Origin of the sequence: Vibrio sp. ED002 (assembly GCF_023277445.1) — a bacterium.
Taxonomy (GTDB): domain Bacteria; phylum Pseudomonadota; class Gammaproteobacteria; order Enterobacterales; family Vibrionaceae; genus Vibrio; species Vibrio jasicida.
Genome location: NZ_CP080238.1, coordinates 2018500 through 2941245 on the forward strand (window position 1 = coordinate 2018500; position 922746 = coordinate 2941245).

Below are 922746 nucleotides of genomic sequence, written 5' to 3' on the forward strand. Positions count from 1 at the left end.
ACCTTCTTCTAGGTACATGAAACGGCGTGTTACGTTAAGGAGCGCAAGTTGGTCAGAAGCAAGGAAGTTTTCACCCACACCAAAACCAATGACGATTGGACTGCCTGAACGTGCCACTACGATGCGTGAAGGGTCTTTACGATCCAACGCTACCGTGCCGTATGCGCCATCCAATTGTTTTGCTGTCTTCTGTACCGCTTCTAGTAGCGTTTCTGAAGTGCGAAGCTCCCACTCAACCATGTGAGCGATAACTTCAGTATCCGTTTGAGATTCAAATACGTAACCACGAGATTGAAGCAGTTCACGTAGCTCTTCATGGTTTTCGATGATGCCATTGTGTACCACTGCGATGTCACCAGACATGTGTGGGTGTGCGTTCACTTCTGAAGGTTCACCGTGTGTTGCCCAACGAGTGTGCGCAATACCAGTACCACCGATCACTTTCGCTTCGTCTACTGCGTCGGCCAGCTCTTGTACCTTACCTAGACGACGAATACGCGTTAAATTTGTCTCACCATCAACAATCGCAACGCCCGCAGAGTCGTAACCGCGGTATTCCAAGCGGCGTAGGCCTTCAACTAAAATTTCTGCAACATCTCGTTGTGCTACTGCACCTACGATTCCACACATGTGTTTATCTCCGTTTGTAGTTTTGTTCTTCCCTGACCATGATTTCAAATAGAGGCAGCAAGCAAAGGCCTTTATCCAGAGGGAAGTGAAATATGAAACTGATTACATCATAAGATTAGGCGCAAATAACCTTAACGCCATGTTGTTCAATCTGTACTTTGTGTTCTGGTTGTAACTCTGCATCAGTAACCAACACATTAATTTGGTCCCAAGCGAGTTCTAAGTTCGGGATCTTACGTCCCACTTTCTCAGACTCAATCATGACAATGACTTCACGAGACACTTCTGCCATGACTTTACTTAAGCCAATTAACTCATTAAAGGTGGTAGTTCCGCGCTCTAAATCGATACCATCAGCACCAATAAATAACTGGTCGAAGTCGTAAGCACGTAATACAGATTCGGCTACTTTGCCTTGGAAGGATTCTGAGTGCGTATCCCAAGTTCCGCCTGTCATTAACAAGGTTGGTTCGCTCTCTAATTCGTTAAGTGCATTGGCGACATGCAACGAGTTGGTCATGACAACCAAGCCTCGTTTATCATTTAATTGCTGAATCAGCGCAGCCGTTGTACTGCCACTGTCGATCACAATTCGGTTATGTTCTCGGATCAGTGATGCCGCTGCTTTTGCCAGACTTAACTTTCGACTCGAAACATTTGGACTCATTTCTTCATGGATAACTTCCGTTGGAATCGCAATGGCACCACCGTAACGGCGCAAAAGTTGTCCGTTTTTCTCTAAAGAAGCTAAGTCCTTTCTAATCGTGACCTCTGAGGTTTCAAATTTTTGTGCCAGCTCATCAACGCTGACTTCCCCAAGCTCATTTACTAGGTTAGAAATGGCGTGTCTTCTTAATTGAGTGTTTCGTTTCGACATTTAAGTTTTGATTTTAAGTTTCGACTTGAAACTTATTATAGTCAAATCGAAACTTTTAAGTCCATTTATTTCGATCCAAAAAATTAATATTTCTCGTTAAAACCTTGTCCTAAGACAATTCTTAAACAGTGATATTGGATTCATTCGGTGGTAGAATTCGCCACCGAAAAGAAAAAAAATTACAGAATTGACGGTTATTTTTTTGCAACTTTCTGCATATAAAGTGGGATTAGTCACAAAAAGGTAACCAAAATCGCCGATCTTTTAGTCATAAAATGACTAAACTTGGTGAAAGACTTTCAGAATCTGAAGTTCTAATAATGAGGCGGAAAATCGGTGAATGGCAGGCACTAAATGCCATCAAAAGCGCCTAACTTCAGACTAAATAACCGACTTTCAAATTGTAACTATACTTACCGGAGAGTATCTTCCATGAAAAAGACCAAAATCGTATGTACGATTGGCCCTAAAACTGAATCTGTAGAGAAGCTAACTGAACTAGTAAACGCAGGCATGAACGTTATGCGTCTTAACTTCTCTCACGGTGATTTCGCAGAGCACGGCACTCGTATTGCGAACTTCCGCGAAGTAATGGACAAAGTAGGTAAGCAACTTGCTATCCTTCTTGATACTAAAGGCCCAGAAATCCGCACTATCAAGCTAGAAGGCGGTAACGACGTAGATCTAGTAGCTGGTCAAGAATTCACTTTCACAACTGATACTTCAGTTGTTGGTAACAAAGAGACTGTAGCGGTAACTTACGCTGGTTTCGCAGCAGACCTAAACGCTGGTAACACAATCCTAGTAGATGACGGCCTAATTGAAATGGAAGTTATCTCTACGACTGAAACAGAAGTTAAGTGTAAAGTTCTTAACAACGGCGCACTAGGCGAAAACAAAGGTGTTAACCTTCCTGGCGTTTCTGTTCAACTTCCAGCTCTTTCTGAGAAAGACAAAGCTGACCTTAAATTTGGTTGTGAGCAAGGCGTTGATTTCGTAGCTGCTTCTTTCATCCGTAAAGCATCTGACGTTAAAGAAATCCGTGAGATCCTAGACGCAAACGGCGGCAACGATATCCACATCATCTCTAAGATCGAGAACCAAGAAGGTGTAGATAACTTCGACGAAATCCTAGAGCTTTCTGACGGTATCATGGTTGCTCGTGGTGACCTAGGTGTTGAAATCCCAGCTGAAGAAGTAATCTTCGCTCAGAAAATGATGATCGAGAAGTGTAACCGTGCACGTAAGATGGTTATCACTGCAACTCAAATGCTTGATTCTATGATCAACAACCCACGTCCAACTCGTGCAGAAGCGGGTGACGTTGCGAACGCAATCATGGACGGTACTGACGCAGTAATGCTTTCTGGTGAAACTGCTAAAGGTAAGTACCCAGTTGAAGCTGTTACTATCATGGCTCAAATCGCGAACCGTACTGATTCTGCTCTTAAAGCTGAACTAGGTTCTCGTCTAGACAGCCCACGTCTTCGCATTACTGAAGCAGTATGTAAAGGCGCAGTAGACACAGCAGAAAAACTAGCAGCTCCTCTAATCATCGTTGCAACTGAAGGCGGTAAATCTGCACGTTCAGTACGTAAATACTTCCCAACTGCAAACATCATTGCACTGACAACTAACCAAAAGACAGCTGCTCAGCTTGTTCTTACTAAAGGTGTTCGTCCAGTTCTTGTTGAGTCTATCGACAGCACAGATGCTTTCTACAAAATGGGTAAAGAATACGCTCTTGAAGCTGAATTCGGCAGCAAAGGCGACATCGTTGTTATGGTTTCTGGTGCTCTAGTAGCTTCAGGCACAACGAACACAGCTTCTGTACACGTTCTATAAGACTGAAGAATTCAATCATCAGTTAAATAAAAAAGAGGGCTTCGGCCCTCTTTTTTTATATATTTAATCTTGCCCTCATAATCAGTACGCTGTATTATCAATCACAACCGAACTACGTACTGTTTAGTTGTCGTTACGATAATAAAAATTTCATGAGGTTGCTTGTGTCCAGTCCTACCCTTACCGATAAAGTTGCAAAAATGATCTGTCAGGACATCCTGACTGGTGAACTCAAACCAAGTCAAAAGCTTGTAGTTGCTGATCTGAAAGTGAAGTACAACGTAGGTGCATCACCTATTCGCGAAGCACTTGTACAACTGTCTTGGAGCAAGTATGTAAAGCTTGAACCGCAAAAAGGCTGTTGGGTTGCCCCAGTCTGTAAAAAGGAGCTGAATGACCTTTACGAAAGCCTTCGTGTTGTTTCTTCTGTTCTGCTTAAGAAGGCGATTTTAGCGGGTGATGAGAGCTGGGAACTGGATGTATTGACGTCATACCACAAATTGTCTCGCCTGAACTTCGATGAAACTTTCTGCTGGAAAGAGTGGGAAGAACGCCACCATCAATTCCATATTTCTCTATTGGAAGGAGCAGACTCTAAGAACATGTTTGACTTCTTCAGTGACCTGATCAATCAGATCAAGCGTTACCGTTACTTCGCAATGCAAACATTAAGCTCAGAAAAGGATGTACTGTTCAACATTGATGAGCATGAGATGATCATGAAGTTGGTACTGGCGAAGAACAGCGAAGAAGCTATGGACTTACTTGATAAGCACTTGCTAAGCTCAATGGAGCGTATTGAATTGGCGATTGAAACCGCTTAAATCGCACAAAGTCTAGCCATAAAAAAATCGGGAAGTACCCGATTTTTTTGTATTCGCCTTCAAAGCGACGTAGGTTACGCTATGTCATCAAAGCTGTGGCAAATCGAGACTCGATTACGCCCTGCACTTTTCGATTCATACAAAGCAATATCAGCACACTTATAAGTGCGAGTGCGATCCGCGGTTAAATCACTGTAGCCGACACTCACCGTCACCGACTGTTCTGAATTCTGTTCTACCGCAACTCGCAATCGGTTCAATACCACTTCCGCCTCTTGTGTCGAAGTATGAGGCATGATCACCGCAAACTCTTCACCACCAACACGGGCGACAAAATCGGTATTTCTAACGCCTTCTTGTAACGTCTCCGCGACACTAAGAATCACTTTGTCACCCTCATCATGACCGAGTTCATCATTGATGCGCTTAAAGTGGTCGATATCAAACAACGCCAAACAAGTTGTGGGGGTATCAGGATAACGCTCAAACATATTGGCATGCTGCGTCAATTGTTCTTCAAACTTCCTACGGTTCCAAAGACTGGTTAAACCGTCTTTTTCACTCAAGTTACGTAATTTTTCTTCCAACAATTTTCGTTCAGAAATATCCACCAACGACGTAATGTAGTAACTGACTTTTCCTGATTTGGCCATGATAGCTTGGATACGCATGATGGCAGTAAATACATGGTTGAGCTTCGTTCGACAACGAACTTCCCCCTCCCAAACATGTTCCACACCCAACTTACTCCAAATCGAAAGGATGTTTTCAATGTCTTCCGGCAAGAAAATCAGATTATGAGCGTTCCACCCTCGCAATCGATTTGATGAGTAGCCCATCATGTTCTCAAACTCTTGGTTCACCATCATGATGCGATGTGAGGTGTCTGAAATCATCACAGCGGTCATGCCATCCAACGCGGCACGTGCCAACTTGGATTCGATACTATGCCGGCGGTAATGGAGTGCCAACGTGGTAATCGGCAAAGCGAACACCAGCATCAAACTGAGGACAAATAAGGCTTCTTGGGCTAAGTCATCAATATCTCTTTCTGCTCGTTCAAGCAATTGTTCTTGAGAAAGATCGATGATCAGATGCAATGGCTCACCAGGGACAAACTCAATGGTGTTGAACGCAATGAGGTGTTTACCGTCATACCCAAAACCCATTTTTTCTGAGCCCATATTTTGCCAAATGTCTGGGTGCATTAGGCCAAAATTAAAGCGATCACGATCTGGAATGATGTCGCCATACAATTTATCACTGTGTAAGCTCGCGACATAAAAACCGGGCTGGTTAATCAGTTCGATGTTGAAATCTCGAACCGGTGAATAGTTCAATCGGGAGGAGAGGTATTGAACGTCGATATTTAATACCAAGTACCCTTCTCGTACCCCATTCATCGCGACAGGCATCATGATTCGAACTGATGGTCGATATGGGAGAATCAAGTCACCATTTTCTTTTTCTAATTCAATACCCCAAGACCCAATTTGATCGTCTTTAAGGTTTTGCGCATAAAGAAAATATTCTCGTTCGGACTTGTCTTGAAGCTTACGAGCAGGGGCCGCAGTACGAGTTTTGAAGTCGTAATTAATACGGACATTCTCTCGACCAGCAAGGTTTAAAAAGCGGATCTGCGTGTACCACTTTTGGTTTACTGCAACTGAACTCCACACCTCTTCTAGAATCGCTAAATTTTTGGGATTAGGGTGTCGTAAATAGTCATAAAGACTTTGACTGTGACCGAGCAGGTCGCTAATGGAGGATATTTGGTCCTGAACGTTATTGTATTCACGTTCAGAATAGGCCAATTGATGAAGTGCTTCCTTGGCCGTATTTTCTACATTATTAGCCAACAAGCTTTGATATTTTTGATAATAATAGGTAGAGATTAACGCGCTAAAAAATAGCGTTGTCGCCAACAAAGAGCCGACTAACCTTCTGACTTTCACGCGTACTACTACCCATTTTGTTTACGAAACCATCAATTATATCATCAGTTGTTATTTTCTAAACAAAAAGCCATCGATTTCACGATGGCTTATCACAAATACCCAATGACTTGGATAGAAGGTTTCAGTTATTAAGGCTTAAGACAGCGCTCTCCGCGAGCAACCCCAACCACACCACTTCGTGCTACCTCTACCACTTCAGTCACTTCTGAAATAGCTTGAATGAACGCATCCAACTTCTCACTGGTTCCCGCCAACTGAACGGTGTATTGAGAAGCGGTCACATCAACAATCTGCCCACGGAAGATGTCAGCCGTGCGTTTCACTTCTGCTCTCGCAAAGCCGCTCGCTTTCACTTTCACCATCATCAGCTCACGCTCAATGTGTTCAAACTCTGTCACCTCTTGAACTTTAAGCACATCAATAAGCTTATGCAGTTGTTTCTGAATCTGCTCTAATTGCATCTCATCAGAGTTGGTCGTGATGTTCAAACGCGACAAGGTTTCATCATCGGTTGGAGATACGTTCAACGATTCAATGTTGTAACCACGCTGAGAAAACAGACCGACAACGCGAGACAATGCACCAGGTTGGTTTTCCATTAACAAAGAAATAATGTGTCTCATATTACGTTCTCTCCGTTTTGCTTAGCCACATTTTGTCCATACCCTCGCCTTTAATCTGCATTGGGTATACGTGCTCGGTTTCATCTACGTTGATGTCGACAAACACCAAACGATCTTTCATATCCAACGCTTTTTGTAGACCCGCTTCAAGTTGATCTGGCGTTTCAATACGGATACCGACATGGCCATAAGCTTCTGCAATTGCAGCAAAATCAGGAACAGAACTCATGTACGAGTTAGAGTGACGACCTTGGTAAATAATGTCTTGCCATTGTTTTACCATGCCTAAGAATCGGTTATTTAGGTTGATGATCTTCACTGGAATGTCGTATTGCATTGCCGTCGACAATTCTTGAATGTTCATCTGGATACTGCCATCACCAGTGACAACCACCACTTCTTCTTCTGGCATCGCGAATTTCACACCCATACCAGCAGGCAAGCCGAAGCCCATCGTGCCAAGGCCGCCAGAATTTATCCAACGACGCGGCTTATTAAATGGGTAGTACAACGCGGCAAACATTTGGTGCTGACCTACATCCGATGCCACGTAAGCATCACCATTGGTGAGCTTGTGGAGCGTTTCAATCACTTGTTGCGGTTTAATGCGTTCCGGAGAGGTCTCATATGCTAGGCAATCACGTTCACGCCATACTTGGATGTCTTCCCACCACTTCGCGATGGCTTGCGCATCATTACTGCTGTTTTGCTCATTCAGCAAGCCAACCATGGTCGCTAGTACCTTATCGGCAGAACCTACGATAGGCAGATCCACTTTGACGTTTTTCGAAATCGAAGACGGGTCAATATCGATGTGCATGATCTTCGCGTTAGGACAGTACTTTTCTAAGTTATTCGTCGTACGATCATCGAAGCGCACACCAATACCAAAGATTAAGTCGGCTTCATGCATCGCCATATTGGCTTCATAAGTACCGTGCATACCTAACATTCCCAACGAGTTCTTATGCGTCCCAGGGAAGGCACCTAAACCCATCAGGGTGCTAACAACGGGCAGATTCAATTCATCGGATAAGGTTTGAATGTGCTCATGCGCACCGGAAATCACCGCACCGCCACCAATATAAAGAACCGGTTTCTTCGCCTCTACTAGAGCTTTAAGCGCTTTTTTGATCTGGCCCTTATGGCCTGAGGTCGTTGGTTTGTATGAACGCATCGAGATGTTTTCAGGATACTCGTAAGGAAGCTTGATTTGCGGATTCAAAATATCCTTCGGCAAATCAATCACAACCGGACCAGGTCGGCCAGTTGTCGAGATATAAAACGCTTTTTTGATCGTCTCAGGAATGTCTTCTGCCTTTTTAACCAAGAAGCTGTGTTTTACGACAGGGCGAGATACACCCACAATGTCACACTCTTGGAAGGCGTCATTACCGATAAGATTATTCGGCACGTTACCTGAAATAACGATCATTGGGATCGAGTCCATGTACGCTGTAGCAATACCCGTGATGGTATTGGTTGCACCAGGACCCGAACATACTAGCACTACGCCCGGTTTACCGGTTGCGCGAGCATAACCATCGGCCATGTGAGTCGCAGCTTGCTCGTGTCGTACTAATACGTGTTTAATTTGGTCGGTTTTTGCGTGCAGTGCATCGTAGATATCCAGAACGGATCCACCAGGGTAACCAAAGATTTGCTCTACGCTCTCTTCGATCAGAGATTGCACTACCATCTCTGCGCCTGACAACATTGCTGTCATAATTGCTCTCCTTACCAGTTTTCCTCTCCGTAAGGCCAACGGATTGGGCTGGTTTTACATAGTCTAGGTCTTATTCGTAGCCTAATAGAAATACTTCCACTTTTTCAGCTATGTCCTGCGCTTGTCATAACAAAACGCAAGGTAACACAACAAATGTAACGTTTTATTATCAACGGGTCTAATGAGAGTTGAGTCAAAATTTAAACAAGATGCTATAAATCAGAACAAAACTAGGATTAGGCACTAACCAATAAACACAAATTGGAATCAAGACCATGCTCAAGGCGGAAATAAAGTGAATAATTTCACCAAAAATCACCAAAAAGAACAATTTCTCCTTCAAGAAGGGGATTAATAAGTGTGAAATACGGGCACAAAAAAATCCCCAACGGCATAATCAAGCCAGCTGGGGATTTTTTCATCAATCTGAAATCTAAGTCAGCTTAAGTTACTTTTTATCTGACTTTTCGTTGTACATTTCTTCAATTTCATCTTGGTATTTATCGTTAATCACTTTACGACGCAATTTCTGAGTCGGTGTTAATTCACCTTCATCCATCGAGAAAGCTTTTGGTAACAGTTTGAATTTCTTAACTTGCTCAAACTTCGCTAGCTCTTTTTGTAGGTCGTTTACGCGCTTCTCTAACATTTCTACCACTTGGTGGTGTTTGATCAACTCAACGCGGTCGTGATATTTGATGTTCAGTTCTTTTGCGTACTCTTCTAGCGAGTCGTAACACGGTACGATCAGCGCAGATACAAACTTACGTGTATCGGCAATCACAGCAATCTGCTCAATAAAGTGGTCTTTACCGATCGCACCTTCAACAACCTGAGGCGCAATGTACTTACCATTTGAGGTCTTCATCAGCTCTTTAATACGGTCAGTAATGAACAAGTTGCCATTTTCATCAATGTAACCTGCATCGCCCGTTTTCAAGAAACCATGTTCGTCGAAAGTCTTCTCGGTTTCTTCTGGCATTTTGTAGTAACCACGCATCACCATTGGACCACGCACTAAGATCTCGTTGTTTTCACCGATCTTAACTTGTGCGCCAGGCATTGCCATACCGATAGAGTCAGGACTAAAGCATTGGTCATCCCAACAAGAAACTGTTGCTGTTGTTTCTGTCATGCCGTAGCCAAGCTTTACGTTGATACCGATTGCGTGAAAGAAGCGACCAATCGTCTCATCCAACTTCGCACCGCCACATGGCATGAAGTTGATGCGGCCACCCAGCAATGCACGTAGCTTACTCAGAACCAGTTTATCCGCCAGAGCGTAGGACTTACGCAGCATCAACGATGGCTTGCGATTTTCTTGATGACATGCCGCCATCTTCGCGCCCATGTTAACTGCCCACGTGAACATCACTTTACGGTGGATTGGAGCACGGGATACTTTCTCATGGATAGCAGAGAAAATTTTCTCATAGAAACGAGGTACCGCACTCATAACGGTAGGGCGCACTTCGCTTAGTGCATCACGCACTTGCATGGTGTCTTGTAGGTAGCAGTTAGTCGCGCCTTTGTAGAGCACATAGAACGTCCAAGCTCGCTCAAATACATGTGATAGCGGAAGGAAACACAAAGACACATCATCTTCCGTCAAACTTAAACGCTCATCGTGGCCTTCAAGCTGAGCCGAAATGTTAGCGTAATCCAACATTACGCCTTTTGGCTGTCCCGTGGTACCAGAGGTATAAATCAATGTAAGAAGATCTTCTTCTTGCGCCTGCTCTAAACGAGAAGTTAATTCGCTCTGATGACTATCGTCACCTTTAGCGATGAAATCATCCCACGTCATTGCAAACGTATGTTCGCCAAGTTCAATGTCATTCGACATCGCAACAATCAGTTCTAGCTGCTGACATTCGCCAAAGATGCTGACGGCTGCGTCAAATTGAGGCTGCTCACCGACAAACAGTACTTTTACGTCTGCATTGTCGATGATGTAAGCAGACTGCGCAGCTGTGTTGGTTGGGTAGATAGGTACGGTTACGCCACGCAATTGCAGCGCTGCAAAATCAGCGATGGTCCATTGCGGCATATTGTTCGAGAAGATACCGATCTTATCTTGAACGCCCAATCCTTGAGCCAAAAGTGCAAGTGACAAAGCATCTACTTGCTGCCCAAACTGCTCCCAAGTAATACCCTGCCATGCATCACCCACTTTATGTTTGAGTGCAACACGAGTACCACCTTTCGCAATTTGTTCACGAATACGTTTAACGATATGAAAATCTAACTTGGCCATTCTCTACATTACCTTTTGGCTTACAGGCGTAAGCTATTTGAGCGCACAAGTGTAACCTCGACGCCTAAAAACGCAACTGACCATTATCAAACTTATCATTATTAAGAGAGCACTATCACTAATGAGAGCATAGCAGGTCTTTAACTGTTGAAGGTTTAATCAACTTAAGTCGCTGTTTCGGTTATTAATTAGCAGAAATAAAAAGACCCCGAGAGACAGAGTACTCTCGGGGCCAAGGAATTGTAAAAATTGATGATTACAAATCCAGTCTGACCAGTTAGTCAGACGATAAATTAAGCTTGTTTAAGCGCAACCACTTCACCACAAGTGATCATTAGCTGGTCGCGTAGCCAGATGTGGCCTTTGTCTTTCTCGCTTGATTCATGCCAGCTTAGGTAACCGCTGATTTCTTTGTTTTCAAACGGGAAATCTAGGATTTGTAGTTGATCGCTGTTTACTGCGTTTTCAGCCATCCAACGTGGTGCAATCGTAACAAGTTCAGATTGGCTTACTACGTATAGCAGGTTGCTTAGGCTTGAACCTTCGTACGCAGCTTGGCAGTCAAGCTCACGGTACGCTTGCTCAGAGAAACTACGTTGACCATGTACACGTGAAAGTTTCGCGTGTTTTTCGTTGATCAGTTGCTCAGCGGATACGCCACCTTGAATACGAGGGTGCGTCTTAGATGCAATCACAACTAACTCATCTTTGAAGATTTCAGTGCTTGAGAAACCTTGGTCATCGAAACGTGCGTAGTCGATGACGAAGTCGATTTCTTGGTAGCGCATGCGTTCAGATAGAAGACGATCAAATTCCGCATCTAGGTGAAGCTGTACGCTTGGCGCTTGCTCGTTGACGTTCGCCATAATGCGAGGTGCAAAACGCATGTCACATGGGCTACAAATCGCTAGCTTAAATAGACGAGTTGAAGACTCTGGCTGGAATACTGAGCTTGGTAGTTCATTACGGATAAGTTGCAGTGCTTGGCGGATTGGACCAAACAGTTGACGGGCACGTTGAGTCGGCTGAATACCGCGACCCTGACGCATAAATAGCTCATCGTTGAACATCACTTTTAGACGTGCAACCGCATTACTTACTGCTGGTTGTGACATGCCTAGGTTGTGCGCTGCACGAGTAATGTTTTGCTCTTGCATCACAGCATCAAATACGGTCAATAGGTTTAAATCTACACCACGCAATGTGCTTTCCATACGGTAGCTAGCAATTGCGCTCATCGCGTCTTTTTTATCTAACATTGAGTGCGCCTCTTTGTAATCGTCAATTTGGTTCAATGAATTCTTAACGAATAGAATCTCTGTGCGCACAAACAACCGTGGCTGGATTCAGATCATTTTCAGGAATAGAACACCGAATTTGTATTATATTTATCGTCCGGATATTTCCGGCTTGAACTGTACTATCAACTAATCAATCAAGGTTTCGCAACTAGATTGATATTTAATCATTAAATTTTAGCCAATTAGGTATTTAACCTTTAATTATCATAACCTTAAGAAAAACATAAAAAAGTATAAAACGACTAAATCAGAGATTTCTGACAACCTATTTAGCACGTTAATGACATTCTACAAGGCTCACACAACTCATTTGCCCAGCTTATTCTTTGCAGTTCACTTCAAAAACCAGCGTCAATACTTTGGTTCACAAAGTGCACAAATCAGTTAAAGAGGCAGCAAAATCACAGTGAATAGAAATGATATTGAGGGCATAAAAATTCAGCAGCTTCGCAAAGAAACTGCTGTTATTGAAAAGACAAATGAATGGGTTATATATTGGAGACGTAGCTAGGAAAATCAACTTGCTCCCACAGCTCTTCAGAGAGCTTCTCTGGTGTGTCCCACGCACCTTGCAAGACCCATGATGCGATGGCTTTCGCTACATCTGGGTATTTGACGCTTTCAGCTTGCTGCTCTTTCAACCACTGACGAACAATTGAAATATCCAGACTCTCCATCGATGTAGCTAGCCCAAGATCTTCTAACGTTGCAACATTGCTCTGCTGTTCAAATTGTCCAGCGAGTGGCTTGAGCAAAAGTTTTTTGCCCAATGACAACGCCTCCGATGGCAATTCAAACCCACCATTGGCAATCACACCACTGCAACGTTGAAGGTGATGCTGGAAGTTGGTGTGGCACAGCGGTCTCAGCTCGATATTCTCAATCCGCTCACACTCAATCACGTTAGGGTGATAGCAAACAAACGTCTGTTGGTTAAAATGAAACAGCAAATCACTGATGTCTTCTATCGATTCGAATGGCAAATACACTAAAACAAAGTCGTCGTTATCCATGGTGTTTTCTAACGTATGCACAATCGGAGGTAATATCGGTTGGTCGAAATGATACCAATGCAACCCTAAATGATGCTGCGAAGGAGCGAAATGCTCAATGACAGACTTATCGAACCAACTCGCGCCTTTCAGTGGTACTGGATAACGAAACGCATTTTGGTGACTGATGCCAATGCATGGTTTGTTTTGCTTACGAGCCGCCCAAGCTGAAACAGGCTCAAAATCATTGATAACCAAGTCATAGCGAGACAAATCCAGTTGCTGAACTTCTTTGAAAAACTGAATCAGATTGTTGCTCAATGCCGTTTTGGCGTAATTTACCGAGCCTTTCTCTGTGATAAAAGTAAAACCTCGACACGTCTGATAATCACCGAACGCTTCCATCGAGAAATATTTCTCAGGCTCACGACCTGAAAATAGAAAATCAACCTGAACTTCATGCGCTTTAAATGCCTCACTCATCGCTCTCGCTCGAGCAATGTGACCATTTCCCGTTCCTTGAACACCGTACAGGATTTTCATTCATTAGCCTCCTACTATGGCCAAAGCAATAGAACCACAAAGGCCGCCTAACAAAGCGCCAATGATGATGTCAGTGAAAAAATGCACCCCGAGCAAAACGCGCGACGTGCCAATTAAGCTCGCCCACACAAAGGCGAAAGTTCCAAGCTCTGGGTAAAAATGATTGATGATGGTCGCCATCACAAAACCAGCAGCCGTGTGTCCAGAAGGTAAGCTGTAGCGATCTGAAGGGGTAATAAAAGCAGGAAGCATTGCGCTCAGTTCTTCGGGCCGACGTCGTTTAAAGCTGTTCTTTAACGTCCAATAAATCGGGAGTTCGATAGCAAATGCAATCAGACCAGCGAGTAAAAACCACTGCCCTTGCTGTTGATCTAAAAACCAGGCTAATAAGCCAAGCACAACATAAAGGTGCCCATCTCCGCTGTGTGAGACCCCTTTACTGATGTTGGCGACCTGTTGATTAAAACGGTGCTGTAAGCACACACTAGAAAACGCCAAATCGAACTTAGCGATAGTGGCGATTGGCTGTGAAATTGTCTCTAAAGCTCGCATGTTACTTCCCTTTACTTTGACAATACCTTTGTATGAAAAGTAGGTGCTGAAAGTGACAGCTACATGACGAGAATTTGGACAATTGATGACAAATGATGTTTCAGAGAGAGAGGGGAAAAGCCTGAAGAGGCATAGGCTTCAGTGACACAATATTGGTATCACTGAAGATTCAAAATGGTAGGCGTTGCGAATTACGATCGATCCGAGCTCTCAGCTGGCGCATCGATATACCAGATTTTTCTCTGCTTGCGACAGGCTCGAAGCGAGCCTGTGGTGATATTGCCATTTTTGGTCAGTTCGTAACTGAGATCACGACAGGTGTAACTACCGAACAACTCGTTATCTTTTGGCTTATCTACCGATGAAGTTTCTTCACTTAACAGAGGGTTAGGTTTGATAGAAAGAATATCGCGATTCACGACATTGCTGCGAGCATAGTCTTTATGGACATAACCTCTGATCAGGCCTTTTTGTTCAACCAACAACCAAGGTTCTCCTTCCACTTTGGCAATCGCGTTAAACACTTCACCTTTTGTTAGCTCCCCCAACTTCTCTCCATCTAAGCTAGGATTAGATCGCAAGTTAAGTGTGGTTTTCGAACGATAAGAGACATCCATAAACTCTAACGTTTTTGATGTGTCCACACCCTCAACGACGGGACGGCTGACTTCAGCCTCTTTCCATTGATTTGGCTGAACACGAATCTTCCACCATGTGTAAGTGTCCGGGTCTTTACCTTTAAACTTATCGCGGTTATCTGATTCCAATGCCACCAGCATTTGATTTAAAAAGGACTCGCGTCCATCTTCACTTAAATACTGATCCATTTGATGATTAATCACCATGACACTTTGGGCATGATCATTTCTCATCACAGAAGAAGCCGTTGCTTCAGCCGATCCAAACTGAAGCAGCTGACAGCCAGACAGAGAAAGTACCGCTATCGCCAGTGTCGAACGTCCGAGTTGTTTCGCGAAATCCATCAATCCTCAACCTATTTGCTTGTAAAATCCATCCATGCAACCGCTCTACTATAAAACGCTCTAATGGAATTAGGCTAATCAATTAACCCCTTTGTGTGATAGCTCGCAAAGCGTGCGGTATAAAACTTCTCTCTCTATTACTCTTCTCATGATTAAGACTTGCTCGAATACAATTTTCCACGCACTAATAAGTGTGCAAAAAAAAAGCGGCTACCAAAGTAACCGCTTTTCGACTCGTTAATGGTTGGTTGAAGTTCGACTCCAAACCTCCGTAGACCAAGTATTGTTGCTTCTCTCTCTTTGGACAATACCTTTGCTATCATAACTATCGATTTGTCGCTGCCATACTGAGTGGAAGGATAGTGGATAAAGAACCAAAGCACTACTGATCGCCAATGCAACTCGGGATTTATAAAACATAACTCACCATCCTTGATTAATTTGCCCTCCATTTTAAATATCTCTCCGCCAGTCGTAATGCATTCACCTAACTAATAACAAGAACTCGATCGAAAAGAACTAAGAAATATTACGTAACTAAAACTCAGTAAAACAAACGGTTACATTTAGTATCAAAGCGCAATAAACACCTGCATTTAAAGCTATTATGAGACTAAAAAGTCGCACCCTCTGAGCAAAATAAAAACGATTCACGCTGCGAATAGCCGCCAACGCTTGAGTCCTCCTAAAAGCCATTAACAGAAATCCACTCATCCGATATGAATAAAAAATCGACTTTAGGGTTGACGTGTTCCATTGAGTGCGGTACTAATTTGTTAACTTAATTTTGTGGAATGCTTAACAACTATGTCAGCACGTTTTTCTATCCTGCTTAGCCTCCTCCTGATCGTGACCAATTCGCGCGGGTAGGCTGTGGAAGAAAAATAACCACACCAATTTCTAAGAAACCCGCATGCAAATGCGGGTTTTTTTATATCTAAATACCGGAAGTAAACGATTAAATTGCACGAAAAGTGCAGAAATCATGAAGGAAGCAAACATGAACGATCAGGTCATTATATTCGACACCACATTGCGTGATGGCGAACAAGCGTTGTCAGCAAGCTTGACGGTTAAAGAAAAACTGCAGATTGCCTATGCGCTGGAAAGGCTAGGCGTTGATGTTATCGAAGCGGGTTTTCCTGTTTCTTCTCCGGGTGATTTCGAATCCGTACAAACCATTGCAAAACACATCAAAAACAGCCGAGTTTGTGCCCTTTCGCGTGCCGTTGCGAAAGATATCGATGCTGCTGCTGAAGCGCTAAAAGTCGCGGACGCATTTCGAATCCACACTTTCATCTCAACTTCGACTGTTCACGTTCAAGACAAACTACGCCGTAGCTACGACGATGTTGTAGAAATGGGCGTAAAAGCCGTAAAACATGCGCGTAACTACACCGATGACGTTGAGTTTTCTTGCGAAGACGCAGGTCGTACGCCAATCGACAACCTGTGCCGCATGGTTGAAGCAGCCATCGATGCTGGCGCAAGCACCATCAACATCCCAGACACCGTTGGCTACACTGTACCAAGTGAGTTTGGTGGCATCATTGAAACTCTATTCAACCGTGTACCAAACATCGACAAAGCGATCATCTCTGTTCACTGTCACGATGACTTGGGCATGTCGGTTGCTAACTCTATCGCCGCTGTTCAAGCGGGTGCTCGCCAAGTAGAAGGCACCATTAACGGTATCGGTGAGCGTGCGGGTAACTGTTCTCTTGAAGAAATCGCGATGATCCTAAAAACCCGCCAAGAATTCATGGGTGTGCATACGGGTCTAAAACACGACGAAATCCACCGAACCAGTAAGTTGGTGAGTCAACTATGTAACATGCCAATCCAGAGCAACAAAGCAATCGTTGGTGCTAACGCATTCAGCCACTCTTCCGGTATTCACCAAGATGGCATGCTAAAGAACAAAAACACTTACGAGATCATGACGCCTGAGTCGATTGGCCTTAAGAACCAAGCATTGAACCTAACCAGTCGCAGTGGCCGTGCTGCGGTTAAGAGCCACATGGACGCGATGGGCTACAAAGAAGAAGAGTACAACCTAGATGCGTTGTACGAAGACTTCTTGAAGCTTGCTGACCGCAAAGGTCAGGTGTTCGACTACGATCTAGAAGCACTAATGCACTTCTCGAACTTGCGTGAAGAAGACGACTTCTACAAGTTGAACTACCTAAGCGTGCAATCTGGCAGCGTAATGGCAACCACCAGCGTCAAAATGCAATGTGGCGATGAAGAAATGTGTGAAGCGGCCGTCGGTAATGGCCCAGTTGATGCGCTATACCAATGTATCTACCGCGTGACAGGTTACGAGATCGTCCTAGACAAGTTCGACCTAACGGCAAAAGGCGAAGGTGAAGACGGTCTTGGTCAAGCAGACATTATCGCTAACTACAAAGGCCGTAAGTACCACGGTACTGGCGTTTCTACCGATATCGTAGAAGCATCTGGCCAAGCGCTATTACACGTTATCAACAGCATTCATCGTGCCGATAAGATTGAAGAGATGAAGCAAAAGAGAATTGCGACGGTTTAATCATTAATTCAAGGAGCTTGAGTCCCGCACCGCAGGCTCCAACCAAATTCGTTTTAGACAAGCTCAAAAAATTTAGAAAATTTAAAGGATTAGCATGACAGACAAATCATACAAAATTGCCGTTTTACCAGGCGACGGCATCGGCCCAGAAGTAATGGCGCAAGCACATAAAGTGTTGGATGCAATCGAAAAGAAGCACGGCATTGCGTTTGAGCGTGACGAGCACGATGTAGGTGGTATCGCGATCGATAATCACGGTTGCCCACTTCCAGAAAGCACAGTAAAAGCGTGTGAAGAGTCTGATGCAGTCCTATTCGGCTCAGTTGGCGGTCCTAAGTGGGAACACTTGCCACCAAATGACCAACCTGAACGCGGTGCCCTACTACCACTACGCAAGCACTTCCAACTGTTCTGTAACCTACGCCCAGCGCAAATTCACTCAGGTCTTGAAGCTTTCTCACCACTGCGTGCAGACATCTCCGGTCGTGGTTTTGATATCGTTGTTGTTCGTGAACTGACGGGCGGCATCTACTTCGGCCAACCAAAAGGTCGTGAAGGTGAAGGTCCAACAGAGAAAGCGTTCGACACTGAGGTGTACCACCGCTACGAAATCGAACGTATTGCAAAAATCGCTTTTGAGTCTGCTCGTCTACGTCGCAAGAAAGTGTGCTCAATCGACAAAGCGAACGTTCTACAAAGCTCAATCCTATGGCGTGAAGTGGTCGAAGAAATCGCAAAAGACTACCCAGATGTTGAGCTGTCACACATGTACATTGATAACGCAACCATGCAGCTTATCAAAGACCCAGCACAGTTCGACGTAATGCTATGTTCAAACATCTTCGGCGACATCATTTCTGATGAGTGCGCGATGATCACTGGCTCTATGGGTATGTTGCCATCAGCGAGCCTAAACGAAAGCAAATTCGGTCTGTACGAGCCAGCAGGCGGCAGTGCGCCAGATATCGCAGGTAAGAACATCGCTAACCCAGTGGCACAAATCCTATCTGCTGCACTGATGCTGCGTTACAGCCTAGGTGAAGAAACGGCGGCACAAGACATCGAAACGGCCGTTTCAAAAGCACTATCAGCGGGTGAGCTAACGGGTGACCTTGCTGGTGACAACCCAGCACTTTCGACGTCTGAGATGGGCGATAAAATCGCTGAGTACATCTTAAACTCTTAATACAACACAGATTCATAATAAATACTAAATCCTCGGTCAACCAATGGCTTTCCTCTAAGTCATTGGTGCAATAGCAAGGCAGCAAGCCCATTTATCTTAAGGCGTTTAGTTCGCTAAATAACTGGATAAATGGGTGTCGCTAACGCAGTTATTGCGGCAAAGGCAACGAGGAAAGGAAGCAAACAATGGGCAAAACACTATACGAAAAAGTCTACGACGCACACGTTGCCGTCGCAGCAGAAGGGGAAAACCCAATCTTGTACATCGACCGTCACTTGGTACATGAAGTGACGTCTCCGCAAGCATTTGACGGCTTGCGTGAAAAAGGTCGCAAAGTGCGTCAGGTCAGCAAAACTTTTGCCACCATGGACCACAACGTTTCGACAACCACCAAAGACATCAACGCATCCGGTGAGATGGCTCGTATCCAGATGGAAACGCTATCGAAAAACTGTGAAGAGTTTGGCGTTACGCTTTACGACATCAACCACAAATACCAAGGCATTGTGCACGTCATGGGCCCAGAGCTTGGTATTACCCTGCCGGGCATGACCATTGTTTGTGGCGACTCGCACACTGCTACACACGGTGCATTCGGCTCTCTCGCTTTTGGTATTGGTACATCTGAAGTTGAGCACGTATTAGCAACTCAAACGCTAAAACAAGCCCGCGCTAAAACGATGAAGATTGAAGTGAGAGGCAAAGTAACTCCTGGTATCACCGCTAAAGACATCGTACTTGCGATCATCGGTGAAACCACAGCTGCTGGCGGAACAGGCTACGTGGTTGAATTCTGCGGTGAAGCGATCACAGACCTTTCAATGGAAGGCCGTATGACCGTGTGTAACATGGCGATTGAGCTAGGTGCTAAAGCCGGTCTAATTGCGCCAGATGAAACCACATTCGAGTACATCAAAGGCCGCAAATTCTCACCTCAAGGTGCCGATTTTGATGCAGCAGTAGAATACTGGAAGACATTGAAAACGGACGATGATGCCCAGTTTGATGCAGTTGTGACGCTAAACGCAGCAGACATTAAGCCACAAGTCACTTGGGGAACTAACCCAGGCCAAGTGATCGCGGTAGATCAACCGATCCCAGCACCAGAAAGCTTTACCGACCCAGTAGAGAAAGCTTCTGCTGAAAAAGCATTGGCATACATGGGCCTAGAAGCAGGCAAAGCACTTTCTGATTACAACGTCGATAAAGTCTTCGTTGGCTCTTGCACCAACTCTCGCATTGAAGACATGCGCGCAGCCGCAGAAGTGGCGAAAGGTCGCAAAGTCGCGTCTCACGTTCAAGCGCTAATCGTTCCTGGCTCTGAGCAAGTAAAAGCGCAAGCAGAAGCGGAAGGCTTGGACGTTATCTTTAAAGAAGCGGGCTTTGAGTGGCGCCTACCGGGTTGTTCGATGTGTCTAGCAATGAACAACGACCGTTTGGGACCTCATGAGCGCTGTGCGTCTACTTCAAACCGTAACTTTGAAGGTCGCCAAGGCCGTGATGGCCGTACCCACTTGGTTAGCCCTGCGATGGCAGCGGCAGCGGCAATTGCTGGTCACTTTGTTGATATTCGTGAGTTGGATTAGGTTAAGGAGAGAACAGATGTCAGGTTTTAAACAACACACAGGCTTAGTTGTTCCTCTAGATGCAGCGAACGTAGATACTGATGCCATCATTCCAAAGCAATTCCTACAAAAGGTCTCTCGCCTAGGGTTTGGTAAGCACCTATTCCATGACTGGCGATTCCTAGATGATGCTGGCGAACAACCGAACCCAGAGTTCGTGATGAACGCTCCGCGCTACCAAGGCGCATCTATCCTGCTAGCTCGTGAAAACTTCGGCTGTGGTTCATCTCGTGAACACGCACCGTGGGCACTAGCGGATTACGGCATCAAAGCGATGATCGCACCAAGCTTTGCCGATATTTTTTACGGTAACTCGATCAACAACCAAATGGTGCCAGTTCGTTTGACTGAGCAAGAAGTGGATGAGATCTTCCAGTTTGTTGAGGCTAACGAAGGTGCAAAAGTGGAAGTGGACCTAGAAGCGAATGTGGTTCGTGCCAACGGCAAAGAATATGGTTTTGAAATCGATTCGTTCCGTCGTCACTGCTTACTAAACGGTTTGGACAACATTGGCTTAACCCTTCAACACGAAGATAAGATTGCCGAGTACGAAGCGAAGATCCCGAGCTTCTTAAGCTAATTAAAATCGCAATTTAAACAAATAAAAGGTTGGCTTATGCCAGCCTTTTTTCTTTTATTTTCATTGCCTCAAGAAAGAAACTTCGCCTTATGCAGGTCTACAATATCAATAAGGTTTTAACCCAAAGGTATCTCTATGAAGCGTCTGTTATTGCTCTTGTGTGCTCTCGTTTCTTTCTCAACATTTTCCGCACCTAAATCGGATTTGTGGCCGTATTGGAAACAATCGAATCAAGCTAGCCAAACCAAGATTTCTCATCAAGAGTGGCAACAACTGCTTGATAGTTATTTAGTTAAGCAAGGTGAGAATACTTTGTTTCGCTATAGCAAAGTCACGACCTTCGACAAAGCGAAGTTAAAGCAGTACATCCAAAGGCTCGCAAAACTCGACCCTCTACAGTACAACCAAGCGGAGCAATACGCCTACTGGGTAAACCTTTACAACGCCATCACTGTCGACTTAATCCTAGATAACTATCCTGTCGAGTCGATTACCAAACTTGGTGGGCTATTTAGCTTTGGCCCTTGGGGGGATGATGTGGTCGTGGTCAATGGGAAGGATCTGACTTTAAACGATATTGAGCATCGTATTTTGCGCCCGATTTGGAATGACCCAAGAACCCATTACGCGGTTAACTGTGCCAGCTTAGGATGCCCTAACCTGCAGCCTCATGCATTCACCGCTGAAAACACACAAGCTCTACTGGATAGTGCCGCTAAAACATTTATCAACAGCAGCAAAGGCGTATCTATCCAAGGTAACACGGCACAGCTGTCTTCTATTTATGATTGGTTTGCAACGGACTTTGGTGGAGAAAAACAAATCTTCAAACACATTGCAAAGTACGCACCGCAATACAAAAACTTCTCTGGCAAAGTGAAATACGAATACGATTGGACCTTAAATCAAGCTAACTAAAGAAGTTACTGATAGGCTAATACGCTTTGGGCTTCCCATAACCGAAAAGCAAAAGGACACCAGTAAACCAAACGCTGAGTATAAGAACGAGAAAAGGGCACTGAGTGCCCTTTTTGTTTTTGAAGCTTGATAGAAAACGTCCGACTACTTAAAACCTTTCACTTTCTTTATCAGATCGTAAGCATTTTGAATTTCTTGCGATTTTTCTTTTGCGACGTTCATCATCTCAGGTGGTAAGCCCTTCGCCATCAACTTATCTGGGTGATGCTCATTCATCAACTTGCGGTAAGCACGCTTCACCGTTTTACTGTCCGCATCTGAGTTAACATCCAAAATCTTGTAGGCATCAGCCAACTGATCCGCTTGTGAAGCTTGTTGCCAACCAGCTGATTGGTATTGTCCCTGCTGCTGGCCATGGAAACCACCTTGGCTTTGAAAACGAAACGCGGCTTCTTGCATGTGCAGGCGACGCTCTAATTGCTCTGAAGAGAAACCTAAACCGCGGGCAATTTTATGCAGGACATTACGTTCACTCGGATGAATCGAGCCATCAGCAAACGCAGCAGAGATCTGAAGCTCCAAGAAAAATTGCAATAAATCAAAACGCCCTGCTGAAGAGATTTTCACGCGAACCAATACATCTTCAAGCGGAAAATCACTCTCTTTACCATCACGGAACGCTTCTTGTGCCGCACGACGTTGCTCGCCATGTAAACTCATACGGTCCATCATCGCAGACGCTAGTTGAATCTCTTCTTTGGTGACTTGACCTTTGGCTTTAGCCACATGTCCCATAACTGCGAATGCAGCTTTAAAAAATTCTTCCTGACGTTGTGCCTGGCTAGGACCTTTACCAAAGCCCCCCGTCGAAAAACCCGCTTGGCTTAAACGACGTGCTTTATCGAATTGATGACCGATAAATAGACCAAACAATAAACCGAATGGGCCACCGAGTAACAACCCAAAAAAGGCACCCAAGATTTTGCCAAAAATATGCATTATGTGTTCTCTATCAATGAATTTTTATCGACGACGGCGGTCTTATAGTGCCGGACGCAACGATTTCCTTTATGATAATGGAATTAGTTTTATTACGGTCAGGCTATTTCGCCTGCTTATCTTTGCAGCTATTTTATATTGGCATTATGCCACAGCGAATCCATGCTCTGGGATAATTGCAAACTATAGTTGATTCATTTGGCTATATAGCGAGGGTACAACAAGCCCTATAGCCATCGAGTAGTAGTGACACAGGAAAGTTCAATTCAATGCAACATTTCTCCCGCACATGTTTAGCGGCCTCTATCAGCACCGCCTTGTTTGTACCCACCACTCAAGCTGAAGCGAATATCCATGATAGTGTGCAGGAAATGCCCACCACAGATCAATGTTTGGTCGAGACAAGTGGTGAGGAGGACGCGCTTAATTCCCCAGTGGTTGTTCAAGCTGATAGTCTACAAGCCATCAATGGCGATAAGGCTCAGTACTCTGGCAACGTAGAAGTTACGCAAGGTCCAAAGAAAATCACCGCCGATAGCGTAACGCTTCATCAACAAGATAACGTGGTCGTGGCAGAAGGCAATGTAACCTTCAATGACGGTCAGGTTAAAGCACGTTCAGATCGTGTTACCAACGACATCAATCAAGATACGTTTTCGCTTGAAAACACCAACTACCAGTTCTTGTGCCAACAAGGTCGCGGTACCGCTGCGTACATCGCCCGTACTGGTCAGTCAGTGTATGAACTTGAAGATGGTTCGATTACCTCTTGTCCTCAAGGTGACAACTCTTGGCGCTTAGTGGCTTCGGGCATCGATGTTGATCAAGATGAAGAGACGGCAACGTTACATCACCCACGTTTTGAGATCATGGACGTGCCTGTTTTCTACGTGCCGTACATGACGATGCCAATTGGTGACACGCGTAAAACGGGCTTCCTATTCCCATCCATGTCATACGGCTCTAGCGACGGTATGGAAGTTGAACTTCCTTTCTACTGGAATATCGCGCCGCAATACGACATGACACTTACTCCGCTCTACATGCAGAAACGTGGCACCAAGCTTGACTCTGATTTCCGTTACCTAACCGAAGGTTGGGGTGAAGGTGAAATCAAAGGCGAGTACATGAGCAGCGACAAACGCTACGAGGACGAATCTCGTTGGGGTTACCAATTCAAACACGATGGCATCATCAACAAACAGTGGGTGGTCAGTGTTGATTACTCAAAAGTGAGTGACATCGACTACTTCCGTGACCTGGATTCTGACATTGGTAACCGAGAAGACGGCCAATTGCTTCAAGAAGGCGAAGTACAGTACCGTTCAGACTTCTGGGACGCCTCTTTGTCTGTCCGAGATTTCCAGATACTTTTGAAAGAAGAAAACCAACCGTACCGTCTATTGCCGCAGCTGGACTTGAACTACTACACCCCACTTTTGGGTAACTACGTCAACTTTGACGTGAAGAGCCAGATCAGCCGTTTTGACACTGACGATACAGCGAAGCCTGACGCGACTCGTGTGCACGTAGAGCCAGGCCTCACGATTCCTCTATCAAACTCTTGGGCGACATGGACCACAGAAGCTCGCGTATTATCGACCTACTACTCCCAAGATCTGAGTGGCTTAACAGACACCGATCTAAGAAATCAACTCGATGAGACCGTATCGCGTGTTATTCCAGAATTCCGCACACATGCTCAGATGTACTTGGAGCGTGATACCAGCTGGATAGAAGGCTACACACAAACATTGGAACCACAGCTTCAGTATTTGTATGTACCAGATGAAGACCAAACTAACATCTACAACTACGATACGACGTTACTGCAAACTGACTACTACGGTCTATTCCGCAGTCGTAAATACAGTGGTATCGATAAAATCGCGTCAGCAAACCAGTTAAGCTACGGTGCAAGTACGCGTTTCTTTGATGATGATTACAAAGAACGTCTTAACGTTTCGTTTGGTCAGATCTACTACTTCGATAAGAAAACCAAGATCAGCAATAATCCGAGCCTACCGGATGAGACCTCAAACTACTCATCATGGGCGGTTGAAACTGATTTCAACTACAACGATTACTTGTTCTATCACGGTGGTATCCAGTATGACATCGACCTGAGCTCGATGCAGTTAGCGAACAGCACTCTGGAATACCAATTTAACGGTGGCTTCATTCAAGGTAACTACCGTTACGTTACTCGTGAATACATTGAAGATACGATCATTCTCGAAAACCTCGACACAATCACTCGTAAAGGTATTTCACAAGCAGGTATCGTAGCCGCGTATGAATTCAACCCGAGTTGGTCGGCAAGCGGCCAGTACTACTACGACTTAAACGAAAACATCGATATGGAATGGCTTGCCAGCCTCCGCTACCAATCAGATTGTTGGTACTTCGGTCTAACTTACTCAAACCAATTATTGGGCTGGGATGACAAAGCAATCGGAAGCGACGGTGCTTCTCCGGAATACGAAAACAACATCAGCGTTAACTTCGGTATTCAAGGCTTTGCTACCAATCAACGTGCGATTACCGCAGAAAAAGAACTTGATGGTTCGGACAACGCGATCAAATACGGTCGTCCATTCTATTTGAACAATTAATCGAATTGAGCGTCTTAACTACTAGTAAGACGCTCAACTCTATAATACTGACGGAATTTTAAATGAAAATTTGGAAATCAATCATCTTCACAACCCTATTTTCTTTAGGTGTTAATGCTGCACCTGTAGAGCTTGATCAGGTTGCTGTTATCGTCAACGACGGTGTGATTTTACAAAGCGACATCAACACTGCAATGAAAACACTTCAAGCTAATGCTCGTCAGAGCGGTAAGAGCTTACCTTCAGCAAGCGTGTTGAAAGACCAAGTGGTTGAGAAACTGATCATTGATACGCTTCAAGGTCAAGAGGCTGAACGTATCGGCGTACGAATTGATGACAACCGCTTGAATCAAGCGATTGCAGAAATCGCTCGTAACAACAACCAAAGCGTTGAGCAACTTGCCGCCTCTGTCCAAGCTGAAGGGTTAAGCTACTCTGAATTCCGCGAACAAATTCGTAAAGAGATCGCCGCGTCTGAAGCTCGTAATGCGCTTGTACGTCGTCGTATCAACATTCTCCCAGCGGAAGTCGATAGCCTAGCAGAACAACTTTCAACAGAAACCAACGCAACCGTTCAATACAAAATCGGTCATATCCAATTGCGTTTCTCTGACGATAAAGACAAGTCAGAAGTCGAAGCAGAAGCGAATGCATTAGTGAAAAAATTGAAAGATGGTGCGGATTTCTCGCAAATGGCCTACACCTACTCAAAAGGTCCAAAAGCCTTGCAAGGTGGTGACTGGGGTTGGATGCGTAAAGAAGAAATGCCAACTATCTTCGCAGACCAAATCAAAATGCAAAACAAAGGCAGCATCATTGGTCCATTCCGCAGCGGTATTGGCTTCCACATCCTAAAAGTAGAAGATGTAAAAGGCCTAGAAACAGTCGCGGTCACAGAAGTCAATGCTCGACATATTCTGATCAAACCGACCGTTATCCTAAGCGATGATGGTGCGAAGAAGCAGCTAAATGAATTCATTCGTCGCATTAAAGCGGGTGAAGCAACCTTTGCTCAATTGGCAACACAATACAGCCAAGATCCAGGTTCTGCAGCACAAGACGGTGAACTGGGCTACCAAACACCAGACCTATACGTACCAGAATTTAAACACCAAGTTGAAACATTGCCTGTAGGCTCAATCAGTGAACCATTCAAAACTGTACACGGCTGGCACATTGTTGAAGTTTTAGACCGTCGTCAAGTTGACCGCACTGACTCAGCAATGAAAAACAAAGCCTACCGCATTCTTTTCAACCGTAAGTTTAACGAAGAAGCAGGCGCATGGATGCAAGAACTACGAGCAAGCGCGTTTGTTGAAATCGTGGATAACAATGATGGCAACTAATTCGATTCGAAGAATCGTCGTAACCGCAGGGGAACCTGCGGGGATCGGCCCTGATTTGGTGCTGGCCTTATCAAAGGAAGACTGGGCGCACCAAATCGTCGTTTGTGCAGACAAGAATGTCTTAGCAGAAAGAGCTAAACAGCTCGGCATAGACGTTCAACTGTTTGATTACAATCCAGAAGAAGCACCAAAAGCGCAACAAGCTGGCACATTAATCGTAGACCACATTGAAATCGCTGAAACCGCGGTTGCAGGTCAACTTAATGAAGCCAACGGCCACTACGTATTAAAAACGTTAGAAAGAGCCGCTTTGGGCTGTATGAATGATGAATTTGATGCTATTGTCACCGGCCCTGTACATAAGGGGGTGATAAATCGCTCAGGTGTTGCATTCAGTGGTCACACTGAATTCTTTGCTGAAAAGTCCAATACACCATTGGTCGTGATGATGTTAGCGACTGAAGGACTGCGAGTGGCACTCGTCACCACGCATATTCCTCTGGCTTACGTATCAAAAGCCGTTACGGAAGAGCGATTAGAAAAAATCATCGATATTCTTCATAAAGATCTTGTAGAAAAATTTGCCATCTCGCAACCAAACATCTATGTTTGCGGGCTAAATCCACATGCGGGAGAAGATGGCTGTTTAGGTCGCGAAGAGATCGAAACCATCACTCCGACATTGGAAAAGATTCGACAAGAAAAAGGAATCAATCTGATTGGCCCTTTGCCGGCAGATACCATTTTCAATGAAAAGTATTTAAACGATGCTGATGCTGTTTTAGGTATGTACCACGATCAAGTGTTGCCTGTATTAAAATACAAAGGCTTTGGTCGTTCAGTAAACATTACACTTGGTCTACCATTTATAAGAACCTCGGTGGATCACGGTACTGCATTAGAACTGGCAGGGACAGGTCAAGCGGATACAGGGAGCTTCCGAACAGCGCTCACGCATGCGATAGAATTGGTAGAGAAGAAACAATGAGAAATGATGTCCATTTAGGACACAAAGCGCGTAAACGTTTTGGTCAAAACTTCCTGAACGATCCATACATTATTGACGGTATCGTATCATCAATTAACCCAAGACCTGGCCAAAACCTTGTTGAGATCGGTCCAGGCCTTGGTGCAATTACAGAACCTGTGGGTCGCGAAGTCGACAAGTTCACGGTTATTGAACTCGACCGAGATCTAGCAGAACGTCTACGCAACCATCCAGAATTAGCTGACAAACTGACTATTCATGAAGGCGATGCTATGCGCTTTGACTTCACGCAGTTAGTGAAGCCAAACAACAAGCTACGTATCTTCGGTAACTTGCCATACAACATCTCGACACCATTGATGTTCCACCTATTTGAATTCCATAAAGACATTCAAGACATGCACTTTATGCTTCAAAAAGAAGTGGTAAACCGTTTAGCCGCAGGTCCAGGCAGCAAGGCTTACGGCCGCCTAACGGTAATGGCTCAGTACTACTGTAAAGTTGTACCTGTTCTAGAAGTACCACCAACAGCGTTTGTACCGCCACCGAAAGTTGATTCAGCAGTCGTACGCTTAGTGCCTTACGAAGTCCTTCCGCACCCTGCGAAAGATTTGCGTTTGTTGGAGCGCGTATGTCGCGAAGGCTTTAACCAGCGTCGTAAGACCGTTCGTAACTGCTACAAGTCGCTATTGAGTACAGAAGTATTGGAAGAGTTGGGCGTAAACCCAAGTATGCGTCCAGAAAACCTAACGCTACAACAGTTTGTCGCCATGGCGAACTGGCTTGCGGATAATCCGCAGCACCAATAACTCAAACGATGAGCCAAACCCTTCGCGGTTTGGCTTATTATTATTGAGATAATCCGTTTTTCGAGGAGTGCACATGGACGTCATTCAACCTTGCATCAAGATTCAAGTTCACACCAAATACATTGAAGAACAGTCCAACCCAGAACTGCAACGTTTTATCTTCGCCTACGTCATCACCATCAAAAACCTCAGCCAACAAACCGTACAATTACTCAGTCGTCGCTGGTTAATTACGGATTCAAATGGCAAACAAATGACGGTAGAAGGCGAAGGTGTTGTCGGACAACAGCCCTTTATTCCTAGCAATGATGAATACACCTACAGTAGCGGTACTGCATTAGAAACTCCAGTAGGTGTCATGCAAGGACACTACATGATGTTGGATGAGAAGGGACAAGAGTTTCTCACCGAAATAGACCCTTTCCGACTTGCTGTTCCCAATGTCCTAAATTAATCAGGAGAGTCAGTGGCTACCTACATCGTTGGTGACATTCAAGGCTGTTTCGATGAACTGCAACAGCTACTAGAACACGTTAATTTCTCAACTCAACACGATCAACTTTGGCTTGCTGGTGACCTGGTGGCAAGAGGGCCTAAGTCATTAGAAACACTGCGCTTTGTTAAATCCCTTGGCGACAGCGCTAAAGTTGTCCTCGGCAATCACGATCTGCACCTAATGGCGGTTTCTAAAGGCTTAAAGAAGGTGAAGGACAAAGATAAAACCGCACCTATCTTTTCCGCACCAGATAAAGATGATCTACTCACTTGGTTAGCACAGCAACCACTCATGGCGGAACACGATGAGTTCGTTATGTGTCATGCGGGCATCTCACCTTTATGGGATCTACAGACGGCTCGAGCATGTGCACGTGAGGTCGAGGCGATAATTCAGAGTGAGCAACTGCATTGGTTACTGGAAAATATGTACAGCAACCAACCTGATCTTTGGGAGGAATCTCTATCAGGCTTAGATCGCTATCGCTATACCATCAATGCATTTACCCGTATGCGCTTTTGCTTTCCCGATGGCCGCTTGGATATGGACTGTAAACTTCCACCACAAGAAGTTTCAGAAGATGAGCTTGTTCCTTGGTTTAAACTGCCAAAACGTGTGCCTTTAGAAAAAGCGGTCTTATTTGGTCACTGGGCAGCACTGCAAGGCTACATTGAAGAGAGCATTATTGGCCTTGATACGGGCTGTGTTTGGGGTGGCTCATTAACTATGATTCGCTGGGAAGATAAGCAAGTTTTCACCCAAGAAGCACTCAGTTAACAATTCGAATTAGCGGACTAGAAAACAAAAAGCACCGTATTGACGGTGCTTCTCTTATTCTAGCTGGTTACTTTTCTAGAACGGTGAAACGCATGTTATACGCATTTTTTTCATCCGCTTGATACGCTTCAGAGTATGTTTCTTTAAACTCATTCCCCCAATCTGGGAACTGAGTATCACCCTCGATTTCAGCTTCAATATGAGTGACATATAGCTTATTTGCTATTGCCAAGCATGCAGCGTAAATCGCGCCACCACCAATGATCATCACTTCTTCACTGTCACCAGCAACCTCAAGCGCCTGCTCAATCGACGTAACAGTCGTGACACCTTCAATGGAAAGTGAAGTATCACGGCTGATGACAATATTCAAACGGCCAGGTAAAGGGCGTCCGATTGATTCATAAGTTTTACGTCCCATCACAACAGGCTTACCCATTGTACAACGCTTAAACCATGCAAAATCTGCCGGAAGATGCCAAGGCATCTGGTTGTCTTTACCGATGATACGGTTGTCTGCCATCGCGGCAATCATGCTGATGATCATATTGGGTCCTTATACTATGGGTCTGCGGCGATAGAATAACAGCCCCGGAACCGCCAAGCCAACCGCTAAGCCTGCAATAATAAACATCGCCTTAAGAAAGTTCTCCATACATGTCGCAATTAACTCTGGCGAATAACCCAAGTGGTTTATCTCCACCATGGCAATCATGGCTTTAAAGGCAAATACACCGGGCACCATTGGGATCAAAGCTGCAACAGTGAAAACTTTGGGATGAGCAAGAAAACGATGCGACCAATGTACGCCGATTAAGCCAACAAGGGTCGCAGCAAAAAAGCTCGCCCACTCAATCGGCAAGCCAAAGTGCATCATCAAATAGCGACTGCCATGACCAATCGCACCACCTACGGCACAATAAACTAAAGCGCGCTGTGGCACGTTAAACACCATGGCAAAACCCACTGCAGGAATCGCCGCAAAAAACATATCATTCAGCAGGCCAAGTGCGAGTTCAAATACACTCATTAGCTCATCCACCCCCAAATACCGGTGACTTCCATCGCTGCTACGATGCCAAGTGAAGTTGCTAATGTCAGTAGACTTGCCATGGTAAATCTCGCGATGCCCATATTGATGTGGCCTTTAAGCATGTCTGCAACGGAGTTAATCAGAGGGAAGCCCGGTACTAACATCAGGACCGAAGATGCCATTGCTACCGTAGGTAAATTACCAATTTCAAAGATCACGGCTTGAGCGGAAATCAGCGTTGTGACGAATGCTGTAGCGGCGAAATTAAGTAGAGGATTAAAATGTCGATGCCCAATCTCTTGTCTGACGATCATACCACCAGCAGAGGCGAGGAACGTCATGCCGAAGACTCCCCAATCTCCTCCAGCTAGATGACTAAAGGCAGCACAAGAAAGACCAATCATAAACACGACTAACCAGCGGTTATAGCGCTCTGGGCTGATGGTATTGAGTTTCTTCTGTGCCATTTTCACATCGAGTAAACCGCGCTCCATCATGATACAGATACGCTGAATTTGCGTAATGACACGCATGTTAATTCCACGATCGGCACAGCTTCTTGTGGTAGTAATGCAATGATCGTCCATCACCGTTGTGACCACCAAGGCATTGGCAGACAGTGCAACAGCAACATCGCTAACGCCACTCGCAAACCCAATGCGCTGCATAATATCGCTCACCAGCGTACTTTCTGCACCGTGGGCTAATAACATTTGCCCGGCTTGAGCCACGAGCCGAGAAATGGCTCTTTGATTGGACGCCGCCATAGCTTCTTCAGGCGGCATAGCTTCCGATGTCATAAATACTTCCTAAGTCCATTTATACCCAAGTAACCTCACCCTTGGGAGGGTGTCATTGACCCCGCTCTGAATCCTACATCTTGAAGTCACTTGGGTATATTTTATTATTGTGCCGTAAAACACATCGTCTAAACATGATTTAGATACAAAAAAAGCCGCAATATACATTGCGGCTTAATGAAATAACTAGCAATTAGTCACGGACGTAAACAACGTGACCGTCGTCTTCTTCATCGTCCCAGTCATCCCAATCGTCGTCGTCATCTTCTTCAGTGATCACGTCTTTACCAGCGATGGCATCTTTATGGTAATCATCCCACATGAAGTTCACTTTATCTTCTTCAGCAACTTCTTCCTCTTCACGAGGTAGGTTTTCCATAAAGTCAGCTAGCTTGTAGCAAAGCTCTTTAGTGCCGTTACGGTTGATTGCAGAGATCTTAAAGAACTCATCTTCCCAACCAAGCGCATCCAAGATCTCTTGGATCTTTTCATTCGCTTCTTCTTCCGGCATAAGATCAGTCTTGTTGAAGACTAACCAACGAGGTTTACCAGCAAGTTTTTCACTGTACTGCTCTAGCTCATCAATGATGGTTAGGGCATTTTGAATTGGGTCTGACTGATCAATCGGCATGATATCAATCATGTGCAGTAATACGCGACAACGCTCTAGGTGCTTAAGGAAGCGAATACCTAGACCAGCACCGTCAGCTGCGCCTTCAATTAGACCAGGAATATCAGCAACTACAAAGCTTTTCTCAGGTACGACACTCACTACACCCAAGCTTGGGATTAGCGTAGTAAATGGGTAATCTGCTACTTTTGGTTTTGCTGCTGATACTGCGCGGATAAAGGTTGATTTACCTGCGTTAGGTAGACCAAGCATACCAACATCAGCCAATAGCAATAGCTCTAGACGGATTTCACGAATTTCACCTTTAGTACCTAGCGTTCTCTGACGAGGAGCGCGGTTTACTGAAGATTTAAAACGCGTGTTACCAAGACCGTGCCAGCCGCCTTTCGCGACCATCACTTTCTTGCCGTGTTCAGCAACTTCTGCAACGATTTCATTAGTGTGGATATCAACTGCGCGCGTACCTACAGGAACACGCATTGTGATGTCTTTACCACGTTTACCCGTACAGTTACCACCACGACCATTTTCACCGCGTTCTGCTTCGTAAAAGCGTTGGAAACGGTAATCGATCAGGGTATTTAGGTTTTCATCGGCTTGGATGTATACATCACCGCCATCACCACCATCGCCGCCATCAGGGCCGCCTTTAGTGATGAATTTTTCACGCCAGAAACTTACAACGCCGCTACCGCCGTCACCAGCCTGAACTTTTACTACCGCTTCATCTACGAACTTCATCTTTTACTCCGACTACTTCGTGCGTGGATTTAATCTGACTTATCATCAAACAATTTTAGCAGATGACAGATCTAAGCACCCTGAACCTACCAACAAGGTAAAAACGAGAAACTTGAATATGTCGACTGCTACAAATAAAAAACCCCGCCGAATCGGCAGGGCTTTTGAATTCAGCTTTAAAGCTTAAATAATTAACCTAAAAGGTAAATTACTCAGCTTCGATGCTTACAAACTTACGGTTTTTAGGACCTTTAACCTCGAACTTCACTTTACCTTCAGTAAGAGCGAATAGAGTGTGGTCTTTACCGATACCTACGTTGTTACCAGCGTGGAACTTAGTACCACGTTGACGTACGATGATGTTACCTGCAAGAACAGACTCACCACCGAAACGCTTAACACCAAGGCGTTTGCTTTCTGAATCGCGGCCGTTACGAGTAGAACCACCAGCTTTTTTGTGTGCCATTGTTAAACTCTCCTAATAGATTAAGCGTTGATACCAGTGATCTTCACTTCAGTGAACCACTGACGATGACCCTGTTGCTTACGAGAGTGCTTACGACGACGGAACTTAACGATTTTAACTTTATCGCCACGACCGTGTTGTACAACTTCAGCAACAACTTTGCCGCCCTCTACAAGAGGAGCGCCAACTTTGATGTCTTCGCCGTTAGCAACAAGAAGAACTGTATCAAATTCAACAGTTGCACCAGTTTCAACGTCTAATTTCTCTAAACGAAGAGTTTGACCTTCGCTTACACGGTGTTGTTTACCACCAGATTGGAAAACAGCGTACATATTTTACTCCGCTTTTTCCGCACAGCCTTTTCATGAGGGTGTGCGCTAAACTAATCATCAATAGGGCGCAGATTCTACAGAAGAGATGCCCCTATGACAAGCCATATTTTGAAAAAATTGGCGAAAAGCTAATCGCCAAAGAAAAGTGCGGCAATCATGCCCTTTAGTAATGTATTAATCAACGTTTTTTAGTGTATTATTCGACAATTATATAAATCGAATAAGCCTTGCAGGGTCTAACTTCAGCCGGATATACGATGGATTTTAAAACTATCCAAGCGCTTACTGCCGATGACATGGCAAAAGTGAATGAAACAATTCAAGCCCAACTAAATTCTGATGTCTCTTTAATCAACCAGCTCGGTTTCTATATCGTGAGTGGTGGAGGCAAACGCTTAAGACCACTTCTGGCGATATTGTCAGCACGTGCTCTTGGTTACCAAGGTAACGGCCATACAATGGCAGCAGCGTTTATCGAGTTCATCCACACAGCAACACTGTTGCACGATGATGTGGTAGACGAATCAGACATGCGCCGTGGTAAAGCGACAGCAAACGCTGCGTTTGGTAATGCCGCTAGCGTGTTAGTTGGGGACTTTATTTATACTCGCTCATTCCAAATGATGACTGAGCTAGGATCAATGAAGATCCTTAAACTAATGAGTGACGCAGTTAATGTAATCGCAGAGGGTGAGGTTCAGCAGTTAATGAACTGCAATGATCCTGACACGACAGAAGAAAGCTACATGCAGGTCATCTACTCTAAGACCGCACGTTTGTTTGAGTCTGCAACCCAAATTGGTGCGATTCTTAACGATGCTCCTGAAGAAGTAGAAGTCGCTTTCCAAAACTACGGTAAATATTTGGGTACAGCATTCCAACTGATCGATGACGTGATGGATTACACGTCTGACGGTGAGGATATGGGTAAGAATGTTGGTGATGATTTAGCTGAAGGCAAACCAACGCTTCCCCTACTTCATGCCATGCGCAATACCACCCCAGAGAATGCACAGATGATCCGTGAGGCTATCGAAAAAGCCAACGGTATGGATCACTTGGATGACATTCTTGCTGTAATGAAAGTAGCCGGCTCACTTGAATACACAACGCAGAAAGCACTAGAAGAAGCAGACAAAGCGATTGCAGAACTCGCAATCTTGCCAGAGTCAGAGTACAAGCAAGCGCTTATTACACTGGCTCACATGTCAGTGAACCGCACTAGTTAACGGCATAAAATAGACCCACAATAAAAAGGAAGAGCATAGCTCTTCCTTTTTGTGTACCTCAAATTCTTCTCACCGCTACCATCTAATAGTATCTATCGCAACTATCGTGAAGCTGTGGGTTATCTTCAATTTCGTCGAAACTGACCGCCAACTGCTCTTCCGAACCTTGTTTGGCAAGAAGCACTGTTTCCGCCTCTTGATCAACCACTAAGATTGTTCCGACACCTTGTTGGCATTCCACCACCATACCTTTACGGATTCGATTGGCTTCCATCATCTTCTCCCTCACAAAGTTGTTTGATTCAGACTCTGTTACGCGAGATAAAATGAAAGGATCAAAAAAGCCGATCTAAGATCGGCTTTCTTCTTTATATAGCTTTCTCTTTGTAGAGACGCTTATTTAGCGAATTCAACACCAATGTTGATATCGCCATTTAGCGTTTCCAACATACCATCAAGTGCTGACTTCTCGTAGTCACTTAGTGCGCCATAGCTTAGTACTTCTTCTACACCGTCTTTACCCAGTTTAACTGGTTGTGCAAAGTAAGGCGCATGTTCACTGCCACCTTCCACGTATGCACATTCTACTACGCCTTCTTCACCTTGAAGTGCTCGTACGAGAGCAAGACCGAAGCGACATGCTGCTTGACCCATAGACAGAGTCGCGCTACCGCCACCCGCTTTTGCTTCAACAACTTCTGTACCCGCATTTTGGATACGTTTCGTTAGCGCTTCTACTTCTTCAGCGGTGAACTCAACACCTTCTACTTGAGATAGAAGAGGAAGAATAGTCACACCAGAGTGGCCACCGATAACAGGAACGCGAACGTCACCTGGATCTTTATCTTTTAGTTCAGCCACGAAGGTTTCTGAGCGGATAACGTCTAGCGTTGTAACACCAAACAGTTTGCGCTTATCGTACACACCGGCTTTCTTTAATACTTCCGCGGCGATTGGCACTGTGGTGTTCACTGGGTTAGTGATAATACCCACGCATGCCGTTGGACATACTACTGCAATCTTTTCTGCTAGTGACTTAACGATACCAGCATTTACATTAAATAGATCAGCACGATCCATACCAGGCTTACGTGCGACACCAGCTGAGATAAGAACCACGTCAGCACCTTCTAGTGCAGGCGTTGGATCTTCACCAGCGTAACCTTTAATAGATACTGGTGTCGGGATATGGCTAAGATCTGCAGCCACACCAGGAGTTACTGGAGCAATATCATATAGGGCTAAATCTGAACCTGCAGGAAGACGGTTCTTAAGTAGAAGGGCCAGAGCTTGACCGATGCCGCCAGCGGCACCAATAACGGCTACTTTCATGTAGTTCTCCTTGAGAGTATTTCTCTTATAAACGTATTCGTAGGGTATTTTGTAACCAACTGAAATAAAGCTATCGGAATCACAACTTGATTACAATCAATTAACGCCAGCTTTGCGACCTCGCGCAACTCGCTGTTATCGTGCTACAAACAAAGGTCTGATTATTGGTTTATTCTGTTGAAATGACAAGAAATTCAATGCAATAAATAGGTCAACGATTTCATACTTAAAGAACCCTATCCTGTTTAGGGTTTACAGTGATGGAATTAACATAATGCCGTGAGTTTTTGGCACTGCATGAATATCTATGCGAGAATATGCAAAATTGCTGACCTGTAATAAGAGAACCATAACGACTATGCGCAATTCAGAAAAACAAGATAACTTAGTTCGCGCTTTTAAAGCCTTATTAAAAGAAGAAAGCTTTGGCTCACAGGGTGAGATCGTTGATGCATTAAAACAACAAGGTTTCGAAAGCATCAACCAATCTAAAGTCTCCCGTATGCTGACCAAATTTGGTGCGGTACGTACACGTAACGCAAAAATGGAGATGGTTTACTGTCTGCCAGCAGAGCTTGGAGTTCCTACGGTAAGCAGCTCTTTACGTGAACTTGTACTGGATATTGACCACAACGCTGCGTTAGTCGTTATCCATACTGGTCCAGGTGCTGCACAATTGATTGCTCGCCTACTTGATTCACTAGGCAAATCAGAAGGCATTCTGGGTGTCGTTGCAGGTGATGACACCATCTTTATTACCCCAACAATGCCAGTTTCAACAGAACAATTGTTCAAATCAGTGTGTGAGCTTTTCGAATACACAGGCTAAGTAACTGTTTGTGGGCTATGAAATTAGTTGAATTTTGTAGCCCATAAATTATGTAAACAAAATGATTCCAACGTCTATTTTTTACCCACCTCATTTGTGATCATTATCACGCTATTGATTTTTTTAACACCCTCACACAAAATCGGCATAAGTAACTGTTATAAAACAGATTAGCTTGCGAATTTATCCCCACCTACTGTCGCAAGCTTTAGACTTATTCGCTATAACTTTTAACAATCGGATAATTTTCTGCCAATTTTTTGTTATGATTCGCTCGCTTTTTCAAACGATTGGATTGGAAAAGATGCCGTTTCCAAATAGGAAACTCCTGAAGTAATTTACAGTTATTTCTGGGTTAATAATGAATATAAGGAAGGGAAATTCATGGCATTTAACAAACTTCTTAAAGTAGGCGCAATCGCTGCAGCAGTTATGGGCGCAGGCGCAGTTAACGCTCAAGAGTTTATTACTATCGGTACTGGCTCAGTAACAGGTGTTTACTACCCTACTGGTGGTGCTATTTGTAAATTGGTAAACAAAGGTCGTAAAGATCACAACATTCGTTGTTCAGTAGAATCGACTGGCGGCTCAATTTACAACGTCAACACTATCCGTGCTGGCGAGCTAGATTTTGGTATCGTGCAATCGGACTGGCAATACCATGGCTACAACGGTACGAGCAAGTTTGCTGAACAAGGCCCGTACAAAAAACTACGTGCAATGTTCTCTCTTCATACAGAACCTTTTAACATCATCGCACGTGCAGATTCTGGTATCGAAAACGTTCAAGACCTAAAAGGTAAACGTGTAAACATCGGTAACCCTGGTTCTGGTGACCGCGCGACAATGGGCGTAGTGATGGATGCAATGGGCTGGACTAACGACAGCTTTAAACTTGCATCAGAACTAAAAGGCTCAGAACGTTCTCAAGCACTGTGTGATAACAAGATCGACGCGTTTATCTACATGGTTGGCCACCCGAACGGTTCAATCAAAGAAGCAACAACCTCTTGTGATGCGAAGCTAGTTCCTGCAACTGGTCCAGAAATCGAGAAAATCGTTGCTAACAACCCATACTACGCATTCAGCACAGTGCCTGCTGGTATGTACCGTGGTACAGATAAAGACGTAAACAGCTTTGGTGTTGCGGCAACAATGGTAACGACTTCTGATGTTTCAGATGACGTGGCTTACAACGTTGCTAAAGCTGTGTTCGAAAACTTCGATACATTCAAACGTCTACACCCTGCATTTGCAAACCTGAAAAAAGAAGACATGGTGAAAGCTGGTCTTTCAATCCCTCTTCACCCAGGTGCAGAGAAGTACTACAAAGAAGTAGGTCTGCTTAAGTAAGCAGCTACTGACTCCAAGCTCAGGCAGAGAAGGATGGTTTTCTGCCTGATTGAGTATGCTGGTCGAACACCTTCTTCCAGCATGCTTTGTTCAATTTGCTTTATGCAATCTGCTGATTTCTTTTTCGGAAGTCGCGCTCACACACCTAAAAAAAGAAAACGCACATGCCCTCCTCTCATAAATCAATGAGTTGAAGGACTGTAGCGATTCACTCGAAAGCAAACTTCGCTCTATTCACTACACTGTTAAAGCGAAGCGTGGTTCTCGATACACAATACAGACAGGACCATCAATAATAAGGAAAAAGTACATGGCGACGAACAACACTCCGTCACAAGATGTGCAAGAAATGGTGGCTCAGGCAGACACAGGTGCGCGTAGCCCAATGGGCTTGCAAGGTCGAATCTTATGGTTCGTTCCACTGTGCTGGTCGCTATTTCAATTATGGTACGCGTCTCCGCTACCATTTATTTTTAATTTTGGTGTACTCAACGACACTGAAGCGCGAGCAATCCATTTAACTTTTGCTACTTTTCTCGCTTTCACTGCTTATCCAGCCATGAAAAACTCTCCACGAGATCATATCCCTCTTATTGATTGGATATTGGCACTCGCAGGCAGTTTTGCAGCGGCTTACATTTACATCTTCTATACCGAACTCGCCGGCCGTTCTGGCGCCCCAACCACAGTTGATATCGTGGTATCCGTCACAGGTATGGCGTTACTACTTGAAGCAACTCGCCGAGCTCTCGGTCCACCACTTATGGTGGTTGCTGCGGTGTTCCTAACTTACACCTTTGCTGGCCCATACATGCCAGATGTGATTGCTCATAAAGGCGCGAGCTTGAACAAAGCCATGTCGCACCTTTGGCTAACAACTGAAGGCGTATTTGGTGTTGCACTGGGTGTATCAACTTCTTTCGTATTCTTGTTTGTACTGTTTGGTGCCATGCTAGAGCGTGCGGGCGCAGGTGCGTACTTCATTAAAGTCGCGTTCTCGCTACTTGGTCATATGAAAGGTGGCCCTGCGAAAGCTGCGGTAGTCGCTTCTGGCTTATCTGGTCTGGTTTCAGGTTCTTCCATCGCTAACGTAGTAACGACAGGTACGTTTACGATTCCACTCATGAAGCGTGTTGGCTTCCCAGGAACGAAAGCGGGTGCGGTAGAAGTAGCAGCATCAACCAACGGTCAGCTGACACCGCCTATCATGGGTGCTGCCGCATTCTTAATGGTGGAATACGTTGGTATCTCCTACGTTGAAGTTATCAAAGCAGCTCTACTCCCTGCGCTTATCTCTTATATTGCACTGATTTACATCGTTCACCTTGAAGCGTGTAAAGCAGGCATGACAGGGCTTCCTCGTCGCCATACCCCTACGCTTGTGCAGAGCTTGCTGTCCTTCACTGGTACGATTTTGGGCCTATGTGTTATCAGCGCTTTGGTTTACTACGGTGTGGGTTGGACGAAAGATGTCTTTGGTGATGCAGCAACCCCTATCGTGACCGTCGTACTTCTAATTGCTTATGTGGGTCTTGTAAAGATTTCCGCTAACCACGCAAAAGATGGAGCGATTGAAATCGATGCTGAACTGACTGAGGTACCAGACCCTGGTCCGACGATTAAATCTGGTTTGCACTTTTTATTGCCTATCGTGGTACTGGTTTGGTGTTTGACGGTGGAACGTTTCTCTCCAGGTCTATCTGCATTCTGGGCAACAGTGTTTATGATCTTCATCTTGCTGACACAACGCCCTTTGATTGCGTTGCTATCTAAAGAAGGCGATCTTGTCGAACAAACCAAAAACGGCTTTGTTGACCTAGCAGAAAGCTTAGTATCTGGTGCGCGCAACATGATCGGTATCGGTGTCGCAACCGCTGCTGCCGGTACGGTTGTTGGTGTGGTAACGCTGACTGGTATTGGCCTTGTCATGACCGACTTTGTCGAGTTCATCTCGGGCGGTAGCATTATCCTAATGTTGCTGTTTACCGCGGTCATTAGTTTGATTCTGGGTATGGGCCTACCAACGACGGCCAACTACATTGTGGTTTCAACCTTGATGGCACCGGTTATCGTAACGCTTGGTGCGGCACACGGTTTGATCATCCCACTGATTGCGGTCCACTTGTTTGTGTTCTACTTCGGTATTCTGGCCGATGATACACCACCTGTTGGCTTAGCGGCATTTGCGGCGGCAGCGATTGCAAAGTCGGATCCAATTCGAACTGGTATTCAAGGCTTTACCTATGATATTCGAACCGCAATCCTGCCTTTCATGTTTGTCTTCAATACTCAGCTATTGTTGATGGGTATCGACTCATGGTGGCATTTAGCATTGACCGTGATCTCTTCAATCATTGCGATGTTAATCTTCTCAGCGGCAACACAAGGTTGGTGGTTCACACGTAATAAGTGGTGGGAAACCGTCTTACTATTGGTATTGACCTTCTCATTCTTCCGCCCTGGATTTTGGTGGGACATGTTGTACCCAGCGAAAGTTCTTTCCCCTGGGGTTGAGATAGCTCAAATCACGGAAGGGCTAAATGTAGGAGAATCCATTGAGCTACGAGTCGCAGGTGAAAACCTAGAAGGTGATTACGTAGAGAAAACGGTACGTCTTCCGTTCGAAGATAAAGCAAAAACCGCTGAAGAGCGCATCTCTTCTATGGGTCTAATGCTAACCGAGAACGACGGCAAAATGATCGTAGACATGGTCGAGTTTGGTAGTCCGGCAGAATCGTCTGGCGTCGACTTCGACTGGGAGATCAAATGGATCGTTCAAGACGCTGAGCGCCCAATGAAAGAATGGGTATTTGTGCCTTGCTTAATGATCTTGCTGGTACTTGCCATGAACCAAAAACGTCGTGCTCGTAAGGAACAGTTGAGCGCATAACCGATTAGGCCCCGAGGATAAGGGGCCATGATGAGAGACACTGAATGTATAAACAAATTCTTGTGCCGGTTGATCTAAATGACCAAGGCTTCTCTGACCGAGCTGTTGAGTTGGCTGTTTGGCAAGCTAAACAAGCCAACGCGGAAGTTCACTTACTGACTGTACTGCCCGGTATCCACATGTCGATGGTCGCGACTTACTTCCCGAAAGATGCGGCGGCGAAGATGAAGCAAGATGTGAAGCAGCAGCTAAAAACATTTGCCGATCAACACATCGATGATGAAGTGATTTATAAAGTCCACGTTGCAGAAGGCAAAGCGTATGCAACCATCCTTGATTACGCTGAGCGCTTAGGCGCAGACCTCATCATTATGCCAAGCCATAAACGTTCGAAGATCAATAAAGTGATGTTAGGCTCAGTCGCAAGCAAAGTTGTTGAAAACTCACCAATCAATGTGATGGTAGTGAAGCCACAAGGCTAACGTACTCATTCAAACTCCCAAAATAGAAAAAGGTTGATGCTCGCATCAACCTTTTGTTTTTCTTACGCCTTATTCATCAATATAAACAACGCTCTACCCTGCCGCTCGCACAAACGCGGTTAAAACATCGCTAGAGTGCGATAACGTTAATTCACCAATCTCACCTGACGCTTCTACCTGACCACCTGCCACAAATGCAAAATGACTAGCAATCGCTCTGGCGTCACTTAAGTGGTGCGTCACCATCAAAACGGTGATGCCACGCTCAGCAGCAAGCTGTTTAACCAATATCAGCATCTCTTCACGCAACACGGGATCGAGAGCTGAGAAAGGCTCATCGAGTAGCCACATCGGATGCGGCTGAACAAAGCAACGTGCGAGTGCCACACGCTGGCGCTGACCACCAGAAAGGTGTTCAGGTAAGCGGTCCAGATACTCAGCTACACCCACTTGTCTTGCCGCTTGCTCGACAAGAAGCTTTTGGTCTGCCGTAAGCTTTAACCCCGGATGCAAGCCCAAACCGATGTTGTCTCTTACTGACAGGTGAGCAAACAGGTTATGTTCTTGGAACAACATTGAGAACGGACGCTGATACGGCTCATTACTTACGATAGATTCACCATCAACCAGAATATCGCCTTGGTCTGGATTGATGAAACCAGCAACTAACGCCAATAAGGTTGATTTACCAGCCCCGCTCGGTCCCATCAGTGATACGATTTGCCCACGTTGAATGTCTAAGTTAAAACGAAACAGTTCATGTTGATAGGTGTACTGCACATCATCCAACACTAACATTACGCTCTCTCCTTCGTTTTCAATACTTTTTCAATCACAGCAAAACAACCGACGCTGAGTAACAGCAAGGTAACCGACACAACAGCCGCAGCATCCATCTGGTAACTTCCCAACAATTGGAATAGGTACAACGGCAAGGTTCTAAACTCTTGCCCACCAAACAAAGCAATCGCACTCAAGTCACCAATCGCAAACATAAAGCTGATAGCAAAAGCATGTGCAAATGGCTTGCGCAGTGCTTGCCACTCCACCACTCTAAAACGTTGCCAACCACGCATACCCAAACTGGCACAGACATACTGATATTGCTGCTCAATGTGCAACATAGGTTGAGATAAAGTCTTAATGACATATGGCAAGGCCATCAAACCATTAACCAAAATAACCACAAAAAACGCTAAGCTGAATACATCGGTAAATGAGCGCAGCAATAGGAACAATCCCGTACTGATCACTAAGCCCGGCGTCACCAAAATGATGGTACCAATAAGCTCAATTTGATCAGCGCGAGTATTTTTATACTGCAAACGCCAACGTCGGCTAGTCAGCAAAATCGATACGCCAGCGGCCACGGCAAGAGAACTCGCCAGTACCGCAACTTTGAGTGAATTGAACAGTGCAGACCAAAAGCGCTCATCACTCAATACCGGCCAAACTTGTTGGTTGATACCACTGAAGACCACCATCAAAAGTGGCGGTATTACTAGTAAAAAGGCTCCTATGATCCAAAAGCTATCCCAAGCTTTTGACCACCCATGATCCTTCGTTAAATATTGCTGTACCGATGTGCTGCCAGTGCTTACTGAGACTGGCTTCGTCAACTTTTGTACGCCAATTGCTAACAAGCCGCACAACAACATTTGCCACAGTGCCAAAAGCGCCCCGGCTTGCAGATCAAAGTCGAACTTAATTGCCTGATAAATGGCAAGCTCAATAGTGGTCGATTTCGGTCCGCCGCCTAACGCCATCACGGTGGCAAAACTGGTAAAGCAAAGCATAAACACTAAGCCACTTACGTGTGGTAATTGCTGCCTTAGGCGTGGCCATTCCACCCAGCGAAATTTATCCCAATGACTCATTCCAAGGTGTGCACACAGTTTATGTTGCTCTGCTGGGATAGATTCTAATGCCTGCAAAAGTAGGCGTGCTGCATAAGGCATATTGAAGAACACATGCGCAAGTAAAATACCGTTCAGGCCATAGATGGAAAACGGCAGCTCCGCATCGATACTTTTCAGCCATTGAGCTAGCAAACCGCTATTACCGTAAATCGCCAATAAGCCGAATACGCCAACCAGTACCGGCAAAACTAAAGTGGACGCAAACAATTTTAATAGTAGAGACTTACCAAAGAAGTCACGTCGAGAAAGCGCATGCGCAACGGGAATAGCAAAGCCAACACTCAATAGTGTAGAAAGAAAAGCTTGGTAGAAGCTGAACTTGGTGACGTGCTGATAGTATGGGTCTCCCCATACCATAGACACATCAAGTGAAGGCGCTTGGACAATCAAAGCACCCAGGGCAGAAATAACAAAGGTCGCGATAATCATCGCGACCCCTAACCCTATTTTCGGAACAGAATTCAAAAGTAGAACCTATGTTAGAACGTCAATGCGCTTTGCCATTCGCGAATCCAAGTCTTGCGCATTTTCGCTACTTCGTCTGCACTAAAGCTCAATGATTTGCTTGGCACGCTCAGAGTTTCAAAGCCTTTTGGCAATTCAACGTCAGTCACTGGGTACATCCAGTTACCTGTTGGCATCGCAGATTGGAAATCATCACTCAAAATAAAGTTCATGAACTCATCTGCTAACTTCGAATTTTTTGAGCCTTTGACCTTAGCCGCCACCTCCACTTGCATGTAGTGCCCTTCGGCAAAATTTGCGCTTGCGTATTTCGCGTCATCTTCTGCAATCAAATGGTACGCGGGAGAGGTCGTGTAAGACAGCACGAGATCGGACTCACCGTTCAAAAACATCGAGTAAGCTTCTGACCAGCCTTTGGTAACGGTAACTGTTTTCGTTGCCAGTTGCTTCCACGCTTGAGTCGCATCATCGCCATAGATGGACTTCATCCACAACATCAAGCCTTGTCCCGGCGTCGAAGTGCGAGGGTCTTGGTAAATCACTTTCAGATCATCACGCTCTTCCACCAGCTCTTTCATGCTTTTTGGAGGATTCGCCAACTTCTCCTTGTTGTATACAAACGCAAAGTAGCCGTAATCGTACGGTACGAAGGTCTTATCGTCCCAACCATTAGGTAGCGTAGTCTTTGAGGTATCAACATTATGCTCAGCCAGAAGCCCGGTCTTTTTCGCTTCCGCCATCAGGTTGTTATCCAAACCTAACACGATATCCGCTTTGCTATTGTTTCCTTCCAAGCGAAGGCGGTTAAGGATTGAAACACCGTCATCCAGCGCAACAAAATTAACGTCGCAACCGCATTTGGCTTCGAACGCTTTTTCAACTTTAGGACCAGGCCCCCAATCGGCAGCGAAAGAGTCGTAAGTGTAGACAGTTAGGGTGTTTTCAGCGGCAAACGCTGAAGTAGAAGTGATGGCTGCAAGGGCAATCAGACTAAGAGTGGTTTTCACTGCTCGCTCTCCATTTGCATGAGTAACATGAATTGAGCGGCACAGGGTTGAGGCGGTATTTAGGACTTCCAATATCCAGACTCAATTCCTACGCCAGCATTATCTGGTTCAGGTAATACGGGTCCCTGTCTGCTCAACAATGTTAAACAATTAGGTCTCAGCGCTCCTTGGCATTGATAAGGTCAATACCTGATGGGTTTGCTCCCCGATGAGTTGGATGGATTGTAAAGGTCTTTTATTGATTACACAATCAACGTTGGTCATAACCCCAACGTGGCACCAAGCCTTGCTCAATACCAAGGTGATCGAGAATTCTTGCCACCATAAAGTCAACCAAGTCTTCAATGCTCTTAGGCTGATGATAGAAGCCCGGTGCTGCCGGCATAATGGTGACGCCCATCTGCGAGAGCTTGTGCATGTTTTCAAGATGCAGTGTTGAGAAAGGCGTTTCACGCACCACAAGTAACAGTTGCCCACGCTCTTTCATCACCACGTCTGCAGCACGTTCAATTAAGTTATCTGACATGCCGTGTGCAATGGCCGCGACACTGCCCGCGGAACATGGACACACCACCATTTGCTTTGGCGCAGCCGAACCAGAGGCCACTGGCGAGAACCAATCGTCTTTGCCACAAACGGTGATATTATCTGGATTGCAGTTGAGATGCTCAACTAACGCCTTTTGCGCCGCTTCAGGGCCGCTTGGCAGTTTCAGGTCATGCTCGGTCGCCATCACGACACGAGCAGCCGAAGAGATCAACACGTAAACGTGGTAATCCGCAGCAACTAGGCATTCAAGAAGGCGAAGACCATAAGGGGCACCAGAGGCGCCCGTTAATGCTAATGTGATGGCTTTTTTAGGGGTTACTTTTTGTTGCATAAATGTCATTAAGCTTTTTGTTTCAGTTGTTCTAGAAGCTTGCCGTGGATACCACCAAAGCCACCGTTACTCATTACGAGGATTTGGTCACCCGGCAGTGCTCGTTCTACGATTTTAGCGACAAAGCTGTCCATCTCTGCACCCACAAAAGCAGGTTGTTTACACTGGTCTGCAATCTCTTGTACTGACCAATCAATGTTGTCTGGTTGGAAGAGGAACACCTCATCAGCACTGTGCAATGAAGCTGCCAGTGTATTCTTATGAACACCGCGCTTCATGGTCGCAGAGCGTGGCTCCAAAACGGCAAGAATACGTTTTTCGCCAACCTTGTTACGTAAACCGCCCAATGTCAGTTCAATCGCCGTCGGATGATGAGCAAAATCGTCGTAAACTGTGATGCCCTGCTCTTCGCCTTTGAGTTCTAAGCGACGTTTGGTGTTAATAAAACGACCGAGAGCCTGACATGCAAGTTCTGGTGCAACACCCACATGGCGAGCAGCAGCAATCGCCATCAAAGCGTTATCCACGTTGTGGTCACCGACAAGATCCCAATCCACGACGCCAACTTTCTCACCTTGCAATGAAACTTCAAATTTAGAGCCATCGATAACCAATTTGTGCGCTTGCCAATCACCGTCGACACCTGAGAACTGCTTTTCAGTCCAACAACCGCGCTCGATCACGTCTTGCAGCGACTGATCTTGCTTAGGTGCAAGGATCAAGCCGTTGCCCGGAACAGTGCGCACTAAGTGGTGGAATTGACGTTTAATCGCCTCTAGATCGTCGAAGATGTCCGCATGATCAAACTCAAGGTTGTTCATGATCAGTGTACGTGGATGGTAGTGAACAAACTTAGATCGCTTATCGAAAAAAGCACTGTCATATTCGTCGGCTTCTACGACAAAAAACATGCTTTCACCCAAGCGAGCCGACACTCCGAAGTTACCTAATACGCCGCCAACGAGGAAACCAGGCTGGTAACCGCAGTCTTCTAAAATCCAAGCCAGCATGCTTGAAGTGGTGGTTTTGCCGTGAGTACCAGAAACCGCAAGTACCCAGCGATCGTGGAGTAAAAACTCCTGTAACCATTGCGGGCCAGAGGTATAACGCATGTTAGTGTTCAATACATGTTCAACACATGGGTTACCACGGCTCATCGCGTTACCAATCACCACAAGATCGGGTTGAGGGTCAAGCTGAGAAGGGTCAAAGCCTTCAATTATTTCAATACCTTGCGACTCTAACAGGGTGCTCATTGGTGGATAAACATTGGCATCTGAACCCGTTACTTTATGACCTAACTGACGAGCCAAAACTGCTGCACCGCCCATAAACGTGCCGCAGATACCCAAGATATGAATGTGCATAAACTTAACCTTGTAATGCGTTCTTTAATCCTTTCATTATCGTGATAACTACCAGAAAAGCGAGTGCCTTTCGCCCTGTTCGTGCAGTCTCTTTCACAAATCTGACAGGGCTTAGCACTGACTGACCAAGCATTAACCAAGAGATTCCCTTCTTATGCAATAAGACAAATAATTTGCGATCTCAGTCGGTTACTTCATTACCATTAATAAGATCTGCGTCATAAACTTACATCTAGCGCAATCGTTTAACATCCATAAAGAGATGCCTCTATTGCGCGACACCCCCAACGAAATGAAAATGTAAGGATAAACCATGTCAGGACTGCGCACCCTAGGCGAATTCATTGTTGAGAAACAAGCGGATTTCCCCCACGCTAGCGGTGATCTTTCATCTCTCTTAGCTTCTATTCGCTTAGCTGCAAAAATTGTTAACCGCGAAATCAACGCGGCCGGTCTTGGTGACATCACTGGCGCTGTAGGTACGGAAAACGTACAGGGCGAAGACCAACAAAAACTTGATCTGTATGCGAATGACAAATTCAAAGCGGCCCTCGAAGCTCGCGACCAAGTATGTGGCGTTGCAAGTGAAGAAGAAGATGAAGCGGTTACGTTCAATAAAGAACTCAATCAAAACGCAAAGTACGTTGTACTTATGGACCCACTCGATGGCTCATCAAACATTGATGTGAACGTATCAGTCGGGACCATCTTCTCTATTTACCGTCGAGTTTCTCCTATTGGAACCCCACCAACAGAAGAAGACTTTCTACAACCAGGCCACAAGCAAGTGGCAGCTGGATACGTAATTTACGGTTCATCCACCATGCTGGTTTACACCACAGGTAATGGCGTAAACGGCTTCACTTATGACCCATCGATAGGCAGCTTCTGTCTTTCTCATGAAAACATGATGATCCCTGAAGATGGCAAGATTTACTCGATCAACGAAGGCAACTACATCCGCTTCCCACAAGGCGTTAAGAAGTACATTAAGTACTGCCAAGAAAACGAACCTGAAGATGGTCGCCCATACACCTCTCGCTACATCGGTTCGCTGGTTGCTGATTTCCACCGCAACTTGCTGAAAGGCGGCATCTACTTGTATCCAAGCACGCAAAGCCACCCTCAAGGTAAACTTCGCTTGTTGTACGAGTGCAACCCAATGGCATTCTTGATTGAGCAAGCAGGTGGTTTAGCGTCTGACGGCGTTAATCGCATCATGGATTTGAAACCAACAGAATTGCATCAACGCGTGCCTTTCTTTGTCGGTTCTAAAAACATGGTGAACAAAGTCGAAGCGTTCCTTGAACTGCATCGCGACGAAGAATAATTTCAGACCTTTGTCCAACGCGGCGGGTGTTTACCTGCCGCGTTTTTGTCGCTAAAGTGAGTAACGAATCAATCGTAAGATGAGCCTGACTCATCCTCACTGAAAAGGACTATTCAAATGAGCTTAAACAACGTACCAGCGGGTAAATCATTGCCTGACGATATCTATGTCGTGATCGAAATCCCTGCTAACGCCGATCCAATCAAATACGAAGTAGATAAAGACACTGGTGCTGTATTCGTTGATCGTTTCATGTCTGCACCTATGTTTTACCCTTGCAACTATGGTTACGTGAACGACACCCTTTCTCTAGACGGCGACCCGGTAGACGTACTGGTTCCGACTCCTTACCCACTGATGCCAGGTTCTGTGATTCGTTGTCGCCCAGTTGGCGTATTGAAGATGACGGATGAGTCAGGTGAAGACGCAAAAGTCTTCGCTGTCCCGCACTCTAAAATCTCAAAGGAGTACGAGGGCATTCAAGATGTCGGTGACATCCCGGAACTATTGAAGGCACAAATAACACAATTCTTTGAGCGCTATAAAGAGCTGGAAGCTGGTAAGTGGGTGAAAGTTGATGGCTGGGCAGATGTGGCCGCAGCAAAAGCAGAAATCCTAGAATCTTACGAACGCGCGCAAAACAAATAACTGCGAACGCTTAAAAGTAAAAGAGCTGCACGTTTGCAGCTCTTTTTAGTTTTATGGCTTTGATCAGTACTCGCCTGCCGTTGAGTGTCTGCCCGATTCATAGTTTTGTTGGAAGAATGGGTCAATGTCATCGCAAATACCGAAGTACGGCATATCTCTCACACCTAGCATGTAAGCACTCTGTTCGCAGTACTCTTTTTTACCTTCCTGATAGCCGGATTGATAAGCCATAACCAATTCGGGTGTAGCACGATTCGTTTCATCAAGTTTGGCGATTCGCTCTTCCGATAGCTCGATTAGACCATCAAGGGCAGATTGCTTACCAAAAGCCTGCCAATCTGTGACGTTGGCAGATGTTGGTAGTGATGTTTGCGCACAAGCACTGAGCAAGACTAGCGCTGCACCGATAGCAAATAACCTCATGTTCACCCCTTAAAATCTAGTAGCGTTTACTGCCCTTTGCAGTTCGCCCTAATTCATATTCTCGGCGGAAACGATCATCAACATCATCACATATCCCGCGATAGTAGCGCCTACTTTCTCCTAACGAAAAGGCATCTTGTGCACAGTAGTTTGAGCGCCCCGCTTCATAACCATTGCTGTATGCCACGTAGAGTTCGTCGCCATTGTTGAACTCTTGCATTGACAGTTTGGTGTCACCGGCTTCAGCTTGCTGCATGCCATATTGCTTCCATTCCATACTGTCGTTGCTACTCGGTGGTGTCGTGCTTGAGCACCCCACTAAAAGCAGCAGTATCATTGGTGATAGATATTTCATCGCAGACCTCCCAAGTCTTTGTTGTATATATCGTCAATGCATACGTTACTGCTCTAATTATAGTTCACACTCGTTGACACCAATCACCAGATGCAATCTCTTCAGTCAATTGCTCGGTATCTTGGTACAAATAGATCCAAGCTTGGCCAAACGGCGTGATGATGCTTTCTCTGCGATACTCTACAGGTACATCCTCAAGTTTATCGAGCTCCACCAGCGTTTCATTATCAATCAGATAAACTTCACCCAGTATCGCCTTCTGTCCTACCGATAAAGCAGGGTATCGCCCTAAATCATACAGTGCGAATTGAGCCTCGGTCTCATGGTGACCTAAAAACTCGGCGCTATTCAAAAAGTGATGGTTTCCCTCTCCTTTGCGCAAAGTGCCATACACAAAAATCAAATGCTGCATAACCCTTCCTTAGTTACGATAAAAAGCTAAGCTTAGTCGAATTCAAATTGGTACAGCAAATCAACAGCACTATCCACGCCAGAAACCGCTTCTAAGTACAAATCTTTCATCAATCGGTATCGCACGGTGAACTCACCTAATGAGGTAAAGATACCTACACCGTATTTAACTTGTAGGCCAGGAAGTATGTAACCACTTACCGTCACTTGAGAATCATCACCAGAGCCTGCGGTATCCAACTGCAAATCTTGTACGCCAAAGGCTTCGCCAATCTCACCGACGACTTTACCGCTCTTCGCTAAACTCAAACCAATCAGTGTTGTTGTCATCGCATTACCGCCAGACTCAGCATCAATATCTTGACCACGTAATAAGTAAGACAGCGCGTTCGCTTGCGGCATCGCAGGGTCGGAGAAAATTTCTACCGTAGGGTCACTTGCCGGGCCAGTCACACGCACACCGGCCGTCACGTCATCTTGCGTGTTATCTGGGTTACGAATCGCTTTGATAGAAACATAAGGCTGATCCGCAGGACCGTTCATCATGATCTTACCTTCTTCGATCACCAAATCCTGACCAAATGAACGGTATGAACCATCAATGATGTTCACCTCACCAACGATGAATGGCCCTTTATCTTTCTGAGTAACGTTTAGGTTACCTTGCAAATCGCCCTTCAAACCAAATGCTGACAACTGGAAATCATCTCCAATTTTGATGTTGATATCTGTCTCTACGTTAAATGGTAATGCCTCATCACCATCTACCGGCTGCATGTCTTTATTTAATATAACGGTATCGCTCGACACACCAACGGCACTTGGCGGCAACTCATCAATCAAAATACGTCCCCATGGGAGATTGATGTTACCTTCAACCTTAGCGAGCTTAGGGGTCACATCAATGGTCATGTCTGGCTCGACTTTGATTCTTACCATTGGCGGCATATCCACTTTCAACTCTTTCGCAAATACGCGAGCCTTCGTGTGCCAATTTACTAAATCACGCCAATCCGCGTCACCATTGATCTCCAGCTTGCCATCCGGCGTGATGATGCCCGCATTTAAGTCTGCTTGATGCCCTTTGAAGTTAATCGCAACTTGTCCTGAGTCGATGTCAATTGGTGTTACTTCACCTTGCAGCTTCATTTGGTCAATCAAAAACTGGCCATTCACCTTCGGATGCATCACATCACCAGATAAAGCGAGATCCGTGTTCATGTTCGCCTTGAACAAGCTGTACTCACCGATAAGTGGCGCCAAGAAGTCCAAGTGGAACGTCGATAGCGACACTTTACCGTTAATCGTAGGCTTCTCGGACGACACATCATTCAGAGCGACCTTACCAGACAAATCCCCGTTATCCGTGACATCAAGTAACCACTCAGCATCAAGCTTATCTTGCGCCAATTTGGCTTTAAAACTCACACTTTCCCAACCGACTTTCACTGGTTGCTCTAGCGTTTGCTCTACCTGACCTTTTGGCATATCGACATTCACCGTGACTTCCGGTTTCATGTCTGGTGCCCATTTCGCAAACGCATTCGCGTTCACTGAACCATTTAGCTTGGTTTCTGCAGGTAAGAATTGTTTGATTTGGTCGAAGTCAAAGTTAGTAATGGCTAACTTCGCCTCGCCGCTCTTGCCGACACTAATGTCTTCACTCAGACATACGCTTGAATCAGACTGTAACCAACAGTGTGCTTGGACATCGGCGATCTGTTTATCAATGTTGATTTTAACTGCCGTCGATTTTTGCAGAGCCCATGGACCTTGTGGTGTACTCAACGTTAAACGGCGCAGCGCTCCATCCCAGATCATCTCGGGCTTTTGCTTAAAAGTACCTTCGATTTCTAAACTACTTGAAACAATGTCAGACACCACATCCAATGTCAGTTGGTGCAGCTTTTCGTCACCAGTGACTTCAAGATCTGCACTATCAATTTTGATGTCGTCATAGGTAATGTTTTTGGCAATTAAGCTCACGTCCGCTTTTGGCGCAGGTAGAGGAGTCACATCACCTTTCAAAGTAATAGTTTCAACCTTTGCTTGCTGTTGCCAATCGAGTTGGTTCAGCGCAAGATCCAGGTTGATGTCTGGTTGCTTCAAACTGCCACGTAGCGCAACCGTACCATTCATCTTGCCGCTAAGATCGGGCACACTTTTCGAAAAGTCAGGGAAATTCACCTCAACATCCATCAAGATTTGCTTGTCAATTTTACCTTTGGCATGCAGTTGGTTAGGACCATGCGATAACGCTAAACCTTGAGTATTTAGCTGGATATCTTCACCCTTACCATTCTTGTCAGACGCCTCTAATTGACCTTCTATATTCAGCGGATAACCACGCAAAATACCGTCAATATCAAGCTTAGGAAGGCTCACTTGCCAACCGCCTTGCTCCGTTAAAGAGCCTGAAGTAGATAAACTACCGCTGATGTCCCCTTCCGCTTCTTGCCACTGCAAACCCGGTTGAATGTGCTTCAGGTTCAAGTTCGCTTGCCAGTTGATAGGTGTAGCCCAATTCGCCATCACTTTACCAGCCAGTTCACCGCCTAAGGTTTTCACCACAATACTGTCTAGGTCAATCTGTTCTAAAGTGCCTTTACCATTCAAAGCAACATCTAACGCAGGAATATCCTTACCAGATGCTTTGGTTTCTAATGCAACGGTGTAGCCCTCTAGTGAACCTTTAGCCGCTAAGCTAGGCACCGAAACTTGGTAGTCACTCTTACCACTCAATGGCCATTGCGCCTCAACATTGTTCAGCTTGATATCAAATGGCAGCTCCGTTTTCAGTGGTTGGATTTGCCCTTCAATCTTCGCTTTAACCAAATCAGACAGCGTTGCCTGCAAGGACAAATCACCGACAGACCCTGAAGCTGATAAAGACAGTTTCTGACCTTTCACATCAGCTTGTTTAACGAGCGCGTCAATTTGTGCTTGAATTGGATAGTCGCCAGATAACGTCACTTGCGTACTCAACTTGCCTTCCACTTCAGGCATGTCGAGTTCTAACGTTTTTACCTCAACTTTATCGCCACCAGCTTTGGCTTCGAGCCCTAAGTGATGAACAATAACCGGAGTGTCACCAGCCAATTTGAAATCCTGAATATCCAGTCGCTGCGCTTCTATCGTTAGGGGGATCCACACTTCAGGCAGAACAATGCCCTTAGGTTCAGACTCAGCTTTCGCCGCTTTGTTTTCCGCTTCTTTTTTTACCGCAACATCTTGATTTTTTAGTTTTTCTTTTTGTTTCACAGCCTGCTTTGATGTCTTCGCAGCATCGTCCTGATTACTCGCAGCGCTGCTCGATTCATCAACAGCTGTCGCTTGTGCCGTTGTCGATGATTGATCTTCTTTTGGCGTTTCGTCTGTTGACGCCAATGCCACATTGATCACCTTCAATGCCGTGGGAGCAATTACCAAACGGTCGCCTTGCATCGACAGCGCTGTAGAAAAATCTTGCCAATCAATCTTGTTACCCAAAATATTCAAGTTGATGTTATTCAGGCTAACTTTATTTACGAAAATAGGTACTGGTGTGCTAATTGAGCGCAGTGGCGGCGTTTCTTCTACTGGTTCCTCACTCGGCGGCAACTCCGGCATTTGGAAGTTCACACCTTGGAGTGCAAGTTCATCCACGCACACTTTTGGATCGAAGAAACAACGGAAATTTATCGCAAGGGTAAGGCGTTCAACCTTTGCGTCGATATTCAACGATTCATCGACAAAGCTGACGTTGTGCAAAGCAAAGCGAGGGAACAAAGATCCTTTGATCTCTTCGACCTTCAGTTGTGGTAGTGCCTTTTCTGCTCCCCACAAAGCCAGCTTTAAACCGGGATGGGTGAACAAGATTGTACCGATGAAAATTACCAGCAAGAGCACCAAACTCAGCAGACTGATCGAGAACCACTTCGTCCACTTAAGCGTTGTTTTCATCATAGTTCAGGCCCCAATGAGAAGTGGATACGAAATTCTGGTTTAGGCTCAGCGTCTAAGCCCCAAGCAAAGTCAAAACTCACGGGTCCAACAGGGGATGCCCAGCGAATGCCAACACCTGCACCCGATTTCCACACTGGAGTGTCATTGAACGCATCACCGATGTCATAAAAGGCTGCACCCCACCAGTTGCCATAAACGCGATACTGATACTCTAGGGTACTGGTCACCATGTATTTCGCACCAGTCAATGCTCCACTGGCATCTGTTGGCGAGATAGATTCGTATCCATAACCACGAATGTTGTTGTCACCACCAGCAAAGAAACGCAGCGATGGTGATAGTTTTTCAAATTCTTCGGTGATGTTGGCACCACCTTCTAAGCGGAATAAACCACGATGATTCTGACCAATGCCACGAATCCACGACGTCCGACCTAACAAACGAAGAACGCGAGTTTCAGACAACAAAGCGGGATCACCGTATTCAACGGTGACACTTTGTTTGTCTCCCCACATTGGCATATTGCCACCGCGAGTTCGAGTCCGTGAGAAAGAAGCACCAGGCAGAACGAATTGCACTCCGTCTTCTTGCAAACCTTGTGAAAAGTTTTCGTACAAGTGACGAACGTATAACGTCTTATGCCAACCACCATCGGTGATCCAGTGGCGTTCTACCGCAAGATTCGATTCCAAACTCTCTGTATCGCGGTTATCGAGGTGCTTCAAACCAAACTGCAATTGGTAATACTCATGCAGTACATCATCGAGAGGGATTTTGTAGCCTGCGGTAATCGTCTGCTCAGGCTTAGAAAGAGATAGCGCCGTATCAAAGCTGTGACCACGCGCACTTACCCATGGTTTTTTCCACTTTAACGTACCACGCACACCGGTATCGGTAGAGTAACCAATACCAGTTTCGAGTTGGTTTTTTGCTGCGGGAGCTAACGAGACTTTAATCGGTAGATCTCGACCATCATCAAGTTTACTGAGGTCTGGTTCAACAAACACGGAGGAGAACCAATCGGTATTCGACAGGTTTTGGTTGTACTCACCCACTTCAGACACTAAGTAGGGTTCACCGGTTTTAAATGGGCGCAAAGAGTCCACGCGGTCTTCCCAGATCTGACTCCCCAAGATTTCCACTGTACCAAAGTGATATCGGATACCACTGTCATAGTGCAGGCGAACATTGGCTTCATTCAACTCTGGAACCACTTCCAACTTACTCAGCGTAAAATCACCATTAAAGTAGCCACGCTGCAAAGCTAAGTTACGAATGCTGGATTTGAGGCTATCGTATTCCCCTTGATTAAGGATACGGCCCTCTTTCAATCGTGATTTGTTGATGAGGTTAGTAAACTCTTCATCTTTTTCTGCTTCACCGGAGATCACCACATCCATAACCTTTACCCTTACAGGCTCGCCCGGTGTAACGTTGACGATCAATTCATCATTATCTTTCGTAATAGAGTATGAAATTTTCGCATGATAATAGCCAAGCGCATTCATCGCTTCGGTGATACTTTGACTTAATCGCGCCTGAAAGCGTAAAGACGTCGAATAATCATCTTCTGGTATCGATGATAGGTAAGCGTTCACATTGTCTTCTAGCGCACCATCGATCCCTTTTACAGTCAGGGATACATCGGCATAAGCGCTATGAGAAAAAACAAGTAGGCTAGCAATAATTGGGATAGCTTTTTTTATCATGCTTTTTAGCTGGATGAGGTTAAATAAACGTAAACAATAATAACGCCAAATAAAGGCTAAGTCTGTAATATTAATAGGTTTACCGCGGTCTATGTCATTACACCATCAGATTCAGACTGAATATTAAAGTTCGCAAAATTAAGACACGTATTGAAGGACGAATACTATGCTCAACAAACAGACAATGATCAGTATAGAAGATGCACTGCCAGGTAGAGAGGCATCAATGCAGATTGATGACACCCATTTTGTTAATCAATCAAGCTTAACGGCATCACCGCAAGCTCACCAACAACAAATATTATTCGGTATGGGATGTTTTTGGGGAGCAGAACGTTTTTTCTGGCAACTTGAAGGTGTGATGTCGACGTCTGTAGGCTACGCCGGAGGCTATACGCAGAATCCAACATACGATGAAGTGTGTAGCGGAAAAACAGGACATACAGAAGTCGTAAGAGTCATCTTCGATGAACGAGTAATTTCTCTAGAGCAACTGCTTGCCGCATTTTGGGAGAAACACGATCCAACTCAAGGCATGCGCCAAGGTAATGATCTCGGCACTCAATACCGTTCCGCGATTTATACCTACTCACAAGAACAGTTAGAAGTGGCAGAAAAATCGAAAACACAATACCAACAAGCATTACAAGAAGATCAACGCGCAGCCATCACCACAGAAATTCAAGCCGCTGGGCCTTATTACTTCGCTGAAACGTACCACCAGCAATACCTAGCAAAGAATCCAAACGGTTACTGTGGTTTAGGCGGCACGGGGGTCTGCTTCCCACCAAGCCTTCAAGGTTAGTCCCAAACTAAAAAGAGCGACGAAAGTCGCTCTTTTACAATTCTGACAATTAAACAGGTAGAGATAAAATGGCCCTGTTAACTTCTTTGAATACCGACAATTGTTGGGGGTTTTTGATGTCTGGTAGTAGCACTTTACCGTTATCAAAACGGAACTGACCAACTCCAGCAATTGAGAACTGACCTTTGAATAAAGTCTTAACGAAACGCGCCACCTGACGTGGACGGTAAACAGCAAACTCACGAAGCATAACCACCTCAATATCCTTTTGAGAAAAACATGATTGCTCTTTCCTTGGCAATCTTTATGCGCTATTTGCGACGAGGTTCATTGTACCAAATTCCAACCTAAACGCAACATTACTTAACTCTGTACGTTAAATAATTGTTATAAACGGTTCTACATTTTTATGCATCGTAAGTATATACTTGGTAAGTCTCACAACCCATACGGATCATAACAATATGAAAACTAAGACTCTCCTTCCTATTTTCTTCGCTCTTGCACCTGGTCTTGCGCTTGCTCACAACCTTTCAATGGGTGAAGCAGTTCCAGCAGCAAAAGTAGACGCGTACGGCGAAATCGTACTGCAAGGTGAAGGTGTGGCGTACCAGCCTTGGGCGACACAACAAATGCTAGGAAAAGTACGAGTGATTCATGCCATTGCAGGACGCAGCAGCTCGAAAGAAATGAACGCGCCGTTGATGACAGCGCTAACTGACGCTAAGTTCCCGGAAGATGCCTACCAAACTACAACCATCATCAACCAAGACGACTCAATCTGGGGAACTGGCTCTTTTGTGAAATCATCAGCACAAGACAGTAAAAAAGAATTCCCATGGTCATCAATGGTTTTAGATGAGAACGGTGTTGTGGCTAGCACTTGGGCACTACAAGAAGAAAGCTCGGCAATCGTAGTGCAAGATAAGCAAGGTAAGATCCTGTTTATCAAAGAAGGCGCATTGACAGCAGATGAAATCAACCAAGTACTTGGCCTAATTAAACAAAGCATCTAATACTCACTCGCTCCTTGTTACTCTCAAGCGGGGAGCGTCATTCCTTTCTTTCTGCGTAAGTTCTTATTCCTGCATAGATAATTTGCTCTATACGAACAAAAGAGTGAACTTTTCATAAAAATGGGTGTTATATTATAACACTAGGTATCGTTTCGGGCTTTAAGATGCACTGTCGTTGGCAAGCAATTACACATCATTGGCATCGCACTGTTGTATTGTTCAGTGTTGCGTTGTTGATCGCTTGGAACTTTGCCACTATTGCTCATCAACTCGACCTCATTCCCGAACACCACAGTGAACATCATTGCCAAATGTTTGCCGGAGCGCATCAAGGGCTTGCGAAGGCTCAGCCAGAACTCAGTGCGCCCACCTTCTCTAGACTCGCTCACGTAGATGTAGCCGAAATCACCTCTCATTTAGAGGACGTCACGTATACCGCGCGTGCACCACCTAATTTTGCGTTCTAAAAACCACTACTCATACTAAGAACAAACCTTGTTATTCACTTTGCTATTTGAGCAAGTAACACATAAAAAATTAAACAAAATTAGGAATAAGAAAATGCCATCTAAACACGCTTTAGCTCTTGTTATCGGACTTTCTCTATCAGCTACTGCTAACGCAGAAGAATATCGTCAACATGAAGCGCACGTTCATGGTCATGTCGAATTCAACATTGCTCAAGACGGAAAAGACTTACTAATTGAAATCACTTCTCCAGGTGCTGACGTGGTTGGTTTTGAGCACGCGCCTGAAAATGCAGAGCAAGAGCAAGCCTTAAAACGAGCGGTTGCCGCACTAAAAGACACAAACAAACTGTTTGCAATTAACCAGCAAGCGAAGTGTGTGATTGAAGAAGTTCAAGTCGCGCATACGCTTGGCCAAGATTCTCATGAAGGCCACGATCATGGTAACCACGAAGAACATGATCATGATAAGCACGACCACGATAGCCATGAGGGTCACGACCATGACAAACATGAGCATGGCGACCACGAGGGTCACGACCACGATAAACACGATCATGATGGCCATGAAGGTCACGATCATGACGAACATGCTCATGATGACCACCACGATCACGAAGGTCATGACCACGAAGGACACGATCACGAGCACGGCGGTCACGGTGAGTTCACCGTTGAGTACCGTTTCCACTGTGATTCAGTCGCCGATCTAAATAGCATTGATACGACTTGGTTCAAGCAATTCCCAGCAACAGAATCCATCAGCGTCAACTTATTTACTGACACAGCTCAGTCTGCGACAAGCCTAAGCAAAAACAACACTAAGATCGCAATTAAATAAATCACATAGCGTGTGAGTGAGTGCTCACACGCTATTGCCTTGGTAATTTATTATGACTGAAACCACGTCAAACGTTGTTGAGCTGAATAATGCCCAGTTTGTCTGGCCCGGCTCAGAAAGCGCGACCATTAATATTCCACACTTACACATCGCTCAAGGTGAGCATGTCTTTATCAAAGGCCCTAGCGGCTGTGGTAAATCGACTCTACTTGCCCTACTAACTGGAATCAATACTCTTACATCGGGTTCTCTGTCTGTACTTGATACCGATCCTGCAAGCTTAAGAGCAAGCCAAAGAGACAAATTTCGTGCCGATCACATTGGCTATATCTTCCAACAATTCAATTTGTTGCCTTACTTGAATGTGATCGAAAACGTCCTAATTCCATGCCAATTCAGCAAAATTCGCCGAGATCGCGTTGCACCAAACGCTTCGAATGCAACGCTTGAAGAGCAAGCAACATCACTGCTAGAACGTTTGCATCTTCCGAAAGCACTGCACAATAAGCCGGTCTCAGAGCTGAGTATTGGCCAGCAACAGCGAGTTGCAGCCGCCCGTGCACTGATCGGCCAACCTGAACTGGTGATTGCTGACGAGCCAACTTCAGCATTGGACCATGACAACCGCAAAGCGTTTATTGAGTTATTGATGGAACAAGCCAATCTTGCCAGCGCCACATTGGTTTTTGTTAGCCATGATCCAACTCTGGAATCTCTCTTCCACAGAACACTAAACTTGCCTGAAATCAATCAAGCGCAAACCCTAGGAGCCGCATCATGAGTGCCGTAGTAAAGCTCGCTTGGAAAAGCCTGATGAACCGCAAAGCGACGGCTATTCTCACCATCATGACAGTCGCGATTTCAGTTGTCCTTTTATTGGGTGTTGAACGCATTCGTACCCAAGCTAAGGACAGCTTCGCTAACACCATTTCTGGTACCGATTTAATCGTCGGTGGCCGTTCTGGACAAGTCAACTTGTTGCTGTACTCAGTATTCAGAATCGGCAATGCCACCAACAACATAGATTGGAAAAGCTACGAAGAGTTTGCTAACCACAGTGCCGTCGATTGGGCAATTCCAATCTCACTCGGAGATTCCCACAAAGGGTTCCGCGTAATGGGCACCAACCAGAGCTATTTCGAACACTATAAATACGGAAATAAACAGCCTTTAAAATTGTCCGAAGGCAGGGAGTTCAATGGCCTGTTTGAAACTGTGCTCGGCTCTGATGTCGCAAAACAGCTTGGATATAAAATCGGTAGCGAAATCATCATTGCACACGGCATCAGTGACGTTGGTTTTAGCCGGCATGACAACTTACCATTTAAGGTGGTCGGCATTCTTGCTCCTACTGGCACTCCTGTCGATAAAACCGTACACGTTTCTTTAGAGGCGATCGAAGCGATTCACGTAGGTTGGGAAAGCGGTGCCCGTTTAGGTCCGACCCCAAGTGCTAATGAGCTAAAATCACGCGACTTCCAACCTAAACAAATCACTGCCATGTTGGTTGGGTTAAAATCACGAATTCAAACCTTTGCCCTACAGAGGCAGATCAACACCTATCCGAAAGAACCTCTCAGTGCCATCATGCCAGGGGTCGCTTTGCATGAATTATGGGGCATGATGTCCGTTGCCGAGCAAGCACTCATGGCTGTATCAGGCTTTGTGGTTGTGGCAGGGTTATTAGGCATGCTAAGCAGCCTATTGACCAGTCTGCAAGAGCGTCGTCGTGAAATGGCGATCCTGCGAGCCATGGGGGCAAGACCAAAACACGTCTTTTCCTTACTGATAAGTGAAGCCAGCTTATTGACCTTCGCAGGTATTGTGACGGGATTAGTGGGTCTTTATTCCATGCTTGCCCTCTTGCAACCAATAATCCAACAAAGTTATGGTATACACCTAACACTAACGGCACTGTCGCCGTATGAATGGATGTTGCTTGGCTTTGTACAATGTGCAGGCATTGTGATTGGCTTCATCCCGGCATTTCGCGCTTACCGACAATCGCTAAGTGATGGAATGACAATAAGGATTTAGTAAAAATGTGGAAAAAAATACTCGCTAGCTGTTTGCTGATGATTTCGTTTACCGCGCCTGTGATGGCCAGTGACGAACCATTAAAGCTTGATTGGATAGATCTCGTCCCAGAAGCCGAACGCAAGATGTTCGATAGTATGGGAATGCCAGCCACAGACCACAGCGGTGGTGCAGCAATGCAATCTAAGGTCGGTAACGTTCGTCCTGAATTGAACGGAAGCACAGTCAAGATTCCTGGTTTTGTCATCCCATTAGAAGGCGATGCAAATACCGTCACGGAGTTTTTGTTAGTGCCTTATTTTGGTGCTTGTATTCACGTGCCGCCACCGCCACCGAACCAAATAATCTATGTGAAGTTTCCTAAGGGAGCGCCAGTACAAGAGTTGTGGGATGTGATTTATGTGGTGGGCAAATTGAAGACTGAGACCATCAACCACGAGCTCGCAGAAACCGCATACGAGATCGAAGGCACGAGTATTGAAGCCTACGACGATATGTAGTTTGTTTTGATTTCACACCAAGGCGTCAATTTGGCGCCTTTTTTATGCCTGTCAGTTAGACTATATAGCGAGATAAATACGCTAATACACCAACATAAAGAACCAAAAGAAGCGCTATCGACAGGTGCTTTTTCAGTTTACTTGCGTCTGAATATTTCATCGCCCCTCCAAAATAACGATAACAATTTTAACAACTCATTATCATTTTGAATAGCCTTTATTCTGTCAAAATCCGGACGTGCCTCTCTAGTCGCAAAAAGCAGAAAGGTGTAAATTTAAGCAAGCGTTAACCGCAAGCTCTTGGCAGGAAAACAAATGGCAGAACCGACAAAGCAACCCGTTGTCATCGAACACGAATCGAATACACAAAAACAAACACATCACGAGAAAAAGTCTGGCTATATCAAAGACAGCGCAAGTCGTATTCAAAGCATTGCTCAGATCTATGGGCTCGATGCTTTGCTGCAAAACGAACCTCCAGCAAAACCTGCATTAGAACGGGCACATTTACGCGAACAACGTCGCCAAGAACAAAGACAAAAAAACCTCGAACAAATCCTTAAACTCGCGTACAGCTCATGCCGTGATGAAACCGCCGGAGAGCCTGATCAAGATTGGTTGTATCGATTTTTCGATATGGCGCAAGACATCCACAACAGCTCAATGCAAAAACTCTGGGCGCAAGTCATGAAGCGAGAAGTTACCAACCCTGGTTCGACGTCCATGAAAGCGTTAAAAGTGCTGAAAGACATGTCACCACGGGAAGCCCAAACCCTACAAAGAGCCGCGACGTTAGCATGCAGCTTTGGTGGAGATACCAGTAGAAAGCTACTGATTGGCTACAAAGCACATGGCGGAATGTTCAGCTTTGGTAAACGTGACACCACCAGCAATCTCAATATGGGGAGTTTCCAACTTCCCTATTCCAGCTTATTAGTGTTGATTGAATTGGGCTTACTTCACAGTACTGAATTAGAGTCTGGAGAGATTGGCATTGAGACACCATTGATGCTCAACTATCAAGGCAAGAATTTATCACTGCAAGTGAATACCAAAGGTGTACGACTTTTGTATTACCGTTTTACACCGACGGGCAATGAGTTGTGTAAATTACTCGGAAACAAACCAAACAATCAATATTACGACCAAATGTTATCGCTTTTAAATCATAAATTTAGTGTACATAGCGACACCAAAAGTCATGTTAATTACACCGTCTAAACGATGTCAAAAGAGCTTTTGGCCACCTATGGTCCAAAAGCTCCCTGAGCAGTACAATGACTTTTTGGTCACCGATGATCCAAATGCTTTTTTATCGGATCACTCCGCGCTGTTTGAGGTCAATTAAGCACAACTCAACAAGCTCTTCGACGCTCTTCTCACCCGCAGGCAAGTCAATTTCTGGATTTGCTGGCGCTTGATATTCCGAATCAATTCCCGTGAAGTTAGGAATTTCACCTGCACGCGCTTTTTTGTATAAACCTTTAGGATCGCGACTTTCACACACATCAAGAGAGGCGTTGACAAACACCTCAATAAACTCGCCCTCAGGAACTAAATCACGCACTAATTGGCGCTCAGCACGATGAGGAGAAATAAACGCAGACAATACGATTAGCCCTGCGTCTGCCATCAGCTTAGCGAGCTCACCAATGCGACGAATATTTTCTCTACGGTCTTGTTCAGAAAAGCCTAAATCGCTACATAAACCGTGGCGCACATTGTCGCCATCCAGCAAATAAGTGTGGTAACCCAGTTCAGCTAAGCGATTTTCCAAGGCGCCTGCCACCGTTGATTTACCCGCACCAGATAGCCCGGTAAACCAAAGTACCGCTGGCTTCTGTTTTTTTAATCCAGCACGAAACTGTTTATCAACCGAGTGCTGATGCCAAACGATGTTTTCATCTTTTACCGGAGTTTCGGCAGTCATAACGTATCCTTGTAAATTTACAGATTAAAACGGAAAAAAGACCGGAATCAGCGTCAGTACTAACACTGAATACACGATGGAAATCGGCACGCCAATTCGCACATAATCGGTCAATTTGTAATTCCCTACGCTGTACACCAACAAATTGGTTTGGTATCCGTAAGGAGAAATAAAACTTGCGCTAGCACCAAATAACACCGCCATGATAAAAGGCATAGGGTCAACGCCATAACCTACCGCCATGCTATAGCCAATAGGGAAAGACAGCGCCGCTGCCGCATTGTTCGTTACAAGCTCAGTCAATACTAAGGTCATGATGTAGGTTGCCACCAGCGCACCAAACACACCCCAACCATTGAACGCTTCAATAAACATGTCGCCCATTCGTACGGACAGTCCAGAGGAAATCATCAGTTGAGCGATAGATAACGCAGAACCAACAATCACCACAATATCGATTGGGAAACGACGACGCAGCTCAGAAAGCTGAATGACACCAAACGCGAGCAGAGCAATAAGATAAACCGCCAAACCTTTAATAATTGGCACCAACTCCAATAGAGCAAAGGCAATCACAGCGGAAAAGCCAATAAGCACTAATGCCGATTTATTGGCATCCAAACGTGCGCTGGAATCCAAATCGTTAACCAGAACAAACTCTTTACGATGGGCTCGACGTTCAGTTTCAAAACGCTTTCCGGGTACCAAAACCAGCGTATCTCCTGCCGCTAGGGTAATGTTACCCAAACCACCTTCAAGTCGTTCGTGACCACGGCGAATCGCCACGACTACAGCATCGAATCGGTCCCGAAATCGACTCTCTTTCAATGTTTTGTGACAAAACGTGGCTGAAGAGCTTACTACCACCTCGATAAAGTTTTGGCCATTGAGATGCTGATGACCAAAGAGCGTCAGTCCTGGGATCTCTTGCAACGTAGCAACGCTTTCAACATCACCACAAAACAACAATCGGTCTTTTGCGTTGAGAACAAAATCAGGCCCAACTGACGGTACGGTCACGCCATCACGAACGACTTCGGCAAGGAACAGCTTTCTTAATGCTCGTAAATTATTTTCCGTGATAGTACGCCCAACCAAAGGTGAGCCCGGCTCAACTCGAGACTCTAAGAAATAAGGTAAATCTTCTTGGCTTTGATCATCATAATTAGGCAACAAATAACTCAACGGGATCAAAATAAGCACGCCCCCAACCAGCACGGCTAAACCAATCATGGTCGGTGTAAAAAAGCTGAGACTTGGTAAGCCCGCATCCTCAACAAAGCTGTTGATTATTAAGTTGGTAGAGGTGCCAATAAGTGTCAGTGTGCCACCAAAAATCGCGGCATAAGAAAGCGGGATCAATAGCTTAGAGGGTGCGTGCTGCTGATTACGTTTGATCGCACCAATTAACGACACCACAACCGCGGTATTATTAGTAAAAGAAGAAAGCAACGCGGTAGAAAAGCCTAACTTGGCAATCACGCTACCAAGATTGCCCTCTGAAATACTGCGACTTACCCAACTGATCAATAAGGTTTTTTCTAATGCACTCGATGCAAGAATCAACAAGACAAGCGTCAAAAGAGAAGAGTTAGTAAAGTTAGCCGCAATGGTATTGAGCTCTAACATGCCCGCCATAAACGCAATAAAGGCAGCGCCAGCAAACACATAACTCGGCTTCAGTTTGGTTACAAGTAAACAAGTGATAATGCCAAGCAATATCGCTAATACAAATCCTTGTTCCCACATAGCCTTTCCTTACCAACAAGCCCGATTCGGGCATAACAACGACATGTGCATACTGGCTGCACAGAGTGACAAATGAGTCACAAGATAAAAAAGCAAAGCAAGCGAAAAAGAACGCCAGAATGCTTGGTTTCTTGGGCTTCCTAGCATTCTGGGTTCGGGGGGAAGTCAGCCTGACTGCATTCGCAATTCGGTCAGGCTCAATGAACTCATTACTTCTTCAGTAACTGGCTCAGGTCTTTGGCTTCCCAATGTGGGAAGTGCTTACGAACCAGTGCATTTAGCTCAAGTTCAAACGCAGAGACATCGGTTAAGTCTCGCTCAACTGCCGCGAGACTCTCTTTCACCATGCCAGCACCAACGGTAACGTTAGTCAGACGGTCAATGATGATGAAACCACCGGTATCAGCACATTCTTGATAGTTATCAATCGCAACGGATTCGTTGAGTGACCACTCACACAAGCCAATACCATTGAGAGGTAGCTCTGGTGCGCTATGAGTTGAAAGGTTGTTAATATCGTATTGGTGGCGAATCGCCTCAACGTGACCAACGGTCTTCTTACCGGCAATCTTAATGTCATAGTCACGACCCGGTTGCAGAGGTTGCTCTGTCATCCATACCACATCAGCAAGTAAGTGGTTTGTCGATTCCACTTGCGCGTTTTCCAGCACAATCAAATCGCCACGACTGATATCAATCTCATCGTTGAGCGTCAGAGTTACCGCTAAACCAGCCTGCGCCTCTTGTACATCACCATCAAAAGTCACAATACGTTCAACGGTCGATGTTTTCCCAGACGGCAGTGCTTTAATGGCATCACCAACTTTCACCGAGCCCGATGAAATCGTGCCAGCGAAGCCACGGAAGTCGAGATTAGGGCGATTCACATACTGGACAGGAAAACGGAAATCACCTGCGCCTTTCTCTTGGTCAACATCCACATTCTCAAGCAACTCTAGTAGCGACGGGCCTTCAAACCAACTCAGGTTCTGCCCCTTGTCTACCACGTTATCGCCTTCCAATGCGGAGATTGGAATGATTTGAATGTCCGTTTCACCTTCAAGGTTCTCAGAAAACTCTAAATACTCGTCGCGAATTTCTTCAAAACGTTCTTGTGAGTAATCCACCAAATCCATCTTGTTGATCGCAACAATAAAGTGCTTCAAACCCAATAGATTAGAAATGAATGAGTGACGACGAGTCTGATCTAGTACACCTTTACGCGCATCAACCAAGATCACGGCAAGATCACAGGTCGACGCACCAGTTGCCATGTTACGCGTGTACTGCTCGTGTCCCGGCGTATCTGCAATGATGAACTTACGCTTCTGAGTCGAGAAGTAACGGTAAGCGACATCAATGGTGATGCCTTGTTCACGCTCAGCTTGCAGTCCATCAACTAGTAATGCCAAATCAGGCTTCTCACCTGTCGTACCCACTCGTTGGCTGTCTGAGTGAACCGCTGCTAATTGATCTTCATAAATTTGTTTTGAGTCATGGAGCAAACGTCCAATCAACGTACTTTTACCATCATCTACCGAGCCACAAGTCAGGAATCTAAGTAGAGACTTGTACTGGTGTTGTGTTAAATAGCCTTCAATTCCAAGCTCGGCTAATTGAGCTTCAACTGCACTGTTCATTATCTTTCCTTAGATCCTTTAGAAGTAACCCTGGCGTTTCTTAAGCTCCATCGATCCAGACTGATCGTGGTCGATCGCTCGCCCTTGACGTTCACTTGAGGTTGCCACCAACATCTCTTCAATAATGCCCGTCAGCGTATTTGCCTCAGATTCAATGGCCCCCGTCAGTGGGTAACAGCCAAGAGTACGGAAACGAACACTCTTCTCTTCAATCACTTCACCAGGTTGAAGCTCCATACGTTCATCGTCCACCATGATCAACATGCCATCACGTTCAACAACTGGACGCTTGTCAGCAAGGTAAAGTGGGACAATCTCAATGTTCTCTAGATAGATGTATTGCCAGATATCTAGCTCAGTCCAGTTTGAAAGCGGGAATACGCGAATACTTTCCCCTTTGTTCACCTGACCGTTGTATGTCTTCCAAAGTTCAGGACGCTGGTTTTTAGGATCCCAGGTATGGTTCTTATCGCGGAAAGAATAAACACGCTCTTTAGCACGAGATTTTTCTTCATCACGACGCGCTCCACCGAATGCCGCATCAAAACCGTACTTATTCAGAGCTTGTTTAAGGCCTTGAGTTTTCATGATATCTGTATGCTTAGAAGACCCGTGTACAAAAGGGCTACACCCCATTGCAAGACCTTCTGGGTTCTTATGAACCAAAAGCTCGAAGCCATATTTTTCTGCGGTACGATCACGAAACTCAATCATCTCGCGGAACTTCCAATCCGTGTCTACGTGCAGTAAAGGGAATGGAATTTTGCCCGGATAAAAGGCTTTGCGTGCAAGATGCAGCATGACTGAGGAGTCTTTACCAATCGAATACATCATGACTGGGTTATCAAACTCAGCAGCAACTTCACGGATAATATGAATACTTTCCGCTTCGAGTTGTTTAAGGTGAGTTAAACGTTGTTGGTCCATGTTTAATATTTCCTTTTTAAGCTTGAAGGCTCATTACGTCCCTAATCTTTGGTCTGAAATTATATGGATCTGGCAATAGCACTTTTGTTGATTTCAGTACTAGACAAAAACCAGTCCAACTTTTGAGACAGACGCACAACTTCACCGACAACGATCAAAGAAGGAGCCTGAGCTTTTTTAGATAATTCAGATAGTTGGGACAAATTTCCCGAGAAAACTTTTTGTTGAATTTGAGTGCCACGTTCAATGATGGCGATAGGTGTTGAGGCCGCCCTACCATGTTTGATGAGCTGATTCTGAATATAGTGTGATTTCATCAAACCCATGTAGATCACTAAAGTTTGATTACCGCGTGCAAGTGTCGACCAATTCATATCGTCACTTTCTTCTTTGAGATGGCCGGTAACAAATAAGGCCGATTGCGCGTAATCACGATGAGTCAATGGAATCCCAGCATAAGCCGTCGCCCCCGCAGCAGCTGTAATACCTGGCACAACTTGAAAACGCACGCCCGCATCAGCCAAGACTTCTAACTCTTCGCCACCACGCCCGAACACAAATGGATCGCCACCTTTAATGCGCACCACTTTGTAACCTTGCTTAGCAAAATCCACCAACAGTTGATTGGTCTTCTCTTGCGGCACGCTGTGATGACCTGCACGTTTACCCACGCAAACCAAAATGGTTTCGCTTGGAATTAGCGCCATGATCTCGTCAGAAACCAGATAATCGTAAAGTATGACTTCAGCTTGTTGCAGGCAGTTAAGTGCTTTTAACGTCAATAGTTCAGGGTCACCCGGACCTGCACCTACAAGGGCGACTTCACCAGATTGAAGAGATTGTTTGCTGAAACGCGGAAGATCGGCAGCTTGGTTATCCGAAACCAGCCGAGGCCTATTGATTGGGAAAGTCGTTACTGAATCTTTAACTGCCATGTGCTTGCTCATCATCCATTGATATCGTTATGCAAGGCATTATGGCGGTGGGTTTATATTACCGGAAATTCTAAAATTTCATTTTTTATTCAAAAAACTGCTAAGAAGCTTTTGTTAGGTCTCATTCAAAATGGTGAAAAAGGCATCAATTTTACACATTCCTCCGCATTTAATTGCCTAATGTTCACAGTTTTCTGCATCTTAGCCTGAGCTTGCACTAATATTTGTTACATTACGCTGTACGACCCCTCTATCCCATTTAATTGGAGCACCTCATGAAAATGGCAGTTAATCCCGTATCCGTCGCAGTTTTGAGCGGTATGTTGACGCTTGCAGGCCCAGCAATGGCCGATACCATCAAGCTTCGAATCATCGAAACCACCGATATTCACACCAATGTGATGGATTATGATTACTACAAAGACCAACCTTCACAACAAATTGGTTTAAGCCGCGCTGCAACACTGGTTAAACAAGCTCGTGAAGAAGCAGTGAACAGTGTTTTAGTCGACAATGGAGACTTGATTCAAGGTAGCCCAATGGGCGATTACATGGCAGCGAAAGGGATTAAGACTGGCGAAGTTCACCCTGTTTACAAAGCAATGAATCAACTCAACTACGATGTGGGTAATATTGGTAACCATGAATTCAATTACGGTCTCGACTTCCTGAAGAAAACAATTGATGGTGCGAACTTCCCTTATATTAGTGCGAATGTTTTCGACAAAAAGACTGGCGAGCACTACTTCAAGCCTTATCTAATCAAAACGCATACGTTCAAAGATACCGACGGTCAAAGCCATGAAATCAAAGTGGGTTACATTGGCTTCGTACCACCACAAATCATGGTATGGGACAAAAACAACCTAGAAGGCAAAGTCATTGCAAAAGACATCACAGAGACAGCAAAAAAACTGGTCCCTGAGATGAAAAAAGCAGGCGCGGACGTGATTGTTGCTATACCTCACTCTGGCATTTCCACTGACCCATACAAGTTAGGCGCAGAAAACTCCGTCTACTACTTAACGGAAGTAGAAGGCATTGATGCCATTGCGTTTGGTCACTCTCATGCGGTATTCCCGGGTAGAGACTTTGCTAACCTACAAGGCGTTGACAACGCAAAAGGTACTATCAATGGCGTAACGGCTGTGATGCCGGGTCGCTGGGGTAGCCACGTTGGTGTAATGGACTTGATGCTGAAAGAGAAAGACGGCAAGTGGCAGGTCGTAGAGGGTCAATCAGAAGCTCGTCCTATCTTTGACAAAGCAAACAAGAAGTCTCTGGCTAAAGCGGATAAAGGCATTGTGGATGCATTGGTAGAGGACCACAAAGGCACGCGCGAGTTTGTTAACCAACCAATTGGTAAAGCAAATGACGTGATGTACAGCTTCCTGGCACTTGTGCAAGATGACCCAACGATTCAAATCGTCAACCTAGCGCAGAAAGATTACGTGGAACGCTTTATCCAAGGTGACCCAGATCTTGCTGACATTCCGGTATTGAGTGCAGCGGCACCATTTAAAGTAGGTGGACGCAAAGACGATCCAAACGGTTTCACTGAAGTAGAGTCTGGTCAGCTGACTTTCCGTAACGCCGCAGATCTTTATCTGTACCCGAACACGCTTGTTGCAATGAAGGTTAAAGGTAAAGAAGTACACGAGTGGCTAGAGTGTAGTGCGGGTCAGTTCAACCATATTGATGTGAATAGCACTAAACCTCAGTCTTTGATCAACTGGGATAGTTTCCGTACGTATAACTTCGACGTGATCGATGGTGTTAGTTACCAGATCGACGTGACTCAACTTCCAAAATACGATGCTGATTGTAAAGTGATTAACCCTGACTCACAGCGTATCTTGAACCTGACTTACAACGGTAAACCGGTTGATCCGAAGCAAGACTTCATCATCGCAACCAACAACTACCGCGCTTACAGTGCAACCTTCCCGGGTACTGGCCCGGACTTCATCGCATTTGATTCTCCAGACGAGAACCGTTCTGTGGTTGCCGCATACATCTCTCGCATTAGTAAAGAACAAGGGGAAGTAACACCGAGTGCAGACAACAACTGGTCTTTCGCGCCAATTAAATCAAACAACAAACTCGATGTTCGCTTTGAAACGTCACCAAGTGACAAAGCCGCGCAATTCATCAAAGAAAAAGGACAATACCCGATGAAACGTGTAGCAACTGACGAGGTAGGTTTTGCGATTTACCAAATCGACTTAAACCAAAAATAAGTCTTATTTGGCAATGATGTTAAGCGGCTCTTGTGAGCCGCTTTTTTGTTCCGCTAGAATATAGAAAACCGCTTCTGAGTCATCACATGCACAACGATCTTTTTTCTGACCTAATCAATCACGGCTTCCTCGAAAGCGAAGCGAACCAACTTATTGAACACGGTCAGCAACTCGAACTTCCGACACGTCATATTCTTAACCACCAAGGTGAATTCAGCTCTCATATTTACTTTGTTTTAGCGGGGTTATGCCACGCGAGTTACCTGACCGACAAAGGTAAGGAATTCAGTAAAGAGTTCTACTGGGAAAAAGATTGGGTGATTGGTTTTGAGGGACTCATTAAGAGCCAGCCTTCCCCTTATTTATTAGAAACGCTAACGCCTTGTGATTTATTTTGCTTGCCCATAGAGGTACTACATCAATGGCGAGCAGAGAAGCACCCTATTTACCTCAAGCTGCTCGAAGCTCAATTAATGCATAAAGAAAACAAAGAACGCTTTATGTTGCTCTACTCTCCAGAAGAACGCTACCAATTATTTTGCCAGCACTATCCAGATCTAGAACAGCGCATTACTGATAGTCAAATCGCGGCTTATTTGGGAATTACCGCCATCAGTTTGAGTCGTATTAAATCTCGATTAAAAATACATCACGAAAAGTAAAACTAAAATAATATTGACAGAAAACAATCAACACAAATAGTCATAGTCTTATTACTAAGCAAAGCTATTACTTTGAAGTATAAGCAAAAATTAAATTTACCACCTAGATATACACCCAAATATACCACACCCTCCTTAACCATATTTTTACCTCACTCGCCGATTTTATACGCGAGTGAACCAATACGAATAAAGGAAGAGGATTATGTTTGGAAAACTAAAAGCAGCAGCTGGTGATGCCGCCAACAATAAAGCAGCAACATTGATCACTGCACATGTAGAACCCGTTATGGAGGAAATTCAAGGGTACTCTCCGACCATCATTATGGAAGACGACACGTATCAAAGCCACGTCATTGAACCGACTTTAGTTGCTCTACAGGCCGCATCGTCCGGCGTAACCTCTATGGTGCCTGACTTTGATGAGAAATTTGGGACCTGTATGTTCCACCTTCGTAGTGAACTACTTGAATTATCGGAAGACAAAGTCGAACTCATCGCCGACTTTAAGCAACAGCTACCAACGGCCGTAATGGAAGGATTAAAGCTGTAGCATAGAAGAAGAACGAATAAAAACGGCTACCTAAGTAGCCGCTTTTATTTTAAAAATAACGCTCTACTTCAGAATTCGAGCTCTAAATTGACGACCTTTCATCTTGCCGTTGCTGATGGTTTGCAATGCTTTCTTCGCGGCAGACTTCTCAACAGCCACATAAGAACGCATCGCCATCAATTGAATTTTACCTACTTGCGCACCAGTAATGCCGCCTTTGCCCGTTAAGCAACCGAGAATATCGCCAGCACGAACTTTCTGTTTCTTACCACCATCGATATTAATGGTCACCATTTTCGCCTGATATGGTTGCTGGTTTGACTTTGCAGGCAATGTCGCTGGCATCACATCCATATCCAAGTATTCTTCGATACGAGCAACGCGTAAGCCATCTTTCTCACCAAAGAAGCTAAATGCTAAGCCTTTACTACCCGCTCGACCTGTACGCCCGATGCGGTGCACGTGAACCTCAGGATCACGAGACAATTCAAAGTTAAATACCGCATCAAGGTTATCTACATCAAGACCACGAGCGGCAACATCGGTTGCGACCAGGATAGAAACACTCTTGTTCGCAAACTGAACCAATGCTTGGTCACGCTCACGCTGTTCAAGGTCACCATGAAGGTCAATTACACTGAACCCTTTATGATGCAACTCATCGGTCACGTTCTGCACTTCTTTTTTGGTGTTACAGAACACAACAGCTGATTCCGGTTGGTGAGTCAGTAACAGGTTAGCCAGCGCTTCATCGCGAGCTTCCGAGCCTTCTACCTTGTAAAAGTATTGCGCGATACTTGATGTATCGTGTGTCGCTTCCACTTTAATCATTTCTGGCGATTGCATGATACGTTGAGCAATCTGCTCAATTTTTTCTGGGAATGTCGCACTAAACAATAAAGTTTGGCGTTGTTTAGGCGCTGCATCAATGATCGCATCCAACGCATCTTGGAACCCCATATCGAGCATGCGATCCGCTTCATCCAACACGAGCGTATTTAACTCTTCAAGGTTGATGCGGCCTTTATCTAGATGATCAAGGATACGTCCAGGTGTACCTACTAAGATGTGTGCACCATGCTCTAGAGAACCAATTTGAGGCCCCATTGGCATACCGCCACACAAGGTCAAAACTTTAATGTTGTGAATACCGCGACCTAGTGTACGGATCTCTTTCGCCACCTGATCAGCCAACTCACGGGTTGGGCATAGCACCAACGACTGCACGCGAAAACGCTTTACGTTGAGGTTTGATAATACGCCGAGACCAAATGCCGCTGTTTTACCTGAGCCTGTTTTACCCTGACCAATCACATCGCGCTGATTCAAAATCGCAGGTAAGCTCAACGCTTGAATTGGCGTCATATGGGTGTAGTTCAATGATTCAAGCGTCTCTAGTAGCGCTGGATTAAGCCCTACTTGGTCAAAAGTTTGTTTGCTCACAGGGAAATATCCTCAGGTGGGATGGAAAAGAGGGCACATTATCGCCAGATTTGTCACGAAGACCAGTTAAAATTAACCATTGTTAATGAGTAATAGCAGAAAACGACGTAAAGTCAGCTGCATTCGCTTATTAATGGATACTGGAAATGATCAACTGGACAACCCTCCCTTTTACTCAACTGACCACGACTCAACTGTATGAAATGCTGCGTTTGCGTGTGGATGTCTTTGTCGTAGAACAAACTTGTCCCTACCCAGAGCTCGATGGCAAAGATACGCTTGATGGTGTCTATCACTTGTTGGGTTATAACGGAGATGAACTCGTCGCTTGTGCTCGTTTATTGCCTGCAGGCACCACTTACGACAATGTGAGTATTGGTCGTGTGGTGACGAAACAAAGTGCACGAGGCGGAGGTCTGGGACATGAACTACTTGAGCAAGCCTTACAACGGTGCCAACTGCTTTGGGCAGGTCAAACGATAGATATCGGCGCACAAGAACACCTGGTGGCTTTCTATGCGACTCATGGCTTTGAAGTTATTTCTGAAAGCTACCTTGAGGATGGTATCCCTCATGTGGATATGCGCCGAGTAAACTAAATGTCACCTCATCATTTGGCGCTATTCTTACTGGTTATCGGTAACTTGGCAGCATCACTTTCCGATGTTGCCGTTAAACTGATCGAAGGCGGAATTTCCCCCTTCCAATACATGTTTGTGCGCCAATTGGCTTCACTGTTGATCCTCTTACCTTTTTACCTCAAACAAAACCCAAGTAAACGCAGCCTCAAGCAAGTTCCTATTACTTTGTTGCGAGCGCACCTAATATTGATTGGTAGCGGGTGCATGATGGTCGCAGTCACTTACCTACCACTCGCAACCGCCAACGCCGTCTTTTACGCCGCACCAATTCTAATGTTGCCACTGTCAGTACTGTTTCTCAAAGAACATCCACCATTAAGAAAAGTATTACTGACTGGTTTTGGTTTCTTTGGTGTCTTAGTGGTACTCCGACCAAATCACTTCCATTGGGCTGCGTTGTTTGCACTCGGTACAGCAACCACGCTGGCGATGTTCAATATATTGGTAAGAAAACTGCCTAGCGAACAATCTGTCGTCACGACGCTTTGGTGGACAACCTTATTCTCCCTGCCTGTGTCGACGCTATTAGCTGGGGTTTATTGGCAACCTATGACTTGGCAGGAACTAACGCTGGTAATCGCGAGTGCGATCTGTATTTTGAGCTATAACGGTCTGGCAGTATTGGCATATCAAAAAGCCCCCGCCGGAGAGGTTGCCTTGGCGGAATACTCAGGGCTCGTATTCGTGACACTCTTTGGAATATGGTGGTTTGATGAGATTCCAGACTGGCTCACTGCAGTGGGAATTTTGATGATCGTGTTGCCTCTTCTTCCTTGGAATAAGAAAAAGAAACTAACCTCTTAACAGGAACAAGACAAAAGGATAGTAAATGGCAGAGAACAAGCAACGAGTAGTTAGAAACAAAAAAGGCGCGAATCATCGCGCCTTCTAGGAGTTCTTCTTTAACGTTACTTATTGCGACCGAATGTGCCATCAGATAAACGGAAAAACATCACCGACTCACCACTTTTTTCTAGTTGCAGCATGTCTAGCTTACCATCATCGGCGAGCTTAAAGCGGACTAATTGTCCTTGCTTGATTCGACTTAGCGGCTTGTCGCTGCCTTCAATTTTTACCAAGGCATTCAAATCGCCCATCGAAAGCTGATTACTACGGAACACTTGAGCAAGAGTATCACCATTTTTCACCGTGTATTCTTTCCACTGTTCCGATTTTTGCTCTGCGTTTTGTGCAGAGCGTTGCTCACTCAAGCTTTGCGCGTTAAGTTGAATCGCCACACGTTGAGTCTCTTTCTCAGCTTGGGGCTCGTTCAGCTGCTCAGTATCTTTAGGTACTGGAATAATCAGAAGTACCAGCACCACAGGTACCAATACCATTAAAGCTCGCTGATGTAGCTTTGGAAGACGATGCCAAAATTCGGTGACAGGTTGCATTCGCTCTTGCCACTTTTCTTTATTGAAAGGCTGCTTCCAGTCGATAGCAGCGAATTTCTGCTTCATCAACTCGACTTGGTCGACTTGCTGCTTTTTCTTTCTGCGACGATTCATTCTGATGAGTCCCTTAATACTTCTAGTGTCAGTATAAAAATACCAGCGCGGAGAGTATATGTTTTTCGCCAAAGTAAAATGTAATTTGGCGTAAATTAGCAGAAATTTCACTTGGAGTAAGAGATAAGTCACACCCTAAACCTCACATCGACACATTGATGCGCAATCATTTAAACCTAAGCGCGAAACTGCTATCCTGTTACCTTTATCACTCCTAATAAGAGCGACATTCATGTCTGAAATTAAATTTGAAACTGCAGAGCAGAAAGCAAGTTACGGTATTGGTCTGCAAATGGGTCAGCAACTTGCTGGTTCTGGTCTAGAAGGTCTAAGCGTTGACGCTATCGCAGCAGGTATCGCTACAGCACTAACTGGCGACATGCCATCAATCGAAATTGACGAAATCAACAACGCACTGCAAGAGCTTCACACTCGCGCAGAAGCCGTACGTCAAGAAGCAGCAAAAGCAGCAGCAGCTGACGGCGAAGCTTTCCTAAAAGACAACGCTCTACGTCCGGAAGTAAACGTTCTTGAATCAGGTCTTCAGTACGAAATCATCACTGAAGGTACTGGTGAAATCCCAACAGCGGCAGCTCAAGTTCGCGTTCACTACCACGGTGAGTTAACTGACGGTACTGTATTCGACAGCTCTGTTTCTCGTGGCCAACCAGCTGAGTTCCCAGTAACTGGCGTAATCAAAGGCTGGGTTGAAGCACTTCAACTAATGCCTGTTGGTTCTAAGTGGAAACTATACATCCCACAAGACCTTGCATATGGTGAGCGTGGCGCAGGTGCTGCAATCCCTCCATTTGCAGCTCTAGTATTCGAAGTAGAACTACTAGACATCCTATAATTGAGACCTCTCTCAATAACAAATTCGAAGCGGCGCTCACTAGCGCCGCTTTTTTTGTCTAGAATAAACAGACTTGAGCTCAACGATCTTGAGTAGTCTCCCAAGTAACCTCTAAATGCTTGGGCTAAGAAACAACAATAATAATCGCAAGCCACACGGAGGTATTATGCGTAAAACTCTTCTCACCTTAACCTTGCTCTCAATGAGCATTGGTACTGCCCACGCTTTTCTCGATGCCGTTACCGATAAAGATACCCAAAGTGGTTTGATGGATATGGTCAGTGAGGGAATGGGTGTGGAATCTTCACCGCTGACGGATTTATTGACGAGCCAACTTCCCGTCTCGACTGAGCAAGCTGCCGGCGGCACAGGTGCACTGTTAGCTCTAGCGCAAGGCCAATTATCGGATCAGAATAGCAGTGAGCTTCAATCGCTCATTCCGGGAATGGAAAATTTACAAGGGGCTCAAAGTCTACTTGGGAGCATTGAAAACTTAGGCGCTGTCCAAAGCACTTTCGACAAACTAGGCTTAGACCCATCGATGATCAGCCAGTTTGCTCCAGTCATTTTAGGATACTTAGGCGACCAAGGTGCAAGTGAAGGGTTGCTAAATTCCCTTAGTGGACTTTGGGGAGCGGAAAGCTAAAAACGTAAAATCAGGAAACTTAAAACCAGCAGTAGTGATTTTAAATGTGAGATAAGGGAGTGAGTCCGCTAAAGGTAAAGAGAAAATTTCGATACTCGATTATCTCTAGGAAACAAATTTCAGACACAAAAAAGCCGAGCTATTGCTCGGCTTTTTTTGTTCTTACGAACTGAGATTACTCAGCAGCTTCTTCAGCAGCTGGGCGATCTACAAGCTCAATGTAAGCCATTGGAGCTTTATCACCAGCACGGAAGCCAGCTTTTAGGATACGAGTGTAACCGCCCTGACGAGCAGCAAAACGTGGACCTAGTTCGTTAAACAGTTTTGCAACTACTTCGTTATCACGAGTACGTGCAAATGCTAGACGACGGTTAGCAACACTGTCAGTCTTAGCTAGTGTAATCAAAGGCTCAACTACGCGACGTAGCTCTTTTGCTTTTGGCAAAGTAGTCTTGATAACTTCATGACGTACTAGAGAGCTAGCCATGTTGCTAAACATCGCTTTACGATGTGAGCTGTTGCGGTTGAGTTGACGACCACTCTTACGATGGCGCATGACCTAATCCTTCTAACTAGTATCGATTAATCTTCAGCGATTGATGCAGGTGGCCAGTTTTCTAGGCGCATGCCCAGAGACAGACCACGTGACGCAAGTACGTCTTTAATCTCAGTAAGAGATTTTTTACCAAGGTTAGGCGTTTTAAGTAGCTCAACCTCAGTACGTTGTACTAGATCACCGATGTAGTGAATCGCTTCTGCTTTCAGACAGTTAGCAGAGCGAACTGTTAGTTCAAGATCGTCTACAGGACGCAGTAGGATCGGATCGAATTCTGGCTTCTCTTCCTTCTCCTCAGGTACACGTACATCACGAAGATCTACGAACGCATCCAATTGTTCAGCTAGGATAGTAGCTGCACGACGGATTGCTTCCTCAGGTTCTAGAGTACCGTTTGTTTCCATATCGATAACTAGCTTGTCTAAATCAGTGCGCTGTTCTACACGAGCTGCTTCTACAGCGTAGGCAATTTTGTCTACAGGGCTGTAAGTAGCATCTACTAGTAGGCGACCGATTGGACGCTCGTCTTCTTCGTTATGGATACGCGCAGAAGCTGGAACATAACCACGACCACGTTCTACTTTAATACGCATTGCGATTTCAGCATTGTCATCCGTTAGGTGACAAATAACGTGTTCAGGGTTAGCGATCTCTACATCACCATCATGGGTGATGTCACCTGCAACCACAGGGCCCGAGCCTGATTTGTTCAAAGTAATGAACACTTCATCTTTGCCTTCGGCAACGCGTACAGCCAAACCTTTAAGGTTTAGAAGGATTTCAAGAATATCTTCTTGTACGCCTTCTTTAGTGCTGTACTCATGAAGTACGCCTTCGATTTCTACTTCTGTCACAGCACAACCTGGCATAGAAGATAGAAGGATACGGCGAAGTGCATTACCCAGAGTATGACCAAAGCCACGCTCTAATGGCTCAAGAGTTACTTTTGCGTGAGTCGAGCTGATTTGTTCGATGTCAACTAGACGTGGCTTAAGAAATTCTGTTACAGAACCCTGCATTGTGTCCTCTCTTTAGTTTAAACCTTACTTAGAGTAAAGCTCGACGATCAATTGTTCGTTGATGTCAGCTGATAGATCAGAACGCTCAGGCATACGCTTGAATGTACCTTCCATCTTGCCACCATCTACTTCAATCCAAGTTGGTTTTTCACGTTGTTCAGCAACTTCTAGAGCCGCTTTAATACGAGCTTGCTGTTTAGCTTTCTCGCGAATAGAAACAACGTCATTAGCCGCTACTTTGAAAGAAGGAACGTTTACAACTTTACCGTTAACTAGGATAGCTTTATGGCTAACTAGCTGACGTGCTTCTGCGCGAGTTGCGCCAAAGCCCATGCGGTAAACTACGTTATCAAGACGACCTTCAAGAAGCTGAAGCAGGTTCTCACCTGTGTTGCCTTTAAGGCGTGCAGCTTCTTTGTAGTAGTTACGGAATTGTTTTTCTAGAACGCCGTACATACGACGAACTTTTTGCTTCTCACGAAGCTGAACGCCATACTCAGATAGACGACCGCGACGAGCGCCGTGTACACCTGGTGCGTTATCAATTTTACACTTGGTATCGATCGCGCGAACACCAGACTTAAGGAATAAGTCAGTGCCTTCACGACGGCTAAGCTTCAGCTTAGGACCCAAATATCTTGCCATGATCTTTCTCCAGTAATCTAAAAAACGTTATACACGACGTTTCTTAGGTGGACGACAACCGTTATGAGGGATTGGTGTAGCATCAACGATGTTTGTGATGCGGAAACCAGCAGCGTTCAGAGCGCGAACAGTAGATTCACGACCTGGACCAGGACCCTTAACCATAACTTCCAAGTTCTTTAGACCGTATTCTTTAGCCATTTCAGCACAACGCTCAGCAGCAACCTGTGCAGCGAACGGAGTAGACTTACGAGAACCGCGGAAACCAGAACCACCTGCAGTAGCCCAAGCTAGAGCGTTACCTTGACGGTCAGTAATGGTTACGATTGTGTTATTGAAAGAAGCATGGATGTGCGCAACGCCATCTGCAACTTGCTTGCGTACGCGCTTACGAGCGCGAGTTGGTTGTTTAGCCATTGTACTCTACCTTCCCGATTATTTCTTGATCGGCTTACGCGGACCCTTACGGGTGCGAGCGTTGGTTTTAGTACGCTGTCCACGTAGTGGTAGACTGCGACGATGACGAAGACCACGGTAACAGCCAAGGTCCATAAGACGCTTGATGTTCATAGATACTTCACGACGTAGATCACCTTCTACAGTGTACTTAGCTACACCATCACGCAGTTGATCGATCTGATCTTCAGTTAGTTCACTGATCTTAACATCTTCAGCAATACCCACTTCAGCTAGGATAGCTTGAGAGCGAGTTTTACCGATGCCGTAGATCGCTGTTAGAGCGATTACAGCGTGTTTCTGATCAGGAATGTTAATGCCTGCTATACGGGCCATTATTCACTCCTAAGTGGTTCTATAAAAGAATTAGCCGCAGCAAAGCCCGTTATGGATACGCTGCGGGATACTACTTCTTTTGCACGCAAAAGGTAGGCCGAGGAATATACTCGACCTAACCTTCGTTTTCAAGTAAAAATTTCTGCTAATTAGCCTTGGCGCTGTTTGTGCTTTGGCTCACTGCAAATCACGCGAACGACACCGTTACGCTTGATTACTTTACAGTTACGGCAGATTTTTTTAACGGAAGCACGAACTTTCATTGCTAAACTCCGTAATTGAAACTGAGTCTACCGTCGCTATTAACGACCGTAGCCTTTCAGATTCGCTTTCTTCAACACAGAATCATACTGTTGAGACATCAGATGAGTCTGTACCTGTGCCATAAAGTCCATGATAACAACGACTACGATAAGTAGTGATGTACCGCCGAAGTAGAAACGTACGTTCCACGCGACCATCATGAACTCGGGAATCAGACAGATAAAGGTAATGTACAGTGCGCCCGCTAGGGTTAAACGTGTCATTACTTTATCGATGTACTTCGCTGTCTGCTCACCTGGGCGGATACCGGGTACGAATGCACCGGACTTCTTCAAGTTATCCGCTGTTTCACGCGGGTTGAAAACCAACGCCGTGTAAAAGAAACAGAAGAAGATAATCGCTGCTGCATAAAGCATTACATACAGAGGCTGACCTGGGCTAAGAGCCAAAGACACGTCAGTTAACCAACCGAACGCGCTGCTCTCACCGTTCTGACCAAACCACTGAGCCAGTGTTCCTGGGAACAGGATAATGCTTGATGCGAAAATCGCTGGAATAACACCTGCCATATTAATTTTAAGTGGCAGATGCGAGCTCTGTGCAGCAAATACTTTACGACCTTGTTGACGCTTAGCGTAGTTAACGACGATTCGGCGTTGACCACGTTCCATGAAAACAACGAAGTAAATTACTGCGAAAGCTAATACCGCGATTAACAGTAGAAGAAGTACATGCAATTCACCTTGACGCGCTTGCTCGATTGTTTGACCGATTGCAGAAGGCAATCCAGCAACAATACCTGCAAAAATCAGAATGGAAATACCATTACCGATTCCTCGCTCTGTAATTTGTTCACCTAACCACATTAGGAACATGGTACCGGTTACTAAACTTACGGTAGCAATTAGCGTAAACATGGTTTGGTTCATTACAACCAGATTGTCGACCATGTTTGGTAAGCCAGTTGCAATACCAATAGCTTGGAATGTTGCAAGTACAAGCGTGCCGTAGCGTGTATATTGGCTGATCTTACGACGGCCTGCTTCACCCTCTTTCTTGAGTTCCGCTAACGCTGGATGAACTACAGTTAGCAATTGGACAACAATAGATGCCGAAATATACGGCATGATGCCCAATGCTAATATAGATGCACGCTCAAGTGCACCACCGGAGAACATGTTAAACATTTCTACGATGGTACCTTTTTGCTGTTCGAACAAATCGGCAAGTACAGCAGCGTCAATACCAGGAATCGGCACAAATGAGCCGGCTCGGAATACTAAAAGTGCACCAATTACGAATAACAAGCGCGACTTTAGTTCACTTAAGCCGCTCTGAGCACTACGAAAATCTTGTCCTGGTTTCTTAGCCATCTGTACCTCGTTCCTCGAGATTATTCCTCGATTTTACCGCCTGCAGCTTCGATTGCAGCTTTAGCGCCTTTAGTCACGCGTAGACCTTTAACAGTCACAGCTTTGCTTAGGTCACCAGAAAGAACGATCTTAACGAATTCGATGTTCTTAGTGATAACGTTAGCAGCTTTTAGGCTGTTAAGATCAACTACGTCACCTGTTACTTTCGCTAGCTCAGCTAGACGAACTTCAGCAGACACTAGGCTCTTGCGAGAAGTGAAACCGAATTTAGGTAGACGTTGTTTTAGAGGCATTTGACCGCCTTCAAAACCTGGACGAACAGAGCCGCCAGAACGTGACTTTTGACCTTTGTGACCACGGCCACCAGTTTTACCTAGGCCAGAACCGATACCACGACCTACACGCTTCGGAGAAGTTTTCGAGCCAGCAGCCGGTGATAGAGTATTCAAACGCATTTCTGATTACTCCTCAACTTTAACCATGTAGTAAACCTTGTTGATCATACCGCGCACGCACGGAGTATCTTCAAGTTCTACTGTGTGGTTGATTTTACGAAGGCCTAGACCGCGCAAAGTAGCTTTGTGCTTTGGCAGGCGACCAATTGAGCTTTTAGTTTGAGTTACTTTAATAGTTGCCATGGTGTTCTTACTCCGAAATAGCTTCAACAGTTAGACCACGTTTAGCAGCAACCATTTCTGGCGACTTCATGCTACCTAGTGCATCGATCGTTGCACGAACGATGTTGATAGGGTTCGTAGAACCGTATGCTTTAGATAGTACGTTGTGTACACCAGCAACTTCTAGTACTGCACGCATCGCACCACCTGCGATAACACCAGTACCTTCAGCAGCAGGCTGCATGTAAACTTTAGAGCCCGAATGGCGACCTTTCACTGGGTGGTGAAGAGTGCCTTCGTTTAGCGCGATAGTAGTCATGTTACGACGCGCTTTTTCCATTGCTTTTTGAATCGCTGCAGGTACTTCACGAGCTTTGCCGTAACCGAAACCTACACGACCGTTACCGTCACCAACTACTGTTAGTGCAGTGAAGCTCATGATTCGACCGCCTTTAACCGTTTTAGAAACACGGTTAACTGCGATTAATTTTTCTTGCAAATCATTCGCTTGAACTTGTTGTTCTTTAGCCATCTTCCAACCCTACCTTAGAATTTCAGACCAGCTTCGCGAGCAGATTCTGCTAGCGCCGCTACTCGACCGTGGTATTGGAAACCAGAACGATCAAATGCAACTGCAGTTACGCCTTTTTCAAGAGCGCGCTCAGCAACAGCTTTACCTACTGCTTTAGCTGCATCAACGTTACCAGTGTATTTCACTTGCTCACGGATCGCTTTTTCTACAGTAGAAGCTGCTGCGATAACCTCAGAGCCATTAGCCGCGATAACCTGTGCGTACACGTGACGAGGAGTACGGTGTACAACTAGGCGAGTCGCACCCAGTTCTGCAATCTTACGACGTGCGCGTGTAGCACGACGGATGCGAGATGCTTTCTTATCCATAGTGTTACCTTACTTCTTCTTAGCTTCTTTAGTACGCACATTTTCATCTGCGTAACGAACACCTTTACCTTTGTAAGGCTCAGGTTGACGGTAAGAACGAATGTCAGCCGCAACTTGACCAACTAGTTGCTTATCACAACCAGTAATGATGATTTCAGTTTGGCTTGGACATTCAGCTTTAATACCCGCTGGCAACTCGTGCTCAACTGGGTGAGAGAAGCCTAGTGTTAGACCTACAGCGTTGCCTTTAATAGCAGCACGGTAACCAACACCTTTAAGAGTTAGCTTCTTAGTAAAGCCTTCAGTAACACCAACAACCATGTTGTTAACTAGAGCGCGAGCTGTACCAGCTTGTGCCCATGCGTTAGCAAAACCTTCTTTAGGACCGAAAGTTAGGTTGTTTTCTTCCTGAGCAACAACAACTGCATTGTTAACAACGCGTGTTAGTTCGCCCTTCGCACCTTTTACAGTGATTTCTTGGCCGTTTAGTTTCACCTCTACGCCAGCTGGAATAGCGACAGGTGCCTTAGCAACACGAGACATATTCTACTCCTATTAAGCTACGTAGCAGATGATTTCACCACCAAGACCTGCTTTACGTGCAGCGCGGTCTGACATAAGACCCTTGGAAGTTGAAACGATAGCAATACCAAGACCACCCATTACAGAAGGAAGTTGATCTTTCTTCTTGTAAACACGTAGACCTGGACGAGAAACACGTTTAAGTTGCTCGATTACTGGTTTTGCTTGGAAGTACTTAAGTGTAACTTCTAGCTCAGGTTTTGCTTCGCCTTCAACAGCGAAGTCAACGATGTAACCTTCAGCTTTTAGTAGTGCAGCAATTGCAACTTTAAGCTTTGAAGAAGGCATTTTAACAGCAACTTTGTTTGCTGCCTGACCGTTACGAACGCGGGTCAGCATATCCGAAATCGGATCTTGCATGCTCATATGATTTACTCCAAATGATTAAGTGGCAATTACCAGCTAGCCTTACGAAGACCCGGAATCTCGCCTTTCATGCAAGCTTCACGAACCTTAATACGGCTTAGACCGAACTTACGTAGGTAACCGTGTGGACGACCAGTTTGGTTACAACGGTTGCGCTGACGTGATGCACTTGAATCACGTGGAAGAGATTGCAGTGTAAGAACCGCATTCCAACGATCTTCTTCAGATGCGTTTACATCGCTGATGATAGCTTTTAGCGCTGCACGCTTTTCAGCGAACTTAGCTACTAGCTTCGCACGTTTTGCTTCACGTGCTTTCATTGAATTTTTAGCCATAACAGTAACCCTTCACCTTACTTACGGAATGGGAAGTTAAAGGCAGCCAGCAGAGCACGGCCTTCCTCATCAGTACCAGCAGACGTCGTAATAGTGATGTCTAGACCGCGTACTCGATCAACTTTATCAAAGTCGATTTCCGGGAAGATGATTTGCTCGCGAACGCCCATGCTGTAGTTACCGCGACCGTCAAAAGACTTAGCGCTAACACCACGGAAGTCACGTACACGTGGAAGTGCGATAGAGATTAAACGCTCTAAAAATTCCCACATACGTTCGCCACGCAAGGTTACTTTACAACCGATAGGGTAGCCTTCACGGATTTTGAAACCTGCAACAGATTTACGAGCTTTAGTGATAAGTGGCTTTTGACCAGAGATCGTTGCCATATCAGCAGCTGCGTTTTCTAGCAGTTTCTTATCGTTGATTGCTTCACCAACACCCATGTTTAGGGTGATTTTCTCGATTCTAGGGACTTGCATGACGCTTGTGTAGCTAAACTGTTTGGTCAGTTCAGCGACTACAGACGACTTGTAGTAATCATGCAGTTTCGCCATAGTAGAACTCCAAATTACTTCTATTAGTTAGAAACGATTTCGTTGTTAGATTTAAAGAAACGAACTTTCTTACCATCTTCAAAACGGAAACCGATACGGTCAGCTTTACCAGTAGCTGCGTTAAAGATCGCCACGTTAGAAACATCGATAGCTGCTTCTTGCTCTACGATACCGCCTTGGATACCTAGTGCAGGAACAGGTTTCTGGTGTTTCTTAACAAGGTTGATACCTTCAACGATAACTTTACCAGTTGCTAGGACCTTAGTTACTTTACCTTTCTTGCCTTTGTCTTTACCAGCAAGAACGATTACTTCGTCATTACGACGGATTTTAGCTGCCATTTCTACGTGCTCCTTACAGAACTTCTGGAGCCAGTGAAACGATCTTCATGAACTTATCGCCACGAAGTTCGCGTGTCACAGGACCAAAGATACGTGTACCGATTGGTTGCTCAGTAGTGTTATTCAACAGTACGCAAGCATTTCGGTCGAAGCGAATGACAGAACCGTCAGGACGACGTACGCCTTTACGGGTGCGCACTACAACCGCCTTCATAACGTCACCTTTCTTTACTTTACCGCGAGGAATTGCTTCCTTAACAGTAACTTTGATGACGTCACCGATATGTGCATAACGGCGGTGTGAGCCACCCAGAACCTTAATACACATTACGCTGCGTGCGCCTGAGTTATCAGCTGCGTCCAGCATACTTTGCATTTGGATCATGTTAGTGCTCCGCTAAATATTAATAACTAGACCCATCACGGGTCGGGCTGCCTCTTAAAAGAGACGCGGATTGTACCACCCTTTTTTGTGATTGGGTAGTCAAAAAATAAACGGCCCCAAAAATTTTTTGGAGCCGCTTTCCTACCTATAGAATAGTGAAGATTACATCTTCGCCTTTTCTAGGACTTTTACCAATGTCCAAGACTTAGTCTTAGACAGTGGACGACACTCTGCGATTTCAACTTTGTCGCCTAGGCCACAAGTGTTGTTTTCGTCATGTGCGTGTACTTTAGTCGTACGCTTTACGTATTTACCGTAAATTGGGTGTTTCACCATGCGTTCGATAGCAACAACGATAGACTTGTCCATCTTGTCGCTAACTACACGACCTTGTTGAGTACGTTTTACTTCGCTCATTATGCGCCTGCCTTCTCAGTCAAAACAGTTTTCACACGTGCGATATCACGGCGTACAGCTTTCAGAGTATGAGTTTGCTGTAGCTGACCAGTTGCAGCTTGCATGCGCAAGTTGAACTGTTCGCGTAGCAAATTCAATAGCTCAGCGTTAAGCTCTTCAACGCTTTTCTCGCGTAGATCTTGTGCTTTCATCACATCACCTGCTTAGTTACAAATGTAGTTTTGAATGGCAGTTTACGAGCCGCTAGGCGGAACGCTTCACGCGCCAATTCTTCAGGTACACCACCCATTTCGTACATAACCTTACCAGGTTGGATTTGGGCTACCCAGTACTCAACGTTACCTTTACCCTTACCTTGACGAACTTCAAGTGGTTTTTCTGTGATTGGTTTGTCTGGGAACACACGGATCCAGATTTTACCTTGACGCTTAACGTGACGTGTCATTGCACGACGTGCCGCTTCGATTTGACGAGCAGTTAGACGACCACGGCCAACAGCTTTAAGACCGAATTCGCCGAAGCTTACATCAGTACCTTTAGCTAGACCACGGTTACGACCTGTCTGAACCTTACGGAACTTAGTACGTTTAGGTTGTAGCATCTGTCGACTCCTTACTTACGGCCTTTACGCTGCTTCTTAGGCTTATCGCCTTTAGGCTCTACAGCGTTAGCTGCTGGCATACCACCTAGAATCTCACCTTTGAAGATCCAAGTTTTAATGCCGATCACACCGTATTGAGTGTGAGCCGAAGAAGTTGCGTAATCAATGTCTGCACGTAGAGTGTGTAGAGGCACACGACCTTCACGGTACCACTCAGAACGTGCGATTTCAGCGCCGCCTAGACGACCGCTTACTTCCACTTTGATGCCTTTAGCACCTAGACGCATTGCGTTTTGTACCGCGCGCTTCATAGCACGACGGAACATAACACGACGCTCTAGTTGAGACGCGATGCTATCGCCAACAAGTTGTGCATCAAGTTCAGGTTTACGTACTTCAGCGATATTAATTTGCGCTGGTACACCTGCAATTTTTGCTACAGCTGTGCGTAGTTTCTCAACGTCTTCACCTTTCTTACCGATTACAACGCCTGGACGAGCAGTGTGAATAGTCACACGGATGCTCTTAGCAGGACGCTCGATAACGATGCGTGAAAGAGATGCTTTTTGTAGTTCCTTAGTAAGGAACTGACGTACCTTGAAGTCGCCGTCTAGGTTGTCAGCGAAATCTTTGGTGTTAGCAAACCATGTAGCATTCCAAGGCTTAACGATGCCAAGACGAATACCATTAGGATGTACTTTTTGACCCATTGCTTACTCTCCTAGTCTCTAGCGATCTGCTACAACAACAGTGATGTGGCTTGAACGCTTCAAGATACGATCCGCACGACCTTTAGCACGAGGCATAATACGCTTCATGGTTGGGCCTTCATCTACAAAGATTTTTGCGACATTCAGATCGTCAATATCTGCACCTTCGTTGTGCTCCGCGTTAGCGATAGCAGACTCTAGAACCTTCTTAACTAGAACAGCAGCTTTTTTGTTGCTGAAAGTTAGGATTTCTAGAGCTTGGTCAACAGATTTACCACGAATTAGATCCGCAACTAAGCGAGCTTTCTGAGGCGAAATGCGAGCAAAGTTATGTTTAGCAATAGCTTCCATCATTTACTCCTTAACGCTTCTTAGCTTTCTTATCCGCAGCGTGACCGCGGTAAGTACGTGTTGGTGCGAATTCACCCAGTTTGTGACCGATCATTTCTTCAGTTACAAATACTGGTACGTGCTGACGACCATTATGGACAGCGATGGTCAAACCGATCATCGTAGGGATGATCATTGAACGACGGGACCAAGTCTTAATAGGCTTTTTGTCTCCGCTTTCCACCGCTTTCTCTACCTTCTTCAGCAAGTGTAGGTCAATAAAAGGACCTTTCTTGAGAGAACGTGGCATGGCGATTCCTCTTTATATAGATTACTTGTTACGACGACGTACGATGTACTTGTCAGTGCGTTTGTTCTTACGAGTCTTGAAGCCTTTAGTTGGCATACCCCAAGGAGATACTGGATGACGGCCACCAGAAGTACGACCTTCACCACCACCGTGTGGGTGATCAACCGGGTTCATTACTACACCACGTACGGTTGGACGTACGCCGCGCCAGCGTGAAGCACCAGCTTTACCAAGTTCACGTAGCATGTGCTCAGAGTTACCAACTTCACCGATTGTTGCACGGCCTTCAGAAAGAACTTTGCGCATTTCGCCAGAACGTAGACGGATAGTTACGTACGCACCGTCGCGAGCAACGATTTGAGCGTAAGCACCAGCCGAACGAGCTAGCTGACCACCTTTACCAGGTTTTAGTTCAACGTTGTGTACAGTTGAACCTACTGGGATGTTACGCATTGGAAGAGTGTTACCAGCTTTAATCGGTGCATCAACACCAGATTGGATAACATCACCCGCGTTAACACCTTTAGGTGCTAGGATGTAGCGACGCTCACCGTCTTTGTAAAGAACTAGAGCAATGTTTGCGCTACGGTTTGGATCGTATTCTAGACGCTCAACTTTCGCTGGGATGCCATCTTTAGTACGTTTGAAGTCAACTACACGGTAGTGGTGCTTGTGACCACCGCCGATGTGACGTACTGTGATACGACCGTTGTTGTTACGACCACCGTTCTTAGAGTTTTTCTCTAGAAGAGGTGCGTATGGCTTGCCCTTGTGTAGGTCAGCGTTAACAACTTTAACAACGTGACGACGACCAGGGGAAGTCGGCTTACATTTAACAATAGCCATTCTTAACTACTCCTGTTATTCCGCGCCGCCAACAAAGTCAAGATCTTGACCTTCTTTCAAAGTAACGTACGCTTTCTTAACGTCGCTGCGGCGACCTTGGCGTAGACCTTGACGTTTGGTCTTACCCTTAGTGATAAGAGTATTTACAGACTTAACTTCAACTTCAAAAAGCTTTTCTACAGCTGCTTTGATCTCTTTTTTAGTTGCATCTTTAGCTACTTTGAAAACGATAGTGTTCGCTTTCTCAGCTGCCATAGTTGCTTTTTCAGAGATGTGCGGAGCACGTAGAACTTTTAGGATACGCTCTTCAGTGATCATGCTAGCATCTCCTCAACTTGTTTAACTGCGTCAGCAGTCATTACAACTTTGTCGAACGCGATTAGTGAAACTGGATCGATACCAGCAACATCACGTGCGTCAACTTTGTATAGGTTACGAGCCGCTAGGAATAGATTCTCATCTACTTCGCTAGTCACGATTAGAGCGTCAGTTAGCTCAAGCTCTTTAAGCTTAGCAACTAGCTCTTTAGTCTTTGGCGCTTCAACTGAGAAGTTATCAACAACGATTAGACGCTCTTGACGAACTAGCTCAGAAAGAATGCTCTTCATAGCACCGCGGTACATTTTTTTGTTTACTTTTTGGCTGTGATCTTGTGGTTTCGCAGCAAAAGTAACACCACCTGTACGCCAGATTGGGCTACGGATTGTACCAGCACGCGCACGGCCAGTACCTTTTTGACGCCATGGCTTAGCGCCACCGCCAGAAACTTCTGAACGTGTTTTTTGAGCACGAGTACCTTGACGAGCACCTGCTGCAAACGCAACAACTACTTGGTGTACAAGAGCTTCGTTAAACTCACGTCCGAAAGTAGTTTCGGAAACAGTTAGTGCATCAGCACCTTTAACCATTAGTTCCATTACTTACTCCTGAGACGTTATGCTTTAACAGCTGGTTTAACGATCACGTTGCCACCTGTTGAGCCTGGTACTGCACCTTTAATAAGAAGCAGATTGCGCTCAGCGTCAACACGTACGATCTCTAGGTTTTGAGTCGTTACACGCTCAGCACCCATGTGACCTGCCATTTTCTTGCCTTTAAATACGCGACCTGGAGTTTGACATTGGCCAATTGAACCCGGTGCACGGTGAGACAATGAGTTACCGTGAGTCATATCTTGAGTACGGAAGTTCCAACGCTTAACAGCGCCTTGGAAGCCCTTACCTTTAGATGTACCAGTAACGTCTACTTTCTTAGTTTCGTTGAATAGTTCAACTGTTAGCTCAGCGCCAACTGCGAACTCTTCACCGTTTTCCAAACGGAATTCCCAAAGACCGCGACCAGCTTCAACGCCAGCTTTAGCAAAGTGACCTGCTTCAGCTTTGTTTACACGGTTAGCTTTCTTAGAACCAGCAGTTACCTGAATTGCTGCGTAGCCGTCTGTCTCAAGAGTTTTAACTTGAGAAACACGGTTTGCTTCAACTTCAACAACTGTTACTGGGATAGAAACGCCGTCTTCAGTAAATACGCGGGTCATGCCCACTTTACGACCGATTAGACCAATCATTCTTCTAATCTCCCTTAACCTAGGCTAATTTGAACGTCAACGCCCGCAGCAAGGTCTAGACGCATTAGAGCATCAACAGTTTTGTCTGTTGGCTCAACGATGTCGATTAGACGCTTGTGAGTACGAATTTCGTACTGGTCACGTGCTTTCTTGTTAACGTGTGGAGAGATAAGAACTGTGAAACGCTCTTTACGAGTTGGCAGTGGGATTGGACCACGAACCTGTGCGCCAGTGCGCTTAGCTGTTTCAACGATTTCCGCTGTAGAAGCGTCGATTAGTTTGTAATCGAATGCTTTTAGGCGGATACGGATACGTTGGTTCTGCATGAGACAGAGCTCCAATATTAAAAATTACACAAACAATATCGCCACTCAAACTCGTTAAGACGAGAGAATGCCGATTGATTTATGTGAAACCGTAGCGTCCAAGATTAGGACACATTGTCAGTTAATTTTCGATTAACTACCCCTACATACCAGAGTCACGTCTGGGGATAGTTTTTCCGAAGAAAAGATAGCTAATTGTATTAACCGCGAACATAAGCTGAGTCTACATTACCTCGTAAATCCGAAGATTTACTCGCTCCTCATTGCTCATTGGTTCACAACTGGCTTAACCAGTGCGACGCATTATACAGATCACACTTTAGGATGCAAGACATGAGTGAAAAATAATCGAACAAAATTTAACCGCTCGATTTATCCTTCAGTTTTTGCTTTCGCCATAAACAAAAAGGACGCCGTAGCGTCCTTTTTTAAACAGGAATGATAATAGCGCTGGCTATTACTTCTTGCTTGATAGTGCACCGAAACGCTTGTTGAAGCGATCAACACGGCCGCCTGTATCAACGATACGTTGCTTACCAGTGTAGAATGGGTGACACTTGTCACATACGTCTAGGTGGATAGATTCCTTCGCTAGAGTAGATTTGAACTCAAAAGAGTTGCCGCAAGAACAAGTAGCAGTTACTGCTTTGTATTCTGGGTGGATACCAGCTTTCATGGGATAACCTCAATAGTAGGCCGTGTCGCTATACGAGTCTAAGCCGCACACCACACGTAATTAATAATAGAAATGAGTACCGCATCGACCAATTGCCGAAGCCATATCTCAAGGCGCAGTATAGTAATGAATCACTTTGCTGGGATCAACACATTTGGCAACTTTTTCGCCACTTTTTTCACCAGTACGTATGTACTGAAGGCTTTCTGCCGCCTTATTTGAGGTTTACTCGAATTTCGCCGAGGGTTTTAATAGACTATACCCTCTTCTTCCCTCTTTTATATAGTTAAGATTCTATGCGCCCATCCATCGCTAGAGTGGCACTGCCGGTCCCACTCGACAAACAGTTCGATTACGTCATTCCTGGGCATCTCTTTCCGCTCATTGGGGGAAGAGTATCTGTTCCTTTTGGCCGCCAGACCCTTGTTGGTGTAGTCACAGCGATGGTGAACCATTCTGACTTTCCTAAAGAGCAACTTAAGCCAATCAAAGCCGTATTAGATGCTCAACCGCTATGGCCAGAGAATTTATATTCCTTGCTCACATGGTGCAGTTACTTTTATCAATACCCTCTCGGCGATACCTTACACAATGCAATGCCGGCGGCGCTACGTAAAGGGAAGCCAGCGGACTTCGCAACGCTGCAAGAATGGCAGCTCACCGAATCAGGTAAAAATAAATTAATGCAAGGCTTGGGAAGAGCGGTTAAACAGCAGCGCGCATTGCAGATGTTAGTTGATGGCGCAGTTCCGCATCAAGAGTTCATCGACCAAGAAATTCCCTCAACAGTGCTAAAGACCTTGGAAGAAAAGGGCTGGGTTGAGCGCATAGAGAAAAAGCCGACTATCACCAAATGGGGTAATCACGTTGAGCGCGATGTTGAAAAGCCCAAGGTTAATCATGAGCAGGCGCTTGCGATTGCCAGTGTGAATAGCCAAACCGGGTTTGCTTGCTATTTATTAGAAGGGGTAACGGGATCTGGTAAGACTGAAGTTTACCTGAACCTTATCAAACCTGTACTCGAGAAAGGCAAGCAGGCACTCGTTCTCGTACCTGAGATTGGTCTAACACCACAAACCATTAACCGCTTTAAATACCGTTTTAATGTTCCTGTTGATGTGATTCATTCTGGATTGAATGATACCGAACGGCTCAATGCGTGGCTTTCTGCAAGAGACAAAGCCGCCGGCATCATTATTGGAACCCGCTCGGCCCTGCTCACACCTTTTGCCGATCTCGGTATTATTATTGTCGATGAAGAGCACGATGCATCTTACAAGCAACAAGACAGTCTGCGTTACCACGCTCGTGATGTCGCCGTGATGCGCGCCCATAAAGAGCAAGTGCCTATTGTGCTTGGTTCTGCAACCCCTGCTTTGGAAACGCTGCACAACGCACTTACGGGGAAATATCATCATCTGACCCTGACACAACGTGCTGGTTCAGCGGTTCCGACCACGAATAAAGTCCTCGATGTCAAAGGGCTGTATTTGGACAGCGGCTTATCGGCTCCTCTAATTGCTGAAATGCGCAAGCACCTAAAAGCAGGCAACCAAGTGATGTTGTTCTTGAACCGTCGTGGCTTCTCGCCTGCACTCATGTGTCATGAGTGTGGTTGGATTGCGGAATGTAAACGTTGCGATGCGTACTATACCTTCCATCAATACAGTAACGAGATTCGCTGCCATCATTGCGGCTCACAACAACCTGTAATTCATCAATGTCAGGGCTGCGGTTCGACCCAGCTTGTGACGGTTGGCGTGGGAACCGAACAACTTGAGTTGCAACTGGCCGATCTTTTCCCTGAATACAAAGCTATTCGTATAGATAGAGACAGCACACGCCGCAAAGGCAGTTTAGAAGATGCGCTTGAGTCAATTCGCAAAGGCGAATACCAAATTCTGATTGGAACGCAGATGTTGGCGAAAGGTCACCACTTCCCTAACGTCACCCTTGTTGCACTATTAGATGTCGATGGCTCTCTTTATAGTAGTGATTTCCGTGCTTCTGAAAGACTGGCTCAGCTATTTATTCAGGTTGCAGGCCGAGCTGGCCGAGCTAGCAAGCCTGGTGAAGTGATACTTCAAACTCACCACCCCGAGCACAGCTTGTTGCAAGCCCTTCTACATAAAGACTACCGACACTTTGCTATGACGGCATTGGAAGAACGCAAATTAGCTCAACTGCCACCATATAGCTTTTTAACGCTGTTTAAAGCCGAAGCGAACCAAAGTGAAATTGTCGAGGATTTCCTTCGTCAGGTGCGTTTTACTCTTGAATCACATCCGCTATTCGATGATTCCTGCATGGTGCTGGGGCCAACGCCTTCACCACTTGCTAAACGTGCAGGTAAGTATCGCTGGCAGTTACTTTTGCAAACTCAGCATCGCTCATTGATGCAAAAGTTATTAACCAGTGCCAAACCTGCTATTGAGTTGTTGCCAAATGCCAAGAAAGTTCGCTGGAATTTAGACATAGAGCCACAAGATCTCAGCTAGCAAACGTTTAACCATGTAATGAATTGCCTTTTAATGTGAGTAAAATCACAATAGGATTGCAATTTTTGTTAAACAGACCGTAACTTTACCTTTAGAAATGAATAGACTATTCAAATTAGTAAAGTCTAAAGTGGATCAGTCACATAGGCTTCAATTAGAACAATGACAAACGTCACCTTGGCGAATATTTTAAGAGGGTAAAAACTATGGCGACAATGAAGGATGTTGCCCAGCTTGCAGGGGTATCTACTGCGACAGTATCACGAGCATTAATGAATCCAGAAAAAGTCTCTTCTTCAACAAGAAAGAGAGTGGAAGATGCCGTACTAGAAGCTGGTTATTCACCAAATTCATTAGCTCGTAACTTACGAAGAAATGAATCAAAAACCATTGTCACTATCGTTCCGGATATTTGCGATCCGTACTTCTCAGAGATCATTCGCGGTATCGAAGATGCAGCGATGGAACATGGCTATCTGGTTCTGCTTGGCGATAGCGGTCAACAAAAGAAACGTGAGAGCTCATTTGTAAACTTGGTCTTCACCAAACAAGCCGACGGTATGTTGCTGTTGGGTACAGACTTACCCTTTGACGTCAGCAAGCCTGAGCAAAAGAACCTACCACCTATGGTGATGGCCTGTGAATTTGCCCCTGAGCTGGAGTTACCAACTGTTCATATCGATAACCTGACTTCAGCGTTTGAAGCGGTGAACTACCTAACGCAACTTGGTCATAAACGCATCGCGCAAATCTCTGGCCCAGACACTGCGGTACTTTGCCAATTCCGTCAGCAAGGTTATCAACAAGCGTTACGTCGCGCAGGCATCAATAAAGAACCACAATACAGTGTGATTGCAGATTTCTCCTTTGAAGGTGGCGTACAAGCCGTTCGTAAACTGCTTGAATTGCCAGAGCCTCCAACGGCACTCTTCTGTCACTGTGACACCATGGCGATTGGAGCCATTCAAGAAGCAAAGCGTCTTGGTCTGCGTATCCCTCAGGATTTGTCTATTGTCGGCTTTGATGACATTCAGTTCGCGCAATACTGCGATCCACCACTGACCACCATTTCTCAACCTCGTTACGAGATTGGTCGCCAAGCGATGCTGATGATGCTAGAGCTACTTAAAGGCCATGATGTACATGCTGGCTCTCGACTGCTCGACACTAAGCTTGTCGTTCGAGGTAGTGCTGCGCCTCCACCATTACGATAAGCAACGCAAGACTCCCCAAGCGACGCATTTAGCGTCGCTTTTTATTACCCACTTTCCTGCACGTAACTAACAAGATTACACGAATAGGGTGTTTTATCTTTTCAATCTGGATTAACATATTTGCCAGAATCCTTGATGACCTGAAGTAACCGTGGCAAATAGAGATTATGTAAGACGCGGACGCGGCGCTCCGAAAAAGTCTGCAAAAAAACAACCTTCAAGAAAAAAACCTTGGCGTAGTGGTCTACTGGCAATTTTGCTCGTGGGCGGTTTTGGCTATGGGCTGTATTTATTAAGTTCAGATCCTGAACCGGAAAAAACAGTGGTTGTTGAAACACCAACAACAAATACCACCAGCAAGCCAAAGCCGAAGAAAGACATTCCACCTCCACCGGAAGAGAAGTGGGAATACGTCGATACGCTTCCAAAACGTGAAGTCGAAGTCGTCGCCAAAGAAATTCAGGTATCCAAAGTCCCTTACGTTATGCAATGCGGCGCTTACAAGAACCAAAGCCAAGCAGAAGAGCGTAAGTTAGCGATCGCCTTCCAAGGCATGACAAGCCGAGTAATCAAAAAAGACGGCAGCTCTTGGTACCGTGTTGTACTTGGCCCATACAAGTTCAAACGTGAAGCAGAGAAAGATCGCCACAAATTGCAACGCGCGAAGATCGAACCTTGTGCGATTTGGAAAGAGAATCTTTAAACACTGGCCCTAGGAGCTAAGATCCTAGGGCCTTTCTTTTCGCCCCCTTGAATCCCCCACTCACTTACCCCATATACTTAATTAAATCCAAAGAGAAATAATTAAGAGGTCGACTGTGACTACCATTGTATCTGTACGTCGAAACAATAAAGTCGTCATCGCGGGTGATGGCCAAGTGTCGCTAGGCAATACCGTAATGAAGGGCAATGCACGTAAAGTTCGCCGCCTATACAACAACCAAGTACTTGCCGGTTTTGCTGGCGGTACTGCGGATGCCTTCACCCTATTCGAACGCTTCGAAAGCAAACTACAAATGCACCAAGGCCACCTAACTAAGGCAGCAGTGGAACTTGCAAAAGACTGGCGTAGCGACCGTGCACTTCGCAAACTAGAAGCGCTGCTAGCTGTAGCGGATGAAACGGCTTCACTTATCATCACAGGTAACGGTGACGTAGTTCAGCCAGAGAACGATCTGATTGCCATTGGCTCTGGCGGCGCATACGCACAAGCAGCAGCAACCGCACTATTAGAAAACACAGACCTAGACGCACGCGAAATTGCAGAGAAAGCACTGAACATCGCTGGCGACATCTGTGTATTCACCAACCATAATCACACTGTAGAAGAACTAGAATCTACAGTAGAGCTTCCTAAGCCAACGGCTTAAGCGTAATCGTAACGAAGTAAGGAAAGAATATGTCTGAAATGACTCCTCGCGAAATCGTTCATGAACTGAACCGCCACATCATTGGTCAAGAGAAAGCAAAACGTTCGGTTGCGATTGCCCTACGTAACCGCTGGCGTCGCATGCAGCTTGAAGAAAGCTTGCGTGTAGAGGTGACTCCCAAAAATATCCTAATGATTGGTCCTACTGGTGTAGGTAAAACAGAGATTGCTCGCCGTCTTGCCAAATTGGCTAATGCACCATTCATCAAAGTCGAAGCAACCAAATTCACCGAAGTGGGTTATGTTGGTAAAGAAGTAGAAACCATCATCCGCGATCTTACCGATGTTGCAGTGAAGATGACACACCAGCAAGCGATGGAAAAAGTAAAATTCCGCGCTGAAGAGCAAGCAGAAGAGCGTGTTCTAGATGCCCTACTACCACCAGCTCGTGATGCTTGGGGTCAATCTGAGCAAAAAGAAGACACATCGAACACCCGCCAAATCTTCCGTAAAAAACTGCGTGAAGGCCAGTTAGATGACAAAGAAATCGACATCGACGTAGCAGCACCGCAAATGGGTGTGGAGATCATGGCGCCTCCTGGTATGGAAGAAATGACCAACCAGCTACAAGGTATGTTCCAAAACCTTGCTGGCGACACGAAGAAGAAACGCAAACTGAAAATCAAAGACGCAATGAAAGCGTTGGCAGAAGAGGAAGCAACGAAGCTGGTAAACCAAGAAGAGCTGAAAGAGTCTGCGATTTTCAACGTCGAGAACAACGGTATCGTGTTCATCGACGAAATCGACAAGATTTGTAAGCGCGGCGAAAGCTCAGGTCCTGACGTTTCTCGTGAAGGTGTTCAGCGTGACCTACTACCGTTAATCGAAGGTAGCACCGTATCAACTAAGCACGGCATGGTGAAAACAGACCACATCCTATTTGTGGCATCTGGTGCATTCCAAGTAGCGAAACCTTCTGACTTGATTCCAGAACTGCAAGGTCGTCTGCCTATTCGTGTAGAGCTAGAAGCACTGACCAGTAACGATTTCAAACGTATCCTTACTGAGCCAAAAGCCTCTCTGACTGAACAATACGTTGCGCTAATGAAAACAGAAAGCGTGGATGTAGAATTCACGGAAGACGGCATCACTCAAATCGCAGAAGCAGCATGGACCGTGAACGAAACTACTGAGAACATCGGTGCTCGTCGTCTGCATACCGTGATGGAGCGTTTGATGGATGAGATTTCTTACGACGCGACAGAAAAAGCGGGAGAGAAGTTCGTCATTGATGCGGCTTACGTGAAAAACCGCCTAGGCGATACTATTGAAGATGAAGATCTAAGCCGCTTTATTCTTTAATAACGCTCTATAGATACCAGAGCCCAGAACTGTGATTCTGGGCTTTTTCGTTCCGCATGACCGTTACTTTCACGAGCTCTAAACCAAAAGAGTTCGCCATTCTAGCGTTCTCAAGCGAGACTAAGGATTCAATAACAGCAAACCCCAACTCTTCCCCACTCACCTTAAACCACAGCACAAACGGACAATAGATTCTGAATCACCTCGTCCCTCGTTGTTCAGAATGACAATTACTTTAGCAAGCTCTAAACAAAAAGAATTCGTCATCCTAGCAAGCTCAGGCGAGACTAAGGATCTACTAACAACGTGCGCCATACCCTTCCCCAAAAGAGCCTTTTTAATGCCTCAAATATGGAAACTGTGTTCCTTCTCCGTAACCCTTTGACTCTTAATTGACTTGCTTTAGGTCAATAGCGTATTGAGCGCTTTGTGCTTATACTGGGCACATTGGTTACTAGCACGAAATATCCATGAAACAATCATTGCAGATCTGGCTTGAAGCCGCTCGCCCAAAAACATTACCCCTCGCACTGGTGTCTATTTTGACCGGTAGCGTACTCGCCTACTCTGCGGGACACTTCTCGCTGACGATTGCCATTATGGCGTTTGTCACGGCAACCCTACTGCAAATTTTGTCGAACCTTGCGAACGACTACGGCGATGCAGTGCAAGGCACGGATAACGACAACCGTTTAGGCCCTCAGCGCGCAATGCAGTCTGGCGCAGTCACAGCACAGCAAATGAAAGTCGCGATCATCTTCAACATCATTCTGACGGCAATTGCTGGCTTAACCCTGGTGTTTTACGCACTGAGTTCTTTTGAAAGCATCATTACCTTTATCGGCTTAGGCATACTTGCCATTATCGCGGCGATTGCTTACACCATGGGTAGCAAGCCATACGGTTACGTCGGCTTAGGCGACCTGTCCGTTTTCATCTTCTTTGGTTTACTTGGTGTGTCTGGTACCTACTTCCTGCACACCGGTCATGTGGATGCGACATTGTTCTTACCTGCATTGGGCTGTGGCTTGCTAGCGGTAGCAGTGCTGAACATCAACAACATGCGTGATATCGAGAACGACAGCGAATGTGGTAAGCGCACCATGGCTGTTCGACTTGGCCAACGCAAAGCAAAGCAATACCACTTCATTTTACTTGGTGGTGCCCTATTGGCTTTCGCGGCTTACCTGCTTATTCAAGACAAGCCAGTGTGGATTAGCCTGCCCTTCTTGATCAGCATTTACGTGGTGGCTCATCACGGTAAAGCGGTTTGGGATACCGAGAAGCCAGCGCAAATCGCACCTATGATGCCAGTTGTTGTGAAGTGCTCACTGGTCACTAACGTTTTATTTGCAACAATTGTGGTAGCTCAAACTCTGATGAGTTAAAAAAGGATTGTCATTGCATTGACTTAATGCCTAGATATACTCAAAGACAACAGTTTCTGTTTAGAAAGGTACGCTATGGAATACAATACCTCAGCACTCTGTGATATCTATCTTGATCAGGTAGATGTAGTTGAACCAATGTTCAGTAACTTTGGCGGTCGAGCGTCGTTTGCCGGGCAAGTGACGACAGTTAAGTGCTTTGAAGACAACGCACTGATCCGCGAAACGTTAGAACAAGATGGTATCGGACGAGTATTGTTGATTGATGGTGGCGGTTCCCTACGCAGAGCCTTAATCGATGCAGAAATCGCAACGCTTGCAGAAGAAAACGAATGGGAAGGGATTGTCGTTTACGGGTGCGTCCGTGAAGTGGACGAACTAGAAGACATGAACCTTGGCATTCAAGCACTCGCGTCTATCCCTGTAGGGGCAGCAAACCAAAGTATCGGTGAAATCGACGTCCCGGTTAACTTCGGCGGTGTTAGCTTCCTACCCGAAGATTACATCTATGCAGACAGCACTGGCATCATTCTCTCTCCTGAGCCATTGAATGTCGACTTAGAGCTCGATGAAGAAGACGACGACGGTGAGGAAGGTTTAAACTAACCTTACTCCATGAGTAGCGACTAACTCCAGCGCTAAAAAAACATCGCCAAATACGCAAACACCCGCCGAAGCGGGTGTTTTTGATTCTGGATACTTAAGTGGATTATTCCACTTCGTCCATCTTGCCAAGTAGTGCACGGATGCGCTCTTGCCACTGAGCATGCTCTTGTTGAGCTTGCTGAGATTTTTGCTCAAGCTCTTCACGTTGAGAACGCATTTCGTTAGCTTCAGCTTCTAATTTCACTTTGTCTTCTTTCAGCTCTTCAACTTCCATCTGAAGAAGAGTGATTGTGTCAACTGCAGTTTGAATTTTCGCTTCTAGTTGTTCTAGTACTTCAAAAGACATCTTGGCCTACCTATTGTTATTCCGTGGGACGATGCGCGAGCGTTCGCTTGCACCTTACCTATGAGGTTCATTCTACTCAGCGTAGCGATGAGAAACACTTACTATATTCGATATTTTGCATCATTCGGTTAAAAAATCAGCGCAATCTCACTAAACGCTGACTTTTCTTATCCTCGAAGCATTTTTGAGCAATGTATTTTCCTATCACTACCCCATAAACTCACCCAAGTATTGATCAAATTCAACTTAGTTAAAGTAAAAGCTCAGCAAAAAGGCAAACGTTTAACTGACGATGTGATAAAATCGCCGCGCAAATTATTCTTCCCTCTTGTTACTTGGAGACATCATGAAACGCGATTTAGCAATGGCATTTTCCCGTGTTACTGAAGGTGCCGCTTTGGCTGGTTACAAATGGCTTGGCCGTGGCGACAAAAACGCAGCGGACGGTGCTGCAGTTGAAGTGATGCGCACCCTACTGAACAAAACAGACATCAGTGGTGAAATCGTTATTGGTGAAGGTGAAATCGATGATGCACCAATGCTGTACATCGGTGAGCAAGTGGGTATTGGTGGCGACGAAGTCGATATCGCTGTAGACCCAATTGAAGGCACACGCATGACCGCTATGGGCCAATCTAACGCACTGGCAGTATTGGCAGCGGGTGAAAAAGGCAGCTTCCTTAAAGCGCCAGACATGTACATGGAAAAACTGGTTGTCGGTCCTGGTGCAAAAGGCGTTATCGACCTAGGTAAGCCACTTAAAGAAAACCTAGAAAACGTAGCAAAAGCACTGAACAAGCCTCTTGATACGCTAGTCGTTATTACGCTTGCTAAGCCTCGTCACGATAAAGTGATCGCAGAGATGCAAGCCATGGGCGTTCGCGTATTCGCAGTGCCAGACGGTGACGTAGCCGCTTCAATCCTAACTTGTATGCCAGATAGCGAAGTAGACATGATGTACTGCATCGGCGGCGCACCAGAAGGCGTAGTATCAGCAGCAGTGATTCGTGCACTAGACGGTGACATGCATGGTCGTCTTCTTCCTCGTCACGAAGTAAAAGGCGATACGGAAGAAAACCGCATCTACGGCTCAGCGGAACTACAACGCTGTGAAGAGATGGGTGTAAAAGCGAATGTTGTATTGAAGATGGAAGACATGGCGCGCAGCGACAACGTAGTCTTCTCGGCAACGGGTATTACTAAAGGTGACCTACTAGAAGGCATCTCTCGCCAAGGCAATATCGCAACAACAGAAACCCTACTAATTCGTGGCCGTTGTCGTACTATCCGCCGCATCAAGTCCACGCACTACCTAGAGCGTAAAGATCCAGAAGTGCGCGATATTATTCTTTAATCTCGACGTAGATTGATTCCCAAGGGTTGGCTAAGTGCCAACCCTTTTTGTTTGTGATTCAACAAATCCACACACAAATTAAGTCAACACTTTTCTTTACTAACCCTATCGCGCATAATATGTACTGACGTATAAATGGTGGGTATATGAAGACCGTAGATAGGATTTTGCAAATCGTTAAGCGTGATGGCTCTGTCACCGCGAAACAACTCTCTTCTGAACTGGGTATGACAACCATGGGTGCGCGCCAGCATCTGCAAGGTTTGGAAGATGACGGCGTCCTGTCGATTCATGATGTAAAAGTCAAAGTTGGTCGCCCAACTCGCCATTGGTCTCTGACACAAAAAGGTCATGAGCAATTTGCTGATCGTCACGGCGAACTGACCATCCAGTTTATTGAAGCGGTAGAGCACATCTTCGGTAAAGACGGGTTGGAGAAAGTCACGTCCGAGCGCGAGAAACTCACCCTACAAAACTACCAACAGCATCTTGAGCAGTGTGACTCTCTAGAGAGCAAACTAAAGACATTGGTTACTTTGCGTGAGCAAGAAGGCTACATGGCCGAATTAGAGAAAGACGAGCACGGGTTTATTCTCATCGAAAACCACTGCCCTATCTGTAAAGCTGCGACTCGTTGCCCAAGTTTGTGCCAATCTGAGCTCAGCGTCTTCCAGTCACTTCTCGGCAGTGACACCAAAATAGAGCGTGCTGAGCACATCATTAGTGGTCAACGCCGCTGCGTGTACCGCATTCAAGCCTAATATCTCGACTCTCTTCCTCCTTATTATGAACACATGCTCTTATTAATGAGACGATGTTGTAATTCTTTCTATCTCCGTTTCTGCATGGATTAAGCTTTTATTAATTAGGAGCAACATCCAATGGATTTGGAGATAGCCATGCCAAGCACCCACAAACCACAAGTTTTGCCCTCATTCGATGAAATGGTAAAAATGGCGGAACGCGATCCCGAAGCCTTTGAACAGTTTCGTCATGATATGGCGAAAGAGATGATTGAAGGTGCTTCAGAGCAGATGCAACCACGATTATGGGCACAGCAAAGTCACATAGATAGGGTCATCCACAACTGCAAAAACCCAAACCACACCAATGTCGTATTGATGAATGAGCTACAAAAACAGGTGGTGAAATTTAGAGAGGCATTGCAGGGAGAAACTACTTCAACTAAAAAAGCCGATGTAGTGGAGTTGAGAGCGTTTAAAGATAGAGGTGATTTTTACTAAAACTCATTGGATAAATCGAGAAAGTCAGGATTCGTTTTTCTTACTAAATCTAACTTCCACTCTCGCTTCCATTGTTTCAGCTGCTGTTCTCGGTTTATGGCAGTTGCCATATCTTCGAACAACTCAAAATAAACAAGCTTGTGAACGTGATATTTCTTGGTAAAGCCCTCAACGACTCCGTTTTTATGCTGCCATATTCTTTGGGCTAGTTTGCTGGTAACACCAATATAGAGAACAGAGTTATTTTTTGAAGTTAGGATGTAAACGCAAGGTGTTTTGTCGATGGTTCATTCTCCTTAATGAGCTGTGGCTGCTTTTCCATTGTAGTTCACTAGCTCGGTCGTTTACTGCAAACTCGAAGTACTCGGTGAGTAGATTCTGAATCACGCTCGTCCCTCGCCGTTCAGAATGACGGTTAACTTAACTTACTATTAAATAAAAGAAATCCGTCATTCTAGCGAGCCTCAGCGAGACTAAGAATCTACTTTCGACAAGTTCGATACCCAAAGGCCTTACTTCGGTTCAGGACCGTAGTTGTTTTGACCTGCCGTACCTTTCAAGAAACCACACTCCACCAGAATCCACAGGCCACAAATCAGAGAAATAGAAGCAATCATCATTTGCGGTGTCGATGGGTCTTGTGCTGCTGGATTCGTCATCGGCGTGGCAACTCGGCCAATGATCAACGGGATGTTTAACGCTAGCCAGTAAATCGACTTATTACGGTCATGCCAGCGCTTAGTGGTGATCGCTAAGTCTGGGATAAGAAGAATCAATAAGAAGATAGGCAGAAGAATATAAGAGAACGCAGGGAACAACTTACTGATGCCTGCACCGAAGCCCAAGATCATGATGTAGTAGATGATATTCCACATCCAGTAAGTTTTGCGGCCTATACGACCTTGGAAAGAAAACAGTAATTCTTTAATCGACATCGAAACACTCAACATATTGAAAGTGCGACAACTCCTTGGCCGCACTACGTAAATCCTAGTGTGTCTAATTTACCACCTTCTGGAAGCAATCAATATCCATATCTCGAACATTCACAGTCAAACTGCGAACATGGCTCGCTTGTTCTTGCAACACCACCATCAGTGCTCTTGATAATTCCCGCTTCTGTTCTGGGCTTCTTCCCGCAAGCAAATCAAAGTTGATATGGATGAAGTCAACACTATCGCCCTCTTCCCCTACCAACCAGTTGTGGCAACGAAGCGCACGAGATTTGACGGACGCAAGCTCAAACAAACCACAGTCTAAGGCCACTTTGTGTAAGTCTTCCAACAATCCTTGAACATTCACACGTTCATCAACTGAGTTGGAATATTCTAAAACTAAGTTTGGCATTTTGATTCCTTTCTTATTACGGCTAACTTTTAACCCGTAGTAATACCAATCTAAGCGGCAATTTCCGAGGAATGAACTATCATTCTGTCTACGCGATCACCAATCGATTGCTTTTGATAAAATGGATAGGCCCAAGTGACCTCAAGATACAGGGTCCAGAGCGTTGTCATTGATTCCCTGTTTACCGAAAATGCAAGCTAGGAAAACAACGCAGCATCGGTTCCATGACACGCTCCCGAAGGGTGAGCGGCCTTGGTCTGCATACTTTGTTAACAATTTTTAATTTAGAACCACTAGATCTTCAAATTGTTGCCTCGCCTGCAAACCAAGTCATTCTCGCTGAACCTAGCATCTCGAGGTTACTTGGGTATAGAACAAATGCAGCACCGACCAGATGAAGAAAGCCGAATAAGACATGACGCCAATCATGATCTGTTCACATTATTCTGTTATATTCCTACGTAGATTTTTTACATTAATAGACTATTTACATTAAAGATAAGGGAGATATTCCTATGCGTCGTCCTGTAGTGATGGGTAACTGGAAACTAAACGGTAGCAAAGCAATGGTAACTGAGCTGCTAGCTGGTATTAACGCTGAACTTGAAGGCGTTGAAGGTGTTGACGTAGCAGTAGCTCCACCAGCTCTTTACATCGGTCTAGCTGAGTGTGTAATCGCAGAAGGTGATAACAAAGTTATCCTAGGCGCACAAAACACTGACCTAAACAACAGCGGTGCTTTCACTGGCGACATGTCTCCAGAAATGCTGAAAGACTTCGGTGCTTCTCACATCATAATCGGTCACTCAGAGCGTCGTGAATACCACAACGAATCTGACGAGTTCATCGCGAAGAAATTCAACTTCCTAAAAGAAAACGGTCTAACGCCTGTTTTCTGTATCGGTGAATCTGAAGCTCAAAATGAAGCTGGCGAAACTGAAGCAGTATGTGCACGTCAAATCAACGCAGTTATCGACACTTACGGTGTTGAAGCTCTAAACGGCGCAATCATCGCTTACGAACCAATCTGGGCTATCGGTACTGGTAAAGCAGCAACAGCTGAAGATGCACAACGCATCCACGCTTCTATCCGCGCACTGATCGCAGCGAAAGACGAAGCAGTTGCAGAACAAGTAATCATCCAATACGGCGGCTCCGTTAAGCCAGAAAACGCTGAAGCTTACTTCTCACAACCAGACATCGACGGTGCTCTAGTTGGCGGCGCTTCTCTAGACGCTAAGAGCTTCGTAGCTATCGCTAAAGCAGCGGCGGCAGCTAAAGCTTAATTTCGCTTTTTACTAAGCAGAAATAACAAAGGGATGCTTCACGCATCCCTTTTTATTTGCTTACGACCGACTCAGTAAATTCTGTCATTCCGAGGAGCCTAAGCGACATCAGGAATCTACTAACCACATGTGTCAAACCTAAAGTTAAGTAACGAAAAACGACTTACATCAAAACAAAGAACTAAATCGCACTTCCAGTTATTCCCACTCAATTCCATCCAACCAACGAACTCTATTCACTTACCCTACTCTCAAGATCTACTATTGACCTACGCCTGTTCAAGGAGGAGCAATCGACATGACAACACCAATATCAGACATCGCCAGTGTGATTCACCATGGTGGGAAACATACCGTCACTGGCTCTTGTCATGAGTTGAGGCTGCCGCACGGCAGCATCTTGATCGATTGTGGACTCTTCCAAGGCAAAGACATCCATTTTGGCAACCGCAAGGCGTCACTGGATATTGAGTTTCCGGTAAAACACATCAAAGCATTAGTCCTAACTCATGCTCACATCGACCATATTGGACGCCTACCTTGGTTGTTTGCAGCTGGATTTAACGGCCCCATTTACTGCACCAAAGCAACAGCCGAACTGGTACCGCTCATGCTAGAAGATGGATTAAAGCTGCAACTGGGTTTGAACTTTCATCAGCGTCAACAAGTCCTCAACGTCATTAAAAAACAGATAAGACCCCATGACTACCAACAATGGCTGCCACTTGGCAAACAATGTTACCTGCGCTTTCAACCTGCAGGGCACATTCTTGGTTCCGCTTATGTGGAATTCAAACTCTCTAATCATGAAATCATCGTGTTTTCCGGAGATCTAGGTCCGTCCAATACCCCGCTCTTGCCCGATCCAAAGCCGCCAAAGCGTGCCGACTATTTGTTCATCGAGTCCACATACGGCAACAAAGAGCATGAAGACATTGCCACTCGAACTGAGCGCTTGAACGCCATTATCGATCACGCACTGCAAGACGGTGGTGTAATTCTGATCCCAGCTTTCAGCGTGGGACGTACGCAGGAACTGTTATTCGATATTGAACAGCTGATTCACCTACGCGACCTGTCGTCTTCTTTGCCAATTATCCTAGACTCACCGCTTGCGAAAAGAATTACGAAGACCTACCGCCGTTTCAAAAAATTGTGGGGGAAAGAAGCAAAGCAAAAGCTCAACAATCATCGCCATCCCCTCGCCTTTGAGCAATGCATTACTGTAGAAGGCCATCGAGAACATCAAGCATTAGTAAATCGACTAGCCTCCACCGATGAGCCTGCGATTGTCGTCGCGGCATCCGGTATGTGCGAAGGAGGAAGAATCGTCAATTACTTAAAAGCGCTCTTGTCAGACGAGAGAAATGATGTGTTATTTGCGGGTTATCAGGCGCAAGGAACCGTAGGGCGAGAAATCCAATCAGGCAGCCACACGATAGATATCGATAATCAACCAATCGAAGCCAACGCGCAGATCCATACCATCTCTGGATATTCTGCACATGCAGACCAAAGCGATTTATTGAAGTTTGTTGCTGGTATTCCAACACAGCCAAAAGCCGTGCATTTGATACATGGAGAGAAAGAAGCAAAAAAAGAGTTAGGAGAAAAATTGGAAGCAGAGGGAATTGAAGTGGTTTATTAAACTAATATCAGCCGACATTAGAACGATACAACCTAGTTCTTACTTATTGTTAATGAGTTAAACAGCATAAGAATTTGAATATCAACGTGCTTTAACTAAGCTTTGTACATCAGAAAGCCATGTTAAAGCACATTGGTAACGAGACTGAACAACTATGCAGGTTCAGCAACCTTTACGGTTGGTGTTTTAGCAAGCTCAGCACTAGACGCTTTTTTGTATAGGTTTTCGTAGCAGTAGTTTGTCGCCTCGATGTAACCTTCTACACTGCCGCAGTCAAAACGCTGACCTTTAAATTTGTAAGCGATAACACAACCAGATTGAGCTTGTTGCATCAATGCGTCAGTAATTTGGATTTCTCCACCTTTGCCTGGTTCAGTATTTTCGATAAGATCAAAAATATCTGGCGTTAAGATATAGCGACCAATAATTGCTAAGTTACTTGGTGCTGTGCCCGGCTCTGGCTTTTCTACCATGTTATCAATTCGGAAGATGTCGTCTTTGATCATCTCACCAGCAATCACGCCGTATTTATGAGTTTCAGTTTCTGGAACTTCTTGAACCGCAACAATAGAGCAACGGAACTGCTTGTAGAGCTCTACCATCTGCGCCAATACACCCCACTCTTTATTCACACAGAGGTCGTCTGCTAGAACAACAGCAAATGGCTCATCCCCAACCAACTCACGCCCCGTCAGAATAGCGTGGCCTAAGCCTTTCATCTCACGTTGACGGATGTATGTGTAACTCGCTGAATCAATCAAAGAGCGGATATCGTCCAGCAGTGCTTCTTTGCTTGTTCCTGAAATTTGATGTTCCAACTCATAGTTTTTATCGAAGTGATCCATCAACGAATGTTTGCCACGACCAGTGACAATGCACATGCTATCCATGCCGGCTTCAATCGCTTCTTCAACACCATATTCAATCAATGGCTTGTTCACCACTGGCATCATCTCTTTCGGCATGGACTTAGTTGCAGGTAGGAAACGAGTACCGTAACCCGCTGCAGGAAATAGACATTTTTTAATCATTTAAGTGTTAACCTAGCTATTCATAAAAAACGAGGCTTTCGCCTCGTTTGGTATTTATTTGTTGTAGAAATCTTTATACCAAGACACAAACTCAGCAACGCCTTCTTTGACCGTTACCTGTGGCTTGTAACCTGTTGCAGCAAACAAATCTTCTGTATCTGCGTAGGTTTGATAAACATCCCCAGGCTGCATCTCACGGAAGTTTTTCTTCGCTTCGATACCGAGCTCATCTTCAATCGCTTTAACAAAGTCCATGAGATTAATTGGAGAGCCATGACCAATGTTGTAAACCGAGTAAGGCGCTGAACTGCTTGCTGGAGTTCCGGATTCTACAGTCCAGCTTTTATTTCGAGTTGGTAAGACGTCTGCAATACGGACTACACCTTCGACAATGTCGTCGACGTGAGTAAAATCACGCCACATATCGCCATTATTGTTAATATCAATAGTGTCACCATCAAGGATCTTCTTAGTGAAAATAAATGGCGCCATATCAGGTCGCCCCCAAGAGCCATACACAGTGAAAAAGCGCAAACCTGTTGTTGGGATGTCATACAGATGAGAATAGCTATGAGCCATTAACTCATTAGACTTTTTCGTTGCTGCATATAGCGATACTGGGTGATCAACACTGTCAGACGTCGCAAATGGCACCTTGGCGTTCAAACCATAAACGGAGCTCGAAGAGGCATAAACCAAATGGCCTACCTTATTTTGGCGACAACCCTCTAGGATGTTTAAGTGCCCAACTAAGTTTGAATCTGCATAAGCATGTGGGTTCTCCAATGAATAGCGAACACCTGCTTGGGCAGCTAAGTGAATAACTCGATCGAATTTCTCCACTGCGAACAACAGCTCCATTGCGTCACGATCAGCAATGTCTACATTAACAAACTTAAATAGTGGGTTTTCAATACGTTCTAATCGAGCATGTTTCAAGTTAACATCATAGTAGTCATTTAGGTTGTCGATCCCGACGACCTCATGCCCTGCTGCATTAAGTTTTTCTGCCGTCGCACTACCAATGAAACCTGCAGCGCCAGTCACTAAATATTTCATATTCTTAAGCCCTAATGAAAGAAAAAGCCAGTCTATGACGACTGGCTCTCAGGATTAAAATCTTATCAATCGCTACCAAAAAGATCTCGTGTGTATACTTTATCTGCAACATCTGCGAGCTCTTCGACCATCCGGTTAGAGACTATCACATCTACTTCTTGCTTGAATTCTGCAAGATCTTTGATTACACGTGAATGGAAAAACTCCGCTTCTTGAAGTACCGGCTCATATACGACTACCTCAATACCTTTCGCTTTGATGCGCTTCATAATGCCTTGAATAGAAGAGGCACGGAAATTGTCAGAACCCGCCTTCATGATTAAACGATATACGCCTACAACTTTTGGCTGCCGGCTAATAATCGAGTCTGCAATAAAATCTTTACGCGTGCGGTTAGCATCCACAATCGCACCAATGATATTGTTTGGCACTTCTTGGTAGTTCGCAAGCAGTTGTTTGGTGTCTTTTGGAAGGCAGTAACCACCATAACCAAAGGATGGGTTGTTGTAGTGGTTGCCAATACGCGGGTCTAGACCTACGCCCTCAATTATCTGACGAGCATCCAAGCCATGCGCCTCGGCATAAGAATCTAGCTCATTGAAGTACGCGACACGCATCGCAAGATAAGTGTTAGAGAACAGTTTAACTGCTTCAGCTTCTGTTGAGTCAGTAAAGAGAACTTGGATATCTTCTTTTGATGCGCCTTCAACTAACAGACCTGCAAACATTTCTGCACGTTCGCTACGCTCACCCACGATAATACGAGATGGGTGTAAGTTGTCGTAAAGCGCTTTACCTTCACGCAGGAACTCTGGAGAGAACATAACATTCTCACAGCCCAATTCTTCTTTAATGCGCGCAGTATAACCCACTGGCACGGTAGACTTAATTACCATTACCGCTTCCGGGTTAATCGCCATCACATCTTTAATCACCGCCTCAACTGAAGAAGTATTAAAATAGTTGGTTTGCGGGTCGTAATCCGTAGGTGTTGCAATCACCACATATTCAGCACCTTGATATGCTTGTTCTTTATCTAACGTAGCCACAAAGTTTAGTGTTTTCATCGCAAGAAAGTGTTCAATTTCAGCGTCCACAATTGGTGATTGCTTATTGTTTAACATCTCCACTTTTTCTTCGATAATGTCTACTGCAACCACTTCATGGTTTTGAGCTAACAACATAGCGTTAGAAAGACCAACATAACCGGTCCCAGCAACTGCGATTTTCATTGATTAATCCTTCAATTATTTTTGAGCGAGAATAGCAGATCTGGAGCACTTGAACTAGCCCGAGATAGCACTGAGTAAAAAGACGAAGACTGTATTACAGTATCGCACAGGCTTATGTTGGGATATAACTTTATCAAAAAATGTAGTATGATCTTTAATCTGTTAATTAGGCGAACCACATTTTTACCAACAAATACTTTATGACAAACAATATAGACAACACCTTTCAGAAAAGTGGGGTTTCACAGATGAATGATGCCCCTTCAGTTGGCAATCACCAAAATCTAAATACGGCATGCTCAGTGAGTTTATCTGAAGAGTGTCTTTATATTTACTGTCCAACATCAGATGAGAAGAAAATCTCCGACGTTTTACAACGACATCCTGAGATTGTCGCACAAGTTAACAACTACTCCATAAGGGACTTCAAAAATAAAACCTTATGTCATTTTAAAAGCTCTCACCTAGGTAACGAACAGCAAAGCTATCTTGTTGCGGCAACCGAGCTTGGTGCTTGGGTAGAGCCTCTGGTCAGTTACTTTGATAGACAACTTGGCTACACAGAAACAGAACTACTTCATAGTGGCTATTTTTTGCACCAAAAGGCATTTTCCATCCTTTCAAATCGCAGAAACAGTGGTCAAAAAAGGGCTATAGACTTACTATTTGTATTCATGTTGTCGTGGATCGCCCTGCCAATTGGATTAATCACAGCCTTACTCATAAAATTAGAGTCGCCTGGTCCCATATTCTTCAAACAAAGACGAACTGGGCAATATAATAGAGAATTCGACGTAATAAAGTTCCGTTCCATGCGTAATGATGCAGAAAAAGATGGAGCTAAATGGGCAACAAAAAATGATGCTCGAGTAACTCGTGTAGGAAAATTCATTAGAAAAACACGTATAGATGAACTCCCACAATTAATAAACGTATTGAAAGATGAAATGTCCATGGTTGGTCCTAGACCAGAAAGGGAAGTGTTTATCTCTGAGCTTGAAAAGGCAATTCCTTATTACCGCTTTAGACATGCAGTCAAACCTGGTGTAACAGGACTCGCACAAGTTAAATACCCGTATGGTGCCTCTGTAGAGGATGCTGTATGGAAGCATAAGTATGATATATACTATATCAAACATCAAAATTGGCGCATGGAACTGAAAATTTTACTGTTAACAGTAAAAACCGTTTTATTTGGCATGGGAAGATAGTTAAAAGTTATATTCATTTTCAAACTAATAGCGGCTTCAGTTAATTGAAGCCGCTTAATTCATGCATCTTAAATAGCCAGTCAATTATTTAAAAAGAAACAATAAGTCGTCTCTGTATATACCACCATTAGAATTTGCAAGAATTCTAACCATTTAATTTAAAAGTAAACCTTTTATCTCTATAAGCCTGCCTCATCAATTTCATTATCGGACCTTCTATATAAAATGTTAATATAGAAGCTAAAATAATGGATATTATAAAAGCAGTAGCGATAGAAAAAAATGGTGAAGCTTCGAGTTTATATCCAGTATTTATGATTACATAACCTATGTTTTGATGAAGAAGGTAAAGAGAATAGGAAATTGAGCCTAAAAATGTAAACACTTTTACTCTTAATATTCTAACATTACAAAAAACAGAGATATAAACCATAAATACAAAAAAAACTGACAGGCAAAAAACACTAAATTCATTAGATATGTACATTAACCAGAACGACATTAATAATAATATAGAATTAGATAATCGAAGCCCTTCTTTGTATCCTTTAAACAAAATTATACCTATAGAAAAATAAGGCATATATTGTACAATAAATATTTTTTCAATGTACTTATTTTCAGGTGTAAACCCTAAGTTATAAGCCATGGAAATAACCAGCAATATAAATATAAACTGCTTAATGTGGTTCAACTTATTTAAACATAATAAAACAAACATCCAAAAATAAAATATCAGCTCGACTGTTAAAGTCCAATATACACCGTCTACATGTCTAACTTTAAAAAACTCTTGAAGCATCGTAAAGTTAATAACAGTGCTAGTAATGGGTACTTCTCGCCCTGGCAATCCAAAAGAATAAACAACCAATGTTGTGATAATCAGTGCAATCCAGTAAGCCGGAAATAAACGAGTAAATCTAGATGCTATAAAATCAAGTGGTTTCTTCACTCGTTCAAGACTCATAAATATTACAAACCCACTAATTATAAAAAACAACTGGACTCCATACTTCCCCCAATATGCCCAATCAAAATTAAGACCGTGATGTTCATATAACTCATTATATCTATATAGATAGTGATATATGACGACGGCTAATGCAGCAATACCTCTGACGGAATCTAACTCTACAAACCTAATTCTTTTCACACTCATAAAACTACTCTAATTCCAATGCTGTACTCTGATTTTTAAACAAGGTATAAATATGAAAAATATCTTAGCTGATATAGATTAATAAACATTCAGAGCTGATGTATACCACGCAAGAACACAAATCATTAAAACAATCAAATATAGTATTTTCACTTAAACACATCAAATCAATTCAAATAATCAACAATAAATTTAGTTCTGTTTCTTTACTTTTTTTAATTGAAACAGTCAAAACCCTTGCTAAGTACAATCAATACGGATTAAATTAGCAAGACCATACTCACACTCTTTCAATCCACAAACAATGCCTGTTTTAACAAACTTAAACAGTCATTAAAAATATCTTTCCTCAGGAAGTGATATCTCAAGCCAAATGCGATTAATAACTTATTACGTAATATAAGTTCTCATATCAAGCATACAAGTCATTTGAATACTCACTGACCAAAATAGCAATAGAAAGATATAACCAAAACTCTTTAGAAATATATGGGTCGTTTACTAATGAAAACACCAACAATGGAAGAATAATAAAGTAATATTCTCTTTTAAACTTATTTCTAAGACCAAGAAATAATATAAAAACAACCCAAGACAAGAAATAAATCAGACCACCCTCAGCGAGTAATCGCAGATAGTTGTTATGAACTTGAATAGGATTTCCATTCTCTGTTTCATAGAGTGAAAATGAGTTATTACCGACCCCATAGAAATAATTCTCACTAAACAAATCAATAGCCTTTATCCAATGCTCAGTTCTACCACTAGAAAAATTAGAATTCGATGCATCAAATCTCGATAACATAGGCACTAAATCCGTGTTTATTAACGATACAACGCTAAACAAAATTATTATTAGAATAGCACCGTAAAAGATCTTATGCTTACTATTCATATATAGATAGAGAATCAAAGGAACTAGGGCAGCAAGAATTCCTCCCCTTGAACCAGAGAAGAGAATAGCAATCAATACAATGAATACACATCGTTTTTTGTATCTAACCTTGGGTAAGGTTAAGCAAAGTAGAGGAATAACACAAATGGTAAGTGCAAAGTAATTTGGATTTGTCTGAAATCCCGTAAGCCTTGCCATACCCGTTTTTTGATAAATAACAAGATCGAATATAGGTGAAGAATTATATATATTTAAAATATAAAACGCAACGCTAATAAAGGAGACAATCATTGCCCAAAAAATAAGAGAATTCAGGGCATAATTTGTACCAGTCAAACTACAAATATACCTCACACTATAGAACACAAGGACGCCTTGACACAAATATACGACATGATTTGCTAGAAAAGAAAGATGTTGAGTAAAATATACTTGAAAAAGTGCAGATATAATAATAAACAATATTAAACCAAATGTTTGAATATCAACTTTAGCCCTTGTCTTAGTCAAAGAAGACACTACGCTGAGGACAAATATAAACACTAACATTATTTCAAATGTTTTAGTTGGCAAAACTCCCCGAAAAAACAAAGAAAAAAAGAACAAATTACATAGAACGAATTTCATTTTATTTATTTCTTTTATTAAAGTTCAGAATTAAACTCATTGCAACTGTAACAATATATGTCATACTTCCTACAAAAACAAATAGATGCAATGATAACATTACATCATTTTTTAACAAACCAAAATATAAAACAACACACTTTAATATAAAGTCGCTCATCTCAATTAGTGCATATTGTTTTATTTTATTGTTAACAATAAATGTCCCAGAAGCTGGAACTTGAATTATGGACAAAATTAACCATGGAAGTAAAACTATTATTAAATCACTAACTTCAGACCAATTATTACCAAGAATAATATCAATTGCTATGCCAGAGTAAGTATAAATTAACAAGCCTAGAGTAAGACACATTAATACTAAAGGTATAAACCACTTTAAGTAACAATATAATTTATTCTCTGAACTTCGATACTCTGCAATAAAAATCTGTCTAATTGCAATATTAACAAAGTTAACTGGAGAACGAATAAATCGTTCAGCAACGACATACAAACCAAGTAATTTATATTCACCCAAATAACCTAAATATATTATTGGCATATTCGTTGATATTGAGTTTAATAGCCCTTGTGGAAGCGAATACTTACAAAATGGAAGCTTATCTATTAAAACGCTTTTTATTAATCTAGGGTTTCGACAGCTAACTACAACTACCTTCAAGGTATGTTTTAACCTTCCACTAAGAGAGATAAAATTAGAAAAAGCTAAAGATAACACTAAAGCATATAGAGAAGGACTTATGCCGCCCAAAGAACTTTGAAGGAAAGCTGCTATAAAGCCTCTTTTTAACCGAACTTTAGAAATAAAATCTATATTAGAACGTGAGGTTTCATAATATATTAAAAGCTGATTTATTGATATGGAAAAAGAAAGTATTATTAATAGACCCATAAACTCTAAGTTATTAAACTTAAAAGCCCCATATATAGTGCTAGCTAAAAAACTGACGACTGCAGAAATAACAACGCTAACACTTAATATATGTTTGCTTTTTAGTTTTGTTGGAGTCGAAACCAAACTAACATCTAACTTTAGTGCACTATTAATACCTATAATTGTTGCAATTGCTAATATCTCACCATAAATACCTACCGTTTCAGGTAAGTAAAATCTAGTAACAATCGGTACGGATAAGACTAAAAACAACTGCCCAAGTAAAGAGTATAGTATACTTTTTTTTCTAGACATATATGAATTTATCTTTGAAAGTTTGACTGATAAAAGGAAAGCCTCTTACCTTTTAGTATATCTTTAGTATACTTAGAAGACTGATCTAAACTATGTCGGATATACCTTTCCTTTTCTTCAATGCTGCTATTAATAATTTCTAAAATATCTCTAGACAATTTACTCGAATCACCAGGAGTATGAATAAACTCAGGAAGTGTCAATTCATCTAAACCGCCAGCATTAGATGATGCAACGATACACCCTCTGCTCATAGCTTCGATCGTTGCTCTAGGTAATCCTTCTTGGAACGACGGTTGTATATAGATATCGATTAAATCTAACCATTCAAATATTTTATTTTTTTCTGATATAAAACCATCAAAATAAATTTCTACACCATATTTATCAGCTAATACTTCAAATCGACTTGGGTCTCCTTTCCCTAAAACCCTCAGCCTTACGCCATTAAATGACTTTAATGACTTTATAGCAATATCAATGCCTTTAATATCATTATCTAATGCGCCAATAAGCCCAATATTAATGCTTTTATTATTTCTCAATCTATCTATCCGAGACTCTAAGCAATCATAGTTAACATGCGATATTGAAACATTAGAGGCATTTTCAGAATTACCGTGAGGATATTTTTTTTGTAATGCGTATTCGGTAACATATAAAGCTCCGTCACACAAACTTACGCAGTTTTTCATTCGTTTTCTTATAACAGGAGCATATAGTTTTGCTTGTAGTGTTCCATAACCATTTAATCCATCAAACGGGCAACCTACAACTTCACAAACAATTGGTTTATCGAGTTTTTTTGCATATTTTACCGCAGTAAAACCTATTTCACTGGGTAGTCTTACTACCACATAATCAACCTCTTCAACAGCCTTTTTAACCGTACTTTCATTTATTCCAAACAAAAGAGAAGAAAGACTCGACAAACTAGGAGATGGTTCAAAAATCACATTCTCCGAGCTAGCGATCGCACCAAGTTTCTCACCATTTTGATACGCTCTTTCTCGGCAACAAACCAAAATTTGCTTTACTCCTTCAAGAAAATAGCGCTCCCATAATTCCTTATCAAGCGTTCCTGAAGTATATCTAACACCATGTTTATTGATGAAGATATGATCGTGAAAAAAGCCTACTTTCATAATAAACCTCTAATATCATTAATAATTCGGCTTCTATCTTCTTCAATATCGAGCTTTGCTTTATCTAACTTTGACTGATAATCTTTTTTATTTTCAACAAGATTATTAAAGACTACTTCTAATTCTTCACTTGAGATAGATTCTATATCAATCACATAATCTTCTAGACCAATCTTTCTCATTATACCTCTAGTTTTGTTGCCACCATAAGCTATAGCCAATGATGGAATATTAGATATCTGGGCGAATATGACCGAGTGGAATCGAGTACCTATTAAATAATCCAAAGTACTATAAACGTCTAGCATTTGTTTATAATTTCTATCAGCATCGATAACTGTATAGTCAACCTTATCATCAAGTTTTTCTACTACATCATTGATAGCAATACGATCTGTTTCATGGGCACTTGGACCTTGTACTTGTACTATGAAACTGAAGCGAATCTCAGATTTATATTTATTACAAAAGTTGGCAATGGAATTTATATAGTTACTATACTTTTCACTTGGGTCACTAGACCCAGGAAATCTATAAGGTCGAACCGTAATTCCAACATTAAGTCTAGTGTCGTTACTATTTTCTTTATGACTTACTAATATTTCTAGGCTATCATTTTTAGAATAGTAGCCTAAATCAAAGCCAAATTTTGCATGCTTAACTCCAATCGATTCTAAGCATTCAATAGAAATATTTTCTCGAGCATAAATAAGATCTATTTTATTAAATACATATTTAATAAAGCATCGATTAGCCCAACCAGTTATTGGCCCCACTGAATTAGGTAACAAAATAGTCTTTTTTCCCAACCTTTTTGCTAAAAGTATGTAATATAATCCGAACCAAAGATAATAAAGGTCTTCAAGCTTCCCATATGTATGTAAGAATCCTCCCCCCTTCACAACAAAGAAGTCTGTATTTTTAATATATTCGAAAGCACTTTGGTGCTCTTTGTTAGGAAATAATATATTAAATACTTTTGTTGACGGCATAATAAGAAGTAAAAAATGCCTAAAGAAATCAAACAAAGCCATAAGACCAGCTCTAATGAATTGAACTTTATTTGCATGTACTCCCTCTGAGTCGTTTTCTTTGTAGTTTACTCTTTTGGGATTTTCTACGATATTTCTTATGACCTTAAACCCTGCATCACGGGTCTGCTTTGATTGTCTAGCTCGGTCCTGACTATTCATTCCATAATCAACAATAGCAATATCATTATCATTGTTGTTCAACGAATCTTCTAATAAATATGCTGCTTCCCATACTAAAGCTTGATCACCTCGATTTAAATCGGTACATGCAGGGATAATTAAAACTTTTTTCATCGTAAATTTTTCTCAATTACAGGTTCTTGCGCACTCTTGATATACAGATAACGTTTTATTATACATTTTCTCTACCGTATGCTTTTCTTTAAATTCAACTAAATTATGCGCTCCAATTTTATTTCTCAATTGTTTGTTATTAATCATTATTTTCAGCGCATTTGTTAATCCTGCTACATCTTTTCTTTCAATCAAATATCCATTTATATCTTGTTTTACCGATTCATTGTTGCCACCAACATCAGATGCCACAATAGGCAATCCCGCTCTCATGGCTTCTAATATAGATAGTGGATACCCTTCCCAGTGCGATATCAATAAAAAAACGTCACTATTTGCAAGAAGCATATCAACATCATCTCGTTGACCTAAGAAAGCGACTTTATGGTTAATCCCAAGTTTATTAACTAAGCTTTTATATTGTTCCTCTAGTTTACCTTTACCAACTAAACGCAAGTTCCAGTTTAATTCTCTAATATTTCCTAAAGCATTTAATAATGTTTCATGGTCCTTTTGCTCAGAAAAACGAGCAACCATAATTAATGAAACACTCTCTGAAGAACCACTAATCTTTATATCTCTATTTAGAGTTTTAATACCATTATGAATAACAACCTGTTTATCTTGACAAGACACTTTATGTGCTATAGCTAGTTTTTTATCTTGTTCGGAAACAGTAATAATTTTTTTAGTATATCGAGAGAAGTAGCGTTCTATCATAATGTAAAACTTCTTTTTCTTTCCTTCTATACCATCAGCAAAGGACCACCCGTGAGCTGTAAAAATAGTATTATGATTAGATAGAATTGCAGCTAGCCTTCCAACAATTCCGGCTTTTGATGAATGTAAAGTGATTACATCAGGATCAAACTGTTTGAATGCTTTATATAATTCATACAAAGCTAATATATCTTTACTCGGAGAAATTTTACGTTGTAATGAATCAACAATTTTCACTTCAATATTTAAATCTCTTAATTGTTTTTCAAATAGCCCTTCTTCTCCAACAATAACTAGGACGCTATGCCCATCTTTTTGAGCTAGTTCAGCTAAATCTCTTACATGAACTTGAGCTCCACCTACTTCGTCAGCTTTCGTTATGACATAACAAATTTTCATACTTTTGTTGTCCTTTTTTCTTTTGCTAAACCAACAAAGGTGTAAATTATAACAACAAACATAGCCAGTAATAATCCTAATAAAGAACCTAGAACAACGATGAGACCTCTCTTTGGCGAAGCTTTTAGCTCTGGAGCATACGCGGGGTCTACTACTTTAAATATAAATTCCTCTTGCGCTTGAGCAAGCATTAAGCTTTTAGTTTGTTCTTCAATAAGTTTATAGAACGTACTTTGCATATCAGCAACTGAAGTTTTTGTAAGCTGATTATTTAGATAGCTAAGATTTTTCGATGTTTCCTTAATCGTTCTTTCTCGCATTACTCTATTAATGTCTTCAATTAACCACTCAACCCATTGCTTCGCTATATAAGGTGAGAAAAACTTAACTGAAATCACATATAGTCGACTTTCTTTATCTTGTTCTACTTTAAATACGTCTTCCTTAAAAACACTAAAAGCTTCCTGAGCTGTAGGTTTTTTTCCTCTTAATCCTTGAGGTTCTCTTAACCATTCCTCCGAACCTGTATCATATATACTTTCATCTATAACTAGCTGGTTACTTTGCATATCCCATCCTTTGGCAGCCATTAAAGGAACCAATAAGTTATGTTTGTCGATAAATTCATCGACAAATTGGCGTGAGTTCATAACTTGTACTGCTAAGTCTGTCTGAGAAGATTCACCACTTCCGAGATTAACTCCAGCTAAAGCTGCTAATCCGCCTAACTGCCCCGCCATCTTTGATAAACCGCCACCGTTTGCGCTTTCTGTCGGAGATAGCAATGCATTAGACTTGTAAACATTAGGTAAGCTCAAGGCAAATAAAACCGAGCCAATTCCAAAGATTAACGTAGAGACAATGATAATCCACTTTCCTTTCCATAACGCTTTAAAAAGTTCGCGTACGTCGATTTCATCATCTGTAGATTGTGGGTGTACTGGGTAAGGCAGGTAGTTTGGATTGGATTCTTTTTGTGGTTCCATTGGTCTTTAATCCTAAGCTCTGAAGTTCTTTACATTAGACTCAGAGATTGGTGAAATTTGATAGATTATTCTCCGGCTTTCAAAACACAACCGCGCTGTGACAAGATTCCTCGTCTCGCTTCGGCTCGCTGGAATGACGGGCTACGGCTGAATAATGCCACTATTGGTGTTCAGAGTAGTATTTACCGTTTTGATTAATAATGTTCATAAATTTGAGCTTATGTAACTTCAATCGTTACATAAGCTCTTACTATTATTCTACTTCTAATCTTGTTTTAAGCTGATTGTAATGACCTTGTCGTTCCTTACTTCAACGCGTTGATCGCTACACCTGTTTGGTAAAGGATCTGTGTAGCTGCGGTCCATGTACTCAGTGCATCACGGTAATCAGTATCAATTGGTACTACAATTGTGTCACCTGCTTTTAGCTCTTCATGATTATTACCGAACCAGTAGCCTGATGTTGGTTTGTAAACCGAGCCATCAGCACGCACGACAAAGATGCGGTCTTCATCAGCTTGCTTCTTAGCGCCACCAGCTTTGTTTAGATAGTCATCAACGTCTAGCTTGTTATCCAACAAGTACGTGATTGGCACCTGAACTTCGCCCATGATTGAAACCGTATTACGGAAGGTCGGTACGAACAAGAAGTCTCCATCTTCCAACATAAAGTCAGCTGAGCGTTCATCTTTCAAGATGCGATTAAGCTGCACAACCATGCGACCAAGCGCTTTGCTACGGCTAGCTTCTTCAACAAACTTCAATGTTTTGTCTGGGTCAGAAATCACTGAGCTCATATTGCTGTCTGCGCGGAAGGTTTTCTTCGCGGTTTCTGCGCGCATATCTGCGGCATATTGGTTTAGTAGTTTTTGCTCTTGTAGGCGAAGCGCTTCACGCGTGAAGATTGCCCCTTGAGGATGCGCAAATTCCGTCAAACCACCAGCACGCTCAAGTAATTCGCCTAAGGTCTCACCCTGACGCACCGTGTAAGTACCAGGGAAACGAACTTCACCTTGTAGGGTTACGGTGCTTTGTAGTTTAACGTTCGGCTTTTCAAGAATGTTCAAGCGGTCACGGCCAACAAGGATTGCATCATCGGCTGTGCCTCCTTGAATAGCTTTGCGTAAGTCAATGCGTTCCACATCAATAGAAGCACGTTCGTCCTTACTGCTAATCACAGTACGAGCCAACTCTGCATTAATAGTAAATGCATTGTACGTTAGACCACCCGCTGCTTCGATTAGTGTAGACACTGACATGCGTGGCGTGAGTGGGTAACGACCAGGGTGTTTGACCTCACCAAATACTTCAGCGATTTGCGGTGCTAAGCCTAAACGAGATTGCTGTTGGAGCTGCAAAAGTACCGGAGCAAGTAAAGTGCGACGGGTGTTTTGTTTCAGCGCATCAAAGTCTTCTTTGGTAATTTCTTTGCCACGGAATATGATTTTCGGTTGTTCTGATTCTTCAATTGAAGATTGTCCCACAGACATATTGTCTGTCGCTGAGGATATTGCAACAGAAGAGCTCATCACTTCTTGCTCTTTTTGTTGATCCAGCTCGGCTTTAAATTGCGCTTGCTCAAGCGTTTTCGCTTTCGTCACCGTATCTTGATCCGCAAGGGTATCTAAATCTTCATTATTGAAACGGTTAAATACCAGTACTCGGTCACGCGAGTTTAGCTTTAGGTTATCTTTACTGCTTGGAGAAAGAATCGCGTTCGCAAGATTTACTTGATAAACCTCAATGTCACGCTGTGGATTAATCTCACGGACAACGACAGCATAGTTAACGTCAGCTGTAGAGTTAAATGACGTATCTACCGACTGGAACAAATCAGCAACACGCAGGCCGCTCTTCCATTCGATAAAGCCCGGATGACGAACATCACCTTCAATTTGTACGTAACGCGTTAGTTCTTCACTTTTCTTCAGCACATTAACGGCGTCACCATCTTTAACTTTGGTTTGTTGATCGTGAGACTGGCTGAAGTTAAGAGTCAATGCATCACGAGCACCTTTCGCTGCGTAACGTTTGACTTCAATTTGGTCACGGTAAGCGTTGGCAGTAAAACCTCCCGCCATTTGAATCGCTTGCTTGTAGGTTTCACCTGATTTCACTTCATAGATTGCAGGGCGGTTTACCTCACCATCAATAGTGATGGTATTGCCGACAGCACCAATAAAGACCACATCGCCAGGTAACAGTCGAACATCGTTGCGCGCGTCGCCTTTCAGCAATAGGTCATACATATCAAGCTTGCGAATCACCTGACCATTGCGCTTTAACTGCACGTTACGTAATGCACCGCTCTCACCAAAACCACCACTGTAATAAATGGCTTGAGAAATGGTGGTTAGCGCACTAACGGTGTAAGCACCCGGTTTGTAGGCATCGCCCATCACAAACACTTGCATGGTGCGCATCTCACCCAGTGAAATATCACTGCGTACACCAATCATTTGCTCTTTTACACGTTGGTTTAGTGAATCACGAACGTCAGAAAAGCTCATGCCTGCTACTTGAACTGGGCCAAGTGAAGGGAAGTTGATAGTACCAGCACGATTTACTCGCAAACGGTGGGTCGTATTCTCTTTACCAAACAGCTGAATAACAATTTCGTCACCAGCACCGACTGTGTAATCCGCAGGAACAGGCACATCACTCACTGGGGCAAATGTTGTTGGTGAACCCGCAAACAGATCCAAGCCGAAGCGTTTTAACTCTTCGTCTTCTTTCGCTAAATCCATTTTATCCGTTTGATTGGCATTACTCACCTCTGGGCGAGGATCAATCACTTGAGGATTTTGATAGTTACTCGGCTGAGAAGAAGAGCCAGAAGGGAGAGAAATGCCGTACTTACTTGCTAGTGCTTGTTGTTGGTCAGCAGGTAGGCTTTGGAACATTTGCATTTGTTCCGGGGTTGGAGTTTGCGCATGACTGAATGGCGCAAAAACACTTGCCAATACACAAGCGGCAATCGAGAAATATCCTTTAAGCATGATAATTCGCTATTTAAATCGAGAGTTAAAAAATCCTAGTTACTAAAACTAGGCACTAGGTCTTTTAATTAAAATCGGTGCTGAAAGCCGAGTGTCAGGGCATTCAAACGAACTTGGTCTTCTGACGTATTGTCAACAAACTCGAAAACAACCGCATTGTGCTTATCTAAGGCGTAATGCATACCTAAACCAAAGCTAAAGCCTTGTTCTTTATTAGAACCGACGTTCTGTTGATCAATTTGGACACTGGAGTAACCCGCCAGTCCATAAAGTGCGAAACGTTCAGAAACCGGCATGTTCAACTTAACAAAACCACTTGCTAAGCTGTCTACTGCAAGTCCGCTTTCGCGCTGTACTGAGGTGCCGTAACGTGCTTCTAACGCGACATAATCGTTAAAGAAATAGCCTGCTTGTGCTTGAAGAAGGAATGGATTGCCTTCGGTTACAGAAGAAGTAGAAGAGTGGTGATATTCGGCATTAGAGTAGCTCACTAACGCACCTGCATAAAAATCTGCTGAGGCCGTAAATGAGCACAAGCCTAAGCTGATTGCACTCAACGCCCCTAGCCATGGTCGTTTGTTCATCACGTAAGTGTTCCTTGGGTATTGACTGACCGCTGCACATGAATGACGCACGCAGTGAATGTCTGTTAACTCTTTAATCTGTTTGCTTGTGCGTTTTCACGCTACCGCCCTGCGGCATTACGCGTTAGCCACTGTTCGCTGATTGCCGAGCTGCTCGGTTTATTGATATAAGTGCTTTTTCAAACATCGCTTTTGTGACGAGAAAATCAAAAACTCATACTTGAAAAGCACAGCATAAAAGCTGGCAAATTATGCATGGATTAGCGCAAAACGGCAAGGGGGCTCACTCTAAGGTTTGAGAATGGACATTCTTATTTTTGAGAGCAATGACATTCTGGGCATCAGTCGCCTAAGTGTAACAAAACGTAACATTGCACTTGTCTCGAATGTCAAGTCGCTACTTACTTCGATATTGACGGATTAGTGTTACTTATGGCCGAGTTATCCGTCATTACACCAGTAAGCTCTAGTTAAAATCGCTAAAACCGCCTGCAAATAAATTGTCTTTTCAATGAGACGCATTCTTTAGAACTTGGTAAAATTCCATAGGAAACTATTTACATGCTGATTGTTTTTTAACTAAAATGACAGATGGTATGTTCTAAACAGACCAAACATCGATGTTTTAAAATCTGAAATACAAGGATTAATAATGAAGAACACAGCTCTAGCTATTCTTATGGCTCTAAGCGCATCAACTGCATTCGCAGCGACTGAAGCTGGTACTACTGGTACAGCAGCAGCATCTGCAACTGGAACAACTGCAGTAGCAGTAGGTGCAGCAGCAGCAGTAACTGTAGTAGCAGTTGCAGCGTCAGACAGCGATTCAACTTCAACGTCTACTTCTACTTCTACTTCTACTTCTACGAACTAATTCGTTTAAGTTGAACTAGATAAATCGCCCTGAACTATTTCAGGGCGATTTTATTTGTACGAGGGAATAATGAATACCTTTCTATCGCAAAAATGGATGCGCTTACTTGTTGTTTTACCTGTATTAAACCTCACTTTTGGGTGTACTCAGAAATTCAATGATGTCTCGGCGACCGTTCAAGAAGCTTATGGCAACTACATCGATGTTGAACTGACACCAGAAGAAATTGAATCCGTTCCTTATGCCAGCGCTTATCTAAAAATCGGCAGCCAAAAGCAAGTCTTTGTTGTTCTCGCCTTTGCAGAATCAAACCCACTAACGGGCCAAACCCAACTCAAATGGGTCAGTGCCGATAAAGCGATGGTGGTAACAGAGAATGGACATATTGTTAAAACCATTGGATTGCAAACCACTAACCTAGCCGGTGTCTACGGTGAGGTGCCTGCTTACTCAAAATCATCTGTTCAATATGCGCTATCTTACGATTGGTCTGAGCAATACCGTTACGGCTTTCAAGCTCAGGTGGAGCGATCACGTCAAGGCAAAGAGACGATAACCACTCCTATTTCATCGACAACAACCGACGTTTATACTGAGCTCGTCACTTTTCCAAGCCTAGAAGAAAGCGTAGAGAACACCTATTGGGTAGACAGTAATGGACAAGTGGTGAAAACACGTCAGCACTTGGGACCAAACATGGTGCCAGTTGAATTGACAATTTTGAAAGGGTACAGCAAATCATGAGTAAGCGACTGCTCTCTTTACTAAGCTTAGTGGGTGTTGTCGGTATTACCGCCGTACCTGCTTTAGCCCAGAACCAAAATTTACCGCCATTACAAGTTGAATTAGTGGGTACTGGAAAAGCCTTACAATTTGAACAGCCAACTCGTTTAGAGAACATCCTGAAACTCGCACAAGAGCAGAACGTTGTCTTGCAATATCCTCTTGCGATTAGTTTGTTTGATGATTCAGAACTGGCACAGCAAAAGAGTCTGGCGTTAAAAAACGCCGTGTTGAACCAAATGATTCAATACAACCTCGTTGGTCATCCATTTTACAAATTTATCCAGCAAAGTCAGTTTGCGCCTCGCGTTCTTTCCGCCGTCGATGTTGATCAAATTCGCTTAGACAAATTTGATAACCCGCTTTTAAAAGGTCAGTTTGCCTTAAGTGCGCCTCAGCGAGCCGAAAAAGTGTTGTATGTGGGCAATGTGAGCAAGGTTTATGCCATCAAAAATCTAGCTGGTATCCCTCTGCATGAACAGGTCGATAGCCTAAAAAGCAGTGAGGTTGGTGAACTAGCTCAGCCACCTATTTTAATCTATCCAAATGGTGAGGTGGTTACCCCTCATCATGGCAGTTGGTTAACCAAACAATATTATTTACCACCTTTGACCATGGTCTATATCCCATTTAACGATTTTGAACAGTCGCCAATGGATCAAGATATCGTCAAACTGCTGTCACAACGTAAACCAACATCGTCGAAGAATTAAATATGAACCTGATAAGAACCAGTTTATCGCTTTCTTTAATGGGTCCAGCGTTGGTTTGGGCTCAAGATATGCCTTTTGAGGCGCCGCCACTGCAACCTTCACAGATGGACTTTGGTGGCGTGGGCTTAATGCAAATGCCAACTGGCCGTATGGCGCCTGAGGGTGAGTTTAACTTTGCGGTCACTGGCAGCGACGAGTATCTGTTTTACAATGTGACTCTGCAAGTGATGCCTTGGCTAGAAACAACGATTCGTTACACCATGGTGAACGATCTTTTCTATAGTAGCGATCCAAGCTTTTCTGGTGATACCAAGTACACCGACAAAGGCATCGATTTTAAAGTTCGTTTATTAGAAGAATCTGAGTACTTACCAGAGCTTTCTGTTGGTATTCGTGACTTTGCGGGTACTGGCCTGTTTGATGGTGAGTTTGTTGCTGCCACAAAGCGCTACTCTAACCCTAACCTTGGTACCTTTGATTTTACCTTAGGTATGGGCTGGGGTTACCTTGGAACGCGTGACAATATCAGTAACCCAGCTTGTAAATTGTCAGATAGTTTCTGTGAACGCCCTTCCGACTTTAAAGGCAATGGCGGTAGCGTAGACTTTGAACGTTGGTTTAAAGGTCCCGCAGCCCTATTCGGTGGTGTGGAATATCAGACACTTCATGCCCCACTACGCTTCAAGCTTGAATACGACAGTAATGACTACAGTGAAGATTTCCCAGTGGTACGCGGTGGCATAGACATGACGCCCCACACACCTTGGAACTTTGGTGTACTTTATCGTTTAGGTCACATGGCGGATTTGCGTTTGAGTTATGAACGTGGCGACACGTTGGTTGCAGGCGTGAGCCTTTATACCAACTTCAATGAAATGCCGTCTTTCTGGCGTGATACACCAACACCAGAAGTGGAAGATAAACAACCTGAACAATTGTCCGACGTCGATTGGGAGCGAGTCACTGAAGAGCTTGATAAAGTCGCTGGCTACCAAAATACGCAGCTCTATGTTGAAAACAACACTGTCTCCGTTGTTGGTGAACAAAAAAAGTACCGCGACCGCAATGAAGCGCATGAGAAAACAGCGGCGGTTCTTTACAACGAGATGCCAAGCAACATTGATACTTTTACCATCAATGAGCGCAGCCGTGGTTTGCTCGGCGACCAAACGGTTATCTCTAAAGATAAATACCGTGATGTTGCTGAAGTAAACTACATCAACCCGACCATTGAAGATGCGACGTCTACATCAAGCAACAAGCCTCAGGGCAAACCTGCTTACGATGGATTTGAGCGTTTTGATTGGGGCTTTGCACCAAAACTTGCACAGACTTTGGGTAACCCAGAAGACTTCTACTTGTTTAGTGTTGGTTTGAGCGGCAACGCTTCTTACTGGCTAACGGACAATCTAGAAATCGGCGGCTCGCTGTACTGGGATTGGTACAATAACTACGACAAGTTTAACTACGTAACACCACCTGATGGCACAAGCGTCCCACGTGTACGTACTATGTTCCGAGCTTATCAGAATGAACACGCGGTAACCATGTCCAACCTGCAGTTAACTTGGTTCCAAGAGTACTCAGATACCATGGACCAACAGTTCTACGCTGGTTATCTAGAAAGTATGTTTGCAGGTGTGGGTACCGAATTCTTGTACCGACCGAAAGGCGCAAACTGGGCAATCGGTGCTGATGTTAACTTAGTTTCTCAACGTGATCCTGAAAGCTACTTTGGTGTTTACGATGAGAAGTGGCAGCATATCCCTGAATACGGCCGCCCATTCCAAGTGGTCGATAAAGGCTTTACTGGCTTTGTTTCTGGTTACTACTATCCTCAATGGGATTTCCTACAAGATTTGATGATTCAAGTCGATGTGGGTCAGTTCCTAGCGGGTGATGTCGGTACGCAAGTGAACGTGTCTAAGCAATTCAAGAGTGGCGTGATCGCTGGTGCGTTTGCATCAATTAGTGACTTGTCTGCAGATGAGTTCGGCGAAGGTAGCTTTACGAAAGGCTTCTACATCTCGATTCCATTCGACATCATGACGGTGAAACCAAGCAACAACCGTGCGAACTTTAGCTGGCAGCCATTGACTCGCGATGGCGGTCAGAAGCTAGGTCGTAAATACAGCTTGATTGAACTGACGGATGAGCGTAACCCATGGTATCAACGTCCGAATACGTCAGATGAAAAGTAATCTAATCACTCATTAGATTACCTAACTAATACAAAGGAAGCTTCGGCTTCCTTTTTCTTTGCCTAATGACAACGACTTCCCCTAGTACTAGCACCTAAAGGCTTAACTCTGCTAAACTTCCTGAGAAAATTTTAATCTATGGTGGAAGTCTTATGATCATCGTAACTGGTGGTGCTGGCATGATCGGCAGCAACATTGTTAAAGCACTGAATGAAGCAGGTATTAACGATATTCTGGTTGTCGACAACCTAAAAAATGGCAAGAAGTTTAAAAACTTAGTTGATCTTGATATCACTGATTACATGGATCGTGATGACTTCCTTACCCAAATCATGGCGGGTGATGACTTCGGCCCTATCGAAGCCATCTTCCATGAAGGTGCTTGTTCTGCCACGACTGAGTGGGATGGCAAGTACATGATGCTAAACAACTATGAGTACTCAAAAGAGTTACTTCATTACTGTTTAGATCGTGAAATTCCATTCCTATACGCATCATCAGCTGCGACATACGGTGAGACAGAAACGTTCGTTGAAGAGCGTGAATACGAAGGCGCGCTCAATGTATACGGCTACTCAAAACAGCAATTCGATAACTACGTTCGTCGCCTATGGAAAGACGCAGAGGAGCATGGCGAGCAGCTTTCTCAAATCACTGGTTTCCGTTACTTCAATGTATATGGCCCACGTGAGGATCACAAAGGCAGCATGGCATCGGTAGCCTTCCACCTAAACAACCAAATCAACGCCGGTGAAAACCCTAAGTTATTTGAAGGTAGTGGTCACTTTAAACGTGATTTCGTTTACGTTGGCGATGTATGCAAAGTAAACCTTTGGTTCCTTGAAAATGGTGTTTCTGGCATCTTCAACTGCGGTACTGGCCGCGCGGAGTCTTTCAACGAAGTCGCACAGGCAGCTATCAAACACCACGGTAAAGGTGAGGTTGAGAATATTCCGTTCCCTGAGCACCTAAAAGGCGCTTACCAAGAATTCACGCAAGCCGACCTAACTAAGCTTCGTGCTGCCGGCTGTGATGTAGAATTCAAAACGGTAGCAGAAGGTGTTGCTGAATACCTAGCGATTCAAAACCGTTAATGCCCCACAAAGGTGGTAGTTAACTCTCTACCACCTTTACTCTGATATTATTACTAGTATCATTTCTACATACCTCCACTCGCCTCTCTCCAAAAATATAGGTACTTAAAACTTCATGACTAATCAACGTGATGATTTCGATCCTAAAGCTTATAACCCTGAATTTGAGCGCCACTTTTTAGCGCCGAAGTATTGGGGTACGTGGATAGGCGTTGTCCTTTCTTTGCCGCTTGCTTTATTACCTTTAGCGGTTCAAAAATGGCTAGCAAAAACTATCGCAAAGAAACTGGCTAAATCGCACAAAGGTCCGGCTCACCGAGCTCGGGTCAACTTTGAGCTGTGCTTCCCAGAGAAGTCATTTGAAGAGCGCGAAGCACTGATTGAAAAAACGCTTTATACCGCTGCATTGTTCTTTTTCCGCTTCAGCTTACTTAGCTTACGTTCATCTAAATGGTTACAGCAGCGTTGCCAGATCCGAGGTTTAGACATCCTTCAAAAACACATCGACAATGATGAGAAAGTCATTTTGATGGTTCCACACTCATGGGCAATTGATATTCCCGCAGTGTTACTTGCCTCAATGGGTATGCCAGTCTCTGCAATGGCAAAAAAGCAAAAAAATGAAGTCGGCGATTGGCTAATGCACCAGCAACGTGTGCAATATGGCGGTCGTGTTTATGAGCGCTCTGGTGGTATTAAACCATTTTTGAAATCGATCCGTGATGGCTACATTGGCTATTACTTACCCGATCAGGATCATGGTCCTGAACACAGCGTTTTTGTCGATTTCTTTGCCACCAGAAAAGCAACGCTTCCTGGTTTAGGTAAAATTGCCAAACTATCACGCGCTAAAGTGTTACCTATGTTTGCTTCTATGAACACAGAAGATGGTACGTTTGATATCGAAATCTTACCAGCGTTTGAGCTAGACAAGGGTGAAGAACAAGATGCTCGCACTTGTAACCAAGCGATTGAGTACTTTGTAGCAAATAAACCGGAACAATACATGTGGGTGCTACAACTTCTGCACTCTCAAGAAGACGGCAATAACTATTACAACCTATTCAAGCCGAGATACAACACTGACTGGCAAATAAGCAAATGAAAAAAATCTTAATTATTGGCCCTTCTTGGGTTGGCGATATGGTGATGTCGCAGTCTCTTTATATTGTCTTAAAGCAACTCCATCCAGACAGCCAAATTGATGTGATTGCACCAGGTTGGTGTAAACCAATCCTTGAGCGCATGCCAGAAATCCACCAAGCCATTGAAATGCCTATTGGTCATGGTGAATTCAACTTACTTGGTCGTCGCGAAATCGGTAAATCATTACGAGAAAAACAGTACGACCACGCCTACATCCTACCGAAGTCTGCAAAATCTGCTCTTATCCCGTGGTTCGCAAACATTCCTCTTCGTACTGGTTGGAAAGGTGAAATGCGTTACGGTCTGCTCAATGACTTGCGACCAAACATGAAGTCTTTTCAATTCATGGTTGAACGCTATGTTGCATTAGCTTACCCACAAGAGGAGATGATCGATTCATCCTCACTGGGTGGTTTAGAAACCCAACCTCGCCCTAACCTGTTTATTGATAAAAAAGAGCAAGCTGAAGCGATTGCTAAGTTTAACCTCAATCAAGAAGCGCCTGTTGTTGGCCTGTGCCCTGGTGCAGAGTTTGGCCCTGCTAAAAAATGGCCAGAGACACATTACGCAGAAGTTGCATCAGCTATGGCGAATGCAGGAAAGCAAGTGTGGCTATTTGGTTCTCAAAAAGACCTTGAAACCTGTAACAACATCAAGCAATTAGTGCCTCAAGGACACCAGCACCAGATTCATGTTTTGGCAGGGCAAACGAGCCTGATTGAAGCCGTTGATCTTCTAGCAGCATGCCACACTGTCGTCGCGAACGACTCAGGACTTATGCACGTGGCAGCTGCTGTTGGCTGTAATGTTGTTGCAGTCTACGGTTCAACCTCACCAAAATACACACCACCGCTGGCGGAAAAGGTAGAGATTGTTCATACCGACATTGACTGCCGTCCATGCTTTAAGCGTGAGTGTGAGTTTAAGCACCTTAAGTGTTTAACTGAGTTATCACCAAAACAGGTGCTAGATAGTATCCAAAAACTTGAAGCGATAACGGTAAGTTCATGCTAATTCGCGTTTTTTACACATTACTGCTTGCCCTTGCCTCCCCTTTCCTATTGTTTGGTTTATACAAAAGTAAACCGAACAAGCCCAAGTTTGGTCAACGATGGAAAGAGCATTTTGGTATAACCCCAAAGCTAGAGACAACTGAGCGCCCCATTTGGATTCATGCGGTTTCGGTAGGCGAAAGCATCGCTGCTATCCCACTCATTAAAGAATTGAAAAAGCAAAAACCAACCCAACCTATTTTAGTCACCACCACAACCAGCACTGGTGCGGAACAAATTGCTAAGTTGGGCGACTTAGTTGAACACCGCTATATGCCTATCGATTTCGGTTTTGCCGTGAAAGGCTTTCTAAAGGCAATACGGCCAAAGCAAATGTTGATAATCGAAACCGAGCTTTGGCCAAACACGCTTAATACTGTCCATAATGCCGGAATCCCTATCATTGTGGTCAACGCTCGCCTCTCTGAAAAGTCGTGTAGGAACTACGCAAAAGTGCAGCCACTGTTTGACCTCCTACATCCATGCATAGATAAGGTACTTTGCCAGACGGAGTCAGATGCTGAGCGCTTTGAAGGTTTAGGTATCGAGAAAAACAAACTTTTTGTTACTGGCTCGATAAAATTTGATATTAAAATATCCAAGGACGTAAAAGAAAAAGGCAAAGTGCTACGGGATGCTCTTGGATTAGAACGTCCCATTTGGATTGCTGCCAGCACTCATAAAGGGGAAGACGAGCAGGTATTAGAAGCTCACAAAAAAATCTTGGAATCTCACCCAAATGCTCTTTTAATCCTTGTTCCAAGACATCCAGAGCGATTCGAAGATGTATTTGAGCTTTGCCAAGGTAAAGGCCTTGAAACTGCTCGCCGCACAAGCCAAGAAGAAGTAACAGCATCGACCCAAGTTTATCTTGGAGATACCATGGGGGAGATGCTTATCTTGATCGGAGCAGCCGACATTTGCTTTATGGGCGGTAGCTTAGTTGGCGATAAGGTTGGTGGGCATAATGTTCTAGAACCGGCAGCTTTAGGTGTGCCAGTCATCATTGGGCCGAGCTATTTTAACTTCCAGTTAATAATAGAAAAGATGCTTCAAAAAAAGTGTATTACAATCTCGCACTCAGACCTTAATTTAGACATTGTTCGGCTGATTGAAGACCCAAAATCTCGAAATCTAATGACTCAAAAGGCTTATTTAATAATGAGTGATAGCATTGGTTCTATCGATAAAACAGTCAAGTCATTACAACTTTAAAACGTTACATCTACCGATGAGGACATCATAGTGTTAACTTACGCGATAATCCCTGCTCGTTCTGGTTCAAAAGGACTACCCGATAAAAATATCAAAGAGATTGATAACAAACCTTTGATTTCATACTCAATTGAATTTGCTAAAAGCATTGCAGAAATCGATCGCGTATTTTGTAGTACAGATTCTAGTCGTTATGCGGAAATTGCTAAACAGTATGGGGCAGAGGTTCCATTTCTTCGTAGCGAACATGCTGCAGCAGATACTGCAATGGAGCAAGACATCCTTGACGATTTGCGCATATCTTTTCAACAACAAGGCATTCCTGAACCTGACTTTATCGTATGGTTACGCCCGACGTTTGTTTTTCGCTCTAAATCAGACATCGAGAATGCTATTAAACTAATCAAAAATGATGCAAACATTTCATCAGTGAGAACTGTTGTAGAATCAGAAAACAGACTTTATGAGATAGAGAACCACAAGCTCAAAGCATCATTTGATGACTTAGGTAAGTCAATGATGAGAAGACAAGACATGCCACAGTCATACAAAGTATTCAGTACTGACGTGTTTAGATTTAAGAACAATTCTTTTGGGGACGCGTTCTTAGGTAGTAAAGTTGTAGCTATCGAATCCCATAAAATATGTGGTCTCGACATAGATGACCTAATTGATTTTCATATCGTAAAATCCCTAGTAGAAAATTCAAAGGAGCTTGTTAATGAGTTTTTGTCAGAAAATCGTTGATTTGATCAGCCAAAACCTTGATGAAATTACCTCGCTCAAAGCGACTAAAATGGAAAAAGCGGATGGTAGTTTCGTATCAAAGGGAGATCTACTGGTTCAAGAATTAGTCTTTCAATACTGCAATGAGAACTTACCTGAGCACCAACTAATTTCTGAAGAGTTTGCACCCTTCGATAATACCGAATGGGATGAGTCCGCCTCTTTTGTAGTTTTAGACCCAATTGACGGTACTGAGAATTTTGTAAGTGGTCTTCGTGAATGGGGAGTAGGCATATCTATTTACACTAACGGAGTGCACCAAGAATCTTGCATCTATCTACCTGAACTCAGAGAAATCGCTATAACTGGCCAGCCATTAGAGCGCTTTAGTTCAAGAATTCATGGGCTATCCTCATCACTGAGCAAACAAGATTTAGAAAAGCTTCCTGAAGGATTCGAATACAGAATCATAGGTTGCTCGATGTATAACATGCTAAGTGCGGTTAAGGGAAGTTATGCACGCTTTGAAAATGTAAAAGGGGTTAATTGTTGGGATGTGTTACCTGGTTTAAACCTCGCTCTTGAGCATAATGTTAAAGCGTTTGTAGACGGTGTTCCGTATCAAGGGCAAATACTATTCCCTACAAAGAAATACAAAATTCTACTTGAGGCTTAATATGTCAAATATTACTGATGTACTCCGATATTTCGCTCTCACCGGCAAAAAGAAGATAGCGATCATCGGTAAAGGTCCGTCTTTAGATAACATAGACTTAACTAAGCTAGATGACTTTTTTATTGTAAATATCAACGACTCAGAGAAAGCACTAGCTGGCGATGTCGGCCTATATCACCAAGCTTGGGTAAATGATTATTTACAGAGTAAAGGCGGAGAATGTCACTTCTATATTAGTTCTTATGAAGGCGCATTACCGGAAGGTAACTATGTAAAAGTAGAACATGTTTACGAAAACCCTGAACACGTCCGTCCACTTCAAGACCGATTCTTTGACTCAAAATTTATCATAGAAGATGCAACGGTAATATCAGCTCTAAAGCTAGCAAATATGTGTGCTGACCACGTACGTGAAAAGCTTGATGTTTATCTTCTCGGGTTTGATTTTTCTGTTTCTACTGGCTTTTCAAAAAAGTCAGGTGGCCACATTGAATTTGGTGAACAAGATTATGTAGAGAGTTTGCTAAACAATCAAAAGTCTTATTTAGAACTGATACTCTCTCATGAATCAGACTTGTCGATAACCGTAAACCATGTGGGTGACAAAAGTTTCAGCTCGATGAGTGACAAACAGTTTAACTTTCTTATTGAAGGGGAAACCGATGTCAGCAACGTATGCCCAAAAGACTTGTCTAAGGACAGTTATAGGGGGCCTAACGCAGTAAAAATCGTAGCAGAAATCACAACAAACCATTTCGGCGATCTTGAATTACTTCAGAAGATGATAAAAGCAGCAGCAGAAGCTGGTGCTGATTACATCAAGCTGCAAAAAAGAGATGTCGAGACTTTTTATTCCAAAGAGGAATTAGAAAGACCTTACACGTCACCATTTGGCTCAACATTCAGAGACTATCGACACGGTCTAGAGTTAGATGCTTTTGGGTTTAAAATGGTCGATAAGTGGTGTAAAGAGTATGGCATTAACTGGTTTGCCTCTGCTTTGGATCTTCCTTCTTATGAATTTATGAAACAATTTGAACCAGAGTTAATCAAATTACCATCAACAATCTCGGAACATACAAGCTTCCTTAAGTCAGTGGCAAAAGACTTTAAAGGAGACGTGGTGCTTTCAACGGGTATGACAGATAAAAACTACGAAGACTTCATCCTCGAAGAGTTCAAAGCATGTCGGCATTTATACTTGCTCCAATGTGTATCGTCTTACCCAACAATGAATGAAGATGCGAATGTTTCTGTTGTTCGCCACTATCATAACCTGAGCAAGTTACACCCAAAGGTGAAACCAGGCTACTCTAGCCACGATGTTGGTTCCTTGTGCTGCCAACTTTCAGTCGCTGCAGGAGGCTTAATGGTAGAAAAGCATGTTAAGTATGGTAATACTCCATGGGCTCACTTTGACAATGTAGCAATTGACATGCTTACGGGTAATTTCAAAAAATTTGTCGATGATATTCGTTTAGCTGAACTGTGCTTAGGAAATGAAACTAAAAAAGTTTTATCATCAGAACATCATAAGTACCGAAAATCTTAGACGCCTCTCACTGCACTAATATACTGTGACTAGATAATATATGTATAATTTTAACGACTTATTTAATTTTGACCGACAACAAGCTGCTATATTTCTAGTTGATACTGTTAAAAATGGTGAGCTAAAACTAATGCACCCAACTAAAAGCATAGTTACATATTGCCGCCAAAGTTCTAGATATAGAAAAGCGAATATTCTGCTTTTCTCTGATGAGAACTTACAGAATCAATGGTATTTAGTGCAGATCTATAACCTGGTCGATGGATATATCTGTGATGAAGATGTATTTAACCCACTCGGCGCAGGTGAGTTATCAGAATTGCACAAAATTCTTCAAGATACTAATAATCTTTTTGACTTAAAGAGTGCTAACACTAAAGTGGACGGTTTCCTCTTCTCGCAAGAGCGTCCGTACCACTATATATATGACCAATTTGTGAGTTATTTCTATCTATCAGAAATAGATAATATTGATCAGTACGCCTTTACAGATAAGCTTTGCTTTTATCGAGAACTCCCAGGTAATAAAGAGCTGCTCACTGCGAATCAAAATGGTTGCTATTTATTTCCTTGCACGAAAGGAAGCATTTATAATGATAAATCAGCAAATTCGATGCATCATTTTATCCGAAGTAACTCGGCCAAAATTGAGAGTAAAAGTTCATTAACCCTTTGGGTTGGCATCACAGCACAAAAGCGCTCATGGTTAGAACAAACAGATGGATTATGTAACATCGCAATAGAGCTATCCAAACACTATCCATCCATAACCGTGCTTGTCGATGGTTGGACTAGTCTTGCCGGTGGAATACCAGATAGCATAAAAGACATTGCCCGTGACAATGCCGTTTTTGATGCGATATCAACAAAACTAAGCTCACACGACAAAGTTGAATTGGTAAACTTAATTGGTAAAGACTATAAATACAAAGTTGGTTACGCCTTAAGCGCTGATGCTTACATTGCTAACTCTGGAGCAGGAAGTATGGTTCCTCTAATGTTTGCTTCCAAAAAAGGGGTATTGCATTCAAATAGCCAGCTTTACACCTTTGAAAATGCATATGACCAAAGAACTATTCTTGTCCCAAAAAACAAGATTTATTCTGAAAAGAAATCTAAGGATAGTGGCATCTACTCTATAGATTGGAAAGTAATGTATAACCTGTTAGCAAGCCTACTTGAAATAGATGAGAGATTAACCGAAGTAACAGGCCATAGAAGCAAACACTATTTCAATATTAAGAAATTTATATTTAAGAAAAGTATTCAAATCGAAACATTCTTAAAAAAATAAAATTTAAAATTTCTTAACCTTTTAAACAGCAATCTCGTATAATTTTACGAGATTAATTAGGTATCAGGAGCATTATTTTGAACCTTTTCTTGGTAACATCACCTTTTCAATACATATGTGCTGTCGAAGCAAGATCACACTATAAAACTGAAAATAATATTCTACTGCTTGTTGAGCAACCCTCTGAGCCTGGCCTAAGTCAACAAAAAAAATTGGTTAATGAAAATGACTGGGAACATGTAATAAAAATCCCAAGAAAGAATAGAACTCGAAATCTACCAAAAGTTATAAAAGAAATTTGGGAAATAACAAATAGAGAACAAATCAATAATTTTTTCCATGCTGAATATAATGGGTGGCGCACTAAGTTATTGTTACGCAACTTAAACATAGATAAAGAAGTATATTTTGATGATGGGACATTAACTCTCCATGAATATGAAACGTTAATAAGACCTAAAGTCCCTTATGAAAGAAAACGTTTACTGCAAGACATCTTACTAAAATTAAGAGATTGTAAACCTATTGGACTTTTGCCACAATCAAAAAAACTTGAAGTATTTACAATTTTTAATATACCAAACGCTCGACACAAAATAGTAAATAATAGCTTTTCATTTTTAAAAAGCTCTTACGGCTATCCTAATTTATATTCAAAAGATTCTCCTATAGGCTTCATAGGTCAAGGAGCTATAGGGCATAAGAGAATGAAAACTATCGATGAATACATTTCAGAATTGAAGGCTTTTAAGAAAAATTATAATAAAAAAATTATTTACTTCCCCCATCGAACTGAGACCATAGAAATAAAAAACAGAATAATTGCGTTAGGTGGAATTACTTATCATGAAAGTGAATATCCATTGGAAATCGAATTAATAGACAAGAAAATAAAGCTATCTGGATTAGTGGGAATAAATTCAACAGCACAATATACCGCGATATTCATCTATGATGGAATGCCTATTTACAATATAGCATCAGAGTTAGATTTAAACTCTCCAAACACATCAATTATAACTAAAAGGGTATATAACACCTTTAAAGAAAGCGGTATTTTAGATATGAATTTATAATAAAAGCTCTCCCTTGGAGAGCTTGTAATTATTCTTTTATATGCTTCATTGCTAACGCAGTTCCAAAGGATAAGTCTTGACTTGCCTTCTTACCTATAACTTCGTCATAATACTTTGGCTCTAAACCGAACCCCGGACGTACACTGCGAATGTTGTCTTCAGTAAATAAATCACCTGCGCTTATATCTTGCGTAACATAAAGAGAGCGGCGAGCTCTAACATTTCCTCGTTCTGCTTCACTTCGTTCGTAACTTACTTTACCCAAAGCCTGCCATACCACCGATGTTGCTTTACAAAGTTCGGTCAATTCTTTAGGTTCAAGTGAAAAGCTATCATCAGGTCCTCCCCCGCTACGATCAAGAGTAACGTGTTTCTCGATAACGCATGCCCCCACGGCAACACTTGCTATCGCGGTAGTGTTATCTAATGTGTGATCAGATAAACCAGCAACAACATCAAAGCGAGAAGAAAAGTCCGGTATAGTCCTGAGATTATACTCTTCTGCAGGTGCAGGGTACCCACTTACGCATTGTAACAATACTATTTCATTACAACCGTTATCCCTTGCTGTATTTACTGCTGCAGTAACTTCTTCAAGAGTAGCCATACCAGTAGATATAATCATTGGCTTACCCGTTTTTGCAACACGTCGAATCAAAGGTAGATCTACAATTTCAAACGAGGCAATTTTATAAGCAGGAGCATCAAGCTCTTCTAGTAAGTCAACAGCTGTAAAATCAAAAGGCGAACTAAAGATTGTAATATCTAATTCCTTGGCCTTATCAAAGAGCAATTTATGCCAATCCCAAGGCATATGTGCATCTTTGTACAATTGATAGAGCGTTTGTCCTCCCCATAACCCGCCAATGATTTGAAAATCGTCCGTATCACAATCGAGGGTTATTGTATCAGCTGTATAACTTTGTAGCTTTATTGCATCAGCTCCAGCTTTCTTTGCCTCTTCCATTATTTTATAAGCACGATTAATATCGCCATTATGATTGGCTGATAGTTCAGCGATAATATATGGAGGATAATTTAATCCAATTTTCCTTCCAGCTATCGAAATACATTTACTCATAATTATTCACTAAGTTGTTAATATTATTGAAGAAGATATTTTCTAACTTTTCTTTGGTCAGGCACAAATCATCGCGAGATAATATATATTTTTTCACCTCTTCTTTTAACTCAACTGGCGAATACTCTGGATAATCAGTTCCTATTGTCAACTTTTTGTCTAAGGTTTCAAATAAGTAACCAACATCTAACGCAAGAGAGGACTTTCTAAAACGCATAAAAGTGAATGATAAGTCTAACATTGCATTAGGGTAATCACGTATGATTTCACCCGTTGCAAAGAGATCTGTATATCCACCATGCAAAAATACGAAATTTGTACCCGGACACAATTCACATAATTTAGCTATATGATAGTGCACCGTATTTTTTACAGGACCTACAGGTTTTCTTAAAATCGTACAGACGTAGACAATGAGACCTACAGACGCCGCTAATTTAGCAACCCTTTGTAACTGAGGGCTTTCTATGTCAATGCTACTAAAACGTGGATGAACCTTAATACCAACTGCACCGTATTGCTTCTTCAAGTTCAGTAATAAGCGCTTGATTTCGCAATCCGAACGTTGGAGCCACTCTTTTTTTACACTAAAGACTAACGAACAAAAAGGTAATTCTTTTTTAACAGTATTACCAATATAATCATAATCATCATCGGGCATGGCAGCTATTATAGCTTTTTCTACATGCCCGTCCTGATAATACCCTTTAAGCCTTGAATAGGACGCTACTTTATCTGTTTTATACCAAGATTCATCTTCTTTAATATGCGTCAAAGAATCAAAAAACCGTATCTCATTCAACACTGATCTTCACCTTTACAGATTCCTCAACTTTCCTGAGCAATTCTTCATATTCCAGCTGCGTTTTACCTTTCACCATAGCATATCCCATTCGATCAGCATCAGTAGTAGCCTGTTTCATCACCGTACCTTTTTCAAAAAGGCTCGCACTTTCTACATTTTCAATCGAAGGGATATAAAACTCTTCTAAAGTGCCTTCAATGCTCTCAAAAAAACGAATACAACTTGGTAAAACCTCTAACTTTGTTGGCGCATCTATGATATCGGAGAGTGAAAAATCGATGCTTGTTTTTAAATAAGGGTAACCCGTGCAAAACTCAATGTATTTTTCTGAAACGGCAAAACCAGCTCCTCGCCCCGCAATCTCGACAATCCAAACTTGCTCGCACTCATCAACAATAACCTCGGCATGACTGACACCATTTCTGTATTCCAACAGCTTATGCCCTTTTGACACTGTATCAACAATTCTCTTTGACATAACGTCACTTAGGTTAGCTGAAGCTAGCTTGTTAGCCACAGTACCGTTTGTGCCGTGAACTTTATGCTTTTCAGTGATAACTAGAGGATAAGTCTGACCATCAACAACAATACTTTCGAGTGTGTATTCTTGCCCGTCAATGTAACGTTCAACAATGGCTTTTTTAGATTTAGAATAATCAGTAGCAAACTTAATAGCGTTTTCCAAAGCCTGCGCGTTAGGCTCCTTGATTACAGTGATCCCTCGACTTCCAGCTGAATCCACTGGCTTGACGATTACCGGTTCAGACTGTAAATCCACTGGAATTTCAAATCTCTTCTCCAAGTCAATAATGACAAATTCTGGGGAAAAAGGTTCTGAACTCCAAAAGCTTCTCTGTAATGACTTATCTGTAAGTTTTTTTGCCATTTCGAAGCTTAATCCAGGGAGGTCATAATGGTCTCGGATTAGAGCAGCAGATAATTGTCCAGCTTCACTAGCGATACATAGAACTCCTTTTGGAGAAATACCTTGTTTTTCAAAAAACTTAATGACTGCCCTTAGTGTTTTTTGCTCATCGGTTATATCTACAACTAAAGCCTCATCCGCAAGCTCTAGACCCTCAGCTTTATCATTGCCATCGACAGCTAAAGTTAGATAACCTCTTTTTTTTGTTGCCGTAATCGCAGCTAATTGCCAACGTCCAGCCCCAATATGTACAACCCATCTGGACATTGCTTATAACCCCTTGCAACTCTGAGAGATCGTCTTTACTGCATATTCGATATCAGCCAGACTCTCTGTTCCAAAAGACAATCGAATAAATCCATCTGTAGTGCGTCCGTATGCGCTACCGGGAACTACAGCAATATTATTCTTGTTAAGTAACTCTAAAGAAAACTCTTCAGAGGATTTTCCACTCTCTGAAATATCTACAAAGAAGTAAAAAGTACTAGAACCAGGCAATGTTTTTAGATCGTACTTTTTAAATAGTTCAACAACATGGTCACGCTTATTAAGAAGTTTTTCAATTTCTTTGGTGCATACTTTATGGATATCTCTCAAGTACTTCGCTAAATACATCTGTAATGGTGTTGGTGCGCAGGTTATTATGTGTTGGTTGAGCTTAACAACTTGTTTAACAAGCTCTCGATTAGCCACAAGATAGCCAACTCTCCAACCTGACATACCAAAGTTTTTCGACATAGAATTAACAACAATTAAGTTATCAAATTCATTAACCCAATTACATGCAGAAATAAAGCCACTATTTGAACGTACAAAATTACTATATGCTTCATCTACGAGTACGTAAATACCACGTTTTTCAGCCGCTTTTATTAGTTGGCGTAAACCCTGTTCATCATAAACCCACCCAGCAGGATTATTAGGGTTGTTAATCACAATCAACTTACTATTTTCAGTAAAATAGTCTTCGAAGTCATTAATTGTTGCTGTGTATGGGATATATGTAGTTTTAGCGGAACACAGAGTCGCCTGATCCTCGTAACTTAGCCAAGCAGGTTCATGTAGCAAAACTTCATCCCCATCGTTCAATACAGCTAACATTGAGGCATAAGTTAATACCTTTGAACCCGCAGAGATAATTATATTGTCGACTGTCAAACCTGAAACAAGGTCAACCTCGTGCATATAACTTACGAGGTTTTCGCGAAGTTCAGGCCAACCAATAGTATCGGAATAGTGATAGCCTCTATCAAAATCTATGGTATCAAAGCCAAAATCAGGAATATCAAAGAAAGCTTCACCAAGAGATAAAGTAATAACTCTTTCTCCTCGTCTTTTCTTTTCATAAACTTCTTGGTTAATTACAATGGATTTTGCTTCTCTAAGCTGACTTAATTTTCGACTAAACATTCTCGCGTACCTTTTTCCAACAGCGAAATAAAACGCTCAACACCTTTTCCATCCACATAACATTGTGCTCTATATGAATATTCATGCAACAATGCAATATCATGACTAACTTCATAATACCTTGTGATAGCTTCCTTGACAGAGCATGTTAACCAAGCAACGCCTTCTTTATCCAAGAATCGTCCCACTCGGACCTGATTGTCCGCAATAGCAACTAATACACTAGGTACTCCTAAACGACAACGCTCCCAAGTAGAGCCACCAGGAGCTCCTATAGCCAATTTTGAATCAAGGTATAACTCTGCCATATTAGTAGGATTTACAAATAGCCGGCCATGAGGTAAAGATTTCATCAAACTTTCCACATTATCTTTATGTGAATTTATCGGTCCAATGATGACATCAACCTTTAATTGATATCGGTTATCACTTTCTATCAAAAGTTCAAGGAGTTGTCCCGTGTAATTAAACTCATCACCTCCTCCCATAAAAATAATAAGATCACGAGGCTTTTTATTTATAGGAACTGGAGATAAAGAGATAAATTCATCTCTTAATAAAATATAAGAGCTACCTATTAACAATTCACAATAGTTTGGAGTTAGATTTTTATATTTATTTAGCCAACCATCATATATGTTTTGATCTAGTAATAAATCTGCGTCATGCTCTCTATCCGCTAGATCATCAATAACTGCAATATTTTTAACACAGGCTCTAAGCCTATGTTCCCACTCAATATCGATTCCGTAATGATCAACAATCAGCCAATCAGCGATGTTAAAGTGCTTCGTAATAACTTTGGATGTTTCTAGAGCATCAAAATACGCCCCCCCTTTCAACCAGTTACTATGCTTGAGGTTGGAGTTATTGTGCTCATCTAATGACAAAGAAAAACTTTCTGCTTTACAGCCTGCACTTATGATTTTTTCAACAAATGTTGAAGGTATATCATTCCCAATGAATAAAACATCATGCCCGTGCGAAGACAATTTTTTTGCAATCGCCAAGCAACGCATAATATGCCCCATTCCAATCTCATTGGAACAATCTACTCGGATAGCAATTTTCAATTTACTTCCTTAAAAACACTAAAGAGCTTTAAGGCAATATCCCAATCTTCAGGATTATCTATATCAATAACTCTGTAACGTGGGATGACGTAAGGAATTGATTCTTTTGAAAACACTGGGATGCCGTCAAGAAATGACGTAGCCCTTCCCCAATAGAAAAGCCCAGTATCATGATAGCCCTCTTCTAAATCTTGAGACCGTGTGTTTAGGTGTTCAGGTTGAAACATTTGAACGCGGTTCTCTGTACTAAGCTTTAGAGCTCTCTGTATAGGATAAGCAAAGGAGCAGACTGGGAAGCAAAAGTGTGCGCTGGATGCTTCAAGTTCTTTAAATGCCCCCCTGATATCATCGCTTGATACCAGAGGTGCTGTAGGGTAAATACAACATAAGTAGTTTATAGAGTAGCCTTCAGACTCAAAATACTTTAGAGCATGCTCTATAACTACCGCGGTAGTTGCATAGTCATCAGCCAACTCACTAGGGCGAATAAACGGCACCTCAGCCCCATACGATACGGCAACGGCTGCGATTTCGGCATCATCTGTAGAAACAACTACTTTGTCAAAACAGCCTGAGTTGATTGCAGCTTCAATAGAATAAGCAATCATCGGCTTGCCATGAAACTCTTTGATATTTTTACGTGGGATTCGTTTACTGCCGCCACGTGCCGGGATCAGAGCGACTTTCATCAGCTACCCTCTCAAAATCGAAGATAAAACATGCACCACTTCATCCTGCTGCTCTTCACTCATCGCGTGGAACATAGGAAGAGAAATAGCTTCGCGGTAATAGCGCTCAGATTCTGGGAAATCACCTTCACTGAAGCCCATTTTTTCATAGTAAGGCTGAGTATGGACTGGAATGTAGTGCAGGTTGACTCCGATACCATTGTCTCTCAGTGCGTCAAATACCTCTTTGTGTGTTAAAGAGATCTTATCCAGCTGCAAGCGAATTACATAAAGGTGAAGGCCCGAGTAGGTATTCTCCAATTGATATGGCAGTACCACAGGTAAAGACTTCAATAGCTGATTGTAACGGTCTGCAAGGTGATGACGAGCGGTAATAAAAGCGTCTAAACGATGCATCTGAGATACACCCAGTGCCGCCTGAAGCTCGGTCATACGGTAGTTAAAACCTAAATCAACCTGTTGATAATACCAGCCACCATGGCTTTCACCTTCCATTTGCTCAGGGTCACGAGTAATACCGTGACTTCGAAGCAAAGTCATCTTGTCAGACAAAGCCTTTTGGTTGGTCATTACTGCACCACCTTCCGCCGTCGTTACAATTTTAACTGGATGGAAGCTAAAGACAGTGATATCCGAATGTTCGCAATTCCCTATAGGCAAGCCTTGATATTTGCCGCCAATTGCATGTGAAGCATCTTCAATGACTTTGAAGTTGTACTCTTTCGCCAGTTTGGCGATCGCCACCATATCGCACGGTTGACCACACAAATGAACCGGCACAACAACTTTCGGAAGCTTACCTTCAGCTTTCGCTTGGATTAACTTTTCCTCAAGACGTTTTGGACACATATTGTAAGTATCAGGGTCAATATCTACGAAGTCGACCTGTGCACCACAGTACAAACCGCAGTTTGCTGACGCTACGAAAGTAATAGGAGACGTCCAAAGCCAATCCCCTTCACCTAGCCCCAAAGCAAGGCAAGCAATGTGTAATGCTGATGTAGCACTATTCACAGCCAATGCGTAGCTTGCACCTGTATGATCGATAAGTGCTTGCTCAAATGCAGGAACTTGAGGCCCCTGCGTCAGAAAATCCGAGTTCAAAACATCAATAACACTATCAATGTCTTGCTGGTTAATATCTTGCTTACCGTAAGGAATCACTACTCTTCTCACACTGTAAAGTTTGGATCAACGTGCTCTTTGATTAGCTCACGTAGGCCTTCAATACTTTCCCACTCTGTATTCGTACCTGAATTGTATTTGAAACCAAACGGTACTTTTTCCGCTTTGTGGTGATCAAGATATTCTTGCTCTGTGTAAGTAAACGAAACAGAAGGTAAAATTGCGTAGTATTTGCCAAGGTCGATCGTATTTAGCGAATCAGTATCGGTGATCATCTCTTCATGGAGCTTTTCACCTGGGCGAATACCTACAACTTTAGTCTCACATTCTGGAGCAATCGCTTCTGCGATATCCAAAATCTTGTAAGATGGGATTTTTGGTACAAAAATCTCACCACCTAAATGGTTTTCAAGCGCGTACATCACCATGTTCACGCCATCTTGCAATGAGATATTAAAGCGTGTCATCTCTTCATGAGTGATCGGCAACACACCTTCTTCACGCTTACTCAAAAAGAATGGGATCACGGAACCACGCGAACCCATTACGTTGCCGTAACGCACTACGCTGAAACGGATATCTTTCGAACCTTTGATGTTGTTCGCCGCTGCAAACAACTTATCCGAAGCAAGTTTGGTTGCTCCATATAGGTTAATTGGTGCACATGCTTTATCTGTTGATAACGCTACAACATCTTTAACGCCGCACTGCAGCGCTGCATGGATAACATTCTCTGCACCATCAACGTTAGTTCGGATACATTCTGTCGGGTTGTATTCAGCAGTATCTACCTGCTTGATCGCTGCAGCATGAATAATCACATCAACACCTTCACAGGCTTGAATCATGCGGTTTTGATCGCGAACATCACCGATAAAAAAACGAAGTTGTGGGAAATCTTTTGCTGGGTACTTCTGCTTAAGCTCAAACTGTTTTAGTTCATCGCGAGAAAAAATAATGATTTTCTTCACTTCTGGGTAGCGTTCAAGAATAGTTTTAATGAACTGTTTACCGAACGAACCAGTGCCGCCAGTAATTAAAATTGATTTAGAATTCAACATAGTATGCTCTTACTGTATACCTACAGGCGATTTTGCCCATTCAATAAGTAAATTTATTATATCAACGTTACTAGTCTAACTTTAGCATTTTGCAAAAGCGGTTGCGTTAAGTAATTTAAACTAGTGGAAATTCAGCTAGCGTAACGTTCTTCGCTATTTTGCTAGCAATTCAAAGTCTGACTCATGCCAATGAATTTGATGCTTCTTTTTCTCTTTCAAAAACGAGCGCTTCAATCTGTCTAGATTGCTTTGCTTCCAATCACCATCTGATTGCTGACAGCACTTATCAAAGTCGATAATCCAGACTTTGTCTTGGTCGTCAATTAAGATGTTATGAATGTTCAAGTCGGTATGATTCACATTAGCTTTATGCATCTTGGCAATTTCTTGCCCAATCTTCTGGTACATCAGTTCCGGTAATGGTTTTTCTTGCAAAATACTGACCAAATCTCTGGCATTTGGAATTCTTTCGCTGAGAAGATCCGCTTGGTAAATCAAACCTGTTTTAACTGCTCGCGCGGCAATCGGACGAGGAACATTAACGCCGGCACCTATCAAAATCTGCAAAAGATTTAACTCCTGAGCACTACGAGTTTGTTCCCAACCAGAAAACCAGTATTGGTCTTTCACAAGTTTGCCGAATAGACCACCTCGGCGATAATGTCGAAGGGCAGCTTGCATAGAGTCTAGTTGAACAAACCAGGTAGTACCCCGACCAGAAGCACTGCCTAAGATTTTACCTTGTTCTTGCCAATAGCCGGCATCAAACAATGGCAATGTTGGGTCTGAAATGATTTCATCATCAAACCAAATCGTGCAATTACCTTGTTGTGAAGTTTGAATCATACCTTTGATACTCACAGCTAAAGTGATTTAGAGATAAAGGCTGAACAAGATATACAGCCATGTGAATCCAGCGAACGCTAAAGCCACCATAACTGCCGCTGAGCCTATATCTTTTGCGCGCCCACTCAATTCATGATGTTCGACGCCCACGCGATCCACCACCGCCTCTATCGCGGAATTGATCAACTCAACAATCAAAACAGAAACGACGACACCAAGCATCAAAATGCGTTCTATGACACTCAAGTCAAAAACACAAACCAAAACGATGGCAATGGCTAGCATCACAAGCTCTTGTCTAATCGCCGCTTCGTGTTTAAACGCAGCCCTTAAGCCTTTCGCAGAATATCCCGTCGCTTTGATGATGCGCTTTAAACCAGTGTTTCCAGGTTTACCCGAATTTGGAGATTGATGTTGTTGGCTATTTGACATTGCGAAGACTCGTCAGTGCTCAGTATAGAAGCGGTGTATTTTACATTTATTGGGGATGTCTGCATAATTTACCTGCATCTATTTATCTGATCAGACAATAACTATGTTCACTTCTGCCCCTTCTTCACTATGTATATTGCGTTTATCTGCAATTGGTGACGTTTGCAATACTATCGCGACGGTTCAAGCGATTCAAAAACAATGGCCTGATACCCATATCACTTGGATTACAGGCAAACTTGAAGCTCAATTGCTACAAGCGATAAATAACGTTGAGGTGATTGTTTTTGATAAAAAAGCAGGACTTGATGGCTACAAGTCACTGTGGAAGCAGCTCAAAGGGCGCGAGTTCGATGCTTTGCTTCATATGCAATATGCTATTCGAGCGAGCGTGGCGACGTTAGGTATTAAAGCGAAATACAAACTTGGGTTCTCTTCTGACCGTAGCCAAGATTTTCAAACTTTGTTCACCAATGTCAAAGTTCCTTCACCAAGCTCTCTGCATGTTGCGGATGGTTTAATGGCGTTTGCCCATCAAATTGGTGTGCCTCAGTCGGAACTATCTTGGTCTTTATCTTACTCAGAAGAGGATAGTACTTGGGCTAAGGCAAAACTAGATACGGTGCAACCAAACTTGTTATTGGTTCCCGGAGCAAGTAAAGCCTACAAGAACTGGAACGCGAAGGGTTATGTGGATGTCATTAATCATGCGCGAGAGAAAGGCTGGAATGTCATACTAGCGGGCAGTCCTGCAAAGGTCGAAGTTGACCTAGCAAATGAGATTCAAGCTTTGTTGCGTGAACCTTGTTTAAACTTAGTAGGAGAAAGCTCCATCCTACAAATGCTAGCTTTAACTGATAAGGTGCAGATGGTGATAGCACCAGATACTGGCCCAGCCCACATGGCGAGTGCAATGAACACACCGATTATTGGTTTATATGCCCATCACAATCCTATTCGAGTAGGTCCTTATCGCTTTTTAAAGTATGCCGTATCTGTATATGAAGAAGTGATTCTTGCAGAAACAGGAAAGACTAGCCAAGAATTAAGTTGGCGAACCCGAGCAAAGGATGAAGCCGCAATGAGCCGCATCACAAGCGACCGTGTCGTAGCAATGTTCGAGCAAGTCGTAGAAGATTTGTATCCACAATATCAATAAAATATACCTGTAGAAGATTGTTTAAGAAGGAAACTACCTTGTCTAAACCTACCTTAGCCGTCGCGTTGATCGTAAAAAATGAAGAGAAGCACCTGAAAGCTTGTCTAGACACAGTAAAAGATTGGGTCGATGAAATTGTTCTTCTAGATTCAGGTAGCACTGACACCACTGAAGAAATCGCTAGGCAGTATACTGATAAGTTTTATACCAATTTAGAATGGCCTGGGTTTGGCAAACAACGCCAACTTGCTCAAGACTATGTGGAATCGGATTTCGTGCTTTGGTTGGATGCGGATGAGCGTGTTACCGATGAATTACGCCAAGACATACTCAACGCAATCAGCCAACACTGCGATAAAAACATTTATCGTGTGAACCGACTGACGACAGCCTTTGCAAAAGAGATTCGTTACTCAGGCTGGTCACCTGACTGGGTTATACGTTTATACAAAACATCAGAAACGAAATACAACGACGCGTTAGTTCATGAAAGCGTTGTTGTTCCCGATGGCTTTAAAGTAGTTTCATTAAATGGCCGTTTGAAGCATTTTACTTATGAAAAGCTTGGCGAGTATACACGAAAAACCCAACTATACATGCAATCTTGGGCAGACCAGCGTGAAGGTAAAAAGTCAGCCTCACTTTTTAGTGCATTTACCCATGGTTTCTTCCGTTTCTTCAAAATGTATATTATTAAACGTGGCTTTTTAGATGGTCGACATGGTTTTTTACTCGCCGTACTAAGTGCAAACACAACCTTTACTCGCTACGCAGACCTGTGGCTGCGCGATTACGTCAAAAAACATAATAAAGAGCAATAACATGAACATTTGCCACGTTAACTTAGCTTCTGGATACCATGGTGGCGAGAATCAGACGCTGCAACTCATTAAGCAGCAAGTAAAGCTCGGCTATCAACTGACAGTTGTTGCAAACCCTAAGAGCCCTTTCGCCGATGCGGTAAAAGCGTTAGGCGTTAAAGTGGTATTAGCGAACCACTTTACCAAAGCACACTCAAAATCTATCACTAAGGATTGTGCTCTGATCCATGTGCATGAAGGACGTGCCATTTATTGGGCTCTGATCCAACATATGCTCTACGGCAAACCATATATTGTCACTCGCCGAATCGACAACGCATTGAAAAAGAAATGGTTGGCAAACTTAGCCTATTCGAAAGCCTCCGCTGTGGTAGGTCTAAGTACTGAAATAGTTCAGAGAGTGAAAGACGCTTACCCAACTTCAGTAACCTACAAGATCCCAAGTTCACCGGTGACATACCCTGCTAACGCTGAAACGGTACAAGCGATTAAAGACCGCTTCTCAGGTAAATTTATAGTGATACATGGAGCAAACATGCTGAAACATAAAGGCTTCAATGTCACTGTCGATGCGGCAAGGCTATTAGAAAAGTCCGCACCCTTTGTCCATTTTTGTTTGCTAGGTGATGGCTCAGAGAAGCAGGCACTTGAGTCACAAGCAAAAGGCCTAACTAACATCAGTTTCGAGGGTAAACAAAGCAATATGGGCGATTGGTTTGCCGCGGCAGATTTGCAAGTTCATCCTTCTTACACAGAGGGGCTGGGCTCTGTCATTTTGGAAGGTATGGGCTCTGGTTTACCTGTTATAGGTACTAATGCAGGTGGTATCCCTGACATTATCGACCACAATTCAAACGGCTTACTTGTTGAACCAGGTAATGCACAAGAGTTGGCGAATGCAATAATGAAGATCGCTCAAGATGAAAAGCTTCAACAAGAATTCATCGCCAATGGGCAAGAAAAACTGAAGTTATTTGATATCAACTACACTGCTAACCAATACGTAGATGTTTACGAGAAAGTTTTACGATGAAAAAAGTCATTTACCCAGGCACGTTTGACCCAATCACTAACGGCCACCTAGATATCATTACGCGTGCCGCAAACATGTTTGATCAAATTATTATCGGTGTCGCAGCAAGTCCTTCGAAAAAAACACTGTTTAGCCTAGAAGAACGAGTAAAACTTGTTGAAGAATCAACAGCGCACTTAAGCAATGTATCAACCGCTGGTTTTAGTGGCTTACTGGTTGATTTTGCTCGTGAGCAAGAAGCAAATGTACTGGTGCGCGGCCTTAGAACAACTGTCGACTTTGAATACGAATTTGGCCTAACGAGCATGTACCGCAAACTGTTACCAGGTGTTGAGAGCGTGTTCCTGACGCCAGCAGAAGAGTATGCTTTTCTCTCTTCTACCATCGTCCGTGAAGTAGCAATCCATGGCGGTGATGTCGAACAGTTTGTACCAAAGTGTGTTCACACAGCTATCAAAACAAAGGTAGCCAAATGAGTTTTAGAAAGTTCAAATACTACTTCTCTAATAGCCTACAAGTCTTAGTACCAAATACGATTCGTAAAGCACTGGCCAATAACCTTATTCAGGCTTCATCTATAGATTCTTATATCCAAGATAGAGTTGATTACTACAACAAGCTTAACGCGCAATTTGAACTGCCCGAAAGCGAGTCGACTCATGTGGGAGAGTACAAGAAGACCGGAGGAACAACGTACTACTTTGATCTTCACAAGGTGGTAAAGTCGTTTCCGTCACAGTGCTTCTTTCAGTTTCTGAACGGAGATATTCGTCATATACCTAAACTGCCATGTTTCCTAAAAAGTCGTCCGATAATAGAAAACAATGACAATGCGGTCCTGCTCAAACTAAATGAGATTCGCCACTTTTATTTTATAAATGACAAACTCTCTTTTAGGCAGAAGAAAGATGTTGCTGTATGGCGAGGTGCTGGTCAGAAACAACACAGAAAGGTTGTGCTAGAACAGTTTCACGATCACCCAATGTGCGATATTGGTAGAACCCACCCAATTGAAGGCTCTCCTTGGGAGAAAGGATTCTTATCTGTTGAACAACAACTCGAATGTAAGTTCGTTTTAGCCATCGAAGGAAACGATGTTGCAACCAACCTAAAATGGGCAATGTCTTCGAACTCTCTAGTCATCATGTCTAAACCTAAGTATGAGACTTGGTTTATGGAAGGACGCCTCGAAGCGGGCATTCACTATGTTGAAGTTGCGGATGACTACTCTGATTTAATTGAGAAAATGGAGTACTACATCGCGCATCCAGAAGAAGCTGAAAGCATCATCAAAAATGCTCACGCATGGGTCGATCAGTTCCGAGATCAAAAACGCGAGCGTTTAATTTCATTATTGGTCGTGAAAAAATACTTCGAGAAATCAGGACAAATGTAATCTTGCCCTTCCGCTCTTAAGTTTTACTTCTGACATTCCCCACAGAAGAAGGTATTGCGTTGGCCTATCTTTTGTTCTTGGAGAGCTTCGCCGCATTCTGGGCATGGCTCTCCGGCTTTTCCGTAAACTAATAATTCTTGTGCGAAGTAACCTGGCTTGCCATCTGCTTGGGCAAAATCTTTAAGTGTGGTTCCGCCTTGCTGAATGGCGATCTCTAGCGTGGCTTTGATGTTCTCCACCAGCAATTGCCATTCTTTCTTGGTTAGTTTACCTACTGGACGAGTGGGATGAATGCGCGATTTAAACAATGATTCGTTGGCGTAAATGTTTCCGACTCCGACGACGACTTTATTGTCCATAATGAACTGTTTAACCGCAACGCGCTTACCTTTGGCTTTCTCCGCTACGTAATCAGCATTGAACTCTTCAGTCAAAGGTTCTGGTCCCATATGACCTAATACAGCATGTGATTCATTTGGTGCGCTCCACAGCCATGCGCCAAAACGGCGTGGATCGTTGTAGCGCAGTATTTTTCCATTAGTAAGTTTGAGATCCACATGATCGTGCTTTGCTGGAGGAAAATCAGCATCAAGCACACGCAGTGAACCCGACATTCCTAAATGAACAATCGCAGTACCTTCGTCCGTTTCAATCAACAGATACTTAGCGCGGCGACTGATATTACGAATCACCTGCCCTTCTAGCTTCTTCAACTCTTGAGGGATATCCCAACGCAGTTTCGGGGTTCGGAATACAAATGCCTTAATCGTCTCGCCAACCATGTGTGGACTGATGCCCATTCGGCTTACTTCAACTTCTGGTAATTCAGGCATTTAATTCTCCTTAAAACGCTAAGAGCATTGATATTGGGTGGCTAGCATAATCGAAAAGAACAAAGACAAACACAGCCTTTGAAAAGGGTTATTCATAAGGCTTACTTGGGCATGATGTAATTGCCATCAACAGAAATCGCAATCCATTTATCTTGCCAGTTTTTAAACAACCAAAAGTCGCCAAGCCGATAAAAGGTCACTCGTTGCGGTTCTTCTAAGTCTTGGTACCAGATCTCAATACTTTCTGGAGAAGACAACTGAGACTTTAAATTATCGTATTGTTCTGAGGTCAGCTCAGTCCCTTCCAAAGATTGCCAACGAGTCACAATCTCTTGTACGGGAATATTAGCTTTAATGTTCGATTGCCATTGCCCATTTTGTTTCTCTAATTCCCAACCTGAGAAGTAAATAGCACTCACTTCATGATCAGAGCGCAATAAATTGGGGTAAGGATCCATGGGTTCTTCGACAAGGTAGGTTTTGATCAAGGTTGGCGCATTCAAGATCACCATAAAAACGATGATGCCTAGGATAAGAATATTGTTCCAACGACGGCGACGGGCCGGACTAACGCGCATAGCAGTTCCTAATCTCCTGTAGTTATCAACAAACTACCAAAGCGTATTAATTTTGACTAGAACATCTGTATGGAAACACGTGAAAGAAGGGATGAAGTGAAGGATTACTGAATTTTAGGTAATAAAAAGCCCAACTCAAGAGTTGGGCTTTTTAAATCGTCAAAGAGACAAAACCAATTATTTGATTTTAGCTTCTTTGTACATAACGTGCTGGCGTACAACTGGATCAAATTTCTTGATCTCAAATTTGCCTGGCATGTTACGCTTGTTCTTATCTGTTGTGTAGAAGTGACCAGTACCTGCTGAAGATACTAGACGGATTTTCTCACGAACGCCTTTCTTTGCCATTGCCTATTTCCTCTTAAACGTTTTCGCCACGTGCACGGATATCAGCAAGAACAGTATCGATACCCTTCTTGTCGATGATGCGCATACCTTTTGCAGTAAGGCGTAGTTTAACAAAACGTTTTTCGCTCTCTACCCAGAAACGATGAGTTTGTAGGTTCGGCAGAAAACGACGCTTAGTAGCATTTCGTGCGTGTGAACGGTTGTTACCCGTTACTGGACGCTTACCAGTTACTTGGCATACTCGTGACATGAATGTCTTCTCCAAAATCGTTTCAGCTCGATATCAACCTTGGTGGCCGAACCTCTCTATTTCTCGGAAAGAAGTTAGAGGTTAAGAACCGCTATGGAAAATCCATACAAGGCTATCAAAGGTCGCGCATTATACTAACTTGATATGCATTGCTCAAGACCCGAACAGATCCTTTTTACAGGTTTTCGTGATCTTTTTTTAGACAGCAGGTTTTTTCTAGCAGTCCAAGCTGAATTCAGTTAAAAATTTAGTGGCGAGGATGATAGCAGATTTTTAGCAACTAACAACCTAAAAAATGCACAGTTATATCCACCCTCTTTCTGCAAAAGAAACGCTTTCGCCATCACCGATAACGAAATGGTCCAAAATCCGTATATCCACCAGCGCTAAAGCATCGATTAATCGTCGCGTAATTCGTCTGTCTGCTTGGCTCGGCTCTGCAACACCAGACGGGTGATTGTGTGCCAGAATCAAAGCAGCTGCGTTGTGATGCAAGGCTCGCTTGACGACTTCTCTTGGATAAACCGACGCGGCATCTAGTGTGCCTTCAAACAAAATCTCATCTTTTATTACTCTATGCTGGTTATCTAAGAAAAGAATGTAGAAAGCCTCTCTTTGTCGATCTCTTAATATAGAAGAAAGATACATTTTAGTTTGTTCGGGGCTGGTTAATGCATCACCACGCTTTAAGGTTTCGGCTAAATAACGTTGCGTCATTTCCAAGACGGCTTGTAACTGCACGTATTTCGCTTGTCCCAACCCTTTGTGTTGGCAGAACTCTTTTTCGGTTGCAGAAAAAAGCTGGCGAAGTGAACCGAAATCTTGAATAAGAAAATCAGCCAATTCGATGACATTCATACCTTGTGTGCCAGTGCGAAGAAAAATCGCCAATAATTCAGCATCGCTCAAAGCTTGCGGCCCTCTGCGTAGCAACTTCTCTCGTGGCATAGAATCAGTAGGTAGGGATTTAAGGGTCATCATGAGCTCTCTTTCACTAGTGAACTCCTATTGCACAAAACAAAAGCAGAAATTCGAAACTGACTTTTGTTTTTTCCGTTAGCCGCAGCTTTTTTATGTAATTTAGCAATCCATCAGAATGTACCGCGTTCAACCAGATCGTCTTTTCTCTCCTGTGGATTTCTTAAAAAGGCATAGACCTCTTCTCTAAAATTTGAACACAAAAAACCATTATTGAGGCTCTAGAAATCCCAATAATTAATATTCTGTAGTTTGATATGGATTAGCTTCTCATCAGATTTGCTTGGGCGATGATAGATTCAGTTGTGCTAAACTCGTCGCCAGAAAAATTGGAGATCTCACATGCAAACACTAGCAGGAAAGAAAATTCTACTCGGCATCAGTGGCGGTATTGCCGCGTATAAATGTGCGGAGCTAACCCGTCGCCTAATAGAAAGAGGCGCGCAAGTTCAAGTAGTGATGACCAAAGCGGCGAAGGAGTTCATTACTCCCTTAACCATGCAGGCAGTCTCTGGACGCCCGGTGTCGGATAGCTTGTTAGACCCAGCAGCAGAAGCGTCGATGGGTCACATTGAACTGGCAAAATGGGCAGATTTGGTTCTTCTTGCTCCTGCAACTGCAGATTTGATTGCACGTATGTCGGCAGGCATGGGTAATGACTTGCTTACTACGTTAGTACTTGCGACAGATTCACCAGTAGCGGTATCTCCAGCAATGAATCAACAGATGTACCGCAATGTCGCAACTCAAGAAAACATCGCGACACTTGCACGCCGTGGTATGCATATTTGGGGCCCTGCGGCCGGTGAGCAAGCATGTGGCGATGTGGGCCCTGGTCGAATGCTAGAGCCAATGCAACTTGTCGGCTTATGTGAGCAGTTCTTCCAACCGAAACTGTTGGCAGGAAAATCGGTATTGATCACCGCAGGTCCAACTCGTGAAGCAATTGATCCAGTGCGTTACATTTCTAACCATAGCTCAGGAAAGATGGGCTTTGCACTAGCAAATGCCGCTGCGCAATTGGGAGCGAAGGTCACGCTAGTCAGTGGACCCGTCAGCTTGAATACGCCAGCAGGTGTTGAGCGTATCAATGTTGCGAGTGCACAAGAGATGCATGATGCTGTAATAGCTCACGCGCCGAACCACGAAGCTTTCATTAGCTGCGCCGCCGTAGCAGATTACCGTCCAGAAAATGTAGCGTCTCAAAAGTTGAAAAAGATCGAAAACAACAATCAGATGACCATCAACATGGTCAAAAATCCTGATATCGTAGCGACCGTTGCCAATATGACAGAGCAACGTCCATTCACCGTTGGTTTTGCCGCAGAGACCAACGACGTAGAAACCTACGCTCGCGGTAAACTGGTAAAGAAAAACCTCGATATGATTTGTGCGAACGATGTTTCTGTTGAAGGCCAAGGTTTTAACAGTAACGACAACGCCATCACTTTATTCTGGCCAGAAGGCGAACAGGCGTTGGCATTAGAATCCAAAGAAGCGCTAAGTTTCAGAATTTTGGAAAAAATGCACGAATTGATGTAATTACCATTCGCTTTTCATAGAAAACTGGCACAAATTTGGTACAAACATGACAAGTGAGGGTGTTAAAGCTCCCATTACCTCCTCACTGGTCTAGTTTGATGCCAAAGAGCGTCTTATAATCCCCTCCGCTCAACTTTGTATTTTGAAAGGAAGTAACTAAATGGCCGGCAGTAAAAAATCCAATCGTCGTGAAGAAATCTTGCAAGCTCTCGCGCAGATGCTTGAATCTACAGAAGGGGCTTCACGCATTACTACGGCAAAATTGGCGAAACAGGTCGGTGTTTCAGAAGCGGCACTTTACCGCCACTTCCCAAGTAAAGCTCGCATGTTTGAAGGCTTGATTGAGTTCATCGAAGAAGCACTCATGACTCGTATCAACCGCATTTTGGATGATGAGAAAGACACGCTAGAGCGCATTCGTATGGTAATGCACCTTATCTTGGCATTCTCAGAACGTAACCCAGGTTTGACACGCATTCTTTCTGGTCATGCTCTAATGTTTGAAAATGAGCGCCTACGCGATCGCATCAACCAACTGTTTGAACGTATCGAAACACAGCTTCGTCAGATCCTACGTGAACGTAAGATCCGTGAAGGCAAATCGTTCCCAGTGGAAGAGCGCATTTTAGCCGCTCAAATCCTAGGACAAGTTGAAGGCAGCTTGAACCGCTTTGTTCGTAGTGATTTCAAATACCAACCAACAGCGAACTTTGACGAGTATTGGGCACTTCTTAGCGCACAAATTAAGTAGAGATTATGAGTAAAGACAAATTCACTAAGCCGGAGTTTTCTCTTTCACTTCTCCACCCTCGTAACTGGGGTGTTTGGCTCGGCTTTGGCTTTTTGGCTATCGTAGTCAATATCCTTCCATACCGCATGTTGCTATCGTTAGGTAGCACACTCGGCCACCTCGGCATGCGCTATGGCAAAGGTCGTGTCCATGTCGCGACACGTAACCTTGAACTGGCTTTTCCAGATAAAGCGCCTGAGGAGATCCAACACATTATTGAAGAGAACTTCAAGAATACCGGTATGGCGCTGATCGAAACCGGTATCACTTGGTTTTGGCCGACATGGCGTTTCAAAACTCTGATCATTGAGAAAGACCTAGTCGCACTTCGTGAGAAAGCCACAGAAGGTAAAGGTGTATTACTGTGTTGTGTACATGCTTTAAATCTTGAAATCACCGCTCGTGCTTTCGGCGTGTTAGGTGTTGCAGGCTATGGCGCTTTCCGCCCGCACAACAACCCAGCGTACAACTTCATTCAGTACTGGGGACGCACACACAACGGCAACAAACTCATTGACCGCAAAGACGTTAAACAAATGATTCGTGTTCTACGCAGCGGTGAACGTTTGTTTTACTTACCGGATCACGATTACGGTCGTAACAAATCGGTATTCGTCCCTTTCTTCGCAATTGAAGACGCTTGTACTACAACTGGCACCAGCATTCTGGCTTACACGTCCAAGTGCTCGATAATTCCGGGCTCTGGCTTCCGAAATGGAGATGGTAAGTATGAAATCATCGCTGATAAGTGCATTGAAGCCGACTATCCGAAAAAAGACGAAGTAGCGGCAGCGGCTTATATGAACACCTTTGTAGAAGAAGTTATTCTGCGCGCACCAGAGCAGTGGATGTGGCTACATAAACGCTACAAGACCATGGCTGATGAAACTGCGCCAAAAGGCATTCGCTACAAGTAAGTGATAAAGATAAAAGAAAGGGGCTGATGGATATCCACCAGCCCCTTTTTCTTTAATGATGAAAGAGCAATTAAATGCCGTATTCTGCTCGGTACGCTTTTACTGCTTCTAGGTGCTCTTTGTCTGTACCTTTCTCTTCAAGGAAAGTCACAAGGTCAGTCAAACTAACGATTGAGATGATTGCACAACCAAAGTCACGCTCCACTTCTTGAATCGCAGACAGCTCACCTTTGCCTTTTTCTTGGCGGTCAATCGCAACTAATACACCTGCTAGGTCCGCACCGTTTGCTTGGATGATTTCCATTGATTCGCGAATCGCGGTACCTGCTGTGATTACGTCATCTACTAGCATGATACGACCTTCAAGAGCAGAGCCTACAAGGTTGCCACCTTCGCCGTGGTCTTTTGCTTCTTTACGGTTGAAGCAGTATGGCGTGTCGATGTCGTGGTGATCCGCTAGCGCTACTGCTGTTGTAGTCGCGATTGGGATACCTTTGTATGCAGGGCCAAACAGTACATCAAACTCAATGCCGGAGTCCGCCAGTGCTGCAGCGTAAAAACGACCAAGACGCGCTAGGTCACGACCAGTATTGAAAAGACCAGCGTTAAAGAAGTACGGGCTTTTACGGCCAGATTTCAAAGTAAACTCACCAAACTTAAGAACTTCTTTCTCAAGTGCAAACTCAATAAATTCACGCTGGTATGCTTTCATTATTTTCTCTCTAAATACAGGCTTGGTATCCATATTCCCAAGCAGTTAATAAACACTAATGCGTTATCTCCTAAGTAGATGGATTTACAGCTAGGCAGCAAGTTTTTCTATCCCTATGAGCATAGTCTTCTATGTAAATAGGTCGGACTGGCGATCCAGTAGAAAAGCGCAGCGAACAACGCTGTAGATTCATATACGACGGAGATAAAAAAATAGCCCCCATAATGGGAGCTATTAAAATCAATTGGCTAACGCCGCCTTCTGCGCTGCGACAATTTCCGTAATGCCGACTTTCGCCGACTCTAGCAGAGCCATCAGCTGCTCATGACTGAACGGTTCACCTTCTGCGGTGCCCTGAATTTCAATCATCTTGCCTTCTTCTGTCATCACTACATTCATGTCTGTGTCTGCCGCTGAATCTTCAACGTACTCAAGGTCACACAGAACATCATCACCTAGCAAACCAACAGAAACTGCCGCTACGTGGCCTTTCATTGGGTTTGCTTTTAGCTTGCCGCTATCCACTAGGTGTTGAAACGCGTCTGCCATTGCAACGCTTGCGCCGCTGATAGATGCAGTGCGAGTGCCGCCGTCTGCTTGGATAACATCACAGTCAACTGTGATCATGAACTCACCCATCGCTTGTAGATCAACCACAGCGCGTAGGCTACGTGCGATCAAGCGTTGGATTTCCATCGTACGACCACCTTGCTTACCGTTCGCCGCTTCACGACGAGTACGCGAGTGAGTTGCACGAGGTAGCATGCCGTATTCAGCCGTTACCCAGCCTTTACCTTGACCTTTTAGCCAACGAGGCACAGATTCTTCAACGGTCGCATTACACAACACTTTGGTGTTACCAAATTCAACTAACACTGAGCCTTCAGCGTAAGCTGTGTAGTTACGAGTAATTTTGATTGGGCGAACTTGGTCCGCCTTGCGATCGTTTGGACGCATGGGCATCTACCTTAAGTAATGAGGAGAAGACGATTTGGTTGGGCGCAGATTATAACGGAATCGATTAAATAAAGCTATCTGGACAATCTCGTCACAGAATAGCAAAGCCTCTGCCATCTTGCTGTGCTACTATTGCGTGGTAATTTTCAGCAAATTTAAAAGACAGGAAAATTCGATGATTTACAGTATGACAGCGTATGCACGCAAAGAAGTAAAAGGCGATTGGGGCAGCGCAGTGTGGGAGATCCGCAGTGTAAACCAACGCTACCTAGAAACTTACTTCCGCATGCCAGAACAGTTCCGTGCTCTTGAGCCAGTACTGCGTGAGCGTTTTCGTAAGCGCCTAGCTCGCGGCAAAGTAGAATGTAATCTGCGTTTTGAAGCAAACCCAGCAGCAAAAGCAGAGCTTAGCATTAACGAAGCACTGGCAAACCAAGTGATCAAAGCTGCTGAGCAAGTGATGCACATGACTGGTGAGCTAAGCCGCATCAACCCATTCCAAGTCATGCAATGGCCAGGTGTGATGGAAACGCCAGAGCAAAACATGGATGAGGTTAATAAAGAACTGCTTGCTGCTTTTGATGAAGCAATTGGTGAGTTCATCGAAGCGCGTGGTCGTGAAGGCGACAATATGAAAGCGCTTATCGAGCAACGCCTAGAAGCGATCACTGCAGAAGTTGTAAAAGTTCGTGCACGCATGCCAGAAATTCTTGAGTGGCAACGTGAGCGTCTGTTCTCGAAGTTTGAAGATGCAAAAGTAGAGCTAGACCCATCTCGCGTTGAACAAGAACTTATCCTTCTGGCGCAGAAATCAGACGTAGCAGAAGAGCTAGACCGTCTTGATTCTCACGTAAAAGAAACCACAAACATCCTGAAGAAAGGTGGCGCAGTCGGTCGTCGTTTAGATTTCATGATGCAAGAGTTCAACCGTGAATCGAACACGCTAGCGTCAAAATCAATCAGCACAGACATCACTGCATCAGGTGTTGAACTGAAAGTTCTGATTGAGCAAATGCGCGAACAAATTCAGAACATCGAATAATAAAGACCTCGATGAGATATCTAAAGAGCCTCGCACTGCGGGGCTTTTTATTTGCTGATGCTTCACTTGCTTCCTATATATAAAACCAATAGTCTTGTGTGGTTACTTCTAAACCATTGAATCGCCATGACTCGTCCGCATTGCTTCGTCCTGCAACATGACTCCCCTATTTCTTTCTATCCTGATAAAAATCAGTTGATGATTGATGGTGAGGAGATTCATTTAGAGCCATTGCAAGCAAGATTGCTCAGCTGCTTTATCGAGAACCGTGGGAACGTACTGAGTACCCAGCAAATCGCCGATGATGTCTGGCAAAGGACGCAAGTTTCCGACAACTTGGTGAGACAAGTCATTAGTCTACTGCGCAGTCAGCTTCAGGACAAAACGCGTCCGTATCGCATCATTCAGACCATTTCTAAGCAAGGTTACTTATTTGATATCGAAGTGACTGAGCCAAGCATAACGCGCCCTCCTATCACTGAAGAAGCGGTTCCTCTTACTCGTACCGCAAAGCCTAAAAACAAACGTATGGTTTTAGCTGTAGCGGCAATCCTGACGGTTGGGCTTATTGTGGCTTGGGCTTTGCCAAAAGGTGACACCGCTGATGACACAACGGTGATAACTGCGCAACAAAGTGACGTAGTGCCCGTTTATATTCATGATATTACGCTCGATTCCAGCAGCAACTTTGAAATGGCAGAAAGCGTATATAACTATCTCTTCTATGGTCTAAATTCAGCCAAAAACCTATCCGGTTATCACTATTCTCAGTTATCCCAACAAAGTAAGCAGTCTCTTGCCAACCACGGTGTTGAGCTCAAAAGTTGGATCAAGAAAGTAGAAGGCAATTATGTGCTTAGCGTCTTGGTGCAAAACAACCATCAACCCAACCAGAGCCAAAAGGTAGAGAAGACATTTAACCAAGATAACTTCTTCGATGCTATTGGCGATGTGATTTTAGAAATCAAAGCCATCATTGCCCCAATGAGTTCCGATTACGAAGTGGCTAGCCATCGCGTGACGTCCATCAGTAACTATGACGATTGGAAAGTGATCTCTGAAGGGATTTCTCTTTTCTATCAAGGTAAAGGTGGTCCTGCTTTTTCGGATATTGCTCAGCAGCTTAATGCGATTCAACAACAAGGGCGAGACAGCTATTTGGTCAGCGCTTTGTTGTCTTACTCTGAATCTTTAGCTTACTTACGCGAGCACAAACAAGAAGACCGAGAACAGGCACTTCACTCAGCTAAGCAAGCGTTCGAACTGAACCCACGTTGTGATATTGCCAACCTCACTTTGGGGCTCGCTTTGCTTATCAACCAGCATCCTAATCAAGCCTTCCCGTACTTGTTTTACGCAGCAGAAAGCACGCCAAGCCCAATCAGTTTTTACTTACTCAGCGTGGCTGACAAACTCGCAGATAACCCGAAAGGCTCGCAATACAATTACCAACGCTATACTGAGATGAAAAAAGAACATAACGGGCAACTGTTTGATCTTATTGAATCTTCACAAAAAGCAAACCTATTCCAAACAGCAAAATAGCCTCAAATAAAGCGGAGTGAAAAATCGCCTGCTCTCACCAATTGTTAAGTCAGCCTCCCCAATGCTGATGGGCATTCTGGATGTTTGATTTTTGTTTGGAGTTCAACTCGCTTGCCTTGCATCAAGCGTAAAAAACGTGCCTTCCACATACTTGTAAACCAAATCATTCATTTCTTGGGATACACACATGTTGAAGAAGTTTGCTTTTCAGATCATTCCAATCCAGATCTTTCTGTTCGTCTTTTGGTTTAAAAATGGCTTTATCGATAAAGTGATGGGCGTGCTACTTGGCTTCATCACGCCTGACACCGCCTATGCAGGCGATACTTGGGCTGGCTGGAAAGGTTATATCGTTGGAACGTGGGATAAGAGCCAAGTCGGTCATGCACTGCTAAGTCCAACGTTTGACTTTATGTTCCCGATCCTCATTGCTTTGCAGTGCTTACCGTTTTTATTGGTGATTCGCTCGGTGCTGGTAGGTGAGTTTATGGCTAGCAAAGAACGTCCGTGGCTACTTTATGCGGCTTTTGCATCTCTATTCGTGACAGGTTGTATGGCTTTCACCCAAACCATTACGGGTGCAAGTGATGGGCAATACCTATGGCAATTTATTGGCTTTAGCATGGTTGCCATCATGTACCTGCGTAACGAACAAGGTAAATAAAGTCACATCAAAAGCCCCAATCCAATGGGGCTTCTTCATGACGTTTAGTCTGTTTTAGGCATTGATGTTCTTCATACAATGTTCACATAGCACAGGTTTTTGCTCTGTAGATTTTAGGCGAAAACGCTGCCAGAAAGTAGGCTCAGCTTTAGTCACAAAAATACCGCCAAGTAATGGCAGCAGCAGAGCGACAGAAACCAACGACAAACTGTTACCTGCAATCCATGTAGAAAGACTCAGCGCAATCAACGGGAAAAACAGAAAACAGATCGAGGCAGTAAACGGCGTCGACACTTGTCCAAGCTTAAAGTACGCCACAATGCCACCTACGCTAGCAAACATACCGAGATAAATCACAGCGCTAATCGAGTCCACCGAGAACTGAGAAATATCTGGTCGCTCGACGATCAATGAGGTGATAAACAACAGCACAGAAGCAACAAAGCTTGGAAAGGCGTTGTAAGTCAGTACTGGAATGCCTTTACAGAACTTTTCAACAAACACATACATCACTGCATGAATCGCGACCGCCCCACCTAGAGCGAGAAAGCCCAGCAGGTAATCCTCCCCACCTAGACTCATTTCTTTCGCCAGAATCAGAATTAAGCTCAGAACCGCGACCAAAAGGCCGACAATCTGGGATTTACGTAACCTAAGCCCAAGAAACAGACTCGATGTCACCATCACCGCTATCGGCATATTGGCGAAGATGATCGAAGCAAGGCCCGATGAAATGTATTGTTCCCCAAAAATCATCAAGGTAAACGGAATCGCGAAGTAGAAAATCGCAACGACGAACATCCAGAACACTTTACCTTTGGGGAAGAACAGAGGTTGTTTGAGGTGTTTCGCCAACATGATTAATAGCGGTGCGGCAATCAGAAAACGCAGTCCAGTAGCAAAGATAGGTGGAATAGTTTGCACCGCTACTTCCATCGCAAACCACGTGGTGCCCCAAATAAAACACACAGACACGAACAAGATAATTGGTAGATGCTTATACGTCATGACGACCTCCCGCTTGTTGAGCATTAACAAGGTTTGGCAGATACGCAGCAAGGCGCTCGTTACGAGCAATTAAAGTGGTTTTCATTTTTTAGTTCCCATCACAGGGCGGTGTAAATAAAAAAGCTATTTACACGCGTAACAAATTCGCACGGTAATGCGTGCAGTGACATTGTTGGCAGCGATATGCTGCGCGATAGGAATTAAGCTATCGGAGGACGATAGTGAGAGTGCATATCTGCACTGGTATAGATAGAAGTTTGGCTAGTAGCAAGCTCATGACGATATGGTGCCTCATATGAACGTTGCTGGGTTTCGACAACTGCCGTGCCCGAAGCATGACCATGGGAACAACATTGTTTTTCGAAGCATGTTCCGCCCGGTTCACAACAACCCGGTTCTTCCTTGTTGACGGTATTAAACTCGATATCACAATAGCTAAAGTGCATCACTTCTGCATTGGGAGTGTTATCTGAGTAACCGGGTGAGACCTCTGCACGAGCTACGCCACTCGACAGCATAAAAGCCATCAAAGCAGAGAGCAGGAAGCAAATTGTGGATGTGCTTTTCATCAGCATCACAATGTCTCATAAAAAGGAGAATACGGGATAGCGTGAAGATAACTGTCAAACAGACAAGAAACAATAGTGCTTGAGATGACTTTACACTTTTTTACCCCAAAGTCGTGTAGATGTGATTCCCCTTCACACAAAAACAAAGCCTCGCACTTGGTGAGGCTTAACATTATTCATCTTTTTCGGCGGTTTGATTATCAATATACGGCCAATAATGATGACCGACTCGAATAACCAAAGTAGCGGCAGCTAGAATAAACGCGGCCAAAGACAGCCACACTATCATCACAGAGTCGAGCTCTTTCATTCCGAGAGTGATATAGCGAGCAATGGCCATCATGGCAATGTAAATTGGGTAACGGACTGGTATCTTACCGTTCATCACAAACTGCCCAACCATAGCAAGCACTTCCAGATAGATGAACATCAATAAGATATCATCGAGTGCAACACGCTTTTGCACGTAAATATGGACAAACTCTTCGACCATAGCCCAAACAGTCGCCAGAGTAATGGCAACCAAAAGCACAGCTTCAAGCAGATGAAAGATTTTCAGAAAGGGACGACTGAATGATTTAGGTAAATGCGACGGCATGGCCAACTATCCAAACAAATCAAAGGAGTAAGTTTGCAGTGTAGCACGCAGAGTTGAATAAGCTGAACTGACAAACCTCACCGGCAGAAAGAAAAAACGCTCCAATTAATAGGAGCGTTTCATTTTACCTAGAAGGTGACTTTACGCCACTTGCTGCTTTTTTTCTGCCACGCGCTTTTTCTTGCGGTATTTAGGGTGCGTGATAGGAATCGCGGATAGTAGTTTTTTGGTGTAGTCATTTTGAGGGTTCGCGTAAATTTCTTTCGCGTTGCCCGCTTCCACCACTTTGCCAAAGTACATCACCGCCACTTTATCGGACACATGTTTCACTACAGACAAATCATGTGAGATGAAGATGATGGCCAGATTCATTTCTTGCTGAAGTTGCAGTAACAAATTCAAGATCTGAGCCTGAACCGATACGTCTAACGCAGAGACTGACTCATCACAAATCAACAACTTCGGTTTAAGGGCGATAGCACGGGCAATACCAATACGCTGACGTTGACCACCAGAGAATTCATGTGGATAACGGTTCACTGCCGTTTCTGGCAAACCGACTTTGACCAACAGCTCTTTCACCCACTGCTTACGCTCTGAAGACGTACCAATGTTGTGAATCACGTACGGCTCTTCGAGAATCATTCCAATCGTATGACGTTGGTTAAGCGATTCCATCGGGTCTTGAAAGACAATTTGCATGTCTTTACGCAATGAGCGCATTTGTTTCACAGACAATTTGGTGATGTCTTTGCCTTCAAAGAAAATCTTACCTTCTGTTGGCTCGTACAATTTCAAAATAGTACGACCTAGGGTACTTTTACCACAGCCAGATTCACCTACTAGGCCAAGAGTTTCACCCTCACCTACTGATAACGACACGCCATCAACGGCTTTAATGGTGTAGCCTTTCTTAAACAGTCCTTTACCTGATACAAAGTGCTGCTTAAGATCTTCAATTCTTAATACTTCTTTTGCCATAACATCCTCTTTTATGACTTGTTCACTTTGCACCAGTTAGCTAGCAAACATACTGGTATCTATCGGTTTAATATCGATCATCTGTTTAGGTTCGTTATCTAAACTCGGCATCAAACCCATTAAACGTTCTGTATAAGGGTGCTGTGGGTTATCAAACAGCTCGAAAATCTCGGCTTTTTCCACAATACGACCACCGTACATCACGGCTACGTCATCACACACTTCCGCAACCACACCAAGATCATGAGTGATAAAAATCATCGCCATGCCCGTTTCTTCTTGAAGCTCATTCATTAGTTCAAGAATAGACGCCTGCACGGTTACATCCAGTGCTGTGGTTGGTTCATCACAGATAAGAATGTCTGGTTTACACGCTAATGCCATCGCGATCATCACACGCTGACGCATGCCACCCGATAGGTTGTGTGGGTATTCATTCAGACGCTTTTCTGGCATTGGGATTTTTACTTTGGCCAGCATTTCTAGCGCGTAAGACTCTCTTTGCCTCTTATCCAATTCAGGACGGTGCAACTCCAAGACTTCGCACAGTTGGCGCCCGATACTATGTACGGGATTCAAAGCCGTCATCGGGTCTTGGAAAATAATAGAAATGCGGTCGCCGCGCATGGCGTACATTTCTTCTGCTGGTAATGTGGCAAGGTCTGTACCACGGTAATTGACCTCACCATTGACGATATTACCGTATGGTTTTGGCAACAGACCCATTATCGACATCGACGTGACACTCTTACCACTGCCCGACTCACCAACTAGACCAAGGGTACGCCCAGCACGAACATCAAAGTTTACGCCATGCAGTACTTTGACAGGTCCATCATCCGTAATGAATTCAACCTCAAGATCTTTAACACTTAGGATTACATCGTTTTCCATAACACATCCTTACAGCTTATAAGTGTCATCAACGACAACAACCGGTTCAAAAGTTTTACCCGATTTCATCGCCTTCTGGGTTTCTTTCTTCACATCAGTATCAATCCAGTAAGTGCCATCACCAATGATGCCACCGCTAAACAGTGCTTCCGTCATGCGGTTCATTGGCTTCTCTGGCAGCTTTAACCAACGCCAGTGGCCATAACGAACGTAAGGCACCATATAACCAGGAACAAGCACGTGCGCATCAATAATGTCACGCTGGATTTCATGACCAAGTTGGATCTTTTTGTCCATGTCCATATTAAAGCGATAATCGATGATCTTCGCATCAAGTTCAGGCGTGCTGTAGTTTGTGAACGAGTTGGTTTGAGGCTTATTCGCGTTCACTGAGTGGAAGTATTCCCAATAGGTTGGTATCTCAGAAGTACCCATATCAAGGAACGCTAAATCATGTTTCTTCTCACGCACATATTTGAACATCGACGAGCCATCGATCAGCTTAAGCTCAATGTCTAAACCAGCCAATTTAGCCTGTTCGCGCACAAAGGCGATACGAGGCGTGTGTACTGGTGTCGCGTACGTCAGTTCGAAGCTCAAACGTTGGCCTTTGTCATTGATACGGATACCGTCCGAACCAATCTTATCAAAACCAGCTGCAGCAAACGCTTGTGCCGCTTTTTCTGGGTCAAATTTCGGAGCTTTAGCATCTGGCAACGTGTATTTGCCGTGGCCGTAACCTGTTGGGTTTGGTTTACGACTGTAGTCACCACGCATGATGTTTTCGATCATGCCATCAAAGTCGATCGCGTGAGTAATGCCTTTGCGGATGTTTAAATCATCCAATAATGGCATTGCAGTATTCATCCAAACACCGCCAGCCCCTACAGGGTATTGGTTGTAACCCCAGAACTTCTGAATGTAGCCTTTTTGGTAAGGTGCGGTATTGGATTTGTCATGCCATAAGCTTGGTAGAACCAGACCAAATGCATCTAAACTGCCTTTCTCAAAGTGCTTCTTGGCAATATCGTTATCACGGATGACGGTGATGCGAATCTTGTCGACGTTATAACGGTTTTGGTAGTACTTGTTCGAGTAACCCCACCAGTCTTCGCCTACGTGTTTAAAGGTAACGCTTTTACCTTTTTTGATATCCGCTAGGTAGTAAGCACTCGTAGTTGGTTCACTCTTAAAGTTGTAATAGCGAACAAAGTTGTCGTGAATACCATCACCATTCTCATCTTTCTTTGGATTCGCATAGAAATGAGCAGGACGAGGACGCAGTGCGCCCATTCTTAACAACAACTCTTCAGGGTTGAGCTCTTTCGCGGCTTTAACCGCGAACGTTAAATCATCGAACTTAATCACATCTTCGACAGTCTTGTTATAGTAATCGTTATACCATGGCTCAAGAATGTCTTTCGAGCGATAGAACTTCAGCATAAATACAAAATCGTCGGCTGTGACAGGTTTACCATCTGACCATTTTGCTTCTGGGTTCAGTTTAAAATAAACGGTTTTGTTATCACCCACTAACGCCCACTCATTAGCTAACTCCGGAATAAATTCGAGAGTATCAGGGTGACGTACAACCAATCCCGGTGTTTCATCCAGGATATAAGAACGCAAACCTGAGTTGGCATCGGGGCCAACACTACGCAAAGTCTGAGGAAAGCTCGACATATACGCTCGGAAGGTACCACCACGTTTTGCTTCAGGAGAGCCATATTGAGGCTCATCCCAATTTGTTTGCCAGTTTAAGTCAGTCGGAAGCGTTGCTGACATCGCACCAAAACTCAGGGCGCTCAGCGTTGACGCTAATAATAATTTTTTCATAAAACTTCCCTTTTTATGTTTTGCTCACAATGCTTACTTAAACGTAGCGCGTGAATTTTTTCGGGTCGAATGCCGCTCGGATAGCTTCGCCAATGAAAGTCACCATGACCAATACCAAGACAATCGAGCTAACAACGGATGCAACAATCCATGGCGAGTCCAAATTCGACTTACCCTGCTGCAACAGCTCGCCCCAACTTGGTGTCGGAGGCATCAGGCCAAGGCCTAGGTAATCTAGTGCTGTCAGTGCTGTGATGTTCGCTGCGATAGTAAATGGTGCCAGCGTCACAATCATTACCATGGTATTTGGCAGGATGTGGTTGAACAGGATACGGCCGGTTGACGCACCTAATGCACGTGCTGCCATTACGTATTCACGAGCCGACTCTTTATAGGTCATGGTACGCATGTACCAAGTCATCCCCATCCACCCAAAGAGTACGTTAATACCGACGAACAGAGTAAAGGTTGGTTGCACTATCGAGACGAGGATCATGATGACGTACAAAAACGGAACCATTGACCAGACCTCGATCAAACGCTGAACAAATAAATCAAATTTTCCGCCCCAGAAGCCCATCGCACAACCCACGGCAGTACCAATCGCATACGAGATGGCCATGGTTAGCAACGCAAAGCCCATTGCCGTTCGAAAGCCATAAACCAATCGAGCTAAAATGTCTCGGCCAATCACATCAGTGCCTAGGTAGTGCTTATCTTCCGCGCTTGGCGCTGTCGGTGGGAAATCACCACTAAAGTCTTGCTCGTATGGGTTCCAAGGTACAATAGGTAATACAACGAAGTTATCGCCACCTTCTAATTCGAATACCTTTTGTAGCTCTCGGTAGTCTGCTTCACTAGAAGAAGCTTGGCCAAACTCAGAACCCAAGCGGACATCACTGACGACAGGAAAGTAAAAACTACCATCGTACTTAACGACCAGTGCCTTACTGTTGATCAACAGCTCCGAAAACAATGAAAGGATCAGCATGGTTGATAAGATCAAAAATGACCAATAACCGCGTTTGATTTCTTTAAAGTGACGGAACTTCTTTTGGGTTAATGGGCTAACTTTAATCATATTACGCTCCAAACTTCACACGTGGGTCGACTAAAGCAACACAGATATCTGAAATGATATTACCGATCAGTAGCAATACCGCGTTGATAGCTACGATGCCCATAACTACAGGATAATCGCGCTCCATGATGGACTCATAACCAAGCAGGCCGATGCCATCAATATTGAAAATTACTTCAATAAGGAATGCACCTGTCATAAAGAACAACAATGAATTACCAAAGTGAGAGGCGATTGGAATCAAACTATTGCGCAGCGCGTGCTTGCGTACTGCTTTCTTAAATGGCAAACCTTTTGCAATCGCAGTACGAATGTAATCGGATGACAAGTTTTCCATCAGATTATTTTTCATCGTCATCGTTAACGTTGCGAAGTCACCAATCAGGTAACAGATTAGAGGCAGTACCGCATGCCACATGATGTCTTTTGCACGCTCAAAGAAGGTTTCATAGTCATCAAAGTCGTCTCCGACAAAACCTCCCATCGGGAACCACTCTAGGTGATAACTGAACAAGGTGATAAGTAGGACACCAACCACGTATCCGGGTAGTGCGTACCCGACAAAGATGAGAATAGAAGAAGCGGAATCAAATACGGAGCCGTGTTTAAGCGCTTTATAATAGCCGAGCGGAATCGAAATAAAATAACTGATAAAAAAGGTCATTCCGCCATAAAACAAAGAAACAGGTAAGCGCTCTGCAATCATGTCAGACACAGGTTCGTAATAACGAGTAGATTCACCTAAATCAAGCGTCACCAAGCGACTCAACCACTCAACATAGGCTTCCATCACTGGTTTATCTAAGCCATAAAACGCATTCAGCTCAGCGATTTGATCATCGGAGAGAGCGGTATTACCGCCAGCAGATGTCATTGACGCGGCGCCATCACCTTGCGCTTGCATTTGAGAAAGCATGCGCTCAACCGGACCACCAGGTACGAATCGCGTGATAGCAAAGATAAGAATGGTAATCCCGAGAAACGTTGGGATAACCAACGCCAAACGGCGTAAAAAGTACGACAGCATATACAACTTGCTCCTTGTCTACTGTCCATTATTAGGCGGAATTGGAGAGGAGGAATCCGGCCCAAAATGGTGCATCTCTATCCCGTAGTAACTAAAGCTGTTGAAACACACTCCCTGAATTTCAAAAGCCAGTTTTTTCCACTACTGCAATAATTTCAGCGTCATATTTATCTTGAATCCACTGAAGCTTCAAGTGTTTGAACCCAAAACATGACAAACTTCCCTCGAGGTCGAAAAATAGAAATATTTTTGTAAAAAATTATAAAAAACCACAAAACCAATTCATACAGAATATCAATCTGGGCACTTTAGAGCCAAAACCCTATATAAACATGCATATATAGAGAATAATTAGACGAAAACGCCCATTACTATTTGACCCTGAAATACGAGTGAGCCCTTTTATAATGGTGGGTATCATATTCTGATACCACTCCTTGCGATCGAGTTAACATAGAGAGCATTCCATAAAAAAACCAAATCAGAATAATTCTCTAGATAAGCACCCATTTTCAGTACCAATCGCCTAGTTAAAAACCAAAGGCCACATAAGTCATTAGTCTTTACAAGAAACACAAAATACGGTGTTTTATTAATATTTGATCTCGCCCACCCTTCCTAACACAGCCATTTGTTCTGTGATTTACATCACTTTTGGAATTTTACATCTTTTTTACATTTCCTTATCTCTGTTTACCACTGGTTTGACTTCCTTTTTTCACCTCAGGTATACATGTGGCAAGCGTTAACGAAATCTTAACGTCACAATTGGTCTTTAAGTGACCATACATAGGAAATAATAATAATCGGAGCAACAAGGATGTATAAAAACACAACCGCTTTATCTGTTGCGATCAGCCTTGCACTGGGAACGGCGGCGGCAGTGGCCCCACTAGCAGCACAGGCAGAAGAGCAGCAAGTTGAAAAACTTCAAAAGATGAAAGTTACTGGTTCACGTTTAACACGTGCGTCTATGGAAGGAAGCACTCCAGTAGCAGTAATCGGCCGTGCAGAAATTGAACGTGCCGGTGATGTATCTATCGCTGATGTACTACGTAAATCTTCATTTAACTCTTTTGGTTCACACAGCGAACGTTCAGGCAGCTCGGCACAAAGCCAAGCAACCATCTCTCTACGAGGTCTAGGTTCTGAACGTACTCTAGTTCTAATTAACGGCAAACGTCTTCCTGGCTCAGCAGCGATGGGTGGCGGTGCTGCCAACATCAACGTAATCCCTTCTGCAATCGTAGAACGTGTTGAAGTAATGGCCGACGGTGGTTCCGCTGTATACGGTTCAGATGCTGTTGCAGGTGTAGTGAACATCATCTTGAAAGATGAGTTCGACGGCATCAACGTCACAGTTGGTTCAGGTATCCCTAGTCAAGAAGGCGGCGATGAACAGAATGTTGCTTTCGTGATGGGTACAAGTGGTGAGAAAGGCAACATCATGTTCTCGTTTGAGCATGATAGTAAAGACGAAATCTACCAACGCGATCGTGACTACCTAAGCTCAACCAATACTGGTGCGGACAACTACTTTGATATGTCTGGTGTGAGTATCTACGGCCGAAACGTTTACCATAATGGTGAGCTTAAAGCGCTGAAAGGTTACGACACAGACGCAACTTGTGATTCATCAAAAGGCTTTGTGGGTCTAACCAACTACCCTGGTCTGGGTGATATCTGTGGTTACGACTACACAGCTGATGCTGCGCAAACTGCTTCTCTAGAGCGTAATACTGTTTTTGTTAACGGTAATATTTTCCTGAATGACGACACAACGTTCAATGCACAAGTGCTTTTGAACCGCAACGAAAGCTTCGGTCGTTACGCTCCTGCAGCAGGTTGGTTTGAAGTTGACCCAACAACATCTGGTGGTTCTGACTTCTTCACAGAGAACGGTCTCGATCCAGCAGCAGGTCCTGCTCGTGTTTACTACCGTTTCAACAACGTAGGTACACGTGACAACAACGTAACTGACTTTCAAGCTGATTTGAAAGCAGGCCTAGACGGTACACTTTACACAGATAGCTTCGGTGATGTGGTTTGGGAAACGGGTTACCAGCTTAACTTCTCGAACAGTAACGAAATTGGTACAGGTTACGTGTTCCGCTCACCGGCTGAGCAGCTAGCGAACTCAGGCGAGTTTGTAGATGGCGAGTTCAGTGCCGATGCAACGAGCGACCTAGCAGCCGGAACAAGCCGCGAAACGCAAATGGAAATGCACAATTTCTACGGTGGTCTTCAGTTTGACCTAGCAGAAATCGGCGACGTTACTATCCCTGTGTATATTGGTGCAGAGTTCACAACTTACGATTACTTTGACAAATACGATCCACAAAGTGAAGCAGGTAACATCATCGGTAGTTCTGGTAACTCAGCAGGTGGTGACCGTGAAACTTACGCGCTTTACGCAGAGTCTCTGATCGCATTTACCGATGAGCTAGAGATGAACGTTGCGGCACGTTACGACCATTACAGTGACTTTGGTAGTGAGATTTCACCAAAAGCATCATTCCGTTACCAACCTCTTGATAACCTAATGTTCCGTACAGGTGCGGGTATGGGCTTCCGTGCACCAACATTAGCAAACCTTTACGGTGCGGATAGCTTCTCTGCAGACAGCGCAAAAGATTACGTTTACTGTCAAGCAAATGGCATTTCTGACGCGGACTGTCCAGAAACTCAATATGATGTAACTCGTACATCAAACGAAGATCTAGATGCTGAGACATCAGTTTCATTTAACTTCGGTGTAAGTTACTCACCAATCGAAGATCTAGATCTAACACTTGATTACTACAACATCAGTATCGATGACGTAATCACACTTAACTCGCTACAAAGCATGATTGACCAGGAGCGTAGCAGCGGTGTTTCTAACCCGAACATCGACCGTGATGCTACAGATCGTATTACACACGCAACAGCGGGTCTAGAAAACCTAGGTACTCTAGATACATCTGGTCTTGACCTAAAAGTTGGCTACCGTTATGACTTCGACTCAGCAGTTCTACGTTACGACTTCATGGGTAGTTATGTTCTTGACTACAGCGCACCTGAATACGTGAATGGTCCAGTAAATAACCAAGTTGGCCGTAATGGTCTACCTGAGTACCGTTTCAACACAGGTGTTGGCCTTAACTTCCTAGAAGAGCACGATGTTTACCTATCAGCAGACTACATCGCGTCACAAGCACAAGACGTTGATGAGAACTACAACAAGACAGGCAACATCCCATCGCAAACCATCTGGAACGTAGCATACAACTACCTAGCTCCATGGGATGCGAAGTTCACAGCAGGTGTACGTAACCTTACAGATGAAGACCCAGCGTTTGAATCTGATGGTGTGACTTACGATGCTGACCTATACAGCATTCAAGGCCGCGTTTACTTCGTGAAATACTCTCAAAACTTTTAATTAAAACCTTTGGCGCAGGAGCTTTTCCTGCGCCCCACTCGACTGACTTTTATACACTGACAAGGATGCAACTATGACGTTAAAGGAATTTGGCGTAAGTGCAGTTACTGCCGCGATTTTATCGGTAAGCGGAGCAGCCGTCGCTGCAGACTCTGGTACCGTCGTCGCTAACCAAGCAAAAACGACGAAGTCTTCTCAGGCTTCACAACAAAAAATCGACACCTATGCTGAAAGCACTGAAGGCATGTTGGCTGAATACAAAGGCCTTCTGCGTCAGATCGACAGCATGAAAATCTACAACGAGCAAATCAATCGTATGGTTCAATCGCAGCAAGGCGAATTGGATTCATTAAACAGCCAGATTGCTCAAATCGATCAAACCGCGACTGAGGTTGTGCCTCTTACATTGAAAATGATCGACGCTCTTGATGAGTTCGTTGTGCTTGATCTTCCTTTCCAAAAGGAAGAACGCGCAAAGCGCGTTAACGAATTGCGTGACCTGATGGATCGTGCAGACGTAACAACTTCTGAGAAATTCCGTAAAGTGATGGAAGCGTATCAAATTGAAGAAGGCTTCTCTCGCTCAATCGAATCTTACAAAGCTAGCCTAGAGCGTAACGGTGAGACCGTGACTTACGACTTCCTACGTATTGGTCGTACTGCGCTTCTATTCCAATCTCCGGATGGCGGTGAAACAGGTATGTGGAATCAACAAACCCGTCAATGGGAATCACTACCAGAAAACTACCGTATCGCTGTACAGCAAGGCCTTCGTATCGCTAAGAAACAAGCGCCACCAGCGCTGATCAAACTGCCTGTATTTGCTGGGGAGGAATAAGAAATGAAAGGATTCAAAACTCTAGCCGCTGGTTTGCTAGCGAGCTTATTCATGATTTCCGGTGCGCAAGCTGAAGCACCTAAGAACTTATCTGAGCTACTGAAAAACGTAAAATCAGAAAGTATCGTTGAATCAAAAGAGAACAAGGCTCGTGAAGCTGAGTTCAAAAACAACCGTGACCAACAAGCTGCACTTCTTGAAAAAGCACGTGCAGAACTTGCAGCACAACAAGCTCTTGGTGACGAATTAAAAGCAACATTTGATGAAAACGACAAACAGCTAACTGACCTAACAGAAACATTGCGTGTTCGTTCAGGTACGTTAGGTGAAATGTTTGGTGTGGTTCGTCAGTATGCAGGTGAATTTAAAGGCCTATTTGCCGCTTCACAAAATGCTGTTCTTTTCCCAGAGCGTGACGCGCTTCTTACGAAACTAGCAGAAAGTAAAGAACTTCCATCAACGCAAGAACTTGAAGCATTTTGGCACACGATCCTACAACAGGTAGTGGCATCAGGCGAGACAACAACAGCACAAGCAACGGTTGTATACGGCGAAGGTAAAGAAGCGGTACGTGACGTCACTCTTGTCGGTGAGTTTAACGCAATCGCAGATGGTAAGTACGTTACTTACGTACCTCAAACCGCTAAGTTTGAAGAACTATCACGCCAACCACGCAAAAACATTACTGGCCTAGTTGGTGGTTTTGAAGCAGCAGAAGGCACATACGAACCTTTGTTTATCGACCCATCTCGTGGTGTGATTCTGTCTCTACTCGTACAAAGCCCTACTGTTCAGGAGCGTATTGACCAAGGTGGTATCGTGGGTTACGTCATCCTAGGCATGGGTGCTATCGGTGCACTTATCGCGCTTATCTGTTACCTACGCCTATTGGTTATTGGTGGCAAAATGCGTAAGCAAGCGAAATCAGACACTGTTATTCCAGGTAACCCTCTGGGTGAAGTAATCCAAGCTTACCAAGACCACAAAGGTGACAACCTTGAGGATCTTGAAGCGAAACTGGATGAAATCATCCTACGTAACGCACCGAGCATTGAACGCTTTATCAGTTCAATCAAGCTGTTTGCTTCGGTAGCTCCTCTTCTGGGTCTACTAGGTACCGTTATGGGTATGATCGGTACATTCCAAGCAATCACACTATTTGGTACAGGTGATCCGAAGCTAATGGCTGGCGGTATCTCAGAAGCACTTGTTACTACGATGCTTGGTCTAGTTGTCGCAATTCCTCTACTGTTCCTGTACACCATCGTACACAGTAAAGGTCGCCGTTTGGTTCAAACTCTTGAAGAACAGAGTGCAGGCTTCATCGCTCGCTATCAGGAAAAACTGCATAAAGCCGAAAGCTAAGGAGGCATTATGTGGTGGTTAGTTGGAGAACTTGAATCAATTAGGCGCTTCTTGGGAATGGGTGGCGATGTACTTGTCGCCATCTTTATCCTCAGCTTTATGTTATGGGCAGTCTTGTTAGAACGTTGGTTTTACTTCGCTGCTGTCGCTCCCAAAGCAATGAAAAAAGCGGTGAGCTTTTGGGAAGAGCGTTCAGAACATAAAAGCTGGAACGCAAAGATGATCCGACAAGAAATGGTTTCTCGTCAGGATATTGAGAATAGAAAGGGACTGCCAATCGTTAAAGTACTGATTGCACTTTGTCCCCTACTTGGTCTGCTCGGCACTGTTGTCGGTATGATTCAAGTATTCGACATCTTAGCGGTAACAGGAACAGGAAGCCCCCGAGCAATGGCCTCGGGGATCTCAAAGGCAACAATCCCAACATTAGCGGGAATGGTGGCTTCTCTATCAGGACTTTTCTTTAGTACTCGTCTTGATCATTTAGCCAAAGTCACCACGCAGAAGCTTGAAGACAAGCTGAAGCACATTGCCTGAGTAAACGGAATTAGAGGTATAGGTCATGAAGAGACGCTATAGCAATGACAGCAGCGACGAGGCTGCTATCGATATGACTCCGATGCTAGACATCGTATTCATCATGTTGATCTTCTTTATCGTAACAACATCGTTTGTTAAGGAAGCAGGTCTAGAAGTAAATCGTCCTACGGCAAGTTCAGCGCAAACCGTGAAGAAAGGTAACATCATGGTTGCTATCGGTGCAGCAGGCGATGTGTGGGTAGACAAGCGTCGTATTGAAGTCGATGCGGTTCGTGCCAACATCGAGCGTCTACGTGCTGAAAGCCCAGACGGTGCGGTTGTAATCCAAGCGGATACAGAAGCAAATGCTGGCGTAGTCGTGAAGGTGATGGACCAGATTAAGATGGCAGGTGTTGAAAGCATCTCCATTGCCGCAACCAATAAGGATTAAGCCTATGCGGTATCTGGCCTCAATTGCACTGGCGCTCATTGTCTCCCTTGGATTGTTCTGGGGGATGGACAAGCTAGTAAACAAAGAGCGCCACGAGCTAGTGTCGAATGATGATCTCCGTATGGTGGAATTCATTCGCATTAAACCGGACGAAAAAATACAGGAGAAAAAGCGCGAACTCCCGAAACCACCACCACCGAAGCGCCCACCGCCGCCACCTGAAATGAAGGTAACAGCAACGGTCAAACCGGTGATGGATCAAATCCCAATGGATATGCCGAAACTCGACCTACCAGTGAACGTTACAGGTGGTTCAGTACTCGGTCACTACTCGCAAGGTGGTGGCGCTCAACTGGCTGGAAGCGGAGGCCCAGTTCCTCTTGCGACATTCCAACCTCAAATGCCACGTAAAGCGGCACGAGCTGGGATTGAGAAAGGTATCGTTTTAGTAGAGTTTACTGTTAACGAGCGTGGCAGTGTTCAAGATGTCAAAGTCTTAAAAGAAACACCACGTAAGTTAGGCTTGGGTAAAGCAGCAAGAAAAACCGTATCAAAGTGGACCTTTAAACCAAAAATGGTTGATGGAAAGCCGGTAACTTCACGCTTATCGCAAGAAATCGAGTTCTCTACTAACTAAGGAGTCGCAACATGAAAACATATACAAAATTGTTAGCTTCTCTATTGGTTATTGCAGGTGCGTACAGCGCACCTGCCCTAGCAAAAACACCAGAGTTGTCTGACAGAACATTCCGAACTGTGAACAAAGTTCAGGAACTGATTGCAACTGAAAAATACTCGGATGCTATCTCTAAACTGAACTCTGCCTTGGGAAGTACCAAGAAAAAGAAATACGACCGCGCCGTGTTACTACAACAGATGGGCTTTCTATATTCTTTAAAGGACGATTACCCAAAAGCAGCGAAGTACTTTGCTGAAGCACTCAAGTTAGATGCTTTACCAGTACCCGTAGCTCAACAGGTTCGTTATAGCCTCGCACAGCTTTATCTAGCAGAAGGCAAATTTAAGCAATCAGTTAATACGATGAACGAGTGGTTCAAGATTGCTGAAACAACAGAGGAAAAACCTCAAGCACATGCTTACATCACATTGGCAAGTGCTTACATTCAACTAGAAGATTACCGCAACGCAATTCCGCCAACCAAAAAGGCAATTGCAATGACGAAGAATCCTAGTGAATCTTGGTATCAGCTGTTGATGTCTGCTCACTATGAATTAAAGCAATTCAAAAGTGTTGCTGGCGTGCTAAAAATCTTGACTACCAAGTACCCGCAAAATAAGCGTTACTGGACACAATTGTCTGGTATTTACATGGAACTCAAACAAGAGCGTAATGCCCTTTCAACCTTAGAAATGGCTCATAAAATGGGTCTTTTAGAGGGAGAGAAAGAGTATCTACGCTTAGTGAACTTCCAAGCTTATCAAGGTGTACCTTTCCGCGCGGCTAAAACAATGCAAACGTCGATGGAAGAAGGTCATGTTGCGCGTACTGCTGAAAACTTAGAAAAACTAGCGTCTTTCTGGCAACAAGCGCAGGAACTAGATAAGTCGATCGAGACTTATGTAGCGGCCTACAAGTTAGCGCCAAAAGCAAAAACGCAGATCAAGATTGCTCGTTTGATGATTCTCGACAAGCAGTATTCAGCAGCAACTAAGTTTGCTAAGAATGCCGCACCAGACGCCAAACGTGATGATAAAGGTGAGCTGAACTACATTCGAGGTATGGCGTACTTCGAATTAAATCAGCCAAGCAATGCATTAAAAGCAATGAAGAGTGCAGCGCAATCGCCTGATATGAAGCCTGTCGCTAGCCCTTGGATCAACTTCTTAGAGTCTCAAGGCTAACAGGCCACCAACACCTGTAAAGTAGTAACCAAAGTGGTTATGGTTGCTCCGAAAATTAAGTGTGAGTCAGTCGCACGCCTGGGGAAGTGAAAGCTTCCCCTTTTTTCGTTTCTGTATACAAAGATATGAATTTATACTGAGCCTCAAAGATCCAAAAGATCGGCTAGCCACCGCAAAGAGATCATGATACTCTTCGCCTCCATTTTTCTGGCGGGTTTATCACCAATCTCAAGCGGTTTGGTGAGAAAAACATCAACGTCAGTGCTATCGTTATACCAATTTCGCCAATAAGCGTTATTAGCATGACACAAGGTCGATACTCTTTCGGCATTCACTCAATCCAACCAAAAGTGGAACAGTACAATGGGCAAAGGTACTCTCTATATCGTATCGGCACCTAGCGGCGCAGGTAAATCTAGCTTGATCTCAGCAATGTTGGAACGCAACCCAACATACGCAATGAAAGTGTCTGTGTCTCATACTACTCGTAGCATGCGCCCTGGCGAAGAAAATGGTACGCACTACCACTTCGTAGCAAAAGAAGAGTTTGAAACTCTAATTACTAAAGGCGACTTCCTAGAATATGCAGAAGTGTTCGGTAACTACTACGGCACATCACGCGTATGGATTGAAGAAACGCTAAATAAAGGCATCGACGTATTCCTAGACATCGATTGGCAAGGCGCACGCCAAATCCGTGAGCAAATGCCAGAAGCGAAAAGCATCTTTATCCTGCCACCATCAAATGGTGAGCTAGAGCGCCGTCTAAACACTCGTGGTCAAGACAGTGAAGAAGTAATCGCAAAACGCATGGCAGAAGCAAAGTCTGAAATCTCACACTACAACGAGTACGATTACGTAATCGTAAACGATGATTTCGACACTGCATTAATGGACTTTAAAGCCATTCTACGTGCGGAAAGATTGAAGGAAGAAAAGCAAGCTGCTAAATATAAAGGTATGCTTGATGCGCTTCTAGCAGAGTAATTCTGTTCGGAAACACAAATTTTCGCTTCTTTATTACGGTAAGGAAGCTTATATTGTTTATATAGAAAGTCATTGTTGTTGCACGTCTTATCGCTAGTAAATATTACGCTGAGACTGTATACTTTCTCGTCATTCAAAATTTAGTTAACTATTTGGAGTCCTCATGGCACGCGTAACTGTTCAAGACGCTGTTGAAAAAGTTGGCAACCGTTTCGACCTAGTACTGATTGCGGCTCGCCGCGCTCGTCAAATGCAAACTGGCGGTAAAGATGCACTAGTGCCAGAAGAGAACGATAAGCCAACGGTTATCGCTCTACGCGAAATCGAAGAAGGTTTAATTACTAAAGAAGTTCTAGACGCTCGTGAACGTCAAGAACAGCAAGAGCAAGAAGCGGCAGAGCTAGCGGCAGTAAGCAGCATCGCTCACAACCGTTAATTCTGACTTTAGAATTCAACAACCTCCCGGGCCTATAATTTGTATCTATTCGATAGCCTCAAAGACGTTGCCCAAGAATACCTAACAGAGCCTCAAATTGAGGCTCTGCGTCAATCTTATGTGGTAGCAAGAGATGCCCATGAAGGGCAAACCCGCTCAAGCGGTGAACCATACATCATCCACCCAGTCGCTGTGGCTCGAATCTTGGCCGAAATGCGCCTCGATATCGAAACCCTCCAAGCTGCTTTGCTGCATGACGTCATCGAAGACTGTGACGTTACAAAAGAAGATCTCGAAGAGAAATTCGGCAATACCGTCGCTGAGCTGGTTGATGGTGTATCTAAACTGGACAAACTCAAATTCCGCGATAGGAAAGAGGCTCAAGCCGAGAACTTCCGTAAGATGGTTCTGGCGATGGTGCAAGACATCCGCGTTATCCTGATCAAACTGGCCGACCGTACGCACAATATGCGCACGCTAGGTGCCCTGCGCCCTGACAAAAAACGCCGTATTGCTCGTGAAACACTGGAAATCTACGCGCCGCTGGCTCACCGACTTGGTATTCACAATATCAAAACGGAACTCGAAGAGCTTGGCTTCGAAGCGCTTTACCCTAACCGCTACCGCGTTCTAAAAGAAGTGGTGCGAGCGGCACGTGGTAATCGAAAAGAGATGATCCAACGTATTCACAGCGAAATTGAAGGCCGACTCGAAGATGTAGGCTTAAATGCGCGCGTGTTAGGTCGTGAAAAGAACCTGTTCTCCATCTACAACAAGATGAAAACCAAAGAACAGCGTTTCCACACCATCATGGATATCTACGCTTTCCGAGTGGTTGTTGATACTGCCGATACTTGTTATCGCGTCCTAGGCCAAGTACACAGCTTGTATAAGCCGCGCCCTAGTCGCATGAAAGATTACATCGCAGTACCAAAAGCGAACGGCTACCAATCGCTACACACTTCTATGGTCGGCCCACACGGTGTACCAGTAGAAGTTCAGATCCGTACCGAAGATATGGATCAAATGGCGGATAAAGGTGTTGCAGCACACTGGTCATACAAAGACAAGGGCGACAAGTCTGGCACAACAGCGCAAGTGAAAGCTCAGCGTTGGATGCAAAGCCTACTTGAGCTACAGCAAAGTGCAGGTAACTCATTCGAATTCATTGAAAACGTAAAATCGGATCTGTTCCCAGACGAAATTTACGTCTTCACGCCAAAAGGTCGTATCGTTGAATTGCCGTTAGGTGCTACAGCGGTCGACTTTGCTTATGCAGTGCATACTGATGTTGGCAACTCTTGCGTTGGTACTCGTGTTGATCGCAACCCTTACCCATTGAGTAAGGCACTGAAGAACGGTCAGACGGTAGAAATCATCAGTGCACCAGGCGCTCGTCCAAACGCGGCTTGGTTAAACTATGTCGTGACATCGCGTGCCCGCACTAAGATTCGTCAAGTATTGAAAACCATGCGTCGCGAAGAGTCGATTACCTTGGGTCGTCGCCTTCTGAATCACGCCTTAGGTCGCCACTCGATTGATTCAATCTACCCAGAAAACATCCAAGAAGTGCTCACGGATCTACGTTTAGAAAGCGTTGATGATCTGCTTGCAGCAATTGGTTTGGGTGAATTGATGAGTATCGTCATCGCTCGTCGCCTACTAGGTGACACCGATGAGTTGACCACAACAAGTTCGATTCCAAACGAATCTAAAAAGAAACTGCCAATCCGTGGGGCTGAAGGCCTGCTACTGACTTTCGCAAATTGTTGTCACCCTATCCCAGATGACCACATTATCGCTCACGTATCACCTGGTCGTGGTCTTGTGGTACACCGTGAAACGTGTCCAAACGTACGCGGTTATCAAAAAGAACCAGACAAATACATGGCTGTTGCTTGGTCTGAAGAGTACGACAAAGAATTCATCGCTGAACTGAAAGTCGATATGCTTAACAACCAAGGTGCGTTAGCGGAATTGACCAATGTGATTTCGAAAACCGGTTCGAACATTCACGGTCTCTCGACCGAAGAGCGCGACGGTCGCTTGTACACCGTTACCGTACTGCTAACCACCAAAGATCGTGTTCACCTTGCTGGCATCATGCGTAAAATTAAGACCATGCCACAGGCGACTCGAGTCAGACGAAGAAAGAACTAAACTTCATCGCCATCCAATCACTGGGTGGCGATTTTTTATATCCCTATTAATTATGAATTTAGAACGTTACAACCGCATTCATCAGGTGCTAAAAGCACGCCAAACCGACCTCACTCTGTGCCTTGAAGAAGTTCATAAGCCAAACAACGTATCCGCTGTGATCCGTACTGCTGACGCAACAGGCTTACACAAAGTTCATGCGATTTGGCCAGACAAAATGCGTACCCTCACTCACACCTCAGCAGGCGCACGTAACTGGGTAGAAGTAGATACTCACAATTCGATTGAAACCGCGATTACCGAGCTCAAAGCGCAAGGCATGCAGGTTTTGGTCACGAACCTTTCGGACACCGCGGTCGATTTTCGTGAAATCGACTACACCAAGCCAACGGCAATTATTCTGGGTAGCGAAAAAATCGGCGCTTCAGAGCAAGCGAAGAAACTCGCAGACCAAGACATCATTATTCCAATGATCGGTATGGTGCAGTCTCTGAATGTCTCAGTCGCCAGTGCTGTGATTCTTTATGAAGCGCAGCGTCAGCGTGAAGCCGCTGGCATGTACGAACGTGAAGAGAGCGCTCTACCAAAAGAAACCATCAACCGCATTTTGTTCGAACGTGGGCATCCGGTCTTAGCAAAGGTAGCGAAGCGCAAAGGGCTAGAATACCCACAACTTGATGACGAAGGCCAAATTGTGGCTGACGAATCATGGTGGAAAGAGATGCAGAAGAAATAAATAGACTCGAGAGGCGAGAACGTTTCACTTCGGGATAACCTCATATCGTCAATCGATATGGCTCTTTCTTGCCTCACTGGTTAGTTTGTTTCCGCGTTCTCGAATCTCGGAGCGTAAGCGTTCCCATATCCCTTTCTCTAACTTAATCCTGTACAAAAACACAGCTTAGTGGTTAACATACTGCTATGTTAACTATTTTCTTGAGCCCACTATGTCTGCCCAAATGTTATCTGCTGTTCCTTTAACTTCTCTGTCTGGAGTTGGCGCTAAAGTCGCAGAAAAACTCGCCAGAGTTGGCTTGCATAGCGTTCAAGATCTACTGTTTCATCTTCCTCTTCGTTACGAAGATCGCACTCGCATTTACCCAATCGCCAAACTGCATGCCGGACTTTGGGCGGCGGTACAGGGCAAAGTCATGGCTGTCGATACTACTTTCGGCAAACGCAAAATGCTGACGGTAAAAATCAGCGACGGCAATGGCACCATTACCCTACGCTTTTTTAACTTTACTGCCGCGATGAAGAACAATTTCTCGAACGGTAAGTTAGTACACGCTTACGGTGAAATTAAGCGTGGCGGTATGGGCTTAGAAATTGTTCACCCTGACTACAAGTTTTATGCAAGTGAACAAAAGCCGGATGTGGAACAGAGCTTAACCCCCGTTTATCCAACCACCGATGGGTTACGCCAAATCACTTTGCGTAACCTGACGGAACAAGCCTTATCACTCCTCGATAAAGCCGCTGTACAAGAGTTGCTGCCTTCTGGTTTGTACAACCACCAGATCACCATGTCGCAAGCGCTGCATACGATTCATCGACCGCCTCCAACCATTAATTTGGATGAGTTTGATGAAGGTAAACACCCTGCTCAAATTCGGTTGATCATGGAAGAGTTACTGGCGCAGAACCTCTCTATGTTGGCAGTGCGCAGCAAAGGACAACAAGACGTTGCATTACCTTTGGCGTCGTGTGACTCACTGAAAAAGCAGCTACTAGCTCAATTGCCCTTCTCGCCGACCAATGCTCAAGCACGAGTCGTTAATGAAATTGAAGCTGACTTAGAAAAAACGCACCCAATGATGCGTCTTGTTCAAGGTGACGTAGGCTCGGGAAAAACTTTAGTTGCGGCACTCGCAGCAGTCAGAGCCATTGAACACGGCTATCAAGTCGCTTTAATGGCACCTACCGAACTGCTCGCCGAACAGCACGCGATTAACTTCGCTAATTGGTTCGAGAAAATGGGCATTCAGGTCGGTTGGCTTGCGGGTAAATTGAAAGGTAAAGCCAAAGAAGCCGAACTAGCTCGGATTGCCAGTGGTGAAGCGAAAATGGTAGTGGGCACTCACGCCCTTTTCCAAGAGCATGTTGAGTTCCATCATCTTTCTTTGGTCATTATTGATGAACAGCACCGCTTTGGTGTCCACCAGCGCTTAGAACTGCGAGAGAAAGGCGCGAAACAAGGCGCTTATCCACATCAGCTCATCATGACAGCAACGCCGATTCCGCGAACATTAGCCATGACTGCTTATGCCGACTTAGAAACGTCGGTGATTGATGAGCTACCGCCAGGTCGAACACCAATCCAGACCGTCGCGATTCCAGACACCAAACGCGATGATATCGTCGAACGAGTGCGCAATGCTTGCTTAAACGAAGGCAAACAAGCGTATTGGGTATGTACCTTAATTGATGAATCTGAAGTCTTGGAAGCTCAAGCTGCCGCTGATACCGCAGAAGAGCTGCAACGCAAACTGCCTGACGTAAAAATTGGTCTAGTGCACGGACGAATGAAGCCCGCAGAGAAGCAAGCGGTGATGCAGGATTTCAAAGACAATAAACTGCATTTGCTGGTCGCAACGACAGTAATTGAAGTTGGCGTAGACGTACCTAATTCCAGCTTGATGATCATCGAGAACCCAGAGCGTTTAGGTTTGGCTCAGTTGCACCAGCTTAGAGGTCGTGTTGGTCGAGGTTCAGTCGCCAGTCATTGTGTGTTACTGTATCACTCGCCACTATCAAAAACCGCCCAAAAACGTTTAGGCGTATTACGTGAAAGCAACGACGGCTTTGTGATTGCACAGAAAGACTTAGAGATTCGTGGGCCGGGTGAGCTTCTTGGTACCAAACAAACTGGCTTGGCCGATTTTAAAATTGCTGACTTAGTACGAGATCAGCGCTTGATTCCAGAAGTTCAACGCATTGCGCGTTACATTCATGACAACTACCCGACGAATGCGACCGCAATTATTGACCGTTGGTTAGGTGAGCGTGACATTTACTCTAAGGCGTAAGCTGTTCTTTTCTCACCTACCCTCGCTCCATCAATAAACCTCCTTACAGACACTGTTCTGTAAGGTTGGTTTCGCATACATTCATTCCACCAATGAATCTCTCATTTAATAAAAACCAAGTCGACTTTATTCAATAATTACGACAAGTTAGAGCAAGTAAACTCTACATAAAGTTAATACTCCAAGCGGATATAAAAACGTCATAAATACACAATGTCATCAAGGATAGATGCATGAAAAAACGTACCTTGCTTGCGGTCACAGCAGCATTAGTTGGCTCTGTACACTCCGCCCCCATAGCAGCGCAAGATAAACAGAGCGCGATTCTTCAGTCGGCTGAACTTTTTGCCAAAAGTTCGGCTTACTTTAATCCAAAAATATCACCTGACGGCAAGCACTTAGCCTTTGAATCCAGTATCGATGGTAAAGATGCTTTGGTTATACTCGACAGTAAAACCATGCAGCCGAGCAGTGTGCTGCGCTTCTCAGGTAACGAGCAAGTGGGTGATTATTATTGGGTCAATAATGAACGAGTTGTCGCATCCAAAGAATATTTAAAGAGTTGGTCTACCGCTCCTCGCTACTATGGCGAACTCGTCTCGGCCAATGTGGATGGAAACAAATACGCTTATATATTTGGTTATAACCCTCCTCAAACTAGCCGCCTAGTGCGAGCATCTTCTATCGTAAGAGCTTACGGTGATGTCCTAGATATTCTGCCTGAAGACGACCGCCATATCTTAGTTTCTGCTCTTCCTCTCGGTGAATACAGTTTCAACTTAGAAGCGCCAAGAGAGGTGTACCGCGTCAACGTATACACCGGTAGGCGCTCAAAGATAACGACAGCACCCATCCCGTTTAGTCGGTTTCTCACCGACCATGATGGTGAAGTTCGCTTTGTTTCAGGCTTGAATAGCAATAACAAAGTCGAGCTTTATTATCGCGTCAACGATCAATGGAAAAGCTCCGATAAATTGGCGGCTTTAAAAAACTTCGAAGAATTCTATCCTATCTCTTTTGCAGAGAATCAAGATTCCGTTTATGCCGCGATAAGTCAGTCAGGAGAGCCAAGAGCAATCCATCACCTCAACTTAAAAACCGGTAAAAGTACAAAAGTTGCCTCGGATGATACCGTCGATCCGAAGGAGTATTGGTTAGATCCAGACTCAAAACAGCTTTACGCCGTCGAGTTTGAAAGTGATTACCCTACTTATGCCTTTGTTGATCCAAAAAACAAACGCAGCGAATACTTAAAGCAAATCCTAACTTCTCTACCTGGTCATCAAGTTCGCCTAGTCAGTGAAACTGAAGCTGGTGATGCTTACGTCATTATGGCCTTTAACGATAGAAACCCTGGGGATTACTACTTATTTACCACCGAACCAAAAGAAATTCGTTATCTGTTCTCGGCACGAGAGTGGTTAGACCCAGAGAAAATGGCCGAAGTGAAGCCTTTTGAGTTCACCAGTCGCGACGGGAAAACCATCTCTGGTTATCTGACGTTGCCACCAAATACTGAAGCTAAAAATCTCCCTCTTATCGTCAATCCACATGGCGGTCCTCATGGTCCAAGAGATTGGTGGCGTTTTACCGAGGAGAATCAGTTTCTCGCTAACAATGGCTATGCTGTGATGCAAGTAAATTTCCGTGGCAGTGGTGGCTTCGGTAAGCAGTTTGAAGAGGCTGGCTATCGTAAATGGGGAACGAACATTCAATATGACATCATCGACGCCACCAAACACATTGTCGCAGAAGGCATCGCAGATAAAGAACGCATCTGTATTTCTGGCGGAAGCTTTGGCGGATACAGTGCATTGCAATCCGCCACCCTTGCACCTGAGTTGTTTCAGTGCGCCGTGGGCAGTGCCGGTGTTTATGACCTTGAGTTGATGTTCACCGAAGGTGATGTGCCCGATAGCCGCATGGGATTAAGCTTTTTGAAAGAAGTACTGGGAACCGACCCTAAAGTCTGGAAAGCCATGTCTCCAACTCATAATGCAGACAAGTTGAAAGCTTCTATTCTTCTCGTGCATGGTGGAAAAGATCAACGTGCGCCCATTGAACATTATGAGGCAATGGCTAAAGCACTCGACAAGCTCAACTACCCATACGAATCTTTTGTGTTAGACGATGAAGGACATGGCTTTTACAAAGATGAACACCGAGCTAAATATTACGCTCATGTGTTGGGCTTCTTCGATAAGTACTTAAAAAACTAACCTCCCAAGGTAAAACCTAAAAGGCGATAACCATTCCGTTATCGCCTTTTCTTTTTAGCCCAAAGCAAACGTTTGCTTTTTGAATAAATCCCTCTATAATCGCGCTCAAAATTTATGGTGTGCACCTTGTCACATCAAACCAACCTGAGTTGACACTGATTAACAGCAATCACAGGTCATAACGTCAACTCCACCCAGCACTCCCATTCAGCGAGCTCTGGGGCAAGAATTATTGCGACTAGCGAGACAAACATGACAACTTCAAACCGAACTTCGGAACTGGTCTATCAGTTAAACGATCGTCCACCACTACCTCAGACCATTTTTGCTGCACTTCAGCACTTATTGGCGATGTTCGTAGCCGTTATTACTCCTTCTCTGATCATTTGTCAGTCTTTGGGTGTGCCTGCAGACCAAACCAATACCATCATCAGCATGTCACTGTTTGCGTCAGGCGTGTCTTCCTTTATTCAAATTCGTACCTTTGGTCCTATCGGCTCTGGTTTGCTTTCAGTGCAAGGCACCAGCTTTAACTTCTTAGGTCCAATCATCGGTGCGGGTCTTTCTCTTAAAGCTGGCGGCGCAGATCTCAGCACCATGATGGCAGCGATTTTCGGTACTATCTTGGTGGCGTCTTTTGCTGAAATCCTGCTATCTCGCGTCTTAGAACACGCACGCCGCATCATTACGCCATTGGTATCTGGCATTGTCGTGACGCTTATCGGTCTAACACTTATCCAAGTGGGTTTGGTATCAATGGGCGGTGGCTACGCGGCAATGAGCGACGGCTCTTTCGGTAGCCTAGACAAGCTAGCTCTCGCTGGTACGGTACTTGGCCTAATCGTAATTCTTAACCGTTCAAAGAACCCATACCTACGCGTTGCATCAATTGTAATTGCTATGCTGGTTGGCTACGTCATGGCGTACTTCATGGGCATGGTTGACACCTCAACACTGGGCGAAACTGATCTCATCGCACTGCCAATCCCAATGCAATACGGCTTAAGTTTCGACTGGTCGCTGTTTATTCCATTGGTTCTGATTTTCTTCATTACGGCACTAGAAGCGATTGGTGACATTACCGCAACGTCTGAAGTTTCTGGAGAGCCAGTGAAAGGCCCGGTTTACATGAAGCGTATCAAGGGCGGCGTATTGGCTGACGGTCTGAACTCAGCGATTGCAGCAGTATTCAACAGCTTCCCGAACTCTACCTTTAGCCAAAACAACGGCATCATAATGCTCACTGGCGTAGCAAGCCGTTACGTAGGTTACTTCATCTCAGGCATGCTGGTGATTCTGGGTCTGTTCCCGGGTGTGGCAAGCTTTGTTCAGCTGATTCCTGAGCCAGTACTGGGCGGCGCAACCATCGTGATGTTCGGCACCATTGCCGCAGCGGGCGTGCGCATTATCTCTCGTGTTGACCTCGATCGCCGCGCAATCCTAATTATGGCGCTGTCATTCTCAATGGGTTTGGGCATTGCACAAAAACCAGAAATTCTGCAATTCATGCCGGAGTTCATTAAGAGTATTTTCTCAACAGGCGTGGCGGCAGGCGGCATCACCGCTATCGTATTGAACCTACTGCTTCCAGAGAAATTGGAAGAGGAAGGTGAGCAGGTTGCTCAAGAGGTAAAAGAATCCTAACCTTGCCTAGGATGATCGGGGAGCCCAACCTAGTCATTGGTTGGGCTTTTTTATTGGAATCGATTGAGCAAGAAAGCTTACTTGGTTGGGAAACTGATTTGCGCGCTTAACCCGCCTTCACTGCGGTTACGCACCACAACCGAACCAGAATGTTGGCTAACGATACGCTTCACAATTGCCAAGCCCAAACCTGTTCCTTCACTGCCTCGCGCCGTATCACCACGAGTAAAAGGTTCAAACAAGCGTGCAATTTGCGATTGCTCAATGCCTGGACCATTGTCTTCAACGCACACCCACACCAACTGTTTGTCGGCAGTGACACCCGTACTGATTTTCACCCAGCCATTACCGTATCGCAGAGCATTAACCACAAGGTTACTCACTGCACGTTTGATCGCGATTGGGCTGCCTTTTGCGGTTGGCATCGTTGGGTTGAGGTCCGTTTCAATTTCGACTTCATAACCCCCTTCCGACGTTGCTACGTCGCTGGTGATGGTATTAATGTCCACCTGCTCGAACGACTCTTTATTTACTGGCTTGAGGTAGTCCATAAACTGGCTGATGATCTCGTTACACTCTTCGGTATCACTGATGATACCTTCGGCCAGGTAACTGTCTTCAGGCGACATCATTTCTGTCGCAAGGCGAATACGCGTCAGTGGCGTGCGTAAGTCGTGGCTAATACCTGCCATCAGTAGTGCACGATCTTCTTCCAGTTCTTGAATACCTTTCGACATCTGGTTGAAGGCACGAGTTACAGAGCGGATTTCTGAAGCCCCCTTCTCTGGCAATGGCGGCGGAATTTCACCTCGACCTACTCCTTTCGCGGCTTTTTCTAGCGCAATCAAAGGTCGGTTCTGCAAACGGATAAATAGCCAACCACCAGCAATGATCAGAAGCGCCATGATTAAGCTATTGCGAAACAGCGGAGCAAAATCTTCTTCTTGCAGTTCAGAAAGTGGAATACGAATGATGGAGTTCGGCAACTGATCGATGCGCATCCACAGAATGTAGCTCTCACTGCCAAGTAGCAAACGAACTTCCGTTGGTGAGCCAAGCTCTTGCGACATTTCTTCTGACATCAAGTCAATCGACATCGCATGATTGAACTCATTCATCATCTCGCTATCAACGCTATGTACTGTTACTCCAAGATTTTCTAGCAATTGGTGACGCAGAGGTGCATCAGACTTGAGTAAACCATCTTCATCAAGAACCAAATTCAATTCATGAGCGAGAATTTTGTTGAACTGTTGCAAACTTGGCATCAACGCGTAATTAAAAACGGCGTAGTAAGAAAAGACTTGGCTAGCGAGAAGCAAAGAAATGAACAGTAAAATGGATTGTGTAAATGAACTTCGGATTCGCATGGAGGATCCCTAATGGACTGTTCCTAGTGAACAACATTAATTGCGAGTTTCCAGCCCTCAAACAGGAAGGAGGTTTGAGGGTGGAATATGAGCAGCCGAGTATTATCGGCAGGCCTTAGAAGGTATTACGCTTCTTTGCCGTCTGGGACGAACACGTAACCTAAGCCCCATACCGTTTGGATGTAGCGTGGCTTGCTTGGATCGTCTTCTAGCATGCGGCGTAGACGTGAGATTTGAACGTCGATAGAACGCTCCATTGCCGAGTATTCACGACCACGGGCCATGTTCATCAGCTTATCACGTGACATCGGCTCACGAGCGTTGGTCACAAGTGCTTTCAGCACCGCAAACTCACCTGAAGTCAGTGGCATCGCCTCTTCACCACGGAACATTTCGCGCGTTCCTAGGTTCAGACGGAAGTCACCAAACTCAACGACTTTCTCTTCCGTGCTTGGCGCACCAGGTAGTTCAACCGTTTGGCGGCGAAGTACTGCTTTAATTCGAGCCAGCAGTTCGCGCGGGTTAAACGGTTTTGGTAAGTAATCGTCTGCTCCCACTTCTAGACCAACGATACGATCAACTTCATCGCCTTTCGCCGTCAGCATTAGGATAGGTAGCATGTTGTTGGCATGACGTAAACGACGACAAATCGATAAGCCATCTTCGCCCGGCAACATTAAATCCAGCACCATAAGGTGGAAGTTTTCACGGGTCAGAAGACGATCCATCTGCTCGCCGTTAGCGACACTTCTCACCTGAAAACCTTGCTCAGAAAGGTAACGCTCCAAAAGAGCACGCAAACGAGCATCGTCATCAACCACTAATATTTTATGATTTTCCTGCATTGAAACATCCTTTCAGAGGCATCTATAGTCAAAAATGTATCACTGTTTTTTCAAACGTGCTTGTGCAAATTGTTACTCTTTTTATCTTAGCCACGATTTTGATGGATTATTCCCATGTTTCACCTTGTTTTTCTTCCCTTCACAACAATTTACAGTCAGACAAAATCAAGGCTGCTATACCCAAGTGACTTCAAGATGCAGGATTCAGAGCGCTGTCATTGATTCGAGTTCAAGGAAAACAACGCAGCGTAATAGCCAGCTCTTTCTAAGTTGTTTGACACAGAAGTCGGGGCAATGACACGCTCCCGAAGGGCGAGTTGTCTTGGCTTGTATACTTTGTTGCCGATTCTTGATTTAGGTCCACTAGACCTTTAAACCGCCGCCGCGTCTACAAACCAAGTCATTCTCGCTGAACCTAGCATCTTGAGGTTACTTGGGTATATGATCAACAGAATCCAATAACGGCTGATTTACTTCTAATGAAAACCAATTTAATTACCCGTGAAGGCTACAATCGCCTAAAAACAGAACTCGACTTTCTTTGGAGAGAAGATCGCCCAGAGGTCACCAAAAAGGTAACTTGGGCAGCAAGCTTAGGCGACCGAAGCGAAAACGCAGATTATCAGTACAACAAAAAACGCTTGCGTGAAATTGACCGCCGCGTCAGATACTTACGAAAGCGCCTAGAGCAAGTCAAAGTGGTGGATTACTCACCTCAGCAAGAAGGCAAAGTGTTCTTTGGTGCTTGGGTGGAAATTGAGAATGAGGCGGGCGATGTGAAGAGTTTCCGCATCGTTGGTCCCGATGAAATCTATGGCGATGCAAAAGGTTATATCTCGATTGATTCCCCAATGGCTCGTGCGCTACTAAAAAAAGAAGTCGATGACGAGTTCGCAGTGAGAACGCCGGAAGGTTACAAAGAGTGGTTTATTAACAGCATTCGCTACCAAGGCGAAGAAAACTGATTGAGTAACCCGATAAAAAGAAAGCCGCACTTAAGAGTGCGGCTTCTACGTTTTGGATATCAACCGTGAAGGTTACTCTTCGTAGTCAGGCTTCTCGGTCACAATGTAGTTGGTATCGCTGGCAACAATCGCACCGTGCTTCAAGAAGTTCTTACCCAGAATCATGCTGTAATGGAAGCGGCTGCGGTCTTGCAGGTTAACGCGAATCTTCTTCTCTAACTCACCCAACTTGACGTGCATTTCCACTACAGGGCGTACGTTGGCCTTCTCGCCTTTCTTGGCTTTAATGCGCATCACGTCGACAACAGGCTTGGTAAATTCTTTCTTCATGCCGCTGTCATTCTCGTAGGTAAAGCTCACCATGTCTTTGCCATCTTTCTTGAACTGCTTGATGTTCTTGGCATTAATCGAGCTCACATCCGCACCTGTATCCAACTTCACAGGGAATGACATACCTTCCACTTCCGCCACTTCAATATGGCCCGCTTTGAACAGCGGTTTTGCATCCAGCAAATGATCCGCACGAGTATTCAGAAGCACACCACCTTTTGCCATGTTGTGGCCAAAGACAAAAAATGGTTGCTCTTGGTCGTCCTTCTCTAACACATCAATGGCGAAATCAATGGTCTTCTCTTCGTCACCAAATAGGAACTCCCCTTCCACTACTGGGCGTACTGAGTCACCTACCTTGAGCTTCTTCAATACGCGTTTAGTGATTTTCTCTTCTTTGCCTTCTGCATTCGGGAGATAGAAGGTCACGACTTCTTTCTTGTCTTTTTCGGTCAATTCAAAACCATCCACACGCATCAGTGGTGTCTTCACCGCAAAAGTGGGATACGCAGACAAGACGTAGCCATCAATATTGACGGATTCCTCTGGCGAGATAACCAGCGGTTTCGATTTCAATGCACTCTTAAACGACTTCTCAACCCCGCCGAGAAGGTTTTCTTTATCGGTATCAATCACAAAGTGCTGGCTTGCAACATCCTTACCCAAGCGAATTTGCGAACTGAAACCACTGCGGTCACGTAGGTACACCAACCATTGCTGAGTCTCGGTTTCGCTCACTTTGACAGGTAAATAAACCAAAGGGCGCTCGCTTTTACTTGTTTTAAGCATACGCACTAATGGCAGAGTCATTGGATGACGTTTACCGTTTTCACCTTCTAAGGTGAACGAAACCTGTTTTTTCTTCTCGTCCACTTTGATATTCAAAGCATGCACATTGGTGTAACGACTGGTGGTTGAGATGCTAATTTTGTATGGCACACCTTCGACTTCAACCGTTTCTTTTTTACCAATCATCTGGGCTTTAGGTTGCTCTTGAAGATAATCGTAGCCAGCAAACACCCACGCATTGTTATCAAGGTAAGTTTTACCAATCAAAATCGGCGCTGAGAATTGAGTACGCTTGGTTAGGTTCACCACGGTGTCCACAGTATGCCCTGCAATGGTCATCGGCATTTTTACCGTCGGGCGCAAAATTGGTTTTTCACTGGTACGGCTACGGATCGCACTGATACGCTCCAGATCATCGGTGATCTTAATTTCTTTACCGGTGTATGGGTGATGAAGAGTGAACGTCACTTTCACTTGATAAGGCTTGAAGCTGTCTGCATCCCACTTCGCTTTAGTTCCTCCAAGGTCATCGATGATTGCCCACATCAACTTGCTATCTTTTAAGTTTTTGTATTCTGGGTTGGTACTGCTTACATGGATGTTTTCTGCGTGCATCGATGTCGTATCGGCACCGGTATCAATTTTACCGATGAACGGCACATCGCTTAGCTCTGGAATGTCGCTGTAATACACGCTTTCAACACGGCCTAGTACCAGTTTGTCATCAAGTTGATAGATTGGATCTTGGGTTGTTGCAGAGAGAGATTGTGACCACGCGAGCGGTGCCGCTAATAAGGCACCTGAGAGCGCCAGAGCCAAAGACATTTTCTTCATCATTGTTTTCCGTGTGAGCTAAGGTACAGGGGTTAGTCGATAACCAAACGTATAAGTTCTCAATTTAATTACAGTTTTGACACAAATCTGACTGATGTCCACCAGCGCTCGGTAAATTTTTGCGTTACTAGTTTAAAACATTGCAAATTCCATGAATGGCCCCAATGTTCTATACACAACCAATACCCAAACAGAATTAAAGAGAATACACGGATGAGCCAAGCTATCTGTCGCATGATTGCTCAAGAGCTGAATGTTCGCCCTGAGCAAGTCAACGCTGCTGTAACCCTTATCGATGACGGTAACACGGTCCCATTTATTGCACGTTACCGTAAAGAGGTGACGGGCGGTCTTGATGATACCCAACTGCGTACTCTAGACAGCCGTCTGTCTTACCTTCGTGAGCTGGACGATCGCCGTCAAACCATCCTGAAGTCGATTCAAGAGCAAGGCAAACTTACGCCAGAGCTAGAACAAGAAATCACTCAGGCAGACAGCAAGACTCGTCTTGAAGACTTGTATCTACCTTACAAACCAAAGCGTCGTACCAAAGGTCAGATCGCGATTGAAGCCGGTCTTGAGCCACTCGCAGACCAGCTTTGGAATCATCCGCAAACTGAGCCAGAAAGCGAAGCAAGCAAATACCTTGATGCAGACAAAGGCGTGGCAGATACCAAAGCCGCACTGGATGGCGCTCGCGCAATCATCATGGAGCGCATCGCTGAAGACGCGAATCTTCTAGAGAAAATCCGCGCTCATCTAAACCGCAGTGCAGAAATGGGAGCTCGTGTCGTAGAAGGCAAAGAGCAAGAAGGTGAGAAGTTCAAAGATTACTTCAACCACAACGAGGCCCTAAGCAAAGTGCCATCGCACCGCGCACTGGCGATGCTACGCGGTCGTAACGAGGGCTTCCTGACATTGGCCATGAATGCCGATCCAGAACAGGAAGAAGGCGTTCGCCAGTCTTACTGCGAAACAATTATCGCTGACCACTACGGCGTGACGCTTAGCAGCGCACCTGCGGATACGTGGCGTAAGCAAGTAATTAGCTGGGCATGGCGCATCAAAGTATCGATGCACATGGAAACCGAGCTAATGGGCGCAATGAAAGAGCGCGCAGAAATCGAAGCGATTGAAGTATTTGCCACCAACCTAAAAGACTTGTTGATGGCAGCACCGGCAGGTCCTCGTGCAACACTTGGTCTCGATCCTGGCCTGCGCACGGGCTCTAAAATCGCTATTGTCGATCCGACTGGTAAGGTGCTTGCAACCGAAACCATCTACCCTCACCCACCACAAAAGCAATACGACAAATCAGCGCAAGTCGTTGATCAGTTGGTGCGCAAGTACAACGTGGATTTGATCGCTATCGGCAACGGCACGGCTTCACGTGAAACCGACAGTTTTGTCGCAGACGTCATCAAACGTGGCAACCTGAAAGTTCAGAAAATTATCGTGAGTGAAGCGGGTGCATCAGTTTACTCTGCGTCTGAGCTTGCAGCGAAAGAATTTCCGAATATGGACGTGTCTCTGCGTGGTGCGGTGTCGATTGCTCGTCGTCTGCAAGACCCACTGGCTGAGCTAGTGAAAATTGATCCTAAGTCGATCGGTGTGGGTCAGTACCAGCACGACGTTAGCCAATCTATGCTGGCAAAACGCCTAGATGCGATTGTGGAAGACTGTGTAAACGCGGTGGGTGTTGATGTGAATACCGCCTCTGCAGCGCTACTGACACGCGTAGCGGGTTTATCTAGCACCATCGCGCAGAACATTGTCGACTTCCGTGATGAAAACGGTCGTTTCGAAGCTCGCACGACCTTGAAGAAAGTGCCTCGCTTGGGTCCTAAGGCATTCGAACAGTGTGCTGGCTTCCTACGAATCATGGATGGTAAGAACCCACTTGATGCATCTGCAGTTCACCCAGAAGCGTACCCAGTGGTAAAAGCGATTTCTGAAAAGAACAGCAAAGACATCAAAGCACTGATTGGTGATTCAAGCTTCTTAAAAGGTCTGCATGCAGTCGATTACACTGACGATAACTTCGGTGTGCCAACCATTACAGACATCATCAAAGAACTGGATAAACCGGGCCGTGACCCACGTCCAGAATTCAAAACAGCGACGTTTGCAGAAGGTGTAAACTCAGTTTCTGACTTGGAACCGGGTATGATCCTAGAAGGCGTAGTATCGAACGTAGCCAACTTCGGTGCCTTCGTTGATATCGGCGTTCACCAAGATGGTCTAGTACACATCTCTGCACTGACAGATCGCTTTGTGTCTGATCCACGTGAAGTGGTGAAGGCGGGCGACATCGTTAAAGTGAAAGTAATGGAAGTGGACGTGCAGCGTAAGCGTATTGGTCTGTCGATGCGTATGAACGACGAACCGGGTCAAGACAACCGTAGCCAACGCTCATCAGCAGCGCCGCGCCGTAATGACCAACCGCAGCGTCGTCAACCTCGCCGTGATGACTCGTCATCTAACAACGCGATGGGCGGTGCTTTTGCCGCAGCGTTTGCTAAAGCGAAAAAGTAATCTCGCCTAGGCTTCACCACTAACGAATTTTCACAACTAAAAAGAAAACGCTCCAATCAGTGAATCTGCTTGGAGCGTTTTTGTTTGAGTAGGATATTGAGTCGTCATAATACTGCTATCACTTCTGACGGTGTATGGGGCGCGACCGAGTGACCATAATGAAACTTAATCACCTTCCTGCGCTTTTCCATCAATCCCTCTTTGACCGCAGCATCCAAAATGCGCTTAGGTAATCGAAAGCGTATCGCGTAGCCCTTACCCTGATCTTCGCTGTAACTCTTGAGCGCAAGCAAACCGAAGAGACGCTCTAGCGTGTCTTCAGGTTCTTCGTGATAACGGGTATCCACCTCGGGTTCCACTTCGTAACCTGGATGCTCCGATGGGTCCCACGAGGATTGGCGTCGCCGCTTCTCATCACTTTTTACTTTGCGCTCCGCATTGGTTTTCGCCAGTGCGACTGTTGGCGTCACAGGTTCTCGGACTTTATTGTCACGAGCAGCTTGTTCCGTCTGCACATTAACGGATGGGGCGATCAGTGGCACGCTTACGTTAGCCGGTGACACAATCATTGCGAACCCTCCTCAGAGTCGCCCAACTCGTCAATACAGCAAACTCCTCCCGCAAGAAGAGTTCGCTAAAACTTATATCGACCAATTTTTAAGCAGCTTTAGGGTTTTATTCGCTTAGAGTTGTAGACTCGCTAATTAAGCGGCAAATTCTCGCACTTGGAGACAAAACGCTTCATGTTCGGTCATGAACGGTGCATGAGAGGATTGATTGAAAACAAACTGCTGAGTGCTTGGCAATTGCTCATTTAAGTCACTTGCCACTTTGATTGGCACCAAACCATCAAGTCGACCATAAAGGCGTAGCATCGGCATAGAAAGGGAAGCCAAAGCATCGCGCAAATCCACATCGGCAAGAATGTTCAAACCAACCAACAATGAATCAGGGTTTGGTTGTGGACGTGATAGTACAGCTTGCTTGAGTTGTTTTACGTCTTTGCGCGCAGACGGGCTGCCCATCGCTTGCAGCGCCATAAAGCGCTCGATAGTGACCGAGAAGTCTTCCAGCAATTGATCGGTGAATGCGGTCAATACGTTAGGTTGAATGCCACGCCAAGGACGTTCAGCAGAAAATTTTGGTGAACTGGCTACCGTGATTAATTTGCTCACACGGTGCGGTGCATTAAGTGCAATGTGGGTTGCCACCAAGCCACCTAGTGACCAGCCAAGCCATACTGCTTTTTCTGGCGCGTCTTGCAGAACAAGGTCAGCGATTTTTGCTAAGTCTTCGGCGTGAGATTCTGCGCTGTGTCCGTACCCCGGAAGATCGACCACATGCACTCGGAAATAAGGTTGAAGAGACTCGACCGTCTGCTGCCATACCGCACCATTCATGCCCCATCCATGAAGCAACACTAAATCTGGTCCTTGACCAAACGACTGCCAGTGTAAATTCGTGCTCATGTTCTCGTTCTCTCCCACTTATCTTATTCCTTACTAGACATTCCAAGCTTTAATCTGATGACTCGCTCACCTTGGATGGATTGTATGTTATCTGATCAATGGCAAAACATCATGCACCGTGTACTTGGCAATCAATGCGGTTTGTGTCGATTTCCGATTTCCGCTGAACAGAAACCAAACCCAATGCGTTGGTGCGACCATTGTTTTGAACACCTTACACCCATCAAACGGTGCACTCGCTGTGGTTTAAAAATGACAGAGAAGGCGTCACAAACCTCCACGGAGTGCGGTGAGTGCCTGAAAGAGCCACCGCCTTGGCAACGTTTGTATACGTTGGGAGATTATGATTTCCCCCTTTCTCATCAAGTACAACGTTTTAAGGATAATGGTGAATCTTGGCATGTTACCGCCCTAACTCAATTGTTAGCGGAACGAATCGAGCATCCTGCCCCTATCATTACTAGTGTCCCTTTGCATTGGCAACGTTACTTAAAGCGAGGATTTAATCAGAGTCATGTCTTGGCGACACATTTAGCGCACCACTTGAATAGCAACTATCGCAATCGCGTTTTTAAACGCGTCAAAAGCGCACAATCTCAACGTGGAAATAAAAAAGCAGGTCGCGAGCAAAATTTGAAAGCAGCATTTGCCCTACACGGTGAGGTAAACTTTTCCCACATTGCTATCGTGGACGATGTTGTCACAACAGGCAGTACCGTCCGACAATTATGTCATTTACTACTTGAAGTTGGCGTAGAAAGCATCGATATTTACTGCATCTGCAGAACTCCTGCCCCTGGTTCAGGCTAGATCGCTTGGCAATGCCTTAGTATCAAAAAGACTAGACCAAGGCGGTAACAGGAGTAGAATAGCAGCAATAGCCTACAAATTTACTCAGGTATTCGTCGTGTCAAATATTACTATTACAGAAACTGCGCAAACGCATTTCGCCAACCTTTTAGGCCAACAACCTGAAGGTACTAACATTCGAGTTTTCGTTGTAAACCCAGGAACACAAAACGCAGAGTGTGGCGTGTCTTACTGCCCACCAGAAGCCATTGAAGGCACTGACACCGAAATCCCTTACAGCGGTTTCTCTGCTTTCGTTGACGAGCTAAGCCTACCTTTCCTGGAAGATGCTGAAATCGATTTCGTAACAGACAAAATGGGTTCTCAACTGACGCTAAAAGCACCTAACGCAAAAATGCGCAAAGTGTCTGACGACGCACCTCTAGTAGAGCGTGTAGAGTACGTAATCCAAACTCAAGTGAACCCTCAGCTAGCAGGTCATGGTGGTCACGTAAACCTTGTTGAAATCACTGACGACGGTATCGCTATCGTTGCATTCGGTGGCGGCTGTAACGGCTGTTCAATGGTTGATGTGACACTAAAAGAAGGCATCGAGAAAGAACTACTGAACCAATTCATTGGTGAATTGACAGCGGTTCGCGACGCAACAGAACATGACCGTGGTGATCACTCTTACTACTAAACGTTCAAAAGAACTCGGCTTTGAGAGCCAGTAAAAGTGTACATTGACGAAAAATGGGAGGCGTTTGCTTCCCATTTTTGTTTTCAATCGAACGAAGCTGAATCATCACGCTAGAAACTCGAGCCTTCTTCTCATATATTAAGAAATCTCATTAGCTTTAAAGCGTCAACGACACATAGGAGCCGGCGTTATGTCGAAAAGGACCCCACCAGAGATACTCTCTTGTCAGACGGTCGCACAATCTAAACTGTTTGCCGTGGAAGCCCTAGACCTTCGCTTCTCTAATGGTGAGTTGCGTACCTACGAGCGTATGAAGCCAAGTGGGCGCGATGCTGTAATGGTTGTTCCTGTTACGGAGCAAGGCGATTTACTGCTCGTACGCGAATACGCAGCAGGCACAGAACGCTACGAGCTCGGCTTTCCAAAAGGTTTGATTGACCCAGGGGAGACTCCGCATCAAGCGGCAAATCGTGAGCTTAAAGAAGAAATTGGTTTTGGCTCTAACGCGCTAACACCACTCAAACAAGTCATCCTTGCTCCTTCTTATTTCTCCAGCAAGATGATCTTGTTCTTAGGACAAAGCCTTTACCCAGAAAAACAAGAAGGTGATGAGCCAGAGCCATTAGAAATTGTTCGCTGGCCACTTGCTCAAGCCGAAGAATTATTAACGCACTTGGATTTTTGTGAAGCAAGAAGCATCACGGCGTTGATGTTGGCACTAAAACACTTACAAAACACCACTCACAACCAAAACCAATAACGGTCAAAGAGCCGAGCCATAATTGTGAGAAAGGACCATTACTTATGCCAATGACAAAAGATTTATCTCACCTGCTCCCGCAAGTCATCGAGATCGCGCGTAGTGCAGGACAATTGATTTTAGATATCTACGAAAAAAAGCAGTACGAAGCCTACATCAAAAGTGATGAGACACCGGTCACCAGTGCCGACATTGCAGCACATAAGCTGATTACAGAACGCCTAAGCGAGCTGACACCTGATATCCCCGTGCTTTCAGAAGAAGCAGCGGACATTAGCTTAGAACAACGCGCACAGTGGGAACGTTACTGGTTAGTTGACCCTCTTGATGGTACACAAGAATTCATCGCACGCAGTGGTGACTTCGCGACCATCATTGCTCTGATCGACAACAACAAGCCAACCATGGGAGTAGTTTACGGTCCAGTTTCTGGCGTAACTTACTATGCTTACAATGGCAAAGGTGCATGGAAGATCCCAGACATGTCAGAGAGTGTGAAAATTCATACCCACAAACATGAACAACCGGGACAAAACATCGCAATCGCAATCAGTCGTCGCCAAGACATCAACCGCATTACCAGTCGTATGAGCAGTGCTTGGAACTACGATTTAATTCCACTCGGCTCTGCCGCTCTTAAAGCATGCCTTGTCGCTGAAGGTGCTGTGGACTGTTACTTACGTCTAGGTCCAACTGGCGAGTGGGATACTGCGGCTACGCAGTGTATTGTTGAAGAAGCGGGCGGACGTATTCTCAGCACGCAACTTGAGCCGCTGTCTTACAACGAGCGCGAGACGTTAGAAAATCCGAACTTCATCGTACTGGGCGATGCTGACTTACCTTGGGACGAGATTCTACAACGCAAAGATTGATCACAATCCAAACTGCATAGCTAGATTTTAAAAGGCCACGAATCGACTTCGTGGCCTTTCTTTTTATCTCTTGTACAGCGATAGGAGTATTTAGCCTACCATGATCTAAAAGCCAAAAGAGCTGCACATTAGCAGCTCTTCAATAATGGGATGGTTTCTAAAACTGACTAGAAACGCCCTTTGTAATCAAACTCGTATTGGCCTTGAGCGTTCGGGTTACCCAACCATTTCAGTTGGTCACTCATCCCTGATGGGAACTCCGCCCCAGGTTTAAACCACGCTTTAGTAGAGTAGCGCTGATTTGGCATCAACTCGGCAGAAAACGCTGCGGACACTTGCTTGCTCTTTTGCTCACCTGATGCCGATAGTACGCTGTCTTTACAGTTCAGATCGGCAATCACAGGACCAAGTTCAAGGCTACCGAGCGGGCTTTGAATGCCACTCGCATTCCAAACTAGTGTACCTTCACCCGTTTTACACCAAGGTGCCGCGTAAGTCGCATGACGGATATTGAGCTCAAGCTGACCATCAACGCCAACTGGCACAGGAATACGCGCTTGCTCCACTACTTTGGCAGCCGGAATCGATGCAACCAAATTTTCAGCGTATGGACCACCAGTTAGGCTATAGCCAACCAAACCACGACCACGAACGTCCATATCACTTCCACGGCCAAAACGTACGGCGAATTCCGCTTTACCAGTGAATAAGCTTGATAGTTGGAAATCCCAATTTACCTCACCGAGATTTTGACGCTGCCAGCTGATATTAGAAGCACGGCCTTGCCACACAGAGCCTTGGGCATATTGAATTTCTAACCCTCTTACCGTCGGTACTTGTTGAAGCACCCAAGAAACAGGCAATCCAACAATCAAACTTGTGGAGAAAAAGGCTATGAATATAACAACGTAAAGTATTGCTCGCTTCACCTTAACCTCGCTTAAATTGCAGGCGATTCACATCAATCATGCCTGCTTGGTCTGTACGATCGATATCGAGAAATTCCACCTCAATACCTTGTTGTTCTTTTAGGTAACGCAGCCAATCCACCATCTGGTTAAATGCCAATGGCTTAATCCAAACTTGAACACTTTCATTACGTGGTTGAACTCGAATCAGCTCCACTTTGTAACGACGAGCAGAAGAAGAAACTAATTGGTTCAGAGGTTGATTAGAGAAGCTGACTCCACCACTTTTGCGTAGAGCAGTAATATCATCAGCCTTGTCTTGCACCCAATTCAACAACTGTTTTTCTGACTGAATTCGAGTCTGAGCGAGTTCAGCTCGTTGATTCATTGGCTGTAGTAGCCCCCAATAAATCATTCCGATAATGGCAATCACACCACCACCCATCATCAAACGTTGCTCACGTTGTGAGATGCTATTCCACCAAGCTTGAGCCTGAGCGATTAAATTCTTCATCATCACCTCACAAACGTTTTAGTACAAAGCTGCCTATCACAACATTTCCGTTGCGATTCAGCTGACCTTGTTCAACAGTGAACTTTTCTGCCAATTTCACACGCGCTTGCTCAAACGGTTGGAAATCTGAACTGCTTGCTTGAATGCGTACTTCACCGCGTTGGCCATCGTATTTAAAGCTGGTTATCTCCAGATCTTTAACCTGACCCAGTGTCGTTGGCAGTGCCGCTATCCAAGACAGCATTGCAGTTTCACTTGTACCACCAGAAAGACGACGCTCTTCATCGGTCATCTGACGCTTCAGGTAACTGACCGTTGGAATTCGCTTCTTGTTCGGGAAAATTTGGCGGAAAATGCGTTCACTTTCTTCACGATAGGCTTGTGCTTGCGCCTCATATTTATGGACCACCAGCAATTGCTGCCCCACAAGAACAACCAATAGCACACCCGCAGCGATAGCAGCTTTTTGCCAGACTTTTACGTACTTACCCCAAGACGATTTTGGCTTGAAGCTACCCGTTAATAGGTTGACCTTGCTTTCAGAAACACCTTTAGCAAGTAGTGCCATCGCCATTTCTTCAGGCTTTGCGACCCAAACCTCTGGGAGTGAAGATTCAGGAATCGAACTGTAACAATCAAGTTTCCATCCTTCATTCGCTTGCAGATAAGCAGAAAGGTATAAATCTAGCCACGACGCATCGACCACCGCACCTTGAGTATTGGAATGACGAATTAGCCATTGCTCACCCAACGCCACCGCAGAGCTGTTTTCTTCATGCACAGGCAACGCCAGCACATCAGGAAGGATACGCTTAATTACAATACCTTGACTGGAAAAACGCTGCAAAATGGTTTGAACCCAAGCACGCTCAACAGCACAAATTTGCGCTTTCTCTGCTTGCTTGTCTAATACTGTGAAATGCAGGTTATCCACGTCTTGTGCGACTTCATCTTCCACCAAATAAGGCAGCATGCTATCAAACTGACGAGCAGCACCCGGCGGGATATCTACTTCTGTCAGCACAACATCATTACTGGCTAACAAGGCAATCACTTGTCGCTGATCAGCGTAAGACGCCAACTCATCCAGATGTTCCCATCCGGCGAGTTCACCACTGGCAATCACGTCTTGCTGTTGTGTCGACCACACCAACCATGGAATGGTACTTTGTTGTTCGCTACTCAGCCGAACGGTCAGAAACTCGCTCACTGATTCCTCCAAAACGACGGCGAACGACAGTCACCGTTTCTCTATCTGTACTTTGTAAAAGACTACGGATACGTACTCGGGATTCATCCACCAGTACTTGTGCGTCCAATTCAAAAAAGGAGCTATCGACTCCTAAGTAGCCTTTAGCATTTTTCTTTACATCATCGCTCAAGCCAGCTAATTCTGACTCAGCTAAAAATTCATCAACACTATCCCAACCATCGAAAGGGCGCTTTTCAATTAACTGCACCGCATCACTAGAACTCAAGCCAGGAGTAAACATCGCGACTAAGATCGGCGCTTGTTCGACTTCAACAGTATTTACGTTCAAACGCCAATCGTCTGTGGGAATAGCACAAATCATCGGTGCGATCTTCTGATAAATGTCACCCGTGACTTGATATACCGCTCTCAGTTCGCTGGCATCAGCCATCAGGCCATTGGGTGGTAAATACGCAGGCTTCATTGCCTCATAAGTGCTGTCTTCTACACCAGCCGCGGAGCGCACTGTGCTGTCGCTATCGACGTATTCCCAAGTCGAATCAGCAATCACTTCCGCTTGGTATGGTTCCACGTCCATCTCTTCCATCAAGCGCTGGAACACTTGAACCAAATAAGGACGATTTGTCGAGTCACCCGATGGCTGAACACTCGCTAATACATTCATATTAAAGCAAGCTTGTTTGTCTACGATGCGTCCGGCCGCTTGACCATAATCTAGCGGATACACTTGTTCTTTAATTGCCCAGGGCTGGCTCATATTAATGGTATCGCTGTCTTCGTAGCTCTGCTCAATACCAATTTCAGCCAACGCCTCAACCCCCAAACTATACCAATACGCCTGTTGGTAATTGATCTGGTTCGCGCCTCGCTGAAACTGCAAAAACAATCGTTCAGACATACTTGCTGCAACGGTCGTCATAATCGCCAGTAGCATTAAAACAATAATAAGCGCTACACCACGTTGTCGCTTAGCCATTATTGCCTCCGGAGGATTCATCATTGGATGAGTCATCTTGCCCAGAGGCGCTGATCTTGCCTCCAGAGGTTAAGTAAGTACGGCTGATCTCACCGTAGTCTTTGAGTTTCAAAACAACAGAAACCGCTTTCGGTAACTCTTGCTTACTTTCCCATGTTTTTTTCCACGCTTTGCCATCGTAGAAACGCATATCAAATTCTTCGACCTGAGTCAGAAGCGGTGTCACAATACCTTCTTGTCCAACGGGTGTATCTGGGTAACGCCACCATATACGCTGTAGAACTTCATCTTTAATGCGATAGCCAACTTTCGTGACTTCACCACGTGGGAATTGCTGCTGAGGGTTGTGCCACCCCAAACGCGCAAACATCACGCCTTTCGCATCCGAATCAAGCAGGTATTCCGACCAAAACAACAACTGCTTTGATGGCTCTTCGCCATTGGTTCGCATCTGACGCATGGCCATTTGGCGGAAATCGTTATCCATCATCACCATTGCACGTTGCAACTCGTTCAAACGCTGCGTACGTTCTTGCGATAACACATTACTGCGTTGCACCTGCGAGACCACTTGATAGGCAGCAACGCTTAAGCTCGCAAAAATAGCAATCGAGACGAGCACTTCGATCAAGGTAAAACCTCGATTCGATTTCATACTTGATGCCTTATATCGCTTATTACTCCGCAACATAGCTTCTCACCGTCACAACAGGACTCGCTTCTTTTTCAGTTGCGACACTGACATCAAATGCTTTCAGCAATGGCTGCGCGGTGGCAACAGGAGTTACCTTCCAATACCAAGTTCGCCCCGCTAACTCTTCAGTGCCTTTTTGGGCTTTGAGTTTTTCAGTCGAGAGCATCACATTGGCCATTTGGTTATCCACAACCATGGCTGCAAACATTTTTTCTTCTAAATAACTGACAGTATTAATGTGTTGGCTCACCGAGCGAATCACACTGATTGCCGCCGTCGCAAAAATCGCTAATGCGACCAACACTTCCAACAACGTCATGCCTCTAGTATGAAGCGAAGAAGAACCGATACGGCTTTGCTTAGAACGTCGCATTGTTGTCGTCTTCCAATTCTTCACCAGGCTCTAGTAACAAGATTTCGCCGGTTTCTTTGCCAATGATGCGCCAACCATCGTTAAATGCGTCGCCATCTTCAGGAAAGAAAGACAAACTAAATGGCGTAACTTCCGCACTAGAGAAAATGAATACTTGAGGTGGCTTCACTTTCTTTTTCTCTTTTTCATCTTCTTCCGCAAACATGTCCTCATCAAACAAAGAACCGGGTTCAAATAGTCGGTCGTCATCGTCCCATGCGCCACCACCAAGATCCAATTGCAGCGAAATATCGCCTTCCAATTTGGTCTCACTAGGAATCTGTTTCAATTCCAATGGTTGCCATCCATCTTGAGTCAAGCTGAGCAATACGTAAGTGGATTTCACATCATCAACACGTAGACCAAAGTCTTTGCCGCTCAGTACGGCTTCTTCATTCAGTAGCTGTAAGCGCTGGAAAAAGCTTTGAGCATATTGTTTGGAAAGATCTTTCTGACTGGTAGGCAGGGTCGCTATTACGGCGACTGCGGTAAGAGATAACAAAACCAGCACCAATAGAATTTCTATTAATGTAAAACCACGATGTTTTTGCATTTGCTTCATTAGTGCTGGTTTGAACTTTATCTTATTGGAAATCTTGCATGTTCCAGTTGCCGATATCCGACGCAGGGCCTTCACCGCCCTCTTGGCCATCTGCACCTAGAGTAAAGATATCAATCGTACCGTTATCACCAGGGCTTAGGTATTGGTACTCATTGCCCCATGGATCAGACGGTAGACGCTTAATGTAGCCACCATCGCGGTAGTTGCGTGGTTCTGGGTTCGATGGTTTGTTTACTAACGCATCAAGACCTTGGTCTGTTGTTGGGTAAACGCTGTTATCCAACTTGTACATATCCAGTGCATTTTCTAATGCAACAATATCGGTGATCGCTTTTTGTTGGTCTGCTTTTTCTTTGTTACCAAGTAAGTTAGGAACAACAACACTCGCCAAAATACCTAGGATAACCACAACAACCATCACTTCTAAAAGTGTAAAGCCTTGTTGTTTACTACGCTTAAATTTCATTATTATCTCCGAAAGTTAGATTCAAGCTATATCATCAGTAGACACAGCTTAACTCGAATTTTATCCACTCATTAAGTTATTCATTTCCAACATTGGCATCAATGTCGCCATTACGATGAAAAGTACCAAGCCTGCCATCAATGCAATCAATACTGGAGTGAAAATGCCAAGTGCAATGTTGACCGTAGATTCAAAGTTTTGATCTTGGTTATCCGCAGCACGAGTCAACATACTCTCAAGCTCACCACTCTGCTCACCACTAGAAATCATGTGCAGCATCATTGGTGGAAACAAACGAGTTTGATCCAATGCTTTACGTAAGCTTGCCCCTTCTCTTACGTTATCTGCCGCGACCAAAACTTGCTGTTTCACGTAACGATTGGACATAACATCAACCGCGACTCGCATGCCTTCCAGAATCGGAATAGCACTGGATGTACAAATCGATAGCGTACGCGCAAATCGCGACGTATTTAAGCCACGAGAAATCTTACCAATCAGCGGTAGGCTAAGGATTTTTCTATCCCACGCTAAACGAAAGTTCGGTTTTTGTAGTGCCAGTTTAAGCCCGTAAAAGAGCACCACCACCACGATAAAGATGATCAGACCCCACTCTTGGACAAACTCACTCGCAGACAAAAGAAATTGCGTTGATTGAGGTAACTCTTGTCCCATCTGAATGATAGGTTCGATGATCTTCGGAACAACAGAAGAGAGCAACAGAGAGACGATACCAACGGCAAACACCACCAATACCACCGGGTAAATCATGGCTTGCAGCAATTTAGAACGCATTTTCTGACGGTTTTCTACGTAGTCTGCCAAGCGCTCTAACACCGTGTCCAAGTGACCGGATTTTTCACCCGCGGCAACCATTGATAGGTAAAGTTCGTCGAAAACATGCGGGTAATCCCCCAGGCTATCTGCCAGAGGATAGCCTTCCGTGACTTTTGAACGCACGGCGGCAATCATAGTACGAATACGCGGCTTTTCTGCTTGTTCTGATACCGCTTTCAAACACTCTTCTAATGGCATACCCGATTGAACGAGCGTTGAAAGTTGGCGTGTGATCAGTGCAAGTTCTGCGGTTTTGATACCACGCTTGAATCCGACTGACCCGCCTGACGACTTAGCCGCTTTTGCTTTAGCTTCCATCACCTCGACAGGAATCATGCCCTGTTCTTTTAGGCGTTGGCGCACCTGACGAGCATTATCCCCTTCAATTGTGCCTTTCTTCTGCTTGCCTTTCGCATCCAGCGCTTTGTATTCAAATGCTGCCATTACGCTTCCTTGGTCACTCGCATGACTTCTTCAAGTGAGGTAATGCCGCGGCTCACTTTGCTTAGGCCATCACTACGAATACTTGGTGTATGCTGACGGACGGCTTTTTCAATTTCTTGTTCACCGGCTTCGCTGTGAATTAACTCCTGAACTTGCTCATCCACCATCAGAAGTTCATGAATACCAGTACGACCACGATAGCCCTTCTGATTGCAGACTTCACATCCTGTCGCACGATGTAAAACCAGAGATTCATGCTCTTCCAAACCAAACAGTTTTTTCTGTTCTTTATCAGCTTCATAAGGCTCTTTACAGTCCGAACACAAGGTACGAACCAGACGTTGAGCAAGCACACCAAGCAATGAAGATGAAATGAGGAAAGGTTCGATGCCCATATCACGTAGACGCGTAATAGCACCCACTGCCGTATTGGTGTGCAGCGTCGACATTACCAAGTGACCAGTCAGAGACGCTTGCACTGCAATCTGTGCAGTCTCTAAGTCACGGATCTCACCGACCATCACCACGTCCGGGTCCTGACGAAGAATGGCACGTAAGCCGCGCGCAAACGTCATGTCGACTTTCGGGTTAACCTGCGTCTGGCCGATACCATCGATATCGAATTCGATTGGGTCTTCTACCGTCAGAATATTACGTTCGTTGCTGTTGATCTCTTGCAAGCCCGCGTACAAGGTCGTTGATTTGCCCGAACCTGTCGGACCGGTCACCAAGATGATACCGTGTGGACGTTGAATCAAGCGACCAAAGTTATCGTGCACCGATGGCGTCATACCCAAACTGTGTAAATCTAGACGCGTTGCGTTTTTGTCCAATAGACGCATTACCACACGCTCACCATGCGATGAAGGCATGGTAGAAACACGAACGTCTACTGCTCGACCACCGATACGCAGAGAAATACGACCATCTTGAGGAACACGTTTTTCTGCGATATCTAGTTTTGCCATTACCTTCACACGAGAAACCAGCAAAGGCGCGAGTTTACGGCTTGGGGTTAAGACTTCACGCAATACACCATCGACACGGAAACGAATTGACAGGGTTTTCTCGAACGTTTCGATATGAATATCCGATGCCCCTTCTTTGATCGCTTCACCGAGCATGGCATTGATCAATTTGATGATCGGCGCATCATCTTCAGACTCTAGCAAGTCCTCATCATGCGGCAGCTCTTCTGCCAATGAGAAAAAGTCATCACTGTCTGCACCAATGTCTTCCATCAACTGACGGGCTTCGGAAGAGTCGCGCTGGTAAGCTTCAGTTAGCTTTTTATCGAACGCTTCCTTGTCCATCGGTTGAGGAATAAAGTTTTGTTTCAGTACACGGCGTACTTCAACCAAAGCCGCAGGATTGAGCGGCTCGACGTAATACAGGATTGGAGGGCGCTCAGGGTGCTCCGTCTCCAATACCAGTTTAAAGCGGTTGGCAAAACTGAATGGCAGACGGCGCATGCTTGGCGCTGTGTCTAACATATCAACCATTATTCTTTACCATCTGATCGATGAACGCTTGAATTTCAGCAGGGTGTTTACGATCTTCACCAAATTCAGGCATGACTGGAATCTTAGAGTCATCCATCAACTTCAAGCCTTCTTGCGCTTTATAAAGTTGCTCTGCACGAATGAAGTTGTACTTACGCTGAGTGATGCCATCTGCCGTCATACCATCGCGGATGATGGTTGGCTTGATAAATACCATAAGGTTACGTTTTTCTGTTTGAGTACTAGTCGACTTGAACAGTTGACCTATTACAGGAATATCACCCAGTAGCGGCACTTTCGATTCACTTTCTAACGCACGCTCATCAACCAAACCACCCAGAACTAGCATCTGACCATCTTGAATCATCACAGAGGTATTCAACTGACGCTTCGCGAAACGTACGTCCACCGCACCATTCGCGCCCAGAACGTTTGACACTTCCTGCTCAATAGTCAGTTGTACTGAATCACCTTCGTTGATTTGAGGTACGACTTTAAGTTTGATGCCAACTTCTTTACGGTCAACCGTTTGGAATGGGTTGTCGTTATTCGATCCGGCTGTCGAGCCTGTAATCACAGGCACTTCTTCACCAACGATGAAGGACGCTTCACCGTTATCCATCACTGTAATGCTTGGGGATGATAGAATGTTTGAGTTTGAATCTGATGAGACGGCACTGATCAACGCAGTCCAGTCACCCATGACAATACTCATCGCTGCACCATTTACACCGCTAAGTGCAGATGCCAGAGTTGAGTAGTCACCAGATTCAGTAACGTCATATGGCGTACGTTCACCATCTGAGTTTGTGTAGTATTCAGTTCGTGTTTGATCTTTTGCTTCTTCAAGACCAACCATTACGCTACCAATTGACGCTCCAGAGTTGCCGTATTGAATAACCGCACCTGTTTCTAGGTTACCCCATTGAACGCCAAGATTGATGCCGTCGCCTTCAGACATTTCAACGATCAACGCTTCAATCAGAACTTGTGCACGACGGATATCCAGTTGAGAAATCACGTCTTGTAGCGCCATCATGATATCTGGCGGCGCAGTCAGCACCAAAGAGTTAGTCGCTTCGTGAGCGGCAATCACCACTTCGCCACGTTGTGAACTTGATGCGCCTTTTTGACCCGCTTGCTTCTCAGCTTGTAAGTTGTCAGACACCCCTTTTAATACGTCAACCAAGTCTTCGGCTTTCGCATACTTGAGGTAAACCACGCGGTTATTACCTTTCGTCGCCATTTCAACGTCAAGTTGACGAATCAATCGTTTAAGGCGTGCTCGCACTTTGGGATCACCAGAAATCAGGATTGAGTTGGTACGCTCATCAGCAACGATTTTAGGTTCAAGGAATTCAGGCGTACTTTTTTGATTCGTCGTTTTGTTCAGGGCCTCAACGATACGAACCATCTCAGCAGCAGAAGCATTGCGTAGCTCGACTAATTCGATTTCTTTATCACCCGCTTGGTCAACCCGTTTAATGATTTCCGCAAGGCGGTTTACGACCGCGGCACGACCTGTGATCAAAATGATGTTAGCAGGGTCATAGTGCACTACGTTACCGGCACCCGCGTTATCAATCAGCTGACGCAGTAGTGGAGAAAGTTCGCGAACCGATACGTTACGAACCGCGACCACGCGAGTAATGACACTATCGCCTTTCGCACTGCCGTCGCCTAAGACTGGAATGGCAGATGTTTTTGAGTCTTTTGCTTTAATGACTTTAAGTACGCCGTTGTCCATTTCTACAACCGCATAGCCATACACCTCTAGCACGTTAAGGAAGAAGCTGTAGTATTGCTCTTCATTAAGAACGTCATAGCTGCGTACGTCGATTTTGCCGCGTACTGACGGGTCAACGATGATGGTCTTTTCTAGGTTACGACCAACAATGTTGATGAATTCTTGAATGTCAGTGCCTTTGAAGCTAGCACTAAAATCGTTCGCCATCGCACCCGGTGCGCAGAGAAGAGTCCCTGCAAGTAACCAAGCACTTTTGCTAAACCAATGTTTCACGTATGTCTCCCTGAACTTACGCTGGTTGCCTAAGTATTACAATTGGATGTAGATGTCGTACTGCTGACCATCACGGTCCACAGTCAAATTCAGTTCTTGCGGGTCGTTCATCACTTGCATCAGTTGTACTGAAGATGAAGGGTCACTTAAATCGATCCCATTTAGTTGCACCGCAATATCACCAGGTTTTAGACCGACATCATTAAACAAAGCCGCATCACGACCTGGTGAGACGCGATAGCCGACAATTCCGCCGTCTTTCTTAACCGGAGAAATGTTGATGTACTTAAATACGCTCTGCGGATCTTTTGCGATTTCCGCTCGAATTTGATCTAACTTTTCACCCACAGCAGAAGGTTGGTTTGCCTTCGCCGCTTGTGGTCTAGTTGCCTGACGAGTTTCAGACAGCTTTTTGTATTCAATCCCTTCAAGCATAAGGGTTTCATCTCGGCCTTGGTTGTCAATAATGACTCGATCCACCAACACCGCTTTTAATTCTGCTCGCGTTCCATCAATTTCTTCGCCGATGCCATAAGTCGCTTGTTTGCCTCGGTTGGCAATCACCGCCAAGCTGGTTTTTGCGTTACTACTCGCAACCGCGCCAACTAACGTTAGGTTTAAGCGTGTTTTAGGCGCATCTTGCACGACAGGTTGTTCTACTACGACCGGCTTTTGCTCGGTGTACTTTCCGAATAAGTTGGCATTTTGGAGGGCATTGAAATCAATCGCGTCTTTTTTATTACCAGACACAACAGCACTTGCTGACGGTCTCCATTGAGTCACATCAGAAGTTTGAGGCATTGCTAACCACACCACTTTACCGAGTATCCAACCTGTCATTGCTATAAATAGACAAGTAAGTAGCAAACTAAGTTTCGCTTGAATGGTATGATTGTTGGACTTGATCTGAGCCAGTAGCGGGCTGCTTGATAATCCTGCACTTAGCTCTAAACGCTTCACTGAATTGATTCCTTTATTCTTACGTCTGTCAGCCTGAATCTAAATAAAGACAGCCGACTCTATCTTGCTAAAATTGCAATAAAATTACTACTCAACAAAGAGCAGTGAACTATATCACAACTTATATTTCATACCTTTTTCTTATGCAGTTTTTGCCAACTCCCTTGAAAAAAATACGCCTTGGCACCATCTGTAGGTGAATAATCCACCAGCATTGCGCTATCAGTGCAGTGATTAGATAGCATCGAGTTCTATGAGTTCCGAAAATGAAGCCGTAAGGCTAGATAAATGGTTGTGGGCTGCCAGATTCTATAAAACCCGCTCTATCGCACGTAATATGGTCGATGGCGGTAAAGTCCACTATAATGGGCAACGAAGCAAACCAAGTAAAATCGTTGAGTTGGGCGCTGAGATTCGTCTTCGTCAAGGTAATGAAGAAAAAACGGTGATCATCGAAAAAATCTCTGATCGTCGCATGGGCGCACCCATCGCTCAAACGCTCTACCGCGAAACTGAAGACAGTGTTAATCAACGCGAAGAGTTCGCGAAACAACGTAAACTCAACGCCCACAACCCTAGTCCGGAACGCCGCCCAGATAAAAAGCAGCGCCGCGACATCATTAAGTTCAAACATCAATAAACGCCGGAATTACCGACGAGGAAAGCACTCCATGGCAAATAATGTTTTACACCGCTACCTATTTGAAGACCTTTCAGTTCGTGGCGAGTTGGTACAATTGGATGAAGCATACCAACGTATTATCTCCAGCAAGGAATATCCGGCAGCGCTGCAAAAACTGTTGGGTGAGCTACTCGTTTCAACCACACTTTTAACGGCAACTTTGAAATTCGAAGGCTCAATCACGATCCAGCTGCAAGGTGACGGCCCTGTCTCTCTAGCAGTCATCAATGGCGATCATGATCAAAAGATCCGCGGCGTTGCACGTTGGGAAGGCGATATCGCTGACAACGCGACACTGCACGAGATGATGGGTAAAGGTTACCTAGTGATCACCATCGAACCGAAAAAAGGCGAGCGTTACCAAGGTGTCGTTGGCCTAGAAGGTGACACATTAGCTGAAGTTATCGAAGGCTACTTCGCAAACTCTGAACAGCTAAAAACGCGTCTATGGATCCGCACTGGTGAACACGAAGGTAAAGCACACGCTGCTGGTATGATGATTCAAATCATGCCAGACGGCACTGGTGCACCAGAAGATTTCGATCACCTAGAGCAACTGACAGACACAGTGAAGAACGAAGAGCTGTTCACGCTACCTGCGAACGAACTGCTATACCGTCTATATAACCAAGACACCGTTCGTCTTTACGAACCTCAACCAGTCGAATTCCATTGTGGTTGTTCTCGTGAGCGCAGTGGTGCAGCAATCATTACCGTAGACCGTGCTGAAATTAATGACATTTTGGCCGAAGAAGGATCAGTTTCTTTACATTGTGATTACTGTGGCACGTCATACTCGTTTGATGAATCAGAGATTACCGAACTCTATGCGCAAGCGGCTCCTGAAAAGAAAACCCTGCATTAATTTTCATAGCTTAGCAAGCCTGTAATTTACCTTTCAAAAGGCCAGCATCACGCTGGCCTTTTTGTGATCTAACCCTCGTAATACCTAGCCTCACACGTAATAAAGCAACCGCTTAATTTTAAGTAATTAATAATTCTTTTGGCCTAGCGCAAAGGTTTGCGCGCACGATAAACTATTCGTACCGATATGTGACGGGTTACCTAAAACCTTACTGAAATCATGGATAATTTTTGAGCTACATCCCTGTTTTCTCCCCGCCCCGTTGCTAGCATGGTGAGCAGATAAAAATTAAAACATTATTACAAAATCCCTACAAAAATCCTTATAAGGAGCACCTATGACCGTTATGGAACATACAAAGGCTGCAACACTTGATCTAACCAAACACGGACTGCACAACGTTAAAGAGGTTGTTCGCAACCCAAGCTACGAAATGCTATTCGAGGAAGAGACCCGTGCTGACCTGACAGGTTATGAACGTGGTGTCGTTACGGAACTCGGCGCGGTTGCCGTAGACACTGGTATCTTCACTGGTCGCTCACCAAAAGATAAGTACATCGTAAAAGATGCAACCACAGAAGAGCACATGTGGTGGACTTCTGATGCAGTAAAAAACGACAACAAAGCCATCAACAAAGAAGTGTGGGACGATCTAAAAGAGCTCGTGACCAACCAGCTTTCTGGTAAACGCCTATTTGTGATTGACGGTTATTGTGGTGCAAACCCAGACACTCGTTTGAGTATTCGAGTGATTACAGAAGTCGCATGGCAAGCGCACTTCGTGAAAAACATGTTTATCCGTCCAACAGAAGAAGAGTTGGCAACGTTTGAACCTGATTTCGTCGTAATGAACGGTGCGAAGTGCACGAACGACAAGTGGGAAGAACAAGGTCTGAACTCTGAAAACTTCACGGTGTTCAACCTAACAGAGCGTATGCAACTGATCGGTGGTACTTGGTACGGCGGTGAAATGAAGAAAGGCATGTTCGCCATGATGAACTACTTCCTTCCGCTGAAAGACATCGCATCAATGCACTGTAGTGCAAACATGGGCGAAGAAGGCGATGTAGCAATTTTCTTCGGTCTATCTGGCACAGGTAAAACAACGCTATCTACAGACCCTAAACGTGCACTGATTGGTGATGATGAGCACGGTTGGGATGACGACGGCGTATTCAACTTCGAAGGTGGCTGTTACGCGAAAACCATCAAACTATCGAAAGAAGCTGAGCCTGATATCTACAACGCAATCCGCCGCGATGCACTATTAGAGAACGTTACAGTTCGTAGTGATGGTTCTATCGACTTTGATGATGGGTCTAAGACAGAGAACACTCGTGTTTCTTACCCACTGCATCACATCGACAACATTGTTAAGCCAGTATCAAAAGGCGGTCACGCGAATAAGGTGATCTTCCTATCAGCAGACGCATTCGGCGTACTACCTCCGGTTTCTAAACTGACTCCTGAGCAAACTAAGTACCACTTCTTGTCTGGCTTTACCGCTAAACTAGCCGGTACAGAACGTGGCATCACTGAACCAACACCAACCTTCTCGGCATGTTTCGGGGCAGCGTTCTTAACCCTACACCCAACTAAGTACGCAGAAGTACTGGTTAAACGCATGGAAGCAGCTGGCGCAGAAGCTTACCTAGTCAACACTGGTTGGAACGGCAGCGGCAAGCGTATTTCTATCCAAGATACACGCGGCATTATCGATGCAATCCTTGACGGCTCAATTGAAGATGCGAAAACCAAGCATATTCCTATCTTCAACCTAGAGGTGCCAACTTCACTTCCAGGTGTCGATCCAAGCATCCTTGACCCACGTGAGACTTACGTTGATCCACTTCAATGGGAAAGCAAAGCGAAAGATTTGGCAGAACGCTTCATCAACAACTTTGATAAGTACACTGACAATGCTGAAGGCCAATCTTTGGTGGCAGCAGGACCTCAGTTGGATTAAACCATCAACGAAGTCTGCGTGACTTAGCTACAAAAATAATCGTCAAGCCCCTCTTTTGAGGGGCTTTTTATTGAATCCCACCCCAGATTGATACAAGCTTAAGCCTATCTAGGTTGCTCAAGAGACATATCTTCATCGGGTTAACCATTATTTTGCGCACAGGTTTTGGCAAGGATGAAAACAGCAGGTCGAATTCTAATTCTTATATTCGTATTGGCGATCGCGGTACCAACTGCTTTTATCGCCTTACTGACGACCTCGTACTCCAAACAAACCTGGAACCTGCTGTCAGAGTCGACTGAGCTCCCTTTGCAAGCAGAAAGTGTCCAATACGAATTTCCTTACCACCTGAAACTGCAAGGCGTCACATCAAAAGATAAACAATGGCCTTATATCGAACAAGTTGATGTCTGGCTCAACCCCGATGTTCGTCACAATGGAAAGTGGGTTGTCGATAGTTTGCTTATTGATGGTCTGAGCTTGCAACAAGGCATGCCGACTCTCCCTCAATTAACAAATGTCCAATTTCATCAGGTGGCGCTAAAAAACCTCGATTATGCGGATGACGCATTCAGTATTAATGGTTTAAGTCTACAAATCCAAGATCCACAATGGAATGGCAAGGACCAACTCGTTCCTTTCGGTGCAATCCAACTGTCTGCCGAGCAGTGGTACTGGAATGGTGAGACCTTTAACAATGTTTTGGTCGATGTCGATTATAAAGCACAGGACAGCACCCTTTACGGCGCGTCGTTTAATTGGCGAGACAGTGAGATTTCAGGCCAAGGTGAGCACTATCCACAAGGTTGGTCGCTGGTGAATGTCACTGTTGACAGGCTCAAAATCAACAACACTCAGTTACAATCCTTGTTAGCGAAACAATGGCATGCTCTACCGATTAACATAAGTCACATTAACAGCCTCGACCTACTGAATGCAGACGTGGAATACGGAGATTGGCATTGGCAGAATTTAGAATTGTCGGTAGAAGATGCATCTCTCCCATTGTCATTGTGGAATACAACAGCACAAATATCTCTGCAAGCTGACAGCGTCAGTTTCCAAGATCAAACCGCGGTTGAGCCTCGCTTGAATGCTCAATTCAAGCCAGGATCCATTCAACTGCAAGAACTAAGCTTAGATTGGCAACAGGGTACCGTTCAGATATCAGGCGAGTTTGAGCCAGAGCATTGGAAAATTAACAACGCCACCATCACTGGATTAAAATGGGCAATCCATCCAGGAGATAAAACCGATTGGTGGCAAACAACGACAGAGAAGCTTCAGCAAGTCGATGTTAAGCAGTTAGAGATTGAACGCAGTCAAGTAATCCAGTTATCCAAACAACCTTACTGGCAGCTTTCTGGCTTGAATTTGGAGGGTGACCAGCTCGAAGTCAAACACAGCAATGGTCACTGGGGTATTTGGAATGGCAAGCTTGATGCAAGCGTCGTGAATGCCAGTTACGATCAAGTCCTTTCCTCGCATGCTGCGATCGCAACCCAAAGTGAAAATGGCTTCTGGCAGCTAACACGTTTGTTTGCGCCATTAGAGCAAGGCTATATCGAAGGCTTGGGGCAAATCGATCTCAGTACCACCAGTCAACCATGGGCACTAAACCTCAATGCAGATGGTATTCCCCTGCAATTACTTCACTCATACTTACCAACAGCACTTGCGGTCAATGGCTTCTCTGACTTAAGTCTCGATTTAAAAGGATTGGCGGGCGATCAAAACATGCTTTCTTACAGCTTATCGGGAGAAGTCGAAGCCAACTTGCGTGATACCACCTTGAAATCGCAAGCGGACGATTCACTAAAGTCAGTCACTTTCAGCCCATTACGACTGCAAGCTCAGCGAGGCGAAGTAAAGCTTCAACCAGTGACCATTTCCGGCAAAGCCATTTCGGGTAACCTATCGGGTGAGTTTGATATGGCGAATAACCCACTGAGCGGTGTGATTTATCAGCTCAAAGAAGTGTGTGGAAAAGTTCAAGGTGACATATTGAGTGGCGACGTCGAAACCAATGAATGTGCAATTAAGCCAAAGAAGACTGAGTCAATCGAATCAGAAAAGCCTTCATCGAAAGTAACAAGCAGCAAAACGATTGACGCAATTAATCTAGAGCACCATGAAGAAGAACTGAGCGAAGAAGTGGTCGAAGAGGAAGAGCCTCACGCAACGGTGCACTCAGAAGAGCAACTTATCTCTAATCAAGAAGACTCGACTAAAGGTCCAGTTAAAGAAAGCGCGGCAGAAACTAACGCTGCCCCGCAAGGCCGTGACCTAACATCTGAAAAAGGCGCATCTACAAACACAGACGCGCCACAAGAAACACTAACAGCTGAGTAACTTAGAGTAATTCGGTAGCAGCATGTAAGTACCAACAAAGTCCACTGCTGGTACGTCACCACTGTAAATCACCACATGAATAACAATGCGCGCTTTACGTCCTGACGCAAGCCTGTCCAAATCACCACTAATACCATCAAGTGAGGTACTCGCCACAGGATTCTGCTCAACCGGATGGCGATAGCGAATCGAACTGTCTGCCAACACGATATCGCCGTGCAAACCACGCTCTTTCATCAACAACCACGTCATACCCCACCCCGTCAATGTCGCCAGAGTAAAGGCAGAGCCTGCAAACATGGTGTTATGCGGATTCAAGTTTGGATTGAGCTGTGCGCTACACTCAAACTGGTAACCCGTGTATTGATTGATTTTGATCCCCATCTTATCTGCAATTGGGATCTGCGCTTCCCAGCGTTCTTGTAGCTCGGTACACCAGTCGGGACGGCGAAGTACATCAGCCATTGGGTCAAGGTGTTTGACCATCTGTTGGTGGCGCACCGGTCCACGTTCATCGGTCAGTTCACCTCTTCGCTCAAAACCGTTCTTTTCGTAGAAGGCAATCGCATCTTCACGCGCATTACACACCAAACGCTTCGCGCCTTCTTGACGCGCCAGAGATTCCAACGCCACGAGCACTAATGAGCCCATGCCTTTGCTACGACGGTTATTTTTCACTGCCATGTAGCGGATCTGACCATCATTATCTGGGGTAATGTACAAACGACCAATTGCCATAGGGCGGCCACGACTGTCAGTAATCATGCGATGATGGCTCATGCCATCGTACTCATCACGCTCTGATCCTATCGGCATACGCCAAGGTTCACGTAGCAATTGCCAGCGAAATTGATAGTACTTATTGAGCTGATTTTCTGTTTTTGGAGTTATGAGTTTGAACATATCAATCCTTGAAAGTACAAATCAAATGAAAGCCTTAGGAGAAAACACCCAAGCAAATTCAATTCGCTTGGGCTTAAAGCTTAGACCATGATATTGGAGTTACCAGATTAGACCTGTAGCCAGAAAGTCACCGGGCCGTCATTAATTAATGACACTTTCATATCAGCAGCAAAGCGGCCACGTTGCGTCGGTAGCTCTTGCTCACACAAATCAGAAAAGTAATCATACAGACGTTCTGCATCCGCAGGGTGTGCACCACGAGAAAAGCCTGCGCGAGTGCCTTTTTTGGTGTCTGCTGGTAACGTAAATTGAGACACCACCAACACCTTACCGTTCACTTGTTTGACGTTGAGATTCATTTTACCGTCATCGTCTTCAAACACTCGATAAGTGGTTACGCGCTCCATCAAACGTTTTGCTTTTGCTTCATCATCGTCCTTCTCTACACCAAGTAGAACAAGTAGACCTTGGTCGATTTCACCGACAACTTCACCGTCCACGCGAACGGCGGCTTCACTGACTCGTTGGATTAGCGCTATCACGACTCTCGCTTCCTTCATCTGTTAATTGCAATTCAGCGGTCGAGTGTATCATTTCTAGGTCATCACTCCAGTGCTCTCTTTCTCCCAAAGCCGCGGTGACTTCCGCACCAATCAAAACAATGAGCCAACACAAATACACCCACACAAACAAGATTGGAATGGCCGCTAACGCGCCATAAATCAACTGATAAGAAGGAAACTGGGTAATGTAGAAAGCAAAGCCTTTCTTACTCAATTCAAACAGCACAGCAGCAATAGCAGCGCCAACTGCACCATGGGATAGGTATACCTTTTTGTTTGGCACTAAAAAGTACAAGCCCATAAACGCAAAGAAGGACAACAACAAAGGCAGCCAACGCAAAAACAGGTTGTAAGCGCCCGATAGCGTTTCGTTCTCAATCAACTTAAGGGACGTCACGTAAGACGTCGCAGCAATACTTGCGCCGACCAAAATCGGACCAAGGGTCAACACCATCCAATACATTGAGAAAGAAAAGACAGGGCGGCGTTTGTCTTTTACTCGCCAAATGTAGTTTAAGTTCTTATCGATATTTGAAATCAACATCAAAGCCGCAACAAATAGAAAAGCACCGCCCACGGCAGTCATTTTTCCTGTATTCGAAACGAATTCTTGCAGCGCCGTTCTTACTGCATCACCAGAAGCTGGGACAAAGTTATCAATGATGTAACCTTGCAAGGTTTCACCCACATTCTCAAACACCGGAAACTTCGACAATATCGACAAAAGTACCGTCAACATCGGCACAATAGACAGCAAAGTAATATAAGCTAGATAGCCAGCATTGACGTTGACGCGATCGTGCGTCATTCGTTTGAGAAGATATTTGGAAAACGCGACGCTCCCCGGCACAAGCCTAGTCAATCTCACCTTGTAACTCTCTGATAACTGGTTCATAGTTCATCCCATAAATTAGCGTCGAGGACATAAGAATGCCTTATTTATTAGCAATTGTACTATCAATTTTCACTTTAACAGGATGTCAGTCCGCTTATTATTCAGCGATGGAGCAAGTGGGATACCACAAGCGTGACATCATGGTTGATCGCGTTGAAGACGCCAAAGAATCACAACAAGACGCACAAGAAGAATTTACCAGTGCACTCGAAGCACTTTCTGCCTTAACCAATTTTGATGGTGGTGAACTGGAAAGCGTCTATAACAACATAAACGATAAATACGAAGACAGCGAAAAAGCAGCACAAGACGTGCGCGATCGTATTGCTGCAATTGAAGACGTGTCCGATGCGCTGTTTGATGAGTGGCAGGGCGAACTAGACTTGTACACCAGCGCGAAGCTACGTCGCTCAAGTGAACAAAAGCTGCGTGAGACCAAAGCATCTTACAAAACCATGCTCAGTGCGATGAAGCGTGCTGAAGACAAGATGACGCCAGTACTCAACACACTCCGCGACAACACGCTTTACTTAAAACACAACCTAAACGCGAGCGCGATTGGCTCTCTAAAAGGTGAATTTTCTAGCCTAGAGAAAGACATCCAATACGCAATCAAACAAATGAATGCCGCGATCGCAGAATCAGATAAGTTCCTGCAACAGCTGAATCAAAAGTAAGCCTTTACAAGCTCCTCTTCGTGAGGAGCTTTTAGTTTGTGCTCTCGACCACTAAGCCTGTGACTCTTCGAACAAACTCGACCCTTTCTGGTATTGTTCCCCATGGTACTTCAACCACTTCATAACCCAGCTCAGCATACGTCTCGACAAGGGCGTGATGAATCTGAAGCGCTTCTTCAAAGCTGTGTGGGCGTACTTCATCTTGAACATAGATTAATGCTTCAGGTCGACAAGTTAGCACCTGACTATGGTACCCAGCACTCTCCGTTAAGAAGGCTTGCTCAACGAGACACCCTCCAACTTGCAGATAAGCCACAATATCGGGAATCGCGCGATCCATAAAAGCCACCTGATGACTCAGCGACTCACACTTTTGCTTACCCATAAACTCAAGACATAAGTTGGCAAACTCGGGTAGGTTACTCCAAGGCAAGATGCCATTTTCTAACTGACTTTGTTGCTCTATCAAAATACGTGAGCCTTCAGCAAACGTCGCATACCCTAAATGACCGAGCGCATTCAACAAGGTCGTTTTGCCGGCGCCTGGGCCACCCGTAATCACAATTGGCCTCATGTACTCTTTTCCCTTCAGATACAAAAAACCCCGAGCATAACTCGGGGTTTCTTCTTAATCGAATCCGTTAAAACAGATTATTTACCTGCACGAGAAGCGCGTTTACGGTCGCTTTCTGTTAGGAATTTCTTACGGATACGGATGCTTTCTGGCGTTACTTCTACTAGTTCATCTTCATCAATAAACTCTAGAGCTTGCTCAAGAGTGTGCTTGATTGGTGGAGTTAGAACCTGAGCGTCATCAGTACCAGATGCACGAACGTTGGTTAGCTGCTTACCTTTCAGAGCGTTTACTGTTAGGTCGTTATCGCGGCTATGAATACCGATAACCATGCCTTCGTAAACTTCTACACCGTGACCGATAAATAGGCGACCACGTTCTTGAAGGTTAAACAGTGCGTTAGTCAGTGCTTTACCCATTGCGTTAGCGATTAGTACGCCGTTGATACGCTGACCGATGTTACCGCCTTTGTGTGGGCCGTAGTGATCAAACGTATGGTAAAGAAGACCAGAACCTGACGTTAGCGTCATGAATTCAGTTTGGAAACCGATCAAGCCACGAGAAGGCATATCGAAGTCCATGCGCACACGGCCTTTACCGTCTGGTGCCATGTCTTTCAGCTCACCTTTACGTAGACCGATGTTTTCCATGATGCCGCCTTGGTGCTCTTCAAGAACATCAATCGTTACTGTTTCAAACGGTTCCATTAGCTGACCATCTTCTTCTTTGATGATTACTTCTGGACGAGATACAGCAAGCTCAAAGCCTTCGCGACGCATGTTTTCGATCAGGATAGATAGGTGAAGTTCACCACGGCCTGAAACGCGGAATTTGTCTGGATCGTCTGTTTGCTCAACGCGCAGTGCTACGTTGTGTACCAATTCTTTCTCTAGACGCTCAAGGATGTTACGTGAAGTTACGAATTTACCTTCTTTACCCGCGAATGGAGACGTGTTTACTTGGAACGTCATCGTTACTGTTGGTTCATCAACAGAAAGTGCTGGTAGCGCTTCAACTTGGTTTTGAGCACAAATAGTGTCAGAGATTTTCAGTTCACCAAGACCAGTGATTGCAATGATATCACCAGCGTTCGCTTGCTCAACTTCGTGACGCTCTAGACCAAGGTAGCCCATTACCGTACCCACTTTACCGTTGCGCGTTTTACCGTCAGCACCGATAACTGTTACTTGTTGGTTTGGCTTAACGCTACCACGAGTTACACGAGCAACACCGATAACACCAACGTAAGAGCTGTAGTCTAGCTGAGAAACTTGCATCTGTAGTGGACCGTCTAGGTCAACTTCTGGAGCGGCTACTTCATCAACGATAGTTTGGAATAGCGGTTCCATGTTTTCGCCAGTTTCGCCCTCTTCTAGAGTAGCCCAACCGTTTAGTGCTGAAGCGTAAACAACTTTAAAGTCTAGCTGTTCATCAGTTGCACCTAGGTTGTCGAATAGGTCGAATACTTGGTCCATAACCCAATCAGGACGAGCACCTGGGCGGTCAATCTTGTTGATTACAACGATTGGCTTAAGGCCGTGTGCAAATGCTTTTTGTGTTACGAAACGCGTTTGAGGCATCGGGCCATCAACAGCGTCAACGATAAGTAGTACTGAGTCTACCATCGACATAATACGTTCTACTTCACCACCGAAGTCCGCGTGTCCCGGAGTATCTACGATGTTGATGCGGTAATCATTCCAGTTAATTGCTGTGTTTTTAGCAAGAATGGTAATACCACGTTCTTTTTCGATGTCGTTTGAGTCCATGACTCGCTCTTCAGCTTCGCCGCGAGACTCTAGAGTACCTGATTGTTGCAGTAGTTTATCAACCAGTGTTGTTTTACCGTGGTCAACGTGCGCGATGATCGCGATATTTCTTAATTTATCAATCTGTGGAGTAGCCATGGATTTGATTCACTTAGATAGATGAAATGCCCCCACGCTGAGAACGGGTGCTCTCTGGTGACATTTGCTGATTAAAAAAACGGCCATAATGTACCAGATTTTAGCAAAAAGCATAGAAATATGTGATCTACTCCCGAGCTTTTCTGCGAAATTTACGCTTAATGCCCACTTTCCTTATTAAAGCGAATTGATTCAACGCAATTTTATTCCAATCGTTGCGTAATACAAATTGACTCTCGCTCAAAAACTGGACTAAATAAGCAACGTGTTTGTCACATTGTGGTGCAATAATTTAAATGCGCACCATTTTAGTGCAAGGTCAGATCATTTTGGTGCAATCGTTTGCACCAAACTAGGATCTGAAAACATAATCCCTTGAAATTAATGGAATATTTTTTTTGGCACGGTTTTGGCTTTAGAGAAACCAGCATCGATTAATAAAATGTCAAACAGATTAATCAATGCTGGATTTAATCAAGATTTCATAAATCGAGCTTTACCGCTTTATTAACACTGGAGGTTATCCACGATGTCAGTAGAAAACGTTTTATCACTGATCCAAGAGAACGAAGTTAAGTTTGTTGACCTACGCTTCACTGATACAAAAGGTAAAGAGCAGCACATCTCTATCCCTGCTCACCAGATCGACACAGACTTCTTCGAAGAAGGTAAAATGTTCGATGGTTCATCAGTTGCTGGCTGGAAAGGCATTAACGAATCAGACATGGTTATGATGCCAGATGCATCTTCTGCAGTGCTTGACCCATTCACTGAAGATGCAACGCTAAACATCCGTTGTGACATCCTTGAGCCTGCAACAATGCAAGGCTACGATCGCGACCCACGCTCTATTGCTAAACGCGCTGAAGACTTCATGCGCTCTACAGGCGTTGCTGATACAGTACTTATCGGTCCTGAGCCAGAGTTCTTCCTATTTGACGACGTTAAGTTCGCAACTGACATGTCTGGTTCTTTCTTCAAGATTGATGACGTAGAAGCAGCATGGAACACAGGTTCTGATTACGAAGAAGGTAACAAAGGTCACCGTCCAGGCGTTAAAGGTGGTTACTTCCCAGTAGCTCCTGTGGATTCATCTCAAGACATCCGTTCTGCAATGTGTCTAGTAATGGAAGAGATGGGCCTAGTTGTTGAAGCGCACCACCACGAAGTAGCAACTGCGGGTCAAAACGAAATCGCAACTCGCTTCAACACGCTAACAACAAAAGCAGACGAAATCCAAATCTACAAGTACGTTGTACACAACGTTGCACACGCATTTGGTAAGACAGCGACATTCATGCCTAAGCCACTAGTTGGTGACAACGGTTCTGGTATGCACGTTCACCAATCTCTAGCAAAAGATGGCGTTAACCTATTTGCTGGTGATAAGTACGGCGGCCTATCTGAAATGGCGCTTTACTACATTGGCGGTATCATCAAACACGCTCGTGCAATCAACGCATTCGCTAACCCATCAACGAACTCGTACAAGCGTCTTGTACCAGGCTTCGAAGCACCAGTTATGCTAGCTTACTCAGCGCGTAACCGTTCTGCTTCTATCCGTATCCCAGTGGTACCAAGCCCTAAAGCTCGTCGTATTGAAGTTCGCTTTGGTGACCCAGCAGCAAACCCATACCTATGTTTCGCAGCAATGCTAATGGCTGGTCTTGACGGTATTAAGAACAAGATCCACCCAGGCGAAGCTATGGATAAAGACCTGTACGACCTTCCAGCGGAAGAAGCAGCAGAAATCCCAACAGTGGCTTACTCACTAAAAGACGCTCTAGAAGAACTAGATGCAGACCGTGAGTTCCTAACAGCTGGCGGCGTATTCTCTGATGACTTCATCGATTCTTACATCAGCCTGAAAGCGCAAGATGTTGAGAAAGTAAACATGACAACTCACCCACTTGAGTTCGAACTTTACTACTCTGTATAAGGTCTAAGCTGTGTAAAATGTAAACACAGTTACAAAATATTAGGCTCGCCTCGCAGGCGGGCCTTTTTTGTATACGCTCAACTAAGTTGCCCGTTTAACATGGAGAGATAACAAAAATACGCCTGAATCTTTTATCTTTATGGATCAAGGTTCTAGGCAACCGAAACGTGAAATCATCGATCAAAAGAAGGTGAGCAATGAAAGTTCAGCTTTTACCAACCCTGTACGCGCTCAGTACCTTGCTGATGGCGTCGACCGCTGGTGCCCAAGTCGCTTACACTTGGGTAGATAAGGACGGGGTCATCCACTTTAGTGACACCCCCAATCAAGGTGCAAAAACCATTTCACTTCCCAACCTAGAGGCTAGTGCACCTGCTCCCCGGGTACAAAGTACGGAGTCTTTAACACCTCAAGCCAGCGTACCAAAAGAGACTGCTGATACACCGAAAGCAAAAACCGAAAAACCTGTGCCGCTTTCCCTATCCATGCTCACACCACAACATGACGAAACCATAAGAAGTAACAATGGGTTAATCAACATCCAACTGGATGCCAACCGCAAACTAGGGATTGGAGAGCAACTGCAACTCATCCTTGATGGCAAGCCTTATGGAGCCCCTCAAAGCCGCCTCACTTGGCAACTCAGCAACATTGACCGTGGTACTCACACCCTTGCGGTACAAGCGAAAAGAAGCGGCAAGCTTATTGCATCTACTAGCCCTATAACGGTGCATTTACATAGAGCGAGTATCAAGCCGACCATTAAAGGGGCAAAGTAGAATATTAAGTGAGAAAAAACGCACGCTCGCGCCGCTTTTCACTTTTTCTTCTGAGATTTATTCGCCATACTTACGTTCTATTGCACCAATATAGTGCAGCGCACAATCACAACGCAAACAAGGACGTAATGTGGATACTAGTCTCTCCAGTGCCATCCTCAATAACATGGTGACAGCGACGTTGATTCTCGATGATGGATTGGCGGTACGTTATGCCAACCCTTCGGCTGAGTTGCTGTTTTCACAAAGCGCTAAGCGCATTGTCGAGCAATCACTGTCTCAATTGATTCAACATGCGTCTTTGGATCTGGCTTTACTGACCCAGCCACTACAAAGCGGTCAAAGTATTACCGACAGCGACGTTACCTTTGTTGTCGATGGCCGGCCTTTAATGTTAGAGGTCACCGTCAGCCCAATCACATGGCAAAAACAATTAATGCTGTTGGTTGAGATGCGCAAGATAGATCAACAACGCCGACTCACTCAAGAGCTTAATCAACACGCTCAACAACAAGCGGCTAAGTTGTTGGTGCGAGGCTTAGCACATGAGATCAAGAATCCACTGGGCGGTCTACGCGGCGCGGCACAGCTATTGGAGAAAATGCTGCCCGATCCGTCTCTGACCGAATATACGCATATCATCATTGAACAAGCAGATCGCCTGAGAGCCTTGGTAGACCGCCTACTTGGGCCACAAAAACCAGGTAAGAAAACGCAAGAGAACCTTCACCAAGTGTTGGAGAAGGTACGCCAATTGGTTGAGCTGGAATCTCAGCATTCGGTGGTAGTTGAACGCGATTACGATCCAAGCTTGCCAGAGTTGCTAATGGATGCAGACCAAATTGAGCAAGCGATGCTCAATATTGTTAGTAATGCCGCACAAATACTGTCTCACCAGGAACACGGTAAAATCACCATACGCACCAGAACGGTGCACCAAGCCAATATTCACGGCCAACGCTGCAAGCTCGCTGCCCGCATAGAAATCACCGATAACGGTCCGGGTATCCCACCAGAATTACAAGATACGTTGTTCTATCCCATGGTCAGTGGCCGTGAAGGTGGAACAGGGCTCGGGCTGTCTATCTCACAAAACCTGATCGACCAGCACAACGGCAAGATTGATGTCGAAAGCTGGCCAGGTCACACCACTTTTACGATTTATTTGCCAATCTGACCACGCTAAATGGTTTTGGTATTCGTCAGTTTTTAGGCTTTCGCTGCAAGGATTTATACATGAGTAAAGGATATGTTTGGGTCGTCGATGACGACAGTTCGATTCGCTGGGTGATGGAGAAAACACTCTCATCAGCCAACATTAAATGCGAAACCTACGCGGACGGGGAAAGTGTACTGATGGCGCTAGAGCGCGAAGTACCAGACGTGTTGGTTTCGGATATCCGTATGCCGGGTATCGACGGACTAGAGCTACTAAAGCAAGTTCAGCATGACTATCCTGATCTACCTGTCATCATCATGACGGCACATTCGGATTTAGACGCCGCTGTAAATGCTTACCAAAAAGGCGCATTCGAATATCTGCCAAAACCATTTGATATTGATGAAACCCTCACTCTGGTTGAACGTGCAATAGCCCACAGCCAAGAAAACAAACGTGAGCAATTGCTCCCAGAAGAGATTCCAACCGACACACCAGAAATCATCGGTGAAGCACCGGCGATGCAAGAAGTGTTTCGCGCCATCGGTCGCCTATCTCGCTCTTCCATTTCCGTTTTGATCAACGGCGAATCAGGTACAGGTAAAGAACTGGTAGCTCATGCTCTGCACCGCCATAGTCCGCGCGCCAACAAACCTTTTATTGCTCTCAATATGGCCGCGATTCCAAAAGACTTAATTGAGTCGGAATTGTTCGGCCATGAAAAAGGCGCATTTACTGGCGCAAACAGTGTTCGCCAAGGTCGCTTTGAGCAAGCCAATGGTGGCACGCTGTTTTTGGATGAAATTGGTGATATGCCATTAGATATTCAAACTCGCTTATTACGTGTTTTAGCCGACGGTCAGTTTTATCGAGTGGGTGGCCACTCACCCATTCAAGTCGACGTTCGTATTGTCGCCGCTACCCACCAAAACCTAGAAAAATTGGTCCACGAAGGCGATTTCCGTGAGGATTTATTCCACCGCTTGAACGTTATTCGAGTTCAAATCCCCGCGCTAAGAGAGCGTAAACAAGACATCGAAAAGTTAACGCAACACTTCTTGGTTCGTGCGGCTGATGAGCTCGGTGTCGAAACCAAAGCCTTGCACCCTTCTTCTGTCGACATTCTTAATCGTCTTGATTGGCCGGGTAACGTGCGCCAATTAGAAAACATTTGTCGTTGGTTAACCGTAATGGCAAGTGGTAGTGAAGTGCTACCAAGCGATCTGCCCGCAGAATTATTGGAAGAGAAAAAAATCATCACCGAGACAAGCAGTGGCAGTTGGCAAGAACAATTAGCGGACTGGGCACGCCATGCGTTAGAAGCTGGGGATAAAGAACTACTTTCCTTCGCTTTACCAGAATTTGAACGCATTTTATTGGAAGCTGCGTTAGAACATACTAAAGGTCACAAGCAAGATGCCGCTAAAGTACTAGGTTGGGGACGCAATACCTTAACCAGAAAGTTAAAAGAGCTGTACTGATTTCGAGCGGTCACGACGTTAGAGCATGGTTATCAAGCGCAAATTTTTCATCTCGCTTGATAACCTAAATGTCAGTACAATTACGGCACACCATCCCTTTTGTGACTAGGCAATGTCTAACGCGACGACTCAAATTACACTACGTACTGCTGTTCTCATCCCCTTTGTGATGATTTTTTTGCTGGCTATCGGTGTGATTGTTTACGTCCAAAAGCAGAGCTACGAAGAAGTTGTTACCGACATCAGTGATAAACAACTTTCTGTACTCACAGAAAGTGTTCACGACCATTTGAATGATTACTTACGCAAACCTTTTACCGCCGTCGCTGCACTCGGCCACAACGTCAGTTATCACAACCTTTACCACCCGAATGACACGAAAGACATTCAATCCTATTTGCTCAGCGCATTTAAAGATCTGTACCACTCGATACCGCAACTCGATGTGATCGCTTTTGGCTCAGAAACGGGTGACTTTACCGGTTTTCGCCGCGAGTCAGCCGATGCATATACCCTGATGGTGCAAGACTACCGAACCAAAGGCAGTTTGGTGATTTATGGTAGTGAAGAAGTCAGTGATGATATTCGTACTATCATCGCCCCTTATGACCCAAGAACTCGCCCTTGGTATCAACCCGTAGCACAAGACCATAAAGCCCATTGGTCATCGATTTATGCCAATGCTGATGAGCGTCAAGACATCACTCTTTCTGCGATGACACCGGTTTACGAAATGGGTACATTTGCTGGCGTCTTGGTCACAGATATACGCATCAACACTTTCAATCAGTTCTTACAAGAGTTAAAGCAAGAGACCAATGCTTCCGTCTATATCATGGACCAACAGCATCGTTTAGTTGCTCACTCAGGACAAGGTAGTGTGATTTCATGGGGTACTAAGTTCTCCGATAAGGGCCAGCGTTTGCTTGCATCAGAGAGTGCCGACCCAATCATAAAAATGAGTGCTGCTCGAGTTAGCGGACAGGTGTTGAATTACACTGATAAACCCTATACGTTCGAATTCGACTTTAATGGTCTGCGCACTTTTAGTCGTATCACGCCTTATCATGACAGCAATGGCTTAACTTGGTTTATCGGCACCTCCATCTCTGAGAGTGAATTACTCGGCACCTTGCCCAAGAGCCAACAAAGGAGCTGGATGGTTGGCTTTTTAGTGAGTCTATGTGGCATCGTTGTCAGTCTACTGATCTTCAATCGCGTCACTCGTCCTATCAATGCTACCGCAACAGCAGCGCAGCATCTGGCTAAAGGGGATTGGGACAGTACGATGCCTCGCCCTGGCTATGTCTACGAAACCACCATCCTTGTACAAGCCTTTAATGAAATGGCCAGTAATCTAAAAGCGTCATTCAAAGCGTTGCGAGAGCAGCTCGAATTCGACTCATTAACCCGTCTCTACAGCCGCCAAGGACTCATTGAAGTCAGTGAAAACAACTCACATGCAGAGCAAGGCAGTTTGTATCTCATTGGGATCAACAAATTTAGGGATATCAACGACAGTGTCGGCCATCACAATGGTGATCAGCTCCTGATCCATGTTGCTGAGCGCCTTAAGCAACAGTTGAAAGAAGAAGCGACGCTAGCTCGTATTGGTGGTGATGAGTTTGCGGTCTTTATGCCAAACATGCACAGCGACGGTGATATTCGTTTAATGGAAAGACGCTTACAGCAATTGCTTGCTGCGCCTTTCATACTCGATGGTGAAACAGTAGTAATCAAGGTTTCGATAGGGGTAGTCAGAACAAAATCAGAGCAATCGATGTCACTGTGGCTACGCAACGCAAGCATCGCCTTAAGCTATGCGAAGCAAGATTCGCTAGCTAGCGTTTGTCACTACAGCCCAGAAATGGCCAGCGCCTCAAAGTTCCGCACTCAAATGCAGGCCAAGATTCAGACGGGCATCGATAATCGTGAATTCGTGCCCTACTATCAACCTATCGTCGATCTGGCAAGCGGCAACATTTGTGGCGCAGAAGCTTTAGCTCGTTGGCACAGTGAATCAGGAATGGTTTCTCCATTAGATTTCATCCCAATCGCAGAAGAAAGCAGCATGATCAAAGCAATAGGGCAACAAATACTCTTCCAAGCATGCCGTGACACACGTAAAGCCATCGACAAAAAACAGTGGCCTGAGAACTTCCAATTGCATGTGAATGTCTCAGTAAACCAACTCTCTTGTCCTGACTTTGTCGACACCGTCAGCAGCGTCCTGAAAACGACTCAATTGCCAGCCAATAATGTCACATTAGAAATTACTGAGTCTCGTATCATTGATAGTGCACCAACAACATTGGATAACCTGATCAAACTGCGTCAAATGGGATTAGGGATTGCCATTGATGATTTTGGTACTGGTTACTCATCTTTAGCGTACCTTCATGCGCTACCATTTACATGCTTGAAGATAGATCGCACCTTTATCAACCGACTCACTGAAGAAGACCTCGACAGCTCTGTTGTTGCCGCGATAGTTAACATCACCAAAGGCATGAAAACCAATGTCGTTGCAGAAGGCGTAGAGACAGCCACGCAGGCAAAGCTGCTTAGCGCATTAGGTTGTAACCAAGTACAAGGTTTTTACTATAGCCGCCCATTACCGCTGGAAGACTGGCCAACACATTTGGTTAACATGAAGTAGAAAAGAGCTGAAATCGTTGATTTCCTAGTCATCATCTACTGACAATCTACCTAACTGTTATTTATACTTAACTGCAAATCTTCCCCATGTATTGTCATCGATAATGTTTGGGCTGAGTTCCTGTTCACAACATACAACCCGGATCGACATAATGATAACTAAGAATCTTCCCCTGACTGATTTGCACCGTCACCTTGACGGTAACATTCGCACTAAGACTATTCTTGAGCTTGGTCAGCAGTTTGGTATTGCGCTACCAGCTTATGATATTGAGTCTCTTACTCCACACGTTCAAATTGTTGAAGCCGAGCCATCTCTTGTTGCTTTCCTTTCTAAGCTTGACTGGGGTGTGGCAGTACTGGGCGATCTAGACGCATGTCGTCGTGTCGCTTATGAAAACGTAGAAGACGCTCTAAACGCACAAATCGACTACACTGAACTTCGCTTCTCACCATACTACATGGCGATGAAACACAAACTGCCAGTGGCAGGCGTTGTGGAAGCCGTGGTTGATGGTGTGCAAGCGGGTATGCGTGATTTCGGTGTCAAGGCGAACCTGATTGGCATTATGAGCCGTACATTTGGTACTGATGCTTGTCAGCAAGAGCTGGATGGTATCCTGAGCCAAAAAGATCACATCGTAGCCGTTGACCTAGCAGGTGATGAGCTTGGCCAACCAGGTGACCGTTTTGTCTCTCACTTCAAGCAAGTCCGTGATGCAGGCCTAAGTGTTACTGTTCACGCGGGTGAAGCGGCGGGCGCAGAAAGCATGTGGCAGGCAATTCAAGAGTTAGGTGCAACTCGTATCGGTCATGGTGTAAAAGCGATTCACGATCCTAAACTAATGGATTACCTAGCAGAAAACCGCATTGGTATTGAATCTTGCCTGACGTCAAACTTCCAAACGAGTACGGTTGAATCGCTAGCTAACCACCCGCTTAAGCAATTCCTAGAGCACGGGGTGCTGGCGTGTCTGAACACGGACGACCCAGCAGTTGAAGGTATTGAACTGCCATACGAATACGAAGTGGCAGCACCAGCAGCAGGTCTGACTAAAGAGCAAATTCGCCAAGCGCAAATCAACGGTCTAGACATCGCTTTCCTATCAGATGCAGAAAAAACTGAACTGAAAGAGAAAGTGAAAGATCGCGTTTAATTGCCGCGAAAGACATAAAAAATGCCAGCATTTGCTGGCATTTTTTTATATCCGAAATCTATTGAGAGCTTAGATAACGCGAGAGAATTGCTGCTGACGCGCTTTCGCTCGTAGGTACTTGTCGAAGCACATACAGATATTACGAATCAATAAGCGACCACGAAGTGTCACCTGAATTTCACGCTCATCCACTTCTACCAACTTGTCATCAACGAAAGTTTGTAGAAGCTGTAGATCTTCTTTGAAGTACTGTTCGAACTTCACTGCAAACTCAGACTCAATCGCTTTCTTATCCAGTTTAAAGTTACAGATAAGCTGCTTAATCACCTCACGGCGTAGCAAATCATCTGAGTCTAAAGAAACCCCTTTCCAGAGTGCATGACGCAAGTCATTCACTTGAGCATAGTACTTCTTCAACTCTTTTTGGTTTTGCGCGTACGCATCACCAATCATGGAAATCGCAGAAACACCAAAGCCGACCAAATCACACTCACCTTGCGTGGTGTAGCCTTGGAAGTTGCGGTGCAAAATACCTTCACGCTGGGCGACGGCAAGTTCATCATCTGGCATCGCAAAGTGGTCCATACCGATGAATTGGTAACCAGCTCCCGTAAGTGTCGCGATCGTGTCTTGCAGAATCGCCATCTTCTCTTCAGCTTTCGGCAAATCCTCGTCTTTAATCTTACGCTGCGCAGCAAATAGCTGAGGCATATGCGCGTAGTTAAACACAGATAAACGACCCGGCTGCATTTCTAACACTTGCTCAAGTGTTTTAGCAAAAGACACCTTCGTTTGCTTCGGTAAGCCGTAAATTAGATCGAGGTTCGTTGAACGAAAGCCAAGCTCTTTGGCGCGTGCGACCATGGCAAAGATAAATTCTTCATCTTGCTCGCGATTCACAAGCTGCTGAACTTCTTTATTGAAATCCTGAACACCAATGCTCAGACGATTGAAACCTTCACTGCGCAGATGATCCAGCATGGTTAGTTCGATTTCACGCGGGTCCACCTCAATACTGATTTCAGCGTCCGCATTAAAGATAAATTCTTGGCGCAATAAATCCATCACACGAGTGATTTGTTTTTCAGACAAGAAAGTTGGTGTACCACCACCAAAGTGCAGTTGAGTGACTGTTCGCTCACCAAGCAACGATGCGCGTTGACGAATTTCATGCTCCAGTACGTCTAGGTATTCGTCTGCTTTGTGCGAATGACGAGTAATGACCTTGTTACAGCCGCAGTAGTAGCAAAGCTTGTGGCAAAACGGAATATGAACGTACAAAGATAACGGACGATCTGGGTATTGAGTGCATGCCATATCGTAGTCTGAAATGGTAAATGCTTCATGAAACTCCAGCGCCGTTGGGTACGACGTATAGCGAGGACCGGAATAGTTGTACTTATCCAATACCGCTTGATCCCAGACAATTTGCTGCTTCGATTCAGTATGTTGATTCGACATGGTGGTACTTTCCGTTAAATGCGAGGGCAACGAAAATCGTTACCCAATATTCAGAGGTCGTTATTTTGCCATATGACAAAGGCAACAACGGTAACCGCAGGTGGCTTTTTAAGTATAAAACCAAAGAAGTGCTAGCGTGATCACGATACCCCCAATAGCAATAAGGAAACCATTGGGGATACAAACTAGATCATCTGAATATTGATTTGGTTATTCAGTGGCTGGACGTTTTTTTGCAACACTTTGAGTTCTTCTACGATCGTATCCGTCAAGCGCAGCTCTGCTTTATGGCGATCCAAGTTTTGTTGCATACGCTCTTTCTTCGCAAGTTGCTGTCGGTCTTCACCACGCGCCATATCTTTCACAATATGGTAAAGCTCAGAAATCGCTGGGTACGTTTTATCAAAATCCACACGGTCTTCACCCTGAACATAGTCCATGATGTTGTATACACGAATGCTGATTTCAGATAAATCACACTGACCTTGAATACCAGCCTGACACAAAGTATGCACGTTCTCAAAAATGTTGGCGTTACGTTTATCGATCGCCAATTTTTTATGCTTCAGCTGCAATTCCTTTTGCTTTTTCAATTGAAGCAGAAGGTAACCTGCATATGAAGCCAGCGCGATAATGATCACAGCACCCGCAATCGCTAATAAGGTTACGTTCATGAATTACTTATCCTTTGTAGTCGTCGAAGTTGATGTCATCGAAATCCGCTAGTAGGTCATCGTCGTTGCGAGTACCTTTAGCAGCAGGAGCGGTGAAGTCTTCCTCTTCTTCCGGCTCAAGTAGACCAAGTTGGTCCATCAGTTTTTCGATGCGATCTAGCTTCTCATCTACGAACTTCTGTAGACCTGTGCCTAGGTTCTCACCCGCTTCAATGCGATCCAACAACACGTTCAATTGCGCATCGTTTTCTAGCATCTCTAGCTCTTGCTCAGCCGATAGGCGACGCTCTTGTTTTGTCATCTTCTTCGCTGGCTCAACGATCAGAGGAATTTTCTTCTTACTACCTAAACGTGGATCACGATTTTGGGCAGCCGATTGCTTCTTCTGTTCATTCACTTCTGAGTTACGGTTACCTGTCTTCAAGCCTTTACGCTTTTTAGCGCGCTTGCGTAGACGGCCTTCAACGTCAGATTCTGTGCGGTTACGAGTGACAACAAATTCAGGTGCGCCTGCTGCACCTGGCTTTCTAGATTTTTTACTACGGCTCATTACTGGGCTTTCCTCAGTAAAATTACATCATTACCAATAAATTCGAGTTCGAGCTTATCCCGCTCAGCTAGGAACTGGAACGTTTCACGGCTAAAGAACACCACGTGAGTAGGATCGTTCTTATAATGCCATGATTGAAAGGCTTCTACATCGATGACCATTTTTGTCATCAGGCCTATCCAGCCACCTGGCTTAACTAAATTCAACCATTGCTTCCACACCACATCGGGGTGGTAGAGGTGTTCGATCACCTCTGTTGCTGTCATGAAGTCATACTGCTTTTCTAACACCGATGTATTAGGGTGATAGTAAAGATCATACAACGCCATGTTGTGCCCTGCTTCTTCTAACATTAATGAAAGCGTAGGGCCTGGACCACAACCAAAGTCGATTCCGTTCGATTGTGGTGAAATTCGCTCTGCGATTGGGTCAGCAATTCGCGACAAAAAATGTCGATATCCCATATCTTCAGGATTGTTCTCATGCAGATCATAGTGAGCTTTTTCAGTTTTCGCATCCAAACGTTGGTCTGGATTGACGAATACCAAACTGCACTGTTCACACTGAAGATACTCGCGTCGCTTATCTTCAAAAAAGTGGTGAGTGCGCTGATTCTGGCATAAAGGACAGGTGTGCATGCTGACTTCCTCAAACAGGGATGCGAAACATACCAGAAAGTGGACACAGATTGGAGTGTTGCTGGATACTTTTTCAGCAGTTTTTGTTAAAAAACTTTGATTGGCAAAAATGAATATAAAAAAAGCGACAGTGAGACTGTCGCTTTCTGAATGCCACCAATAAGTGGCGAAACTGTGTTGCACACATCTGGTGCACCAAGAATCCTTTTGTTTTTCAAGCTTTCCCTGCCAAAAAGTGTTGTTCTTCATCTTCCTGATGAGTTTTGGCTATCCTTTCACTTCCTGTTTACTGAGCTACTTCCTGAAGCCTGATCCGTTTCGCTGTCTTAACCGTTAGACTAGATGACCATCCATATCTGATAGGCTCCTTGCCTATCTAAGTCCCTTTTCCGACTACCAAACGTCCTTCGCTTGCGTCCTTGGAGACCTTATATCCATGGTCTAAATTCCTGAGGTTCACTCCTTGTGAACACCGTCTACTTTACGGGTTTCGTAAAAACCAACAAGTCACCAAAAGCAATTAATGACACTAATTTTTTGCCATAAATAAATAACCCATTTTATCAATAACTTAAAAGTTATAGAGAGAAATCGCATCGATCACGTATGGCAAATGTCTCACAAGGCTTCAAGCTATCTATCACTTTTATGTTTAACATTGAATAAGATCGAGATCACACAAAGCCACAAACAAAAATGCCCCAACCAATAGTTGGGGCATTCCTGTATAACTTTGCTCGAACGCGGTGTAGGGGGCTTAGTGCAGACCGCCAACGTATTTCGACAGAACTTCGATGTCTTCGTCTGTCATTTTCTTTGCGATGTCACGCATCATGGCATTCATATCATTACCACGAGCACCATCACGGAACTTCTCTAACTGAGCTTTGATGTAGTCAGCTTGCTGACCAGAAATTTTAGGGAAACCTGAAAGCTCAGTGCCGTTACCACGAGGACCGTGACACGCAATACATGCGGTTAGACCACGCTCTGCATCACCAGCGGTGTAAAGTACCTTACCTTGCTCGACCACATTTTCGGGGGTTGAGCTCTCTGCAATAGGTAAAGAGGCATAGTAAGCAGATAGATCCGCGATGTCTTCATCACTTAGTGGCATAGCCATACCACTCATTACAGGATCGTAACGACCTTGTTTACCACCACTAGTCATACCTAGTTTTAGATCTTTTAATTGCTTCTCAAGATACTTAGCGTGTTGGCCTGCAAGATTCGGGTACATTGCTAGTGCACTGTTACCATCTGCTCCGTGACAGGCGACACAGGTTTGTGATTTTGCTTTACCAGCTTCAATATTACCTTGGGCCCATACTGAGCAACTGGCTAAAAGACTCAAAATTAGCGCTAATTTCTTCATGACATTCCATTATAATTATCAAGCTTCCAGTACCACGGAATGTGAACATACCGCGTACACTCATGGTACAATAGGCGACCTTATGCCGAGCACGGTTATTTTACACAATTTCACAAAAAAGTAATCAATCGACTACACAAAGTCGAGATGGAGTTAACAGTGAGCGTAAAAATTCATTACCAAAACACGCATTTCATCACCAGCGCACCCGATATTCGTCACTTACCGGAGGACGAAGGTGTCGAAATTGCGTTTGCAGGACGCTCAAACGCTGGTAAATCGAGTGCACTGAATCGCCTGACTAACCAAAAAAGTCTAGCGAAGACATCAAAGACCCCAGGTCGTACTCAATTGATCAACCTTTTCAAAGTACAAGAAGGTTGTCATATCGTCGATTTGCCAGGATACGGCTTCGCTCAAGTACCGGTTGAGATGAAGAACAAATGGCAAAAGTCATTAGGTGAATACCTACAGAAACGTGAGTGTCTAAAAGGTCTCGTGGTTCTAATGGACATTCGTCACCCAATGAAAGATCTCGACCAGCAAATGATTTTCTGGGCAATCGACAGCCGCATCCCTGTGCAAGTACTGCTGACTAAAGCTGACAAGCTAAAAAGCGGCGCTCGTAAACAGGTACTACTGAAAATTCGCAAACAAGCAGAGACGTTTGGTGGCGATGTATCGGTTGATGTGTTCTCTTCATTGAAAGGTCTGGGAGTTGATCAGCTTCGTGCCAAACTGGACGTTTGGTTTGCACCGGCAATCGCACACCTTCTTGAAGAAGACGAACAAGATGACGCTCAAGAGAGCAACGAAGAATAATTAACAAAATTTGTTAAATTTTTTCGACACAGCCCTGCCTTTTGGTGGGGCTTTTGCTTATGTGGGGCAAGAAAGGTGAATTTCAGGCAATAAAAATCCCCACCTTCCTGGCAGGGATAACGGGAGAGAAAAATTGGTAATTATTGTTATGAGGCGAAGCATTACTGAACTGAGATTCGATTTCAATAGGTTAAAAAGCAATCTTATCTTCTACCTCAAACCAAACACCCTCACCCACACGACACAATAGCCCTATTATTCATATAGTTAAGTTAAGCAGAACATCAAAAAGACGTAACTTAGTTTCTTTCGAGAAAAAATAATAGTGTGACTGGCGTAAATTTACAGCATGAATAACGCAATAAATTGGAGTGAAAAAGCTAGATTTGACAGTAACTTAGAGAGGTCTAAAAAAGTGCATTTTTGTGGACTATTTTAACTTATTGATCAAAAAGAAAAATTTTCTTTCGCCCAATAAAAAACGCCCCAGTCAAAAACTGACTGGGGCGGCTGAATCAGCCTAATCCAATAACGTGAAACAAAAGGTCTGAAAGATAGAACATCTTACCTCTGTACCCTACGAGAGATAATGTACAACAATTGGTCAGATTTGCAAAGAATTTTTGTAATTTTTTTTCATGAAAGTTTTATTAAGCAACAATAATTCTCACAATTGAATTGCTTTTTTATTAGCACAAAAAAGCCAGCGTTTGTGCGCTGGCTCATGTTTAATTAGTAAAATTGATTTAAAAGTGACTAGTGTGCTTGGTCCCAGTTATCACCGTGACCTGCTTCTGCCACTAGAGGAACTTTCAGTTCTGCTGCAGATTCCATCAAATTCTGTACTTTATTTTCAATTTCGGACAAAGAAGACTCTTCAACTTCAAAAACCAATTCATCGTGCACTTGCATGAGAAGTTTCACTCGACCATTACCTTCTTGCTGAATCCACTCATCCACTAATAACATCGCTTTCTTGATGATATCCGCAGCGGTACCCTGCATCGGCGCGTTAATCGCGGCACGCTCAGCAGCTTTACGACGCATACCGTTACGAGATTGAATTTCTGGAAGATGCAGACGACGACCAAAAATCGTCTCTACGTAACCTTGTGCAGAAGCAGTACTACGCGTGTCTTCCATGTACTGCATTACACCAGGGTAACGTTCGAAGTACTTGTCCATGTAAGCCTGCGCTTCACCACGCGGAATACCGAGCTGTTTTGCTAAGCCAAATGCGCTCATGCCGTAAATCAAACCAAAGTTAACCGCTTTTGCACGACGACGCTGTTCACTTGAGACTTGGTCGATAGAAACACCCATGATTTCTGCCGCCGTTGCTGCATGGATATCTTTACCATCGCGGAACGCATCAAGCAGCGCTTGGTCACCTGACAGGTGCGCCATAATACGCAATTCAATTTGAGAGTAGTCGACTGCCAAGATCTTATATCCCGTCGGTGCAATAAATGCCTGACGAATACGACGACCTTCTTCGTTACGAATTGGAATGTTCTGCAAGTTAGGATCGGTTGAAGATAGACGTCCCGTTGCAGTAACCGCTTGGTGGTAAGAAGTATGCACACGGCCCGTTGATGGGTTAATCATCTTCGGTAATTTGTCGGTGTACGTTGATTTTAACTTCGCCAGACCACGGTATTCCAAAATCAGTTTTGGTAGTGGGTAATCCAGAGCCAGTTCTTGCAGCACTTCTTCATTAGTAGAAGGCGTCCCTGATGGTGTCTTCTTGATGACTGGCAGACCCATTTTCTCAAACAGAAGTGCTTGCAACTGCTTCGGTGAGTTCATGTTGAACTCTTGCTCTGCAATCTCATAGGCTTTCTGCTCAAGCTCATCCAGACGTGCGGCGATCTCTACCGACTGCGCACTAAGCTTCATGTCATCAATCAGTACACCTGTGCGTTCAATGCGAGACAGCACTGGTACAAGTGGCATTTCGATTTCTTCGTATACGGTTTTTAGCTTCTCATCTTGCTCGATGTTGGCAAACAAACGGTTATGTAGACGAAGTGTCACGTCCGCATCTTCCGCTGCGTATGGTGAAGCTTCATCCAGATCGATTTGGTTGAAGGTCAGTTGATTCTTACCTTTACCTGCGATTTGCTCGAATGAAATGCAGCTGTGTTGTAGAAAGCGCAGTGCCAAGCTGTCCATATCGTGTTTGCCACCTACGCTGTTGTAAACGTAAGACGCTAACATAGTGTCGTGCTTGATACCTTTCATCTCAATGCCGTAGCGAGCTAGCACAGATGCGTCGTATTTTAAGTTTTGACCAACTTTCGATTGAGCTTCATCTTCAAGAATTGGCTTAAGCTGTTCGAGTACCCAATCACGATCAAGTTGCTGAGGCGCATCTAGATAGTCATGGGCCACTGGTACATAAGCCGCAATGCCTTCATCGGTCGCAAATGATAGACCTACTAGGTTTGCCACCATGTAATCTAGGCTGTCGGTTTCGGTATCAAACGCAAATAACTCAGACGCTTTTAGTTTATCTAACCAAGCATTAAATAAAGCTTCATCCAGGATGGTTTCGTATTGGCTACGGTCGATTTTTACTGCTGAGGTGTCCATATCTGCTTTAGATGAAGCAGAACCACCACGCACTGCGCCGGTTGATTCATCCGCTTCTACGACACCTGTGCCGCCTTCTAATAACTCATTCAACCAAGACTTGAACGTCAACTGACCGTACAGTTTGATCAGCTCATCTGTGCTTGGCTCTGCTTTTAGCAATGATTCTGGCGTCTCTTCCAGCTCCACATCCAACTTGATGGTTGCCAACTCATAAGACATCATCGCATCGTCTTTGTTGTCCACAAGCTTCTTCGCCATGGTTTTGGAACCACGGAAACCAAGCGCAGCGATATCGTCGAGGTTTTCATACAGCTTAGTTAGACCGCCGATCCCCTGCAGAAGTGCAGTTGCAGTTTTATCACCAACACCCGGAACGCCGGGGATGTTGTCGACTTTATCGCCCATCAACGCTAGGTAATCGATGATCAGCTCTGGTGGAATACCAAACTTCTCAATCACCCCTTCACGATCCATCACGACGTTAGTCATGGTATTGATCAAGGTGACGTTATCATCGACAAGTTGGGCCATGTCTTTATCGCCTGTACTGATCAAAACCGGCATGCCCTGTTGTGATGCTTGATAAGCCAAAGTTCCGATAACATCATCAGCTTCTACGCCAGGAATACAGATCAGTGGCAGGCCCATTGCTCGAATGACGTTATGCAGTGGCTCAATTTGGCAACGAAGATCATCCGGCATTGGTGGACGGTTCGCTTTGTATTCTGGGTACATATCGTCTCGGAAGGTTTTACCCTTCGCATCGAAAACCACCGCAATGCGATCCGAAGCAAACTGACGCATCATACTGCGTAACATGTTCACCACACCGTAAACTGCGTTAGTTGGAATTTCACCGTTACTCATCGTGCCTGGGTAAGCGTGAAAAGCGCGATATAGATAAGAAGAACCGTCGATCAGAATCAACGGATTTTCAGGAATACTTGCCATAATTGTCTGTATCCAAATCAGTACTTAATAGATCTGCTTAGAATGCCATGACTGCTGATCCGAATCTATCTTGTTCGCTCGATCAAGTTCGCGGAAATTTTCCGATGTTATTCACGAAAAACACCTCTCACTGTGGATAACTCTGTTTATAGAAATTATCCACTGGTTATCCCATGGAAATAAAGACAGAAAAAAACAAACATAAACTATTGTTTTAGTGGTAATTATTTTAAAACAAAAGACAAGATCAACGATCCTGAAATGATCATGACATGTGGAAAAGTTGCCGATGGAGGCGTCAATTAGAAATCACAGAAAAGAAAAAAGCGACCCAATTGGGTCGCCTAGCAGAAGTGGTAAAGCTATTTCCATTTGTATGGCAGCTTAACCAAGAAGCTATAAATTACACTGGAAGCAATGTGAGCAATGTCGTGTCAAAAAGAATTAGTGCAAGTTCTGGGGAAAATGTTTCATTACCTTCTCAACACTCGGTTAATTAGCAATTCAACGTCCTTGTGAACTTTCCTCATTCCCTAAGACAGGTTTAATAATAATGATTCTCATTTAACAGTCAATACCTAAATGAGAAAAAATCTCATTTATTTTTTATAGCGCCTTAATGAAGCGTACTCTAGACTCACGTAAGTTCGGTTTTTCTTCAAACTTTTCAATAATGTATTCATTTCTTAGCAACAAGCGAAGCATGGCAGGAAATTGGTTACGAGATTTCACTTTTAAAGTTTTGTAGCCCTGCTCTACTACCCATTCCTCCTGCGCTTCTAATAACATTTGCGCCACGCCTTCATTGCGCGCTTCTGGTGCTACGCCACCAAACCAACTGTAGAAGGTATATTCATCTAACTCGTAGCCGATTTTGAAACCTAGGATCGTCCCCGCTTTCTCAGCCACTAGGATTAAACTTTTTTTATCTCCTAGGCGCTCAGCCATGGATTCAACCGTCTCACCATGTGCAAACTCAGTAACACGAGCTACCACTTGGATCGCCTCTTCCAGCGTGCCTTCACGAATCAGCATTGTCATTGTCTTACTCTCCAGAAATAAATATACCCAAGTAACTTCAAGCCGTGTGTATTCCGTCTTGAGGTTACTTGGGTATATTCAGACCGACAACAATTGTCGGTCTGGCTTTTCTCATTGAGCGATAATTACTCGTCTGTCGCTTCTTGCGCTTTGACTAGGTGCTCTGCAGGTTGTGCATTTTCTTCCGCTAGCCACTCTGCTACATCTTTCGCGAAGTAAGTCAGGATGCCATCTGCGCCTGCACGTTTGAAGCAAAGTAGCGATTCCATCACAGTCTCGCGCTCTTTCAGCCAACCATTCATGATGGCTGCTTTATGCATCGCGTACTCACCCGAAACTTGGTAAGCGAACGTTGGAACTTGAAGCTCAGCCTTAACACGGCGAACCACATCAAGGTAAGGCATGCCTGGCTTAACCATCACCATGTCAGCGCCTTCATTGATATCAAGAGCCACTTCATGTAGCGCTTCATCTGTATTCGCAGGGTCCATTTGGTAGTTTTTCTTGTTGCCGCCTTTTAGGTTCGCTGATGAACCAACGGCATCACGGAATGGACCGTAGTAGTTTGATGCGTATTTCGCAGAGTAAGCCATGATTTGAGTATGGATGTGACCCGCTTCTTCTAGTGCTTCACGGATTTTGCCGATACGACCATCCATCATGTCTGATGGTGCAACCACGTCAGCGCCTGCTTCTGCGTGAGAAAGCGCTTGTTTTACGAGAACTTCGGTTGTCTCATCATTCATCACGTAGCCATCTTCATCGATGATGCCGTCTTGGCCGTGAGTAGTGAACGGGTCGAGTGCCACATCTGTGATCACACCGATTTGAGGCACGTGCTCTTTTAATGCACGTACTGCGCGCTGAACCAAACCTTCAGGGTTGTAAGCTTCAGCAGCACATAAGCTTTTAGCGTCTTGGTTTACGACAGGGAAAAGCGCGATTGCTGGTACGCCTAGGTTTGCTAGGTATTGTGCTTCTTCTAGCATTAAATCAATCGACAAACGTTCTACACCCGGCATCGATTCAACACTTTCACGACGATCTTTGCCCATCAAAATGAACATTGGGTAAATCAGATCGTTTACTGAAACTTGGTTTTCAGCCATCAGACGACGACTAAAATCGTGCTTACGCATACGACGCATACGGCGTGCAGGGAATGGACCTTGAATTGATACAGACACCACTTTCTCCTTGTCTGGAAGGTTACGATGATCAAATCATCTGGTGGCAAAATCATATCACTCTTGATGCACCTTGCGAGCAGCAATATGGAAAAACGGCATGAAAAAAACCGAAAATGACCCAGCACTCACACTCAAGTATACTTCTCACTAATTCCATACACCGATGAACCATAGAGACCAACCATGATCGATACTCACGCTCATATTTACGCTAGCGAATTTGATAACGACCGCGACGAGGTGGTGAAACGTGCTTTAGAACAAGGCATTGATAGAATTCTGCTACCAAACATCGATCTTGAATCTATTGAGCCGATGCTAAAAACCGAGGCGGCTTATCCTGAGGTTTGTCGCTCAATGATGGGTCTGCATCCATGTTATGTAGATGGCAATATTGAGCAAACACTAGAAATCATTCGTGGTTGGTTTGAAAAGCACAACTTCATTGCAGTGGGTGAAATCGGTATCGACCTGTACTGGGATAAAACCTTCCGCGCGGAACAAGAAATGGCGTTTGTGACTCAGTTAAACTGGGCAAAAGAGATGGATTTGCCTGTCGTTATCCACACACGTGACTCGATTGAAGAAACGCTGACCTTACTGCGTCAAGAACAAGACGGCCGCTTGCGTGGCGTATTCCACTGTTTCGGTGGCAGCGCAGAAGAAGCGCAAGCGATCAATGAGCTAGGATTCCACTTAGGTCTAGGTGGTGTCTCTACGTTTAAAAACGGCGGCATGGATAAAGTTATCCCGCACCTGGACATGAATTGGGTGATTCTAGAGACAGACTGTCCTTACCTTGCACCTGTACCACATCGTGGTAAACGCAACGAGCCAGCTTATACTTCTCTAGTGGCGGCGCGCGTGGCCGAACTTCGTGGGGAAAGCCTTGAAGCTATCGACACCCGAACGACTAAAAACGCAGAAGCGCTGTTTAACCTCAAATAGCCTCAGGGTTATAGACCTCACATTCAGTCACCTTACTCTATTTCTATAGCACCGGCTGATAAATTCAAAAATCCGTGCTATTGAGACAGAGCCATTAAGATTCCTAATATTGCTCATACACTTATTGAGTTGGGCAATTTATGGAACAGTGCAAACACAATATTTACCTACAGCGCCACAGACGAACTTTTTGGCAAAAACTGATCGGAATTAAAGAAGTCTACGTCTGTTCACGATGTGGATATATGCTCAGAGTTAAATAATTTCTTCTCTACTTGTCACACTTTTTATCCCGACTTCAAAGCGAACAACTTGGACGAAAACGTTATGAACCTCCGTCTGACTTTGAGCTCGTATGGGATCTTTACGTATGGTATAGAAAAATCATATATTTGAGATGGATAACTATATTATTCACATCATTGCAGTATGGAAATAATTTCACATAAAATGCCCGACGGCTTATAAAATCAAAATAGATGGGACTCATAATGTGTAATCATGGAGTATACTTGCAACGTCAGCAGCGCAGTTGGATTCAAAAACTAATCGGCATTAAAGAACTTTATGTCTGTTCTAAATGCGGTTATGTCCTTAAGCTGAGATAATTGGCTCAGTCCAATCCAACCGCAATAAGGTGGCTCTTCATGGGTCGCCTTTCCCGCTTTCAACCATTACAAGTCGTTACACAGTCAAACTCACTTCACCTAATAACCTTTAAACTCGTTTCAAACGTGCACCATACTTCCATCTCAGATAATTAGAACTTTATTCCGTTAAATGTGACTGTATTGATTTGATAGATAACCTACTGAATCAAATACAGAATCTTTATTTAACAATGGAACTAACATCACATAAAGTTCCCCAAATAAACAACAATAAAAATAGGGATATGTATGTGCAAACATGGGGGTTACTTACAGCGTCGTCAGCGCAGGCTTTGGGAGAAATTAGTGGGGATTAAAGAGGTATATGTTTGCTCACGATGTGGATACATCAAGCGAGTGAGATAGTTTGGCTAGGTTTAGAAAACGAAAAAGCGGCTCGAAAAAGCCGCTTTTCTCTATTGAGAAGGAGAGATTACTCTTCTGCTTCCGCCTCTTCCGTTTCATCTTTGCGAGTGTAGAAACGTGCGAAGAACAAGCCTACCTCAAACAGCAAACACATTGGGATTGCTAAAAGGGTTTGCGAGATCATATCCGGCGGCGTCAATAGCATGCCGACAATAAACGCACAAACAATAATGTATGGGCGCTTCTCTTTCAGATCTTGTGGTGTGGTTGCGCCAGTCCAACATAGCAAGATAATCGCTACAGGCACTTCAAACGCAATACCAAACGCCATAAACAGCGCCAGAACAAAATCAAGGTAACTCGAGATGTCGGTTGCGAACTCTACCCCACCAAGAGAGATAGCAGTAAAGAAGCCAAACACCAGCGGGAATACCACGAAGTAGGCAAACGCCACGCCGCAATAGAACAACAGTGAGCTCGAGAACAACAATGGCATGATCAAACGACGTTCATGCTTGTACAACCCGGGCGCCACAAATGCCCAAACTTGGTACAAAATAAACGGCACCGCGACAAACACCGATGCGATAAGCGTTAGCTTCAGCGGTGTAAAGAAGGGTGAAGCCACATCGGTTGCGATCATCGTCGCGCCTTCAGGTAAACGCTCTACCAAAGGTGCAGAAACAAATTCATAAATGTGGTTGGAGAAATAAATTAGCCCAACAAACACGACCAATACTGCGGCAATTGCTTTTAGCAGTCGATTGCGAAGTTCTAATAGATGACTAATTAAAGGTTGTGTCTGCTCGACGGTAGACATGGCAAACCTCTTTTTAAAAACCAGATCAAAAAGGAGCTACCAATGTCTAGTAGCTCCTCCTAATGAGACTATTCGGCTTTCTTATCTGCCGCTGTAACCTTAATCTCTTCCGCTTTCTCAACGGTTTCAGTCGCTTTTGCAGCTTCTTGCGGCTCTGCGTCTGATTTGGTTGGTTCCGCGTAAGGGCGGTTTACAGATTGCGCGGCTTTCTTCAGTTCTTCAACAGAAGACTTTAGCTCAGGAGACAGATCATCCATCCCCATTTGCTCAGCTTTACGCAAGTTTTCTTGCAGTTCTTGGACTTTTAGCTCGTGTGACAATTCGTCTTTGACGCTATTTGCCATACTCTTCGCTGCTCCGACAAAACGAGAGACACTGCGGATGGCATGTGGCAAACGCTCGGGACCAAGAACAACCAGACCAACAACAGATATTAATACCAGTTCCCAAAAACCGATATCAAACACGTTTTACGCCTGCTCTTTGTCTTTTTTCGTTTCAGGAGCAGATTCTTTCTTTTGCTGCTCTTCTAAACTTTTTGGCTCGAAGTCTGCGTCTTTGTCTTCTTTCTTCGCAGAATCATCTTCGCTCATCGCTTTCTTGAAGCCCTTAACGGCACCACCCAGATCGCCACCGATACCGCGCAGTTTCTTAGTTCCGAATAGCAATACAACAATTACAGCAATGATTAAAAGTTGCCAAACACTGATACCACCCATTCTTTTTACCTCGGGTCTTTAAACAAAATTATTTCAAGAGTTTAACGTCTATCGACGATAAGCTCGCCAACTAAGCAGCCAAAATGTGACACCTGCGATACCGCTGGCCATCGATAGCTGCTCATAAGCGTTATCCACCAATATTGCCGAGCATACGACTAAAGTGGCTCCAACACCAAATAAAAACTTTCCTGTCGCCTGCTGACGCTTGCTGTGACGGTAACCTTGATAAAGCTGATCCATGCGTTGATTCATGGCTTTACCTTGTTTAAGGCTATCGTAAAGCAGCTCCGGCAGTTCCGGTAACTTCTCTGCCCAAAACGGCGCGCGGTCTTTAATGGCATTCACTAAAGCTTGCGGACCGACTTGGTTCATCATCCATTCTTCAAGGAAAGGCTTCGCGGTCTCCCACAAATCAAGTTGTGGGTACAACTGGCGGCCCAGTCCTTCGACGTACAACAGCGTTTTTTGTAGCAATACAAGCTGCGGTTGCACTTCCATATTGAATCGACGCGCAGTGTTGAACAAATTCAACAATACGTGACCGAAAGAGATTTCACACAGTGGTTTAGCAAAGATTGGTTCACACACGATGCGAATCGCAAATTCAAATTCATCGACATTGGTATCGGCAGGTACCCACCCCGAATCAACGTGCAATTCCGCTACGCGGCGGTAATCACGATTGAAGAAAGCGAGGAAGTTTTCCGCCAGATAGCGTTTGTCTTCAGTGTTAAGTGTACCAACGATCCCGCAATCCAGCCCAATCCACATCGGATTATCTGGATGCTCCGGTTTAACGAAGACGTTGCCCGGGTGCATGTCGGCATGGAAAAAGCTGTCTCGGAACACCTGAGTGAAGAATACTCTCACACCGCGTTCCGCGAGCAATTTCATATTGGTGCCATTCGCTTCCAAGCCTTCAATATCAGAGACTTGGATGCCATATATTCGCTCAGAAACCATGACAGTTTCATTACTAAAGTCAGGAAAAACTTCTGGTACGTAAAGCTCTTCACTGCCTTCGAAGTTGCGACGCAGTTGAATCGCGTTCGCCGCTTCACGACGCAAATCGAGTTCATCAAGTAAGGTTTTTTCGTACTCGCGAACCACTTCAACTGGTTTCAAACGACGTGCTTCAGGCATCGCTCCGGCGACTATACGCGCCATTCGGTGCATCAGTTTTAGATCTGAATCAATGACCGGACGAATATCTGGACGGATGACCTTTAATACCACTTCTTGGTTAGTGTCTTTTAATCGCGCGGTATGCACCTGAGCAATCGACGCAGACGCTAACGGTTTGATATCAAATTCAGTAAACCAGTTTTCTAATGGACCGCCCAGAGCGAGTTCCATTTGTTCTTTCGCTAACTGCCCATCAAATGGCGCAACTTGGTCTTGCAAAAGCGCAAGAGGATCAGCGATATGTGGAGGGAAAAGGTCACGGCGGGTCGACATCATCTGACCAAACTTAATCCAAACCGGACCTAGTTCTTGCAGAGCGAGACGAAGACGCTCACCTAACGGTTTCTCTGGGTGCTTGTTCTTAATCCAGAATAAGCTTTTGCGCATCAAAAGCGGCGCTTTGGTCAGTTGATGATCTGGCAACAACTCATCCAAGCCGTATTCTAGCTGAACTTTAATGATTTGATATAAGCGCTTTATTTCTGCTGGCGTCATGAGTTCTCCAGCGCAGGCTTATCCGAGTCGAACTTATTTAGTAGTACGTTTAGGCGCGCTTCGACACGAGAAGCTTGACTGCGAACGTCATCTACTTGGTCACAGAAGTGGGCGATTTCCAGCGGTGCTGGCGCCAATTTCCATTCTTCTGTTACCACTTGAGCAAGGTGGCGTTGGTGTTTTTCCGCTTGAGAAGCAAAGAAACCACCGATGTTTTTGGTGCCTTGCACAAAGGTATGTGCCACGACATCCCCCGTCACTCGAGACAGCCACTCTTCAATATCTGGCTTGCAATCGACCATCAATTGAGAGAATTTCTGTGCAAGTTGGATGTCACCTTCAAGCTCAAGTTTGTCTTGCTTGATAAGGCGAGTGATGTTGGCTTGATCGCGCAGCTCAGGAAGTACGCTTAGATTCAGCGACAGATAACAATCTGGCTGACCTTCGTAATTGCCCAAAACATCGATTTGCTGGCTGAAGATGAACGTCAGCGTCTTATTGATTTCTTTGAGGTGAATTTGAATCACCTGACCTTTAAGACGTGACAAACGACGACCCAATCCAGGGTCATCTTTAATCAGCGTATTTAGTGTCGTTTCAATAACGGCAGTGATAAGAGGTTCAAATGGCATACCGCTTATCCTTAGAACTTGTAGCCGCGGTGCAGCGCCACAATACCACCCGTTAGGTTGTAGTATTTGGTGTTTTCGAAGCCCGCTTCTTTCATCATGCCTTCCAGTGTTTCTTGGTCTGGGTGCATACGGATAGATTCTGCTAGGTAACGGTAGCTGTCTGCGTCATTTGCCACTAGCTCACCCATTTTTGGCAATAGGTGGAACGAGTACGCGTCGTACACTTTTGATAGTGGGTCTAGGATTGGTTTTGAGAACTCAAGTACCAACAAACGACCACCTGGCTTCAATACGCGGAACATAGAGCGCAGCGCTTTGTCTTTATCAGTGACGTTACGTAGACAGAAACTGATAGTGATCACGTCAAAGTAGTCATCTGGGAACGGCAGTTCTTCTGCGTTCGCTTGAACGTAATGCACGTTACCCACAATGCCGTTATCACGCAGTTTGTCACGACCGACATTCAGCATTGAGTTGTTGATGTCCGCAAGGATCACGTGACCTTGGTCGCCAACAATGCGTGAGAATTTCGCTGTTAAATCGCCTGTACCACCACCTAGATCGAGAACGCGTTGTCCCGGACGAGCGCCACTGCAATCAATAGTAAAACGCTTCCAAAGGCGGTGAACACCACCTGACATCAAGTCATTCATGATGTCGTATTTTGCTGCCACTGAGTGGAAAACTTCGGCAACTTTGGTCACTTTTTCGTCTTTTGCCACTGTGGTAAAACCAAAGTGGGTAGTGTCGTTATCTAACGCTGTATTTGATTGCACACTTGTGTCCGTCATTCTGATTCCTCTTGGGCAGCACTTTTTCACTTCGGGGCGGTTGATAACAAATAGGGTCGCCCACTGTACTGCGGGCGATTAGTTTACTTTATCCTCAGCCGGATGTCTTTCTACTAAAGAAGCATTTTCCGAAAATGACTCTGTCTGCGCCAACTGAGCAAGATCTGGCGAGATTGGACGTTTTACTTCCACTCCTAGTTGCTTAAAGCTTTCCGCTTGACGGATCACGTTGCCTCGCCCTGTTGCTAGCTTATTCATTGCGCCTTGGTACGTTTGGTTGGCTTTGTCTAGTGCACCGCCCAGCCCTTCCATATCATCAACAAACAAACGCAGTTTGTCGTACAATTTTGCCGCTCGTTCAGCGATCAACTGAGCGTTTTCATTTTGGCGTTCGTTACGCCACAAGTTATCTATCGTACGTAGCGCCACCAGCAAAGTGGTCGGGCTGACCAAAATAATGTTTTGCTCCATCGCGTCTTTGACCAAGCTCGGGTCAGCTTGTATCGCCACTTGAAATGCAGGTTCCACCGGAATAAACATCAGTACGTAGTCTAGGCTTTGAATGCCTTTTAGCTGATGGTAATCTTTAAGGCTCAAGCCTTTGATGTGCGCGCGCAGCGCGGCTAGGTGATCGCTCAGCGCTTGCTCTCGTTGAATGTCGTTCTCTGCGTTGAAGTAGCGCTCGTACGCCACCAGCGCCATTTTCGAATCGACCACCACTTGTTTGTTTTGCGGTAAGTGAACTATCACATCCGGCTGATAGCGTTTGCCTGCTTCGTTTTGCAAGCTCACCTGAGTTTGGTACTCGTGCCCTTCACGCAAACCAGATTCTGCCAACACACGAGCCAGAACCACTTCACCCCAGTTGCCTTGCTGCTTGTTGTCACCTTTCAGAGCTTGAGTCAGATTGACCGCTTCTCGGGTCATATGCTCATTCAAACGTTGCAGGTTCTTCAACTCATGCACCAAGGTGTGACGCTCTTTGGCTTCTTGGCTAAAGCTGTCGTTGACTTGTTTCTTGAACCCTTCCAGTTGCTCTTTGAGTGGAGACAGCAAACCTTCCAAACTCTGACGGTTTTGCATGTCGACTTTGGCGGTTTTCTCTTCAAACAACTGATTCGCTAGGTGTTCAAATTGCTGCTTCAAACGCACTTCTGCTTGCTCAAGAATTTGCAGTTTTTCAGCATTGGTTTGGCTGATTTGTTCGTGTCGCGCTTGCTGCTCACCAAGTTGGGTTTCAAGACGCGATTTATGCTCTCGCATCTGCCCTAGTTCATCAAAATACTGCTGACGCTCTTGCTTCACTGCTTCGAAATAGCGCAGCTTTTCCATCGCGGCCATCAATTTACCGTGAGTTTGGCGCACTTCGAATGCTGCTTTGTCGCGCTCGTCATCAAGTTCATCTAGTTCTTGCTGCGCATCGGCGAGGCTTTGCTTCACCTGTTCAAGTTGTTGTTGATGAAGCTGTTTTTCAGAGGAGAGCTGTTGTTCGAGCAATTGAGTTTGCGTGGCAAAGCGTTGTTTAACCCACCAACCCACTGCAACACCGCTGATGGTCGCGGTAAAAAGAGAAGACAGAATGAGAGATTGATGCTCAAGAATCCATTGCATAATAGCGAGTTAGCCTGTGTTTTGTATCTTTAATAATGGTATTTACATACTGGATAAATGTCCAGTTTGTTGGATGAAAAATCCTCGCATACACTAGGCGCTCCGTACAACATACTCACACCTGCTCAAACCAATAGCGATGAGCGGTACATCATCACACAGAGGCATCATGAACGAGCGTCGCGCCCTAGGATTTGGGCTATCAGCGGTATTACTTTGGTCAACAGTAGCGACCGCATTTAAATTGACTTTGGCGGAATTCTCACCGATTCAGATGCTTACCATAGCGAGTATTGTTTCGGCTATCGCACTTATCACGGTATGTGGCGTGCAGGGCAAGTTGAATCAGCTCAGCTCAACGTTTCTTGCCAATCCTTGGTACTACTTACTGCTCGGATTGATTAACCCACTGGCGTATTACCTTATCTTGTTTAAAGCATACGACTTACTGCCAGCCTCTCAAGCGCAGGCGATCAACTACAGTTGGGCGATCACGCTCACCTTGATGGCGGCGGTTTTCTTGGGTCAGAAGATCCGCAATAAAGACTGGATTGCTTGTGGTTTTAGTTATTTGGGCGTCATCGTGATTGCCACTAAAGGTAACGTGTTAGGAATGGAATTCGAAAGTCCGCTTGGTGTTGGCTTGGCATTACTTTCGACCCTGCTTTGGGCAAGCTACTGGATTCTTAATACCAAAAACAAAGCCGACCCTGTGGTAGGTGTCTTACTTGGCTTCTTGGTTGCGATTCCATTTGCGATTGGTTTAAGTATTTATGAAGGCGCGAATTGGGGCCAAATCACAGCCAAAGGCTGGGCAGCAGTGACTTATGTCGGCTTGTTTGAAATGGGCATCACCTTTGTATTGTGGCTAACGGCACTCAAGCTCACCGAGAACACCGCACGCATCAGCAACCTGATTTTTGCTTCACCATTCATCTCGCTCATGCTGCTTGCGACCATCATTGGTGAAGAGATTCACCCATCCACTTTGATTGGCTTAGTGCTGATCATCAGTGGCTTGGTGATTCAACAAGTGAAGTTCGGCAAAAAGCAAAAACAGGCGAACACCGTTCAATGATGACGTCCGAAACCATTGCAAAAATGAGACGCGATTTATAAAAAAGAGAGCTAGCTAACAGTTTACTCGATTAATGAAGTGTTCCTTGCTTGGATTTGTTCGGGCTTTGGATACGATATAGCCAAAGCCCGATATGAACGTCTAATCAGATGTTAACAACACAAATCCAAGGGCGCTCAGGATGCTTTATTAACTATGTTTCGCTTCGCTATCTCTCCTGCATTGATGACAGACTGGAAACTCGCTCTGCAACAGTGCTGTGATGCCACTAAGGCGCACGGTCAGCTCTATAAATTTAGCTACACTCATCAATGGCGACTGAGTGAAGTCGCCACATCACCGCAGCACCACCGCGAAATTGTAGCGATTTTAGATATCGCGACCGACCGATTCCAACCTGCTCACTTCGATGCTGAACAAGTTTCCTTTGAGTCACAAACATTAAGCTACTGCCCTGTTTGGTTGCCCAACGGAAAATTGTTTGCAGCTCTGGCTTTGGTTCATCCAAACCAACAGAAGCAAACGGTGGCGGCTTGGTTAAGCGCCATCGCTGGACGAATTAGCTTTGACATAAGCCAAACCTACCTTAAAGAACAACAGCGCCATCAAGTTCAATTGCCAGAATCGCTGCCGACCCTGCAAGAGTTCATCGATTGTTTAGAAGATCATACGTGGATAAAGAGTACCGACGGTCGCTATGCCATGACCAATCGCAGCGTGGAAAACTCATGGCAAATGACCGGCAGCGACATTGTTGGTAAGAATGACTTTGAATTGTTCAGCAGCAAACGAGCTAAGAAGTTCATCGACACCGACCAATTAGTGATCGCGACTGGCAGCCAAAACACCGTTGAAGAATGCACCCTGATAGATGACAACAACAACCCCACCTGGCTTGAAACCATCAAATCGCCGATCCGAGATCACAGTGGTGAATTAATTGGTATTTTGGGGATGACAAGAAACGTCACACGCCGAAAAATGGTCGAAACTCAGCTCTCACTCGCATCGAAAATCTTCGACAACTCCCATGAAGGAATGGTGATTACTGATCGCAAAGCGAACATCCTCGATGTAAACAGTGCCTTTACTCATATTACAGGCTATGCAGCCGAAGAAGTGATTGGTAAGAACCCTAATATTCTGCGGTCAGGGCATCATGATGGAGCCTTTTACAAGACACTTTGGCACCAGTTGGAAACCAAAGGCCAATGGAAAGGCGAATTCATCAACCGCAAAAAAGATGGCAGCATTTACCCGCAATTAGCCACTATCAGTGCGGTGATGGACGATAAAAATCATCTGATAAACTACATCTGCGTGTTCGAAGACATCTCAGTACGTAAAGCGCACGAAGAAAAGCTGCAACGCATGGCATTTTATGACCCACTAACAAACCTTCCCAACCGAACACATCTGATTAGCCTTCTCGAGCAACACATTGAAAGTGGACAAAAGCACGACCACGCCTTTGCAACGTTATTCCTCGACATTGACCATTTCAAACACATCAACGACAGCATGGGGCACTTCTGTGGTGATCAATTACTAACGAAACTCGCAGAACGCTTTCAAGAAGTCCTACATTTACGCGCGCACATTGCACGAATAGGCGGTGATGAGTTTGTCATCATATTGCCGAATATCGACTCTGAATCACAACTTATCGACACCATTGAAGACATTCTTAGCTTATTCAATCGACCTTTTGAAGTCAGTAAAAACGAAGCGTTACGCATCTCCACCAGCGTTGGCGTAGCACGTTACCCGCAAGATGGCCAAGACAGCGAAACCTTGTTGAAGAATGCAGACACCGCTATGTACTTGGCGAAGAAAAACGGTCGAAATGGCTACGCATTTTACTCTCCAGACTTAACAGATAAGTCGGTCACTCATGTCAGAATGCAATCGGCCTTGCATGAAGCCATCGAGAAAAACCAACTGCATTTGGCATACCAACCGCAGTACAACCTTAGTGAGAACGAGTTGGTTGGCGTCGAAGCATTACTGCGCTGGCAGCACCCAGAGCTTGGGGTTATTTCTCCGGCAGACTTCATTCCAATTGCAGAAAAAACAGGCCTTATTCAAAGCATTGGGAAATGGGTACTTGAACAAGCATGTTTACAAGGGCGAGCTTGGCTAGATAGCGGCATTGATTTTGGTAAGCTCGCGGTTAACGTATCGGCACTCCAACTTCAGCAATCCGATTTTATTACTAAGCTGGGCGTCATTCTTAAAGAGACAAAATTCCCAGCTCATCGTTTAGAGTTAGAAATCACCGAAAGCTTCTTATTAATAGATCCACAACAAGCGATCGCATCACTTAACTTACTACGCGAGTTAGGTATTGAGATTTCTTTGGATGACTTTGGTACTGGTTATTCGTCATTGTCGTACTTGAAAGGCTTACCAATCAATAAGCTGAAAATCGACCGTTCTTTTGTTAGCGATCTACCAAGCAACACCGACAGCAACGCGATTGTGAATGCCATCATCGCCATGGGCCAAACCCTATCACTTAAGGTAGTCGCGGAAGGCATCGAAACCGACGAACAAGCACAATACCTATATGAGCACGGCTGTATCTACGGGCAAGGCTTCCGTTTTAGCGCCCCAGTTCGCGCAGAGAAGTTGTTTCGTTAGAGATCGTTCGCAAAAAATATACCCTCCAATGAAACGGAATCTTATTTCATGGGGGGTAACTCAAAACTTCTACCAACTTATTAGACACACGAATGCATATGAGAGCACCCTCACTTCAAATTAAGTAGGGGAAGAATTATGACTGTCAAAAAAAGCTCTGTCTCTCAAACTGAGTTCAAAATCACCATAGCCAAGCTCATTGAAGTGGCTTACTCGTCCAAAAAAGGAATAACGACATCTATCATGTTGAAAGCCGGAAATGCAAAACTAACTGTCAATCAAAACGGTGATTGCGTCCTTTCTGGTAAAGCAGGAATTGTTACCTTCAAAGGCAAAGGTGTTCTGGAAGAGCTTGGCGTCGAAGTAAAAAGGATTGGGGTAAGTTTTAAAATTGCCGAAGATGGAAACGTTGAATACTCAGGGACGATGACATGGGGGTTCTTCAGCGTCTCCGTTAAAGGTATTTTTAATGCAGAAGAGCTTATCCTGTCTTGCTCTGGATTACTTTGCAGAGCGGCAAGGGCTTACAAGAACAGACCAGCTCAGATAGAGCGCCAACTAGCTACAGCAATGGGAATGTAGAAATGAAGAATTTCTTTTTGCTCGCTGCTACGTTGCTATGGAGTTTCACTGCAATTAGCAAACCAACCCCGCCCTCATTACTCGCAACCTATGCTAACTATTTGGCAAACGCATCAGAGGAAAATATCTCAGAGACTTATTGGCAGTATTTCTCGGAGGAGGCACTCACAGATATTGAGGTAAGCTCTCCAACAACAAAAGAACAGTTACTGTTCAAACACTTGATGAGGTCTACAAGCAGTGTCTATGAGGTGCATTTCAACGACTATGGCTGCCTTAGCGTGAATGGCAAAAACTCAAACGATGAGCACATCACGTTCAATATTGAATATGAGATAGAAAATAGCCAAGCATTGATATCGCACATCGATGTGCAGCTGCATAACTCAGAAAAAGAGTTCCCAACCAAAGCGACATGCCCACGAGACTATATGGTGTTTTGAAGTGAAGGATAGGCTGAGCTGAGACGACGCTCAGCCTGCAGAAAATTTTGCTTAAACCCACTGCCCAGCGACAAAGCCGCTCGACCAACACCATTGGAAGTTATAGCCACCTAACCAGCCGGTTACGTCCATCACTTCACCGATGAAGTACAAGCCTTTGATGTTCTTACATTCCATGGTTTTTGAAGACAGGTGATCAGTATCTACGCCGCCTAGGGTCACTTCTGCAGTGCGGTAACCTTCCGTGCCGTTTGGTGCTACTGCCCAGCTCTCTAAACGCTCAACGATGGTCGTCATCTCTTTCTGGTTGAACTGCTTAAGTGGTTTGTCTGCTAATTCTTTACGTTCAATCAACACTTCAACCAAACGTTTTGGTAGCACTTTTGCTAGCGTGTTCTTTAGGGATTGGTTCGGATGCTTCTCGCGACTGCGTTCTAGTAGTTCAGCGATGTCGTCGTTTGGAACGAGGTTAATCGTCACCTTTTGACCCACTCTCCAGAACGAAGAGATTTGTAGTACCGAAGGGCCCGACAAGCCGCGGTGGGTAAACAGCAACGCTTCTTTGAACATGGTGCCGTCTTGCGCGGTGATTTCTGCTGGAATCGCAATGCCCGATAGCTCAGCAAAATCTTCTTTGTCTTCTTTATGCAGCGTAAACGGTACTAGACCTGCCGTAGTAGTAATCACCGGAAGCTCAAACTGCTCAGCAATCTTGTAGCCAAATGGCGTCGCGCCAAGCTTAGGCATCGACAGGCCGCCTGTTGCCACCACTAAAGATTCACACTCGATGTTTTCAGTGCCGGCATGCAGACGAAAGCCTGCATCGGTTTTCTCAATAGAATGCACATCGCATTGGTAACGCTGTTGGATATTTGGCATATCGCATTCTGCTAGCAGCATCTTAACGATGTCTTTTGCGGTAAATGCATCAACACAGAATAACTGTCCATGATCGCGCTCTTCAAACTCAATGCCATGCTTGCTGACCATCGAGATAAAGTCCCAGTTGGTGTACTGCGATAGCGCCGATTTCACGAAATGTGGGTTTTGACATAAGTAGTTGCTCGCTGAGACGTCGTAGTTAGTGAAGTTACAACGACCACCACCTGAGATAAGGATTTTACGTCCTGGCTTTTTTGCATGATCCAGCACGAGCACATTGCGTCCACGTTTGCCGGCTTCTGCCGCACACATCAAACCTGCCGCACCTGCGCCAATTACAACAACATCAAATTTCTTACTCATTGGTAACGCTCAATTACTTATTTAAATTGGTTTATACCCAAGTAACCTCGAGATGCTTGGTTCAGCGAGGATGACTTGGTTTGTAGACGCGGCGGCGATTTAAAGGTTTAGTGGGTCTAAATCAAAAATCGACAACAAAGTATACAAACCAAGGCAACTCGCCCTTCGGGAGCGTGTCATTGACCCGATTTCTACGTCAAACAACTTGGAAAGAGCTGGCTATTACGCTGCGTTGTTTTCCTTGAAGTCAAATCAATGACAATGCTCTGAACTCTGCATCTTGAAGTCACTTGGGTATGTCCACAAATAAAAAAGGATGTGCTCATTGCACATCCTTGCTTTCTGCGGGCGCTATTCTAACGACAAATGTCGAATGGGAAAAGCGCTTAAATTCCAAGCACTGCTTGATGACCTAGAGAATAAAGGCCCCCAGTAGGGTCACACCGAGTAAAGCGGTCGATAAAATGAATAATCCGCGAACCCTTTCACACTTGCCAGTAAAGACTTCGTCATGATGATGGTCGTACTCTTTACTTTTGATGTAATGGAACAACCTCACTTGTTTAGTGACATTGCCATGGGTGGTGAAAAATCCATTGCCATCCACCTGCTGATAAAGCAAAGGATGCGCTTCACGCATGATGTAAATAAGAGAACGAAGAGCGGTGAGATAACGGACCATATTAACTCCCGTCACCACCATTAGCGCAAATAAGATTGTGTCTCCACTGATCATCTTTTCCTCCCTACATCTTCAATGATGCTCAAGAGAAAAAGACGATCAATGCTTCGTCCTTTACCCGCTACTTAGCGCGTTGAGAACGCGTTATGCAGCTGGAGCATCCATAATTGAAGATGAACCTTCTTTTGCCATTTGTGCCAGATCTTTGTCAATGAAGAACAATGCTTTGCCGTCTTCACCTACCAATTCGATCTTATCTAAAATCCCTTTAAACAACTTCTCTTCTTCGTGCTGTTCAGCCACGTACCACTGCAGGAAGTTAAACGTTGAGTAGTCTTGGCTTGTAAATGCAACATGCGCCAATTTGTTGATTCTTTCCGTGATCATTTGCTCATGTTCGTAGGTTTCACGGAAAACATCGCCTAGGCTTGCGAAATCATGCTTAGGAGCTTCAATTGCACCTAGGATTGGCATTGAGCCGGTTTCGCTTACATAAGTGAAAAGACGTTGCATGTGCTCCATTTCTTCTACGGCGTGTGCACGTAAAAATTCAGCCGCACCTTCAAAACCTTTGTCTTCACACCAAGCACTCATTTGTAAGTATAGATTGGATGAGAAAAATTCTAGGTTAATTTGCTCATTCAATTGTTCAACCATAGTTTGAGACAGCATGTTAACTCCTATTAATGTGCATGCAATATACCCAAGTAACCTCGAGCTGAGCAGGCTCAGCGAGGATGATTGGTCTAAAGTCACTTGGGTATAACCCACTATAACATGATTACTGAGGCAAGAGTTTGTACCCACGATATTGATATGAGATCACTTCAGCAAAATTATCTGACACTTAGTGCTAATCTGACACTATGACCTTATCAAGGAGATATCAATATGAGTTATAAACACATACTTGTGGCAGTCGACCTTTCAGACGACAGTAAAGTATTGATTAAGAAAGCCGTATCACTGGCTAAGCCTCTTGATGCGAAAGTCTCTTTCATTCATATCGATGTGAATTACGCCGAGCTTTACACGGGTCTTATCGATATCAATATGGCCGAGGCACAACATCAAGCGATGGAAGCATCCCGTACACAGCTGGCCAATTTTGAAGAGTTCGCAGAATACCCAATTACGCATACTTTAGTGGGTAGTGGGGATCTGAATAATGAGCTGTGCGATACCATTCAAGACTACAACATCGATTTGGTCGTTTGTGGGCACCACCAAGATTTCTGGAGCAAGATTCTGTCCTCGACGCGTCAACTTATTAACTGCTCGCCTGTCGATATGCTGGTCGTACCGCTAAAAGACTAATTTGGATTGGCGCAACGACAAAACTTGGTTAGACTGCGGGCACCTTTGTTGTTGATAAAGATTCTCATCTATTATGGCTTATCTATCCGCAGTTACCCTACTTTGGGCATTCTCATTTAGCCTGATCGGCGTTTACCTTGCCGGTCAGGTCGATTCTTGGTTTTCTGTCTTCATGCGTGTCGCACTGGCGAGCGTCGTGTTCATACCTTTCTTAAAATTCCGTGGCGTAAGCAAATCTCTGATCGCGAAATTGATGATCGTTGGTGGCTTCCAACTCGGGTTAATGTATTGCTTCTACTACCAATCTTTCTTACTCCTTTCTGTACCAGAAGTGCTGTTGTTCACCGTATTTACCCCTATTTACGTCACCTTGATTTATGACTTTTTGAAAGGCCGTTTCTCGCCTTGGTATTTGGTCACAGCAGCAATTGCAGTACTGGGTGCTGCGTGGATTAAATTTGCAGGCATCAATGAGAACTTCTTGATCGGCTTCTTGGTCGTACAGGGCGCCAATTTGTGCTTTGCTATTGGCCAGGTAGGTTATAAATACATTATGGAAACCGAACCTGTGGAATTGCCACAGCACACAGTATTTGGTTACTTCTATTTAGGGGCATTGTGCGTAGCGACCGTCGCCTTTGCTTTGATGGGCAACTTAGACAAGATGCCGACAACAGCAACGCAATGGGGCATTTTGACTTACCTTGGTTTAATTGCATCAGGCTTTGGTTACTTTGCGTGGAACAAAGGGGCAACCATGGTCAACGCAGGTGCACTTGCGGTAATGAACAATGCGTTAGTTCCAGCAGGTTTGATAGTGAACATTGTCATTTGGAACCGTGATGTTGATGTAATGCGACTCGCCATTGGCGGCGCGATCATCATGCTGTCGCTGTGGATTAACGAGACTTGGGTGAAGAAGCGCGTAGAGATGAGTTACGCCAATAAGTAACACATCGATCCCAACAAACATTCCAACAATAAAAAACGCTCTCCAACTGGAGAGCGTTTTTTATTTGTCGATTCGATTAATGCATTTTGGCTTGCGAGCTTGCACTCACCAACGCAGTGGATGGCGTTGGTAACAATACTTCTAGCTTGGCATTACGCGCTTCAAGCTTGCGCTGACGTTTGAGCAATTTTTGCTGCTTTTTGGCTAACTTAAGCAACTTCTTTTGCTGCTTATAGTGTTTCTTAACCGCTTTCTTCGCCTTTTTCAGCGCTTTTTTATCTGACAAATCAAACATAGCTGGCGTCTCTAGCTGGGTAGTTGCGGCTGCTACTTTCGCTGCCAATTTTTTCTCTTTAACTCGTTCCACTACGCGCTTAACGATCGCCGCTTTTTCAATATTTTGCTCAGCCGTCATCATAATAGGTGCCTCTTGAGCAAGAGAATGACTTGGCAACGCTTCTGCCAATAACCCACAAGCTTGTTGTTCGGCAATTGGTTTATCTTGGCAACTCTGAGGAGGAATAGCAGCAGGCTTACACAAAGAATCTTTTGATGCAGAAGAGCGGGCACAAGAACGACAAACGAATTTAGGCGCAACCACCAAGCGGTGAATATCACCCAAACTCTCAGCGATTTGCTTTCGGCTCATCTTACATAAACGTTTCGCCATGCTACTACTCCAGCTATCTAATTTCTGACTATCAGCGACTGCATCAAACAAAGTGTAATAATAATAATTCTTAGTTAGATATACAGTCAGAGTGCCGAATTAGCAAGAGAAAAGTATCAATAAGCTGAGCAAATGCCAGATACAAATACAGCGCCAAATCGGGCGCTGTGAGAAGAAGTTTTTTATTGTCAGTCGTTTAGTCGAATTACGCCATAGACGCCTTCACATAGACATCGAAACGATTCTTTTTGGTCTCAATCGCCATGCTTGGTTTTTGTTCAGCTAGCCAGTTGGCGTAATCAGGGCGCTTCACCACCACACGTTTACTCGCCAATGCCATTGCTGGTGCCAGCAAGCCATCTGCATCAAGGTCGGCACCCACCAACGATTGAAACACACGCATCTCTTTCTTCACGAGTGCCGATTTCTTTTTGTTCTCAGGATGAGGGTACATTGGATCAAGGTAGACTACATCTGGCTGCACGAAGTCTTTATCTTGCGCTAATTGGTCGAGGGCGTCATGACTAGAAGCGTGGATCAGCGACATACGCTCTGACACCCAAGCACCAATTTCTGGATCGTGCTTCGCGCGAGCCAAGCCATCATCCAGCAACGCTGCTACCACAGGGTGACGTTCCACCATTTGGACTTTGCAACCTAATGACGCCAAAACGAATGCATCACGACCCAAACCGGCCGTGCCATCTAGAATGGTTGGTGTTGCTCCTTTATTTAGACCCGCCGCTTTTGCGATCGCTTGCCCTTTACCGCCACCGAACTTACGACGATGCCCCACTGCACCGCCAATCAAATCAACAAAGATCGCACCCAGCTTTGGCTCGTCCACTTTACGTAGCTCTAAACGATCTGTCGTTAGAACTAAAGCAAAGTCACTGTCGTCTGTGTGAGAAAGCTGCCAACGCGCAGCGAGTTCATCAAGGTGAGACTGTTGAGATGGGTCTTCACAAATCAATTGCAGTTGCAAAAGGAGGCTCCAGTAAAAATCGGTTTAACTGGCGCTGAGTGTATACCCAACCCGCCTCCAATTGCTAGGTTGAGGACAATCTAGGTAGAGAATAGTGTCGTCCGTTTAAAGTGGTTGAAGTGCTTCGACCAATTCAGCCAATGGCTGAGGGTGACCAATCGCATAGCCTTGTCCGTAATCCACACCCAGTGCTTTTAAGTGTTCGGTAATTTGGTCGTTTTCCACAAACTCAGCAACTGTGACCTTACCTAATTGCTTCGCAAGGTCGTTAATCGAGCGCACCATGACACGATCCATTTCGTTCGTGTTGATATCTCGCACGAAAAGGCCATCAATTTTCACGATATCGACAGGAAGTTGCTTCAAGTAGCCAAAAGAAGATAGACCAGAACCAAAATCGTCCAATGCAATCAAGCATCCCAACGCTTTAACCCGAGTGAAGAAGCCAAGCGCTTGATCAATATTGCTCATCGCAGCGGTCTCGGTGATCTCTAAACAAATCTTCTCACAAGGAATAGAAGACAGCTGCAAACGCTCCAATAAGAAGTCGATAAACTCTTGATTACCCATCGATTGGCCGGACAAGTTAATCGCGCAGCGACCGAGCTTTTCCACCACCTCGGGACGCGCTTCAAACCACTCAAGTGTTTGGGTGATAACTTGCTTATCAATCCAGTGCGCGATGTTGTAGCGCTCTGAAGCTGGCATAAAAATACCTGGAGACAAGTAGTTGCCTTGAGCATCACGGATACGTACTAGAATCTCAAAGCACAGCGGCGAACCTTCACCACGCAAATTCAGTATTTGTTGAGCAAACAATTCCAAACGCTTATTCGACAATGCCTCATGCACTAAGTTAACGCTCTGCATTTCGAGCTGGCGACGCTGCAGCTCTTCATTGTCTAAACTGAACAGGTTATAGCGATTACGACCCTGCTCTTTGGCGACGTGACACGCAGAGTCTGCCTGAGCGTGAACCATTTGTGGCGTCTCGGCGGTGTGGTCAATAATACGAATGCCCACCGAGCAACTCATGAACAAACGCGTGTCTTCCCAACGAAATAGCTGCTCGCTTAATGTTGAGATAATGTGTTTAGCAACGCTGATCGCGCCATATTCATCGCAATCCTTGAGCAATACGGCAAATTCATCACCACCCATGCGCGCAAGCACCGCGTTATGAGGCAGCACTTCTTCAAGCATGCTAGCGCAAAACTGAATGGCCGCATCGCCTGCGTCATGTCCCACCGTATCGTTCAAGACTTTTAACTGATCGAGGTCGAGATAAAGCATGGCATGCACACGACGATGGCTTTCCACTTCTCGTAACGCCGTTTGCAGTTCGAGTTCAAAATAGTTGCGGTTGTAGGTATCGGTCAGCAGATCGTAACTTGCTTGATATTCCAGTTGTTTAGCAAGCTTTTTGGTTTCCGTGATGTCTTCACCGACGATCAGCAATTGGTCAGAATCCCTCAATGGACGGATATTTTCACGAACCCAAACAGAATGACCATCGGCATGACGATACTCAATTTCACGACGCCAAACCCCATGCATCACTTGCTGTGGTTGAAGTAGCACTTGGCGGGGGTACAGTGCTTTTTCGTCAGAGTAGAATGCACACAAGTGATGACCCAGCATATCCAACGGTTGATAACCTAAAAGCTGCTGAGCAAAGCGGTTCACCTCTTGAATCCGATTATTATTATCTAATGTCACCATCATCACAGGTTGCTGTTCGTAGTAACTACGCAAGCTCGACTCACGCTGATAAAGCTTGTCTTCCATTGCTTTTCGGCTAGTGATATCACGCGCTTCAAACAAGTATTGTTCTTGGTCACCCACTTGTTGAGAAAACGGCTTTAACGACACTTCCAGTACCATCGCGCCATGTTCTGTGCTCCAGATTTCAGCTTCAAAGGTCGCCACATTACGATTCTGAGACTGAAAATAGTTTGCGAGCAACTGACGTGCGTCTTCACTCCAGTGTTTATGATGCCAAAGTGGACGATCGAGACGTATATCCTGATGATAAAGCAAAGACTGCAGACGATCGTTGCCCGAGTTGAGCAAACCATGGTGGTCGAGAATCCCCATATACTGCATGCTCTGGTCGAATACCGACTCCAAAATCGCTTGGCTTTCACGGGCAATACTCTCGCTACGGCGAATACGCTGCAAGTAGTAACTCAGCAGCACAATCACCATCACCATGACGATAAATAGGCTACCAAACAATTTGATCTCTTTTGCATAGCGCTCGGTAAATTCTGCGGGCTTATTGAAGAACACCGACGATGCCTCTTGTTCAGCCCCCAATCCCCAGCGGACGACCGATTGGTAATCGAGTTTAATGTCCGATTCCGCGCGCACTACCGCTGGCAACGGCTGCGTTGGGTTACCCAGCACATAGGCCAATAACTTTGCCGCCTCAAAACCTTGACGATAACCACTTTGAATCACACCACCCACAGCACCATGACCCAACCCAATATCGTGCACCATAAATAAAGGCGCGTTCGATGCTTGATTGATGTCTCGCCAATCCTTGTCCGTGGCAACATTGCCATTAATATCGCGGTAGTAAGTCCAAAATAGCACCACATTCTCAATGTTCAGTCGCGAAACTTCCTGTTTCAACATATCGACATTGTCAGGAACAAGATGACGAACTTTGTCGCGATATTGCGGGTTTTTATCAAGAAATTCTTCTATTTGAGCTCGAAGCGCTAATCCAGTGACCGAATGATCACTAACGACAAGAATCTGCTTATGCTTTGGGTGTAATCGCTCGATAAGCGTAAGGTTGGCAAGCAAATCAATATCTTCGATCACGCCTGTGGCTTTTAGTCCCTGATGCAAAGTAGGAATGTAATTGTTGATGCCACTAAAAATGACTGGCGTATTTTGCAATACGTCTGACAAACGCTGCATCAGAGCAAGTGCATTGTTATCACTGACGACAATCGCATCGAAATGCTCTTCGCTCAGCTTGGTGCGATAAAGTGATTCGAGTTGATTGAAGAAGTGCTGGCTTTGGCTGCGCTTAGAGTCAAGGTACAAAACTCGAATATCGAGTGGGTAATCTTCAAGTTGCTGGGCAAAACCGCGCTGAATAGAGTCGGTCCAAAAGAAACCTTGGTGGTAGGAATGTACAACAAGTACTTTTTGCTCTTGCGCCGATACGATCGCACTGAACAACATCGCGATAAAAAACAGAAAAAGTGGCACATCAACTCCATGACATCAGAGCTACCTCGCGGTTATCCCTGCTAAAACCTTGTGAATCCGGCCCGCTGTGCGTATAAAATGAATTTTACACCTCATACCCAACGGAAAACATTGTATGAATGCGACGCTGCCGAAACTCGACGATCTTGATCGTGCCATTCTAAAAACGCTGATGGCCGATGCTCGAACGCCTTATGCAGAAATGGCAAAACAATTTGATGTTAGCCCTGCAACGATCCACGTTCGTATCGAGAAAATGAAAGCGGCGGACATCATCGAAGGTACTGAGGTGATCGTCAACACCAAAAAGCTAGGATATGACGTGTGTTGCTTTATTGGCATTAATCTCAATGCCGCACGTGACTATCACTCTGCGTTGGAAAAACTCAACGCCCTCGATGAAGTGGTGGAAGCTTACTACACCACGGGCGCGTATAACATATTCGTCAAATTGATGTGCAAATCGATTGAAGAACTGCAGTTTGTATTGATTGATAAGCTGCAGGCTATTGATGAAGTCCAATCTACAGAAACCCTGATTTCGCTGCAAAACCCAATTAATCGCAACGTAAATCCATAAAACGCTGAATCCATAAAATAAAAGCCGAATCAAAAAATAAAAAGGGCAGCCACTTGGCTGCCCTTTTTCATTCTCAATCGAGATTATGCTGCGATACCGGAATGACGCAGTAGTGCATCGATTTCTGGCTCACGACCTCGGAAGCGTTTAAATAGCTCCATTGGCTCTTCACTGCCACCCATTTCTAAGATGTTGTTCAGGAAGCTCATACCCGTTTCTTTGTTGAAGATACCTTCTTCTTCGAAACGAGAGAACGCGTCTGAAGACAATACTTCTGCCCATAGGTAGCTGTAGTAACCCGCGCTATAACCACCAGCAAAAATATGACCAAAGCTGTGTGAGAATCGAGCCCACTCAACCGCAGGCAGTACCGCAACTTTCTGCTTCACATCTGCCAAGGTTTCAAGAACGCGAGCACCCACTTCTGGGTCGTACTCTGTGTGCAGAGTGAAATCGAATAAGCCGAACTCAAGTTGACGTAGGATGCCCATCGCCGACTGGAAGTTCTTCGCCGCAAGCATCTTATCTAACATCGCTTTTGGTAGAGGCTCGCCAGTCTCGTAGTGGCCAGAAATGAACGCCAGCGCATCTTCTTCCCAACACCAGTTTTCTAAGAACTGACTTGGTAGCTCAACCGCATCCCAAGGCACACCATTGATACCCGATACCGCGCCTGTTTCTACTTGCGTCAGCATGTGATGGATGCCGTGACCGAACTCGTGGAACAAAGTCACCACTTCATCGTGCGTAAACAGCGCTGGCTTATCACCTACAGGGCGGTTGAAGTTACACGTTAAGTAAGCAACCGGCGTTTGTAGCTCGCCAGATAGCGTCACTCGACGACCACGACAATCATCCATCCATGCACCACCACGCTTGTGCTCACGTGCGTAAAGGTCTAGGTAGAAACTGCCTCGTAATGTGCCTTCACTATCAAAAATATCGAAAAAGCGTACTGACTCGTGCCAAGTGTCCACACCTTCGCGCTCAGTCACAGTCATACCGAATACGCGGTTTAGCACTTCAAACAAACCACTTACTGCCTTTGATTCGGGGAAGTAAGGGCGCAGTTCTTCATCCGAAATTTGGAACAAGTGCTGCTTTTGCTTCTCGCTGTAATAGGCAATGTCCCATACGTTTAGCTCAGTCACACCGAATTCACTCTCAGCAAACTGACGCAATTCTTCCACTTCACGTTCGCCTTGTGGCTTCGCTTTGGTCGCTAAATCGTTTAGGAAGCCAAGTACCTGCGAAGGATTCTCGGCCATTTTGGTTGCCAGTGACTTTTCGCTGTAAGTGTTGAAACCCAACATGCGAGAGATTTCATGACGCAGTTTTAGCTGCTCTGTGATGATTTCTGAGTTGTCCCATTTGCCTGCGTTAGGGCCACGATCAGAAGCGCGCGTTACGTACGCTTCGTACAACTCTCGACGTAGTTCTTGGTTGTCACAGTACGTCATGACTGGCAGGTAAGAAGGGATATCTAAAGTAATTAGGTAGCCGTCGAGCTCTTTCGCTTCTGCTGCGGCTTTCGCTGCAGCAAGCGCTGACTCTGGCATACCCGCAAGATCTTTTTCGTCGGCAACGTGCTTAGTCCATCCCATGGTGGCATCCAGCACATTGTTAGAGAATTTTGAGCTCAACTCAGACATACGCTTGCTAATTTCACCGTAGCGATGTTGCTCGTCTGATGGTAAACCGATGCCTGAAAGCTCGAAGTCACGCAGTGAATCAGAAATAGTCTTCTGCTGTGCACGCGTCAGCGTCGTGTACTCTTCACTTGCTTTGATCGCTTTATACGCTTCGTACAGACCTTTGTGCTGACCAACCCAAGTGCCGTATTCAGACAAAATTGGGAGACAACTTTCATACGCTTCACGTAACGCTTCACTGTTTACGACCGAGTTCATATGGCCGACTGGGGACCAAACACGACTCAAACGATCATCAGCTTCTTCAATAGGAGCAATAACACTTACCCAGCTTGGGTTGGCGTTGTCTTTCAGTACCTCGTCAATCTTGGCACGACAATCCGCAATCACCTGCTCGACTGCAGGTTTAATATGTTCTGGTTTGATTTGCGAAAACGGAGGAAGATCCGCAAACGTAAGAAGTGGATTAGACATGAATAATTCCTTTTGTGTTTTGGCTCTGTAATTGCCTATTCGTATTTGCATAAAAATAAGCGCACCCAATGCACAGGCAAGCCAACAACATGGATGGGGGGATTTCCATTCCCTTTCTCTATGCTGCGATGACCGAAGGGGCCAAAGAGAGCTTACTCTGTCCTTGAGTGTTGTTATGCCTAAGTCAAGCTAAGCACTCTGTTGGAGCATGGCAATTCGACTTAGGTTCAATTTGTTTACTCATACTAAGTATGGGTGACTTAAAGAAATTTCAATACCATCCTTCTATCAGTTCGACTGATTTGAATCGAAGTTCTACATCTTCAAGTTACTTGAGTATAATACCGCCATCGCGCAAAAATCACAGACCACACTCAGTCAAAGAGTGTTTCGAGAGTTTAATTTGTTAAGTTACCGCCACAGCTTCCACGCTGGCAACCATGCTGACGTGGTAAAACACATCGTTCAAAGCCTCATTCTTGATGCACTAAAGCAGAAAGATAAGCCGTTTGTTTATCACGATACCCACTCGGGTGTGGGACGTTACGATCTGACTCACGAATGGTCTGAGAAAACGGGCGAATACAAACAAGGCATCGCACGCATTTGGGACAACCCAAACATCCCTGAAGAGATTGCAAGCTACATCGATTCAATCAAAACATTGAACAACGGTGAGAACCTGCGTTACTACCCAGGTTCACCACGCGTTGCACGTGCGCAAATCCGCCCGCAAGACCGCATGGTTCTAACTGAATTGCACCCAGCCGATCACCCATTGCTTGAGCAAGAGTTCCACCGCGATCGCCAAGTGAGCATCTACAAAGAAGATGGCTTTAAGCGTCTGAAAGGCAGTTTGCCACCGCAAGAACGCCGTGGTTTGGTGCTGATTGATCCTCCATACGAGCTCGCAAAAGAGTATCGTGACGTAGTACAAGCGATTTTCCAAAGCCATAAACGTTGGGCGACGGGTATCTACGCAATTTGGTACCCAGTGGTAAACCGCTGCGATATCGAAGATATGATTGAAGGCCTAGAAGGCTTGGGGATCACTAAAATCCTGCAAATCGAGCTTGGTGTCTCTCCCGACACCAACGAACGCGGCATGACCGCATCGGGTATGATCGTGATTAACCCGCCGTGGAAACTGGAAAGCCAGATGAAAGAGATTCTGCCATTCCTACAAGAAGCGATCGCGCCAGCAACCGGCCACTGGAAAGTTGACTGGATCGTTCCAGAATAAAAAAACACTGAATTCAAGAATCTTTAAGCGCAACGATGACCTCGTTGCGCTTTTTTATTTTCTAAAAATTTTCGTCTGCGCTTCGTCTTTTCTTTTTTGCCTGCGTCTTAGGGATGTAAACAAGCTAAAACATAGAGAGAAATGACCATGCTTAAAGTTATCAGTTTTAAAATTTGCCCATTTGTTCAACGCGTAACTGCGGCACTAGAAGCAAAACAGATCCCTTACGAGATTGAATACATCAACCTAAAAGACAAGCCACAATGGTTCCTAGATATCTCACCAAACGGTCAAGTGCCTGTGATGGTGACAGAATCTGGCACGGCACTGTTTGAGTCTGATGCCATCATCGAATACATCGAAGACGAATACGGTCCGTTAGAGCAAGGCGTGACAAACGAACAACGCGCACTAGACCGAGCTTGGAGCTACCTAGGCTCTAAACATTACTTGGCACAATGCGGCACTATGAGCAGCAAAGACCAAGCAACCTTTGAAGAACGTACAGAGAAGCTGATCAAAGCGTTCCAAAAAGCAGAAAACCAACTGTCTGGTGAAACCAAGTTCTTCAAATCCGATGAACTAAGCAATGTAGACATGGCTTGGCTGCCGCTTCTGCATCGCGCTGCCATCGTCAAAGCGCACTCTGGTTACGACTTCTTCTGTGATCTGCCAAAAATGCAGGCGTGGCAAAAGCACATCCTAGAATCAGGATTGGTAGAGAAGACGGTACCGGAAGACTTCGTGCAGCTGTTTAGCGATTTCTACCTCACCAACACTTATCTTGCGGATGGTAAAGATGTGCAAGCCCAGTCAGGCTGTGGCACATCAAGCTGCTGCGGTTAATGGTTTTCCCCTCCCCTGAGCATGAAAAACACCAAGCGGAATAGCGCCTTATTCCGCTTTGCTATCCTTTCATCGCTATTTGTCATAAGCAATGTCACTTTTTCCCATTTAGGAAATTGCTAGACTCGATTTATGATAGGGACATGGAATTAACAACAATTCCGTTGGGCTGTTGAGTTCATCACCCAGCACCCCAATGTAATTATTGTCAGACAAAATTAATAAGCTCTTGGAGAAAGTAATGGCGACTCATTTTGATTATATCTGTATCGGCGGCGGCAGCGGCGGTATCGCATCAGCAAACCGTGCAGCAATGTACGGTGCTAAAGTAGCGCTTATCGAAGCTCAAGACCTTGGCGGTACCTGTGTAAACGTTGGTTGTGTGCCTAAGAAAGTGATGTGGCACGGTGCGCAAGTTGCAGAAGCGATGAACCTATACGCAGAAGACTACGGCTTCGATGTAGATGTAAAAGGTTTCGACTGGAGCAAACTGGTTGAGAGTCGTCAGGCTTACATTGGTCGTATCCACCAATCTTACGACCGCGTTCTTGGCAACAACAAAGTAAACGTTATCAAAGGCTTTGCTAAGTTCGTTGACGAGAAAACAGTTGAAGTAAACGGTGAACACTACACAGCGGATCATATCCTGATCGCAGTGGGTGGTCGTCCAACGATTCCAAACATCCCAGGCGCAGAATACGGCATCGATTCAAACGGTTTCTTCGAGCTTGCTGAGCAACCAAAACGCGTTGCAGTGATCGGTGCAGGTTACATCGCGGTTGAAATCGCTGGTGTTCTGCATGCGCTTGGCACAGAAACGCACCTATTCGTTCGTAAAGAATCACCACTACGTAGCTTCGATCCAATGATCATCGAAACGCTAGTAGAAGTGATGGACGCAGAAGGTCCAACTCTGCACACCCACTCTGTTCCAAAAGAAGTGGTAAAAGAAGCAGACGGCAGCCTAACTCTGCACCTAGAAAACGGTGAGAGCCAAAACGTAGATACCCTAATCTGGGCAATCGGTCGTCACCCAGCAACTGACGCTATCAACCTAGCATCAACTGGCGTTGCAACGAACGATCGTGGCTACATCAAAGTAGACGAATACCAAGAAACGAACGTGAAAGGCATCTACTGTGTAGGTGACATCATGGAAGGTGGTATCGAGCTAACACCAGTGGCTGTTAAAGCGGGTCGTCAACTTTCTGAGCGTCTGTTCAACAACAAACCAAACGCGAAGATGGACTACGATTTGGTACCAACCGTGGTATTTAGCCACCCACCAATCGGCACTATCGGTCTAACGACTCAAGAAGCAGAAGAGAAGTACGGTAAAGACAACATCAAGGTCTACACGTCTGGCTTTACTGCGATGTACACAGCGGTTACTAAGCACCGTCAACCATGTAAGATGAAGCTAGTATGTGCTGGCGAAGAAGAAACGGTTGTTGGTCTACACGGCATCGGCTTCACGGTTGATGAAATGATTCAAGGCTTCGGCGTAGCAATGAAGATGGGCGCAACCAAAGCAGACTTCGACTCTGTTGTGGCTATCCACCCAACAGGCTCTGAAGAGTTCGTGACGATGCGTTAATCACGCGTGGATCGCTTTGCTGATTTAAGCAGATAAACAAAAAGGGTCATCAATTACTTGATGACCCTTTTTGTATTTATAGCGCTGCAATATAACCCTGATTTTTATGCCGCTTGGCATGAGGAAACGCCATTTTCATTTTACCTTGTGCTACTAAAGGCGATAATTGCTTTTCTCTAATGTTCTGAGGAGTACGATCTACCAACTTAGCAATAATACTTAGCGGTATAAAGTGGCCGCGACACAGCTCTAAAACAATTCTATCCATCACTTCATTTGGTAATCGTTTTTTATCTCTTGCAGGTTGGGAAATTGCGCTGAGATTATTTTGCAATGATGAACTAAGGCGTTCAAAGTCATCTATATAGGGATGCGGTAGCTTGTCAGTGATAAAACGCCCCTCCACATCTCGGTCAAGTTGAGTGGTCAGCTGCTTATCCGTGATCAAATCTTCGCTATCCGTGATCATTTTCCCACTATCCGTGATGTTGCTCTCTATTGATAACGGATTAGAGGCAAAAACTTCGTCAGGAGAAGGCAGTTTAACACCGGGTAATGTATAAGATTTATCCCTTTTTTCTCCATGAGGGGTTAAAAATCCGCCACCAACAAGTTTAGGCAACGCTAATGTAACGTCTCTAGAATGCTGACTCGTAAGCTGGCAAGCTCTTTCATGGTCAACCCACCCCTCAGCTGCAGCTGTAATGACAATACTACGCTCCAAATCGCTCAGAGTATCTATCTTTTCCCCAAACTTCTTATGCAGTAAGTCAGCAGTCTCCTGAGAAACTAAATTGACTATGGATAACTCAAGTAAAGTTTGTTCGGGCTCTTCTTTCTCATGAAGTCTAGGTACTCGCCAATTAGCCCACTTCCAGCCACTATATATTTTAGGTATCCCTGAGCCAGACCTCTCACCAGCACCTATTAGAAGAAACATTTGATGCATTAGACGGTTTCTACAATCACTCTCATAACCTTTGATGGCTTGTTCTGGAGGAATACGCATAAGACCAGGGTTGCGAAAGCCAAATAGGTCAGGCCTCTTAACAACTAAAATGGATAGGCGGCCGGTGTAATCAGCATGAACTAACGTATTAACTAAAGCTTCACGTAGTGCTGTATGTACCTGAGTTTCATCTTGTCTAATACCATCTTTTAGCTCAAACGGCACTTTTAAATCTTCTGTTAACTTTCTATATGTTCGACGATAAAAATCAAATACGTTACCAGACCAAGTCCCATCAGGGCAGATTCGATCAATCCATCGCCTCTCAGTTTTCGCTTCAGGTCTTTCTTGGTAGTCAACAAAATAATTCGGAGCGGCGTCTTGGATGGCCTCCCAAGTTCCGAACATCAAAACGCCTGCCAATGTCATTCCCTCAGAACCAGATTGTCTGTCCTTTTTCCATCCTCCAACACTGCGAAGAAACTCAAAGTTATCTAACTCCAAAGCTGGGTGCCCAGGCTTAGATACAGACAACAATCGTCGATATGCCTGCAAGCTGTCCAAATTGATATCCGACATATCGTAGTTTTGTAACACTCGATTATCACGACTATCTTCAATTTGTTCCGCAAGCATACGCCTGACTTGCTCTTCAGAACATCGACAGTCTCCCTCATACAAACGTATGTACGTTTCTGTCATCGGTTGATTGTTTAGAAAAATCGGCTTTTGCTCTCGTCGTGCTGCTGGTATTTCCACAACAAGAAGAGAATGTCCATCGACTTTCATCTCTTTAACATTATTATCACTTAGTAAGTTAACGTTAACTTTCTTCTTGTTATTAGCGATGTCAAAAAGTTGCTTTTTGACGACTTCTACGTTCTGTATACCAACAACATTGAACTGCCCTCTTTTTTCCCTTACTCCCAGTACAACATACCCACCACGACTATTAGCCATAGCACTATATGTGGACCAAAAGTCATCAGGAAGCTTCCCGCCACCATCTTTTCCTTGAGCAAGCTTAAACTCAAGCTCAGAGGATTCAGAAAGCGTTTTTATATCAATTAGATCATTTATAGGTAGCATCTTCTGAAAGCCTCTTGTCGTTCTATGCTAGCGCCATGGTGAAATTAAGCCATACTCCGTATCGTGAATATGTAATCGCTACGTCTTTGATTGCATAATATTATAATTTTGCGCAATTTAGGCTTCAATCGCAAAATTGCTTTGTCTGGATAAACAAAAAGGGTCATCAATTACTTGATGACCCTTTTTCTATTCACGTTTTAAAACGTTCGGGGGTATTTCGGAGCCGTTTGCGCGTTTTACTTAACTGCGCGAACCAATTCTGCAATACCTTCCCAATCGCCGTTGTCCATCATAGCGGTTGGAACCATCCAAGTACCGCCACAAGCGACAACCGATTTCAGCGCTAAGTAATCTTCCACGTTAGATGGGCTTACACCACCTGTTGGCATGAACTCCACTGGGTAAACTGCAGTTAGTGCTTTAAGCATGTTTACGCCGCCTGATGGCTCAGCAGGGAAGAACTTCAGAGTACGTAGACCCATTTCCATCGCTTGTTCAACCAAGCTTGGGTTGTTCACGCCCGGTACGATTGTCACGTTACGTTGCTGACAGTATTTCACTGTGGTTGGGTTGAAACCTGGGCTCACGATAAAGTCCACGCCCGCTTCAATCGCGATGTCCACTTGCTCTGTTGTCAGTACTGTACCAGCACCAATCAGCAATTCTGGGTACGCTTCACGCATGATGCGGATCGACTCAGCCGCCGCTTCAGTACGGAATGTAACTTCCGCACATGGTAAACCGTTTTCTACCAACACTTTTGCCAGTGGCAGAGCGTGTGCTACATCGTTGATTGCGATAACTGGGACGATTTTGATTTCTCTTAATCGTTGTTCAAGTGTTGTCATGGGTAACCTCTAAAGAATAAAGCTTAATGTTGCTACGATAATAAACGCGATACTACCAAGTAACGTTTCCATTACCGTCCAAGTTTTTAGCGTTGTTTTCTCATCCATCTCTAGTAGACGAGAAACTAGCCAGAAACCAGAGTCGTTGAAGTGAGAAAGCACTGTTGCACCGCCTGCAATCGCGATAACGATAAAGCATAGGTCTAGCTCGCTCAAACCTGTTGATGCTGCTACGACCGGCGCGATAAGTGCTGCGGTTGTCGTTAGTGCCACGGTTGCTGAGCCTTGAGCAACACGCAGACAGGTAGAGATAACAAACGCTGCTACGATTACTGGCATACCTGTATCAGTCAGAACGTCTGCTAGCGCATCACCGATGCCACTTGCACGCAATACGCCACCGAACATACCACCCGCACCTGTCACTAGGATAACGCCACAGATTGGAGCTAATGAGTCGCCACACAGCTTCTCAAGTTTTGCCATGCCGTAGTCTTTTGCGAATATCGCAAGAGATACAAGCAGCGTAATCAGAAGTGCTACTGGTGTTTTACCTAGCATACGTAGGAACTCAACCAGAGCTGTTTTGCCATCAATCACACCCGCAACCGCTAGCGTGTTCAGTACTGTGTCTAGACAGATTAGCAGTACAGGCAGTACTAGGATGGTCATTACTGTGCCAAATTTTGGCAGCTTAGATTCATCAACTTGTGTCTCACCGTTGAAGAACGCTTTTGATAGTGGAATATCGAATTTCTTACCTGCGTACAAACCAAATAGGTAAGCGCCTAAGTACCAAGTTGGGATAGCGACTAGAATACCAACAACAAGCAGTAGGCCAATGTTTGCGCCTAGGAATTCAGCGGCTGCAACAGGACCTGGGTGCGGAGGAACAAAACCGTGCATTACAGCAAATGCACCCGCCGCTGGTAGCGCGTATTTGATTGGCGAACCACCAAAGCGTGCAGCCACACTTAGGATGATTGGCATCATAACCACTAGGCCAGCATCAAAGAAGATTGGGAAACCAAACAGTAATGATGCCACACCTAATGCTAACGGTGCGCGCTCTTTACCGAAGCGTCCAATCAAAGTGTCTGCCAGTACTTTTGCACCGCCAGTCACTTCCAAAATCTTACCGATCATTGCGCCAAGACCAACCAGCAATGCAACTGATGCCAGTGTGCCACCAAAACCACTCATCATGGTTGGGACAACTTGATCAGAAGAAACGCCAGTAGCAATCGCAGTACCTAAACTCACCATAGTTAGGGAAGCGAAAGCATGCACTTTTAGCTTAATAATCAATACAAGTAACGCTGCAATCGCGAGGACGGCAATCGTTAGTAGGAACGTAGGGTCTGGAGCTTGGGTTAGCTGTTCCATGGGTTCACCTTTAAGAATTATTGTTTGTGTCGTGGTTCACATTTATTTGAGTTACCGGTAACATGTTACCGATAACATGAATAAGATAAACCCATATTTTAAAGTGAATTCAAAAATTGAGATCACGCGCAAATTTGTTATGAGGATAAGTTATGGCTGGTAGTAGTGTCGTCGTTATGGGCGTTTGTGCGAGTGGCAAAACCACAATTGGTGAGCACTTAGCAGAAAAGCTAGGACGTAAATTCATTGATGGAGACAACCTTCACCCACGAGCAAACATTCAGAAAATGGCATCAGGTCAGCCTCTGAATGACGACGACCGCAAACCATGGCTAGAACGTATCCGCGACGCTGCTTATAGCTTAGAAAGCAAAAACGAGCACGGCATTATTGTCTGCTCGGCACTAAAAAAGATTTACCGTGACCAAATCCGCGACGGTAACGAAAACGTTAGTTTCCTATTCCTAGACGGCAGCAAAGAATTGATCCTTGAACGCATGCGTGCTCGCCAAGGTCACTTCATGAAAGAGAACATGGTCAACAGCCAGTTTGAAACGCTTGAGCGCCCAGAGAACGAACCTCGTACCATTTTTGTTGATATTGATGCCACGATCGAAGAAGTGGTAGCTAACGCAGCTGAACTCATTCGAGCTCAAAATGAGGTGACCGCATGACTCATCAAGTAATTTTAGATGTTACTCAACGCTTAGTAGAGCGCAGCCAAGAGGCGCGTGCGGCGTTTCTTGCTCGCACTGAAGTCCAAGCAGAAGCCGGCAAAGGTCGTGTCGGTCTGTCTTGCGGTAACTTGGCGCACGCCGTTGCGGCATCTTGTTCTTCAGAAAAGAAAAGCATTCTGGATTTCACTCATTCGAATGTGGCGCTGATCAGTGCTTACAACGATATGCTGAGTGCCCACCAGCCTTACCAACACTACCCTGAACAAATCAAACAAGTGCTGTCTGGCTACGGTCACACTGCGCAAGTTGCTGGCTGCGTTCCAGCAATGTGTGATGGCGTGACTCAAGGTCAAGCTGGCATGGACATGTCGCTGTTTTCTCGTGACTTAATTGCCCAATCTACGGCACTTTCACTGAGCCACAACGTGTTCGATGCGACTTTGCTTCTGGGGATCTGCGACAAAATCGCACCAGGACAATTGATGGGTGCGTTGTCTTACGCACACCTTCCAACAGCATTTGTGCCAGCAGGTTTGATGGCAACGGGCATCAGCAATGAAGAGAAAGTCGACGTTCGCCAAAAATACGCGGCGGGCGAAGTTGGCAAAGACGCACTGCTTGATATGGAGTGTCGCGCTTACCACTCGGCGGGCACATGTACTTTCTACGGCACCGCAAACACCAACCAGCTTGTGTTTGAAGCAATGGGTTTGATGCTGCCAGGTTCGGCATTCATCCATCCACATACTGAGTTGCGCCAGGCATTAACCGATCACGCAGCTCTGAAAATTGCGGCAATGAATGCAGGCTCAGCAAACTTCCGTCCATTGTCTGAAGTCGTCACAGAAAAGAGCCTGATCAACGGCATTATTGCGCTGTTGGCATCGGGCGGCAGCACCAACCACACTATCCACATGTTGGCTGTGGCGCGTGCAGCAGGTTTGATTCTGACATGGCAAGACATCAGTGACTTATCTGAAGTCGTGCCACTATTAGCGCGCGTTTACCCGAACGGTCCAGCAGACATGAACGCGTTCCAAGAAGCGGGCGGCGTACCTGCGCTATTGCATCGTTTGGACGAGTCAGGCTTGCTTCATCGTGACGTGAAACCGGTATTCGGCGAATTCGAAGACCAAATGACGCTACCTACACTAGTCGACGGCAAACTGACTTGGACACCATGTGGTGGCAGCCAAGACAGCGAAGTGATTGCTGCGCCAACGCAAGCTTTCCAAAACACTGGTGGTACTCGCGTACTTAACGGTAACTTGGGTAAGGCGGTAGTGAAAGTCTCTGCGGTGAAAGAAGATCAACGCATCATCGAAGCGCCAGCAATCGTATTCCAATGTCAACACGAAGTGGAAGCGGCGTACAAACGCGGTGAGCTAAACCAAGATTGCATCGTGGTCGTGACGCACAACGGTCCTGCAGCGAACGGCATGCCAGAGCTGCATAAACTGATGCCAATTCTCGGCAACGTGCAGAAAGCGGGTTTTAAAGTCGCACTAGTGACGGACGGTCGACTATCGGGTGCATCAGGTAAGATTCCATCAGCAATCCACGTTTCTCCAGAAGCAATTCGTGGCGGCGCGATTGGCTTGGTGCGTAATGGCGACATCATCCGCGTTGATTGCCAAACTGGTGAACTGAATAACCTAAGCGACGTTACGGGTCGTGAATTGTTAGAGATGGATACTGAAGCTAAACAACAGACTTGGGGTCGTGGTTTCTTTAGCGTGATTCGTCAGAGCGTTTCGAGCGCAGAAGAAGGCGCAAGCTTTATTGTTTAGGGCGGGAAGCCCCTCAAAAACAGAAAAAGCGGAGTGTTGTGCACTCCGCTTTTTGTTTGGTAGATTACTTTCAATCATCAAGCTGCCTTCATCACCACAACCGCTGCAATCACCACAAAGATACCAAACCAGCCAATCGGCTTAAGCTTTTGTTTGAACAGCAAAGTACCACCAATCGCGGTACCTAAGATACCTATCGCCCCCCAAGAGGCGTATGCGATCGCAAGGTCGATCTCTTTTACCGCTTGAGCAAGCAAGGTAAACGCCGCCATCACCAACACAATCGCAGTGATGCCCCACCCTCTGTGCTTAAAGCCTTTAGAGCGAGTCAGTGCCATGTTCGCCATGATGTCGACCAACGCCGCCATGACAACAAATCCAAATGAAACAGTGAAAAATTGGCTCATGATTAACACCTCGCATTCGATGAGCTTGGCAACTCATCTTTCTGTTGAGGCTGACCGTGTGATTCGCCGAGCGTCACACACACGATACCGACCACTGCCAACGCCAAACCAAGCAACTGCTGCGCGCTTAAGTTGGCATCAAATAAAACGATAGAAACTAGGGTAATCAAGGCGATACCCAAGCCTTCCCACGTTGCGTACGCGACACCGATAGAGATTTTCTTTGCTGCTTTCGACAGGAAGTAATAGGAAATGGCGATCAGAACGTACATCACCAGATAGCCTTCCCACGCATTACTTTCGCCGATATACGACATGGTGCTGGTGCCAGCAACTTCGGCAACAATGGCAAGCAATAAAAATAGACGTGCAATGAGCATGATTCATCCTCCCCAGAAATTAAAAAACTGCATAACGGAGAATGGTGAATGTCCTTTAAGAATCAGACATTCAAAGAATTGATTATATAAAAAGAGCCGCTTCTCCTGACTATTTGCAGTCAGATTAGCCCTTCTTCAGTAAAACAGACAGGTAATTGAGATATTCATTTTTGAATATCTCAAAGGACAGTTTGCTTATCCGATCACGTTAATGGCGTATTGAGGGTTTGCTGCACCACTTGGTGCAAATGGCGATGCAATGGGTGGTTGCGATAAGTTTGTAAATACCCCCCCGAAACAACAAATTGGCTGAACTCTCGGTTGACCATTGGCATTGGGTAAGACGCAAGTTCGTGCATCAAGTGCGCGGTACTTTGGCTAGCATACATGATGGCATCGGTCTCAAGCAGCATTTGGCAAGCGACGCGCAAGTTGTAGGATTTAAGTAGTACGACAGGCTCGTAACCCATACGGCGATACTCAGATTCAACTGTACAAAGTGGATTGTAAGACGCAGGAGCAGGCAGAGAGACCAGTGGCAATTCCGACACCGTATCCCAGTCATTGCTGATTTGAGATAAGGTTGGATGGTCTTTACGAGCCAAAATCACCCGTTTTTCGACAAACAATGGACGCATGTAGATGTCTTTCGACAACTCAGTTTCTTGGTCGAGAATACAGTAGTCATGCTCACCCTCTAACATCTCGTCTTGGGAATAGATGTTCCAACTAGAGAAGACAAACGAAGCTTGAGGAAAGGCTTGATGGCAACCGCGCAATAAACGCTGACCTTGTTCATCCATCAAATAGGGATCGGTCACAATCGCAATCTGACCTTGGTATTCGAGCGGGTCAAAGTCCGAAAACTCCTGGACCACTTTTTCTAGCGGCGACAGCATGTTATCAAACTCCGCAGCTAAGCGAATTGCCATTGGGGATGGCTCCACCCCGTGCGCTTTACGCACAAACAATGGATCATCAAACACGTCTTTCAGCTTCATCACACCACGGCTGGCACTGGGTTGCGAAATACCAAGCTGCATCGCCGCCAACTTGATGCTGCGGTTATCCACCACGGCTTTGAGTAAGCGCATTAAATTGAGGTCTAGCGCATCAAGTTGATGTGGCATAACGGCACCCTAGTGATGAAACTGAAATAATGGCGGACTAAACGCTCTCGCCTGCGGTAATTCGGTAACCCATATCGACCATTTTGTCTTCTTGAGCTTCCCCTTTTAGACGCGCAATCAACAACTCTGCACTCTTTTCACCAATTTCAAAACGCGGCGTATCCACGCTGGTCAGTTTTGGACTGATGCTTTGGCCAATGTCTAAAGCGTTGTAGCCAACGACCGCAAGTTGTTCTGGTACTTTGATGCCACGTTGTTGAGCACTCAACAAGGTACCAATAGCAATATCATCGTTGGTACAGAAAACGCCATCAAGATCAGGGTAAGTTGCAAGTGCACGCTCTAATAAATCATGCGCTAGCGAAAAGCTTGAGTGATCACCCGTTAGGACGTGTTTTGGCTCCAAACCCGCTTCAGTCATTGCGCGGTCATAGCCCTGCATACGCAATTTTGTTCGCGTGTCCAAGCGAGCGCCGAAGTAAACGATGGTGCGCTTGCCAGATTCCAATATACGCTTTACGACGCTGTAAGAGGCATCTTCGTGATCCATGCCGACCGCCATATCAATCGGCTGCTCTGGCAGTTCCATGGTTTCGACCACGGGCACACCGGCGTTCTTGATCATCTGTAAAGTGCGTTGGGTATGGTGGCTTTCGGTTAGGATTAAGCCATCAACTTGGTAAGAAAGCAGCGACGCGATTTTGCGTTCTTCTTCCAATTCGTCATAACTAAAGTGTGCGAGCAGTGTTTCGTAACCATTAGCTTTAGTGACCGTTTCAATGCCCTGAACAAAAGAAGCAAAAATTTGGTTGGACAGTGAAGGCAGTAAGATACCAATCGCTTTACTGGAAGACTTAGATAACATCGCCGGAGCACGGTTTTCGATATAGCCCATCTCTTCAATCGCTGCGGCGATCTTTACTCGAGTCTTTTCTGCCACAGATTCCGGATTACGCATATAACGCGATACCGTCATCTTAGTTACGCCAACTTTGTCTGCGACATCCTGCAATGTCGTTCGTGATTTTTTATTATGTTGAGCCATAAATATCTAATTTATCAGTAATGTTACTAGTAACATTATGACCAATACGCCCGCTCGCGACAAGCCAAGTAGAGATTATTCACCATATAATCAACAAAATCATAAGCTTAATAAAAGCACAGTAACCAAATTGCGCTCTCATAATTGTGATTCAAAGCCGAATAAATAAATGACATTAATATTAAGTTTCTTATAAACTGCCGTACCTAAAAAAATAAGATAAAAAGTATAGTGCAGTTAGGCTCCAGCAAAACCCAGATTTACTATCACCTGCTTGATCTGGACGACTCTCAACAACAGCAATACCTAGCGACATTGCAGAAGAGTCAACCTGAGCTTTACCTCCAAATCGCCCCTCTTTTGGCTATCGACCAACAACAGGAACAACTCACTCAGTTGCTCGGTTTTTGCGCGCATCAGGCCACGAGCCATGAAGTCGATCTAAGTGGAGAAGTGATCAGTAAATATCGCCTTACCCATGAATTAGGTCGTGGTGGCATGGGGGTAGTCTATGCGGCACAGCGCGCTGATGAGACGTTTGAGCAAGACCTTGCAATCAAGTTTATCCAAAGCAATTTGAGTCAGGTTTTAGGACAACGAGCATTGTTTGATGAAGCTCAGTTGCTGGCTCGCTTGAATCACCCATACATTGCCAAAGTGTTCGATGGCGGTCTACACGATGATTCGGTTTACATCGTGATGGAACGCGTTTTTGGCCAAACCCTGGACGCTTACCTTTCGTTACTGCCAATGGAAGACGACGATAAGTTACTGCTGTTCAAGCAGATCTGTGAGGCCATGGAACACGCCCACCAGCATCAGGTCTTGCATGCGGATCTCAAACCGGAAAACATTCTGATTGATCGCAACAAGCGGCCAAAACTGCTCGATTTTAACCTAACACAAAAAGCGCAGTCGAATTCTGAAGAATCGCATTCAGGCTTAATCGCCTTTAGTGAACATTACGCCAGCCCCGAACAACAAAAAGGCCAGTTCTTAACGGAGCAAAGTGATGTGTATTCACTGGGTAAGATTCTGGCGCTGATGTTTCCAAACACACCAGTTTGGTCTGATGTGTATTGGGTGATCCGTCGAGCAACTCGCTCTATAGCAAAGCAACGCTACCGCGATGTGCGCACCTTACGGTTAGATATTGAGAACATTCTTGAGCACCGTCCAATCGAACAAAAGAAGCACTGGCCGCTGTACAGCATACTTCGTCTAGTACAGCGCCGACCGCTGCCATCGGTATTGTCCGCAATCTTAGTGTTATCTGGTTTGTTGTTCAGTAACACTCTGATTCAAAAGAACATCCAACTGCAACAAGAGAAGAAGATTGCAGAAGACATCATGTACGAAGTAACACGCCTTGTCTTCCATGCCAAGGGGCAAAATGTCGAGCATATGTCCGTCAGTGCCATGATGGAGCTGACACGTAGGCGGATTCTGTCTAATCCAGATATCCCCAAACACATAAAACAAAAAATGTTATTGGCGATGATGACACCGGTGCCAGAGAAGCACCTAACAAACGCAATAAGTTGTCAGCCAAATTGTGCGCCTGATATTCGCACTAAACAGAAAGGCTAAAACACAAAAAGGCTTAAACACAAAGATGTACACACGTTCCATGGCGATTTGGCTATCCGCTTTAGCGATGGCCCCAGCTTGGGCGAACATGACTTCTGCACCCGAGGTGTCAGAAGCAGTCACGCCTACCATCAAGCAAGGTTTTTTCATCGACTCTCCGGTGACGGGACTGTATTACAAAACGACCTCCAACCTTTCTGGTTTTACACAGAAAGGTGCATTTGATTATCATCCAGGTGATGTCATCAGCTTTTTCCTCGGTAATGACGACAAAGGCTATCTACTGACGACTATGTCCAGCCAAGAAGTCTTGACTCCAACCATGGCAACCACCAAGCCAAGTCGCAGTATCAATATGACCCGCTTGTTGCTTTCTCTCGATAGCACACCAGAAAATCGTCAAGAGATTGTGTTAGCCAACAAGGTTCTCTCTGACCCAGCCTTCCAAGCGCAACTCAAACGCCTCGATCTCAATGTCATTGATAATGCCAAACATCAGCTCAACTTAGATTGGGTTTCGGTAGAAGAAGCGGTGGAGCATCTCAATGAAAGCCAAACCTATATTGAGAAAAACTTTGCTTCGAATGAAATCATCTTTGAGCCCAAAAACGTGCGCTTTAAGAACATCATCATCAAGAAAAAGGACTGGCAAGGCCGCGCTTGTGCATTTGATATTCGTTACCAACATCATCCACGTTATCGCCCACCGATTGGCGAGGTTAACTTCACCATTACCGAAACGTCTCTTATTCAGCATCCAAGCATTGGTGATTACTTCCAAGGTTGTTTCTTAGCACGTAACCACAGCATAACCGAAGACATTGTCGAGCCTATCGAAAAGTTTTCTGAATGGGAGAGCTTGGTTGGCTGTTCCGATACCGGCTGCACACGTAACGATCTCAACGGTTTCTCACTGGAAGACTACGACGATGAAGGCGATTGGAAATATCGTTCTGTTGCCCTCAACTTTGACCCAAGCACCCGACTTTTGATGGAAAAAGTGCAAGGGTTAGGTCAAAACGAGCACATCCAGCACCAAAACCGTACTGAAATGCTATGGTTCACCTACCCCGATTCCATCGATAGCCAAATTGCCTACCAAGGTGTGTGGCAACAAACCCAGTACCTACGTGATTCAATGAAACAATCTTGTTTGTTGATGCGTTACAACCAAGTATTGCGTCTACCTGTTGATGCCATCACCTGCCCTACCGACACCCGCTTATATACCCAAGATGTCACCAACGACTATTTGGATATGTGGTGGGTCAACAACGATGAGCCGAGCGCAGAACTAGCGCAGATGAATGTGATGGTACGTTGGTCACCAACCCCTTCTGAAATCAACTACACCACGTGGGAATACCTGCCAGCAGGCAAAACGTGGGAACAAGGTATTTTGTATCGCTACCAGCAAGACATCAGTCGTAACCGTGATGGCTCTGACCGTATTGAAACCCACACCATCTCTGAGTTTGTAAAAGTAAGTGAGGACGTATAACCATGGCTTCCAATTCCACCCTGACGCAAATCATTCAGCAATGGCAAGCTGGTAACAAACAAGCGGAAAGTGAGTTATACCAATTCGCTTATCTTCAATTGCGTAAAATTGCTCAGCAAGAGCGCGAACGCAATGCCGAAAAATACGGCACCGACAATAAGGTACTGGCAGACAGCGTGAACAGCACCACGGCGCTAATCCATGACGCCTACTTAAAGATGTCTAGTTGCGACATGAGTGAGATTGAAACCAAGCGCGATTTCTTCTTGATGGCCGCCAAGGTAATGCGCCAGATCTTGATCGACAATGCACGTGCTCATCAAGCGCAGAAGCGCCAACACATCACCTTGATGAAAGAGGAAGAAGATCGCTTCGAGCAACTCATCATCATGGACAAAGCGCTCGACAACTTTAGTGTACGCTATCCGCGCCAATCTAACGCATTAAAGCTCAAGTATCTGATGGGCATGAAAAACCAAGAGATCTGTGAACTGCTCGAATGCAGCGCCAGTTTGATTGAAAAAGACCTTAAGTTCTCGCGCAGCTGGCTGCAATCTAGAATGGCGCACGCGTAATATCATGACGAAAAAATACTGGATTGCAGGCGCACTGGGTGTTTGCTTAATAGCAAGCTACTGGCTTTCAGACGAACAAGCAGCCGCTGCGGCTGCGGCTGCCAATATAGAGCCAGCACAAAATGGCCTAGATAAGAGAAAAACGTCCCAAGGTGAGCGCACTTCGTTGATTGAAGTAAAGCAAGCCTTAACCTCCTCATTACTAGAGAGAAACAACGATCTTGCCTTTGAAAAAGCACTCGAATCTGCGTTATCAGAGCAACCTGAACAGGTTCAAGATGCTTTTGGATCATCGGTGGTCAATTACTCCGGAGACCTGACTCAAACTTACATCAGTAGCAACCAAAACAACGATGCGACAAACAACGGCAAACCGATCATTAACCTCGCCGTGGAACAACAACTACAAACGATCATCTTTGGTTGGGAGCTTACACAAAACAACCCCATCAACTACTCGCTAGGGTTAGATCAGCTATTTGAAGATCCGGAAGGTGACCTGCTCACAACTCGTATTTGGCTAGAAAATGCCAACGGGTTAAGTGTGCTCAATCAGGGGCAAATCATGCTTCAAGGTGCGCCAAAAGCCTTCGATCAAACCACCTTCTTGGCTGTATCTGCACGAGATGACCACCATGGCTCGGAAGATCATGCTTGGGTTACCACACGTTTTGAACTGCCAGCGGTGATTGAAGAACAAAATAACACTGAGCACCCTCTCATTGATGGCATTGTCTATCGTCTTGAATCCACAACTTTGCTTGGTGGGAAAAAATTCGAATATGAAGTCGTGTATTGCGAGGCATTTCAGTTTATCGATGACGACGTTTTTTATGCCGCAGCCAACAACAAAACTCGTTGCCCAGAAGAGAATGAACTAAAGAAAGTGGGCAGCTATCAGATCAGCGATGATTCACTGATTGTGCAAACCAACAGAACGCAACAAATATGGACCACCAAAAAGGTCTATACCTCGCGTGTGCATAAAGAAACCGAAAACTACTTTATTACTGTCTTCGACAATAATCGTTTCGAAAGCTACACCATGCAGAAAAACAAACGTTCGATGGAAGAACGTTTGAACGTCAATACTGGAAAGGATCTTGAGCACTTCACACTGTTTGATTTGCTCATCCCGACTGAAGGGGGTTATCGCCATACACTCGCCAACAACTACATTTTTGATAGGCGGTTTGCTCAAGGTGATGAGTATTACGATGGTTTCGACTCCGACCTCAACATAAGTGCACCCAATAGCGACTTCTTCAGTCATGAAATGTGCCAATTTTGGGACGCTTCAATTGTCGCGGGCGAAGGCATGTTCAATGATATCGTGTCTTATTCCAACAACACCCATTGTGCCACTGCACCAATACCGTCCGCGTATGCCTTTGTTTACTTCAACAATGATTACCATGCCAATGACGTCTTTCTTCATGGGGAAGCTTACAGCTACATTTTACGTCCCTTACCTAAGTACGCCAGTGAAGTTGAAGAACTTAAGCTCAATATGATTTATCACGATCCTCTTGGTACGAAAACCAATCAAAAATTAACTAAAAACTCAAAATAAGTCGTTGTATTCCATAACCAGCACCACTATTGATAATTTAAACAACTAATCTACTCAACAAAAAAATATTCAAAGTTTTTTTACGGTTTTTTTGCGGTTTTTCGTATCTTGAAGCTGCTTCCAAAATCGATCCAAAATGCGCAGCTTTTCCAATCTCACTAGTGAGATTTGGAGATAAAACAATAAAAAGCGACTTTCTCATTCGGAAACGAAACAAGGATTAAAAACAATGAATAAGGTGAGTTTACTAGCAGCGTCAGTGGCTATCGCGCTAACAGGTTGTGGTGGTTCAGATAGTAGTTCAAACGGTGGTAATTCTGGTGTAGTGATCACAGGCTTTGATGGTTACTTCAAAAACGCGGTGGTATTTGAAGATCTGAACAACAACGGCCAATGGGATACCTCTGATACCTTCCTTGGTCTGACGAATGAGAAAGGTCAGCTTACCATCAAAGCAAAACCAGAAGCGACGCTGGCTCTACAAACCATCACGCCAAACGGCTTAAAGCAGAAACAACTTATTCAGCTTGATCCAAAACATGCAGGCACTTACACCGTAGATATGGATCACCCAAGCCAAGCAATGGCGCACGAATTGGTTTTCCGAGCACCAAACTCGTCTAACGTTATTTCACCAATCACAGACCTTGTCGCGATTGAGATGGCAAACAACGACGCGCTAACAGAAGAAGAAGCCGCAGCAAAAGTTAACCAAGCACTTGGTGGTACTGAAGAGGCTCCTATCGACCTATACAGCGACTTCGTTTCGGGCGTAGATAAAAGTGCCGAACTACATAAAACCGCTCAGATTCTGACTGAATCTAAAGCGCAAAACCCTGCGAACTACGAGAAAAAAGCGACTGAATTCGCGCAAGCAGCTGATCAAGAAGTAGACCGTCTGGTGGAGTCTGGTGCAGATATCAATGATCCAAACCTACGCCCAGTGATCACTGACAGCACACCAGAAAGCGAAAACCTAGCGCCAGAAACCGTAGTCAACAACAAGCTTGTTGTCAGCGAAAACGTTGAAGAAGCAGCCGAAGATAAGCTAGATAACTTACCAGAAATCGTAAAAGGCGCAGGCTTCGATGGTGTTGAACTAAACATTGAAGGTCTATTCAAAGACAAAGACCAAAACTTAGTAACACCGAAACTGACTCACAACCTTACTGGCACAGGTATCGAAGTTAGCATTGTAGGTGAACAACTGATTCTTTCACCAACAACTGAAGTCACCAAAGCGGGCGAGTTTGAAATCATCCTTACAGCAGAAGATAAAGACTCTTCTGGAAAAACACTAGCTACTGTAAGCACAGTATTCGAATTGGATATCGAAACCGCTAACCAAGCGCCAATCGTCATTGAAGCAGAGCAAAAACGCCTTCAAAGCATCGTTGATGACTGGCAACTGCAGCAAGGTGAAGCTTTTGAGCAAACTCTAGACATTTCTGGTCTGTTCAAAGACGAAGATGGCCAACTAGAAGAGTATTCAGCGGAGTCGATCTCTATCGAAGGCTTGTCTATCAATGAAAACGACAACGCAATCATCACTGTCGAAGGTTCCCCAGAAAAAGCTTACGCTGCAGGTCAAACATTTACCGTTAGTGTAGAAGACAACGAAGATGGTGAAGCTCGTGTAACCTTTAAACTACCAGAAGTAAAAGAAGGCACTACACCACCACCAGTCGTACCAACACTAGGCTTCACTATCGACCATTTTAACGGTAAAGCGGCAAAAATGGGCAGCTTTGCACGCAACGATGGCGAAATTGGCCATGCGATTCTTATGAAAGATGCCGAAGGCCTACTATGGTGTTGGGGTTCAAACGATGATGAGCAAGGCGAAGAGTATTCGGCAAACATCAGTGATAACCTAAGCAACTCTTGGGAATCAGAGTACGACCCATACGCGATTTTGGCAAAACTGGACAAGCTACCAAGCTACGCGGCTTACCAAAACAAAGATTGTTGGGATGTAGAGATCAAAGATGGCAAATTATACGACGACGAAGGTTCTGAGTATGAAATGCTTTACCAAAACAAAACCGCGCATGGCGACCAAATCCTAGTGAAAATCGATGGTGACGAGTTATTCTGGTTGGATTCGACAGATGCACCTTTCGCACAAGCACTACCAGTGAGCGAAAAGGTCGCAAACGGTAAGGTTGAATTTGATATGACGGTAGAGAGCGAGACCGTTGCAGAAGAGGAAACAGAGCTATTCTACGCAGCGGGTAAGTTTGAATACGCAAGCGATGTTTACGAGTATGAGTCTATCAAACCAGAAGGCTTCTACACACCAGGTAACTGGACAGTCTCTCTAGATAGCACAACAAACCGCGAAACTCTGATTCTAGAAGAAACTGGCGCAGATTCTGATTACAAGACTCGCCACCGTAACGTAAACCGAGAGTTTGGCGACTTCTACATCGGAATCAACTCAAGCGTTGAACAAAACGGTTGGGTATCTGCTCCAGAGTTCGGTCTGTACTCACACTCTCAAGAAGCAATAGAAAAAGTGATGGAATCACTGCCTTTAATTGAAGACTAATGAGTAAAGATAAACAAATACTATCGAAACCTTGTTGTAGCCAGATTCACCTGCATCGTCGACGCAGAACTTTCTGGGAAAAGTGCAAAGGTATCAAAGAAGTATACTGTTGCGCGAATTGTCACAGGGAAACCAGTCTCAAATAGCTCCTCTGTTTGAGGCCGCAAAAAAAGCCCCGCTCAAGCGGGGCTCTTTTGTATCAGTTTAACTACTTCACACAAATCACATTCAGCAACGAGGTGCCTGTTAACTGATTGGGCTCTCGGTCAGCAAATAGCCCCTTCTTATCTTTACCCCAGTACGGCAATTGTAATGGCCAATTATTTTTTTCCATCACACCAGAGCCACGCAACGTTTTAAACTCAGGCGCGCTCGCCAAGTTCATTCCCAATTGCTGACACACTTGCTTCGAACTCGCGTAATTTAAGCGATTCCACGGTTTGCCATGTTCCATGTAGAACTGGTTGTTATTCTCGACCAAGTACGGCACCACAAACGTCTTACCTTGTAAGATAGTTTTCAAACGAACCTGAACGTTCTTACTGCTGATCGCAGGTTGAGCAGGCTTTGCGGCAACTTGGGTCGCCGAAGTTTGCTTAACAGTTTGTTTTGCGGGTGCCTCTTTGGCCTGAAATGCCCCCGTATCAGGTCGAGAAGCGGCCACTGGCTCGACTGGTTTTGGTTTCGAAACTGGCTTGGGCATTGGCTTAGTTTGCTTCACTGGCTCTGATGTACCTTTGCCAACCACACGAATAAAGGCTTCTTTGTATGTCGACAAGGTTTTGACTCGCTGTAAGTCCTGCGAGGCTTTGGCAAATTCAGTATAAGGACCAATAAGACATCGGTAGCCTTTTTGCTCCGGCTTCATCCAAACATCAGTGGTGATTTTGCCGTAGATCGGCTTGGCTTTGGCTAAAGACATCGGTTTTGGCAACAAACCACATTGAATCCAGAAGAAATCATTGCCTCCCTGCGGCACTTTCTTTCCCCATACCCCTTTCCCGATCGGACAAGATTGCTCAAGTACTGGCAGTTCTTTGTTACTCGCTTGAGAGGCTTGGCAAAGAAAACCTTCCGCGAATACCGGTGTCGAAAATTGGGCGCACGCCAACAGCAATCCAAGGCTCAAGCCGGATTGGACGATACGAGAGGAATGTTGTGCCTTCTTCATTTCCATACGCTTCACTCTGAACAGTAGGTGATGAAATTATCGCGACAAAGCGTCAATAAAACATGAATAAAAAGTGATAAGCAAAAAAAGAGCCGGAATTGCATCCGGCTCTCAGTTTAGAAAGAATTTTATGAAATAGGCAACGTATAGGTGCGTATTTTAGTGATTAACCCTTGTAGATTTTCGGGTTGAACACGTCACGTAGCCAGTCGCCAAGTAGGTTAATCACCAATACCAGTGTCACGAGTACGATACCTGGGAAGGCGGTAATCCACCATGCACCAGAGAAGATGTAGTTAAAGCCGATGCTGATTAGCGCGCCTAGAGACGGCTGGTCCACAGGAAGACCTAAGCCTAGGAATGACAGTGCCGCTTCCGACATGATTGCGTTCGCAACCTGTACTGTCGAGATAACCAAGATTGGAGATAGACAGTTCGGCAGAATGTGACGGAACATGATGCGAGGTGCTTTAAAGCCCATCACACGCGCCGCTTCGACGTATTCTTTCTTCTTCTCTGCCAATACCGAGGCGCGAATGGTACGTGCGTATTGCGGCCATTCTGCCACGCCGATGATCACCACCAGCATGACTACCGCATATTGGCTGTAGAAGTCACTGCCAAAGCTGGCTTTAAAGATTGCCGAGACGATGATCGCCACCATCATGGTCGAGAACGATAACTGTACGTCTGCAAAGCGCATCAAGAAGCTATCGATACGGCCGCCAAAGTAACCCGCCGACAAACCAATAATGATACCCAGTACTAACTGAAGACCAACCGCAAGAAAACCGATAGTCAAAGACAGGCGAGAGCCGTAAAGAATGGTCGATAAAATATCGCGACCTTGCTCATCCGTACCTAACACAAAACGCTCGTCACCGTCTTCCATCCAAGAAGGCGGCAACTCCGAGTCCATGATATCGATGGACGTGAGATCATAAGGGTCAGTCGGTGCAAGTACAGGGGCAGCAATCGCCAACACCAAAAACACCATAAAGACAGTGAAACTGGCCATCGCGACTTTATCGCGCTTAAAGTAGTACAAGAAATCCGAGTTTTTAAAACGTTGCCACGCAGAAGGTACTGCTTCAGGAGCGGCCGTTACATTTGATTGGCTCATGATTAAGCTCCTTTTCCAGTTAGGTTCACTGTTGGGTTGATGATGCCGTACAGCAAATCAACAATGGTATTGGTTACCACGAAAATCAGACCAACAAAGATAACGTAGGCAGTGATCAGCGGTGTATCTACACGGTTGATTGCCTCAAGGAAAAGAAAGCCCGTACCCGGCCACTGGAACACGGTTTCAGTAAGAATGGTGTAAGCCACCATGGTACCAATCTGCACACCACCCACCGTCAGAACAGGTAGCATGGTGTTCTTAAGTGCATGTTGGTAATAAATTTTGTTTAAGTTCAGGCCTTTTGCTTTGGCGAACTTGATGTATTCCGAGCTCAGCACTTCCAACATTTCTGAACGTACCAAACGAATGAACAGCGGCAACATGATCGAAGCCAGTGCCACACAAGGTAGAATCAAGTGCTTGATGCCATCAATGGTAAAAAAGCCAGATTCCCAACCAAGAATATTAGCCGTTTCACCCCGCCCGTAGGAAGGCAGCCAGCCCAGCTCAATGGAGAATACATACATCAGCATAATCGCGGTTAAGAACACCGGAATCGAGATACCGACACTACTCATCGCCATGACAAATTTGGTAAAGATGCTCTTCGGATGAATCGCGGAGTACACCCCAAGAGGAATTGAGAGAAGAATGATAATGAGCGTCGCACCAAACACGAGCTCTAACGTCGCCACCAGCTTATCGAGAATGACCTCAACCGCAGGTCGCTTGAAGAAGTAAGATGTACCTAAATCACCTTGTAGCGCATTGCCCACAAAGCGAGTGTACTTTGTGATAAAGGGATCGTTCAGGCCCAGTTCGTCACGCAGCGCTTGACGCTCCGCTTCTGAAACCGACTGACCTACAAGCTCACGCAGCGGGTCACCCAGGTTGTCCTGAATGGCAAACGCCACCAAACTGATCACAAACATCACTATCAGTGCCTGAAACAGGCGCTTGACCAGAAACGAAAACATTCCTTGCCCCTTAACTATCCATAGATCTCTATTCAGAGAGAAAATTCAGTCTGTAAAACCAACTCAGTCCGACTGAAACAAAACTGAGTAGAGTGCTTTAAGTTGAGGAGGGACATCCACCCCTCCTCAAAATCGACTAACCGTGATTATTCAACCACTAGGTCACCGAAGTAAGGCATAACCATTGGGTTAACGATGTCTGCCGCTTTCACGTTAGACTTCGCGCCCCACGCTTCACTTTGCCAGTGTAGCGGTACGAATGCTGCGTCGTTGTATAGTGTTGCTTCTACGCCTTTCAGCATTTCTGCACGCTTCGCTGGATCCGTTTCTACGTTCGCAGCTTCAACCACTTTGTCCATTTCTGGGTTTGAGTAGTAACCACAGTTGTACTGACCACGACCAGTATCTTCGTTACGAGTCATAGTTAGGAACTCGTTGAAGTTCGCTGAATCTTCCGTATCTGAGTGCCAACCGATCATCAGCATGTCTGCTGCACACTTGTCGAACTCTGGCCAGTATTGCGCTTTTGGCATGGTCTTCAGATCAACCTTGATGCCGATCTTAGACAGCATTGCCGCTGCCGCTTGCGCTACTTTCGCATCGTTCACGTAACGGTTGTTCGGTGCGATCATCGTCAGCGTTAGGCCATCTTCGTAGCCCGCTTCTTTCATCAGTTCTTTCGCTTTCTTCAGATCGTAGCGAGGAACCAGTTTGTCATCGTGACCTACGTAACCTGCTGGGCTTTGCTGACCAGCTGCCGTTGCGAAGCCTTTCATGATTTTCTTCACGATGCCTTCGTTATTGATTGCGTGAACAATCGCTTGGCGAACGCGAACGTCTTTCAGTGCTTCGTTGCTGTTTTGGTTGAGTTGGAACGTGATGATACGTGTACCAGGTAGTGTTACTAGGTCGATGCCGTCTGCATCTTTCACACGTTTGTGATCGTTTGGCGCTACTGGGTGAATCATGTCAACGCCGCCAGAAAGTAGCGCAGCTACACGAGTTGCGTCTTCTTTGATTGGTACAAGCGTTAGCTTATCAACGTTACCTTTCGACTCTTTGTCCCAGTAATCTTTAAAGCGTTCGAATTCCACTTTTACGCCCTGCTCACGAGAAGTCACAATGAATGGACCCGTGCCAGATACGTTAGTCGATGCAAATGAGTTACCGTGCTTCACTAGCTCAGACTTGTCTTTGCCATCTTCTGTCTTACCAGAGTAGAACTTGCTGTCCATTGGGAAGATGTAAGTCGCCGTTTGCAGAACAAGCGGGTAAGGACCTTTAGTCACTAGATCCACTGTGTAGTCGTCAACCTTCACGATTTTTTCGTACGGGTCGAAGATAGCTTTGAAATCTGGAGAGCTTTGTAGACGTTCGAAAGTCCATACTACGTCGTCCGCCGTCATGTCGTTACCAGAGTGGAACTTAACACCTTGGCGTAACTTGAAACGTACCGTTGTATCGTTCACACGTTCCCAGCTTTCTGCTAGACGAGGTTCAAAGTCCATGTCTTGTGTGAAACGAACTAGTGGATCAAATACCATGTGTGACATTTGCAGCGTACCGCCTGATAGCTGCTCATGCGGGTCTAGCGATACTGGGTCAGCTGCGTAGCCAACTTTGATATCTGCTGCCATTGCGTTAAAGCTTAGGCCCGCTGCCATTAGCGCCACTGCTAATTTGCTTTTCATGGTTTTCATTTGCATAACTCCTTCATGCGGGAATTCGAATCCCTTGTTGTGTTTGCGTCTTTGTTATGACTAAGGTTTGTTGACCTTGATGGTCAGCCAAGCGAAAAACTTGGTTTATGCCGTTTTGATTTCTTCTCTCAAACCTGTGAATTCAGGCATCAGAGAAATCAGCTTCTTACTGTATTCATGCTGAGGAGCGGTAAACAGTTGCTCAGTCGGCGCCACTTCCAGTAGCGTACCCATCTGCATCACACCCACTCGGTCACACATTTGGCGAATAACAGGTAAGTCGTGACTGATAAACAGCATCGTTAGGTTCAGTTCACTTTGCAGATCTTTCAGCAAGTTCAGAATTTGTGCTTGTACCGATACATCCAACGCTGATGTCGGTTCGTCACAAATCAGTAGTCGAGGACGGGTCGCCAGTGCACGCGCAATAGAAATACGCTGACGCTGACCACCGGAGAATTCATGAGGGTATTTGACGCCCGCCATTTTGCCCAAACCTACGTGATCAAGCAGGTCATTCACAATCTGACGCGTTTCCGCTTCATTCTTAGTGAGCTTATGGAAACGAATTGGCTCCGCGATGATGTCAAAAATCTTCATACGCGGGTTCATTGAAGTGTATGGGTTTTGGAAGACCATTTGCATTTGACGACGCAGCGGACGGCGTGCTTTTTCTGATTTCAGCGCCGTTAAGTCAATGCCTTCAAAGCTTACTTGGCCTGAGTTTGGTTCATACAAACCTGCAATCACACGTGCGATGGTCGACTTACCTGAGCCAGATTCACCCACCAAACCAAACGTCTCACCTTCGTGCACTTCAAAGCTAACATTGTTTGAAGCCTGTACGTATTCACGGCGGCTTTCAAACAACGAATCTTTGGTCACGAAGCGTAGATTTACGTTCTTCACATCCAATAGAGGGCCTGTGTATTCGCGTTGGTCTTGGCTTTGGCCTAACCAGTGGTTCTTGATGTCCAGTTCTTGTAGCTCTGTTGCTTCTTCGATGTAGCTCACTAGCGGGAAGCGATCGAGTTTAATGTCAGAGCGAGGAACCGCAGAAATCAAGCTGCGTGTGTATGGGTGGTCAGGATCGCCCAATACCTTAGCGGTTGGGCCAAACTCCACCAAATCACCGCGGTACATAACCGCAACACGGTCAGTCACGTTTGAAACCACACCCATGTCGTGCGTCACCAACATACAACCTACGTTGTTCTTGATACACAGTTCACGGATAAGGTTTAGGATTTGGTCTTGGATTGATACGTCGAGTGCCGTAGTTGGCTCATCTGCGATGATCAGTTCTGGCTCACCAGCCAGTGCGATAGCAATAACCACACGCTGGCGCATACCACCAGAGAATTGGTGTGGGTACTGTTTAAGACGGTTTTCAGGTTGCGGAATGCCAACCTGTTGCATTAAAGAAAGCGCACGTTGATATGCCTCTTCATCCGACACCTTCATGTTGGCGTGGATGGTCTCTTTCAATTGTTGCTCAACCGTAAATAGAGGGTTAAGCGAGGTCATTGGGTCTTGGAAGATAAAGCCAATCTTAGAGCCGCGAACCTTACGCATCGCTTCTGGCGTCAAACCAGAAATTTTCTCTCCATCAAGGTACACGTCACCACTGGCAACACGACCCGGAGGGCTAAGCAAATCAATAACGGCGTTACCAACGGTGGATTTACCCGCACCTGATTCGCCAACAACACCCACAATTTCGCCACGATCGATATGAAAAGAAAGCGACTTCACGGCCGCATGGACACCGTGACGGGATGGATATTCTATACGAAGGTTTTTCACCTCTAATAGTGACATTTCAGACCTCTACTGCCTTGTCTGTGGTATCGAATCGCGCAATAAAAGCGCCATTCATTACCTGAATGAATCCGTTCAAATTCAGAATAATACTCTGAAATCTTAATGCGGAAACAATTTGGCAAAAATCACACAAAAAAGCAACAATTAAAGTATATTCCGCCGAAAAAACATTATTTACACGCACAATGAGCGAATAGAAATGCATTAACAAGTATTTAACCACTTTCATAACACACCATTTTTGTGCGCTACGCACCAATAAAAACAGAAAAATGCTCTAAATTCACGCATAAACTCACTATTGATAGTATCCCTATTATTCACGCGCCATCATTAACATTTACCAAACAATATTCCGTTCCCATTGGGACTTTTCGACATAAAATGTTACTAACAAAATAGTCTGCATACATAAAAAGCCAAAATCCCCCTACACACATAGAGGTGAAAACGTGAGCAGATCTGCAAAACAAATGAAATCTGTCACCTAACCTTGGTTATGCGTCAGTTATGCGATTTTGTGATTAAAGTGATTTTGATGCAGTAGAAAACTCCGTATCAGCAACCTGATTAGCCCTTATAAAGCACGTGTTGAACTGGTGATTTTGCGCTTTCCACTGTCATTTTGAGTAAGATAAGAGATAATTAAAGCCCAACGTCGAGTAGTGAATGAAGGAGCCCTTGTGCTTAAAGCGATATTTTTTGATATGGACGAGACTTTATGTGGCACATCTCAAGCCGATAAAGTGGCAGGGCAAGAGTTTGCCGATTGGATTACTCAAACTTACCCTCAGGTCGCTGACTCCACAGCCTTCGTACAGCGCTACTTGCAAGGCGTATATAAGAAGTTAAACGACGAATTCCCTCAACTTATTGCTCTTCTACCTAATGAAAATGCGTTCCGCTGCGGTTTAATCCAAACCATCTTGGCAGAACAAGGTATCGAGATCGATGCAGAACAAGCCCAGCAGGCACAAAGCTTCTTCGATTCAGCTCGCATGGGTGCTTTTACGTTCTTCCCTGGCGTGAAGGAAATGCTTACGGAGCTACGCCAACACTACAAGTTGGTGGTAATCACTAACGGCCCTATCTTCTCGCAACATCCAAAGCTCAAAGCGACACAAATGAGTGAATGGGTGGATCACATCATCGTCGGTGGCGAAGAGCCTGAAGAGAAGCCTGCTGCAAGTATCTTCCACAAAGCACTCAACCTTGTTGACGCAAAACCAGAAGAAGTGATTCATATTGGTGACTCTCTACCAGCCGATATTGCGGGTGCCAACAATATGGGCATTCCGAGTGTGTGGGTTAACGAGGCAGGCACAGCAAACCCAACCGACATCAAGCCAAACTATGAAGTGAAAGAGACCGTTGAGCTGAATGAAATTCTAAAAACGCTCGCTCAATAAAGCACTTAACTCAAGAAATACAAAGCCCCAGCCTCCGTGCTGGGGTTTCTTTTATCAGCTCAAAAAGCATTTGGATCATGGGTGGCCAAAAGCTCCCAAAGCTGTACATTTTTGGTGGAATTGAAAGCGGCGTGAGAGTTTTTGAGGATGAGAAATGTAAAAAGCCCCAGTCTTTCGACTGAGGCTTTCAATAGCGGTCGATGAAGAGCCATATTTTAACTTCAGGCGAACCCCACTTGGGTTCAAACCCATTGAAATACTGCCAACTAATCTAAGTCAAAGCGAGATCATAAGCTCTAAAACGACGAAAGCCTGCTAAGAAGCAGGCTTTCTAATAGTGGTCGGTGAAGAGGGATTCGAACCCCCGACCCTCTGGTCCCAAACCAGATGCGCTACCAAGCTGCGCTATTCACCGAACTGTATTTACTGATTCTCTCAAATCAGACAGGATACTTCAACTAAGAAGTCACCTTAATTAATGGGGTGGCTAACGAGATTCGAACTCGCGACCACCGGAATCACAATCCAGGGCTCTACCAACTGAGCTATAGCCACCATCAATTTGTGTCGTTTACCGCTCTAGTATAGCCATAAACTAAATGATGGTCGGTGAAGAGGGATTCGAACCCCCGACCCTCTGGTCCCAAACCAGATGCGCTACCAAGCTGCGCTATTCACCGACGAATTTTGTTTCGACTCTTGGGATATTAGAATCAAAACTGGAAACTTCATTAATTAATGAGTTACCGAAATAATGGGGTGGCTAACGAGATTCGAACTCGCGACCACCGGAATCACAATCCAGGGCTCTACCAACTGAGCTATAGCCACCACTATTTTGTGCCGTTAATTTGTATTCCGGAATGGCACGCCCGAAAGGATTCGAACCTTCGACCTTTGGCTCCGGAGGCCAACGCTCTATCCAACTGAGCTACGGGCGCATGCCCCATCGGCGGAGAGGAATAATACGGATATCACACTATGCCGTCTAGTACTTTTTTTACTTTTTTTCTCGTTTGGTCTCTTTTTCGACAGTTATCTGCCTTTAAAGTGAATTTTTGATGTGATTCACGCCCTGTCATGGATAACTTGTTGTTTATTGCAACAACTTATCAGGATATAATCACCCATTATTTACATTGATTTAACAGTCGCAACCAGATTGTTCAATCACTTTAGACCGTTAGGAACGGTTTTCTGCATAGTATTCAGGCCATGCAGCAAAACCGAATCCAACAGGGCTAAATACTCTAACTATATAAATAGGTAAGTCACTTACCTTTGGAATGTGAAGTGGGTTTAATGGATATGTCTCGACGAATGATTAGCGTTTTGTTCGCTGCCTTAACTTTTTCTACGGCAGCTTTAGCTTCTGACATCAGCCAAACTGAATACGATGCGATCGCAGAACGCATCAAACCTGTCGGTGATGTTTATCTAGCAGGTGCAGAACCAGTAAAAGCAGAACCAACTGGTCCACGTGATGGCGCCGCGGTTTACGGTACTTTCTGTATTGCTTGTCACGCATCTGGCGTAAGTGGCGCACCAAAAACAGGTGATGCTGCGGATTGGGCACCACGTATTGCACAAGGCAAAGACGTGCTAACCAACCATGCGATCCAAGGCTTCAATGCAATGCCAGCAAAAGGTACGTGTATGGACTGTTCTGATGACGAAATCATCGCAGCCATCGACCACATGATTGAAGGTCTGTAATAAAGACACCAACGAAAAAGGCTTGCCACTTGGCAAGCCTTTTTGTTTTTAGCAAATTAGAACAACGCTGTCCTACTTCTTAAACATCGCTCGAATATTAGCGATGTGAGCTTGGCCTTTTGCCATGCGCTCTTCTGCCGATACTGGTTTTTTGTTTACTTCCCATTCAACGTCATCAAATGGCAGTTCATCTAAAAAACGACTTTGTGTCGGTTTGATCAATTCACCAAACTGGCGACGCTCTTTACACATAGTAAAGGTTAATTCTCTTTGAGCACGCGTAATTCCCACGTACATCAATCGACGCTCTTCTTCGACGTTATCTTCATCAATACTGGTTTGGTGCGGTAAAATTCCCTCTTCCGAACCAATCAAATATACATAAGGAAACTCGAGACCTTTCGATGCATGAAGCGTCATCAATTGAACGGCATCACTATCTTCATCATCTTCTCCGCGTTCCATCATGTCTCGCAATGTTAAACGTTGAACGACTTCTTTGATGGTCTTCTCTTCTTGATCGTAGTTGTCACCTTCTAGGTCAGCCACAATCCAAGAGTAAAGGTCAGAAACGTTCTTCATACGCATTTCAGCCGCTTTCGGGCTTGCTGACGTTTCGTATAGCCAATCTTCGTAATGAATATCACGCACAAGCGAACGCACCGCTTCAACCGTATCGCCACGCTCAGCTTGATCGGCAATCGCAACCAACCATTGAGTAAAGCGGCGTAGGTTCTCTAAACCACGACCGGTTAGGTGCTGCTCTAGTCCCATTTCAAAGCTGACTTCAAACAAGCTCTTACCACGCATGTTGGCGTAGCTACCCAGCTTCTCTAAAGTCACGGGACCAATTTCACGACGCGGCGTATTCACAATACGTAGGAACGCGTTGTCATCATCTGGGTTCACCAACACACGTAGGTAAGCCATGATGTCTTTGATCTCAGCTCGAGCGAAGAAAGATGTGCCGCCAGACAGTTTGTATGGCACACGGTTTTGCATCAGTGACTTTTCAATCAAACGTGATTGGTGGTTACCACGATATAGAATCGCATAATCTTTATATTCGGTGCGGTTTAGGAACTTGTGTGCAATCAATTCACCCGTCACGCGCTCCGCTTCGTGCTCTTCATTTTTCGCCAGCAACACTTTGAGTTTTTCACCGTCAGGAATTTCCGAGAACAGTGATTTCTCATACACGTGTGGGTTATTCGCAATCAAGATGTTAGCTGCGCGCAGAATACGGCTAGTCGAACGATAGTTCTGCTCCAACTTAATCAAACGCAAATTTGGATAGTCTTCACCAAGCAACACCAAGTTTTGCGGCTTAGCGCCACGCCATGAATAGATGGATTGGTCATCGTCGCCTACCACAGTCAAACGACCACGCTCACCGACAATCAACTTCACTAAGTCGTATTGGCTGGTGTTGGTATCTTGATATTCATCCACCAACAAGTAGCGAATGCGATTTTGCCAGCGTTGGCGCACTTCTTCGTTATTGCGCAGAAGTTGCACTGGCAAAGAAATCAGATCGTCGAAGTCGAGCGCGTTGTATGCCTTCATCTGCTTTTGGTACATCTCAAAACAGAACGCGAACAATTGCTGCTGCTCACCTTGAGCAAGCGCTTTTGCCTGTTCTGGTGTCAGCATGTCGTTCTTCCAGTTTGAGATACTGCTTAGTAGTTGACGTAATAAATCTTTATCGCCATCTAGCTGCTTTTCTGTCAGCTCTTTCAGTAGTGCAAGTTGGTCTTGATCATCAAAGAGGGAGAAGCCTGCTTTCAAGCCAAGATGCTTGTACTCACGCTTGATGATGGTCAAACCTAAGGTGTGGAAGGTCGAAACCATCAAACCTTTCGATTCTGATTTACCTAACGTCTGACCGACGCGCTCTTTCATCTCGCGCGCCGCTTTGTTGGTAAAGGTAACCGCAGCAATATTGCGTGCCTTGTAGCCACACTGCTGAACCAAATAAGCAATCTTATTGGTAATTACACGAGTTTTACCCGAACCAGCACCAGCCAGCACGAGGCATGGGCCTGATACGTACTTAACGGCTTCATCTTGTCTAGGGTTCAGCTTCATAGAAATTCTCTGCGGGTGGTAATTGTGGCGCCTATGATAAAGGGGTGACCGCGTGAAAGCTACGGAGATTTTCACGTAATTTTTACACAGATAGATGCAACATTTTGTTGCATACGTGGCCAGAGTTTAAGCTATAATGAATGAACGTTCATTCATTGGGTGGTGGCGTTATGTCCAATAACACTGCTGGAGATAAATACGGACAAATCATTGCAGCAGCCGAGCGCTTAATCGCTGAATCAGGTTTTCATGGTCTTTCCATGCACAAACTTGCTACAGAAGCAGGTGTCGCAGCTGGCACGATTTACCGATATTTCTCAGATAAAGAACATCTTTTGGAAGAGGTTCGCCTTACTGTAACTAAACGTATTGCGGACGCCGTTCAAGCGGATGTTCATGACGATATGCCCCTGAAAGAGCGTTACCGCACCATGTGGCTCAATATTTGGCACCTTGCTGGATCAAATTTAGACACCTTAAGTAATCGTGTCCAATATGAATCACTGCCTTGTGGAAATCGTAAAGGGACGAGGGAACTTGAAAGGCAAATGTTTGCCCAAGTAGATCGTCTTTTTAATCAAGGCAAAGCGGAAGGGGTATTCAAACCCCTCGATAACGAAATTCTATCAGGGTTAAGTTTCGAAGCTAGTGTTGCGCTTGCGAGAAAACATGCTTTGGGATTTTATCAGCTGGACGACAATGCGCTGGAAGCAGCCGTTGAAGCCAGTTGGGATGCAATTATTAAACACTAACTTGGAGTTCTTAATAGAATGAAAAAGTGGACTTTCTTTATGTTGCTTATCGCGGTTCTTCTGTTCGGAAGCGTGATAGGTTTCAACTTATTCAAGCAACAGAAAATTGCTGAATACATGGCGAATCGTCCGGAGCCAGAGTTCCCTGTTACCGTTACGGAAGTAAAAGCGGTAGATTGGGTTCCTGTCATCGAAGCGATTGGCTTTATCGAACCTAACCAAGGTGTCACTGTTGCAAACGAAACCAGCGGTGTGATTGATAAGATTTCTTTCGACTCTGGTACTCAAGTGGAAGAAGGCCAACCTCTGGTTCTTCTAGACTCTGATGTTGAGAAAGCAAACCTAAAAAGCTCTCAAGCAAAACTGCCAGCAGCTCAAGCTAAGTACAAACGCTACCAAGGTCTTTATAAGAAAGGATCGATTTCTAAAGAAGCGTACGACGAAGCTGAAGCAAACTACTTCTCACTTAAAGCGGACATTGAGAGCTTGAAAGCGACCATCGACCGCCGTGAAATAAAAGCACCTTTTGCTGGTGTGGTTGGTATTCGTAATGTGTATCTTGGTCAATATCTACAAGCAGGTACTGACATCGTACGTCTCGAAGATACAACAGTAATGCGTTTACGCTTCACTGTGCCTCAAACAGATATCTCACGCATTAAGCTAGACCAAGAAGTGGATATCTTTGTAGACGCTTACCCTGACAAGCCTTTCAAAGGTTCGATCTCTGCGATTGAGCCAGCAGTAAACGTACAAAGTGGTTTGATTCAAGTCCAAGCAGACATTCCAAATAGCGATGGCAAGCTTCGCAGCGGTATGTTCGCACGTGCAAACATCATCCTGCCTAAGCTAGAGAATCAAGTGACTCTGCCACAAACGGCAATCACCTTTACGCTATACGGCGACAACGTGTACATCATTACTGAAGAAGACGGTGAAAAACGCGTTAAGCAACACGTTGTGAAAGTGGGTGAGCGTACTAAAGACATCGCGCATATTCTAGAAGGCGTGAAACCAGGTGACGTAGTGGTAACGTCGGGGCAAGTACGCCTTAGTAACCATGCGAAAGTGACCATCGTTGAAGATTCGGCACTGACACCACCGGCTGAAACACCAATGCTTTAATTGGAGGCATCATGCGCTTTACCGATGTTTTTATTAAACGTCCAGTTTTAGCGGTATCGATCAGTTTTTTGATTGCGTTGCTTGGTTTGCAAGCCGTATTCAAGATGCAGGTTCGTGAATACCCTGAAATGACAAATACGGTGGTTACTGTAACCACCAGTTATTACGGTGCCAGCGCCGACTTAATCCAAGGCTTCATTACTCAGCCTTTGGAACAAGCCGTTGCTCAGGCCGATAATATCGACTACATGACTTCATCCTCGGTACTCGGTACTTCTACCATCACCGTAAACATGAAGTTAAACACTGATCCGAATGCGGCGCTGTCTGACATTCTGGCGAAAACCAACTCGGTTCGTTCGCAGCTTCCAAAAGAAGCGGAAGACCCTACGGTAACCATGTCGACAGGTTCGACAACGGCAGTACTGTATATTGGTTTCACCAGTGATGAGCTGTCTTCAAGCCAGATCACGGACTACCTTGAGCGTGTAATCAACCCGCAGTTATTCACGGTAAACGGTGTATCGAAAGTTGACCTATACGGTGGTATGAAATACGCACTGCGCGTATGGCTAGACCCTGCAAAAATGGGGGCACTTAAGCTGACAGCAACTGACGTAATGACCGTACTAAACGCCAACAACTATCAGTCGGCAACTGGTCAGGCGACAGGTGAATTCGTACTTTACAACGGCAGTGCAGATACTCAGGTATCCAACGTTGCAGAACTAGAAGCACTTGTGGTGAAAACCGGTGAAGGTGATGTAATTCGCCTTGGTGACATTGCGAAAGTGACGCTAGAGAAGAGCCACGATATTTACCGTGCTAGTGCTAATGGTCAAGAAGCCGTGGTTGCAGCGATTAACGCAGCACCAAGTGCCAACCCGATCAATATTGCAGCAGATGTACTGACGTTGTTACCTCAACTAGAGCGTAACTTGCCAAGTAACATCAAAATGAATGTGATGTACGACTCGACTATTGCTATCAACGAATCGATTCACGAAGTTGTGAAAACCATTCTTGAAGCAGCAGTCATCGTACTTATCGTTATCACTTTGTTCCTAGGTTCATTCCGTGCGGTAATCATCCCTATCGTTACTATCCCATTATCATTGATTGGTGTGGCAATGGTGATGCAAGCGATGGGTTTCTCTTGGAACTTGATGACACTACTGGCAATGGTACTCGCCATCGGTCTGGTGGTGGATGACGCGATCGTTGTTCTTGAGAACGTCGATCGACACATCAAGGAAGGGGAATCACCGTTCCGAGCTGCGATCATTGGTACACGAGAAATTGCTGTCCCAGTAATCGCGATGACACTGACGTTAGGTGCGGTATACGCGCCTATCGCTCTGATGGGTGGTATTACAGGCTCACTATTTAAAGAGTTTGCTCTTACCCTTGCGGGTGCTGTATTTGTGTCCGGTATCATCGCATTGACTCTGTCACCGATGATGTGTTCAAAAATGCTGAAGGCAAACGAAGAGCCAAGCAAGTTTGAGCAAAAAGTTCACCACGTTCTTGATGGCATGACCAACCGCTACGAGAAGATGCTAACTGCAGTCATGGCTCATCGTCCGGTTATCATTGCTTTTGCGATCATCGTGTTCGCGAGTCTACCGATCTTGTTTAAGTTCATTCCGAGTGAACTGGCACCGTCGGAAGATAAAGGCGTTGTGGTCTTAATGGGTACAGCCCCATCAAATGCGAACTTGGATTACATCCAAAGCACCATGAACGATGTAAACAAGATTCTGTCTGACCAGCCAGAAGTAGAATACGCTCAGGTGTTTAACGGTGTACCTAACTCGAACCAAGCATTCGGTCTAGCAACACTGAAACCTTGGAGTGAGCGTGAGGCAAGCCAAGCGGACATTACCAAACGTGTGGGTGACTTAGTTTCTCATGTACCAGGTATGTCAGTAACGGCTTTCCAAATGCCAGAACTTCCAGGTGCAGGTTCAGGTCTGCCAATTCAGTTCGTTGTGACTACGCCAAACAGCTTCGAGAGCCTGTTTACTATCGCAAGTGATATTCTGACCGATGTATCGAAGAGTCCACTGTTCGTGTATTCGGATCTGGATCTGAACTACGATTCAGCAACGATGAAAATCAGCATCGATAAAGACAAAGCCGGCGCTTACGGCGTGACCATGCAAGACATTGGTGTCACGTTAAGTACCATGATGGCTGATGGTTATGTAAACCGTATCGACCTAAATGGTCGTTCATACGAGGTAATCCCTCAAGTTGAACGTAAGTGGCGTCTAAACCCAGAGTCGATGAAGAATTACTACGTACGTTCAGTTGACGGCAAAGCAGTACCATTGGGTAGTTTGATCACAATTGATGTGGTCGCAGAGCCTCGTGCACTGCCTCACTTCAACCAGCTAAACTCAGCCACTGTTGGTGCTGTACCAGCTCCTGGTGTTGCAATGGGGGATGCGATCAACTGGTTCGAAGACGTGGCACAAAACAAACTGCCGTCAGGCTACAACCATGACTACATGGGTGAAGCGCGTCAGTTCGTAACTGAAGGTAGTGCGTTATACGCAACATTCGGTTTGGCACTAGCAATCATCTTCCTAGTACTGGCGATTCAGTTTGAATCTATCCGCGATCCAATCGTAATCATGGTATCAGTACCGCTTGCGGTTTGTGGTGCGTTGATAGCTCTGGCGTGGGGTACGGCATCGATGAACATCTACTCACAGGTTGGTTTGATTACCTTGGTTGGTCTGATCACCAAGCACGGTATCTTGATCTGTGAGGTAGCGAAAGAAGAGCAGTTACACAACAAACTGTCTCGTATCGATGCGGTAATGGAAGCAGCAAAAGTTCGTCTTCGTCCAATCCTGATGACAACAGCAGCGATGATTGCAGGTCTTATCCCATTGATGTACGCAACAGGCGCAGGTGCTGAGCAACGCTTCAGTATCGGTATCGTAATCGTTGCTGGCCTGGCGATCGGTACGCTATTTACACTATTCGTACTGCCAGTGATTTACAGCTACCTTGCTGAGAAACACAAGCCACTACCAGTGTTTGTTGAAGACAAAGACTTGGAAAAGCTAGCTCGAGTGGATGAAGCGAAAGCAGCTCACCGCGAATTAGCTGATAACAAGTAAGTATAAAAGCACTAAGAAAAAGGGTCACTTCGGTGACCTTTTTTATTGCTGCTCTCTTTTTTACCATCTAAATGGCGACTTTCACGTATCAATTAAATAGAATGTGGGCAAATCAAAAGGAGTTTTAGCCACTATGTTTGACCCAAAGAAATTAGAGCAAATCGCTAAACAAATTCACGAATCAATGCCACAGCCAGTAAAAGAACTAGGCGCGGATGTTGATCAAAAAGTTCGCCAAGTCATCCAAGGTCAGCTAAACAAGCTAGACGTTGTTAGCCGTGAAGAATTCGACGTACAAACTCAAGTTCTGCTGCGCACTCGTCAAAAGCTGACAGAAATGGAAAAGAAATTGGCTGAGCTTGAAGAAAAGCTAGCTGATAAATAAGCGAGAAGCGAGAAGCGAGAAGCGAGAAGCGAGAAGCGAGAAGCGAGAAGCGAGAAGCGAGAAGCGAGAAGCGAGAAGCGAGAAGCGAGAAGCGAGAAGCGAGAAGCGAGAAGCGAGAAGCGAGAAAATTCTTAAGGGTTGGCGTATGTACGTCAACCCTTTTTGTTTTCGGGATTCGGGATTCGGGATTCGGGATTCGGGATTCGCTTCAATTTTGCCTTCTTAAGGGAAAATCCAGTCAACATATACCTCTACTTCTTTCAATTCTATCCCAACGAACACGTCCGATTTTAACAGCGAAGCACTCCCACGGTTCGAAGGAAACAGTCCGTCTTCATAAAAACAAAAAGGCTTGGTCAACGGCGACCAAGCCTTTTAATTAGATGTTGTGTTGTATGTTGTATTTATTGACCCCAGTCTATCCGGAGTTCTTTACTGACTTAGATAGAAATCAGCCGCCTACTGCGATGTTCTTCATATCCGTCATGTAACCACGTAGCTCTTCACCGATGTACTCTACTGGGTGGTTACGAATCGCTTCGTTTACTGCGATTAGCGTAGCGTTATCGACTTGGTTAGACGACTCGCCTAGACCTTTACCGATTACGTCTGTGCTTACTGATGGCATGAACTTCTCACGTAGTAGCGGTGTTGCTACGTTAGCAAATAGGTAGTTACCGTACTCTGCTGTATCTGAAATTACCACGTTCATTTCGTATAGGCGCTTACGTGCAACTGTGTTTGCGATTAGAGGTAGCTCGTGCAGTGACTCGTAGTATGCAGACTCATCGATGATGCCTGATGCTGTCATTGCTTCGAATGCTAGCTCAACACCAGCACGAACCATAGCTACCAGTAGAATGCCGTTGTCGAAGTACTCTTGTTCAGAGATTTCGATGTCGCCTGCAGGGTAGTTTTCGAAAGCGGTTTCACCCGTCTCTTCACGCCAGCCTAGTAGGTTTGCATCGTCGTTTGCCCAGTCAGCCATCATAGTACTGGAGAATTCACCCGTAATGATGTCGTCCATATGCTTGTTGTATAGTGGACGCATTAGCTCTTTTAGCTCTTCAGAAAGCTCAAATGCTTTTACTTTTGCTGGGTTTGATAGACGGTCCATCATATGAGTGATACCACCAAACTTAAGAGCTTCAGTGATTGTTTCCCAACCGTATTGTAGAAGTTTACCTGCGTAGCTTGGGTCGATACCGTCAGCAATCATCTTCTCGTAAGACACGATAGAACCGGCTTGTAGCATGCCACATAGGATAGTTTGCTCACCCATTAGGTCAGATTTAACTTCCGCTACGAATGAAGACTCTAGACAACCTGCGCGGTGGCCACCTGTACCAGCAGCCCATGCTTTCGCAATGTCCCAGCCTTCGCCTTTAGGGTCATTTTCTGGGTGAACAGCGATTAGTGTAGGGACACCGAAGCCACGCTTGTACTCTTCACGTACTTCTGTACCTGGACACTTAGGCGCAACCATTACAACCGTTAGGTCTTTACGGATTTGCATGCCTTCTTCAACTACGTTGAAACCGTGTGAGTAGCCTAGTGCTGCGCCTTCTTTCATGAGAGGCATTACCGTTTCAACAACGTTAGTGTGCTGCTTGTCTGGCGTTAGGTTGATTACTAGGTCAGCTTGTGGAATTAGCTTTTCGTAACTGTCTACTTCAAAGCCGTTATCTTTTGCGTTTTTGAACGATTGACGTTGCTCGTCGATCGCAGCTTGGCGTAGAGCGTAAGCAACGTCTAAACCAGAATCACGCATATTTAGACCTTGGTTAAGGCCTTGAGCACCACAACCTACGATGACCACTTTCTTACCTTTTAGGTAATCTGCTTCTGATGCGAATTCTTCGCGGTCCATAAAGCGACAACGACCAAGTTGGTCCAATTGCTCACGTAAGTTTAGGGTATTGAAATAGTTAGCCATCTGGGTGCTCCTTAACATTCTTCCATAGAGGTCGGTATTTGTGTTACCGAATGAGTTCATACTAAAACAGACATTCTGTTGCTGAAAGTGATATATTCACAATTACTTATTGCAATAAATGCAACATGGACGTAAAGATTTAATGAACATCAAAAGCCTACAACTATTCATTCATCTATGTGATAGTAAAAGCTTCGCTAAGACAGCGGCAGCAATGCATATCAGCCCTTCCGCACTGAGTCGGCAGATCCAAAAATTAGAAGAAGAAACGCATCAACAGCTGTTCTTGCGTGATAATCGAAGTGTCGAATTGACGGTTCAAGGAAAGAAGTTATTGCCTGTTGCACTAAAGATCTTGGGGGAATGGCAGCAATACCAAAGCTACGTCAAAGGAACGGAAGATGAGCTAAAGGGGGAGATACGTTTATTTTGCTCGGTAACTGCAAGTTACAGTCACCTCCCGGAGCTTATTTCCGATTTCCGCATACAACACCCATTTATTGAATTCAAACTCTCTACTGGCGATCCAGCCCAAGCTATCGATAAGATAATGGCGGATGAGGCTGATATCGCGATCTCGGCAAAGCCAGACCAACTACCCGCTAAAGTGGCTTTTGAACCAATCAGCGAGATACCTCTATCGGTTATTGCTCCGGTTGGAATTAGCAGCTTCGCAGAAGAACTACAAAAAGAAACCCCGGATTGGTCAACGATCCCTTTTATTCTCCCAGAAGCAGGCACAGCAAGAGAAAGAGCGAATGTTTGGTTTAAGCAAATGAAGATCAAACCAAACATCTACGCACAAGTAGCAGGGCATGAGGCTATTGTCAGTATGGTGGCTTTAGGTTGTGGCGTAGGTATCGCACCGGATGTGGTAATCAACAATAGCCCTGTCAGAGAGAAGATAAATCGACTGAAAGTTCTGCCTATCAAACCATTCGAACTCGGTGTTTGCTGTATTAAAAGCCAGCTAGAAAACCCGTTAGTTAAAGCCCTATGGGAAGTCGCAGAAAGTAAGTATATATCTCTTTAGAAATAACTATACAAATAGGAATCCGAAGCCCGTTACGCAAGCAACGGGCTTTTTATTTACAGTAAACCTCGAATGCAAAATATGTAACAGCACTTAGAGGTAGCTGACATCACGACTCACATAACAAAGGTATTGCTAGCAAAGTGATGAGAATAAGTAAGTACTTACCCTTAGTTACTTTTAAGATTTAGAAAATGGACACTGACAAGAGAGATAAGATCTTTACCTAACACAACGAGTTCTACAGCAAACACAGAGATCTGAGGATATCAGAAACGACAAAACCTATTCCGAAGGCTGGGTTTCCAAATAAGTAGCGGAAGCGTGGGGACGCCTAGTCCGAGCTTACGTTCAATTGGACTTACACACAAGCGAGACTCATGCACCGATAGGTGAATTGAGTTGTTAGATACGAAAAAGCCCCAGCATTTCTACTGGGGCTTTTGTCTGAATAAGTGGCGGAGCGGACGGGACTCGAACCCGCGACCCCCGGCGTGACAGGCCGGTATTCTAACCAACTGAACTACCGCTCCGCACTGGTTAGACATTTAAGTCTAAGTTTTTGTCTTCACTTTTTCATAAAAAGTGAAAATAAAATACAAGCCTGGCGATGTCCTACTCTCACATGGGGAAACCCCACACTACCATCGGCGCTAATTCGTTTCACTTCTGAGTTCGGAATGGAAGTCAGGTGGGTCCAAATCGCTATGGTCGCCAAGCAAATTCTTTAATCTGGAAAGCTGTTTTAAGTTCTATTTATACACATTCAATCGTTCTTGCATTGAGTCCATCAAAACCCCTTGGGTGTTGTATGGTTAAGCCTCACGGGCAATTAGTACAGGTTAGCTCAACGCCTCACAACGCTTACACACCCTGCCTATCAACGTTCTAGTCTCGAACAACCCTTTAGGATACTTAAAGTATCAGGGAAGACTCATCTCAGGGCTCGCTTCCCGCTTAGATGCTTTCAGCGGTTATCGATTCCGAACTTAGCTACCGGGCAATGCGTCTGGCGACACAACCCGAACACCAGAGGTTCGTCCACTCCTAGTCCTCTCGTACTAGGAGCAGCCCCTTCAATCTTCCAACGCCCACGGCAGATAGGAATCGAACTGTCTCACGACGTTCTAAACCCAGCTCGCGTACCACTTTAAATGGCGAACAGCCATACCCTTGGGACCGACTTCAGCCCCAGGATGTGATGAGCCGACATCGAGGTGCCAAACACCGCCGTCGATATGAACTCTTGGGCGGTATCAGCCTGTTATCCCCGGAGTACCTTTTATCCGTTGAGCGATGGCCCTTCCATACAGAACCACCGGATCACTATGACCTGCTTTCGCACCTGCTCGAATTGTCATTCTCGCAGTCAAGCGGGCTTATGCCATTGCACTAACCTCACGATGTCCAACCGTGATTAGCCCACCTTCGTGCTCCTCCGTTACTCTTTGGGAGGAGACCGCCCCAGTCAAACTACCCACCAGGCACTGTCCGCAACCCCGATAAGGGGTCGACGTTAGAACATCAACACTACAAGGGTGGTATTTCAAGGACGGCTCCACGCAATCTAGCGACTGCGCTTCAAAGCCTCCCACCTATCCTACACATGTAGGGTCAATGTTCAGTGCCAAGCTGTAGTAAAGGTTCACGGGGTCTTTCCGTCTAGCCGCGGGTACACTGCATCTTCACAGCGATTTCAATTTCACTGAGTCTCGGGTGGAGACAGCGTGGCCATCATTACGCCATTCGTGCAGGTCGGAACTTACCCGACAAGGAATTTCGCTACCTTAGGATCGTTATAGTTACGGCCGCCGTTTACCGGGGCTTCGATCAAGAGCTTCGACCGAAGTCTAACCCCATCAATTAACCTTCCGGCACCGGGCAGGCGTCACACCGTATACGTCATCTTACGATTTTGCACAGTGCTGTGTTTTTAATAAACAGTTGCAGCCACCTGGTATCTGCGACTCTCGCCAGCTCCATCCGCAAGGGACTTCACCATCAAGAGCGTACCTTCTCCCGAAGTTACGGTACCATTTTGCCTAGTTCCTTCACCCGAGTTCTCTCAAGCGCCTTGGTATTCTCTACCCGACCACCTGTGTCGGTTTGGGGTACGATTCCTTACAATCTGAAGCTTAGAGGCTTTTCCTGGAAGCATGGCATCAATGACTTCACTACCGTAGTAGCTCGACGTCGTGTCTCAGCCTTAAGAAGAGCCGGATTTACCTAACTCTTCAGCCTACGCACTTGAACCTGGACAACCGTCGCCAGGCCCACCTAGCCTTCTCCGTCCCCCCATCGCAATTGTAAGAAGTACGGGAATATTAACCCGTTTCCCATCGACTACGCCTTTCGGCCTCGCCTTAGGGGTCGACTTACCCTGCCCCGATTAACGTTGGACAGGAACCCTTGGTCTTCCGGCGAGGAGGTTTTTCACCCCTTTATCGTTACTCATGTCAGCATTCGCACTTCTGATACCTCCAGCATGCTTTACAACACACCTTCAACGGCTTACAGAACGCTCCCCTACCCAATGAAGTAAAACTTCATTGCCGCAGCTTCGGTTTATTACTTAGCCCCGTTACATCTTCCGCGCAGGCCGACTCGACCAGTGAGCTATTACGCTTTCTTTAAATGATGGCTGCTTCTAAGCCAACATCCTGGCTGTCTGAGCCTTCCCACATCGTTTCCCACTTAGTAATAATTTGGAATCTTAGCTGGCGGTCTGGGTTGTTTCCCTCTCCACGACGGACGTTAGCACCCGCCGTGTGTCTCCCGGATAGTACTTACTGGTATTCGGAGTTTGCAAAGGGTTGGTAAGTCGGGATGACCCCCTAGCCTTAACAGTGCTCTACCCCCAGTAGTATTCGTCCGAGGCGCTACCTAAATAGCTTTCGGGGAGAACCAGCTATCTCCAGGTTTGATTGGCCTTTCACCCCTAGCCACAAGTCATCCGCTAATTTTTCAACATTAGTCGGTTCTATCCTCCAATTGATGTTACTCAATCTTCAACCTGCCCATGGCTAGATCACCTGGTTTCGGGTCTATATCCAGCGACTAAGTCGCGCAGTTAACACTCGCTTTCGCTACGGCTCCCCAGATGGTTAACCTTGCCACTGAATATAAGTCGCTGACCCATTATACAAAGGTACGCAGTCACACCACGAAGGTGCTCCTACTGCTTGTACGTACACGGTTTCAGGTTCTATTTCACTCCCTCACAGGGGTTCTTTTCGCCTTTCCCTCACGGTACTGGTTCACTATCGGTCAGTCAGTAGTATTTAGCCTTGGAGGATGGTCCCCCCATATTCAGACAGGATATCACGTGTCCCGCCCTACTCGATTTCACTGAATGTGCGTTGTCAACTACGGGGCTATCACCCTTTATTGCCGGACTTTCCAGACCGTTCGTCTAACGCATATAAAGCTTAAGGGCTAGTCCAATTTCGCTCGCCGCTACTTTCGGAATCTCGGTTGATTTCTTTTCCTCGGGGTACTTAGATGTTTCAGTTCCCCCGGTTCGCCTCGCTGCGCTATGTATTCACGCAGCGATACTAGCTTATGCTAGTGGGTTTCCCCATTCGGAAATCCCAGACTCAAGTGGTTTTTACTACCTAATCTGGGCTTATCGCAAGTTAATACGTCCTTCATCGCCTCTGACTGCCAAGGCATCCACCGTGTACGCTTAGTCACTTAACCATACAACCCGAAGGAGTTTCGAGTTGATGTTCAAATCACCAAAGTTGTCTCTCATTATTTGAATGAGCGAGAGACATTTCGATTTTGCCGGACTCAATTTCGAATAATCACTTTAAAAGTGATATTCCCAAGAACACTTGAATGTGTTTTTTGGTGTTTGTCATAAAGACAAACATTGAGAACTTTACAAGTAATCTTAAAGATTACTTTGTCAGCTTTCCAAATTGTTAAAGAGCTAGATTTTCTGATGAAAACCATTTTTAAAGATTCTTTTTCAAGAACACTTAAAGATGGTGGGCGATACCGGGCTCGAACCAGTGACCCCCTGCTTGTAAGGCAGGTGCTCTCCCAACTGAGCTAATCGCCCACATAAGTTTTTCGTCTTGTGGTAGACGTCAAGAATGGTGGAGCTATGCGGGATCGAACCGCAGACCTCCTGCGTGCAAGGCAGGCGCTCTCCCAGCTGAGCTATAGCCCCATCTTGAGAGTCATTCTTAAAGAATGGTGGGTCGTGCAGGATTCGAACCTGCGACCAATTGATTAAAAGTCAACTGCTCTACCAACTGAGCTAACGACCCAATGGTATCCCGTAGGGGAGTCGAACCCCTGTTACCGCCGTGAAAGGGCGGTGTCCTAGGCCTCTAGACGAACGGGACACTGGATTGAAGATATTGGGATATCTTCGTCTCTTTTACTTATAAACCGTATCAATCTGTGTGGACACTCATCGTGAATAATCATCGTATAAGGAGGTGATCCAGCGCCAGGTTCCCCTAGCGCTACCTTGTTACGACTTCACCCCAGTCATGAACCACAAAGTGGTAAGCGTCCTCCCGAAGGTTAAACTACCTACTTCTTTTGCAGCCCACTCCCATGGTGTGACGGGCGGTGTGTACAAGGCCCGGGAACGTATTCACCGTGGCATTCTGATCCACGATTACTAGCGATTCCGACTTCATGGAGTCGAGTTGCAGACTCCAATCCGGACTACGACGCACTTTTTGGGATTCGCTCACTATCGCTAGCTTGCTGCCCTCTGTATGCGCCATTGTAGCACGTGTGTAGCCCTACTCGTAAGGGCCATGATGACTTGACGTCGTCCCCACCTTCCTCCGGTTTATCACCGGCAGTCTCCCTGGAGTTCCCGACATTACTCGCTGGCAAACAAGGATAAGGGTTGCGCTCGTTGCGGGACTTAACCCAACATTTCACAACACGAGCTGACGACAGCCATGCAGCACCTGTCTCAGAGTTCCCGAAGGCACCAATCCATCTCTGGAAAGTTCTCTGGATGTCAAGAGTAGGTAAGGTTCTTCGCGTTGCATCGAATTAAACCACATGCTCCACCGCTTGTGCAGTCCCGTCAATTCATTTGAGTTTTAATCTTGCGACCGTACTCCCCAGGCGGTCTACTTAACGCGTTAGCTCCGAAAGCCACGGCTCAAGGCCACAACCTCCAAGTAGACATCGTTTACGGCGTGGACTACCAGGGTATCTAATCCTGTTTGCTCCCCACGCTTTCGCATCTGAGTGTCAGTATCTGTCCAGAGCCGCCTTCGCCACCGGTATTCCTTCAGATCTCTACGCATTTCACCGCTACACCTGAAATTCTACCCCCCTCTACAGTACTCTAGTCTGCCAGTTTCAAATGCTATTCCGAGGTTGAGCCCCGGGCTTTCACATCTGACTTAACAAACCACCTGCATGCGCTTTACGCCCAGTAATTCCGATTAACGCTCGCACCCTCCGTATTACCGCGGCTGCTGGCACGGAGTTAGCCGGTGCTTCTTCTGTCGCTAACGTCAAGTAATGCAGCTATTAACTACACCACCTTCCTCACGACTGAAAGTGCTTTACAACCCGAAGGCCTTCTTCACACACGCGGCATGGCTGCATCAGGCTTGCGCCCATTGTGCAATATTCCCCACTGCTGCCTCCCGTAGGAGTCTGGACCGTGTCTCAGTTCCAGTGTGGCTGATCATCCTCTCAGACCAGCTAGGGATCGTCGCCTTGGTGAGCCATTACCTCACCAACTAGCTAATCCCACCTAGGCATATCCTGACGCGAGAGGCCCGAAGGTCCCCCTCTTTGGCCCGTAGGCATCATGCGGTATTAGCCATCGTTTCCAATGGTTATCCCCCACATCAGGGCAATTTCCTAGGCATTACTCACCCGTCCGCCGCTCGACGCCCTTAACGTTCCCCGAAGGTTCAGTTAAGTCGTTTCCGCTCGACTTGCATGTGTTAGGCCTGCCGCCAGCGTTCAATCTGAGCCATGATCAAACTCTTCAATTTAAGATTTTGTTCGGCTCAACGAATACTGACTTCAAAACTCATCCTTACTCGAAAGTAAGAAGTAATTTTAAAGCTATTATCGTTCCAACAGAACGATAATGAATTGACTGTGCCAAGTCTTGCGACTTGATTGGTCACTCAGTTCATTGAAACCTAATTTGAAACCGCTCTTTATTAAGAGAAATTTCTAATTGGATTATCATCAACGAGTGCCCACACAGATTGATAGGTCTATATTGTTAAAGAGCTTTCCTATTGAGCTTTGCTCAAATCGGACGGCCATTTTAGCGAGTTAAAGTTTAGTGTCAATCACTTTTTTCAAACTTTCTTTCAAGCGTTTCCGCTTGGCTAATTGGCTTGCTAACTTGGCTTTCGTTTCTTTCGAAGCGTTGCCGTGTCAGCGAGGTGGCATTATAGAGATTGCGATCACATTGGCAAGCCCTTTTTCACCTTTTTTTTGACTTTTTTACCGTTCGGATAAATTTGCGTCAAAAGCGGTCAAAAGAGCACGTTATTTCTACAGTTCTTTGAATTTATCTGCGAAAAGAGCCACTTTCTCCCAATTGGTGTATTCCACTTCTTTGGTCGTATCGGTTTCGCCACCCGTCATCGACATAATGAACTTAATCATCGTTTTGTCGAACCAACCATAACGTGGGTAATAAAGAGCACCAGCAAAAACACCGATTAAGGTTGGTTTCCAAGGTGACTTAATTAGGAACTTACGAATGTAAGCGCTGCCTTCTGGCGTATCCTTTCCTTGGTCTTCTTTACGAGCGGTTAGGTTTACGCAGAAGAACGCCACTTTACTTTGTTCAAGTTGATTGAGGTTTCGCTCAATAAACTGGTACAGCTTCTTATTAAGATGACCATAACGAATAGACGCTCCAATCAATACCCTTTCGTATTGGCTAAAATCAATCGTCTCAACATTATGTAAATCCACCAACTCACATTCGAAGTCTGTTAGCTTCTCATCTATATAGCGGAGAATTTTTTTAGTCTGCCCTTCACGGGAGGAATATAGAAATAATGCTTTTGCCACGATTTCCCCTTAGCTACGCCAAAACGTCGGCGTAAGTAGAATAAGTAAGGTAAAGATTTCCAGACGACCAAACAACATGGAAACAATCAGCACCCATTTTGCTTTGTCGTTTACATCGCCAAAGTGAAGCGCAACTTCACCCAAGCCTGGACCTAAGTTGTTCAGCGTTGCAGCAACCGCGGAGAACGCACTTAGCTCATCCATTCCGGTCGCAATCAAACCCAGCATACAGACCACAAACACTAAAGCATAAGCAGAGAAAAAACCCCACACTGCATCTACAACTCTTTGCGGCAGAGCGCTTCCACCGACTTTAATGGTGTAGACCGCGCGAGGATGAACCAAACGCTTAAGTTCACGAGCGCCTTGCAAGGTCAGCAATAAGATACGGATCACTTTCATACCGCCACCAGTAGAACCAGCACACCCTCCTATAAAAGAAGAGAACAGTAACAATACTGGTAAAAACAATGGCCAGTCGGCAAAGCCTGTCGTTGTAAAGCCAGCCGTAGTAGAGATGGAAATAGTCTGGAAAAGCGCTTGGTCGAATGCATCATAGGTTGAATCGTAAGAATGGTGGTTCAACAATAATAAGAAACACACCAAGAACAGAACGACTTGGATGAAGATGAAAGCGCGGAACTCTGGATCTTTCCAATAGTATTTAGGATGCACGCCGCCAGACGCAAACGCGGCGAAGTGCAAAGAATAGTTACATGCCGAGATTAACAAGAAGACAACAGTAATCATGTTAATCGCATAGCTATCGAAATAGCCCATGCTGGCATCGTGCGTAGAGAAACCACCGATGGCAATAGTTGAGAAGCTATGGCTAATCGCATCAAATGGCGTCATACCGGCCAACCAAAATGCCACGGCACATGCGATCGTCAGACTTAAATAGATATACCATAGCGCTTTAGCCGTTTCGGCAATACGCGGCGTCATCTTAGTATCTTTGACTGGCCCTGGGATTTCTGCACGATAAAGCTGCATACCACCGATACCAAGCACTGGTAGGATTGCAACGGCTAATACGATGATCCCCATACCTCCAAACCACTGTAGAAGCTGGCGGTAAAACAAGATTGCTTTGGGTAATTCATCAAGTCCAACGATAACTGTCGCACCAGTGGTCGTTAAAGCAGAGAAGGATTCAAAAAAGGCGTCAGTCACAGATATATTTGGGTTATCTGAGATAAGAAAAGGGATCGAGCCTGCGCTGCCTAGTACTGTCCAGAAAAGAACAACAATAAGAAAGCCATCACGTGCTTTTAACTCGTGTTTATACCTGCGGTTTGGGAACCAACATATCCCACCACACAATAGAAGTACGAAGAAAGTCGTGACAAAAGGTACACCCGCACCATCTCGATAAATGAGTGCGACCAACGCTGGCGCGAGCATTGTGACACTAAAAAGCGCGAGCAATAGCCCGACGATTCGAATAATTGAACGAAATTGCATGGATTAATTGACTAGCGAAGCTGTCCCTGTGGCTTCCTATATTTCATTATTGTCCGTCTATAGGGGTGACAATTGCCTTTGCACCGCTTTTGTTGATGATAGTTTGGGTAAAGGCGCTCACTTCACGTAGCTCAATTTCCAACACTAATACCACCTGATCGCTGTACTCAGCTTCAACTTCAACCGCACCAAACTGGGGCATGATCGACTGTGCGATAGGCATAAAACCATAGTCTAACTCTAGACGGAGTTTTGTGGTTATTTTTTTCTCAATTGTTTGAAGCAGCTTGAGCGCTTGTTGCACACCGCCACCATAAGCTTTCACCAAACCGCCCGTGCCTAACTTAATGCCACCAGAATATCGAGTAACAACAGCTGTGAGTTCTCCTACACCAGAACCAGACAATTGAGCTAGGATCGGTTTTCCGGCTGTCCCCGATGGTTCTCCGTCATCGCTAAACCCCCACTTCATCGAATCTTCTGGTCGACCCGCAACAAATCCCCAGCAGTTATGTCTTGCATCAGAGTGCTTGGTTTTGATCTGCTCTACGAACGCCTTTGCAGCCTCTATGTTCGGCGTATGAGCCAAATAGGTAATAAAGACGCTCTTTTTGATTTCTTCTTCAAATTGAGCAGGCGCGGCAGGGATAAGATAAGGCTGGTCATTCATAGGATTAGGTCACTTTTCTCTTTGTCCAAAGTCTATCACGAGACGGAATTGTGAGTCGCATAAGATCTGCACTAGCGCACAATGTTAAACACTTGTTTAAAAAATGTATTGAAATTAACCAATCCGAGGTCCAAACTAACTCCACTGGTCAAACCAGAACAACAAATATAACGACTTTCCTCTATATCTATTTGTTGCCCTACAGGCGCTCAGCCCGCATCAAATCGGTATACAGACAATCCAAGATTGTATGTCATGGAGATAGACAATGATTTACCAAGCCGAAACCCTACAGGTAAAGGAAGTACAAGATGGTATTGCAGAACTAAGCTTCTGCTCTCCAAAATCCGTTAACAAGCTCGACCTAGCGACACTAGAGTCACTCGACAAAGCCCTTGATGCACTAAAAGCGCACCAAGGACTGAAGGGCTTGATGCTCACCTCAGATAAAGACGCGTTCATTGTTGGCGCTGATATCACCGAATTCTTAGGTCTTTTTGCCAAGACAGACGCTGAGCTCGATCAGTGGCTGCAATTTGCTAATAGCATCTTTAACAAGCTGGAAGACTTACCCGTCCCGACTATCTCGGTACTAAAAGGTCACACGTTAGGCGGCGGCTGTGAGTGTGTGCTTGCAACTGATATGCGAATTGGTGACAAGACCACCAGCATCGGTCTACCAGAGACAAAATTAGGCATTATGCCGGGCTTTGGTGGTTGTGTACGTCTGCCACGTGTTATTGGCGCCGACAGCGCAATGGAAGTGATCACTCAAGGTAAAGCGTGTCGTGCGGATGAAGCGTTAAAGATTGGTCTTCTTGATGCGGTTGTTGATAGCGACGCACTTTACGAGTCAGCACTCAAGACACTGACCTCGGCAATCAACGAGAAGTTGGACTGGCAAGCTCGTCGCAAGCAAAAGACATCACCTCTAACGCTAAGTAAGCTTGAATCAATGATGAGCTTTACCATGGCGAAGGGTCTGGTGGCACAAAAAGCGGGTCCTCACTACCCCGCTCCAATGACAGCCGTTATTACTATTGAAGAAGGCGCTCGCTTCGCTCGTAACGAAGCACTCGACATTGAACGTAAGCACTTCGTAAAACTGGCTAAGTCTGAAGAAGCAAAATCACTGGTTGGCTTGTTCCTCAACGACCAATACATCAAAGGGCTTGCTAAAAAATCAGCGAAGTCAGCGAGTAAAGGCACGCAACGTGCGGCTGTGCTTGGTGCGGGTATCATGGGCGGCGGCATCGCTTACCAATCTGCACTCAAAGGCGTGCCGGTGTTAATGAAAGACATCGCGCAACCTTCACTCGATTTAGGCATGACTGAAGCATCTAAGCTGCTAAATAAACGCTTATCTCGTGGTCGCATTGATGGCTTTAAGATGGCTGGTATTTTAGCGTCTATCACACCGAGCCTACATTACGCAGGCATCGAAGAATCAGACGTGATTGTTGAAGCCGTAGTAGAAAACCCGAAAGTAAAAGCAGCAGTGCTGAGTGAAGTCGAATCGCATGTCGGTGACGACACGGTTATCACCTCAAATACCTCGACGATTCCTATCAATCTATTAGCAAAATCGCTAAAACGCCCAGAAAACTTCTGTGGCATGCACTTCTTCAACCCAGTGCATCGTATGCCTCTCGTCGAGATCATCCGTGGTGAACATACGTCTGATGAAACCATCAATCGTGTTGTAGCCTACGCAGCGAAAATGGGCAAATCACCAATTGTCGTCAATGACTGCCCTGGGTTCTTTGTAAACCGCGTATTGTTCCCATACTTTGGCGGCTTCAGCATGCTACTTCGTGATGGTGCTGACTTTACGAAAATCGACAAAATCATGGAGCGTAAGTTTGGCTGGCCGATGGGACCTGCATACTTGCTCGATGTTGTTGGTATTGATACCGCCCACCACGCACAAGCCGTGATGGCGCAAGGCTTCCCTGAGCGCATGGGCAAACAAGGTCGTGACGCGATCGATGCACTGTTCGAAGCAGATAAATACGGCCAGAAAAATGGCAGTGGCTTCTACAGCTACACCATTGATAGAAAAGGTAAGCCGAAGAAAACCTTCTCTGAAGAAATCTTGTCTGTACTCGCTGACGTTTGTGCCGATAAGCAGGACTTTGACGAGCAGACCATCATTCAACGCATGATGATTCCAATGATCAACGAAGTGGTACTGTGCCTACAAGAAGGCATCATTGCCACTCCACAAGAAGCGGATATGGCACTGGTTTACGGTCTTGGCTTCCCTCCATTCCGCGGCGGCGTATTCCGCTACCTAGATAGCGTAGGTATCGCTGAGTTTGTTGCAATGGCAAAACAATACTCAGAGCTTGGTGCTATGTACCAAGTACCACAGATGCTGATTGATATGGCGGCGAAAGGTGAAAGCTTTTACGGTGCACAACAGCAAGGTTCTATCTAAGGAGGGATTTTAAAATGACTAATCAAACAAGAAATGTTGTCGTAGTCGATTGTCTACGTACTCCAATGGGTCGCTCTAAAGGTGGTGCCTTCCGTCATACGCGAGCAGAAGATCTATCCGCACACCTAATGAAGGGTATTCTTGCGCGTAACCCACAGGTGAACCCAAGTGAGATTGAAGATATCTACTGGGGCTGTGTACAACAAACCCTAGAACAAGGCTTTAACGTTGCACGTAATGCGGCGCTACTTGCTGGTCTGCCAATTGAGATTGGCGCCGTGACGGTGAACCGCTTGTGTGGTTCATCAATGCAAGCGCTTCACGACGGTACACGTGCCATCATGACGGGCGATGCTGAAATCTGTCTAATTGGTGGTGTTGAGCACATGGGACACGTACCAATGAACCACGGCGTGGACTTCCACCCTGGTATGTCAAAGACAGTTGCAAAAGCAGCAGGCATGATGGGATTAACCGCTGAAATGCTTGGTAAGCTACATGGCATTAGCCGTGAGCAACAAGACGAGTTTGCCGCGCGTTCTCATGCTCGTGCACATGCAGCAACCGTAGAGGGTCGTTTTAAAAACGAAATCCTACCGATTGAAGGCCACGCAGCAGACGGCACGCTATTCACTCTAGATCACGATGAAGTGATTCGCCCTGAAACATCTGTTGAAGGCCTATCTCAACTTCGTCCAGTATTCGACCCTGCTAACGGCACAGTAACAGCTGGTACATCATCGGCGCTGTCTGATGGTGCATCAGCGATGTTGATCATGAGCGAAGAGAAAGCCAATGAGCTTGGTTTGAAGATTCGTGCACGCATCAAAGGCATGGCCATTGCGGGCTGCGATCCTTCTATCATGGGTTATGGTCCTGTACCAGCGACACAGAAAGCACTTAAGCGCGCAGGTCTATCAATTGAAGACATGGGTGTGGTTGAGCTAAACGAAGCATTTGCAGCGCAATCTCTACCATGTGCTAAAGACTTGGGTCTGCTTGATGTTATGGATGAGAAGGTCAACCTTAACGGTGGTGCGATTGCATTGGGTCACCCACTTGGTTGTTCTGGCTCACGTATCTCGACGACGTTGATCAACTTAATGGAAGCGAAAGACGCAAAATACGGCCTAGCAACCATGTGTATCGGTTTAGGTCAGGGGATTGCAACGGTATTTGAACGACCATAGTTTGTTTAAGAAACGCTAGGTTGTAGTGATCAGTCCAACAATCACGAGCAAATGAACCAATACTGAAAATTTTTAGTATTACACTTAAGGGCGGCATCTGATGTCGCCCTTTGTTTTACGCCAAACATTGCTTACATGCACAAAAAGCATACATTAAATGCTCAAGTTTCATTTTATTCATAGACAAAGAAGACATACACTTAGCAGCAGTTGATATCTTGCTGCATGTGACCCAGAGTCACGCTACCGCACAATCGGAGAACCTTATGTTTAATGCTCTAGTTCTAAATCAAGAAGACAAACGTACTATCGCTAGCATCGAGCAAATCGATGAAACACAACTGCCTGAAGGCGACGTTCTGATTGACGTTGATTACTCATCGTTGAACTACAAAGACGGTCTTGCAATTACAGGTAAAGGTAAAATCATCCGTAACTTCCCGATGGTGCCGGGTATTGACCTAGCAGGTACAGTAGTAAGCTCAGAAGACGACCGCTACCAAGCAGGCGACAAAGTTGTTCTTACTGGTTGGGGTGTAGGTGAAAACCACTGGGGCGGTATGTCTCAACGTGCTCGCCTAAAAGCGGATTGGCTAGTACCACTACCAAAAGGTCTAGACAGCAAGAAAGCAATGATGGTTGGTACTGCTGGTTTCACTGGAATGCTATGTGTTCAAGCACTGCTTGATGCAGGCATCAAACCTGAAAACGGCGAAATCCTAGTAACTGGTGCAAGTGGCGGTGTAGGCTCAGTAGCAGTAACGCTTCTAGCACAGCTTGGCTACAAAGTTGCTGCAGTGACAGGTCGCGTAGAGAAAAACGGCCCACTACTAGAAAAGTTAGGTGCTAGCCGCATCATCGACCGCGTTGAATTTGAAGAGCCAGCACGTCCGCTTGAAAAACAAGTATGGGCAGGTGCGGTTGATACCGTAGGCAGCAAAGTACTAGCAAAAGTATTGGCGCAAATGGATTACAACAGTGCAGTTGCAGCTTGTGGTCTTGCAGGTGGCTTCGATCTACCTACTACAGTAATGCCGTTCATCCTGCGTAACGTTCGTCTACAAGGTGTGGATTCTGTTTCATGCCCATTTGAAAAACGTACTGCAGCATGGGAAAAATTGGTTGAGCTACTACCAGACAGCTACTTCGAGCAAGCTTGTACTGAGGTAGAACTAGCTGAAGCACCAAAATACGCTGAAGACATCACAAACGGTCAAGTAACTGGTCGCGTGGTTATCAAGCTATAAGCGTTAACCCTTCGATAGAATAAATGAAGCCGGGTCATTGCCCGGCTTTTTGCTATTTCGATTATCGGAAAAATTAGTCCAATCCCATATCTTCAATTCGCTTAGCAATAAGACGACTACATTCTTCACGAACCACTGCACGCAACCATTCTTGAGCGGGAGAGTGTTCGCAACGTGCGTGCCAAATCATCGAATATTCAAACGGCGTGAATTGGAATGGTAATGGCTTCACTACTAAGTCATAGCGATCAGCAACCAAGTACGCTAAATCGGCAGGAACCGTAATAATAATGGGTAAAGTATCAATGATCGCCAGTGCGGCCTCTAAATGGTAGGCACGAAGCACCATTTTACGTTTTGGCTTTTCCATCAAGGCTTGTTCAATCAGCGCCTTTACCCCATCACTGATAGCAATCATTGCATGCGGGTAACTTAAGTAATCGTCTAAGCTCATCTCTTCATTCGCCAAGGGGTGTTGCTTAGAAAGCATACATAACACACCCACTCGACCAAGTACTTCACTTCGCAAAGGCTCTACTGGGCCAGTTGGACGACAAATCGCTAAGTCCGCGCCTTCATAAGTTAACTGATCAGACAAACGGTCGTGCTGCATCGGCAAAAAGTTAAATGAAACATTCGGCGCTTCTTGATAGATCCGTGGTAATGCGAAAGGCAGAATGGTCTGCATCGCATAATCCGTCGTGGCAATATTAAAAGTTTGATCACAGCTACGCGGGTCAAATTCTCGTGGAGACAGTAATTGGCGCAGTGATTCCAAAGGCTCTCCCAAAGAGCGATCGATTTCCAACGCCTTTTGCGTCGGTATTAAGTGTTGGCCTTGCCGTGTAAATAACGGATCGTCAAGCAAATCACGCAATCGACCGAGTACGCGGCTCATAGCTGATTGGCTTAGATTGAGACGCGTTGCTGCCTTGCTAACACTGCTTTCTTCGATCAACACACGTAATGCGACCAATAAATTCAGATCTCGACGATAGATGTCTTCTAATTCCACGATTTGCCACTTAACATGTAGGGGATTTAGGTAAATTGTACTCTTCAGGCAAAAAAAATCCCGCCTTTCAGCGGGGAAGCCCAAGAAAAATGGGGATAGTGTCGGAATGAAGTGTCGTTAAACTTGGTGAGCGTATATATCAATAGGTTTCGATTACAGCAAGAAGTGCTAATTTTCTTGCTCTGATGCACCTGACCATTTGTGCATCTCAATCCAAATCCCGATAATCGTTGCACTCATGCCTGCAAGAGGCATCAATGAGGTTTCAGCTGGCGTTCTAAGCACTAATGCACAAAACGAGATGAAGCATAAAACCGAATAGATGGTCAGTCTGTCTAACGCTGTTAACATCGTCTCTCCTTGCCAGTTGTTACCGAATTGTTAATTTAAAGTAAATCAAAAAATTCAGTTTGCCAAGTGGTTATTGAATATTTTTTCAACGAAAGTAAAATTCACCGCTCAGTTAGTTACGAGAATCACATTATGAGTTTTAATCCTGAACTGGCGACAAAAACCTTAGAGGCGGAAGGATTACGCTGCCCAGAGCCAGTGATGATGGTCAGGAAGACAATTCGAAACATGCAAGATGGTGAAGTATTGCTAGTGAAAGCAGACGACCCATCAACAACTCGAGATATCCCGAGCTTCTGCCGATTCATGGATCACCAATTGATAGCGGCACAAACGGAACAGCTTCCATACCAGTACCTGATTAAGAAAGGTTTGGAATAATCTCAGCAAGATCAAAAACGGCAGCCAAAAGGCTGCCGTTTGTTTTATTCATCGTATTCTAAAGTGCGAACTTCTGATTGTAGCTTATTCAATTGTTGCTTCATCGCACGCATTTCTTCATGCATAGGAATAATGTGAGCTACCCGAATCCATGCTTCCACCGTCAAACCAGTGAGAATGAAGGACCCTGCCACAATTGGCAACCACATATCAGTCAGCACCATAGCTAACAAGCACAGCGCTAAACCAAAGGTGAATAAATAACTCTGACTCTTTGGGGTCATACCCATGTAACGTGTAAGCATAAACTTGCCCTCTCGCTATCATTCACACCATTAAATTACCATGACAAGTATGACACTAATATGTCATCCGTCACGGTCCTGAATGATTTTGAGCTAGAGTTTGAACTTGTGCATTACTCGACTAGTTATTGATAATTCACACCATTTACGGACAAGAAATCAGAATAACGCGGCACCAATAGCCAAAGCAACAAATAGGAATGCAGTTACTTTACGAATGGCTCCAAGAGGCATCTTGTCGGCGGATAATTTACCAATCAAAACAACAGGCACATTGGCCAATAACATACCGATCGTCGTACCCAGAATTACCCAGCTCAATGCATCGGCGTACTGCGCGCCTAAAATAGAAGTGGCAATCTGAGTTTTATCGCCAATCTCAGCAACAAAGAAAGCAATAAAGCTGGCAATAAAAGGACCGCGATTGGATATCTGCTCATCATCATCCAATTTATCTGGGATCAACACCCAAGCCGCCATGGCGACAAAACTGACCACCAGCACCCATTTGAGAACCTCAGGCGAAAGATAATCGGCCACCACCACACCCAACCATGCAGCCAAAGCGTGGTTGGCAATGGTTGCCAAAAAGATTGCTGCAATAATAGGGATCGGTTTTCGGTAACGACTGGCAAGTAATAGAGATAGCAATTGGGTCTTATCGCCAATTTCTGCTAACGCTACAGTAGTAATTGAAATAGCTAAAACGCTCACGACATGCTCATTGGGGCGGGATTATTATATTTAACCTAAGACAAATCTCACGCCCCACCCCGGTTAGTGATGATTTGTCTAAGGTCTTGCTAAACTCATCGGGTTGATGAGTCTCGAGCGCCATGGTGATTTTGCACCAATTATGTTGACGAACGAACCAGATGAAACAGACATTTCATCGGGTAAGCTACTCCCCAAAGACAGGCGCAATTCTAGCCATGTTTCCCCATCACCTCAAGAGTGAAAGACAGCGAAAACTCCCTTTTAGGAAAAATTCAGCAGATAACGCGGTAAAAATCCATTAAAGGAGAAAATTGCCCACGAATTAATCAAGATTAGCTCTACTCCCATGCTCAATATCTGGGTATACTTGATTGTTAATTTATTCAACCGTAATTACTTTGAATCGCCATTGTTGAGGCAAGAAAACCCAACAAAAGAGACGAATTCACGAGTAATAAGAGAATCGCGCGAACCTGACTTATGCAAAAATACGATATCAAAACCTTCCAGGGAATGATCCTCGCGCTGCAGGATTATTGGGCTCAGAATGGTTGTACCATTGTTCAACCACTAGATATGGAAGTTGGTGCGGGTACCTCTCACCCAATGACCTGTCTACGAGCACTTGGCCCAGAGCCAATGTCTACAGCTTACGTACAACCTTCACGTCGTCCTACTGATGGCCGTTATGGTGAAAACCCTAACCGTCTTCAGCACTACTACCAATTCCAAGTAGCGCTAAAACCATCGCCAGACAATATCCAAGAGTTGTACCTAGGTTCTCTAGAGGTTCTTGGTGTCGACCCACTTGTTCACGACATCCGTTTCGTAGAAGACAACTGGGAAAACCCAACACTAGGCGCTTGGGGTCTAGGCTGGGAAGTTTGGCTAAACGGCATGGAAGTAACTCAGTTTACTTACTTCCAGCAAGTTGGCGGCCTTGAGTGTAAGCCAGTAACTGGTGAGATCACTTACGGTATCGAACGTCTAGCAATGTACATCCAAGAAGTAGACTCTGTTTACGATCTAGTTTGGAACATCGCACCGGACGGCAACGCCGTGACTTACGGTGATATCTTCCACCAAAACGAAGTAGAGCAATCAACTTACAACTTCGAGCACGCAGACGTTGAATTCCTATTTGGTTTCTTCGAACAGTGTGAGAAAGAGTGTAAAGAGCTGCTTGAGCTTGAAAAGCCACTGCCACTACCTGCTTACGAACGCATTCTAAAAGCTGGTCACGCATTCAACCTACTAGACGCACGTAAAGCGATCTCAGTAACTGAACGCCAACGTTACATCCTACGCATCCGCAACCTGACTAAAACAGTTGCAGAAGCATACTACGCATCGCGTGAAGCTCTTGGCTTCCCAATGTGTAAGAAAGAACAAGCGTAAGGGGTAAAGTAACATGGCAAAAGAATTTCTAATCGAGCTAGGTACAGAAGAGCTACCACCAACGCAACTTCGCACTCTAGCTGAAGCATTCGCAGCAAACTTCGAAGCAGAACTAAAAGGCGCTGAACTTGCTCACGAAGGCGTGAAATGGTTCGCGGCACCTCGTCGTCTTGCACTAAAAGTAGCAGCACTAGCAGACAGCCAGTCTGACAAAGTTGTTGAAAAACGTGGCCCTGCGGTTTCTGCAGCGTTTGACGCGGAAGGCAACCCAACAAAAGCAGCTCAAGGCTGGGCACGCGGCTGTGGCATCACGGTTGACCAAGCGGATCGCATGGTTACAGACAAAGGTGAATGGCTACTGTTCAAACAAGAAGTGCAAGGTCAGCCAACGTCTGAGATCGTAGTTGAACTTGCAGCGAAAGCACTAGCAAACCTACCTATCGCAAAACCAATGCGCTGGGGCAACAAAACGACTCAATTTATCCGTCCAGTGAAGACGCTAACCATGCTAATGGGCAGCGACCTAATCGAAGGCGAGATCCTTGGTGTCGCTTCTGGCCGCACGATCCGTGGTCACCGCTTCATGGGTGAACAAGAGTTCACTATCGATTCTGCTGAGCAATACCCTGCGATCCTAGAAGAGCGCGGTAAAGTAATGGCAGATTACGAAGCGCGTAAGACAATCATCCTAGCTGACGCACAAAAAGCAGCAGCAGCGGTTGGCGGTATCGCTGACCTAGAAGATGATCTTGTTGAAGAAGTAACGTCTCTGGTTGAATGGCCAGTAGTACTAACAGCGAAGTTTGAAGAAGAGTTCCTAAAAGTGCCTTCTGAAGCATTGGTTTACACCATGAAAGGTGACCAAAAATACTTCCCTGTTTACGATGAGGACAAGAAGCTACTTCCTAACTTTATCTTCGTATCAAACATCGAGTCTAAAGAGCCTCGTCACGTTATCGAAGGTAACGAGAAAGTTGTACGTCCACGTCTTGCTGATGCTGAGTTCTTCTTCAACACAGACCGTAAGCGTCCGCTGATCGACCGTCTTCCCGAACTAGACCAAGCTATCTTCCAGAAGCAGCTTGGTACTATCAAAGACAAAACAGACCGCATCACAGAACTTGCTGGCTACATCGCTGAGCAAATCGATGCTGACGTTGAGAAGTCTAAGCGCGCAGGCCTACTGGCTAAGTGTGACCTAATGACATCTATGGTATTCGAATTCACGGATACACAAGGCGTTATGGGTATGCACTACGCTCGCCACGACGGTGAAGCAGAAGAAGTTGCAGTAGCACTGAACGAGCAATACATGCCTCGTTTCGCAGGTGATGAACTGCCATCAAGCGGTGTTTCAACTGCAGTTGCAATGGCAGACAAGCTAGACACTATCGTAGGTATCTTCGGTATTGGTCAAGCGCCTAAAGGCAGCGACCCATTCGCACTACGCCGCGCATCTCTAGGTGTACTACGTATCATCGTTGAATACGGCTACAACCTAGATCTTGTTGACCTAGTAGCGAAAGCGAAGTCACTGTTTGGCGACCGCCTAACCAACGACAACGTTGAACAAGACGTTATCGAGTTTATGCTTGGTCGTTTCCGTGCTTGGTACCAAGACGAAGGCTTCAGCGTAGACATCATCCAAGCGGTTCTAGCTCGTCGTCCGACGAAACCAGCAGACTTCGACCAACGAGTTAAAGCGGTTTCTCACTTCCGTGAACTAGAAGCAGCAGAGTCTCTAGCAGCAGCGAACAAACGTGTAGGTAACATCCTAGCGAAATTCGACGGCGAACTAGCAGCAGACATCGACCTAGCACTTCTACAAGAAGACGCAGAGAAAGCACTAGCAGAAAGCGTTGAAGTAATGACGGAAGCGCTAGAGCCAGCATTTGCTACAGGTAACTACCAAGAAGCCCTAAGCAAGCTAGCTGACCTACGTGAACCAGTTGATGCGTTCTTTGATAACGTAATGGTAATGGCAGACGACGAAGCACTTAAGAAAAACCGTCTGACACTACTGAACAACCTACGTAACCTGTTCCTACAGATCGCAGACATTTCTTTGCTTCAAAAGTAATTCATTACTCTTAGAAGTGATTAAGAAATAAGTAAAAGGGAAGCAGATGCTTCCCTTTTTTGTTGCCTTCAAACCGATGACGGTGACGCTTATTATTCATTTTGTGAACAAGACTAAAATTTGTAGGGTGAGACGCGTTTAACTTGTTGGTGTAGAGCTCGGATTGTAGAGGCACAGTTTTGCTATAACTGAACTGTTTATTCGGGGGAAGGACACAATGAAAAAAACAATTCTCGCACTCTCTATCGGTCTACTGAGCGCCTGCAGCCAGATTCCAGAAAATGCCATCGTATTAAGCGTTGGTGATGACACCGCTGTTTTTGAGGAAAACTCACAAGGCTTACTTGTCGCCGAGCAAAGACTCGAAAAAGGCAGTTATAGCTTTACCATTGCTGACAGCAAGCAAACTTGTGGCAGTAGCTTTGCCCTAGCAGAAGAAGATCGCATCAAGTTCAATCGTCCATTAAAAATGGATAACTGCGCCACTGATGCACAAATGCCGCTGCGCATCTTCAAAGCCAATACCTATCAATTTACGCTCAATCCAACCACCAACGAGCTGACGGTAAAAATCAAACCAAAACAGAGTCAGGACATCACCTACTCTTGCCCTGTCGCAACTGACGCGCCAAAAACCATCAACGTTGCTCAAACCTTTAATGATGGCACTGTCGTTCGTGATGCCTTAACCGGACAAGAAACCACAGTCGCCAATGGCACCGTAACCATGCAACCGGGTCCTATGAGCCAAGGTCTATTGCTGCTAGAAGAAGTTGAACAGCAAGCCGATAAACCTTTCAGCTGGGATAACGCGACGGTGTACTTCGTTATGACCGACCGCTTCTACAATGGCAACCCAGACAACGACAACAGCTACGGTCGCAGCAAAGATGGAAAATACGAGATTGGCACCTTCCACGGTGGTGACTTAGCGGGCCTGACGAAAAAACTCGATTACATCGAATCACTTGGTGTGAATGCTATCTGGATAACCTCACCACTGGAACAAATCCACGGCTGGGTTGGCGGCGGCGATAAAGGCGACTTTAAGCACTACGGCTACCACGGCTACTATCACCAAGATTGGACCAAGCTTGATGCCAACATGGGTACCGAAGATGAGCTCAGAACCTTCGTCGATACTGCCCACAAAAAAGGCATCCGCGTGATTTGGGATGTAGTCATGAACCACACTGGCTACGCAACATTAGCAGACATGCAGGAATTCGGCTTTGGTCAGCTTTACCTTGATGACCAAGAAGCCAAAGAAGTCCTCGGTGAAAAATGGACCGACTGGCAGCCAAAATCAGGACAAAGCTGGCACAGCTTCAACGATTACATCAAATACGGTGATAGCGAAGCGTGGGATAAATGGTGGGGCAAAGATTGGATCCGCACCGATATTGGTGACTACGATGCTCCGGGCTACAACGACATCACCATGTCTTTGAACTACCTACCGGATCTCAAAACCGAATCAACTCAAAAAACCGGACTACCAAACTTCTTCCGCAATAAAGACACCAATGCGCAAGATGAGCTGCAAACCCCGCGTGAGCATCTGATTACGTGGTTATCCGATTGGGTGCGTGACTATGGCATTGATGGCTTCCGTGTCGACACCGCTAAACACGTAGAAATGGAAGCGTGGGCAGAGTTGAAAGCCAGCACCACTCAGGCGCTTGCTCAGTGGAAGCAAAGCAACCCGGACAAAGCCTTGGATGACCTACCTTTCTGGATGACAGGTGAAGTGTGGGCACACAGCGTAGTGAAGAGCCCGTATTTCGATAACGGCTTCGATTCCATCATCAACTTCGAGTTCCAATCTGATGTGGCACCAAAAGCGCTGAAGTGTTTCGCTCAACTTGATAATGATTACCGCCGCTATGCAGAGCGCATCAATACCGATCCTGAATTCAACGTGTTGAGCTACTTGTCTTCACACGATACACAGCTGTTTTGGTCAGCTCGCAGCCGCAGCTTTGATGACCAAGCACGTGCAGCAAATGCTCTGATGCTGGCTCCCGGTGCAGTACAGATCTATTACGGTGATGAGATAGCTCGTGATTTTGGCATTACTGGTTCAGATGCCCACCAAGGCACACGCTCAGATATGCCATGGGATAAGATTCATGGCGAGCGAGAAGATCTACTGCAACATTGGCAAAAGTTGGGAGAATTCCGTAAACGCCACCCAGCAGTTGCTCAAGGTAAGCACATTACTCGCAACCAAGAAGGTTACTACGCGTTCGAACGCCAATACCAAGACGACAAGGTGTTGATTGTTTACACCGGTGAGTAACTTGCTCAGCAACAAGAATATGGTGAATTAACAAGGTTTAAAGGGAAGCATGGCTTCCCTTTTTTTTGTTGAATGCTAAGGTTAATCCAGTTATGAAATCCATTGATTAGGTTGTTCATGTTAGTCGTACTGGTCGAAGACAACGAAATTCTCAATCACCATTTAGCTTCGCAGCTCAAAGATCGTGGCAATACAGTGTATGCCGATAAAACCGCATCCGCTTGCCTGCAAACCATTCAAAAACACCCCAATGCGGATGCCATGATCATTGACCTTGGCTTACCTGATTTTGATGGTATCACCTTAATAAAGCAGATCCGCCGCAAAGAGATTAATGTACCGATCTTAATATTGACCGCTCGTGGCGATTGGCAAGATAAAGTAGAAGGGCTGAACTCTGGTGCTGATGACTACCTCACCAAACCGTTTCAGTTTGAAGAATTAATGGCTCGCTTAGAAGCACTTGTCCGTCGTTATCAAGGCTTCTCCACCAGCACCATCAATGCAGGTGAGGTAACGTTAGATACTCAGGCAAAAAGCATAAGCTACGCAGACAACGTCCTAGATCTCACCGCGTTGGAATATCAAATCTTTGAGTATCTAATCCGTCACCGCCAAAAAGTCATATCCAAAGAGCAGATTGCTGACTCACTCTACGATGCCGGAGAAAGCGTACAACTGAACAATATCGAAGTGATCATCTCGCGTCTGCGTAAAAAACTTGCTGCACACACTGAAGAAAAAATCATTAGTACCATTCGCGGCCAGGGTTATCGCTTTGAGCTAGAGGCAAAGTAGTCAATGAAACGTTTGATATCCAGTACATTTCGTCGACGCGTTTTATTCATCACCTCTGTTGTAGGAATAAGCTACTTATTAACGATAAGTGCATTTGTCTACCACCTCGAAAAAGATAAATTATTCGAAGAGTATGCGTTAGATGTCGCTAGCCATGTACCTGCTATTACGAATGAAATAATAGCGTCAGGGCAAGTAACTCCCTTAGAAAAATGGAATGAAGAGTTTCCTTTACACTCCTCCCATTTCTCTATGTTCATCTGCGATGAGAACAATAATGAACTTTGGCGCTCCATGAATGAAGAATCTCGACAACGGCTCATCGAGAGAGGAATAAAAACGCCAAAAATAGAAAACTTCTGCCTAGACCCATTATTACCAACCAAAATTAATCAATTTGAGTTAGTTCAAACAAAGCAAGGTTCTGCTTTCATAGCTCATGTTCTGCCCTTAGACAAAACACCTTATAACCCTCAAGGAAGGATCGTATTGCTAAGACGTATGGAAGACAAGGTCGCTTCATTGAATCAACTCAAAGTAAATGTAGCGATATTTTCCATTATTGCCTCACTCATTATTATGTGGCTAATTTTTCTTATTTATCGTTGGAGTTTTAAACCATTCAAAATTCTCGAAAAGGAATTAATTGACGTAAAAGCGAACAGAAAAGAGAAGCTAGCACACTCATATCCAGAAGATTTAATGCCAATCACAGGAGCCCTCAATGAGCTGATGTTCCAGCAAAAAGAAAACGAGCAGCGCTATCGCCGAGCATTAAACGATCTCGCACATAGTTTGAAAACACGAGTCGCTGTATCCCAAGCCCTATTGGATGATATTGAAGAAGGCAAAATTCATGATATCAACCAACAGTTATTAGAAATGGATGATGTGATTCAAGGCCAACTTAAGCGAGCATCATTGGGTGTGAAAGGGATTGTAGAAAATACCACTCCAATCAAACCTATCCTCAATAGCCTGCTACTGATGTTTGATAAAGTCCATATAGATAAAAGCATTCGCGTCGAACAGTTTATCAATAATGATCAGACTCTGCCGATGAGTAAAGCGGATGTGATGGAAGTGTTTGGCAACATCTTGGAGAACGCGTACCGCTATGCTAATAAGCGTATCGATGTGTTCATCAACAACACCGAAGAAGGCATTATCATTACCTTTAACAACGATGGTCCCGCCGTGGATGAGTCGATAAGCGACACTTTATTTAAACGCGGTGTGCGTGCTGATGAGCAAAACCCAGGAACAGGATTAGGTTTGGCGTTGTGTGATGAGATTGTACACAGCTACAAAGGCGCAATTTGGTTTGAAACACCAACAGACCCATCCATGGGTGCGAGCTTAAAGATACTGTTGCCTTACCGTTAGCCTTGCGTTGGCAAGCTAATATCAACACGGCGATTTAACTCGCGCCCGTGAGTATTTGCATTACTGCTCACAGGGTGCGTTTCGCCATCAGAGCGTGAAGTGGACACCACTTCATCATACCCTTCAAGATATTTAGCCACAGAGTTCGCACGCTTTAAGCCAAGCGTTAGGTTATACCCATTACTCCCCTTCGCATCCGTATTACCAACCACCAACAATGAAGATTGAGGTCGCTGTTTCAGTTGCTGATTCAACTGAGTGAGAATGAACTTCGATTGAGCATTCAAACCCGCTTTATCAAACTCAAACAGCACTCGGGCAGCAAGTTCTCCCTGTTTTTGCTCTGTTAGTTGTGCTCGACTCAATAAATAAGTCGCACAGGATTTATCAATACCAGTTTGTTCCAACTGAGACAGTAGCATGGGCTCAAGAGCACTCTGTTCACCATTAACGGTAATTTGCATAAACGGACCTTGATGGTATTTCACTTCCGTTTGATGCCCAAAAGACACCGATTCTTGATACTGACTCTGCCCTTGCTGGCAATAGTAATACAGCGCTTGATTAGTGTTATCTTGTGCAAATGATGGCACAGATAAGCTCACGGCTAATGCCAGAATTAACTTGTTCATTGTATTGCTCTCTACAAGGTTAGGTGACCGACTTCTTCGGTGATCAGCGATAAGATTTGATTCAATATGTCGTCGGTATTTTGTGCTTTGTAGACGTTGTCCGCCCCAACACAATTACGTAAGCCCACATTGGCATTCAATTCATAATCAAAACCAATCACCGACATACTGGCACTCATCTGTTCGCCCTCTGGTGTTTTCATGCCTTGGCTCACGCCATTAATGACCTCTATCGAATCACTGGCTCCATCTGCCGTCACTTTTCCACCATTAATCATATTGAGGATGTTCGAACACATACCGCGATCCACGAGTTCTTCGGTTTGCCCTGCATAGTGATTAAAATCTTCACCATCGGACAAAATAATGATCAACTGCTTGGGGTTCTTTGCTAGTTGAGTGACGATTTGTCCTGCTCGAATAATGCCTTGCAGCGAGGCCGTACCACCGGAGGCTTTAAAGCTATTCACCTGACGAGTAAAGCTATTAAAGTCCGTGGTATAGAAAATGTCATAGAACTCCGCTAAATCATCTTCATTTGGGATACGCTTCGCTGCTCCCTTAACCACAAATTGGTTGTTAATGGTCTTTTGCGGGTAAAACGTATCGTCTTTGTCCCAACCATCTGCGTCATACTTAGTGATGCGTTGATCGCGAATAATCAGCTTATTGTTATTGCCTGTATTGATAGTGCGGCGGTTGAATCCCGTGATAGCAACTCGATGTGGATGCTCAACGTTTAAGACATTGTATTGCTCTAATTCATCGGTTACTTTTTCGATGATGTCTTTCAGATCTTCGATTTTGGTTTTCTTACCACCACTCCAGGTTTCATTCATCGAGCCAGAAAAATCTACGATAAAGGTAATATCGACAGGCTGACCTTGATAACGTCGTGCTTTCGAGCTTCCAGTAACATCGAATGTTTCACCAAAACCAACAATCACACCCTGCCCAGGAAACCAAGATTCGTGACGAGTTCGCCCCGCAACACGATACTCAAAATAACGCGCTTGCCCCTTTGATAACCCAGCTTGGCAATCCGGCATCTCATCACAAGACAAACGCTGCACGTTTAGGTTCTCAATACCTTCAACGTCATACACATAGTGCTCAATGTAGTTCTGCGCCAACGTGTGATTTTCTGAATCTTCTGCAGAAACCGCCAGCACCGCTGCTTCTGCCGCCTCTTCTAAACGGGCTTTAGTCTGTAATGCCCTCGCTCCGTCTGAGCCCAGCATGAAAACACCAAACAGGATAGGTATAATCATGGCGAATAACATGCCGACATGACCGCTTTGCTTTTTCAAACTAGAGTACTTTTGAATACTATGTGGCATGTTACCTCCCGATCACGACAGCATCAGATTCAACCCGCGTGAACTCAACACCCAGCAAACTGCCAACCCAATTGTCGGTTTCATAGCAAACAGAAACACGATACAGCGGCATTTGACGACCTCGGTTACTCACCACAGACAATGAACTCAATGAACTGATGGCTTCCCCAACTTGGCAATCTATCGCACCACGTTTTTCAATAATCACTGGGTTGGGTTTATCCACAGCGGCGAAGCTTAACTCTTCAACTTGTAAGCCATACTGACTGGTTTGAAAGTTCCCGAACGTACGCTCCAATGAATGGCGAATGATGGTATCGACATCATCAGCTTCTTCTTTTGAAAGCTCATAATCCGCACCATAAAGCTGGGTACGCTCTTTCACCACATTCACTAGCGAATAAGTCAATCGGTCCAACTTCCCTTTTACCGACAGCTTAATAATTACATCACCACTAAACGCCAACAGTAAGCTGAAGAAGATACCAACAATGGCAAACTCAATACTGAAAGTGCCACGTTGCTTGCTTTGCCCTCGACAGTAATTAAATTGCAAATTGGGAGCGTTCATATTCTTGTACCACCACCATTTCTCGGCTCATCGTGCTTTGTAAGCCCAGGAAGTAACTAAAGATTGGTTGAAAGTTGTAATCGATGTGATACACAGCCAAGGCTGCATTCTCTGCATCACCACATTCTCTGCTGGCTTGTTCCGGTGCTAACTCGCATTGCTCGGTATAAGCCGTGAGAGATTCGATGTTATCGAGGTATTGGATAGAAACGCGAAAGCGCTCCACATCCACCGCGGTATTCCAAATACTGCCCTCTCGATTCAGCACGGCTTGCACGGTTTGCATGTAGTCGTCATTACGTTTTTTAGCTGTGCGTGAGATCTCCGAAATGGTCAGATCGTTGATGGCTGAAATGTAAGACATATAGCTCATTTCTACCCACGCCATGCACATCAGCCAAAAAGCGAAGAACCCAATGGCAAACTCAATACTGGCAACGCCACGTTGCTTAGCTTTCACGACTCACCTCAGTTAAAGCGCGTTTTTTCTGCTTCGCTTTTAATGGGTCATAACCGCGTAAAGCACGATAAATATTGTCGATCTGGTGGTTACTGTATTTCTCACTCAATACTTGTTTAACAAACTCATACTGACCTTCTTTGGCCATACTCAACGTCAGATTGGCCATTACTTGTTCATCCGCTTGACCGTTTTTGTAAAGAGGTAGCAGACGCTGAATCGCCTGTTTGTATTGCCCCTCTGCAATATCAAGTACCGCAAGGTTGTTGTTGACCGTTACTCCATCAAAGAAGTGTTCGCGTGAACGTTCGAAATAGCGACGAGCCAAGTCATATTGGTAGTTATAACCATAGTAAGTACCAAGCAAGTTTTCTGCCTCCGCATTGGTCTCTTCAAGCGCGAGTGCCGCCTTTGCACTGCTAATCGCAGCAGGGTATTGCGCCAATTCACCATAGGCTTGTGCCTGGATTAACAAGGTATCGACACTCGTTGCTGATTTATTGGTTAATGGCTTGATATAAAACAACGCTGATTCGGCATCACCAAGTGCGAGATAGCTTTGCGCCAGCTTCTCACGCACCTCCGCATCATCGCTTTGTTGAAGCTGCTGTTTGTACAAGGTCACTAATTGAGTGTGATTGTTGGTTTTCTGGTAAATCGCTTCTTTCGAATCTTGCTGTTGCCACGCTTGCTGGGTAGAACTACACGCTGCAAGCATGGCTGGTAACAAACAAATCAGAATTTTTTTAAACATGGGACATCATCCTCATCACCCCTGGAGCGGTGATTACAAAAACAAGTGGAATCAAGATAAAGACAATCAATGGGATCGACATCTTGGCCGCCAACTTCCCTATTTGCTCTTCAAGCTCCAACATCTGCACTTCGCGGATATCTCCGGACAATGTCGTCAACATGGTGTAGATGGATGAGCCGTGCTGCATACTCTGGGTTAGTGTCAGCATAAAACTGCGCATCTCAGACGATGGCACTTGCTGATACAACTCTTGTAGCGCACGCTCCATACCCACAATGCGGGCACGCTGGTTAGTGTTATCCAATAACTTGCCCAACTCAGGGTTAAAACTTTGAATCTCTATCGCCAAGTATTTCAACGACGCTTCAATCGACATGCCGGTCTGAACACATATCGCCATGAGATCGATTAAATAAGGCAAGCTGCGGCTGATACGTCGTTGGCGATTGGTCTTACGAACTTCAATCCACATATCAGGCAATAGAATCACTGCCATCGCCCAAGCAGCAGCAAGAGCAACCCAATAGTTGGTTGCGATATCTAACGTGAAGACCAACACGGCAATCAACAACTCCCCAAGCAGCAAAGCCGCATACTTCAATGGCGCAAACCAAGCGGCAGCATTGGGGTTATCAATCCCAGCGAGGTGTAAACGCTGTGACAAACTCGCATCTCGCTTATCTACTAAGTTCGATAACGGAGATAGGATCGACTCTAGTCGTGACTCTTCTTGCTGATCACCTTTGTGCTGGCGCACGATTCTTGCCACACGGCGTTGATAGCCAAAATGGTTAAGCATCCAGTAAATAAGCAGAAGTACGCCGAAGCTGACACCAACGAGAGAGAAAAACAGCCAAAACATCGTTTGAGTCATCATTACTTCACTCTCTTCATTAGTGCCCAAATGATCGCCATACCAATCGCTTCGCTGATCACTAAGTAATAAAGCAGCGGACGACCTTCTGGGTTGAACATCACGAACTCAAAGTTCTCTGGACTTAAAAACTGCAAGATAAACAGAAAGAAAAATGGCGTCGCCGAAACGATTTTTGCTGAAATTCGCGCTTCAGACGTCAGGGCGAATTTCTTTCGCTCGACAGCTCGAGCTTCAAACATCTGGCGATTCAAACGCGTCATGATTTCTTTCAACTGACCACCGCGCTGCATATTAGCTCGCAGTGTAATCACGAAGAAATGAAAGTTCGGGTTTGGAAAACGCAGACAAGATTTACGAAACACCTCATCAATTGACTCGCCCATTTTTAGACGCTCACCCATTAACTTGAACTCACGTCCGACTTCACCCTCGAGATTGTCACCCACGTACATGATGCCGCGGCCAATGCTCTCTCCTGCACTGATTGCGCTTGCCAACATATTCAATGCATCCGGAAAGGTTTCATCAAACTGCTTTTGCTCACGCTTCTGTAGCCATTGATAACCAAACCACCAGCCAAATGGCACCGCAAAGGGCAATAGCTCATAAGCAGCAAATCGTGTAAATGTGCTATTCACAACCAAAGCCAGCACAATAACCAACATGGTGTAGAGCGCTATTTTAAGCAGAGCTAAACGGCCCAATTGGCGCTTTAGGTTATCCCAGCGTGTTTTCAAACCTTGGCGTAAGCTTCTGTCTGATAAACTGGCAACGTTCACCGCTTGGCGAGTAAGCCTTGTCTCAACACGATCACGTTTTTGATACTGGATGAGATAACTATCAAGATGCTTGTTCTTTTCACTCAACAAGGCGACAGCGACTAAAGCAATGCCACCGATTAAAATGAACCAATACATGCCTTACCCCACTGCTTCAATCGCACTGATGGTGTCAGCGAGATCTTTGTCCACTCCGTAGAAACGTGCTTTTTCAAACAAAACTGAGCGGCTCATAACACCCGTCGTTTCATAACGGCCGGTAATTTTGCCTTCGTAATGATGCGGATCAGATTGGAAGCAAAACAGTTCTTCAAGCACTACGTTTTGTCCTTCCATACCAATCACTTCCGTAATACTCATCACTTTGCGAGAACCATCGTGAAGGCGATTGACCTGTATAATGAGGTCCACTGCACTTACCAAAGAGCGGCGTATCGCCTCTAGTGGCAGGTTATTGGTTGCCATCATGACCATGGATTCTACTCGGGCAAGGGCGTCACGTGGGCTGTTAGCATGCAGTGTCGACATCGAGCCATCGTGGCCAGTGTTCATCGCTTGCAACATTTCAAACGCTTCAGCACCACGGCACTCACCAACAATGATGCGATCTGGACGCATACGCAGCGAGTTAATCATTAGATCGCGTGAATTCACTTCACCAGAGCCTTCGATACCTGCTGTTCGAGTTTCCATGCGAACCACATGAGGCTGAAGCAGTCTCAACTCCGCAGTGTCCTCAATCGTCACTACTCGTTCACCTTGCGAGATGTATTGAGACAATGCATTCAACAACGTTGTTTTGCCCGATCCTGTACCACCGGCGACAAGAATGTTCAGGCGACAACGCGCAGCCAATTGCAGCAACTTAGCCATTTCAGGACTCAATGCGCCAAATTCAACTAAGTCAGCAAAGCCAATGCTTTCCTGCCGAAACTTACGAATCGATATTGCAGTGCCATCAATGGCAATTGGCGGCAGGACGATATTTACGCGGCTACCATCTTCTAAGCGCGCATCACACGTAGGTGACGATTCATCAACACGACGACCAACACGACTGGCAATACGTTTCGCGATATCTGCGAGTTGCTTTTCATCGAGAAAGTGCACATCCGCTTGCTGTACTAAACCAAAGCGCTCGACATACACTTGCTGGTGGCCATTGATCATGATATCGGTAATGGTGTCGTCATCCATCAGGACCTGAAGCGGTCCCAAACCTACTAACTCGTGAATCATGCTGACGACGTATTCACTTCTCGCCAGAGAAGAAACTGATAGCTGGTCGCGACTGACCAACATATCGACCGCGTTACTCAACTGACGCTCTAGGTCACTTTTCGATAAGCTTTCTAGTGCAGATGCATCCAAGGCATTAAAAATTTGGTCACGCAGATGGATGTAGGTTTGTTTCGAATGTTGCATTCCCTACTCCTTTTTAGCGACTAAACAGTTCTTGTACCCAAGAACGTTTTTGTTGTGGCTTATCACCCACCAGCAATGCGACTAAATCACTCAAGCCTTGCTGCATTTCTGATTTGGTATCAATCAGTTGATGACCTTGAAGTAGGTAATGGTTCGCTTTGTGGTCAAACTCTATTTTGCAATCGGCTTTGCGACCGAAATACTTGCTGACATCAGACATACTGATTGAGGCCGCATTGTCTGGACGCGATTGATTCATCACGGTAAGAAGCGGCAGCTCTGGATAGCGCGTTTCTAGCTCAGACACAACGCGGTTTAATTCTCGTAGCGACGACACCGTGGCATCAAACACCACCACTAACGTATCAATCTCAGCCACTGCACGATCGAACTCTTCATTTGTGGTGACGGTATGTGAATAGTCTTCAATCACAAATGAATGGTTCTTAACCACTTGCTCTTTGAGCGCTTGGGTATATTCATGTAGCTCAGCACGCGTAAACGCATCCGACTCCAAACCCAAAATAGCGAGGTTTCGTTCCAGACGTTGTACTAAACTAGTGGCGAAATCACCATCAATGCTCGATACCAAAGTACCTTTGCGTACACTGCGTTTACTGAATTTCTGCAAACCTAAAAGCACATCGATATTACTGCCGGTGTAGGTATGATCAACCAACAAGGTAGGCGTTTTATGATGACGCCCCAATGAACGCGCCACTTCACTGGCGATCAAAGACGTTCCAACACCGCCTTTCACACCAAGAAACGCCACTTGCTTTGCTTTTCGATTCGAAGCCACACCACTTTGCTGCTGACGGTTACGACGTACACCATGGTAAAACTCCATGATTTCTTTGTCGGTCGCAGGCCAAAATAGGTAATAAAAACCAAGCTGTTTTAATGCACGAATCGTTGAGATCGCATCTTCGCTGCCAACGACCACAACCGACACATGTGTAGGCAGTTGATGGGCAATGTTTTTTGCATCTTCAACCACGCTTTGGCTTTTATTCAGCTCAACAATCACTACTTCCACACTTGAGTGCGTATGCAATTCTGGGTAGTTTTTTTCTTGGTTGTTCACCGTAATTGGCTCGACTAAGCCTTCAAAGCGAAACGCCTTATGAACTAAGTCTTTGCACGCAGCGGTTTGATACAAGAACGCACACTTATTTTCTTTTTGTTGAGTGTGATTTGGCGTGCTCTTACTCAACTTATCCACTAAATCAAACATGATGAGTGTTCCTCAATATCAAAGCGCATTCTGCGGATTAACCATCGACTGCCAACGGCTGCCATCGGTATAACAACCTAGGTGACCCAAACCGTAATCACCGATAACCTCTTGGTGGCATACCTCAAGCTGAGCTTGAAGCTGAATCGCCGATACTTGTACATCAAAGCGATGAAACTCTGAGCGATGTTCGAGTACTAACTGTTCGGCCGCTACGCCTTGCTGCAACAGTGCGATGCGGTACTGCTGCGCCAACTTTTTACCTTGAGCGTTGTAACTGGTGATCTGCCATTTACTGCCCGCTTGATTCGGATACTTACGAACAAACTGAGTGAGCTTATTCATGGCATAAACTTGGTCCTGACTTTGTACCGCAAAGCTAAATTCAGTTGGCTTGAGTGAAATGCTGGTCCCGCGAGGCTCAACAATATGGTCTGCGCAGCCGGATAGTGCTGTAATCGCAAATAGCGCTAACATCCAGTTTTTCATTGACGGAAACCTCCCGCGTTAAGAACCTCACCAGCCCATTGGTCTTGAGCTTTGTCATAACTACCATCAAGTGCAAAAAAGCGTCGTAACGTGCCGGTTTTTTCCATGGTTGGTAGCTGGATTTGATTGGCTTTCACTGGTTTCACCAAGTTGACGGTTGCCACAATAATCAGCTCGGTTTTGTTGCGTTCTGTTCCTGTGTGACGAAACAGCGCTCCTAAAACAGGAATGTCACCAATAAAAGGAATTCGTGTCAGTGATTCGCGCTCTTCACTATTAAGCAGGCCACCCAAAACAAAGCTTTGACCGTCACCTAATTCAACGGTGGTTTGTGCACGACGAGTTTTGAAAGCCGGTAAATCAAACACTTCACTGGTGTAGGTGTTATCTAAAGAGCTCACCTCTGGTGACAATGCTAATTTGATTTTGTCGTCACGCAGCACTTTCGCCATCAGATCTAAACGCACACCGAATTCTTTGTAATCGACATCGCTAGCACCATCGACCACCGTCACAACAGGCATCTCACCACCAACTAAGAAACTTGCTTGTTCGCCAGAAATTACCGATAGATTTGGTTCAGCCAGCACTTGGCCTACCTTGTCAGAACCGACTGCTGAGATAACAGAAACAATGTCATCGGCACTAAAACTGGTTAACTGATCGACAAAGATGCCAACATCACCGCCAGAGCCCATCTTGATACCAAAATCTTGAATAAAGCTGTGGGAGACTTCTGCAATGGTCAACTTGACGTTAACTTGCTTCGTCGCGGTGACTTCAATGTTGTTCACCACACCTTGATAGGTAGGGCGAGACATAAAATCCACTTGAAGGTCGTCAGTCGAACTATCGAGTTCTGGCATTTCAAAATCATGGTTACTGGAAGACTTACCCAACAACTCACCCACCAAGGTGTAGATGTTGTCACGTTCATTGTCTGAAACGGCACTACCACTCAGTACAACGTTGTTACCAATACCGTTAACCTGAACATCAGAGTATGGATACTGCACTTGAATTTGCTGCTCAATATTGCGGTAGCTTTTGCTGACAATCAGGGTTTGATTAATAAGCTCTGAACCATCACGGTCAAACACGATAAACGATGCTTCACCTTCTGATTTACCCAGTAACACCACCTTGTGAGCATCGATAACTTGGTAGTCCGCCACTTTTTGGTTGGAAACGAACACCGAATCAACTTCAGCTTTAAACGATAGGGTTCTTGCGCCACCAGCCGAAAGCGTCGTTATGCCCTGAGCCTGTAAAGCCGTGGAAACAAGCATTAAGCAATAGATGCTAAATCGAGTTATGGTTTTCATCTTGCCTCCTAGTTGAATCGATATTCTTTGATCGATTGGGTTTTCGTGGTTTGCCTTTCATCAGCAAAACGAATCACATCGCTTGAGTTCGCATGCAGTTCATCCACAAACTGCTCACCAATCGATTTATGTACCGTAATTTCTGCAATGCGTTTTGCTACCGACAACTTAGCCAACTGACGGTTAGTTACTTGCAACACTAAAGTGACATCAATGGTTTTCTGGTCAGTCAATGTACTGACTAAGCGTTGTTTCGAGATCATGTACAGCACAGGCACTTGAGCAATTAGCGGTGTCATGGTCAGGTGTTCAATGTCCGACACGGTGTTGTCTGCCGAGAGGTTTTGATCCATGGTGGAAATAACAGAGATATCGACTAAATCACCAACGGCAATCGTTCCTCCTACCACATCATCACCCGGTACCGTGATATTGAATGGGGCGTAACCAGGCTTGGCCATGGTCGAGAGGTAATCGCTTTCTCCCGGAGAAGTCAGCACCTCTTTCGTCACCCATTCACCTTGATTCAGAGCTTCAACCGCAATTAGGCGCTTGCTCCAATCGAGCTTAATATCGCTATCAATCCCTTGTTGCGCCGCTTGTGACTCGGTTAAGTATTCAATCACCAAATCTCGACGTTGTAGTGCTTCACCTCGTTTTAGGTCACGCTTTAACGTCCAGACTTTAAATTTTTTCTCTTCTTTCTTCGGCTGTTGTGTTTGTACAACCGGAGCAGTTGGCTGTGATTGAGTCACGCCATAAAGCCCGACCGAAATGGCAATCGCCGCCAAAACAAGAATGACTTTTGAATTCATGGTTCACCTATAAAGATGCAGCGATGCCAAACAGGCTTCCGAGACAAATGGGCACACCATAAGGCACACCTCTTTCCATCCCAGCAGGATGAATACCGATTTGGCTAATAAGCCACTGCGTCAGAGCAAGCACTCCGCCCAAAGTGACAATCAACCAAATCGTCAACGGCAAGAACTGCGGTGCAATCATCAGTGCAAATGCAGCCAGTAATTTGCTGTCCCCCGCTGCGAGGGTTCGTAGTTGAAACAGCACAGCACCTATCACCAATACCACCATTGAAGACAGTGCGTGACTGTACTCCCCTTTACTCAAGACAAAAAAAACACCCAGCAAAGCAACACTTAACGCCACTCCATTGGGTATTTTTCGGTATTTGATGTCTTGATAACTGGCTATAAAAGCCATGGTGGCAAGGGGAAGCAGCCACCATAGTTTTAATATCATCTAGCGAGTGATTACGGCTTTGGCGTAATAGTATTTGCTTTAGTGATATTGTCTGAAATCGTAGATACAGCTGAATTTAGAGCGTCATAAAGAGCGTCATTAAATACCGCTAGTACGATTGCAGACATGCACACGCCTAGGATTGCATATTCAATTGCTGTTACGCCGCGCTCGTCGTTTTTGAATGATTCAATAAACAGTTGTGTTTTTACAAATAGGTTAGTAAACATTTTGACTCCTCAATTTTTCTAACACGTCAAAAAGATGACGGAGGAGATAGTAAGAATTGAGGGGATTTTGAGCAAACCTAGACGATGGTGCCTGACACTGCTCTGACAGATAGCGAGGTTTCATTCAGGTTGAATTCAGTTTCCGAATAGGAAAACGTTTACTTAATCACAACAAAAATCATTGTGGTCTGATTTTTTCTTTTTCGGCTTAATTCACACTTTGCGTCGTATAGACATTAAGGTAAGGTCAAGGATTATCCTATTGACCAGTCAAAGACTGGCGTTAAGACACATAAAGCAATCACAATGAATTAGGTATAACGACACATGCAGTTCTCAAAGTTTGGTGAAAAATTTAATCAGTATTCCGGTATCACGCAGTTAATGGACGATTTAAATGATGGTCTGCGCACACCAGATGCCATCATGCTCGGTGGAGGTAACCCAGCCGCCATTCCTGCCATGCTCGATTACTTTCGCCAAGCCAGTGAGGAAATGCTCGCCAGTGGAGAGCTCGTCGCCGCCCTCGCCAACTATGATGGCCCGCAGGGCAAAGACGCGTTCGTTAAAGCGTTGGCTCAGTTATTCCGTGAAACTTACGGCTGGGATATTTCCGAGAAGAACATCAGCCTAACTAACGGTAGCCAAAGTGGCTTCTTCTACTTGTTCAACTTGTTGGCAGGTAAACAACCAGACGGTTCGCACAAGAAAGTGCTACTGCCTATCGCGCCTGAGTACATCGGTTATGGCGACGCGGGCATTGATGAAGATATCTTTGTCTCATACCATCCAGAAATAGAGCTGTTAGATAACGGTCTGTTTAAATACCACGTCGACTTTGAGCAGCTCACCGTCGATGACTCTGTTGCGGCAATCTGCGCGTCTCGCCCCACCAACCCAACGGGTAACGTACTGACAGACGAGGAAGTTCGTAAGCTGGACAAGCTAGCACGTGAGAACAACATTCCGTTAATCATTGATAACGCCTACGGTCTGCCGTTCCCAAATATCATCTTTGAAGATGTCGAGCCGTTCTGGAATGAAAACACCATCCTGTGCATGAGCCTATCTAAACTTGGCTTGCCGGGCGTGCGTTGTGGCATTGTGATTGCGAGTGAAGAAATCACGCAAGCGTTGACCAATATGAACGGCATCATCAGCCTAGCACCGGGCAGTGTTGGTCCAGCGTTGGCAAACCACATTATTGGCAAAGGCGATCTGCTTAAACTGAGCTCTGAGGTGATTAAGCCATTCTACAATCAGAAGTCTCAACGTGCAGTTGAACTGCTCCAAGAAGCGATTACCGATGAGCGCTTCCGTATTCACAAACCAGAAGGCGCTATATTCTTGTGGCTATGGTTTGATGAACTGCCAATTACGACAATGGAACTTTACCAACGCTTGAAAGCGCGTGGGGTCTTGATTGTTCCGGGAGAATACTTCTTTATTGGTCAGAAGGACGAATGGGATCATGCACACCAATGCTTGCGTATGAACTACGTTCAAGACGATGAGATGATGCAAAAAGGCATTGCGATTATCGCAGAAGAAGTGGAAAAGGCTTACCGCGAAGGTAAATAGACCGATTGAACTCAGCCGCTTCTCTTTGAAATAGCGGCCTTGCAATAGTGGCTTTGAAAGCCCCAAACTAAAAAGAGCGCTCTTTTCCGTAATGGAAGGCGCTCTTTCTCATTCTATAACCGTGTGGTTAGCTGAAATGTCTTTAGCTGATTAGCTGTTTTCAATCAGGTTATTGCCACCAATAGCAATCTTACGTGGTTGCATTGCTTCTGGAATTTCACGAACTAAATCCACATGAAGCAGACCGTTTTCCATTGATGCACCGACAACTTTTACGTAATCCGCAAGTTGGAATTTACGTTCAAAGTCGCGCTCTGCAATGCCTTGGTAAACGTAGTTTTTACCTTCTTCGGCTTTACGCTCGCCCTTCACGATCAACATGTTTTCGTTTTGAGTCAAATCGAGCTGATCTTCAGCAAAACCAGCAACTGCCATAGTAATACGGTAGTTGTGCTCGTCTTTTTGCTCGATGTTGTATGGAGGGTAACCGCCAGAAGTGTTCTTCGCAGAGCTTGCTTCCATCAGGTTGAACAGACGGTCGAAGCCAATTGCATTACGGTATAGTGGTGAGAAATCTACATTACGCATAATCTATCCTCTTTTAAGCAATAGTCTTAGCCCAGATGAAGCTCATCCACGTGGCGCATTTATGCAAGAAAACGCCGAGCTAAGGGATCCGATGATTCATTCCTCTGACCTATTAGGTGCGGGGACATGATGTCGAATCTAGGGTCAAGTTGTGTGCTAATACTGAGTATCCTCTCCTGAGCGATCTCGTTTAGCGATTCCAGAGGCGCTGTTCTTCTCTTGTTGAGCAAGTTAGCCATCCCTCTTCATAACTAGATATAAGGTCGAAAAATGGGCTTTCAAGGGCTCCGGTGAAAATATTTTTAGCTCCCCGACTCGGTCATTCCTCCCTCTCGAAGCGTTCCCATATTCACAGGGCGCAGCCGTTCTCGTTACTTTTATCTGGTTTCTCCCACTCAATAAAAAAGCACCACCCGAAGGCAGTGCTTTTAAAATTCTATCAAAAGAAATTTAGATTCGTTTTTCCGCAGGGGGATATGCTTAGTTCTAGGAGAAGGCGCGCAGCATACAAGTGTATGTGAGCACCTTCGACAACGAAATCAGCATATCCAGCAAAGGAAAAATAGTCTAAACGTCTAGGTTTGCTACTTTAAGCGCATTCTCTTCGATGAAGTTACGACGCGGCTCAACTTGGTCACCCATTAGCGTTGTGAACAATTGGTCTGCGCCTACCGCATCTTCAATTGTTACTTGCATCATGCGACGTGTCTCAGGGTCCATTGTGGTTTCCCAAAGCTGATCTGGGTTCATCTCACCTAGACCTTTGTAGCGCTGTAGGCTTAGACCACGACGCGACTCTTTGATTAGCCACTCAAGTGCAGATGCAAAGCTTGATACCGGCTGAGTACGCTCGCCACGTTTGATGTAAGCGCCTTCCTCAATCAAGCCATCTAGTGCTTCCGAAAGCTCAGCTAGCTTGTTGTACTCTTTCGAGTTCAATAGATCGATACTTAGTGCGTAGTCATGCGTCACACCGTGAGTACGTACGATAATCTTAGGTAGGTTTAGACCTAGCTCTTCGTGTTGCTCAACTTCGAAGCTGTATTGGCTTGCGCCCACTTCTTTCGCGTTTAGCTGTTCAACTAGCTGTTTTGTCCACGCTTCTACTGCTGCAGCGTCGTGGCATTGCTCTGCCGTTAGGCGCGGCGTGTAGATTAGCTCATGAACTAGCGCGCTTGGGTAACGACGGCTCATGCGATCCGCCAGCTTGATACCAGCGTTGTATTGCTGAACTAGCTTCTCTAGCGCTTCGCCTGCCAATGCTGGCGCTTCTGCGTTTACGTGTAGCGATGCGTTATCAAGTGCCAAAGCCACTTGGTATTGGTTCATCGCGTCTTCGTCTTTGATGTACTGCTCTTGCTTGCCTTTTTTCACTTTGTAAAGTGGTGGCTGAGCGATGTACACGTAGCCACGCTCGATAAGCTCTGGCATTTGACGGTAGAAGAAGGTCAACAGTAGCGTACGGATGTGCGAACCATCGACGTCAGCATCGGTCATGATGATGATGTTGTGGTAACGCAGTTTGTCCGGGTTGTACTCGTCACGACCGATACCACAGCCTAGTGCCGTAATCAGAGTTGCTACTTCTTGAGAAGAAAGCATCTTGTCGAAACGCGCTTTTTCTACGTTAAGAATCTTACCTTTTAGCGGTAGGATTGCTTGGTTCTTACGGTTACGGCCTTGTTTTGCGGAGCCGCCTGCCGAATCACCCTCCACTATGTATAGTTCAGAGAGTGCTGGATCTTTTTCCTGACAGTCTGCAAGTTTGCCTGGCAGACCAGCTAGGTCTAGCGCGCCTTTACGACGAGTCATTTCACGAGCTTTACGCGCTGCTTCACGAGCACGAGCAGCATCGATGATTTTAGAACAAACCATCTTAGCTTCTGTCGGGTTCTCAATTAGGAACTCAGACAGTTTCTCACCCATTGCGGATTCAACCGCTGATTTAACTTCTGAAGAAACCAGTTTGTCTTTAGTTTGGCTAGAGAACTTAGGATCTGGCACTTTAACCGAAACAACTGCAGTTAGACCTTCACGTGCATCATCACCCGACGTTGCTGTTTTCGCTTTCTTAGAGAAACCTTCTTTATCCATAAAGGTATTCAGCGTACGCGTTAACGCCGCACGGAAACCTGCAAGGTGAGTACCGCCATCGCGTTGTGGGATGTTGTTAGTGAAACAGTAGATGTTCTCTTGGAAGCCATCGTTCCATTGCATTGCCACTTCTACTGCAATGCCATCTTCACGTTCAAAATCGAAGTGGAAGATTTTCTCGATGATTGGTGTTTTGTTGGTGTTTAGGTGATCAACGAACGCTTGAATACCACCTTCAAACATGAAGTGGTCACTCTTGTCTGCTTCACGCTCATCAACCAACTTGATAGAAACACCAGAGTTTAGGAAAGAAAGCTCACGTAGACGTTTTGCTAGGATATCGTAATGGAATTCGATATTTGTGAAGGTTTCAGCACTTGGCCAAAAACGGATTTGTGTACCCGTTTGGTCTGTATCGCCCACAACCGCTAGTGGCGCTTGAGGTTCACCATGGTGGTAAGTTTGCGTATGGATATGACCGCCACGATGGATAGTCAGTACTACTTTTTCAGACAGTGCGTTTACTACTGAAACACCTACGCCGTGAAGACCGCCCGATACTTTGTATGAGTTATCGTCGAACTTACCACCAGCGTGAAGTACCGTCATGATAACTTCTGCTGCTGATACTTTTTCTTCTGGGTGCAATTCTGTTGGAATGCCACGACCATCATCCGTAACTGAAACCGAGTTGTCCTCATGAATTGTCACAACGATGTCTTTACAGTGACCTGCCAACGCTTCATCAATTGAGTTATCCACCACCTCAAAGACCATGTGGTGAAGACCGGTGCCATCGTCCGTGTCGCCAATGTACATACCTGGACGCTTACGAACCGCATCCAGACCCTTTAGTACCTTAATACTCGATGAATCGTAATTTTCAGACATGAGTTTCTCTCTTCTAGTTTGACTCTATCCTGCCATGTTCCACATGAAACAATTTGCCCGTATCGTCCAACATATCGGCGATTTGGCTATCAGTGATAGAGCTTACAAATACTTGTGCGCCCGTCTCTTTTAAGCAGTCAGCAAGACGCTTGCGACGTTGGCTGTCTAATTCCGACGCAAAGTCGTCAATTAGGTAAATACATTGTTTTCCGGTCATCTCGGTAAGATGTTGCCCCTGCGCTACACGCAATGCACACACCATGAGTTTTAACTGACCGCGTGAAAGAACATCTTCTACTGGTGTTCCATTCACTTTAATTCGCAAATCAGCCTTATTCGGGCCACTAAAGGTGTACCCCAATGACTGATCACGCCCGAAATTCTTTTCTAGTATCTCATGATAGGGTGTATCTTTATCCCATCCACGATAATACTTTAATTGGATCTCAAATTCTGGCAAAAATGTCTGGCAGATGGTTTCCGCTACGGTTTTCATCTGTTCGATGTAATGCGCACGCCATTGGCTGATATTTTCAGCCAACCTAGCCATTTCTTGATCCCAATAACTGAGCTCTCGATAACTGTTAGCGGTTTTTAACAGTGCATTACGTTGCTTGTTGAGACGTTTAAATCGCCCCCATGCATCATAAAAAGCGGGTTCCGTATGAAACACACCCCAATCGATGAATGCACGGCGATGTTTAGGTCCATCCGTAAGGAGATCAAACCCTTCTGGATGTATCAACTGCAACGGCAGAACTTGTGCAAGCTGCGCCAGTTTTTGCCCAGATTGACCGCCTATTTTAACCTCTGTTGAACCATCACGCTGCTTATTAATGCCTATAGGTAGCTCAAATTGATCCGAGTTCAAAAAACGACCATGAACAAACAGTTCATCACACTCATTTTGGATGATTCGTCCGGTCAACGAGCTCTTGAAAGAGCGTCCATGTCCGAGCAAGTAAATCGCTTCTAAGACACTGGTTTTACCGCTGCCGTTCGGTCCAATAAGAAAGTTAAAGCCTGTCGATAAATGAATATCACAGGCTTTAATGTTTCGAAATTGCTGAATGATAAGGCGAGAAAGTGGCATTCAGATGGCTTATAGACGAATTGGCATTACCACATACATGGCACTGTCGTCGTCTGCGTTTTCAATCAACGCACTGGCGTTGGCATCCGACATCGACACTCGCACTTTTTCACAGCGCAATGTATTAAGCACATCCAGCACATAGCTTACGTTGAAGCCGATTTCGATCGCGTCACCTTCAAAGGTTACGTCCAGCATCTCTTCTGCTTCTTCTTGCTCTGGGTTGTTCGCCGTAATGCGCATTTCACTGCCCGCAAGATTCACGCGAACACCACGGAATTTTTCATTAGAAAGAATGGCAGCGCGAGAAAACGCTTGGCGTAATTCATCACAGCTTGCTTCTAATGTTTTGTTGGTACTTTGCGGCATTACGCGGCGATAATCTGGGAAACGGCCATCAACGAGCTTAGAAGTAAAAATGAAGTTGTTCACTTCTGCACGCACATTTGAACTACCGATTTGTAGTACAACAGGTTGCTCTGGCGCATCCATTAGCTTAACCAGCTCTTGTACGCCTTTACGTGGCACGATGATTTGCTTTTGCGCAAAATCTGCACCCAGTTGTGTTTGAGATACTGCCATACGGTGACCATCAGTCGCTACACTGCGTAGCGTCGTACCGTCGATTTCAAACAGCATGCCGTTTAGGTAATAACGAACGTCTTGGTTCGCCATTGAGAACTGTGTTTTTTCGATCAGTGTACGTAGATCAGACTGAGTCAGTGACACTTCAACTTCACTCTGCCAATCTTCGATGTTCGGAAAATCGTTCGCAGGAAGTGTGGCCAATGAAAAACGGCTACGACCAGAACGAACTTGTACACGATCGCCTTCCAGCACGAAGGTGATGATAGAGTCATCTGGAAGACCGCGGCAGATATCGAGAAACTTACGAGAAGGAACGGTAATGCTGCCCGCTTCAAAATCCCCTTCTAGAGTCACTTTGCTCACCAATTCCACTTCCAAGTCGGTCGCGGTCATGGATAACACATTATCTTCTACTTTAAGCAGTAGGTTACCCAGAATTGGTAGGGTCGGTCGGCCGCCTAATGCGCCTGAAACCTGTTGTAGCGGTTTGATTAAATGACTACGTTCAATAGTAAATTTCATGCTTGGCTCTTTACGCTGTCAGCTCAATTAATGATTTGCTTGGAATACTGTCATTCTAACCGATTAAGAAGACAGGGTGCGAATCAAGTTAGAGTAATCTTCTTTAATATCGTGGCTCTCTTCACGCAGCTGCTCAATCTTGCGACAAGCATGCAGTACCGTGGTGTGGTCACGACCACCAAATGCATCGCCGATTTCCGGCAAGCTGTGGTTGGTCAGCTCTTTTGCTAATGCCATTGCCAACTGGCGAGGACGAGCAACCGAGCGAGAGCGACGTTTAGACAGCAGGTCCGCCACTTTAATTTTGTAGTATTCCGCCACCGTCTTTTGAATGTTGTCGATGGTCACGAGCTTTTCTTGCAGTGCCAACAAGTCACGTAGCGCTTCACGAACGAAATCAATCGTAATTGGACGACCCGTAAAGTTTGCGTTTGCGATAACGCGGTTCAGTGCACCTTCGAGCTCACGAACATTTGAGCGTAGACGCTTAGCAATAAAGAAGGCCACTTCATCCGCTAGGTGGATTTGATGGTCTTCTGCTTTCTTCATCAAGATCGCCACGCGCGTTTCAAGTTCTGGTGGCTCGATCGCAACAGTCAGACCCCAACCAAAGCGAGATTTCAGACGATCTTCTACACCGCTGATCTCTTTTGGATAACGGTCAGACGTTAGAATGATCTGTTGGTTGCCTTCCAATAACGCGTTGAAGGTATGGAAAAATTCTTCCTGTGAACGCTCTTTATTAGCAAAGAATTGGATGTCATCGATAAGAAGTGCATCAACACTGCGGTAGTAACGTTTGAATTCTTCAATCGCGTTGTTTTGCAGTGCCTTTACCATATCTTGCACAAAACGCTCAGAGTGCATGTACACCACTTTTGCGTTTGGATTGTTATCCACAATCGCGTTGCCTACAGCGTGAAGCAAGTGTGTTTTACCTAAACCCGTACCACCATATAGGAAAAGTGGGTTGTAGGCTGCGCCTGGGTTATCTGAAACCTGACGTGCTGCCGCTAAACCAAGTTGGTTCGACTTACCCTCAACGAAGTTGTTGAACTTGTGTTTCGGGTTCACGTTTGAGCGGTGGTTGATGTTCGCAATCGCTTGAGCGTCGTCATCCCACGTTTTATGTACAGGTTTGCGAGCTTGCAATTGTGCAGGCGCTGAAGACTCAGCAGCCACATCGGCCGGCGTACGTGTCGGTACCGGCTTAGGCGCTGCAACTGGGCGGCTGCCCACTTCAAAGCGCAAGCTAGGGACGTCGTTACCGCAGTATTCTTGCAGTAAACGGTTGATGCTGTTCAGGTACTTGTCACGAACCCAGTCCAAAACAAAGCGGTTTGGGGCGAACAGAGTGAGAGTATTGTCATTGAGCTCCGCTTGTAACGGACGAACCCACATGCTGAATTCTGTAGCTGGTAGCTCTTCTTGAAGCTGCTGCAAACATTGCAACCAAAGCGAAGATGACACGGTGCCCCCACTGAGTATTTGAATTATCGGAAAAGACTGGCAATTTTACCTGTTGATAACCAAGATCGCCAGCAATTGATCGACGATCCAGTGAATAAGATCTAAGTTATTCACAATTATTTAGCTGAACATAGAGAGATCAACACATCTTGCCCCAAGATTGCCCACACAACGATCCACATTTGGGCAAAATCCGTCAGATCCAGTAATTGGTGATAACTCTGTGTATGAATTTTCCGTCACCGTTGTTTTTTGATCGCCACTCCTGCTCTTTTCGATCGTTTTTTCATCATTTATTGCTAATTTTTGCCTACTCTCTATACCAAATACGATCTTATTACTCTCAGGACTAGGTTATTGCACTTGGTTATTTATTTAATTGAGCTAACTGACAGTAGTATTTCCAACCATAAAAGTATGGAGATGTATTATGAAAAACTGGATTAAGGTTGCCGTTGCAGCCATCGCTTTGTCTGCTGCGACTGTTCAAGCAGCTGTCGACACTGCCGCTACTGAAGTAAAAGTAGGCATGTCTGGCCGCTACTTCCCATTCACCTTTGTGAAGCAAGATAAGCTGCAAGGTTTCGAAGTGGATATGTGGGATGAAATCGGTAAACGTAACGACTACAAGATCGAATACGTCACAGCGAACTTTTCTGGTTTGTTTGGCCTGCTAGAAACAGGTCGTATTGATACCATCTCGAACCAAATCACCATGACAGACGCACGTAAAGCGAAATACCTATTTGCTGATCCATACGTGGTAGATGGCGCTCAAATCACGGTACGTAAAGGCAATGACAGCATCCAAGGCGTGGAAGACCTAGCAGGCAAAACGGTTGCAGTTAACCTAGGCTCTAACTTTGAACAGTTGCTTCGCAGTTACGACAAAGACGGCAAGATTAACATCAAAACTTACGATACGGGTATTGAACATGATGTGGCGCTGGGCCGTGCTGATGCCTTCATCATGGACCGTTTGTCTGCACTAGAACTGATTAAGAAAACAGGTCTACCGCTGCAACTGGCGGGTGAACCATTTGAAACCATTGAAAACGCTTGGCCATTCGTTGATAACGAAAAAGGTCGTAAGCTACAGGCGGAAGTGAATAAAGCACTTGCAGAAATGCGCGCCGACGGAACAGTAGAGAAGATTTCAGTGAAATGGTTTGGTGCCGACATCACTAAGTAAAACTTTTCTTCTTTTAGGACGCAGAGCTTTATCTCGCGTCCTTTTTTAACTCAATGACAAGGTGGAACTTCGTATTCCACCTTTTCTTTTCTCAAGGTAAGTCGTATGGGATTTGATTTTAATTACATGTTGGAACTGCTGCCAATACTGCTCAAGTATCTTGGCACAACCATGGAAATGGCCACATGGGGATTGGTCTTTTCACTGATTTTAGCCATCATTTTAGCTAATATTCGCGTATTTAAGCTGCCAGTTCTCGATCAATTGAGCCAACTTTACATCAGCTTCTTCCGTGGGACCCCACTTTTAGTTCAACTGTTTTTACTTTACTACGGCTTACCACAAATCTTCCCGATCATGGTCGGTCTTGATGCCTTCTCAGCGGCAGTGATTGGTTTAACACTGCATTTTGCTGCGTATATGGCGGAAAGCATCCGAGCCGCAATCATCGGCATTGATCGTAGCCAAATGGAAGCGAGCTTATCGGTTGGAATGACAACCCCACAGGCCATGCGCCGTGTGATTCTTCCGCAGGCAACGCGTGTCGCACTGCCTTCATTGATGAACTATTTCATCGATATGATTAAGTCGACTTCCCTCGCCTTCACTCTTGGTGTGGCAGAAATCATGGCCAAAGCACAAATGGAAGCGTCATCGAGTTTCCGCTTCTTTGAAGCGTTTCTTGCTGTCGCCCTAATTTACTGGGGGGTAGTTGTAATTCTGACGCGAGTACAAATTTGGGCAGAAGCGAAATTGAATAAGGCGTACGTACGATGATCAAATTAGAAAACATCCACAAACGCTTTGGTGACACTGAAGTGTTAAAAGGCATTGATCTCGATATCCAACAAGGTGAGATCATCGTCATTATAGGGTCCAGCGGTACGGGTAAATCGACATTACTGCGCACGGTGAACTTTCTTGAGCAAGCGGATGAAGGTCGCATCACCGTTGATGACATTTCCGTCGACACACAAAAGCATACCAAAGCCGAAGTATTAGCCCTGCGACGCCGCACTGGGTTTGTTTTCCAAAACTATGCCTTGTTTGCCCATATGAATGCACGTCAGAACATCGCAGAGGGCTTGATCACGGTACGCGGTTGGAAGAAAGACGACGCACTTCAGCGTGCTCAAGAGATTCTGGATGACATCGGTCTTGGTGATAAAGGCGAAAGTTATCCAGCGGCATTGTCTGGTGGCCAACAACAACGTGTGGGCATCGGTCGAGCGATGGCACTTCAACCTGAACTGCTGCTGTTTGATGAGCCAACTTCTGCGTTGGATCCTGAATGGGTTGGAGAAGTTCTCTCATTAATGAAGAAGTTAGCTAACCAACATCAGACCATGCTGGTGGTCACACATGAAATGCAATTTGCGAAAGAAGTCGCTGACCGAGTGATCTTTATGGCCGAAGGCAACATTGTCGAGCAAGGTTCTCCACAAGATATCTTCGATAATCCACAAGATCCTCGACTGCAAAAATTCCTTAACCAAGTGGGGATAGAGTAAAGATCAAGCATCAAGATCAATCGATCCTTGAGATTTTACTCACACTACGTATAATCGCTCGGCCGGAATTTCGTACTCATGAGTCATTGACACATTATGTGAGTGTGATTACAATTCCGCCTCTTTGTTGAGAGGCGTCGGTTGCTTCTCTCTATATAAAGAGTTTCTTTATATAAGAAAGCATATTGCCCACGCCGGGTTTAACAAGAACCTAAAACTACTGATCAGTAAAGGTAATTATCATGAAACGCACTTTTCAACCTACAGTTCTAAAGCGCAAGCGTACTCACGGCTTCCGTGCTCGCATGGCAACTAAGAACGGTCGTAAAGTTATCAACGCACGTCGTGCAAAAGGCCGTGCGCGCCTATCAAAATAATCGCTAGTTTATTTTGAACACGTACGCGTTTAATCGGGAGTTACGCTTGTTAACTCCCGAGCATTATCAAAACGTCTTCCAGCAAGCTCATCGAGCTGGCTCGCCTCATTTCACCATCATTGCTCGCAATAACAAACTTTCTCACCCACGATTAGGTTTAGCTGTTCCGAAAAAGCAAATCAAAACTGCTGTCGGTAGAAACCGCTTTAAGCGTTTGGCTCGTGAAAGCTTTCGTAACAATCAACATCAACTTCCAAATAAAGATTTTGTTGTGATTGCCAAGAAAAGCGCGCAAGATTTAAGCAATGAGGAACTATTTAAGTTGTTTGATAAGCTATGGCATCGCCTGTCTCGCCCTTCACGTGGATAGCCATTGGGCTCGTTAATCTGTATCGCTGGTTTATCAGCCCTTTGATTGGTCCTCGTTGCCGGTTCACACCAACTTGTTCTACTTACGCGCTAGAAGCTTTGAGAGCTCACGGTTTTGTAAAAGGATGTTGGTTATCAGGCAAACGTCTATTAAAATGCCACCCTTTGAATGAAGGGGGGTATGACCCCGTTCCACCAGTCCAAAAACAAGACAGAGATAACTAACGATGGATTCTCAACGTAATATCCTGCTCATCGCTCTGGCACTGGTTTCTTTCTTGCTATTTCAACAATGGCAAGTAGCAAAGAACCCAGCACCTCAAGCGGTTGAACAGGCTCAATCAAGCAGTACTCTACCTGCACCATCTTTTGCTGACGATCTAGACCCAGTTCCTGGTCAACAGCAAGCTTCTGCAAAAACTATCACAGTAACGACTGATGTTTTAACTCTGTCGATCGACACCGTTGGTGGCGATGTGGTACATGCCGACCTAAACAAATACGCTGCTGAACTTGATTCATCAGACCCTTTCGTTCTGCTTAAAGATACTAAAGGCCACCAGTTCATCGCACAAAGCGGTCTAGTGGGTCCTCAAGGTATTGACCTAAGCAGCACTAACCGTCCTCACTACAACGTGAGCGCAGACAGCTTTACTATGGCTGACGGTCAAGACGAACTGCGTGTTCCAATGACTTTCACTGCGAACGGTATCGAATACACTAAGACTTACGTATTCACACGTGGCAGCTACGCGCTAAACGTAGAATACGATGTCGTGAACAACTCAGGTAACAATGCAACCTTTGGTATGTACGCTCACTTGCGTCAAAACCTAATGGACGCAGGCGGTAGCATCACGATGCCAACTTACCGTGGCGGTGCTTACTCAACTGAAGATGTTCGTTACAAGAAATACAGCTTCGAAGATATGCAGGATCGTAACCTGTCTATCAACCTAGCAGACGGCCAAGGTTGGGCAGCAATGATCCAACACTACTTCGCTGCAGCGTGGATCCCACGTAACGAACCAGGTACAAACCTATACACTCGCGTAATTGGTAACCTTGGCGATATCGGCGTTCGTATGCCGAACAAAACTATCGCAACAGGTGACCAAGCTCAGTTCGAAGCGACGCTATGGGTTGGCCCTAAACTACAAAATGACATGGCAGCAGTAGCACCAAACCTAGACTTAGTAGTTGACTACGGTTGGTTATGGTTCATCGCTAAACCACTTCACTCATTGCTTGCTTTCATCCAAAGCTTCGTGGGTAACTGGGGTGTGGCAATCATCTGTTTGACCTTCATCGTTCGTGGTGCAATGTACCCACTAACGAAAGCGCAATATACGTCTATGGCGAAAATGCGCATGCTACAGCCTAAACTGCAAGCAATGCGTGAACGTATCGGTGATGACCGTCAGCGTATGAGCCAAGAGATGATGGAACTGTATAAGAAAGAGAAAGTGAACCCACTGGGTGGCTGTTTACCTCTTATCCTACAGATGCCAATCTTCATCGCGCTATACTGGGCACTAATGGAATCGGTTGAGCTACGTCACTCACCATTCTTCGGTTGGATTCATGACCTTTCAGCGCAGGACCCGTACTACATCCTGCCACTTCTGATGGGTGCATCAATGTTCCTAATCCAGAAAATGAGCCCAACGACAGTAACGGATCCAATGCAGCAGAAGATCATGACCTTTATGCCGGTTATGTTTACCTTCTTCTTCTTGTTCTTCCCATCAGGCCTAGTTCTATACTGGTTGGTGTCGAACATCGTTACGCTGATCCAACAAACTTTGATTTACAAAGCGCTGGAGAAAAAAGGCTTACACACCAAGTAACCTTTTAGTAAAAGAATAAGAAAGGCGGCCAAAAGGTCGCCTTTTTGTTTTTGGCTGATTACAATTCAGCTAATTAATGGTTATGGCTCCCTAGGACTTCAAATCCTATAGCCCAGCTCAAAAGGCAAGATTATGACTACAGATACGATTGTCGCTCAAGCAACCGCACCGGGTCGTGGCGGTGTCGGCATTATTCGTGTTTCTGGCCCTAAGGCCAACCAAGTAGCACTAGAGGTAACCGGTAAAAACCTAAAGCCTCGCTACGCAGAATACCTGCCATTTCAAGCAGAAGATGGCACCGTGCTAGACCAAGGCATTGCCCTTTACTTCCCTAACCCACACTCGTTCACAGGCGAAGATGTGTTAGAGCTGCAGGGCCACGGTGGCCCCGTGGTAATGGACATGCTGATCAAGCGCATCTTGGGTATTGAGGGCGTTCGTGCCGCACGTCCTGGTGAGTTCTCTGAGCGCGCGTTCTTAAACGATAAGATGGATTTAACCCAAGCAGAGGCCATCGCTGACCTGATTGATGCTAGCTCTGAAGAAGCCGCAAAATCGGCACTTCAGTCGCTACAAGGTCAATTCTCACAGCGTATTCAAACGCTGGTGGAATCTCTTATTCATCTGCGTATCTACGTAGAAGCAGCTATCGACTTTCCTGAAGAAGAAATCGACTTTCTTGCAGATGGTAAAGTGTCTGGAGACTTGCAAGCCATCATCGACAACCTTGATGCCGTGCGTAAAGAAGCTAACCAAGGTGCGCTCATGCGCGAGGGCATGAAAGTTGTCATTGCAGGTCGTCCTAATGCGGGTAAATCAAGCCTATTGAATGCACTGTCAGGTAAAGAGTCCGCCATCGTAACCGATATCGCAGGCACTACTCGTGACGTACTACGAGAGCACATCCATATTGATGGAATGCCACTGCACATCATCGATACTGCTGGTCTGCGTGACGCTTCAGATGAAGTAGAGAAAATCGGTATCGAACGCGCTTGGGACGAAATTGCACAAGCTGACCGTGTGCTTTTCATGGTGGACGGTACAACAACCGACGCCACCGATCCTAAAGACATCTGGCCTGATTTTGTCGATCGCTTGCCGAACAATATGGGCATGACAGTGATCCGTAATAAAGCGGATCAAACCGGTGAAAGTATGGGGATCTGCCACGTCAATGATCCAACCTTAATCCGCCTCTCAGCGAAGACGGGCTCGGGTGTGGATGCTTTGCGCACTCACTTAAAAGAGTGCATGGGCTTTTCTGGTAACACTGAAGGTGGTTTTATGGCGCGCCGTCGACACCTAGATGCGCTAGAACGCGCAGCTCAACACCTTCAAATCGGCCAAGAGCAGCTAGAAGGGTACATGGCAGGGGAAATCCTCGCAGAAGAGCTACGCATTACTCAGCAGCACCTCAATGAAATTACTGGTGAGTTTAGCTCTGATGACTTACTCGGCCGAATTTTCTCTTCATTCTGTATCGGCAAATAATAAAATGCGCGGTGTTAGGCTTGAGCTTACCACCGCGTTTCTTTTTGTACTGACGCTCAGATACCTACGGGCGTTGGTATGACTCAATAAGGAAGACACATGATCCACATTATTACAGGCAGTACTTTAGGTGGCGCGGAATACGTAGGAGATCACTTAAGTGATCTCCTCAACGCAAACGGCTTCGAAACAACGATCCACAACCAGCCAGAGTTGTCTGCTATCGAGAATCAAGGCACTTGGTTGGTGATAACTTCAACTCACGGCGCGGGTGAATATCCAGATAACATTCAGCCTTTTATTGCTGCATTACAAAACACACCGCCTAAGATGGCAGACGTAAAGTTTGCTGTGATAGCAATTGGTGACTCAAGTTACGATACGTTCTGTGCTGCTGGCCAACATGCTTTCGACCTATTAGAAGACATTGGCGCAACACCAATCACAGACTGCTTGAAGATTGATGTACTTAGCTACGACGTACCTGAAGACGCTGCAGAAGTGTGGTTGAAGGAAAATCTGGCTCGCTTTTCTGCTTAATTCCTCTATCACAGAGTCGCATTGCGGCTCTGTTTCTCCCTATTGTAAATAACTTCTCTCAAAAAATTTTGTTCAACCGCTCAAAAAACACCCAAACCATCTGTGGATAAGTATACTAAGATCCAGTGACTTTCCTTTAGTTATCCAAATAATAACTTTGATCCATTTTTACCCCTGTGCATAAGTAGCGATTTTGATCTCAGGTAATCCTCGATCAGATCAAATCATGATCACAACTTTTGATCCAAAGAAGATCCATGATCTTGTTGATCATTTTCTACTTATCCACAGAAATGGTCGATCCTAATAATAGATCCAATAAAAGATCATATATATAGATCTTATATATATAGTCTTGGAGACTAAAATTTGAAAAGCGAGAAAACGATTCTCTCTCACAGAGAAAAAAGGTAAAATACCGCTCTTTTTTATCTGTCCATTAAATCCTTTGAATACCTGAGGTCAGTTCATGCTTTATCACGAAAACTTTGACGTCATTGTTGTCGGTGGCGGACACGCAGGAACGGAAGCCGCGCTCGCATCTGCACGCACAGGACAAAAAACGCTTCTCCTTACCCATAACATCGATACATTAGGCCAAATGTCTTGTAACCCAGCTATCGGTGGTATCGGTAAAGGTCACTTAGTAAAAGAAGTGGATGCTATGGGCGGTTTGATGGCAGAAGCTATCGACCATGCAGGTATTCAATTTCGAACACTGAACGCCTCTAAAGGTCCGGCAGTACGTGCAACACGTGCACAAGCGGACAGAGCGCTGTACAAAGCGTATGTTCGCGATGCATTAGAAAACGCCCCAAACCTTACTTTGTTCCAGCAATCGGTTGATGATCTAATTGTTGAGCAAGATCGAGCGGTTGGTGTGGTTACGCAAATGGGTCTTAAATTCCGAGCTAAAGCGGTGGTACTCACCGTTGGTACTTTCCTTGGCGGAAAGATCCACATTGGTATGGAAAGCTCATCTGGTGGCCGTGCTGGGGATCCACCGTCGATCGCATTAGCGGATCGACTACGCGAACTACCGTTCCGTGTGGATCGTCTAAAAACAGGCACACCACCACGTATTGATGCACGCAGTGTTGATTTCTCAGTGCTTGAAGCACAACATGGTGATAATCCAACGCCTGTATTTTCTTTCATGGGTAATCGTGATCAACATCCACGTCAAATCCCATGTTTTATTACGCACACCAATGAGCAAACTCATGAGGTGATCCGTAATAACCTCGATCGTAGCCCAATGTATGCGGGTGTGATCGAAGGTATCGGTCCACGTTACTGCCCGTCTATCGAAGACAAGGTGATGCGCTTTGCAGATAAAAACAGCCATCAGATTTTCATCGAGCCAGAAGGTCTAACAACGCACGAGTTATATCCGAACGGTATATCCACCAGCCTGCCATTTGACGTACAAGTGCAAATTGTTCGTTCAATGAAAGGTTTTGAAAACGCACATATCGTTCGTCCAGGCTACGCGATTGAGTACGATTTCTTCGACCCTCGTGATTTGAAGCAAACGTACGAAACCAAATTCATCAGTGGTCTATTCTTTGCTGGGCAAATCAACGGTACGACTGGTTACGAAGAAGCTGCAGCGCAAGGTTTAATGGCTGGCCTGAACGCTAGTCTGCATAGTCAAGACAAAGAAGGTTGGAGCCCACGCCGTGATCAAGCTTACATGGGCGTGTTGATTGACGATTTGTCGACCATGGGTACCAAAGAGCCATACCGCATGTTTACGTCTCGTGCTGAATACCGTCTGTTGCTGCGTGAAGATAACGCCGACTTACGTTTGACGGAAAAAGCGCGAGAACTTGGTTTGATTAATGATGTTCGTTGGGCGCGTTTCAATGAAAAAATCGACAACATGGAAACCGAGCGTCAACGTCTGAAATCGACGTGGATGAATCCGAATTCTGCAGGTATCGATGAGCTAAACAAGCTATTGAAAACGCCAATGGCACGTGAAGCTAGCGGTGAAGATCTTCTTCGTCGTCCTGAGATCTCGTATTCACAACTGACGCAACTTGATGCGTTCGCACCAGCACTCGACGATCAACAAGCATCAGAGCAAGTTGAAATTCAAGTGAAATACGATGGTTACATTAAGCGCCAGCAAGAAGAGATTGAAAAATCATTGCGTCATGAGCATACCAAGTTACCAACTGATCTGGACTACAAATACGTGAAAGGTCTTTCTAATGAAGTTGTAGCTAAGCTGACGGAAGCAAAACCGGAAAGTATCGGGATTGCCTCTCGAATTTCAGGTATTACCCCTGCGGCAATTTCTATTTTGCTGGTTCACTTGAAAAAACACGGCTTGCTGAAAAAAGGCGAGGACGAGTAAATGAGCGCACTACGCACAAAACTGGATGCCCTAATCGAAAAAACCGATTTAGAGGTATCTGAAAAACAACGCGAGCAGTTGGTCGGCTATGTCGAACTGCTCGACAAGTGGAACAAAGCGTATAACCTCACATCGGTTCGTGATCCACTTGAGATGTTAGTGAAACATATTCTTGATAGCATAGTGGTTAGCGCTCACTTACAAGGCGAGCGTTTTATCGATGTGGGTACTGGCCCTGGTTTACCAGGTATTCCTCTGGCCATAATGAGTCCTGATAAAACGTTCTTCTTGCTAGATAGTCTAGGCAAACGCATTCGTTTTATTAAACAAGTGGTTCATACGCTAGGTCTGAAAAATGTGACGCCTATTCAAAGTCGTGTCGAAGAATTCCAACCAGAAGAAAAATTTGATGGCGTTCTGAGTCGAGCTTTTGCTTCAATGACGGACATGGTGGAATGGTGTCACCATCTGCCTAAACAAGATAACGGGGTGTTCCTAGCACTGAAAGGACAGCACCCTAAAGATGAAATGGATCAGCTTCCTGAATGGTGTAGTGTGACAGAGATCATATCTTTAGCTGTTCCTGAGTTGGAAGGTGATCGTCATCTAGTAATCTTATCGCGCAAGGAAAATTAGCGAGGTAATCGTGGGTAAAATAGTAGCAATCGCCAACCAGAAAGGTGGGGTCGGCAAAACAACAACGTGCATTAACTTAGCAGCTTCGATGGCGGCAACAAAGCGCAAGGTTTTGGTGATCGATCTCGACCCTCAAGGTAATGCTACTATGGCCAGTGGTGTCGACAAATACATGGTTGACGCAACGGCGTATGATCTTCTGGTTGAAGATACCCCGTTTGAACAAGTGGTTTGCACTGAAACCACTGGTAAATACGATCTTATCGCTGCGAACGGAGACGTTACCGCTGCGGAAATCAAATTGATGGAAGTGTTCGCTCGCGAAGTTCGTTTAAAAAACGCACTTGCGCCAGTTCGCGATAACTATGATTTCATCTTTATTGATTGTCCTCCTTCTCTAAACCTTCTTACAATCAATGCCATGGCCGCAGCCGACTCTGTGCTGGTGCCGATGCAATGTGAATACTTTGCGTTAGAAGGTTTAACTGCTCTTATGGATACAATCAGCAAGTTAGCGGCCGTGGTCAATGAAAACCTCAAAATCGAAGGTTTACTGCGTACGATGTACGATCCACGTAACCGCCTGTCTAATGAAGTATCCGATCAACTTAAAAAACACTTTGGTAGTAAAGTTTACCGTACCGTGATCCCACGTAATGTGCGTTTGGCCGAAGCGCCGAGCCACGGTAAACCGGCAATGTACTATGACAAGTACTCCGCAGGCGCCAAAGCGTATCTTGCTCTAGCGGGCGAAATGCTCCGCCGCGAAGAAATCCCAGTTTAACTCTAACCTAAGGAATTCATCCCATGTCTAAGCGTGGTCTAGGAAAAGGACTGGATGCGCTGTTGTCGACCAGTTCGCTGGCTCGTGAAAAACAGCATATTGCATCGCACAGCCAAGCATTGTCGGCAGATGGTGAACTGACGGATTTAGCGATCGGTCAATTGCAACCGGGTGTTTACCAACCGCGTAAAGATATGGCGCCAGAAGCCCTAGAAGAGCTAGCGGCTTCTATTCAATCACAAGGCATCATTCAACCTATCGTTGTACGTCAAGTCGCAGGCGGTCAGTTTGAAATTATCGCTGGTGAGCGCCGTTGGCGCGCTGCTAAGCAAGCAGGGCTGAAACGTGTTCCTTGCTTGGTGAAAAAGGTTGAAGACCGAGCAGCCATCGCAATGGCGCTGATTGAGAACATTCAACGTGAAGACTTGAATGTGATTGAAGAAGCGCAAGCGCTTGAGCGTTTGCAAGATGAATTCACGCTGACTCATCAGCAAGTGGCCGATGTGATTGGCAAATCAAGAACGACCGTCAGTAACTTATTACGTCTGAATCAATTAGAAATTGACGTAAAAGGTCTGGTCGCTAATAAAAAATTAGAAATGGGTCATGCTCGAGCATTGTTGGCTTTAGAAGGCGAACAACAAATTGAAGTAGCTCTGCAAGTCGCTAAGAAGCAAATGACAGTTCGCCAAACCGAACAGTTAGTAAAAAAGTGCTTAGCGCCACAAAATGAGCAAAAAGCGCAACAAGAAGATACCGAAGCGGAGCAAATGTCGCATAAATTGAGTCAACTGCTTGATGCTAAGGTTTCTTTGGTCCGTTCTGCAAACGGCAAAGCGAAAGTGACGATAAGTCTTGATGAGCCTCACAAATTGGATCAACTGATTGCCAAGCTAGAGGCCTAGATGAGATAATTGATTTAGGTCAATTAATCAATTTAATCGAATTTTGTGTGAAAGTTGTCGGATTGTAAACAAAACTGTAAGTTTTTGATGCAATATAATTGCATTCAATTGTTCTCACCGTATAATTTTCGCCAATTTCCCTGCACATAGAGTTTAGTGCGAAGTGGATATTACTAGAGGTACGAATACATGGTAGCTGCGTTAGCTAGACCAGGACGAGAGCTCGCAAAGCAATTGTTAATGATCCAGTCTGGCGCGGTTATTTTTGTGGCGGCAGGAATGGCGGTGGCCGTGAATCCTGAATGGGGATTTTCAGCGTTGGTTGGTGGTGGCATTTTTGTCGTTGCCAATGCAGTATTCGCGCTCTTTGCTTTTATGTTTAGTGGGGCTCGCGCTGCAAAGCGTATTGCAGCTTCATTTTTCACAGGCGAAGCTCTGAAAATTCTCATCACGGTTGCGCTATTCTACGTTGCCTACATGTATATGCAGGTGGAACTTGTTCCCCTCAAACTAACCTATTTGCTGGTACTAGGTATTAATATCTGTGCACCAGTGCTATTCATTAACAACAAAAAATAGGATGAGTTATGGCTGCGCCAGGTGAAGCGCTAACATCGTCCGGATACATTGCCCACCACTTATCAAACCTTTCTTTAGCTAAGTTAGGCTTGGTAGCGGATGAAGCAAGTTTCTGGAACGTACATATCGATAGCCTGTTTTTTTCTTGGTTTACTGGTTTAATTTTCCTCGGAATTTTTTACAAAGTAGCGAAGGGAACAACAGCGGGTGTACCGGGTAAGCTTCAGTGTGCTGTAGAAATGATCGTTGAATTTGTCGCGGAAAACGTCAAAGACACGTTCCATGGACGCAACCCACTGATCGCGCCTTTAGCACTGACTATCTTTTGTTGGGTATTCTTGATGAACGTGATGGACTTAGTCCCGATCGACTTCTTGCCTTACCCAGCAGAGCATTGGCTAGGTATCCCTTACCTTAAGGTTGTACCGTCTGCTGATGTGAATATCACCATGGCTATGGCTCTAGGCGTTTTCGCATTGATGATTTACTACAGCATCAAAGTGAAAGGTCTAGGTGGATTCGCAAAAGAACTTGCACTACATCCATTCAATCACCCACTAATGATTCCGTTTAACCTACTGATCGAAGTGGTATCGCTACTAGCGAAGCCTCTTTCTCTTGGTATGCGTTTATTCGGTAACATGTTCGCGGGTGAGGTTGTATTCATTCTTTGTGCGGCAATGCTACCATGGTACTTACAATGGATGGGTTCACTACCGTGGGCAATCTTCCATATCTTGGTTATTACGATTCAAGCCTTCGTATTCATGATGTTGACAATTGTTTACCTGTCAATGGCACACGAAGACGCTGATCATTAATTTTTTAAGCTTTTTATTTGGGCACTAAGCCAACAACTATAAATTGGAGATAGTAATGGAAACTTTACTGAGCTTTTCTGCAATCGCCGTAGGTATTATCGTCGGTCTTGCTTCTCTTGGTACAGCGATTGGTTTCGCACTGCTAGGTGGTAAATTCCTAGAAGGTGCTGCACGTCAACCAGAAATGGCTCCTATGCTACAAGTTAAGATGTTCATCATCGCAGGTCTACTTGATGCGGTTCCAATGATCGGTATCGTAATCGCGCTACTATTCACTTTCGCAAACCCATTTGTGGGTCAACTAGCAGGCTAATTAACAACTCTGTTAATTGTATTTTTGTAGTTGATTCTTAAAAGGGAGTAGCTGTTGTGAATATAAACGCAACTCTGCTAGGTCAAGCAATCTCGTTCGCACTATTTGTGTGGTTCTGCATGAAGTATGTATGGCCACCGTTGATGCAAGCGATCGAAGAACGTCAGAAGAAAATTGCTGATGGTCTTCAAGCAGCAGAACGTGCTGCAAAAGACTTGGATCTAGCACAAGCCAACGCTTCTGATCAGATGAAAGAAGCGAAGCGCACAGCAACTGAGATCATCGACCAAGCGAATAAGCGTAAGTCTCAAATTATTGATGAAGCTCGCGAGGAAGCTCAGGCAGAACGCCAGAAAATCCTAGCGCAAGCGGAAGCAGAACTTGAAGCTGAACGTAATCGTGCACGCGATGAGCTGCGCAAACAAGTTGCTACTCTGGCTGTAGCTGGTGCCGAGAAAATCCTTGAGCGTACTATCGATAAAGACGCTCAGAAAGATATTCTCGACAACATTACTGCAAAACTTTAAGTCTGGGGGCGCATATGTCTGATTTGACTACAATCGCACGCCCCTATGCTAAAGCAGCTTTTGACTTTGCTGTAGACAAAGACCAGTTGGACCAATGGGGCCAAATGTTGTCTTTCGCTACTGAAGTTGCCAAAAACGAACAAATGAATGAACTTTTAACCGGTTCTGTTTCCGCCGAGAAAATGGCAGAAATTTTTGTTGCAGTTTGCGGTGAACAAGTTGATGCGCACGGTCAAAACCTGATTAAGGTTATGGCTGAGAATGGTCGTTTAACGGCCCTTCCCGATGTTTGTGAGCAATTCTTCTTATTGAAGAAAGAACATGAGAAAGAAATCGATGTTGAAGTCATTTCAGCAAGCGAACTTTCTGATGAACAGCTAGCAAATATTGGCAGCAAACTTGAAGTGCGTCTTGAACGCAAAGTGAAGCTGAATTGCAGCGTAGATGAGACCCTACTTGGTGGGGTTATTATTCGAGCCGGAGACCTAGTCATCGATGACTCAGCGCGAGGTCGTTTGAACCGCCTGAGCGATGCATTGCAGTCTTAATGGGGATTGGAGCATGCAACTTAATTCCACGGAAATTAGCGATCTAATCAAACAACGCATCGAATCTTTCGACGTTGTTAGTGAAGCTCGCAACGAGGGTACTATCGTATCGGTAAGCGATGGTATCATCCGCATCCACGGCCTAGCGGACGTGATGCAAGGTGAAATGATTGAATTACCGGGTGGCCGTTATGCACTAGCACTTAACCTTGAGCGTGACTCGGTTGGTGCGGTAGTAATGGGCCCATATGCTGACCTTAAGGAAGGCATGAAAGTTACAGGTACTGGCCGCATTCTTGAAGTGCCAGTTGGTCCAGAGCTACTAGGTCGCGTAGTAAACACGCTAGGTGAACCTATCGATGGTAAAGGTCCAATCGAAGCTAAATTGACTTCGCCTGTAGAAGTAATCGCACCAGGTGTAATCGACCGTAAATCGGTAGACCAACCTGTACAAACTGGCTACAAATCAGTTGACTCAATGATCCCAATCGGTCGTGGTCAGCGTGAACTTGTAATCGGTGACCGTCAGACTGGTAAAACAGCAATGGCGATCGATGCGATTATCAACCAGAAAGACTCTGGTATTTTCTCAATCTACGTAGCAATCGGTCAGAAAGCATCGACTATCGCTAACGTAGTTCGCAAACTAGAAGAGCACGGCGCGCTAGCTAACACTATCGTTGTTGTTGCATCTGCTTCTGAATCTGCAGCGCTACAATACCTAGCGCCATACGCAGGTTGTGCGATGGGTGAATACTTCCGCGATCGCGGTGAAGACGCACTGATTGTTTACGATGATCTATCTAAGCAAGCGGTAGCTTACCGTCAGATCTCTCTACTACTAAAACGTCCACCAGGCCGTGAGGCATTCCCAGGTGACGTATTCTACTTACACTCTCGTCTACTAGAGCGTGCAGCTCGTGTAAACGAAGAGTACGTAGAGCGTTTCACTAACGGTGAAGTGAAAGGTAAGACTGGTTCTCTAACTGCTCTTCCTATCATCGAAACTCAAGCAGGTGACGTTTCAGCATTCGTACCGACTAACGTAATCTCGATTACCGATGGTCAGATCTTCCTACAAACTGAGCTATTCAACGCGGGTGTTCGCCCAGCCGTTGACCCAGGTATCTCAGTATCTCGTGTAGGTGGTTCAGCTCAGACGAAAATCATCAAGAAGCTATCTGGCGGTATCCGTACTGCACTAGCTCAGTATCGTGAACTAGCTGCATTCGCACAGTTCTCGTCTGACCTTGATGAAGCAACGAAGAAACAGCTAGACCACGGTCAAAAAGTAACAGAACTAATGAAGCAGAAGCAGTACGCTCCAATGTCTGTATTTGACCAAGCACTAGTTATCTTCGCGGCAGAGCGCGGCTATTTAGCAGATGTTGAACTAAACAAACTGCTAGATTTTGAAGCGGCTCTACTATCGTATGCTCGCGGTCAATACGCTGAATTTGCAGCTGAGATCGACAAGTCGGGTGCGTACAACGATGAAGTTGAAGCTCAGTTGAAGAAGCTGACTGACGACTTCGTAGCAACCCAAACTTGGTAATTAGGTCGGTGGCAGTTTCTGCCACCAACTAACGGAGAGTAACGATGGCCGGCGCAAAAGAGATACGTAATAAAATCGGTAGTGTTAAAAGCACGCAGAAAATTACGAAAGCGATGGAAATGGTAGCAGCTTCAAAAATGCGTCGTTCTCAAGATGCAATGGAAGCTTCTCGTCCATACGCTGAAACAATGCGTAAAGTGATCGGTCATGTGGCAAACGCAAACCTAGAGTACCGTCATCCGTACCTAGAAGAGCGTGAAGCCAAGCGTGTTGGTTACATCATCGTTTCTACAGACCGTGGCCTGTGTGGCGGCTTGAACATTAACGTGTTCAAAAAAGCTGTGACAGATATGCAGGCTTGGAAAGAGAAAGGTGCAGAAGTTGAACTGGCAGTTGTTGGTTCAAAAGCGACAGCATTTTTCAAAAGCAGTGGCGCAAAAGTTGCTGCTCAGGTTTCAGGTCTGGGTGATAGCCCAAGCCTTGAAGACCTAATCGGTTCTGTAAGCGTAATGCTAAAGAAATACGATGAGGGTGAATTGGATCGCCTGTACGTAGTGTTTAACAAATTTGTGAATACTATGGTTCAGCAACCAACGATCGATCAATTGCTACCTTTGCCTAAATCGGACAGCGAAGAGATGCAGCGTGAGCATTCATGGGATTACATCTATGAGCCTGAACCAAAACCTCTACTGGACACACTTCTAGTGCGTTACGTAGAGTCTCAGGTTTACCAAGGTGTGGTTGAGAACCTTGCTTGTGAGCAAGCGGCTCGAATGATTGCGATGAAAGCTGCAACGGATAACGCGAGTGACCTGATTGAAGACTTAGAACTTGTGTACAACAAAGCCCGTCAGGCTGCGATTACACAAGAACTGTCTGAAATCGTATCAGGTGCTGCAGCGGTTTAAGCTTAGGTTAAACGAAATAGTTTAGAGGATTAACGATGGCTACAGGTAAGGTCGTACAGATCATTGGTGCGGTAGTCGACGTAGAGTTCCCACAGAGCAATGTACCTAGTGTATATGACGCTCTAAACGTTACGGACTCAAAAGAACGTCTTGTTCTTGAAGTTCAGCAACAGCTAGGCGGTGGCGTAGTTCGTTGTATCGTAATGGGTAGCTCTGATGGTTTACGTCGCGGAGTTGAAGTGGTTAACACTGGCGCTCCAATTTCAGTACCAGTAGGTACTAAAACCCTAGGTCGTATCATGAACGTTCTAGGTGACGCGATTGATGAGTGTGGTGAGATCGGTGCGGAAGAGCTTTACTCTATCCACCGTGAAGCACCAAGCTACGAAGAGCAATCAAACGAAACTGCACTTCTAGAAACCGGTGTTAAAGTAATCGACTTGATTTGTCCATTCGCTAAGGGTGGTAAAATCGGTCTATTCGGTGGTGCAGGTGTAGGTAAGACCGTTAACATGATGGAGCTTATCAACAACATCGCACTTCAACACTCAGGTCTATCTGTGTTTGCAGGTGTTGGTGAGCGTACTCGTGAAGGTAACGATTTCTACTTTGAGATGCAGGAAGCGGGTGTTGTAAACATCGAGAAACCTGAAGAATCAAAAGTAGCAATGGTTTACGGTCAGATGAACGAGCCACCGGGCAACCGTCTACGTGTTGCTCTGACAGGTCTAACGATGGCTGAGCGTTTCCGTGATGAAGGTCGTGACGTTCTATTGTTTATCGATAACATCTACCGTTACACGCTTGCAGGTACAGAAGTATCAGCACTTCTAGGTCGTATGCCATCTGCGGTAGGTTACCAGCCTACGCTTGCAGAAGAAATGGGTGTACTACAGGAGCGTATCACGTCAACTAAGCAAGGTTCTATCACGTCTGTACAGGCGGTATACGTACCAGCGGATGACTTGACTGACCCATCTCCAGCAACAACGTTCGCGCACTTGGATGCAACGGTTGTACTTAACCGTAACATCGCAGCAATGGGTCTATACCCTGCGATCGACCCACTGGATTCTACATCTCGTATGCTAGATCCATTGGTTGTTGGTCAAGACCACTACGACACAGCTCGTGGTGTTCAGCAGACTCTTCAGCGCTACAAAGAGCTGAAAGACATCATCGCGATTCTAGGTATGGACGAGCTATCTGAAGAAGATAAGCAAGTTGTATCTCGTGCACGTAAGATTGAGCGTTTCCTAACTCAGCCTTACCACGTAGCGGAAGTATTTACAGGTGACCCTGGTGTTTACGTACCTCTTAAAGAGACTCTACGTGGCTTTAAAGGTCTACTAGCTGGTGAATACGATGACATTCCAGAGCAAGCGTTCATGTACTGCGGTTCGATTGACGATGCTATCGAGAATGCGAAGAAGCTATAAGGCTAACTAGGAGGCGATATGGCACCAATAACCTTTCACCTAGACGTAGTAAGCGCTGAGAAACGTATTTTCTCAGGTCGCGTTGAAACGTTTCAGGTGACCGGTAGCGAAGGTGAGCTGGGTATTTTCCACGGCCACACTCCGCTCCTGTCCGCTATTAAGCCTGGTATGGTGCGTATTGTGAAACAGCACGGCCACGAAGAGTTCATTTATGTCTCTGGTGGTATGGTCGAAGTTCAGCCTGGTACTGCTACAGTACTGGCTGATACAGCGATTCGTGGTGAAGATCTAGACGCAGCGAAGGCAGAAGAAGCCAAGCGTCGCGCTGAGGAGCAAATCCAGAATCAGCATGGCGACATGGACTTCGCACAAGCGGCCAGTGAACTGGCTAAAGCCATTGCTCAGCTACGAGTTATCGAGCTGACCAAAAAGCGTCGCTAAGCTCTATTAGCAACGTTGCATGAAAAAGGCGGCCATTTGGTCGCCTTTTTGATTAATTTTAGTAGGAAATTTACATCCCGCCATTAACTATTCCCTTCAAGGTGTTTAAAATAACGCCCAATTAAAACTAAAACGTCAATAGGTTAATCATGAGATTCAGTGCTGTGATCCTAGCTGCGGGTAAGGGTACCCGTATGTATTCGAACATGCCTAAAGTGCTTCACACTTTAGCAGGGAAGCCAATGGCAAAACATGTTATCGATACATGTACTGGCCTAGGCGCACAAAACATCCATTTAGTTTATGGTCACGGTGGTGACCAAATGCATCAGACGCTTGCTGAAGAACCGGTTAATTGGGTACTGCAAGCTGAGCAGTTAGGTACGGGTCATGCAGTTGATCAAGCTTCTCCAAAGTTTGAAGACGATGAAAAAGTACTGATTCTATATGGTGATGTTCCACTGATTTCAGCTGAAACGATTGAAAACTTGCTTGATGCACAACCTACGGGCGGCATCGCGCTATTAACCGTCATGCTTGACAACCCAATGGGTTACGGTCGTATCATCCGTAAAAATGGCCCTGTTGTGGCGATCGTTGAACAAAAAGATGCGACAGAAGAGCAGAAGCTCATCAAAGAATGTAATACTGGTGTGTTGGTGGCGACAGGCGGTGACCTGAAGCGCTGGCTTGCCGGTCTAAATAACGAAAACGCACAAGGTGAATACTACCTAACTGACGTTATCGCGGCCGCACACGATGAAGGTCGTGCGGTAGAGGCAGTGCACCCAGTAAACGCGATTGAAGTGGAAGGTGTTAACGATCGTGCTCAACTGGCTCGTTTAGAGCGTGCGTTCCAATCAATGCAAGCACAGAAACTGCTAGAACAAGGCGTTATGCTGCGCGACCCAGCGCGTTTCGACCTACGTGGTGAACTGCAATGTGGTATGGACTGTGAAATCGACGCGAATGTAATCATCGAAGGTAAAGTATCACTGGGTGATAACGTAGTGATTGGTACAGGCTGCGTTCTAAAAGATTGTGAAATCGACGATAACACCATCGTTCGCCCATACAGCGTAATTGAAGGTGCAACCGTTGGTGAAGAATGTACGGTTGGCCCATTCACACGCCTACGTCCTGGCGCAGAGATGCGTAACGACTCTCACGTGGGTAACTTCGTAGAAGTGAAAAACGCGCGTATCGGTGAAGGCTCTAAAGCGAACCACCTAACTTACCTAGGTGACGCAGAAATCGGTCAACGCACTAACATCGGCGCGGGTACCATTACTTGTAACTACGATGGTGCGAACAAGTTCAAGACCGTCATTGGTAACGACGTTTTCGTTGGCTCAGATAGCCAACTTATCGCGCCAGTGACAGTTGCGGATGGTGCAACTATTGGTGCTGGTACTACGTTAACCAAAGATGTCGCTGAAGGTGAGCTTGTGATCTCTCGCGCGAAAGAGCGCAAAATTACCGGTTGGCAACGTCCAGTTAAGAAAAAGTAAGCTTAATTCGTTTACTTCAAAAAAACAAAGCCGCTCTTGATGAGCGGCTTTGTTGCATCTGGTGTTGTGAAAGATAGAGTTTAGTGACTTGGGATCGCTATGCGCTTCTCTAGCCAGCGCACCGCTTGAGAGACCAAAAGAATCAACACCAAATACTCTAAGACGAGAAACGTATAGATCTCTAATGGTAAGTACTCATTCACGACCAATTCATTCGCTCGTCTCGTTAAGTCACTTAAACCTATTACGCTGACCAACGAACTCATTTTAAGGATATAAACGAATTGATTCCCCAGTGGCGGTAAGATTTGTCGGAACGCTTGAGGAAGAATCACCAAACGCATTTTTTGCCAATAGTTTAATCCAAGTGACTCTGCTGCTTCATGTTGGCCACGACTGATAGCTTGGATCCCGCCTCTAAATACTTCTGCCATAAAGGCACTTTCTGCAATGGTTAACGCAATCACACCTGCCCAAAAATGATTCAGTGATACGTCTAGCAGCGTCGGCATGCCGTAATACACCCAAAGCAGCAGTACCAAAACAGGAATAGAGCGGATCACCTCCACATAAATACGGTTTATCCACTTGAGTATTGGAGAGTCAGAGAGCGCGGGTAGGGCGATGAGCAATCCAATCGTCATCGCAAACAACATACTGAGCAATGACACTTGGATCGTGTCATTAAAGCCTGCGACCAGAAATCTGATGTTTGTCAGCCCTTGTTCGGTCGATGGATCAAGAACATACCAGCCCCATTGGTAGTCAGAGCAACCGGTGAGAAAAAGCAATGAAACGAGGCACAGATGTCGATAGTTCACAATTACTCCCTGAACTGACTAAAAAACTTCCTTTGTTGCTGCTATGTTATCAATGAAGCCGTACTAATGGTTAATAATTAAAGGGAATATCTCCCACTCTCATTCTTTTAAGGGAATAGAAAATGAAAAAAACGTTGCTTGCGCTAGGAATGTGCCTGCTTGCGATAACTCAAGTCGTTCATGCAGAAAGTCGTCTACAAGAGATATTGGACAAAGGTGTTTTACGTGTAGGGACGACAGGGGATTGGAACCCGATGACGATGAAAGATCCTGCGACCAATGGTTATCGTGGTTTTGATATCGATGTCACCGCTGAGCTTGCTAAAGATCTGGGCGTTAAGGTGGAATACGTTGCGACCGATTGGAAAACACTGGTTAACGGTATCACGGCCAACAAATACGATATTACAGGTAGCGCGTCATTGAATATGTCACGCGCAAAAGTAGCAGGTTATAGCCAACCGTATTTTTATCTTGCGTTTGTACCTGTGGTGCAAAAAAAAGATCTAGCAAAATTCTCTGATTGGGCAGACTTCGATAAGCCAGATGTGAAAGTAGCAGCGACGCTGGGAACGGTTCAAGAGAAGTTGGTCAAAGACTTCTTTCCATCTGCGCAGCATATTGTGATTGAAGCGCCAGCACGTGACTTCCAAGAATTGCTAGCTCGCCGTGCCGACGTATCGGTAACATCAAACGTAGAAGCGGCCACGCTGGTGGAGAAGTTTAAACAGTTGGCGATTGTTCCAGTCAAAGAGCCGCGCAAGCCAACCCCAATTGCGATGCTCTTGCCTCAAGATGACCAAGTATGGATAAATTACATCAACCACTGGGTTGAGCTTAAGAAGACTCAAGGCTTCTTTAAGCAAACTGCTGAAAAATGGGGCTTGAAGAGTATGTAAGCTCTTACTCTTAGCTATCCTAGAAAAACAAAGAGCCGCATAGTGCGGCTCTTGTTTATTGCTTTATAGACTGAGTTTGAAGGTGTTTTAAAGCTCGTCTTCACTCACCACACGAGCATTGTCAGGTGTCGTGAAGTGCTGAGACAATTCACGGTTAGATAGAATGTAACCCATCCACAGACCACCCATACAAATCACAATCGCAACACCGGTCACCATTTGAGCTTGGCTCGCCATTGCTGCAACAAGTGCGCTTGATAGGCTGCTCACGGTAATTTGCAGGCTGTTTTGTAGGCCAGCAGCCGTAGCAGGACTTTGCTGAGCACTTGCTAATGCGCGGTTTACTACGATTGGATAAAGTGCACCGTTAGCAACCGCAATCAAACAGAATGGCGCTAGGATTGGCCAGATAGAGGTCAGTTGCCATTGTGACGCAGCGAAGATAAGCAGTGCAGCAACACTAAACAGGCCAATCAACTGACGCAGAATCTTCTCGTCACCGTATTTGCGAACGCCAACCTTACCTAAGTAACCACCCACCATGAAGGCGATAGTTTGTGGAATAAAGCTTAAACCAATGTCCTTCGCTTCATAGCCAAGTTGAGACATGATCTCAGGCATACCGGTTAAGTAAGCAAAGAAAGCCGCAGACGCAGTAGCAAACATAAACACGTTACCTAGGTAAGCTTTAGAACCTAGTAGTGATTTGATGTCTGAAGACATACTGGTTTGTTTTGCCTCTACTTTTTCATCTTTCTGAGCCATAGTTGCTACAACGAGTAGTACACCCATTAGCGTCAATGCAACAAAAATACTGTGCCAGCCAAAGCTGTCTGCCAATAACACACCTAATTGAGGTGCGAGTGCTGGTGATAGCGCAACCAAAGGCATAATGGTGGCAAAAATTTGCTGGCTTTGGCTAGAGTGACGTTTAATCACCATCGCTTGCCAGATCACCGCAGGAGCACAAACACCAATCGCTTGAACGAAGCGCAGTGCGAGTAGTTGCCATACTTGCTCACTGAACGCGAGGCCAAATGAGGCTATGGTAAACAGAACCAAACCTGCGGCCAACGTATTACGATGTCCAAATTTGTCTGAAGCCAAGCCCCACATCAACTGACCAAAAGCCATACCAACAAGAAATACGGTCAGAGAAAGTGCGATTTGTTCAGGGCCTGTAGCAAAATCGATTTCCATTGCTTTGAATGCCGGTAAGTACATATCGGTAGCAATAAAGCCGAGCATTGATAAGGCTGCGAGATAAACAAGCTGTAGTTTTGAGATTTTCATGATTCAACCAATCAAATTATTTAATCATTTATTGTTCAGTATCAGTTAGCGCTAACCCTGATTTATTTACCTCGCCATTCTATTTTTCGATTTTAAGAAAATAAAACGCTAAAATTATTGGTTATCAATCAAATTTTTTGAAGGGTCGATATTCATGTTCTCAAAATCTTCGTTGGAGATGCTCGATACGGTTGCTCGCTTAGGCAGTTTTACTGCGGCTGCCGAAGTGTTGCATAAGGTGCCGTCGGCGATCAGTTATGGCGTACGTCAAGTGGAACAAGAACTGGATGTGGTGCTGTTTCGCCGCTTGCCGAGAAAGGTAGAACTCACGCCAGCGGGAGAACTTTTTATTGCTGAAGCGCGTTTATTATTGAGACAGATGGCAGAAGTGAAAGCGCAAACTCGACGTGCAGCTCATGGCTGGCAATCAACGTTGAAGCTCACGTTGGATAACGTGGTCAAGCTCGACAAGCTCAAACCTTTGGTTGAAGACTTTTATCGAGAGTTTGAATTTGCAGAGCTGCAAATCAACATGGAAGTATTTAATGGTTCTTGGGAGGCTATCGCTCAGGAACGAGCTGATATCGTGGTTGGCGCTACTTCTGCAATTCCTGTTGGTGGCGATTTTGAAGTCAAAGATATGGGCGTACTCGATTGGGCATTCGTAATGTCTCCGGCTCATCCTTGCGTTCGTCAGCAGATACTTACCGAAGAGTTTGTCAGTAAATTTCCGGCTATTTGCTTAGATGATACGTCAAACGTCTTGCCAAAACGTCACACTGGGCATTATCCGAAACAACGACGTTTGCTTTTACCTAATTGGTACAGTGCGATTGAGTGTCTAAAAAATGGGGTTGGCGTAGGATACATGCCACGACATATTGCTATGCCACTTATTAATGATGGTGTGCTGGTAGAAAAAGTGCTGCCGGATGATAAGCCGCTGAGCCAGTGTTGTTTGGTGTGGCGCAAGGACGATAACCATAAGTTGATTCAATGGATGGTGGATTATCTTGGCTCGTCAAGTCAACTTCATCGAGATTGGCTACAACATTCATAAAATTGAAAATTGACCGAAACACGTGTTGACAATGTGGTCAATTCATTAAAAATCGAAACAAAGTTCGGTAAATTTAGGATAAACGATTATGTCAAAATTAGTGGATAGAAAATGGCAAATCTTACCGATCATCACATTGTCTGTGTTTATGTTGGTGGGATTATACGGGTTTTATATAACGCTTGAGCGTTCAGTGCATGATTCTGTGCAGCGAACAACGGAATCTCTGCTTACCGATGTTATCTATGAAATTAAAGAAGATGCTCCGAGCTTCGCTCACGATTCTGATATCGATGATTATATCGGTGACTTAACGCAAGCCGATGCAGATGCTCGTATTCAAGTACTTGATGAGCAGGGCACCGTTGTCGGAGATACTGCGCTGTCAGACCGCGCTTTAATTGGACTGGAAAGTCACAGCGACCGACCTGAATTTGTCCAAGCTTGGGAGAATGGGTCTGGCTACGACGTACGCTTTAGTGAAGTGTTGTCTGTTGATCTGTTTTACGTCTCACGCAAGGTTGTTATCGATTCTCAAGAGTTCGTCGTGGTACTCGCCGTACCGATGCACCATTTGAAAACCATGACATCACAATTGATGGCGATCTTAGGTGCCATGGTGGTACTGAGTATTGGCTTTCTTATCGCAACCTCGATTTTCAGCCATCGTCAAATCATCCATAAAGTATCCGAAGAGCAGAAAAAACAAGATGAGCGCATTCGTCAGCGTACATTGGAAATTGAATTAATGCATCGTTTGGCCAATATGCTGGCAGCATGTAACAATTTGATTGAAGCTCAGATGGTCGTAGAGGATATCGTCCCTCGTATTTTGGGTAAGGTGAATGGCAGTATTTCTCTGATGCGCTCTTCAAGAAACCAGTTAGTCACGCAACTAGATTGGGGGGATAGCTGGCCAGGAAGTCGCTCATTTGCTCCTGATGAATGCTGGTCACTGCGTAAAGGTCGCAGTCACTTATCGATTGAGTCATTCCATAACTTAACTTGTGAACATATGGCATCGATCGAAAATAACCAGACGCTGTGTATTCCTCTAACTGCACACGGCAATACCATCGGTATCATGCATTTGTATTTTGGCCAAGGTGAGATTGAAGTTGATGAGATGACCATGCAGTTGTCGTACAGCGTGGCGGAACATTTAGGCTTAGCATTAGCGAACTTGAGTCTCCAAGAGAAGTTACGTTCTCAGGCGTTGAGCGATCCGTTAACGGGGTTGTACAACCGCCGTTTCTTCGAGCAAAAGCTCACGGAGCACGTAAACAACTCAGCGACCAGCACAGAAGCTATGTCGCTATTGATGCTTGATCTCGACCATTTCAAGCGCTTTAACGACAACTTTGGTCATGATGCCGGTGATTACGTATTGAAAGAGATCAGCGCGCTATTAAAACGCACCGTCTCTGAAGATGAAACAGCCTGTCGTTTGGGCGGGGAAGAGTTAGCCGTGATTCTGCCTCATTGCGATATGGCTTCGGCAACGGATTATGCACAGAACATAGTGGATCAGATCCGTGCTTTACACCTAGAGCACAAAGGTTTGTCACTAGGTCAGTTAAGTGTCTCGATTGGTGTCGCAACTTATCCTGAGCCTGCTTCTGATATCGAAGTGTTAGTGAAGATGGCTGATAAGGCGCTGTATCTTGCGAAAGACCAAGGCAGAGACCGTGTCGTTAATTATCAACAATACAGCGAGTTTAAGACGCCAGAGCCAGATGCGGCGGAAATCACATTGGTTCAACGTTAATAAAAAATCCCTCGTCATGGCGAGGGATTTTTGTATAGCTTGATGTCGGCTACGACAAGAAAAACTTATAAGACGGGTTGTCCGTTTCGTCTTTACATTGATAGCCAAGTTCGCGTAAATGCGCGGAAAACTGAGCTAAGTCGCTTTCATCTAACTCGAAACCACATAAAACGCGTCCGTAGTCGGCACCGTGATTACGGTAGTTGAACAAGCTGATGTTCCAATGAGTACCTAAAGTGCTTAAGAACTTAAGTAGCGCACCTGGGTATTCTGGAAACTCAAAGCTATACAGACGTTCTTTGAGTGGTTTAGACGGCTTACCGCCAATCATGTAGCGTACGTGTAACTTCGCCATTTCATCATCGGACAGGTCAACCACAGGGTAACCACCATCACGTAAATCGCGAATGATATTTTCCAACTCTTCTTGACCGCCTTGCAAACGAACACCAACAAAGATATTTGCCAAAGCATCATCGTTGTAACGGTAATTAAACTCAGTGACCGCTCGACCACCAATCAAGTTGCAGAACTCAAAGAAAGCGCCTTGACGTTCTGGAATCGTAACTGCTAATAAACCTTCGCGCTTTTCACCCAATTCGCAACGTTCTGATACGTAGCGCAAACCATGGAAGTTGGTATTCGCACCAGACAGCACGGTACCAAGGTTTTTGCCTTCTAGTTTGTTCTGCTCAGCAAACTTCTTTAAACCCGCTAGAGCAAGCGCACCTGAGGGCTCTGCAATCGCGCGCGTGTCTTCAAAGATGTCTTTGACTGCTGCGCAGATTTCATCACTAGAGACCGCAATATGGCCATCAATGTACTTTTGGCATAGACGGAAAGTTTCTTCACCAATGCGCTTTACCGCAACACCATCGGCAAACATGCTGACTTGATCGAGCACGACGGGCTCGCCTGCATCTAATGCAGCCTTTAAACAAGAAGAATCTTCCGGCTCAACCGCAATGACTTTGATTTCGGGCATCAGTTGCTTGACGAGTACCGCCACGCCAGCAGCTAAACCACCACCTCCGACAGGGACAAAGATATAATCAAGGTGGCCATTTTGTTGCAGCATTTCCATGCCGATGGTGCCTTGACCTGCAATCACCAGTGGATGATCGAAGGGAGGGACAAAGGTGTACCCGTTTAACTCGGATAGACGCTCTGCCTCGGCTTTTGCCTCATCAAAGTTACTGCCATGCAAAACGACATTACCACCAAAACCACGTACCGCATCCACTTTGATGTCTGGTGTTGTCTTTGGCATAACAATCGTCGTTCGGATACCAAGTTTAGTACCAGAGAGAGCCATACCTTGAGCATGGTTACCTGCTGATGCTGCAATCACGCCCGCGTTTTTTTGCGCTTCGGATAGGCTTGCCACCATATTGTAGGCGCCACGTAGCTTGAACGAGTGCACTGGTTGACGGTCTTCACGTTTGATCTGCACATTGTTACCAATGCGTGCAGCAAGGCGCGGCATCTCTTGTAAAGGGGTGACGGTTGCCACTTCGTACACAGGAGCGCGCAAGATCTGGCGCAGATAATCTGCACCAGACTGGTTTTCCTGTTTTAAGGGAAAGGGTTGACTCATAAAGCTAGCCCTCGAGCTTAGATTTATCTCGCACTGCACCTTTGTCAGCACTGGTTGCCATGCTTGCGTACGCCTTCAAAGCAAAAGAGACTTCACGCTGACGGTTCGCTGGCTTCCAGCCTAGTTCGTCTTGTTTTGCTCGGCGTGCAGTAAGCTCTTCTTCTGAAACATCCAGTGAGATAGAGCGGCTAGGAATATCAATGGTGATGATGTCGCCATTTTGAACCAAGCCGATAGTACCTCCACTGGCTGCTTCTGGAGAGGCGTGACCAATTGAGAGGCCTGATGTACCACCAGAGAAGCGACCATCTGTCAGTAGCGCACAAGACTTACCAAGGCCCATCGATTTTAGGTACGTGGTTGGGTAAAGCATTTCTTGCATGCCCGGACCACCTTTCGGACCTTCGTAGCGAATAACAACCACTTCACCCGCTTTTACCTTGCCACCTAAAATGCCATCAACAGCAGAGTCTTGGCTTTCAAAGACGATTGCAGGACCTTGGAACTTAAGGTTTTCTTCATCTACGCCAGCGGTTTTCACAATACAGCCATCCACTGCGATGTTGCCAGACAGAACGGCTAGGCCGCCTTCTTGGCTAAAGGCGTTTTCTTTTGAACGGATACAACCGTCTACGCGATCGTCATCAAGGCGATCCCAGCGGCAATCTTGAGAGAAGGCTTGAGTTGTTCGGATGCCCGCAGGACCAGCACGGAAGAACTTAAGGACTTCTTCGTTTTCCGTTTGCATGATGTCGTATTCAGCAAGTTGTTGCTGCATCGTCATGCCAAGCACTGTGTGTGTATTGCCGTTTAGCAAGTTTGCACGATCAAGTTCACCCAAGATCGCCATGACACCACCAGCACGGTGCACGTCTTCCATGTGGTATTTCTGCGTCGACGGTGCCACTTTACAGAGGTGTGGAACGCGACGAGACATTTCATCAATGTCGTTCATGTCGAAGTCAATTTCACCTTCCTGTGCGGCTGCTAACAGGTGCAGAACCGTATTGCTAGAGCCGCCCATTGCGATGTCCAGTGCCATTGCATTTTCGAAGGCTGCGCGGTTAGCGATATTACGTGGTAGGGCTGACTCATCATCTTGTTCGTAGTAACGGCGAGTTAGTTCAACCACGCGTTTACCTGCGTTAATGAATAGTTGCTCGCGGTCAGCGTGAGTCGCCAACATTGAGCCATTACCTGGCTGAGACAGACCCAATGCCTCTGTTAGACAGTTCATCGAGTTTGCGGTAAACATGCCTGAGCATGATCCACATGTTGGACATGCGCTGCGTTCGATCTGTTCGCTTTGTTGATCAGAAACGGTTGGATCGGCACCTTGGATCATTGCATCAACAAGATCTAGTTTGATGATCTGATCTGAAAGCTTGGTTTTGCCTGCTTCCATAGGACCGCCTGAAACAAAAATAACCGGAATGTTTAGGCGCATTGCAGCCATCATCATTCCTGGAGTGATTTTGTCACAGTTAGAGATACACACCATTGCATCGGCACAGTGCGCATTCACCATGTACTCAACAGAGTCGGCAATCAGTTCACGTGAAGGCAGTGAGTAAAGCATGCCACCGTGGCCCATTGCGATGCCGTCATCGACTGCGATAGTGTTAAATTCTTTTGCGATGCCGCCGGCTTTTTCTATTTCACCGGCAACCAATTGACCCATGTCTTTTAGGTGTACGTGACCCGGAACAAATTGAGTAAATGAGTTCACAACGGCGATGATTGGTTTACCGAAGTCTTCATCTTTTACGCCAGTAGCACGCCAAAGAGCACGTGCACCCGCCATGTTACGACCATGTGTGGTGGTAGCTGATCTATATTTTGGCATTTCTTAATCCTTCTTACTTCTGTTCTGGGTACACATAGTCTAACCAGCCCCACTTGTCTTCCGTGGTGCCGTTAAATAGGCCAAAGTAGGCCGCTTGCAGTTCTTTAGTGATTGGGCCGCGTTTACCGGTGCCCACTTCAATTTTGTCGATGGTTGCCACTGGCACCACTTCCGCAGCTGTACCTGTCATAAAGACTTCATCGGCAAGGTAGAGTGCTTCACGAGCAATGTTCGCTTCACGCACTTCATAGCCTTTATCACGTGCGATGGTCATGATCGAATCACGAGTGATACCTGGTAGAATCGCGCTGGTTGCTGGTGGTGTGGTGATCACGCCGTCTTTGATCACAAAGATGTTTTCACCAGCCCCTTCCGATAGATAACCGTCTACGCTCAGTGCGATACCTTCGTCGTAACCGTGACGACGAGCCTCACCGCCAACGAGCAGTGAAGATAGGTAGTTACCGCCTGCCTTAGCCGCAGTTGGGATGGTGTTTGGTGCTGCACGATTCCAACTAGAGATCATGGCATCAACACCAGCTTCTAGCGCTTCTTCACCTAGGTAAGAACCCCAAGGGAAAGCAGCAATGATGAGTTCCATTTCAGTGCCTACTGGCGGGCATACGCCCAAGCCAACATGACCCACAAAACCTAGTGGACGGATATAAGCGCTATCGAGTTTGTTTTGGCGAAGTGTTTTGCGTGTTGCTTCCATGATTTCCTCTACAGAGAAAGGGATAGGGAAGCGGTAAATTTTTGCGGAGTCTTTTAAACGCTGTGCATGCTCACGATGGCGGAAGACAATTGGTCCTTTTGGTGTGTTGTAGCAGCGTACGCCTTCAAAAACAGAGGTGCCGTAGTGCATCGCATGAGTCAAAACGTGTACGTTTGCCTCTGCCCATGGAACCATCTCACCATTAAACCAAATGAAATCTGCGGTTTTCGTTGCCATTTATTGCCTTCCTTATGCGCTCACGTGTTGTTGTAGGTTGTGATTTGGGAGTTCGTCATTGCGAATTTTCAGTACCTCGACGGTACGGATATCCCACAACTTTTCAATTTGATTAACCAAGAACGAGATTGGTCGGTCACTGTCGACGATGATCTCTACGCTGGCGACTTTGCTTTCGTGGTTTTGCGTCGCCGCAACTTGTTTGATCACAAAGCCTCGATGACGAATCACACGAAGAACGCGCTCTAACAGTACCGGTTTGTCATCGGCTTTGATGTCGAGTAAATATCTGTCCATGTGATTGTCTCCTAAGTATTTTCCAACATGTCACTGTTGGATGCGCCTGGTGGCACCAATGGCCACACGTTCTCTTCTTCATCGATTAAAACGTGAAGCATGTAAGAAGTCTTACTTTCTAGCATCTCTTTGAGAGCCGGTTCGACTTCTTCTTTCTTGGTGATGGTTTTACCCGGGATATCGAACGCTTTTGCCAGCATCACGAAGTCTGGATTGTCATCAAGAATGGTTTCACTATGGCGGCCGTCAAAAAACAGCGACTGCCATTGGCGAACCATGCCAAGACGTTGGTTATTAAGGAGGACAATCTTTACTGGTATCTGACGACGCTTCAGCGTGCCCAACTCCTGCACGTTCATCATAAATGAACCGTCACCTGTAATAAGGATAGACTGATCATCAGGACGTGCGACAGCAGCGCCCATTGCAGCAGGTAAGCCAAAGCCCATCGTACCTAGACCAGCAGAAGTGATGAAGTTTTGTGGGTTACGCGGTTGGATATGTTGCGCTGCCCACATCTGATGCTGACCTACGTCAGTCGACACGATCGAGCTGTCAGGCATCATGTCAGACAGCTGTTTAAGTAACAGAGGAGCGTAAATTAACTCGCCTGGGTGGTCGTAACGCCATTTAAAACCGCTACGTAGACTTTCACTGTGGTGAACCCATGGTGAGATATCTTGTGTTAACTCTAACTGAGGAAGAATGGTATTGATGTCACCACGCAATGGCGCATTTGCATGACGCAGTTTGTGTATCTCTGCCGCATCGATGTCGATATGAATGACCTTGGCATGGGGGGCGAATGTATCAAGCTTACCCGTTACTCGGTCATCGAAACGTGCTCCTACCACAATCAAAAGGTCACTCTCTTGTACAACAAGATTGGCTGCTTTAGTGCCGTGCATACCCAACATACCAAGGTAGTGTGGGTCATGGCGTTCAATGGTACCCAGCCCTTTCAGAGTGCTTACTGCTGGCATAGGGTTTAGGCGTAGAAACTCACGAACGGCATCTGTTGCTTTAGCAAGTTGAACACCGCCACCTACGTACAAAACAGGGCGAGTTGAAGCGGCGAGAACTTCTTGTGCGCGTTGGATGTCTTCATCGCGGACTTGTGGGATGGCTGGTGGAACACAGGGAGGCAGAAGTTCAGTTGGTGCTTGAGCAAGTTGAACATCTTTAGCGATATCGACAATAACTGGACCTGGGCGGCCTGTTTTCGCTACTTCGAACGCTTCGGCAAGCGTTGGGGCAAGGTCTTCGATGTCAGTCACTAGGTAACTGTGTTTGGTACAAGAGAGGGACATTCCGATCACATCCATTTCTTGGAAAGCATCGGTACCGATATGAGAACTGGCAACCTGACCGGTAATGGCGACAAGTGGCACGGAATCTAGGAAGGCATCGGCAAGGCCAGTAACAAGATTGGTGGCACCAGGTCCAGAAGTAGCCATACAAACTGCTACGTCTTGTGTCGCGCGGGCCATTCCTATAGCGGCCATTGCGGCCCCTTGCTCATGACGGCATAAGATATGTTCTACACCACCATCATATAGCGCATCGTAGATTGGCATGATGGCTCCACCAGGATACCCAAACACCGTCTCGATGCCTTGCTGTCTTAAAGCGGCTACGACAAGTTGTGCACCGGTCATCGTAAACCTCCTTTGCTACGTTGTGGCTCGTAGCTATCGCCATGTGTTTCGCACTTCATGTGCACTCCCATTCTTCCCGTTAAGCTGTCTAAGAGTTAGACAGATGACAACATGTAGTTGTAAAAAAACCCCCGGACTTTTCAGTGCGGGGGTTTTTTGTAATTTGTGGTTATTTTTCGCCCACATTCCCCCGCGCGGTGTCAATAATGACCACGATAATCAGGGCTAGCAGTGAGTTGATGTGAGCGAATATGTTCATCTGTCTGTCGTTCTTTTTTCGTTAATAAGTATTGTGTAATGTTCTACGAAAATGTTTGCGTCACTAGTGGTAACACACAAATCTGCTGCATGACAAGCAAAAAGTCATTCTTTTTTCACATTAAGTACCCATCTGGACAGGCTATATAACATATCCATATAGAAAACATCTGCTTATATAGCGTACAAAAATTTGAGGAAATTATGGGGCTGGCAATCATTCATAGTCGAGCAAGTGTGGGTGTGCAAGCGCCATCGGTAAGCGTGGAAGTCCACATCAGCAATGGGATGCCGGGCTTTACACTCGTCGGTCTACCAGAAACAACAGTAAAAGAATCTAAAGATCGTGTCCGCAGTGCGATCATTAATTCCAACTTCCAATTTCCTGCCAAGCGAATCACGGTAAATTTGGCCCCAGCAGATTTACCCAAGGAAGGTGGCCGCTTCGATCTACCGATTGCGTTGGGAATTTTAGCCGCTTCAGAGCAAATCGCGACAGATAAGCTTAAAAACTACGAATTTGTTGGCGAATTGGCACTTTCTGGCGGATTAAGACCCGTAAAAGGCGTCTTACCCGCCGCGCTGGCCGCAAATAAAAGTCAGCGTCATTTAGTTGTGCCCCATGCCAACGGTGATCAAGCCGCTTTGGTGGGGAAAGAACAACATAAATCCGCGCAGTCTTTACTGGAAGTGTGCGCTGAGCTTTGTGGTCAGCATAAGTTGGAATTACACCAAGCACCAAAGCGTAATGTCGTCGAAAAGCATGGTCGAGATCTGCAAGACATCATTGGGCAGCAACAAGGTAAACGTGCCTTAGAGATAGCGGCGGCAGGTAATCACAACTTACTTTTTCTTGGCCCTCCCGGAACGGGTAAAACCATGTTGGCTTCACGACTGTGTGATTTATTGCCTGAGATGACCGATGAAGAAGCGATGGAAACGGCATCAGTAGCGTCGCTAACTCAAAGTGAAATCAATGAACATAATTGGAAAACACGCCCGCTGCGCAGCCCGCATCATTCTAGTTCAATGGCGGCATTGGTTGGGGGAGGTTCAGTGCCTAGACCCGGTGAAATTTCATTGGCGCATAATGGACTGTTGTTTTTGGATGAGATGCCAGAGTTTGATCGTAAAGTACTCGACTCTTTAAGGGAGCCATTAGAGTCGGGGGAGATCATTATTTCACGTGCGCAGGGTAAAACCCGTTTTCCGGCTCGATTTCAGTTGGTCGGAGCGCTCAACCCGAGCCCTACGGGTTATTACGAAGGTAACCAATCTCGTACAAATCCCCAGGCGATTTTGCGTTATCTTGGTCGACTATCAGGGCCGTTGCTTGACCGATTTGATATGTCGTTAGAGATTCCTGCACTGCCGAAAGGTACGTTAGCTGAAGGAGGTGATAGAGGTGAGCCAACCTCCGTAGTAAAACAAAGGGTCAACTTAGCCAGAGAGAGTATGTTGCAACGCAGTGGTAAGGTAAATGCCCTGTTGGGGAGCCGAGAAATTGAAGCTTTCTGCCCATTACAAAAATCCGATGCGGAATTTTTAGAGAATGCGCTGCATCGTCTTGGGTTATCGATTCGTGCCTATCACCGGATTATCAAAGTTGCGCGGACGATTGCTGATCTGGAGGGCTCTGCAGCGATTGAACGAACGCATCTTGCAGAAGCGTTAGGGTACAGAGCGATGGATAGATTGCTCAAGCAGTTAACCGCACAGGCGGTATAGAAGCTATTTCGCAGCGAGTCTGGTTTGTACTCGCTGCGTATAAGGGTTAGAAGGTGTAGTTTAAACCGACCGACAACAAGTACTCTTTTTCATCATAAAAAGTAATGTTGGAATCCGTACTGCTATAGCCTGCTAGTGAGATGAAAGACCAGTTGTCCCAATCAAATACATTTTTGTACTCGTATGCAGCAAACAAACTTAACTTATCATCGTTGCGAGTTTTACCAAACGTCGCGCTTGCTGATTCAAAGTCTTTAACCGTGTAGCCGGCAGTTAAGGCAACACGATGTCGATTGATAAACTGGAACCAACTTAAGTCCAATCCATAAGAGTTAAAGGATTCTGCGTCGCCATCTGCATCATGATAAATGTAAGTAAATGCGGGTTGTAGCATCGATGTGCGGCTGAGTGGAATTCGATAGTCACCTTTGATGTGGTAGATCTTAGCATCACGGGCCAGTGATGGATCGGTCACGGTGTCTTTTTCTACGTCTTTGTCTGCGTAAGCCAGATCAAGATTAAAGTTATCGTCTAAAAAGCGGTTGATCTGGAAACGAAAGGCGTTGCCACCCTCATCTGTGGTTTTTCTTTTTTGATTGGTTAAGTAAGGGTTTTGCCAGGTTTCCCCTTCCAAAATGGTCGGTAAATATGAGAAATCGAGCACAGTGCCTGAATCTAATTGGTATTTATAGCCCAATTGGAATGCCAAAGTACCGATAGCGATATCGGAACGTGTCGTACCTGCATACACTTGGTGGTTAAGTCGGTGACCGAATGTATAAGCTGCGTTGCCTAGAGGGGCAGCAATGAAAGAACTGTCGCTCTCGGCGCTTTCATTGAGAGAATTAATAGTGCTGCTGTTATCCGTATTAAAGTGGGATTCAGATGAGACGAAGCCAGCATTTAATGAAACTTCGCCGCTAAAACCTGCGGTCTCTGCTAGTTGAGCCTGAGCTGTGCTGACGATAAAGGCCAAAGGCAGTAAGGTTAGCCTTGGGTTCATTCGCGTTCTCCTTGTTTGTCGAATGAAGAATATTTGTTTGAGCGGTGGTCCAGTTTTACATTGCAACAAATCTGACCATTCTTACAAATGTTCCAATATGGCAATGGATTCGTATAATTACACGCTGTTTTATTGCTCACGCGCACAAGTTATCGATTGGTTACCATGTTGGCATATTTGTTACTCATTTTTAACGCTTCCTTTGTGATTATAAATTCTGCGATTTGTTCCATCGCAATTTGTATCATTGCTATTTTTAAGCTTTTGCTTCCAACAGCAAAGCTCAAAGCTAAGGGGACAGAGGCGGCCAATAAAATGATGTGGGTTTGGGCCACCATCAACATGGGTATTCTTGCCTTATTCAATCGCGTTGAATGGGATATTGAAGGCGGTGAAAACCTAAAGAAGGATGGTTGGTACCTCTTGATCAGTAATCATCTTAGTTGGACTGATATTGTTGTACTGTGTTGCGTGTTTAAAGATCGCATTCCGATGCCAAAATTTTTCCTCAAGCAACAGCTATTATATGTGCCTTTTATCGGAATGGCTTGTTGGGCGCTGGATATGCCGTTTATGCGTCGTTATTCGCGGGAGTTTTTGATTCGTAATCCACACAAACGTGGTCAAGATTTGGCAACCACGCGCCGTTCGTGTTCCAAATTCAAACATACTCCGACCACAGTAGTGAACTATGTCGAAGGGACTCGTTTTACCCAAGAGAAGCAGCGTAAGAGCCGTGCCGGTTACCAATACTTATTACAGCCTAAGTCAGGTGGTATCGCATATACATTAGCGGCAATGGGTGATCAGTTTGAGAACATTATCGATGTGACATTAGCTTACCCAGAAAACACAGATAAACCATTTAAAGACATTTTGATGGGCCGTATGACCAAGATTGTGGTGCGTGTGAACGTGTTGCCTGTGGATGAGAAGGTATTGGGGGATTACTTCAATGATAAGCCGTACAAGCGCCAATTCCAGCAATGGTTAGGCGAGGTTTGGCAAGAGAAAGATATCTTGCTGCAAGACATTCATAAATAATCTGAGCCAAAGTTAAATTGAAAAGGGGAGCATCTTGCTCCCCTTTTTCATTTTCAATTCGAATTACTTAAGTGTCAGTAGGTAATCTACAAGAGCAAAGTATTCTTCAGTTGATTTGATGCCTTGCGCTTGAACTAGGTACTTGTTGTTCACGATCACTGCAGGTACACCAGTTAGGCCGCTGTTTTCAAATTGTTTGTCCATGCGACGAACCATTGAATCCACCGCGAAGCCTTTGAATGCAGAATCGAATTTCTTCGCATCTACACCTTCATCTAGGAAGATTTGACGAAGCTCTGCGTCGTCACGTGGTGCTTTACGCATGTTGTGAATGCGGTTAAACATCACGGGTACCATCTTATCTTCAATTTTAAGCGCAACCATGGTCGCATAGGCTTTGCTCATTGAAGGCCCCATGTTGCCCCCCATGAATGACACGTGGTTCTTTTGCAGTTTCACCCCTTCAGGTAACTGTTTCTTCAACTGCTGAATGATAGGTTCAAACGTATTGCAATGTGGGCAGTAGAAAGAGAAGAACTCAGTAACGACAGGCTTCTTTGATGCTTCTAGATCCAATACTTTGTATTGTTCACCTTCTTTGAATTGCGCTGCATGTGCCGACAGGCTAAGCATCAGCATAGAAAACAGTGCGAACAGCTTTTTCATTTAAATAATCTCCATTTTGAATTGTTCGGCCCGACTTACCATTGAGGCATTAAAGACAGTGGTGCTTCTTCTAAGTTGGCAATCTGCTCTTTAAATCCAAGGACCTGACCTTCCCAGTATTTTGGCTCATTGAACCATGGAAAAGCGAGCGGAAATGCCGGGTCATGCCAACGTTTTGCTAGCCATGCCATATAGTGCACCATTCGTAGACCGCGAAGTGGCTCGATTAGTTTCAATTCTGCCGAGTTAAAATCGCAAAACTCTTGGTAACCTTCTAAAACAATGTCCAATTGCATTAGCTTATCTTGACGTTCACCATTGAGTAGCATCCACAAGTCTTGCACCGCTGGGCCATTACGTGAGTCATCTAAATCGACGAACATTGGCCCATCACGCCATAAGATGTTACCCGGATGGCAATCACCGTGCAGACGAATGGATTTAAAGCCGTCTTGCCAGTGGTTTTCGAGTGATTTGATCAGCATGTCTAAATCATTGAAGAAACTATTTTCCAAATGCATTGGGATCATATTGGCGTTTTGCAAAATCTCTCTTGGTTGGTAGAGATACTCTTGTAGACCAATGCTTGGACGGTGCTGAAACGCTTGTTTGCTTCCCACTTTATGAATACGACCTAAAAAGCGACCAACGCCTTCTAATTGATCGAGGTTATCCACTTCAAACTGACGACCGCCAACACTCTCAAACAAAGCAAAGCCGTAACCTTGATAGTGATGCAAGGTGTGACCATTAATGCGAACGGGTGGGGCGACGGGAATTTCGTTGTCGATCAGTTCAAGCGTGAAATCATGCTCTTCTTGAATTTGCTCATTGCTCCAACGTTCTGGGCGGTAGAATTTCACTACGTAGCGTTGGCGTTCTTCGTCAGTGAATTGGTATACGCGGTTTTCATAGCTGTTGAGAGGCAGAAATCCTGACTCTGCTCGAATACCGATGCTCTCTAGCGCGTACCACATAAAGTCGGGCGTCAGGGCATCAAAATTGAAAGTACCTTGGGACATATAAATAAAAAGGCTCATTACTGAGCCTTTTTCCATTGGTCTTCGAAGTTATAGCTTCTTGATGAATCGGCTTTCTACTTCGATAGTGAATTCGTTGCTCTTATCGGTGAGTATAAACTGAATTGTCGTAATCGCGGAGTTTAGCGTGTCAGGATCAACGCCAAGACTCATTGGTAAGTTCAAGACTTCTCCAGGTTCAACTTGAATCGTTTGTTTGCCATACCAACTGACATCACTCAAGCCTTCCACGTTTAAGTCATACTTTTGAACTTGTTGGGTTTTGTTGATCACTTTGAGGGTGTAGGTGTTTTCCACTTCACCTGAGCTATTAACGCGGAACAACTGATTACGATCACGCAGTACACTCATACCTGCCGGGTCAACGGATGCGACTTGTAGGAAGAACAAGCCAATCATCACCAATAATACTGCACCATAACCAAGCAGTTTGGGACGCATGACCTTTGTACTCTTGCCTGAGAGGCGATGTTCTGTGGTGTAGTTGATCAGACCCTTTTCATAGCCCATGCGTTCCATGGTTTTGTCACAGGCGTCAATACATGCACCACAGTTAATGCACTCATATTGCAAGCCATCGCGAATATCGATGCCAGTTGGACAGACCTGAACACACAAATCACAGTCGATACAGTCACCGAGCCCCATTTGTTTATGATCTGCTTTACGTGAGCGAGGACCTCGCTTTTCTCCGCGTTTGGTATCGTAACCAACAATGAAGGTGTCTTTGTCGAACATGGCGGATTGGAAGCGTGCATAAGGACACATGTGAATACACATGATAGAGCGCATCCAACCTGCATTACCGTAAGTACAAATGGCGAAGAACATCACCCAGAACACTGGCCAGAAGTTAGCATTGAAAGTAAAGAAGTCGATAACCAACTGTTTCATCGGTACGAAGTAACCAACAAAGGTGAAACCTGTCGCAAGGGCTATCGCAAACCACGCGATATGTTTGAGGGTTTTGCGTATCGCCAAATTGGTGGTCAACTTATTGGAATCTTGTTTACGGCGTTTATTGGCGCTGCCTTCTAGCTTTTCTTCAAACCAGATATACATGAAGGTCCACACGGTTTGTGGGCACAGATAGCCACACCAAACCCGACCTAAAAAGGTGGTGATGAAGAATAACCCAAAAGCGGAAATCACAAACAACAGGGCGAGCAGGGTGAGATCTTGAGGGTACAGAGTGGTGCCGAAAAAGTTGAACTGCTGGTTTCCGATATCCAGCAAAATGGCTTGGCGCTCTCCGTAAGGAATCCACGGAACCAATGCAAACAGCAACAACAAAAACCAACCACCATAACGGCGTAGCTTTTGAAAGGTGCCTTTGCTCTCACGCACATAGATACGATTACTTGGGTTGAAACGGTCCCCATTCCCTTTGTGGGTTTTGGGATTAAAGGTTTTGGGAGTCACATCTTTGATATCGATCTTATCCTGACTCATGAACGCTTCCTTCTTTCGGCTCTTATAATGTGCGGCGACATTTCTATTGATGACGCTCAATGACATTGCTGTTTTGCCCAGACGGTGAATCATGACTGGGCATAATTATTTTAGTAAATACTGATGAACGGCGATTATACAATCAATAACAATTCCGTTTCTTTAACACTGTCAACGTTTAACAACAAAAGTCAGTACAGTTAACCTGATAAATGGCTGAACAGTTATAAATGGCTTTTCGAACTGGTTGATTTAGTTATAAAAAAAAGCGACTCAAATGAGTCGCTTATCAGTCTTGGGTGTTGAGCCGTTTACTTGATGATGCCGCGAGCGCGAAGGATGGCGGTTTTAAAGTCATCTTCTTGGTCTTTCTTTAGACCTGGGATCATTTCGTCTTTGCTGCTATTGCGCATTTTTAGGTGGTAGATCAACACATCATCAGTCAGATCTTCCAATTTGCCTTCATAACCCGCTTCGTTTGCCAGTTTAACGATGAACTGTAGCAGGTTCATTTCTTGATCTTTATGCCACTCTGGCTCTAGTAGCTCAAGCAGCTCTTCAATACGATGACACTTCATTTCTTTCTCCACAGAATTTATAGGTGTTATTTGCTACTAAAGGTATCAAATTGCTTGGCGAACACCAAATAGGAAAGGGCGGAGAGAAAAGAAAAAAGCGCGGTGACTGCCGCGCTTTTTAATTAAGCTGCTTTAATAACTTTGTTTGGAACACTTGGCATAATCGCTGTCTTCTCAACCAGAGTCATTGTTGGCGCAACTTGTTTTGCCTTTGGCGCAGCAGTAAAACCACTGCGACGGCGCATTGCACTACGATTAGTGTGTGCGAACCTGACTGTTGTTGGGCGCATTTAGATACCTAACTGCCAGGCATATCCATTGCCGATGTAATGGCCTGAGTCACTATGAGTTGAGCTTCAACTGCTTGAAGGGTGGCTCTTCTGGCTTTCGCCAATCCAAATAATGAATCAGGAATAATGATATGCATGCATATCGTGTATAGGTTAGCACTCCTGCCATAATTGGTCGATAGTTGAACAGTTGAATTGTATGGATTTTATCGTTTTTGAGCTTAGAACAAGGTGAAATTTGTTTTGATCCCATGATCAGCAGTAGTAGTATGAGAATTCTACGAAGGAGGTGCATATGTCATTTTTGAAGAAGACACTGGCAAGTTTTGGGATCGGTAGTGCTAAGGTCGACTCGGTCCTGAATCAAGATGTGCTATATCCCGGCCAGAGCGTGGATGTTTCTATCCATGTCTATGGTGGAGCGACAGAGCAAGCGATCGACAATATCGATCTCAAACTTTGCTGTCGTTATATCGCAGAAGCCCCAGATGATCGTGGTGCTCGTGAAGGACAGAGTATGCGAAGAGTGCCGCAGACTCATGTTTTGGCGAAGTGGAACCTCCCTTATGCATTTACCATTCACTCTGGTGAAGAGCGCACCTTTGACGTGAAGCTCGACGTACCATGGAACACACCTGTCACTATTGGTGATGCCCAAGTCTGGCTTGAAACTGGCTTAGACGTCGCCATGGCACTAGATCCAACCGACAAAGACATTCTCACTGTTAGACCCGACCCACTTATGGATGCCATTTTGTCTGCTTTTGAATCGCAAGGTTTGCGCATTCGACAAGTTGAGTGCGAAGAAGTGAAAGGCTTTGACCTCCCATTTGTGCAAGAGTTTGAAATGGTGCCAACCGACGGCCCATATCACGGAGTATGGCGAGAATTGGAGTTTGTTGCTCACCGCGACGAGACAAACCTGAAGTTATGGTTTGAAGTTGATCGGACTCGTAGTGGTGCTCGTGGCATGTTAGCTAGCCTACTCGGCAGTGGGAAATTAAAACGTGAGTTGAGTATCCCAATCAATACTAAATTGGATGATGTTGGCTCATTAGTGCTCAACTATCTTGATCAAACTACCGCAGCGCACGAGTCCTAATTTAAGCTTACACGTGTAAGCCTAATGTGCCATACTAGAGTGAATATTCAAAACTCTAGTATAGGCGCGTTCATGTCCTCACCTCAGAAAGCACAATACAGTCAGGGCGAAGAACTGGCCAACTCCATTACTCATGGTATTGGAATGATCTTCGGCATTGTTGGCTTGGTTCTGCTTCTCATCAAGGCGTTCGATCATCAAGCGGATGCGCTGACCATTACCAGTATGGCTATCTACGGCTCGAGTATGATTGTCTTGTTTCTGGCATCCACGCTTTACCATGCGATCCCATATCCGAAAGCCAAGCGCTGGCTAAAAACGTTTGACCACTGCGCTATTTATCTACTGATTGCAGGTAGCTATACGCCATTTTTATTAGTGAGCCTACGTACGCCACTAGCAATTGGGTTGATGATTGTGATTTGGACCATTGCTCTGATCGGTATCATCATGAAAGTCGCATTTGTGTATCGGTTTAAAAAGCTGTCTTTGATGACGTACTTAGTGATGGGCTGGTTGTCACTGATTGTGATCTATCAGTTAGCGATTAACCTAGATATCGGTGGTTTAACGTTGCTGGCTGCGGGTGGTTTGGTGTATTCAATAGGGGTGATTTTCTACGTTGCCAAACGAATTCCTTTTAATCACGCGATTTGGCATGGATTTGTGTTGGCGGGTTGTGTTTGTCACTTCTTTGCGATTTATTACTTTGTCGAGCCTATCTAACATCAAGATAAACTCGACAAAGTGATGTGCCATATATTAGCGAGTTTTCACTTCTAATACTTCTGCTGAGAATTGGTATTGCTGCGACAGTGGCACTGCCAATTTAATTGTTTTACCTTGCTCGGCCTGTTGTGGGCGAAGGTAGGTATCTGCCATGCGTTTGATAGATTGCCAAACCGTGATGTTTTCTTTCGCCAATTGTTTGCCAGCCATATCGAATACCTGTACTTCCACTTCTACCTGAATCACTGATTGTGAGCTTTGGTTAGTGATAGAAGTTGGGAAAATCAGTTCACCATCTTCATAGCTCGCCGAGCCAATCAATACATCCACACCTGAATCAGACAGCTGCATGGTTGGCTTCTTCGCGTTTACAACAACGGTGGTTCCGACTTTCTTGTTCACAACTGGAATCGTCGCTATCTCTGCTGTTGTGTCTGGTGCAGCTACTGTTGCTACGGCTGTTGTCGAGGCTACCACTGCCGCCGCTTCTACAGCTTCAACTTTTTCTAGTGTGGTTTCTGCGGCCTTTGGTGCGGTTTTATTTACGACATATTCCCACGTGAAGTCGTCGTTCAGTTTTACTTCGCGCCCATCCGCAAGCTTCACGACTTCTGCCGCGTAAACGGATGAAGTGGCTAGTAGGGTAGCCAGAGTGATCCATGTTTTCATTGTTATACCTTTTATTTTAAGTCTGCTTATCTACGCCAAAACGCCGGGAAGAACAGTACAAGAATAGTCAAAATTTCTAAGCGTCCCATTAACATACCAAAGCTTAGGAGCCATTTCGCTGTGTCTGGTAAAGGCGCAAAGTTACCTGTTGGGCCAATCACGCTACCCATGCCAGGACCTACGTTTGCTACCGCAGTAATCGAACCAGAAATACTGGTCACAGGGTCTAGGCCAAGCGCACTTAAACAGCCAGCGATGAAGATAATGGTAATAAAGAACATCAAGCCAAATGCCACCACTGAGCGAACAATATCGTCGTTCACTGGGCGTTGGTTATAACGTTGAACGAATACGCCAGATGGGTGAATCAGCTTCATGATTTGCTTGTTAAGTAGCGTCATCGCGATCTGGAAGCGGAAGATTTTAATCCCTCCTGAGGTCGAGCCCGAACATGCACCTGCCATCATTAAGAAGGCAAACAGTGTCGTTGGGAGGGCGCCCCATGCGGTGAAGTCTTCTAGACCAAAGCCAGTGGTCGTAACGACAGAGACGATGTTGAACATGGATACACGCAGTGCATCCAAAATGGTGTAACCATCACGAAGCACGAGCCAAGCAGAAACCACGAGACTTGAGAACAAAAACAAGTAGGCAAAACCGCGCACTTGGGCGTCTCGTATTAAGACTTCGACACTGCGTTTACGTAACGCGGCAACAAACAATAGGAATGGCAGACCACCAAGGAACATAAAGGTGGTGGCCACCCAATGTGCGCCATTAGAGAAGTGGTTCATTGAACCATCTGATGTTGAGTAACCGCCCGTTGATAGGGTGGTGAAGGCGTGGTTGATCGCCTCAAACAGGTTCATGCCAGTCAGCAAATAACCCACAATGCACAAGCCTGTCAGCATCAGATACACTAATACGATGTTCTTCGCGACGGTCTTGGCTCTTGGACTACTTTTGTCTGACCAATCAGACGATTCGGTTTGGAACAGTTTCATACCACCGACGTTAAGCATTGGTAGGATGGCAACCGCCATTACGATAAAGCCAATGCCCCCAAGCCACTGCAAGATAGATCGCCACAATAAGATGCTCGGAGCCATGTTGTCTAAGCCACTGAGCACTGTAGATCCGGTTGTCGTGATGCCAGACATGGTTTCGAAGTAAGCGTCGGTAAAGCTAATGTGGTTGATGAATACGAATGGTAATGCTGCAAAGGCACTGGCGATGGTCCACACCAAACTGGTGATGAGGAACATATCGCGAACACTGAGCTTGAATTTAGCGGTTCGACCAATCGTCAAACAGATGAATGCGGCTAGGTGGGTGATCACAACGGCTTGGGCGAAATCGAGGAATCCGCCCGTACCTGTGAAAAACGCGACCAAAGTCGGCACGTACATAAAAAGGGCCAGTTTGGATAAAACCAGCCCGATAACAAACAGTACGGGACGTAAGTTGACCATAGGAAAATCCTAGAGGAAGAATGGACTCGGCTGGAACAGCGCTTCGACGTCTGGTACGTACTTTTTGTCGACCAGGAACATCACGACGTGGTCATCTTGTTCGATGACGGTACGATCGTGTGCGATAAGAACTTCTTCGCCACGAACGATAGCACCAATGGTGGTTCCTGGTGGGAGTTTGATATCGCCAATCGCGCGACCGACCACTTTGGATGTGGTTTCGTCACCGTGCGCAACGGCTTCAATCGCTTCTGCCGCGCCACGACGCAGAGAAGATACGTTAACAATGTCAGCACGACGAACGTGCGTGAGTAGGGCAGAAATCGTCGCTTGCTGTGGTGAGATAGCCACGTCAATCACACCGCCTTGCACTAGGTCAACATAAGCGCCGCGCTGGATCAGCACCATCACTTTCTTTGCGCCCATGCGTTTTGCCAACATCGCAGACATGATGTTGGTTTCATCCTCGTTGGTTAACGCGATGAACACATCTACTTGGTCGATGTTTTCTTCTGTTAGCAGTTCTTGGTCTGCCGCATCACCACAGAAGACGATGGTGTTTTCAAGCTGCTCAGACAGTTTTTCTGCACGCTGGTAGTTACGCTCAATCAGCTTGACGCTGTAGGTTTGCTCAAGGCGTTTGGCTAAGCTCGCACCGATGTTACCACCACCAACAATCATGATGCGACGATAGGGCTTCTCGAGGCGCTGAAGCTCACTCATTACTGAGCGGATATGGTTACTTGCCGCAACGAAGAACACTTCATCATCAGCTTCAATGATGGTGGTGCCTTGCGGACGAATTGGACGACCTTGACGGAAAATCGCAGCAACACGAGTATCGATGTGTGGCATGTGTTCACGCAGGGCAGACAGAGCGTTACCTACTAAAGGGCCACCGTAGTAGGCTTTTACCGCTACTAGGCTGACTTTCTGCTCGGCAAAGCTTACCACTTGCAACGCGCCTGGGTATTGGATGAGGCGTTCGATGTAGCTGGTTACCAACTCTTCTGGTGCGATAAGGTGATCGACAGGAATAGCACCAGATTTAAATAGGGCTTCTTTTTCTGCCAGATATTCTGGAGAGCGAATACGTGCAACGCGGTTTGGCGTGTTGTACAGAGTGAAGGCGACCTGACATGCGGCCATGTTGGTTTCATCGGTATTGGTTACCGCAACGAGCATGTCGGCATCTTGTGCGCCCGCTTCGTGCAGCACATCTGGATGACTAGCATGACCGTTAACAACACGCAGATCGTACTTGTCTTGTAACTCTCGCAGTCGATCGCCATTTTTATCAACGATGGTGATATCGTTATTCTCACCAACGAGGTTTTCTGCCAATGTGCCGCCAACCTGACCAGCACCAAGAATAATGATTTTCATACTCTTTACTCGTTATCTGAAAAAGGCGATTGAATTCGCTTCAATCGCCCTATTTAGCATGCTGTTACGCGTGTTTTTTCGTTAGCACTGCGTAGTAGAAACCATCCATATCTTCTTCACCTGGTAGAATCTGACGACCAGGTTGTTCGGGATCTGAGTCCACTAGTTGAGCATCTGCAGTACGTGCTAAGAACGCTTTTACTTGCTCCACGTTTTCTTGTGGTGTGATTGAGCAAGTCGCGTAAACCATGGTGCCGCCCGGTTTCAGTTGTGTCCACATTGCATCAAAAATTTCGCTCTGTAGTTCCGCCAGTGCGGCAATATCATCAGCACGACGTAGCCATTTGATGTCTGGGTGACGACGAATTACGCCCGTTGCAGAACATGGTGCGTCCAGCAAAATGCGATCAAATTGTTCGCCTTGCCACCATTCTTGAGGATTACGCGCATCGCCGCAAACCACTTTTGCCTGAAGGTTGAGACGCTTCAGGTTTTCGTGCACACGTTTAAGACGTGTGTCGTCGCAGTCAATGGCAACCACTTCGCTGCCAGACGTACGTTCAAGAATGTGCGCCGTCTTACCGCCCGGTGCTGCACAGCAGTCTAGGATCAGCTCGCCATCTTTTGGTTCAAGATAGTTAATCGACAACTGTGCTGCCGCATCTTGCACCGATACCCAACCTTTTTCAAAGCCCGGCAGTTTCATCACATCGCATGGCGCCGCCAATTTTAGGGCGTCCATTGCTTGTGTGTGTGGCGTGCTATCAATGTTTTCATTTTTGAGTAGCGTTAGGTATTCATCACGAGTGTGGTGCTGGTGGTTTACACGCAGCCACATTGGCGCTTTTTGGTTGTTGGCTTCAACAATGCTTTCCCACTGCTCTGGGTAAGCTTCTTGCAGCAGTTTAAGTAACCAGCTTGGGTGGCCGTACTTGCCCGCATTGTTGCTGACCGCCATTTGGTCTAGTTCTTCTTGGTTGCGCTGGTAGTTACGCAATACCGCGTTGATAAGACCGCGTAGACGAGGACCTTTCAGCTCTTTGGTTCCTTCAACCGTTTCACCGACTGCAGCGTGCGCAGGAATACGCATGAAGCTTAGCTGATAAATGCCTACCAAAATAAGGTGATGGAAAACGCGTTGTTTGCCTTTTAACGGCTTATCCATCAACTGGTTTGCAATCATTTCTAGGCGAGGGAGGTAACGTAGAGCGCCGTAACAGATCTCTTGTAGAAGAGCGTGGTCACGTGGTCGTACGTTTTGTTGAGCCGCTGGAAGAGCGCTTGAAAGTGAGTGGCCCTTGTCGACGACAAGATACAAGACGTTAGCAGCCGCAGCGCGAACATTCATGATGAGTACCTTAAAGTAAAGGAGGGCATCTCTGCCCTCTAAAAGTTCGTATTATTGGTCTTTGACACTATCTGTCTGGCTTTTTAAACCAGTTGGGTGCCAACTTCAAACCAAGATGCACGTGAGTTCAGAATATCTTGAACTGACATGGCTTTTTTACCCGGAACTTGCAGTTGTTCCAGTACCAGTGTGCCATTGCCTGTCGCAACATAAATACCAGTTTTATCTGCTTGCACAATAGTGCCCGCTGGCTTGTCACTGGTTTGTTCCCCCACACGGCTTTGCCATACTTTGATGCTGTTTTCAGCCACTTCAAAGTGGCTCATTGGCCATGGGTTGAATGCGCGAACGCAACGCTCAATGTGTGCCGCGTCGTCATTCCAATTAATGCGTGCTTCTTCTTTGCTTAGCTTCTTCGCGTAGTTTGCAAGCTCGTCATCTTGCTTCACTGGCTCAGCATTACCTGTTGCGATGTCTGCTAGGCAGTCAATCAGAGCATCAGGGCCTAAGCCTGCAAGTTTTTCGTACATAGATGCGCTGGTGTCACTTGCTTCAATCGGCAATGTTGCGATTTTAAGCATGTCGCCCGTATCCAAACCAATGTCCATCTGCATGATGGTTACACCCGTTTCTGCATCACCAGCCCAAATTGAACGTTGGATAGGAGCAGCGCCGCGCCAGCGAGGAAGAATCGAACCGTGTACGTTGATACAACCTAGTTTAGGTGTGTCTAGCACAACTTGTGGAAGCAATAGGCCATAAGCTACTACTACCATGATATCGGCGTTTAGATCGGCAAGCTCTTGCTTGGCTTCGTCTGATTTGAAGTTTTCTGGCTGATAAACCGGAATGTCGTGCTCTAGCGCGATGGTTTTTACTGGGCTGGCAGTAAGCTTTTTACCGCGACCAGCAGGGCGGTCTGGCTGAGTGTAAACCGCAATTACTTCGTGCTCCGAAGACAACAACGCCGCCAAGTGACGGGCGGCGAAATCCGGAGTACCTGCAAAGACAATACGTAAAGACTGACTCAAGGTAGACTTCCTTCTAATTAAATTGTATCGAGATCAAGCGTTTTGCTGTTTCTCGTTAAAGCGTTTGATTTTCGCTAGCTTGTCTTGAATACGCTTGCGCTTTAGTGGCGATAGGTAATCAACGAACAGTTTGCCCATTAGATGGTCTAGTTCGTGCTGAACACAGATTGCTAGTAGATCGTCAGCGTCGAAAGTGTATTCTTTGCCATCGCGATCTAGGGCTTTAACCGTAACTTCAGCAGCACGAGCTACAAGTGCTCGAGCACCAGGTACCGACAGACAGCCTTCTTCAATGCCATCTTCGCCACGCTTTTCCAGAATCTCAGGGTTGATAAGCACCATTGGCTCATCGCGAGTCTCTGAAATATCAATTACTACGATACGTTTATGGATATCAACCTGCGTTGCCGCAAGGCCAATACCTTCTTCGTCGTACATGGTTTCAATCATGTCATCGACGATTTTTTGAATCTCAGGTGTCACCTCTTCTACAGGTTTTGCAACGGTACGCAGGCGATCATCTGGGAATGTTAATACTTGTAATACAGACATATTCACTCGAAATATTGAACTGTGCCGTAACAGCACAAACCTTGTTGGCTCAATTCTAGACATTTTATGACCTAAATGACAGCATCCTGATACCAATTTCCATTCCGGTAACTGCCTAACAGACCAAGGACGAGGGTCATGAATCGAATTTTCCGCAACGTTTCTCGCATTACGTTGCCGTTACTTTTCTCTTTCAGTGCCGTAGCAAACACGGACTCCCAACCACTTACCGTTAAAGACGATGCACCCAAAACTTACGTTGTGGTGAAAGGTGATACGCTGTGGGATATTTCTGCTTTGTATTTGGATAGCCCTTGGTTGTGGCCTCGTTTGTGGCAGGTAAACCCAGAAATAGACAACCCACATCTGATTTATCCCGGTGATAAGCTCTCTTTGGTTTGGATTAATGGCCAACCGGTATTGAGTTTAAAGCCGGTTAAAAAGCTTAGCCCTCAAGCGCGTATCACGGAAAGAAAAGCGGTACCGACGGTTGCGGAAGGGTTGGTGATGCCTTATCTGAAATCCGATCGCTTAGTGGATGATGAAACATTAGACAATGCAGCCAAAGTGATGGGCAGCAGTAAAGGCAACAAATTCCTTACTGCGGAAGACACGCTGTATATTAGTGGTGAGCAAACTTCGGCAGGATGGGCTATCTATCGACCTGTAGAAACCTTTTCGCGAGATGATGTATCAAAGCAAATCACGGCATTACGTTTGATTGCTAAAGGTGAGTTGATCGAGGCGTCGAGTGAATTTTCTGGTCTGAAGATCACCACGCAATTGCAAGAGATTGTCCGTAACGACATTGCTTTGCCAGTTCAAGTTCTTGATAACGGTGATTTCTCTGCAACATTCTATCCGTTGCCATCACCACAAGGCTCTTCTGCGAAATTATTGGGGAATATTGAAGGTATCCGTTATAGCTCGACCAACCAAGTTGTGGTGATAGATAAAGGCACATCGGATGCGCTTCGCCAAGGCAGTGTGTTTGATTTGAAAGAAGACGCACACCCAGTATTCAAAGACGGTGATGACTTTGCCAAAGATAATGGTTTGCTCGATACGAAAATTACCTTACCACAGAGCAAAGTTGGGGAGTTGTTAGTGATTCGCCCGTATGAGTATTTCAGTCTTGCTCTGATCACCAATAGCACGAAGCCAATCAACAAAGAGGTAACTGTGGTTTCTCCTCTGGTAGAGGAATCGACTACCAATGCAACCACACAATGATACCGACCTCGCTGCCTGGTTAAAGCTCAGCTGCTTACCAGGCATTGGCGGGGTTAAGATGAATAAGCTGCTGACCAAAGACACGCCGAATAACATTGTCCAGTACTCGACTGAACAGCTTCTCCGCCTTGGGCTGACGATGAAACAGTTACAAGCATGGTCTGAGGTCGATAAAGAAGTCGATGCTTGTTTAACTTGGTTAGCATCCTCTTCCCATCATTCTATTCTCACCTTGGCGAATCCACTTTATCCTCCACTTCTTAAACAAACGGTCGCGCCACCTCCTTTATTATTTGTAAAGGGAGATGCGAGCTGTTTGTCTCAACCGCAAATCGCCATGGTTGGTAGTCGTAATGCTAGTGTGGATGGGTTGCAACATGCTCGTAGCTTTGCTTCAGAACTCGTACAACATGATCTGATCGTGACCAGTGGCTTGGCTTTGGGTATTGATGGTCATGCTCATGATGGTGCGCTTATGGCGGGCGGTAAAACTATCGCTGTCTTAGGTTCTGGGTTGGAGCAAGTGTACCCCGCCAGGCATCGTGGTTTAGCGCAGCGTGTCATGGAGAATGGCACTCTCGTTTCGGAGTTTCGTCCAAAAGCGAAACCTCGTGCGGAAAACTTCCCACGTCGCAATCGAATTATTAGTGGTTTGTCGTTGGGTGTATTGGTGGTGGAAGCGGCGGAAAAAAGTGGCTCCTTGATTACTGCTCGTTATGCTCTGGAACAAGGTCGTGAAGTATTTGCGCTTCCTGCCTCTATTCATTCGCCCAATGCGAGTGGCGGTAATCAATTGATTCGTAACGGTGCTTGTCTCGTACAAACTACTCAAGACGTGTTAAATGAAATACAGTCACTGCTTGATTGGTCTATTAATCAAAGCTTAGATTTATTTTCTGCGCCAATTGATGAAGAAGAATTGCCATTTCCTCAGCTGTTAGCTAACGTAGGAAATGAGGCTACACCAGTTGATATTCTTGCAAACAGGACCAATATACCTGTCCAAGAAGTCATGATGCAGCTCTTAGAGCTTGAGCTTTCAGGGCATGTTGTTGCAGTATCCGGTGGCTATATTCGAAAGGGGAGGGGCTAGCTATGATGATGGATATACTTATGTATCTATTTGAAACCTACATCCATAGCGATGCAGATTTACAGGTCGATCAAGACGAGTTGGAAGATGAGTTGCTTCGTGCAGGTTTCCAACAAAAAGACATCTACAAAGCCCTTGTCTGGTTAGAAGAGCTGGCGGCGTTGCAACAAAGTGACGCACATTCTGCTATCTCGACTTGCATTGCAGCGGCATCGACCCGTATTTATACATCGTCTGAGATGCAGCGTTTGGATCTTGAATGTCGTGGTTTTCTATTGTTTCTAGAGCAAATCAATGTTCTGACTACGGAAACTCGCGAAATGGTTATTGATCGGGTGATGGGGCTAGAAACTCATGAATTTGAGCTTGAAGACCTGAAATGGATCATTCTTATGGTGCTGTTTAATGTGCCGGGCAACGAAAACGCCTACACGCTGATGGAAGAGCTGCTATACACCAAGGAACAAGGTATTCTTCATTAATATCTTCTGCTTGAGCGATGAGTATGAGTAGTAAAATCGATCACAACCTTTTCTCGGCACATGAGCATGCGCTTGAGCGCGAACCTTGTCCTAAATGCGGTGGGGAAGTCTCTCTTAAACACGGTAAGCATGGCCCGTTTTTAGGTTGTAGCCATTATCCAAGTTGCGATTATATCAAGCCGCTACACAGCAATGATGGCCACATCGTAAAAGAGTTGGGCGTGCCTTGCCCAGATTGCGGTAATGAGCTGGTGTTGCGCCAAGGGCGTTATGGTATGTTTGTTGGCTGCAGCCATTACCCAGAATGTCATCATATTGAGTCGATTAACCAACCTGAGCCAGAGCAGCAAGCGAAAGAGCAACATGCTTGCCCTGAATGTGGTAAAGGACATTTGGTTGAGCGTAAGACCCGATTTGGTAAAACATTTTATGCGTGTGATAACTATCCGAAGTGTAAGTTTGCGGTGAACTTGCCGCCTGTAAGAGGCCGCTGCGAGGAATGTGGGTTTACCTTGTTGGTAGAAAAGAAACTTGCCAGCGGGATCAAGCTGCAATGCGCAAGTCGTAAGTGCCAGCATACTCAATCACAATAGCCTTCAGTTCTTGACCCGTCCTGATATGGGTTGACACTTTTAGTTAAAACGCTCGATGAACTTCATCGGGCGTTTTGTATTTTAGAGCTGTATGTGGCCTCTGTTCATTATAGAGTTTCACCGACTCAGCAACCATTTTCTTAGCTTCATTCAAGTCGTTCGGCTTAGTCAGCAAGTACTCCATCTTTAAAATACCATTTACTCTTTCAGCTAGAGCATTTTGATAGCAGTCGTATCCATCAGTCATAGAGCATGTCACGTGATATTTTCTGTGTAGTGACTGATATTCCTCAGAACAGTATTGAATACCTCGGTCAGAGTGATGAATAAGCTCGCCCTCATATAGCCGCTCTTTCAAAGCCTTCAGGAATGCACTTTTAACGGCTGGCGTCTTCATATTATCATCTAGATGATACCCAACTATCTTCCTCGAGTAGGCGTCAGTGATTAAGCTGAGATAAGTATTTCCCGCTCGTGTTGCCAAGTAAGTGATATCAGCGACCCATAACTGCTCCGGTTTATTTGGAACCATGCCCTCTTTGATTCGGTTTGGATGGCAGTGGAACCGGTGATGGCTGTTTGTTGTTCGATGATAAGCCCTACGATTTAAGACCAACAGTCGATGCTGTTTTAGCAACGAAAACAGACAGTCTCGCCCTATATCAATGTTATTCTGACTGAGTAAGTACTTGAGCTTTCGAGTTCCTAATCGAGGATGTTGAATCCTTTACTCTTTGACGAACCCAATGACAGATTGCTCTTTCTGAGTTCGCTGAAGCTCGAGCGCGTAGCGTTTGTAAAACGCCTGCCGAGTAATCCCGATGAAGTGGCAAGCTTTAGTTACTGTGAGCCTTTTGACCGTTTTTTCCTTAATAACTCGGCTTTGCGCTTCTTTGAGATTCGGACACCGAAATCCCTATCCATTACTTTTACGACAGCCTCAAAGAAGTCCGCTTTCAGTTGAGTTTCTTCAAGTTGTTGCTCGAGTTCTTTTATCCGTTGTTCTGGAGTTTGAGTAGAAGGAGAATCAGGCATGCCATTACCTACTGTGTTTGGTTTCTCTATTCCTTTAGACCAATTTAGCTGACCGTGCTTACGAAGCCAAACTAAGACAGTAGATCGGCCTTGTATCCCGTATCGCTCTTGAGCTTGTTTATAGGTCATTTCACCTTTTTCTACTTGGTCAACAACCGTCAATTTAAAGGCAAGAGAATAATCTCGTTGGGTTCGTTTACTCGTTGATTTCATGACACTCTCCAATTTCATGTTGGAAATGTGTCAACCTTATTTAGGACGGTACATCTAATTAAAAAAGGGCCGCACGATGCGACCCTTTTGCTATTTATTCAGAAATATTTCTACGCTTGCCACTGCTTAGCGAATTCATGCACTGCAGGGAAGGCTTCTTCATCGAGAACATCTGCCAATGCACACAGTTTACGATTCAGCTCGCCAGTATAATCGCCGCACACGTTGATGTGACCCATCTTGCGACCCGCACGTTTTTCTTTGCCGTACCAATGAATGTGGCAACCATCCATTGCTAGCAATGTTTCTGGCACTGTGTCTTCACCAAGAATATTAATCATCGAGGTTTCACGAACCAGCTTAGTGCTACCCAAAGGCATGCCACACACGGCGCGTAGGTGGTTCTCAAACTGACAGGTTTCTGCACCCTGTTGAGTCCAGTGGCCAGAGTTGTGTACGCGTGGTGCGATTTCGTTAACCAGCAAAGTGCCGTCAACGTCAAAGAACTCCAGCGCTAACACGCCAACATAATTTAAGTCGTTGGCTACGGACGTGAACATCTGTTTTGCTTGCTCTTGCAATTCTGGTGCATCAATCGCAGTAGAAAGACTCAATACACCATTGGTATGGACGTTTTCTGCAAGTGGGTACACTTCAACGCTGCCATCTTTACCGCGAGCACCAACCAGTGAAACTTCGCGGTTAAAAGGGACAAATTCCTCAGCAACAATTGCTTGAGTCTTTGCTGCCGCGATGCACTCTGCCATCTCTGTCCAAATGCCTTCGACTTGAGAAGTTTCTTTTAAGCGCCACTGGCCTTTACCATCGTAACCACCCAACGCACTTTTCAGAACCATTGGCATACCAACGTGTTCAATTGCGCGGTCAAAGTCTTCACGATTTTCGATTACGTAGTATTTCGCGTTACGTACGTTTGCATCATCAAGCAATGCTTTCTCAATACGGCGATCACCACCCGCTTTGATGGCTTGCTTACTTGGTAGGAACTTACCACTGGCTTCACACACATCAAGCACGTCATGTGGGATATGCTCGAACTCAGCAGTAATGACGTCCACTTGTTCAATCGCATTCTCTAAGCCGTTACCTAGTACATGCTGAGTCAGTGGATGAACGATGTTACCACTGCCCACATCGTAAGCTGAGATTTGAATATTCAGTGGCGCACCAGCCAGAGACATCATACGAGCTAATTGGCCCGCACCAAGAACCAGTACATGCATCTGATTAATCCTCAGCAGGGTTTGGGTTCGCCAAAACAGTTTCCGTTTGTTCGTTACGGAACGCTTCGACTTTTGCCATGATCGCTTCATCATGTGTACCAAGGATTTGAGCTGCTAGGATGCCAGCGTTTGCTGCGCCAGCTTCGCCTATCGCCAATGTACCAACCGCAATGCCCTTTGGCATTTGTACGATAGAAAGCAGTGAATCCATGCCTTTCAGCGCACGAGACTGAACTGGAACGCCAAGTACAGGTATGCTGGTAAACGCTGCTGCCATGCCTGGTAGGTGAGCGGCACCGCCTGCACCCGCGATGATGACTTTAATGCCGCGTTCTTTCGCACTGCTTGCGTAATCAGCCAATAATTGAGGAGTACGGTGAGCTGACACCACCTTTGTTTCGTAAGACACGCCAAATTGATCCAGCATGTCTGCTGCTAGTTTCATGGTTGGCCAATCTGATTTAGAACCCATGATGATACCGACTTTCATCTCAAACTCCTTCAAGCTGCAAAATTAGGTGAGCTGATAAATTTGTGCGCATTATACGGGGATTTTTACCTCAAGCAAACGTTTGCGTGCGTTTGTAAATGCTATTGATACATTTTATAAACAAATTGCTTTAGTCTCTAAGAATGAATATTTGTACACTTAGTACAAACACAACAAATAAGATTATCAGGAAGTCATCAGTGGAGAACTTTGAACAGGTGCTAGAAGCACTGCAAACAGGCGAAGTGATCGCCTACCCAACAGAGGGCGTGTTTGGTGTTGGCTGTGACCCAGATAACCCAGAAGCGATTCAGAAGTTGCTAGAGCTAAAGCAGCGCCCAGTAGAGAAGGGGCTCATTCTTATTGCGGCGAGTTATGAGCAGCTTTTACCTTATGTTGATGAATCTCAGTTGACTCAAGATCAGTTAGATAAAGTCCACGCAACGTGGCCTGGGCCATACACTTGGATCATGCCGGCGAGTGACAAAGTCTCTCACTGGGTATCGGGTCAATTTGATTCGATTGCCGTACGTGTGACGGATCATCCTTTGGTACAAAAGATGTGTAATGCGTTCGGAAAGCCGCTAACCTCTACCAGCGCGAATCTTACAGGTCTGCCTCCTTGTATGACGACGGAAGAAGTCGAAGAACAGTTAGGTGACCGACTTGTGGCGATCTTACGTGGTAAAACCAGTGGTCGTGACAAGCCGAGTGAAATCCGTGATGCTAAAACCTCGCAAATATTAAGACAGGGCTAACCCTGCTAGTCAGCAATCAATAGGTACTACACGTATGTCAGCAATCGATAAGCACGCCGTAAAGCAGTTCTTGATGTCACTTCAGGATTCCATTTGTCAGCAACTAGAGCAAGAAGATGGAAAGGCCGTCTTTGTCGAAGATGCATGGCAACGTGAAAAAGGAGAGCGTCTTGGTGGCGGTGGCCGCACTCGCGTATTGCGTGATGGTCATGTCTTCGAGCAAGGAGGGGTGAACTTCTCTCATGTCGAAGGTAATGAAATGCCAGCATCTGCGACGGCGCATCGTCCAGAGTTAGCGGGTCGTCGTTTTGAAGCGATGGGTGTTTCTTTGGTTATTCACCCTAAAAACCCTTATGTACCGACTTCACATGCCAATGTCCGCTTCTTTATTGCAGAGAAAGATGGCGAAGACCCAATTTGGTGGTTTGGTGGTGGTTTTGACTTAACGCCTTTCTACCCATTTGAAGAAGATTGCCAATCATGGCACGACACAGCAAAACAGCTTTGTGCGCCATTCGGTGACCACGTTTACGCAGAGCACAAAGCATGGTGTGACAAATACTTCTTCCTACCACATCGTAATGAAACTCGCGGTGTTGGTGGTCTGTTCTTTGATGACCTAAACCAGTGGGAATTCGACAAGTGTTTTGACTACATCAAAGCGGTTGGCGAAGGATATTGCCAAGCTTACCTGCCGATTGTATCTCGTCGTAAAAGCATTGAGTACGGTGAGCGTGAGCGTGAATTCCAACTATACCGCCGTGGTCGCTACGTTGAATTCAACCTTGTGTATGACCGCGGTACTCTGTTTGGTCTACAAAGTGGCGGGCGTACAGAGTCGATATTGATGTCGATGCCACCTCTTGCTCGTTGGGAATACAGCTACGAGCCACAAGCAGGTTCTCCAGAAGCAGAGCTTTACGAGCAATACCTAAACCCACGTGATTGGTAAGCACTGAATCTCCTTTTCTATATAGATAGATAGTGATAGGGTCATCTGTAATCAGATGGCCCTGTTTTTTCTATATAGTAAGGAATGAAGGTAAGGAAATGACTCAGCAAATTGATCGCTATGCCGTGTTTGGTAACCCTATCGGGCACAGTAAGTCACCGTTCATACACACCTTGTTTGCACGCCAAACCAATCAGCCTTTGGTATATACCGCAGAAAGCGCTCCTATTGATGGTTTTATCGAAGCGGCGAAGGTGTTTTTTGCTGAAGGTGGTAGAGGTTGCAACATCACCATGCCATTTAAAGAAGATGCTTATCAATTTGCTAGTCGCCTCACAGAGCGCGCTCAGCTAGCGGGTGCGGTCAATACACTAAAGAAGCTTGATGATGGAGAAATCATTGGTGATAACACCGATGGTGCGGGTCTAGTACAAGACTTACTTCAGTATCAAGTCATGTTGGAAGGTGCACGAATCCTGATCATCGGTGCTGGTGGTGCTGCTCGTGGTGTGATTAAACCACTCCTTGAGCAAAACCCTATCTCTTTAACTATAACCAACCGTACCTTTAGCAAAGCTCAGGATCTTGCAGGGTTGTTTGTCTCTCATGGCCCGATCACAGCCAAAGAGATGGAGAGCATTGATGAAGAATATGACGTCATCATCAACTCCACTTCCGCTTCTCTTAGTGGTGAGTTGCCCGCTATTTCTTCTTCTATCTTTGGTAGCAATAGTACTAGCTACGATATGATTTATGGCAAAGGAGTGACGAGCTTTAATTTATGGGCAAAAGAAAACGGTGCTGCCTATGCGTATGACGGTCTTGGAATGTTGGTAGGGCAGGCAGCGGAAAGCTTTATGTTATGGCGAGGTCTACGCCCTGGCTCAAAACAAATTCTTAGAGAGCTAAGAAAGAATCTTGAAGGTCAGTAATCAATGAATCAATCCATTCTGTTCCCTGACATGCAGTCTTGGGATGAAGCATCACAATCGGTAAATTTTGCTGCGCAGCAATCAGGTGCGCTGATTGAGTGTTATGTCACTAAACAAAAGTTAGTAAAGCTCAGTGGTTCACTGATTGAAACTGAGCAAGCGGCAATCAAAGTATTTACTGATTACCGCTTTGATCTTGAAGAAATCGCTGAAGAGTTAATAGAAGAGGAAGCCTTCAGTGAAGAAGGCCATATCATCATCGACTAGCGGACTATTCCTGACTACTCATTGATGTCTTCCACTTCGTTAATGTAGTCGTTTTTGTTCTGCACATAGTTATTGGCAGACTTTTGCAAGAAAGCTCGTTCTTTCTCTGATAGAGGGCGAGCTTGTTTTACCGGACTGCCCACATATAAGTAACCACTTTCTAATACTTTCCCCGGTGGGACTAAACTTCCAGCGCCTATCATTACGTCTGATTCGACAACAACGTTATCTAAAACGATTGCTCCCATACCAACCAATACACGATCGTGGATTTCGCAGCCGTGTAACATGACTTTATGACCAATAGTGACATCATTACCAATGATTAGCGGATAGCCGTTGGGATTCTCAGCATTTTTATGGGTTACATGCAGTACGCTACCATCTTGAATGTTGGTTCGAGCACCAATATGAATATGGTTCACATCACCACGAGCTGCAACTAGTGGCCAGACACTCGAATCGTCGCCAATACGAATATCACCGACTAAAACAGAGGTTGAATCTATGTATACACGCTTACCTAGCTGTGGGCGTATGCCTTTATAACTTCTGATTGAACTCATCTTTACTCCTTATAAAGCGCCAATAACAGTGATATCTGGTGAGAAGAGTAGCAAAAACTCGGCTTTTAGAATAAAAAACATTCAAACGATAAAAAAATCAAAAAAAAGGTGAAAAAGGGCTTGCCAATGTGATCGCAATCTCTATAATGCCACCTCGCTGACACGGCAACGCTTCGAAAGAAACGAAAGCCAAGTTAGCAAGCCAATTAGCCAAGCGAAAACGCTTGAAAGAAAGTTTGAAAAAAGTGATTGACACTAAACTCTAACTCGCTAAAATGGCCGTCCGATTTGAGCAAAGCTCAATAGGAAAGCTCTTTAACAATATAGACCTATCAATCTGTGTGGGCACTCGTTGATGATAATCCAATTAGATACCTCGGTATCAAATTAGGTTTCAATGAACTGAGTGACCAATCAAGTCTTCGGACTTGGCACAGTCAATTCATTATCATTCTGTTGGAATGGTAATAGCTTTAAAATTACTTCTTACTTTCGAGTAAGGATGAGTTTTGAAGTCAGTATTCGTTGAGCCGAACAAAATCTTAAATTGAAGAGTTTGATCATGGCTCAGATTGAACGCTGGCGGCAGGCCTAACACATGCAAGTCGAGCGGAAACGACTTAACTGAACCTTCGGGGACGTTAAGGGCGTCGAGCGGCGGACGGGTGAGTAATGCCTAGGAAATTGCCCTGATGTGGGGGATAACCATTGGAAACGATGGCTAATACCGCATGATGCCTACTAGCCAAAGAGGTGGAATCTTCAGCCTCTCGCGTCAGGATATGCCTAGGTGGGATTAGCTAGTTGGTGAGGTAATGGCTCACCAAGGCGACGATCCCTAGCTGGTCTGAGAGGATGATCAGCCACACTGGAACTGAGACACGGTCCAGACTCCTACGGGAGGCAGCAGTGGGGAATATTGCACAATGGGCGCAAGCCTGATGCAGCCATGCCGCGTGTGTGAAGAAGGCCTTCGGGTTGTAAAGCACTTTCAGTCGTGAGGAAGGTGGTAGTGTTAATAGCACTATCATTTGACGTTAGCGACAGAAGAAGCACCGGCTAACTCCGTGCCAGCAGCCGCGGTAATACGGAGGGTGCGAGCGTTAATCGGAATTACTGGGCGTAAAGCGCATGCAGGTGGTTTGTTAAGTCAGATGTGAAAGCCCGGGGCTCAACCTCGGAATAGCATTTGAAACTGGCAGACTAGAGTACTGTAGAGGGGGTAGAATTTCAGGTGTAGCGGTGAAATGCGTAGAGATCTGAAGGAATACCGGTGGCGAAGGCGACTCTGGACAGATACTGACACTCAGATGCGAAAGCGTGGGGAGCAAACAGGATTAGATACCCTGGTAGTCCACGCCGTAAACGATGTCTACTTGGAGGTTGTGGCCTTGAGCCGTGGCTTTCGGAGCTAACGCGTTAAGTAGACCGCCTGGGGAGTACGGTCGCAAGATTAAAACTCAAATGAATTGACGGAGCTGCACAAGCGGTGGAGCATGTGGTTTAATTCGATGCAACGCGAAGAACCTTACCTACTCTTGACATCCAGAGAACTTTCCAGAGATGGATTGGTGCCTTCGGGAACTCTGAGACAGGTGCTGCATGGCTGTCGTCAGCTCGTGTTGTGAAATGTTGGGTTAAGTCCCGCAACGAGCGCAACCCTTATCCTTGTTTGCCAGCGAGTAATGTCGGGAACTTCAGGGAGACTGCCGGTGATAAACCGGAGGAAGGTGGGGACGACGTCAAGTCATCATACTCTTACGAGTAGGGCTACACACGTGCTACAATGGCGCATACAGAGGGCAGCAAGCTAGCGATAGTGAGCGAATCCCAAAAAGTGCGTCGTAGTCCGGATTGAGTCTGCAACTCGACTCCATGAAGTCGGAATCGCTAGTAATCGTGGATCAGAATGCCACGGTGAATACGTTCCTAGCCTTGTACACACCGCCCGTCACACCATGGGAGTGGGCTGCAAAAGAAGTAGGTAGTTTAACCTTCGGGAGGACGCTTACCACTTTGTGGTTCATGACTGGGGTGAAGTCGTAACAAGGTAGCGCTAGGGGAACCTGGCGCTGGATCACCTCCTTATACGATGATTACTCACGATGAGTGTCCACACAGATTGATACGGTTTATAAGTAAAAGAGACGAAGATATCCCAATATCTTCAATCCAGTGTCCCGTTCGTCTAGAGGCCTAGGACACCGCCCTTTCACGGCGGTAACAGGGGTTCGACTCCCCTACGGGATACCATTGGGTCGTTAGCTCAGTTGGTAGAGCAGTTGACTTTTAATCAATTGGTCGCAGGTTCGAATCCTGCACGACCCACCATTCTCTCCACGAGAATGAAAAAATAATGTGGGCGATTAGCTCAGTTGGGAGAGCACCTGCCTTACAAGCAGGGGGTCACTGGTTCGAGCCCGGTATCGCCCACCATTCTCTAAGTATTTTTGGATAGGAATTCCAAACCACTTCAGTAAGACGTATGTGGTTAGAATCTTCGACTCTGAAAGTCTTTAGAAAATGAACTTCTTAGGAAGTGATTTGCTCTTTAACAATTTGGAAAGCTGACAAAACAATCTTTAAGATTGTTTGTAAAGTTCTCAATGTTTGTCTTTAAGACAAACACCAAAAAACACATTCAAGTGTTCTTGGGAATATCACTTTTAAAGTGATTATTCGAAATTGAGTCCGGCAAAATCGAAATGTCTCTCGCTCATTCAAATAATGAGAGACAACTTTGGTGATTTGATTATCAACTCGAAACTCCTTCGGGTTGTATGGTTAAGTGACTAAGCGTACACGGTGGATGCCTTGGCAGTCAGAGGCGATGAAGGACGTATTAACTTGCGATAAGCCCAGATTAGGTAGTAAAAACCACTTGAGTCTGGGATTTCCGAATGGGGAAACCCACTAGCATAAGCTAGTATCGCTGCGTGAATACATAGCGCAGCGAGGCGAACCGGGGAACTGAAACATCTAAGTACCCCGAGGAAAAGAAATCAACCGAGATTCCGAAAGTAGCGGCGAGCGAAATTGGACTAGCCCCTAAGCTTTATATGCGTTAGACGAACGGTCTGGAAAGTCCGGCAATAAAGGGTGATAGCCCCGTAGTTGACAACGCACATTCAGTGAAATCGAGTAGGGCGGGACACGTGATATCCTGTCTGAATATGAAAATTCATCCTCCAAGGCTAAATACTACTGACTGACCGATAGTGAACCAGTACCGTGAGGGAAAGGCGAAAAGAACCCCTGTGAGGGGAGTGAAATAGAACCTGAAACCGTGTACGTACAAGCAGTAGGAGCACCTTCGTGGTGTGACTGCGTACCTTTGTATAATGGGTCAGCGACTTATATTCAGTGGCAAGGTTAACCATCTAGGGGAGCCGTAGCGAAAGCGAGTGTTAACTGCGCGACTTAGTCGCTGGATATAGACCCGAAACCAGGTGATCTAGCCATGGGCAGGTTGAAGATTGAGTAACATCAATTGGATGAACCGAACCGACTAATGTTGAAAAATTAGCGGATGACTTGTGGCTAGGGGTGAAAGGCCAATCAAACCTGGAGATAGCTGGTTCTCCCCGAAAGCTATTTAGGTAGCGCCTCGGACGAATACTACTGGGGGTAGAGCACTGTTAAGGCTAGGGGGTCATCCCGACTTACCAACCCTTTGCAAACTCCGAATACCAGTAAGTACTATCCGGGAGACACACGGCGGGTGCTAACGTCCGTCGTGGAGAGGGAAACAACCCAGACCGCCAGCTAATATCCCAAATTATTACTAAGTGGGAAACGATGTGGGAAGGCTCAGACAGCCAGGATGTTGGCTTAGAAGCAGCCATCATTTAAAGAAAGCGTAATAGCTCACTGGTCGAGTCGGCCTGCGCGGAAGATGTAACGGGGCTAAGTAATAAACCGAAGCTGCGGCAATGAAGTTTTACTTCATTGGGTAGGGGAGCGTTCTGTAAGCCGTTGAAGGTGTGTTGTAAAGCATGCTGGAGGTATCAGAAGTGCGAATGCTGACATGAGTAACGATAAAGGGGTGAAAAACCTCCTCGCCGGAAGACCAAGGGTTCCTGTCCAACGTTAATCGGGGCAGGGTAAGTCGACCCCTAAGGCGAGGCCGAAAGGCGTAGTCGATGGGAAACGGGTTAATATTCCCGTACTTCTTACAATTGCGATGGGGGACGGAGAAGGCTAGGTAGCCTGGCGACGGTTGTCCAGGTTCAAGTGCGTAGGCTGAAGAGTTAGGTAAATCCGGCTCTTCTTAAGGCTGAGACACGACGTCGAGCTACTACGGTAGTGAAGTCATTGATGCCATGCTTCCAGGAAAAGCCTCTAAGCTTCAGATTGTAAGGAATCGTACCCCAAACCGACACAGGTGGTCGGGTAGAGAATACCAAGGCGCTTGAGAGAACTCGGGTGAAGGAACTAGGCAAAATGGTACCGTAACTTCGGGAGAAGGTACGCTCTTGATGGTGAAGTCCCTTGCGGATGGAGCTGACGAGAGTCGCAGATACCAGGTGGCTGCAACTGTTTATTAAAAACACAGCACTGTGCAAAATCGTAAGATGACGTATACGGTGTGACGCCTGCCCGGTGCCGGAAGGTTAATTGATGGGGTTAGACTTCGGTCGAAGCTCTTGATCGAAGCCCCGGTAAACGGCGGCCGTAACTATAATCTATCCTAAGGTAGCGAAATTCCTTGTCGGGTAAGTTCCGACCTGCACGAATGGCGTAATGATGGCCACGCTGTCTCCACCCGAGACTCAGTGAAATTGAAATCGCTGTGAAGATGCAGTGTACCCGCGGCTAGACGGAAAGACCCCGTGAACCTTTACTACAGCTTGGCACTGAACATTGACCCTACATGTGTAGGATAGGTGGGAGGCTTTGAAGCGCAGTCGCTAGATTGCGTGGAGCCGTCCTTGAAATACCACCCTTGTAGTGTTGATGTTCTAACGTCGACCCCTTATCGGGGTTGCGGACAGTGCCTGGTGGGTAGTTTGACTGGGGCGGTCTCCTCCCAAAGAGTAACGGAGGAGCACGAAGGTGGGCTAATCACGGTTGGACATCGTGAGGTTAGTGCAATGGCATAAGCCCGCTTGACTGCGAGAATGACAATTCGAGCAGGTGCGAAAGCAGGTCATAGTGATCCGGTGGTTCTGTATGGAAGGCCATCGCTCAACGGATAAAAGGTACTCCGGGGATAACAGGCTGATACCGCCCAAGAGTTCATATCGACGGCGGTGTTTGGCACCTCGATGTCGGCTCATCACATCCTGGGGCTGAAGTCGATCCCAAGGGTATGGCTGTTCGCCATTTAAAGTGGTACGCGAGCTGGGTTTAGAACGTCGTGAGACAGTTCTATTCCTATCTCGCCGTGGGCGTTGGAAGATTGAAGGGGCTGCTCCTAGTACGAGAGTGACCGGAGTGGACGAACCTCTGGTGTTCGGGTTGTGTCGCCAGACGCATTGCCCGGTAGCTAAGTTCGGAATCGATAACCGCTGAAAGCATCTAAGCGGGAAGCGAGCCCTGAGATGAGTCTTCCCTGATACTTTAAGTATCCTAAAGGGTTGTTCGAGACTAGAACGTTGATAGGCAGGGTGTGTAAGCGTTGTGAGGCGTTGAGCTAACCTGTACTAATTGCCCGTGAGGCTTAACCATACAACACCCAAGGGGTTTTGATGGACTCAATGCAAGAACGATTGAATGTGTATAAATAGAACTTAAAACAGCTTTCCAGATTAAAGAATTTGCTTGGCGACCATAGCGATTTGGACCCACCTGACTTCCATTCCGAACTCAGAAGTGAAACGAATTAGCGCCGATGGTAGTGTGGGGTTTCCCCATGTGAGAGTAGGACATCGCCAGGCTTTATTTTATTTTCACTTTTTATGAAAAAGTGAAGACAAAAACTTAGACTTAAATGTCTAACCAGTGCGGAGCGGTAGTTCAGTTGGTTAGAATACCGGCCTGTCACGCCGGGGGTCGCGGGTTCGAGTCCCGTCCGCTCCGCCACTTATTTAGAAACCCAGTCTTCGGACTGGGTTTTGTCGTTTATAAGCAAAAATACTTTCCCTTTTCAGGGAACGAGTCCCGGTTGCCCGCAACCCCGGCCTCTCCGCCATTTATTTAGAAAGCCTTGCTAGAAATAGCAAGGCTTTCGTCGTTTCTAGAGCCTTCAATTTTTTACTTGCTCTAGCCTTATTTACCATTAAGCTCCCTCCTTCTTAAACCGATCTCTTTTACTTGCTTGCTATATGTGTGTATGTGCTTACTATCTTTTTAGTGCCTATAAAATAAGGAACTTCACTTATATTCCTGACCCTAAGCATCATTAGTGCACATCTTTAAAAGATAAGTGAGAATCATTATTAATATTTAGTTACACTCACATCAATTGGAATAATGAGTGACTAAATATATGGATATATCTCGTCGACGCTTTCTTCAATCTTCCTTAGCGATCTCTGCGCTTACCTTTCTGCCTGCATGTTCTCTATCTAGGAGTACTGATAAACAGGGTCAGCACATACACGACATCACTGCAGAGCCTTCTACTGCTGAATTAGTATCAGGGTTTACCACGGATGTACTTGCGTTTAATGGCTTGATTCCAGCGCCTACGATTCGTTGTCGCCAAGGCGAGAAAGTTATTATTCGGTTTACTAACAAGCTTTCAGAGCCGACTACAATCCACTGGCATGGCTTGCGAATCCCTATTGAAATGGATGGTGTCCCTTTCTTGAGCCAGCCGCCTATCATGCCGGGTGAAACATTCGTTTATGAATTTACACCACCAGATGCGGGTACATTTTGGTATCACCCACACATGAATAGTGTTAAGCAGCTTGGGATGGGCTTAGTCGGGCTAATCATCGTTGAAGAGGCAGAGCCTGTTCAGTTTGATGAAGAGCATAAAGTCGTCCTCAAGCATTGGCATTTAGACAAGCAAGGTCAGTGGAAGAGCCTTATGGTGCCGCGCTTGAGTGCTCGTATGGGGACGCCCGGAGAGTGGAGTAGCGTCAATGGTGTGCATGAACCTGTTTATACGCTGAAGCAGAATGCTACCACGCGATTAAGAATTGCTAATGTCGATAACACCATTACTTACCCGATCGCTATAGAAGGCGCAGAGGCTTGGGTTATTGCTATAGATGGTAATCCTGTTAAAACGCCTTATAAGCTCACTCAGCACAAAATTGGTCCGGGAATGAGGTTAGATATCGGATTGATTGCTCCGAAGGCTGGAGAACGTGTTTATGTGCGTCAAATGAAAGGACGCTTCCCATTTCCTTTGTGTGAGTTTGATATTGTTGAGTCTGACCTGCCGAGTAATCAGAAACTGCCTTTATTGCCTCTCAACCCTGTGCCAGATCTTGATTTGGAAAATGCTGATCAAATTGATTATGTGTTTGAATGGGAGGGGGCGGTCACTCCGGCCGATAAATCTGGCAAAGCGATACCTAAGTTTTGGCTGATGAATAAACGAGCTTGGGAGGGAATGAGTAAAGATAATATCCCAGCACCGCTTTCAACATTGGAGCTCGGAAAAACCTATATTTTCAACCTTAAGAACGTCACCCAATATCATCACCCTATTCATCTACATGGACACACATTTACTGTTCTTGAATTAGACAGTAAAACACTCGATGAACCGTTTCATACTGATACGGTCTTGCTTGGAAAAAATGGCAGTGCGAAAGCGGCATTTGTTGCAGATAACCCAGGACGTTGGATGTACCATTGTCATGTGATCGAACACATGAAGACGGGGTTGATGGGTTATATTGAAGTAAAGTGACTCCTGTAACTTTTTAAATCTTGATAAGTTTTAAGCGCTATACTTTGCTGAATTCTAAGATTGTATAATCACTATTGCCGTAAATTTGATTACAATGTCGCCATTAACTTTTCTGGGGGAATTATGGGACAACTATCCGTTTTGGGTTTTATTGCATTGGGTGGCGCATTTGGTGCATGTTCTCGTTACTTAATTTCTGAACTTTGTGTGATGCTACTTGGTCGTGGCTTTCCGTACGGTACCTTAACCGTGAACGTCGTTGGTTCATTTATTATGGGTCTACTGATTGCTGCGTTTGAAACTGAGTTGATGGTCACTGATCCATGGCGTCAAATCATCGGTCTTGGTTTTTTGGGCGCATTAACCACATTCTCTACTTTCTCGATGGATAACGTGTTGCTTATGCAGCAGGGCGCTTTCTTTAAGATGGGATTGAACGTACTACTGAATGTCGTGTTAAGCATTTCAGCTGCGTGGATTGGTTTCCAATTATTGATGCGTAGCTAGCAAAAATACTCAAATCTTAATCAGGTCGGCTTGGTTTAACCAAGCCGTTTTTATATACTGATTTTACTTGTCGGAGTGCCATAAGGCTGAGACCGTTAATTCGGGATCCGTTGAACCTGATCAGATTAGAATCTGCGAAGGGAACAAGAGAAGATATCTACACCAGAGCTCTATCTGGTTGACCTATCAAATAGTCGAATGTTGTTATAGGCGAAGAGTACTTGCTCAATCTGTCCTTAATTCGATTCCTCTTGTCGCATCTATCCGCCAAGCATTTTTATCCCAATACTTTTTATCTAAGCATAACAAAGCAAGGAAAAATGCTATGTCGAGTCGCAAGCAAGCGAGACTGGAAGCAAAACAGTTCATTGATACACTCTCGGTACAACCGTACCCAAATTCAAGCAAAGTCTACGTAGAAGGTTCACGTCCTGATATTCGTGTGCCAATGCGTGAAATATCACTTGCTGATAGCCTTATTGGAGGCACAAAAGAAGCGCCTATTTTCGAGCCTAATGAGCCAGTACGCGTTTACGATACCTCGGGTGTATACACAGACCCAAATCACACCATAGACCTTTACAATGGCTTACCTAAACTGAGAGAAGGGTGGATTGAAGAGCGTGTCGATACTGAGCTACTTAATGAAGTAAGCTCGGTATACACCAAAGAGCGCCTAGAAGATGAAACGCTAGACGATCTTCGTTACGGTAATCTACCACGTATTCGACGTGCCAAAGGTGGGCAGTGTGTGACTCAGTTGCACTACGCTCGCAAAGGCATTATCACCCCAGAAATGGAATATATCGCCCTACGTGAAAATATGGGACGTGCTCAATACCGCGATGAAGTGCTGAATCAACAACATCCGGGTCAAAGCTTCGGAGCGAATCTTCCAAAAGACATTACCGCCGAGTTTGTGCGTAAAGAAGTCGCCGAAGGTCGCGCGATTATCCCTTCTAATATCAACCACCCAGAATCCGAACCAATGATCATTGGGCGTAACTTTTTGGTCAAAGTGAACGCCAACATCGGTAACTCATCGGTCACTTCTTCGATTGAAGAAGAAGTAGAGAAACTAGTGTGGGCGACGCGCTGGGGTGGCGATACCGTTATGGATCTCTCTACTGGACGCAATATTCACGAAACTCGCGAGTGGATTCTACGTAACAGTCCGGTTCCTATCGGTACCGTACCAATGTACCAAGCGCTTGAGAAAGTGAATGGTGTTGCGGAAAACCTTAACTGGGAAGTGATGCGCGATACTCTGATCGAGCAAGCAGAGCAGGGCGTTGACTACTTCACTATCCATGCCGGTTTACTACTTCGTTATGTACCAATGACTGCAAAACGTGTTACTGGCATCGTCTCTCGTGGTGGTTCTATCATCGCGAAATGGTGTTTAGCGCATCACCAAGAAAGCTTCTTATACACCCATTTCCGAGAGATCTGTGAAATCTGTGCTAAGTACGATGTGGCGCTATCTCTCGGTGATGGTCTGCGTCCTGGTTCGGTTGCCGATGCGAACGACGAAGCGCAATTTGCTGAGCTTCGTACCCTTGGTGAGTTAACCAAGATAGCGTGGGAATACGACGTACAGGTGATTATCGAAGGTCCTGGTCATGTTCCAATGCATATGATCAAAGAGAACATGGAAGAGCAGTTAGAGCACTGTCATGAGGCTCCTTTTTATACCCTTGGTCCATTGACGACAGACGTCGCTCCTGGTTACGACCATATTACTTCAGGCATCGGCGCTGCCATGATTGGTTGGTATGGCTGTGCAATGCTTTGCTACGTAACTCCTAAAGAGCATCTTGGTTTACCAAACAAAGAAGACGTGAAAGTAGGCATGATCACTTACAAGCTTGCTGCGCACGCCGCTGATTTGGCTAAGGGACACCCAGGCGCACAAGTTCGTGATAATGCGCTTTCTAAAGCTCGCTTCGAGTTCCGCTGGGAAGACCAATTTAACTTGTCGCTCGACCCAGATACCGCTCGCGCTTTCCATGACGAAACCTTGCCTCAAGAGTCTGGAAAAGTTGCTCACTTCTGTTCGATGTGTGGACCAAAGTTCTGCTCGATGAAGATCTCGCAAGAGGTACGAGAGTATGCGAAAGACACTGAGCAAGTTGCTGCGGACCAAGCTATCTCAATCAAAATGCTGGATGATCCTCTTGAGGGGATGCGTCAGAAATCGCAAGAATTTAGAGATACAGGTTCTGAGCTATACCATCCAGCAGCACATGCCGAGGTAAGTGACTAATGAGCAAAATCCTTATTCCGTCATCATTGATCGAACTGACAGGTTTAGTTCAGCAATGTTTGTTGTTGGCGAGAGAACAGGGTTTTAGCATCGAAGACATTGAGTTGGGTGTGAGCCCAACTCAATCTATTCAGCTTGTTCGCGACCAACAGACCACACACATAACGACAGATCTTATTGATGGTTATGACTCTGAGCATGAGAGTTCATTTGTGCTCTATTACTGCTCTGCGTTATCGGTAGAAGCGTGTGCTAAGCAACCGTCGAAAGCGGTTTATATTGGCATTGCTGATACGCAGGTATCCGATGAAAAGGAGAAAGTGCTTCAGTTTGATATCTGGCGTCACCCAATTAACAACGAAGTGAGAGCGCTTTCCGTTAAGTCTAAATTCAACGCAATGTTTGATCCCAAATATCACCTTGCTTGGATAGTAACGCTGACAGTACTCGATTTTCCTATCGAAGATGCGTTAACACTTGCTCGAGGAATGCTAACTCAGCAAGCGAATGTTTCACGTGAAACACTGTTAAATGACAACCTTGACGAGGGAAGATCTACTCAGTGGGCTGACCAATTTGATGATTTCCCCACACCTGTACTAGAGGATAACCGACTCGATATTCAAGTTGGTTGGTCCGCACAAGGCGAGAGCGTTAGCTTTCCAATTCTGACTAAGCAAAGTCTAGGGCTCTATCCAGTCGTTGATGCTGTTGCTTGGATTGAGCGTTTACTGCCACTAGGCATCAACACTATTCAACTGCGAATCAAGAACCCACAACAAGCTGATTTAGAACAACAGATCATTCGAGCAATTGAGCTAGGTCGTCAGTATCAAGCACAAGTGTTCATCAATGACCATTGGCAGTTGGCAATCAAGCATGGCGCTTATGGCGTTCACCTAGGACAAGAAGACATAGAAGAATCGAATTTGGCTCAGCTAACTAAAGCCGGTATTCGTCTTGGTCTTTCTACTCATGGTTATTATGAGCTACTGCGTATCGTGCAAATTCATCCTAGTTACATCGCGCTAGGGCATATTTTCCCAACCACCACTAAACAGATGCCATCGAAACCACAAGGTTTGGTGCGCTTGGCTTTGTATCAAAAGCTGATTGATAGCATTCCTTATACAAATGTAGAGGCTGCTTTCCGTCCTTCAAAAGACAAAGCAGTTAGTGACTATGTGCTTGGCTTTCCGACGGTCGCGATTGGTGGCATTGACCAATCTAATGCAGACCAAGTTTGGCAAACAGGTGTTTCTAGCTTAGCAGTAGTGCGTGCTATTACGTTGGCAGAATCACCTCAATCGGTCGTCGAGTTCTTCGCACAACTGATGAAGGAAAGACAGCTAACGTTTACTGATCAGAATATTGAGTTGGCGTATAGCAAGAGAGGTGAGCATGCTCACGGATAAGCAGTTCCTTCGCTATCAACGTCAAGTCGCTCTGCCAGAAATTGCCGAAGTTGGGCAAGAGCGTTTGAGTAAATCGCATGTGCTGATCATCGGTTGTGGTGGGTTAGGAAGTGCTGCGAGTTTGTACTTGGCATCAGCGGGTGTTGGTAAATTGGTTGTGGTCGATAACGATGAAGTTGATAGCAGTAACCTGCAACGCCAGATCATTTATCGTGAACAAGACCTTCAAGTTGCGAAAACAGAAGCGACTGTAAAGCAACTCACTGAACTTAATTCTATGGTCCAAGTTCGTGCTCTCAATAAGCGATTAGACAAAGCACAGCTGCAGCTTGAGGTGATGCTAGCGGATGTGGTGCTCGACTGCACCGATAACATGCCAACGCGCCAGCTCATTAACCAAGTTTGTTTCGAGCAAAATACGCCACTTATCTCAGCGGCGGCAATTGGTTGGCAAGGACAATTCGCTGTCTTTGATTACCAAATACAAAGTGAACAAGAAGCGCAGAGTAAAGCCTGTTACCGCTGCTTGTATCCGTTTGACGAACTACCACAAAGTCAAAAATGCAGTGAGAGCGGTGTCGTCGGTCCGGTGGTGGGCACACTTGGTAACTACCAAGCGATAGCGGCAATTCAAAAACTGGCGACGGGAAAGTTTCATGTCGAGACTGCCAAGTTGCATCTGTTTGATGGGTTGAAACTGCAATGGCAAACCATGGCGATAAGCAAAGACAAACAGTGCCAAGTGTGTGCTCAGATTTAGCTTACGAGTAATGGGCAGAATTAAGAGAGTTGGAAGCAATGACGTTATCAGAACAACAAACAACACAAATGACAGCAGCTGACTTAGATGTGATCACTATTGTCATCAATGACCAGTCACATCAAGTTGCCAGTGAGTCAAATCTACAGCAAATCATTAGTCAATTTGCGCTGCCTGAAATGGGCTGTGTTTTTGCAATTAATAACAATGTTGTGCCGCGCAGTGAGTGGGCTAGCACAGTTCTTTCACAGGGAGATAGCATCTCTTTGTTTCAAGCGATCGCAGGGGGTTAAAGTCGATGCTTAAAATTGGTGATAAACAATTCGAATCAAGACTATTCACGGGAACAGGGAAGTTTGCCAACAGCCGATTAATGGCAGAAGCGATTCAAGTATCGGGTTCTCAACTTGCGACCATGGCGTTGAAGCGTGTGGATGTGAACGACAAACAAGACGATATTTTGCTTCCGTTAGTACAAGCGGGTGTGAACTTATTGCCGAACACTTCGGGTGCAAAGAATGCTAAAGATGCTGTGTTTGCTGCGCAACTGGCGCGAGAAGCGTTGGGTACTAACTGGCTAAAACTAGAAATTCATCCAGACCCGAAGTACTTAATGCCCGATCCAATTGAGACACTTGCTGCCGCTGAGCAACTGGTTCGTGAGGGCTTCATTGTCCTTCCTTACTGTCATGCTGATCCGGTTCTGTGTAAACGATTGGAAGAAGTGGGTTGTGCAGCGGTCATGCCATTAGGTGCGCCGATCGGTTCCAACAAAGGGATAGTTTCTCACGACTTCTTAGAGATCATCATCGACCAAGCTAATGTTCCAGTGGTTGTCGATGCGGGTATTGGTGCTCCTTCACATGCCGCGCGTGCGATGGAAATGGGAGCGGATGCCGTGCTCGTCAATACTGCGATTGCAGCTTCGAGCGATCCTGTTGCGATGGCGAAGGCATTTAAGTTGGCGGTAGAGTCGGGGCGTATGGCTTATGAAGCCGGACTTGCTGGTAAGGTTTCTCATGCGGTTGCGTCGAGTCCACTGACGTCATTCCTAGATGAACTTTAGTCCTAGATTGGTTTAGCTATTAAGCGAGGAAAGCATGAGCTTCGTTGAACAATTTAAGCAGCTTAATTGGGATGACATTTCGATGTCGATCTACGCGAAAACGGCACAAGATGTCGAGCGGGCATTGAATAAACCCAAACGTGATTTGGAAGACTTTAAAGCGCTAATTTCACCAGCGGCTGAAGCGTATTTAGAGCAAATGGCGCAGCTGTCATACTCGGCAACTCGCAAGCGTTTTGGTAATACCATGTCGCTTTATATTCCATTGTACCTTTCTAACTTGTGCGCCAATGCTTGTACTTATTGTGGCTTCTCGATGGAGAATAGAATCAAGCGTCGTACTTTGAATAGAGACGAAGTGGCTGCAGAAGTTGAAGCCATTAAACGCATGAAGTTCGACAGCGTATTGCTGGTGACTGGTGAACACGAAACCAAAGTGGGGATGAAATACTTTCGCGAAATGGTGCCGATGATTAAGCAGCGTTTTAACTATTTGGCGATGGAAGTACAGCCGCTAGATCAAGACGAATACGCAGAGCTCAAGATATTGGGTTTAGATGCGGTGATGGTCTATCAAGAAACGTATCATCCTTCGACTTACGCCGAGCACCATTTGCGTGGCAACAAGATGGATTTCGAATACCGATTGGATACACCCGATCGTCTTGCAAAAGCAGGCATCGATAAGATCGGTATTGGTGCTTTGATAGGATTGGAAGAGTGGCGTACCGATTGCTTTTATGTCGCAGCGCACTTGGACTATCTTGAGCGCACATATTGGCAGACTCGGTACTCAATTTCTTTCCCACGTTTACGTCCTTGTGAGGGCGCGCTCCAACCAAAATCAGTCATGACGGATAAGCAGCTTGTTCAGTTGATTTGCGCTTATCGTTTGTTGAATCCAGAGGTGGAGTTGTCATTATCGACTCGTGAATCACCGAAGTTCAGAGACAATGCATTGCCGTTAGGCATCACCAGTATGTCTGCTGCATCGAAAACTCAGCCGGGTGGTTATGCGATGGATGATGTTGAACTCGAGCAGTTTGAGATCAGCGATGAGCGAAGCGCGGGTTCTGTGGAAGAGATGATTCGAGCCAAAGGATTTGACCCTGTATGGCGAGATTGGCACTCAGCGTATTCTGGTTAAGCAACAAATAAAGCCACTGGTCATCGCTATGTTTCACGTGAAACATAGGCAAAGAAAAGAGGGTTGATGCAAAACATCAACCCTCTACTTTTTTCTAGCTTCTAGCTTCTAGCTTCTAGCTTCTAGCTGTGTGCTACTGGTAGCGTTGCTTGACGAAGCCACTCTTTCACATCACCTTCAACAAGTGGGCTGATCTCATCCCATACCTTCTGATGGTAATCATTCAGCCAAGCAAGTTCTGGACGAGTTAGCATATCAACGTTGATATTGCGCTTGTCGATTGGGCAGCGTGTTAGCGACTCAAATGAAAGAACAGGGAAGTCACCGTTAGTTGGGGTTTCAACAACAAGCTCTAGGTTCTCGATACGGATACCAAACGCATCTGCACGGTAGTAACCTGGCTCGTTGGATAGCACCATACCTTCTGTTAGAGGCACGTCGATTTGCTTCTTAGAAATGCTCGCCGGACCTTCATGAACACTTAGGAAGTGACCAACACCGTGACCTGTACCGTGATCGTAATCGTAGCCTTCCGCCCATAGGTGCTGACGAGCTAGCGTATCGATTTGGTAACCACGTGTGCCTTTCGGGAAACGTGCACGAGCAACACCGATGTGACCTTTCAGTGCAAGAGTGAATTGTTTAATCATCTCTTGTGAAGGCTGACCGATCGCGATGGTACGCGTGATGTCTGTAGTGCCATCTAGGTACTGACCGCCTGAGTCCACTAGGTAAAGCGTGTTCAGTTCTAGCTTGCCAGGTTCAGGTTGGTTTTCGTGGTTGTAGTGACACATCGCCGCGTTGCCACCTGCTGCCGAAATAGTATCGAAGCTAAGATCCATCAGTGTTGGGTCTTCGCTACGGAACGCTTCCAGTTTGTCAGCCAATGTTGCTTCATCATGCAAGTTACCCGCAACGACTTCTGCATCTAACCAAGATAGGAACTTGCTCATCGCCACGCCATCACGGATATGACAAGCTTTCATGCCTGCGATTTCAACTGCGTTCTTCGCCGCTTTTGGCATTAGGCATGGGTCAGCTTTACTCACCACTGAAGCGCCAGCATTTTGTAGAACCAACTTAAACCACGCGTTACTTGTCGCAGGGTCAACCAGAACATTCTTGCCAGTTAGAGTTTCTAGCCGTGCTTGCAATGCTTCTGGGTGATGAACCGTTACTCCCGCACCAACATGAGCGTCAAACTCAGCAGGTAGACGAGCTGGAGCTAGGAAGTATTCCACACTTGAATCTGAATACAGAATCGCATGAGAAAGCAGAACTGGTAGGCGTGATACATCAAGACCACGAACGTTGAGCAACCAACAGATAGAATCAAGTGCTGTGATCACTGCGCTGTCTGCGCCGGCTTTTTTCACTAGCTCTGCGATTTCTTGGCGTTTGCTTTCACTTGATTGACCAACTGCTTCTGTTGCCATTAGGCGAACATCAGAAACCACAGGAGCAGGGCGGTCGTGCCATAGCTCATCAATTGGGTTGCTGTCGAGAATCTTAAGCTCAAGTGCACCTGCAAGTTTTGCCTGTGCCATGTCTAACCAAGCAGAGTTGTGCATGCGAGGGTCGATTGCCACAGACGCGCCATTTGTAAGATGGTCTTTAATCCAATCTAACGCGGGCTCTTCAATCAGGTGACGGTATTCGAATAGATCAGCAGGAACCTGCTTGGTTACTTGTACTGTGTAGCGACCATCAACAAAGATAGCGGCTTTGTCTTTGGTGATTACCGCAGCACCAGCAGAACCGGTAAAACCAGTTAGCCAATGTAAACGTTCGTTGTGCGCTGGTACGTATTCGCCCAAGTACTCGTCTTCATGTGGGATAAGTAGGGCGTCAATATTATGTTGTGCTAGCCATTCGCGAATTGCATTCACGCGGCTTTGGGTATCGTTGTGCATCTGTGTTATTCCTTCAAATTACCGCTCCTTCATGCTCAGGTGTGGGAGCTGTTTCCATCTGCTTCATGCAGTTTACGAATCTATTGAGGTTCGCAATCACTTCAATAGAGTCGGAGTACAACAGACCATAGATGAGCCAAAAAGGACTATCGACTGTTAAGCTACTCATTTTACCGTAAGAGCGCAAATCGCGTCCGGGATTTTTATCTAAGATGATCGGTTTTTTGCGTGATCATGGTACGTAGCCAAGTTAATGCCGGGTCATTTTCTCTGTCTCGATGCCAGAACAAAGTGTAAGCCATTGGCGGGAATTCGAGTGGCAGCGGCAGTAATGCCATGTCGTGTTGTTTGGCGGCCAGTTTCACAAAGTGGCTTGGCGCGGTAAACACAAAATCAGTGTAAGAACACAAACTGGCGGCGCTATTAAAGTCCGGTACGGTGACTGCGATGTCACGTTCGCGACCAATGTCGGCTAAACGATAGTCGAGCAACCAACGGTCGTTGCCATCACAACGCACCTGTACATGACGCAGGGCTAGGTAAGCTTCTAAGTTCCAGTTACCACGCAAAGCCGGGTGGTCTTTACGCACGATACACATTTGGTGGTCGCGATAGATTTCCTGTTCGCAAATGTCATCGGGCGGCAACATAGTCAGCTTGGCATCGTTGATGTCGATATCTCGCCCCGTCATACCTAAATCAATCTCACCACGTTGAATCATTTTAAAAGTCTGTTCAGACCATGGATGCGTGCTGATGGTCACGCCAGGTGCTTGTTGGAATATTGCTGGCAAGAAGTGGGGCAAAATCAACGGATAGACACTCTCCACCGCAGCAATTTGAAAACGGTATTCACTGCTCTGTGGTGAGAACTCTTCTGGTTGAGTCAGGACATCAAGTTGATTTATCAACAGATCCAGTTTCGGTTTGAGGAACAAAGCTCGTGGTGTTGGCGTCAATCCATGCGAGTTTCGTGTGAACAAAGGGTCATCAAACTGAGTGCGTAACTTGGCCAAAGATTTACTCACTGCAGACTGACTCAAACAGAGTCGGTGTGCAGCTCGAGTAACATTCAACTCCTCGATTAGTACCTTAAAACAGACCAACAAGTTGAGGTCGATGCGTACCAGTTTCTCTACGTTCACTGTGATTTTCCTCATTGGAATAATGGTCATGAGTATACATCATTTCCATTCATATCATCAGATGATTAAGCTTTGCTCAAAAGTTCTTATTCAATTTGGAGTGTTTTGTGTCTAGCCATATTACAAATAGCAAAAAACAGATGGCGCTGTTGACCATGTTAGTTCTGTTCAGTCCGCTTGCGATTGATATCTATCTACCTGCTTTGCCTCTTATCGCATCCACTTTTCAGGTAGAAAATGCATTGGCACAAGACACCATCACTTGGTTCCTATTTGCTATGGGCGTTGGCCAGCTATTCGCAGGCCCCTTGGCAGATAAACTCGGACGTCGAACTGTTGCATTGGGAGGCATCACCATCTACGCATTGAGCGCTTTATTGGCGTGGAGTGCTCAAAATATTGAGTGGATGTTGACGGCTCGTTTGCTACAAGGCTTAGGTGCATGTGCAACATCTGTAGCAGCCTTTGCAACAGTTCGCGATATCTTTGGTCCGGAAAAAAGTGGCAAAATGATCAGTTACCTTAACGGGGCGATCTGCTTTATCCCGGCATTGGCGCCTATTTTAGGCAGTTGGTTAACCCAGCAATTCGATTGGCGTGCAAACTTCAGCTTCATGGCCGGCTTCGCTGTGATTGCCGGAACGATGATTTTCTTTGGAATGAAGGAAACCAACCCTGCAACTGAAAAACAAGCTGTGTTTAAACTGAGCCGTTATTGGTCTGTATTAAGCACGCCGTCATTCATTTTCCATGCATCATTGTGTCTAATGGCGATGGCGGTCATTCTTGCTTACGTCACATCAGCTCCAGGTGTACTGATGACGGGCATGGGTTTATCCATGAACGAGTTTACCTTCTGGTTTGGTCTTAACGCGGCGTTTAATATTGCAGCTTGTATGTTGGCACCCAAATTCATGGATCGCTGGGGTACGCACAATTCACTGGTTGTTGGTATTAGCTTACTCTCGATAGCTGGCGTTATCATGATGGTGATGAAAGGACACAACACGGCGCTGTCTTTCATGCTGCCAATCTTTATCTCATCGGTTGGCTTCGCTTGGATTCTTGGTGCAGCAGCAGGTAAAGCGTTAGAACCGTTTGGTGATAAAGCGGGTACTGCGGCTGCACTACTTGGTTTGTTCCAAATGAGTGGCTCTGGTTTGTTGGTAGGTACGCTACAGCGTTTATCACTGGATCCACAAACTCTGATTGCGATTCATATGTGGGTATTGCTTCCAGCTTTGGTGATTCTGTTTAGCAAAGCAGGTAAGAACTGGCATGCGAAATTGGCGAATGCGTAAAACTCGGTAATTTAGTATTTTCCAATGTACCTAACGCGTGTATATTTGTCGTTCAAACTTTTCTCGACACCATAACGGAACTCAAAAAGTAATGTCGTTAACCACGTATGAAATGGCTCGTATCTTAGAGCAAATGGAAGAGTCACCAGAAAAGGTGATGTTTGGTAAGTTGCTCAACGAATTGGGTAACCAAAGCTCTGAGCGTATTCGTAGTGCGGCAAAACAAGTTCCATTGCCAGTCTTGCGTGATCTTGTGTATCAATTTCAGCAAGTGATTGAGTCACGTAAAGGCGAGCAAGTAGAGCAGATGGCAAAAGACCTCGCGAAGCAAGGTATCTCAGCAGAAGAGTTACTGGCTTACTTGAACAAGTAATAAAAAATCCCCGCATTATGCGGGGATTTTTTTAGTTAGTGACTTTCTTCTTGATAATGTGGTCGAGAGATAAAGGCCCTGGCCCCCACACAATAACAATAAGAATCATCAACCCCCAAAGTTGATGGTCATAGAAACCTTTCTCCCACAGCAGTGGGTAAGAGACCACGGCGATGATGTTAAACACAAACAGAATCGTAGCCATCGGGCGCGTAATTAACCCTAGTGCCAAGAACACCGGTAGAACCAACTCCGCAGCTGTACCTAAGTAAGCCGCCAGTTCCCATGGCAGTATTGGCACTTGGTATTCCAGCTCAAATAAATACAGTGTGCTGTCCCAAGATGAGATTTTGATTAGCCCTGAATTGAAAAATACCCATGCAACCCACAAGCGACAAAAGAGAAGTAATACAGGGACAAAGCCAGCTTGTAGGGTACTGATTAAATCGTCGTACCGATTCACTAAGTTTTTAACCGTATCCGTCATAGAGCGCTCCTTAGATTGATTTCAATGTAAAGCCGTCAACGAGATCGAGTGCCATGATGCTATTAAGATGAGCGAGTAGTGCTTCACGTATTTCGCTCAAGCTTTGTTTCTGCTCTAAACATTGCAGCAGTTGGAACACATTGGCATCGAGTGCGTGACACAAGGCTTCTCCATTGGCTTGGATCGAGATGACACCTTGTTGTAATTGGTTGATATTAAGTTGTTCGAATTGCCCAGTTTGAATCGCGCCAAACAAATCAAATACCGCGTAACTGGAGTCAAAGCTCCGGCAGCCTTGTTTAAGGTGCAAAACCAAAGCGGACTGTTGCTCTTCACTCACTTCGCCAAGTAACGCAAGCGGTTTTAATGCTGCTGCATTGGATTGTTCATACTGTGCTTGACGAGCGAGGTCGATATGCCACTCGAAGCGTGCGACTTCAGGGCTGTAGGGGGCTTGTGCTATCACCTGGCTGAACTGCATGATGGTATCTTGAAAGCCTTCGCCATAATGCACCACATTTCCTTCTTCTAATGGATAAGTGAGAACATGCTGGCGAGCCATCTGTTCGAAGCATTCTTCACCAAGTAGCGCTTCAACCATTGGGTAGGTAGCGGACAACACTTCGCTTAAGCTGACGATAAAGTTATTGCGGTAAATCTGCATGCGTTCATCAGCGGTAAACTCATCACTGGCAATATCGCAATCTTCGCCGAGTGCTTGATAATGTAGGGCTTTAGCAAACTGGCTTTGTAAGGTGGCTAGATTCATGATGCCTTCCTTGGTTCGCTTTGTTCACTTGGGAGTGTGCCTTGCAATAGCAGTTGCGATGCTTTCAGCGCTTCTCCCAGTAAGACCTCTGGCGCGGGAATATCCAAATCCCATTCAATCAACGCATGACGTGGACCGTGTTTCTTTGTCCATTGTGCGAACAGTTGCCAAACTTCGTCACTAACTGGGCGGCTATGGGTATCAATCCATATCTCGCCTTTGTCGAGTTGTTTGATAGTAAAACCTGCCAAGTGAATCTCATCCACTTTGTCGGCTGGAATCGCATCTAGGTATGTGTCGCAATCAAAACCGTGGTTGAACGCCGAAACATAAACATTGTTTAGATCGAGCAATAAACGACAGTCAGTGCGCTTTTGCACTTCGGTAAGAAACTCCCATTCGCTGATGGTCGAATGTTGAAACTTCACATAACTAGATGGGTTCTCTATCAAGATCTCGCGTTGCAAATAATCCTGCACTTCATTCACGTTACGAGTGAACACTTTGAGCGCTTCTTCCGTATACGGAAGTGGAAGCAGGTCATTAAAGTAGTGACCGCCGTTTTCACTCCAACTCAAATGGTCAGAAACAAGAACCGGGTCGATTGAGTCAATCAGCGCTTTAAGTTGAACAAGGTGCTTTTGATTCACACGTTCCACCGAACCTAGTGACAGACCAATGCCATGGCAGCTAATTTGATACTGCTCGCGCAATGCTTGTAATTGATTGCGCTCTGTAGCGTTGGGTTGAAAATAGTTTTCACTGTGGATTTCTAACCAAGATAACTCGGGTTTGCTTTGGCTAAAGTAATCGAGGTGAGGGGTTCTTAATCCAACTCCAACAAGGTCGTGGAAGGTGTGGTGTTTCACGTGAAACTCCTTTTCAAAGCGGGCGGGAAGAGAAGGATGCGCTGGTTGAGCGTCAACGCATCCTTGCAGTAGCTAGCGATAAAAGATTATGAAGAAGAAGTGCTACCACCAACTAGCTTGTCACATAGACCTTTTGGTACGACTACGAATGCATCTTTTTGGTTATCTTCTTTAGCTGTACCAGCACAAGAACTGCTCTTCGTTGCACAGTCGTTTTTGCCTGCTTTTGAAACGCCGTAGCATTTTTCTTTATCAGCTGCGACAGCTGGAGCTGCAGTTAGCATTGTGCCACCAAGAGCTAGAAGGCCAGTAACAGCAGCAGTAACAGCTAGATTCGACTTTTTCATAATAAATTCCTCTGAATGATTTCCTTTACTTTAAGTTGGCAAGATGAATCGCCTGTTGTGGCGTTTTTGTTATCACCTTGCTTAACTTAAAAGATAGGAAACTGGCTAAAAAACTTTCAGAGAAATTTTCGAAACAAATGGTTTTAAAGAGTGGAATTTATATAACTTATTGATGCGTCGAGTAAAAAAACATCGAATTTTTTATGAATTTTTGTCTAATCTGAGGAGGTTGTTTAGGTTATAATCTATTTTTATGTATAAATAACCAGTAGCTCTCATCATGATGGATCCCTCTCTATTAGTCGACGGTTTGAACGATAAACAACGTGAAGCCGTTGCCGCACCTCTAGAAAACTTGCTCGTCCTTGCTGGTGCAGGGAGTGGTAAGACACGCGTTCTTGTTCACCGTATTGCTTGGTTGATGTCGGTCGAGCAGGCATCTCCGTTCTCGATTATGTCGGTAACCTTTACCAATAAGGCCGCGGCAGAGATGCGTGGACGTATCGAAGAGCTCATGATGGGCAGTGCAGGCGGAATGTGGAATGGTACTTTCCACGGGATTTGTCACCGTATTCTGCGTGCACATTATCTTGATGCCAAGCTACCGGAAGATTTTCAAATTATCGATAGCGACGATCAGTTACGTCTATTGAAGCGTTTAATCAAAGCGCAAAACTTAGATGAGAAGCAATGGCCTGCACGCCAAGTATCATGGTGGATTAACGGCAAAAAAGACGAGGGTCTACGTCCGTCACACATTGATGCGTACCACGATCCAGTGACCAAGACATACCTACAGTTGTATACCGCTTATCAAGAGGCGTGCGATCGCGCTGGGTTAGTCGATTTTGCGGAAATCTTGCTGCGCGCACATGAGCTACTGCGTGATAACAAGTTCGTTCGTGAACACTACCAAGCACGCTTTAAGCACATCTTGGTGGACGAGTTCCAAGATACCAACAACATCCAATACGCTTGGCTACGTATGATGGCGGGCCCTGAGTGTCACGTGATGATCGTTGGTGATGATGACCAATCTATTTACGGTTGGCGTGGCGCGAAAATTGAGAATATTGAGAAGTTTACGCTGGAATTCCCAAGCGTGAATACCATCCGTCTTGAACAAAACTATCGTTCAACCAAGACCATTTTGGAAGCGTCTAACACCCTGATTGCCAATAACACTGAACGTATGGGTAAAGAGCTTTGGACCGATGGTGTTGTCGGTGAGCCTATCTCAGTTTACAGCGCTTACAACGAATTGGATGAAGCGCGTTTTGCGGTTAACAAAATCAAAGAGTGGCAAGAAAAAGGCGGTGCACTGAATGACGCTGCCATGCTCTACCGTAACAACGCCCAATCGCGTGTTCTGGAAGAAGCCTTGATTCAAGCTGGCCTGCCTTACCGTATCTACGGTGGTATGCGATTCTTCGAACGTCAGGAGATCAAAGACGCCTTGAGCTACATGCGTTTGATCGCTAACCGTAACGATGACGCCGCATTTGAGCGTGTAGTTAATACACCCACGCGTGGCTTGGGTGATAAAACTCTAGAAACCATTCGCTTTGCAGCGCGTGATCGCGGTTGCACCATGTGGGAAGCAAGTATGGTCATGCTTGAGGAGCAAGTATTACCAGGCCGAGCGGCAGGGGCATTAAGCCGTTTTATTGAGTTGGTGACAGCACTAGAAGATGACACGTTAGAAATGCCTCTGCATCATCAGGCTGATCATGTCATTAAATACTCAGGTTTGTTCGCCATGTACGAGCAAGAGAAGGGTGAAAAGTCTAAGGCGCGTATTGAGAACTTGGAAGAATTGGTGACAGCAACTCGTCAATTCGAGAAACCAGAAGAAGCCGAAGACATGTCATTGCTGACGGCATTCCTAACCCATGCAGCATTAGAAGCGGGCGAAGGACAAGCAGATGAATTCGAAGATGCGGTTCAGCTAATGACATTGCACAGCGCGAAAGGTCTAGAGTTCCCGCTCGTGTTTATGGTTGGTGTGGAAGAAGGCATGTTCCCAAGTCAAATGTCGGCAGAAGAGGCGGGACGTTTAGAAGAAGAGCGTCGTTTGTGCTATGTAGGTATGACTCGTGCGATGCAGAAGCTGTACATCACTTATGCTGAAATGCGCCGCTTGTACGGTCAGGATAAGTATCATAAGCCATCTCGCTTTATTCGTGAGCTACCAGAAGCATGTTTGGATGAAGTTCGTATGAAAGCACAAGTCAGCCGTCCTGCAAGCAGTGGCCGATTCAGCCAAACGGTCGTGAAAGAGAGCTTCAATGAAACTGGCTTTACGCTGGGTTCTCGCGTCATGCATCCGAAGTTTGGTGAAGGTACCATCATCAACTTTGAAGGCAGCGGTCCACAAAGCCGTGTTCAGATTGCTTTTAATGGCGAAGGTATTAAGTGGTTAGTGACTGCTTACGCGAAACTAGAGAAACTGTAATACTTCACCAAACTAATCAACTTAAGAGCTGCTTCGGCGGCTCTTTTTGTTTGTGCTGTTTTTGTGTCGCTAATGCAGTAAAAAATGGAGTGCAAAAGCGGCGATTTAACGATGTCGTTTGAAGTGAAAGGTGGGCGTTGTGGGTGAATGCCTACTTTCAGTAGATCTGCTGAGAAAAATTTTAGGCAAAGAAAAACCCCGAGGGCTTTCGCCCATCGGGGTTATAGTCTTACTCGCAGCAATCCGGCTACTAAGTGTGCTCCATGCATCTAATCCATGATAGTGTGCTGAATCCGTCAGCTTAATCCTTACGTCGCCATCCTAGCGGTGTCCTTGACCTTATCCTGGTCTGCTAACCATCCTCGTTAGCTCTCATCACTTGTTCCCTGAGCGGTGTCCCTGACATCATCCTGATGTTCAAATCCTTGCCTCGTCCAGAGGTGTCCATTTCCCGTCCTTAGTAGTAACCATCCTAGTCACTATTGATTCCGTTCAATGTCCAATTTTGCAATCCATGCCCGACTATTCATCCTGAATAACCGTTTCTTCTTCCTGAAGTTCACCAAGTCCGTGGTGTTTCCTGTTCCGTGTCAGCATCCTTCCGACAGGTTTAATATTACGTGTTTAGCGATTCCCAACAACGGGCTAATCTCACATTTTTTTACTCTCTTAGCGTTCAAAAAAGATACATAACCATTAAATTCAATAGCTTATGCTCTTTGTTGTACGGTTTTACCATTAAAAAAGAGAGGTTTGCTCAACCCTTTGTGAGAGATCTCGCACAAGGGGTCGAGCGAAAGACTCTTACTGTCCGATAGCGGCACCTTCACGCCTTGGATCAGCCGCACCTTCGAGACCGTCTTTTGTTATACGTATCGCATGCAGTCCAGAGTTCAAATCACGAACATCAGTTTTAAAACCCATCTTCTCCAACTCAGGCTGTAAGCCTTCTGCAGCAGTACCTTGCTCAATATCTAAGGTACCAAAACGGTTCAGCAATCGTGGCTGATTGATCGCACTTTGGATGTCCATATCCCATTGGGTGTGGGCGATAATGGCTTGTGCGACGTAACCAATGATGCGGCTGCCGCCCGGTGAACCAATTGCCATGTAGGGTTTATCGTCCTTCATCATAATGGTTGGCGCCATGGATGAACGTGGGCGTTTACCTGGTTCTAAGCGGTTCGCGATTGGCACACCATCTTGATGCGTGCGGAAAGAGAAATCGGTAAGTTCGTTATTGAGCAAGAAGCCGCGCACCATCAAGCGTGAGCCAAAGGCGTTCTCAATGGTCGTTGTCATCGAAACCACATTGCCTTGCTTATCGACGATATTGAAATGGCTGGTGGAAGGCAGCTCGATCGATTGGTCCATGCTTAAGTTCATGGCGTGCGACCAAGGAGGATTGCCAGCTTCAACCTTACTCAACGTTTTACCGACTTGAATGAGCTCAGCACGTTGCTTGAGATAATCTTTATCAAGCAAGCCTTCGGTTGGCATTGGCACATAATCTTGGTCAGCCATGTATTTACCGCGATCCGCAAACGCAAGGCGAGACGCATCGGCGATCACTTGCCATGATTTCGCGCTTTCGGCTCCCCAACCTTTAAGATCGTATTGCTCGGTGATCGCGAGAATCTGTCCAACCGTCAATGCGCCAGAGCTTGGTGGTCCCATACCGCAAATATCATAGCTTTGGTAAGCCGCACAAACCGGTTCACGTTGCTTGATTTGGAACGCATCAAAGTCAGGTTGTGCCAATACGCCAGGATTGCCCGGTGCATTTTGTACTGTCTTGATGATGTCTGTGGCGATATCGCCTTGATAGAAAGCTTTTGCCCCTTGCTCTGCAATTGCCGTCAGAGTTTGCGCGTATTCAGGGTTCTTCAACAACGTGCCTTCGGCTTTTGGTGAGCCATCTGGATTAAAGAAGTAAGCCTTAGTCGCAGGGAAGCGTGATAAGCGCTTGGCATCTTTTTCAATTAGGCTCGCGAGGCGAGGACTCACTTCGAAACCTTGCTCAGCCAAGGTAATCACAGGTCGGATGATCTTTTTCCATTCCAACTTGCCGTATTTCTGGTGCGTGTCCCAAAGTAGTTTCACTGTGCCAGGAGTGGCAACGGAACGCCCACCGACAACCGCATCGTAAAACTGCAGTGGTTGTCCTTTGTCATCTAGGAAGAGTTTCGGCGTTGCGGCGAGCGGTGCGGTTTCACGTCCATCATACGTGGTCAGTTTTTGTTTCTCACTGTCCCAATACACTAAGAAGGCGCCACCACCAATGCCTGAAGATTGCGGTTCTACCAAGCCCAGCATCAATTGCACGGCAACCATGGCATCAATAGCATTACCGCCTTGAGCAAGAACGTCAGCCCCGGCTTGGGTGGCAAGTGGGTTGGCTGCGGTGACCATATAATCTTTGGCTTTGACCAATTGCTTCTGCTCGAAGCCAGTACTGTGCTCCGGCGCAACGGCATCTGCTGCTTGGTTAGCAAAGGCTGAGGTAGATAAGATTAGTGGGGAAGTAAGAAAAAGACCCGTGGTCACGAGTCGGTTGAACGTCCAATGCATGATGACTCTCCATGTTGCCAGTTTTGTGCTTTCAGCTTGGCAGTCATGAAGAGTCACGTCGAGTCAGCAATCTTAGAAATGTCGATTGTGCTACGCTTTTAAATCAGTACTTTATCCGATAAAAGTGCTGATGGTTTGGTACAAAATACTGCCTCCCACGAGAGTAAATACCACGCCACACAGACCGTCGATGTAGATGCCTGCTTGTTGCAATTTACGTTGTAAGCGCTGTGTTGACAGCATCCACGCAAGGCTAGAGAACCAGAATAGCGACAAGCCAAACAAGATGACCAAAGCAATACCTTTGCCAGTGATCGACATACCTGCAGGGACTAAGCTCGACATCAAACTGATAAAGAACACCAAGGCTTTCGGGTTAAGGATGTTGGTCGCAAATCCTTTAGCAAATGCCTGACGTTTGTTGCTGATCACTAGGTTGTTTTGCTTCTTAGGTTGATCCGCCAGAGGGTTTTTGATCATCGAGATCACGGCGCGCAATGCACCAATACCTAAATAGAGCAGGTAACTACCACCGAGCAGTTGCACCACCGAATACAACACTGGGTGCTGGTGGACGATATAACTCACGCCTGTCAGGCTGAACAAAGAGTGCAGCAAAATACCGACAGACAATCCCAACGCAATGTACAAGCCAGTTTGACGACCATGGCGCGTCGCGTTTTGTACGACCAACGCAAAGTCGGGACCGGGACTCATTAGGGCAATAAAGTGAATGCTGGCGAGTGTCAGCAATATGGTGGATTCATTCATAACACATCTCAAATATAACCAATGCGGCTATTGTCGTGGTAAGTCACCTGTGGCGCTTGTAAAAAACTGACAGCTTTCTCGGTAAATGAAATTAACGAGTCACTTGAGAAGGGGAAACGCCGTAGGTCTGCTTAAACGCTTTGCTGAAATGCGCTTGATCGTAGAAACCGATCTGATGGGCAACGTCGGTACCACATTGACCAGATTGCAGTAACTTCATGCCTTGTTCGAGGCGCAGGCGTGCGAACCATGCATAAGGCGTCATGCCTGTTTGCGCTTTAAAGTGGCGCTGGAACTGAGTGGGGCTCAGTTGGCACAGCTCTGAAAGTGAATCCAAACGCACCGCTTGGTCAAGGTTCGCCATTAGATAATCTTTTAACGTTCCAAGCGATTGATTTCCGAGCGGCACCACTTTTTGTCGCTCAAGCGATCCGTAGCGATCAAAAAGCTGGTTAAATCCTTCAAAAGGAAGGCAATCTTTGGCGAGCTGACTAATGTTTTTACCGCGAAGTAGGTCGTGTAAGTTACTAAGTTGTGAAAATATCTGTGGATCAGAGATGATCAGTTCATTGAAGCGTATTATTTGACCGTTTTGCTTAAGATCAGCCAGATCGCTCAGTAGATGAGGTTCGATCGCAAACACATTTACTTCATAGCCACTTTCGAGCTTAGATTGCCCGTCGTGCAGCTCATCTGGCGGCATAAGCACGATTTGCCCGTGGCCGACATGGTGACTGTTGCCTTGGAATTGGAACTTCTGCGCGCCATGCGTGATCAGACCGAGGTGAAAATCCAGATGGTAATGCCTTTGGAAAGCAAATTTCTGGTATTTCGCCTCTATCAGACTCAAGTTGTCATGTTCGGTTGCGTAATATTGGATCTGTTCCATTCAATAAAAAAGCTTGGTCATATTATGACCAAGCTTATCCGTCAATTTCTAACTTGTCTTGTAAAAAACGATCACTGTGCCTGCATGGCTTTGCGTGACTTACGGTTGTTACGCAGACCATCAAAGCTAAATATCACCAAGGCCCCCCAAATAAAGGCGAAGGTGATGGCTTTATCACTGGTGAACGGTTCGCCGTAAATCAGTACCGCCAATAAGAACATCAAGCTCGGTCCAATGTACTGAAAAAAGCCTAAAGTTGAGAGTTTTAGGCGCGTAGCTGCACCGGTAAAGCACAATAGCGGCAGGGTAGTGATGACACCTGCGGCAATCAATAAGGTATTCAGCTGCCATGGGTTCTCAAACATGTTTGAGGTTGGGGTGCTGGCAATAAAAAAGAGATAGATACTTGCCGCAGGCAACATGACGAGAGTTTCAATGAATAACCCGGTTTGTGCTTCCACACTGACTTTTTTACGTAGCAAGCCGTAAAAACCAAAGCTCATTGCGAGTGCGATAGCAACCACAGGGACAGAGCCAAACACGATTAATTGCACTAATACGCCACAAGCCGCCAGCACGACTGCGAACCATTGCAGCTTACGTAACCTCTCTCCCAGAAACACCATCCCGAGTAACACATTGATTAACGGGTTGATGTAATAGCCGAGACTGGCATCGAGCATATGATTTGACGTGACCGCCCAGATGAAGATCAGCCAGTTTGCCCCAACTAAAATAGCAGTAGAGATCAAATACATCATCTTGGTTTTATTTTTGATGATGTCTCGAACCGAGCGCCATTGGCGACCAAAATGGAGGAGTGCGGCAAGCAAAAAGAAAGACCAAAACACTCGGTGGCTTAAGATCTCTAGTGGTGAGACTTCAGCAATTGATTTGAAGTAAATGGGTGCGATGCCCCACATGGTATACGCACCAACAGCAAGCAAGATGCCTTGCCGTGAGCGTTGTTGTTCTTCTGGTGTCATGGGATGTCACCTAATTGAGTTTTTATAGAGCAGACAATCAGTATACGAGTGGTGAACTTAATCACCTAACAATTTGCGGTTTTATTCACCATGAAACCCCATTACAATGTGCCCTCACTTTGCGTGCCAGTGGCATGCATAAGCACTTCTTTCTAAGACCCAATCTGAGATTTTTCATGACCTCGACTTTGTTAGCCGAACAATCTGATTCGCCTTTGACGCCTCAACGTGTGTTGGAGGATGTATTTGGTTACCAAGAGTTCCGTGATGGTCAGCAGTTGGTGATTGACGCCGCGGTAGAAGGTCGTGATAGCTTAGTTATCCTGCCTACGGGTGGTGGTAAGTCGCTGTGTTATCAAATCCCTGCTTTGGTTCGCTCTGGCATTACTTTGGTCATTTCTCCGCTGATTTCGTTGATGAAAGACCAAGTGGATCAGCTTAAAGCTAACGGTGTTGCGGCTGAGTGCATTAACTCGACCATGGCTCGAGAAGATCTCATTAGCGTTTACAACCGAATGCACTCTGGTCATCTTAAGTTGGTATACGTCTCGCCAGAACGTGTATTGATGCGTGATTTCATTGAACGTTTGGAAAACCTTCCTCTATCTATGATTGCCGTCGATGAAGCGCACTGTATTTCCCAGTGGGGACATGATTTCCGTCCTGAATACGCCGCGCTTGGTCAACTTAAGCAGCAGTTTTCCCATGTGCCATTTATGGCGCTGACGGCGACTGCGGATGACGCTACGCGCAAAGATATTCTTGATCGACTTCAACTCAACGCACCTGAAGTTTATCTAGGTAGCTTTGACCGTCCGAACATCCGCTATAACTTAGTTGAAAAACACAAACCGGTTTCGCAAATCATTCGATATCTGGATACCCAAAAGGGCAACTGCGGCATCATCTATTGTGGTAGTCGTAAGAAAGTTGAGATGGTGACTGAGAAGCTGTGTAACAACCATATTCGTGCCGCAGGTTACCATGCCGGTATGGATGCAGACGAGCGTGCTTACGTTCAAGAAGCTTTCCAACGTGATGATATTCAGATCGTCGTTGCGACAGTGGCCTTTGGTATGGGTATCAACAAACCAAACGTGCGTTTTGTGGTTCACTTCGATATCCCGCGCAACATTGAATCCTACTATCAGGAAACCGGTCGTGCAGGGCGTGATGGTTTACCTGCGGAAGCGATGATGCTGTATGACCCAGCAGATATAAGTTGGTTGCGTCGTATGTTGGATGAGAAAGACGACGGTCCACAGAAGCAGGTGGAAACCCACAAACTGAATGCGATGAGTGCCTTTGCTGAGGCGCAAACCTGTCGCCGTCAGGTGCTATTGAATTACTTTGGAGAATATCGTGAGAAGCCATGTGGCAACTGCGATATTTGCTTAGATCCACCGAAACACTTTGATGCCACAGAAGAAGCGCGTAAGGCATTGTCTTGTGTGTACCGTGTAAACCAAAGCTTTGGTATGGGCTATGTGGTGGAAGTGCTGCGTGGTATGCAGAATATTCGTGTACGTGAAAATGGCCACGACAAGATCTCTACCTACGCAATAGGCCGAGACCATAGCCATGATTACTGGATCAGTATTTTCCGTCAGTTAATCCACAAAGGACTGTTGAGCCAAAACATCACGCGCAACTCAACACTGCAATTAACGGAAGAAGCGCGTCCGCTGTTGCGTGGCGATGTGGCTCTAGAGTTAGCGGTCCCACGTTTAGACACCGCAGCACGTGCGGCGAAGTCAGATAAACTCACCAGCAAGAACTACGATAAGAAGCTGTTTGCCAAATTACGTAAGTTGCGTAAATCGATCGCGGACGAAGATGGTTTACCACCATACGTTGTCTTCAGTGACGCGACCTTGATTGATATGGCGGAAATTCTGCCAACCTCTTACGGTGAAATGCTGGCAGTCAGCGGTGTTGGTCAGCGTAAGTTAGAGAAGTACGCCGATCCGTTCCTTGATTTGATTCAAGAACACATTACTCACCACGGATAAGGAATCAAAATGCAAAAGGAATTTGGCTTAGCGGACTACATGGCACGAGAGGGGCGCTTAATCATAACCGCACCAAGTTTTGACCTCGATAGTTTTCCTGCTTTAGGTGAGCGTTTACTTGGACTGCTTTCCGCTACTGTGGTCGAAAAGCAATGGGATGCGGACATTCATTCTTGGCTGATCGACTTTGAAGGTTGTCGATTGTTTATGAAAGCAGAGCATTACAGTGAAGCGATTTGGTTTGAAGCCTTAGCGATTGAAGAGAGCAGGGAAGAGTTGGATTACCTAGCGGGATTGTTCCAACACGGCTTCTAAAAAATAGAACTTTCACGAAAGGGTGTTTCACATGAAACGCCCTTTTTTGTGCTCAAACGTTTGCGTAATACAGACCGCTTGCGAGTCAAATTGGTTAATGTATAATCGCCCACCGCTTCGCTCAGAATGAGCTTAGCCAGTTTATTTTTTCATTTTACATTGTTGGTAAGAGTGCTTTTCTTTATTGAAAGGGCTCGATTTGGGTTCCCTCACCCCCAAACCAAACTAAAAAGGTATCGCATGAGTAACTTTACCCCTGCGCAGCAGCGCAACGCCCTTATCTATCTGGTTCTATTCCACCTAGTCATTATTGCATCTAGCAATTACCTAGTTCAGCTCCCGTTTACTATCTTTGGCTTCCATACCACTTGGGGCGCATTTACCTTCCCATTTATCTTTTTGGCTACCGACCTTACAGTTCGTATTTTCGGTGCAAAAATGGCGCGTAAGATCATTTTCTTAGTGATGCTACCTGCATTGGCTGTCTCTTACTTCCTATCGGTGGTGTTCTTTGAAGGCCAATTCCAAGGCTTTGCTCACCTAGGGGAGTTCAACCTGTTCGTTGCTCGAATTGCGATTGCTAGCTTCATGGCTTACTTGCTTGGTCAAATCATGGATGTGCACGTGTTCAACCGTCTACGCCAGATGAAACAGTGGTGGGTGGCACCAACGTGTTCAACGCTTTTTGGTAATGCACTGGATACCATCGCTTTCTTTGCTATTGCGTTCTACCAAAGTCCAGATCCATTTATGGCGGAACATTGGACAGAAATCGCGCTGGTGGATTACGGATTCAAACTGATTATCAGTCTTGGTTTGTTCGTTCCTATGTACGGTGTACTACTGAATTACCTGATTAAGAAGCTGACTGCGGTGAACCCTGACTTTAAGGTGACGACAAGCGTTCAGTCTTAATATCAGTGGGAACCCCGAAAGCCGCTTGCTCAAATCAAGCGGCTTTTTTGTACCTGCTTACTGGGATTTAGAGGGTTTTGTACAGCGTGGGGAGTAATTAGATCATGGGTGTCCAAAAGCCCCATGAGCTGTACGCAGGTAAAACTCGACAAAGCTTATGACCCGTCCTGATATGGGTTGACACTTTTAGTTAAAACGCTCGATGAACTTCATCGGGCGTTTTGTATTTTAGAGCTGTATGTGGCCTCTGTTCATTATAGAGTTTCACCGACTCAGCAACCATTTTCTTAGCTTCATTCAAGTCGTTCGGCTTAGTCAGCAAGTACTCCATCTTTAAAATACCATTTACTCTTTCAGCTAGAGCATTTTGATAGCAGTCGTATCCATCAGTCATAGAGCATGTCACGTGATATTTTCTGTGTAGTGACTGATATTCCTCAGAACAGTATTGAATACCTCGGTCAGAGTGATGAATAAGCTCGCCCTCATATAGCCGCTCTTTCAAAGCCTTCAGGAATGCACTTTTAACGGCTGGCGTCTTCATATTATCATCTAGATGATACCCAACTATCTTCCTCGAGTAGGCGTCAGTGATTAAGCTGAGATAAGTATTTCCCGCTCGTGTTGCCAAGTAAGTGATATCAGCGACCCATAACTGCTCCGGTTTATTTGGAACCATGCCCTCTTTGATTCGGTTTGGATGGCAGTGGAACCGGTGATGGCTGTTTGTTGTTCGATGATAAGCCCTACGATTTAAGACCAACAGTCGATGCTGTTTTAGCAACGAAAACAGACAGTCTCGCCCTATATCAATGTTATTCTGACTGAGTAAGTACTTGAGCTTTCGAGTTCCTAATCGAGGATGTTGAATCCTTTGCTCTTTGACGAACCCAATGACAGATTGCTCTTTCTGAGTTCGCTGAAGCTCGAGCGCGTAGCGTTTGTAAAACGCCTGCCGAGTAATCCCGATGAAGTGGCAAGCTTTAGTTACTGTGAGCCTTTTGACCGTTTTTCCTTAATAACTCGGCTTTGCGCTTCTTTGAGATTCGGACACCGAAATCCCTATCCATTACTTTTACGACAGCCTCAAAGAAGTCCGCTTTCAGTTGAGTTTCTTCAAGTTGTTGCTCGAGTTCTTTTATCCGTTGTTCTGGAGTTTGAGTAGAAGGAGAATCAGGCATGCCATTACCTACTGTGTTTGGTTTCTCTATTCCTTTAGACCAATTTAGCTGACCGTGCTTACGAAGCCAAACTAAGACAGTAGATCGGCCTTGTATCCCGTATCGCTCTTGAGCTTGTTTATAGGTCATTTCACCTTTTTCTACTTGGTCAACAACCGTCAATTTAAAGGCAAGAGAATAATCTCGTTGGGTTCGTTTACTCGTTGATTTCATGACATTCTCCAATTTCATGTTGGAAATGTGTCAACCTTATTTAGGACGGTACATTAACAATAAAAAAGGCCCTAATAAGGACCTTTCTTTAAACAATCATTGAGTGATGGTGATTAACTTGTGACGACGCTAAGCGGCCAGCCAATATCAGTCTGACGGTTGGATTCAATTTCCAACTCAGCGGCTGTTAACGGGTTTGCATCAAGCCAGTTAGCATCAATGTTCAGTGTTAACTTGTCGCCTTCTGCATTTAGCGTGACTTTTGGTTCCAGCGCTGGGTTACGGCGATGGCTCAATAGTACGGCAAGGCGTAATAAACGAAGTAATCGCTTACCACTAGTTCCAGACAGCGCGTGCTGCTCTGGTAAAGAGGTGAGCTGCTCACGGTAACGTCGAACGATTTCACCGATAACAAACTTCTGAGCGCGCGTATAACCAGGTAAGTCCAAATGTTGTAGTAGGTAAGCGCTGTGCTCACCGCCTTTCTTGAAATCGATAGTTAGCCCGATTTCGTGCAACTTGGCCGTTGTTTCTAGCAGTACTTTACCTTGTGGTTCTGCTACCCATTCGTCACCACCGACTTGTTCAAGCAATCTGCTCGCAAGGTTTGCTACTTGTTCACCATATTGGCAATCCAATTGGTAACGACTCTGTACGCTGCAAATAGTACGTGCACGAATGTCATTTTGACGAAGTTCGTCGACCATCTCATACACTAAGCCTTCACGCAGTGCGCCGCCAGCCAATGTCATCGCATCAATTTCTAGTAACTCGAATATGGCGATAAGAATGGATAAACCACTTGGGAAGACTAACGCGCGTTCTAGGGTAAGTCCCTCGATATCGAGTTCTTCTAAGTGATCGGCAAGCATGGCTTGTTTTTGCAGACGCTTGAGTTTGGCATGAGTAATGACTTCGTCCATACCTTGCGCAAGCATGATCTCTTGCAGAGCCTGAACTGTGCCAGAAGCGCCAACACAGACATCCCAACCTAGCTCTGTATACTGCTCCAGAATCGGTTTGAGTGTTTGTTTTGCGCCTTCTATAGCGGCTTCAAAGTTACGTGCATTGAGCTGGCGGTCTTTGAAGAAGTTTTCCAACCAAGTGACACAGCCCATTTTTAAACTGGTGAGTGCTTTGGCTTCAAAACCTTCGCCGATGATCAGTTCGGTACTTGCGCCACCAATGTCAACCACCAAACGGCGGCCACTGCCGCCAGAAGTGTGAGCAACACCTTTATATATAGTGGCGGCTTCTTCTTCACCGGTAATCACTTCGATAGGCAGACCTAAAATTTGGTTCGCCTTCTCTAGAAAAACATCCACATTAGTCGCGGTACGCAATGTCGCGGTACCGACGATGCGGATGTTCTGTTTAGGAATGTCCTGCAAGCGTTCTGCAAATAGACTTAAGCAGTCCCATCCTCGCTGCATAGCTTCCGTACTAAGAGAATTATGTTCATCTAAGCCCGCTGCTAGACGAACTTTGCGCTTAATTTTAGCCATGGTTTGAACGCTGCCATCGATGTGACGCACAACGAGCATGTGAAAACTGTTCGACCCGAGGTCGATGGCGGCGTATAGCGGTGATGATCCTGCTTGACTCATAAACGACTTCAGTTTCCTATTATGATTGTTTTGGCGCTGATTGACGCGGCTGACGAGGACGGCGTCCTTGCGGCTTACGGTTACCAGAGCGAGTACCACCTGTATTGGTGCGGCGTTGCTGAGTACGAGGTGCACGCATACGAAGTGGAGCTGGCAATTCCTGAATCAATGCCGATGCATCGTAATCAGAAACTGGGATTGCATGCTCAATGTATTCTTCGATAGGTGGCAAGTTGATTGCGTAATCTTCACAAGCAAAGCTGATTGAGTGACCACTTGCACCTGCACGACCAGTACGACCGATACGGTGAACGTAATCTTCACAATCATCAGGTAAATCGAAGTTAAATACGTGTGTTACTTGAGGAATATGTAGACCACGTGCCGCAACGTCGGTTGCTACGAGTAGGTCAACTTCACCGCGAGTGAATTGTTCAAGAATCTTTTCACGTTTCTTCTGTGGAACGTCGCCAGTCAATAGACCAACACGGTGTCCGTCTGCCGCTAGGTGACCCCAGATTGACTCACACTTGTGTTTGGTGTTTGCAAAAACGATCGCACGATCTGGCCATTCTTCTTCAATCAAAGTTTGAAGTAGTGCCATCTTATCTTCGTTAGAAGGGTAGAAAAGTTCTTCTTGGATGCGGTGACCTGTTTTTTGTTCAGGCTCAACCACAACATGCTCAGGGTTATGCATGTGCTCGAAGGCAAGTTCTTGTACACGGTAAGAAAGCGTTGCTGAGAAAAGCATGTTCAAACGCTCTTTTGGCTCAGGCATACGGCGGAACAAGAAACGGATGTCTTTGATAAAGCCTAGGTCAAACATACGGTCTGCTTCATCCAAAACAACTGCTTGAATGTTGTTTAGGTTGAAGACGCGCTGTTTGTAGAAATCAATAATACGACCAGTCGTACCGATCAGGATATCGACGCCGTCTTGAAGCTTATTTAGTTGCTTATCGTAGCTTTCGCCACCGTAAGCCAGTGCTGCTTTAAGACCAGTACTTGCGATCAAAGGCTCAGCATCGTTGTAGATCTGAATCGCTAGCTCACGTGTTGGTGCCATGATAATTGCACGCGGCTGTGTCGGCTTGCGGCCTTCATGTTCTGGTGTCGTCAGAAGGTGGTTGAAAGTTGCAGTAAGAAACGCGAGGGTCTTACCAGTGCCCGTTTGGGCCTGGCCTGCAATGTCTTGGCCGGTGAGCAGTACCGGCAACGCCAAGGCTTGGATAGGGGTACAAAACTCGAACCCTTTTTTTTCCAATCCTTCAATAACTTGGGGCTTTAAATCCAAATCGGCGAACTTTTGCTCTGTGATATGCGTCTTTTTCATAGCTATAGAATATCAGCTAAAGCTTGCAATACGAAAGTAAATACATTCCAATAGGGCATCTATTTACTGGTTATCATCCAACCAGTTTCGAAAAACACATTGGAGTGGAAGATGAGTGATAAGATTTTGCAGCTTACTGATGACGGTTTTGAAAACGACGTAATCAACGCTGCAGGCCCGGTTCTAGTGGATTTCTGGGCAGAATGGTGTGGTCCTTGTAAAATGATTGCTCCAATTCTGGACGAGATCGCTGACGAGTACGAAGGCAAGCTCACTATCGGTAAACTAAACATTGACCATAACGCGGGTACACCACCTAAGTTTGGTATTCGCGGCATTCCAACGCTACTGTTATTTAAAGACGGTAACGTAGCGGCAACGAAAGTTGGTGCTTTGTCTAAGACTCAGTTAAAAGAGTTCTTGGACGCAAACCTATAATCACCAAGTGATTACAGACAAAACCGTGCAATGTAACAATGCGCGGTTTTGTTTTTCTAACTCTGGACTAGAATATTAATTAGTGCTAACTTATCGCGCGTTAATTGAACAAATTTCTCTTCTTGGTCGATCCTGAGACCAAATCCATCTTAACTAGAAAACAGATCTTATTTTGACTAAACAAGCATCCACCACCATGAATCTTACTGAACTGAAGAACAGACCAGTATCTGACCTTGTAAAGCTTGGCGAAAGCCTAGGTCTTGAGAACCTAGCTCGTCTAAGAAAACAAGACATCATCTTCGCTATTCTTAAAGCGCACGCGAAAGGCGGCGAAGACATCTTTGGCGATGGGGTTCTGGAGATTCTGCAAGACGGCTTTGGTTTCCTACGTAGCGCAGACAGCTCATACCTTGCTGGCCCTGATGATATCTACGTTTCGCCAAGTCAGATTCGTCGTTTTAACCTACGTACTGGTGACTCAATTGCTGGTAAGATTCGTCCACCAAAAGACGGTGAGCGTTACTTTGCCCTTCTGAAAGTCAACACCGTAAACGACGACAAACCAGATAACGCTCGTAACAAGATCCTATTCGAGAACTTAACGCCTCTACACGCGAATGAGCGTATGGTTATGGAGCGCGGTAATGGTTCTACAGAAGATATCACAGCACGTGTTTTAGATTTGGCATCACCAATCGGTAAAGGCCAACGTGGTTTGATTGTTGCTCCGCCGAAAGCGGGTAAAACAATGCTTCTGCAAAACATTGCTCAAAGCATCGCATACAACCACCCTGAGTGTGAGTTGATGGTACTTCTAATCGACGAACGTCCGGAAGAAGTGACAGAGATGCAGCGTCTAGTTAAAGGTGAAGTAGTAGCGTCAACATTCGATGAGCCAGCTTCTCGCCACGTACAAGTAGCAGAAATGGTAATCGAGAAAGCAAAACGTCTTGTTGAACACAAGAAAGACGTGGTTATCTTGCTTGACTCTATTACTCGTCTAGCTCGTGCATACAACACCGTAGTGCCTTCATCAGGTAAAGTACTAACTGGTGGTGTGGATGCAAACGCACTACACCGTCCTAAGCGTTTCTTCGGTGCAGCTCGTAACGTAGAAGAAGGCGGCAGCTTAACTATCATCGCAACAGCGCTAGTCGATACTGGCTCTAAAATGGATGAAGTTATCTACGAAGAGTTTAAGGGTACAGGTAACATGGAACTGCACTTGAACCGTAAGATTGCTGAAAAGCGTGTATTCCCTGCGATTGATTTCAACCGCAGTGGTACGCGTCGTGAAGAGCTACTAACGAAGACAGACGAACTACAGAAGATGTGGATTCTACGTAAGATTGTTCACCCAATGGGTGAAACTGACGCGATGGAGTTCCTAATCGATAAGCTAGCGATGACGAAGACCAACGACGAGTTCTTTGATGCAATGCGTCGTCAATAGTCTCAGATAAGTAATTCTGCGAAGGGCCACCGTATATCGGTGGCTTTTTTATTGCTTTCTCCCGATAGAAGCAGCAGAATGAAGAAAATGTTATCGGGAGGTTAACATGCAACAAGGAATGTTGTCGTCATTACTCCTGAGCTTGTCACTTATCACATTACCCGCAACGTTATCTGCGAAGGAAATGCAGGAAACCGTGGTAGAGCAGTGGCTTCAGGATACCCACATACAGACCAAAGTATCTGAATTGCTCGATTATGCAGTCAGAGACGAGGTCGACTCGCTTAAATTCGCTCTCGACCGACTTGCTTTCCCTCAACAAGAAGTCGTCCGTTTTCTTTTGCTCGAAAAGCTTGAGCAACAAGAAATCATCCTTACGCCAAGAATGGCCATTTTTGTCGAATCCCAAATCAGTATTACGCCAACCTATCAAGTGCTTGAGCGTGGTGATGGTTATGAGTTCAGCATACCCGCATTTAACTTTCCTGCGGTGGCAAGCCGTTTGATCAAACGCTGGAAGCAAGACCAAAGCACGTTGGAGTTTGTATTGGAAGCAGAGCGCCAAGAACTCAACCTTAAAGATTGGCTTACCGGTACATCGCAGCAAATACAAGCTCGAGAGGCATTGTTGATCCGCGAATTAGACAGCTTATCTCCAGATGCACTTGAGGCAATCACTAAACAGTTAACTCATGCAAACGTTACTAGCTGGTTACCTTCTACCGCCGTTGTCGTACGTTTAGCACAAGTGAGTCAAAATGAGGCGATGTATGATCTGCTGTGGCGAATGCGTGCTGATTACAACAGCCAAACTGAGCTTACAAGGTTAGCGGAAGTTGGTGATGCATTCTCTTTGCAGCAATTGATGAGCTCTACTGTTAATCCAACTTTAAAACCCTATGCAATTGAGCTTCTGACGAGATCCAATCCTCTTACTTCCGACGTAAAACAGTTTCTGATCGCTAAAATGGCGCTTTCTGAGGAAGCTACTTTAGTGGCCAGAGAGCTAGCGAAACAAGGGCATCAATCTTGGTTGGAAGAGTTAGTGTCAAACAATCGCCAAGTCAAAGCTCGGCAGATTGAAAAGTTCTTGGAATAACTGTTCCTGAATTAAGCGTTCTTCAAGGCTCGATTCTTGTCGCTGCGTAGCTCACATACCCACACAAAATAGGAGGATCTTAGCGTCCTCCTATTTGTTATACTGCGAATAATTTAATCAGCCAGCATGAAGGCCTATGAGTTTTAAGGATTTACGCGAATTTATCGACCACCTAGAACAGAAAGGTCGACTTAAACGCATCACTCACCCCGTCGATCCCGCTTACGAAATGACAGAAATAAGTGACCGCACCTTGCGTGCTGGTGGCCCGGCACTGTTGTTTGAGAATCCAATTGGCTACGACGTACCTGTTTTGACGAACCTATTTGGTACGCCAGAACGTGTCGCAATTGGCATGGGGCGCGAAGACGTTAAAGAATTAAGAGAAGTCGGTAAGCTGCTGGCTTATTTAAAAGAACCTGAGCCACCAAAAGGCTTTAAAGACGCCTTAGAAAAACTGCCAGTGTTCAAGCAAGTGTTGAACATGCCAGCCAAGCGTCTACGTAAAGCGCCGTGCCAAGAGATTGTATGGCAAGGTGATGAAGTCGATTTGGATAAAATCCCAGTGATGAGCTGCTGGGCAGAAGACGTTGCGCCACTGCTTACGTGGGGTTTAACTGTGACTAAAGGTCCGAATAAGAAACGTCAGAACCTAGGTATTTATCGCCAGCAGAAAATTGCCAAGAACAAAATTATCATGCGTTGGTTAGCTCACCGTGGTGGTGCGCTTGACCTGCGCGATTGGATGGAAACCAATCCAGGTAAACCTTTCCCAGTTTCGGTCGCGTTTGGTGCAGACCCAGCAACCATTCTTGGCGCAGTAACACCCGTACCAGATACGCTATCGGAATATGCATTTGCTGGTTTACTGCGCGGCAGCAAAACTGAAGTCGTGAAGTCAATCAGTAATGATTTGGAAGTGCCAGCGAGTGCGGAAATCGTTATGGAAGGTTATATCGACCCGAATGAGTTTGCCGATGAAGGCCCTTACGGTGACCACACCGGCTACTATAACGAAAAAGAAAAGCACCACGTATTTACCATTACGCACATTACTATGCGTAAGGACCCAATTTATCACAGTACCTACACCGGTCGTCCGCCAGATGAACCGGCTGTATTGGGTGTGGCATTAAACGAAGTGTTTGTGCCTATTTTGCAAAAGCAGTTCCCAGAGATTGAAGACTTCTATCTACCGCCGGAAGGGTGTTCGTACCGAATGGCAGTCGTCACCATGAAGAAGCAGTACCCAGGACATGCCAAGCGCGTAATGATGGGCGTGTGGTCTTTCTTACGTCAATTCATGTATACCAAGTTTGTTATTGTGTGCGATGAATCGGTAAACGCACGAGATTGGAATGATGTCGTGAAAGCCATGTCAGAGCATATGGATCCTGTGCGTGATACCTTGATGATAGATAACACGCCAATCGACTCGCTCGACTTTGCTTCACCAGTGGTTGGTCTTGGATCCAAGATGGGTTTAGATGCAACCATTAAGTGGGATGCCGAGCTGGCGACGCGAACCAAGGTCACTGAACGAGACAGTAAAGCGATTACCGAAGCAGAACTGAATGAGTTGAAACAGCAACGTCCTGAGATTGTTGATATCTACCTACCAGCCACAGCAAACAACCAATTTGCTGTTGTAACAATGAAGAAAGACCAAGCTGGTCAATCTCAAGCATTGATGGAATACCTGTGGGACTTCTTTGCTCGGTACACGGATAACAAATTCATTATTTTGTGCGACGATGACGTCAATGCACAAGATTGGAATGACATCATTTGGGCTGTGACAACTCGAATGGATCCAGACAGAGATACCACTCAAGTTCGTGGTAAGGCGGGTAGCTCATCTAAACTTGGGCTCGATGCGACCAATAAGTTTGAATCTGAAGCCACACGCGAATGGGGTACGCCTATCAAAAAAGATCCTAAACTTGTGGCTAAAGTCGATGAGATTTGGGACCAGTTAGGTATTCTATGAGTCATCAAGTCCACCTTCTATCAATGGACGTTACGTTCCAAGTAAAAGAAGGGGAGACAGTGTTGGAAGCTGCGCTCAACAACAATATTCGCTTCCCACACCGTTGCCAAGTTGGCGCTTGCGCCATGTGCATGTGTAAAAAGCTAACGGGCGAGGTGAGTTATCACCTCGAACCGATGCTAACCGAAAAAGAGCAACAGCAAGGCTGGATATTCCCTTGCCAAGCCTATACAGAAAGTAATTTAGTGCTTACTTTTGACGAGTAAGCGAGAGGAACACCATGACCATCCAATGTAAAGTAAAGTCTATTGAGCCGTTAGCTTGTAATACTTACCAAATCCTTCTTCACCCAGAATCACCAGTGCCTTTTAAAGCAGGTCAGTATCTAATGGTAGTGATGGGTGAAAAAGACAAACGCCCTTTCTCTATTGCAAGTAGCCCTTGCCGTCATGAAGGCGAACTGGAGTTGCACATCGGTGCGGCAGAGCAAAATGCTTACGCATTAGAAGTCGTTGAAGCAATGCAATCGGCATTAGAAACAGATGGTCATATCGAAATTGATGCACCACATGGTGATGCTTGGGTTCAAGAAGAAAGCGAGCGCCCGCTATTATTGATTGCTGGTGGTACTGGCTTTAGTTACGTGCGTTCGATTTTGGATCACTGTGTTGCACAGAACAAAACCAACCCTATCTATTTATACTGGGGTGCACGAGACAACTGCCAGCTTTATGCTAAAGAAGAACTGGCCGAGATTGCCGATAAGTTTGCTAACGTTCACTTTGTTCCAGTAGTAGAAGAAGCACCTGCCGATTGGCAAGGTAAAGTTGGTAACGTGCTACAAGCGGTGAGTGAAGATTTCGAAAGCTTAGAAAACTACGATATCTATATTGCTGGCCGCTTTGAAATGGCTGGGGCAGCGCGTGAACAGTTCACCCAGAACAAGAAAGCGAAGAGTGAACGTATGTTCGCAGACGCGTACGCATTCATTTAAATACAGCTTTTGGGGCAGAAAAAGAGGGTTTTTTACCCTCTTTTTTGCTTTTTTGATGAAATAGTCATCGAACAGTTAGTTTTTTCCATTTTTTTTCAAAAAAGGGTTGCGAACGGATCTGAGTTCCCTATAATGCGCATCCACCGACACGGCAGACGCGATAAGGCTTCAGCAGGGTCGGAGAGGTGAAAAGCTTCTGAGAAAATAAATTGAAAAAAGTGTTTGACACTCTCAATTATCTCGCTAGAATGCACCTCCGCTTTGAGAGAAAAACTTCTCGCAAAGCAAGCTCTTTAACAATATAGACCTATCAATCTGTGTGGGCACTCGTTGATGATAATCCAATTAGATACCTCGGTATCAAATTAGGTTTCAATGAACTGAGTGACCAATCAAGTCTTCGGACTTGGCACAGTCAATTCATTATCGTTCTGTTGGAACGATAATAGCTTTAAAATTACTTTTGTAGTTTTGAAGTCAGTATTCGTTGAGCCGAACAAAATCTTAAATTGAAGAGTTTGATCATGGCTCAGATTGAACGCTGGCGGCAGGCCTAACACATGCAAGTCGAGCGGAAACGACTTAACTGAACCTTCGGGGAACGTTAAGGGCGTCGAGCGGCGGACGGGTGAGTAATGCCTAGGAAATTGCCCTGATGTGGGGGATAACCATTGGAAACGATGGCTAATACCGCATGATGCCTACGAGCTAAAGAGGGGACCTTCAGGTATCTCGCGTCAGGATATGCCTAGGTGGGATTAGCTAGTTGGTGAGGTAATGGCTCACCAAGGCGACGATCCCTAGCTGGTCTGAGAGGATGATCAGCCACACTGGAACTGAGACACGGTCCAGACTCCTACGGGAGGCAGCAGTGGGGAATATTGCACAATGGGCGCAAGCCTGATGCAGCCATGCCGCGTGTGTGAAGAAGGCCTTCGGGTTGTAAAGCACTTTCAGTCGTGAGGAAGGTGGTGTAGTTAATAGCTGCATTACTTGACGTTAGCGACAGAAGAAGCACCGGCTAACTCCGTGCCAGCAGCCGCGGTAATACGGAGGGTGCGAGCGTTAATCGGAATTACTGGGCGTAAAGCGCATGCAGGTGGTTTGTTAAGTCAGATGTGAAAGCCCGGGGCTCAACCTCGGAATAGCATTTGAAACTGGCAGACTAGAGTACTGTAGAGGGGGGTAGAATTTCAGGTGTAGCGGTGAAATGCGTAGAGATCTGAAGGAATACCGGTGGCGAAGGCGGCCCCCTGGACAGATACTGACACTCAGATGCGAAAGCGTGGGGAGCAAACAGGATTAGATACCCTGGTAGTCCACGCCGTAAACGATGTCTACTTGGAGGTTGTGGCCTTGAGCCGTGGCTTTCGGAGCTAACGCGTTAAGTAGACCGCCTGGGGAGTACGGTCGCAAGATTAAAACTCAAATGAATTGACGGGGGCCCGCACAAGCGGTGGAGCATGTGGTTTAATTCGATGCAACGCGAAGAACCTTACCTACTCTTGACATCCAGAGAACTTTCCAGAGATGGATTGGTGCCTTCGGGAACTCTGAGACAGGTGCTGCATGGCTGTCGTCAGCTCGTGTTGTGAAATGTTGGGTTAAGTCCCGCAACGAGCGCAACCCTTATCCTTGTTTGCCAGCGAGTAATGTCGGGAACTCCAGGGAGACTGCCGGTGATAAACCGGAGGAAGGTGGGGACGACGTCAAGTCATCATGGCCCTTACGAGTAGGGCTACACACGTGCTACAATGGCGCATACAGAGGGCAGCAAGCTAGCGATAGTGAGCGAATCCCAAAAAGTGCGTCGTAGTCCGGATTGGAGTCTGCAACTCGACTCCATGAAGTCGGAATCGCTAGTAATCGTGGATCAGAATGCCACGGTGAATACGTTCCCAGTGCCTTGTACACACCGCCCGTCACACCATGGGAGTGGGCTGCAAAAGAAGTAGGTAGTTTAACCTTCGGGAGGACGCTTACCACTTTGTGGTTCATGACTGGGGTGAAGTCGTAACAAGGTAGCGCTAGGGGAACCTGGCGCTGGATCACCTCCTTATACGATGATTATTCACGATGAGTGTCCACACAGATTGATACGGTTTATAAGTAAGAGACGATACTGGGTCTGTAGCTCAGGTGGTTAGAGCGTTCGCCTGATAAGCGAGAGGTCGGTGGTTCGAGTCCACTCAGACCCACCAATTTCTTTTGAAATTGGTATACAGTATCGACACCTTGATGGGGCTATAGCTCAGCTGGGAGAGCGCCTGCCTTGCACGCAGGAGGTCTGCGGTTCGATCCCGCATAGCTCCACCATCTTTAAGTGTTCTTGAAAAAGAATCTTTAAAAATGGTTTTCATCAGAAAATCTAGCTCTTTAACAATTTGGAAAGCTGACAAAACAATCTTTGAGATTGTTTGTAAAGTTCTCAATGTTTGTCTTTATGACAAACACCAACTGTTTGTTTTCATTTTTTAAAATGAAAGTAAACGAACACATTCAAGTGTTCTTGGGAATATCACTTTTAAAGTGATTATTCGAAATTGAGTCCGGCAAAATCGAAATGTCTCTCGCTCATTCAAATAATGAGAGACAACTTTGGTGATTTGAACATCAACTCGAAACTCCTTCGGGTTGTATGGTTAAGTGACTAAGCGTACACGGTGGATGCCTTGGCAGTCAGAGGCGATGAAGGACGTATTAACTTGCGATAAGCCCAGATTAGGTAGTAAAAACCACTTGAGTCTGGGATTTCCGAATGGGGAAACCCACTAGCATAAGCTAGTATCGCTGCGTGAATACATAGCGCAGCGAGGCGAACCGGGGAACTGAAACATCTAAGTACCCCGAGGAAAGAAATCAACCGAGATTCCGAAAGTAGCGGCGAGCGAAATTGGACTAGCCCCTAAGCTTTATATGCGTTAGACGAACGGTCTGGAAAGTCCGGCAATAAAGGGTGATAGCCCCGTAGTTGACAACGCACATTCAGTGAAATCGAGTAGGGCGGGACACGTGATATCCTGTCTGAATATGGAGATGCATCCTCCAAGGCTAAATACTACTGACTGACCGATAGTGAACCAGTACCGTGAGGGAAAGGCGAAAAGAACCCCTGTGAGGGAGTGAAATAGAACCTGAAACCGTGTACGTACAAGCAGTAGGAGCACCTTCGTGGTGTGACTGCGTACCTTTGTATAATGGGTCAGCGACTTATATTCAGTGGCAAGGTTAACCATCTGGGGAGCCGTAGCGAAAGCGAGTGTTAACTGCGCGACTTAGTCGCTGGATATAGACCCGAAACCAGGTGATCTAGCCATGGGCAGGTTGAAGATTGAGTAACATCAATTGGAGGATAGAACCGACTAATGTTGAAAAATTAGCGGATGACTTGTGGCTAGGGGTGAAAGGCCAATCAAACCTGGAGATAGCTGGTTCTCCCCGAAAGCTATTTAGGTAGCGCCTCGGACGAATACTACTGGGGGTAGAGCACTGTTAAGGCTAGGGGGTCATCCCGACTTACCAACCCTTTGCAAACTCCGAATACCAGTAAGTACTATCCGGGAGACACACGGCGGGTGCTAACGTCCGTCGTGGAGAGGGAAACAACCCAGACCGCCAGCTAAGATTCCAAATTATTACTAAGTGGGAAACGATGTGGGAAGGCTCAGACAGCCAGGATGTTGGCTTAGAAGCAGCCATCATTTAAAGAAAGCGTAATAGCTCACTGGTCGAGTCGGCCTGCGCGGAAGATGTAACGGGGCTAAGTAATAAACCGAAGCTGCGGCAATGAAGTTTTACTTCATTGGGTAGGGGAGCGTTCTGTAAGCCGTTGAAGGTGTGTTGTAAAGCATGCTGGAGGTATCAGAAGTGCGAATGCTGACATGAGTAACGATAAAGGGGTGAAAAACCTCCTCGCCGGAAGACCAAGGGTTCCTGTCCAACGTTAATCGGGGCAGGGTAAGTCGACCCCTAAGGCGAGGCCGAAAGGCGTAGTCGATGGGAAACGGGTTAATATTCCCGTACTTCTTACAATTGCGATGGGGGGACGGAGAAGGCTAGGTGAGTACTGGCGACGGTTGTCCAGGTTCAAGTGCGTAGGCTGAAGAGTTAGGTAAATCCGGCTCTTCTTAAGGCTGAGACACGACGTCGAGCTACTACGGTAGTGAAGTCATTGATGCCATGCTTCCAGGAAAAGCCTCTAAGCTTCAGATTGTAAGGAATCGTACCCCAAACCGACACAGGTGGTCGGGTAGAGAATACCAAGGCGCTTGAGAGAACTCGGGTGAAGGAACTAGGCAAAATGGTACCGTAACTTCGGGAGAAGGTACGCTCTTGATGGTGAAGTCCCTTGCGGATGGAGCTGACGAGAGTCGCAGATACCAGGTGGCTGCAACTGTTTATTAAAAACACAGCACTGTGCAAAATCGTAAGATGACGTATACGGTGTGACGCCTGCCCGGTGCCGGAAGGTTAATTGATGGGGTTAGACTTCGGTCGAAGCTCTTGATCGAAGCCCCGGTAAACGGCGGCCGTAACTATAACGGTCCTAAGGTAGCGAAATTCCTTGTCGGGTAAGTTCCGACCTGCACGAATGGCGTAATGATGGCCACGCTGTCTCCACCCGAGACTCAGTGAAATTGAAATCGCTGTGAAGATGCAGTGTACCCGCGGCTAGACGGAAAGACCCCGTGAACCTTTACTACAGCTTGGCACTGAACATTGACCCTACATGTGTAGGATAGGTGGGAGGCTTTGAAGCGCAGTCGCTAGATTGCGTGGAGCCGTCCTTGAAATACCACCCTTGTAGTGTTGATGTTCTAACGTCGACCCCTTATCGGGGTTGCGGACAGTGCCTGGTGGGTAGTTTGACTGGGGCGGTCTCCTCCCAAAGAGTAACGGAGGAGCACGAAGGTGGGCTAATCACGGTTGGACATCGTGAGGTTAGTGCAATGGCATAAGCCCGCTTGACTGCGAGAATGACAATTCGAGCAGGTGCGAAAGCAGGTCATAGTGATCCGGTGGTTCTGTATGGAAGGGCCATCGCTCAACGGATAAAAGGTACTCCGGGGATAACAGGCTGATACCGCCCAAGAGTTCATATCGACGGCGGTGTTTGGCACCTCGATGTCGGCTCATCACATCCTGGGGCTGAAGTCGGTCCCAAGGGTATGGCTGTTCGCCATTTAAAGTGGTACGCGAGCTGGGTTTAGAACGTCGTGAGACAGTTCGGTCCCTATCTGCCGTGGGCGTTGGAAGATTGAAGGGGGCTGCTCCTAGTACGAGAGGACCGGAGTGGACGAACCTCTGGTGTTCGGGTTGTGTCGCCAGACGCATTGCCCGGTAGCTAAGTTCGGAATCGATAACCGCTGAAAGCATCTAAGCGGGAAGCGAGCCCTGAGATGAGTCTTCCCTGATACTTTAAGTATCCTAAAGGGTTGTTCGAGACTAGAACGTTGATAGGCAGGGTGTGTAAGCGTTGTGAGGCGTTGAGCTAACCTGTACTAATTGCCCGTGAGGCTTAACCATACAACACCCAAGGGGTTTTGATGGACTCAATGCAAGAACGATTGAATGTGTAGTAGAACTTAAAATCAGTTTTCCGAATTAAAGAATTTGCTTGGCGACCATAGCGATTTGGATCACCTGACTTCCATTCCGAACTCAGAAGTGAAACGAATTAGCGCCGATGGTAGTGTGGGGTTTCCCCATGTGAGAGTAGGACATCGCCAGGCTTGCTTACTGTTTTTAGATTTTAAAAAATCTAAAGGCAAAACTGAGATTTAGCATTATTTAAGTAAGACTAAGTTTTAGTAACAATTTGTGGAGAGATGGCTGAGTGGTTGAAAGCACCGGTCTTGAAAACCGGCGTACGTTAATAGCGTACCTAGGGTTCAAATCCCTATCTCTCCGCCACTATTGAAAAGCCTCGCTAGAAATAGCGAGGCTTTTTTCATTTCTGATGCTTGGAAATAACTTAAAGTATTTGAATTAACCTCTTAGCCAAACATTAGCACCGATAACAACGATAACAGTTAATTACTCTTTTATTATTCAATTCCGAATAAACCTTTCTAGAACATCTAACCACTCTCTGAATATCTATAGAAGTTTGTTAAGCCTGCTTGTCGTACCCCTATTGATACAGGGCTTTTGTTAACAGAAGTGCGTTTCTATTCGCTACTGTCTTCAATGTGAGTCAGCGCTTTTAAACGGTCTCTGACTTACTGCTGATTAATATGACTATTTGCTTTAGCTTTTACAATAAACGTTATTTAAGCGTTGTATGGAGCTTTCCTCCATCGAGCTGAGTACATAACGTCAGATAGCTCATGTACTCGTATATTCTCTATATCTACCCAATATAGTTATGTTCTGCGAGTGTCGAACTGTCTTCCTAGATATTGAGGTTCAACAAATCTGCTTTGCAGAAAATGATTGAAGTAGCTTCACTTGGTTATCAATGAGATAAGGAAGTCTCGTGGGTATGAGTGACAAAAGCCATCGGTGATGGAGTCTCGTTGCTTTTAGGTGGTAGAGGAACGTTCACGTTGAAACTATGAAGGGTTTTGATAAATTGCAGGTAATAAAAAAGCCGACAGTAAACTGTCGGCTTTCTACTTTCTGAGCCGCTTAGTTGTTTTGAACTAGCGTTAGAGCTTTACGAGAGACTTCGTGAGCCGCTTTAGTTAGGTTTTGCTTCTCTAGTGTGTCTGCTAGGTAAGCATAGTCAGAAACGTCTGAGCGAAGCTTTAGCGCAACTTCGAAATGTTCTTGTGCTTCTTGCCATTTCTCTTGGCGGAAGAAGAAGTGTGCCAATGCACTTTGTGCTGCTGCATTTTCTGGTTCACGTTTCAAGACACCTTCAAGGAAAACAATCACTGGGTGGCTATCTGGTAGGTTTAGCTCTGGCAGTAATTGGTATAGTTCAGGTGTTGGGCTCTTCTTCAGTGCTTCTTTGATCACAGTGAAGGCTTCGGCATCTGCTTTGCGTGAGATGAGCTCGTGAGCAAAACAACCGATCAGGTGAGCGTCTTGTTTTACCTTACGTGGCAGACTGTTCCAGTGTGAGATAAGACCTTCGCTACCTTGTTGCTGAGCCACTTCGTGTAGCAAACCACATTGAGCTTTCTGAATTAGCCCTGCTTGCTCTTCTTCTGTGATCAGTTTGGCTTTACTTAGTTGAGGCATTAGATCGATCAGTGGTTGCCATAGCTTAAGCTGCATGTAAGTAGTCTTTTGCAGGTTAAGAACAATCGAGTTATTCGCGTACTGGCCTTTTAGTGCTTGTAACGTATCGAATGCAGACTCGAACTCGTTATCACGAATGAACTGTTTCGCGCGAGTCAACTCTACTGCTAAGTGCGCATTCTCTTGTTGGCTTGCTAGCTCTAGGTACTGGTCACGCTTTGTTTTGTCACCTTGACCCTGCGCAGCTTCTGACGCTACTAGGTAGCAAAGCAACGGCATGTCGTGATGGTTTGCCCAGCGTGTCACTTTCTTCTCGGCACCTTTCCAGTCCCCTTCAAGTAGCTTGATGATGCCCTCGTTGGTGTAACGACGAGAACGACGCATTTTACGGACGCTAAAGTAGTTCCAAGTGCTTGAGCTTGCGTAAACCAGTTTCTTGACGACATATTCCAATAGGAACAATGCAGCCAGTGCGGCAATCACAAAAATCACTAGGGTAGTGACACTCATCTCAATGGTTTTATTGGCAATTGAGATCAGGACATAGCCTTGTTGGCCTGAGAATTGAGTGCCAACGAATAGACCGGCACCAAGAACAACAAATAGGAAAATAAGACGAACCATTACTTATCCTCCGTACCTGTCATTGTGGTTACTTCACGACGTAAGCGCTCGCGAATGACATCTGATAGCTGGTTTTGACTTTCTAGTTTCGCTGGGTATTCAACTTCGATGTCTTGTTTACTCAACTGGCTCAATGATTTGTTGAACTCTTTAACTGAATTATCATCTTGGTTGAAGAATGCCATTGCCCATTTGTCCGCGGTTTCCAAAGAGGTGGTGTATATTTCCCCTTGTTCTTGGTAAACCGATTTAATCGCTGTTTCGATCTTGGCTTTGATGTTCTCTTTCAAGTAGAAGTGTTGTTGTGGTGAGAGCAACGGAATCACATTGCCATCACGTGTACGGAAGGTAATGAAGTTCTCTGAGAAGTCTTTTAGTGAGGTCATCAGGTTATCTTGCCAGTTTGCAATATCTTCTGATACTTGTTGCTTCTCAACCGCTGCAGCTTCAGGTAGTAATGCATTTGCGAGAGGCAGTTTGTCTACTTGCTGTTGTAGTGCCGTTAAACGCAATACTAGGCCATCACGGTCAACTAGTGGCACAACACGTAGTTTAGTGATGTCGTTTGCCATTGCTTTACGCAAACCTACAAGGCTGGGATCGTTTAGCGCTGCGATACGCTGGTCTGCGCTTTCCATCAATTGAGTAGCACTTTCTACATCATGCTCTAAAAACAGCTTACGACCAGCCAGTTTTACTAGATAGTCGGCTTCTGCTAACAGCCAATCGTTTGGGCGACGGCCTTTCACGTCGGCCACTGCCAATTGTAGGCTTTCAATACTTTTTCGTTGCTGACCAAGAACCACTTCAGCTTTGTGCGTTGCTGTCGTCGCTTTTTCAATAGTTTCTTCTTTTACTTGGTTTAGCTCTTGTTTCATTGCTGATTGAGCCTGCTCTAGTTGGCTCTGAAGCTGAGCGATCTGAGTTTGGTATTCTGATTGCTGTTCGAGCATTTTGTATGTCAAACCACCACCAAAAATAAGTGATAAGACGATAGCCACAGTACCCAGCTTCACGCCGCGTTTGCCTTGCTTCTCTTCAAATTCAACTTTGTTTGGTTCTGCTGGTTTGGTTGGTTCAGCAGGCTTTGAGTCTACCTTTTTAGGCTCAGATTCTTGTTGCGGTGTGTCTTTTTCAGCTAGCGGTGCCGATGCAGTTTGTTCGGAAAGGTTTTTATCGTTATTTTTTTGGTCGTTATTTTTACTTGTCATGCCTATATCCTGTGTAGCTAGGGCTGGAGAGCAGCCAGTAATTCTTGGTTGGATGCACTTCCTGTACATCTGACCTGAGAGAAGCCCCTTTGAATTGCGATGTCAGCGATGCGCTGACTGGGGATATACAACTCTTGTTGATTAAGCCAAACCAATTGTTCTGACGTCAATTGGTTGCACAAATAATCCAGTTGTTCACCACTGGTGACGATTATCTGGTCGATTTGTTGGGTTTTCCATAATGAGACACAGCTTACTGGATCGAATGGGATTAATTCTCTCTTATAAGTCTCACTATAGTTAACTTTTGCTCCGCGTCTCACCAATGCATCTTTAATCAGTTCCCTTCCTCCGTTGCCACGAAGGATTAGAACTATTTGTTTTTCTACATTGTTTAGTTCGGGAAGCTGCAACAAGTGCTCACTATCACTGACTTGTGGATAGTGTACTTTCTGTTGAGTGCATTTGCTCAAATAGTGTGCTGTTTTTTGACCAACGGCAAGGTATATAGCCTGCTTGGGCCATGATTTAGCGTTGTTCTCTAAGATTTTCTCTGCGCATCGCACCGCATGTTGGCTGACTGCAATAATAATTTGCGCATTTTCGATGTATTTGGAGAGGTGCGTATCGCTGAGATCGGCAACGATGTCGATCAATGGATGATGGATTGCAGTAATGCCGTGCCTTTCGAGCAGAGAGCAAAGCGCGATGCCTTGCTCTCCCGGCCGAGTGACCAACACTGCCATGATTATTCGTGGTCTGCGTACAGCTTGGTTAGTATGTCGCGTGCACCGCCTTCAAGTAGCTCGTTAGCCAATTGAACGCCTAGTGCTTCGGCATCGTTGCGGTGACCACGAATTTCACCACGTACAATTAAGCTACCATCAGGCTCGCCAACCAGTGCGCGTAGCCAAATGTTGTCACCGTCAAGCAGTGAGTAACTGCCGATTGGCACCTGACAACCGCCTTCAAGGGTCAGGTTCATCGCACGCTCACAACGTACGCGATCTGCCGTATCTTGGTGGTTTAGTGGCTCAAGTAGTTTAAGTAGACGTTCGTCATCCACACGACACTCAATACCTACAGCACCTTGGCCTACCGCCGGCAGCGATTGCTCTGGCTCGATAAAGCTACGAATGCGCTCTTCTAGCTCAAGGCGCTTCAGACCTGCTGCGGCAAGAATGATGGCGTCGTATTCCCCTGCATCTAGCTTACCTAGGCGAGTGCCTACGTTGCCACGTAATTCTTTGATAACTAGGTCTGGGCGGTATTCTTTTAGCTGACACTGACGACGCAGGCTACAAGTACCTACAACTGCGCCTTGTGGCAGTTCATCAATGTTATTGTAAGTGTTAGAAACGAATGCATCACGTGGGTCTTCACGTTCACAAATCGTCACCAAACCAAGACCTTCAGGGAAGTCTACTGGTACATCTTTCATTGAGTGCACCGCAAGGTCCGCACGACCTTCAAGCATCGCCACTTCTAACTCTTTAACGAACAAGCCTTTACCACCAACTTTTGCTAGCGGCGTATCCAAAATGATGTCGCCTTTGGTCACCATAGTGACGAGTTCTACCTCAAGACATGGATGAGCGGCTTGAAGTGCGTCTTTTACAAAGTGTGCTTGCCATAGAGCAAGAGGGCTTTTTCGAGTTGCAATGCGAATTGGCGTGGATTGTGTCATGGTCTTCTCAATGCTGTTTAAGTTTTGCTTAATCGTAACACTCAACGCGTGAAAATCTTAATGTTAGTTAGGCTTCTCTTGGTGTCATGAATGGAATTACATTGCATTATGGAAATAGTGTGACTGGATTCTCATTTAGACTAAGGACTATTATTAGTTAGAGGCGAATACGAGCGACACTACTGCGCTATCAATTTTGCGACTAGTGTGGGGTTTTGAAACCGCAACTATTTGCGGGTGGAAATCTTTACCAACTCTGATGAAAGTGTTAAATTGATCACGTTTTTAGACCTTTTTGGTTTAAAACATCAGCAGATTTTCGTGATTGTTCAACCAAGGAACTTCCCTTGCAGGCTTACACCCAAAAACTTATTCAGCGACTAGATAACCTGAACCAGCAACGGATCGACCGTGCGCTGGCGCTTATGGATTCGCAAAGCCAGCAAGTCTTCCACTTGATTCCTGCCTTGTTGAACTACAACCATCCTGTTATTCCTGGCTACTACGATGCTGACGTACCTTATGGTGTGTTTGGTCTAGAGCTGAACGAACTCCAACAACGATTCCTTGATGATACTCAACTGACGATTGGGCAAGCGCTTAAGACAGCAGAGCTACCTGCGATCTTAGGTTTGTACACTATGGGCAGTACCTCTTCTATTGGTCAAAGTACTTCAAGTGATTTGGATATTTGGGTGTGTATCTCACCGGAGATGGATAACGACCAACGCGAGCTGCTGACCAATAAATGCTTGCTGATCACCGACTGGGCTCAAAGCCAAGGTGTGGAAGCGAACTTCTTCTTAATGGATGAAGAGCGTTTTCGTAGCAACCATTCTGAAGAGATGACTGGCGATAACTGTGGTTCTTCTCAGCATTTATTATTGCTGGATGAATTCTACCGTTCTGCAGTACGTCTGGCTGGACAGCGTTTGTTGTGGCAAATCGTGCCTCCAGAAATGGAAGAGTGTTACGACGAGTACGTTGCACAGCTTTGTAAAGATGGCTATATCAATTGTGATGAGTGGATCAACTTTGGTCAGCTTAACCGCATTCCTGCTGAAGAGTACTTTGGCTCGAACTTGTGGCAGCTGTATAAGAGTATCGATTCTCCTTACAAATCCGTGTTGAAAGCGATCTTGCTTGAAGCTTACTCGTGGGAATACCCGCACACACAGCTTCTTAGCATCGACACTAAACGTCGCTTCTTTGCCCATGAGCCTGACTTGTACGGCATGGATGCATATTACTTGATGCTAGAGAAAGTAACGCGTTACCTAGAGCGAATCCAAGACGACACACGTTTGGATTTAGTTCGCCGCTGTTTCTACCTTAAAACCCATGAAAAGCTGTCTCGTGAACCTGATGTAGGTTCTGTAGCGTGGCGCCGTGAAGCCTTAAGCGACATGATTGCGAAATGGCATTGGGATGAATCGGTACTGGCAGAGCTCGATGATCGCCGTAACTGGAAAGTTGAACAAGTGAAAGTAGTGCACCATTCGCTACTGGATGCTTTGATGCAAAGCTACCGTAACTTGATTCAGTTTGCGCGTCGAAACGATATTACCTCTGCGATCAGCCCGCAAGATATCAGCATTCTTGCGCGTAAGCTGTACGCGGCATTTGAAGTCCTGCCGGGCAAAGTTACCTTACTTAACCCGCAGATCTCTCCAGATCTTCATGAGCCAGACTTGAGTTTCATCGAAGTAAAAGAAGGTGGAGTGAACAAGTCAGGTTGGTACTTATACAAGCAGCCTTTGATTGCACACCGTATTCTTGGTCAGCCTTGCCTTGAGCACCATGAGTATTTGAGTAAGTTGGTTTCTTGGGCGTTCTTCAACGGTTTGATTACCGAGTCAACGCGTTTGCACGCGGTGGTGCGTGAGGCGCAGTTAGACATCGATAAGTTCTACCAAATGGTGAGTGACCTACGTAACACCTTCTCGTTACGCAAGCGTCGCCCAACCATGCAAGCGTTGGGTAGTCCGTGTGAAATTAGTCAGATGGCGATGTTCATCAACTTTGAAAATGACCCAACGGCAGAGCTGTCTGGTCGCTCACTCAAAGTGGATGTGAAGAACACTGATATCTTCAGCTTTGGTCCTGAGCAAATTAATTTGGTCGGCAGTGTTGATTTAGTTTATCGCAACTCATGGCACGAAGTGCGTACACTGCACTTCAAAGGTGAAACCGCGATGTTGGATGCATTGAAGACCATTCTTGGCAAAATGCACCAAGACGCGATTCCGCCAGAATCGGTGGATGTATTCTGTTACGCGAAGAACATGCGTGGCGTGATGCGTAATATGGTTTACCAACTGTTAGCTGAGTGTATCGACTTACGTTTGAAGCCTGTTGAGCAAGAGAAACGCCGTCGCTTTAAAGCCATACGTCTTGCCAACCAAACTTATGGTTTGTTCTTTGAGCGTCGTGGCGTATCGGTTCAGAAGCTCGAGAACTCAGTTGATTTCTACCGCAGCATTTCAACCAACAAGCTGAAAGGTTCGCCGCTGTTGATGCTGGATCGTGAGCAAGAGTACCAGCTACCAGAAGTCGTAGATGGCTTTGCGAGTGAAGGTTTAGTGCAGTTCTTCTTTGAAGACACTGACGATGGTTTCAACATCTACGTATTAGATGAGTCAAACCAAGTTGAGGTTTACCACCAATTCAGTGGTTCGAAAGATGAAATGATTGCGTCAGTGAACAGCTTCTACACCTCGGTGAAAGATGACAGTCGTGTATCGTCAAAGTTCATTAACTTTAATTTGCCGCAGTACTACCAAATCATTCATCCGGAAGAAGGGAATACCTACATTATCCCTTACCGTAATGATGGCTGTACGCCAACTCGTCCAACTAAAGCGGTAAATGCGTAAAACGAATAATAAAAAAGAGCACCTCGGTGCTCTTTTTTCGTTTAGGTGACTGGTCGTCACAAATACTCATTTTGCTTATGGCCAATCAATGGTTTCGCCAGCGTGCTTTTCACACTCTTCTTTCACCATTTCAAACAGTTCCATGCCTGTTTTTGAGCAAGTCCATTTGTTCTCGAGTAGCTTGAAATGGAAGCCACCAGATTTCGACGCTAACCAAATCTCATGCATTGGCTCTTGGCGGTTAATGATGATTTGGCTGCGGTCTTCAAATTCTAATGTCATTACGTTGCCAGTGACTTCGTAATCAATGTCTGCGCCTGATTCATCGATGGATTCTTCGATGATTTGCATCTGTGCATCCACCAGTTGATGAAATTCAGTATCGTTCATCCGTCTATCCTATTGCTTTTCCTGAGTGTGGTGCGATTATAGGGGGCATTGGTTTAATAATCACGATATGCAAAATGAAAAAATTACTTACTGTGTTGTTTGTGATGGTTGCAGCGACACTGGCCGGTTGCGGCCAATCAGGCTCACTTTACATCCCAGATGACGCTCAACAAAACGAGCAGTCACAATAATCAGCCACACCTTAGGGTGAAAACAGGGTTTAGCAGTCGAATTAATTAAGGGAAGCGAATTTTGGATTACTTCAACTATCAGGATGATGGCCAGCTTTGGGCCGAAGACGTCTCACTCCACGATCTTGCCGAGCAGCATGGCACTCCTCTTTATGTTTACTCACGTGCAACGCTAGAGCGTCACTGGAATGCGTTTGATAGCGCTGTGGGTCAGCATCCTCATCTTGTTTGTTATGCAGTAAAAGCAAACTCCAACCTTGGCGTATTGAATGCACTGGCTCGTTTAGGCTCAGGCTTTGATATTGTATCGGGTGGTGAGCTTGAGCGTGTTATCGCGGCTGGCGGTGATGCGAAGAAGGTTGTGTTCTCAGGCGTTGGTAAAACGCCGGCAGAAATGAAACGCGCACTGGAGTTGGGTATTAAATGCTTCAACGTGGAATCAGAACCTGAGCTAGAGCGCTTGAATAAAGTCGCGGGCGAGCTAGGTGTGGTTGCACCGATTTCTCTACGAATTAACCCTGACGTAGATGCAAAAACGCACCCTTATATTTCGACTGGTCTGCGTGACAACAAGTTTGGCATCGCTTTTGACCGTGCTCCGGCAGTATATAAATTTGCTCAGAGCTTACCAAATCTCAATGTGCAAGGTATCGACTGCCACATTGGTTCTCAGCTGACTGAGATTGAACCTTTCATTGATGCAACAGATCGTTTATTAGCGTTGATTGATGATCTGAAAGCACAAGGCATCAACATCCGTCATCTGGACGTTGGTGGTGGTCTAGGCGTGGTATATCGTGATGAATTGCCACCACAGCCTTCGGATTACGCGAAAGCGTTGCTAAGCCGATTAGAGAACCACCAAGAGCTAGAGCTGATCTTCGAACCAGGTCGTGCGATTGCAGCGAATGCGGGTATTTTGTTAACGCGCGTGGAATTCCTAAAACACACTGAGCATAAAAACTTTGCCATTATTGATGCGGCAATGAACGACTTGATGCGTCCAGCACTTTACCAAGCATGGCAAGATATCGTGCCAGTCTCACCACGAGCAGGTGAAGCACAAACTTACGATTTGGTGGGGCCTATCTGTGAAACTGGCGATTTCTTGGGCAAAGATCGAGCGCTAGTACTGCAAGAAGGTGATCTACTCGCGGTTCGCTCTGCAGGCGCCTATGGCTTTGTGATGTCTTCGAACTACAATACGCGTACCCGAGCGGCGGAAGTAATGGTGGATGGTAACCAAAGCCATCTTGTTCGCCAGCGTGAGGAGCTGACCAGTTTGTGGCAGCTGGAACAGATTCTACCGGAGTAACACACAACAAATGCATTTCCACTTTTCCAAAATGCACGGTTTGGGCAACGACTTTATGGTCGTCGACTGCATTACCCAAAACGTGTTTTTCTCCCAAGACTTGATCCGTCGTTTGGCGGATCGTCACACGGGCGTTGGCTTTGACCAACTGCTCGTGGTTGAAGCGCCGTATGATCCAGAAACCGACTTCCACTACCGCATTTTTAATGCCGATGGTAGTGAAGTTGAGCAGTGTGGTAATGGCGCTCGTTGTTTTGCGCGTTTTGTGCGTTTGAAAGGACTGACCAATCGATACAGCATTAGTGTTAGTACCAAGAAAGGTAAGATGATTCTTGATGTTGAAGACGATGGTGATGTAACGGTAAATATGGGCGTGCCTGAATTTGAACCAAGCAAGATCCCTTTCAAAGCGAAGCAAAAAGAGAAAACCTACATCATGCGAGCAGGTGAAAAAACCTTGTTCTGCGGTGCCGTAAGCATGGGTAATCCTCATGTTGTGACGGTGGTTGATGATGTTGATACGGCTGAGGTGGAAGCGCTTGGTCCATTGCTTGAGTCACATGAACGCTTCCCTGAGCGTGTGAATGCAGGCTTTATGCAGGTAGTGGATCGCAACAACATCCGTTTGCGTGTGTATGAACGTGGTGCGGGTGAAACCCAAGCTTGTGGTAGCGGGGCTTGTGGTGCCGTTGCGGTTGGCATTTTGCAAGGTCTTCTGGACGAGAACGTGAAAGTTTCCCTTCCGGGCGGTGACCTACGCATCTCTTGGCAAGGCCCAGGCAAACCATTATTTATGACCGGTCCTGCAACGCACGTATTTGATGGTCAATTGTCGTGCTAGTTGAAGAGCAAGAGAGTCAAGTCTCAGAAGTTGAAGCGGATGCTCTGACGGCGGAAGTCGTTGCGCAGTACTTAAAAGACCATCCAGATTTCTTTGTTCAGCGTCCTGAACTGATCGACCGTTTATCGATGCCGCATGTTGATTTGGGCACAGTTTCTTTGGTTCATATTCAAATGAACCGTCAGCGTCAGCGTATTGAAGAACTGGAAGAAGAGATCACGACACTGATGTCGTTGGCGGCAAATAACGATCGCACCTTCTACGAATTCATGGATTTGCAAGGGCAAATCCTCAAGTGCGGTGACTTCAAGCAGGTCATCAACGCCATTGAACTCAAAGCCAAAGATCTTGGTTTGAAGGCGTATGTGTGCCTATTGAGCCAGTGTGATGCTGCGACTCAATTGAGTAAGGAAAGCTACCAACGTTTTGCTACCAATCACTTAAACGGAAAAGACGCTTACTTAGGCCGTTTACGTAAAGTGGATCGCGAGGCGTTGTTTGGGAATATGGATGTTCCAGAAATGGGTTCCTATGTGGTGTTGCCACTCGTGAAAAAGCAGACGCTTGGCGTACTGGCATTTTCTAGCGAGGATGGCGGTCACTTCCAACCAGATATGGACACCTTGTTTTTGCGTCACCTATCCTTAGTAGTGGCACATCTCGCTCAAACATTGGTATGGCAAAGTCACCATGACGACAACTCCCAACACTCCTCTGCCAAATAGTCTTCAAAAGCCTCTTGAACGCTTCTACGAATTCTTGCGAAGCGAAAAGGGGCTTAGCCTGCACACCCAACGCAACTACAAACAACAATTGGAAACCATGGCTCACCACTTGGCTGAGATGGGGTTGAAAGATTGGTCGCAAGTCGATGCGGGTTGGGTGCGTCAATTGGCAGGTAAAGGCATGCGTGAAGGTATGAAAGCCAGCAGCTTAGCGACGCGCTTATCTTCTCTACGCAGCTTTTTCGATTTCCTGATCCTGCGTGGAGAAATGTCAGCGAACCCAGCCAAAGGGGTTTCGGCGCCACGTAAGAAACGTCCACTACCAAAGAACCTCGATGTAGATGAAGTAAACCAATTGCTTGAAGTTAACGAGGACGATCCGTTAGCGGTGCGCGATCGCGCCATGATGGAGCTAATGTACGGCGCTGGTCTGCGTTTGGCCGAGTTGGTCAGCATTGATGTTCGTCATGTTCAATTGCGCAGTGGAGAGTTGCGTGTGATTGGTAAAGGCGACAAAGAACGTAAAGTCCCGTTCTCTGGTATGGCAACAGAATGGGTCGGTAAGTGGTTGCGTGTGCGTGGTGATTTAGCTGCGCCGGGTGAGCCAGCGTTGTTTGTGTCTAAGCTGGGTACGCGAATCTCACATCGCAGCGTGCAAAAGCGCATGGCGGAGTGGGGGCAGAAGCAATCTGTCGCGAGCCACATCAGCCCGCACAAGCTGCGTCACTCGTTTGCGACCCACATGTTGGAATCGAGCAATAACTTACGTGCGGTGCAAGAGTTATTGGGGCACGAAAACATCTCCACCACCCAAATCTATACCCACTTGGATTTCCAACATTTAGCGCAAGCTTATGATCAGGCGCATCCAAGAGCGCGTAAGAGAAACGACGACAAGTCGGATTAATCAAGGAATCCCATGAAATTCTACCGCCGTATTGCGCCTGTAAAGGCGATGACGTTTGACCTTGATGACACTCTCTATGACAACTACCCAGTGATAGTTCGTATGGAGCGTGAGTTATTATCTTGGCTTCAACACTATCATCCGGCGGTCGCTCATATGGATAAAGCCGATTGGTTTGCACTCAAGCAACGTGTCGTGCAGCTACAACCTGAGCTGAAGAGTGACGTCACTTTGTGGCGTTTAATGCAGCTCAAGCAAGCCTTCTCCCAAGTGGGTTACGATAACGAAGCGTCCCATGCCGCAGCGCAAGCCGCAGTAGAGGTTGCTTTAGATTGGCGCAACCGTTTTGAAGTACCACAGCAAAGCCTCGATGTACTTGCTGAACTTGGGCAAGAAATCCCGCTGGTAGCAATCACCAACGGCAATGTGGATTTAGATCGAATTGGTCTAACGCCTTATTTCCAACAAGTACTGAAAGCAGGGCCGGATGGTCGTGCGAAGCCGGCGCCGGATATGTTCAGTAAAACACAGCGGTTTCTGGATTTGCCAAGTGAACATATTCTTCATGTCGGTGACCACTTAGTAACAGATGTTCAAGGCGCGAAACTCGCGGGTTTTGCCGCATGCTGGTTTAATGATATGAATAAAAATGTCATTACTCAGGCAAAAACGCGAACGTTACCTGACATTGAAATCAATAACTTGCAGTCGTTACTCGCGCTTTTGTAATCGCTTTCGCATTAATCCATTCAATCTTAATTCTGACCCTAGAAAAGCCGCCTAAAGCCACGTAAATTACTCTCATCAAAGTAAAATAATAAAACCACTTTCATGTGGTGTGGCTTGATGACGGCAGTGGTAGGGTAAATGCGAGCATTCTCTCAACTGGTTCAAAATGTGGATCAGCTTAATGACTTTTTAGTCACTTCTCAGTGTTGTGCAGATAAACGTTATCTGGTGCAGCTCTTATCCACCCAATCACGCGACTCCGCCGTCTCGCTCGCACGGGCAATACTCGAAAGATTACCCAACATGCACATCATAGGTCACAGCACTCGTCACGTTATCTTGGAAGGTGAAATCATTAACCATGGCTGCTTAGTGTGTGTGATGGAGTTTGAGCAAACCACGCTCACGTCTGCGGTTCAGCATTATTCCTTCTCGCCAGATATCGATGGCTACGATCTCAAGCAAGCTTTACAGCTACAAGATAACTCCAAAGCCATTATTAGCTTTTCTGTCCAAATCGAACGCCGTGATTATCCGGTGTATCGCGTATTTGATGCCGACGGTCCGAAGGTTTCTGGCGGCTTGGCTCAAACCATCGATGACGGCTGTTGGGTTCTGCATCAAGACCAAGTTTATGACGAAGCGGTTGTCGCGGTTGCCTTGCACAGCGATACCTTGAAAACATGGACGAGTGCATATTCTGAGTGGAACCCAATCGGCATGCCGCATAAGGTTACTCACGCCAAAGGGACGCGTTTGTATCGCTTGGGCGAGCGTAAAGCGCTGGAAGTGTACAAACATTACCTTGCTGATGGGCACGACCTGACGCTTAATCAACTGCTGAATTTCCCACTTTATCGAGAATCCATTGGGCGCAAAGAGGTGTGTGCCGTGACGGAAATCCATCCCGACGGCAGCATGAGCTTTGATCGCCCTTGGTGTTTAGGTGATGAAGTGCAGTTTTGTTACAACCATCCTTCGTTAACGCTTGAGCAAGTTCGCCATGGGGTAGTGGAGCTTTCCATGCATCAGCCTGAAGCAGTGATGATTTATAACTGCGCATCGAGACTTGATTTTATTGATAGCAGCGATGAAGTCCGCGCCTTCACGGACATTTCCCACACGTCGGGCAGTTACTGCATGGGCGAGTTGTACGGCGAGAATCACCAACAAGAAATTCTGCACCATAGCCTGACTTACTTGGCGATGCGAGAAGGGGATGAAGTTACCGCGCTTAACATGCCACAGCAAGAAGTGAGCACTTCTATCTCTCCCTTGTTTAGTCTGATTCGCAATGCGATTGGCGATCTAAACAACATGAATACTCACATGGGCTATCAACTCGACCGCCAAGCGAAAAAGCTAGAACAGAGCTTCCGCCGAGATAGTCGTACAGGATTACAAAATCGCGTTGCGTTGCAAGAGCGTTTGATCAGCATTGATACCGATGAGCATTTACTGACACTTAAACTGCTTAACTTTAGCCATATCAACGAAAAGTACGGCTATCGCGTTGGCGACCAACTGTTGAAAGACTTGTCGATGCACTTCAGCAATCGCCTACGTAAACGCCTTGGTAAACCGGCTGCGCTGCAACTTTATAGCATTGGTGTTGGTGAGTGGGCGTTCTTATTTAAAGCTGACACCAGCAGTGAAGCAATCAAGCAACACTTCACTCGCTTTGCTGACGCAGTAGAGCAAACCAATTTTGAGCCAAGTGGCTTGCGGGACATTGATTACCTTTCGATCTCATTGTGTGGTGGCTTAGTTAGCCGCCGTGACTTTCCAAATGCCTCTCCAGATGAGCTACTACTAAAAGGCATCGAGGCGCGAAGAGCTGGGGTGCGAAGTAATACTCACATCTGTAACGCCAAAGATATTGAGATCAATGAAGATGTGCGAAAAGAGCAGTTGGGTTGGCTGAGCTGTGTGAGTCGTGCCATCCTCAAGCAGAACATCATCACCTACAGTCAGCCAATTGTGCATGCCTATAGCCATCGTCCCGCGAGCCAAGAGTGTTTGGTACGCATTATGGAAGAGGATGGCAGCATCATTGCGCCGGGGCGTTTCTTACCCATCATTTCTGATACGCATTTGTACACGCGTTTGAGCCGTCACATGATTCGCTCGACGCTCAACTACATGCAAGACCAGCATGGTGACTTCTCAATTAACTTGTCGCCTCAGGATCTACTCAGCGATAAAACCTTGATGTTGCTTGAACATGCTATTACCCAACTTAACGACCCAAGACGGATTGGTTTAGAAGTGTTGGAATCAGAGCAAATCAAAGATTATGGACGAATGATTGAGGTGTGCAGCCACTTTAGAAGCCTAGGCGCGCGCATCATTGTTGACGACTTTGGTTCGGGGTATTCCAATATTGATGAGATCCTCAAATTAGAGCCAGAAGTAATTAAGCTCGATGGCAGTTTGATTCGCTACATCGACAAAGACCAAAAGCAGCGCAAGATTGCCTCGCAGTTGGTGCGTTTGTGTCAGGTGTTTAACGCTAAGACTGTCGCTGAGTTCGTGCACAACAAAGAGGTGTGCGACATTGCGCAGGACATGGGGGTGGACTATCTGCAAGGTTATTATTTGGGTGAACCGACACGTTTGTTTTAATGTAGCTTTGCTCTAATTGAGCTTAAGAGCTCTAAAGTTTTGTTTCACGTGAAACAGCATCCAATAAAAAACGCAGCGTTAGAGCTGCGTTTTTTTGATTCTTAAGAATGTTAGGCTTTGAACTCGTGACCACTTTTCTCGGCTTGGAAACGAGGAAGGTATTGCTCGAAGAAGTTCAGCATCTGTTTCTGATTTTGCTCTTCACCGAGTTGCCCGAGCAATTGGGCAGCCACTTCAAAGGTACATAGATTACCTTCTTGCTGGTTGCGACGCAGTTGATATTGGGAATCTGCTTGAGTGGCTAAGCCCATCATAGCGACGCCCTCTAGCCAACGGCTTTTATTGATCATCTTGCGCGCCTCTTGCCAAGTCGCATCAAGAATGATGTACAGCGGTCGTCTGCTTTGCTCGTTAGTTTGTTGCTGCACTTGTTCAAGTGTCAGGCTCTCTTCACTTGGGAATAGCAGTACTGGCAGTAGGCTTGGATTCGCTAGCGTTTCTAATAACTCCGCTGGTGGTGTTTTTCGGTCCCAAACGACTTGAGTGACATTCAGTTGGCACTGGGCGAGCAGTTTGCCAGTGTTGGTATCGCGCGTCAGTTCATTAGGGTGCATTAACAGCATCAGCGAGTGTTCACTGCTTAACTTAGGCAGCAGTGAACAGATGCAGTTGAACTGGAAGCCACAATGTGGACAAGGCTGCGCCATTACAAGCGCACTCCATCACGAACAGGGCTGATGCCATCTGAGAACAGACGCACTCCGCTGACTTGTTCTTTGCTCGCTTTTGGCGCCAAGCTTGGGTTGATTGGGTAGCTTACGCCTGTGTATTGCATCACGTATTGCCCCGGCGTTGCGCCGCCTCCGCTGACATTGAAAATCAGGTCACGCCAGCCGTGCGAGGTTTGTTGACCAAGCATAATTGGGCTTTGTACTAGCGTCATACGGCTGTTGAAGCGCCACTCTTTCTCGTAGTTTTCGAAGACGAGTAGAGTACAACCGCCAGAGCCACACCAATCAAGTTGCACCAGTAATTCTTCATCACCATCGCCATTCAGATCGTAGGTCAGCCAACGGTATTGGTTATTGCTTGGGTTGGTTTGATTAATGAAAAAGTAGTTACGTACCGCCGCATCCACTTTTGAATTAAATTCGGCACTGGATGGCACATCAGCTGCACCAATTGGATCGTTGTTGCGCTCGGCTGCTGGTTGTTCTGTGCCTGAGTGACGCATTGTTGCTGGATATAGCACTAAACCGCCATCGGCAATGGGATAAACCAAATTGCCCACTTTCTCTTTGACTGCTTTCAGCTGGTTGCCTTCGCGAGTAAATAGGCGCTCGGTCATTAAGCGTTGTTGCTGGTGGTGAGTCATCAATACTTGAACTTGCGATGGGCTCAGTTGTTGCCAGTAGCCGCGTTCAATCAATGGGGGTTGCCCGTCTGAATAGCTGTATTTGGTTGTCGCACTGTGGTCGCTGTTAAGTGTCATTTGTACTTCAAACCCTTGCGACTGGGTTGACGTTGCTACGTAAGTGTTCACCCACTCGAGTGTTGAATCTACGTTGGCCGCCATACCGCAGCCTTGGTAGGTTTTATCGTCATGCGCTAGTGTCGCTTTCCAGCCGTAGAGAGAGTTGCTCATGGTGTCTGAACACAAGTTCTCGGTCATGCGCAGTTCGCCGTCATCCAGTTGGTAAGTACGCTGACGAGGTTGTAATTTACTGCTGTCGATTTTTAGCGTTTGTGTCGACTTGCCCATTTTCTGGAACTTGAGTGTGTTGCCTTCAAAGCTGGCAGCCCAAGACGGTTCATTACCAAATACGCGAGTAGGTTTGCTGGTCTGTTTGCAGCGATGCGGATTTTCTGTGGTGAGGAAGTTCACCTGCTCAACCACAAAGTTAGCATCGAAATCTGCAGAAAAACCGTCGACGCCTGGTGGATTGAGGTGACCAATCACTTCACCATACATGGTTTGATAAGGTTCGTTAGTGATGGCCACTGCACGTTGGATTTGTTGTGGTGACAGTTGCAGCCAGTATTGTTTGTCGCTGCCACAAGGTGTGATGTACTGGCTTTCATGCCCAATCACGACTTCACCACGCAGCATAAAGGTTTGAGGTAAGATGGTTTCTGGCTTATCTAAGGACGCAGGCGGAGTGGTTGGTGTGTCTGCATCGGACTGCTGTGGTTGTATGCTACATGCTTGCAGGACCAGCAGTGTGGCTAATGCCACTGGGTTTTTCAAAGCCTTCATGTTATATCTTCCTCATTACTCAATCTGCATCGGATGGCATTATGGCATATTGGTTATTTAAAACAGAACCAGATACCTTTTCTATTGACACGCTTCGAACCCAAAAGGTTTCATGTTGGGAGGGAGTTCGTAATTATCAGGCGCGTAATATGGTGCGCGACCAAGTTAAATTGGGTGACTTGGTGCTGATTTACCATTCCTCTTGCAAGAACGTAGGAGTGGCAGGTATTGCCAAAGTGACTCGTGAAGCGTATCCCGATCATTTTCAGTTTGACCTAGAGAGTGATTATTACGACCCGAAATCCGACCCAGAAAATCCGCGTTGGATAATGGTGGATATTGAGTTTGTGCGTAAGACTGAACGCTTGATTCCGTTGTCGGTCATGAAGGCGATGCCAGAGCTAGAAAACATGCCATTAGTGAAACGCGGCAATCGCTTATCGATCATGCCGGTGAGCGAAGAAGAGTGGCAAGCAATCCTCGGTAAAGAGAAGTTGCCGAGTCAGCGATAAAAGAAAAGGGCTGCATAGTGCAGCCCTCTGTGATTTTGCCGATAACCTGCTGTTGGTAGCCAATACAGGTTATAGCAGATGATCTTGCAGGTAGTGTGCAACCGCATCGTCGGCGTTGCTGCCGATCACTTCATTGTTTGGTAGTGCTTTCATCACTTTCTCGTGAGAGGTGCCCATCACCAAACCTTTACCCGCCATCGATAGCATTTCTACGTCGTTCATGCCGTCACCAAACGCAATGGTGTTTTCTAGTGTCAAACCAATTGATTCTGCTACTGCTTTTAGAGCGTCACCTTTAGAAACACCCGCACTCATTACTTCCAGACACCAAGGTGTTGAGAATGCGATGTTTAGTCGATCGCCAAACTGTTCACGCAGCTTCGTTTCGAAGGTAACAAGGTGTTCATGGTCTTGCGCTGGGTGGGTGAAGAACACTTTTGCAATGCCGTCAGTTGGCGCATTGTCTTGGTCGTACAACTTGTAAGTGAACTCTTCGTGGAAATCACGCAGTTGTTCGTCGTCTTTGTTCAGCAACCAGTCGTCGTTTTGGTACATGTGGATAAGTATTTCAGGATCCGTTTTGATCGTGTCGATCACCGGCTGCACCAAATCTTCTGGTACGTTCTGGCTGTACATCTCTTGATCATTCTGGTCGTGCACACGAGCGCCGTTTGAAGTGATCATATAAGCCGGAATACCTACCGTGCGACGAATGCTTGCGACGTCTACGTGGTGGCGACCAGTTGCAAAGACAAATGTGTAGCCTTGTTCATGCAGCGCTTTGAGCGTCTCTTTCGAGTAAGCGCTTAGCTGGTGGTTTGGTGCGAGTAAAGTGCCATCCAGATCTGAGGCAACGATTTTAGTGATCTCTTTGCAAGGTAGCGATGTGCTCATGAAGCCCTCGTAAACGGTTCGGATAGAGTAGAACAACGGAGCGCAGTAGATTGACTAGGTCGTACTGCTCCGAGTGCGGGGAACATGATGAAGTTTACGCCAAAATAAGGAGGAAAAAGAGGGTAAATCGCAGACCTCGTATTTCCTCTTTAATTCATTTTATGCGCTTTGAGCATGCATAAAGGAAAAGACAGCGTCCAGAGCTTGGTTACGATACTGGTCTTTTTCGAACAAAATTTCGTGCTCTGCACCAGCAATCGAAACTAGGCTGGCATTGGGGTTGGTCTTACTTAGTTTGTCGATAAAGCGTTGCTGCGCGGCGTTACTCACGATGCGATCGTTACCTGACTGAACCAATAAAACCGGAACTTTAATTTGGCGTGTCAGCAAAATACATTGCTTAGCAGCCATTAACCCTTGCCATACCCAACGTGTGCTTGGCCCCCCGACTTGCAGTTCGGGCTTGTCGTTGTATAAACCACGGAACCAATGATAGCGATCGTAGCTTTGGCTAAGGGGGTTATCTTCAAACGGTTTTGTGTAATACGCTTTATGTCCCGGAGCATAGCTAGGCTTTGTCGAAACTGCCGCTAAGATTTGGCTGACCGGAATCGCGATAGGGCTGAGATACCAAGGTAGGTTGATACCAAACATTGGGGAACTCAGAATCAAACCATCAAAGTTGTGTTCTGGATGCGTTTGCAGATAGCGCGTGGCGATCGCACCGCCCATAGAGTGGGCAATGATAAAACGCTGTTGGTATCCGCTTAAATCAAGCTGCTGCAGCACCAATTCCATATCTTCAATGTAATCATTAAAGTCATAGACGTGACCCATGTCTGAGTCTGGAATTAGGCGATCTGATAAACCTTGTCCTCGATGGTCAAACGAATACACGTCATAACCTTGTCGATATAGGTCATAGAACAGTTCTTGGTATTTCCAGGAAGCTTCAATGCGACCGTTAACGATCAGCACGGCTTTTGTGTGCTCAGGGTTGGTGAGTTTGCACCAGTAGATTTTCTTTTTCTCTGTCCCTTTTACAAAGCCTTCTTGGCGTTCTTGCCAAAGTGCTGCGATTGGACCACCTATTGCTTGCTCAAATAAAGTCTCTTGAGTATAAGTCAAAGGTGAATGGTTAATAGCCATTAGTCGATTACCTAAAGATACGTTGTTACCGCGACGTATCATCGAAGAATTATTGAGGAAATGCAATGGATACCCATGTTTGGTTAGCCTATGTGGTAACAGCAATTGTTTTTAGTCTGGCTCCGGGATCTGGTACCGTCAACTCAATCAGTAATGGTCTGAGTTACGGCACGCGTAAGTCATTGGGTGCTATCGTTGGTTTACAGATTGGTTTGGCAATTCATATTGCTTTGGTTGGCGCTGGCATTGGTGCTTTAGTCGCGCAATCGGCAACTGCATTTACTGTGATCAAATGGGTTGGTGCAGCTTACCTTGTGTGGCTTGGCATTCAAAAGTGGCGTGATACATCCGGCTTGGTTGCGACCGAAAGTCACCAAACCATGTCAGGTACCTCTCTGTTGTACAAAGCCATTCTTATCAACCTGACTAACCCGAAATCGATCGTATTCTTGGTGGCACTGTTTCCACAATTTATTGACCCAGCGAAAGACCAACTGACTCAGCTGTTGGTTTTGGGTGTGACCACAGTGACCATTGATGCGTTTGTGATGCTGGGTTACACCAGTTTAGCCGCACAAATGGGGCGTTTTATTCGCTCAGATAAGATCATGGGCAAAATTAATAAAGTATTCGGTTCAATGTTCATGGTATGTGGTGCATTATTAGCGGCAGCTAAGTAATAAGTTATAAAAAGCACAATAATTTCGAATGAAAAATGCGTATGTCGCCCGCCAGCCTATCTTTAATCGAAAAAGACAGACGCTGGGATATGAGTTGTTGTTCCGTGATGGTGAAAGTAATGCCTATCCTGCACACATCGATTCAAACAGGGCGACATACCGATTGATAGTAGAGAACTTTCTCTCTGTCGGAACCAATCCTCTGATTGCATCTTCACGATGCTTCATCAATTTTCCTCACCAAAGTTTGCTGCGTCGGCTGCCAAGAAGCTTGCCGAAAAACAAAATCGTGGTTGAGGTACTCGAAACCTGCCAACCAACCGATGAGCTGCTTGAAGCCATTCGCGAACTGTACCGTGAAGGCTATTTGATTGCGCTTGATGACTTCACGTTGACTGACGAATGGCGTCGTTTCTTACCATATGTCCATATCGTGAAACTCGATATCATGGCGATGGGGCTAAAAAAGGCATGCGACTTAGTTAAGAAGCACACTAAAAAGCGCACCAAATACCATTTCTTAGCTGAGCGAGTAGAAACCGAAGCTGAGTTTGAAGCGACCAAAGAGGCAGGCTTTAAATTCTTCCAAGGCTACTTCTTCAGTAAGCCAGAAGTGATGCAGACTAAATACGTGAGCCCCGAGCAAGTTCTGGCGCTTAAGTTATTTAGAGAAGTGTGTGTTCCCGATCCTGACTTCGACCGGATTGAAAACATCATTACCCAAGATGTCACGCTGTCGTACAAGCTACTGCGTTTTGTGAATACGCAATCGACCACGTTAGAAGTGACCATCACTTCATTCCGTCAAGCGTTGATTTATTTGGGGCAAGAGAAACTCAAAATGTTTGTCTCGTTAGTGGTAGCGTCTTATATCTCCAGCACGAAACCGCGCGAGTTATATAACTTGTCTCTACAAAGAGCACAATTCTGCGAGGCCATGTCGCGTTATCGACCTCTTTCGCATCTCAACGAGCAGGGTTTTATGGTTGGCTTGTTATCGATTCTCGATGCCATGCTCGATTTGTCTGTCGAATCTTTAGTTGGGCAGTTGCCGTTAAGTCCTTCCGTGCAGCAAGCTTTGTTGCATCGCCAAGGTGAATACGGTGCGTTACTGGCAATTGAAGAGTGCTACGAGCGTGCAGACTGGGCGGGCGTGGAGCAATTCTCTCAGCAGCTTGGGCTTTCTGTCGATGATGTGAAGTCTGAACTTGGCGAAGCCGTGCGCTGGAGTCAGACCTTTTCTGGCGCCTAATCTGATCAAATATTAAACTTTTATTACAGTCGAGCACGATCGCTTGACGGCATCCTATTTTTAAATAAATATATGCGCATATCCATATATAGGTATGTAGCTATGCTTCCACATCAGTTCTTCAAACTTCTTTCCGACGAGACTCGTGTGCGTTGCTTAATGCTGGTGGTTCGTGAAGGGGAAACCTGTGTTGGTGATTTAGCCCATGCGCTGCAAGAAAGCCAACCAAAGATTTCTCGCCATCTGGCTCAGCTAAGATTAAATGGTATTTTAGTTGATAAACGCCAGGGGCAATGGGTGTACTACGAGCTGTCAGATCAATTACCGGGATGGATGCAAAAATTGATTGATGACTTGGTGGCCTCGAACTGCTTAAAGCAAGAGTACCAAGACGATATTTCACGTTTGCAAGACAAAGCTCGTGCAGCGTGCTGTTAACCAGCGAAAGCTTAAAGGTAGAAGATTATGACGATTAAAGTAGGTATTAACGGTTTCGGTCGAATTGGTCGTTTGGCATTACGCGCAGCGTTTAATTGGCCAGAGCTAGAGTTCGTACACATCAACGATGTAGCGGGTGATGCTGCGACTCTTGGCCACTTACTTGAGTTCGATTCAGTTCAAGGTCGTTGGAACCATGCAGTGCAAGTTGAAGGCACAGACATGGTGATCAACGGTAAGCGCATTACGGCTTCACAAGAGCGTGATATCGATGCTGTGAACTGGGGTCAATGTGATGTTGTGATTGAAGCAACGGGCGTTCATCGCAAAACCTCATTCCTAAACAAATACCTGGAACAAGGCGTAAAACGTGTTGTTGTTAGCGCACCAGTAAAAGAAGACGGCGTAGCTAACATCGTAGTGGGTGTGAACGACCACATCTTCGACCCTGCTCAGCACCGCATCGTAACCGCAGCGTCTTGTACAACGAACTGTATTGCACCAGTAGTGAAAGTGATTCACGAGAAACTGGGCATTGAACAATCGTCATTCACAACGATTCACGATTTAACTAACACACAAACGATTCTGGATGCGCCGCACAAAGACCTACGTCGTGCACGTGCATGTGGCATGAGCCTGATCCCAACCACAACGGGCAGTGCAAAAGCGATTGTTGAAATCTTCCCTGAGTTGAAAGACAAGATTAACGGTCACGCGGTTCGTGTTCCTCTAGCAAACGCCTCACTTACTGACATCATTTTTGATGTGAAACGTGATACCACGGCAGAAGAGGTTAATGCACTACTGAAAGAAGCTTCTGAAGGCGAGCTAAAAGGCATCCTTGGCTTTGAAGAGCGTCCGTTGGTTTCTATCGATTACAAAGGCGACCAACGTTCAACGATCGTTGATGCGCAATCAACCATGGTTGTGGGTTCTCGTATGGTGAAGATTTACGCTTGGTACGATAACGAAATGGGTTACGCGACGCGTACTGCAGAATTGGTTCGTAACGTTGGTATGGCATAAGGAGTTTTAAGATGTCTCATCCTACATGGCAATTAGATTTAGAAACGGGCGCTTTGGTACTGACTCCATGTCCTGGTACTAAAGGTGTTGAACTGCAAGCTTCGCTAGAGCAACTAAAAGCGCAAGGCGTAGAAGCGATTGTTACTGCTCTGGATAATGCTGAACTAGCAGCAAAAGACGTGTCTGCGTTGGGTGAATTGACTCAACAACTGGGCATGAAATGGTTCCAAATTGAGATTGAAGATGACTGTGCTCCGGGCGAAGAGTTCGCGGCAAAATGGTCACAAGCGAGTCCTGAACTGCATGCGATTCTAGCTCAAGGTGGCAAGGTTGCAATGCACTGTATGGGTGGCTCTGGTCGCACAGGTTTGTTCGCTGCGCACCTACTGCTAGAGAAAGATTGGGCGCTAGAAGACATCGTACGTGAAGTGCAAGCGCTGCGTCCTGGTGCTTTCACAAAGCCAGTACAAGTTGAGTACATCGAGCGTGTGGCTCAAAACGCTTGATCAGCTTATCGGGCTTTTGGAACATCATGATCTAAAAGCTCTCTTTATGCCGTAATGGCTTACCAATTTATGTGATTCTTGCTTACTGATGTTATGTTTAACTCATTGTTTATTCATGAATAATATTTAAACTCCTCATCAGTTCTTGTTTCACAATTTAGCGCCAGTACTGAGATGGCTCAATGCTGGTGTTCAGGTCATAGAGCATTTGGAACATCATGATCTAAATGCTCTAAACGCTGTACATCTGAGGTCGTTATGATTTCAAAACTAAGTAAAAGTATCCGTCAGTATATGCTGGTGACGTTCAACTATTGGAACTTCACTGTGACGGATGGTGCACTCCGTATGCTGGTGGTGCTTTACTTCCATGACTTAGGCTACTCAAGCTTAGCCATTGCTTCGCTGTTCCTTTTCTATGAATTTTTTGGCGTAGTGACCAACTTGGTTGGTGGCTGGCTAGGTGCTCGACTTGGTTTGAACAAAACCATGAACGTCGGCTTAGGGATGCAGATTTTTGCCTTGCTGATGTTGGCAGTGCCCAATGCTTGGTTGACCATTCCTTGGGTAATGGCGGCGCAGGCAATTTCAGGTATTGCCAAAGACTTAAATAAGATGAGTGCCAAGAGCGCGATCAAAACTTTGGTGCCAGACGAGCAGCAAGGTGCACTTTATAAGTGGGTTGCGATCTTAACGGGCTCGAAGAATGCGCTGAAAGGTGCGGGTTTCTTTGTTGGTGGTTTGTTGCTGTCGGCGTTTGGTTTCCAAACTTCGATGGTCATCATGGCAAGTGTGCTGGCTGTTGTGTTTGTATGCAGCTTGATCTGGCTAGAAGCGGATATGGGTAAGGCGAAGAGCAAACCTAAGTTCCGTCAAATTTTCTCTAAGTCAGAATCGGTGAACATTCTTTCCGCTGCACGTATGTTCCTATTTGGCGCTCGTGATGTGTGGTTTGTTGTTGCTCTTCCGATTTACCTTGGCAGCGTGTTTGGTTGGGATCACCTGATGGTAGGCGGCTTCCTTGCTGCTTGGGTGATTGCTTACGGATTCGTTCAAGGTTTTGCGCCTCGTATTACCGGCAAAGCGCAAGGTCGAGTGCCAGATGGTAGCGCGGCATTAATTTGGGCAGGTATTCTAGCCGTCATCACTGGTGCGATTGCTTATGGCGTGCAAATCGGCTGGCAGCCAGAGCTTGTTATTGTCGTGGGCTTGATGATTTTCGGCGCTGTGTTCGCAGTGAATTCATCTCTGCATTCTTACCTGATTGTTAGTTATGCGAAAGGCGATGGAGTATCACTGGATGTTGGCTTCTACTATATGGCGAATGCGATGGGACGTTTGATCGGTACGGTTCTGTCTGGTTGGATTTACCAAGAAGCGGGTCTAGCGGCATGTCTGTGGGTGTCATTTGCTTTCTTAGCACTAACAACGCTAATTTCTATCAAGCTACCAAAGGCCAAAGTGGCTACGGCTTAAATCGGCTTACGACTTAGAAATAAAAAATGGCTCCGCTTTGGGAGCCATTTTTGTTTTTACGATTCAGTATCGCAAATCAGCAAGTCTTGCTTATGGGCAAAGACGACCTTGTTGTGCAGGTTGCGTCATTTCCATATCACCTTTCAGTGAGCGGTAAACGATGGTGTTCCATACTTCACCATTGTCCATTTCGAATTCAATGGCGTAGTTAAGACCATTCACCACTTGAGTTCGTACGCTTAAGATCTCTTTTAGCTTAGCTGCGGTGTTCATCTGACCAAGTACAAAGTCGAGTGCTTGCTGAGCTTCAGGTGTTACTTCACCTTGTGACCAGCCGCCAGCAAGGTTTTCAGCGCTGCAGATAGGGTTCGCTTCCGATTGCGATTGTGTTGGTGCCACGGTCTCTTCCTTTTGATTACATCCAGCTAAAGCCACTACACAAACCAGTGATGCTAATAATGTTTTCTTCATAAAGACCTCTCTTAATAATCTGTTCAGCATCCTAATGGAATAAATCGGTTAAATCTGTTTCATATCCGAGAAAGCTTAGGGCTGCTGATCTCATTTGTACAATGAGATTTGTGACTACCTATTTTGCAAATCAATGATATTGGCGCGTCATCGCTGAGTTAAAAATAAGCAAAAACAGATTGTTAACTATTTAACTGGATGAAAATTACCCTATGCTATAAACGTGAAGTCACTCAAAGTAGGTAAGGGTATGAGAGAAAGGGTTCTATTTTTCGACTTATTACGTTGTGTCGCTGCCATCGCAGTGATCGCGATTCATGTGCTAGCGCCATATCGTAATGAGTTGGGAGTGATTCCGTTTGACCAATGGTTGACGGCTGTCGGGGTAAACAGCGTGACTCGCTGGGCAGTACCTGTATTCATTTTGATTACTGGTGCTCTAATGCTCAGTGATACACGACCTTTTGATGCCAAGTACTACGTTAAACGGCGTTTAGGCAAAGTATTAGTACCTTTTCTTATTTGGTCGATGTTTTATGCCTACTTGTCGGGTTGGACAGCACAAGGCTTCGATTTTGAAACGGTTAAAGAAGTGGTGAGTAACAGTCCACATCACGCGACTTACTATCACCTCGGATTTTTCTATTACTTTATTCCGCTCTATTTTGTTATTCCGTTATTCCAATGGGTGGTGCGTAACTGCGATGATAACGTTCTCTATGCGTATCTTGCTGTTTGGCTGCTGACCAGCACTTTGTTCCTATTTAAGATTGATGGCCCTTGGAGCAATCAATACTGGCTTTACATGGGATATTTGCCGCTCGGCTATGTGCTGTTTAAGAGAGTGCCTCTTAATCGCACCACTGTCAGCATTTTTACTGGGCTTGGGCTCGTGGCGTTGGCGGTGACGTTTACCATGGTGGTGGCCAACAGTTTAGAAGCTGATAAATATACCGTAGGTCGTTGGTTTTCATACAAAACACTGAATGTGATTCTCGCAGCGTCTATGATCTTTATGCTGTGCCGCTACTTTGGTGAAGGTCTAACACCTAAAGTGCAAAAAGTGGTGAGCTTTATTAGTCAGCACAGCTTAGGAATTTATTTGTTGCACCCAATCTTCTTGTGGCCAATGAAAGCGTTTGGTTGGTATCAGGGACACCCAGCTTGGGTAATACCAGTTTGGATCGTTTTGAGTGGAGCTGGGGCCTTGGCGATGAGTTACTTGTTCTCTAAATCAGCCAAGACCCGTTGGCTATTACCTTAGATTAGCGTTTTAAGGCGAAGTGAAGGAATTTATCGCCACAGTAAGTCAGTGTGCCTTTATCACCAGGGTTTAAGGCGTGGTAATAGTGCACACCGATTTGAAACTCGCGTTTCGGGCCAATAGAGCCGCGCTGAACGTAAATCCAATATTCCTGATCGTCTTGTCCAGGTTCTGCTTCTGGTACTTCTATCGCTTGTTTATCGAGTATGGTGACTTGAGCGCTTTGTTCAGGCGCGTCTTCGCCAAAGTAGTGCTTGCTGTAGAAGCGAAAGAATACCCAAGCTCCGAGAGCAATCAGGGTGAATAGAGCCAAAATAAGTGAGATTGGCATGATAACCTCCAATGTTTCATTGGCATCTATTTTACAGAACTCCCTGATTAAACTATGAGTTGAGATAAATTATTCGTGATCTAGTAAAAGGGATGTAGGTTTTATTCGGCACACTTCACATTTTATATGCGTGCAAGAGCACAATTTAAAAGGAAATTTGCACTTAACGACTCGAAAAAACTCTGAATTTGTAGAAGAATGAAATGACAGACACAGGAAGGGTCAAGTAAGGAGGGTTACGATGTCAGATATTGAGAAAGTAGTCATGCGTACCCGAACGATCGAAAAACTTCTGCGTACTCAATACCACGCGGAAGGGAAAGGGTTGCATCAACTGATTACCAGTTGTGAAGAACGCTTACCGCATGATGTCGTTGCAAAACTGCGCTTTATTGCGACGGTCCGTAACAAAGTTGTCCACGAAGAGGATTATAAACTGGATGACAGAAAGGGTTTTCTTGCTGCATGCGATGCGTGTGAAAAGGAACTCACACCGAGAAGTTCACGCTTTATTTGGCGAGCTGCGATTTTGTTAATGGCCTTGATTACGCTTGCTGCACTCGGTTTTTACTACATGCATTGGGACATACTAGTTAAGCATCTGTAGACGGCAAAATTTGAATAATAAAAAAGGGACGCGAAAGCGTCCCTTTTTTATTGGAAACAGTAACTTAGTACATCATTGGTAGTGTCATTAAACCAACAACCACTGCAATCATTACCAGCCCTTGTTTTTGAGAAGAAGAAATCATAACACTACCCCTAAAATCATTGATGAACTCGATGTAAATAATATAGCACTGTTTTTGAGCTTTGATCAACTTCAAAGCGGAAAAGTTTTCAAAAATCGCACTTAACTAGGGTGTTTTTACCCTAAATTGACTAATAAAACTGTGTTTTTTGTGCTGCTCTTTAAATGTTCGACTTGTTGTTTTTGTCTTCTTTTTGTCTTTAAGTTGCTGATTTTATAGTGTTAAATATGAGTAATGTTATGATGAAATAGTGTTTCTTGTATCAGTGTGGATGTTGGTTGGCTATTTTTGCTGAATTTCTCAAAAGTTGAGAAAATTATGTTTTGTGTTAACGAGAGTCACTCTTGTAGACGTCTATTGTGCTCAACTTTTCCTATCTGATGAGAAAATCTCAATGCGATAAGGGGGTAGCTATAATCCATGCTAGTTAAGGTTGGGTTTTGATGGTTTTTCTTATCTATGCTTATTTATATCAGTTGCTTATGTGTTTTTGATTGAACTTTTATACTCTCAGATTATTGGGCTAATCACGGTTTGTATTGTTGGGAGGAGGCATTTTTGCCTTTCTGAGTGGTCAGAGGTGGTGGATCTGACTTTTGTGTTGGTTATTTGCCCGTAACGGTTGTATAGCGAACAAATTGATGGTTTGTTTTTCAATTTCTGAAGGTTAGAGTTCTGATGAAATTATCGATAACAAACAGATTCAGATAGCTCAGTTCAATGATTGTGAGAAAAACGATAATCAGTAATTGAGCCAGTTACGTTTACAAAATGTTGTGATTCGCTAGCGAGATCCAACTTTCGCTGATAATGCCTTTACATCAAGATTGGTCTACCTAGACTAGCGGCGAGATTACGTGAAAGGTGTATACGGCATGTGGAGTTGGTTAGCGATAGGGCTATCAGGGTTATATTCCGTGTTGGGGGCGAGACAAGCCAATCCAACGCAGTCTCTGGCATTTAAAATCTTTACTCTGTTGTTGCTTTTGATCTTAGCGTTGACTGAAGGTGCATCTGCAGTACCTACCTACTGGATCGCTGGTGGACTGTTGGTCTCTGTATTTGCCGATACACTGCATTCCTTTAAATCTCGCAAGCCACTCTACTTTGCGGGCTACTTACTCGCTCAAATCCTTTATAGCAAATCATTTTGGGTTCAGCTCAATGGGGAAATTGTTTGGTGGTTACTCGCATTGCTGCTTGCTGCTAGTGTTGTGGCGTTCTTCTTATTGCTACCACAGCTCGATTCCATGGTTTTTCCTGTTGTTATCATGGGCATCATGTTGGTTCAGCTTGCTTGGGCGGCGGGGGAAGTTTGGTTGCAAGTACCAAGTTTTGCTAATGCGCTTGGGTTTAGTGGCACCTTAGTTATGATCTATTCAGCCTTGGCGTATGCGATACATGGTTATCGTAAACCGATGAAACATGCCTATGTTTGGGTGAGTGGCAGTTATTTCTTGGCTCATGCATTAATCGTTGCATCTATCATTTACTAATTTAGGTCAAAGTAAGCGGTCAGGTTTTGCGTAAACTAGACGGATTCAACTTAATAACTGGAGTCGATGATGACCGAGATTCATGCTCACAACTTACTTAACCTACTTCGAGAAACGCCAATGGATCGTGATGAACTGGCAGCTCACTTTGGTACAGATGTGCGTTTCCATACCTGTAAGCTGAATGATCTAGACTTAGGTGCATTGCTAGAGTTCTTGCTAAAGCGCGAAAAAGTACGCGAACTGGAAGGTAAGTTTGTCGTGAATATGGCACGCGTTTGTAACCACTAAGCTGCGGCTAAAAATTGTTGATGGAGGCGAAGCATTCATTTCGTCTTCTATCATATCTTCACTGAATCACTTTGTTATACTGGCCGCCAAATTTTCAGTCGAGGCCAGAACATGGATATTCTTTCAGCAGCGACCATGCTGTTTCTTATTATGGACCCACTCGGAAATCTTCCGATTGTGTTATCCATTCTCAAACACCTTGATGCAAAACGCCGCCGTAAGGTGCTGATCCGTGAATTACTGTTTGCCTTGATGATTCTGATGCTGTTCCTTTTTGCGGGACAAAGCATCATGAGCTTCCTCCATGTTCAACCGGAAACGCTGAGTATTTCTGGCGGGATCATTCTTTTCATCATCGCGATTAAGATGATTTTTCCAAGCGCAGGTAGCATTACTGGCCTTGCTGCAGGTGAAGAGCCGTTTATTGTGCCGATGGCGATTCCTATGATTGCTGGCCCTTCAGTGATCGCAGCGTTGCTTTTATTGTCTTCTCAGCATCCAGACAAAATCATGGAGCTGTCTGCTGCTGTGTTGATCGCTTGGGGTGCAACTTTCTTCATTTTGATGTTCTACAGTTTCTTCCATCGTATTCTTGGTGAGCGCGGTCTGAAAGCGATTGAGCGTTTGATGGGTTTACTGTTGGTGATGATCTCAACCCAGATGTTCCTCGATGGCGTGAAGAGCTACATGGGCTAAACCTCCGTCAATTTGATGAATACAAAAAAAGCCGCTCATGTGAGCGGCTTTCGTTTATTTGTCTTTTTACATCATGTGCTTCCGACGAATATCGAGAAGAGCAAAGATGCCGAATATCAAAATGGAGTACTTTTCCCAACTGCTCATCTTAATCTTGTCGCCAAATGCGCCAATGAAGATTGCCATTTGCAATCCATGCATGATGAACAGAAAAGCCGTCATGATGTACAACGCAATGGCCGCTTTGCCAGGGAAGGGCATAAAGAAGTTGAGGATCAATATGAACCAGACGAAGGCGATGGCTGCTTTAGCCAGTATCAATAATGCTTTCATTTAACTATCCTTTTAAATTGGGGCTTTAAGCTGATGTGCGTTCATACAGACGGTAACTGACCTGGCCTGCGGTTTTCTCTCGGTGCAGTCGCCAGTTGTCAGGAAGCCCAGCAATACTTAGCTCTTTTTCAGTTTCAATATAAATCATCGCATCTTCTGCAAGCCAGCCGTTTTGCTCTAGCAAGGTCACGGTTTCATCTAATAAGCCTTTGCGAAACGGCGGATCAATGAATACTACGTGATGCGGTGTACCTGGTTGCTTTAAAAAGCTCAGTGCGTCGGTGTTGACGACTTTAATGTTGTTAGTATTCAACGAGGCAACATTTTTCTGCAATTGCTGAAACGCTTGTGGGTTCAGTTCCACCATCGTCACTTGGTTTGCTTGGCGAGAAGCTGACTCAAAGCCTAAACCACCAGAACCTGCGAATAGGTCGAGACATTTCGCTTGCGGCACATCTTGAGCTAACCAGTTAAATAGGGTTTCTTTCACACGATCCGTGGTTGGGCGTAATCCTTCTGCATCATGAACAGGGAGTTTTCGACCTCTCCATAAACCACTAATAATGCGAACAAAGCCCGTTGTTGGCTTTTTTTGTGATGAGTTTTGCTGGCGACGTCTTACCATAGATTTTTTGACCGCTAATAAAGTGATACTATATCCAATCGCCCAAGCTTTGAGCTTGGATATAGCCCAGAATATTCAAGATGACAGAGTGTAACACTAATAAGATTAGATTCACCTAATTGGAAAGTTTTCACAACTTTGTCATTAGCCTTTTCTGTAAAGATAATAATCTTGTCAGAAAAGAGTCATTAATAGATAAGAGCACAATCTAGGATAGCCCCAGATGACGGAAAAAAAGAAGCGCGGATTACTTTCGTGGCTAGGTTTTGGTGATGAAGAACAGACCCAAAAACCGACAACAGATGAATCAGTAAAAGAAGAAGCAGAAGCAGTAGAAGCGCCAGCTGGTGAGCAACTGCAGGTGGAAGAGGCTGCCGAACAAGCAGAAGAGAAAACCACACTTGAAGAAGAGCCGGAGAAGGGTGAACCTGTCCTAGCAGAAGCAGAAGCAGAAGCAGAAGCAGAAGCAGAAGCAGAAGCAGAAGCAGAGGAGCCACAAGTACCGGTTGCGCCTCGTGTCCAAGAACAAGAAAAGCCAACCGAAAGCTTCTTTGCTCGCCTTAAGCGCAGCCTAAGCCGCACGAAGGCAAACATTGGTGCGGGTTTCTTCGGTTTGTTCAGCGGTAAAAAAATCGATGAAGACCTTTTCGAAGAATTAGAAGAACAGCTGCTTATCGCTGACGTGGGTATGAACACCACGACGAAAATTATCAATAACTTGACCGAAAAAGCGTCACGCGGTGATTTGAAGGACGGCGAAGCACTCTACGGCCTGTTAAAAGAAGAGATGGCAGAAATTCTAGCGAAAGTAGAACAGCCACTTGAAATTGATAGCAGCAAAACCCCTTACGTTATCTTGATGGTTGGCGTTAACGGCGTCGGTAAAACAACCACAATCGGTAAGCTGGCGAAGCAGTTCCAAAGCCAAGGTAAGAAAGTCATGCTGGCGGCGGGTGACACCTTCCGTGCTGCAGCGGTTGAACAGCTACAAGTATGGGGCGAGCGTAACAACGTTCCTGTGATTGCTCAGCACACTGGCGCAGACAGTGCTTCGGTTATCTATGATGCGATTGAAGCGGCAAAAGCGCGTGGCGTCGATGTGGTGATTGCCGATACTGCAGGTCGTCTACAAAATAAAGCTAACCTGATGGAAGAGCTGCGTAAGATTGTTCGTGTCATGAAGAAGATTGATGACTCTGCACCACATGAGATCATGCTGACGCTAGACGCAGGCACTGGGCAAAATGCCATTAGCCAAGCGAAACTTTTCAGTGATGTTGCCCCTCTAACCGGGATTACATTGACTAAGCTGGATGGAACAGCGAAAGGTGGCGTTATCTTCGCTCTTGCTGATCAGTTTGAAATTCCAATTCGCTACATTGGTGTTGGTGAAGGTATCGAAGACTTGCGTCCATTTGAAACTCAAGAGTTCATTGACGCTCTGTTTAGTCGTGAAGAGTAATTAGAGTTAGAGGAAATCAACGGTGATCAAATTTCAGCAGGTAAGTAAAGCTTACCGAGGTGGGCGACAGGCATTACAAAAAGTCGACTTTCACCTTCGACGCGGAGAAATGGCTTTTTTAGGCGGGCATTCCGGTGCAGGTAAAAGTACCTTGCTGAAACTGATATGTGCGATAGAACGTCCTACTGATGGCAAAATCCATTTTAATGGTCATGACATCACACGTATTTCTAACAAAGACATTCCGTTTTTGCGCCGCAATATCGGGATTGTTTTCCAAGATCATCGCTTATTGATGGATCGCAGCGTGTTCGATAATGTCGCGCTGCCGATGCGCATTGAATCGATTTCTGAAAATGAAATCAAACGTCGTGTTTCTGCGGCGCTAGATAAAACGGGTTTGCTCGATAAAGCCCGTTGCTTGCCAAGTCAACTATCAGGTGGTGAGCAACAACGTGTAGGTATTGCACGCGCTGTCGTTAATCGACCAACGCTGCTAGTGGCGGATGAACCAACCGGTAACCTTGATCCAGAACTGTCCAACCGTGTGTTGCGATTGTTCGAAGAATTTAATCGTGCTGGCGTGACGATTCTCCTAGCGACGCACGATATCGGGTTAGTAAACACTCGCCCACAATATCGTCATTTCGAATTGAACCAAGGCTTCCTAAGTGAGGTAGAAGACTATGGTAGGTAACAAGCGCACCCAAAAGAAAGGGAAAGGTCGCAGTGCCAAGCGTGCTAATACCGATGGTTTTTTCTCTGTTCATATCAAACAAGCTAAATCTTCTTTCGGCGCATTATGGCGTCGCCCTTTAGGTAACATTCTGACCTTGGCTGTTATCTCCATGGCGTTAGCAATGCCAGCTTGTTTGTATTTGTTAGGTAAGAATGTGGCTGGTGCAGCACAAGATGTTGCATCACCATCGCAAGTGAGTGCCTACTTAGTCGAAGGGATGCCTGACGCGCGCGTTATGGTGCTCAAAGATCAGATTGAAACATGGCCTTCTGTAAAAGAGGTGGAATATATTTCTCCGCAACAAGGTCTATCTGATTTAAGCCAGTACGCAGGGTTTGACCAAGCGCTAAGCCTATTAAGTGGTTATGCCTTGCCTGGCGTGTTGGTGATTACGCCTGATTCCGAACAAAAAAGCGCAATTCAGTCGCTTGCTAAACAAGTTCGTGAGCAACAAGACGTGACAGATGTTCGACTAGATGAAGATTGGTTGGCACGGCTTGATGCGATAAAAACCCTTGCTGGCATTATTGTCATTACCCTGACAGTGCTGATGTTGGGTGCTGTATTTTTAATCGTCGGTAATACATTGCGCTTTAATGTGTTGGCAAACAAAGAAGAGATTCAGACAATGAAGCTGATTGGTGCGACCGACAGTTTCATTCTTCGTCCTTACTTATACACTGGCATGTGGTTTGGTGTGCTTGGGGCGACCATTGCATGGTTAGTGACGGCATTGATTACGGTTGTCATGAATAACGCAGTTGAGCAATTGGCATCGTTATATGATAGCCAATTTCGTTTGATTGGCTTGAATTGGGATGAATCTCTACTGTTGATCATCACTGGTAGCTTGCTAGGTTGTATCGCCGCGCGCTTTTCAGCGCAGCGTCACTTGAAAGAAATTGAACCAGTTTAGGTGATAAGGGTCTTATACTTGGAATTTATTAGCACAAGCTAATTTTTACCCCTTGTATAGACCATTTGTTTATGGATAATTACTCGCCCTTCTTGAAACTTGTTCATTTTGAGTTCAAGATGGCCAAGCTAAATTGCAATGTAATGCTCCAGATCAGAGATTGATGAGGAATTGAATGACAAAAGAAGCGTATCCGATGGCTCTAGTCACGCAAGATAGCCTTGATAGCTATATTCGTTCTGTAAACAGCTACCCAATGCTGACACCAGACGAAGAGCGTGGGCTGGCAGAACGATTACACTACAACGGTGAGATAGATGCGGCGAAAGGCCTGATTTTGTCACACCTACGATTCGTTGTTCACGTTGCTCGTGGCTACTCAGGCTACGGCTTGCCAATGGCAGACCTAGTTCAAGAGGGCAACATCGGTCTTATGAAAGCGGTCAAGCGTTTCAACCCAGAAGTGGGTGTGCGTTTGGTGTCTTTCGCTGTTCACTGGATCAAAGCAGAAATCCATGAATACGTGCTACGTAACTGGCGTATCGTGAAGATTGCGACAACCAAAGCGCAGCGTAAACTGTTCTTCAACCTACGTAAGTCTAAGAAGCGCTTAGGCTGGTTTAACAACGGTGAAGTAGAAACAGTAGCACGTGAGCTAGGTGTTGAGCCTTCAGAAGTACGAGAAATGGAATCCCGTCTAGCGGCAGTGGACTCAACGTTCGATATGCCAATGGATGATGACGACAGTTCAAATTCGTACACAGCACCAATGGTGTACCTAGAAGACAAATCATCTGATGTTGCCGATAACATTGAAGCAGCAAACTGGGAAACACACACCAATAACCGTCTAGGCCATGCGCTTGCAAGTCTGGATGAGCGCAGTCAACGTATTGTTCGTTCTCGTTGGTTAGACGATGAGAAAGCAACACTGCAAGACCTTGCTGATGAGTTTGGTGTTTCTGCTGAGCGTATTCGCCAGCTAGAAAAGAACGCAATGAAGAAACTGAAACTTGCTGTTGGTGAGTTCTAACTTCTGCTTCTAATATAAAGTAAGATTTTCATAGAAAGCCGAGATCATGTGATCTCGGCTTTTTTATTTCCGATCCAAAATCGATAGCGTTTGCGATCTATTTTATCTGTGCTACCTGTGCATAACTCTGTGAAGTAATTATTCATCAACTGTTCGAAAGCCGGACAAAATAAGGCTTTGTCGTGGTTTTACTGCTGGGGATAGTTCTAAATATACACACAGTTAGATCAAGATCATCACTACATCTTGTGGATCAAAAGATCAAAATATACTTTATCAACGCAATTCACAGCTTTATCCACAAATGGTTGTAATGTGAACAGTTTAGAATGACCGGACTATCTCTGTGTCTAAGTTTGGCTTTGGATAGGTTACAATGGCGTCACTATACGCAAGTGACTTTAAGCGCCTAAATTTCAGTGCCATGAGGTTGCTTGGGTATATTAATAAGACAATGAGAAAGCAAATGGACCAGTTTCAACATATCGATGTACAAGGCGCGCAAACATTACTTGAGCAAAGTGAAGCTCGGCTTGTTGATATCCGCGATCCTCAATCCTTCGCAGTCGCTCATGCAGAATCGGCATTTCACCTTACTAACGATTCGATCGTGTCGTTTATGGACGAAGTCGAGTTTGAACAGCCTATTCTAGTAATGTGCTATCACGGCATTAGTAGCCAAGGTGCAGCACAATATTTGGTTAACCAAGGCTTCGAACAGGTGTACAGTGTTGATGGTGGCTTTGAAGCCTGGCAACGAGCAGAACTACCGATAGTGAGAAGTTAATGAAAAGATTGGTAACGTTAAATAACCCACGTATGGCGCAAGCCTTCATCGATTACATGGCATCACGCCAGGTTGATATCCAAATCATGCCGGAAGGTGAAGGGCAGTTTGCGCTTTGGTTGACGGATGCGCAGCACGAAGTTGAAGTTGAAGCAGAGCTCAAACAGTTCTTAGCCAACCCTTCTGATCCTAAGTACAGTGCCGCTTCGTGGAACGTTGCCGATACACGAAAAAGTAAGTTTCATTATGCGAGTCCAAGCATCATGGGCATGATCAAAGCGAAAGCAGGTCCGGTTACGCTCGCGATAATGATCACTTGTGCTGCTATTTATTTGCTTCAACTACTCGGTTTTGGACGAGGTGTATTTGATTGGCTGCACTTTCCTGCATTTGAAGGACAGCAATGGCAATTGTGGCGTTGGATAAGTCATGCACTGTTGCACTTTTCGATAACACACATTGTTTTTAACCTGCTTTGGTGGTGGCAATTTGGTGGGGATATTGAACGTCGCTTAGGTTCCGGTAAGCTCTTACAGCTCTTTGTTATCTCAGCTGCCCTATCTGGCGCAGGTCAGTTTTATGTCGAAGGTGCAAACTTTGGTGGCTTATCTGGCGTGGTGTACGCTTTGTTGGGGTACTTATGGATTCTTGGTTACCGCTTACCTCACCTTGGATTAACGTTACCAAAACCGATTATTGGTTTTATGTTGGTGTGGCTGGTATTAGGTTTTGTACAACCATTTATGGCCATTGCCAATACGGCGCATTTAGTGGGGTTCATTTCTGGAATGGCCATCGCGGTATTCGATTCTGGTAAGCAGAAATACCAACAAGCTTAGGTATGTAAAAGCATTCTAAGGTTACTGACATAGAGATGCTTTGCTGACAATAAAAAAGACCGCCGATTGGCGGTCTTTTGCATTTTGAAAAGCGGACTTATTGGTAAAGATATTTGGTAAACAGTAAGTCGGCAATGATGGTTTTGCCTGTTTCTGGTAGCAAGGTCTCGTTGAGTTCTTGGACCAACGTTTTTCGTAGGTCCTCACGACCAGACAACGACTTAATTGTATCTTCGCTTTGCTTACCGAGCAGTTCAATTACTGCATCGCGGATTAATGGTTGATGATGCTCTACCACAGCAAGGTCTTGCTGGCTCATGACCATAATATCGATACGTACCTGCACGTAGCCCAGTTTATTCCCTTTTGTGTAAAAGTTGGTGGTTAAGTCTGGTTCTAAGGAGAAGTACGCGAGCTGTGGTCCAGTTTCTTCTTTTTCGGCCCATGTAGGGGATGAAATAAGCAAGCTTAGCGCGACAATAATTTGGGCTACATAACGTTTGTACATATTTATAACTTTTCTTTCTCTGGATCGCGATATTCGAATCGCTTCAGTCTTGGTACAATAGACCGTCTAAAACAAATAACGGAACTTACAGTTTCAATAAGACGGTAAGTTGTTGCTTTATTGTACGCATAAAGCCACCAATTGAATACTAGTATGAATCAGCCGATATCACTCTATCTTACTTCTTTATTGGAAGTAGAGTGGCAAAACCCCGAAGAATTTGAATTCCCTAACGAATTCGCCAAGCATTGGCTTGAAGAACAGGGCTCTTTGTCACGTCGTTTAGGTCAGCACTGCCAACGTTTAACGGTGGAATTGCTGCATAATCAGATCGTCACTGCTAAGACGTTAAAACAGGATGAGAGCCAGCTATTGTCTGAGCAAGATTGCCTATTGAGAGAGGTGATTTTATGTGGAGACAATACGGATTGGGTCATTGGACGCACGCTTATCCCACGTACAACTTTGGTCGATCAGCAATATGACTTGGCTCAGCAAGGTGATATCCCGCTGGGCTTAACAGTATTTAGCGCTGACAATGTCGAGCGTGACGCATTACAGATGGGCTGGGTAAATCTACCTCATGGCCGTTTTTTGGCGCGTCGCTCACGATTGTGGATGAATCACAAGCCGATGTTGGTTGCCGAGGTTTTCTTACCTAATTCACCAGTTTACGCTAAGGAGAAGGTGTAAATGTCCGCAGAAAAAGCCAAAGCATATTGGCAACTGATGCGAATGGATCGTCCAATTGGCTCACTATTGCTCTTGTGGCCAACAGTCTGGGCGCTTGTCATCGCCGCTCAAGGCATGCCTAGTTGGAACGTTCTGATTGTTTTTGTGTTGGGCGTATTTCTGATGCGCAGTGCAGGATGCGTGATTAATGATTTTGCTGATCGTAAGGTTGACGGCCATGTAAAGCGCACCAAGCAACGCCCATTACCCTCAGGTAAGGTGACATCAAAAGAGGCCATTGGCCTGTTTTTAGTATTAGGTGTGAGTTCTTTCTTACTCGTCCTCACCATGAACCCACTAACGATTCAACTTTCGTTTGCGGGCATCTTCTTAGCCTTCATCTACCCATTCATGAAGCGTTATACCCACTTACCACAACTATTTTTAGGCTTAGCATTTAGCTGGGCAATCCCGATGGCATGGGCTGCACAAACTGGTGAACTGCCTTGGATTGTATGGTTTGTCTTTGCGATTAACGCACTGTGGACTATTGCTTATGATACCCAATATGCGATGGTTGACCGCGATGACGATTTGAAGATTGGCATCAAATCAACGGCGATTTTGTTTGGTCGTCACGATAAGTTGGTGGTTGGGATCTTACAGCTCATTACGCTGGCAATGTTGGTGTTGTTAGGCCAACACTATGAACTTGGTCAAAGTTACTATTGGATGATTTTGGTGGCCGCTTCGTTGTTTGTTTACCAACAGCATTTGATTCGTCATCGCGATCGCGATTTATGCTTTAAAGCTTTCCTCAACAATAACTATGTTGGGATGGTGGTTGCTCTTGGGTTGTTTATCGCATTTTGGTAAGCGCTCAGAAAACGCTCTGTGATCAGTCCTGGTATGAAAAAGGCGTCCAATTGGATGCCTTTTCTGTTTGTATCGAGGTTCTGCTATTTATGCATGAAGTTGGTGGATGCTCTCTTCGATGGTGAGCTTCACTTCCGGATAAAGTAGAACAAACAACAGTTTGGCAAATTGCTGCGTCTTTTCTAGGTCACAGTTACCATCACAATCTAAGTATTGCTGTTCTTTCAATGTATTGAACATTGCAGTGAAAACACCTTTGTCGAAGAACTCTGGCGCGTTAATACCGTGTAAACGACCCAAACGCTGTGCAATGTCTTGGCTCTTCTGTTCAAGGTCAGATTTACCAAGTTCTTGGTCTGCAACGAGCAGGTTCATTGCAATTGAGTAGCGTTGCAGTGTTTCAGTGATAGTACGGCCCAATAATACCAAGGATTGGTTGTTTGACTGGTTGATTTCCAGTTTATCGCCGTCTTGGCAAACCATCTTCTGCTCAATGAACTCGTTCAACGTCTTAACCACAAGCTCGTTCAAATCCTCTTCCTTATAGCTTAAGAACAGCTCTTTCTTCAGGAACGGGTAGATTTGAGCAACGTTCTCTTGAATCTTTTCTACGGTCACGTTGCGCTGACGAATGATCATCTGAGCAATCAATGAAGGTAGAGCGAACAAGTGAATGATGTTGTTGCGGTAGTAAGTCATCAGAATCGACTGGCTACGATCCAGCGAAATGATGTCACCCATGGTGTCGGTTTCAATCACAAACTTATCAAGTGAGATAGCGTGATCCACCAATTCTTCAGCCGTTTCTGTTGGTATTGTTGAAGTGTTTGAATATGGGTTGTTCTTAAGTAACTTCAGGTAGCATTCAATCTGGTTGATCAGAGAATCACGAGATAATGCACGTTGACGAGAAGCCAACAGCGCGGTCGCACATAGAGTTAGAGCGTTAGTCGCAGCCGCATCGTTAATGTGCGTCATCATCTTGTTTGCCAGACCGTTCACCACTGGGTTCATCCATTGTGGTTTACTGCCGCCCATACGATCGATGTCTTTCGTCCACTCAGGAGCGTGTTCATTCAGGTATTGGTTTAGCTGAATCGGCTCACCGAAGTTCACGTAACCAAGACCAAAGTTGCGCAGCTTACGCAGAGTACGCAACACAAGACCTGCGTTCTCTTTCTCTTTACGCGAACCACGCAGTTCTTTGGCGTAAGTACCCACTTCCATTACGTGTTCGTAACCGATGTACACAGGCACTAACGTTACTGGACGGTTTAGACCGCGTAGCATGGCTTGAATCGTCATTGCCAACATACCGGTTTTTGCTTGCAGCAGACGACCAGTACGTGAACGACCACCTTCACTGAAGTACTCAACCGAGTAGCCTTTAGCAAACAGCTCTGATAGGTACTCACGGAAAATCGTGGAGTACAGCTTGTTGCCTTTAAAGCTACGACGAATAAAGAACGCACCACCACGACGGAAGATTGGACCCGCTGGGAAGAAGTTCAGGTTGATACCCGCAGCAATATGCGGTGGCACCATACCTTCATGGTACAGAACGTAAGAAAGCAGTAGGTAGTCCATGTGACTACGGTGACATGGTACATACACGATCTCATGACCATCTTGCGCTAGGCGACGAACGGTCGAAGCGTTGTTGATGTGCAGACCTTGGTACAGCTTCGTCCACAACCAGCCAAGAATACGATCGCCGTTTTTCACCAAACCGTACGAGAAGTCCGCTGCAATTTCATCCATGATGCTGTGCGCTTCTTTGCGCGCTTTTTCAATCGAGATGTCTTTGCTTTGTGCTTCGTCTTCAATCGCTTTTTCAATCGCAGGGGATTTCATTAGACGTGCGAACAACACTTGGCGTTGTGGCAAGTTCGGCCCCGAGGCGGCAAGCTTTTGACGAGAGAAGTGAATACGAGCCACGCGCGCCAGCTTATGCGCAATGGCGCTGTCTGTACCGTGAGAGTCCGCCATGTAGCGCAGTGATACTACGGGGCTAAAACGCACCAAACAGTCACGACCAGCACCCATTACCGCTTTCGCTTTTTGTGGCCCATTCATTGGTTGAAGGTACGGTTTGTGGTTTTCTTCTTTACCAGGCTTACGACCCCAAAGTACGGTGGCAGGGATCATTTGTACGTCTAATTCACTATCGAGCTGGTGTAGCTCAAGTAGTTCAGTAAATAGAGAGACTGATTCGCTCGGTACATCATTATCATTGCTCATCACTGTTGGACGTGAAGCAATAAATACGTAGCGAGTAAGGGTTTTGCCATTAATTTCTAGCGGACTGAGTGGGTCAGGTAGACCAAGACTCATCGCTTGTTTTTGTAATGTCAGCAAATCCACGTTCGAACGAAATGGTAAGGCATAAACAATTGGCTTCGTTAGATCGATGTTGAGATCATCAATCGGGTTCGATGGAATTGTGGTGCCCTTTACCATTACCGATAAAGGTAGTTTTAGTAATGAACGTGAAAATGATTGTCCAGAAGACATAAAGTTCACAGCCTCAATAGGTATTCAAACAAGCCTAACCTTATTTCAGTGTCCGCTTCCTTTTCATCAACAGGAAAAGAAATAGGTACGGCTATAGAAATAAGCCTAGGCGATAAATTTTAAGCGCTGCAAGGATAACAGAAACTGGTCAAACCTTTTAATTTTATTGAGTGGAAATTAGTCGAACCCATAGGTTGTTGCTTTCTTTAGACTAAGGAAATCTTTTCTGTTTAAAACGCTAGTTAACTTGAGGTTTGTGGTGGCGTTCATAAAGCATCGGAAATAAATTAAAAAACAACCAATTGGGTTTTCATTTGTTCATTTACTGGATATACTCACAGTTAACTGTATAAAAAGACAGGTGACATATGAAGCCGTTAACGCCACGCCAACAACAAGTCTTCGATTTGATTAAAAGCAAAATCGAAGACACCGGAATGCCACCAACTCGTGCAGAGATTGCGCGTGAGCTTGGCTTCCGTTCTGCGAATGCCGCGGAAGAACACCTAAAAGCGCTTGCTCGTAAACAAGCGATTGAAATTATCCCAGGCGCATCTCGCGGGATCCGAATCCTACTTGAAGATGCGGCAAACGACGATCAAGGTCTGCCTTTGATTGGTCAAGTTGCTGCTGGTGAGCCGATTTTGGCTCAAGAGCATGTGGAGTCTCACTACCAAGTGGATCCTGCTATGTTCAAACCAAAAGCAGACTTCTTACTTCGCGTAAACGGCGAAAGTATGAGAGACATCGGTATCATGGACGGCGATTTGCTGGCTGTGCATAAAACTCAAGACGTACGCGACGGTCAAGTTGTGGTTGCGCGTGTTGATGATGATGTGACAGTGAAGCGTCTAGAGCGTAAAGGCTCTACAGTACTTCTGCACGCAGAGAACGAAGAGTTTTCACCAATCCAAGTTGATCTAACATCGCAACACTTGACGATCGAAGGTCTAGCAGTGGGTATCATCCGTAACACTGACTGGATGTAGGTTTCTTACCTCAAGCAATCTAATAAAGCCCAGCTCTCTGCTGGGCTTTATGTTTTCTGCGCTTTCTTTCCCATTTTGATTTTCTTCAAAGCATATTTCTTTTCTTCCAAGCATAGTTACGCTCGCACTGATTCAGATCGTTTGGCTGTTGCGTTAAAACTTGCAAGTGATATTGAGATTTATTATCATCTAGTTCCATTTAACCATTTTCTTTTCGGCGCAAGGAAATGCCCATGTCCAAGCCTCAACATCACGTACCTAATCATCTGTTGAAACCGTTGTTTTTGCGTAGCCGCGAAAGCTTGGTCGATAACGGCTTGGTGTACGATCCGATCGCTGCAAAAGCGTGCTTGAGCTGCAAAATGGCACCAGATTGCATCAGTGGCGACGTCGATCAGAAGCAGCTGCTGCACGTGACTTTAACTCAGTTGTGCGATCAGCAGGTCAGTCACTTTCTTCAACAACACTCAGACGCTTGGATCATCAACGTAGGTGCGGGCTTAGATACGCGCTTCTACCGTTTGGATAATGGTCGTTGTCATTGGATTGAACTGGATGTCACCGAGAATCTGGTTTGGCGTCAGCGATTGTTCCACAAAAACGAACGTTACGAGCATCGTTGCGGTAGCGTAGAAGACATGAGCTGGTTAGACGAGGTGCGCATTCCTGAAAAAGCACCAGTACTGATCCTGTGTGAGATGGCTTTACTCGATTGCGATGAATCGCGCGTTGCGACCTTTATTCAGACATTGGGTCGTCATTTTGTTTCGGCAGAAGTGTGCATGGTACTAGCAGGTGACTTAACCGAAAGTAAATGGGGACAGAAGCTCGGCTCAGATACGTATGCTCACGGTTTTGAAGCTCCGGCAGAGCAAGTCTTGCATTGGTTACCATGGGCACAATGGGTAAAAGCCTTCTCACCATTCGACCGATTCTGTTCACGTTGGAAAGCATGGCAACGTTGGCTGAATAAAATCCCAATGTTGAAGCATCGCCTCACGCCAGTCCTCGTTCACATCAAGTGGTAATTGGCTAGGCACGAGGGTCTGTTTATCTTTTGTGGTTAAATTTTGTTCGAGATAAAAGCGTTTTAATCGCGACGATAGGCGGACGGCTAGTTGTTAGCCGCCTAGTCACTCTAAGCAATGACCTATCAACAAAGAGTAAAGCGCTTTTAGTGGGGGCGCCCAGCCCGAACCCTTGGGCAGCTTTGCGGCTCTCTTGTACTGAGTTACTGTATTTCAAACTTTTCTCTTTTTTGATTGAATAGTAAGAACCCACAAACAGCTGCAAAAATAAGCTCTAAAGGTCAACAGACCCTTAGTACTCAGGTACACTCGCTGATCTAAACAACGAGGTGCCTGTGACAAACTCTATCTTCTCTCCTTTATCGAATCCTCAAGTGCATCGCCAAGTGTTAGCGCTCGCTATCCCTATGGTGCTTTCGAATATTACTGTTCCACTATTGGGCTTGGTTGACGCTGCGGTGATCGGTCACCTTGAACACGCTTGGTATCTCGGCGGTGTTGCGCTTGGTAGCACCATGATCAGCGTGACGTTTTGGTTGCTTGGTTTCTTACGCATGTCGACTACAGGGTTGGCGGCGCAGTCTTATGGCGGTGAAGACCGAAAACAACTCGCTTTGGTGCTTATGCAAGGCTCACTAATGGCATTGCTGTTTGCGTTGGTCTTTCTTATTGCTCATAACCCAATCGCGGACCTGATCTTTGGTTGGAGTGATGCCAGTGCTGAAGTGAAGCACTATGGCATGCAATATTTCTCTATCCGCGTATGGAGTGCACCTGCTGCACTGATGAACTTTGTTTTGTTGGGTTGGCTGCTTGGAACACAAAATTCCAAAGCACCAATGTGGATGGTGATCATCACCAACGTGACCAACATCGCGCTCGATTTACTGTTTGTGATTGGCTTGGGCTGGAAAGTAGAAGGCGCAGCGCTGGCATCGGTGATTGCTGATTACTCAGGCATGGCGTTTGGCTTGATGTGTGTGTGGAAAACATGGCGTGCACGTCAGTTACCATCTCCGAAGAGCCTGCTAACCGATACTCAACATGGGCTAGGGCGTTTCGTAAAACTCAATCGCGATATCTTCTTACGTTCGCTATGTTTACAAGCTACGTTTAGCTTTATGACTTTCCAAGGTGCGAGCTTTGGTGATGATGTGGTTGCGGCTAATGCGGTATTGATGAGTTTCTTGATGATGATTTCCTATGGCATGGACGGTTTCGCTTATGCCATGGAAGCCATGGTTGGTAAAGCGATTGGCGCGAAAGACCGAGCGCAACTCAGTGCTTCGTTGATTGGTACGTTCTTCTGGAGTCTGATCATCTGTTTAGGTTTGACAGCGGTATTTGGTTTGGCGGGATCGCAATTGATCGCCATGATCACTTCGATTGACGCGGTGCAGCAGCAAGCGTCGATATATTTACCATGGCTGGTGGTCATGCCATTGGCATCGATGTGGTGCTTCCTGTTTGATGGCATTTTTGTTGGTGCCACCAAAGGTAAAGACATGCGAAACAGTATGTTTGTGGCGACTTGCTGTTTCTTCGCGATATTCTTTTTGTTCTCTGGCTGGCAAAACCATGCGCTATGGTTTGCGATGACCAGTTTCATGGCAATGCGAGGGGTTGGACTCGGCGCTATCTTTTTCTATCAATGGCGCAAGGGACGCTTTCTTGTCTAGTTACACATAAAAAAAACAGCAGGTTGAGACCTGCTGTTTTAGCTTTTGGATCATGGCAACCCAATTGAATTAGAATAATCGGTTCAAACCGTTCAGTGCTGCTACGCGATAGGCTTCTGCCATCGTCGGGTAGTTAAAGGTGGTATTGACGAAGTATTCAATCGTATTGGCTTCACCTTTTTGTTCCATGATGGCCTGACCGATGTGGATGATTTCTGCAGCGCGCTCACCAAAGCAGTGAATACCAAGAATTTCTTTGGTTTCACGATGGAAGAGGATTTTCAAGCTGCCGATGTCTTTACCTGCAATCTGTGCACGAGCGAGATGTTTGAACGAAGAGCGTCCCACTTCGTAAGGCACTTTCGCCGCAGTCAGTTCTTGTTCGGTTTTACCCACTGAGCTGATTTCTGGAATGGTGTAGATACCCGTTGGGATGTCATCAATTAGATTGCCGTCAGCTTGTCCTTTAGTGATGGCTTGTGCCACGAAACGACCTTGGTCATACGCTGCACTCGCTAGGCTAGGGTAGCCAATCACATCACCGACTGCGTAGATGTGTTCCACTTCTGTACGGTAGTTACCATCTACTTTGAGTTGTCCGCGTGAATCACCTTCAAGTCCGACCGCAGGTAAGTTGAGTTTGTCTGTGTTACCCGTTCGACCGTTAGCATACAGTAGGCAATCGGCTTTCATCTTCTTACCCGATTGAAGATGTACGATAACGCCATCTTCGGTGCCTTCAATTTTCTCGAATGTTTCATCGTTACGAATTACCACGCCACTGTTCCAGAAGTGGTAAGACAATGCATCTGAGACTTCGTTATCTAAGAAAGAGAGCAGACGGTCGCGAGTGTTAATCAAGTCGGTCTTCACGCCTAAACCGCGGAAAATAGATGCGTATTCACAGCCAATCACGCCCGCACCGTAAATAATGATGTGGCGAGGGTCGTGTTTCAGACTCAGGATGGAGTCGCTGTCGTAGATGCGTTCGTGCAAGAAGTCGACGTCGTTCGGTTGGTAAGGGCGGGAGCCCGTGGCGATGACGAACTTATCTGCCGAATAGATTTCTTCTGTCCCGTCACTTTGCATCACGGCAATGGAGTAATTATCGATAAAACGCGCAGTGCCGAATAATAACGAGCATGAGTTGCGATCATAAAAGCCCTGACGAAGTCGCGTTTGCTTGTCGATGACCGATTTTGCGTGGCCTAAAATGTCAGAAAATGTTGCATGAAGGCTGGTGTTATTACGACAGAATAGCGGGTTGCTATTGAATTCAATGATTCGGCTAACAGCGTGACGCAATGCTTTAGATGGTATGGTTCCCCAGTGCGTACAACCGCCACCAACACTGCTTTCCTTTTCTACGATGGCAACATTTAGGCCTGCTTTGGTTAACCCCATTGCCGCCCCTTCTCCGCCCGGGCCACTACCAATTACGATCACGTCATAGTGATTAGCATGCGCCATGATGTCTTCCTTGTTATATTTGTTTAACATTGCTGTAGCGGGATTTTAACTCATTTACTCTAGGAGGAACATGTTATGCCGACTAGAGAGTGGAAGTGATCACGCAGAATCAACCAAAAGAACGAATTGGTATGTTGCATGTCTACTATTTGGATGGAGAGGATTGCAATTGGATGCATGCCAGTAGTAACGTGCTCGCCGCTTATTGGCAGACAACGTTACTTTATACGTGGGGTCGATATGCGTTATATTGAGGTTCTTGTACCCGATAGAAAAAGAGCAAGTTTAAGAATGAAATCGATGGGAATCCGCGCGCAGCAAAAAGAAAAAACACGTCGATCACTGATCGATGCGGCATTTAATCAACTCAGTGCGGACCGCAGCTTTTCTAATCTCAGCTTGCGAGAAGTCGCCCGAGAGGCTGGAATTGCGCCAACTTCTTTTTATCGTCACTTCAAAGACATGGATGAGCTTGGCTTAACCATGGTAGATGAAGGCGGTTTGTTGTTACGCCAACTAATGCGCCAAGCGCGTCAGCGTATTGTCAAAGAAGGCAGTGTGATTCGAACTTCGGTTGAAACCTTCATGGAATTCATTGAAAGTAGTCCTAACGTATTCCGCTTATTGTTGCGTGAGCGCTCTGGCACTTCTTCTGAATTTCGTACTGCCGTCGCTCGAGAAATCCAGCATTTTGCGGCAGAATTAACCGAGTATTTAATAAGCACTGGCATGACCAAAGAAGAAGCGTTTACTCAAGCAGAAGCGTCAGTCACTTTGGTATTCAGTTCTGGTGCTGAAGTTTTAGATTTAGATCGACGCGAGCGCGATGAACTCGCCGAGCGATTGATCATGCAATTGCGAATGATAGCCAAAGGGGCCTATTGGTATCGCAAAGAACGTGAACGTAACCGATTAAAAGGCGGGATAGAATAATGTCGAATGGAAATAAATCTGAAAAGAAAACGCTGATTTTGGCACTGGTTGCAGGTATGTGTGGTGATGCTTTATTGTCATGGTTGACCATGAGTGAAGTATCTTTCTCAATCTTCCCTTTGATTGCACTCGTGCTAGCAGTACAGGCGCTTTACCAAGAATACCTTAACAACCCTGTATCAGAAGATATCCCGCTAGTTGGTTTGGCGTGTTTCTTTGTTGGTGCATTTGGCCACTCTGCTTTCATCAAAGCACAATACCCAGAAGCCGGCTCTAACTTCTTCGCGATTCTGGTTTCAATGATTCTGTTGGCTTGGGTTGGTAAAAAGCTGGGTTTTATGGAGAAGAAAGCTTCTGCTGAATAAGCAAAACAAATTCAATAAAAAGCGAGCCAATGAGCTCGCTTTTTTTGTATTTGACGCTGGTGGATTACGCTTTACGTTCTAGTAAAACGCCCGCTTCCATATGGTGTGTGTAAGGGAACTGGTCAAACAGAGCAAAACGAGTCACGTTGTGCGTTTCACATAGAATGTCCAAGTTCTCTTTCAAAGTATCAGGATTACAAGAGATGTACATGATGCGCTCGTAACCTTGCACCATCTTACAAGTGTCGACATCCATACCTGAGCGTGGTGGATCGACAAAAATCGTGTTGCAGTTGTAGCTCTTTAGATCCACTCCTGCATCTTGTAGGCGGCGGAATTCACGTTTACCTTCGATTGCTTGAGTAAATTCTTCTGCTGATAGACGTAGGATTTGTACGTTATCAATCTCATTTGCTGCGATGTTGTATTGCGCAGAAACCACAGATGGCTTCGCCAATTCAGTTGCAAGAACGCGGTCGAAGTTTTGTGCCAGCGCCAGAGAGAAATTACCGTTACCACAGTAAAGCTCTAGTAAGTCGCCAGTGCTTTCTTGAGTGCAGTCGACCGCCCATTCCAGCATCTTCTCTGCTACTTTGCCGTTTGGCTGTGTGAAGCTATTTTCAACCTGCTGGTAAATGTAGCTTTGACCGTTTACGTCCAGCTTTTCGATCACGTAGTCGCGGTCTAAGACAATCTTCATCTTACGAGCACGGCCAATGATGTTTAGGTTGAAGCCTTCATCATTTAAACGTTGCTTAAGTGCTTTTGCGTTTTCAATCCACTCTTCATCAAGTTGGCGATGGTAAAGCAGTGAAACCAGAATCTCGCCACTTAAGGTCGATAGAAAATCCACTTGGAACAGCTTGCGACGCAAGGATTCATTATCTTTCATCGCATCCACTAAGAGTGGCATTAGGTCGTTGATCAGACGGCTAGCTGCTGGGAATTGGTCTACTCGATATTTCTCACGAGTTTCCTGATCGAACATGATGTAGTACAGGTCTTCACCTTCATGCCAAACACGAAACTCAGCACGCATACGGTAATGCTGCTCTGGTGATTCAAACACTTCCAGCTCTGGCACGTTGTATGGCGCGAACATATCCGTGAGACGTTCGACTTTTTCAGCCAGTTGTTCTTGGTAGCGTTGTGGATTTACATCAAGAGTAGCCATGATCTTACCTTTTATGGTGCATTCAATTTTAGAGCGCAGATTTTATTCAATCTCAACAGTATGTCCAGTTTTGTACTCTATTTGGTTTAAAGATAGTGTGTTCTGTGTCAGTTGATACGCAAATGAACCAAAACGTTACAATTGTTAGGGCTAATATTGGCTGGACAAATAATCAATAGCTTAATAGTATTTGCCCCAAGCTGGTGCTATCTAGCAATCTAGATGGCTGAAATGGGAATCTGGTGAGAATCCAGAACTGACGCGCAGCGGTAAAAGAGAACGAACGCTCATCAAGACACTGCATTAGTTTATGTGGGAAGTCGAGCAATTAGGTGGTACTGCCATGCTCTTGAGTCCGAATACCTGCCAGCAACTGAGCCACAGCACTGGACTACTTAAAACGAGTAGGGCTCGGTAGGAATTACGCGAATTAGGACAATACAATGAGAAAAACGTTTCTTGCGATCACGTGTGCATCGCTGCTTTCACCTACCTTTTATTTACAGGCCCAAGAAGCCTCTGCAGACGAAACGGTTGTGGTTACCGCAAACCGATTCCAGCAAATTGATGGTGCGGTTCTCGCACAAACCGTTACGGTAACTAAAGAAGATATTGAGCGCCTGCAAGCAAACAGTCTGTTTGATGTGTTCCGTACACTACCGAGTGTTGAAGTTGCTCAGTACGGTGGACGTGGTCAATCTGCCTCTATTTATGTGCGAGGTGGTAGCTCATCCCAAGTTCTTGTTTTAGTCGACGGTGTGCGCATGCCACGCGCGATAATGGGCGGCGTCGATTTTAATCAGTTTCCAATCAATTCTATTGAACGTATCGACTACATTCGTGGTGCGCGTGCTTCTATTTACGGCTCAGAAGCGATTTCTGGCGTCATCAACATTATTACTCGAGCAAACATTGATAGTGATGCAAGTCGTGTGTCCGCTGGTTATGGTTCGGACAATCATAAAAAAGGAACGTTTGTTGTCTCTAAGCCAGTCGGTGAAGGTAAACACTTTAAGGGCGTATTAGGCTACGAGAAAACCGATGGTTTCAATGTGAAGCCGTTGCCAGGTGTGAATGATGGCGATGAGCACGGCTTTGAAACGCTCAACCTAAAACTAGGCTACCAACAAAACTTCTCTGATAACTTATCAGGCTACGTTGGTCTGAGTGCTTACAATAATGAGTATGACTACGACAACAGTAGTTATGGAAACCCAGCATGGGGCACCGTTGATAAACACGAGAAGAAAACCGGTGAAGTTGAGTATGTTGGTGCAGACCTATCATTGGAATACAACAAAGACGTGTACTCATCTGAGTTGAAATTGGCTTACGGCCAGCAAGACAACTATGACCATAAATCAGGTCAAAGCAAATCAACCGGCGATCACGTTGCTATTGAGCAGTTCAATGCGATTTGGTTGAACTCGTACAGCGTAAACGAAGAGCTGAGCGTTGGTGGTGGTTTGGACTACCGCACAGAAAAGCTAACCAAGGGTTATATTGCCCCAAGTGATTGGGGACCTGCTAAAGATTACGACCCAGAAAAGAACCCAAGAACCAATTTTGGTGCTAGCGCAATTGCTCAATATGCGTATGACGTATGGACGTTAGAAGCGAGCGTACGTAACGATGAAAACAACCAATTTGGCAACAACACCACTTGGCAAACTGCTGCGGGTTGGAAGTTTTATCAAGGTTATGAATTAACGCTAAGCCACGGTACAGCTTTCCGAGCTCCGAGCTTTGTTGATTTGTATTATCCAGGCTACGAAATGCCAAATCTAAAACCTGAAGAATCAGAAAATACCGAGCTGTCACTATCGGGAGCTGTATCGATCCTTGATTGGACGGTAACGGGTTACTACAACCAAATTGAGAACATGCTAATTTGGGAAGGTGCGGGCATGCAAAATGTCGGCGAAGCAGAAATCAAAGGTGTAGAACTAGAGGTGAAATTCGATACAGATATCGTTTCTCATGAGTTTTACTTAGATTACAAAGATCCAGTCGATAAATCTGGTGCAGAAGATACTCAACTGGCATACCGCGCCAAGCGTGGTGCTAAGTGGAATGCTTACGCGACGTTTGACCAATGGACATTGGGCTCACAGTACCTTTACCAAGGTGAACGTTTTAATGGCAGTACAAGATTATCGAGTTACAGCCTATGGAACTTCACCGCTTCTTACGCGGTGAACCAAAACTGGGATGTTAATGCGAAGCTAAGTAATGCCTTCGATAAAGATTACGAGATGTACTCAGGTTACGCGACGCCGGGGCGTCAGTACTTTGTCTCGGCGGACTACCGCTTCTAATCGAATCCAACAAGACCGCCACATCGGCGGTCTTTCTTATTGTGAACAAAGAAGCTGGTGTAAATCGGTAACGAGGCAAGTAAATGACAAAGGCAAAACGTGTTGTGATTAGCTGGTCGAGTGGTAAAGACTCCACGTTAACGTTAGAGCGTCTAAACGAAAATCCGCATTATCAGGTGGTTGGCTTGTACACAACTTATGTTGATAAAGAAGTACCTTTCCAAGCAACGCCACTTGAGGTTGTGCAAATGCAGGCGGACTTACTTGGTCTTTCGCTCATTACCATCGAGCTGCCCGAAGTCTTCCCGAGTAACGACATTTATCAATCGACCATCGTTCATGCATTGGAAAATAGTGGGCTGAATGTAGAAGCTGTCGCGTTTGGTGATATGTTCTGCAATGGTATAGCTGATTATCGACGTAGCTATATTGAGCCTGCCGGTTGGGAATGTGTATTCCCATTGCTGGGGGAAGAGAGCAAGGCATTGGCATTTGAAATTGTCGAGCGTGGTATTCAAACCATGCTAATCACCACCGATGGAGAAGTATTACCGTCGGAGTGGTGTGGACGTTGGTATGACAAAGCGCTGATTGAGTCATTACCCGGTCATATTGACCCCTGCGGGGAAAATGGTGAATTCCATACATTGGTGACATCAACGCCATCATTTCAAGGACATATAGAATTGACTAAGCTTGAAGTGGAAATAGGGGAGCGATTCAGCCATCAAAGATACCAAGCCAAAGCATTGCCAAAACAAATCTAACCAGTATGATCGCCGAGTCTCTAATTTGCAGGTAAGACTCGTGCGAGCATCAAGTAAGAAAAAAGTCCTAGTGTTTGACTCCGGTGTTGGAGGGCTATCGGTCTTTCAAGAAATCCACCGACTTCTTCCACACATGGATTACTTGTATCTATTCGACAACGAAGCTTATCCATATGGCGAGCTCGATCAAGATGTACTGATCACTCGTGTCAATCAGCTAGTGGCGGCATTGGTGGAAGAGCATCAAGCCGATATCGTGGTTATTGCGTGCAATACGGCAAGTACCATTGTGCTGCCTTCCTTGCGCGCTAATCTATCCATTCCAGTGGTTGGAGTGGTCCCAGCAATAAAGCCTGCTTCTTTACTTGCCTCTCTAGGTGTCGGGCTCATTGCTACGCCAGCGACCGTCACTCGTCAGTATACTCATGAGCTGATTCGCGATTTTGCTCAAGGAAAACCTGTTGAATTGCTAGGTTCTACTCGCTTAGTGGATATGGCGGAAGAAAAGCTGCGCGGGGAAAGTATCTCTTTAGTAGAACTCGAAAGCATTCTTCTACCGCTACGCAATAAAGTGGATGTTGCAGTACTTGGCTGTACTCACTTTCCTTTGATTAAAGATGAAATCAATCAAGCGTTAGGTGGAGAAGTCACGCTAGTTGATTCTGGCGAAGCGATTGCTCGTCGAGTAAAAGCGTTACTCATGAGTGATATGAAGCAAGAGAGTAAAGAGGAAGGGAGCAAGAAAATTTATGCCAGTGCACCTCCTTGGCAAGAAGATGCACTGAATATCTGTCTGGCAGAACTAGGTTTTAATCCTGTTCAAGTTTACCGCCATCCGGATGTTTAGGGTCGTTAGCAATTCGAACTTTCAGAGTTCGCTCCATATATTCCTTTTCATTGAGTTTCGCGATAGCAGGTTTGGCATCAGCCGCGGCCATCACGACAAAACCAAACCCTCTTCTTTTACCGGTGCGTTTGTCTTTCATTAAGCGCACCGCATAAACCTGCCCATACTCCGCAAACAAATCACGAACGTGACTCTCATTTGCTTTATAAGGCAAGTTGCCGACATACAGCGTTTTGGTCGAAGGATCGGAATCAGAAGGTTGAATAACAGGTGTCTTGCTAGAAAGTGAAAACAGAAAAGCAGTAGCGACAACACCAATAACAAAGCTCAAGGCTGGTGGAACCGGTAATTGAGAGAAGATAACTCCCCCGATAACCGCTAACCCAGCACACAAGGTCAGATTTTTTTTAGACGTCATTTTGATTACTACATATAGATGATAAAGAAATTGTCTGTCTATTAACAAAGTAGACACATGGATCTTACGTATATGGTTGGTGTTTTTCCAACCAATTGCTGTGATATGTCTCAAATGTGACGAAGAAATATGCAGATATAACGCATTTGATGGATAAGTGAGCGCTTGAATTGTTTTTTTCAAAAAAGGGGTTGCGCTCATTTCTGAATTCCCTATACTGCGCATCCACCGACACGGAGTGAGACGAAAGTCACACGGCGAGTCGGGAAGAGAGAAAAAAGAATTTGAAAAAAATGCTTGACTCTCTCACGGTGTGAAGTAAGATACGCACCCCTAACGACGAGCAACTAAGTTGCTGAAAATGTTAGAAAAGCTCTTTAAAAATAAGAACCTATCAATCTGTGTGGGCACTCGTTGATGATAATCCAATTAGATACCTCGGTATCAAATTAGGTTTCAATGAACTGAGTGACCAATCAAGTCTTCGGACTTGGCACAGTCAATTCATTATCATTCTGTTGGAATGGTAATAGCTTTAAAATTACTTCTTACTTTCGAGTAAGGATGAGTTTTGAAGTCAGTATTCGTTGAGCCGAACAAAATCTTAAATTGAAGAGTTTGATCATGGCTCAGATTGAACGCTGGCGGCAGGCCTAACACATGCAAGTCGAGCGGAAACGACTTAACTGAACCTTCGGGGAACGTTAAGGGCGTCGAGCGGCGGACGGGTGAGTAATGCCTAGGAAATTGCCCTGATGTGGGGGATAACCATTGGAAACGATGGCTAATACCGCATGATGCCTACGAGCTAAAGAGGGGACCTTCAGGTCTCTCGCGTCAGGATATGCCTAGGTGGGATTAGCTAGTTGGTGAGGTAATGGCTCACCAAGGCGACGATCCCTAGCTGGTCTGAGAGGATGATCAGCCACACTGGAACTGAGACACGGTCGAGACTCCTACGGGAGGCAGCAGTGGGGAATATTGCACAATGGGCGCAAGCCTGATGCAGCCATGCCGCGTGTGTGAAGAAGGCCTTCGGGTTGTAAAGCACTTTCAGTCGTGAGGAAGGTGGTGTAGTTAATAGCTGCATTACTTGACGTTAGCGACAGAAGAAGCACCGGCTAACTCCGTGCCAGCAGCCGCGGTAATACGGAGGGTGCGAGCGTTAATCGGAATTACTGGGCGTAAAGCGCATGCAGGTGGTTTGTTAAGTCAGATGTGAAAGCCCGGGGCTCAACCTCGGAATAGCATTTGAAACTGGCAGACTAGAGTACTGTAGAGGGGGGTAGAATTTCAGGTGTAGCGGTGAAATGCGTAGAGATCTGAAGGAATACCGGTGGCGAAGGCGGCCCCCTGGACAGATACTGACACTCAGATGCGAAAGCGTGGGGAGCAAACAGGATTAGATACCCTGGTAGTCCACGCCGTAAACGATGTCTACTTGGAGGTTGTGGCCTTGAGCCGTGGCTTTCGGAGCTAACGCGTTAAGTAGACCGCCTGGGGAGTACGGTCGCAAGATTAAAACTCAAATGAATTGACGGGGGCCCGCACAAGCGGTGGAGCATGTGGTTTAATTCGATGCAACGCGAAGAACCTTACCTACTCTTGACATCCAGAGAACTTTTCAGAGATGAATTGGTGCCTTCGGGAACTCTGAGACAGGTGCTGCATGGCTGTCGTCAGCTCGTGTTGTGAAATGTTGGGTTAAGTCCCGCAACGAGCGCAACCCTTATCCTTGTTTGCCAGCGAGTAATGTCGGGAACTCCAGGGAGACTGCCGGTGATAAACCGGAGGAAGGTGGGGACGACGTCAAGTCATCATGGCCCTTACGAGTAGGGCTACACACGTGCTACAATGGCGCATACAGAGGGCAGCAAGCTAGCGATAGTGAGCGAATCCCAAAAAGTGCGTCGTAGTCCGGATTGGAGTCTGCAACTCGACTCCATGAAGTCGGAATCGCTAGTAATCGTGGATCAGAATGCCACGGTGAATACGTTCCCGGGCCTTGTACACACCGCCCGTCACACCATGGGAGTGGGCTGCAAAAGAAGTAGGTAGTTTAACCTTCGGGAGGACGCTTACCACTTTGTGGTTCATGACTGGGGTGAAGTCGTAACAAGGTAGCGCTAGGGGAACCTGGCGCTGGATCACCTCCTTATACGATGATTACTCACGATGAGTGTCCACACAGATTGATAGTTCACAAGCGTAAGCTTGTAGCTAACATAGCTCTTTAACAATTTGGAAAGCTGACAAAGTAATCTTTAAGATTACTTGTAAAGTTCTCAATGTTTGTCTTTATGACAAACACCAAAAAACACATTCAAGTGTTCTTGGGAATATCACTTTTAAAGTGATTATTCGAAATTGAGTCCGGCAAAATCGAAATGTCTCTCGCTCATTCAAATAATGAGAGACAACTTTGGTGATTTGATTATCAACTCGAAACTCCTTCGGGTTGTATGGTTAAGTGACTAAGCGTACACGGTGGATGCCTTGGCAGTCAGAGGCGATGAAGGACGTATTAACTTGCGATAAGCCCAGATTAGGTAGTAAAAACCACTTGAGTCTGGGATTTCCGAATGGGGAAACCCACTAGCATAAGCTAGTATCGCTGCGTGAATACATAGCGCAGCGAAGCGAACCGGGGAACTGAAACATCTAAGTACCCCGAGGAAAAGAAATCAACCGAGATTCCGAAAGTAGCGGCGAGCGAAATTGGACTAGCCCTTAAGCTTTATATGCGTTAGACGAACGGTCTGGAAAGTCCGGCAATAAAGGGTGATAGCCCCGTAGTTGACAACGCACATTCAGTGAAATCGAGTAGGGCGGGACACGTGATATCCTGTCTGAATATGGGGGGACCATCCTCCAAGGCTAAATACTACTGACTGACCGATAGTGAACCAGTACCGTGAGGGAAAGGCGAAAAGAACCCCTGTGAGGGGAGTGAAATAGAACCTGAAACCGTGTACGTACAAGCAGTAGGAGCACCTTCGTGGTGTGACTGCGTACCTTTGTATAATGGGTCAGCGACTTATATTCAGTGGCAAGGTTAACCATCTAGGGGAGCCGTAGCGAAAGCGAGTGTTAACTGCGCGACTTAGTCGCTGGATATAGACCCGAAACCAGGTGATCTAGCCATGGGCAGGTTGAAGATTGAGTAACATCAATTGGAGGATAGAACCGACTAATGTTGAAAAATTAGCGGATGACTTGTGGCTAGGGGTGAAAGGCCAATCAAACCTGGAGATAGCTGGTTCTCCCCGAAAGCTATTTAGGTAGCGCCTCGGACGAATACTACTGGGGGTAGAGCACTGTTAAGGCTAGGGGTCATCCCGACTTACCAACCCTTTGCAAACTCCGAATACCAGTAAGTACTATCCGGGAGACACACGGCGGGTGCTAACGTCCGTCGTGGAGAGGAAACAACCCAGACCGCCAGCTAAGATTCCAAATTATTACTAAGTGGGAAACGATGTGGGAAGGCTCAGACAGCCAGGATGTTGGCTTAGAAGCAGCCATCATTTAAAGAAAGCGTAATAGCTCACTGGTCGAGTCGGCCTGCGCGGAAGATGTAACGGGGCTAAGTAATAAACCGAAGCTGCGGCAATGAAGTTTTACTTCATTGGGTAGGGGAGCGTTCTGTAAGCCGTTGAAGGTGTGTTGTAAAGCATGCTGGAGGTATCAGAAGTGCGAATGCTGACATGAGTAACGATAAAGGGGGTGAAAAACCTCCTCGCCGGAAGACCAAGGGTTCCTGTCCAACGTTAATCGGGGCAGGGTAAGTCGACCCCTAAGGCGAGGCCGAAAGGCGTAGTCGATGGGAAACGGGTTAATATTCCCGTACTTCTTACAATTGCGATGGGGGGACGGAGAAGGCTAGGTGAGTACTGGCGACGGTTGTCCAGGTTCAAGTGCGTAGGCTGAAGAGTTAGGTAAATCCGGCTCTTCTTAAGGCTGAGACACGACGTCGAGCTACTACGGTAGTGAAGTCATTGATGCCATGCTTCCAGGAAAAGCCTCTAAGCTTCAGATTGTAAGGAATCGTACCCCAAACCGACACAGGTGGTCGGGTAGAGAATACCAAGGCGCTTGAGAGAACTCGGGTGAAGGAACTAGGCAAAATGGTACCGTAACTTCGGGAGAAGGTACGCTCTTGATGGTGAAGTCCCTTGCGGATGGAGCTGACGAGAGTCGCAGATACCAGGTGGCTGCAACTGTTTATTAAAAACACAGCACTGTGCAAAATCGTAAGATGACGTATACGGTGTGACGCCTGCCCGGTGCCGGAAGGTTAATTGATGGGGTTAGACTTCGGTCGAAGCTCTTGATCGAAGCCCCGGTAAACGGCGGCCGTAACTATAACGATCCTAAGGTAGCGAAATTCCTTGTCGGGTAAGTTCCGACCTGCACGAATGGCGTAATGATGGCCACGCTGTCTCCACCCGAGACTCAGTGAAATTGAAATCGCTGTGAAGATGCAGTGTACCCGCGGCTAGACGGAAAGACCCCGTGAACCTTTACTACAGCTTGGCACTGAACATTGACCCTACATGTGTAGGATAGGTGGGAGGCTTTGAAGCGCAGTCGCTAGATTGCGTGGAGCCGTCCTTGAAATACCACCCTTGTAGTGTTGATGTTCTAACGTCGACCCCTTATCGGGGTTGCGGACAGTGCCTGGTGGGTAGTTTGACTGGGGCGGTCTCCTCCCAAAGAGTAACGGAGGAGCACGAAGGTGGGCTAATCACGGTTGGACATCGTGAGGTTAGTGCAATGGCATAAGCCCGCTTGACTGCGAGAATGACAATTCGAGCAGGTGCGAAAGCAGGTCATAGTGATCCGGTGGTTCTGTATGGAAGAGTAATCGCTCAACGGATAAAAGGTACTCCGGGGATAACAGGCTGATACCGCCCAAGAGTTCATATCGACGGCGGTGTTTGGCACCTCGATGTCGGCTCATCACATCCTGGGGCTGAAGTCGATCCTAAGGGTATGGCTGTTCGCCATTTAAAGTGGTACGCGAGCTGGGTTTAGAACGTCGTGAGACAGTTCGGTCCCTATCTGCCGTGGGCGTTGGAAGATTGAAGGGGGCTGCTCCTAGTACGAGAGGGATAGGAGTGGACGAACCTCTGGTGTTCGGGTTGTGTCGCCAGACGCATTGCCCGGTAGCTAAGTTCGGAATCGATAACCGCTGAAAGCATCTAAGCGGGAAGCGAGCCCTGAGATGAGTCTTCCCTGATACTTTAAGTATCCTAAAGGGTTGTTCGAGACTAGAACGTTGATAGGCAGGGTGTGTAAGCGTTGTGAGGCGTTGAGCTAACCTGTACTAATTGCCCGTGAGGCTTAACCATACAACACCCAAGGGGTTTTGATGGACTCAATGCAAGAACGATTGAATGTGTATAAGTAGAATTTAAAAACAGCTTTCCGAATTATTCGATTTGCAAGCAAATCTCACCCTAAAGGGCCGCACTAAAGTGCGTTTGAATTTGCGAGCAAATTGATAAAGAATTTGCTTGGCGACCATAGCGATTTGGACCCACCTGACTTCCATTCCGAACTCAGAAGTGAAACGAATTAGCGCCGATGGTAGTGTGGGGTTTCCCCATGTGAGAGTAGGACATCGCCAGGCTTTAAATTTAGACTTAAATGTCTAACCAGTGCGGAGCGGTAGTTCAGTTGGTTAGAATACCGGCCTGTCACGCCGGGGGTCGCGGGTTCGAGTCCCGTCCGCTCCGCCACTTATTTCAAAGACCTCGCTTTTGCGAGGTTTTTTTGAATCTACAATGTGATAAACTGTAGTTTCTACAGGGGTGTAGCTCCAATTGGCAGAGCAGCGGATTCCAAATCCGCGTGTTGGGAGTTCGAATCTCTCCACCCCTGCCATATTTAAGGCTCTAGCAGAAATGCTGGAGCCTTTTTCGTTTCATCACTTCTAACAAGTGATATTAGGATAACTTGGCGTCCCTTGGTGCGCAGTCCGCTTGGCTGTATTTCCCATCGAATCTCCGGAGTGCCGGCCCAGTCCACCCCTGCCATATTTAAGGCTCTAGCAGAAATGCTGGAGCCTTTTTCGTTTTTATCACTTCTAACAAGTGATATTAGGATAACTTGGCGTCCCTTGGTGCGCAGTCCGCTTGGCTGCATTTCCCATCGAATCTCCGGAGTGCCGGCCCAGTCCACCTCTTTTTATGTACAAAGCTTCAGTCAAAGATTATGAAACTTGTTTGCTTTTAGTTTTTAGAAAAAGGTCCAATTCCACCGTATTAGTATCAGTTTGTCGGACGCGGGTGCGTTCGCTTACTTGATGTTCTATCCGACATTCAGGCTCGGTTCTTTCTTCTTCGGGAGGGATAAGTACCTGTTATCTGAATATTTGTCTATTTAGTTCGTTGGGCAGGGGTAGGCGAACCGTGATTTACAACCTACAAAAAAGCCCAGTACTTTCATACTGGGCTTTGACTCTTTATTAGTTTCTAAAGGATACGCTTAAGTACGCCGTCAGCTTTGATGCGAGTGATCTTACGAACAAGCTTCTGAACGCTTTCTGGGTAATCTTCTACCTTTTCTAACTGTCGGTAAGTACAGATAAGTTGAGTATGCTCGAGAATGTTTGCTACTTCTTGCTCAAACTTATCCGTCATCTTAGCGTAGTTATCTTGCACCAATAGTCCATTTTCTAAGTCTAGTGACCATGCGCGTGGGTTCAGGTTATTACCTGTCATGAGCATGTAGCGTTTATCTACCCAAATACCTTTTAGGTGGAAGCTATTGTTGTCGTGCTTCCATAAGTGGATAGAAAGCTTACGAGCTGCAATGTTCGCTTCGTTGGCTTTTGCAAAACGGCGAAGGTTCAATTCGTAAAGATATGGCAAACCACCAATAGTTTTAAATTCTTCTTCCGGAGCAATATAGAAGTCATTTGCTGTTTTATCTCCAACAACAATCGTTACTTTCACCCCGCGTTTCATTGCACGTTTTACTTCACGATGAATCGCTTTAGGAAAGTTGAAGTAAGGTGTACAGATGAAGATTTCATTTTGAGCGGCAGCGAGTAACTTAACGATTTTCATGTTGAGTTGATTACGTCGCTTACCCAAGCCAACAAGAGGAGTCACTTTTACCTCTTCTTCTGTTGCACTCTCTGGCGAAAACTCATAATCAGCACGAGCGAGAGAAGAACGCAGTTGACGAATTGCAGCTTTGATTTCTTTAGTTTCTGGTTTGTCCTTACCAGCAAGGTCGTTTACTGCTGGGTGAGCTATCATCTCACTCTGGATGAAACCGACCATGGAGTCAGCAAGTGCTTTATGTTGAATCACATGGTAACGGTCGAAACGATAACGACCATTGTATTGAAGATAGACGTTGTTTAAGCTAGCGCCGCTATAAATAACGGTATCGTCAACAATAAAACCTTTTAAATGCAGTACGCCGAAGACCTCTCTTCCTCGTACAGGAATGCCGTATACCGGAATCGAATGTTGGTATTTTTTAGCGAATGCTTTGTATAGCGCGGAATTGCCCTCTGATGACTCTGCACCAATGAGACCACGTTGAGCTCGGTGCCAATCTACACAGATATTGATGTCCAATCCAGGGTTGCGCTGTTTCGCCTCATAAAGCGCTGTGAAAATTTCACGTCCAGCTTCATCATCTTCCAGATATAGAGCGACTAGGTAAATTCGCGACGTTGCTTTGCTGATCGCATCAAGAAGACGAGTTCTGAAAGTTTCTGCTGCGTGCAGAACTTCAAAGTCTTCAGGCTTGACTGCGAGACTTGGCAACTGTTCGAATGGGTTCCTACTTACTATCATACCGGTGTGAGTACCTTAATTAAGTGCAATATTGCGAACCTGATATTTTACCAAAGATATGAATTCTCTGGCTACAAAACCACGTCGTTTAGAACGTCAGAAGTGGTGAATTGCATTGGAATGAGATCTTTACCACTGTCTACGTACCGCAAATAAGCCATTTTTAACGAGTTTGGCAATTCAGAGCTATCAATGGTTTCAAACCCATGCTGAGCGTAATAATTCTCTAAATGTTTAAAAGCGAAGCAATAATCACCACTGGTGAAAACTGTGTTTTCGCAATAAGTAAGCAGAGCACTGCCGACGCCAGTCCCACGAAATTCTGGCACGACTAGCATCCCTGTAAGCAATCGTGATTTTTCGATGGTTTTCATTCGTAATAGCGCAACAATGCCATTTTTGACGCTGGCGGTAATGATTAACTCATCCCGTTTGGCTCGGCCTGCCGGATAATGCGCTTTATACAACCTCTTAATGAGAGGAAGTTTGATCGGATTTAACACTTCTATGATTAATGAGTCTGGTATTGTCACTGCGGCTAAAAGATAACTAATGTAGAATGTCCATAGTTTAAGAGAATCTCATCTGGCGTTGCAAATCCACTATGGAAATTAAGAAACACGCGAGCCTTAAGGCTTTTCATACATTTGGTATCGAGCAAACTTGCGACTATTTGGCGATTGTTGAATCTGTAGAAGATGTCATACAGTTGTTCAAGAACGACACCTTTAAAAAATTACCAAAACTGTTTTTAGGTAAAGGGAGTAACATGCTCTTTACTCAGCATTATGAAGGGCTTGTGATTATCAACCGATTACTTGGTAAACAAGTGAGTGAAACGGATGAGTATTACAAGCTGCATATTGATGGTGGTGAAGACTGGCCCGCATTAGTGGAATGGTGTGTAAAACAAGATATTGGTGGCCTTGAAAACTTAGCTCTTATCCCTGGCTGTGCGGGTTCTGCACCGATTCAGAACATCGGAGCGTATGGAGTAGAGCTCAACAACATCTGTGATTATGTTGATGTTCTTGACCTAGAGACTTTTGAAACTACACGTATGAGTGCAGAAGAATGTCTGTTTGGTTATCGTGATTCGATATTCAAGCATTCTCTGTATGAGAAGTGTTTTATCACCGCGCTTGGCCTTAAACTGCCCAAAACGTGGCAACCCGTCAATCAATATGGCCCTCTACAGTCTATTCCTGAAAAAGAACTTAGCCCTAACGCAATATTTGAGCGAGTTTGCCAAGTGCGCATGGAGAAGTTACCTGATCCAACTAAAGTGGGTAATGCAGGGAGTTTCTTTAAAAACCCAGTGATCAGTCAAGATCATTATGATCAACTTATCCAGCAGCATGACACCATGGTCGCCTATCCTGCAAAAGGTGGGATGAAAGTGGCAGCCGGTTGGCTGATTGATCAGTGTGGGCTAAAAGGTACCTCGGTTAACGGTGCCCAAGTGAACCCATTACAAGCTTTAGTGCTTACCAATGTGGATAACTGTACCGCGGAAGATGTGGTGACTTTGGCTTCTCTTGTAAAGAAAACGGTTTGGGATAAGTATCAAATAGAGCTTGAGCATGAAGTGCGTTTTATGAATAGTCATGCTGAGACAACCCTTTCTGAGATAGAGGCTGCTCGATGAGAAAAGAACATAACGCAAAGCTCCATATCCTCAAAGCTTTAAGCGACAGCGATTTCCATTCAGGTGAAGCACTTGGGGAGAGCCTTGGCATCTCTCGAGCAGCAATCGCAAAGCACATTAAAGGGTTAAATGAGTGGGGTGTGGATATCTATCGTATCCAAGGCCGAGGTTATCAACTGGCGCACCCCCTACAACTATTAGACGGAGATACACTCAAAGCGAAACTTGATAGTCAAATCGAGCTGATCTCTGTTATCGATTCAACCAACCAGTATTTGCTGGAAAGAGTGAATGAGTCAGACAAAGGAAGAGTTTGTTTAGCGGAATACCAAGCTAAAGGCAGAGGACGTCGTGGCCGTCAGTGGATTTCACCTTTTGGGACAAATCTCTACTTGTCTATGTACTGGCGACTGGACGCAGGTATGGCTGCAGCAATGGGATTAAGCCTTGTTGTTGGTATTGCGGCAGTAGAAGCGCTCGAAAGTATGGGCGTTCAAGGTGTGAAGTTGAAGTGGCCCAATGACCTCTATTTCCAAGATAAAAAACTTGCAGGTATTTTAGTCGAAATGTCAGGCCAAGCCGGTGGTGCCGCTCATCTTGTTATCGGGATGGGGTTGAACATTGGGATGCCGGACATACAGCCTGAGATTGATCAGCCTTGGACAACGTTGAGTCAAGTCAGTGATGGTTTAACAATCGACCGCACCGTTCTGGCACTCAACCTTATTGAACACTGGAAGATCGCACTAGAAGAATATGAAATGACTGGTCTGGCGGGGTTTGTTGATCGTTGGAATCGTTTAGATAATTTTATAGACCGTCCGGTTAAGTTACTTATGGGGCCAAGAGAGATTCATGGCATTGTAAAAGGTATCGATCAACAAGGTGGGGTAGTACTAGAAACCAACAATGGTTTGGAGACCTACATTGGCGGCGAGATCTCCTTAAGAAAAACCGATTAACATTAACGAGTCAGCACTACTTTCTCAACGATACCTTATCAACCAAATGGCTTGGCCCTTTATGCAGTATTAAGTGGGCCCTTTCTCGAGTAGGAAGAATGTTCTGTTCCAAATTGAGCCCATTAATATCATGCCAAATCTGCTTAGCCTTGTTCCTAGCTTCTTCTACTGAGAGTTGGGTATAGTGGCTAAAATAGGATCCAGGTTTGGTGAATGCTCCTCGACGGAATTTCAAAAATCGTTCTACGTACCATTGCTCGACGGTCTCTGTTTCAGCATCAACGTAAATAGAGAAGTCTAGAAAATCCGACACAAACACTCGATGTGGATCGTGTGGGTAATCCATACCGCTTTGCAAAACATTTAAACCTTCAATGATCAATATATCTGGCTGCTCAACGGTTTTAAGCTCTTCGGTAATGTCGTAGGTAATGTGGGAATAGACTGGCACTGTAAGGTCAGGTTTACCTGCTTTCACATCGGAAACAAACTCAACTAAACGCTTTATGTCGTACGACTCGGGAAAGCCTTTGCGATGCATGATGCCCTTATCTTCCAGTTCTTTCTTTGGATATAAGAAACCGTCGGTTGTCACTAACGCGACTTTTGGATGATTCTCCCAGCGAGATAGAAGGGCCTTCAGCAGCCTCGCAGTCGTACTTTTCCCTACCGCAACGCTACCAGCAATACCGATGACAAATGGAGGAGCATGCTCTTCTGTATTGAGAAATTGCTGTAATACTGAGTTGCGACTCTGACGAGCTTGAACATATAAGTTCAATAGACGAGACAAAGGAAGGTAAATCTCTACCGCTTCCTCTACAGTGAGGTTTTCATTAATGCCTTGAAGCGCGGTTAAGTCGTCTTCAGAGAGTGTCATCGGGACAGAATTTCGTAGTTCTGCCCATTCAGCACGGTCAAATGACAAAAATGGACTCATGAGTCTCTTTGATCCTTGGTTTAATAGAGAGCAAGAACATACAACAAGCATCGTTTAAAGCAAACGACAAAGCTCGAAAGTTTGCTTTAAAAAGTGAGGTTTGTATGAATTTGCAGCAATTGAATCTAAAAAGCTAAATTTTACGATTTTTTTTAAAATACCTATTGCAACCTAGAAAATCATTCAATAGAATGCGCACCACTTATGCCGACTTAGCTCAGTAGGTAGAGCAACTGACTTGTAATCAGTAGGTCACCAGTTCGATTCCGGTAGTCGGCACCATTCTTTCCTGCTTCTTTAAGAAGCAATTGTAGTAAGAATGGCATGAAATTTTGGAGGGGTTCCCGAGTGGCCAAAGGGAGCAGACTGTAAATCTGCCGGCACTGCCTTCGATGGTTCGAATCCGTCCCCCTCCACCATATTCTTAAGGAAATAGCTCTCAGAGTTACGTGTTGCGGGCATCGTATAATGGCTATTACCTCAGCCTTCCAAGCTGATGATGCGGGTTCGATTCCCGCTGCCCGCTCCACTCTAATTTGAGTGCTGATATAGCTCAGGTGGTAGAGCGCATCCTTGGTAAGGATGAGGTCGGCAGTTCGAGTCTGCCTATCAGCACCAGCTCTCAAAGTTATTTCCTTTTGATATAAGATTTACCAATTATCTTTTTTGGTTGCGTGGTCAATTCGGGCCACCTAAATCCGTACCTAGAGGGACTACTCATGTCTAAAGAAAAATTTGAACGTACGAAACCGCACGTTAACGTTGGTACTATCGGCCACGTTGACCACGGTAAAACAACTCTAACTGCAGCTATCTGTACTACTCTTGCTAAAGTTTACGGCGGTGTAGCTAAAGACTTCGCATCTATCGATAACGCTCCAGAAGAGCGTGAGCGCGGTATCACAATCGCAACTTCTCACGTTGAGTACGATACTCCAACTCGTCACTACGCACACGTAGACTGTCCAGGACACGCGGATTATGTTAAAAACATGATCACTGGTGCTGCACAGATGGACGGTGGTATCCTAGTTGTTGCTGCGACAGATGGTCCAATGCCACAAACTCGTGAGCACATCCTACTAGGCCGTCAGGTTGGTATCCCTTACATCATCGTATTCATGAACAAATGTGACATGGTTGATGATGAAGAGCTTCTAGAGCTAGTAGAAATGGAAGTTCGTGAACTTCTATCTGAGTACGATTTCCCAGGTGATGACCTACCAGTTATCCAAGGTTCTGCACTAGGCGCACTAAACGGCGAAGAGCAGTGGGAAGCTAAGATTGTTGAACTAGCAGAAGCGCTAGATTCATACATTCCTGAGCCAGAGCGTGCAGTAGATATGCCATTCCTAATGCCTATCGAAGACGTATTCTCAATCCAAGGTCGTGGTACAGTAGTAACTGGCCGTATCGAACGTGGTATCCTAAACGTAGGTGACGAAGTTGCTATCGTAGGTATCAAAGACACTACTACTACTACATGTACTGGTGTTGAAATGTTCCGTAAGCTTCTAGACGAAGGTCGTGCTGGTGAGAACGTTGGTGCACTTCTACGTGGTACTAAGCGTGACGAAGTTGAACGTGGTCAAGTACTAGCTAAGCCTGGTTCAATCACTCCACACACTAAGTTCGAGTCAGAAGTATACGTACTTTCTAAAGACGAAGGCGGCCGTCATACTCCGTTCTTCAAAGGCTACCGTCCACAGTTCTACTTCCGTACAACTGACGTAACTGGTGATATCTCTCTACCAGAAGGCGTAGAAATGGTAATGCCTGGCGACAACATCCAAATGGTTGTTGAACTAATCGCTCCTATCGCAATGGACGAAGGTCTACGTTTCGCTATCCGTGAAGGTGGCCGTACTGTAGGTGCTGGTGTTGTTGCTAAGATTTTCGCATAATTCTTAACGAATTAACGAATGTCTTCGGAAAATCTTGAATTAGATTTGACGAACCAGTATCAAAAAGGGCATCATTTGATGCCCTTTTTCTGCGCTCAACATTATTTTAGCTGTTTTCTTGTTCAGGATTTGGTTGAGAGTAGAGCAAGATTAGGCGGAGAGGCTTAATCTTAAGAGAGTAGCGCTGATTTTTTCAGCGATATGGAGTTTGCCCTGCAACAGCGGGGTTATTGTCGTCTATATTAAGACTTGTGACAGGTTGGTTTATGAAAGCAAATAATGCTGAAACTCCTGATAGCTCAAACGCAGCAGATACGTTTAAGTGGATTGCCGCTTTCGTATTAGCAGCGGCCGCTGTTGTGGGTAATTACCTGTATGGTGAGATGTCTGTAGTTGTTCGTGCTGCAGGCGTTGTTGTTCTTATTGCAGCTGCCCTAGGCGTTGCAGCGACAACGACTAAAGGTAAAGCAGCGATCAGTTTTGCAAAAGAATCTCGTATGGAAGTTCGTAAGGTTGTTTGGCCTACACGCCAAGAAACCATGCAAACAACACTGATTGTTTTAGCTGTAAGTATTGTAATGGCTCTAGTGCTATGGGGAATTGACGGCATCATGGTTCGTTTAGTTGCTCTAGCAACTGGGGTATAGAGGGTAGTGATTCATGAGTGAAGCTCCAAAAAAACGCTGGTATGTAGTTCAAGCCTTCTCTGGATTTGAAGGTCGTGTAGCTCAATCTCTACGTGAGCATATCAAAATGCACGCTATGGAAGAGCTATTCGGTGAAGTACTAGTTCCTACTGAAGAAGTAGTGGAAATGCGCGCGGGTCAGCGTCGTAAATCTGAACGTAAGTTTTTCCCAGGCTACGTCCTTGTTCAGATGATTATGAACGATGAATCATGGCACCTAGTACGCAGTGTGCCGCGTGTCATGGGCTTCATTGGTGGTACCTCAGACCGTCCAGCACCTATCACAGATAAAGAAGCTGACGCGATTCTTAACCGTCTTGAGAAAGCGAGTGAGTCTCCTCGTCCTCGTACAATGTACGAAGCGGGTGAAGTGGTACGTGTTAACGAAGGTCCATTTGCTGACTTCAATGGTACTGTTGAAGAAGTAGATTACGAGAAGAGCCGTCTGAAAGTGTCTGTATCGATCTTTGGTCGTGCAACACCAGTTGAGCTTGAATTTGGTCAAGTTGAAAAACTTGATTAAAAAAACACCTTTTTAAGGGTTGTCTAAGGCGCGAATTATGACTATAATTTCGCGCCTTTTTACTTCTCATGAAGTAAAGAGTTTTTACGTAAACGGGGAGCTGGTCAGCAGACTAGCGTTAGAACCCAAACTTTAGGAAATATCATGGCTAAGAAAGTTGAAGCTTACATCAAGCTACAAGTTGCTGCTGGCGCTGCGAACCCAAGTCCACCAGTTGGTCCTGCTCTAGGTCAACACGGTGTGAACATCATGGAATTCTGTAAAGCGTTCAACGCAAAAACAGAATCTATTGAGAAAGGTCTACCAACTCCAGTAGTTATCACAGTATACAGCGACCGTTCTTTCACGTTCGTAACTAAGACTCCACCTGCTGCTGTTCTTCTTAAGAAAGCTGCTGGCGTTAAGTCTGGTTCTGGTCGTCCAAACACTGAAAAAGTGGGCACTGTAACTGACGCTCAAATCCAAGAAATCGCAGAAACTAAAGCTGCTGATATGACTGGTGCTGACATCGAAGCGATGAAGCGTTCTATCGCTGGTACTGCTCGTTCAATGGGCCTAGTGGTAGAGGGTTAATAAGATGGCAAAACTAACTAAGCGCATGCGCGTAATCCGCGAAAAAGTTGACGTAACTAAAGAATACGAAATCAACGAAGCTGTTGCTCTTCTTCAAGAACTAGCTACTGCTAAATTCGTTGAGTCTGTAGACGTTGCTGTTAACCTAGGCATCGATGCTCGTAAATCTGACCAGAACGTACGTGGTGCAACTGTACTACCTCACGGTACTGGCCGCGACATCCGCGTAGCAGTGTTCACTCAAGGTGCAAACGCTGAAGCAGCTAAAGAAGCTGGCGCAGACATCGTAGGTATGGAAGATCTAGCTGAGCTAGTGAAGAAAGGCGAAATGAACTTTGACGTAGTTGTTGCTTCTCCAGATGCAATGCGCGTTGTAGGTCAACTAGGTACTATCCTAGGTCCTCGCGGTCTTATGCCAAACCCTAAAGTTGGTACTGTAACTCCTAACGTTGCTGAAGCAGTTAAAAACGCTAAAGCTGGTCAGGTTCGTTACCGTAACGACAAAAACGGCATCATCCACACTACTATCGGTAAAGCAAACTTCTCTGCTGAGCAGATCAAAGAGAACCTAGAGTCACTTCTAGTTGCTCTGAAGAAAGCTAAGCCATCTTCAGCGAAAGGTACTTTCCTGAAGAAAGTAAGCATCTCTACTACGATGGGTGCTGGTGTTGCAGTTGATCAGGCTAGCCTGAACACTCAAGCATAATTTATTTGCTTAGGCGCAAAATTTGTGTATAATTTTGCGCCTAATATTTGTGGTTGGGGCTGAACTTTGGTTCTTTGAACTGTCTCCTAGTTCGAAATGAATTAAGACCCAGTCTCCGTCCAAGACCGTAGGTGTTTGTGTCAAAACAAGCTTAATTATCCTACGTAGATGGTGCCCGAACTGACAGAAAGCTCTATGTAAATAGTTAACTTTCTTCTGGGAAGCACCTAAATAGCTCTCACTGTCGTGATGATAGTGAGTGGTGTAACGACAACCAGGAGTAAATCCAAGATGGCTTTAAACCTTCAAGACAAAAAAGCAATTGTTGCTGAAGTCAACGAAGCTGCCAGTGGTGCACTTTCTGCAGTTGTAGCTGATTCTCGTGGCGTTCAAGTTGGCGCGATGACTTCTCTACGTAAACAAGCTCGCGAAGCTGGCGTTTACATGAGAGTTGTTCGTAACACTCTTGCTCGTCGTGCGGTAGAAGGTACTGAGTACGAGTGTCTAACTGACACTTTCACTGGTCCTACGCTAATCGCATTCTCTAATGAGCACCCAGGTGCTGCAGCGCGTCTTTTCAAAGACTTCGCTAAAGAGAACAAAGACTTCGAGATCAAAGCTGCTGCATTTGAAGGCGCTTTAACTGACGCTGAAGTACTAGCAACACTACCAACTTACGACGAAGCAATCGCACGCCTAATGATGTGCATGAAAGAAGCTTCTGCTGGCAAGCTGGTACGTACTATCGCTGCTATCCGCGATCAAAAAGAAGAAGCAGCGGCTTAAGCCTTGCTTTTTACTGGTTGCAAAATAAACTTATTGTTGACTTAAAAGAGAATTGTTATGTCTATTACTAACGAGCAAATCCTAGACGCAGTTGCAGAAATGTCTGTAATGCAAGTTGTTGAACTAATCGAAGCTATGGAAGAAAAATTCGGTGTAACTGCTGCTGCTGCAGTAGTTGCAGGTGGCGCAGCAGGCGGCGAAGCTGCAGCTGAGCAAACTGAATTTGACGTAATCCTAACTGCAGCTGGCGGCAACAAAGTTGCTGTTATCAAAGCAGTACGTGGCGCAACTGGCCTAGGTCTTAAAGAAGCTAAAGCTCTTGTAGACGGCGCTCCAGCACCTCTAAAAGAAGGCGTTGAGAAAGCTGAAGCTGAAGCTCTTAAAGCTCAGCTAGAAGAAGCAGGCGCTTCTGTTGAAGTTAAGTAATTATTACTTAATTTCATAGCCTAACGGCTAATGGCTGGTGGTTTTTTAACCACCGGCCTTTTTGCGCTGTAGGGCATGAGCGAATTTTCCCGCTGTTTAAGCGTCTCATGTCTATGCAAAAAACATTTCATTCCTACGCAATGAAATGTCACTACAGTAAACAGCTATTTAGTCACTGTCCCTTACCCCCCTTAAGTAACTAGGTGCGGGCGGACGGTTTGGGTCACTTATCAGCGAGCTGAGGAACCCCATGGTTTACTCTTATACCGAGAAAAAGCGCATCCGTAAGGACTTTGGTACTCGTCCACAAGTTTTGGACATTCCATACCTGCTATCGATCCAGCTCGATTCGTTCGACAAATTCATCGAACAGGATCCTGAAGGTCAATACGGTCTTGAAGCTGCTTTCCGTTCTGTATTTCCAATTCAGAGCTACAACGGCAATTCTGAGCTGCAATACGTTAGCTACCGTCTTGGTGAGCCAGTTTTTGACGTTAAAGAATGTCAAATCCGCGGTGTAACTTACTCAAAGCCACTACGCGTAAAACTACGTCTAGTAATCTTTGATAAAGACGCACCAGCAGGTACTGTAAAAGACATTAAAGAACAAGAAGTCTACATGGGCGAAATTCCGCTTATGACAGACAATGGTACCTTCGTAATTAACGGTACCGAGAGGGTTATCGTATCCCAGCTGCACCGAAGCCCAGGCGTGTTCTTCGACAGCGATAAGGGTAAGACCCACTCTTCAGGTAAAGTTCTATATAACGCACGTGTAATTCCTTACCGTGGCTCATGGTTAGACTTTGAGTTCGATCCTAAGGATAACTTATACGTACGTATTGACCGTCGTCGTAAGCTACCAGCTTCGATCATCCTTCGTGCACTTGGTAAAACGTCAGAAGAAATCCTAGATATCTTCTTCGAAAAAGTGAACTTCGAAGTGAAAGACCAAACTCTACTAATGGAGTTGGTTCCTGATCGTCTACGTGGTGAAACTGCGTCGTTCGACATCGAAGCGAACGGTAAAACTTACGTTGAGCAAGGTCGTCGCGTAACAGCTCGTCATATCCGCCAACTAGAAAAAGATGGCGTTGATCACATCGAAGTACCAGTTGAGTACATCGTTGGTAAAGTTGCATCGAAAGATTACATCAACGAAGCAACAGGCGAGATCATTGTTAACGCTAACCAGGAAATTAGCCTGGAAGCACTAGCGAACCTATCTCAGGCTGGCCACAAATCACTAGAAACGTTGTTCACCAACGATCTAGACCACGGTCCATTCATGTCAGAAACACTACGTATCGACAGCACTGTTGATCGTATTTCTGCACTGGTAGAAATCTACCGCATGATGCGCCCTGGTGAGCCACCAACAAAAGAAGCTGCAGAAGCACTATTCGAAAGCCTATTCTTCTCTGAAGAGCGTTACGATCTATCGACTGTTGGTCGTATGAAGTTCAACAGCTCTATCGGCCGTGAAGATGCTCAAGAGCAAGGCACACTTGACGAGCTAGACATCGTTGAAGTGATGAAGAAGCTTATCGCGATCCGTAACGGTAAAGGTGAAGTGGACGATATCGACCACCTTGGCAACCGTCGTATCCGTTCTGTAGGCGAGATGGCTGAGAACCAGTTCCGTGTAGGTCTAGTACGTGTTGAGCGTGCAGTTAAAGAGCGTCTAAGCCTAGGCGATCTTGACGCAATCATGCCTCAAGACCTGATCAACGCGAAACCAATCTCTGCAGCTGTTAAAGAATTCTTTGGCTCTTCACAGCTTTCACAGTTCATGGACCAAAACAACCCGCTATCAGAAGTAACGCACAAGCGTCGTATTTCTGCATTGGGTCCTGGCGGTCTAACTCGTGAGCGTGCTGGCTTCGAAGTACGTGACGTACACGTAACTCACTACGGTCGTCTATGTCCTATCGAAACGCCGGAAGGTCCAAACATCGGTCTGATCAACTCTCTATCTGCGTTTGCGCGTTGTAACGAGTACGGTTTCCTAGAGACGCCATACCGTCGCGTTGTAGATGGTGTTGTAACAGACGAAGTAGATTACCTATCTGCAATCGAAGAAGGCCAATTCGTTATCGCACAGGCTAACGCTGCGTTAACTGAAGAAGGCGGTTTTGCAGATGAGCTGATCACAGCTCGTCAAAAAGGTGAATCTGGTCTACACCCTCGTGAGCACGCTCAGTACATGGACGTTGCGACAAACCAGGTTGTATCTATCGCTGCCTCGCTTATCCCGTTCCTAGAACACGATGATGCGAACCGTGCATTGATGGGTGCGAACATGCAACGTCAGGCAGTTCCAACACTGAAAGCTGACAAACCGCTTGTTGGTACTGGTATTGAACGTAACGTAGCAGTTGACTCAGGTGTAACTGCAGTTGCTAAACGTGGTGGTGTAATCCAGTCAGTAGATGCTTCTCGTATCGTTGTTAAAGTGAACGAAGAAGAGCTAGTACCAGGCGAAGCTGGTATCGACATCTACAACCTGACTAAATACACACGTTCTAACCAGAACACATGTATTAACCAGCGCCCATGTGTGATGCCAGGTGAACCTGTATCACGCGGTGACGTTCTTGCTGATGGTCCTTCAACAGACCTTGGTGAACTAGCGCTTGGTCAAAACATGCGTATCGCGTTCATGCCTTGGAACGGTTACAACTTCGAAGACTCGATCTTAGTATCTGAGCGCGTAGTTCAAGAAGACCGTTTCACGACTATCCACATCCAAGAACTTACTTGTGTGGCGCGTGATACTAAGCTTGGTTCTGAAGAGATCACAGCTGATATTCCAAACGTAGGTGAATCTGCTCTGTCTAAACTAGACGAGTCAGGTATCGTTTACATCGGTGCTGAAGTTAAGGGTGGCGACATCCTAGTTGGTAAAGTAACACCTAAAGGTGAAACTCAGCTAACGCCTGAAGAGAAGCTACTACGTGCAATCTTCGGTGAAAAAGCATCTGACGTTAAAGATACTTCACTACGTGTACCTAACTCTGTATCAGGTACGATTATCGACGTTCAAGTCTTCACTCGCGATGGCGTAGAGAAAGACAAGCGTGCGCTTGAAATCGAACAAATGCAGCTTAAAGAAGCGAAGAAAGACCTAACTGAAGAATTCCAGATTCTTGAGGGTGGCCTTCTAAACCGCGTTAAAGCTGTACTGATCGATGGTGGTTACTCTGAAGCGAAACTAGACACAACTGATCGTAAGAAGTGGCTAGAACTAACGCTAGAAGACGATGCACTACAATCACAGCTTGAGCAACTTGCTGAGCAGTGGGACGAGCTAAAAGCTGACTTCGATAAGAAATTCGAAACTAAGCGTCGCAAGATCACTCAAGGTGATGATCTAGCACCTGGCGTACTGAAGATCGTTAAGGTTTACCTAGCGGTTAAACGTCGTATCCAGCCTGGTGATAAGATGGCGGGTCGTCACGGTAACAAGGGTGTAATCTCTAAGATCAACCCTGTTGAAGACATGCCATACGATGAGAAAGGTCAGCCTGTAGACATCGTACTTAACCCACTGGGTGTACCTTCGCGTATGAACATCGGTCAGATCCTAGAAGTACACTTAGGTCTGGCAGCGAAAGGTATCGGTGACAAGATCAACCAGATGGTTAAAGAGCAGCAAGAACTAGCGAAATTCCGCGAGTTCCTACAAAAAGTTTACGACCTAGGCGAAACTCGCCAGAAAGTAGACATTGCTTCTCTATCTGATGACGAAGTTCGTACTCTGATCAAGAACCTACGTGGCGGTCTACCAATCGCGACTCCAGTATTTGACGGTGCACCAGAAGCGTCTATTAAAGCGCTACTGAAACTAGCAGACCTACCAGAATCTGGTCAGCTAAAACTGTTTGATGGTCGCACGGGTGACCAGTTTGAGCGTCCTGTAACGGTAGGTTACATGTACATGCTGAAACTGAACCACCTTGTTGATGACAAGATGCACGCTCGTTCAACTGGTTCGTACAGCCTAGTAACTCAGCAACCACTTGGTGGTAAAGCTCAGTTCGGTGGTCAGCGTTTCGGTGAGATGGAAGTATGGGCACTAGAAGCATACGGTGCTGCTTACACTCTACAAGAAATGCTAACGGTTAAGTCGGATGACGTTAACGGCCGTACTAAGATGTACAAAAACATCGTAGACGGTAACCACAGCATGGAACCTGGTATGCCAGAATCGTTCAACGTACTGTTGAAAGAGATTCGCTCGCTAGGTATCAACATCGAGCTAGAAGACGAAGAGTAATCTCTTTTCTCTTGACCAAGGTTGAGAGAACCAAAAAGCGATTATTTGGTAGAAGGTGCTCACTTTAGCGAGTGAGCTCCTTTTAACTCCTTACAGGAGCTGATTGTGAAAGACTTATTAAACTTTCTAAAAGCACAGCATAAGACCGAAGAATTTGATGCTATCAAAATCGGTCTATCTTCTCCGGACATGATCCGTTCATGGTCTTTCGGTGAAGTTAAAAAACCTGAAACGATCAACTATCGTACGTTCAAACCTGAACGCGATGGTCTGTTCTGTGCGCGTATCTTTGGTCCAGTTAAAGACTACGAATGTCTTTGTGGTAAGTACAAGCGCCTGAAGCACCGTGGTGTTATCTGTGAGAAGTGTGGTGTAGAAGTTACACAAACTAAAGTTCGTCGTGACCGTATGGGCCACATCGAACTAGCATCACCAGTAGCTCACATCTGGTTCCTAAAATCGCTACCGTCTCGTATCGGTCTACTAATGGATATCCCACTACGTGATATCGAGCGTGTTCTTTACTTCGAAATGTACGTAGTAACTGAACCAGGTATGACTGATCTAGAAAAATCTCAGATGCTTACTGAAGAAGAGTATCTGGATCGTCTAGAAGAGTGGGGCGACGAGTTCACTGCTAAGATGGGTGCAGAAGCTATCAAGGACCTACTAGGTTCTATGGATATGCACGCTGAAGCTGAACAAATGCGCGAAGAGCTAGAAACAACTAACTCTGAAACTAAGCGTAAGAAAGTCACTAAGCGTCTGAAACTGGTAGAAGCGTTTATTCAATCTGGCAACAACCCAGAGTGGATGATTCTGACTGTACTTCCAGTTCTTCCGCCAGATCTACGTCCTCTAGTACCACTAGATGGCGGTCGTTTTGCGACTTCAGATCTGAACGACCTATACCGTCGTGTGATCAACCGTAACAACCGTTTGAAGCGTCTTCTAGAGCTAGCTGCTCCGGACATCATCGTACGTAACGAAAAACGTATGCTGCAAGAGTCTGTTGATGCGCTACTAGATAACGGTCGTCGTGGTCGTGCGATCACAGGTTCTAACAAGCGTCCTCTGAAATCTCTTGCTGATATGATCAAGGGTAAGCAAGGTCGTTTCCGTCAGAACCTTCTAGGTAAACGTGTAGACTACTCTGGCCGTTCTGTAATCACAGTAGGTCCATACCTTCGTCTACACCAGTGTGGTCTTCCTAAGAAGATGGCACTTGAGCTATTCAAACCATTCATCTACAGCAAGCTAGAGACTCGTGGTCTTGCGACTACAATCAAAGCTGCTAAGAAAATGGTAGAGCGTGAAGAAGCTGTCGTTTGGGATATCCTAGACGAAGTAATCCGTGAACATCCAGTACTGTTGAACCGTGCACCTACACTTCACCGTCTAGGTATCCAGGCGTTCGAACCAGTACTAATCGAAGGTAAAGCGATTCAGCTACACCCACTAGTGTGTGCGGCATACAACGCGGACTTCGATGGTGACCAAATGGCGGTACACGTGCCTCTAACTCTAGAAGCACAGCTTGAAGCTCGTACTCTGATGATGTCGACAAACAACATTCTGTCGCCAGCGTCAGGTGATCCGATCATCGTACCTTCTCAGGACGTTGTATTGGGTCTTTACTACATGACTCGTGACAAGATCAACGTGAAAGGTGAAGGCATGTACCTTTCTGGCCCTGCAGAGGCTGAGAAAGCATACCGCACTAAGACCGCTGAGCTACACGCACGCGTTAAAGTACGTATTACAGAAACAGTTGTAGACGAAGATGGCAACAGCACTACTGAGACTAAGATGGTTGATACAACTATCGGTCGTGCAATGCTATGGCAAATCGTGCCATCGGGCCTACCGTACAGCATCGTTAACCAAAAGCTAGGTAAGAAACAGATCTCTAACCTACTTAACGAGGCATACCGTAAGCTTGGTCTTAAAGATACAGTAATCTTCGCTGACCAAATCATGTACACCGGTTTCGCATACGCGGCACTATCTGGTGTATCTGTTGGTATCGACGACATGGTTGTACCGCCAGCTAAGTACACTGAAATCGCAGAAGCGGAAGAAGAAGTACGTGAAATCCAGGAACAGTACCAATCTGGTCTTGTTACTGCGGGCGAGCGCTACAACAAAGTGATCGATATCTGGGCATCGACCAACGATCGCGTAGCAAAAGCGATGATGGCAAACCTTTCATCTGAAACGGTAGTTAACCGTGACGGTGAAGAAGAGCAACAAGAATCGTTTAACAGCATCTACATGATGGCTGACTCGGGCGCTCGTGGTTCAGCTGCACAGATTCGTCAGCTAGCGGGTATGCGTGGTCTGATGGCGCGTCCAGATGGTTCAATCATCGAAACGCCGATCACTGCGAACTTTAAAGAAGGTCTAAACGTACTTCAGTACTTTATCTCAACGCACGGTGCTCGTAAGGGTCTTGCGGATACGGCACTGAAAACAGCGAACTCGGGTTACCTAACTCGTCGTCTAGTAGACGTTGCTCAAGACGTTGTTGTAACTGAACATGACTGTGGCACTCACGAGGGTGTTGACATGATGCCTCACATCGAGGGTGGTGATGTTAAAGTTGCACTAACTGAGCTAGCGCTAGGTCGTGTAGTAGCTGAAGACGTTCTTAAGCCAGGTACAGAAGATGTTCTGATCCCACGTAACACTCTAATTGATGAGAAGTGGTGTCAGATCATGGAAGAGAACTCTGTAGACAGCATGCGCGTACGCTCTGTTGTTACATGTGACTCTGACTTCGGTTGTTGTGCACAGTGTTACGGTCGTGACCTAGCACGTGGTCACCTAGTGAACCAAGGTGAAGCAGTAGGCGTTATCGCTGCTCAGTCTATCGGTGAACCGGGTACACAGCTTACGATGCGTACGTTCCACATCGGTGGTGCGGCATCTACTGCAGCAGCAGAGAACAGCATCCAAGCGAAGACAACTGGTACAGTTAAACTGCACAACGCTAAGTTCGTAATCAACAAAGATAAGAAGCTAGTAATCACGTCTCGTGCATCTGAGCTAACTATCATTGATGAATTTGGCCGTACTAAAGAGAAGCACAAACTTCCTTACGGTTCGATGCTAAGCAAAGGCGACAACGATGCAGTAACAGCTGGTGACGTTGTTGCTAACTGGGAAGCGCACACCATGCCAATCATCACTGAAGTGGCAGGTCGCATCCAGTTCGTAGACATGATCGACGGTGTTACAGTTTCTCGTCAGACAGATGACTTAACAGGTCTATCTTCAAGCGAAGTAACTGATCCAGCAGCTCGCCCAGCAGCAGGTAAAGATATGCGTCCAGCTATCAAACTTGTTGATGAGCAAGGTAACGACGTAATGATCCCTGGTACTGAAATGCCAGCTCACTACTTCCTACCTGGTAAAGCGATTGTAAACATCGAAGACGGCGCAGAAGTAGGTGTGGGTGATACACTTTCACGTATCCCTCAGAAATCTGGCGGTAACAAAGATATCACCGGTGGTCTACCACGCGTAGCTGACCTATTCGAAGCTCGTAAGCCTAAAGAGCCTGCGATTCTTGCTGAGCACACAGGTACTGTGAGCTTCGGTAAGGAGACGAAAGGTAAACGTCGTCTAGTAATCACTCGTGACGGCGGTGACGCTTACGAAGAGATGATTCCTAAGCATCGTCAGTTGAACGTATTTGAAGGTGAGCGTGTTGAACGTGGTGACGTGATCGCAGATGGTCCAGAGTCTCCACATGACATTCTACGTCTACGTGGCGTACACGCGGTAACTCAGTACATCGCTAACGAAGTACAAGAAGTTTATCGTCTACAAGGCGTTAAGATTAACGATAAGCACATCGAGACTATCGTTCGTCAAATGCTACGTAAGTGTACAATTACTCACGCAGGTGACTCTGAGTTCCTACCTGGCGAGCAAGTTGAATACTCACAAGTTAAGATTTCTAACCGTAACCTAGAAGCTGAAGGCAAAGAGCCAGCACGTTTCGAGCGTGAGCTACTAGGTATCACTAAGGCATCTCTAGCGACTGAGTCATTCATCTCTGCGGCATCGTTCCAGGAGACAACTCGCGTACTAACAGAAGCTGCGGTTTCTGGTAAGCGTGATGACCTACGTGGTCTGAAAGAGAACGTAATTGTTGGTCGTCTGATCCCAGCTGGTACTGGTTTCGCATACCACCAAGATCGTCAAGCTAAACGTGCTGAAGCGCAAGAAGGTCCATCTGCTGAACAAGCAACAGATAACCTAGCGGCACTTCTAAACGCTGGCTTCTCTTCTGACGAGTAATCGTTAAGAGCTTAAAAGAAAAGGCACCTTCGGGTGCCTTTTTTGTTTGAAGTCAAATAGAACGCTTACGCTCCGAGAGCGCTTCGCCTTAGGAATCGAGAGGTGTTGTTGGAGGGCTAGTGCAAGAAGTTTGGCTTCGAAAGGTGTTGACAGAACTTGTCCCTTAGAAAGACAAAATGAACCGAATCCCGAAAAACAAAAAGGGTTGACGTACATACGCCAACCCTTAAGAATTTTCTCGCTTCTCGCTTCTCGCTTCTCGCTTCTCGCTTCTCGCTTCTCGCTTCTCGCTTCTCGCTTCTCGCTTCTCGCTTCTCGCTTCTCGCTTCTCGCTTCTCGCTTCTCGCTATGCGCCAGGCGGCATAGCTAAACTGTCGGCAATCAACTGAATCAAGTGATCCTCTACCGCAAAGCGCGTTTCGATAATTTCTCCAATCAGAGACATATCTGAATCGAAATCGGCCAGTTCATCTTCGGCTGAAACATCAGAGTATTTATCGGTAAAGTTAAGAAGCGGTTCGGTAGTTAGAACTATCTTCGCGTAAGCCTGATTAATTTCATCAGTAGCGACAAAGCCAGTCGCTTTCCATTTATCCATGACCATGTCGTATATCTTGAAATGGCCTTCGGAGATATAGTCAACAAGATGTTGGCAGAAGTGCTGTAATTCGTCTGGAGAAGGAAGTTCAATAACGTTCGTTTTCGAACAAGGTTGCAGTGCTGCAAGCTTACAATATTCGACAATCAAAGACTGTCTTGTTTCCAGCCAATGATCAATGACCTCACTTGAGCCACCCCATTGGTCCTGTGTTTGTTTGAATTTTTTTAGCATGACCATGCCCTCATGATCTGATCGCCCATTGGCGAACGTATCCTTTGCAAAGCAAAGTTAGTAAAGTGATTACAAACTCTTGTCCTTACTAGAATTTATAGTTGTAAATCTAACGAACAACAAACTCTGGTATGAAATTAGATTGCCAGTAAAATGGATGAACTTCAAGCAAAGGGACGCTGTAATGTTAAGAAAAGGTGAAGTTAACCGTACGAAAAACGCCTATTGGTGCGTTGTCTCAGGAAGTGATATCTGGCTGGTGGATGGTGCTATTCCATTTGGTAATGCAGAGCAGTTCTCACTGCCAGAGGCGAGTGCAAGGCAAATTGGTGAATACCAAGGTGCCCCAGTCATATGGATAAACCTGTGTGATTTAGACCATGATTTAGATCTTGTGTCTTTGCGAGATTGTCTCCATTTCCCAGAGGCGCTTTTCTTGCTGATTAGTAAAGCGATTCAATATGGCCACATGACACAAAGCCTGCGCTTTTGCCCTCAATGTGGCGGGCGTAACTTCCTCAACAACAATCAATTGGCAATGCAGTGTGGTGAGTGCCGTACCTTACACTATCCGCGTATCTTCCCGTGCATCATTGTCGCTGTACGCAAAGATAACCAGATTTTGTTGGCACAGCACCCTCGTCATCGAAATGGCATGTACACCGTCATTGCGGGCTTTTTAGAAGTGGGAGAAACCCTAGAAGAATGTGTCGCTCGTGAAATACACGAAGAAACCGGCGTGCACGTTAAAAATATTCGCTATTTTGGCAGCCAACCATGGGCTTTTCCATCCAGCATGATGATGGCATTTCTTGCTGATTACGAGTCTGGCGAATTGAATCCGGATTACACCGAACTGTCAGATGCACAATGGTTTGGTGTTGACGAGATGCCGCCGGTTGCACCAGAAGGGACGATTGCTCGAGCGCTTATCGAGCAAACGCGACAAGATGTCGAATCTAATTGGCTGAAAAATAGATAAAAAAAACCCTCCGAGAAGGAGGGGGTAAGTAAGATGTCGTTATGAGATGCTGAGTACCGGGTACTCAGTTTATAATTGTAGTTTTCGCTAGCGAACAAATTTTTAACACTGATACCGACTGGGTGCAAATTAAGCACTGATTTAAAAGTTAATAACTTGATCCAGGTTGCAAAGCACACAGCTATTAGCCTTAAATCAGTGATAGAATACCCCCTTTCAAAGAAAGCCTAACAATTGGAATTACGGAATGACTGAATTAAAAAATGATCGTTATCTGCGTGCCCTTCTAAAAGAGCCAGTAGATTACACGCCAGTATGGATGATGCGTCAGGCAGGTCGTTACCTACCAGAGTACAAAGCAACTCGTGCGCAAGCGGGCGATTTCATGTCTTTGTGTAAAAACGCGGAGTTGGCGTCAGAAGTAACGCTTCAACCACTACGCCGTTTTCCTCTTGATGCAGCGATCTTGTTCTCTGACATCCTAACTATCCCAGATGCAATGGGCTTAGAGCTTCGTTTTGCCGCTGGTGAAGGTCCGGTTTTCGATAAGCCAATCACTTGCAAAGCCGACGTAGAAAAGATTGGCCTGCCAGATCCAGAAGGCGAGCTGCAATACGTAATGAACGCAGTGCGTCAAATCCGCAAAGACTTGAACGGTGACGTTCCACTGATTGGTTTCTCTGGTAGCCCATGGACACTGGCGACTTATATGGTTGAAGGTGGCAGCTCAAAAGCGTTCACCAAGATCAAGAAGATGATGTACGCAGAACCACAAACGCTGCACCTACTTCTAGATAAGCTAGCAGACAGCGTTATCGAGTACCTAAACGCGCAAATTAAAGCGGGTGCACAGTCGGTGATGGTATTTGATACATGGGGCGGTGTACTGACTCCTCGTGACTACAACCTGTTCTCATTGCAATACATGCACAAGATTGTAGATGGCCTGATTCGTGAAAACGACGGTCGTCGCGTACCAGTAACATTGTTCACTAAGAACGGTGGTATGTGGCTTGAGCAAATCGCAGCAACGGGCTGTGATGCGGTAGGTCTAGACTGGACAATCAACATTGCAGACGCGAAAGCGCGTATCGGCGATAAAGTGGCTCTACAAGGTAACATGGACCCATCAATGCTTTACGCTTCACCAGAGCGTATCCGTGAAGAAGTAGCGGGTATTCTAGAAGGCTTTGGCGATGCAGGTACTGGTCACGTGTTCAACTTAGGCCACGGTATCCATTTGGATGTGCCGCCAGAAAACGCGGGCGTATTTGTGGAAGCGGTACACGAGCTATCTAAGCCGTACCACAAGTAAATTCGACTTTTTTGAAATCAAATACCGGCAATCAGTGTCGGTATTTTTTTATCTGAAACTCAAGGCTGTACAGCTCTGGTAGTATTTGGTCTGCCATGATCTAATTGCTATTTAGACTGTACGTTATACATTAAAATTTATTATAAACAACGATTTATGATTGTGGCTCTTGTGCGCTAATTTTTTTGTACAGATAAACAAGCAATTAGATCACGGGTAACCTAAAGCATCGAATGAACACGTTTTTTAAGGTATGGCACGATGTCAGATTCAAACCAAGGATTCTTCTTTAGCCATAATATGTTGCGCGGAGAAGGGTGAGGAAGCGGGATAAAGTCCGGTTCCCAATCCTGCCATTGCTGAACAGTTTGCGTGAGCGTCTTTGGTTTGTTGGTGAGATAGTACTGCTGTGAGTACTGACCAATCAGCAGAGTCAGCTCTATATTGGGCAACTGCTCAAGAATCTGATTATGCCAAGCGGGCGCACACTCTTTGCGAGGAGGCAAATCGCCAGAGCTACCCTTGCCTGGATAGCAGAAGCCCATCGGGACAATGGCTATTTTGTTTGGGTCGTAGAAAGTGTCTTTGTCGATATCGAGCCATTGGCGTAACCGATCGCCGCTTGGATCGTTCCAAGGTATCGAGGTTTTGTGCACACGTGTCCCCGGCGCTTGTCCGATGATTAGGATGCGTGCGTCTTTTGCGGCTTGCACGACAGGGTTTGCACCCAAAGGTAAATCGTCTGCGCAGATCTGGCAGGCTCGCACTTGCTTTAGCAATGTTTCTAGAGACATAAAACGGTTAATACCCTTTGTCGAAATCGACCTGATTATTTAGAAAGAAACCGTCCCTCCAACTCAAGTAGTTGTCTGCAAAAATGTCGACTACTTGCTCAGGGAAACTTAACGCTGCGATGTGAGGAGTGATGGTTACTTGCGGAAGTTTCCAAAACGGATGTTGTGGTGAAAGTGGTTCTAGTTCAAACACATCGAGAAAAGCATGTTCGACCCAGCGATTCTTTAGAGCGAGCAACAGACCTACATCATCAATCACATCGCCTCTTCCAACATTAAATAGCAATGCCAGATTAAGATGGCTTAGCACCTGACTATTGAGTAAACGTTGCGTCTCTGTCGTGCTCGGCAGCGTATTTACCACGATATCCGCTTGGTGAAAGGCACTGGCGAGTTCATTGATATGAAAAGTTTGATTGAATTCACCGCCAGAAGTGGGGATACCAGTACGATTGATTCCTATGGCTTTCATGCCCATCAGTTGTGCCGTTTTACCCAAATGACTGCCGATACTGCCGGTGCCGAGAATCACCATGGTTTTGCTTTGTAGCGAGGTATATAGATGCGGCTGCCATTGTTTGGCCTGTTGCTGCTGGTGGTATTGCATGAAGTGACGGAAGTGAGCAATGCTGTAACCAATCACGTACTCGGCAATCAATGGACCAAAAATACCGCGAACATTAGTCAAGGTATAATCCCGGCGCAGATTCGGCATCATCAAAGCATTCACCCCAGCAAATGTTGATTGCACCCACTCAAGCTGTGAAAACTCGTCTAACCTTTGTGATAGTAATGGTGGATCCGCCAGTACGATCTGAGCATCTTGAGGTTTGTTTGTGATGGCAAGATCGGGCAGATTTTTGTCCGCTAGTAATGTTTCGTAGGTGTCGCGATGCTCCGAGAGCAGGAAAATCTGATTTGGATGCTGCATTAACTTTTTTCCCTGTGATGAATCAAGTACACTTTCGCTGATTTTTTCTTCAATGATTGAGTGACTATGCTTAAGAATCCTCTTCAGGTTCGTTTGGAAAAACTAGAACCTTGGCAACAAATTACCTTCATGGCGTGTCTGTGTGAACGCATGTATCCAAACTATGCGATGTTTTGTGAGAATACAGAATTTGCTGAGCCACGTGCTTACCGAGCGATTCTTGATAGTGTATGGGAAATTCTGACGGTTAAGAACGCGAAAATTAACTTCGAACGTCAATTAGAGAAGTTAGAAGAGTTGTTCCCAAGTGCAGATGAGTTCGATTTTTACGGTGTTTATCCAGCGATGGATGCTTGTCAGAGCTTGTCGACACTGCTGCATGGTCTGTTGGATCGCGACTACCTTTTCGATTCAATGCTTAAAGTGAGCCAACAGTCGGTACAAACTGTTGCTGACCTAGAACAAGCACAAGGTGCAGAGCCAATCACAAACGACAACCAAAAAGAAAATGAAGCCGTGTGTGAAGAGTGGGATGTTCAGTGGGCTATCTTCCGTCCACTGCGTGAAGCGGTAGAGCGTGACATCAGCTTGGTTAAAGATTTGCGTGAAGAGCTGCGCGAAGAAGCCGTGAGCAACATCGGCATTGCACTTTAATTGTTGAATAGATAAAACAAAGGCATCCATGGTGGATGCCTTTTTAATTTGTGCGTTCGAGCTGTTATGCTCAATGCTGATTACGATTCTTTAGAGTCTGGTTTGGTTGGCTCTTGAGCTTCTGGCTCTTTGTCCTGTTTCTCCAGTTGTTCCTCTTCTTCATCGTCATCGCGGCTTTCAATCACGCCGTGCTTCTCTTTCCAGTTTTCCCAGCGTTGATAAGCTAGCTCTTGCATGTCTGTGCTCTTATCCGCTTCGTCGATGATCTCTTCACCCAATAGGTGCTCAAAGATATCTTCAAGTGTCACTAGACCTTGAATTGTGCCGTACTCATCGACAACTAAAGCCAGTTGTAGACGGTGGCTCATCATCTGGTCGAACACTTTAGGTAAAGTGGTATTGTTTAGCACGACTTGAATAGGACGCATAACGGCACCAAGTTGCTTTTCACCACTGCCAGATTGTTGCAGCTTGAACAGTTCTAAGCGGTGTACGAAGCCAACAATATTGTCCGTTTGTTCACTGTAAACCAGAGGGCGAGAGAACGGTGTTTCTTTGTGTTTATCAAGAAACTCATTAATCGACATCGTAGCATCCACACGGAACACGACTGGGCGAGGTGTCATGACTTGAGTCACGGGTACATCTTGAATACCAAGTAGGTTACTCAGAATTTTTGATTCGCCTTCTGCGAACTCGCCACTTTCTCTTGCAAGAATCGCCATTGCGGATAATTCATCACGCATCTTTGGTGCTTCGTGGTTGCGTGCTAAACGCTTTGTAATCTGCTCTGAGAACCACACGAATGGTGTCAGTGCCCAAACCATCCAACGCAGCGATACGGCTGCTGCAGGCGCTAATTGACGCCAGTAGGTTGCACCAATCGTTTTAGGTACGATCTCTGAAAGTACAAGAATCGCTAAAGTCAGAACCGCAGAGAAGATACCAAGTGCTTCGCTACCAAACACAACTGCCGCTTGTGCACCTGCCGTTGCTGCACCAATAGTATGAGCAATAGTGTTTAACGTCAGGATTGAAGCCAATGGACGGTCGATGTCCGACTTCAGTTTTTCTAGCTGAGCTGAAGCAGGGTGCCCCTGTTGTCTGAGCTGTGCAATGTAGCTCGGACTGATACTCAGTAGTACCGCCTCCAGCACCGAACAGATAAACGAAACGCCGATAGCAATAGAGATATAAATGGATAACAGCAGCATAGTTGCCCTTGAATGTAATGTGATAGTTGGTCTTTGCAGAGATTATAACCGCAAAAGTGCCTTATAAATCGGTCTTATTGCATTAGAAAGCAAGAGCTTTCATCGTGCAAGTAGTAACAAATTGTGAGTTATTACTCATATTATGGCTAAAACTACGTCAGAAAATCGAAAGATCGCTTACAAACCTTTGCCAGATGGGGCATTTATGTTTTAGAGTGAGTTGAATTCGATAACATATGAGAAGGGAAACCTAATGAACAAGACCCAATTAATCGACTTTATCGCAGAGAAAGCAGATCTATCTAAAGCACAAGCTAAAGCTGCTCTTGAAGCAACTCTTGAGGGTGTAACAGGCGCTCTTAAAGAGGGTGACCAAGTTCAACTAATTGGTTTTGGTACATTCAAAGTGAACCACCGCGCTGCACGTACTGGTCGTAACCCTAAGACTGGTGACGAGATTCAAATCGCAGCGGCTAACGTACCTGCATTTGTAGCAGGTAAAGCGCTGAAAGAATCAGTAAACTAAGTTAAAATGCACCGAGGTATTCTGCCTCGGTGCAATTTCATGAAAAAACATCTACTCACTTCACTCCTCCTATCTAGCCTGACTCTTTTTGGCTGTGCTTCTGTAGAAACCCCAAACCTCGAACAATTTACTCATTTCTCTGGCGGGAAAATCATGGGGGATGCCACCAGTTTATACTGGATGACTGAGCGCCTTACGCGTGTCAGCAAGGCAGCAGACTATGTCACTATGGGTGATTACGGCTCGTATCAGAGTGATTATCGTTGGGATGACGATGAGCTCAGAGAGTTGATTCGAAAAGGTGAGCAACTCGATGCCAAACAAGGATTGGTGCCTTTTCAAATCCACATTCGATTCAATAAAGATGGTGATGCGATTTATCAGCAATACCGTGTGAACGGGAAAGTGCTACCTTTACAGCGAGATCAACTCGAACGATATAAGCAAGAAGCAAATGACGTGGTGGCTTCGATCAAGAAACAATCCCGAGATGGTAAGAGCCTAATCCAGGGTTATTGGGATGGGGAAACATTCGAAACCTGCAAAGGGCGAGAGTTTGCTACATTGGAATTTAACCAGACCCTGCCTAAGTTTGTGATAGATAGGTTAGCTTCAGTGGACAGTTACATTGCATTCATCGGCAAGGAGTCTCGCAGTACGGCAACCGTCGACGAATTGCTGATGCTCAATGATGATGATTTTGATTGCGTATCACGACCAAAGTTGATCTCGGAATAAACGTAGCTTCGAAATCTCTCGATAAAAACATAATAAAAAAGGCGCTGAATGCGCCTTTTGTCTTTTTTAGCCAACTGAAGTTGTTTTTATTTTTCTTGCTCACGTGCAATTGCACGGTAGCCGATATCGTTGCGATGGAATACACCATCCCAACTGATCTGTTTTGCAAGCTCGTAAGCACGCTGCTGCGCTTCTGATACGCTGTTGCCAAGTGCCGTTGCACAAAGAACGCGACCACCGTTTGTCACGATGTCGCCGTCTTTGTTATCTGTACCAGCATGGAAGACTTTTTCGCCTTCAATTTCAACTTGTGGCAGACCCGAAATTACCTCGCCTTTGTTGTAAGCCGCTGGGTAACCACCGGCTGCTAGCACGATACCAATCGATGCTCGTGGATCCCACTTCGATTCCGCTTGATCCAGTTTCTCGTCGATTGCCGCTAGGCACAGGTCAACAAGATCCGATTCCATGCGCATCATGATAGGTTGCGTCTCAGGATCACCGAAGCGGCAGTTGTACTCGATCACTTTTGGAGTGCCATCTGCATCGATCATCAGACCCGCGTATAAGAAACCAGTGTAAGGGTTACCTTCCGAAGCCATACCACGTACCGTTGGGTAAATCACTTCTTCCATAATGCGGTTGTGGATTTCCTGTGTCACCACTGGAGCTGGAGAGTATGCACCCATACCACCGGTGTTAGGACCAGTATCTTTGTCGCCTACGCGTTTATGGTCTTGGCTGGTGGCCATTGGTAAGACGTTCTCACCATCGACCATAACGATGAAGCTTGCTTCTTCACCATCTAGGAATTCTTCGATAACCACGCGGCTGCCTGCATCACCAAATGCGTTGCCTGCTAGCATGTCTTTGATTGCGTCTTCAGCTTCTTCCAGTGCCATCGCAACAATCACGCCTTTACCAGCAGCAAGGCCGTCGGCCTTTACAACAATCGGCGCACCTTGTTCACGAACGTAAGCAAGTGCTGGCTCGATTTCAGTGAAGTTCGCGTATGCACCCGTTGGGATTTGGTGACGAGCAAGGAAATCTTTAGTAAACGCTTTAGATCCTTCAAGCTGCGCTGCTGCTTGTGTCGGGCCGAAGATTGGCAGACCAGCTTCACGGAAAGCATCAACCACACCGATAACCAGTGGCGCTTCAGGACCAACAATGGTTAGCTCAATCGCTTTCTCTTTTGCAAAAGCAACCAACCCTGCGATGTCTTCTACTGCGATGTTTACGTTCTCTAGTTTAGGCTCTAGTGCTGTACCTGCGTTACCTGGAGCCACGAAGATAGTCTCAACATTTGGGTTTTGTGCCGCTTTCCAACCTAGTGCGTGTTCACGACCACCTGAACCAATGATAAGAATATTCATAATATTTCCTTTGATTTCGCTCCTCCCCTTATTAAGGGGAGGTTGGGAGGGATAAGTTGTGTGCGTACAACAGACCCCCTCTAACTTCCCCTTGGTAAGGGGGAAGACCAAAAACTAATTAGTGGCGGAAGTGACGCATGCCCGTAAAGATCATCGCCATGCCGTGTTCGTCTGCCGCTGCGATAACTTCGTCATCACGCATAGAACCCCCCGGTTGGATAACACACTGGATGCCCGCTTCTGCAGCCGCGTCGATACCGTCACGGAATGGGAAGAATGCATCTGATGCCATTACACAACCTCCAACCTGTAGACCTTCGTCTGCAGCTTTGATGCCTGCGATTTTCGCCGAGTAAACGCGGCTCATTTGGCCTGCACCTACACCGATAGTCATGTCGCCTTTCGAGTAAACGATCGCGTTAGATTTCACGTACTTCGCTACTTTCCAGCAGAACAGCGCATCTTTTAGCTCTTCAGCGGTTGGTTGACGCTTAGAAACTACTTTAAGGTCATCTTCAGACACCATACCTTGGTCGCGGTCTTGGACCAGTAGGCCGCCGTTAACGCGTTTCACGTCAAAGCCAGTTGTCTTAGTTGTCCACTCACCACACTCAAGTAGGCGAAGGTTTTTCTTAGCAGCTACGATTTCTACTGCTTCAGCAGAAACAGAAGGAGCAATGATAACTTCAACGAATTGGCGCTCAGTGATAGCCGTTGCTGTTGCAGCGTCTAGTTCACGGTTGAATGCGATGATGCCGCCAAATGCAGACGTTGGGTCTGTTTTGAACGCACGGTCGTAAGCTTCTAGGATATCTTCACCTAGTGCTACACCACATGGGTTAGCGTGCTTAACGATCACACATGCTGGCTCGTCGAACTCTTTCACACACTCAAGTGCTGCATCTGTGTCAGCGATGTTGTTGTAAGAAAGGGCTTTACCTTGGATTTGGCGAGCAGTAGAAACTGATGCTTCTTCAGGGTTTGCTTCAACGTAGAATGCTGCTGCTTGGTGGCTGTTCTCACCGTAGCGCATGTCTTGTTTTTTCTCGAACTGTTGGTTGAACGTACGAGGGAATTTGCTCTCTTCATCACCTTCCTTGTTCTCACCGTAAGATGGAACCATAGTGCCGAAGTAGTTAGCGATCATGCCGTCGTAAGAAGCCGTGTGTTCGAATGCTGCGATAGCAAGGTCGAAGCGAGTCTCTAGTGTTAGAGATTTTTCGTTCGCGTCCATTTCAGCGATAACACGGTCGTAGTCGTGAGCGTTAACAACGATAGTTACGTCTTTGTGGTTTTTCGCTGCAGAGCGAACCATTGTTGGACCACCGATGTCGATGTTCTCAACAGCGTCAGCAAGCGTACAGCCTTCTTTAGCAACGGTTTCTGCGAATGGGTATAGGTTTACAACAACCATATCGATAGGGTTGATACCGTGAGTTTCCATCACGTCATCGTCTTGGCCGCGACGGCCTAGAACACCACCATGAACTTTTGGATGCAGAGTCTTAACACGGCCGTCCATCATTTCTGGGAAACCAGTGTAGTCAGATACTTCTGTAACAGAGATGCCTTTTTCAGCAAGCAGGCGAGCAGTGCCACCAGTAGATAGGATATCGACACCGCGCTCAGCAAGAGCTTGTGCAAACTCAACAATACCTGTTTTGTCTGATACGCTGATAAGCGCACGGCGAATAGGGCGAGCGTTGTTCATGCTTCCATTTTCCTCAAATTCACGGAGTTAAAGATGTTTGCCAAAAATGAACTTGTTTTCACCTCTTAGGGTAAAATATTGGCCAGTTTTGGTAAAAACCTTTGCAGGGTGTTTTCTTATCAAGAAAACAGTCTCCACTATTTGATGGCGCGTATTCTAACCAATTTATTACAAAAAAGCTCGCGCAATCGTTTGGCATCTCAAAAATAATTGTAAAAACCTCGTGCTTTCGCTTAAAAAGTAACGAGATAGTTAATAAGGGAAGTTATGTTTCAGATAGGTGAACTGGCGAAACGCTGTGGTGTGACTGCCGATACATTGCGTTTCTACGAAAAAAATGCGTTGATTAAACCCGCAGGACGAAGTGAATCAGGCTATCGCTTATATAATGAAGAGAACCAAAAGCAGGTACGTTTCATTCTTAAAGCGAAAGAGCTTGGTTTAAGTTTGGAAGAAATCAAAGAGCTGCTAGGGATCAAATTAGAAGCGACAGAACACAGTTGTGCTGAGGTGAAAGCCATTACTTCTGCAAAGTTAACTTTAATTGATGAGAAGATTGCTGAACTCAGCAAAATCCGTACGGCTTTGAAGAAGATAAATGACGCTTGCTGCGGGCATAACAATGATGATGCCAGCCATTGCTCGATCTTGGCAGCCCTTGAATAGTCTCATTTTTGCGTCATTTAACTTAAGTTTGCATTTTTGGCGGCTTGCTTTTCTAGGTTCAAGCCGCTTTCCCACCTATAATCTCGCCTTTAGTCGACCGTAAGAATTGTAGTCCCCCTATTCCTAAAGCGACGCTGTCTATCAGATACGAGAGTTTTCATACATGGTTGGAGTCTATTTTCAAATCAATGATTGGGTTTTGAGCGTTGATGAAAATAAGCTGTATCGACAAGACAGGGAAGTTACCGTTGAACCACGCTTAATTAATCTGCTGCATTTCCTTGCTGAACACGCGAGTGAAGTTTTCAATCGCGAAGAGCTGATCCAATATGTTTGGGCTGGTGCGATTGTGACGGATCAAGTCGTCACTCAATCGATTTTTGAATTGCGTAAGCTACTGCGTGATGGTCGAGAAGAAAACATCAGCTACGTGATCACTGTGCCTAAGCGCGGTTACAAGCTGGTGGCGAATGTGGCACCGCTATCGCATGATGAGTTTCTTGCTGCTCGTCATTGTGGCACTGATGAACTTCCTCCTGTCATTGACGATATGGAAGAAGAAGCATCTGAACTTCCCGCTCCGGCTATGACATTTCCAGCAGGTCCTTTAACTCGCGCTGTATGCGAGATGTCGAAAGAGAAAAAAGCACCGCGTAAACCCAACAAAATTAGCCCTTGGCGTTTAGGCTTTATGAACTTCATCTGGATCAGTATCTTGGTGGTCGTGATGGGGGTGTTTACTTATAAGCAATCGGAAGTGCGTATTACACAAGCCATTGATACCCACCTTATCGAGTTTAAGTTCCAAGATGATTTCAATAAAGGCGGGTTGAGTTACGACTTGGCCGACGGCTTTGCTCAGAAACTCATGGCAGATATCGCTCAGGTGAGTGATTACCGAGTGATGCTCAAGAAGGCGTCATTCACTAATGGTATTGTTCCGGGCAAATCGGTGGTGGTGCGAGTTCGAGAGAATGGTGGTGGCAGCTTCTTAGAAGTGGAATACCGCAATAACTCTTCAGAAAAGGTGTTGTTCAGCCGTCAATATGCTTTAACTAGCAGCCATTTAAAAACCGTTTTGCAGCAAGCCTCTTTGGATTTGATGCGAGTGCTTAAAGTACCGGATGCAAAACTCAAATCAAAAGTGCTGGTGGCAGGAATGCCAATGAACCCAGACGCGCTTGAGTTATTCGTTCAAGCCAACCATTATTTAAATGTATCAGACTCCGACCAATTCCAGCACGGGATTGACCTTATGGAGAAGATTCTAGAGATTGAACCGGACAATGCTTATGTGCAATCGGAATTGCTAATAGCTTACCATGTGCAAAAAGCACTCGATCCTGCATTGGAACTAAGAAAGAGCAGGGTTCAGCAGTTAAGTGATAAGCTGGAAGCCAACGCTAAGATGATGGTTGGGCCTATTCAGCCACGTATTTATGAAGCGTTAGCTCTGCATGAGACGATCACTGGTGACATTGATTTAGCTAAGCGACATTTGAATCAAGCGTTAGACGTTCGTGATTCGGTATTGTCTTACGTGATTCGAGGTAAGCACGCCGAGCTGGATGGTGATTTGGATTGGGCGAGTGAGTCCTATAGCGAAGCCTTCTATATTGATACATCCGTAGAAACTTACTTATTGTGCGAGAACTTGGTTTTTCCAAGTAACATGAAGGCGATTGATTACGCCATGTATCGCGCAGTTCACCCTTCCGTGGTTCGTATGCTGTAAGTAGCCACTATCTAACAAGTAAAGATATCTTTAGCCCTTCATTTCGGTGAGGGGCTAATTATATGGTCCGCCTCACTCTCAAGCCCTACGCTTAGAGTAGGCTCTCAGAACGAGGTGAACCATATGTCTACCATTCACATCTTAGGTATCGATTTAGGCAAGCACTGCTTTCATGCGGTTGGCAATAATCACACTGGCAAAGACGTTATTCGCCGTAAGTTTAGTCGAAGCCAACTACTCCGTTTCTTATCTGTACTTGAACCTACCATCATCGCTTTTGAAGCCTGTGGTGGTGCTCACTGGCTTGCGAGAAAGTGTGAAGCCTATGGGCATCGAGTTCGACTTATCCCGCCTCAATATGTAAAACCTTACGTCAAAGGTAATAAGAACGACTTTATTGATGCGGCTGCGATAGCAGAAGCAGCGAGTCGACCAAGCATGAGATTTGTCTCTGCCAAGTCAGAGGAAGCTCAGGTAATCGCAGCTATCCATCGAGTGAGGGATGGTTATATCAAAGAACGAACGGCTTGTATGAGCCGAATTGGAGCAATACTACTTGAGTTTGGGCTGAGTTTTCCTAAAGGCCATGCCAAGATGAAAGCGCTATTTCAGTGGTTGGCCGAGCAAGATATAAAGCTACCACCGAGTCTGGTCGCTGAGTTGCTCTCGATTCATGAGCACTATAAATACCTAAATGAGCAAGTATCTACTCAAGATAGAAAACTGAAAGCGATTACTGAAAATAATGAAAATGCTGAACTTTTGAAGAGTATTCCTGGTATTGGTGATTTAACAGCAACGTTGTGTGTGGCCAATATCAGTTCTCCTTCAAACTTTGGTGGAGGTCGCGAGATGGCTGCATGGCTAGGACTCGTTCCAAGGCAGTATTCAACGGGTGGCAAATCAAAGCTATTAGGCATGAGTAAACGAGGGAACAAACACCTTCGCGCTCTATTTATACATGGAGCGAGGTCCGTGCTATCTAGGATAGAAACAACAGGAAAAGTGTTTGGAGATTGGTTAGTCAATTTACGAGCAACAAAGCCGTTTAATGTAGTGGTAGTCGCACTTGCCAATAAGCTAGCAAGAATAGCTTGGGCGGTGTTGTACCACCGCCAAGCTTTTAAGGCTGTATAGCCATAACCAAGTTTGCAACGCCAATGAATGTGATGACAAAAACGGTCTATCGGCCAGATTAGTAACCTGATACAAAAAATAGCACCTAGTTGCTTTGGGGCTTTTAAGGATAATCTGGCGCGGATATCATCGTGGAGCGGGGAAGTTAATGTTCCCAACGTGGACTCCGAATACATTAGCGCAAACCAACTCCGTTATTACTAAATTGTAGTTGCAATAACGGGGCGGACCATACATTTTTTGTATCTGCCTCTTGTGTATGATTCTTACCTTTATTTCTACTAATAGTGCTTGCTATAGAAGAGGAGAGGGCTTTTCATTCTCTATTCTCTATTCTCTATTCTCTATTCTCTATTCTCTATTCTCTATTCTCTATTCTCTATTCTCTATTCTCTATTCTCTATTCTCTATTCTCTATTCTCTATTCTCTATTCTTTATTCTCACCACCTTGGCATTCTGCTTCTTACTTCTTACTTCTTACTTCTTACTTCCTGTCTTAGTGCCGCTTCATATCGAACGTTTGGGTTTCGGCCTTAGCCTTGCATATTTAAAACCGGTCACGAAAACGCAGTTGTTTATGCTTAATAACGCTTGTACTTATGCATCGTTGAGTAAAAGAGGAGGGGAAGTTTGATGTAAGTCAATTGGTCAATAAGGGTAGGAAAAGTCTGCATCAACAGTTTGGGTAATCAGGATAGGGATAGCTTGATGTTGATAGCGGTTGATAAGGTTGATGGAAAATTTGTTGAGGTTGATATTTTTACCTTTTCGACATGAGCGCTTTAGTTTTTTATCTTAAGTTACTGTATATGCGAGTTTTATGTTTTTTAGTTTATCAGGTTTATCTCAACTTTATACCGATGGGCTAATTGTTTTATTGATAACCCCAAGTTTATTTTTTTCCCAGTTTTTGGGCGTAGTCTTCACTTCGAAATTTAGCGAGGTCGAGCAGGTTCTTCCTCATAGCATCTCGCTAATAACCATTCAGTTTGAGTCATGTTGACTCGAGTAGAATAGATTTGGAGATGTTATGTCATCGAATGCGAAAAAAATCGGCCTTATTGCCTGTACGGGTGTCGTAGCCGGTAACATGATGGGTAGTGGTATCGCACTATTACCTTCTAGTCTTGCCTCTGTAGGCTCTGTTTCAATCTTCAGTTGGCTGATCTGTTTGGTCGGTGCACTGAGTCTGGCGTTCGTTTACGCTCGTCTGGCAACCAAAAACCCACAAGAAGGTGGTCCTATCGCTTATGCTGGCGAAGTATCTCCGGTATTTGGTTTCCAAACGGGCGTTCTTTATTACCACGCGAACTGGATTGGTAACCTGGCTATTGCCATTACAGGTGTTTCTTACCTTTCAGTATTCTTCCCTGTGCTCAATAACCCAATCCCAGCAGGTATTGCGACGATTGCATCGGTATGGATCTTCACTTTCGTCAACCTACTTGGTGGTAGCTGGGTAAGCCGTCTATGTACGCTTGGTCTAGTTCTTATCCTTATCCCAGTTGTTGGTACAGCTGCATTTGGTTGGACGCACTTCGATACTGCGCTTTACAGCCAAAACTGGAACGTATCAGCAGGTACTGACAGCCACGCGGTAGTAACAGCGGTTCTTATCTGTCTATGGTCATTCGTAGGTGTGGAATCAGCAGCGGTATCGACTGGTATGGTAGAAAACCCTAAACGCACTGTACCACTAGCAACTATGTTAGGTACTGGTATCGCGGGTGTGATTTACATCCTCTCAACTCAAATGATCAGCGGCATGTTCCCTGCGTCAGAAGTTGCGGCATCAGGTGCGCCATTTGCGCTAGCAACCACTGAGCTATTCGGTAGCTGGACAGCACCATTCGTATCAGCATTCACAGCGCTAGCATGTTTCACTTCGCTAGGTTCTTGGATGATGCTAGTAGGTGAAGCGGGTAAACGCGCTGCGAGCGATGGTAACTTCCCTAAAATCTACGGTGAAACTGATAAAAACGGTGTGCCTAAGAAAGGTCTAATCCTTGCGTCAATCAAGATGACTGCACTGATGGTTGTACTGATGTTCTTCAGCTCTAAAACAGCACACGCATCAGACCTATTCAACCAGCTAACAACTGACGCGGTTCTACTAACAATGCTGCCTTACTTCTACTCAAGCATTAACTTGATCCGCTTCGAAGGTATGACAACACGTAACGGCTTCGTAATGCTGTTCTCTGGTGTGGCTTGTCTGTTCTGCTTCATCGCACTAGCGGGTGCAGAGGGCGGTACGCTAACAGCAACCTTCATCGTTTCTCTAGTTATCTTGATGTTCTACAGCAAAAAAGCAGGTCTTGCTCAGTACGTGAAAATGCACGCTGACGACATGCCTGCCCAAGCAAGCAACTAATCCCCAAACGCTGGCACTACGGTGCCAGCCCATAAACCCCAAATTCACGCGGCGCTCACCTTACTCATTGCCTGTAAATGGCAAAGAGCGCCCTCATTCGCCTTGGAGATGTCCAAATGAATATATTCGCTATCTTGAACCACATGGGTGTGTTCTTTAAAGAAGAGCCAGTTCGTCAACTTCACGCTGCTCTTGAGAAAGCGGGCTACGAAGTGGTTTACCCAGTAGATGATAAAGACTTGATCAAAATGATTGAGATGAACCCACGCATTTGCGGTGTGCTGTTCGACTGGGATAAATACTCACTAGAGCTATGTGAACGAATCAGCCAAATCAACGAAAAACTGCCTGTTCACGCTTTTGCCAACGAACAGTCTACTCTAGACATTTCACTAACAGACCTACGTCTAAACGTGAGCTTCTTCGAGTATGCTTTAGGTATGGCTGACGACATCGCTATCAAAATCAATCAAGCGACTGAGGCATACAAAGATGCCATCATGCCTCCATTCACTAAAGCGCTATTCAAATACGTAGAAGAAGGTAAATACACCTTCTGTACTCCAGGTCACATGGGCGGTACTGCATTCCAGAAAAGCCCTGCTGGTAGCATCTTCTACGATTTTTACGGTCCAAACACATTTAAAGCGGACGTATCAATCTCAATGCCTGAGCTAGGTTCTCTACTAGACCACTCAGGTCCACATAAAGATGCAGAAGAATACATCGCACGCACATTCAATGCAGACAGCTCGTACATCGTAACTAACGGTACGTCTACATCGAACAAAATCGTTGGTATGTACTCAGCACCTGCGGGCAGCACAGTACTGATTGACCGTAACTGTCACAAATCTCTGACTCACCTAATGATGATGAGCGACGTGACACCAATCTACTTCCGCCCAACTCGTAACGCATACGGCATCCTTGGTGGTATTCCACAAAGCGAATTCAGCCGCGATGTCATTGCAGAGAAAGTGGCGAAAACACCAGGTGCAACAGCACCAACTTACGCGGTAGTGACTAACTCAACTTACGATGGCTTGTTGTACAACACACAATTCATCAAAGAGTCGCTAGATTGTAAACACATCCACTTCGACAGTGCTTGGGTGCCTTACACTAACTTCAACCCAATTTACGAAGGTAAATGTGGTATGAGTGGTGAAGCGATGCCAGGCAAAGTGTTCTACGAAACACAATCAACACACAAACTGTTGGCAGCGTTCTCACAAGCTTCAATGATTCACGTGAAAGGTGACTTTGATAAAGAATCTTTCAACGAAGCATTCATGATGCACACTTCAACTTCACCTCAGTACGGCATTGTTGCTTCTACTGAAACTGCAGCGGCAATGATGCGCGGCAACACTGGTAAGAAGTTGATGCAAGACTCTATCGATCGCGCAATCCGCTTCCGTAAAGAGATCAAACGCCTAGAAGCAGAAAGCGATAGCTGGTTCTTCGATGTATGGCAACCAGAAAGCATCGATACCACAGAATGTTGGAAACTAGACCCTAGCGACACATGGCACGGCTTCAAGAACATGGATGACAACCACATGTATCTTGACCCAATCAAAGTAACGCTACTGACTCCGGGGATGAACAAAGAAGGCGAACTAGAAGAATCAGGCATTCCTGCTTCGCTGGTGGCTAAATTCCTAGATGAGCGCGGCATCGTGGTAGAGAAAACAGGTCCATACAACTTGTTGTTCCTATTCTCAATCGGTATCGACAAATCAAAAGCAATGCAATTGCTACGCGGTCTAACTGAATTTAAACGTGGCTACGACTTGAACCTAACCATCAAGAGCTTCCTACCTTCGCTATACAACGAAGACCCAAGCTTCTATGAAGGCATGCGCGTTCAAGAACTAGCACAAGCAATTCATGACCTAACTAAGAAATACAACCTACCAGAGCTAATGTACAAAGCGTTCGATGTACTTCCAGAAATGAAAGTAACACCACACGCAGCATGGCAAGAAGAGCTTCGTGGCAACATCGAAGAAATCAAACTGGAAGAAATGGTTGGCCGCGTAAGTGCGAACATGATCCTTCCTTACCCTCCAGGTGTGCCACTAGTACTTCCTGGTGAAATGGTGACTCAAGAGTCGCGCCCTGTGCTGGACTTCCTAGAGATGCTTTGTGAGATCGGTGCGCATTACCCAGGTTTCGAAACCGACATCCACGGTCTATACCAACAAAAAGATGGTAGCTACACCGTAAAAGTATTGAAGAACTAAGTTCCCCTCGAAGATGACGCCATTGGGAATGCAAGCATGCTCCACTCTTACGAGCTCAATGCGTCATCGAACAATAACGACATTTAGATATACCCCTAACTAATCTGTCGTAAAGAGAAGGGCAAGGATGCTCTGATCTTTTCTTCTATATATAGAAGAAACAATTTTCCAAGACTTCACCTGAAGTACCCCAAATAAAAAGCAAAGACCAAAAGAGCAGTTCGCCATCGTTCTGCTCTTTTTTTTCGTCTTTATATAGATAGAAAGAGAAAAAAGAACCAAGAGAGAGAAGTTCAGCAACCGAAATCACAAAGAAATAGGCGATCTTTTAATGCAGAAGTCAGGTGTTTCTTCATGAAAAGATCCTCTACAACCCGAAATATTAGACAAGAACGTTGAGTATCTATGCAGAATGCTCGTTATTTGTTCGGTTGAAAGTTTTTTTGCAAAAAACGCTTGTGCTAATTTCTCAACCCCCTATACTGCGCATCCACCGACACGGAGTGAGACGAAAGTCACACAGCGAGTCGGGAAGAGAGAAAAAGAATTTGAAAAAAAATGCTTGACTCTCTCACGGTGTGAAGTAAGATACGCACCCTAACGACGAGCAACTAAGTTGCTGAAAATGTTAGAAAAGCTCTTTAAAAATAAGAACCTATCAATCTGTGTGGGCACTCGTTGATGATAATCCAATTAGAAATTTCTCTTAATAAAGAGCGGTTTCAAATTAGGTTTCAATGAACTGAGTGACCAATCAAGTCTTCGGACTTGGCACAGTCAATTCATTATCATTCTGTTGGAATGGTAATGGCTTTAAAATTACTTCTTACTTTCGAGTAAGGATGAGTTTTGAAGTCAGTATTCGTTGAGCCGAACAAAATCTTAAATTGAAGAGTTTGATCATGGCTCAGATTGAACGCTGGCGGCAGGCCTAACACATGCAAGTCGAGCGGAAACGACTTAACTGAACCTTCGGGGAACGTTAAGGGCGTCGAGCGGCGGACGGGTGAGTAATGCCTAGGAAATTGCCCTGATGTGGGGGATAACCATTGGAAACGATGGCTAATACCGCATGATGCCTACGGGCCAAAGAGGGGAATCTTCAGCCTCTCGCGTCAGGATATGCCTAGGTGGGATTAGCTAGTTGGTGAGGTAATGGCTCACCAAGGCGACGATCCCTAGCTGGTCTGAGAGGATGATCAGCCACACTGGAACTGAGACACGATCCAGACTCCTACGGGAGGCAGCAGTGGGGAATATTGCACAATGGGCGCAAGCCTGATGCAGCCATGCCGCGTGTGTGAAGAAGGCCTTCGGGTTGTAAAGCACTTTCAGTCGTGAGGAAGGTGGTGTAGTTAATAGCTGCATTACTTGACGTTAGCGACAGAAGAAGCACCGGCTAACTCCGTGCCAGCAGCCGCGGTAATACGGAGGGTGCGAGCGTTAATCGGAATTACTGGGCGTAAAGCGCATGCAGGTGGTTTGTTAAGTCAGATGTGAAAGCCCGGGGCTCAACCTCGGAATAGCATTTGAAACTGGCAGACTAGAGTACTGTAGAGGGGGTAGAATTTCAGGTGTAGCGGTGAAATGCGTAGAGATCTGAAGGAATACCGGTGGCGAAGGCGACTCTGGACAGATACTGACACTCAGATGCGAAAGCGTGGGGAGCAAACAGGATTAGATACCCTGGTAGTCCACGCCGTAAACGATGTCTACTTGGAGGTTGTGGCCTTGAGCCGTGGCTTTCGGAGCTAACGCGTTAAGTAGACCGCCTGGGGAGTACGGTCGCAAGATTAAAACTCAAATGAATTGACGGGGGCCCGCACAAGCGGTGGAGCATGTGGTTTAATTCGATGCAACGCGAAGAACCTTACCTACTCTTGACATCCAGAGAACTTTTCAGAGATGAATTGGTGCCTTCGGGAACTCTGAGACAGGTGCTGCATGGCTGTCGTCAGCTCGTGTTGTGAAATGTTGGGTTAAGTCCCGCAACGAGCGCAACCCTTATCCTTGTTTGCCAGCGAGTAATGTCGGGAACTCCAGGGAGACTGCCGGTGATAAACCGGAGGAAGGTGGGGACGACGTCAAGTCATCATACTCTTACGAGTAGGGCTACACACGTGCTACAATGGCGCATACAGAGGGCAGCAAGCTAGCGATAGTGAGCGAATCCCAAAAAGTGCGTCGTAGTCCGGATTGGAGTCTGCAACTCGACTCCATGAAGTCGGAATCGCTAGTAATCGTGGATCAGAATGCCACGGTGAATACGTTCCTAGCCTTGTACACACCGCCCGTCACACCATGGGAGTGGGCTGCAAAAGAAGTAGGTAGTTTAACCTTCGGGAGGACGCTTACCACTTTGTGGTTCATGACTGGGGTGAAGTCGTAACAAGGTAGCGCTAGGGGAACCTGGCGCTGGATCACCTCCTTATACGATGATTACTCACGATGAGTGTCCACACAGATTGATAGTTCACAAGCGTAAGCTTGTAGCTAACATAGCTCTTTAACAATTTGGAAAGCTGACAAAGTAATCTTTAAGATTACTTGTAAAGTTCTCAATGTTTGTCTTTATGACAAACACCAAAAAACACATTCAAGTGTTCTTGGGAATATCACTTTTACAGTGATTATTCGAAATTGAGTCCGGCAAAATCGAAATGTCTCTCGCTCATTCAAATAATGAGAGACAACTTTGGTGATTTGATTATCAACTCGAAACTCCTTCGGGTTGTATGGTTAAGTGACTAAGCGTACACGGTGGATGCCTTGGCAGTCAGAGGCGATGAAGGACGTATTAACTTGCGATAAGCCCAGATTAGGTAGTAAAAACCATTTGAGTCTGGGATTTCCGAATGGGGAAACCCACTAGCATAAGCTAGTATCGCTGCGTGAATACATAGCGTAGCGAGGCGAACCGGGGGAACTGAAACATCTAAGTACCCCGAGGAAAAGAAATCAACCGAGATTCCGAAAGTAGCGGCGAGCGAAATTGGACTAGCCCTTAAGCTTTTTATGCGTCAGGTGAAACTTCTGGAAAGTTGTGCGATACAGGGTGATAGCCCCGTAACCGGCAACGCATTTAAAGTGAAATCGAGTAGGGCGGGACACGTGATATCCTGTCTGAATATGGGGGGACCATCCTCCAAGGCTAAATACTACTGACTGACCGATAGTGAACCAGTACCGTGAGGGAAAGGCGAAAAGAACCCCTGTGAGGGGAGTGAAATAGAACCTGAAACCGTGTACGTACAAGCAGTAGGAGCACCTTCGTGGTGTGACTGCGTACCTTTTGTATAATGGGTCAGCGACTTATATTCAGTGGCAAGGTTAACCATCTAGGGGAGCCGTAGGGAAACCGAGTCTTAACTGGGCGTTCAGTCTCTGGATATAGACCCGAAACCAGGTGATCTAGCCATGGGCAGGTTGAAGGTTGAGTAACATCAACTGGAGGACCGAACCGACTAATGTTGAAAAATTAGCGGATGACTTGTGGCTAGGGGTGAAAGGCCAATCAAACCTGGAGATAGCTGGTTCTCCCCGAAAGCTATTTAGGTAGCGCCTCGGACGAATACTACTGGGGGTAGAGCACTGTTAAGGCTAGGGGGTCATCCCGACTTACCAACCCTTTGCAAACTCCGAATACCAGTAAGTACTATCCGGGAGACACACGGCGGGTGCTAACGTCCGTCGTGGAGAGGGAAACAACCCAGACCGCCAGCTAAGGTCCCAAATTACTACTAAGTGGGAAACGATGTGGGAAGGCTCAGACAGCCAGGATGTTGGCTTAGAAGCAGCCATCATTTAAAGAAAGCGTAATAGCTCACTGGTCGAGTCGGCCTGCGCGGAAGATGTAACGGGGCTAAGTAGTAAACCGAAGCTGCGGCAATGCACTTTGTGCATTGGGTAGGGGAGCGTTCTGTAAGCGGTTGAAGGTGTGTGGTAACGCATGCTGGACGTATCAGAAGTGCGAATGCTGACATGAGTAACGATAAAGGGGGTGAAAAACCTCCTCGCCGGAAGACCAAGGGTTCCTGTCCAACGTTAATCGGGGCAGGGTAAGTCGACCCCTAAGGCGAGGCCGAAAGGCGTAGTCGATGGGAAACGGGTTAATATTCCCGTACTTCTTACAATTGCGATGGGGGACGGAGAAGGCTAGGTGGGCCTGGCGACGGTTGTCCAGGTTCAAGTGCGTAGGCTGAAGAGTTAGGTAAATCCGGCTCTTCTTAAGGCTGAGACACGACGTCGAGCTACTACGGTAGTGAAGTCATTGATGCCATGCTTCCAGGAAAAGCCTCTAAGCTTCAGATTGTAAGGAATCGTACCCCAAACCGACACAGGTGGTCGGGTAGAGAATACCAAGGCGCTTGAGAGAACTCGGGTGAAGGAACTAGGCAAAATGGTACCGTAACTTCGGGAGAAGGTACGCTCTTGATGGTGAAGTCCCTTGCGGATGGAGCTGACGAGAGTCGCAGATACCAGGTGGCTGCAACTGTTTATTAAAAACACAGCACTGTGCAAAATCGTAAGATGACGTATACGGTGTGACGCCTGCCCGGTGCCGGAAGGTTAATTGATGGGGTTAGACTTCGGTCGAAGCTCTTGATCGAAGCCCCGGTAAACGGCGGCCGTAACTATAATCTATCCTAAGGTAGCGAAATTCCTTGTCGGGTAAGTTCCGACCTGCACGAATGGCGTAATGATGGCCACGCTGTCTCCACCCGAGACTCAGTGAAATTGAAATCGCTGTGAAGATGCAGTGTACCCGCGGCTAGACGGAAAGACCCCGTGAACCTTTACTACAGCTTGGCACTGAACATTGACCCTACATGTGTAGGATAGGTGGGAGGCTTTGAAGCGCAGTCGCTAGATTGCGTGGAGCCGTCCTTGAAATACCACCCTTGTAGTGTTGATGTTCTAACGTCGACCCCTTATCGGGGTTGCGGACAGTGCCTGGTGGGTAGTTTGACTGGGGCGGTCTCCTCCCAAAGAGTAACGGAGGAGCACGAAGGTGGGCTAATCACGGTTGGACATCGTGAGGTTAGTGCAATGGCATAAGCCCGCTTGACTGCGAGAATGACAATTCGAGCAGGTGCGAAAGCAGGTCATAGTGATCCGGTGGTTCTGTATGGAAGGCCATCGCTCAACGGATAAAAGGTACTCCGGGGATAACAGGCTGATACCGCCCAAGAGTTCATATCGACGGCGGTGTTTGGCACCTCGATGTCGGCTCATCACATCCTGGGGCTGAAGTCTGATCTCCAAGGGTATGGCTGTTCGCCATTTAAAGTGGTACGCGAGCTGGGTTTAGAACGTCGTGAGACAGTTCGATTCCTATTCTGCCGTGGGCGTTGGAAGATTGAAGGGGCTGCTCCTAGTACGAGAGGACCGGAGTGGACGAACCTCTGGTGTTCGGGTTGTGTCGCCAGACGCATTGCCCGGTAGCTAAGTTCGGAATCGATAACCGCTGAAAGCATCTAAGCGGGAAGCGAGCCCTGAGATGAGTCTTCCCTGATACTTTAAGTATCCTAAAGGGTTGTTCGAGACTAGAACGTTGATAGGCAGGGTGTGTAAGCGTTGTGAGGCGTTGAGCTAACCTGTACTAATTGCCCGTGAGGCTTAACCATACAACACCCAAGGGGTTTTGATGGACTCAATGCAAGAACGATTGAATGTGTATAAATAGAACTTAAAATCAGTTTTCCGAATTATTCGATTTGCAAGCAAATCTCACCCTAAAGGGCCGCACTAAAGTGCGTTTGAATTTGCAAGCAAATTGATAAAGAATTTGCTTGGCGACCATAGCGATTTGGACCCACCTGACTTCCATTCCGAACTCAGAAGTGAAACGAATTAGCGTCGATGGTAGTGTGGGGTTTCCCCATGTGAGAGTAGAACATCGCCAGGCTTTAATTTGCACTTGCTTATTTAATAAGCAAGTCACCATAAAGTTCTAAATTATTTTAGAGTTTTATGTTGACTTTCAAAGTGAAAGGCGTATTATACGCACCTCGCTTAAGTGCTAAGGCACTGAAAGCCAAGCTCTTTAACAATATAGACCTATCAATCTGTGTGGGCACTCGTTGATGATAATCCAATTAGAAACTTCGGTTTCAAATTAGGTTTCAATGAACTGAGTGACCAATCAAGTCTTCGGACTTGGCACAGTCAATTCATTATCATTCTGTTGGAATGGTAATAGCTTTAAAATTACTTCTTACTTTCGAGTAAGGATGAGTTTTGAAGTCAGTATTCGTTGAGCCGAACAAAATCTTAAATTGAAGAGTTTGATCATGGCTCAGATTGAACGCTGGCGGCAGGCCTAACACATGCAAGTCGAGCGGAAACGAGTTATCTGAACCTTCGGGGAACGATAACGGCGTCGAGCGGCGGACGGGTGAGTAATGCCTAGGAAATTGCCCTGATGTGGGGATAACCATTGGAAACGATGGCTAATACCGCATGATGCCTACTAGCCAAAGAGGGGAATCTTCAGCCTCTCGCGTCAGGATATGCCTAGGTGGGATTAGCTAGTTGGTGAGGTAATGGCTCACCAAGGCGACGATCCCTAGCTGGTCTGAGAGGATGATCAGCCACACTGGAACTGAGACACGATCCAGACTCCTACGGGAGGCAGCAGTGGGGAATATTGCACAATGGGCGCAAGCCTGATGCAGCCATGCCGCGTGTGTGAAGAAGGCCTTCGGGTTGTAAAGCACTTTCAGTCGTGAGGAAGGTGGTGTAGTTAATAGCTGCATTACTTGACGTTAGCGACAGAAGAAGCACCGGCTAACTCCGTGCCAGCAGCCGCGGTAATACGGAGGGTGCGAGCGTTAATCGGAATTACTGGGCGTAAAGCGCATGCAGGTGGTTTGTTAAGTCAGATGTGAAAGCCCGGGGCTCAACCTCGGAATAGCATTTGAAACTGGCAGACTAGAGTACTGTAGAGGGGGTAGAATTTCAGGTGTAGCGGTGAAATGCGTAGAGATCTGAAGGAATACCGGTGGCGAAGGCGACTCTGGACAGATACTGACACTCAGATGCGAAAGCGTGGGGAGCAAACAGGATTAGATACCCTGGTAGTCCACGCCGTAAACGATGTCTACTTGGAGGTTGTGGCCTTGAGCCGTGGCTTTCGGAGCTAACGCGTTAAGTAGACCGCCTGGGGAGTACGGTCGCAAGATTAAAACTCAAATGAATTGACGAAGCTGCACAAGCGGTGGAGCATGTGGTTTAATTCGATGCAACGCGAAGAACCTTACCTACTCTTGACATCCAGAGAACTTTCCAGAGATGGATTGGTGCCTTCGGGAACTCTGAGACAGGTGCTGCATGGCTGTCGTCAGCTCGTGTTGTGAAATGTTGGGTTAAGTCCCGCAACGAGCGCAACCCTTATCCTTGTTTGCCAGCGAGTAATGTCGGGAACTCCAGGGAGACTGCCGGTGATAAACCGGAGGAAGGTGGGGACGACGTCAAGTCATCATACTCTTACGAGTAGGGCTACACACGTGCTACAATGGCGCATACAGAGGGCAGCAAGCTAGCGATAGTGAGCGAATCCCAAAAAGTGCGTCGTAGTCCGGATTGAGTCTGCAACTCGACTCCATGAAGTCGGAATCGCTAGTAATCGTGGATCAGAATGCCACGGTGAATACGTTCCTGGCCTTGTACACACCGCCCGTCACACCATGGGAGTGGGCTGCAAAAGAAGTAGGTAGTTTAACCTTCGGGAGGACGCTTACCACTTTGTGGTTCATGACTGGGGTGAAGTCGTAACAAGGTAGCGCTAGGGGAACCTGGCGCTGGATCACCTCCTTATACGATGATTACTCACGATGAGTGTCCACACAGATTGATACGGTTTATAAGTAAAAGAGACGAAGATATCCCAATATCTTCAATCCAGTGTCCCGTCTCGTCTAGAGGTTTCAGGACACCGCCCTTTCACGGCGGTAACAGGGGTTCGACTCTCTACGGGATACCATTGGGTCGTTAGCTCAGTTGGTAGAGCAGTTGACTTTTAATCAATTGGTCGCAGGTTCGAATCCTGCACGACCCACCATTCTCTCCACGAGAATGAAAAATAATGTGGGCGATTAGCTCAGTTGGGAGAGCACCTGCCTTACAAGCAGGGGGTCACTGGTTCGAGCCCGGTATCGCCCACCATTCTCTAAGTATTTTTGGATAGGAATTCCAAACCACTTCAGTAAGACGTATGTGGTTAGAATCTTCGACTCTGAAAGTCTTTAGAAAATGAACTTCTTAGGAAGTGATTTGCTCTTTAACAATTTGAAAGCTGACAAAACAATCTTTAAGATTGTTTGTAAGTTCTCAATGTTTGTCTTTAAGACAAACACCAAAAACACATTCAAGTGTTCTTGGGAATATCACTTTTAAAGTGATTATTCGAAATTGAGTCCGGCAAAATCGAAATGTCTCTCGCTCATTCAAATAATGAGAGACAACTTTGGTGATTTGATTATCAACTCGAAACTCCTTCGGGTTGTATGGTTAAGTGACTAAGCGTACACGGTGGATGCCTTGGCAGTCAGAGGCGATGAAGGACGTATTAACTTGCGATAAGCCCAGATTAGGTAGTAAAAACCACTTGAGTCTGGGATTTCCGAATGGGGAAACCCACTAGCATAAGCTAGTATCGCTGCGTGAATACATAGCGCAGCGAGGCGAACCGGGGAACTGAAACATCTAAGTACCCCGAGGAAAAGAAATCAACCGAGATTCCGAAAGTAGCGGCGAGCGAAATTGACTAGCCCCTAAGCTTTATATGCGTTAGACGAACGGTCTGGAAAGTCCGGCAATAAAGGGTGATAGCCCCGTAGTTGACAACGCACATTCAGTGAAATCGAGTAGGGCGGGACACGTGATATCCTGTCTGAATATGGAAAATTCATCCTCCAAGGCTAAATACTACTGACTGACCGATAGTGAACCAGTACCGTGAGGGAAAGGCGAAAAGAACCCCTGTGAGGGGAGTGAAATAGAACCTGAAACCGTGTACGTACAAGCAGTAGGAGCACCTTCGTGGTGTGACTGCGTACCTTTGTATAATGGGTCAGCGACTTATATTCAGTGGCAAGGTTAACCATCTAGGGAGCCGTAGCGAAAGCGAGTGTTAACTGCGCGACTTAGTCGCTGGATATAGACCCGAAACCAGGTGATCTAGCCATGGGCAGGTTGAAGATTGAGTAACATCAATTGGAGTGACCGAACCGACTAATGTTGAAAAATTAGCGGATGACTTGTGGCTAGGGGTGAAAGGCCAATCAAACCTGGAGATAGCTGGTTCTCCCCGAAAGCTATTTAGGTAGCGCCTCGGACGAATACTACTGGGGGTAGAGCACTGTTAAGGCTAGGGGGTCATCCCGACTTACCAACCCTTTGCAAACCCGAATACCAGTAAGTACTATCCGGGAGACACACGGCGGGTGCTAACGTCCGTCGTGGAGAGGGAAACAACCCAGACCGCCAGCTACGATCCCAAATTATTACTAAGTGGGAAACGATGTGGGAAGGCTCAGACAGCCAGGATGTTGGCTTAGAAGCAGCCATCATTTAAAGAAAGCGTAATAGCTCACTGGTCGAGTCGGCCTGCGCGGAAGATGTAACGGGGCTAAGTAATAAACCGAAGCTGCGGCAATGAAGTTTTACTTCATTGGGTAGGGGAGCGTTCTGTAAGCCGTTGAAGGTGTGTTGTAAAGCATGCTGGAGGTATCAGAAGTGCGAATGCTGACATGAGTAACGATAAAGGGGTGAAAAACCTCCTCGCCGGAAGACCAAGGGTTCCTGTCCAACGTTAATCGGGGCAGGGTAAGTCGACCCCTAAGGCGAGGCCGAAAGGCGTAGTCGATGGGAAACGGGTTAATATTCCCGTACTTCTTACAATTGCGATGGGGGACGGAGAAGGCTAGGTAGCCTGGCGACGGTTGTCCAGGTTCAAGTGCGTAGGCTGAAGAGTTAGGTAAATCCGGCTCTTCTTAAGGCTGAGACACGACGTCGAGCTACTACGGTAGTGAAGTCATTGATGCCATGCTTCCAGGAAAAGCCTCTAAGCTTCAGATTGTAAGGAATCGTACCCCAAACCGACACAGGTGGTCGGGTAGAGAATACCAAGGCGCTTGAGAGAACTCGGGTGAAGGAACTAGGCAAAATGGTACCGTAACTTCGGGAGAAGGTACGCTCTTGATGGTGAAGTCCCTTGCGGATGGAGCTGACGAGAGTCGCAGATACCAGGTGGCTGCAACTGTTTATTAAAAACACAGCACTGTGCAAAATCGTAAGATGACGTATACGGTGTGACGCCTGCCCGGTGCCGGAAGGTTAATTGATGGGGTTAGACTTCGGTCGAAGCTCTTGATCGAAGCCCCGGTAAACGGCGGCCGTAACTATAATCTATCCTAAGGTAGCGAAATTCCTTGTCGGGTAAGTTCCGACCTGCACGAATGGCGTAATGATGGCCACGCTGTCTCCACCCGAGACTCAGTGAAATTGAAATCGCTGTGAAGATGCAGTGTACCCGCGGCTAGACGGAAAGACCCCGTGAACCTTTACTACAGCTTGGCACTGAACATTGACCCTACATGTGTAGGATAGGTGGGAGGCTTTGAAGCGCAGTCGCTAGATTGCGTGGAGCCGTCCTTGAAATACCACCCTTGTAGTGTTGATGTTCTAACGTCGACCCCTTATCGGGGTTGCGGACAGTGCCTGGTGGGTAGTTTGACTGGGGCGGTCTCCTCCCAAAGAGTAACGGAGGAGCACGAAGGTGGGCTAATCACGGTTGGACATCGTGAGGTTAGTGCAATGGCATAAGCCCGCTTGACTGCGAGAATGACAATTCGAGCAGGTGCGAAAGCAGGTCATAGTGATCCGGTGGTTCTGTATGGAAGGGGCCATCGCTCAACGGATAAAAGGTACTCCGGGGATAACAGGCTGATACCGCCCAAGAGTTCATATCGACGGCGGTGTTTGGCACCTCGATGTCGGCTCATCACATCCTGGGGCTGAAGTCGGTCCCAAGGGTATGGCTGTTCGCCATTTAAAGTGGTACGCGAGCTGGGTTTAGAACGTCGTGAGACAGTTCGGTCCCTATCTGCCGTGGGCGTTGGAAGATTGAAGGGGGGCTGCTCCTAGTACGAGAGGACCGGAGTGGACGAACCTCTGGTGTTCGGGTTGTGTCGCCAGACGCATTGCCCGGTAGCTAAGTTCGGAATCGATAACCGCTGAAAGCATCTAAGCGGGAAGCGAGCCCTGAGATGAGTCTTCCCTGATACTTTAAGTATCCTAAAGGGTTGTTCGAGACTAGAACGTTGATAGGCAGGGTGTGTAAGCGTTGTGAGGCGTTGAGCTAACCTGTACTAATTGCCCGTGAGGCTTAACCATACAACACCCAAGGGGTTTTGATGGACTCAATGCAAGAACGATTGAATGTGTAAGTAGAACTTAAAATCAGTTTTCCGAATTAAAGAATTTGCTTGGCGACCATAGCGATTTGGACCCACCTGACTTCCATTCCGAACTCAGAAGTGAAACGAATTAGCGTCGATGGTAGTGTGGGGTTTCCCCATGTGAGAGTAGAACATCGCCAGGCTTTAATTTGCACTTGCTTATTTAATAAGCAAGTCACCATAAAGTTCTAAATTATTTTAGAGTTTTATGTTGACTTTCAAAGTGAAAGGCGTATTATACGCACCTCGCTTAAGTGCTAAGGCACTGAAAGCCAAGCTCTTTAACAATATAGACCTATCAATCTGTGTGGGCACTCGTTGATGATAATCCAATTAGAAACTTCGGTTTCAAATTAGGTTTCAATGAACTGAGTGACCAATCAAGTCTTCGGACTTGGCACAGTCAATTCATTATCATTCTGTTGGAATGATAATAGCTTTAAAATTACTTCTTACTTTCGAGTAAGGATGAGTTTTGAAGTCAGTATTCGTTGAGCCGAACAAAATCTTAAATTGAAGAGTTTGATCATGGCTCAGATTGAACGCTGGCGGCAGGCCTAACACATGCAAGTCGAGCGGAAACGAGTTATCTGAACCTTCGGGGAACGATAACGGCGTCGAGCGGCGGACGGGTGAGTAATGCCTAGGAAATTGCCCTGATGTGGGGGATAACCATTGGAAACGATGGCTAATACCGCATGATGCCTACGGGCCAAAGAGGGGGACCTTCGAGCCTCTCGCGTCAGGATATGCCTAGGTGGGATTAGCTAGTTGGTGAGGTAATGGCTCACCAAGGCGACGATCCCTAGCTGGTCTGAGAGGATGATCAGCCACACTGGAACTGAGACACTGATCCAGACTCCTACGGGAGGCAGCAGTGGGGAATATTGCACAATGGGCGCAAGCCTGATGCAGCCATGCCGCGTGTGTGAAGAAGGCCTTCGGGTTGTAAAGCACTTTCAGTCGTGAGGAAGGTGGTGTAGTTAATAGCTGCATTATTTGACGTTAGCGACAGAAGAAGCACCGGCTAACTCCGTGCCAGCAGCCGCGGTAATACGGAGGGTGCGAGCGTTAATCGGAATTACTGGGCGTAAAGCGCATGCAGGTGGTTTGTTAAGTCAGATGTGAAAGCCCGGGGCTCAACCTCGGAATAGCATTTGAAACTGGCAGACTAGAGTACTGTAGAGGGGGTAGAATTTCAGGTGTAGCGGTGAAATGCGTAGAGATCTGAAGGAATACCGGTGGCGAAGGCGACTCTGGACAGATACTGACACTCAGATGCGAAAGCGTGGGGAGCAAACAGGATTAGATACCCTGGTAGTCCACGCCGTAAACGATGTCTACTTGGAGGTTGTGGCCTTGAGCCGTGGCTTTCGGAGCTAACGCGTTAAGTAGACCGCCTGGGGAGTACGGTCGCAAGATTAAAACTCAAATGAATTGACGGGGGCCCGCACAAGCGGTGGAGCATGTGGTTTAATTCGATGCAACGCGAAGAACCTTACCTACTCTTGACATCCAGAGAACTTTCCAGAGATGGATTGGTGCCTTCGGGAACTCTGAGACAGGTGCTGCATGGCTGTCGTCAGCTCGTGTTGTGAAATGTTGGGTTAAGTCCCGCAACGAGCGCAACCCTTATCCTTGTTTGCCAGCGAGTAATGTCGGGAACTCCAGGGAGACTGCCGGTGATAAACCGGAGGAAGGTGGGGACGACGTCAAGTCATCATACTCTTACGAGTAGGGCTACACACGTGCTACAATGGCGCATACAGAGGGCAGCAAGCTAGCGATAGTGAGCGAATCCCAAAAAGTGCGTCGTAGTCCGGATTGAGTCTGCAACTCGACTCCATGAAGTCGGAATCGCTAGTAATCGTGGATCAGAATGCCACGGTGAATACGTTCCTGGCCTTGTACACACCGCCCGTCACACCATGGGAGTGGGCTGCAAAAGAAGTAGGTAGTTTAACCTTCGGGAGGACGCTTACCACTTTGTGGTTCATGACTGGGGTGAAGTCGTAACAAGGTAGCGCTAGGGGAACCTGGCGCTGGATCACCTCCTTATACGATGATTACTCACGATGAGTGTCCACACAGATTGATACGGTTTATAAGTAAGAGACGATACTGGGTCTGTAGCTCAGGTGGTTAGAGCGTTCGCCTGATAAGCGAGAGGTCGGTGGTTCGAGTCCACTCAGACCCACCAATTTCTTTTGAAATTGGTATGCAGTATCGACACCTTGATGGGGCTATAGCTCAGCTGGGAGAGCGCCTGCCTTGCACGCAGGAGGTCTGCGGTTCGATCCCGCATAGCTCCACCATCTTTAAGTGTTCTTGAAAAAGAATCTTTAAAAATGGTTTTCATCAGAAAATCTAGCTCTTTAACAATTTGGAAAGCTGACAAAACAATCTTTAAGATTGTTTGTAAAGTTCTCAATGTTTGTCTTTAAGACAAACACCAAAAAACACATTCAAGTGTTCTTGGGAATATCACTTTTAAGTGATTATTCGAAATTGAGTCCGGCAAAATCGAAATGTCTCTCGCTCATTCAAATAATGAGAGACAACTTTGGTGATTTGATTATCAACTCGAAACTCCTTCGGGTTGTATGGTTAAGTGACTAAGCGTACACGGTGGATGCCTTGGCAGTCAGAGGCGATGAAGGACGTATTAACTTGCGATAAGCCCAGATTAGGTAGTAAAAACCACTTGAGTCTGGGATTTCCGAATGGGGAAACCCACTAGCATAAGCTAGTATCGCTGCGTGAATACATAGCGCAGCGAGGCGAACCGGGGAACTGAAACATCTAAGTACCCCGAGGAAAAGAAATCAACCGAGATTCCGAAAGTAGCGGCGAGCGAAATTGGACTAGCCCCTAAGCTTTATATGCGTTAGACGAACGGTCTGGAAAGTCCGGCAATAAAGGGTGATAGCCCCGTAGTTGACAACGCACATTCAGTGAAATCGAGTAGGGCGGGACACGTGATATCCTGTCTGAATATGAAAATTCATCCTCCAAGGCTAAATACTACTGACTGACCGATAGTGAACCAGTACCGTGAGGGAAAGGCGAAAAGAACCCCTGTGAGGGGAGTGAAATAGAACCTGAAACCGTGTACGTACAAGCAGTAGGAGCACCTTCGTGGTGTGACTGCGTACCTTTGTATAATGGGTCAGCGACTTATATTCAGTGGCAAGGTTAACCATCTAGGGGAGCCGTAGCGAAAGCGAGTGTTAACTGCGCGACTTAGTCGCTGGATATAGACCCGAAACCAGGTGATCTAGCCATGGGCAGGTTGAAGATTGAGTAACATCAATTGAGGACCGAACCGACTAATGTTGAAAAATTAGCGGATGACTTGTGGCTAGGGGTGAAAGGCCAATCAAACCTGGAGATAGCTGGTTCTCCCCGAAAGCTATTTAGGTAGCGCCTCGGACGAATACTACTGGGGGTAGAGCACTGTTAAGGCTAGGGGGTCATCCCGACTTACCAACCCTTTGCAAACTCCGAATACCAGTAAGTACTATCCGGGAGACACACGGCGGGTGCTAACGTCCGTCGTGGAGAGGGAAACAACCCAGACCGCCAGCTAAGGTCCCAAATTATTACTAAGTGGGAAACGATGTGGGAAGGCTCAGACAGCCAGGATGTTGGCTTAGAAGCAGCCATCATTTAAAGAAAGCGTAATAGCTCACTGGTCGAGTCGGCCTGCGCGGAAGATGTAACGGGGCTAAGTAATAAACCGAAGCTGCGGCAATGAAGTTTTACTTCATTGGGTAGGGGAGCGTTCTGTAAGCCGTTGAAGGTGTGTTGTAAAGCATGCTGGAGGTATCAGAAGTGCGAATGCTGACATGAGTAACGATAAAGGGGGTGAAAAACCTCCTCGCCGGAAGACCAAGGGTTCCTGTCCAACGTTAATCGGGGCAGGGTAAGTCGACCCCTAAGGCGAGGCCGAAAGGCGTAGTCGATGGGAAACGGGTTAATATTCCCGTACTTCTTACAATTGCGATGGGGGGACGGAGAAGGCTAGGTGGGCCTGGCGACGGTTGTCCAGGTTCAAGTGCGTAGGCTGAAGAGTTAGGTAAATCCGGCTCTTCTTAAGGCTGAGACACGACGTCGAGCTACTACGGTAGTGAAGTCATTGATGCCATGCTTCCAGGAAAAGCCTCTAAGCTTCAGATTGTAAGGAATCGTACCCCAAACCGACACAGGTGGTCGGGTAGAGAATACCAAGGCGCTTGAGAGAACTCGGGTGAAGGAACTAGGCAAAATGGTACCGTAACTTCGGGAGAAGGTACGCTCTTGATGGTGAAGTCCCTTGCGGATGGAGCTGACGAGAGTCGCAGATACCAGGTGGCTGCAACTGTTTATTAAAAACACAGCACTGTGCAAAATCGTAAGATGACGTATACGGTGTGACGCCTGCCCGGTGCCGGAAGGTTAATTGATGGGGTTAGACTTCGGTCGAAGCTCTTGATCGAAGCCCCGGTAAACGGCGGCCGTAACTATAATCTATCCTAAGGTAGCGAAATTCCTTGTCGGGTAAGTTCCGACCTGCACGAATGGCGTAATGATGGCCACGCTGTCTCCACCCGAGACTCAGTGAAATTGAAATCGCTGTGAAGATGCAGTGTACCCGCGGCTAGACGGAAAGACCCCGTGAACCTTTACTACAGCTTGGCACTGAACATTGACCCTACATGTGTAGGATAGGTGGGAGGCTTTGAAGCGCAGTCGCTAGATTGCGTGGAGCCGTCCTTGAAATACCACCCTTGTAGTGTTGATGTTCTAACGTCGACCCCTTATCGGGGTTGCGGACAGTGCCTGGTGGGTAGTTTGACTGGGGCGGTCTCCTCCCAAAGAGTAACGGAGGAGCACGAAGGTGGGCTAATCACGGTTGGACATCGTGAGGTTAGTGCAATGGCATAAGCCCGCTTGACTGCGAGAATGACAATTCGAGCAGGTGCGAAAGCAGGTCATAGTGATCCGGTGGTTCTGTATGGAAGGGCCATCGCTCAACGGATAAAAGGTACTCCGGGGATAACAGGCTGATACCGCCCAAGAGTTCATATCGACGGCGGTGTTTGGCACCTCGATGTCGGCTCATCACATCCTGGGGCTGAAGTCGGTCCCAAGGGTATGGCTGTTCGCCATTTAAAGTGGTACGCGAGCTGGGTTTAGAACGTCGTGAGACAGTTCTGATTCCTATCTGCCGTGGGCGTTGGAAGATTGAAGGGGGCTGCTCCTAGTACGAGAGGACCGGAGTGGACGAACCTCTGGTGTTCGGGTTGTGTCGCCAGACGCATTGCCCGGTAGCTAAGTTCGGAATCGATAACCGCTGAAAGCATCTAAGCGGGAAGCGAGCCCTGAGATGAGTCTTCCCTGATACTTTAAGTATCCTAAAGGGTTGTTCGAGACTAGAACGTTGATAGGCAGGGTGTGTAAGCGTTGTGAGGCGTTGAGCTAACCTGTACTAATTGCCCGTGAGGCTTAACCATACAACACCCAAGGGGTTTTGATGGACTCAATGCAAGAACGATTGAATGTGTAAGTAGAACTTAAAATCAGTTTTCCGAATTATTCGATTTGCAAGCAAATCTCACCCTAAAGGGCCGCACTAAAGTGCGTTTGAATTTGCAAGCAAATTGATAAAGAATTTGCTTGGCGACCATAGCGATTTGGACCCACCTGACTTCCATTCCGAACTCAGAAGTGAAACGAATTAGCGCCGATGGTAGTGTGGGGTTTCCCCATGTGAGAGTAGGACATCGCCAGGCTTTAAATTTGAAGAAGCCCACTCGAAAGAGTGGGCTTTTTTGCGTTTGGAGCAAAGTAAATCCTCCTAATAACAAGATCTTGTGAGAGAAACTTCTAAGCTTCGTTTATTGTTGTTCAGTATTCTTTCTTCCTGCCTAACAAATTACTTACGACGTAGTGCTAACGCACTACTTCTCAGCGTCTCACACTATTTCCCCTTCAATAACTAATAGAGCTGCGAACCCAAGCAAGCTTACTACGTTGCATAGAGCGAGCTAGAAGGTTGCGTATATCGTATTAGAGATGGCGAAATGGGAATTGAATTGATTAGTTTCAAGTGGGCAGGGAAGGTTAAGAAACCTTTTGGATTCTTAAGTTTGTTGAATGCTGTAATTTGATGTCAGGGATACTAGCATGATGAAGTGTTACTTGGTTACGGCCTGAATGTTTCGAGTAATACATGGCTTTATCTGCGTTAATCATAAGTTCTTTTGCGCTCAATACTTGCCCGTCATACTCCGCGATACCAATGCTAACCGTTGTACTGATTTCGATACCATCTATTTTGCATGGCGCGTTTTGGATCGCTTGTCTGATCCTTTCTGCTATCTCATGGGCTTGTATTGCGCTGGTGTTGGTTAGGATCACGGCAAATTCTTCCCCTCCTAAACGACCAATAAAGTCAGTTCTACGAATTGCACGTTGGCAAATCTTGGCCACATGATTGATCACTTGATCGCCGGAGAAGTGCCCAACCTGATCGTTGATCTCTTTGAAGTGATCAATATCAATCATAACGCAAGTTAGGGTTTGAGATGGATGCGAATGCGAGCTCAGAGACCTATCTAGGCTTGTTAGGAATGCTCGGCGATTCAACAGACCTGTCAATTCATCTGTCTCTGAGAGCTCTTTGAGGCGCCTTTCTAGCAGATGCGTTTTCGTGACATCACGCACGGACCAAATCACCAAGTTTTCATCACCTTGAATGCTTTCTACGGGTTTAATGATCGCTTCAAACCACGTTTCTTCTGAGTTCTCTAATGCTTCTAGTTCTTCTATTGGCATTAAAAGGTGGTCTTGCAGAGCGATACTGTATTTGACGACCTTAGGCTCGTTAGAGCGAAGCACATCGTTAATATAACCGATTAACTCAGCGGCTTTACTCGGCGATAAAACATCGTTTAACGTGAGGTTGGTGTAGCTTTGTGCATTGAAGTGTTTTGAATGGTAAGTACCACCGAAACTTTCGATATAGTGGCCTTGCTCATTGAGGATAAAGACATGATCAGGGAGGGTATTCAAAATGGCATGAAGCCAATCGTCCCTTTCTTTGTAAATCATGAGGTTAGTTCCTTTATCCAATGTAAGTTGTTGATTATATCTGTTTGTATTGAGTTCACAATCAATACTGATCACAGTTCAAAGCATCAGACTTGACTAATGTTTGTACAGAGGTGAGGGAGAAGCGTTTGGAAGAGTTGAAGTGCAAGGAGCTTGAAGCTAATAAAAAAGGCTTAGCCATTGCTGACTAAGCCTTTTTTACAAAATTACTGTATGAACTGATATTAGTTCATGCCGTACTTTTTAAGTTTTTTGCGAAGAGTACCGCGGTTGATGCCCATCATAGTTGCTGCGCGAGTTTGGTTACCGCGAGTGTACTGCATGATGGTATCTAATAGTGGCTGTTCAACTTCAGCTAGAACTAATTCGTATAGTTCAGTTACTTCCTGGCCGTTTAGTTGAGCTAGGTAGTTTTTAAGAGACGCTTTAACAGAGTCACGTAAAGGCTTCTGAGTAATCTGGTCTTGTGACGTTACTGTAGTTACTGTTAATGCTTCTGAAGTCAGATTTTGTTCGAACATATTCGGTCTAGCTCTTCTCTTAATTATGATGCAACGTTATCAAAATAACCCTCTAATGCCTCAAGCTGCAGCTCAGCTGCATCGATAGCATTGAAGGTACGGCGAAACTCACTCGCTTGTTCATGCTCTTTTAGGTACCAACCAACGTGCTTACGCGCGATACGTGGACCCAAGAACTCTCCATAGAAATCATGCAGAGCGTTAACATGACCAAGCATAATGGTTTTCACTTCCTCACTTGGAAGCTCATCCATTGTGGTGCCGTTTTCCAAATAGTGATGGATTTCCTGGAAAATCCAAGGACGACCTTGGGCAGGGCGTCCAATCATTAAAGCGTCTGCACCGGTGTACTCCAGTACAAACTTCGCTTTCTCCGGGCTATCGATATCACCGTTTGCGATAACCGGAATGGATATAGCGTGTTTAACCGCTTTAATGCTGTCGTATTCGGCCTCACCTTTGTACATACACGCTTTTGTTCTGCCATGCAGTGCAAGAGCCTGTATGCCGCAGTCTTCGGCTAATTTAGCGATGTGAACACAGTTTTTATTTTCTGTGTTCCAGCCAGTACGGGTCTTTAACGTTACAGGAACGTCTACCGCGTCCACTACCGCAGTCAAAATCTCTTTGATGATGTCTGGGTACTGAAGCAGTGCAGAACCCGCCAGCTTCTTATTCACTTTCTTTGCTGGGCAGCCCATGTTGATGTCGATGATTTGCGCACCGTTTTCAACACTGAATTGAGCCGCATCAGCCATAAGCTGTGGATCGGAACCGGCAATCTGTACAGAGCGAATGCCCGATTCGCCTTCATGCACCATGCGCTGTTTCGACTTTGACGTTCCCCATAGTTTCGGGTTAGCGGACATCATTTCACTGACGGCCATTCCCGCACCATAGCGAAGACACAACTCGCGAAACGGTCTATCCGTTACACCAGCCATAGGGGCTACGATTAGATTGTTCTTAAGTTGATAGTTTCCGATTTTCAAAACGTCATCACAGTTCTGTACCAGCAAGGGCGCGCATTTTACGCATTTTTTCACTGCGTGAAAAGACTAATATTTGAGCATTTACAAATTGTTTTTGTAATTTGTATGAAATTCAAACAATTAGCCCTGAAAACCTTGTCTAGCCTTGCTTACGACCGGAGATACGACACCATTCGCTTTGCTCTGCGATTGGATCAATGTGAAGCTCATCACGGTAATAGTTTGCTACGTCTTCTGCTTGAGTGTCTAAAACACCTGACATCGCTAGGTCACCATTTGGTTTAACCAAGCCTTTAATGATAGGTGCAAGTTCACGTAATGGACCAGCAAGAATGTTAGCAACAACCACATCAGCGATCAGGCCTTCAGGTTGGTTTTGAGGAAGGTACACTTCTAATTGGTCAGCAACACCGTTGCGCTCTGCGTTATCGCGAGAAGCTTGAAGAGCTTGAGGATCAATATCGATCCCGATAACTTTACCTGCGCCAAGTTTGATCGCAGCGATCGCAAGGATGCCTGAGCCACAACCAAAGTCGATAACCGTTTTACCAGATAGGTCTAAACTCTCTAGCCATTCTAGGCAGAGTGCAGTCGTAGGGTGGGTGCCTGTACCGAAAGCCAGACCAGGGTCAAGCATAACATTAACCGCGTCTGGTTCAGGAACATCACGCCAACTTGGACAAACCCATAGACGTTCGCCGAACTTCATTGGGTGGAAGTTTTCCATCCATTCGCGTTCCCAGTCTTTGTCTTCTAGCTGTTCTACTTTGTAAGCAAAATCGTCTGCTAGCATGCCGCTTGCTTTGATTTGAGTGATGATGAAGTTTGTATCTGCTTCTGCATCGTACAGTGCCAGAATGTCAGTATCGCCCCATAAGCGAGTCTCGCCAGGTAGAGGTTCGAATACGGGCGTATCCTGCGCGTCTAGGAATGTTACAGACAGCGCACCAGTCTCTTCCATTAGCATGTCGCCGATTTGCTCAGCGTTTTCATTGGTCGCGTTGAGTTTGATTTGAATCCAAGGCATTTGTTTTTGCTCTTAAAGTGAATGAAGTGGCGCAGAGTTTACCAGAACTCTACGATTTGTTTGAGTATAGACTTTATACAAAACAAAAATGCCCACAGATGTGGGCACTTATTATGAGGTTAGCGAAGGCTTATTGTAGGCCTAGCTTCTTCTCTAGGTAGTGAATGTTTGCACCACCGTGCTGGAAGTTCTCATCATTCATGATTGACTCTTGTAGAGTAACGTTAGTCTTGATGCCTTCAATGATCATCTCGCCTAGTGCGTTCTTCATACGTGCAATCGCTACATCACGGTTCTCACCGTAAGTGATCAGTTTACCAATCATTGAATCGTAATGAGGTGGTACTGTGTAGCCTGTGTAAATGTGAGACTCCCAACGAACACCCATGCCGCCTGGCGCGTGGAAGCGTTCAATCTTACCTGGTGAAGGTAGGAAGCGCTCTGGGTCTTCTGCGTTGATACGACACTCAATCGCATGGCCGCGGATCTTGATATCATCCTGAGTGAATGAAAGTGGCTGACCTGCTGCTACGCGTAACTGTTCTTTAATTAGGTCAACACCAGTAACCATTTCTGTCACTGGGTGCTCAACCTGAATACGAGTGTTCATTTCGATGAAGTAGAACTCACCGTTCTCGTATAGGAATTCGAACGTACCTGCGCCGCGGTAACCGATTTCTAGACATGCACGTGTACAACGTTCACCGATGTACTTACGCATCTCTTCAGTGATACCTGGTGCTGGAGCTTCTTCAACAACCTTCTGGTGACGACGCTGCATAGAGCAGTCACGTTCACCTAAGTGGATCGCGCCACCTTGGCCATCAGCAATTACCTGAACTTCAACGTGACGAGGGTTCTCTAGGAATTTCTCCATGTAAACCATGTCGTTGTTGAACGCCGCTTTTGCTTCTGCACGGGTCATTGCGATAGCTTCAATAAGATCGCCTTCTGAACGAACAACGCGCATACCACGGCCACCGCCACCGCCAGAAGCTTTGATGATTACCGGGTAGCCGATACGCTTAGCGTGGGCTTTATTTTTGTCTTCGTCGTTATCTAGTGGACCGTCAGAACCTGGTACACAAGGAACGCCAGCTTTTTTCATTGCGTTGATTGCTGACACTTTGTCACCCATTATGCGGATGGTGTCTGCTTTAGGACCAACGAAGATGAAACCGCTGCGCTCTACTTGTTCAGCAAAGTCTGCGTTCTCAGATAGGAAGCCGTAACCTGGGTGAATCGCAATCGCACCCGTCACTTCTGCTGCAGAAATGATGCGAGGGATGTTCAGGTAGCTGTCGATACCACGAGCTGGACCGATACATACTGTTTCGTCTGCGAGTAGTACGTGCTTAAGATCGCGGTCAGCAGTCGAGTGCACTGCCACAGTCTTAATGCCTAATTCTTTACAAGCGCGAAGGATACGAAGTGCAATTTCACCTCGGTTCGCGATGACTACTTTATCTAGCATAAGGCAAGCCCCGCTTATTCGATTACAACTAGTGGTTGGTCGAATTCAACTGGCTGGCCGTCTTCAACTAGGATTGCAGTTACAACACCTGATTTGTCCGCTTCAATTTGGTTCATCATTTTCATCGCTTCAACGATACATAGTGTATCGCCAGCATTTACGCTCTGACCAACTTCAACGAATGACTTTGAATCTGGACTTGGAGAACGGTAGAAAGTACCAACCATTGGAGAAAGAACTTGGTGACCTGCAGGAACTGCTGCTGGTGCCTCTGCTGCCATCGCTGGAGCGTCAGCGACCGGTGCTGCCACTGGAGCAGGTGCTGCTACTGGAGCTGCTGCGTAATGAACTGGTGCTGGAGCAGCGGGTGCGCCGTGACGACTGATTCGTACCGACTCTTCACCTTCAGAAATCTCTAGCTCAGCAATGCCAGACTCTTCAACTAACTCAATTAGCTTTTTGATTTTACGAATATCCATCTTTTCTTTCTCTTTTATCTTGTGATTAAGACAACCCTAACGGGCTGCAGAGTGTTTGGTCTACTTTGCCTGCAATTTCGCAATTGCTGCAGACAGAGCAAATTCATAACCTTGCGCACCTAAACCGCAAATTACCCCTTCCGCTTTATCAGAGAGGTAAGAATGGTGACGGAACGTCTCTCGGGCATGAACGTTCGATAGGTGCACCTCGATAAATGGGATGGCTACGCCAAGTAGTGCATCTCGCAGCGCAACACTGGTATGAGTGAAGGCTGCTGGATTGATAATGATGAAGTCCACCTTGCCGTACGCGGCATGAATCGCTTCAATCAGCTCGTACTCACGATTAGATTGCAGGTGTTCAAGTTCCACCCCAGACTTGTGAGCCTGTTCAGCTAAAGCGTCAACAATCTGTGCTAGGGTGTTGTTACCATAGTGTGTCGGTTCACGCAGGCCTAATAGATTAAGATTTGGCCCATTTAGAACAAGAATTCGTGACTTTGCAGACATTGTGTTGCTATCTTCCTTTATCGTGAGCAGAACGTTTATATTCCCAAATATACGATAAATCAGCACGATTTTTTTGTTAAAACCGCGCAAATTTTAAAAAATCGACCAAGATTATAGCTAATTCACAGCAATTAGCAGCAATTTACTGGTCTAATCTCCCAATAGCCCCCGCCATTTCTGTAACCCAGTTAACAAAAACAACATAATTGCCACGTTTCTTTTGTGGTTTATTTTGCATCCACACACAAAAAAGCCGCCATATGCAATGGCGGCTTTTAGGGCTAGCGTTTAAAACAGGGCTGGGTGTTATGCCAGTTCTGCTTTTTCTGCGATCAGCTTGTCTACTACGCTTGGATCAGCCAGTGTAGAAGTGTCTCCTAAGTTACTGGTATCACCCGTTGCAATCTTACGCAAGATACGACGCATGATCTTACCGGAGCGAGTTTTCGGTAGCGAGTCTGTCCAGTGCAGCACGTCTGGTGTTGCGATTGGACCAATCTCTTTGCGTACCCAATTTTTTACTTCTTTATGTAATTCTGCTGATGGGAACTCACCATCATTAAGCGTGACATAAGCGTAAATTGCCTGACCTTTGATGTCATGAGGAATACCGACAATCGCCGCTTCTGCAATCTTATCGTGTGCAACCAGTGCTGATTCAATCTCTGCGGTACCCATGCGGTGACCCGACACATTCAATACGTCATCTACACGACCAGTGATCCAGTAGTAACCGTCTTCGTCACGACGAGCCCCATCACTGGTGAAGTACATGCCTTTGAAGGTAGAGAAGTAGGTTTGCTCAAAGCGCTCGTGGTCACCGTAAACAGTACGCATCTGACCTGGCCATGAATCAAGGATCACTAAGTTACCTTCTGCTGCGGTCTCTTCAATGATGTTACCCATATTGTCCACTAGCGCAGGTTGTACGCCGAAGAATGGGCGAGTTGCTGAGCCTGGTTTCAGGTCTATTGCACCTGGTAGTGGCGCAATCAAGATACCGCCTGTCTCTGTTTGCCACCAAGTATCAACGATAGGTGAGTTTTCATTACCGATGGTCTTGTAGTACCACTCCCATGCTTCAGGGTTGATAGGTTCACCTACTGAGCCCATTACACGCAAGCTTGAACGAGATGTTCCGGCTACCGCTTCGTTACCTTTTGCCATTAGTGCACGAATCGCTGTTGGTGCAGTGTAGAGAATGTTTACTTGATGCTTATCAACCACTTCACTCATACGAGCCGTGCTTGGGTAGTTTGGTACACCTTCGAACAGAATGGTTTTCGCACCGTTCGCCAGTGGGCCGTAAATTAAGTAAGTGTGACCTGTAATCCAACCCACATCCGCCGTACACCAGAACGTTTCGCCTTCTTGGTAATCGAACACGTACTTGAAGGTCATGGTTGCGTATACTAGGTAACCACCTGTGGTGTGCAGCACGCCTTTTGGTTTACCTGTCGAGCCTGAAGTGTAAAGAATGAATAGAGGGTCTTCCGCTTTCATCTCTTCTGGTGGGCACACATCAGAAACGACAGCCGTTGCTTCGTGCCACCAAACGTCACGGTGCTCGTGCCAATCAATGTCGCCGCCCGTGCGTTTTAGAACTACAACTTTGTCGATGGTTTTTACTTCTGGGTTCGTCAGTGCTTCATCAACGTTTTTCTTCAGTGGTACAGCGCGACCACCACGAACGCCTTCGTCAGCAGTGATCACGATTTTCGCATCTGAGTCGATGATACGACCGGACAGGGCTTCTGGTGAGAAACCACCAAATACCACGGTATGAACTGCACCAATACGCGTACATGCCAGCATTGCGATAGCCGCTTCTGGCACCATTGGCATGTAAAGACAAACCACGTCGCCTTTGTGCACGCCTTGCTCTTTCAGTGCGTTAGAGAACTTACACACTTCTTTGTGTAGTTCATTGAATGTGAGGGTTTTGTCGTCAGCAGGATCATCGCCTTCCCAGATGATTGCGACTTCATCGCCACGTTCGGCAAGGTGGCGGTCAATACAGTTTGCAGATACGTTCAGCGTGCCGTCTTCGAACCAACGAATGTCGACGTGACCAGTATCGAAAGAGGTGTTTTTAACTTGAGTGAATGGCTTAATCCAATCGACAACTTTACCGTGTTCGCTCCAGAAGCCTTCAGGGTCGCTTACCGACTGCTGATACATGGCTAAGTAAGTGTCATTATCCGCATGCGTATGGTTTTTAATATTTTCTTTTACCGGATAAACGTGGGCTTCGCTCATGGCTTCTCTCCTTGTGCCTTTAATTCTCGACCTTCGTCTTTTGTAGGGCTGTTTCCGTTCTTTAGTCTGTGATTCATCAAGAACGTTGCTGTGCATATAACTGTCAGTCACAGCGCGTATTTCCACAATTAGACTTTAGGATGAGAGTGAGGAATGCGCCGCGATATTGCTGAATTTAAAGCGAATGTGGGAGGTGGATCGAAAGCTGAGTGTTGAAGCTATTGGGTATAAGGCACGCTCAGGTTTGGTAAATCGCCTTTGGTTAGGCGCACATACACCAAAGCAGCGGATTTTGCGTCTTGCAGGGCGTCGTGTTTGTCTTGAATCGGCAGTTCGAGGTGCTTACAAATCGCATCAAGACTTAAGTCGAAGTAGGCGTTAGGTAAATGACGTTCGAGCTTGTCGTGATAAATCTGGCTCACTTCGATGAGCGGGTTAGGTAGTGGAAAGCCTAAATGCTTCAGACAAGCGAGGTCGAGGATCTTTTTGTCATAGCGAATGTGGTAGCCGACTAAAGGACGATTGCCGATAAAGTCGAGTAACTTGATGAGCGCTTCTTTTTCGCTGATGCCATCAACCAAATCTTGGTGGCGGATATGGTGAATTTTCACTGAACCTGAATCGAGTGATTGTGGGGCGCGCAGTCGAACTTCGAACGGTTTGCTGGTGATGATGCGATTGTCGATGATTTTTGTCGCAGCGATGGTGACCAGCTCGGCACGGTTGGGATCCAAGCTGGTGGTTTCGCAATCGAGAGAGACAAACTCGCCTTTTTGCGGCGAACAAAACAGTGGCTGATAAGGTGATCCTTTCAGCTTGTAATGCCAGTATTTCCTTTGTAGCCAATTCATCCCTGTTACCTCTCGTCTTATTTGCCTAAAAGACTCTAATCACGGATTTGATAATGGAAGCCTAAGAACTGCTTAAACTTTTTCACCACGTGTAAGCTGTGGCGTAGCAGGTCTCGTTCTGTCCTGTCTAACTGTTTGATGTCGATGTTGTTGAGTGCTTCCTGCTTACTCAATTGCTGGTTCAAACGGATCTTGAAGAACAGCTTCAGCGCCTCATTGAGGTTATCGGCGGTTTCTGGTTCTAAGATGCGTTTGTTTCTCAGTGCTTCGATACGCTCGAAGGTGTTCTTCTCTTCAATCGCGTATTCCAATGCCAAAGTGCGAATACCATGCACAATTGGGAAGATGCCGCCGCGCTTAATATCCAGCCCGTCTTTGGCACTTTTTACGTTGCCAAATAGAGTAAGAGGCACGGAAAACTGCAGAGCGGGGCGAGTGAAATCGGACAGAATCAACATGCGATCTTCCATGCTGTCTCTGAGGTGCTCGGCGATAGGTGTGAGCAACTCTCGATTGCCTGCGACCGCATGAGCGTCGCTGAAGATGGCTAAATCCATGATTTGTTCTGGCTGTGCTTTAGCAATCCAACCATCGAGCGTTTTAATCCAGTCTTGCTGCGTTCGGACCCACTTCGGATTGTTAACCATGACTTTGCCAGGGCAGAGTGGATAACCCAGTTGTTGCAAGGTATGGGTGAGGGTTTGCATCACTTCGGCGCAATGTTCCCATTCCAGCCCATCTTGGATGATCAATGCATTATCTTGATCCGTTTTAAGGATTTGCTCTCCACGACCTTCCGAGCCAAGCACAATCAGACAGCAGTGATCGTGCAGTGCTGGTGGCACCACAAGCTCAAACGCTTTTTCGATGATTTGTTCGTTTACGGCAGATATCAGCTCCATGATAAAGCGAGTACGGATGCCATTGGTTAGCAAGCTGTCCACCAACTGACGCTGTCGATTAGAAGCAAGGGCTAACTCTCCCACGCTGCTGGCTCGTGCAATACTGAGTGTCAGTACGTGTGAGTGAGTGGAAAACGCACTGAGGATTTGCGTCATGTCCAACATACCGACCGCTTGACTGCCTTCGCACACCATTAGACGCTTCATGCGATTGCGCGTCATGGTGATCATGGCGTTAAACAAGAAGTCACCATCATCCACGTGATAAACCGGGAAGGTGGCTATCTCACTTACTGGCGTATCGAGTGAGTGGTCGTCAAGCATTACGGCATGGAGCATATTGGTTCGCGTCACTATCGCGTAGGGATGCGCCGATGGATATTGCTCTAAGCGCGGGTCATCTTGGTTAAGCTGAACCAAAGCGGCATCAATGCCATTGTCTTTAAGTGTTTTGGTGACTTGATTAATTGGCATATCAGGTGCCAATAGCATCGGTGGATGATAGATGCTGCTATCGACTTTAGTCAGAATGAATTCCGCTAGGTTTTGCTGTTGTTGAGCGGCTTCAATGAGGGCTTGGCGTTTGGATAAGTTGTTATCGAAGTAGGCCGCGAACTGTCCGTTCTCGTTATACAGCTCAAGAAACACTTCTTTGGGCAGCAAGTACGAGAGGGTATCTTCCAGTGCCACATACTGATGGCGCACGCTTTCTTCAAACAAAGAGCGTACATCAAACATGTCGTCGTTAGCGTAGTGAGCAAACACTTCGTCTTGATCTTTTGAGCGCTCTTCTACAGCGCCTTTAATCAGCACGTGCAGGTGAGGGTTGTCTTGCCCACAAGCTAAGATGACATCTCGCGTTCGGTAGTACGCCACATCAAGAGACGAGCGCAGTCGATTTTGCTGTGCGTCAGTCAGGCGGTCGAACGGTGGAGATTGCATATTAAATTTGTCAGGCATTAGAGCACCTAAATTTGGTGGGAACACATTCTAAGTCTGACAAATTTCCCTGTCGAAGCCAGACGACTTTGGTCTAAATCGTCACAATCTAATTTTGCATTTCGAGACCCTGTGCCATTGAGGAAACGGTAAGTTGCCGATTCTTCCCTTTTTCTATTACGCATTGCGATCCATAATTCCGCGTCCCAAACGTTTACGTGGCGGAAGTCGTTAGTTTTTGTCGTTTTTTAGGATGTCAGTGATGTTGAAACCCTCTCCGTATGGCTGGATTTCCCAGTACTTTCTCGGATTCTTTTTTGCGTATGGCGTGTATCTGCCATTTTGGTCGTTGTGGTTTAAAGAGCAGGGCGTTTCTCCAACAGATATTGGTCTGTTAGTTGGTCTAGGTTTGGCGACGCGCTGTGTGGCGAACATGGTACTCACCCCACGTCTACATAAAGTCGAACACATCATGCCTGCCCTACGTTGGTTGAGCTTTGCTGCCCTCATTTTTGTTGGTTTCCACTTTTTCACTGGTGGCAACTTTTGGTTAATGGCACTCGCTACCATCTTGTTTAACTTGTGCTGTGGCCCGGTGGTACCGTTGTCGGATGCGATGGCGAACTACTACGCGCGTTTGAAAATGCTCGATTACGGTCGTACCCGTTTGTGGGGCTCGGTTGCCTTTATTGCAGGCTCGACTGTGGTGGGTTACTTGGTGGCAGAGTTTGGCTCTGACATGATTTTGTACACGGCGATGGTCGGCGTCTTTATCTCGCTCTTATTTGCAATGCGTAACACCAATCCAATGCCAGTGACACGCGAAGGTCAACATTCTGAGCGTCCAAAACTTTCTGCATTGCTTACGGATAAGCCGGTCGTGAAGTTCCTTGTGTTGATGGCGTTAATCCAAGGTAGCCACGCGGCGTACTACGGTTTTAGTGCGATTCACTGGAAAGCGGCTGGTCACTCAGAAGATGTGATTGGCTACTTATGGAGCTTGGGCGTGGCAGCTGAAGTTGCTGTGTTTGCTCTGAGTAAGCGTCTATTCGCTGGCTGGTCTTTACGCACTCTGTTTGTGGTTGCGGCTGGTGGTGTGATGCTACGTTGGGGCATGACTGCGTCTACGACCTCTATTTTGGCGTTGGTGGTAGTGCAAATGCTTCACGGCGTGACGTTTGCAATGGCGCACATTGCCGCGATTCAATACATCCAGAACTCAGCTGAGAACAAGATGGTGGCATTGCAGGCACTGTATAACGCAATCCCACTTGGTGCGTTTATCGCGTTGATGACGGTGATCAGTGGTTGGGGCTATGAGCACTGGGGGGCGAATATCTTCTGGTTGATGGCGGTGATGGGCTTTATTGCACTGTTTATCAAAGTTGAGCCTCAAAATGATGAAAGTAATGTGGTTGATCTCTCAGCTAATGCTCCCGAAGCACAGAATTAAGCTTCTGTGACAGAGATTAAAAATTAACCTTTGTCTCTGTTGTGAAAGCAGTGTTAAATGAAACCTCTCCCTTATGGAGAGGTTTTTTATTCCTTGCTTTAAAAACAGCAAGAAAGGCAAGAAAAGTAAGAAAGGATATCGGATGCAAGGATGGCTAGTGATTCCCGTTTCTTTGGCGTATTTGGGAATCCTGTTTTTAATCGCTTGGTACGGTGACAAACAAAAGAGATGGTTAGCGCGTTGGCGACCATGGATCTACAGTTTGTCGATTGCGGTGTACTGTACGTCGTGGACCTTCTATGGCACGGTCGGACAGGCGAGCAACAACCCTTGGTCCTTCCTACCCATCTATATTGCGCCGATCATCGTGTTTACCATCGGCTGGCGCGTCCTCGCTCGGCTGATCTTGATTGCTAAACGCGAGCACATCACCTCCATTGCCGATTTCATTGCCGCCCGCTATGGCAAATCACAAGGCTTGGCGGTGGTTGTTACCTTAATCGCGGTGGCAGGCATCCTTCCATATATCGCTTTGCAATTGCGTGGCATCACCATGGGGTTGGAGATCATCGCGCCAGATTTAGCATCTGATCTCAGTTATCAAAACTACAGCGTATCTTGGTTTGTGGTCGGGGCGATGGCGATCTTCACCATGCTGTTTGGTACGCGTCATATCGATAACACCGAGCATCACCGCGGCATGATGATGGCGATTGCGTTTGAATCAGTGCTTAAGTTGGTGGCGTTTTTAGTGGTGGGCGTATTTATTGTTTGGCTCGCGATGGATACCGAGAGCTTCCTCCTCGCTGATATCGCCGCTGAAACCTATGAGTCCCCTAACATTCCGACCTTGCTGATTCATACCATTCTGACCATGCTGGCGATTGTCTGTTTGCCACGTCAATTCCATACCATGGTGGTCGAGAATGAACGCGCGCAAGACTTGCACGTTGCGCGTTGGTTGTTCCCGTTGTATCTGATTCTGATGGGCATTTTCGTTCTGCCAATCGCATGGGTAGGGCAAAGTCTACTGAGTGGCAGCCCTGCCGATACGTACGTGATCAGCGTGCCGATGGCGGTGGGCGCGAATGACATCGCCTTACTGGCATTTTTGGGCGGTACTTCCGCGGCAAGTGGCATGGTCATCGTCTCGACCATTGCCTTAGCGATCATGGTATCTAACGATTTGGTGATGCCGTTGATTCTGCGCAGAATGAAGTTATCAAAGCGTAATCATCACCATTTTTCTACGCTGTTATTACGTATACGTCGTGGGCTTATTCTGCTTCTTTTGATTGGTGCATGGGGCTTTTATCAGGCTTTAGATAGTATCCACTCACTCTCTGCGATAGGTTTTCTCTCGTTTGCTGCGATTACCCAATTTGCTCCGTCTCTGCTTGGCGGTATGTACTGGCGTCAGGGCAACAAGAAAGGCGTGTATGTCGGTCTGCTGGTGGGGTTCACCATTTGGTTGATTACTTTAATGAGCCAAACCGACATGCTGGCGGGCGATGCAAGTAATAACTTGCTGATTTGGTTGATCACTCCGCCTGATTTATTGGCAGGTTTTGGTATTGCTGTTTCTGACTGGGGCATGATCCTCAGCGTGGTGGCGAATACCGCGTGTTTTGTCGCGGTATCACTAGCTACGCGCCCAAGCATAAGTGAACGCTTACAATCGGCGTCATTCGTCGGTACGCCGTTGCCTGAAAGTGAAAACATCAGCTTGTATCAGAGCCGTGTAACGGTCAGTGAACTGGAGATGTTAGCGTCGCGATTTGTTGGACGCACGCGAGTGAAATCCGCCTTTCAAACCTATTGGAGTCAGCAACGCGAAGAGCTGCTTCCCAATCAGCAAGCCCCCTCTACCTTAATTCGACACACCGAGCGCGTACTTGCCGGTGTGTTTGGTGCCTCTTCAGCTAAGTTAGTACTTACTTCCGCTTTGCAAGGCAGAAATATGCAGCTTGAAGAAGTTGCGACCATCGTTGATGAAGCCTCAGAGCTGTATGATTTCAGCCGTGGCTTATTGCAAGGTGCGATTGAACACATTGGGCAAGGCATCGCAGTGGTCGACAAACAACTAAGACTGGTGGCATGGAACCAACGTTATCTGGAGTTATTTGTTTTCCCGCCGGGATTGATTCAGGTCGGGCGTCCGATTGCGGATGTGATTCGTCACAATGCCGAGCAAGGTTTATGTGGTCCGGGTGACCCTGAAGACCACGTTCGTCGCCGCGTTTATCACCTTGAGCAAGGCACGCGACATACCTCTTCCCGAGTACGTCCAGATGGTCGCGTAATTGAAGTGCAAGGCAACCCAATGCCTGGTGGTGGTTTCGTTATGAGCTTTACCGATATCACCGTGTTCCGCGATGCGGAGCAAGCTCTGAAAGACGCTAATGAGACACTAGAAGAACGCGTTCGTGCTCGTACTCGTGAGTTGGAACAACTGAACAAACAGCTGGTGGCAGCAACGCAACGTTCTGAGCATGAGTCACAATCCAAGTCGCGCTTCTTAGCGGCGGTGAGTCATGATTTGATGCAGCCGCTGAACGCCGCGCGCCTGTTTGCTTCTTCATTGTCGGAAGTCGCCAAAGACAGTGAAACCCAAAAGCTGTCGACCCACATTGAGAGTGCATTAGGCGCAGCAGAAGATTTGATCGGTGATTTGCTGGATATTTCACGTTTGGAATCGGGCAAGTTGGACGTCAATGTGCATGGTTTTGCGGTCAATGATGTATTAGCTAACTTGAATGCGGAATTCAGTGCACTGGCGAAACAACAAGGCATTGAGTTCACCATGATCCCATCATCTTTGATGGTGAAATCCGATCCGAAATTGCTGCGCCGCGTGGTACAGAACTTCCTTACCAATGCGTTCCGTTATAGCCCGAATGGCAAAGTGGCACTCGGTGTACGCCGCGTACAAGGGCGAGTGCGTATCGATGTGTGGGATAACGGAATGGGTATCGAAGAAGAGAAACAACAAGAGATCTTCGAAGAGTTTAATCGTGGTACTCAAGTCCGTTCCGACCAAGGTTTAGGGTTGGGTTTGGCTATTTCGAAAGGTATTGCTCAAGTGCTAGGGCATGAAATCTCGATGCGTTCTTGGTTTGGTCAAGGCAGCGTGTTCTCGATTACCTTAGATAAGGCAGAGAGGGTGCACATTCCGGCAGTCAAAGCTGTGAAGAGTGCACAATCCGATTTAAGTCATATTCGTGTACTGTGTGTCGATAATGAGCCAGACATTCTGGTTGGAATGGAAAATCTACTCTCACGCTGGGGCTGTGATATTCGCATTGCGACCGACATCGTTGAGAGTCTGAAAGCGATCGAAGACGATTGGCTGCCGGATGTGATTTTCTCCGATTATCGTTTAGACAATGGTCGAACAGGATTAGAAGTGTTGCAGCAATGCCGCTTGCGTCTGGGTAATCGCTTTGAAGGGGTGATCATCAGTGCCGATCGAACCGATGACATGATGGAAGGCATTAAAGCCAATGGGTTCAGTTTTATCGCCAAACCGGTGAAACCTTTGAAATTACGTTCGGTACTCAATCGAGTCGCCTAGAAAAAAAAGACCTCCGATTGGAGGTCTTTTGCTTTAAGGGGGTGATCGGTCGGTGGCTTATTCTGCAACGCCGCCTTGAGTCAGTTTGGCTGGATCGAGCAATCTTTCTAATGTGGCACGATCTAAGTCCGTTTCTTCTTCCGCTACATCAATGATAGCGCGACCTTGTTTGTAGGCTTTCTTCGCCACTTCCGCTGCTTTTAGGTAGCCAATCACAGGGTTAAGTGCGGTGACCAGAATCGGGTTCTTCGCCAGTGCAACATCAAGGTTGTCTTGGCGCACTTCAAACGTCGCGATGGCTTTGTCTGCTAAAGCAACGGCGCTGTTCGACAGCAGTTCAATGCTTTCTAATACATTGTGAGCTATCACTGGTAGCATCACGTTAAGTTGGAAGTTACCCGATTGACCTGCAACGGTAATGGTCGCGTCGTTCCCAATCACTTGTGCCGACGCCATGGCTGCTGCTTCTGGAATCACAGGGTTCACTTTGCCCGGCATGATAGAAGAGCCCGGTTGTAAGCCTTGCAGTTCGATTTCACCTAAGCCTGCTAGTGGACCTGAGTTCATCCAGCGAAGATCGTTTGCGATCTTCATGATCGCAACTGCTGCTGTTTTGAGCTGTCCCGATAGGGCGACGATCGCATCCTGACTGCTGAGATTGGAGAAGAAGTTTTTGCTTGAAGCAAACTCGATGCGCGTTGATTGCGTTAGGTTACCGGCAAAAAGATCGGCGAAACGTGGATCGGCGTTGATCTCTGTCCCTACCGCTGTTCCGCCTTGGGCTAACGCTTTCACAGCTGGCAGTGTTTGTTCGATGGCTTGTTTGGCGTGCTCGATTTGGAATTGCCAGCCACCAAGCTCTTGGGCGAAGGTAATTGGCATCGCATCCATGAGGTGCGTACGACCTGTTTTCACCACATCTTTCAGAGCTTGCTGCTTGGCCTCTAGTGTTTCACTTAGGTGGGACAGTGCAGGCAGTAGCTGTTTTTCAATCGCAATTGCAGAGCTAACTTGAATCGCAGTAGGCACTACGTCGTTACTGCTTTGACCCATGTTGACGTGATCATTTGGATTGACCGTTCCGCCTAGGTGCTCAGACGCCAATGTTGCAATCACTTCGTTGGCATTCATGTTTGAGCTGGTGCCCGAGCCGGTTTGGAATACATCGATAGGGAATTGGTCGAGGTGTTTACCATCAATGATGGCTTGCGCGGCATCGGCGATGGCATTGGCGATATCACCTTCCAGTAAGCCAAGTTGAGCATTGGTGAGCGCTGCGGTTTGTTTGATGTGAGCGAGTGCTTGGATAAAGCCCGTCGGCATGGTGTGTTTGCTGAAAGTGAAGTTATCGACAGCGCGTTGAGTTTGGGCTTGATACAAAGCGTTGGCTGGGACTTTGACTTCGCCCATGCTGTCCGCTTCGATACGGAATTCCGTGGTCATGGTAGGTTCCTTTTGTTTAATCGAGTGGCGTCTGTATCAGACGTAATTGTTGTTGTAATGAGAGAAATTTCACATCGCCATCCTCAAACTGGTAGTAGTAGTGTTTGAGACAAAGTAGCGGAGTGTGAATGGAATCGAGGCAGACTCGGCGGAAGATACGACTACGAGTAGGGTCTTGAATCGCGTCGAGAAGATGGAAGTAGACTTGGCGTAAATACAGCTCGCACAGCAACAGGTTTTCGTGCTCTGTATCGTGATCATAGATGGACGACAGCACCATGCCCCAATGGATGTAATCATGAATCACATCGGGTTCGAAGCCGCTTGGCGCATACACATGAAGGAATCGGTCTTGTGCTTTGAAAAAGGCGTTGTAGATGGCTTGGCTGCTGTCCATAGTTACCTCGATATTTAAGATAATGATAATTATTATCAATTAATTGTCGATTAGCAACCACAGCTTTTTTGAGGAAATAACACAACAAAAAAAGCCGATACTCGGACTCAGTATCGGCTGAAGTGGGTGAGCTCAATCCCTACAATTAAGCTCGGTATTCTTTCGCGAGATAAGGTTGGCTCAAATGCGTCTTCAAGCCTTATGGAGCAGGTAAGTTATTTGTCCGTAAACAGGGTTTCGTATTTCACAAATGCCGTTTGCGTTTCACCGTAGTAGAACGTGCCTTCAGATTGAATCGCAACACGTAACCAACTCTCTGCTGATGCAGGCTTAGGCAAAGTGATGGTCCAGTTTTGTCCGGCTTGATCCGCTGGTTTCATGTCAATCGGCTGTGCGTTTTGCTCTTGGCTATCCACGACTGAAAGCTTCACCCCTTCCAGTGGATAAGCAGCATGTAAAGACAACTCTAAGCTATCTGGCGTCAGCTTTTCTGAGCGAAACTTCACTTTAAAGTCGCCATTCTCCATATCACACAAGCCACTGGTGTAACGGCAATTCGACTTGCTGGCCAGCTTGTAGCTTTCCCCTTCTTTAGCGGCATGAGGTTTCTCACTCAGAGCCATGTCTGTACCGAAATAAGCGATTAAAGACAAAATTGGGGCGATCAACAGGGCGATAATAAAGTGCTTGTTTTTGAACATAAAATACTAATCCCATCAATTATCTGTTCATTTTTACTGGCTAAAATCGCTAATAACTTCGTTAAAGATTTTGAAGTTAGAGCAACTAGCTTGCTGCAATCTTTGCCTTGTTCTAAGCGATTTTTCCGCGTAACCCCTGAACATATAATCAATGGCATTGGTATGCTTCCTTGCTACGGTTCAGGGAATATCTAATTATTAGAATAAGTTAAGTGAATAAAAAAGCCCCAAGCGGGGCTTTTGTGGTTTGCGTTATATTTTAGTGGTCTACCGCACCGCCAACGCCTGCTGGTACACGTACGTGCTCGACTAGGTCTTTTACTTCTTGTGGTGTTTCTGCTGTCACTCTTGATACAGCGAACGCCACAATAAAGTTAAATACCGCACCGATTGCACCAAATGCGTTTGGTTCAATACCTAGGAACCAGTTCTGCCCCCAACTTTGTAGGTACGTCCAGTCAGCAACAAATAGAATGCCTTTATGCTGGAATACGTAGAATAGCGTGATACTGATACCTGCAATCATACCTGCGATTGCGCCTTCTTTGTTGATGCTCTTACTGAAGATACCCATCATCAACGCAGGGAAGATGGAGGATGCCGCCAGACCGAAGGCGAGGGCTACCGTTCCGGCTGCAAATCCTGGCGGATTCAAGCCCAAGTAGCCGGCGACTGCGATGGCAACAGCCATAGAGATTCGACTCGCAAGCAGCTCTTTCTTCTCGGATATATTTGGATTGATCACGCCTTTGATTAAGTCATGTGATATCGCGGACGAGATAGCCAATAGTAGACCCGCTGCCGTCGATAGTGCCGCTGCGAGACCACCTGCTGCAACCAACGCGATGACCCAGTTTGGTAGCTTAGCAATCTCTGGGTTTGCTAGTACCATTATGTCACGGTCAACTTTTAGCTCGTTAGTCGCTGGGCTTGATGTGTACTCAATCAGGCCATCGCCATTCTTATCATCAAAGCCTAGCAGACCTGTTTTCTCCCAGTTCTTGAACCAGTCAGGGCGCTCGTCATAAGCAAGATGCTGACCAGGAGCTGGGTTAACCGTATCCATCAGGTTTAGACGTGCCATTGCAGATACTGCCGGCGCTGTTGTGTAAAGGATCGCAATGAAAAGTAATGCCCAACCTGCTGATGTACGTGCATCACGTACTTTAGGCACGGTAAAGAAGCGAATAATTACGTGTGGTAGACCCGCAGTACCGATCATCAGTGACATGGTGTAAACGAACATGTTTAACGTATCGCCACGAACTTGAGTAGTGTATTCACTAAAGCCGAGTTCGGTCACCACCTGGTCGAGCCGATCGAGCAGATAGACATCGGTGCCTTGTATGGTACTGCCTAAGCCGATTTGAGGTAGTGGGTTACCCGTAAGTTGCAGAGAGATAAAGATTGCAGGAATAGTGTAAGCCAAAATGAGTACGCAATACTGAGCAATCTGCGTGTAGGTAATGCCCTTCATACCGCCCATTACGGCGTACATGAATACGATACACATACCAATCAATAGACCGGTTGAGTAATCCACCTCAAGGAAGCGACCGAACGCCACGCCGACACCTTTCATCTGACCGATAACGTAAGTCACCGATGCGATGATAAGACACACAACCGCTACGATACGCGCTGCGTTAGAGTAGAAACGCTCACCTACGAATTCTGGCACGGTAAACTTACCGAACTTACGTAGGTATGGTGCAAGCAGAAGTGCAAGCAGTACGTAACCACCTGTCCAGCCCATGAGGAATACTGAGCCGCCGTAGCCCATGAAGGCTATCAAGCCTGCCATTGAGATGAACGATGCTGCTGACATCCAGTCTGCTGCGGTTGCCATGCCATTAGCGATAGGGTTTACACCGCCGCCTGCTACATAGAATTCTTTGGTTGAGCCCGCACGTGCCCAAATCGCAATACCGATGTAGAGGACGAATGTCGCGCCAACTACAAGATAGGTAATAGTTTTCAAATCCATCTGAGTTACTCCTTACTCATCCACGCCGAATTCACGGTCGATTTGGCGCATCTTCCACGCGTAGTAGAAAATAATACCGAGGAAGGCATAGATGGAGCCTTGCTGAGCAAACCAGAAACCTAGTTTGTATCCACCTAATTGAAATTGATTAAGTACGTCGACAAATAAGATGCCGCAGCCGAAAGACACTACGAACCAGATGACCATCAGGGTAATCATGAGCTTCACGTTCTTGTCCCAGTAGGCTTTGGCTCTTTCTTCGCTTTCAAATGCCATTGCCGTCTCCTTACGATTGGTATTGTTGTTAAAAAAATGTTTCAACATGTACATTAGCAAGGCACTGGCAAGAACTCTTTTCAACTTTAGTCGGGACGCTAAAAAGCAAAAACGCCCATTTTTAGGGCGTTTGAGAAGAAGTGGGAATAAAAGTGTGATGTTAATTTGATGTTAAGTTAGCCAAAGGTCTAAGAGTTTTATCAATTAACATAGAAATCTTTTATACCAAGCAGCAAATTATTCAGTGCAACAGCGGCAAGGATAAGCCCCATTACGCGGCTGATGATGGCTGCACCTACGTTACCAATCACTTTTTGAATCGTGTTTGCACCCAGTAACAAGAAGAGGGTAACCAGAAGTACCGCAATCATGACGCCTGCGGTCATTGCTTGGTCGACGAAAGAGTAGCGATTGTTATCGGTGAGCATCACGATGGCCATCATTGCCCCCGGCGACGCAATCGAAGGGATCGCAAGAGGGTAAACGGCTAAGTCAGCGAGATCCGAGTGGCTGACTTCTTCGCCCAGTTTTTGCTCTTGTTCTGGCTTGCTTTCACCAAAGATCATCGACAATGCAAACAGTAATAGCACTAAACCACCAGCGGCTTGGAAGGCGGGTAATGGGATTTGCATTGCTTCCAGTAACAACTGACCGGCAATAAGAAAGAACAGCAACACACCCATTGAAATGGCAATGGCTTTTAATGCGACGAGACGACGCTGTTTTGCCGTAAGGTGCTGAGTCTGTGATAGATAAACGGGTACTGAACCAATCGGGTCGATGACGGCCCAGAGTACGACGAATTGAGTGACGAGAATACTTAACAAAGTATGACCTCCCAGAGTTAGCGGTTTAACAGAGGGATGAAGAGGCTGTGTGTGACAGTCTATGCCGATCGTAGCCAGTAATTGCTTATTCTAGCTTGTGAAAACGCTCGATAACGGCGTTAAAAATTTCGATTGTAGGAGAACTACTTATCAAAAATTTTCGCCTTGTTCTCAAGCCTTTTTCCTACGCTATTTATAAGCTCTGACTCACTGTGATTGGCATTATCATTTTAACGTCTATTGTTCTTTTTGCGTCATATAAATGTGAATTGGTTATATTTATTAACACATTACTGCTCTGATTCCATTTGTTGCAGCAAAATAACGGCTTGAGTGCGATTCTTGACGCCTAATTTTCGGAATATGGCGGTCATGTGTGCTTTGATGGTGGCTTCTGAGACATTGAGCTCGTAAGCGATTTGCTTGTTGAGTAAGCCATCCGATAGCATGCCGAGCACCTTGTATTGTTGAGGTGTCAACGCAGCAATCTTTTCTGCTAAGTCATTACATGCTGCGTTATTGGTGATCAAGCCTTCAGGGAAGAATGGGTCGCCGTTCAGCACTTGGTTAAGGGCACTGACAAGTTCACGCATGTCGCTTGATTTAGGAATAAAGCCAAATGCGCCGTGGCTTTTTACTTGGCTAACCACTGCGGGTTCTTCGCTGGCAGAAACCACGACGATTGGTAGGTCTGGGTATTCTGCACGTAAGTGAATCAGACCGGACATGCCGTTTGCACCTGGCATTTTGAGATCCAGCAGCACTAGGTCGGGCTCTTCTTCTTTTTTAAGGAGTGTCAGGAGTGCATCTAAAGAGTCAGCTTCGAGGAGGTTAGCACCACTCACCGCCATATGTACCGATTGGAACAAGGCGTTGCGGAACAATGGGTGATCATCAGCGATGATAATGGTGTAGGTCGAATCCATGACGTTAAACACTTTTGACTATTTAGTTAATGGAATTATTGTCCACCTTTAACAGGGGGGACAATGTTTATGCGCTAAAAGTCTGAACCAAATCGACTTTTATTAGAAAAATTGCATATAAACGCAAGTTTCGAGATTTTATTGAGACAATAAAAAACGCCAGCGAGGTATCACTGGCGTTTGAATTATTCACAATCAAAATTGGTTGATGTGTGCCAAGAAAGGCTCGGCCTGCATAAAACCGGTCAAACGAGCGTTTGAAACATGTTTACCATTCGCATCCCAAAATTCAATCGTCGGTAAACCTAATACATTCATATGCTTAAGAAGTTCGATGTCTTGTACTTGGTTCTTGGTCACATCGGCCTGTAGCAGTACAAAATCTTGCAGTTTTACTTCGACACTTGGGTCATGGAAGGTGTACTTTTCAAACTCTTTACATGCGACACACCAATCAGCATAGAAGTCGAGCATCACGGGTTTACCGGCTTGCTTAGCCAATGCCAATTGTTGTTCGAGCTCTGTTACATTGGAGACGCGCGTAAAGCTTACTGTCACTTGTTGAGTTTGCGTTGTTGTGTGGCCACCAAACCAGTAATTAAGTGCTGGTTGAGCTGACGCAAACAAACCAAGCACAGCGATAATGCCTACTGCACTTTGTTTCCAACCACCAAACTCAAGGCTGTTCTTGATGTGGTATAGCCAACCAAATGCAGCGATACCTAGTGCTGACCACAATGCCGTTGCCCATATTTCTGGCATGATGCGCTCAAGTAGGAAGATAGGCGCTGCCAGCAGAATGAAGCCGAATAGGGTCTTAACGCGATCCATCCAACCCCCTGCTTTTGGCAGAAGTTTGTTGCCGAATACAGCAACAAGAATGAGTGGAATACCCATACCCATCGCCAGTGCGTAAAGCGCGATACCACCAGTCAGCAAGTCACCGCTTTGTGCAACGTAAAGTAGCGCACCAGACAGTGGCGCCGTGGTACATGGTGAGCACACTAGACCTGAAATCGCGCCCATGGCGAATACGCCTGCGCTGCTTCCGCCTTGTTGTTTGTTGCTTAGGTTGTTTAACCACGTTTGCACGCCACTTGGCAGTTGCAGGTTATAAACGCCAAACATCGACAGTGCGAGTGTCACGAACAGCACACTCAAACCAATCAACACATAAGGGTGTTGCATCGCAGCTTGGAACTGCATGCCCGCAGATGCCACCACAAGGCCAAGTAGGGTGTAAGTCAGCGCCATGCCTTGCACGTAGACAAACGACAAGCCTAGCGCACGGCGTTGGCTTAGTTTGCCACTGCCAAGCACGATGCTGGTCAGAATTGGGTACATCGGCAGTACACATGGTGTAAACGCCAAACCCACACCAAGCGCTAAGAACAGAAGTGGTGTCCACCAGTTATCAGCAAGGTTGGCGGCAAGGCTATCTTGCTGTGTTACTGGAGCCGATGGTGTGTCGGTAGAAGTAGATGATTGCACCGCTGGTGGTACTTGTTCTGCTTTTGGTGCAGTCGTCGCCGCTGTTGAATCTGAGTTCGATGAAGTAAACGCGCTGATAGGAATTACGCGAGTTTCTGGCGGGTAACAGAAGCCAGCTTTGGCACAGCCTTGGTATTGCACCACCACGCGTGCACCGTCTTGCCAGTCATGCATTGGCACGTTAACAAACAGTGGCTGGGTGTAGATATGCACGTCACCAAAGAATTCATCTTTATGCGGCGTGCCGTCTTCCATTTGCAGTTCGCCTAGCGACACATTTTCGCCCGCAACGGATAAGCGCTCTTGATACAGGTAGTAACCATCACGTACCTGCCAGTCCAGCATGAGCTTACCGTCCTGCTGGTAATAGTTGAATTGGAAAGCCTGATCGACAGGCACAAACGTATCGTTGCTGCTGCCAAAAGTGTTGCTTTGGCTGTTCCCTAACTGATCATTGCCAAACAGAGCAAAAGAAGGCGCAGAAAAGGTAATAAGCCCTAAGAGTAAGACGGAGAGTAATGCACGCATAAAAGGTTCAATTCATCTTAGATAATTGCCGTTAGTGTAACTCAATCAGACCTGCTGGCTAGCCAATAAGTTTCATGGAAGTGAAGATTTGTTAACCGTTGTCCAATACAACAGGCAATAAAAAAGGGAGCCGAAGCTCCCCCGAGTAAGACTCTGTTTCTGCTAGATCAGTAGCCCACCGAACGCGAATCCAAGTGCAACTGCTGAAGCGATAGTTGCTACGCCTGGTACGAAGAATGGGTGGTTGAATACGTACTTACCGATACGAGTTGAACCCGTGTCATCCATCTCAACCGCAGCCAGTAGCGTTGGGTAAGTTGGTAGTACGAATAGCGCACTTACTGCTGCGAAAGACGCAACTGCGGTAAGTGGTGCCACACCGATTGCTAGTGCTGCTGGCATCAGCGCAACGGTAGTTGCACCCTGCGAGTAAAGCAGCATTGAAGCGAAGAATAGAACAAGTGCTAGCATCCATGGGTAGTCTGCTAGTAGTGCACCCGCAACTTCTTTGATGCCATCAACGTGCGCGTTAACGAACGTAGAACCTAGCCATGCCACACCAAGTACACACACACACGCTGTCATACCAGAGCGGAATGTTGCAGCAGCTGGGATTTTGCCTGCGTCGATTTTACAGCTCAATACGATTGCTGCGGCTGCCGCTAGCATGACTGCCATGATCGCTTCGTTACGACCAAGTGCTGGGTTTTCGATAAGACCAATTGAACCAGAGATCGCTGCTGCGTAGCAGACTACGAATGCGATAGCGCCTAGGAAGATGAATGTTGCTTTCTTCGCTGTTGGCAAGATTTCGCGTTTCGATTCTGTGTTTAGCTTGATAAGGCCTTTTGCTAGACGGTCTTGGTATTCAGGATCATCTTTAAGCTCGCTGCCCATGAAGTTCGCAACAAATGCACCGATCATACAAGCGATGAAGGTGGTTGGGATACAAACCGCTAGTAGCGTTAGGTAATCAACGCCAAATGGATGCAACATTGCAGCAAATGCCACAACTGCCGCTGAGATAGGCGATGCTGTGATAGCGATTTGCGAGGCAACTACCGCGATAGACAGTGGACGAGAAGGACGAACACCTTGGCCTTTCGCTACTTCTGCAATAACTGGCAAAGTAGAGAATGCTGTGTGACCTGTACCTGCTAGTAGTGTCATCAAAAATGTCACGATAGGTGCGTAAAAGGTGATGCGTTCGGGATGTTTACGCAAAAAGTCTTCCGCAACCTGAACCATCCAATCTAAACCACCCGCTACCTGCATTGCAGCGATAGCAGTAATAACAGACATGATGATCAGGATTACATCGACAGGGATGAAAGACTGGCTTGTCGGGACGCCTAGGATTAAAGACAATGCAATTACCCCAGCACCACCGGCAAAGCCAATGCCGATACCACCGATTCTTGCCCCCAAATAAATGAAGAGCAGAACCACGAAGAGTTCGACCATTACCATATTGATACCTCTTTTAGTTTTTAATGATTCTGATTTTTTGAACACTCAGGAACAGGTGTAAATGCTCAGAAAATCAGAACCCGAGCGGCTTACGGCAATAAAAAGCGCATAAAAATTGTGGTTAACCGTATCAGAGCCTAAAAAAGGGCCCCGTTTGGGACCCCTTTCACCAGCGATTACTCGTAGCGTTTCGCTTTATAAGTCGGATGCATGAAGTTTTCAACCGATAAGATGTCATCTAGCTCTTCTGCGGTTAATAAACCACGTTCTAGAACCACATCACGTACGCTCTTACCTGTTTCAGCACAGATCTTACCAACAATGTCGCCCTCGTGGTGACCGATGTATGGGTTTAGATAAGTCACGATACCGATAGAGTTGTAAACGTAGTTTTCACAAACTTCTTTGTTCACCGTGATGCCATCGATACATTTGTCACGTAGGTTCACACATGCGTTGTGTAGTAGAGAAATAGACTCAAACACGCTTTGTGCGATTACTGGCTCCATTACGTTTAGTTGTAACTGACCGCCTTCTGCTGCGAAAGATACCGTGTTGTCGTTACCTAGAACCTTGAAGCAAACTTGGTTTACGACTTCTGGGATAACTGGGTTTACTTTAGCTGGCATGATAGAAGAGCCCGCTTGCATTTCTGGTAGGTTCAACTCGTTTAGACCAGAGCGAGGGCCAGAAGAAAGTAGGCGAAGGTCGTTACAGATCTTCGACAGTTTCACTGCTAGACGTTTGAGCGCGCCGTGCGTCATTACGTAAGCACCACAGTCAGATGTTGCTTCGATTAGATCTTCTGCTGCAACCACTTCTACACCCGTAACTTCTGCTAGGTGTTTTACGGCTAGTGCTTGGTAGCCTGTTGGTGCGTTTAGACCAGTACCGATAGCTGTTGCACCTAGGTTGATTTCTAGTAGTAGCTTAGACGTGTAGTCTAGGGCGCGAATCTCTTCGTTTAGTGTCACTGCCCATGCGTGGAACTCTTGACCCACAGTCATAGGAACCGCGTCTTGAAGCTGAGTACGACCCATCTTCAAGATGTCTTTGAATTCTTGTGCTTTAAGTTCGAATGCACCTTTTAGGTATTCGATCGCTTCCATCAACTGATGAACACTGTTGTAAACCGCGATTCGGAAACCGGTAGGGTACGCACAGTTTGTTGATTGGCTCTTGTTTACGTGATCGTTCGGGTTGATGAACTCATATTGGCCTTTTTCTTTGCCCATCAGTTCAAGCGCAACGTTCGCAATAACTTCGTTAGTGTTCATGTTCACTGACGTGCCTGCACCGCCTTGGAACACGTCTGAAGGGAACTGATCCATGCACTTACCTGTTTCAAGGATCAAATCACACGCTTCTAGAATGTAGTTAGCAACGTCTTTTGGAATTGCACCTAGCTCTTTGTTTGCTAGTGCAGCGGCTTTTTTCGTCATTACCATACCGCGTACAAACTCAGGTACGTCAGAAATGGTAGTGCTTGAAATATTAAAGTTTTCGATAGCGCGAAGGGTGTGGATGCCGTAGTAAGCATCAGCAGGAACATGACGTTGACCTAATAGATCTTCTTCAATACGAGTGGCTTGGTTTGCTGTCTTTGGAGCATCAGATAGTGTAGCCATAACAGGATCCTTAGATAATAATTCTGATATTTAAGTTATTTATTAGCCATTTCTGCAATCTAGAATCCGTTCATCAGAGTTTTTGGCTGGAAAAACCGTCCTGACTTATGTGGCACATCATACTGCACCTAGCGCATAAAAATAGTAAGTGGATCACCTTTTTCGCTTTTAATGCGTCAATAATTTGCAAAGTATGAACGGGATATTAATAACCCTTTATGGGTAGGTGTTTTTCCTCGACAAACATGGATTTTAAGAGTGCGAAAATAGCACTTTTCAACGATCAAATTTTATATATGCACCTTTATTCAAAAGGCGTTTTTTGTACAACGCATTCTCCCTATGATGAACACGCTTTTTTACAACGATTCGTTTGAGCTTAGTAGGCTTTTGCCATTACACTGAAATCAACAAAGGAGGGCATGTGTTTCCTATCTTATTATTGGCGTTTATTTTCGTCCCGATCATCGAAATCGGCCTATTTATTCAGGTGGGAGGCTTTTTAGGTCTTTGGCCTACGATTGCTTTAGTTCTGATCACCGCATTTGTTGGCGCGTCTTTGGTACGCAGCCAAGGCATCCAGACGTTGATGTCAGTGCAAGGTCGCTTAGAGCAAGGTGAGCTTCCGGCTCAACAGATTTTTGAAGGTGTGATGCTGGCAGTTGCAGGCGTATTGCTGTTAACACCAGGTTTCATGACCGACGCATTGGGTATGTTGGTGTTGCTTCCCGCGCCACGCGCTGCGATTGCGAAATACTTAATGAGCAAGATGGTGGTGAAGACCATGAATGGTGGCGGCTTCCAAGGTGGCTTCTCAAATCAAGGTCCCTATGAACAAGACCCGTTTCGTCGTGACCCATTCGATTCTCAATCGGACAACGGCAATACCTTCGAAGGTGAGTACGAGCGTAAAGACGACAATGATCGTAACAAGCTCAACTGATTTAATCGGTAAGTAAGAAAAGCAAAAGGGCGCATTCAGCGCCCTTTTTAGTATCCGTGATTTGGTGCGCTTACATTGCACCTTCAAAACCCATTTGACGCCATGCTTCAAACGCGATGATCGCAACGGCATTAGAAAGGTTCAGGCTACGGGCATCTGGCATCATCGGGATGCGGATGCGCTGCTCCATTGGCAAGCTATCAATCACATCTGCTGGTAGTCCGCGAGTTTCTGGACCAAACATCAATACATCGCCTTCTTGATACTTCGCATCCACATGATGACCTGTGGTTTTGGTCGTACACGCAAATAGGCGGTAGTTGCCTTGTTTCTCTTTCTCTAAGTATTCCAAGAATGCTTGATAATCTTTATGACGCGTCACGCGAGCCAAATCGTGGTAATCCAAACCTGCGCGGCGGACTTTCTTCTCTTCTAGATCGAAACCCAGTGGCTCAATCAGGTGGAGATTCGCACCACAGTTAGCACACAGGCGAATGATGTTGCCGGTGTTCGGCGCGATTTCTGGTTCGTATAGAGCGATATCAAACATGGTATTGAATTAGATTGGTCAAAACAGGCGAGCAGTATATACCCAAGTCACCATGAGAAGCGAGATTCAACACAATGACTTGGGGGCATAAGGGCGTGTAGGTAAACCTTGTCGCCCAGATGTTGAAAGGTTTAACTGAGTGCGCGAGCGTAGTTTTCTTCTACTGCGCGCCAGTTCACTACGTTCCACCATGCGTCAATGTACTCAGGACGACGGTTTTGGTAACTGATGTAGTAAGCGTGTTCCCAAACATCCAGCGCTAGAACTGGCTCACCTTGCACCGCGGCAACATCCATCAGAGGATTGTCTTGGTTGCTTGTGGAGGTAATCTGAATCTCTCCATCCTTTACGACTAACCAAGCGAAGCCAGAACCAAACGTATTGATAGCCGCTTGTGCGAATTCGTCTTTGAATTTTTCGAAGTCACCAAACTTATCGTTGATGGCTTGAGCGAGTGCACCTTGAGGCTCACCGCCACCATCCGGTGACATACAATTCCAATAAATGATGTGATTGTAGTATCCGCCACCGTTGTTACGAATAGCTGGGCTGAGTTGAGAAATGCAAGCGAAGATGTCATCGAGGCTTTGGGTCTCGAGAGCGCTGCCTTTTGCGGCAGCCATGAATTTATCGTAATAGGTTTTGTGGTGTTTGCTGTAATGAACTTCCATGGTTTTCGCATCGATGTATGGTTCTAGTGCATCGTAGCGGTACGGAAGCTCTGGAAAAATATGCGACATTGTAAATCCTCCTTTATGAAGGACTTACTTTAATGTTAATGAAAATCATTATCAACTTTGATCTTTGTAAGGTTATTTGCCTACTTTGAGTAATGGCAGAGTAATCGTGACTCGTAACCCACCCAATGGGCTGCGACTCGCGATAATCGAACCACTGTGCTGACGAATCGCACTTTCGGTGATGGTTAAGCCCAACCCTGTACCACCTGAATGGCGGTCGCGCGCGGTCGACACACGATAGAACGGACGGAAAATCGCTTCCAATTCTTCCTCTGGTACGCCTTCACCGTTGTCATCTACAATGATGTTCAAGGTGTCTGCGCTGTCTTGAATGTCGATCCTCACTTCATCTTTGCCATAGTAAATCGCATTACGAATGATGTTTTCTACCGCACTCATCAGTAGTTTTGGATTGCCAGAAATGCTGCGTTCAGGAAGGTTAGAGTAGTTCAGTACTTTGCCCATTTGTTCGGCTTCAAACTGCGCATCCTTAATAATCTCTTCCCACAAACTTACTATTGGCTGAGTCTCGCGCGTCATGTGACTGTTCACTTGCATGCGTGAAAGTTCGAGTAGTTCGGCGATCATCTGCTCTAAACGTTGCGCTTCGGTGTCGATTCGGGTCAGCTCTGGACTTTCCCCTTGCTTACGAGTCGCCAGCGCACTTGCCATACGCAAGCGAGTCAAAGGCGAACGTAACTCATGTGAAATATCTGAGAGTAAACGCTGCTGGCCAGAAATCATCTGATTCACAGCCTCGACCATTTGGTTGAAGCTGGTTCCGGCTTGACGAAACTCGGTTGTGCCTTTCTCTAGATTAGGATCGATGACAAACTCACCTTTCGCGACGCGTTGCGCTGCACTTTCCAAGCGTCGAGCGGGTTGGCTCAAAGCCCACGCTAACCAAAGCAATAACGGGGTACTCACGAGCATAACTGCAAGCAGCAATTGCAATGGGTGATCGAACAGGCGCAACATGATTGGTGGCGGCTCATTCCATTTAAAGCCGACGTACATCAACAGATCCGAATTGGCTATTTTGATTGGCACGGGGCCTGCGATCATGTAGCGACCGTAAAGTTTTTGCTTCGGTTGGGACTGATCTTCAATGCTAGTGACAAAGTTTTGTAGCGCACGTAGCTTGAAATCTCTGTGACCTGATGAAGTTGTCAGTACGTTGCCTTCGTGATCGGAAAAGAAGATACGTGGACGCGGATCATGTTTACTGCGTCGCTGACCTTCGATGCTGAACAAAATCTTGCCGAGGTTATCTTGTTTGCGATACTTCTTCTCGATACCGTCACGTATTTCAATCATACGCTGATAGTGGTCTTGCGGGATGTCGCGTGCTTTCCGTGGGTCAAGGTGTGGCAATGACAGCACTGCCATCAGAACCAAAAACATGGTGAACCAAAAGATGGCAAAGATGCGTCCATACAAGCTGTTTATCTTCGGCAGTTTGAAGCGTGGTGCTCGCATTAATCCTCCTCAATCAGCATGTAGCCGCGCCCGCGTAGCGTCTTAATACGAGGCTTACCGTTACTTTGGTCTGGCAATTTTTTACGTAGGTTGGATACGTGCATATCGATCGCACGATCAAACGCGGCTAAGCGCTTGCCAAGTACATCTAAGCTCAAGGCTTCTTTAGTTAGCACTTGCCCAGGGTTTTGCACAAAGTGTGTCAGAAGAGCAAACTCTGTCGTCGTTAAATCTAACAACGTCTGTTCGCAGTATGCTTCTTGTTTGCCAGGGAAGAGTTTGATTTCTTGGTACTCAATGCAGTCACTGTTTTTCGCGCTCTTCTGGGTGCTGCTGGTACGGCGCAAAATCGCCCGGATCCGAGCGAGTAATTCGCGGTCGCTAAACGGTTTTGGTAGGTAATCATCGGCACCCAGTTCTAGGCCGATAACGCGGTCTATCTCTTCGCCTTTCGCTGTTAGCATAAGCACTGGCGTCTCCCAGTTTTCGCGCAGGCGTTTTAGGGTTTCCATTCCATTGAGTTTTGGCATCATGACATCGAGCAAAATAAGGTCAATTTCATCAGTGACAGCCGCGAGGCCTGCTTCTCCATCGTTGGCTTCACTGACGTTAAAACCTTCAAAGCTTAGTACCTCTTTAAGCAGACTGGTTAGCTCGGTATCATCATCAATCAAAAGAATGTTCGCCATTTGAGTACCTATTTATGATTCGTGGTTGCTTTAATATTACATGGGAATGATAGGTAACGAAGAGTGTAAAAATCACTCTTTACGATTCTTTACGGTCTCTATACGTCGCTTTACCTAGTAGGTCGTATTCTACACTCAAGCGCTGTGAGAACAGCTCAGAAGAATCACTAACCTGTGTAAGGAATCAAATTATGAAAACTGCAAAGAAACTAGTACTGGCTGCTGTTGTTCTACCACTAACTCTAGGTACAGCGAGCGCATTCGCATTTGGTGGTAAAGATCATAAAGGCCATCGCGGTGAATGCGGCAAAGGTATGGACCGTGGCATCATGCGTCAACTAGACCTGACTGATGCACAGAAAGACCAGCTAAAAGAAATGCGTGAAGCGAACAAAGCGGCGATGAAAGCAAAATTCGCAGATGGTCACGAAGCACACATGGCAGAGCGTCAAGCGCACCACGATAAAGTTCAAGCACTTCTATTGGCTGATAACTTCGATGAAGCCGCAGCAAACGACCTAGCAAAAGAGATGGTTGAGAAGCAAACTGAGCGTCGCGTTAAGATGCTAGAGAAGAAACACCAAATGCTGAGCGTGCTGACTCCTGAGCAAAAAACAAAATATGTTGAGCTACAAAAAGAGCGTCACCAAGAGTGTGGCGAAAAAATGCAAAAACGCATGCACAAGCACCACAACAGCTAATCGCTGAAAGATAAAGTAAAAGAGGTAGCCTGAGTGTTGCCTCTTTTTGATCTTGGCGATTTCATACTCATTCAATAATTCTCAAGGTATACTCAAAGTACGGTTTGAGTTAACTCTTTGATTATGAAGCACGAATATGCACGTTTAGTCACGACCGCTGCTTGGACGGCGACCATTGTCGCGACGATTCTTTTAATAGTAAAAGTCATTACTTGGTGGGTGACGGGCTCTGTCAGTCTGCTTGCTTCCTTGATTGACTCGATGCTGGATATCGCCGCATCGGTCGTGAACCTTATTGTTGTACGCTATTCACTACAACCCGCTGATAGAGAACATACTTTTGGCCATGGTAAAGCGGAGTCGCTAGCAGCACTGGCGCAGGCAATGTTTATTTCTGGTTCTGCTGTCTTCTTGATTCTTAATGGTATCGAGCGATTTTTCCGTCCACATGAGCTGAATTCACCTGAGCTAGGGGTTTATGTCTCTCTATTCGCTATGGTCGTTACTTTTGGACTCGTGATGTTCCAAAAGCATGTGGTACGTAAAACGGGTAGCCAAGCGATTGCTGCTGACTCACTGCATTATCAAACCGATTTATACATGAATGGCGCCATCATGGTGGCCTTAGGATTGAGCTATTTGGGGGTAACGCAAGCCGATGCTGTGTTTGCGGTCGGTATCGGTATCTTTATTTTGTACAGCGCATTCAAGATGGTCAGCGAAGCGATTCAGACGTTGCTCGATAGAAAGCTACCAGATGAAGAACTGGAGCAGATCCGTGAAGCCTGCATCAATGTTGAAGGCGTGTTAGGAGTCCATCAGCTAAGAACTCGCATGTCTGGACCGACGCGCTTTATTCAATTGCATTTAGAGTTGGATGATCATCTACCTTTAATAAAAGCCCATCATATTGCCGATAAAGTTGAAGATAATTTGTTGGCGCTTTTCCCGGAAGCGGACGTCTTGATCCATCAGGATCCGTTGTCGGTCGTCTTTGGACCAGAGAAAGAACAAAAGGCGCAAGATTGGTAACGGTCGAAAAATCAGACCAAGCGTAACGACAAATAGGCGCTTATTGGCTATCTTTCCATCACTACTTACTAAGAATCGTGATCCTGATGTGAATCAACGAAGTTGCAAAGAGAAACTGTAATACTCTTACATAAGTAGAAAAGTTACATAAAAAAGTGTGTTTTCATTGGTATTCCTGTAGAGGAAATGTAACATAACGCACAGTTCTGGATTATGCAGGTTGCTTGGTAACAAGGGGCCTAGAAGAAAATTAAATAAATTGATTGCCAAAGATCGAGGGTGAGCATGATTAAGAAGATCGGTGTTTTAACAAGTGGCGGTGACGCACCTGGTATGAACGCAGCAGTACGCGGCGTAGTTCGTACAGCACTATCTGAGGGATTGGAAGTTTACGGTGTTTACGATGGCTACCTAGGTCTTTACGAAGGCCGCATCGAGAAGCTAGATCGTTCTAGCGTTTCAGATGTGATCAACAAAGGTGGTACATTCCTAGGCTCTGCACGTTTCCCTGAATTCAAAGAAGTGGAAGTTCGTGAACAAGCGATTGAGAACCTGAAAAAGCACGGTATCGATGCACTTGTTGTTATCGGTGGTGACGGCTCTTACATGGGTGCTAAGAAACTGACTGAAATGGGCTACCCATGTATCGGTCTACCAGGCACAATCGATAACGATATCGCAGGTACGGATTACACAATCGGTTACCTAACTGCACTAAACACAGTTATCGATGCAATTGACCGTCTACGTGACACGTCTTCTTCTCACCAACGTATTTCTATCGTAGAAATCATGGGTCGTCACTGTGGTGACCTTACTCTGATGTCTGCAATTGCTGGTGGTTGTGAATACATCATCACGCCAGAAACTGGCTTGGATAAAGACAAGCTAATCAGCAACATCCAAGATGGTATCTCAAAAGGTAAGAAGCATGCGATCATCGCACTTACTGAGCTGATGATGGATGCAAACGAACTAGCGAAAGAGATCGAAGCAGCGACAGGTCGTGAGACTCGTGCGACGGTTCTTGGTCACATCCAACGTGGTGGCCGCCCAACAGCGTTCGACCGTGTTTTAGCATCTCGCATGGGTAACTACGCGGTTCATCTACTAATGGAAGGCCATGGCGGTCGTTGTGTTGGTATCGTGAAGGAGCAGCTAGTTCACCACGACATCATCGATGCAATCGAGAACATGAAGCGTCCAGTACGTAACGACCTATACCAAGTTGCTGAAGAGCTATTCTAAGCAACTGGTTAAACTCAGAATCAAAAAAACCGCGGTTATCCGCGGTTTTTTATTATCTAACGTTTACGCTGATGGTTAGTGTTCTGCCAATGTTATTCTTCGCTCACGCAGTGCAAACCAATACCCTAATAGCCCGCCCATCGTATTCCCCAGCGCAATACCAATAAACAAACCTTCAATGCCATAAACGTGGCTACCAATCCAAGCTGCAGGCAAGGTAAATACGAATAAACGCATGAAGCTCCATTGGAAGGCGCGCATTGGTTTGTGCATTGCGTTGTAGCCACTGACTAGCATCATCACAATCCCTTGGAAGCCATAACTAAATGGCACCACCAATAGGTAATGCCAAAGCAGATCTTTTACGGCGGCTTCCTGAGAGAACAAGGCTGCAAGAGGAATACTGAGTGGCACCATCATCAAGAAGATAAACCCTTGGAAGAGAACTGCGAACCGCATGCTGAGGAACCAACCGGAAAAGGCTCGAGCAGGATTACTTGCCCCAAAGTTCTGTGCCATAAATGGGGTGAGAGCGGAAGTGAGAGACATTAAAACCAACAACAGAATCGATTCAATTCGCTGAGCTGCGCCATAAGCTGCTACTGCAGCTGTCCCATGACTTGAAAGCAACATCATCAGGATTGCGCCCGATAATGGGTTCATTGCATTGGAGAGCGCTGCAGGAGTGCCGATTTTTAACGTTTGTTGCCAGTCTTGTTTGATGAATTGCCATTGCGGCGGGGCAAGTAGCTTCTCACGTTTGACCAGTAGGTAAAGCGAACCGCATAACGCGCCAAACCAACTGAAGGCACTAGCAATCGCCGCGCCTTGGATGCCCAATTCAGGGAAGGGCCCGTAACCAAAGATAAGCAATGGATCGAGAATACCGTTGATAAGCCCTGCCAGCATCATGATTTTAGCTGGAGTTTTGGTATCGCCGGTTGCGCGAATCGCACTATTGCCCGCCATTGGAATTACCAACAGAGGAATAGTGAGATACCAAACCTGCATATACTGTGCGATCAGCGGAATAGAATCTTCTTTCGCGCCCAAGAAGCTGAACAGCGGCTCGATAGTAAAAAAGCCTAGTGTTGAGGCGATCATCACCAGCACAACTGCCAGCAATAACCCGTGGCTGGTAAAGCGAGCAGCTTGAGGAGCATGGCCTTGACCTAACAGTCTACCAATATTGGTAGAAAGCCCCATGCCGATGCCCATGGTGATGCAGTTCACTGCAAAGGTGACGGGAAAGGTGTAACTGATTGCTGCTAGGGCTTCTGTACCCAGCAACGAGATAAAAAAAGTATCGACCAAGTTAAACATCAAAATGGCAATCATGCCCATCGTCATCGGGATGGTCATTTTGCGTAAGGTGTCAGGAATGGGCGCGGTCAACAAACCATGCTTATCTTCGGCCTGATTGTCCGGCTTGTTTTTTTCCAACATTTTTGATGTCTATCTGGTGAGGGAAACGCAAGGATACAAGAAAGCGAGATAGTGGGCGAGTGAGCATTTCGCACGCAAACCGTTGCCTAGCTGCTGGTTATTTTAACTAAGTCACAAAAAATTCACGTCTACCCCTTGGGATCGTTAGGTTTGCCCCTTATATAGTGATCACGTGCCCTACGCGGGCAATTATCAAATAAACATGAAAACTTTCAGGAGAGACGACCGATGAACATTCGTCCATTACATGACCGAGTTATCGTAGAACGTAAAGAAGTTGAATCAAAGTCAGCGGGTGGCATCGTTCTAACTGGTTCTGCTGCGGAAAAATCGACACGTGGTGTTGTTCTAGCTGTAGGTAAAGGCCGCATTCTAGAAAACGGCACAGTGTTACCGTTGGACGTTAAAGTTGGTGATACCGTTATCTTCGCTGAAGGTTACGGCACAAAGACTGAAAAAATCGACGGCAAAGAAGTGCTAGTAATGTCTGAAAACGACATTATGGCAATCGTTGAGTAATAGCAATCATTGAGTAATTTTTTGCTCTGATTCAAAAACGAAATCGAAAACAGAATTTAGAAAGGAAATCAAAGATGGCTGCTAAAGACGTTAAATTTGGTAATGACGCACGAGTTAAAATGCTAGAAGGCGTAAACGTTCTAGCGGACGCAGTAAAAGTAACACTGGGTCCTAAAGGTCGTAACGTTGTTCTAGACAAATCTTTTGGTGCACCAACGATCACTAAAGATGGTGTATCAGTAGCGCGTGAAATTGAACTGGAAGATAAATTCCAGAACATGGGCGCACAAATGGTTAAAGAAGTTGCGTCTAAAGCAAACGACGCAGCGGGTGACGGTACTACAACAGCAACGGTTCTTGCTCAAGCTATCATTACTGAAGGGTTAAAAGCAGTTGCTGCTGGTATGAACCCAATGGATCTTAAGCGTGGTATCGATAAAGCAGTTATCGCAGCGGTTGAGCAACTAAAAGAACTATCTGTTGAATGTAACGACACCAAAGCTATCGCACAGGTAGGTACTATCTCTGCAAACTCCGATGCAACAGTGGGTAACATCATTGCTGAAGCGATGGAAAAAGTAGGCCGTGATGGCGTGATTACTGTTGAAGAAGGTCAGGCTCTACAAGATGAGCTAGACGTAGTAGAAGGCATGCAGTTCGACCGCGGTTACCTATCTCCTTACTTCATCAACAACCAAGAAGCAGGCTCTGTTGATCTAGAAAGCCCATTCATCCTTCTAGTTGATAAGAAAATCTCGAACATTCGTGAGCTTCTTCCAACGCTAGAAGCCGTTGCTAAAGCGTCTCGTCCACTGCTTATCATCGCTGAAGATGTAGAAGGCGAAGCACTAGCAACGCTAGTAGTAAACAACATGCGTGGTATCGTGAAAGTCGCTGCTGTTAAAGCTCCTGGTTTCGGCGACCGTCGTAAAGCAATGCTACAAGATATCGCTATCCTAACTGGCGGTATCGTGATTTCTGAAGAGATCGGTCTAGAGCTTGAAAAAGTAACGCTAGAAGATCTAGGTCAAGCTAAACGTGTAACTATCACTAAAGAAAACTCAACCATCATCGATGGTGCGGGTGAAGAAGCGATGATCCAAGGTCGCGTTGCTCAAATTCGTCAACAAATCGAAGATGCAACATCAGACTACGACAAAGAAAAGCTTCAAGAACGTGTTGCTAAGCTAGCTGGCGGCGTTGCAGTCATCAAAGTTGGTGCAGCAACTGAAGTTGAAATGAAAGAGAAGAAAGACCGCGTAGAAGATGCACTTCACGCAACTCGCGCAGCGGTTGAAGAAGGTGTCGTTGCTGGTGGTGGTGTTGCACTTATCCGTGCTGCATCTAAAGTTGCTGGTCTTGAAGGCGACAATGAAGAGCAAAACGTAGGTATCCGTGTTGCACTACGTGCAATGGAAGCACCTATCCGTCAAATCACTAAGAACGCGGGTGATGAAGAATCTGTGGTTGCTAACAATGTTCGTGCTGGCGAAGGTAACTATGGTTACAACGCAGCAACGGGCGAATACGGCGACATGATTGCAATGGGTATCCTAGATCCAACGAAAGTAACTCGTTCTGCTCTACAATTCGCAGCATCAGTAGCGGGTCTAATGATCACGACTGAAGCGATGGTGACTGACCTACCACAAAAAGAAAGCGCAGGCATGCCTGACATGGGTGGTATGGGCGGTATGGGTGGTATGGGCGGCATGATGTAATAGCCAGCCTATCTCTTTGCTCTAAGGCTTGATAACAGCGTCGAGCATGCTCATTTACTAGCGTAAACTGCGCGTGCTCTCCTTGTTCTAAAACCTTATAGCGGTGAGCTAGACTACCGATAAAGTTCGATAAGCCGAGGTGAATGCCTCGGTTTTTTTGTGCCGGTAACTTCGGCATTGAGCCTTTCTTGCGTGAGTTTGTAGGTCTATTCTTACTTTTTCTTTTTAATCTGATAGTTAGCCAGTACTTATTACGCTTAATTTTTATCAGATTAACTGGTTTAAAAATGCGCAACTGTGCGGGTATTGTGCGTAATTCGTCAGGGAAAATGCAGATAAATAACCATGATGAATCAATTGCTTTATTTGTCAGACAGTTAAATATGACTTCCAGCTAACATTTATTGATTCAAAATGGCGCAAAATTTGTACATTACACTATGTTGTAAAACAACTATTCCCTCCATGGAGATGAAAATGAAAAAGCTTATGACGTCATTGGCTGTTGCAGCCGTAATCGCTTCACCTGTTGCTCTTGCTGATAGCTCGCCAGTTATGTTCTCTACCATCGACAACACTAACGCGCCTTCTAACTCCTCTGTTGGTGGTGTTCGCCTTGCGGTATTACATGGCCAAGTAAACGAAGTAAAAGGTGTCGACTTTTCGGTTCTAGGTATGTCTGAAACAGACCGCACAACAGGTGTGAACTTCGGTTTGTTCTTTGGTGCTTCTAAAGTTAATCAAGAAATGACGGGTGCATCACTCGGTCTTCTTAACTGGAACGAAGGCCAAACTAATGGTGTTAACTTAGGTGCAGTGAACATCACGAACAATGTAAAAGGTCTAAACTGGAGTGCAGTGAACTACTCAGAAGGTTACACAATGGCAGACATCGGTTTGGCGAGCATCTCTAAAAAATCTAACTTCCAGTTAGGTTTCTTCAATATGACTGACCAAATTGACGGTGTTCAAATTGGTCTACTAAACTGTGCGGATAACGGCTTCTTCAAGTGTTTCCCTATCGTGAACTTTGCTAAATAAGTTAAGTTGTCGCCACGAACACACGGATAAAAAAGACCCCGAGGAATATCGGGGTCTTTTTTTGTCTGTGGATCTCATTCTGAAATGTGTTTAGGCATTTAGGACGAACAAGGCTACTTCATGATCCTGGTTGAGGTTTTTCGCTGCTGCATCCTTTGATGCACACCGCGGCGTAGAGCTTTAACGCGATTTTCTGCTCTATCCACGCCAAGCAAGACCGTCAATGCCAAAACAGTAATTACGACGGATTGCGTCAGATAGCCAAGGCCTATCATCAAGCCGAGACCTGCCAATACCCAAATCACTGCAGCGGATGTCACCCCATGGATCTTGCCGTCTTGTGTCATCATCACCCCTGCACCTAAAAAGCCCACACCAGTGATTATCTGGCCAAGTACACGCGCTTGGTCGAGCGTATTAGGTGAAAGCGAGACGGCCATCGACATAAATAAGTAAGTGCCAGAGATAACTAAAATAGCGGTACGAATACCAACAGGTTTACCCCGCGTTTGGCGCTCTATACCGATCATTAAGCCGTTGATGGCGCAACAGGCTAATGCAGGCCAACTGAATGGGCCAAGATCGAAAATGTGTTCAAAAGTTGCTTGCATCTTAACCTCCAAATTTGCGGAGTATGCATAGATAAGACCGCCTGAGCGAACAAAAGCTTTTACTCGTAACGACAATCTTTATACGGAAAGCAACTTACTCTAGATGCAGATCCAGTGGCGTTTTACTTGGTCGGCCGCCAATTTCACGAGTCAATTTAGGCACTAGGTAGCCCGAGACGCGAGTAATCAAGCCACGCATGATTTCTTTTGCTTCTTCATCAGAGACGAAGAAATGTGCCGCGCCTTGGACTTTATCTAACACGTGTAGGTAATAAGGTAATATTCCTGAGTCAAACAGGGCTTCATTGAGAGCAACTTGTGCTTCTATGCTGTCATTGACGCCTTTTAATAGCACGCCTTGGTTAAGCAAAGTAACGCCGGATTGCTTCAGTTTTGCCATTTGAGCAGTAAATTCAGCATTGATCTCGTTGGCGTGGTTGATGTGCGTTACCAAGATGATTTGCAAGCGAGATGCTCGCAGTAACTGACACAACTCGTCAGTAATACGTGCAGGGATTACAACAGGTAAACGGCTGTGAATACGCAGGCGCTTGATGTGAGGGATTTGTGCGATGTGTTCTAGTAGCCAGTGGATCTCATCGTCTTTTGCCATCAGAGGATCACCACCTGAGAAGATAACTTCATTCAGTTCTGGCTGCTTCGCCATGTATTCTAAGCACTGAGTCCAAGCTTGTTTACCGCTCTTGTTCTCTTGATAAGGAAAATGACGGCGGAAGCAATAACGGCAGTTCACGGCACAGCCACCTTTTACAATCATCAATGCGCGATTGCGGTATTTGTGTAACAGCCCAGGCACTTCGTTGTCTTGCTCTTCCAGAGGATCATTGGAGTAACCTTCGTGAACCTCGAACTCCTCGTTCAAAGGTAATACTTGGCGTAAAAGTGGATCGTAAGGATTGCCTTTTTCCATCCTATCGACAAAACTTTGCGGTACACGCTGTGCAAACAGCTTGCGCGCAGCAAACCCGTCTTGCCACGGCGAAGGATCAATTTCCAAACTTTCCAGCAACTTTGCAGGATCAGAGATCCCATTCGCTAACTGTTTGAGCCAGTTTTGCTCAACAGATTCGACTTTTCGGGTTATTATGTGCGGCATTGAATTTAGCTCTAAGAATGTAAGAGGAAAAAATGGCTACAGTTAGCACCAATGAATTTAAAGGCGGCCTTAAGTTAATGCTTGATAACGAGCCTTGTGTAATTCTGGAAAACGAATACGTTAAACCAGGTAAAGGCCAAGCGTTCAACCGCGTTAAAATTCGTAAACTTCTTTCTGGTAAAGTGCTAGAGAAAACATTCAAGTCTGGTGACACTTGTGAAGTGGCAGACGTAATGGATATCGACCTAGATTATCTATATTCAGACGGCGAATTCTACCACTTTATGAACAACGAAACTTTCGAGCAGATCGCTGCAGACGCGAAAGCGGTTGGTGACAACGCTAAGTGGTTGGTAGAAAACAACACTTGTATGATCACGCTTTGGAACGGTAACCCAATCACAGTTACTCCACCAAACTTCGTTGAACTAGAAGTTACTGACACAGACCCAGGTCTAAAAGGTGACACTCAAGGTACAGGTGGTAAGCCAGCAACACTATCAACTGGCGCTGTAGTACGTGTACCACTATTCATCGCAATTGGCGAAGTGATCAAAGTTGACACTCGTACTGCTGAATATGTAGGTCGTGTGAAGTAATTCACCTCAGACTTTCTGATTGAAAAGGTCGCTTCGGCGGCCTTTTTTATTATCTGTTGTTTTATCCTAACAGCTTCAAGCTCTAGCGTGATAGATACCAACAACAAACGTGATAGCTCATCAGCCGAGAAAGGGCGGTGATTAGCTTTAGTACTGCGGCTTAATGAACCAAGTAAGAAGATAAAACAGCAATAAGATCATGGATGGTCAAAAGCTCAAAAAGCAAAAAGATCATAGGTGACCAAAAGCTCTGGTAGCTGTACAAATTAGAGTAATGCAGAGGCTGATACGTGTTATCAGCCTCTCTTTTTTGTTGGTGAAACACGGCTGAATATTTGCGCTTTATCTCAATATCACATTGATTTTATGAAGATAAAAAGGCGATGGTGAAATTTGTGGCTATAGTAAATCGACACCCAACAAGCGCAAGGAAGCACTATGTCGACTCAAGAACAACATTACCCACTCAATGATTTTGTGGAATACTCTCCGCAAGAAATGGCAGCAAGAGCTGTACAGAATCTGGAGCAACTTCAGCGCCGTCATTCCATTCGTAGCTTCTCTGATCGTCCTGTGGCGAAAGAAGTGATTGAGCACTGCATTCGAGCAGCAGGTACAGCTCCGAGTGGTGCAAATCATCAGCCATGGCATTTTGTTGCGATTAACAGTGCAGAAGTGAAAGGGCAGATCCGTCAAGCCGCTGAAGAATTAGAACGTTCTTTCTATGAAGGTCGAGCAGGGCAAGAATGGTTAGATGCACTGAAACCACTCGGTACCAATGCCAGTAAGCCTTATCTAGAAAAAGCACCGTGGTTGATTGCGGTGTTTTCACAAAAGAAAGGTGGCATGAGCAATGATGGGGAACAAACCAACTATTACGTGCACGAGTCAGTCGGGATTGCCACAGGCTTTTTACTTCAAGCATTGCACAATTCAGGTTTGGGTACGCTGACTCATACACCAAAACCAATGAGTTTCTTGAGTAAGATTTGCGGACGAGACAATGATGTCGATCGTCCATATATGTTGATTGTGACCGGTTATCCGGAAGAGGATGCGACCATTCCGGAACATGCGATGCACAAAAAATCTTTGGATGACATCGCGACCTTTATTGAATAGCGGTTGTATTGATCTGCACTCGTTGAGAAAACATAAATAACAGGCAATAAAAAAGCTGGCGAGTTGCCAGCTTTTTCATTTTCGTCAGCGTCTTAAATCATGAAGATAAAGACAACGGCCAGCGCAGTGATTAAACCTGCAAACGCGTAACATGCGATTTTACCAATCAAGCCTGTGTGGAACTTAAGGTCGTGCATGCCGTGGTGTAGACGGTGCATCGCATGCCACATTGGCAATGCTAGCGTACCTATAATGAATAGCGCACCGATGATGCTGGTTGCGAATTCAGATACGCGTTCGTAACTCATTGCTTCTGCATCAATCACGCCAAGCGGTACCAAGATGCCCATAACCAGCACGGTAATCGGTGTGATCATCGCAAACCAAGTACCACCGGCACCAAATAGACCCCACCAGATTGGTTCATCAGAACGCTTCGGGGCTGTGTTAACACTATAATTCGGTTTCATTACTAAAGCTCCTTACACCACGATGAGAACGATCAGTGAGATGAACGCAACTGCGGCCCACTGAGTCAGAACGATGATTTTCTTATCCACTGGTTTGCCTTTCAAACGAATTGGCATTACTTGTGGCATCATGCTGAAGAAGGTTTGTGCATGGAACAAACTACCTAGTAGAGCAACAATGTTGATTGCTACTACGATAGGGTTTGCCATGAACTCTAACCAACCTTGCCAAGCTTCTGGGCCTTTTACTAATGAACCTAGACCGAAAGTCAGGAAGATAGTGAATAGGATCAGAGGAAGCACAGTTGCTTCACGTACCATGTAGAAGCGGTAGAAAGGATGGTTCTTCCACCATGTGCGTTTTATTTCACGAACGTAAGGTTTACGGTTGCTCATCCTTATGCCTCCACTTTCTTTGGTGAACCATCAGGTTTCAACATCGCAATCACGAAGTCCATAGAAGACTCCACTTTGCCTTGGTTTACTGCTGCTGCTGGATCGACGCTCTTCGGACAAACTTCAGAACAGTAACCGACAAAGGTACAACCCCAAGCGCCGTTTTCACCATTGATCAGCTTCATGCGCTCAGCTTTACCGTTGTCACGGCTATCTAGGTTGTAACGGTGTGCCAGTGTTAGTGCCGCCGGACCGATGAACTCAGGGTTCAAACCGAACTGAGGACATGCCGCGTAGCAAAGACCACAGTTGATACAACCAGCAAACTGTTTGTACTTCGCCATTTGCTCTGGCGTTTGCAGGTTTGTGCCGTCTTCTGGCTTGCGATCGTTACCAATGATGTAAGGTTTGATTGCTTCTAGGCGCTCGATGAACGGCGTCATATCAACGATCAAGTCTTTCTCGATTGGGAAGTTTGCTAGTGGTTCGATAGTCACGCCATTCGGGTAATCACGTAGGAAGCTCTTACAAGCGAGCTTAGGCACGTTGTTTACCATGATGCCGCAAGAACCACAGATCGCCATACGACAAGACCAACGGTAAGACAGATCTTTATCTAGGTGATCTTTGATGTAGCCAAGTGCATCAAGTACGGACATGGTTTCATCAAATGGGACTTCGAATGTTTGCGTGTATGGTTCCGCGTCCTTCTCAGGGTCGTAACGCAGAATGTCTACTTTTTGAATGCGGTTTGCTGACATTATGCTTGCTCCTCTGCGCTCTTCGCTTCTGCTTCAGCGGCTTTTTCTGCTGCTGCTGCTTTCTCTGCTGCTTCACCGTATAGACGTGCTTTAGGCTGAGACTTAGTGATCTTCACGCCGCTGTAGTCAATACTTGGTGCTGCATCTTCTTTGAAGAAAGCAAGTGAGTGTTTCAGGAAGTTCACATCGTCACGTTCAGTACAACCATCGTCTAGACGCTGGTGCGCACCACGAGATTCTTTACGTAGGATGGCAGAGTGAACCATCGCTTCTGCGACTTCTAGGCCGTAACCAACTTCGATTGCGTATAAAAGATCAGTGTTGAACACTTTGCCTTTATCTTTGATGCTGATCTGTTTGTAACGAGCTTTAAGTTCAGTGATCTTATCAATTGTTGCTTGCATCAAATCTTCTTGGCGGTAGATACCACAACCTGCTTCCATGGTGTGACCCATTTCAGTACGGATATCTGCCCAGTTTTCTTCGCCTTCTTGGTTCATCAGAGCAGCAATGCGGTCTTCAACTGCTTTCACTTGAGTCGCGATAGACTCTTCGTTCCAGCCTTTGAATTCTGCTGCGCGTTTCACCGCTTGTTCACCCGCAACGCGACCGAATACAACGAACTCAGCCAGCGAGTTAGAACCTAGACGGTTTGCGCCGTGAAGACCAACTGATGCACATTCGCCAACCGCGAATAGACCTTTAATGCGAGTTTCACATTCGCCGTTGGTTTCAATGCCACCCATGGTGTAGTGAACCGTAGGACGAATTGGAATTGGCTCTTTTGCAGGGTCTACGTTCACGTAAGCTTTCGCTAGTTCACAGATGAACGGTAAACGCTCTTGTAGGTATTCTTCACCAAGGTGGCGAAGATCTAGGTGCACCACGTCACCAAGAGGGTGTTTGATGGTGTTGCCTTTCTGCTGTTCATGCCAGAACGCTTGAGAAACTTTGTCACGAGGACCCAGTTCCATGTATTTGTTTTTCGGCTCGCCCACTGGGGTTTCTGGGCCCATGCCGTAATCTTGCAGATAACGGTAACCATCTTTGTTAACGATGATACCGCCTTCACCACGACAACCTTCGGTCATCAGGATACCTGTGCCAGGAAGACCTGTTGGGTGGTATTGAACGAATTCCATATCACGTAGAGGAACGCCGTGACGGTAAGCCATCGCCATGCCGTCGCCCGTTACGATACCGCCGTTGGTGTTACAGTGATAAACACGACCAGCACCACCTGTTGCTAACACAACCGATTTCGCTTTAATCGTAACTAACTCACCTTCAGACATGTGGATTGCAATCAGACCTTGTACTTCACCTTCATCAACAAGCAAATCGACAACAAAGTACTCATCAAAGCGTTTGATGTTGTCGTACTTCATTGACGTCTGGAATAGCGTGTGAAGCATGTGGAAGCCAGTTTTATCTGCAGCGAACCAAGTACGTTCAACCTTCATACCGCCAAAGCGGCGTACGTTGACTTCACCGTTCTCTTTACGACTCCATGGGCAACCCCATTGCTCCATTTGGATCATTTCGCGAGTCGCGTTCTCTACAAAGTATTCAACAACGTCCTGTTCACATAGCCAGTCACCACCGCCAACGGTATCGTTGAAGTGATTGTCTAAGCTATCTTCATCCTTGATAACTGCTGCTGAGCCACCTTCTGCAGCAACCGTGTGGGAGCGCATTGGGTAAACTTTAGAAATAAGTGCTACTTCTAAGTCCGGGTTTGCTTCAGCCGCTGCAATAGCAGTACGAAGACCAGCGCCGCCTGCGCCGATGACTGCGATATCTGTGGTGATAATTTGCACAGTTATCCTCCAGTGTGTGATTGCGGAAATCCGCTTGTTATTGTGAGTGTGAGGGCACCGTTTTAAGGCAATCCCTCAAAAGTAGTAGGGTTAGTGTAGGGGAGGCTTATGGCAGAAAAATTGATGTATTTGGGGTTTTTCTCCGGTAATGCACATGTGAGCATAGAAATTCTAGGTTATGTGACTGCTATCACGGCACGAAACGTTTGGTGCACAAACGTAATCGCTGTCAATGTTACATGACTGTTGCGCGACATTACCCTCATTGATAATAGGGTAAGTTGTGAGTGTTTTTTGTACTGTGGAACGTCAAATACTTGCTTCAGTTTTAATCGATTTTTATTCGCGTTTGGGGGCGAAAATTGGAGCCGATTCCCCCCTCGCTGAACTAGGCAAATCATGCCAAAATTGCTATTTTTCCTGCTCATCAACCTTTTAAGAGTTTTGTTATGCAAACGAACTGGCAACCTACCGCTTCTATGGAACAACTACGTCAACGTGCGATGTTGATTACCGCTATTCGTCAATTCTTCGCCGAGCGACAGGTGATGGAAGTCGACACGCCAGCGATGAGTCACGCGACGGTGACAGACATTCATTTGCATACCTTCCAGACTGAATTTGTAGGACCAGGCTATGCCGGTGGCAGCAAACTGTTCTTTATGACCAGTCCTGAATTCCATATGAAGCGCTTACTGGCTGCGGGCAGTGGTTGTATTTACCAAATCAACAAAGCTTTTCGTAATGAAGAGAATGGTCGTCACCACAATCCTGAATTCACCATGTTGGAGTGGTACCGTATCGGTTTTGATCATCATAAGCTGATGGACGAAATGGATGACCTGCTACAACTGGTATTGAAGTGCGGCGCTGCTGAGCGAATGACTTACCAGCAAGCTTTTATTGACGTACTTGGTGCGTGCCCATTAGAAGGCTCGATGCAAGAGCTAAAAGCAGTCGCGGCAAAGCTGGGTTTGAGTGACATTGCAGAGCCAGAAGAAGATCGTGATACCTTGCTGCAACTGTTGTTCAGCATCGGTGTGGAAGCCAAGATTGGTCAGCAAGTCCCTGCGTTTGTTTATGACTTCCCTGCTTCACAAGCCGCGCTGGCAAAGATCAACCCACAAGATACCCGTGTCGCGGATCGCTTTGAGGTGTACTTCAAAGGTATTGAGCTTGCGAACGGTTTTCATGAACTCGATAACCCGAAAGAGCAATTAGCACGTTTCGAACAAGATAACGCTAAGCGTCTAGAAATGGGCTTGAAGCCACAACCTATCGATTTCCATCTGATTGGTGCATTAGAGGCGGGCTTGCCAGATTGTGCTGGTGTGGCATTAGGCATTGATCGTTTGATTATGTTGGCATTAGATTGCGACCATATTGATCAAGTGACCGCTTTCCCATTCCCAATTGCTTAAGGATTGATGATGAACCTAACCGCTGCCCGTTTCGTTCTACTGAGCTATGCCGCCCTCATTGCTTATCTTTCTTTGAGTTCGGGTGAGTTGCAAGATTGGGGTGATATTGCGTACTTGGATAAGATGCAGCATGCGATGGCGTACAGTGGTTTTGGTTTCTTAGGTTGCTTTTGTGTTTCAAAGTGGCGTCAGCGTTGGGCGATAGCAGTGAGTATTTTGTTATTTAGTGCTGTGATTGAAGTTCTGCAAGGGTATGTGGGTCGACAAACGTCATGGCATGATCTGATTGCGAACACCATTGGTATCGTAACTGGTCTGCTATGTTACCGTATTTGGAGCCTCTATCGACCTAGGTTGGTGAAGTCGTTATACTCAATTCGTTGATGAAGAGGGAATACGATAACCATGAAAACGCGCGACAAAATTGTCTATGCCGCACTGGAGTTGTTTAACCAACATGGTGAGCGCAATATCACAACCAATCACATTGCTGACCATATTGAAATTAGCCCAGGCAACCTTTACTACCACTTTCGTAATAAGCAAGAAATCGTGCGTGAGATCTTCGCACTTTACTCTGCGGAGTTGCTAGAAAGATTCACTCCAATTCAAGGTTCTCAAGAGAGCCTGACCATGCTGAAAAGCTACCTAGATTCCATTTTTACGCTAATGTGGAAGTACCGTTTCTTTTACGCAAACTTACCGGAAATCTTATCGCGCGATGAAAAGCTGCATGATGAGTACATTGATGTTCAGGAAAAGCTCCAAGCGAACCTGATTGCCATCATGCAAGAGTTCGTGTCGTTGAAGTTGTTGAACGTTGACCAAACACAATTGAAGCCTTTGGTTTGTACTCTGCATTTGATTGCGTGTAGCTGGCTAGCGTATCAATCAGCGATGTCTCCAAAAACAGAAATCACCGAAACAATGGTAAAACAAGGCATGCTACAAATGCTAAATGTGGTGAAGCCTGTTGCGACAGAGCAAGGCATGGAGCAGTTACTGCTACTCGAAGAGGCTTTAAGCACACTACACAGTTAGTACTATTTTCCCTCCTTATTAACATTAGAAAATGAGAGTATGGCTCAATGCTTAAGGTTTAGAGCGCAGCTCTCATTTTCAGTCCCTCCCTTGAGTTGACTTGCTGTGCTCATTTCGCACAATAGGATTCATACACCCCCAATTATCTGTTGGGATATGACTCTCGATAAAGGAACTATCGTTCAATGAACTACGACATTTTTAATGGCGATGCCGATGGCATCATCGCATTGTTGCAATTGCGTTTGGCGGATCCCATCGAAGCTAAGTTGGTGACTGGTGTTAAACGTGATATTAAGCTGGTGGAAAAGGTCGATCTGCAAGCTGGCGATGAGCTGACGGTATTAGACATTTCAATGGAAAAGAACATGGTAGGTCTAGAGCAAGCATTGGCTCAAGGCGCACATGTGTTTTACGCTGATCACCACAAAGCGGGTGAGATTCCTCAACATGGTAACTTAGATGCGCACATCGATCTTGATGCTAATATGTGTACCGCTTTGATTGTCGATAAACTGCTTGATGGCCGTTTTCATACATGGGCGATCACCGCTGCTTATGGTGATAACTTGATTGCTAAAGCGGATGCGTTGGCGGACAAAATCGAACTCAATGAAGAGCAAAAAGCGCAGTTAAAAGAGCTAGGTACACTGATTAACTACAATGGCTACGGCTCGAAAGTTGATGATCTTCACTTCCATCCGGCGGATTTGTATCGTGCACTTCTTCAGTACACCTCTCCATTTGATGCTATTGAAGATAAAGCGTCACCTTACTACCAATTACAATCGGCTTATCAGCAAGATATGGATGCGGCACTAGCTGTCCCTGCAACTCACGAAAGCTCAAAGCTCAAGCTGTTTGAACTACCGAATAATGCAGCATCACGCCGAATTAGTGGTGTTTATGGCAACTGGCTTGCGAACCAAAATCCAGACTCTGCGCATGCGGTATTAACTGAAAATACAGATGGCACATACACGGTTTCTCTTCGTGCTCCGTTGAATAACAAGCAAGGTGCCGTGGCTGTGTGTGGGCAGTTCCCAACTGGTGGTGGAAGAGAAGCGGCTGCGGGTATTAATGCGTTAAGTAAAGATGATGTAAGTACCTTTATTGATGCGGTAGAGACCTATTACGCATAGCGCTTTCCCAAATATACATACAAAAAAGGAGCCGAGTGGCTCCTTTTTTATTGCGAAACAATAAGTTGAGTAGTTAACGTTTCAGCCAAGATTTCGGGTTTTGCGCTTCACTGTTACGGCGGATCTCGAAGTAGAGTGAGGCACGGTCTTGACCACCAGTATCCCCCGCGAGTGCAATGACTTCACCTGCTGTCACCTTATCGCCTTCTTTCTTAGTTAACGCTTGGTTGTAGCCATAAAGTGTCATATCGCCCTTACCATGGTCAAGCAAAACGACTAGACCATAACCACGTAAGTACTCCGCAAATACAACGGTACCTGGGTAAACCGCTTTCACTTGCTGGCCATAATTAGCTGAGAGCACCATGCCTTTCCAGTTTACTTGGCCGGTTTGTCTTGTGCCAAAGTTATGTAGTACGCGACCTTTTAATGGCCATGGCAATTTACCGCGCTGTTTCGCAATACCATCCATCGGCACTGCGTTACGTTTCGCGGCTTTCGCGATCTCGGCTTTTAGACGGGTTTCGTTGCGTTGTAGTTCAGAAAGGTAACGCTTGTCGTCTTTGATGCTTTTTTGAATCTTGCTCAGTGTCCCTTTACGTTTCGACTGGGTATTTGCCAACGAAGAACGTTTTTCGGATTGCTGTTTGAGCAGGGTTTCAATTTGTGCTTTTTCGAGCTCGAGTTGGTTCTTATTATGTGCCAACTCCTGCGTGGTCTTGGTGATGTCATCAATCACTTTTGCCCGTGCTTTTGCCAAATGCTGGAAGTACTGACTAATGCGATCTTCTTCTACACCTTGATTCAAAAGGTGACCATTGGCTTTGGCTCTTTCTGTCACGTAGTAGGTCTGAAGCAACTGCTTTAGCTCTTCTTCCTGCGCCTGACGCTGGCCTTCTTGCAGAGCAATCTTCTCTTCTAACTTATTAATGTTTTGATCAGCCTGCGCTAAGTCCGCTTTGGTTTGCTTGATTTCTCTTTCTAATTTAGAAATACCAAGCTCTTGGTTTTTTAGCGACTTTTGTAGATCGTTCAGTTGTTTTTCTTGAGAGGTGAGTGACTTACGCTGGCGGTTAATTTCGCTGGAAACGCCTTTCAGCTCTTGCTGGCTAGCAGCGGAAGAGGTGATGGGATATGTGGCAGATAAAGCACAAGTTAATAAAATAGCCGAGCGTAGCACTGGGTGATTTTGTTTTCGCACTTGAGAGTTACCTACCACATTATTGTCAAAAGATTAAATGACGATTAAATACCATCCCCGTGGATAAAGCTTTGCGATTTGCCATTAAAGCCTTGATCCATATCGAGAGAAGGTTTGTCCGTTTTTGGACGACCAACAATTTTCGCAGGCACTCCCGCCACAGTTGTGTGCGGTGGCACTGCTTGCAATACCACAGAGCAAGAGCCGATTTTCGCGCCTTCACCCACTTCGATATTGCCAAGAATCTTTGCACCGGCGCCGATCATGACGCCTTCGCGAATTTTCGGGTGACGATCACCGCATTCTTTGCCAGTACCACCAAGGGTAACATCCTGCAAAATAGACACATCGTTTTCTACGACAGCCGTTTCACCGATCACGATGCCTGTCGCATGGTCTAGCATGATACCACTACCGATGCGTGCCGCAGGGTGAATATCCACCTGACATGCCACAGAGATCTGGTTTTGTAGATAAGTCGCAAGTGCGTGACGCCCTTGCTTCCAGAGCCAGTTTGCTACGCGGTAGCCTTGCAGAGCATGATAGCCCTTTAGATAAAGCAGTGGCATTGAGTACATCGAAACCGCTGGGTCACGATTCACCGTTGCACAAATATCGCAGGCCGCGCCGTCCGTGATGGTTGGATCGGCCGCGAAGGCTTCTTCAACCACTTCACGTACTGCCATTGCAGGCATGGAAGCGGTGTTCAATTTGTTTGCCAGAATGTAGCTTAACGCAGCACACAAGCTTTCATGCTTGATGATAGTCGCATGGTAAAAGCTCGCCAACATGGGCTCTTGCTCTGACATCTCACGGGCTTCTGAGACAATTTTGTCCCAGACTTTTTGTTTTTCGCAGTGTTTCATTCTCAATGTCCTGAGTGGTTCTTCCGTGACCCGACAACTTCTATTCTTCTCAGATGAGGTGCAAAGGGGCGTAGAGTGCTACTTTCCTTCGGCTTTTTTGTCACGAGCAAGTAAATCTTGCGCTGCCAGGCGTGCATCCTTCCCTTGATACAATACTTGATAAATTTGGTCAACAATTGGCATTTCAACGTCCATGCGTTGAGAAAGCATCCACACTTCCTTCGTGTTACGGTAGCCTTCCACCACTTGGCCGATCTCTTCTTGAGCGGTGTCGACATCTTTACCTTTACCTAGTGCCAAACCAAAACGGCGGTTACGTGATTGGTTATCGGTACAAGTCAATACAAGATCACCCAAACCAGCCATGCCCATAAAGGTCTCTGGTTGTGCGCCCAGTGCAGCGCCAAGGCGGCTCATTTCCGCAAGGCCACGTGTGATGAGTGCCGTACGTGCGTTCGCACCAAAACCAATGCCGTCAGACATACCTGCACCAATGGCGATAACGTTTTTCACGGCGCCGCCAAGTTGCATGCCGATGAAGTCGTTGTTTGCGTAAACACGGAAAGTTTTACTGCAATGGATTTTTTCTTGCAGATCAGCAACGAAATCTGAGTCTGGAGAGGCAACAGAGATGGCTGTTGGCATGCCCATCGCAAGTTCTTTTGCGAAAGTAGGACCTGAAAGTACCGCGAGAGAGTAACTCTCACCAATAATGTCGAAAGCCACTTCTTTAAGTAGACGACCTGTTTCTGGTTCTAGGCCTTTGGTTGCCCAGCAAATACGAGAATCTTCACGTAGGAAAGGCTTGCAGCTATTCAGTACGATGCCAAAGACATGGCTAGGAACGACGACTAACAAGTCACGGCTTGCTTGAACGGCTTTTTCTAAATCCGATTCAATAATCAAGCTTTCAGGGAAATCAATACCAGGTAAGAATTCATGGTTGGCGCGATCTGCCTCAAGGCGAGTCATGTGTGCTGGCTCATGACCCCAAAGAACCACGTTCGCACCGTTGCGAGCAAGGGAAATCGCCAAAGAAGTGCCGTATGAACCTGCGCCAATCACCGTCATTGCGATGTCTTTACCGTAAGCATTGTTGGTATTTGCTTGTGTCATGCTACCGCCTAATTGTCTTTCTACTAATAGAATCTAGTTCATAATCGCCAGATTTTACGCTCTCTAGCGGCTAGGAACTAGGATCTTTCAGAAATAAAAAATGCACATTGCATCACTGGTTAGACGCGTTGTGCATTTTCTTAAGGTATATGCCGTGTCGAATTAGAATCTACTATGACACGTCACTTACAAAACGTGAATTACGCTTCAGCTTCGCCTTGTTGAGCTTGCTGTTGTAGGTAGTTCATGAACAGCGCGTCGAAGTTAACTGGCGCTAGGTTCAGTTGAGGGAACGTACCTTTAACCACTAGGCTTGAGATAGTTTCACGAGCGTAAGGGAATAGGATGTTCGGGCAGAATGCGCCTAGGCAATGTGCTAGTTGGCCTGCTTCCATTTGCTCAGCTGTGAAGATACCACCTTGTTGAACTTCACATAGGAACGCTGTTTCTTCTTCGTTCTTTACAGTAACTGTTAGACGTAGAACTACTTCGTAAACGCCTTCACCAAGCTCACGGCTTTGAGTGTCTAGGTCTAGTTTAACGTCTGGGTTCCACTCTTTTTGGAACATTACTGGAGAGTTAGGCGCTTCAAAAGAAACGTCTTTTAGGAAGATGCGTTGAATTGCGAAGTTTTGTTGTGCGTCTTGTGGTGCTGCTTCAGCCATTTTTAAATCCTTAATAAACATTTGTTGAGCCTAGAACGATCTAAACCCAGAAATATGGTTTGTCCTGAGACTAACTGAGCAAATCTACATTGACTAGATGAAGCGCGTATTACGTGCAAAGCGTCACAACTTAGTGCTTCAACTGCTTTCTATTTGCTCAGTTTATATAAACGAGGCTTGGCAAAATTGGATTTTTACCGCGAACCTTATTTTTTACCACGTACTAGCGGTAGGTTCGCTTCGCTCCATGCAATCAAGCCATTTTTCAGTAGGCTTACGTTTTCGAAGCCTGCTTTAGCTAGTAGGTTTGCACTTTCTTGAGCAGTTTGGCCTGTCTTGCATACCACAATGATTGGGTCTGATTTACGGTTTTCAAGGCTACCAAAGTTACCAGCTTTGATATCTGACGGTAAAATGTGAAGTGCGTCGGTGATATGGCCTTGTTTGAACTCATCTTTAGAGCGGATATCGACCACAACGCCGTTTTCACGGTTCATTAGGTGAGTCAGTTGGTTTACGTTAATCTCTTTGTATGCGGCTGTCGCTGACTTCACGATGTTCATGATGAATGCGACAAGAAGACCTACCCAAACCAAAGATAGAATCATGTTCTGTTGGAAAAAATCAATGTACTCTTGCATGTCTTGAGCTCTTGCAATGTTGGCGGAAAAATAAAGCAGGAGTATAGCGGGGTTAGTCGCCTTAGGCGAGAGGGTTAAAATTTTCTAACGAATAATTGAGATCTACGCGCTTGCCTCAAGCCTTTTCTGATGTGCTATTCGTGCAATCTTAGTATCACTTCTTCCTATCAATCTAATTGGTGTAATTGACTTCACTTCTACATTGAAAAGCGCAAAATAGTTATCAACAAAAAGTTTTTCACCAAAGTATTTCGGTGGTTGTACAAAGCATCTTGAAAGTGACTATGCTTGTGAAACACGTTTGCTGACTAGGTCGGATTGCTTGCTAACTTGTAAGATAGCAACAATAAATCGCAAACATTATTTGATCTTAACCTACAGTTTTGGTTAAAAAGTGTAGTAAAATTACGCTAGTTTTGTTTCAAGGTTAGATGGAGCAATGAAGCTCTACGCCGAAAGTTACTTAAATTTGATGAGGTCATCACTATGTCTGCTAAGAAGCCATTGGCTCTAGTTATCCTTGACGGTTACGGTTACCGTGAAGACACAGCAAGTAACGCAATTGCAAATGCTAAAACACCAGTAATGGATGCACTGATTGCGAATAACCCTAACACTCTAATCTCTGCTTCAGGTATGGACGTTGGTCTTCCTGATGGTCAAATGGGTAACTCAGAAGTTGGTCACACCAACATCGGTGCAGGTCGCGTTGTATACCAAGATCTAACTCGTATCACTAAGTCTATCGCTGATGGTGAGTTTGCTGAGACAGCTGCGCTAATTGAAGCTATCGATTCTGCAGTTGAAGCTGGTAAAGCGGTACACCTAATGGGCCTTATGTCTCCAGGTGGTGTTCACTCTCACGAAGATCACATCTACGCAGCAGTTGAAATGGCAGCCGCTCGTGGCGCTGAGAAAATTTACCTACACTGCTTCCTAGACGGCCGTGACACGCCACCACGCAGTGCTGAAAACTCACTACAACGTTTCCAAGACCTATTTGCGAAACTAGGTAAAGGCCGTGTTGCTTCTCTCGTAGGTCGTTACTACGCAATGGACCGTGACAACAACTGGGATCGCGTTCAAGTTGCATACGATCTTCTGACTCAAGCAAAAGCTGAGTTCACAGCAGAAACAGCAGTTGCTGGTCTAGAAGCGGCTTACGCTCGTGAAGAAAACGACGAGTTTGTTAAAGCTACAGCGATCAAAGCTGAAGGCCAAGAAGATGCAATCATGCAAGATGGCGACGCTGTTATCTTCATGAACTACCGTGCTGACCGTGCACGTCAAATCACTCGTGCATTCGTTCCTGCATTTGATGGCTTCGAGCGTGCGGCGTTCCCAGCGATCAACTTCGTGATGCTGACTCAATACGCAGCTGATATCCCGCTAGCTATTGCTTTCCCACCTGCGTCTCTAGAAAACACGTACGGTGAGTGGCTATCTAAGCAAGGTCAAACTCAGCTACGTATTTCTGAAACAGAGAAATACGCACACGTTACATTCTTCTTCAACGGTGGTGTTGAGAATGAATTTGAAGGTGAAGAGCGTCAACTTGTTGCTTCTCCAAAAGTAGCAACTTACGACATGCAACCAGAGATGAGCTCTCCAGAGCTAACTGAGAAAATGGTTGCAGCGATCAAATCTGGCAAATTCGACACTATCATTTGTAACTACCCTAACGCAGATATGGTTGGTCACACTGGCGTTTACGAAGCGGCTGAGCAAGCTATCGAAGCACTAGATGAAAGCGTAGGTAAAGTGGTTGAAGCAATCAAAGAAGTTGGCGGTCAGCTACTGATCACTGCGGACCACGGTAACGCGGAAATGATGATTGACCCAACAACGGGCGGAATTCACACTGCACACACTAACCTACCTGTACCTCTAATCTACGTAGGTGACAAAGCGGTTGAGTTCAAAGAAGGCGGTAAACTGTCTGACCTTGCACCAACCATGCTTTCTCTAGCGGGTCTAGAAATTCCTGCAGAAATGTCTGGTCAAATCCTAGTTAAGTAATTAACTGTCGATTCAGAATGATAAATGCCCGAGTTCGACTCGGGCTTTTTTGTGTCTGCGATTCTGTGTTTGATAAGGCGGTGAGTTACTAAGCTCAACAGGCCCTAATTGAACCTGCTCTATTGTACTAAGATACCAGTACCAATCACGGCTAAGGCCGCGCCAAACCAGGCAAAGCGATTTGGACGTTTCTTGGTGTAAACCCACAACAGCGGCAGCAACATGATTGGTGTTGTTGAAGAAAGCAGAGCCACCATCCCGACATTTCCCTCACGTAGGGCATAGAGAATCAACGTCATACCTACTGCCATGGCCAAGAAACCGTTTAATGCAGTGATACCAAAAACTTTCCAGGTGATAGTTTGAGTCGCACGGGCTACCTTCGCGCCAATTAACCAAAGCGCGCAATGTGCGACAAAGGCACTGATCATACGAATCGCAGAAGCGGCGACTGGATCGACACTCGTTTGCATGACTGGTTTAGCAATGATACCACCAAGCGCCTGACACATAGCGGCAGTTAAACCGAGCCCGACACCTATCCAAACATTACCTTTGATTTCTTCTAGCGTATTACTAGCTTGCCCGCGTCGGCCGTAGAAAATCGCCATCACGACACCGCTAAAAACTAAGGCTGCACCAATCAGCTCCGTTCCAGTCATGCTTTCGCTAAATAGGAAGTAACCTAAAATGGCAGAGAAGACGGCATGACAAGAAAACAGTAAACCTGCTTGGCGTGGCCCCATGCGGTTCAAACAAGCGAACAACGCGGTATCGCCAATAAAGATACCAATCAAACCGGACGCCATCATCGGCGTAATGTGTTCCGCCGAGACACTCAACCAACCACCCGTTATCCACGCCATCGTGGAGAGGATTACCGCGGTACAGCCCATACGCCATCGGCTATAGGCAAACGCACCAAGATGCTGAGCGGGAACAACAGAAATTAAGCTAGAAACAGCCCATAGGAAAGCAGCGCATAGCGCCAGCCATTCATAACCCATGATTGCGAGACATCCTTGTAGAGCAGGGTAAGGCTCTAATATGCATCAATTTATAGATATGTAAAAGAGCATCTTATCGCTAATAAAAAAGCAGCTCGTTGAGCTGCTTTTGAGGGCGCGTTACACTTTAAAGCGACTGATGTTCTCACGCATCGTATTGGCGGTATCGTACATCTGACGTGCGCCGTCACTGCTCTTAAGTGATTGTTCGGCAATCATGTCCGCATCGTCTTTGATGCCTTGCGTGTTGCGACTGATGTCTTCGCTTACCGCGCGTTGCTCTTCTGCAGCGCTTGCGATTTGCATCGCCATGTCGTTGATCTCAGTGATGGAGTTGGTGATGCTGGTTAGGCTATCGTGCGCCTGCTGAGCATAATCCACGCTGGTATCCGCCAAACTGGTGCTGGTTTGCATGCTATTGACTGCAAGTTTGGTGTTGTTTTGCAGTGTTTCGATCATGGTACGGATTTCTTCCGTTGACCCATGAGTGCGCTGGCTAAGTACACGTACCTCATCAGCAACCACGGCAAAGCCGCGACCTTGCTCACCAGCACGAGCGGCTTCAATTGCGGCATTGAGTGCCAACAAGTTGGTTTGCTCTGCAATGCCTTGGATGGTCGATAGGATTTGGTTGATGCTTTGCGTATTCGCTTCCAACTCAGAAATCACGTTGGCGGCATCACTGACTTGTTCTGCTAACTCGACAATCGCTTCACGGTTCTTCTGGATAACATTTTGTCCATCCATACAAGCGGATGCAGAGTTTTGTGAAGCGCTGGCAGTCAATTCTGCATGGCTTGCGACTTCTGCTGCGGTTGCTGACATCTCATGAATCGCTGTGGCAATTTGGTTAACATCGTTCTGCTGATGCTCAACGCGACCTGCCGCCATCGCTGACAGTTCATTCGCTTGATTCGCTTGCGCCGATAGTTGCTCACTGTTTTCAACGATGCCTTTTAGCATAGTTTGCATTTGTGCGAGGAATTGGTTTACATGCGTTGCAAGTTCGCCAATCTCATCCATGCGTTCAATCTTGATGCGTTGGGTTAAGTCTCCCTCTCCTTGCGATAGCTCAGAAAGGGCATCTGAGAGCGTTTGAAGTGGTTGGAGTAAGCGCGTGATGATGTAAGTGCTGATCGCTGCAATAATCAAGTACAACACGATAGAGGCAATCGCGGTGAATGTTACCTGCTCAGAGACAGAAGCAAACGCCATTTGCTTGTCTTGCACGATTCCTAAAGACCAGTCGGTATTGGGTACGTTGGCTACGTAAATTAGCTTATCACTCTGATTTGGCCATTGAATGGTATCTAACTTTGCATCGCCTGCGAGATTCATCATCACGCTGTGCGTTAATGTAGGGTTAAGTTCAGTCAGTGGTTTTTGACTTAATTTCTCATCTTTGTAAGCCACTAAGTTGTTATTGCCATCCACCAAAAATGCAAAGCCATCATTATCCAATTGGATATTCAGTACTTCTTTGATGATATCGGTTACTGCTAAGTCTGCGGCAAGAACACCACGATTGCTTTGGTTGAATGCTTTAGCGAAGCTGACAACAATGCTGCCATCAAAGTCTTGGTATGGCTCTGTAATAATTAGGCCTGACTTACTCATCGCATCTTGATACCAAGGGCGAGTTCGAGGGTCGTAATCGGCTGGCCATGATTCACTTTTATCGCCATACGCGATAGAACCATCAGAAAATCCAGCATAAACCGATAAGAACTTACCGGCACGCTTGGTAAGTAGCATCTCTCGGTCTGCATCGTCAGAGCTTGCAATAATAGCTTCGTTCGCCAGCATCATATCGCTACGAATCGAGAGCCAGTCACTAATGTAACGGTTGGTTGATTGAGAAATATTTTGAAATTCTCGGTTAAGAGTAGACGTGGTTTCTTCGCGCAATTGATTGACAGAAACCCAAGCTTGAACGCCACTAACAATGGCGATAATGACTGCAATCGCAATCTGGATTTTTAACTTAATTGTATTTCTCATTGCCTTACCTTCATAAAACAGACAAAAAGATCAACGTCACAAGTGGTGACACCAATGGGTATGAGACGATTCAAGCACGGAAAGTTACATGAAAGGCTGCAGATAATTTATCGACATATAGCCGATAAACTTAAGCTAAATAGTGTGATTTTTATTCAGCATATTGTTTATAGGTATGAATTTATTGTGGTGAAACAATAGTTAACTTGAATGTTGTTGGGCCTGTGGGGAAAGAGCAGGGGACTCTGCGGCAGATTGCACTACCGCAGAGTGTGATGATCAAAAGATAATAAGTACCGCACCATAAACGATAAAGAGCCCAATCACCCCGATGATTAAACCGACTTTCGCCATGTCTTTACTCTCAATTAAACCAGTAGAGTAGGCGAGAGAATTTGGTGGTGTAGAGACGGGCAAAATCATACCGAGTGAAGCAGAGAAAGCGACCACAACTAATAGCCCTTGCAAACCACCGATAGCAACAAGACTTGGCATGGAGGCGCCAATGGCGGCTGCGATTGGCATCAGTAAGTTCGCTGTCGCGGTATTGGACATAAAGTTCGCCATTAACCAACACACAATCGATAGTGCGATGACGACAGAGAATGGAGAAAGGGACTCATAGTCAATGGCGTGAGCTAGCGCTTCTGCCAAGCCAGTTTTGTCTAGGGCAATACCAATGGCGATACCACCGGCAACCAACCACAGCACATCCCAGTTTATTAGCTTAAGTTCTTCTTTGCCCATGATGCCCGTTAAAGTGAATACCGCGAGTGGAATAATGGCGACCACATACGTATTCATGCCATGCACTTTAGTCGTCATCCACAGCAGGATAGTCATGGCGAAGGTGACGTAAACCACGATCGCACGCCAACTCTTCTTGAACTTTCCATCCAGACGCAGCTTCATCTCTGGTTCACTAGAAGGGAAGAGCTTTTGTAATAAGAACCAGGCCAGCGTTAGTTGCACCAAGACGAAAGGTAATCCCATAATCATCCAAGATAGGAAGTCGATGCTGTTTTCTCCGGTTAAGTATTGCAAGGCAATCGCGTTGGGCGGTGTACCGATTGGCGTTGCAATACCACCAGTATTCGCGGCAATTGGAATGCACAATACTAGGGCTTTAATGCCTAAATCGCCTTTCGGTGCCGATGCTACAATTGGACCTAATAATGCGAGCATCATGACAGTGGTCGCCGTATTAGACATGAACATCGAGAACACGGCGGTAATCAGCATTAAGCCCAACATGATGAACTTAGGCTGAGTGCCAAACGGCTTTAGCAGTACACGAGCAAGGTTGTTATCAAGCTCGTATTTAGAGGCAGCAATAGCGAGTGCGAAGCCCCCCATGAAAAGGATGATGATAGGAGAAGAGAAAGCGGAGAAGATGTCCGTGTAAGCGATCAAGTCCCCCAAATCATGCCCCGCTGGTGGGTTACGAAATAAGTGTAAGCCTTTATCCGATATCATGATCAATTCCAGTGCGATGATAAGAATTGAAGTGGCAAAAACGGGGACAGGCTCTAAAACCCATAGCAGCGCAGCGAGAAGGAAAATCGCCAGTAGACGGTGCTGAATTAACGTGAGATCGTCTATTGGTATAGCATCAATCGGCATCATTAAAACACCGAGCGGAATCAAAAAACACACCAGTAACTTGACCAGTGTATTCGCACTCATCTTTGGCATTGGTTGCCCCTTCAAATAATCATCCCTAACCACAGAATAATTGATTGTGCTTTTAGGGTCTTAGAGGCAAGTATGAGTTTGAAAAAGTGAGACTAAATTTCGAACAGAGTTTTGCTTTTCGTCAATAAAAAGCCCCCGCGAGCGGAGGCCTTTAAAATCATTTTGTACGGAAGCCTTACTGCTGGTGCGCGTAAGGTGTACCCATTACTGTTGGTTTACCGTTTTCCATGCTCTCATCGAATGTGATGGCATCTTTAGCGAATAGGTTGATAACCGTTGAGCCAAGCTTGAAGCGGCCCATTTCTTCACCTTTTTTCAAGATAACAGCTTTGTTACCTTCTGCAGGGTAATCCCATTTGTAAACAGTATTACCGCGTGGTGGCGTAACAGTGCCAGCCCATACTTGCTCAATGCTGCCTACGATGGTTGCACCAACCAGTACTTGTGCCATTGGACCAAACTCAGTATCGAAGATACACACTACGCGCTCGTTACGTGCGAATAGGTTTGGTACGTTTTCTGCCGTTAGTGGGTTTACCGAGAACAGGTCGCCAGGTACATAAATCATCTGACGCAGCGTGCCGTCACATGGCATGTGTACACGGTGGTAATCACGAGGTGAGAGGTATAGCGTTGCAAAAGTACCATCTTGGAACTCTTCCGCTAGTGTCTCATCACCGCCAAGCAGTTCTTGAGCTGAGAAGTTATGACCTTTTGCTTGAATCAGTTGGCCGTCTTCAATTGGGCCAAACTGGCTAACACAAGCATCCGCTGGGTGAGTGATCACCGCTTCACCTTCTGCGATTGGACGTGCGCCTTCTTTTAGCTCACGTACAAAGAACTCGTTGAACGTTTTGAAGTGTTTTGGATCGGAGTGTTTCGCCTCATCCATGTTCACATTGTATTGTTTGATAAACCAACGAATGATTGCTGTTGTTAGACCGCCAGCTTTAGCTGAAGCCAGTTTACCCACTAGACGCGTTAGGCCATGTTGTGGGATCCAGTACTGCAGTCCAACTTTAATCTTGTCCATCTTTAATTCCGATACTTCTGTTAGATTCTCGCTTTAGGGCGCGTGATGTTACTGAAATTTCATCTGCTTGTCAGTATTAGGTGATGTTTTCTTACACAGTTGCAGTCTTAACTCAGTTACAGATCCGCTTTCTTGCTGCGTGAGTACTGACGGTTGGCTTTGTTTTCGCCCATGCTTTCTAGGATGCGATGGTAGTTTTCAAAGCGAACTTTGCTCACATCACCTTTCTCTACAGCTTCACGCAATATGCAGCCTGGATCGTCGTTGTGCTTACAGTCACGGAACTTACAGCCACCAAGATAAGGGCGGAATTCAACAAATGCTTTGGTGACCTCTTCCGCTTCTAAGTGCCAAAGGCCAAATTCACGAACCCCAGGAGAGTCAATGAGTTCACCGCCCGTGGGAATATGGTATAGACGTGCCGCGGTCGTTGTATGTTGACCGAGCCCAGAGTTCTCAGAGACTTCGCCTTCTTCCACTTCTTGCTCAAGCTCTGGCATAAGAGCATTCACAAGGCTAGATTTACCAACACCTGATTGGCCAACGAAGATATTGATTCGGTCGCCTAGCAAGGCTTCAAGTTCATTAATGCCTTCGCCCGATTTCTTGCTCACAAATAGAACTTTGTAACCAATGCGTTGGTATTCTTCCAACCAACTTTCATAAGTTGCACGCTCTTCGTCTGACAACAGGTCGATTTTGTTCAGAACCAGCAATGGCGCAATGTTAAGTGTCTCTGAAGCAACCAAGTAGCGGTCAATAATGTTCAATGACAGTTCCGGTAGAACCGAAGACACAATGATCATTTGATCAATATTTGCGGCCACAGGTTTTAAGCCATCGTAGTAATCTGGACGAGTAAGTACCGATGTACGAGGTTCTACTGCTTCTACAACACCTGAAATACCAGCCATAGATTCTAAACCTTCACGCCACAACACGCGGTCACCCGACACTAGGGATTCAATGCCGCGACGAAGGTTGCAACGTTGAACTTCACCCGTCTCAAGATCTTCGATGTCAGCATGTTGGCCGAAGCGAGTAATGACCAAGCCTTGCTTACTTGCGCCAAGCATGTGCTCATCCCATTGGATTGAGTCTTCTTGCTTTTTTAGGCGCTTTTGTTGGTTGCTGCGTACGCGTCGCACCTGACCTTTGGTTAACTTTTTCTTTTTTGCCACAATTCTGTACTTAGTGTGAGTTCGCTCAAGTGATTGAACCAACAAAGGGTTCAAGCGAGTGAGTATCGTGTTTCAAGTATTTTCAGGTATAGTACCTCTTTTATCGATAAACAAATAGGCGGCGTAACCATGTCCTTTAGCGATCAAAACCTAATTTGGGTTGATTTAGAGATGACGGGCCTTGATCCTGAAACGCATAAAATCATTGAAATTGCTTCTATCGTTACCGATAGCGAGCTGAACATTTTGGCTGAAGGGCCGGTACTCGCTGTTCATCAACCAGAAGAAGAGCTGGCTAAGATGGATGACTGGTGTACCAATACGCACACATCAAGCGGCTTGGTTGAGCGCGTCCGTAATAGTGATATTTCAGAGCAAGATGCTGTTGTACAAACCATCGAATTCCTAGAAAAATGGGTTCCAAAGGGTGTCTCACCAATTTGTGGTAACAGTATTGGTCAAGATCGCCGTTTCTTGTACAAACACATGCCAGAGCTCGAAGAATATTTCCATTATCGTTACCTAGACGTGAGTACGCTTAAAGAGTTAACTCGTCGCTGGCAACCTGAAGTGTTAAATGGCTTCTCTAAGCAAGGTACACACTTAGCGTTAGACGACATCCGTGAGTCGATTGCTGAGCTAAAGTACTACCGCGAAACGATCTTTAAGATCTAACTGTTAAGGCTGCGATCCAAATTGTTGTATTTCGTGAACGTTTTGCTTGCTTTTTCGTCGGTCAGTAAAAAAATAAAGTTTTTTTGAACGAAGGACTTGCATCACAAAAAAATGCTCTTATAATTCGCAGCCCTGAACGACGGAAACGTTGTTGATGCGACACTAGCTCAGTTGGTAGAGCGCAACCTTGCCAAGGTTGAGGTCACGAGTTCGAACCTCGTGTGTCGCTCCAGTTTGAAGGTCTTCATCGTACCTAACGGTGAAATACGGACGCGGGATGGAGCAGCTTGGTAGCTCGTCGGGCTCATAACCCGAAGGTCGTCGGTTCAAATCCGGCTCCCGCAACCAAATCTAAAGCAGTTTGAAGGTCATTTTTAATGACATTCAGGCCGTTAAGAGATGCGACACTAGCTCAGTTGGTAGAGCGCAACCTTGCCAAGGTTGAGGTCACGAGTTCGAACCTCGTGTGTCGCTCCAATTTGAAGGTCTTCATCGTACCTAACGATGGAATACGGACGCGGGATGGAGCAGCCTGGTAGCTCGTCGGGCTCATAACCCGAAGGTCGTCGGTTCAAATCCGGCTCCCGCAACCAAATCTAAAGCAGTTTGAAGGTCATTTTTAATGATATTCAGGCCGTTAAGAGATGCGACACTAGCTCAGTTGGTAGAGCGCAACCTTGCCAAGGTTGAGGTCACGAGTTCGAACCTCGTGTGTCGCTCCAATTTTAAGGTCTTCATCGTACCTAACGATGAAATACGGACGCGGGATGGAGCAGCTTGGTAGCTCGTCGGGCTCATAACCCGAAGGTCGTCGGTTCAAATCCGGCTCCCGCAACCAAATCTAAAGCAGTTTGAAGGTCATTTTTAATGATATTCAGGCCGTTAAGAGATGCGACACTAGCTCAGTTGGTAGAGCGCAACCTTGCCAAGGTTGAGGTCACGAGTTCGAACCTCGTGTGTCGCTCCAATTTTAAGGTCTTCATCGTACCTAACGATGAAATACGGACGCGGGATGGAGCAGCCTGGTAGCTCGTCGGGCTCATAACCCGAAGGTCGTCGGTTCAAATCCGGCTCCCGCAACCAAATCTAAAGCAGTTTGAAGGTCATTTTTAATGATATTCAGGCCGTTAAGAGATGCGACACTAGCTCAGTTGGTAGAGCGCAACCTTGCCAAGGTTGAGGTCACGAGTTCGAACCTCGTGTGTCGCTCCAGTTTGAAGGTCTTCATCGTACCTAACGATGAAATACGGACGCGGGATGGAGCAGCTTGGTAGCTCGTCGGGCTCATAACCCGAAGGTCGTCGGTTCAAATCCGGCTCCCGCAACCAAATCTAAAGCAGTTTGAAGGTCATTTTTAATGATATTCAGGCCGTTAAGAGATGCGACACTAGCTCAGTTGGTAGAGCGCAACCTTGCCAAGGTTGAGGTCACGAGTTCGAACCTCGTGTGTCGCTCCACTTTCTTTCTGAAATGTGGAATAAGCCCTCATTGTGCTTAACAATGACATTGCGACACTAGCTCAGTTGGTAGAGCGCAACCTTGCCAAGGTTGAGGTCACGAGTTCGAACCTCGTGTGTCGCTCCACTTTCTTTTTGAAATGTGGAATAAGCCCTCATTGTGCTTAACAGTGACATTGCGACACTAGCTCAGTTGGTAGAGCGCAACCTTGCCAAGGTTGAGGTCACGAGTTCGAACCTCGTGTGTCGCTCCAGTTTCTATTATCGTATTAATCGATAATATACGGACGCGGGATGGAGCAGCTTGGTAGCTCGTCGGGCTCATAACCCGAAGGTCGTCGGTTCAAATCCGGCTCCCGCAACCAATTTTCAAGCGATAGTTTTAGTCACTAACTCAAACCATCGATGAATGTAACTCTATTTGCAATAGAGGTTACAGCCAGCCACATCGCTCTTTTCATAATGCTGAGAAGCATCAATCCCTGAAAAATAAAACTCTAATCCGCATCGAATGATGTCGGACGATTTCGTTTGTGTTTTAAACATGAGACGAGACGGCTGACCAATGAATATTCTGGTGTTCGGGGCGTTTTCACATCTTTAATTAACAGAGTTATCCACATATATCGTTCTGTGGATAAGTTGGTTGATAAAGTGTTTTCTGCTTGGGGTTTAAAGGTTGTAAAGAAAGATCTTTTCCAAATCTGACAGCGGTTAAACTTTTTATTAAATGCTTAAGTTGTTGTTATGTATGGGGAAAGGTGCTTTTATTGCGGATCGGGTGCGTTAAATTTGGATCATTACTTTGTGTTTTTTTGATCCTAATCATTTCTTTAGGTTGTGTTTAACTTTTTTCTATAACCTATTTTCTCTCAATACTCTTATTTTTTTCCACATTACAGAATTGAGAACAAGGTCATGAATTGATCGGGCAAAAAATGTTTTCAATCTCTTGCATATGAGCTACGCATTTATGCGTCTCTTGGTAGGCCTTTTTCGACAATCCGGATTAACCGCTTTTTCTTCGTTTCTACCGAGTCGGACTCATTGGTCGGAAGCTGATTAATTTGTTGCGTCAATGCCCATTCGATATGTTCATCAAGCAATTCACTTTCGCCACGTCTGTTTTCCAGTGCTTCAATGATTTGTTGACTATATTCTGCATTGCCAAGTGCGACAGAAATATTACGCAGCCATTGAACATGACCAATTCGACGAATCGCCGATCCCTCCATTTGTTTAAGGAAGGTCGCTTCATCCCAATGAAACATTGTCAGTAAATCAGGCTCTTCAAAGCTATCTCGGCGATGAAAGTCTTCTTGTTCCGTTAGTTCTGCGTATCGATTCCAAGGGCAGACTAATTGGCAGTCATCGCAACCATAAATGCGGTTGCCTATTGGCTTACGGAACTCTTCAGGAATCACACCATCAAATTCGATCGTGAGATAAGAGATACAGCGACGCGCATCCACCACCTTATCCTCAACGATTGCTTGAGTCGGGCAGGAAGTAATGCATGCTTTACATTTGTCACATTGATCGACGCTTGGTTCATCTACTGGCAATGGCAGGTCAATCAGCAATTCGCCAAGAAAGAACCAAGATCCACAGTCTTTATCTAAGATAAGTGAATGTTTGCCTGTCCAGCCTAGCCCCGCTTTCTGAGCAAGAGGTCTTTCTAAGATAGGAGCAGAATCGACAAATGGACGGTAGCCATACTGTCCTACTTCTTGTTCGATAAGCTTGCCAAGCTTATTCAGTTGCTTTCTTACTAGCTTGTGATAATCGCGTCCAAGCGCATAACGACTAATGTATGCGTGATTCTTGTTAGCTAAGTTGGAGGCGAAGTGGGCTTCCGGAGGTAGGTAGTTCATGCGTACGCTTATTACGCGTACGGTTCCCGGCAAAAGTTCATCTGGTCTTGCGCGCATCATGCCATGACGAGCCATCCAATCCATTGAACCGTGATAGCCAGCATCAAGCCATTTTTGCAGAGCCGCCTCATGTTCACTAAGATCAACATCGCAGATACCGACTTTCTGAAAGCCGAGCTCTTTACCCCAAATTTTGATTTGTTGAGCGAGTTGTTCGAAGTTCATGTTTTATCACCGAGATAAAGGGGGGCGGATCTTACCGGATCTTACTCATTGGTGCTACCAGAAAGTCTAGACATAAAGTCGAGAAATAGATTTTGAAACAAAGTCATCGACTGTTGACTTTGATGTGACCAAATCTGTTTATGCATTCAATAGAATCAGGGAATTAGGATTTGTCTTTTTGACTACTTTTTTCGCATATATGACATTTGAGAGCTTGTCTCTCAAAACCAACACAGTTTACTATTCCTGTTCTTTTGATTTTTATATAGTCAACGATCATTAGTTAGAGATACATCAATGAGCACGAAACAATTTAATCTTAAAGATGAGCATGAAACGGTAGCACTTGGTACCGCATTGGCTCAGCTTTGTTCTCAACAAACCACTATTTATCTACACGGGGATCTGGGTGCGGGTAAAACAACATTTAGTCGTGGTTTTGTCCGTGCTCTTGGTCATCAAGGCAATGTAAAAAGTCCAACCTATACTTTGGTTGAACCTTATCAGTTGGATAAGTGGCAAGTTTATCACTTTGACCTTTATCGTCTTGCGGATCCTGAAGAACTTGAGTTCATGGGGATTCGCGATTATTTCACTGATGATGCGATTTGCTTAGTTGAATGGCCAGAAAAAGGGCAAGGATTGCTGCCACAGCCAGATCTTGATGTGGACATTCGTTACCAAGGCGAGCAGCGTGTAGCCGAATTAACGGCGAATAATGAATATGGTGTGCAGTTACTCAGTCAATTGGAGCTATGTTGAGTCTTTCAAAATTTAGAGCGGTGGCAGCGTTAGTTGCCACTCTTCTCCTTATCATCCCCAATTTAGCGTTTGCTAACGTTGTTAAAAGTTTCCGAGTATGGCCTTCACCTGATGAGACTCGTGTCGTCATCGATTTAAGCGCGGAAGCTGACTATTCCTATTTCTCTCTATCTGGGCCGGATCGCCTTGTTGTGGATCTCAAAAACACATCAATGCAAGCGAAGTTGCCTGTCACTGTGACGGATAGTCCAGTGTTGAAGCGAGTGCGCAAAAGCTCTCCGCCTAATAAAAACACTTACCGTTTGGTGTTTGAGTTGAAAAAAGGTGTTAAAGCCGAGTTGTTTACGCTCAGCCCGACGCCGGGTGGTCAATATGGTCATCGTCTCGTCATTGACCTGCCACATGGCAAAAAGACAGCGACACCAGCGGCTAAGCCAAATAAGCCAACAACGACCAACAAAGACATGAGCACGGTACAGCGCGCTCAAGAAATTTTGATTGTGATCGACCCTGGTCATGGCGGTGAAGATCCTGGCTCTATTGGCCCATCTCGTCGTAAATACGAAAAAGACGCGGTACTGAGTATTTCTCGTAAACTGTCGGCGCAACTCAATGCCGTTCCGGGTATCAAAACTCGCATGACGCGTACCGGAGATTACTTCGTTAACTTGAACCGTCGTGTTGCGATTGCACGTGAAAATGATGCTCATCTGTTGATATCAATTCACGCGGATGCCTTTACTTCACCAAAACCACGCGGTGGCTCTGTCTTCGTTTTGAATACACGCCGAGCAAACACAGAAATTTCTCGTTGGGTTGAAAACCACGAGAAACAGTCTGAGATCCTAGGTGGCTCTGGTACTGCGTTTGTCAGTAACACCAATGACCGCAATGTTAACCAGACCTTGTTAGACCTTCAGTTCAGCCATTCTCAGAAAGAAGGTTACAAGTTGGCGACGAGTATTTTGGGGGAAATGGGCAAAGTCGCTCGTTTGCATAACTCAAAACCAATCAATACCAGTCTTGCGGTTTTACGCTCTCCACAGATCCCTTCAGTACTGGTTGAAACCGGCTTTATCTCGAACCCAACGGAAGAGAAGTTATTGTTCCAACGTGCTCACCAAGACAAGTTAGCGCGTGCGATCACTAAAGCCGTTGTTCAGTACTTAAAAGATAATCCACCAGAAGGTACGGTGTTCTCTTCTTCATCGAAGTCTGCTGTTCACACGGTAAAACGAGGTGAGTCTTTATCTGTGATTGCGCAAAAATACGGAACGTCGACCAAAGCCATCATGAGTGCGAATAAACTTAAATCTAGTGGTTTGGCGGTCGGTCAGAAGTTGAAGATTCCGGGCTCTGGTGCGGTTTCTATCTCGATTCCAAATAAACCTAATACGGTGGAAACTGAGACAATCACACACACGGTTAAATCAGGTGAGTTCCTCGGTAAGATCGCCAGTCATTACAAAGTGAAGATTGCCGATATTCGTCGTGAAAATAATCTGAAATCAGACACGGTTTGGGTCGGTCAGAAGCTGAAGATCACTGTCGCAGTGAAAGACAAGCCAATCCGCAAGCACAAAGTTGCTCGTGGTGAATACCTAGGTAAGATTGCATCGAAGTATGGCGTTAGCGTCTCAAGCATTCGTAAAGCAAACAACCTGCGTTCTGACGAGCTTGCCGTAGGACAGGTACTGATCATTCCAAACAAATAAGTGAGCTTATAACTCATCATGACCATTAAGATTTTGCCAGCTCGGTTGGCAAACCAAATCGCGGCAGGAGAAGTGGTTGAAAGACCCGCTTCTGTCGTGAAAGAACTGGTAGAAAACAGTCTCGACTCTGGCGCGACTCGAATCGATATCGATATCGAAAAAGGTGGCGCCAAGCTAATTCGCGTGCGCGATAACGGCAAAGGGATTGTTAAAGATGAGTTAGGTCTGGCGCTCAGTCGTCATGCCACCTCTAAGATCCACACATTGGACGATCTTGAAGCCATCATGAGTCTGGGTTTCCGTGGTGAGGCGTTAGCGAGTATCAGCTCGGTCTCGCGCCTTACCATGACTTCTCGCCCAGCAGCACAAGAACAAGCGTGGAGTGCTTACTCTGAAGGTCGAGATATGCAAGTTAAGCTCCAACCGACTGCACATCCGATAGGCACCTCGGTTGAAGTATTAGACCTATTTTTCAATACGCCGGCACGTCGCAAGTTCCTTAGAACTGAAAAGACGGAATTCGCACACATTGATGAGCTTTTGAAGCGTATCGCACTGAGCCGCTTTGACGTTACCATCAACGTACGCCACAACGGCAAAATGATCCGTCAATACCGCGCGGCAAAGAACCAACAGCAAACTGAAAAGCGTATCGCGGCGGTATGTGGTAACGCCTTTGTGCGTAATATGCTGCGTATTGAACTGGAGCATCAAGGGTTGAAGCTTCACGGCTGGATCACGACACCGGAGGGAGCAAGACAGCAAAGCGATTTGCAGTACTGTTATGTGAATGGGCGAATGATGCGTGACAAGTTGATCAATCATGCGATTCGCCAAAGCTATGAAACCAGCCTTAAGCCAGATCAGTTTGCTGCGTATGTGTTGTTTATTGAACTGGACCCGCACCAAGTGGATGTTAACGTGCATCCAGCCAAGCATGAAGTGCGTTTCCATCAAGCCCGCTTAGTGCATGACTTTATCTATCAAGCTTTGGCAGACGCGCTTGCGCAAAGCTCGGTGATTGATAAACCTCACGTCAACGAATCCGCGTTCCACCATGCCGACCCTGTTGAATTTTTTGAGGCAAGCACGGAAAATCAAGAACCAGTCAGTGCACCAGAGCCTGTGAATTCTCCTGTGCCAGAGCATGTCTATCAAGCGATTGATAACACTCCAGCTTATCCGGGGCGTTCAGACTATGAAGCGAAACCTCGCGATAGGGCACCAAGTGATTCTTCTGTGCGAGAAGCACGTCCGGCGGATTCTTTCAGACGAACAGATTGGGTTGAATCAAAACCTGCACCTAAACCAAGTTCTAACAGAGAGCAACGTCATGCAGAGCCTGCGCCAAGTAAACAAGAAGTGCGTGCTTATCATGAATTGCTTCAAACGCCAGACTTTGAGCCTCAAACTGAAACGATCGGAGAGGCGGTAAGCGTATCAACAGAGACAGAACTCTCTCCCGTTACGGCACTTAGCAAAGCTTTAGCCGTGGTGGACGAACAGTATGTGTTGATGAGCAGCGACAGTGGCGCAGCTTTGGTCGCGTTGCCAAGAGCGGAGTTTTATCGGACCAAAGGTCAGCTCACACCAAGTGACGGAGCGTTAAAAGCTCAACCGTTACTGGTACCATTATCGATCAAGTTGGAATCGAGCTTGGTTCAATTAGCACAAGATTATCAGCAAGATTTTGCTCAGCTTGGTATCCAGCTAAAATCACGAAATGATAAAGCGTTGATGGTCATGGGAGTACCGGCCCCGTTGCGCCAACAAAACTTACAAAATCTGATACCAGATCTGTTATCTTACGCGCAAACTCGCTTGACGGGAGAGATGGCAACGGCGTCGCTGTTATCTGAGCTGATTGATTGGCTTGCGTTGCAAGTCACAACGGTTAAGAGCCACTATACTTTCTCTGAAGCCATTCAAATTATTGCGGAACTTGAACAGCTAAGACATGGTCAATTGCCATTGGAAGACACCCATTTTGTGTCTGCTGTTGATTTCTCTGCCTCGATTGCCAAATTAAAGCCATGACAGACAAACTACCTTTGGCCCTCTTTTTGATGGGACCAACTGCATCAGGTAAAACAGAGCTCGCCATTCGCCTACGCCAAAAATATCCGGTTGAGATCATTAGCGTCGATTCCGCATTGATCTACAAGGACATGAATATTGGTACGGCTAAACCTGATGAACGCGAACTGAGCCTAGCACCGCATCGTCTTATTGATATCTTAGATCCTAGTGAATCTTACTCAGCGGCAGACTTTCGTCGTGATGCCCTACAAGCAATGGATGACATTGTTGCAGAAGGGAAAATTCCGCTCTTAGTCGGCGGTACCATGCTGTATTACAAAGCATTACTTGAAGGCCTATCACCTCTTCCTGCTGCAAATCCTGAAATTCGTCAGCAAATTGAGCAAGAAGCATTGACTAAAGGTTGGTCAGTGTTGCACGATGAGCTGAAAGAGATTGATCCTGTATCAGCTGCGAGAATCCATCCAAACGATCCTCAGCGTTTATCGAGGGCGTTGGAAGTTTTCCGTATTTCAGGTAAAACTCTTACTGAGTTGACTCAAACTAAAGGTGATAGCTTACCTTATCGAGTCAAACAGTTTGCAATAGCTCCCATGGACAGGGCAGAACTTCACCGTCGAATTGAGCTGCGCTTCGAGAAGATGATGGAAGCAGGTTTTGAAGAAGAAATGAAAGCGTTGTATGCGCGTGACGATCTTCACCCTGATCTTCCATCAATACGTTGTGTTGGTTACAGACAGATGTGGGAGTATTTAGACGGGGAGTGCACTCGTGATGAAGCTGTTTTTCGTGGCGTATGTGCAACTCGTCAATTGGCCAAGCGTCAAATCACCTGGTTACGCAGCTGGAATGATTTAACTTGGTTGGATAGCGACAACATTGAACAAGCACTCGAAACCATGTCAGAAGCAATAGCATCTGATTGAGATAGCTGTGTATAATGTGATCGTTTTTGCGTGATCGCACTCTCAAAGGATCTGTTATTGGCGGTTTTTATACTATGCTGCTAATTACTTAGGGTGCATTTTGATTCGTTTAGCTCAGATGCAAAAAGCAGTACCTTTTGCATTGCACCACTAGCTAAATAATTACAACTACAAATTAAATAAGGAAAATAAAATGGCTAAGGGGCAATCTCTACAAGACCCATTCCTAAATGCGCTACGTCGTGAGCGTATCCCGGTATCTATCTACCTTGTGAACGGTATTAAACTACAAGGTCAGATCGAATCTTTCGATCAATTCGTGATCCTGCTGAAAAACACTGTAAATCAAATGGTGTACAAGCACGCAATCTCTACCGTTGTTCCGGCTCGTCCAGTGAGCCACCACAGTGGTGATCGTCCTCAAGGTGATCGTCCACAAGAGAAATCTGAAGATTAATTCTTCATTTAGTATTGCTAAAATAAGGAGTTGATTGCTTGTTTGACCGTTATGAATCCGGTGAGCGAGCCGTACTTGTTCATATCAACTTCACGCAAGAAGGTGAATGGGAAGATCTGGCTGAGTTTGAAATGCTGGTTTCTTCCGCTGGGGTAGAGGCACTGCAAGTTGTAACTGGCAGTCGTCAATCCCCACACCCGAAATACTATGTCGGAGAGGGTAAGGCACAAGAAATTGCTACTGCGGTACAATTAACTGGTGCTGAAATTGTGATTTTTAATCACTCCCTCTCTCCTGCCCAAGAACGTAACCTCGAAGCACTGTGCAAATGTCGAGTCCTCGACCGCACTGGTCTCATCCTCGATATCTTTGCTCAACGAGCACGAACACACGAAGGTAAGCTGCAAGTAGAGCTAGCCCAACTTCGTCATATTTCTACTCGTTTGATTCGTGGTTGGACGCACCTTGAAAGGCAGAAAGGCGGCATCGGTCTACGTGGGCCGGGGGAAACTCAGTTAGAGACTGACCGTCGATTATTGCGTGACAGAATTAAAGCTATCCTTCGCCGTCTCGAAAAAGTTGCGAAGCAGCGTGAACAAGGGCGCCGCGCCCGAAATCGAGCAGAAATCCCAACGATTTCTCTTGTGGGTTACACCAACGCGGGTAAGTCGACACTCTTCAACCGCATTACAGAAGCTGGCGTTTACGCGGCAGATCAATTATTTGCTACTCTTGACCCAACTTTACGTAAGATAGAGTTAGACGATGTGGGGCCTGCAATTCTTGCAGATACCGTTGGATTTATCCGACATTTACCACATGATTTGGTTGCTGCCTTCAAAGCAACCTTGCAGGAAACGCAAGAAGCTGACATTTTGTTACATGTTGTTGATGCCAGTGACGAGCGTTTTCGTGAGAATATTCAAGCTGTTCATGAAGTATTAGAAGAGATCGACGCACATGAAGTGCCGACGCTCGTAGTAATGAACAAGATTGACAATCTAGAAGAGCAAAATCCTCGTATTGAACGTGATGAGGAAGGCGTGCCTCGAGCGGTCTGGGTTTCTGCGATGGATGGATTGGGCATTGATCTCCTATTTGATGCGCTGACAGAACGTTTGGCGTCGCAAATGGTTGAGCATCAGTTGCGAATTCCTCCACAGTATCAAGGACGATTCCGTAGTACATTCTTCCAAATGAAGTGTATTCAACGTGAGGAATATGACCAGGAAGGTAACTTGTTGATCGATATTCGAATGCAACAGGTAGATTGGTCTAGACTTGAAAAAAGAGAAGGGGCAGTTTTAGTCGACTTTATAGTCACTTAAAGGACTGCTACAGTATAACGTCATATCAAATGATGGAGCTTTCTAATGGCGTGGAATGAGCCTGGAAATAACAACGGCAACAATGGCCGCGATAATGACCCTTGGGGTAATAATAATCGTGGTGGCCAGCGTCCTGGTGGCCGAGATCAAGGTCCGCCAGATTTAGATGAAGTGTTCAGCAAACTGAGTCAAAAGCTGGGTGGCAAATTTGGTAAAAAAGGCGGCGGCGGTGGTTCACCTATCGGCGGTGGTGGTAGTGCGATTGGCTTTGGTGTCATTGCAGTTATCGCGATTGCAGTATGGTTCTTCGCTGGCTTTTACACCATCGGTGAAGCAGAGCGCGGTGTCGTACTGCGTTTAGGTAAATACGACCGTATCGTAGACCCAGGTCTGAACTGGCGTCCTCGTTTCATTGATGAATACGAAGCGGTTAACGTACAAGCGATTCGTTCACTACGTGCATCAGGTCTAATGCTGACTAAAGATGAAAACGTAGTAACAGTAGCGATGGACGTTCAATACCGTGTTGCTGACCCATACAAATATCTATACCGCGTAACGAATGCTGATGACAGTTTGCGTCAAGCAACCGACTCAGCTCTGCGTGCAGTAATTGGTGACTCACTGATGGATAGCATCCTAACCAGTGGTCGTCAGCAAATCCGTCAAACAACGCAAGAAACACTGAATCAAATCATCGATAGCTACGATATGGGCATCGTGATTGTAGATGTGAACTTCCAGTCTGCACGTCCACCAGAGCAAGTGAAAGATGCGTTCGATGATGCAATTGCGGCACGTGAGGATGAAGAGCGTTTCATCCGTGAAGCAGAAGCTTACAAAAACGAAATCTTGCCGAAGGCAACAGGTCGAGCAGAGCGTTTGAAGAAAGAAGCACAAGGTTACAACGAGCGTGTGACGAACGAAGCGCTTGGTCAAGTGGCTCAGTTTGAAAAACTACTGCCTGAATACCTAGCAGCTCCTGGCGTAACTCGAGATCGTCTGTACATTGACGCAATGGAAGAAGTTTACTCAAGCACATCGAAAGTGCTGATCGACTCTGAATCCAGCGGCAACCTTCTTTACCTTCCAATTGATAAATTGGCAGGCCAAGATGGTCAATCAGACTCTAAACGTAAATCGAAATCGACTTCAACATACGACCACATTCAACTTGAATCTGAGCGTACTCAAGAAGACACTTCGAACACGCAGTCTCGTTCAACGGGTACACGTCAAGGGAGATACTAAGAATGCGTAAGTTAATGATCCCTGTACTGGTAATCGCTCTGGCATTAATGCTGATGTCACTGTTCGTGATTCCTGAAGGTGACCGCGGTATTGTGGTTCGATTTGGCCGTGTCTTGAAAGACAACAACGACATCACTCGTATTTACGAGCCGGGCCTGCACTTCAAAATGCCTTTGTTTGACCGCGTGAAAACACTAGATGCGCGTATCCAAACAATGGATGGCCGTGCTGACCGTTTCGTAACGTCTGAGAAAAAAGACGTAATCATTGATACCTACGTGAAGTGGCGTATCGAAGATTTCGGTCGTTACTACCTAGCAACAGGTGGCGGCAATACGCTGACTGCCGAGGCGCTTCTTGAGCGTAAGGTAACGGACGTACTACGTGCAGAAATCGGTGCTCGTGAAATCAAGCAAATCGTATCTGGTCCACGTAACAACGACGTACTTCCAGAAGACGCAACCAGCGAGGAAGTAAGTACTGAAGCAGCTCGTGAAGCATTGGAAATCGATGGTGAACGTGACCTAATCATGTCTGAAGTGTTGAAAGACACACGCGACAGCGCAATGAAAGATTTGGGTGTTCGCATCGTTGACTTCCGTATGAAGAAGATCAACCTACCAGATGAGATCAGTGAATCAATCTACCGTCGTATGCGTGCAGAACGTGAGTCGGTAGCTCGTAAGCACCGTTCTCAAGGTCGTGAGAAAGCCGAAGTTATCCGTGCACAAGCTGAGCTTGAAGTGGCAACAATTCTTGCAGAAGCAGACAAAACAGCTCGTGTAACACGAGGTGAGGCGGATGCAGAAGCTGCGAAGATCTATGCGAATGCTTACAACAAAGATCCTGAGTTCTTCAGCTTCCTTCGTTCTTTAAAAGCTTACGAGAAATCGTTCAGCTCTAAGAATGACATTCTTGTACTTGATCCGAAGAGTGAGTTCTTCCAGTACATGAATAACGCGAAAGGCGCAAAAGCTGAATAAGCGAATTGCTAAACGACAAAAGGCTCCTATATGGAGCCTTTTTTATATCTGCTGGAAAATAAGCGCTGGCGGCTTAACTCATCATTATCGCGATGACCGCTCCGGCGACGACCAGACAGCCACCAATCCGACGCAACTGGTTATCTGGTTGGTCACTCAACTGAGCCACCATGTTACGCCAACCGTTTGGGGCAATCAGTGGTCCAATTCCTTCTACAATCAAAACCAGCCCGATAGCCAGCCAAATAGACTCAGACATTGCGATTCCTTGTGGATTTAAGAAAGGTAAATATTATCAGTGATGTAGTGATTTCGAAATGAACAACATCGGTGATGTTTGCATTCTAGTATCAACTCTGTGAACAAAAATGACTGCAAGAAGGGGGATTCGGTGCTAGAATCCATTTTTAACTAGCAATCAGACTTGGAAAGATGGGAAATAACGTAGTCGTTCTAGGCACCCAATGGGGTGACGAAGGTAAAGGTAAAATTGTAGACCTTTTAACTGAAGATGCAAAATACGTGGTACGCTACCAAGGCGGTCACAATGCAGGTCATACACTTGTAATTGACGGTGAAAAAACCGTTCTTCACTTAATTCCATCAGGTATCCTTCGCGATAACGTAAAATGCGTTATCGGTAACGGTGTAGTGCTATCGCCTGAAGCTCTAATTAAAGAAATGAAACCTCTTGAAGAGCGCGGCATTCCAGTACGCGAGCGTCTTTTCATTTCTGAAGCATGTCCTCTAATTCTTCCTTACCACGTTGCAATGGACCAAGCTCGCGAAATCGCTCGCGGTAAAAAAGCTATTGGTACAACAGGTCGTGGTATCGGTCCAGCATACGAAGATAAAGTTGCTCGTCGCGGTCTACGCGTTGGCGACCTATTCGATATGGAAGCGTTCGCTGAGAAACTAAAAGAAGTAATGGAATTCCATAACTTCCAACTAGAGCATTTCTACAAAGCTGAACCAGTAAGCTATGAAGAAGTACTTGAGCAAGCTAAAGGCTACGCTGAGCTACTAACTTCAATGGTTATCGACGTAACTGACGAACTAGACGCAGCACGTAAGCGCGGCGACAAGATCATGTTCGAAGGTGCGCAAGGTACACTGCTAGATATCGACCACGGTACTTACCCTTACGTAACTTCTTCTAACACGACGGCTGGTGGTGTTGCTGCAGGTTCTGGTTTCGGTCCTCGTCATATCGGTTACATCCTTGGTATCACTAAAGCTTACTGTACTCGTGTTGGCTCTGGTCCATTCCCGACTGAGCTATACGACGGTCTAGACAAGCAAGATCCTGTTGGTAAGCATCTAGGTGAAGTTGGTCATGAGTTCGGTGCAACAACTGGTCGTCTACGCCGTACTGGTTGGTTCGATGCTGTTGCGATGCGTCGCGCAATCCAAATCAACTCTATCTCTGGCTTCTGTCTAACTAAACTAGACGTTCTAGATGGCCTAGAAGAGCTAAAAATCTGTACTGGTTACAAGATGAAAGATGGTTCTATCCTAGAAGTTTCTCCAATGGCAGCTGAGTCATTTGAGCAAGCGACACCAATCTACGAAACAATGCCTGGTTGGTCTGAGAACACATTTGGTGCTAAGTCAATCGACGCGCTACCACAAGCAGCTCTAGACTACATCAAGCGTATTGAAGAGCTAACTGGCGTGCCTGTAGACATCGTTTCAACAGGTCCAGATCGTAACGAAACTATCATCAAGGTTCACCCATTCGAATCTTAATCGATACTCGTTAGAGATTATAAAAGCCGACTTTCGAGTCGGCTTTTTTGTATCTGTAACTTGGCTGCACTGACGGAAAAATAAACTCGATATGGCAAATTGTTGCCGTTAAGCTTAAACAAGAGGCAAAAATTGTCTAAAGCTTAACTGACGTTTGCCGATAAGGTTATCAAGCAGAGGAGATCCTTCGCCGATCTTTGATTTCTCAGAATCCTTAAAGAGTACATTTATGAAGTTACGAACAGTGGCTGCTTCACTGTTATTGATGCTGAGTGCAACGTCGGTCAAGGCAGATGTTGCCGATGTGGGGGCACCAGTTCCCATCTATACCGAAGCAGAGTTAATTAAGCTTATTGAACAAAATAAGCATTTAGAACGCGTGCGTGCGGATAACTGCCAGTTGGTGGAAGATATTGTTGCACGTGCCACACGAATTAATTTACCGTCGTATGAGTTTCTCTACGGCGACATGCTGGCGTGGGGCGTTTGTGTAGAGCAAGATGTTGAACTTGGTCTCTACTATATGGAAAACGCTGCACACCAAGGCTTACCTGCTGCATTAGAGCAGCTTGGGCGCTACTACTCTCGTGGTACCTTAGTTCAACAAGATAAAGAGCGTGCAATCCCATACCTGCGAGAAGCGGCGGCAATGGGGAACCTTAATGCGCGTATTCATCTTGCTGAGTTATTGTTACGTGATTACGGTAGCCCATTGGATTACGAAGATGCTTACCGTTGGTTATACAACTCAGTCACGGCAGATCAGAGAAAGCATAAGCGTATTGCGGTGCTAAGAAATGGTTTAGAGCAACGTATGCCGCAAAACATCATTGCGCGAGCCAAGCGTCGCGACACTTTCTGGTAGATGTACTCTTAAAACACCAGTAGCTTCATAACACTCTGCCAATAAAAACAACAAAGCCCACATCATGTGGGCTTTGTTGTTTTTCCCGAAACGTAATCGTGAGCGATTAAACGACTTTGTGTGGACCGAAGCATTCATAGTGGAATTGCTCTTGCGGAGCACCAAGTTCAAGCAGTTGTTTCGCTACGTGCTGCATAAAACCAACAGGGCCGCAGAAGTAAACTTGAACGTTGTCTTGTTTCACTGCTGCTTCAATTTCGTGTAGGTTTACAAAGCCGGTGAAATGGAAGTCTTCACCCAACTTATCTTCTGCCGTTGGTTGGTTGTACCAAACCAGCGAGTTCATATTCTCTTTTGCGCCAACAATTTGATTCACATGATGTTTGAATGCGTGTTGTTGGCCGTTTTCTGCTGCGTGTACCCAAGTTACAGGTGCTTTGTGTTCAGCAAGGCTCTCAAGCATTGAAAGTGTTGGCGTTAGACCGACACCAGCGGAAACCAAAACAACGGGTGTACTTGCTTCTACGTCCATAAAGAAGTCACCCGCAGGTGCGGCTAGCTGCACTTTATCGCCGATGTTGAGATCGTCATGCAGGAAGTTCGATACCTTGCCGCCGTCTTCACGTTTTACCGAGATACGGTAAGTGTTTTCTTGTACCGCAGAAGATAGGCTATACTGGCGAATCTCTTGGTTTTCGAACTTATCACTGTTGATGTAGATACCAAGATATTGGCCCGGTTTGTACTCAGAAACCTTTTCACCATCGACCGGTTTGAAGACGAAGCTACAAATGTTCTCGCTTTCAAGTTGTTTACCAACCAGTTCAAACTCACGCAGACCACGCCAGCCACCTTGAAGTGCTGCATTTTCTTGGTAGATTTGTTCTTCACGTTGAATGAACACGTTTGCTAGCACGCCGTAGGCTTCTGCCCATGCGTCAATCACTTCTTGACCAGGAGAAAACAGCTCATCAATGGTAGCCAGTAAGTGCGTACCAACGATTTGGTACTGATCTTTGGTGATCATAAAACTGGTGTGTTTGTGGGCGATTTTCTCTACTGCACCAAGTAGGGCTGGTAGGTTGTCGATATTGCTTGCATAAGCACAGATAGCATTAAATAGAGCTTCACGTTGGTCACCATTACGCTGGTTACTCATGTTGAAAATGTCTTTCAACTCAGGATTATGGGTGAACATGCGGTCATAAAAGTGCGCAGTCAACTTCGGGCCAGTTTCTGCAAGAAGTGGTGCGGTTGCTTTCACGATATCAATGGTTTGGTTGCTGAGCATAATGGCTTCCTATTTAAAGTTGTATTTGTAATGCATGTTTAAAGTTGTATCTCAAATGTATCTTTCGATCAAGAAAAGAATTACACTTTTGCTTCTAGAGAGGATAGCAACATGCAGTTAACTAGCTTTACCGATTACGCGTTAAGAACCCTGATTTACTTGGCTTCTTTGCCCAAAGATGAGCTTACAAATATTACCGAAGTAACTGATTTATTTGGTGTATCACGTAACCATATGGTGAAGGTGATCAACCGTCTGGGTCAGTTAGGTTATGTACATACGGTGCGTGGTAAAAACGGCGGCATTCGTTTGATGAAGCCGGCAAAAGAAATTACTGTCGGTGGTGTGGTGCGCGATCTAGAGCCATTAGATTTGGTAAATTGTGATGTCGAGTTTTGTCACATTACGCCAGCATGTCGTCTAAAAGAGAAGCTAGCAAAAGCGAAATTGGCTTTCTTAGCTGAATTAGACGGTTGCACTATTGATGAACTGCTTCGCGACAACTCAGAGCTGCTGATCCTGCTTACACGTCCTTAGTTTTACGTGTGTCTCTCTCATCCTTTCAAGATCATTCTTTTTTCAAAGCAATTCTGTAGCTTATCAAGAGACTCGGATATACTAGCTCTATACCTTCCTTGCTAGATAGGCACGCCTATGTCAGACAATATTCCAAACGATCCATTCGCAGATCGTGAATCCAAAAATTACGAAAACCCAATTCCAAGTCGAGAGTTCATCACTGAATTTCTGCAGCAAGCTGGCGTCCCAATGAATCGCAACGATTTGTTTGAAGCGCTTAAGCTAAAAGGTGAAGATCAATACGAAGGTTTACGCCGTCGACTGCGCGCGATGGAGCGTGATGGCCAGCTCGTGTTTACGCGTCGTCAGTGCTACGCGCTACCAGAAAAACTCGAGATGGTGAAAGGTTACGTAATTGGCCATAAAGATGGTCATGGTTGGGTGCGTCCTGAAGGCAGTGTCGGCAAGGATAATGACATTGTGCTGCCTCATCACCAAATGAAACACATCATTCATGGTGATTTCGTTTTGGTTCAACCGACAGATAACAGCAAGCGCGGCCGCCGTGAAGGGCGTTTAGTCCGTGTTTTAGAAGAGCGTAACACGCAGATCGTTGGTCGTTTCTTCCTAGAGTACGGTTACTCTTACGTTGTGCCTGATGACTCGCGTATCAGCCAAGATATTCTAATCCCAAATGAGCACAAAGCAGGTGCCCGCATGGGTAACGTGGTGGTGATTGAGATCACTGACCGTGGTTCTCGTTCGCGTGGCATGATGGGTAAAGTGGTTGAAGTGCTGGGTGAAAACATGGCTCCGGGTATGGAAACGCAAATCGCGATTCGTACTCACCAAATTCCTCACGATTGGCCAGCGGCTGTCGATAAACAAATTGAAAATCTAGGCGAAGAAGTCCCAGAAGAAGCAAAAGTAGGTCGAGTTGACTTACGTGAGTTACCGTTGGTGACCATCGATGGTGAAGACGCTCGTGACTTTGATGATGCGGTGTACTGTGAGAAGAAAAAGAGCGGTGGTTGGCGTTTATGGGTAGCGATTGCTGACGTAAGTTACTACGTACGTACAGACTCTGCGCTGGACAAAGAAGCCATCAACCGTGGTAACTCGGTGTACTTCCCATCGCAAGTTGTGCCAATGCTACCTGAGGTGCTATCAAACGGTTTGTGTTCACTTAACCCACAAGTTGATCGTCTGTGTATGGTGTGTGAAATGACCATCTCTGACACCGGTAAGCTGTCAGGGTACAAGCACTACGAAGCGGTGATGAACTCACATGCACGTCTGACGTACAGTAAAGTGGGTGCGATTCTAGAAGGTGATGAAGAGCTGCGTATGCGCTACCACAACCTAGTGCCTCATCTAGAAGAACTGCACAGTATGTACAAAGTGCTAAAAGACGCTCGTGACAACCGTGGTGCGATTGAATTTGAGACCGTTGAAGCTAAGTTCATTTTCAATGCCGAACGCAAGATTGAAACCATCGAGCCTGTGATTCGTAACGATGCACATAAGATCATCGAAGAATGTATGATCCTAGCGAACATCGCCTCAGCGTCTTATGTCGAGAAGGCAAAAGAGCCAGCATTGTACCGTGTTCACGAATCTCCGGGTGAACTGCGCTTGCAGGGTTTCCGTGATTTCCTAAGTGAGCTTGGCTTGGATTTGAAGGGCGGTCTTGAACCATCACCAACCGACTACGCAGACTTGGTAAAACAGATTGCGGAGCGTCAGGACAAAGAGCTGATTCAAACCATGCTGTTGCGCTCAATGAAGCAAGCAGTATACAACGCGGACAATGCCGGCCACTTTGGTTTAGCGCTGAAGCGTTACGCGCACTTCACGTCGCCAATTCGTCGTTACCCAGACCTGCTGCTGCACCGCGCAATCAAATATCTGATTGCCAAAGAAGAAGGTCGCAATCAAGATCGTTGGACCCCAACGGGTGGTTACCACTACTCGTTTGACGACATGGACTTCTACGGTGAGCAATGTTCGATGACAGAGCGCCGTGCAGACGATGCAACTCGTGAAGTGGCTGATTGGTTGAAGTGTGAATACATGCAAGACCATGTTGGCGACGAGCTGGATGGTGTTATTGCCAACGTGACCAGCTTTGGTTTCTTTGTTCGTCTGACTGAGCTGCACATCGATGGTTTGGTGCACATTTCAACGCTAGCGAACGACTACTACCAATTTGATCCGATTGGTCAAAGACTTATCGGTGAAAGCTTCGGTAACATCTATCGTCTAGGCGATGCGGTGAAAGTGAAAGTGCTTGCGGTTAACTTAAATGACAAGCAAATTGACTTTGAATTAATCGAAACAAGCCGTAAGCTACGCGGCAAAGGTAAGACTGCGAAGAAACGCGCAGCAGATGCCAAACGCAAAGCAAAAGAGAAAAAGCGTGCGGCAACCAAAGGCGGTACTCGCGCGAAGCCGATGATTGAACCGACCAAGCACCCTGAACCTGCGGAAGCAGGCAGTGCTCGCAAAGGTAGCGCGAAACGCGGTGACGCTGAAGGTACGAAAAAGCCGAAGAAAGCACGCAAGAAAAAGCCACACAGTAAGCCGAGAAAGACTAAGCGTACTAAGAGCGACGCTGAGTAGGCTGAAGCGCCAATCTAGTCCGGATTTAAAGGGGTAGATTGGCGAAGGCAAGACGACCAGAACAACAGGTTAAACAATGAGTAACGAATTTATTTACGGCATTCACGCAGTGAAAGCGGTATTAGAACGCGAACCAGAGCGTTTTATCGAAGCATACGTCCTAAAAGGCCGCCAAGACGATCGTCTAATGCCAATCCTGAATGACCTTCAGGTTTGTGGTGTTTCGATTCAACAAATGACTCGTAAAACGCTAGATGACAAAGCGCACGGTGCTAACCACCAAGGCATCATTGCTCGCGTTAAAGCTGCGAAACAGCTTAACGAAAATGACATTGATGGCATCCTAACGCAGCATGAATCACCGCTACTATTGGTATTGGATGGCGTGACGGATCCGCATAACCTAGGTGCTTGCCTACGTAATGCAGACGCAGCTGGCGTAGCGGCGATCATCGTACCGAAAGATCGTTCTGCTCCGATGAACGCAACCGTAAGCAAAGTGGCTTGTGGTGCAGCTGAAGTCGTGCCATTGATCCGAGTGACCAACTTGGCTCGTACTATGCGTACACTGCAAGAGCAAGGTATCTGGTTTGTTGGTACGGCGGGCGAAGCAACGCACGACATCTACCAAGCAAAACTGACGGGCCCTCTTGCTATCGTAATGGGTGCAGAAGGTGACGGTATGCGTCGTCTAACTCGCGAAACCTGTGACGATTTGATTAAGATCCCAATGGCAGGTAGCGTTTCAAGTTTGAACGTATCTGTGGCATCTGGCATTTGTTTGTTTGAAGCTGTTCGTCAGCGTATTGCTGCAAAGTAATTGCTAAACAAGTTTTAATAAACAAATAGTTACTGCAAAGTCAGACATAATGATAAAAACAAAGGATGGGGTGCCATCCTTTGTCGTTTTCACCGATTTATAAATAGAATTTTCAGGGAAGTTATGACTCAACAAGACATTAAATTCATTGCCTTTGACCTAGACGGTACTTTGCTTGATAGCGTGCCCGATCTTGCGGTTGCCGCCGATCAAGCTGTTCAAGAACTCGGTTTTCCTTCTGTTTCAGAAGAACAAGTTCGTGACTATGTTGGTAACGGCGCAGACGTGCTGATTGGACGCTCATTAAGTCAAAGCCTGACCATCAATCCAGAGTTGAGCGAAGAGCTTCGTGCAAAAGCGCGTGTGCTGTTTGATGACTACTACGAGCAAAGTGGTCACAAGTTAAGCCACCTTTACCCAACGGTAAAAGAGACGCTGGAAGAGTTGCACAAAGCCGGTTTTGTTATGGCGTTGGTGACCAACAAGCCTTCGAAGTTTGTGCCTGATGTTTTAGAAAAACACGACATCGCAAAATACTTTGTTGATGTGCTAGGTGGCGACGCGTTTCCAGAGAAAAAACCAAACCCAATTGCACTGAACTGGTTGATGGAAAAGCACCAAATCCAACCGAGTGAAATGCTGATGGTCGGCGACTCGAAGAACGACATTCTCGCAGCAAAGAATGCAGGCTGTGCCTCATTTGGTCTGACTTATGGCTACAACCACGGTGAGCCTATCTCTGCATCAAATCCAGATTTCGTCGCTGACAGTTTGGCTGAATTATTGGATGTAGTAGCGGTTTCTGCATAACGGCTACAAAAGAGCTTCCAAAATACTCGTTAATGAGTACACTGAGTAAACCGTGCACCTATCGTTGCACGGTTTTTTTCATTTATTTAGATTAAGAAGTCAAAGGAATCATTCTAATGAGCAAACCCATTGTATTGAGTGGTGTTCAACCTTCAGGTGAACTAAGTATCGGTAACTACTTGGGTGCTCTACGTCAATGGCAGCAGATGCAAGACGATTATGATTGCCAATACTGTGTGGTAGACCTTCATGCGATTACGGTTCGTCAGGACCCTAAAGCGCTGCATGAAGCGACTCTAGATGCACTGGCGATCTGTCTGGCAGTTGGTGTTGACCCGAAGAAGAGCACGCTATTTGTTCAGTCACACGTACCAGAGCATGCTCAACTTGGTTGGCTTCTTAACTGTTACACTCAAATGGGTGAACTGGGTCGTATGACGCAGTTTAAAGACAAATCTGCACGTTACTCAAACGACAGCTCAAGCCAGTTTGGTGATGTAAACGTGGGTCTGTTTGACTACCCAGTACTGATGGCGGCAGACATCCTGCTGTACGGTGCGCATCAAGTGCCTGTAGGTAGCGACCAGAAGCAACACCTAGAGCTAGCGCGTGATATTGCTAACCGCTTTAACAACATCTACTCACCAGAGCAGCCAATCTTCCAAGTTCCAGAGCCTTACATTCCGACGGTAAACGCGCGTGTAATGAGTCTTCAAGACGCAACGAAGAAGATGTCAAAATCTGATGATAACCGTAAGAACGTTATCACGCTGTTGGAAGAGCCTAAGTCGATCATTAAGAAGATCAACAAAGCGCAAACCGACACAGAAACACCACCGCGTATCGCTCACGATTGGGACAACAAGGCAGGTATCTCTAACCTAATGGGTCTGTACTCTGCGGCAACAGGCATGAGCTTTGAAGAGATTGAAGCGAAATACCAAGGCGTTGAAATGTACGGTCCATTCAAGAAAGACGTTGGTGAAGCGTTGGTGACTATGCTTGAGCCAATTCAAGCTGAATACCACCGAATTCGTGCTGACCGCGCTTACATGAACGAAGTGATGAAGCAAGGCGCTGAGAAAGCATCGGCACGTGCGGCTGAAACGTTGAAGAAAGCGTACGAAGCAGTAGGTTTTGTTGCTCGCCCATAGTTGCTAAAGAACATTCAGAATTTAAGAGCTCCACCATCGGTGGAGCTTTTTTATGCCTATGTTACTGAAATGGCGTGTCTTCCATGCAACGTTCCATATCGTAATACTCCACGCGTCCTCTTGGGCCTAGGAAAGCAGACTTGACGACAAAGCCACGATCAACAAAGTAACTTAATTCGATACAAGATATCTCGTAGCTGGATTCCTTAATACTTGCGGGTAGCCAATAGTAGCCAGGGCCAGGTAAGCGGGCGGTATAGGTGATTAAGCCATTATCACTTACTTCAAACATTTTGAACTCACTGAGTTCTTGCTTAGCCACTTCGACCAGATGCTCAGAGGTACTTGGTTCGATGGGCTCACTCGAGGTCAATTGACACCCCGCCATTAACATTGAAGCCGAAAGGGCTAGCGCAATCTGCTGAAATTGTTTCATTTTCTTATCCTAATCGTCGTTATTGGAGATCTTGTTATCTGTCTCTCATTAGCGTTATAACGAGTACTTATGGATTTTGCTAGATTTGCATGGTGAGAGTAATGCTTGGTTTATAAAACTTTGAACTTAACGCGCATAAATAATCTCAAAGGTTATTTTTAATGGCGCAGTAAAGGAAAGAAATAATAAGTTCGTCATTCTAAATTAGCATTGCTTAATATTTAAATTATATTGCTAGAATTGAATTAATTCAGATTAAATACTCATCCATTCACATAGCATGCTGAGTGATATAAAACCGAGTAATAAGTCTAATTATTGATATTTATATTCTTAGTTGCTGTATTTGTTACAAAAACTGTTTAAATGGGCAGCCCTGGCATAATTTTGCGTATTCACGTGTGATATATTTCACGGCTTTTACTGGTGTTTCTTATTTATTTCATAAATAAACCTGATAGTAGGCACAAATGGTGGGCTCTGCTCAGGGCTTAGTTTGCATTTAAATAAATATCAGGTACGACAATGGATACGTTAATCAAACCCTCTTTACTTGCACTGACGATTGCCAGCGCGCTTAGTGCCAATGCTAACGCAGAAATTATCCTTTCCCAATATGTTGAAGGTGGCTCATACAACAAAGCCGTAGAAATCGCGAACACGGGCGATGCAGCGGTAACGCTAACCGGTTACGAGCTAGCGAAATCATCAAACGGTGGCGGTACTTGGGGGAGCACACTCGACCTTAGCCAAGTGACGTTACAAGCTAACCAAGTGTATGTACTGGCTCATGGTGACGCGAGCGATGCCATCAAAGCTGTCGCGGATATCACAGATAAAAGCGTTGCGAACTTTAACGGTGACGACCCGATCGCACTGCTTAAAGATGGCGAAGTGCATGACATCATCGGTGTGATGGGTGACGTAGATTTTGGTAAAGATACCACATTGGTTCGTAACAGTGATGCACTAACCCCTTCTGCTACTTATGATGCATCTCATTGGACGGCATTTGAGAAAGACAACATTGACGGTCTTGGTGAGCTAAATGCGACGGAGCCACCAGCACCATTCGCTTGTGAAGTAGACGGTCAGCAACCTAACTTCACCACCATTCAAGATATTCAAGGTGAAGGCGATTCGTCACCATTTATTGATGGTTATCCATACATTACTGACGAAGATCATTTCGTAACTGGTGTCGTGACTGCTGTTACCACTGGCCTAACCAAAGGTTTCTACCTGCAAGCGTTAGAAAGCGACAACAACGACAAGACTTCAGAAGGCTTGTTCATTCATACCGATGCCGCGGATACCAATCTAAAATCAGGCGATGTTGTTTGTGTGAAAGGTAAAGTTCAAGAGTATTACAGCAATACTCAGCTAGCTTCTGATGCTAACAGTTATGTGAAAACGGGCACATCGGATATTCCTCGAGTTACCGATCTTGTTATCAAAGAAGGTGAGACACTACGTGATGCGCTAGAGCGTCATGAAGGTATGCAAGTTGAACTGAAATCAGCAAGCGAGTTGTTTGTGACTCGTAACTTCTCTTACGACTACGACTCTCGTCGTAACAATATGATGCTGTCTCATGAAGCGCCATTGTTTAAGCCGACTCAATTGCACGCAGCAGAGAGTGATGCAGCTGTTGAGCTAGCAAAAGACAACGCAGCGAACCGCGTATACCTAGAATCTGATGGCAAAGCACCAAACGGCCAAATTCCTTACTACCCTGACTTTGCGAAAGATGCAGACCAAGATGGCTCTTCTGAACAGCACATTCGTCTTGGTTCGCGAGTAGAAGGTCTACAAGGCGTGGTGGCTTACAGCTACAACGAATACCGCCTGATTGCGACCAATGAAGTCGATAACACCAACTTCGTGACTTCAGGTGAAGGCTTCGACGTGGCTCGTAAAGATGCGCCAGCGATTGCGGATTCAGATTTGCGTATCGCGAGCTTTAACGTACTGAACTACTTCAACTCTGTGGCTGACAGCGGTCATGAAAACCCAACCGGACAAAACCGTGGGGCAGAAAACCTCGATGAGTTCCTGATCCAACAAGCGAAAATCGTTGCGGCGATGAATAAGATGGACGCTGACATCATTGGCTTAATGGAAGTCGAAAACAACGGCTTTGGTGACAGCAGTGCGGTGAAGAACTTGGTGGATGCATTGAATGCTGAAATCGAAGACACAGAAGATCATTACACTTACGTTGAAATCGCGGATCAAGACAAATACCAAGACGAATACTTTGGTAGTGATGCGATCATGGTGGCGATCCTATACCGTGCAAACGAAGTGACGCCAAAAGAAGTTGCGAAAGTGATTGTGACACCAGAGCAGCACATCGAAGAAAACACCATTACGCGTAATGACGGTGCAGAAGGCAACCCGGCTTACGACAAATACCAGCGTCATAGCCTGCTACAAACCTTTACAGTGAAAGAGACCGGTAAAGATCTATCTGTTGTGGTTAACCACTTCAAATCGAAAGGCTCTGAATGTATTGAAGAATGGATTGCGGGTGTAGAAGACTCTGAGCCGGCGGATCTGCAAGGCAACTGTAACAACTTCCGTGTTTCTGCAGCCAACGTTGTGGGTGACGCTCTGAAAGGCATTGAAGGTGACGTGCTAGTAATGGGTGACCTAAACGCCTATGGCATGGAAGATCCTCTGCTTACATTGACTGATTACTCGAAAGAGAAATACGGCCGTGACATTTACACTGCTGCTTACACAACCATTGGTGGTGGTGAGCTTCAAGTAGAGAAGACCAAAATTGAAAAAGGTTACGGTTACCATAACCTGAACACGGTACTTCACGGCGCAGACACCTTCTCATACACCTACTCTGGTGAGCTAGGTAACCTAGACCACGCGTTGGCGAGCAACAGCTTGGCACAAAAAGTGGTGGCGATTGAAGATTGGCACATTAACTCACTAGAAAGTAACTTGTTCGAATACAGCAGCAAGTACACCGGTGATATGCCTAAGTACAAAGATGCGTTCTCGGCATCTGACCACGATCCAGTGATCATCGCGATTGATTTCCCGGATACAGACATCGATCTACCAAGCTCAGGTGAAAACCTAGCGGTGGAAGTTCGTCTGCCACCAAACGCAGTTGTTGGTGATATCGTGACGGTAAGCCTAATGGAAGCAACTCAAGCGGCGTCGTCAACCTCTGATGCTGATGGCTACGAAGCGAGTGCAACTTTGACACAAGCGGACATTGATGCTCGCAGTGTCAGTGTGGAATTCGACAAAGCTCCAACAGAGGGCCAGTACGTACTAGAAGAGAAAGTGACAGATTCGACGGGCAACACCGTTAAGTTCACTGATTCTCGCGATGTTACGTTAGAGCCGTCGAGCACGAACCCATCAGACGATGATGATGGTGGCTCATTTGGCTTTGGCGCGCTAATTGCGCTGTTAGGTCTAGGCTTATTCCGCCGTCGCCGCTAAGCGAATTCATTTCCTGACAAACAGTTCCTAAATAGCTGTAAAGACCAAAGGCCAGCCTATGCTGGCCTTTTTATTCAGCAAAAACTTGCCTTTCTTGCTTGGTATAGCAAAATACCGCCCTTGATTGTCACGAACGTGGCGATCACCACGTAAGCATTGCCAAAACGGATTGGAGCAACCGACCTTTTATGTTGTTGATCATCGATAACTACGACTCTTTTACCTACAACCTTTACCAATACTTCTGCGAACTTGGTGCAGACGTAAAGGTGGTGCGTAACGATGAAATCGACATCCAAGGCATTGAGGCGCTCAACCCAACTCATTTGGTGATCTCTCCTGGGCCATGTACCCCTAACGAAGCAGGTATCTCTCTACAAGCCATTGAGCACTTTGCTGGTAAGTTACCTATCTTGGGCGTTTGCCTTGGTCATCAGGCTATTGCACAGGTGTTTGGAGGGGAAGTGGTACGTGCTCGACAAGTGATGCACGGTAAGACATCCCCAATTCGTCACAATGGTCGCAGTGTGTTTAAAAACCTCAATAACCCGCTCACGGTAACCCGCTACCACTCTCTTGTGGTGAAAAACGGTACGTTACCAAAGGTGTTTGAATTGACTGCATGGACTGAGTTGCCTGACGGAACCATGGATGAAATCATGGGTTATCAGCATAAAACCCTGCCAATTGATGCAGTACAGTTTCATCCAGAGTCAATTAAGACAGAACAAGGCCACGAACTACTCGCAAACTTTCTTGCGCGTAAAACGATCTGATCGCGATCACTTTTCTTAACAAATTCTTCATATTTTGTGCCTGAGAAGGGGAATGCAAAACTATGCGTTCTGCCAATTAGGTAGGGACTATTCATTTTTCTCATTTCTTTCTGAACCTTGTCATGCATGGTTTTTATAAAAAATCGCTTCTCTATTTGCGTTTCTTGGTGCATAAATAATCATAGATAGTGAGTATGAGGTGTTACGCTCGCATACGAAAAGAATAAATCACTATTGAAATGGTTAATCAAATGTAAATACAATGCCGTATTAGCTTAAATGCAAAACATTATTTGCTGGCAAAGAGTGCTGGTTAAATTCGCTTATCTGCTAGGCATGCGGTATCAAGAAGGAATGTGCAATGACAACGGAAAACAAAGTAGAGCGCGGTTTATTCGATAAGGTAATGGTACCTTGCTATAACCCGATGGAAATGATTCCTGTAAAAGGTGAAGGTTCACGTATTTGGGATCAGAACGGAAATGAATACATCGACTTTGCTGGTGGTATTGCGGTGAGCTGTCTTGGTCATTGTCACCCAGTTATGGTGAACGCATTGACTGAGCAAGGTAACAAGCTTTGGCATCTAAGTAATGTTATGACTAACGAGCCTGCACTTCGACTGGCGAAGAAGCTAACAGAAGTGAGCTTTGCCGAGCGCGTGTTCTTTGCTAACTCTGGCGCAGAAGCGAACGAAGCAGCACTGAAGCTGGCGCGCCGTTATGCAGCAGACGTTCATGGCACTGAGAAATCTGAAATCATCGCATTCAAACAAGGTTTCCACGGTCGTACTTTCTTCACCGTAACGGTAGGCGGCCAAGCGGCTTACTCTGACGGTTTCGGTCCTAAACCAGGCGACGTAACGCACCTCCCTTACAATGATATCGAAGCGCTGCAAGCACATATGTCTGATCGCACTTGTGCGGTGATGATGGAGCCTCTACAAGGTGAGGGCGGCATCATTCCACCAACACCTGAATTCGCTCAAGCGGTTCGCGAGCTGTGTGACAAGCACAACGCACTACTGATCTTCGATGAAGTTCAAACAGGTAACGGTCGTACTGGTCACTTCTACGCATACCAAGGTCTAGGCATTACGCCAGACATCCTAAGCACTGCGAAATCATTAGGCGGCGGTTTCCCTATCGGTGCTATGCTGACGACAGAGAAACTGTCTGAACACATGAAAGTCGGCACGCACGGTTCTACATACGGCGGTAACCCGCTAGCATGTGCCGTTGCCGAAGCGGTCGTTAATGAAGTGACTAAACCAGAAGTACTGGCTGGTGTACTAGAGCGTGAAGCGATGTTCCGTGAGGGTCTAGATAAGATCAACGCGAAATACAACATCTTCTCTGAAGTGCGCGGTAAAGGTCTACTGCTTGGTGCTGCACTGAACGAAGAGTGGCAAGGTCGTGCGCGTGACGTACTGGTTGCTGCGGGTAAACAAGGTCTCATGGTATTGGTTGCGGGTGCCAATGTCGTACGTTTCACACCATCACTCGTTATCACACAACAAGAAATCGAAGAAGGTTTGGCGAAGCTGGACAAAGCGATCGCAACACTGGTCTAAGCGCGGTCCCCATTTATCGTCAACCTAGAAACCCCCATCAAGGATCTCTGATGGGGGTATTGTTCCTACAATATAGTTAGGATCTTCTTGCATCTGGAGGGAGTATTGATGCTAGTAGTTCGCCCTATCGCAATGTCGGATTATGACGCGCTGCACACCTGTGCGGTTGAGTCTGGTCATGGGTTTACATCTCTACCGGTTAACGAAGAACTGTTAACCAATCGAATTAAACATTCAGAGTACAGTTTTGGCAAACCTGACGTGAACGAAGCCGGTGATGAAGGCTACCTAATGGTGGGCTTTGAATCTGAAACTGGTGAAGTCGCAGGTACCACAGGTATTGAAGCTTCAATCGGCTGGGATGTGCCTTTTTATTCTTACCACATCAGTAAAGTGGTGCACTCGTCACCAAAGCTTGGCGTAAACAACGTGGTTAAGCTGCTGACGTTTGGTAACAACTACACGGGTAACAGCGAAATCTGTACCTTGTTCCTACGCGAGAAATTCCGTGGTGGCTTGAACGGGCGTCTGATGTCTAAGTGTCGTTTCTTAATGATGGCAGAGCACCCAGAACGCTTCTCGGAAACTATCTTTGCTGAAATGCGTGGTGTTTCTGATGATCAGGGCAACTCACCATTCTGGCAATGGCTTCAAGAGCATTTCTTCTCTATCGATTTCACGCTTGCGGATTACCTAACCGGTATCGGTAAGAAAGGTTTTATCGCTGATTTGATGCCGAAATTGCCAATCTACATCAACTTGCTAAGCCCAGAAGCACAAGCCGTAATAGGTAAGGTGCACGATAACACGCGTCCTGCTCTGAAGCTGCTTGAGCGCGAAGGTTTTACTAACCGTGGTTACGTCGACATCTTCGATGGTGGCCCAACGGTGGAGTGTGATCTACGCAATATCGAATCGGTACGTCACTCGTTCCGTGCCCAAGTCAAAATCTCTGAGCATACCAGTACTCAAGACTTCTTGATGTGTAACTCGTCATTCGAGAACTTCCGTGCTGCAGCTGCAAAAGCGGCTTACGACGCTGAAACGCAAAGCGTTGTATTGGCTCCTGAACTTGCTGATGCGCTTTTGGTTGAGGAAGGGGATTTTGTTCGCCTTCTTCCGCAGTAACTGACGACAGAATTTAAGGATAGAAACAATGACACATTGGATTGCAGGTGAATGGGTACAAGGTCAGGGTGAAGGATTTACGTCTCTGTCGCCGTACAACCAAGAAGTGATATGGCAAGGCAACGGTGCAATGGCAGAACAAGTGAACCAAGCGGTTTCGGCGGCACGTGAAGCGTTTGTTGATTGGAAGAAGCGCCCATTTGCAGAGCGAGAAGCGATCGTGTTGGCTTTTGCTGAAAAAGTAAAAGAGCACAGCGAAAAAATCGCCGAAGTGATTGCCAAAGAAACCGGTAAGCCGATTTGGGAAACACGCACCGAAGCGGCAGCAATGGCAGGTAAAATTGCGATTTCCATCCGTGCTTACCATGACCGTACGGGTGAAGCTGCACGTGAAGCCGCAGGCAACCAAATTGTATTGCGCCACCGCCCACTGGGTGTGATGGCGGTATTCGGTCCTTATAACTTCCCAGGTCACTTGCCAAATGGTCACATCGTGCCAGCACTACTGGCTGGTAACACCGTTGTCTTTAAACCGTCTGAGCAAACGCCATGGACGGGTGAACTCGCTATGAAGCTGTGGGAAGAGGTCGGTCTACCAAAAGGTGTGATTAACCTAGTCCAAGGTGCGAAAGAAACTGGCATTGCGCTTGCGGATGCGAAAGGCATTGATGGAGTGCTGTTCACCGGTAGTGCAAACACAGGTCATGTTTTGCATCGTCAGTTTGCTGGTCAGCCGGGCAAAATGCTGGCGCTTGAAATGGGTGGCAATAACCCGATGGTTATCTCGGATAACTACGGCGACCTAGATGCGACGGTTTATACCATCATCCAATCGGCTTTTATCAGTGCAGGTCAGCGCTGTACTTGTGCACGTCGTCTTTACATTCCATTTGGCGACAAGGGTGATGCCGTCATTACTAAGCTGGTGGAAGCGACACTCAATATTAGAGTCGGCCAACCATTTGCAGAACCTGCGCCATTTATGGGACCACAGATTTCGGTCGCGGCAGCTAAATTCATTCTGGATGCACAAGCAAACCTACAAGCACTTGGTGGAGAAAGCTTGATTGAAGCGAAAGCAGGCGAAGCGGCATTTGTTTCTCCAGGAATTATTGATGTGACGAACATTGCTGAACTGCCAGATGAAGAGTACTTCGGTCCACTTCTGCAAGTTGTGCGCTACGAAGGGCTAGAGAAAGCGGTAGAACTGGCTAACGATACACGCTTTGGCCTTTCTGCGGGTCTGGTTTCAACCGACGACCAAGAGTGGGAATACTTCGTGGACCACATTCGTGCCGGCATCGTGAACCGCAACCGCCAGCTAACGGGCGCAAGTGGTGACGCACCATTTGGTGGTCCGGGTGCGTCGGGCAACCTACGTCCAAGTGCTTACTACGCAGCAGACTACTGTGCGTATCCAATGGCATCAATGGAAGGACAAGAGACGGTCTTGCCTGCCACATTGAGTCCGGGTGTAAACCTGTAATAGAGAAAAACGAAGCGGTGACAAAGTATCGCCGCTTCTCTCTGCCGGAGCTATTTACCAAGTTAGGATTCTGGTAAGCGCGCTGGCAAACGCCAAAGGCGAGCTTAAGACTCTCCAGTGCGTGTTGACTGACTGGCACTTATGCCACACATACCGTCACAGGTTGATGACCGCTCGTTCGTGATTCTGGACAGCCTCCGGGCTGTGAACGAGCGGTCAACTTCTCTTACCCCTAACTCTACATTGCATAACAAGGAGTCGTTATGACGCCCGATGTGTTATTTGAATCGCTATGGCAAGATTACATTAAACGTCTTTGTCCTTCCGCTGCTAAAGTCCATCAACTTCTTCAAGAAGATGAGCCTCTGATTAATGACCATATTGCTCTACGTACGTTTAATGTCGATCCCCTAGGCATTGAAACGTTAGCGAAGCCATTCTTGGCGGTGGGCTACAAAGCCTGTGGTGACTACGTATTTGAAAGCAAAAAGCTGGTAGCAAAACATTTTGAGCACCCAGATCCAAAACAACCAAAAGTCTTCATCAGTGAGTTGAAAGTGGATGAGTGCTCACCAGAGCTACAAGCCATTGTTCATAAATTGGTAGAGCAGGTTGATGCTTCTAAACTGACAGGCAGTGACTTCTTATACGGCGGACGTTTGTGGAACCTCAGCTATGCTGACTTCCAAACCTTGGCGAAAGAGAGTGAATACGCTTCTTGGCTTGCTGCGCACGGTTACGGAGCTAACCACTTCACAGTGAGCGTTAATCAACTCAACCAGCATCAAGAAGTGAAGCAAGTGAACGACTACCTACGCACTGCTGGCTTCACCATCAACGAGAATGGCGGTGAAGTAAAAGGCACGCCAGAGGTGCTACTAGAGCAGTCATCGACCATGGCAGACAAAGTGCCAGTGACCTTTACTGAAGGCGTTGAGGTGATTCCTGGAGGCTTCTACGAGTTTGCTAAGCGCTATCCAATGGATAACGGTGAGTTGTACCCAGGATTTGTGGCTGCATCGGCAGATAAGATTTTCGAAAGCACCAACGGTTAAAGAAGAGGCGAGAACGGGCTACGCCCTCTAGATGCCGGAATGCTTCGCTGCGGGAGGTTTTAACTCTCGGAATCTGAGAGGGCTATATCTCGGAGGATGAAGTCCGATCTCGGAATGCAGTGTTCCCAATTCTCGGCTCTTTGTTTTCCGTTCCCGATTCCCAAAAAACAAAAAAGCCACCAAACTTGCATTTGGTGGCTTTTAAATTTTTTAAACGTTAATCGAGATTAACGAGTCCCGTAAACAACGATAGTTTTACCGTGCGCAGAAATTAGGTTCTGCTCTTCTAGCATCTTCAAGATACGACCTACTGTCTCACGAGAACAGCCAACGATTTGGCCGATTTCTTGACGAGTGATCTTGATTTGCATGCCGTCTGGGTGCGTCATCGCATCTGGCTGTTTAGCAAGGTTCAGAAGAGTCTGAGCGATACGACCAGTTACGTCTAGGAACGCTAGGTCACCCACTTTTTGGCTAGTAACTTGTAGACGACGAGCCATCTGCGCAGAAAGGCGCATTAGGATGTCTGGGTTAACTTGGATAAGTTGACGGAATTTCTTGAAAGAAATCTCAGCCACTTCACAAGGAGATTTAGCGCGAACCCAAGCTGTACGCTCTTGGTCTTCTTCGAATAGACCAAGTTCACCAATGAAGTCGCCCTGGTTTAGGTAAGAAAGGATCATTTCCTTACCTTCTTCGTCTTTGATAAGAACCGCAACAGAACCTTTAACGATGTAGTACAAAGTCTCTGCTTTTTCGCCCGCGTGAATTAGCGTGCTTTTTGATGGGTACTTATGAATATGACAGTGTGAAAGAAACCACTCTAATGTTGGGTCGGTTTGAGGTTTACCTAGAACCATAATATCTCACTTCCTCTGCAGGGTACGCTTGCGCTATCCATATTTTAGCTAAGCCTGAATTGGCCTACTAGAATAAGAGCACTTTTTATATGCTGCAAGCTCTCTTGTGTTTCGGTTAGAAATAGTATCCTTTTTCGAAAACGATTTCTTGATTTTAATCGTGCCATCATTGAGATTTTGTAAGCAAAACTGTGCACATGATCACGGTATGAAAAGTAAACACTACGATTGCAAGGTTTTTAGCCAATTTTCCCTGTTTCGATAAGTTGCTGCAGAATCGGCCTTACTATGAGCTCCATTGCAAAGCTCATCTTACCGCCTGGTACCACAATAGTATTGTGGCGAGACATGAATGAGCCATCAATCATTGCCAGTAAATAAGGAAAGTCGACATTCTTTATGCCGCGAAGGCGTATGACAACAAAACTCTCATCTAAACTTGGGATGCCTTTGGCATTGAGTGGGTTGGATGTATCGACCGTTGGGACACGCTGAAAGTTGATGTGCGTTCGAGAGAACTGCGGGGTGATGTAGTTTAGGTAGTCATCCATTGAGCGCACGATCGAATCCATGACCGCTTCTCTTGAGTGACCACGATCGCGCGTGTCACGAACGAACTTTTGAATCCATTCTAAGTTGACGATTGGCACCATGCCAATTAGAAAGTCGACGTGACGTGCCACATTGACATCGCCATCCACCACGCCACCATGCAAGCCTTCGTAGAACAAGACATCACTGTTTTCTGGCAGATCTTGCCAAGGTGTAAAGGTGCCCGGCATTTGGTTATATGGGACCGCTTCATCAAAGGTGTGCAGATAACGGCGCACGCTGCCAGTGCCATCTTCACCAAACTGACGAAAGAACTCTTCTAACCCCGGAAAGTCATTGGCTTGTGGACCAAAGTAACTGATGTGTTTGCCTTGCTCGCGGGCTTTACGGATTTCGACGTCCATTTCTGGACGAGTAAAACGGTGAAAGCTATCGCCTTCGACCCATGCAGGTTTGACGTTCATCATATTGAACATCTTGCGGAAGGCTTCAGATGTGGTGGTGGTACCGGCACCGGATGAACCAGTGACCGCAATGATTGGATGTTTAGCTGACATGACAAACCTTGTCGAAAATTACTTACCTGTAAAGTGCAGCATGCGTATGCTGCACGGTCGATAACCCACTATAGCACGTAACAAGCCCTTGTCATCGAGTGGGATACGGTAAAATGTGAAGGGTCTAAAACTTTGCTTTTAATTGAATATCTACTGTTTCATGTAGCTCAGAAAAGACGATGAGTGCTTCACCTTTTTCTAATTGGTATTTGACCTGATCGATTTTACTTTGCAGTGAAACTTCGACCGAGCCATAGTCGGTGCCTTCACGTAGTACGAATTCACGAATCAAATTTTCCAGCGTTTCTGGCGCGATGTCTTGCCAAGGGATGACCATAAATACCTCAAACTTTTATGATGTTTAAGCGCGCCTTGGGTTGGAGTCTGGCGCGCCTAAGTAGTTTACTGTGTTCGTGGCACGGATACAGCAGAAAGGTACTCCGCAGCGATACTTTCGTAATAAGCAGGTAGGGCTTCTTCTAACCAAAACTTTGGTTTGAGAGCGGTTCCCGTAAGAAAACCCACATGCCCCCCATGCTCATAAAGTCGGTAATCGATGTTATCTGGCAACACAAATTTCGGGATCACTTCTTCCGTCATAAACGGATCGTCTTTTGCGTGGATTATCAGCGTCGGTAGAGTGATCTGTTGCAGCTTGCTTAAGCCAGAACATTGATCGTAATAATCTTGTGCGTCTTTAAAGCCATGCAGAGGGGCTGTGATCAAGTCGTCGAACTCATACAAGCGAGTCACACGTTTGATCGAGTTATACGACAGTGCGAGTTCGCCTTGGATTAAGTCATGCTTTTGCAGTGCATTACGCTTTAGTGAAGAGAGTAAGTAACGTCGATAGACCTTCGAGAAGCCTTGCTCAATACGATTGGCACATGCCGCTAAATCAAGCGGTGCAGAAACAATCGTCGCGGCACTCAAGATCGGGTCACCTTTGTACTTAGCTAAATAGTTCGCCAGCATGTTACCGCCGAGGGAGATCCCTACTGCGATTTTTGGATTGTTGGGGAACTGCTGATTGAGCTGCTCAAGAAAGAAACGAGCATCCGTTACTTCGCCAGAATGATAGGCGCGGGCTTTCTTGTTTGGCTTACCACTGCAACCACGAAAGTGCATCATCACTGAAAGCCAACCCGATTTCGAGAAGGCGTTCATCAAACCGTTCGCATACGGGCTGTAGAAGCAGCCTTCCAAGCCATGAAAGAGGACGAAGATTGGTTTGTTGCGTGCGGCTTCGGAATCTGGCTGCTGGGACCACGCCAAATCGAGGAAGTCACCATCCGGTGTATCGAGTGTTTGCCAAATAGGCGTAAACAGCGCTTTCTTGCGAATAAAGCGCGGTAATAGCGTCTGAAGGTGCGGGTTCTTAATCCCGGCGGCTGCGAAAAATTGTGTCATACCTAACTGCTCTTATATGGTCCTTCAATGTTCGCTGAAGAACTTATTAATATAATCCTTTATAGCTTTAGTATAGATATTTTACTGGTTTATGACTGATTTATGGATGCTGAATTTTTGGAACTGGAAGGGAAAACGCTTGTTGAAGGTGCTCACCACCGAGCTGCCGACAATATCTTAGCGTTAATGGATCGCCATCGTTACTGACTAATTTTAACGAGTTGACGCAGTCAACGAGGTCGGATTGTTGCTGTTTTTCTAACTGCAGTTCGAACTGTAGTGCTTCGCGATAAAGGGCATCGTTGACTTGCGATTTTAGATGGCGACGTAACTCACGGTAGGAGTGCAGAAGGGTTTCGCTTCGACCAAGGCAACCTTGGACTAAATGCCAGTCCTGTTCTTGAAAAATGACTTGCTGCTCATCGAGCCATCTGAGCAGCAGTAGTAGATTCACATTGCCGTGATAGTTATTTTGCAACGACAAGCACGCTTCCTTCACTTCTCGCACACCATAAAATTGCAGACTGAACTGCCAAAGGTGTTCTAGGGTGAGAGTGTATTCTGCGTGCTCTTTTGTCATTGATTAAACTCTAGCTCCATCTGCTCTAACGTTTCTTGAGCAGACATCCATTCCATCTCTACGTCTTCAAGCTCAGATTTACTCGACGCTTGAAGTGCCAATACTTCATTAAGTTTAGCCTTGTTTTCTGCTTCATACAGAGAGTTATCCGATAATTGCTCTTCTGCTGATGCCAATGCTTCGCCTAACTTATCCATTTTATTTTCTAACTGTGTCAGGGTTTTGCGAATTGGCGCTGTCTGTTTACGAAATTCTGCGTCACGTCGCTTCTGCTCTTTTTTTGCCGCAGCGCTGTTGTTGTTGTCTTTCTCTGGTTGTGCCGCTTGTGCTTCTTTACGCTCGGCTCTTTGTTGCTCTGTTAGCCACTTGTAGTAGTCATTGAGGTCACCATCAAATGGTGCGACTTGGCGGTCATGTACCAGATACAAGTCGTCCGTTGTTGCGCGCAGCAAGTAACGGTCGTGCGAAACAATGACCATCGCACCTTCAAAGGTTTGCAGTGCCATGGTCAATGCTTGGCGCATGTCCAAATCTAGGTGGTTGGTTGGTTCATCGAGTAGCAATAGGTTGGGTTTTTGCCACACAACTAATGCCAATACTAAACGCGCTTTTTCACCTCCAGAGAACGGTGCGACTTTTTCTAGTGCTTTATCACCTTGGAAGCCAAAGCTACCTAAGTAATCACGCAGTTGTTGTTCAGTTTGGTCTGGTGCAATCTGCATCATGTGTTGTAGTGGTGTTTCTTCTGGGTGCAGTGTTTCTAGTTGGTGCTGTGCGAAGTAACCGATCTTCACGCCTTGTGAGTATGTGAGATCGCCGCCTTGCGCTTTTAGCTCACCAGACAACAGTTTGATCAAGGTTGATTTACCTGCGCCGTTACGACCAAGTAGACCAATACGACTGCCTGGGACCAGATTCAAGCGGATCTTTTCTAAGATCAGGTTGTCACCGTAACCTGCCGATACCTCATCCATCATCATGATTGGGTTTGGCAAAGCCGCTGGCTCGCGGAATTGAAAGTTAAACGGGTTATCGAACTGTGCTGGCAGCACTTTTTCCATACGTTCTAGAGCCTTGATGCGGCTTTGTGCTTGGCGGGCTTTAGATGCTTTGTAACGGAAGCGGTCGATGTAGCTTTGCATGTGCGACATCTGTTTCTGTTGCTTCTCGAACATGGCTTGTTGCAACACCATTTTTTGCGCGCGCTGATTTTCAAACGACGAGTAGTTGCCTGTGTATTCGTTTAGCTGCTGGTTTTCGATGTGAATAATACGACCAACAATTGGATCTAAAAAGTCACGGTCGTGCGAGATAAGAAGCAATGTGCCTGGATAGTTTTGTAACCAACGTTCCAGCCACATTACTGCATCTAAGTCCAAGTGGTTGGTTGGTTCGTCAAGTAACAGTAAGTCTGAACGACACAATAGCGCTTGAGCCAAGTTGAGGCGCATACGCCAGCCACCTGAGAACTGAGTCAGATTCCAGCTCATTTGTTCTTGGCTAAAGCCCAGACCGTCAAGCAGTTCGGCAGCACGCGCGCGAATACTGTAACCACCAATGGTTTCAATTTTTCCGTGGATCTCTGCAACCAACGTACCGTTGTCTTTTTCTTCGGCAATCATCAGTTGTTGCTCAAGACCGCGAAACTCTCGATCACCATCAATGACATATTCAATTGCGCTGCGGTCTAGTGCGGGAGTTTCCTGCGCTACCCATGCCAATTCCCAATGTTGCGGTTGACTGAATGAGCCAGCGTCAATCGACAATTCGTCTTTCAGGAGTGCGAATAGAGTCGATTTACCGCAACCGTTTTTACCAACCAGACCCACTTTGTCGCCAGGGTGAATGGTTGCAGAAGCTTGGTCTAAAAGAGGTTTACCGCCACGCAGTAACTGAATATCTGAAAAGGTAATCATAGGGCTTTAGTTCACTTTGCGCAGCGCGCGTTTCTTCGTCATTTATCTCGCGGTGAATAGTAGGGCTATTGGCGGGAAAAGTCGATCTCTGACCTTTAATTGCATTATGCTATACAAAAAAGTATAACAAACTGATAACGATAATTTTCCCTGAGAAATTAAAACAAGGACGACCATTTGGCTGTTGCAGCGTCTTATCCCCCAAGAGTTCTGGTGATTTATGCTCACCCTGAGCCGCAAAACTCCATTGCCAATCAAGTGATGATAAAAAAAATTCAATCACTTGAGCACGTCACTGTGCATGATCTTTATGGTGCGTATCCTGATTTCTTTATTGATGTGAATTACGAACACGACCTGTTGATGACGCACGATGTGATCGTTTTTCATCATCCCCTCTATATGTATTCTTGCCCTGCGCTACTAAAAGAGTGGTTAGATCGCGTGCTAGGTAAAGGGTTTGCGTTTGGCGATGGCTGTGCACTTGAAGGTAAATATTGGCGTAGTGTTATCACCACGGGAGGCAAAGAAGATGCCTTTAGCCCACTTGGGTATAACAAATATCCATTAGAACAGATCTTACAACCTTTCGAGTTAACCGCTGCTCTTTGTCAAATGCACTGGATGGAACCTCTGGTGTTGTACTGGTCACGTAATGTCTCGGATATTGAGCGTTATCAGCATGCGGAACAATATCGTCAATGGCTGAACAACCCTTTGAATGAGTGGGGAGTACAAGGAGGTCATCATGGCGATAACCAGTGAGTTTCTTCAAAGCAGCGTGGTATTCCTTTCTGCTGCTGTCGTAGCAGTGCCGATTGCTCAGCGACTTGGTTTGGGCTCCGTGCTTGGCTACCTGATTGCTGGTGTTTTAATTGGTCCTTGGGGGCTGGGTTTGATCAGCGATGTGGATGCGATTCTCCACTTTGCTGAACTTGGGGTGGTGTTGCTGCTGTTCTTAATTGGCTTGGAGTTAAACCCCAAAAAACTATGGCAAATGCGTGGACCAATACTTGGACTTGGGGGGGCTCAAGTCATTGTGACGACTGCCGTGATTGGCAGTATCGTCAGCCTGTTTGGTTTGAGCATGCAAGTGAGCTTAGTGATCGGCATGGGATTAGCACTCTCATCCACCGCGATTGCACTTAAAGTGATAGAAGAGCAAGGACAAGCCGGAACGGAAACCGGACAATCGGGCTTTGCGGTACTGTTATTCCAAGATATTGCTGTAATCCCAATGCTTGCCATGTTGCCATTACTCGCTGGTGGCACCAGTGGCGGTGATTGGCTGGATGCCTTGTGGGTGTTAGCCTCGGTGATCGGTTTATTGATAGGTGGTCACTTTTTACTGCGCCCTTTATTTCGTTTTGTCGTGATGAGTGGTGTGCGTGAACTTTTCACCGTTGCTGCTCTTCTAGTGGTACTTGGCATTTCTGTCGCTATGCAAAAGCTGGGGCTGTCGATGGCACTCGGTACTTTCTTAGCGGGCGTATTGCTGGCGGAAAGTGAATATCGTCATGAGCTGGAAATCGCGATAGAACCTTTTAAAGGTCTGCTACTTGGCTTGTTCTTTATCGCTGTTGGTATGGCGGTGAATTTGGGCTTATTAGCACTTCAACCGTTTGCGATTATTAGTGCCGTGATTGCCCTTGTTGTAGTTAAAGGCTTGGTGCTCTACGTTCTGGCGCGTACCGCCCGAGTTCGCGCAAAGTCGCGTAGTCGTATGGCGGCGATTTTGAGCCAAGGTGGTGAGTTTGCGTTTGTGATTTTCACCGCGGCAAGCCAAGAAGGTATCTTAACCAAAGAGCAAGTTTCCTTCTTATTAGTTGTGGTGAGTTTGTCGATGGTGACGACACCATTGCTGCTCATGGGACAGAAAAAATGGTTTGCTCATACGCTGAACCAAGAAGAAGAGAGCGTGGCTAGCAATGTTGTTGATCGTCGACCTCGAGTGATCATCGCAGGCTTTGGCCGTTTTGGTCAGATTGTTGGGCGCCTAATGTACGCCAACAAGATCAAAGTAACGGTACTAGAAAGTGACGCGAGCCAAATTCACTTGCTGCGTAAATACGGCTATAAGGTGTTTTATGGTGATGCGACTCAGATTGATTTGTTACGTGCCGCAGGTGCAGACAAAGCGGAAGCGCTGGTTATCTGTACCGATTCACCAGATGAGGTCATGGCGATTGTCGACATTTGTCGTGAGTACTTCCCGAATTTGAAGATCCTTGCGCGTGCACGCAGCCGTGTGGAAGCTTATCAGTTAATGAATCACGGTGTGCAAAACTACTCGCGTGAAACCTTTTTGGGCGCATTAGATCTAGGTCGCCAAGCGCTCGTAGAACTAGGTATGCATCCGTATCAAGCAAAGCGGGCAGAAGCACATTTTCGTAAACTAGATAATGCTATGCTCAAAGACTTATTGCCTCAACATAATGAGGATAAGGAACTTGCTCAACGCTCGAAAGAGGCACGCAAAGAACTAGAAGAAATCTTCGGTCGCGAAATGGAAAGCGATCAACAGTCGCCAAATCATTGGAAGTAGTACCCGCACGGTATTAAGCGGGAAAAGGAACAAAAGTGAAAGCCAAGAAACGTTTTATCGCGGGTGCAAGCTGCCCGCAGTGTAGCCAGCAAGATACGTTGCGCTGGTGGATTGAGAACAATATCGAGTTAGTTGAATGTGTAGATTGTGATTACACCGAGCAGCGTAAACCACAATCTGTAGAAAAAAATAAACACTCAGAACAAGAAATGATCGGGATTTTTAAGCCTGAGTAATTGAACTTCGTTAATTGATCCCCATAATACTACCATCTCGGTACTTAACCCCATTTTGGTTAAGTCAGTTAATCTCCCTGGAGTTAGTATGAAAATTGAAAAGAACGTTGTTGCAAGCCTTGCATACAAAGTAATGATGGAAGACGGTGTTGTTGTTGATCAATCAACAGCTGACGCGCCTCTTGATTACCTACACGGTCACAACAACCTAATCACTGGCCTTGAGAAAGAGCTAGAAGGTAAAGTGGCTGGCGACAAGTTTTCAGTAACAGTAGCTCCTGAAGATGCTTACGGCGATCACAACGACGCTCTAGTACAGCGCGTTCCTGCTGACGTATTCCAAGGCGTTGAGCAAATCGAAGTTGGCATGCGTTTCCTAGCAGACACTGACCAAGGTCCAATCCCTGTAGAAGTGACTGAAGTTGATGGCGACGAAGTTGTTGTAGACGGCAACCACATGCTAGCTGGCCAAACACTAACTTTCGAAGTTGAAGTTATGGCTACTCGTGAAGCAACAGCTGAAGAGATCGAACACGGTCACATCCACCAAGGTGGCGGTTGTTGTGGCGGTCACGACCATGACCACGAAGGCGGCTGCTGCGGTGGCGAAGAAAAAGCTGACGACCACGAATGCTGTGGCGGCGGCGGTTGCGGTTCTCACTAATCGCACGCTCTTCCTCTAGATAGCATTATCTAGAACAAGCTTTTAAAAGCGCAAGTTGAGGTTTCAACTTGCGCTTTTTGTTTATCTGGGGTGTAGTGCAAATCATACAAGGAATAACAGTTGGACAAAGCGATGACGAAACCTTTCTCGATTGCCATTCACGGTGGTGCAGGTACCATTTTGCGGGCACAGATGAGCGATGAACTGCAACAATCCATTTTGACGGATTTAGAAGCTGCGGTGAAAGCGGGTCATCAAATCTTAACAAAAGGTGGTGAAGCCTTAGATGCGGTCGTTGCTGCGGTAAAAGTGCTAGAAGACTCCCCTAATTTCAATGCAGGCAAAGGCTCGGTTCTTACTCATACTGAAATGGTAGAAATGGACGCCTCTGTAATGGATGGTAGAAACCAAGCGGCAGGTGCTGTTGCCGGTGTTCGTCATATTAAGAATCCCATTGAGCTCGCTCGTGATGTAATGAAAAACAGCAACCATGTGCTGTTAGTTGGCGAGGGCGCTGAGAAATTTGCTTTCGAACAAGGCCACGAGTACACCGAGCAAGATTACTTCTTCACTGATCGTCGCTATGAACAACTGATTTCTATGCGCGAGAAAGGCTTGTTTGCTCTTTCCGAGTCCCGTTATCCAGATGACCGTAAACACGGTACGGTTGGTGCGGTTGCATTGGACCAACAAGGCAACTTAGCGGCAGCAACCAGCACTGGCGGTGTGACCAACAAGAAATACGGTCGCGTGGGCGATTCCGCTCTGATTGGGTGCGGCACGGTGGCAGAGAATGGTGTTGTAGCGGTTTCCACTACAGGTGTCGGCGAGTTCTTTATCCGTAAACGAGTGGCGGAAGATGTCGCAGCGCGCATGCGTTATTTGCAAGAAAACGTCCACACGGCTTGTGAACATATCATCCAAGGTGAACTTAAAGAGATGGGCGGAGAGGGCGGTCTAATTGCCATCGATGCACAAGGTGAGTTGCACTTTGCGATGAACAGTTCTGGTATGTATCGAGCTGGGATCAACACTCAAGGTGAGTTGAGCGTAAACATTTACTCTGACGAGTAGCGATTCGCTTTCTCAAAGACAACAAAGCCCAGATAAGAGTCTGGGCTTTGTGTTATTTACTGCACTAGGATTCGGATGAATCAGTAGTGCGGTGGTGGTGTTTCTTCTGATGGATCGGCCAAATTCGACGAATCCATATTCTTCACTTTACCTACCACGTATTTCATCTGATCGAGCATCTTGGTGATTTGCAGTTGCTGCTGTGACAAGGCACCGTTCAGATCTTCAATCGTCTGTTCTTGGAACGCAAGCTGACACTCTAAGTCATTAATGCGAGCTTCCAATTGCTGAATAAGTTTTTCTGTCATGATCCGTTCTCTAGCTGCCAAGCTTGGGCAATGCCCGCAGAAGTGGCAGTAATTATACGTTGCTTGGAATCAAAGGCTGCATCATACACGACCGCACGAGGAGGGCGAGTATCTTTTTTCGGCTCGACTTCAAATCTATCGACTCGTTTTCCCGTGTGAGTATCCCATACCATCACGCGCCCTGAAGGCGTTCCTGTAACTAACAAGCTGCCATCGTCTGAGAATCGAGCCGTCGAGAAGATCAACTGACGAGACCAACTGCTTAGCTGTGTCACTTCTTCTCCAGTTTCTAAGTCCCAGATGATGGCTTGATTACCGCCATCGGACGTCATGGCCAGTTTCCCATCCCGTTGAAGCGCGACTCTGACCACGCGTTGTTCGTGTTCAAAGCTGCGCAATACTAGCCCGGTTTCGGTATCCCACAGATACGCTTTGTAGTCATTACCGCCCGTTAAGGCGAAGCGGCCATTGGGAGATATCGCCACGGAATTGACTTTTTCTTGGTGTGCAAGGAACTCTAGCCTGCGACCAGTGACTAAGTTGACGTGAATCGCTTTACCGTTGGACAAGCCAAGCAACACTTGTTCTCCGTTACTGGTGATATCAACGTCTCGAATCAGCGCGTCATCGATAGACCAAAGTCCTTCGGCTTGAGTCCATCCGAGATCCCACACAGCGAAGTTCATTTGGCTTGCAGTGACGGCATAGCGGCCATTGTCCGAAATGCGAATATGGGAGACCACATTCGCAGCTTGATCGAGTTCACCCAGCTTTGCGAGTTGTTTGTTTTGCTCCAAATCCCAAAGAACCAACTGGTGCTCTTTGGAGTACAGCAGTGCAAATCGGCCATCTCGACTGAGCGCAAAGCTGGTGGAACCTTGTGGTTCGAGTGACCAACGTTGAACGTCATGATCGGTAAAAAAGCATCCATTTAACGTGGTGATGACAATTAAATATAGGAATAAATGAGAAATTCTTTGCATCACATCTAATAATCCGGTTTGTGTCTTAAGACATATAGCTAGTATATTGGTATAACGATTGTCTTCACTAGTCTCATCGAAGATTTGTGCACAACAACCAGTGGCTAAGCCATTATTGGGAGAATTTAATGAAATCAGTTTTAAAAGTGTCGCTACTTGCTGCAACAGTAATGCTAGCGGTAGGTTGTCAAAAAGAAGAAACAAAACCAGAAGCAGCACCTCAAGCAGAACAAGTTCAAGCAGAAACTGGTAAAGCAGTTCACTTTAAAACCGACGATGACAAAGCGGCGTACGCGATCGGTGTTTCATTTGCTAACTACCTGAGCACGAGTATCGATAAGCCAAGCGAAATCGGTATCGACCTAAACAAAGACCTAGTTCTTAAAGGTATCGAAGACGTATTCAAAGACAAAGCTGCGCTAAACGAGGAAGAAACTCGTGCTGCTCTAGAGTCTCTAGATAAGCGTGTTGCTGAGAAGATGCAAAAGCAAGCCGCTGAAAAAGCGGCTGAAGCGAAGAAAGCAGGTGATGACTTCCGTGCTGAGTTCGAAAAGCAAGAAGGCGTAGTTAAGACAGATTCTGGCCTACTTTACCAAGTAATCACGCCTGCTGAAGGTGAGAAGCCAAAAGACACTGATACGGTTCAGGTACACTACAAAGGTACTCTGATCGACGGTACTCAGTTCGACAGTTCTTACGATCGTGGTGAGCCAGCAACGTTCCCACTAAACCGCGTTATCCCTGGTTGGACTGAAGGTGTTCAGCTAATGCCTGTAGGCTCTAAGTTCAAATTTGTTATCCCGCCAGAGCTAGCATATGGTGATCAAGACACACCAAGCATCCCAGCTAACTCAACGCTTGTATTCGAAGTTGAACTACTAAAGGTTGAGAACGATCAAGCTGCTAAGTAATAACAGACAGCGATAACTCGATGAAAAAAGGCCCGTTTTACGGGCCTTTTTTGTTCTAGGTCACTAGTTGATGAGTTTGCTAGGTTGCCTTTCAAATTTTCTGATAAACTTACACCAATTTGTTGATTTTTCGCTCGAAGGCTTATGACAACTACAGAAACAATAAATGCGGAGATGTTGCTCGAAATGGAATCTGTCAACGTGATGCCATTTTCTGAGCACGATAAAATCATCTTGAGATCTTACGAAGCGGTCGTGGACGGCATCGCCAGTTTGATTGGTCCCTTTTGTGAGATCGTTCTTCACTCTCTTGAAGATCTCAATACCTCTGCAATCAAAATCGCCAATGGTGAAAACACTGGCCGTCAGGTCGGTTCTCCGATTACCGACTTAGCGCTAAAGATGTTGAAAGACATTGAAGGCTCTGAACGTAACTTCTCACGTTCGTACTTCACCCGTGCAAAAGGTGGTGTACTCATGAAGTCGATCACCGTTGCTATCCGCAATGGTGAAAACCGAGTGATTGGCCTGCTTTGTATTAACGTCAACCTTGATGCGCCGTTCTCCCAAGTGCTGCAATCTTTTATGCCGACACAAGAAGCAAAAGAGGCGGCGTCTTCAGTAAACTTCGCCAGCGATGTTGAAGAACTTGTCGATCAAACCGTTGAGCGCACGATTGAAGAAATCAATGCAGACAAATCGGTATCGAACAATACGAAAAACCGTCAGATCGTCATGGAATTGTACGATAAAGGTATCTTCGATATTAAAGACGCCATCAACCGCGTTGCCGATCGTCTAAACATTTCTAAGCATACGGTTTACCTTTATATTCGTCAGCGTAAAACTGAGGACGAATAAGCGTGAGTGGATTAACTTACACGCTAGTGGTGAACGGTCCGGTTTACGGCAGCCAATCGGCACGCAGTGCATACCAATTTGCTAAAGCAGTCATTGAACAAGAACACACTCTAGTGAGTGTGTTCTTTTATCAAGACGGCGTCACCAATGGTACAGCTCTGAGCGTGCCCGCCAATGATGAGTTTGACCTAGCTAAAGCATGGCAATCACTCGCACAGCAACACGATGTTCGTTTGGAAACGTGTGTGGCAGCGGCTTTACGTCGCGGTATCATCAGCGAAGATGAAGCCAATCAACATGGTCTTGAGCAGAACAACCTAGCGACAGGGTTCGAACAAGCTGGTTTGGGCAGCTTAGCCGAAGCTATGTTAACGCAAGATAGAGTGGTGCAGTTTTGAGTCAGTTAACTTACCTATTTCGTAGCGCACCTCATGGTAGTAATGCGGGGCGTGAAGGTGTGGATGCGCTGCTAGCGGCGTCGGCGTACTGTGAAGACATCACCGTCTTATTTGTTGGTGATGGTGTCTACCAGTTACTGCTTGGACAGGAGCCAAATGGCATCTTAAGCAAAGACTACGCACCAATGCTAAAGCTGTTCGACTTGTACGATATTGAGCAAGTGTTTGTTTGTGCTGGTTCGCTTGCCGAGCGTGGCTTGGCTCAAGCCGATTTAGTCATTGATGCCGAGTCTCTAAATACCGAGCAACTCAAAGCTAAACTGCAACAAGCTAGCAAACTGCTGTCATTCTGAGGAAGCCATGTTACATATCATCAAATCCGTAGCAGCATTAGACGATGCAATGGCACTGTACAGTGAGCAAGATGATGTCTTGCTGATTGAAGAGGCGGTTTATGCCGCTAACCCTCAACATAAAGCATTTGCAAAGGTAAAAGGCCCCGCTGTGTTTGCTTTACAGAGTGATATCGAAGCTCGCGGAATCACCAATCGTATAAGCCCGTCTATTACCGTTATAAACTATTCAGGTTTTGTCGAACTCACGACAAAACAGGCGAAATCTCTGACTTGGGATTAGCCCTTTATTCCTGTCGATTGAGCTTTACGGACGAATTACCCTAATTGAACAAAAAAGATCCGTATATTTCTTGACACACCTCTCACTGCTGCATAGAATTTTGCGTCCCTAACTGCCAAGAGTCGTTAGGGATAGATTTTTCACAAAGCTTACTTTCAAGTAAATCAGGAGCTAGTTAATGGCAACTATTAACCAGTTGGTACGTAAGCCACGTGCAAAGCAAGTTGTTAAAAGCAACGTGCCTGCACTAGAAGCGTGCCCACAAAAACGTGGTGTATGTACTCGTGTTTACACAACTACACCTAAAAAACCTAACTCAGCACTTCGTAAAGTTTGTCGTGTACGTCTGACAAACGGCTTCGAAGTTACATCGTACATCGGCGGTGAAGGTCACAACCTTCAAGAGCACAGTGTTGTACTAATCCGTGGCGGTCGTGTAAAAGACCTTCCGGGTGTACGTTACCACACTGTTCGCGGTGCACTTGACTGTGCTGGCGTTAACGACCGTAAACAAGGTCGTTCTAAGTACGGTGTGAAGCGTCCTAAGTCTTAATGGATTCCGTTAAGTAAGGCCAAACACTAAATTATTTTTAATTTTTTGAAAAAACTGAAAAGTTTTGGATAAAACCTGAAGAAGACAACGGAGAAAATCCATGCCACGTCGTCGCGTCATTGGTCAGCGTAAGATCCTTCCAGATCCAAAGTTCAAATCTGAACTGCTGGCAAAATTCGTTAACATCCTAATGGTTGACGGTAAAAAATCTACTGCAGAGAAAATTGTTTACACTGCACTAGATTCTATGGCTGAAAAGTCTGGTAAAGACCACTTAGCTATTTTTGAAGAAGCTCTTGAAAATGTTCGCCCAGCGGTAGAAGTTAAATCTCGCCGTGTAGGTGGTTCAACTTACCAAGTACCTGTAGAAGTTCGTCCGGTTCGCCGTAACGCACTTGCTATGCGTTGGTTGGTTGAAGCTGCGCGTAAGCGTGGTGAAAAATCTATGGCTCAACGCCTAGCTGCTGAAATGCTAGACGCGTCTGAGAACAAAGGTACTGCGGTTAAGAAACGTGAAGACGTTCACCGCATGGCTGACGCAAACAAAGCGTTCGCACATTACCGTTGGTAATACCTTTTCAGTGCTGCAAGGTTCCTTGCAGCACTTCTTTAGTTCCTATGCCTATGCTAGGAACTATTGCTATATCTAGGGGATAGCATTTTTAGCTATAGCAATAGTCCCTATCTCTAAGTTAAGAGGATTCAATCGTGGCTCGCAAAACTCCTATTGAGCGCTACCGTAATATCGGTATCTGTGCTCACGTAGATGCTGGTAAAACAACCACTACTGAACGTATTTTGTTCTACACTGGTCTGTCTCATAAAATTGGTGAAGTTCACGATGGCGCAGCAACCATGGACTGGATGGAGCAGGAGCAGGAACGTGGTATCACTATCACTTCAGCTGCAACTACTACTTTCTGGCGTGGTATGGAAGCACAATTCCAAGAGCACCGCGTAAATATCATTGATACCCCTGGACACGTTGACTTTACTATCGAAGTAGAGCGTTCTCTGCGCGTACTTGATGGTGCAGTTGTTGTGTTCTGTGGTTCATCTGGTGTTGAACCTCAGTCTGAAACTGTATGGCGTCAAGCTGACAAGTACCACGTTCCACGTATGGTATTTGTAAACAAGATGGACCGTGCAGGTGCAGACTTCCTACGCGTTGTGGACCAAATTAAAAACCGTCTTGGTGCGAATCCTGTTCCAATCCAACTGAACGTTGGTGCAGAAGATGATTTCCGTGGTGTTATCGACCTAATCAAGATGAAAATGATCAACTGGAATGAAGCCGACCAAGGCATGTCGTTCACATACGACGAAATTCCAGCAGACATGCAAGAGCTTGCTGAAGAATGGCGCAACAACCTAGTTGAAGCGGCAGCGGAAGCAACTGAAGAGCTAATGGACAAGTACCTTGAAGAGGGTGAACTGTCTGAAGCTGAGATCAAACAAGCTCTACGTACTCGTACACTAAACAACGAAATCGTACTGGCTACTTGTGGTAGTGCGTTCAAAAACAAAGGTGTTCAAGCAGTACTAGACGCAGTGATTGAATTCTTGCCATCGCCAGTTGATGTTCCTGCAATTAAAGGCATCGACGAAAGAGAGAACGAAGTTGAGCGTCACGCAGACGACAACGAACCGTTCTCAGCACTAGCATTCAAGATCGCGACTGACCCATTCGTGGGCACGCTAACTTTCATGCGCGTTTACTCCGGTGTTGTGAACTCAGGTGATGCTGTTTACAACTCAGTAAAAGACAAGAAAGAGCGTTTCGGTCGTATCGTACAGATGCATGCGAACAAGCGTGAAGAAGTAAAAGAAGTTCGCGCTGGTGATATCGCAGCTGCTATCGGTCTGAAAGACGTGACAACAGGTGACACGCTATGTGATCAGAACCACAAAGTGATTCTAGAGCGCATGGAGTTCCCTGATCCGGTAATTCAGATCGCGGTAGAGCCTCGTTCTGTTGCCGATCAAGAGAAGATGGGTATTGCACTAGGTAAACTAGCGGCAGAAGATCCATCATTCCGCGTAGAGACGGACGACGAAACAGGTCAGACACTGATCTCTGGTATGGGTGAGCTTCACCTAGATATCATCGTTGATCGTATGAAACGTGAATTCAGCGTTGACTGTAATGTTGGTAAACCTCAGGTTGCGTACCGTGAAACAATCCGTGGCAACGCGGAAGTTGAAGGTAAATTTGTACGTCAATCTGGTGGTCGTGGTCAGTATGGTCACGTATGGATCAAACTGGAGCCATCTGAACCTGGCGAAGGTTTTGTCTTTGTTGACGAAATTGTGGGTGGTGTTGTTCCTAAGGAATACATCAACTCGGTAGCGAAAGGTATCGAAGAGCAAATGAACAGCGGTGTTCTAGCGGGTTATCCTGTATTAGATATTAAAGCCACTCTGTTTGATGGTTCTTACCACGATGTTGACTCTAACGAGATGGCGTTTAAAATCGCTGGCTCGATGGCATTCAAGAAGGGTTCATTAGAAGCACAGCCTGTTCTTCTTGAGCCAATGATGAATGTTGAAGTAACTACTCCTGAAGATTGGATGGGTGATGTTGTTGGTGACCTTAACCGCCGTCGCGGTATGATCGAAGGTATGGACGATGGTGTGGCTGGTATTAAGATCATCCGCGCTCAAGTACCACTATCTGAGATGTTTGGTTACGCAACGGACCTACGTTCTGCAACTCAAGGCCGTGCGTCTTACTCTATGGAGTTTAACGAGTACGCTGAAGTACCGAAAAACTTCGCAGATAAAATCATTGCAGACCGTGGTTACTAATAGACGATTGAGCTAAAAAAGTTTACGACTTTTTGCTAGATCAAGCCGTCGAAATATTGCGCTAACAGACGTTGGCGCATAAAATAACAATTTCTGGCGCGTCGAGATCAATAATGATCACGGCGAATCATAACTAGGAAGGAACACGATTGTGTCTAAAGAAAAATTTGAACGTACTAAACCGCACGTTAACGTTGGTACTATCGGCCACGTTGACCACGGTAAAACAACTCTAACTGCAGCTATCTGTACTACTCTTGCTAAAGTTTACGGCGGTGTAGCTAAAGACTTCGCATCTATCGATAACGCTCCAGAAGAGCGTGAGCGCGGTATCACAATCGCAACTTCTCACGTTGAGTACGATACTCCAACTCGTCACTACGCACACGTAGACTGTCCAGGACACGCGGATTATGTTAAAAACATGATCACTGGTGCTGCACAGATGGACGGTGGTATCCTAGTTGTTGCTGCGACAGATGGTCCAATGCCACAAACTCGTGAGCACATCCTACTAGGCCGTCAGGTTGGTATCCCTTACATCATCGTATTCATGAACAAATGTGACATGGTTGATGATGAAGAGCTTCTAGAGCTAGTAGAAATGGAAGTTCGTGAACTTCTATCTGAGTACGATTTCCCAGGTGATGACCTACCAGTTATCCAAGGTTCTGCACTAGGCGCACTAAACGGCGAAGAGCAGTGGGAAGCTAAGATTGTTGAACTAGCAGAAGCGCTAGATTCATACATTCCTGAGCCAGAGCGTGCAGTAGATATGCCATTCCTAATGCCTATCGAAGACGTATTCTCAATCCAAGGTCGTGGTACAGTAGTAACTGGCCGTATCGAACGTGGTATCCTAAACGTAGGTGACGAAGTTGCTATCGTAGGTATCAAAGACACTACTACTACTACATGTACTGGTGTTGAAATGTTCCGTAAGCTTCTAGACGAAGGTCGTGCTGGTGAGAACGTTGGTGCACTTCTACGTGGTACTAAGCGTGACGAAGTTGAACGTGGTCAAGTACTAGCTAAGCCTGGTTCAATCACTCCACACACTAAGTTCGAGTCAGAAGTATACGTACTTTCTAAAGACGAAGGCGGCCGTCATACTCCGTTCTTCAAAGGCTACCGTCCACAGTTCTACTTCCGTACAACTGACGTAACTGGTGATATCTCTCTACCAGAAGGCGTAGAAATGGTAATGCCTGGCGACAACATCCAAATGGTTGTTGAACTAATCGCTCCTATCGCAATGGACGAAGGTCTACGTTTCGCTATCCGTGAAGGTGGCCGTACTGTAGGTGCTGGTGTTGTTGCTAAGATCTTTGCATAATTCTTAACGAATTGAGCAAAATCTTGCACTCTTCTTCTTCTTGAAGAAAGCGCTAGAAAAAGGGAAGCTAAGGCTTCCCTTTTTTATACCTGCTATTCCTCTTTTCAATATGGTTATAAGCCCATCATTCTTAGTCATGCTTTTTGTTTTTTAAAAACATGATCTTAGTTCTACTCGATTTTCTCTTCTTTTTAGCCATCCGCTAAGTCACTGAAAACTGCCAAAGCGGTCCAGACTGTTATAACAAAACGTTCTGTAATTCGTCTTAATACAACTGGTAACAAGAACGATTCTTGTTTATATTTCATTCCAAAGTGAAATTTAAAGGTAGTGAATATGTATGTTTGTCTTTGCCATGGCGTCTCTGACAAGAAAATTAGGAAGTTGGCGATAGATGAAGGCGTAACAGATATAAAAGGAATTAAAAGATGTACGGCGTTGGGAAGTCAATGCGGCAAGTGCATCAAGCAAGCGAAAGAAATTTTAGCTGAAACTGAATACCTAATGCTGAAACAAGCTAGCTAAATATTAGCTGAGCCTTTTTGACACCTTCTCATTTGCTTCTACATTTAAATGAAGCCAAAGAGGAGGGCTTTGCCATGAAAGGCGATCCAATCATTATTCAACATCTCAATAAGATACTCGGTAACGAGCTCGTCGCGATCAACCAATATTTTCTGCATGCCCGTATGTATAAAGACTGGGGATTAAAGCATCTCGCAGATAAGGAATACCACGAGTCGATCGATGAAATGAAACATGCTGATCACTTGATCGAGCGTATTCTGTTCCTTGAGGGGTTACCTAATTTACAAGACCTCGGCAAACTTATGATCGGTGAAGATACCAAAGAAATGCTTGAGTGTGACCTTAAACTTGAGATGGCCGCCATTCCAGATTTGAAAGATGCCATCGCTTACGCTGAGGATATTCGCGATTATGTCTCTAGAGATCTGTTTCAAGATATTCTCGAAGACGAAGAAGAGCACGTTGACTGGCTTGAGACTCAACTCGGTTTGATCCAGATGTCAGGTATAGAAAATTACCTACAAGCACAATATGTCGATGAAGAGTGAGATTATATTTCGCTGTTTTCCTATCCAAACCAAGTGATAAAAAGAGCACCTGACCTGTAAACAGGGTGCTCATCACTAATATCTGGTCTAATCTCTTTTATTATCGGCCCTTTTAAGGATATCGCTCGCAATCTAGCCTATGAAGTTTGACTTCTATCCTTTAGAATTTATTCCCCCTTACCGAAAAATAACAAAGAGAAACGATCCATGTCTGAAGACAATCGCCAAGAAGTCACCCCAGAAGAAGAACGCCGCCAACAAGCATTGGATTACCATGCATATCCAACCCCAGGAAAAATTGCCGTAGAGCTAACTAAGCCTGCTGAAACTGCAAATGACCTTGCTCTTGCATACAGCCCTGGTGTTGCAGAACCTGTACGTGAAATCGCACAGAACGCTGACAACGTGTATAAGTACACAGCGAAGGGCAACATGGTTGCGGTTATTTCTAACGGCACGGCTATTCTTGGTCTTGGTAATCTTGGCCCGCTGGCTTCTAAACCAGTAATGGAAGGTAAAGCGCTATTGTTCAAACGCTTTGCTGGTTTAGACTCAATTGATATCGAAGTAAAACACCGCACGATCGACGAATTTGTCGACACAGTAGCAAATATTGCTGATACATTCGGTGGTATCAACCTAGAAGATATCAAAGCCCCTGATTGTTTTGAGATTGAAAAGCGTCTGATTGAACGCTGTGACGTGCCAGTATTCCATGACGATCAACACGGTACAGCGATCGTAACGGCAGCAGGTATGTTGAATGCAATCGAGCTGCAAGGTAAGAAGCTCGGAGACTCCACGATTGTTTGTTTAGGCGCGGGTGCGGCGGCAGTCGCGTGTATGGAACTATTGATCAAATGTGGCGCGATGCGCGAGAAGATCTACATGCTGGATCGTAAAGGGGTGATCCACACGCGTCGTGATGATCTCAATGAATACAAACAGCTGTTTGCTAACAACACAGATAAGCGCACGTTGGAAGATGTGATTGAAGGTGCGGATCTTTTCTTGGGTGTATCGGGTCCAAATCTACTACCTGCAGAAGCATTGAAGCTCATGGCAGACAAGCCAGTTGTGTTCGCATGTTCAAACCCAGATCCAGAAATCAAACCTGAATTGGCTCACGAAGTGCGTGATGACTTGATCATGGGTACAGGTCGCAGTGACTACCCGAACCAAGTAAACAACGTATTGTGTTTCCCATTCATCTTCCGTGGCGCATTGGATGTTCGTGCAAGCGAGATCAATGATGAAATGAAACTGGCTGCGGTTGACGCGATTCGTGAATTGGCGAAAGAGCCAGTACCGGAAGCGGTATTAAAAGCAGCTGGCGTCGATAAGCTAGAGTTCGGAACTGACTACATCATTCCAAAGCCAATGGATTCACGCCTACTACCACGCGTGGCAAAAGCGGTGGCTCAAGCTGCGGTTGACTCTGGTGTGGCACGTATTGAAATGCCAGAGAATTACATGGCTCAATAGTGGTAAAGTAAAATTTAAAAATAAAAAAGGGACGCTCTCGCGTCCCTTTTTTTGTTCTTGGAAACCGTCCCCAGCACAGCTTCTATCATCGACGAATTTGTAAGCAATTATTCTTCGTCGAATGCTTCGAATTCGATTCCCATCGCTGTCATGATTGCTTTTGCTTCGGTAGGAATATCGTCTGGACGGTCTTTACGCAAATCTTCATCAGTTGGCAGTGGTTGACCTGTGTAAGCGTGTAGGAACGCTTCACACAGTAGTTCACTGTTAGTCGCATGGCGTAAGTTGTTGATCTGGCGGCGTGTTCGCTCATCAGTCAGCACTTTTAAAACTTTTAGCGGGATTGAGACGGTAATCTTTTTCACTTGTTCGCTTTTTTTACCGTGCTCAGCATACGGGCTAATGTATTCGCCATTCCAGTCAGCCATTGCGCACCTTCATTAATGTAATAAGTTAGAAAAATAAATATAGGTGCTGATTTTAGCTGCATTTACTGCCATAAGCAAAGACATATAGACGTCTAGAAGTGTTGACGTCTCATTTTTAGACAAGTAAAGTGAGGTTAATAGTTAGGGAAGAGTGTTAATCAATTGAGCAATACAAGCTAGATATAGCGCATTCCCATTTAGATGTCACCACCCGTGAAAGGATACACCCATGAGCACCCGTAAGCCTGCGACCATTGCTGTACGCACTGGTATCGAGTCAGACAGCCAATACAACGCTGTTGTACCACCTATTTACCTTTCTACTAACTATGGCTTCCCTGCATTTGGTGAAGTGCCTCAATACGATTATACCCGTTCTGGTAACCCTAACCGAGGCTTACTAGAGCAAGCATTGTACGAGCTTGAATCAGGCAAAGGAGCGGTTGTTACTAACTGTGGTACATCAGCATTAAACCTTTGGGTATCGACGTTTCTTGGTCCTGATGATCTAATTGTAGCGCCGCACGATTGCTACGGCGGTACCTATCGTCTTTTCAATACTCGTGCGAACAAGGGTGATTTTAAAGTGCAGTTTGTCGATCAGTCGGATCAGCAAGCTCTTGATGCGGCGATTGCGAAAAAACCAAAGCTTATCTTGCTAGAAACACCATCAAACCCGCTTGTGCGCGTGGTCGATATTGCCGCTGTGTGTGAAAAGGCAAAACAAGTCGGTGCACTGGTTGCCGTGGACAATACCTTTTTGACACCTGTGTACCAAAAGCCTTTGGAGCTAGGTGCGGATTTTGTTATCCACTCTACGACGAAATACATTAACGGTCACTCCGACGTTATTGGTGGTGTGGTGATCACTAAGAGTGAAGAGCATGCAGAAGAGCTGGCGTGGTGGGGCAATTGCATTGGGGCGACGGGAACACCATTCGACAGTTACATGACATTAAGAGGAATTCGTACGCTGGGTGCGCGAATGCGAGTTCATGAAGAAAGTTCTCAAGATGTACTTGCTTACTTACAGACTCAATCGTTAGTTGCACAGATTTATCACCCAAGTTTGCCAGAGCATCCTGGACATGACATCGCCAAGAAGCAGCAATCCGGTTTTGGCTCTATGTTGAGCTTCGAATTCGCAGGATCATTTGAACAGCTCAAAGTGTTTGTAAAAGAGCTGGAATTGTTTTCGTTAGCTGAGTCCTTGGGTGGGGTTGAAAGCTTGATTTGTCATCCTGCATCGATGACACATCGCGCGATGGGGGAAGCGGCATTAGCTGAAGCTGGTGTTTCTCAACAGTTACTGCGCTTATCCGTTGGTCTTGAAGATGCACAGGATTTGATCGCCGATCTTGAGCAAGCATTTTTAAAAGCAGCACAGTAATCGGGAGAGAGAAAAGTCATGAGTGTACAACGTCAGCTGCATAAATTTGGCGGCAGCAGTTTAGCCAACCCCGAATGCTATTTACGTGTGGTTGAAATACTAAAAGAGTATTCAGCCGAAAATGATTTAGTCGTGGTGTCTGCGGCAGGGAAAACCACCAATCGCTTGATCGAGTTTCTTGAAGGTTTAGATAAAGACGGTCGTGTTGCGCATGAAGCATTACAAAGCTTGAGACACTTCCAAACTGAATTGGTAGAAGCTTTGTTAACAGGTGAGGCACAGACGCAACTGCTTGCTTCCCTTCAAGATGAATTCAGTACTCTAGCAGAGTTAACGGCTCCGTTAACAGAAGCTCAAAAAGCCGCAGTGCTTGGACATGGTGAGGTATGGTCTTCACGCTTACTTGCTGCATTGCTGTCGCAGCAGAGTTTGCCAGCGGTTGCACAAGACTCTCGTACCTTTTTACGTGCAGAAGTAGGTACACAGCCAGAAGTCGACCGCGCTCGTTCTTACGCTCTAATTAAAGAAGCATTGGCACAACATAATCATCAGCGAGTGATTATCACAGGGTTTATGGCACAGAATGAGGCGGGAGAGACAGTACTGTTAGGCCGTAATGGTTCTGATTACTCGGCTACGGTCATTGGTGCACTGGCAGAAGCTAGTACTGTTACTATTTGGAGTGATGTCGCAGGTGTGTATAGTGCGGATCCACGTTTAGTCTCTGATGCATGCTTGTTGCCCCTACTGCGTTTAGATGAAGCAAGTGAACTTGCTCGCTTAGCTGCTCCGGTATTGCACAGTCGCACGCTTCAACCTGTTGCTCAAAGTACGATGGATTTGAACCTCAAATGCAGCTATCAACCGGAGTCTGGCTCAACCCGAATTGAGCGTGTATTAGCATCTGGTCGTGGCGCTAAAATCATTACCTCTCTTGATGAAGTGTTACTCGTGCAACTTTCATTTGTGCATGGTCATGATTTTGAGCGAGCGCAGAAAGAAGTGTTGCAAGCGTTAAAGCGCGCTCAATTAGAGCCACTAGCATTTGAAGCGCAAGAAGACCAACAAACATTGCGCTTAGCGTACACGTCCGAGATAGCCGGTGGTGCATTGGCTTACCTTCAAGAGTTGGCGGTTGAAGCTGAAATTAAACTGAAAGAGGGTTACTCACTGCTCGCAGCGGTAGGTGCAGGGGTCACGAAAAACGCCAATCATTGCTTTGGTTTTTATCAGCAGTTAAAAGACTCTCCGGTTGAATTTATCTCAGAGGCACAATCAGGGCTGAGTCTCGTCGCAGTATTACGCCGAGCCGAAGTGGAAGAGTTAGTACAAAGTATTCATAGTCAGCTGTTTCAAGCGCAAAAGCGCGTAGCGGTTGCCTTGTGTGGTAAAGGTAATATTGGTTCAAGTTGGTTATCACTGTTCGCAGAGCAAAAAGAAGAGCTCGAAAAACGCCACGGCATGAGCTTTGATTTAGTGGCGGTGGTAGATAGCCAAACTTACTGGTTTGATGAAAACGGGATTGATGCAGCAACGGTTGCTCAGCGCTTTGATGATGAAAGCATAGAGAATGATAGCAATTGGCTAACTAAGCTCGGTGCGATTCAAAATTTCGACGAAGCGGTGGTACTGGATGTCACTGCGAGTAAAGATCTGGCGGCACGTTATGTAGAAATTGCACAGCAAGGTATTCATCTTATCTCGGCGAACAAGGTGGCAGGTTCAGCTGATAGTCAGTATTACCATCAAGTACAAGATGCTTTCGCTAAGATTGGCCGTCATTGGCTATACAACGCGACGGTTGGTGCGGGGCTACCAATAAATCACACCGTTCGAGATTTGCGTGAAAGCGGTGACGAGATTGTCGCACTGTCGGGTATCTTCTCAGGTACGCTATCTTGGCTATTCCAACAATTTGATGGTTCGGTACCATTTACTGAACTAGTCGACTTAGCATGGCAGCAAGGTTTGACTGAGCCCGATCCTCGCTCAGATTTAGATGGTTCTGATGTGATGCGAAAGTTGGTTATCTTAGCTCGTGAGTCTGGTTTGGATATTGAACCTGAAAGTGTGAAGGTCGAATCGTTGGTACCAGAAGAGTTGCGAGATTTGAGCCTAGACGCTTTCTTTGACCAAGGTGATATCTTAAGTGAAATCCTGCAAGAGCGCCTAACTAAAGCTCAAAGAAACGACCAAGTGCTACGTTATGTCGCCCGTCTCGAGCGTAACGGTAAAGCAACGGTAGGAGTTGAGGCACTATCACGAGAGCATGCTTTAGCGAACTTACTACCGTGTGACAACATTTTCGCAATTGAGAGTAAATGGTACAAAGACAACCCGTTAGTGATTCGTGGTCCAGGCGCAGGACGTGAAGTGACGGCCGGTGCGATTCAATCTGATCTTAATCGCCTAGCTGGCTTATTCTAAATCTTACTAAGCCCAATTTTGCGAACTACCACAAAACCTCGGATGGCTTCCGGGGTTTTTTATTGTCTTGATAATGCCATACTGAATCACAGAGTTAGGCGATGAGGTTGTCACTTAGGAACTTGAACTATCCTAATTATTAACTTGAGAAAAATTCATAATCACAAGGTTGACATTAAATCGTATTCAATACATTCTGGAGACATATAGACGTCTAAACGTCGATTTAAGGATTTTGATTTCGTGGTGGAGTTGCCACAGGGAGAGTAAGATGGGATACACACATGCAGGGCATATCGATGCCTTAAACCAGAATATCGCTGAACTATCAGACAATATCAACGTCTCATTTGAGTTTTTCCCACCAAGCAGTGAAAAGATGGAAGAAACACTGTGGAACTCAGTGCACCGCCTTAAAACTCTTCAACCGAAATTCGTTTCTGTTACTTATGGCGCAAATTCAGGCGAGCGTGACAGAACCCACTCTATCATCAAAGAAATCAAAGCAGCGACGGGTCTTGTTGCTGCGCCTCACCTAACGTGTATCGACGCAACTCGTGATGAATTGATCGACATTGCTGACGATTACTGGAATAACGGTATCAAGAACATTGTTGCGCTGCGCGGTGATATTCCACCAGGTGGTGGTGCGCCAGATATGTATGCGTCAGACTTGGTAGAGCTGCTTAAAGCACGCCATGATTTTGATATCTCAGTGGCAGCATTCCCAGAAGTACACCCAGAAGCGAAAAGCGCACAATCGGATCTGCTTAACTTAAAGCGTAAGGTTGAAGCAGGGGCAAACCGTGCAATTACCCAATTCTTCTTTGATGTGGAATCTTACCTACGCTTCCGTGATCGCTGTGTAGCGGCAGGGATTGATGTAGAAATCGTTCCGGGGATCTTGCCTGTATCAAACTTCAAACAAGCGTCTCGCTTCGCTGCGCAGAACAACGTGAAAGTGCCGGGTTGGATGAGCAAACAGTTTGAAGGTTTGGATGATGATCCTGTGACGCGTCAGCTTGTTGGTGCTAGCCAAGCGATTGATATGGTGCGTGTCTTAAGCCGTGAAGGCGTGAAGGACTTCCACTTCTACACACTTAACCGTGCAGAGATGACTTATGCACTATGCCACACGCTCGGTGTTCGCCCACAAGTCGCAGTAGGCGCTTAATACGTTTTCCCCAGATAGACAAAAGGCTTGCCCATCGGCAAGCCTTTTTCGTTTTATTCAAAGCGACGAATTAGCCAATCACTTCAAGTTCTGTTAGCACTTCTTCTGCCCAGTTAATCCACGCTTCACGTAGCATTAAGTTACGACGAAGTGTTAGACGCTCTAGTCGTGCTTGTTTGTCTAGTGTTGATGGTGTTGCGTAGTACGCGGCTTCAATCTCTTTGTAATGAGAAACCAGTTTACGAGACTCTTCCACAAGTTCAGAAAGTTGGTCACGAAACGGTGTCGCAGGTTGCACTGCACAAGCCATTAGCTTAGCAGAGAACTCATCACGTACTGTTGGGTGTGCTGTTGGTTGATCGAACCACTCACCTAATGCGCCACGGCCAGCGTCAGTAATTGAGTAAACCTTACGGTCAGGTTTGCCTTCTTGCGGTTCAAGTACGCAAGTAACCAGCTCTTTCTCAGCCATTTTGTTTAGTTCACGGTAAACTTGTTGGTGACTTGCTTTCCAGAAGTAACCGATGCTAGCTGAGAATTCTTTAGTGATGTCGTAACCGGTTGCGTCGCGAGTGCTAAGAACAGTTAAAATTACGTGTGGTAATGACATGTCTTCAATCCAAATGGTCAATAAACTTGTAAACAAGCTACTTACACTTTCATTTGCGCTCTTTCTGACGCTTGAGTTTTTTATGTGTAAATAGCACCAACAATGTTGGTCCTGTCACCTTAAAGCCGTTTATCACCTAGAGTGATGGGTGTTTCCATCGAGCTGGAGCCTATTTGATTGGATTTGTGAGCTTCCAGCAGGCAAGTAGTATATAAATAATAAGCATGAAGTGGAATAGTAGGACAAAATTACCCAAAAAAACTAATAAAATACTCAATAGTGTTTTTGTGTAGTGTTTTATGTTGTTTGGTGGGGACTTTTTGTTTTTTTCTTGGATTAAATGTCTGGTTGCGTATTGCTCAAATAGTAGAAGTGATTGGTTAGTAGTAACAAAGGCTGAGTATTAACTCAGCCTTTGGTTCTTTATGCGTAGCTTGGTTAGCCTGTGTTACGCATACCAGCTGCAATACCTGCAATGGTTACCATCAGTGCTTCTTCTAAGTTTGCAGAAGATTCTTCAGTCTGGCGAGTACGGTACAGCAATTCAGCTTGAAGCATGTTCAATGGCTCTACGTAGATGTTACGTAGGCGAATGGATTCTAGTCCCCAAGGATCACTTTGCATCAAGTTCTCGTTGTTTTCTACGTTCAGGACAGACTTAATGTCCTGTTGAAGTTGATCTCGTAAGCGATCACCCAGCGGTTGAAGCTGCTCCTCAACTAAGCGCTGATCATAGTAACGAGAGATATCCATGTTGCACTTGGTGTACACCATCTCAAGCATACCTAGGCGAGTCGAGAAGAATGGCCATTCACGACACATTTCTTCCAGTAGTGCCTGATGGCCTTTGTCTACTGAGTATTGAATCGCTTCACCAGCCCCTAGCCATGCTGGAAGAACCAAACGGTTTTGGCTCCAAGAGAAGATCCAAGGAATCGCACGCAAACTTTCCACGCCACCGTTCGGGTTACGTTTTGCAGGGCGAGAACCTAGAGGCAGTTTACCTAGCTCAAGTTCAGGTGTTGCTTGGCGGAAGTAAGGCACGAAGTCTGGCTCACCACGAACGACGCTACGGTAGGCTTCACAGCTCACCTCGGACAGCACATCCATTAAGTCACGCCACTCTTGTTTAGGCTCTGGTGGCGGCAGTAGGTTCGCTTCTAGGATTGCACTTGCATACAAGTTGAAGCTGTTGACTGCGACATCAGGTAGACCTAGCTTAAAGCGGATCATCTCACCTTGTTCGGTTACGCGCAGACCGCCTTTCAGGCTCTTAGGTGGTTGAGATAGTAGTGCAGCGTGAGCCGGCGCGCCACCACGACCAATTGTACCGCCGCGACCGTGGAATAGTGTGAGTTCAACGCCTTCTTCTTCTGCAACCTTAACCAGTGAGTCCATCGCATGGTATTGCGCCCAACCTGCTGACATTACGCCTGCATCTTTTGCAGAGTCAGAGTAGCCAATCATCACCATTTGGTGGTTTTGGATAAAGCCGCGGTATAGATCAATGCCCATCAACTGCTTGATTACCGCTTCTGCGTTGTTCAAATCGTCTAGTGTTTCGAACAGTGGACATACGTCCATGCGGTAAGGGCACCCCGCTTCTTGTAGCAGTAGATGCACGGCAAGTACGTCAGAAGCGGTACGTGCCATTGAGATAACGTAAGCACCAAACGCTTCGCGAGGTTGTGCTGCCACAATCTTACAGGTATCCAAAACCTCTTTAACTGGCTCTGATGGCTCCCAGTCGCGAGGTAGAAGAGGGCGCTTAGATGCAAGTTCGTTGGTTAAGAAAGCAATCTTGTCTTGCTCGCTCCACTGCTCATAGTCACCAATGCCTAGGTAACGAGTCAATTCAGAAAGCACATCAGCATGACGAGTACTTTCTTGACGAATATCGAGACGAACTAGGTGGATACCGAAGGCTTTAACGCGGCGCAGAGTATCCAGCAGTGAGCCGTTGGCAATCACGCCCATGCCACATTCGTTTAGCGATTGGTAACACGCGTAAAGTGGTTCCCAAAGCTGCTCTACTTTTTGCAGAGGTGCTTTGACTGCCAATTTCTGGCCGTGAACTTTCGCGTCTAGAATGTCTTTAGTTTCGTTCAATAGTGAGCGAAGTTGTTTCAGAATCGCACGGTATGGTTCGTGTTGATCTTCACCTGCAAGCTCACGGACTTTATCGTTGCACACTGTCATTGACAGTTCGCTGATCAGTTCGTTGATGTCGTTAAGATATAGGTCAGCTGCTTTCCAGCGAGATAGAAGCAGTACTTCACGAGTCACGCTGTGGGTTACAAATGGGTTACCGTCGCGGTCACCACCCATCCAAGAAGAGAAGTGCACTGGGCGAGCATCAATTGGCAGACCTTCGCCAAGGTAAGATTTCAGGCGGTCGTTCATTTCACGTAAGAAGTCAGGTACGGCTTCCCATAGTGAGTTTTCGACCACTGCAAAGCCCCATTTAGCTTCATCAAGCGGTGTCGGGCGCTGCTGACGGATAACATCAGAGTGCCAGCTTTGAACGATAAGTTGCTCAAGGCGACGTTCAGTTTTCTTACGCTCTTTGAAAGAGAGATCGCTCAGCTCAAGCTTAGATAGACACTCGTTGATCTTCACAAGCTTATTGATCATGGTTCGACGAGTGATTTCGGTCGGGTGCGCAGTTAGGACCAATTCAATGTTCAGGTCGCGAACCGCTTGTGCCGTGTCTAGCTTGCTCACATCATTTTGCACCAGCTTTGAGAACAGCGAGTTAATTGCGTCAGGTTCGCAGATATGCTCTTCACAATGGCGTGAAATGGTGTGGTATTGCTCAGCAATATTGGTCAGGTTTAGAAATTGGTTGAACGCGCGGGTCACGGGCGTCAATTGCTCATCTGGCAAGCTTTTAATCTCTTCGATTAAGCTGTCTCTGTCAGCATTATTTCCAGCTTGAGCCGATTTGGATAATTTACGAATGGTTTCCACTTTCTCGAAGATTTCTTCGCCGTGGGCATCGCGAATTGTGTTGCCCAGTAAGTGGCCCAGCATGCGCACATTGCTTTTGAGTGCGGCGTATTTCTCGTTCATTGTCATCCTGCCTCGTAAAAAAACTACATCCATTGTCCTTGTTAAGACTCCAATCTAGCGAAAAGCACCAGTTCTAGTCAAATAAAGCACGCATAGATTGCAATTATTCCACTTCTCTCCTGATTTAGAGCAAAAATAGGTCAGCTTATCGAAGGAGAAGTGAAAATTAATTACAAAATAACGCTCTAAAAGAAGGATATAGCGTGCTAGAGGGGGCGTGGCGCAGATAACAAAATGCAACTCAATCGAGCTGCATTGTGAGGAAAGTACAGAATGCGACTAACAACAATATTTCACCATCGCACGTGACAGCACATCGATGGTTGGGTCAATAAAGTCGAAAGAGAGGAATTCATCTGGCTGGTGGGCTTGGTCAATCGAGCCGGGACCTAAAACCAGTGTTGGACACAACTGTTGAAGAAATGGTGCTTCAGTACAGTAGTTAACGGTTTCTGAACTGGTTTGGCAGATCTCTTCTACACCACCGATAAATGGGTGGTCGTGTTGGCATTCGTACCCCGGAATTGGCTCGTGCAGGGGAATGATTTCTAATCGCCCTGGCCATTTCGCTTCCACTTCTTTCAAGGCTCCGCGCAGCATGTTCTCTAAACCATCAAGGCTAATACCAGGAAGAGGACGCACGTCATAATGCAGCTCGCAGCAACCGCAAATCCGGTTTGCACTGTCACCGCCATGAATATGACCGAGGTTTAGGGTAGGGCTTGGAATGGCAAAACCAGGGTGGTGGTACTCTTTCACTAGCTTGTCACGCAGTTGCATCATGGCAAACATGACCTCATGCATGATTTCAATGGCGTTGACACCAAGTGCCGGATCTGATGAGTGACCGGATTTACCTGTTACGCGAATAGCATTTGCCACATGTCCTTTGTGACCTCGAATGGGTACAAGGCTGGTGGGTTCACCAATGATACAGTAATCCGGTTTAAAAGGTGCGTTCTCAGTGAAATGACGCGCACCCAGCATGGTGGTTTCTTCATCACAGGTCGCCAACACATACAGCGGCTTGGTTTGTTTACTCCAGTCGACTTTCTTTACCGCTTCATAAATAAAGGCAAAGAAGCCTTTCATATCCGCAGTACCTAATCCGTAAAAGCGGTTGTCTTTCTCGGTCAGCGTATGTGGGTCAAAACTCCAACGTCCTTCATCAAATGGCACGGTATCACTATGGCCTGCGAGAAGTAAGCCGCCTTCACCTTCACCCATACGTGCGATCATATTGTGTTTGCCTGGTTCCACTTCGATCACTTCAACACTAAAGCCAAGATCTTTAAACCAAGATGCCAGCTTCTCGATCACTTTGGCATTGCCTTGATCCCAACTTGGATCGGTTGAGCTTATCGAAGAGGTACTGATCAGTCCTTCATAGACCTCTAGAAAACTTGGTAATTGCATGGATTCTTCAATTCTCCTGTTGACAGACAGAGCACAAAAATGTAAAACACATATTAAATCATATTTATTGAATAAAAAATCAAAATAAAGCAAAAATTAAATATGAATAGTCATTTTCAGCCTTAAGTATATGGATGTCATGTAATGCTAAAAACCACGATTATCGGAGCCAGCGGCTACACCGGCGCAGAGTTGGCTTTAATGGTCAACAAACACCCTGAACTCAAGCTATCAGGTTTATACGTTTCCGCCAATAGCGTAGATGCAGGAAAGAATATTGCTCAATTGCACGGCAAGTTAGCAGGTGTGATTGATATGCCAGTTTCGCCACTGATTGACCCTGAGCAGGTTGCTCAAGCGTCAGATGTGGTCTTTCTGGCTACAGCACATGAAGTGAGCCACGACTTAGCCCCAATTTTCTTAGAGGCGGGCTGTCAGGTATTCGATTTATCCGGTGCATTCCGTGTGAAAAGCGAAGGCTTCTACAACACCTTCTATGGCTTTGAACATCAATATAACAACTGGCTAGATAAAGCAGCATACGGCTTAGCGGAGTGGAACCAAGAATCAATAAAAACCACTCCTTTGATTGCAGTGGCGGGTTGCTACCCGACCGCTTCACAGCTTGCAATCAAACCTTTATTAGAACACGCATTACTGGATACCAACCAATGGCCTGTGATTAACGCAACTAGTGGTGTATCAGGTGCAGGGCGTAAAGCATCCATGGTTAACAGCTTCTGCGAAGTGAGCTTGCAACCTTACGGTGTCTTTAACCATCGTCACCAACCAGAGATTGCTCAGCATTTGGGTTGCGATGTGATTTTTACTCCACACCTAGGCAACTTTAAGCGCGGCATTCTTGCCACGATCACCATGAAACTTTCGCAAGGCGTGACGGAAGCACAAGTGGCGAAAGCGTTTGAACAAGCTTACCAAGGCAAGCCTGCGGTTCGTCTTAAAGGTGATGGTATTCCACGTATTCAGGATGTCGAAAATACCCCTTTCTGTGATATCGGCTGGAAGGTTCAAGGCGAACACATCATTGTGATTTCGGCTATCGACAACCTACTTAAAGGTGCATCGAGTCAAGCGATGCAATGTCTCAATATTCATTACGGTTACCCAGAACTGACAGCGTTGCTGTAGTCGTTGAAAGAGGGAAATGCGATGACGCAAACCAATCAAGCTCCTTTAGTCATTAAGCTCGGTGGTGCAGCTCTATCTTGCACTCAAACCTTAAGCCAACTGTTTGCTGCTATTGCGGCATACCAAAAATCAGCGCAGCGACAAATCGTCATCGTTCATGGCGGTGGCTACCTAGTTGATGAGTTGATGGCAAAGCTTCAGCTTGAAACCGTAAAGAAAAACGGTCTTCGCGTGACGCCTTATGAGCAAATTCCTGTGATTGCAGGCGCGCTTGCAGGCACAGCAAACAAATTGCTTCAAGGTCAAGCGATTGCGGATGGTCTGAATGCAGTGGGTCTTAGTCTCGCCGATGGTGGGTTATGTCATGTTGAAGAACTTGATCCAGAGCTAGGCGCTGTAGGCAAAGCATCACCAGGTGATTCAACCCTTTTACAAGCGGTGCTAAGCGCAGGTGCACTGCCGATCATCAGCTCAATTGGTCTGACTGAAAAAGGTCAGATGATGAATGTGAATGCTGACCAAGCTGCGGTTGCCGTAGCAGGTGCATTGGATGCGGAGTTAGTGCTTCTATCCGATGTGAGCGGTGTACTTGATGGCAAAGGGCATTTGATCAAAACGCTATCTGAGCAAGAAGCCGATGCGTTGATCAAAGGGCAAGTAATCACCGACGGTATGATCGTCAAAGTTAAAGCCGCTTTGGAGGCTGCCAATGATCTTGGTCGTCCTATCGAAGTCGCGACATGGCGTTACCCAGAGAAACTGACCCAGCTATTCGCGGGTGAAAGTATTGGAACGCAGTTTCTGCCTCAATAAAGCAGAAGCAAACCAGTTTAAGAATTGAACATTAGGAAGTGGTTGGCACTGACCGCCGAGAGCAGCGCCAGTTAAGTTTGGAGAAAAAACATGAGCAAAGTGAACGTAAATAAAGTGGTAGTCGCATACTCAGGCGGTCTAGATACTTCAGTAATCATCCCGTGGCTAAAAGAGAACTACGACTGTGAAGTGGTGGCTTTCGTTGCCGATGTTGGTCAAGGTGCAGAGGAGCTAGAAGGTATTGAAGCGAAAGCAAAAGCTTCAGGTGCTTCAGAGTGCTACATCGCTGACCTGAAAGAAGAAATGGTCGCAGACTACATTTACCCGACACTAAAAACAGGCGCTTACTACGAAGGTAAATACCTACTAGGAACATCAATGGCGCGTCCTATCATTGCCAAAGCGCAGGTTGAAGTCGCACGTAAAGTTGGCGCAGACGCTCTGTGTCATGGTTGTACCGGTAAAGGTAACGACCAAGTACGTTTTGAAGGTGCATTTGCAGCGCTAGCACCAGATCTGCACGTTATTGCGCCTTGGCGTGAATGGGATCTAGTGAGCCGTGAAGAATGTCTGGACTACCTAGCAGAGCGTAACATTCCTTGTTCAGCATCTCTTACTAAGATTTACTCGCGTGATGCGAATGCATGGCACATTTCTACTGAAGGTGGTGTTCTAGAAGATACATGGAATGCGCCAAATGAAGATTGCTGGGCTTGGACTGTAGACCCAGAACAAGCACCGAATGAAGCTGAAACCGTGACCTTGAAAGTAGCGAAAGGCGAAGTCGTTGAGGTAGACGGCGAAGCGATGACACCATACAACGCGTTGGTTTATCTAAACGAGAAAGGTGCGAAGCACGGTGTTGGTCGTATCGATATTGTCGAAAACCGTCTAGTGGGGATGAAGTCTCGTGGTTGCTACGAAACTCCGGGTGGCACTATCATGATGGAAGCGCTGCGTGCAGTGGAGCAACTTGTGCTGGACAAAGCATCATTTGAATTCCGCGAGGAGCTTGGTCTGAAAGCATCGCACCTTGTTTACGATGGTCGTTGGTTCACGCCTCTATGTAAGTCTATTCTTGCGGCTTCTGAAGAGCTCGCGCAAGACGTGAATGGTGAAGTGGTTGTGAAGCTTTACAAAGGCCACGCAACGGTAACGCAAAAACGTTCGGATAACAGTTTGTACTCTGAAGAATTTGCTACTTTTGGTGAAGATGAAGTTTATGACCAAAGCCATGCTGAAGGCTTTATCCGTCTTTACTCGCTATCAAGCCGTATTCGTGCGCTGAACAGCCAGAAAAAATAAGCCAATTTAAAACCTTATAAGATAAGAGACCTGCCTCTATTGGCAGGTCTTTTTCGTTTTTGCTGACCTCATTGGCATAAAGATAAAATAACCATGAATAAATATGTAAAAATATTGAATTTCTACTTTATTTTTATCTGTGATTATCGTAACGTTGAGGCATAAGAAAAAGTGAGCAAATGACCACCGATTTGGTCAACACTTAATGAAGAATACGTTAGCGTAAGCAATAGTCATCAGGAGAAACGCAATGGCATTATGGGGCGGAAGATTTACCCAAGCGGCAGACACCAGATTTAAGGACTTCAACGATTCATTGCGTTTCGATTACCGATTGGCTGAGCAAGATATTGTTGGCTCAATTGCGTGGTCAAAAGCCTTGCTTTCTGTTGACGTATTATCAGCAGAAGAACAACAAAAGCTTGAGCTGGCACTGAATGAGCTCAAGCTTGAAGTCATGGAAGACCCTCAGCAAATCCTACGTTCGGATGCGGAAGATATCCACTCTTGGGTAGAGCAGCAACTGATCAACAAGGTCGGCGACCTAGGTAAAAAACTACACACGGGACGTTCACGTAACGACCAAGTGGCAACCGACCTTAAACTTTGGTGTCGTCAGCAAGGCCAACAGCTGTTGATTGCTTTAGACCGTCTGCAAACTCAAATGGTAGGCGTAGCTAAGCAGCATCAAGGTACGGTGCTTCCGGGCTACACGCATTTGCAACGTGCTCAGCCTGTTACGTTTGCTCACTGGTGTTTGGCTTATGTTGAAATGTTTGAACGTGACTATTCGCGTCTGAGTGACACACTTAAGCGTTTGGACACGTGTCCACTTGGTTCTGGAGCGCTTGCTGGTACCGCTTATCCAATCGATCGTGAAGAGCTGGCTCACAACCTTGGTTTCCATCGTGCAACACGTAACTCGTTGGACTCTGTATCTGACCGTGACCACGTGATGGAGTTGATGTCTGTGGCGTCTATCTCGATGTTACACCTTTCGCGTTTAGCAGAAGATATGATCTTCTACAATTCGGGTGAATCTAATTTTATTGAATTAGCTGATACGGTAACCTCAGGTTCTTCTCTGATGCCACAGAAGAAAAACCCAGATGCACTAGAGCTTATTCGTGGTAAGACGGGGCGTGTGTACGGCGCACTTGCTGGCATGATGATGACAGTGAAAGCGCTGCCACTGGCTTACAACAAAGACATGCAGGAAGACAAGGAAGGCCTGTTCGATGCACTTGATACATGGAACGATTGCATGGAAATGGCGGCACTGTGTTTTGATGGCATCAAGGTTAATGGTGAGCGTACGTTAGAAGCCGCGAAACAAGGTTACGCAAACTCTACCGAACTGGCAGATTATCTAGTGGCGAAAGGCATCCCATTCCGTGAAGCGCACCATATTGTCGGTGTTGCTGTGGTCGGTGCTATTGCCAAAGGCTGTGCGTTGGAAGAATTGTCGATTGAAGAGCTGAAAGCTTTCTCTGAAGTGATTGAAGCGGATGTGTATGACATCTTAACCATCGACTCGTGTCTTGAGAAGCGTTGTGCACTTGGTGGTGTCGCGCCTCAGCAAGTTGCTTTCGCCGTCGATCAAGCAGACAAGCGCCTTTCTCAACGTGATACATCAGCAGTGAAAGTTCGACCTGCTCGTCTAACCGATATTGAAACCGTAGAAGGTATGGTTGCTTATTGGGCGAATATGGGGGAAAACCTACCGCGCTCACGCAATGAGTTGGTACGTGATATTGGCTCCTTCGCGGTTGCCGAGCATCACGGAGAGGTTACTGGTTGTGCATCTTTGTATGTCTATGACTCAGGGTTAGCAGAAATTCGTTCTCTAGGCATTGAAGCTGGTTGGCAAGGCCAAGGGCAGGGTAGTGCGATTGTGAACTATCTGGTTGAGAAAGCACGCCAAATGGCTATCAAGAAAGTCTTTGTGCTGACACGTACGCCTGAATTCTTTATGAAGCAGAGCTTCTTGCCAACCTCGAAGTCGTTGCTACCAGAAAAAGTACTGAAAGATTGCGATCAGTGTCCGCGTCAGCATGCGTGTGATGAAGTTGCACTAGAGATCAACTTGTTCGAACAATTGATCCAGAAAAGTAACGTAGCCTAGGTTGATGATTCTATTAGTATTTAAGAAAATACTAAAAAAATTGGAAAAAAACTTGGAACCTTTGAGAGGAAGCCCGGTCTATTAAAGTACCACTGCTTTTTCTTAGAAGAATCTAAGAGAGCCCCAAGACCGGTATTGGTTTTGGGGCTTTTTTCTATCTGTCATCTGGGTGATGAGCATCCTTACTTTCTTTTCCACGACGGCGCTGCCACGGCAAAACCACGAAGCGCATCCATAGGTGCAAAAACAGTAAGCCGTTAAATGCAAATCCGGCAAAGATCAGCGCGATCGATTCAATACTTTGTGGATCATCTTTAAACGCAAACCACCACACGATCCAACATAAAACAGAAAGTACCGTCAGTTGATCCATGCATCGTTGGCAACGTCCGATCTTTTTCCAAAACCAGTGCTCTTGGCAACTTCGACAAGCCATTGTTCTATCCACACTATCTATTTTTCCCTGATTATAACGGCTAACTCATGTTTGAGTTTCTCTTTGTCTGGTTTCTATGTCGTGTCTATCGAACCAAAAATGGAAAATTAACTTGGTTAAAAATGTGTAGCACGTAATTGGTGTATGGTGCGCTGTCAGCCTGACAATAGGAAAAATTATAATGTCGACAGAACTTAAAGTAGCACTAGGCCTTGCTGGTGGTTTCTTCACAATTGGTTTTACTGCCATTGTGCTTGTTAGCCGTTACGCAATGATGACTGCATAAACAACCACTTTGCTCAGTTTGAACTGATAGAGTTGGAATGAGAAAGCCTCGTCTATGACGAGGCTTTTGTTTGTCTGGGAGAGGTAAAGAGAGTGAGCGTTAGCAACCAGGTCCACAATCAAGACAATGTTTGATCATCTCAGGACCTAAGTGGAGCTTCGCATTCAAATCTCGTAGCGCAGTGCGAACGCCTTCTTCAATCACAGGGTGGTAAAATGGCATATCAAGCATTTCAGATACTGTCATTTTATTTTGGTGTGCCCAAGCAAGCAGGTGGGCTAGGTGTTCGGCGTTTGGTCCCATCATTTCTGCGCCCAAGAAGCGACCAGTACCTTGTTCCCCATAGACATGCAGAATGCCTTTATTTCGAAGCATAACGCGTGAGCGACCTTGATTTTCAAACGATACTTGACCGGTAGCGAAACAGCCACATGTGCCAAAACGCGTTTCTAGTTGCTTGAAGGTTTCTCCTACCATAGCAATTTGTGGATCAGAGAACACTGCTGAGATTGATGAGCGGCGCAGGCCTGCACGAATATCAGGGAAACGACCTGCGTTGTCGCCAGCAATACGCCCCTGATCTGCCGCTTCGTGTAATAATGGAATTTGATTGCTTGCATCACCCGCGATAAAGATGCTCTCTACCGAGGTTTGCAGAGTGTAATGATCCGCCGTTGGTACGCCGCGCTCATCCAGTGCCACATTGGTGTTTTCAATCGCTAGCTTGTCGACATTCGGGCGACGACCAGTTGCTGCCAATACGTAATCAACAATAAAGGTTTCTAGTTCACCATCGTGGTTGATGAATTGGATTTCGACCTTATCTTCACCGTCATTTTCTGGTGAAGTAATACGTTTCATGCTTTCGACTTTTACATCGGCATCAAGGTAGAACTCTTCTTTGAAGGCTTTATCGGCATACGCCATCACTTCAGGGTCGGTCAATGGTCCTACTTGACCACCAAGACCAAATAGCTTCACATTTACACCTAAGCGATGCAACGCTTGACCCAATTCAAGACCAATCACACCCGGACCAAATACGGCAACAGATTCTGGCAAGTCATCCCAATCGAACACATCATCGTTAATCACTAAGCGGTCGCCGACTTCATTCCATACGGCAGGGTAAGCAGGACGCGAACCGGTTGCGATCACAATACGCTTAGCTGTGATTTGAGTGTGCTCATCAACGATTAACGTGTTGTCGTTGGTAAACTTAGCATAACCCGACACTTTATCTTCAGTAGGAATCTCATCGACGCCTTCCAACACAAAGCCTACAAAGCGGTCACGTTCTCGCTTTACTCGGTCCATGACTTCACGACCATTAATGTAAATGTCGCCTTGTGGATGTACACCAAAGCCCGGTGCTTTCTCGATTTGGTGTACGCTTTCAGCGGCGGCGATCAAAAGTTTCGACGGCATGCATCCGACACGAGCACATGTTGTGCCGTAAGGGCCACCTTCGATCATCACAACGCTGTCTGCGTGTGATTTTGCTGCGCGGTAGGCGCCAAGACCAGCTGTACCACCACCAATAATTGCCACGTCGACATTTAACTGTTTCATAATGGATTCTCGTTTTTTCCAAACGCAGTTGAAGTGACTAAGTTTGGATGAGTGAATTTGAGTTCATTAATCTTGATAACTGGTTGAACGGTGAAGACAACCAGTTATCAAGATTAAGCATAGGAAGTGATTGAGGGGGTGGTCTCCCAGGCGAGGGATGCTCTGGGAGACCAAGGGCTGAGTTCTGGATAGCGAGATTGCCAACTCAAGCCCATTAGGCAAATTATTAACCTAGGTACGTTTCTAGCTCTTCGCTACCGCCGATGTGTTTACCACCGATGAACACTTGAGGTACCGTTGTGCGACCAGAGATTGCACGTAGACTTACTGTTGTTGCGTCTTTACCCAGAATCACTTCTTCATATTGAAGACCGTGGTCAATCAAGTTTTGTTTCGCCTTCATACAGAAAGGGCAACCTGGTTTAGTGAATACGGTGATTGATTCTTGAGTTTTGTACTCAGGAGCGATGTAGTTCATCATCGTATCTGCATCAGATACTTTGAACGGGTCGCCTGGCTCGTTTGGTTCGATGAACATTTTTTCTACTACGCCGTTTTTCACTAGCATGCTGTAACGCCATGAACGCTTACCAAAACCAATGTCGTTTTTATCTACAAGCATACCCATACCGTCTGTAAACTCACCGTTACCATCTGGGATGAAAGTGATGTTTTCAGCTTCTTGGTCAGCTTTCCATGCGTTCATTACGAATGTATCGTTTACGGAAACACATAGAATCTCATCCACGCCATGTTCTTTAAATACAGAGAACAGTTCGTTGTAACGTGGTAGGTGGCTTGATGAGCACGTCGGAGTAAAAGCACCAGGCAAGCTAAATACGATAACCGTTTTGTCTTTGAACAAGTCTTCCGTGGTTACATTCACCCATGCGTCACCTTTACGGATAGGAAAAGTAACTTGTGGTACAGCTTGACCTTCTTTTGATGCAAACATGATGATTTCCTTTTTAAATTTATGAAATAATTCGTTTTCGAGCTTAGCGTTATTTAGCGCTCAGTTTCGTTTTCTTGAGCTCATTATTGAAAAAAAACTTTGATAGCTCTAATCGTTTAATGCTATGGTTTTGATAGATTATTTCTATCGCCAAACAAGAAGCGAATCGTACGTTATGAATATTCGAGATTTTGAGTACTTGGTGGCGCTTGCGGAGCACAAGCATTTTCGAAAAGCAGCGGAAGCTTGTTTTGTTAGTCAGCCAACATTGAGTGGCCAGATTCGTAAACTAGAAGACGAGTTAGGCACTGCCCTGCTTGAAAGAAGCAGTCGTCGCGTGTTGTTTACTGACTCTGGTTTACAGTTGGTTGAGCAAGCAAAACGTATTTTGAGTGAAGTAAAAACCTTCAAAGATATGGCGAGCGGTCAAAGTGGTGCCATGACTGGCCCAATGCACATTGGCTTTATCCCAACAGTTGGTCCTTACCTCCTACCTAAAATAGTTCCTCACCTTAAAGAAGAGTTTCCAGATTTGGAGCTGTTTTTACATGAGGCGCAGACCCACCAATTGGTCCGTCAATTAGAAGATGGCAAGTTAGATTGTCTTGTTTTAGCATCGGTTGATGAGACTGCGCCCTTTAAAGAAATTGAGGTGTACAACGAGCCTTTAAGTGTTGCGGTACCTTGTGATCACGAATGGGCTGGGTTAGATCATATTGATATGCTCGACCTCAATGGCAAGACGGTGTTGTCTTTGGGTGATGGTCATTGTTTACGAGACCAAGCTCTGGGTTTCTGCTTTGCTGCCGGAGCGAAAGATGATGAGCGCTTTAAAGCGACTAGCCTAGAAACACTGCGTAACATGGTGGCGGCGGGAGCAGGGATTACTCTGTTGCCACAGTTGTCTGTGCCGCATGAAAAGAAAAAAGATGGCGTGTGTTACGTGCCAGCAATGAACCCAACACCATCACGCAGCATTGTGTTGGTTTACCGTCCTGGCTCTCCATTGCGTACGCGTTTTGAAACCTTAGCAGCGACCATCAAAAACATTCTTGAAGCGAAAGAAGCACCAATTGCAGCCTAGCTTTGAGATGCTGATATAAACAAAAGGGAGCCAATCGGCTCCCTTTTTCTTTGTTAGTATTGCGTGGTATTAGAACAGTTCTTCTGCACCGCCGCTACCACCAGAGTAGATGCTGTCTTCCAGGCTGTTGCCGACATACTCGGTTGGTTCTGTGCCTTTTTCGAAGTATTCGAACATGGATGAACCATCAACTTTATGAGTCAGTAGGCCACTATCACGATCGATACGAACTCGAACGATATCGTCTGGAATATTCTTACCTTGTTGAGGCACTCCGTCTAGTGCAGCACGCATGAAATCAATCCAAGCTGGTTCTGCCGTTTTAGCGCCAGATTCTGCACCAGAAATTTGGCCTTTCCCTAGGTTACTGTTCACAGTGGTACGGCCTAACGTGCGAGAGTGATCATCAAAACCAACCCATGCAATAGCCACAATACCCGGACCGTAACCGTTATACCAAGTGTCTTTTGAGTCGTTGGTTGTGCCCGTTTTACCACCGATATCACGACGCTCCAGTTTCTGTGCTCGCCAGCCGGTACCGTTCCAACCTGTACCATCACGCCAGCTGCCACCACCCCAGATATTGCTGTACATCATCTCGCGCATGATGAATGCATTTTGAGCAGAGATAACTTGTTTTGCATATTGTGGTGTGTCGTTTTCTAGAGCGTTATCAGGGGCAATGTTTTCCGTTGTTACATCTTGCTCACCAAATTCGGCTGCAAACTTATCTTCAGGCTGTACTGGCATTTGAGGGCAGTCGTGCTGACAAATCACTTTTGGGTTTGCCTTAAACAGTACTTCACCAAATGAGTTTTCAACGTGGTCAATGTAAAACGGTTCTACATAGTAGCCACCATTTGCAAATACAGAGTAGCCTTGCGCGACTTTCATTGGTGTTAAGCTACCAGCACCCAATGCGATCGTTTCTGAACGAGGCACTTGGTCAATATCAAACCCAAAGCGAGTTAGGTATTCACGTGTTTCATCTAGGCCAACTTCACGTAGTGTACGTACGGCCATTACGTTTTTCGACTGCGCTAAACCGATACGTAGGCGAGTTGGGCCAACGTAAGTCGGCGGTGAGTTCTTTGGACGCCATGCCGAACCTGAACCTGCATCCCACTTGTTGATTGGCGCATCGTTTACTAGTGAAGCAAGGGTTAAGCCCTTATTGATTGCTGCCGAATATATGAATGGTTTGATACTCGAACCAACCTGACGAATAGACATGGTTGCACGGTTAAACTTGCTATGAACAAAGTTAAAGCCACCAACTAGAGACAGTATTGCACCGTTTTCTGGGTTCATTGCCACAAACGCTGTATTTGCGCTTGGTACTTGGCTTAGCTTCCAGTTATTGATGGTTGTGCCTTCTTTATCTGTCGTACTGATTTCACGTACCCAGATTTGTTGGCCTACAGCTAAGATCTCTTTGGCTGATTTCGGTGCTCTACCTTGACGTTGATCAGTCAGGTACTTACGAGCCCAATTCATACCAGTCCAAGCGATGGTTTGCTCTTCGTTATTTTTCACCCAAACTTGCGCGGCTTTGTCATCGACTTTAGTGACAATAGCAGGATAGAGCTGGCCATAGGTCGGTTGTTTCTTCAGATGCTTTTCAATTTGTTCTGAATCCCAAGCCGTTTCGCCTTCTTTCCACAGTACTTTTTCCGCGCCGCGGTAGCCGTGACGTTCATCGTACGCAAGGATGTTATTGATGGATGCGGTATTTGCGGCATCTTGCAGTTTTGAATCTACCGTCATGTAGATATTCAAGCCTGACGTGTAAGCCTGCTCCGCACCGTATTCTTTTACTGCCCATGAGCGTGCTAACTCTGCAACGTATGGAGCAGAGAGTTCAATCTCAGCACTGTGGTAGCGAGCAACAATCGGCTCTGAACGTGCTTCATCGTACTGTTCTTGAGTGATGTATTTCTCATCTAGCATACGCATCAAAACCACGTTACGACGGTTTGTTGCGCGCTCTAGTGAGTAAAGCGGGTTCATGGTTGATGGCGCTTTTGGCATACCTGCCAGTGTTGCGATTTCACTCAAGGTCAGTTCATTTAAGCTCTTACCAAAGTAAACTTGAGCTGCTGCGCCGAAACCGTAAGAGCGGTAACCAAGGAAGATTTTATTGACATACAGCTCCATGATTTCTTGTTTAGAAAGCAGCTGCTCAATATGAATGGCGATGAAGATTTCTTTAATTTTACGCATGATCTTCTTCTCGTTAGATAGGAAGAAGTTACGCGCTAGCTGCTGAGTAATAGTACTCGCACCTTGTTTTGCTGAACCCGATAACGCAACAACAACAGCTGCACGCGTAATGCCGATTGGGTCAATACCTGGGTGCTCGTAAAAACGGCTATCTTCGGTTGCGATCAGCGCATGAATTAAATCTTGCGGAATTTCGTCGTAGGTAACAGGAATTCGACGCTTCTCGCCAAACTGTGCGATCAGTTTCCCGTCTTGACTAAATACCTGCATAGGTGTTTGTAATTCAACATTTTTTAGTGTTGCAACATCTGGCAATTCAGGCTTCACGTATTGATAGAAGCCAAAAATTGTGGTGACTCCAAGAATTATGCAAATCAATGTTAAAAATAATAAACGCTTTATGAACTTCACCGGAGAATCCCTGATTGGTTGAGGCTGTGTAACGGCAAACCCTTGTACTCTTAGGTCAAAAATTTAGCACATAAGAGATATTAACTCTTATTTGGATGCTAATAACAACCTTTGCACGAAGAAAATTCTCTGGGTGCTAATGACACTGGCACACAGGAATTTCGGAGCGAGAGTAGAGATGGATAAGCTATTAGTTACGGGCATAGATATCGGCCATAACAGCCTCAAAGCCGTGGTACTTAAACCCAATGGCAACAGTTATGCCTTACTGGGTTACAAAGAAATAATACTTAAAGAAGGTATTGTCGCTGAAAATAACACCATAAATCATCAAGAAATTGTAAAGACCCTAAAAGAGATGAAAAAAGACCTCCCTTTTAGGGCTAATCGAGTCGCGATTTCAGTTCCTGACAATGCGGTGATCAGCAAAAAACTGCAAATCGAACAAAGTTTAGAGGAAAGTGAAAAAGAGTTTGCCGTCGTACAGGCTTTTTCTCATCAATCGCCGTTCCCTGTAGAAGAGCTTAGTCTTGATTTTGTATTAGTGGAATCTGATGAGCAAATGCGTGGGACAGAAAGCTATCAAGTTTTCGCAACACGTAAAGACGTGGTGGAAACCCGCGTAGAAGCATTGCAAAAATCTGGTCTAAAAACCGTGCTGGTGGACGTGCATTCCCAAAGTCTTGGGCATATCTGGAAGTTAACCACGGAACGCTACCCTGACAAAAGCAAATACTGCCTACTGGACATCGGGGTATTAAATAGCTCGTTCACTATGTTTACCGAGCAAGGTGAGTTATTCCATAAAGAGTTTGTGTGTGGCACTCGTGCCGCTAGTGGCCTTTTGCACGACAACCCGCTTTCTGATGATGCTCAAGTCATGACAGAACAATTCAACCGTCAAGTTGTGGATCGCGTGAAACGTCAAATGCAACTCTATACCTCTATTAATGGTTCTCAAGATATTAAAGGTATTTGGCTCTCCGGTGAGGGGGCGTCCACCCCAATGTTAGCTGAAGAGCTCTCCAGTCAACTGGCGCTCGAATGTGAGTTGTTTAACCCACTGGGCTTATTTGAAATGAAAGTTTCTAAGCGCAAGCGCCGCGCCGCAGATTGGCAGCACTTCACTACCGCTGCGGGTTTGGCAGTTCGTGGTATCCAGTGGCTGGGAGGTCATCATGCTCTATCACATTAACCTGCTCCCTTGGCGTGAAAATCAGCGTGAAGAACACCGCCGCCGTTTTGTCGGTTTGATTGTGCTTGGTGTTATTGCGGCGCTGGGTGTGCAGTGGGGAATCGGTAAATACTACCAGTATCAACAAGATCAGCAGCAACAGCGTTTGGACTACCTAGCACACTATATATCTCAGTTGGATAAACGCATTGAGGCAATGAAGATTGCAGAGCAAGAGCACGGCAAAATCCTAGAGCGTTTGAAAACGGTGGAAGGTTTACAAAACGGACGTAACAAAACCACTGAGTTTATGAACTTGATGCCGTCGGTGATTCCGGATGGTGTCTACGTCGACAAAATCAAAATGAACGATTTTGAGATTGAAATCTCTGGTATTTCAGACAGCACACCACGTTTGGCGACGATGTTAGACAATATGGAACGCTCTGCGAAGTTACTTGATGTCGAGATGCATTCTATCGTTCATGGTAAAGCGCGTTTTGGTAAAGAGTTCCAAACGTTCAAAGTCTCTTTCATGTTTAAAGAAGCGGAAGGAGAGCAACGTGGTTAATTGGCAAGATCTTGATATGGATGAAATTGCTGAGTGGCCAGTGCTGCCTCAGTTAGTGGTCATCTTATTAATGGTGCTTTTAATCCAAGGTTTTGGGTATTGGTTTTACTTAAAGCCCGAAGAGGAGCGCTTGAATACGTTGATTCAAGAAGAGCAAACCTTGAAAGTCGCGTTGCGCATCAAAGCTAACAAAGTTGCGGCCTTACCCCAGCTACAATCTCAACTTGATGAGTTAACCACGCGCTACGAGTTGTTGCTTCAGCAATTACCTGCGCAAAAAGAACTGGCAACTATGTTGGCCTCAGTCAACGAACTCGGTATTGATAACAAACTGACTTTTACTCGGATTGACTGGGGTAAAAAACAATCTGAACACTTCCTTTATCGGTTACCGCTCAATATCGAGTTAACGGGAGACTTCCACGACATTGGTCGTTTTTCACAAGCGATAGCGACATTACCTCGCATCATCACATTTAAAGACGTGACTTGGCAGCGTGTCAGCCAAGAAAGTGAGACGTTGCACTTCCGTGTTAAGGCGAATACATACCAGTTCAAACCAGAGGAACAGAAAGATGCGAAATAGTTCTTTGCTGATGGTTTGTATGGTCACGTTGCTAACGGGTTGCCAAGCCAATGATGAGTCGCTTACCGGTTTTATTCGTGATGTAGAAAACCAAGCTCGACGTGACGTCTCCAAGCTCAAGCCTGCCGAAGAATATGTGGTGGTCAATTACGACCCTCAAATCATGCGAGCACCGTTTGAGCTGCCGAAGGAGGCGACTATAGCCACCCAACCGGTTGCCAGAGAAGACTGTTGGCAACCACCTTCAAGGAAGCGAACTGGCAAGTTAGAGCGTTTTCCTCTTGGGCAATTGCGTTTGAAGGGCGTAATGGGAATGGGAAGTAGCGTATCTGGGTTAGTCCAAGCGCCGAATGGCACTGTTTATAAAGTAAAACCGGGCCAATATTTAGGGCGCAACAACGGCAAGGTCACCCATGTATCCCACAACTATTTATTGATTAATGAAACTCTGCCAGACGGTCTGGGTTGTTGGCAAAAACGCAAAGTTAAGTTGGCGTTGAGATAGGCATAGCTGCATTTATTTTTGATATTGAGTAATGATGAAAATGAGACAAGGATTAACACGTATACCAAGGAAGCTAATAGGGCTCTTCTCTTTTTGGTTGTTTTTATTTTTAGCCCCTTTCGCAGTCGCGAACGAAGTTCAGTCTAATGCCTTCAAAAGCATTGATTTCCGTACCAATAAAGACAAAGACGCGGTGATTGTGGTTGAGCTTGCTTCGCCTGCTGCCATTGTGGACATCAAGCGCGTGCAAGAAGGCTTGAGTATCGATTTGCTCAATACGTCAGTTAAAGATGATCAGCTTTATCTTCTTGATGTAAAAGACTTCTCTACCGTAGTGGAAAGTGTCGAGATATTTCGTGATACCTCGACAACGCGCCTCGTGGCTTATATTGATGAAGACTATACCCATGATTACCGTCTGACAGGGCGATACTTGGAAGTTAAAGTGGGCAAGCTCAAGCCGAACGAAAAGGTGCCAGACAAAAGTATTCTGGAAAAAGAAGGCAAGTTGATTTCGATTAACTTCCAAGACATTCCAGTGCGTAACGTTCTGCAACTTATCGCGGATTATAACCAGTTCAACTTAGTTGTTTCTGACTCAGTAGAAGGCAATCTTACATTGCGTCTTGACGGTGTGCCTTGGCAGCAAGTACTCGATATCATTCTGCAAGTAAAAGGCTTAGACAAACGCGTGGATGGCAACGTTATTCTGGTCGCACCAAAAGATGAGCTGGACTTGCGTGAGAAGCAGCAGTTAGAGAAGCAGAAGCTTGAGCAAGAGATGGGAGATCTTTCTTCGGAGATCATCAAAGTGAACTTTGCGAAAGCCTCTGATATCGCAGAGATGATCAATGGTGAAGGTAATATCAGCATGTTGTCGGACCGCGGCAGTATGACGATTGATGAACGCACCAATTCTCTGCTGATTCGAGAGCTTCCTAGTAACATTGAAGTGATTCGTGAAATCATAGAGTCTCTCGATATTCCAGTGAAACAGGTTCAAATTGAAGCGCGTATCGTTACCATCAATGAAGGTAATATGGACGAGCTGGGTGTTCGTTGGGGCTTTACTTCTATTAATGGTAGTCACACGGTGGGGGGTTCTATCGAGAACAACCTTGCCACTATCGGCCTTTACGATGGCGGCGGTGGTGACGGCGAAGGTGAAGACGGTGGTGGTAGTGTCGGTATCGATGACTTCCTTAACGTCAACTTGGCAGCAACCAGTCCAAATGCAACCAGCCTTGCCTTTCAAGTGGCTAAGCTAGGTTCTGACACCTTGTTGGATTTAGAGTTGTCTGCACTACAACAAGAATCAAAAGCTGAAATCATTTCAAGTCCACGTCTCATTACCACTAACAAAAAACCGGCCTATATAGAGCAAGGTACAGAGATCCCTTATTTAGAGTCGTCATCCAGTGGTGCAACTTCTGTGACCTTTAAAAAAGCCGTGCTTAGTTTGAAGGTGACACCGCAGATTACTCCTGACAACCGTTTGGTGTTGGATTTAAGTGTTACGCAAGATAGACCAGGGCAAGTGGTAAAAACGGGCACTGGTGAGGCGGTAGCGATCGATACTCAACGTATTGGTACTCAAGTGTTAGTGAATAACGGAGAGACCGTCGTACTCGGTGGTATTTTCCAACATAGTATTACCAACTCCGTCGATAAGGTGCCTTTATTAGGTGATTTACCGCTGTTAGGAGCGCTTTTCCGCCGAAGTTACGAAAATGTAGGCAAAAGTGAGTTGTTGATTTTTGTTACACCGAAGGTCGTTATTCAGTAAGACAGAATCAGCAAAAAAACGATTAGATCAAAAATAAAGTTGCATTAGTGGCACCATGCTTGGATAATTTCGGGTCTTATCACGAATTATCTGTGAGGAATTGGTGCCACAAGCCTTGTGAAACAGCACTTTGGCTGTGTTTTCTTGTGGCGATCTTATTGAATTAACGTTGTAAATTACCGCTAAATATGGCTGAGAAACGTAATATTTTTCTTGTTGGCCCAATGGGTGCCGGCAAAAGTACAATTGGTAGACATCTAGCACAGCAGCTGCATATGGAGTTCGTGGACTCTGATACAGTGATCGAAGAACGTACCGGTGCAGATATCTCTTGGGTTTTTGATGTAGAAGGTGAAGAAGGCTTCCGTAAGCGTGAAGAAACGGTGCTTGAAGACTTAACTCAAGAGCAAGGCATCGTGCTAGCGACTGGTGGCGGCTCTGTAATGAGCAAAGAAAACCGCAATCGCCTTTCTGCTCGTGGTGTTGTTGTTTACCTAGAAACAACTATCGAAAAGCAACTTGCACGTACAAACCGTGACAAGAAGCGTCCATTACTTCAAACGGACAATCCTCGTGAAGTGTTGGAATCTTTGGCAGGCGAACGTAACCCACTATACGAAGAAGTAGCGGATTACACAGTTCGTACTGACGATCAGAGTGCAAAAGTGGTAGCCAACCAGATCGTAAAAATGCTAGAAGAGAGATAAGCATTTATCTTTTTCAAATTGGAGCACACCGATGGAACGGATTACGGTCAATCTAGCAGAGCGTAGCTACCCAATCTCTATTGGCGCCGGGTTATTTGAGGACCCGGCGTACCTTTCTCAAGTTCTCTCAAATAAAAACGCAAATCAGAAGGTTGTCGTGATCAGTAATGTCACGGTCGCGCCTCTGTACGCGGACCAAATTCTTAGTCAACTAAAGCAGCTTGGTTGTGATGCCTCTTTGCTTGAATTACCCGATGGTGAGCAATACAAAAGCCTAGAAGTATTTAATCAAGTCATGAACTTCCTGCTAGAGGGAAGCTATGCACGTGACGTTATGATTATTGCACTGGGCGGTGGCGTGATCGGTGATTTAGTTGGTTTTGCTTCCGCTTGTTATCAACGTGGGGTGGATTTTATTCAAATCCCGACCACCTTGTTGTCTCAAGTTGATTCTTCAGTTGGTGGTAAAACTGCGGTTAACCATCCGCTGGGCAAAAACATGATTGGCGCTTTCTACCAACCTAAAGCAGTCATCATTGACACCAATTGCTTATCTACACTGCCAGAGCGTGAGTTCGCCGCTGGTATTGCGGAAGTGATCAAGTACGGCATCATTTATGACGGTGCGTTTTTCGATTGGTTAGAAGAGAATCTCGAACGCCTCTATGCCCTTGAAGAAGAAGCACTGACTTACGCGATTGCACGTTGTTGTGAAATTAAAGCGGAAGTCGTTGCTCAAGACGAAAAAGAATCGGGTATCCGAGCGTTGCTCAACTTGGGTCATACTTATGGTCATGCTATTGAAGCTGAGCTAGGTTACGGCAATTGGTTACATGGTGAAGCCGTTTCTTCTGGCACCGTGATGGCTGCGAAAACGTCACATCTTCGTGGGCTTATCACTCAAGAACAGCTTGATCGCATTATTGCGATTCTGCGTCGTGCGAAATTGCCAGTCCACACTCCAGAAAGCATGTCTTTTGATGATTTTATGACGCACATGATGCGTGATAAAAAAGTGCTTTCAGGTCAGCTTCGTTTAGTTTTACCTACGGGGATTGGTAGTGCAGAAGTCATTGCCGATACTCCTCAAGATGTGATCAAACAAGCTATCGACTTCGGTCGCGATATTTAACCTTGTAATGACGTCTTCGGGCGTCATTCTTGTTGTTTATTAAGGTTATTAGATGAGTTTTGCTCACGTTCTGGAATTGGATTCTCAAACCGAGTTATTGGATCGATTAGGATTGTTAACCAACTTTGGCTCTAATCTTATCGCGATTAATGGCCATGCGGGATATGGCAAATCTTGGTTAGCGCAACGATATCTTGAGCTTGGTGCAAGTAACAAAAATCAATGTTTGCTACTTTGTCATGCCAATCAAGATGATGTTCAACGTCGAATGCTCATCTTGAGCCAGATCGTTTCGGATGCTTTATTTAACCAACAAGATACCTTGGTTGACAGTCTTGAAAGAATCTTGGGGAACGAGGCATGCGACATCGCTATTGTTGTCGATGATGCACATCTTCTCAGTGAAACGTTAGTTTCGGAGCTTTGGACGTTAGTACTTGCAGCGCAAGTGAATCCGAAGTGGAAAATAAACATCTTGTTATTCACTCAAGCTGGTCGATTGGAATCATTATTGTCACGTATTAGTTACGGACAAGAGCACAAACCAGTAGAGCTTGATGTAGAAATGCTCTCAGAAGTGGAAGCGCGTCGTTTCTTTGAATCCTTGGTGATTCGGTACGTTGATGATGAATCCGAAAAGCGCGTTCGAGATGCATTTAAAAAAGTCGACCCTGTACCGGGCGACATCATGGCGTTAGGAGAAATGAAAGTGGAAAAAAGGATCATTATCCGCTCAATTGTTGGCTCACCACTAAATATCGCATTGGTGGTGCTGGTTCTATTACTGTTAGCAGCGGGTGGGTACTGGTGGATGTTCAATCAACCAAGTGCTGACGATAAAGCTCAGCTGATCACTGGTAGTATTGAACAAACGGCCATTCCAACCTTAACGACCCCAAAATCAAAAGTCAGTGGTGCAGATTCTGCAACCGCGCAAAATGATACCAATGAGCAAGCGGATCTAACTAAGGCAACGGACGATTCTGATTCACTGCCTCCAGCGGTAACGGATGAAGTGGCAAGTGTTGGCTCTGAAGATAAACAGCAACGCGTTGTGATTGAATCTGACGTCGTGGATGCGCTGTTGGAAGGAAAGCCAGAGGAAGCCAATACAGATGACATCAAACAAGTGGTTGAAGAGTCTGTTCCTCAAGCGAAAACTAGCGCTGCTTCGTCATTGATTAATGTGGTTCAAAAAGAGCAGGTTGCATCAACAGAACCGAGCCCTTCCAGCAAGCCGATCGTAAAATTCTCTTTTGCGCGAAAAGAGCTCAAAGCGATTTCGTCAAGAGCGTATACCTTGCAGCTAGCCGCAATGACGTCAATGGAAGATGTGCAAGCTTTTTTGGATGAACACCAACTTAGCCAACAAGTGAGAATCTACCCAACCGTGCGCAGCGGGACGGAATGGTACATTGTGACCTATAAAGATTATCCGACTATCCAACTTGCACGCGATGCGGTGGAAAGTTTGCCAGAATCACTGAAATCGTTGAGTCCTTGGGCAAAATCTTTAGGTCAGGTGCATCGTGAAATTGATCGCGTGAAATAATCCTGAGCTTCGTTGAAAAATATGTTACATTCCGCAGCCTTAATTTTTGGTCGATAGATAGAGCAGTAGATGAAAAAGCAACGAGCCTTTCTTAAGTGGGCAGGAGGAAAATACGGTCTGGTTGAAGACATCCAACGTCATTTGCCACCGGCTCGAAAGCTAGTTGAACCTTTTGTTGGTGCAGGTTCAGTATTTCTAAATACTGATTATGACCAATATCTATTGGCCGACATCAACCCTGATTTGATCAATCTCTACAACTTACTGAAAGAGCATCCTGAAGAGTACATCTCAGAAGCGAAACGCTGGTTTGTTGCTGAGAACAATCGTAAAGAAGCGTATTTAAGTATTCGTGCTGAGTTCAACAACACAGACGATGTGATGTATCGATCACTGGCCTTCTTATACATGAACCGTTTTGGTTTTAATGGCCTTTGTCGCTATAACAAAAAAGGCGGCTTCAACGTGCCTTTTGGCTCATACAAGAAGCCGTACTTTCCAGAAGCTGAAATGGAATTCTTTGCTGAAAAAGCGAAGAAAGCCACTTTCGTTTGTGAAGGCTATCCTGAGACATTCAGTCGAGCACGTAAGGGCAGTGTGGTTTACTGTGATCCACCTTATGCCCCACTATCGAACACAGCAAACTTTACCTCTTACGCTGGAAATGGCTTTACGCTTGATGACCAAGCCGCATTGGCGGACATCGCAGAGAGGGCAGCGACTGAACGCGGCATTCCTGTTTTGATTTCTAACCACGATACGACACTCACGCGCCGCTTGTATCATGGTGCTGATCTGAGCGTTGTTAAAGTTAAGCGTACTATTAGCCGTAATGGCAGCGGCCGAAACAAAGTCGATGAGTTACTGGCTCTTTTTAATGCGCCGAACTCGGATACTTCTGCCTCATAATTCTCACACTATTACGTCTAAGTAGTGGATCTCCCCACTGGCTTCGGTAGAATTGCGCGCAACATTATTTGTTGTTTGCTCGCCACTACTGAGGTCAGGTATGAAAGATTTTCTTATTGCTCCATCCATTTTATCGGCTGATTTTGCTCGTCTCGGTGAAGATGTGGAAAAAGTACTCGCAGCGGGTGCGGATGTGGTGCATTTCGATGTAATGGATAACCACTACGTACCAAACCTGACTTTTGGTGCGCCAATCTGTAAAGCACTTCGTGACTATGGCATCACGGCTCCAATCGATGTTCACCTAATGGTGAAACCCGTAGACCGCATCATTCCAGACTTCGCGAAGGCGGGTGCATCGATGATTACCTTCCACGTTGAAGCATCAGAGCACGTTGATCGTACATTGCAGTTGATCAAAGAACATGGCTGTCAAGCTGGTGTAGTACTTAACCCAGCTACACCGCTGTCACACCTTGAATTCATCATGGATAAAGTTGACCTAATTCTTCTAATGTCAGTAAACCCTGGCTTTGGTGGCCAATCATTCATCCCTCATACGCTGGATAAATTGCGCGCTGTACGTAAGATGATTGATGAGTCTGGCCGTGATATTCGCCTTGAAATTGATGGTGGTGTGAAAGTCGATAATATTCGTGAAATTGCGGAAGCTGGCGCGGACATGTTTGTCGCAGGTTCTGCAATTTTCGGTCAGCCAGACTACAAGCAAGTGATCGACCAAATGCGTGAAGAGCTAGCAAAAGCAAAATAAGCATTGAAGTCTTAAGCTTCCAAGGCTGTCACTTTGCTGGCAGCCTTTGTCGTATCTAGGGCTAGAGCGAAGAAAATATCGTCTGAGTGACGCAAATAATCACTTGCCTATTTTGCTTCCTTTCTGTACTATCCGTCTTCCTTAATTCTCGGTCAATTTTCTTTAGTTCCTTGCTTCCTCTGGACGACCGAGCCAATCGTGGAAGCTAATAATCCGTAAGGAGCAACCAATGCGTCATTACGAAATCGTATTCATGGTGCACCCTGATCAAAGCGAGCAAGTTGCTGGCATGATCGAGCGTTACACTGGTTCAATCACTGAAGCTGGCGGTAAAATCCACCGTCTAGAAGACTGGGGCCGTCGTCAACTGGCTTACCCAATCAACAAGCTTCACAAAGCTCACTACGTTCTAATGAACGTTGAAGCTGACCAAGCTGTAATCGATGAGCTAGAAACTGCTTTCCGTTTCAACGATGCAGTTCTACGTAACATGATCATGCGTACTAAAGCGGCTATCACTGAGCAATCTATTATGCTTAAGCAGAAAGAAGAGCGTGCAGAGCGTGCTCCTCGTCGCGAAGAGCGTGCTGAAGCTAAGCCAGAAGCAGCTGCTGAGTAATATTTCTTATGACCAATCGAATGGAGCTGAGTGGCACCATTGCCAAGCCGCCCATTCGTAGTAAAAGCCCTGGTGGCATTGAACACTGTCGATTTTGGCTAGAGCATCGCTCTACTGTTATCGAAGCTAATCTACCTCGACAAGTTTATTGTCGAATGCCGGTAGTAGTTAGTGGGCTTGGGTCACAAGCATTAACTCAGAATTTAGTACAAGGCAGTAACATTAAGGTAGGCGGTTTTGTCGCTTATCAGACCGGCCGAAATGGCGTTGGGAAATTAGTGTTACACGCCGACAACATTACTCAAATTTAAGATCAGGAGATAGCCCATGGCTCGTTTCTTCCGTCGTCGTAAATTCTGCCGTTTCACTGCAGAAGGCGTACAAGAGATTGATTACAAAGACGTAGCAACTCTTAAAAACTACATCACTGAAGCTGGTAAAATCGTACCTAGCCGTATCACTGGTACAAGCGCTAAGTACCAGCGTCAACTAGCTCGCGCTATCAAGCGTTCTCGCTACCTAGCTCTACTACCGTACACTGACAAGCATCAGTAATCGGTTCGTTTTATTAAGAAAGAGGATTAAACAATGCAAGTTATTCTACTTGATAAAATCGGTAACCTAGGTGGTCTTGGCGATACAGTAAACGTTAAGTCTGGCTACGCTCGTAACTTCCTTATCCCTCAAGGTAAAGCAGTTATGGCAACTAAAGGCAACGTTGAAATGTTCGAAGCTCGTCGCGCTGAACTAGAAGCTAAAGTTGCTGAGCAACTAACTGCTGCTGAAGCACGTGCTGAGAAAGTTAACGCTCTAGAAGCAGTTGTTATCGCTTCTAAAGCTGGTGACGAAGGTAAACTGTTCGGTTCTATCGGTACTCGTGACATCGCTGACGCTATCACAGCTGCAGGCGTTGAAGTTGCTAAGAGCGAAGTTCGCCTTCCTGAAGGTGCTCTACGTAACACTGGTGAGTTCGAGATCAGCGTTCAACTTCACTCTGAAGTTTTCGCTACTGCGAACGTACAAGTTGTTGCTGCTGAGTAATTCAGTACCAAGACGAAATATTAAAAAGCACCTCTTTTGAGGTGCTTTTTTATGTCTGATTTTCAGAGAAAAAAGTGAGAATTAGAAGGCGAACAGTAAGTTTACAGAGAATACACTGTCTGCTTTACTGAGCCCCTCTGGCACTTTATCGTGGTATTGACGCGAGTGTGCCAACTTTAAGGCGATATCTTCAGTGATGTCGTTAGTCACGCTGAGATCACTATCGACACGCGTGTTGCTTTTACCACTTACTAAGGTAATGTCGGCAGAAAAACTTAAGTTATCCAAAGCATGCCACGTGGTATTGATATTCCCACGGAAAATGCCTTCTCGAACGATATCAGGAAAGACGATATCGTCATCGTCTATCTCATCAAGGTTTGGTTCTTGATAACGAAAGCCAGGGCCGATCTCCGCCTCTAGCGTGAAATTCTCTGTATAGGCGAACTGGTAACCTAGACCGCCAGAAAGTGTGTAGTCTTTAAAGTAAGCACTGTAGCGCGAATCAACCCCTTTAAAACTGCCGTACAAATAAGTCTTTGAGCCTAACTTGTAGTCACTTTGCGCGGTGTAGGTCGAAGAACGCTTGTCTTCTTCACCATCTTTATAAAGGTTGTAATACTTCCATTCACCGTTTGAACGGTGTCGGCCAGAAGTATATTCAGCACTCAGACGAGCATTCAGGGAACGAGAGTCCGTGTTACCTGTGTGAGCTTGATAGCCGAACTCGACCTCAGTAAGTAGAGGATCGGGCACTTCAATTTCTTGCTCTGGCTGTACTGATTCTTCAGCGAACGATGCTCCCGTGCAAAGCAAGCTAAAGCCAAGTAACCAGTATCGGGACACAAATACCTCGAACGTAATTAAAAAAGGAGGGGCATGATACTGATACAGATATTTTATTGGGTCAATGGTAGGTTAAATTTTATTAGACCTAAACGTAAGAACCAAGGTGTAGGCTCCCTCTCGAACGACTAAACTTAGTGAACTATCTGTTTCATTACGGATAAATCGATTCTAACTAAATCACAAAAGTTAACCGCGATGAAAAGCAGATTGTTAGTCATTCACTTGTTGAATTCTTAACAAGTAATTGTCGCATCGGGGAAGCATCTTGGTTGGGTTTAAGGTTATAATCTTGGGTCATTAGTAGTTATCGAGCAAAGTCATGGCGGAAAACAGAAATCGCAAACCTTCAGACAGTCAGGTAGACGCAATCAAAGTGCCACCTCACTCACTGGAAGCCGAGCAATCAGTGATTGGTGGTCTCTTACTGGACAATGAACGTTGGGACACCGTTGCAGAGCGTGTTGTCAGCAGTGATTTCTATAGCCGTCCACACCGTCTTATTTTCGAAGGCGTGAAAACCACACTAGAAGCGGGTAAGCCTCTCGACTTAATCACACTTTCTGAACATCTTGAGCGTCATGAACAGCTTGAAGATGTGGGTGGCTTTGCTTACCTTGCCGATCTGGCCAAAAACACACCAAGTGCTGCGAATATTAATGCTTATGCCGATATCGTTGCTGAACGCGCGATTGTGCGCGGTTTAATTGGTGTAGCCAATGAGATTGCGGATGCAGGTTACGATCCTCAAGGTCGTAGCTCTGAAGACTTAATTGACCTAGCCGAGAGTAAAGTTTTTGCAATTGCAGAGGCTCGTACCAGTGAGAATGAAGGCCCACAAAACGTGGATAACATTCTTGAAAAAACACTTGAACGTATCGAGATTCTGTACAAAACACCACAAGATGGTGTTACAGGTGTCGATACTGGTTTTACTGACCTCAACAAGAAAACGGCTGGCCTACAAGGCTCTGACTTGGTGATTGTTGCTGCGCGTCCATCGATGGGTAAAACGACCTTTGCGATGAACTTGTGTGAAAATGCTGCGATGCAGCAAGAAAAGCCGGTGCTTATTTTCTCGCTAGAGATGCCAGCAGAACAGTTGATGATGCGTATGCTTGCGTCTCTTTCTCGTGTTGACCAAACCAAGATCCGTACTGGTCAGCTAGACGATGAAGATTGGGCGCGTATTTCTTCTACCATGGGTATCCTGATGCAGAAGAAGAACATGTACATTGATGACAGCTCAGGTCTAACTCCAACAGAAGTTCGCTCGCGAGCACGTCGTATCGCTCGTGAACATGGTGGTCTATCAATGATCATGGTCGACTACCTTCAGTTGATGCGTGTCCCTGCAATGTCGGATAACCGTACTCTTGAGATTGCAGAGATCTCACGTTCACTTAAAGCATTAGCAAAAGAGCTGAACGTGCCAGTTGTCGCACTATCGCAGCTTAACCGTTCCCTAGAGCAACGTTCTGATAAACGCCCAGTTAACTCGGACTTGCGTGAATCAGGCTCTATCGAGCAGGATGCAGACTTGATCATGTTCATCTACCGTGATGAGGTTTATCACCCAGATAGCCCATACAAAGGCACCGCAGAAATTATCTTGGGTAAACAACGTAATGGTCCTATCGGTTCAGTACGCTTGACCTTCCAAGGACAACACTCGCGCTTTGATAATTACGCGGGTCCAGCATTTGATATTGATGATGAGTAATGCAATGAGTTACAAGAAAGCCGCGATGGCATGCATTGACTTGTCTGCGTTGCAATACAACCTGCAACGTGTAAAAGAGCAAGCACCAGACAGCAAAGTGATGGCGGTGGTCAAAGCCAATGGTTACGGCCATGGTCTACGTCATGTCGCGAAGCATGCGACACACGCCGATGCCTTTGGTGTTGCACGGATTGAAGAAGCGCTGCAATTACGCGCTTGTGGTGTGGTAAAACCCATTCTGCTGCTAGAAGGTTTTTACTCACCAGGTGACTTACCTATTTTAGTGACCAACAACATTCAAACGGTCGTGCACTGTGAAGAACAGCTTGTTGCTTTGGAGCAAGCAGAGCTGGAAACCCCTGTGGTCGTTTGGCTTAAAATCGACAGCGGTATGCATCGCTTGGGGGTTCGTCCAGAGCAATACGACGAATTCGTTTCACGCTTAAAAGAGTGTTCAAACGTAGCGAAACCACTTCGTTACATGAGTCACTTCGGTTGTGCAGATGAGCTAGACAGCAACATCACTCCTGAACAGATTGAACGTTTTATGTCTTTGACTGCTGGTTGTCAGGGAGAGCGCTCTCTTGCAGCTTCAGCTGGTTTACTTGCTTGGCCACAAAGTCAATTGGATTGGGTTCGTCCGGGGATCATCATGTACGGTGTTTCACCATTCAATGATAAAACGGCGCAAGAACTTGGCTATCAACCGGTCATGACACTAAAATCGCACTTGATCGCAGTTCGTGAGGTGAAGAAAGGCGAAAGTGTTGGTTATGGTGGTATGTGGACCAGCGAGCGTGATACCAAAGTAGGGGTCATTGCGGTTGGCTATGGCGATGGTTACCCACGAACTGCCCCGAATGGCACACCCGTTTTGGTCAATGGTCGCAAAGTGCCTATTGCCGGTCGAGTCTCAATGGACATGTTGACTGTTGATCTCGGCCCTGATGCGACAGATAAGGTCAGTGATGAAGCAATACTGTGGGGGAAAGAACTGCCTGCAGAAGAGGTGGCAAGCCACATTGGCACCATTGCTTATGAGTTAGTGACTAAACTGACTTCTCGTGTCGAAATGGAATATTCGAAGTAACCCATGAAGAAAATATTATTTTCAGTGCTGGCATTCTCTGCCAGCCTTTTTTTATCTCCACAGGCGCTGGCGAAAGAGAAAGATTCAGCATTTGTTCCTTTCTATTTCAGTACGGATACCATGGGTAGCACCGTCGGTTTAGCTGGGGTTGCGAAAGGTGTCGGTCAGCCTCAAGCGGCTTTATTCGGAATGGGACTTTATTCTGAGAAAGATAGCTATGTCGGTTTTCTTTCTGCCTTCAATTACGCTCTATCTTCAAACCTGTTGTTCAGTACGCAGATGTACCAAGCGCGTTTTAACGATAATCCGTACTACTTAGGCAACCAAGGCTCGAATGACTCTTCAACGGAAGATAAAACCGTGACCAATGGAGACGAAGATAACTATAAGCTTGAATTCAAGTACTTACTGCCTTGGGGGAATGTCCGTGAACATGGGTTACTTGGCGCATTCCAACCGGTTCGAGATGTGAGCTTTGCTTCTCCAATTGACTCGGGAGTGAGCTCCATCATCTTCACGCCTTTTTACTCGTCTCGAGAGTTGGATATCTACAATGATAAAAAGGAAGAAGCGACGGGCTTTACTCTGACCTTTGATTGGGATAATCGAGACAGTGTACGTAACACGACGCGTGGCTCTCATACCTCTTTCGACCTAACCACTGGCGCGGACAGTTTGCAATCAGAGGATCTGTGGTTAAAGTGGGAATTTCAAAACAGCCAATATTATTCATTGGGGCCGTTAGGGGATTGGTTCGATCAACAAGTGCTCGCCTTTGATTTTTTCACTGCAGATACGCCGACGTGGGATCAATGTGATGGTGCAGTGTGTAGTCGTCCACCAGAACAAGAACAAGTTCGTCTAGGCGGTTTGTATCGTCTACGTGGTTATACAGCTGGTCGTTACCATGGACGCAGCGCGATTCACTACTCTGCTGAGTATCGTGTATTGCCAGATTGGCAACCGCTCGATGATATTCCATTGATTAACTACTACGACTTACCATGGTGGCAGTGGGTAGCTTTTGTCGAAGTGGGTAGAGTTGCAGATGAATACAATCTTAAAACATTACATGAAGACATGAAGTGGAACATCGGTGGTGCAGTGCGCTTCCAAGTCGAGGGTATTGTGGTTCGTGCTGAAATGGCCAAAGGCGCTGATGAAGGCACCTTCCGAGTAATGATCAATCAGCCCTTCTAAATTGAGATAAAACAAAGGCTAACCAGTTGGTTAGCCTTTGTTTTATCTGAACTATTCACCGTTGATGGTTGCGATGACACGACGGCTTCCGCCGTAATCGCGGTGCTCACCCAAGTAAATACCCTGCCATGTTCCTAACGCTAATTGACCGTTTTGGATGGGAATTGTCACACTATTGCCCAATAAGGACGCTTTGATGTGGGCTGGCATATCATCATCGCCTTCATAAGTGTGTTGGTAGTACGGGGCACGCTCAGGAACAAATTTGTTGAAGTGGGCTTCCATATCCATGCGCACTGTTGGGTCGGCATTTTCATTTAAGGTCAGGCTAGCGGACGTATGTTGAATAAACAAATGTAACAAACCTACTGAAAGCGATTGGATTTGTGGTAATTGTTGTTCAATTTCATCAGTGATGAGATGGAAACCACGGCTACGCGCTTTTAATTGCAGTATTTTTTGTGCCCACATATATGTTCCTTTGGAAAAATTCGATTTGGCGTCTATCCTAATCCAATTAGAGCCTATCATGAGTAGATGATATGATTCCCGACATCTTAAATGAATTGTTCAAATTCGAAACAGGGAACGTGACCTAACTCAATGTGAGTGTAAAGGCACTCGGTCATAATTGATGATTGAAAAAAAATTACAAAGCCTTGTTTTGTGGCAATTCGCCCAAACATCTAATTTATATTCTTTTTGCTAAATCGGGGATTCCACAGTTTTCGCTAGACTGTAAGGAATGGAACCTACTGTAACATCGGGATAAAGACCATGTTGAAAAATATCAACCCAACGCAAACACAAGCTTGGAAAGCGCTAACTGCGCATTTCGAATCTGCACAAGATATGGATCTGAAAGAGCTATTTACTCAAGACGCGGCGCGTTTCGACAAATACTCTGCACGTTTCGGCTCAGACATCCTAGTCGATTACTCAAAGAACCTAATCAACGAGGACACTCTGAAGCACCTTTTCGCTCTTGCTAACGAGACTGAGCTTAAGTCAGCAATTGAAGCGATGTTCAGTGGTGAAGCGATCAACAAAACAGAAGATCGCGCTGTTCTTCACACTGCACTGCGTAACCGTTCTAACAAGCCAGTAATGGTTGGCGGCGAAGACGTGATGCCTGCGGTAAACGCAGTTCTTGAGAAAATTAAATCATTCACTGATCGCGTAATTGACGGTGAGTGGAAAGGTTACACAGGTAAAGCAATCACAGACATCGTAAACATCGGTATCGGTGGTTCTGACCTTGGTCCTTACATGGTGACTGAAGCACTAGCACCATACAAAAACCACCTAAACCTGCACTTCGTTTCTAACGTTGATGGTACTCACATCGTTGAAACTCTGAAGAAAGTCGATCCAGAGACAACACTATTCTTGATCGCGTCTAAGACATTCACGACTCAAGAAACCATGACAAACGCGCACTCTGCTCGTGATTGGTTCCTAGAAACTGCTGGCGATCAAGCACACGTTGCCAAGCACTTCGCAGCGCTTTCTACTAACGCTCCTGCAGTGTCTGAGTTTGGTATCGATACAGATAACATGTTTGAGTTCTGGGATTGGGTTGGTGGTCGTTACTCACTATGGTCAGCAATCGGTCTTTCAATTGCATTGGCTGTAGGTTACGACAACTTTCTCGAGCTTCTAGACGGTGCTCACGAGATGGATAACCACTTCGTATCGACAGATCTAGAAAGCAACATCCCTGTAATTCTTGCTTTGATCGGTATTTGGTACAACAACTTCCATGGCGCTGAGTCTGAAGCAATCCTACCTTACGACCAGTACATGCACCGTTTCGCGGCGTACTTCCAGCAAGGTAACATGGAATCTAACGGTAAGTACGTTGACCGTGAAGGTAACGCAGTGACTTACCAAACTGGTCCTATCATTTGGGGTGAACCAGGTACTAACGGTCAGCACGCGTTCTACCAGCTGATTCACCAAGGCACTAAGTTGATCCCATGTGACTTTATTGCTCCAGCAATCAGCCACAACCCAGCAAGTGATCACCACCAAAAACTGATGTCTAACTTCTTTGCACAAACAGAAGCTTTGGCATTTGGTAAGCCTGCAGAAACAGTGCAAGCAGAATTTGCGAAAGCAGGTAAGAGTGAAGAAGAAATGGCGTCTCTAGTACCGTTCAAAGTATTTGAAGGTAACCGCCCAACGAACTCTATCCTAGTTAAGCAAATCACACCTCGCACGCTAGGTAACCTAATCGCAATGTACGAGCACAAAATCTTCGTTCAAGGCGTTATCTGGAATATCTTCAGCTTCGACCAATGGGGTGTTGAGCTAGGTAAACAACTAGCAAACCAAATCCTACCTGAGCTAGCTGACGGTTCTGAAATCAGTTCACACGACAGCTCTACAAACGGTCTAATCAACGCATTCAAAGCTTTTAAAGCTTAATGTTTGAATAGATAGAAAAAGAAAAGGTCAGCAAGTGCTGACCTTTTTTATTGTCTGAGACAGAAACAAATAGGTTGGCATTTACCAACTTATTTATTCTCTATTATTCGAAGCAAATCTCGATGAAGGCATTTCCCCACTGTGAAGAGAAAGGCATGATGATGATTGAGCCTTCACACTTGTGGCGAATGGTATGGCCTCTACCTGATACCACAACTGGCGTTGCCATATCAAAGTCGAACCCACTTTCCGCTAGAATACGTTTCGCACCACCAGTCACCATGTTAGTGATCTCACCAACCATGTCAGTCACTTCCTCGTTCAGTCCGTTTGGACGTTCTCCAAGCATGTTTTGCATGATTTCTAGTGCTAACGCTTCATCAAAGGTAATCGACATTGAACCACGAGTTTGTGGGCCAACCATACCAATAAGACCAGAAACGTCACCTCGTGCGATCTCATCTTTCTTGATTCGCGGTTTTTGTGGCTTCAGTTCTAGCGAAGCCATAGTTTTTAGAACATTCATTAAAGAAGCTAAAAACGGGTTTACAAATTCAGCGCGCATAACGTTCTTCTATCTTTCTTCTTTCGTCTCCGAGGAACACGCCTGGCATTCGCCATGGGTTTCGATAACTTGATTCGTTAGCTTGAATCCATGTTTCTCGGCGTTATTGGCTAATAAGGATATCAGCGTCTCGTCTTCGAGTTCAACGACATCGCCACATTTATCGCAAATTAACAGTTGGAAAAAATGCTGTTGAGTATTGAACGAACAACAAGTAATAAAACTGTTCGTTGATTCCACTCGATGAATAAAGCCTTGTTCTAGAAGAAAATCTAATGCTCGATAAACAGTCGGTGGCTTAGCCTGAGGCTCACTCTCTTTCAGTTGCTCCAATAGCTCATACGCACTAGAGGCGCGGCGATTAGAACAAATTAGCTCAAAAACGCGTCGGCGCTGCGGCGTCAATCTTACTCCGCGCTCAGCGCAGATTTGTTCAATTTGTTCAAGGATTGTTGGGTCCAAATCTTTCACCATAACTATCGGACGTGCTTTATGATAAACCATTTCTATACGAAGTTCGTTTAGAAATACTGCATTTTACCTACTATCAGACCGAAAATCATGAACTAAAGCAAGTCGATGAAGAGTAGAGTGAGCAACGGATATCACAGAACGAGATACCAATGCCGAAATAGGGTGTTGGGGCGGCGATTCACAGCGCTCGCATCCATTGCACGGTGGGTATACAATACCCGACTTAATTTTTGGGGCGCAACGCCGCGCTCTACCTTGGCAACGTAAAAACGGGTGTTTATATCATGACTCATTCTTGCAGGCTCTCTGTAGCACCAATGTTGGATTGGACGGATCGTCATTGTCGCTACTTCCATCGCTTAATGACCAAAGAAACCCTGCTGTACACCGAAATGGTAACAACAGGTGCGATCATTCATGGAAAAGGAGATTTCCTAGCTTATAACGAAGAAGAGCACCCGTTAGCCCTTCAACTTGGCGGTTCAAACCCAGCTGATTTGGCAACGTGCGCTAAGTTAGCCCAAGAGCGTGGCTATGATGAGATTAACCTAAACGTGGGTTGCCCATCTGATCGTGTTCAAAATGGCCGTTTCGGCGCGTGCTTAATGGCCGAGCCACAGTTGGTCGCTGACTGTATCGCATCGATGAAAGATGTGGTTGATATTCCTGTTACGGTAAAGACGCGTATTGGCATTGACGACCAAGATTCTTATGAGTTTTTAACTGACTTCGTATCGATTGTGTCGGAGAAAGGTGGCTGTGAACAATTTACTATTCATGCGCGTAAAGCATGGTTAAGTGGTTTAAGCCCGAAAGAAAACCGTGAGATTCCACCGTTGGATTACCCACGCGCTTACCAGTTGAAGAAGGATTTCTCTCACCTGACTATCGCTGTGAACGGTGGCGTAAAGTCATTAGAAGAAGCGAAAGAGCATCTACAACATTTAGATGGTGTGATGATTGGTCGTGAAGCTTATCAAAGCCCCTACTTGCTAGCATCTGTTGACCAAGAATTGTTTGGTTCAACCGCACCAGTGAAGAAGCGCAGTGAGATCGTTGAAGAGATGTACCCATATATCGAAGCACAACTTGCAAAGGGTGCTTACATTGGCCATATCACTCGTCATATGTTGGGCTTATTTCAAAGTATGCCTGGTGCTCGTCAATGGCGTCGCCACATCAGTGAGAATGCACACAAGCCAGGTTCTGGTTTAGAGGTGTTGCAAGATGCACTGGCGAAGATTCCAAAAGAATTGAACGTGTAAATTTCACCAGTGGTTGGTGAAAATTACCAACTCACAAATAGAAAAGCCAGAGTGCAGAAATGTCTCTGGCTTTATTTTTACTTATAGATCATGGTTTTATTCTTGTTTTAATAAGTTGGTACAGAACCTGCTCTAGTAAAACTAAAACAAAGGAGAAGTGATTATGTTGGAGCTGATCTTTATTTTAGTATTTGCGGCAACTTTGCTCGTGACTGGTATTACGATGGTGACTGTATTTGCTGCGACTGGCATTGCATTGGTGGTGATGTTCTTATTGGGCATGGTTGGAGCTGTGCTAAAACTATTGCCCTGGTTAATTGTGATAGCACTTGGTATATGGTTTTTCAAAAACTTCGTTGCCCAGCCGCGCTATAAGTAACGGATTGTAGAGATTTAGTTGATAGAGGGCAGTGAGAGTATGATAATATTTCTCACATGCCCCTTAATGTTGAAATCAGCTATCTCGGAGTAAAAATTACATGACATATAAAGCGACCATCGCTTTAACGACACTATCGTTGGCAGCGTCTTATCCTTGTTTTGCAAATGAAGAAGCTTCTTCTTTTACTACCACTGTAGGTGCAGAAGTTTGGGTGGCAGATACTAAAGTTAATGAAGTAAGAAGAGATAGCAATACAACTGGTTCTTTCTATGCTGCGGTTGAGCACGACATAAAATACGTGCCAAATGCTCGCCTTCGTTATTCTAACGTTGATGCAGATTACATGGGTTTCGACAAATTAGATCTCACTCTTTACTACCAAATTCTTGAACATGACTTACTGCATTTCGATGCGGGTCTGACCTTTAGTAATTTGAGTGACACTAAGTATGTGGATGCGGGTACAAATGCCCGTACGGAAGAGTTTGATGAACTTATCTGGGCTTGGTATGGCTACGCAGAAATCACCGTACCTAATACCAACTTCGATGTGATTGGTGAGATGAACTTCGGCGATAGCAAAGGCATCAAGAGCACCGACCTAATGGCTGGTGTTCAGTACCGTATCCCTTTCCAGGAATCTGAATTGACCTTCCGTGGTGGCTACCGTGTGATTGACCTTGAGTCAGAAGAGTTCTTATCGAGCTTAGGTAAAGAGTTCATTTTTGCTGATGGCTTCTTTGTTGGTGCTCAATACTCTTTCTAAACATAATTAACTTATTCCTTTAAAACGTCGCCTTATAAGCGGCGTTTTTTTATATCACTTCATTATATTCAATCGAATTAATCGCCCAAGTTTTCAGACTTCGACCATGCTTATTTAGGAGCAATGTATAAAAGTTGGAGCAAGGATTGCGATGACAATAAATGAATTGAGACATCTATTTCGTGATAACCAGCTGGTAGAAGCCATTATCGAACCTTCAATACAAGAAGGAGGTTGGGTTGTTGAGTTTAGGCATGCCCGTGGTGGTTTTGTCTGTCTTACCGATACTCATGGGGAAGAATGTCTCTATGATGACCTCGATACGGCCTCTAAATCGGCCATGGCAGTCGGCTTTCAACAAGTTCGGATTGAAGATCGTTGACCCTAACTTTGATTTTCTTACTTCCAAAAAGTTATAAAACATTCACATCTATTCTTTCTTGTTATTAGGGAGAGTGGTTAATCTATCGTCACGCAATGAATAGGGATGTCGTGACAATGTCTTTTCAAAAGAATGAGTCTTACAAGAATGTGTCGGAAGAAAATAATGGGCAAGGTGGAAACCCACCAATCGCAAGCCCTCTGAATGACCAGCAATTTAGTTCACTCCAGCAAACTGTCTCTGAGTTATCTTCACAACAACTCGCTTGGGTCAGTGGTTATTTTTGGGGTTTAGCGCAAAACCAACCAAGTTCAGCAGCTGCAGGCCCAATAGCACAGGCTGCTGCTTCTGTCGCTGCAAAACCAGCAGGCAAGCTAAGCATCATTTTTGCTTCTCAAACCGGCAATGCGAAAGGTGTTGCTGAAGCACTAGAGCAAGAAGCCAAAGCAGAAGGCATTGTTGTAGAGCTATTTGATGCTAGTGATTACAAAGGCAAAAATCTTGCTAAAGAAACGCATGTAATCATCGTTGCGTCCACTAATGGAGAGGGTGAAGCGCCAGATAATGCCATTGAGCTGCATGAATTCCTTCAATCAAAGAAAGCGCCTAAGCTACCAAACCTGCAATATGCGGTGATCGCTCTTGGCGATTCTAGCTACGAATTTTTCTGCCAAACGGGTAAAGACTTCGATACTTACTTATCTAAGCTAGGTGCAACTGCCTTCATCGATCGCATTGATTGTGATGTGGATTACGAAGCGCCGGCCGCAGAGTGGCGTAAACAAGCGCTTGAGCAAGTAAAAGAAGCGCTTTCTTCTGGTAACGAAGCGGAAGTGGTTCAACTTCCTGTTGGTCAAGCCGCTCCTGGTCACTCTGCTTATAACAAGCAAAACCCATATACCGCAACGTTACTGACTAGCCAGAAAATCACGGGTCGTGATTCGGACAAAGATGTTCGCCACGTAGAGATTGACCTCGAAGACTCAGGTTTAACTTATCAAGCCGGCGATGCTTTAGGTGTGTGGTTCGATAATAGTTCAGAATTAGCCAATGCCATCTTAGCTAAGGCTGGTCTATCCGGTGTAGAAAGTGTAGAAGTGGATGGTGAAAGCCTTTCTATTCATAGTGCATTGGTTAGCAAATATGAAATCACCGCATCAAACCCTCAGTTTGTCACCAAATTTGCAGAGCTATCTGGTAGTAAGAAACTACAAAAGCTAGTGGAAGATAAAGACAAACTTCGTGAGTACGCAGCAAACACTCAAGTCGTAGATGTGCTTGCGGAGAAGAAGACCAAGCTAAGTGCAGAAGAGTTGGTTGGTTTACTTCGTCGATTGACACCTCGCCTATATTCTATCGCTTCAAGCCAAACCGAAGTTGATGAAGAGGTTCACCTAACCGTAGGATTAGTTGAATACGATAAAGGTGATGAGAAGCGCTATGGCGGCGCATCGAGTTTCCTCGCTCAACGTCTGGAAGAAGGTGGTGAAGTGAAAGTGTTTGTTGAGCACAACAATAACTTCAAACTGCCACAAGATGACAACACACCAATCATCATGGTTGGCCCTGGTACCGGTATTGCGCCTTTCCGTAGTTTTATTCAAGAGCGTGATAACCGTGACTCGGAAGGCAAGAACTGGTTGTTCTTTGGTGACCGTACCTTTACCCAAGATTTCCTTTACCAAGTGGAATGGCAGAAGTACCTCAAGTCAGGTTTGCTGACTCGCCTTGATGTTGCGTTTAGTCGTGACCAAGCAGAGAAGGTTTATGTTCAACATCGCATCCTAGAAAACGCTGAACAAGTGTGGCAATGGATTCAAGATGGTGCCTACATCTATGTATGTGGTGATGCCACTCGTATGGCAAAAGATGTTCACGATGCGCTGGTATTTGTAGCCGAGCAACAAGGCAAGCTATCTCGTGAAGAAGCCGAAGCATTTATCAACGATCTACGTAAAGCGAAACGTTACCAAAGGGATGTGTACTAATGAGCGCGAATGAACAATCAAACAGCCAAGAAGTATTAGGTGAGGTACTTGGTCCACTCTCGGATAACGAGCGCCTTAAAAGAGAAAGTAACTTACTACGTGGAACGATTGAACAAGATCTACAAGACCGCGTTACCGGTGGTTTTACTGCAGATAACTTCCAGTTGATTCGTTTCCACGGAATGTACCAGCAAGATGATCGCGATATCCGTAATGAGCGTGCTAAGCAAAAGTTGGAGCCGTTGCACAATGTCATGCTTCGTGCACGTATGCCGGGCGGCATCATTACGCCAAAGCAATGGCTAGCGATCGACAAGTTTGCAACTGAGCACTCTTTATATGGAAGTATTCGTCTTACGACTCGTCAAACGTTTCAGTTCCACGGCGTGCTAAAACCAAATATCAAGTTGATGCACCAAACGCTCAACAGCATTGGTATTGATTCGATTGCCACCGCGGGTGATGTTAACCGTAACGTGTTGTGTACCACTAATCCAGTGGAGTCGGAGCTACACCAAGAGGCTTACGAGTGGGCGAAGAAGATCAGTGAACATCTATTACCGAAGACACGCGCTTACGCAGAGATTTGGTTAGACGGTGAAAAAGTAGAAAGCACGGAAGAAGACGAACCGATTCTAGGTAAGAACTATCTACCACGTAAGTTTAAAACCACAGTGGTTATCCCACCGCAAAATGACGTAGACGTACACGCTAACGATCTTAACTTCGTAGCGATTGCAGATAGCGGCAAGCTGGTTGGTTTTAACGTGCTCGTTGGTGGTGGTCTCGCGATGACGCATGGCGATACATCAACTTATCCACGCAGAGCGGATGACTTTGGTTTTATCCCATTAGAGAAAACGCTTGATGTTGCGGCTGCTGTAGTAACGACGCAACGTGATTGGGGTAACCGTTCGAACCGTAAGAATGCAAAAACGAAGTACACATTAGATCGTGTCGGAAGTGATGTCTTTAAAGCAGAAGTAGAAAAGCGTGCTGGTGTTAAGTTTGAGCAAAGTCGCCCTTACGAATTAACAGAACGTGGTGACCGTATTGGTTGGGTTGAAGGGATCGATGGTAAGCATCACCTAGCACTCTTCATCGAAAACGGTCGTCTGTTGGATTTCCCGGGTAAACCACTTAAGACAGGTGTTGCTGAAATTGCCAAAATCCACAAAGGCGATTTCCGTATGACGGCAAACCAAAATTTGATTGTTGCTGGTGTACCAAAAAGCCAAAAATCGAAGATCGAGAAGATTGCTCGTGAACATGGCTTAATGAATGATGGTGTGAGTGAGCAGCGTAAGAACTCGATGGCGTGTGTCGCATTTCCTACTTGTCCGCTCGCGATGGCTGAGGCTGAACGATATCTTCCTCAGTTTGTTACTGATGTTGAAGATATTCTAGAAAAGCATGGTCTATCGGAAGAAGACAATATCATTCTTCGTGTAACAGGGTGTCCAAATGGCTGTGGCCGAGCAATGTTGGCAGAAATCGGCTTAGTTGGTAAAGCTCCGGGTCGATACAACTTACACCTAGGTGGTAACCGCGGCGGTACTCGAGTACCGAAGATGTATAAAGAGAACATTACGGATAAGCAAATCTTAGAAGAGATTGATCAGCTGGTGGCTCGTTGGGCTGCCGAACGTGAAGAAGGCGAAGCATTTGGCGATTTCACGATTCGAGCTGGCATTATCCAAGAAGTGTTTATATCAAAGAGGGATTTCCATGCTTGATTCTGTAGCGTCCAACCCGGAGCTAGCAGAGTTACTGACATTAACTAAGACGGAGCAAATCCTCCGTCTTGCTCAAATCAATGTCGAGCTCGAACAGCTTTCGGCACAAGAGAGAGTAAAGTGGGCATTGGAGAATTTGGAAGGGGAGTTCGCAGTCTCATCCAGTTTCGGTATCCAAGCAGCAGTGATGCTCCATCTTGTGACACAACAAAAGCCGGACATTCCAATCATCCTAACGGACACCGGATATCTATTTGCGGAGACTTATCAATTTATTGACCAGTTGAAAGCGCAACTGAGCCTCAACCTTAAAGTATACCGAGCAAAAGAAAGCGCCCATTGGCAAGAAGCACGTTACGGAAAACTTTGGGAACAAGGTATAGAGGGAATTGAAAAGTACAACAAGATAAACAAAGTAGAACCAATGCGACGGGCTCTGCGTGAGCAAAATGTCGGTACTTGGTTTTCAGGATTGCGTCGAGAGCAAAGCCAATCTCGTGCAGGTCTACCAATCTTGTCGATTCAAAATGGTGTATTTAAATTCTTACCAGTGATCGACTGGACGAATAAAGATGTGCATTACTACCTAGAAGAACATGGTTTAAGTTATCACCCTCTATGGGACCAAGGATATCTTTCGGTAGGTGATACTCATACAACAAGGAAGTGGGAACCAGGCATGTCAGAAGAAGAAACCCGCTTCTTCGGTTTAAAACGAGAGTGTGGTCTTCATGAAGATGAGGGCGCAGAACAAGATGGTTCTGGCATCTAGTCATTTAGACGCCGAAACACACGTATCGGCTAAATAAAGAAAGCTGCTGTAAAGCAGCTTTCTTTATTTACAGTAAGTAAAAATGGGCAAAAAAGTATAACTCTGTGGATAAGTTGTTTAACTCTTTGGGGTAAAGTTGGATAAATAAGCCTTTGAATGAAAAGTCGACGTTTAACCATTATTTTTGCAATTTTTGCAAAATAACACTTGCCAACGTGAGCGCGATCTCTATAATGCCACCTCATCGACAGGGCAAGCGCTCACAAGGGTTCAAGCAACGTCGATAAGGTCAGAAAAAAAAGCGAAATAATTTGAAAAAGTGTTTGACACAAAAAATTATCTCGCTAGAATGGCCGCCTCTTCCGAAGTGATGTGAGTCACAAAGAAGAATCGCTCTTTAAAAATATAGACCTATCAATCTGTGTGGGCACTCGTTGATGATAATCCAATTAGAAATTTCTCTTAATAAAGAGCAGTTTCAAATTAGGTTTCAATGAACTGAGTGACCAATCAAGTCTTCGGACTTGGCACAGTCAATTCATTATCATTCTGTTGGAATGATAATAGCTTTAAAATTACTTCTTACTTTCGAGTAAGGATGAGTTTTGAAGTCAGTATTCGTTGAGCCGAACAAAATCTTAAATTGAAGAGTTTGATCATGGCTCAGATTGAACGCTGGCGGCAGGCCTAACACATGCAAGTCGAGCGGAAACGACTTAACTGAACCTTCGGGGAACGTTAAGGGCGTCGAGCGGCGGACGGGTGAGTAATGCCTAGGAAATTGCCCTGATGTGGGGGATAACCATTGGAAACGATGGCTAATACCGCATGATGCCTACGAGTCAAAGAGGGGACCTTCAGGTACTCTCGCGTCAGGATATGCCTAGGTGGGATTAGCTAGTTGGTGAGGTAATGGCTCACCAAGGCGACGATCCCTAGCTGGTCTGAGAGGATGATCAGCCACACTGGAACTGAGACACGGTCCAGACTCCTACGGGAGGCAGCAGTGGGGAATATTGCACAATGGGCGCAAGCCTGATGCAGCCATGCCGCGTGTGTGAAGAAGGCCTTCGGGTTGTAAAGCACTTTCAGTCGTGAGGAAGGTAGTGTAGTTAATAGCTGCATTACTTGACGTTAGCGACAGAAGAAGCACCGGCTAACTCCGTGCCAGCAGCCGCGGTAATACGGAGGGTGCGAGCGTTAATCGGAATTACTGGGCGTAAAGCGCATGCAGGTGGTTTGTTAAGTCAGATGTGAAAGCCCGGGGCTCAACCTCGGAATAGCATTTGAAACTGGCAGACTAGAGTACTGTAGAGGGGGTAGAATTTCAGGTGTAGCGGTGAAATGCGTAGAGATCTGAAGGAATACCGGTGGCGAAGGCGGCTCTGGACAGATACTGACACTCAGATGCGAAAGCGTGGGGAGCAAACAGGATTAGATACCCTGGTAGTCCACGCCGTAAACGATGTCTACTTGGAGGTTGTGGCCTTGAGCCGTGGCTTTCGGAGCTAACGCGTTAAGTAGACCGCCTGGGGAGTACGGTCGCAAGATTAAAACTCAAATGAATTGACGAGAGCGCACAAGCGGTGGAGCATGTGGTTTAATTCGATGCAACGCGAAGAACCTTACCTACTCTTGACATCCAGAGAACTTTCCAGAGATGGATTGGTGCCTTCGGGAACTCTGAGACAGGTGCTGCATGGCTGTCGTCAGCTCGTGTTGTGAAATGTTGGGTTAAGTCCCGCAACGAGCGCAACCCTTATCCTTGTTTGCCAGCGAGTAATGTCGGGAACTCCAGGGAGACTGCCGGTGATAAACCGGAGGAAGGTGGGGACGACGTCAAGTCATCATAGCCTTACGAGTAGGGCTACACACGTGCTACAATGGCGCATACAGAGGGCAGCAAGCTAGCGATAGTGAGCGAATCCCAAAAAGTGCGTCGTAGTCCGGATTGAGTCTGCAACTCGACTCCATGAAGTCGGAATCGCTAGTAATCGTGGATCAGAATGCCACGGTGAATACGTTCCCGGGCCTTGTACACACCGCCCGTCACACCATGGGAGTGGGCTGCAAAAGAAGTAGGTAGTTTAACCTTCGGGAGGACGCTTACCACTTTGTGGTTCATGACTGGGGTGAAGTCGTAACAAGGTAGCGCTAGGGGAACCTGGCGCTGGATCACCTCCTTATACGATGATTATTCACGATGAGTGTCCACACAGATTGATACGGTTTATAAGTAAAAGAGACGAAGATATCTCAATATCTTCGAAGTTTGGTTCTGCTTTTTAAAAGTGGAAACAAATAGCAGTGTCCCGTTCGTCTAGAGGCCTAGGACACCGCCCTTTCACGGCGGTAACAGGGGTTCGACTCCCCTACGGGATACCATCTTTAAACGTTCTCTCTTGAGAGTTTTTAAAAATGGTTACTTCATAAGAAGTGATTAGCTCTTTAACAATTTGGAAAGCTGACAAAGTAATCTTTAAGATTACTTGTAAAGTTCTCAATGTTTGTCTTTAAGACAAACACCAAAAAACACATTCAAGTGTTCTTGGGAATATCACTTTTACAGTGATTATTCGAAATTGAGTCCGGCAAAATCGAAATGTCTCTCGCTCATTCAAATAATGAGAGACAACTTTGGTGATTTGAACATCAACTCGAAACTCCTTCGGGTTGTATGGTTAAGTGACTAAGCGTACACGGTGGATGCCTTGGCAGTCAGAGGCGATGAAGGACGTATTAACTTGCGATAAGCCCAGATTAGGTAGTAAAAACCACTTGAGTCTGGGATTTCCGAATGGGGAAACCCACTAGCATAAGCTAGTATCGCTGCGTGAATACATAGCGCAGCGAGGCGAACCGGGGAACTGAAACATCTAAGTACCCCGAGGAAAGAAATCAACCGAGATTCCGAAAGTAGCGGCGAGCGAAATTGGACTAGCCCCTAAGCTTTATATGCGTTAGACGAACGGTCTGGAAAGTCCGGCAATAAAGGGTGATAGCCCCGTAGTTGACAACGCACATTCAGTGAAATCGAGTAGGGCGGGACACGTGATATCCTGTCTGAATATGGAAATGCATCCTCCAAGGCTAAATACTACTGACTGACCGATAGTGAACCAGTACCGTGAGGGAAAGGCGAAAAGAACCCCTGTGAGGGGAGTGAAATAGAACCTGAAACCGTGTACGTACAAGCAGTAGGAGCACCTTCGTGGTGTGACTGCGTACCTTTTGTATAATGGGTCAGCGACTTATATTCAGTGGCAAGGTTAACCATCTAGGGGAGCCGTAGCGAAAGCGAGTGTTAACTGCGCGACTTAGTCGCTGGATATAGACCCGAAACCAGGTGATCTAGCCATGGGCAGGTTGAAGATTGAGTAACATCAATTGGAGGATCGAACCGACTAATGTTGAAAAATTAGCGGATGACTTGTGGCTAGGGGTGAAAGGCCAATCAAACCTGGAGATAGCTGGTTCTCCCCGAAAGCTATTTAGGTAGCGCCTCGGACGAATACTACTGGGGGTAGAGCACTGTTAAGGCTAGGGGGTCATCCCGACTTACCAACCCTTTGCAAACTCCGAATACCAGTAAGTACTATCCGGGAGACACACGGCGGGTGCTAACGTCCGTCGTGGAGAGGGAAACAACCCAGACCGCCAGCTAAGATTCCAAATTATTACTAAGTGGGAAACGATGTGGGAAGGCTCAGACAGCCAGGATGTTGGCTTAGAAGCAGCCATCATTTAAAGAAAGCGTAATAGCTCACTGGTCGAGTCGGCCTGCGCGGAAGATGTAACGGGGCTAAGTAATAAACCGAAGCTGCGGCAATGAAGTTTTACTTCATTGGGTAGGGGAGCGTTCTGTAAGCCGTTGAAGGTGTGTTGTAAAGCATGCTGGAGGTATCAGAAGTGCGAATGCTGACATGAGTAACGATAAAGGGGTGAAAAACCTCCTCGCCGGAAGACCAAGGGTTCCTGTCCAACGTTAATCGGGGCAGGGTAAGTCGACCCCTAAGGCGAGGCCGAAAGGCGTAGTCGATGGGAAACGGGTTAATATTCCCGTACTTCTTACAATTGCGATGGGGGGACGGAGAAGGCTAGGTGGGCCTGGCGACGGTTGTCCAGGTTCAAGTGCGTAGGCTGAAGAGTTAGGTAAATCCGGCTCTTCTTAAGGCTGAGACACGACGTCGAGCTACTACGGTAGTGAAGTCATTGATGCCATGCTTCCAGGAAAAGCCTCTAAGCTTCAGATTGTAAGGAATCGTACCCCAAACCGACACAGGTGGTCGGGTAGAGAATACCAAGGCGCTTGAGAGAACTCGGGTGAAGGAACTAGGCAAAATGGTACCGTAACTTCGGGAGAAGGTACGCTCTTGATGGTGAAGTCCCTTGCGGATGGAGCTGACGAGAGTCGCAGATACCAGGTGGCTGCAACTGTTTATTAAAAACACAGCACTGTGCAAAATCGTAAGATGACGTATACGGTGTGACGCCTGCCCGGTGCCGGAAGGTTAATTGATGGGGTTAGACTTCGGTCGAAGCTCTTGATCGAAGCCCCGGTAAACGGCGGCCGTAACTATAACGGTCCTAAGGTAGCGAAATTCCTTGTCGGGTAAGTTCCGACCTGCACGAATGGCGTAATGATGGCCACGCTGTCTCCACCCGAGACTCAGTGAAATTGAAATCGCTGTGAAGATGCAGTGTACCCGCGGCTAGACGGAAAGACCCCGTGAACCTTTACTACAGCTTGGCACTGAACATTGACCCTACATGTGTAGGATAGGTGGGAGGCTTTGAAGCGCAGTCGCTAGATTGCGTGGAGCCGTCCTTGAAATACCACCCTTGTAGTGTTGATGTTCTAACGTCGACCCCTTATCGGGGTTGCGGACAGTGCCTGGTGGGTAGTTTGACTGGGGCGGTCTCCTCCCAAAGAGTAACGGAGGAGCACGAAGGTGGGCTAATCACGGTTGGACATCGTGAGGTTAGTGCAATGGCATAAGCCCGCTTGACTGCGAGAATGACAATTCGAGCAGGTGCGAAAGCAGGTCATAGTGATCCGGTGGTTCTGTATGGAAGAGTAATCGCTCAACGGATAAAAGGTACTCCGGGGATAACAGGCTGATACCGCCCAAGAGTTCATATCGACGGCGGTGTTTGGCACCTCGATGTCGGCTCATCACATCCTGGGGCTGAAGTCGGTCCCAAGGGTATGGCTGTTCGCCATTTAAAGTGGTACGCGAGCTGGGTTTAGAACGTCGTGAGACAGTTCGATTCCTATCTGCCGTGGGCGTTGGAAGATTGAAGGGGGCTGCTCCTAGTACGAGAGGATAGGAGTGGACGAACCTCTGGTGTTCGGGTTGTGTCGCCAGACGCATTGCCCGGTAGCTAAGTTCGGAATCGATAACCGCTGAAAGCATCTAAGCGGGAAGCGAGCCCTGAGATGAGTCTTCCCTGATACTTTAAGTATCCTAAAGGGTTGTTCGAGACTAGAACGTTGATAGGCAGGGTGTGTAAGCGTTGTGAGGCGTTGAGCTAACCTGTACTAATTGCCCGTGAGGCTTAACCATACAACACCCAAGGGGTTTTGATGGACTCAATGCAAGAACGATTGAATGTGTATAAATAGAACTTAAAATCAGTTTTCCGAATTATTCGATTTGCAAGCAAATCTCACCCTAAAGTACGTACTAAAGTGCGTTTGAATTTGCAAGCAAATTGATAAAGAATTTGCTTGGCGACCATAGCGATTTGGATCACCTGACTTCCATTCCGAACTCAGAAGTGAAACGAATTAGCGTCGATGGTAGTGTGGGGTTTCCCCATGTGAGAGTAGAACATCGCCAGGCTTTAATTTGCACTTGCTTATTTAATAAGCAAGTCACCATAAAGTTCTAAATTATTTTAGAGTTTTATGTTGACTTTCAAAGTGAAAGGCGTATTATACTCACCTCGCTTAAGTGCTAAGGCACTGAAAGCCAAGCTCTTTAACAATATAGACCTATCAATCTGTGTGGGCACTCGTTGATGATAATCCAATTAGAAACTTCGGTTTCAAATTAGGTTTCAATGAACTGAGTGACCAATCAAGTCTTCGGACTTGGCACAGTCAATTCATTATCATTCTGTTGGAATGATAATAGCTTTAAAATTACTTCTTACTTTCGAGTAAGGATGAGTTTTGAAGTCAGTATTCGTTGAGCCGAACAAAATCTTAAATTGAAGAGTTTGATCATGGCTCAGATTGAACGCTGGCGGCAGGCCTAACACATGCAAGTCGAGCGGAAACGAGTTATCTGAACCTTCGGGGAACGATAACGGCGTCGAGCGGCGGACGGGTGAGTAATGCCTAGGAAATTGCCCTGATGTGGGGGATAACCATTGGAAACGATGGCTAATACCGCATGATGCCTACGGGCCAAAGAGGGGGACCTTCGGGCCTCTCGCGTCAGGATATGCCTAGGTGGGATTAGCTAGTTGGTGAGGTAATGGCTCACCAAGGCGACGATCCCTAGCTGGTCTGAGAGGATGATCAGCCACACTGGAACTGAGACACGGTCCAGACTCCTACGGGAGGCAGCAGTGGGGAATATTGCACAATGGGCGCAAGCCTGATGCAGCCATGCCGCGTGTGTGAAGAAGGCCTTCGGGTTGTAAAGCACTTTCAGTCGTGAGGAAGGTGGTGTAGTTAATAGCTGCATTACTTGACGTTAGCGACAGAAGAAGCACCGGCTAACTCCGTGCCAGCAGCCGCGGTAATACGGAGGGTGCGAGCGTTAATCGGAATTACTGGGCGTAAAGCGCATGCAGGTGGTTTGTTAAGTCAGATGTGAAAGCCCGGGGCTCAACCTCGGAATAGCATTTGAAACTGGCAGACTAGAGTACTGTAGAGGGGGTAGAATTTCAGGTGTAGCGGTGAAATGCGTAGAGATCTGAAGGAATACCGGTGGCGAAGGCGGCTCTGGACAGATACTGACACTCAGATGCGAAAGCGTGGGGAGCAAACAGGATTAGATACCCTGGTAGTCCACGCCGTAAACGATGTCTACTTGGAGGTTGTGGCCTTGAGCCGTGGCTTTCGGAGCTAACGCGTTAAGTAGACCGCCTGGGGAGTACGGTCGCAAGATTAAAACTCAAATGAATTGACGGGGGCCCGCACAAGCGGTGGAGCATGTGGTTTAATTCGATGCAACGCGAAGAACCTTACCTACTCTTGACATCCAGAGAACTTTCCAGAGATGGATTGGTGCCTTCGGGAACTCTGAGACAGGTGCTGCATGGCTGTCGTCAGCTCGTGTTGTGAAATGTTGGGTTAAGTCCCGCAACGAGCGCAACCCTTATCCTTGTTTGCCAGCGAGTAATGTCGGGAACTCCAGGGAGACTGCCGGTGATAAACCGGAGGAAGGTGGGGACGACGTCAAGTCATCATGGCCCTTACGAGTAGGGCTACACACGTGCTACAATGGCGCATACAGAGGGCAGCAAGCTAGCGATAGTGAGCGAATCCCAAAAAGTGCGTCGTAGTCCGGATTGGAGTCTGCAACTCGACTCCATGAAGTCGGAATCGCTAGTAATCGTGGATCAGAATGCCACGGTGAATACGTTCCCGGGCCTTGTACACACCGCCCGTCACACCATGGGAGTGGGCTGCAAAAGAAGTAGGTAGTTTAACCTTCGGGAGGACGCTTACCACTTTGTGGTTCATGACTGGGGTGAAGTCGTAACAAGGTAGCGCTAGGGGAACCTGGCGCTGGATCACCTCCTTATACGATGATTACTCACGATGAGTGTCCACACAGATTGATACGGTTTATAAGTAAGAGACGATACTGGGTCTGTAGCTCAGGTGGTTAGAGCGTTCGCCTGATAAGCGAGAGGTCGGTGGTTCGAGTCCACTCAGACCCACCAATTTCTTTTGACATTGGTATGCAGTATCGACACCTTGATGGGGCTATAGCTCAGCTGGGAGAGCGCCTGCCTTGCACGCAGGAGGTCTGCGGTTCGATCCCGCATAGCTCCACCATCTTTAAGTGTTCTTGAAAAAGAATCTTTAAAAATGGTTTTCATCAGAAAATCTAGCTCTTTAACAATTTGGAAAGCTGACAAAACAATCTTTAAGATTGTTTGTAAAGTTCTCAATGTTTGTCTTTATGACAAACACCAAAAAACACATTCAAGTGTTCTTGGGAATATCACTTTTACAGTGATTATTCGAAATTGAGTCCGGCAAAATCGAAATGTCTCTCGCTCATTCAATAATGAGAGACAACTTTGGTGATTTGAACATCAACTCGAAACTCCTTCGGGTTGTATGGTTAAGTGACTAAGCGTACACGGTGGATGCCTTGGCAGTCAGAGGCGATGAAGGACGTATTAACTTGCGATAAGCCCAGATTAGGTAGTAAAAACCACTTGAGTCTGGGATTTCCGAATGGGGAAACCCACTAGCATAAGCTAGTATCGCTGCGTGAATACATAGCGCAGCGAGGCGAACCGGGGGAACTGAAACATCTAAGTACCCCGAGGAAAAGAAATCAACCGAGATTCCGAAAGTAGCGGCGAGCGAAATTGGACTAGCCCTTAAGCTTTATATGCGTTAGACGAACGGTCTGGAAAGTCCGGCAATAAAGGGTGATAGCCCCGTAGTTGACAACGCACATTCAGTGAAATCGAGTAGGGCGGGACACGTGATATCCTGTCTGAATATGGGGGGACCATCCTCCAAGGCTAAATACTACTGACTGACCGATAGTGAACCAGTACCGTGAGGGAAAGGCGAAAAGAACCCCTGTGAGGGGAGTGAAATAGAACCTGAAACCGTGTACGTACAAGCAGTAGGAGCACCTTCGTGGTGTGACTGCGTACCTTTTGTATAATGGGTCAGCGACTTATATTCAGTGGCAAGGTTAACCATCTGGGGAGCCGTAGCGAAAGCGAGTGTTAACTGCGCGACTTAGTCGCTGGATATAGACCCGAAACCAGGTGATCTAGCCATGGGCAGGTTGAAGATTGAGTAACATCAATTGGAGGATAAGAACCGACTAATGTTGAAAAATTAGCGGATGACTTGTGGCTAGGGGTGAAAGGCCAATCAAACCTGGAGATAGCTGGTTCTCCCCGAAAGCTATTTAGGTAGCGCCTCGGACGAATACTACTGGGGGTAGAGCACTGTTAAGGCTAGGGGGTCATCCCGACTTACCAACCCTTTGCAAACTCCGAATACCAGTAAGTACTATCCGGGAGACACACGGCGGGTGCTAACGTCCGTCGTGGAGAGGAAACAACCCAGACCGCCAGCTAAGATTCCAAATTATTACTAAGTGGGAAACGATGTGGGAAGGCTCAGACAGCCAGGATGTTGGCTTAGAAGCAGCCATCATTTAAAGAAAGCGTAATAGCTCACTGGTCGAGTCGGCCTGCGCGGAAGATGTAACGGGGCTAAGTAATAAACCGAAGCTGCGGCAATGAAGTTTTACTTCATTGGGTAGGGAAGCGTTCTGTAAGCCGTTGAAGGTGTGTTGTAAAGCATGCTGGAGGTATCAGAAGTGCGAATGCTGACATGAGTAACGATAAAGGGGTGAAAAACCTCCTCGCCGGAAGACCAAGGGTTCCTGTCCAACGTTAATCGGGGCAGGGTAAGTCGACCCCTAAGGCGAGGCCGAAAGGCGTAGTCGATGGGAAACGGGTTAATATTCCCGTACTTCTTACAATTGCGATGGGGGGACGGAGAAGGCTAGGTGAGTACTGGCGACGGTTGTCCAGGTTCAAGTGCGTAGGCTGAAGAGTTAGGTAAATCCGGCTCTTCTTAAGGCTGAGACACGACGTCGAGCTACTACGGTAGTGAAGTCATTGATGCCATGCTTCCAGGAAAAGCCTCTAAGCTTCAGATTGTAAGGAATCGTACCCCAAACCGACACAGGTGGTCGGGTAGAGAATACCAAGGCGCTTGAGAGAACTCGGGTGAAGGAACTAGGCAAAATGGTACCGTAACTTCGGGAGAAGGTACGCTCTTGATGGTGAAGTCCCTTGCGGATGGAGCTGACGAGAGTCGCAGATACCAGGTGGCTGCAACTGTTTATTAAAAACACAGCACTGTGCAAAATCGTAAGATGACGTATACGGTGTGACGCCTGCCCGGTGCCGGAAGGTTAATTGATGGGGTTAGACTTCGGTCGAAGCTCTTGATCGAAGCCCCGGTAAACGGCGGCCGTAACTATAACGATCCTAAGGTAGCGAAATTCCTTGTCGGGTAAGTTCCGACCTGCACGAATGGCGTAATGATGGCCACGCTGTCTCCACCCGAGACTCAGTGAAATTGAAATCGCTGTGAAGATGCAGTGTACCCGCGGCTAGACGGAAAGACCCCGTGAACCTTTACTACAGCTTGGCACTGAACATTGACCCTACATGTGTAGGATAGGTGGGAGGCTTTGAAGCGCAGTCGCTAGATTGCGTGGAGCCGTCCTTGAAATACCACCCTTGTAGTGTTGATGTTCTAACGTCGACCCCTTATCGGGGTTGCGGACAGTGCCTGGTGGGTAGTTTGACTGGGGCGGTCTCCTCCCAAAGAGTAACGGAGGAGCACGAAGGTGGGCTAATCACGGTTGGACATCGTGAGGTTAGTGCAATGGCATAAGCCCGCTTGACTGCGAGAATGACAATTCGAGCAGGTGCGAAAGCAGGTCATAGTGATCCGGTGGTTCTGTATGGAAGAGTAATCGCTCAACGGATAAAAGGTACTCCGGGGATAACAGGCTGATACCGCCCAAGAGTTCATATCGACGGCGGTGTTTGGCACCTCGATGTCGGCTCATCACATCCTGGGGCTGAAGTCGATTCCAAGGGTATGGCTGTTCGCCATTTAAAGTGGTACGCGAGCTGGGTTTAGAACGTCGTGAGACAGTTCGGTCCTATCTGCCGTGGGCGTTGGAAGATTGAAGGGGCTGCTCCTAGTACGAGAGGATCGGAGTGGACGAACCTCTGGTGTTCGGGTTGTGTCGCCAGACGCATTGCCCGGTAGCTAAGTTCGGAATCGATAACCGCTGAAAGCATCTAAGCGGGAAGCGAGCCCTGAGATGAGTCTTCCCTGATACTTTAAGTATCCTAAAGGGTTGTTCGAGACTAGAACGTTGATAGGCAGGGTGTGTAAGCGTTGTGAGGCGTTGAGCTAACCTGTACTAATTGCCCGTGAGGCTTAACCATACAACACCCAAGGGGTTTTGATGGACTCAATGCAAGAACGATTGAATGTGTAAGTAGAACTTAAAACAGCTTTCCGAATTAAAGAATTTGCTTGGCGACCATAGCGATTTGGACCCACCTGACTTCCATTCCGAACTCAGAAGTGAAACGAATTAGCGCCGATGGTAGTGTGGGGTTTCCCCATGTGAGAGTAGGACATCGCCAGGCTTTATTTTATTTTCACTTTTTATGAAAAAGTGAAGACAAAAACTTAGACTTAAATGTCTAACCAGTGCGGAGCGGTAGTTCAGTTGGTTAGAATACCGGCCTGTCACGCCGGGGGTCGCGGGTTCGAGTCCCGTCCGCTCCGCCATTTATTCCAGACCTCAGCAGAAATGCTGAGGTCTTTTCACATTTACGATGTTATTTTTTGGTCTACGACCAACGAGCCCCGCTTGTGTGCAAGCCCAGCCACTCCGCCACTTATTTAGAAACCCAGTCTTCGGACTGGGTTTTGTCGTTTAAAAGCAAAGAGGTTTTCCCTTGTCAGGGAATGAGGCCCAACTGCCAGCAACTCCGGGCTAGGCGTCCTAGCCGATTCGCCACTTATTCAGACAAAATGTATGGTCCGCCCCGTTATTGCAACTACAATTAAGTAATAACGGAGTTGGTTTGCGCTAATGTATTCGGAGTCCACGTTGGGAACATTAACTTCCCGCTCCACGATGATATCCGCGCCAGATTATCCTTAAAAGCCCCAAAGCAACTAGGTGCTATTTTTTGTATCAGGTTACTAATCTGGCCGTTCGACCGTTTTTGTCATCACGTTCATTGGCGTTGCAAACTTGGTTATGGCTATACAGCCTTAAAAGCTTGGCGGTGGTACAACACCGCCCAAGCTATTCTTGCTAGCTTATTGGCAAGTGCGACTACCACTACATTAAACGGCTTTGTTGCTCGTAAATTGACTAACCAATCTCCAAACACTTTTCCTGTTGTTTCTATCCTAGATAGCACGGATCTCGCTCCATGTATAAATAGAGCGCGAAGGTGTTTGTTCCCTCGTTTACTCATGCCTAATAGCTTTGATTTGCCACCCGTTGAATACTGCCTTGGAACGAGTCCTAGCCATGCAGCCATCTCGCGACCTCCACCAAAGTTTGAAGGAGAACTGATATTGGCCACACACAACGTTGCTGTTAAATCACCAATACCAGGAATACTCTTCAAAAGTTCAGCATTTTCATTATTTTCAGTAATCGCTTTCAGTTTTCTATCTTGAGTAGATACTTGCTCATTTAGGTATTTATAGTGCTCATGAATCGAGAGCAACTCAGCGACCAGACTCGGTGGTAGCTTTATATCTTGCTCGGCCAACCACTGAAATAGCGCTTTCATCTTGGCATGGCCTTTAGGAAAACTCAGCCCAAACTCAAGTAGTATTGCTCCAATTCGGCTCATACAAGCCGTTCGTTCTTTGATATAACCATCCCTCACTCGATGGATAGCTGCGATTACCTGAGCTTCCTCTGACTTGGCAGAGACAAATCTCATGCTTGGTCGACTCGCTGCTTCTGCTATCGCAGCCGCATCAATAAAGTCGTTCTTATTACCTTTGACGTAAGGTTTTACATATTGAGGCGGGATAAGTCGAACTCGATGCCCATAGGCTTCACACTTTCTCGCAAGCCAGTGAGCACCACCACAGGCTTCAAAAGCGATGATGGTAGGTTCAAGTACAGATAAGAAACGGAGTAGTTGGCTTCGACTAAACTTACGGCGAATAACGTCTTTGCCAGTGTGATTATTGCCAACCGCATGAAAGCAGTGCTTGCCTAAATCGATACCTAAGATGTGAATGGTAGACATATGGTTCACCTCGTTCTGAGAGCCTACTCTAAGCGTAGGGCTTGAGAGTGAGGCGGACCATATAATTAGCCCCAGCAGAAATGCTGGGGCTTTTTCGTATTTGCGATATTACTTTAGTCTACAACCAACGAGTCCAATTGAGTGCAAGCCCAGTCGCTCCGTCACTTATTTGAAAGGCTTGCTAGAAATAACAATTCTTGTATCCACAAATTTCTTCGTTGTTTGTTGTGGGCTGCTAGTGCCATACCAATCTGTCAGATTACTGGCCAGGTTAATTCATTATCTTTTGCACATATTTGTCACTCCATCATCACTTTCCAAGAGTTAACTCCATGCATATCACACCTCGTCTGCAATATTGGTGTAGTTCGTAATGCTCTGGTTTGCTACATGATATTTTCATAGCCTTACTCTATCGGGTTCAATGTTGTGCCATATTCCGCCTGTAAACGAGCTGTTGTATTTTGTGCCCAAATCTTACTTAGTCTTGAAACTAAGCATCGACCGATTCAACCTTAGTGTAGCTAGGAATCTTGAGGATTGTTTTAATTTGAGTTTTTAGTATTGACTGGAGTTTGTTGATATTGGAAGGATATCAGAGCGTGGCGATGTTTGAGGGAAATCAGCCAGTCTATTCTATTAATAGCTGCTTGGTTCAGGCATAAAAAAGGCAGCCAATCGGCTGCCTAATTTTTCAATTATAAGAGAGTTTATTCTTGAGAGACTTTAGTTTCATGCTTAGCAACAGAAGCTTCGGCTTCCATTTCTTTCTCTGCTTGCTTCGCTTTCTCAATCATTGGCGTTATCGTTGATCCTTGAATAAGGATCGAGAAAACTACAACAGAGTAGGTCATCACCATGATGATCTCTTTCACATCAATCAGTTTTTCTGGGATGACTAAAATACCTGATGGAATTGATAGTGCCATTGCTAAAGCTAGACCTCCACGTAATCCACCCCAAGTTAGAATCTTCACGGACCATGGGTTGTACTTTCTGTAGCGTTTAAAGCCAATATAAGGAATAAAGACACTTAGGTAGCGAGCACCAAGTACTAGTGGCACAGATATCGCCATCATAATCCAGTCTTCTTTATGGAATTCGAATAGCAACATCGACATACCGATTAGAAGGAATAGTACACCATTCAAGAATTCGTCGACCAACTCCCAGAAATGGTCTAGGTGGTCTTCACTTTCTTTTGAGAAGCCGATAAAGCGAGTCCAGTTACCAATCATGATGCCAGAGACTACCATTGCAAGTGGTCCTGAAACATGGAGATATTCAGCTAGAGCATAACCTGCTGTAGGAACGCCAATCGTTAATAATAGTTCCATGGAGTGGTCATCGGTCGCACTAATCAAGTAGTGGAAAATTAACCCTAATACGAAGCCGTAAACAATACCGCCAATTGCTTCTTGGATGAATAGAAGGGTTACGCTACCAACCGTCGGGGCTTCTGTACCAAATGCGATCGTGAATAGAGTGACGAAGATAACTAGACCGAAACCATCGTTAAACAGAGACTCGCCTTCAATTTGTGTTGAAATGCGTCTTGGAGCGTCCAATTTCTTCACAATAGCGAGAACTGCAATCGGGTCGGTTGGAGAGATAAGTGCGCCAAACAGTAAGCAGTAAACAAGGTCAAACTGAATACCAATAACTTGGCAAAAACCGTAAAGAACAAAACCAATGAAGAATGTGGAGAAGAGTGTTGCACCTAAAGCGAGTACCGTAATTTCCCACTTTTGATCTTTAAGGTTGGGAAGTTTGATACCTAAACCACCGGCAAAAAGCAGGAAGCCTAGTATGCCTTTCAGAAGAAAATCTTCGAAATTTATGCTGGTGACGGTTTCTGTGGCAATCTCAGTAAGATGAAACCAATCGTTTTGACCTGCGATTAGAATGAGAAGTGAAAGGATCATCGAACCAGCGGTAATGGCGATGGTCGTTTGCATCTTTCCTATCTTGCTGTTTACAAAGGCGATAACCATTGCTGCCGCGGATAGAAAACATAAAGTATGATAGACCGACATAGAGCTCTCTATTTGTAACATTTTATGAATGGAATTCTCGGCCGATGTTGTCTAAATAGCAAACATTTTTTCGTGATTATTTTGTAACTCGAGACAATACAAAATAATTACAATTCCTATTTTAGACGTCTAGACTCCTGTTGCTTGTGTGATAGGATGGAGAAATAACAAAAGGAATGAGGCTGTACTGTGGGAAGTAATGTAAGACAACAGATTGAAGCTCAGTTAAAGCAACGTATTCTTCTGATCGATGGTGGTATGGGCACCATGATTCAGGGTTACAAACTTGAAGAGCAAGATTATCGAGGAGAGCGCTTTGCCGATTGGCATTGCGATCTAAAAGGCAACAACGATTTGTTGGTGCTTAGTCAGCCTCAATTGATAAAAGAGATACACACTGCTTATTTAGAAGCAGGTGCTGATATTTTAGAGACCAATACCTTCAACGCCACGACCATCGCGATGGCGGATTATGATATGGAAGGTCTCAGTGAAGAGATTAACTTCGCGGCTGCTAAGCTGGCCCGTGAAGCCGCTGATGAATGGACGGCAAAGACTCCTGACCGTCCGCGTTATGTTGCCGGTGTACTTGGCCCAACCAACCGTACTTGTTCTATCTCTCCTGACGTAAATGACCCAGGTTATCGTAATGTTTCGTTTGATGAGCTAGTTGAAGCTTATTCCGAGTCAACTCACGCCTTAATTAAAGGTGGTTCTGACCTTATTCTGATCGAGACGATCTTTGATACGTTGAATGCCAAAGCTTGTGCTTTTGCAGTTGATTCCGTCTTTGAAGAGCTAGGATTTAAACTTCCAGTTATGATTTCAGGCACGATTACGGACGCGTCTGGACGAACACTATCTGGGCAAACAACCGAAGCTTTCTATAATTCGTTACGCCATGTGAATCCTCTTTCGTTCGGTTTGAACTGTGCACTTGGGCCTGACGAATTGCGACCGTATGTAGAAGAGTTATCACGTATATCTGAATCCTTTCTCTCTACTCATCCAAATGCGGGTTTGCCGAACGCATTTGGTGAATATGACCTTTCACCTGAAGATATGGCTGAACATGTTAAAGAGTGGGCAGAGAGTGGTTTCTTAAATTTAATTGGTGGTTGTTGTGGTACGACACCAGAACACATCCGTCACATGGCAATGGCAGTTGAGGGGGTGAAGCCTCGAGAGTTACCTGATCTTACCGTTGCTTGCCGCTTATCAGGTCTTGAGCCACTAACGATTGAAAAAGAAACCTTGTTTATCAACGTGGGTGAGCGCACGAACGTAACTGGCTCTGCTCGTTTTAAACGCCTGATCAAAGAAGAGCTCTACGATGAAGCCCTTGAAGTAGCTCGTCAACAAGTAGAGAACGGGGCTCAGATTATCGATATCAACATGGATGAAGGTATGTTGGATGCTGAAGCCTGTATGGTTCGCTTCCTTAATCTATGTGCATCTGAGCCAGAGATATCAAAAGTACCAATCATGGTTGACTCTTCTAAGTGGGAGGTTATCGAGGCTGGCTTGAAGTGTATTCAAGGCAAAGGCATTGTTAACTCTATCTCTTTGAAAGAAGGGAGGGAGAAGTTTGTTGAACAAGCGAAGTTGATCCGTCGTTATGGTGCGGCCGTTATTGTGATGGCATTTGATGAACTTGGTCAGGCGGAAACACGAGAACGTAAACTTGAAATTTGTACCAATGCGTATCGAATCCTTGTTGACGAAGTTGGCTTCCCGCCAGAAGACATTATCTTTGATCCAAACATTTTTGCTGTCGCGACGGGTATTGAAGAACACAACAATTACGCAGTGGACTTCATCGAAGCGGTGGCTGATATTAAACGCGACTTACCTCATGCGATGATCTCTGGTGGTGTCTCTAACGTTTCCTTCTCATTCCGCGGTAATAACTATGTTCGTGAAGCGATTCATGCGGTATTCCTGTACCACTGTTTTAAAAATGGCATGGACATGGGTATCGTTAACGCGGGTCAGCTAGAAATCTACGATAACGTTCCTGACAAATTGCGTGAAGCGGTAGAAGATGTGGTTCTCAACCGTCGTAATGATTCAACTGAGCGACTACTTGATATCGCCGCTGAATACGCAGGAAAGGGTGTTGGCAAAGAAGAAGATGCTTCTGCTCTAGAGTGGCGTACTTGGCCAGTAGAAAAACGTTTAGAGCATGCGCTGGTAAAGGGCATCACGGAGTTTATTGTCGAAGACACAGAAGAGGCCCGTTTAAATGCCTCTAAGCCATTAGAAGTGATTGAAGGCCCTCTCATGGATGGCATGAACGTGGTTGGTGACTTGTTTGGGGAAGGTAAGATGTTCCTTCCGCAAGTTGTTAAGTCTGCTCGTGTAATGAAACAAGCGGTTGCCCACCTTGAGCCTTTCATTAACAAAGAAAAGCAAGCGGGCTCATCGAATGGCAAAATCTTGCTCGCGACGGTGAAAGGTGACGTTCACGATATCGGCAAGAATATCGTTGGTGTAGTTTTGCAGTGTAACAACTACGAAATCATTGACCTTGGTGTCATGGTACCGTGCGAAAAGATCCTCAAAGTAGCGAAAGAAGAGAATGTCGACATTATTGGTTTATCAGGCCTTATCACCCCTTCTCTTGATGAAATGGTTCACGTAGCAAAAGAGATGGAGCGTCTTGATTTTGATTTGCCACTCTTGATTGGCGGTGCAACGACGTCAAAAGCGCATACTGCGGTTAAGATTGAACAAAACTACAAGAACCCAGTGGTGTATGTGAATAATGCTTCGCGGGCGGTTGGAGTATGTACATCATTGTTGTCTGATGAACTTCGTCCTGCGTTTGTGGAGAAGCTGGATGAGGATTACGTTCGTGTCCGTGATCAACACAACCGCAAAAAGCCAAGAACCAAGCCGGTCACTTTAGAAGAAGCTCGTGCCAATAAGGTTGCTATTGATTGGGACGTTTACACACCGCCAGCACCCGTTAAGCCAGGTATCCATGTTTTTGACGACTTCGATATTGCGACATTGCGTCAGTATATCGATTGGACGCCTTTCTTTATGACGTGGTCTCTCGTTGGTAAGTACCCGACCATTTTTAAACACTCAGAGGTTGGCGAAGAGGCGAAGCGTTTGTTTAAAGATGCAAATGATTTGCTGGATCGAGTTGAACGTGAAGGATTGCTTAAGGCTCGTGGTATGTGTGGTTTGTTCCCCGCGGCGAGTGTTGGTGATGATATCGAAGTCTACACAGATGAATCACGTACCGAAGTAGCGAAAGTTTTGCTCAATTTACGTCAGCAGACCGAGAAACCAAAAGGGTTCAACTATTGCCTTTCTGATTATGTTGCTCCGAAAGAGTCGGGTAAAAAAGATTGGATTGGCGCATTTGCAGTGACTGGTGGAATTGGTGAGCGTGAACTCGCAGATGAATACAAAGCACAAGGCGATGATTACAACGCTATTATGATTCAAGCGGTTGCGGATCGTCTGGCAGAAGCATTTGCTGAGTGTCTGCATGAACGAGTACGCAAAGAAATTTGGGGCTATGCGGCAAAAGAAGCACTCTCTAATGAAGACCTAATTCGTGAAAAGTACCAAGGTATTCGACCTGCTCCGGGTTATCCAGCATGCCCTGAACATACCGAGAAAGGACCTCTTTGGGAATTGATGAATGTTGAAGAGAATATTGGTATGTCTTTGACCTCGAGCTATGCGATGTATCCAGGAGCCTCTGTTTCTGGCTGGTACTTCTCCCATCCAGACTCACGTTATTTTGCGATCGCTCAGATCCAAGAGGATCAGATGCTAAGTTACGCTGATCGCAAGGGCTGGGATAGGATCGAGGCTGAAAAGTGGCTCGGTCCAAACATTAACGGTTAAATCGATCCACACGCAAAAGAAAAGGGCTGCTACGTGCAGCCCTTTGTTTTATTCGTCCAGAGTATTTAGTAGCGATTATTGCTCGAATAGCTCTGTGTGCAGTTTCTGAATAGCTTGTCGTGATACAGACTCATGAACAAGGAAACATAAGTTATGTGGGCTTGCACCGTAACAAATCATACGTAAGTTGAAGTCCTCTAGTGTTCCGAAGACTTGCTTAGCGTAGCCTTTGCTCTCGCTCATGTTGTTACCAATCAGAGCGACTAAACAGAGGTCGTGCTCAACTTCTACTGTACACAATTCTTCGAGCTCTTCGCGTACTGCCTGTGGTAGCTGTGGAGCACCACCTGATGTGTCTGTTTGATCGAGAGTGAGTGACACACTGATTTCAGATGTGGTGATCAAGTCCACTGAGATTTTGTGTTTAGCTAGGATCTCGAACACTTTCGCTAAGAATCCGTAAGCATGGAACATGTTCACGCTGCGCAGAGTGACCATAGTTTGATTGCAGCGAAGAGCAAGTGCTCGGAATAGCGGTGAGCTCTCTACTTGGTGTCGAATCCACGTACCACCTTTTTCTGGCTCTTTAGAAGAGCCAACGAAGACCGGAATATCGTGACGGAGTGCTGGTACCAGAGTAGAAGGGTGAAGGATCTTCGCGCCGAAGTTTGCCATCTCTGATGCTTCGCTAAAGCTGATCTCAGGAATTGGTGACGCTTTGGGGGCAATCCGTGGGTCGGTAGTGTAAATGCCCGGAACGTCAGTCCAGATTTCTAGGCCTGCCGCTTTAACACCTTCAGCAATCAAAGCTGCGCTGTAGTCACTACCACCGCGACCTAATGTTGTGGTGTTGCCTTCTTCATCTGAGCCAATAAAGCCCTGTGTAATGACGACATGTTTTTGGCAAAGAGGAACCAGCTGTTCTTGCGCTAGCATTGAAATACTTGCTAGTTGTGGTTCTGCGCGGCCAAAGTTGCCATCTGTTTTTAAAATATCTCGAATATCAAAACGAGCGGCGTTGATGCCTCTTTCACGCATTAACTGAGCAAGAATATGAGTCGACATCAGCTCGCCACATGCCACTAAATGGTCAGTCAGTTTGGTGCTTGCTTGAATAGAGGCCGCTTCTGCAAGGCTTGTGACTGTATCTAGAATCTCGTAAACCTCGGCAGCCGCTTTAGTAGCATCTTCTAATCGAGATAAAATTGATTCATGAATGTCGGCTAATTTTTGCAGCACTTTAGCGCGATGTTCTTGGTCCTGAACACCGTTTGCTAGTTCGACCAAAAGGTTGGTCACGCCAGAACAAGCACTACTCACGACAAGGCGGGTATTTGGATTGTTTTCTATAATGGTGGCACAACGGCTCATTGCCTCAAAGTTGGCAACACTGGTTCCACCGAATTTTGCTACGTTAAATGCGCTCACTGCGTTCTCCCACGACTTCCTAAAAAATAACAACATCAATTGGTTGCCAATACATCCAATGTTTTTGGTGAGGAAAGGAACAGAGAAAATAGAGAGGTATTTAGAATGTAATTTGAAAATTTACCCTCAGAAGCCCTTCATCAGACTGCGCTGATGACAGTTGATGGGACTCAACCCAAGTCAACCGATAAGCCAAATCCTGCAACTTTGACTTACCTCGGCACTACTCCCCCTGAGTGATTGGTATTGGAATTGCGGCTCCACAAATCACCTGCCTGGGCAGTGCTCCTCTTCTGCATAAAGCTCAAACATTGAACGGTTTTGTTGTCACAATGTCAACCAATATCTCCAACCAGAATGAAAGTTTTTATTAACGAATTTGTGACAGTGGTTTGACCTCTATACTTAGGGCTAATTGCCGATAGAGAAAAAATCTATTAGGGTGAAAAGTTCGATACCTGAGCCAACCTTTTAAATAGAATTTTTATAACGCTCAGGATGAATGACTGCAATCAAGGAGCTGACATGCCGATCCAAAGCTTTATTCCCCCGCATCGTATTCTGATGGGACCTGGTCCATCTGATATTTCACCTCAAGTTTTGCAAGCCTTGAGCCGCCCAACGGTTGGCCATCTAGACCCGCTTTTTATTGCGATGATGGATGAGCTAAAACAACTGCTCAAATACGCCTTCCAAACTGAGAACGAATTCACCATCGCCGTTTCTGCTCCGGGCAGTGCGGGCATGGAAACGTGTTTCGTCAACCTGATTGAAAAGGGTGACAAAGTTATCGTCTGTCGCAATGGTGTTTTCGGTGAGCGCATGCGTGAAAACGTAATCCGTGCTGGTGGTGAAGCCGTTGTTGTGGATGATGAGTGGGGCACGCCAGTATCGGTTAATAAAGTTGCAGAAGCGTTAAAGCAGAACCCTGATGCGAAGATCCTTGCTTTTGTTCATGCAGAAACATCGACAGGGGCAGTAAGTGATGCTCAAACGCTGAGTAAGCTAGCCAAACAATACGGTTTATTATCGATTGTGGATGCGGTGACATCACTCGGTGGTGTGCCTCTTAAGGTTGATGAGTGGCAGTTGGATGCTGTGTACTCAGGAAGTCAGAAGTGTTTGTCGTGTGTACCGGGGTTATCACCTGTGACGCTTTCTCCTGCTGCCATAGAGAAGATTCAAGCCAGAAAGACACCGGTTCAAAGCTGGTTCTTGGATCAAAGCTTAGTATTAGGTTACTGGAGTGGAGAGGGCAAACGCAGCTATCACCATACAGCACCAGTGAACAGCTTATATGCACTTCATGAGGCACTACTTATTCTGAAGAACGAAGGCTTAGAAAATGCGTGGGCACGCCATCAATTGATGCATGAGAAGCTAAAAGCAGGATTACAGAAGTTGGGTTTTGAATTTGTGGTAGAAGAAGAGTACCGCTTACCACAACTTAACGCGATTTATGTTCCAGAGGGCATTGATGAAGCTAAAGTGCGTCATCATCTCCTTGAAACCTACAACCTTGAGATTGGTGCGGGCTTGGGAGCGCTTGCCGGCAAAGCATGGCGAATTGGTTTGATGGGCTATGGTGCTCGACCTGAAAATGTTGCTTTGTGTTTGCGTGCTTTAGAAGAATCGCTGACTGAGTAAAATGATTCGACAACGAGATAAAGAAAAGCGAAGGTCATCCCTTCGCTTTTTTATGTTTATTGATCAGCACCAGAAGTTGGCGTTGGTGAAGCTGATACGGCTTGAGAAGGCGGTTGATAATTGACGCCACTGAAATCAACCTTAGGAAACAAGAATTGTGCCTCTGCACGGATTTGTTCTGCCTTGCTCGTATCATCCAGTCCTTGATATGCAAGGATTAGGTTGTTGTAGAACGCTGGACGGGGCTTATCTTTAATTATCTCCAAAGACCAATCAATGTAAGGCTGAATCAAGCTTGGATCTTGCTTGTACAATCCAATATTCAAGAAAGTACTGTATACATCCCAGTCGAAACGATCTTTCCAAACTACAGGGTTTGTCACCTGATTCAGGATGTCCGGATTGGTTGGGCGCGTGGTCTCAAACTTAGTTAATACGTAGTTGGTATGCAGAGCACTCACCATATAAAAGCTGAATACGACTGGAATTACTAAGCTGCAAACACGAAGTAAACTCTTAGTCACTCGGCTAAAAGGTGCCTGACGGTAGCGAGAGACTCGCTGGTCAACCCAGTACAGTAGGATTATGAAGATGATCCAATGCACCAGCGAGTGGTAAAACGGATACTCTAGCTGTGAATGGAGGATGATAGGGATGAAGAGGGCGAGTAAGGCTAGACGTGTCCCTCGTTTGGCCTGATAGATTCGGTGTAGCACTAACGCCATCGCGAGGAAAATCCCCAAGATTGGTAACAACCCGCCTTCTACAGACCAATATAAGAGTTCATTATGTGGGTGATCCATCGATGGTAAACCCGCAGGGTAACTCTCATTTAGAGCGTGTTGGCGAGCCGTATAGAGCATGTATTCCGATTCAAATTTACCATAACCGTAACCAGTAAATGGTTTTTCAATCACCATATCGAGCGTTTGTGGGAAGGTGTAAGCTCTCGGAGATTCCATGTTCACTTTTTCACTGGCTAATCCGCTACCATCAGGAAAAGCGATCTGCATGATCACAATAGATAAAGCCAAACCTGTTGCCATTGCAACTACCCAACGTACGAACCTAGCTTTAGTTGCGAAGCGGTACATGTACGGAATGACTAATAGGATCGCGATGATAGAAGCAAGCCACCCTGTTCGAGATGCCAATGCGACAATCAGCGGCAGGGTAAGTACTGGCACAGCATAAAGCAGATAGATATCGCTAAGCTTACGCGAATATTTATAAGGTTGACGGACAAGCAGATAACTTGCGATCACTAAGCCTGTCGCAAGAAAACTCGCCATGACATTGGGCTGTTGGAATATACCATAAGGACGATTAGCAACAGTGTCGTACCCAAATACGTTACCTGGCTTGAGGTAAAGGTATTGAGTGAGGCCAAATAGAGCCTCTATCACAGCCGCAAGAACGATAAACCACAGTAAACGTTGGCGATGTTTGTTACTGAAATGGAATTGCTGCAACACAATAAAAAACAGCATGCCGCACCACAGGCCAATTAATTTATTCGCTGCCAGTGCGCTATCCGCATTTGGATAAAAGATAGGCAATGTCATGATGATGCAGCTAATCAACAGACCAATCGTTAATTTGGAATAGCGTAATACACGGTTGGTCGCAAGTTGGTAGCAGCCGATCCCGAGCGCAAAGCTGAACGCCATCCACGTGGTTGCGTTAAAAGACAATGCGAGCCCTGAACCGCCCGGATTTGGCATAAAAAAGTGCATCGCCAGCAAAAAGAGTGCTGCTAGCGTGATGAGGAACTTGCGATTAAGAGGAACTTGCACTTTACCTGGAGAAAGCTTGGTTCCACTGACGTGTATAGTAGCCATAGTTATTGTGTTGTTTTGAATGAAAAAAGACCAGCAATGGCTGGTCTTTGTACTTTACCTGTTTTTTCTACTTCAACATAGGCTTAAGGAAGCGAGCTGTGTGTGAACCTTCGATCTGAGACACATCTTCTGGTGTTCCTTGTGCAATTATCTCACCACCACCTTGGCCGCCTTCTGGTCCTAAGTCGATAATCCAGTCTGCTGTCTTAATGACATCAAGGTTATGTTCAATAACTACGACTGTATTTCCGTGGTCACGCAGGCGGTGTAAAACGGTCAGCAATTGTTGAATGTCGTGGAAGTGCAGGCCCGTTGTTGGCTCATCCAGAATGTACAAGGTCTTACCTGTGTCACGCTTAGAGAGTTCTCGTGCTAGTTTCACACGTTGTGCTTCACCACCAGAGAGCGTGGTTGCTGCCTGACCTAAGCGAATGTAAGACAAACCTACATCCATTAGCGTTTGCAGTTTACGAGCAATGGCTGGGACAGGGTCGAAGAAGGTACGTGCATCTTCTACAGTCATTTCCAGTACTTCATCAATGGTCTTGCCTTTGTAACGCACTTCAAGTGTTTCACGGTTGTAGCGCTTACCCTTACATACGTCACAAGGAACGTAGACGTCGGGTAGGAAGTGCATTTCTACTTTGATTACACCATCACCCTGACATGCTTCACAGCGACCGCCACGCACGTTAAAGCTAAAACGGCCCGGCTTGTAGCCACGAGAGCGCGATTCTTGTGTGCCTGCAAACAACTCACGAATCGGGGTAAAAATACCCGTGTAAGTCGCTGGGTTTGAACGTGGCGTTCGACCTATTGGGCTCTGGTCGATGTCGATAACTTTATCGAAATGCTCCAAACCTTTGACCGATTTATAAGGTGAAGGGTGCGCCGTTGTTGCACCGTTCAATTGAGTATGAGCAATCTTAAAGAAGGTATCGTTGATCAGAGTCGACTTACCTGAGCCTGATACGCCCGTAATACAGCTAAACAAACCAACTGGAATCGAAAGGTCGACATTCTTAAGGTTATTACCAGTAGCGCCCAGTAACTCAACCGTTTTCTTTGGATCTCGTGGTGTGCGCTTGGTTGGGATCGCAATCTCTTTTGCGCCACTTAAGTACTGACCCGTTAGTGAGTTCGGGTTAGCGATGATGTCTTCCATCGTACCTTCCGCGACCACGTTACCGCCGTGCACTCCTGCGCCGGGACCAATATCGATTACGTGGTCAGCACAACGAATAGCATCTTCATCGTGTTCAACAACTAATACCGTATTGCCTAAATCTCGTAGATGGGTCAAGGTCTTCAATAGGCGTTCATTATCGCGCTGGTGGAGGCCTATTGATGGCTCATCCAGAACGTACATTACCCCCACTAAACCAGCACCAATTTGGCTCGCTAGACGAATACGTTGCGCCTCACCACCTGAGAGGGTTTCTGCACTGCGTGACAAGTTTAGATAGTTCAAACCAACGTTAACCAAGAACTGCAGACGGTCATTGATTTCTTTCATCACTTTTTCAGCGATTTGAGCGCGTTGACCTTCTAGCTTCAGTGTATGGAAGAAATCCAATGCATCCGCAATGCTGAGTTCAACGATCTCTGGCAATGTTGTATCGGCAATAAAAACATTGCGAGCTTCAAGGCGTAAACGAGTGCCACCACAGCTTGAGCAAGATTTGGTTGAGATGTATTTTGCAAGCTCTTCGCGTACTGAGTTTGATTCGGTATCGCGGTAACGACGCTCAAGGGTGTTTAGGATTCCTTCGAATGGATGGCGTTTAACGCGGATATCACCACGATCGTTAATGTACTTGAACTCAACCTCGGTACGCCCAGAACCTTTAAGAATAATGTCTTGGGTCTTCTTCGGTAAGGAGTTAAACGGAACGTGAAGGTCAAAGCCATAATGATCCGCCAAGGCTGTTAGCATTTGGAAGTAGTAGTAATTTTTCTGATCCCAACCTCGAATTGCCCCTTGCGCTAAGCTGAGCGAGTCATCTTGAATCACTCGACTAGGATCGAAATATTGCTGTACACCTAAACCATCACAAGTGCCACAAGCACCAGCTGGGTTGTTGAATGAGAACAAACGAGGCTCAAGCTCTTGCATACTGTAACCACAAAGTGGGCAGGCAAAGTTTGCTGAGAAAATTACTTCCTCACCGTCGCCATCCATTGGCGCAACAACTGCGATACCACCAGAAAGCTCTAATGTAGTTTCGAATGATTCTGCCAAACGTTGCTGCAAATCTGGACGCACTTTAAAGCGATCTACAACCACCTCAATCGTGTGTTTTTTATGTAGCTCTAGTGTCGGAGGATCGGAAAGATCACAGGTTTCACCGTCGATGCGTGCGCGAATAAAACCTTGTGCTGCGAGGTTCTCTAACGTTTTAACATGCTCACCTTTTCGCTCTTTTACGATAGGAGCAAGGAGCATCATTTTACTGCCCTCAGGCAACTCTAAAACCTTATCGACCATTTGGCTGACGGTTTGAGCGGCAAGCGGCGTATGATGAGTCGGACAGCGAGGTTCACCAACACGAGCGTAAAGCAGGCGCAGATAGTCGTAGACTTCCGTAATGGTACCGACGGTTGAGCGAGGGTTATGTGACGTCGATTTTTGCTCGATGGAGATAGCCGGAGATAAGCCTTCGATATGATCGACATCTGGCTTTTCCATAAGAGATAAAAACTGACGAGCGTAAGCGGATAATGACTCAACGTAACGTCTCTGGCCTTCCGCATACAAGGTATCGAAAGCGAGAGAAGATTTACCAGAACCACTTAAACCAGTGATAACAGTCAGTTTATCGCGGGGGATCGTAAGGTTGATGTCTTTGAGGTTATGGGTGCGGGCACCGCGAACTTCTATTTTATCCATCGTTTTTGCTCTATGTATAACCAAGTCACGCAAGTATTACATAGTGTGAGAAATGTGCAAAGGGAATACTGGACAAAAAAACAGTAAGAAAAAGCCCGACGGTTAGTCAGGCTTTATAATCAATAGTTTGGGTATGATTACGCTTCTTTCTTAGTTGCGTGCTTACCTAGCTCTGATTTTTTCTCATCCTTTAGATAAAGGTTTTCGAAGCAGTAGTTCGTTGCTTCGATGTAGCCTTCTACGCTACCACAGTCGAAACGTTGACCTTTGAATTTATACGCCAATACACAGCCTGCTTTTGCTTGTTTAAGCAGTGCGTCAGTAATTTGGATTTCACCGCCTTTGCCTGGTTCAGTATTTTCGATTAGCTCGAAAATATCTGGCGTCAGGATGTAACGACCGATGATCGCTAGGTTACTTGGTGCTGTGCCTTGCTCTGGTTTCTCAACCATGTCGTCTACGCGGTAGATATCATCTTTGATCATCTCACCTGAGATAACGCCGTATTTGTGTGTTTCTTCTTCTGGAACTTCTTGAACCGCAACGATTGAGCAGCGGAACTGTTTGAACAACGCCACCATCTGAGCCAGTACGCCTTCTTGCTCATTCACACAAAGATCGTCCGCAAGTACAACGGCAAATGGTTCGTCACCAATCAGTTCACGACCCGTTAGGATCGCATGGCCAAGGCCTTTCATTTCACGTTGACGAATGTAAGTAAAGTTAGCTGAGTCAATGATTTCACGAATGTCGACTAACAGTTCTTCTTTGTTAGTGCCGCTGATTTGGTGCTCAAGCTCATAGTTTTTATCGAAGTGATCCATGATCGAGTGTTTGCCACGACCTGTTACGATACACATGCCATTCATACCAGCTTGAATCGCTTCTTCAACGCCGTATTCAATTAGCGGCTTGTTCACTACAGGCATCATCTCTTTTGGCATGGACTTTGTCGCCGGAAGGAAGCGCGTACCATAGCCCGCCGCAGGGAACAGACATTTTTTAATCATTGGGGGAATATCCTTTCTCAATTTTTTAATAAAGAATCTGAGCGACACTTTAACATGAGAGCGGCATATGAATCATGAATTAAGTAGGAAAAAATGTGAGACAGGAAGTGCAAAGAAGCATGAGCAACACACCTTTAATTATTTTTGTGCTGCTCTGCTGGTTAAGACATCAAGTTTTGATCAGCCCAAGCGATGGCTTGCACGCGATTTTTAACCGACAGTTTTTTGAAAATCTGATACAAGTGAGACTTGATGGTGAATTCGCTAACAAACAACTCCTCAGCCATTTGATTATTTGATGCACCTGCTTGAAGGCAGCGTAATACTTGCAGTTCACGAATAGTCAAATCGACAGTAGCGGGCGCAGTATGTGTGTTTATGACGTTGCGATAGTAATGTAAAAGTTGGCTGGTTACGTTTCGTGGCAACCAATTTTGGCCGTTTACGATGCCTTTTAGCCCTTCTCCGATTTGCTCAAGTGAGCTCTCTTGGTAGAAGACTCCCTTTAATTGACCAAACGCTAATAGTTCATCTGTGGTTAAACGCTTAGGGACGTTAAATACGACGGTCTCAAAGTTTTTCCATATTAACGGAAGGTTCTTAATCGACTGAACCAAGGATTTGTGCTCACTGAAATCGATCATTAAGATCTTATTACGATGTTTGGGATTGGCTTCCATAAGCGCTTCGGTGGAGATCACTGGAATATCAATGTCAGTGTATTTGACCAAGTCTTCAACTTTTTTCTCTGCATGGTCTTCCATGCTGATCAGAAACAGTTTTCTCGCATAAGCCGATTTTTTCACGCGGTCTTTTCTCCTTGAATTCATAACGCTGAATACGTTGGCATCAAACATAAATCAGAGCCATAGGGTTCAATAAGAAATGCGTTGAGATTCAAAGGTTCACGAAACGATGTCTGCAAAACGAATCAAAAATGCTACGCCTTGGAGTTGAAGTGAGATTTCGATTCCACAACTTTCAATGACAACCCACAATGGGATTAGGCTTTAATCAAAACATCAAAGCGTGTATTCTTATGCGCTAAAATTTTACATATATATCCAGAGTGAAACGGAGCACATCATGGCCAGCCGTGGAATTAACAAAGTTATTTTGGTGGGGAATCTAGGTAACGACCCTGAAATTCGTTACATGCCTAATGGCGGTGCAGTTGCAAACATTACGATTGCGACTTCTGAGTCATGGCGTGATAAAGCGACTGGCGAACAGCGCGAAAAAACAGAGTGGCACCGTGTTGCACTATTCGGCAAGTTGGCGGAAGTAGCAGGTGAGTACCTACGTAAAGGTTCTCAAGTTTACGTTGAAGGCCAACTTCAAACTCGTAAATGGCAAGATCAAAGTGGTCAAGACCGTTACACTACTGAAGTGGTTGTTCAGGGCTTCAACGGTGTAATGCAAATGCTAGGCGGTCGTGCTCAAGGTGGCGCTCCTATGGGTGGTCAACAGCAGCAACAGCAAGGCGGTTGGGGTCAGCCTCAACAACCAGCTCAGCAGCAGTACAACGCTCCACAGCAACAGCAGCAACCTCAACAACAGGCTCCGCAGCAACCACAGCAGCAATACAACGAGCCACCAATGGACTTCGACGACGACATTCCGTTCTAAGTAGAGTCTTCAAGATTGCATTTAAAAGGCCGCGAATTTCGCGGCTTTTTTATTTTCATTGTACCGTCCTAAATAAGGTTGACACATTTCCAACATGAAATTGGAGAATGTCATGAAATCAACGAGTAAACGAACCCAACGAGATTATTCTCTTGCCTTTAAATTGACGGTTGTTGACCAAGTAGAAAAAGGTGAAATGACCTATAAACAAGCTCAAGAGCGATACGGGATACAAGGCCGATCTACTGTCTTAGTTTGGCTTCGTAAGCACGGTCAGCTAAATTGGTCTAAAGGAATAGAGAAACCAAACACAGTAGGTAATGGCATGCCTGATTCTCCTTCTACTCAAACTCCAGAACAACGGATAAAAGAACTCGAGCAACAACTTGAAGAAACTCAACTGAAAGCGGACTTCTTTGAGGCTGTCGTAAAAGTAATGGATAGGGATTTCGGTGTCCGAATCTCAAAGAAGCGCAAAGCCGAGTTATTAAGGAAAAACGGTCAAAAGGCTCACAGTAACTAAAGCTTGCCACTTCATCGGGATTACTCGGCAGGCGTTTTACAAACGCTACGCGCTCGAGCTTCAGCGAACTCAGAAAGAGCAATCTGTCATTGGGTTCGTCAAAGAGCAAAGGATTCAACATCCTCGATTAGGAACTCGAAAGCTCAAGTACTTACTCAGTCAGAATAACATTGATATAGGGCGAGACTGTCTGTTTTCGTTGCTAAAACAGCATCGACTGTTGGTCTTAAATCGTAGGGCTTATCATCGAACAACAAACAGCCATCACCGGTTCCACTGCCATCCAAACCGAATCAAAGAGGGCATGGTTCCAAATAAACCGGAGCAGTTATGGGTCGCTGATATCACTTACTTGGCAACACGAGCGGGAAATACTTATCTCAGCTTAATCACTGACGCCTACTCGAGGAAGATAGTTGGGTATCATCTAGATGATAATATGAAGACGCCAGCCGTTAAAAGTGCATTCCTGAAGGCTTTGAAAGAGCGGCTATATGAGGGCGAGCTTATTCATCACTCTGACCGAGGTATTCAATACTGTTCTGAGGAATATCAGTCACTACACAGAAAATATCACGTGACATGCTCTATGACTGATGGATACGACTGCTATCAAAATGCTCTAGCTGAAAGAGTAAATGGTATTTTAAAGATGGAGTACTTGCTGACTAAGCCGAACGACTTGAATGAAGCTAAGAAAATGGTTGCTGAGTCGGTGAAACTCTATAATGAACAGAGGCCACATACAGCTCTAAAATACAAAACGCCCGATGAAGTTCATCGAGCGTTTTAACTAAAAGTGTCAACCCATATCAGGACGGGTCACATGGTTTGTCTGAAAGGACTGTAATCATTTCGAATTGTAATTCGAAGACCTTCACTCTCAAATATCGAATGATGGTTTGTTTCTTTCCGCCTCAGTCTCTCACATTCACACGAATACGATTGTTTACTGAACGCTTATCAAGTATAAATATTTCAATAAGGTATATGATGAATAGAAAAGGAATTTGGTATTCATGAGGTATACCCCAACTCTTAAGCTAAGCACGCGGCTGGTGGCTTTTGTCACTATGATCGTTATATGCGCAATGTTTATCTTGTTTGTCGGCGGCACCCTCTCTTTTAAACGACTAGGGCAAGAATATCTCACCCATTATTTGGAAGGGATCGTTGAGGTTGTTGATAAAGAGATGGAAGATCCTGATGCCGCATACTCGATGCAGCGCTGGATGCCGAAAATGCTTCAAGCCAGCAACATTGTCGAGATGACCCTCTCGGCGAATGATGCCGTGGTTTACCGCTTTAAAGACACCACCCATAAAATAGACAGCTCAGTGTTGTTTGAGCAAGAGTACCCACTTACTCACAACCAAGATTATGTTATCTATTTTAAGGTTATTCCTCCCTATCTAGGTTACAGCTACTCAATGCAAGCGCTTTGGTCTATCACGCTTGCTGTGGTTCTGATCATCTTCTGTTTAATGCGCGGTGTTGCTTGGCTAAAAGAGCAACTGGCAGGCTCCGAAATGCTTGAAGAACGCGGCAGAATGATTTTGGCTGGCCGCGTTGAACAATATGCAAAGGGAGATGAGCGAGAGTGGCCTTACACGGCGAGTGAAGCGCTCGATGTGTTGATTGAAGAGTTGCAGGATGCGCGTCAAGAACGTAGCCGATTCGATACCTTTATTCGTACTCAAACTTTCCTCGATAAACTTACTGGAACGGCGAACCGAGTGTTGTTTGACAGTAAGTTGGAATCAGCCTTGTTGGAAAGTGGTGCACGCGGTGCAGTACTACTGATTCGAATCCAAGACTGGAAACTTGTAGAAGAAGAGCAGGATAAGCAAACCTGTGATGAGTTTATTGTGGAAGTGGGTAGCTTACTTTCCAATTTAGTTCAGCGTTATCCTGACGTGGTGTTTTCTCGTTACTACAATGCCGATTTTGCACTTTTCTTGCCTCATCAATCCGCAAAAGATGTGGCTAACTTAGCTTCTCAATGCATCCGCCAATTGGAAAAGCTTCACCCGCCATACCCGTTAGAATTGGATAACTGGTGCCATATTGGTATCACGACTTATAAAGAGGGTGAGCGTCACAGCCAAATCATTGATGAGGCTGAGACGGCGTTACGTAGTGCCCAGTTACAGAACAATAACAACTGGAGCCGCTTTAAAAAGTGGAATCATGATGAAGATGCTCGAGGAAGTGTGAGATGGCGTACGTTATTTGATTCAGCACTCACATCTAAAAATGTGATACTCTACGCACAATCTGCCTATCTAATAAGTGATGTGGCGCATAAAAAACCTTTGCACGACGAGTTAACATGTCGGATTCGCGATCCAGAAAATGGAATTGTGAAAGCGTCTCGTTTTATTTCAGCGGTGCGACAAGTCGGTTATGAAGCGCAAATGGACCGCGCAGTTGTTAATAAATTCTTAAAAGACTTTAAACACAACTTCGATCGTAGTCAGACGTATGTTCTTAACCTCAATGTGATTCCTTTTGGGCATCGAGAATATTTCAAATGGTTCCGTGATGAACTCTTACAGTTGTCACGAGAGCAAAGAAAGTGTCTCATTTTTGAGTTTGTAGAAGCACAATTTGTAAGACACTTAGACTTTATGCGACCAGTCGCTAAAATGCTGGCCGGTTTAGAATGCCACCTTATGATTGGGCAAGCGGGGCGTACTATCGTCAGCACGCATTACTTAAAAGAAGTGGACATTCGTTATCTCAAGCTACATCGCAGCTTAGTAACAAAAATCGACCAGAGACATGAGAACCAGTTGTTTGTTCGCAGTATGTTGGGTGCGGCCGCAAACAGTAAAACAAAAATAATAGCAGTGGGAATTGAGAATAAGCACGAGCTGAACACCCTAATTGAATTGGGGGTTCACGGTGGGCAAGGACGTTATTTCTCTTCAGAAGAGCAATACCTTCCTCGCTCTGAATCAATGCAACTTTCTCAATCTGAATCTCAAGTGAAATTGGGAAGAAGAAATCGCTGGCGAAAAAAATAAAGATAATAATCATGGATTTTAAAGCAGTACTCGACAAGCTCAAGCGGTCATCGGTCGGTGGTCGCACTTGCTTTTTGGTTATTCAGCCAGACGCAGTTTATTTATCATCACCCCTTAAAAGCAGTCGACCATCCAAGTTTGAGATCTCAGAATCGAATTGGGAGCGCGCATGTGAGCAAGCGTTAAGCGTTGCTGCAAGCTCTTACGATTCTTTAGCGGTTGTGCTTTCTCACAACTACTATCAGATGTATCAAATTGATAAGCCAGCGATGCCGCGTAATGAGTGGCCTGCTGCACTACCATTTTTGCTAAAAGAGCTGATCTCTGAACGTGCGATCGACATCATTGCCGATGCGGTTGAGTTACCCAACTCAAACAAAGTTCAAGCTTACGTCTTATCACGAAAGATCCTCGATAAGTTGGTATTGTTGGCAAGTCGAGCTCAATTGCCTTTGGAAGCGATCATTCCTGAAGATGACGTTTGGGGGGATACTTCTGGTGAACTTGGCAACTTTTTATTGCTTCAACGCAGTGCTCGAGGACACTTCCGCATCAGTGCGTTTGTCGAGCATACCATCGCATTCCACCGCTCTATTCGTAGTGTCACCCCACCACTAACAGGTGTGCCGTCTAGCGAGTTGCAGATGGACAGTCTATCTCTTGAGTTGCAACGCTCGATTGATTACCTCTCTTCTCAACTTCGCCACGTGCAATTGCATCAGTTGAAAGTATGTTGTGATGATGAAGATGAAAATGAACTGGTTGAGTCGCTTAACTATCGTTTAAGCACGAAGGTTTCTGCATTATTGGCTGAAGATCATGAACCTTCTGGCCATGTCTTAGCCGATACGGCAGCAACGTCTAATACTCGACGCGTTAATCTGTATCCAGATTTCTTAAAACCGAAAAAGAACCTGCTAACGCTAAAAAACGTGGCGATTTCTTGGGGTGTGGCTGCCGCGGTTATTTTCCTTTCTTACGGTTATGTGACTTGGCAAAGTGATGGCGTAGAAGATGAAATCGCCATCGTAAAAAGCAAAGGCAACATCATGAAATCTGAGTTAGATCGTTACCAAGCTCAGTTACGCAAGCATCAACCAGACACCAATAAACTCGCTGCCAAAGCGCGTCTGGAGCGTGAAGTAAAAGCCAAGCGTGATTCACTGAAAGCCGTTGGTAAATATGATGATTCCCAACGCACAGGTTATTCGGGCGTGATGCAATCGCTCGCTAAGCTTGGCAGCAATAATATTTCTTTGTCTGAAATTCGTATTGACCACAACACATTAGATTTAAAAGGTCTGGCAAGAACGCCAAGTTCTGTTCCCAATTGGGTCAGCCAGTTCAAGAATGAGATCAGTTTAATTGGTCGTACCTTTGATGATGTGAAGATTGGTCGTAATGACGACAATATCGTGACTTTTGAATTGAAGACGCGCGGAGGCAAAGAAGAAAAATGAACGAATTCTGGCTTTCTTTAGAAGAGCGCTTTGATGAAATGAGCGCACGCGAAAAAGTTCTGATCGCACTATGTGGATTGGTCACTGTCGTGATGCTGCTGTTTACTTTGGTACTGGAACCAAAGCTCAATGAAGTGGTGAGTAACGACAAACTCTTGAGTAACTTGAAGCAGACTAATCAAAAAACCGAAATTGACATTTTGCGTATTCAGGCTCAATTGAAAAAGGATCCTAACGCAGAGATTGATCAAGCAATTTCCCAATTGCTGACTGAGAGTCAACATCTGTCGATGCAGCTTTCAGAGATCATTGAACATCTTATTACACCTTCACAGATGGCAGCTTTGCTCGAAAGTGTATTAGAGCAGCAAAGCGGAATTCATTTATTGTCGCTTCAGACATTGCCTGCGGAGCCGATAACGGAAGATAAAGAAGCGTCGCAATACTCCGGATACTACGTGCACCCAGTGCGTATGGAGTTAACAGGTGATTACTTTGCCATCGCTAACTACTTGACCAAATTAGAAAGCTTGCCAGCAAGTTACTACTGGCGCAGCTTCAGTTATAAAGTTGAAGCGTATCCAAAAGCGAAGTTGGTGTTGGAAGTGTACACATTAGGTTCTAGAGAGGAGTTTATTGGTGGTTAAGAAACTCATTACCTCACTTGTTCTTGTGGTTGCTGCCGGTTCTAGTTGGGCCAACCAAGATCCAACAGCGCCTCTTGGCTGGCAAAAAACAGCGACAGAATCGCAAGCCAAACCGAAAGCAAAACAGTACCGCTTACCAACGCTCAACAGCATCGTATGTAAGCCGAACACTGAATGTGTCGCTATTTTGAATAACCGTATTGTCGAGCCTGGCGTGAAACTTAACGGATATCGAGTAGCCAGTATCAATAGTGAATTTGTAACTTTAAAGCGTGGTGACCGTCAGTGGAAACTAGAGCTTTTTGGTTTGAACGTAAAAAAATAATAACCAGAGCCTGATCAGATATGCGCAAATTAGTTGTAGGAATAGTGATTGCTTCCTTAATGGGTTGTTCTATGGGTCACCGTGACCCAGTAGAAGTGAAGCAAGCACTGAACGAATCTATCAATGAAGCAAACAGTCGTGCACTTGAAGATATCCCTTCTTCTGTGCAAGCCGATCTTATGCCAAACCTAGACAGCAGTGTTTCTTCTCAGCAAGGCACTCTGAAGCGTTTCCGTATCCAAGCTAATGCAGTTGAAGCGCGCAGCTTCTTTGCTTCCTTAGTGAAAGGAACGGAATACAGTGTCGCTATCCACCCTGCTGTACAAGGCAATATTACGGTTAACCTATCAGACGTGACACTGGACGAAGTGCTTAATGTCGTACAAAACATGTATGGTTATGACGTTGTGAAGTCAGGCAAAGTGATTCAAATTTACCCAGCAGGTATGCGCACGGTTACGATTCCTGTCGATTACCTACAGTTCAAGCGTTCTGGTCGTTCATTAACGAGCATTGTAACTGGGTCGGTGACGTCTGCGGGTACATCAAATTCAGGTGGTGGCTCAGATGATTCTGATTCGTCAGATTCAAACAGCGATAACGGCGACAGCTCGACAACATCGACAGGTGGTACTCGCATTGAAACTATCACAGAAAGTGATTTTTGGCCGATGCTGCAACAAGCGGTCGCGAACCTTATTGGATCTGGCAAAGGCCAGAGTGTTGTTGTTACCCCACAAGCTGGTGTGATAACCGTTCGTGCCTTCCCTGATGAGATTCGCGAAGTTCGTGAGTTCTTGGGTGTCTCTCAAGAACGTATGCAACGTCAGGTTATTCTGGAAGCAAAAATTCTAGAAGTGACATTAAGTGACGGTTACCAACAGGGTATCAATTGGTCAAATATGTCAGCCTCTATTGGTAACTCGGGTAGTGTTGTCGTTGACCGAAACCCAGTAACACTACCTTTAGATGCAATTGGCTCGCTACTCGGTGGACAAACTAACGTTACTTTCTCTGATGGTAACTTTGAAGCGGTAATGAACTTCATGGCCACTCAAGGTGATTTGAACGTGCTTTCTAGCCCGCGCATCACCGCAGCAAACAATCAAAAGTCCGTCATTAAAGTGGGTACCGACGAGTACTTCGTTACCGAGCTGTCAAGTAATGCAGGTAATGGCGAGAACTCCAACGCGGTGCCTGAAGTTGAGCTTACACCTTTCTTCTCTGGTATCTCTCTAGATGTGACTCCGCAAATCGATAATAAAGGCAATGTGTTCCTGCACGTTCATCCTGCAGTTATTGAAGTGGAAGAAGAGATTAAGAACCTCAACCTTGGTGGCGACTTCCAAAACATCCAACTTCCACTAGCGAAAAGCTCGATTCGTGAATCTGATTCTGTAATTCGCGCAAAAGATGGTGATGTGGTTGTTATTGGTGGTTTGATGAAGCAGCAAAACCTAGAGCAAGTATCGAAAGTACCGTTCTTAGGTGATGTACCCGCGCTTGGTAATTTATTCCGCAACATCAACAATGTGACGCAAAAAACAGAGTTGGTTATTTTGCTAAAGCCAACGGTTGTTGGTGTGAACACGTGGCAGAAAGAGCTAGAGCGTTCACGTGATTTATTGCAAGAGTGGTTCCCTGACGCTGAGTAATCAGCGTTAGGAAGTGTCGTTTAAACGTGGTTTTGTGATTCGACTATGTACTTGTCGCATTTTGGATTTCGAGTTCAGCCTTTTTCTCTAACCCCAAACACAGAAATGTTTCTGGGGTTAGTCCCTCATTATGAGGCCATTCAAACTATTATGGCTGCGGTCAAAATGGGAGAAGGGGTTATCAAGGTGACTGGGGAAGTCGGCACAGGTAAAACGATGGTTTGCCGCAAGCTGATTGAGCAAATCGAATCACAAGTGGAATTGGTTTATTTGCCTAATCCAGTATTGAGCGGTGAGCAGCTTCAGTTTGCAGTCGCAAGAGAGCTTGGCATCGAAGATACCGACCCATTAAAAATCGTTTCACTGATTCAAGAGCATCTGATTGAAGTACACGCTTCAGGTAAGAACACTGTTCTTATTGTCGATGAGGCACAAGCGCTTTCAACAGAAGCACTCGAGACTTTACGTTTATTCGGCAACTTAGAAACCGAACAAGATAAGCTGATCCAATTGGTTTTATTTGGTCAGCCTGAATTGGATGAGCGTTTAAAAACGCATAAACTCAGACAGTTTCGTCAACGCATTACGTTCAGTTGCCAACTTCGCCCTCTCTCTATTGAAGAAGGGGTGGCGTACATCAATAACCGTTTAGACAAGGCCGGTAATGGTGCGCATATCTTTTCAATAGAGCAGAAGAAAGCCATTTGGCGTTCGGCGATGGGAATTCCTCGTTTGATTAACCAAATTAGCCATAAAGCCCTGCTTTCGGCGTTTAATGACCGTTGTACGCTTTTGAAAAATCAACACGTTTACGTTGCGATGCACGATACCTTCGATGCACGTAAACCTAAGTTTAAAACTCCAAGATTTTGGGGATGGAGCTAACCTTGAGTGCCATCAATAAAGCATTATCAGAACTTGCTGAAAAAGAATCGCCTTCGGATTTAACCAAGGCCGATATTCCGAGTATCTCACGTAGCAAACCGTGGCTTTGGCTCGTTGGTGGCTTTTCATTGAGCTTAGCCGTCGGCGGATGGGCTGTGTCTCAAGGTCCAGCGCCCGTTGAAAACATGGCGACGACTACCGTGATGTCCGTTAGTCAGGCTAATCGTCCTTCCGCTCAAGTGGTTGAAGTGAGCCACTCACCAACAAGTAAGGTGACGCCTGAGTTAGACAATGTGGTGTATGCGCAAAGAATTGAAAGACCCAAAGTAACGGTACAAGTTCCTGTGGTGAAAGCGGTTCCACAAGTCGACGATTTCGAGCATCGTAAGCAAGTCGTCAGCGCACAAGAGCAGCCTATTTTACTAGCGAGTTTGAGTGGCAGTACGCAACAAACATCAACGGCAGCACAAGACAGTTCAATGCGTATTGAACAAGTGGAATTGACGCATCAACAGTTGGCGGAGAAAGCGCTAGGTCGTGCAGACAAAGCCATGGATGCCAATGACATGAAGACAGCACTGGCTGCTTTCTCCGAAGCATTGCGTTATCAACCAAGTAACGTCGAAGCTCGCCAGAAGCTATCGGCGCTTTACTTTGGTAAAGGGGATACACGCAAAGCTTATGAAATTCTACAAGCTGGCATTCAGCTCGATACAGATAACCAAGGTTTGCGTTTAGCGTTATCCAAGCTTTTAGTCAAAGCAGATCAACCAGAAGCAGCACTCAGCCCATTAGCCTACCTGCCGGATTCACCGACTCGTGATTACCTTGCGATGCGTGCTGCATTGGCTCAAAAGCAAAAGCAAAATGACATTGCGCTCGAAAGCTACCAGTTACTGACGCAGCGTGAACCAGAAAATGCACGCTGGTGGCTAGGCCTCGCGATTCAACAGGAACGCGCTTTAAGCTTTACATTGGCGATTGCTTCTTATCAGCAGGCGCTGGGTAAAGTGGGTATCTCAAATCAATCTCAGGCATTTATTCGTGATCGTCTGAACATCTTAAAACAACTGGAGAATGCGCAATGAGAATTCAGTTGAGAAAACGCCTTGGCGATCTGTTAGTTGAAGAAGGTATTGTTTCTGAAGACCAAGTACAACAAGCGTTAGCGGCGCAGCATAGTACAGGACAGAAGCTTGGTGATGCACTGATTGACCTTGGTTTTATCAGTGAAAAGCAGATGCTTGAGTTTTTATCACAGCAACTGGGTTTACCGCTGATTGATTTAAGTCGTGCGCCTGTCGATGCAGAGGCGGTGCCGATTCTTCCTGAAGTTCATGCTCGACGCTTACGTGCCATGGTCGTCGCTCAAAATGGTGATACGTTGCGTGTTGCGATGAGTGATCCTGCGGATTTGTTTACTCAAGAGTCATTAATGAACTTGTTGGGCGAATACAATCTGGAATTCATCATTGCCCCAGAGCGTCAACTGGTTGAAAGCTTTGACCGTTACTACCGCCGAACCAAAGAAATCGCATCGTTTGCCGAGCAGTTGCAAGCTGAGCACCAGGATGTCGAGGCATTTGATTACGGCATTGATGGAGCAGACAGCGAAGAAGTTACGGTTGTTAAGCTGGTTAATTCGATGTTTGAAGATGCGGTTCAAGTGGGCGCTTCGGATATCCATATTGAACCAGACGACAAAGTCCTACGCTTGCGTCAGCGCGTCGATGGTGTGTTGCATGAAACGTTACTGAACGAAGTCAATATTGCTTCCGCTTTGGTGCTTCGTCTTAAATTGATGGCGCATTTAGATATCTCCGAGAAGCGCTTGCCACAAGACGGTCGCTTTAATATCAAAGTACGTGGTCAGTCGATCGACATTCGTATGTCGACATTGCCGACTCAGTACGGCGAATCGGTGGTAATGCGTCTACTCAACCAATCCTCTGGTTTGCGTAAGCTTGAGGACTCCGGTTTACCCGCAGAGTTGCTTTCGCGTCTTCGTCGCCAACTGTCTCGCCCTCACGGCATGATCTTGGTTACCGGCCCGACGGGTTCTGGTAAAACCACCACGCTTTACGGCGCGTTGAGTGAATTGAACGAGCCGGGTAAAAAGATCATCACCGCAGAAGACCCGGTGGAATACCGATTACCTCGTATTACTCAGGTTCAAATCAACAGTAAAATTGACCTGACTTTCTCTCGCGTGCTGCGAACTTTCCTTCGTCAGGACCCGGATATCATTCTTATTGGTGAGATGCGTGACCAAGAGACGGTCGAAATCGGTTTGCGTGCCGCACTGACAGGTCACTTGGTATTAAGTACCTTGCACACTAACGATGCTGTTGATAGCGCTCTTCGTATGATCGACATGGGGGCGCCTGGTTACTTGGTGGCAAGTGCCGTGCGCGCGGTGGTTGCTCAGCGTCTAGTGCGCCGCGTTTGTTCGGATTGTAAAACGACAGAACAGCTTGATGGTGCTCGCCAACAATGGCTAGCGGGTCGATTCCCGAATCAAGTTGGTGCGACTTTCCATAAAGGTGTCGGTTGCCAAAACTGTAACTTAACGGGCTACCGAGGCCGAATTGGTGTGTTTGAAATGCTCGAGCTTGAACATGAAATGATGGATAAGTTACGTGCAAACGACGCAGTGGGTTTTGCTCAAGTGGCTCGACGTTCAGGCAACTACAAGCCGCTGCTTGCTTCTGCAATGGAACTCGCATTGCAAGGCTCAGTCAGCTTGGATGAAGTGATGGCTCTGGGTGAAGGCGATGCTTCCGGTAAAATCGATCCAATTCTAATGTAGGTAAGTGAATGCCAACTTTTCGTTATCAAGGCCGCACTTTAGACGGCTCATCAACCAGTGGTAAAGTCGAGGCTGTAAATTCAGAATCGGCGGCGGAAGCGTTGATGAACAAGGGTATTATTCCCTTAAACCTGCGTTTAGAGAAAGAAGGGGTAAAGAGCAAAGTCAGTTTATCCAAACTGTTTGTGCCAGCTATTCCGCTTGAAGTCATTATCTTATTTTCTCGTCAGCTCTTTAGTCTGACCAAAGCGGGTGTACCGCTACTGCGTTCTATGCGTGGTTTGCTACAAAACTGCGAAAACAAGCAACTGAAAGAAGCGCTTGAAGATGTGGTTGCCGAGTTAAGCAACGGTCGTGGTTTGTCTTCAGCAATGCAACCTCACACCAAAGTGTTCAGCCCGTTGTTTGTGTCGATGATCAACGTAGGTGAAAACACCGGTCGTCTTGATGAAGCATTGCTGCAATTAGCTAACTATTACGAGCAAGAGCTGGAGACGCGTAAGCGCATCAAAGCTGCAATGCGCTATCCAACCTTTGTGATTGTTTTTATTACCATTGCGATGTTTATTTTGAACATTCTGGTCATCCCTGAATTTGCCTCTATGTTCACTCGTTTCGGTGTGGAACTGCCATTGCCTACACGAGTCTTGATTGCGACGTCTAACTTTTTTGTTAATTACTGGGGCTTGTTGATTGCTGCCATCGTTGGTGCGTTTTTAATCTTCCGCTCTTGGGTTGCAACTGCAGATGGGCGAGAGAAGTTCGATAAACTGCGCTTGAGATTACCCATTGTCGGCGACATTGTGAACCGTGCCCAGCTTTCTCGATTTTCAAGAACCTTCTCGTTGATGCTGAAATCCGGTGTGCCTCTAAACCAATCACTTGCATTGGCTGGTGAAGCGCTTGGCAACAAGTTCTTAGAAAACCGAATTCTTGAGATGAAATCGGCGATTGAAGCGGGTAGTACCATTTCTGTCACGGCAATCAACAGTAAGATTTTTACGCCTCTGGTCATCCAGATGATTGCCGTGGGCGAAGAAACGGGTCGAATTGATGAACTGCTATTGGAAGTTTCGGACTTTTATGACCGTGAAGTAGATTACGACTTAAAAACCCTGACTGCCCGAATAGAACCGTTACTTTTGGTCATTGTTGCGGGCATGGTGATGGTACTGGCATTGGGTATCTTCCTGCCGATGTGGGGGATGCTGGACATCATCAAAGGCGGCTAACGGGGTGGTTGAAAATCAAAGTCGAGCGACACTGATTCTTGCTGCTGTCGTTGGAATTATTGTGCTTGCCGCATTTATGCAAAAGTTAAAACCGATAGAGCAAGAAGCGCAAGAAACAGGAGCGAAACTTGCTAAGGTTTGGATGCAAGATAGTGTGCAACGATACCACCAAGCTTGGCTCGTTCATGGAGAGCCTAAGTTGCTGTTAATGGACGGTTTTGAGCTTAACATGACAGAAGGGGGCTTAGTGTCACCTTTCAAATCAAGCGGTGCGCTCGATTGTGACTATTGGTTGGCGGTCCATTACCCGCAACGTAAAATTATGGCGAGCGAGTTGTTAGAAATTCGTGGAGCAATTAAAAGTAATAGTTATACATGTGACTATACTTATGAAAATGGACAGAGAGTTGTTGTTATATCGAACGCTAATCGTCTGAAAATAGACGTCGAAATGTCGGCGGAGTGATTTTTTTGACACTTTAGTACTATAAATAGGAATGAAAGTCGGTATAATGCAAACATTACCATAAGCAAAAGGTTGTAATAAAAAGTAAACCACAAGGTGATTCACTTTTTATCTCGGCTTTAACTTAACAATGGCGAATCGTCATTCTGCTCAAGCGGTAGAAAAAGGGCTCAATGGATAAACCTTGGTTTATCGTTGAGATGCCACACCGTTTTGACATTATCCAAAATGGTCGCATGACCGATAAAACTTTGCAGTCACTCTGCATGCTTACATAGAGAGAGTAAACAATGAAAAGACAAGGTGGTTTCACCCTTATCGAATTGGTAGTGGTAATTGTAATCCTAGGTATTCTAGCGGTAACTGCAGCACCACGTTTCCTTAATCTGCAGTCGGATGCTCGTGAATCTGCACTACAAGGTCTAAAAGGTGCGATTGATGGTGCTTCTGGTATTGTTTTCGGTAAATCAGCAATTGATGGTATCGAGACGAAAGCTCCAGCAAACGACGTTAAAGTTGAGGATGTTTTAGTTGGTTACGGTTACCCAATGGCAGCAGATAACGGTCTTAACAATGCAGTAACTGGCCTAGATGAAGATTGGGCACTAGCTTTAGAGGGTACTACTCCTAATAAACTTGTCGCTACGTTTATTAGTGGAGACCTTAAAAAAGGTTTAGACGCAGGCAACACTGCAGCTAAGGTTAAAGCAGGTAACTGTTACGTGACTTATACTGAAGCAACTTCTGCGGCAGTTTCTACAACTGCTGTAACAGATACTGGTTGTTAATCGGTGTCATAAAGGCCAGCTAGTCTGGCCTTTATCTCTTTATTTTGATGAATCTCGGAATAGTTCATATGCGTAAATCATCGGGTCTTAGTGCGATAGAGTTTGTCGTTGTGCTGATTATCTTAGGTGTCGTCGGTTATGTGGTATTACCAAGATTTATCAGCTTTGAGCCAGAAACTTACGAAGCCAAGTGGGAGCAAACTAAGCAAACCGCTGAGCACGTTTCTGAGACGCTAAGCAACAAAGAAACTTACGATCGAATTGAAGAAGAATTGGAGCGCTCAAAAGGAGAGAAATAACCTTTTGGCGGTTATTTGTACGCTTGCTCACAGTTCGAATTTAAAACTTATAAACCTATCATTATTCTCATAATTTCATCGTATACTTACTTCGCTTGTCCTAAGCCTAAGGTTGGGTTATGAAAATTCGCAGCTCTACATTAGGGTTTACATTAATGGAGCTGATCCTAGTGATCGTCCTCCTTTCCATTCTTTCTCTCTACGCTGCTAGCCGCTTTATGGGCAAGGGCAGTGTCTCCGCGTTTGCGCTTCAAGAGCAGGCTATTTCAGTGATTCGCCAAGTTCAGGTGAATCGCATGCAATCAAACACCTCAACCACGGATACCAACTTCCAATTGCAAGTCTCTTCTAGCTGTATTGGTTCAATGGAGGCATGTTCATTAACTGGTAGTGCGAAAGAGGCTCGTAGCGATCTCGTTGAGGATGACTCTGCAACGTTCAGTTTAACTGGAGCGACAAGCCCGATTAACTTCGATTTACTGGGGAATCCGTTGAATGTCGCTTCTGGTGGCGTGTCTATTCTTATCCGTGATGTAAGCGGTCAAAGCCAATGTCGAGTACTGATTAATTCTCAAGGCTATGTCTCTGAGGGTTCATGCTCATGAGAAAGCAACTCGGTATGACCTTAGCTGAAATGATCATTGCTATTGTCCTAATGGGCGTTGCGATGGTGGCGTTTACTTCCTTCCTTGTTCCTCAAATTCGTGACTCCGCGATGCCACACTATCAAACCCGAGCAACTGCGCTTGGACAAAGCTTTATGTCGCAAATACTAGCGCGTGGCTTTGACCAAAATAGCGACTTTGACGGTGGTTTACTACGTTGTGGAGAGAGTTCACTTGGAGCGCCAAATTGTACTGCCAGTCTTGGTCCTGACTCTGGTGAGTCTATTCCTGAAAACTTCAACGATGTCGATGATTACATCGGTTGTTGGAGTGCACCAACGACAGTGAGTCAATGCCAAGGGACAAACCGTGGCAATATCTCAGATATCTTGGGCACAAGTAGTGAAGACAAGTACCGTAACTTTCGAGTTGAAGTTGGCGTGGCATATGACGATCTGAGTGCGACACCACCGACAGGAATCACTAACTATAAAAAAGTCACAGTTACGATTTTTGCTAGTAATGCTCAACCTCTGACACTAACTGCAATAAGAGGTAACTACTGATGAAAGTTCGTGGTTTTACCTTAATAGAGATGATCGTCACCATTGTGATCGGTAGCTTTATCATGCTCGGTATTGCGGGTTATGTGCAGTTAGGCATGAAGGGATACGCAGACACGATTGATCGACAGCGCATGCAAACTCAAGCGCAGTTTGTGTTGGAAAAAATGTCGCGTGAAATTCGTCACGCAGTCCCAAACAGCTTTCATGTACCTACCGGAACTACCAATTGCTTAGAGTTTGTTCCAATTGAGTATTCTGGCTTTTACACGCTGACAAATAACAACTTAGAGTTTCTACTTGGGAACGACTCAACGTTAAATCCTATCCCTCCTAACCGTTGGATGGTGATTAATCCCAGCCGTTATGAGGACTTGCAATCCACCTCTTCACAGAGTCTAGCTGTAGGTGGTTTAGCTAAAACAGACGGTGTGTTTGTTGTTAGTGGGGCGGCAAGTACGATTGGTGGCACTTCTATCTCTAGCCGTCATTACATTTACCAAAATAAATCAGAAATTCGTTACTGTTTTGATAATGATGAAGTTATTCGCAATGGCATTACGGTTGCAGATAGCGTGGATACCTCTGTTAGTGATATGCACTATCTAGAACCAACCCTGCAAAGGGGCGGTATTGTGCATATCAACTTAGAGTTCACTCAAAACGGGGAGCGTAGTGTTTACCAACAAGATGTACAGGTGTTGAATGTTCCGTAAAAATACTCAACAGGGTAATGTCCTGATCGTCGTTTTGTTCGTCATCATTGTAATGGGCTATCTAGCCGCATCATTGATGAAGGTGAGTTGGTCAAACCAAAGTACGTTAACGAGAGAATTCTTAGGAACGAAAGCTTGGTTTATTGCTCAATCTGCCAATGAGTGGGCGCTGACTCAGCTGTATCCGTTAAATAATGACGAGCCTGACGTAGCTAGTTTTTGTGCGAACTCTGTAAGTGGTGCGACACCAAATGTAACGGAAGGCACTGGTTGTCAGCTTAGAGCGATGACATGTTCAAATATTGGTACCTTTAATGCGGGTGCCTCTGAAGCTGAATCTCTATTTCGTGTGCAAGCCACAGCAGTTTGTGGCACCGGGGTTGCACAAGTACAGCGACAACAAGAGATTTGGGTTAGGGAGTAAATAATAATGAGAAAAATAATAACGCTAATACTTGCTAAAGTACTTTTACTTTCTTCATTTGCAAGTTTTGCTGCTGTCAATAACAACCCTCAGTTTGAGTTCGGCACTATCCCTGCCGAAGACTGTCAGGTTCTGAATAATGAGCGAGGTGTCACTTGTGATATCAAGTTCCAAAATACCTACGATGAAGAACCGTTGGTCTTCGTTATGTCGACGATTGATGCATCAATGTCTAACTTTTCTCAAAAGAAAACGGAATACCCGTCAGATCTGCGAGTGTGGTCAAAGTCTAAAACTCAAGCGACAATCAAGCAGTTGTTCCCTCCTCATAGCGCCGCATGTAAGCGCTTGAGGTATAACTCAAGCAAGAAAAAGTGGCAATGTACAAACAATAACAACCAAGGTGAAAGAGTTACTTTTGTCGACGCGCCAATGGAAGATATTGATTATCTAGTTATTGAACCTGGTGTTATTAAGTTTGACGGTGATGCCATGATTGTGGCTGGTGAGGTTAGCTCGAATCTCACGTACTCGAATATTGGTGGTTCAACGTATCGCAGCAAAGAGGTTAAGTTTCGAGACTTTGGCCTAAATACATCATTTGCATCTGCCCCTGGTGTCTTGGTGCAATTGCAAACACGAAAGAATTACTCAGGCAATGAACCGTTATGGTTGAGCTCGATTGCTTTGAATCCTACCACCAAAGGTTTCTCACTAATTATTGACCGTTCTGAAGTGACTAGAAACTCAGTTTTGTCTAGGTCAGAAGATGTGGCGTTTGTAGCCGGTCTAGGGCAAGGCTTTGTTAACGGCCGTAAGTTTTGGCTTGGGGATGGTTCTACTCGAAATACACTCGGTGATCTTGATGACAACGTTATAAAGCCAGTCACTGAAGGTTGTTTGCAAGTCAGTGACTTTCCTGTTTCGGGCTTTAAATCTGCACCAGTATTACTTGCTTCTAAACGAACTCGTAATGGTAACAATGGTGGTTGGTTGCGTCGTTGTTCAGTAACGAAGAATGGCGTTGCTCTTATCAACGAAGAAGATATGCAAAGAGACTCGGAGCGTGGTCACGTGGTCGAACCTTTCTCCTACTTCCTTTTCGACAAGCCTCCTGTAGATGACGTATGTCAGCTTTTCCCATCTCCAGCTCAAACATGGGATACCAATACGAATGGTGAACTAGTGATGAGTAATAATACTCTTATCTCTGGCGCTAATTTAAGTAACGGGAAACGGTATGTAGGTTTTAAGCCGGGGAAAATCACCATGCACAATAATGCGAGTTGTGACAACCAGAGTTGCCTCGGTGATTCTGGTTTGATGGTGAAGAAACAAACATTGGAAAGTTTTAGAAGCCCGCAAGATCCTAATTTGCAAAATGTGATTGTCAGTGGAAGGCATGGTGTGGGGGAAAGAACGTTTCGCAACAACGAAATTATTGGCAATCTGTCTGTTGAAGAAACAGGAACTGTTTACTTTGAGGCGGGAACTTACTGGGTTGGTTCTATCAATATAAACAATGCTGGCAAGATCATAATTCCTGATGGTGAAAAAGTTACGATTCATGCAAAGTCGGTTTCTATCAGTAATAACAACAGTTTCTTTGGTGAATTGGAAGGTGGTGAATTAATTGTACTTGTGCATGACTCTCAGTCTAGTTATGTAAATTTTGGCAACAACACCGCATTTTCTGGACTGCTATACAGCGAAGTAGACGTGCCTTTAAGTAACAACGTGATTGTGAATGGTGCAATCACAGCTAGAAATATTCGGATGTCAAATAATGCTGAAATTCATGCAACGGATAACCACTGTTTTACGCCTTCTGACAACTATGAAGTAACGCTATCACCAGCAACACAATATGCGCTGATGTGCGGAACAGACCAACCTAGCTTTGAAATAGAAACCAAGAATGATGGTTATGCGGAAAGTACAGGGGTTACTGTGCAGGTTTATCCTGATGCCGATAAGTTCTCTGTAGAGGTTGCTGATAGCACAGGTATTGGTACTTACCCAAGCTTTACAACAAGCAATGTGTCTTCGAAGCTTGGTAAGTTGAAGCTGCAAGTTACCGTTACAGATCAAAATGGTATTGAGCTTGATGACGAATATACGTTAAAGGTTACGGTGGACAATGACCCATCAAAAACGCAGACATCTACCTTTAAATTTGTACCATTCAAGTTTGACGTAGATGATCAAACAATCATAGCTGGTAAAGGTTATCAAATAGACACAAGAGTATTAGCTTGTAACGATGGTCAGCAAACTGTAGTGAAAAGTTACACGGGCTCGCCAAGTGTTCAGTTAGAAATTGAAACCCCAGCTGACGGGCGCAGTGACGAGAGCTTATTAACATATGAGCCTAAATTTATTAGCTCAGAGCAAGGTAAGACATCAGATACCTTTAAGCTAATGGATTCGGGCTTGTACACAATCAAACTCGAAGATGCGAATTTCACGTGTGACCCTCAGTACTCAGATGGGTGTCCAATCGCTCCGGATGAAGAGAAAGGTGAGCAAGAATCAGTGACTCTAAATGGCTCATTCAGCGTTAAGTCTCGACCATGGAAAATTGCTGCATGTAATATTGTGGCTCAAAATGGTGGAAAAACTAACCCTGCTACACAAGCTACTGGTGATGGTTTTATTGCCTCTGCCGAAAGCTTTAATGTGACCTATAAACCAGTCGTTCATAGCGAGTCACGTGGTAATGCCACCAATGTTTGTGAATACCCGCTGACACAAAACTATTTCTCTGATTCAAATACGGCAGCACCACTTGATGCTGAGTTTTCTGTCTTGTATCCATCGGGTGGTGACATCGCCAACTTAGACCCAAGTAAAGGTTCAAGTTTAGACTTTAGTTCGGAAGAAGCTAAAACGGGTAAAACAGTTGAATACGTTTGGGATGAAGTTGGCTCTTTAAACCTTAAAACTAAAGCGACGTACTTGGGAATGGAGTTAGGTGAATATGACGTCATCGTTGGTCGTTTCTACCCTAAATACTTTAAGGTCGTGGACAGCTATTGGGCTTACCCTGATGAGCTAAGTTTTGTTTACATGAACCAGCCTTTTGATGCCGTCGAGTTCAGCGTTGAGGCTTTGAATGTTAACAAAGCTGCGATTAAGAACTATGCAGACTTTGCTACCAAAGCGGAATTCAACTTAGATGATATTGACGATTACTCAGGTCGATTCGATGCGCCAGATTTTGGTGCTGGCAGTTGGAGTAATGAGTCGGATAAAAGTATCGGAGACTTCTCAATTAGTAATAGTGGTCAATGTATCGGCAGCGCTTGTTGGAACAAAGATCTTGGTGGCAGTTACCCTGACGGGCCATTTAACTCAGTGAACGGTATTGCTAAATCAAAGATTGGCTTGATATATACGAATAATGCAGATCCAGTTGAGTACATTATTGATGATGAAAAAGGCACTAACTCACGCTTAGTCGATCAACCAGACATCCGTTTTGGCCGTGTAGACCTAGATGATGTTGGCGGTAATCAAGGCTCGACATTACGAGTACCACTTCGAGTTGAATACTGGAATGGCAGTCGCTTTATTGCTAACCCAGATGATAGTCAGACAGAAGTGATGGGAGAAACCGAAGATAATTCTCAAGTGCATATCTGGCCAACAGATAATACGGCTAAGGTTGTCTCTTTAGGTGCTGGTGGTTTAGTTGATTCAGGCTATTCTCGCTCAGTTACTGCAATGGAGGCGGAGTCTTACCGCCAGCAAACCCGCGTGTGGTTAGAACTTGATGGTGCTTTAAATGCGCTACCTTGGCTTAAATACGATTGGGATAACGATGGCTCCGAAGAAAACCCATCATCGGTCGTCACGTTTGGTATTCACCGTGGTAATGATCGCGTGATTTACCGTGGAGAACCGGGCTTAACCGGACAGTAACAAGTTAGGTTTCTTGCGTTAAGTAAGGAAACTGCAAGAAATTGAGGCTTTCTGCTCATGTTTGTGTACCAATGCCTTGCTGTGACAGCGAGGCATTGGTACATTTAGGACAATTTTTGTCTTCTAAAATTTTTGCAGGATGAGCGAAGAATATGTTTAAAAAACTTCGTGGCATGTTTTCTAACGACCTATCTATCGATTTAGGTACTGCCAACACTCTAATTTACGTAAAAGGACAGGGCATCGTTCTAGATGAACCTTCTGTAGTTGCTATTCGTCAAGATCGTGTAGGTTCTGCAAAAAGCGTTGCTGCTGTAGGCCATGCGGCAAAACAGATGCTTGGTCGTACACCGGGTAACATCTCAGCTATTCGTCCAATGAAAGACGGCGTTATCGCTGACTTCTACGTAACAGAAAAAATGCTTCAGCACTTCATCAAGCAAGTGCATGACAACAGCATTCTAAAACCAAGCCCACGTGTACTCGTATGTGTGCCTTGTGGTTCGACTCAAGTTGAGCGCCGTGCGATTCGTGAATCTGCACTCGGTGCTGGCGCGCGTGAAGTTTACCTAATTGACGAGCCAATGGCGGCGGCAATTGGTGCTGGCCTACGTGTTTCTGAGCCAACAGGCTCAATGGTGGTCGATATTGGTGGTGGTACAACAGAAGTTGCCGTTATCTCACTAAACGGTGTGGTTTACTCTTCTTCTGTACGTATCGGTGGTGACCGCTTTGATGAAGCTGTGATCAACTATGTGCGTCGTAACTACGGTAGTTTGATCGGTGAAGCAACGGCTGAAAAGATCAAGCACGAAATCGGTTCGGCTTACCCAGGTGATGAAGTTCAAGAGATCGAAGTTCGTGGTCGCAACCTTGCAGAAGGTGTGCCACGCAGCTTTAGCCTGAACTCAAACGAGATCCTAGAAGCGCTTCAAGAGCCGCTATCAGGCATCGTATCAGCAGTGATGGTTGCACTAGAACAGTGCCCACCTGAACTGGCGTCTGATATCTCTGAGAACGGTATGGTTCTGACAGGTGGTGGTGCACTACTGAAAGATCTAGATCGTCTACTAATGGAAGAAACTGGTATTCCAGTTGTTATCGCTGAAGACCCACTAACGTGTGTGGCTCGTGGCGGTGGTAAAGCACTAGAAATGATCGACATGCATGGTGGCGATCTCTTCTCTGAAGAATAAAGTGTGTGGTGAAGCTCAACATGAGCTTCACCTTCATTTCTGCTCTCTGTAATTTCAATCTGCTCCATACCTAGAATCGTCTCAAGTCGAATTCTCAGGTTGCCAAGTAAGGCTCTATATTCATGGTAGCAATCAGGTTAAAAACAAGATGAAACCGATTTTTGGCAGAGGACCATCTCTGCAATTGCGTCTGTTTTTTGCTGTCATCGTGTCGGCGAGCTTAATGCTGGCTGATAACCGTCTAGATACGTTTTCCAACGTCCGATACCTATTGAACAGTATGGTTGCGCCTATTCAGTACGCGGCCAATATGCCTCGTAGCATGTTTGATGGAATGTTCGAGCGTTTTAATACCCGTCAGGCATTGATTGAAGGCAATCGCAATTTGAAGCGAGAAGTGCTTCGCCTGAAGAGCGAGCTTATCTTGCTCGATCAATACAAAGAAGAAAACCAACGCTTACGTAAACTGCTTGGCTCTTCATTCGTCCGTGACGAGAAGAAAGTCGTGACAGAGGTCATGGCTGTTGATACATCGCCATACCGCCACCAAGTGGTGATCGATAAAGGTCGTATTGATGGTGTTTACGTCGGTCAGCCTGTTATCAATGAGAAAGGTATTGTTGGTCAGGTGACGTTTGTTGCAGCGCACAACGCACGTGTTCTTCTCCTCACTGATGCGAAAAACGCAATTCCAGTCCAAGTGATTCGTAACGATATTCGAGTCATTGCATCAGGTAATGGTGAGGTTGATGAAATCCAATTGGAGCACATCCCAACCAGTACTGACATTCAAGTGGGTGATTTGCTGGTGACATCGGGTCTTGGTGGTATTTATCCAGAAGGCTACCCTGTCGCAACTGTTACAAATGTGGATCATGATACTCGCCAAGAGTTCGCATCAATCAAAGCGGAACCTGTGGTTGAGTTTGATCGTCTGCGCTACTTGCTATTGATTTGGCCGAATGAAGACCGCCAACACAAAGTACTGCAGTCGAATGTAGAAGAAGGTTCAGAACAAGAGGTAACCGATGGCCAATAGTGTATTTAGAAGCCGAATGGTCATCGGCGTTAGCTTCTTCGTCGCGCTAGTCCTGCAAACCATTCCGTGGCCAGGTGTTTTGGATCTACTGCGTCCATCATGGCTGTTCCTCGTTACCTGTTACTGGGTGCTGGCATTGCCACACCGTGTCAATGTTGGTACCGCTCTGGTTTTAGGTTTGCTTTGGGATATTTTGATTGGTTCGACGCTTGGGATCCGAGGGATGATGATGTCGATCATTATCTACCTAGTGGCGCTCAATTTCTTGGTAATCCGTAACATGGCATTGTGGCAACAATCTATTTTGATTGCCTTTTTTACCGTGCTACTGGAACTTCTCATCTTCTGTGGGGAATATTTGAACCAGGACGTAGTATTTAATCCATTATCTCTGTGGACTGCGGCAATAAACTGTATACTTTGGCCATGGATGTTTTTACTGATGCGACGCGTCCGTCGCGCATGGCACGTAAGGTAACGTTGTGAAAAAGGGCTTATCCCTCGTTCTCGCATCGGGTTCTCCGAGAAGAAAAGAGCTGCTTGCTCAGTTAGGTTATGATTTTGATATTGTGCTTCCTGATATAGAGGAAGCCAAACAAGATCACGAGCAAGCACAAGACTACGTTTTGCGACTCTCTCTGGAAAAAGCTCAAGCAGGCTTAGCGATGGCTAAGCCTGATTCCGTTATATTGGGCTCTGATACCGTAGTGGTATGCGATAACCAAGTACTAGAAAAACCAAAAAGTTTTGAAGATTCAAAACGTATGCTCAGTAATTTATCGGGTCGTCAGCATCAAGTGATGACCGCTGTGAGCGTCGTATCATCAGAACAACAACACTCAGTGGTCGTTATCACTGACGTGTGGTTCAAACCACTGACTCATGAAGAAATAGAACGATACTGGCAGTCAGGTGAACCATGCGATAAAGCTGGAAGTTATGGTATTCAAGGACTCGGAGGGCGTTTCGTCACCCGAATCGAAGGCAGTTATCACGCCGTAGTAGGCTTACCTTTGTTCGAAACCGATCAGCTAATTCAAGAATTTTTATAATTGTTTTGAGGTGTGCACATGAGTGCAGAATTGCTGCTAAACGTGACCCCGAGTGAAACTCGCGTGGCCATGATTGAAGGTGGAGTACTACAAGAAGTTCATATAGAACGAGAATCACGCCGTGGCATTGTTGGCAATATTTACAAAGGCAAAGTAAGCCGTGTATTGCCAGGCATGCAAGCGGCGTTTGTCGATATTGGTCTAGATAAAGCGGCATTTTTGCACGCGTCAGACATCGTTCCTCACACGGAATGTGTCGCAGAGAACGAAAAACAACAATTCCAAGTACGTGATATTTCTGAGTTGGTTCGCCAAGGCCAAGATATCGTTGTGCAAGTGGTGAAAGATCCACTTGGTACCAAAGGCGCACGTCTGACAACTGACATCACTCTTCCTTCTCGTTACCTTGTCTTTATGCCGGGAGCGAGCCACGTTGGTGTGTCTCAGCGTATTGAAAGTGAAACAGAGCGTGAGCGTTTGAAGAAAGTGGTTAATCACTACTGTGATGAGCACGGCGGCTTTATCATTCGTACTGCGGCAGAAGGCGCCGATGAGAAAGAGCTTTCTCAAGATGCGGCATTTTTGAAGCGTTTATGGCAGAAAGTCATGGAGCGTCGCTCTAAGTACAAAACCCGTTCTACCTTGTACGGTGAGCTAGGTTTAGCACAGCGTATCTTGCGTGATTTTGTTGGCACTGAGCTTGACAAAATCATGGTCGACTCTCGCCTTGAATACGAGAACCTGAAAGAGTTTACGTCTGAATATGTGCCAGAGTTGACTGATAAGCTTGAGCTGTATGAAGGTGATAAGCCAATCTTCGATATGTACGACACAGAGAACGAAATCCAACGCTCTCTGGAACGCAAAGTTGAGCTTAAATCTGGCGGCTACCTGATCATCGATCAAACCGAAGCTATGACTACTGTCGACATCAATACTGGCGCGTTTGTTGGTCGTCGCAATCTAGAAGAAACCATCTTCAATACGAACGTTGAAGCGACACAAGCAATCGCACGTCAACTTCGTCTGCGCAACCTTGGTGGTATCATCATTATCGACTTTATCGATATGGCATCGGATGAACACCGTAAGCGTGTACTTACCTCTTTAGAAGGTGCTCTTTCAAAAGACCGTGTGAAAACTAACATCAATGGCTTTACTCAGCTAGGGTTAGTAGAGATGACACGTAAGCGTACGCGTGAAAGTATTGAACATATCTTGTGTTCTAGCTGTCCTACTTGTGAAGGTCGTGGCAGCGTGAAGACTGTCGAAACCGTGTGTTACGAGATTCTGCGTGAAATCACCCGAGTGAACCGCGCTTATGATGCGGACAACTTTGTTGTGTACGCATCGCCATTTGTCGCGGAAACGCTGTTGGGCGATGAGTCCCATGCGCTCGCTGAACTCGAAGTATTTATTGGTAAGCAAGTTCGTATTCAAGCTGAACACCTGTACATTCAGGAGCAGTTTGACGTCGTGATGATGTAATTGGAAAATTTGTGAATTCTGGTTTTAACCGTTTCGGGCGCTTCTGCGCGTGGAGCTTGGTTACTCTGTTGGTTCTTTTAGCCGTACTAGTAACTACCCTGCGCGTAGCATTGCCACAACTTAACCACTTCCAAGATGAGATCAAAACCTGGGTCAAGCAAGGCACAGGTTTTGACTTTTCTATCACCAGCGTTGCTGGTTCTTGGCGTAATAGCCACCCCTCGATTTCGTTGCAAGGTTTAGAGGCGAATTTGCCGAATAACCAAGACGCACGTTTTGCCGTTGATGAAATTCATATCGAATTTGATTTGATCCAATCGATTTTCAAGTTTCGACCTGTGGTCGCAGATTTGACAATCGACGACTTGGCTTTAGATATTCGTACCGTCGATCTTCTGTCCAAATCAGAAGGCAAAGAACCGCAAGCGAATGCCAGTAAAAATGAAAGCAAATTAATCGACCAACTCGATTCATTGCTGTTACGTCAATTTGAAGATTTTACCATTACGGACTCGCGTATTTGGTACAAATCGGTCTCTGGCGAAACGCGCCGCTTAGACATAGAGCAGCTTCGTTGGAGTAACGATGGCAAACACCATTTAGCAGAAGGAACCGTAAGCATTGCGGATGCGAGTTTGAATGCTTTGTTAGTGCGTGCCAACTTCAAAGATCATGGTTCACTACGCGATGTTTCAGGTGAATTCTATGTGAGTGCACAAGACCTTTCTGTCACACCTTGGTTAACCACTTACATGCGTGATGAATCAGGTGTGGAATCGGGCAAGGTGAGCCTGAATACATGGCTCACTCTAAAACACAGCCAGCCGAATTATGCCTATGTTGAATTGCAGCCATCTGAGCTGGTTTGGAATGAAAATGGTCGTCATGACTTATTGCTTGAATCAGGCATTTTTAAGCTTTCCCCAGACAAAGATGGTTGGAAAGTAAATGGTCACTCACTGCAAATCCGCACTGATGACCGACCTTGGCCAGAGTTAGACGTCGCGTTTGATTGGCAGCCGGATGGTTGGTTACTTAATCTGTCTCAACTTGATATTGAAGCATTGACGCCATTAATCAAGTTAGCGCCAGAGTCGGAATCCACGAGTGAATTGCTTAACAAACTCGCACCCAAAGGACGAGTGGAAGACATTCGTCTTTCAATGAGCGGTGGGCTTGATACCCTGCGCTACTCTGCCGAGCTAGACCAATTAGGCTTAACCCAATGGGAGTTATTGCCGGGCTTTAACCACGTGCAAGGTACTGTAGCTGGTGACTTAAATCAGGCGAAAGCCAAAGTTACCGTGATTGATGATGTTTTTCCATACGGTGATGTTTTCCAAGCGCCACTGAATATCAAACAAGGTCAGGTGGACATTATTTGGCAGCAAGACGAGAGCGGTTGGCGTTTGTGGTCAGATAAAGTGACTGCAGCGACACCTGACTTACAGGTACTTGGCGCGTTCCGTCTTGATTTCCCGAAAGATCAAAGCCCATTCCTATCGTTTTATGCCGAAGCTGACCTCTACAACGCGGGTGAAACTTGGCGTTATCTGCCAACTCTTGCGCTTGGGCAAGACCTGACCGACTACCTATCTACCGCAATTCAAGGTGGTAAGGTCAATACTGCAAAACTGCTTTGGTATGGTGAACTTGGTGATTTCCCATACAAAGAACACAACGGTATGTTCCAAGCTTGGGTTGGATTGAAGAATGCGAAATTCAGTTTTGACACGGCGTGGCCAACCATCACCAATCTACAGTTAGATTTGCTGTTCGAAAACGATGCCATGTATTTGGACTCGAAGTCTGCGACGTTAAATGGTGTCAAAGCTAAGCGAATTACAGGGCGTATTCCTGAGCTTGCTGAAGGCGGTCACATCGAAATCGAAGCCAAGGCTAGTGCGCCGGGCAATGAAGTTCGTGATTACATGATGGCAACCCCTCTCGTCGATTCAGTTGGTGCGGCTTTGACGGCATTGCAAGTGAGTGGCCCTGTTTATTCAGAGTTCCAACTCAATATCCCATTTGACTCCGAGAAAGACGCGCGTGCTTGGGGTTACGCCGATCTTAAAAACAACCGTGTTGATATTGATGCGCCGCCGATGACGTTAGAAAACGCGACGGGCCGTATCAAGTTTGATAACGACGTTGTGACCACTTCTGGCTTGTCGGCCGAACTGTTGAAACAGCCTATTTCACTTGATTTTCGTGGTGAGAATGCCGAACAAGGCTACAACGTGACCATCAACACCCTAGGTGATTGGGAAGTCGGCCCACTTAAGCCTTATCTTGGTGAGCGCTGGTTGAGCCTCGTTTCTGGTCATGCGCCTTGGCAAATGGACATCGACTTGCAACTCAATGACGTAGGCTTTACGTATCAGGTAGACGTTTTGGCGCAGCTTAGTCAGCTTGTGAGTGATTATCCTTACCCGTTAGCGAAAAAGCGGGGCGAAAAAGGACAAGCTAAACTAGAAGCATCGGGCAACCAAGAGAGTATCTCTGCTCGTTTAGAAATACCAAATGCGAAATACCAAACTGAAATTGATATTTCAGGAGATGTGCCGGAATTGACGGCAACGCATCTGGTTTTAGGTAATGGTGGTTTTAAAATTAGCCCAGTCGTTGGTCACAATGCCTCGATTCGTTTGGATGACCTGAGCTTAGATCGTTGGGCTGATCTTATGCACGTGCCGCAAAGCAAAACTCAATCTGTACTATCGAGCATGAAGACGCCAACCATTCCACTGCCGACGCGCATTAACATGGATGTGCAGAACTTAGAGCTTGGTGGAATTGAGTTCCATGATGTGGATTTGAATGCACGTAAAAAAAACTTGAGTTGGCAATTAGAAGTAGACAGCCAAGAGGTGAAGGGCAAAGCAAATTACCTCAAACCTTCTGACTTATCTGTCTCTTTAGATCATTTGCATTTGTATATTCCTGGTTTTGATGAGATGACCAAAGAACGCAGTTCTCTGTTTGCCAGTGAAGACCAAGCCGCGCCGCTCATCTCAAACTTTGACCGCAAGTTCCATACAGAGATGCCAAACTTAACCTTGAGCATTGATGATTTTTGGTTGCAAGGTTACAAGGTCGGTAAGGTAAATGTGGACGTCGAGCGTGCTAACAACCGCCTCGAATGGAAAAATGTTAACTTCAGTAGTGGTCAAAACCGTGTTGACATGAGCGGATGGTGGGAACTGACGAAAGAGCGAAGTCATTCAAACCTGACCATGAAAGTGAAGGGTGAAAACAACAGTGACTTGATGGAGCGATTTGGGATTACTTCCGGTATCCAACAAGCGCCGTTTGAAATTAATGCCAACCTAGATTGGGATGGCGCACCTTGGTCGATGAAGACACAAAGCTTGCAAGGTGATGTGTCTACTGAGTTTGGTAAAGGTGTGATCACTGAAGTCAGTGGTGCAGCGCGATTGCTGGGGCTTTTTAGTCTCGATTCTATCATTCGTAAGATGCAGCTCGACTTTACTGACGTATTCGATAAAGGGATGGCATTCAACTCAATCACGGGGACAGGCAAGATCCAAGATGGCGTGTTTATCACCAACGATATTGTGATGGATGCATTAGCTGGAGAGATGAAGATTCGCGGTATTGCTGACATGAACACACGCTTGGTAGATGCGGAAGTGAACTTCACACCAGACATCACTTCGGGTATTCCAATGCTGACCGCCTTTGCAGTGGCACCTCAAACCGCGCTGTATGTATTGGCGATTTCGACCGTTATCTCTCCTGTGGTGGAAGTCTTCACGCAGGTAAACTACGAAGTGAAAGGTCCTCTGGATTCACCTACCGTAAAAGAGATTTCACGAAGCAAAGGTGAATATAAGTTGCCAGAAAAACTGCGTGAGCAAGCGAAGTAATTGCGCGGTTAGTCTTCTGACGAACAAGGAATTGAATACATGGAACGTGTTGGCATCATTCAAATGACATCGGGTCCAGATATCGAGGAGAATCTGGACTTCATTGCCAAGCAATGTGCATTGGCAGCTGAGCAAGGTGTGAAGCTGGTTGTGACACCAGAAAACGCTACGCAGTTTGCCAACCGAGAGGCGTATCACCAGAATGCAGAAACTTTGGATGGCGGTCCTATTCAGCGGTGTTTATCTGAGATCGCACAACGCAATCAATTAACTCTAATAGTCGGCAGCATGCCGATTCGCACTGAACAAGGTGTGACTACCACGACATTGGTTTTCTCACCGCAAGGCGAGTGCATTGCTCATTACGATAAGCTGCATATGTTTGACGTGGATGTCGCCGATGGGCATGGTAGCTATCGTGAGTCGGATACCTTTAGTGCAGGTAATCGTATCGTGACGGCAGAGACCAATATTGGTACGGTAGGCTTAAGTATTTGCTACGACGTACGCTTTCCTGAATTGTTTAAAGCGCTACGCTTAGCAGGAGCGCAAGTTATTGTGGTGCCCGCTGCGTTTACCGCGGTGACGGGGCAAGCGCATTGGGAAGTACTACTTCGAGCGCGTGCGATTGAAACCCAATGTTGGATTCTAGCCTGCGGACAAACGGGGACACATCCATGTGGTCGCCAAACTTGGGGACACTCCATGGTGATTGACCCTTGGGGGCGCGTTCACCAACAATTGAATGACCAAGTAGGACTGCTGGTGGCAGAGATAGATTTGTCACACAACCAGCAAGTAAGGCAGAATATGCCGCTGACTCAACACAGTCGCTTTCAAAATGAATTGAAACGGAAATAAAAGAGCTAACTATGAGCATAAACCAAATAGAACAGGCACTCCTTGCCCCAAACGGTCTGACAGAGCAAGACATCGCTGACACACTAGCGAGCATTGCGACGCGCCAGATCGATTATGCGGACATTTACTTTCAGTCCAGCTGGCACGAGTCTCTGGTTCTAGAAGACAGCATCATTAAAGATGGCTCTTTCAATATTGACTGTGGTGTCGGTGTACGAGCAGTCACAGGCGAGAAAACCGGTTTCGCCTATTCAGACCAAATTCAACTAGACGGTTTGAAGCAAAGTGCGATTGCCGCGCGTGGTATTGCGCAGCAAGGCCAAAATGGCAAAGTGCACGCATTCAAACGTTCTGATAACCAAGCTTACTACGATGCGGTAAATCCACTGGCAAGCTGGGAAAAGCAACAAAAAACCGAACTGCTATTGTCTTTAGATGCGTACATTCGTACCAAAGAGCCAATGATCAAAGAAGTATCGATCAGCATCAGTGGTGTGCATGAGCAAATGTTGGTTGCTGCAACCGACGGTACTTACGCTGGTGACATTCGCCCGCTTGTTCGTCTTTCAATCAGTGTTCTTGCTGAAAAAGGCGATCGCCGCGAACGCGGTAGCGCTGGTGGCGGTGGTCGTTTCGGTTACGACTTTTTCCTATCTGAAACAAACGGCGTGAAACAAGCATTCCAATTCGCTGATGAAGCGATTCGTATGGCGCTAGTGAATCTAGAAGCAGAAGCGGCACCTGCAGGCATGATGCCTGTGGTACTTGGCTCTGGCTGGCCGGGCGTATTGCTGCATGAAGCGGTAGGTCACGGTTTGGAAGGTGACTTCAACCGCAAAGAGTCATCAGTGTTCTCTGGCAAGATGGGTGAGCAAGTGACGTCTCCACTTTGTACTATCGTGGATGATGGCACGCTAAAAGACCTACGCGGCTCATTGAACGTCGATGATGAAGGTGTGAACGGTCAATACAACACGCTTATCGAAAATGGCGTTCTAAAAGGCTACATGCAAGACAAGCTAAACGCACGCCTAATGGGTGTAAACCCAACAGGTAACGGTCGCCGTGAGTCTTATGCGCATCTACCAATGCCACGTATGACTAACACTTACATGCTACCGGGTGAGCACACACCAGAAGAGATCATCTCTACGGTGAAGAAAGGTCTGTACGCACCAAACTTCGGTGGCGGTCAGGTGGACATCACTTCTGGTAAGTTCGTATTCTCAGCATCAGAAGCGTACTTGATTGAAGATGGCAAAATCACTCGTCCAGTGAAAGGCGCAACGCTGATTGGCTCTGGCATTGAAGCGATGCAGCAAGTTTCTATGGTTGGTAACGACCTAAGCATCGACAGAGGTGTTGGCGTGTGTGGCAAGGCGGGTCAAAGCGTACCGGTTGGCGTTGGTCAGCCTACATTGAAGCTCGATTCCATCACCGTTGGTGGTACTGAATAAACTTCATCTGAAGCAGAATTAAAAAGAGCGCTCATTGAGCGCTCTTTTGGTTTTAGGGGGAGAGTGTTCGTTATAGGTTTTCTTCAGCAAATTCTGCTAAGCGACTTCGCACCACACCATTTAGGTGGATATTGGCGCTGCCTTCAAAGTTCTTGAAACGTTCAACCATATACGTCAAACCAGACGTCACTGGGGTTAGGTAGTGAGAGTCAATCTGTGCCAAGTTACCGGAACACACAATCTTAGTGCCTTCACCACAACGGGTGATGATGGTTTTGATTTGTGAAGCGGTTAAGTTCTGACACTCATCGAGCAGGACAAAGGCGTTCTGGATAGAGCGGCCACGCATAAAGTTAATCGACTTAAACTGAATGTTGGCTTTATCACAGATGTACTTCATCGAGCCTTCGGTGCAATGGTCGTTCTTGTGCAGCGCTTCCAAGGTATCGGTCACCGCTGCTAACCAAGGCATCATTTTCTCTTCTTCCGATCCCGGTAAGAAACCAATCGACTCCCCAATGTCTGGCGTGTTCCGTGTTACGATGATCTTATCGAACATGCCTTTTTCAATGGTTTGTTCCAATGCCGCTGCCATTGCGAGCAGTGTCTTACCACTACCGGCGGCACCGGTCAGAATCACCAAGTCAATATCTGGATCGAGCAGGGCATCCATCGCCATGCCTTGATAGATATTTTTCGGTGTTATGTCCCAAGCGCGGCGATGCATCATGCGCTCACGGCTGAGGTCGAGCAAGGTGAGCTTATCCTCATTGATGGTTTCTACTCGACCTACAAAATCACTCTCTTCATCAATCACGTATTGATTAATAAAGGTCGGATCGAACGGTTCGCGGCTGAGTTTATGGAACGTTTTTCCACCCAGCGCGTAGCTTTCCACCTCATCCACACCACTCCAAAATTCGCCTTCACGTTGTTGAAAGCCTTTGGTGAGGTATTGGATATCATCAATCAGCTGATCCGTACGATAGTCTTCAACGAAACGTACGCCAGCACCTTTGGCTCGCAAACGCATGTTGATGTCTTTGGTTACGAGCACAACTTCGCGTGGTGCGCGTTTGTTTTGCAGATAAAGCACCGCATTGAGTATGCGGTTATCACCGGCTTTGTCGGCGAAGGCTTTGACGGTTTCCTGCAATTCGAAGTCCGCCAAAATAGAGATGGTGCCTTGGCTTGGGTTGTCTTTAGAAACGGGAATGCCTTCTGAGATTTCATCTGGCGTGGCTTCTCTAAATAAATCCTCCAAAGCGCGAATCGCAACGCGTGCATCTCGTGCAACATCACGTTTGCTGTCTTTGATTCGATCGAGTTCTTCCAACACAGTCATAGGGATGACGACATCGTGTTCTTGGAAAGAGAAGATGGCGAAGGGTTCATGAAGAAGAATGTTGGTATCGAGTACAAATAGTTTCCGATCGGTATCGCCCATAGCGTCTCCTTGCCGCAGCGCGGCTTTGCTGGCTAGTAGTTAAGAAGGAACAGACTTCCTAACTCTGATTGCTTGCAATAGAGGTTGTCGGGCAATGTCGGTTAGTGCGCAACCGAGTAGCAAGACAACTTACTGCAAACCCGTGTTGATCCTAATCGTGTACTTAATGCGCTCAAATCATGCACGATGACTCTAAGCGCCCCTCAGTAGAAGTATACGTAATATTTACTTCTTACAACTTAATAATTGTCATGAGTTTTTTACAATTTGATTGCATTCCTAATTCAGGAAAAAAAGTTTGCCCTCTGGGCGGTTTCGACGTGACCTAAATCACAGCTTCAAGTAAGATTAGCGACCTTTTTCTGCGTATAGGCTACGTCCGATTTATCATGTTCAGCTGGCTTAAAAATGCACAGCACAAAGTGGCATGACAAGCACGATTGGCATAGCAGAAGCCAGAATCAGATCTAAACTAATATCCATGCCCATCGGGATGGGTAGAGACCAACAAGAAACAACAACGAGGTAGTCAATTCATGACATTTGCTTTGGGGCAGCGCTGGATTAGCGATACGGAAAGCGATTTAGGTTTAGGTACCGTAGTGGCAATGGATGCTCGTACTGTGACATTGATGTTTGCAGCATCAGAGGAAAACCGAGTTTACGCACGTAACGATGCACCAGTTACCCGAGTAACGTTCAACGTCGGTGATGTCATCGATTGCCAAGAAGGTTGGTCATTAAAAGTTGAAGAAGTACTGGAAGATGAAGGTTTATACACCTATTTCGGTACTCGTGAAGACACGCAAGAAACGGCGATCGTGTTGCGTGAAATCTTCCTAAGCAACCACATTCGTTTTAACAAACCGCAAGACAAGTTGTACGCAGGTCAAATCGACCGCATGGACAACTTTGTACTTCGCTACCGTGCGCTACAAAACCAATTTGAACAACACAAGAGCCCAATGCGTGGTCTGTGTGGCATGCGTGCAGGTTTGATTCCTCACCAGCTGTACATTGCACACGAAGTCGGTCGCCGTCACGCGCCTCGCGTATTGCTAGCGGATGAAGTGGGTCTTGGTAAAACCATCGAAGCGGGCATGATCATCCACCAGCAAGTACTGGCGGGTCGTGCCGAGCGTATTCTTATCGTGGTACCAGAGACACTGCAACACCAGTGGCTCGTTGAGATGATGCGTCGTTTCAACCTGCACTTCTCTATCTTCGATGAAGAGCGCTGTATTGAAGCTTTTGCAGAAGCAGAAAACCCATTTGATACGCAGCAATACGTACTGTGTTCACTGGATTTCCTACGTAAGAGCCGTAAGCGTTTTGAACAAGCGCTAGAAGGTGAGTGGGATCTATTGGTTGTCGATGAGGCGCACCATCTAGAGTGGAGCCAAGACAAACCAAGCCGCGAATACCAAGTGGTAGAAGGCTTGGCAGAACGCACAGCGGGTGTGTTACTGCTTACCGCAACGCCAGAGCAGCTAGGTCGTGAGAGCCACTTCGCTCGTCTACGTCTTCTAGATCCAGATCGTTTCTACGATTATGAAGCGTTTGTTGAAGAAGAAGAGCAATACGCACCTGTTGCGGATGCTATCACGTCGCTATTCTCTGGTGAGAAACTGCCAGACGAAGCGAAAAACCAAATTACAGAACTGCTTTCTGAGCAGGACGTTGAGCCGCTATTCCGTATTATCGAAAGCGACAGTGATGAAGAAGCGAAAGCGTCAGCACGCCAAGAACTGATCGACAACCTGATGGACCGTCACGGTACAGGTCGAGTGCTGTTCCGTAACACACGTGCTGCAATCAAAGGTTTCCCGAAGCGTAACGTGCATCTCATGCCAATGGATATTCCGCAGCAGTACACCACATCAATGCGTGTATCAGGCATGATCGGTGGCAAGATGACACCAGAAGCGCGCGCGGTGAAGAACCTTTACCCAGAAGAAATCTTCCAAGAATTTGAAGGCGAAGATTCAAGTTGGTGGCAGTTCGACTCACGTGTGAACTGGTTACTTGAAAAAGTAAAAGAGAAGCGCAGCGATAAAGTATTGGTTATTGCTTCTCGTGCAAGCACTGCGTTGCAACTTGAGCAAGCATTGCGTGAGCGTGAAGGTATTCGTGCAACCGTATTCCACGAAGGCATGTCGATTCTTGAGCGTGATAAAGCAGCGGCTTACTTCGCACAAGAAGAGGGTGGCGCGCAGGTTCTTATCTGTAGCGAAATCGGCTCAGAAGGTCGTAACTTCCAGTTTGCTAACCAGCTTGTGATGTTCGATTTGCCATTCAACCCAGACTTGTTAGAGCAACGTATTGGCCGTCTGGACCGTATCGGTCAGAAGCGTGATATCGACATCCACGTACCTTACCTAAAAGGTACTTCACAAGCGATCCTTGCGCGTTGGTTCGATGAAGGTCTGAACGCGTTTGCTGAAACGTGTCCAACAGGTCGCGCGGTTTACGATAAGTACTCTGATGCACTGATTGAAATGCTGGCATCTGGTGATGTTTCAAGCCTTGATGAAGTGATTGAAGAATCAGCGAAGATGAACAAAGAGCTGAAATCACAACTTGAGCAAGGTCGTGACCGCCTGCTAGAAATGCACTCAAACGGCGGCGACAAAGCGCAGCAAATCGTTGAGAAAATCGCATCGACGGATGGCGATACAAACCTAGTGACATTCGCGTTGTCTCTGTTCGATACCATCGGTCTGAACCAAGACGACAAGGGTGAAAACGCACTTATTGTAACTCCATCTGAGCACATGATGGTGCCAAGCTACCCAGGTTTGCCATACGAAGGCGCGACAATCACGTTTGACCGCGATACCGCGCTGTCTCGCGAAGACATGCACTTCATCAGTTGGGAACACCCAATGATTCAAGGCGGTATCGATCTGCTGATGAGCGAAGGTGTGGGTACGTCAGCGGTTTCTTTGCTGAAGAACAAAGCGCTACCAGTGGGCACTATCTTGCTTGAGTTGGTTTACGCGGTGGATGCGCAAGCACCAAAACGCAGCGGTATTACGCGTTTCCTACCGAAGACGCCAATCCGCATGATGATGGACGGTCGTGGTAATGATCTGTCTTCTCAGGTTGAGTTTGAAGGTTTCAACCGTCAGCTTAGCCCAGTAAACCGTCACCTAGGCAGCAAGCTAGTGACATCAGTACAGAAAGACATCCACAGCCTCATCGAAGCGGGTGACGCATTGGTTGAGCAGAAAGTGGAAGAGATTCGCAAGCAAGCACAGCAAGACATGCAACAAAGCTTGAATGCAGAGCTCGAGCGCCTACAAGCACTGAAAGCGGTTAACCCGAACATCCGTGACGAAGAAATTGAAGCGATTGAAGAACAAATCAAAGAGCTAACAGGTTATATCAACCAAGCTCAGGTTCAGCTAGATTCGCTACGTTTAATTGTCGTCAGCCACAACTAATCAGCGTCCATACAAACGAAAAAAGGTCTTCAATTGAAGACCTTTTTCTTTATCTGAGCTTTTATCTCATAAGCTCAGTTGATTGCTCACAGCTGATTACATCAACCACTTCCACCAAATGAATAGCGCTAAGAAGCCGAATAAGTAAATCAAACCAGCAATCGACAACCACTTCAATTTACGACCCAGCGCCAATGGCTTAGGCAAGTCGGTTTTACTCACTAGAATATAGTTTAAAAGCGCGAAGAATGGCGTCGTCATAAACGCCAATACCATGGCAAAGTTCAACATCGGTAATAGTGCTGAAGCCCAGAAAACAACGATACCTAAAGCACATAGAGAAACAATAAGCATGATGGCCGACGTCGCTTTTGGATCGGTTTCTGGTTGTGAACGCAGTAACCGTTGAGAGTCTGAAATCACACGCGAGTAGCCGTCAATTACCGTAATGGTGCTGCCGAAGATACAAAAGAACGCAATCACAGCAATCAGGTAACGTGACCATTCACCAATGGTTGAGGCGTACAAGCCAACAAGCTGATGGGAGAAGCCTACGCCGGAGCTCTTAAGCTCAATACCTGAACCGTGCAGCATCAACGCACCTAGTGATACAAACACCAAAGCCAATACCGCAGTACCAATGTAGCCGACGTTGAAATCAAACAGGGCAGATTTTGCCGTAACTTCTTGTTGGCTAGTTTGGCGCTTTAGCCACGCAGACGTTAAACAAGATATCTCGATTGGAGCAGGCATCCAGCCCATGGTCACAACGATAAAGCCGATGGCAGCAATTGACCACGGAGAAGGGGATTCAAAGTTCGCAACAGGCTCTACAGGGTTTCCAAACGCTATCGCAACCGCAAGTAGCGTCGCTATCGTTAGGACCGTCATAATGACTTTTGAAAGTGTATCCAGTGCTTTGTAGTGGCCGGCGAATAAAATCACTAAACATGTCACCAAAACAATGACACTGAGTGATGCCATCGACAAAGAAAATGGAATGAAATAGCCCAACAAGCTCGCGCTGAACATCAACAGTGCTGCTGTGTTGATGACCGCAGAAACGGAACTGAGGAATAAGAACAACCACAAGTATGGGCGACCAAGTTTGGCATAGCCTTCAACCAACGTTTTACCAGTGCCCATGGTGTACTGCACGCCTGCTCGGAAGAATGGGTATTTAAAAAGGTTTACCAGCAGGATGAGCGCCGCAAGTTGCCAGCCGTAGATAGCCCCAGCTTTGGTGGATGCAACAAGGTGAGAACCACCGACGGCGGCAGAGGCCATGAGAATACCAGGGCCAAGAGAGCGGAAGAATTGCGAGACTTTGGATTGGGGTTGATCGGATACTGCGGATTCCATTTATTATTGTCCTTTTTGTGTCAACTAGTGCTTATAAATAACATTACCGCTCAGCTTGTCAATTTATATTTACGAAGTGATTTTTTTAATTTTTTTCTTCGTTATTGACTTGGTTGCTTTTGTTATTTCTAAAAGTTATATCGATGGTAAAAAGAGGCAGGGTTTAAGCGATTTTTCTGCATGCATCTTTGCATCTCTTGGGTATAATCAGCGCGTTTTTATTCTGTAGAGATCCTGCCCATGGCAATGCTTGAGTACAATCCACCAACCGACCCTTGGATTGATGTCGTTTTTGAAGATGAGCAAATTTTGGCGGTAAACAAGCCATCTGGTTTGCTTTCTGTGCCGGGGCGTCTTGCTGAGCACTATGACAGCATGTGGAGTCGCTTAACCGAGCAATATCCAGACATTCAAGTCGTGCATCGTTTAGATATGTGCACTTCTGGCTTAATGGTTCTTGCTAAAAACAAGCGTGCAGAAAGTGCGTTAAAAAAACAGTTTCAATACCGATTGACGCATAAAATCTACTACGCACGTGTTTGGGGCCATATTGAACAAGAAGAGGGCGAGATCGATCTGCCTTTGATTTGTGATTGGCCGAATCGTCCTCTGCAGAAAGTATGCTTTGAAGATGGCAAACCCTCTAGGACGATCTTCCAAGTAGCGAAGCGAGAAGAACACCCTGATGGTTCAAAGACGACGATTGTGCGTTTATTGCCGATTACAGGCCGCTCACACCAATTGCGTGTTCATATGCAAGCGTTAGGTCACCCAATTGTGGGTGATGAGTTTTACGCAACAGAAGAAGCAAAAGCCTTCTCTGAACGTCTAGAGTTGCACGCCGCAGAGCTGAGCTTTTATCACCCGAAAACCGATTGGTTGCGCAGTATTTTTGTTCCTTGTGATTTTTACCTAGAAGCGGAAGAGATGATCTTTGACTATTTCAACCCAGCGCGTAAATTACCAGATTACAAAACACTGCCACGTCCATAAATTCATCTTTAGGCAGTGAACAAGGAGTTGTTATGTCACTGCCTAAAGTGGTCTTCCTCGACCGAGCGACCATCCCAGCCCAAATTCAAATACCTCGTCCAAGCTTTGCCCATGATTGGGTGGAATACGATCTGACTTCTTCTGAGCAAGTTGTTGAGCGTCTTGCTGATGCGGATATCGTGATCAGCAACAAGGTGGTGCTCGACCACTCTGTTCTCATTCAACTTCCTCACCTCAAGATGATTGCCGTCGCGGCAACGGGCTTTAATAACGTCGATGTAAACTATTGCGCCGAGCACAACATCGCGGTTACCAACGTGCGTGGCTATGCGACCCGCTCTGTGCCAGAACACGTTATCGCGATGCTGTTTGCTTTGCGTCGTAACTTGTTTGGTTATCACCAAGATATCGCTGCTGGCGAATGGCAGCGCAACAAGCAGTTCTGTTTCTTTACGCATCCGATTGGAGATGTTGCAGGCAGCACCTTAGGTGTGCTTGGCAGCGGCGCATTAGGTCAAGCAACGGCACAATTGGCAAAAGCATTGGGTATGAATGTGTTGTTTGCAGAACGTAAAGGTGTAACAGAGTGCCGAGAAGGCTATGTTTCTTTTACCGAGATGTTGGATCAAGCGGACGCCATCACGCTACATTGTCCATTGAATGATGAGACACATAATTTGATTGGTGAAGCGGAACTTAAGCAGATGAAGCCAACGTCTATTTTGATTAATACCGGACGTGGCGGCTTGGTGGATGAGCAAGCTTTGGTCGATGGGTTAAAGCAAGGTGAGATTGCTGGGGCTGGGTTCGATGTCTTTACCCAAGAACCCGCTGATGAAAGCAACCCGTTGATTGCGAATATGTATTTGCCTAACTTGCTACTAACGCCGCATGTTGCGTGGGGAAGTGATTCTTCGATACAGCGTTTAGCTGAGATTTTAATTGAGAATATTAACGCGTTTGATCGTGGTGAGAACCTCAATCGTCTAGCGTAATACTAGAAAATAGGCATAAAAAAAGCAGACACAAAGGTCTGCTTTTTGCGTTCTTAAGCATTGAATTAGATTTCTTCTTCGTTCAAGGCTTTTAGAATTTGGAAAATTTCACGGTAAGATTTTGCTGGTTTACCGGCCTTCTTCTCTTTCGCTGCTTGGCGAGCAAGTTGGCGTAGACGTTGACGGTCTGCTTCTGGATAAAGCTCCATAACGTCATCAATTGCTTTGTCGCCCTCTTCGACTACACGATCACGCAGCGCTTCAAGCTTGTGTAGTGCCGCTGTTGCTTGCGAGTGTTTGTTGCGAACTTTGTCTAGTGCCGCTTGGATTGGCTCTGGATCTTCGTAACGCATTAACTTACCGATACGTTGCAGTTGACGACGGCGTGCTTCGTTTTTAAAGCGCTGCGCATCAGCAATTGCTTCGCGTAGGTCTTCGCTCAATGGAAACTTTTCGAGAGCTGCTGGCTTAAGGCCGACAAGCTCTTCGCCAAGCTTTTGCAGCTCTTCCATGTCGCGCTTCATCTCGGATTTACTTACCCAGATGATCTCTTCTTCTGGTTCCCATGGCGCTTTTTGATTCTTACGTGCCATTTCAGTTGCCTGTGTTTTGATTAATATTATGACTATTTTAACAAGAATCGTGGGGAGAAAGCGAAATTCTTGTTATTCTATTGTACATCGAATACATGATGTGAAAGACAATGGATATTAAACAGCAGGTTGCTGAGCAACGTACCGAGCTAGAACAAGCCGTTTCACGTGCACTAGAAATCGCTGCGGCGAAGTCTGATGCCGCTGAAGTCGCAATTACCAAGAGCACGGGTTTGAGTGTTTCCACTCGCATGGGTGACGTGGAAAACGTTGAATTCAACAGCGACGGCGCACTGGGTATTACCGTTTACCGTGGCCAACGTAAAGGCAGTGCTTCCACATCCGATTTGAGCGAAGCGGCTATCGAGCAAACGGTGTTAGCAGCATTAGACATCGCTCAATACACATCAGAAGATCCATTCGCGGGCCCAGCTCCGAAAGAATATATGGTGAAAGAGGTGCCTGATTTAGACCTTTTCCACCCAGACGCACCCGATCCAGATTACGCAGCACAAGTTGCGATTGCCGCTGAAAAAGAAGCACTTAACTACAGCGATGCGATTAAGCAAAGCGATGGTGCGAGCTATGACAGTCATTACGGCGTCAAAGTGTACGGTAACAGCCATGGCTTGTTGGCAAGCTACGCGTCAAGTCGCCACAGCACCAGCTGTTGTGTGATTGGTGTAGGCAAAAATGGTGAGATGGAGCGTGACTACAGCTACACCGTTGCTCGCCATCGTGACGACCTTTGGGCTCCTGAAGTGGTTGGCCGCAGTGCCGCAGAAAAAACCATAAGTCGCTTAGACGCTCAAAAGCTGAAAACGGGTAAGTACCCAGTCATGTTTGCTGCGGACGTAGCGACAGGTTTGATTGGCCACCTAGTGATGGCAATCAGCGGTGGTAACCTGTACCGTAAATCCTCTTTCTTACTTGATCACCTCGGCAAGCAAGTACTTCCAGAATGGTTCAATATTTCAGAGCGTCCACATGTCTTACGTGGCCTAGCTTCTAGTCCATTTGATAGTGAAGGTGTGTACACGCAAGATCGTGAAATCATCACCGATGGTGTACTCGCGACTTACCTGCTAACGAGTTATGCGGCTCGTAAAATGAAAATGGACCCAACTGGCCATGCTGGTGGTATCCACAACTGGTACGTGAAGTCGACGGGACAAAGTTTCGAGCAAATGCTGAAAGAACTTGGCACAGGTTTACTGGTAACTGAAACCATGGGCCAAGGCGTGAACGTCGTGACAGGTGATTACTCTCGTGGTGCTGCTGGCTTCTGGGTAGAAAATGGTGAAATCCAATACCCAGTATCAGAAATTACCATTGCGGGTAACCTAAAAGACATGTTCAACCAAATTGTTGCTGTGGGTAGCGATGTGGAAACGCGTTCTCAAATCCAAACCGGCTCTATCTTGCTTGATACCATGAAGGTGGCGGGCGAATAATATCACCCCGCTAACCGCTAGATGCAAAAAAGCCTGATGTACTCATCAGGCTTTTTTATTGCTTGTTCATGGCAGTTTATGACATGAGATTAAATCAGCAGGGTCGCGAGGCCTAAGAAGACTGACAAACCAATCACGTCAGTGACCGTAGTCAGTGCCATACCGCCAGCCAAGGCTGGGTCGATGTTCATTTTCTTGAGTAGAATAGGGATGGTTACGCCGGCAACACCTGCTACAAAAAGGTTGGTCAACATGGCCGCAGAGATGATACCGCCAAGCATCCAGTTTCCTTTCCAAGCAACCACGATACCGCCGATGATCAGTGCCCACATGATGCCGTTAAGTAAGCCGATAGCGGCTTCTTTCAGCAATAGTTCTCGTTTGTTTGAATCACCAATATGACCAAGTGCTAAACCGCGGATCACCAGAGCGACCGTTTGGTTACCCGCAACGCCACCCATCGATGGAACAATGGTCATCAAGACGGCGATAGCCGCCATTTGCTCTAGTGTTGCTTCAAACATGTTGGATACTGAGGCCGCCGCTAGCGCTGCAAGTACGTTGGCACCGAGCCAAATACTGCGCTTACGAGCGGATTTTACGACAGGTGCGAAGGTATCTTCATCGTCATCCATACCCGCCATACTCATCATTGAGTGTTCGGCATCTTCACGGATAACATCGACCACGTCATCGATGGTGATACGACCAACCAGATGTTGGTTTTCATCAACCACAGGTGCTGATACCCAGTTACGACGTTCAAATAGACTAGCAACATCAGAGTCACTGGTATCTACGGTAATTGCATCGTCGGCATCTTCCATCACAGCACTGACTTTGACATCAGGTTGAGTGGTAATCAGTGTGGTAATCGGCAGTTCACCAATCAGCTTACTATCATCATCAATGACGTATAACGCATCGGTTGCTTCTGGTAGTTCGCCTTTCATGCGTAAGTAGCGCAGGACAACGTCCACATCCACATCACCACGAATGGTGATTACGTCGGTGTTCATCAATCCGCCAGCGGTATCCTCAGGGTAGGATAGCGCCGTTTCGACTCGTTGACGGTCAGCGGTGTCCATCTGGGATAGAACTTCACGTGAGACGTCGTCAGGCAAGCTACGCAGTACGTAAGCCACATCATCAGTGTCCATGCCTTCCGTCGCTTCTGCAAGCGCTTCTGGGGCCATTTTGGACACGAGACTGTCTTTGACGTCTTCGTTTAGCTCGTCAAGAATCTCACCGTAGTCTTCTGGGTCAGTCAGTTGCCAGAGTACTTCACGACTTTTACGTGGAGAGGCTTCTAAAAGGTGGGCGATATCCTCAGGTTCCATGTCCTGCAATTGGCGACGAACATGGACAAAGCGGCCGTTTTCCAGCGCTTCTGTGACTTCTTGGAGGGCTTGGTGAGCTTGGTCGAATTCTATTTGCTCTGCCATTCATTCCCCCTAATTCCTGATATTTACAATGCTTTGAATAATAACTTAATTCTAGGCACCTTTTAATAACAACTTATGAAAGTCGACAAAATTATTTATCGGAATTTAAGTAGGAAGGGGAAGCGATGTGGAATATTTGGGTGTTAAAAATAAAAAAGCGAGTGAATCACTCGCCTTCATCAAACTTATCTTCAATCAAATGACAAACCGCATCAAGGGCTTGCTCTGATTGATCGCCAGTGGCGTGGATCGTCACGTATTGCCCTTGGGCGGACTCAAGCATTAATAGCCCCATAACGCTATCAGCGGTCGCGGTTTTATCTTCTTCGTTGTCGATCGTAATGATCGCATCGTAGCTTTGTGCCAGTTCGACCAGTTTTACCGCAGCGCGAGCGTGAAGCCCTAAGCGGTTTTGGATCAATACCTTACGACTTAATTCCACCCTTATTCCTTAACGTTTTTTTCCAATGAAGTGTGGCGAATTTGTACCTGATGGCCTTTGTCAGCGAAGAACTCACCAATTTTTTGCGTGAGATACACTGAGCGATGTTTACCACCAGTACAACCAATCGCGACAGTTAAGTAACTGCGATTGTTTTTTTCTAGCAGAGGCAGCCAAGTCTCGATAAAACTTTCAATTTGATACTTAAGATCGAGTACAGATTGATGTTGCTCTAGGAAGGCTCCAATCGGGGCATCTAGACCTGTAAGAGGGCGCAATGCTGGTTCCCAATGCGGGTTTGGCAAGAAGCGCACATCAAACACGTAATCGGCATCAGAGGGTAGTCCATATTTGAAACCGAAGGATTCGAATACCATCACCAGATCTTTTCGATCTCGCCCTTCAACGCGCATACGTACGGTTTCGCTCAAGTCATGCAGGGATTGACCACTGCTGTTGAGCACTAAGTCCGCGTGTGCTTTTAAGGGCATCAGTATCTCGTGTTCTAACTCAATGGCTTGATCAAGAGATAAGGATTGAGCGCCAAGCGACAGCGGATGGATCCGCCTGGTTTCGCTGTAGCGTTTGAGTAAGGTCTCTTTGTTCGCATCTAAGAACAGCACCGTTACGTCTAACTCAGTTTTGAGTTTTTCGAGAGTGGTGTTCAGCTCTTTGAGTTTCTTTGGGATATTTCGAATATCGATACTTACGGCAACGTTCTGTTTACTGTCGGATACCGACTTTACAAACGCATCAAGCAAGTTAACTGGTAGGTTGTCTACGCAGTAATACCCTAAGTCCTCAAGTACGCGCAGGGCAACACTCTTCCCGGCACCGGAGTGCCCGCTAACAACAATTAATCGCATGGTGATCGCCTCGATTACTGATGAATCATAATGTCGTAGAGTTCTTCATCGCTCTGAGCTTTGCGCAGCATTTTTAACACTTGCTTGTCGCTCAAGCGTTCAGCCATAGAGGATAGTGTTTTGAGGTGTTCTTTGCACTGTTCTTCTGGAACCAGAAGCGCAAAGAGAAGGTCTACAGGTCGGTTGTCGATCGCATCAAACTCAATCGCTTCATCACATTGAAGTAATACGGCAATGGCTTTATCGCTGGATGACATTCTTGCGTGAGGGATAGCAATACCGTTGCCGATACCCGTACTACCCATCTTTTCTCTGCTGAGCATACACTCAAACAGTTCGGTTGAATCTTGGCCCGTGTTTTCAGCAACAATTTGGCTGATCATCTCTAGGGCTCGTTTCTTACTTGTACAATGGACTGCACTTTTGGTGCAGTCCAGTGACAGTATCTCGCTCAATTGCATGATTAATGACTGTTTAGTTTTTCTTTGTGCTTGTTAAGTTGACGAACTAATTTATCCACCAGCGAATCAATTGCTGCATACATACTTTCGTCATTCGATGACGCGTGGATTTCGCCCTGATTTATGTGAAGCGTAGCTTCCGCGATTTGGTTAAGTTTTTCAACTTTTAGTACAACTTGTATTTGGTTTATATGGTCGAAGAATCTATCGAGCTTCTGAAACTTTGATTGAACATAGTCTTGCATTGAATCGGTAAGATCAACGTGATGGCCTTGAATATTGATTTGCATAGACTTTCCTTTTCAGTTGGTGCCTTAAAGTAGGCGTTTACGCTGACTTGAAGGGGCGATACCCAAGGATTCACGATACTTCGCGATCGTACGTCTTGCGACTTGAATCCCTTGATCAGCCAGAAGAGCAGCAATCTTGCTGTCACTCAATGGTTTAGCGGTATTTTCCGCTGCGACCAACTTTTTGATGAGCGCGCGAATTGCTGTGGACGAACATTCTCCGCCATTGTCTGTACTGACATGACTAGAGAAGAAGTACTTCAATTCAAAAATGCCACGTGGTGTGTGCATGAACTTCTGTGTAGTCACACGAGAGATCGTGGATTCATGCATGTCCACTGCCAATGCTACATCGTTAAGTACCATTGGTTTCATGGCTTCTTCACCATACTCGAAGAAATCTTGTTGATGTTCAACAATACATCTTGCAACTTTGAGAAGCGTCTCGTTTCTGCTTTCTAGGCTCTTAATCAGCCATTTTGCCTCTTGCAAATTGCTGCGAATATACTGGCTATCGGCACTGTTGCCTTTACCTAGTTGCGCATATTGTTGATTTACTTTAAGTTTTGGGATGCTGTCAGGATTAATGGAAACCGTCCATTTGCCATGATCTTTAAAAACGGAAACGTCAGGAATAACGTATTCGGTATCATCTGGAGTAATACGGCTGCCAGGTCGAGGGTCCAATTGCTGAATCAGCTTTAACACTTCACGTAGGTCTGCTTCTTTCAGTTTGGTTTCTTTGATGACGAGCTTGTAATCGCGATTACCAAGATGATCGATATGATCGCTCAGCACCATTTTCGCTTCAGCGAGCCACGGTGTATCTTCTGGGAAGGTCGCTAATTGCAGTAATAGACATTCTTGAAGGTTGCGAGAGGCAACGCCAAGGGGGTCAAATTGTTGAATGCGTTTGCGAACGGCTTCGATTTCATCAAGTTCAACATCTTCGTTGTCGAAGCTTTCATGAATTTCTTCTGGAGAGAGCGTGAGGTAACCGTAGTCGTCAACCGCATCAATGATGGCTAACGCGATGGTGCGGTCGGTTTCGCTAAATGGCGTTAAGTCTAACTGCCACATCAGGTAATCGTGCAGCGATTCAGTGGTTTCACCTTGATAGACCGGCATATCGTCATCAAGCGCTAAGCCTGTGCTGCCAGTGTTCGCGCTGTAAACATCGTCCCAAGTGGTGTCGATTTCTAGCTCAGAGCTGATTTCAGATTTTTCAATCACGTCTGAGCTATCAGGAACATCAATCTCGGCAGTTTCATTGGCACTGTTGTCTGCAGCATCGAGTGCTGATTTGTCTTCACCATTTGCTTGAGGTTCTTCTTGGCCTTCTTCAACTTCCAATAAAGGGTTGGAGTCCAAGGCTTCTTGGATTTCCTGTTGAAGGTCGAGCGTCGACAATTGCAACAAACGAATCGCTTGTTGTAGCTGCGGCGTCATGGCTAACTGTTGACCTAGCTTGAGTTGTAATGAAGGTTTCATTCAGTGTTACTTACCTTGTAATGCTCAGAATCTTACCGTTCCTAATGTAATCATAGACGGAATTGTTCACCGAGATAAACTTGTTTCACCTGCTCGTTATTGAGAACCTCATCCGGAGTTCCTGAAGCAATAAGGTGTCCTTGACTTACGATATAGGCTTTTTCACAAACGTCCAAGGTTTCACGAACGTTATGGTCAGTGATTAACACACCAAGACCACGATCGCGCAAGTGTTCAATGATTTTTTTGATGTCGTTAACCGAAATTGGGTCAACACCCGCGAACGGTTCATCCAACAAAATGAACTGAGGGTTTGCTGCCAATGCACGAGCGATTTCTACACGGCGGCGTTCACCACCTGATAGTGCCATACCCGCACTGGTGCGTATGTGCTGTATGTGGAATTCTTCCAATAAATCTTCAAGCTTATCTTGGCGCTCTTCTCGAGTTAACTCTTGGCGAGTTTCTAGGACGGCCATGATGTTGTCTTCAACCGATAACTTACGGAATATGGAAGCTTCTTGTGGCAAGTAGCCGATACCTAGGCGCGAGCGACTGTGCATCGGTAGGATACTGATGTCTTGATCGTCGATAGTGATGATGCCTTCATCACGAGGTACCAAGCCGACAATCATGTAAAACGATGTGGTTTTACCTGCGCCGTTTGGACCCAACAGTCCCACAATTTGACCAGACTCGACTTCGAGGCTCACGTCCGTAACGACCTTGCGTTTCTTGTAGCTTTTAGCAAGATTCTTTGCGCTCAGTACTGCCATATTAGTTCTCGATTTGGTTCGGTTGCAGGATGGTGGTAACGCGCTCATTCTTCGAGCTGTCAGCAACAAGCTTCTGTTGACCAATTTGGTAGCGAATTGATGAGCCCTTGATGGTGTTACCGTCTTGGGCTAGCTGTGCTTGGCCTTTCATGGTCAATTCGTCAGTAGAAATACGGTAATCCAATTCAGTAGCTTGACCACTGAGTGTTTTACCATCGTCCATTAATTGAGAGAAAGTGGCAGGTTTACCAAATGCTTGAATTTGTTTGATCGCTTCCGTTTTCGGGTCACGAGTTACAACAATTCTGTCAGCATCGATATTGATGCTACCTTGCTTAAGAGATACATCACCTTTAAAGGTCACCTGGTTACTCTTCATGTCCACCTGCTGGGTGTCTGAATTAATGTAAACCGGCTGTTGCGTATCCGACTTAAGTGCCAACGCTTGTGGCGCTGCTAATACCAATGCCAATAGGCTAAGGTGTAACGGTTTCATATCGACCTTGAACTTCATCTGTCAGAGTCGCAGTGTGGGCTTTTAAGTTGCCTTGCATTGCGCCTCCGGTAGTTTCAAATTGTGGTCCAACCAACATTACTTGTTGATCGGCTTTAAAATCACGATTGCTTAAGTTGATGACCAGCTTGTCTGTTGCCATGGTGTCAAAGCTTGCGTCAGGCAATAAGTTTTGCATGAGAACTTTGTCGTATAACGTCAGGATCTGGTCTTCATCAAGTACTGCTCTTGTTGCAGTGACCTTCCACTCAACAACGCTACCTTCACGGTAAACCATCAGTGTTGGGCTATTAAAAATCGTATCTCCACTCTTGGCGTAATGATCCAAGCTGTTAGAGCGAATGATGTAACTGCGGACACCATTTTCACCATAAGTGATATTTTCTAGTCCAGTACCACTGAACATAGGCAGTTCTAAATTAGGTGCAACCTGTATATCTTCATCGCCTTTTGGTGTCAGCAAATAATAACCACACCATGCGACAACGAAGATCAGGAGCAAATAAATAAGGCGAGTAAAACTCATAAAATAAAGGCCTTTATCTTAGCTCAGTACTTCCCTGACCATTGCCTTAATCTGTTAATCAAATTGTGTAAACATTTGTTGATGGATGGATTACATCACACCCGCTTTCAACAAATCGTGCATATTCAGCGCACCAACAATCTTGTTGTTGTCGCACAAGATCAGAGCATTGATGTTTTTATCTTGCATAAGATTCAAACCCTCGACAGCTAACATTTCTGGATGAGCCGTTGTTGGGTTTTGAGTCATCACTTCACCGATTGCTGTGGTGTGAATATCAATACGTTTATCCAAAGTACGACGCAAGTCACCATCAGTGAATATACCAAGCATAGCATCGTGTTCATCGACAATCGCGGTCATCCCTAAGCCTTTCTCTGAAATCTCAAGAAGTGCGTCGCGAATCAATGCATCTGGCGCAACTTTTGGTAGTGCATTACCAAAGTGCATAATATCAGACAGCTTGAGCAGCAATTTTCTTCCCAACGCACCACCGGGGTGTGATAGAGCGAAGTCTTCTGCAGAAAAACCACGAGCTTGAAGCAGGGCAACGGCAAGAGCATCGCCCATGACCAAAGTTGCTGTTGTGCTGCTCGTTGGTGCAAGACCAAGTGGGCAGGCTTCTTGCGGAACGGTGATTTGCAAATGCATATCCGACAATTTGGCCATGTTCGACTCAGGCTTGCCTGTCATGCTGATAATTTTGATGTTCAGACGTTTCAATACTGGGAATAGAGATAAAATCTCGTGAGACTCACCAGAGTTAGAAATCGCAATGACGATATCGCCTTCACTGATCATTCCTAGGTCACCATGCGCAGCTTCACCAGGGTGAACAAAAAACGCGGAGGTGCCTGTACTTGCAAGAGTCGCAGCAATCTTGTTGCCAATGTGACCTGATTTGCCCATCCCCATAACGACGACTTTGCCATTATTGGAAAGAATCAATTCGCAAGCTTGTTCAAACTGCGCATCAAAATACTGGTCCAGTTGTTGAAGTGCGGTCACTTCAATATCAAGAACTTGTTTAGCAGCAGCACGAAAATCAAATTGAGTGGACATATCAGAGCTCCAATTTGTCTTTACTTATTATGTTATTAAGCGGCCATGTTTGCGAATAGGTACACTTGGTAGCCTAAGAAACACACAAACAGGATTGAACCTTCTAAACGGTTGATACTGCGAGATTTACCAAGACACATTGCCACAAGTAGTAGCGATACGCCGAGCATAACCCAAAAGTCACGACCCATCGCAAATTCGCTTAGCATTGAAGGATTGATGATGCCCGGTAGGCCCATTACCGCCAAAATGTTGAAAACGTTTGAACCGATGATGTTACCCACAGCCATATCGTCTTCGCCCTTTAGAACGCCCGCTAGAGATGCAGCAAGCTCCGGTAGGCTAGTGCCGATAGCAATGATAGTAAGGCCGATAACGAGATCACTCATACCAAAGTGTTTTGCAATGATGACGGCGTTGTCGACTAACATGCTTGCTGCCAAAGGTAGAAGTATCAGACCGATCACAACCCACATAACGGCTTTTGGATTACTTACACCTTCAGGGACTTCTGATTCTTGTTCATCGACAAAAGCATCACCCGCTTTTTGTTCTTTGCGGCTGATTTGCAACATGGCAAATAGGAACGCAGCAAAGAGTACAAACAGCAATACGCCTTCGTAGAAACCTAGGTGGTTATCCCAAAGTAAAATACCAGCCAGCACGGTTACTGCTATCATCAATGGCAATTCTCGACGAACCACAGCAGAGCTGATGGAAAGTGGTTTGATGATGGCGGTGATACCAAGAATTAAAGCGATGTTGGCGATGTTCGAGCCAAGAACGTTACCGACAGCTGTGTCGGTTTTACCGTCCCATGCTGCGGTTGCAGAAACCATCATTTCTGGCGCAGAAGAACCCATCGCCAAAATGGTCATGCCGATCACTAAAGGTGAAATACCGACGTTGCGGGCCAGAGCTGCAGAGCCAAAAACAAGTTTATCTGCACTCCATACAAGTATAACAAGACCGACGATAAGCAACGCTACGGCTTCGAGCATGATGATTCCTAAGTAATAAAAATAAGTGAAATGAGTAACCGCTAATTTTGACCTTTCACAGCCAAAAATGGAAGATAAACAACAAATAAATTAAAGGTTAGTAACGAAATTGTGTTTAATTGTTGCTCGATCGCGTGTTGTATTTGATACCGCTTATCTGGAGTTGAATTTAAACACCTTCCTTTGATTTCGTCATATTTTATGAAGAATTGCTTGAATTTGGTCGGCTTTATTTAATTGAACAGTGCTTTTAATTCAAGTTCAATGTGCTTATGATTGCAGCCTAATAAGTGTACCGAAGTCACTTTAGGATATTCTCGACGTAATATCTTGAAAACAATCGGGGTTGAGTTGGCTGATGACTCTGTGAGTCAAACTCACAAACAGTAGAAGAGATAGTATGTCGAACAACGATTTAGTTACCGTTAACAATCTCACTTTTTCACGAGGCGAACGTAAGATCTTTGATGGCGTTGATTTACACGTGCCAGAAGGGAAAGTGACGGCCATTATGGGGCCATCGGGGATCGGTAAAACGACACTGTTACGCTTAATTGGCGGTCAGTTGTACCCCGAACAAGGTGAGATCTGGTTTGATGGCGATAACATTCCAGCACTCTCACGTAAGAAGCTTTACCATGCTCGAAAGAAGATGAGCATGTTGTTCCAATCAGGCGCTCTGTTCACGGATTTGAACGTTTTCGATAATGTTGCCTTTCCTTTACGTGAACATACAGAACTCTCTGAAGATTTTATCCGTACTATGGTGCTGCTTAAGCTTGAAGCCGTAGGTCTTCGTGGTGCCGCAAAGTTGATGCCAAGTGAACTTTCTGGCGGTATGGCTAGGCGAGCAGCTTTAGCACGCGCGATTGCGCTCGATCCCGACCTTATCATGTATGATGAACCGTTTGTTGGTCAGGATCCGATCACCATGGGCGTATTAGTTGAGTTGATCAGTAATTTGAATCGAGCGTTAGGTCTGACTTCGATTGTCGTTTCACACGATGTACCAGAAGTGATGAGTATTGCGGATTGGGTTTATTTGATGGCCGATGGCAAAATCATTGCTTTTGGCACGCCACAAGATCTGAGAGACAATCCAGATCCACGCGTGCAGCAATTCTTGTTGGGTGATGCGGATGGTCCGGTACCGTTCCGATTTCCCGCTCAAAGTATCGAAAAGGATTTATTTGATGGTCGATAGTTTTATTCAATTTGTCGCTTCATTAGGAAGACGCACGTTGGCCATCTGTGAAGCCTTTGGCCGTGCGACACTAATGTTGGTTGGTGCTTTGGTAACCCGACCACAACCGGTCAAAAACTTCCCGTTATTAGTGAAGCAGCTTTACTCCGTTGGTGTGCAGTCTCTGGCTATCATTGTCGTATCGGGTTTGTTTATCGGCATGGTGTTGAGTTTACAAGGCTATGTCGTGCTGGTGGACTACGGTGCGGAAGGCAGTCTCGGGCAAATGGTCTCTCTATCGCTATTGCGTGAGCTAGGGCCTGTGGTAACCGCCTTGTTATTCGCTGGACGAGCTGGGTCTGCATTAACGGCAGAAATCGGCTTGATGAAAGCCACTGAGCAGCTTTCGAGTATGGAAATGATGGCGGTAGACCCGCTTAAACGCGTTATCGCTCCTCGTTTTTGGGCAGGTGTGATTTCCATGCCACTGTTGGCGATGATCTTCATGGCTATTGGTATCTGGGGCGCTCAAATTGTTGGCGTTGATTGGAAAGGCGTTGACCACGGTAGTTTCTGGGCGGCAATGCAGTCGTCAGTAGAATTAGGCCAAGATATTGGTAACAGCATGATCAAATGTATCGTGTTTGCGATTACCGTTACTTGGATCGCTCTTTTTAATGGCTATGACGCGATTCCGACTTCGGAAGGGATCAGCCGAGCAACGACGCGCACGGTAGTGCATTCTTCTTTAGCAGTACTGGGACTAGACTTTGTACTGACCGCATTGATGTTTGGGAATTAATCATGCAACAAACACGTAAAACTGAATTATGGGTTGGCAGCTTTGTATTGGCAGGAATTTGCGCGATTCTTGTGATGATTTTTCAGGTTGCTGACGTAAAAAGCATTGGCTCTGGCAATACTTATACCCTGAAAGCTGAGTTCGATAATATTGGTAGTTTAAAAGTTCGTTCACCAGTGAAAGTTGGCGGCGTTGTGGTTGGTCGTGTGAGTGATATTACACTTAACCCTGAAAGCCTACTTCCAATTGTGAGCTTGTCGATTAACAGTCAATACAATCAATTCCCAGAAACTTCTAGCTTACAAATTTTGACTTCTGGATTGATTGGCGAGCAGTACATTGGCTTAGTTCCGGGTTTCATCTTTGATGATGAAGAAATGTTAGTTGATGGTGATACCATCGAAGACACCAAGTCTGCCTTAGTTTTAGAAGACTTAATTGGACAGGTGCTATACAGCATCGGTGGCTCCGGCGATTCTGGCAACACGAGTAAGGAATAACCCATGTTCTCTAGATTATTACTTTCTTTCGTAGCGGCATTTACTGCTTTTGGTGCAGTGGCTGCAGAAGTAGATAAAACTCAGCCTTATCAAATGATGAGACAAGTTGCGGAAGTGACATTTGATCGTTTGAAAGCTGAACAGCCACAAATTAAGCAAGATCCGAATTTGCTTAAGACTATCGTTGAAGAAGAGCTGATGCCTTACGTCAACGATCGCTATGCGGCATTAAAACTGCTTGGTCCGAACTTAAAAGGCGCGAAGCGTGAAGACGTTGGTGAGTTTATTAAGGCATTTCGTTCTTACTTGGTGACGTCTTACGCACAAGTCTTAACGCAATACACAGACCAGCAAATCGAGTTTGGCCCTGAACCTAAGTTAGACCCATCTAAGCGCATTACAAGCATTAAAGTGGATATCATCGACGCGCCGCGTCCGAACATCAAACTTGAGTTTAAATTGCGTAAAGATAAGAAAACCGGTGAATGGTTAGCATTCGACATGGTTGCAGAAGGTATTAGCTTACTTTCAAGCAAGCAATCGGAGTGGAATACAAAGATTCGTCAAGACGGTATCCTTGCGGTAGCAAAAGATCTTGAAAAATTGGCGGCACAGCCAATTCGTTTCGAGGCAGCAAAGTAATGGCGCAGTCTCATTCTCAGTGGCATTTACAATCAGATATTCTTAAGCTTACAGGGGCGTTGGATCGAGATACCGTGCCTTCTTTGTGGGCCGTTGCGCAGCGATGGCAGCCATCTCAAACCGAGCTAGAATGCTCGTTAGAAGAGATTGAGCGCGTCGACTCTGCGGGAATGGTGATGTTAATCCACTTATTAGAGCATGCAAAAAAACAAAACTGTCATATAATGCTCAGTTTCGTGCCGGCGCAATTGCGCACTTTGTTTCAGCTGAGCAACGTTGAATCTTTAGTGGCCAAACATATACAGAATTATCAGGGGTAAATTGTGGATAGCGCAAAAGTACAACAGTTACTAGAAGAAGCACTAAACCTTCAAGAAGTGCATGTAAAAGGTGAAGGTAGCCACTATGAGGTGGTTGCTGTTGATGCTTGTTTCGATGGAATGAGCCGCGTTAAGAAGCAGCAGTTAATTTACGGTCCTCTGATGGATTACATCCAGCGTAACGACATTCACGCGCTATCGATTAAAGCGTTCACTCCAGAAGAGTGGGCTCGTGATAAAAAGCTAATGTCGCTTTAAGGTTTATTGATGGAAAAGTTTCGAGTTATTGGGTCAGATAAACCACTGGTTGGTGAAGTGACCATTTCAGGTGCAAAAAACGCAGCACTGCCGATTTTATTTGCGTCTATCTTGGCTGAAGAGCCAGTAGAGGTGGCAAATGTGCCACACCTTCGTGATATCGATACTACTATGGAACTGCTTAAGCGTTTGGGCGCAAAAGTAAGCCGTAATGGTTCTGTTCATGTCGATCCAAGCAGCATCAACGAATACTGCGCACCTTACGACTTGGTGAAAACCATGCGTGCATCAATCTGGGCACTTGGTCCGCTGGTGGCTCGTTTTGGTAAAGGTCAAGTTTCTCTACCTGGTGGCTGTGCGATTGGCGCTCGTCCTGTTGATTTACATATCACAGGTCTAGAGCAGCTTGGCGCAACGATTACACTAGAAGATGGTTACGTAAAAGCAGAAGTGGACGGTCGTCTAAAAGGCGCTCACATTGTGATGGACAAAGTGAGTGTTGGTGCAACGATTACTATCATGTGTGCGGCAGCGTTAGCGGAAGGTACCACAACGCTAGATAATGCAGCGCGTGAACCTGAAATCGTTGATACAGCAGACTTCCTAAACAAGCTTGGCGCAAAAATTTCAGGCGCGGGCACAGACACCATCACTATTGAAGGTGTTGAGCGTTTAGGTGGCGGTAAGCACAACGTTGTGGCTGACCGTATCGAAACGGGTACGTTCCTTGTTGCTGCGGCAGTTTCTGGCGGCAAAGTTGTGTGTCGTAACACCAATGGTCACTTGTTGGAAGCGGTACTTGCGAAGCTAGAAGAAGCGGGCGCATTAGTAGAGACTGGTGAAGACTGGATTTCTGTAGATATGACGGATCGTGAACTGAAAGCGGTAAGCATTCGTACTGCCCCACACCCAGGTTTCCCGACTGACATGCAAGCACAATTCACGCTATTAAACATGATGGCGAAAGGCGGTGGCGTAATTACTGAAACGATCTTTGAAAACCGTTTCATGCACGTACCTGAACTGATGCGCATGGGCGCAAAAGCGGAAATCGAAGGTAACACAGTCATCTGTGGTGACGTAGATTCTCTAAGTGGTGCGCAAGTAATGGCCACTGACCTGCGAGCTTCGGCAAGTTTGGTGATTGCAGGTTGTATCGCGAAAGGCGAAACCATCGTTGATCGTATTTACCACATCGATCGTGGTTACGACAAAATCGAAAATAAACTGTCTGCTCTTGGCGCAAATATTGAGCGCGTGAGTGAGGCGGGTTAAACTGCATCGCAGTTGACTTCGATATAAAGAGAGCCGAAACTCAGGTTTCGGCTTTTTTATGTCGCGCTCTCTTTCATAGCTGATGACTATGTCCAAAGAACCAACAATAGCTGTATCTGGCGTAAAGCCGGTTCCTGGAGAACAACAATGATTGCACTATTACGTGTATTTGCTGTCGCAATTTTCGCAATTGTGATGTTTATTGGTGGTTGTGGTTACTGCCTATTAAGTCCTCGAAATCCTAAGCACGTTTTCACTTTTGGCCGCTTGTTCGGCAAGATGTCTCGTGTGTTCGGAATCAAATTAGAATTACGAATTCCTGAAGATGCTTACTCTCGTGGTCAGCATGTTTACATCGCGAACCACCAAAATAACTGGGATTTGTTTACTGTATCTTCAGCAGTGACACCAAAAGTCGTGACGGTAGGTAAAAAAAGCTTAGCGTGGATGCCACTATTTGGTCAGCTTTACTGGCTAACGGGTAACATTTTAATTGACCGTGGTAACCGTTCTAAAGCTAAGGGCACTATTGATCAAGTAGTTGATAGCATTAAGCAGAGTGACGTTTCAGTATGGATGTTCCCAGAAGGGACGCGCTCACGTGGCCGTGGCTTACTGCCATTTAAAACCGGCGCATTCCATGCTGCTATCGGCGCAGAGGTGCCAATCATTCCGATCGTGTGTAGTTCAACTGATCACATTAAATTGAACCGTTGGAATAACGGTCATGTGATCATTGAAATGCTGCCACCAATCAGCTCTGAAGGCTATGGCAAAGAAGGCGTTCGTGAACTTGCAAACACCTGTCGCGATCAAATGAAAGCGAAGCTAGAAGCGCTGGATGAAGAAGTAAAACAGCGTAATGCCGCTTAAATTGAAATAGAACACTGCAACAAAAAGACAATAAAAAACGGGTAGCCTAAGCTACCCGTTTTTTTATGTTTCTTAGCAAGCGCAATTATTTACGAACGGCGATTGCTTCAATCTCGATGCCAACATCTTTTGGTAGGCGAGCTACTTCGACACAAGAACGTGCTGGGTAGTTTGCTACTTCGTGCTCATCGAAGAACTTGCCGTAAACTTCGTTCACAGTACCGAAGTCGTTTAGGTCTTTAACGAATACCGTCATTTTTACGATGTCAGTGACTTTAAGGCCTGAAGCTTCAACCACTGCTTTCACGTTTTCTAGAGATTGACGTGCTTGCTCTGCGATGTCCGCAGACACTTCACCTGTTGCTGGGTTTACTGGGATTTGGCCAGAAGTTAGAACCATGTTACCTAGATCTACGCCTTGAACGTAAGGACCGATTGCTGCTGGTGCAGACTCAGTGTGAAGTACTTTCGTCATTTGAATTGTTCCATCTGTTTAGGGGAATAAAGAGTGTACTCAAACAATTTGAGCGTTCTTAAGAAGAATCAGTGTGCCTTTAAACATGAAGCACGTAAAGAGCAAAATACCCCGCACGGGCGGGGTATCAGTCAATTTATCGTTAGCAAGAATTGAAGCGGGAAATTAACGTTCAGTGACGATCTCACGAGCGAAGACTTTCTCACAGTATTTACACTTCAGACGGATTTCTTCCTTCTTCTCGAATACTTGGAAGCTGCTCGCAACTGGTTCGTTATGCGTAATGCAGTTCGTGTTTGGGCACTCAAATACGTTGTTGATACGTTCAGGAAGCTCTAGTGCCAGCTTTTTTACCACTTCGTAATTTTCGATTTGGTTAACCGTAGCGTGTGGTGCGTATAGTGCCAATTTGCTTGCTTGCTCTTCGTTGATGAACACGTTCTCGATCTTCAACAAGTCTTTATGACCTAATGCGGATGATGGCAGATTAAGGCCAATCGTCACGCGTTGAGAAGAGTTGTGCATATCGAACAATTTCAACACTTTGATACCAATTTGGGCTGGAATATGGTCGATTACTGTGCCATTTTTGATTGCTTCTACCTGCAATTGAGTTTCTTTAGTCATGTCTTTTTCTCCCTCGATTACAGTGTTTCGTTTAGAACCAATGCCAACAATGCTTGGCGCGCGTACACGCCATTTTCTGCTTGTTGGAAGTAGTAAGCGTGCGGTGTTACGTCGACGTCTGTGGTGATTTCATCCACGCGTGGCAGTGGGTGTAGCACTTTCAAGTTCTCACGTGCACCTTCTAGTAGTGCCGCTGTTAGGATGTAAGCTGACTTGATGTGCGCGTATTCAGATTCATCGAAACGCTCTTTCTGTACGCGTGTCATGTACAGAATGTCTAGTTCAGGAATCACGCTTTCCATGTCTGTATGCAGGCTGTATTGAATACCTGCTTCATCGAGTTCTTCACATAGGTAATCAGGCATCGCGAGCGCTTCAGGTGCCACAAAGAAGAAGCGAATGTTATTGAACTTCGCCAATGCTTGAGTCAAAGAATGCACGGTGCGACCGTATTTTAGGTCACCAACGAACGCAACGTTCAGGTTGTCTAGACGACCTTGTGTTTCTGCAATCGTGTATAGGTCGAGTAGCGTTTGTGTTGGGTGTTGGTTGGCACCGTCACCAGCGTTAATCACAGGAACGCCGTTAGAGAACTCGGATGCCAAGCGCGCTGCACCTTCTTGAGGGTGGCGCATAACGAATGCATCGACGTAAGAAGAGATCACTTGAACTGAGTCAGACAGTGTCTCGCCTTTTTTCGCCAGAGAGGTGTTACCACCGTTATCAAAACCAATAACATCGCCACCAATACGTTGAATCGCTGTTTCGAATGACAGACGAGTACGTGTGGATGGCTCAAAGAAACAGCTCGCTACAACCTTGTTTTTAATCAGTTCTGGACGAGGTTCTTTTTTTAGCTGACCTGCAGTTTCTACAATCAGTTCCAGTTCTTCACGTGAAAGCTCTGGAATAGAGATGATGTGCTTCTGGTAAAGCGAGTTCGCCATGATCTTCTTCCCTATAACAGTGGTGACTATCTCCAAAATTACCCTGATGGAATTTCGGACATAAAAAAACCTCCCCAATTGGGGAGGTTTTAAAATTCAATAGAATTAACGAAAATAACAGCACGTAAGCGTAGTCGCTTAGCTAGAGCAAATCGCGTTTTTACGTCAGCAATCGGCGTGATCATTTCGTAATCCTCAGACAAATTGCCGAGCATTATACGCTTAACTTTCGTGAGCGCAAGCGATTACATCGTGGTTTTTGTTACCATTTTTAATGCTTTGGTTTAGCTGCCTAACGTTGCCACCATCACGGCTTTAATCGTGTGCATGCGGTTTTCGGCTTCGTCGAATACGATAGAGTATTCAGACTCAAACACCTCTTCGGTGACTTCAAGCCCTTTCATTCCGTATTTCTCTGCTACCTCTTTACCCACAGTCGTTTCATCGTTGTGGAAGGCTGGCAGGCAGTGCATGAACTTCACATGAGGGTTACCTGTTTGCTTAATCACATCCATATTGATTTGGTAAGGTGTCATCAGCGCAACACGCTCATCCCAAGCCTCAGCAGATTCGCCCATGGAGACCCAAACGTCGGTGTATAAGAAGTCACAGCCTTTAACGCCTTCTTCAACGTTTTCAGTCAGCGTGATCTTCGCGCCAGTTTGTTGGGCTATCTCTTGGCAAGTTGCGACTAATGCTTCTTCTGGCCAGAAGGCTTTTGGCGCTACAAGGCGGACGTCCATGCCCATTTTTGCTGCGCCAACCATGAGTGAGTTACCCATGTTATTACGAGCATCACCAAGGTAGGCAAACGTCATCTCATGCAGTTGTTTACCGCGCCCGTGCTCTTGCATGGTCAGGAAGTCAGCAAGAATTTGGGTAGGGTGGAACTCATCAGTCAAACCATTCCAAACAGGGACGCCTGCGTAAGTACCGAGCTCTTCAACAATAGATTGACCAAAGCCACGATACTCGATGCCGTCGTACATACGACCAAGAACGCGAGCGGTGTCTTTCATCGATTCTTTATGACCGATCTGTGAGCCAGAAGGACCGATGTAAGAGACTTGAGCGCCTTGGTCAAAGGCAGCAACTTCAAACGCACATCGGGTACGAGTAGAAGATTTCTCAAAGATTAGTGCGATGTTTTTACCTTGAAGTTTCTTCTGCTCTGTTCCTGCATATTTAGCTTTTTTCAGCTCTGCGGACAGTTCGAGCAAGAACTGGATCTCTTTAGTTGAGAAATCCAATAGCTTCAAAAAGTTGCGATTACGTAAATTGAAAGCCATAGCTCGTCCCTTAGGTCGTTTGGTTGATAAAGAATAAATGCATTAAAACATATAAATGCTTTTATTGTGAATAATTATTTTAATTAAAAACAAAAAAAGGTTGATGCATTCACATCAACCTTAGTCTCAATTGGTTTTATTTGGTGGGAGAGATTTCTCAAATATCGTCACGTTCGATTGGGCAACTCATACAGCGTGCACCACCACGACCGCGACCAAGCTCGTTACCCGGAATAGTCAGGACTTCAATGCCAGCTTTGTCGTACTTCTCGTTAGTATAGACGTTACGTTCGTAACCAATCACAACACCAGGTTTCACCGTCAGTACGTTGTTGGCATCGTTCCATTGCTCTCGTTCAGCTTCGTAGCTGTCACCACCCGTTGTGATGATCTTCAATTGATCTAAGCCAAGTGCCGATTCGATGGCATGCAGATAGTTGTGTGATGCTTCGACATGCATTTCACCGTTGCCTTTAGGTGTTAGGCGCCAGGTGTCTAAATCTTTACGCATGATTTCTGGGTATACCGAGAAAGTGTCCACATCCATGTGCGTCATGACCGTATCAAGGTGCATGCACGAGCGGTGTTTTGGCAGGTCGATAGCAATCACTTCTTTCGCCTGACCAGATTTAAATAAACTCGCCGCTAAGTTTTCTACACCTTGTGGGGTTGTACGCTCAGACATACCAATCAAAACGGCGCCTTTACCGATAACCAGTACATCACCGCCTTCTACGTTTGCGTTGTCATAGTGAAGGTCTTCATCACCGAAGTAATTAATGAAATCTTGACCTGCGAAAGTTGGGTGCCAACGGTAAATTGCGCGCAGATGGTTGGTCTCACGTTGTCGCGCTGGCATCATCATTGGATTAAGAGAAACGCCGCCGTATACCCAACATGATGTGTCGCGGGTAAAGAGGTGGTTCGGAAGAGGTTCGATAACGAAATCCAATGGACGCTTCATTTTCGGTAGCATCGAAGAGGATTTGATTGGTAGTTCAGAGTAGGCCAAACCACCAAGAAAGATAGTCGCAAGATGCTCGTCATCCATTTCTGCAAAGTATTGACGCAAATCACGAGCAAATGTTGGACCGTAGCGGAAATCGGAGATTTGAGTATTCAACAACCATTGTTTTGCTTCAGGAACGGCAAGTGTCTCTACGAGCAAATCGTGTAGCAGTAGCACCTCGACATCTTGCTCTCGTAGTGTACGGGCAAATGCATCGTGCTCTTCCCCTGCAGCTTCTACCGCGAGCACATCGTCAAATAACAGTTCGTGACAGTTTGATGGGGTGAGGTGGGTGAGGGCACGCTCTGGGCGATTCAATAACACTCGTCTAAGTTGACCAACTTCTGATCCAACGTACAGCTTGCTCATTTTGTATCCTTACAAATTTTCCAGCCATTAGTTATGACAAGCTTGCCGCAAAGATGCAAGTCCTGGAACTTACTCTATATGTCGATATTTTGGCTTTTATTAGCGATATATTTTGTAAATTAATGCTTTGTATTTTTAAATTCTATATTTAGAGCTTTGTTCATAGTATTTAAAAAGTGCGTTTTTATTCTTTTTACTCGCTTTCAATAGACTCACATTGTTAGTGCATAAAACACGCATAACTATTCTCAAATATGCATTTTTAAAGCTTTCTTTATTCGCTTGCATTTTTAATTGCCTTGTTGGTGTATTCACTTCATAGCCATAAACACGCAATGCACTCTCCTATCTCGACGAATTTACTTGATTAGGATCTTCTGAATATTAAAGATTTCTTGTTTTTGTTAATTTTTTGTTTCTGTGAGCGAGGTTTCGATTTTTGAGAAAGAATATTCGTTAAGAATCCAAGCCGTTTGGTGTTTGTTTGTGGCTTTTCATCGCAATCCGTGCCATATTTCACCGCATTAACATACTCAGTCTTGAGTATAGTGTTTTCATCAAGTAACTAATCTGGAGCCAAAACATGTCTCACGAAGATGAATATCTATCAGTAGAAGAATTAATTGAGATTCAAAAGGAAGAGACTCGCGATATCATTGCAGCATTGCTAGAAGACGGCAGCGATCCAGATTCACTATACGAAATCGAGCACCACCTATTTGCAGAAGACTTCGACACGCTAGAGAAAGCGGTTGTGGAAGCATTCAAAATGGGCTTTGAAGTGCTTGAAGCTGAAGAAACAGAAGATGAAGACGGTAACAAACTGCTTTGCTGTGATGCAACAATGGAATCTGCACTAAACGCAGAAGCGATTGATGCACAGGTTGAGAAGTTGATTCACCTTGCAGAAAAATACGACATCATTTACGACGGTTGGGGTACTTACTACGAAGGCGAAGATGCGCTTTACCCAGACGAAGATGATGAAGACGAAGAGTAATCGACTCATTCATTCTAAGAAGCCAGCGTTTATCGCTGGTTTTTTTTGTGCCTTAAAAATGATAACCGAGGGTGACCATAAATAATTCTCATTGAGTTTGTAGGCTTACTGCCTATAACCCTAAGCCACTTGAGTATATAATGCATGAAAATTGATCTAGCTCAAGGTGTATATGCAACTCTCACTCGCCGGTTTATGGCAAGTCTCTCCACTGACGGACCTTTCTATCCCACAGGATGACATTACTTTCCCTGCTCCTTTGAGTCAGGTATTGCCTGCTGAACTGACTGAAGAAGCGATCCGTCAGCAAGAGTGGCACCTGATGCACGACATCGAAGTGGACGAATCCATGATGGCATTCCCAGCGGTAGAAATGGTGTTGGGTGGTGTGGATTACCATGCAGAAGTGCGTTTGAACGGAGTCGCATTGTTCGACTGTGACGGTTCGCAAAGCATATACAAAAAAGACATTCGTCCATTTATGCAGACGGGGCGCAACCGTTTTGAGATCCTGTTCCTCGAGGAAGAAGAAGATCTTCTGCTGGATGAGGATAAACCGGAGTTGTGCTCACTTGCGGATCATGAATACCAAAAGAGTGATGAGCGCTTGGGGGTATGGCAAGAACCGTATCTACAGTTCATTCGCAATGTTCGTTTAGACCGTGTGGCTACCGAGCAGATTTGGCACCACGGTGGTGGTTGTGAGTTTAAAGTCGACTTGTACTATCAAACTTTTGCGCCGGGTCTAGTATCGGCATCGGTTAAGTTTAATGGCATGACTTACCATATTCCTATTGATGTCCGAGCGGATCATGCGAGTGCTTTATTCCAGATCGAAGCGCCAAAGTATGCCGATCTTAACGATCCCGATCCAAAAGATCTCTACGAACTCGTAGTGGAGTTGGATGGGCAGCGCCAAGCATTTACAGTGGCACTTAGCCAAGAGCTCTGTGTTACCCATCTTGTACTTTAAGTTTGGGGATAAAACGCTATAACGTCTTAAGCATCACGACTTCACATGCATCATGCCCTGTTTGTCCTAGCGGGGCATCGAGATGCTCAAAGCCTAGCTTTTCATACAAGCCTACCGCTTCTCTTAGACATTCTGTCGTTTCTAAATAACACTGCTGATACCCAAACTGTTTCGCCAGTTGTAAGCTCAATGCGACGATGCGTTTGGCTAAACCGTGCCCTCGTGTTTGAGGTAAGAAGTACATCTTTTGCAACTCACACACATTTGGCTCACCAGCTAAAGGTGCAAAGCCGCCGCCGCCCACAATCTCGCCTTGGTATTCGACTACCCAGTAGGCTGCGCCTTGTTGGTCGTAAACCGAGTACATGTCATCAAGCGTTGGATCGGCCACACCATAACCTTTGTCTGCGGTTAAACCGTATTCTGCGGAGACTGCGCGAATCACGTTTGCAACTTGCGAGTTATCTGCTTTGGTAAGAGGTCGAAGAACGTATTCCTCTGCCTGACACACTTTTGTTAGCCCTTTTAGGTAAGTCTCTAAACCAAGTTTGAGTTGCTCTTGCTCGCTGTCATCCAGTTGGGTAAGCAGTTGTTCAAAGAAGCTGTTTTGCTGTTGGTCTAGTTGCGATAACGCCTGCTGACCTTGCTCTGTAAGCGCCACAAGTTGACTGCGTTTGTCTTTCGGGTTTTCGATACTCTCAACTAAACCTAATTTGATCAGCCCAGTAACCGTGCGGCTTGCATTGGACTTGTCGACATTGAGCTGTTGTGCTAGTCGATTGATGGTCAACGGCTGCAGTTGGATCTCACCTAACGCGTGCGCTTGCACTGGAGTGAGAGCGACGTCGCCACATTGCTTATCGAGCATACCAAGCAATCGGACGGCTTGACGGGAATAGTGTCGGAGTTGACGAGCATTCATTATCACTTACCTCTAAAAATAAAGTTGCGCACCGCAATTAAATTAATTGCGGTGCGCAACTTTGTCAATGGTAAATGTCATTTTGCTCGTTAGGAGGCGTATTGAGCCTCCATGTTTAAGCGTGTTGGTGCAGACAGAACTGTGGTGCTTGGTTATCTGATCTACGCATCCATACTTTCTCGTGGAAGTAGTACGCTACTGTATTCAAGCTTGGCTCTAGCATTGCCATGATACCGCCGACAAACGCATCACCTGTTAGTAAGTAAACTACGGTAAAGGCAACACTGAAGTGGATAGTGGCAAAGCTTGCGGTTTTTATTTTGGTCATCCACTGACGAGCTTTAAGCGCAGGGACTTTTGCCCATGCTTTTTCATGAAAGTAGAAAGCGACGGTGTTCACTGAAGGCTCAATCATGGCAATTAAACTACCAATTAGAATGTCGCCAGTAAGCACGTAAGCGACACTAAACGCGATAGTAAAATGGAGTGCTGCAAAGGTTAGTGTCTTTTTCATGATAATTACTCAATCGTTGTGTTGTTTCGATAAGTCTATTATTGAGAATTATTATCATTAAATCTAATGGGCAGTTAAGATTAGTTTGATAGGTAAAAACTATTAAAAAGGAGGGATAGTAGGAGAGAAGAGTGAATACCTTTGAAAGCTTACCGAGCGATAAAATGCAAAAAGGGTTGATGCTTTCACACCAACCCTTTGATTCTTTTATTCTAGCTTTTAGCGATTAAAGTGCAGCGATCGTTGTCTTCTGCTCTTCTAGCTTAGCTAGTGTCTCTTTGTAACCTTCAAGCTTCTCACGCTCTTTAGCAACCACCGCTTCAGGAGCTTTCGCTACGAAGCCTTCGTTACCTAGTTTGCCTTCGATACGCTTGATTTCGCCGTGAGTTTTCTTGATTTCGCCATCTAGACGAGCAAGCTCAGCGTCTTTGTCGATCAGACCCGCCATTGGGATCATAAGCTCAGACTTAGCAACCAGTGCTGTTGCACACGCTGGCGTTTCTTCGTCAGCAGCAAGTACGCGTACAGATTCTAGTTTCGCTAGAGACATCAGAACTTGTTTGTTTGCTTCTAGACGCGCTGCGTCTTCTGCGTTTGCTGCTTTCAGCATAACGTCAAGCGGCTTACCTGGGTTGATGTCGTATTCAGCACGTAGGTTACGGATGCTGGTAATGAACGCTTTCACCCATTCAATATCGTCTAGGGCTTCTTGGTTGAAGTTTGCTTCGTCGAATTGAGGCAGTGCTTGCAGCATGATTGTCTCACCTTCTACACCTTCAACTAGTGGCTTGATGCTTTGCCAGATAGTTTCAGTGATGTAAGGAATCACTGGGTGAGCTAGACGTAGCGTCTTCTCAAGAACCGTGATTAGTGTACGGCGAGTACCACGCTGTTGCGCTTCAGTACCTTTCCATAGAACTGGCTTAGTAAGCTCTAGGTACCAGTCACAGAATTGGTTCCAGATGAATTCGTAAAGCGTGTTAGACGCCATATCTAGACGGAAGTTGTCGATATGGTTGTTGAACGCTTTCGCTGCAAGTTCAAACTGAGACTCGATCCACTTGTCCGCTAGTGAGTATTCAATTTCACCACCGTTGAAGCCACAATCTTGCTCTTCTGTGTTCATCATTACGTAACGGCTTGCGTTCCATAGTTTGTTACAGAAGTTACGGTAACCCTCAAGACGCTTCATATCCCAGTTGATATCGCGACCTGTTGATGCCATTGCTGCAAGAGTAAAACGTAGTGCATCTGTACCGTATGCTTCGATACCGTTTTCAAACGTCTTACGAGTGTTCTTCTCGATTTTCTTCGCTAGCTGAGGCTGCATCATGTTGCCACAACGCTTCTCTACTAGAGACTCTAGGTCGATACCATCGATCATGTCGATTGGGTCAAGTACGTTACCTTTCGACTTAGACATCTTGTCGCCGTTTTCGTCACGGATTAGACCAGTAACGTAAACTGTCTTAAATGGTACTTGTGGTTTGCCGTTTTCGTCTTTCACGAAGTGCATGGTCATCATGATCATGCGCGCAACCCAGAAGAAGATGATGTCGAAACCAGTTACTAGTACGTCTGAAGGGTGGAATACTTTCAGATCGTCAGTTTGCTCTGGCCAACCTTGAGTACCGAACGTCCATAGTGCAGAAGAGAACCATGTATCCAGTACGTCTTCGTCTTGGTGCAGTTCAATAACTGACTCTAGGTTGTTGTTCTTACGAACTTCTTCTTCGTCACGACCTACGTAAACATTACCTTGGTTGTCGTACCAAGCTGGGATGCGGTGACCCCACCATAGTTGACGAGAGATACACCAGTCTTGAACGTCACGCATCCAAGAGAAGTACATGTTTTCGTATTGCTTAGGAACGAATTGGATGTCGCCGTTTTCAACTGCTTCAACCGCTGTTTTTGCTAGAGGCGCAGTACGTACGTACCATTGGTCAGTTAGCATTGGTTCGATAACCACGCCACCACGGTCGCCGTAAGGAACTTGTAGATCGTGATCTTTCACCTCTTCAAGTAGACCTAGCTCGTCGAATTCAGCAACGATAGCTTTACGAGCGGCAAAACGCTCCATACCTTGGTACTTAGCTGGTAGCTCAGTACTGTAGGCGTCGCTTGCTTCACCGTTAGTGTTGAAGACTTCAGATGCAGCACGGATATTTGCGTCGAAAGTCAGAATGTTGATCATTGGTAGCTGGTGGCGCTTACCAACTTCGTAGTCGTTGAAGTCGTGCGCAGGTGTGATTTTCACACAGCCAGTACCTTTTTCCATATCTGCGTGCTCATCGCCCACGATTGGAATGCGACGTTCAACGATAGGAAGGATGATGTCTTTACCGATAAGATCTTTGTAACGTGGATCTTCTGGGTTAACCGCAACACCAGTATCGCCTAGCATGGTCTCTGGACGAGTCGTAGCCACAACGATGTAGTCTTTGCCATCCGCTGTTTTAACGCCATCTGCTAGTGGGTAGCGGAAGTGCCACATGTTGCCTTTAGTGTCTTTGTTCTCGACTTCTAGATCTGAAATCGCAGTGTGTAGCTTTGGATCCCAGTTAACTAGACGCTTACCGCGGTAGATTAGGTCGTCTTCGTATAGACGTACGAACACTTCTTGAACAGCGTTAGATAGACCATCGTCCATCGTAAAGCGCTCACGATCCCAGTCTACAGATGCGCCAAGACGACGAAGCTGTTTAGTGATAGTGCCGCCAGATTCGCCTTTCCATTCCCAGATTTTGTCGATGAAAGCTTCACGGCCGTAATCGTGTTTTGTTTTGCCTTCTTCTGCAGCGATCTTACGCTCAACAACCATCTGAGTTGCGATACCTGCGTGGTCCGTACCTACTTGCCAAAGAGTGTTTTTACCCTTCATGCGCTCACAACGGATAAGCGTATCCATGATCGTATCTTGGAACGCGTGGCCCATGTGTAGGCTACCAGTGACGTTCGGTGGCGGGATCATGATGCTGTATGATTCTTTAGTAGTGTCACCGTGTGGCTTAAAGTAGCCTTGCTCTTCCCAAGTCTGATACAGAGCTTGTTCAATTGAAGTTGGGTTGTATGTCTTTTCCATAGCGCTCTTTTAATGGATACGTTGATGGTTGAATCTAAGTCAATCTTTATAAGTGAGGGATCTTAACAAGATCGCCTTAACTATAAGGATTGACCGTTAAGGATATTGAATTTCGATCGTTTGCAGTTGATAACCTGCTTGACGGTAAATTTTATACCTTTCTCTTGCGACCTGTTTAGCTTTTTCTTCGCAAGGCACGAAGTCTACCACTTGAGCAAACTTGTTCGCAAAGGTTGTCTCATTTTCCGCCAAATTAATTACCAATTGACGATTCCAATTAGGTTTTACGCCTTCATGGCCGATCTCAATATTGGTGGCGTATTTCGGTCCTTCACCTACGAGATTATGAGCCATGAACTTATCTGCATCAATTTGCCAAAAAGCCTCGGCCAGTTGTTCGGCGTGCGACTTGTCTTGGCAGTTCAAATACACTTTAGCTCCTTGGCGAGCAAAGTGCTGAGCCAAGAATACGATGTATTGTTCAAAGCCCGTCTTTGTTGCTTGAGGGCTCTCTTCTTTAATGATGTAGAAGGTTGCAGTTTGCATCATTCTCTCACTTGCCATTGGCCTCATCCTTAGACCATTTTACATTCCTATTCTCTCTCAAGAAAATCGGGGTAATAAAAAAGGGCCTTGCGGCCCTTTTAGATAGTGTTCAGAAATTACTCTTCTGTCTCTTGGCCGCTGCGGTTCAAAAGGAATTGGACAAGCATTGAGACAGGACGGCCCGTTGAGCCTTTCGCTGCGCCTGATTTCCACGCAGTACCTGCGATATCGACGTGTGCCCAGTTGTACTTCTTAGCAAACTTAGACAGGAAGCAACCCGCAGTGATAGTACCAGCAGGACGACCACCGATGTTTGCCATATCAGCAAATGGACTCTTCAGCTGCTCATGGTACTCGTCTGCCATTGGTAGACGCCATGCACGGTCACTTGCTTGTTCAGAAGCGTTTACTAGCTCATGAGAAAGTGGGTTGTGGTTAGAGATTACGCCGCTGATGTGGTGGCCTAGTGCGATAACACAAGCTCCCGTTAGCGTTGCAACGTCTACTACGCAGTCTGGTTCGAAACGCTCTACGTAAGTCAGTGCGTCACAAAGAACAAGACGACCTTCCGCATCCGTGTTCAGAACTTCTACAGTTTGACCAGACATGGTTGTTAGGATGTCACCTGGACGGTAAGCGTTGCTGCCTGGCATGTTTTCACAGCCTGCTAGAACACCAATAACGTTGATTGGTAGGTTTAGCTTCGCTAGCGCTTTCATTGTACCGAATACAGATGCTGCACCACACATGTCGTACTTCATCTCATCCATACCTTCACCAGGTTTTAGAGAGATACCGCCTGAATCGAACGTCAGACCTTTACCGACGAGAACGATAGGTTTTGCTTCTGACTCTGGGTTACCTTTGTATTCTATAATCGACATCATAGATTCGTTCTTCGAACCACGACCTACTGCTAGGTAAGATGTCATGCCCAGTTTTTCCATCTCTTGCTCACCAATGATCTTGGTGGTTACGGTTTCGTAATCGTCAGCAAGGCGACGAGCTTGAGAGGCTAAGTAAGCTGGGTTTGCTACGTTTGGTGGCATGTTGCCAAGATCTTTTGATGCTTTCACACCAGAAGAAATAGCTAGACCATGGGTGATTGCTTTTTCACCTAGGTTCAGTTCACGACGCGTTGGTACGTTGAACACTAGCTTACGCAGTGGACGACGAGTTTCTGGCTTAACGCTCTTGAACTGGTTAAATGTGTAAAGACCATCTTTAGTCGCTTCAACTGCTTGACGTACTTTCCAGTACGTATCGCGACCTTTAACGTGCAGTTCAGTTAGGAAACATACTGCTTCCATTGAACCGGTTTCGTTAAGTGTGCTGATCGTCTTTTGAATGATTTCCTTGTACTGGCGCTCGCCGAGTTCACGTTCTTTACCACAACCTACAAGTAGAACGCGCTCTGACAAAACACCTGGTACTTGATGCAGTAGTAGCATCTGACCAGGTTTACCCTCTAGATCACCACGGCGAAGTAGTGAACTGATGTAACCGTCACTGATTTTATCAAGTTGTTCGGCTACTGGAGAAAGGCGACGTGGTTCAAACACACCAACAACGATACATGCGCTACGTTGTTTCTCTGGACTGCCACTTTTAACACTGAACTCCATGCGTACTCCTACATCCTGAAGACAAATTGCTCTAAATGTTAGATAATGATCGCTTACTTGTTGAATTTAAGCTCAGGTCTTACCAACAGAGCTGATTTAAGCGCTAACATCTAGTTTATAATTTTTAAAAAAATAAATGGTTCAACGGGAAACTATAGTGATTCGACCAAAAAAACAAGTTTTGTATAGGTAATTTCAGCGTGATTATTGTTAGATATTTGATCCGCGAAACACTCAAGAGCCAATTTGCGATTTTCTTCGTACTTTTTTTGGTGTTTGTGAGCCAGAAGTTTATCAGTGTTCTTGCTGATGCTTCGGACGGGGATATTCCTGCTGGATTAATTTTCTCAGTGGTTGGTTTAAACATGCCAGCCATGGGTTTATTGATGCTGCCATTAAGTTTGTACATCGGCATATTGATCACCTTTGGTCGCTTGTATGCGGAAAGTGAGATCGTGGTAATGAATGCCACCGGTATCGGGAATAAATTCTTGGTACAGGCGGCATTGTACTTAGCTCTGATTACATCAGGTGTTGCTGCGTTTAATGCGTTGTGGTTATCGCCTTGGTCTCAGGACCGTGTCGAGCAGCTGTACGAGCAAGTCGCGGCAGAAAACAGCGTTGACCTGCTAAAAAAAGGCCAATTCCAAGGAACGCCAGATGGTTCGTCAGTCGTGTTTATTGACGACATCAAAAACAGCACGTTAAGCAACGTGTTTGTTGCACAGATGCGCCCTCGCGATTCCATTCTACCAAGCGTGATGTTCTCTTCTTCAGGCGATGTAAAAGAACTGTCGGATGGCCGTCAGATCATTACGATGCATGAGGGCACGCGCTATGAAGGTGTGCCGACTCGCGTGGAATACATGATCACCAAGTTTGACGAATATGAAGGCTTGATTGGCCAGCGCGAAGTGAAGCAAAAAGGTCGTGATTGGGAAGCTTACCCAACCGCAGATTTGATCGGCCACCCCGATCCAGAAGCGCAAGCAGAACTGCAATGGCGAATTTCATTATTTGTGTGTATTCCGCTGTTGACGATGTTGGTTATTCCGCTTTCCGCGGTCAACCCACGTCAGGGACGTTTCGCCAAAATGGGCCCTGCCATCTTGATTTACTTGGCGTACTTCCTTGCAATTAGTGCAACGAAATCTGCGTTAGAGGATGGTGCTATACCTGCTGCTATTGGCATGTGGCCTATTAATGCGATACTGCTTTTGGTCGCTATCCTGGCGAACATGATGGACAGTGTTCCTGCTCGTCGAATGAAAGAAAAATTCCGTAAGAAGAGGCTCGCGTAAGCTGTGTTCAAACTCTTAGACCTTTACATCGGTAGAACGATAATCTCTACCACGGCTTTGGTGTTAGCGACCTTTGTTGGTTTGTCTGGCATCATCAAATACGTAGAGCAGCTGCGTAAAGTCGGCCGTGGTGCATACGACTTAATGCATGCCCTCTACTTTGTGTTACTAAGTATCCCTCGCGATGTAGAAATGTTTTTCCCGATGGCTGCGTTGTTGGGGGCATTAATTGGCCTTGGTATGTTGGCATCCAGCTCCGAGCTCGTAGTAATGCAAGCAGCCGGCTTTTCTAAGTTGGATATCGGTTTATCAGTGCTTAAAACCGCGGTTCCATTAATGCTAATCGTCATGACGCTTGGCCAATGGGGCGCACCTGAAGCACAAAAAATGGCACGTGACCTACGAGCGTTTGCTCTGTCTGGCGGTAGTATCGTTTCTGTTCGGGCTGGTGTTTGGGCTCGTGATGCCAATGATTTTATCTTTATCGGCAAAGTTGAAGACGACAAACTCTATGGTTTGAACATGTGGCGTTTTGATGATGATAAAAACCTACAGAAAGTCATTTTTGCTGAAGAGGTTGATTACCAACAAGACAACAATTGGCTGATGCGTTACGTGCAAGTTACTGACATGGAGAATGAAAACGTCATTACCAAGCGTGATTTGGAACAAATGGAGTGGCACACCTCATTAGCACCAGACAAACTGGCAGTCGTGACGGTAAAACCAGAAGAGCTGTCACTAAGTGGCTTGTATGACTATGTGACATACCTGAAAGCATCAGAGCAAGATGCTTCACGTTATGAACTGGCATTTTGGCGCAAGCTATCTCAACCGCTTTCTATCGCGGTAATGATGTTGATGGCACTGTCATTTGTATTCGGTCCATTACGTAGTGTGACCATGGGGGCAAGGGTGCTTTCGGGGGTGGTTGCTGGCTTTACTTTCTACATATCCAGTGAATTCTTTGGACCTCTAACCTTGGTATATGGCATCCCGCCAGTATTCGGTGCACTGGCTCCAAGTCTCGTATTCTTAGCTATTGCGGTATCTCTGCTCAGAAGAAAGCTATAGATTCCCAAAGACAGTAAACATAAAAAAGGAAGGCGCCATGCCTTCCTTTTTCTATTTTGCTTCTGCCATTTAACTATTTAGCTTTCGGTAATACCACGACTTCAGTTTTTGCCCAAATATCATGGAAACCACGTTTCTGTGGGTCAATGGGTACAGTGAGGTTAGCTAAGCCGAAACCAGAGGTTGCTAGGCGAATCAGTGCCTGAGTTACAGAAATAGCTGAGCCATCTTTGCTGTTTCGGATCTGCATCTTCCAAGCTCGCATGCCTAGTGTTTGACCTGCTCGTGTCCAGAAGAAGACAAAGAAATATACCCAGACTGTCGCCAAGTAAAGGGTAAATAGCGGGCTTAATACAGGGTGCTTTCCTAGCATATCCGCTGCATCTGTATATTCTCCATAGCTCAATAATCCTGCTGCATTTAACGCAAAGACGATTGCCATCACTACGCCGGCGGCCATCATTTCAATTGCTAAGATAATCAGCATATCGTAGAACAACGCCGCTAATCGGCGAAATAAGCCCGCTGGTGGAAGAGTTGTAGAAGTCGTCATAGTTCCATCACTTACCTTTAAAATTGTGCGTCAGGATATAGATTCCGCTTGTCGGTGAAAAGAGAGCTAACGCACAGAGTCTCTAATTACGAAGAAATCACCATAGCAGAAGACACTTTATATCCATCGTCTAACTTAACAAAGCTATCCAGTTCAAACTTCGCGTCACCTAACCTGTGAAATCGTCAAACATACGGTACCTTGCTTAGAACATGAGATTACGAATGACGTGATAGAGGTACAAGATGATCGTGATTACCGGCGCGAGCAGTGGACTAGGTGCGCAACTAGCTAAGTTGTATGATGCTCAAGGCGAAGAAACACTGTTAACTGGACGCAGTGAAGAGAAGTTGGCGACTCTTGCTCAACACCTATCTAATAAAGCTCAAGTGTGTAGTTGTGATTTGGTGGATACATCCCAAATCGAGAATTTGTTTAATGAGCTGCCTAAAGCGCCTTCTACTCTGATTCACTGTGCTGGAAGTGGGTATTTTGGTTTATTAGCTGAGCAAGACCCGCAAGAGATTCAAAAGCTGATTGAAAATAACCTCACTTCGGCGATTAATATTCTTCGAGAGTTGGTCAAACGTTATCAAGAGCAGCCAGTAAATGTTGTGATGGTGATGTCGACAGCAGCACTGCAAGCTAAGGCACAAGAATCGACCTATTGTGCGGTGAAGTGGGCTGTCAAAGGTTTGATTGAATCCGTTCGTATGGAGTTAAAAGGCAAACCAATGAAAATTATCGCTGTGTATCCCGGAGGTATGGCGACGGAATTTTGGGAGACGAGCGGTAAGACTTTAGACACCAGTAGCTTTATGAGTGCAGGTGATGCAGCGCGGATGATTCATGGTGCGCTTTCTAATATTGGTAATGGTTACGTTTCGGATATTACAGTTAACCGTTTATAGGGCTGAGAGGGAGGTCTTGTTATCAGGTGATATGGCAGACTGAACTGTGATGAGATCTTCTTTGTCACACTTTGTGGCGAAATTATCAGCAAACGATAGTTATTTAAGGTTTTTCTGCTTGCGCAGGTCAAAAGCTTACGTATAATGCCAACCATCAAAGGGCAATAGCCCCGAGATGCCGGTGTGGTGAAATTGGTATACACGACGGATTCAAAATCCGTTGCCTTCGGGCGTGGCGGTTCAAGTCCGCCCACCGGTACCATATTCCAAGACAGAGCCTCGACGAAAGTCGGGGCTTTGTTGTTTCTGGTTATCCAAAATAAAAAAAAGCGCGAGGGGTATGCCTCGCGCAAACTACTACATGGTGATAGTAGGAACAGCCTATAGAGCTGTGAACAAGGTGTTCTGTGTATTAGGAGTCCAATCCGACTGTGATACATGCGGAATGTTTACGAGGTAGCGAAGACCTTGGTAAGTCACGACATCATCTGCTTCATAAGCAACGTTTAGTGTCCAGTTAGTTGCAGGATCGGCATTTGTCCAAAGGCTAGACGTTGAAGACGGTGCCCAATCCTGTTGTGCGACGTGCGTTGTAACCGCTTTATAAACAGTACCTGAATGTGTTACGTAATCACCAGCAACGTATGCCTGACCAACTTGCCAAACTGGTGTGTAGTTATCCATGCTATCGAAAACGTATCCTGCTTCTTTTGCGATTTGGATAAACTTAGCCAGCTTAGGTAAGTTTTTGGTTGCTCCCATGCCGCGTTTGCCATCTTCGAATAAGAACTCATGTGTTAACACGATAACTTTGTCTGCGTGTAGCGGAGTACCACAAGGGAATTCTTGTGTTTTGGAGTTGATAGGGTTGATCGTCGTTGGCGCACAACTGTTTAGGGCCGCATCAACATAACCTAGAAACGGTTCTGCTTCCGTCAAACTATTTGCTGGCATTGCAATGCCCCAGTTCTCCGGTGCCCAGTCGAGATCCCAACCATGGGTTTGATATCCCTTATTCGCTAAGATATTTTGAACTTCAATCGAGGCCTTAACGCTGTTTGACGGGTTGTTAGTGTCACAGACGTAGCCAGGTTCCCAAGGTTTTAAGTCATCAGAGGTTGCACATAAGCCATCTGCTTTAAAGTTTTTTGTTACACGCCAGCCGTTGGTATATGGCAATCGAGCAAACTCTTCACCGCGATAGTTTGGGTAACTGGAAATATTTGGTAGGTATCGCTCGAGTACTGCTAAGTTTTCGTCAAATGTTAGAGCGTCGTAGACAGGATCTTGGTAAGAGTTAATTTGATGATCGCCCGTCGCATTACATTCTGCACCACTGCTAGGGCCAAATTCTTCCACGCAGTTATGGATCATATGGGCATAACTGTGGTTCGCTACGATATGCCCTGTATCGAGAGCCAGTTTCAAAGCTTCTAAAGCGCGGTCCTCATTTTCATCACCAATCCCATCTAGGTGCCAAGCATTAAAGTAAAAAGTGCCTTTAACCCCTTGTTCATTAAGCACATTAATCACATCGATTGACGCATTAATAGGGCCGTCATCAAAAGTTAAATATATCGTGCCTTTTGGGTCTGCTTGGGCAAACGAATATTGAGATAGAGCAGTGCCTAAGAGTGTAACCATAGCCAGTTTATTTAATTTCATTCTTTATTCCTTTTAAGAAATTAATTATGACGTTGTCAGTAGTAATATATTGATAGTTATAAATATAAATTTTGTGTTTTATTATTCTGTTGGCTTTTATCCTAGACCTAAATAATTAATAAAAAATAGAGCGTATTTTCTAAAGTGAGATTTAGTTCACGAACAATGCAACCGGTTGCGCTTTTTTGCGTTGGTTATTTTTGCTACAGTTTTTGTAGGTTGAAAATTACACAACGGGAGTAAGGCTATGAAAAAGATCCTTTTATGCTGTAGCGCTGGGATGTCGACCAGTATGTTGGTTAGAAAGATGGAGCAAGCTGCTGAAAAGCAAGGTATTGCATGTAAGATTGATGCGTTGTCTGTGAACGCGTTTGATGAAGCAATCAAAGAGTACGATGTTTGCTTGCTTGGACCTCAAGTTCGATTCCAATTAGAAGAGTTGCGAAAAACAGCTCAAGAGCACGGTAAAAATATAGAAGCAATTTCCCCACAGGCTTATGGAATGATGAAAGGGGAAGAAGTATTAAAGCAAGCATTAGAACTTATTAACTAATTCAATAGTTTAAAATAAAAAGAACAATCATCAAATATTGATATTTGATGCGGGGTTCTTTTGTCTAAAAATAAGGATGGACTCTATGAAGCTTTATGATGCGATTATAGGAATAGTCGAAAAGCATATAGCCCCAATTGCAGCAAAAGTGGGTAATCAACCTCATGTTAGAGCAATGAGAGACGGATTTATCGTGGCAATGCCGTTTATTATTGTAGGTAGCTTTATCTTAATATTTGCTTTTCCACCATTTGAAGAAGGGACTTCGTTTACTCTAGGTCAAATATGGTTGGACTTTGCGACGACGCATTTCGATACCATTATGATGCCGTTCAATATGTCGATGGGAATCATGACGATATTCGTCTCGCTAGGGGTCGCCTATAGCTTGGCGAAAGCGTACAAAATGGATGGGATAACCAGTGCTGTTTTGTCGCTTATGAGTTTCTTATTAATTGCAGCTCCTGCTAAAGACGGCGCTTTGGCAATGAATCATATGGGAGGAACGGGGATTTTTACTGCGGTAATGAGTGCTTTCTTTTCTGTCGAGCTGTACCGCTTTATGAAAAAGCATAACATTACGATTCGCATGCCAGAGCAGGTGCCTCCGGCTATTGCACGATCCTTTGAGGTATTGCTACCCGTCTTAGCGATTTTCGTTACACTTTACCCTCTGAGTATTTTTGTTCAAATGCAATACGATATGTTGATTCCTGATGCGGTGATGGCAATGTTCAAACCATTGATCAGTGCTTCAAATACGTTACCAGCGATCATTGGCGCCTTGCTTGTTTGTCAGTTATTGTGGTTTGCGGGCATCCATGGAGCGGCGATTGTCGTTGGTCTTCTGTCTCCCATCTTCCTTACTAATATCAGTGCTAACATCGACGCGTTTGTTGCTGGCCAACCTATTCCAAATGTATTCACTCAGCCATTCTGGGACTTCTACATCTTTATTGGTGGTTCGGGTGCAACATTAGCGCTGGTAATGCTTATGTCCTTCAGTCGTTCAGCTCACCTCAAAAGTATTGGACGTATGAGTGCAGTGCCTGGTTTCTTCCAAATTAACGAACCGGTTATTTTTGGTAGCCCTGTGGTGATGAACCCTATTCTATTTATTCCATTCGTATTCGCACCTATCTTGAATGCCACTATTGCGTATTTTGCTGTGCACCTTGGTTTTGTTGGCATGGGGGTAGCAACAACACCTTGGACTACACCAGCTATTATCGGTGCATCATGGGGTAGCGGTTGGACATTCTCACCTGTGTTGCTCGTGATAGGGCTACTGATTCTTGACCTGTTTATCTACTTGCCGTTCTTCAAGATGTTTGAAAAGCAAGTATTAGAGCAAGAGCTTCCAACAAGCAAAGAAACAAAAGACGCGGAACAACCATCCGGTGAAGGCGTAACAGCATAAAGATGATTGGGCTGTCATTCGATAGCCCTCCCTTTCGGAGAGAAGACATGGAACAAGAATTAGTCGTGATGGAAATTATCTGCAACGCGGGTGAAGCCAGAAGTTTGAGTTATGAGGCATTGCGCCTATCGAGAGAGAGAAACTTTGCAGCAGCGGAAGAAAAGCTTTTTCAAGCGAAAGAGTGCATTAACAAAGCGCACCTGATTCAAACGCAATTGATTGAAGAGGATCAAGGAGAGGGCAAAGTGCCAATGACCTTGGTTATGGTGCATGCTCAAGATCATTTAATGACGACCATCTTAGCGCAGGAAATGGCGGTAGAAATCGTCGCATTGAACAAGCAAATTTCTGAAAGGTAAGGAAGCAACGATGCCGAGAAATGCAATCAAGCTCGCTATTATAGGTGGCGGCAGTAGCTACACTCCTGAACTTGTTGAGGGTGTTATTAAACGTTTGGAGTTCTTACCTGTTAAAAAGATGCACTTTGTTGATATTGAGTCTGGGGCGGAGAAGTTAGAGATCATCACAGGTTTAGCGCAACGTATGGTCGATAAAGCTGGTGCTGACATTGAAATTAAAGCGGGTTTTGATCGACGTGAAGCAATCAAAGGTGCGGACTTTGTTATGACGCAATTCCGTGTTGGTGGTTTAGCTGCGCGAGCGAACGACGAGCGTATTCCTATTAAATATGATGTTATCGGTCAGGAAACTACAGGACCGGGTGGTTTCGCCAAAGCATTGAGAACCATTCCTGTAATCCTCGATATTTGCAAAGATATTGAAGAATTAGCCCCAAATGCTTGGATGTTAAATTTTACTAACCCAGCAGGTTTAGTCTCTGAAGCGGTGAGTAAATATACCAAAGTGAAGAGTATTGGGCTTTGTAATGTGCCTGTTTCGATGGAAATGATGATTGCCGAGATGATGGATTGTGAACCAAAAGAGCTGCAACTGGAATTCGCAGGTTTGAATCACTTGGTGTGGGTACATAAAGCATGGCTTAGAGGAGAGGATATTACTCAAACAGTACTAGAGAAGGTTGGAGATGGTGCCAACTTCAGTATGAAGAATATTTGGGAGGAACCATGGGATCCTGCATTTCTTAAAGCGTTAGGGGCGATCCCTTGTCCTTATCATCGTTATTTCTATCAAACAGATGCCATGCTAGCGGAAGAAAAACAGAGCGCGGGTGAAAAAGGCACGCGTGCTGAACAAGTTATGGAGACCGAATCGGCACTATTTAAGCTGTATCAAGATCCTAACTTGGCTCATAAACCAAAAGAGTTAGAAGAGCGGGGAGGAGCTTACTATTCCGATGCATCATTGAACCTAGTGGACTCGATTTATAACAATCGCAATAGTATTCATGTGGTGAACGTACTAAACAATGGCGCAATTAACGGTTTACCTGACAATGCTGTGATTGAATGTAGTGCAGTTATTGGTAGTTGGGGGGCAAAACCGCTCGCAGTAGGGGAGCTCTCGACCAACATAAAAGGACTACTTTACCAAGTTAAGGCTTACGAACAATTAGCGATTGAAGCTGCGGTAGAAGGGAGTTATGACAAAGCACTTATGGCGTTGACCAATAATCCGTTAGTGCCTGATATTGGGCGAGCGAAATCCATTTTGGACGACATATTGAAAGTGAATGCACCTTACCTTCCTCAATTTAAACTGACAATGCTGTAAAAAGGGATATCACCAATGAAAGTGATTTTTAACGCTGATGACTTTGGCTTAACGCCCGGAGTGAATAACGGAATCATCAAAGCACACCAGCAAGGTGTGGTTCGGTCGACCACCATGATGGTAGGAATGGGGGCCGAGAAGCATGCCGTCGAATTGGCGAAACAAAATTCTAACTTGAAAATTGGTATACACCTTCGTTTTACCGCTGGTGCTCCAATTACGGGGCACCCTAATCTTACCAATGGTAAGGAGCACTTTGTTAGTTATGCCGAGTTATGGAAAAAACAAGATTTCGATTTAAAGGCTGTGTATGAAGAAGCGCAAAGCCAAATAGAGCACTTTCTTGCTTTAGGCTTATCATTGAGTCATCTAGATAGCCATCACCATGCGCACACTCACCCTCAATTGCTCCCTGTTATAAGAGAACTTGCTACAAAATATCGTGTACCTTTACGCGGAAGTGGGTTATGCCATGTCAGGAATCCTGTTCGATATTTCTTTACTGATGAATTTTATGATCAAGGTGTAAGTCTCGATGGGTTGCTAAGGGGCTTGCTCAGATTAAAGTTTCAGTACGATATTGTCGAAGTGATGTGTCATCCCGCAGAGGCCGATCAACCTCTAATACTTAGCAGCGGTTACGCGCTGCAACGAGAATTAGAGCTGCAGGTTCTGACCTCCCCGATACTTAAGCAAGAACTTGTTCAACATGGTATCGCAGTCACGGATTACTCTGAGCTTATTTCTTCTCACAAAGTTGCCAGTGTATGATTTAGGCCGCCGGCGTCGAACCCTATTATCACCTTACGACTTGCTGGTGGCCGCTTTATCTAGGTTATCTCTTCGAATAAAACATGCAGTTGGATTAAATAGCAATATGGCAAGGATAAAAGATGTCGCAGAACTCGCTGGAGTAAACCGTTCCACCGTTTCTCGCATTATTAATGGCGAAGGCAAGTTCCGTGAAGAGACAAGAAAAAAAGTCGAAGCGGCCATGGCGCAATTAAATTATCGCCCAAGTGCGATTGCCCGCTCCCTAGCGACTTCATCAAGTAACATGGTTGGTTTATTGGTGACGTACTACACCGGTGGATTTTTCGGGGAGATGATGGAGCAAGTTCAAACGGAACTGGACATCCATAAGAAGTTTTTGATTACCGCACAAGGTCACCATTCCGCAGAAGGAGAGCGAGAGGCTATTGAGCGTTTTAATGATCTTCGCTGCGATGGTTATGTGCTTCACAGCCGTTATTTGTCTGATGATGAGTTGCGTGAACTAGCAAAGTTACCAACGCCGTTTGTATTACTTGATCGTTATGTAGAAGGTATTGAAGAGCGGTGTGTCACGTTCAATCATCATGATGCGAGTCGAATAGCGGTAGAGCACCTTATCTCGGGGGGGCACAGGCACATTGCTTGTATTACCGGCCCTTCACAGCGTCATAATAGCTTACTTAGAAAGTTAGGTTATGTAGATGCAATTAAGAGTGCGGGCATCGAAATTGATGAAAGCTGGTGTGAAGAAGGTAACTACGGCCGTCAAAGTGGTTATGATGCAATGGCTTCTATATATAGACGGCATCCTGAAATAACCGCGCTTTTTTCTTGTAGTGAGGAGATGACGGTTGGGGCAATGCAATTTCTGCATGAACATAAGATATCTGTCCCAGAACAAATTTCGTTAGTAAGCTTTGATAGTGTCGACCTATGTGAAAGTCTCTACCCTACGGTATCTGCGGTTCATTTCCCAATTAGTGACATGGCGAGAGTGGCAGTGCAAACTCTTATAGGGCTAGTCAAAGATCAACAAATAGAAAGCAAGCCTATCTTTGAAGCTCAACTGAAAATACGTAAGGCCGATAGGTCTTTATGGTAAGTGCTAAAGGTTGAGTGGCCTATAACCTACTCGTTATTGTCTATTGATGGTGAGCACATCGACGCTTTATACATCGGCCTTATTGATGAATTCATTTACAAAATCCACTACTATTAAAGACTTATCAAGAAGAACTAAGTCAGTAGTGGAAAAGTGGCAACAATTAAACTTACAGTGGATCGTATTCAGCCCGGCTTACATATCCGTCTCCCACTCAAGTGGAACGAGCACCCCTTCCTATTAAATAGCTTCAAAATCAAAGACCAAGAACAAGTTGAGATGATCCGACACCTTGGAGTTAAGTTTGTTTATTTTAACTCAGAACAGAGCGAAGTATCGCCTCTACCAGCGAATCAGCCGCAAGTAGAAGTAAAGAAGGACGACACTTTAGAACTGGAAGCTCAGAAGCTATGGCAAGAGAAGCAAAAGCGCATCGAAAAGCTTAGCGCTTATCGCCGTCGAGTCATTCAATGTGAGAAAGAGTTCGAGCGTTCCCTCGCCCGTATGCGCTCTGTGATGACGAAAATACGTAATCGTCCCACCGCTGCTGTTGATGAAGCCAAACAATTGATTGACGATATCGTTGAGAAGTTGATGTGCGATGATAATGTCACATTACATTTAATGAATGGCAAAAATGAATTTGAAGATATCTACTTCCATTCGTTGAACGTTGCTGTCATTGCTATGATGATTGGACGTGCAAAAGGATACTCCGCAGAGCAGCTTAAAGCGCTCTCTTTTGCAGCGCTCTTTCATGATATGGGCAAAATTAAAATCCCAACGGCTATTTTACGTAAACAGGTGCCGCTCACTGAACCAGAAAGTAACTATCTTAAGTTGCACACCAAGTACGGCTTGGATATGGCGAATCAAATTGATGACTTTCCTGAAAGCGCGAAAAGAGTCATAGCCCAACATCATGAGATGAGAGATGGCTCGGGTTATCCTAAAGGGTTAAAAGGGGATGGTATCGATGAGTTGGCTCAAGTGATCATTGTGGCGAATGCTTTTGATAATTTGTGCCATACGCCAGTCCCTTCCGAACAAAAGATACCTTATACCGCGCTCTCTCATTTATATAAGAATTGCAAACATCTATATAAAGAAGGAAACCTTAATATCTTGATCAAGTTTATGGGCGTTTTTCCACCGGGAACGGTAGTACAACTTTCCAATAATATGGTGGGGTTGGTGATCTCAGTAAATGCGTCACACTTGTTGTTTCCTAATGTCTTAGTTTATGACCCTTCAGTTCCGCGTACACAAGCGCCGATTATTGACCTTGCATCAAAAGACTTAAAAATCGTAAACGCGATTCATCCATCCAAACTGCCCGAAAAAATTAGGGAGTACCTAAATCCAAGATCTCGGATTTCTTATTTCTTTGACAGTGATGAGTAGTTATCCACAGGCTTTTGTGGGTAATCTGTAGAAATCTTGGGTGTTATTTATGGGTATTTTTCTGGTTGGATGGAAAGTATCCACTTGGCATGTTTTTTTAGAAAAAATGCATTTTTAGTCTTGCCAAAGAAAATCTTCTCCCTATAATGCGCATCCATCGACACGGCAGACGCCACAAGGCTTCAGCAGAGTCGAGGAGGTAAAAACTTCTGAGAAAATAAATTGAAAAAAGTGTTTGACACTCTCAATTATCTCGCTAGAATTCACCTCCGCTTTGAGAGAAAAACTTCTCGCAAAGCAAGCTCTTTAACAATATAGACCTATCAATCTGTGTGGGCACTCGTTGATGATAATCCAATTAGAAATTTCTCTTAATAAAGAGCGGTTTCAAATTAGGTTTCAATGAACTGAGTGACCAATCAAGTCTTCGGACTTGGCACAGTCAATTCATTATCATTCTGTTGGAATGATAATAGCTTTAAAATTACTTCTTACTTTTGAGTAAGGATGAGTTTTGAAGTCAGTATTCGTTGAGCCGAACAAAATCTTAAATTGAAGAGTTTGATCATGGCTCAGATTGAACGCTGGCGGCAGGCCTAACACATGCAAGTCGAGCGGAAACGAGTTATCTGAACCTTCGGGGAACGATAACGGCGTCGAGCGGCGGACGGGTGAGTAATGCCTAGGAAATTGCCCTGATGTGGGGGATAACCATTGGAAACGATGGCTAATACCGCATGATGCCTACGAGTCAAGAGAGGGACCTTCGGGCCTCTCGCGTCAGGATATGCCTAGGTGGGATTAGCTAGTTGGTGAGGTAATGGCTCACCAAGGCGACGATCCCTAGCTGGTCTGAGAGGATGATCAGCCACACTGGAACTGAGACACGGTCCAGACTCCTACGGGAGGCAGCAGTGGGGAATATTGCACAATGGGCGCAAGCCTGATGCAGCCATGCCGCGTGTGTGAAGAAGGCCTTCGGGTTGTAAAGCACTTTCAGTCGTGAGGAAGGTAGTGTAGTTAATAGCTGCATTATTTGACGTTAGCGACAGAAGAAGCACCGGCTAACTCCGTGCCAGCAGCCGCGGTAATACGGAGGGTGCGAGCGTTAATCGGAATTACTGGGCGTAAAGCGCATGCAGGTGGTTTGTTAAGTCAGATGTGAAAGCCCGGGGCTCAACCTCGGAATAGCATTTGAAACTGGCAGACTAGAGTACTGTAGAGGGGGGTAGAATTTCAGGTGTAGCGGTGAAATGCGTAGAGATCTGAAGGAATACCGGTGGCGAAGGCGGCCCCCTGGACAGATACTGACACTCAGATGCGAAAGCGTGGGGAGCAAACAGGATTAGATACCCTGGTAGTCCACGCCGTAAACGATGTCTACTTGGAGGTTGTGGCCTTGAGCCGTGGCTTTCGGAGCTAACGCGTTAAGTAGACCGCCTGGGGAGTACGGTCGCAAGATTAAAACTCAAATGAATTGACGGGGGCCCGCACAAGCGGTGGAGCATGTGGTTTAATTCGATGCAACGCGAAGAACCTTACCTACTCTTGACATCCAGAGAACTTTTCAGAGATGAATTGGTGCCTTCGGGAACTCTGAGACAGGTGCTGCATGGCTGTCGTCAGCTCGTGTTGTGAAATGTTGGGTTAAGTCCCGCAACGAGCGCAACCCTTATCCTTGTTTGCCAGCGAGTAATGTCGGGAACTCCAGGGAGACTGCCGGTGATAAACCGGAGGAAGGTGGGGACGACGTCAAGTCATCATGGCCTTACGAGTAGGGCTACACACGTGCTACAATGGCGCATACAGAGGGCAGCAAGCTAGCGATAGTGAGCGAATCCCAAAAAGTGCGTCGTAGTCCGGATTGGAGTCTGCAACTCGACTCCATGAAGTCGGAATCGCTAGTAATCGTGGATCAGAATGCCACGGTGAATACGTTCCCGGTGCCTGTACACACCGCCCGTCACACCATGGGAGTGGGCTGCAAAAGAAGTAGGTAGTTTAACCTTCGGGAGGACGCTTACCACTTTGTGGTTCATGACTGGGGTGAAGTCGTAACAAGGTAGCGCTAGGGGAACCTGGCGCTGGATCACCTCCTTATACGATGATTACTCACGATGAGTGTCCACACAGATTGATACGGTTTATAAGTAAGAGACGATACTGGGTCTGTAGCTCAGGTGGTTAGAGCGTTCGCCTGATAAGCGAGAGGTCGGTGGTTCGAGTCCACTCAGACCCACCAATTTCTTTTGACATTGGTATGCAGTATCGACACCTTGATGGGGCTATAGCTCAGCTGGGAGAGCGCCTGCCTTGCACGCAGGAGGTCTGCGGTTCGATCCCGCATAGCTCCACCATCTTTAAGTGTTCTTGAAAAAGAATCTTTAAAAATGGTTTTCATCAGAAAATCTAGCTCTTTAACAATTTGGAAAGCTGACAAAACAATCTTTAAGATTGTTTGTAAAGTTCTCAATGTTTGTCTTTATGACAAACACCAAAAAACACATTCAAGTGTTCTTGGGAATATCACTTTTACAGTGATTATTCGAAATTGAGTCCGGCAAAATCGAAATGTCTCTCGCTCATTCAAATAATGAGAGACAACTTTGGTGATTTGAACATCAACTCGAAACTCCTTCGGGTTGTATGGTTAAGTGACTAAGCGTACACGGTGGATGCCTTGGCAGTCAGAGGCGATGAAGGACGTATTAACTTGCGATAAGCCCAGATTAGGTAGTAAAAACCACTTGAGTCTGGGATTTCCGAATGGGGAAACCCACTAGCATAAGCTAGTATCGCTGCGTGAATACATAGCGCAGCGAGGCGAACCGGGGAACTGAAACATCTAAGTACCCCGAGGAAAAGAAATCAACCGAGATTCCGAAAGTAGCGGCGAGCGAAATTGGACTAGCCCTTAAGCTTTATATGCGTTAGACGAACGGTCTGGAAAGTCCGGCAATAAAGGGTGATAGCCCCGTAGTTGACAACGCACATTCAGTGAAATCGAGTAGGGCGGGACACGTGATATCCTGTCTGAATATGGGGGAGCATCCTCCAAGGCTAAATACTACTGACTGACCGATAGTGAACCAGTACCGTGAGGGAAAGGCGAAAAGAACCCCTGTGAGGGGAGTGAAATAGAACCTGAAACCGTGTACGTACAAGCAGTAGGAGCACCTTCGTGGTGTGACTGCGTACCTTTGTATAATGGGTCAGCGACTTATATTCAGTGGCAAGGTTAACCATCTGGGGAGCCGTAGCGAAAGCGAGTGTTAACTGCGCGACTTAGTCGCTGGATATAGACCCGAAACCAGGTGATCTAGCCATGGGCAGGTTGAAGATTGAGTAACATCAATTGGAGGATACGAACCGACTAATGTTGAAAAATTAGCGGATGACTTGTGGCTAGGGGTGAAAGGCCAATCAAACCTGGAGATAGCTGGTTCTCCCCGAAAGCTATTTAGGTAGCGCCTCGGACGAATACTACTGGGGGTAGAGCACTGTTAAGGCTAGGGGTCATCCCGACTTACCAACCCTTTGCAAACTCCGAATACCAGTAAGTACTATCCGGGAGACACACGGCGGGTGCTAACGTCCGTCGTGGAGAGGGAAACAACCCAGACCGCCAGCTAAGATTCCAAATTATTACTAAGTGGGAAACGATGTGGGAAGGCTCAGACAGCCAGGATGTTGGCTTAGAAGCAGCCATCATTTAAAGAAAGCGTAATAGCTCACTGGTCGAGTCGGCCTGCGCGGAAGATGTAACGGGGCTAAGTAATAAACCGAAGCTGCGGCAATGAAGTTTTACTTCATTGGGTAGGGGAGCGTTCTGTAAGCCGTTGAAGGTGTGTTGTAAAGCATGCTGGAGGTATCAGAAGTGCGAATGCTGACATGAGTAACGATAAAGGGGTGAAAAACCTCCTCGCCGGAAGACCAAGGGTTCCTGTCCAACGTTAATCGGGGCAGGGTAAGTCGACCCCTAAGGCGAGGCCGAAAGGCGTAGTCGATGGGAAACGGGTTAATATTCCCGTACTTCTTACAATTGCGATGGGGGGACGGAGAAGGCTAGGTGGGTACTGGCGACGGTTGTCCAGGTTCAAGTGCGTAGGCTGAAGAGTTAGGTAAATCCGGCTCTTCTTAAGGCTGAGACACGACGTCGAGCTACTACGGTAGTGAAGTCATTGATGCCATGCTTCCAGGAAAAGCCTCTAAGCTTCAGATTGTAAGGAATCGTACCCCAAACCGACACAGGTGGTCGGGTAGAGAATACCAAGGCGCTTGAGAGAACTCGGGTGAAGGAACTAGGCAAAATGGTACCGTAACTTCGGGAGAAGGTACGCTCTTGATGGTGAAGTCCCTTGCGGATGGAGCTGACGAGAGTCGCAGATACCAGGTGGCTGCAACTGTTTATTAAAAACACAGCACTGTGCAAAATCGTAAGATGACGTATACGGTGTGACGCCTGCCCGGTGCCGGAAGGTTAATTGATGGGGTTAGACTTCGGTCGAAGCTCTTGATCGAAGCCCCGGTAAACGGCGGCCGTAACTATAACGATCCTAAGGTAGCGAAATTCCTTGTCGGGTAAGTTCCGACCTGCACGAATGGCGTAATGATGGCCACGCTGTCTCCACCCGAGACTCAGTGAAATTGAAATCGCTGTGAAGATGCAGTGTACCCGCGGCTAGACGGAAAGACCCCGTGAACCTTTACTACAGCTTGGCACTGAACATTGACCCTACATGTGTAGGATAGGTGGGAGGCTTTGAAGCGCAGTCGCTAGATTGCGTGGAGCCGTCCTTGAAATACCACCCTTGTAGTGTTGATGTTCTAACGTCGACCCCTTATCGGGGTTGCGGACAGTGCCTGGTGGGTAGTTTGACTGGGGCGGTCTCCTCCCAAAGAGTAACGGAGGAGCACGAAGGTGGGCTAATCACGGTTGGACATCGTGAGGTTAGTGCAATGGCATAAGCCCGCTTGACTGCGAGAATGACAATTCGAGCAGGTGCGAAAGCAGGTCATAGTGATCCGGTGGTTCTGTATGGAAGAGTATCGCTCAACGGATAAAAGGTACTCCGGGGATAACAGGCTGATACCGCCCAAGAGTTCATATCGACGGCGGTGTTTGGCACCTCGATGTCGGCTCATCACATCCTGGGGCTGAAGTCGATTCCAAGGGTATGGCTGTTCGCCATTTAAAGTGGTACGCGAGCTGGGTTTAGAACGTCGTGAGACAGTTCGATTCCTATCTGCCGTGGGCGTTGGAAGATTGAAGGGGGCTGCTCCTAGTACGAGAGGATAGGAGTGGACGAACCTCTGGTGTTCGGGTTGTGTCGCCAGACGCATTGCCCGGTAGCTAAGTTCGGAATCGATAACCGCTGAAAGCATCTAAGCGGGAAGCGAGCCCTGAGATGAGTCTTCCCTGATACTTTAAGTATCCTAAAGGGTTGTTCGAGACTAGAACGTTGATAGGCAGGGTGTGTAAGCGTTGTGAGGCGTTGAGCTAACCTGTACTAATTGCCCGTGAGGCTTAACCATACAACACCCAAGGGGTTTTGATGGACTCAATGCAAGAACGATTGAATGTGTAAGTAGAACTTAAAACAGCTTTCCAGATTAAAGAATTTGCTTGGCGACCATAGCGATTTGGACCCACCTGACTTCCATTCCGAACTCAGAAGTGAAACGAATTAGCGCCGATGGTAGTGTGGGGTTTCCCCATGTGAGAGTAGGACATCGCCAGGCTTTAAATTTAGTTTTTGCCTTTTTAAGAAGGTGAAGACAAAAGTTAAGAGAGCCCGTTTGAAAAAGCGGGCTTTTTTAGTCCTCATGGACACAGATAATGTGCTGATATGGCTCAGTCGGTAGAGCGCATCCTTGGTAAGGATGAGGTCCCCAGTTCGATTCTGGGTATCAGCACCATTTACTGTTTGTTTTACGCTTTAAATCAAAGCTTAAAACAAAACGTAAAGAATTTTGCTTGGCGGCCATAGCGCTTTGGACCCACCTGATTCCATTCCGAACTCAGAAGTGAAACAAAGTAGCGCCGATGGTAGTGTGGGGTTTCCCCATGTGAGAGTAGGACATCGCCAGGTTCTTATTTAGACTCAAGAGTCTAACCAGTGCGGAGCGGTAGTTCAGTTGGTTAGAATACCGGCCTGTCACGCCGGGGGTCGCGGGTTCGAGTCCCGTCCGCTCCGCCACTTATTTAAAAACCCAGTCTTCGGACTGGGTTTTGTCGTTTTAAAGCTCAAAAATGTTCCCTTTCAGGGAATGAGTCCCGGTTGCCCGCAACCCCGAACTAGGCGTCCCCGCCGACTCGCCACTTATTCCAGACCTCAGCAGAAATGCTGAGGTCTTTTTGTATTTGCGATGTTATTTTGGTCTACGACCAATGAGTCCTGCTCGTGTGTGAGTCCAATTACGAGCAAGCCCAGCCATTCCACCACTTATTTAGAAACCCAGTCTTCGGACTGGTTTTTGCGTTTTAGGGAATATGATTTTCGTTTATGGGAAAGTAAGGCTCGCAAGGTTTTGTCTGTAGCCTACAAGCCCAACTATTTATTCAGATATATGCCCCTAGTCTATCCACCCTGAGCTATGCTGATTTCTGGTGTATGGAAGAGAAAGGAAGTTGCGGTGTAATCTGTTGATGCAGTTCTCCCCAGAACGATTAACAGAAAGGTACACCGCATGACTGATAATACTGTTGTTTCACTGAATACACCACAAGACCCACTTACTGAACTGATACGTCAAGGGGCTAGAGATTTGATTGCACAAGCTGTTGAAGCTGAGCTTCAACAGTTACTTGCACAACACCAGAATGTTATGGTTGACGGCAAGCAAGCTATCGTTCGCAACGGTTTCTTACCTGAGCGAACCTTGCAAACCGGTGTCGGTGATGTCGAAGTGCAAATTCCTAAGGTAAGAGATCGCTCAGGGCATGGCGTCAAATTTAATAGCAACTTGATACCACCGTATCTCAAGCGAACAAAGAGCGTTGCAACACTGCTCCCGTTACTCTATCTCAAGGGAATATCTACGGGCGATATGCTGCCTGCTCTGGAGTCTCTGCTTGGTAAGGATGCGAAAGGCCTGTCAGCCAACAGCATCTGTCGCCTCAAAGAGCGCTGGTATGCGGAGTACGAACAGTGGCGTAAGCGTGACCTCGGTAGGCGCCGCTATGTTTACATTTGGGCTGACGGTGTTTACTGTCACGTTAGGATGGACGATAAGCTCTGCTTACTCGTCATCATTGGTGTCGATGACACTGGACGCAAAGAAGTCCTTGGCGTTCTGGATGGTCATAGAGAGTCAGAAGCAAGTTGGACGGAACTCATTGAGCAGCTACGAGCGCAGGGATTACAGTTAGCACCGAAGCTCGCCATCGGAGATGGCGCGCTTAGCTTCTGGAAAGCGGTTGCTAAGTGCTGGCCTCAAACGACTCAGCAACGATGCTGGGTACATAAGACGGCGAATGTGCTTAACAAGGTGCCCAAAAGCGTACAACCACGAATGAAGGAAGCACTGCAAGATATCTGGATGGCAGAGACTAGAGATGATGCTTATCACGCCTTCTCAACCTTCCAGAAGCGCTTCGAAGCCAAGTATCCAAAGGCAACCGACTGCTTGGTGAAAGATAAAGCTGAAATGCTGGCGTTCTACGATTACCCAGCAGAGCACTGGGTTCATATCAGGACAACCAACCCAATAGAATCGATGTTCGCCACAGTACGTTTACGCACGAACAAGACGAAGAACTGTGGAAACAGAAAGACTACGTTGATGATGGCCTACAAGTTAATGCGCAGTGCAGAGACGAAGTGGCGTCGTCTACGAGGTTTTGCACTCCTAGCGGATGTTGTGAAAGATGTTCGCTTCATCAATGGAGTGAAAGAAATGGAGACTCATCAACAAGCTACTGCATGATCTTCCATACACCACATTTGACAATAGCTCATCCACCCTTATTGAAAATCTACTCTGTCATTTGGTTACGTCAGAGATGCCCTCTAATGCTTTATCTATCAAGGAATGGGGCATTCAATAACACCAATCTTATGACCCATCAAATGGTTACCTTATTCAATAATAGCTATCTTTGTTGGTGTTCTCTTATCGGTATCACCGGCTATAACCCTACTGGGTCATCACTTCTCATATTTACGCTGAAGAAAACTTTGTTTGCTTTACTCTTATTTGTCAGAAGGATTAACCTAGTAAAGGTTCTTATGGGAGTACAACCTAATGATGCAGCAGATAGAAAGTGAAACGCTAAGAGTCTTATTCGAAAGCCTGTCTTCTCAAGATGGGATTGCCGTTATTAACCCTGCGACTGAGCAAGAAATGATTCGCTTAAAGCCTAGCTCTTTGGATGAGTTAGATGTGCAAATAGAAGTGTGCAAATCGGCTCAAGTTGAGTGGGCAAAACTCAGCGCTAAAGCACGTTCCGCTTCCCTAAAAAAGTGGTTCCAATTGCTTGTAGAGCATACGGAAGACATCGCGAACATCATTACCTTAGAACAAGGAAAACCCCTTACTGAAAGTCGTGGAGAAGTCACATACGGCGCATCTTTTGTTGAATGGTTCGCAGAAGAGGCTAAACGCACTTATGGTGAGGTTATTCCAGCCCCAGCGGTAGATAGACGCCTCTCTACCATCAAACAACCTGTCGGCGTGTGTACAGCGATTACACCATGGAACTTCCCTATTGCAATGATCACTCGAAAAGCGGCTCCTGCTCTGGCTGCGGGATGTGGGATGATCATTAAACCTTCTGAATTAACGCCTTTGACTGCTCTGGCTGTGGTGGAGCTTGCTCATCGGGCTGGTATCCCCAAAGCTCTATTGTCTACCGTTGTTTCTGAACAGGCGGCTGAGTTCGGTTTGGTATTAAGTACCGATCCTCGTATTAAGAAGATCTCTTTCACTGGTTCGACACGTGTCGGTAAGATCTTAATGAAACAAGCAAGTGATACGGTTAAAGCCGCTTCTATGGAATTGGGTGGTAACGCACCTTTTATTGTTTTTGAGGATGCAGATTTAGAAGCTGCAGCGAATGGCTTAATTGCTTCCAAGTTTCGTAATGCTGGACAAACCTGTGTGTGTACCAACCGCTTGTATGTACATCAGAGTGTGAAAGAGGCGTTCTTAACTAAGCTTCTTGATAAAGTGGCAAGCCTGGCGGTCGGTAATGGTCTTGAGGAAAATACAACTCTTGGCCCTGTTATCACTATGGCTTCTAAGCATCGTCTAGAGGCGGTAGTCGATCAGGCAGTACAAGAAGGAGCAACAATACTTAACCAGCCTCAAAAACTCACTGGGCGCTTTATGGAGCCTGTTATCTTAGATGATGTCGGACAAGGTATGGCGATCGTGCAACAAGAGTTGTTTGGTCCGGTTTTGCCAGTCATTAGTTTTGATGACGATGAACAAGTGCTCTCGATGGCGAATGACACCGAGTATGGTTTAGCTTGCTACTTCTATACCGATAGCTTGAAACGCATTATCCGATTTAGTGAAGGTTTGGAATACGGCATGGTAGGGATAAACGAAGGGATTATCTCTACGGAAGTTGCGCCGTTTGGTGGTATCAAAGAATCTGGCATTGGTCGTGAGGGTGCTAAACAAGGTATCGATGAGTACCTAGAGACGAAGTATATCTGCCTTGGAGGTTTGAGCTAACCTTCTCACGAGACAAAGACGGAAGCTGGGTATATCACCTGGCTTTTTGTTTATTGAGATAAAGGTAGATGAAGAGGGGAGCTGTGAGTTTTCTTCAGATGCAAAAAAGCCGCATCAAGTGATGCGGCTTTTTATAATATGGCTCCTCCTACTGGACTTGAACCAGTGACCTGCGGATTAACAGTCCGTCGCTCTACCAACTGAGCTAAGGAGGAACAGATTTTATTAAGTGGTGCCGACTACCGGAATCGAACTGGTGACCTACTGATTACAAGTCAGTTGCTCTACCTACTGAGCTAAGTCGGCACATTTTCGTTAATAAGTAATCGACTTATTAACTGAAAGATGGCTCCTCCTACTGGACTTGAACCAGTGACCTGCGGATTAACAGTCCGTCGCTCTACCAACTGAGCTAAGGAGGAATTATCTTGTTTAAGAATAAATGGTGCCGACTACCGGAATCGAACTGGTGACCTACTGATTACAAGTCAGTTGCTCTACCTACTGAGCTAAGTCGGCGTACCGTTATTCTTTTTATTGTTCGTGTAAGACACCAACAATTTTAAATTGTGGTGCCCGGAGGCGGAATCGAACCACCGACACGAGGATTTTCAATCCTCTGCTCTACCGACTGAGCTATCCGGGCGACGAGGTGTATTAAAAGGCTTTTCCGCTTTCACGTCAACAATAAAATTAAAATAAAATATCGTTTGATGAATTTGTGCTCGGAGTGGGCTGTTTTTATGCGTTTTTAACAGGAATGCACCATATTTTAAGCCTTGATTATGATAGGAGCATGAGTTCGCTTGCTAAATAAATACCATAAAAACAAAAAAGCACGTCCGAAAACGTGCTTTTTATTGAACAATTGACTTTAAACTAGTGCTTTACTGAGAACTTGTTCACCCAACCTTCAAGCTCATTCGCTAAAGACGCCAATGTCTGTGTGCTTGATTGGCTTTCTGTCACTACCGTGTTGAGCTGGCTACCGCTTTCTTCGATAAGGTTAATGCGATGCGCAATATCATCACTTACCTGAGTCTGCTCAGCGGCTGCTGTTGCGATTTGCTGGCTCATGGCCGTGATGGACTCTAATGCAGTTACTATCTGTTGTAGCGCTTCTGAGGCGTTCATAGACTCGGTTACTGTGCTTTCGCTAGTTTCGGCACAAATCTCCATCGTATGGATAGCGTTACGCGAACCTTCCTGAAGGTTAGAAATCATCTGTTGAATCTCTTTTGTGCTGTCTTGTGTGCGTCCTGCTAGGTTGCGAACCTCGTCTGCTACTACCGCAAAGCCTCGACCTTGTTCACCCGCACGAGCTGCTTCAATGGCGGCATTCAACGCCAGTAGGTTAGTTTGCTCAGCAATGTCGCCGATTACGTCGAGAACTTTCACAATACTGTTAACATCTTGGTCAAGATCCGCAACGGCTTTACTGGCTGTATTGAGCTGGGTCGCCAAGCCTTGAATATTATCTACCGTACTGTGGATCAATGATTGCGTGTGTTGGCTCTGCTTGTCTGCTTCATCGGTGTTATGTGCCGTGTCACTTGCCGAACTTGCAACATGGTTGGCTGAAGAAGCCATTTCTGTCATCGCTGTTGCGATCATCGCCGTCGATTGCTGCTGAGACATGGTCAAATCAGCAATAGAGTTAGAGCGCGATTCTACCGCTGATAGCTCTGAACGTAATGCGTGCATTGACGCGTCTAGATTGGTGACCATCTTAGCTAACGATTGACTCATCTCTTGCACCGCACCATAGATACTGTCTTTAGGGGCTGTGTATTCAAAGCTGGTTTGGATATTACCCTGAGCGACGGCCTGAACCGCCTCACGAACGTCATTCGGCTCACCACCAAGAAGGTTAAGCATCTTGCGAATAGAGATGATCAAGCCACCTAGGATTGCACCAGCGATAACAAGACATAGGGTTAGCTGCCATTGTGCAGTAGACCAGAAACGTGCATTTACTTCATTGAATCCAATGCCGGTACCTACAACCCAGTTCCAATGTGGTGTTTTTTCTGCAATCGAGTGTTTTTCTTCGATGGTGCCGTCAGGTAATTTTTGTGTCCAGGTGTATTCAACGATTTGGCCTGTCTTACGACCTAGCACGTCCAAGATCAGCTGACCGACACTATTGCCATCACCGTCTCGAAAGTCATGGAAGCTAGTGCCATGCAATTGAGGGTCTAAAGGGGCTGCCACAAATAACATGTTCTCATCAGCAACATAAACGTATTCGTTGTCTTTGTAGATATTGTTGCGAAGTAGGCGAGTCGCGAGTGCTTTAGCCTCATCTTCAGGCATTTTGCCTTCTACCGCCATTTTCTCTACTTCAGTTAGAATGCTATAAGCACTCTTGAATAGCTCAGTCACTCGAGCTTTGTTATCAAGGTTACTTGCGACGCGAAGTGTCCAAAGACCCGTTGCAGTTAATGCAAGCAGGGCAATTAGTATGATGGCCGATAATAAATAGGCTTGAGTTTTTAATTTCATAGTTAGCTCACAAAGCGTGTTCGTACTATGCAATGCATAGCTTATAAAGGGGCGTAATAATAAATTCATATTATTGAACTTGTATACACGCGCCTATCTGCGAGTGATGAAACTATGATTTGGATTAAATTTTTAGCGTGAAATAAGTGTTTTATATCAAATGAACTAGACGTTAATAGGGTTGTTTCTTGAAGGCGTTGAGGGAGAAGTTTCGACGGAACTAGAAAATAGGGGGAGAGTTTTGGATATTGCAGATAAGAAAAAAGCCAAGTCCGAAGACTTGGCTTTCTAAATTGGCTCCTCCTGCTGGGCTCGAACCAGCGACCTGCGGATTAACAGTCCGTCGCTCTACCAACTGAGCTAAGGAGGAACTATTCTGTTTGTGTCTTACTGTAAGCAAGTGCACCAAATATGGTGCCTCGAGGCGGAATCGAACCACCGACACGAGGATTTTCAATCCTCTGCTCTACCGACTGAGCTATCGAGGCAAAAGAATGGTGCCGACTACCGGAATCGAACTGGTGACCTACTGATTACAAGTCAGTTGCTCTACCTACTGAGCTAAGTCGGCGTACCGTTTTCTTTTTTGAAGAGTAAACTCTTCATTTTTTAGAATCTCATTTACATGAAACTCTAGAATTTGGCTCCTCCTACTGGACTTGAACCAGTGACCTGCGGATTAACAGTCCGTCGCTCTACCAACTGAGCTAAGGAGGAACTATTCTGTTTGTGTCTTACTTTAAGCAAGCGCACCAAATATGGTGCCTCGAGGCGGAATCGAACCACCGACACGAGGATTTTCAATCCTCTGCTCTACCGACTGAGCTATCGAGGCAAAAGAAGAATGGTGCCGACTACCGGAATCGAACTGGTGACCTACTGATTACAAGTCAGTTGCTCTACCTACTGAGCTAAGTCGGCGTACCGTTTTCTTTTTAACTGTTCGTGCTAAGCACCAACAACTTTAAATCGTGGTGCCCGGAGGCGGAATCGAACCACCGACACGAGGATTTTCAATCCTCTGCTCTACCGACTGAGCTATCCGGGCAACGGAGCGCTATTAAACGGATTTTCCCGCTTTCCGTCAACCACTTTTTTTAAATAATTTCAAAAAAGTGGTTGTTCGAACGCTTTTTATTCAACTGTCGGTAAAAAGTTTACCCTGCGTTAAATTCCTTTTTGAAATTTGTAACTTTTTCTAGGTAACGGCGTGCTTCTGCATTCGGATGTTTCTTGGTTAGAGCCCAATAAACTTGGTTTGGCTGTAAAGAATTTAAATCTTGCATCGCACGTTTGCGATCTGTGCGGTGGAAAGTGTTCAAAACACCACCAGTTCCGCCGTTGTAAGCAGAAATCATGCTGTACTCCAGCGAGGTTGGGTGTTGTACATCTTTCAAATAACGGTTTTTAAGGATGTAAAAGTAAGCCGTTCCGGTATCAATGTTGTTTTCTGGGTTAAACAAATACTCGGGACTTGGTTGCCCTGAACGATTCTTCACTAGCTTAAATACATCACGACCCGCGGTTTTTGGTACAACCTGCATCAATCCATACGCATTTGCCCAACTTACCGCATATGGGTTAAAGCTACTTTCGGTTTTGATGATGGCGTAAATCAGATCTTCAGGAATATCGTATTTCTTCGATGCACGGCGCACGATGTCTGCGTATTGGTAACTACGTTGTGAGAAGTGATCTTCTACCATTGGGATTTCAACGTAGTAGGCTTTCTTGAAATCGACATCCTTGGTTTTGACTTGGTTAGCAATCAAGTAATCGGCAAAGCGATTCGCGCGCCATGACCATTGAATGGGCTTTTTGTCTTGATCAACGACCTGATTGTAAAGAAAGGGCTGGCCTTCCAGTTTGATCTCTTTAGAGGAGAATAGGTCGACACTGGCTGGATCGTCCGGTGTCAAAAGGGTTGTGATGATAGCGTTCTTGAGGTGTTTTTGTGGTTCGGTTGGAGAAACCGTCTCGATAGTAATCACACCTTTTTGGAAATCGACTTCGGCACGGCTCAAATAGTTATCGATGTATTTTACGTAATTGCTTTTACCCGCGACTTTAACTTCGCGTTGACCCCATCGCTTTTTGATGTTGCCAGAGAAGCTACTGATCAGTGAATCTAAGGCATCGGTGTCTTTTTCAAACTGTCCTGGCAGCTCTGCTAGATTGTTGGCAAAACGGTTGGTCGGCTCGTAATCGACGTCATAAATCTTTTCTACGAACTCACGGCTACAACCTGCCATTAAAAGGGCAGTAGCGATAAAGGCGATTTTTTTCATAACTATTGAGATGGCTTTGTGGTCTCTAATATAAAAATGACACCACAAGTTTGGTTGTGATGTCATTGTTTTAAAACAAGTTTGCTTTATTCGCTTGGTGGCGTGTAGCCCTCAATGTGAACCTCTTTGCCTTCGAACAGGAAGTTCACCATTTCTGTTTCAAGCTGTTTACGATGCTCTGGATCCATCATGTTGAGCTTCTTCTCGTTGATCAACATGGTTTGTTTCTGTTGCCATTGAGCCCAAGCTTCTTTCGAGATGTTATCGAAAATGCGTTTACCTAGTTCACCTGGGTAAAGTTGAAAGTCTAGACCTTCGCCTTCTTTCTTTAGTCGAGCACAAAAAACAGTGCGGCTCATAATGACTCCTTGCAATTAATTAACGAAGTTCGTGGGGTAGCGCTTCCAGTAGCAGTTTTACTGGTGCAGCTAAACCGACTTCTTCAGGTTTAGATAAGTTATACCAAAGACCTTTGTTACCTTCCATCACCACATTGGGTTGCTTTGACAGGTCAATCAAAATCGGTGTGATATCGAGATGGTAATGGCTGAATGTATGACGAAACGTAATCAGAGTTTCTTGATGTTTAATATCGTCGGCTTGAATACCACGTTGTTCCAGCAGCAATTCAATATCACTTTCAACGTCAATATGCTCAGTTTGTGGAAAGCAAAATAGCCCGCCCCAAATTCCCGTCTGCGGTCTTTGTTCTAGCCATACTTCGTGACTATCACCATTTTTGTGATGCAGCATAACGAAACGTGTTTGCTTGACCGGTTTGTCTTTTTTCGGCTTCTTACCCGGATAATCAAGCACATTACCTTGTTTTTTTGCCACACAAAGATCGCTGACGGGACACAAGGTGCATTTAGGCTTGCTGCGGGTACACATCATGGCCCCCATATCCATCATGGCTTGATTGTACTTGTCGACGTCTGTTTGTGGCGTGTGCGTTTCTGCGATTTCCCACAATTGATTTTCGACTTTCTTTTGTCCTGGCCATCCATCCACGGCAAAACAGCGTGAAAGTGTGCGCTTTACGTTGCCGTCTAATATCGCATGTGGCTGTTTATAGACGGACGAAAGAACCGCAGCGGCGGTGGAGCGACCAATCCCCGGTAGGGCATTCATCTGCTCTAGGTCTAGAGGGAACTCACCATTGTACTTATGGGCGACCTCTTTTGCGGCTTTATGAAGGTTACGAGCACGTGCGTAATAACCCAAACCGGTCCAAAGGTGCAGCACTTCATCTTGCTCAGCATTGGCAAGATCGACCACGGTCGGGAAGCGCTCCAAAAAGCGTTGGTAATAAGGGATAACCGTAGTGACCTGAGTTTGCTGAAGCATGATTTCAGACAACCAGACACTATAAGCGGTCTTGTTTTGTTGCCACGGAAGATCTTTTCTTCCATATGCGTCATACCATTCTAAGATGGCACTGGCGAAAGGTGTCACGACTTGCTCTGTATTCTATTATTGGTTAGGAGCAAAATTGCACCACAGATTGTGGTGTAAGTACAACAGATAAACTGTGGGGATATTGTGTCTGGTTTGTTTGCTTTTGGGTTGCCATAGTCCGATAGCTCAACAAATACTTGCACCTAAGTGAATTCTTTGGATAATCCCCGCTTTGATTAATCAATGTGCAGGCAAAATCAATGAGTGAAGTAACCACTAACGAATACAACGAAGACGGTAAAATGATCCGTAAAATCCGCAGTTTCGTGCGTCGCGAAGGTCGTCTAACCAAGGGCCAAGAAAGTGCGATGAACGAATGCTGGCCAACAATGGGTATCGATTACAAAGCAGAACTTCTTGATTGGAAAGAAGTATTTGGTAACGATAACCCAGTAGTGCTTGAGATCGGTTTTGGTATGGGCGCTTCATTGGTTGAAATGGCAAAGAACGCGCCAGAGAAAAACTTCATCGGTATCGAAGTTCATAGTCCAGGCGTTGGTGCTTGTCTTGCTGACGCACGCGAAGCGGGTATCACGAACCTACGCGTAATGTGTCACGATGCGGTAGAAGTATTCGAACACATGATCCCAAATGGCAGCCTAGCAACGCTGCAATTGTTCTTCCCAGACCCATGGCACAAAAAGCGTCACCACAAGCGTCGTATCGTACAACTCGAGTTCGCTGAAATGGTTCGCCAGAAGCTTATCCCTAACGAAGGTATCTTCCATATGGCGACTGACTGGGAAAACTACGCTGAACACATGATTGAAATCATGAACCAAGCACCTGGTTTCGAAAACATTGCAGAAGGCGGTGATTTCATCCCTCGCCCTGAAGAGCGTCCACTGACTAAGTTCGAGGCTCGTGGTCACCGTCTAGGTCACGGTGTATGGGATATTAAATTCAAGCGCACTGCATAACTAAGGAGCCAGTAGATGTACCACTACGCGATATTAGCGAATCCGGGTCACAACCGAATTTACTTTGATAGCGCAATGACCATTGCATGTTCCGAGCTAAAAGCAATTTTGGCTTCTGAAGGTGTTGAAGTGACTGAAATTGGTAACAAAGACGTCGGCTTACCTGCTGCGCTCGTGTTCTCTTGTGAAGACGCGTTACGCGATCAGCAATCCGGTAAAATTGCCGCGTCATCTATCTACTATGCGCTATTTGAAGTGCGTGAAGATGGCTTATTACGTCCGATTCAGGCGCCTGCATTCAATACTTTCCCTGAGAGCATGAGCCAGATCCTACGTTACACCGGTAAAACGAATGAACAGTTTACGCGTTTGATGGTGAACTTAGGCGTGAGTGCGTCCAATACGGATAGTGCTCAATTAACGCTGATGGATCCAATGTGTGGTAAGGGTACAACTCTGTTTGAAGGTTTGATCCACGGCTTGAATGTAGTGGGTGTGGAGATCAACCAGAAATGGGTACAAGAGATCCAAACCTTCATCGTTAAGTTTATGAAGAACGGTCGCTTCAAGCACAAAGTGAGCAAAGAAAAGCGCACTTCTGGTGGTAAGAAGGTGGCCGATGGTTTCGTGGTTGAAGCCGCGTCAGAGAAAGAAGAGTACAACAAAGGTAATCTTCAGACGATGAAGCTGTATTCAGCAGACACGCGAATTGCCGATCAAGTGGTTAAGAAGAACTCTGTTGATGTGATGGTGTCTGATTTGCCTTACGGTGTGCAACACGGTAGCAAAAACGCAAAAGACAGCAAACTGAACCGTAGCCCTCTGGAGCTGCTACAAGAAGCTCTGCCTGCATGGAAAGTGGTGCTGAAAAAGCAAGGTTCGGTCGTGCTGTCTTTCAATGAGTTCACTCTGAAATGGAAGGACGTGGCGGCATTATTTGAAGAGCAAGGGTGGAAGGTACTTTCAGAAGAGCCTTACATCGGTTATCTTCACCGTGTTGATCAGTCCATCAACCGCAACATCATTGTGGCAATAAAACCATAATCGACTTGAGTCGAATAAATTCCATGGAAAAGCCAACGTCCGCGTTGGCTTTTTTTACCTCTGAACTCAGCCATTTGGGTTCTTGTGACAAGAAGGTAGAAGATGAAACCTACAGCGCAAATTTTGACAGACATTCTAGCGGAAGTTCGCCCTTTAATTGGTCAAGGAAAAGTCGCCGATTACATTCCCGCATTGGCAAAAGTACCCAATACCAAACTGGGTATTGCGGTATACACCAATGAAGGTGAAGTGATTAAAGCGGGCGATGCAGAAGAGTCGTTTTCGATTCAGTCGATCTCAAAAGCGTTGAGCCTGACTCTGGCTATGTGCTTGTACAAGCAAGAAGAGATCTGGTCTCGTGTAGGTAAAGAGCCTTCTGGTCAGGCGTTTAACTCGATGATCCAGTTAGAGATGGAGCTGGGCATCCCACGTAACCCATTCATTAACGCCGGTGCTATTGTAGTTGCTGATTTGCTGCAAAGTCGTCTCTCAGCGCCGCGTCAGCGTCTATTGGAATTTGCTCGTCAGTTATCTGGTGATACTCATATCGTGTATGACAAAGTCGTAGCGGCTTCAGAAATGATGCATGGCGACCGCAACGCTGCGATTGCTTACCTGATGCGCTCATTTGGTAACTTTGAAAACGAGGTTATTCCGGTATTGCAAAACTACTTCCATGCCTGCGCTTTAAAGATGAGTTGTGTGGATTTGGCAAAGACCTTTAGCTACTTAGCGAATAAAGGCACATCGGTACAAACGGGTAAATCAGTGGTCTCGGCGGTGCAGACAAAACAGTTGAATGCGCTATTGGCCACGTGTGGTTTGTACGATGGTGCTGGTGAATTTGCATACCGCGTTGGTATGCCGGGTAAATCTGGTGTCGGTGGTGGCATTATCGCTATTGTCCCAGGTGAGATGACGATTGCAGTATGGTCTCCGGAGCTTGATGCTTCGGGTAACTCGTTGGCAGGTACTAAAGCGCTTGAGTTACTTTCAGAGCGTATTGGTCGTTCGATTTTCTAAGGAAAAGAGACGAGAAGCGAGAACGGATCGCGTCCTTTGGAATCGCTTCGTTTTAGAGGCTTTAGAGAAAGAAGTGTTACAACGAATAAAACAAAGGGTTGGCGTTTGTGCGCCAACCCTTTGTTATTTATAGTAGAGACAAAGGCTGTATTGGCTTGGTCGAATATATCCATAGCCGTTTCAGCGAATCTCTCGGAGTGAAGCGTTCTTTAGGACACAGTCCGTTCCCAAATCTCGAATCTGCTCTTATTCCTCTTCCACCATAAAGGCTTCAAGCAAGTCATTCAGGAACAGCTTACCTTTCTCGGTAATTTGCCAGTGAGTCTCTGTTTCACTCAGATAACTCATCTCAAGCGCCCAATCGATAGTCTCTTGAATTGAGCTCAACGGAAGACCTGTCGTATCGATGTAGTCTTGTTTCGGGCACGCTTCCGTTAAGCGGAAACGGTTCATAAAGAACTCAAACGGACGATCTTCATCAGCCACAAGCTGTTCACTATCTAGGTACGGCTTCACCATATTTTGGTATGCCATCAAATAGCCACGTGGGTGTTTGACCTTAGTGGTACGAACGATGCGACCATCAGCAAAGCTCAGCTTGCCGTGTGAGCCACAGCCAATGCCAAGGTAGTCACCAAAGCGCCAGTAGTTCAGGTTGTGCTGACACTGATAGCTAGGCTTGCTGTAACCAGAAATCTCGTACTGAACGTAACCTGCCGCTGCGAGCTTCTCATGTCCTTGCTCGAAGATATCCCACAAGTCATCGTCATCTGGCAAAGTCGGTGGCTTGTAGTAGAACATGGTGTTTGGTTCGATGGTCAGCTGATACCAAGACAGGTGCGGTGGCGCCAACTCAATCGCTTTGTCCAAATCTGCTAAGGCTTGTTCGATGCTTTGATCTGGTAAGCCGTGCATGAGATCGAGGTTAAAGCTGTTCAAACCGATTTGGTGTGCCAGCTTAGCGGCATTGACGGCTTCGTCTTGACCGTGAATGCGCCCCAAACGCTCAAGCTTCTGTTGCTCAAAGCTTTGCACGCCGATAGAGATGCGCGTTACACCAGCCTTGCGGTAGCCAGCAAAACGTTCTGCTTCGATAGTGCCTGGGTTGGCTTCCATGGTGATTTCTATTTCAGGCTTGAACGGAATACGCGCTTCAATGCCCTTAAGTAGATGCTCGATGCCTTCTGCCGAAATCAAACTCGGCGTACCACCACCAATGAAGATTGAATGCAGTGGACGTGGCGCTTCGCTAAGGCGGTATTTCTCAATGTCGGTATCCAAGTCTTCAAGAAGGGCATTGATGTACTCTTCTTCTGGGATCTCGGCTTTGAGCGCGTGAGAGTTAAAGTCGCAATATGGGCACTTTTGTACACACCATGGGATGTGTACATACAAGCTCAGTGCTGGGGGCGTTAACATGGTCTAATTCGCTCGTGATTACTGAGATACTTGCTCAGACAGTTGAGCAAACAACGATTTGAGTGCTTTACCGCGGTGAGACAGTTGTTTTTTACGTGCTGGCTCAAGTTCGGCAGACGCACAGTTGTCTTCAGGAACAAAGAAGATTGGGTCGTAGCCAAAGCCATTTTCACCATGTGCTTCAGTTAGAATGCGACCTTCCCACTTACCGTGACAAACGATAGGGGTTGGATCGTTCTCATGACGCATCAAAACCAATACGCAGTGGAAACGAGCGGTGCGCTCTGCTTCTGGTACGCCTTCCATTGCTTTAAGCAGCTTCTCTAGGTTCTCTTGGTCAGAGGCTTTTTCACCTGCATAACGTGCAGAGTAAATGCCAGGCGCGCCTTTCAAGAAATCGACTTCTAAGCCTGAGTCGTCCGCAATCGCAGGAAGACCCGTTTCTTGTGCTGCATGGCGAGCTTTGATGATCGCGTTTTCGATGAAAGTCGTGCCAGTTTCTGCTACTTCAGATACGTTGAATTCACTTTGCGCTAATACTTCAAAACCGAAGTCAGACAGCAGATCTGCCATCTCACGAACTTTGCCTTGGTTGCCTGTTGCTAGCACTATCTTTTTCATGGTCGTCTCTTTCTGTAGCGATAAAGGGAGAACGCAGTGTTCTCCCCGATTAAATTGGTGCTAGGGTCTGTTGACCTTTCGCGGTTAAATTTTGTTCGAGATAAAATCGTTTTAGGTGAGGCAAGGAGTGTGTCGCCTAGTCACTCTAAGCAAATACTCCTTAACAAAGCATAAAACGATTTTAGCCGAACCCTTTGGGCAGCGTTTGTTGGTCATTTCTACTGCGTTATCGACTTCTCATGTAGGCTAGCTACATAGCAAAGTCTCTGCCTTGTATAAATACCCAACAATTCGCTGCAAAAATCAGCTCGAAAGGTAAACAAACCCTAAGGTTATGATGTTCTAAAAGCTTTTAGATCATCACAACCTAATTACTCTTCGACATAAAATTTCTGGGTGAATTTAAGCTTACCTGAGCCTTTGTTTCCAGCTTTAACGTCAATATCGAAGGTAAAAGTTTCTTCGTTGGTAATGCCAAGTTCAGCTAAGTAGTAAATCGCATTACCTTCTTTTACTTCTCGGAAGGTGAGTTTCTGCGTTTGGCCAATCAAGTTCTTCGCTTGGCCAGTGATTTTTGCGTCAACTGCTGGTTTACCTAGTGAGGCGCTGTCTAATACGCTGATGTTCACTACTGCATTATAGCCATTACGCTTGATGTCGTAGCTACGAGCGATCTTTGACGTCAGAAAGGTCGAGTTAAACGCAACATAGTGAACTTCGATGTCTTTCATGGTTTTGAACTGACCTGCCATGCTTGGTAAAGATAAAAGGCTGATCAATAGGGCGGTAATCCATTTGCTCATTATTACTTCCTCGAATCGATATTCGTTATTTAATTTGATACGAAAATCGTAAATAAAAAGCCATCAAATGATGGCTTTAATTTCGCTTGGTATTTGTATTGGAGATTCTATCCGAATTTGCTTATGACGTCCCAGTTCACCTTTTTCTATGTGAACCAAGCCCTTAGCAACTTTGAATTGTTTCGCCAAAAACTTGGTGAGGTGTGCATTCGCTTTACCATCGACAGGCGGTGCGGTGATGGCAATTTTAAGCTCTTCACCATGCAAGCCGACGACCTTGTCGCGGCTCGCTTTTGGTTGAATATAGAGTTTGAGAATGACATCCTCGCCATCGAGCCAAACGGCGGCTGACATTATAGTTGGTACCAGATTGGACCAATCACGTCACCCATTAGGAAGTTCGCGAATTGCAGACCGATAAACAATACGAGTACGCTTAAATCAAAACCACCCATCGCAGGTAGGATACGGCGAATTGGTGCGAGCATTGGCTCTGTTAATTGATGGAATACGTACTCGATTGGGCTGCGACCTTGGCTTACCCAGCTTAGAATCGCACGGATCAATAGAACCCAGAATAGCAAGCCACCAGCGGCTTTAACTAATGATAGCAAACCTAGGAATAGGAAATCGGCACTGAAAGAAACCGAACCACTTGATGCAATCAGGATCAATGCAACGAACTTAAGTACGCACAGTACGTAAGTAAAAAGCACTGTCGCTAGATCGATACCACCGACAGAAGGGATGACTCGACGTAATGGCCCCACAACTGGCTGTGTTGCTTTAACGATAAACTGCGAGAATGGGTTGTAGAAATCTGCACGGGCAGCTTGCAACCAAATACGCAAAATGACGACCATGATGTACAGGTCAAATAGGGTTGAGATGAGAAAACTCATTGAATTCATAAGGTACCCTTAACAAGTAAAGAACGACACGCCCTAGTTGTGCCGTTCAGATAATTAAAACAGTTTTTCCATTTCTTCAGCGCGAGCAACCGCAGCTTGCATTGCTTTCGCCACAATATCAGACAGTTGATGTTCGTTGAACGTACGTAGCGCTTCTGCCGTTGTGCCACCTTTTGATGTCACGTTCTCGCGTAGCGTTGAAAGTTCAGTTTCTGGATTTTCCACTACCATGCTTGCAGCGCCAAGTGCTGCTTGCTGAACTAACATGCGTGCGGTGTCTTTATCGAAGCCTTGAGCAATCGCTTCAGCTTGCATCGCTTCCATAAATAGGAAGAAGTACGCCGGTGCACTGCCTGCTGCTGCAATAACGTTGTTGATACCCGATTCTTGCCCAACCCAACACACCTTACCGCATGCTTGCATTAGTTCTGTTGCGAAGGCTTTGTCTTGTTCTGAAACAGATTCAGGCGCATATAGACCACTCATACCCAAACCAAGTTGGGATGGTGTGTTTGGCATTACGCGAACCAAGTTGAGCTTATTCGCTAACATGTCATCCAAACGTGAACAGTTGATACCTGCTGCGATAGAGATAACCAGTTTGTTGCTGAAGTCGATAGATTGCAGTGGTTTACACACTTCCTCCATCATTTGTGGCTTCACAGACAATACCACCACGTCCGCTTCCGTTGCAGCTGCGATGTTATCGCTGGTGGTACGGATACCAAAGTCTTGCTCAAGAGGCTGGCGGCGCGTCTCAGATGGCGCGGTTGCGACAATGTTTTGAGCAGGGTAGCCATTAGCGACGAGACCCGAGACAATGGCTCTCACCATGTTCCCTGCGCCGATAAAGGCAATCTTTTTATGTTCCATATGTCTGATTTCCAAATATAAATTCTTACAATTTGTTGTGCGCACGGGTGTATAATCGCACCACTTTGCTCTGACTGCCCAAAGAAAGGCTGTCAGACTCAAGTTCACAGTGTCTGGCAACAATACGCTTTTATTGCTGTTTGCCGTAGTCTCGTGCGCCAAAAATAGCGGTGCCGATGCGAACCATAGTACTGCCCGCTTCTATAGCAGCATCCATGTCACCGCTCATGCCCATAGAGAGCGTGTCGACATCTGGGTACTGCTGAGCTAGCTTGTGCTTAAGTTCAGATAATTGTTTGAACGCTCGCAGTTGTGATTCGTAATCTGGCACGTTAGCAGGAATCGACATCAACCCTCTTAACGTGAGGTTTGGAAGGCGAGAAATCAACTCAGCCAGCTCGAATATTTCTGCATCGTTGACGCCAGATTTAGAATCTTCACCACTGGTGTTTACTTGAATCAGCACTTGTAACGGTTTTAGCTCACTTGGGCGCTGGTCATTTAAACGTTGAGCGATCTTAGCGCGATCAATGGTGTGAACCCAATCGAAATGTTCAGCGACAGGACGTGATTTATTGGACTGAATTGGCCCAATGAAGTGCCATTCGATTCGATAATCTGGATAATGCTCGGCAAAGTGCTGAACTTTACTGACGCCCTCTTGGACGTAGTTTTCACCAAACGCCACTTGGCCTGATTGGTAGGCTTCGAGAACCGCCTCGACAGGTTTAGTTTTGCTTACTGCTAAAAGTTGCACTGACTCTGGAGAACGGCCACATTTTTGTTCGTCGTGTCGAATTTGAGAGGTGATATGTTCAATGTTTTGTTGAATACTACTCATAGCTGTACTTTAGACTTAAGGATTTTAAATGGATATCACTGAGTTACTGGATTTTAGTGTAAAACATAATGCTTCGGATCTACATCTTTCTGCAGGTGTACCACCAATGGTTCGTATTGATGGTGATGTGAGAAAACTGGGCATTCCAGCGTTTACACACCAAGAAGTGCACCGTTTGGTTTTTGAAATCATGAACGATGCGCAGCGCAGTGAATTCGAAGAAAAACTCGAAGTCGATTTCTCATTTGAATTGCACAATGTTGGCCGTTTTCGTGTCAACGCCTTCAACCAATCTCGTGGCTGTGCGGCGGTGTTCCGTACCATCCCAAGTAGCATTCCAACACTGGAAGAGCTAGAAGCGCCAGAGATCTTCAAAAAGATTGCTAACGCAGAAAAAGGGTTAGTACTGGTTACCGGTCCAACAGGTTCGGGTAAATCGACAACCTTGGCTGCCATTGTTGACTACATTAACCGTAATCACAACAAGCATATTCTTACAATTGAAGATCCTATTGAATTTGTTCACAACAACAATAAGTGTTTGATCAACCAACGTGAAGTACACCGTGATACGCATAGCTTCCAAAATGCGCTTCGCAGCGCGCTACGTGAAGACCCGGATGTCATTCTAGTTGGTGAGATGCGTGACAAAGAAACTATCAGTTTGGCGCTGACGGCTGCTGAAACGGGTCACCTTGTTTTCGGTACGCTGCATACTAGCTCAGCAGCGAAAACCATCGACCGTATTATCGACGTATTCCCAGGTAGTGACAAAGACATGGTGCGTTCGATGCTGTCGGAGTCGTTGCGTTCGGTTATTGCGCAAAAGCTGCTTAAGCGAAATGGTGGAGGCCGTATTGCTTGTCATGAGATCATGATGGCAACGCCAGCAATCCGTAACTTGATCCGCGAAGATAAAGTGGCGCAGATGTACTCGATCATTCAAACCGGTGCGGCACATGGCATGCAAACCATGGAACAAAATGCCCGTCAGTTGATGGCTCAAGGTATGGTATCGCGTGAAGAAGTCGACAAGAAAGTCGAAATCGAAGCGCAGCAATTCTCGTAACGATCACATAGGTAATAGCGAACCCGGAAGATGGATCTGAATAAATTTCTCGAAGGCATGCTGGCGTTAAAAGCGTCGGATCTTTATATCACGGTTGGTGCGCCGATCTTATTTCGTGTGGATGGCGAACTGCGTCCGCAAGGGGATAAGTTGAGTGAAAATGACGTAGCCATGCTGCTCGATAGTGCAATGGATCCAGAGCGACGTCAGGAGTTTCGTAAAAGTCGAGAATCAAACTTTGCGATTGTCCGAGATTGTGGCCGCTTCCGTGTTAGTGCTTTCTTTCAGCGAGAATTACCTGGTGCGGTGATTCGTCGTATCGAAACCAACATTCCTACGTTTGAACAGCTTAAGCTGCCTTTAGTGTTGCAAGATCTTGCGATAGCGAAACGTGGCTTAGTGCTGGTGGTTGGTGCTACAGGTTCCGGTAAGTCGACCACTATGGCGGCGATGACGGGTTACCGTAACAGTAATAAAACAGGTCACATTCTGACAGTTGAAGACCCAATCGAATTTGTGCACGAGCACAAGCGTTGTATCGTGACTCAGCGTGAAGTGGGATTGGATACCGACAGCTATGAAGTCGCGTTAAAGAACTCATTACGCCAAGCGCCTGACATGATTTTGATTGGTGAGATCCGTAGCCGCGAAACGATGGAATACGCAATGACCTTTGCCGAGACTGGTCACTTGTGTATGGCTACATTGCACGCGAATAACGCAAACCAAGCACTTGAGCGTATTTTGCACCTAGTGCCAAAAGATCAGAAAGATCAGTTCCTGTTTGATCTGTCGATGAACTTAAAAGGCGTAGTAGGTCAACAGCTGATCCGTGATAAAAACGGTCAAGGACGTCATGGCGTGTTTGAGATTCTGCTAAATAGTCCACGAGTTTCTGATCTGATCCGTCGCGGTGATCTGCATGAGTTAAAAACCACCATGGCACGCTCTAATGAATTCGGGATGCTGACGTTTGATCAGTCGCTCTATAAATTGGTGATGCAAGGCAAGATCAGTGAAGAAGATGCATTGCACAGTGCGGATTCAGCTAACGATCTGCGTTTGATGTTGAAGACGCAACGCGGTGAAGCTTTCTCTACAGGCACGCTGGCGAACGTTAAGATCGATATGGATTAATACCAATCGTAGTAAATAACTGGTCATTCTAGCTTGTTAAAATACTCGATAACTGCGTTGCAATTTTTGATTGTAGAATAACTACTTATCGAAAAATTGCGCCTTGTTCTCAAGCATTTTCCCTACGCTATTTCTGATCACTTATTTACTGTGATTGGTATAATCTACTCCAGAAATGAAGAAGGTTGGCAGAAGCCAACCTTTTTTCTTTATGCTTGAATGTCTACTCACCCCAAAGGTTTTCAAACCAACTTTCAAGAATCACCACCGCTGACTGACAGTCGATGTTACCCTTCGATAACGCTTTGTAGCCACCCATACTGAATAAATCAGCACGAGCTTCTGCTGTCGACAGACGTTCGTCATGCAACTCAACAGGTAAGCCATATCGGCCTTGAAGGCGGTTGGCGAACTTTTTCGCTCGTGGCGTAATGGTTTCTAGATCTTTCCCGTGCAGGTCAGTCGGTAAGCCAACAACCAATAAGTCTGGTTGCCATTCTTTGATTTGTTTTTCGATATCATCCCAGTTTGGAATGCCATCATTGGCTTTAAACGCTTTTAATGGTGAAGCGGTGCCAGTAATTTCTTGGCCAATCGCGCTACCAATACTCTTGGTGCCAAAATCAAAGGCCATAACAGTGCGTGACATAATGTGTCTCGAATCTCAATTGGGTGGAAAACTTAACGTATTACGCAAGTGGGTTATGCATGTCCGGCGTCAGAAGATAACTGGCTCGGATCGATACCTAGCTTTTCGACGGCTTTTTTCCAACGATCGATAATAGGAGTATCGAAGATGATCTCTGGTGTGGCTTCAATCGTCAGCCATGAGTTTTCAGCCAGTTCGGTTTCTAACTGACCAGCACTCCAACCTGAATAACCTAACGCAACAAGATAGTCACTTGGTTCTGCCTCTGTGCCGAGTACCGACAGGATGTCTTTGGAAGTGGTGACAGCCAGCTCGTCAGTCATTTGAATGCTCGATTCGTAATAATCTTTTGGTTTATGCAAAATAAAACCACGATCTTCAGAAACAGGGCCGCCATTATAAACAGGCCTGTCCAAACTCGCTTCAAACAGGCGCGGGTGAACAGGTTGTACTTCGACCTGCTTGAGCATGCTACCTACTGTAATATCAACCGGAGCATTGATCATTAGCCCCATCGCACCTTCTTCATTGTGCTCACAGACATAGATAACACTATTCTGAAAGTAGGGGTCTTTCATTCCCGGCATAGCAACTAAGAAATAGTTTGTGAGGTTCATTCTCATTTCGACCTTTCAGTAGGTACTTAAGCAAACGTCACGCACTGATATGTGCATGAGTTTGCTTAAGTTAATGTTCAACGCTCTCTATTAACTGTACTACAGTTTGAGTTATTCGCCTTTGATACGACGTTCGATCGCATCCATGAGCTTACCAGTGATAGAAATATCAAATGCTGCTTCAATTTCACGAATACACGTTGGGCTGGTGACGTTGATTTCCGTTAGCTTGTCGCCAATCACGTCAAGGCCAACAAAGATAAGACCTTTTTCTTTCAATGTTGGTGCGACGGCTTGTGCGATTTTCATGTCAGTTTCACTCAGTGGACGAGCTTCACCGGTACCACCAGCAGCCAAGTTGCCGCGCGTTTCGCCTTTTGCAGGGATACGAGCTAGGCAGTAAGGCATTGGTTCACCATCAACCACAAGAATACGCTTGTCACCATTGCTGATGTCAGGTACGAAGGTTTGCGCCATTGCGTAGTTTTGGCCGTGGTTAGTCAGCGTTTCGATGATCACAGATACGTTTGGATCGTTCTCTTTTACGCGGAAGATAGATGCACCACCCATGCCATCAAGTGGTTTTAGGATCACATCACCATGCTCTTCACGAAAAGCTTTAATCTTCTGTGCTTTTCGCGTCACGATAGTAGTTGGTGTGAGTTCAGGGAACCAAGCTGTGAACAGTTTCTCGTTACAGTCGCGTAGGCTTTGTGGTTTGTTAACGATCAGTGCACCTTGTTCTTCAGCACGTTCAAGGATGTAAGTCGCGTAGATGTACTCAGTGTCGAATGGAGGATCTTTACGCATCAGAACCGCATCTAACTCAGAAAGCTCGATAGTTTGCTCTGATTTGAATTCGTACCAGCCAGTTGGATCTTCTTTTAATTCAACCACTTTGGTATCCGCAATTGCTTTACCTTGGTCTAGATGAAGATCATTCATTTCCATGTAGTGGATTTCGTAACCGCGGCGCTGCGCTTCAAGCATCATGGCAAAGCTAGAGTCTTTCTTGATGTTAATGGACGAGATTGGGTCCATAACAATACCGAGTTTGATCATTGTTTTTCTCCGTTTTAACCAAGATCGCCGAAACGAACTTGTAAGGCTGTAATTGCGGTAAGAGCCGCAGTCTCGGTGCGCAGTACGCGAGGACCGAGTAGCGTTTCTTCAAATTGATGTTCGCGTGTCATGCCGATTTCTTCTGAAGATAGACCGCCTTCAGGGCCAATCAATAGCCGTACTTTTTCGACAGGCGTTGGCAGGGTATTGATTGAGTACTTCGCTCGTGGGTGAAGGTTCAGTTTTAAACCGTCGTACGCTTCTTGACACCATTCTTCCAAACTCATGATTGGACGGATCTCAGGCACGACATTGCGACCACATTGTTCACAAGCGCTCACTGCGATTTTTTGCCATTGAGCGAGTTTCTTCTCGAAGCGTTTTTGATCTAGCTTTACGCCACAACGTTCAGAGATAAGAGGTGTGATTGTATTAACACCAAGCTCAACAGACTTTTGGATCGTGAATTCCATCTTATCGCCGCGAGAAATAACCTGACCAAGATGCAGATCTAAAGGTGACTCAATGTTGCTTTCTACACGCTCGGTTAATTCAACCATCACATTCTTTTTCGTGACTTCACTAATCACGGCTGGAAATTCTGCGCCACTGCCATCGAAAAGGAGGACTTCTTGTCCCTCTTTCATGCGAAGGACTCGGCCAATGTGGCCTGCTGCATCTTCACTTAGAGCGAGTGCGCCAAGTTGTTGAATGGTTTCTGGATGATAAATTCGAGGGATACGCATCGTGTTTCGATTTCCTGCATACGCGAGTGTTTAGACACTAACATGGATGCTTTCCACCGAAAAAACAAGGGGCAAGAGGCGTTTCCATTTGCAGTAAATAGTTACGCCTCAATTAGCACAAGTTTGCCGCTGTATTTTTGAGGGGAATTACAGTGCTCGACAAGCCTCTTGTACAAATGGGTTATGGTTGCCTTGAACCTTTGAAATGCGCTCGTCACGCTCACATTCCCACTTGTCGACAGGGTAGGTTTTGTTCCACGCACTCATTAACTGAGTTTGTTGCTTAGACAGTTTGAAGCCGTACTCTTTGCTCATGTATAGGTAGGTGCGAGCAATCGAGCCACGAGCGCGGTCTGGTGGCATGACTTTACGTTGCTTGAAGTTAACCTGCATTTCACAGCGGCCATAGCTGACACCGTCCATACCATTCCACTGACTGAAATTGTAATTAGAACGATCGCCGTTCACTTCCCCAATAGCTGGTGTCAGGTTATGAAGGTCGGCTTCCATTGATTTGAAAACTTTGTCGTTTCTTGTGCAGTTTTTGCGTCCGCCATCTTGCCAGCACTGACGCTGGTGGCCGAATTGCCAAGCTGGGACCACGTGCTCCCACTCGATACGAGAAGCACGTTTTTCTTGTTTACGCACTTGGTAGCCACAAGAAGCAAGGTCCGGTACACCTTTCTTACCTTGCCAGTTGATATCACAGCCACAGTAGAAACTGGTTGGGTGATCTTTGTATATTTTAACCGCTTCACGTTTTGCCGCAGAGAAAGAGGTCGGTGGCGCAGCAATTACGGCACTAGAAAGCGCAAACAGGAATAAAGAGAACAGGTATTTCATGATTAAAGTCTTTATAAAGTATGACTTTATTCATTCTAACACGCAGAAATTAGCTTTAGTGATGAGTGTGTTAACAATAATGGGCAAAAAGAAGCCGTTTGAGAACGACAATCTCTGTTTTAGGAATCTGAATATTTCTATTGAGGAGAGTTAAGAGAGCTGAGTGCCAGTGAAGCTTAATGGTTTTCGACACTTTTGGCAGGAATAGACGGCCTCTTTACGCATGACTTTATTGTGGCGTCGAATTGAGAGCGGATAGGCGGTGCAAGCGCAGCGGTACTCAAAGGTCTTACCTTGCACAGAGGCGATATCAAAGCTGTGAGTTGTTTTAGCTGGCACGTTAAAAATGGCTTCCATCACACCTTGCCATTCTTTACCGTGAGGGCGAACACGACCGTATACTTGGTACGTAATGAGATGCGCTACTTCATGTGGTATCACTTCTTTTAGAAAAGCTTGCGGGTTTTCTTTAAAAAGCTTTGGATTTAGACGAACTTCATTCAATTGCAGATAAGCTTTGCCTGCCGCTTTACCACGAACATTAAATGTGACTGCGGGCATCGGAAAAGAACGTTTGAATGCTTGCTCCGCCTTCGTGATGCAAACTGCCATCACTTGTTTGGCTTTGTAGCTCAGCTCTATATCCACACTTACCTCATTATATTTAATAAAAAACCCCCGCGTTTGCGAGGGCAGGATCATAACATCAGTTTTCTAAGGCGTGTGTTTTTTCTTGATCGTTGCATGGTAAGCATGCCAAGTACCATAACCGAGGATTGGCATGGTGAAGAGCATACCTATGCCGTACGTTGCAAAGCCAATTAAGATACCGCCACAAATGATGGCTGCCCATACGATCATCGCAGGAATGTTCGACTTCACAGCGTTAAAGCTGGTAAAGACGGCGGTCATCATGTCTACACGCCTTTCCATCATTAAAGGAATAGAAAAAGCAGAAATACTGAACACGATGCACGCTAATACCAAGCCAACTAGAGAGCCAATCACTAAGAAAGGCAAGAAGTCAGTCAGTGGCGCGCCTTGAACGGACGGATAAAGTGCATGAAGCAGAGCGGCAATTCGCATCCAGAAAATCATACATACCGCGAGCATTACAGCGAATGCCCATTGAGAAGTCGAATTTCGTCCAATGGCTTTCATTGAATGGAACAAGCTTGGTTTGTGTCCACGCTCTCTCTCCCAACTGGCGTCATATAAGCCTAGTGCTAGGAATGGGCCGATTAGCATGTAGACAATTAGACTCGGCATCACCACTAAGTGTGTGCCTTGCCATTGAACCAGAAGCACGATACCAATAGCGGCGGCCATAAAGCAGATGCCGTAAAAGGCACTAATGACTGGCATGCGAACGAAGTCGTGCAGACCCAGTGAGAGCCAATGGAATGGGGCCGAAAGATTCACGGTATTGCACGGAATGGTTCTGGCATATTCGTTATCTGGGACTTCCTTTCGTTTATTTTGGAAGTCAGACGGATTCACGGTACGAGGCATAACTCCTCCTTGATTTATTCCCACGGTGGCACCTAGGCCATAAAGGATGCCTGACTGACGTTTTCATTACTTTTTTCATCACGTGAGTCCGCACCTTATCTCTATACGTTATATGCATCGGAAAGTGCATTTAACATTATGTTAACTATTGGCGGAGTTAGGGCAATTTACAAATAAATGCTGAATTTTTGTTCAAGAAAGAGATAGGAAAAAAAAGGGAGGAGGGAACAAAAAGCCCCTGCCAAAGGCGAGGGCTTTATCGATTCTTGTGTGGCTCGATTACTTGATGCCAGCGAAATCGCGTAGGATAGCTGCTTTATCTGTAGCTTCCCATGGGAACTCTTCGCGACCGAAGTGACCGTATGCTGCTGTCTGCTTGTAGATAGGTTGAAGCAGGTTAAGCATTTCTTGTAGGCCGTATGGACGTAGGTCGAAGTTTTGACGAACCGCTTCAATGATAATGTCGTGTGATACTTTCTCAGTACCGAACGTTTCAACCATGATAGACGTTGGATCAGCAACACCGATAGCGTATGAAAGTTGGATTTCACAACGGTCAGCCATGCCAGCTGCTACGATGTTTTTCGCTACGTAACGTGCCGCGTAAGCTGCTGAGCGGTCTACTTTCGATGGATCTTTACCTGAGAATGCACCACCACCGTGACGAGCTGCACCGCCGTAAGTATCTACGATGATTTTACGACCAGTTAGACCACAGTCACCCATTGGACCACCGATAACGAAGCGACCGGTTGGGTTGATGAAGAAGTTAGTGTCTTTAGTGATCCACTCTGAAGGCAATACTGGCTTGATGATCTCTTCCATCACTGCTTCACGTAGGTCTGGTGTTGTTACTGAATCACAGTGCTGAGTCGAAAGAACAACCGCATCAATACCAACAATCTTGCCTTGGTCGTATTGGAACGTTACTTGAGATTTCGCATCTGGACGAAGGAAGTCTAGTTTACCGCTCTTACGAACTTCAGCTTGCTTCTTAACAAGTAGGTGAGAGTATGTAATTGGAGCTGGCATTAGGATTTCAGTTTCGTTTGTTGCGTAACCGAACATGATGCCTTGGTCGCCGGCGCCTTGCTCTTTAGGGTCTGCTTTATCAACACCTTGGTTGATGTCTGGAGACTGCTTACCGATGGTGTTTAGAACCGCACACGAGTTCGCGTCGAAGCCCATATCAGAGTGAACGTAACCAATTTCACGAACAGTTTCACGAGTGATTTCTTCAATATCAACCCATGCCGACGTTGTTACTTCGCCGCCAACCATAACCATGCCAGTTTTAACGTAAGTCTCACAAGCAACACGTGCTTTTGGGTCTTGCTCAAGAATTGCATCAAGAACTGCGTCAGAGATTTGGTCTGCGATTTTATCTGGATGACCTTCTGATACCGACTCAGAAGTGAACAGGTGCTTAGCCATGATAGCTCCAATCTTAAGGTTTACTCATGGCCAACTAACGCAAGCTTGCCACGAAAAATACAATACAGTTTGTAGGTGTTTCTACATCTAGACGTCTATTTTAAATTGCCGTGTTCGAATTACAAGTTCTTTTTCCAATCCAATTCATCTGACTTATTACCCAATCGTTTGCTTGAAGGATGATGAATTTATAGAAAAATGCAGACAATCAGCGAAAAGATTGAGTTAAAACCTCAAAAATGGTGAGTAAAACGTTTGCAGTCAGAATTTGGCTCTGAGAGAATATTGCGGCGCTTTTATCCCTTCTTAGTAAGATAAAAGCGCCCACATTCCTTTATCAATTCGCTTAATGCACTCAGGAGCAGACATGTCTTCTCGTAAACATCTGGCAAATGCAATCCGCGCTCTTAGCATGGATGGTGTTCAACAAGCTAACTCTGGCCACCCAGGCGCACCTATGGGTATGGCTGATATCGCTGAAGTTCTTTGGCGTTCTCACCTAAACCACAACCCAGCTAACCCAGAGTGGGCAGACCGCGACCGTTTCGTGCTGTCTAACGGCCACGGCTCTATGCTTATTTACTCTCTACTGCACCTGAGCGGTTACGAGCTGTCTATCGACGATCTTAAAAACTTCCGTCAGCTTCACTCTAAGACTCCTGGTCACCCAGAGTACGGCTACGCACCAGGTATCGAAACAACGACTGGTCCTCTAGGTCAAGGCATCACCAACGCGGTTGGTATGGCAATGGCTGAGAAAGCGCTAGCGGCACAGTTCAATAAAGAAGGTCACGACATCGTTGACCACTTTACTTACGTGTTCATGGGCGATGGCTGTCTAATGGAAGGTATCTCGCACGAGGCTTGTTCTCTTGCTGGTACACTAGGCCTTGGCAAACTGATCGCATTCTGGGATGACAACGGCATTTCTATCGACGGTCACGTAGAAGGTTGGTTCTCTGATGACACTCCTAAGCGTTTTGAATCTTACGGTTGGCACGTTATCCCTGCTGTAGATGGTCACGATTCTGAAGCGATCAATGCTGCTATTGAAGCGGCAAAAGCAGACCCTCGTCCTACGTTGATCTGTACTAAAACCATCATCGGTTTTGGTTCTCCAAACAAATCAGGTTCACACGACTGTCACGGTGCGCCACTAGGTGCAGACGAAATCGCAGCAGCACGTGAGTTCCTAGGTTGGGAACACCCAGCATTTGAAATTCCAGCAGACGTATACGCTGAGTGGGATGCAAAACCAGCAGGTTCTGAGAAAGAAGCAGCTTGGAATGCGAAGTTTGAAGCATACGCAGCGGCTTACCCAGCAGAAGCGGCAGAGCTTAAACGTCGTTTAAACGGCGAACTTCCTGCAGAGTGGGAAGAAAAAGCGAGCCAAATTATTGCGGATCTTCAATCTAATCCAGCGAACATTGCATCACGTAAAGCATCTCAAAATGCTCTAGAAGCGTTTGGTCAAATGCTTCCAGAATTCATGGGCGGCTCTGCTGACCTAGCGCCTTCTAACCTAACCATGTGGTCAGGTTCTAAGTCTCTAGAAGCGAACGACTTCTCTGGTAACTACATCCACTACGGTGTACGTGAATTCGGTATGACTGCGATCATGAACGGTATCGCGCTACACGGTGGTTTCGTTCCTTACGGCGCAACATTCCTAATGTTTATGGAATACGCTCGTAACGCTATGCGTATGGCTGCTCTGATGAAAGTTCAGAACATCCAAGTTTACACGCACGACTCTATCGGCCTTGGCGAAGATGGCCCAACTCACCAACCGGTTGAGCAAATGGCTTCACTACGTCTGACTCCAAACATGAGTACATGGCGTCCATGTGACCAAGTTGAATCTGCAGTAGCATGGAAACTGGCGATTGAGCGTAAAGATGCGCCAACTGCACTTATCTTCTCTCGTCAAAACCTAGCGCAACAAGATCGTGATGCTGCGCAAGTTGCGAACATCGCAAAAGGTGCTTACATCCTGAAAGACAGCGATGGTAAGCCTGAGCTAATCCTAATCGCGACAGGTTCTGAAGTTGAGCTAGTAGTGAAAGCTGCTGAGCAACTAACGGCTGAAGGTAAGAAAGTACGCGTTGTTTCAATGCCATCAACAGATGCATTCGACAAGCAAGACGCTGCTTACCGTGAATCTGTACTACCATCAGACGTAACGGCACGTATCGCGGTAGAAGCGGGCATTGCTGACTTCTGGTACAAGTACGTTGGTTTCGACGGCCGCATCATCGGTATGACGACCTTCGGTGAGTCTGCGCCGGCTGACCAGCTGTTTGAGATGTTTGGTTTCACTGTAGAAAACGTAGTGAACACAGCACAAGAATTGCTAGCGTAATTTCGCGTTATAAATGAAAAACCGAGCGTTAATGCTCGGTTTTTTTATGCCTATTCAAATTCTTTTCCCCAGTTGTCTCTCTCCTTGTGCCCACATTCCTTACAAGTGACATAGCGATCCATATCGTAATAGTGGCCGCCATTCAGCAAGGTATGAGCCCAGAGTTTTAACGTTCCAAGAATCGATTTATCCGTATCATAACGACTTGGCTTACGGACCAGCACTTCAGAGTGTGGTGTTTCTCTATTGCATCGCTGACAAAAGTGAGCAGCGGGAAAACCTGACATACGAATTTCCTTTTGGTGGTCAAACAAGGAGTTAAAGTGCCAAGTGAAATACGCGAGGTCAGAAATGAATATATTGGCAATGTGAATGTATCGTGAAGTGAAAAGATAGTTTACCGCGAGTGAGATCACTTACTTAATGCGTTCTGCCTTTGTATCAGGTACTATCTGTGACACGAATTTTTGGTGAGGCGAGGGAGAAATGCTAAAGGTTGCGATCAATGGATTTGGACGTATCGGTCGTAATGTACTGCGAGCAGTATATGAGAGCGGTAAACACCAACAAATTAAGGTTGTCGCTGTCAATGAGCTTGCACAACCAGAAGCAATGGCCCATCTTCTGCAATATGACACCAGTCATGGCCGCTTCGGAAAGAAAATCTCTCACGATCAAGAGCATCTTTATGTTCATCATGATAGTGGTGAATATGACCCCATTCGAATCCTTCACCTCGCTGAAATCGACCTGTTGCCATGGCGCGATCTAGAGGTCGATATTGTCTTAGACTGCACTGGCGTATTTGGCTCACAAGCGGATGGCTTAGCTCATATTGAAGCAGGTGCAGAGAAAGTCCTGTTTTCTCACCCTGGTGCAAATGACCTCGACAACACCATTATTTATGGCGTTAACCATGAAACGCTAAAAGGCGAGCATCGCATTGTTTCTAATGGCTCGTGTACGACGAATTGTATCGTTCCTATCATTAAAGTCTTAGATGAAGCCTTTGGCATTGAGTCGGGCACCATTACTACTATCCATTCATCAATGAACGATCAGCAGGTGATTGACGCTTATCATAATGATTTACGTCGTACTCGTGCTGCCAGTCAATCCATCATTCCTGTCGATACTAAGTTGCATAAGGGGATTGAAAGAATCTTCCCGAAATTTTCCAACAAATTCGAAGCCATTTCGGTTCGAGTTCCGACAGTTAACGTCACCGCGATGGATTTAAGTGTCACAATTAGTACAAATGTGAAAGTTAATGACGTAAATCAAACCATTGTTAACGCATCTCAGTGTACATTACGTAACATTGTTGACTATACTGAATCGCCGCTCGTTTCCATCGACTTTAACCATGATCCCCACAGTGCCATTGTGGATGGAACTCAGACTCGAGTGAGCAACGGGCAACTCGTAAAAATGCTTGTTTGGTGCGATAACGAATGGGGCTTTGCTAACCGGATGCTGGATACCGCTTTAGCAATGCAAGCTTCTTCACAAGTGGAGCCTTAATGGTGAGGAAGCGATGGAGAATTTTTTATTTTAAGCCTTGAAATAAATCTGACGTATCTCCATATCAATAACCAGTTTGAAGAATTAACGGGCTTGGCAGGATTGCCGAGTTTTTAAAAACTTTAATTATTTAATATTTGAGAGGACACATCATGTCTGTAATCAAGATGACTGACCTGGATCTTGCAGGTAAACGTGTATTTATCCGTGCTGACCTAAACGTGCCAGTAAAAGACGGTAAAGTAACTTCTGATGCACGTATCATCGCATCTCTTCCAACTATCAAGCACTGTCTAGAAGCAGGCGCTAAAGTAATGGTTACTTCTCACCTAGGTCGCCCAACTGAAGGTGAATACGCTGAAGAGTTCTCTCTACAACCAGTAGTTAACTACCTAAACGACGCACTAGATTGCGAAGTTAAACTAGCGAAAGATTACCTAAACGGTCTAGAACTAAACGCTGGTGAGCTAGTTGTTCTTGAAAACGTTCGCTTTAACAAAGGCGAGAAGAAAAACGAAGAAGAACTGTCTAAGCAATACGCTGCTCTATGTGACATCTTCGTAATGGACGCATTCGGTACCGCTCACCGTGCACAAGCATCTACTCACGGTGTAGGCATGCACGCAGACGTAGCATGTGCGGGTCCTCTACTAGCTAACGAACTAGAAGCACTAGGTAAAGCAATGGACAAGCCTGCTCGTCCAATGGTTGCTATCGTAGGTGGTTCAAAAGTTTCTACTAAGCTAACGGTTCTTGAGTCTCTATCTAAAATCGCTGACCAACTAGTTGTTGGTGGTGGTATTGCTAACACATTCATCGCAGCTGCTGGCCACAACGTTGGTAAGTCTCTATACGAAGCAGACCTAGTTGAAACAGCTAAGAAGCTAATGGACGAGTGTGCAATTCCAGTAGCAACTGACGTTGCATGTGCGAAAGCATTCGACGAGAACGCAGAAGCTGAAATCAAGCACGTTTCTGAAGTACAAGACGACGACATGATCTTCGACCTTGGTCCAGATTCAACTGCTGAACTAGCAGAAATTTTGAAGAACGCTAAGACTATCCTATGGAACGGTCCAGTAGGCGTATTCGAATTCAAGAACTTTGAAGCTGGTACTAAAGGCATCTCTGACGCTATCGCATCTTCTGAAGGCTTCTCTGTTGCAGGTGGTGGTGACACGCTAGCGGCTATCGACAAGTTCGGTATCAAAGCTGACGTATCTTACATCTCTACTGGCGGCGGCGCTTTCCTTGAGTTCGTAGAAGGTAAAGTTCTTCCAGCAGTTGAAATGCTAGAAGCACGCGCTAAGTAATATTCAGTAAAGCGGGAGTCCTCTCCCGCTTTCTTGTTTGCTGCAACGCGAGAGGAACTCTGCTAAAATAGCCTCAGTTGTGAGCAAACGTTTGCAAGATTTTCAATTTAACAAGTTTTGTTTATAAAACGACAGATAAATAGGATTACATCCATGTCTAAGATCTTCGACTTCGTAAAACCAGGTGTTATCTCTGGCGATGACGTTCAGAAAGTATTTGAAGTAGCAAAAGAGAACAAATTTGCTCTTCCAGCAGTTAACGTTGTTAACACTGACTCAATCAACGGTGTTCTAGAAGCTGCAGCGAAAGTTAAAGCTCCTGTTGTTGTTCAGTTCTCAAACGGCGGTGCTGGTTTCTTCGCTGGTAAAGGCGTGAAACTTGAAGGTCAAGGTGCACAAATCCTTGGCGCTGTAGCAGGTGCAAAATACGTACACGCAGTTGCTGAATCTTACGGCGTTCCAGTAATCCTTCACACTGACCATGCTGCTAAGAAATTGCTTCCATGGATCGACGGTCTGCTAGACGCTGGTGAAGAGTTCTTCGCTCAAACTGGTAAACCACTATTCTCTTCTCACATGATCGACCTTTCTGAAGAGTCTCTAGAAGAGAACATCGAAATCTCTGGCAAATACCTAGCTCGCATGGCGAAAATGGGTATGACTCTAGAGATCGAACTAGGTTGTACTGGTGGTGAAGAAGACGGCGTTGATAACTCTCACATGGACGCATCAGAGCTTTACACTTCTCCTGAAGACGTTGCTTACGCATACGAGAAACTAAACGCTATTAGCCCACGTTTCACTATTGCAGCATCTTTCGGTAACGTACACGGTGTTTACCAAGCAGGTAACGTTGTACTAACTCCAACTATCCTACGTGACTCTCAAGCATACTGTGCAGAGAAGTTCGGTATTGCACCAAACGCTCTAAACTTCGTGTTCCACGGTGGTTCAGGTTCATCTGAAGCTGAAATCCAAGAGTCTATCGGCTACGGTGTTATCAAAATGAACATTGATACTGATACACAGTGGGCAACTTGGGATGGTATCCGTACTTACTCTGCAGAAAACTTTGATTACCTGCAAGGTCAAATCGGTAACCCAACTGGCGAATCTGCGCCAAACAAGAAGTACTACGATCCACGCGTATGGCTGCGTGCTGGTCAAGCTTCAATGGTAGCTCGTCTAGAGAAAGCATTCTCTGACCTAAACGCAATCGACGTACTATAATTCGTCTTATTTGAGTTTCTAAAAACCCGCTCTTCGAGCGGGTTTTTTATGTCTAATCAATGAGACAGCGACCATTCTCTTTCTTTTAGCAATTGATAACTCAATCAACTGCTATATGATCACCGCACTTCATATCCCTTCAGTTTTGGCGCAAATTTCGAAACCCAGCGCATTTCCGCACCAAGTGGCATAAAAGCAATTAAAAAGTGTGGCGAAATGTAAATCCATTGCGTACTCTGTAACATGCCAATATCGGAAAATTCTGATAAAGCTTTGTTTTGTAGGTCTTTGCGAAACTCTGACTTTGCAAAATTTCAGTTTTGAGATATTGTGCCAAAAATCTGACACTGTTCAGGAAAACAATAGGGATGTTGTTGTGAATAAGAACCTATAAAAAACAAGGTTCATAAGTTAACGGCAATTAGATTTTTATATCTTTATTTTGAGGATACGAATTATGGCAGGTGAATCGATGGGTATCGATACCTCTTTAACGGATGGTTTGAGCAAAGCGGAAACGTGGCTAAATAACAACTCAGATCTTCTTATTCAGTACGGTGTAAACATCATTTCTGCACTGCTGATCCTATTTATCGGTAACATTATCGTTAAAGCGGTAGCAAACAGCGTTTCAAAAGTGCTTGAAAAGAAACAAATGGACAAAGCGGTTGTTGAGTTTGTCAACGGTCTAGTTCGTTACCTTCTATTTGTTATTGTATTGATTGCGGCACTAGGTCGTGTAGGTGTTCAAACTGCATCTGTAGTTGCGGTAATTGGTGCGGCTGGTCTTGCTGTTGGTCTTGCTCTACAAGGCTCACTATCTAACTTTGCTGCTGGCGTGCTAATCGTTGCATTCCGTCCATTTAAGTCTGGTGACTATGTGGAAATCGGTGGTGTAGCTGGTAGTGTTGAAGCAATTCAAATCTTCCAAACTGTACTAAAGACACCTGACAACAAAATGGTTGTTGTGCCGAACTCATCAGTTATCGGCGGCGCAATCACTAACTACTCTCGCCACGCTACGCGTCGTGTAGACCTAGTTATCGGTGTTTCTTACAGCGCTGATCTTAAGCAAACTAAGCAAGTTATCCGTGACGTGCTAGAAAAAGATGAGCGTATCCTGAAAGATCCTGCAATCCAAATCGGTGTCCTAGCACTAGCAGACTCTTCAGTGAACTTCGTGGTTCGTCCATGGTGTAAAACGTCTGATTACTGGGATGTTTACTTCGATTCAACTCAAGCAATCAAAGAAGCGTTGGACGAAGCAGGCATCGAAATTCCATTCCCACAAATGGATGTTCATTTGAACAAAGTAGAAGCTTAATCCCTTCGATTGAGAACATGAAAAAGCGAGGCAATGGCCTCGCTTTTTTTATATCCGGATTTTCTAAAGTTCTAACAGAGTGTTACTGCCAGCGAGGAGCAGACGTTTAAGTTCGCTACCTGCAAAGCCAAAGGTTAATTCGGGTAAACCTGGCGTATAAAGCAACTCATCATGCTGGTAGAGTGCCGTGTCGACGATAATGGTGACATGCTCAGGTAAGCCAATAGGACAAACTGCGCCAGGTACACAACCTAGCTGCTCAATCATTTCATCGTCGCTGCAAATAGAAGGCCTTTTACCAGTCATCATTTTGATTTGTTTGGAGTCTAAACGAGAGTCTTTGTCGGTCAGGTATACAGCATAACCTTGCCCTTTTAGCTTGAGAAAAAGACTCTTAGTATGAATGCCAGTCCAGCCGAGTTTTGCGGCAACTTTGACATCGGTTTCGAAGTCGAGAATGGCTTCATGTTGCCACTCTCGAAAGGGGATGGAGAGCGCGTTGAATCGCTCTCGATTGATTTGATGGATTTTTTCCAGTGACTCCATGTCGTGTTTCTTTCCTATTTATCTTTACCAGTATTTGGTGACTAACTCATTCGCAAGTACAAAAGCGATAGTAAACATCATAGTAGCAACCGCAATATCGATGCCTTTTTTCACTTTTGGTTTTGAGAGCGTTGGCCCCAATTTTGCCGCACCTAATGAGAGCGTGTAGAACCATACAAAGGAAGCCATGATGGTGCCCATAGCGAATGCGATGCGATCATTACCTTCAAACTGACCACCAATTGAACCTAAGATCACTACGGTATCTAAGTACAGGTGCGGGTTCAACACTGTGACGGCAAGTGCGCCAAGAATTACGGTACGACGGCCTCGTGCGACGACTTCACCATTCGATTCAGAGGCGTTTGCTGCTTTGAATGCACTTTTTAGTGACAGTAAACCGTAAACACTTAAGAAGGCAATACCACCTAAAGTTACTGAGGTAAGTAGGATTTCATTTTGCGAGAGAATCGCGCCGCCACCAAAAATACCGAGCGAGATAAAAATCATATCTAGGATGCTACAGATGGTCGCAGTCGTTAGATGATGTTGACGCTTAATGCCTTGGTTAAGTACATACGCATTTTGCGCACCGATTGGAATGATCATGGTCGCACCTAAACCGAATCCTTGTAATAACACCCAAAAGCTCACAACACACCTCAACATTAGTAATAGAACAACAGAGGAGGGGAAGATAAAGCTTTTCATTAAATAAGTATAATTAATGATTTTAATATATTATTAGCATTACTTATTTGGTGCTGTTGGCGTTTATTAGGGAGGAAAAACACGTGCGAGGATTGGATTATAAATGGATAGAAGCGTTAGATGCGGTAGTTCATCAAGGCAGTTTTGACCGAGCTGCTGAGCACCTTTTTGTTTCGCAATCAGCCATTTCCCAACGTATCAAACAGCTTGAGAAGTACCTTGCCCAACCGGTACTTATACGTGAGCAACCGCCAAAGCCAACCCCAATTGGTAAGAAGCTACTCGGGCTTTATCGTCGCGTCAGGTTGCTTGAGCATGAAATCCTTCCTGAGCTAAAAAACGACACCACAACTCGTCCCGTTCAGCTCTCACTCGCGACTAATGCCGACAGCTTAGCAACGTGGTTACTACCGGCTTTACAAGATGTGATGAAGCATCGCCAAGTTGAACTTAAGTTGACGATCTACGGAGAATCACGATCGATTGAAAAGCTCAGAAGTGGTGAGGTAGCAGGGGCTATAAGTTTAGAATCACAAGCCATACCGAGTTGTCGAGCGGATTACCTAGGGCGCATCGATTATGTTTGTGTCGCTAACCCTGAGTTCTATCAACGCTATTTTACCGAAGGCGTGAACAATCAAACGTTAGCTAAAGCACCAGCGGTTTCCTACGATCAGTACGATGATCTGCATAAGAAGTTTTTAACGGAGCACTTCAACGTCAGACCGGATAGTGTCATCCATCACAACATTAGTAGTTCTGAAGCTTTCCTCAAAATGGCGTTAGCTGGAGTCGCTTATTGCTTGATTCCTCGACTACAGATCACCGATGAACTGGAGAAAGGGGAGCTTATCGATATTACGCCTGGCTTTTTGATGTCTTATCGCATTTATTGGCATCACTGGCAGTTGGAAACCGGAGTGCTGCAAGAGATATCGCAAGCAATTGTGAGTTACGCTCAAAAACACTTACCGCAATAAGTTCCCACTTCGCTCGCGTTTTGAGTCGAAATTACCATGAAGTTACACAGTCAAAGTTGTGTTAGAAGTCGCTTAAGGTGCTTGGATAATTGCCAGAAGTTTCTATGATGAGTCTATATACACTCCTGTTCATTGCTGTTTTATCTATTTGCGAATTCAAGACAGCAACTTATCTGCCATGGCTTTCATCGAGTCTCTCGCCTTGAACTCAGGCAACTGGAGTGATCTTAGTCTTTCAATACGGATGGATTTGTCGAATGAAACTGTCTTCATGTTTACTTGCTTCAGCCCTAAGCCTTACCAGTATTTCTGTGTTTGCGAATGATGTGCCGAATTTTGCCCATTTATCAACCACTGGCTACGGTGAAGTTGTCGCGACGCCAGATATGGCGGCTTTTTCTGTAAAGGTAGTTGATACGACCATGACGGCAGAACAGGCGAAGCAATCTGTCGATAATACGGTTGATGAGTTTCTTAAGAGCTTAGCTGATGCTGGTTTGTCGAAAGACAATATTACTAGCTCAAATCTGTACCTTGCTCCTCAGTACCACTATCCTAAATCGGGTAAAGCGGAACTTGTGGGTTATCGAGCTTCACGCAGTATTGATGTGACTGTGAGTGATTTGGCGAACTTGAATGAGTACTTGGATATGGCGCTAAAGGCGGGCATCAACCAGGTTGACAACATTCAGCTTAAAGTAAGCAACCAATCTGAGTACCAACAAAAAGCACGCATGGCAGCGATTAAAGATGCACAAAGCAAAGCGGCTTCTTTAGCGACAGGTTTTGATAAGAAGTTAGGTGATGTGTGGCAGATTAACTACAACCAAATGCACGCACGCCCAGTATTGATGCGCTCTGTGGCGATGGATGCAAGAGAGAGTTCAAATAGCTATCAAGATTCAACGTTGGTGATTCGTGACCAAGTGGACGTCGTATACAGGCTTAAATAGTACAGATAACATTACGATTCATAGAATGAGAAAAGGCAGGGAAGTCCCTGCCTTTTTTGTATTTGCAAGTCAGTGATCAGTGAAGGATTCGGGCACGAATGGTGCCTTCGATGCCTTTTAATTTAACTAATGCTTCTGCTGCGCGAGAGGTTTCTACGTCAATCACTACGTAGCCGATCTCAGCTGCGGTTTGTAGGTACTGGCCGGCGATGTTGATGCCGTCTTCTGCGAAAATGGTGTTGATTTGCGTCAGGATACCAGGACGGTTTTTGTGGATGTGGAGTAGACGTGAACATTCACGATGCTCTGGCAGTGATACTTCTGGGAAGTTCACGCTCGATAGTGTTGAACCATTGTCTGAGTACTTCGCCAACTTGCCCGCAACTTCTACACCAATGTTTTCTTGTGCTTCTTGTGTTGAGCCACCGACGTGTGGCGTTAGGATAACGTTGTCGAACTTCTGTAGTGGAGACTCAAACGCATCGGCGTTGGTTTTTGGCTCTACAGGGAATACGTCGATAGCTGCTCCAGAAATATGGCCTGATTCTAGGCTGTGGCATAGAGCCGGAATATCAACAACAGTACCGCGCGCCGCATTGATAAAGATAGCGCCCGGCTTCATGCGCGCGAACTCTTCCTCACCCATCATGTTCTTGGTTTCTGGCGTCTCTGGTACGTGCAAAGAAACGACGTCACATTTATTTAGTAACTCACTCATGGTGAGCACTTGTGTCGCATTACCTAGAGACAGTTTGTTTTCAATGTCGTAGTAGTAAACGCGCATGCCTAGGTTTTCGGCAATGATACCTAATTGCGTACCAATGTGACCGTAACCAATGATGCCCAGACGTTTCCCGCGAGCTTCGTAAGAACTGTCTGCACTCTTTTTCCAAATGCCACGGTGCGCGAGTGCGTTCTTTTCTGGAATGCCACGAAGAAGCAACAGGATTTGACCTAGAACCAACTCTGCGACGCTGCGCGTGTTTGAGAAAGGTGCGTTGAATACAGGGATACCACGCACCGAAGCAGCGTTGAGGTCTACTTGGTTGGTACCGATACAAAAACAGCCAATCGCAACTAGCTTGTTCGCCGCATTGATCACGTCTTTCGATAGGTTTGTTCGGGAGCGGATACCGATGAAGTGTACGTCTTTTACTGCTTCAATCAGTTCTTCCTCAGAAAGGGAACCTTTGTGATATTCAATGTTGCTGTAGCCAGCTGCTTGAAGAACTTCAACTGAAGAAGGGTGGAGTCCCTCTAGCAAGAGGATCTTAATCTTTTCTTTTTCCAGTGAAACTTTGGCCATTTTTCTCGTCCTTAAAATGGAAAGGTGGGCTAATGTGGCGCACATAAAGCAAAACCATTAAAAAGGGGATAATTAACAGTTTTGTTGGAAGACAAACGTTTCCCTGTGCGTCTTCTGTTCAATAAAGTAACAAAAAATTTTTGCTTTGGGTAAGAAAATTACGGAATAAGGCATGCTTTTCTTAGAAAAAGAAAGAAAAAACGGCGCCCTAGGGCGCCGTCTGTAATGAAATAACAGAAAACTTAAGTCAACTAGTGACTTATTCTTCTATTTTTGCACCTTCTGGTGTGCCAGTGATAACCACATCTGCACCACGGTGAGCGAATAGACCCACAGTCACAACACCCGCGATGCCGTTGATCTTATCTTCCATCTCTTTTGGGTTAGTGATTTGCATGTTGTGTACGTCTAGGATCACGTTGCCGTTGTCCGTCGTTACGCCTTCACGGTATGCAGGGTCACCACCTAGTTTTACCAATTCACGAGCTACGTAAGAGCGTGCCATTGGGATAACTTCTACAGGAAGTGGGAATTGGCCCAGTACGTCAACTGCTTTTGTGCCGTCAACGATACATACGAATTTGTCTGAAATAGCTGCAACGATTTTTTCACGAGTCAATGCAGCACCGCCGCCTTTGATCATATCGCGTGTTGCATTGATTTCATCTGCACCATCAACGTAGACATCTAGCTTCACTACGTCGTTACACTCGAATACTTCAATACCAAGCTCTTTTAGGCGCTCAGTAGAAGCAATAGAGCTAGACACTGCACCTTTGATATCGTCTTTGATACTGCCTAGGGCATCGATGAAGTGATTCACGGTAGAGCCAGTACCAACACCGACAATGCTGTCTTTCTCAACATATTTAAGTGCTGCCCAACCAGCCGCTTTCTTCATTTCATCTTGAGTCATGCCAATCTCCTGAATAGATGTTCGTTAACGTTTGCGGCGTGATTATAGCGGGTAAGTTCTACTTTTCCCATTGCCAGATCTGGCTTGGAGTCACGATCTTAGGTAATGGGATGTCCCAACTCTCTGTTGGAAGGCGTTCGACATGCTGACAATCATGAGCAATGCCGATTGGCTTGGCGCCCTCGCCAGTACTAAACCAGCGTGAGAGTGTCCGGTCATAGTAGCCTCCGCCCATACCTAAGCGATGGCCGATACTGTCAAAACCAACTAATGGTGTGCAGATCAGGTCGAGATCTCGAACGGGCTTTAGGTAGGTGATATCGAGTTTGGGTTCTAAGATTCCATACTTATTAAACACCAACTGGTCATCGTTTACGTAATGAAGAAACAACAATTGGCCTTGCGAGAATGGGTGAATCACCGGTAGGTAAATCGACTTACCTTGTTGCCATAGCCACTCAATTAACGGTTTTGTGTCGAGCTCTCCGTCGGCGGAAAGATAAATGGCGATGTGATCTGAAACTTGGATTTCTGGCAACTGTGAAAACTGTTTAATTAGATCGAGCCCTGCTTGAAACTGAGTATCACTGCACAGGCCGTTACGTTTTTCACGGATGAGTTTACGGAATTCTTGTCGAGATAGGTTTGACATAGAGAGGATACCCCAGGGTGCCGTTGAGGATTGTGGCCCTTGAACCAGCTGGTTCAAGGCGGATCAGCAATGATAACCGTAGGCTTCTCGGTGCATGCCAAGCTTGCTCAATAGCTATCAAGTACTAACCCTTCGGTATTGCTTATCGGCTCAGGGACTTAAATCCAACTGACGAACACCCCAGGGTAAATTTGGTATCTACTGCTGTCCTTGCGTTACATTCTTAAGTGCGTTCTCTAGCGACGCAGTGAGCTTTTCCATTCGCTCCGTAATTTCTTGTTGCTGACCGTTTGATTCGTATGACTTGGTATGCAATTCATGACAAATATTTAATGCAGCAAAAGTCAGTAGCTGAATTTCATTGGTTACCTTAGTACGGTCTGTCATCTCTTTCAATCGACGATCGAGATCTTTAGCCGCTGTAATCAGTGACTCTTCTTGACCCGGTGGACAATTCACTCGTGTCATTTTTCCAAGGATTTCAACGTCGACCGCTTGATTGCTCATGATGAATAAACTCTATATTCGCGCTATCTAAGGTATTGCTTTGTACAACTACCGAGGAGGAAACTATAGGAAAACCGCTATTAAGATTCAAGCATTTCCCACCCTAGATAGAAAAATGGTGAAGTGATCACACAGGAATTGGACAAATTGAGTAAATGCTGTCCAAATTTGAATTTGATAGCCGTTTCAGCCGAGTAGGCTTGATGGTAGGATAGAACGATACATTATTACGCAAGAATGAGCCCAGTTATGAGTGAAATCACCCTTCCAGAATATCAATCTATTGCTGTTGAACTTAAATCCGCAAGCATTGCAGTGACGCCTGCTGAGTTACACGGGTTACTTGTCGGCATGCTAAGTGGTGGATTGGCGATTAACGATCAAACCTGGCAACCAATTTTGTTTGATTACACCAATGATGGTATGGGGTGGCCAACTACTGCACTGTCTTTTGCACAAAGCATTTTTAAAGTGACGGTAAATGAGTTGACAGGCACCTCGATGGAATTGTCTCTGTTGTTGCCTGATGAGCCAGGTGAAGAAGGCTTGTTCGCATTGGCTGATGGCCTATCTGATTTCGTTAACCATTTTATCTCAGGTTTGGGATTAGCTGGTATCGCCATGAATAAAGCGTCTGACGATGTGAAAGAGGCGTTAGCAGATCTTGAAGAGATCGCTAAGTTAGGCATTGATGAAGATGACGACCTAGGTGAGCAAGCTCAATTGCTAGAGCAAGTAATCGAACACGTCAAAGCATGCGTATTAACTATTCATGCCGAGTTTGGCGCTCGTCCTGAAAGCAACGATAGTAAACCGACGATTCACTGATCGTCGGTACCATTAATTGAATAGTTTCTAGAGGTTAGCATGAGGCAATATGACGTTGTAATTGCTGGTGGAGCCATGGCGGGAGCCACACTTGCTTTAGCGATAGATCGCTTATCGAAAGGACAACTTCGTGTTGCCGTTGTTGAGCCGTTTAAAGCGCAATCTAATGAGCACCCTGGTTTTGACTCTCGTTCCATTGCCTTATCCTACGGGACCGTCAACACCTTACGCCATTTGCAGTTGTGGGCGGCGGTTGAGCCTTTTGCAACTCCAATAGAGCACATTCATGTGTCCGATCGTTCTCATGCGGGGATGACTGAGATTACCAAGCACGAAGTTGGTGTTGAAGCGCTTGGTTACGTAGTGGAACTCGCCGATGTTGGTCGCGTCTATCAAGAGCTCTTAGATAAGAGTGAGGCGATCAGTCTGTTTTGCCCGGATTCGGTCGTGAACATCGAACGTGAGCAAGACAAAGCGCACATTGAGCTGACGAGCGGTGAGAAGCTGGAAGCTAAGTTGCTCGTTGCTGCCGATGGCGCAGTATCGCAATGCTGTCAGCAAATCGGTTTAGAGTTGTCTGAGCATGATTTTGACCAAGTGGCAGTGATTGCGAATATCGTAACGCAAGAACCTCATCAAGGTCGTGCCTTTGAACGCTTTACCGAGAATGGTCCAGTCGCACTGCTGCCTATGAGTGACAACCGCATGTCTTTGGTTTGGTGTTTGCGTCCTGAAGAAGCGCAATCCGTTGTGAATTTGTCCGATGAAGAGTTCCTTGAGCGCCTGCAGAGCGACTTTGGTTGGCGTTTAGGTGAGATGCAAAAAGTCGGGCAACGTGCGAGCTATCCACTTCTTCTGCGTCATCGTAAGCAAAACATTTCACACCGCTTTGCTATTGTTGGCAATGCCGCACAAACGCTTCACCCGATTGCAGGACAAGGCTTCAATCTTGGTATTCGTGATGTGGCATCGTTAGCGGAAGAGGTTGTTAAGCAAGCTGAAGACGCGGGTCGTTACCAAGGCTTAATGCGATTTAGCCAGCGTCGTGAAGATGATCGCAGCGAAACAATTTGGCTAACCAGTTCTCTCGTGCATATTTTTTCAAATGATTTACCGGCGATGCGAATTGGGCGTAACCTCGCTCTCGCAACGATGGATAACCTTTCTACTTTTAAGCAACCGCTGCTACGCCACACGCTTGGTCTAGTGAAACGATAAACGGCAACGAATTAGGTAACAAAAGCAATGATGCAAAGTGTAGATATCGCCATCATCGGCGGTGGTATGGTTGGATTGGCGTTGGCTGCCGCTTTTAAAGACAGTGACCTACGTGTTGCTGTTATTGAAGGCTCTGTGCCGGACGATACGTTGAGTGAACTACCGGACGTTCGTGTATCAGCGCTAAGTCGCTCTAGTGAAACGATGTTGCGTAAACTCGGAGCTTGGCAAGGTATCGAGCAACGTCGTGCTTCTCCGTATTATGCAATGGAGGTATGGGAGCAAGACAGCTTTGCTAACATCGCGTTTGATGCGCAAAGCATGGCTCAGCCAGATCTTGGCCATATTGTTGAAAATCGCGTAATTCAATTGGCGTTGCTAGAGCAAGTTCAAAAGCTGGATAACGTGACGCTGTTTATGCCTGCACGTTGTGCAACGTTAGCGGTTGGTGAGCAAGAAAGCTGGCTCACGCTCGACAACGGTCAAGCCATGACTGCGAAGTTAGTGGTTGGCGCCGATGGTGCAAACTCTTGGCTGCGCAACCAAATGGATATTCCATTGACGCATTGGGATTACGGTCATAGCGCACTTGTCGCGAACGTGAAAACCGCTGACCCACACAACAGCGTTGCGCGTCAGATCTTTACACCGCAAGGTCCATTGGCTTTCCTTCCGATGTCTGATCCGCACATGTGCTCGATTGTTTGGTCTACCGAACCAAATCGTGCCGAGCAACTGCTGGCGATGAATGAGCAAGAGTTCAATAAGGCATTAACTAGCGAATTTGATGTGCGTTTAGGTTTGTGTGAAGTAGTTGGTGAACGTGCGGCGTTCCCGCTTAAGATGCGTTATGCGCGTGACTTTGTGGTTGAACGTGTGGCGTTAGTTGGCGATGCAGCACACACCATTCATCCACTAGCAGGGCAGGGTGTGAACCTTGGTTTATTGGATGCTGCGAGCTTAGCGCAAGAAGTGTTGGCGCTTTGGAAGCAAGGGCAGGACATTGGCACCAAACGTAACCTACGTGGTTATGAACGTTGGCGTAAAGCGGAAGCTGCGAAGATGATTGCTGCGATGCAAGGCTTCCGTGACCTGTTCTCTGGTGAGAATCCTGCTAAAAAGCTGGTACGTGGAATTGGTTTGAGTTTAGCTAGCCAGCTACCAGGAGCAAAAGACGAGATAATGAAACGCGCATTGGGTTTGAAAGGCAATTTGCCGGAACTTGCGCGTCAATAACGAGCTTATTGCTCGACGAATAGAAGACACAAAAAAGGCTGGTTAATCCAGCCTTTCCTTTACATCGATGTTGTCGCTAAGCGTATGCGCATCTGAGCTTCATAATCTCTTGGTTAATTTCTTTAACCGCTTGAAAGTGGCGTCTTTCCGCTTTCTCTGGCAGCATTAATTTTCCATTATCAAACTCAAATTTACCGACTCCGTAAATATAAATTCTTCCTTTAAAAAGACGACTTATGTGTTTAGCAATCATACCTGGTGTATAGCGCTTAAACAGTCTCATATTTACTTTTCCTTATCTCTTACCTAGCTCAGTTATCTTACGTTTTTGGCGTAAAAATTATTGTGACAGCAATGGTATTAAGTACAGATGAGTTGTATCGCTTTAGAGATTTGTGCTGCCATAGACAAATTGACAGGGTCATATCTCAAATAGCGTGAGGATTACCTCAAAAAAACACTAGCGAAGGAACCGTTCCTTATCTCTTTCTGTTGTTACGTGGTGCATTAAGCAACTGTTTTGTTACAGAATTAAGAATAGAAGGAAAATAATTGTTTGCTAAATGTTTTTACTCAATTGATTGCATTTTGTTCGTTTTGCCGGATTAAGGGCTTAATACATGGCTTTCATCGAGTTAGAGGGAAGAGGCGCAGAAAAGTTCCGTATAAAAAAAAGCCCGCTTCGGCGGGCGAATAGTCACAGATGCATTACACAAAAGTGGACGACTGACTGTGTGGCAGAGGCCAATTCAGTCAGCAGTTTCACTTTATGTTGATTAAGTCGTTGTTGAAAACTCAACCAACAAATTCAGCATATACGAGTTTATTACGCGTGACTATTTATGTTTCAAAAATGATTAAAAATTCCACTTTGTATGTTGGGAGATATGAGTGAGATCACGTAGGTGTGAGAAAGCCTGCATGTTATTACATTTTTACGAAGGTTAACGGCAGATATCGGCCAAGGTTGGTTGGCACAATTGCAGTAAATCATCGATAGATAATGCTAATCCAGCCATACGATCACCACTGCTGATAGTGATTTCTTTTTCTTCAAGCAAACTTGGGTCAAATACGATCGGCATGTAGCGTTTTAAGAGTAGTGGCGTGACAGTACCAATCTTGTATCCGGTAATCGCTTCTACGTCGGCTTGATCAACACACGTCATGCGACGGCACTGCAGTAATGCGCGCACCTTCTTTGGATCAACGCTACGATCACCTGGTGCACAAGCAAGCGCATATTGGTTTCCCATATCACGCAAAAGAATCGCTTTGACCATTTGAGAAGGGCGAATGCCGCGTTGTTGCGCGGCATCCTCAATGGTTGTTGCTGGCTTTTGATGAGGAAGAAGGCGGTACTCGATGTTTTGGTCCGCCAAAAACTGCATCAAAGGGGTATGAATGGTATTACTCATCGTCAAGGCTGTACGGCAGTGCTGCGATTTCCCATTCACATTCTGGTTGGTCAACCAAGCGCAGACGAGTGTCATCATCTAGGTTGTTTGGCAATACAATGAGACCCATCGCTTGGTTGTCGCTGAATTGGTAATGCGTGAGCAAGGCGCCTACTGAACGCCAGTTTTCACCGACACTACGTTCCAATTCGATCGCACCTTCACTTAAGGTTTCAACGGTTACACCTTTAACAATGTACATTGCACGTTTGTTGGTGCCGCGATATTTCGCGCGCGCTACAGTTTCTTGACCCGTGTAGCAGCCTTTCGTAAAGCTTATACCACCAAGCGCTTGTACGTTTAGTGCTTGTGGAATGTGTACGTTTTGCGCGTCTGCTGCCACGTATGGCAGTGCTGCCTCAATATCGAAATGGGTCCAAAGCTCGTGGGTTGTCAGTGTTGCTTGGCTATCTTCCACTAATGATTGTGTTGCTTCTGCTGTAAGCGCAAGCAACCAGCGATTCAGAGCGACTTTGACCGCAGTGCCGCCTTCAATCGCACGCACGTCGCCAGAATCAGCATTTAGCGTTGAGATGAATGCATCTGCATTCTTACCAGCAACACCCAGTACCACGTCGCTTGACTCTTCGATGGTCACTTTCGAGAACACTGCGTACTTTTTAATTTCTTTCAGTTCCACTTCAATTGCTGATTTCGGCTGAACCATTGAGTAGCCATCGTTATGGTGGAATAGGCGGAAGACACTCCACACTTTACCTTTCGCGTCACAATGTGCTCCCAACATTGATTGGTCTTTCTCAAGAGAAACCACATCGCAGGTAACTTGACCGTGTAGGTATGACTTTTTGTCGTCCCCGACCATGGTGATCATGCCCAGGTTATCCAATAGCGAGATAGACAGCTCCGGTAGCGCGTCTTGTGTCGATAGGTTCAGTGGTGAAAAGCGAGTTTGCCATTCCATGAGTACGATGCCTTTTGAAGATATTTTTCAGCTATGTTAATTGCAGATTCGATATTTGTCAGCACTCAATATATCCACTCAATTTTAAGGTGTTTGGCTCAACTGAACGTTTGTTTATTAAATGCGATCAGGATTTGCAGTGACTTGGCTACATATTGTGACCCGCACACTAGTGGCGTAGAACATCCCTTGTTACACTCCGCACTAAGAACAAGACATCTATGAAGGAATACTGAATGTACACTGCGGAAGAAAAGGCGCGTATTAAATGGGCTTGTCGTCGTGGCATGCTTGAGCTTGACGTGGTGATTATGCCGTTTTTTGAAGAGTGCTTCGATGCACTAGGTGAGCAAGAGCAACGTGATTTTGTTTCGTTGTTAGAATGTGATGATCCAGATTTGTTTACTTGGGTCATGGGGCATGGTCGCAGCGAAAACCTTGGTCACGCTTCGATGGTTGATAAAATTGTCGCACACAACCTCAGCAAGGTTCGCTAACCTTACTGTTTCTAAATCTCTAAACGCCCAAGCGCTGCATTACTTGATTCTTTTCGGTTTAGCTTGGGCGGTTATCTTCTCTGATATTCCACTCGTCTTATCTAGTTATCTGTTACTACTGATCTATCGTTGCCATACCCAAGGTGGATTCGTCATGCCGTCAACTGTCGGGAATTGGTATTTTCATCGTGATGGAACGGTTCGAAATGACGCTCGAACTTCACTGTTATCAGGAGTCGATCTTTCCGCTTCTGTTTTCAAGGTGACGTTCAAGTTGGTATCTGGGGATAAGGTGACCGTTTGGCGAGACAGTTGTGATGATGTGTCGTATCGTCAATTGAATATGATATTGCGTCAATGGAAAATGGGAGCCGAAGCTCCCATTTGATATCGTGTCTAACTCTTTCTTACTTGGCGTCAGATTTACTTGTTTGGTGTTAGGATCGTCGGTCCGCTATTTTCTTGTTGGTTTGGATAATCCAAGGTGTAGTGTAGACCGCGGCTTTCTTTACGCTGCATCGCACAACGTACCATCAGTTCAGCTACTTGAAGTAGGTTACGCAGTTCTAGCAAGTTGTTTGAAACACGGAAGTGGCTGTAGTACTCATGCGTTTCTTGCTGAAGCATTTGAATACGGCGCAGTGCGCGTTCTAAACGTTTGTCCGTGCGAACAATGCCCATGTAATCCCACATAAACAAGCGAAGCTCATGCCAGTTATGCTGGATGATAACCTCTTCATCACTGTTGGTGACTTGGCTTTCATCCCAACAAGGTACTCGGGGTGCTAATTCGACCTTCGTGTGGTGCTTTAGGATATCTTTGGCGGCTGCCCATGCGTAGACCACACACTCAAGTAGTGAGTTTGAAGCCATGCGGTTTGCACCGTGTAGACCGGTGTAGCTGACTTCGCCAATGGCATATAGATTCTTCAAGTCCGTATTGCCGTTTTGATCGACCATCACGCCACCACACGTGTAGTGTGCGGCTGGAACAATTGGGATCGGCTCTTTGGTCATATCGATGCCAAGATCCATCAAACGAGAGTAGATGGTTGGGAAGTGCTTGGTAATGAATTCCGCAGGTTTGTGGCTGATGTCTAAATACATGCAGTCTGCACCTAGGCGCTTCATTTCAAAGTCGATGGCACGTGCGACGACATCACGCGGCGCAAGTTCTTTACGCTCATCAAAATCCGGCATAAAGCGTGAGCCATCAGGGCGTCGCAGATAGGCACCTTCACCACGCAAGGCTTCTGTGAGTAGGAAGTTACGTGCTTCTGGGTGGAACAGGCAAGTAGGGTGGAATTGGTTGAATTCCATATTTGCGACACGGCAGCCTGCGCGCCAAGCAATCGCGATACCGTCACCAGAGGAAACGTCAGGGTTTGACGTATATTGGTAAACTTTGGAAGCGCCACCAGTCGCAAGAACAACAAATTTAGCGCGAACGGTTTCTACCTGTTCTTCATTTCGGTTCCAAATATAAGCGCCAATGATCTTGTTTTTGTCGCCGCCGACTTTATCTTCAGTGATTAAATCCAGAGCATTGTGACGTTCAAGAACATGAATGTTTGGGTGGCTGTGGGCGTTGTCTTGCAGTGAGGTTTGCATCGCCATACCTGTTGCATCCGCAGCATGCAAAATTCGGCGTCGACTGTGACCACCTTCGCGAGTTAAGTGGTAACGAGGTTCTTCATCAGAGTCATCGTCCTCACGGTCAAACGGTACACCACCATCAATCAACCATTGCACGCATTCTTTTGAATTCTCAGCGATAAACTTAACCGTTTCTTCATCGCAAATGCCATCACCAGCAATTTGTGTGTCTTCAACGTGAGACTCGATGGTGTCAGATTCATCGAAGACCGCAGCGATACCACCTTGCGCGTAAAACGTCGCGCCTTCGCTGCGCGGGCCTTTACTCAACACCATCACTTTACAGTGGTTTGCTACGCGCAAAGCTAACGACAAGCCCGCGGCGCCACTCCCTACCACTAACACATCACATTCATGTTCACGATTCGTGTTCATATAACTTTTACAATCCCAAGCTAAGGTAACAAGGCTACCTTGTGTATATTTTGCACACCATGTGCATCCATTAACGCGACATCCGTCGCTAAGGGCTAAGTTGGGAGGTATCTAAATCACCGCAACTCTGGTGACTTGTGCCACTCTTATTTTTGCATGTCGATGACATGCGCATGCTTCCTGAGTTTTATTTTAAACGCGTTGTTCAGATAGCCATTAGCCGTGCCAACAAAAAGTAATAGTTTGTCAATGCCATTGCTTTTCTAGGCTCTACCCAGCACAATCTGGGACAGAGATCATCCATTATACCCATTTCCCCATCACTATGCTCGCTTGTCAAAACGAGACGTAATTCAGACGTGGCGAGGGATTTGGCTAGTGACATCACACTGTGAAAAAACAATGACAAAAAATTTGAGAAACCATGGAACTTTCTCATTCACGTCGGAGTCACAATAGTGCTCAAGTAAGCAGTGGTGTCAATACTACGTTTTGCATAATTAGTACCCATATCTGAGAAGAGTAGGGGCATAACAAATAGGAGTATCCGCTCGAATGAACGAGCAGCTGACCGATCAAGTATTGATTGAGCGAGTTCAGAATGGAGATAAGCAAGCATTCAACCTGCTGGTAACGAAGTATCAGAACAAGGTATGTAATCTTATTTCCAGATACGTAAGTAATCCTGGCGATGTTCCAGATGTAGCACAAGAAGCGTTTATCAAGGCTTACCGAGCTATCCCTAGCTTTCGCGGGGAGAGTGCGTTTTACACTTGGCTGTATCGCATTGCAGTGAATACTGCGAAGAATCATATCGTTGCTCAGGGTCGTAGACCGCCTGCGACGGACGTTGATGCTGAAGATGCTGAATTTTACGAAACAGGTAATGCATTGAAAGAAATTTCGAACCCTGAGAACTTAACGTTGTCCAAAGAATTGCAACGGGTAGTGTTCAGCGCAATCGAAGCCTTACCTGAAGATTTAAAAACGGCAATGACTCTGCGTGAGCTTGATGGCTTAAGCTATGAGGAAATTGCTGAAGTAATGGATTGCCCGGTGGGAACGGTACGATCACGTATCTTCCGTGCTCGTGAGGCGGTGGAAAAGAAAATCAAACCTCTTTTACAGCGCTAGTACAAGTGATAACTATGGTGAAAACAATGGCTGACAAAGAAAAACTTTCAGCTCTCATGGATGGAGAATTGGTCGATAAGGCTTTAATTCAAGAATTAGAGCAAGACCAAGAAAGCCGTGACGCTTGGCAGAACTATCATCTTATTGGTGATGTGATGCGAGGCGAAGCGCCAGCAAAACCTGAGTGGAATATTGCTGAAAGCGTGGCGTTAGCGTTAGAAGACGAGCCTGTGCATCGTGCTATCGATTCACGCAGTGCTAACGTTATTTCAATTAATGACGCGCCAAAAGAGTCGCAACCAGAGCCACAAAAAGCCAAGCGCCAGTTGCCTGCATGGCTAACTCAGTTTGGTCAGGTTGCCGTTGCTGCGTGTGTGTCACTTGCCGTGATTTTAGGTGTGCAACAATACGGTGGTAGCGACCCAATGTCGCCACAAGCCGATCAACTTCCTGTGCTTCAAACAGTGCCATTTGCTGGCAGTGCAGAACCAGTAAGTTTGACTCGTGAGTCCGTTGAGCGCTCGGTTGGCGAAGCAAATATGCAAGAGCAACGTAAACGTGTTCATGCTATGCTTCGTGACTACGAATTGCAGTTAAGAATTAACAGTGATGCGTCTCAGCAAGATGCAAATCTGACTCCGGATATTGAATGAAAAAATTTCTGATCAGCGCTTGCGCTCTGTTCAGTCTGATGTCTACTCAAGCCTTTGCTGGTGATAAACCAGCGGAGGCTTTATTGCATCAAATGAGCGAGGCGAGCAAAAATTTAAGCTACGAACTCTCTTATATCCTCATCAAAAAGAACAGCATTGAACCTTTGCTGTACCGTCATGCGACTCACGATAAAGATCAGTACGCACATCTTGTGTATTTGAGTGGTCCAGTTCGTGAAGTAATTCGTCGTGGTACTGAAGTGAGCTACATCGAAACCGGCGCAGAGCCGTTTACGATTGAATCTGGCAAGATGGTCGCACCAATCATGCCGATGCTGAACACCAATATCGATGAATTGAACCTCTATTACGATTACGTCAAAGTCGGTCGTGCTCGTGAAGCTGGCGTTCCGACTCAGGTGTTACGTATTGTGCCTAAAGACGGCTTGCGTTATTCGTACGTACTTTGGATTGATGAGAAAAGTAAGTTACCACTGCGTGCTGATCTGGTTGACCGTGATGGAGAAATGCTAGAGCAATACCGTACGATCTCATACTCGGTGAATCCAAAAATTGGCGAGTTGATGAGTGGTTTGGCGGATGTGCAGTTGCCAGCAGTATTGACGATGCCTAAAGGTGATATCGGTACGAGTGACTGGAACGTAGGTTGGACTCCTGAAGGTTTCCACCCAAATGAGCTAAATCGCTACCGAATGGCAGTGACCGACCAAATGGTTGAAAGCCAACTTTACTCGGATGGTTTATTCAGTTTCTCTGTTTATGTCGCCAGCAAAGATGAGCATTCGCTGAAAGGTCAGCTGGTTCGTCAAGGTCGTCGTACTTTGCATAGCTTTGTAAGTGGTAATCATGAAATCTCTGTTGTGGGTGATATTCCACCGGCAACTGCTCAGCGTATTGCACAATCTGTTACGTTTGATGCAGCAAAGAGTAAAGCGCAATGATGACCGCATTAGCAACCGTGACGGGTGTTCATCGTCACGGTCAGCAATACGATATTGATTTAAGCTGCGAGCAACAGACCAGTTGTAGCAGCTGTTCTTCGCAAAAAAGCTGTGGCACTGGCGTGGTTACTAAAGCAATTGGTAACAAAACATTAGCATGGCATCTGCGTACAAAAACATCTGTCAAAGTTGGTCAGGTGGTAGAAATCGGCTTTCCTGAGTCGAGCCTGATCAAATCCGCAATGGCGGTTTACCTTCTTCCTTTGTTTGGTCTGATTTTTGGTGCCGTGATTGGCAACTTCCTTCTTGAGCCTTTAACCGCAGGCGGCGAGGGCATTACCATCTTAGCTTCGGTTTTGTTTGCTGCTGGTGGTATGTGGCTCGCTAAACGTGTGTCACGGCCTTTAGAAGATGAATCAAAACGCCAAGTCACTCTCATTCGAGTTCTCGGTGAGCCTATCCAGTAAGTACGTACCTCGAGGTTACTAAGGTATATACTTTAAATAAGGTGCGCCCGTTAACGAAATTGGGTAGAATCTGCCAACTTGATTGAAATGCCGTCAGCTGATGGCTTTCTTACTGTCCTTATTTGTAAAGAGTTAGTCACCCTAAATCTATGAAGCACATTCGTAACTTTTCGATTATCGCCCACATCGACCATGGTAAGTCGACCCTATCAGACCGTCTAATCCAAGTTTGTGGAGGATTAAGCGATCGTGAAATGGCCGCACAGGTTCTGGATTCTATGGATCTTGAACGTGAGCGTGGCATCACTATCAAAGCGCAGAGTGTGACTCTTGATTACACC

800 protein-coding genes, 63 tRNA genes, 31 rRNA genes, 1 other RNA gene, 4 pseudogenes and 4 riboswitches (2 of these 903 cut by a window edge) are annotated in these 922746 nt (G+C 45.7%); of the genes and pseudogenes, 488 read left to right on the forward strand and 411 right to left on the reverse strand.

Annotated elements, in window-relative coordinates:
- Both glmS and ITG12_RS09270 read right to left on the reverse strand, forming a co-directional pair.
- Positions 1-630 carry the start of a glutamine--fructose-6-phosphate transaminase (isomerizing) gene (gene glmS / locus ITG12_RS09265; RefSeq protein WP_038866157.1) on the reverse strand. Its footprint begins 1203 nt before the window's first position, so 630 of the gene's 1833 nt are visible here — the first part of the coding sequence; its start codon is at positions 628-630; its stop codon lies beyond the left edge, outside the window.
- Positions 631-745: 115 nt separating this feature from the next.
- Entirely contained in the window at positions 746-1507 is a 762-nt protein-coding gene (locus tag ITG12_RS09270; protein WP_038866154.1) for a DeoR family transcriptional regulator, read from the reverse strand.
- Positions 1508-1939: 432 nt separating this feature from the next.
- Here ITG12_RS09270 and pykF point away from each other — a divergent pair, with 432 nt between their 5' ends.
- Together pykF and ITG12_RS09280 are read left to right on the forward strand one after the other, a co-directional pair.
- Entirely contained in the window at positions 1940-3352 is a 1413-nt protein-coding gene (gene pykF / locus ITG12_RS09275; protein WP_038866152.1) for a pyruvate kinase PykF, read from the forward strand.
- 152 nt (positions 3353-3504) lie between these two features.
- The gene (locus tag ITG12_RS09280; protein WP_081094899.1) at positions 3505-4176 is read left to right on the forward strand and encodes a GntR family transcriptional regulator; all 672 of its coding nucleotides are present in this window, start codon (positions 3505-3507) and stop codon (positions 4174-4176) included.
- A 74-nt stretch (positions 4177-4250) separates the two neighbouring features.
- Here the strand turns inward: ITG12_RS09280 and ITG12_RS09285 are convergent, their stop codons facing one another.
- The 8 genes from ITG12_RS09285 to ITG12_RS09320 form a co-directional block, all read right to left on the reverse strand.
- Entirely contained in the window at positions 4251-6131 is a 1881-nt protein-coding gene (locus tag ITG12_RS09285) for a diguanylate cyclase (protein ID WP_038878292.1), read from the reverse strand.
- Between the two features lie 131 nt (positions 6132-6262).
- Positions 6263-6757, reverse strand: a complete 495-nt coding sequence (ilvN, locus tag ITG12_RS09290; protein ID WP_009843336.1) for an acetolactate synthase small subunit — start codon at positions 6755-6757, stop codon at positions 6263-6265.
- Between the two features lies 1 nt (position 6758).
- Positions 6759-8483 carry an acetolactate synthase 3 large subunit gene (locus ITG12_RS09295; RefSeq protein ID WP_038878295.1) on the reverse strand — a complete coding sequence of 575 codons (1725 nt, stop codon included), beginning with the start codon at positions 8481-8483 and terminating at the stop codon, positions 6759-6761.
- Between the two features lie 448 nt (positions 8484-8931).
- Positions 8932-10740 (reverse strand): long-chain fatty acid--CoA ligase, encoded by a 1809-nt coding sequence (locus ITG12_RS09300; protein WP_038878299.1) that lies wholly within the window; start codon positions 10738-10740, stop codon positions 8932-8934.
- 293 nt (positions 10741-11033) lie between these two features.
- The gene (gene calR, locus ITG12_RS09305; protein WP_038866143.1) at positions 11034-11999 is read right to left on the reverse strand and encodes a LysR family transcriptional regulator CalR; all 966 of its coding nucleotides are present in this window, start codon (positions 11997-11999) and stop codon (positions 11034-11036) included.
- 530 nt (positions 12000-12529) lie between these two features.
- Positions 12530-13576, reverse strand: a complete 1047-nt coding sequence (locus tag ITG12_RS09310) for an MJ1255/VC2487 family glycosyltransferase (protein ID WP_038878302.1) — start codon at positions 13574-13576, stop codon at positions 12530-12532.
- A 3-nt stretch (positions 13577-13579) separates the two neighbouring features.
- Positions 13580-14128 (reverse strand): phosphatase PAP2 family protein, encoded by a 549-nt coding sequence (locus ITG12_RS09315; RefSeq protein ID WP_038866139.1) that lies wholly within the window; start codon positions 14126-14128, stop codon positions 13580-13582.
- Positions 14129-14319: 191 nt separating this feature from the next.
- On the reverse strand, positions 14320-15111 hold the full coding sequence (locus ITG12_RS09320; RefSeq protein ID WP_038878304.1) for an SH3 domain-containing protein: 792 nt from the start codon (positions 15109-15111) through the stop codon (positions 14320-14322).
- 1000 nt (positions 15112-16111) lie between these two features.
- Here ITG12_RS09320 and leuA point away from each other — a divergent pair.
- From leuA to ITG12_RS09345, 5 genes are all read left to right on the forward strand, one after another.
- Complete coding sequence (gene leuA / locus ITG12_RS09325; RefSeq protein WP_010445640.1) at positions 16112-17659, forward strand: 2-isopropylmalate synthase; 1548 nt, start codon at positions 16112-16114, stop codon at positions 17657-17659.
- Positions 17660-17753: 94 nt separating this feature from the next.
- A complete protein-coding gene (leuB, locus tag ITG12_RS09330; RefSeq protein WP_005430431.1) occupies positions 17754-18845 on the forward strand; it encodes a 3-isopropylmalate dehydrogenase in 1092 nt (363 codons plus the stop codon).
- A 185-nt stretch (positions 18846-19030) separates the two neighbouring features.
- Positions 19031-20431, forward strand: a complete 1401-nt coding sequence (gene leuC / locus ITG12_RS09335; protein ID WP_038866134.1) for a 3-isopropylmalate dehydratase large subunit — start codon at positions 19031-19033, stop codon at positions 20429-20431.
- A gap of 16 nt (positions 20432-20447) precedes the next feature.
- Positions 20448-21050 (forward strand): 3-isopropylmalate dehydratase small subunit, encoded by a 603-nt coding sequence (gene leuD / locus ITG12_RS09340; protein ID WP_038878308.1) that lies wholly within the window; start codon positions 20448-20450, stop codon positions 21048-21050.
- A gap of 135 nt (positions 21051-21185) precedes the next feature.
- Positions 21186-21968, forward strand: a complete 783-nt coding sequence (locus ITG12_RS09345) for a DUF547 domain-containing protein (RefSeq protein ID WP_038878310.1) — start codon at positions 21186-21188, stop codon at positions 21966-21968.
- Positions 21969-22112: 144 nt separating this feature from the next.
- Here ITG12_RS09345 and djlA read toward each other — a convergent pair whose 3' ends face one another.
- Entirely contained in the window at positions 22113-22967 is an 855-nt protein-coding gene (gene djlA, locus ITG12_RS09350) for a co-chaperone DjlA (protein ID WP_038866131.1), read from the reverse strand.
- A gap of 269 nt (positions 22968-23236) precedes the next feature.
- Between djlA and lptD the strand changes: the two genes are divergently transcribed.
- From lptD to apaH, 6 genes are all read left to right on the forward strand, one after another.
- Positions 23237-25582: an LPS assembly protein LptD gene (lptD, locus tag ITG12_RS09355; RefSeq protein ID WP_038866130.1), complete on the forward strand. Its 2346-nt coding sequence runs from the start codon at positions 23237-23239 to the stop codon at positions 25580-25582.
- Positions 25583-25644: 62 nt separating this feature from the next.
- Positions 25645-26928: a peptidylprolyl isomerase SurA gene (gene surA, locus ITG12_RS09360; protein ID WP_038878312.1), complete on the forward strand. Its 1284-nt coding sequence runs from the start codon at positions 25645-25647 to the stop codon at positions 26926-26928.
- On the forward strand, positions 26918-27916 hold the full coding sequence (pdxA, locus tag ITG12_RS09365) for a 4-hydroxythreonine-4-phosphate dehydrogenase PdxA (protein WP_038866128.1): 999 nt from the start codon (positions 26918-26920) through the stop codon (positions 27914-27916). The genes surA and pdxA overlap by 11 nt, the downstream gene beginning before the upstream one ends.
- On the forward strand, positions 27913-28725 hold the full coding sequence (rsmA, locus tag ITG12_RS09370) for a 16S rRNA (adenine(1518)-N(6)/adenine(1519)-N(6))-dimethyltransferase RsmA (RefSeq protein WP_038866127.1): 813 nt from the start codon (positions 27913-27915) through the stop codon (positions 28723-28725). Before pdxA ends, rsmA begins: the two co-directional genes overlap by 4 nt.
- Before the next feature lie 73 nt (positions 28726-28798).
- On the forward strand, positions 28799-29179 hold the full coding sequence (apaG, locus tag ITG12_RS09375) for a Co2+/Mg2+ efflux protein ApaG (protein WP_038866126.1): 381 nt from the start codon (positions 28799-28801) through the stop codon (positions 29177-29179).
- A gap of 12 nt (positions 29180-29191) precedes the next feature.
- Complete coding sequence (gene apaH / locus ITG12_RS09380; protein ID WP_038878314.1) at positions 29192-29998, forward strand: bis(5'-nucleosyl)-tetraphosphatase (symmetrical) ApaH; 807 nt, start codon at positions 29192-29194, stop codon at positions 29996-29998.
- 67 nt (positions 29999-30065) lie between these two features.
- Here the strand turns inward: apaH and folA are convergent, their stop codons facing one another.
- From folA to rplU, 6 genes are all read right to left on the reverse strand, one after another.
- Positions 30066-30545: a type 3 dihydrofolate reductase gene (gene folA, locus ITG12_RS09385; RefSeq protein ID WP_038866123.1), complete on the reverse strand. Its 480-nt coding sequence runs from the start codon at positions 30543-30545 to the stop codon at positions 30066-30068.
- Positions 30546-30554: 9 nt separating this feature from the next.
- Complete coding sequence (locus tag ITG12_RS09390; RefSeq protein ID WP_038866121.1) at positions 30555-31028, reverse strand: threonine/serine exporter family protein; 474 nt, start codon at positions 31026-31028, stop codon at positions 30555-30557.
- Positions 31028-31831, reverse strand: a complete 804-nt coding sequence (locus ITG12_RS09395; protein WP_042599784.1) for a threonine/serine exporter family protein — start codon at positions 31829-31831, stop codon at positions 31028-31030. The genes ITG12_RS09390 and ITG12_RS09395 overlap by 1 nt, the downstream gene beginning before the upstream one ends.
- Positions 31832-32024: 193 nt before the next feature.
- A complete protein-coding gene (cgtA, locus tag ITG12_RS09400) occupies positions 32025-33203 on the reverse strand; it encodes an Obg family GTPase CgtA (protein WP_038878316.1) in 1179 nt (392 codons plus the stop codon).
- 208 nt (positions 33204-33411) lie between these two features.
- Positions 33412-33669, reverse strand: a complete 258-nt coding sequence (gene rpmA / locus ITG12_RS09405) for a 50S ribosomal protein L27 (protein ID WP_005383095.1) — start codon at positions 33667-33669, stop codon at positions 33412-33414.
- Positions 33670-33689: 20 nt separating this feature from the next.
- Positions 33690-34001, reverse strand: a complete 312-nt coding sequence (gene rplU / locus ITG12_RS09410; protein ID WP_038866119.1) for a 50S ribosomal protein L21 — start codon at positions 33999-34001, stop codon at positions 33690-33692.
- Between the two features lie 257 nt (positions 34002-34258).
- Between rplU and ispB the strand changes: the two genes are divergently transcribed.
- Positions 34259-35230: an octaprenyl diphosphate synthase gene (ispB, locus tag ITG12_RS09415; RefSeq protein WP_038866118.1), complete on the forward strand. Its 972-nt coding sequence runs from the start codon at positions 34259-34261 to the stop codon at positions 35228-35230.
- An 82-nt stretch (positions 35231-35312) separates the two neighbouring features.
- Here the strand turns inward: ispB and ITG12_RS09420 are convergent, their stop codons facing one another.
- Positions 35313-35504 carry a hypothetical protein gene (locus ITG12_RS09420; RefSeq protein WP_038866116.1) on the reverse strand — a complete coding sequence of 64 codons (192 nt, stop codon included), beginning with the start codon at positions 35502-35504 and terminating at the stop codon, positions 35313-35315.
- A 122-nt stretch (positions 35505-35626) separates the two neighbouring features.
- Complete coding sequence (mdh, locus tag ITG12_RS09425) at positions 35627-36562, reverse strand: malate dehydrogenase (RefSeq protein ID WP_038878319.1); 936 nt, start codon at positions 36560-36562, stop codon at positions 35627-35629.
- A gap of 358 nt (positions 36563-36920) precedes the next feature.
- On the opposite strand from mdh, the gene argR reads away from it, so the two are divergent.
- The 4 genes from argR (at position 36921) to ITG12_RS09445 (ending at position 42116) form a co-directional block, all read left to right on the forward strand.
- Positions 36921-37391, forward strand: a complete 471-nt coding sequence (gene argR / locus ITG12_RS09430) for a transcriptional regulator ArgR (RefSeq protein ID WP_005430583.1) — start codon at positions 36921-36923, stop codon at positions 37389-37391.
- Positions 37392-37775: 384 nt separating this feature from the next.
- Positions 37776-38744 carry a TAXI family TRAP transporter solute-binding subunit gene (locus ITG12_RS09435; RefSeq protein WP_009707802.1) on the forward strand — a complete coding sequence of 323 codons (969 nt, stop codon included), beginning with the start codon at positions 37776-37778 and terminating at the stop codon, positions 38742-38744.
- A 310-nt stretch (positions 38745-39054) separates the two neighbouring features.
- Positions 39055-41634 carry a TRAP transporter permease gene (locus ITG12_RS09440; protein ID WP_038866109.1) on the forward strand — a complete coding sequence of 860 codons (2580 nt, stop codon included), beginning with the start codon at positions 39055-39057 and terminating at the stop codon, positions 41632-41634.
- A 44-nt stretch (positions 41635-41678) separates the two neighbouring features.
- Complete coding sequence (locus tag ITG12_RS09445) at positions 41679-42116, forward strand: universal stress protein (RefSeq protein ID WP_005437370.1); 438 nt, start codon at positions 41679-41681, stop codon at positions 42114-42116.
- A 93-nt stretch (positions 42117-42209) separates the two neighbouring features.
- Here the strand turns inward: ITG12_RS09445 and thiQ are convergent, their stop codons facing one another.
- From thiQ to mpl, 5 genes are all read right to left on the reverse strand, one after another.
- Positions 42210-42914 (reverse strand): thiamine ABC transporter ATP-binding protein, encoded by a 705-nt coding sequence (gene thiQ / locus ITG12_RS09450; protein WP_038878321.1) that lies wholly within the window; start codon positions 42912-42914, stop codon positions 42210-42212.
- Positions 42914-44500 carry a thiamine/thiamine pyrophosphate ABC transporter permease ThiP gene (gene thiP / locus ITG12_RS09455; protein WP_082040332.1) on the reverse strand — a complete coding sequence of 529 codons (1587 nt, stop codon included), beginning with the start codon at positions 44498-44500 and terminating at the stop codon, positions 42914-42916. The genes thiQ and thiP overlap by 1 nt, the downstream gene beginning before the upstream one ends.
- 14 nt (positions 44501-44514) lie before the next feature.
- Positions 44515-45507, reverse strand: coding sequence for a thiamine ABC transporter substrate binding subunit (thiB, locus tag ITG12_RS09460; RefSeq protein ID WP_104025959.1), 993 nt, complete (start codon positions 45505-45507; stop codon positions 44515-44517).
- A 68-nt stretch (positions 45508-45575) separates the two neighbouring features.
- Positions 45576-45725: riboswitch (TPP riboswitch) on the reverse strand.
- A gap of 32 nt (positions 45726-45757) precedes the next feature.
- A complete protein-coding gene (locus ITG12_RS09465; RefSeq protein WP_038866102.1) occupies positions 45758-46396 on the reverse strand; it encodes a flavin prenyltransferase UbiX in 639 nt (212 codons plus the stop codon).
- Positions 46396-47754, reverse strand: a complete 1359-nt coding sequence (mpl, locus tag ITG12_RS09470) for a UDP-N-acetylmuramate:L-alanyl-gamma-D-glutamyl-meso-diaminopimelate ligase (protein ID WP_063344065.1) — start codon at positions 47752-47754, stop codon at positions 46396-46398. The genes ITG12_RS09465 and mpl overlap by 1 nt, the downstream gene beginning before the upstream one ends.
- A gap of 313 nt (positions 47755-48067) precedes the next feature.
- On the opposite strand from mpl, the gene fbp reads away from it, so the two are divergent.
- Together fbp and ppa are read left to right on the forward strand one after the other, a co-directional pair.
- Positions 48068-49084, forward strand: a complete 1017-nt coding sequence (gene fbp / locus ITG12_RS09475; protein WP_248872986.1) for a class 1 fructose-bisphosphatase — start codon at positions 48068-48070, stop codon at positions 49082-49084.
- Between the two features lie 117 nt (positions 49085-49201).
- Positions 49202-49732: an inorganic diphosphatase gene (ppa, locus tag ITG12_RS09480; protein ID WP_038866096.1), complete on the forward strand. Its 531-nt coding sequence runs from the start codon at positions 49202-49204 to the stop codon at positions 49730-49732.
- A gap of 63 nt (positions 49733-49795) precedes the next feature.
- Here the strand turns inward: ppa and ITG12_RS09485 are convergent, their stop codons facing one another.
- The 5 genes from ITG12_RS09485 to ITG12_RS09505 form a co-directional block, all read right to left on the reverse strand.
- Positions 49796-50155 carry a DUF2799 domain-containing protein gene (locus tag ITG12_RS09485; protein ID WP_038878330.1) on the reverse strand — a complete coding sequence of 120 codons (360 nt, stop codon included), beginning with the start codon at positions 50153-50155 and terminating at the stop codon, positions 49796-49798.
- Between the two features lie 16 nt (positions 50156-50171).
- The gene (locus ITG12_RS09490; RefSeq protein WP_038866091.1) at positions 50172-50510 is read right to left on the reverse strand and encodes a DUF2799 domain-containing protein; all 339 of its coding nucleotides are present in this window, start codon (positions 50508-50510) and stop codon (positions 50172-50174) included.
- Positions 50511-50574: 64 nt separating this feature from the next.
- Positions 50575-50922 (reverse strand): gamma-glutamylcyclotransferase, encoded by a 348-nt coding sequence (locus tag ITG12_RS09495; protein ID WP_038866089.1) that lies wholly within the window; start codon positions 50920-50922, stop codon positions 50575-50577.
- 32 nt (positions 50923-50954) lie between these two features.
- The gene (locus tag ITG12_RS09500; RefSeq protein ID WP_248872987.1) at positions 50955-54866 is read right to left on the reverse strand and encodes a translocation/assembly module TamB domain-containing protein; all 3912 of its coding nucleotides are present in this window, start codon (positions 54864-54866) and stop codon (positions 50955-50957) included.
- Positions 54863-56575 carry an autotransporter assembly complex family protein gene (locus ITG12_RS09505; protein WP_038878336.1) on the reverse strand — a complete coding sequence of 571 codons (1713 nt, stop codon included), beginning with the start codon at positions 56573-56575 and terminating at the stop codon, positions 54863-54865. The genes ITG12_RS09500 and ITG12_RS09505 overlap by 4 nt, the downstream gene beginning before the upstream one ends.
- Before the next feature lie 166 nt (positions 56576-56741).
- Between ITG12_RS09505 and msrA the strand changes: the two genes are divergently transcribed.
- Entirely contained in the window at positions 56742-57380 is a 639-nt protein-coding gene (gene msrA, locus ITG12_RS09510) for a peptide-methionine (S)-S-oxide reductase MsrA (protein WP_038878338.1), read from the forward strand.
- Positions 57381-57429: 49 nt separating this feature from the next.
- Here the strand turns inward: msrA and ITG12_RS09515 are convergent, their stop codons facing one another.
- Positions 57430-57630 carry a DUF1107 domain-containing protein gene (locus ITG12_RS09515; RefSeq protein ID WP_038866081.1) on the reverse strand — a complete coding sequence of 67 codons (201 nt, stop codon included), beginning with the start codon at positions 57628-57630 and terminating at the stop codon, positions 57430-57432.
- Between the two features lie 214 nt (positions 57631-57844).
- On the opposite strand from ITG12_RS09515, the gene ITG12_RS09520 reads away from it, so the two are divergent.
- The 7 genes from ITG12_RS09520 (at position 57845) to ITG12_RS09550 (ending at position 63462) form a co-directional block, all read left to right on the forward strand.
- Positions 57845-58396, forward strand: a complete 552-nt coding sequence (locus ITG12_RS09520) for a YtfJ family protein (RefSeq protein ID WP_038866079.1) — start codon at positions 57845-57847, stop codon at positions 58394-58396.
- A 164-nt stretch (positions 58397-58560) separates the two neighbouring features.
- Positions 58561-58863 carry a DUF2607 family protein gene (locus tag ITG12_RS09525; RefSeq protein WP_080774269.1) on the forward strand — a complete coding sequence of 101 codons (303 nt, stop codon included), beginning with the start codon at positions 58561-58563 and terminating at the stop codon, positions 58861-58863.
- 94 nt (positions 58864-58957) lie between these two features.
- Positions 58958-59704 carry a DUF2796 domain-containing protein gene (locus ITG12_RS09530; protein WP_248872988.1) on the forward strand — a complete coding sequence of 249 codons (747 nt, stop codon included), beginning with the start codon at positions 58958-58960 and terminating at the stop codon, positions 59702-59704.
- A gap of 52 nt (positions 59705-59756) precedes the next feature.
- On the forward strand, positions 59757-60485 hold the full coding sequence (locus ITG12_RS09535) for an ABC transporter ATP-binding protein (RefSeq protein ID WP_248872989.1): 729 nt from the start codon (positions 59757-59759) through the stop codon (positions 60483-60485).
- Positions 60482-61741 carry an ABC transporter permease gene (locus tag ITG12_RS09540; protein WP_038866072.1) on the forward strand — a complete coding sequence of 420 codons (1260 nt, stop codon included), beginning with the start codon at positions 60482-60484 and terminating at the stop codon, positions 61739-61741. Before ITG12_RS09535 ends, ITG12_RS09540 begins: the two co-directional genes overlap by 4 nt.
- A 5-nt stretch (positions 61742-61746) precedes the next feature.
- Positions 61747-62241, forward strand: coding sequence for a DUF3299 domain-containing protein (locus ITG12_RS09545; RefSeq protein ID WP_039974669.1), 495 nt, complete (start codon positions 61747-61749; stop codon positions 62239-62241).
- A gap of 315 nt (positions 62242-62556) precedes the next feature.
- The gene (locus ITG12_RS09550; RefSeq protein WP_248872990.1) at positions 62557-63462 is read left to right on the forward strand and encodes a TIGR03899 family protein; all 906 of its coding nucleotides are present in this window, start codon (positions 62557-62559) and stop codon (positions 63460-63462) included.
- 91 nt (positions 63463-63553) lie between these two features.
- Here the strand turns inward: ITG12_RS09550 and cysC are convergent, their stop codons facing one another.
- The 5 genes from cysC to cobA all read right to left on the reverse strand — a co-directional run bounded on the left by cysC (position 63554) and on the right by cobA (position 69422).
- Entirely contained in the window at positions 63554-64171 is a 618-nt protein-coding gene (gene cysC / locus ITG12_RS09555; protein ID WP_038864931.1) for an adenylyl-sulfate kinase, read from the reverse strand.
- A 24-nt stretch (positions 64172-64195) separates the two neighbouring features.
- Entirely contained in the window at positions 64196-65920 is a 1725-nt protein-coding gene (locus tag ITG12_RS09560) for an SLC13 family permease (RefSeq protein ID WP_038864929.1), read from the reverse strand.
- 209 nt (positions 65921-66129) lie between these two features.
- On the reverse strand, positions 66130-67560 hold the full coding sequence (gene cysN, locus ITG12_RS09565) for a sulfate adenylyltransferase subunit CysN (protein ID WP_038864927.1): 1431 nt from the start codon (positions 67558-67560) through the stop codon (positions 66130-66132).
- Positions 67561-67578: 18 nt separating this feature from the next.
- Positions 67579-68487 (reverse strand): sulfate adenylyltransferase subunit CysD, encoded by a 909-nt coding sequence (gene cysD / locus ITG12_RS09570; RefSeq protein ID WP_038864925.1) that lies wholly within the window; start codon positions 68485-68487, stop codon positions 67579-67581.
- 59 nt (positions 68488-68546) lie between these two features.
- Positions 68547-69422: a uroporphyrinogen-III C-methyltransferase gene (gene cobA / locus ITG12_RS09575; RefSeq protein WP_248872991.1), complete on the reverse strand. Its 876-nt coding sequence runs from the start codon at positions 69420-69422 to the stop codon at positions 68547-68549.
- Between the two features lie 275 nt (positions 69423-69697).
- On the opposite strand from cobA, the gene cpdB reads away from it, so the two are divergent.
- From cpdB to ITG12_RS09590, 3 genes are all read left to right on the forward strand, one after another.
- Positions 69698-71662, forward strand: a complete 1965-nt coding sequence (cpdB, locus tag ITG12_RS09580) for a 2',3'-cyclic-nucleotide 2'-phosphodiesterase (protein WP_248872992.1) — start codon at positions 69698-69700, stop codon at positions 71660-71662.
- A gap of 86 nt (positions 71663-71748) precedes the next feature.
- Positions 71749-72324: a Crp/Fnr family transcriptional regulator gene (locus ITG12_RS09585; RefSeq protein ID WP_038864920.1), complete on the forward strand. Its 576-nt coding sequence runs from the start codon at positions 71749-71751 to the stop codon at positions 72322-72324.
- 205 nt (positions 72325-72529) lie between these two features.
- Positions 72530-72877 (forward strand): hypothetical protein, encoded by a 348-nt coding sequence (locus tag ITG12_RS09590; RefSeq protein ID WP_248872993.1) that lies wholly within the window; start codon positions 72530-72532, stop codon positions 72875-72877.
- Between the two features lie 63 nt (positions 72878-72940).
- On the opposite strand, the gene dbpA is transcribed toward ITG12_RS09590, so the two are convergent.
- Positions 72941-74320, reverse strand: a complete 1380-nt coding sequence (gene dbpA / locus ITG12_RS09595) for an ATP-dependent RNA helicase DbpA (protein WP_038864916.1) — start codon at positions 74318-74320, stop codon at positions 72941-72943.
- Between the two features lie 146 nt (positions 74321-74466).
- Here dbpA and ITG12_RS09600 point away from each other — a divergent pair, with 146 nt between their 5' ends.
- On the forward strand, positions 74467-74919 hold the full coding sequence (locus ITG12_RS09600) for a GNAT family N-acetyltransferase (protein WP_248872994.1): 453 nt from the start codon (positions 74467-74469) through the stop codon (positions 74917-74919).
- Positions 74920-75765 carry a DMT family transporter gene (locus tag ITG12_RS09605; protein ID WP_038864912.1) on the forward strand — a complete coding sequence of 282 codons (846 nt, stop codon included), beginning with the start codon at positions 74920-74922 and terminating at the stop codon, positions 75763-75765.
- A 104-nt stretch (positions 75766-75869) separates the two neighbouring features.
- On the opposite strand, the gene ITG12_RS09610 is transcribed toward ITG12_RS09605, so the two are convergent.
- Positions 75870-76469 (reverse strand): LysM-like peptidoglycan-binding domain-containing protein, encoded by a 600-nt coding sequence (locus ITG12_RS09610; RefSeq protein ID WP_248872995.1) that lies wholly within the window; start codon positions 76467-76469, stop codon positions 75870-75872.
- A 232-nt stretch (positions 76470-76701) separates the two neighbouring features.
- On the opposite strand from ITG12_RS09610, the gene ITG12_RS09615 reads away from it, so the two are divergent.
- Both ITG12_RS09615 and ITG12_RS09620 read left to right on the forward strand, forming a co-directional pair.
- Positions 76702-77322 carry an FKBP-type peptidyl-prolyl cis-trans isomerase gene (locus ITG12_RS09615; RefSeq protein WP_039974661.1) on the forward strand — a complete coding sequence of 207 codons (621 nt, stop codon included), beginning with the start codon at positions 76702-76704 and terminating at the stop codon, positions 77320-77322.
- A 166-nt stretch (positions 77323-77488) separates the two neighbouring features.
- The gene (locus ITG12_RS09620) at positions 77489-77968 is read left to right on the forward strand and encodes a DUF2780 domain-containing protein (protein WP_038864906.1); all 480 of its coding nucleotides are present in this window, start codon (positions 77489-77491) and stop codon (positions 77966-77968) included.
- Positions 77969-78143: 175 nt separating this feature from the next.
- On the opposite strand, the gene rplQ is transcribed toward ITG12_RS09620, so the two are convergent.
- From rplQ to rpmE, 29 genes are all read right to left on the reverse strand, one after another.
- Positions 78144-78524, reverse strand: coding sequence for a 50S ribosomal protein L17 (gene rplQ, locus ITG12_RS09625; protein WP_005383141.1), 381 nt, complete (start codon positions 78522-78524; stop codon positions 78144-78146).
- Positions 78525-78550: 26 nt separating this feature from the next.
- Positions 78551-79543, reverse strand: a complete 993-nt coding sequence (gene rpoA / locus ITG12_RS09630; protein ID WP_005383143.1) for a DNA-directed RNA polymerase subunit alpha — start codon at positions 79541-79543, stop codon at positions 78551-78553.
- Between the two features lie 24 nt (positions 79544-79567).
- A complete protein-coding gene (gene rpsD, locus ITG12_RS09635) occupies positions 79568-80188 on the reverse strand; it encodes a 30S ribosomal protein S4 (RefSeq protein WP_005383146.1) in 621 nt (206 codons plus the stop codon).
- A 27-nt stretch (positions 80189-80215) separates the two neighbouring features.
- The gene (rpsK, locus tag ITG12_RS09640; protein ID WP_001118870.1) at positions 80216-80605 is read right to left on the reverse strand and encodes a 30S ribosomal protein S11; all 390 of its coding nucleotides are present in this window, start codon (positions 80603-80605) and stop codon (positions 80216-80218) included.
- A gap of 18 nt (positions 80606-80623) precedes the next feature.
- Complete coding sequence (gene rpsM / locus ITG12_RS09645; RefSeq protein WP_038864904.1) at positions 80624-80980, reverse strand: 30S ribosomal protein S13; 357 nt, start codon at positions 80978-80980, stop codon at positions 80624-80626.
- 149 nt (positions 80981-81129) lie between these two features.
- Positions 81130-81243 (reverse strand): 50S ribosomal protein L36, encoded by a 114-nt coding sequence (gene rpmJ / locus ITG12_RS09650; protein WP_000868186.1) that lies wholly within the window; start codon positions 81241-81243, stop codon positions 81130-81132.
- A gap of 39 nt (positions 81244-81282) precedes the next feature.
- Positions 81283-82617, reverse strand: coding sequence for a preprotein translocase subunit SecY (gene secY / locus ITG12_RS09655; RefSeq protein ID WP_005435093.1), 1335 nt, complete (start codon positions 82615-82617; stop codon positions 81283-81285).
- A gap of 20 nt (positions 82618-82637) precedes the next feature.
- A complete protein-coding gene (gene rplO, locus ITG12_RS09660) occupies positions 82638-83072 on the reverse strand; it encodes a 50S ribosomal protein L15 (RefSeq protein ID WP_038864902.1) in 435 nt (144 codons plus the stop codon).
- A 6-nt stretch (positions 83073-83078) separates the two neighbouring features.
- Positions 83079-83255, reverse strand: coding sequence for a 50S ribosomal protein L30 (gene rpmD / locus ITG12_RS09665; protein ID WP_000201159.1), 177 nt, complete (start codon positions 83253-83255; stop codon positions 83079-83081).
- A 7-nt stretch (positions 83256-83262) separates the two neighbouring features.
- The gene (gene rpsE, locus ITG12_RS09670) at positions 83263-83766 is read right to left on the reverse strand and encodes a 30S ribosomal protein S5 (RefSeq protein WP_005435090.1); all 504 of its coding nucleotides are present in this window, start codon (positions 83764-83766) and stop codon (positions 83263-83265) included.
- A gap of 14 nt (positions 83767-83780) precedes the next feature.
- On the reverse strand, positions 83781-84134 hold the full coding sequence (gene rplR / locus ITG12_RS09675; protein WP_005435088.1) for a 50S ribosomal protein L18: 354 nt from the start codon (positions 84132-84134) through the stop codon (positions 83781-83783).
- 9 nt (positions 84135-84143) lie between these two features.
- Complete coding sequence (gene rplF / locus ITG12_RS09680; RefSeq protein ID WP_038864901.1) at positions 84144-84677, reverse strand: 50S ribosomal protein L6; 534 nt, start codon at positions 84675-84677, stop codon at positions 84144-84146.
- Between the two features lie 12 nt (positions 84678-84689).
- The gene (rpsH, locus tag ITG12_RS09685) at positions 84690-85082 is read right to left on the reverse strand and encodes a 30S ribosomal protein S8 (protein ID WP_005450567.1); all 393 of its coding nucleotides are present in this window, start codon (positions 85080-85082) and stop codon (positions 84690-84692) included.
- A gap of 29 nt (positions 85083-85111) precedes the next feature.
- The gene (rpsN, locus tag ITG12_RS09690; RefSeq protein ID WP_004410442.1) at positions 85112-85417 is read right to left on the reverse strand and encodes a 30S ribosomal protein S14; all 306 of its coding nucleotides are present in this window, start codon (positions 85415-85417) and stop codon (positions 85112-85114) included.
- 17 nt (positions 85418-85434) lie between these two features.
- A complete protein-coding gene (gene rplE, locus ITG12_RS09695) occupies positions 85435-85974 on the reverse strand; it encodes a 50S ribosomal protein L5 (RefSeq protein WP_005528536.1) in 540 nt (179 codons plus the stop codon).
- 23 nt (positions 85975-85997) lie between these two features.
- Positions 85998-86315, reverse strand: coding sequence for a 50S ribosomal protein L24 (gene rplX / locus ITG12_RS09700; protein ID WP_005435084.1), 318 nt, complete (start codon positions 86313-86315; stop codon positions 85998-86000).
- Between the two features lie 13 nt (positions 86316-86328).
- Positions 86329-86700: a 50S ribosomal protein L14 gene (gene rplN / locus ITG12_RS09705; RefSeq protein ID WP_005489425.1), complete on the reverse strand. Its 372-nt coding sequence runs from the start codon at positions 86698-86700 to the stop codon at positions 86329-86331.
- Positions 86701-86862: 162 nt separating this feature from the next.
- Positions 86863-87117 (reverse strand): 30S ribosomal protein S17, encoded by a 255-nt coding sequence (rpsQ, locus tag ITG12_RS09710; RefSeq protein ID WP_038864900.1) that lies wholly within the window; start codon positions 87115-87117, stop codon positions 86863-86865.
- Entirely contained in the window at positions 87117-87308 is a 192-nt protein-coding gene (gene rpmC / locus ITG12_RS09715; protein WP_004410456.1) for a 50S ribosomal protein L29, read from the reverse strand. The genes rpsQ and rpmC overlap by 1 nt, the downstream gene beginning before the upstream one ends.
- On the reverse strand, positions 87308-87718 hold the full coding sequence (rplP, locus tag ITG12_RS09720; RefSeq protein WP_005379577.1) for a 50S ribosomal protein L16: 411 nt from the start codon (positions 87716-87718) through the stop codon (positions 87308-87310). Before rplP ends, rpmC begins: the two co-directional genes overlap by 1 nt.
- A gap of 11 nt (positions 87719-87729) precedes the next feature.
- Positions 87730-88428, reverse strand: a complete 699-nt coding sequence (gene rpsC, locus ITG12_RS09725; protein ID WP_038864899.1) for a 30S ribosomal protein S3 — start codon at positions 88426-88428, stop codon at positions 87730-87732.
- Between the two features lie 18 nt (positions 88429-88446).
- Positions 88447-88779: a 50S ribosomal protein L22 gene (gene rplV / locus ITG12_RS09730; protein ID WP_005528535.1), complete on the reverse strand. Its 333-nt coding sequence runs from the start codon at positions 88777-88779 to the stop codon at positions 88447-88449.
- Between the two features lie 10 nt (positions 88780-88789).
- Positions 88790-89068, reverse strand: a complete 279-nt coding sequence (rpsS, locus tag ITG12_RS09735) for a 30S ribosomal protein S19 (protein ID WP_005435078.1) — start codon at positions 89066-89068, stop codon at positions 88790-88792.
- 21 nt (positions 89069-89089) lie between these two features.
- Complete coding sequence (gene rplB, locus ITG12_RS09740; RefSeq protein ID WP_005435076.1) at positions 89090-89914, reverse strand: 50S ribosomal protein L2; 825 nt, start codon at positions 89912-89914, stop codon at positions 89090-89092.
- A gap of 15 nt (positions 89915-89929) precedes the next feature.
- Entirely contained in the window at positions 89930-90232 is a 303-nt protein-coding gene (gene rplW / locus ITG12_RS09745; protein WP_004398471.1) for a 50S ribosomal protein L23, read from the reverse strand.
- Positions 90229-90831, reverse strand: a complete 603-nt coding sequence (gene rplD, locus ITG12_RS09750; RefSeq protein ID WP_006878388.1) for a 50S ribosomal protein L4 — start codon at positions 90829-90831, stop codon at positions 90229-90231. Before rplD ends, rplW begins: the two co-directional genes overlap by 4 nt.
- Positions 90832-90848: 17 nt before the next feature.
- Positions 90849-91478: a 50S ribosomal protein L3 gene (rplC, locus tag ITG12_RS09755; RefSeq protein WP_005435072.1), complete on the reverse strand. Its 630-nt coding sequence runs from the start codon at positions 91476-91478 to the stop codon at positions 90849-90851.
- Positions 91479-91492: 14 nt separating this feature from the next.
- A complete protein-coding gene (gene rpsJ / locus ITG12_RS09760) occupies positions 91493-91804 on the reverse strand; it encodes a 30S ribosomal protein S10 (protein WP_004410492.1) in 312 nt (103 codons plus the stop codon).
- A gap of 457 nt (positions 91805-92261) precedes the next feature.
- A complete protein-coding gene (gene rpmE / locus ITG12_RS09765; RefSeq protein WP_010445294.1) occupies positions 92262-92480 on the reverse strand; it encodes a 50S ribosomal protein L31 in 219 nt (72 codons plus the stop codon).
- Between the two features lie 296 nt (positions 92481-92776).
- Here rpmE and priA point away from each other — a divergent pair, with 296 nt between their 5' ends.
- The 7 genes and pseudogenes from priA to rraA all read left to right on the forward strand — a co-directional run bounded on the left by priA (position 92777) and on the right by rraA (position 100917).
- Entirely contained in the window at positions 92777-94978 is a 2202-nt protein-coding gene (gene priA / locus ITG12_RS09770; protein ID WP_248872996.1) for a primosomal protein N', read from the forward strand.
- Positions 94979-95181: 203 nt separating this feature from the next.
- A pseudogene (gene cytR / locus ITG12_RS09775) lies at positions 95182-96192 on the forward strand (DNA-binding transcriptional regulator CytR); the annotation flags it as partial.
- Positions 96193-96343: 151 nt separating this feature from the next.
- A complete protein-coding gene (locus tag ITG12_RS09780) occupies positions 96344-96895 on the forward strand; it encodes an SPOR domain-containing protein (protein ID WP_038864896.1) in 552 nt (183 codons plus the stop codon).
- A 115-nt stretch (positions 96896-97010) separates the two neighbouring features.
- A complete protein-coding gene (hslV, locus tag ITG12_RS09785; protein ID WP_038864894.1) occupies positions 97011-97562 on the forward strand; it encodes an ATP-dependent protease subunit HslV in 552 nt (183 codons plus the stop codon).
- 29 nt (positions 97563-97591) lie between these two features.
- Complete coding sequence (gene hslU / locus ITG12_RS09790; RefSeq protein WP_248872997.1) at positions 97592-98923, forward strand: HslU--HslV peptidase ATPase subunit; 1332 nt, start codon at positions 97592-97594, stop codon at positions 98921-98923.
- A 470-nt stretch (positions 98924-99393) separates the two neighbouring features.
- Positions 99394-100311 (forward strand): 1,4-dihydroxy-2-naphthoate polyprenyltransferase, encoded by a 918-nt coding sequence (locus tag ITG12_RS09795; protein WP_005435047.1) that lies wholly within the window; start codon positions 99394-99396, stop codon positions 100309-100311.
- Positions 100312-100386: 75 nt separating this feature from the next.
- On the forward strand, positions 100387-100917 hold the full coding sequence (rraA, locus tag ITG12_RS09800) for a ribonuclease E activity regulator RraA (RefSeq protein WP_248872998.1): 531 nt from the start codon (positions 100387-100389) through the stop codon (positions 100915-100917).
- A 103-nt stretch (positions 100918-101020) separates the two neighbouring features.
- Here rraA and zapB read toward each other — a convergent pair whose 3' ends face one another.
- Positions 101021-101263: a cell division protein ZapB gene (zapB, locus tag ITG12_RS09805; protein ID WP_005435037.1), complete on the reverse strand. Its 243-nt coding sequence runs from the start codon at positions 101261-101263 to the stop codon at positions 101021-101023.
- Positions 101264-101609: 346 nt separating this feature from the next.
- On the opposite strand from zapB, the gene glpX reads away from it, so the two are divergent.
- The 3 genes from glpX (at position 101610) to ITG12_RS09820 (ending at position 103861) form a co-directional block, all read left to right on the forward strand.
- Positions 101610-102617, forward strand: a complete 1008-nt coding sequence (glpX, locus tag ITG12_RS09810; RefSeq protein ID WP_039984690.1) for a class II fructose-bisphosphatase — start codon at positions 101610-101612, stop codon at positions 102615-102617.
- Between the two features lie 146 nt (positions 102618-102763).
- Positions 102764-103378: a metalloregulator ArsR/SmtB family transcription factor gene (locus tag ITG12_RS09815; RefSeq protein WP_248872999.1), complete on the forward strand. Its 615-nt coding sequence runs from the start codon at positions 102764-102766 to the stop codon at positions 103376-103378.
- A gap of 120 nt (positions 103379-103498) precedes the next feature.
- Positions 103499-103861, forward strand: a complete 363-nt coding sequence (locus ITG12_RS09820) for a DUF3135 domain-containing protein (protein ID WP_199453106.1) — start codon at positions 103499-103501, stop codon at positions 103859-103861.
- On the opposite strand, the gene ITG12_RS09825 is transcribed toward ITG12_RS09820, so the two are convergent.
- The 3 genes from ITG12_RS09825 to ITG12_RS09835 all read right to left on the reverse strand — a co-directional run bounded on the left by ITG12_RS09825 (position 103858) and on the right by ITG12_RS09835 (position 105208).
- On the reverse strand, positions 103858-104145 hold the full coding sequence (locus tag ITG12_RS09825; protein WP_248873957.1) for a GIY-YIG nuclease family protein: 288 nt from the start codon (positions 104143-104145) through the stop codon (positions 103858-103860). The genes ITG12_RS09820 and ITG12_RS09825 overlap by 4 nt on opposite strands.
- Positions 104146-104373: 228 nt before the next feature.
- On the reverse strand, positions 104374-104796 hold the full coding sequence (locus tag ITG12_RS09830) for a DUF805 domain-containing protein (protein WP_005442827.1): 423 nt from the start codon (positions 104794-104796) through the stop codon (positions 104374-104376).
- 64 nt (positions 104797-104860) lie between these two features.
- A complete protein-coding gene (locus tag ITG12_RS09835; protein WP_104035045.1) occupies positions 104861-105208 on the reverse strand; it encodes a 5-carboxymethyl-2-hydroxymuconate Delta-isomerase in 348 nt (115 codons plus the stop codon).
- 515 nt (positions 105209-105723) lie between these two features.
- Here ITG12_RS09835 and tpiA point away from each other — a divergent pair.
- Together tpiA and ITG12_RS09845 are read left to right on the forward strand one after the other, a co-directional pair.
- Positions 105724-106494, forward strand: a complete 771-nt coding sequence (gene tpiA, locus ITG12_RS09840; RefSeq protein WP_038876836.1) for a triose-phosphate isomerase — start codon at positions 105724-105726, stop codon at positions 106492-106494.
- Between the two features lie 298 nt (positions 106495-106792).
- A complete protein-coding gene (locus tag ITG12_RS09845) occupies positions 106793-108142 on the forward strand; it encodes an MBL fold metallo-hydrolase (protein WP_248873000.1) in 1350 nt (449 codons plus the stop codon).
- 152 nt (positions 108143-108294) lie between these two features.
- Here ITG12_RS09845 and galU (ITG12_RS09850) read toward each other — a convergent pair whose 3' ends face one another.
- The 3 genes from galU (ITG12_RS09850) to ITG12_RS09860 all read right to left on the reverse strand — a co-directional run bounded on the left by galU (ITG12_RS09850) (position 108295) and on the right by ITG12_RS09860 (position 111464).
- Positions 108295-109173 (reverse strand): UTP--glucose-1-phosphate uridylyltransferase GalU, encoded by an 879-nt coding sequence (gene galU, locus ITG12_RS09850; protein WP_248873001.1) that lies wholly within the window; start codon positions 109171-109173, stop codon positions 108295-108297.
- Between the two features lie 54 nt (positions 109174-109227).
- Positions 109228-110232 (reverse strand): NAD-dependent epimerase, encoded by a 1005-nt coding sequence (locus ITG12_RS09855; protein WP_248873002.1) that lies wholly within the window; start codon positions 110230-110232, stop codon positions 109228-109230.
- Positions 110233-110297: 65 nt separating this feature from the next.
- A complete protein-coding gene (locus ITG12_RS09860) occupies positions 110298-111464 on the reverse strand; it encodes a nucleotide sugar dehydrogenase (RefSeq protein WP_248873003.1) in 1167 nt (388 codons plus the stop codon).
- Positions 111465-111664: 200 nt separating this feature from the next.
- Here ITG12_RS09860 and ITG12_RS09865 point away from each other — a divergent pair, with 200 nt between their 5' ends.
- Positions 111665-112675, forward strand: coding sequence for a sugar transferase (locus ITG12_RS09865; protein WP_248873004.1), 1011 nt, complete (start codon positions 111665-111667; stop codon positions 112673-112675).
- A gap of 145 nt (positions 112676-112820) precedes the next feature.
- On the opposite strand, the gene ITG12_RS09870 is transcribed toward ITG12_RS09865, so the two are convergent.
- The 9 genes from ITG12_RS09870 to ITG12_RS09910 all read right to left on the reverse strand — a co-directional run bounded on the left by ITG12_RS09870 (position 112821) and on the right by ITG12_RS09910 (position 124709).
- Positions 112821-113834, reverse strand: coding sequence for an acyltransferase (locus tag ITG12_RS09870; protein WP_248873005.1), 1014 nt, complete (start codon positions 113832-113834; stop codon positions 112821-112823).
- Between the two features lie 412 nt (positions 113835-114246).
- A complete protein-coding gene (locus tag ITG12_RS09875; RefSeq protein ID WP_248873006.1) occupies positions 114247-115065 on the reverse strand; it encodes an O-antigen ligase family protein in 819 nt (272 codons plus the stop codon).
- A gap of 292 nt (positions 115066-115357) precedes the next feature.
- Positions 115358-116548 (reverse strand): oligosaccharide flippase family protein, encoded by a 1191-nt coding sequence (locus ITG12_RS09880; protein ID WP_248873007.1) that lies wholly within the window; start codon positions 116546-116548, stop codon positions 115358-115360.
- Between the two features lie 8 nt (positions 116549-116556).
- Positions 116557-117693: a glycosyltransferase gene (locus ITG12_RS09885; protein WP_248873008.1), complete on the reverse strand. Its 1137-nt coding sequence runs from the start codon at positions 117691-117693 to the stop codon at positions 116557-116559.
- A complete protein-coding gene (locus ITG12_RS09890) occupies positions 117690-119021 on the reverse strand; it encodes a polysaccharide pyruvyl transferase family protein (RefSeq protein ID WP_248873009.1) in 1332 nt (443 codons plus the stop codon). Before ITG12_RS09890 ends, ITG12_RS09885 begins: the two co-directional genes overlap by 4 nt.
- 12 nt (positions 119022-119033) lie before the next feature.
- Entirely contained in the window at positions 119034-120140 is a 1107-nt protein-coding gene (locus ITG12_RS09895; protein ID WP_248873010.1) for a glycosyltransferase family 4 protein, read from the reverse strand.
- On the reverse strand, positions 120137-121126 hold the full coding sequence (locus tag ITG12_RS09900) for a Wzz/FepE/Etk N-terminal domain-containing protein (RefSeq protein WP_248873011.1): 990 nt from the start codon (positions 121124-121126) through the stop codon (positions 120137-120139). Before ITG12_RS09900 ends, ITG12_RS09895 begins: the two co-directional genes overlap by 4 nt.
- 305 nt (positions 121127-121431) lie before the next feature.
- The gene (locus ITG12_RS09905) at positions 121432-124125 is read right to left on the reverse strand and encodes an SLBB domain-containing protein (RefSeq protein WP_248873012.1); all 2694 of its coding nucleotides are present in this window, start codon (positions 124123-124125) and stop codon (positions 121432-121434) included.
- Positions 124126-124193: 68 nt separating this feature from the next.
- Complete coding sequence (locus ITG12_RS09910) at positions 124194-124709, reverse strand: porin family protein (RefSeq protein ID WP_248873958.1); 516 nt, start codon at positions 124707-124709, stop codon at positions 124194-124196.
- A gap of 652 nt (positions 124710-125361) precedes the next feature.
- On the opposite strand from ITG12_RS09910, the gene ITG12_RS09915 reads away from it, so the two are divergent.
- From ITG12_RS09915 to ITG12_RS09975, 13 genes are all read left to right on the forward strand, one after another.
- On the forward strand, positions 125362-125583 hold the full coding sequence (locus ITG12_RS09915; protein ID WP_021017910.1) for a hypothetical protein: 222 nt from the start codon (positions 125362-125364) through the stop codon (positions 125581-125583).
- A gap of 69 nt (positions 125584-125652) precedes the next feature.
- Positions 125653-126327: a YjbF family lipoprotein gene (locus tag ITG12_RS09920; protein WP_248873013.1), complete on the forward strand. Its 675-nt coding sequence runs from the start codon at positions 125653-125655 to the stop codon at positions 126325-126327.
- Positions 126324-127079: a capsule biosynthesis GfcC family protein gene (locus ITG12_RS09925; protein ID WP_248873014.1), complete on the forward strand. Its 756-nt coding sequence runs from the start codon at positions 126324-126326 to the stop codon at positions 127077-127079. The genes ITG12_RS09920 and ITG12_RS09925 overlap by 4 nt, the downstream gene beginning before the upstream one ends.
- Before the next feature lie 2 nt (positions 127080-127081).
- Positions 127082-129280: a YjbH domain-containing protein gene (locus ITG12_RS09930; protein ID WP_248873015.1), complete on the forward strand. Its 2199-nt coding sequence runs from the start codon at positions 127082-127084 to the stop codon at positions 129278-129280.
- Positions 129281-129432: 152 nt separating this feature from the next.
- The gene (rfaD, locus tag ITG12_RS09935) at positions 129433-130374 is read left to right on the forward strand and encodes an ADP-glyceromanno-heptose 6-epimerase (RefSeq protein ID WP_039974622.1); all 942 of its coding nucleotides are present in this window, start codon (positions 129433-129435) and stop codon (positions 130372-130374) included.
- 115 nt (positions 130375-130489) lie between these two features.
- Positions 130490-131479 carry a lauroyl-Kdo(2)-lipid IV(A) myristoyltransferase gene (gene lpxM, locus ITG12_RS09940; RefSeq protein ID WP_248873016.1) on the forward strand — a complete coding sequence of 330 codons (990 nt, stop codon included), beginning with the start codon at positions 130490-130492 and terminating at the stop codon, positions 131477-131479.
- Positions 131476-132534 (forward strand): lipopolysaccharide heptosyltransferase II, encoded by a 1059-nt coding sequence (waaF, locus tag ITG12_RS09945; protein ID WP_248873017.1) that lies wholly within the window; start codon positions 131476-131478, stop codon positions 132532-132534. Before lpxM ends, waaF begins: the two co-directional genes overlap by 4 nt.
- Entirely contained in the window at positions 132528-133787 is a 1260-nt protein-coding gene (gene waaA, locus ITG12_RS09950; RefSeq protein ID WP_248873018.1) for a lipid IV(A) 3-deoxy-D-manno-octulosonic acid transferase, read from the forward strand. Before waaF ends, waaA begins: the two co-directional genes overlap by 7 nt.
- Before the next feature lie 30 nt (positions 133788-133817).
- Positions 133818-134534 (forward strand): acylneuraminate cytidylyltransferase family protein, encoded by a 717-nt coding sequence (locus ITG12_RS09955; protein ID WP_248873019.1) that lies wholly within the window; start codon positions 133818-133820, stop codon positions 134532-134534.
- Positions 134509-135189, forward strand: coding sequence for an inositol monophosphatase family protein (locus ITG12_RS09960; RefSeq protein WP_248873020.1), 681 nt, complete (start codon positions 134509-134511; stop codon positions 135187-135189). The genes ITG12_RS09955 and ITG12_RS09960 overlap by 26 nt, the downstream gene beginning before the upstream one ends.
- A gap of 1 nt (position 135190) precedes the next feature.
- Positions 135191-136741: an N-acetylneuraminate synthase family protein gene (locus ITG12_RS09965; RefSeq protein ID WP_248873021.1), complete on the forward strand. Its 1551-nt coding sequence runs from the start codon at positions 135191-135193 to the stop codon at positions 136739-136741.
- A 40-nt stretch (positions 136742-136781) separates the two neighbouring features.
- Positions 136782-138035, forward strand: a complete 1254-nt coding sequence (locus tag ITG12_RS09970) for a hypothetical protein (RefSeq protein WP_248873022.1) — start codon at positions 136782-136784, stop codon at positions 138033-138035.
- A gap of 77 nt (positions 138036-138112) precedes the next feature.
- Positions 138113-139111, forward strand: coding sequence for a glycosyltransferase 52 family protein (locus ITG12_RS09975; RefSeq protein ID WP_248873023.1), 999 nt, complete (start codon positions 138113-138115; stop codon positions 139109-139111).
- Between the two features lie 28 nt (positions 139112-139139).
- On the opposite strand, the gene pseI is transcribed toward ITG12_RS09975, so the two are convergent.
- The 10 genes from pseI to ITG12_RS10025 form a co-directional block, all read right to left on the reverse strand.
- The gene (gene pseI / locus ITG12_RS09980; protein ID WP_248873024.1) at positions 139140-140192 is read right to left on the reverse strand and encodes a pseudaminic acid synthase; all 1053 of its coding nucleotides are present in this window, start codon (positions 140190-140192) and stop codon (positions 139140-139142) included.
- A complete protein-coding gene (locus ITG12_RS09985; protein ID WP_248873025.1) occupies positions 140185-140997 on the reverse strand; it encodes an amidohydrolase family protein in 813 nt (270 codons plus the stop codon). The genes pseI and ITG12_RS09985 overlap by 8 nt, the downstream gene beginning before the upstream one ends.
- Positions 140987-142189, reverse strand: coding sequence for an ATP-grasp domain-containing protein (locus ITG12_RS09990; protein WP_248873026.1), 1203 nt, complete (start codon positions 142187-142189; stop codon positions 140987-140989). The genes ITG12_RS09985 and ITG12_RS09990 overlap by 11 nt, the downstream gene beginning before the upstream one ends.
- A 3-nt stretch (positions 142190-142192) precedes the next feature.
- Complete coding sequence (locus ITG12_RS09995) at positions 142193-143332, reverse strand: pyridoxal phosphate-dependent aminotransferase (protein WP_248873027.1); 1140 nt, start codon at positions 143330-143332, stop codon at positions 142193-142195.
- Positions 143314-144405: a UDP-2,4-diacetamido-2,4,6-trideoxy-beta-L-altropyranose hydrolase gene (gene pseG / locus ITG12_RS10000; protein WP_248873028.1), complete on the reverse strand. Its 1092-nt coding sequence runs from the start codon at positions 144403-144405 to the stop codon at positions 143314-143316. Before pseG ends, ITG12_RS09995 begins: the two co-directional genes overlap by 19 nt.
- Positions 144402-145094 (reverse strand): pseudaminic acid cytidylyltransferase, encoded by a 693-nt coding sequence (pseF, locus tag ITG12_RS10005; protein ID WP_248873029.1) that lies wholly within the window; start codon positions 145092-145094, stop codon positions 144402-144404. Before pseF ends, pseG begins: the two co-directional genes overlap by 4 nt.
- Positions 145095-145097: 3 nt before the next feature.
- Entirely contained in the window at positions 145098-146270 is a 1173-nt protein-coding gene (pseC, locus tag ITG12_RS10010) for a UDP-4-amino-4,6-dideoxy-N-acetyl-beta-L-altrosamine transaminase (protein ID WP_248873030.1), read from the reverse strand.
- Complete coding sequence (pseB, locus tag ITG12_RS10015; protein ID WP_248873031.1) at positions 146267-147280, reverse strand: UDP-N-acetylglucosamine 4,6-dehydratase (inverting); 1014 nt, start codon at positions 147278-147280, stop codon at positions 146267-146269. The genes pseC and pseB overlap by 4 nt, the downstream gene beginning before the upstream one ends.
- Before the next feature lie 153 nt (positions 147281-147433).
- The gene (locus ITG12_RS10020; protein WP_248873032.1) at positions 147434-148126 is read right to left on the reverse strand and encodes a 3-deoxy-D-manno-octulosonic acid kinase; all 693 of its coding nucleotides are present in this window, start codon (positions 148124-148126) and stop codon (positions 147434-147436) included.
- A gap of 27 nt (positions 148127-148153) precedes the next feature.
- A complete protein-coding gene (locus ITG12_RS10025; protein WP_248873033.1) occupies positions 148154-148558 on the reverse strand; it encodes a diacylglycerol kinase in 405 nt (134 codons plus the stop codon).
- Between the two features lie 103 nt (positions 148559-148661).
- Between ITG12_RS10025 and ITG12_RS10030 the strand changes: the two genes are divergently transcribed.
- Genes ITG12_RS10030 through ITG12_RS10050 form a run of 5 tightly spaced genes read left to right on the forward strand, consistent with a single transcriptional unit; the run spans position 148662 to position 152967 of the window.
- Entirely contained in the window at positions 148662-149717 is a 1056-nt protein-coding gene (locus ITG12_RS10030) for a glycosyltransferase family 9 protein (protein WP_045422147.1), read from the forward strand.
- 38 nt (positions 149718-149755) lie between these two features.
- On the forward strand, positions 149756-150538 hold the full coding sequence (locus ITG12_RS10035; protein WP_248873034.1) for a glycosyltransferase family 2 protein: 783 nt from the start codon (positions 149756-149758) through the stop codon (positions 150536-150538).
- 1 nt (position 150539) lies between these two features.
- Positions 150540-151571, forward strand: coding sequence for a glycosyltransferase family 4 protein (locus ITG12_RS10040; RefSeq protein ID WP_248873035.1), 1032 nt, complete (start codon positions 150540-150542; stop codon positions 151569-151571).
- On the forward strand, positions 151568-152047 hold the full coding sequence (gene coaD / locus ITG12_RS10045) for a pantetheine-phosphate adenylyltransferase (RefSeq protein WP_039974587.1): 480 nt from the start codon (positions 151568-151570) through the stop codon (positions 152045-152047). Before ITG12_RS10040 ends, coaD begins: the two co-directional genes overlap by 4 nt.
- On the forward strand, positions 152044-152967 hold the full coding sequence (locus ITG12_RS10050; RefSeq protein WP_248873036.1) for a glycosyl transferase family 90: 924 nt from the start codon (positions 152044-152046) through the stop codon (positions 152965-152967). Before coaD ends, ITG12_RS10050 begins: the two co-directional genes overlap by 4 nt.
- Positions 152968-152990: 23 nt before the next feature.
- Here the strand turns inward: ITG12_RS10050 and mutM are convergent, their stop codons facing one another.
- The 5 genes from mutM to radC form a co-directional block, all read right to left on the reverse strand.
- Positions 152991-153800, reverse strand: a complete 810-nt coding sequence (mutM, locus tag ITG12_RS10055) for a bifunctional DNA-formamidopyrimidine glycosylase/DNA-(apurinic or apyrimidinic site) lyase (RefSeq protein WP_045422149.1) — start codon at positions 153798-153800, stop codon at positions 152991-152993.
- A gap of 101 nt (positions 153801-153901) precedes the next feature.
- Positions 153902-154378: a hypothetical protein gene (locus ITG12_RS10060; RefSeq protein WP_039974583.1), complete on the reverse strand. Its 477-nt coding sequence runs from the start codon at positions 154376-154378 to the stop codon at positions 153902-153904.
- A 177-nt stretch (positions 154379-154555) separates the two neighbouring features.
- Positions 154556-154726 (reverse strand): 50S ribosomal protein L33, encoded by a 171-nt coding sequence (gene rpmG, locus ITG12_RS10065; protein WP_004410866.1) that lies wholly within the window; start codon positions 154724-154726, stop codon positions 154556-154558.
- Between the two features lie 13 nt (positions 154727-154739).
- Positions 154740-154976 carry a 50S ribosomal protein L28 gene (gene rpmB, locus ITG12_RS10070; RefSeq protein ID WP_005467944.1) on the reverse strand — a complete coding sequence of 79 codons (237 nt, stop codon included), beginning with the start codon at positions 154974-154976 and terminating at the stop codon, positions 154740-154742.
- Between the two features lie 303 nt (positions 154977-155279).
- The gene (gene radC, locus ITG12_RS10075; RefSeq protein WP_038864935.1) at positions 155280-155954 is read right to left on the reverse strand and encodes a DNA repair protein RadC; all 675 of its coding nucleotides are present in this window, start codon (positions 155952-155954) and stop codon (positions 155280-155282) included.
- Between the two features lie 342 nt (positions 155955-156296).
- Between radC and coaBC the strand changes: the two genes are divergently transcribed.
- From coaBC to ITG12_RS10090, 3 genes are all read left to right on the forward strand, one after another.
- A complete protein-coding gene (gene coaBC, locus ITG12_RS10080) occupies positions 156297-157496 on the forward strand; it encodes a bifunctional phosphopantothenoylcysteine decarboxylase/phosphopantothenate--cysteine ligase CoaBC (protein WP_248873037.1) in 1200 nt (399 codons plus the stop codon).
- A gap of 160 nt (positions 157497-157656) precedes the next feature.
- The gene (slmA, locus tag ITG12_RS10085; protein WP_005434407.1) at positions 157657-158247 is read left to right on the forward strand and encodes a nucleoid occlusion factor SlmA; all 591 of its coding nucleotides are present in this window, start codon (positions 157657-157659) and stop codon (positions 158245-158247) included.
- A 5-nt stretch (positions 158248-158252) separates the two neighbouring features.
- Positions 158253-159203, forward strand: coding sequence for a Kdo(2)-lipid IV(A) acyltransferase (locus ITG12_RS10090; RefSeq protein WP_248873038.1), 951 nt, complete (start codon positions 158253-158255; stop codon positions 159201-159203).
- A 70-nt stretch (positions 159204-159273) separates the two neighbouring features.
- Here the strand turns inward: ITG12_RS10090 and pyrE are convergent, their stop codons facing one another.
- The gene (pyrE, locus tag ITG12_RS10095) at positions 159274-159915 is read right to left on the reverse strand and encodes an orotate phosphoribosyltransferase (protein ID WP_005379384.1); all 642 of its coding nucleotides are present in this window, start codon (positions 159913-159915) and stop codon (positions 159274-159276) included.
- 240 nt (positions 159916-160155) lie between these two features.
- Positions 160156-160872, reverse strand: coding sequence for a ribonuclease PH (rph, locus tag ITG12_RS10100; RefSeq protein ID WP_005430192.1), 717 nt, complete (start codon positions 160870-160872; stop codon positions 160156-160158).
- Positions 160873-161047: 175 nt separating this feature from the next.
- Here rph and ITG12_RS10105 point away from each other — a divergent pair, with 175 nt between their 5' ends.
- The 3 genes from ITG12_RS10105 to ITG12_RS10115 all read left to right on the forward strand — a co-directional run bounded on the left by ITG12_RS10105 (position 161048) and on the right by ITG12_RS10115 (position 164123).
- Entirely contained in the window at positions 161048-161914 is an 867-nt protein-coding gene (locus ITG12_RS10105) for a YicC/YloC family endoribonuclease (RefSeq protein ID WP_248873039.1), read from the forward strand.
- 126 nt (positions 161915-162040) lie between these two features.
- A complete protein-coding gene (locus tag ITG12_RS10110; RefSeq protein ID WP_248873040.1) occupies positions 162041-163459 on the forward strand; it encodes a winged helix-turn-helix domain-containing protein in 1419 nt (472 codons plus the stop codon).
- Positions 163460-163646: 187 nt separating this feature from the next.
- Positions 163647-164123, forward strand: coding sequence for a hypothetical protein (locus ITG12_RS10115; protein ID WP_248873041.1), 477 nt, complete (start codon positions 163647-163649; stop codon positions 164121-164123).
- A gap of 54 nt (positions 164124-164177) precedes the next feature.
- Here ITG12_RS10115 and ITG12_RS10120 read toward each other — a convergent pair whose 3' ends face one another.
- The 8 genes from ITG12_RS10120 to ITG12_RS10155 form a co-directional block, all read right to left on the reverse strand.
- Positions 164178-165131 (reverse strand): DMT family transporter, encoded by a 954-nt coding sequence (locus ITG12_RS10120; protein WP_248873042.1) that lies wholly within the window; start codon positions 165129-165131, stop codon positions 164178-164180.
- Positions 165132-165331: 200 nt separating this feature from the next.
- Positions 165332-165706, reverse strand: coding sequence for a hypothetical protein (locus ITG12_RS10125; protein WP_038870114.1), 375 nt, complete (start codon positions 165704-165706; stop codon positions 165332-165334).
- Positions 165707-165872: 166 nt separating this feature from the next.
- Positions 165873-166298, reverse strand: coding sequence for a phosphate-starvation-inducible PsiE family protein (locus ITG12_RS10130; RefSeq protein ID WP_038870113.1), 426 nt, complete (start codon positions 166296-166298; stop codon positions 165873-165875).
- 141 nt (positions 166299-166439) lie between these two features.
- Positions 166440-167279, reverse strand: coding sequence for an ATP-binding cassette domain-containing protein (locus ITG12_RS10135; protein WP_080774273.1), 840 nt, complete (start codon positions 167277-167279; stop codon positions 166440-166442).
- 36 nt (positions 167280-167315) lie between these two features.
- A complete protein-coding gene (locus tag ITG12_RS10140) occupies positions 167316-168173 on the reverse strand; it encodes an ABC transporter ATP-binding protein (RefSeq protein WP_050566714.1) in 858 nt (285 codons plus the stop codon).
- 9 nt (positions 168174-168182) lie between these two features.
- Positions 168183-170009 (reverse strand): extracellular solute-binding protein, encoded by a 1827-nt coding sequence (locus ITG12_RS10145; protein ID WP_248873043.1) that lies wholly within the window; start codon positions 170007-170009, stop codon positions 168183-168185.
- 37 nt (positions 170010-170046) lie between these two features.
- On the reverse strand, positions 170047-171090 hold the full coding sequence (locus ITG12_RS10150; protein ID WP_038870110.1) for an ABC transporter permease subunit: 1044 nt from the start codon (positions 171088-171090) through the stop codon (positions 170047-170049).
- Between the two features lies 1 nt (position 171091).
- The gene (locus ITG12_RS10155; RefSeq protein ID WP_005434432.1) at positions 171092-172117 is read right to left on the reverse strand and encodes an ABC transporter permease subunit; all 1026 of its coding nucleotides are present in this window, start codon (positions 172115-172117) and stop codon (positions 171092-171094) included.
- A gap of 820 nt (positions 172118-172937) precedes the next feature.
- Here ITG12_RS10155 and ITG12_RS10160 point away from each other — a divergent pair.
- The 14 genes from ITG12_RS10160 (at position 172938) to ITG12_RS10225 (ending at position 191052) form a co-directional block, all read left to right on the forward strand.
- Positions 172938-175541, forward strand: coding sequence for a TonB-dependent receptor (locus ITG12_RS10160; RefSeq protein WP_248873044.1), 2604 nt, complete (start codon positions 172938-172940; stop codon positions 175539-175541).
- A 73-nt stretch (positions 175542-175614) separates the two neighbouring features.
- Entirely contained in the window at positions 175615-176379 is a 765-nt protein-coding gene (locus ITG12_RS10165) for a DUF3450 domain-containing protein (protein WP_038870106.1), read from the forward strand.
- A gap of 3 nt (positions 176380-176382) precedes the next feature.
- Positions 176383-177744: a MotA/TolQ/ExbB proton channel family protein gene (locus ITG12_RS10170; protein ID WP_038870104.1), complete on the forward strand. Its 1362-nt coding sequence runs from the start codon at positions 176383-176385 to the stop codon at positions 177742-177744.
- A 9-nt stretch (positions 177745-177753) separates the two neighbouring features.
- Positions 177754-178281 (forward strand): MotA/TolQ/ExbB proton channel family protein, encoded by a 528-nt coding sequence (locus tag ITG12_RS10175; RefSeq protein WP_038870102.1) that lies wholly within the window; start codon positions 177754-177756, stop codon positions 178279-178281.
- A 25-nt stretch (positions 178282-178306) separates the two neighbouring features.
- Positions 178307-178714, forward strand: coding sequence for a biopolymer transporter ExbD (locus ITG12_RS10180; RefSeq protein WP_005430119.1), 408 nt, complete (start codon positions 178307-178309; stop codon positions 178712-178714).
- Between the two features lie 4 nt (positions 178715-178718).
- Positions 178719-179351, forward strand: coding sequence for an energy transducer TonB (locus tag ITG12_RS10185; protein WP_005529132.1), 633 nt, complete (start codon positions 178719-178721; stop codon positions 179349-179351).
- Between the two features lie 11 nt (positions 179352-179362).
- A complete protein-coding gene (locus tag ITG12_RS10190) occupies positions 179363-180577 on the forward strand; it encodes a hypothetical protein (RefSeq protein ID WP_039975902.1) in 1215 nt (404 codons plus the stop codon).
- A 363-nt stretch (positions 180578-180940) separates the two neighbouring features.
- Positions 180941-181564: a guanylate kinase gene (gmk, locus tag ITG12_RS10195; protein WP_248873045.1), complete on the forward strand. Its 624-nt coding sequence runs from the start codon at positions 180941-180943 to the stop codon at positions 181562-181564.
- Between the two features lie 163 nt (positions 181565-181727).
- On the forward strand, positions 181728-182000 hold the full coding sequence (gene rpoZ / locus ITG12_RS10200; protein ID WP_005379346.1) for a DNA-directed RNA polymerase subunit omega: 273 nt from the start codon (positions 181728-181730) through the stop codon (positions 181998-182000).
- Between the two features lie 39 nt (positions 182001-182039).
- Entirely contained in the window at positions 182040-184160 is a 2121-nt protein-coding gene (gene spoT, locus ITG12_RS10205; protein WP_038870099.1) for a bifunctional GTP diphosphokinase/guanosine-3',5'-bis pyrophosphate 3'-pyrophosphohydrolase, read from the forward strand.
- A 52-nt stretch (positions 184161-184212) separates the two neighbouring features.
- The gene (gene trmH, locus ITG12_RS10210) at positions 184213-184896 is read left to right on the forward strand and encodes a tRNA (guanosine(18)-2'-O)-methyltransferase TrmH (RefSeq protein WP_038876971.1); all 684 of its coding nucleotides are present in this window, start codon (positions 184213-184215) and stop codon (positions 184894-184896) included.
- A gap of 211 nt (positions 184897-185107) precedes the next feature.
- The gene (gene recG, locus ITG12_RS10215; protein ID WP_248873046.1) at positions 185108-187189 is read left to right on the forward strand and encodes an ATP-dependent DNA helicase RecG; all 2082 of its coding nucleotides are present in this window, start codon (positions 185108-185110) and stop codon (positions 187187-187189) included.
- Positions 187190-187422: 233 nt separating this feature from the next.
- Positions 187423-189408, forward strand: coding sequence for a S9 family peptidase (locus tag ITG12_RS10220; protein ID WP_248873047.1), 1986 nt, complete (start codon positions 187423-187425; stop codon positions 189406-189408).
- 252 nt (positions 189409-189660) lie between these two features.
- Positions 189661-191052, forward strand: coding sequence for a uracil-xanthine permease family protein (locus tag ITG12_RS10225; protein WP_248873048.1), 1392 nt, complete (start codon positions 189661-189663; stop codon positions 191050-191052).
- Positions 191053-191129: 77 nt separating this feature from the next.
- On the opposite strand, the gene envZ is transcribed toward ITG12_RS10225, so the two are convergent.
- The gene (envZ, locus tag ITG12_RS10230) at positions 191130-192422 is read right to left on the reverse strand and encodes a two-component system sensor histidine kinase EnvZ (RefSeq protein WP_038870091.1); all 1293 of its coding nucleotides are present in this window, start codon (positions 192420-192422) and stop codon (positions 191130-191132) included.
- 125 nt (positions 192423-192547) lie between these two features.
- The gene (gene ompR, locus ITG12_RS10235) at positions 192548-193267 is read right to left on the reverse strand and encodes a two-component system response regulator OmpR (RefSeq protein WP_038870089.1); all 720 of its coding nucleotides are present in this window, start codon (positions 193265-193267) and stop codon (positions 192548-192550) included.
- A 479-nt stretch (positions 193268-193746) separates the two neighbouring features.
- Here ompR and greB point away from each other — a divergent pair, with 479 nt between their 5' ends.
- Positions 193747-194232, forward strand: a complete 486-nt coding sequence (gene greB, locus ITG12_RS10240) for a transcription elongation factor GreB (RefSeq protein ID WP_045422161.1) — start codon at positions 193747-193749, stop codon at positions 194230-194232.
- A gap of 72 nt (positions 194233-194304) precedes the next feature.
- Here the strand turns inward: greB and ITG12_RS10245 are convergent, their stop codons facing one another.
- Positions 194305-196188 (reverse strand): RimK/LysX family protein, encoded by a 1884-nt coding sequence (locus ITG12_RS10245; RefSeq protein WP_096030860.1) that lies wholly within the window; start codon positions 196186-196188, stop codon positions 194305-194307.
- A gap of 210 nt (positions 196189-196398) precedes the next feature.
- Here ITG12_RS10245 and ITG12_RS10250 point away from each other — a divergent pair, with 210 nt between their 5' ends.
- Positions 196399-198720, forward strand: coding sequence for a Tex family protein (locus ITG12_RS10250; protein WP_039975908.1), 2322 nt, complete (start codon positions 196399-196401; stop codon positions 198718-198720).
- Between the two features lie 104 nt (positions 198721-198824).
- On the opposite strand, the gene ITG12_RS10255 is transcribed toward ITG12_RS10250, so the two are convergent.
- Entirely contained in the window at positions 198825-199289 is a 465-nt protein-coding gene (locus ITG12_RS10255) for a hypothetical protein (RefSeq protein WP_038870081.1), read from the reverse strand.
- A 135-nt stretch (positions 199290-199424) separates the two neighbouring features.
- Positions 199425-200189, reverse strand: a complete 765-nt coding sequence (bioH, locus tag ITG12_RS10260; RefSeq protein ID WP_248873049.1) for a pimeloyl-ACP methyl ester esterase BioH — start codon at positions 200187-200189, stop codon at positions 199425-199427.
- 84 nt (positions 200190-200273) lie between these two features.
- Here bioH and ITG12_RS10265 point away from each other — a divergent pair, with 84 nt between their 5' ends.
- The 4 genes from ITG12_RS10265 (at position 200274) to cysQ (ending at position 203313) form a co-directional block, all read left to right on the forward strand.
- A complete protein-coding gene (locus ITG12_RS10265) occupies positions 200274-200999 on the forward strand; it encodes an amidophosphoribosyltransferase (RefSeq protein WP_038870079.1) in 726 nt (241 codons plus the stop codon).
- A 97-nt stretch (positions 201000-201096) separates the two neighbouring features.
- Positions 201097-201681 (forward strand): Fe-S biogenesis protein NfuA, encoded by a 585-nt coding sequence (gene nfuA, locus ITG12_RS10270; protein ID WP_038870077.1) that lies wholly within the window; start codon positions 201097-201099, stop codon positions 201679-201681.
- 190 nt (positions 201682-201871) lie between these two features.
- A complete protein-coding gene (nudE, locus tag ITG12_RS10275) occupies positions 201872-202441 on the forward strand; it encodes an ADP compounds hydrolase NudE (RefSeq protein ID WP_248873050.1) in 570 nt (189 codons plus the stop codon).
- Positions 202442-202485: 44 nt separating this feature from the next.
- Positions 202486-203313, forward strand: a complete 828-nt coding sequence (gene cysQ, locus ITG12_RS10280; RefSeq protein ID WP_038870073.1) for a 3'(2'),5'-bisphosphate nucleotidase CysQ — start codon at positions 202486-202488, stop codon at positions 203311-203313.
- Between the two features lie 167 nt (positions 203314-203480).
- Here cysQ and ITG12_RS10285 read toward each other — a convergent pair whose 3' ends face one another.
- Genes ITG12_RS10285 through gspC form a run of 12 tightly spaced genes read right to left on the reverse strand, consistent with a single transcriptional unit; the run spans position 203481 to position 214821 of the window.
- A complete protein-coding gene (locus tag ITG12_RS10285) occupies positions 203481-204242 on the reverse strand; it encodes a type II secretion system protein N (protein WP_248873051.1) in 762 nt (253 codons plus the stop codon).
- A 1-nt stretch (position 204243) separates the two neighbouring features.
- Positions 204244-204735, reverse strand: a complete 492-nt coding sequence (locus tag ITG12_RS10290) for a type II secretion system protein M (protein WP_248873959.1) — start codon at positions 204733-204735, stop codon at positions 204244-204246.
- 7 nt (positions 204736-204742) lie between these two features.
- The gene (gspL, locus tag ITG12_RS10295) at positions 204743-205945 is read right to left on the reverse strand and encodes a type II secretion system protein GspL (RefSeq protein ID WP_045422166.1); all 1203 of its coding nucleotides are present in this window, start codon (positions 205943-205945) and stop codon (positions 204743-204745) included.
- The gene (gene gspK / locus ITG12_RS10300; protein ID WP_248873052.1) at positions 205914-206924 is read right to left on the reverse strand and encodes a type II secretion system minor pseudopilin GspK; all 1011 of its coding nucleotides are present in this window, start codon (positions 206922-206924) and stop codon (positions 205914-205916) included. The genes gspL and gspK overlap by 32 nt, the downstream gene beginning before the upstream one ends.
- The gene (gspJ, locus tag ITG12_RS10305) at positions 206917-207579 is read right to left on the reverse strand and encodes a type II secretion system minor pseudopilin GspJ (RefSeq protein WP_095760558.1); all 663 of its coding nucleotides are present in this window, start codon (positions 207577-207579) and stop codon (positions 206917-206919) included. Before gspJ ends, gspK begins: the two co-directional genes overlap by 8 nt.
- A 22-nt stretch (positions 207580-207601) precedes the next feature.
- Complete coding sequence (gene gspI / locus ITG12_RS10310; RefSeq protein WP_283102914.1) at positions 207602-207991, reverse strand: type II secretion system minor pseudopilin GspI; 390 nt, start codon at positions 207989-207991, stop codon at positions 207602-207604.
- A complete protein-coding gene (gene gspH, locus ITG12_RS10315) occupies positions 207978-208583 on the reverse strand; it encodes a type II secretion system minor pseudopilin GspH (protein ID WP_104041268.1) in 606 nt (201 codons plus the stop codon). The genes gspI and gspH overlap by 14 nt, the downstream gene beginning before the upstream one ends.
- A 31-nt stretch (positions 208584-208614) precedes the next feature.
- Positions 208615-209058, reverse strand: a complete 444-nt coding sequence (gspG, locus tag ITG12_RS10320; RefSeq protein ID WP_005430189.1) for a type II secretion system major pseudopilin GspG — start codon at positions 209056-209058, stop codon at positions 208615-208617.
- Between the two features lie 60 nt (positions 209059-209118).
- Positions 209119-210339 carry a type II secretion system inner membrane protein GspF gene (gene gspF / locus ITG12_RS10325; protein ID WP_038870059.1) on the reverse strand — a complete coding sequence of 407 codons (1221 nt, stop codon included), beginning with the start codon at positions 210337-210339 and terminating at the stop codon, positions 209119-209121.
- Positions 210339-211841: a type II secretion system ATPase GspE gene (gene gspE, locus ITG12_RS10330; protein WP_038870057.1), complete on the reverse strand. Its 1503-nt coding sequence runs from the start codon at positions 211839-211841 to the stop codon at positions 210339-210341. The genes gspF and gspE overlap by 1 nt, the downstream gene beginning before the upstream one ends.
- Positions 211834-213861 carry a type II secretion system secretin GspD gene (gspD, locus tag ITG12_RS10335; protein ID WP_038870055.1) on the reverse strand — a complete coding sequence of 676 codons (2028 nt, stop codon included), beginning with the start codon at positions 213859-213861 and terminating at the stop codon, positions 211834-211836. The genes gspE and gspD overlap by 8 nt, the downstream gene beginning before the upstream one ends.
- A gap of 36 nt (positions 213862-213897) precedes the next feature.
- The gene (gspC, locus tag ITG12_RS10340) at positions 213898-214821 is read right to left on the reverse strand and encodes a type II secretion system protein GspC (RefSeq protein ID WP_038876995.1); all 924 of its coding nucleotides are present in this window, start codon (positions 214819-214821) and stop codon (positions 213898-213900) included.
- A gap of 253 nt (positions 214822-215074) precedes the next feature.
- On the opposite strand from gspC, the gene hslR reads away from it, so the two are divergent.
- The 4 genes from hslR (at position 215075) to ITG12_RS10360 (ending at position 220686) form a co-directional block, all read left to right on the forward strand.
- Positions 215075-215461: a ribosome-associated heat shock protein Hsp15 gene (hslR, locus tag ITG12_RS10345; protein ID WP_038870051.1), complete on the forward strand. Its 387-nt coding sequence runs from the start codon at positions 215075-215077 to the stop codon at positions 215459-215461.
- Between the two features lie 31 nt (positions 215462-215492).
- Positions 215493-216368 (forward strand): Hsp33 family molecular chaperone HslO, encoded by an 876-nt coding sequence (hslO, locus tag ITG12_RS10350; RefSeq protein WP_038870048.1) that lies wholly within the window; start codon positions 215493-215495, stop codon positions 216366-216368.
- A 337-nt stretch (positions 216369-216705) separates the two neighbouring features.
- On the forward strand, positions 216706-218334 hold the full coding sequence (gene pckA / locus ITG12_RS10355) for a phosphoenolpyruvate carboxykinase (ATP) (RefSeq protein WP_038870046.1): 1629 nt from the start codon (positions 216706-216708) through the stop codon (positions 218332-218334).
- A gap of 174 nt (positions 218335-218508) precedes the next feature.
- Positions 218509-220686, forward strand: a complete 2178-nt coding sequence (locus ITG12_RS10360) for an AsmA family protein (RefSeq protein ID WP_038876997.1) — start codon at positions 218509-218511, stop codon at positions 220684-220686.
- Here the strand turns inward: ITG12_RS10360 and ITG12_RS10365 are convergent.
- From ITG12_RS10365 to ITG12_RS10375, 3 genes are all read right to left on the reverse strand, one after another.
- Entirely contained in the window at positions 220672-221589 is a 918-nt protein-coding gene (locus ITG12_RS10365; protein WP_038870043.1) for a bifunctional GNAT family N-acetyltransferase/hotdog fold thioesterase, read from the reverse strand. The two genes, ITG12_RS10360 and ITG12_RS10365, sit on opposite strands and share 15 nt — an antisense overlap.
- A 107-nt stretch (positions 221590-221696) precedes the next feature.
- Positions 221697-222131, reverse strand: a complete 435-nt coding sequence (dtd, locus tag ITG12_RS10370; protein WP_038870041.1) for a D-aminoacyl-tRNA deacylase — start codon at positions 222129-222131, stop codon at positions 221697-221699.
- Positions 222103-223047 carry a virulence factor BrkB family protein gene (locus ITG12_RS10375; RefSeq protein ID WP_038870039.1) on the reverse strand — a complete coding sequence of 315 codons (945 nt, stop codon included), beginning with the start codon at positions 223045-223047 and terminating at the stop codon, positions 222103-222105. The genes dtd and ITG12_RS10375 overlap by 29 nt, the downstream gene beginning before the upstream one ends.
- A gap of 35 nt (positions 223048-223082) precedes the next feature.
- Here ITG12_RS10375 and ITG12_RS10380 point away from each other — a divergent pair, with 35 nt between their 5' ends.
- Positions 223083-223724 carry a DUF2959 domain-containing protein gene (locus ITG12_RS10380; protein ID WP_005434517.1) on the forward strand — a complete coding sequence of 214 codons (642 nt, stop codon included), beginning with the start codon at positions 223083-223085 and terminating at the stop codon, positions 223722-223724.
- 31 nt (positions 223725-223755) lie between these two features.
- On the opposite strand, the gene ITG12_RS10385 is transcribed toward ITG12_RS10380, so the two are convergent.
- Both ITG12_RS10385 and typA read right to left on the reverse strand, forming a co-directional pair.
- Entirely contained in the window at positions 223756-224298 is a 543-nt protein-coding gene (locus ITG12_RS10385) for an AAA family ATPase (protein WP_038876999.1), read from the reverse strand.
- Positions 224299-224375: 77 nt separating this feature from the next.
- On the reverse strand, positions 224376-226205 hold the full coding sequence (gene typA, locus ITG12_RS10390) for a translational GTPase TypA (protein ID WP_038870035.1): 1830 nt from the start codon (positions 226203-226205) through the stop codon (positions 224376-224378).
- A gap of 529 nt (positions 226206-226734) precedes the next feature.
- On the opposite strand from typA, the gene glnA reads away from it, so the two are divergent.
- The 6 genes from glnA to add all read left to right on the forward strand — a co-directional run bounded on the left by glnA (position 226735) and on the right by add (position 235378).
- Entirely contained in the window at positions 226735-228144 is a 1410-nt protein-coding gene (glnA, locus tag ITG12_RS10395) for a glutamate--ammonia ligase (protein ID WP_038870033.1), read from the forward strand.
- A gap of 197 nt (positions 228145-228341) precedes the next feature.
- Positions 228342-228923, forward strand: a complete 582-nt coding sequence (locus tag ITG12_RS10400; RefSeq protein ID WP_038870031.1) for a DUF4124 domain-containing protein — start codon at positions 228342-228344, stop codon at positions 228921-228923.
- A gap of 130 nt (positions 228924-229053) precedes the next feature.
- Positions 229054-230100, forward strand: coding sequence for a nitrogen regulation protein NR(II) (glnL, locus tag ITG12_RS10405; RefSeq protein ID WP_038877002.1), 1047 nt, complete (start codon positions 229054-229056; stop codon positions 230098-230100).
- 59 nt (positions 230101-230159) lie between these two features.
- A complete protein-coding gene (glnG, locus tag ITG12_RS10410) occupies positions 230160-231563 on the forward strand; it encodes a nitrogen regulation protein NR(I) (protein WP_038870027.1) in 1404 nt (467 codons plus the stop codon).
- Positions 231564-231675: 112 nt separating this feature from the next.
- A complete protein-coding gene (locus tag ITG12_RS10415; RefSeq protein ID WP_248873053.1) occupies positions 231676-234222 on the forward strand; it encodes an EAL domain-containing protein in 2547 nt (848 codons plus the stop codon).
- 151 nt (positions 234223-234373) lie between these two features.
- The gene (gene add, locus ITG12_RS10420) at positions 234374-235378 is read left to right on the forward strand and encodes an adenosine deaminase (protein ID WP_038870023.1); all 1005 of its coding nucleotides are present in this window, start codon (positions 234374-234376) and stop codon (positions 235376-235378) included.
- Positions 235379-235447: 69 nt separating this feature from the next.
- Here the strand turns inward: add and hemN are convergent, their stop codons facing one another.
- From hemN to ITG12_RS10445, 5 genes are all read right to left on the reverse strand, one after another.
- Positions 235448-236839, reverse strand: coding sequence for an oxygen-independent coproporphyrinogen III oxidase (gene hemN, locus ITG12_RS10425; protein ID WP_038870022.1), 1392 nt, complete (start codon positions 236837-236839; stop codon positions 235448-235450).
- Positions 236840-237024: 185 nt separating this feature from the next.
- Positions 237025-237513 (reverse strand): DUF2489 domain-containing protein, encoded by a 489-nt coding sequence (locus tag ITG12_RS10430; protein WP_248873054.1) that lies wholly within the window; start codon positions 237511-237513, stop codon positions 237025-237027.
- 7 nt (positions 237514-237520) lie between these two features.
- Positions 237521-238063: a Der GTPase-activating protein YihI gene (gene yihI, locus ITG12_RS10435; protein WP_038870017.1), complete on the reverse strand. Its 543-nt coding sequence runs from the start codon at positions 238061-238063 to the stop codon at positions 237521-237523.
- Positions 238063-238701: a class I SAM-dependent methyltransferase gene (locus tag ITG12_RS10440; protein ID WP_038877099.1), complete on the reverse strand. Its 639-nt coding sequence runs from the start codon at positions 238699-238701 to the stop codon at positions 238063-238065. Before ITG12_RS10440 ends, yihI begins: the two co-directional genes overlap by 1 nt.
- 757 nt (positions 238702-239458) lie before the next feature.
- Positions 239459-240076 carry a c-type cytochrome gene (locus ITG12_RS10445; RefSeq protein WP_038877007.1) on the reverse strand — a complete coding sequence of 206 codons (618 nt, stop codon included), beginning with the start codon at positions 240074-240076 and terminating at the stop codon, positions 239459-239461.
- Between the two features lie 159 nt (positions 240077-240235).
- Here ITG12_RS10445 and yihA point away from each other — a divergent pair, with 159 nt between their 5' ends.
- Positions 240236-240898 carry a ribosome biogenesis GTP-binding protein YihA/YsxC gene (yihA, locus tag ITG12_RS10450; RefSeq protein ID WP_038870014.1) on the forward strand — a complete coding sequence of 221 codons (663 nt, stop codon included), beginning with the start codon at positions 240236-240238 and terminating at the stop codon, positions 240896-240898.
- 756 nt (positions 240899-241654) lie between these two features.
- Here the strand turns inward: yihA and polA are convergent.
- From polA to hemB, 3 genes are all read right to left on the reverse strand, one after another.
- Entirely contained in the window at positions 241655-244447 is a 2793-nt protein-coding gene (polA, locus tag ITG12_RS10455; protein ID WP_038877009.1) for a DNA polymerase I, read from the reverse strand.
- A gap of 606 nt (positions 244448-245053) precedes the next feature.
- Positions 245054-245488, reverse strand: a complete 435-nt coding sequence (locus tag ITG12_RS10460; protein ID WP_038877011.1) for a GNAT family N-acetyltransferase — start codon at positions 245486-245488, stop codon at positions 245054-245056.
- 125 nt (positions 245489-245613) lie between these two features.
- Positions 245614-246675 carry a porphobilinogen synthase gene (hemB, locus tag ITG12_RS10465; RefSeq protein ID WP_038877013.1) on the reverse strand — a complete coding sequence of 354 codons (1062 nt, stop codon included), beginning with the start codon at positions 246673-246675 and terminating at the stop codon, positions 245614-245616.
- Between the two features lie 186 nt (positions 246676-246861).
- Between hemB and ITG12_RS10470 the strand changes: the two genes are divergently transcribed.
- On the forward strand, positions 246862-247626 hold the full coding sequence (locus ITG12_RS10470; RefSeq protein WP_038877015.1) for a TatD family hydrolase: 765 nt from the start codon (positions 246862-246864) through the stop codon (positions 247624-247626).
- 1083 nt (positions 247627-248709) lie between these two features.
- On the opposite strand, the gene tatC is transcribed toward ITG12_RS10470, so the two are convergent.
- The 7 genes from tatC to rmuC form a co-directional block, all read right to left on the reverse strand.
- Positions 248710-249462, reverse strand: coding sequence for a twin-arginine translocase subunit TatC (tatC, locus tag ITG12_RS10475; protein WP_038870004.1), 753 nt, complete (start codon positions 249460-249462; stop codon positions 248710-248712).
- A 68-nt stretch (positions 249463-249530) separates the two neighbouring features.
- Positions 249531-249929, reverse strand: a complete 399-nt coding sequence (tatB, locus tag ITG12_RS10480; protein WP_038870003.1) for a Sec-independent protein translocase protein TatB — start codon at positions 249927-249929, stop codon at positions 249531-249533.
- Positions 249930-249932: 3 nt separating this feature from the next.
- The gene (gene tatA, locus ITG12_RS10485) at positions 249933-250181 is read right to left on the reverse strand and encodes a Sec-independent protein translocase subunit TatA (protein WP_038877017.1); all 249 of its coding nucleotides are present in this window, start codon (positions 250179-250181) and stop codon (positions 249933-249935) included.
- A gap of 48 nt (positions 250182-250229) precedes the next feature.
- Complete coding sequence (ubiB, locus tag ITG12_RS10490; protein WP_038877019.1) at positions 250230-251864, reverse strand: ubiquinone biosynthesis regulatory protein kinase UbiB; 1635 nt, start codon at positions 251862-251864, stop codon at positions 250230-250232.
- Positions 251861-252496: an SCP2 domain-containing protein gene (locus tag ITG12_RS10495; RefSeq protein WP_038877021.1), complete on the reverse strand. Its 636-nt coding sequence runs from the start codon at positions 252494-252496 to the stop codon at positions 251861-251863. The genes ubiB and ITG12_RS10495 overlap by 4 nt, the downstream gene beginning before the upstream one ends.
- 11 nt (positions 252497-252507) lie before the next feature.
- Positions 252508-253287 carry a bifunctional demethylmenaquinone methyltransferase/2-methoxy-6-polyprenyl-1,4-benzoquinol methylase UbiE gene (ubiE, locus tag ITG12_RS10500; RefSeq protein ID WP_038869997.1) on the reverse strand — a complete coding sequence of 260 codons (780 nt, stop codon included), beginning with the start codon at positions 253285-253287 and terminating at the stop codon, positions 252508-252510.
- A gap of 78 nt (positions 253288-253365) precedes the next feature.
- On the reverse strand, positions 253366-254898 hold the full coding sequence (gene rmuC, locus ITG12_RS10505) for a DNA recombination protein RmuC (RefSeq protein WP_038877024.1): 1533 nt from the start codon (positions 254896-254898) through the stop codon (positions 253366-253368).
- A gap of 169 nt (positions 254899-255067) precedes the next feature.
- On the opposite strand from rmuC, the gene ITG12_RS10510 reads away from it, so the two are divergent.
- The 4 genes from ITG12_RS10510 (at position 255068) to ITG12_RS10525 (ending at position 259644) form a co-directional block, all read left to right on the forward strand.
- Complete coding sequence (locus ITG12_RS10510) at positions 255068-255976, forward strand: DMT family transporter (RefSeq protein ID WP_038877026.1); 909 nt, start codon at positions 255068-255070, stop codon at positions 255974-255976.
- Between the two features lie 195 nt (positions 255977-256171).
- Positions 256172-258619 carry a GGDEF and EAL domain-containing protein gene (locus ITG12_RS10515; RefSeq protein WP_038877028.1) on the forward strand — a complete coding sequence of 816 codons (2448 nt, stop codon included), beginning with the start codon at positions 256172-256174 and terminating at the stop codon, positions 258617-258619.
- A gap of 138 nt (positions 258620-258757) precedes the next feature.
- Positions 258758-259201 (forward strand): hypothetical protein, encoded by a 444-nt coding sequence (locus tag ITG12_RS10520; protein WP_038877030.1) that lies wholly within the window; start codon positions 258758-258760, stop codon positions 259199-259201.
- 2 nt (positions 259202-259203) lie between these two features.
- On the forward strand, positions 259204-259644 hold the full coding sequence (locus ITG12_RS10525) for a hypothetical protein (RefSeq protein ID WP_038877032.1): 441 nt from the start codon (positions 259204-259206) through the stop codon (positions 259642-259644).
- A gap of 51 nt (positions 259645-259695) precedes the next feature.
- Here the strand turns inward: ITG12_RS10525 and ITG12_RS10530 are convergent, their stop codons facing one another.
- From ITG12_RS10530 to ftnA, 3 genes are all read right to left on the reverse strand, one after another.
- Positions 259696-260889: an NAD(P)/FAD-dependent oxidoreductase gene (locus ITG12_RS10530; protein WP_248873055.1), complete on the reverse strand. Its 1194-nt coding sequence runs from the start codon at positions 260887-260889 to the stop codon at positions 259696-259698.
- Between the two features lie 412 nt (positions 260890-261301).
- Complete coding sequence (uspB, locus tag ITG12_RS10535; RefSeq protein ID WP_038869975.1) at positions 261302-261625, reverse strand: universal stress protein UspB; 324 nt, start codon at positions 261623-261625, stop codon at positions 261302-261304.
- 90 nt (positions 261626-261715) lie between these two features.
- Entirely contained in the window at positions 261716-262243 is a 528-nt protein-coding gene (gene ftnA, locus ITG12_RS10540; RefSeq protein ID WP_038869973.1) for a non-heme ferritin, read from the reverse strand.
- 219 nt (positions 262244-262462) lie between these two features.
- Between ftnA and uspA the strand changes: the two genes are divergently transcribed.
- Complete coding sequence (uspA, locus tag ITG12_RS10545; protein WP_038869971.1) at positions 262463-262888, forward strand: universal stress protein UspA; 426 nt, start codon at positions 262463-262465, stop codon at positions 262886-262888.
- A gap of 73 nt (positions 262889-262961) precedes the next feature.
- Complete coding sequence (locus ITG12_RS10550) at positions 262962-263840, forward strand: carboxylate/amino acid/amine transporter (RefSeq protein ID WP_038869969.1); 879 nt, start codon at positions 262962-262964, stop codon at positions 263838-263840.
- A gap of 76 nt (positions 263841-263916) precedes the next feature.
- On the opposite strand, the gene ITG12_RS10555 is transcribed toward ITG12_RS10550, so the two are convergent.
- The 3 genes from ITG12_RS10555 to ITG12_RS10565 form a co-directional block, all read right to left on the reverse strand.
- On the reverse strand, positions 263917-264510 hold the full coding sequence (locus tag ITG12_RS10555) for a hypothetical protein (protein WP_038877039.1): 594 nt from the start codon (positions 264508-264510) through the stop codon (positions 263917-263919).
- A gap of 205 nt (positions 264511-264715) precedes the next feature.
- Positions 264716-265495 carry a class I SAM-dependent methyltransferase gene (locus ITG12_RS10560; RefSeq protein WP_038877041.1) on the reverse strand — a complete coding sequence of 260 codons (780 nt, stop codon included), beginning with the start codon at positions 265493-265495 and terminating at the stop codon, positions 264716-264718.
- Between the two features lie 105 nt (positions 265496-265600).
- Positions 265601-268726: an EAL domain-containing protein gene (locus tag ITG12_RS10565; protein WP_038877043.1), complete on the reverse strand. Its 3126-nt coding sequence runs from the start codon at positions 268724-268726 to the stop codon at positions 265601-265603.
- Positions 268727-268841: 115 nt separating this feature from the next.
- Here ITG12_RS10565 and asnC point away from each other — a divergent pair, with 115 nt between their 5' ends.
- Entirely contained in the window at positions 268842-269306 is a 465-nt protein-coding gene (gene asnC / locus ITG12_RS10570) for a transcriptional regulator AsnC (RefSeq protein WP_038869962.1), read from the forward strand.
- An 83-nt stretch (positions 269307-269389) separates the two neighbouring features.
- Here asnC and prlC read toward each other — a convergent pair whose 3' ends face one another.
- Positions 269390-271432, reverse strand: coding sequence for an oligopeptidase A (prlC, locus tag ITG12_RS10575; protein WP_248873056.1), 2043 nt, complete (start codon positions 271430-271432; stop codon positions 269390-269392).
- 403 nt (positions 271433-271835) lie between these two features.
- Between prlC and ITG12_RS10580 the strand changes: the two genes are divergently transcribed.
- The 3 genes from ITG12_RS10580 (at position 271836) to gorA (ending at position 275118) form a co-directional block, all read left to right on the forward strand.
- Positions 271836-272675 (forward strand): 23S rRNA (adenine(2030)-N(6))-methyltransferase RlmJ, encoded by an 840-nt coding sequence (locus ITG12_RS10580; RefSeq protein ID WP_038869958.1) that lies wholly within the window; start codon positions 271836-271838, stop codon positions 272673-272675.
- A gap of 141 nt (positions 272676-272816) precedes the next feature.
- Entirely contained in the window at positions 272817-273521 is a 705-nt protein-coding gene (locus ITG12_RS10585) for a glutathione S-transferase family protein (RefSeq protein ID WP_248873057.1), read from the forward strand.
- Positions 273522-273762: 241 nt separating this feature from the next.
- Complete coding sequence (gene gorA, locus ITG12_RS10590) at positions 273763-275118, forward strand: glutathione-disulfide reductase (RefSeq protein ID WP_005429991.1); 1356 nt, start codon at positions 273763-273765, stop codon at positions 275116-275118.
- A gap of 76 nt (positions 275119-275194) precedes the next feature.
- On the opposite strand, the gene ITG12_RS10595 is transcribed toward gorA, so the two are convergent.
- From ITG12_RS10595 to ITG12_RS10605, 3 genes are all read right to left on the reverse strand, one after another.
- Complete coding sequence (locus ITG12_RS10595; protein ID WP_042600484.1) at positions 275195-277156, reverse strand: RNA-binding domain-containing protein; 1962 nt, start codon at positions 277154-277156, stop codon at positions 275195-275197.
- Between the two features lie 239 nt (positions 277157-277395).
- Positions 277396-278007 (reverse strand): bifunctional 4-hydroxy-2-oxoglutarate aldolase/2-dehydro-3-deoxy-phosphogluconate aldolase, encoded by a 612-nt coding sequence (locus ITG12_RS10600; protein WP_005430025.1) that lies wholly within the window; start codon positions 278005-278007, stop codon positions 277396-277398.
- A gap of 9 nt (positions 278008-278016) precedes the next feature.
- Positions 278017-279393, reverse strand: a complete 1377-nt coding sequence (locus ITG12_RS10605; RefSeq protein WP_039975958.1) for a GntP family permease — start codon at positions 279391-279393, stop codon at positions 278017-278019.
- Positions 279394-279545: 152 nt separating this feature from the next.
- On the opposite strand from ITG12_RS10605, the gene ITG12_RS10610 reads away from it, so the two are divergent.
- Together ITG12_RS10610 and edd are read left to right on the forward strand one after the other, a co-directional pair.
- The gene (locus ITG12_RS10610) at positions 279546-280067 is read left to right on the forward strand and encodes a gluconokinase (protein WP_039975960.1); all 522 of its coding nucleotides are present in this window, start codon (positions 279546-279548) and stop codon (positions 280065-280067) included.
- Positions 280064-281860: a phosphogluconate dehydratase gene (edd, locus tag ITG12_RS10615; protein WP_248873058.1), complete on the forward strand. Its 1797-nt coding sequence runs from the start codon at positions 280064-280066 to the stop codon at positions 281858-281860. The genes ITG12_RS10610 and edd overlap by 4 nt, the downstream gene beginning before the upstream one ends.
- A gap of 77 nt (positions 281861-281937) precedes the next feature.
- Here the strand turns inward: edd and ITG12_RS10620 are convergent, their stop codons facing one another.
- From ITG12_RS10620 to ITG12_RS10635, 4 genes are all read right to left on the reverse strand, one after another.
- Positions 281938-282267: an SMR family transporter gene (locus ITG12_RS10620; protein WP_248873059.1), complete on the reverse strand. Its 330-nt coding sequence runs from the start codon at positions 282265-282267 to the stop codon at positions 281938-281940.
- A gap of 2 nt (positions 282268-282269) precedes the next feature.
- Positions 282270-282647, reverse strand: coding sequence for an SMR family transporter (locus tag ITG12_RS10625; protein WP_248873060.1), 378 nt, complete (start codon positions 282645-282647; stop codon positions 282270-282272).
- Positions 282648-282850: 203 nt separating this feature from the next.
- Positions 282851-283777, reverse strand: a complete 927-nt coding sequence (locus tag ITG12_RS10630) for a LysR family transcriptional regulator (protein ID WP_038869947.1) — start codon at positions 283775-283777, stop codon at positions 282851-282853.
- Positions 283778-283814: 37 nt separating this feature from the next.
- Positions 283815-284822 carry a LacI family DNA-binding transcriptional regulator gene (locus ITG12_RS10635; protein ID WP_042600474.1) on the reverse strand — a complete coding sequence of 336 codons (1008 nt, stop codon included), beginning with the start codon at positions 284820-284822 and terminating at the stop codon, positions 283815-283817.
- A 231-nt stretch (positions 284823-285053) separates the two neighbouring features.
- Between ITG12_RS10635 and ITG12_RS10640 the strand changes: the two genes are divergently transcribed.
- The 5 genes from ITG12_RS10640 (at position 285054) to ITG12_RS10660 (ending at position 292612) form a co-directional block, all read left to right on the forward strand.
- Positions 285054-286412 (forward strand): serine/threonine-protein kinase, encoded by a 1359-nt coding sequence (locus tag ITG12_RS10640; protein WP_248873061.1) that lies wholly within the window; start codon positions 285054-285056, stop codon positions 286410-286412.
- Positions 286413-286437: 25 nt separating this feature from the next.
- A complete protein-coding gene (locus ITG12_RS10645) occupies positions 286438-287913 on the forward strand; it encodes a hypothetical protein (RefSeq protein ID WP_038869943.1) in 1476 nt (491 codons plus the stop codon).
- Positions 287914-287915: 2 nt separating this feature from the next.
- Positions 287916-288488, forward strand: a complete 573-nt coding sequence (locus ITG12_RS10650) for a sigma-70 family RNA polymerase sigma factor (RefSeq protein WP_038877068.1) — start codon at positions 287916-287918, stop codon at positions 288486-288488.
- A gap of 4 nt (positions 288489-288492) precedes the next feature.
- Entirely contained in the window at positions 288493-290061 is a 1569-nt protein-coding gene (locus ITG12_RS10655; RefSeq protein ID WP_038877070.1) for a hypothetical protein, read from the forward strand.
- Between the two features lie 229 nt (positions 290062-290290).
- Positions 290291-292612 (forward strand): hypothetical protein, encoded by a 2322-nt coding sequence (locus ITG12_RS10660; RefSeq protein ID WP_038877071.1) that lies wholly within the window; start codon positions 290291-290293, stop codon positions 292610-292612.
- Positions 292613-292820: 208 nt separating this feature from the next.
- Here the strand turns inward: ITG12_RS10660 and ITG12_RS10665 are convergent, their stop codons facing one another.
- From ITG12_RS10665 to ITG12_RS10685, 5 genes are all read right to left on the reverse strand, one after another.
- Positions 292821-293789: an SPOR domain-containing protein gene (locus ITG12_RS10665; protein WP_104026744.1), complete on the reverse strand. Its 969-nt coding sequence runs from the start codon at positions 293787-293789 to the stop codon at positions 292821-292823.
- 160 nt (positions 293790-293949) lie between these two features.
- Positions 293950-294906: an ABC transporter permease gene (locus tag ITG12_RS10670; RefSeq protein WP_038869936.1), complete on the reverse strand. Its 957-nt coding sequence runs from the start codon at positions 294904-294906 to the stop codon at positions 293950-293952.
- A 2-nt stretch (positions 294907-294908) separates the two neighbouring features.
- Positions 294909-295886 (reverse strand): ABC transporter permease, encoded by a 978-nt coding sequence (locus ITG12_RS10675; RefSeq protein WP_038869935.1) that lies wholly within the window; start codon positions 295884-295886, stop codon positions 294909-294911.
- A gap of 146 nt (positions 295887-296032) precedes the next feature.
- Entirely contained in the window at positions 296033-297586 is a 1554-nt protein-coding gene (locus ITG12_RS10680) for an ABC transporter substrate-binding protein (RefSeq protein WP_038877076.1), read from the reverse strand.
- Between the two features lie 105 nt (positions 297587-297691).
- Positions 297692-299407: an ABC transporter ATP-binding protein gene (locus ITG12_RS10685; RefSeq protein ID WP_038869931.1), complete on the reverse strand. Its 1716-nt coding sequence runs from the start codon at positions 299405-299407 to the stop codon at positions 297692-297694.
- A 686-nt stretch (positions 299408-300093) separates the two neighbouring features.
- On the opposite strand from ITG12_RS10685, the gene ITG12_RS10690 reads away from it, so the two are divergent.
- The gene (locus ITG12_RS10690) at positions 300094-300819 is read left to right on the forward strand and encodes an HAD family hydrolase (RefSeq protein ID WP_248873062.1); all 726 of its coding nucleotides are present in this window, start codon (positions 300094-300096) and stop codon (positions 300817-300819) included.
- A 338-nt stretch (positions 300820-301157) separates the two neighbouring features.
- Here the strand turns inward: ITG12_RS10690 and ITG12_RS10695 are convergent.
- The 5 genes from ITG12_RS10695 to ITG12_RS10715 all read right to left on the reverse strand — a co-directional run bounded on the left by ITG12_RS10695 (position 301158) and on the right by ITG12_RS10715 (position 301760).
- A tRNA-Pro gene (locus ITG12_RS10695) sits at positions 301158-301234 on the reverse strand.
- A 64-nt stretch (positions 301235-301298) separates the two neighbouring features.
- Positions 301299-301374: transfer RNA gene (locus ITG12_RS10700), tRNA-His, on the reverse strand.
- A gap of 48 nt (positions 301375-301422) precedes the next feature.
- Positions 301423-301499, reverse strand: a tRNA-Pro gene (locus tag ITG12_RS10705).
- A gap of 75 nt (positions 301500-301574) precedes the next feature.
- A tRNA-His gene (locus ITG12_RS10710) sits at positions 301575-301650 on the reverse strand.
- Positions 301651-301683: 33 nt separating this feature from the next.
- A tRNA-Arg gene (locus tag ITG12_RS10715) sits at positions 301684-301760 on the reverse strand.
- Between the two features lie 361 nt (positions 301761-302121).
- On the opposite strand from ITG12_RS10715, the gene ITG12_RS10720 reads away from it, so the two are divergent.
- Positions 302122-302535 carry a cytochrome c5 family protein gene (locus tag ITG12_RS10720; RefSeq protein ID WP_038882194.1) on the forward strand — a complete coding sequence of 138 codons (414 nt, stop codon included), beginning with the start codon at positions 302122-302124 and terminating at the stop codon, positions 302533-302535.
- Positions 302536-302607: 72 nt separating this feature from the next.
- Here ITG12_RS10720 and rep read toward each other — a convergent pair whose 3' ends face one another.
- Positions 302608-304623: a DNA helicase Rep gene (gene rep / locus ITG12_RS10725; protein ID WP_038882193.1), complete on the reverse strand. Its 2016-nt coding sequence runs from the start codon at positions 304621-304623 to the stop codon at positions 302608-302610.
- A gap of 170 nt (positions 304624-304793) precedes the next feature.
- Here rep and ITG12_RS10730 point away from each other — a divergent pair, with 170 nt between their 5' ends.
- The 4 genes from ITG12_RS10730 (at position 304794) to ITG12_RS10745 (ending at position 310019) form a co-directional block, all read left to right on the forward strand.
- Positions 304794-305375 carry a TetR/AcrR family transcriptional regulator gene (locus ITG12_RS10730; RefSeq protein ID WP_050566713.1) on the forward strand — a complete coding sequence of 194 codons (582 nt, stop codon included), beginning with the start codon at positions 304794-304796 and terminating at the stop codon, positions 305373-305375.
- An 18-nt stretch (positions 305376-305393) separates the two neighbouring features.
- On the forward strand, positions 305394-306500 hold the full coding sequence (vmeC, locus tag ITG12_RS10735) for a multidrug efflux RND transporter periplasmic adaptor subunit VmeC (protein ID WP_038869923.1): 1107 nt from the start codon (positions 305394-305396) through the stop codon (positions 306498-306500).
- Between the two features lie 11 nt (positions 306501-306511).
- The gene (gene vmeD / locus ITG12_RS10740; RefSeq protein WP_038869922.1) at positions 306512-309634 is read left to right on the forward strand and encodes a multidrug efflux RND transporter permease subunit VmeD; all 3123 of its coding nucleotides are present in this window, start codon (positions 306512-306514) and stop codon (positions 309632-309634) included.
- A 133-nt stretch (positions 309635-309767) separates the two neighbouring features.
- Complete coding sequence (locus tag ITG12_RS10745) at positions 309768-310019, forward strand: accessory factor UbiK family protein (RefSeq protein WP_005427244.1); 252 nt, start codon at positions 309768-309770, stop codon at positions 310017-310019.
- Between the two features lie 451 nt (positions 310020-310470).
- On the opposite strand, the gene ilvC is transcribed toward ITG12_RS10745, so the two are convergent.
- Positions 310471-311955 carry a ketol-acid reductoisomerase gene (gene ilvC / locus ITG12_RS10750; RefSeq protein ID WP_038879763.1) on the reverse strand — a complete coding sequence of 495 codons (1485 nt, stop codon included), beginning with the start codon at positions 311953-311955 and terminating at the stop codon, positions 310471-310473.
- A gap of 142 nt (positions 311956-312097) precedes the next feature.
- On the opposite strand from ilvC, the gene ilvY reads away from it, so the two are divergent.
- Complete coding sequence (gene ilvY / locus ITG12_RS10755) at positions 312098-312988, forward strand: HTH-type transcriptional activator IlvY (protein ID WP_038873954.1); 891 nt, start codon at positions 312098-312100, stop codon at positions 312986-312988.
- 456 nt (positions 312989-313444) lie between these two features.
- Here ilvY and ITG12_RS10760 read toward each other — a convergent pair.
- The 11 genes from ITG12_RS10760 to ITG12_RS10810 form a co-directional block, all read right to left on the reverse strand.
- A tRNA-Asp gene (locus ITG12_RS10760) sits at positions 313445-313521 on the reverse strand.
- 69 nt (positions 313522-313590) lie between these two features.
- Positions 313591-313707 (reverse strand): 5S ribosomal RNA (gene rrf, locus ITG12_RS10765).
- Between the two features lie 92 nt (positions 313708-313799).
- Positions 313800-316687 (reverse strand): 23S ribosomal RNA (locus ITG12_RS10770).
- A gap of 291 nt (positions 316688-316978) precedes the next feature.
- A tRNA-Val gene (locus ITG12_RS10775) sits at positions 316979-317054 on the reverse strand.
- A 35-nt stretch (positions 317055-317089) separates the two neighbouring features.
- Positions 317090-317165: transfer RNA gene (locus tag ITG12_RS10780), tRNA-Ala, on the reverse strand.
- 24 nt (positions 317166-317189) lie between these two features.
- Positions 317190-317265: transfer RNA gene (locus tag ITG12_RS10785), tRNA-Lys, on the reverse strand.
- Positions 317266-317267: 2 nt separating this feature from the next.
- Positions 317268-317343 (reverse strand) — tRNA-Glu (locus tag ITG12_RS10790).
- A gap of 89 nt (positions 317344-317432) precedes the next feature.
- Positions 317433-318981 (reverse strand): 16S ribosomal RNA (locus ITG12_RS10795).
- A 517-nt stretch (positions 318982-319498) separates the two neighbouring features.
- Positions 319499-320026 carry a menaquinone-dependent protoporphyrinogen IX dehydrogenase gene (gene hemG / locus ITG12_RS10800; protein ID WP_038875125.1) on the reverse strand — a complete coding sequence of 176 codons (528 nt, stop codon included), beginning with the start codon at positions 320024-320026 and terminating at the stop codon, positions 319499-319501.
- A 9-nt stretch (positions 320027-320035) separates the two neighbouring features.
- Positions 320036-321493 carry a TrkH family potassium uptake protein gene (locus ITG12_RS10805; RefSeq protein WP_038875128.1) on the reverse strand — a complete coding sequence of 486 codons (1458 nt, stop codon included), beginning with the start codon at positions 321491-321493 and terminating at the stop codon, positions 320036-320038.
- A gap of 46 nt (positions 321494-321539) precedes the next feature.
- On the reverse strand, positions 321540-322163 hold the full coding sequence (locus ITG12_RS10810; RefSeq protein ID WP_038870253.1) for a YigZ family protein: 624 nt from the start codon (positions 322161-322163) through the stop codon (positions 321540-321542).
- 268 nt (positions 322164-322431) lie between these two features.
- On the opposite strand from ITG12_RS10810, the gene fadB reads away from it, so the two are divergent.
- The 3 genes from fadB (at position 322432) to ITG12_RS10825 (ending at position 327040) form a co-directional block, all read left to right on the forward strand.
- Complete coding sequence (gene fadB, locus ITG12_RS10815; protein ID WP_248873063.1) at positions 322432-324603, forward strand: fatty acid oxidation complex subunit alpha FadB; 2172 nt, start codon at positions 322432-322434, stop codon at positions 324601-324603.
- Between the two features lie 14 nt (positions 324604-324617).
- Positions 324618-325793 (forward strand): acetyl-CoA C-acyltransferase FadA, encoded by a 1176-nt coding sequence (gene fadA, locus ITG12_RS10820; RefSeq protein ID WP_038875136.1) that lies wholly within the window; start codon positions 324618-324620, stop codon positions 325791-325793.
- A gap of 266 nt (positions 325794-326059) precedes the next feature.
- Positions 326060-327040, forward strand: coding sequence for an MDR family oxidoreductase (locus tag ITG12_RS10825; protein WP_009708064.1), 981 nt, complete (start codon positions 326060-326062; stop codon positions 327038-327040).
- Positions 327041-327113: 73 nt separating this feature from the next.
- Here the strand turns inward: ITG12_RS10825 and ITG12_RS10830 are convergent, their stop codons facing one another.
- On the reverse strand, positions 327114-328055 hold the full coding sequence (locus ITG12_RS10830; protein ID WP_038870249.1) for a LysR family transcriptional regulator: 942 nt from the start codon (positions 328053-328055) through the stop codon (positions 327114-327116).
- Positions 328056-328223: 168 nt separating this feature from the next.
- Positions 328224-328406 carry a hypothetical protein gene (locus tag ITG12_RS10835; RefSeq protein ID WP_005458692.1) on the reverse strand — a complete coding sequence of 61 codons (183 nt, stop codon included), beginning with the start codon at positions 328404-328406 and terminating at the stop codon, positions 328224-328226.
- A 132-nt stretch (positions 328407-328538) separates the two neighbouring features.
- Here ITG12_RS10835 and tusA point away from each other — a divergent pair, with 132 nt between their 5' ends.
- Positions 328539-328787 carry a sulfurtransferase TusA gene (gene tusA, locus ITG12_RS10840; RefSeq protein ID WP_005426051.1) on the forward strand — a complete coding sequence of 83 codons (249 nt, stop codon included), beginning with the start codon at positions 328539-328541 and terminating at the stop codon, positions 328785-328787.
- 44 nt (positions 328788-328831) lie between these two features.
- On the opposite strand, the gene ITG12_RS10845 is transcribed toward tusA, so the two are convergent.
- A complete protein-coding gene (locus ITG12_RS10845; protein WP_038870244.1) occupies positions 328832-329092 on the reverse strand; it encodes a hypothetical protein in 261 nt (86 codons plus the stop codon).
- A gap of 159 nt (positions 329093-329251) precedes the next feature.
- Positions 329252-329806: a TMEM165/GDT1 family protein gene (locus tag ITG12_RS10850; protein ID WP_042602418.1), complete on the reverse strand. Its 555-nt coding sequence runs from the start codon at positions 329804-329806 to the stop codon at positions 329252-329254.
- A gap of 483 nt (positions 329807-330289) precedes the next feature.
- Here ITG12_RS10850 and glyQ point away from each other — a divergent pair, with 483 nt between their 5' ends.
- The 5 genes from glyQ (at position 330290) to ITG12_RS10875 (ending at position 337773) form a co-directional block, all read left to right on the forward strand.
- Positions 330290-331207, forward strand: a complete 918-nt coding sequence (glyQ, locus tag ITG12_RS10855; RefSeq protein ID WP_104026651.1) for a glycine--tRNA ligase subunit alpha — start codon at positions 330290-330292, stop codon at positions 331205-331207.
- Between the two features lie 13 nt (positions 331208-331220).
- Positions 331221-333287: a glycine--tRNA ligase subunit beta gene (gene glyS, locus ITG12_RS10860; protein ID WP_104026650.1), complete on the forward strand. Its 2067-nt coding sequence runs from the start codon at positions 331221-331223 to the stop codon at positions 333285-333287.
- Positions 333288-333504: 217 nt separating this feature from the next.
- Positions 333505-335589 carry an alpha-amylase gene (locus ITG12_RS10865; protein WP_248873064.1) on the forward strand — a complete coding sequence of 695 codons (2085 nt, stop codon included), beginning with the start codon at positions 333505-333507 and terminating at the stop codon, positions 335587-335589.
- Positions 335590-335706: 117 nt separating this feature from the next.
- Positions 335707-336387: a response regulator transcription factor gene (locus ITG12_RS10870; RefSeq protein ID WP_042602415.1), complete on the forward strand. Its 681-nt coding sequence runs from the start codon at positions 335707-335709 to the stop codon at positions 336385-336387.
- 3 nt (positions 336388-336390) lie between these two features.
- Entirely contained in the window at positions 336391-337773 is a 1383-nt protein-coding gene (locus ITG12_RS10875) for an ATP-binding protein (protein WP_248873065.1), read from the forward strand.
- Here ITG12_RS10875 and ITG12_RS10880 read toward each other — a convergent pair.
- The 14 genes from ITG12_RS10880 to ITG12_RS10945 are packed head-to-tail and all read right to left on the reverse strand — an operon-like array spanning position 337770 to position 349155.
- The gene (locus tag ITG12_RS10880; RefSeq protein WP_248873066.1) at positions 337770-338405 is read right to left on the reverse strand and encodes an OmpA family protein; all 636 of its coding nucleotides are present in this window, start codon (positions 338403-338405) and stop codon (positions 337770-337772) included. The two genes, ITG12_RS10875 and ITG12_RS10880, sit on opposite strands and share 4 nt — an antisense overlap.
- Before the next feature lie 11 nt (positions 338406-338416).
- On the reverse strand, positions 338417-339745 hold the full coding sequence (locus ITG12_RS10885; protein WP_248873067.1) for a pilus assembly protein TadG-related protein: 1329 nt from the start codon (positions 339743-339745) through the stop codon (positions 338417-338419).
- Between the two features lies 1 nt (position 339746).
- A complete protein-coding gene (tadF, locus tag ITG12_RS10890; RefSeq protein ID WP_045408414.1) occupies positions 339747-340316 on the reverse strand; it encodes a tight adherence pilus pseudopilin TadF in 570 nt (189 codons plus the stop codon).
- On the reverse strand, positions 340291-340776 hold the full coding sequence (locus tag ITG12_RS10895) for a hypothetical protein (protein ID WP_009708052.1): 486 nt from the start codon (positions 340774-340776) through the stop codon (positions 340291-340293). Before ITG12_RS10895 ends, tadF begins: the two co-directional genes overlap by 26 nt.
- Positions 340766-341530, reverse strand: a complete 765-nt coding sequence (locus ITG12_RS10900) for a secretion protein (protein ID WP_248873068.1) — start codon at positions 341528-341530, stop codon at positions 340766-340768. Before ITG12_RS10900 ends, ITG12_RS10895 begins: the two co-directional genes overlap by 11 nt.
- Positions 341523-342410 carry a type II secretion system F family protein gene (locus ITG12_RS10905; protein ID WP_248873069.1) on the reverse strand — a complete coding sequence of 296 codons (888 nt, stop codon included), beginning with the start codon at positions 342408-342410 and terminating at the stop codon, positions 341523-341525. Before ITG12_RS10905 ends, ITG12_RS10900 begins: the two co-directional genes overlap by 8 nt.
- Positions 342410-343327, reverse strand: coding sequence for a type II secretion system F family protein (locus tag ITG12_RS10910; protein WP_038875162.1), 918 nt, complete (start codon positions 343325-343327; stop codon positions 342410-342412). Before ITG12_RS10910 ends, ITG12_RS10905 begins: the two co-directional genes overlap by 1 nt.
- Before the next feature lie 3 nt (positions 343328-343330).
- On the reverse strand, positions 343331-344614 hold the full coding sequence (locus ITG12_RS10915) for a CpaF family protein (protein WP_038870222.1): 1284 nt from the start codon (positions 344612-344614) through the stop codon (positions 343331-343333).
- Positions 344615-344627: 13 nt separating this feature from the next.
- A complete protein-coding gene (locus tag ITG12_RS10920) occupies positions 344628-345851 on the reverse strand; it encodes an ATPase (protein WP_009708047.1) in 1224 nt (407 codons plus the stop codon).
- Positions 345852-345869: 18 nt separating this feature from the next.
- Entirely contained in the window at positions 345870-346340 is a 471-nt protein-coding gene (locus tag ITG12_RS10925; RefSeq protein WP_063345590.1) for a hypothetical protein, read from the reverse strand.
- A complete protein-coding gene (locus ITG12_RS10930; protein ID WP_063345589.1) occupies positions 346337-347665 on the reverse strand; it encodes a pilus assembly protein N-terminal domain-containing protein in 1329 nt (442 codons plus the stop codon). Before ITG12_RS10930 ends, ITG12_RS10925 begins: the two co-directional genes overlap by 4 nt.
- A gap of 8 nt (positions 347666-347673) precedes the next feature.
- Complete coding sequence (gene cpaB, locus ITG12_RS10935; RefSeq protein WP_063345588.1) at positions 347674-348480, reverse strand: Flp pilus assembly protein CpaB; 807 nt, start codon at positions 348478-348480, stop codon at positions 347674-347676.
- Between the two features lie 7 nt (positions 348481-348487).
- Positions 348488-348925 carry an A24 family peptidase gene (locus tag ITG12_RS10940; RefSeq protein WP_248873070.1) on the reverse strand — a complete coding sequence of 146 codons (438 nt, stop codon included), beginning with the start codon at positions 348923-348925 and terminating at the stop codon, positions 348488-348490.
- Positions 348926-348936: 11 nt separating this feature from the next.
- Positions 348937-349155 carry a Flp family type IVb pilin gene (locus ITG12_RS10945; RefSeq protein WP_038896172.1) on the reverse strand — a complete coding sequence of 73 codons (219 nt, stop codon included), beginning with the start codon at positions 349153-349155 and terminating at the stop codon, positions 348937-348939.
- A gap of 327 nt (positions 349156-349482) precedes the next feature.
- Between ITG12_RS10945 and ITG12_RS10950 the strand changes: the two genes are divergently transcribed.
- Positions 349483-350736, forward strand: coding sequence for a valine--pyruvate transaminase (locus tag ITG12_RS10950; protein ID WP_063345586.1), 1254 nt, complete (start codon positions 349483-349485; stop codon positions 350734-350736).
- A 150-nt stretch (positions 350737-350886) separates the two neighbouring features.
- Here the strand turns inward: ITG12_RS10950 and ITG12_RS10955 are convergent, their stop codons facing one another.
- The 5 genes from ITG12_RS10955 to dnaA all read right to left on the reverse strand — a co-directional run bounded on the left by ITG12_RS10955 (position 350887) and on the right by dnaA (position 357982).
- Entirely contained in the window at positions 350887-351324 is a 438-nt protein-coding gene (locus ITG12_RS10955) for an Hsp20 family protein (protein ID WP_005440850.1), read from the reverse strand.
- Positions 351325-351891: 567 nt separating this feature from the next.
- Positions 351892-354309: a DNA topoisomerase (ATP-hydrolyzing) subunit B gene (gyrB, locus tag ITG12_RS10960; protein WP_061036171.1), complete on the reverse strand. Its 2418-nt coding sequence runs from the start codon at positions 354307-354309 to the stop codon at positions 351892-351894.
- Between the two features lie 13 nt (positions 354310-354322).
- Complete coding sequence (recF, locus tag ITG12_RS10965) at positions 354323-355402, reverse strand: DNA replication/repair protein RecF (protein WP_038875184.1); 1080 nt, start codon at positions 355400-355402, stop codon at positions 354323-354325.
- 9 nt (positions 355403-355411) lie between these two features.
- Positions 355412-356512: a DNA polymerase III subunit beta gene (gene dnaN, locus ITG12_RS10970; protein ID WP_038870207.1), complete on the reverse strand. Its 1101-nt coding sequence runs from the start codon at positions 356510-356512 to the stop codon at positions 355412-355414.
- Positions 356513-356575: 63 nt separating this feature from the next.
- Positions 356576-357982, reverse strand: a complete 1407-nt coding sequence (dnaA, locus tag ITG12_RS10975; protein ID WP_038870205.1) for a chromosomal replication initiator protein DnaA — start codon at positions 357980-357982, stop codon at positions 356576-356578.
- Between the two features lie 430 nt (positions 357983-358412).
- On the opposite strand from dnaA, the gene ITG12_RS10980 reads away from it, so the two are divergent.
- The 23 genes from ITG12_RS10980 to glmU all read left to right on the forward strand — a co-directional run bounded on the left by ITG12_RS10980 (position 358413) and on the right by glmU (position 378650).
- Positions 358413-359174 carry an amino acid ABC transporter substrate-binding protein gene (locus tag ITG12_RS10980; protein WP_038875186.1) on the forward strand — a complete coding sequence of 254 codons (762 nt, stop codon included), beginning with the start codon at positions 358413-358415 and terminating at the stop codon, positions 359172-359174.
- Between the two features lie 105 nt (positions 359175-359279).
- A complete protein-coding gene (locus ITG12_RS10985) occupies positions 359280-359951 on the forward strand; it encodes an amino acid ABC transporter permease (RefSeq protein WP_038870202.1) in 672 nt (223 codons plus the stop codon).
- Positions 359948-360685: an amino acid ABC transporter ATP-binding protein gene (locus ITG12_RS10990; RefSeq protein WP_038870201.1), complete on the forward strand. Its 738-nt coding sequence runs from the start codon at positions 359948-359950 to the stop codon at positions 360683-360685. Before ITG12_RS10985 ends, ITG12_RS10990 begins: the two co-directional genes overlap by 4 nt.
- 242 nt (positions 360686-360927) lie before the next feature.
- The gene (rpmH, locus tag ITG12_RS10995) at positions 360928-361062 is read left to right on the forward strand and encodes a 50S ribosomal protein L34 (protein WP_005378825.1); all 135 of its coding nucleotides are present in this window, start codon (positions 360928-360930) and stop codon (positions 361060-361062) included.
- A 46-nt stretch (positions 361063-361108) separates the two neighbouring features.
- Positions 361109-361432 (forward strand): ribonuclease P protein component, encoded by a 324-nt coding sequence (gene rnpA, locus ITG12_RS11000; RefSeq protein ID WP_009699098.1) that lies wholly within the window; start codon positions 361109-361111, stop codon positions 361430-361432.
- Positions 361399-361656 (forward strand): membrane protein insertion efficiency factor YidD, encoded by a 258-nt coding sequence (gene yidD / locus ITG12_RS11005; RefSeq protein ID WP_005451046.1) that lies wholly within the window; start codon positions 361399-361401, stop codon positions 361654-361656. The genes rnpA and yidD overlap by 34 nt, the downstream gene beginning before the upstream one ends.
- A gap of 2 nt (positions 361657-361658) precedes the next feature.
- The gene (gene yidC / locus ITG12_RS11010) at positions 361659-363281 is read left to right on the forward strand and encodes a membrane protein insertase YidC (RefSeq protein ID WP_038870200.1); all 1623 of its coding nucleotides are present in this window, start codon (positions 361659-361661) and stop codon (positions 363279-363281) included.
- Positions 363282-363413: 132 nt separating this feature from the next.
- Positions 363414-364775, forward strand: a complete 1362-nt coding sequence (gene mnmE, locus ITG12_RS11015; RefSeq protein WP_038875188.1) for a tRNA uridine-5-carboxymethylaminomethyl(34) synthesis GTPase MnmE — start codon at positions 363414-363416, stop codon at positions 364773-364775.
- Between the two features lie 99 nt (positions 364776-364874).
- Entirely contained in the window at positions 364875-365315 is a 441-nt protein-coding gene (mioC, locus tag ITG12_RS11020) for an FMN-binding protein MioC (RefSeq protein WP_038870197.1), read from the forward strand.
- 469 nt (positions 365316-365784) lie between these two features.
- Positions 365785-367680: a tRNA uridine-5-carboxymethylaminomethyl(34) synthesis enzyme MnmG gene (gene mnmG, locus ITG12_RS11025; protein ID WP_038875190.1), complete on the forward strand. Its 1896-nt coding sequence runs from the start codon at positions 365785-365787 to the stop codon at positions 367678-367680.
- Complete coding sequence (gene rsmG / locus ITG12_RS11030; RefSeq protein ID WP_038875192.1) at positions 367681-368316, forward strand: 16S rRNA (guanine(527)-N(7))-methyltransferase RsmG; 636 nt, start codon at positions 367681-367683, stop codon at positions 368314-368316.
- A gap of 10 nt (positions 368317-368326) precedes the next feature.
- Entirely contained in the window at positions 368327-369100 is a 774-nt protein-coding gene (locus tag ITG12_RS11035; protein WP_038870193.1) for a ParA family protein, read from the forward strand.
- A gap of 23 nt (positions 369101-369123) precedes the next feature.
- Positions 369124-370005, forward strand: a complete 882-nt coding sequence (locus ITG12_RS11040; RefSeq protein WP_038875194.1) for a ParB/RepB/Spo0J family partition protein — start codon at positions 369124-369126, stop codon at positions 370003-370005.
- A gap of 189 nt (positions 370006-370194) precedes the next feature.
- Positions 370195-370584: a F0F1 ATP synthase subunit I gene (locus ITG12_RS11045; protein ID WP_038870191.1), complete on the forward strand. Its 390-nt coding sequence runs from the start codon at positions 370195-370197 to the stop codon at positions 370582-370584.
- An 8-nt stretch (positions 370585-370592) separates the two neighbouring features.
- Positions 370593-371405 (forward strand): F0F1 ATP synthase subunit A, encoded by an 813-nt coding sequence (atpB, locus tag ITG12_RS11050; RefSeq protein WP_020195196.1) that lies wholly within the window; start codon positions 370593-370595, stop codon positions 371403-371405.
- A gap of 55 nt (positions 371406-371460) precedes the next feature.
- Entirely contained in the window at positions 371461-371718 is a 258-nt protein-coding gene (gene atpE / locus ITG12_RS11055) for a F0F1 ATP synthase subunit C (protein WP_005372317.1), read from the forward strand.
- Between the two features lie 56 nt (positions 371719-371774).
- Positions 371775-372245, forward strand: coding sequence for a F0F1 ATP synthase subunit B (atpF, locus tag ITG12_RS11060; protein ID WP_005451032.1), 471 nt, complete (start codon positions 371775-371777; stop codon positions 372243-372245).
- Between the two features lie 14 nt (positions 372246-372259).
- A complete protein-coding gene (gene atpH / locus ITG12_RS11065) occupies positions 372260-372793 on the forward strand; it encodes a F0F1 ATP synthase subunit delta (RefSeq protein ID WP_038870190.1) in 534 nt (177 codons plus the stop codon).
- A gap of 13 nt (positions 372794-372806) precedes the next feature.
- On the forward strand, positions 372807-374348 hold the full coding sequence (gene atpA, locus ITG12_RS11070) for a F0F1 ATP synthase subunit alpha (protein ID WP_038870189.1): 1542 nt from the start codon (positions 372807-372809) through the stop codon (positions 374346-374348).
- 44 nt (positions 374349-374392) lie between these two features.
- Positions 374393-375259: a F0F1 ATP synthase subunit gamma gene (gene atpG / locus ITG12_RS11075; RefSeq protein ID WP_038870188.1), complete on the forward strand. Its 867-nt coding sequence runs from the start codon at positions 374393-374395 to the stop codon at positions 375257-375259.
- A 35-nt stretch (positions 375260-375294) separates the two neighbouring features.
- Positions 375295-376698, forward strand: a complete 1404-nt coding sequence (gene atpD, locus ITG12_RS11080) for a F0F1 ATP synthase subunit beta (protein WP_038870187.1) — start codon at positions 375295-375297, stop codon at positions 376696-376698.
- An 18-nt stretch (positions 376699-376716) separates the two neighbouring features.
- Positions 376717-377139, forward strand: coding sequence for a F0F1 ATP synthase subunit epsilon (locus tag ITG12_RS11085; RefSeq protein WP_005429758.1), 423 nt, complete (start codon positions 376717-376719; stop codon positions 377137-377139).
- A 149-nt stretch (positions 377140-377288) separates the two neighbouring features.
- Positions 377289-378650 carry a bifunctional UDP-N-acetylglucosamine diphosphorylase/glucosamine-1-phosphate N-acetyltransferase GlmU gene (gene glmU / locus ITG12_RS11090; protein WP_038870186.1) on the forward strand — a complete coding sequence of 454 codons (1362 nt, stop codon included), beginning with the start codon at positions 377289-377291 and terminating at the stop codon, positions 378648-378650.
- An 80-nt stretch (positions 378651-378730) separates the two neighbouring features.
- Here the strand turns inward: glmU and ITG12_RS11095 are convergent, their stop codons facing one another.
- A complete protein-coding gene (locus ITG12_RS11095) occupies positions 378731-379471 on the reverse strand; it encodes an amino acid ABC transporter permease (RefSeq protein ID WP_038875196.1) in 741 nt (246 codons plus the stop codon).
- A 122-nt stretch (positions 379472-379593) separates the two neighbouring features.
- On the opposite strand from ITG12_RS11095, the gene ITG12_RS11100 reads away from it, so the two are divergent.
- Positions 379594-380370: a transporter substrate-binding domain-containing protein gene (locus ITG12_RS11100; RefSeq protein ID WP_038875199.1), complete on the forward strand. Its 777-nt coding sequence runs from the start codon at positions 379594-379596 to the stop codon at positions 380368-380370.
- Positions 380371-380457: 87 nt separating this feature from the next.
- On the opposite strand, the gene punC is transcribed toward ITG12_RS11100, so the two are convergent.
- Positions 380458-381663 carry a purine nucleoside transporter PunC gene (punC, locus tag ITG12_RS11105; RefSeq protein WP_038870183.1) on the reverse strand — a complete coding sequence of 402 codons (1206 nt, stop codon included), beginning with the start codon at positions 381661-381663 and terminating at the stop codon, positions 380458-380460.
- A 154-nt stretch (positions 381664-381817) separates the two neighbouring features.
- Between punC and punR the strand changes: the two genes are divergently transcribed.
- Positions 381818-382723 carry a DNA-binding transcriptional activator PunR gene (gene punR / locus ITG12_RS11110; protein WP_038875201.1) on the forward strand — a complete coding sequence of 302 codons (906 nt, stop codon included), beginning with the start codon at positions 381818-381820 and terminating at the stop codon, positions 382721-382723.
- Between the two features lie 88 nt (positions 382724-382811).
- The gene (locus ITG12_RS11115) at positions 382812-384491 is read left to right on the forward strand and encodes a sensor domain-containing diguanylate cyclase (protein ID WP_038875204.1); all 1680 of its coding nucleotides are present in this window, start codon (positions 382812-382814) and stop codon (positions 384489-384491) included.
- Positions 384492-384540: 49 nt separating this feature from the next.
- On the opposite strand, the gene ilvA is transcribed toward ITG12_RS11115, so the two are convergent.
- The 5 genes from ilvA to ilvG are packed head-to-tail and all read right to left on the reverse strand — an operon-like array spanning position 384541 to position 390841.
- Positions 384541-386088 carry a threonine ammonia-lyase, biosynthetic gene (gene ilvA, locus ITG12_RS11120; protein ID WP_038870180.1) on the reverse strand — a complete coding sequence of 516 codons (1548 nt, stop codon included), beginning with the start codon at positions 386086-386088 and terminating at the stop codon, positions 384541-384543.
- Between the two features lie 4 nt (positions 386089-386092).
- Positions 386093-387934, reverse strand: coding sequence for a dihydroxy-acid dehydratase (gene ilvD, locus ITG12_RS11125; protein WP_038870179.1), 1842 nt, complete (start codon positions 387932-387934; stop codon positions 386093-386095).
- A 13-nt stretch (positions 387935-387947) separates the two neighbouring features.
- Complete coding sequence (ilvE, locus tag ITG12_RS11130; RefSeq protein WP_038875206.1) at positions 387948-388886, reverse strand: branched-chain-amino-acid transaminase; 939 nt, start codon at positions 388884-388886, stop codon at positions 387948-387950.
- Between the two features lie 12 nt (positions 388887-388898).
- Entirely contained in the window at positions 388899-389183 is a 285-nt protein-coding gene (ilvM, locus tag ITG12_RS11135; protein WP_005440786.1) for an acetolactate synthase 2 small subunit, read from the reverse strand.
- Between the two features lie 11 nt (positions 389184-389194).
- Positions 389195-390841: an acetolactate synthase 2 catalytic subunit gene (gene ilvG / locus ITG12_RS11140; protein WP_038870177.1), complete on the reverse strand. Its 1647-nt coding sequence runs from the start codon at positions 390839-390841 to the stop codon at positions 389195-389197.
- A 462-nt stretch (positions 390842-391303) separates the two neighbouring features.
- Here ilvG and ITG12_RS11145 point away from each other — a divergent pair, with 462 nt between their 5' ends.
- Positions 391304-392827, forward strand: coding sequence for a YifB family Mg chelatase-like AAA ATPase (locus ITG12_RS11145; RefSeq protein WP_039975999.1), 1524 nt, complete (start codon positions 391304-391306; stop codon positions 392825-392827).
- Positions 392828-392873: 46 nt separating this feature from the next.
- On the opposite strand, the gene ITG12_RS11150 is transcribed toward ITG12_RS11145, so the two are convergent.
- Entirely contained in the window at positions 392874-393830 is a 957-nt protein-coding gene (locus tag ITG12_RS11150) for a DUF2860 domain-containing protein (protein ID WP_038881678.1), read from the reverse strand.
- A 165-nt stretch (positions 393831-393995) separates the two neighbouring features.
- On the opposite strand from ITG12_RS11150, the gene ITG12_RS11155 reads away from it, so the two are divergent.
- Complete coding sequence (locus ITG12_RS11155) at positions 393996-394874, forward strand: acyltransferase (RefSeq protein WP_039976002.1); 879 nt, start codon at positions 393996-393998, stop codon at positions 394872-394874.
- Between the two features lie 63 nt (positions 394875-394937).
- Here the strand turns inward: ITG12_RS11155 and ITG12_RS11160 are convergent, their stop codons facing one another.
- The 5 genes from ITG12_RS11160 to ITG12_RS11180 all read right to left on the reverse strand — a co-directional run bounded on the left by ITG12_RS11160 (position 394938) and on the right by ITG12_RS11180 (position 398900).
- The gene (locus ITG12_RS11160) at positions 394938-395540 is read right to left on the reverse strand and encodes a thiol:disulfide interchange protein DsbA/DsbL (protein ID WP_248873071.1); all 603 of its coding nucleotides are present in this window, start codon (positions 395538-395540) and stop codon (positions 394938-394940) included.
- A 35-nt stretch (positions 395541-395575) separates the two neighbouring features.
- The gene (locus ITG12_RS11165) at positions 395576-396562 is read right to left on the reverse strand and encodes a serine/threonine protein kinase (protein WP_038870169.1); all 987 of its coding nucleotides are present in this window, start codon (positions 396560-396562) and stop codon (positions 395576-395578) included.
- Positions 396563-396610: 48 nt separating this feature from the next.
- Positions 396611-398032 (reverse strand): cytochrome c oxidase accessory protein CcoG, encoded by a 1422-nt coding sequence (gene ccoG / locus ITG12_RS11170; RefSeq protein WP_038870167.1) that lies wholly within the window; start codon positions 398030-398032, stop codon positions 396611-396613.
- Between the two features lie 311 nt (positions 398033-398343).
- Positions 398344-398610 (reverse strand): YihD family protein, encoded by a 267-nt coding sequence (locus ITG12_RS11175; RefSeq protein WP_038870166.1) that lies wholly within the window; start codon positions 398608-398610, stop codon positions 398344-398346.
- 122 nt (positions 398611-398732) lie between these two features.
- Positions 398733-398900, reverse strand: coding sequence for a hypothetical protein (locus tag ITG12_RS11180; RefSeq protein ID WP_010645766.1), 168 nt, complete (start codon positions 398898-398900; stop codon positions 398733-398735).
- Between the two features lie 295 nt (positions 398901-399195).
- Between ITG12_RS11180 and ITG12_RS11185 the strand changes: the two genes are divergently transcribed.
- Positions 399196-400002: a sporulation protein gene (locus tag ITG12_RS11185; protein ID WP_038870165.1), complete on the forward strand. Its 807-nt coding sequence runs from the start codon at positions 399196-399198 to the stop codon at positions 400000-400002.
- A 72-nt stretch (positions 400003-400074) separates the two neighbouring features.
- Positions 400075-400728 (forward strand): hemolysin III family protein, encoded by a 654-nt coding sequence (locus tag ITG12_RS11190; RefSeq protein WP_038870163.1) that lies wholly within the window; start codon positions 400075-400077, stop codon positions 400726-400728.
- A gap of 36 nt (positions 400729-400764) precedes the next feature.
- On the opposite strand, the gene ITG12_RS11195 is transcribed toward ITG12_RS11190, so the two are convergent.
- The 6 genes from ITG12_RS11195 to def form a co-directional block, all read right to left on the reverse strand.
- Positions 400765-401400: a DUF3157 family protein gene (locus tag ITG12_RS11195; protein WP_104026644.1), complete on the reverse strand. Its 636-nt coding sequence runs from the start codon at positions 401398-401400 to the stop codon at positions 400765-400767.
- Positions 401401-401426: 26 nt separating this feature from the next.
- Positions 401427-402872: a TrkH family potassium uptake protein gene (locus tag ITG12_RS11200; protein WP_038870160.1), complete on the reverse strand. Its 1446-nt coding sequence runs from the start codon at positions 402870-402872 to the stop codon at positions 401427-401429.
- A 9-nt stretch (positions 402873-402881) separates the two neighbouring features.
- The gene (trkA, locus tag ITG12_RS11205) at positions 402882-404258 is read right to left on the reverse strand and encodes a Trk system potassium transporter TrkA (protein ID WP_010444684.1); all 1377 of its coding nucleotides are present in this window, start codon (positions 404256-404258) and stop codon (positions 402882-402884) included.
- A gap of 64 nt (positions 404259-404322) precedes the next feature.
- The gene (rsmB, locus tag ITG12_RS11210) at positions 404323-405606 is read right to left on the reverse strand and encodes a 16S rRNA (cytosine(967)-C(5))-methyltransferase RsmB (RefSeq protein WP_020196736.1); all 1284 of its coding nucleotides are present in this window, start codon (positions 405604-405606) and stop codon (positions 404323-404325) included.
- A gap of 83 nt (positions 405607-405689) precedes the next feature.
- A complete protein-coding gene (gene fmt / locus ITG12_RS11215) occupies positions 405690-406637 on the reverse strand; it encodes a methionyl-tRNA formyltransferase (protein WP_042602376.1) in 948 nt (315 codons plus the stop codon).
- A 33-nt stretch (positions 406638-406670) separates the two neighbouring features.
- Entirely contained in the window at positions 406671-407189 is a 519-nt protein-coding gene (gene def / locus ITG12_RS11220; protein WP_038870153.1) for a peptide deformylase, read from the reverse strand.
- A 138-nt stretch (positions 407190-407327) separates the two neighbouring features.
- Between def and ITG12_RS11225 the strand changes: the two genes are divergently transcribed.
- The 4 genes from ITG12_RS11225 to ITG12_RS11240 are packed head-to-tail and all read left to right on the forward strand — an operon-like array spanning position 407328 to position 410590.
- Positions 407328-408422 (forward strand): LysM peptidoglycan-binding domain-containing protein, encoded by a 1095-nt coding sequence (locus ITG12_RS11225; protein WP_248873072.1) that lies wholly within the window; start codon positions 407328-407330, stop codon positions 408420-408422.
- On the forward strand, positions 408406-409515 hold the full coding sequence (gene dprA / locus ITG12_RS11230) for a DNA-processing protein DprA (RefSeq protein WP_061036154.1): 1110 nt from the start codon (positions 408406-408408) through the stop codon (positions 409513-409515). The genes ITG12_RS11225 and dprA overlap by 17 nt, the downstream gene beginning before the upstream one ends.
- Positions 409516-409517: 2 nt before the next feature.
- Positions 409518-409997 (forward strand): DUF494 family protein, encoded by a 480-nt coding sequence (locus ITG12_RS11235; protein WP_038870148.1) that lies wholly within the window; start codon positions 409518-409520, stop codon positions 409995-409997.
- A gap of 23 nt (positions 409998-410020) precedes the next feature.
- The gene (locus ITG12_RS11240) at positions 410021-410590 is read left to right on the forward strand and encodes a topoisomerase DNA-binding C4 zinc finger domain-containing protein (protein ID WP_102389345.1); all 570 of its coding nucleotides are present in this window, start codon (positions 410021-410023) and stop codon (positions 410588-410590) included.
- 43 nt (positions 410591-410633) lie between these two features.
- Here the strand turns inward: ITG12_RS11240 and ITG12_RS11245 are convergent.
- The 3 genes and pseudogenes from ITG12_RS11245 to purE form a co-directional block, all read right to left on the reverse strand.
- Positions 410634-411838, reverse strand: a pseudogene (locus ITG12_RS11245) (IS3 family transposase).
- 110 nt (positions 411839-411948) lie between these two features.
- Positions 411949-413082: a 5-(carboxyamino)imidazole ribonucleotide synthase gene (locus tag ITG12_RS11250; protein WP_248873073.1), complete on the reverse strand. Its 1134-nt coding sequence runs from the start codon at positions 413080-413082 to the stop codon at positions 411949-411951.
- Between the two features lie 4 nt (positions 413083-413086).
- Complete coding sequence (purE, locus tag ITG12_RS11255; protein ID WP_248873074.1) at positions 413087-413572, reverse strand: 5-(carboxyamino)imidazole ribonucleotide mutase; 486 nt, start codon at positions 413570-413572, stop codon at positions 413087-413089.
- A 200-nt stretch (positions 413573-413772) separates the two neighbouring features.
- On the opposite strand from purE, the gene ITG12_RS11260 reads away from it, so the two are divergent.
- From ITG12_RS11260 to ITG12_RS11275, 4 genes are all read left to right on the forward strand, one after another.
- Positions 413773-414330, forward strand: coding sequence for an L-threonylcarbamoyladenylate synthase (locus ITG12_RS11260; RefSeq protein WP_045401092.1), 558 nt, complete (start codon positions 413773-413775; stop codon positions 414328-414330).
- 34 nt (positions 414331-414364) lie between these two features.
- The gene (hemF, locus tag ITG12_RS11265) at positions 414365-415282 is read left to right on the forward strand and encodes an oxygen-dependent coproporphyrinogen oxidase (protein WP_248873075.1); all 918 of its coding nucleotides are present in this window, start codon (positions 414365-414367) and stop codon (positions 415280-415282) included.
- Positions 415283-415380: 98 nt separating this feature from the next.
- Positions 415381-416214, forward strand: coding sequence for a shikimate dehydrogenase (gene aroE / locus ITG12_RS11270; protein ID WP_248873076.1), 834 nt, complete (start codon positions 415381-415383; stop codon positions 416212-416214).
- A 3-nt stretch (positions 416215-416217) separates the two neighbouring features.
- Positions 416218-416481, forward strand: a complete 264-nt coding sequence (locus ITG12_RS11275; RefSeq protein ID WP_038873855.1) for a DUF1488 domain-containing protein — start codon at positions 416218-416220, stop codon at positions 416479-416481.
- A gap of 14 nt (positions 416482-416495) precedes the next feature.
- Here the strand turns inward: ITG12_RS11275 and ITG12_RS11280 are convergent, their stop codons facing one another.
- On the reverse strand, positions 416496-417047 hold the full coding sequence (locus tag ITG12_RS11280; protein ID WP_038873851.1) for a gamma carbonic anhydrase family protein: 552 nt from the start codon (positions 417045-417047) through the stop codon (positions 416496-416498).
- 544 nt (positions 417048-417591) lie between these two features.
- Here ITG12_RS11280 and ITG12_RS11285 point away from each other — a divergent pair.
- The 15 genes from ITG12_RS11285 (at position 417592) to thiH (ending at position 432021) form a co-directional block, all read left to right on the forward strand.
- Positions 417592-419135: ribosomal RNA gene (locus ITG12_RS11285) — 16S ribosomal RNA — on the forward strand.
- 89 nt (positions 419136-419224) lie between these two features.
- Positions 419225-419300: transfer RNA gene (locus ITG12_RS11290), tRNA-Glu, on the forward strand.
- 2 nt (positions 419301-419302) lie between these two features.
- Positions 419303-419378: transfer RNA gene (locus ITG12_RS11295), tRNA-Lys, on the forward strand.
- A gap of 29 nt (positions 419379-419407) precedes the next feature.
- A tRNA-Val gene (locus tag ITG12_RS11300) sits at positions 419408-419483 on the forward strand.
- Between the two features lie 346 nt (positions 419484-419829).
- Positions 419830-422717 (forward strand): 23S ribosomal RNA (locus ITG12_RS11305).
- 92 nt (positions 422718-422809) lie between these two features.
- Positions 422810-422926 (forward strand): 5S ribosomal RNA (gene rrf, locus ITG12_RS11310).
- Positions 422927-422994: 68 nt separating this feature from the next.
- A tRNA-Asp gene (locus ITG12_RS11315) sits at positions 422995-423071 on the forward strand.
- A 406-nt stretch (positions 423072-423477) separates the two neighbouring features.
- Positions 423478-424860, forward strand: coding sequence for a multicopper oxidase family protein (locus ITG12_RS11320; RefSeq protein WP_248873960.1), 1383 nt, complete (start codon positions 423478-423480; stop codon positions 424858-424860).
- Between the two features lie 123 nt (positions 424861-424983).
- Positions 424984-425367: a fluoride efflux transporter CrcB gene (gene crcB, locus ITG12_RS11325; protein WP_005430379.1), complete on the forward strand. Its 384-nt coding sequence runs from the start codon at positions 424984-424986 to the stop codon at positions 425365-425367.
- 61 nt (positions 425368-425428) lie between these two features.
- A riboswitch (TPP riboswitch) is annotated at positions 425429-425527 on the forward strand.
- Positions 425528-425692: 165 nt separating this feature from the next.
- A complete protein-coding gene (gene thiC, locus ITG12_RS11330; protein ID WP_248873077.1) occupies positions 425693-427633 on the forward strand; it encodes a phosphomethylpyrimidine synthase ThiC in 1941 nt (646 codons plus the stop codon).
- Entirely contained in the window at positions 427633-429048 is a 1416-nt protein-coding gene (locus ITG12_RS11335; RefSeq protein WP_248873078.1) for a thiamine phosphate synthase, read from the forward strand. The genes thiC and ITG12_RS11335 overlap by 1 nt, the downstream gene beginning before the upstream one ends.
- Positions 429035-429808, forward strand: coding sequence for a HesA/MoeB/ThiF family protein (locus ITG12_RS11340; RefSeq protein ID WP_248873079.1), 774 nt, complete (start codon positions 429035-429037; stop codon positions 429806-429808). The genes ITG12_RS11335 and ITG12_RS11340 overlap by 14 nt, the downstream gene beginning before the upstream one ends.
- 38 nt (positions 429809-429846) lie before the next feature.
- Positions 429847-430101: a sulfur carrier protein ThiS gene (thiS, locus tag ITG12_RS11345; RefSeq protein ID WP_005378804.1), complete on the forward strand. Its 255-nt coding sequence runs from the start codon at positions 429847-429849 to the stop codon at positions 430099-430101.
- A 5-nt stretch (positions 430102-430106) separates the two neighbouring features.
- Complete coding sequence (locus ITG12_RS11350) at positions 430107-430874, forward strand: thiazole synthase (protein WP_248873080.1); 768 nt, start codon at positions 430107-430109, stop codon at positions 430872-430874.
- A 34-nt stretch (positions 430875-430908) separates the two neighbouring features.
- Positions 430909-432021, forward strand: coding sequence for a 2-iminoacetate synthase ThiH (thiH, locus tag ITG12_RS11355; RefSeq protein ID WP_101904390.1), 1113 nt, complete (start codon positions 430909-430911; stop codon positions 432019-432021).
- A gap of 122 nt (positions 432022-432143) precedes the next feature.
- Here thiH and ITG12_RS11360 read toward each other — a convergent pair whose 3' ends face one another.
- The gene (locus ITG12_RS11360; protein ID WP_248873081.1) at positions 432144-433934 is read right to left on the reverse strand and encodes an aminopeptidase P family protein; all 1791 of its coding nucleotides are present in this window, start codon (positions 433932-433934) and stop codon (positions 432144-432146) included.
- 203 nt (positions 433935-434137) lie between these two features.
- On the reverse strand, positions 434138-435079 hold the full coding sequence (locus tag ITG12_RS11365; RefSeq protein ID WP_038868610.1) for a LysR substrate-binding domain-containing protein: 942 nt from the start codon (positions 435077-435079) through the stop codon (positions 434138-434140).
- Positions 435080-435186: 107 nt separating this feature from the next.
- Here ITG12_RS11365 and ITG12_RS11370 point away from each other — a divergent pair, with 107 nt between their 5' ends.
- Positions 435187-436380 carry a multidrug effflux MFS transporter gene (locus tag ITG12_RS11370; protein WP_196298589.1) on the forward strand — a complete coding sequence of 398 codons (1194 nt, stop codon included), beginning with the start codon at positions 435187-435189 and terminating at the stop codon, positions 436378-436380.
- Between the two features lie 91 nt (positions 436381-436471).
- Positions 436472-436753 (forward strand): hypothetical protein, encoded by a 282-nt coding sequence (locus tag ITG12_RS11375; protein WP_038868597.1) that lies wholly within the window; start codon positions 436472-436474, stop codon positions 436751-436753.
- A 31-nt stretch (positions 436754-436784) separates the two neighbouring features.
- Here the strand turns inward: ITG12_RS11375 and ITG12_RS11380 are convergent, their stop codons facing one another.
- The 4 genes from ITG12_RS11380 to ITG12_RS11395 form a co-directional block, all read right to left on the reverse strand.
- Positions 436785-437240: a DoxX family protein gene (locus ITG12_RS11380; RefSeq protein WP_248873082.1), complete on the reverse strand. Its 456-nt coding sequence runs from the start codon at positions 437238-437240 to the stop codon at positions 436785-436787.
- A 10-nt stretch (positions 437241-437250) separates the two neighbouring features.
- Positions 437251-438009, reverse strand: coding sequence for a DNA-binding domain-containing protein (locus tag ITG12_RS11385; RefSeq protein WP_248873083.1), 759 nt, complete (start codon positions 438007-438009; stop codon positions 437251-437253).
- A complete protein-coding gene (locus ITG12_RS11390; protein ID WP_248873084.1) occupies positions 438006-438878 on the reverse strand; it encodes a DUF692 domain-containing protein in 873 nt (290 codons plus the stop codon). The genes ITG12_RS11385 and ITG12_RS11390 overlap by 4 nt, the downstream gene beginning before the upstream one ends.
- 86 nt (positions 438879-438964) lie before the next feature.
- Positions 438965-439225 carry a DUF2282 domain-containing protein gene (locus ITG12_RS11395; RefSeq protein ID WP_038868592.1) on the reverse strand — a complete coding sequence of 87 codons (261 nt, stop codon included), beginning with the start codon at positions 439223-439225 and terminating at the stop codon, positions 438965-438967.
- Positions 439226-439505: 280 nt separating this feature from the next.
- Here ITG12_RS11395 and uvrD point away from each other — a divergent pair, with 280 nt between their 5' ends.
- Entirely contained in the window at positions 439506-441680 is a 2175-nt protein-coding gene (uvrD, locus tag ITG12_RS11400; protein ID WP_248873085.1) for a DNA helicase II, read from the forward strand.
- Positions 441681-442484: 804 nt separating this feature from the next.
- On the opposite strand, the gene ggt is transcribed toward uvrD, so the two are convergent.
- From ggt to rarD, 4 genes are all read right to left on the reverse strand, one after another.
- A complete protein-coding gene (gene ggt / locus ITG12_RS11405) occupies positions 442485-444251 on the reverse strand; it encodes a gamma-glutamyltransferase (protein WP_248873086.1) in 1767 nt (588 codons plus the stop codon).
- Positions 444252-444362: 111 nt separating this feature from the next.
- Positions 444363-445022 carry a LysE family translocator gene (locus ITG12_RS11410; protein WP_005440026.1) on the reverse strand — a complete coding sequence of 220 codons (660 nt, stop codon included), beginning with the start codon at positions 445020-445022 and terminating at the stop codon, positions 444363-444365.
- A 91-nt stretch (positions 445023-445113) separates the two neighbouring features.
- Positions 445114-445911: an AraC family transcriptional regulator gene (locus ITG12_RS11415; protein ID WP_039974941.1), complete on the reverse strand. Its 798-nt coding sequence runs from the start codon at positions 445909-445911 to the stop codon at positions 445114-445116.
- Positions 445912-445982: 71 nt separating this feature from the next.
- Entirely contained in the window at positions 445983-446897 is a 915-nt protein-coding gene (gene rarD, locus ITG12_RS11420) for an EamA family transporter RarD (protein ID WP_104029459.1), read from the reverse strand.
- A gap of 176 nt (positions 446898-447073) precedes the next feature.
- Here rarD and recQ point away from each other — a divergent pair, with 176 nt between their 5' ends.
- The 3 genes from recQ to ITG12_RS11435 all read left to right on the forward strand — a co-directional run bounded on the left by recQ (position 447074) and on the right by ITG12_RS11435 (position 450139).
- Positions 447074-448909, forward strand: a complete 1836-nt coding sequence (recQ, locus tag ITG12_RS11425; protein WP_237304756.1) for an ATP-dependent DNA helicase RecQ — start codon at positions 447074-447076, stop codon at positions 448907-448909.
- A gap of 9 nt (positions 448910-448918) precedes the next feature.
- Positions 448919-449224: a DUF3630 family protein gene (locus ITG12_RS11430; RefSeq protein WP_237304758.1), complete on the forward strand. Its 306-nt coding sequence runs from the start codon at positions 448919-448921 to the stop codon at positions 449222-449224.
- 240 nt (positions 449225-449464) lie between these two features.
- Complete coding sequence (locus tag ITG12_RS11435) at positions 449465-450139, forward strand: 7-cyano-7-deazaguanine/7-aminomethyl-7-deazaguanine transporter (protein ID WP_045403353.1); 675 nt, start codon at positions 449465-449467, stop codon at positions 450137-450139.
- Between the two features lie 190 nt (positions 450140-450329).
- Here the strand turns inward: ITG12_RS11435 and ITG12_RS11440 are convergent.
- The 3 genes from ITG12_RS11440 to rhlB all read right to left on the reverse strand — a co-directional run bounded on the left by ITG12_RS11440 (position 450330) and on the right by rhlB (position 454473).
- A protein-coding gene (locus ITG12_RS11440; protein ID WP_248873087.1) for an IS3 family transposase occupies positions 450330-451533 on the reverse strand; the annotation gives its coding sequence in 2 pieces (ribosomal slippage) (positions 450330-451152 and positions 451151-451533; 1206 coding nt in all).
- Positions 451534-451646: 113 nt separating this feature from the next.
- On the reverse strand, positions 451647-453140 hold the full coding sequence (gene gppA / locus ITG12_RS11445) for a guanosine-5'-triphosphate,3'-diphosphate diphosphatase (protein ID WP_038868583.1): 1494 nt from the start codon (positions 453138-453140) through the stop codon (positions 451647-451649).
- A 19-nt stretch (positions 453141-453159) separates the two neighbouring features.
- Positions 453160-454473, reverse strand: coding sequence for an ATP-dependent RNA helicase RhlB (gene rhlB, locus ITG12_RS11450; protein WP_038877451.1), 1314 nt, complete (start codon positions 454471-454473; stop codon positions 453160-453162).
- Positions 454474-454584: 111 nt separating this feature from the next.
- On the opposite strand from rhlB, the gene trxA reads away from it, so the two are divergent.
- The 12 genes from trxA (at position 454585) to ITG12_RS11510 (ending at position 466363) form a co-directional block, all read left to right on the forward strand.
- Positions 454585-454911, forward strand: a complete 327-nt coding sequence (trxA, locus tag ITG12_RS11455) for a thioredoxin TrxA (protein ID WP_004745500.1) — start codon at positions 454585-454587, stop codon at positions 454909-454911.
- Between the two features lie 196 nt (positions 454912-455107).
- Positions 455108-456367 carry a transcription termination factor Rho gene (rho, locus tag ITG12_RS11460; RefSeq protein WP_038868581.1) on the forward strand — a complete coding sequence of 420 codons (1260 nt, stop codon included), beginning with the start codon at positions 455108-455110 and terminating at the stop codon, positions 456365-456367.
- 106 nt (positions 456368-456473) lie between these two features.
- Positions 456474-457466, forward strand: coding sequence for a hypothetical protein (locus ITG12_RS11465; RefSeq protein WP_038868580.1), 993 nt, complete (start codon positions 456474-456476; stop codon positions 457464-457466).
- Between the two features lie 136 nt (positions 457467-457602).
- Complete coding sequence (ubiD, locus tag ITG12_RS11470) at positions 457603-459456, forward strand: 4-hydroxy-3-polyprenylbenzoate decarboxylase (protein ID WP_248873088.1); 1854 nt, start codon at positions 457603-457605, stop codon at positions 459454-459456.
- Positions 459453-459722, forward strand: a complete 270-nt coding sequence (locus ITG12_RS11475; RefSeq protein ID WP_102386860.1) for a 2Fe-2S iron-sulfur cluster-binding protein — start codon at positions 459453-459455, stop codon at positions 459720-459722. Before ubiD ends, ITG12_RS11475 begins: the two co-directional genes overlap by 4 nt.
- Positions 459723-459736: 14 nt before the next feature.
- Positions 459737-460450 carry an NAD(P)H-flavin reductase gene (fre, locus tag ITG12_RS11480; RefSeq protein ID WP_038868577.1) on the forward strand — a complete coding sequence of 238 codons (714 nt, stop codon included), beginning with the start codon at positions 459737-459739 and terminating at the stop codon, positions 460448-460450.
- A 506-nt stretch (positions 460451-460956) separates the two neighbouring features.
- Positions 460957-462509, forward strand: a 16S ribosomal RNA gene (locus ITG12_RS11485).
- 65 nt (positions 462510-462574) lie between these two features.
- Positions 462575-462651 (forward strand) — tRNA-Ile (locus ITG12_RS11490).
- Positions 462652-462690: 39 nt separating this feature from the next.
- Positions 462691-462766 (forward strand) — tRNA-Ala (locus ITG12_RS11495).
- A gap of 324 nt (positions 462767-463090) precedes the next feature.
- Positions 463091-465976 (forward strand): 23S ribosomal RNA (locus tag ITG12_RS11500).
- Positions 465977-466066: 90 nt separating this feature from the next.
- A 5S ribosomal RNA gene (gene rrf, locus ITG12_RS11505) occupies positions 466067-466182 on the forward strand.
- A 90-nt stretch (positions 466183-466272) separates the two neighbouring features.
- Positions 466273-466363: transfer RNA gene (locus tag ITG12_RS11510), tRNA-Ser, on the forward strand.
- A 717-nt stretch (positions 466364-467080) separates the two neighbouring features.
- Here the strand turns inward: ITG12_RS11510 and ITG12_RS11515 are convergent.
- From ITG12_RS11515 to hemC, 4 genes are read right to left on the reverse strand one after another with little or no spacing between them, the layout of a single operon-like run.
- Positions 467081-468262 carry a heme biosynthesis HemY N-terminal domain-containing protein gene (locus ITG12_RS11515; RefSeq protein WP_038881550.1) on the reverse strand — a complete coding sequence of 394 codons (1182 nt, stop codon included), beginning with the start codon at positions 468260-468262 and terminating at the stop codon, positions 467081-467083.
- Positions 468262-469473 carry a uroporphyrinogen-III C-methyltransferase gene (locus ITG12_RS11520; RefSeq protein WP_038872495.1) on the reverse strand — a complete coding sequence of 404 codons (1212 nt, stop codon included), beginning with the start codon at positions 469471-469473 and terminating at the stop codon, positions 468262-468264. The genes ITG12_RS11515 and ITG12_RS11520 overlap by 1 nt, the downstream gene beginning before the upstream one ends.
- Positions 469474-469490: 17 nt before the next feature.
- On the reverse strand, positions 469491-470219 hold the full coding sequence (locus ITG12_RS11525; RefSeq protein WP_038881548.1) for a uroporphyrinogen-III synthase: 729 nt from the start codon (positions 470217-470219) through the stop codon (positions 469491-469493).
- A gap of 2 nt (positions 470220-470221) precedes the next feature.
- Positions 470222-471160, reverse strand: a complete 939-nt coding sequence (hemC, locus tag ITG12_RS11530; RefSeq protein WP_038881546.1) for a hydroxymethylbilane synthase — start codon at positions 471158-471160, stop codon at positions 470222-470224.
- 347 nt (positions 471161-471507) lie between these two features.
- On the opposite strand from hemC, the gene ITG12_RS11535 reads away from it, so the two are divergent.
- The gene (locus ITG12_RS11535; RefSeq protein ID WP_038881543.1) at positions 471508-474036 is read left to right on the forward strand and encodes a class I adenylate cyclase; all 2529 of its coding nucleotides are present in this window, start codon (positions 471508-471510) and stop codon (positions 474034-474036) included.
- 75 nt (positions 474037-474111) lie between these two features.
- Here ITG12_RS11535 and cyaY read toward each other — a convergent pair whose 3' ends face one another.
- The gene (gene cyaY, locus ITG12_RS11540; RefSeq protein WP_038872506.1) at positions 474112-474426 is read right to left on the reverse strand and encodes an iron donor protein CyaY; all 315 of its coding nucleotides are present in this window, start codon (positions 474424-474426) and stop codon (positions 474112-474114) included.
- Here cyaY and ITG12_RS11545 point away from each other — a divergent pair.
- The 7 genes and pseudogenes from ITG12_RS11545 (at position 474406) to ITG12_RS11575 (ending at position 481759) form a co-directional block, all read left to right on the forward strand.
- Positions 474406-474617 (forward strand): annotated as a pseudogene (locus ITG12_RS11545) (lipoprotein). The gene cyaY and the pseudogene ITG12_RS11545 sit on opposite strands and share 21 nt — an antisense overlap.
- 61 nt (positions 474618-474678) lie before the next feature.
- Positions 474679-475932, forward strand: a complete 1254-nt coding sequence (gene lysA, locus ITG12_RS11550) for a diaminopimelate decarboxylase (protein WP_038881541.1) — start codon at positions 474679-474681, stop codon at positions 475930-475932.
- A 10-nt stretch (positions 475933-475942) separates the two neighbouring features.
- Positions 475943-476773 (forward strand): diaminopimelate epimerase, encoded by an 831-nt coding sequence (gene dapF, locus ITG12_RS11555; protein WP_038872510.1) that lies wholly within the window; start codon positions 475943-475945, stop codon positions 476771-476773.
- Complete coding sequence (locus tag ITG12_RS11560) at positions 476767-477498, forward strand: DUF484 family protein (protein WP_038881540.1); 732 nt, start codon at positions 476767-476769, stop codon at positions 477496-477498. The genes dapF and ITG12_RS11560 overlap by 7 nt, the downstream gene beginning before the upstream one ends.
- Positions 477464-478405: a tyrosine recombinase XerC gene (gene xerC / locus ITG12_RS11565; RefSeq protein WP_038881538.1), complete on the forward strand. Its 942-nt coding sequence runs from the start codon at positions 477464-477466 to the stop codon at positions 478403-478405. Before ITG12_RS11560 ends, xerC begins: the two co-directional genes overlap by 35 nt.
- Positions 478406-478417: 12 nt before the next feature.
- Positions 478418-479134 carry a 5-amino-6-(5-phospho-D-ribitylamino)uracil phosphatase YigB gene (gene yigB, locus ITG12_RS11570; RefSeq protein ID WP_038881536.1) on the forward strand — a complete coding sequence of 239 codons (717 nt, stop codon included), beginning with the start codon at positions 478418-478420 and terminating at the stop codon, positions 479132-479134.
- Between the two features lie 138 nt (positions 479135-479272).
- Positions 479273-481759, forward strand: coding sequence for an EAL domain-containing protein (locus ITG12_RS11575; protein ID WP_038881534.1), 2487 nt, complete (start codon positions 479273-479275; stop codon positions 481757-481759).
- Between the two features lie 110 nt (positions 481760-481869).
- On the opposite strand, the gene ITG12_RS11580 is transcribed toward ITG12_RS11575, so the two are convergent.
- Both ITG12_RS11580 and ITG12_RS11585 read right to left on the reverse strand, forming a co-directional pair.
- Positions 481870-482466: a tRNA-uridine aminocarboxypropyltransferase gene (locus tag ITG12_RS11580; protein ID WP_038881532.1), complete on the reverse strand. Its 597-nt coding sequence runs from the start codon at positions 482464-482466 to the stop codon at positions 481870-481872.
- Positions 482466-484016 carry a membrane protein gene (locus ITG12_RS11585; RefSeq protein ID WP_038881530.1) on the reverse strand — a complete coding sequence of 517 codons (1551 nt, stop codon included), beginning with the start codon at positions 484014-484016 and terminating at the stop codon, positions 482466-482468. The genes ITG12_RS11580 and ITG12_RS11585 overlap by 1 nt, the downstream gene beginning before the upstream one ends.
- 41 nt (positions 484017-484057) lie before the next feature.
- On the opposite strand from ITG12_RS11585, the gene ITG12_RS11590 reads away from it, so the two are divergent.
- Entirely contained in the window at positions 484058-484528 is a 471-nt protein-coding gene (locus tag ITG12_RS11590; protein ID WP_038881527.1) for an EVE domain-containing protein, read from the forward strand.
- Between the two features lie 69 nt (positions 484529-484597).
- On the opposite strand, the gene ITG12_RS11595 is transcribed toward ITG12_RS11590, so the two are convergent.
- Together ITG12_RS11595 and ITG12_RS11600 are read right to left on the reverse strand one after the other, a co-directional pair.
- Entirely contained in the window at positions 484598-485422 is an 825-nt protein-coding gene (locus ITG12_RS11595; protein WP_005438534.1) for a Cof-type HAD-IIB family hydrolase, read from the reverse strand.
- A gap of 159 nt (positions 485423-485581) precedes the next feature.
- Positions 485582-486571: an alpha/beta fold hydrolase gene (locus tag ITG12_RS11600; RefSeq protein ID WP_038881525.1), complete on the reverse strand. Its 990-nt coding sequence runs from the start codon at positions 486569-486571 to the stop codon at positions 485582-485584.
- Positions 486572-486636: 65 nt separating this feature from the next.
- Between ITG12_RS11600 and rhtB the strand changes: the two genes are divergently transcribed.
- From rhtB to arsJ, 6 genes are all read left to right on the forward strand, one after another.
- Entirely contained in the window at positions 486637-487251 is a 615-nt protein-coding gene (gene rhtB, locus ITG12_RS11605) for a homoserine/homoserine lactone efflux protein (RefSeq protein WP_038881523.1), read from the forward strand.
- 28 nt (positions 487252-487279) lie between these two features.
- Complete coding sequence (locus tag ITG12_RS11610; protein WP_038872529.1) at positions 487280-488503, forward strand: EAL and HDOD domain-containing protein; 1224 nt, start codon at positions 487280-487282, stop codon at positions 488501-488503.
- A 102-nt stretch (positions 488504-488605) separates the two neighbouring features.
- A complete protein-coding gene (locus ITG12_RS11615) occupies positions 488606-488941 on the forward strand; it encodes a metalloregulator ArsR/SmtB family transcription factor (protein ID WP_038881521.1) in 336 nt (111 codons plus the stop codon).
- 27 nt (positions 488942-488968) lie between these two features.
- Positions 488969-489970 carry an ArsJ-associated glyceraldehyde-3-phosphate dehydrogenase gene (locus tag ITG12_RS11620; protein WP_248873089.1) on the forward strand — a complete coding sequence of 334 codons (1002 nt, stop codon included), beginning with the start codon at positions 488969-488971 and terminating at the stop codon, positions 489968-489970.
- Positions 489971-489981: 11 nt separating this feature from the next.
- The gene (locus ITG12_RS11625; protein WP_038881516.1) at positions 489982-490476 is read left to right on the forward strand and encodes a cyclin-dependent kinase inhibitor 3 family protein; all 495 of its coding nucleotides are present in this window, start codon (positions 489982-489984) and stop codon (positions 490474-490476) included.
- Between the two features lie 258 nt (positions 490477-490734).
- Positions 490735-491952 (forward strand): organoarsenical effux MFS transporter ArsJ, encoded by a 1218-nt coding sequence (gene arsJ, locus ITG12_RS11630; RefSeq protein ID WP_020197735.1) that lies wholly within the window; start codon positions 490735-490737, stop codon positions 491950-491952.
- A 90-nt stretch (positions 491953-492042) separates the two neighbouring features.
- Here arsJ and ITG12_RS11635 read toward each other — a convergent pair whose 3' ends face one another.
- The gene (locus tag ITG12_RS11635; protein WP_009705158.1) at positions 492043-492423 is read right to left on the reverse strand and encodes a cystatin domain-containing protein; all 381 of its coding nucleotides are present in this window, start codon (positions 492421-492423) and stop codon (positions 492043-492045) included.
- A gap of 250 nt (positions 492424-492673) precedes the next feature.
- Between ITG12_RS11635 and ITG12_RS11640 the strand changes: the two genes are divergently transcribed.
- Positions 492674-493687: an acyltransferase family protein gene (locus ITG12_RS11640; RefSeq protein WP_038874577.1), complete on the forward strand. Its 1014-nt coding sequence runs from the start codon at positions 492674-492676 to the stop codon at positions 493685-493687.
- 1 nt (position 493688) lies between these two features.
- Here the strand turns inward: ITG12_RS11640 and ITG12_RS11645 are convergent, their stop codons facing one another.
- Complete coding sequence (locus ITG12_RS11645) at positions 493689-494018, reverse strand: DUF2500 domain-containing protein (RefSeq protein WP_038872539.1); 330 nt, start codon at positions 494016-494018, stop codon at positions 493689-493691.
- 241 nt (positions 494019-494259) lie between these two features.
- Here ITG12_RS11645 and ITG12_RS11650 point away from each other — a divergent pair, with 241 nt between their 5' ends.
- The 4 genes from ITG12_RS11650 to ITG12_RS11665 all read left to right on the forward strand — a co-directional run bounded on the left by ITG12_RS11650 (position 494260) and on the right by ITG12_RS11665 (position 497253).
- Positions 494260-494625 (forward strand): hypothetical protein, encoded by a 366-nt coding sequence (locus ITG12_RS11650; protein ID WP_005430355.1) that lies wholly within the window; start codon positions 494260-494262, stop codon positions 494623-494625.
- Between the two features lie 1020 nt (positions 494626-495645).
- A complete protein-coding gene (locus tag ITG12_RS11655) occupies positions 495646-496266 on the forward strand; it encodes a lysoplasmalogenase (RefSeq protein ID WP_038872542.1) in 621 nt (206 codons plus the stop codon).
- A gap of 69 nt (positions 496267-496335) precedes the next feature.
- Positions 496336-496557 (forward strand): YecH family metal-binding protein, encoded by a 222-nt coding sequence (locus tag ITG12_RS11660; protein WP_038874575.1) that lies wholly within the window; start codon positions 496336-496338, stop codon positions 496555-496557.
- A gap of 111 nt (positions 496558-496668) precedes the next feature.
- On the forward strand, positions 496669-497253 hold the full coding sequence (locus ITG12_RS11665; RefSeq protein ID WP_038872547.1) for a YhgN family NAAT transporter: 585 nt from the start codon (positions 496669-496671) through the stop codon (positions 497251-497253).
- 66 nt (positions 497254-497319) lie between these two features.
- Here ITG12_RS11665 and ITG12_RS11670 read toward each other — a convergent pair whose 3' ends face one another.
- Positions 497320-497586: a DUF1145 domain-containing protein gene (locus tag ITG12_RS11670; RefSeq protein WP_038872549.1), complete on the reverse strand. Its 267-nt coding sequence runs from the start codon at positions 497584-497586 to the stop codon at positions 497320-497322.
- A 25-nt stretch (positions 497587-497611) separates the two neighbouring features.
- Entirely contained in the window at positions 497612-498211 is a 600-nt protein-coding gene (rsmD, locus tag ITG12_RS11675; protein WP_038874573.1) for a 16S rRNA (guanine(966)-N(2))-methyltransferase RsmD, read from the reverse strand.
- A 223-nt stretch (positions 498212-498434) separates the two neighbouring features.
- Here rsmD and ftsY point away from each other — a divergent pair, with 223 nt between their 5' ends.
- The 6 genes from ftsY to glpG all read left to right on the forward strand — a co-directional run bounded on the left by ftsY (position 498435) and on the right by glpG (position 503987).
- Positions 498435-499673 carry a signal recognition particle-docking protein FtsY gene (ftsY, locus tag ITG12_RS11680; protein WP_248873090.1) on the forward strand — a complete coding sequence of 413 codons (1239 nt, stop codon included), beginning with the start codon at positions 498435-498437 and terminating at the stop codon, positions 499671-499673.
- Positions 499674-499695: 22 nt separating this feature from the next.
- Entirely contained in the window at positions 499696-500370 is a 675-nt protein-coding gene (ftsE, locus tag ITG12_RS11685) for a cell division ATP-binding protein FtsE (protein WP_005535654.1), read from the forward strand.
- The gene (gene ftsX / locus ITG12_RS11690) at positions 500360-501328 is read left to right on the forward strand and encodes a permease-like cell division protein FtsX (RefSeq protein ID WP_038872556.1); all 969 of its coding nucleotides are present in this window, start codon (positions 500360-500362) and stop codon (positions 501326-501328) included. Before ftsE ends, ftsX begins: the two co-directional genes overlap by 11 nt.
- A 175-nt stretch (positions 501329-501503) precedes the next feature.
- Entirely contained in the window at positions 501504-502361 is an 858-nt protein-coding gene (gene rpoH, locus ITG12_RS11695; RefSeq protein WP_038872559.1) for an RNA polymerase sigma factor RpoH, read from the forward strand.
- A gap of 466 nt (positions 502362-502827) precedes the next feature.
- Complete coding sequence (glpE, locus tag ITG12_RS11700; RefSeq protein WP_038872561.1) at positions 502828-503148, forward strand: thiosulfate sulfurtransferase GlpE; 321 nt, start codon at positions 502828-502830, stop codon at positions 503146-503148.
- Positions 503148-503987 carry a rhomboid family intramembrane serine protease GlpG gene (gene glpG, locus ITG12_RS11705; protein WP_038874569.1) on the forward strand — a complete coding sequence of 280 codons (840 nt, stop codon included), beginning with the start codon at positions 503148-503150 and terminating at the stop codon, positions 503985-503987. The genes glpE and glpG overlap by 1 nt, the downstream gene beginning before the upstream one ends.
- Before the next feature lie 97 nt (positions 503988-504084).
- Here the strand turns inward: glpG and ITG12_RS11710 are convergent, their stop codons facing one another.
- Positions 504085-504495, reverse strand: coding sequence for a flagellar basal body-associated protein FliL (locus ITG12_RS11710; protein ID WP_248873091.1), 411 nt, complete (start codon positions 504493-504495; stop codon positions 504085-504087).
- A gap of 153 nt (positions 504496-504648) precedes the next feature.
- Between ITG12_RS11710 and ITG12_RS11715 the strand changes: the two genes are divergently transcribed.
- Both ITG12_RS11715 and ubiA read left to right on the forward strand, forming a co-directional pair.
- The gene (locus ITG12_RS11715) at positions 504649-505188 is read left to right on the forward strand and encodes a chorismate lyase (protein WP_038872568.1); all 540 of its coding nucleotides are present in this window, start codon (positions 504649-504651) and stop codon (positions 505186-505188) included.
- Positions 505189-506043: a 4-hydroxybenzoate octaprenyltransferase gene (gene ubiA / locus ITG12_RS11720; RefSeq protein WP_038872570.1), complete on the forward strand. Its 855-nt coding sequence runs from the start codon at positions 505189-505191 to the stop codon at positions 506041-506043.
- A gap of 87 nt (positions 506044-506130) precedes the next feature.
- On the opposite strand, the gene plsB is transcribed toward ubiA, so the two are convergent.
- Positions 506131-508557 (reverse strand): glycerol-3-phosphate 1-O-acyltransferase PlsB, encoded by a 2427-nt coding sequence (gene plsB / locus ITG12_RS11725; protein ID WP_038874565.1) that lies wholly within the window; start codon positions 508555-508557, stop codon positions 506131-506133.
- Positions 508558-508925: 368 nt separating this feature from the next.
- Here plsB and lexA point away from each other — a divergent pair, with 368 nt between their 5' ends.
- From lexA to dinF, 3 genes are all read left to right on the forward strand, one after another.
- On the forward strand, positions 508926-509546 hold the full coding sequence (gene lexA / locus ITG12_RS11730; protein WP_038872575.1) for a transcriptional repressor LexA: 621 nt from the start codon (positions 508926-508928) through the stop codon (positions 509544-509546).
- 233 nt (positions 509547-509779) lie between these two features.
- Positions 509780-510574, forward strand: a complete 795-nt coding sequence (locus ITG12_RS11735; protein WP_038874562.1) for a class I SAM-dependent methyltransferase — start codon at positions 509780-509782, stop codon at positions 510572-510574.
- Positions 510575-510909: 335 nt separating this feature from the next.
- Positions 510910-512253 carry an MATE family efflux transporter DinF gene (gene dinF, locus ITG12_RS11740; protein ID WP_038872577.1) on the forward strand — a complete coding sequence of 448 codons (1344 nt, stop codon included), beginning with the start codon at positions 510910-510912 and terminating at the stop codon, positions 512251-512253.
- Between the two features lie 69 nt (positions 512254-512322).
- Here the strand turns inward: dinF and sthA are convergent, their stop codons facing one another.
- Positions 512323-513753: a Si-specific NAD(P)(+) transhydrogenase gene (gene sthA, locus ITG12_RS11745; RefSeq protein ID WP_080869724.1), complete on the reverse strand. Its 1431-nt coding sequence runs from the start codon at positions 513751-513753 to the stop codon at positions 512323-512325.
- A 261-nt stretch (positions 513754-514014) separates the two neighbouring features.
- Here sthA and fabR point away from each other — a divergent pair, with 261 nt between their 5' ends.
- Entirely contained in the window at positions 514015-514656 is a 642-nt protein-coding gene (gene fabR / locus ITG12_RS11750) for an HTH-type transcriptional repressor FabR (RefSeq protein WP_010444457.1), read from the forward strand.
- Positions 514656-515021 (forward strand): YijD family membrane protein, encoded by a 366-nt coding sequence (locus ITG12_RS11755; RefSeq protein ID WP_038872582.1) that lies wholly within the window; start codon positions 514656-514658, stop codon positions 515019-515021. The genes fabR and ITG12_RS11755 overlap by 1 nt, the downstream gene beginning before the upstream one ends.
- A gap of 64 nt (positions 515022-515085) precedes the next feature.
- Here the strand turns inward: ITG12_RS11755 and trmA are convergent, their stop codons facing one another.
- Positions 515086-516195: a tRNA (uridine(54)-C5)-methyltransferase TrmA gene (gene trmA, locus ITG12_RS11760; protein WP_038872585.1), complete on the reverse strand. Its 1110-nt coding sequence runs from the start codon at positions 516193-516195 to the stop codon at positions 515086-515088.
- Positions 516196-516379: 184 nt separating this feature from the next.
- Positions 516380-516581: riboswitch (cobalamin riboswitch) on the forward strand.
- A 57-nt stretch (positions 516582-516638) separates the two neighbouring features.
- Here trmA and ITG12_RS11765 point away from each other — a divergent pair.
- The 3 genes from ITG12_RS11765 (at position 516639) to murI (ending at position 520127) form a co-directional block, all read left to right on the forward strand.
- Positions 516639-518513 (forward strand): TonB-dependent receptor, encoded by a 1875-nt coding sequence (locus tag ITG12_RS11765; protein WP_039977061.1) that lies wholly within the window; start codon positions 516639-516641, stop codon positions 518511-518513.
- 83 nt (positions 518514-518596) lie between these two features.
- Entirely contained in the window at positions 518597-519280 is a 684-nt protein-coding gene (locus ITG12_RS11770) for an ATPase (RefSeq protein ID WP_038882250.1), read from the forward strand.
- Between the two features lie 40 nt (positions 519281-519320).
- Positions 519321-520127, forward strand: coding sequence for a glutamate racemase (gene murI / locus ITG12_RS11775; RefSeq protein WP_038882251.1), 807 nt, complete (start codon positions 519321-519323; stop codon positions 520125-520127).
- Here the strand turns inward: murI and ITG12_RS11780 are convergent.
- Complete coding sequence (locus ITG12_RS11780) at positions 520090-520545, reverse strand: RNA-binding protein (RefSeq protein WP_038873069.1); 456 nt, start codon at positions 520543-520545, stop codon at positions 520090-520092. The two genes, murI and ITG12_RS11780, sit on opposite strands and share 38 nt — an antisense overlap.
- 606 nt (positions 520546-521151) lie before the next feature.
- Between ITG12_RS11780 and ITG12_RS11785 the strand changes: the two genes are divergently transcribed.
- The 5 genes from ITG12_RS11785 (at position 521152) to ITG12_RS11805 (ending at position 526434) form a co-directional block, all read left to right on the forward strand.
- Positions 521152-522703, forward strand: a 16S ribosomal RNA gene (locus ITG12_RS11785).
- Between the two features lie 306 nt (positions 522704-523009).
- Positions 523010-525899 (forward strand): 23S ribosomal RNA (locus ITG12_RS11790).
- Positions 525900-526063: 164 nt separating this feature from the next.
- Positions 526064-526180: ribosomal RNA gene (gene rrf, locus ITG12_RS11795) — 5S ribosomal RNA — on the forward strand.
- A gap of 32 nt (positions 526181-526212) precedes the next feature.
- Positions 526213-526289: transfer RNA gene (locus ITG12_RS11800), tRNA-Asp, on the forward strand.
- Positions 526290-526357: 68 nt separating this feature from the next.
- Positions 526358-526434, forward strand: a tRNA-Trp gene (locus ITG12_RS11805).
- 590 nt (positions 526435-527024) lie between these two features.
- Here ITG12_RS11805 and pssA read toward each other — a convergent pair.
- Positions 527025-528365 (reverse strand): CDP-diacylglycerol--serine O-phosphatidyltransferase, encoded by a 1341-nt coding sequence (pssA, locus tag ITG12_RS11810; protein WP_038873871.1) that lies wholly within the window; start codon positions 528363-528365, stop codon positions 527025-527027.
- Between the two features lie 71 nt (positions 528366-528436).
- On the reverse strand, positions 528437-528868 hold the full coding sequence (locus ITG12_RS11815; RefSeq protein WP_038882464.1) for a GNAT family N-acetyltransferase: 432 nt from the start codon (positions 528866-528868) through the stop codon (positions 528437-528439).
- Between the two features lie 101 nt (positions 528869-528969).
- Between ITG12_RS11815 and murB the strand changes: the two genes are divergently transcribed.
- Both murB and birA read left to right on the forward strand, forming a co-directional pair.
- On the forward strand, positions 528970-530013 hold the full coding sequence (gene murB, locus ITG12_RS11820; protein WP_038882462.1) for a UDP-N-acetylmuramate dehydrogenase: 1044 nt from the start codon (positions 528970-528972) through the stop codon (positions 530011-530013).
- A complete protein-coding gene (gene birA, locus ITG12_RS11825) occupies positions 530010-530975 on the forward strand; it encodes a bifunctional biotin--[acetyl-CoA-carboxylase] ligase/biotin operon repressor BirA (protein ID WP_038882461.1) in 966 nt (321 codons plus the stop codon). The genes murB and birA overlap by 4 nt, the downstream gene beginning before the upstream one ends.
- Before the next feature lie 16 nt (positions 530976-530991).
- On the opposite strand, the gene coaA is transcribed toward birA, so the two are convergent.
- Complete coding sequence (coaA, locus tag ITG12_RS11830; protein WP_038873865.1) at positions 530992-531915, reverse strand: type I pantothenate kinase; 924 nt, start codon at positions 531913-531915, stop codon at positions 530992-530994.
- Between the two features lie 206 nt (positions 531916-532121).
- On the opposite strand from coaA, the gene ITG12_RS11835 reads away from it, so the two are divergent.
- From ITG12_RS11835 to rpoC, 13 genes are all read left to right on the forward strand, one after another.
- A tRNA-Thr gene (locus ITG12_RS11835) sits at positions 532122-532197 on the forward strand.
- Between the two features lie 52 nt (positions 532198-532249).
- A tRNA-Tyr gene (locus ITG12_RS11840) sits at positions 532250-532334 on the forward strand.
- Between the two features lie 35 nt (positions 532335-532369).
- A tRNA-Gly gene (locus ITG12_RS11845) sits at positions 532370-532444 on the forward strand.
- A 13-nt stretch (positions 532445-532457) separates the two neighbouring features.
- A tRNA-Thr gene (locus ITG12_RS11850) sits at positions 532458-532533 on the forward strand.
- A 101-nt stretch (positions 532534-532634) separates the two neighbouring features.
- Positions 532635-533819 (forward strand): elongation factor Tu, encoded by a 1185-nt coding sequence (tuf, locus tag ITG12_RS11855; protein WP_042605518.1) that lies wholly within the window; start codon positions 532635-532637, stop codon positions 533817-533819.
- Positions 533820-534085: 266 nt separating this feature from the next.
- Positions 534086-534466, forward strand: coding sequence for a preprotein translocase subunit SecE (gene secE, locus ITG12_RS11860; RefSeq protein WP_005440549.1), 381 nt, complete (start codon positions 534086-534088; stop codon positions 534464-534466).
- A 13-nt stretch (positions 534467-534479) separates the two neighbouring features.
- Positions 534480-535028, forward strand: a complete 549-nt coding sequence (gene nusG / locus ITG12_RS11865) for a transcription termination/antitermination protein NusG (protein WP_005440551.1) — start codon at positions 534480-534482, stop codon at positions 535026-535028.
- Between the two features lie 144 nt (positions 535029-535172).
- Complete coding sequence (rplK, locus tag ITG12_RS11870; RefSeq protein WP_005440554.1) at positions 535173-535601, forward strand: 50S ribosomal protein L11; 429 nt, start codon at positions 535173-535175, stop codon at positions 535599-535601.
- Between the two features lie 4 nt (positions 535602-535605).
- Entirely contained in the window at positions 535606-536307 is a 702-nt protein-coding gene (rplA, locus tag ITG12_RS11875; RefSeq protein WP_038873427.1) for a 50S ribosomal protein L1, read from the forward strand.
- Positions 536308-536598: 291 nt separating this feature from the next.
- Positions 536599-537093: a 50S ribosomal protein L10 gene (gene rplJ, locus ITG12_RS11880; RefSeq protein WP_005440560.1), complete on the forward strand. Its 495-nt coding sequence runs from the start codon at positions 536599-536601 to the stop codon at positions 537091-537093.
- A gap of 57 nt (positions 537094-537150) precedes the next feature.
- On the forward strand, positions 537151-537519 hold the full coding sequence (gene rplL / locus ITG12_RS11885) for a 50S ribosomal protein L7/L12 (RefSeq protein ID WP_005440561.1): 369 nt from the start codon (positions 537151-537153) through the stop codon (positions 537517-537519).
- A 250-nt stretch (positions 537520-537769) separates the two neighbouring features.
- Entirely contained in the window at positions 537770-541798 is a 4029-nt protein-coding gene (rpoB, locus tag ITG12_RS11890) for a DNA-directed RNA polymerase subunit beta (protein ID WP_009705466.1), read from the forward strand.
- Positions 541799-541903: 105 nt separating this feature from the next.
- Positions 541904-546106, forward strand: coding sequence for a DNA-directed RNA polymerase subunit beta' (gene rpoC / locus ITG12_RS11895; protein WP_038873424.1), 4203 nt, complete (start codon positions 541904-541906; stop codon positions 546104-546106).
- A 346-nt stretch (positions 546107-546452) separates the two neighbouring features.
- Here the strand turns inward: rpoC and ITG12_RS11900 are convergent, their stop codons facing one another.
- Positions 546453-546944, reverse strand: coding sequence for an Rsd/AlgQ family anti-sigma factor (locus tag ITG12_RS11900; protein WP_038873422.1), 492 nt, complete (start codon positions 546942-546944; stop codon positions 546453-546455).
- Positions 546945-547122: 178 nt separating this feature from the next.
- Here ITG12_RS11900 and nudC point away from each other — a divergent pair, with 178 nt between their 5' ends.
- Together nudC and hemE are read left to right on the forward strand one after the other, a co-directional pair.
- The gene (nudC, locus tag ITG12_RS11905; protein WP_038882071.1) at positions 547123-547920 is read left to right on the forward strand and encodes an NAD(+) diphosphatase; all 798 of its coding nucleotides are present in this window, start codon (positions 547123-547125) and stop codon (positions 547918-547920) included.
- 247 nt (positions 547921-548167) lie between these two features.
- Positions 548168-549235 (forward strand): uroporphyrinogen decarboxylase, encoded by a 1068-nt coding sequence (gene hemE, locus ITG12_RS11910; protein WP_005433634.1) that lies wholly within the window; start codon positions 548168-548170, stop codon positions 549233-549235.
- A gap of 221 nt (positions 549236-549456) precedes the next feature.
- On the opposite strand, the gene ITG12_RS11915 is transcribed toward hemE, so the two are convergent.
- Both ITG12_RS11915 and ITG12_RS11920 read right to left on the reverse strand, forming a co-directional pair.
- The gene (locus ITG12_RS11915; RefSeq protein WP_038882072.1) at positions 549457-550029 is read right to left on the reverse strand and encodes a uracil-DNA glycosylase family protein; all 573 of its coding nucleotides are present in this window, start codon (positions 550027-550029) and stop codon (positions 549457-549459) included.
- A 7-nt stretch (positions 550030-550036) separates the two neighbouring features.
- Entirely contained in the window at positions 550037-550960 is a 924-nt protein-coding gene (locus ITG12_RS11920) for a D-2-hydroxyacid dehydrogenase (protein WP_038882073.1), read from the reverse strand.
- A gap of 66 nt (positions 550961-551026) precedes the next feature.
- Here ITG12_RS11920 and ITG12_RS11925 point away from each other — a divergent pair, with 66 nt between their 5' ends.
- Positions 551027-551614: a DUF416 family protein gene (locus ITG12_RS11925; RefSeq protein WP_248873092.1), complete on the forward strand. Its 588-nt coding sequence runs from the start codon at positions 551027-551029 to the stop codon at positions 551612-551614.
- An 80-nt stretch (positions 551615-551694) separates the two neighbouring features.
- Here the strand turns inward: ITG12_RS11925 and ITG12_RS11930 are convergent, their stop codons facing one another.
- Positions 551695-552828 carry a hemolysin family protein gene (locus tag ITG12_RS11930; protein WP_038873409.1) on the reverse strand — a complete coding sequence of 378 codons (1134 nt, stop codon included), beginning with the start codon at positions 552826-552828 and terminating at the stop codon, positions 551695-551697.
- 253 nt (positions 552829-553081) lie between these two features.
- Between ITG12_RS11930 and hupA the strand changes: the two genes are divergently transcribed.
- Together hupA and ITG12_RS11940 are read left to right on the forward strand one after the other, a co-directional pair.
- Positions 553082-553354 (forward strand): nucleoid-associated protein HU-alpha, encoded by a 273-nt coding sequence (hupA, locus tag ITG12_RS11935; protein WP_005433627.1) that lies wholly within the window; start codon positions 553082-553084, stop codon positions 553352-553354.
- 39 nt (positions 553355-553393) lie between these two features.
- A complete protein-coding gene (locus ITG12_RS11940; RefSeq protein ID WP_248873093.1) occupies positions 553394-554092 on the forward strand; it encodes a DUF1481 domain-containing protein in 699 nt (232 codons plus the stop codon).
- An 86-nt stretch (positions 554093-554178) separates the two neighbouring features.
- Here the strand turns inward: ITG12_RS11940 and purD are convergent, their stop codons facing one another.
- The 3 genes and pseudogenes from purD to ITG12_RS11955 all read right to left on the reverse strand — a co-directional run.
- Positions 554179-555468: a phosphoribosylamine--glycine ligase gene (gene purD / locus ITG12_RS11945; protein ID WP_248873094.1), complete on the reverse strand. Its 1290-nt coding sequence runs from the start codon at positions 555466-555468 to the stop codon at positions 554179-554181.
- Positions 555469-555586: 118 nt separating this feature from the next.
- The gene (purH, locus tag ITG12_RS11950) at positions 555587-557179 is read right to left on the reverse strand and encodes a bifunctional phosphoribosylaminoimidazolecarboxamide formyltransferase/IMP cyclohydrolase (RefSeq protein WP_248873095.1); all 1593 of its coding nucleotides are present in this window, start codon (positions 557177-557179) and stop codon (positions 555587-555589) included.
- A 143-nt stretch (positions 557180-557322) separates the two neighbouring features.
- Positions 557323-557397: pseudogene (locus ITG12_RS11955) on the reverse strand (phosphoribosylamine--glycine ligase); the annotation flags it as partial.
- A gap of 49 nt (positions 557398-557446) precedes the next feature.
- On the opposite strand from ITG12_RS11955, the gene zntR reads away from it, so the two are divergent.
- From zntR to rrf (ITG12_RS12050), 19 genes are all read left to right on the forward strand, one after another.
- The gene (gene zntR / locus ITG12_RS11960) at positions 557447-557845 is read left to right on the forward strand and encodes a Zn(2+)-responsive transcriptional regulator (protein WP_038873397.1); all 399 of its coding nucleotides are present in this window, start codon (positions 557447-557449) and stop codon (positions 557843-557845) included.
- Between the two features lie 163 nt (positions 557846-558008).
- Positions 558009-559580 carry a lysine decarboxylation/transport transcriptional activator CadC gene (gene cadC / locus ITG12_RS11965; RefSeq protein WP_042606056.1) on the forward strand — a complete coding sequence of 524 codons (1572 nt, stop codon included), beginning with the start codon at positions 558009-558011 and terminating at the stop codon, positions 559578-559580.
- Positions 559581-559703: 123 nt separating this feature from the next.
- Positions 559704-560717: an IS110 family transposase gene (locus tag ITG12_RS11970; RefSeq protein ID WP_102778931.1), complete on the forward strand. Its 1014-nt coding sequence runs from the start codon at positions 559704-559706 to the stop codon at positions 560715-560717.
- A gap of 1031 nt (positions 560718-561748) precedes the next feature.
- Positions 561749-563092, forward strand: a complete 1344-nt coding sequence (gene cadB / locus ITG12_RS11975) for a cadaverine/lysine antiporter (protein ID WP_017821792.1) — start codon at positions 561749-561751, stop codon at positions 563090-563092.
- Between the two features lie 116 nt (positions 563093-563208).
- On the forward strand, positions 563209-565344 hold the full coding sequence (locus tag ITG12_RS11980; RefSeq protein ID WP_038881794.1) for a lysine decarboxylase CadA: 2136 nt from the start codon (positions 563209-563211) through the stop codon (positions 565342-565344).
- Positions 565345-566228: 884 nt separating this feature from the next.
- Positions 566229-567775 (forward strand): 16S ribosomal RNA (locus tag ITG12_RS11985).
- A 306-nt stretch (positions 567776-568081) separates the two neighbouring features.
- Positions 568082-570971: ribosomal RNA gene (locus ITG12_RS11990) — 23S ribosomal RNA — on the forward strand.
- A 164-nt stretch (positions 570972-571135) separates the two neighbouring features.
- Positions 571136-571252: ribosomal RNA gene (gene rrf, locus ITG12_RS11995) — 5S ribosomal RNA — on the forward strand.
- Between the two features lie 367 nt (positions 571253-571619).
- Positions 571620-573162: ribosomal RNA gene (locus ITG12_RS12000) — 16S ribosomal RNA — on the forward strand.
- Positions 573163-573251: 89 nt separating this feature from the next.
- A tRNA-Glu gene (locus ITG12_RS12005) sits at positions 573252-573328 on the forward strand.
- A gap of 2 nt (positions 573329-573330) precedes the next feature.
- Positions 573331-573406 (forward strand) — tRNA-Lys (locus ITG12_RS12010).
- Positions 573407-573434: 28 nt separating this feature from the next.
- Positions 573435-573510: transfer RNA gene (locus ITG12_RS12015), tRNA-Val, on the forward strand.
- Positions 573511-573853: 343 nt separating this feature from the next.
- Positions 573854-576741 (forward strand): 23S ribosomal RNA (locus tag ITG12_RS12020).
- A 91-nt stretch (positions 576742-576832) separates the two neighbouring features.
- A 5S ribosomal RNA gene (rrf, locus tag ITG12_RS12025) occupies positions 576833-576949 on the forward strand.
- 367 nt (positions 576950-577316) lie between these two features.
- Positions 577317-578864 (forward strand): 16S ribosomal RNA (locus ITG12_RS12030).
- Between the two features lie 65 nt (positions 578865-578929).
- Positions 578930-579006, forward strand: a tRNA-Ile gene (locus tag ITG12_RS12035).
- 39 nt (positions 579007-579045) lie between these two features.
- A tRNA-Ala gene (locus ITG12_RS12040) sits at positions 579046-579121 on the forward strand.
- Between the two features lie 290 nt (positions 579122-579411).
- Positions 579412-582301: ribosomal RNA gene (locus ITG12_RS12045) — 23S ribosomal RNA — on the forward strand.
- Positions 582302-582463: 162 nt separating this feature from the next.
- Positions 582464-582580 (forward strand): 5S ribosomal RNA (gene rrf / locus ITG12_RS12050).
- A 331-nt stretch (positions 582581-582911) separates the two neighbouring features.
- On the opposite strand, the gene ITG12_RS12055 is transcribed toward rrf (ITG12_RS12050), so the two are convergent.
- The 10 genes from ITG12_RS12055 to ITG12_RS12100 form a co-directional block, all read right to left on the reverse strand.
- On the reverse strand, positions 582912-583901 hold the full coding sequence (locus tag ITG12_RS12055; protein WP_248873096.1) for a sensor domain-containing diguanylate cyclase: 990 nt from the start codon (positions 583899-583901) through the stop codon (positions 582912-582914).
- A gap of 224 nt (positions 583902-584125) precedes the next feature.
- The gene (gene fis, locus ITG12_RS12060; RefSeq protein WP_000462885.1) at positions 584126-584422 is read right to left on the reverse strand and encodes a DNA-binding transcriptional regulator Fis; all 297 of its coding nucleotides are present in this window, start codon (positions 584420-584422) and stop codon (positions 584126-584128) included.
- A gap of 23 nt (positions 584423-584445) precedes the next feature.
- Positions 584446-585414: a tRNA dihydrouridine synthase DusB gene (gene dusB, locus ITG12_RS12065; protein WP_032803127.1), complete on the reverse strand. Its 969-nt coding sequence runs from the start codon at positions 585412-585414 to the stop codon at positions 584446-584448.
- Between the two features lie 139 nt (positions 585415-585553).
- Positions 585554-586441 (reverse strand): 50S ribosomal protein L11 methyltransferase, encoded by an 888-nt coding sequence (gene prmA, locus ITG12_RS12070; protein WP_248873097.1) that lies wholly within the window; start codon positions 586439-586441, stop codon positions 585554-585556.
- A 130-nt stretch (positions 586442-586571) separates the two neighbouring features.
- Positions 586572-587915 (reverse strand): acetyl-CoA carboxylase biotin carboxylase subunit, encoded by a 1344-nt coding sequence (accC, locus tag ITG12_RS12075; protein ID WP_038870929.1) that lies wholly within the window; start codon positions 587913-587915, stop codon positions 586572-586574.
- A 14-nt stretch (positions 587916-587929) separates the two neighbouring features.
- Positions 587930-588394: an acetyl-CoA carboxylase biotin carboxyl carrier protein gene (gene accB / locus ITG12_RS12080; RefSeq protein WP_039974237.1), complete on the reverse strand. Its 465-nt coding sequence runs from the start codon at positions 588392-588394 to the stop codon at positions 587930-587932.
- A gap of 60 nt (positions 588395-588454) precedes the next feature.
- The gene (gene aroQ / locus ITG12_RS12085; protein WP_038882011.1) at positions 588455-588904 is read right to left on the reverse strand and encodes a type II 3-dehydroquinate dehydratase; all 450 of its coding nucleotides are present in this window, start codon (positions 588902-588904) and stop codon (positions 588455-588457) included.
- 306 nt (positions 588905-589210) lie between these two features.
- Positions 589211-591163, reverse strand: a complete 1953-nt coding sequence (acs, locus tag ITG12_RS12090; RefSeq protein WP_248873098.1) for an acetate--CoA ligase — start codon at positions 591161-591163, stop codon at positions 589211-589213.
- Between the two features lie 218 nt (positions 591164-591381).
- The gene (locus tag ITG12_RS12095) at positions 591382-592014 is read right to left on the reverse strand and encodes a 3'-5' exonuclease (RefSeq protein ID WP_248873099.1); all 633 of its coding nucleotides are present in this window, start codon (positions 592012-592014) and stop codon (positions 591382-591384) included.
- Positions 592015-592049: 35 nt separating this feature from the next.
- Positions 592050-593876, reverse strand: coding sequence for a DUF294 nucleotidyltransferase-like domain-containing protein (locus tag ITG12_RS12100; protein ID WP_038882009.1), 1827 nt, complete (start codon positions 593874-593876; stop codon positions 592050-592052).
- A gap of 241 nt (positions 593877-594117) precedes the next feature.
- On the opposite strand from ITG12_RS12100, the gene ITG12_RS12105 reads away from it, so the two are divergent.
- Both ITG12_RS12105 and ITG12_RS12110 read left to right on the forward strand, forming a co-directional pair.
- The gene (locus ITG12_RS12105) at positions 594118-595308 is read left to right on the forward strand and encodes a 3-phenylpropionate MFS transporter (protein ID WP_248873100.1); all 1191 of its coding nucleotides are present in this window, start codon (positions 594118-594120) and stop codon (positions 595306-595308) included.
- Between the two features lie 142 nt (positions 595309-595450).
- Complete coding sequence (locus ITG12_RS12110; protein WP_248873101.1) at positions 595451-598882, forward strand: PAS domain-containing hybrid sensor histidine kinase/response regulator; 3432 nt, start codon at positions 595451-595453, stop codon at positions 598880-598882.
- Between the two features lie 57 nt (positions 598883-598939).
- On the opposite strand, the gene ITG12_RS12115 is transcribed toward ITG12_RS12110, so the two are convergent.
- The 10 genes from ITG12_RS12115 to aspA all read right to left on the reverse strand — a co-directional run bounded on the left by ITG12_RS12115 (position 598940) and on the right by aspA (position 610556).
- A complete protein-coding gene (locus ITG12_RS12115; RefSeq protein ID WP_248873102.1) occupies positions 598940-600325 on the reverse strand; it encodes a class II fumarate hydratase in 1386 nt (461 codons plus the stop codon).
- 16 nt (positions 600326-600341) lie between these two features.
- On the reverse strand, positions 600342-600722 hold the full coding sequence (locus ITG12_RS12120) for a hypothetical protein (RefSeq protein ID WP_248873103.1): 381 nt from the start codon (positions 600720-600722) through the stop codon (positions 600342-600344).
- 215 nt (positions 600723-600937) lie between these two features.
- Positions 600938-601423, reverse strand: coding sequence for a hypothetical protein (locus ITG12_RS12125; protein WP_042604415.1), 486 nt, complete (start codon positions 601421-601423; stop codon positions 600938-600940).
- Between the two features lie 259 nt (positions 601424-601682).
- Positions 601683-603410, reverse strand: a complete 1728-nt coding sequence (locus tag ITG12_RS12130; RefSeq protein WP_248873104.1) for a sodium:solute symporter family protein — start codon at positions 603408-603410, stop codon at positions 601683-601685.
- Positions 603411-603422: 12 nt separating this feature from the next.
- Positions 603423-603686, reverse strand: a complete 264-nt coding sequence (locus tag ITG12_RS12135) for a DUF4212 domain-containing protein (protein WP_005448273.1) — start codon at positions 603684-603686, stop codon at positions 603423-603425.
- Between the two features lie 200 nt (positions 603687-603886).
- On the reverse strand, positions 603887-604513 hold the full coding sequence (locus ITG12_RS12140; protein WP_005448274.1) for a MarC family protein: 627 nt from the start codon (positions 604511-604513) through the stop codon (positions 603887-603889).
- Between the two features lie 290 nt (positions 604514-604803).
- Positions 604804-605439 carry a response regulator transcription factor gene (locus ITG12_RS12145; protein WP_038870959.1) on the reverse strand — a complete coding sequence of 212 codons (636 nt, stop codon included), beginning with the start codon at positions 605437-605439 and terminating at the stop codon, positions 604804-604806.
- Between the two features lie 195 nt (positions 605440-605634).
- Positions 605635-607458, reverse strand: a complete 1824-nt coding sequence (locus ITG12_RS12150) for a protein-disulfide reductase DsbD (protein WP_248873105.1) — start codon at positions 607456-607458, stop codon at positions 605635-605637.
- A gap of 162 nt (positions 607459-607620) precedes the next feature.
- Complete coding sequence (locus tag ITG12_RS12155) at positions 607621-608928, reverse strand: anaerobic C4-dicarboxylate transporter (protein ID WP_038870965.1); 1308 nt, start codon at positions 608926-608928, stop codon at positions 607621-607623.
- A 176-nt stretch (positions 608929-609104) separates the two neighbouring features.
- On the reverse strand, positions 609105-610556 hold the full coding sequence (gene aspA, locus ITG12_RS12160; RefSeq protein ID WP_038870968.1) for an aspartate ammonia-lyase: 1452 nt from the start codon (positions 610554-610556) through the stop codon (positions 609105-609107).
- A 424-nt stretch (positions 610557-610980) separates the two neighbouring features.
- Here aspA and ITG12_RS12165 point away from each other — a divergent pair, with 424 nt between their 5' ends.
- Positions 610981-611499 carry an FxsA family protein gene (locus ITG12_RS12165; RefSeq protein ID WP_038870971.1) on the forward strand — a complete coding sequence of 173 codons (519 nt, stop codon included), beginning with the start codon at positions 610981-610983 and terminating at the stop codon, positions 611497-611499.
- A 70-nt stretch (positions 611500-611569) separates the two neighbouring features.
- On the opposite strand, the gene trmL is transcribed toward ITG12_RS12165, so the two are convergent.
- From trmL to ITG12_RS12185, 4 genes are all read right to left on the reverse strand, one after another.
- Positions 611570-612049 (reverse strand): tRNA (uridine(34)/cytosine(34)/5-carboxymethylaminomethyluridine(34)-2'-O)-methyltransferase TrmL, encoded by a 480-nt coding sequence (trmL, locus tag ITG12_RS12170; RefSeq protein WP_012126507.1) that lies wholly within the window; start codon positions 612047-612049, stop codon positions 611570-611572.
- 131 nt (positions 612050-612180) lie between these two features.
- Positions 612181-612789: a superoxide dismutase gene (locus tag ITG12_RS12175; RefSeq protein ID WP_045409335.1), complete on the reverse strand. Its 609-nt coding sequence runs from the start codon at positions 612787-612789 to the stop codon at positions 612181-612183.
- A 72-nt stretch (positions 612790-612861) separates the two neighbouring features.
- Complete coding sequence (gene cpxA, locus ITG12_RS12180) at positions 612862-614268, reverse strand: envelope stress sensor histidine kinase CpxA (protein WP_248873106.1); 1407 nt, start codon at positions 614266-614268, stop codon at positions 612862-612864.
- Positions 614268-614957 carry a response regulator gene (locus ITG12_RS12185; protein ID WP_038870981.1) on the reverse strand — a complete coding sequence of 230 codons (690 nt, stop codon included), beginning with the start codon at positions 614955-614957 and terminating at the stop codon, positions 614268-614270. The genes cpxA and ITG12_RS12185 overlap by 1 nt, the downstream gene beginning before the upstream one ends.
- A 191-nt stretch (positions 614958-615148) precedes the next feature.
- On the opposite strand from ITG12_RS12185, the gene ITG12_RS12190 reads away from it, so the two are divergent.
- The 3 genes from ITG12_RS12190 to pfkA all read left to right on the forward strand — a co-directional run bounded on the left by ITG12_RS12190 (position 615149) and on the right by pfkA (position 617938).
- A complete protein-coding gene (locus ITG12_RS12190; RefSeq protein WP_038870983.1) occupies positions 615149-615658 on the forward strand; it encodes a CpxP family protein in 510 nt (169 codons plus the stop codon).
- A gap of 123 nt (positions 615659-615781) precedes the next feature.
- Positions 615782-616690, forward strand: coding sequence for a CDF family cation-efflux transporter FieF (fieF, locus tag ITG12_RS12195; protein WP_039974252.1), 909 nt, complete (start codon positions 615782-615784; stop codon positions 616688-616690).
- Between the two features lie 285 nt (positions 616691-616975).
- Positions 616976-617938: a 6-phosphofructokinase gene (pfkA, locus tag ITG12_RS12200; protein WP_038870987.1), complete on the forward strand. Its 963-nt coding sequence runs from the start codon at positions 616976-616978 to the stop codon at positions 617936-617938.
- 75 nt (positions 617939-618013) lie between these two features.
- Here the strand turns inward: pfkA and ITG12_RS12205 are convergent, their stop codons facing one another.
- Positions 618014-619384 (reverse strand): MATE family efflux transporter, encoded by a 1371-nt coding sequence (locus tag ITG12_RS12205; protein WP_038881484.1) that lies wholly within the window; start codon positions 619382-619384, stop codon positions 618014-618016.
- A 228-nt stretch (positions 619385-619612) separates the two neighbouring features.
- Here ITG12_RS12205 and ITG12_RS12210 point away from each other — a divergent pair, with 228 nt between their 5' ends.
- The 3 genes from ITG12_RS12210 (at position 619613) to ITG12_RS12220 (ending at position 622665) form a co-directional block, all read left to right on the forward strand.
- A complete protein-coding gene (locus ITG12_RS12210; RefSeq protein ID WP_005381516.1) occupies positions 619613-619903 on the forward strand; it encodes a co-chaperone GroES in 291 nt (96 codons plus the stop codon).
- A gap of 74 nt (positions 619904-619977) precedes the next feature.
- Entirely contained in the window at positions 619978-621624 is a 1647-nt protein-coding gene (gene groL / locus ITG12_RS12215) for a chaperonin GroEL (protein WP_038870992.1), read from the forward strand.
- A 477-nt stretch (positions 621625-622101) separates the two neighbouring features.
- Positions 622102-622665 (forward strand): hypothetical protein, encoded by a 564-nt coding sequence (locus ITG12_RS12220; protein WP_038870994.1) that lies wholly within the window; start codon positions 622102-622104, stop codon positions 622663-622665.
- Between the two features lie 113 nt (positions 622666-622778).
- On the opposite strand, the gene ITG12_RS12225 is transcribed toward ITG12_RS12220, so the two are convergent.
- Entirely contained in the window at positions 622779-623276 is a 498-nt protein-coding gene (locus tag ITG12_RS12225) for an MgtC/SapB family protein (protein ID WP_038870997.1), read from the reverse strand.
- Positions 623277-623370: 94 nt separating this feature from the next.
- Positions 623371-624393: an EF-P beta-lysylation protein EpmB gene (gene epmB, locus ITG12_RS12230; protein WP_039974254.1), complete on the reverse strand. Its 1023-nt coding sequence runs from the start codon at positions 624391-624393 to the stop codon at positions 623371-623373.
- A 32-nt stretch (positions 624394-624425) separates the two neighbouring features.
- On the opposite strand from epmB, the gene efp reads away from it, so the two are divergent.
- Both efp and ITG12_RS12240 read left to right on the forward strand, forming a co-directional pair.
- Positions 624426-624992: an elongation factor P gene (efp, locus tag ITG12_RS12235; RefSeq protein WP_005425036.1), complete on the forward strand. Its 567-nt coding sequence runs from the start codon at positions 624426-624428 to the stop codon at positions 624990-624992.
- Between the two features lie 438 nt (positions 624993-625430).
- Positions 625431-626114 carry a nitroreductase family protein gene (locus tag ITG12_RS12240; protein ID WP_038871002.1) on the forward strand — a complete coding sequence of 228 codons (684 nt, stop codon included), beginning with the start codon at positions 625431-625433 and terminating at the stop codon, positions 626112-626114.
- A 92-nt stretch (positions 626115-626206) separates the two neighbouring features.
- On the opposite strand, the gene frdD is transcribed toward ITG12_RS12240, so the two are convergent.
- Genes frdD through frdA form a run of 4 tightly spaced genes read right to left on the reverse strand, consistent with a single transcriptional unit; the run spans position 626207 to position 629561 of the window.
- Positions 626207-626584, reverse strand: a complete 378-nt coding sequence (frdD, locus tag ITG12_RS12245) for a fumarate reductase subunit FrdD (protein WP_038871005.1) — start codon at positions 626582-626584, stop codon at positions 626207-626209.
- A 12-nt stretch (positions 626585-626596) separates the two neighbouring features.
- On the reverse strand, positions 626597-626980 hold the full coding sequence (gene frdC, locus ITG12_RS12250; RefSeq protein ID WP_038871007.1) for a fumarate reductase subunit FrdC: 384 nt from the start codon (positions 626978-626980) through the stop codon (positions 626597-626599).
- A gap of 2 nt (positions 626981-626982) precedes the next feature.
- A complete protein-coding gene (locus ITG12_RS12255; protein WP_038871009.1) occupies positions 626983-627741 on the reverse strand; it encodes a succinate dehydrogenase/fumarate reductase iron-sulfur subunit in 759 nt (252 codons plus the stop codon).
- Entirely contained in the window at positions 627741-629561 is a 1821-nt protein-coding gene (gene frdA / locus ITG12_RS12260) for a fumarate reductase (quinol) flavoprotein subunit (RefSeq protein ID WP_038871011.1), read from the reverse strand. Before frdA ends, ITG12_RS12255 begins: the two co-directional genes overlap by 1 nt.
- A gap of 449 nt (positions 629562-630010) precedes the next feature.
- Between frdA and epmA the strand changes: the two genes are divergently transcribed.
- The 4 genes from epmA (at position 630011) to ITG12_RS12280 (ending at position 633165) form a co-directional block, all read left to right on the forward strand.
- Positions 630011-630982 (forward strand): elongation factor P--(R)-beta-lysine ligase, encoded by a 972-nt coding sequence (gene epmA / locus ITG12_RS12265; protein ID WP_248873107.1) that lies wholly within the window; start codon positions 630011-630013, stop codon positions 630980-630982.
- Positions 630983-630991: 9 nt separating this feature from the next.
- Entirely contained in the window at positions 630992-631366 is a 375-nt protein-coding gene (locus ITG12_RS12270) for a VanZ family protein (protein ID WP_045405817.1), read from the forward strand.
- A gap of 21 nt (positions 631367-631387) precedes the next feature.
- The gene (locus ITG12_RS12275) at positions 631388-632023 is read left to right on the forward strand and encodes a TetR/AcrR family transcriptional regulator (protein ID WP_038871017.1); all 636 of its coding nucleotides are present in this window, start codon (positions 631388-631390) and stop codon (positions 632021-632023) included.
- Between the two features lie 185 nt (positions 632024-632208).
- Positions 632209-633165: an acetyltransferase gene (locus ITG12_RS12280; RefSeq protein ID WP_104024460.1), complete on the forward strand. Its 957-nt coding sequence runs from the start codon at positions 632209-632211 to the stop codon at positions 633163-633165.
- A gap of 73 nt (positions 633166-633238) precedes the next feature.
- Here ITG12_RS12280 and ITG12_RS12285 read toward each other — a convergent pair whose 3' ends face one another.
- The 5 genes from ITG12_RS12285 to ITG12_RS12305 all read right to left on the reverse strand — a co-directional run bounded on the left by ITG12_RS12285 (position 633239) and on the right by ITG12_RS12305 (position 637654).
- Positions 633239-634384: a murein hydrolase activator EnvC gene (locus ITG12_RS12285; RefSeq protein WP_042602243.1), complete on the reverse strand. Its 1146-nt coding sequence runs from the start codon at positions 634382-634384 to the stop codon at positions 633239-633241.
- Between the two features lie 26 nt (positions 634385-634410).
- On the reverse strand, positions 634411-635232 hold the full coding sequence (cysE, locus tag ITG12_RS12290; RefSeq protein ID WP_038881492.1) for a serine O-acetyltransferase: 822 nt from the start codon (positions 635230-635232) through the stop codon (positions 634411-634413).
- 78 nt (positions 635233-635310) lie between these two features.
- The gene (gpsA, locus tag ITG12_RS12295; RefSeq protein ID WP_038871023.1) at positions 635311-636348 is read right to left on the reverse strand and encodes an NAD(P)H-dependent glycerol-3-phosphate dehydrogenase; all 1038 of its coding nucleotides are present in this window, start codon (positions 636346-636348) and stop codon (positions 635311-635313) included.
- Positions 636349-636548: 200 nt separating this feature from the next.
- Positions 636549-637013, reverse strand: a complete 465-nt coding sequence (gene secB / locus ITG12_RS12300; protein ID WP_005530940.1) for a protein-export chaperone SecB — start codon at positions 637011-637013, stop codon at positions 636549-636551.
- A 206-nt stretch (positions 637014-637219) separates the two neighbouring features.
- Positions 637220-637654 (reverse strand): rhodanese-like domain-containing protein, encoded by a 435-nt coding sequence (locus ITG12_RS12305; RefSeq protein WP_038871024.1) that lies wholly within the window; start codon positions 637652-637654, stop codon positions 637220-637222.
- Between the two features lie 486 nt (positions 637655-638140).
- On the opposite strand from ITG12_RS12305, the gene gpmM reads away from it, so the two are divergent.
- On the forward strand, positions 638141-639673 hold the full coding sequence (gene gpmM / locus ITG12_RS12310; protein WP_248873108.1) for a 2,3-bisphosphoglycerate-independent phosphoglycerate mutase: 1533 nt from the start codon (positions 638141-638143) through the stop codon (positions 639671-639673).
- Positions 639674-639792: 119 nt separating this feature from the next.
- Here the strand turns inward: gpmM and ITG12_RS12315 are convergent, their stop codons facing one another.
- The 5 genes from ITG12_RS12315 to rsgA form a co-directional block, all read right to left on the reverse strand.
- The gene (locus ITG12_RS12315) at positions 639793-640680 is read right to left on the reverse strand and encodes a DMT family transporter (RefSeq protein WP_042604429.1); all 888 of its coding nucleotides are present in this window, start codon (positions 640678-640680) and stop codon (positions 639793-639795) included.
- Between the two features lie 120 nt (positions 640681-640800).
- Positions 640801-642681: a methyl-accepting chemotaxis protein gene (locus tag ITG12_RS12320; RefSeq protein ID WP_248873109.1), complete on the reverse strand. Its 1881-nt coding sequence runs from the start codon at positions 642679-642681 to the stop codon at positions 640801-640803.
- A gap of 279 nt (positions 642682-642960) precedes the next feature.
- On the reverse strand, positions 642961-644376 hold the full coding sequence (locus ITG12_RS12325; RefSeq protein ID WP_105068823.1) for an SLC13 family permease: 1416 nt from the start codon (positions 644374-644376) through the stop codon (positions 642961-642963).
- Between the two features lie 175 nt (positions 644377-644551).
- Positions 644552-645409: an archaetidylserine decarboxylase gene (gene asd, locus ITG12_RS12330; protein ID WP_045464965.1), complete on the reverse strand. Its 858-nt coding sequence runs from the start codon at positions 645407-645409 to the stop codon at positions 644552-644554.
- Positions 645410-645525: 116 nt separating this feature from the next.
- Complete coding sequence (rsgA, locus tag ITG12_RS12335) at positions 645526-646590, reverse strand: small ribosomal subunit biogenesis GTPase RsgA (RefSeq protein ID WP_038874102.1); 1065 nt, start codon at positions 646588-646590, stop codon at positions 645526-645528.
- Positions 646591-646719: 129 nt separating this feature from the next.
- Here rsgA and orn point away from each other — a divergent pair, with 129 nt between their 5' ends.
- The 15 genes from orn to ITG12_RS12410 all read left to right on the forward strand — a co-directional run bounded on the left by orn (position 646720) and on the right by ITG12_RS12410 (position 649087).
- The gene (orn, locus tag ITG12_RS12340) at positions 646720-647265 is read left to right on the forward strand and encodes an oligoribonuclease (RefSeq protein WP_038874099.1); all 546 of its coding nucleotides are present in this window, start codon (positions 646720-646722) and stop codon (positions 647263-647265) included.
- Positions 647266-647421: 156 nt separating this feature from the next.
- A tRNA-Gly gene (locus ITG12_RS12345) sits at positions 647422-647497 on the forward strand.
- 39 nt (positions 647498-647536) lie between these two features.
- Positions 647537-647613, forward strand: a tRNA-Met gene (locus ITG12_RS12350).
- 53 nt (positions 647614-647666) lie between these two features.
- Positions 647667-647742, forward strand: a tRNA-Gly gene (locus ITG12_RS12355).
- Positions 647743-647781: 39 nt separating this feature from the next.
- Positions 647782-647858, forward strand: a tRNA-Met gene (locus tag ITG12_RS12360).
- Positions 647859-647911: 53 nt separating this feature from the next.
- Positions 647912-647987 (forward strand) — tRNA-Gly (locus ITG12_RS12365).
- A gap of 39 nt (positions 647988-648026) precedes the next feature.
- Positions 648027-648103, forward strand: a tRNA-Met gene (locus ITG12_RS12370).
- Positions 648104-648156: 53 nt separating this feature from the next.
- Positions 648157-648232, forward strand: a tRNA-Gly gene (locus ITG12_RS12375).
- A 39-nt stretch (positions 648233-648271) separates the two neighbouring features.
- Positions 648272-648348: transfer RNA gene (locus ITG12_RS12380), tRNA-Met, on the forward strand.
- A 53-nt stretch (positions 648349-648401) separates the two neighbouring features.
- A tRNA-Gly gene (locus tag ITG12_RS12385) sits at positions 648402-648477 on the forward strand.
- A gap of 39 nt (positions 648478-648516) precedes the next feature.
- Positions 648517-648593 (forward strand) — tRNA-Met (locus ITG12_RS12390).
- 53 nt (positions 648594-648646) lie between these two features.
- Positions 648647-648722, forward strand: a tRNA-Gly gene (locus ITG12_RS12395).
- Positions 648723-648773: 51 nt separating this feature from the next.
- Positions 648774-648849: transfer RNA gene (locus ITG12_RS12400), tRNA-Gly, on the forward strand.
- 51 nt (positions 648850-648900) lie between these two features.
- Positions 648901-648976 (forward strand) — tRNA-Gly (locus tag ITG12_RS12405).
- 34 nt (positions 648977-649010) lie between these two features.
- Positions 649011-649087, forward strand: a tRNA-Met gene (locus ITG12_RS12410).
- A gap of 606 nt (positions 649088-649693) precedes the next feature.
- On the opposite strand, the gene queG is transcribed toward ITG12_RS12410, so the two are convergent.
- Complete coding sequence (gene queG, locus ITG12_RS12415; protein ID WP_038872045.1) at positions 649694-650821, reverse strand: tRNA epoxyqueuosine(34) reductase QueG; 1128 nt, start codon at positions 650819-650821, stop codon at positions 649694-649696.
- Positions 650822-651118: 297 nt separating this feature from the next.
- Here queG and tsaE point away from each other — a divergent pair, with 297 nt between their 5' ends.
- From tsaE to hflC, 8 genes are all read left to right on the forward strand, one after another.
- Positions 651119-651583, forward strand: a complete 465-nt coding sequence (tsaE, locus tag ITG12_RS12420) for a tRNA (adenosine(37)-N6)-threonylcarbamoyltransferase complex ATPase subunit type 1 TsaE (RefSeq protein WP_038872042.1) — start codon at positions 651119-651121, stop codon at positions 651581-651583.
- Positions 651577-653298: a LysM peptidoglycan-binding domain-containing protein gene (locus tag ITG12_RS12425; RefSeq protein WP_038877258.1), complete on the forward strand. Its 1722-nt coding sequence runs from the start codon at positions 651577-651579 to the stop codon at positions 653296-653298. Before tsaE ends, ITG12_RS12425 begins: the two co-directional genes overlap by 7 nt.
- Positions 653299-653316: 18 nt before the next feature.
- Positions 653317-655335, forward strand: a complete 2019-nt coding sequence (mutL, locus tag ITG12_RS12430; protein ID WP_038877259.1) for a DNA mismatch repair endonuclease MutL — start codon at positions 653317-653319, stop codon at positions 655333-655335.
- A complete protein-coding gene (gene miaA / locus ITG12_RS12435) occupies positions 655332-656264 on the forward strand; it encodes a tRNA (adenosine(37)-N6)-dimethylallyltransferase MiaA (protein ID WP_038872037.1) in 933 nt (310 codons plus the stop codon). The genes mutL and miaA overlap by 4 nt, the downstream gene beginning before the upstream one ends.
- Positions 656265-656457: 193 nt before the next feature.
- A complete protein-coding gene (hfq, locus tag ITG12_RS12440) occupies positions 656458-656721 on the forward strand; it encodes an RNA chaperone Hfq (RefSeq protein ID WP_005438329.1) in 264 nt (87 codons plus the stop codon).
- A gap of 38 nt (positions 656722-656759) precedes the next feature.
- Entirely contained in the window at positions 656760-658049 is a 1290-nt protein-coding gene (hflX, locus tag ITG12_RS12445) for a ribosome rescue GTPase HflX (RefSeq protein ID WP_038872035.1), read from the forward strand.
- Positions 658050-658094: 45 nt separating this feature from the next.
- On the forward strand, positions 658095-659300 hold the full coding sequence (gene hflK / locus ITG12_RS12450) for an FtsH protease activity modulator HflK (RefSeq protein WP_038872033.1): 1206 nt from the start codon (positions 658095-658097) through the stop codon (positions 659298-659300).
- Between the two features lie 2 nt (positions 659301-659302).
- Complete coding sequence (hflC, locus tag ITG12_RS12455; RefSeq protein WP_038872031.1) at positions 659303-660283, forward strand: protease modulator HflC; 981 nt, start codon at positions 659303-659305, stop codon at positions 660281-660283.
- Between the two features lie 73 nt (positions 660284-660356).
- Here hflC and ITG12_RS12460 read toward each other — a convergent pair whose 3' ends face one another.
- Positions 660357-660542, reverse strand: coding sequence for a DUF2065 domain-containing protein (locus ITG12_RS12460; protein WP_038872028.1), 186 nt, complete (start codon positions 660540-660542; stop codon positions 660357-660359).
- A 173-nt stretch (positions 660543-660715) separates the two neighbouring features.
- Here ITG12_RS12460 and ITG12_RS12465 point away from each other — a divergent pair, with 173 nt between their 5' ends.
- Both ITG12_RS12465 and ITG12_RS12470 read left to right on the forward strand, forming a co-directional pair.
- Positions 660716-662032: an adenylosuccinate synthase gene (locus ITG12_RS12465; protein ID WP_038877261.1), complete on the forward strand. Its 1317-nt coding sequence runs from the start codon at positions 660716-660718 to the stop codon at positions 662030-662032.
- Positions 662033-662261: 229 nt separating this feature from the next.
- Positions 662262-662897 (forward strand): tetratricopeptide repeat protein, encoded by a 636-nt coding sequence (locus tag ITG12_RS12470; RefSeq protein ID WP_038872022.1) that lies wholly within the window; start codon positions 662262-662264, stop codon positions 662895-662897.
- A gap of 106 nt (positions 662898-663003) precedes the next feature.
- Here the strand turns inward: ITG12_RS12470 and hmpA are convergent, their stop codons facing one another.
- On the reverse strand, positions 663004-664188 hold the full coding sequence (gene hmpA, locus ITG12_RS12475; RefSeq protein ID WP_248873110.1) for an NO-inducible flavohemoprotein: 1185 nt from the start codon (positions 664186-664188) through the stop codon (positions 663004-663006).
- A gap of 111 nt (positions 664189-664299) precedes the next feature.
- On the opposite strand from hmpA, the gene nsrR reads away from it, so the two are divergent.
- The 5 genes from nsrR to trpS all read left to right on the forward strand — a co-directional run bounded on the left by nsrR (position 664300) and on the right by trpS (position 670113).
- A complete protein-coding gene (gene nsrR, locus ITG12_RS12480) occupies positions 664300-664725 on the forward strand; it encodes a nitric oxide-sensing transcriptional repressor NsrR (RefSeq protein WP_038872016.1) in 426 nt (141 codons plus the stop codon).
- Between the two features lie 117 nt (positions 664726-664842).
- Positions 664843-667329, forward strand: coding sequence for a ribonuclease R (gene rnr / locus ITG12_RS12485; RefSeq protein WP_038872013.1), 2487 nt, complete (start codon positions 664843-664845; stop codon positions 667327-667329).
- Positions 667330-667405: 76 nt separating this feature from the next.
- On the forward strand, positions 667406-668149 hold the full coding sequence (gene rlmB / locus ITG12_RS12490; protein WP_038877265.1) for a 23S rRNA (guanosine(2251)-2'-O)-methyltransferase RlmB: 744 nt from the start codon (positions 667406-667408) through the stop codon (positions 668147-668149).
- Positions 668150-668272: 123 nt separating this feature from the next.
- Complete coding sequence (locus tag ITG12_RS12495; protein ID WP_038872010.1) at positions 668273-668959, forward strand: phosphoglycolate phosphatase; 687 nt, start codon at positions 668273-668275, stop codon at positions 668957-668959.
- Positions 668960-669075: 116 nt separating this feature from the next.
- The gene (trpS, locus tag ITG12_RS12500) at positions 669076-670113 is read left to right on the forward strand and encodes a tryptophan--tRNA ligase (protein ID WP_005432761.1); all 1038 of its coding nucleotides are present in this window, start codon (positions 669076-669078) and stop codon (positions 670111-670113) included.
- Between the two features lie 61 nt (positions 670114-670174).
- Here trpS and ITG12_RS12505 read toward each other — a convergent pair whose 3' ends face one another.
- Positions 670175-670549 (reverse strand): hypothetical protein, encoded by a 375-nt coding sequence (locus ITG12_RS12505; RefSeq protein ID WP_038877268.1) that lies wholly within the window; start codon positions 670547-670549, stop codon positions 670175-670177.
- A gap of 525 nt (positions 670550-671074) precedes the next feature.
- On the opposite strand from ITG12_RS12505, the gene ITG12_RS12510 reads away from it, so the two are divergent.
- From ITG12_RS12510 to ITG12_RS12535, 6 genes are all read left to right on the forward strand, one after another.
- Complete coding sequence (locus tag ITG12_RS12510; protein ID WP_038877270.1) at positions 671075-674023, forward strand: ExeM/NucH family extracellular endonuclease; 2949 nt, start codon at positions 671075-671077, stop codon at positions 674021-674023.
- A gap of 188 nt (positions 674024-674211) precedes the next feature.
- Entirely contained in the window at positions 674212-674799 is a 588-nt protein-coding gene (locus ITG12_RS12515) for an aminodeoxychorismate/anthranilate synthase component II (protein ID WP_038872003.1), read from the forward strand.
- 361 nt (positions 674800-675160) lie between these two features.
- A complete protein-coding gene (locus tag ITG12_RS12520) occupies positions 675161-676372 on the forward strand; it encodes an aspartate aminotransferase family protein (protein ID WP_248873111.1) in 1212 nt (403 codons plus the stop codon).
- Positions 676373-676480: 108 nt separating this feature from the next.
- Positions 676481-677500 (forward strand): arginine N-succinyltransferase, encoded by a 1020-nt coding sequence (gene astA / locus ITG12_RS12525; protein ID WP_038871998.1) that lies wholly within the window; start codon positions 676481-676483, stop codon positions 677498-677500.
- Positions 677501-677528: 28 nt separating this feature from the next.
- Positions 677529-678986, forward strand: coding sequence for a succinylglutamate-semialdehyde dehydrogenase (astD, locus tag ITG12_RS12530; protein WP_248873112.1), 1458 nt, complete (start codon positions 677529-677531; stop codon positions 678984-678986).
- A gap of 263 nt (positions 678987-679249) precedes the next feature.
- Positions 679250-680041 carry a DUF1338 domain-containing protein gene (locus tag ITG12_RS12535; RefSeq protein ID WP_038877272.1) on the forward strand — a complete coding sequence of 264 codons (792 nt, stop codon included), beginning with the start codon at positions 679250-679252 and terminating at the stop codon, positions 680039-680041.
- A gap of 227 nt (positions 680042-680268) precedes the next feature.
- On the opposite strand, the gene crp is transcribed toward ITG12_RS12535, so the two are convergent.
- From crp to ITG12_RS12565, 6 genes are all read right to left on the reverse strand, one after another.
- Positions 680269-680901: a cAMP-activated global transcriptional regulator CRP gene (gene crp, locus ITG12_RS12540; RefSeq protein WP_005381432.1), complete on the reverse strand. Its 633-nt coding sequence runs from the start codon at positions 680899-680901 to the stop codon at positions 680269-680271.
- Between the two features lie 239 nt (positions 680902-681140).
- Complete coding sequence (locus tag ITG12_RS12545; RefSeq protein WP_005432770.1) at positions 681141-682010, reverse strand: phosphoribulokinase; 870 nt, start codon at positions 682008-682010, stop codon at positions 681141-681143.
- Between the two features lie 124 nt (positions 682011-682134).
- Positions 682135-682347, reverse strand: coding sequence for a YheU family protein (locus tag ITG12_RS12550; protein WP_038877274.1), 213 nt, complete (start codon positions 682345-682347; stop codon positions 682135-682137).
- 65 nt (positions 682348-682412) lie between these two features.
- The gene (locus ITG12_RS12555; protein WP_038871988.1) at positions 682413-683420 is read right to left on the reverse strand and encodes a hydrolase; all 1008 of its coding nucleotides are present in this window, start codon (positions 683418-683420) and stop codon (positions 682413-682415) included.
- Between the two features lie 100 nt (positions 683421-683520).
- The gene (locus ITG12_RS12560) at positions 683521-684000 is read right to left on the reverse strand and encodes a TIGR02444 family protein (RefSeq protein ID WP_038871985.1); all 480 of its coding nucleotides are present in this window, start codon (positions 683998-684000) and stop codon (positions 683521-683523) included.
- A complete protein-coding gene (locus tag ITG12_RS12565; RefSeq protein ID WP_248873113.1) occupies positions 683997-685916 on the reverse strand; it encodes an ABC transporter ATP-binding protein in 1920 nt (639 codons plus the stop codon). The genes ITG12_RS12560 and ITG12_RS12565 overlap by 4 nt, the downstream gene beginning before the upstream one ends.
- A gap of 177 nt (positions 685917-686093) precedes the next feature.
- On the opposite strand from ITG12_RS12565, the gene kefG reads away from it, so the two are divergent.
- The 5 genes from kefG to ITG12_RS12590 all read left to right on the forward strand — a co-directional run bounded on the left by kefG (position 686094) and on the right by ITG12_RS12590 (position 690435).
- Positions 686094-686681 carry a glutathione-regulated potassium-efflux system ancillary protein KefG gene (gene kefG / locus ITG12_RS12570; RefSeq protein WP_248873114.1) on the forward strand — a complete coding sequence of 196 codons (588 nt, stop codon included), beginning with the start codon at positions 686094-686096 and terminating at the stop codon, positions 686679-686681.
- Positions 686665-688461: a glutathione-regulated potassium-efflux system protein KefB gene (kefB, locus tag ITG12_RS12575; RefSeq protein ID WP_045400892.1), complete on the forward strand. Its 1797-nt coding sequence runs from the start codon at positions 686665-686667 to the stop codon at positions 688459-688461. The genes kefG and kefB overlap by 17 nt, the downstream gene beginning before the upstream one ends.
- Before the next feature lie 35 nt (positions 688462-688496).
- A complete protein-coding gene (locus tag ITG12_RS12580; RefSeq protein ID WP_010443959.1) occupies positions 688497-688697 on the forward strand; it encodes a YheV family putative zinc ribbon protein in 201 nt (66 codons plus the stop codon).
- Positions 688698-688785: 88 nt separating this feature from the next.
- Complete coding sequence (gene slyD / locus ITG12_RS12585; RefSeq protein ID WP_038871977.1) at positions 688786-689361, forward strand: peptidylprolyl isomerase; 576 nt, start codon at positions 688786-688788, stop codon at positions 689359-689361.
- Positions 689362-689493: 132 nt separating this feature from the next.
- Entirely contained in the window at positions 689494-690435 is a 942-nt protein-coding gene (locus ITG12_RS12590) for an isoaspartyl peptidase/L-asparaginase (RefSeq protein ID WP_038872047.1), read from the forward strand.
- Positions 690436-690515: 80 nt separating this feature from the next.
- Here the strand turns inward: ITG12_RS12590 and ITG12_RS12595 are convergent, their stop codons facing one another.
- Both ITG12_RS12595 and ITG12_RS12600 read right to left on the reverse strand, forming a co-directional pair.
- Positions 690516-690743: a SlyX family protein gene (locus tag ITG12_RS12595; protein WP_005438375.1), complete on the reverse strand. Its 228-nt coding sequence runs from the start codon at positions 690741-690743 to the stop codon at positions 690516-690518.
- Positions 690740-691726 carry a PQQ-binding-like beta-propeller repeat protein gene (locus tag ITG12_RS12600; RefSeq protein WP_038871975.1) on the reverse strand — a complete coding sequence of 329 codons (987 nt, stop codon included), beginning with the start codon at positions 691724-691726 and terminating at the stop codon, positions 690740-690742. Before ITG12_RS12600 ends, ITG12_RS12595 begins: the two co-directional genes overlap by 4 nt.
- Positions 691727-691854: 128 nt before the next feature.
- Between ITG12_RS12600 and fkpA the strand changes: the two genes are divergently transcribed.
- The 12 genes from fkpA to ITG12_RS12660 all read left to right on the forward strand — a co-directional run bounded on the left by fkpA (position 691855) and on the right by ITG12_RS12660 (position 701790).
- Positions 691855-692637 carry an FKBP-type peptidyl-prolyl cis-trans isomerase gene (gene fkpA / locus ITG12_RS12605; RefSeq protein WP_038871973.1) on the forward strand — a complete coding sequence of 261 codons (783 nt, stop codon included), beginning with the start codon at positions 691855-691857 and terminating at the stop codon, positions 692635-692637.
- Positions 692638-692781: 144 nt separating this feature from the next.
- Positions 692782-693498, forward strand: a complete 717-nt coding sequence (locus ITG12_RS12610; protein WP_038871970.1) for a transcriptional regulator — start codon at positions 692782-692784, stop codon at positions 693496-693498.
- 2 nt (positions 693499-693500) lie between these two features.
- A complete protein-coding gene (gene tusD / locus ITG12_RS12615) occupies positions 693501-693896 on the forward strand; it encodes a sulfurtransferase complex subunit TusD (protein ID WP_038877279.1) in 396 nt (131 codons plus the stop codon).
- On the forward strand, positions 693893-694249 hold the full coding sequence (gene tusC / locus ITG12_RS12620) for a sulfurtransferase complex subunit TusC (RefSeq protein WP_038877282.1): 357 nt from the start codon (positions 693893-693895) through the stop codon (positions 694247-694249). Before tusD ends, tusC begins: the two co-directional genes overlap by 4 nt.
- Before the next feature lie 7 nt (positions 694250-694256).
- Positions 694257-694532 (forward strand): sulfurtransferase complex subunit TusB, encoded by a 276-nt coding sequence (tusB, locus tag ITG12_RS12625; RefSeq protein ID WP_038877285.1) that lies wholly within the window; start codon positions 694257-694259, stop codon positions 694530-694532.
- Positions 694533-694710: 178 nt separating this feature from the next.
- The gene (gene rpsL, locus ITG12_RS12630; protein ID WP_004399892.1) at positions 694711-695085 is read left to right on the forward strand and encodes a 30S ribosomal protein S12; all 375 of its coding nucleotides are present in this window, start codon (positions 694711-694713) and stop codon (positions 695083-695085) included.
- 100 nt (positions 695086-695185) lie between these two features.
- Positions 695186-695656 (forward strand): 30S ribosomal protein S7, encoded by a 471-nt coding sequence (gene rpsG, locus ITG12_RS12635; RefSeq protein ID WP_005438390.1) that lies wholly within the window; start codon positions 695186-695188, stop codon positions 695654-695656.
- 137 nt (positions 695657-695793) lie between these two features.
- Positions 695794-697893, forward strand: coding sequence for an elongation factor G (gene fusA / locus ITG12_RS12640; RefSeq protein WP_038871960.1), 2100 nt, complete (start codon positions 695794-695796; stop codon positions 697891-697893).
- A 151-nt stretch (positions 697894-698044) separates the two neighbouring features.
- Positions 698045-699229, forward strand: coding sequence for an elongation factor Tu (tuf, locus tag ITG12_RS12645; RefSeq protein WP_042605518.1), 1185 nt, complete (start codon positions 698045-698047; stop codon positions 699227-699229).
- Positions 699230-699565: 336 nt separating this feature from the next.
- On the forward strand, positions 699566-699754 hold the full coding sequence (locus ITG12_RS12650) for a bacterioferritin-associated ferredoxin (protein WP_038873712.1): 189 nt from the start codon (positions 699566-699568) through the stop codon (positions 699752-699754).
- Between the two features lie 74 nt (positions 699755-699828).
- Entirely contained in the window at positions 699829-700305 is a 477-nt protein-coding gene (gene bfr, locus ITG12_RS12655) for a bacterioferritin (protein WP_038873709.1), read from the forward strand.
- A gap of 207 nt (positions 700306-700512) precedes the next feature.
- Positions 700513-701790, forward strand: coding sequence for a malic enzyme-like NAD(P)-binding protein (locus tag ITG12_RS12660; RefSeq protein WP_248873115.1), 1278 nt, complete (start codon positions 700513-700515; stop codon positions 701788-701790).
- 107 nt (positions 701791-701897) lie between these two features.
- On the opposite strand, the gene metJ is transcribed toward ITG12_RS12660, so the two are convergent.
- Positions 701898-702218, reverse strand: a complete 321-nt coding sequence (gene metJ / locus ITG12_RS12665; protein ID WP_038873704.1) for a met regulon transcriptional regulator MetJ — start codon at positions 702216-702218, stop codon at positions 701898-701900.
- Between the two features lie 229 nt (positions 702219-702447).
- Here metJ and ITG12_RS12670 point away from each other — a divergent pair, with 229 nt between their 5' ends.
- The 3 genes from ITG12_RS12670 to metF all read left to right on the forward strand — a co-directional run bounded on the left by ITG12_RS12670 (position 702448) and on the right by metF (position 707209).
- Entirely contained in the window at positions 702448-703608 is a 1161-nt protein-coding gene (locus ITG12_RS12670) for an O-succinylhomoserine (thiol)-lyase (protein ID WP_038873701.1), read from the forward strand.
- 18 nt (positions 703609-703626) lie between these two features.
- Positions 703627-706035, forward strand: coding sequence for a bifunctional aspartate kinase/homoserine dehydrogenase II (locus tag ITG12_RS12675; protein WP_248873116.1), 2409 nt, complete (start codon positions 703627-703629; stop codon positions 706033-706035).
- A 271-nt stretch (positions 706036-706306) separates the two neighbouring features.
- Positions 706307-707209, forward strand: a complete 903-nt coding sequence (gene metF, locus ITG12_RS12680) for a methylenetetrahydrofolate reductase (protein WP_038873696.1) — start codon at positions 706307-706309, stop codon at positions 707207-707209.
- A 70-nt stretch (positions 707210-707279) separates the two neighbouring features.
- Here the strand turns inward: metF and ITG12_RS12685 are convergent, their stop codons facing one another.
- The 3 genes from ITG12_RS12685 to argE all read right to left on the reverse strand — a co-directional run bounded on the left by ITG12_RS12685 (position 707280) and on the right by argE (position 712307).
- Positions 707280-707819, reverse strand: coding sequence for a PadR family transcriptional regulator (locus ITG12_RS12685; RefSeq protein WP_038873693.1), 540 nt, complete (start codon positions 707817-707819; stop codon positions 707280-707282).
- 438 nt (positions 707820-708257) lie between these two features.
- Entirely contained in the window at positions 708258-710891 is a 2634-nt protein-coding gene (gene ppc / locus ITG12_RS12690) for a phosphoenolpyruvate carboxylase (protein ID WP_038873715.1), read from the reverse strand.
- Between the two features lie 279 nt (positions 710892-711170).
- Positions 711171-712307, reverse strand: coding sequence for an acetylornithine deacetylase (gene argE, locus ITG12_RS12695; protein ID WP_104047810.1), 1137 nt, complete (start codon positions 712305-712307; stop codon positions 711171-711173).
- Positions 712308-712451: 144 nt separating this feature from the next.
- On the opposite strand from argE, the gene argC reads away from it, so the two are divergent.
- From argC to argH, 4 genes are all read left to right on the forward strand, one after another.
- On the forward strand, positions 712452-713456 hold the full coding sequence (gene argC / locus ITG12_RS12700) for an N-acetyl-gamma-glutamyl-phosphate reductase (protein ID WP_039977674.1): 1005 nt from the start codon (positions 712452-712454) through the stop codon (positions 713454-713456).
- A 21-nt stretch (positions 713457-713477) separates the two neighbouring features.
- Positions 713478-714269, forward strand: a complete 792-nt coding sequence (argB, locus tag ITG12_RS12705) for an acetylglutamate kinase (RefSeq protein ID WP_038876058.1) — start codon at positions 713478-713480, stop codon at positions 714267-714269.
- Positions 714270-714359: 90 nt separating this feature from the next.
- A complete protein-coding gene (locus tag ITG12_RS12710) occupies positions 714360-715574 on the forward strand; it encodes an argininosuccinate synthase (protein WP_005451488.1) in 1215 nt (404 codons plus the stop codon).
- Between the two features lie 250 nt (positions 715575-715824).
- Positions 715825-717699: an argininosuccinate lyase gene (gene argH / locus ITG12_RS12715; RefSeq protein ID WP_248873117.1), complete on the forward strand. Its 1875-nt coding sequence runs from the start codon at positions 715825-715827 to the stop codon at positions 717697-717699.
- A 154-nt stretch (positions 717700-717853) separates the two neighbouring features.
- Here the strand turns inward: argH and ITG12_RS12720 are convergent, their stop codons facing one another.
- The 3 genes from ITG12_RS12720 to ITG12_RS12730 all read right to left on the reverse strand — a co-directional run bounded on the left by ITG12_RS12720 (position 717854) and on the right by ITG12_RS12730 (position 720948).
- On the reverse strand, positions 717854-718135 hold the full coding sequence (locus ITG12_RS12720) for a DUF3624 domain-containing protein (protein ID WP_038865512.1): 282 nt from the start codon (positions 718133-718135) through the stop codon (positions 717854-717856).
- A 385-nt stretch (positions 718136-718520) separates the two neighbouring features.
- On the reverse strand, positions 718521-719993 hold the full coding sequence (locus ITG12_RS12725) for a dihydrolipoyl dehydrogenase (RefSeq protein WP_248873118.1): 1473 nt from the start codon (positions 719991-719993) through the stop codon (positions 718521-718523).
- A gap of 226 nt (positions 719994-720219) precedes the next feature.
- Positions 720220-720948, reverse strand: coding sequence for a redoxin family protein (locus ITG12_RS12730; protein WP_038865508.1), 729 nt, complete (start codon positions 720946-720948; stop codon positions 720220-720222).
- A gap of 175 nt (positions 720949-721123) precedes the next feature.
- On the opposite strand from ITG12_RS12730, the gene oxyR reads away from it, so the two are divergent.
- Entirely contained in the window at positions 721124-722032 is a 909-nt protein-coding gene (gene oxyR, locus ITG12_RS12735; RefSeq protein ID WP_038865506.1) for a DNA-binding transcriptional regulator OxyR, read from the forward strand.
- Positions 722033-722101: 69 nt separating this feature from the next.
- Here oxyR and ITG12_RS12740 read toward each other — a convergent pair whose 3' ends face one another.
- Positions 722102-724666 (reverse strand): PBP1A family penicillin-binding protein, encoded by a 2565-nt coding sequence (locus ITG12_RS12740; RefSeq protein ID WP_038881654.1) that lies wholly within the window; start codon positions 724664-724666, stop codon positions 722102-722104.
- A gap of 178 nt (positions 724667-724844) precedes the next feature.
- Here ITG12_RS12740 and pilM point away from each other — a divergent pair, with 178 nt between their 5' ends.
- The 14 genes from pilM (at position 724845) to rplI (ending at position 736020) form a co-directional block, all read left to right on the forward strand.
- On the forward strand, positions 724845-725861 hold the full coding sequence (pilM, locus tag ITG12_RS12745; RefSeq protein ID WP_248873119.1) for a type IV pilus assembly protein PilM: 1017 nt from the start codon (positions 724845-724847) through the stop codon (positions 725859-725861).
- A complete protein-coding gene (locus ITG12_RS12750; RefSeq protein WP_038865500.1) occupies positions 725845-726411 on the forward strand; it encodes a PilN domain-containing protein in 567 nt (188 codons plus the stop codon). The genes pilM and ITG12_RS12750 overlap by 17 nt, the downstream gene beginning before the upstream one ends.
- Positions 726404-726997 (forward strand): type 4a pilus biogenesis protein PilO, encoded by a 594-nt coding sequence (pilO, locus tag ITG12_RS12755; RefSeq protein ID WP_038865498.1) that lies wholly within the window; start codon positions 726404-726406, stop codon positions 726995-726997. Before ITG12_RS12750 ends, pilO begins: the two co-directional genes overlap by 8 nt.
- Entirely contained in the window at positions 726987-727502 is a 516-nt protein-coding gene (locus ITG12_RS12760; protein WP_038865496.1) for a pilus assembly protein PilP, read from the forward strand. The genes pilO and ITG12_RS12760 overlap by 11 nt, the downstream gene beginning before the upstream one ends.
- Before the next feature lie 34 nt (positions 727503-727536).
- Complete coding sequence (locus ITG12_RS12765; protein ID WP_045405855.1) at positions 727537-729288, forward strand: type IV pilus secretin PilQ family protein; 1752 nt, start codon at positions 727537-727539, stop codon at positions 729286-729288.
- 188 nt (positions 729289-729476) lie between these two features.
- The gene (aroK, locus tag ITG12_RS12770) at positions 729477-729995 is read left to right on the forward strand and encodes a shikimate kinase AroK (RefSeq protein WP_038865492.1); all 519 of its coding nucleotides are present in this window, start codon (positions 729477-729479) and stop codon (positions 729993-729995) included.
- Between the two features lie 31 nt (positions 729996-730026).
- Positions 730027-731127, forward strand: coding sequence for a 3-dehydroquinate synthase (aroB, locus tag ITG12_RS12775; RefSeq protein WP_248873120.1), 1101 nt, complete (start codon positions 730027-730029; stop codon positions 731125-731127).
- Between the two features lie 52 nt (positions 731128-731179).
- Positions 731180-732679: an AAA family ATPase gene (locus ITG12_RS12780; RefSeq protein WP_248873121.1), complete on the forward strand. Its 1500-nt coding sequence runs from the start codon at positions 731180-731182 to the stop codon at positions 732677-732679.
- Between the two features lie 69 nt (positions 732680-732748).
- Positions 732749-733588, forward strand: a complete 840-nt coding sequence (locus ITG12_RS12785; RefSeq protein ID WP_042602609.1) for a Dam family site-specific DNA-(adenine-N6)-methyltransferase — start codon at positions 732749-732751, stop codon at positions 733586-733588.
- Between the two features lie 100 nt (positions 733589-733688).
- Entirely contained in the window at positions 733689-734360 is a 672-nt protein-coding gene (rpe, locus tag ITG12_RS12790; protein WP_038865484.1) for a ribulose-phosphate 3-epimerase, read from the forward strand.
- 229 nt (positions 734361-734589) lie between these two features.
- Complete coding sequence (rpsF, locus tag ITG12_RS12795) at positions 734590-734979, forward strand: 30S ribosomal protein S6 (protein WP_010443890.1); 390 nt, start codon at positions 734590-734592, stop codon at positions 734977-734979.
- Positions 734980-734987: 8 nt separating this feature from the next.
- Positions 734988-735290: a primosomal replication protein N gene (priB, locus tag ITG12_RS12800; RefSeq protein WP_005438449.1), complete on the forward strand. Its 303-nt coding sequence runs from the start codon at positions 734988-734990 to the stop codon at positions 735288-735290.
- 16 nt (positions 735291-735306) lie between these two features.
- Entirely contained in the window at positions 735307-735534 is a 228-nt protein-coding gene (gene rpsR, locus ITG12_RS12805) for a 30S ribosomal protein S18 (RefSeq protein ID WP_000090472.1), read from the forward strand.
- A 33-nt stretch (positions 735535-735567) separates the two neighbouring features.
- On the forward strand, positions 735568-736020 hold the full coding sequence (gene rplI, locus ITG12_RS12810; protein WP_038865482.1) for a 50S ribosomal protein L9: 453 nt from the start codon (positions 735568-735570) through the stop codon (positions 736018-736020).
- 81 nt (positions 736021-736101) lie between these two features.
- Here rplI and ITG12_RS12815 read toward each other — a convergent pair whose 3' ends face one another.
- Entirely contained in the window at positions 736102-736866 is a 765-nt protein-coding gene (locus tag ITG12_RS12815; RefSeq protein ID WP_038865481.1) for a DUF481 domain-containing protein, read from the reverse strand.
- A 322-nt stretch (positions 736867-737188) separates the two neighbouring features.
- Here ITG12_RS12815 and ITG12_RS12820 point away from each other — a divergent pair, with 322 nt between their 5' ends.
- Genes ITG12_RS12820 through ITG12_RS12830 form a run of 3 tightly spaced genes read left to right on the forward strand, consistent with a single transcriptional unit; the run spans position 737189 to position 740879 of the window.
- A complete protein-coding gene (locus tag ITG12_RS12820) occupies positions 737189-738589 on the forward strand; it encodes a replicative DNA helicase (protein ID WP_038865480.1) in 1401 nt (466 codons plus the stop codon).
- 4 nt (positions 738590-738593) lie between these two features.
- Positions 738594-739679 (forward strand): alanine racemase, encoded by a 1086-nt coding sequence (alr, locus tag ITG12_RS12825; RefSeq protein ID WP_038865520.1) that lies wholly within the window; start codon positions 738594-738596, stop codon positions 739677-739679.
- Between the two features lie 3 nt (positions 739680-739682).
- Entirely contained in the window at positions 739683-740879 is a 1197-nt protein-coding gene (locus ITG12_RS12830; protein WP_248873122.1) for a hypothetical protein, read from the forward strand.
- Between the two features lie 51 nt (positions 740880-740930).
- Here the strand turns inward: ITG12_RS12830 and ITG12_RS12835 are convergent, their stop codons facing one another.
- On the reverse strand, positions 740931-741350 hold the full coding sequence (locus tag ITG12_RS12835; protein WP_042605956.1) for a secondary thiamine-phosphate synthase enzyme YjbQ: 420 nt from the start codon (positions 741348-741350) through the stop codon (positions 740931-740933).
- A gap of 306 nt (positions 741351-741656) precedes the next feature.
- Here ITG12_RS12835 and pgi point away from each other — a divergent pair, with 306 nt between their 5' ends.
- On the forward strand, positions 741657-743309 hold the full coding sequence (gene pgi, locus ITG12_RS12840; RefSeq protein ID WP_248873123.1) for a glucose-6-phosphate isomerase: 1653 nt from the start codon (positions 741657-741659) through the stop codon (positions 743307-743309).
- A gap of 103 nt (positions 743310-743412) precedes the next feature.
- On the opposite strand, the gene ITG12_RS12845 is transcribed toward pgi, so the two are convergent.
- Positions 743413-743874 carry a chemotaxis protein CheX gene (locus ITG12_RS12845; RefSeq protein WP_005381269.1) on the reverse strand — a complete coding sequence of 154 codons (462 nt, stop codon included), beginning with the start codon at positions 743872-743874 and terminating at the stop codon, positions 743413-743415.
- 9 nt (positions 743875-743883) lie between these two features.
- A complete protein-coding gene (gene zur / locus ITG12_RS12850; RefSeq protein WP_038865518.1) occupies positions 743884-744348 on the reverse strand; it encodes a zinc uptake transcriptional repressor Zur in 465 nt (154 codons plus the stop codon).
- Positions 744349-744632: 284 nt separating this feature from the next.
- On the opposite strand from zur, the gene dusA reads away from it, so the two are divergent.
- The 17 genes from dusA to ITG12_RS12935 all read left to right on the forward strand — a co-directional run bounded on the left by dusA (position 744633) and on the right by ITG12_RS12935 (position 763190).
- Complete coding sequence (dusA, locus tag ITG12_RS12855; protein WP_061036331.1) at positions 744633-745613, forward strand: tRNA dihydrouridine(20/20a) synthase DusA; 981 nt, start codon at positions 744633-744635, stop codon at positions 745611-745613.
- Between the two features lie 163 nt (positions 745614-745776).
- Positions 745777-745992: an envelope stress response protein PspG gene (gene pspG / locus ITG12_RS12860; RefSeq protein WP_005438463.1), complete on the forward strand. Its 216-nt coding sequence runs from the start codon at positions 745777-745779 to the stop codon at positions 745990-745992.
- Between the two features lie 100 nt (positions 745993-746092).
- Positions 746093-746761, forward strand: coding sequence for a TIGR04219 family outer membrane beta-barrel protein (locus tag ITG12_RS12865; RefSeq protein WP_038865474.1), 669 nt, complete (start codon positions 746093-746095; stop codon positions 746759-746761).
- A gap of 151 nt (positions 746762-746912) precedes the next feature.
- Positions 746913-747143 (forward strand): hypothetical protein, encoded by a 231-nt coding sequence (locus tag ITG12_RS12870; RefSeq protein ID WP_038865472.1) that lies wholly within the window; start codon positions 746913-746915, stop codon positions 747141-747143.
- A 116-nt stretch (positions 747144-747259) separates the two neighbouring features.
- Positions 747260-749131, forward strand: coding sequence for an assimilatory sulfite reductase (NADPH) flavoprotein subunit (locus ITG12_RS12875; RefSeq protein ID WP_038881669.1), 1872 nt, complete (start codon positions 747260-747262; stop codon positions 749129-749131).
- On the forward strand, positions 749131-750867 hold the full coding sequence (gene cysI, locus ITG12_RS12880; RefSeq protein WP_038881670.1) for an assimilatory sulfite reductase (NADPH) hemoprotein subunit: 1737 nt from the start codon (positions 749131-749133) through the stop codon (positions 750865-750867). The genes ITG12_RS12875 and cysI overlap by 1 nt, the downstream gene beginning before the upstream one ends.
- The gene (locus ITG12_RS12885; RefSeq protein WP_038865467.1) at positions 750860-751639 is read left to right on the forward strand and encodes a phosphoadenylyl-sulfate reductase; all 780 of its coding nucleotides are present in this window, start codon (positions 750860-750862) and stop codon (positions 751637-751639) included. Before cysI ends, ITG12_RS12885 begins: the two co-directional genes overlap by 8 nt.
- Positions 751640-752279: 640 nt before the next feature.
- Positions 752280-753825: ribosomal RNA gene (locus ITG12_RS12890) — 16S ribosomal RNA — on the forward strand.
- Positions 753826-753948: 123 nt separating this feature from the next.
- Positions 753949-754024 (forward strand) — tRNA-Glu (locus ITG12_RS12895).
- Between the two features lie 294 nt (positions 754025-754318).
- Positions 754319-757206: ribosomal RNA gene (locus tag ITG12_RS12900) — 23S ribosomal RNA — on the forward strand.
- A 163-nt stretch (positions 757207-757369) separates the two neighbouring features.
- Positions 757370-757485: ribosomal RNA gene (gene rrf, locus ITG12_RS12905) — 5S ribosomal RNA — on the forward strand.
- 367 nt (positions 757486-757852) lie between these two features.
- A 16S ribosomal RNA gene (locus ITG12_RS12910) occupies positions 757853-759402 on the forward strand.
- A gap of 65 nt (positions 759403-759467) precedes the next feature.
- Positions 759468-759544 (forward strand) — tRNA-Ile (locus tag ITG12_RS12915).
- 39 nt (positions 759545-759583) lie between these two features.
- Positions 759584-759659 (forward strand) — tRNA-Ala (locus ITG12_RS12920).
- A 290-nt stretch (positions 759660-759949) separates the two neighbouring features.
- Positions 759950-762838, forward strand: a 23S ribosomal RNA gene (locus ITG12_RS12925).
- Between the two features lie 90 nt (positions 762839-762928).
- Positions 762929-763045, forward strand: a 5S ribosomal RNA gene (gene rrf, locus ITG12_RS12930).
- 68 nt (positions 763046-763113) lie between these two features.
- A tRNA-Asp gene (locus ITG12_RS12935) sits at positions 763114-763190 on the forward strand.
- A gap of 482 nt (positions 763191-763672) precedes the next feature.
- On the opposite strand, the gene ITG12_RS12940 is transcribed toward ITG12_RS12935, so the two are convergent.
- Together ITG12_RS12940 and ITG12_RS12945 are read right to left on the reverse strand one after the other, a co-directional pair.
- On the reverse strand, positions 763673-764686 hold the full coding sequence (locus ITG12_RS12940) for an IS110 family transposase (protein ID WP_102778931.1): 1014 nt from the start codon (positions 764684-764686) through the stop codon (positions 763673-763675).
- A 710-nt stretch (positions 764687-765396) separates the two neighbouring features.
- The gene (locus ITG12_RS12945) at positions 765397-766722 is read right to left on the reverse strand and encodes a sodium:proton antiporter (protein WP_038879754.1); all 1326 of its coding nucleotides are present in this window, start codon (positions 766720-766722) and stop codon (positions 765397-765399) included.
- Positions 766723-766911: 189 nt separating this feature from the next.
- Between ITG12_RS12945 and metH the strand changes: the two genes are divergently transcribed.
- Positions 766912-770592, forward strand: coding sequence for a methionine synthase (metH, locus tag ITG12_RS12950; protein WP_104026797.1), 3681 nt, complete (start codon positions 766912-766914; stop codon positions 770590-770592).
- A gap of 75 nt (positions 770593-770667) precedes the next feature.
- On the opposite strand, the gene lysC is transcribed toward metH, so the two are convergent.
- On the reverse strand, positions 770668-772020 hold the full coding sequence (lysC, locus tag ITG12_RS12955) for a lysine-sensitive aspartokinase 3 (RefSeq protein WP_038879751.1): 1353 nt from the start codon (positions 772018-772020) through the stop codon (positions 770668-770670).
- Positions 772021-772142: 122 nt separating this feature from the next.
- A riboswitch (Lysine riboswitch) is annotated at positions 772143-772321 on the reverse strand.
- A 224-nt stretch (positions 772322-772545) separates the two neighbouring features.
- On the opposite strand from lysC, the gene ITG12_RS12960 reads away from it, so the two are divergent.
- Complete coding sequence (locus tag ITG12_RS12960; RefSeq protein ID WP_104029705.1) at positions 772546-773667, forward strand: alanine--glyoxylate aminotransferase family protein; 1122 nt, start codon at positions 772546-772548, stop codon at positions 773665-773667.
- A gap of 56 nt (positions 773668-773723) precedes the next feature.
- Here ITG12_RS12960 and ITG12_RS12965 read toward each other — a convergent pair whose 3' ends face one another.
- The 4 genes from ITG12_RS12965 to ITG12_RS12980 all read right to left on the reverse strand — a co-directional run bounded on the left by ITG12_RS12965 (position 773724) and on the right by ITG12_RS12980 (position 780214).
- Positions 773724-775508 carry a PglL family O-oligosaccharyltransferase gene (locus tag ITG12_RS12965; RefSeq protein WP_248873124.1) on the reverse strand — a complete coding sequence of 595 codons (1785 nt, stop codon included), beginning with the start codon at positions 775506-775508 and terminating at the stop codon, positions 773724-773726.
- 67 nt (positions 775509-775575) lie between these two features.
- Entirely contained in the window at positions 775576-778398 is a 2823-nt protein-coding gene (gene uvrA / locus ITG12_RS12970) for an excinuclease ABC subunit UvrA (RefSeq protein ID WP_248873125.1), read from the reverse strand.
- 137 nt (positions 778399-778535) lie between these two features.
- Entirely contained in the window at positions 778536-779408 is an 873-nt protein-coding gene (gene galU / locus ITG12_RS12975; protein ID WP_038864585.1) for a UTP--glucose-1-phosphate uridylyltransferase GalU, read from the reverse strand.
- A gap of 161 nt (positions 779409-779569) precedes the next feature.
- Complete coding sequence (locus ITG12_RS12980) at positions 779570-780214, reverse strand: LuxR C-terminal-related transcriptional regulator (RefSeq protein WP_038864583.1); 645 nt, start codon at positions 780212-780214, stop codon at positions 779570-779572.
- Positions 780215-780494: 280 nt separating this feature from the next.
- On the opposite strand from ITG12_RS12980, the gene ITG12_RS12985 reads away from it, so the two are divergent.
- The 27 genes from ITG12_RS12985 (at position 780495) to tldD (ending at position 812370) form a co-directional block, all read left to right on the forward strand.
- Positions 780495-781037 carry a single-stranded DNA-binding protein gene (locus ITG12_RS12985; RefSeq protein WP_038864580.1) on the forward strand — a complete coding sequence of 181 codons (543 nt, stop codon included), beginning with the start codon at positions 780495-780497 and terminating at the stop codon, positions 781035-781037.
- Positions 781038-781149: 112 nt separating this feature from the next.
- Positions 781150-782353 (forward strand): IS3 family transposase gene (locus ITG12_RS12990; RefSeq protein WP_248873087.1). Its coding sequence is split into 2 segments (ribosomal slippage): positions 781150-781532 and positions 781531-782353, totalling 1206 coding nucleotides; the frame shifts between segments, so codons are not numbered across the junction.
- Between the two features lie 226 nt (positions 782354-782579).
- Positions 782580-784589, forward strand: a complete 2010-nt coding sequence (gene csrD, locus ITG12_RS12995; RefSeq protein ID WP_248873126.1) for an RNase E specificity factor CsrD — start codon at positions 782580-782582, stop codon at positions 784587-784589.
- Positions 784590-784600: 11 nt separating this feature from the next.
- On the forward strand, positions 784601-786049 hold the full coding sequence (locus tag ITG12_RS13000; protein WP_104029708.1) for an MSHA biogenesis protein MshI: 1449 nt from the start codon (positions 784601-784603) through the stop codon (positions 786047-786049).
- On the forward strand, positions 786046-786696 hold the full coding sequence (gene gspM / locus ITG12_RS13005) for a type II secretion system protein GspM (protein WP_038864576.1): 651 nt from the start codon (positions 786046-786048) through the stop codon (positions 786694-786696). Before ITG12_RS13000 ends, gspM begins: the two co-directional genes overlap by 4 nt.
- The gene (locus ITG12_RS13010) at positions 786689-787021 is read left to right on the forward strand and encodes a hypothetical protein (protein ID WP_038864575.1); all 333 of its coding nucleotides are present in this window, start codon (positions 786689-786691) and stop codon (positions 787019-787021) included. Before gspM ends, ITG12_RS13010 begins: the two co-directional genes overlap by 8 nt.
- A 20-nt stretch (positions 787022-787041) precedes the next feature.
- Positions 787042-788676, forward strand: a complete 1635-nt coding sequence (gene mshL, locus ITG12_RS13015) for a pilus (MSHA type) biogenesis protein MshL (protein ID WP_038879737.1) — start codon at positions 787042-787044, stop codon at positions 788674-788676.
- 45 nt (positions 788677-788721) lie between these two features.
- Positions 788722-789561, forward strand: a complete 840-nt coding sequence (locus tag ITG12_RS13020) for an AAA family ATPase (RefSeq protein WP_248873127.1) — start codon at positions 788722-788724, stop codon at positions 789559-789561.
- Positions 789552-790649: a tetratricopeptide repeat protein gene (locus ITG12_RS13025; protein WP_248873128.1), complete on the forward strand. Its 1098-nt coding sequence runs from the start codon at positions 789552-789554 to the stop codon at positions 790647-790649. The genes ITG12_RS13020 and ITG12_RS13025 overlap by 10 nt, the downstream gene beginning before the upstream one ends.
- Positions 790646-792370, forward strand: coding sequence for a GspE/PulE family protein (locus ITG12_RS13030; RefSeq protein WP_039975676.1), 1725 nt, complete (start codon positions 790646-790648; stop codon positions 792368-792370). Before ITG12_RS13025 ends, ITG12_RS13030 begins: the two co-directional genes overlap by 4 nt.
- A gap of 8 nt (positions 792371-792378) precedes the next feature.
- Positions 792379-793602, forward strand: a complete 1224-nt coding sequence (locus tag ITG12_RS13035; protein WP_038879730.1) for a type II secretion system F family protein — start codon at positions 792379-792381, stop codon at positions 793600-793602.
- A gap of 4 nt (positions 793603-793606) precedes the next feature.
- A complete protein-coding gene (locus tag ITG12_RS13040; protein ID WP_038864562.1) occupies positions 793607-794068 on the forward strand; it encodes a hypothetical protein in 462 nt (153 codons plus the stop codon).
- A gap of 290 nt (positions 794069-794358) precedes the next feature.
- A complete protein-coding gene (locus tag ITG12_RS13045) occupies positions 794359-794856 on the forward strand; it encodes a type II secretion system protein (RefSeq protein ID WP_248873129.1) in 498 nt (165 codons plus the stop codon).
- Positions 794857-794924: 68 nt separating this feature from the next.
- Positions 794925-795155, forward strand: coding sequence for a hypothetical protein (locus ITG12_RS13050; RefSeq protein ID WP_045382732.1), 231 nt, complete (start codon positions 794925-794927; stop codon positions 795153-795155).
- 119 nt (positions 795156-795274) lie between these two features.
- A complete protein-coding gene (locus tag ITG12_RS13055) occupies positions 795275-795760 on the forward strand; it encodes a type II secretion system protein (protein WP_248873130.1) in 486 nt (161 codons plus the stop codon).
- Positions 795757-796326 (forward strand): type II secretion system protein, encoded by a 570-nt coding sequence (locus ITG12_RS13060; protein WP_248873131.1) that lies wholly within the window; start codon positions 795757-795759, stop codon positions 796324-796326. The genes ITG12_RS13055 and ITG12_RS13060 overlap by 4 nt, the downstream gene beginning before the upstream one ends.
- The gene (locus ITG12_RS13065) at positions 796326-797039 is read left to right on the forward strand and encodes a prepilin-type N-terminal cleavage/methylation domain-containing protein (protein WP_248873132.1); all 714 of its coding nucleotides are present in this window, start codon (positions 796326-796328) and stop codon (positions 797037-797039) included. Before ITG12_RS13060 ends, ITG12_RS13065 begins: the two co-directional genes overlap by 1 nt.
- A complete protein-coding gene (locus tag ITG12_RS13070) occupies positions 797029-797463 on the forward strand; it encodes an MSHA biogenesis protein MshP (RefSeq protein ID WP_248873133.1) in 435 nt (144 codons plus the stop codon). Before ITG12_RS13065 ends, ITG12_RS13070 begins: the two co-directional genes overlap by 11 nt.
- A 6-nt stretch (positions 797464-797469) precedes the next feature.
- Positions 797470-801387 carry a DUF6701 domain-containing protein gene (locus ITG12_RS13075; RefSeq protein WP_248873134.1) on the forward strand — a complete coding sequence of 1306 codons (3918 nt, stop codon included), beginning with the start codon at positions 797470-797472 and terminating at the stop codon, positions 801385-801387.
- 152 nt (positions 801388-801539) lie between these two features.
- Positions 801540-802583, forward strand: a complete 1044-nt coding sequence (locus ITG12_RS13080) for a rod shape-determining protein (RefSeq protein ID WP_005381144.1) — start codon at positions 801540-801542, stop codon at positions 802581-802583.
- Positions 802584-802731: 148 nt separating this feature from the next.
- Complete coding sequence (mreC, locus tag ITG12_RS13085; protein WP_038864553.1) at positions 802732-803622, forward strand: rod shape-determining protein MreC; 891 nt, start codon at positions 802732-802734, stop codon at positions 803620-803622.
- Positions 803612-804100, forward strand: coding sequence for a rod shape-determining protein MreD (gene mreD / locus ITG12_RS13090; RefSeq protein ID WP_038864551.1), 489 nt, complete (start codon positions 803612-803614; stop codon positions 804098-804100). The genes mreC and mreD overlap by 11 nt, the downstream gene beginning before the upstream one ends.
- A gap of 4 nt (positions 804101-804104) precedes the next feature.
- On the forward strand, positions 804105-804674 hold the full coding sequence (locus tag ITG12_RS13095; RefSeq protein ID WP_038864549.1) for a Maf family protein: 570 nt from the start codon (positions 804105-804107) through the stop codon (positions 804672-804674).
- A gap of 18 nt (positions 804675-804692) precedes the next feature.
- Positions 804693-806162, forward strand: coding sequence for a ribonuclease G (gene rng, locus ITG12_RS13100; protein WP_039975690.1), 1470 nt, complete (start codon positions 804693-804695; stop codon positions 806160-806162).
- An 11-nt stretch (positions 806163-806173) separates the two neighbouring features.
- Positions 806174-810052, forward strand: coding sequence for a YhdP family protein (locus tag ITG12_RS13105; protein ID WP_248873135.1), 3879 nt, complete (start codon positions 806174-806176; stop codon positions 810050-810052).
- Positions 810053-810091: 39 nt separating this feature from the next.
- Positions 810092-810913, forward strand: coding sequence for a carbon-nitrogen hydrolase family protein (locus tag ITG12_RS13110; protein ID WP_248873136.1), 822 nt, complete (start codon positions 810092-810094; stop codon positions 810911-810913).
- Positions 810914-810924: 11 nt separating this feature from the next.
- Positions 810925-812370, forward strand: coding sequence for a metalloprotease TldD (gene tldD, locus ITG12_RS13115; RefSeq protein ID WP_005438159.1), 1446 nt, complete (start codon positions 810925-810927; stop codon positions 812368-812370).
- Positions 812371-812440: 70 nt separating this feature from the next.
- On the opposite strand, the gene ITG12_RS13120 is transcribed toward tldD, so the two are convergent.
- Positions 812441-813817 (reverse strand): PhoH family protein, encoded by a 1377-nt coding sequence (locus tag ITG12_RS13120; protein ID WP_038879704.1) that lies wholly within the window; start codon positions 813815-813817, stop codon positions 812441-812443.
- 536 nt (positions 813818-814353) lie between these two features.
- On the opposite strand from ITG12_RS13120, the gene rapA reads away from it, so the two are divergent.
- A complete protein-coding gene (rapA, locus tag ITG12_RS13125; RefSeq protein ID WP_038864536.1) occupies positions 814354-817263 on the forward strand; it encodes an RNA polymerase-associated protein RapA in 2910 nt (969 codons plus the stop codon).
- Between the two features lie 96 nt (positions 817264-817359).
- Here the strand turns inward: rapA and ITG12_RS13130 are convergent, their stop codons facing one another.
- Entirely contained in the window at positions 817360-818625 is a 1266-nt protein-coding gene (locus ITG12_RS13130; RefSeq protein ID WP_038864533.1) for a divalent metal cation transporter, read from the reverse strand.
- A 240-nt stretch (positions 818626-818865) separates the two neighbouring features.
- Between ITG12_RS13130 and rluA the strand changes: the two genes are divergently transcribed.
- Entirely contained in the window at positions 818866-819618 is a 753-nt protein-coding gene (gene rluA, locus ITG12_RS13135; protein ID WP_038879703.1) for a bifunctional tRNA pseudouridine(32) synthase/23S rRNA pseudouridine(746) synthase RluA, read from the forward strand.
- A gap of 32 nt (positions 819619-819650) precedes the next feature.
- A complete protein-coding gene (locus ITG12_RS13140) occupies positions 819651-820613 on the forward strand; it encodes a D-2-hydroxyacid dehydrogenase (RefSeq protein ID WP_038879701.1) in 963 nt (320 codons plus the stop codon).
- A gap of 65 nt (positions 820614-820678) precedes the next feature.
- Here ITG12_RS13140 and yjgA read toward each other — a convergent pair whose 3' ends face one another.
- Positions 820679-821206: a ribosome biogenesis factor YjgA gene (yjgA, locus tag ITG12_RS13145; protein WP_038864526.1), complete on the reverse strand. Its 528-nt coding sequence runs from the start codon at positions 821204-821206 to the stop codon at positions 820679-820681.
- A 110-nt stretch (positions 821207-821316) separates the two neighbouring features.
- Here yjgA and pmbA point away from each other — a divergent pair, with 110 nt between their 5' ends.
- Positions 821317-822660, forward strand: coding sequence for a metalloprotease PmbA (gene pmbA, locus ITG12_RS13150; protein ID WP_038864524.1), 1344 nt, complete (start codon positions 821317-821319; stop codon positions 822658-822660).
- Positions 822661-822749: 89 nt separating this feature from the next.
- On the opposite strand, the gene mgtE is transcribed toward pmbA, so the two are convergent.
- The 11 genes from mgtE to ITG12_RS13205 all read right to left on the reverse strand — a co-directional run bounded on the left by mgtE (position 822750) and on the right by ITG12_RS13205 (position 831534).
- Positions 822750-824105: a magnesium transporter gene (gene mgtE, locus ITG12_RS13155; RefSeq protein ID WP_038864521.1), complete on the reverse strand. Its 1356-nt coding sequence runs from the start codon at positions 824103-824105 to the stop codon at positions 822750-822752.
- 166 nt (positions 824106-824271) lie between these two features.
- Positions 824272-824547 (reverse strand): HPr family phosphocarrier protein, encoded by a 276-nt coding sequence (locus ITG12_RS13160; protein ID WP_038879700.1) that lies wholly within the window; start codon positions 824545-824547, stop codon positions 824272-824274.
- A gap of 2 nt (positions 824548-824549) precedes the next feature.
- Positions 824550-825413, reverse strand: a complete 864-nt coding sequence (gene rapZ / locus ITG12_RS13165) for an RNase adapter RapZ (protein ID WP_038864517.1) — start codon at positions 825411-825413, stop codon at positions 824550-824552.
- Between the two features lie 14 nt (positions 825414-825427).
- Complete coding sequence (gene ptsN / locus ITG12_RS13170) at positions 825428-825874, reverse strand: PTS IIA-like nitrogen regulatory protein PtsN (protein ID WP_038864515.1); 447 nt, start codon at positions 825872-825874, stop codon at positions 825428-825430.
- 2 nt (positions 825875-825876) lie between these two features.
- Positions 825877-826164, reverse strand: coding sequence for a ribosome hibernation promoting factor (gene hpf / locus ITG12_RS13175; protein WP_038864512.1), 288 nt, complete (start codon positions 826162-826164; stop codon positions 825877-825879).
- 24 nt (positions 826165-826188) lie between these two features.
- On the reverse strand, positions 826189-827655 hold the full coding sequence (locus tag ITG12_RS13180; protein WP_039975699.1) for an RNA polymerase factor sigma-54: 1467 nt from the start codon (positions 827653-827655) through the stop codon (positions 826189-826191).
- Between the two features lie 50 nt (positions 827656-827705).
- Positions 827706-828431, reverse strand: coding sequence for an LPS export ABC transporter ATP-binding protein (lptB, locus tag ITG12_RS13185; RefSeq protein ID WP_038864508.1), 726 nt, complete (start codon positions 828429-828431; stop codon positions 827706-827708).
- A 1-nt stretch (position 828432) separates the two neighbouring features.
- Positions 828433-828927, reverse strand: a complete 495-nt coding sequence (gene lptA, locus ITG12_RS13190) for a lipopolysaccharide transport periplasmic protein LptA (protein ID WP_038864506.1) — start codon at positions 828925-828927, stop codon at positions 828433-828435.
- Positions 828908-829471, reverse strand: coding sequence for an LPS export ABC transporter periplasmic protein LptC (lptC, locus tag ITG12_RS13195; protein WP_038864505.1), 564 nt, complete (start codon positions 829469-829471; stop codon positions 828908-828910). Before lptC ends, lptA begins: the two co-directional genes overlap by 20 nt.
- Positions 829472-829561: 90 nt before the next feature.
- On the reverse strand, positions 829562-830533 hold the full coding sequence (kdsD, locus tag ITG12_RS13200) for an arabinose-5-phosphate isomerase KdsD (RefSeq protein ID WP_039975700.1): 972 nt from the start codon (positions 830531-830533) through the stop codon (positions 829562-829564).
- 35 nt (positions 830534-830568) lie between these two features.
- Positions 830569-831534 carry a calcium/sodium antiporter gene (locus ITG12_RS13205; RefSeq protein WP_038864502.1) on the reverse strand — a complete coding sequence of 322 codons (966 nt, stop codon included), beginning with the start codon at positions 831532-831534 and terminating at the stop codon, positions 830569-830571.
- Positions 831535-831934: 400 nt separating this feature from the next.
- Here ITG12_RS13205 and mlaF point away from each other — a divergent pair, with 400 nt between their 5' ends.
- From mlaF to ITG12_RS13245, 8 genes are all read left to right on the forward strand, one after another.
- Positions 831935-832738: a phospholipid ABC transporter ATP-binding protein MlaF gene (gene mlaF / locus ITG12_RS13210; RefSeq protein ID WP_045424625.1), complete on the forward strand. Its 804-nt coding sequence runs from the start codon at positions 831935-831937 to the stop codon at positions 832736-832738.
- Positions 832728-833519, forward strand: coding sequence for a lipid asymmetry maintenance ABC transporter permease subunit MlaE (gene mlaE, locus ITG12_RS13215; protein WP_038879694.1), 792 nt, complete (start codon positions 832728-832730; stop codon positions 833517-833519). Before mlaF ends, mlaE begins: the two co-directional genes overlap by 11 nt.
- 2 nt (positions 833520-833521) lie before the next feature.
- Positions 833522-834019 carry an outer membrane lipid asymmetry maintenance protein MlaD gene (gene mlaD, locus ITG12_RS13220; RefSeq protein WP_038879692.1) on the forward strand — a complete coding sequence of 166 codons (498 nt, stop codon included), beginning with the start codon at positions 833522-833524 and terminating at the stop codon, positions 834017-834019.
- A 3-nt stretch (positions 834020-834022) separates the two neighbouring features.
- Positions 834023-834661: a phospholipid-binding protein MlaC gene (gene mlaC, locus ITG12_RS13225; RefSeq protein WP_038864496.1), complete on the forward strand. Its 639-nt coding sequence runs from the start codon at positions 834023-834025 to the stop codon at positions 834659-834661.
- On the forward strand, positions 834661-834981 hold the full coding sequence (locus ITG12_RS13230; RefSeq protein ID WP_038864494.1) for a lipid asymmetry maintenance protein MlaB: 321 nt from the start codon (positions 834661-834663) through the stop codon (positions 834979-834981). Before mlaC ends, ITG12_RS13230 begins: the two co-directional genes overlap by 1 nt.
- Positions 834982-834984: 3 nt before the next feature.
- On the forward strand, positions 834985-835239 hold the full coding sequence (ibaG, locus tag ITG12_RS13235; protein ID WP_005432865.1) for a BolA family iron metabolism protein IbaG: 255 nt from the start codon (positions 834985-834987) through the stop codon (positions 835237-835239).
- 9 nt (positions 835240-835248) lie between these two features.
- Positions 835249-836514 (forward strand): UDP-N-acetylglucosamine 1-carboxyvinyltransferase, encoded by a 1266-nt coding sequence (gene murA, locus ITG12_RS13240; RefSeq protein WP_038864493.1) that lies wholly within the window; start codon positions 835249-835251, stop codon positions 836512-836514.
- Positions 836515-836661: 147 nt separating this feature from the next.
- Entirely contained in the window at positions 836662-837387 is a 726-nt protein-coding gene (locus tag ITG12_RS13245) for a 1-acylglycerol-3-phosphate O-acyltransferase (protein ID WP_038864490.1), read from the forward strand.
- Positions 837388-837472: 85 nt separating this feature from the next.
- Here ITG12_RS13245 and ITG12_RS13250 read toward each other — a convergent pair whose 3' ends face one another.
- From ITG12_RS13250 to ITG12_RS13275, 7 genes are all read right to left on the reverse strand, one after another.
- Positions 837473-837862 carry a RidA family protein gene (locus ITG12_RS13250; protein ID WP_005432832.1) on the reverse strand — a complete coding sequence of 130 codons (390 nt, stop codon included), beginning with the start codon at positions 837860-837862 and terminating at the stop codon, positions 837473-837475.
- A gap of 165 nt (positions 837863-838027) precedes the next feature.
- Positions 838028-838489, reverse strand: a complete 462-nt coding sequence (gene pyrI, locus ITG12_RS13255) for an aspartate carbamoyltransferase regulatory subunit (RefSeq protein WP_038864489.1) — start codon at positions 838487-838489, stop codon at positions 838028-838030.
- A 17-nt stretch (positions 838490-838506) separates the two neighbouring features.
- Positions 838507-839436, reverse strand: coding sequence for an aspartate carbamoyltransferase (gene pyrB, locus ITG12_RS13260; RefSeq protein WP_005441998.1), 930 nt, complete (start codon positions 839434-839436; stop codon positions 838507-838509).
- A gap of 89 nt (positions 839437-839525) precedes the next feature.
- Positions 839526-839651, reverse strand: coding sequence for an aspartate carbamoyltransferase (locus tag ITG12_RS27785; protein WP_080869678.1), 126 nt, complete (start codon positions 839649-839651; stop codon positions 839526-839528).
- A 69-nt stretch (positions 839652-839720) separates the two neighbouring features.
- On the reverse strand, positions 839721-840725 hold the full coding sequence (locus ITG12_RS13265) for an ornithine carbamoyltransferase (RefSeq protein ID WP_248873137.1): 1005 nt from the start codon (positions 840723-840725) through the stop codon (positions 839721-839723).
- 157 nt (positions 840726-840882) lie between these two features.
- Positions 840883-842103 (reverse strand): arginine deiminase, encoded by a 1221-nt coding sequence (arcA, locus tag ITG12_RS13270; protein WP_038864483.1) that lies wholly within the window; start codon positions 842101-842103, stop codon positions 840883-840885.
- 135 nt (positions 842104-842238) lie between these two features.
- Positions 842239-842439, reverse strand: coding sequence for a hypothetical protein (locus ITG12_RS13275; RefSeq protein WP_133152161.1), 201 nt, complete (start codon positions 842437-842439; stop codon positions 842239-842241).
- A 247-nt stretch (positions 842440-842686) separates the two neighbouring features.
- Here ITG12_RS13275 and rraB point away from each other — a divergent pair, with 247 nt between their 5' ends.
- Positions 842687-843103, forward strand: a complete 417-nt coding sequence (gene rraB, locus ITG12_RS13280) for a ribonuclease E inhibitor RraB (protein ID WP_038864481.1) — start codon at positions 842687-842689, stop codon at positions 843101-843103.
- A gap of 172 nt (positions 843104-843275) precedes the next feature.
- Positions 843276-844076, forward strand: coding sequence for a hypothetical protein (locus tag ITG12_RS13285; protein WP_248873138.1), 801 nt, complete (start codon positions 843276-843278; stop codon positions 844074-844076).
- Between the two features lie 16 nt (positions 844077-844092).
- Here the strand turns inward: ITG12_RS13285 and ITG12_RS13290 are convergent, their stop codons facing one another.
- The 5 genes from ITG12_RS13290 to pepA form a co-directional block, all read right to left on the reverse strand.
- Positions 844093-844998, reverse strand: coding sequence for a bifunctional helix-turn-helix transcriptional regulator/GNAT family N-acetyltransferase (locus ITG12_RS13290; RefSeq protein WP_104026809.1), 906 nt, complete (start codon positions 844996-844998; stop codon positions 844093-844095).
- Between the two features lie 115 nt (positions 844999-845113).
- On the reverse strand, positions 845114-845512 hold the full coding sequence (locus tag ITG12_RS13295; RefSeq protein WP_042601054.1) for a DUF2061 domain-containing protein: 399 nt from the start codon (positions 845510-845512) through the stop codon (positions 845114-845116).
- 226 nt (positions 845513-845738) lie between these two features.
- Complete coding sequence (locus tag ITG12_RS13300) at positions 845739-848597, reverse strand: valine--tRNA ligase (RefSeq protein ID WP_248873139.1); 2859 nt, start codon at positions 848595-848597, stop codon at positions 845739-845741.
- Positions 848598-848693: 96 nt separating this feature from the next.
- On the reverse strand, positions 848694-849143 hold the full coding sequence (locus ITG12_RS13305) for a DNA polymerase III subunit chi (protein ID WP_038864600.1): 450 nt from the start codon (positions 849141-849143) through the stop codon (positions 848694-848696).
- A gap of 116 nt (positions 849144-849259) precedes the next feature.
- The gene (gene pepA, locus ITG12_RS13310; RefSeq protein WP_010450385.1) at positions 849260-850768 is read right to left on the reverse strand and encodes a leucyl aminopeptidase; all 1509 of its coding nucleotides are present in this window, start codon (positions 850766-850768) and stop codon (positions 849260-849262) included.
- Positions 850769-850968: 200 nt separating this feature from the next.
- On the opposite strand from pepA, the gene lptF reads away from it, so the two are divergent.
- On the forward strand, positions 850969-852069 hold the full coding sequence (gene lptF, locus ITG12_RS13315; RefSeq protein ID WP_038879672.1) for an LPS export ABC transporter permease LptF: 1101 nt from the start codon (positions 850969-850971) through the stop codon (positions 852067-852069).
- A gap of 3 nt (positions 852070-852072) precedes the next feature.
- Complete coding sequence (lptG, locus tag ITG12_RS13320; RefSeq protein WP_038879670.1) at positions 852073-853143, forward strand: LPS export ABC transporter permease LptG; 1071 nt, start codon at positions 852073-852075, stop codon at positions 853141-853143.
- A 73-nt stretch (positions 853144-853216) separates the two neighbouring features.
- Here the strand turns inward: lptG and ITG12_RS13325 are convergent, their stop codons facing one another.
- Entirely contained in the window at positions 853217-853696 is a 480-nt protein-coding gene (locus ITG12_RS13325) for an RDD family protein (protein WP_038864467.1), read from the reverse strand.
- A gap of 245 nt (positions 853697-853941) precedes the next feature.
- On the opposite strand from ITG12_RS13325, the gene ITG12_RS13330 reads away from it, so the two are divergent.
- Entirely contained in the window at positions 853942-854607 is a 666-nt protein-coding gene (locus ITG12_RS13330) for an SDR family NAD(P)-dependent oxidoreductase (RefSeq protein ID WP_038879667.1), read from the forward strand.
- Between the two features lie 177 nt (positions 854608-854784).
- Positions 854785-854869 (forward strand) — tRNA-Leu (locus ITG12_RS13335).
- Between the two features lie 119 nt (positions 854870-854988).
- Here the strand turns inward: ITG12_RS13335 and cod are convergent.
- Positions 854989-856272, reverse strand: a complete 1284-nt coding sequence (cod, locus tag ITG12_RS13340; RefSeq protein WP_038879665.1) for a chitin oligosaccharide deacetylase — start codon at positions 856270-856272, stop codon at positions 854989-854991.
- A 247-nt stretch (positions 856273-856519) separates the two neighbouring features.
- Between cod and ITG12_RS13345 the strand changes: the two genes are divergently transcribed.
- From ITG12_RS13345 to ITG12_RS13425, 17 genes are all read left to right on the forward strand, one after another.
- The gene (locus ITG12_RS13345) at positions 856520-856825 is read left to right on the forward strand and encodes a PTS sugar transporter subunit IIB (RefSeq protein ID WP_081634993.1); all 306 of its coding nucleotides are present in this window, start codon (positions 856520-856522) and stop codon (positions 856823-856825) included.
- Positions 856826-856910: 85 nt separating this feature from the next.
- On the forward strand, positions 856911-858245 hold the full coding sequence (locus ITG12_RS13350) for a PTS sugar transporter subunit IIC (protein WP_038864463.1): 1335 nt from the start codon (positions 856911-856913) through the stop codon (positions 858243-858245).
- Between the two features lie 47 nt (positions 858246-858292).
- Entirely contained in the window at positions 858293-858604 is a 312-nt protein-coding gene (locus ITG12_RS13355; RefSeq protein WP_038864462.1) for a PTS lactose/cellobiose transporter subunit IIA, read from the forward strand.
- A gap of 10 nt (positions 858605-858614) precedes the next feature.
- The gene (locus ITG12_RS13360; RefSeq protein ID WP_038879661.1) at positions 858615-859937 is read left to right on the forward strand and encodes a 6-phospho-beta-glucosidase; all 1323 of its coding nucleotides are present in this window, start codon (positions 858615-858617) and stop codon (positions 859935-859937) included.
- 15 nt (positions 859938-859952) lie between these two features.
- Positions 859953-860708, forward strand: a complete 756-nt coding sequence (gene chbG, locus ITG12_RS13365; protein ID WP_038879658.1) for a chitin disaccharide deacetylase — start codon at positions 859953-859955, stop codon at positions 860706-860708.
- A gap of 106 nt (positions 860709-860814) precedes the next feature.
- Positions 860815-861813 (forward strand): LacI family DNA-binding transcriptional regulator, encoded by a 999-nt coding sequence (locus tag ITG12_RS13370; RefSeq protein ID WP_038879656.1) that lies wholly within the window; start codon positions 860815-860817, stop codon positions 861811-861813.
- Between the two features lie 153 nt (positions 861814-861966).
- Complete coding sequence (locus tag ITG12_RS13375) at positions 861967-863217, forward strand: HD-GYP domain-containing protein (RefSeq protein WP_038879654.1); 1251 nt, start codon at positions 861967-861969, stop codon at positions 863215-863217.
- A 549-nt stretch (positions 863218-863766) separates the two neighbouring features.
- Positions 863767-865317 (forward strand): 16S ribosomal RNA (locus ITG12_RS13380).
- Positions 865318-865382: 65 nt separating this feature from the next.
- A tRNA-Ile gene (locus tag ITG12_RS13385) sits at positions 865383-865459 on the forward strand.
- Positions 865460-865498: 39 nt separating this feature from the next.
- Positions 865499-865574, forward strand: a tRNA-Ala gene (locus tag ITG12_RS13390).
- 291 nt (positions 865575-865865) lie between these two features.
- A 23S ribosomal RNA gene (locus tag ITG12_RS13395) occupies positions 865866-868752 on the forward strand.
- 90 nt (positions 868753-868842) lie between these two features.
- Positions 868843-868959 (forward strand): 5S ribosomal RNA (rrf, locus tag ITG12_RS13400).
- Positions 868960-869060: 101 nt separating this feature from the next.
- Positions 869061-869136 (forward strand) — tRNA-Thr (locus tag ITG12_RS13405).
- A 57-nt stretch (positions 869137-869193) separates the two neighbouring features.
- Positions 869194-869309: ribosomal RNA gene (rrf, locus tag ITG12_RS13410) — 5S ribosomal RNA — on the forward strand.
- A gap of 31 nt (positions 869310-869340) precedes the next feature.
- A tRNA-Asp gene (locus ITG12_RS13415) sits at positions 869341-869417 on the forward strand.
- A gap of 490 nt (positions 869418-869907) precedes the next feature.
- Entirely contained in the window at positions 869908-871146 is a 1239-nt protein-coding gene (locus ITG12_RS13420; protein WP_248873140.1) for an IS256-like element ISVa19 family transposase, read from the forward strand.
- 318 nt (positions 871147-871464) lie between these two features.
- Positions 871465-872901 (forward strand): NAD-dependent succinate-semialdehyde dehydrogenase, encoded by a 1437-nt coding sequence (locus ITG12_RS13425; protein ID WP_081635063.1) that lies wholly within the window; start codon positions 871465-871467, stop codon positions 872899-872901.
- A 139-nt stretch (positions 872902-873040) separates the two neighbouring features.
- On the opposite strand, the gene ITG12_RS13430 is transcribed toward ITG12_RS13425, so the two are convergent.
- From ITG12_RS13430 to mutY, 16 genes are all read right to left on the reverse strand, one after another.
- A tRNA-Asn gene (locus tag ITG12_RS13430) sits at positions 873041-873116 on the reverse strand.
- Positions 873117-873131: 15 nt separating this feature from the next.
- Positions 873132-873207, reverse strand: a tRNA-Thr gene (locus tag ITG12_RS13435).
- A gap of 40 nt (positions 873208-873247) precedes the next feature.
- Positions 873248-873323 (reverse strand) — tRNA-Asn (locus ITG12_RS13440).
- A gap of 21 nt (positions 873324-873344) precedes the next feature.
- A tRNA-Thr gene (locus tag ITG12_RS13445) sits at positions 873345-873420 on the reverse strand.
- Between the two features lie 51 nt (positions 873421-873471).
- Positions 873472-873547 (reverse strand) — tRNA-Phe (locus ITG12_RS13450).
- Positions 873548-873780: 233 nt separating this feature from the next.
- Positions 873781-875406 carry a methyl-accepting chemotaxis protein gene (locus ITG12_RS13455; RefSeq protein ID WP_038870628.1) on the reverse strand — a complete coding sequence of 542 codons (1626 nt, stop codon included), beginning with the start codon at positions 875404-875406 and terminating at the stop codon, positions 873781-873783.
- A gap of 294 nt (positions 875407-875700) precedes the next feature.
- Positions 875701-875776, reverse strand: a tRNA-Asn gene (locus tag ITG12_RS13460).
- Positions 875777-875818: 42 nt separating this feature from the next.
- Positions 875819-875894 (reverse strand) — tRNA-Phe (locus tag ITG12_RS13465).
- 7 nt (positions 875895-875901) lie between these two features.
- Positions 875902-875977, reverse strand: a tRNA-Thr gene (locus ITG12_RS13470).
- A 70-nt stretch (positions 875978-876047) separates the two neighbouring features.
- Positions 876048-876123 (reverse strand) — tRNA-Asn (locus ITG12_RS13475).
- A 42-nt stretch (positions 876124-876165) separates the two neighbouring features.
- Positions 876166-876241 (reverse strand) — tRNA-Phe (locus ITG12_RS13480).
- A gap of 10 nt (positions 876242-876251) precedes the next feature.
- A tRNA-Thr gene (locus ITG12_RS13485) sits at positions 876252-876327 on the reverse strand.
- A gap of 51 nt (positions 876328-876378) precedes the next feature.
- A tRNA-Phe gene (locus tag ITG12_RS13490) sits at positions 876379-876454 on the reverse strand.
- A gap of 109 nt (positions 876455-876563) precedes the next feature.
- Positions 876564-877694, reverse strand: a complete 1131-nt coding sequence (mltC, locus tag ITG12_RS13495; protein WP_009705536.1) for a membrane-bound lytic murein transglycosylase MltC — start codon at positions 877692-877694, stop codon at positions 876564-876566.
- 86 nt (positions 877695-877780) lie between these two features.
- Positions 877781-878053, reverse strand: coding sequence for an oxidative damage protection protein (locus ITG12_RS13500; protein ID WP_005436530.1), 273 nt, complete (start codon positions 878051-878053; stop codon positions 877781-877783).
- 19 nt (positions 878054-878072) lie between these two features.
- Positions 878073-879149, reverse strand: coding sequence for an A/G-specific adenine glycosylase (gene mutY / locus ITG12_RS13505; protein ID WP_038897102.1), 1077 nt, complete (start codon positions 879147-879149; stop codon positions 878073-878075).
- Positions 879150-879352: 203 nt separating this feature from the next.
- On the opposite strand from mutY, the gene trmB reads away from it, so the two are divergent.
- From trmB to glsB, 3 genes are all read left to right on the forward strand, one after another.
- Complete coding sequence (gene trmB, locus ITG12_RS13510; RefSeq protein WP_038880400.1) at positions 879353-880072, forward strand: tRNA (guanosine(46)-N7)-methyltransferase TrmB; 720 nt, start codon at positions 879353-879355, stop codon at positions 880070-880072.
- Positions 880073-880087: 15 nt separating this feature from the next.
- On the forward strand, positions 880088-881116 hold the full coding sequence (locus ITG12_RS13515) for a DNA methylase (RefSeq protein ID WP_038880398.1): 1029 nt from the start codon (positions 880088-880090) through the stop codon (positions 881114-881116).
- Positions 881117-881218: 102 nt separating this feature from the next.
- The gene (gene glsB, locus ITG12_RS13520; protein WP_038873199.1) at positions 881219-882139 is read left to right on the forward strand and encodes a glutaminase B; all 921 of its coding nucleotides are present in this window, start codon (positions 881219-881221) and stop codon (positions 882137-882139) included.
- A 246-nt stretch (positions 882140-882385) separates the two neighbouring features.
- On the opposite strand, the gene hemW is transcribed toward glsB, so the two are convergent.
- The 7 genes from hemW to ITG12_RS13555 form a co-directional block, all read right to left on the reverse strand.
- Entirely contained in the window at positions 882386-883558 is a 1173-nt protein-coding gene (gene hemW / locus ITG12_RS13525) for a radical SAM family heme chaperone HemW (protein ID WP_038880395.1), read from the reverse strand.
- Between the two features lie 18 nt (positions 883559-883576).
- Complete coding sequence (locus tag ITG12_RS13530; RefSeq protein ID WP_005436525.1) at positions 883577-884179, reverse strand: XTP/dITP diphosphatase; 603 nt, start codon at positions 884177-884179, stop codon at positions 883577-883579.
- Positions 884180-884550: 371 nt separating this feature from the next.
- Positions 884551-884982, reverse strand: coding sequence for a DUF4426 domain-containing protein (locus tag ITG12_RS13535; RefSeq protein WP_038873192.1), 432 nt, complete (start codon positions 884980-884982; stop codon positions 884551-884553).
- 63 nt (positions 884983-885045) lie between these two features.
- A complete protein-coding gene (gene yggU, locus ITG12_RS13540; protein WP_038873189.1) occupies positions 885046-885336 on the reverse strand; it encodes a DUF167 family protein YggU in 291 nt (96 codons plus the stop codon).
- The gene (locus ITG12_RS13545; RefSeq protein WP_248873141.1) at positions 885336-885893 is read right to left on the reverse strand and encodes a YggT family protein; all 558 of its coding nucleotides are present in this window, start codon (positions 885891-885893) and stop codon (positions 885336-885338) included. The genes yggU and ITG12_RS13545 overlap by 1 nt, the downstream gene beginning before the upstream one ends.
- 54 nt (positions 885894-885947) lie before the next feature.
- Positions 885948-886766, reverse strand: a complete 819-nt coding sequence (proC, locus tag ITG12_RS13550; RefSeq protein ID WP_042602344.1) for a pyrroline-5-carboxylate reductase — start codon at positions 886764-886766, stop codon at positions 885948-885950.
- 130 nt (positions 886767-886896) lie between these two features.
- Complete coding sequence (locus ITG12_RS13555; RefSeq protein ID WP_038873183.1) at positions 886897-887607, reverse strand: YggS family pyridoxal phosphate-dependent enzyme; 711 nt, start codon at positions 887605-887607, stop codon at positions 886897-886899.
- Positions 887608-887635: 28 nt separating this feature from the next.
- Between ITG12_RS13555 and ITG12_RS13560 the strand changes: the two genes are divergently transcribed.
- Positions 887636-888676 carry a type IV pilus twitching motility protein PilT gene (locus ITG12_RS13560; protein ID WP_038873181.1) on the forward strand — a complete coding sequence of 347 codons (1041 nt, stop codon included), beginning with the start codon at positions 887636-887638 and terminating at the stop codon, positions 888674-888676.
- A gap of 30 nt (positions 888677-888706) precedes the next feature.
- Positions 888707-889813, forward strand: coding sequence for a PilT/PilU family type 4a pilus ATPase (locus ITG12_RS13565; RefSeq protein ID WP_038873178.1), 1107 nt, complete (start codon positions 888707-888709; stop codon positions 889811-889813).
- 223 nt (positions 889814-890036) lie between these two features.
- Here ITG12_RS13565 and ruvX read toward each other — a convergent pair whose 3' ends face one another.
- The 8 genes from ruvX to metK form a co-directional block, all read right to left on the reverse strand.
- Positions 890037-890462, reverse strand: a complete 426-nt coding sequence (ruvX, locus tag ITG12_RS13570) for a Holliday junction resolvase RuvX (protein WP_038868128.1) — start codon at positions 890460-890462, stop codon at positions 890037-890039.
- Between the two features lie 53 nt (positions 890463-890515).
- Positions 890516-891079: a YqgE/AlgH family protein gene (locus ITG12_RS13575; RefSeq protein ID WP_038868129.1), complete on the reverse strand. Its 564-nt coding sequence runs from the start codon at positions 891077-891079 to the stop codon at positions 890516-890518.
- Between the two features lie 111 nt (positions 891080-891190).
- Positions 891191-892141, reverse strand: a complete 951-nt coding sequence (gene gshB / locus ITG12_RS13580) for a glutathione synthase (protein WP_038881134.1) — start codon at positions 892139-892141, stop codon at positions 891191-891193.
- 14 nt (positions 892142-892155) lie between these two features.
- Positions 892156-892887: a 16S rRNA (uracil(1498)-N(3))-methyltransferase gene (rsmE, locus tag ITG12_RS13585; RefSeq protein ID WP_038868134.1), complete on the reverse strand. Its 732-nt coding sequence runs from the start codon at positions 892885-892887 to the stop codon at positions 892156-892158.
- Positions 892888-893034: 147 nt separating this feature from the next.
- The gene (gene endA, locus ITG12_RS13590; RefSeq protein ID WP_038881140.1) at positions 893035-893730 is read right to left on the reverse strand and encodes a deoxyribonuclease I; all 696 of its coding nucleotides are present in this window, start codon (positions 893728-893730) and stop codon (positions 893035-893037) included.
- 150 nt (positions 893731-893880) lie between these two features.
- Positions 893881-894378, reverse strand: a complete 498-nt coding sequence (locus tag ITG12_RS13595) for a SprT family zinc-dependent metalloprotease (protein WP_038868139.1) — start codon at positions 894376-894378, stop codon at positions 893881-893883.
- 66 nt (positions 894379-894444) lie between these two features.
- A complete protein-coding gene (locus ITG12_RS13600; RefSeq protein ID WP_038868141.1) occupies positions 894445-895242 on the reverse strand; it encodes a DUF2189 domain-containing protein in 798 nt (265 codons plus the stop codon).
- Between the two features lie 279 nt (positions 895243-895521).
- Positions 895522-896676: a methionine adenosyltransferase gene (metK, locus tag ITG12_RS13605; RefSeq protein ID WP_038868143.1), complete on the reverse strand. Its 1155-nt coding sequence runs from the start codon at positions 896674-896676 to the stop codon at positions 895522-895524.
- A 367-nt stretch (positions 896677-897043) separates the two neighbouring features.
- On the opposite strand from metK, the gene tkt reads away from it, so the two are divergent.
- Complete coding sequence (tkt, locus tag ITG12_RS13610) at positions 897044-899038, forward strand: transketolase (RefSeq protein ID WP_038881148.1); 1995 nt, start codon at positions 897044-897046, stop codon at positions 899036-899038.
- A gap of 50 nt (positions 899039-899088) precedes the next feature.
- Here tkt and ITG12_RS13615 read toward each other — a convergent pair whose 3' ends face one another.
- Positions 899089-899325: a hypothetical protein gene (locus ITG12_RS13615; RefSeq protein WP_038870340.1), complete on the reverse strand. Its 237-nt coding sequence runs from the start codon at positions 899323-899325 to the stop codon at positions 899089-899091.
- Positions 899326-899524: 199 nt separating this feature from the next.
- Between ITG12_RS13615 and epd the strand changes: the two genes are divergently transcribed.
- The 4 genes from epd (at position 899525) to mscS (ending at position 904429) form a co-directional block, all read left to right on the forward strand.
- Positions 899525-900562 (forward strand): erythrose-4-phosphate dehydrogenase, encoded by a 1038-nt coding sequence (epd, locus tag ITG12_RS13620; protein WP_038870338.1) that lies wholly within the window; start codon positions 899525-899527, stop codon positions 900560-900562.
- A gap of 152 nt (positions 900563-900714) precedes the next feature.
- On the forward strand, positions 900715-901875 hold the full coding sequence (locus ITG12_RS13625; protein ID WP_038870336.1) for a phosphoglycerate kinase: 1161 nt from the start codon (positions 900715-900717) through the stop codon (positions 901873-901875).
- 153 nt (positions 901876-902028) lie between these two features.
- Positions 902029-903105, forward strand: coding sequence for a class II fructose-bisphosphate aldolase (gene fbaA, locus ITG12_RS13630; RefSeq protein WP_038870335.1), 1077 nt, complete (start codon positions 902029-902031; stop codon positions 903103-903105).
- A 457-nt stretch (positions 903106-903562) separates the two neighbouring features.
- Positions 903563-904429 carry a small-conductance mechanosensitive channel MscS gene (gene mscS, locus ITG12_RS13635; protein WP_038870334.1) on the forward strand — a complete coding sequence of 289 codons (867 nt, stop codon included), beginning with the start codon at positions 903563-903565 and terminating at the stop codon, positions 904427-904429.
- 63 nt (positions 904430-904492) lie between these two features.
- Here mscS and ITG12_RS13640 read toward each other — a convergent pair whose 3' ends face one another.
- Both ITG12_RS13640 and ITG12_RS13645 read right to left on the reverse strand, forming a co-directional pair.
- Complete coding sequence (locus ITG12_RS13640; protein WP_248873142.1) at positions 904493-904975, reverse strand: YbaK/EbsC family protein; 483 nt, start codon at positions 904973-904975, stop codon at positions 904493-904495.
- Between the two features lie 24 nt (positions 904976-904999).
- Entirely contained in the window at positions 905000-905629 is a 630-nt protein-coding gene (locus ITG12_RS13645; RefSeq protein ID WP_039976408.1) for a LysE/ArgO family amino acid transporter, read from the reverse strand.
- A gap of 140 nt (positions 905630-905769) precedes the next feature.
- Between ITG12_RS13645 and ITG12_RS13650 the strand changes: the two genes are divergently transcribed.
- The gene (locus ITG12_RS13650; RefSeq protein ID WP_038870328.1) at positions 905770-906666 is read left to right on the forward strand and encodes a LysR family transcriptional regulator ArgP; all 897 of its coding nucleotides are present in this window, start codon (positions 905770-905772) and stop codon (positions 906664-906666) included.
- 257 nt (positions 906667-906923) lie between these two features.
- On the forward strand, positions 906924-907619 hold the full coding sequence (locus ITG12_RS13655; protein WP_038870326.1) for an oxidative stress defense protein: 696 nt from the start codon (positions 906924-906926) through the stop codon (positions 907617-907619).
- Positions 907620-907695: 76 nt separating this feature from the next.
- Here ITG12_RS13655 and serA read toward each other — a convergent pair whose 3' ends face one another.
- From serA to zapA, 5 genes are all read right to left on the reverse strand, one after another.
- Positions 907696-908925, reverse strand: coding sequence for a phosphoglycerate dehydrogenase (gene serA / locus ITG12_RS13660; protein WP_038870325.1), 1230 nt, complete (start codon positions 908923-908925; stop codon positions 907696-907698).
- Positions 908926-909184: 259 nt separating this feature from the next.
- The gene (rpiA, locus tag ITG12_RS13665) at positions 909185-909841 is read right to left on the reverse strand and encodes a ribose-5-phosphate isomerase RpiA (protein WP_038881162.1); all 657 of its coding nucleotides are present in this window, start codon (positions 909839-909841) and stop codon (positions 909185-909187) included.
- Between the two features lie 58 nt (positions 909842-909899).
- On the reverse strand, positions 909900-910493 hold the full coding sequence (locus tag ITG12_RS13670) for a 5-formyltetrahydrofolate cyclo-ligase (protein ID WP_042605408.1): 594 nt from the start codon (positions 910491-910493) through the stop codon (positions 909900-909902).
- 5 nt (positions 910494-910498) lie between these two features.
- Positions 910499-910683, reverse strand: a non-coding RNA gene (gene ssrS / locus ITG12_RS13675) — 6S RNA.
- Between the two features lie 8 nt (positions 910684-910691).
- Entirely contained in the window at positions 910692-911000 is a 309-nt protein-coding gene (gene zapA / locus ITG12_RS13680; RefSeq protein ID WP_038870320.1) for a cell division protein ZapA, read from the reverse strand.
- Between the two features lie 249 nt (positions 911001-911249).
- Here zapA and ITG12_RS13685 point away from each other — a divergent pair, with 249 nt between their 5' ends.
- Genes ITG12_RS13685 through ITG12_RS13695 form a run of 3 tightly spaced genes read left to right on the forward strand, consistent with a single transcriptional unit; the run spans position 911250 to position 914282 of the window.
- Positions 911250-911828, forward strand: coding sequence for a YecA family protein (locus tag ITG12_RS13685; RefSeq protein WP_248873143.1), 579 nt, complete (start codon positions 911250-911252; stop codon positions 911826-911828).
- A gap of 39 nt (positions 911829-911867) precedes the next feature.
- Positions 911868-913046 (forward strand): 2-octaprenyl-6-methoxyphenyl hydroxylase, encoded by a 1179-nt coding sequence (ubiH, locus tag ITG12_RS13690; protein ID WP_038881167.1) that lies wholly within the window; start codon positions 911868-911870, stop codon positions 913044-913046.
- A 27-nt stretch (positions 913047-913073) separates the two neighbouring features.
- Positions 913074-914282, forward strand: coding sequence for an FAD-dependent 2-octaprenylphenol hydroxylase (locus tag ITG12_RS13695; protein ID WP_042602353.1), 1209 nt, complete (start codon positions 913074-913076; stop codon positions 914280-914282).
- A 76-nt stretch (positions 914283-914358) separates the two neighbouring features.
- Here ITG12_RS13695 and ITG12_RS13700 read toward each other — a convergent pair whose 3' ends face one another.
- The 3 genes from ITG12_RS13700 to ygfZ form a co-directional block, all read right to left on the reverse strand.
- Positions 914359-914565 (reverse strand): DUF1107 domain-containing protein, encoded by a 207-nt coding sequence (locus ITG12_RS13700; protein WP_038881174.1) that lies wholly within the window; start codon positions 914563-914565, stop codon positions 914359-914361.
- A gap of 661 nt (positions 914566-915226) precedes the next feature.
- A complete protein-coding gene (locus tag ITG12_RS13705) occupies positions 915227-915700 on the reverse strand; it encodes a YbaK/EbsC family protein (protein ID WP_248873144.1) in 474 nt (157 codons plus the stop codon).
- A complete protein-coding gene (gene ygfZ, locus ITG12_RS13710; protein ID WP_248873145.1) occupies positions 915693-916661 on the reverse strand; it encodes a tRNA-modifying protein YgfZ in 969 nt (322 codons plus the stop codon). Before ygfZ ends, ITG12_RS13705 begins: the two co-directional genes overlap by 8 nt.
- 236 nt (positions 916662-916897) lie before the next feature.
- Between ygfZ and ITG12_RS13715 the strand changes: the two genes are divergently transcribed.
- The gene (locus ITG12_RS13715) at positions 916898-917158 is read left to right on the forward strand and encodes a succinate dehydrogenase assembly factor 2 (RefSeq protein ID WP_038870312.1); all 261 of its coding nucleotides are present in this window, start codon (positions 916898-916900) and stop codon (positions 917156-917158) included.
- A 154-nt stretch (positions 917159-917312) separates the two neighbouring features.
- The gene (locus tag ITG12_RS27790; protein ID WP_349292935.1) at positions 917313-917546 is read left to right on the forward strand and encodes a hypothetical protein; all 234 of its coding nucleotides are present in this window, start codon (positions 917313-917315) and stop codon (positions 917544-917546) included.
- Positions 917547-917581: 35 nt separating this feature from the next.
- Here the strand turns inward: ITG12_RS27790 and nadB are convergent, their stop codons facing one another.
- On the reverse strand, positions 917582-919189 hold the full coding sequence (nadB, locus tag ITG12_RS13725) for an L-aspartate oxidase (protein WP_042602357.1): 1608 nt from the start codon (positions 919187-919189) through the stop codon (positions 917582-917584).
- A 555-nt stretch (positions 919190-919744) separates the two neighbouring features.
- Here nadB and rpoE point away from each other — a divergent pair.
- From rpoE to lepA, 5 genes are all read left to right on the forward strand, one after another.
- Positions 919745-920323 (forward strand): RNA polymerase sigma factor RpoE, encoded by a 579-nt coding sequence (rpoE, locus tag ITG12_RS13730; protein ID WP_005436461.1) that lies wholly within the window; start codon positions 919745-919747, stop codon positions 920321-920323.
- A gap of 26 nt (positions 920324-920349) precedes the next feature.
- Positions 920350-920976 carry a sigma-E factor negative regulatory protein gene (locus ITG12_RS13735; protein ID WP_038870308.1) on the forward strand — a complete coding sequence of 209 codons (627 nt, stop codon included), beginning with the start codon at positions 920350-920352 and terminating at the stop codon, positions 920974-920976.
- Positions 920973-921938 (forward strand): sigma-E factor regulatory protein RseB, encoded by a 966-nt coding sequence (rseB, locus tag ITG12_RS13740; protein ID WP_248873147.1) that lies wholly within the window; start codon positions 920973-920975, stop codon positions 921936-921938. Before ITG12_RS13735 ends, rseB begins: the two co-directional genes overlap by 4 nt.
- Positions 921935-922405, forward strand: coding sequence for a SoxR reducing system RseC family protein (locus ITG12_RS13745; protein ID WP_038870305.1), 471 nt, complete (start codon positions 921935-921937; stop codon positions 922403-922405). Before rseB ends, ITG12_RS13745 begins: the two co-directional genes overlap by 4 nt.
- 149 nt (positions 922406-922554) lie before the next feature.
- A protein-coding gene (gene lepA, locus ITG12_RS13750; RefSeq protein ID WP_038870300.1) for a translation elongation factor 4 crosses the window boundary here: on the forward strand, positions 922555-922746 show its 5' portion. 1602 nt of this gene lie beyond the right edge of the window; the window shows 192 of its 1794 coding nt (coding positions 1-192); its start codon is at positions 922555-922557; its stop codon lies beyond the right edge, outside the window.

Coding starts and splice junctions, on each gene's coding strand:
- ITG12_RS09270 (WP_038866154.1), bottom strand. CDS start 1,507: ATGTCGAAACGAAACACTCAATTAAGAAGACACGCCATTTCTAACCTA.
- pykF (WP_038866152.1), top strand. CDS start 1,940: ATGAAAAAGACCAAAATCGTATGTACGATTGGCCCTAAAACTGAATCT.
- ITG12_RS09280 (WP_081094899.1), top strand. CDS start 3,505: ATGAGGTTGCTTGTGTCCAGTCCTACCCTTACCGATAAAGTTGCAAAA.
- ilvN (WP_009843336.1), bottom strand. CDS start 6,757: ATGAGACACATTATTTCTTTGTTAATGGAAAACCAACCTGGTGCATTG.
- ITG12_RS09295 (WP_038878295.1), bottom strand. CDS start 8,483: ATGACAGCAATGTTGTCAGGCGCAGAGATGGTAGTGCAATCTCTGATC.
- ITG12_RS09300 (WP_038878299.1), bottom strand. CDS start 10,740: ATGGCCAAGTTAGATTTTCATATCGTTAAACGTATTCGTGAACAAATT.
- calR (WP_038866143.1), bottom strand. CDS start 11,999: ATGTTAGATAAAAAAGACGCGATGAGCGCAATTGCTAGCTACCGTATG.
- ITG12_RS09310 (WP_038878302.1), bottom strand. CDS start 13,576: ATGAAAATCCTGTACGGTGTTCAAGGAACGGGAAATGGTCACATTGCT.
- ITG12_RS09315 (WP_038866139.1), bottom strand. CDS start 14,128: ATGCGAGCTTTAGAGACAATTTCACAGCCAATCGCCACTATCGCTAAG.
- ITG12_RS09320 (WP_038878304.1), bottom strand. CDS start 15,111: ATGGATTTCGCGAAACAACTCGGACGTTCGACACTGGCGATAGCGGTA.
- leuA (WP_010445640.1), top strand. CDS start 16,112: ATGAACGATCAGGTCATTATATTCGACACCACATTGCGTGATGGCGAA.
- leuB (WP_005430431.1), top strand. CDS start 17,754: ATGACAGACAAATCATACAAAATTGCCGTTTTACCAGGCGACGGCATC.
- leuC (WP_038866134.1), top strand. CDS start 19,031: ATGGGCAAAACACTATACGAAAAAGTCTACGACGCACACGTTGCCGTC.
- leuD (WP_038878308.1), top strand. CDS start 20,448: ATGTCAGGTTTTAAACAACACACAGGCTTAGTTGTTCCTCTAGATGCA.
- ITG12_RS09345 (WP_038878310.1), top strand. CDS start 21,186: ATGAAGCGTCTGTTATTGCTCTTGTGTGCTCTCGTTTCTTTCTCAACA.
- djlA (WP_038866131.1), bottom strand. CDS start 22,967: ATGCATATTTTTGGCAAAATCTTGGGTGCCTTTTTTGGGTTGTTACTC.
- lptD (WP_038866130.1), top strand. CDS start 23,237: ATGCAACATTTCTCCCGCACATGTTTAGCGGCCTCTATCAGCACCGCC.
- surA (WP_038878312.1), top strand. CDS start 25,645: ATGAAAATTTGGAAATCAATCATCTTCACAACCCTATTTTCTTTAGGT.
- pdxA (WP_038866128.1), top strand. CDS start 26,918: ATGGCAACTAATTCGATTCGAAGAATCGTCGTAACCGCAGGGGAACCT.
- rsmA (WP_038866127.1), top strand. CDS start 27,913: ATGAGAAATGATGTCCATTTAGGACACAAAGCGCGTAAACGTTTTGGT.
- apaG (WP_038866126.1), top strand. CDS start 28,799: ATGGACGTCATTCAACCTTGCATCAAGATTCAAGTTCACACCAAATAC.
- folA (WP_038866123.1), bottom strand. CDS start 30,545: ATGATCATCAGCATGATTGCCGCGATGGCAGACAACCGTATCATCGGT.
- ITG12_RS09390 (WP_038866121.1), bottom strand. CDS start 31,028: ATGAGTGTATTTGAACTCGCACTTGGCCTGCTGAATGATATGTTTTTT.
- ITG12_RS09395 (WP_042599784.1), bottom strand. CDS start 31,831: ATGACATCGGAAGCTATGCCGCCTGAAGAAGCTATGGCGGCGTCCAAT.
- cgtA (WP_038878316.1), bottom strand. CDS start 33,203: ATGAAGTTCGTAGATGAAGCGGTAGTAAAAGTTCAGGCTGGTGACGGC.
- rpmA (WP_005383095.1), bottom strand. CDS start 33,669: ATGGCACACAAAAAAGCTGGTGGTTCTACTCGTAACGGCCGCGATTCA.
- rplU (WP_038866119.1), bottom strand. CDS start 34,001: ATGTACGCTGTTTTCCAATCTGGTGGTAAACAACACCGTGTAAGCGAA.
- ispB (WP_038866118.1), top strand. CDS start 34,259: ATGGATTTTAAAACTATCCAAGCGCTTACTGCCGATGACATGGCAAAA.
- ITG12_RS09420 (WP_038866116.1), bottom strand. CDS start 35,504: ATGGAAGCCAATCGAATCCGTAAAGGTATGGTGGTGGAATGCCAACAA.
- mdh (WP_038878319.1), bottom strand. CDS start 36,562: ATGAAAGTAGCCGTTATTGGTGCCGCTGGCGGCATCGGTCAAGCTCTG.
- argR (WP_005430583.1), top strand. CDS start 36,921: ATGCGCAATTCAGAAAAACAAGATAACTTAGTTCGCGCTTTTAAAGCC.
- ITG12_RS09435 (WP_009707802.1), top strand. CDS start 37,776: ATGGCATTTAACAAACTTCTTAAAGTAGGCGCAATCGCTGCAGCAGTT.
- ITG12_RS09440 (WP_038866109.1), top strand. CDS start 39,055: ATGGCGACGAACAACACTCCGTCACAAGATGTGCAAGAAATGGTGGCT.
- ITG12_RS09445 (WP_005437370.1), top strand. CDS start 41,679: ATGTATAAACAAATTCTTGTGCCGGTTGATCTAAATGACCAAGGCTTC.
- thiQ (WP_038878321.1), bottom strand. CDS start 42,914: ATGTTAGTGTTGGATGATGTGCAGTACACCTATCAACATGAACTGTTT.
- ITG12_RS09465 (WP_038866102.1), bottom strand. CDS start 46,396: ATGACATTTATGCAACAAAAAGTAACCCCTAAAAAAGCCATCACATTA.
- mpl (WP_063344065.1), bottom strand. CDS start 47,754: ATGCACATTCATATCTTGGGTATCTGCGGCACGTTTATGGGCGGTGCA.
- fbp (WP_248872986.1), top strand. CDS start 48,068: ATGTCAGGACTGCGCACCCTAGGCGAATTCATTGTTGAGAAACAAGCG.
- ppa (WP_038866096.1), top strand. CDS start 49,202: ATGAGCTTAAACAACGTACCAGCGGGTAAATCATTGCCTGACGATATC.
- ITG12_RS09485 (WP_038878330.1), bottom strand. CDS start 50,155: ATGAGGTTATTTGCTATCGGTGCAGCGCTAGTCTTGCTCAGTGCTTGT.
- ITG12_RS09490 (WP_038866091.1), bottom strand. CDS start 50,510: ATGAAATATCTATCACCAATGATACTGCTGCTTTTAGTGGGGTGCTCA.
- ITG12_RS09495 (WP_038866089.1), bottom strand. CDS start 50,922: ATGCAGCATTTGATTTTTGTGTATGGCACTTTGCGCAAAGGAGAGGGA.
- ITG12_RS09500 (WP_248872987.1), bottom strand. CDS start 54,866: ATGATGAAAACAACGCTTAAGTGGACGAAGTGGTTCTCGATCAGTCTG.
- ITG12_RS09505 (WP_038878336.1), bottom strand. CDS start 56,575: ATGATAAAAAAAGCTATCCCAATTATTGCTAGCCTACTTGTTTTTTCT.
- msrA (WP_038878338.1), top strand. CDS start 56,742: ATGCTCAACAAACAGACAATGATCAGTATAGAAGATGCACTGCCAGGT.
- ITG12_RS09515 (WP_038866081.1), bottom strand. CDS start 57,630: ATGCTTCGTGAGTTTGCTGTTTACCGTCCACGTCAGGTGGCGCGTTTC.
- ITG12_RS09520 (WP_038866079.1), top strand. CDS start 57,845: ATGAAAACTAAGACTCTCCTTCCTATTTTCTTCGCTCTTGCACCTGGT.
- ITG12_RS09525 (WP_080774269.1), top strand. CDS start 58,561: ATGCACTGTCGTTGGCAAGCAATTACACATCATTGGCATCGCACTGTT.
- ITG12_RS09530 (WP_248872988.1), top strand. CDS start 58,958: ATGCCATCTAAACACGCTTTAGCTCTTGTTATCGGACTTTCTCTATCA.
- ITG12_RS09535 (WP_248872989.1), top strand. CDS start 59,757: ATGACTGAAACCACGTCAAACGTTGTTGAGCTGAATAATGCCCAGTTT.
- ITG12_RS09540 (WP_038866072.1), top strand. CDS start 60,482: ATGAGTGCCGTAGTAAAGCTCGCTTGGAAAAGCCTGATGAACCGCAAA.
- ITG12_RS09545 (WP_039974669.1), top strand. CDS start 61,747: ATGTGGAAAAAAATACTCGCTAGCTGTTTGCTGATGATTTCGTTTACC.
- ITG12_RS09550 (WP_248872990.1), top strand. CDS start 62,557: ATGGCAGAACCGACAAAGCAACCCGTTGTCATCGAACACGAATCGAAT.
- cysC (WP_038864931.1), bottom strand. CDS start 64,171: ATGACTGCCGAAACTCCGGTAAAAGATGAAAACATCGTTTGGCATCAG.
- ITG12_RS09560 (WP_038864929.1), bottom strand. CDS start 65,920: ATGTGGGAACAAGGATTTGTATTAGCGATATTGCTTGGCATTATCACT.
- cysN (WP_038864927.1), bottom strand. CDS start 67,560: ATGAACAGTGCAGTTGAAGCTCAATTAGCCGAGCTTGGAATTGAAGGC.
- cysD (WP_038864925.1), bottom strand. CDS start 68,487: ATGGACCAACAACGTTTAACTCACCTTAAACAACTCGAAGCGGAAAGT.
- cobA (WP_248872991.1), bottom strand. CDS start 69,422: ATGGCAGTTAAAGATTCAGTAACGACTTTCCCAATCAATAGGCCTCGG.
- cpdB (WP_248872992.1), top strand. CDS start 69,698: ATGAAAATGGCAGTTAATCCCGTATCCGTCGCAGTTTTGAGCGGTATG.
- ITG12_RS09585 (WP_038864920.1), top strand. CDS start 71,749: ATGCACAACGATCTTTTTTCTGACCTAATCAATCACGGCTTCCTCGAA.
- ITG12_RS09590 (WP_248872993.1), top strand. CDS start 72,530: ATGTTTGGAAAACTAAAAGCAGCAGCTGGTGATGCCGCCAACAATAAA.
- ITG12_RS09600 (WP_248872994.1), top strand. CDS start 74,467: ATGATCAACTGGACAACCCTCCCTTTTACTCAACTGACCACGACTCAA.
- ITG12_RS09605 (WP_038864912.1), top strand. CDS start 74,920: ATGTCACCTCATCATTTGGCGCTATTCTTACTGGTTATCGGTAACTTG.
- ITG12_RS09610 (WP_248872995.1), bottom strand. CDS start 76,469: ATGAATCGTCGCAGAAAGAAAAAGCAGCAAGTCGACCAAGTCGAGTTG.
- ITG12_RS09615 (WP_039974661.1), top strand. CDS start 76,702: ATGTCTGAAATTAAATTTGAAACTGCAGAGCAGAAAGCAAGTTACGGT.
- ITG12_RS09620 (WP_038864906.1), top strand. CDS start 77,489: ATGCGTAAAACTCTTCTCACCTTAACCTTGCTCTCAATGAGCATTGGT.
- rplQ (WP_005383141.1), bottom strand. CDS start 78,524: ATGCGCCATCGTAAGAGTGGTCGTCAACTCAACCGCAACAGCTCACAT.
- rpoA (WP_005383143.1), bottom strand. CDS start 79,543: ATGCAGGGTTCTGTAACAGAATTTCTTAAGCCACGTCTAGTTGACATC.
- rpsD (WP_005383146.1), bottom strand. CDS start 80,188: ATGGCAAGATATTTGGGTCCTAAGCTGAAGCTTAGCCGTCGTGAAGGC.
- rpsK (WP_001118870.1), bottom strand. CDS start 80,605: ATGGCTAAACAACCAACTCGCGCTCGTAAGCGCGTACGCAAGCAAGTT.
- rpsM (WP_038864904.1), bottom strand. CDS start 80,980: ATGGCCCGTATAGCAGGCATTAACATTCCTGATCAGAAACACGCTGTA.
- rpmJ (WP_000868186.1), bottom strand. CDS start 81,243: ATGAAAGTTCGTGCTTCCGTTAAAAAAATCTGCCGTAACTGTAAAGTA.
- secY (WP_005435093.1), bottom strand. CDS start 82,617: ATGGCTAAGAAACCAGGACAAGATTTTCGTAGTGCTCAGAGCGGCTTA.
- rplO (WP_038864902.1), bottom strand. CDS start 83,072: ATGCGTTTGAATACTCTATCACCGGCTGCTGGCTCGAAAACTTCTCCG.
- rpmD (WP_000201159.1), bottom strand. CDS start 83,255: ATGGCAACTATTAAAGTAACTCAAACTAAAAGCTCAATTGGTCGCCTG.
- rpsE (WP_005435090.1), bottom strand. CDS start 83,766: ATGGCTAAAGAACAACAAGTTCAAGCGAATGATTTGCAAGAAAAATTA.
- rplR (WP_005435088.1), bottom strand. CDS start 84,134: ATGGATAAGAAAGCATCTCGCATCCGTCGTGCTACACGCGCACGTCGT.
- rplF (WP_038864901.1), bottom strand. CDS start 84,677: ATGTCTCGTGTTGCTAAGGCACCTGTCGCTATTCCAGCTGGCGTAGAG.
- rpsH (WP_005450567.1), bottom strand. CDS start 85,082: ATGAGCATGCAAGATCCGATTTCGGATATGCTGACCCGCGTTCGTAAC.
- rpsN (WP_004410442.1), bottom strand. CDS start 85,417: ATGGCTAAAAATTCAATGAAAGCACGTGAAGCAAAACGTGCGAAGCTA.
- rplE (WP_005528536.1), bottom strand. CDS start 85,974: ATGGCGAAACTGCATGATTACTACAAGTCGTCTGTAGTCGCTGAACTG.
- rplX (WP_005435084.1), bottom strand. CDS start 86,315: ATGGCAGCTAAAATCCGTCGTAATGACGAAGTAATCGTTCTTGCTGGT.
- rplN (WP_005489425.1), bottom strand. CDS start 86,700: ATGATCCAAATGCAAAGTATGCTGGACGCAGCTGATAACTCAGGCGCA.
- rpsQ (WP_038864900.1), bottom strand. CDS start 87,117: ATGAGCGAAGTAAAACGTACTCAACAAGGTCGTGTAGTTAGCGACAAG.
- rpmC (WP_004410456.1), bottom strand. CDS start 87,308: ATGAAAGCACAAGATCTACGCGAGAAAAGCGTTGAAGAGCTTAACGCT.
- rplP (WP_005379577.1), bottom strand. CDS start 87,718: ATGCTACAACCTAAACGTACTAAGTTCCGTAAGGTTCAGACAGGTCGT.
- rpsC (WP_038864899.1), bottom strand. CDS start 88,428: ATGGGTCAAAAAGTACATCCTAATGGTATTCGTCTTGGCATCGTTAAG.
- rplV (WP_005528535.1), bottom strand. CDS start 88,779: ATGGAAGCTATTGCTAAACATAACTTTGCTCGCATTTCGCCTCAGAAA.
- rpsS (WP_005435078.1), bottom strand. CDS start 89,068: ATGCCACGTTCTCTCAAGAAAGGTCCTTTTATTGACCTACACTTGCTG.
- rplB (WP_005435076.1), bottom strand. CDS start 89,914: ATGGCTATTGTTAAATGTAAGCCGACTTCCCCTGGTCGTCGTCACGTT.
- rplW (WP_004398471.1), bottom strand. CDS start 90,232: ATGATCACTGAAGAGCGTATCCTAAAAGTTCTACGTGCTCCGCACATC.
- rplD (WP_006878388.1), bottom strand. CDS start 90,831: ATGGAACTAATGGTTAAAGGTGCTGATGCACTAACTGTTTCCGAAACT.
- rplC (WP_005435072.1), bottom strand. CDS start 91,478: ATGATTGGTCTAATCGGTCGTAAAGTGGGCATGACCCGCGTATTTACT.
- rpsJ (WP_004410492.1), bottom strand. CDS start 91,804: ATGCAGAACCAACGTATCCGTATCCGCCTAAAAGCATTCGATTACAAA.
- rpmE (WP_010445294.1), bottom strand. CDS start 92,480: ATGAAAGCTGGTATCCACCCAGAATACAAAGCAGTAACTGCTACTTGT.
- priA (WP_248872996.1), top strand. CDS start 92,777: ATGCGCCCATCCATCGCTAGAGTGGCACTGCCGGTCCCACTCGACAAA.
- hslU (WP_248872997.1), top strand. CDS start 97,592: ATGTCTGAAATGACTCCTCGCGAAATCGTTCATGAACTGAACCGCCAC.
- ITG12_RS09795 (WP_005435047.1), top strand. CDS start 99,394: ATGAAACAATCATTGCAGATCTGGCTTGAAGCCGCTCGCCCAAAAACA.
- rraA (WP_248872998.1), top strand. CDS start 100,387: ATGGAATACAATACCTCAGCACTCTGTGATATCTATCTTGATCAGGTA.
- zapB (WP_005435037.1), bottom strand. CDS start 101,263: ATGTCTTTTGAAGTACTAGAACAACTAGAAGCGAAAATTCAAACTGCA.
- glpX (WP_039984690.1), top strand. CDS start 101,610: ATGAAACGCGATTTAGCAATGGCATTTTCCCGTGTTACTGAAGGTGCC.
- ITG12_RS09815 (WP_248872999.1), top strand. CDS start 102,764: ATGAAGACCGTAGATAGGATTTTGCAAATCGTTAAGCGTGATGGCTCT.
- ITG12_RS09820 (WP_199453106.1), top strand. CDS start 103,499: ATGGATTTGGAGATAGCCATGCCAAGCACCCACAAACCACAAGTTTTG.
- ITG12_RS09830 (WP_005442827.1), bottom strand. CDS start 104,796: ATGTCGATTAAAGAATTACTGTTTTCTTTCCAAGGTCGTATAGGCCGC.
- ITG12_RS09835 (WP_104035045.1), bottom strand. CDS start 105,208: ATGCCAAACTTAGTTTTAGAATATTCCAACTCAGTTGATGAACGTGTG.
- tpiA (WP_038876836.1), top strand. CDS start 105,724: ATGCGTCGTCCTGTAGTGATGGGTAACTGGAAACTAAACGGTAGCAAA.
- ITG12_RS09845 (WP_248873000.1), top strand. CDS start 106,793: ATGACAACACCAATATCAGACATCGCCAGTGTGATTCACCATGGTGGG.
- galU (WP_248873001.1), bottom strand. CDS start 109,173: ATGATTAAAAAATGTCTATTTCCTGCAGCGGGTTACGGTACTCGTTTC.
- ITG12_RS09855 (WP_248873002.1), bottom strand. CDS start 110,232: ATGAAATATTTAGTGACTGGCGCTGCAGGTTTCATTGGTAGTGCGACG.
- ITG12_RS09860 (WP_248873003.1), bottom strand. CDS start 111,464: ATGAAAATCGCAGTTGCTGGGACCGGTTATGTTGGTCTTTCTAACGCT.
- ITG12_RS09865 (WP_248873004.1), top strand. CDS start 111,665: ATGACAAACAATATAGACAACACCTTTCAGAAAAGTGGGGTTTCACAG.
- ITG12_RS09870 (WP_248873005.1), bottom strand. CDS start 113,834: ATGAGTGTGAAAAGAATTAGGTTTGTAGAGTTAGATTCCGTCAGAGGT.
- ITG12_RS09880 (WP_248873007.1), bottom strand. CDS start 116,548: ATGTCTAGAAAAAAAAGTATACTATACTCTTTACTTGGGCAGTTGTTT.
- ITG12_RS09885 (WP_248873008.1), bottom strand. CDS start 117,693: ATGAAAGTAGGCTTTTTTCACGATCATATCTTCATCAATAAACATGGT.
- ITG12_RS09890 (WP_248873009.1), bottom strand. CDS start 119,021: ATGAAAAAAGTTTTAATTATCCCTGCATGTACCGATTTAAATCGAGGT.
- ITG12_RS09895 (WP_248873010.1), bottom strand. CDS start 120,140: ATGAAAATTTGTTATGTCATAACGAAAGCTGACGAAGTAGGTGGAGCT.
- ITG12_RS09900 (WP_248873011.1), bottom strand. CDS start 121,126: ATGGAACCACAAAAAGAATCCAATCCAAACTACCTGCCTTACCCAGTA.
- ITG12_RS09905 (WP_248873012.1), bottom strand. CDS start 124,125: ATGCTTAAAGGATATTTCTCGATTGCCGCTTGTGTATTGGCAAGTGTT.
- ITG12_RS09910 (WP_248873958.1), bottom strand. CDS start 124,709: ATGAACAAACGACCATGGCTAGGGGCGTTGAGTGCAATCAGCTTAGGC.
- ITG12_RS09915 (WP_021017910.1), top strand. CDS start 125,362: ATGAAGAACACAGCTCTAGCTATTCTTATGGCTCTAAGCGCATCAACT.
- ITG12_RS09920 (WP_248873013.1), top strand. CDS start 125,653: ATGAATACCTTTCTATCGCAAAAATGGATGCGCTTACTTGTTGTTTTA.
- ITG12_RS09925 (WP_248873014.1), top strand. CDS start 126,324: ATGAGTAAGCGACTGCTCTCTTTACTAAGCTTAGTGGGTGTTGTCGGT.
- ITG12_RS09930 (WP_248873015.1), top strand. CDS start 127,082: ATGAACCTGATAAGAACCAGTTTATCGCTTTCTTTAATGGGTCCAGCG.
- rfaD (WP_039974622.1), top strand. CDS start 129,433: ATGATCATCGTAACTGGTGGTGCTGGCATGATCGGCAGCAACATTGTT.
- lpxM (WP_248873016.1), top strand. CDS start 130,490: ATGACTAATCAACGTGATGATTTCGATCCTAAAGCTTATAACCCTGAA.
- waaF (WP_248873017.1), top strand. CDS start 131,476: ATGAAAAAAATCTTAATTATTGGCCCTTCTTGGGTTGGCGATATGGTG.
- waaA (WP_248873018.1), top strand. CDS start 132,528: ATGCTAATTCGCGTTTTTTACACATTACTGCTTGCCCTTGCCTCCCCT.
- ITG12_RS09960 (WP_248873020.1), top strand. CDS start 134,509: ATGAGTTTTTGTCAGAAAATCGTTGATTTGATCAGCCAAAACCTTGAT.
- ITG12_RS09965 (WP_248873021.1), top strand. CDS start 135,191: ATGTCAAATATTACTGATGTACTCCGATATTTCGCTCTCACCGGCAAA.
- ITG12_RS09970 (WP_248873022.1), top strand. CDS start 136,782: ATGTATAATTTTAACGACTTATTTAATTTTGACCGACAACAAGCTGCT.
- pseI (WP_248873024.1), bottom strand. CDS start 140,192: ATGAGTAAATGTATTTCGATAGCTGGAAGGAAAATTGGATTAAATTAT.
- ITG12_RS09990 (WP_248873026.1), bottom strand. CDS start 142,189: ATGTCCAGATGGGTTGTACATATTGGGGCTGGACGTTGGCAATTAGCT.
- ITG12_RS09995 (WP_248873027.1), bottom strand. CDS start 143,332: ATGTTTAGTCGAAAATTAAGTCAGCTTAGAGAAGCAAAATCCATTGTA.
- pseF (WP_248873029.1), bottom strand. CDS start 145,094: ATGAAAGTCGCTCTGATCCCGGCACGTGGCGGCAGTAAACGAATCCCA.
- pseB (WP_248873031.1), bottom strand. CDS start 147,280: ATGTTGAATTCTAAATCAATTTTAATTACTGGCGGCACTGGTTCGTTC.
- ITG12_RS10020 (WP_248873032.1), bottom strand. CDS start 148,126: ATGATTCAAACTTCACAACAAGGTAATTGCACGATTTGGTTTGATGAT.
- ITG12_RS10025 (WP_248873033.1), bottom strand. CDS start 148,558: ATGTCAAATAGCCAACAACATCAATCTCCAAATTCGGGTAAACCTGGA.
- ITG12_RS10030 (WP_045422147.1), top strand. CDS start 148,662: ATGTTCACTTCTGCCCCTTCTTCACTATGTATATTGCGTTTATCTGCA.
- ITG12_RS10040 (WP_248873035.1), top strand. CDS start 150,540: ATGAACATTTGCCACGTTAACTTAGCTTCTGGATACCATGGTGGCGAG.
- coaD (WP_039974587.1), top strand. CDS start 151,568: ATGAAAAAAGTCATTTACCCAGGCACGTTTGACCCAATCACTAACGGC.
- ITG12_RS10050 (WP_248873036.1), top strand. CDS start 152,044: ATGAGTTTTAGAAAGTTCAAATACTACTTCTCTAATAGCCTACAAGTC.
- mutM (WP_045422149.1), bottom strand. CDS start 153,800: ATGCCTGAATTACCAGAAGTTGAAGTAAGCCGAATGGGCATCAGTCCA.
- ITG12_RS10060 (WP_039974583.1), bottom strand. CDS start 154,378: ATGCGCGTTAGTCCGGCCCGTCGCCGTCGTTGGAACAATATTCTTATC.
- rpmG (WP_004410866.1), bottom strand. CDS start 154,726: ATGGCAAAGAAAGGCGTTCGTGAGAAAATCCGTCTAGTATCTTCAGCA.
- rpmB (WP_005467944.1), bottom strand. CDS start 154,976: ATGTCACGAGTATGCCAAGTAACTGGTAAGCGTCCAGTAACGGGTAAC.
- radC (WP_038864935.1), bottom strand. CDS start 155,954: ATGACCCTTAAATCCCTACCTACTGATTCTATGCCACGAGAGAAGTTG.
- coaBC (WP_248873037.1), top strand. CDS start 156,297: ATGCAAACACTAGCAGGAAAGAAAATTCTACTCGGCATCAGTGGCGGT.
- slmA (WP_005434407.1), top strand. CDS start 157,657: ATGGCCGGCAGTAAAAAATCCAATCGTCGTGAAGAAATCTTGCAAGCT.
- ITG12_RS10090 (WP_248873038.1), top strand. CDS start 158,253: ATGAGTAAAGACAAATTCACTAAGCCGGAGTTTTCTCTTTCACTTCTC.
- pyrE (WP_005379384.1), bottom strand. CDS start 159,915: ATGAAAGCATACCAGCGTGAATTTATTGAGTTTGCACTTGAGAAAGAA.
- rph (WP_005430192.1), bottom strand. CDS start 160,872: ATGCGTCCAAACGATCGCAAGGCGGACCAAGTTCGCCCAATCAAAATT.
- ITG12_RS10105 (WP_248873039.1), top strand. CDS start 161,048: ATGATTTACAGTATGACAGCGTATGCACGCAAAGAAGTAAAAGGCGAT.
- ITG12_RS10110 (WP_248873040.1), top strand. CDS start 162,041: ATGACTCGTCCGCATTGCTTCGTCCTGCAACATGACTCCCCTATTTCT.
- ITG12_RS10115 (WP_248873041.1), top strand. CDS start 163,647: ATGTTGAAGAAGTTTGCTTTTCAGATCATTCCAATCCAGATCTTTCTG.
- ITG12_RS10120 (WP_248873042.1), bottom strand. CDS start 165,131: ATGACGTATAAGCATCTACCAATTATCTTGTTCGTGTCTGTGTGTTTT.
- ITG12_RS10125 (WP_038870114.1), bottom strand. CDS start 165,706: ATGCTGATGAAAAGCACATCCACAATTTGCTTCCTGCTCTCTGCTTTG.
- ITG12_RS10130 (WP_038870113.1), bottom strand. CDS start 166,298: ATGCCGTCGCATTTACCTAAATCATTCAGTCGTCCCTTTCTGAAAATC.
- ITG12_RS10135 (WP_080774273.1), bottom strand. CDS start 167,279: ATGGCAAAAGAAGTATTAAGAATTGAAGATCTTAAGCAGCACTTTGTA.
- ITG12_RS10140 (WP_050566714.1), bottom strand. CDS start 168,173: ATGGAAAACGATGTAATCCTAAGTGTTAAAGATCTTGAGGTTGAATTC.
- ITG12_RS10145 (WP_248873043.1), bottom strand. CDS start 170,009: ATGAAAAAATTATTATTAGCGTCAACGCTGAGCGCCCTGAGTTTTGGT.
- ITG12_RS10150 (WP_038870110.1), bottom strand. CDS start 171,090: ATGATTAAAGTTAGCCCATTAACCCAAAAGAAGTTCCGTCACTTTAAA.
- ITG12_RS10155 (WP_005434432.1), bottom strand. CDS start 172,117: ATGCTGTCGTACTTTTTACGCCGTTTGGCGTTGGTTATCCCAACGTTT.
- ITG12_RS10160 (WP_248873044.1), top strand. CDS start 172,938: ATGTATAAAAACACAACCGCTTTATCTGTTGCGATCAGCCTTGCACTG.
- ITG12_RS10165 (WP_038870106.1), top strand. CDS start 175,615: ATGACGTTAAAGGAATTTGGCGTAAGTGCAGTTACTGCCGCGATTTTA.
- ITG12_RS10170 (WP_038870104.1), top strand. CDS start 176,383: ATGAAAGGATTCAAAACTCTAGCCGCTGGTTTGCTAGCGAGCTTATTC.
- ITG12_RS10175 (WP_038870102.1), top strand. CDS start 177,754: ATGTGGTGGTTAGTTGGAGAACTTGAATCAATTAGGCGCTTCTTGGGA.
- ITG12_RS10180 (WP_005430119.1), top strand. CDS start 178,307: ATGAAGAGACGCTATAGCAATGACAGCAGCGACGAGGCTGCTATCGAT.
- ITG12_RS10185 (WP_005529132.1), top strand. CDS start 178,719: ATGCGGTATCTGGCCTCAATTGCACTGGCGCTCATTGTCTCCCTTGGA.
- ITG12_RS10190 (WP_039975902.1), top strand. CDS start 179,363: ATGAAAACATATACAAAATTGTTAGCTTCTCTATTGGTTATTGCAGGT.
- gmk (WP_248873045.1), top strand. CDS start 180,941: ATGGGCAAAGGTACTCTCTATATCGTATCGGCACCTAGCGGCGCAGGT.
- rpoZ (WP_005379346.1), top strand. CDS start 181,728: ATGGCACGCGTAACTGTTCAAGACGCTGTTGAAAAAGTTGGCAACCGT.
- trmH (WP_038876971.1), top strand. CDS start 184,213: ATGAATTTAGAACGTTACAACCGCATTCATCAGGTGCTAAAAGCACGC.
- recG (WP_248873046.1), top strand. CDS start 185,108: ATGTCTGCCCAAATGTTATCTGCTGTTCCTTTAACTTCTCTGTCTGGA.
- ITG12_RS10220 (WP_248873047.1), top strand. CDS start 187,423: ATGAAAAAACGTACCTTGCTTGCGGTCACAGCAGCATTAGTTGGCTCT.
- ITG12_RS10225 (WP_248873048.1), top strand. CDS start 189,661: ATGACAACTTCAAACCGAACTTCGGAACTGGTCTATCAGTTAAACGAT.
- envZ (WP_038870091.1), bottom strand. CDS start 192,422: ATGCGAATCCGAAGTTCATTTACACAATCCATTTTACTGTTCATTTCT.
- ompR (WP_038870089.1), bottom strand. CDS start 193,267: ATGCAGGAAAATCATAAAATATTAGTGGTTGATGACGATGCTCGTTTG.
- greB (WP_045422161.1), top strand. CDS start 193,747: ATGAAAACCAATTTAATTACCCGTGAAGGCTACAATCGCCTAAAAACA.
- ITG12_RS10245 (WP_096030860.1), bottom strand. CDS start 196,188: ATGATGAAGAAAATGTCTTTGGCTCTGGCGCTCTCAGGTGCCTTATTA.
- ITG12_RS10250 (WP_039975908.1), top strand. CDS start 196,399: ATGAGCCAAGCTATCTGTCGCATGATTGCTCAAGAGCTGAATGTTCGC.
- ITG12_RS10255 (WP_038870081.1), bottom strand. CDS start 199,289: ATGATTGTGTCACCGGCTAACGTAAGCGTGCCACTGATCGCCCCATCC.
- bioH (WP_248873049.1), bottom strand. CDS start 200,189: ATGAGCACGAATTTACACTGGCAGTCGTTTGGTCAAGGACCAGATTTA.
- ITG12_RS10265 (WP_038870079.1), top strand. CDS start 200,274: ATGTTATCTGATCAATGGCAAAACATCATGCACCGTGTACTTGGCAAT.
- nudE (WP_248873050.1), top strand. CDS start 201,872: ATGTCGAAAAGGACCCCACCAGAGATACTCTCTTGTCAGACGGTCGCA.
- cysQ (WP_038870073.1), top strand. CDS start 202,486: ATGCCAATGACAAAAGATTTATCTCACCTGCTCCCGCAAGTCATCGAG.
- ITG12_RS10290 (WP_248873959.1), bottom strand. CDS start 204,735: ATGAAGAATTTAATCGCTCAGGCTCAAGCTTGGTGGAATAGCATCTCA.
- gspK (WP_248873052.1), bottom strand. CDS start 206,924: ATGGCTAAGCGACAACGTGGTGTAGCGCTTATTATTGTTTTAATGCTA.
- gspJ (WP_095760558.1), bottom strand. CDS start 207,579: ATGAAATCGAATCGAGGTTTTACCTTGATCGAAGTGCTCGTCTCGATT.
- gspI (WP_283102914.1), bottom strand. CDS start 207,991: ATGCGACGTTCTAAGCAAAGCCGTATCGGTTCTTCTTCGCTTCATACT.
- gspH (WP_104041268.1), bottom strand. CDS start 208,583: ATGCAAAAACATCGTGGTTTTACATTAATAGAAATTCTATTGGTGCTG.
- gspG (WP_005430189.1), bottom strand. CDS start 209,058: ATGAAATTTAAGCGTAGTAAACAACAAGGCTTTACACTTTTAGAAGTG.
- gspF (WP_038870059.1), bottom strand. CDS start 210,339: ATGGCAGCATTTGAATACAAAGCGCTGGATGCGAAAGGCAAGCAGAAG.
- gspE (WP_038870057.1), bottom strand. CDS start 211,841: ATGGTTGATATGTTAGACACAGCGCCAAGCATGCGCCGTCTGCCATTC.
- hslR (WP_038870051.1), top strand. CDS start 215,075: ATGAGTTCCGAAAATGAAGCCGTAAGGCTAGATAAATGGTTGTGGGCT.
- hslO (WP_038870048.1), top strand. CDS start 215,493: ATGGCAAATAATGTTTTACACCGCTACCTATTTGAAGACCTTTCAGTT.
- pckA (WP_038870046.1), top strand. CDS start 216,706: ATGACCGTTATGGAACATACAAAGGCTGCAACACTTGATCTAACCAAA.
- ITG12_RS10360 (WP_038876997.1), top strand. CDS start 218,509: ATGAAAACAGCAGGTCGAATTCTAATTCTTATATTCGTATTGGCGATC.
- ITG12_RS10365 (WP_038870043.1), bottom strand. CDS start 221,589: ATGTTCAAACTCATAACTCCAAAAACAGAAAATCAGCTCAATAAGTAC.
- ITG12_RS10375 (WP_038870039.1), bottom strand. CDS start 223,047: ATGAACCAGTTATCAGAGAGTTACAAGGTGAGATTGACTAGGCTTGTG.
- ITG12_RS10380 (WP_005434517.1), top strand. CDS start 223,083: ATGCCTTATTTATTAGCAATTGTACTATCAATTTTCACTTTAACAGGA.
- ITG12_RS10385 (WP_038876999.1), bottom strand. CDS start 224,298: ATGAGGCCAATTGTGATTACGGGTGGCCCAGGCGCCGGCAAAACGACC.
- typA (WP_038870035.1), bottom strand. CDS start 226,205: ATGGCTACTCCACAGATTGATAAATTAAGAAATATCGCGATCATCGCG.
- glnA (WP_038870033.1), top strand. CDS start 226,735: ATGTCAGTAGAAAACGTTTTATCACTGATCCAAGAGAACGAAGTTAAG.
- ITG12_RS10400 (WP_038870031.1), top strand. CDS start 228,342: ATGAAAGTTCAGCTTTTACCAACCCTGTACGCGCTCAGTACCTTGCTG.
- glnG (WP_038870027.1), top strand. CDS start 230,160: ATGAGTAAAGGATATGTTTGGGTCGTCGATGACGACAGTTCGATTCGC.
- ITG12_RS10415 (WP_248873053.1), top strand. CDS start 231,676: ATGTCTAACGCGACGACTCAAATTACACTACGTACTGCTGTTCTCATC.
- add (WP_038870023.1), top strand. CDS start 234,374: ATGATAACTAAGAATCTTCCCCTGACTGATTTGCACCGTCACCTTGAC.
- hemN (WP_038870022.1), bottom strand. CDS start 236,839: ATGTCGAATCAACATACTGAATCGAAGCAGCAAATTGTCTGGGATCAA.
- ITG12_RS10430 (WP_248873054.1), bottom strand. CDS start 237,513: ATGAACGTAACCTTATTAGCGATTGCGGGTGCTGTGATCATTATCGCG.
- yihI (WP_038870017.1), bottom strand. CDS start 238,063: ATGAGCCGTAGTAAAAAATCTAGAAAGCCAGGTGCAGCAGGCGCACCT.
- ITG12_RS10440 (WP_038877099.1), bottom strand. CDS start 238,701: ATGCACACCTGTCCTTTATGCCAGAATCAGCGCACTCACCACTTTTTT.
- ITG12_RS10445 (WP_038877007.1), bottom strand. CDS start 240,076: ATGAAGAAATTAGCGCTAATTTTGAGTCTTTTAGCCAGTTGCTCAGTA.
- polA (WP_038877009.1), bottom strand. CDS start 244,447: ATGGCAAGTATTCCTGAAAATCCGTTGATTCTGATCGACGGTTCTTCT.
- ITG12_RS10460 (WP_038877011.1), bottom strand. CDS start 245,488: ATGACAATGCTGATTCGTGAAGGCACGCTGGAAGAGGCGATCCAAGTG.
- ITG12_RS10470 (WP_038877015.1), top strand. CDS start 246,862: ATGATCGATACTCACGCTCATATTTACGCTAGCGAATTTGATAACGAC.
- tatC (WP_038870004.1), bottom strand. CDS start 249,462: ATGTCTACCGTCGAGCAGACACAACCTTTAATTAGTCATCTATTAGAA.
- tatA (WP_038877017.1), bottom strand. CDS start 250,181: ATGGGTGGTATCAGTGTTTGGCAACTTTTAATCATTGCTGTAATTGTT.
- ubiB (WP_038877019.1), bottom strand. CDS start 251,864: ATGACGCCAGCAGAAATAAAGCGCTTATATCAAATCATTAAAGTTCAG.
- ITG12_RS10495 (WP_038877021.1), bottom strand. CDS start 252,496: ATGCCATTTGAACCTCTTATCACTGCCGTTATTGAAACGACACTAAAT.
- ubiE (WP_038869997.1), bottom strand. CDS start 253,287: ATGACGGACACAAGTGTGCAATCAAATACAGCGTTAGATAACGACACT.
- rmuC (WP_038877024.1), bottom strand. CDS start 254,898: ATGCAATGGATTCTTGAGCATCAATCTCTCATTCTGTCTTCTCTTTTT.
- ITG12_RS10510 (WP_038877026.1), top strand. CDS start 255,068: ATGAACGAGCGTCGCGCCCTAGGATTTGGGCTATCAGCGGTATTACTT.
- ITG12_RS10515 (WP_038877028.1), top strand. CDS start 256,172: ATGTTTCGCTTCGCTATCTCTCCTGCATTGATGACAGACTGGAAACTC.
- ITG12_RS10520 (WP_038877030.1), top strand. CDS start 258,758: ATGACTGTCAAAAAAAGCTCTGTCTCTCAAACTGAGTTCAAAATCACC.
- ITG12_RS10525 (WP_038877032.1), top strand. CDS start 259,204: ATGAAGAATTTCTTTTTGCTCGCTGCTACGTTGCTATGGAGTTTCACT.
- ITG12_RS10530 (WP_248873055.1), bottom strand. CDS start 260,889: ATGAGTAAGAAATTTGATGTTGTTGTAATTGGCGCAGGTGCGGCAGGT.
- uspB (WP_038869975.1), bottom strand. CDS start 261,625: ATGATCAGTGGAGACACAATCTTATTTGCGCTAATGGTGGTGACGGGA.
- ftnA (WP_038869973.1), bottom strand. CDS start 262,243: ATGCTGTCTCAAACTATGGTTGAACAATTGAATGAGCAAATTAACCTA.
- uspA (WP_038869971.1), top strand. CDS start 262,463: ATGAGTTATAAACACATACTTGTGGCAGTCGACCTTTCAGACGACAGT.
- ITG12_RS10550 (WP_038869969.1), top strand. CDS start 262,962: ATGGCTTATCTATCCGCAGTTACCCTACTTTGGGCATTCTCATTTAGC.
- ITG12_RS10555 (WP_038877039.1), bottom strand. CDS start 264,510: ATGGCGAAACGTTTATGTAAGATGAGCCGAAAGCAAATCGCTGAGAGT.
- asnC (WP_038869962.1), top strand. CDS start 268,842: ATGAATGCGACGCTGCCGAAACTCGACGATCTTGATCGTGCCATTCTA.
- prlC (WP_248873056.1), bottom strand. CDS start 271,432: ATGTCTAATCCACTTCTTACGTTTGCGGATCTTCCTCCGTTTTCGCAA.
- ITG12_RS10585 (WP_248873057.1), top strand. CDS start 272,817: ATGACCATGCTTAAAGTTATCAGTTTTAAAATTTGCCCATTTGTTCAA.
- gorA (WP_005429991.1), top strand. CDS start 273,763: ATGGCGACTCATTTTGATTATATCTGTATCGGCGGCGGCAGCGGCGGT.
- ITG12_RS10595 (WP_042600484.1), bottom strand. CDS start 277,156: ATGCTACCTATAAATGATCTAATTGATATAAAAACGCTTTCTGAATCC.
- ITG12_RS10600 (WP_005430025.1), bottom strand. CDS start 278,007: ATGACAACACTTGAACAACGATTAAGAGAAATCAAAATCGTCCCAGTT.
- ITG12_RS10605 (WP_039975958.1), bottom strand. CDS start 279,393: ATGGAACAGCTAACCCAAGCTCCAGACCCTACGTTCCTACTAACGATT.
- ITG12_RS10610 (WP_039975960.1), top strand. CDS start 279,546: ATGGCTGGTAGTAGTGTCGTCGTTATGGGCGTTTGTGCGAGTGGCAAA.
- edd (WP_248873058.1), top strand. CDS start 280,064: ATGACTCATCAAGTAATTTTAGATGTTACTCAACGCTTAGTAGAGCGC.
- ITG12_RS10620 (WP_248873059.1), bottom strand. CDS start 282,267: ATGAGCCAATTTTTCACTGTTTCATTTGGATTTGTTGTCATGGCGGCG.
- ITG12_RS10625 (WP_248873060.1), bottom strand. CDS start 282,647: ATGCTCATTGCACGTCTATTTTTATTGCTTGCCATTGTTGCCGAAGTT.
- ITG12_RS10630 (WP_038869947.1), bottom strand. CDS start 283,777: ATGCCACATCAACTTGATGCGCTAGACCTCAATTTAATGCGCTTACTC.
- ITG12_RS10635 (WP_042600474.1), bottom strand. CDS start 284,822: ATGGCTCAACATAATAAAAAATCACGAACGACATTGCAGGATGTCGCA.
- ITG12_RS10645 (WP_038869943.1), top strand. CDS start 286,438: ATGTACACACGTTCCATGGCGATTTGGCTATCCGCTTTAGCGATGGCC.
- ITG12_RS10650 (WP_038877068.1), top strand. CDS start 287,916: ATGGCTTCCAATTCCACCCTGACGCAAATCATTCAGCAATGGCAAGCT.
- ITG12_RS10655 (WP_038877070.1), top strand. CDS start 288,493: ATGACGAAAAAATACTGGATTGCAGGCGCACTGGGTGTTTGCTTAATA.
- ITG12_RS10660 (WP_038877071.1), top strand. CDS start 290,291: ATGAATAAGGTGAGTTTACTAGCAGCGTCAGTGGCTATCGCGCTAACA.
- ITG12_RS10665 (WP_104026744.1), bottom strand. CDS start 293,789: ATGGAAATGAAGAAGGCACAACATTCCTCTCGTATCGTCCAATCCGGC.
- ITG12_RS10670 (WP_038869936.1), bottom strand. CDS start 294,906: ATGAGCCAATCAAATGTAACGGCCGCTCCTGAAGCAGTACCTTCTGCG.
- ITG12_RS10675 (WP_038869935.1), bottom strand. CDS start 295,886: ATGTTTTCGTTTCTGGTCAAGCGCCTGTTTCAGGCACTGATAGTGATG.
- ITG12_RS10680 (WP_038877076.1), bottom strand. CDS start 297,586: ATGAAAACCATGAAAAGCAAATTAGCAGTGGCGCTAATGGCAGCGGGC.
- ITG12_RS10685 (WP_038869931.1), bottom strand. CDS start 299,407: ATGTCACTATTAGAGGTGAAAAACCTTCGTATAGAATATCCATCCCGT.
- ITG12_RS10720 (WP_038882194.1), top strand. CDS start 302,122: ATGGATATGTCTCGACGAATGATTAGCGTTTTGTTCGCTGCCTTAACT.
- rep (WP_038882193.1), bottom strand. CDS start 304,623: ATGAAGCTGAACCCTAGACAAGATGAAGCCGTTAAGTACGTATCAGGC.
- ITG12_RS10730 (WP_050566713.1), top strand. CDS start 304,794: ATGTCCAATAACACTGCTGGAGATAAATACGGACAAATCATTGCAGCA.
- vmeC (WP_038869923.1), top strand. CDS start 305,394: ATGAAAAAGTGGACTTTCTTTATGTTGCTTATCGCGGTTCTTCTGTTC.
- vmeD (WP_038869922.1), top strand. CDS start 306,512: ATGCGCTTTACCGATGTTTTTATTAAACGTCCAGTTTTAGCGGTATCG.
- ITG12_RS10745 (WP_005427244.1), top strand. CDS start 309,768: ATGTTTGACCCAAAGAAATTAGAGCAAATCGCTAAACAAATTCACGAA.
- ilvC (WP_038879763.1), bottom strand. CDS start 311,955: ATGGCTAACTATTTCAATACCCTAAACTTACGTGAGCAATTGGACCAA.
- ilvY (WP_038873954.1), top strand. CDS start 312,098: ATGAACATCAAAAGCCTACAACTATTCATTCATCTATGTGATAGTAAA.
- ITG12_RS10805 (WP_038875128.1), bottom strand. CDS start 321,493: ATGCAATTTCGTTCAATTATTCGAATCGTCGGGCTATTGCTCGCGCTT.
- ITG12_RS10810 (WP_038870253.1), bottom strand. CDS start 322,163: ATGAATGACCAGCCTTATCTTATCCCTGCCGCGCCTGCTCAATTTGAA.
- fadB (WP_248873063.1), top strand. CDS start 322,432: ATGATTTACCAAGCCGAAACCCTACAGGTAAAGGAAGTACAAGATGGT.
- fadA (WP_038875136.1), top strand. CDS start 324,618: ATGACTAATCAAACAAGAAATGTTGTCGTAGTCGATTGTCTACGTACT.
- ITG12_RS10825 (WP_009708064.1), top strand. CDS start 326,060: ATGTTTAATGCTCTAGTTCTAAATCAAGAAGACAAACGTACTATCGCT.
- ITG12_RS10835 (WP_005458692.1), bottom strand. CDS start 328,406: ATGTTAACAGCGTTAGACAGACTGACCATCTATTCGGTTTTATGCTTC.
- tusA (WP_005426051.1), top strand. CDS start 328,539: ATGAGTTTTAATCCTGAACTGGCGACAAAAACCTTAGAGGCGGAAGGA.
- ITG12_RS10845 (WP_038870244.1), bottom strand. CDS start 329,092: ATGCTTACACGTTACATGGGTATGACCCCAAAGAGTCAGAGTTATTTA.
- glyQ (WP_104026651.1), top strand. CDS start 330,290: ATGCAAAAATACGATATCAAAACCTTCCAGGGAATGATCCTCGCGCTG.
- glyS (WP_104026650.1), top strand. CDS start 331,221: ATGGCAAAAGAATTTCTAATCGAGCTAGGTACAGAAGAGCTACCACCA.
- ITG12_RS10865 (WP_248873064.1), top strand. CDS start 333,505: ATGAAAAAAACAATTCTCGCACTCTCTATCGGTCTACTGAGCGCCTGC.
- ITG12_RS10870 (WP_042602415.1), top strand. CDS start 335,707: ATGTTAGTCGTACTGGTCGAAGACAACGAAATTCTCAATCACCATTTA.
- ITG12_RS10875 (WP_248873065.1), top strand. CDS start 336,391: ATGAAACGTTTGATATCCAGTACATTTCGTCGACGCGTTTTATTCATC.
- ITG12_RS10880 (WP_248873066.1), bottom strand. CDS start 338,405: ATGAACAAGTTAATTCTGGCATTAGCCGTGAGCTTATCTGTGCCATCA.
- ITG12_RS10885 (WP_248873067.1), bottom strand. CDS start 339,745: ATGCCACATAGTATTCAAAAGTACTCTAGTTTGAAAAAGCAAAGCGGT.
- tadF (WP_045408414.1), bottom strand. CDS start 340,316: ATGAACGCTCCCAATTTGCAATTTAATTACTGTCGAGGGCAAAGCAAG.
- ITG12_RS10900 (WP_248873068.1), bottom strand. CDS start 341,530: ATGTTTAAAAAAATTCTGATTTGTTTGTTACCAGCCATGCTTGCAGCG.
- ITG12_RS10905 (WP_248873069.1), bottom strand. CDS start 342,410: ATGATGACTCAAACGATGTTTTGGCTGTTTTTCTCTCTCGTTGGTGTC.
- ITG12_RS10910 (WP_038875162.1), bottom strand. CDS start 343,327: ATGTATTGGTTCATTTTAATCGGTGGCATTGCTTTAGTCGCTGTCGCC.
- ITG12_RS10915 (WP_038870222.1), bottom strand. CDS start 344,614: ATGCAACATTCGAAACAAACCTACATCCATCTGCGTGACCAAATTTTT.
- ITG12_RS10920 (WP_009708047.1), bottom strand. CDS start 345,851: ATGTTTGATTTAGTGGATAAGTTGAGTAAGAGCACGCCAAATCACACT.
- ITG12_RS10925 (WP_063345590.1), bottom strand. CDS start 346,340: ATGAAAAACTGGATGTTAGCGCTATTTGCGATTACAGCACTATCCGGC.
- ITG12_RS10930 (WP_063345589.1), bottom strand. CDS start 347,665: ATGAAAACCATAACTCGATTTAGCATCTATTGCTTAATGCTTGTTTCC.
- cpaB (WP_063345588.1), bottom strand. CDS start 348,480: ATGAATTCAAAAGTCATTCTTGTTTTGGCGGCGATTGCCATTTCGGTC.
- ITG12_RS10940 (WP_248873070.1), bottom strand. CDS start 348,925: ATGATATTAAAACTATGGTGGCTGCTTCCCCTTGCCACCATGGCTTTT.
- ITG12_RS10945 (WP_038896172.1), bottom strand. CDS start 349,155: ATGTTTACTAACCTATTTGTAAAAACACAACTGTTTATTGAATCATTC.
- ITG12_RS10950 (WP_063345586.1), top strand. CDS start 349,483: ATGCAGTTCTCAAAGTTTGGTGAAAAATTTAATCAGTATTCCGGTATC.
- ITG12_RS10955 (WP_005440850.1), bottom strand. CDS start 351,324: ATGCGTAATGTAGATTTCTCACCACTATACCGTAATGCAATTGGCTTC.
- gyrB (WP_061036171.1), bottom strand. CDS start 354,309: ATGTCTGAAAATTACGATTCATCGAGTATTAAGGTACTAAAGGGTCTG.
- recF (WP_038875184.1), bottom strand. CDS start 355,402: ATGCCACTTTCTCGCCTTATCATTCAGCAATTTCGAAACATTAAAGCC.
- dnaN (WP_038870207.1), bottom strand. CDS start 356,512: ATGAAATTTACTATTGAACGTAGTCATTTAATCAAACCGCTACAACAG.
- ITG12_RS10980 (WP_038875186.1), top strand. CDS start 358,413: ATGAAAAACTGGATTAAGGTTGCCGTTGCAGCCATCGCTTTGTCTGCT.
- ITG12_RS10985 (WP_038870202.1), top strand. CDS start 359,280: ATGGGATTTGATTTTAATTACATGTTGGAACTGCTGCCAATACTGCTC.
- ITG12_RS10990 (WP_038870201.1), top strand. CDS start 359,948: ATGATCAAATTAGAAAACATCCACAAACGCTTTGGTGACACTGAAGTG.
- rpmH (WP_005378825.1), top strand. CDS start 360,928: ATGAAACGCACTTTTCAACCTACAGTTCTAAAGCGCAAGCGTACTCAC.
- yidD (WP_005451046.1), top strand. CDS start 361,399: ATGGCATCGCCTGTCTCGCCCTTCACGTGGATAGCCATTGGGCTCGTT.
- yidC (WP_038870200.1), top strand. CDS start 361,659: ATGGATTCTCAACGTAATATCCTGCTCATCGCTCTGGCACTGGTTTCT.
- mnmE (WP_038875188.1), top strand. CDS start 363,414: ATGACTACAGATACGATTGTCGCTCAAGCAACCGCACCGGGTCGTGGC.
- mioC (WP_038870197.1), top strand. CDS start 364,875: ATGATCCACATTATTACAGGCAGTACTTTAGGTGGCGCGGAATACGTA.
- mnmG (WP_038875190.1), top strand. CDS start 365,785: ATGCTTTATCACGAAAACTTTGACGTCATTGTTGTCGGTGGCGGACAC.
- rsmG (WP_038875192.1), top strand. CDS start 367,681: ATGAGCGCACTACGCACAAAACTGGATGCCCTAATCGAAAAAACCGAT.
- ITG12_RS11040 (WP_038875194.1), top strand. CDS start 369,124: ATGTCTAAGCGTGGTCTAGGAAAAGGACTGGATGCGCTGTTGTCGACC.
- ITG12_RS11045 (WP_038870191.1), top strand. CDS start 370,195: ATGGTAGCTGCGTTAGCTAGACCAGGACGAGAGCTCGCAAAGCAATTG.
- atpB (WP_020195196.1), top strand. CDS start 370,593: ATGGCTGCGCCAGGTGAAGCGCTAACATCGTCCGGATACATTGCCCAC.
- atpE (WP_005372317.1), top strand. CDS start 371,461: ATGGAAACTTTACTGAGCTTTTCTGCAATCGCCGTAGGTATTATCGTC.
- atpH (WP_038870190.1), top strand. CDS start 372,260: ATGTCTGATTTGACTACAATCGCACGCCCCTATGCTAAAGCAGCTTTT.
- atpA (WP_038870189.1), top strand. CDS start 372,807: ATGCAACTTAATTCCACGGAAATTAGCGATCTAATCAAACAACGCATC.
- atpG (WP_038870188.1), top strand. CDS start 374,393: ATGGCCGGCGCAAAAGAGATACGTAATAAAATCGGTAGTGTTAAAAGC.
- atpD (WP_038870187.1), top strand. CDS start 375,295: ATGGCTACAGGTAAGGTCGTACAGATCATTGGTGCGGTAGTCGACGTA.
- ITG12_RS11085 (WP_005429758.1), top strand. CDS start 376,717: ATGGCACCAATAACCTTTCACCTAGACGTAGTAAGCGCTGAGAAACGT.
- glmU (WP_038870186.1), top strand. CDS start 377,289: ATGAGATTCAGTGCTGTGATCCTAGCTGCGGGTAAGGGTACCCGTATG.
- ITG12_RS11100 (WP_038875199.1), top strand. CDS start 379,594: ATGAAAAAAACGTTGCTTGCGCTAGGAATGTGCCTGCTTGCGATAACT.
- punC (WP_038870183.1), bottom strand. CDS start 381,663: ATGAAAATCTCAAAACTACAGCTTGTTTATCTCGCAGCCTTATCAATG.
- punR (WP_038875201.1), top strand. CDS start 381,818: ATGTTCTCAAAATCTTCGTTGGAGATGCTCGATACGGTTGCTCGCTTA.
- ITG12_RS11115 (WP_038875204.1), top strand. CDS start 382,812: ATGTCAAAATTAGTGGATAGAAAATGGCAAATCTTACCGATCATCACA.
- ilvA (WP_038870180.1), bottom strand. CDS start 386,088: ATGAGTCAACCCTTTCCCTTAAAACAGGAAAACCAGTCTGGTGCAGAT.
- ilvD (WP_038870179.1), bottom strand. CDS start 387,934: ATGCCAAAATATAGATCAGCTACCACCACACATGGTCGTAACATGGCG.
- ilvE (WP_038875206.1), bottom strand. CDS start 388,886: ATGGCAACGAAAACCGCAGATTTCATTTGGTTTAATGGTGAGATGGTT.
- ilvM (WP_005440786.1), bottom strand. CDS start 389,183: ATGGACAGATATTTACTCGACATCAAAGCCGATGACAAACCGGTACTG.
- ilvG (WP_038870177.1), bottom strand. CDS start 390,841: ATGACCGGTGCACAACTTGTCGTAGCCGCTTTAAGACAGCAAGGCATC.
- ITG12_RS11145 (WP_039975999.1), top strand. CDS start 391,304: ATGGGGCTGGCAATCATTCATAGTCGAGCAAGTGTGGGTGTGCAAGCG.
- ITG12_RS11150 (WP_038881678.1), bottom strand. CDS start 393,830: ATGAACCCAAGGCTAACCTTACTGCCTTTGGCCTTTATCGTCAGCACA.
- ITG12_RS11155 (WP_039976002.1), top strand. CDS start 393,996: ATGTTGGCATATTTGTTACTCATTTTTAACGCTTCCTTTGTGATTATA.
- ITG12_RS11160 (WP_248873071.1), bottom strand. CDS start 395,540: ATGAAAAAGCTGTTCGCACTGTTTTCTATGCTGATGCTTAGCCTGTCG.
- ITG12_RS11165 (WP_038870169.1), bottom strand. CDS start 396,562: ATGTCCCAAGGTACTTTCAATTTTGATGCCCTGACGCCCGACTTTATG.
- ccoG (WP_038870167.1), bottom strand. CDS start 398,032: ATGAGTCAGGATAAGATCGATATCAAAGATGTGACTCCCAAAACCTTT.
- ITG12_RS11175 (WP_038870166.1), bottom strand. CDS start 398,610: ATGAAGTGTCATCGTATTGAAGAGCTGCTTGAGCTACTAGAGCCAGAG.
- ITG12_RS11180 (WP_010645766.1), bottom strand. CDS start 398,900: ATGCGCCCAACAACAGTCAGGTTCGCACACACTAATCGTAGTGCAATG.
- ITG12_RS11185 (WP_038870165.1), top strand. CDS start 399,196: ATGTCATTTTTGAAGAAGACACTGGCAAGTTTTGGGATCGGTAGTGCT.
- ITG12_RS11190 (WP_038870163.1), top strand. CDS start 400,075: ATGTCCTCACCTCAGAAAGCACAATACAGTCAGGGCGAAGAACTGGCC.
- ITG12_RS11195 (WP_104026644.1), bottom strand. CDS start 401,400: ATGAAAACATGGATCACTCTGGCTACCCTACTAGCCACTTCATCCGTT.
- ITG12_RS11200 (WP_038870160.1), bottom strand. CDS start 402,872: ATGGTCAACTTACGTCCCGTACTGTTTGTTATCGGGCTGGTTTTATCC.
- trkA (WP_010444684.1), bottom strand. CDS start 404,258: ATGAAAATCATTATTCTTGGTGCTGGTCAGGTTGGCGGCACATTGGCA.
- rsmB (WP_020196736.1), bottom strand. CDS start 405,606: ATGAATGTTCGCGCTGCGGCTGCTAACGTCTTGTATCTTGTCGTCGAC.
- def (WP_038870153.1), bottom strand. CDS start 407,189: ATGTCTGTATTACAAGTATTAACATTCCCAGATGATCGCCTGCGTACC.
- ITG12_RS11225 (WP_248873072.1), top strand. CDS start 407,328: ATGAATCGAATTTTCCGCAACGTTTCTCGCATTACGTTGCCGTTACTT.
- dprA (WP_061036154.1), top strand. CDS start 408,406: ATGCAACCACACAATGATACCGACCTCGCTGCCTGGTTAAAGCTCAGC.
- ITG12_RS11235 (WP_038870148.1), top strand. CDS start 409,518: ATGATGATGGATATACTTATGTATCTATTTGAAACCTACATCCATAGC.
- ITG12_RS11240 (WP_102389345.1), top strand. CDS start 410,021: ATGAGTAGTAAAATCGATCACAACCTTTTCTCGGCACATGAGCATGCG.
- ITG12_RS11250 (WP_248873073.1), bottom strand. CDS start 413,082: ATGCATGTACTGGTTCTTGGTGCGGGCCAATTAGCTCGTATGATGTCT.
- purE (WP_248873074.1), bottom strand. CDS start 413,572: ATGAAAGTCGGTATCATCATGGGTTCTAAATCAGATTGGCCAACCATG.
- hemF (WP_248873075.1), top strand. CDS start 414,365: ATGTCAGCAATCGATAAGCACGCCGTAAAGCAGTTCTTGATGTCACTT.
- aroE (WP_248873076.1), top strand. CDS start 415,381: ATGACTCAGCAAATTGATCGCTATGCCGTGTTTGGTAACCCTATCGGG.
- ITG12_RS11275 (WP_038873855.1), top strand. CDS start 416,218: ATGAATCAATCCATTCTGTTCCCTGACATGCAGTCTTGGGATGAAGCA.
- ITG12_RS11280 (WP_038873851.1), bottom strand. CDS start 417,047: ATGAGTTCAATCAGAAGTTATAAAGGCATACGCCCACAGCTAGGTAAG.
- ITG12_RS11320 (WP_248873960.1), top strand. CDS start 423,478: ATGGATATATCTCGTCGACGCTTTCTTCAATCTTCCTTAGCGATCTCT.
- crcB (WP_005430379.1), top strand. CDS start 424,984: ATGGGACAACTATCCGTTTTGGGTTTTATTGCATTGGGTGGCGCATTT.
- thiC (WP_248873077.1), top strand. CDS start 425,693: ATGTCGAGTCGCAAGCAAGCGAGACTGGAAGCAAAACAGTTCATTGAT.
- ITG12_RS11335 (WP_248873078.1), top strand. CDS start 427,633: ATGAGCAAAATCCTTATTCCGTCATCATTGATCGAACTGACAGGTTTA.
- ITG12_RS11340 (WP_248873079.1), top strand. CDS start 429,035: ATGCTCACGGATAAGCAGTTCCTTCGCTATCAACGTCAAGTCGCTCTG.
- thiS (WP_005378804.1), top strand. CDS start 429,847: ATGACGTTATCAGAACAACAAACAACACAAATGACAGCAGCTGACTTA.
- ITG12_RS11350 (WP_248873080.1), top strand. CDS start 430,107: ATGCTTAAAATTGGTGATAAACAATTCGAATCAAGACTATTCACGGGA.
- thiH (WP_101904390.1), top strand. CDS start 430,909: ATGAGCTTCGTTGAACAATTTAAGCAGCTTAATTGGGATGACATTTCG.
- ITG12_RS11360 (WP_248873081.1), bottom strand. CDS start 433,934: ATGCACAACGATACCCAAAGCCGCGTGAATGCAATTCGCGAATGGCTA.
- ITG12_RS11375 (WP_038868597.1), top strand. CDS start 436,472: ATGTCGTTAACCACGTATGAAATGGCTCGTATCTTAGAGCAAATGGAA.
- ITG12_RS11380 (WP_248873082.1), bottom strand. CDS start 437,240: ATGACGGATACGGTTAAAAACTTAGTGAATCGGTACGACGATTTAATC.
- ITG12_RS11385 (WP_248873083.1), bottom strand. CDS start 438,009: ATGAATCTAGCCACCTTACAAAGCCAGTTTGCTAAAGCCCTACATTAT.
- ITG12_RS11395 (WP_038868592.1), bottom strand. CDS start 439,225: ATGAAAAAGTCGAATCTAGCTGTTACTGCTGCTGTTACTGGCCTTCTA.
- uvrD (WP_248873085.1), top strand. CDS start 439,506: ATGATGGATCCCTCTCTATTAGTCGACGGTTTGAACGATAAACAACGT.
- ggt (WP_248873086.1), bottom strand. CDS start 444,251: ATGCATTGGACGTTCAACCGACTCGTGACCACGGGTCTTTTTCTTACT.
- ITG12_RS11410 (WP_005440026.1), bottom strand. CDS start 445,022: ATGAATGAATCCACCATATTGCTGACACTCGCCAGCATTCACTTTATT.
- ITG12_RS11415 (WP_039974941.1), bottom strand. CDS start 445,911: ATGGAACAGATCCAATATTACGCAACCGAACATGACAACTTGAGTCTG.
- rarD (WP_104029459.1), bottom strand. CDS start 446,897: ATGACACCAGAAGAACAACAACGCTCACGGCAAGGCATCTTGCTTGCT.
- recQ (WP_237304756.1), top strand. CDS start 447,074: ATGACCTCGACTTTGTTAGCCGAACAATCTGATTCGCCTTTGACGCCT.
- ITG12_RS11430 (WP_237304758.1), top strand. CDS start 448,919: ATGCAAAAGGAATTTGGCTTAGCGGACTACATGGCACGAGAGGGGCGC.
- ITG12_RS11435 (WP_045403353.1), top strand. CDS start 449,465: ATGAGTAACTTTACCCCTGCGCAGCAGCGCAACGCCCTTATCTATCTG.
- gppA (WP_038868583.1), bottom strand. CDS start 453,140: ATGAGTCAAGCAGGATCATCACCGCTATACGCCGCCATCGACCTCGGG.
- rhlB (WP_038877451.1), bottom strand. CDS start 454,473: ATGAAAAAGACGCATATCACAGAGCAAAAGTTCGCCGATTTGGATTTA.
- trxA (WP_004745500.1), top strand. CDS start 454,585: ATGAGTGATAAGATTTTGCAGCTTACTGATGACGGTTTTGAAAACGAC.
- rho (WP_038868581.1), top strand. CDS start 455,108: ATGAATCTTACTGAACTGAAGAACAGACCAGTATCTGACCTTGTAAAG.
- ITG12_RS11465 (WP_038868580.1), top strand. CDS start 456,474: ATGCAACAAGGAATGTTGTCGTCATTACTCCTGAGCTTGTCACTTATC.
- ubiD (WP_248873088.1), top strand. CDS start 457,603: ATGAGTTTTAAGGATTTACGCGAATTTATCGACCACCTAGAACAGAAA.
- ITG12_RS11475 (WP_102386860.1), top strand. CDS start 459,453: ATGAGTCATCAAGTCCACCTTCTATCAATGGACGTTACGTTCCAAGTA.
- fre (WP_038868577.1), top strand. CDS start 459,737: ATGACCATCCAATGTAAAGTAAAGTCTATTGAGCCGTTAGCTTGTAAT.
- ITG12_RS11515 (WP_038881550.1), bottom strand. CDS start 468,262: ATGGTTCGTCTTATTTTCCTATTTGTTGTTCTTGGTGCCGGTCTATTC.
- ITG12_RS11520 (WP_038872495.1), bottom strand. CDS start 469,473: ATGACAAGTAAAAATAACGACCAAAAAAATAACGATAAAAACCTTTCC.
- ITG12_RS11525 (WP_038881548.1), bottom strand. CDS start 470,219: ATGGCAGTGTTGGTCACTCGGCCGGGAGAGCAAGGCATCGCGCTTTGC.
- hemC (WP_038881546.1), bottom strand. CDS start 471,160: ATGACACAATCCACGCCAATTCGCATTGCAACTCGAAAAAGCCCTCTT.
- cyaY (WP_038872506.1), bottom strand. CDS start 474,426: ATGAACGATACTGAATTTCATCAACTGGTGGATGCACAGATGCAAATC.
- dapF (WP_038872510.1), top strand. CDS start 475,943: ATGCATTTCCACTTTTCCAAAATGCACGGTTTGGGCAACGACTTTATG.
- xerC (WP_038881538.1), top strand. CDS start 477,464: ATGACGACAACTCCCAACACTCCTCTGCCAAATAGTCTTCAAAAGCCT.
- yigB (WP_038881536.1), top strand. CDS start 478,418: ATGAAATTCTACCGCCGTATTGCGCCTGTAAAGGCGATGACGTTTGAC.
- ITG12_RS11575 (WP_038881534.1), top strand. CDS start 479,273: ATGCGAGCATTCTCTCAACTGGTTCAAAATGTGGATCAGCTTAATGAC.
- ITG12_RS11580 (WP_038881532.1), bottom strand. CDS start 482,466: ATGGCGCAGCCTTGTCCACATTGTGGCTTCCAGTTCAACTGCATCTGT.
- ITG12_RS11585 (WP_038881530.1), bottom strand. CDS start 484,016: ATGAAGGCTTTGAAAAACCCAGTGGCATTAGCCACACTGCTGGTCCTG.
- ITG12_RS11590 (WP_038881527.1), top strand. CDS start 484,058: ATGGCATATTGGTTATTTAAAACAGAACCAGATACCTTTTCTATTGAC.
- ITG12_RS11595 (WP_005438534.1), bottom strand. CDS start 485,422: ATGAGCACATCGCTACCTTGCAAAGAGATCACTAAAATCGTTGCCTCA.
- ITG12_RS11600 (WP_038881525.1), bottom strand. CDS start 486,571: ATGGCTATTAACCATTCACCTTTGACTTATACTCAAGAGACTTTATTT.
- rhtB (WP_038881523.1), top strand. CDS start 486,637: ATGGATACCCATGTTTGGTTAGCCTATGTGGTAACAGCAATTGTTTTT.
- ITG12_RS11610 (WP_038872529.1), top strand. CDS start 487,280: ATGAAAAATGCGTATGTCGCCCGCCAGCCTATCTTTAATCGAAAAAGA.
- ITG12_RS11615 (WP_038881521.1), top strand. CDS start 488,606: ATGCTTCCACATCAGTTCTTCAAACTTCTTTCCGACGAGACTCGTGTG.
- ITG12_RS11620 (WP_248873089.1), top strand. CDS start 488,969: ATGACGATTAAAGTAGGTATTAACGGTTTCGGTCGAATTGGTCGTTTG.
- ITG12_RS11625 (WP_038881516.1), top strand. CDS start 489,982: ATGTCTCATCCTACATGGCAATTAGATTTAGAAACGGGCGCTTTGGTA.
- arsJ (WP_020197735.1), top strand. CDS start 490,735: ATGATTTCAAAACTAAGTAAAAGTATCCGTCAGTATATGCTGGTGACG.
- ITG12_RS11635 (WP_009705158.1), bottom strand. CDS start 492,423: ATGAAGAAAACATTATTAGCATCACTGGTTTGTGTAGTGGCTTTAGCT.
- ITG12_RS11640 (WP_038874577.1), top strand. CDS start 492,674: ATGAGAGAAAGGGTTCTATTTTTCGACTTATTACGTTGTGTCGCTGCC.
- ITG12_RS11645 (WP_038872539.1), bottom strand. CDS start 494,018: ATGCCAATCTCACTTATTTTGGCTCTATTCACCCTGATTGCTCTCGGA.
- ITG12_RS11650 (WP_005430355.1), top strand. CDS start 494,260: ATGTCAGATATTGAGAAAGTAGTCATGCGTACCCGAACGATCGAAAAA.
- ITG12_RS11655 (WP_038872542.1), top strand. CDS start 495,646: ATGTGGAGTTGGTTAGCGATAGGGCTATCAGGGTTATATTCCGTGTTG.
- ITG12_RS11660 (WP_038874575.1), top strand. CDS start 496,336: ATGACCGAGATTCATGCTCACAACTTACTTAACCTACTTCGAGAAACG.
- ITG12_RS11665 (WP_038872547.1), top strand. CDS start 496,669: ATGGATATTCTTTCAGCAGCGACCATGCTGTTTCTTATTATGGACCCA.
- ITG12_RS11670 (WP_038872549.1), bottom strand. CDS start 497,586: ATGAAAGCATTATTGATACTGGCTAAAGCAGCCATCGCCTTCGTCTGG.
- rsmD (WP_038874573.1), bottom strand. CDS start 498,211: ATGGTAAGACGTCGCCAGCAAAACTCATCACAAAAAAAGCCAACAACG.
- ftsY (WP_248873090.1), top strand. CDS start 498,435: ATGACGGAAAAAAAGAAGCGCGGATTACTTTCGTGGCTAGGTTTTGGT.
- ftsX (WP_038872556.1), top strand. CDS start 500,360: ATGGTAGGTAACAAGCGCACCCAAAAGAAAGGGAAAGGTCGCAGTGCC.
- rpoH (WP_038872559.1), top strand. CDS start 501,504: ATGACAAAAGAAGCGTATCCGATGGCTCTAGTCACGCAAGATAGCCTT.
- glpE (WP_038872561.1), top strand. CDS start 502,828: ATGGACCAGTTTCAACATATCGATGTACAAGGCGCGCAAACATTACTT.
- glpG (WP_038874569.1), top strand. CDS start 503,148: ATGAAAAGATTGGTAACGTTAAATAACCCACGTATGGCGCAAGCCTTC.
- ITG12_RS11710 (WP_248873091.1), bottom strand. CDS start 504,495: ATGTACAAACGTTATGTAGCCCAAATTATTGTCGCGCTAAGCTTGCTT.
- ITG12_RS11715 (WP_038872568.1), top strand. CDS start 504,649: ATGAATCAGCCGATATCACTCTATCTTACTTCTTTATTGGAAGTAGAG.
- ubiA (WP_038872570.1), top strand. CDS start 505,189: ATGTCCGCAGAAAAAGCCAAAGCATATTGGCAACTGATGCGAATGGAT.
- plsB (WP_038874565.1), bottom strand. CDS start 508,557: ATGTCTTCTGGACAATCATTTTCACGTTCATTACTAAAACTACCTTTA.
- lexA (WP_038872575.1), top strand. CDS start 508,926: ATGAAGCCGTTAACGCCACGCCAACAACAAGTCTTCGATTTGATTAAA.
- ITG12_RS11735 (WP_038874562.1), top strand. CDS start 509,780: ATGTCCAAGCCTCAACATCACGTACCTAATCATCTGTTGAAACCGTTG.
- sthA (WP_080869724.1), bottom strand. CDS start 513,753: ATGTTAAACAAATATAACAAGGAAGACATCATGGCGCATGCTAATCAC.
- fabR (WP_010444457.1), top strand. CDS start 514,015: ATGAAATCGATGGGAATCCGCGCGCAGCAAAAAGAAAAAACACGTCGA.
- ITG12_RS11755 (WP_038872582.1), top strand. CDS start 514,656: ATGTCGAATGGAAATAAATCTGAAAAGAAAACGCTGATTTTGGCACTG.
- trmA (WP_038872585.1), bottom strand. CDS start 516,195: ATGGCTACTCTTGATGTAAATCCACAACGCTACCAAGAACAACTGGCT.
- ITG12_RS11765 (WP_039977061.1), top strand. CDS start 516,639: ATGAGAAAAACGTTTCTTGCGATCACGTGTGCATCGCTGCTTTCACCT.
- ITG12_RS11770 (WP_038882250.1), top strand. CDS start 518,597: ATGACAAAGGCAAAACGTGTTGTGATTAGCTGGTCGAGTGGTAAAGAC.
- ITG12_RS11780 (WP_038873069.1), bottom strand. CDS start 520,545: ATGACGTCTAAAAAAAATCTGACCTTGTGTGCTGGGTTAGCGGTTATC.
- pssA (WP_038873871.1), bottom strand. CDS start 528,365: ATGATAGTAAGTAGGAACCCATTCGAACAGTTGCCAAGTCTCGCAGTC.
- murB (WP_038882462.1), top strand. CDS start 528,970: ATGGAAATTAAGAAACACGCGAGCCTTAAGGCTTTTCATACATTTGGT.
- birA (WP_038882461.1), top strand. CDS start 530,010: ATGAGAAAAGAACATAACGCAAAGCTCCATATCCTCAAAGCTTTAAGC.
- coaA (WP_038873865.1), bottom strand. CDS start 531,915: ATGAGTCCATTTTTGTCATTTGACCGTGCTGAATGGGCAGAACTACGA.
- tuf (WP_042605518.1), top strand. CDS start 532,635: ATGTCTAAAGAAAAATTTGAACGTACGAAACCGCACGTTAACGTTGGT.
- secE (WP_005440549.1), top strand. CDS start 534,086: ATGAAAGCAAATAATGCTGAAACTCCTGATAGCTCAAACGCAGCAGAT.
- nusG (WP_005440551.1), top strand. CDS start 534,480: ATGAGTGAAGCTCCAAAAAAACGCTGGTATGTAGTTCAAGCCTTCTCT.
- rplK (WP_005440554.1), top strand. CDS start 535,173: ATGGCTAAGAAAGTTGAAGCTTACATCAAGCTACAAGTTGCTGCTGGC.
- rplA (WP_038873427.1), top strand. CDS start 535,606: ATGGCAAAACTAACTAAGCGCATGCGCGTAATCCGCGAAAAAGTTGAC.
- rplJ (WP_005440560.1), top strand. CDS start 536,599: ATGGCTTTAAACCTTCAAGACAAAAAAGCAATTGTTGCTGAAGTCAAC.
- rplL (WP_005440561.1), top strand. CDS start 537,151: ATGTCTATTACTAACGAGCAAATCCTAGACGCAGTTGCAGAAATGTCT.
- rpoB (WP_009705466.1), top strand. CDS start 537,770: ATGGTTTACTCTTATACCGAGAAAAAGCGCATCCGTAAGGACTTTGGT.
- ITG12_RS11900 (WP_038873422.1), bottom strand. CDS start 546,944: ATGGTCATGCTAAAAAAATTCAAACAAACACAGGACCAATGGGGTGGC.
- nudC (WP_038882071.1), top strand. CDS start 547,123: ATGTTAAGAAAAGGTGAAGTTAACCGTACGAAAAACGCCTATTGGTGC.
- hemE (WP_005433634.1), top strand. CDS start 548,168: ATGACTGAATTAAAAAATGATCGTTATCTGCGTGCCCTTCTAAAAGAG.
- ITG12_RS11915 (WP_038882072.1), bottom strand. CDS start 550,029: ATGTCTCTAGAAACATTGCTAAAGCAAGTGCGAGCCTGCCAGATCTGC.
- ITG12_RS11920 (WP_038882073.1), bottom strand. CDS start 550,960: ATGCAGCATCCAAATCAGATTTTCCTGCTCTCGGAGCATCGCGACACC.
- ITG12_RS11925 (WP_248873092.1), top strand. CDS start 551,027: ATGCTTAAGAATCCTCTTCAGGTTCGTTTGGAAAAACTAGAACCTTGG.
- ITG12_RS11930 (WP_038873409.1), bottom strand. CDS start 552,828: ATGCTGCTGTTATCCATTTATATCTCTATTGCTATCGGCGTTTCGTTT.
- hupA (WP_005433627.1), top strand. CDS start 553,082: ATGAACAAGACCCAATTAATCGACTTTATCGCAGAGAAAGCAGATCTA.
- ITG12_RS11940 (WP_248873093.1), top strand. CDS start 553,394: ATGAAAAAACATCTACTCACTTCACTCCTCCTATCTAGCCTGACTCTT.
- purD (WP_248873094.1), bottom strand. CDS start 555,468: ATGAATATTCTTATCATTGGTTCAGGTGGTCGTGAACACGCACTAGGT.
- purH (WP_248873095.1), bottom strand. CDS start 557,179: ATGAACAACGCTCGCCCTATTCGCCGTGCGCTTATCAGCGTATCAGAC.
- zntR (WP_038873397.1), top strand. CDS start 557,447: ATGTTTCAGATAGGTGAACTGGCGAAACGCTGTGGTGTGACTGCCGAT.
- cadC (WP_042606056.1), top strand. CDS start 558,009: ATGGTTGGAGTCTATTTTCAAATCAATGATTGGGTTTTGAGCGTTGAT.
- ITG12_RS11970 (WP_102778931.1), top strand. CDS start 559,704: ATGTCTACCATTCACATCTTAGGTATCGATTTAGGCAAGCACTGCTTT.
- cadB (WP_017821792.1), top strand. CDS start 561,749: ATGTCATCGAATGCGAAAAAAATCGGCCTTATTGCCTGTACGGGTGTC.
- ITG12_RS11980 (WP_038881794.1), top strand. CDS start 563,209: ATGAATATATTCGCTATCTTGAACCACATGGGTGTGTTCTTTAAAGAA.
- ITG12_RS12055 (WP_248873096.1), bottom strand. CDS start 583,901: ATGATTTACAAAGAAAGGGACGATTGGCTTCATGCCATTTTGAATACC.
- fis (WP_000462885.1), bottom strand. CDS start 584,422: ATGTTCGAACAAAATCTGACTTCAGAAGCATTAACAGTAACTACAGTA.
- prmA (WP_248873097.1), bottom strand. CDS start 586,441: ATGCCTTGGATTCAAATCAAACTCAACGCGACCAATGAAAACGCTGAG.
- accC (WP_038870929.1), bottom strand. CDS start 587,915: ATGCTAGATAAAGTAGTCATCGCGAACCGAGGTGAAATTGCACTTCGT.
- accB (WP_039974237.1), bottom strand. CDS start 588,394: ATGGATATTCGTAAAATCAAAAAGCTAATTGAGTTAGTTGAAGAGTCT.
- aroQ (WP_038882011.1), bottom strand. CDS start 588,904: ATGTCTGCAAAGTCACGAATTCTTGTTCTAAATGGGCCAAATCTTAAT.
- acs (WP_248873098.1), bottom strand. CDS start 591,163: ATGAGCGAAGCCCACGTTTATCCGGTAAAAGAAAATATTAAAAACCAT.
- ITG12_RS12095 (WP_248873099.1), bottom strand. CDS start 592,014: ATGAATTGGCTACAAAGGAAATACTGGCATTACAAGCTGAAAGGATCA.
- ITG12_RS12100 (WP_038882009.1), bottom strand. CDS start 593,876: ATGCCTGACAAATTTAATATGCAATCTCCACCGTTCGACCGCCTGACT.
- ITG12_RS12105 (WP_248873100.1), top strand. CDS start 594,118: ATGTTGAAACCCTCTCCGTATGGCTGGATTTCCCAGTACTTTCTCGGA.
- ITG12_RS12110 (WP_248873101.1), top strand. CDS start 595,451: ATGCAAGGATGGCTAGTGATTCCCGTTTCTTTGGCGTATTTGGGAATC.
- ITG12_RS12115 (WP_248873102.1), bottom strand. CDS start 600,325: ATGACCACGGAATTCCGTATCGAAGCGGACAGCATGGGCGAAGTCAAA.
- ITG12_RS12120 (WP_248873103.1), bottom strand. CDS start 600,722: ATGGACAGCAGCCAAGCCATCTACAACGCCTTTTTCAAAGCACAAGAC.
- ITG12_RS12125 (WP_042604415.1), bottom strand. CDS start 601,423: ATGTTCAAAAACAAGCACTTTATTATCGCCCTGTTGATCGCCCCAATT.
- ITG12_RS12130 (WP_248873104.1), bottom strand. CDS start 603,410: ATGGATTTGAAAACTATTACCTATCTTGTAGTTGGCGCGACATTCGTC.
- ITG12_RS12135 (WP_005448273.1), bottom strand. CDS start 603,686: ATGGCATTTGAAAGCGAAGAAAGAGCCAAAGCCTACTGGGACAAGAAC.
- ITG12_RS12145 (WP_038870959.1), bottom strand. CDS start 605,439: ATGGATTCGACCTACACCATTATCATCGCTGATGATCACCCATTGTTC.
- ITG12_RS12150 (WP_248873105.1), bottom strand. CDS start 607,458: ATGCGTGCATTACTCTCCGTCTTACTCTTAGGGCTTATTACCTTTTCT.
- ITG12_RS12155 (WP_038870965.1), bottom strand. CDS start 608,928: ATGGTAATGGTCGAACTCTTCGTGGTTCTGCTCTTCATTTATTTGGGG.
- aspA (WP_038870968.1), bottom strand. CDS start 610,556: ATGGCTACACTATCTGATGCTCCAAAGACAGCAAACCAAGCCACTCGT.
- trmL (WP_012126507.1), bottom strand. CDS start 612,049: ATGTTTGATATCGCTCTATACGAACCAGAAATCGCGCCGAACACCGGC.
- ITG12_RS12175 (WP_045409335.1), bottom strand. CDS start 612,789: ATGTCGCATATTTTTCCAGAGCTTCCGTACCGCTACGATGCACTAGAA.
- cpxA (WP_248873106.1), bottom strand. CDS start 614,268: ATGCGAGCACCACGCTTCAAACTGCCGAAGATAAACAGCTTGTATGGA.
- ITG12_RS12185 (WP_038870981.1), bottom strand. CDS start 614,957: ATGGCGAACATTCTTTTGATTGATGATGATACCGAGCTAACCAGTCTG.
- ITG12_RS12190 (WP_038870983.1), top strand. CDS start 615,149: ATGAAAACTGCAAAGAAACTAGTACTGGCTGCTGTTGTTCTACCACTA.
- fieF (WP_039974252.1), top strand. CDS start 615,782: ATGAAGCACGAATATGCACGTTTAGTCACGACCGCTGCTTGGACGGCG.
- pfkA (WP_038870987.1), top strand. CDS start 616,976: ATGATTAAGAAGATCGGTGTTTTAACAAGTGGCGGTGACGCACCTGGT.
- ITG12_RS12205 (WP_038881484.1), bottom strand. CDS start 619,384: ATGTTGGAAAAAAACAAGCCGGACAATCAGGCCGAAGATAAGCATGGT.
- ITG12_RS12210 (WP_005381516.1), top strand. CDS start 619,613: ATGAACATTCGTCCATTACATGACCGAGTTATCGTAGAACGTAAAGAA.
- groL (WP_038870992.1), top strand. CDS start 619,978: ATGGCTGCTAAAGACGTTAAATTTGGTAATGACGCACGAGTTAAAATG.
- ITG12_RS12220 (WP_038870994.1), top strand. CDS start 622,102: ATGAAAAAGCTTATGACGTCATTGGCTGTTGCAGCCGTAATCGCTTCA.
- ITG12_RS12225 (WP_038870997.1), bottom strand. CDS start 623,276: ATGCAAGCAACTTTTGAACACATTTTCGATCTTGGCCCATTCAGTTGG.
- epmB (WP_039974254.1), bottom strand. CDS start 624,393: ATGCCGCACATAATAACCCGAAAAGTCGAATCTGTTGAGCAAAACTGG.
- efp (WP_005425036.1), top strand. CDS start 624,426: ATGGCTACAGTTAGCACCAATGAATTTAAAGGCGGCCTTAAGTTAATG.
- ITG12_RS12240 (WP_038871002.1), top strand. CDS start 625,431: ATGTCGACTCAAGAACAACATTACCCACTCAATGATTTTGTGGAATAC.
- frdD (WP_038871005.1), bottom strand. CDS start 626,584: ATGAAACCGAATTATAGTGTTAACACAGCCCCGAAGCGTTCTGATGAA.
- frdC (WP_038871007.1), bottom strand. CDS start 626,980: ATGAGCAACCGTAAACCTTACGTTCGTGAAATAAAACGCACATGGTGG.
- ITG12_RS12255 (WP_038871009.1), bottom strand. CDS start 627,741: ATGTCAGCAAACCGCATTCAAAAAGTAGACATTCTGCGTTACGACCCT.
- epmA (WP_248873107.1), top strand. CDS start 630,011: ATGCAAACGAACTGGCAACCTACCGCTTCTATGGAACAACTACGTCAA.
- ITG12_RS12270 (WP_045405817.1), top strand. CDS start 630,992: ATGAACCTAACCGCTGCCCGTTTCGTTCTACTGAGCTATGCCGCCCTC.
- ITG12_RS12275 (WP_038871017.1), top strand. CDS start 631,388: ATGAAAACGCGCGACAAAATTGTCTATGCCGCACTGGAGTTGTTTAAC.
- ITG12_RS12280 (WP_104024460.1), top strand. CDS start 632,209: ATGAACTACGACATTTTTAATGGCGATGCCGATGGCATCATCGCATTG.
- cysE (WP_038881492.1), bottom strand. CDS start 635,232: ATGAAACACTGCGAAAAACAAAAAGTCTGGGACAAAATTGTCTCAGAA.
- gpsA (WP_038871023.1), bottom strand. CDS start 636,348: ATGACACAAGCAAATACCAACAATGCTTACGGTAAAGACATCGCAATG.
- secB (WP_005530940.1), bottom strand. CDS start 637,013: ATGGCTGAAGCAGCACCACAAGACGCACAACAAAACTTCGCAATTCAA.
- ITG12_RS12305 (WP_038871024.1), bottom strand. CDS start 637,654: ATGCAAGAGTACATTGATTTTTTCCAACAGAACATGATTCTATCTTTG.
- gpmM (WP_248873108.1), top strand. CDS start 638,141: ATGTCTGCTAAGAAGCCATTGGCTCTAGTTATCCTTGACGGTTACGGT.
- ITG12_RS12315 (WP_042604429.1), bottom strand. CDS start 640,680: ATGGGTTATGAATGGCTGGCGCTATGCGCTGCTTTCCTATGGGCTGTT.
- ITG12_RS12320 (WP_248873109.1), bottom strand. CDS start 642,681: ATGAGAAATACAATTAAGTTAAAAATCCAGATTGCGATTGCAGTCATT.
- ITG12_RS12325 (WP_105068823.1), bottom strand. CDS start 644,376: ATGCCAAAGATGAGTGCGAATACACTGGTCAAGTTACTGGTGTGTTTT.
- asd (WP_045464965.1), bottom strand. CDS start 645,409: ATGGACAAGATTAAAGTTGGACTGCAGTACTGGATCCCACAACATGGC.
- orn (WP_038874099.1), top strand. CDS start 646,720: ATGTCCTTTAGCGATCAAAACCTAATTTGGGTTGATTTAGAGATGACG.
- queG (WP_038872045.1), bottom strand. CDS start 650,821: ATGAACTTCGAACAACTCGCTCAACAAATCAAAATTTGGGGTAAAGAG.
- tsaE (WP_038872042.1), top strand. CDS start 651,119: ATGAGCACGAAACAATTTAATCTTAAAGATGAGCATGAAACGGTAGCA.
- ITG12_RS12425 (WP_038877258.1), top strand. CDS start 651,577: ATGTTGAGTCTTTCAAAATTTAGAGCGGTGGCAGCGTTAGTTGCCACT.
- mutL (WP_038877259.1), top strand. CDS start 653,317: ATGACCATTAAGATTTTGCCAGCTCGGTTGGCAAACCAAATCGCGGCA.
- miaA (WP_038872037.1), top strand. CDS start 655,332: ATGACAGACAAACTACCTTTGGCCCTCTTTTTGATGGGACCAACTGCA.
- hfq (WP_005438329.1), top strand. CDS start 656,458: ATGGCTAAGGGGCAATCTCTACAAGACCCATTCCTAAATGCGCTACGT.
- hflK (WP_038872033.1), top strand. CDS start 658,095: ATGGCGTGGAATGAGCCTGGAAATAACAACGGCAACAATGGCCGCGAT.
- hflC (WP_038872031.1), top strand. CDS start 659,303: ATGCGTAAGTTAATGATCCCTGTACTGGTAATCGCTCTGGCATTAATG.
- ITG12_RS12460 (WP_038872028.1), bottom strand. CDS start 660,542: ATGTCTGAGTCTATTTGGCTGGCTATCGGGCTGGTTTTGATTGTAGAA.
- ITG12_RS12465 (WP_038877261.1), top strand. CDS start 660,716: ATGGGAAATAACGTAGTCGTTCTAGGCACCCAATGGGGTGACGAAGGT.
- ITG12_RS12470 (WP_038872022.1), top strand. CDS start 662,262: ATGAAGTTACGAACAGTGGCTGCTTCACTGTTATTGATGCTGAGTGCA.
- hmpA (WP_248873110.1), bottom strand. CDS start 664,188: ATGCTCAGCAACCAAACCATTGATATCGTGAAAGCAACCGCACCACTT.
- nsrR (WP_038872016.1), top strand. CDS start 664,300: ATGCAGTTAACTAGCTTTACCGATTACGCGTTAAGAACCCTGATTTAC.
- rnr (WP_038872013.1), top strand. CDS start 664,843: ATGTCAGACAATATTCCAAACGATCCATTCGCAGATCGTGAATCCAAA.
- rlmB (WP_038877265.1), top strand. CDS start 667,406: ATGAGTAACGAATTTATTTACGGCATTCACGCAGTGAAAGCGGTATTA.
- ITG12_RS12495 (WP_038872010.1), top strand. CDS start 668,273: ATGACTCAACAAGACATTAAATTCATTGCCTTTGACCTAGACGGTACT.
- trpS (WP_005432761.1), top strand. CDS start 669,076: ATGAGCAAACCCATTGTATTGAGTGGTGTTCAACCTTCAGGTGAACTA.
- ITG12_RS12505 (WP_038877268.1), bottom strand. CDS start 670,549: ATGAAACAATTTCAGCAGATTGCGCTAGCCCTTTCGGCTTCAATGTTA.
- ITG12_RS12510 (WP_038877270.1), top strand. CDS start 671,075: ATGGATACGTTAATCAAACCCTCTTTACTTGCACTGACGATTGCCAGC.
- ITG12_RS12515 (WP_038872003.1), top strand. CDS start 674,212: ATGTTGTTGATCATCGATAACTACGACTCTTTTACCTACAACCTTTAC.
- ITG12_RS12520 (WP_248873111.1), top strand. CDS start 675,161: ATGACAACGGAAAACAAAGTAGAGCGCGGTTTATTCGATAAGGTAATG.
- astA (WP_038871998.1), top strand. CDS start 676,481: ATGCTAGTAGTTCGCCCTATCGCAATGTCGGATTATGACGCGCTGCAC.
- astD (WP_248873112.1), top strand. CDS start 677,529: ATGACACATTGGATTGCAGGTGAATGGGTACAAGGTCAGGGTGAAGGA.
- ITG12_RS12535 (WP_038877272.1), top strand. CDS start 679,250: ATGACGCCCGATGTGTTATTTGAATCGCTATGGCAAGATTACATTAAA.
- crp (WP_005381432.1), bottom strand. CDS start 680,901: ATGGTTCTAGGTAAACCTCAAACCGACCCAACATTAGAGTGGTTTCTT.
- ITG12_RS12545 (WP_005432770.1), bottom strand. CDS start 682,010: ATGTCAGCTAAACATCCAATCATTGCGGTCACTGGTTCATCCGGTGCC.
- ITG12_RS12550 (WP_038877274.1), bottom strand. CDS start 682,347: ATGGTCATCCCTTGGCAAGACATCGCGCCAGAAACGCTGGAAAATTTG.
- ITG12_RS12555 (WP_038871988.1), bottom strand. CDS start 683,420: ATGACACAATTTTTCGCAGCCGCCGGGATTAAGAACCCGCACCTTCAG.
- ITG12_RS12560 (WP_038871985.1), bottom strand. CDS start 684,000: ATGACAAAAGAGCACGCAGAATACACTCTCACCCTAGAACACCTTTGG.
- ITG12_RS12565 (WP_248873113.1), bottom strand. CDS start 685,916: ATGATTACCTTTTCAGATATTCAGTTACTGCGTGGCGGTAAACCTCTT.
- kefB (WP_045400892.1), top strand. CDS start 686,665: ATGGCGATAACCAGTGAGTTTCTTCAAAGCAGCGTGGTATTCCTTTCT.
- slyD (WP_038871977.1), top strand. CDS start 688,786: ATGAAAATTGAAAAGAACGTTGTTGCAAGCCTTGCATACAAAGTAATG.
- ITG12_RS12590 (WP_038872047.1), top strand. CDS start 689,494: ATGACGAAACCTTTCTCGATTGCCATTCACGGTGGTGCAGGTACCATT.
- ITG12_RS12595 (WP_005438375.1), bottom strand. CDS start 690,743: ATGACAGAAAAACTTATTCAGCAATTGGAAGCTCGCATTAATGACTTA.
- ITG12_RS12600 (WP_038871975.1), bottom strand. CDS start 691,726: ATGCAAAGAATTTCTCATTTATTCCTATATTTAATTGTCATCACCACG.
- fkpA (WP_038871973.1), top strand. CDS start 691,855: ATGAAATCAGTTTTAAAAGTGTCGCTACTTGCTGCAACAGTAATGCTA.
- ITG12_RS12610 (WP_038871970.1), top strand. CDS start 692,782: ATGACAACTACAGAAACAATAAATGCGGAGATGTTGCTCGAAATGGAA.
- tusB (WP_038877285.1), top strand. CDS start 694,257: ATGTTACATATCATCAAATCCGTAGCAGCATTAGACGATGCAATGGCA.
- rpsL (WP_004399892.1), top strand. CDS start 694,711: ATGGCAACTATTAACCAGTTGGTACGTAAGCCACGTGCAAAGCAAGTT.
- rpsG (WP_005438390.1), top strand. CDS start 695,186: ATGCCACGTCGTCGCGTCATTGGTCAGCGTAAGATCCTTCCAGATCCA.
- ITG12_RS12650 (WP_038873712.1), top strand. CDS start 699,566: ATGTATGTTTGTCTTTGCCATGGCGTCTCTGACAAGAAAATTAGGAAG.
- bfr (WP_038873709.1), top strand. CDS start 699,829: ATGAAAGGCGATCCAATCATTATTCAACATCTCAATAAGATACTCGGT.
- ITG12_RS12660 (WP_248873115.1), top strand. CDS start 700,513: ATGTCTGAAGACAATCGCCAAGAAGTCACCCCAGAAGAAGAACGCCGC.
- metJ (WP_038873704.1), bottom strand. CDS start 702,218: ATGGCTGACTGGAATGGCGAATACATTAGCCCGTATGCTGAGCACGGT.
- ITG12_RS12670 (WP_038873701.1), top strand. CDS start 702,448: ATGAGCACCCGTAAGCCTGCGACCATTGCTGTACGCACTGGTATCGAG.
- ITG12_RS12675 (WP_248873116.1), top strand. CDS start 703,627: ATGAGTGTACAACGTCAGCTGCATAAATTTGGCGGCAGCAGTTTAGCC.
- metF (WP_038873696.1), top strand. CDS start 706,307: ATGGGATACACACATGCAGGGCATATCGATGCCTTAAACCAGAATATC.
- ITG12_RS12685 (WP_038873693.1), bottom strand. CDS start 707,819: ATGTCATTACCACACGTAATTTTAACTGTTCTTAGCACTCGCGACGCA.
- ppc (WP_038873715.1), bottom strand. CDS start 710,891: ATGAACGAGAAATACGCCGCACTCAAAAGCAATGTGCGCATGCTGGGC.
- argE (WP_104047810.1), bottom strand. CDS start 712,307: ATGCAATTACCAAGTTTTCTAGAGGTCTATGAAGGACTGATCAGTACC.
- argC (WP_039977674.1), top strand. CDS start 712,452: ATGCTAAAAACCACGATTATCGGAGCCAGCGGCTACACCGGCGCAGAG.
- argB (WP_038876058.1), top strand. CDS start 713,478: ATGACGCAAACCAATCAAGCTCCTTTAGTCATTAAGCTCGGTGGTGCA.
- ITG12_RS12710 (WP_005451488.1), top strand. CDS start 714,360: ATGAGCAAAGTGAACGTAAATAAAGTGGTAGTCGCATACTCAGGCGGT.
- argH (WP_248873117.1), top strand. CDS start 715,825: ATGGCATTATGGGGCGGAAGATTTACCCAAGCGGCAGACACCAGATTT.
- ITG12_RS12720 (WP_038865512.1), bottom strand. CDS start 718,135: ATGGCTTGTCGAAGTTGCCAAGAGCACTGGTTTTGGAAAAAGATCGGA.
- ITG12_RS12725 (WP_248873118.1), bottom strand. CDS start 719,993: ATGAAACAGTTAAATGTCGACGTGGCAATTATTGGTGGTGGTACAGCT.
- ITG12_RS12730 (WP_038865508.1), bottom strand. CDS start 720,948: ATGTTTGCATCAAAAGAAGGTCAAGCTGTACCACAAGTTACTTTTCCT.
- oxyR (WP_038865506.1), top strand. CDS start 721,124: ATGAATATTCGAGATTTTGAGTACTTGGTGGCGCTTGCGGAGCACAAG.
- pilM (WP_248873119.1), top strand. CDS start 724,845: ATGGATAAGCTATTAGTTACGGGCATAGATATCGGCCATAACAGCCTC.
- ITG12_RS12750 (WP_038865500.1), top strand. CDS start 725,845: ATGCTCTATCACATTAACCTGCTCCCTTGGCGTGAAAATCAGCGTGAA.
- ITG12_RS12760 (WP_038865496.1), top strand. CDS start 726,987: ATGCGAAATAGTTCTTTGCTGATGGTTTGTATGGTCACGTTGCTAACG.
- ITG12_RS12765 (WP_045405855.1), top strand. CDS start 727,537: ATGAAAATGAGACAAGGATTAACACGTATACCAAGGAAGCTAATAGGG.
- aroK (WP_038865492.1), top strand. CDS start 729,477: ATGGCTGAGAAACGTAATATTTTTCTTGTTGGCCCAATGGGTGCCGGC.
- aroB (WP_248873120.1), top strand. CDS start 730,027: ATGGAACGGATTACGGTCAATCTAGCAGAGCGTAGCTACCCAATCTCT.
- ITG12_RS12780 (WP_248873121.1), top strand. CDS start 731,180: ATGAGTTTTGCTCACGTTCTGGAATTGGATTCTCAAACCGAGTTATTG.
- ITG12_RS12785 (WP_042602609.1), top strand. CDS start 732,749: ATGAAAAAGCAACGAGCCTTTCTTAAGTGGGCAGGAGGAAAATACGGT.
- rpe (WP_038865484.1), top strand. CDS start 733,689: ATGAAAGATTTTCTTATTGCTCCATCCATTTTATCGGCTGATTTTGCT.
- rpsF (WP_010443890.1), top strand. CDS start 734,590: ATGCGTCATTACGAAATCGTATTCATGGTGCACCCTGATCAAAGCGAG.
- priB (WP_005438449.1), top strand. CDS start 734,988: ATGACCAATCGAATGGAGCTGAGTGGCACCATTGCCAAGCCGCCCATT.
- rpsR (WP_000090472.1), top strand. CDS start 735,307: ATGGCTCGTTTCTTCCGTCGTCGTAAATTCTGCCGTTTCACTGCAGAA.
- rplI (WP_038865482.1), top strand. CDS start 735,568: ATGCAAGTTATTCTACTTGATAAAATCGGTAACCTAGGTGGTCTTGGC.
- ITG12_RS12820 (WP_038865480.1), top strand. CDS start 737,189: ATGGCGGAAAACAGAAATCGCAAACCTTCAGACAGTCAGGTAGACGCA.
- alr (WP_038865520.1), top strand. CDS start 738,594: ATGAGTTACAAGAAAGCCGCGATGGCATGCATTGACTTGTCTGCGTTG.
- ITG12_RS12830 (WP_248873122.1), top strand. CDS start 739,683: ATGAAGAAAATATTATTTTCAGTGCTGGCATTCTCTGCCAGCCTTTTT.
- ITG12_RS12835 (WP_042605956.1), bottom strand. CDS start 741,350: ATGTGGGCACAAAAAATACTGCAATTAAAAGCGCGTAGCCGTGGTTTC.
- pgi (WP_248873123.1), top strand. CDS start 741,657: ATGTTGAAAAATATCAACCCAACGCAAACACAAGCTTGGAAAGCGCTA.
- ITG12_RS12845 (WP_005381269.1), bottom strand. CDS start 743,874: ATGCGCGCTGAATTTGTAAACCCGTTTTTAGCTTCTTTAATGAATGTT.
- zur (WP_038865518.1), bottom strand. CDS start 744,348: ATGGTGAAAGATTTGGACCCAACAATCCTTGAACAAATTGAACAAATC.
- dusA (WP_061036331.1), top strand. CDS start 744,633: ATGACTCATTCTTGCAGGCTCTCTGTAGCACCAATGTTGGATTGGACG.
- pspG (WP_005438463.1), top strand. CDS start 745,777: ATGTTGGAGCTGATCTTTATTTTAGTATTTGCGGCAACTTTGCTCGTG.
- ITG12_RS12865 (WP_038865474.1), top strand. CDS start 746,093: ATGACATATAAAGCGACCATCGCTTTAACGACACTATCGTTGGCAGCG.
- ITG12_RS12870 (WP_038865472.1), top strand. CDS start 746,913: ATGACAATAAATGAATTGAGACATCTATTTCGTGATAACCAGCTGGTA.
- ITG12_RS12875 (WP_038881669.1), top strand. CDS start 747,260: ATGTCTTTTCAAAAGAATGAGTCTTACAAGAATGTGTCGGAAGAAAAT.
- cysI (WP_038881670.1), top strand. CDS start 749,131: ATGAGCGCGAATGAACAATCAAACAGCCAAGAAGTATTAGGTGAGGTA.
- ITG12_RS12885 (WP_038865467.1), top strand. CDS start 750,860: ATGCTTGATTCTGTAGCGTCCAACCCGGAGCTAGCAGAGTTACTGACA.
- ITG12_RS12940 (WP_102778931.1), bottom strand. CDS start 764,686: ATGTCTACCATTCACATCTTAGGTATCGATTTAGGCAAGCACTGCTTT.
- ITG12_RS12945 (WP_038879754.1), bottom strand. CDS start 766,722: ATGTCGGTCTATCATACTTTATGTTTTCTATCCGCGGCAGCAATGGTT.
- ITG12_RS12960 (WP_104029705.1), top strand. CDS start 772,546: ATGCCGATCCAAAGCTTTATTCCCCCGCATCGTATTCTGATGGGACCT.
- ITG12_RS12965 (WP_248873124.1), bottom strand. CDS start 775,508: ATGGCTACTATACACGTCAGTGGAACCAAGCTTTCTCCAGGTAAAGTG.
- uvrA (WP_248873125.1), bottom strand. CDS start 778,398: ATGGATAAAATAGAAGTTCGCGGTGCCCGCACCCATAACCTCAAAGAC.
- galU (WP_038864585.1), bottom strand. CDS start 779,408: ATGATTAAAAAATGTCTGTTCCCTGCGGCGGGCTATGGTACGCGCTTC.
- ITG12_RS12985 (WP_038864580.1), top strand. CDS start 780,495: ATGGCCAGCCGTGGAATTAACAAAGTTATTTTGGTGGGGAATCTAGGT.
- csrD (WP_248873126.1), top strand. CDS start 782,580: ATGAGGTATACCCCAACTCTTAAGCTAAGCACGCGGCTGGTGGCTTTT.
- ITG12_RS13000 (WP_104029708.1), top strand. CDS start 784,601: ATGGATTTTAAAGCAGTACTCGACAAGCTCAAGCGGTCATCGGTCGGT.
- gspM (WP_038864576.1), top strand. CDS start 786,046: ATGAACGAATTCTGGCTTTCTTTAGAAGAGCGCTTTGATGAAATGAGC.
- mshL (WP_038879737.1), top strand. CDS start 787,042: ATGCGCAAATTAGTTGTAGGAATAGTGATTGCTTCCTTAATGGGTTGT.
- ITG12_RS13020 (WP_248873127.1), top strand. CDS start 788,722: ATGTACTTGTCGCATTTTGGATTTCGAGTTCAGCCTTTTTCTCTAACC.
- ITG12_RS13025 (WP_248873128.1), top strand. CDS start 789,552: ATGGAGCTAACCTTGAGTGCCATCAATAAAGCATTATCAGAACTTGCT.
- ITG12_RS13030 (WP_039975676.1), top strand. CDS start 790,646: ATGAGAATTCAGTTGAGAAAACGCCTTGGCGATCTGTTAGTTGAAGAA.
- ITG12_RS13035 (WP_038879730.1), top strand. CDS start 792,379: ATGCCAACTTTTCGTTATCAAGGCCGCACTTTAGACGGCTCATCAACC.
- ITG12_RS13045 (WP_248873129.1), top strand. CDS start 794,359: ATGAAAAGACAAGGTGGTTTCACCCTTATCGAATTGGTAGTGGTAATT.
- ITG12_RS13050 (WP_045382732.1), top strand. CDS start 794,925: ATGCGTAAATCATCGGGTCTTAGTGCGATAGAGTTTGTCGTTGTGCTG.
- ITG12_RS13055 (WP_248873130.1), top strand. CDS start 795,275: ATGAAAATTCGCAGCTCTACATTAGGGTTTACATTAATGGAGCTGATC.
- ITG12_RS13060 (WP_248873131.1), top strand. CDS start 795,757: ATGAGAAAGCAACTCGGTATGACCTTAGCTGAAATGATCATTGCTATT.
- ITG12_RS13065 (WP_248873132.1), top strand. CDS start 796,326: ATGAAAGTTCGTGGTTTTACCTTAATAGAGATGATCGTCACCATTGTG.
- ITG12_RS13070 (WP_248873133.1), top strand. CDS start 797,029: ATGTTCCGTAAAAATACTCAACAGGGTAATGTCCTGATCGTCGTTTTG.
- ITG12_RS13075 (WP_248873134.1), top strand. CDS start 797,470: ATGAGAAAAATAATAACGCTAATACTTGCTAAAGTACTTTTACTTTCT.
- ITG12_RS13080 (WP_005381144.1), top strand. CDS start 801,540: ATGTTTAAAAAACTTCGTGGCATGTTTTCTAACGACCTATCTATCGAT.
- mreC (WP_038864553.1), top strand. CDS start 802,732: ATGAAACCGATTTTTGGCAGAGGACCATCTCTGCAATTGCGTCTGTTT.
- mreD (WP_038864551.1), top strand. CDS start 803,612: ATGGCCAATAGTGTATTTAGAAGCCGAATGGTCATCGGCGTTAGCTTC.
- rng (WP_039975690.1), top strand. CDS start 804,693: ATGAGTGCAGAATTGCTGCTAAACGTGACCCCGAGTGAAACTCGCGTG.
- ITG12_RS13110 (WP_248873136.1), top strand. CDS start 810,092: ATGGAACGTGTTGGCATCATTCAAATGACATCGGGTCCAGATATCGAG.
- tldD (WP_005438159.1), top strand. CDS start 810,925: ATGAGCATAAACCAAATAGAACAGGCACTCCTTGCCCCAAACGGTCTG.
- ITG12_RS13120 (WP_038879704.1), bottom strand. CDS start 813,817: ATGGGCGATACCGATCGGAAACTATTTGTACTCGATACCAACATTCTT.
- rapA (WP_038864536.1), top strand. CDS start 814,354: ATGACATTTGCTTTGGGGCAGCGCTGGATTAGCGATACGGAAAGCGAT.
- ITG12_RS13130 (WP_038864533.1), bottom strand. CDS start 818,625: ATGGAATCCGCAGTATCCGATCAACCCCAATCCAAAGTCTCGCAATTC.
- rluA (WP_038879703.1), top strand. CDS start 818,866: ATGGCAATGCTTGAGTACAATCCACCAACCGACCCTTGGATTGATGTC.
- ITG12_RS13140 (WP_038879701.1), top strand. CDS start 819,651: ATGTCACTGCCTAAAGTGGTCTTCCTCGACCGAGCGACCATCCCAGCC.
- yjgA (WP_038864526.1), bottom strand. CDS start 821,206: ATGGCACGTAAGAATCAAAAAGCGCCATGGGAACCAGAAGAAGAGATC.
- pmbA (WP_038864524.1), top strand. CDS start 821,317: ATGGATATTAAACAGCAGGTTGCTGAGCAACGTACCGAGCTAGAACAA.
- mgtE (WP_038864521.1), bottom strand. CDS start 824,105: ATGGCAGAGCAAATAGAATTCGACCAAGCTCACCAAGCCCTCCAAGAA.
- rapZ (WP_038864517.1), bottom strand. CDS start 825,413: ATGCGATTAATTGTTGTTAGCGGGCACTCCGGTGCCGGGAAGAGTGTT.
- ptsN (WP_038864515.1), bottom strand. CDS start 825,874: ATGCAATTGAGCGAGATACTGTCACTGGACTGCACCAAAAGTGCAGTC.
- hpf (WP_038864512.1), bottom strand. CDS start 826,164: ATGCAAATCAATATTCAAGGCCATCACGTTGATCTTACCGATTCAATG.
- ITG12_RS13180 (WP_039975699.1), bottom strand. CDS start 827,655: ATGAAACCTTCATTACAACTCAAGCTAGGTCAACAGTTAGCCATGACG.
- lptB (WP_038864508.1), bottom strand. CDS start 828,431: ATGGCAGTACTGAGCGCAAAGAATCTTGCTAAAAGCTACAAGAAACGC.
- lptA (WP_038864506.1), bottom strand. CDS start 828,927: ATGAAACCGTTACACCTTAGCCTATTGGCATTGGTATTAGCAGCGCCA.
- lptC (WP_038864505.1), bottom strand. CDS start 829,471: ATGAGTTTTACTCGCCTTATTTATTTGCTCCTGATCTTCGTTGTCGCA.
- kdsD (WP_039975700.1), bottom strand. CDS start 830,533: ATGTCCACTCAATTTGATTTTCGTGCTGCTGCTAAACAAGTTCTTGAT.
- ITG12_RS13205 (WP_038864502.1), bottom strand. CDS start 831,534: ATGCTCGAAGCCGTAGCGTTGCTTATCGTCGGTCTTGTTATACTTGTA.
- mlaF (WP_045424625.1), top strand. CDS start 831,935: ATGTCGAACAACGATTTAGTTACCGTTAACAATCTCACTTTTTCACGA.
- mlaE (WP_038879694.1), top strand. CDS start 832,728: ATGGTCGATAGTTTTATTCAATTTGTCGCTTCATTAGGAAGACGCACG.
- mlaD (WP_038879692.1), top strand. CDS start 833,522: ATGCAACAAACACGTAAAACTGAATTATGGGTTGGCAGCTTTGTATTG.
- mlaC (WP_038864496.1), top strand. CDS start 834,023: ATGTTCTCTAGATTATTACTTTCTTTCGTAGCGGCATTTACTGCTTTT.
- ITG12_RS13230 (WP_038864494.1), top strand. CDS start 834,661: ATGGCGCAGTCTCATTCTCAGTGGCATTTACAATCAGATATTCTTAAG.
- murA (WP_038864493.1), top strand. CDS start 835,249: ATGGAAAAGTTTCGAGTTATTGGGTCAGATAAACCACTGGTTGGTGAA.
- ITG12_RS13245 (WP_038864490.1), top strand. CDS start 836,662: ATGATTGCACTATTACGTGTATTTGCTGTCGCAATTTTCGCAATTGTG.
- ITG12_RS13250 (WP_005432832.1), bottom strand. CDS start 837,862: ATGACGAAAGTACTTCACACTGAGTCTGCACCAGCAGCAATCGGTCCT.
- pyrI (WP_038864489.1), bottom strand. CDS start 838,489: ATGACTAAAGAAACTCAATTGCAGGTAGAAGCAATCAAAAATGGCACA.
- pyrB (WP_005441998.1), bottom strand. CDS start 839,436: ATGGCGAACTCGCTTTACCAGAAGCACATCATCTCTATTCCAGAGCTT.
- ITG12_RS27785 (WP_080869678.1), bottom strand. CDS start 839,651: ATGCTCGGCAATTTGTCTGAGGATTACGAAATGATCACGCCGATTGCT.
- ITG12_RS13265 (WP_248873137.1), bottom strand. CDS start 840,725: ATGGCTTTCAATTTACGTAATCGCAACTTTTTGAAGCTATTGGATTTC.
- arcA (WP_038864483.1), bottom strand. CDS start 842,103: ATGAGCAAGCTGTACGTTGGATCAGAAGTTGGTCAACTTAGACGAGTG.
- rraB (WP_038864481.1), top strand. CDS start 842,687: ATGTCTCACGAAGATGAATATCTATCAGTAGAAGAATTAATTGAGATT.
- ITG12_RS13285 (WP_248873138.1), top strand. CDS start 843,276: ATGCAACTCTCACTCGCCGGTTTATGGCAAGTCTCTCCACTGACGGAC.
- ITG12_RS13290 (WP_104026809.1), bottom strand. CDS start 844,998: ATGAATGCTCGTCAACTCCGACACTATTCCCGTCAAGCCGTCCGATTG.
- ITG12_RS13295 (WP_042601054.1), bottom strand. CDS start 845,512: ATGAAAAAGACACTAACCTTTGCAGCACTCCATTTTACTATCGCGTTT.
- ITG12_RS13300 (WP_248873139.1), bottom strand. CDS start 848,597: ATGGAAAAGACATACAACCCAACTTCAATTGAACAAGCTCTGTATCAG.
- ITG12_RS13305 (WP_038864600.1), bottom strand. CDS start 849,143: ATGCAAACTGCAACCTTCTACATCATTAAAGAAGAGAGCCCTCAAGCA.
- pepA (WP_010450385.1), bottom strand. CDS start 850,768: ATGGAGTTCAGTGTTAAAAGTGGCAGTCCAGAGAAACAACGTAGCGCA.
- ITG12_RS13325 (WP_038864467.1), bottom strand. CDS start 853,696: ATGACGACTTCTACAACTCTTCCACCAGCGGGCTTATTTCGCCGATTA.
- ITG12_RS13330 (WP_038879667.1), top strand. CDS start 853,942: ATGATCGTGATTACCGGCGCGAGCAGTGGACTAGGTGCGCAACTAGCT.
- cod (WP_038879665.1), bottom strand. CDS start 856,272: ATGAAATTAAATAAACTGGCTATGGTTACACTCTTAGGCACTGCTCTA.
- ITG12_RS13345 (WP_081634993.1), top strand. CDS start 856,520: ATGAAAAAGATCCTTTTATGCTGTAGCGCTGGGATGTCGACCAGTATG.
- ITG12_RS13350 (WP_038864463.1), top strand. CDS start 856,911: ATGAAGCTTTATGATGCGATTATAGGAATAGTCGAAAAGCATATAGCC.
- ITG12_RS13355 (WP_038864462.1), top strand. CDS start 858,293: ATGGAACAAGAATTAGTCGTGATGGAAATTATCTGCAACGCGGGTGAA.
- ITG12_RS13360 (WP_038879661.1), top strand. CDS start 858,615: ATGCCGAGAAATGCAATCAAGCTCGCTATTATAGGTGGCGGCAGTAGC.
- chbG (WP_038879658.1), top strand. CDS start 859,953: ATGAAAGTGATTTTTAACGCTGATGACTTTGGCTTAACGCCCGGAGTG.
- ITG12_RS13370 (WP_038879656.1), top strand. CDS start 860,815: ATGGCAAGGATAAAAGATGTCGCAGAACTCGCTGGAGTAAACCGTTCC.
- ITG12_RS13420 (WP_248873140.1), top strand. CDS start 869,908: ATGACTGATAATACTGTTGTTTCACTGAATACACCACAAGACCCACTT.
- ITG12_RS13425 (WP_081635063.1), top strand. CDS start 871,465: ATGATGCAGCAGATAGAAAGTGAAACGCTAAGAGTCTTATTCGAAAGC.
- ITG12_RS13455 (WP_038870628.1), bottom strand. CDS start 875,406: ATGAAATTAAAAACTCAAGCCTATTTATTATCGGCCATCATACTAATT.
- mltC (WP_009705536.1), bottom strand. CDS start 877,694: ATGAAAAAAATCGCCTTTATCGCTACTGCCCTTTTAATGGCAGGTTGT.
- ITG12_RS13500 (WP_005436530.1), bottom strand. CDS start 878,053: ATGAGCCGCACTGTTTTTTGTGCTCGACTAAAGAAAGAAGGCGAAGGT.
- trmB (WP_038880400.1), top strand. CDS start 879,353: ATGAGTGAAGTAACCACTAACGAATACAACGAAGACGGTAAAATGATC.
- ITG12_RS13515 (WP_038880398.1), top strand. CDS start 880,088: ATGTACCACTACGCGATATTAGCGAATCCGGGTCACAACCGAATTTAC.
- glsB (WP_038873199.1), top strand. CDS start 881,219: ATGAAACCTACAGCGCAAATTTTGACAGACATTCTAGCGGAAGTTCGC.
- hemW (WP_038880395.1), bottom strand. CDS start 883,558: ATGTTAACGCCCCCAGCACTGAGCTTGTATGTACACATCCCATGGTGT.
- ITG12_RS13530 (WP_005436525.1), bottom strand. CDS start 884,179: ATGAAAAAGATAGTGCTAGCAACAGGCAACCAAGGCAAAGTTCGTGAG.
- ITG12_RS13535 (WP_038873192.1), bottom strand. CDS start 884,982: ATGAGCAAATGGATTACCGCCCTATTGATCAGCCTTTTATCTTTACCA.
- yggU (WP_038873189.1), bottom strand. CDS start 885,336: ATGTCAGCCGCCGTTTGGCTCGATGGCGAGGATGTCATTCTCAAACTC.
- ITG12_RS13545 (WP_248873141.1), bottom strand. CDS start 885,893: ATGAATTCAATGAGTTTTCTCATCTCAACCCTATTTGACCTGTACATC.
- proC (WP_042602344.1), bottom strand. CDS start 886,766: ATGGAACATAAAAAGATTGCCTTTATCGGCGCAGGGAACATGGTGAGA.
- ITG12_RS13555 (WP_038873183.1), bottom strand. CDS start 887,607: ATGAGTAGTATTCAACAAAACATTGAACATATCACCTCTCAAATTCGA.
- ITG12_RS13560 (WP_038873181.1), top strand. CDS start 887,636: ATGGATATCACTGAGTTACTGGATTTTAGTGTAAAACATAATGCTTCG.
- ITG12_RS13565 (WP_038873178.1), top strand. CDS start 888,707: ATGGATCTGAATAAATTTCTCGAAGGCATGCTGGCGTTAAAAGCGTCG.
- ruvX (WP_038868128.1), bottom strand. CDS start 890,462: ATGTCACGCACTGTTATGGCCTTTGATTTTGGCACCAAGAGTATTGGT.
- ITG12_RS13575 (WP_038868129.1), bottom strand. CDS start 891,079: ATGAACCTCACAAACTATTTCTTAGTTGCTATGCCGGGAATGAAAGAC.
- gshB (WP_038881134.1), bottom strand. CDS start 892,141: ATGATCAAACTCGGTATTGTTATGGACCCAATCTCGTCCATTAACATC.
- rsmE (WP_038868134.1), bottom strand. CDS start 892,887: ATGCGTATCCCTCGAATTTATCATCCAGAAACCATTCAACAACTTGGC.
- endA (WP_038881140.1), bottom strand. CDS start 893,730: ATGAAATACCTGTTCTCTTTATTCCTGTTTGCGCTTTCTAGTGCCGTA.
- ITG12_RS13600 (WP_038868141.1), bottom strand. CDS start 895,242: ATGCCTCGTACCGTGAATCCGTCTGACTTCCAAAATAAACGAAAGGAA.
- metK (WP_038868143.1), bottom strand. CDS start 896,676: ATGGCTAAGCACCTGTTCACTTCTGAGTCGGTATCAGAAGGTCATCCA.
- tkt (WP_038881148.1), top strand. CDS start 897,044: ATGTCTTCTCGTAAACATCTGGCAAATGCAATCCGCGCTCTTAGCATG.
- ITG12_RS13615 (WP_038870340.1), bottom strand. CDS start 899,325: ATGTCAGGTTTTCCCGCTGCTCACTTTTGTCAGCGATGCAATAGAGAA.
- epd (WP_038870338.1), top strand. CDS start 899,525: ATGCTAAAGGTTGCGATCAATGGATTTGGACGTATCGGTCGTAATGTA.
- ITG12_RS13625 (WP_038870336.1), top strand. CDS start 900,715: ATGTCTGTAATCAAGATGACTGACCTGGATCTTGCAGGTAAACGTGTA.
- fbaA (WP_038870335.1), top strand. CDS start 902,029: ATGTCTAAGATCTTCGACTTCGTAAAACCAGGTGTTATCTCTGGCGAT.
- mscS (WP_038870334.1), top strand. CDS start 903,563: ATGGCAGGTGAATCGATGGGTATCGATACCTCTTTAACGGATGGTTTG.
- ITG12_RS13640 (WP_248873142.1), bottom strand. CDS start 904,975: ATGGAGTCACTGGAAAAAATCCATCAAATCAATCGAGAGCGATTCAAC.
- ITG12_RS13655 (WP_038870326.1), top strand. CDS start 906,924: ATGAAACTGTCTTCATGTTTACTTGCTTCAGCCCTAAGCCTTACCAGT.
- serA (WP_038870325.1), bottom strand. CDS start 908,925: ATGGCCAAAGTTTCACTGGAAAAAGAAAAGATTAAGATCCTCTTGCTA.
- rpiA (WP_038881162.1), bottom strand. CDS start 909,841: ATGACTCAAGATGAAATGAAGAAAGCGGCTGGTTGGGCAGCACTTAAA.
- ITG12_RS13670 (WP_042605408.1), bottom strand. CDS start 910,493: ATGTCAAACCTATCTCGACAAGAATTCCGTAAACTCATCCGTGAAAAA.
- zapA (WP_038870320.1), bottom strand. CDS start 911,000: ATGAGCAATCAAGCGGTCGACGTTGAAATCCTTGGAAAAATGACACGA.
- ITG12_RS13685 (WP_248873143.1), top strand. CDS start 911,250: ATGAGTGAAATCACCCTTCCAGAATATCAATCTATTGCTGTTGAACTT.
- ubiH (WP_038881167.1), top strand. CDS start 911,868: ATGAGGCAATATGACGTTGTAATTGCTGGTGGAGCCATGGCGGGAGCC.
- ITG12_RS13695 (WP_042602353.1), top strand. CDS start 913,074: ATGATGCAAAGTGTAGATATCGCCATCATCGGCGGTGGTATGGTTGGA.
- ITG12_RS13700 (WP_038881174.1), bottom strand. CDS start 914,565: ATGAGACTGTTTAAGCGCTATACACCAGGTATGATTGCTAAACACATA.
- ITG12_RS13705 (WP_248873144.1), bottom strand. CDS start 915,700: ATGAGTAATACCATTCATACCCCTTTGATGCAGTTTTTGGCGGACCAA.
- ygfZ (WP_248873145.1), bottom strand. CDS start 916,661: ATGGAATGGCAAACTCGCTTTTCACCACTGAACCTATCGACACAAGAC.
- ITG12_RS13715 (WP_038870312.1), top strand. CDS start 916,898: ATGTACACTGCGGAAGAAAAGGCGCGTATTAAATGGGCTTGTCGTCGT.
- ITG12_RS27790 (WP_349292935.1), top strand. CDS start 917,313: ATGCCGTCAACTGTCGGGAATTGGTATTTTCATCGTGATGGAACGGTT.
- nadB (WP_042602357.1), bottom strand. CDS start 919,189: ATGAACACGAATCGTGAACATGAATGTGATGTGTTAGTGGTAGGGAGT.
- rpoE (WP_005436461.1), top strand. CDS start 919,745: ATGAACGAGCAGCTGACCGATCAAGTATTGATTGAGCGAGTTCAGAAT.
- ITG12_RS13735 (WP_038870308.1), top strand. CDS start 920,350: ATGGCTGACAAAGAAAAACTTTCAGCTCTCATGGATGGAGAATTGGTC.
- rseB (WP_248873147.1), top strand. CDS start 920,973: ATGAAAAAATTTCTGATCAGCGCTTGCGCTCTGTTCAGTCTGATGTCT.
- ITG12_RS13745 (WP_038870305.1), top strand. CDS start 921,935: ATGATGACCGCATTAGCAACCGTGACGGGTGTTCATCGTCACGGTCAG.